General features: G+C 72.4%; 850 protein-coding genes, 3 tRNA genes, 44 pseudogenes and 1 riboswitch (1 of these 898 only partly in view). Of the genes and pseudogenes, 509 read left to right on the forward strand and 388 right to left on the reverse strand.

Annotated elements, in window-relative coordinates; translation table 11 throughout:
- On the forward strand, positions 1 to 157 hold the end of the coding sequence (locus KSP35_RS19320; protein WP_216997400.1) for an MFS transporter. Its footprint begins 1,607 nt before the window's first position; the window shows 157 of its 1,764 coding nt (coding positions 1,608-1,764); the start codon falls outside the window, past its left edge; its stop codon occupies positions 155 to 157.
- Positions 147 to 674: a metallophosphoesterase family protein gene (locus KSP35_RS19325; RefSeq protein ID WP_216997401.1), complete on the forward strand. Its 528-nt coding sequence runs from the start codon at positions 147 to 149 to the stop codon at positions 672 to 674. The genes KSP35_RS19320 and KSP35_RS19325 overlap by 11 nt, the downstream gene beginning before the upstream one ends.
- A gap of 146 nt (positions 675 to 820) precedes the next feature.
- Here the strand turns inward: KSP35_RS19325 and KSP35_RS19330 are convergent, their stop codons facing one another.
- A complete protein-coding gene (locus KSP35_RS19330) occupies positions 821 to 2,110 on the reverse strand; it encodes a zinc-dependent metalloprotease (RefSeq protein ID WP_216997402.1) in 1,290 nt (429 codons plus the stop codon).
- Positions 2,111 to 2,226: 116 nt separating this feature from the next.
- Between KSP35_RS19330 and KSP35_RS19335 the strand changes: the two genes are divergently transcribed.
- Entirely contained in the window at positions 2,227 to 3,261 is a 1,035-nt protein-coding gene (locus KSP35_RS19335; RefSeq protein WP_216997403.1) for an NAD-dependent epimerase/dehydratase family protein, read from the forward strand.
- 278 nt (positions 3,262 to 3,539) lie between these two features.
- On the opposite strand, the gene KSP35_RS19340 is transcribed toward KSP35_RS19335, so the two are convergent.
- Positions 3,540 to 4,742 carry a S1C family serine protease gene (locus KSP35_RS19340; protein WP_216997404.1) on the reverse strand — a complete coding sequence of 401 codons (1,203 nt, stop codon included), beginning with the start codon at positions 4,740 to 4,742 and terminating at the stop codon, positions 3,540 to 3,542.
- 63 nt (positions 4,743 to 4,805) lie between these two features.
- Between KSP35_RS19340 and KSP35_RS19345 the strand changes: the two genes are divergently transcribed.
- From KSP35_RS19345 to KSP35_RS19380, 8 genes and pseudogenes are all read left to right on the forward strand, one after another.
- Positions 4,806 to 5,315: a molybdenum cofactor biosynthesis protein MoaE gene (locus KSP35_RS19345; protein ID WP_216997405.1), complete on the forward strand. Its 510-nt coding sequence runs from the start codon at positions 4,806 to 4,808 to the stop codon at positions 5,313 to 5,315.
- A complete protein-coding gene (locus KSP35_RS19350; protein ID WP_216997406.1) occupies positions 5,315 to 5,560 on the forward strand; it encodes a hypothetical protein in 246 nt (81 codons plus the stop codon). The genes KSP35_RS19345 and KSP35_RS19350 overlap by 1 nt, the downstream gene beginning before the upstream one ends.
- Positions 5,560 to 6,564, forward strand: coding sequence for a rod shape-determining protein (locus KSP35_RS19355; protein WP_216997407.1), 1,005 nt, complete (start codon positions 5,560 to 5,562; stop codon positions 6,562 to 6,564). Before KSP35_RS19350 ends, KSP35_RS19355 begins: the two co-directional genes overlap by 1 nt.
- A 192-nt stretch (positions 6,565 to 6,756) precedes the next feature.
- Positions 6,757 to 7,519, forward strand: a pseudogene (locus KSP35_RS26200) (ABC transporter ATP-binding protein).
- Entirely contained in the window at positions 7,516 to 8,226 is a 711-nt protein-coding gene (locus KSP35_RS19365; protein ID WP_216997408.1) for an ABC transporter ATP-binding protein, read from the forward strand. Before KSP35_RS26200 ends, KSP35_RS19365 begins: the two are co-directional and overlap by 4 nt.
- Positions 8,226 to 9,140, forward strand: a complete 915-nt coding sequence (locus KSP35_RS19370) for a branched-chain amino acid ABC transporter permease (RefSeq protein ID WP_216997409.1) — start codon at positions 8,226 to 8,228, stop codon at positions 9,138 to 9,140. Before KSP35_RS19365 ends, KSP35_RS19370 begins: the two co-directional genes overlap by 1 nt.
- Entirely contained in the window at positions 9,140 to 10,261 is a 1,122-nt protein-coding gene (locus tag KSP35_RS19375) for a branched-chain amino acid ABC transporter permease (protein WP_216997410.1), read from the forward strand. The genes KSP35_RS19370 and KSP35_RS19375 overlap by 1 nt, the downstream gene beginning before the upstream one ends.
- A gap of 11 nt (positions 10,262 to 10,272) precedes the next feature.
- Positions 10,273 to 11,646, forward strand: coding sequence for an ABC transporter substrate-binding protein (locus KSP35_RS19380; protein WP_216997411.1), 1,374 nt, complete (start codon positions 10,273 to 10,275; stop codon positions 11,644 to 11,646).
- 74 nt (positions 11,647 to 11,720) lie between these two features.
- On the opposite strand, the gene bioD is transcribed toward KSP35_RS19380, so the two are convergent.
- Genes bioD through KSP35_RS19400 form a run of 4 tightly spaced genes read right to left on the reverse strand, consistent with a single transcriptional unit; the run spans position 11,721 to position 15,546 of the window.
- Positions 11,721 to 12,377, reverse strand: coding sequence for an ATP-dependent dethiobiotin synthetase BioD (gene bioD, locus KSP35_RS19385; RefSeq protein ID WP_216997412.1), 657 nt, complete (start codon positions 12,375 to 12,377; stop codon positions 11,721 to 11,723).
- Positions 12,378 to 12,392: 15 nt separating this feature from the next.
- On the reverse strand, positions 12,393 to 13,568 hold the full coding sequence (locus KSP35_RS19390; protein ID WP_216997413.1) for an 8-amino-7-oxononanoate synthase: 1,176 nt from the start codon (positions 13,566 to 13,568) through the stop codon (positions 12,393 to 12,395).
- Positions 13,565 to 14,860, reverse strand: a complete 1,296-nt coding sequence (gene bioA / locus KSP35_RS19395; protein WP_216997414.1) for an adenosylmethionine--8-amino-7-oxononanoate transaminase — start codon at positions 14,858 to 14,860, stop codon at positions 13,565 to 13,567. The genes KSP35_RS19390 and bioA overlap by 4 nt, the downstream gene beginning before the upstream one ends.
- Positions 14,861 to 14,871: 11 nt before the next feature.
- Complete coding sequence (locus KSP35_RS19400) at positions 14,872 to 15,546, reverse strand: HEAT repeat domain-containing protein (protein WP_216997415.1); 675 nt, start codon at positions 15,544 to 15,546, stop codon at positions 14,872 to 14,874.
- Positions 15,547 to 15,563: 17 nt separating this feature from the next.
- Between KSP35_RS19400 and KSP35_RS26205 the strand changes: the two are divergent.
- The 11 genes and pseudogenes from KSP35_RS26205 to KSP35_RS19450 form a co-directional block, all read left to right on the forward strand.
- A pseudogene (locus tag KSP35_RS26205) lies at positions 15,564 to 15,698 on the forward strand (TetR family transcriptional regulator); the annotation flags it as partial.
- Between the two features lie 361 nt (positions 15,699 to 16,059).
- Complete coding sequence (locus KSP35_RS19410; RefSeq protein ID WP_216997416.1) at positions 16,060 to 16,221, forward strand: hypothetical protein; 162 nt, start codon at positions 16,060 to 16,062, stop codon at positions 16,219 to 16,221.
- 111 nt (positions 16,222 to 16,332) lie between these two features.
- On the forward strand, positions 16,333 to 17,382 hold the full coding sequence (locus KSP35_RS19415; RefSeq protein WP_216997417.1) for a PDZ domain-containing protein: 1,050 nt from the start codon (positions 16,333 to 16,335) through the stop codon (positions 17,380 to 17,382).
- A 2-nt stretch (positions 17,383 to 17,384) separates the two neighbouring features.
- The gene (locus KSP35_RS19420) at positions 17,385 to 20,003 is read left to right on the forward strand and encodes an ATP-binding protein (RefSeq protein WP_216997418.1); all 2,619 of its coding nucleotides are present in this window, start codon (positions 17,385 to 17,387) and stop codon (positions 20,001 to 20,003) included.
- A 211-nt stretch (positions 20,004 to 20,214) separates the two neighbouring features.
- Positions 20,215 to 21,621, forward strand: a complete 1,407-nt coding sequence (locus tag KSP35_RS19425; RefSeq protein ID WP_216997419.1) for a hypothetical protein — start codon at positions 20,215 to 20,217, stop codon at positions 21,619 to 21,621.
- Between the two features lie 79 nt (positions 21,622 to 21,700).
- The gene (locus KSP35_RS19430) at positions 21,701 to 24,202 is read left to right on the forward strand and encodes a DivIVA domain-containing protein (protein WP_216997420.1); all 2,502 of its coding nucleotides are present in this window, start codon (positions 21,701 to 21,703) and stop codon (positions 24,200 to 24,202) included.
- A gap of 132 nt (positions 24,203 to 24,334) precedes the next feature.
- Positions 24,335 to 27,478 (forward strand): UPF0182 family protein, encoded by a 3,144-nt coding sequence (locus KSP35_RS19435; RefSeq protein ID WP_216997421.1) that lies wholly within the window; start codon positions 24,335 to 24,337, stop codon positions 27,476 to 27,478.
- Between the two features lie 231 nt (positions 27,479 to 27,709).
- A tRNA-Met gene (locus tag KSP35_RS19440) sits at positions 27,710 to 27,786 on the forward strand.
- A 298-nt stretch (positions 27,787 to 28,084) separates the two neighbouring features.
- Positions 28,085 to 29,215: pseudogene (locus tag KSP35_RS24835) on the forward strand (IS481 family transposase); the annotation flags it as partial.
- 138 nt (positions 29,216 to 29,353) lie between these two features.
- Positions 29,354 to 29,545, forward strand: a pseudogene (locus KSP35_RS26210) (IS481 family transposase); the annotation flags it as partial.
- A 141-nt stretch (positions 29,546 to 29,686) separates the two neighbouring features.
- Positions 29,687 to 30,091 carry a hypothetical protein gene (locus KSP35_RS19450; protein ID WP_216997423.1) on the forward strand — a complete coding sequence of 135 codons (405 nt, stop codon included), beginning with the start codon at positions 29,687 to 29,689 and terminating at the stop codon, positions 30,089 to 30,091.
- Between the two features lie 308 nt (positions 30,092 to 30,399).
- Here KSP35_RS19450 and KSP35_RS19455 read toward each other — a convergent pair whose 3' ends face one another.
- Both KSP35_RS19455 and KSP35_RS19460 read right to left on the reverse strand, forming a co-directional pair.
- Positions 30,400 to 32,049, reverse strand: a complete 1,650-nt coding sequence (locus KSP35_RS19455; RefSeq protein ID WP_216997424.1) for an NAD(P)/FAD-dependent oxidoreductase — start codon at positions 32,047 to 32,049, stop codon at positions 30,400 to 30,402.
- 116 nt (positions 32,050 to 32,165) lie between these two features.
- Positions 32,166 to 33,794: an MDR family MFS transporter gene (locus tag KSP35_RS19460; protein WP_216997425.1), complete on the reverse strand. Its 1,629-nt coding sequence runs from the start codon at positions 33,792 to 33,794 to the stop codon at positions 32,166 to 32,168.
- A gap of 608 nt (positions 33,795 to 34,402) precedes the next feature.
- Between KSP35_RS19460 and KSP35_RS19465 the strand changes: the two genes are divergently transcribed.
- Positions 34,403 to 34,828, forward strand: a complete 426-nt coding sequence (locus KSP35_RS19465; RefSeq protein ID WP_216997426.1) for a MarR family winged helix-turn-helix transcriptional regulator — start codon at positions 34,403 to 34,405, stop codon at positions 34,826 to 34,828.
- A 334-nt stretch (positions 34,829 to 35,162) separates the two neighbouring features.
- Here the strand turns inward: KSP35_RS19465 and KSP35_RS19470 are convergent, their stop codons facing one another.
- The 6 genes from KSP35_RS19470 to KSP35_RS19495 form a co-directional block, all read right to left on the reverse strand.
- Positions 35,163 to 35,852: a PaaI family thioesterase gene (locus KSP35_RS19470; RefSeq protein WP_216997427.1), complete on the reverse strand. Its 690-nt coding sequence runs from the start codon at positions 35,850 to 35,852 to the stop codon at positions 35,163 to 35,165.
- Complete coding sequence (locus KSP35_RS25325) at positions 35,849 to 38,044, reverse strand: MMPL family transporter (RefSeq protein ID WP_216997428.1); 2,196 nt, start codon at positions 38,042 to 38,044, stop codon at positions 35,849 to 35,851. Before KSP35_RS25325 ends, KSP35_RS19470 begins: the two co-directional genes overlap by 4 nt.
- Before the next feature lie 20 nt (positions 38,045 to 38,064).
- On the reverse strand, positions 38,065 to 39,093 hold the full coding sequence (locus KSP35_RS19480; protein ID WP_216997429.1) for a TIGR03617 family F420-dependent LLM class oxidoreductase: 1,029 nt from the start codon (positions 39,091 to 39,093) through the stop codon (positions 38,065 to 38,067).
- Positions 39,094 to 39,102: 9 nt separating this feature from the next.
- Entirely contained in the window at positions 39,103 to 40,305 is a 1,203-nt protein-coding gene (locus tag KSP35_RS19485; protein ID WP_216997430.1) for a cytochrome P450, read from the reverse strand.
- A gap of 88 nt (positions 40,306 to 40,393) precedes the next feature.
- Complete coding sequence (locus KSP35_RS19490; RefSeq protein ID WP_216997431.1) at positions 40,394 to 41,479, reverse strand: hypothetical protein; 1,086 nt, start codon at positions 41,477 to 41,479, stop codon at positions 40,394 to 40,396.
- Positions 41,476 to 42,072, reverse strand: coding sequence for a TetR/AcrR family transcriptional regulator (locus tag KSP35_RS19495; RefSeq protein ID WP_216997432.1), 597 nt, complete (start codon positions 42,070 to 42,072; stop codon positions 41,476 to 41,478). The genes KSP35_RS19490 and KSP35_RS19495 overlap by 4 nt, the downstream gene beginning before the upstream one ends.
- Before the next feature lie 154 nt (positions 42,073 to 42,226).
- On the opposite strand from KSP35_RS19495, the gene KSP35_RS19500 reads away from it, so the two are divergent.
- Together KSP35_RS19500 and KSP35_RS19505 are read left to right on the forward strand one after the other, a co-directional pair.
- Positions 42,227 to 43,972: an MFS transporter gene (locus KSP35_RS19500; protein ID WP_216997433.1), complete on the forward strand. Its 1,746-nt coding sequence runs from the start codon at positions 42,227 to 42,229 to the stop codon at positions 43,970 to 43,972.
- Between the two features lie 70 nt (positions 43,973 to 44,042).
- Positions 44,043 to 44,501, forward strand: coding sequence for a universal stress protein (locus KSP35_RS19505; RefSeq protein WP_216997434.1), 459 nt, complete (start codon positions 44,043 to 44,045; stop codon positions 44,499 to 44,501).
- Positions 44,502 to 45,061: 560 nt separating this feature from the next.
- Here KSP35_RS19505 and KSP35_RS26215 read toward each other — a convergent pair.
- Positions 45,062 to 46,403, reverse strand: a pseudogene (locus KSP35_RS26215) (amidohydrolase family protein).
- Between the two features lie 292 nt (positions 46,404 to 46,695).
- Between KSP35_RS26215 and KSP35_RS19520 the strand changes: the two are divergent.
- Positions 46,696 to 46,971: a hypothetical protein gene (locus KSP35_RS19520; RefSeq protein WP_216997437.1), complete on the forward strand. Its 276-nt coding sequence runs from the start codon at positions 46,696 to 46,698 to the stop codon at positions 46,969 to 46,971.
- A gap of 102 nt (positions 46,972 to 47,073) precedes the next feature.
- Here the strand turns inward: KSP35_RS19520 and KSP35_RS19525 are convergent, their stop codons facing one another.
- Complete coding sequence (locus KSP35_RS19525; RefSeq protein ID WP_216997438.1) at positions 47,074 to 47,535, reverse strand: cyclic nucleotide-binding domain-containing protein; 462 nt, start codon at positions 47,533 to 47,535, stop codon at positions 47,074 to 47,076.
- A 133-nt stretch (positions 47,536 to 47,668) separates the two neighbouring features.
- On the opposite strand from KSP35_RS19525, the gene KSP35_RS19530 reads away from it, so the two are divergent.
- The 4 genes from KSP35_RS19530 to KSP35_RS19545 are packed head-to-tail and all read left to right on the forward strand — an operon-like array spanning position 47,669 to position 50,953.
- Complete coding sequence (locus tag KSP35_RS19530; protein ID WP_216997439.1) at positions 47,669 to 48,946, forward strand: cytochrome P450; 1,278 nt, start codon at positions 47,669 to 47,671, stop codon at positions 48,944 to 48,946.
- Between the two features lie 5 nt (positions 48,947 to 48,951).
- Positions 48,952 to 49,527, forward strand: a complete 576-nt coding sequence (locus KSP35_RS19535) for a TetR/AcrR family transcriptional regulator (RefSeq protein WP_216997440.1) — start codon at positions 48,952 to 48,954, stop codon at positions 49,525 to 49,527.
- The gene (locus KSP35_RS19540) at positions 49,524 to 50,516 is read left to right on the forward strand and encodes an MBL fold metallo-hydrolase (RefSeq protein WP_216997441.1); all 993 of its coding nucleotides are present in this window, start codon (positions 49,524 to 49,526) and stop codon (positions 50,514 to 50,516) included. Before KSP35_RS19535 ends, KSP35_RS19540 begins: the two co-directional genes overlap by 4 nt.
- Positions 50,513 to 50,953: a PaaI family thioesterase gene (locus KSP35_RS19545; protein ID WP_216997442.1), complete on the forward strand. Its 441-nt coding sequence runs from the start codon at positions 50,513 to 50,515 to the stop codon at positions 50,951 to 50,953. Before KSP35_RS19540 ends, KSP35_RS19545 begins: the two co-directional genes overlap by 4 nt.
- A gap of 253 nt (positions 50,954 to 51,206) precedes the next feature.
- Here the strand turns inward: KSP35_RS19545 and KSP35_RS19550 are convergent, their stop codons facing one another.
- The 10 genes from KSP35_RS19550 to KSP35_RS19595 form a co-directional block, all read right to left on the reverse strand.
- Positions 51,207 to 51,698 carry an ATP-binding protein gene (locus tag KSP35_RS19550; protein ID WP_371748623.1) on the reverse strand — a complete coding sequence of 164 codons (492 nt, stop codon included), beginning with the start codon at positions 51,696 to 51,698 and terminating at the stop codon, positions 51,207 to 51,209.
- A 740-nt stretch (positions 51,699 to 52,438) separates the two neighbouring features.
- Complete coding sequence (locus KSP35_RS19555; protein ID WP_216997444.1) at positions 52,439 to 52,852, reverse strand: DUF6527 family protein; 414 nt, start codon at positions 52,850 to 52,852, stop codon at positions 52,439 to 52,441.
- Positions 52,843 to 54,057, reverse strand: coding sequence for a ThiF family adenylyltransferase (locus KSP35_RS19560; protein ID WP_216997445.1), 1,215 nt, complete (start codon positions 54,055 to 54,057; stop codon positions 52,843 to 52,845). Before KSP35_RS19560 ends, KSP35_RS19555 begins: the two co-directional genes overlap by 10 nt.
- Positions 54,032 to 54,331, reverse strand: a complete 300-nt coding sequence (locus KSP35_RS19565; protein WP_216997446.1) for a multiubiquitin domain-containing protein — start codon at positions 54,329 to 54,331, stop codon at positions 54,032 to 54,034. Before KSP35_RS19565 ends, KSP35_RS19560 begins: the two co-directional genes overlap by 26 nt.
- Before the next feature lie 75 nt (positions 54,332 to 54,406).
- Positions 54,407 to 55,423 (reverse strand): ImmA/IrrE family metallo-endopeptidase, encoded by a 1,017-nt coding sequence (locus tag KSP35_RS19570; protein ID WP_216997447.1) that lies wholly within the window; start codon positions 55,421 to 55,423, stop codon positions 54,407 to 54,409.
- On the reverse strand, positions 55,416 to 56,459 hold the full coding sequence (locus tag KSP35_RS19575; protein ID WP_216997448.1) for a zf-HC2 domain-containing protein: 1,044 nt from the start codon (positions 56,457 to 56,459) through the stop codon (positions 55,416 to 55,418). Before KSP35_RS19575 ends, KSP35_RS19570 begins: the two co-directional genes overlap by 8 nt.
- Positions 56,456 to 57,433: a hypothetical protein gene (locus tag KSP35_RS19580; RefSeq protein ID WP_216997449.1), complete on the reverse strand. Its 978-nt coding sequence runs from the start codon at positions 57,431 to 57,433 to the stop codon at positions 56,456 to 56,458. Before KSP35_RS19580 ends, KSP35_RS19575 begins: the two co-directional genes overlap by 4 nt.
- Before the next feature lie 89 nt (positions 57,434 to 57,522).
- On the reverse strand, positions 57,523 to 58,467 hold the full coding sequence (locus tag KSP35_RS19585; protein ID WP_216997450.1) for a hypothetical protein: 945 nt from the start codon (positions 58,465 to 58,467) through the stop codon (positions 57,523 to 57,525).
- Between the two features lie 587 nt (positions 58,468 to 59,054).
- Positions 59,055 to 59,237, reverse strand: coding sequence for a hypothetical protein (locus KSP35_RS19590; RefSeq protein ID WP_216997451.1), 183 nt, complete (start codon positions 59,235 to 59,237; stop codon positions 59,055 to 59,057).
- Between the two features lie 101 nt (positions 59,238 to 59,338).
- Positions 59,339 to 59,995 carry a hypothetical protein gene (locus KSP35_RS19595; protein WP_216997452.1) on the reverse strand — a complete coding sequence of 219 codons (657 nt, stop codon included), beginning with the start codon at positions 59,993 to 59,995 and terminating at the stop codon, positions 59,339 to 59,341.
- A gap of 911 nt (positions 59,996 to 60,906) precedes the next feature.
- Between KSP35_RS19595 and KSP35_RS19600 the strand changes: the two genes are divergently transcribed.
- Entirely contained in the window at positions 60,907 to 61,437 is a 531-nt protein-coding gene (locus tag KSP35_RS19600) for a hypothetical protein (protein WP_216997453.1), read from the forward strand.
- Between the two features lie 65 nt (positions 61,438 to 61,502).
- Here the strand turns inward: KSP35_RS19600 and KSP35_RS19605 are convergent, their stop codons facing one another.
- The 16 genes from KSP35_RS19605 to KSP35_RS19680 all read right to left on the reverse strand — a co-directional run bounded on the left by KSP35_RS19605 (position 61,503) and on the right by KSP35_RS19680 (position 78,709).
- Positions 61,503 to 63,095, reverse strand: coding sequence for a carbamoyltransferase C-terminal domain-containing protein (locus KSP35_RS19605; RefSeq protein WP_216997454.1), 1,593 nt, complete (start codon positions 63,093 to 63,095; stop codon positions 61,503 to 61,505).
- Between the two features lie 803 nt (positions 63,096 to 63,898).
- On the reverse strand, positions 63,899 to 64,603 hold the full coding sequence (locus KSP35_RS19610; protein ID WP_216997455.1) for a hypothetical protein: 705 nt from the start codon (positions 64,601 to 64,603) through the stop codon (positions 63,899 to 63,901).
- A complete protein-coding gene (locus tag KSP35_RS19615; protein WP_216997456.1) occupies positions 64,596 to 65,318 on the reverse strand; it encodes an SDR family oxidoreductase in 723 nt (240 codons plus the stop codon). Before KSP35_RS19615 ends, KSP35_RS19610 begins: the two co-directional genes overlap by 8 nt.
- Positions 65,315 to 65,983, reverse strand: a complete 669-nt coding sequence (locus KSP35_RS19620; protein WP_216997457.1) for a hypothetical protein — start codon at positions 65,981 to 65,983, stop codon at positions 65,315 to 65,317. Before KSP35_RS19620 ends, KSP35_RS19615 begins: the two co-directional genes overlap by 4 nt.
- The gene (locus KSP35_RS19625) at positions 65,980 to 66,825 is read right to left on the reverse strand and encodes an LLM class flavin-dependent oxidoreductase (RefSeq protein ID WP_256444580.1); all 846 of its coding nucleotides are present in this window, start codon (positions 66,823 to 66,825) and stop codon (positions 65,980 to 65,982) included. The genes KSP35_RS19620 and KSP35_RS19625 overlap by 4 nt, the downstream gene beginning before the upstream one ends.
- Positions 66,809 to 67,516, reverse strand: a complete 708-nt coding sequence (locus tag KSP35_RS19630) for a 2OG-Fe(II) oxygenase (RefSeq protein WP_216997459.1) — start codon at positions 67,514 to 67,516, stop codon at positions 66,809 to 66,811. Before KSP35_RS19630 ends, KSP35_RS19625 begins: the two co-directional genes overlap by 17 nt.
- Complete coding sequence (locus KSP35_RS19635; RefSeq protein ID WP_216997460.1) at positions 67,513 to 68,478, reverse strand: glycosyltransferase family 2 protein; 966 nt, start codon at positions 68,476 to 68,478, stop codon at positions 67,513 to 67,515. Before KSP35_RS19635 ends, KSP35_RS19630 begins: the two co-directional genes overlap by 4 nt.
- 99 nt (positions 68,479 to 68,577) lie before the next feature.
- A complete protein-coding gene (locus tag KSP35_RS19640) occupies positions 68,578 to 71,127 on the reverse strand; it encodes a non-ribosomal peptide synthetase (RefSeq protein ID WP_216997461.1) in 2,550 nt (849 codons plus the stop codon).
- A gap of 144 nt (positions 71,128 to 71,271) precedes the next feature.
- On the reverse strand, positions 71,272 to 72,387 hold the full coding sequence (locus KSP35_RS19645) for a hypothetical protein (protein WP_216997462.1): 1,116 nt from the start codon (positions 72,385 to 72,387) through the stop codon (positions 71,272 to 71,274).
- Positions 72,384 to 73,436, reverse strand: a complete 1,053-nt coding sequence (locus KSP35_RS19650; RefSeq protein WP_216997463.1) for a glycosyltransferase family 4 protein — start codon at positions 73,434 to 73,436, stop codon at positions 72,384 to 72,386. Before KSP35_RS19650 ends, KSP35_RS19645 begins: the two co-directional genes overlap by 4 nt.
- 20 nt (positions 73,437 to 73,456) lie before the next feature.
- Positions 73,457 to 74,137, reverse strand: coding sequence for a PIG-L deacetylase family protein (locus KSP35_RS19655; protein ID WP_216997464.1), 681 nt, complete (start codon positions 74,135 to 74,137; stop codon positions 73,457 to 73,459).
- A complete protein-coding gene (locus tag KSP35_RS19660) occupies positions 74,134 to 75,096 on the reverse strand; it encodes a Gfo/Idh/MocA family protein (protein WP_216997465.1) in 963 nt (320 codons plus the stop codon). Before KSP35_RS19660 ends, KSP35_RS19655 begins: the two co-directional genes overlap by 4 nt.
- Positions 75,093 to 75,710, reverse strand: a complete 618-nt coding sequence (locus tag KSP35_RS19665; RefSeq protein ID WP_216997466.1) for a zinc-binding dehydrogenase — start codon at positions 75,708 to 75,710, stop codon at positions 75,093 to 75,095. Before KSP35_RS19665 ends, KSP35_RS19660 begins: the two co-directional genes overlap by 4 nt.
- A 471-nt stretch (positions 75,711 to 76,181) precedes the next feature.
- Positions 76,182 to 77,174, reverse strand: a complete 993-nt coding sequence (locus tag KSP35_RS19670) for a GNAT family N-acetyltransferase (protein ID WP_216997467.1) — start codon at positions 77,172 to 77,174, stop codon at positions 76,182 to 76,184.
- A gap of 606 nt (positions 77,175 to 77,780) precedes the next feature.
- Positions 77,781 to 77,963, reverse strand: coding sequence for a hypothetical protein (locus KSP35_RS19675; protein ID WP_216997468.1), 183 nt, complete (start codon positions 77,961 to 77,963; stop codon positions 77,781 to 77,783).
- Positions 77,960 to 78,709, reverse strand: a complete 750-nt coding sequence (locus KSP35_RS19680) for a PIG-L deacetylase family protein (protein WP_216997469.1) — start codon at positions 78,707 to 78,709, stop codon at positions 77,960 to 77,962. The genes KSP35_RS19675 and KSP35_RS19680 overlap by 4 nt, the downstream gene beginning before the upstream one ends.
- 68 nt (positions 78,710 to 78,777) lie before the next feature.
- Here KSP35_RS19680 and KSP35_RS19685 point away from each other — a divergent pair, with 68 nt between their 5' ends.
- From KSP35_RS19685 to KSP35_RS19705, 5 genes and pseudogenes are all read left to right on the forward strand, one after another.
- Entirely contained in the window at positions 78,778 to 79,545 is a 768-nt protein-coding gene (locus KSP35_RS19685; protein ID WP_216997470.1) for a hypothetical protein, read from the forward strand.
- Between the two features lie 243 nt (positions 79,546 to 79,788).
- Positions 79,789 to 80,154, forward strand: a complete 366-nt coding sequence (locus KSP35_RS26220) for a leucine zipper domain-containing protein (protein ID WP_371748997.1) — start codon at positions 79,789 to 79,791, stop codon at positions 80,152 to 80,154.
- A gap of 227 nt (positions 80,155 to 80,381) precedes the next feature.
- Positions 80,382 to 80,657 carry a hypothetical protein gene (locus tag KSP35_RS19695; protein WP_216997471.1) on the forward strand — a complete coding sequence of 92 codons (276 nt, stop codon included), beginning with the start codon at positions 80,382 to 80,384 and terminating at the stop codon, positions 80,655 to 80,657.
- A 1,431-nt stretch (positions 80,658 to 82,088) separates the two neighbouring features.
- A pseudogene (locus tag KSP35_RS24850) lies at positions 82,089 to 83,552 on the forward strand (PAS domain S-box protein); the annotation flags it as partial.
- Positions 83,553 to 83,731: 179 nt separating this feature from the next.
- Positions 83,732 to 84,433 (forward strand): bifunctional diguanylate cyclase/phosphodiesterase, encoded by a 702-nt coding sequence (locus KSP35_RS19705; protein WP_254126858.1) that lies wholly within the window; start codon positions 83,732 to 83,734, stop codon positions 84,431 to 84,433.
- An 82-nt stretch (positions 84,434 to 84,515) separates the two neighbouring features.
- Here the strand turns inward: KSP35_RS19705 and KSP35_RS19710 are convergent, their stop codons facing one another.
- Positions 84,516 to 85,346 (reverse strand): SDR family oxidoreductase, encoded by an 831-nt coding sequence (locus KSP35_RS19710; protein WP_216997473.1) that lies wholly within the window; start codon positions 85,344 to 85,346, stop codon positions 84,516 to 84,518.
- Positions 85,347 to 85,470: 124 nt separating this feature from the next.
- On the opposite strand from KSP35_RS19710, the gene KSP35_RS19715 reads away from it, so the two are divergent.
- From KSP35_RS19715 to KSP35_RS19750, 8 genes are all read left to right on the forward strand, one after another.
- Complete coding sequence (locus KSP35_RS19715; RefSeq protein ID WP_216997474.1) at positions 85,471 to 86,115, forward strand: TetR/AcrR family transcriptional regulator; 645 nt, start codon at positions 85,471 to 85,473, stop codon at positions 86,113 to 86,115.
- A 75-nt stretch (positions 86,116 to 86,190) separates the two neighbouring features.
- Complete coding sequence (locus KSP35_RS19720; protein WP_217002296.1) at positions 86,191 to 87,411, forward strand: NADH:flavin oxidoreductase; 1,221 nt, start codon at positions 86,191 to 86,193, stop codon at positions 87,409 to 87,411.
- A 174-nt stretch (positions 87,412 to 87,585) separates the two neighbouring features.
- Positions 87,586 to 87,897 carry a hypothetical protein gene (locus KSP35_RS19725; RefSeq protein WP_216997475.1) on the forward strand — a complete coding sequence of 104 codons (312 nt, stop codon included), beginning with the start codon at positions 87,586 to 87,588 and terminating at the stop codon, positions 87,895 to 87,897.
- 46 nt (positions 87,898 to 87,943) lie between these two features.
- Positions 87,944 to 88,840, forward strand: a complete 897-nt coding sequence (locus tag KSP35_RS19730) for a universal stress protein (RefSeq protein ID WP_216997476.1) — start codon at positions 87,944 to 87,946, stop codon at positions 88,838 to 88,840.
- A gap of 82 nt (positions 88,841 to 88,922) precedes the next feature.
- Entirely contained in the window at positions 88,923 to 89,768 is an 846-nt protein-coding gene (gene ygiD / locus KSP35_RS19735; RefSeq protein WP_371748998.1) for a 4,5-DOPA dioxygenase extradiol, read from the forward strand.
- Positions 89,769 to 90,561: 793 nt separating this feature from the next.
- Positions 90,562 to 91,014, forward strand: a complete 453-nt coding sequence (locus KSP35_RS19740; protein WP_216997478.1) for a hypothetical protein — start codon at positions 90,562 to 90,564, stop codon at positions 91,012 to 91,014.
- Positions 91,015 to 91,148: 134 nt separating this feature from the next.
- Positions 91,149 to 91,586 carry a hypothetical protein gene (locus tag KSP35_RS19745; RefSeq protein WP_216997479.1) on the forward strand — a complete coding sequence of 146 codons (438 nt, stop codon included), beginning with the start codon at positions 91,149 to 91,151 and terminating at the stop codon, positions 91,584 to 91,586.
- Between the two features lie 203 nt (positions 91,587 to 91,789).
- A complete protein-coding gene (locus tag KSP35_RS19750; RefSeq protein WP_216997480.1) occupies positions 91,790 to 92,299 on the forward strand; it encodes an MgtC/SapB family protein in 510 nt (169 codons plus the stop codon).
- Positions 92,300 to 92,369: 70 nt separating this feature from the next.
- Here KSP35_RS19750 and KSP35_RS19755 read toward each other — a convergent pair whose 3' ends face one another.
- The 3 genes from KSP35_RS19755 to KSP35_RS19765 all read right to left on the reverse strand — a co-directional run bounded on the left by KSP35_RS19755 (position 92,370) and on the right by KSP35_RS19765 (position 95,105).
- The gene (locus KSP35_RS19755) at positions 92,370 to 93,755 is read right to left on the reverse strand and encodes an NADH-ubiquinone oxidoreductase-F iron-sulfur binding region domain-containing protein (protein ID WP_254126860.1); all 1,386 of its coding nucleotides are present in this window, start codon (positions 93,753 to 93,755) and stop codon (positions 92,370 to 92,372) included.
- Between the two features lie 203 nt (positions 93,756 to 93,958).
- Positions 93,959 to 94,162, reverse strand: a complete 204-nt coding sequence (locus tag KSP35_RS19760; RefSeq protein ID WP_216997482.1) for a hypothetical protein — start codon at positions 94,160 to 94,162, stop codon at positions 93,959 to 93,961.
- Between the two features lie 100 nt (positions 94,163 to 94,262).
- Complete coding sequence (locus KSP35_RS19765) at positions 94,263 to 95,105, reverse strand: DNA-3-methyladenine glycosylase (RefSeq protein WP_216997483.1); 843 nt, start codon at positions 95,103 to 95,105, stop codon at positions 94,263 to 94,265.
- A gap of 529 nt (positions 95,106 to 95,634) precedes the next feature.
- Between KSP35_RS19765 and KSP35_RS19770 the strand changes: the two genes are divergently transcribed.
- Positions 95,635 to 96,255, forward strand: coding sequence for a DUF488 family protein (locus tag KSP35_RS19770; RefSeq protein ID WP_216997484.1), 621 nt, complete (start codon positions 95,635 to 95,637; stop codon positions 96,253 to 96,255).
- Between the two features lie 23 nt (positions 96,256 to 96,278).
- Positions 96,279 to 97,001, forward strand: coding sequence for an alternative oxidase (locus tag KSP35_RS19775; RefSeq protein ID WP_216997485.1), 723 nt, complete (start codon positions 96,279 to 96,281; stop codon positions 96,999 to 97,001).
- Between the two features lie 35 nt (positions 97,002 to 97,036).
- Here the strand turns inward: KSP35_RS19775 and gdhA are convergent.
- A pseudogene (gene gdhA / locus KSP35_RS19780) lies at positions 97,037 to 98,378 on the reverse strand (NADP-specific glutamate dehydrogenase).
- Positions 98,379 to 98,556: 178 nt separating this feature from the next.
- On the opposite strand from gdhA, the gene KSP35_RS19785 reads away from it, so the two are divergent.
- The 4 genes from KSP35_RS19785 (at position 98,557) to KSP35_RS19800 (ending at position 101,235) form a co-directional block, all read left to right on the forward strand.
- Positions 98,557 to 99,192: a peroxiredoxin gene (locus KSP35_RS19785; protein WP_216997486.1), complete on the forward strand. Its 636-nt coding sequence runs from the start codon at positions 98,557 to 98,559 to the stop codon at positions 99,190 to 99,192.
- Positions 99,193 to 99,291: 99 nt separating this feature from the next.
- The gene (locus KSP35_RS19790; RefSeq protein WP_216997487.1) at positions 99,292 to 99,732 is read left to right on the forward strand and encodes a group III truncated hemoglobin; all 441 of its coding nucleotides are present in this window, start codon (positions 99,292 to 99,294) and stop codon (positions 99,730 to 99,732) included.
- Between the two features lie 292 nt (positions 99,733 to 100,024).
- Positions 100,025 to 100,759: an iron-sulfur cluster repair di-iron protein gene (ric, locus tag KSP35_RS19795; RefSeq protein ID WP_216997488.1), complete on the forward strand. Its 735-nt coding sequence runs from the start codon at positions 100,025 to 100,027 to the stop codon at positions 100,757 to 100,759.
- 35 nt (positions 100,760 to 100,794) lie between these two features.
- The gene (locus tag KSP35_RS19800; protein ID WP_216997489.1) at positions 100,795 to 101,235 is read left to right on the forward strand and encodes a group III truncated hemoglobin; all 441 of its coding nucleotides are present in this window, start codon (positions 100,795 to 100,797) and stop codon (positions 101,233 to 101,235) included.
- Between the two features lie 20 nt (positions 101,236 to 101,255).
- Here KSP35_RS19800 and KSP35_RS19805 read toward each other — a convergent pair whose 3' ends face one another.
- Positions 101,256 to 101,909: a metalloregulator ArsR/SmtB family transcription factor gene (locus tag KSP35_RS19805; protein WP_216997490.1), complete on the reverse strand. Its 654-nt coding sequence runs from the start codon at positions 101,907 to 101,909 to the stop codon at positions 101,256 to 101,258.
- Positions 101,910 to 102,103: 194 nt separating this feature from the next.
- On the opposite strand from KSP35_RS19805, the gene KSP35_RS19810 reads away from it, so the two are divergent.
- From KSP35_RS19810 to KSP35_RS19835, 6 genes are all read left to right on the forward strand, one after another.
- The gene (locus tag KSP35_RS19810; RefSeq protein WP_216997491.1) at positions 102,104 to 102,406 is read left to right on the forward strand and encodes a hypothetical protein; all 303 of its coding nucleotides are present in this window, start codon (positions 102,104 to 102,106) and stop codon (positions 102,404 to 102,406) included.
- A gap of 191 nt (positions 102,407 to 102,597) precedes the next feature.
- A complete protein-coding gene (locus KSP35_RS19815; RefSeq protein WP_216997492.1) occupies positions 102,598 to 103,350 on the forward strand; it encodes a YwiC-like family protein in 753 nt (250 codons plus the stop codon).
- A gap of 451 nt (positions 103,351 to 103,801) precedes the next feature.
- The gene (locus tag KSP35_RS19820; RefSeq protein ID WP_254127276.1) at positions 103,802 to 104,587 is read left to right on the forward strand and encodes a DUF1971 domain-containing protein; all 786 of its coding nucleotides are present in this window, start codon (positions 103,802 to 103,804) and stop codon (positions 104,585 to 104,587) included.
- Positions 104,588 to 104,620: 33 nt separating this feature from the next.
- Positions 104,621 to 104,962, forward strand: coding sequence for a cupin domain-containing protein (locus KSP35_RS19825; protein WP_216997494.1), 342 nt, complete (start codon positions 104,621 to 104,623; stop codon positions 104,960 to 104,962).
- Positions 104,959 to 105,597, forward strand: a complete 639-nt coding sequence (locus KSP35_RS19830) for a hypothetical protein (RefSeq protein WP_216997495.1) — start codon at positions 104,959 to 104,961, stop codon at positions 105,595 to 105,597. Before KSP35_RS19825 ends, KSP35_RS19830 begins: the two co-directional genes overlap by 4 nt.
- An 81-nt stretch (positions 105,598 to 105,678) precedes the next feature.
- Positions 105,679 to 106,215 carry a universal stress protein gene (locus KSP35_RS19835; RefSeq protein WP_216997496.1) on the forward strand — a complete coding sequence of 179 codons (537 nt, stop codon included), beginning with the start codon at positions 105,679 to 105,681 and terminating at the stop codon, positions 106,213 to 106,215.
- 565 nt (positions 106,216 to 106,780) lie between these two features.
- Here KSP35_RS19835 and KSP35_RS19840 read toward each other — a convergent pair.
- The 3 genes from KSP35_RS19840 to KSP35_RS19850 all read right to left on the reverse strand — a co-directional run bounded on the left by KSP35_RS19840 (position 106,781) and on the right by KSP35_RS19850 (position 109,578).
- Positions 106,781 to 107,773 carry a hypothetical protein gene (locus KSP35_RS19840; RefSeq protein ID WP_216997497.1) on the reverse strand — a complete coding sequence of 331 codons (993 nt, stop codon included), beginning with the start codon at positions 107,771 to 107,773 and terminating at the stop codon, positions 106,781 to 106,783.
- Entirely contained in the window at positions 107,770 to 108,327 is a 558-nt protein-coding gene (locus tag KSP35_RS19845; protein WP_216997498.1) for a hypothetical protein, read from the reverse strand. Before KSP35_RS19845 ends, KSP35_RS19840 begins: the two co-directional genes overlap by 4 nt.
- Positions 108,328 to 108,624: 297 nt before the next feature.
- On the reverse strand, positions 108,625 to 109,578 hold the full coding sequence (locus KSP35_RS19850; protein WP_216997499.1) for a DUF4145 domain-containing protein: 954 nt from the start codon (positions 109,576 to 109,578) through the stop codon (positions 108,625 to 108,627).
- Positions 109,579 to 109,855: 277 nt separating this feature from the next.
- Between KSP35_RS19850 and KSP35_RS19855 the strand changes: the two genes are divergently transcribed.
- The 3 genes from KSP35_RS19855 to KSP35_RS19865 all read left to right on the forward strand — a co-directional run bounded on the left by KSP35_RS19855 (position 109,856) and on the right by KSP35_RS19865 (position 112,496).
- Positions 109,856 to 111,124: a hypothetical protein gene (locus KSP35_RS19855; protein WP_216997500.1), complete on the forward strand. Its 1,269-nt coding sequence runs from the start codon at positions 109,856 to 109,858 to the stop codon at positions 111,122 to 111,124.
- Between the two features lie 219 nt (positions 111,125 to 111,343).
- Positions 111,344 to 111,919, forward strand: coding sequence for a hypothetical protein (locus KSP35_RS19860; RefSeq protein ID WP_216997501.1), 576 nt, complete (start codon positions 111,344 to 111,346; stop codon positions 111,917 to 111,919).
- Entirely contained in the window at positions 111,903 to 112,496 is a 594-nt protein-coding gene (locus tag KSP35_RS19865) for a hypothetical protein (protein ID WP_216997502.1), read from the forward strand. Before KSP35_RS19860 ends, KSP35_RS19865 begins: the two co-directional genes overlap by 17 nt.
- A 342-nt stretch (positions 112,497 to 112,838) precedes the next feature.
- On the opposite strand, the gene KSP35_RS19875 is transcribed toward KSP35_RS19865, so the two are convergent.
- The gene (locus KSP35_RS19875) at positions 112,839 to 113,054 is read right to left on the reverse strand and encodes a hypothetical protein (RefSeq protein WP_216997504.1); all 216 of its coding nucleotides are present in this window, start codon (positions 113,052 to 113,054) and stop codon (positions 112,839 to 112,841) included.
- 289 nt (positions 113,055 to 113,343) lie between these two features.
- Between KSP35_RS19875 and KSP35_RS19880 the strand changes: the two genes are divergently transcribed.
- On the forward strand, positions 113,344 to 113,601 hold the full coding sequence (locus KSP35_RS19880; RefSeq protein ID WP_216997505.1) for a hypothetical protein: 258 nt from the start codon (positions 113,344 to 113,346) through the stop codon (positions 113,599 to 113,601).
- Position 113,602: 1 nt separating this feature from the next.
- On the opposite strand, the gene KSP35_RS19885 is transcribed toward KSP35_RS19880, so the two are convergent.
- The 4 genes and pseudogenes from KSP35_RS19885 to KSP35_RS19900 form a co-directional block, all read right to left on the reverse strand.
- Positions 113,603 to 115,375 (reverse strand): ATP-dependent RecD-like DNA helicase, encoded by a 1,773-nt coding sequence (locus tag KSP35_RS19885; protein WP_216997506.1) that lies wholly within the window; start codon positions 115,373 to 115,375, stop codon positions 113,603 to 113,605.
- A 21-nt stretch (positions 115,376 to 115,396) separates the two neighbouring features.
- Positions 115,397 to 116,833 (reverse strand): annotated as a pseudogene (mobF, locus tag KSP35_RS26225) (MobF family relaxase); the annotation flags it as partial.
- Positions 116,834 to 117,037: 204 nt separating this feature from the next.
- Positions 117,038 to 117,721, reverse strand: coding sequence for a hypothetical protein (locus tag KSP35_RS19895; RefSeq protein ID WP_216997508.1), 684 nt, complete (start codon positions 117,719 to 117,721; stop codon positions 117,038 to 117,040).
- 210 nt (positions 117,722 to 117,931) lie between these two features.
- Positions 117,932 to 118,240, reverse strand: a complete 309-nt coding sequence (locus KSP35_RS19900; RefSeq protein ID WP_216997509.1) for a hypothetical protein — start codon at positions 118,238 to 118,240, stop codon at positions 117,932 to 117,934.
- Between KSP35_RS19900 and KSP35_RS19905 the strand changes: the two genes are divergently transcribed.
- From KSP35_RS19905 to KSP35_RS19970, 14 genes are all read left to right on the forward strand, one after another.
- Entirely contained in the window at positions 118,227 to 118,574 is a 348-nt protein-coding gene (locus KSP35_RS19905) for a hypothetical protein (RefSeq protein WP_216997510.1), read from the forward strand. The two genes, KSP35_RS19900 and KSP35_RS19905, sit on opposite strands and share 14 nt — an antisense overlap.
- Positions 118,575 to 118,849: 275 nt before the next feature.
- On the forward strand, positions 118,850 to 119,485 hold the full coding sequence (locus KSP35_RS19910) for a hypothetical protein (protein WP_216997511.1): 636 nt from the start codon (positions 118,850 to 118,852) through the stop codon (positions 119,483 to 119,485).
- A 179-nt stretch (positions 119,486 to 119,664) separates the two neighbouring features.
- Positions 119,665 to 120,279, forward strand: coding sequence for a hypothetical protein (locus KSP35_RS19915; protein ID WP_216997512.1), 615 nt, complete (start codon positions 119,665 to 119,667; stop codon positions 120,277 to 120,279).
- 5 nt (positions 120,280 to 120,284) lie between these two features.
- Positions 120,285 to 120,980 carry an SAF domain-containing protein gene (locus tag KSP35_RS19920; protein ID WP_216997513.1) on the forward strand — a complete coding sequence of 232 codons (696 nt, stop codon included), beginning with the start codon at positions 120,285 to 120,287 and terminating at the stop codon, positions 120,978 to 120,980.
- Positions 120,977 to 121,678, forward strand: coding sequence for a hypothetical protein (locus tag KSP35_RS19925; protein ID WP_216997514.1), 702 nt, complete (start codon positions 120,977 to 120,979; stop codon positions 121,676 to 121,678). Before KSP35_RS19920 ends, KSP35_RS19925 begins: the two co-directional genes overlap by 4 nt.
- A 53-nt stretch (positions 121,679 to 121,731) precedes the next feature.
- Positions 121,732 to 123,030: a CpaF family protein gene (locus KSP35_RS19930; protein ID WP_216997515.1), complete on the forward strand. Its 1,299-nt coding sequence runs from the start codon at positions 121,732 to 121,734 to the stop codon at positions 123,028 to 123,030.
- Positions 123,027 to 123,890 (forward strand): type II secretion system F family protein, encoded by an 864-nt coding sequence (locus KSP35_RS19935; RefSeq protein WP_216997516.1) that lies wholly within the window; start codon positions 123,027 to 123,029, stop codon positions 123,888 to 123,890. Before KSP35_RS19930 ends, KSP35_RS19935 begins: the two co-directional genes overlap by 4 nt.
- Complete coding sequence (locus KSP35_RS19940; RefSeq protein ID WP_216997517.1) at positions 123,887 to 124,780, forward strand: type II secretion system F family protein; 894 nt, start codon at positions 123,887 to 123,889, stop codon at positions 124,778 to 124,780. The genes KSP35_RS19935 and KSP35_RS19940 overlap by 4 nt, the downstream gene beginning before the upstream one ends.
- A gap of 14 nt (positions 124,781 to 124,794) precedes the next feature.
- Entirely contained in the window at positions 124,795 to 124,992 is a 198-nt protein-coding gene (locus tag KSP35_RS19945) for a hypothetical protein (protein ID WP_216997518.1), read from the forward strand.
- 36 nt (positions 124,993 to 125,028) lie between these two features.
- The gene (locus KSP35_RS19950; RefSeq protein ID WP_216997519.1) at positions 125,029 to 125,385 is read left to right on the forward strand and encodes a TadE family protein; all 357 of its coding nucleotides are present in this window, start codon (positions 125,029 to 125,031) and stop codon (positions 125,383 to 125,385) included.
- On the forward strand, positions 125,382 to 125,828 hold the full coding sequence (locus KSP35_RS19955) for a TadE/TadG family type IV pilus assembly protein (protein WP_216997520.1): 447 nt from the start codon (positions 125,382 to 125,384) through the stop codon (positions 125,826 to 125,828). Before KSP35_RS19950 ends, KSP35_RS19955 begins: the two co-directional genes overlap by 4 nt.
- On the forward strand, positions 125,825 to 126,226 hold the full coding sequence (locus KSP35_RS19960) for a pilus assembly protein TadG-related protein (protein ID WP_216997521.1): 402 nt from the start codon (positions 125,825 to 125,827) through the stop codon (positions 126,224 to 126,226). Before KSP35_RS19955 ends, KSP35_RS19960 begins: the two co-directional genes overlap by 4 nt.
- A 41-nt stretch (positions 126,227 to 126,267) precedes the next feature.
- Positions 126,268 to 129,234 (forward strand): LysM peptidoglycan-binding domain-containing protein, encoded by a 2,967-nt coding sequence (locus KSP35_RS19965; RefSeq protein ID WP_216997522.1) that lies wholly within the window; start codon positions 126,268 to 126,270, stop codon positions 129,232 to 129,234.
- Between the two features lie 145 nt (positions 129,235 to 129,379).
- Positions 129,380 to 129,769, forward strand: a complete 390-nt coding sequence (locus tag KSP35_RS19970; protein WP_216997523.1) for a hypothetical protein — start codon at positions 129,380 to 129,382, stop codon at positions 129,767 to 129,769.
- A 2-nt stretch (positions 129,770 to 129,771) separates the two neighbouring features.
- On the opposite strand, the gene KSP35_RS19975 is transcribed toward KSP35_RS19970, so the two are convergent.
- From KSP35_RS19975 to KSP35_RS19995, 5 genes are read right to left on the reverse strand one after another with little or no spacing between them, the layout of a single operon-like run.
- A complete protein-coding gene (locus KSP35_RS19975; protein ID WP_254126861.1) occupies positions 129,772 to 130,419 on the reverse strand; it encodes an arsenate reductase ArsC in 648 nt (215 codons plus the stop codon).
- A gap of 36 nt (positions 130,420 to 130,455) precedes the next feature.
- Entirely contained in the window at positions 130,456 to 131,196 is a 741-nt protein-coding gene (locus KSP35_RS19980) for an MIP/aquaporin family protein (RefSeq protein WP_216997524.1), read from the reverse strand.
- Complete coding sequence (locus KSP35_RS19985) at positions 131,196 to 131,855, reverse strand: helix-turn-helix domain-containing protein (protein WP_216997525.1); 660 nt, start codon at positions 131,853 to 131,855, stop codon at positions 131,196 to 131,198. Before KSP35_RS19985 ends, KSP35_RS19980 begins: the two co-directional genes overlap by 1 nt.
- A 32-nt stretch (positions 131,856 to 131,887) precedes the next feature.
- Positions 131,888 to 132,214 (reverse strand): hypothetical protein, encoded by a 327-nt coding sequence (locus KSP35_RS19990; RefSeq protein ID WP_216997526.1) that lies wholly within the window; start codon positions 132,212 to 132,214, stop codon positions 131,888 to 131,890.
- On the reverse strand, positions 132,205 to 132,684 hold the full coding sequence (locus KSP35_RS19995; protein ID WP_254126862.1) for an ArsI/CadI family heavy metal resistance metalloenzyme: 480 nt from the start codon (positions 132,682 to 132,684) through the stop codon (positions 132,205 to 132,207). The genes KSP35_RS19990 and KSP35_RS19995 overlap by 10 nt, the downstream gene beginning before the upstream one ends.
- Before the next feature lie 87 nt (positions 132,685 to 132,771).
- Here KSP35_RS19995 and KSP35_RS20000 point away from each other — a divergent pair, with 87 nt between their 5' ends.
- Together KSP35_RS20000 and KSP35_RS20005 are read left to right on the forward strand one after the other, a co-directional pair.
- On the forward strand, positions 132,772 to 133,113 hold the full coding sequence (locus tag KSP35_RS20000; protein WP_216997528.1) for a helix-turn-helix transcriptional regulator: 342 nt from the start codon (positions 132,772 to 132,774) through the stop codon (positions 133,111 to 133,113).
- A 3-nt stretch (positions 133,114 to 133,116) separates the two neighbouring features.
- Entirely contained in the window at positions 133,117 to 133,614 is a 498-nt protein-coding gene (locus tag KSP35_RS20005; RefSeq protein WP_216997529.1) for a GNAT family N-acetyltransferase, read from the forward strand.
- Positions 133,615 to 133,664: 50 nt separating this feature from the next.
- On the opposite strand, the gene KSP35_RS20010 is transcribed toward KSP35_RS20005, so the two are convergent.
- The 3 genes from KSP35_RS20010 to KSP35_RS20020 all read right to left on the reverse strand — a co-directional run bounded on the left by KSP35_RS20010 (position 133,665) and on the right by KSP35_RS20020 (position 135,905).
- Positions 133,665 to 134,711, reverse strand: a complete 1,047-nt coding sequence (locus tag KSP35_RS20010) for a DMT family transporter (protein ID WP_216997530.1) — start codon at positions 134,709 to 134,711, stop codon at positions 133,665 to 133,667.
- 232 nt (positions 134,712 to 134,943) lie between these two features.
- Positions 134,944 to 135,390 (reverse strand): VOC family protein, encoded by a 447-nt coding sequence (locus KSP35_RS20015; protein ID WP_216997531.1) that lies wholly within the window; start codon positions 135,388 to 135,390, stop codon positions 134,944 to 134,946.
- 38 nt (positions 135,391 to 135,428) lie between these two features.
- Positions 135,429 to 135,905 carry a YdeI/OmpD-associated family protein gene (locus KSP35_RS20020; protein WP_216997532.1) on the reverse strand — a complete coding sequence of 159 codons (477 nt, stop codon included), beginning with the start codon at positions 135,903 to 135,905 and terminating at the stop codon, positions 135,429 to 135,431.
- Positions 135,906 to 136,401: 496 nt separating this feature from the next.
- Here KSP35_RS20020 and KSP35_RS20025 point away from each other — a divergent pair, with 496 nt between their 5' ends.
- Positions 136,402 to 136,761, forward strand: coding sequence for a BlaI/MecI/CopY family transcriptional regulator (locus KSP35_RS20025; RefSeq protein WP_216997533.1), 360 nt, complete (start codon positions 136,402 to 136,404; stop codon positions 136,759 to 136,761).
- A complete protein-coding gene (locus tag KSP35_RS20030; RefSeq protein WP_216997534.1) occupies positions 136,758 to 137,633 on the forward strand; it encodes a M56 family metallopeptidase in 876 nt (291 codons plus the stop codon). The genes KSP35_RS20025 and KSP35_RS20030 overlap by 4 nt, the downstream gene beginning before the upstream one ends.
- A gap of 66 nt (positions 137,634 to 137,699) precedes the next feature.
- Here KSP35_RS20030 and KSP35_RS20035 read toward each other — a convergent pair whose 3' ends face one another.
- Entirely contained in the window at positions 137,700 to 138,299 is a 600-nt protein-coding gene (locus KSP35_RS20035) for a DUF305 domain-containing protein (protein WP_216997535.1), read from the reverse strand.
- Positions 138,300 to 138,451: 152 nt separating this feature from the next.
- Here KSP35_RS20035 and KSP35_RS20040 point away from each other — a divergent pair, with 152 nt between their 5' ends.
- Both KSP35_RS20040 and KSP35_RS20045 read left to right on the forward strand, forming a co-directional pair.
- Positions 138,452 to 138,691 (forward strand): DUF2933 domain-containing protein, encoded by a 240-nt coding sequence (locus tag KSP35_RS20040; RefSeq protein ID WP_216997536.1) that lies wholly within the window; start codon positions 138,452 to 138,454, stop codon positions 138,689 to 138,691.
- Between the two features lie 236 nt (positions 138,692 to 138,927).
- Positions 138,928 to 140,877: a heavy metal translocating P-type ATPase gene (locus tag KSP35_RS20045; protein WP_216997537.1), complete on the forward strand. Its 1,950-nt coding sequence runs from the start codon at positions 138,928 to 138,930 to the stop codon at positions 140,875 to 140,877.
- Between the two features lie 31 nt (positions 140,878 to 140,908).
- Here KSP35_RS20045 and KSP35_RS20050 read toward each other — a convergent pair whose 3' ends face one another.
- From KSP35_RS20050 to KSP35_RS20060, 3 genes are all read right to left on the reverse strand, one after another.
- Entirely contained in the window at positions 140,909 to 141,310 is a 402-nt protein-coding gene (locus KSP35_RS20050) for a YkvA family protein (RefSeq protein WP_216997538.1), read from the reverse strand.
- Between the two features lie 141 nt (positions 141,311 to 141,451).
- Entirely contained in the window at positions 141,452 to 142,132 is a 681-nt protein-coding gene (locus KSP35_RS20055) for an SCO family protein (RefSeq protein WP_216997539.1), read from the reverse strand.
- On the reverse strand, positions 142,132 to 142,926 hold the full coding sequence (locus KSP35_RS20060) for a DUF1775 domain-containing protein (protein WP_216997540.1): 795 nt from the start codon (positions 142,924 to 142,926) through the stop codon (positions 142,132 to 142,134). The genes KSP35_RS20055 and KSP35_RS20060 overlap by 1 nt, the downstream gene beginning before the upstream one ends.
- Positions 142,927 to 143,070: 144 nt before the next feature.
- On the opposite strand from KSP35_RS20060, the gene KSP35_RS20065 reads away from it, so the two are divergent.
- Both KSP35_RS20065 and KSP35_RS20070 read left to right on the forward strand, forming a co-directional pair.
- A complete protein-coding gene (locus KSP35_RS20065) occupies positions 143,071 to 143,352 on the forward strand; it encodes a zf-TFIIB domain-containing protein (protein ID WP_256444506.1) in 282 nt (93 codons plus the stop codon).
- 595 nt (positions 143,353 to 143,947) lie between these two features.
- On the forward strand, positions 143,948 to 146,032 hold the full coding sequence (locus KSP35_RS20070; protein ID WP_216997542.1) for a heavy metal translocating P-type ATPase: 2,085 nt from the start codon (positions 143,948 to 143,950) through the stop codon (positions 146,030 to 146,032).
- On the opposite strand, the gene KSP35_RS20075 is transcribed toward KSP35_RS20070, so the two are convergent.
- On the reverse strand, positions 146,029 to 146,625 hold the full coding sequence (locus tag KSP35_RS20075; RefSeq protein WP_256444507.1) for a sigma-70 family RNA polymerase sigma factor: 597 nt from the start codon (positions 146,623 to 146,625) through the stop codon (positions 146,029 to 146,031). The genes KSP35_RS20070 and KSP35_RS20075 overlap by 4 nt on opposite strands.
- Positions 146,622 to 147,233 carry a plastocyanin/azurin family copper-binding protein gene (locus KSP35_RS20080; protein ID WP_217002298.1) on the reverse strand — a complete coding sequence of 204 codons (612 nt, stop codon included), beginning with the start codon at positions 147,231 to 147,233 and terminating at the stop codon, positions 146,622 to 146,624. Before KSP35_RS20080 ends, KSP35_RS20075 begins: the two co-directional genes overlap by 4 nt.
- Positions 147,234 to 147,479: 246 nt before the next feature.
- Here KSP35_RS20080 and KSP35_RS20085 point away from each other — a divergent pair, with 246 nt between their 5' ends.
- The 6 genes from KSP35_RS20085 (at position 147,480) to KSP35_RS20110 (ending at position 151,773) form a co-directional block, all read left to right on the forward strand.
- Complete coding sequence (locus KSP35_RS20085) at positions 147,480 to 148,760, forward strand: vitamin K epoxide reductase family protein (protein WP_216997544.1); 1,281 nt, start codon at positions 147,480 to 147,482, stop codon at positions 148,758 to 148,760.
- Positions 148,761 to 148,802: 42 nt separating this feature from the next.
- The gene (locus tag KSP35_RS20090; RefSeq protein ID WP_216997545.1) at positions 148,803 to 149,114 is read left to right on the forward strand and encodes a hypothetical protein; all 312 of its coding nucleotides are present in this window, start codon (positions 148,803 to 148,805) and stop codon (positions 149,112 to 149,114) included.
- Positions 149,105 to 149,290 (forward strand): hypothetical protein, encoded by a 186-nt coding sequence (locus tag KSP35_RS20095; protein ID WP_216997546.1) that lies wholly within the window; start codon positions 149,105 to 149,107, stop codon positions 149,288 to 149,290. Before KSP35_RS20090 ends, KSP35_RS20095 begins: the two co-directional genes overlap by 10 nt.
- Positions 149,287 to 149,859, forward strand: coding sequence for a signal peptidase II (locus KSP35_RS20100; protein ID WP_216997547.1), 573 nt, complete (start codon positions 149,287 to 149,289; stop codon positions 149,857 to 149,859). The genes KSP35_RS20095 and KSP35_RS20100 overlap by 4 nt, the downstream gene beginning before the upstream one ends.
- Positions 149,856 to 150,593 carry a ZIP family metal transporter gene (locus KSP35_RS20105; RefSeq protein ID WP_216997548.1) on the forward strand — a complete coding sequence of 246 codons (738 nt, stop codon included), beginning with the start codon at positions 149,856 to 149,858 and terminating at the stop codon, positions 150,591 to 150,593. Before KSP35_RS20100 ends, KSP35_RS20105 begins: the two co-directional genes overlap by 4 nt.
- A gap of 160 nt (positions 150,594 to 150,753) precedes the next feature.
- On the forward strand, positions 150,754 to 151,773 hold the full coding sequence (locus KSP35_RS20110) for a hypothetical protein (RefSeq protein WP_216997549.1): 1,020 nt from the start codon (positions 150,754 to 150,756) through the stop codon (positions 151,771 to 151,773).
- Positions 151,774 to 151,780: 7 nt separating this feature from the next.
- On the opposite strand, the gene KSP35_RS20115 is transcribed toward KSP35_RS20110, so the two are convergent.
- Positions 151,781 to 152,788 carry a cytochrome d ubiquinol oxidase subunit II gene (locus KSP35_RS20115; RefSeq protein WP_216997550.1) on the reverse strand — a complete coding sequence of 336 codons (1,008 nt, stop codon included), beginning with the start codon at positions 152,786 to 152,788 and terminating at the stop codon, positions 151,781 to 151,783.
- Positions 152,785 to 154,122: a cytochrome ubiquinol oxidase subunit I gene (locus KSP35_RS20120; protein WP_216997551.1), complete on the reverse strand. Its 1,338-nt coding sequence runs from the start codon at positions 154,120 to 154,122 to the stop codon at positions 152,785 to 152,787. The genes KSP35_RS20115 and KSP35_RS20120 overlap by 4 nt, the downstream gene beginning before the upstream one ends.
- A gap of 726 nt (positions 154,123 to 154,848) precedes the next feature.
- Between KSP35_RS20120 and KSP35_RS20125 the strand changes: the two genes are divergently transcribed.
- The 5 genes from KSP35_RS20125 to KSP35_RS20145 all read left to right on the forward strand — a co-directional run bounded on the left by KSP35_RS20125 (position 154,849) and on the right by KSP35_RS20145 (position 159,229).
- Positions 154,849 to 155,502, forward strand: coding sequence for a CPBP family intramembrane glutamic endopeptidase (locus KSP35_RS20125; RefSeq protein WP_216997552.1), 654 nt, complete (start codon positions 154,849 to 154,851; stop codon positions 155,500 to 155,502).
- A 44-nt stretch (positions 155,503 to 155,546) separates the two neighbouring features.
- Positions 155,547 to 155,906, forward strand: coding sequence for a helix-turn-helix transcriptional regulator (locus KSP35_RS20130; protein WP_216997553.1), 360 nt, complete (start codon positions 155,547 to 155,549; stop codon positions 155,904 to 155,906).
- Entirely contained in the window at positions 155,903 to 157,891 is a 1,989-nt protein-coding gene (locus tag KSP35_RS20135; RefSeq protein WP_216997554.1) for a cation-translocating P-type ATPase, read from the forward strand. The genes KSP35_RS20130 and KSP35_RS20135 overlap by 4 nt, the downstream gene beginning before the upstream one ends.
- Positions 157,892 to 157,950: 59 nt before the next feature.
- Positions 157,951 to 158,481 (forward strand): copper chaperone PCu(A)C, encoded by a 531-nt coding sequence (locus KSP35_RS20140; RefSeq protein WP_216997555.1) that lies wholly within the window; start codon positions 157,951 to 157,953, stop codon positions 158,479 to 158,481.
- Positions 158,482 to 158,752: 271 nt separating this feature from the next.
- Entirely contained in the window at positions 158,753 to 159,229 is a 477-nt protein-coding gene (locus tag KSP35_RS20145; protein WP_216997556.1) for a hypothetical protein, read from the forward strand.
- 151 nt (positions 159,230 to 159,380) lie between these two features.
- Here KSP35_RS20145 and KSP35_RS20150 read toward each other — a convergent pair whose 3' ends face one another.
- Positions 159,381 to 159,848, reverse strand: a complete 468-nt coding sequence (locus tag KSP35_RS20150) for a M23 family metallopeptidase (protein WP_216997557.1) — start codon at positions 159,846 to 159,848, stop codon at positions 159,381 to 159,383.
- 88 nt (positions 159,849 to 159,936) lie between these two features.
- Positions 159,937 to 160,560: pseudogene (locus tag KSP35_RS26230) on the reverse strand (glucosaminidase domain-containing protein); the annotation flags it as partial.
- Between the two features lie 122 nt (positions 160,561 to 160,682).
- Here KSP35_RS26230 and KSP35_RS20160 point away from each other — a divergent pair.
- The 11 genes from KSP35_RS20160 to KSP35_RS20210 all read left to right on the forward strand — a co-directional run bounded on the left by KSP35_RS20160 (position 160,683) and on the right by KSP35_RS20210 (position 174,252).
- The gene (locus tag KSP35_RS20160; RefSeq protein ID WP_216997558.1) at positions 160,683 to 160,985 is read left to right on the forward strand and encodes a complement resistance protein TraT; all 303 of its coding nucleotides are present in this window, start codon (positions 160,683 to 160,685) and stop codon (positions 160,983 to 160,985) included.
- A 269-nt stretch (positions 160,986 to 161,254) separates the two neighbouring features.
- The gene (locus KSP35_RS20165; protein WP_216997559.1) at positions 161,255 to 161,647 is read left to right on the forward strand and encodes a hypothetical protein; all 393 of its coding nucleotides are present in this window, start codon (positions 161,255 to 161,257) and stop codon (positions 161,645 to 161,647) included.
- Positions 161,644 to 162,993, forward strand: coding sequence for a hypothetical protein (locus KSP35_RS20170; RefSeq protein ID WP_216997560.1), 1,350 nt, complete (start codon positions 161,644 to 161,646; stop codon positions 162,991 to 162,993). The genes KSP35_RS20165 and KSP35_RS20170 overlap by 4 nt, the downstream gene beginning before the upstream one ends.
- Positions 162,983 to 164,476, forward strand: coding sequence for an SCO6880 family protein (locus KSP35_RS20175; RefSeq protein WP_216997561.1), 1,494 nt, complete (start codon positions 162,983 to 162,985; stop codon positions 164,474 to 164,476). The genes KSP35_RS20170 and KSP35_RS20175 overlap by 11 nt, the downstream gene beginning before the upstream one ends.
- A complete protein-coding gene (locus KSP35_RS20180) occupies positions 164,473 to 165,804 on the forward strand; it encodes a DUF87 domain-containing protein (protein WP_216997562.1) in 1,332 nt (443 codons plus the stop codon). The genes KSP35_RS20175 and KSP35_RS20180 overlap by 4 nt, the downstream gene beginning before the upstream one ends.
- 3 nt (positions 165,805 to 165,807) lie before the next feature.
- Complete coding sequence (locus KSP35_RS20185) at positions 165,808 to 166,899, forward strand: toprim domain-containing protein (RefSeq protein WP_216997563.1); 1,092 nt, start codon at positions 165,808 to 165,810, stop codon at positions 166,897 to 166,899.
- Entirely contained in the window at positions 166,896 to 167,210 is a 315-nt protein-coding gene (locus KSP35_RS20190; protein WP_216997564.1) for a hypothetical protein, read from the forward strand. The genes KSP35_RS20185 and KSP35_RS20190 overlap by 4 nt, the downstream gene beginning before the upstream one ends.
- Before the next feature lie 183 nt (positions 167,211 to 167,393).
- Positions 167,394 to 169,205, forward strand: a complete 1,812-nt coding sequence (locus KSP35_RS20195) for a type IV secretory system conjugative DNA transfer family protein (RefSeq protein ID WP_216997565.1) — start codon at positions 167,394 to 167,396, stop codon at positions 169,203 to 169,205.
- A gap of 165 nt (positions 169,206 to 169,370) precedes the next feature.
- A complete protein-coding gene (locus KSP35_RS20200) occupies positions 169,371 to 169,541 on the forward strand; it encodes a hypothetical protein (protein WP_216997566.1) in 171 nt (56 codons plus the stop codon).
- Positions 169,542 to 169,690: 149 nt separating this feature from the next.
- A complete protein-coding gene (locus KSP35_RS20205; protein WP_216997567.1) occupies positions 169,691 to 169,972 on the forward strand; it encodes a hypothetical protein in 282 nt (93 codons plus the stop codon).
- Between the two features lie 197 nt (positions 169,973 to 170,169).
- Complete coding sequence (locus KSP35_RS20210) at positions 170,170 to 174,252, forward strand: DEAD/DEAH box helicase family protein (protein ID WP_216997568.1); 4,083 nt, start codon at positions 170,170 to 170,172, stop codon at positions 174,250 to 174,252.
- On the opposite strand, the gene KSP35_RS20215 is transcribed toward KSP35_RS20210, so the two are convergent.
- The 6 genes from KSP35_RS20215 to KSP35_RS20240 all read right to left on the reverse strand — a co-directional run bounded on the left by KSP35_RS20215 (position 174,224) and on the right by KSP35_RS20240 (position 179,088).
- Entirely contained in the window at positions 174,224 to 174,652 is a 429-nt protein-coding gene (locus KSP35_RS20215) for a hypothetical protein (protein ID WP_216997569.1), read from the reverse strand. The genes KSP35_RS20210 and KSP35_RS20215 overlap by 29 nt on opposite strands.
- Positions 174,653 to 174,882: 230 nt before the next feature.
- Complete coding sequence (locus KSP35_RS20220; RefSeq protein WP_216997570.1) at positions 174,883 to 176,442, reverse strand: hypothetical protein; 1,560 nt, start codon at positions 176,440 to 176,442, stop codon at positions 174,883 to 174,885.
- A gap of 47 nt (positions 176,443 to 176,489) precedes the next feature.
- Positions 176,490 to 177,209 carry a helix-turn-helix transcriptional regulator gene (locus tag KSP35_RS20225; protein ID WP_216997571.1) on the reverse strand — a complete coding sequence of 240 codons (720 nt, stop codon included), beginning with the start codon at positions 177,207 to 177,209 and terminating at the stop codon, positions 176,490 to 176,492.
- A 28-nt stretch (positions 177,210 to 177,237) separates the two neighbouring features.
- The gene (locus KSP35_RS20230) at positions 177,238 to 177,933 is read right to left on the reverse strand and encodes an SCO family protein (RefSeq protein ID WP_216997572.1); all 696 of its coding nucleotides are present in this window, start codon (positions 177,931 to 177,933) and stop codon (positions 177,238 to 177,240) included.
- A 70-nt stretch (positions 177,934 to 178,003) separates the two neighbouring features.
- Positions 178,004 to 178,627, reverse strand: a complete 624-nt coding sequence (locus KSP35_RS20235; RefSeq protein ID WP_216997573.1) for an adenylate/guanylate cyclase domain-containing protein — start codon at positions 178,625 to 178,627, stop codon at positions 178,004 to 178,006.
- Between the two features lie 155 nt (positions 178,628 to 178,782).
- Positions 178,783 to 179,088: a hypothetical protein gene (locus KSP35_RS20240; protein WP_216997574.1), complete on the reverse strand. Its 306-nt coding sequence runs from the start codon at positions 179,086 to 179,088 to the stop codon at positions 178,783 to 178,785.
- Positions 179,089 to 179,603: 515 nt separating this feature from the next.
- On the opposite strand from KSP35_RS20240, the gene KSP35_RS20245 reads away from it, so the two are divergent.
- From KSP35_RS20245 to KSP35_RS20270, 6 genes are all read left to right on the forward strand, one after another.
- The gene (locus KSP35_RS20245) at positions 179,604 to 180,080 is read left to right on the forward strand and encodes a hypothetical protein (RefSeq protein WP_216997575.1); all 477 of its coding nucleotides are present in this window, start codon (positions 179,604 to 179,606) and stop codon (positions 180,078 to 180,080) included.
- A gap of 100 nt (positions 180,081 to 180,180) precedes the next feature.
- Positions 180,181 to 180,393, forward strand: a complete 213-nt coding sequence (locus KSP35_RS20250) for a heavy-metal-associated domain-containing protein (protein WP_216997576.1) — start codon at positions 180,181 to 180,183, stop codon at positions 180,391 to 180,393.
- Positions 180,390 to 181,352, forward strand: coding sequence for a hypothetical protein (locus tag KSP35_RS20255; protein ID WP_216997577.1), 963 nt, complete (start codon positions 180,390 to 180,392; stop codon positions 181,350 to 181,352). The genes KSP35_RS20250 and KSP35_RS20255 overlap by 4 nt, the downstream gene beginning before the upstream one ends.
- The gene (locus KSP35_RS20260; RefSeq protein ID WP_216997578.1) at positions 181,349 to 183,658 is read left to right on the forward strand and encodes a cation-translocating P-type ATPase; all 2,310 of its coding nucleotides are present in this window, start codon (positions 181,349 to 181,351) and stop codon (positions 183,656 to 183,658) included. Before KSP35_RS20255 ends, KSP35_RS20260 begins: the two co-directional genes overlap by 4 nt.
- 48 nt (positions 183,659 to 183,706) lie before the next feature.
- On the forward strand, positions 183,707 to 183,988 hold the full coding sequence (locus KSP35_RS20265; RefSeq protein WP_305853090.1) for a metal-sensitive transcriptional regulator: 282 nt from the start codon (positions 183,707 to 183,709) through the stop codon (positions 183,986 to 183,988).
- A 40-nt stretch (positions 183,989 to 184,028) separates the two neighbouring features.
- Positions 184,029 to 186,107 (forward strand): heavy metal translocating P-type ATPase, encoded by a 2,079-nt coding sequence (locus tag KSP35_RS20270; RefSeq protein WP_371748624.1) that lies wholly within the window; start codon positions 184,029 to 184,031, stop codon positions 186,105 to 186,107.
- 110 nt (positions 186,108 to 186,217) lie between these two features.
- Here the strand turns inward: KSP35_RS20270 and lgt are convergent, their stop codons facing one another.
- Positions 186,218 to 187,072: a prolipoprotein diacylglyceryl transferase gene (lgt, locus tag KSP35_RS20275; RefSeq protein WP_216997579.1), complete on the reverse strand. Its 855-nt coding sequence runs from the start codon at positions 187,070 to 187,072 to the stop codon at positions 186,218 to 186,220.
- Between the two features lie 176 nt (positions 187,073 to 187,248).
- On the opposite strand from lgt, the gene KSP35_RS20280 reads away from it, so the two are divergent.
- The 20 genes from KSP35_RS20280 to KSP35_RS20370 all read left to right on the forward strand — a co-directional run bounded on the left by KSP35_RS20280 (position 187,249) and on the right by KSP35_RS20370 (position 202,204).
- Complete coding sequence (locus KSP35_RS20280) at positions 187,249 to 187,857, forward strand: DUF305 domain-containing protein (protein WP_216997580.1); 609 nt, start codon at positions 187,249 to 187,251, stop codon at positions 187,855 to 187,857.
- Positions 187,858 to 187,967: 110 nt separating this feature from the next.
- Positions 187,968 to 188,324: a BlaI/MecI/CopY family transcriptional regulator gene (locus KSP35_RS20285; protein ID WP_216997581.1), complete on the forward strand. Its 357-nt coding sequence runs from the start codon at positions 187,968 to 187,970 to the stop codon at positions 188,322 to 188,324.
- Positions 188,325 to 188,326: 2 nt separating this feature from the next.
- Positions 188,327 to 189,220: a M56 family metallopeptidase gene (locus tag KSP35_RS20290; RefSeq protein ID WP_216997582.1), complete on the forward strand. Its 894-nt coding sequence runs from the start codon at positions 188,327 to 188,329 to the stop codon at positions 189,218 to 189,220.
- A gap of 111 nt (positions 189,221 to 189,331) precedes the next feature.
- Positions 189,332 to 189,949 carry a hypothetical protein gene (locus KSP35_RS20295; protein WP_216997583.1) on the forward strand — a complete coding sequence of 206 codons (618 nt, stop codon included), beginning with the start codon at positions 189,332 to 189,334 and terminating at the stop codon, positions 189,947 to 189,949.
- Positions 189,950 to 190,215: 266 nt separating this feature from the next.
- Positions 190,216 to 190,890 (forward strand): N-acetyltransferase, encoded by a 675-nt coding sequence (locus KSP35_RS20300; protein WP_216997584.1) that lies wholly within the window; start codon positions 190,216 to 190,218, stop codon positions 190,888 to 190,890.
- A gap of 122 nt (positions 190,891 to 191,012) precedes the next feature.
- On the forward strand, positions 191,013 to 191,918 hold the full coding sequence (locus KSP35_RS20305) for a hypothetical protein (protein WP_216997585.1): 906 nt from the start codon (positions 191,013 to 191,015) through the stop codon (positions 191,916 to 191,918).
- 32 nt (positions 191,919 to 191,950) lie between these two features.
- Entirely contained in the window at positions 191,951 to 193,468 is a 1,518-nt protein-coding gene (murJ, locus tag KSP35_RS20310; RefSeq protein WP_216997586.1) for a murein biosynthesis integral membrane protein MurJ, read from the forward strand.
- Positions 193,469 to 193,731: 263 nt separating this feature from the next.
- Positions 193,732 to 194,157 carry a GNAT family N-acetyltransferase gene (locus KSP35_RS26235; protein ID WP_371748999.1) on the forward strand — a complete coding sequence of 142 codons (426 nt, stop codon included), beginning with the start codon at positions 193,732 to 193,734 and terminating at the stop codon, positions 194,155 to 194,157.
- Positions 194,154 to 194,456 carry a hypothetical protein gene (locus KSP35_RS20315; protein WP_216997587.1) on the forward strand — a complete coding sequence of 101 codons (303 nt, stop codon included), beginning with the start codon at positions 194,154 to 194,156 and terminating at the stop codon, positions 194,454 to 194,456. Before KSP35_RS26235 ends, KSP35_RS20315 begins: the two co-directional genes overlap by 4 nt.
- A gap of 133 nt (positions 194,457 to 194,589) precedes the next feature.
- The gene (locus KSP35_RS20320; protein ID WP_216997588.1) at positions 194,590 to 195,087 is read left to right on the forward strand and encodes a TlpA disulfide reductase family protein; all 498 of its coding nucleotides are present in this window, start codon (positions 194,590 to 194,592) and stop codon (positions 195,085 to 195,087) included.
- Positions 195,084 to 195,800 (forward strand): hypothetical protein, encoded by a 717-nt coding sequence (locus KSP35_RS20325; RefSeq protein WP_216997589.1) that lies wholly within the window; start codon positions 195,084 to 195,086, stop codon positions 195,798 to 195,800. The genes KSP35_RS20320 and KSP35_RS20325 overlap by 4 nt, the downstream gene beginning before the upstream one ends.
- A gap of 35 nt (positions 195,801 to 195,835) precedes the next feature.
- A complete protein-coding gene (locus KSP35_RS20330) occupies positions 195,836 to 196,669 on the forward strand; it encodes a cytochrome c biogenesis CcdA family protein (RefSeq protein WP_216997590.1) in 834 nt (277 codons plus the stop codon).
- Between the two features lie 140 nt (positions 196,670 to 196,809).
- Positions 196,810 to 197,106, forward strand: a complete 297-nt coding sequence (locus tag KSP35_RS26240; protein WP_371749000.1) for a DUF2752 domain-containing protein — start codon at positions 196,810 to 196,812, stop codon at positions 197,104 to 197,106.
- Positions 197,103 to 197,834 (forward strand): class I SAM-dependent methyltransferase, encoded by a 732-nt coding sequence (locus tag KSP35_RS20340; protein WP_216997592.1) that lies wholly within the window; start codon positions 197,103 to 197,105, stop codon positions 197,832 to 197,834. Before KSP35_RS26240 ends, KSP35_RS20340 begins: the two co-directional genes overlap by 4 nt.
- A 177-nt stretch (positions 197,835 to 198,011) precedes the next feature.
- Complete coding sequence (locus KSP35_RS20345) at positions 198,012 to 198,446, forward strand: TlpA disulfide reductase family protein (protein WP_216997593.1); 435 nt, start codon at positions 198,012 to 198,014, stop codon at positions 198,444 to 198,446.
- A gap of 118 nt (positions 198,447 to 198,564) precedes the next feature.
- Complete coding sequence (locus tag KSP35_RS20350) at positions 198,565 to 198,789, forward strand: DUF2933 domain-containing protein (protein WP_216997594.1); 225 nt, start codon at positions 198,565 to 198,567, stop codon at positions 198,787 to 198,789.
- A 285-nt stretch (positions 198,790 to 199,074) separates the two neighbouring features.
- Positions 199,075 to 200,439 (forward strand): multicopper oxidase family protein, encoded by a 1,365-nt coding sequence (locus tag KSP35_RS20355; RefSeq protein ID WP_216997595.1) that lies wholly within the window; start codon positions 199,075 to 199,077, stop codon positions 200,437 to 200,439.
- A 253-nt stretch (positions 200,440 to 200,692) separates the two neighbouring features.
- Positions 200,693 to 201,358, forward strand: a complete 666-nt coding sequence (locus tag KSP35_RS20360; protein ID WP_216997596.1) for a hypothetical protein — start codon at positions 200,693 to 200,695, stop codon at positions 201,356 to 201,358.
- A complete protein-coding gene (locus tag KSP35_RS20365; protein WP_216997597.1) occupies positions 201,331 to 201,876 on the forward strand; it encodes a site-specific integrase in 546 nt (181 codons plus the stop codon). Before KSP35_RS20360 ends, KSP35_RS20365 begins: the two co-directional genes overlap by 28 nt.
- A 37-nt stretch (positions 201,877 to 201,913) precedes the next feature.
- Positions 201,914 to 202,204 carry a hypothetical protein gene (locus tag KSP35_RS20370; RefSeq protein WP_216997598.1) on the forward strand — a complete coding sequence of 97 codons (291 nt, stop codon included), beginning with the start codon at positions 201,914 to 201,916 and terminating at the stop codon, positions 202,202 to 202,204.
- A 398-nt stretch (positions 202,205 to 202,602) separates the two neighbouring features.
- On the opposite strand, the gene KSP35_RS20375 is transcribed toward KSP35_RS20370, so the two are convergent.
- From KSP35_RS20375 to KSP35_RS20385, 3 genes are read right to left on the reverse strand one after another with little or no spacing between them, the layout of a single operon-like run.
- Positions 202,603 to 203,424: a hypothetical protein gene (locus KSP35_RS20375; protein WP_216997599.1), complete on the reverse strand. Its 822-nt coding sequence runs from the start codon at positions 203,422 to 203,424 to the stop codon at positions 202,603 to 202,605.
- Between the two features lie 20 nt (positions 203,425 to 203,444).
- Positions 203,445 to 204,341, reverse strand: coding sequence for an ABC transporter ATP-binding protein (locus KSP35_RS20380; RefSeq protein ID WP_216997600.1), 897 nt, complete (start codon positions 204,339 to 204,341; stop codon positions 203,445 to 203,447).
- Positions 204,338 to 204,586, reverse strand: coding sequence for a hypothetical protein (locus KSP35_RS20385; RefSeq protein ID WP_216997601.1), 249 nt, complete (start codon positions 204,584 to 204,586; stop codon positions 204,338 to 204,340). Before KSP35_RS20385 ends, KSP35_RS20380 begins: the two co-directional genes overlap by 4 nt.
- A gap of 92 nt (positions 204,587 to 204,678) precedes the next feature.
- Between KSP35_RS20385 and KSP35_RS20390 the strand changes: the two genes are divergently transcribed.
- Complete coding sequence (locus KSP35_RS20390) at positions 204,679 to 205,437, forward strand: AAA family ATPase (RefSeq protein ID WP_216997602.1); 759 nt, start codon at positions 204,679 to 204,681, stop codon at positions 205,435 to 205,437.
- Positions 205,418 to 206,875, forward strand: coding sequence for a response regulator transcription factor (locus KSP35_RS20395; protein ID WP_216997603.1), 1,458 nt, complete (start codon positions 205,418 to 205,420; stop codon positions 206,873 to 206,875). Before KSP35_RS20390 ends, KSP35_RS20395 begins: the two co-directional genes overlap by 20 nt.
- A gap of 32 nt (positions 206,876 to 206,907) precedes the next feature.
- Here KSP35_RS20395 and KSP35_RS20400 read toward each other — a convergent pair whose 3' ends face one another.
- On the reverse strand, positions 206,908 to 208,164 hold the full coding sequence (locus KSP35_RS20400; RefSeq protein ID WP_216997604.1) for an MFS transporter: 1,257 nt from the start codon (positions 208,162 to 208,164) through the stop codon (positions 206,908 to 206,910).
- A 46-nt stretch (positions 208,165 to 208,210) separates the two neighbouring features.
- Between KSP35_RS20400 and KSP35_RS20405 the strand changes: the two genes are divergently transcribed.
- Positions 208,211 to 208,789, forward strand: coding sequence for a helix-turn-helix domain-containing protein (locus KSP35_RS20405; protein ID WP_216997605.1), 579 nt, complete (start codon positions 208,211 to 208,213; stop codon positions 208,787 to 208,789).
- A 103-nt stretch (positions 208,790 to 208,892) separates the two neighbouring features.
- Here the strand turns inward: KSP35_RS20405 and KSP35_RS20410 are convergent, their stop codons facing one another.
- The 3 genes from KSP35_RS20410 to KSP35_RS20420 all read right to left on the reverse strand — a co-directional run bounded on the left by KSP35_RS20410 (position 208,893) and on the right by KSP35_RS20420 (position 213,781).
- Entirely contained in the window at positions 208,893 to 209,723 is an 831-nt protein-coding gene (locus KSP35_RS20410; RefSeq protein ID WP_216997606.1) for an ABC transporter permease subunit, read from the reverse strand.
- Positions 209,724 to 209,775: 52 nt separating this feature from the next.
- On the reverse strand, positions 209,776 to 210,981 hold the full coding sequence (locus tag KSP35_RS20415) for an ABC transporter ATP-binding protein (protein WP_216997607.1): 1,206 nt from the start codon (positions 210,979 to 210,981) through the stop codon (positions 209,776 to 209,778).
- Between the two features lie 106 nt (positions 210,982 to 211,087).
- Positions 211,088 to 213,781: a LuxR C-terminal-related transcriptional regulator gene (locus KSP35_RS20420; protein WP_216997608.1), complete on the reverse strand. Its 2,694-nt coding sequence runs from the start codon at positions 213,779 to 213,781 to the stop codon at positions 211,088 to 211,090.
- Between the two features lie 263 nt (positions 213,782 to 214,044).
- On the opposite strand from KSP35_RS20420, the gene KSP35_RS20425 reads away from it, so the two are divergent.
- The gene (locus tag KSP35_RS20425) at positions 214,045 to 214,926 is read left to right on the forward strand and encodes a DMT family transporter (RefSeq protein ID WP_216997609.1); all 882 of its coding nucleotides are present in this window, start codon (positions 214,045 to 214,047) and stop codon (positions 214,924 to 214,926) included.
- A gap of 2 nt (positions 214,927 to 214,928) precedes the next feature.
- Here KSP35_RS20425 and KSP35_RS20430 read toward each other — a convergent pair whose 3' ends face one another.
- Entirely contained in the window at positions 214,929 to 217,985 is a 3,057-nt protein-coding gene (locus KSP35_RS20430) for a BTAD domain-containing putative transcriptional regulator (protein ID WP_216997610.1), read from the reverse strand.
- A gap of 66 nt (positions 217,986 to 218,051) precedes the next feature.
- On the opposite strand from KSP35_RS20430, the gene KSP35_RS20435 reads away from it, so the two are divergent.
- From KSP35_RS20435 to KSP35_RS20465, 7 genes are all read left to right on the forward strand, one after another.
- A complete protein-coding gene (locus tag KSP35_RS20435; protein WP_216997611.1) occupies positions 218,052 to 218,402 on the forward strand; it encodes a hypothetical protein in 351 nt (116 codons plus the stop codon).
- Positions 218,399 to 218,995: a hypothetical protein gene (locus KSP35_RS20440; RefSeq protein ID WP_216997612.1), complete on the forward strand. Its 597-nt coding sequence runs from the start codon at positions 218,399 to 218,401 to the stop codon at positions 218,993 to 218,995. The genes KSP35_RS20435 and KSP35_RS20440 overlap by 4 nt, the downstream gene beginning before the upstream one ends.
- A 172-nt stretch (positions 218,996 to 219,167) precedes the next feature.
- Positions 219,168 to 221,300, forward strand: a complete 2,133-nt coding sequence (locus KSP35_RS20445; protein WP_216997613.1) for an MMPL family transporter — start codon at positions 219,168 to 219,170, stop codon at positions 221,298 to 221,300.
- A 1,918-nt stretch (positions 221,301 to 223,218) separates the two neighbouring features.
- Positions 223,219 to 223,356, forward strand: coding sequence for a hypothetical protein (locus tag KSP35_RS20450; RefSeq protein WP_216997614.1), 138 nt, complete (start codon positions 223,219 to 223,221; stop codon positions 223,354 to 223,356).
- Between the two features lie 638 nt (positions 223,357 to 223,994).
- Entirely contained in the window at positions 223,995 to 224,489 is a 495-nt protein-coding gene (locus tag KSP35_RS20455) for an Hsp20/alpha crystallin family protein (RefSeq protein WP_217002301.1), read from the forward strand.
- A gap of 5 nt (positions 224,490 to 224,494) precedes the next feature.
- Positions 224,495 to 224,827 (forward strand): MerR family transcriptional regulator, encoded by a 333-nt coding sequence (locus KSP35_RS20460; protein WP_216997615.1) that lies wholly within the window; start codon positions 224,495 to 224,497, stop codon positions 224,825 to 224,827.
- 17 nt (positions 224,828 to 224,844) lie between these two features.
- Positions 224,845 to 225,159 (forward strand): hypothetical protein, encoded by a 315-nt coding sequence (locus KSP35_RS20465; protein ID WP_216997616.1) that lies wholly within the window; start codon positions 224,845 to 224,847, stop codon positions 225,157 to 225,159.
- 90 nt (positions 225,160 to 225,249) lie between these two features.
- Here KSP35_RS20465 and KSP35_RS20470 read toward each other — a convergent pair whose 3' ends face one another.
- Positions 225,250 to 226,080: an EAL domain-containing protein gene (locus KSP35_RS20470; RefSeq protein WP_216997617.1), complete on the reverse strand. Its 831-nt coding sequence runs from the start codon at positions 226,078 to 226,080 to the stop codon at positions 225,250 to 225,252.
- A 177-nt stretch (positions 226,081 to 226,257) separates the two neighbouring features.
- Between KSP35_RS20470 and KSP35_RS20475 the strand changes: the two genes are divergently transcribed.
- From KSP35_RS20475 to KSP35_RS20500, 7 genes are all read left to right on the forward strand, one after another.
- Positions 226,258 to 226,689, forward strand: coding sequence for a response regulator (locus KSP35_RS20475; protein WP_216997618.1), 432 nt, complete (start codon positions 226,258 to 226,260; stop codon positions 226,687 to 226,689).
- A 61-nt stretch (positions 226,690 to 226,750) separates the two neighbouring features.
- Positions 226,751 to 227,395 (forward strand): EAL domain-containing protein, encoded by a 645-nt coding sequence (locus KSP35_RS20480; RefSeq protein WP_216997619.1) that lies wholly within the window; start codon positions 226,751 to 226,753, stop codon positions 227,393 to 227,395.
- 136 nt (positions 227,396 to 227,531) lie between these two features.
- A complete protein-coding gene (locus tag KSP35_RS20485; RefSeq protein WP_216997620.1) occupies positions 227,532 to 228,587 on the forward strand; it encodes a diguanylate cyclase in 1,056 nt (351 codons plus the stop codon).
- Between the two features lie 315 nt (positions 228,588 to 228,902).
- Positions 228,903 to 230,378 carry a hypothetical protein gene (locus KSP35_RS20490; protein WP_216997621.1) on the forward strand — a complete coding sequence of 492 codons (1,476 nt, stop codon included), beginning with the start codon at positions 228,903 to 228,905 and terminating at the stop codon, positions 230,376 to 230,378.
- 158 nt (positions 230,379 to 230,536) lie between these two features.
- A complete protein-coding gene (locus tag KSP35_RS20495; protein WP_216997622.1) occupies positions 230,537 to 237,379 on the forward strand; it encodes a PKD domain-containing protein in 6,843 nt (2,280 codons plus the stop codon).
- The gene (locus KSP35_RS24860) at positions 237,291 to 237,761 is read left to right on the forward strand and encodes a hypothetical protein (protein ID WP_254126863.1); all 471 of its coding nucleotides are present in this window, start codon (positions 237,291 to 237,293) and stop codon (positions 237,759 to 237,761) included. The genes KSP35_RS20495 and KSP35_RS24860 overlap by 89 nt, the downstream gene beginning before the upstream one ends.
- A gap of 577 nt (positions 237,762 to 238,338) precedes the next feature.
- Positions 238,339 to 241,344, forward strand: a complete 3,006-nt coding sequence (locus KSP35_RS20500; protein ID WP_254127280.1) for an SdrD B-like domain-containing protein — start codon at positions 238,339 to 238,341, stop codon at positions 241,342 to 241,344.
- A 28-nt stretch (positions 241,345 to 241,372) separates the two neighbouring features.
- Here KSP35_RS20500 and KSP35_RS20505 read toward each other — a convergent pair whose 3' ends face one another.
- Entirely contained in the window at positions 241,373 to 243,823 is a 2,451-nt protein-coding gene (locus KSP35_RS20505) for a helix-turn-helix transcriptional regulator (protein ID WP_216997624.1), read from the reverse strand.
- A 345-nt stretch (positions 243,824 to 244,168) separates the two neighbouring features.
- Between KSP35_RS20505 and KSP35_RS20510 the strand changes: the two genes are divergently transcribed.
- Positions 244,169 to 244,882 (forward strand): thrombospondin type-1 domain-containing protein, encoded by a 714-nt coding sequence (locus tag KSP35_RS20510; RefSeq protein ID WP_216997625.1) that lies wholly within the window; start codon positions 244,169 to 244,171, stop codon positions 244,880 to 244,882.
- A gap of 79 nt (positions 244,883 to 244,961) precedes the next feature.
- Here KSP35_RS20510 and KSP35_RS20515 read toward each other — a convergent pair whose 3' ends face one another.
- Positions 244,962 to 246,086 carry a MauE/DoxX family redox-associated membrane protein gene (locus KSP35_RS20515; RefSeq protein ID WP_216997626.1) on the reverse strand — a complete coding sequence of 375 codons (1,125 nt, stop codon included), beginning with the start codon at positions 246,084 to 246,086 and terminating at the stop codon, positions 244,962 to 244,964.
- Between the two features lie 180 nt (positions 246,087 to 246,266).
- On the opposite strand from KSP35_RS20515, the gene KSP35_RS20520 reads away from it, so the two are divergent.
- Positions 246,267 to 247,025, forward strand: coding sequence for an SDR family NAD(P)-dependent oxidoreductase (locus KSP35_RS20520; RefSeq protein ID WP_216997627.1), 759 nt, complete (start codon positions 246,267 to 246,269; stop codon positions 247,023 to 247,025).
- Between the two features lie 146 nt (positions 247,026 to 247,171).
- On the opposite strand, the gene KSP35_RS20525 is transcribed toward KSP35_RS20520, so the two are convergent.
- On the reverse strand, positions 247,172 to 249,550 hold the full coding sequence (locus tag KSP35_RS20525; RefSeq protein ID WP_216997628.1) for an EAL domain-containing protein: 2,379 nt from the start codon (positions 249,548 to 249,550) through the stop codon (positions 247,172 to 247,174).
- 307 nt (positions 249,551 to 249,857) lie between these two features.
- On the opposite strand from KSP35_RS20525, the gene KSP35_RS20530 reads away from it, so the two are divergent.
- The gene (locus KSP35_RS20530; RefSeq protein ID WP_216997629.1) at positions 249,858 to 251,270 is read left to right on the forward strand and encodes an amidase; all 1,413 of its coding nucleotides are present in this window, start codon (positions 249,858 to 249,860) and stop codon (positions 251,268 to 251,270) included.
- A 27-nt stretch (positions 251,271 to 251,297) separates the two neighbouring features.
- Here the strand turns inward: KSP35_RS20530 and KSP35_RS20535 are convergent, their stop codons facing one another.
- A complete protein-coding gene (locus KSP35_RS20535; RefSeq protein ID WP_216997630.1) occupies positions 251,298 to 252,326 on the reverse strand; it encodes an RNA polymerase subunit sigma-70 in 1,029 nt (342 codons plus the stop codon).
- 100 nt (positions 252,327 to 252,426) lie between these two features.
- On the opposite strand from KSP35_RS20535, the gene KSP35_RS20540 reads away from it, so the two are divergent.
- Positions 252,427 to 253,179, forward strand: a complete 753-nt coding sequence (locus tag KSP35_RS20540) for an SDR family oxidoreductase (protein ID WP_216997631.1) — start codon at positions 252,427 to 252,429, stop codon at positions 253,177 to 253,179.
- 77 nt (positions 253,180 to 253,256) lie between these two features.
- Here KSP35_RS20540 and KSP35_RS20545 read toward each other — a convergent pair whose 3' ends face one another.
- The 4 genes from KSP35_RS20545 to KSP35_RS20560 form a co-directional block, all read right to left on the reverse strand.
- The gene (locus tag KSP35_RS20545) at positions 253,257 to 253,538 is read right to left on the reverse strand and encodes a helix-hairpin-helix domain-containing protein (RefSeq protein WP_216997632.1); all 282 of its coding nucleotides are present in this window, start codon (positions 253,536 to 253,538) and stop codon (positions 253,257 to 253,259) included.
- Positions 253,539 to 253,696: 158 nt separating this feature from the next.
- A complete protein-coding gene (locus KSP35_RS20550; RefSeq protein WP_216997633.1) occupies positions 253,697 to 254,311 on the reverse strand; it encodes a peptide deformylase in 615 nt (204 codons plus the stop codon).
- A 93-nt stretch (positions 254,312 to 254,404) separates the two neighbouring features.
- Positions 254,405 to 254,962 carry a GNAT family N-acetyltransferase gene (locus KSP35_RS20555; protein WP_216997634.1) on the reverse strand — a complete coding sequence of 186 codons (558 nt, stop codon included), beginning with the start codon at positions 254,960 to 254,962 and terminating at the stop codon, positions 254,405 to 254,407.
- A 129-nt stretch (positions 254,963 to 255,091) separates the two neighbouring features.
- Positions 255,092 to 255,721 carry a TetR/AcrR family transcriptional regulator gene (locus KSP35_RS20560; protein ID WP_216997635.1) on the reverse strand — a complete coding sequence of 210 codons (630 nt, stop codon included), beginning with the start codon at positions 255,719 to 255,721 and terminating at the stop codon, positions 255,092 to 255,094.
- Positions 255,722 to 255,837: 116 nt separating this feature from the next.
- Here KSP35_RS20560 and KSP35_RS20565 point away from each other — a divergent pair, with 116 nt between their 5' ends.
- Together KSP35_RS20565 and KSP35_RS20570 are read left to right on the forward strand one after the other, a co-directional pair.
- Positions 255,838 to 256,428 (forward strand): DUF308 domain-containing protein, encoded by a 591-nt coding sequence (locus KSP35_RS20565; RefSeq protein WP_216997636.1) that lies wholly within the window; start codon positions 255,838 to 255,840, stop codon positions 256,426 to 256,428.
- A 128-nt stretch (positions 256,429 to 256,556) separates the two neighbouring features.
- Positions 256,557 to 257,177 (forward strand): TetR/AcrR family transcriptional regulator, encoded by a 621-nt coding sequence (locus tag KSP35_RS20570; RefSeq protein ID WP_216997637.1) that lies wholly within the window; start codon positions 256,557 to 256,559, stop codon positions 257,175 to 257,177.
- Positions 257,178 to 259,129: 1,952 nt separating this feature from the next.
- On the opposite strand, the gene KSP35_RS20575 is transcribed toward KSP35_RS20570, so the two are convergent.
- On the reverse strand, positions 259,130 to 259,462 hold the full coding sequence (locus tag KSP35_RS20575; protein ID WP_217002331.1) for a hypothetical protein: 333 nt from the start codon (positions 259,460 to 259,462) through the stop codon (positions 259,130 to 259,132).
- A gap of 185 nt (positions 259,463 to 259,647) precedes the next feature.
- Here KSP35_RS20575 and KSP35_RS20580 point away from each other — a divergent pair, with 185 nt between their 5' ends.
- From KSP35_RS20580 to KSP35_RS20600, 5 genes are all read left to right on the forward strand, one after another.
- Entirely contained in the window at positions 259,648 to 264,714 is a 5,067-nt protein-coding gene (locus KSP35_RS20580; protein ID WP_254126864.1) for an Ig-like domain-containing protein, read from the forward strand.
- 262 nt (positions 264,715 to 264,976) lie between these two features.
- A complete protein-coding gene (locus tag KSP35_RS20585) occupies positions 264,977 to 265,327 on the forward strand; it encodes a hypothetical protein (RefSeq protein ID WP_216997639.1) in 351 nt (116 codons plus the stop codon).
- Between the two features lie 23 nt (positions 265,328 to 265,350).
- On the forward strand, positions 265,351 to 265,938 hold the full coding sequence (locus tag KSP35_RS20590; RefSeq protein WP_216997640.1) for a hypothetical protein: 588 nt from the start codon (positions 265,351 to 265,353) through the stop codon (positions 265,936 to 265,938).
- 53 nt (positions 265,939 to 265,991) lie between these two features.
- The gene (locus KSP35_RS20595) at positions 265,992 to 266,627 is read left to right on the forward strand and encodes a hypothetical protein (RefSeq protein ID WP_216997641.1); all 636 of its coding nucleotides are present in this window, start codon (positions 265,992 to 265,994) and stop codon (positions 266,625 to 266,627) included.
- Positions 266,628 to 266,699: 72 nt separating this feature from the next.
- Positions 266,700 to 269,150 carry an FtsX-like permease family protein gene (locus tag KSP35_RS20600; protein ID WP_216997642.1) on the forward strand — a complete coding sequence of 817 codons (2,451 nt, stop codon included), beginning with the start codon at positions 266,700 to 266,702 and terminating at the stop codon, positions 269,148 to 269,150.
- Between the two features lie 22 nt (positions 269,151 to 269,172).
- Here the strand turns inward: KSP35_RS20600 and rph are convergent, their stop codons facing one another.
- Positions 269,173 to 271,800 (reverse strand): rifamycin-inactivating phosphotransferase, encoded by a 2,628-nt coding sequence (gene rph, locus KSP35_RS20605; RefSeq protein WP_216997643.1) that lies wholly within the window; start codon positions 271,798 to 271,800, stop codon positions 269,173 to 269,175.
- Positions 271,801 to 272,119: 319 nt separating this feature from the next.
- On the opposite strand from rph, the gene KSP35_RS20610 reads away from it, so the two are divergent.
- From KSP35_RS20610 to KSP35_RS20620, 3 genes are all read left to right on the forward strand, one after another.
- Positions 272,120 to 272,827, forward strand: a complete 708-nt coding sequence (locus tag KSP35_RS20610; protein ID WP_216997644.1) for a DUF899 family protein — start codon at positions 272,120 to 272,122, stop codon at positions 272,825 to 272,827.
- Positions 272,828 to 272,901: 74 nt separating this feature from the next.
- Positions 272,902 to 273,891, forward strand: a complete 990-nt coding sequence (locus tag KSP35_RS20615; RefSeq protein WP_216997645.1) for a DUF808 domain-containing protein — start codon at positions 272,902 to 272,904, stop codon at positions 273,889 to 273,891.
- Between the two features lie 268 nt (positions 273,892 to 274,159).
- The gene (locus tag KSP35_RS20620; RefSeq protein WP_216997646.1) at positions 274,160 to 274,795 is read left to right on the forward strand and encodes a thioesterase family protein; all 636 of its coding nucleotides are present in this window, start codon (positions 274,160 to 274,162) and stop codon (positions 274,793 to 274,795) included.
- Positions 274,796 to 274,967: 172 nt separating this feature from the next.
- Here KSP35_RS20620 and KSP35_RS20625 read toward each other — a convergent pair whose 3' ends face one another.
- The 4 genes from KSP35_RS20625 to KSP35_RS20640 form a co-directional block, all read right to left on the reverse strand.
- Positions 274,968 to 275,597, reverse strand: coding sequence for an HAD family phosphatase (locus KSP35_RS20625; RefSeq protein ID WP_216997647.1), 630 nt, complete (start codon positions 275,595 to 275,597; stop codon positions 274,968 to 274,970).
- 87 nt (positions 275,598 to 275,684) lie between these two features.
- Positions 275,685 to 276,305, reverse strand: coding sequence for a hypothetical protein (locus KSP35_RS20630; protein ID WP_216997648.1), 621 nt, complete (start codon positions 276,303 to 276,305; stop codon positions 275,685 to 275,687).
- A 143-nt stretch (positions 276,306 to 276,448) separates the two neighbouring features.
- Positions 276,449 to 277,330, reverse strand: a complete 882-nt coding sequence (locus KSP35_RS20635; RefSeq protein WP_216997649.1) for a DNA-3-methyladenine glycosylase — start codon at positions 277,328 to 277,330, stop codon at positions 276,449 to 276,451.
- Positions 277,331 to 277,571: 241 nt separating this feature from the next.
- The gene (locus KSP35_RS20640) at positions 277,572 to 279,362 is read right to left on the reverse strand and encodes an NAD(P)/FAD-dependent oxidoreductase (RefSeq protein WP_216997650.1); all 1,791 of its coding nucleotides are present in this window, start codon (positions 279,360 to 279,362) and stop codon (positions 277,572 to 277,574) included.
- A gap of 166 nt (positions 279,363 to 279,528) precedes the next feature.
- Between KSP35_RS20640 and KSP35_RS20645 the strand changes: the two genes are divergently transcribed.
- From KSP35_RS20645 to KSP35_RS20660, 4 genes are all read left to right on the forward strand, one after another.
- Entirely contained in the window at positions 279,529 to 280,344 is an 816-nt protein-coding gene (locus KSP35_RS20645; protein ID WP_216997651.1) for a hypothetical protein, read from the forward strand.
- A complete protein-coding gene (locus KSP35_RS20650) occupies positions 280,239 to 280,691 on the forward strand; it encodes a hypothetical protein (RefSeq protein WP_216997652.1) in 453 nt (150 codons plus the stop codon). Before KSP35_RS20645 ends, KSP35_RS20650 begins: the two co-directional genes overlap by 106 nt.
- 138 nt (positions 280,692 to 280,829) lie before the next feature.
- Positions 280,830 to 281,648 (forward strand): hypothetical protein, encoded by an 819-nt coding sequence (locus tag KSP35_RS20655; protein WP_216997653.1) that lies wholly within the window; start codon positions 280,830 to 280,832, stop codon positions 281,646 to 281,648.
- Between the two features lie 145 nt (positions 281,649 to 281,793).
- Positions 281,794 to 282,792 carry an NAD(P)/FAD-dependent oxidoreductase gene (locus tag KSP35_RS20660; RefSeq protein ID WP_216997654.1) on the forward strand — a complete coding sequence of 333 codons (999 nt, stop codon included), beginning with the start codon at positions 281,794 to 281,796 and terminating at the stop codon, positions 282,790 to 282,792.
- On the opposite strand, the gene KSP35_RS20665 is transcribed toward KSP35_RS20660, so the two are convergent.
- Positions 282,770 to 283,885, reverse strand: a complete 1,116-nt coding sequence (locus tag KSP35_RS20665; RefSeq protein ID WP_216997655.1) for a PHB depolymerase family esterase — start codon at positions 283,883 to 283,885, stop codon at positions 282,770 to 282,772. The genes KSP35_RS20660 and KSP35_RS20665 overlap by 23 nt on opposite strands.
- Before the next feature lie 105 nt (positions 283,886 to 283,990).
- Here KSP35_RS20665 and KSP35_RS20670 point away from each other — a divergent pair, with 105 nt between their 5' ends.
- The 5 genes and pseudogenes from KSP35_RS20670 (at position 283,991) to KSP35_RS20690 (ending at position 287,847) form a co-directional block, all read left to right on the forward strand.
- A complete protein-coding gene (locus KSP35_RS20670; RefSeq protein ID WP_216997656.1) occupies positions 283,991 to 285,484 on the forward strand; it encodes an NAD(P)/FAD-dependent oxidoreductase in 1,494 nt (497 codons plus the stop codon).
- A gap of 18 nt (positions 285,485 to 285,502) precedes the next feature.
- Positions 285,503 to 285,970 carry a DNA polymerase ligase N-terminal domain-containing protein gene (locus KSP35_RS20675; protein WP_216997657.1) on the forward strand — a complete coding sequence of 156 codons (468 nt, stop codon included), beginning with the start codon at positions 285,503 to 285,505 and terminating at the stop codon, positions 285,968 to 285,970.
- A gap of 196 nt (positions 285,971 to 286,166) precedes the next feature.
- Complete coding sequence (locus KSP35_RS20680) at positions 286,167 to 286,589, forward strand: VOC family protein (RefSeq protein ID WP_216997658.1); 423 nt, start codon at positions 286,167 to 286,169, stop codon at positions 286,587 to 286,589.
- 33 nt (positions 286,590 to 286,622) lie between these two features.
- Positions 286,623 to 287,189, forward strand: a pseudogene (locus KSP35_RS26245) (FAD-dependent oxidoreductase); the annotation flags it as partial.
- Positions 287,190 to 287,262: 73 nt separating this feature from the next.
- The gene (locus KSP35_RS20690; protein ID WP_216997659.1) at positions 287,263 to 287,847 is read left to right on the forward strand and encodes an FAD-dependent oxidoreductase; all 585 of its coding nucleotides are present in this window, start codon (positions 287,263 to 287,265) and stop codon (positions 287,845 to 287,847) included.
- Positions 287,848 to 287,963: 116 nt separating this feature from the next.
- On the opposite strand, the gene KSP35_RS20695 is transcribed toward KSP35_RS20690, so the two are convergent.
- Complete coding sequence (locus KSP35_RS20695) at positions 287,964 to 288,350, reverse strand: VOC family protein (RefSeq protein WP_216997660.1); 387 nt, start codon at positions 288,348 to 288,350, stop codon at positions 287,964 to 287,966.
- Entirely contained in the window at positions 288,347 to 288,670 is a 324-nt protein-coding gene (locus tag KSP35_RS20700) for an ArsR/SmtB family transcription factor (RefSeq protein WP_371749001.1), read from the reverse strand. Before KSP35_RS20700 ends, KSP35_RS20695 begins: the two co-directional genes overlap by 4 nt.
- 67 nt (positions 288,671 to 288,737) lie before the next feature.
- Between KSP35_RS20700 and KSP35_RS20705 the strand changes: the two genes are divergently transcribed.
- The 7 genes from KSP35_RS20705 (at position 288,738) to KSP35_RS20735 (ending at position 295,189) form a co-directional block, all read left to right on the forward strand.
- The gene (locus tag KSP35_RS20705) at positions 288,738 to 289,208 is read left to right on the forward strand and encodes a VOC family protein (protein ID WP_216997662.1); all 471 of its coding nucleotides are present in this window, start codon (positions 288,738 to 288,740) and stop codon (positions 289,206 to 289,208) included.
- A 161-nt stretch (positions 289,209 to 289,369) separates the two neighbouring features.
- Positions 289,370 to 289,861 (forward strand): hypothetical protein, encoded by a 492-nt coding sequence (locus KSP35_RS20710; protein WP_216997663.1) that lies wholly within the window; start codon positions 289,370 to 289,372, stop codon positions 289,859 to 289,861.
- Between the two features lie 346 nt (positions 289,862 to 290,207).
- A complete protein-coding gene (locus KSP35_RS20715) occupies positions 290,208 to 290,630 on the forward strand; it encodes an SRPBCC family protein (protein WP_216997664.1) in 423 nt (140 codons plus the stop codon).
- Positions 290,630 to 292,198, forward strand: coding sequence for a sulfatase (locus KSP35_RS20720; protein ID WP_216997665.1), 1,569 nt, complete (start codon positions 290,630 to 290,632; stop codon positions 292,196 to 292,198). Before KSP35_RS20715 ends, KSP35_RS20720 begins: the two co-directional genes overlap by 1 nt.
- A complete protein-coding gene (locus KSP35_RS20725; RefSeq protein ID WP_216997666.1) occupies positions 292,195 to 293,457 on the forward strand; it encodes a hypothetical protein in 1,263 nt (420 codons plus the stop codon). Before KSP35_RS20720 ends, KSP35_RS20725 begins: the two co-directional genes overlap by 4 nt.
- Before the next feature lie 98 nt (positions 293,458 to 293,555).
- Complete coding sequence (locus KSP35_RS20730) at positions 293,556 to 294,032, forward strand: VOC family protein (RefSeq protein ID WP_216997667.1); 477 nt, start codon at positions 293,556 to 293,558, stop codon at positions 294,030 to 294,032.
- Positions 294,033 to 294,106: 74 nt separating this feature from the next.
- Complete coding sequence (locus KSP35_RS20735; protein ID WP_216997668.1) at positions 294,107 to 295,189, forward strand: hypothetical protein; 1,083 nt, start codon at positions 294,107 to 294,109, stop codon at positions 295,187 to 295,189.
- A gap of 84 nt (positions 295,190 to 295,273) precedes the next feature.
- Here KSP35_RS20735 and KSP35_RS20740 read toward each other — a convergent pair whose 3' ends face one another.
- Together KSP35_RS20740 and KSP35_RS20745 are read right to left on the reverse strand one after the other, a co-directional pair.
- Positions 295,274 to 296,137: an ABC transporter permease gene (locus KSP35_RS20740; protein WP_216997669.1), complete on the reverse strand. Its 864-nt coding sequence runs from the start codon at positions 296,135 to 296,137 to the stop codon at positions 295,274 to 295,276.
- The gene (locus KSP35_RS20745; protein ID WP_216997670.1) at positions 296,134 to 297,144 is read right to left on the reverse strand and encodes an ATP-binding cassette domain-containing protein; all 1,011 of its coding nucleotides are present in this window, start codon (positions 297,142 to 297,144) and stop codon (positions 296,134 to 296,136) included. The genes KSP35_RS20740 and KSP35_RS20745 overlap by 4 nt, the downstream gene beginning before the upstream one ends.
- Before the next feature lie 88 nt (positions 297,145 to 297,232).
- Here KSP35_RS20745 and KSP35_RS20750 point away from each other — a divergent pair, with 88 nt between their 5' ends.
- Positions 297,233 to 298,303 (forward strand): TetR/AcrR family transcriptional regulator, encoded by a 1,071-nt coding sequence (locus KSP35_RS20750; protein ID WP_216997671.1) that lies wholly within the window; start codon positions 297,233 to 297,235, stop codon positions 298,301 to 298,303.
- 152 nt (positions 298,304 to 298,455) lie between these two features.
- Positions 298,456 to 299,529 (forward strand): RNA polymerase subunit sigma-70, encoded by a 1,074-nt coding sequence (locus tag KSP35_RS20755; protein WP_216997672.1) that lies wholly within the window; start codon positions 298,456 to 298,458, stop codon positions 299,527 to 299,529.
- 196 nt (positions 299,530 to 299,725) lie between these two features.
- Here the strand turns inward: KSP35_RS20755 and zwf are convergent, their stop codons facing one another.
- Positions 299,726 to 301,195, reverse strand: coding sequence for a glucose-6-phosphate dehydrogenase (gene zwf / locus KSP35_RS20760; RefSeq protein ID WP_216997673.1), 1,470 nt, complete (start codon positions 301,193 to 301,195; stop codon positions 299,726 to 299,728).
- 411 nt (positions 301,196 to 301,606) lie between these two features.
- Complete coding sequence (locus KSP35_RS20765; RefSeq protein ID WP_216997674.1) at positions 301,607 to 303,196, reverse strand: DHA2 family efflux MFS transporter permease subunit; 1,590 nt, start codon at positions 303,194 to 303,196, stop codon at positions 301,607 to 301,609.
- Between the two features lie 80 nt (positions 303,197 to 303,276).
- On the opposite strand from KSP35_RS20765, the gene KSP35_RS20770 reads away from it, so the two are divergent.
- Positions 303,277 to 303,864 (forward strand): TetR/AcrR family transcriptional regulator, encoded by a 588-nt coding sequence (locus KSP35_RS20770; RefSeq protein ID WP_216997675.1) that lies wholly within the window; start codon positions 303,277 to 303,279, stop codon positions 303,862 to 303,864.
- Between the two features lie 159 nt (positions 303,865 to 304,023).
- Here the strand turns inward: KSP35_RS20770 and KSP35_RS20775 are convergent, their stop codons facing one another.
- Positions 304,024 to 304,470, reverse strand: a complete 447-nt coding sequence (locus tag KSP35_RS20775; protein ID WP_216997676.1) for a cupredoxin domain-containing protein — start codon at positions 304,468 to 304,470, stop codon at positions 304,024 to 304,026.
- A 123-nt stretch (positions 304,471 to 304,593) separates the two neighbouring features.
- Here KSP35_RS20775 and KSP35_RS20780 point away from each other — a divergent pair, with 123 nt between their 5' ends.
- Together KSP35_RS20780 and KSP35_RS20785 are read left to right on the forward strand one after the other, a co-directional pair.
- Positions 304,594 to 305,202, forward strand: a complete 609-nt coding sequence (locus tag KSP35_RS20780; RefSeq protein ID WP_216997677.1) for a sulfite oxidase-like oxidoreductase — start codon at positions 304,594 to 304,596, stop codon at positions 305,200 to 305,202.
- Positions 305,195 to 305,941 (forward strand): ferredoxin reductase, encoded by a 747-nt coding sequence (locus tag KSP35_RS20785; protein WP_216997678.1) that lies wholly within the window; start codon positions 305,195 to 305,197, stop codon positions 305,939 to 305,941. The genes KSP35_RS20780 and KSP35_RS20785 overlap by 8 nt, the downstream gene beginning before the upstream one ends.
- 246 nt (positions 305,942 to 306,187) lie before the next feature.
- Here KSP35_RS20785 and KSP35_RS20790 read toward each other — a convergent pair whose 3' ends face one another.
- Positions 306,188 to 306,892, reverse strand: coding sequence for a hypothetical protein (locus KSP35_RS20790; RefSeq protein ID WP_216997679.1), 705 nt, complete (start codon positions 306,890 to 306,892; stop codon positions 306,188 to 306,190).
- A 519-nt stretch (positions 306,893 to 307,411) separates the two neighbouring features.
- On the opposite strand from KSP35_RS20790, the gene KSP35_RS20795 reads away from it, so the two are divergent.
- From KSP35_RS20795 to KSP35_RS20840, 10 genes and pseudogenes are all read left to right on the forward strand, one after another.
- Complete coding sequence (locus KSP35_RS20795) at positions 307,412 to 308,347, forward strand: 2-oxoglutarate and iron-dependent oxygenase domain-containing protein (RefSeq protein ID WP_216997680.1); 936 nt, start codon at positions 307,412 to 307,414, stop codon at positions 308,345 to 308,347.
- Positions 308,344 to 309,750 carry an amidase family protein gene (locus tag KSP35_RS20800; RefSeq protein ID WP_216997681.1) on the forward strand — a complete coding sequence of 469 codons (1,407 nt, stop codon included), beginning with the start codon at positions 308,344 to 308,346 and terminating at the stop codon, positions 309,748 to 309,750. The genes KSP35_RS20795 and KSP35_RS20800 overlap by 4 nt, the downstream gene beginning before the upstream one ends.
- 56 nt (positions 309,751 to 309,806) lie before the next feature.
- Positions 309,807 to 310,288, forward strand: a pseudogene (locus tag KSP35_RS20805) (RNA polymerase sigma factor).
- Complete coding sequence (locus tag KSP35_RS20810) at positions 310,285 to 310,917, forward strand: methylated-DNA--[protein]-cysteine S-methyltransferase (RefSeq protein WP_216997683.1); 633 nt, start codon at positions 310,285 to 310,287, stop codon at positions 310,915 to 310,917. The pseudogene KSP35_RS20805 and the gene KSP35_RS20810 overlap by 4 nt, the downstream one beginning before the upstream one ends.
- A gap of 2 nt (positions 310,918 to 310,919) precedes the next feature.
- Positions 310,920 to 311,651, forward strand: a complete 732-nt coding sequence (locus tag KSP35_RS20815; protein ID WP_371749002.1) for a 2OG-Fe(II) oxygenase — start codon at positions 310,920 to 310,922, stop codon at positions 311,649 to 311,651.
- Complete coding sequence (locus KSP35_RS20820; RefSeq protein ID WP_216997685.1) at positions 311,648 to 311,929, forward strand: Ada metal-binding domain-containing protein; 282 nt, start codon at positions 311,648 to 311,650, stop codon at positions 311,927 to 311,929. The genes KSP35_RS20815 and KSP35_RS20820 overlap by 4 nt, the downstream gene beginning before the upstream one ends.
- Entirely contained in the window at positions 311,926 to 312,693 is a 768-nt protein-coding gene (locus KSP35_RS20825) for an alpha-ketoglutarate-dependent dioxygenase AlkB (RefSeq protein WP_216997686.1), read from the forward strand. The genes KSP35_RS20820 and KSP35_RS20825 overlap by 4 nt, the downstream gene beginning before the upstream one ends.
- Positions 312,690 to 313,304, forward strand: a complete 615-nt coding sequence (locus KSP35_RS20830) for a DNA-3-methyladenine glycosylase I (protein ID WP_216997687.1) — start codon at positions 312,690 to 312,692, stop codon at positions 313,302 to 313,304. The genes KSP35_RS20825 and KSP35_RS20830 overlap by 4 nt, the downstream gene beginning before the upstream one ends.
- A gap of 66 nt (positions 313,305 to 313,370) precedes the next feature.
- Complete coding sequence (locus KSP35_RS20835) at positions 313,371 to 314,639, forward strand: pyridoxal phosphate-dependent aminotransferase (RefSeq protein WP_216997688.1); 1,269 nt, start codon at positions 313,371 to 313,373, stop codon at positions 314,637 to 314,639.
- Between the two features lie 94 nt (positions 314,640 to 314,733).
- On the forward strand, positions 314,734 to 315,120 hold the full coding sequence (locus KSP35_RS20840; protein ID WP_216997689.1) for a hypothetical protein: 387 nt from the start codon (positions 314,734 to 314,736) through the stop codon (positions 315,118 to 315,120).
- A 66-nt stretch (positions 315,121 to 315,186) separates the two neighbouring features.
- On the opposite strand, the gene KSP35_RS20845 is transcribed toward KSP35_RS20840, so the two are convergent.
- From KSP35_RS20845 to surE, 3 genes are all read right to left on the reverse strand, one after another.
- Positions 315,187 to 315,972 (reverse strand): hypothetical protein, encoded by a 786-nt coding sequence (locus KSP35_RS20845; protein WP_216997690.1) that lies wholly within the window; start codon positions 315,970 to 315,972, stop codon positions 315,187 to 315,189.
- Positions 315,973 to 316,099: 127 nt separating this feature from the next.
- A complete protein-coding gene (locus tag KSP35_RS20850) occupies positions 316,100 to 316,498 on the reverse strand; it encodes an ACT domain-containing protein (protein WP_216997691.1) in 399 nt (132 codons plus the stop codon).
- 46 nt (positions 316,499 to 316,544) lie between these two features.
- Positions 316,545 to 317,399, reverse strand: coding sequence for a 5'/3'-nucleotidase SurE (gene surE, locus KSP35_RS20855; RefSeq protein WP_216997692.1), 855 nt, complete (start codon positions 317,397 to 317,399; stop codon positions 316,545 to 316,547).
- 356 nt (positions 317,400 to 317,755) lie between these two features.
- On the opposite strand from surE, the gene KSP35_RS20860 reads away from it, so the two are divergent.
- The 3 genes from KSP35_RS20860 to KSP35_RS20870 all read left to right on the forward strand — a co-directional run bounded on the left by KSP35_RS20860 (position 317,756) and on the right by KSP35_RS20870 (position 320,450).
- A complete protein-coding gene (locus KSP35_RS20860) occupies positions 317,756 to 317,947 on the forward strand; it encodes a hypothetical protein (protein WP_216997693.1) in 192 nt (63 codons plus the stop codon).
- A gap of 84 nt (positions 317,948 to 318,031) precedes the next feature.
- Complete coding sequence (locus KSP35_RS20865) at positions 318,032 to 320,011, forward strand: hypothetical protein (protein WP_216997694.1); 1,980 nt, start codon at positions 318,032 to 318,034, stop codon at positions 320,009 to 320,011.
- 10 nt (positions 320,012 to 320,021) lie between these two features.
- Positions 320,022 to 320,450 carry a nitroreductase/quinone reductase family protein gene (locus tag KSP35_RS20870; protein ID WP_216997695.1) on the forward strand — a complete coding sequence of 143 codons (429 nt, stop codon included), beginning with the start codon at positions 320,022 to 320,024 and terminating at the stop codon, positions 320,448 to 320,450.
- Between the two features lie 4 nt (positions 320,451 to 320,454).
- On the opposite strand, the gene KSP35_RS20875 is transcribed toward KSP35_RS20870, so the two are convergent.
- The 7 genes from KSP35_RS20875 to KSP35_RS20905 all read right to left on the reverse strand — a co-directional run bounded on the left by KSP35_RS20875 (position 320,455) and on the right by KSP35_RS20905 (position 327,394).
- Positions 320,455 to 321,261 carry a family 1 encapsulin nanocompartment shell protein gene (locus KSP35_RS20875; RefSeq protein WP_216997696.1) on the reverse strand — a complete coding sequence of 269 codons (807 nt, stop codon included), beginning with the start codon at positions 321,259 to 321,261 and terminating at the stop codon, positions 320,455 to 320,457.
- Positions 321,262 to 321,293: 32 nt separating this feature from the next.
- Positions 321,294 to 321,716: an encapsulin-associated ferritin-like protein gene (locus KSP35_RS20880; protein ID WP_217002302.1), complete on the reverse strand. Its 423-nt coding sequence runs from the start codon at positions 321,714 to 321,716 to the stop codon at positions 321,294 to 321,296.
- Positions 321,717 to 321,832: 116 nt separating this feature from the next.
- The gene (locus tag KSP35_RS20885; RefSeq protein WP_216997697.1) at positions 321,833 to 322,138 is read right to left on the reverse strand and encodes a hypothetical protein; all 306 of its coding nucleotides are present in this window, start codon (positions 322,136 to 322,138) and stop codon (positions 321,833 to 321,835) included.
- 136 nt (positions 322,139 to 322,274) lie between these two features.
- The gene (locus KSP35_RS20890; RefSeq protein ID WP_216997698.1) at positions 322,275 to 323,162 is read right to left on the reverse strand and encodes an LPXTG cell wall anchor domain-containing protein; all 888 of its coding nucleotides are present in this window, start codon (positions 323,160 to 323,162) and stop codon (positions 322,275 to 322,277) included.
- 277 nt (positions 323,163 to 323,439) lie between these two features.
- Entirely contained in the window at positions 323,440 to 324,369 is a 930-nt protein-coding gene (locus tag KSP35_RS20895) for an LPXTG cell wall anchor domain-containing protein (RefSeq protein ID WP_216997699.1), read from the reverse strand.
- A 223-nt stretch (positions 324,370 to 324,592) separates the two neighbouring features.
- Positions 324,593 to 324,733, reverse strand: coding sequence for a hypothetical protein (locus KSP35_RS20900; protein ID WP_216997700.1), 141 nt, complete (start codon positions 324,731 to 324,733; stop codon positions 324,593 to 324,595).
- 48 nt (positions 324,734 to 324,781) lie between these two features.
- A complete protein-coding gene (locus KSP35_RS20905) occupies positions 324,782 to 327,394 on the reverse strand; it encodes a LuxR family transcriptional regulator (RefSeq protein ID WP_216997701.1) in 2,613 nt (870 codons plus the stop codon).
- A gap of 209 nt (positions 327,395 to 327,603) precedes the next feature.
- Between KSP35_RS20905 and KSP35_RS20910 the strand changes: the two genes are divergently transcribed.
- Both KSP35_RS20910 and KSP35_RS20915 read left to right on the forward strand, forming a co-directional pair.
- A complete protein-coding gene (locus KSP35_RS20910) occupies positions 327,604 to 328,020 on the forward strand; it encodes a hypothetical protein (protein ID WP_216997702.1) in 417 nt (138 codons plus the stop codon).
- 1 nt (position 328,021) lies between these two features.
- A complete protein-coding gene (locus tag KSP35_RS20915; protein WP_216997703.1) occupies positions 328,022 to 328,414 on the forward strand; it encodes a hypothetical protein in 393 nt (130 codons plus the stop codon).
- A gap of 368 nt (positions 328,415 to 328,782) precedes the next feature.
- On the opposite strand, the gene KSP35_RS20920 is transcribed toward KSP35_RS20915, so the two are convergent.
- Together KSP35_RS20920 and KSP35_RS20925 are read right to left on the reverse strand one after the other, a co-directional pair.
- A complete protein-coding gene (locus KSP35_RS20920) occupies positions 328,783 to 329,352 on the reverse strand; it encodes a dihydrofolate reductase family protein (RefSeq protein ID WP_216997704.1) in 570 nt (189 codons plus the stop codon).
- Between the two features lie 29 nt (positions 329,353 to 329,381).
- Complete coding sequence (locus tag KSP35_RS20925) at positions 329,382 to 329,582, reverse strand: hypothetical protein (RefSeq protein WP_216997705.1); 201 nt, start codon at positions 329,580 to 329,582, stop codon at positions 329,382 to 329,384.
- On the opposite strand from KSP35_RS20925, the gene KSP35_RS20930 reads away from it, so the two are divergent.
- The 3 genes from KSP35_RS20930 to KSP35_RS20940 all read left to right on the forward strand — a co-directional run bounded on the left by KSP35_RS20930 (position 329,581) and on the right by KSP35_RS20940 (position 333,487).
- Positions 329,581 to 331,593, forward strand: a complete 2,013-nt coding sequence (locus KSP35_RS20930; protein ID WP_216997706.1) for a hypothetical protein — start codon at positions 329,581 to 329,583, stop codon at positions 331,591 to 331,593. The genes KSP35_RS20925 and KSP35_RS20930 overlap by 2 nt on opposite strands.
- Before the next feature lie 300 nt (positions 331,594 to 331,893).
- On the forward strand, positions 331,894 to 332,748 hold the full coding sequence (locus tag KSP35_RS20935) for a hypothetical protein (RefSeq protein ID WP_216997707.1): 855 nt from the start codon (positions 331,894 to 331,896) through the stop codon (positions 332,746 to 332,748).
- A gap of 337 nt (positions 332,749 to 333,085) precedes the next feature.
- Positions 333,086 to 333,487: a DUF4267 domain-containing protein gene (locus tag KSP35_RS20940; protein WP_216997708.1), complete on the forward strand. Its 402-nt coding sequence runs from the start codon at positions 333,086 to 333,088 to the stop codon at positions 333,485 to 333,487.
- Between the two features lie 172 nt (positions 333,488 to 333,659).
- Here the strand turns inward: KSP35_RS20940 and KSP35_RS20945 are convergent, their stop codons facing one another.
- The gene (locus tag KSP35_RS20945) at positions 333,660 to 334,430 is read right to left on the reverse strand and encodes a hypothetical protein (RefSeq protein ID WP_216997709.1); all 771 of its coding nucleotides are present in this window, start codon (positions 334,428 to 334,430) and stop codon (positions 333,660 to 333,662) included.
- A gap of 140 nt (positions 334,431 to 334,570) precedes the next feature.
- On the opposite strand from KSP35_RS20945, the gene KSP35_RS20950 reads away from it, so the two are divergent.
- The 3 genes and pseudogenes from KSP35_RS20950 (at position 334,571) to KSP35_RS20960 (ending at position 336,928) form a co-directional block, all read left to right on the forward strand.
- Positions 334,571 to 334,921: a hypothetical protein gene (locus KSP35_RS20950; protein WP_216997710.1), complete on the forward strand. Its 351-nt coding sequence runs from the start codon at positions 334,571 to 334,573 to the stop codon at positions 334,919 to 334,921.
- 111 nt (positions 334,922 to 335,032) lie between these two features.
- A pseudogene (locus tag KSP35_RS20955) lies at positions 335,033 to 335,990 on the forward strand (aldo/keto reductase).
- Between the two features lie 86 nt (positions 335,991 to 336,076).
- A complete protein-coding gene (locus tag KSP35_RS20960) occupies positions 336,077 to 336,928 on the forward strand; it encodes a phosphatase PAP2 family protein (protein ID WP_216997712.1) in 852 nt (283 codons plus the stop codon).
- A 79-nt stretch (positions 336,929 to 337,007) separates the two neighbouring features.
- Here the strand turns inward: KSP35_RS20960 and KSP35_RS20965 are convergent, their stop codons facing one another.
- Both KSP35_RS20965 and KSP35_RS20970 read right to left on the reverse strand, forming a co-directional pair.
- The gene (locus KSP35_RS20965) at positions 337,008 to 337,277 is read right to left on the reverse strand and encodes a hypothetical protein (protein WP_216997713.1); all 270 of its coding nucleotides are present in this window, start codon (positions 337,275 to 337,277) and stop codon (positions 337,008 to 337,010) included.
- Between the two features lie 77 nt (positions 337,278 to 337,354).
- Positions 337,355 to 338,317: an MBL fold metallo-hydrolase gene (locus tag KSP35_RS20970; RefSeq protein ID WP_216997714.1), complete on the reverse strand. Its 963-nt coding sequence runs from the start codon at positions 338,315 to 338,317 to the stop codon at positions 337,355 to 337,357.
- 192 nt (positions 338,318 to 338,509) lie between these two features.
- Here KSP35_RS20970 and KSP35_RS20975 point away from each other — a divergent pair, with 192 nt between their 5' ends.
- Complete coding sequence (locus tag KSP35_RS20975) at positions 338,510 to 338,932, forward strand: DUF6855 family protein (RefSeq protein WP_216997715.1); 423 nt, start codon at positions 338,510 to 338,512, stop codon at positions 338,930 to 338,932.
- Between the two features lie 91 nt (positions 338,933 to 339,023).
- Here the strand turns inward: KSP35_RS20975 and KSP35_RS20980 are convergent, their stop codons facing one another.
- On the reverse strand, positions 339,024 to 339,179 hold the full coding sequence (locus KSP35_RS20980) for a GPGG-motif small membrane protein (protein WP_216997716.1): 156 nt from the start codon (positions 339,177 to 339,179) through the stop codon (positions 339,024 to 339,026).
- 185 nt (positions 339,180 to 339,364) lie between these two features.
- Between KSP35_RS20980 and KSP35_RS20985 the strand changes: the two genes are divergently transcribed.
- Positions 339,365 to 340,438 (forward strand): cation diffusion facilitator family transporter, encoded by a 1,074-nt coding sequence (locus tag KSP35_RS20985; protein WP_216997717.1) that lies wholly within the window; start codon positions 339,365 to 339,367, stop codon positions 340,436 to 340,438.
- Positions 340,439 to 340,582: 144 nt separating this feature from the next.
- Positions 340,583 to 341,506, forward strand: coding sequence for a type IV toxin-antitoxin system AbiEi family antitoxin domain-containing protein (locus KSP35_RS20990; protein WP_216997718.1), 924 nt, complete (start codon positions 340,583 to 340,585; stop codon positions 341,504 to 341,506).
- 115 nt (positions 341,507 to 341,621) lie between these two features.
- Here the strand turns inward: KSP35_RS20990 and KSP35_RS20995 are convergent, their stop codons facing one another.
- Positions 341,622 to 342,086 carry an SRPBCC family protein gene (locus tag KSP35_RS20995; RefSeq protein ID WP_216997719.1) on the reverse strand — a complete coding sequence of 155 codons (465 nt, stop codon included), beginning with the start codon at positions 342,084 to 342,086 and terminating at the stop codon, positions 341,622 to 341,624.
- Positions 342,087 to 342,323: 237 nt separating this feature from the next.
- Here KSP35_RS20995 and KSP35_RS21000 point away from each other — a divergent pair, with 237 nt between their 5' ends.
- Positions 342,324 to 343,181 (forward strand): hypothetical protein, encoded by an 858-nt coding sequence (locus KSP35_RS21000; RefSeq protein ID WP_216997720.1) that lies wholly within the window; start codon positions 342,324 to 342,326, stop codon positions 343,179 to 343,181.
- A gap of 90 nt (positions 343,182 to 343,271) precedes the next feature.
- On the opposite strand, the gene KSP35_RS21005 is transcribed toward KSP35_RS21000, so the two are convergent.
- Positions 343,272 to 343,958, reverse strand: a complete 687-nt coding sequence (locus KSP35_RS21005; RefSeq protein ID WP_216997721.1) for a hypothetical protein — start codon at positions 343,956 to 343,958, stop codon at positions 343,272 to 343,274.
- 163 nt (positions 343,959 to 344,121) lie between these two features.
- Between KSP35_RS21005 and KSP35_RS21010 the strand changes: the two genes are divergently transcribed.
- Positions 344,122 to 344,523, forward strand: a complete 402-nt coding sequence (locus KSP35_RS21010; protein WP_216997722.1) for a PilZ domain-containing protein — start codon at positions 344,122 to 344,124, stop codon at positions 344,521 to 344,523.
- Positions 344,524 to 344,795: 272 nt separating this feature from the next.
- A complete protein-coding gene (locus KSP35_RS21015) occupies positions 344,796 to 345,359 on the forward strand; it encodes a hypothetical protein (protein WP_216997723.1) in 564 nt (187 codons plus the stop codon).
- 156 nt (positions 345,360 to 345,515) lie between these two features.
- Here KSP35_RS21015 and KSP35_RS21020 read toward each other — a convergent pair whose 3' ends face one another.
- Positions 345,516 to 345,950, reverse strand: coding sequence for a VOC family protein (locus tag KSP35_RS21020; protein WP_216997724.1), 435 nt, complete (start codon positions 345,948 to 345,950; stop codon positions 345,516 to 345,518).
- A gap of 96 nt (positions 345,951 to 346,046) precedes the next feature.
- Positions 346,047 to 346,493 (reverse strand): helix-turn-helix transcriptional regulator, encoded by a 447-nt coding sequence (locus KSP35_RS21025; protein ID WP_216997725.1) that lies wholly within the window; start codon positions 346,491 to 346,493, stop codon positions 346,047 to 346,049.
- 76 nt (positions 346,494 to 346,569) lie between these two features.
- Between KSP35_RS21025 and KSP35_RS21030 the strand changes: the two genes are divergently transcribed.
- The gene (locus tag KSP35_RS21030; RefSeq protein WP_216997726.1) at positions 346,570 to 347,844 is read left to right on the forward strand and encodes a cytochrome P450; all 1,275 of its coding nucleotides are present in this window, start codon (positions 346,570 to 346,572) and stop codon (positions 347,842 to 347,844) included.
- Between the two features lie 13 nt (positions 347,845 to 347,857).
- Here KSP35_RS21030 and KSP35_RS21035 read toward each other — a convergent pair whose 3' ends face one another.
- Positions 347,858 to 348,448: a hypothetical protein gene (locus KSP35_RS21035; RefSeq protein ID WP_216997727.1), complete on the reverse strand. Its 591-nt coding sequence runs from the start codon at positions 348,446 to 348,448 to the stop codon at positions 347,858 to 347,860.
- Positions 348,449 to 348,714: 266 nt separating this feature from the next.
- Here KSP35_RS21035 and KSP35_RS21040 point away from each other — a divergent pair, with 266 nt between their 5' ends.
- From KSP35_RS21040 to KSP35_RS21065, 6 genes are all read left to right on the forward strand, one after another.
- Positions 348,715 to 349,182: a hypothetical protein gene (locus KSP35_RS21040; protein ID WP_216997728.1), complete on the forward strand. Its 468-nt coding sequence runs from the start codon at positions 348,715 to 348,717 to the stop codon at positions 349,180 to 349,182.
- Positions 349,172 to 349,936 carry a nucleoid-associated protein gene (locus tag KSP35_RS21045; RefSeq protein WP_216997729.1) on the forward strand — a complete coding sequence of 255 codons (765 nt, stop codon included), beginning with the start codon at positions 349,172 to 349,174 and terminating at the stop codon, positions 349,934 to 349,936. The genes KSP35_RS21040 and KSP35_RS21045 overlap by 11 nt, the downstream gene beginning before the upstream one ends.
- Positions 349,933 to 350,190, forward strand: a complete 258-nt coding sequence (locus tag KSP35_RS21050; RefSeq protein WP_216997730.1) for a hypothetical protein — start codon at positions 349,933 to 349,935, stop codon at positions 350,188 to 350,190. The genes KSP35_RS21045 and KSP35_RS21050 overlap by 4 nt, the downstream gene beginning before the upstream one ends.
- A 99-nt stretch (positions 350,191 to 350,289) precedes the next feature.
- Positions 350,290 to 351,831 carry a class I SAM-dependent DNA methyltransferase gene (locus KSP35_RS21055; RefSeq protein WP_216997731.1) on the forward strand — a complete coding sequence of 514 codons (1,542 nt, stop codon included), beginning with the start codon at positions 350,290 to 350,292 and terminating at the stop codon, positions 351,829 to 351,831.
- On the forward strand, positions 351,828 to 353,009 hold the full coding sequence (locus tag KSP35_RS21060; protein WP_216997732.1) for a restriction endonuclease subunit S: 1,182 nt from the start codon (positions 351,828 to 351,830) through the stop codon (positions 353,007 to 353,009). Before KSP35_RS21055 ends, KSP35_RS21060 begins: the two co-directional genes overlap by 4 nt.
- The gene (locus KSP35_RS21065; RefSeq protein WP_216997733.1) at positions 353,006 to 356,434 is read left to right on the forward strand and encodes a DEAD/DEAH box helicase family protein; all 3,429 of its coding nucleotides are present in this window, start codon (positions 353,006 to 353,008) and stop codon (positions 356,432 to 356,434) included. The genes KSP35_RS21060 and KSP35_RS21065 overlap by 4 nt, the downstream gene beginning before the upstream one ends.
- A 47-nt stretch (positions 356,435 to 356,481) precedes the next feature.
- Here KSP35_RS21065 and KSP35_RS21070 read toward each other — a convergent pair whose 3' ends face one another.
- The 4 genes from KSP35_RS21070 to KSP35_RS21085 all read right to left on the reverse strand — a co-directional run bounded on the left by KSP35_RS21070 (position 356,482) and on the right by KSP35_RS21085 (position 359,959).
- Positions 356,482 to 357,813: an MGMT family protein gene (locus tag KSP35_RS21070; RefSeq protein WP_216997734.1), complete on the reverse strand. Its 1,332-nt coding sequence runs from the start codon at positions 357,811 to 357,813 to the stop codon at positions 356,482 to 356,484.
- A gap of 160 nt (positions 357,814 to 357,973) precedes the next feature.
- Positions 357,974 to 358,618 (reverse strand): hypothetical protein, encoded by a 645-nt coding sequence (locus tag KSP35_RS21075; protein ID WP_216997735.1) that lies wholly within the window; start codon positions 358,616 to 358,618, stop codon positions 357,974 to 357,976.
- A 118-nt stretch (positions 358,619 to 358,736) separates the two neighbouring features.
- Positions 358,737 to 359,546 (reverse strand): HNH endonuclease family protein, encoded by an 810-nt coding sequence (locus tag KSP35_RS21080; RefSeq protein WP_216997736.1) that lies wholly within the window; start codon positions 359,544 to 359,546, stop codon positions 358,737 to 358,739.
- Positions 359,543 to 359,959 (reverse strand): excalibur calcium-binding domain-containing protein, encoded by a 417-nt coding sequence (locus KSP35_RS21085; protein ID WP_216997737.1) that lies wholly within the window; start codon positions 359,957 to 359,959, stop codon positions 359,543 to 359,545. The genes KSP35_RS21080 and KSP35_RS21085 overlap by 4 nt, the downstream gene beginning before the upstream one ends.
- Before the next feature lie 542 nt (positions 359,960 to 360,501).
- Between KSP35_RS21085 and KSP35_RS21090 the strand changes: the two genes are divergently transcribed.
- The 3 genes and pseudogenes from KSP35_RS21090 to KSP35_RS21100 all read left to right on the forward strand — a co-directional run bounded on the left by KSP35_RS21090 (position 360,502) and on the right by KSP35_RS21100 (position 363,461).
- Complete coding sequence (locus KSP35_RS21090) at positions 360,502 to 360,993, forward strand: RNA polymerase sigma factor (RefSeq protein WP_216997738.1); 492 nt, start codon at positions 360,502 to 360,504, stop codon at positions 360,991 to 360,993.
- 13 nt (positions 360,994 to 361,006) lie between these two features.
- Positions 361,007 to 362,068, forward strand: a pseudogene (locus KSP35_RS26250) (beta-propeller domain-containing protein); the annotation flags it as partial.
- A 97-nt stretch (positions 362,069 to 362,165) separates the two neighbouring features.
- Entirely contained in the window at positions 362,166 to 363,461 is a 1,296-nt protein-coding gene (locus KSP35_RS21100; protein ID WP_216997739.1) for a beta-propeller domain-containing protein, read from the forward strand.
- 36 nt (positions 363,462 to 363,497) lie between these two features.
- Here the strand turns inward: KSP35_RS21100 and KSP35_RS21105 are convergent, their stop codons facing one another.
- From KSP35_RS21105 to KSP35_RS21115, 3 genes are all read right to left on the reverse strand, one after another.
- Complete coding sequence (locus KSP35_RS21105) at positions 363,498 to 364,433, reverse strand: TauD/TfdA family dioxygenase (protein WP_216997740.1); 936 nt, start codon at positions 364,431 to 364,433, stop codon at positions 363,498 to 363,500.
- 145 nt (positions 364,434 to 364,578) lie between these two features.
- Positions 364,579 to 366,327 carry an amidohydrolase family protein gene (locus KSP35_RS21110; protein WP_216997741.1) on the reverse strand — a complete coding sequence of 583 codons (1,749 nt, stop codon included), beginning with the start codon at positions 366,325 to 366,327 and terminating at the stop codon, positions 364,579 to 364,581.
- A 92-nt stretch (positions 366,328 to 366,419) separates the two neighbouring features.
- Entirely contained in the window at positions 366,420 to 366,869 is a 450-nt protein-coding gene (locus KSP35_RS21115) for a DUF6508 domain-containing protein (RefSeq protein ID WP_216997742.1), read from the reverse strand.
- Between the two features lie 177 nt (positions 366,870 to 367,046).
- Here KSP35_RS21115 and KSP35_RS21120 point away from each other — a divergent pair, with 177 nt between their 5' ends.
- The 3 genes from KSP35_RS21120 (at position 367,047) to KSP35_RS21130 (ending at position 370,004) form a co-directional block, all read left to right on the forward strand.
- The gene (locus KSP35_RS21120) at positions 367,047 to 367,886 is read left to right on the forward strand and encodes an alpha/beta hydrolase (RefSeq protein ID WP_254127282.1); all 840 of its coding nucleotides are present in this window, start codon (positions 367,047 to 367,049) and stop codon (positions 367,884 to 367,886) included.
- 224 nt (positions 367,887 to 368,110) lie between these two features.
- Positions 368,111 to 368,986, forward strand: a complete 876-nt coding sequence (locus KSP35_RS21125) for a trans-aconitate 2-methyltransferase (RefSeq protein ID WP_216997744.1) — start codon at positions 368,111 to 368,113, stop codon at positions 368,984 to 368,986.
- A gap of 178 nt (positions 368,987 to 369,164) precedes the next feature.
- A complete protein-coding gene (locus KSP35_RS21130; RefSeq protein WP_216997745.1) occupies positions 369,165 to 370,004 on the forward strand; it encodes a hypothetical protein in 840 nt (279 codons plus the stop codon).
- 174 nt (positions 370,005 to 370,178) lie between these two features.
- Here KSP35_RS21130 and KSP35_RS21135 read toward each other — a convergent pair whose 3' ends face one another.
- The 3 genes from KSP35_RS21135 to KSP35_RS21145 form a co-directional block, all read right to left on the reverse strand.
- Positions 370,179 to 370,724: an SRPBCC family protein gene (locus KSP35_RS21135; RefSeq protein ID WP_216997746.1), complete on the reverse strand. Its 546-nt coding sequence runs from the start codon at positions 370,722 to 370,724 to the stop codon at positions 370,179 to 370,181.
- Positions 370,714 to 371,127 carry a helix-turn-helix transcriptional regulator gene (locus KSP35_RS21140; RefSeq protein ID WP_216997747.1) on the reverse strand — a complete coding sequence of 138 codons (414 nt, stop codon included), beginning with the start codon at positions 371,125 to 371,127 and terminating at the stop codon, positions 370,714 to 370,716. The genes KSP35_RS21135 and KSP35_RS21140 overlap by 11 nt, the downstream gene beginning before the upstream one ends.
- Before the next feature lie 172 nt (positions 371,128 to 371,299).
- Positions 371,300 to 372,382 (reverse strand): pirin family protein, encoded by a 1,083-nt coding sequence (locus KSP35_RS21145; protein ID WP_216997748.1) that lies wholly within the window; start codon positions 372,380 to 372,382, stop codon positions 371,300 to 371,302.
- 63 nt (positions 372,383 to 372,445) lie between these two features.
- On the opposite strand from KSP35_RS21145, the gene KSP35_RS21150 reads away from it, so the two are divergent.
- The 3 genes and pseudogenes from KSP35_RS21150 to KSP35_RS26255 all read left to right on the forward strand — a co-directional run.
- Complete coding sequence (locus KSP35_RS21150; protein WP_216997749.1) at positions 372,446 to 373,744, forward strand: acyltransferase; 1,299 nt, start codon at positions 372,446 to 372,448, stop codon at positions 373,742 to 373,744.
- 133 nt (positions 373,745 to 373,877) lie between these two features.
- On the forward strand, positions 373,878 to 374,843 hold the full coding sequence (locus KSP35_RS21155; RefSeq protein ID WP_216997750.1) for a hypothetical protein: 966 nt from the start codon (positions 373,878 to 373,880) through the stop codon (positions 374,841 to 374,843).
- An 89-nt stretch (positions 374,844 to 374,932) separates the two neighbouring features.
- Positions 374,933 to 376,304: pseudogene (locus tag KSP35_RS26255) on the forward strand (wax ester/triacylglycerol synthase family O-acyltransferase); the annotation flags it as partial.
- A 152-nt stretch (positions 376,305 to 376,456) separates the two neighbouring features.
- On the opposite strand, the gene KSP35_RS21165 reads toward KSP35_RS26255, so the two are convergent.
- Both KSP35_RS21165 and KSP35_RS21170 read right to left on the reverse strand, forming a co-directional pair.
- Positions 376,457 to 377,689, reverse strand: a complete 1,233-nt coding sequence (locus KSP35_RS21165) for an acyl-CoA dehydrogenase family protein (protein WP_216997751.1) — start codon at positions 377,687 to 377,689, stop codon at positions 376,457 to 376,459.
- Between the two features lie 107 nt (positions 377,690 to 377,796).
- On the reverse strand, positions 377,797 to 378,714 hold the full coding sequence (locus tag KSP35_RS21170; protein WP_216997752.1) for a hypothetical protein: 918 nt from the start codon (positions 378,712 to 378,714) through the stop codon (positions 377,797 to 377,799).
- 122 nt (positions 378,715 to 378,836) lie between these two features.
- Here KSP35_RS21170 and KSP35_RS21175 point away from each other — a divergent pair, with 122 nt between their 5' ends.
- On the forward strand, positions 378,837 to 382,298 hold the full coding sequence (locus KSP35_RS21175; protein ID WP_216997753.1) for a LuxR C-terminal-related transcriptional regulator: 3,462 nt from the start codon (positions 378,837 to 378,839) through the stop codon (positions 382,296 to 382,298).
- Positions 382,299 to 382,444: 146 nt separating this feature from the next.
- Positions 382,445 to 382,969, forward strand: coding sequence for a hypothetical protein (locus KSP35_RS21180; RefSeq protein WP_216997754.1), 525 nt, complete (start codon positions 382,445 to 382,447; stop codon positions 382,967 to 382,969).
- 107 nt (positions 382,970 to 383,076) lie between these two features.
- On the opposite strand, the gene KSP35_RS21185 is transcribed toward KSP35_RS21180, so the two are convergent.
- Positions 383,077 to 384,336, reverse strand: coding sequence for a hypothetical protein (locus KSP35_RS21185; RefSeq protein WP_216997755.1), 1,260 nt, complete (start codon positions 384,334 to 384,336; stop codon positions 383,077 to 383,079).
- Positions 384,337 to 384,422: 86 nt separating this feature from the next.
- Positions 384,423 to 386,108, reverse strand: a complete 1,686-nt coding sequence (leuA, locus tag KSP35_RS21190) for a 2-isopropylmalate synthase (RefSeq protein WP_254126868.1) — start codon at positions 386,106 to 386,108, stop codon at positions 384,423 to 384,425.
- Between the two features lie 302 nt (positions 386,109 to 386,410).
- Here leuA and KSP35_RS21195 point away from each other — a divergent pair, with 302 nt between their 5' ends.
- Positions 386,411 to 387,127, forward strand: coding sequence for a nitroreductase family protein (locus KSP35_RS21195; RefSeq protein ID WP_216997757.1), 717 nt, complete (start codon positions 386,411 to 386,413; stop codon positions 387,125 to 387,127).
- Here the strand turns inward: KSP35_RS21195 and KSP35_RS21200 are convergent.
- Genes KSP35_RS21200 through KSP35_RS21210 form a run of 3 tightly spaced genes read right to left on the reverse strand, consistent with a single transcriptional unit; the run spans position 387,124 to position 389,302 of the window.
- Entirely contained in the window at positions 387,124 to 387,507 is a 384-nt protein-coding gene (locus KSP35_RS21200) for a hypothetical protein (protein WP_216997758.1), read from the reverse strand. The two genes, KSP35_RS21195 and KSP35_RS21200, sit on opposite strands and share 4 nt — an antisense overlap.
- Complete coding sequence (locus tag KSP35_RS21205; protein WP_216997759.1) at positions 387,504 to 388,100, reverse strand: hypothetical protein; 597 nt, start codon at positions 388,098 to 388,100, stop codon at positions 387,504 to 387,506. Before KSP35_RS21205 ends, KSP35_RS21200 begins: the two co-directional genes overlap by 4 nt.
- A 14-nt stretch (positions 388,101 to 388,114) precedes the next feature.
- Positions 388,115 to 389,302, reverse strand: coding sequence for an amidohydrolase family protein (locus tag KSP35_RS21210; protein WP_216997760.1), 1,188 nt, complete (start codon positions 389,300 to 389,302; stop codon positions 388,115 to 388,117).
- A 128-nt stretch (positions 389,303 to 389,430) separates the two neighbouring features.
- On the opposite strand from KSP35_RS21210, the gene KSP35_RS21215 reads away from it, so the two are divergent.
- Positions 389,431 to 390,279, forward strand: a complete 849-nt coding sequence (locus tag KSP35_RS21215; protein WP_254126869.1) for a transglutaminase family protein — start codon at positions 389,431 to 389,433, stop codon at positions 390,277 to 390,279.
- Between the two features lie 24 nt (positions 390,280 to 390,303).
- On the opposite strand, the gene KSP35_RS21220 is transcribed toward KSP35_RS21215, so the two are convergent.
- Genes KSP35_RS21220 through KSP35_RS21235 form a run of 4 tightly spaced genes read right to left on the reverse strand, consistent with a single transcriptional unit; the run spans position 390,304 to position 393,283 of the window.
- The gene (locus KSP35_RS21220; RefSeq protein ID WP_216997761.1) at positions 390,304 to 391,134 is read right to left on the reverse strand and encodes an alpha/beta fold hydrolase; all 831 of its coding nucleotides are present in this window, start codon (positions 391,132 to 391,134) and stop codon (positions 390,304 to 390,306) included.
- A 38-nt stretch (positions 391,135 to 391,172) separates the two neighbouring features.
- Positions 391,173 to 391,565 carry an MmcQ/YjbR family DNA-binding protein gene (locus KSP35_RS21225; RefSeq protein WP_216997762.1) on the reverse strand — a complete coding sequence of 131 codons (393 nt, stop codon included), beginning with the start codon at positions 391,563 to 391,565 and terminating at the stop codon, positions 391,173 to 391,175.
- Between the two features lie 3 nt (positions 391,566 to 391,568).
- Positions 391,569 to 392,288: an ABC transporter permease gene (locus tag KSP35_RS21230; protein ID WP_216997763.1), complete on the reverse strand. Its 720-nt coding sequence runs from the start codon at positions 392,286 to 392,288 to the stop codon at positions 391,569 to 391,571.
- Positions 392,288 to 393,283: an ABC transporter ATP-binding protein gene (locus tag KSP35_RS21235; protein ID WP_216997764.1), complete on the reverse strand. Its 996-nt coding sequence runs from the start codon at positions 393,281 to 393,283 to the stop codon at positions 392,288 to 392,290. The genes KSP35_RS21230 and KSP35_RS21235 overlap by 1 nt, the downstream gene beginning before the upstream one ends.
- A gap of 125 nt (positions 393,284 to 393,408) precedes the next feature.
- Here KSP35_RS21235 and KSP35_RS21240 point away from each other — a divergent pair, with 125 nt between their 5' ends.
- A complete protein-coding gene (locus KSP35_RS21240) occupies positions 393,409 to 393,912 on the forward strand; it encodes a methylated-DNA--[protein]-cysteine S-methyltransferase (RefSeq protein WP_216997765.1) in 504 nt (167 codons plus the stop codon).
- 16 nt (positions 393,913 to 393,928) lie between these two features.
- On the opposite strand, the gene KSP35_RS21245 is transcribed toward KSP35_RS21240, so the two are convergent.
- A complete protein-coding gene (locus tag KSP35_RS21245) occupies positions 393,929 to 395,371 on the reverse strand; it encodes a lytic murein transglycosylase (RefSeq protein ID WP_216997766.1) in 1,443 nt (480 codons plus the stop codon).
- Between the two features lie 110 nt (positions 395,372 to 395,481).
- Between KSP35_RS21245 and KSP35_RS21250 the strand changes: the two genes are divergently transcribed.
- The 5 genes from KSP35_RS21250 to KSP35_RS21270 all read left to right on the forward strand — a co-directional run bounded on the left by KSP35_RS21250 (position 395,482) and on the right by KSP35_RS21270 (position 400,984).
- Complete coding sequence (locus tag KSP35_RS21250) at positions 395,482 to 396,489, forward strand: FKBP-type peptidyl-prolyl cis-trans isomerase (protein ID WP_216997767.1); 1,008 nt, start codon at positions 395,482 to 395,484, stop codon at positions 396,487 to 396,489.
- 173 nt (positions 396,490 to 396,662) lie between these two features.
- Positions 396,663 to 397,118, forward strand: coding sequence for a CpaD family pilus assembly protein (locus KSP35_RS21255; protein ID WP_216997768.1), 456 nt, complete (start codon positions 396,663 to 396,665; stop codon positions 397,116 to 397,118).
- Positions 397,119 to 397,291: 173 nt separating this feature from the next.
- On the forward strand, positions 397,292 to 399,550 hold the full coding sequence (locus KSP35_RS21260; protein WP_216997769.1) for an MMPL family transporter: 2,259 nt from the start codon (positions 397,292 to 397,294) through the stop codon (positions 399,548 to 399,550).
- An 80-nt stretch (positions 399,551 to 399,630) separates the two neighbouring features.
- A complete protein-coding gene (locus KSP35_RS21265; protein WP_216997770.1) occupies positions 399,631 to 400,641 on the forward strand; it encodes a mechanosensitive ion channel family protein in 1,011 nt (336 codons plus the stop codon).
- A 52-nt stretch (positions 400,642 to 400,693) separates the two neighbouring features.
- On the forward strand, positions 400,694 to 400,984 hold the full coding sequence (locus KSP35_RS21270; RefSeq protein WP_216997771.1) for a hypothetical protein: 291 nt from the start codon (positions 400,694 to 400,696) through the stop codon (positions 400,982 to 400,984).
- 3 nt (positions 400,985 to 400,987) lie between these two features.
- Here KSP35_RS21270 and KSP35_RS21275 read toward each other — a convergent pair whose 3' ends face one another.
- Together KSP35_RS21275 and valS are read right to left on the reverse strand one after the other, a co-directional pair.
- On the reverse strand, positions 400,988 to 401,260 hold the full coding sequence (locus tag KSP35_RS21275) for a DUF5522 domain-containing protein (RefSeq protein WP_216997772.1): 273 nt from the start codon (positions 401,258 to 401,260) through the stop codon (positions 400,988 to 400,990).
- 10 nt (positions 401,261 to 401,270) lie between these two features.
- Positions 401,271 to 403,889: a valine--tRNA ligase gene (gene valS, locus KSP35_RS21280; RefSeq protein ID WP_216997773.1), complete on the reverse strand. Its 2,619-nt coding sequence runs from the start codon at positions 403,887 to 403,889 to the stop codon at positions 401,271 to 401,273.
- Between the two features lie 80 nt (positions 403,890 to 403,969).
- Between valS and KSP35_RS21285 the strand changes: the two genes are divergently transcribed.
- Positions 403,970 to 405,235, forward strand: a complete 1,266-nt coding sequence (locus KSP35_RS21285; RefSeq protein ID WP_216997774.1) for a hypothetical protein — start codon at positions 403,970 to 403,972, stop codon at positions 405,233 to 405,235.
- Entirely contained in the window at positions 405,123 to 405,398 is a 276-nt protein-coding gene (locus tag KSP35_RS21290) for a hypothetical protein (protein ID WP_216997775.1), read from the forward strand. The genes KSP35_RS21285 and KSP35_RS21290 overlap by 113 nt, the downstream gene beginning before the upstream one ends.
- A 26-nt stretch (positions 405,399 to 405,424) precedes the next feature.
- Here KSP35_RS21290 and KSP35_RS21295 read toward each other — a convergent pair whose 3' ends face one another.
- Entirely contained in the window at positions 405,425 to 406,861 is a 1,437-nt protein-coding gene (locus tag KSP35_RS21295) for a hypothetical protein (protein WP_216997776.1), read from the reverse strand.
- 159 nt (positions 406,862 to 407,020) lie between these two features.
- On the opposite strand from KSP35_RS21295, the gene KSP35_RS21300 reads away from it, so the two are divergent.
- Positions 407,021 to 408,262: an MFS transporter gene (locus KSP35_RS21300; protein WP_216997777.1), complete on the forward strand. Its 1,242-nt coding sequence runs from the start codon at positions 407,021 to 407,023 to the stop codon at positions 408,260 to 408,262.
- 106 nt (positions 408,263 to 408,368) lie between these two features.
- The gene (locus KSP35_RS21305) at positions 408,369 to 409,601 is read left to right on the forward strand and encodes an acyl-CoA dehydrogenase family protein (RefSeq protein ID WP_216997778.1); all 1,233 of its coding nucleotides are present in this window, start codon (positions 408,369 to 408,371) and stop codon (positions 409,599 to 409,601) included.
- Positions 409,602 to 409,683: 82 nt separating this feature from the next.
- On the opposite strand, the gene KSP35_RS21310 is transcribed toward KSP35_RS21305, so the two are convergent.
- The gene (locus KSP35_RS21310; RefSeq protein WP_216997779.1) at positions 409,684 to 410,334 is read right to left on the reverse strand and encodes an MOSC domain-containing protein; all 651 of its coding nucleotides are present in this window, start codon (positions 410,332 to 410,334) and stop codon (positions 409,684 to 409,686) included.
- 105 nt (positions 410,335 to 410,439) lie between these two features.
- On the opposite strand from KSP35_RS21310, the gene KSP35_RS26260 reads away from it, so the two are divergent.
- On the forward strand, positions 410,440 to 410,733 hold the full coding sequence (locus KSP35_RS26260; protein ID WP_371749014.1) for a hypothetical protein: 294 nt from the start codon (positions 410,440 to 410,442) through the stop codon (positions 410,731 to 410,733).
- Positions 410,666 to 411,199, forward strand: a complete 534-nt coding sequence (locus KSP35_RS21315) for an alpha/beta fold hydrolase (protein ID WP_371749003.1) — start codon at positions 410,666 to 410,668, stop codon at positions 411,197 to 411,199. Before KSP35_RS26260 ends, KSP35_RS21315 begins: the two co-directional genes overlap by 68 nt.
- Here KSP35_RS21315 and KSP35_RS21320 read toward each other — a convergent pair.
- The 5 genes from KSP35_RS21320 to KSP35_RS21340 all read right to left on the reverse strand — a co-directional run bounded on the left by KSP35_RS21320 (position 411,126) and on the right by KSP35_RS21340 (position 416,010).
- Positions 411,126 to 412,016: a CPBP family intramembrane glutamic endopeptidase gene (locus tag KSP35_RS21320; protein ID WP_216997780.1), complete on the reverse strand. Its 891-nt coding sequence runs from the start codon at positions 412,014 to 412,016 to the stop codon at positions 411,126 to 411,128. The two genes, KSP35_RS21315 and KSP35_RS21320, sit on opposite strands and share 74 nt — an antisense overlap.
- Positions 412,017 to 412,106: 90 nt before the next feature.
- Entirely contained in the window at positions 412,107 to 413,012 is a 906-nt protein-coding gene (locus tag KSP35_RS21325; protein ID WP_216997781.1) for a DMT family transporter, read from the reverse strand.
- A gap of 54 nt (positions 413,013 to 413,066) precedes the next feature.
- Entirely contained in the window at positions 413,067 to 414,269 is a 1,203-nt protein-coding gene (locus KSP35_RS21330; protein ID WP_216997782.1) for an FAD-binding domain-containing protein, read from the reverse strand.
- On the reverse strand, positions 414,266 to 414,589 hold the full coding sequence (locus tag KSP35_RS21335) for a DUF3253 domain-containing protein (RefSeq protein ID WP_217002304.1): 324 nt from the start codon (positions 414,587 to 414,589) through the stop codon (positions 414,266 to 414,268). Before KSP35_RS21335 ends, KSP35_RS21330 begins: the two co-directional genes overlap by 4 nt.
- A gap of 98 nt (positions 414,590 to 414,687) precedes the next feature.
- Positions 414,688 to 416,010, reverse strand: coding sequence for an HNH endonuclease signature motif containing protein (locus KSP35_RS21340; protein WP_216997783.1), 1,323 nt, complete (start codon positions 416,008 to 416,010; stop codon positions 414,688 to 414,690).
- 167 nt (positions 416,011 to 416,177) lie between these two features.
- On the opposite strand from KSP35_RS21340, the gene KSP35_RS21345 reads away from it, so the two are divergent.
- On the forward strand, positions 416,178 to 416,720 hold the full coding sequence (locus tag KSP35_RS21345; RefSeq protein WP_216997784.1) for a glutathione peroxidase: 543 nt from the start codon (positions 416,178 to 416,180) through the stop codon (positions 416,718 to 416,720).
- A 7-nt stretch (positions 416,721 to 416,727) separates the two neighbouring features.
- Here the strand turns inward: KSP35_RS21345 and KSP35_RS21350 are convergent, their stop codons facing one another.
- Positions 416,728 to 417,150 carry a PPOX class F420-dependent oxidoreductase gene (locus tag KSP35_RS21350; RefSeq protein ID WP_216997785.1) on the reverse strand — a complete coding sequence of 141 codons (423 nt, stop codon included), beginning with the start codon at positions 417,148 to 417,150 and terminating at the stop codon, positions 416,728 to 416,730.
- A 36-nt stretch (positions 417,151 to 417,186) separates the two neighbouring features.
- Between KSP35_RS21350 and KSP35_RS21355 the strand changes: the two genes are divergently transcribed.
- The 5 genes from KSP35_RS21355 to KSP35_RS21375 all read left to right on the forward strand — a co-directional run bounded on the left by KSP35_RS21355 (position 417,187) and on the right by KSP35_RS21375 (position 421,502).
- Positions 417,187 to 418,143, forward strand: a complete 957-nt coding sequence (locus tag KSP35_RS21355) for an aminoglycoside phosphotransferase family protein (protein WP_216997786.1) — start codon at positions 417,187 to 417,189, stop codon at positions 418,141 to 418,143.
- 167 nt (positions 418,144 to 418,310) lie between these two features.
- On the forward strand, positions 418,311 to 418,820 hold the full coding sequence (locus tag KSP35_RS21360) for a hypothetical protein (RefSeq protein ID WP_216997787.1): 510 nt from the start codon (positions 418,311 to 418,313) through the stop codon (positions 418,818 to 418,820).
- Entirely contained in the window at positions 418,817 to 419,443 is a 627-nt protein-coding gene (locus KSP35_RS21365; RefSeq protein ID WP_216997788.1) for a hypothetical protein, read from the forward strand. The genes KSP35_RS21360 and KSP35_RS21365 overlap by 4 nt, the downstream gene beginning before the upstream one ends.
- An 83-nt stretch (positions 419,444 to 419,526) precedes the next feature.
- Positions 419,527 to 420,324 (forward strand): alpha/beta fold hydrolase, encoded by a 798-nt coding sequence (locus KSP35_RS21370; RefSeq protein WP_216997789.1) that lies wholly within the window; start codon positions 419,527 to 419,529, stop codon positions 420,322 to 420,324.
- Positions 420,321 to 421,502 (forward strand): PP2C family protein-serine/threonine phosphatase, encoded by a 1,182-nt coding sequence (locus tag KSP35_RS21375; protein ID WP_216997790.1) that lies wholly within the window; start codon positions 420,321 to 420,323, stop codon positions 421,500 to 421,502. The genes KSP35_RS21370 and KSP35_RS21375 overlap by 4 nt, the downstream gene beginning before the upstream one ends.
- A gap of 61 nt (positions 421,503 to 421,563) precedes the next feature.
- Here KSP35_RS21375 and KSP35_RS21380 read toward each other — a convergent pair whose 3' ends face one another.
- The 6 genes from KSP35_RS21380 to KSP35_RS21405 form a co-directional block, all read right to left on the reverse strand.
- Entirely contained in the window at positions 421,564 to 422,151 is a 588-nt protein-coding gene (locus KSP35_RS21380) for an OmpA family protein (protein WP_216997791.1), read from the reverse strand.
- A complete protein-coding gene (locus KSP35_RS21385; protein ID WP_216997792.1) occupies positions 422,148 to 422,822 on the reverse strand; it encodes a hypothetical protein in 675 nt (224 codons plus the stop codon). Before KSP35_RS21385 ends, KSP35_RS21380 begins: the two co-directional genes overlap by 4 nt.
- Before the next feature lie 72 nt (positions 422,823 to 422,894).
- A complete protein-coding gene (locus KSP35_RS21390) occupies positions 422,895 to 424,193 on the reverse strand; it encodes a serine/threonine-protein kinase (RefSeq protein ID WP_216997793.1) in 1,299 nt (432 codons plus the stop codon).
- Positions 424,190 to 424,789, reverse strand: coding sequence for an RNA polymerase sigma factor (locus KSP35_RS21395; RefSeq protein WP_216997794.1), 600 nt, complete (start codon positions 424,787 to 424,789; stop codon positions 424,190 to 424,192). Before KSP35_RS21395 ends, KSP35_RS21390 begins: the two co-directional genes overlap by 4 nt.
- A gap of 95 nt (positions 424,790 to 424,884) precedes the next feature.
- On the reverse strand, positions 424,885 to 425,781 hold the full coding sequence (locus KSP35_RS21400; protein WP_216997795.1) for a glycosyltransferase family 2 protein: 897 nt from the start codon (positions 425,779 to 425,781) through the stop codon (positions 424,885 to 424,887).
- Positions 425,778 to 426,539, reverse strand: coding sequence for a sulfotransferase (locus KSP35_RS21405; protein WP_216997796.1), 762 nt, complete (start codon positions 426,537 to 426,539; stop codon positions 425,778 to 425,780). The genes KSP35_RS21400 and KSP35_RS21405 overlap by 4 nt, the downstream gene beginning before the upstream one ends.
- A gap of 116 nt (positions 426,540 to 426,655) precedes the next feature.
- On the opposite strand from KSP35_RS21405, the gene KSP35_RS21410 reads away from it, so the two are divergent.
- Positions 426,656 to 427,726: a glycosyltransferase gene (locus tag KSP35_RS21410; protein WP_254127284.1), complete on the forward strand. Its 1,071-nt coding sequence runs from the start codon at positions 426,656 to 426,658 to the stop codon at positions 427,724 to 427,726.
- Between the two features lie 98 nt (positions 427,727 to 427,824).
- Positions 427,825 to 428,751, forward strand: coding sequence for a glycosyltransferase (locus tag KSP35_RS21415; RefSeq protein WP_216997798.1), 927 nt, complete (start codon positions 427,825 to 427,827; stop codon positions 428,749 to 428,751).
- Between the two features lie 21 nt (positions 428,752 to 428,772).
- On the opposite strand, the gene KSP35_RS21420 is transcribed toward KSP35_RS21415, so the two are convergent.
- From KSP35_RS21420 to KSP35_RS24870, 3 genes and pseudogenes are all read right to left on the reverse strand, one after another.
- Complete coding sequence (locus tag KSP35_RS21420; RefSeq protein ID WP_216997799.1) at positions 428,773 to 429,006, reverse strand: hypothetical protein; 234 nt, start codon at positions 429,004 to 429,006, stop codon at positions 428,773 to 428,775.
- Positions 429,007 to 429,039: 33 nt separating this feature from the next.
- Positions 429,040 to 430,008: a sulfatase-like hydrolase/transferase gene (locus KSP35_RS21425; RefSeq protein WP_254126871.1), complete on the reverse strand. Its 969-nt coding sequence runs from the start codon at positions 430,006 to 430,008 to the stop codon at positions 429,040 to 429,042.
- 322 nt (positions 430,009 to 430,330) lie between these two features.
- Positions 430,331 to 430,594, reverse strand: a pseudogene (locus KSP35_RS24870) (sulfatase-like hydrolase/transferase); the annotation flags it as partial.
- Positions 430,595 to 430,735: 141 nt separating this feature from the next.
- Here KSP35_RS24870 and KSP35_RS21430 point away from each other — a divergent pair.
- The gene (locus tag KSP35_RS21430) at positions 430,736 to 433,165 is read left to right on the forward strand and encodes a glycoside hydrolase family 3 C-terminal domain-containing protein (RefSeq protein ID WP_216997800.1); all 2,430 of its coding nucleotides are present in this window, start codon (positions 430,736 to 430,738) and stop codon (positions 433,163 to 433,165) included.
- A 22-nt stretch (positions 433,166 to 433,187) separates the two neighbouring features.
- Here KSP35_RS21430 and KSP35_RS21435 read toward each other — a convergent pair whose 3' ends face one another.
- The 5 genes and pseudogenes from KSP35_RS21435 to KSP35_RS21450 form a co-directional block, all read right to left on the reverse strand.
- Positions 433,188 to 433,958, reverse strand: a complete 771-nt coding sequence (locus KSP35_RS21435; RefSeq protein ID WP_371749004.1) for an isocitrate lyase/phosphoenolpyruvate mutase family protein — start codon at positions 433,956 to 433,958, stop codon at positions 433,188 to 433,190.
- Positions 433,959 to 434,156: 198 nt separating this feature from the next.
- Positions 434,157 to 434,237, reverse strand: a pseudogene (locus tag KSP35_RS26265) (hypothetical protein); the annotation flags it as partial.
- A gap of 77 nt (positions 434,238 to 434,314) precedes the next feature.
- The gene (locus tag KSP35_RS21440) at positions 434,315 to 434,881 is read right to left on the reverse strand and encodes a helix-turn-helix domain-containing protein (protein ID WP_216997802.1); all 567 of its coding nucleotides are present in this window, start codon (positions 434,879 to 434,881) and stop codon (positions 434,315 to 434,317) included.
- Positions 434,882 to 435,012: 131 nt separating this feature from the next.
- The gene (locus KSP35_RS21445; RefSeq protein ID WP_216997803.1) at positions 435,013 to 435,762 is read right to left on the reverse strand and encodes a GAF and ANTAR domain-containing protein; all 750 of its coding nucleotides are present in this window, start codon (positions 435,760 to 435,762) and stop codon (positions 435,013 to 435,015) included.
- A gap of 24 nt (positions 435,763 to 435,786) precedes the next feature.
- Positions 435,787 to 436,455 (reverse strand): ANTAR domain-containing protein, encoded by a 669-nt coding sequence (locus KSP35_RS21450; RefSeq protein ID WP_216997804.1) that lies wholly within the window; start codon positions 436,453 to 436,455, stop codon positions 435,787 to 435,789.
- Positions 436,456 to 436,600: 145 nt separating this feature from the next.
- Between KSP35_RS21450 and KSP35_RS21455 the strand changes: the two genes are divergently transcribed.
- From KSP35_RS21455 to KSP35_RS21470, 4 genes are all read left to right on the forward strand, one after another.
- Positions 436,601 to 437,167, forward strand: coding sequence for a PRC-barrel domain-containing protein (locus KSP35_RS21455; protein WP_216997805.1), 567 nt, complete (start codon positions 436,601 to 436,603; stop codon positions 437,165 to 437,167).
- Entirely contained in the window at positions 437,164 to 437,604 is a 441-nt protein-coding gene (locus KSP35_RS21460; RefSeq protein WP_216997806.1) for a PRC-barrel domain-containing protein, read from the forward strand. The genes KSP35_RS21455 and KSP35_RS21460 overlap by 4 nt, the downstream gene beginning before the upstream one ends.
- A gap of 97 nt (positions 437,605 to 437,701) precedes the next feature.
- Positions 437,702 to 438,673, forward strand: coding sequence for a nucleotidyltransferase family protein (locus KSP35_RS21465; RefSeq protein ID WP_216997807.1), 972 nt, complete (start codon positions 437,702 to 437,704; stop codon positions 438,671 to 438,673).
- Positions 438,674 to 438,720: 47 nt separating this feature from the next.
- Positions 438,721 to 439,530, forward strand: a complete 810-nt coding sequence (locus tag KSP35_RS21470) for a hypothetical protein (protein ID WP_216997808.1) — start codon at positions 438,721 to 438,723, stop codon at positions 439,528 to 439,530.
- A gap of 42 nt (positions 439,531 to 439,572) precedes the next feature.
- On the opposite strand, the gene KSP35_RS21475 is transcribed toward KSP35_RS21470, so the two are convergent.
- The 4 genes from KSP35_RS21475 to KSP35_RS21490 all read right to left on the reverse strand — a co-directional run bounded on the left by KSP35_RS21475 (position 439,573) and on the right by KSP35_RS21490 (position 444,435).
- On the reverse strand, positions 439,573 to 440,427 hold the full coding sequence (locus KSP35_RS21475; protein ID WP_216997809.1) for an ABC transporter permease: 855 nt from the start codon (positions 440,425 to 440,427) through the stop codon (positions 439,573 to 439,575).
- Positions 440,424 to 441,377: an ABC transporter ATP-binding protein gene (locus KSP35_RS21480; protein WP_216997810.1), complete on the reverse strand. Its 954-nt coding sequence runs from the start codon at positions 441,375 to 441,377 to the stop codon at positions 440,424 to 440,426. Before KSP35_RS21480 ends, KSP35_RS21475 begins: the two co-directional genes overlap by 4 nt.
- 260 nt (positions 441,378 to 441,637) lie before the next feature.
- Positions 441,638 to 443,827: a catalase/peroxidase HPI gene (gene katG / locus KSP35_RS21485; RefSeq protein ID WP_254126872.1), complete on the reverse strand. Its 2,190-nt coding sequence runs from the start codon at positions 443,825 to 443,827 to the stop codon at positions 441,638 to 441,640.
- A 125-nt stretch (positions 443,828 to 443,952) separates the two neighbouring features.
- The gene (locus KSP35_RS21490) at positions 443,953 to 444,435 is read right to left on the reverse strand and encodes a carboxymuconolactone decarboxylase family protein (protein ID WP_216997811.1); all 483 of its coding nucleotides are present in this window, start codon (positions 444,433 to 444,435) and stop codon (positions 443,953 to 443,955) included.
- 89 nt (positions 444,436 to 444,524) lie between these two features.
- Here KSP35_RS21490 and KSP35_RS21495 point away from each other — a divergent pair, with 89 nt between their 5' ends.
- The 6 genes and pseudogenes from KSP35_RS21495 to KSP35_RS26270 form a co-directional block, all read left to right on the forward strand.
- Positions 444,525 to 445,004, forward strand: coding sequence for an Rrf2 family transcriptional regulator (locus KSP35_RS21495; RefSeq protein ID WP_254127286.1), 480 nt, complete (start codon positions 444,525 to 444,527; stop codon positions 445,002 to 445,004).
- Positions 445,005 to 445,074: 70 nt separating this feature from the next.
- Positions 445,075 to 446,292 (forward strand): LLM class flavin-dependent oxidoreductase, encoded by a 1,218-nt coding sequence (locus tag KSP35_RS21500; protein WP_216997813.1) that lies wholly within the window; start codon positions 445,075 to 445,077, stop codon positions 446,290 to 446,292.
- Complete coding sequence (locus KSP35_RS21505; protein ID WP_216997814.1) at positions 446,289 to 447,527, forward strand: LLM class flavin-dependent oxidoreductase; 1,239 nt, start codon at positions 446,289 to 446,291, stop codon at positions 447,525 to 447,527. Before KSP35_RS21500 ends, KSP35_RS21505 begins: the two co-directional genes overlap by 4 nt.
- The gene (locus tag KSP35_RS21510) at positions 447,524 to 448,870 is read left to right on the forward strand and encodes an NtaA/DmoA family FMN-dependent monooxygenase (RefSeq protein WP_216997815.1); all 1,347 of its coding nucleotides are present in this window, start codon (positions 447,524 to 447,526) and stop codon (positions 448,868 to 448,870) included. The genes KSP35_RS21505 and KSP35_RS21510 overlap by 4 nt, the downstream gene beginning before the upstream one ends.
- Complete coding sequence (locus KSP35_RS21515; RefSeq protein WP_216997816.1) at positions 448,867 to 449,613, forward strand: GNAT family N-acetyltransferase; 747 nt, start codon at positions 448,867 to 448,869, stop codon at positions 449,611 to 449,613. Before KSP35_RS21510 ends, KSP35_RS21515 begins: the two co-directional genes overlap by 4 nt.
- Positions 449,600 to 450,157 (forward strand): annotated as a pseudogene (locus tag KSP35_RS26270) (sulfotransferase); the annotation flags it as partial. The gene KSP35_RS21515 and the pseudogene KSP35_RS26270, both read left to right, overlap by 14 nt.
- Before the next feature lie 121 nt (positions 450,158 to 450,278).
- Here the strand turns inward: KSP35_RS26270 and KSP35_RS21520 are convergent.
- Complete coding sequence (locus tag KSP35_RS21520; RefSeq protein WP_216997817.1) at positions 450,279 to 451,433, reverse strand: hypothetical protein; 1,155 nt, start codon at positions 451,431 to 451,433, stop codon at positions 450,279 to 450,281.
- Between the two features lie 92 nt (positions 451,434 to 451,525).
- Positions 451,526 to 452,554 (reverse strand): LLM class flavin-dependent oxidoreductase, encoded by a 1,029-nt coding sequence (locus tag KSP35_RS21525; protein ID WP_216997818.1) that lies wholly within the window; start codon positions 452,552 to 452,554, stop codon positions 451,526 to 451,528.
- Between the two features lie 186 nt (positions 452,555 to 452,740).
- Between KSP35_RS21525 and KSP35_RS21530 the strand changes: the two genes are divergently transcribed.
- Together KSP35_RS21530 and KSP35_RS21535 are read left to right on the forward strand one after the other, a co-directional pair.
- Positions 452,741 to 453,346: a flavodoxin family protein gene (locus KSP35_RS21530; RefSeq protein WP_371748625.1), complete on the forward strand. Its 606-nt coding sequence runs from the start codon at positions 452,741 to 452,743 to the stop codon at positions 453,344 to 453,346.
- A 421-nt stretch (positions 453,347 to 453,767) separates the two neighbouring features.
- On the forward strand, positions 453,768 to 455,015 hold the full coding sequence (locus KSP35_RS21535) for a BNR-4 repeat-containing protein (protein WP_216997820.1): 1,248 nt from the start codon (positions 453,768 to 453,770) through the stop codon (positions 455,013 to 455,015).
- Between the two features lie 16 nt (positions 455,016 to 455,031).
- Here KSP35_RS21535 and KSP35_RS21540 read toward each other — a convergent pair whose 3' ends face one another.
- Positions 455,032 to 455,721, reverse strand: a complete 690-nt coding sequence (locus KSP35_RS21540) for an HAD family hydrolase (protein WP_216997821.1) — start codon at positions 455,719 to 455,721, stop codon at positions 455,032 to 455,034.
- Between the two features lie 369 nt (positions 455,722 to 456,090).
- A complete protein-coding gene (locus tag KSP35_RS21545) occupies positions 456,091 to 456,300 on the reverse strand; it encodes a DUF2188 domain-containing protein (RefSeq protein WP_216997822.1) in 210 nt (69 codons plus the stop codon).
- A 126-nt stretch (positions 456,301 to 456,426) separates the two neighbouring features.
- On the opposite strand from KSP35_RS21545, the gene KSP35_RS21550 reads away from it, so the two are divergent.
- From KSP35_RS21550 to KSP35_RS21565, 4 genes are all read left to right on the forward strand, one after another.
- Positions 456,427 to 456,771 carry a hypothetical protein gene (locus KSP35_RS21550; protein WP_216997823.1) on the forward strand — a complete coding sequence of 115 codons (345 nt, stop codon included), beginning with the start codon at positions 456,427 to 456,429 and terminating at the stop codon, positions 456,769 to 456,771.
- Positions 456,772 to 456,844: 73 nt separating this feature from the next.
- Positions 456,845 to 457,021, forward strand: coding sequence for a hypothetical protein (locus KSP35_RS21555; RefSeq protein WP_216997824.1), 177 nt, complete (start codon positions 456,845 to 456,847; stop codon positions 457,019 to 457,021).
- A 155-nt stretch (positions 457,022 to 457,176) separates the two neighbouring features.
- The gene (locus tag KSP35_RS21560) at positions 457,177 to 457,500 is read left to right on the forward strand and encodes an STAS domain-containing protein (RefSeq protein WP_216997825.1); all 324 of its coding nucleotides are present in this window, start codon (positions 457,177 to 457,179) and stop codon (positions 457,498 to 457,500) included.
- A 159-nt stretch (positions 457,501 to 457,659) separates the two neighbouring features.
- Positions 457,660 to 457,989 carry an STAS domain-containing protein gene (locus KSP35_RS21565; protein WP_216997826.1) on the forward strand — a complete coding sequence of 110 codons (330 nt, stop codon included), beginning with the start codon at positions 457,660 to 457,662 and terminating at the stop codon, positions 457,987 to 457,989.
- 89 nt (positions 457,990 to 458,078) lie between these two features.
- Here the strand turns inward: KSP35_RS21565 and KSP35_RS21570 are convergent, their stop codons facing one another.
- The 3 genes from KSP35_RS21570 to KSP35_RS25125 form a co-directional block, all read right to left on the reverse strand.
- Positions 458,079 to 458,273, reverse strand: a complete 195-nt coding sequence (locus KSP35_RS21570; RefSeq protein ID WP_216997827.1) for a hypothetical protein — start codon at positions 458,271 to 458,273, stop codon at positions 458,079 to 458,081.
- Positions 458,274 to 458,332: 59 nt separating this feature from the next.
- Complete coding sequence (locus tag KSP35_RS21575; protein ID WP_216997828.1) at positions 458,333 to 460,462, reverse strand: catalase; 2,130 nt, start codon at positions 460,460 to 460,462, stop codon at positions 458,333 to 458,335.
- A gap of 96 nt (positions 460,463 to 460,558) precedes the next feature.
- Entirely contained in the window at positions 460,559 to 460,687 is a 129-nt protein-coding gene (locus KSP35_RS25125; RefSeq protein WP_256444509.1) for a hypothetical protein, read from the reverse strand.
- A 98-nt stretch (positions 460,688 to 460,785) separates the two neighbouring features.
- Between KSP35_RS25125 and kaiC the strand changes: the two are divergent.
- The 4 genes and pseudogenes from kaiC to KSP35_RS21600 all read left to right on the forward strand — a co-directional run bounded on the left by kaiC (position 460,786) and on the right by KSP35_RS21600 (position 465,851).
- Positions 460,786 to 462,286: pseudogene (kaiC, locus tag KSP35_RS24875) on the forward strand (circadian clock protein KaiC).
- Complete coding sequence (locus tag KSP35_RS21590; protein ID WP_216997829.1) at positions 462,279 to 462,584, forward strand: circadian clock KaiB family protein; 306 nt, start codon at positions 462,279 to 462,281, stop codon at positions 462,582 to 462,584. Before kaiC ends, KSP35_RS21590 begins: the two are co-directional and overlap by 8 nt.
- A 774-nt stretch (positions 462,585 to 463,358) precedes the next feature.
- Entirely contained in the window at positions 463,359 to 464,240 is an 882-nt protein-coding gene (locus KSP35_RS21595; RefSeq protein ID WP_254127288.1) for a SpoIIE family protein phosphatase, read from the forward strand.
- A 423-nt stretch (positions 464,241 to 464,663) separates the two neighbouring features.
- Positions 464,664 to 465,851 carry a zinc-dependent alcohol dehydrogenase gene (locus KSP35_RS21600; protein ID WP_216997831.1) on the forward strand — a complete coding sequence of 396 codons (1,188 nt, stop codon included), beginning with the start codon at positions 464,664 to 464,666 and terminating at the stop codon, positions 465,849 to 465,851.
- A gap of 61 nt (positions 465,852 to 465,912) precedes the next feature.
- Here KSP35_RS21600 and KSP35_RS21605 read toward each other — a convergent pair whose 3' ends face one another.
- A complete protein-coding gene (locus tag KSP35_RS21605) occupies positions 465,913 to 466,812 on the reverse strand; it encodes an SDR family oxidoreductase (RefSeq protein ID WP_217002308.1) in 900 nt (299 codons plus the stop codon).
- 199 nt (positions 466,813 to 467,011) lie between these two features.
- On the opposite strand from KSP35_RS21605, the gene KSP35_RS21610 reads away from it, so the two are divergent.
- Both KSP35_RS21610 and KSP35_RS21615 read left to right on the forward strand, forming a co-directional pair.
- The gene (locus tag KSP35_RS21610) at positions 467,012 to 467,200 is read left to right on the forward strand and encodes a hypothetical protein (protein WP_216997832.1); all 189 of its coding nucleotides are present in this window, start codon (positions 467,012 to 467,014) and stop codon (positions 467,198 to 467,200) included.
- Positions 467,197 to 467,634 carry an ATP-binding protein gene (locus KSP35_RS21615; protein WP_216997833.1) on the forward strand — a complete coding sequence of 146 codons (438 nt, stop codon included), beginning with the start codon at positions 467,197 to 467,199 and terminating at the stop codon, positions 467,632 to 467,634. Before KSP35_RS21610 ends, KSP35_RS21615 begins: the two co-directional genes overlap by 4 nt.
- A gap of 13 nt (positions 467,635 to 467,647) precedes the next feature.
- On the opposite strand, the gene KSP35_RS21620 is transcribed toward KSP35_RS21615, so the two are convergent.
- Together KSP35_RS21620 and KSP35_RS21625 are read right to left on the reverse strand one after the other, a co-directional pair.
- Entirely contained in the window at positions 467,648 to 467,947 is a 300-nt protein-coding gene (locus KSP35_RS21620) for a response regulator transcription factor (RefSeq protein ID WP_216997834.1), read from the reverse strand.
- Positions 467,948 to 468,041: 94 nt separating this feature from the next.
- Positions 468,042 to 469,196, reverse strand: a complete 1,155-nt coding sequence (locus tag KSP35_RS21625) for a glutamate--cysteine ligase (protein WP_216997835.1) — start codon at positions 469,194 to 469,196, stop codon at positions 468,042 to 468,044.
- Between the two features lie 178 nt (positions 469,197 to 469,374).
- Between KSP35_RS21625 and KSP35_RS21630 the strand changes: the two are divergent.
- Positions 469,375 to 470,432: pseudogene (locus tag KSP35_RS21630) on the forward strand (alpha-hydroxy-acid oxidizing protein).
- A 38-nt stretch (positions 470,433 to 470,470) separates the two neighbouring features.
- On the opposite strand, the gene KSP35_RS21640 reads toward KSP35_RS21630, so the two are convergent.
- The 4 genes from KSP35_RS21640 to KSP35_RS21655 all read right to left on the reverse strand — a co-directional run bounded on the left by KSP35_RS21640 (position 470,471) and on the right by KSP35_RS21655 (position 473,861).
- Positions 470,471 to 471,124 (reverse strand): dihydrofolate reductase family protein, encoded by a 654-nt coding sequence (locus KSP35_RS21640; RefSeq protein WP_216997838.1) that lies wholly within the window; start codon positions 471,122 to 471,124, stop codon positions 470,471 to 470,473.
- Positions 471,125 to 471,215: 91 nt separating this feature from the next.
- Complete coding sequence (locus tag KSP35_RS21645; protein WP_216997839.1) at positions 471,216 to 472,496, reverse strand: acetyl-CoA hydrolase/transferase family protein; 1,281 nt, start codon at positions 472,494 to 472,496, stop codon at positions 471,216 to 471,218.
- 70 nt (positions 472,497 to 472,566) lie between these two features.
- Positions 472,567 to 472,761: a hypothetical protein gene (locus KSP35_RS21650; protein ID WP_216997840.1), complete on the reverse strand. Its 195-nt coding sequence runs from the start codon at positions 472,759 to 472,761 to the stop codon at positions 472,567 to 472,569.
- A 272-nt stretch (positions 472,762 to 473,033) separates the two neighbouring features.
- Positions 473,034 to 473,861: a hypothetical protein gene (locus KSP35_RS21655; protein ID WP_216997841.1), complete on the reverse strand. Its 828-nt coding sequence runs from the start codon at positions 473,859 to 473,861 to the stop codon at positions 473,034 to 473,036.
- 304 nt (positions 473,862 to 474,165) lie between these two features.
- On the opposite strand from KSP35_RS21655, the gene KSP35_RS21660 reads away from it, so the two are divergent.
- Positions 474,166 to 476,004 (forward strand): acyltransferase family protein, encoded by a 1,839-nt coding sequence (locus tag KSP35_RS21660; protein WP_216997842.1) that lies wholly within the window; start codon positions 474,166 to 474,168, stop codon positions 476,002 to 476,004.
- Positions 476,005 to 476,054: 50 nt separating this feature from the next.
- Positions 476,055 to 476,570, forward strand: a complete 516-nt coding sequence (locus KSP35_RS21665; RefSeq protein ID WP_216997843.1) for a VOC family protein — start codon at positions 476,055 to 476,057, stop codon at positions 476,568 to 476,570.
- On the opposite strand, the gene KSP35_RS21670 is transcribed toward KSP35_RS21665, so the two are convergent.
- The 4 genes from KSP35_RS21670 to KSP35_RS21685 form a co-directional block, all read right to left on the reverse strand.
- Positions 476,567 to 478,120 carry a bifunctional 3-(3-hydroxy-phenyl)propionate/3-hydroxycinnamic acid hydroxylase gene (locus KSP35_RS21670; RefSeq protein ID WP_216997844.1) on the reverse strand — a complete coding sequence of 518 codons (1,554 nt, stop codon included), beginning with the start codon at positions 478,118 to 478,120 and terminating at the stop codon, positions 476,567 to 476,569. The two genes, KSP35_RS21665 and KSP35_RS21670, sit on opposite strands and share 4 nt — an antisense overlap.
- A gap of 297 nt (positions 478,121 to 478,417) precedes the next feature.
- Positions 478,418 to 478,807 carry a low affinity iron permease family protein gene (locus KSP35_RS21675; RefSeq protein WP_216997845.1) on the reverse strand — a complete coding sequence of 130 codons (390 nt, stop codon included), beginning with the start codon at positions 478,805 to 478,807 and terminating at the stop codon, positions 478,418 to 478,420.
- 21 nt (positions 478,808 to 478,828) lie between these two features.
- Entirely contained in the window at positions 478,829 to 479,026 is a 198-nt protein-coding gene (locus KSP35_RS21680; protein ID WP_216997846.1) for a hypothetical protein, read from the reverse strand.
- A gap of 96 nt (positions 479,027 to 479,122) precedes the next feature.
- A complete protein-coding gene (locus KSP35_RS21685; protein ID WP_216997847.1) occupies positions 479,123 to 479,275 on the reverse strand; it encodes a hypothetical protein in 153 nt (50 codons plus the stop codon).
- Between the two features lie 115 nt (positions 479,276 to 479,390).
- Between KSP35_RS21685 and KSP35_RS21690 the strand changes: the two genes are divergently transcribed.
- On the forward strand, positions 479,391 to 480,941 hold the full coding sequence (locus KSP35_RS21690; RefSeq protein ID WP_216997848.1) for a GGDEF domain-containing protein: 1,551 nt from the start codon (positions 479,391 to 479,393) through the stop codon (positions 480,939 to 480,941).
- Here the strand turns inward: KSP35_RS21690 and KSP35_RS26275 are convergent.
- The 4 genes and pseudogenes from KSP35_RS26275 to KSP35_RS21710 all read right to left on the reverse strand — a co-directional run bounded on the left by KSP35_RS26275 (position 480,911) and on the right by KSP35_RS21710 (position 487,759).
- Positions 480,911 to 482,193: pseudogene (locus tag KSP35_RS26275) on the reverse strand (acyl-CoA dehydrogenase family protein). The gene KSP35_RS21690 and the pseudogene KSP35_RS26275 sit on opposite strands and share 31 nt — an antisense overlap.
- Before the next feature lie 100 nt (positions 482,194 to 482,293).
- A complete protein-coding gene (locus KSP35_RS21700; protein WP_216997849.1) occupies positions 482,294 to 484,099 on the reverse strand; it encodes an ABC transporter substrate-binding protein in 1,806 nt (601 codons plus the stop codon).
- A 128-nt stretch (positions 484,100 to 484,227) separates the two neighbouring features.
- Positions 484,228 to 485,469 carry a TetR/AcrR family transcriptional regulator gene (locus KSP35_RS21705; protein WP_216997850.1) on the reverse strand — a complete coding sequence of 414 codons (1,242 nt, stop codon included), beginning with the start codon at positions 485,467 to 485,469 and terminating at the stop codon, positions 484,228 to 484,230.
- A 138-nt stretch (positions 485,470 to 485,607) separates the two neighbouring features.
- Positions 485,608 to 487,759 (reverse strand): annotated as a pseudogene (locus tag KSP35_RS21710) (acyl-CoA dehydrogenase).
- Positions 487,760 to 488,079: 320 nt separating this feature from the next.
- Here KSP35_RS21710 and KSP35_RS21715 point away from each other — a divergent pair.
- Entirely contained in the window at positions 488,080 to 490,275 is a 2,196-nt protein-coding gene (locus KSP35_RS21715) for a molybdopterin-dependent oxidoreductase (RefSeq protein WP_216997852.1), read from the forward strand.
- A 3-nt stretch (positions 490,276 to 490,278) separates the two neighbouring features.
- Here the strand turns inward: KSP35_RS21715 and KSP35_RS26280 are convergent.
- A pseudogene (locus tag KSP35_RS26280) lies at positions 490,279 to 491,147 on the reverse strand (siderophore-interacting protein).
- Between the two features lie 165 nt (positions 491,148 to 491,312).
- On the opposite strand from KSP35_RS26280, the gene KSP35_RS21735 reads away from it, so the two are divergent.
- Positions 491,313 to 492,011, forward strand: coding sequence for a DsbA family protein (locus tag KSP35_RS21735; protein ID WP_216997854.1), 699 nt, complete (start codon positions 491,313 to 491,315; stop codon positions 492,009 to 492,011).
- 65 nt (positions 492,012 to 492,076) lie between these two features.
- On the opposite strand, the gene KSP35_RS21740 is transcribed toward KSP35_RS21735, so the two are convergent.
- Positions 492,077 to 492,934, reverse strand: a complete 858-nt coding sequence (locus tag KSP35_RS21740; protein WP_216997855.1) for an SMP-30/gluconolactonase/LRE family protein — start codon at positions 492,932 to 492,934, stop codon at positions 492,077 to 492,079.
- 112 nt (positions 492,935 to 493,046) lie between these two features.
- Positions 493,047 to 493,655, reverse strand: coding sequence for an adenylate/guanylate cyclase domain-containing protein (locus KSP35_RS21745; RefSeq protein ID WP_216997856.1), 609 nt, complete (start codon positions 493,653 to 493,655; stop codon positions 493,047 to 493,049).
- Positions 493,656 to 493,814: 159 nt separating this feature from the next.
- Between KSP35_RS21745 and KSP35_RS21750 the strand changes: the two genes are divergently transcribed.
- A complete protein-coding gene (locus tag KSP35_RS21750) occupies positions 493,815 to 494,699 on the forward strand; it encodes an alpha/beta fold hydrolase (protein WP_216997857.1) in 885 nt (294 codons plus the stop codon).
- A 10-nt stretch (positions 494,700 to 494,709) separates the two neighbouring features.
- Here KSP35_RS21750 and KSP35_RS21755 read toward each other — a convergent pair whose 3' ends face one another.
- Positions 494,710 to 495,159 (reverse strand): nuclear transport factor 2 family protein, encoded by a 450-nt coding sequence (locus KSP35_RS21755; protein WP_216997858.1) that lies wholly within the window; start codon positions 495,157 to 495,159, stop codon positions 494,710 to 494,712.
- An 82-nt stretch (positions 495,160 to 495,241) separates the two neighbouring features.
- Positions 495,242 to 495,526, reverse strand: a complete 285-nt coding sequence (locus tag KSP35_RS21760; RefSeq protein ID WP_216997859.1) for a pyrimidine/purine nucleoside phosphorylase — start codon at positions 495,524 to 495,526, stop codon at positions 495,242 to 495,244.
- Between the two features lie 486 nt (positions 495,527 to 496,012).
- On the opposite strand from KSP35_RS21760, the gene KSP35_RS21765 reads away from it, so the two are divergent.
- Positions 496,013 to 496,159 (forward strand): hypothetical protein, encoded by a 147-nt coding sequence (locus KSP35_RS21765; RefSeq protein WP_216997860.1) that lies wholly within the window; start codon positions 496,013 to 496,015, stop codon positions 496,157 to 496,159.
- Positions 496,160 to 496,182: 23 nt separating this feature from the next.
- Here KSP35_RS21765 and KSP35_RS21770 read toward each other — a convergent pair whose 3' ends face one another.
- A complete protein-coding gene (locus KSP35_RS21770; protein WP_216997861.1) occupies positions 496,183 to 497,214 on the reverse strand; it encodes a pyridoxamine 5'-phosphate oxidase family protein in 1,032 nt (343 codons plus the stop codon).
- Positions 497,215 to 497,488: 274 nt separating this feature from the next.
- Here KSP35_RS21770 and add point away from each other — a divergent pair, with 274 nt between their 5' ends.
- Complete coding sequence (add, locus tag KSP35_RS21775; protein ID WP_216997862.1) at positions 497,489 to 498,469, forward strand: adenosine deaminase; 981 nt, start codon at positions 497,489 to 497,491, stop codon at positions 498,467 to 498,469.
- 16 nt (positions 498,470 to 498,485) lie between these two features.
- Here the strand turns inward: add and KSP35_RS21780 are convergent, their stop codons facing one another.
- Complete coding sequence (locus KSP35_RS21780; RefSeq protein WP_216997863.1) at positions 498,486 to 499,055, reverse strand: helix-turn-helix transcriptional regulator; 570 nt, start codon at positions 499,053 to 499,055, stop codon at positions 498,486 to 498,488.
- 87 nt (positions 499,056 to 499,142) lie between these two features.
- Here KSP35_RS21780 and KSP35_RS21785 point away from each other — a divergent pair, with 87 nt between their 5' ends.
- From KSP35_RS21785 to KSP35_RS21795, 3 genes are all read left to right on the forward strand, one after another.
- Positions 499,143 to 499,631, forward strand: coding sequence for an SRPBCC family protein (locus KSP35_RS21785; RefSeq protein WP_216997864.1), 489 nt, complete (start codon positions 499,143 to 499,145; stop codon positions 499,629 to 499,631).
- An 89-nt stretch (positions 499,632 to 499,720) separates the two neighbouring features.
- Entirely contained in the window at positions 499,721 to 500,515 is a 795-nt protein-coding gene (locus KSP35_RS21790; RefSeq protein WP_216997865.1) for a PAS domain-containing protein, read from the forward strand.
- An 11-nt stretch (positions 500,516 to 500,526) separates the two neighbouring features.
- Complete coding sequence (locus KSP35_RS21795; RefSeq protein ID WP_216997866.1) at positions 500,527 to 501,090, forward strand: GGDEF domain-containing protein; 564 nt, start codon at positions 500,527 to 500,529, stop codon at positions 501,088 to 501,090.
- Between the two features lie 51 nt (positions 501,091 to 501,141).
- Here the strand turns inward: KSP35_RS21795 and KSP35_RS21800 are convergent, their stop codons facing one another.
- The 3 genes from KSP35_RS21800 to KSP35_RS21810 all read right to left on the reverse strand — a co-directional run bounded on the left by KSP35_RS21800 (position 501,142) and on the right by KSP35_RS21810 (position 503,674).
- The gene (locus KSP35_RS21800) at positions 501,142 to 501,786 is read right to left on the reverse strand and encodes a DUF998 domain-containing protein (RefSeq protein WP_216997867.1); all 645 of its coding nucleotides are present in this window, start codon (positions 501,784 to 501,786) and stop codon (positions 501,142 to 501,144) included.
- Between the two features lie 62 nt (positions 501,787 to 501,848).
- The gene (locus KSP35_RS21805) at positions 501,849 to 503,165 is read right to left on the reverse strand and encodes an acyl-CoA dehydrogenase family protein (protein ID WP_217002309.1); all 1,317 of its coding nucleotides are present in this window, start codon (positions 503,163 to 503,165) and stop codon (positions 501,849 to 501,851) included.
- Between the two features lie 137 nt (positions 503,166 to 503,302).
- Positions 503,303 to 503,674, reverse strand: coding sequence for a helix-turn-helix domain-containing protein (locus KSP35_RS21810; RefSeq protein WP_216997868.1), 372 nt, complete (start codon positions 503,672 to 503,674; stop codon positions 503,303 to 503,305).
- 60 nt (positions 503,675 to 503,734) lie between these two features.
- Between KSP35_RS21810 and KSP35_RS21815 the strand changes: the two genes are divergently transcribed.
- Complete coding sequence (locus tag KSP35_RS21815; protein WP_216997869.1) at positions 503,735 to 504,298, forward strand: DoxX family protein; 564 nt, start codon at positions 503,735 to 503,737, stop codon at positions 504,296 to 504,298.
- A 138-nt stretch (positions 504,299 to 504,436) separates the two neighbouring features.
- On the opposite strand, the gene KSP35_RS21820 is transcribed toward KSP35_RS21815, so the two are convergent.
- The 3 genes from KSP35_RS21820 to KSP35_RS21830 form a co-directional block, all read right to left on the reverse strand.
- Entirely contained in the window at positions 504,437 to 504,622 is a 186-nt protein-coding gene (locus tag KSP35_RS21820) for a hypothetical protein (protein WP_216997870.1), read from the reverse strand.
- 142 nt (positions 504,623 to 504,764) lie between these two features.
- Entirely contained in the window at positions 504,765 to 504,962 is a 198-nt protein-coding gene (locus KSP35_RS21825) for a ferredoxin (RefSeq protein WP_216997871.1), read from the reverse strand.
- Complete coding sequence (locus KSP35_RS21830; protein WP_216997872.1) at positions 504,959 to 506,200, reverse strand: cytochrome P450; 1,242 nt, start codon at positions 506,198 to 506,200, stop codon at positions 504,959 to 504,961. The genes KSP35_RS21825 and KSP35_RS21830 overlap by 4 nt, the downstream gene beginning before the upstream one ends.
- A gap of 167 nt (positions 506,201 to 506,367) precedes the next feature.
- On the opposite strand from KSP35_RS21830, the gene KSP35_RS21835 reads away from it, so the two are divergent.
- Positions 506,368 to 506,961, forward strand: a complete 594-nt coding sequence (locus KSP35_RS21835) for a sugar O-acetyltransferase (RefSeq protein WP_254126876.1) — start codon at positions 506,368 to 506,370, stop codon at positions 506,959 to 506,961.
- Here KSP35_RS21835 and KSP35_RS21840 read toward each other — a convergent pair.
- The 8 genes from KSP35_RS21840 to KSP35_RS21875 form a co-directional block, all read right to left on the reverse strand.
- Positions 506,958 to 507,674, reverse strand: coding sequence for an acetoacetate decarboxylase family protein (locus KSP35_RS21840; protein WP_216997873.1), 717 nt, complete (start codon positions 507,672 to 507,674; stop codon positions 506,958 to 506,960). The two genes, KSP35_RS21835 and KSP35_RS21840, sit on opposite strands and share 4 nt — an antisense overlap.
- A gap of 84 nt (positions 507,675 to 507,758) precedes the next feature.
- A complete protein-coding gene (locus KSP35_RS21845) occupies positions 507,759 to 508,697 on the reverse strand; it encodes a hypothetical protein (protein ID WP_216997874.1) in 939 nt (312 codons plus the stop codon).
- Complete coding sequence (locus tag KSP35_RS21850; protein ID WP_216997875.1) at positions 508,694 to 510,382, reverse strand: DUF885 family protein; 1,689 nt, start codon at positions 510,380 to 510,382, stop codon at positions 508,694 to 508,696. The genes KSP35_RS21845 and KSP35_RS21850 overlap by 4 nt, the downstream gene beginning before the upstream one ends.
- A gap of 83 nt (positions 510,383 to 510,465) precedes the next feature.
- Positions 510,466 to 511,080, reverse strand: coding sequence for a TetR/AcrR family transcriptional regulator (locus tag KSP35_RS21855; protein WP_216997876.1), 615 nt, complete (start codon positions 511,078 to 511,080; stop codon positions 510,466 to 510,468).
- A gap of 84 nt (positions 511,081 to 511,164) precedes the next feature.
- Positions 511,165 to 512,268: a Zn-dependent alcohol dehydrogenase gene (locus tag KSP35_RS21860; RefSeq protein ID WP_216997877.1), complete on the reverse strand. Its 1,104-nt coding sequence runs from the start codon at positions 512,266 to 512,268 to the stop codon at positions 511,165 to 511,167.
- Positions 512,269 to 512,321: 53 nt separating this feature from the next.
- Positions 512,322 to 513,314 (reverse strand): alpha/beta hydrolase, encoded by a 993-nt coding sequence (locus tag KSP35_RS21865; RefSeq protein ID WP_216997878.1) that lies wholly within the window; start codon positions 513,312 to 513,314, stop codon positions 512,322 to 512,324.
- Between the two features lie 96 nt (positions 513,315 to 513,410).
- Positions 513,411 to 513,680, reverse strand: a complete 270-nt coding sequence (locus KSP35_RS21870; protein ID WP_216997879.1) for a hypothetical protein — start codon at positions 513,678 to 513,680, stop codon at positions 513,411 to 513,413.
- A 65-nt stretch (positions 513,681 to 513,745) separates the two neighbouring features.
- Positions 513,746 to 514,738 carry a hypothetical protein gene (locus KSP35_RS21875; RefSeq protein ID WP_216997880.1) on the reverse strand — a complete coding sequence of 331 codons (993 nt, stop codon included), beginning with the start codon at positions 514,736 to 514,738 and terminating at the stop codon, positions 513,746 to 513,748.
- A 569-nt stretch (positions 514,739 to 515,307) separates the two neighbouring features.
- On the opposite strand from KSP35_RS21875, the gene KSP35_RS21880 reads away from it, so the two are divergent.
- Positions 515,308 to 515,979, forward strand: coding sequence for a hypothetical protein (locus KSP35_RS21880; protein ID WP_216997881.1), 672 nt, complete (start codon positions 515,308 to 515,310; stop codon positions 515,977 to 515,979).
- 4 nt (positions 515,980 to 515,983) lie between these two features.
- Here KSP35_RS21880 and KSP35_RS21885 read toward each other — a convergent pair whose 3' ends face one another.
- The 4 genes from KSP35_RS21885 to KSP35_RS21900 form a co-directional block, all read right to left on the reverse strand.
- The gene (locus KSP35_RS21885; RefSeq protein WP_216997882.1) at positions 515,984 to 516,826 is read right to left on the reverse strand and encodes a hypothetical protein; all 843 of its coding nucleotides are present in this window, start codon (positions 516,824 to 516,826) and stop codon (positions 515,984 to 515,986) included.
- Entirely contained in the window at positions 516,823 to 517,350 is a 528-nt protein-coding gene (locus KSP35_RS21890) for a hypothetical protein (RefSeq protein WP_216997883.1), read from the reverse strand. Before KSP35_RS21890 ends, KSP35_RS21885 begins: the two co-directional genes overlap by 4 nt.
- A 134-nt stretch (positions 517,351 to 517,484) precedes the next feature.
- Complete coding sequence (locus KSP35_RS21895) at positions 517,485 to 518,963, reverse strand: hypothetical protein (RefSeq protein WP_216997884.1); 1,479 nt, start codon at positions 518,961 to 518,963, stop codon at positions 517,485 to 517,487.
- 131 nt (positions 518,964 to 519,094) lie between these two features.
- Complete coding sequence (locus KSP35_RS21900) at positions 519,095 to 520,633, reverse strand: FGGY-family carbohydrate kinase (RefSeq protein WP_216997885.1); 1,539 nt, start codon at positions 520,631 to 520,633, stop codon at positions 519,095 to 519,097.
- A 195-nt stretch (positions 520,634 to 520,828) separates the two neighbouring features.
- On the opposite strand from KSP35_RS21900, the gene KSP35_RS21905 reads away from it, so the two are divergent.
- From KSP35_RS21905 to KSP35_RS21920, 4 genes are all read left to right on the forward strand, one after another.
- Positions 520,829 to 521,614: an enoyl-CoA hydratase/isomerase family protein gene (locus KSP35_RS21905; RefSeq protein ID WP_216997886.1), complete on the forward strand. Its 786-nt coding sequence runs from the start codon at positions 520,829 to 520,831 to the stop codon at positions 521,612 to 521,614.
- Positions 521,615 to 521,693: 79 nt separating this feature from the next.
- Positions 521,694 to 522,677 carry a MoxR family ATPase gene (locus KSP35_RS21910; protein ID WP_254126877.1) on the forward strand — a complete coding sequence of 328 codons (984 nt, stop codon included), beginning with the start codon at positions 521,694 to 521,696 and terminating at the stop codon, positions 522,675 to 522,677.
- 59 nt (positions 522,678 to 522,736) lie between these two features.
- On the forward strand, positions 522,737 to 523,816 hold the full coding sequence (locus KSP35_RS21915) for a DUF58 domain-containing protein (protein ID WP_216997887.1): 1,080 nt from the start codon (positions 522,737 to 522,739) through the stop codon (positions 523,814 to 523,816).
- 22 nt (positions 523,817 to 523,838) lie between these two features.
- Complete coding sequence (locus tag KSP35_RS21920; protein WP_216997888.1) at positions 523,839 to 525,731, forward strand: transglutaminaseTgpA domain-containing protein; 1,893 nt, start codon at positions 523,839 to 523,841, stop codon at positions 525,729 to 525,731.
- 13 nt (positions 525,732 to 525,744) lie between these two features.
- Here KSP35_RS21920 and KSP35_RS21925 read toward each other — a convergent pair whose 3' ends face one another.
- Together KSP35_RS21925 and KSP35_RS21930 are read right to left on the reverse strand one after the other, a co-directional pair.
- On the reverse strand, positions 525,745 to 526,764 hold the full coding sequence (locus KSP35_RS21925; protein WP_216997889.1) for a VOC family protein: 1,020 nt from the start codon (positions 526,762 to 526,764) through the stop codon (positions 525,745 to 525,747).
- Positions 526,761 to 527,321: an RNA polymerase sigma factor gene (locus KSP35_RS21930; protein ID WP_216997890.1), complete on the reverse strand. Its 561-nt coding sequence runs from the start codon at positions 527,319 to 527,321 to the stop codon at positions 526,761 to 526,763. Before KSP35_RS21930 ends, KSP35_RS21925 begins: the two co-directional genes overlap by 4 nt.
- A 201-nt stretch (positions 527,322 to 527,522) precedes the next feature.
- Between KSP35_RS21930 and KSP35_RS21935 the strand changes: the two genes are divergently transcribed.
- Positions 527,523 to 528,263, forward strand: coding sequence for an enoyl-CoA hydratase-related protein (locus KSP35_RS21935; protein WP_216997891.1), 741 nt, complete (start codon positions 527,523 to 527,525; stop codon positions 528,261 to 528,263).
- A 38-nt stretch (positions 528,264 to 528,301) separates the two neighbouring features.
- On the opposite strand, the gene KSP35_RS21940 is transcribed toward KSP35_RS21935, so the two are convergent.
- The gene (locus KSP35_RS21940; RefSeq protein ID WP_216997892.1) at positions 528,302 to 529,327 is read right to left on the reverse strand and encodes a class E sortase; all 1,026 of its coding nucleotides are present in this window, start codon (positions 529,325 to 529,327) and stop codon (positions 528,302 to 528,304) included.
- Positions 529,328 to 529,452: 125 nt separating this feature from the next.
- Here KSP35_RS21940 and ccmA point away from each other — a divergent pair, with 125 nt between their 5' ends.
- From ccmA to KSP35_RS21985, 9 genes are read left to right on the forward strand one after another with little or no spacing between them, the layout of a single operon-like run.
- A complete protein-coding gene (gene ccmA / locus KSP35_RS21945) occupies positions 529,453 to 530,184 on the forward strand; it encodes a heme ABC exporter ATP-binding protein CcmA (RefSeq protein WP_216997893.1) in 732 nt (243 codons plus the stop codon).
- A complete protein-coding gene (locus tag KSP35_RS21950) occupies positions 530,181 to 530,873 on the forward strand; it encodes a heme exporter protein CcmB (protein ID WP_216997894.1) in 693 nt (230 codons plus the stop codon). The genes ccmA and KSP35_RS21950 overlap by 4 nt, the downstream gene beginning before the upstream one ends.
- Positions 530,870 to 531,733 carry a cytochrome c biogenesis protein CcsA gene (ccsA, locus tag KSP35_RS21955; protein ID WP_216997895.1) on the forward strand — a complete coding sequence of 288 codons (864 nt, stop codon included), beginning with the start codon at positions 530,870 to 530,872 and terminating at the stop codon, positions 531,731 to 531,733. Before KSP35_RS21950 ends, ccsA begins: the two co-directional genes overlap by 4 nt.
- Positions 531,730 to 531,900: a heme exporter protein CcmD gene (locus KSP35_RS21960; protein WP_216997896.1), complete on the forward strand. Its 171-nt coding sequence runs from the start codon at positions 531,730 to 531,732 to the stop codon at positions 531,898 to 531,900. Before ccsA ends, KSP35_RS21960 begins: the two co-directional genes overlap by 4 nt.
- Positions 531,891 to 532,457, forward strand: a complete 567-nt coding sequence (locus KSP35_RS21965) for a cytochrome c maturation protein CcmE (RefSeq protein ID WP_216997897.1) — start codon at positions 531,891 to 531,893, stop codon at positions 532,455 to 532,457. Before KSP35_RS21960 ends, KSP35_RS21965 begins: the two co-directional genes overlap by 10 nt.
- Positions 532,454 to 534,463, forward strand: coding sequence for a heme lyase CcmF/NrfE family subunit (locus KSP35_RS21970; protein ID WP_216997898.1), 2,010 nt, complete (start codon positions 532,454 to 532,456; stop codon positions 534,461 to 534,463). Before KSP35_RS21965 ends, KSP35_RS21970 begins: the two co-directional genes overlap by 4 nt.
- Positions 534,460 to 535,035 (forward strand): TlpA disulfide reductase family protein, encoded by a 576-nt coding sequence (locus tag KSP35_RS21975; RefSeq protein ID WP_216997899.1) that lies wholly within the window; start codon positions 534,460 to 534,462, stop codon positions 535,033 to 535,035. The genes KSP35_RS21970 and KSP35_RS21975 overlap by 4 nt, the downstream gene beginning before the upstream one ends.
- A complete protein-coding gene (locus KSP35_RS21980) occupies positions 535,032 to 535,586 on the forward strand; it encodes a cytochrome c-type biogenesis protein CcmH (protein ID WP_216997900.1) in 555 nt (184 codons plus the stop codon). Before KSP35_RS21975 ends, KSP35_RS21980 begins: the two co-directional genes overlap by 4 nt.
- Positions 535,583 to 536,530, forward strand: coding sequence for a hypothetical protein (locus KSP35_RS21985; RefSeq protein ID WP_216997901.1), 948 nt, complete (start codon positions 535,583 to 535,585; stop codon positions 536,528 to 536,530). Before KSP35_RS21980 ends, KSP35_RS21985 begins: the two co-directional genes overlap by 4 nt.
- Before the next feature lie 40 nt (positions 536,531 to 536,570).
- Here KSP35_RS21985 and KSP35_RS21990 read toward each other — a convergent pair whose 3' ends face one another.
- From KSP35_RS21990 to KSP35_RS22015, 6 genes are all read right to left on the reverse strand, one after another.
- The gene (locus KSP35_RS21990; protein ID WP_216997902.1) at positions 536,571 to 537,047 is read right to left on the reverse strand and encodes a histidine phosphatase family protein; all 477 of its coding nucleotides are present in this window, start codon (positions 537,045 to 537,047) and stop codon (positions 536,571 to 536,573) included.
- Positions 537,048 to 537,140: 93 nt separating this feature from the next.
- The gene (locus KSP35_RS21995; protein ID WP_216997903.1) at positions 537,141 to 538,361 is read right to left on the reverse strand and encodes a cysteine desulfurase family protein; all 1,221 of its coding nucleotides are present in this window, start codon (positions 538,359 to 538,361) and stop codon (positions 537,141 to 537,143) included.
- Between the two features lie 59 nt (positions 538,362 to 538,420).
- The gene (locus KSP35_RS22000) at positions 538,421 to 540,214 is read right to left on the reverse strand and encodes an amidohydrolase family protein (RefSeq protein ID WP_216997904.1); all 1,794 of its coding nucleotides are present in this window, start codon (positions 540,212 to 540,214) and stop codon (positions 538,421 to 538,423) included.
- Positions 540,215 to 540,280: 66 nt separating this feature from the next.
- On the reverse strand, positions 540,281 to 540,535 hold the full coding sequence (locus KSP35_RS22005; protein WP_216997905.1) for a ribosomal protein L7/L12: 255 nt from the start codon (positions 540,533 to 540,535) through the stop codon (positions 540,281 to 540,283).
- A 39-nt stretch (positions 540,536 to 540,574) separates the two neighbouring features.
- Positions 540,575 to 541,084 carry a hypothetical protein gene (locus tag KSP35_RS25330; RefSeq protein WP_216997906.1) on the reverse strand — a complete coding sequence of 170 codons (510 nt, stop codon included), beginning with the start codon at positions 541,082 to 541,084 and terminating at the stop codon, positions 540,575 to 540,577.
- A 94-nt stretch (positions 541,085 to 541,178) separates the two neighbouring features.
- Positions 541,179 to 541,901, reverse strand: a complete 723-nt coding sequence (locus KSP35_RS22015; protein ID WP_216997907.1) for a metalloregulator ArsR/SmtB family transcription factor — start codon at positions 541,899 to 541,901, stop codon at positions 541,179 to 541,181.
- An 85-nt stretch (positions 541,902 to 541,986) separates the two neighbouring features.
- On the opposite strand from KSP35_RS22015, the gene KSP35_RS22020 reads away from it, so the two are divergent.
- The 12 genes and pseudogenes from KSP35_RS22020 (at position 541,987) to KSP35_RS22070 (ending at position 553,661) form a co-directional block, all read left to right on the forward strand.
- On the forward strand, positions 541,987 to 543,126 hold the full coding sequence (locus KSP35_RS22020) for an Mrp/NBP35 family ATP-binding protein (RefSeq protein ID WP_254126878.1): 1,140 nt from the start codon (positions 541,987 to 541,989) through the stop codon (positions 543,124 to 543,126).
- A 45-nt stretch (positions 543,127 to 543,171) separates the two neighbouring features.
- A complete protein-coding gene (locus KSP35_RS22025) occupies positions 543,172 to 544,830 on the forward strand; it encodes a hypothetical protein (RefSeq protein ID WP_216997908.1) in 1,659 nt (552 codons plus the stop codon).
- A gap of 234 nt (positions 544,831 to 545,064) precedes the next feature.
- A complete protein-coding gene (locus KSP35_RS22030) occupies positions 545,065 to 545,817 on the forward strand; it encodes a molybdopterin-dependent oxidoreductase (RefSeq protein WP_216997909.1) in 753 nt (250 codons plus the stop codon).
- Positions 545,814 to 546,623, forward strand: coding sequence for a cytochrome b/b6 domain-containing protein (locus tag KSP35_RS22035; protein ID WP_216997910.1), 810 nt, complete (start codon positions 545,814 to 545,816; stop codon positions 546,621 to 546,623). The genes KSP35_RS22030 and KSP35_RS22035 overlap by 4 nt, the downstream gene beginning before the upstream one ends.
- Before the next feature lie 11 nt (positions 546,624 to 546,634).
- Positions 546,635 to 546,865, forward strand: a complete 231-nt coding sequence (locus tag KSP35_RS22040; RefSeq protein ID WP_216997911.1) for a DUF3107 domain-containing protein — start codon at positions 546,635 to 546,637, stop codon at positions 546,863 to 546,865.
- Between the two features lie 91 nt (positions 546,866 to 546,956).
- Positions 546,957 to 547,010: pseudogene (locus KSP35_RS24895) on the forward strand (hypothetical protein); the annotation flags it as partial.
- 106 nt (positions 547,011 to 547,116) lie between these two features.
- Entirely contained in the window at positions 547,117 to 547,845 is a 729-nt protein-coding gene (locus tag KSP35_RS22045; protein WP_254126879.1) for an ArsA-related P-loop ATPase, read from the forward strand.
- A complete protein-coding gene (locus tag KSP35_RS22050; RefSeq protein WP_216997912.1) occupies positions 547,845 to 549,050 on the forward strand; it encodes an ArsA-related P-loop ATPase in 1,206 nt (401 codons plus the stop codon). The genes KSP35_RS22045 and KSP35_RS22050 overlap by 1 nt, the downstream gene beginning before the upstream one ends.
- Before the next feature lie 120 nt (positions 549,051 to 549,170).
- Positions 549,171 to 550,475, forward strand: coding sequence for an HNH endonuclease signature motif containing protein (locus tag KSP35_RS22055; protein ID WP_216997913.1), 1,305 nt, complete (start codon positions 549,171 to 549,173; stop codon positions 550,473 to 550,475).
- Positions 550,476 to 550,680: 205 nt separating this feature from the next.
- Entirely contained in the window at positions 550,681 to 551,319 is a 639-nt protein-coding gene (locus KSP35_RS22060) for a hypothetical protein (RefSeq protein WP_216997914.1), read from the forward strand.
- 107 nt (positions 551,320 to 551,426) lie between these two features.
- Positions 551,427 to 552,101 carry an SMI1/KNR4 family protein gene (locus tag KSP35_RS22065; RefSeq protein ID WP_216997915.1) on the forward strand — a complete coding sequence of 225 codons (675 nt, stop codon included), beginning with the start codon at positions 551,427 to 551,429 and terminating at the stop codon, positions 552,099 to 552,101.
- 798 nt (positions 552,102 to 552,899) lie between these two features.
- Entirely contained in the window at positions 552,900 to 553,661 is a 762-nt protein-coding gene (locus KSP35_RS22070) for a DUF4279 domain-containing protein (protein WP_216997916.1), read from the forward strand.
- A gap of 44 nt (positions 553,662 to 553,705) precedes the next feature.
- Here KSP35_RS22070 and KSP35_RS22075 read toward each other — a convergent pair whose 3' ends face one another.
- Both KSP35_RS22075 and KSP35_RS22080 read right to left on the reverse strand, forming a co-directional pair.
- Positions 553,706 to 553,906 (reverse strand): hypothetical protein, encoded by a 201-nt coding sequence (locus tag KSP35_RS22075; RefSeq protein ID WP_216997917.1) that lies wholly within the window; start codon positions 553,904 to 553,906, stop codon positions 553,706 to 553,708.
- Positions 553,903 to 554,352: a PaaI family thioesterase gene (locus KSP35_RS22080; protein WP_216997918.1), complete on the reverse strand. Its 450-nt coding sequence runs from the start codon at positions 554,350 to 554,352 to the stop codon at positions 553,903 to 553,905. Before KSP35_RS22080 ends, KSP35_RS22075 begins: the two co-directional genes overlap by 4 nt.
- 33 nt (positions 554,353 to 554,385) lie before the next feature.
- Here KSP35_RS22080 and KSP35_RS22085 point away from each other — a divergent pair, with 33 nt between their 5' ends.
- The gene (locus KSP35_RS22085; RefSeq protein ID WP_216997919.1) at positions 554,386 to 555,876 is read left to right on the forward strand and encodes a sensor histidine kinase; all 1,491 of its coding nucleotides are present in this window, start codon (positions 554,386 to 554,388) and stop codon (positions 555,874 to 555,876) included.
- A gap of 103 nt (positions 555,877 to 555,979) precedes the next feature.
- Here the strand turns inward: KSP35_RS22085 and KSP35_RS22090 are convergent, their stop codons facing one another.
- Positions 555,980 to 556,276 carry a WhiB family transcriptional regulator gene (locus KSP35_RS22090; RefSeq protein WP_305853092.1) on the reverse strand — a complete coding sequence of 99 codons (297 nt, stop codon included), beginning with the start codon at positions 556,274 to 556,276 and terminating at the stop codon, positions 555,980 to 555,982.
- Positions 556,277 to 556,709: 433 nt separating this feature from the next.
- On the opposite strand from KSP35_RS22090, the gene KSP35_RS22095 reads away from it, so the two are divergent.
- Entirely contained in the window at positions 556,710 to 557,399 is a 690-nt protein-coding gene (locus tag KSP35_RS22095; RefSeq protein ID WP_216997920.1) for a glycerophosphodiester phosphodiesterase, read from the forward strand.
- A 1-nt stretch (position 557,400) separates the two neighbouring features.
- Here KSP35_RS22095 and KSP35_RS22100 read toward each other — a convergent pair whose 3' ends face one another.
- The gene (locus tag KSP35_RS22100) at positions 557,401 to 557,895 is read right to left on the reverse strand and encodes an RNA polymerase sigma factor (protein ID WP_216997921.1); all 495 of its coding nucleotides are present in this window, start codon (positions 557,893 to 557,895) and stop codon (positions 557,401 to 557,403) included.
- 239 nt (positions 557,896 to 558,134) lie between these two features.
- On the opposite strand from KSP35_RS22100, the gene KSP35_RS22105 reads away from it, so the two are divergent.
- The 4 genes from KSP35_RS22105 to KSP35_RS22120 all read left to right on the forward strand — a co-directional run bounded on the left by KSP35_RS22105 (position 558,135) and on the right by KSP35_RS22120 (position 562,629).
- Positions 558,135 to 560,540 (forward strand): RHS repeat-associated core domain-containing protein, encoded by a 2,406-nt coding sequence (locus KSP35_RS22105; RefSeq protein ID WP_216997922.1) that lies wholly within the window; start codon positions 558,135 to 558,137, stop codon positions 560,538 to 560,540.
- Positions 560,541 to 560,867: 327 nt separating this feature from the next.
- A complete protein-coding gene (locus tag KSP35_RS22110) occupies positions 560,868 to 561,515 on the forward strand; it encodes an RHS repeat-associated core domain-containing protein (protein WP_216997923.1) in 648 nt (215 codons plus the stop codon).
- Positions 561,516 to 562,112: 597 nt separating this feature from the next.
- Complete coding sequence (locus tag KSP35_RS22115) at positions 562,113 to 562,394, forward strand: hypothetical protein (protein ID WP_216997924.1); 282 nt, start codon at positions 562,113 to 562,115, stop codon at positions 562,392 to 562,394.
- 37 nt (positions 562,395 to 562,431) lie between these two features.
- Positions 562,432 to 562,629 (forward strand): hypothetical protein, encoded by a 198-nt coding sequence (locus KSP35_RS22120; protein ID WP_216997925.1) that lies wholly within the window; start codon positions 562,432 to 562,434, stop codon positions 562,627 to 562,629.
- A gap of 55 nt (positions 562,630 to 562,684) precedes the next feature.
- Here the strand turns inward: KSP35_RS22120 and KSP35_RS22125 are convergent, their stop codons facing one another.
- Complete coding sequence (locus KSP35_RS22125; protein ID WP_216997926.1) at positions 562,685 to 563,059, reverse strand: hypothetical protein; 375 nt, start codon at positions 563,057 to 563,059, stop codon at positions 562,685 to 562,687.
- Positions 563,060 to 563,135: 76 nt separating this feature from the next.
- Positions 563,136 to 564,071, reverse strand: a complete 936-nt coding sequence (locus KSP35_RS22130) for a diacylglycerol kinase family protein (protein ID WP_216997927.1) — start codon at positions 564,069 to 564,071, stop codon at positions 563,136 to 563,138.
- A gap of 144 nt (positions 564,072 to 564,215) precedes the next feature.
- Here KSP35_RS22130 and KSP35_RS22135 point away from each other — a divergent pair, with 144 nt between their 5' ends.
- The 6 genes from KSP35_RS22135 to KSP35_RS22160 all read left to right on the forward strand — a co-directional run bounded on the left by KSP35_RS22135 (position 564,216) and on the right by KSP35_RS22160 (position 569,025).
- Positions 564,216 to 565,022, forward strand: a complete 807-nt coding sequence (locus tag KSP35_RS22135; RefSeq protein ID WP_216997928.1) for a triacylglycerol lipase — start codon at positions 564,216 to 564,218, stop codon at positions 565,020 to 565,022.
- Between the two features lie 29 nt (positions 565,023 to 565,051).
- A complete protein-coding gene (locus tag KSP35_RS22140) occupies positions 565,052 to 565,858 on the forward strand; it encodes a triacylglycerol lipase (RefSeq protein WP_216997929.1) in 807 nt (268 codons plus the stop codon).
- A 108-nt stretch (positions 565,859 to 565,966) separates the two neighbouring features.
- Positions 565,967 to 566,746, forward strand: a complete 780-nt coding sequence (locus tag KSP35_RS22145; protein ID WP_216997930.1) for an electron transfer flavoprotein subunit beta/FixA family protein — start codon at positions 565,967 to 565,969, stop codon at positions 566,744 to 566,746.
- Between the two features lie 28 nt (positions 566,747 to 566,774).
- On the forward strand, positions 566,775 to 567,740 hold the full coding sequence (locus KSP35_RS22150; RefSeq protein ID WP_216997931.1) for an electron transfer flavoprotein subunit alpha/FixB family protein: 966 nt from the start codon (positions 566,775 to 566,777) through the stop codon (positions 567,738 to 567,740).
- A 161-nt stretch (positions 567,741 to 567,901) separates the two neighbouring features.
- Positions 567,902 to 568,261, forward strand: a complete 360-nt coding sequence (locus KSP35_RS22155) for a hypothetical protein (RefSeq protein ID WP_216997932.1) — start codon at positions 567,902 to 567,904, stop codon at positions 568,259 to 568,261.
- Positions 568,262 to 568,326: 65 nt separating this feature from the next.
- Positions 568,327 to 569,025, forward strand: a complete 699-nt coding sequence (locus KSP35_RS22160; protein WP_216997933.1) for a MerR family transcriptional regulator — start codon at positions 568,327 to 568,329, stop codon at positions 569,023 to 569,025.
- An 11-nt stretch (positions 569,026 to 569,036) separates the two neighbouring features.
- Here the strand turns inward: KSP35_RS22160 and KSP35_RS22165 are convergent, their stop codons facing one another.
- From KSP35_RS22165 to KSP35_RS22180, 4 genes are all read right to left on the reverse strand, one after another.
- Positions 569,037 to 570,014, reverse strand: coding sequence for a diiron oxygenase (locus KSP35_RS22165; protein WP_216997934.1), 978 nt, complete (start codon positions 570,012 to 570,014; stop codon positions 569,037 to 569,039).
- 217 nt (positions 570,015 to 570,231) lie between these two features.
- The gene (locus KSP35_RS22170) at positions 570,232 to 571,236 is read right to left on the reverse strand and encodes an SCO1664 family protein (RefSeq protein ID WP_216997935.1); all 1,005 of its coding nucleotides are present in this window, start codon (positions 571,234 to 571,236) and stop codon (positions 570,232 to 570,234) included.
- A complete protein-coding gene (locus KSP35_RS22175; RefSeq protein WP_216997936.1) occupies positions 571,214 to 571,714 on the reverse strand; it encodes a DUF3090 family protein in 501 nt (166 codons plus the stop codon). Before KSP35_RS22175 ends, KSP35_RS22170 begins: the two co-directional genes overlap by 23 nt.
- Entirely contained in the window at positions 571,711 to 572,415 is a 705-nt protein-coding gene (locus tag KSP35_RS22180) for an MSMEG_4193 family putative phosphomutase (RefSeq protein ID WP_216997937.1), read from the reverse strand. Before KSP35_RS22180 ends, KSP35_RS22175 begins: the two co-directional genes overlap by 4 nt.
- A gap of 91 nt (positions 572,416 to 572,506) precedes the next feature.
- Between KSP35_RS22180 and KSP35_RS22185 the strand changes: the two genes are divergently transcribed.
- Positions 572,507 to 573,169, forward strand: a complete 663-nt coding sequence (locus KSP35_RS22185; RefSeq protein ID WP_216997938.1) for a uracil-DNA glycosylase — start codon at positions 572,507 to 572,509, stop codon at positions 573,167 to 573,169.
- A gap of 46 nt (positions 573,170 to 573,215) precedes the next feature.
- Here KSP35_RS22185 and KSP35_RS22190 read toward each other — a convergent pair whose 3' ends face one another.
- A complete protein-coding gene (locus KSP35_RS22190; protein ID WP_216997939.1) occupies positions 573,216 to 574,082 on the reverse strand; it encodes a hypothetical protein in 867 nt (288 codons plus the stop codon).
- A gap of 183 nt (positions 574,083 to 574,265) precedes the next feature.
- Between KSP35_RS22190 and KSP35_RS25135 the strand changes: the two genes are divergently transcribed.
- The 9 genes from KSP35_RS25135 (at position 574,266) to KSP35_RS22230 (ending at position 581,700) form a co-directional block, all read left to right on the forward strand.
- Complete coding sequence (locus KSP35_RS25135) at positions 574,266 to 574,388, forward strand: hypothetical protein (protein ID WP_256444513.1); 123 nt, start codon at positions 574,266 to 574,268, stop codon at positions 574,386 to 574,388.
- A gap of 67 nt (positions 574,389 to 574,455) precedes the next feature.
- Positions 574,456 to 575,799, forward strand: coding sequence for a glycosyltransferase 87 family protein (locus tag KSP35_RS22195; protein WP_216997940.1), 1,344 nt, complete (start codon positions 574,456 to 574,458; stop codon positions 575,797 to 575,799).
- 53 nt (positions 575,800 to 575,852) lie between these two features.
- Positions 575,853 to 576,917: a DNA recombination protein RmuC gene (locus KSP35_RS22200; RefSeq protein WP_216997941.1), complete on the forward strand. Its 1,065-nt coding sequence runs from the start codon at positions 575,853 to 575,855 to the stop codon at positions 576,915 to 576,917.
- Between the two features lie 47 nt (positions 576,918 to 576,964).
- The gene (gene metG / locus KSP35_RS22205; protein WP_216997942.1) at positions 576,965 to 578,497 is read left to right on the forward strand and encodes a methionine--tRNA ligase; all 1,533 of its coding nucleotides are present in this window, start codon (positions 576,965 to 576,967) and stop codon (positions 578,495 to 578,497) included.
- A gap of 163 nt (positions 578,498 to 578,660) precedes the next feature.
- A complete protein-coding gene (locus KSP35_RS22210) occupies positions 578,661 to 579,500 on the forward strand; it encodes a TatD family hydrolase (protein ID WP_216997943.1) in 840 nt (279 codons plus the stop codon).
- A 68-nt stretch (positions 579,501 to 579,568) separates the two neighbouring features.
- Positions 579,569 to 580,399, forward strand: a complete 831-nt coding sequence (gene rsmA, locus KSP35_RS22215; protein ID WP_216997944.1) for a 16S rRNA (adenine(1518)-N(6)/adenine(1519)-N(6))-dimethyltransferase RsmA — start codon at positions 579,569 to 579,571, stop codon at positions 580,397 to 580,399.
- 258 nt (positions 580,400 to 580,657) lie between these two features.
- Positions 580,658 to 581,128 (forward strand): hypothetical protein, encoded by a 471-nt coding sequence (locus KSP35_RS22220; protein ID WP_216997945.1) that lies wholly within the window; start codon positions 580,658 to 580,660, stop codon positions 581,126 to 581,128.
- A 97-nt stretch (positions 581,129 to 581,225) separates the two neighbouring features.
- Entirely contained in the window at positions 581,226 to 581,327 is a 102-nt protein-coding gene (locus tag KSP35_RS22225) for a 30S ribosomal protein bS22 (protein ID WP_216997946.1), read from the forward strand.
- A gap of 300 nt (positions 581,328 to 581,627) precedes the next feature.
- Positions 581,628 to 581,700, forward strand: a tRNA-Gln gene (locus tag KSP35_RS22230).
- 343 nt (positions 581,701 to 582,043) lie between these two features.
- Here KSP35_RS22230 and KSP35_RS22235 read toward each other — a convergent pair.
- From KSP35_RS22235 to KSP35_RS22245, 3 genes are all read right to left on the reverse strand, one after another.
- Entirely contained in the window at positions 582,044 to 582,259 is a 216-nt protein-coding gene (locus KSP35_RS22235) for a hypothetical protein (RefSeq protein WP_216997947.1), read from the reverse strand.
- Positions 582,260 to 582,399: 140 nt separating this feature from the next.
- Positions 582,400 to 584,403: a hypothetical protein gene (locus KSP35_RS22240; protein ID WP_216997948.1), complete on the reverse strand. Its 2,004-nt coding sequence runs from the start codon at positions 584,401 to 584,403 to the stop codon at positions 582,400 to 582,402.
- 348 nt (positions 584,404 to 584,751) lie between these two features.
- On the reverse strand, positions 584,752 to 585,168 hold the full coding sequence (locus KSP35_RS22245) for a hypothetical protein (protein WP_216997949.1): 417 nt from the start codon (positions 585,166 to 585,168) through the stop codon (positions 584,752 to 584,754).
- 206 nt (positions 585,169 to 585,374) lie between these two features.
- On the opposite strand from KSP35_RS22245, the gene KSP35_RS22250 reads away from it, so the two are divergent.
- From KSP35_RS22250 to KSP35_RS22260, 3 genes are all read left to right on the forward strand, one after another.
- Positions 585,375 to 585,653, forward strand: coding sequence for a hypothetical protein (locus KSP35_RS22250; protein WP_216997950.1), 279 nt, complete (start codon positions 585,375 to 585,377; stop codon positions 585,651 to 585,653).
- 1,522 nt (positions 585,654 to 587,175) lie between these two features.
- Positions 587,176 to 588,285 (forward strand): bifunctional N-acetylglucosamine-1-phosphate uridyltransferase/glucosamine-1-phosphate acetyltransferase, encoded by a 1,110-nt coding sequence (locus tag KSP35_RS22255; protein WP_216997951.1) that lies wholly within the window; start codon positions 587,176 to 587,178, stop codon positions 588,283 to 588,285.
- 80 nt (positions 588,286 to 588,365) lie between these two features.
- Positions 588,366 to 589,316, forward strand: a complete 951-nt coding sequence (locus tag KSP35_RS22260; protein ID WP_217002313.1) for a ribose-phosphate diphosphokinase — start codon at positions 588,366 to 588,368, stop codon at positions 589,314 to 589,316.
- A gap of 21 nt (positions 589,317 to 589,337) precedes the next feature.
- Here KSP35_RS22260 and KSP35_RS22265 read toward each other — a convergent pair whose 3' ends face one another.
- The 4 genes from KSP35_RS22265 to KSP35_RS22280 all read right to left on the reverse strand — a co-directional run bounded on the left by KSP35_RS22265 (position 589,338) and on the right by KSP35_RS22280 (position 591,983).
- A complete protein-coding gene (locus KSP35_RS22265; RefSeq protein ID WP_216997952.1) occupies positions 589,338 to 590,027 on the reverse strand; it encodes a ferric reductase-like transmembrane domain-containing protein in 690 nt (229 codons plus the stop codon).
- Positions 590,028 to 590,032: 5 nt separating this feature from the next.
- Positions 590,033 to 590,968, reverse strand: a complete 936-nt coding sequence (locus tag KSP35_RS22270; RefSeq protein WP_216997953.1) for an FAD:protein FMN transferase — start codon at positions 590,966 to 590,968, stop codon at positions 590,033 to 590,035.
- A complete protein-coding gene (locus tag KSP35_RS22275; protein ID WP_216997954.1) occupies positions 590,958 to 591,485 on the reverse strand; it encodes a hypothetical protein in 528 nt (175 codons plus the stop codon). The genes KSP35_RS22270 and KSP35_RS22275 overlap by 11 nt, the downstream gene beginning before the upstream one ends.
- Positions 591,486 to 591,575: 90 nt before the next feature.
- On the reverse strand, positions 591,576 to 591,983 hold the full coding sequence (locus KSP35_RS22280; protein WP_216997955.1) for a hypothetical protein: 408 nt from the start codon (positions 591,981 to 591,983) through the stop codon (positions 591,576 to 591,578).
- 204 nt (positions 591,984 to 592,187) lie between these two features.
- Between KSP35_RS22280 and KSP35_RS22285 the strand changes: the two genes are divergently transcribed.
- Both KSP35_RS22285 and pth read left to right on the forward strand, forming a co-directional pair.
- Entirely contained in the window at positions 592,188 to 592,874 is a 687-nt protein-coding gene (locus tag KSP35_RS22285; RefSeq protein ID WP_216997956.1) for a 50S ribosomal protein L25, read from the forward strand.
- A gap of 52 nt (positions 592,875 to 592,926) precedes the next feature.
- Complete coding sequence (gene pth / locus KSP35_RS22290) at positions 592,927 to 593,538, forward strand: aminoacyl-tRNA hydrolase (RefSeq protein ID WP_254126880.1); 612 nt, start codon at positions 592,927 to 592,929, stop codon at positions 593,536 to 593,538.
- Positions 593,539 to 593,730: 192 nt separating this feature from the next.
- Here pth and KSP35_RS22295 read toward each other — a convergent pair whose 3' ends face one another.
- Positions 593,731 to 595,269: an aldehyde dehydrogenase family protein gene (locus KSP35_RS22295; protein WP_216997957.1), complete on the reverse strand. Its 1,539-nt coding sequence runs from the start codon at positions 595,267 to 595,269 to the stop codon at positions 593,731 to 593,733.
- A 124-nt stretch (positions 595,270 to 595,393) separates the two neighbouring features.
- Between KSP35_RS22295 and KSP35_RS22300 the strand changes: the two genes are divergently transcribed.
- The 5 genes from KSP35_RS22300 (at position 595,394) to mfd (ending at position 602,608) form a co-directional block, all read left to right on the forward strand.
- Complete coding sequence (locus KSP35_RS22300) at positions 595,394 to 596,482, forward strand: saccharopine dehydrogenase family protein (RefSeq protein ID WP_216997958.1); 1,089 nt, start codon at positions 595,394 to 595,396, stop codon at positions 596,480 to 596,482.
- Positions 596,479 to 596,802, forward strand: a complete 324-nt coding sequence (locus KSP35_RS22305; RefSeq protein ID WP_216997959.1) for a hypothetical protein — start codon at positions 596,479 to 596,481, stop codon at positions 596,800 to 596,802. Before KSP35_RS22300 ends, KSP35_RS22305 begins: the two co-directional genes overlap by 4 nt.
- A gap of 4 nt (positions 596,803 to 596,806) precedes the next feature.
- Complete coding sequence (locus tag KSP35_RS22310) at positions 596,807 to 597,856, forward strand: 2-oxoadipate dioxygenase/decarboxylase family protein (protein WP_216997960.1); 1,050 nt, start codon at positions 596,807 to 596,809, stop codon at positions 597,854 to 597,856.
- A 5-nt stretch (positions 597,857 to 597,861) separates the two neighbouring features.
- Positions 597,862 to 598,950 (forward strand): LysR family transcriptional regulator, encoded by a 1,089-nt coding sequence (locus KSP35_RS22315; protein ID WP_216997961.1) that lies wholly within the window; start codon positions 597,862 to 597,864, stop codon positions 598,948 to 598,950.
- Between the two features lie 268 nt (positions 598,951 to 599,218).
- Positions 599,219 to 602,608, forward strand: a complete 3,390-nt coding sequence (gene mfd, locus KSP35_RS22320; protein ID WP_216997962.1) for a transcription-repair coupling factor — start codon at positions 599,219 to 599,221, stop codon at positions 602,606 to 602,608.
- 90 nt (positions 602,609 to 602,698) lie between these two features.
- Here the strand turns inward: mfd and KSP35_RS22325 are convergent, their stop codons facing one another.
- Positions 602,699 to 603,901 carry a phosphotransferase family protein gene (locus KSP35_RS22325; RefSeq protein ID WP_216997963.1) on the reverse strand — a complete coding sequence of 401 codons (1,203 nt, stop codon included), beginning with the start codon at positions 603,899 to 603,901 and terminating at the stop codon, positions 602,699 to 602,701.
- Between the two features lie 517 nt (positions 603,902 to 604,418).
- Here KSP35_RS22325 and KSP35_RS22330 point away from each other — a divergent pair.
- The 10 genes from KSP35_RS22330 to KSP35_RS22375 all read left to right on the forward strand — a co-directional run bounded on the left by KSP35_RS22330 (position 604,419) and on the right by KSP35_RS22375 (position 615,121).
- A complete protein-coding gene (locus KSP35_RS22330) occupies positions 604,419 to 605,333 on the forward strand; it encodes a hypothetical protein (RefSeq protein WP_216997964.1) in 915 nt (304 codons plus the stop codon).
- A gap of 13 nt (positions 605,334 to 605,346) precedes the next feature.
- Positions 605,347 to 606,693, forward strand: coding sequence for a MazG family protein (locus KSP35_RS22335; RefSeq protein ID WP_216997965.1), 1,347 nt, complete (start codon positions 605,347 to 605,349; stop codon positions 606,691 to 606,693).
- Between the two features lie 139 nt (positions 606,694 to 606,832).
- The gene (gene eno, locus KSP35_RS22340; RefSeq protein ID WP_216997966.1) at positions 606,833 to 608,119 is read left to right on the forward strand and encodes a phosphopyruvate hydratase; all 1,287 of its coding nucleotides are present in this window, start codon (positions 606,833 to 606,835) and stop codon (positions 608,117 to 608,119) included.
- Between the two features lie 353 nt (positions 608,120 to 608,472).
- The gene (locus KSP35_RS22345; protein WP_216997967.1) at positions 608,473 to 608,865 is read left to right on the forward strand and encodes a septum formation initiator family protein; all 393 of its coding nucleotides are present in this window, start codon (positions 608,473 to 608,475) and stop codon (positions 608,863 to 608,865) included.
- A 22-nt stretch (positions 608,866 to 608,887) separates the two neighbouring features.
- On the forward strand, positions 608,888 to 610,060 hold the full coding sequence (locus KSP35_RS22350; protein WP_216997968.1) for an acyl-CoA dehydrogenase family protein: 1,173 nt from the start codon (positions 608,888 to 608,890) through the stop codon (positions 610,058 to 610,060).
- A 139-nt stretch (positions 610,061 to 610,199) separates the two neighbouring features.
- On the forward strand, positions 610,200 to 610,910 hold the full coding sequence (locus tag KSP35_RS22355; RefSeq protein WP_216997969.1) for a pirin-like bicupin family protein: 711 nt from the start codon (positions 610,200 to 610,202) through the stop codon (positions 610,908 to 610,910).
- A gap of 31 nt (positions 610,911 to 610,941) precedes the next feature.
- Positions 610,942 to 611,451 (forward strand): DUF501 domain-containing protein, encoded by a 510-nt coding sequence (locus KSP35_RS22360; RefSeq protein ID WP_216997970.1) that lies wholly within the window; start codon positions 610,942 to 610,944, stop codon positions 611,449 to 611,451.
- Positions 611,452 to 611,528: 77 nt separating this feature from the next.
- Positions 611,529 to 612,470 carry a Ppx/GppA phosphatase family protein gene (locus tag KSP35_RS22365; protein WP_216997971.1) on the forward strand — a complete coding sequence of 314 codons (942 nt, stop codon included), beginning with the start codon at positions 611,529 to 611,531 and terminating at the stop codon, positions 612,468 to 612,470.
- Between the two features lie 78 nt (positions 612,471 to 612,548).
- A complete protein-coding gene (locus tag KSP35_RS22370) occupies positions 612,549 to 614,486 on the forward strand; it encodes an AMP-binding protein (protein WP_216997972.1) in 1,938 nt (645 codons plus the stop codon).
- 23 nt (positions 614,487 to 614,509) lie between these two features.
- The gene (locus KSP35_RS22375) at positions 614,510 to 615,121 is read left to right on the forward strand and encodes a GNAT family N-acetyltransferase (protein WP_216997973.1); all 612 of its coding nucleotides are present in this window, start codon (positions 614,510 to 614,512) and stop codon (positions 615,119 to 615,121) included.
- A gap of 189 nt (positions 615,122 to 615,310) precedes the next feature.
- Here the strand turns inward: KSP35_RS22375 and KSP35_RS22380 are convergent, their stop codons facing one another.
- The 3 genes from KSP35_RS22380 to KSP35_RS22390 all read right to left on the reverse strand — a co-directional run bounded on the left by KSP35_RS22380 (position 615,311) and on the right by KSP35_RS22390 (position 618,646).
- Entirely contained in the window at positions 615,311 to 616,786 is a 1,476-nt protein-coding gene (locus KSP35_RS22380) for a HAMP domain-containing sensor histidine kinase (RefSeq protein WP_216997974.1), read from the reverse strand.
- A gap of 94 nt (positions 616,787 to 616,880) precedes the next feature.
- Positions 616,881 to 617,333, reverse strand: a complete 453-nt coding sequence (locus KSP35_RS22385; protein ID WP_216997975.1) for a GtrA family protein — start codon at positions 617,331 to 617,333, stop codon at positions 616,881 to 616,883.
- Positions 617,330 to 618,646, reverse strand: a complete 1,317-nt coding sequence (locus KSP35_RS22390; RefSeq protein ID WP_216997976.1) for a dolichyl-phosphate beta-glucosyltransferase — start codon at positions 618,644 to 618,646, stop codon at positions 617,330 to 617,332. The genes KSP35_RS22385 and KSP35_RS22390 overlap by 4 nt, the downstream gene beginning before the upstream one ends.
- A gap of 223 nt (positions 618,647 to 618,869) precedes the next feature.
- Here KSP35_RS22390 and KSP35_RS22395 point away from each other — a divergent pair, with 223 nt between their 5' ends.
- The 7 genes and pseudogenes from KSP35_RS22395 to ygiD (KSP35_RS22425) all read left to right on the forward strand — a co-directional run bounded on the left by KSP35_RS22395 (position 618,870) and on the right by ygiD (KSP35_RS22425) (position 629,265).
- Positions 618,870 to 619,583 carry a response regulator transcription factor gene (locus tag KSP35_RS22395; RefSeq protein ID WP_216997977.1) on the forward strand — a complete coding sequence of 238 codons (714 nt, stop codon included), beginning with the start codon at positions 618,870 to 618,872 and terminating at the stop codon, positions 619,581 to 619,583.
- Positions 619,584 to 619,729: 146 nt separating this feature from the next.
- The gene (locus KSP35_RS22400; protein ID WP_216997978.1) at positions 619,730 to 620,848 is read left to right on the forward strand and encodes a DUF5666 domain-containing protein; all 1,119 of its coding nucleotides are present in this window, start codon (positions 619,730 to 619,732) and stop codon (positions 620,846 to 620,848) included.
- Between the two features lie 498 nt (positions 620,849 to 621,346).
- Positions 621,347 to 622,753: an efflux RND transporter periplasmic adaptor subunit gene (locus KSP35_RS22405; RefSeq protein ID WP_216997979.1), complete on the forward strand. Its 1,407-nt coding sequence runs from the start codon at positions 621,347 to 621,349 to the stop codon at positions 622,751 to 622,753.
- Positions 622,750 to 624,696 carry an ABC transporter permease gene (locus KSP35_RS22410; protein ID WP_216997980.1) on the forward strand — a complete coding sequence of 649 codons (1,947 nt, stop codon included), beginning with the start codon at positions 622,750 to 622,752 and terminating at the stop codon, positions 624,694 to 624,696. The genes KSP35_RS22405 and KSP35_RS22410 overlap by 4 nt, the downstream gene beginning before the upstream one ends.
- A gap of 169 nt (positions 624,697 to 624,865) precedes the next feature.
- On the forward strand, positions 624,866 to 627,040 hold the full coding sequence (locus tag KSP35_RS22415; RefSeq protein WP_216997981.1) for an HlyD family efflux transporter periplasmic adaptor subunit: 2,175 nt from the start codon (positions 624,866 to 624,868) through the stop codon (positions 627,038 to 627,040).
- A gap of 268 nt (positions 627,041 to 627,308) precedes the next feature.
- Positions 627,309 to 628,232: a type IV toxin-antitoxin system AbiEi family antitoxin domain-containing protein gene (locus KSP35_RS22420; protein ID WP_216997982.1), complete on the forward strand. Its 924-nt coding sequence runs from the start codon at positions 627,309 to 627,311 to the stop codon at positions 628,230 to 628,232.
- A gap of 168 nt (positions 628,233 to 628,400) precedes the next feature.
- A pseudogene (gene ygiD / locus KSP35_RS22425) lies at positions 628,401 to 629,265 on the forward strand (4,5-DOPA dioxygenase extradiol).
- A 173-nt stretch (positions 629,266 to 629,438) separates the two neighbouring features.
- Here the strand turns inward: ygiD (KSP35_RS22425) and KSP35_RS22430 are convergent.
- The 3 genes and pseudogenes from KSP35_RS22430 to KSP35_RS22440 all read right to left on the reverse strand — a co-directional run bounded on the left by KSP35_RS22430 (position 629,439) and on the right by KSP35_RS22440 (position 633,329).
- Positions 629,439 to 631,055 carry a hypothetical protein gene (locus KSP35_RS22430; RefSeq protein ID WP_216997983.1) on the reverse strand — a complete coding sequence of 539 codons (1,617 nt, stop codon included), beginning with the start codon at positions 631,053 to 631,055 and terminating at the stop codon, positions 629,439 to 629,441.
- Between the two features lie 98 nt (positions 631,056 to 631,153).
- Positions 631,154 to 631,606: an SgcJ/EcaC family oxidoreductase gene (locus KSP35_RS22435; RefSeq protein ID WP_216997984.1), complete on the reverse strand. Its 453-nt coding sequence runs from the start codon at positions 631,604 to 631,606 to the stop codon at positions 631,154 to 631,156.
- Positions 631,607 to 631,756: 150 nt separating this feature from the next.
- Positions 631,757 to 633,329: pseudogene (locus KSP35_RS22440) on the reverse strand (class I adenylate-forming enzyme family protein).
- A gap of 270 nt (positions 633,330 to 633,599) precedes the next feature.
- On the opposite strand from KSP35_RS22440, the gene KSP35_RS22445 reads away from it, so the two are divergent.
- From KSP35_RS22445 to KSP35_RS22475, 7 genes are all read left to right on the forward strand, one after another.
- Positions 633,600 to 634,112, forward strand: a complete 513-nt coding sequence (locus KSP35_RS22445; protein ID WP_216997986.1) for an MSMEG_0572/Sll0783 family nitrogen starvation response protein — start codon at positions 633,600 to 633,602, stop codon at positions 634,110 to 634,112.
- A gap of 4 nt (positions 634,113 to 634,116) precedes the next feature.
- On the forward strand, positions 634,117 to 635,181 hold the full coding sequence (locus KSP35_RS22450) for an MSMEG_0568 family radical SAM protein (RefSeq protein WP_216997987.1): 1,065 nt from the start codon (positions 634,117 to 634,119) through the stop codon (positions 635,179 to 635,181).
- Between the two features lie 77 nt (positions 635,182 to 635,258).
- Positions 635,259 to 636,710 carry an MSMEG_0567/sll0787 family protein gene (locus KSP35_RS22455; RefSeq protein ID WP_371749005.1) on the forward strand — a complete coding sequence of 484 codons (1,452 nt, stop codon included), beginning with the start codon at positions 635,259 to 635,261 and terminating at the stop codon, positions 636,708 to 636,710.
- Positions 636,707 to 637,555: a carbon-nitrogen hydrolase family protein gene (locus KSP35_RS22460; protein ID WP_216997989.1), complete on the forward strand. Its 849-nt coding sequence runs from the start codon at positions 636,707 to 636,709 to the stop codon at positions 637,553 to 637,555. The genes KSP35_RS22455 and KSP35_RS22460 overlap by 4 nt, the downstream gene beginning before the upstream one ends.
- A complete protein-coding gene (locus tag KSP35_RS22465; protein WP_216997990.1) occupies positions 637,552 to 639,054 on the forward strand; it encodes an NAD(P)/FAD-dependent oxidoreductase in 1,503 nt (500 codons plus the stop codon). The genes KSP35_RS22460 and KSP35_RS22465 overlap by 4 nt, the downstream gene beginning before the upstream one ends.
- Before the next feature lie 7 nt (positions 639,055 to 639,061).
- Positions 639,062 to 639,988 carry a carbon-nitrogen hydrolase family protein gene (locus KSP35_RS22470; protein WP_216997991.1) on the forward strand — a complete coding sequence of 309 codons (927 nt, stop codon included), beginning with the start codon at positions 639,062 to 639,064 and terminating at the stop codon, positions 639,986 to 639,988.
- The gene (locus KSP35_RS22475; RefSeq protein ID WP_216997992.1) at positions 639,985 to 641,091 is read left to right on the forward strand and encodes an MSMEG_0565 family glycosyltransferase; all 1,107 of its coding nucleotides are present in this window, start codon (positions 639,985 to 639,987) and stop codon (positions 641,089 to 641,091) included. The genes KSP35_RS22470 and KSP35_RS22475 overlap by 4 nt, the downstream gene beginning before the upstream one ends.
- A 43-nt stretch (positions 641,092 to 641,134) precedes the next feature.
- Here the strand turns inward: KSP35_RS22475 and KSP35_RS22480 are convergent, their stop codons facing one another.
- The 9 genes and pseudogenes from KSP35_RS22480 to KSP35_RS22510 all read right to left on the reverse strand — a co-directional run bounded on the left by KSP35_RS22480 (position 641,135) and on the right by KSP35_RS22510 (position 648,627).
- On the reverse strand, positions 641,135 to 641,803 hold the full coding sequence (locus KSP35_RS22480) for a nitroreductase family protein (protein WP_216997993.1): 669 nt from the start codon (positions 641,801 to 641,803) through the stop codon (positions 641,135 to 641,137).
- 77 nt (positions 641,804 to 641,880) lie between these two features.
- A complete protein-coding gene (locus tag KSP35_RS22485) occupies positions 641,881 to 642,657 on the reverse strand; it encodes a DUF6597 domain-containing transcriptional factor (protein WP_216997994.1) in 777 nt (258 codons plus the stop codon).
- A gap of 273 nt (positions 642,658 to 642,930) precedes the next feature.
- On the reverse strand, positions 642,931 to 643,320 hold the full coding sequence (locus tag KSP35_RS22490; RefSeq protein WP_254126881.1) for a VOC family protein: 390 nt from the start codon (positions 643,318 to 643,320) through the stop codon (positions 642,931 to 642,933).
- Between the two features lie 188 nt (positions 643,321 to 643,508).
- A complete protein-coding gene (locus KSP35_RS24900; protein WP_254126882.1) occupies positions 643,509 to 644,282 on the reverse strand; it encodes an enoyl-CoA hydratase in 774 nt (257 codons plus the stop codon).
- 89 nt (positions 644,283 to 644,371) lie between these two features.
- Positions 644,372 to 644,956 (reverse strand): hypothetical protein, encoded by a 585-nt coding sequence (locus KSP35_RS24905; RefSeq protein ID WP_254126883.1) that lies wholly within the window; start codon positions 644,954 to 644,956, stop codon positions 644,372 to 644,374.
- Positions 644,957 to 645,074: 118 nt separating this feature from the next.
- Positions 645,075 to 645,419, reverse strand: a pseudogene (locus KSP35_RS26285) (NAD-dependent epimerase/dehydratase family protein); the annotation flags it as partial.
- Positions 645,419 to 646,318 (reverse strand): lysophospholipid acyltransferase family protein, encoded by a 900-nt coding sequence (locus KSP35_RS22500; RefSeq protein ID WP_216997997.1) that lies wholly within the window; start codon positions 646,316 to 646,318, stop codon positions 645,419 to 645,421. The pseudogene KSP35_RS26285 and the gene KSP35_RS22500, both read right to left, overlap by 1 nt.
- An 80-nt stretch (positions 646,319 to 646,398) precedes the next feature.
- Positions 646,399 to 647,238 (reverse strand): PD-(D/E)XK nuclease family protein, encoded by an 840-nt coding sequence (locus tag KSP35_RS22505; RefSeq protein WP_216997998.1) that lies wholly within the window; start codon positions 647,236 to 647,238, stop codon positions 646,399 to 646,401.
- Positions 647,239 to 647,583: 345 nt separating this feature from the next.
- Positions 647,584 to 648,627, reverse strand: coding sequence for an alcohol dehydrogenase family protein (locus tag KSP35_RS22510; protein WP_216997999.1), 1,044 nt, complete (start codon positions 648,625 to 648,627; stop codon positions 647,584 to 647,586).
- Between the two features lie 312 nt (positions 648,628 to 648,939).
- Here KSP35_RS22510 and KSP35_RS22515 point away from each other — a divergent pair, with 312 nt between their 5' ends.
- The 3 genes from KSP35_RS22515 (at position 648,940) to KSP35_RS22525 (ending at position 650,488) form a co-directional block, all read left to right on the forward strand.
- On the forward strand, positions 648,940 to 649,251 hold the full coding sequence (locus KSP35_RS22515) for a hypothetical protein (protein ID WP_216998000.1): 312 nt from the start codon (positions 648,940 to 648,942) through the stop codon (positions 649,249 to 649,251).
- A gap of 28 nt (positions 649,252 to 649,279) precedes the next feature.
- Positions 649,280 to 649,365, forward strand: a tRNA-Leu gene (locus KSP35_RS22520).
- 184 nt (positions 649,366 to 649,549) lie between these two features.
- Positions 649,550 to 650,488, forward strand: coding sequence for a hypothetical protein (locus KSP35_RS22525; RefSeq protein ID WP_216998001.1), 939 nt, complete (start codon positions 649,550 to 649,552; stop codon positions 650,486 to 650,488).
- Positions 650,489 to 650,532: 44 nt separating this feature from the next.
- Here the strand turns inward: KSP35_RS22525 and KSP35_RS22530 are convergent, their stop codons facing one another.
- The 5 genes from KSP35_RS22530 to KSP35_RS22550 form a co-directional block, all read right to left on the reverse strand.
- Positions 650,533 to 651,663 carry a CaiB/BaiF CoA-transferase family protein gene (locus KSP35_RS22530; protein ID WP_216998002.1) on the reverse strand — a complete coding sequence of 377 codons (1,131 nt, stop codon included), beginning with the start codon at positions 651,661 to 651,663 and terminating at the stop codon, positions 650,533 to 650,535.
- Between the two features lie 190 nt (positions 651,664 to 651,853).
- Positions 651,854 to 652,978 (reverse strand): FG-GAP repeat protein, encoded by a 1,125-nt coding sequence (locus KSP35_RS22535; protein WP_216998003.1) that lies wholly within the window; start codon positions 652,976 to 652,978, stop codon positions 651,854 to 651,856.
- Positions 652,979 to 653,448: 470 nt separating this feature from the next.
- On the reverse strand, positions 653,449 to 654,744 hold the full coding sequence (locus KSP35_RS22540; protein ID WP_216998004.1) for an amidase family protein: 1,296 nt from the start codon (positions 654,742 to 654,744) through the stop codon (positions 653,449 to 653,451).
- Complete coding sequence (locus KSP35_RS22545; protein ID WP_216998005.1) at positions 654,741 to 655,139, reverse strand: AtzH-like domain-containing protein; 399 nt, start codon at positions 655,137 to 655,139, stop codon at positions 654,741 to 654,743. The genes KSP35_RS22540 and KSP35_RS22545 overlap by 4 nt, the downstream gene beginning before the upstream one ends.
- A complete protein-coding gene (locus tag KSP35_RS22550; protein WP_216998006.1) occupies positions 655,139 to 656,221 on the reverse strand; it encodes an acetamidase/formamidase family protein in 1,083 nt (360 codons plus the stop codon). Before KSP35_RS22550 ends, KSP35_RS22545 begins: the two co-directional genes overlap by 1 nt.
- 71 nt (positions 656,222 to 656,292) lie before the next feature.
- Between KSP35_RS22550 and KSP35_RS22555 the strand changes: the two genes are divergently transcribed.
- On the forward strand, positions 656,293 to 656,826 hold the full coding sequence (locus tag KSP35_RS22555) for a PadR family transcriptional regulator (protein WP_216998007.1): 534 nt from the start codon (positions 656,293 to 656,295) through the stop codon (positions 656,824 to 656,826).
- 74 nt (positions 656,827 to 656,900) lie between these two features.
- Here the strand turns inward: KSP35_RS22555 and KSP35_RS26290 are convergent, their stop codons facing one another.
- The 6 genes and pseudogenes from KSP35_RS26290 to KSP35_RS22580 form a co-directional block, all read right to left on the reverse strand.
- Complete coding sequence (locus KSP35_RS26290) at positions 656,901 to 658,085, reverse strand: alanine--glyoxylate aminotransferase family protein (RefSeq protein WP_371749006.1); 1,185 nt, start codon at positions 658,083 to 658,085, stop codon at positions 656,901 to 656,903.
- Positions 658,086 to 658,123: 38 nt separating this feature from the next.
- Positions 658,124 to 659,075 (reverse strand): annotated as a pseudogene (gene puuE, locus KSP35_RS26295) (allantoinase PuuE).
- The gene (locus KSP35_RS22565; RefSeq protein WP_216998009.1) at positions 659,072 to 660,364 is read right to left on the reverse strand and encodes a Zn-dependent hydrolase; all 1,293 of its coding nucleotides are present in this window, start codon (positions 660,362 to 660,364) and stop codon (positions 659,072 to 659,074) included. The pseudogene puuE and the gene KSP35_RS22565 overlap by 4 nt, the downstream one beginning before the upstream one ends.
- On the reverse strand, positions 660,361 to 660,876 hold the full coding sequence (uraD, locus tag KSP35_RS22570; protein ID WP_216998010.1) for a 2-oxo-4-hydroxy-4-carboxy-5-ureidoimidazoline decarboxylase: 516 nt from the start codon (positions 660,874 to 660,876) through the stop codon (positions 660,361 to 660,363). Before uraD ends, KSP35_RS22565 begins: the two co-directional genes overlap by 4 nt.
- 2 nt (positions 660,877 to 660,878) lie before the next feature.
- Positions 660,879 to 661,262 (reverse strand): hydroxyisourate hydrolase, encoded by a 384-nt coding sequence (gene uraH, locus KSP35_RS22575; RefSeq protein WP_216998011.1) that lies wholly within the window; start codon positions 661,260 to 661,262, stop codon positions 660,879 to 660,881.
- Positions 661,253 to 662,407 (reverse strand): FAD-dependent monooxygenase, encoded by a 1,155-nt coding sequence (locus KSP35_RS22580; RefSeq protein ID WP_216998012.1) that lies wholly within the window; start codon positions 662,405 to 662,407, stop codon positions 661,253 to 661,255. Before KSP35_RS22580 ends, uraH begins: the two co-directional genes overlap by 10 nt.
- 227 nt (positions 662,408 to 662,634) lie before the next feature.
- Between KSP35_RS22580 and KSP35_RS22585 the strand changes: the two genes are divergently transcribed.
- From KSP35_RS22585 to KSP35_RS22600, 4 genes are read left to right on the forward strand one after another with little or no spacing between them, the layout of a single operon-like run.
- Positions 662,635 to 663,348, forward strand: a complete 714-nt coding sequence (locus tag KSP35_RS22585) for a GntR family transcriptional regulator (protein WP_216998013.1) — start codon at positions 662,635 to 662,637, stop codon at positions 663,346 to 663,348.
- Positions 663,345 to 664,328, forward strand: a complete 984-nt coding sequence (locus KSP35_RS22590) for an aromatic ring-hydroxylating dioxygenase subunit alpha (protein WP_216998014.1) — start codon at positions 663,345 to 663,347, stop codon at positions 664,326 to 664,328. The genes KSP35_RS22585 and KSP35_RS22590 overlap by 4 nt, the downstream gene beginning before the upstream one ends.
- On the forward strand, positions 664,325 to 665,560 hold the full coding sequence (locus tag KSP35_RS22595; RefSeq protein ID WP_216998015.1) for a Rieske 2Fe-2S domain-containing protein: 1,236 nt from the start codon (positions 664,325 to 664,327) through the stop codon (positions 665,558 to 665,560). Before KSP35_RS22590 ends, KSP35_RS22595 begins: the two co-directional genes overlap by 4 nt.
- 41 nt (positions 665,561 to 665,601) lie before the next feature.
- The gene (locus KSP35_RS22600; RefSeq protein WP_216998016.1) at positions 665,602 to 666,360 is read left to right on the forward strand and encodes a sulfite exporter TauE/SafE family protein; all 759 of its coding nucleotides are present in this window, start codon (positions 665,602 to 665,604) and stop codon (positions 666,358 to 666,360) included.
- A gap of 113 nt (positions 666,361 to 666,473) precedes the next feature.
- On the opposite strand, the gene KSP35_RS22605 is transcribed toward KSP35_RS22600, so the two are convergent.
- Positions 666,474 to 666,701: a DUF6869 domain-containing protein gene (locus KSP35_RS22605; protein ID WP_216998017.1), complete on the reverse strand. Its 228-nt coding sequence runs from the start codon at positions 666,699 to 666,701 to the stop codon at positions 666,474 to 666,476.
- Between the two features lie 310 nt (positions 666,702 to 667,011).
- Between KSP35_RS22605 and KSP35_RS22610 the strand changes: the two genes are divergently transcribed.
- Together KSP35_RS22610 and KSP35_RS22615 are read left to right on the forward strand one after the other, a co-directional pair.
- Complete coding sequence (locus tag KSP35_RS22610; protein ID WP_216998018.1) at positions 667,012 to 667,389, forward strand: hypothetical protein; 378 nt, start codon at positions 667,012 to 667,014, stop codon at positions 667,387 to 667,389.
- Between the two features lie 224 nt (positions 667,390 to 667,613).
- Entirely contained in the window at positions 667,614 to 668,075 is a 462-nt protein-coding gene (locus KSP35_RS22615) for a HEAT repeat domain-containing protein (RefSeq protein WP_216998019.1), read from the forward strand.
- 118 nt (positions 668,076 to 668,193) lie between these two features.
- Here the strand turns inward: KSP35_RS22615 and KSP35_RS22620 are convergent, their stop codons facing one another.
- On the reverse strand, positions 668,194 to 668,679 hold the full coding sequence (locus tag KSP35_RS22620) for a DinB family protein (RefSeq protein WP_216998020.1): 486 nt from the start codon (positions 668,677 to 668,679) through the stop codon (positions 668,194 to 668,196).
- A 159-nt stretch (positions 668,680 to 668,838) separates the two neighbouring features.
- Here KSP35_RS22620 and KSP35_RS22625 point away from each other — a divergent pair, with 159 nt between their 5' ends.
- A complete protein-coding gene (locus tag KSP35_RS22625) occupies positions 668,839 to 669,048 on the forward strand; it encodes a hypothetical protein (RefSeq protein ID WP_216998021.1) in 210 nt (69 codons plus the stop codon).
- 13 nt (positions 669,049 to 669,061) lie between these two features.
- Here KSP35_RS22625 and KSP35_RS22630 read toward each other — a convergent pair whose 3' ends face one another.
- Complete coding sequence (locus KSP35_RS22630; protein WP_216998022.1) at positions 669,062 to 669,457, reverse strand: VOC family protein; 396 nt, start codon at positions 669,455 to 669,457, stop codon at positions 669,062 to 669,064.
- 125 nt (positions 669,458 to 669,582) lie between these two features.
- Here KSP35_RS22630 and KSP35_RS22635 point away from each other — a divergent pair, with 125 nt between their 5' ends.
- Entirely contained in the window at positions 669,583 to 670,164 is a 582-nt protein-coding gene (locus KSP35_RS22635) for a dihydrofolate reductase family protein (RefSeq protein ID WP_216998023.1), read from the forward strand.
- A gap of 18 nt (positions 670,165 to 670,182) precedes the next feature.
- On the opposite strand, the gene KSP35_RS22640 is transcribed toward KSP35_RS22635, so the two are convergent.
- Positions 670,183 to 670,605 carry a hypothetical protein gene (locus KSP35_RS22640; protein WP_216998024.1) on the reverse strand — a complete coding sequence of 141 codons (423 nt, stop codon included), beginning with the start codon at positions 670,603 to 670,605 and terminating at the stop codon, positions 670,183 to 670,185.
- A 134-nt stretch (positions 670,606 to 670,739) separates the two neighbouring features.
- Between KSP35_RS22640 and KSP35_RS22645 the strand changes: the two genes are divergently transcribed.
- Complete coding sequence (locus KSP35_RS22645) at positions 670,740 to 671,087, forward strand: hypothetical protein (RefSeq protein ID WP_216998025.1); 348 nt, start codon at positions 670,740 to 670,742, stop codon at positions 671,085 to 671,087.
- A 51-nt stretch (positions 671,088 to 671,138) separates the two neighbouring features.
- Here the strand turns inward: KSP35_RS22645 and KSP35_RS22650 are convergent, their stop codons facing one another.
- The 5 genes from KSP35_RS22650 to KSP35_RS22670 all read right to left on the reverse strand — a co-directional run bounded on the left by KSP35_RS22650 (position 671,139) and on the right by KSP35_RS22670 (position 674,738).
- Complete coding sequence (locus tag KSP35_RS22650; protein WP_216998026.1) at positions 671,139 to 671,648, reverse strand: hypothetical protein; 510 nt, start codon at positions 671,646 to 671,648, stop codon at positions 671,139 to 671,141.
- 113 nt (positions 671,649 to 671,761) lie between these two features.
- Positions 671,762 to 672,457 (reverse strand): LamG domain-containing protein, encoded by a 696-nt coding sequence (locus KSP35_RS22655; protein WP_216998027.1) that lies wholly within the window; start codon positions 672,455 to 672,457, stop codon positions 671,762 to 671,764.
- A 243-nt stretch (positions 672,458 to 672,700) separates the two neighbouring features.
- Positions 672,701 to 673,162 (reverse strand): SRPBCC domain-containing protein, encoded by a 462-nt coding sequence (locus KSP35_RS22660; protein WP_216998028.1) that lies wholly within the window; start codon positions 673,160 to 673,162, stop codon positions 672,701 to 672,703.
- A gap of 28 nt (positions 673,163 to 673,190) precedes the next feature.
- Entirely contained in the window at positions 673,191 to 673,619 is a 429-nt protein-coding gene (locus KSP35_RS22665) for a PPOX class F420-dependent oxidoreductase (protein WP_216998029.1), read from the reverse strand.
- A gap of 51 nt (positions 673,620 to 673,670) precedes the next feature.
- Positions 673,671 to 674,738: a hypothetical protein gene (locus KSP35_RS22670; protein ID WP_216998030.1), complete on the reverse strand. Its 1,068-nt coding sequence runs from the start codon at positions 674,736 to 674,738 to the stop codon at positions 673,671 to 673,673.
- Between the two features lie 275 nt (positions 674,739 to 675,013).
- On the opposite strand from KSP35_RS22670, the gene KSP35_RS22675 reads away from it, so the two are divergent.
- Positions 675,014 to 676,453 carry an ice-binding family protein gene (locus KSP35_RS22675; RefSeq protein ID WP_216998031.1) on the forward strand — a complete coding sequence of 480 codons (1,440 nt, stop codon included), beginning with the start codon at positions 675,014 to 675,016 and terminating at the stop codon, positions 676,451 to 676,453.
- 246 nt (positions 676,454 to 676,699) lie between these two features.
- On the opposite strand, the gene KSP35_RS22680 is transcribed toward KSP35_RS22675, so the two are convergent.
- The 3 genes from KSP35_RS22680 to KSP35_RS22690 form a co-directional block, all read right to left on the reverse strand.
- The gene (locus tag KSP35_RS22680; protein WP_216998032.1) at positions 676,700 to 677,023 is read right to left on the reverse strand and encodes a helix-turn-helix domain-containing protein; all 324 of its coding nucleotides are present in this window, start codon (positions 677,021 to 677,023) and stop codon (positions 676,700 to 676,702) included.
- 267 nt (positions 677,024 to 677,290) lie between these two features.
- The gene (locus KSP35_RS22685) at positions 677,291 to 678,511 is read right to left on the reverse strand and encodes a cytochrome P450 (protein WP_216998033.1); all 1,221 of its coding nucleotides are present in this window, start codon (positions 678,509 to 678,511) and stop codon (positions 677,291 to 677,293) included.
- On the reverse strand, positions 678,508 to 678,981 hold the full coding sequence (locus tag KSP35_RS22690; RefSeq protein ID WP_216998034.1) for a 2,4'-dihydroxyacetophenone dioxygenase family protein: 474 nt from the start codon (positions 678,979 to 678,981) through the stop codon (positions 678,508 to 678,510). Before KSP35_RS22690 ends, KSP35_RS22685 begins: the two co-directional genes overlap by 4 nt.
- Before the next feature lie 174 nt (positions 678,982 to 679,155).
- Here KSP35_RS22690 and KSP35_RS22695 point away from each other — a divergent pair, with 174 nt between their 5' ends.
- Positions 679,156 to 680,724 (forward strand): class I adenylate-forming enzyme family protein, encoded by a 1,569-nt coding sequence (locus KSP35_RS22695; protein ID WP_216998035.1) that lies wholly within the window; start codon positions 679,156 to 679,158, stop codon positions 680,722 to 680,724.
- A 120-nt stretch (positions 680,725 to 680,844) separates the two neighbouring features.
- On the opposite strand, the gene KSP35_RS22700 is transcribed toward KSP35_RS22695, so the two are convergent.
- Both KSP35_RS22700 and KSP35_RS22705 read right to left on the reverse strand, forming a co-directional pair.
- Positions 680,845 to 682,047, reverse strand: a complete 1,203-nt coding sequence (locus KSP35_RS22700) for a thiolase family protein (RefSeq protein ID WP_216998036.1) — start codon at positions 682,045 to 682,047, stop codon at positions 680,845 to 680,847.
- Positions 682,044 to 682,463 (reverse strand): Zn-ribbon domain-containing OB-fold protein, encoded by a 420-nt coding sequence (locus KSP35_RS22705; protein ID WP_216998037.1) that lies wholly within the window; start codon positions 682,461 to 682,463, stop codon positions 682,044 to 682,046. The genes KSP35_RS22700 and KSP35_RS22705 overlap by 4 nt, the downstream gene beginning before the upstream one ends.
- Positions 682,464 to 682,594: 131 nt before the next feature.
- On the opposite strand from KSP35_RS22705, the gene folP reads away from it, so the two are divergent.
- A complete protein-coding gene (gene folP / locus KSP35_RS22710; RefSeq protein WP_216998038.1) occupies positions 682,595 to 683,620 on the forward strand; it encodes a dihydropteroate synthase in 1,026 nt (341 codons plus the stop codon).
- Here folP and KSP35_RS22715 read toward each other — a convergent pair.
- Positions 683,530 to 685,587, reverse strand: a complete 2,058-nt coding sequence (locus tag KSP35_RS22715; protein ID WP_256444514.1) for an acyltransferase family protein — start codon at positions 685,585 to 685,587, stop codon at positions 683,530 to 683,532. The genes folP and KSP35_RS22715 overlap by 91 nt on opposite strands.
- Before the next feature lie 201 nt (positions 685,588 to 685,788).
- On the opposite strand from KSP35_RS22715, the gene KSP35_RS22720 reads away from it, so the two are divergent.
- Positions 685,789 to 686,976 carry a GDSL-type esterase/lipase family protein gene (locus KSP35_RS22720; RefSeq protein WP_216998040.1) on the forward strand — a complete coding sequence of 396 codons (1,188 nt, stop codon included), beginning with the start codon at positions 685,789 to 685,791 and terminating at the stop codon, positions 686,974 to 686,976.
- Positions 686,973 to 687,635, forward strand: coding sequence for a maleylpyruvate isomerase family mycothiol-dependent enzyme (locus KSP35_RS22725; RefSeq protein ID WP_216998041.1), 663 nt, complete (start codon positions 686,973 to 686,975; stop codon positions 687,633 to 687,635). The genes KSP35_RS22720 and KSP35_RS22725 overlap by 4 nt, the downstream gene beginning before the upstream one ends.
- A gap of 53 nt (positions 687,636 to 687,688) precedes the next feature.
- Here KSP35_RS22725 and KSP35_RS22730 read toward each other — a convergent pair whose 3' ends face one another.
- Positions 687,689 to 688,747: a diguanylate cyclase gene (locus KSP35_RS22730; RefSeq protein WP_216998042.1), complete on the reverse strand. Its 1,059-nt coding sequence runs from the start codon at positions 688,745 to 688,747 to the stop codon at positions 687,689 to 687,691.
- 227 nt (positions 688,748 to 688,974) lie between these two features.
- Between KSP35_RS22730 and KSP35_RS24910 the strand changes: the two genes are divergently transcribed.
- The 5 genes from KSP35_RS24910 (at position 688,975) to KSP35_RS22750 (ending at position 693,322) form a co-directional block, all read left to right on the forward strand.
- Complete coding sequence (locus KSP35_RS24910; RefSeq protein ID WP_254126884.1) at positions 688,975 to 689,259, forward strand: hypothetical protein; 285 nt, start codon at positions 688,975 to 688,977, stop codon at positions 689,257 to 689,259.
- 98 nt (positions 689,260 to 689,357) lie between these two features.
- Positions 689,358 to 690,413, forward strand: coding sequence for a MoxR family ATPase (locus KSP35_RS24915; protein WP_254126885.1), 1,056 nt, complete (start codon positions 689,358 to 689,360; stop codon positions 690,411 to 690,413).
- Positions 690,410 to 691,321 carry a DUF58 domain-containing protein gene (locus KSP35_RS22740; protein ID WP_216998044.1) on the forward strand — a complete coding sequence of 304 codons (912 nt, stop codon included), beginning with the start codon at positions 690,410 to 690,412 and terminating at the stop codon, positions 691,319 to 691,321. Before KSP35_RS24915 ends, KSP35_RS22740 begins: the two co-directional genes overlap by 4 nt.
- A complete protein-coding gene (locus KSP35_RS22745; protein WP_216998045.1) occupies positions 691,318 to 692,280 on the forward strand; it encodes a VWA domain-containing protein in 963 nt (320 codons plus the stop codon). Before KSP35_RS22740 ends, KSP35_RS22745 begins: the two co-directional genes overlap by 4 nt.
- Before the next feature lie 85 nt (positions 692,281 to 692,365).
- Positions 692,366 to 693,322 carry a VWA domain-containing protein gene (locus tag KSP35_RS22750; RefSeq protein WP_216998046.1) on the forward strand — a complete coding sequence of 319 codons (957 nt, stop codon included), beginning with the start codon at positions 692,366 to 692,368 and terminating at the stop codon, positions 693,320 to 693,322.
- 22 nt (positions 693,323 to 693,344) lie between these two features.
- Here KSP35_RS22750 and KSP35_RS22755 read toward each other — a convergent pair whose 3' ends face one another.
- Positions 693,345 to 694,652 (reverse strand): hypothetical protein, encoded by a 1,308-nt coding sequence (locus tag KSP35_RS22755; RefSeq protein ID WP_216998047.1) that lies wholly within the window; start codon positions 694,650 to 694,652, stop codon positions 693,345 to 693,347.
- 260 nt (positions 694,653 to 694,912) lie between these two features.
- Here KSP35_RS22755 and KSP35_RS22760 point away from each other — a divergent pair, with 260 nt between their 5' ends.
- From KSP35_RS22760 to KSP35_RS22770, 3 genes are all read left to right on the forward strand, one after another.
- On the forward strand, positions 694,913 to 695,161 hold the full coding sequence (locus KSP35_RS22760; RefSeq protein ID WP_216998048.1) for a hypothetical protein: 249 nt from the start codon (positions 694,913 to 694,915) through the stop codon (positions 695,159 to 695,161).
- Between the two features lie 67 nt (positions 695,162 to 695,228).
- On the forward strand, positions 695,229 to 695,690 hold the full coding sequence (locus tag KSP35_RS22765) for a universal stress protein (RefSeq protein WP_216998049.1): 462 nt from the start codon (positions 695,229 to 695,231) through the stop codon (positions 695,688 to 695,690).
- The gene (locus KSP35_RS22770; protein WP_216998050.1) at positions 695,687 to 695,860 is read left to right on the forward strand and encodes a hypothetical protein; all 174 of its coding nucleotides are present in this window, start codon (positions 695,687 to 695,689) and stop codon (positions 695,858 to 695,860) included. Before KSP35_RS22765 ends, KSP35_RS22770 begins: the two co-directional genes overlap by 4 nt.
- A gap of 38 nt (positions 695,861 to 695,898) precedes the next feature.
- Here KSP35_RS22770 and KSP35_RS22775 read toward each other — a convergent pair whose 3' ends face one another.
- Positions 695,899 to 696,282 (reverse strand): ATP-binding protein, encoded by a 384-nt coding sequence (locus tag KSP35_RS22775; protein WP_216998051.1) that lies wholly within the window; start codon positions 696,280 to 696,282, stop codon positions 695,899 to 695,901.
- Between the two features lie 85 nt (positions 696,283 to 696,367).
- Positions 696,368 to 696,592, reverse strand: coding sequence for a hypothetical protein (locus KSP35_RS22780; RefSeq protein ID WP_216998052.1), 225 nt, complete (start codon positions 696,590 to 696,592; stop codon positions 696,368 to 696,370).
- Positions 696,593 to 696,806: 214 nt separating this feature from the next.
- Between KSP35_RS22780 and KSP35_RS22785 the strand changes: the two genes are divergently transcribed.
- Positions 696,807 to 698,282 carry an AMP-binding protein gene (locus tag KSP35_RS22785; protein WP_216998053.1) on the forward strand — a complete coding sequence of 492 codons (1,476 nt, stop codon included), beginning with the start codon at positions 696,807 to 696,809 and terminating at the stop codon, positions 698,280 to 698,282.
- On the opposite strand, the gene KSP35_RS22790 is transcribed toward KSP35_RS22785, so the two are convergent.
- Both KSP35_RS22790 and KSP35_RS22795 read right to left on the reverse strand, forming a co-directional pair.
- Positions 698,257 to 699,843, reverse strand: coding sequence for a SpoIIE family protein phosphatase (locus tag KSP35_RS22790; RefSeq protein ID WP_216998054.1), 1,587 nt, complete (start codon positions 699,841 to 699,843; stop codon positions 698,257 to 698,259). The genes KSP35_RS22785 and KSP35_RS22790 overlap by 26 nt on opposite strands.
- 181 nt (positions 699,844 to 700,024) lie before the next feature.
- Positions 700,025 to 700,450 (reverse strand): cyclic nucleotide-binding domain-containing protein, encoded by a 426-nt coding sequence (locus KSP35_RS22795; RefSeq protein WP_216998055.1) that lies wholly within the window; start codon positions 700,448 to 700,450, stop codon positions 700,025 to 700,027.
- Between the two features lie 141 nt (positions 700,451 to 700,591).
- Between KSP35_RS22795 and KSP35_RS22800 the strand changes: the two genes are divergently transcribed.
- Entirely contained in the window at positions 700,592 to 701,476 is an 885-nt protein-coding gene (locus tag KSP35_RS22800) for an enoyl-CoA hydratase/isomerase family protein (protein ID WP_216998056.1), read from the forward strand.
- A gap of 88 nt (positions 701,477 to 701,564) precedes the next feature.
- Here the strand turns inward: KSP35_RS22800 and KSP35_RS22805 are convergent, their stop codons facing one another.
- Complete coding sequence (locus KSP35_RS22805; protein ID WP_216998057.1) at positions 701,565 to 703,601, reverse strand: ribonuclease H-like domain-containing protein; 2,037 nt, start codon at positions 703,599 to 703,601, stop codon at positions 701,565 to 701,567.
- Between the two features lie 98 nt (positions 703,602 to 703,699).
- Between KSP35_RS22805 and KSP35_RS22810 the strand changes: the two genes are divergently transcribed.
- Positions 703,700 to 703,888 carry a hypothetical protein gene (locus KSP35_RS22810; RefSeq protein ID WP_216998058.1) on the forward strand — a complete coding sequence of 63 codons (189 nt, stop codon included), beginning with the start codon at positions 703,700 to 703,702 and terminating at the stop codon, positions 703,886 to 703,888.
- On the opposite strand, the gene KSP35_RS22815 is transcribed toward KSP35_RS22810, so the two are convergent.
- The gene (locus tag KSP35_RS22815; protein ID WP_216998059.1) at positions 703,885 to 704,940 is read right to left on the reverse strand and encodes a phosphotransferase family protein; all 1,056 of its coding nucleotides are present in this window, start codon (positions 704,938 to 704,940) and stop codon (positions 703,885 to 703,887) included. The two genes, KSP35_RS22810 and KSP35_RS22815, sit on opposite strands and share 4 nt — an antisense overlap.
- Before the next feature lie 73 nt (positions 704,941 to 705,013).
- Between KSP35_RS22815 and KSP35_RS22820 the strand changes: the two genes are divergently transcribed.
- Both KSP35_RS22820 and KSP35_RS22825 read left to right on the forward strand, forming a co-directional pair.
- A complete protein-coding gene (locus KSP35_RS22820) occupies positions 705,014 to 705,391 on the forward strand; it encodes a hypothetical protein (RefSeq protein ID WP_216998060.1) in 378 nt (125 codons plus the stop codon).
- 126 nt (positions 705,392 to 705,517) lie between these two features.
- Positions 705,518 to 706,402 (forward strand): LLM class flavin-dependent oxidoreductase, encoded by an 885-nt coding sequence (locus tag KSP35_RS22825; protein ID WP_216998061.1) that lies wholly within the window; start codon positions 705,518 to 705,520, stop codon positions 706,400 to 706,402.
- Between the two features lie 123 nt (positions 706,403 to 706,525).
- On the opposite strand, the gene KSP35_RS22830 is transcribed toward KSP35_RS22825, so the two are convergent.
- Together KSP35_RS22830 and KSP35_RS22835 are read right to left on the reverse strand one after the other, a co-directional pair.
- Positions 706,526 to 707,392, reverse strand: a complete 867-nt coding sequence (locus KSP35_RS22830) for an alpha/beta fold hydrolase (RefSeq protein WP_216998062.1) — start codon at positions 707,390 to 707,392, stop codon at positions 706,526 to 706,528.
- Positions 707,393 to 707,454: 62 nt separating this feature from the next.
- Positions 707,455 to 708,210: a sulfite exporter TauE/SafE family protein gene (locus KSP35_RS22835; RefSeq protein ID WP_216998063.1), complete on the reverse strand. Its 756-nt coding sequence runs from the start codon at positions 708,208 to 708,210 to the stop codon at positions 707,455 to 707,457.
- Between the two features lie 147 nt (positions 708,211 to 708,357).
- Between KSP35_RS22835 and modA the strand changes: the two are divergent.
- From modA to KSP35_RS22845, 3 genes and pseudogenes are all read left to right on the forward strand, one after another.
- Positions 708,358 to 709,137, forward strand: a pseudogene (gene modA / locus KSP35_RS24920) (molybdate ABC transporter substrate-binding protein); the annotation flags it as partial.
- Positions 709,138 to 709,208: 71 nt separating this feature from the next.
- Complete coding sequence (locus KSP35_RS22840; protein WP_217002316.1) at positions 709,209 to 710,000, forward strand: ABC transporter permease; 792 nt, start codon at positions 709,209 to 709,211, stop codon at positions 709,998 to 710,000.
- Entirely contained in the window at positions 709,997 to 711,052 is a 1,056-nt protein-coding gene (locus KSP35_RS22845; protein ID WP_216998064.1) for a sulfate/molybdate ABC transporter ATP-binding protein, read from the forward strand. The genes KSP35_RS22840 and KSP35_RS22845 overlap by 4 nt, the downstream gene beginning before the upstream one ends.
- A 1-nt stretch (position 711,053) precedes the next feature.
- Here KSP35_RS22845 and KSP35_RS22850 read toward each other — a convergent pair whose 3' ends face one another.
- Positions 711,054 to 711,437 carry a helix-turn-helix domain-containing protein gene (locus KSP35_RS22850; protein WP_216998065.1) on the reverse strand — a complete coding sequence of 128 codons (384 nt, stop codon included), beginning with the start codon at positions 711,435 to 711,437 and terminating at the stop codon, positions 711,054 to 711,056.
- Between the two features lie 103 nt (positions 711,438 to 711,540).
- Between KSP35_RS22850 and KSP35_RS22855 the strand changes: the two are divergent.
- Positions 711,541 to 712,406, forward strand: a pseudogene (locus KSP35_RS22855) (SDR family oxidoreductase).
- 180 nt (positions 712,407 to 712,586) lie between these two features.
- Here KSP35_RS22855 and KSP35_RS22865 read toward each other — a convergent pair.
- Positions 712,587 to 713,156, reverse strand: a complete 570-nt coding sequence (locus KSP35_RS22865) for a GNAT family N-acetyltransferase (protein WP_216998068.1) — start codon at positions 713,154 to 713,156, stop codon at positions 712,587 to 712,589.
- Positions 713,157 to 713,258: 102 nt separating this feature from the next.
- Between KSP35_RS22865 and KSP35_RS22870 the strand changes: the two genes are divergently transcribed.
- Entirely contained in the window at positions 713,259 to 713,774 is a 516-nt protein-coding gene (locus tag KSP35_RS22870) for a pyridoxamine 5'-phosphate oxidase family protein (RefSeq protein ID WP_216998069.1), read from the forward strand.
- 401 nt (positions 713,775 to 714,175) lie between these two features.
- Here KSP35_RS22870 and KSP35_RS26300 read toward each other — a convergent pair.
- From KSP35_RS26300 to KSP35_RS22885, 3 genes and pseudogenes are all read right to left on the reverse strand, one after another.
- Positions 714,176 to 714,265 (reverse strand): annotated as a pseudogene (locus KSP35_RS26300) (RNA-binding S4 domain-containing protein); the annotation flags it as partial.
- A gap of 4 nt (positions 714,266 to 714,269) precedes the next feature.
- Positions 714,270 to 714,740 (reverse strand): nitroreductase family deazaflavin-dependent oxidoreductase, encoded by a 471-nt coding sequence (locus tag KSP35_RS22880; protein WP_216998070.1) that lies wholly within the window; start codon positions 714,738 to 714,740, stop codon positions 714,270 to 714,272.
- Between the two features lie 88 nt (positions 714,741 to 714,828).
- A complete protein-coding gene (locus KSP35_RS22885) occupies positions 714,829 to 715,227 on the reverse strand; it encodes an ATP-binding protein (protein WP_216998071.1) in 399 nt (132 codons plus the stop codon).
- 108 nt (positions 715,228 to 715,335) lie between these two features.
- Here KSP35_RS22885 and KSP35_RS22890 point away from each other — a divergent pair, with 108 nt between their 5' ends.
- Complete coding sequence (locus KSP35_RS22890) at positions 715,336 to 716,790, forward strand: DHA2 family efflux MFS transporter permease subunit (protein ID WP_216998072.1); 1,455 nt, start codon at positions 715,336 to 715,338, stop codon at positions 716,788 to 716,790.
- A gap of 225 nt (positions 716,791 to 717,015) precedes the next feature.
- Entirely contained in the window at positions 717,016 to 717,753 is a 738-nt protein-coding gene (locus KSP35_RS22895) for a TetR/AcrR family transcriptional regulator (RefSeq protein ID WP_216998073.1), read from the forward strand.
- A 67-nt stretch (positions 717,754 to 717,820) separates the two neighbouring features.
- Here the strand turns inward: KSP35_RS22895 and KSP35_RS24930 are convergent, their stop codons facing one another.
- Positions 717,821 to 718,120, reverse strand: a complete 300-nt coding sequence (locus tag KSP35_RS24930) for a hypothetical protein (RefSeq protein WP_254126887.1) — start codon at positions 718,118 to 718,120, stop codon at positions 717,821 to 717,823.
- Between KSP35_RS24930 and KSP35_RS22900 the strand changes: the two genes are divergently transcribed.
- The 3 genes from KSP35_RS22900 to KSP35_RS22910 all read left to right on the forward strand — a co-directional run bounded on the left by KSP35_RS22900 (position 718,119) and on the right by KSP35_RS22910 (position 720,451).
- The gene (locus KSP35_RS22900) at positions 718,119 to 719,108 is read left to right on the forward strand and encodes a cytochrome P450 (protein WP_254126888.1); all 990 of its coding nucleotides are present in this window, start codon (positions 718,119 to 718,121) and stop codon (positions 719,106 to 719,108) included. The two genes, KSP35_RS24930 and KSP35_RS22900, sit on opposite strands and share 2 nt — an antisense overlap.
- 295 nt (positions 719,109 to 719,403) lie before the next feature.
- A complete protein-coding gene (locus KSP35_RS22905) occupies positions 719,404 to 720,174 on the forward strand; it encodes a hypothetical protein (RefSeq protein ID WP_216998074.1) in 771 nt (256 codons plus the stop codon).
- Positions 720,175 to 720,232: 58 nt separating this feature from the next.
- Positions 720,233 to 720,451, forward strand: a complete 219-nt coding sequence (locus tag KSP35_RS22910) for an RNA-binding S4 domain-containing protein (protein WP_216998075.1) — start codon at positions 720,233 to 720,235, stop codon at positions 720,449 to 720,451.
- A 360-nt stretch (positions 720,452 to 720,811) separates the two neighbouring features.
- On the opposite strand, the pseudogene KSP35_RS22915 reads toward KSP35_RS22910, so the two are convergent.
- Positions 720,812 to 721,798: pseudogene (locus KSP35_RS22915) on the reverse strand (glutathione S-transferase family protein); the annotation flags it as partial.
- Between the two features lie 162 nt (positions 721,799 to 721,960).
- On the opposite strand from KSP35_RS22915, the gene soxR reads away from it, so the two are divergent.
- Positions 721,961 to 722,401, forward strand: a complete 441-nt coding sequence (soxR, locus tag KSP35_RS22920; RefSeq protein WP_216998076.1) for a redox-sensitive transcriptional activator SoxR — start codon at positions 721,961 to 721,963, stop codon at positions 722,399 to 722,401.
- 66 nt (positions 722,402 to 722,467) lie between these two features.
- On the opposite strand, the gene KSP35_RS22925 is transcribed toward soxR, so the two are convergent.
- On the reverse strand, positions 722,468 to 723,208 hold the full coding sequence (locus tag KSP35_RS22925; protein ID WP_216998077.1) for a type 1 glutamine amidotransferase domain-containing protein: 741 nt from the start codon (positions 723,206 to 723,208) through the stop codon (positions 722,468 to 722,470).
- Positions 723,209 to 723,327: 119 nt separating this feature from the next.
- On the opposite strand from KSP35_RS22925, the gene KSP35_RS22930 reads away from it, so the two are divergent.
- Entirely contained in the window at positions 723,328 to 724,161 is an 834-nt protein-coding gene (locus KSP35_RS22930; protein ID WP_216998078.1) for a hypothetical protein, read from the forward strand.
- Between the two features lie 257 nt (positions 724,162 to 724,418).
- On the opposite strand, the gene KSP35_RS22935 is transcribed toward KSP35_RS22930, so the two are convergent.
- Together KSP35_RS22935 and KSP35_RS22940 are read right to left on the reverse strand one after the other, a co-directional pair.
- The gene (locus KSP35_RS22935; RefSeq protein ID WP_216998079.1) at positions 724,419 to 725,366 is read right to left on the reverse strand and encodes a TIGR03621 family F420-dependent LLM class oxidoreductase; all 948 of its coding nucleotides are present in this window, start codon (positions 725,364 to 725,366) and stop codon (positions 724,419 to 724,421) included.
- Positions 725,367 to 725,427: 61 nt separating this feature from the next.
- A complete protein-coding gene (locus KSP35_RS22940) occupies positions 725,428 to 725,814 on the reverse strand; it encodes a TraR/DksA C4-type zinc finger protein (protein WP_216998080.1) in 387 nt (128 codons plus the stop codon).
- A 51-nt stretch (positions 725,815 to 725,865) separates the two neighbouring features.
- Positions 725,866 to 726,046, forward strand: a riboswitch (cobalamin riboswitch).
- 18 nt (positions 726,047 to 726,064) lie between these two features.
- Here KSP35_RS22940 and KSP35_RS22945 point away from each other — a divergent pair.
- The 4 genes from KSP35_RS22945 (at position 726,065) to KSP35_RS22960 (ending at position 728,371) form a co-directional block, all read left to right on the forward strand.
- The gene (locus tag KSP35_RS22945) at positions 726,065 to 726,268 is read left to right on the forward strand and encodes a CbtB-domain containing protein (protein WP_216998081.1); all 204 of its coding nucleotides are present in this window, start codon (positions 726,065 to 726,067) and stop codon (positions 726,266 to 726,268) included.
- 185 nt (positions 726,269 to 726,453) lie between these two features.
- Positions 726,454 to 727,263, forward strand: coding sequence for a CbtA family protein (locus tag KSP35_RS22950; RefSeq protein WP_216998082.1), 810 nt, complete (start codon positions 726,454 to 726,456; stop codon positions 727,261 to 727,263).
- A gap of 20 nt (positions 727,264 to 727,283) precedes the next feature.
- Positions 727,284 to 728,117, forward strand: a complete 834-nt coding sequence (locus KSP35_RS22955; RefSeq protein WP_216998083.1) for a hypothetical protein — start codon at positions 727,284 to 727,286, stop codon at positions 728,115 to 728,117.
- Positions 728,118 to 728,218: 101 nt separating this feature from the next.
- Positions 728,219 to 728,371: a hypothetical protein gene (locus KSP35_RS22960; RefSeq protein WP_216998084.1), complete on the forward strand. Its 153-nt coding sequence runs from the start codon at positions 728,219 to 728,221 to the stop codon at positions 728,369 to 728,371.
- Here KSP35_RS22960 and KSP35_RS22965 read toward each other — a convergent pair.
- Positions 728,358 to 730,949, reverse strand: a complete 2,592-nt coding sequence (locus KSP35_RS22965) for a LuxR family transcriptional regulator (RefSeq protein ID WP_216998085.1) — start codon at positions 730,947 to 730,949, stop codon at positions 728,358 to 728,360. The genes KSP35_RS22960 and KSP35_RS22965 overlap by 14 nt on opposite strands.
- A 109-nt stretch (positions 730,950 to 731,058) precedes the next feature.
- Here KSP35_RS22965 and KSP35_RS22970 point away from each other — a divergent pair, with 109 nt between their 5' ends.
- The 3 genes from KSP35_RS22970 (at position 731,059) to KSP35_RS22980 (ending at position 734,893) form a co-directional block, all read left to right on the forward strand.
- A complete protein-coding gene (locus KSP35_RS22970; RefSeq protein ID WP_216998086.1) occupies positions 731,059 to 731,823 on the forward strand; it encodes a hypothetical protein in 765 nt (254 codons plus the stop codon).
- A gap of 65 nt (positions 731,824 to 731,888) precedes the next feature.
- Positions 731,889 to 734,309 carry a CocE/NonD family hydrolase gene (locus tag KSP35_RS22975; protein WP_216998087.1) on the forward strand — a complete coding sequence of 807 codons (2,421 nt, stop codon included), beginning with the start codon at positions 731,889 to 731,891 and terminating at the stop codon, positions 734,307 to 734,309.
- Entirely contained in the window at positions 734,306 to 734,893 is a 588-nt protein-coding gene (locus KSP35_RS22980) for a TetR/AcrR family transcriptional regulator (RefSeq protein ID WP_216998088.1), read from the forward strand. The genes KSP35_RS22975 and KSP35_RS22980 overlap by 4 nt, the downstream gene beginning before the upstream one ends.
- Before the next feature lie 26 nt (positions 734,894 to 734,919).
- On the opposite strand, the gene KSP35_RS22985 is transcribed toward KSP35_RS22980, so the two are convergent.
- Complete coding sequence (locus tag KSP35_RS22985) at positions 734,920 to 736,389, reverse strand: hypothetical protein (protein WP_216998089.1); 1,470 nt, start codon at positions 736,387 to 736,389, stop codon at positions 734,920 to 734,922.
- A gap of 1,062 nt (positions 736,390 to 737,451) precedes the next feature.
- Between KSP35_RS22985 and KSP35_RS26305 the strand changes: the two are divergent.
- Both KSP35_RS26305 and KSP35_RS22995 read left to right on the forward strand, forming a co-directional pair.
- Positions 737,452 to 737,838 (forward strand): annotated as a pseudogene (locus tag KSP35_RS26305) (peptidoglycan-binding protein); the annotation flags it as partial.
- A 193-nt stretch (positions 737,839 to 738,031) separates the two neighbouring features.
- Complete coding sequence (locus tag KSP35_RS22995) at positions 738,032 to 738,331, forward strand: L,D-transpeptidase (RefSeq protein ID WP_216998090.1); 300 nt, start codon at positions 738,032 to 738,034, stop codon at positions 738,329 to 738,331.
- A gap of 623 nt (positions 738,332 to 738,954) precedes the next feature.
- Here KSP35_RS22995 and KSP35_RS23000 read toward each other — a convergent pair.
- The gene (locus tag KSP35_RS23000; RefSeq protein ID WP_216998091.1) at positions 738,955 to 739,827 is read right to left on the reverse strand and encodes a TIGR03619 family F420-dependent LLM class oxidoreductase; all 873 of its coding nucleotides are present in this window, start codon (positions 739,825 to 739,827) and stop codon (positions 738,955 to 738,957) included.
- Between the two features lie 289 nt (positions 739,828 to 740,116).
- Between KSP35_RS23000 and KSP35_RS23005 the strand changes: the two genes are divergently transcribed.
- The 4 genes from KSP35_RS23005 (at position 740,117) to KSP35_RS23020 (ending at position 742,244) form a co-directional block, all read left to right on the forward strand.
- Positions 740,117 to 740,674, forward strand: a complete 558-nt coding sequence (locus tag KSP35_RS23005) for a DapH/DapD/GlmU-related protein (protein WP_216998092.1) — start codon at positions 740,117 to 740,119, stop codon at positions 740,672 to 740,674.
- 61 nt (positions 740,675 to 740,735) lie between these two features.
- Positions 740,736 to 740,993: a hypothetical protein gene (locus KSP35_RS23010; protein ID WP_216998093.1), complete on the forward strand. Its 258-nt coding sequence runs from the start codon at positions 740,736 to 740,738 to the stop codon at positions 740,991 to 740,993.
- Positions 740,994 to 741,205: 212 nt separating this feature from the next.
- A complete protein-coding gene (locus KSP35_RS23015; protein WP_216998094.1) occupies positions 741,206 to 741,571 on the forward strand; it encodes a hypothetical protein in 366 nt (121 codons plus the stop codon).
- A 100-nt stretch (positions 741,572 to 741,671) separates the two neighbouring features.
- The gene (locus tag KSP35_RS23020) at positions 741,672 to 742,244 is read left to right on the forward strand and encodes a hypothetical protein (protein WP_216998095.1); all 573 of its coding nucleotides are present in this window, start codon (positions 741,672 to 741,674) and stop codon (positions 742,242 to 742,244) included.
- Here KSP35_RS23020 and KSP35_RS23025 read toward each other — a convergent pair.
- Together KSP35_RS23025 and KSP35_RS23030 are read right to left on the reverse strand one after the other, a co-directional pair.
- A complete protein-coding gene (locus KSP35_RS23025; RefSeq protein WP_216998096.1) occupies positions 742,220 to 743,098 on the reverse strand; it encodes a TauD/TfdA family dioxygenase in 879 nt (292 codons plus the stop codon). The two genes, KSP35_RS23020 and KSP35_RS23025, sit on opposite strands and share 25 nt — an antisense overlap.
- A gap of 127 nt (positions 743,099 to 743,225) precedes the next feature.
- Positions 743,226 to 744,158, reverse strand: a complete 933-nt coding sequence (locus KSP35_RS23030; protein WP_216998097.1) for a hypothetical protein — start codon at positions 744,156 to 744,158, stop codon at positions 743,226 to 743,228.
- A 139-nt stretch (positions 744,159 to 744,297) separates the two neighbouring features.
- Here KSP35_RS23030 and KSP35_RS23035 point away from each other — a divergent pair, with 139 nt between their 5' ends.
- The gene (locus KSP35_RS23035) at positions 744,298 to 744,882 is read left to right on the forward strand and encodes a septum formation family protein (RefSeq protein ID WP_216998098.1); all 585 of its coding nucleotides are present in this window, start codon (positions 744,298 to 744,300) and stop codon (positions 744,880 to 744,882) included.
- 39 nt (positions 744,883 to 744,921) lie between these two features.
- On the opposite strand, the gene KSP35_RS23040 is transcribed toward KSP35_RS23035, so the two are convergent.
- Positions 744,922 to 746,472 (reverse strand): AMP-binding protein, encoded by a 1,551-nt coding sequence (locus KSP35_RS23040; protein ID WP_216998099.1) that lies wholly within the window; start codon positions 746,470 to 746,472, stop codon positions 744,922 to 744,924.
- A 341-nt stretch (positions 746,473 to 746,813) separates the two neighbouring features.
- Here KSP35_RS23040 and KSP35_RS23045 point away from each other — a divergent pair, with 341 nt between their 5' ends.
- On the forward strand, positions 746,814 to 748,364 hold the full coding sequence (locus KSP35_RS23045; protein WP_216998100.1) for an alkaline phosphatase: 1,551 nt from the start codon (positions 746,814 to 746,816) through the stop codon (positions 748,362 to 748,364).
- 7 nt (positions 748,365 to 748,371) lie between these two features.
- On the opposite strand, the gene KSP35_RS23050 is transcribed toward KSP35_RS23045, so the two are convergent.
- On the reverse strand, positions 748,372 to 748,677 hold the full coding sequence (locus tag KSP35_RS23050; protein WP_216998101.1) for a GNAT family N-acetyltransferase: 306 nt from the start codon (positions 748,675 to 748,677) through the stop codon (positions 748,372 to 748,374).
- An 89-nt stretch (positions 748,678 to 748,766) separates the two neighbouring features.
- Between KSP35_RS23050 and KSP35_RS23055 the strand changes: the two genes are divergently transcribed.
- Genes KSP35_RS23055 through KSP35_RS23075 form a run of 5 tightly spaced genes read left to right on the forward strand, consistent with a single transcriptional unit; the run spans position 748,767 to position 752,387 of the window.
- Positions 748,767 to 749,663: a TIGR03564 family F420-dependent LLM class oxidoreductase gene (locus KSP35_RS23055; protein ID WP_216998102.1), complete on the forward strand. Its 897-nt coding sequence runs from the start codon at positions 748,767 to 748,769 to the stop codon at positions 749,661 to 749,663.
- Positions 749,660 to 749,851, forward strand: a complete 192-nt coding sequence (locus KSP35_RS23060) for a DUF1737 domain-containing protein (RefSeq protein WP_216998103.1) — start codon at positions 749,660 to 749,662, stop codon at positions 749,849 to 749,851. The genes KSP35_RS23055 and KSP35_RS23060 overlap by 4 nt, the downstream gene beginning before the upstream one ends.
- Before the next feature lie 59 nt (positions 749,852 to 749,910).
- On the forward strand, positions 749,911 to 750,525 hold the full coding sequence (locus KSP35_RS23065) for a TetR/AcrR family transcriptional regulator (RefSeq protein ID WP_216998104.1): 615 nt from the start codon (positions 749,911 to 749,913) through the stop codon (positions 750,523 to 750,525).
- 39 nt (positions 750,526 to 750,564) lie between these two features.
- Positions 750,565 to 751,563, forward strand: a complete 999-nt coding sequence (locus KSP35_RS23070; RefSeq protein ID WP_216998105.1) for an alpha/beta fold hydrolase — start codon at positions 750,565 to 750,567, stop codon at positions 751,561 to 751,563.
- Positions 751,560 to 752,387: a ribonuclease Z gene (locus tag KSP35_RS23075; RefSeq protein WP_216998106.1), complete on the forward strand. Its 828-nt coding sequence runs from the start codon at positions 751,560 to 751,562 to the stop codon at positions 752,385 to 752,387. Before KSP35_RS23070 ends, KSP35_RS23075 begins: the two co-directional genes overlap by 4 nt.
- A 36-nt stretch (positions 752,388 to 752,423) precedes the next feature.
- Here KSP35_RS23075 and KSP35_RS23080 read toward each other — a convergent pair whose 3' ends face one another.
- On the reverse strand, positions 752,424 to 753,227 hold the full coding sequence (locus tag KSP35_RS23080; protein ID WP_216998107.1) for an SDR family NAD(P)-dependent oxidoreductase: 804 nt from the start codon (positions 753,225 to 753,227) through the stop codon (positions 752,424 to 752,426).
- A gap of 59 nt (positions 753,228 to 753,286) precedes the next feature.
- Between KSP35_RS23080 and KSP35_RS23085 the strand changes: the two genes are divergently transcribed.
- On the forward strand, positions 753,287 to 753,682 hold the full coding sequence (locus KSP35_RS23085) for a VOC family protein (RefSeq protein ID WP_216998108.1): 396 nt from the start codon (positions 753,287 to 753,289) through the stop codon (positions 753,680 to 753,682).
- 45 nt (positions 753,683 to 753,727) lie between these two features.
- Positions 753,728 to 754,624: a TIGR03619 family F420-dependent LLM class oxidoreductase gene (locus tag KSP35_RS23090; RefSeq protein WP_216998109.1), complete on the forward strand. Its 897-nt coding sequence runs from the start codon at positions 753,728 to 753,730 to the stop codon at positions 754,622 to 754,624.
- A 73-nt stretch (positions 754,625 to 754,697) separates the two neighbouring features.
- On the opposite strand, the gene KSP35_RS23095 is transcribed toward KSP35_RS23090, so the two are convergent.
- From KSP35_RS23095 to KSP35_RS23105, 3 genes are all read right to left on the reverse strand, one after another.
- On the reverse strand, positions 754,698 to 755,180 hold the full coding sequence (locus KSP35_RS23095) for a hypothetical protein (protein WP_216998110.1): 483 nt from the start codon (positions 755,178 to 755,180) through the stop codon (positions 754,698 to 754,700).
- 298 nt (positions 755,181 to 755,478) lie between these two features.
- Entirely contained in the window at positions 755,479 to 756,597 is a 1,119-nt protein-coding gene (locus KSP35_RS23100; protein ID WP_216998111.1) for a serine hydrolase, read from the reverse strand.
- A gap of 14 nt (positions 756,598 to 756,611) precedes the next feature.
- On the reverse strand, positions 756,612 to 757,607 hold the full coding sequence (locus KSP35_RS23105; RefSeq protein ID WP_216998112.1) for an endonuclease/exonuclease/phosphatase family protein: 996 nt from the start codon (positions 757,605 to 757,607) through the stop codon (positions 756,612 to 756,614).
- Positions 757,608 to 757,850: 243 nt separating this feature from the next.
- Between KSP35_RS23105 and KSP35_RS23110 the strand changes: the two genes are divergently transcribed.
- Entirely contained in the window at positions 757,851 to 760,811 is a 2,961-nt protein-coding gene (locus KSP35_RS23110) for a proline dehydrogenase family protein (protein WP_216998113.1), read from the forward strand.
- 293 nt (positions 760,812 to 761,104) lie between these two features.
- Here KSP35_RS23110 and KSP35_RS23115 read toward each other — a convergent pair whose 3' ends face one another.
- The 4 genes from KSP35_RS23115 to KSP35_RS23130 form a co-directional block, all read right to left on the reverse strand.
- The gene (locus KSP35_RS23115) at positions 761,105 to 761,707 is read right to left on the reverse strand and encodes a GNAT family N-acetyltransferase (RefSeq protein WP_216998114.1); all 603 of its coding nucleotides are present in this window, start codon (positions 761,705 to 761,707) and stop codon (positions 761,105 to 761,107) included.
- Positions 761,708 to 761,881: 174 nt separating this feature from the next.
- Complete coding sequence (locus tag KSP35_RS23120; RefSeq protein ID WP_216998115.1) at positions 761,882 to 762,850, reverse strand: ketopantoate reductase family protein; 969 nt, start codon at positions 762,848 to 762,850, stop codon at positions 761,882 to 761,884.
- Between the two features lie 37 nt (positions 762,851 to 762,887).
- The gene (locus KSP35_RS23125; protein WP_216998116.1) at positions 762,888 to 764,444 is read right to left on the reverse strand and encodes an ATP-dependent DNA ligase; all 1,557 of its coding nucleotides are present in this window, start codon (positions 764,442 to 764,444) and stop codon (positions 762,888 to 762,890) included.
- A 61-nt stretch (positions 764,445 to 764,505) separates the two neighbouring features.
- The gene (locus KSP35_RS23130; protein ID WP_216998117.1) at positions 764,506 to 765,558 is read right to left on the reverse strand and encodes an aldose epimerase family protein; all 1,053 of its coding nucleotides are present in this window, start codon (positions 765,556 to 765,558) and stop codon (positions 764,506 to 764,508) included.
- A 90-nt stretch (positions 765,559 to 765,648) separates the two neighbouring features.
- Here KSP35_RS23130 and KSP35_RS23135 point away from each other — a divergent pair, with 90 nt between their 5' ends.
- Positions 765,649 to 767,256: an ABC-F family ATP-binding cassette domain-containing protein gene (locus tag KSP35_RS23135; RefSeq protein WP_216998118.1), complete on the forward strand. Its 1,608-nt coding sequence runs from the start codon at positions 765,649 to 765,651 to the stop codon at positions 767,254 to 767,256.
- Positions 767,257 to 767,594: 338 nt separating this feature from the next.
- Positions 767,595 to 768,785, forward strand: coding sequence for an acyl-CoA dehydrogenase family protein (locus KSP35_RS23140; RefSeq protein WP_216998119.1), 1,191 nt, complete (start codon positions 767,595 to 767,597; stop codon positions 768,783 to 768,785).
- Between the two features lie 33 nt (positions 768,786 to 768,818).
- On the opposite strand, the gene KSP35_RS23145 is transcribed toward KSP35_RS23140, so the two are convergent.
- The 7 genes and pseudogenes from KSP35_RS23145 to KSP35_RS23175 all read right to left on the reverse strand — a co-directional run bounded on the left by KSP35_RS23145 (position 768,819) and on the right by KSP35_RS23175 (position 775,780).
- Positions 768,819 to 769,331, reverse strand: a complete 513-nt coding sequence (locus tag KSP35_RS23145) for a hypothetical protein (RefSeq protein WP_216998120.1) — start codon at positions 769,329 to 769,331, stop codon at positions 768,819 to 768,821.
- 352 nt (positions 769,332 to 769,683) lie between these two features.
- Positions 769,684 to 771,063: a phosphotransferase family protein gene (locus KSP35_RS23150; RefSeq protein ID WP_216998121.1), complete on the reverse strand. Its 1,380-nt coding sequence runs from the start codon at positions 771,061 to 771,063 to the stop codon at positions 769,684 to 769,686.
- A gap of 505 nt (positions 771,064 to 771,568) precedes the next feature.
- Positions 771,569 to 772,489 carry an amidase gene (locus KSP35_RS23155; protein ID WP_216998122.1) on the reverse strand — a complete coding sequence of 307 codons (921 nt, stop codon included), beginning with the start codon at positions 772,487 to 772,489 and terminating at the stop codon, positions 771,569 to 771,571.
- Positions 772,490 to 772,556: 67 nt separating this feature from the next.
- Positions 772,557 to 772,976 (reverse strand): annotated as a pseudogene (locus KSP35_RS26310) (amidase family protein); the annotation flags it as partial.
- 74 nt (positions 772,977 to 773,050) lie between these two features.
- Positions 773,051 to 773,524 (reverse strand): PH domain-containing protein, encoded by a 474-nt coding sequence (locus KSP35_RS23165; protein WP_216998123.1) that lies wholly within the window; start codon positions 773,522 to 773,524, stop codon positions 773,051 to 773,053.
- A gap of 7 nt (positions 773,525 to 773,531) precedes the next feature.
- Positions 773,532 to 775,172, reverse strand: a complete 1,641-nt coding sequence (locus KSP35_RS23170) for a fumarate hydratase (protein WP_216998124.1) — start codon at positions 775,170 to 775,172, stop codon at positions 773,532 to 773,534.
- 116 nt (positions 775,173 to 775,288) lie between these two features.
- Positions 775,289 to 775,780, reverse strand: a complete 492-nt coding sequence (locus KSP35_RS23175) for a MarR family winged helix-turn-helix transcriptional regulator (protein WP_216998125.1) — start codon at positions 775,778 to 775,780, stop codon at positions 775,289 to 775,291.
- 598 nt (positions 775,781 to 776,378) lie between these two features.
- Between KSP35_RS23175 and KSP35_RS23180 the strand changes: the two genes are divergently transcribed.
- The 3 genes from KSP35_RS23180 (at position 776,379) to KSP35_RS23190 (ending at position 779,497) form a co-directional block, all read left to right on the forward strand.
- Positions 776,379 to 776,951 (forward strand): FUSC family protein, encoded by a 573-nt coding sequence (locus tag KSP35_RS23180; protein ID WP_216998126.1) that lies wholly within the window; start codon positions 776,379 to 776,381, stop codon positions 776,949 to 776,951.
- A 161-nt stretch (positions 776,952 to 777,112) separates the two neighbouring features.
- Positions 777,113 to 777,985, forward strand: a complete 873-nt coding sequence (locus tag KSP35_RS23185; protein ID WP_216998127.1) for a hypothetical protein — start codon at positions 777,113 to 777,115, stop codon at positions 777,983 to 777,985.
- Positions 777,986 to 778,039: 54 nt separating this feature from the next.
- Positions 778,040 to 779,497, forward strand: coding sequence for an aspartate ammonia-lyase (locus KSP35_RS23190; protein ID WP_216998128.1), 1,458 nt, complete (start codon positions 778,040 to 778,042; stop codon positions 779,495 to 779,497).
- Here KSP35_RS23190 and KSP35_RS23195 read toward each other — a convergent pair whose 3' ends face one another.
- Complete coding sequence (locus tag KSP35_RS23195) at positions 779,498 to 779,986, reverse strand: hypothetical protein (RefSeq protein ID WP_216998129.1); 489 nt, start codon at positions 779,984 to 779,986, stop codon at positions 779,498 to 779,500. It abuts the gene before it with no gap.
- A 111-nt stretch (positions 779,987 to 780,097) separates the two neighbouring features.
- On the opposite strand from KSP35_RS23195, the gene KSP35_RS23200 reads away from it, so the two are divergent.
- The 12 genes from KSP35_RS23200 to KSP35_RS23255 all read left to right on the forward strand — a co-directional run bounded on the left by KSP35_RS23200 (position 780,098) and on the right by KSP35_RS23255 (position 795,191).
- Positions 780,098 to 780,556, forward strand: coding sequence for a hypothetical protein (locus KSP35_RS23200; protein WP_216998130.1), 459 nt, complete (start codon positions 780,098 to 780,100; stop codon positions 780,554 to 780,556).
- A gap of 265 nt (positions 780,557 to 780,821) precedes the next feature.
- Complete coding sequence (locus KSP35_RS23205) at positions 780,822 to 781,616, forward strand: hypothetical protein (protein WP_216998131.1); 795 nt, start codon at positions 780,822 to 780,824, stop codon at positions 781,614 to 781,616.
- Positions 781,617 to 781,653: 37 nt separating this feature from the next.
- A complete protein-coding gene (hrpA, locus tag KSP35_RS23210; RefSeq protein ID WP_216998132.1) occupies positions 781,654 to 785,661 on the forward strand; it encodes an ATP-dependent RNA helicase HrpA in 4,008 nt (1,335 codons plus the stop codon).
- 84 nt (positions 785,662 to 785,745) lie between these two features.
- Positions 785,746 to 787,431: a PQQ-binding-like beta-propeller repeat protein gene (locus KSP35_RS23215; RefSeq protein WP_216998133.1), complete on the forward strand. Its 1,686-nt coding sequence runs from the start codon at positions 785,746 to 785,748 to the stop codon at positions 787,429 to 787,431.
- A gap of 54 nt (positions 787,432 to 787,485) precedes the next feature.
- Complete coding sequence (locus KSP35_RS23220; protein WP_216998134.1) at positions 787,486 to 788,172, forward strand: dienelactone hydrolase family protein; 687 nt, start codon at positions 787,486 to 787,488, stop codon at positions 788,170 to 788,172.
- A gap of 27 nt (positions 788,173 to 788,199) precedes the next feature.
- A complete protein-coding gene (locus KSP35_RS23225; protein ID WP_216998135.1) occupies positions 788,200 to 788,448 on the forward strand; it encodes a hypothetical protein in 249 nt (82 codons plus the stop codon).
- Positions 788,449 to 788,452: 4 nt separating this feature from the next.
- Entirely contained in the window at positions 788,453 to 789,667 is a 1,215-nt protein-coding gene (locus tag KSP35_RS25335) for a hypothetical protein (RefSeq protein WP_216998136.1), read from the forward strand.
- A 129-nt stretch (positions 789,668 to 789,796) separates the two neighbouring features.
- Complete coding sequence (locus KSP35_RS23235; RefSeq protein ID WP_216998137.1) at positions 789,797 to 791,188, forward strand: aspartate aminotransferase family protein; 1,392 nt, start codon at positions 789,797 to 789,799, stop codon at positions 791,186 to 791,188.
- 426 nt (positions 791,189 to 791,614) lie between these two features.
- Positions 791,615 to 792,934, forward strand: a complete 1,320-nt coding sequence (locus KSP35_RS23240; RefSeq protein WP_216998138.1) for an alkyl sulfatase dimerization domain-containing protein — start codon at positions 791,615 to 791,617, stop codon at positions 792,932 to 792,934.
- 68 nt (positions 792,935 to 793,002) lie between these two features.
- Complete coding sequence (locus tag KSP35_RS23245; protein ID WP_216998139.1) at positions 793,003 to 793,422, forward strand: hypothetical protein; 420 nt, start codon at positions 793,003 to 793,005, stop codon at positions 793,420 to 793,422.
- 30 nt (positions 793,423 to 793,452) lie between these two features.
- On the forward strand, positions 793,453 to 794,334 hold the full coding sequence (locus tag KSP35_RS23250) for a phosphotransferase (protein WP_216998140.1): 882 nt from the start codon (positions 793,453 to 793,455) through the stop codon (positions 794,332 to 794,334).
- Positions 794,335 to 794,378: 44 nt separating this feature from the next.
- Entirely contained in the window at positions 794,379 to 795,191 is an 813-nt protein-coding gene (locus tag KSP35_RS23255; protein WP_216998141.1) for a DUF2127 domain-containing protein, read from the forward strand.
- A 141-nt stretch (positions 795,192 to 795,332) separates the two neighbouring features.
- On the opposite strand, the gene KSP35_RS23260 is transcribed toward KSP35_RS23255, so the two are convergent.
- Entirely contained in the window at positions 795,333 to 796,925 is a 1,593-nt protein-coding gene (locus KSP35_RS23260) for an acyl-CoA dehydrogenase family protein (RefSeq protein ID WP_216998142.1), read from the reverse strand.
- A gap of 111 nt (positions 796,926 to 797,036) precedes the next feature.
- Between KSP35_RS23260 and KSP35_RS23265 the strand changes: the two genes are divergently transcribed.
- Positions 797,037 to 797,807, forward strand: coding sequence for a hypothetical protein (locus KSP35_RS23265; RefSeq protein ID WP_216998143.1), 771 nt, complete (start codon positions 797,037 to 797,039; stop codon positions 797,805 to 797,807).
- A 203-nt stretch (positions 797,808 to 798,010) separates the two neighbouring features.
- Here the strand turns inward: KSP35_RS23265 and KSP35_RS23270 are convergent, their stop codons facing one another.
- Positions 798,011 to 800,479, reverse strand: a complete 2,469-nt coding sequence (locus KSP35_RS23270; protein ID WP_216998144.1) for a bifunctional diguanylate cyclase/phosphodiesterase — start codon at positions 800,477 to 800,479, stop codon at positions 798,011 to 798,013.
- Between the two features lie 229 nt (positions 800,480 to 800,708).
- On the opposite strand from KSP35_RS23270, the gene KSP35_RS23275 reads away from it, so the two are divergent.
- Positions 800,709 to 801,221 (forward strand): MaoC family dehydratase, encoded by a 513-nt coding sequence (locus KSP35_RS23275; protein WP_216998145.1) that lies wholly within the window; start codon positions 800,709 to 800,711, stop codon positions 801,219 to 801,221.
- Between the two features lie 32 nt (positions 801,222 to 801,253).
- Positions 801,254 to 802,144 (forward strand): A/G-specific adenine glycosylase, encoded by an 891-nt coding sequence (locus tag KSP35_RS23280; RefSeq protein WP_254126890.1) that lies wholly within the window; start codon positions 801,254 to 801,256, stop codon positions 802,142 to 802,144.
- A 328-nt stretch (positions 802,145 to 802,472) separates the two neighbouring features.
- Here KSP35_RS23280 and KSP35_RS23285 read toward each other — a convergent pair whose 3' ends face one another.
- Positions 802,473 to 803,348, reverse strand: a complete 876-nt coding sequence (locus KSP35_RS23285; RefSeq protein WP_216998146.1) for an alpha/beta fold hydrolase — start codon at positions 803,346 to 803,348, stop codon at positions 802,473 to 802,475.
- 149 nt (positions 803,349 to 803,497) lie between these two features.
- Here KSP35_RS23285 and KSP35_RS23290 point away from each other — a divergent pair, with 149 nt between their 5' ends.
- Positions 803,498 to 804,367, forward strand: a complete 870-nt coding sequence (locus KSP35_RS23290; protein ID WP_216998147.1) for an MBL fold metallo-hydrolase — start codon at positions 803,498 to 803,500, stop codon at positions 804,365 to 804,367.
- 76 nt (positions 804,368 to 804,443) lie between these two features.
- A complete protein-coding gene (locus tag KSP35_RS23295; RefSeq protein ID WP_216998148.1) occupies positions 804,444 to 804,920 on the forward strand; it encodes a flavin reductase family protein in 477 nt (158 codons plus the stop codon).
- 211 nt (positions 804,921 to 805,131) lie between these two features.
- On the opposite strand, the gene KSP35_RS23300 is transcribed toward KSP35_RS23295, so the two are convergent.
- On the reverse strand, positions 805,132 to 807,264 hold the full coding sequence (locus tag KSP35_RS23300) for a S9 family peptidase (RefSeq protein WP_216998149.1): 2,133 nt from the start codon (positions 807,262 to 807,264) through the stop codon (positions 805,132 to 805,134).
- A gap of 61 nt (positions 807,265 to 807,325) precedes the next feature.
- Between KSP35_RS23300 and KSP35_RS23305 the strand changes: the two genes are divergently transcribed.
- Positions 807,326 to 807,844, forward strand: a complete 519-nt coding sequence (locus KSP35_RS23305; protein ID WP_216998150.1) for a gamma carbonic anhydrase family protein — start codon at positions 807,326 to 807,328, stop codon at positions 807,842 to 807,844.
- Positions 807,845 to 807,889: 45 nt separating this feature from the next.
- Here the strand turns inward: KSP35_RS23305 and KSP35_RS25340 are convergent, their stop codons facing one another.
- Both KSP35_RS25340 and KSP35_RS23315 read right to left on the reverse strand, forming a co-directional pair.
- Entirely contained in the window at positions 807,890 to 810,268 is a 2,379-nt protein-coding gene (locus KSP35_RS25340; RefSeq protein WP_216998151.1) for a hypothetical protein, read from the reverse strand.
- 113 nt (positions 810,269 to 810,381) lie between these two features.
- Complete coding sequence (locus KSP35_RS23315) at positions 810,382 to 810,819, reverse strand: DUF2752 domain-containing protein (RefSeq protein ID WP_216998152.1); 438 nt, start codon at positions 810,817 to 810,819, stop codon at positions 810,382 to 810,384.
- Here KSP35_RS23315 and KSP35_RS23320 point away from each other — a divergent pair.
- On the forward strand, positions 810,798 to 812,780 hold the full coding sequence (locus KSP35_RS23320) for an ABC transporter ATP-binding protein (protein WP_216998153.1): 1,983 nt from the start codon (positions 810,798 to 810,800) through the stop codon (positions 812,778 to 812,780). The genes KSP35_RS23315 and KSP35_RS23320 overlap by 22 nt on opposite strands.
- The gene (locus tag KSP35_RS23325) at positions 812,780 to 814,561 is read left to right on the forward strand and encodes an ABC transporter ATP-binding protein (protein WP_216998154.1); all 1,782 of its coding nucleotides are present in this window, start codon (positions 812,780 to 812,782) and stop codon (positions 814,559 to 814,561) included. Before KSP35_RS23320 ends, KSP35_RS23325 begins: the two co-directional genes overlap by 1 nt.
- 134 nt (positions 814,562 to 814,695) lie before the next feature.
- Here the strand turns inward: KSP35_RS23325 and KSP35_RS23330 are convergent, their stop codons facing one another.
- The 3 genes from KSP35_RS23330 to KSP35_RS23340 form a co-directional block, all read right to left on the reverse strand.
- Positions 814,696 to 816,843, reverse strand: a complete 2,148-nt coding sequence (locus tag KSP35_RS23330) for a hypothetical protein (protein ID WP_216998155.1) — start codon at positions 816,841 to 816,843, stop codon at positions 814,696 to 814,698.
- Between the two features lie 127 nt (positions 816,844 to 816,970).
- The gene (locus KSP35_RS23335) at positions 816,971 to 818,041 is read right to left on the reverse strand and encodes a hypothetical protein (protein ID WP_216998156.1); all 1,071 of its coding nucleotides are present in this window, start codon (positions 818,039 to 818,041) and stop codon (positions 816,971 to 816,973) included.
- A 204-nt stretch (positions 818,042 to 818,245) separates the two neighbouring features.
- Positions 818,246 to 819,601: a PLP-dependent aminotransferase family protein gene (locus KSP35_RS23340; RefSeq protein WP_216998157.1), complete on the reverse strand. Its 1,356-nt coding sequence runs from the start codon at positions 819,599 to 819,601 to the stop codon at positions 818,246 to 818,248.
- Positions 819,602 to 819,766: 165 nt separating this feature from the next.
- Between KSP35_RS23340 and KSP35_RS23345 the strand changes: the two genes are divergently transcribed.
- The 6 genes from KSP35_RS23345 (at position 819,767) to KSP35_RS23370 (ending at position 825,876) form a co-directional block, all read left to right on the forward strand.
- Positions 819,767 to 820,609: a nitrilase-related carbon-nitrogen hydrolase gene (locus tag KSP35_RS23345; RefSeq protein WP_216998158.1), complete on the forward strand. Its 843-nt coding sequence runs from the start codon at positions 819,767 to 819,769 to the stop codon at positions 820,607 to 820,609.
- Positions 820,610 to 820,625: 16 nt separating this feature from the next.
- Positions 820,626 to 822,050, forward strand: a complete 1,425-nt coding sequence (gene hydA, locus KSP35_RS23350; RefSeq protein ID WP_216998159.1) for a dihydropyrimidinase — start codon at positions 820,626 to 820,628, stop codon at positions 822,048 to 822,050.
- A 102-nt stretch (positions 822,051 to 822,152) separates the two neighbouring features.
- On the forward strand, positions 822,153 to 823,649 hold the full coding sequence (locus tag KSP35_RS23355) for a CoA-acylating methylmalonate-semialdehyde dehydrogenase (RefSeq protein WP_216998160.1): 1,497 nt from the start codon (positions 822,153 to 822,155) through the stop codon (positions 823,647 to 823,649).
- Between the two features lie 14 nt (positions 823,650 to 823,663).
- Positions 823,664 to 824,692, forward strand: a complete 1,029-nt coding sequence (locus tag KSP35_RS23360; RefSeq protein WP_216998161.1) for a TIGR03842 family LLM class F420-dependent oxidoreductase — start codon at positions 823,664 to 823,666, stop codon at positions 824,690 to 824,692.
- Between the two features lie 127 nt (positions 824,693 to 824,819).
- Complete coding sequence (locus tag KSP35_RS23365; RefSeq protein ID WP_216998162.1) at positions 824,820 to 825,161, forward strand: hypothetical protein; 342 nt, start codon at positions 824,820 to 824,822, stop codon at positions 825,159 to 825,161.
- Positions 825,162 to 825,369: 208 nt separating this feature from the next.
- The gene (locus KSP35_RS23370) at positions 825,370 to 825,876 is read left to right on the forward strand and encodes a hypothetical protein (RefSeq protein WP_216998163.1); all 507 of its coding nucleotides are present in this window, start codon (positions 825,370 to 825,372) and stop codon (positions 825,874 to 825,876) included.
- Here KSP35_RS23370 and KSP35_RS23375 read toward each other — a convergent pair.
- The 4 genes from KSP35_RS23375 to KSP35_RS23390 form a co-directional block, all read right to left on the reverse strand.
- On the reverse strand, positions 825,848 to 827,179 hold the full coding sequence (locus tag KSP35_RS23375) for an aspartate aminotransferase family protein (RefSeq protein ID WP_216998164.1): 1,332 nt from the start codon (positions 827,177 to 827,179) through the stop codon (positions 825,848 to 825,850). The genes KSP35_RS23370 and KSP35_RS23375 overlap by 29 nt on opposite strands.
- A 100-nt stretch (positions 827,180 to 827,279) precedes the next feature.
- Positions 827,280 to 828,203 carry a DUF459 domain-containing protein gene (locus KSP35_RS23380; RefSeq protein WP_216998165.1) on the reverse strand — a complete coding sequence of 308 codons (924 nt, stop codon included), beginning with the start codon at positions 828,201 to 828,203 and terminating at the stop codon, positions 827,280 to 827,282.
- An 89-nt stretch (positions 828,204 to 828,292) separates the two neighbouring features.
- Positions 828,293 to 830,128, reverse strand: a complete 1,836-nt coding sequence (locus tag KSP35_RS23385) for an MBOAT family protein (RefSeq protein WP_216998166.1) — start codon at positions 830,126 to 830,128, stop codon at positions 828,293 to 828,295.
- A 136-nt stretch (positions 830,129 to 830,264) separates the two neighbouring features.
- On the reverse strand, positions 830,265 to 831,257 hold the full coding sequence (locus KSP35_RS23390) for a GDSL-type esterase/lipase family protein (protein ID WP_216998167.1): 993 nt from the start codon (positions 831,255 to 831,257) through the stop codon (positions 830,265 to 830,267).
- A gap of 167 nt (positions 831,258 to 831,424) precedes the next feature.
- Here KSP35_RS23390 and KSP35_RS23395 point away from each other — a divergent pair, with 167 nt between their 5' ends.
- Positions 831,425 to 832,399 carry an aldo/keto reductase gene (locus tag KSP35_RS23395; RefSeq protein WP_216998168.1) on the forward strand — a complete coding sequence of 325 codons (975 nt, stop codon included), beginning with the start codon at positions 831,425 to 831,427 and terminating at the stop codon, positions 832,397 to 832,399.
- A 132-nt stretch (positions 832,400 to 832,531) separates the two neighbouring features.
- Positions 832,532 to 833,929 (forward strand): Fe-S cluster assembly protein SufB, encoded by a 1,398-nt coding sequence (gene sufB / locus KSP35_RS23400; protein ID WP_216998169.1) that lies wholly within the window; start codon positions 832,532 to 832,534, stop codon positions 833,927 to 833,929.
- A gap of 87 nt (positions 833,930 to 834,016) precedes the next feature.
- On the opposite strand, the gene KSP35_RS23405 is transcribed toward sufB, so the two are convergent.
- Entirely contained in the window at positions 834,017 to 834,823 is an 807-nt protein-coding gene (locus KSP35_RS23405) for an MOSC domain-containing protein (RefSeq protein ID WP_216998170.1), read from the reverse strand.
- Between the two features lie 108 nt (positions 834,824 to 834,931).
- Here KSP35_RS23405 and KSP35_RS23410 point away from each other — a divergent pair, with 108 nt between their 5' ends.
- Positions 834,932 to 836,092 carry a sorbosone dehydrogenase family protein gene (locus tag KSP35_RS23410; RefSeq protein WP_216998171.1) on the forward strand — a complete coding sequence of 387 codons (1,161 nt, stop codon included), beginning with the start codon at positions 834,932 to 834,934 and terminating at the stop codon, positions 836,090 to 836,092.
- A 123-nt stretch (positions 836,093 to 836,215) separates the two neighbouring features.
- Here KSP35_RS23410 and coaA read toward each other — a convergent pair whose 3' ends face one another.
- Positions 836,216 to 837,139 carry a type I pantothenate kinase gene (coaA, locus tag KSP35_RS23415; RefSeq protein WP_254126891.1) on the reverse strand — a complete coding sequence of 308 codons (924 nt, stop codon included), beginning with the start codon at positions 837,137 to 837,139 and terminating at the stop codon, positions 836,216 to 836,218.
- Positions 837,140 to 837,314: 175 nt separating this feature from the next.
- Between coaA and KSP35_RS23420 the strand changes: the two genes are divergently transcribed.
- Positions 837,315 to 838,310: an OmpA family protein gene (locus tag KSP35_RS23420; RefSeq protein WP_216998173.1), complete on the forward strand. Its 996-nt coding sequence runs from the start codon at positions 837,315 to 837,317 to the stop codon at positions 838,308 to 838,310.
- 33 nt (positions 838,311 to 838,343) lie between these two features.
- Here KSP35_RS23420 and KSP35_RS23425 read toward each other — a convergent pair whose 3' ends face one another.
- Positions 838,344 to 838,706, reverse strand: coding sequence for a hypothetical protein (locus tag KSP35_RS23425; RefSeq protein ID WP_216998174.1), 363 nt, complete (start codon positions 838,704 to 838,706; stop codon positions 838,344 to 838,346).
- A 796-nt stretch (positions 838,707 to 839,502) separates the two neighbouring features.
- On the opposite strand from KSP35_RS23425, the gene KSP35_RS23430 reads away from it, so the two are divergent.
- The 5 genes from KSP35_RS23430 to KSP35_RS23450 are packed head-to-tail and all read left to right on the forward strand — an operon-like array spanning position 839,503 to position 843,592.
- Positions 839,503 to 840,132 (forward strand): SufD family Fe-S cluster assembly protein, encoded by a 630-nt coding sequence (locus KSP35_RS23430; RefSeq protein ID WP_216998175.1) that lies wholly within the window; start codon positions 839,503 to 839,505, stop codon positions 840,130 to 840,132.
- On the forward strand, positions 840,129 to 840,467 hold the full coding sequence (locus KSP35_RS23435; RefSeq protein WP_216998176.1) for a non-heme iron oxygenase ferredoxin subunit: 339 nt from the start codon (positions 840,129 to 840,131) through the stop codon (positions 840,465 to 840,467). Before KSP35_RS23430 ends, KSP35_RS23435 begins: the two co-directional genes overlap by 4 nt.
- A complete protein-coding gene (sufC, locus tag KSP35_RS23440) occupies positions 840,464 to 841,255 on the forward strand; it encodes a Fe-S cluster assembly ATPase SufC (protein ID WP_216998177.1) in 792 nt (263 codons plus the stop codon). Before KSP35_RS23435 ends, sufC (KSP35_RS23440) begins: the two co-directional genes overlap by 4 nt.
- Before the next feature lie 49 nt (positions 841,256 to 841,304).
- Positions 841,305 to 843,281: a hypothetical protein gene (locus tag KSP35_RS23445; protein ID WP_216998178.1), complete on the forward strand. Its 1,977-nt coding sequence runs from the start codon at positions 841,305 to 841,307 to the stop codon at positions 843,279 to 843,281.
- Between the two features lie 29 nt (positions 843,282 to 843,310).
- Positions 843,311 to 843,592 carry a 4a-hydroxytetrahydrobiopterin dehydratase gene (locus tag KSP35_RS23450; RefSeq protein ID WP_254126892.1) on the forward strand — a complete coding sequence of 94 codons (282 nt, stop codon included), beginning with the start codon at positions 843,311 to 843,313 and terminating at the stop codon, positions 843,590 to 843,592.
- 9 nt (positions 843,593 to 843,601) lie between these two features.
- Here the strand turns inward: KSP35_RS23450 and KSP35_RS23455 are convergent, their stop codons facing one another.
- Entirely contained in the window at positions 843,602 to 844,474 is an 873-nt protein-coding gene (locus KSP35_RS23455; protein ID WP_216998180.1) for an NAD-dependent epimerase/dehydratase family protein, read from the reverse strand.
- Between KSP35_RS23455 and KSP35_RS23460 the strand changes: the two genes are divergently transcribed.
- The 3 genes and pseudogenes from KSP35_RS23460 to KSP35_RS26315 form a co-directional block, all read left to right on the forward strand.
- Complete coding sequence (locus KSP35_RS23460; RefSeq protein WP_216998181.1) at positions 844,458 to 845,222, forward strand: CPBP family intramembrane glutamic endopeptidase; 765 nt, start codon at positions 844,458 to 844,460, stop codon at positions 845,220 to 845,222. The genes KSP35_RS23455 and KSP35_RS23460 overlap by 17 nt on opposite strands.
- A 9-nt stretch (positions 845,223 to 845,231) precedes the next feature.
- Complete coding sequence (locus KSP35_RS23465) at positions 845,232 to 845,729, forward strand: SRPBCC family protein (RefSeq protein WP_216998182.1); 498 nt, start codon at positions 845,232 to 845,234, stop codon at positions 845,727 to 845,729.
- A gap of 239 nt (positions 845,730 to 845,968) precedes the next feature.
- A pseudogene (locus KSP35_RS26315) lies at positions 845,969 to 846,748 on the forward strand (branched-chain amino acid ABC transporter permease); the annotation flags it as partial.
- Between the two features lie 29 nt (positions 846,749 to 846,777).
- Here KSP35_RS26315 and KSP35_RS24945 read toward each other — a convergent pair.
- Entirely contained in the window at positions 846,778 to 847,125 is a 348-nt protein-coding gene (locus KSP35_RS24945) for a hypothetical protein (RefSeq protein ID WP_254126893.1), read from the reverse strand.
- On the opposite strand from KSP35_RS24945, the pseudogene KSP35_RS26320 reads away from it, so the two are divergent.
- The 5 genes and pseudogenes from KSP35_RS26320 to KSP35_RS24955 all read left to right on the forward strand — a co-directional run.
- Positions 847,058 to 847,435, forward strand: a pseudogene (locus KSP35_RS26320) (branched-chain amino acid ABC transporter permease); the annotation flags it as partial. The gene KSP35_RS24945 and the pseudogene KSP35_RS26320 sit on opposite strands and share 68 nt — an antisense overlap.
- An 89-nt stretch (positions 847,436 to 847,524) precedes the next feature.
- Positions 847,525 to 848,010: a hypothetical protein gene (locus tag KSP35_RS23480; protein WP_254126894.1), complete on the forward strand. Its 486-nt coding sequence runs from the start codon at positions 847,525 to 847,527 to the stop codon at positions 848,008 to 848,010.
- The gene (locus KSP35_RS23485) at positions 848,007 to 851,054 is read left to right on the forward strand and encodes an MFS transporter (RefSeq protein ID WP_216998185.1); all 3,048 of its coding nucleotides are present in this window, start codon (positions 848,007 to 848,009) and stop codon (positions 851,052 to 851,054) included. The genes KSP35_RS23480 and KSP35_RS23485 overlap by 4 nt, the downstream gene beginning before the upstream one ends.
- Positions 851,055 to 851,918: 864 nt before the next feature.
- Positions 851,919 to 852,746, forward strand: coding sequence for a hypothetical protein (locus tag KSP35_RS24950; protein WP_254126895.1), 828 nt, complete (start codon positions 851,919 to 851,921; stop codon positions 852,744 to 852,746).
- Positions 852,747 to 852,769: 23 nt separating this feature from the next.
- Complete coding sequence (locus KSP35_RS24955; protein WP_254126896.1) at positions 852,770 to 853,126, forward strand: ArsC/Spx/MgsR family protein; 357 nt, start codon at positions 852,770 to 852,772, stop codon at positions 853,124 to 853,126.
- A gap of 91 nt (positions 853,127 to 853,217) precedes the next feature.
- On the opposite strand, the gene lon is transcribed toward KSP35_RS24955, so the two are convergent.
- The 4 genes from lon to sufC (KSP35_RS23510) all read right to left on the reverse strand — a co-directional run bounded on the left by lon (position 853,218) and on the right by sufC (KSP35_RS23510) (position 858,676).
- The gene (gene lon, locus KSP35_RS23495) at positions 853,218 to 855,755 is read right to left on the reverse strand and encodes an endopeptidase La (RefSeq protein WP_216998186.1); all 2,538 of its coding nucleotides are present in this window, start codon (positions 855,753 to 855,755) and stop codon (positions 853,218 to 853,220) included.
- Between the two features lie 356 nt (positions 855,756 to 856,111).
- Positions 856,112 to 856,615 carry a Fe-S cluster assembly sulfur transfer protein SufU gene (gene sufU / locus KSP35_RS23500; RefSeq protein WP_216998187.1) on the reverse strand — a complete coding sequence of 168 codons (504 nt, stop codon included), beginning with the start codon at positions 856,613 to 856,615 and terminating at the stop codon, positions 856,112 to 856,114.
- A 46-nt stretch (positions 856,616 to 856,661) separates the two neighbouring features.
- Positions 856,662 to 857,918, reverse strand: a complete 1,257-nt coding sequence (locus tag KSP35_RS23505; protein WP_216998188.1) for an aminotransferase class V-fold PLP-dependent enzyme — start codon at positions 857,916 to 857,918, stop codon at positions 856,662 to 856,664.
- The gene (gene sufC / locus KSP35_RS23510; protein ID WP_216998189.1) at positions 857,915 to 858,676 is read right to left on the reverse strand and encodes a Fe-S cluster assembly ATPase SufC; all 762 of its coding nucleotides are present in this window, start codon (positions 858,674 to 858,676) and stop codon (positions 857,915 to 857,917) included. Before sufC (KSP35_RS23510) ends, KSP35_RS23505 begins: the two co-directional genes overlap by 4 nt.
- A gap of 228 nt (positions 858,677 to 858,904) precedes the next feature.
- Here sufC (KSP35_RS23510) and msrA point away from each other — a divergent pair.
- A pseudogene (gene msrA, locus KSP35_RS26325) lies at positions 858,905 to 859,534 on the forward strand (peptide-methionine (S)-S-oxide reductase MsrA); the annotation flags it as partial.
- Between the two features lie 144 nt (positions 859,535 to 859,678).
- Positions 859,679 to 860,026, forward strand: a complete 348-nt coding sequence (msrB, locus tag KSP35_RS26330) for a peptide-methionine (R)-S-oxide reductase MsrB (protein ID WP_371749007.1) — start codon at positions 859,679 to 859,681, stop codon at positions 860,024 to 860,026.
- A gap of 80 nt (positions 860,027 to 860,106) precedes the next feature.
- Here the strand turns inward: msrB and KSP35_RS23525 are convergent, their stop codons facing one another.
- Together KSP35_RS23525 and KSP35_RS23530 are read right to left on the reverse strand one after the other, a co-directional pair.
- On the reverse strand, positions 860,107 to 860,643 hold the full coding sequence (locus KSP35_RS23525) for a M15 family metallopeptidase (RefSeq protein ID WP_216998190.1): 537 nt from the start codon (positions 860,641 to 860,643) through the stop codon (positions 860,107 to 860,109).
- A 147-nt stretch (positions 860,644 to 860,790) separates the two neighbouring features.
- Complete coding sequence (locus KSP35_RS23530) at positions 860,791 to 861,195, reverse strand: hypothetical protein (RefSeq protein ID WP_216998191.1); 405 nt, start codon at positions 861,193 to 861,195, stop codon at positions 860,791 to 860,793.
- 280 nt (positions 861,196 to 861,475) lie between these two features.
- Between KSP35_RS23530 and KSP35_RS23535 the strand changes: the two genes are divergently transcribed.
- Complete coding sequence (locus KSP35_RS23535; RefSeq protein WP_216998192.1) at positions 861,476 to 863,254, forward strand: sigma-54-dependent Fis family transcriptional regulator; 1,779 nt, start codon at positions 861,476 to 861,478, stop codon at positions 863,252 to 863,254.
- A gap of 24 nt (positions 863,255 to 863,278) precedes the next feature.
- Here the strand turns inward: KSP35_RS23535 and KSP35_RS23540 are convergent, their stop codons facing one another.
- From KSP35_RS23540 to KSP35_RS23560, 5 genes are all read right to left on the reverse strand, one after another.
- Positions 863,279 to 863,716: a DUF779 domain-containing protein gene (locus KSP35_RS23540; RefSeq protein ID WP_216998193.1), complete on the reverse strand. Its 438-nt coding sequence runs from the start codon at positions 863,714 to 863,716 to the stop codon at positions 863,279 to 863,281.
- On the reverse strand, positions 863,716 to 865,239 hold the full coding sequence (locus tag KSP35_RS23545; RefSeq protein ID WP_216998194.1) for an aldehyde dehydrogenase family protein: 1,524 nt from the start codon (positions 865,237 to 865,239) through the stop codon (positions 863,716 to 863,718). Before KSP35_RS23545 ends, KSP35_RS23540 begins: the two co-directional genes overlap by 1 nt.
- Before the next feature lie 121 nt (positions 865,240 to 865,360).
- Positions 865,361 to 865,972: an MBL fold metallo-hydrolase gene (locus tag KSP35_RS23550; RefSeq protein WP_216998195.1), complete on the reverse strand. Its 612-nt coding sequence runs from the start codon at positions 865,970 to 865,972 to the stop codon at positions 865,361 to 865,363.
- A 277-nt stretch (positions 865,973 to 866,249) separates the two neighbouring features.
- The gene (locus tag KSP35_RS23555) at positions 866,250 to 866,654 is read right to left on the reverse strand and encodes a type II toxin-antitoxin system VapC family toxin (RefSeq protein ID WP_216998196.1); all 405 of its coding nucleotides are present in this window, start codon (positions 866,652 to 866,654) and stop codon (positions 866,250 to 866,252) included.
- Entirely contained in the window at positions 866,651 to 867,064 is a 414-nt protein-coding gene (locus KSP35_RS23560) for a type II toxin-antitoxin system Phd/YefM family antitoxin (RefSeq protein WP_216998197.1), read from the reverse strand. The genes KSP35_RS23555 and KSP35_RS23560 overlap by 4 nt, the downstream gene beginning before the upstream one ends.
- A 100-nt stretch (positions 867,065 to 867,164) precedes the next feature.
- On the opposite strand from KSP35_RS23560, the gene KSP35_RS23565 reads away from it, so the two are divergent.
- From KSP35_RS23565 to KSP35_RS23610, 10 genes are all read left to right on the forward strand, one after another.
- Positions 867,165 to 868,280, forward strand: a complete 1,116-nt coding sequence (locus tag KSP35_RS23565) for an acyl-CoA dehydrogenase family protein (RefSeq protein ID WP_216998198.1) — start codon at positions 867,165 to 867,167, stop codon at positions 868,278 to 868,280.
- 188 nt (positions 868,281 to 868,468) lie between these two features.
- Complete coding sequence (locus tag KSP35_RS23570) at positions 868,469 to 869,788, forward strand: glucosaminidase domain-containing protein (protein ID WP_216998199.1); 1,320 nt, start codon at positions 868,469 to 868,471, stop codon at positions 869,786 to 869,788.
- 34 nt (positions 869,789 to 869,822) lie between these two features.
- A complete protein-coding gene (locus KSP35_RS23575) occupies positions 869,823 to 870,350 on the forward strand; it encodes a hypothetical protein (RefSeq protein WP_216998200.1) in 528 nt (175 codons plus the stop codon).
- Between the two features lie 61 nt (positions 870,351 to 870,411).
- Complete coding sequence (locus KSP35_RS23580; protein WP_216998201.1) at positions 870,412 to 870,624, forward strand: hypothetical protein; 213 nt, start codon at positions 870,412 to 870,414, stop codon at positions 870,622 to 870,624.
- A 25-nt stretch (positions 870,625 to 870,649) separates the two neighbouring features.
- Positions 870,650 to 871,420 carry a S9 family peptidase gene (locus KSP35_RS23585; RefSeq protein ID WP_216998202.1) on the forward strand — a complete coding sequence of 257 codons (771 nt, stop codon included), beginning with the start codon at positions 870,650 to 870,652 and terminating at the stop codon, positions 871,418 to 871,420.
- Positions 871,421 to 871,498: 78 nt separating this feature from the next.
- Complete coding sequence (locus KSP35_RS23590) at positions 871,499 to 871,969, forward strand: hypothetical protein (RefSeq protein ID WP_216998203.1); 471 nt, start codon at positions 871,499 to 871,501, stop codon at positions 871,967 to 871,969.
- Between the two features lie 178 nt (positions 871,970 to 872,147).
- Complete coding sequence (locus KSP35_RS23595) at positions 872,148 to 873,731, forward strand: circularly permuted type 2 ATP-grasp protein (RefSeq protein WP_371749008.1); 1,584 nt, start codon at positions 872,148 to 872,150, stop codon at positions 873,729 to 873,731.
- Complete coding sequence (locus KSP35_RS23600; protein WP_216998205.1) at positions 873,725 to 874,696, forward strand: alpha-E domain-containing protein; 972 nt, start codon at positions 873,725 to 873,727, stop codon at positions 874,694 to 874,696. Before KSP35_RS23595 ends, KSP35_RS23600 begins: the two co-directional genes overlap by 7 nt.
- Positions 874,693 to 875,538, forward strand: a complete 846-nt coding sequence (locus KSP35_RS25140; RefSeq protein ID WP_216998206.1) for a transglutaminase family protein — start codon at positions 874,693 to 874,695, stop codon at positions 875,536 to 875,538. Before KSP35_RS23600 ends, KSP35_RS25140 begins: the two co-directional genes overlap by 4 nt.
- Before the next feature lie 44 nt (positions 875,539 to 875,582).
- Entirely contained in the window at positions 875,583 to 876,107 is a 525-nt protein-coding gene (locus tag KSP35_RS23610) for a VOC family protein (RefSeq protein WP_216998207.1), read from the forward strand.
- Between the two features lie 26 nt (positions 876,108 to 876,133).
- On the opposite strand, the gene KSP35_RS23615 is transcribed toward KSP35_RS23610, so the two are convergent.
- Positions 876,134 to 876,727: an HhH-GPD-type base excision DNA repair protein gene (locus KSP35_RS23615; protein ID WP_216998208.1), complete on the reverse strand. Its 594-nt coding sequence runs from the start codon at positions 876,725 to 876,727 to the stop codon at positions 876,134 to 876,136.
- A gap of 169 nt (positions 876,728 to 876,896) precedes the next feature.
- Positions 876,897 to 879,622, reverse strand: a pseudogene (gene aceE / locus KSP35_RS23620) (pyruvate dehydrogenase (acetyl-transferring), homodimeric type).
- Positions 879,623 to 879,762: 140 nt separating this feature from the next.
- Here aceE and KSP35_RS23625 point away from each other — a divergent pair.
- The 5 genes from KSP35_RS23625 to KSP35_RS23645 all read left to right on the forward strand — a co-directional run bounded on the left by KSP35_RS23625 (position 879,763) and on the right by KSP35_RS23645 (position 886,336).
- A complete protein-coding gene (locus KSP35_RS23625) occupies positions 879,763 to 880,881 on the forward strand; it encodes an ABC transporter permease (protein ID WP_216998209.1) in 1,119 nt (372 codons plus the stop codon).
- On the forward strand, positions 880,874 to 881,611 hold the full coding sequence (locus KSP35_RS23630) for an ABC transporter ATP-binding protein (protein ID WP_216998210.1): 738 nt from the start codon (positions 880,874 to 880,876) through the stop codon (positions 881,609 to 881,611). Before KSP35_RS23625 ends, KSP35_RS23630 begins: the two co-directional genes overlap by 8 nt.
- A 25-nt stretch (positions 881,612 to 881,636) precedes the next feature.
- Complete coding sequence (locus tag KSP35_RS24975; protein ID WP_254126898.1) at positions 881,637 to 882,674, forward strand: RNase H family protein; 1,038 nt, start codon at positions 881,637 to 881,639, stop codon at positions 882,672 to 882,674.
- A gap of 306 nt (positions 882,675 to 882,980) precedes the next feature.
- Positions 882,981 to 884,774, forward strand: coding sequence for a hydantoinase/oxoprolinase family protein (locus KSP35_RS23640; protein ID WP_216998211.1), 1,794 nt, complete (start codon positions 882,981 to 882,983; stop codon positions 884,772 to 884,774).
- On the forward strand, positions 884,774 to 886,336 hold the full coding sequence (locus tag KSP35_RS23645) for a hydantoinase B/oxoprolinase family protein (RefSeq protein WP_216998212.1): 1,563 nt from the start codon (positions 884,774 to 884,776) through the stop codon (positions 886,334 to 886,336). The genes KSP35_RS23640 and KSP35_RS23645 overlap by 1 nt, the downstream gene beginning before the upstream one ends.
- A gap of 7 nt (positions 886,337 to 886,343) precedes the next feature.
- Here KSP35_RS23645 and KSP35_RS23650 read toward each other — a convergent pair whose 3' ends face one another.
- Positions 886,344 to 886,775 (reverse strand): nitroreductase/quinone reductase family protein, encoded by a 432-nt coding sequence (locus KSP35_RS23650; protein ID WP_216998213.1) that lies wholly within the window; start codon positions 886,773 to 886,775, stop codon positions 886,344 to 886,346.
- A gap of 217 nt (positions 886,776 to 886,992) precedes the next feature.
- Between KSP35_RS23650 and KSP35_RS23655 the strand changes: the two genes are divergently transcribed.
- Positions 886,993 to 887,520: a hypothetical protein gene (locus KSP35_RS23655; RefSeq protein ID WP_216998214.1), complete on the forward strand. Its 528-nt coding sequence runs from the start codon at positions 886,993 to 886,995 to the stop codon at positions 887,518 to 887,520.
- Between the two features lie 52 nt (positions 887,521 to 887,572).
- Positions 887,573 to 888,073, forward strand: coding sequence for a helix-turn-helix domain-containing protein (locus KSP35_RS23660; RefSeq protein ID WP_216998215.1), 501 nt, complete (start codon positions 887,573 to 887,575; stop codon positions 888,071 to 888,073).
- Between the two features lie 34 nt (positions 888,074 to 888,107).
- Here KSP35_RS23660 and KSP35_RS26335 read toward each other — a convergent pair.
- Together KSP35_RS26335 and KSP35_RS23670 are read right to left on the reverse strand one after the other, a co-directional pair.
- Positions 888,108 to 888,651, reverse strand: a pseudogene (locus KSP35_RS26335) (CbrC family protein).
- Positions 888,652 to 888,661: 10 nt separating this feature from the next.
- Positions 888,662 to 889,510 (reverse strand): L,D-transpeptidase, encoded by an 849-nt coding sequence (locus KSP35_RS23670; protein WP_216998216.1) that lies wholly within the window; start codon positions 889,508 to 889,510, stop codon positions 888,662 to 888,664.
- A gap of 92 nt (positions 889,511 to 889,602) precedes the next feature.
- Between KSP35_RS23670 and KSP35_RS23675 the strand changes: the two genes are divergently transcribed.
- Positions 889,603 to 890,385: an SDR family NAD(P)-dependent oxidoreductase gene (locus KSP35_RS23675; protein ID WP_216998217.1), complete on the forward strand. Its 783-nt coding sequence runs from the start codon at positions 889,603 to 889,605 to the stop codon at positions 890,383 to 890,385.
- A 196-nt stretch (positions 890,386 to 890,581) separates the two neighbouring features.
- Here KSP35_RS23675 and KSP35_RS26340 read toward each other — a convergent pair.
- Positions 890,582 to 890,887, reverse strand: a pseudogene (locus KSP35_RS26340) (HAD family hydrolase); the annotation flags it as partial.
- A 271-nt stretch (positions 890,888 to 891,158) separates the two neighbouring features.
- Positions 891,159 to 892,061, reverse strand: a complete 903-nt coding sequence (locus KSP35_RS23685; RefSeq protein ID WP_216998218.1) for a TIGR01777 family oxidoreductase — start codon at positions 892,059 to 892,061, stop codon at positions 891,159 to 891,161.
- Positions 892,062 to 892,197: 136 nt separating this feature from the next.
- Between KSP35_RS23685 and mscL the strand changes: the two genes are divergently transcribed.
- A complete protein-coding gene (mscL, locus tag KSP35_RS23690; RefSeq protein ID WP_216998219.1) occupies positions 892,198 to 892,998 on the forward strand; it encodes a large conductance mechanosensitive channel protein MscL in 801 nt (266 codons plus the stop codon).
- A gap of 1,185 nt (positions 892,999 to 894,183) precedes the next feature.
- Here mscL and KSP35_RS23695 read toward each other — a convergent pair.
- The 4 genes from KSP35_RS23695 to KSP35_RS23710 all read right to left on the reverse strand — a co-directional run bounded on the left by KSP35_RS23695 (position 894,184) and on the right by KSP35_RS23710 (position 896,459).
- A complete protein-coding gene (locus tag KSP35_RS23695; protein WP_216998220.1) occupies positions 894,184 to 894,483 on the reverse strand; it encodes a DUF4012 domain-containing protein in 300 nt (99 codons plus the stop codon).
- A complete protein-coding gene (locus tag KSP35_RS23700; RefSeq protein WP_216998221.1) occupies positions 894,456 to 894,707 on the reverse strand; it encodes a DUF4012 domain-containing protein in 252 nt (83 codons plus the stop codon). The genes KSP35_RS23695 and KSP35_RS23700 overlap by 28 nt, the downstream gene beginning before the upstream one ends.
- Before the next feature lie 258 nt (positions 894,708 to 894,965).
- A complete protein-coding gene (locus KSP35_RS23705; RefSeq protein ID WP_216998222.1) occupies positions 894,966 to 895,391 on the reverse strand; it encodes a hypothetical protein in 426 nt (141 codons plus the stop codon).
- 798 nt (positions 895,392 to 896,189) lie between these two features.
- Positions 896,190 to 896,459, reverse strand: a complete 270-nt coding sequence (locus KSP35_RS23710; protein ID WP_216998223.1) for a hypothetical protein — start codon at positions 896,457 to 896,459, stop codon at positions 896,190 to 896,192.
- Positions 896,460 to 896,685: 226 nt separating this feature from the next.
- On the opposite strand from KSP35_RS23710, the pseudogene KSP35_RS26345 reads away from it, so the two are divergent.
- The 3 pseudogenes from KSP35_RS26345 to KSP35_RS26355 all read left to right on the forward strand — a co-directional run.
- Positions 896,686 to 896,883: pseudogene (locus KSP35_RS26345) on the forward strand (polysaccharide biosynthesis protein); the annotation flags it as partial.
- Positions 896,884 to 896,953: 70 nt separating this feature from the next.
- Positions 896,954 to 897,055, forward strand: a pseudogene (locus KSP35_RS26350) (polysaccharide biosynthesis protein); the annotation flags it as partial.
- Between the two features lie 212 nt (positions 897,056 to 897,267).
- Positions 897,268 to 897,384, forward strand: a pseudogene (locus KSP35_RS26355) (polysaccharide biosynthesis protein); the annotation flags it as partial.
- Positions 897,385 to 897,673: 289 nt separating this feature from the next.
- Here KSP35_RS26355 and KSP35_RS26360 read toward each other — a convergent pair.
- From KSP35_RS26360 to KSP35_RS26370, 4 genes and pseudogenes are all read right to left on the reverse strand, one after another.
- Positions 897,674 to 899,043, reverse strand: a pseudogene (locus KSP35_RS26360) (FAD-binding protein).
- A 46-nt stretch (positions 899,044 to 899,089) separates the two neighbouring features.
- Complete coding sequence (locus KSP35_RS24995; RefSeq protein ID WP_254126901.1) at positions 899,090 to 899,251, reverse strand: hypothetical protein; 162 nt, start codon at positions 899,249 to 899,251, stop codon at positions 899,090 to 899,092.
- Positions 899,252 to 899,619: 368 nt separating this feature from the next.
- A pseudogene (locus KSP35_RS26365) lies at positions 899,620 to 899,880 on the reverse strand (UbiA family prenyltransferase); the annotation flags it as partial.
- Between the two features lie 114 nt (positions 899,881 to 899,994).
- Positions 899,995 to 900,546 carry a UDP binding domain-containing protein gene (locus tag KSP35_RS26370; RefSeq protein ID WP_371749009.1) on the reverse strand — a complete coding sequence of 184 codons (552 nt, stop codon included), beginning with the start codon at positions 900,544 to 900,546 and terminating at the stop codon, positions 899,995 to 899,997.
- Positions 900,547 to 900,927 lie beyond the last annotated feature (381 nt).

The following is a 900,927-nucleotide window of genomic DNA, read 5'->3' on the forward strand; positions in this document are numbered from 1 at the left end:
TGCGAGCTCGCCCACGGCGTGGGCGCCGCCGGACGACGGCGCCGAGTTCCCGTGGCAGCCGCCGCCGGAGCCCCACGACGACGGCTACCTCGCCGACGTCGACCCGGACATCGACAACCCGTACCCCTGGACGCCCGACTCGCCCCGTGGGCGCTGAGGAGCCGGCGCCGGCCGCCACCCGGGTGGTGGTGCTGTCGGACACCCACGTGGGCGACGGCACCCGTCGCCGCCTGCCGGACGCCGCCTACGGCCACCTCGAGCGCGCCGACCTGATCGTCCACGCCGGCGACGTCGTCACCGAGGACCTCCTGCACGAGCTCCGCGGCTTCGCCCCGGTGGAGGCGGTGCTCGGCAACAACGACCACGGCCTGGTGGGCATCCTCCCGGAACGGCTGGAGCTGGCCGTCGCCGGCGTCCGCGTGGCCGTGGTCCACGACAGCGGGGCCCGGGCCGGTCGCCCGGCCCGCCTGCACCGCTGGTTCCCCGACGCCGACCTGGTGGTGTTCGGCCACAGCCACGAGCCCTGCGACGAGGTCGGCGTCGACGGCCAGCGCCTGCTCAACCCCGGCTCCTGCACCTGGAAGCGCCGGGCGCCCGTCCACACCCTCGCCGTCCTCGACCTGGCCGCCGGCGCCATCGTGTCGTCCCGCCTCGTCGACCTCGACGCCGGCTGACCGCCTCGCCGAACGATTCCCGTCGCCCCGGGTCGCTGGGCGACCCCGAACGACAGGAATGGCGGAGGTGCGGCGATTCCCGTCGCCCTGGGTCGCTGGGCGACCCCGAACGACAGGAATCCGTGGCCGGGCTGCCGGCCGGGACCTCAGGCGTCGGGGGTGGGCTCGTCGCCGTCGTCGAGGGCCGAGAGGTCGTCGAAGTCGAAGGTGGTGTCGAGGTCGAGCTCGACCTCGATGCCCACGCGGGCGAGCCAGAGGCCGGGGGCGGTGAGCTCGTTGGGCGTGGGCAGCACCTCGGCGCTGCTCCAGAGCTTCTCGAGCCCCTCGGCTCCCGCCCGCTCGACGATGCCGTCGACGAACGCCCGGCCCCGGTCGAAGTGGTCCTGGGTGAGGTCGAGGCCGAGGAGCCGCTCCACGAAGCGGTCGCTGGAGGAGGACTCCACCCGACGGCGGTGCATGGCCTCGGTGATCTGGCCGTAGGAGCCGATGAGCCCGCCGCCGATGCGGTCCATGATGTGGTCGACGTAGCCGACGATGGTGGACACCAGCGTCTCGAGCCAGGGGAGGAGCTCCTCCTGGCGGGCCGACCGCACCGCGCCGAGCACGACCTCGGGATCGCCCATGAGCTCCTGGAAGCGGGCCATGGGGTCCCCGCCGGTGGGATCGACGTCGAGGTCGCCGAGCTTCGAGCCCAGGGCATCGGGATCGGACTCGAAGGCGCCGGCGTAGTCGCCGAGCAGCTCGTCGAGCCGGGCGCGGACGTGGGGGAGGCCGAGCACGGCGTGGTGGGTGAGCTGGTGGAGGCAGACCCAGAGGCGGAGGTCGTCGCCGTCCATGGACCAGTCGGTGCCGAAGGCCTCGATGTTGGTGGCCACCACCAGCAGGTCGTCGCTGGGCGGGCGGGGGATGGGAAGGTCGAAGAGGCCGAAGCTGCGGTTGGCCAGGTGGCCCACCAGCGAGCCGGTGGTCATCCCGAGCAGCATCGGGCTGAGCAGGCCCATGATCTGGCCCAGCCAGGCCTCGGTGGGGTCGCCGGAGGCGTCGTCGGTGGGGACGGCCGGGATGGCCGGGTGACCGGTGGCGCCCGGCGTGGGCGGGTGCAGGGCGACGGCCATGCGCTCGATGAGCGGCTTGAACGCATCGAGCGTGGTGAGGGCCCACTGCGTGCGGTTCACGGGGGAGATGGTGACGGAGCGGCCGGTGGTGGAGGTGGAGAGGCCGGTGGCCTGCGAGACGTGCAGGTCGGCCACCCGCGCCAGCTGCTCGAAGCGGATGCGCTCCAGCGGATCGACGTTGGGCTCGCTCTCGCCGCCGGTGGCGATCGACAGCGCCAGCTGCCGGGCGCCGTCCCACTGCACGGGGCCCTGGGTCCCGAGCATCTTGAGGAGGTCTCCGAAGAAGGGCATCCCCTCGAACGGGTTGCTGCCGGAGGTCATGGAGGCATCGTAGGACCCGATCTGCGCGCTCGGACATCGGCGGGGCCGGCGACGCAAGCCCCGTGGGCGGTTCCCACGTCTGGCAGCGGTGGCCTTCGGGCAGGCAAGCTCCCCTCATGGCACGACTGGTGGTGACCGGAGCGGCGAGCCCGCTCGGCCGACGGGTGGCGGCGCTGCTCGCCGAGCGCGACGACGTGACGTCGGTCGTGGCGGTCGACCTGCGCGCCGCCGACGCCCCCGGCGTCGAGCTGCACCGGCTCGACCTGGCCACCGCCGACCTCACCGCCTCCTTCGAAGGGGCCGACGGCGTCCTCCACCTGGCCTCGGTGTTCGGTCCGGCCATGTGGGGCCCGGAGATCGCCGACGCCGTCGAGGTGACCCTCGCCCGTCGGGTGCTGGCCGCCGCCGACAAGGCGGGTGCCGAGCGGGTCGTGCTGATCTCGAGCGCCACCGTCTACGGCCCGTGGGCGAACAACGCCGTGCCGCTCACCGAAGAGGCACCGCTGCGACCCCACCCGGGCCTGTCCTTCGCCGTGCAGAAGGCCGAGATCGAGCGCCTCGCCGCCGACTGGGCCGCCGACCACCCTTCGGCCACCGTCGCCCGCCTCCGCCCCGCCACCACCGTGCACGAGGGCGCCGGCGGCTGGCTGGCCGAGGCGCTCCACGCCGCGTCCCGCCTGCCCACCGGCGACGACACCCCGGCGCAGTACCTCCACCTCGACGACCTCGCCTCGGCCGTGGTGGCGGCGTGGGCCAGCGGGCTGCAGGGGCCCGTCAACGTGGCCCCCGACGGCTGGCTCACCCCCACCGAGCGCAAGGCGCTCGACCCGGTGCCCAAGCTGCGCCTGCCCGAGCGGGTGGCCGTGGCCGTGGCGAACTGGCGCTGGCGGCTCCGCCTGGCGCCCACCCCGCCCGGCATCCTCGCCTACGCCCGCCACCCGTGGGTGGTGGCCAACGACCGCCTCGCCGAGACGGGCTGGACCGCGAGCCACAGCAACGAAGAGGCCTACGTCGCCGGCCACGAGGCCCGCGCCATCGAGTCGATCAGCCCCCAGAAGCGCCAGGAGCTCGCCCTCGGCGTGACCGGCGTGGCCCTCGCCGGCACCGTCGCCGGCGTCGTCGCCCTCGTCCGCCGCCGCCGCCAGCGCTGACGCCCCGCCCGGAGGCGCCGGACGCCGCGCCTCCTGCCGACTCGGGAACTCGTCGCAGTTGGCCGACGCATCGGTCGGTTTCTGCGACGAGTTCGGTGGCTCGGACGTGGGTGGCGGCCCGTGGGTCGGTCGTGCGCCCGGGAACTTGTCGCACTTGGACGACGCCGGGGTCGGTTTCTGCGACGAGTTCGTGGAGTGGCGGTCGCGCTCCCGGAACTTGTCGCAGTTGGACGACGCCCGGGTCCGTTTGTGCGACGAGTTCGGCGGAGGGGGTGGCTTCAGCCGCCGAGGGTGGCGGTGAGCTGGCGGGTCTTGCCGGCTCGGCGGACCTCCACGACCGTGCGGTCGCCGGGCTCGCGGCTGCGGAGGCCGACGACGAGGTCGCTGGCGTCGTCGACGGGGCGGCCGCCGACGGCGGTGACGACGTCGCCGGGGCGCAGGCCGGCCTTGGCGGCCGGGCTGCCTGGGGTGACCTCGGTGAGGTGGGCGCCGCCCTCGACCTCGAGCAGCGAGGCCTGGCCGGGGTCGAGGTCGACGGCCTCGACCCCGAGCCAGGCGCGGCGGACCTCGCCGTCGTCGCGCAGCGCGGAGGCGGTGTCGATCACCGCTGCGCCGGAGGCGACCGTGCCCAGTTGGTGCTCGCCGGAGTTGCCGAGCACCATGCCGAGGAGGCCGCCGTCGACGTCGACCAGGGCGCCGCCGAGGGCGTCGGCCGGCACCTCGCGATCGAGCTGGACGGCGTCGTGCAGGACGAGGTCGCCGACGGTGGCCCGCAGGCTGACGGACCGGACCAGGACCGACGACACGGTGGCGTGGCCGTCGTCGTTGCCGGCGTCGCCGCCCGGTGCCCCCACGAGGGCTGCGGGCTCGCCGGCCTTGAGCTTGCTGGTGGCCAGCGTGATCGGGGTGCCGGCGGTGCGGTCGACCACCAGCGAGGCGATGCCGGTGGCGGCGTCGACGCCGGCGAGGCGGGCCTTGCGGCTCACGCCGTCGTCGCCGACCACCACGAGCTGGGTGGCGCCGACCACGACGGGCATGGCGGCGGCGAGGGTGCCCCGGTCGTCGATCCAGAGGGCGCTGCTGGTGCTCCAGCCGCCGTCGTGCTCCACCCGGAGCGTGGCGAGCGAGGGCGCCATCTGCGCCGCGAGGCGCTCGGTGGGGACCGGGTCGGTGGAGAAGCTGGCCTGCTGGGTGGTGGCGGCGCTGCGCACGGCGTTGGCGGGGAGGTCGTGCTCGACCACCCGGGTGGGCCGGGCCAGCCACATGGCGCCGAAGGCCACCACGGCACCGGCGAGGCAGGCGCCGATGAGCGCACCCGTGGCCGGGGAGCGGCGATCGGTCCGGCCCGCCGGGGCGGATCCCACGAACGGGTGGGCCACGCCCGCACCCAGCTCGGACGGGTGCCGCCAGAGTCGGTCCTCGGGGGGCAGCAGTCGGTCGGGGACGGGCCGTTCGTCGTCGGGATCGTCGTCGAACGGCATGGGTGGCGATGGTAACGACCCCTCCGGCGGGTTTGGCCGCGGCATGACCCCTACGATGGGGGGGTGCCCGTCGACCAGCAGCCGCTCGCCGCGCCGCCTGCGGGCGACGACTGGCTCGCGTGCGTGGACGCAGCCCTCGACCCCGGCGCCGCGCCGAGCTGGGCCGTCGTGCCGTCCTGTGGCGCGGTGGTCACCTTCACCGGCACGGCGCGGGACCACGCCGATGGGCGCACCGGCGTCACCCTGCTGGAGTACGAGGCCTACGAAGAGCACGTCGTGCCCGTCCTGCGCACCGTCGCCGCCGAGCTCCGCCGCCGCCACCCGGACCTGGGGCGGGTGGCGCTGTGGCACCGCACCGGGGCCCTCGCCGTCACCGACGTCGCCGTGGTGGTCGCCGTCAGCACCCCGCACCGCGACGCCGCCTTCGAGGCGGCCCGCTGGGCCATCGACGAGGTCAAGGCCGCAGCGCCGATCTGGAAGCGCGAGCACCACGACGGCGGGGTCGACTGGGGCCGGTGCGACCACCGCGAGGGCCACGGCGCTCCGGTCGAGCGCCACGAGGTGACCGCCTGATGGGCGTGCTCCTCTTCATCCTCGTGCCCGTGGCCGTGGTGGCCATCGCCGCATCGGTCAGCTGGGTGCGCAACCGCCAGCCCACCTCCCTCCAGTCCGGGGTCGACTCCTTCCGCCGCGAGATGGACGCCCTGTCGCCGGATGCCGCTCCCGCCCCGCGCCGCCGGCCGGACCCCGGCGCCGGTCCCGGGCCCGGCGGGCCGTCGGGCCCCCGGCGCCCGCCGGGCCAGGATCGGCCCACCTGATGGCGCGCGACCTCGCGATCGACCTCGGTACCGCCAACACGCTCGTCTACGCCAAGGGCCAGGGCATCGTCCTGAACGAGCCGTCGGTGATCGCCCTGAACCAGCAGACCGGCGACGTGCTGGCCATGGGCCAGGAGGCGTGGCAGATGATCGGGCGCACGCCCGGCTACATCGTCGCCGTCCGGCCCCTGCGCCAGGGCGCCATCACCGACTTCGACGTGACCCAGCGCATGATCCGGCTGCTGCTCCAGCGCGCCGGCGTGTCGAAGTTCAACCGGCCCCGCGTGGTCATCTGCGTGCCGTCGGCCATCACCGAGGTCGAGCGCCGCGCCGTCACCGAGGCCGCCCGCCGGGCCGGCGCCGCCGACGCCCAGCTCATCGAGCAGCCGATGGCCGCCGCCCTCGGCGCCTACCTCCCGGTCAACGAGCCCATCGCCAACATGGTCATCGACGTCGGCGGCGGCACCTCCGAGACGGCGCTGATCAGCCTCGGCGGCGTGGTGGCGCTGCAGGCCGTGCGGGTCGGGTCGTTCGACATCGACGCCGCCATCCAGTCGTTCATCCGGCGCGAGTACGGCATCGCCGTGGGCGAGCGCACGGCCGAGGAGATCAAGGTCGCCATCGGCTCGGCGTGGCCGGTGCAGGACGAGGTGAAGGCCGAGGTGCGCGGCCGCGACCTCATGAGCGGCCTGCCCAAGACGGTGATCCTCTCGCCGGAGGAGGTGCGCGAGGCCATCGCCGAGCCGGTCGCGTCCATCGTCGACTCCGTCATCGCCTGCCTCGGCGAGGCCCCGCCCGAGCTGGCCCACGACCTCATCCTGCGGGGCATGCACCTGGTGGGCGGCGGCGGCATGCTCAAGGGCCTGGCCCACCGCATCGCCGAGGAGACCGAGATCCCGGTGACGCTCGTCGACGCCCCCCTCGAGGCCGTGGTCATGGGCGCCGGGCGTTGCATCGAGGCCTACGACCAGCTGCGCGTGATGTTCATGGGAGCCCGGGGCTAGCTCCCCGGCCAGGTCCGCTCGGGCCCTTGCTGCGCCCGGCGCAGCGGTGCATCGGTAGCACCCGTCTGACGATGTGTCAGGTCACCCTGGCCCGTTCCGTCAACCTGACCTCCTGGTGCTGGCTAGTGTGACCCGCACCACATCGGCAGATGTGGGCGCCAGGGGAACGCCGACGCAAGGGGATGCCGGGCTGTGGCCCTGCTCGACGTACGTGACATCGAGGTGCGCTTCGGCGGCGTGGTCGCCCTCGACGGCCTGAGCTTCGCCGTCGAACCGGGCGAGATCTGCGCCCTGATCGGCCCGAACGGAGCGGGCAAGACCACCCTCTTCAACTGCGTGAGCCGGCTCTACGAGCCCCACGCCGGGTCGATCACCTTCGACGGTCGGGACCTGCTGGCCCTGGCGCCCCACAAGATCGCCCAGGTGGGCGTGGCCCGCACGTTCCAGAACCTGGCGCTGTTCCCGGCGCTCACGGTGCTGGAGAACGTCATGGTCGGCGCCCACACCGAGGGCAAGGTGGGCTTCGCCCGTGCGCTGCTGCGCATCGGCGTGGGGCGGGAGGAGAAGCGGCTGCGGGGGGAGTGCCGCAGCATCCTCGAGCGGCTGGACCTCGGCCACCTCGCCGACCGCCCGGCGGTGGGGCTGCCCTTCGGCACGCTCAAGCGCCTCGAAGTTCGCTCGGGCCCTGGCGTCGTCGCCCAAGCTGCTCTTGCTCGACGAACCGGCCAACGGCCTCACCCACGGCGAGGTCGACGAGCTGGGCGACACCATCCGCGAGATCCGGGACCAGTTCGCCCTCACGGTCCTGCTCGTGGAGCACCACATGTCGATGGTCATGAGCATCTCGGACCAGGTGGTGGTCATGGAGTTCGGCCGCAAGATCGCCGAGGGCACCCCGGAGGTCGTGCGCAACGACCCCAAGGTCATCGAGGCCTACCTCGGGGCTCCCGCATGAGCCTCCTGGAGCTGCGCGGCGTGCGGGGCGGCTACGGACCGGTCACCGTCCTCCACGACCTCGCCCTGGAGATCCAGGAGGGCGAGGTCGCGGTCATCCTCGGCGCCAACGGGGCCGGCAAGACCACCACCCTGCGGGCCATCTGCGGGATGCTCGACAAGGTCGAGGGCAGCGTGCTCTTCGACGGGTCCGACATCACCAAGCGCTCCACGCAGGCCATCGCCCGGGCCGGGATCGCCCACGTGCCCCAGGGCCGGGGCACCTTCGGCGACCTGTCGGTCGACGACAACCTCCGGCTCGGCGCCATCTCCCGCAAGGACGGCGGCGTCGCCTCCGACCTCGAGCGGTGGTACGAGGCGTTCCCCCGGCTGGCCGAGCGCCGCACCCAGGCGGCCGGCTCCATGTCCGGCGGCGAGCAGCAGATGCTGGCCATCGCCCGGGCGCTCATGTCCCGGCCCCGCCTGCTGCTGCTCGACGAGCCGTCGCTGGGCCTGGCCCCGCTGATCACCAAGGACCTCTTCGAGCGGCTGGGCAAGATCAACGAGGCCGAGGGGCTGACCATGCTGGTGGTGGAGCAGAACGCCAGCCTCGCGCTGGCCATCGCCGATCGGGGCTACGTGCTCGAGACCGGCAACATCGTCGCCACCGGCGACGCGGCGTCGCTCGCTGCCGATGAAGACGTCCGCAAGGCCTACCTGGGGTTCTGATGATGATCTTCGCTGCCACCTCCGGAGCCCAGCTCTTCTTCGACCAGGTCATGAACGGCGTCGGCACCGGCGTCATCTACGCCTCGGTCGCGCTGTCGCTGGTGCTCATCTACCGCACCACCGGGCTGCTCAACTTCGCCCAGGGCGAGCTCGCCCTCTTCTCCACGTTCATCACGTACTGGTTCGCCCACGAGCAGGGGCTGCCCATCGTGGCCGCCCTGCTGGCGTCGGTGGCGGTGAGCTTCGTGGGCGGGGCGCTCATCGAACGGGTCCTGATCCGCCCGGTCGAGGGGGCGTCGAGCCCGCTCAACGTCGTCATCGTGACGCTGGGCCTGTTCCTCGCCGTGAACGCCCTGGCGTCGCTGATCTTCATCAAGCCCGGCCAGGAGGCGCTGCAGATGCCCCGCATCTTCCCCACCGGGGACCTCGCCCTGGGCATCCGCACCAGCACCGTCGGCTTCGCCGCCGTGCTGGTGATCGAGTGCCTGCTGCTCTACCTCCTGCTCCAGAAGACCAAGCTCGGCCTGGCCCTGCGGGCCGTGGCCTCCAACCCCGAGTCGGCCAAGCTGGTGGGGATCAACACCGGCACCATGCTGATGGTGGGCTGGGCGCTGGCCGCGCCGATCGGTGCGGTGGCCGGTTCGCTGGCCGCCACCCGCCAGAGCGGGTTCGACGCCTCGCTCATGCAGCAGGTGCTGGTGTACGCGTTCGCGGCGGCGGCGCTGGGCGGCTTCGACAGCCCGCTCGGGGCGGTGGTCGGCGGGCTCATCGTGGGCATCGCCGACTCCCTCACCATCCAGTACGTCGACGCGCTCGACGGCATCGAGCTGGTGGTGCCGTTCGTGCTCATCCTGGTGGTGCTGCTCGTGCGGCCCAACGGCTTGTTCGGGCGGACGATCGTGGAGCGGGTCTGATGGCGCAGCCGACGGCCATCGGGGCCGAGACCGCCATCGGGACGCCCGCACCGGGCCGGGCCGGCACCGTGCCGTGGCTGCGGATCGTGGTGGGGGTGGTGGCCGCCGGCATCGCCCTGTGGCTGCCCACCTACTACCCCGAGGACACCACCACCGTCTTCGCCCAGGTCTTCTACCTCGCCATCGCCGCCATGGGCCTCAACCTGCTCACCGGCTTCAACGGGCAGGTGTCCATCGGCCACGGCGCCTTCTTCGGCGTCGGGGCGTTCACCTCGGCGATCCTGGTGGTCGACCACGGCTGGGCCATCGAGGCCACCATCCCGGTGGCGGCGGTGCTGGCCGCCGCCCTGGGCGTGGTGATCGGCTTCCCGGCGCTGCGCGTGAAGGGCCTCTACCTCGCCCTCATCACGCTGGGTCTGGCGGTGTTGTTCCCCCGCGTGACCGCCAAGTTCGTCGAGGGGCCCGGTGGCGTGCCGCTGCTGCAGCCCAAGCGCGGCCAGGTGGCGAGCTACTACCCGGACCTCCTGGCCGACGACCAGTACCGCTACTACCTGTGCCTGGCCATCATGGTCGTGCTGTTCGTGCTGGCCTCGAACCTCATGCGGAGCCGGGCCGGCCGGGCCATGATCGCCGTGCGGGACCAGGAGGTGGCGGCCTCCACCGTGGGCGTCAACGTGGCCGGCGTGAAGGTAGCCTCGTTCGCCCTCTCGGCGGCCTACGCCGGGGTGGCCGGTTCGCTCTCGGTCCTCGTCGACCGGGTGGCCGACGCGCCGAACCCGCTCACCTACTTCCAGCGCTCCATCGAGTTCCTGATCGCCGTGGTCATCGGCGGCGCCGCCACCATCACCGGCCCCCTGCTCGGGGCGGCGTTCCTGGTCTTCATCCGCAAGCGCTTCGAGGGCACCGAGGCCATGGCGCCGGCGCTGCTCGGTGGCTCGCTGATGCTCGTGGTCTACGTCCTGCCCGACGGCATCGTCGGCGGGTACCGCCGGCTCGCCCGCCGGGTCCTGGCCTCCCGCCGCCCGTCCGATCCCGCCACGCCGCCGCCGTCGTCCGGCTCCCCTCCTCCCGACCACCCACCGACGCCACCGGATCCCGTGGCCGACCCATCCCCCTCCTAGGAGACACCCCCATGCACCGCACCCGAACCCTGCGAGCCGTCCCGCTGCTGCTCGCCTTCGCCCTCCTCGTCGCCGCGTGCGGCGGGGGCCGGTCCGACGACAACGCCGACAGCAAGGACAACGGGTCGAAGACGAGCGACTCGACCGACAGCTCGGGCGGCTCGGGCGTCGACACGAGCGACTGCCCCGACAACGACACCGCCGGGATCGACGGCGACACCATCACCCTGGCGTCGTCGTTCCCGCAGTCGGGCCTCACCTCCGCCTTCGCCCAGATCTCCAAGGGCTACAAGGCCTACTTCGCCAAGCTGAACCAGGCCGGCGGCGTCGAGGTCGACGGCAAGAAGTACAAGATCGAGGTGGTCGACAAGGACGACGAGTACAACGCGTCCAAGACCGTCCAGAACATCAACGAGGAGGTCGGCACCGACGGCGACAAGGCCTTCGCCGTCTTCAACGTGGTCGGCACCGCCAACAACGTCGCCATCCGCGAGAGCCTCGACGAGAGCTGCGTGCCGAACCTGTTCGCCGCCACCGGCTCGCCGGCGTGGGGCAACCCGGACTTCCCCTGGCTGGTGGGCTCCACCCTGGCGCCGTACACCCTCGAGGCCGTGGCCTACGCCAACTACCTGAAGGACGAGCAGCCCGACGCCAAGGTGGCGATGCTCGTGCAGGACGACGACTTCGGCAAGGCCTACGAAGAGGGCTTCAAGGACGCCATCAAGGGCACGAAGATCACCGTGACCAAGGTGGCCACGTACCCCACCGGCTCCAACGAGGTCGCCTCGCAGGTGACCAGCCTCGCCGCCACCGGGGCCGACGCCTTCTTCGACGGCGCCACGCTGCTGGCGTGCCCGAACGCCCTCGAGGAGGCCACGTCCTCCAACTGGGAGCGCACGAGCACCTTCGTCTCCGGCACCTGCATCTCCAAGACCCTGATGGGCCTGGCCGGCCAGAACGCCGACGGCGTCCTCGCCACCACCAACATCAAGGACCCGCTGAACCCGGCGTTCAAGGACGATGCGGCCATGAAGGAGTACCGGGCCACCCTGGCGGAGTTCGGTGACGACAAGGTCGACCCCGACAACGGCATCGTGGCCTACGGCTACACCCAGGCCGCCCTGCTGCAGTACGTGCTGGAGCAGTCGCCGAAGCTGACCCGCTCCTCGGTGCTCGACACCCTGCGCACCATCGACACCAAGGGCCTGGGCCTGCTGATCGACGGCGTCGACGCCAAGATGTCGGCCGACGATCCCTACCTGGCCGAGAACCTGCAGCTCATCCAGTACGACGCCGGGAACAAGTACTTCACCAACGTCGGTGACGTCATCGACTTCGAGGGCAAGACGGCCGACCTCACGCCGAAGGACCTCATCGACAGCTGACGGCTAACGGCTGACAGCTGACGGCTGACGGCTGGCAGCGGACCAGCCGGCACCCGTCCGGGCGGCCGAGCCGCTCAGACCGGGTGGAGGTAGCGGGCCAGGGCCTCGGGGTCGACCACGACCCCGAGGCCCTCTCGCGTGGTGAGCCAGTCGCGGTTGCGGCGGTGCAGGTCGTTCGCCGGATCGAAGCGGTTGAGGACCACCACCAGCTCGCGGTCGGTGAACGGCGCGGCCGACAGGATGACGGCGTTGACGGTGCCCAGCCCGGCGTCGGCCACCAGCACGACGACGTCGGGGTCGATCGCCTGGGCCAGGTCGACCGCGTCGCCGTCGGCGCCGATGGGGGAGCGGGGGCCGCCCACGGTCTCCAGCCAGCCGATGTCGGGCACCGGCTCGGGCCACCGCAGCTCGGCCAGCAGGTCGGCCATGGTGGGCACCGGCAGGCCCAGCGCGGCGGCCGCCATGGGCGGGGCCATCGGCACGGTGTAGCTCCGGTGCGCCGGGCAGACGTCGAGCGGATCCTCGCCGGTGGCGCCGGCGAGCACCTCGCTGTCGGACGGGCCGGGCTCGGCGGGGTCGGCCGACTGGGCCGGCTTGCGCGCCGCGACCGTGGCGCCGGCGCCGCGCAGGAGGGCGAGGGTCTGGCCGCCCATCCACGTCTTGCCGATGTCGGTGGCGGTGCCGATGACCAGCACGAGGCGGCGCGGGCGGGGGTGCACGGGGTGGGTCACGGTCCCCAGCCTGGCTCAGCCGAGCGACTCGGCGGGAGGCCGAGCGCGCACCTCGGCCACCGCGGCCACCAGCCGGGCCACCTCGCCGTCGCTGTGCGCGGCGGAGAACGTCACGCGCAACCGGCTGGTGCCGGGCGCCACCGTGGGCGGCCGGATGGCCGGGACGAGCAGGCCCTGGTCGAGCAGGCGAGCGGCGGCGTCGAGCGCCACCTCCTCGTCGCCCAGCACCACGGCCACGATGGGCGACGGGTGGCCGGGGCGCAGGGCGTCGACGTGGCGGCGCAGGGTGGCCCGCAGGCGCGTCCCCTCGGGACCCCGCACGATGCCCAGGCTGGCCCGGGCGGCGGCGGCGTCGGCAGGGCTCAGGGCGGTGGTGAAGATGCCGGAGCGGGCCACGTTCACCAGCAGGTCGGCCACCCGGCCGGAGCACGCGGCGAAGCCGCCCAGCGCGCCCAGCGCCTTCGACAGGGTGCCCACCCGCACCACCTCGACCCCGGCCAGGTCCTCCGGTGAGGGGTCCGGGCCCAGCACGGCGTGGGCCTCGTCGAGCACCAGCAGGGCGCCGTGGCGTCGGCAGATGGCGGCGACGGCGGCCACGTCGAGCGCGTCGCCGTCCATGGAGAAGACGGTGTCGGCCACCACCACGGTGGGGGCGGCCTCGGCCGCCACCAGCGCCTCGAGCTCCTGGAGGTCACCGTGGCGCCAGATGGTCACGTCGGCCCGAGCGAGGCGGGTGCCGTCGATGATCGAGGCGTGGTTGCGCGAGTCGGAGATGATGCGCACGCCGGCGGTGCCCAGGGCGGTGAGCACGCCCAGGTTGGCGGCGAAGCCGGTGGGGAAGAGCACGGCGCGCTCGGTGCGCTTCCACTCGGCCAGCTCGCCTTCGAGGTCCCGGTGGATCGGCCGGGCGCCGGTGATGAGCCGGGCGCCGCCGCTGCCGGTGCCCCACCGCTCGATGGCGGCGTGGGCGGCGGCGAGGACGTCGGGGTGGATGGACAGGCCGAGGTAGTCGTTGGAGGCGAACGAGACGACGCTGCGGCCCGAGGCCGTGAGGGTGCCCCGGGGGCCCCAGGCGTCGAAGTCCCGTGGCTCGCGCCACCGCCCGTCGGCGCGGATGGCGGCGAGGCGCCGGTCGAGCCAGTCGGACCAGTCGCCGGCTCGGCGATCGCCGGCCGGGAGGGGCCCGGTCACGCCCCGGTGACCTCGGTGATGGCCGCCGCCAGCACGTCGACGATGCGCTCGATCTCGGGGCCGGTGATCGTGAGCGGCGGCATGGCGACGATGACGTCGCCGAGCGGCCGGATGAGCACGCCTCGGTCGATGCACGTCGCAGTGACCTTGCGGCCCCAGCGCAGGTCGTCGGTAGGTGGGGCCAGCTCGACGCCCACCATGAGGCCCTGCTGGCGGACCTCGGCCACGGCGGCGAGCGGGGCGACCCGCTCCGCCAGGCCGGCGGCCAGCTGGGCGGCCCGCTCGCCGACGTTCGCCAGCACGTCCCACTCGTCGAGCAGCTCGAGGTGGCGCAGGGCCACGGCGGCGGCGAGGGCGTTCCCGCTGTAGGAGTGCCCGTGGTAGAAGGTCCGCTCCGACAGGTCGGGGCCCAGGAACGCCTCCCACACCCGCTCGCTGGCCACGGTGGCCGACAGGGGCAGGTACCCGCCGGTGATGCCCTTGCCCACCACCAGCAGGTCCGGTCGGGTGCCGCACTGCTCGGTGGCGAACAGCGTGCCGGTGCGACCGAAGCCGGTGGCCACCTCGTCGTGGATCACCAGCACGTCGTGCTCGGCGGCGGCCCGGGCCACCGCGGCCACGGCCTCGGCCGGCACCAGGGCCATGCCCGCTGCGCCCTGCACCAGCGGTTCGAGGACCACGGCGGCGAGCTGGTGGCCGTGCTCGGCGATGATCGCCACGGCGGCCTCGACCGCGCCGGGCTCGCCGAGGCTCGGGGACCGCAGAACCGGGAAGCGCAGCGGGTCGAAGACGGTGGTGCCGAAGCCGCCGTCGCCCACAGCCAGCGAGCCGATGGTGTCGCCGTGGTAGGCGCCACCGAAGGCGAGGTACGTCGTGCGGGTGGTGGTGCCCTGGTTGGTCCAGAACTGGAAGGCGATCTTGAGGGCCTGCTCCACGGCGGCCGCGCCGTCGGAGGCGAAGAGGAACTTGGCGCCGTCGACCGGCACCCGGGGAGCCAGGGCCTCGGCCAGCTCGATGACGATGCGGTTGCCGTTGCCCAGCATGGTGCTGTGCGCCACCCGGTCGATCTGGTCGCGCAGGGCCTGGTCCAGCTCGGGCACGGCGTGGCCGAGCGTGGTGACCCACAGCGAGGAGATGGCGTCGAGGTAGCGGTTGCCGTCGACGTCGATCAGCTCACGGCCCTCGCCGCGCTCGACGATGACGGGCCGGTTCTCGGCGTAGGACGCCATCTGCGTGAAGCCGTGCCAGACGACGGCGGCGTCTCGTTCGATCCAGCTCGGGGTGTCGGCCACGGCGTCGAAACCTAGTGCGGAGCCTCTCCACCGCCCTCGTCCGGGGCGTCGTCCGCGTCCTCGGCGGCACCGGGGCCGGCGAGGTCCTCGGCCACCTGGCGGACCTGCCAGTCGCGGTCGGTGAGGGCCCGCTCGAAGGCCGCGTCGACCTCGTCGCCCTCGAAGGGGGCGAGGGCGATGACGGCCCGACGGCGGACCGTGGCCTTGTCGGTGGTGGCGGCCAGGATCGCCGGCAGCGCGGCCGGGTCGCCGAGCGAGCCGAGGGCGGCCACCGCCGACTCGCGCACCAGCGCGTCGTCGGCCTCGGTGGCCAGCACGGCGAGGCGGGCGACGGCGCCGGGCTCGGCGGGGTCGCGCTCGCCGGCGGCCCACGCCGCCGCTTCGACGACGACGGGATCGGGGTCGTCGAGCAGGCCGACGATGGCGACGGCGGCCGCCACGGTGCCGCCGCGCAGCTCGGCCACGAGCTCCGCGGCGCGGATCCGCACGCGGGGGTCGGCATCGGCGACACCGGCCCGCAGGTCCTCCGCAGACAGCGCACCGGCCCGTTGCAGCGCACCGAGCGCGGTGGCCCGGACGGCGCCGTCGGGGTCGTCCAGGAAGGTCCGGACGACGTCGCCCTGACCCCGGTGACCAGCGATCGCGACGGCCCGCCGCCGTCCGGTGGCGTCGGCTACCGTTGGCATCGGCGGATGGGGGGGCGATGGAGCCGGGTGTGGTGGAGACGAACAGACGGGCTCGCGCGGAGGCCACGAGGCAGCAGCTGCTGGCCGCTGCCCGGGCGGTGTTCGCCGAGAAGGGCTACGGGGCCACGACGGTGGCCGCGATCACGGCCCGGGCCGAGACCGCGCACGGCACCTTCTACCTGTACTTCAAGAACAAGGAGGCCGTCTTCGTCGACCTGGTCTCCGATGTGCTCGAGGAGCTGTACCAACACTCGTTCACCCCGATCGAGGAGCTCCCCGGCCACTACGACGCGACTCGGTCCCGGAAGCGTATCGCCGGCTTCCTGACCGCCTTCGCCCGCAACGGCGCACTGTGGCGGGCGGTGCTCGAGGGCGCGCTGGCCAGCCCGGTCGTGGAGGCCCACTGGATGGACGCGCGGCGGCGCTTCGTCGACTCCGTGGCCGAGCGCTGGCAGGTCTTCCAGGGGGAGCGGCACGCTGCCCGCCTTCGACACCTCGGTCAGCGCGGCCGCCATGTGCTCGATGCTCGAGTGGGTGGCCTTCACCAGCGTGGCCTTCCACCAGCCGATCGGCGGTGGCGCCAGCACCGAGGGCGGTCCGGAGCAGCTCCTCCAGCCGGCGGTGATCGACGCCCTCCTCGAGGTGTGGACGAGGGCGCTCGGCCAGGCCGGCTGAACGCCGCCCGTGCCCGGCCCCGTGGCAGGCTGTCGACTCTTGTGACCGCTTCGTCCGACCTCGCCGCCCCCGTGCCCCCCGAGCGCGCCTCCTGCGCCGGCCGTGCCGGCCGTGTCCCGGCTCTGGTGGTTCACCGGGCCGCTGCTGCTCCTGGTGCTGGGGGCCATCATCGTGGTGCTGGCCAAGCCGGTGCCCTACATCACGCTCCGCCCCGGCTCGGCCCGCAGCGTCGAGCCGCTCATCACCCTGGAACAGGTGAAGGGCGGGCCCAAGCCCAACGTCGAGCCCGCCGCCGACGACCTCCTGTTCGTCACGGTGTCCAGCCGCCAGCCCAGCGGCATCGAGGCCCTGTGGTTCAGCCGCGACCGCACCGCCCGTGTGCTGCCCGAGAGGGTCATCAACGGCACCCAGACGGCGGAGCAGAACCGCTCCTTCAACCTGCAGCTGATGACGGCGTCGAAGGACAAGGCCGCCAAGGTGGCGCTCGAGCGGGCCGGATACCAGGTGAAGGTCACGCCGACCGGTGCGGTCATCACCGACCTCGACCCGTCGTTCCCGTCGGCCAAGGTCCTCCTGCCGAGCGACACCATCGTCGAGGCCGACGGCAAGGCCATCAAGACGCCCGACGACCTGGTCGCCCGCATCGCCGCCCACCAGCCGGGCGAGAAGATCGCCCTCCAGGTCGACCGGCTGAACCCGCAGGAGACGCTCACCGTCCAGGCGGTGCTGGCCAAGAACGCCAAGACGGGCAAGGCCCAGCTGGGCGTCTCGCTCGAGACCCGCCCGGCCTACACGTTCCCGATCAAGGTCGACATCGACTCCGGTGAGATCGGTGGCCCGTCGGCCGGCCTGGCCTTCACCCTCGCGCTCATCGACCGGTTGACCCCCGGCGACCTCACCGGTCCCGAGCGCGTCGCGGTCACCGGCACCATCGAGCTCGACGGCACCGTCGGGCCCGTGGGCGGGGTGGCGCAGAAGACCGAGGCCGCCATCCGGGCCGGGGCCAAGCTGTTCATCGTGCCCACCGACGAGTACGCCGACGCCAAGGAGGCTGCCCGTGGGCGCCTGCAGGTGCGGCAGGTCACGACGGTCGACGGGGCCCTGAAGATCCTGCGCGAGGTGGGCGGCGACCCGGTCCCGGCCTCCGGCAGCGACGGGTAGCGATGAGCCCGGCGGCCGCGGCCCAGCTCGCCTTCGGCGCCGAGTTCGCCACGTTCCTCGTCGCCGTGGCCGGCGTGGCGTCCGCCCTCCGGCCCGGGCTGCTGTCGGACACGCCGTGGGCCCGCTCGGCGTTGGCCAGCGGCTTCCTGGGCCTGGCCGTCGCCGCCTTCCTGCGTGGCGCGCTCATCGTCCCCGACCCCGGTCGGCCCGTCCTCCAGGTGCTGCGGTTCACCGCCGGGCTGGCCCTGGTGGCCGGGCTCCTGCGGTGGCGGGGGCGCCGCAGCGGGGTGGCGTTCGGCGCCGGCATCATCGGCCTGGCCGCCGCCGGGATCGCCCTGCGCACCCACCACGTCGAGGTGGGCGACGGGCTCCGGGCGCTCAGCGCCGCCTTCCTCGCCGCCGCCCTCGTCTCGGCGGCCCGCCGGTCGATCTCGGCCCGCATCGCGGTGAGCGCCGCGGTGCTGGTGCTCGGCGTGGTGCTCGTGGTGGCCGTCTCGGTCTCGATCACCGTGTCGGACAACGTCGAGGGCGAGGCGCTCCGGCGCTACACGGCGCGAGCCGAGGCCGAGGCCGACAACGTGCTCGCCGAGGCCCGCACCGGGCTGGGGCCGGCCCGGCTGATCGCCGGCGTGCTGGCGGCCCAGCGGTCGGCCGCCCTCCAGCGGGTGGCCGAGGCCGGGGCGCCGGCCGACGTCGACCGCAAGGACCTCGGCGCCGCCCTCGGCGACCTCACCGACCGGCGCCTGCTCGACATCGGCGACCCGGTGGTGCTGCTGGCGCCCGACGGCTCCTCCACCGCCGCCACCCCCACGGACCTCGCCGCCGCCACCCGGTTCTCGCTGGCCGGCGACCCGGCGGTGCGCGAAGCCCTGTCCGCGGGAGCCGAGCGCCAGGGCGTGGCGGTGATCGGCCGGGAGGCGTTCGCCGTCGCGGTGGCCCCGCTCGTGGTGCGACCCGAGGGCGCCCCGCAGAAGACCGTGGGGGCGGTGGTCGTGGCCCGCCGCCTCGACGACACCTACCTGCGGGTGCTCGGCACCGGCGGCGAGGACCTGTCGTTCGTGCTGGCCACGCCCACCCGGGTGGTGGCCCGCGCCGGGGGTGGCCCGGGTGCCGCGGAGATCGGCGCGCTGGCCCGCCGGGTGGTCGACGACGGCGCCAACCCCCAGGAGCGCCGGTCCGAGGGCTTCGTGGCCGCTGCGCCCATCGAGGGCGGCGACGGCCGCTCGGTCCTGGCCATGGTGGTGGCGGCGCCCGCCGACGCCGCCGAGCACACCCAGGAGGCGCTGTTCCGCACGCTGTTCGTGGTCGCGCTCGGCGCCGCCATGGCGGCGGTGGTCACCGCGGTGTTCGTGGGCGAGCGCATCGGGCGGGGCCTGGGCCGGCTCACCGAGGCCGCCCAGCAGCTCCAGTCGGGCTCGCTCGACACCCGCATCCGGATCCGCTCCGACGACGAGCTGGGCGTGCTGGGCGAGGCCTTCTCGTCGATGGCCAGCTCGATCCGCGTGATGACCGACGAGCTGCGGGCGGTGGCCGCCGACGAGGCCGCGGTGCGCGCCCGCCTCCAGGCCGTGGTCGCCGGCATGAGCGAGGCGCTGGTGGCCGTCGACCGCGCCGGGTCGGTCATCGAGGTGAACCGTGCGGGCGAGGAGCTCCTCGGGCTCGACCGCGCCGATGCCGTGGGCCGGCCGGTCGCCGACACCGTGGCGTGGCGCCTGCTCGACGGCACCGCGGCCCCCATGGACCGTGCCGACCTGCTCGACGGGGTGGCCATGGTGGCCGACCTCGCGGTGGGCGCCGACACCATCCCGGTGGTGGTCACCTCCGGGACGCTCCGCGGCGAGGACGGCTCCGACGAGGGCGCCGTGCTGGTGCTGCGCGACGTGCGCAGCGAGCGCGAGGTCGAGGACCTGAAGTCGTCGATCCTCGCCAACATCGGCCACGAGCTGCGCACGCCCCTCACGCCCATCAAGGGCTACGCCGGCATGCTGCGCGACCGGAAGCTCGACGAGGACCGCACCAAGGCGTTCGCCTCGGAGATCATCAGCGGCGTCGACCAGCTGGAGCGGGTGGTGCGCCAGCTCGTCACCTTCGCCACCATCGCCGCCGGGCACCTGACCGTCGACCCGACGGAGGCCGACGTCGACGACCTGGCCGACGGGCTGCGCACCCGCTGGGCACCGCGGGTGGGCACCGGCCACACGCTCGCCGTCGACGTGGCCGACGGCGTGGGCGCCGCCTGGGTCGACCGTGCCCTCTTCGACCAGGCCGTCGACGAGCTGGTCGACAACGCCCTCAAGTACTCGCCCGACGGCGGTCCGGTCGCCGTGCGCTTCGCACCCGCCGACGGCGACGGCATCGACGAGCCGGCCCACGCCCTCACGGTCACCATCACCGACCGCGGCATCGGCATCCCGCCCGAGCGCCTGGCCACCCTGGCCGACCCGTTCAGCCAGGCCGACCCGTCGAACACCCGCCTCTTCAACGGCCTCGGCCTCGGCCTGGCGTGCGCGGATCGCATCGTGCGGGCCCACGGCGGCCGGCTGGCCTACGCCTCGAACGAGCGTCGGGGCACGTCGGTCTCTATCCTTCTCCCATTGGAGCCGGCTGCCGGGGAGCCGTAGATGAGCGCAGTGCGAGAAGCGGTGGTGGGCAGCGGTCCCATCGGCGCGCCGCGCCCGCTCCACGTCGTGCCGCCGCCCGAGCCCTCCACCGAGCTCGTCCACGTCCCGCGCCGAGCCGGCGCCGGAGGCCGCACCCCCTCGCTCGCGCTTCCACCCCGCCTCGTGGACCTGGCCGGCCGGGCTGGGTCGCCCCTCTCGGGCGCTGCCGGTGGTGGCGGCCGGGCTGCTCGTGGCCGTCGGCGCGGTGGTCATCGGCGGTTCGTCGGCATCCGGGCCCGCCCCGGGCGAGGCGCTGGTGACGGTGCACGGCGTGGCCACGGTGCACCGGGCCGACGGCGGCACCGAGACGGTCACCGACCACACCCGCTTGGAGCCAGGCGACCGCTTCAGCATCCGGTCGGGCTCGGCCGAGCTCGAGCTCGCCGACGACGTGCGGTTCAGCGCGGTGGACCGCAGCGGCGACGTGCCGGCCACCGAGCTCACGATGGCGCGGGTGCCGACCCTGCGGTCCGGTCCGCTGCTGGTGGTCGCCCCGCACGGCACCACCCTCACCTCCGGCAGCGGCGAGGTCCGGCTCACCGGCTCCGCCGCCGCCCGGGTCACCCGCACCTCGGCCGTGGGCGTCGAGGTCTTCCGGGGCCGGGCCACGCTCGACACGGCCGGCCGGACCGTGGCGGTGCCCACGCTCCGCGCCGGAGAGATCGTGGCCGCCGGCGAGCTCAGCGGGACCCGGCCGGTGGCCTATCGAGCATCGGACGCCTGGGACCGTCGCTACCTCGGCCCGGCCATCTCGCTCGACCGCCAGCTCACCTCGCTGCTGCGGGGCATGCGGGCCGACGGCGTCGACGGCGCCGCCCTCGCCCAGAAGGTGCGGGCCCGTGACGACGGATCCCCCTCGGCCACCCGGCTGCAGGCCCTCTTGCGGTCACGGTCGGGCGCGCTCGACTCGGCCGTCGGCGTGGCCATCGTCGGCCTCGCCGGTGACGGCTCCTACGTCGACCGCTGGACCCGCGCCTTCCGGTTCCACGACGCCGGCGCCCCCTGGGGCCTGGTGGCCATGGACCTCGGCGTCGATCCCGACGCGGTCATCGACGCCCTCGGCCGTGCCGCCCAGACCACCCCGTCGCTCGCAGACGGCGCCGCCTCCGACGAGCGGGCCGGCACCACGATCGACCCCGCCACCGGCCTCCCGGTGGCGGGCGGAGACGGCGCGACGGCTGCTGGGCCCGGTGCCGACGGCGGCGCCGGCGGGGTCGACGGTGGCACCGACGGGTCCCAGCCGGTGGCGACGCTGCCCGGCGGGACGCCCATCACCATCCCCGGCGTGACGGTCCCGGGGGCGACGATCCCCGGCGTCACGGTGCCCGTCACCCTGCCCGGCGTGACGCTGCCGCCGGTCACCGTCGGCACCATCCCTGCGGTGACCACCATCGTCTCGGGCCTCGACACCGTCACCGGCGGCCTGGTCACCGACCTCACCGGCACGGTGGGGACGATCCTGGCGCCGATCACCGGCCCGCTCACCGGCAGCGGCGGCCTCCTCGGGCCCGTCACCGGGTCCGGCGGGGTGCTGGGCGGGGTCACCGGCTCCGGCGGCCTCCTGCCGCTCGGTCCCTGACCACGCCGGGCTCCACGATGGTGGGAAGTTCGGTGAGGCTCCCCGATCCCGGGCGGTCGCGCTCCTAACCTCGCGGGCGATGCCCGACGCCGCCGACCGCCCCCTGCTCGATCCCGACACCATCGCCGGACACGCCTTCACGCGGTCCCGGAAGGGCTACGAGGCCGACGAGGTCCGGGCCTACCTGGTGTCGCTGGCGTCGCAGGTGCGTGAGGCCCAGCAACGGCGCGCCGACCTCGAACGGCGCGTGGCCGAGCTCGAGCGCCGCGCCGTCGACCCGAAGGACCTCGACGAGGACGCCGTCACCCAGCTGCTCGGCGAGGAGACCGCCCGGGTGCTGGAGACGGCCCGCAAGGCCGCCAACGACATCCGCAGCCGGGCCGAGGAGGCCGCCAAGGCCCGCACCGACGACGCCGACGACCAGGCCACCGCCACCCGCTCGTCGGCCGACCAGTACGCCGACGGCGTCCGGTCCTCGGCCGACGAGGCCGCCGTCCGCGCCAAGGCCGAGGCCGACGAGTACGCCGAGGCCACCCGCAGCGCCGCCGACGCCGAGACCACCGCCCAGCGAGCGTCCGCCGATGAGTACTCCGGCGCCATCCGCGGCGCGGCCGACGAGGAGGTCGCCGCCCTCCGCGCCACCGCCACCGCCGAGATCGACCGGGTGCGTGCCGAGGCCGAGACCGTGTTGGCCGACCGCACCGCCGAGGCCGAGGTCCGGGCCACCGCCATCGTCGGCGAGGCCGACGCCTACAGCGCCCGCACGCGCGAGGACGCCGACCGCTACGCCGAGGCCACCCGCGCCGCCGCCGACTCCTACCGGGCCGACGTGCAGAGCGCCGCCGACGCCTACCGAGACGCTGCCACGTCCGAGGGCGATCGCCTCCGCTCCGAGGCCCTGGCCGACGCCGAGGCCACCCGCAGCGCGGCCGACGCCGACGCCGTGGAGCGCCGCGAGGCGGGCGAGGCCGAGGTCGAGCAGGTCCTGGCCGACGCCCGCGAGCAAGGCCGCTCCATGGTCCAGGAGGCCCGCACGTACCGCGAGCGGGTCATCGCCGACCTGGCCGATCGCCGGCGCGGCGCTCGGGCCCAGCTCGAGCAGCTCGCCGCCACCCGCGATGCCCTGGCCGTCACCCTCACCGACGTCGCCGGCCGCATCGAGTCGTCCCACCGCTCGCTGCAGGACGCCATCATCGACCCCCGCGAGGTGGGCGACCTGGCCCGGGACCGCACCACGCTCGAAGCGGCCGACGTCCCCGAGGTGCCCGCCACCTCCGTCGCCGTCGGCGAGGTCGACGGCCCGCCGGCCGCCTCGATCGAGGACGAGCCGATCGAGGCAGCCGATGACGAGGGAGCCGACGCCGGGCCGGTGCCGGCTGACGCTGAGGACGCCCTGCCGGAGGACGAGCTGGCGGACGCGCCGGCGGCCGAGGAGCCCGTCGTGGCCGAGATCGCCGTCGTCGAGCCCGAGCCCGACGCTGGGCCCGAGCCGGACGCACCGACCGACGAGGCTGAGGGCGAGGACGCGTCGCCCGAGGCCGCCGTCGCGCCGGAGCCCGAGGACGATCACCTCGATGCCGAGCCCGACGACGCCGAGCTCGAAGCGGCCGCCGGCCCCGAGGGCCCGGACCAGCCCGAGGGCGAGGTCGAGCCCGAGGCGGCGAGCGACGACACCGCTTCCGCCCTGGAGCCGGAGCCCGAACCGGACGCCGAGGCCGACCCCGAGCCAGAGGCCGAGACCGAGGTCGACGACCTGTTCGCCCGCATCCGGGCCGATCGCGAGCAGGCCGAGTCGGCTGCCGCCGAGGCTCCCGAGCCCGACGGCGCTGCGACCGGCGACGAGCCGACGACGGTGGTCGAGGCGGTCGCCGTCGACGGCGAGGGCGGCGAGCCCGAGGTCGAGGTGGCCGAGAAGGACGACGCCGATCCCGACACCGACCTGCTCGACCTGCGCGACGCCACCACCGACGAGATCGAGCGGCAGCTGGCCCGGCGCCTCAAGCGGGTGCTGTCGGACGAGCAGAACGAGGTGCTCGACCTGCTGCGCCGCACCCGGGGCAACCCCGGCGCGTCCGAGGTGCTGCCGTCGGAGGACGACCACCTGGCCCGCTACACCACCGCCGCCCTCGAGGACCTCACCGCCGCCGAGCGGGCCGGCGCCGGCTTCTACGGCGACGCCCCCCGCCGCACGGCCGACGTGCGCGACGTGGGCAGCGAGTTCGCCGCCACCATGGTCCGCCAGATCCGGGGCCGCCTGGAGCGGGCCTTCGACGACGGCGGTGACGAGAACGAGGTGGGGGAGCGCATCCGGGCCTGCTACCGGGAGTGGAAGACCCAGCGGATCGCCGACACGGCTCGCCACTACGTGATCGCCGCCTTCTCCCGGGGCGTGGCCGAGGCCGCGCCCGACGGGGCGAGCTTCCGTTGGCTGGTCGACCACGGCGACGCCGCCGCCCCCGACTGCGACGACAACGCCCTGGCCGGCGCGGTCCGCAAGGGCGAGACGTTCCCCACCGGCGACCTCTGCCCGCCGGCCCACCCCGGCTGCCGCTGCCTCCTGGTGCTGGTCGACGCCACCTGAGCCTCGGCCCAGCCCCGACCGACGCCGATCCTGGGCGTCGGCGCAACGGCGGCGCGCCGCCCGTTGAACAGGCGCTGAGCGCCGGTTGCGGCGACCATGGGGAATCCGGACCGGCCAGTAGGCTCCGGGCCTATGCGCCCGCAGCCTGACCTGCCCCGCCGGCCGTCCCGACGGGATCGCCGGGCTCGCCGCGGGCCCCGGTTCGCCGGGCGAGGCCGCGCCATCCTCGGCGGGGCCCTGGTCTTCCTGTTCGTGCTGCTGATCTCCCTGCGCGGGATCGCGTCCTTCTACACCGACTACCTGTGGTTCCAGTCGCTCGACCTCACCTCGGTCTGGCGCACGGTGCTGGGCGCCAAGCTGTCGCTCACCATCATCGGCGCCGTCGTCTTCTTCGCCCTGTGCTGGGGCAACCTCACCATCGCCGAGCGCCTGGCCCCGGCCTTCCGCCCGTCGAACGGCGAGGACGACCTGATCGAGCGCTACCACGAGATCGTGGGCCGGCGAGCGGGCACGGTCCGCCTCGGCCTGGCCAGCTTCCTCGCCCTCGTGGTGGGCGTGAGCCTGGGCGGCAGCTGGAACGAGTGGATCCTCTTCAACAACCGGGTGGACTTCGGCCAGAAGGACGCCACCTTCCACACCGACGTCGGCTTCTACGTCTTCCAGCTCCCGTTCCTCACCACGGTGGCCTCGTGGCTGTTCTCCGGGCTGATCCTGGTGCTGATCGTCACGCTCATGGCCCACGTGGTGAACGGCGGCATCCGCTTCCACACCAACCTCGACCGGGTCACCCCGCAGGTGAAGGCCCACGTGTCGGTGCTGCTGGGCGCCCTCGCCCTGGTGCAGGGCGGCCGCTACTGGCTCGACCGCTACCAGCTGACCTTCTCGACCCGTGGCACCGTCGACGGCGCCACCTACACCGACCACAACGTGCAGATGCGGGTGATCTACCTGCTGATCGCCATCTCGGTGTTCGCCTTCGGCCTGTTCATCGCCAACATCTGGCGGCGCGGCTGGGTGCTGCCCGCCATGGGCGTGGGCCTCTGGCTGTTCGTGGCCGTGCTGGCCGGTGGGATCGTGCCCGCGTTCGTGCAGCGCTTCCGGGTGGAGCCGGCGGAGTCCTCCATGGAGGCGCCGTACATCCGGCAGAACATCGACGCCACCCGCAAGTCCTACGGGCTCGACGACGTGCAGCTGAAGGACTTCGCCTTCAAGGGCGACCTCGACGCCAAGGGGCTGGCCGACAACCTCGGCACGCTCAGCAACGTGCGGCTGTGGGACCCCTCGATCATGCGGGACAGCTACGAGCGCCAGCAGCAGCGCCGGGCGTTCTACGAGATCAACGACGTCGACGTCGACCGCTACATGATCGACGGTGAGCTCACCCAGGTGATGTTCGCCGCCCGTGACCTGGCCACCGCCGGCGTGCAGCAGTCGTCGTGGGAGGCCAAGCACCTCGCCTACACCCACGGCTACGGGGTGGTGGGCGCCACCGCCAACACCAAGACCTCCAGCGGCGACCCCGACCTGATCGCCAAGAACATCCCGGTGGAGACCGCCGACGGCGGCCCGGTGGTGAAGCAGCCCGGCATCTACTTCGGCGAGAACAAGTCCGGCTACGTCATCACCAACACCGACCGGCCCGAGATCGACTACCAGGACGCCACCACGAAGTTCAAGGCCTATGCCGGCAAGGACGGCATCCGCCTCGGCTCCGGCGCCGGCGGCCTGGTGAAGCGGGCGGCGTTCGCCCTGCGCTTCGGCGACATCAACCCGCTCGTCTCGGGCAACATCCGCCCCGAGTCGAAGGTGCTCATCGAGCGGGACGTGACCGCCCGGGTGAAGTCGGTGGCGCCGTTCCTGGCGTATGACGCCGACCCGTACCTGGTGCTGCTCGACGGCAAGGTCAAGTACGTCCTCGACGCCTACACGACCACCCGCAACTACCCGAACGCCCAGCGCGCCGACACCGGTGGCCTGGCCGAGGGCAGCGGCCTGCGGGGTCGCTCGTTCAACTACGCCCGCAACTCGGTGAAGGCCGTGGTCGACGCCTACGACGGCACCGTCGACCTCTACGTGGTGGACACCAAGGACCCGATCATCAAGGCGTACCAGAAGGCCTTCCCGGACCTGTTCACCCCGGTGAGCAAGGCGCCGCAGGAGCTGCGAGACCACTTCCGCTACCCGGAGGACTTGTTCACGGTCCAGACCCAGATGTGGGCGAAGTACCACGTCAAGGACGCCGACACCTTCTACAACGGCAACGACGAGTGGCAGGTGCCGCGGGACCCGGGCGTGACGACCGTGAAGAACTCCCAGGCCACCACCGTCGGCCCCGACGGCCAGCCGCTCTCGCCCAACGACCGCTACAAGTCGCAGTACCAGCTGATGAAGCTGCCCGGGGAGGACCAGGAGTCCTTCGTGATCCTGCGGCCCTACGCGGCGGCGAGCAACGGCAACAGCACCAGCAGCCAGAACCAGATGACCTCGTTCTTCGTGGCCAGCAGCGACCCCGACAACTACGGGGAGCTGCGCACGTACGTGATGCCCACCTCGCGGCTGCCCGACGGGCCCAACCTCGCGGCCGACGGCATCCAGTCCGACGACGTGGTGGCCGGGCTGCGCCGCGACCTGTGCCAGGGCAAGTCGGTCTGCGACCTGCCCACACCCGTGATCATCCCGGTCGACAACTCCCTGCTGTACGTGCAGTCGTTCTTCGTGGCCGGCACCGACGTCGGCGCCCCCAAGCTCGAGAACGTGATCGTGAGCTACCAGTCGGGCGACGACACCCGCATCGCCGTGGCCAGCACCTTCCGCGAGGCGCTGGTGAAGATCTTCGGCGCCGACGACGTGCCCGAGGGCATCGAGGACACCAAGGTGGTGGGCTCCTCCGCCGGCAACGGCGACGGCATCGACGACCCCGTCGAGACCGACGGCTCGACGACCACCACCACGACCACGCCCAAGGGCAGCACCAGCGGCACCATCAGCGCCCAGGAGGCCGCGCTCATCGACAAGATCGTGGCCGCCTTCGACGCCGCCGACGATGCCGCCCGCTCCGGCGACCAGGTCCTCTACGCCCAGAAGATCAAGGAGGCCGACGGCTACGCCGACGACCTCGCCGCCCTCCGCAAGAAGGACACGGGCTCGTCCGGCTCGGGCTCGTCCTCGTCGAGCACCACGACCACCACCAAGCCCTCGTCCGGCACCAGCGGCAGCGGCGGTTCGAGCACGACGACGACCCCCAAGACCACCACCACCAGCTCCGCCGGGGCCTGACCCGGGGTCCGTCCCGTCCGGCGCGCCGCCGCCCCGCCGAACTGGTGAGGCTTCGCGCCCTCCCCGGGCGCCCCTGGCCACCAGTTCGGGCGGGTCTTGCCAACTGGTGAGGATCTGCGCCCGTTCCGGGCCGGCCGGGCCACCAGTTCGGGCGGATGCGGGGGACGGCGGTGCCGAGTGGTGCGCTCGGGTTGCAGCTCGAAGGGCCTGCTCGGTAGGGTGAAGGCACGCCGCGGGGTGGAGCAGTCTGGTAGCTCGTCGGGCTCATAACCCGAAGGTCGCAGGTTCAAATCCTGCCCCCGCCACCAACACAAATACCTGGTCAGAGGCCCTTTTCGAGACATCGAGGAGGGCCTCTTTCATGCCCAAACGACCAGATTTCTACTGCTTCTTCTACTGTGCGGCCTGGGACGGGCCATGTGCGGTCCCGGTAGATGCTTGACGGTGCGGCTCCGGTAGCTGGGTGACGGTTCTCGGCGCGGGTCCGGTTGCTGTGCAACACCGGTTCCGGTTGGTGGGCGACGGTGGCTCCGGTACCTGTGTGACACCCGGTTGGCTGACGGGCTGTGCTTCTGGTCGACGTTCTCGACCGGAGGTGTCGTCGTGTTGGTGGAGCTGGGTGTTGTGGAGCAGCGCTTGTCAGCGGTGTTGGAGGTGCTCAACGACGGGGTGTCGGTGACCGAGGTCGCCGATCGGTTCGGCGTGACCAGACAGACTGTCCATCGGTGGTTGACGCGTTACGCGGCTGACGGGTTGGGCGGCCTGGTCGATCAGTCCTCGGTGCCAGGTTCTTGTCCGCATCAGATGGTCGCGGCGATCGAGGCTCGGATCGTGGAGCTGCGGGTGGAACATCCCGGCTGGGGGCCGCGGACGTTGGGTCATCAGCTCGGCCGTGAGGGCGTGGATCCGGTGCCGGGTCGGTCCTCGATCTACCGGTGTCTGGTCCGCCATCGGTTGATCACCGTCGAGGCCCGGAAGCGCAAGAAGTCCGACTACAAGCGGTGGGAACGGTCCCGGGCGATGGAGCTGTGGCAGATGGACATCGTGGGTGGGGTCCGTCTCGTCGATGGGACCGAGGCGAAGATCGTCTCCGGGGTCGATGACCACTCCAGGTTCTGCATCTCGGCGCTGGTCGTGCCCCGGGCGACAGCGCGGCCGACCTGTGAGGCGTTGGCGTTGGCGATGCGCCGTCACGGTGTCCCGGAGCAGATCCTGACTGACAACGGCAAGGTGTTCACGGGCCGGTTCGGGCCCGGCACTGGTGAGGTCCTGTTCGATCGGATCTGCCGGGAGAACGGCATCAAGCACCTGCTCACCGCACCGAGGTCACCAACGACGACGGGCAAGATCGAGCGTTGGCATCGGACGCTGCGCCAGGAGTTCCTCACCGGCAAGGTCTTCGTCGACGTGGCCGACGCGCAGGCCCAGCTCGATGCGTGGGTTCACGTCTACAACCATGACCGGCCTCATCAGAGCTTGGGCATGGCGGTCCCGTGGGACCGGTTCCGTCTCGCCGTCGCGCCTTCGTCGACCGTTGAGCTCGAGGGCGCCGCTGCGGACACCACCACCGAGGCGCCGACGGCGACGAGGCGGGTCGGGGCCAAGGGCGAGATCAGCTTCGCGGCGGTCCGTTACAAGGCCGGCGTGTGGCTGGCGGGCCAGAACGTCGAGGTGATCTGCGACGGCGGTGTCCTGCACCTGCACCACCGAGGCGTGCTCGTCGCCAGCCATGCCCGCCGCCACAAGGTTGCCGATCAGGCCAAGGCCATCGCCCGTGGCCAACAGCGGCCGGTCCGCCGCACCCCCACGCCTCGGCCCTCGGCGTCTTCGGCGTCGGTGACCCGCAAGGTCGACTCGGGCGGCAACGTGTCCTTCGCCGGCACCAGCTACCGAGTCGGCAACAAGTTCCGTCGCCGCCAGGTCCAGGTCGCCATCGTCGGCGGCACCGTCGAGATCTCCATCGGTGAAGAGCTCATCCGGGCGCACCCGATCCGCCACGACCGCACCCGCGAACACGGCGCACTCGCCAACCCCGGCGGCCGACCCCGCCGCACCAACGCCGCCTAACCCTCACCCCGGTGTCGCACAGGTACCGGAGCCACTACGTCACACGGGTACCGGGGCTTGACAGCCTGGGACGGGCCACGCAACAAGATGTCCTCTGGATCGCGATCCACAGCTGACCCGACCTCAGGCGGGCCTCCCGACATGCTGCGGCTGATCCCGCTGCCATGTCCGACCGAGCAGTCCTTCCCCGTCGACCACCTGTATTTCGAGGTTGTGTACGGGCCGCTGCTCGGACCCGCTGCTGTCTTGGTCGCGCGGAACCTGGATCGGAGACTGGCGACGGCCAAGGGGCCGGTCATGTTCGAAGCCGTGGCGCTCGCGCTCGAGATCGGCCTGCGGTCGAACAACCTGGACCCCCTGGGCCGACGGTCTCACCTGCGTCGAGCGATTGATCGACTCGCCCATCATCGGCTGGTCCACTGGATGGGTCCGACCGATCTCGGTCTGGCTCGCAGCGTGAGCATCGTCTCCGCTGACGCCCTCCGCCAACTTCCGCCCGCAGCTGTACTCGCTCACCAGCGCCTTGTTGGGCTTGAAGGGGCCTAGCGCCCCTCGCTGTCACACGGGTGGAGTACCGCGCCTAGGACCTTCGGGGCCGGGCTGAATGGCCCTCGGAACAACTGGCTGTGCTGCGCGGGGAGGTTGTCCCCGAGGAGGTGTGCGAGCGTGGTGCGCTCACAATCGAGGGAGTGCGGCGTCGTCACCCGGGCGATCCGCTGGTGGTGGGCGTCCACCTCGAGCTCACCGGGGCCTTGGCCTCGTGCTGGGCACCCGATGTGGGACCTGGCCGGACCGATCGATCCCACCGAACGTCCGTTGGAGATCTCACTGGAGGGAGTTTAGGTGGTGGGCGTCTAGCCCCCGACCTCGGTGCAGGCGTCGTGGTCCAGGACGGTCAGGTCGTCGGTGGCGGTGGCGGGCTTGTGGGCGTCGATCACCTCGCGTTTGATCACGGGGGCGTCGCGGCCGGTGCCGTGGGAGCCGGGCGCTCGCCTGGCGGCCTGGTCGGCGAGGAACTTCTCCTTGACCGACGAGGTGGCCTCCTCGTGGTACTCCTCCTCCACGTTGACCTCCCACACGTCGTGGGTGGTGCCGGTGGTGATGTTCTCCACCGTCAGCATGGCGGTGAACATGGAGTGGTCCTGGTTGTTGTAGCGGAACATCCCGTTGCGGCCCACGGGGTGGACGTTGCTGGCGTGCTCGGCCAGCCAGGCCCGCAGGACGTCGACGTTCTTGCGGTAGCGCTCGTCGTAGATCGGGTACGCCTTGGCCTGGCGGACGACCCATCCGGCCTCGATGGAGCCGGCCTTGCACAGGCCGAGCTGCTCGAGCTCCGTCTTGGCCCGCTCGATCAGCCAGTCGTCATCGGCGTTCCACTCGTCGTCGCCCTCCCAGACCGTGTACTCGAGCCCGAGGGTGTTGCGCCCCTCCTTGACCATGTACGGCGACCAGGAGCCGAAGTTCTGGATGCGCATGGTGCGCACCTTCGGGTCGTGGATGTAGATCCAATTGTCGTCGAAGCCGATGAGCTCCTCGGGCATGGCGAGCGCCACGATCATGTAGTCGCGGTAGCGGAGGTCGGCGGCCGCCGCCTTCACCTCGGGCGCCACCGGCGGGTCCATCGCCTCGAGCAGGTGGGAGATGGGCATCGAGGAGATGACCTCGTCGCACGGGTGCTCGGTCTGGCCGCCGCCCTTGGCGGTGGCCACCACGCGGGTGGCCCGGCCGTCGGCGTGGTGGATCTTGGTCACCGAGGTCGCCATGGCCACGGTGGAGCCCTGGGCCACCACCTTGTCCCGGCACACCTCCCACATCTGGCCGGGGCCATACTTGGGGTACTGGAACTCCTCGATGAGCGAGGTGATGTCCTTCTGGTTCCGCTTGGGCAGCAGCGCGTTGACGATGGCGTTGCCGAGCGACAGGCCCTTGACCCGCTGGGCGGCCCAGTCGGCCGGCATCTCGCTGACGGGCACGCCCCACAGCTTCTCGGTGTAGGTCTTGAAGAAGGTGCGGTACAGGCGCCAGCCGAATCGGGCGACGAGCCAGCCCTCGTAGTTGGTCTGGTCCTTCGGCGGCCGGATGCGGGCCTTGGCGTAGGAGCCGACGCAGAGCACGGCCTCGACGATGCCGAGGTTCTTGAGGGCGTTGGACGCCTTCAGCGGGTAGTCGAAGTACTTGCCGCTGTAGAAGATGCGGCTCTTGCGGGGCCGCATCAAGAACTCCTCGTCGGGGAGGATCTCATGCCAGAGGTCCTCCACCGGCTGCACCTTGGTGAAGAAGCGGTGGCCGCCGATGTCGAAGCGCCAGCCGTCGCGCTGGGCCGTGCGGGAGATGCCACCCACCATGTCGTCGGCCTCGATGATGGTGGAGGCGACACCGTGCTTGTGGAACTGGAACGCGGCGCTGAGGCCCGCCGGGCCGGCCCCGATGACCACGACCTCCGGAGTGCGGTCGGCGCCCTCGGCGGGCTCCGTAGGGAGTTCGGCTGCGGCGGGGTCGGACATAGAGGAGTGGACCTTCCTGGAAGTGAGCTTGGAACAAGTGGCGGACGTCAGGTCCGAGAACGCCATCCCGCCCCCGCTCGCAAGAAGTCGGGTGGGGCGGCGTAGCGGACGATTGGTCATCCCGATGTCGGCGGGGCGGGTTCAGGCTTCAGCAGTTCGGGTGCATTGGCGGGGTCGACGGCGGTTTCGAAAGCAACGCCGAGGTCGTCTTCGATCGCTTCGAGTCCGACATGTGCAGACTCTCGGAGCGGCTTCTCGGGAAGGAAGAACATCAAGACGAAGCCGGCTGCTGCAACGGGAACACCGACGAGGAACATGACGTGCAACGCCTTCGCGAACGCGTCGAGCACTGTGGCCTGCACCTCGAGCGGCAGCTTGTGAAGCGCTTCGGGCCCCGCGTGGAGACTGTCCGGGTCCAGCTTCAGCCCCGGTGGGAGAAGGTCCGCAAGGTAGGCCTCGAGGCGGTTGTTGAAGACGGAGCCGAACACGGCGACGCCGAACGCGCCCCCCATGGAGCGGAAGAACGAGTTCGCGGAGGTCGCCGTGCCCAGGTCTTTCTGCTGGACGGCGTTTTGCGTGGCGAGCACCAGCACCTGCATGACGAGGCCGACACCGAGCCCAGTGATGACCATGAAGACGCCCTGGACGACGCGGCCGCTGTCGGCGTTGAGGCGGGACAACAGGTAGATCCCGATGGTGAGGGTGGCCATGCCGGCGATCGGGAAAGCCCGGTAGCGGCCGGTCTTGGTGATGATGCGACCGGATCCGATCGAGCCGACGATTAGGCCAAGCATGAGCGGTATCAGTTGGAGACCTGATTCGGTGGGGCTCGCATTGTTCACGATCTGCAGGTAGAGCGGGATGTAGATGATGGCGCCGTACATGGCGAACCCGACGATGAAGCCACCGAGACTGGCGACGGTGAAGACCTGGTTCTTGAAGAGTCGCAGGGGGAGGACGGGATCGGCGGCTCGCCGTTCTTGGAGGACGAACAGGCCAATGAGGAGGATGCCTGCGAAGCCGAGGCCCACGATGGTGGACGAACCCCACGGGTACTGGTTCCCGCCCCAGACCGTAACGAGTAGGAGGCAGGTCACCGCGCCGACGAGCAGCGCCGAGCCGAGGTAGTCGATCTTGTGATCGCGGCGGATGAAGTTGACCGGGAGCACGACACTCGTGACGATCAGCGCCGCAAGGCCGATCGGGAGGTTGATGAAGAACACCCAGCGCCAAGACAGGTTGTCAACGAAGAACCCGCCGACGAGGGGGCCAGCGACGCTGGCTAGAGCGAACACCGCGCCGGTGTAGCCCTGGTAGCGGCCTCGTTCCCGTGGAGAGACGATGTCGCCGATGATGGCCATGGCCATGGCCATGAGACCGCCGGCGCCGAGCCCTTGAACGGCTCGAGCGGCGATCAGCTCGGTCATGTTCTGGGCGACACCCGAGGCCAGGGAGCCGATGAGGAAGATGACGATGGCGGCCTGGAACATGATCTTGCGGCCGTAGAGATCGGAAAGCTTGCCATAGATCGGCGTCGATGCGGTCGAGGTCAAGAGGTAGGCGGTGACGACCCAAGACAGGTGATCGAGCCCACCGAACTCGCCGACGATGGTGGGGAGCGCAGTGGAGACGATCGTGATGTCGAGCGCTGCGAGGAGCATGCCTAGCGTGATGCCGCTGAACACCACGAGAACCTGGCGGTGGGTCAGATGTGTCGGTGCTGCCTCGGCAACGTCGCTCTCCATGTGCAGTTCTCCAGACCTCGTAGGACGGGTGGGGGTTTGGCGATCAGCTCGACGGAACTCAGTTGGCCCGTGCTGCCCGTCGTTCGACCGCTTGAACGGCCCTGGCTCTACGCTGGAGGTCCGCTCGTGAACCGGGTCGAGCACACCGTCGAGGTGTGTCGGCTGGGAGCGCTCCGACAACCCCCGCCGGTTGGTGGGCCCGTGAGGGGCGGCCGAGGCGAGTAGCGAAGCCGGAAGCCGACCGGGACCGTGCCACCATGGACTCGGGCGGCCGTTGAACCAGGGGTCGCCGTTGTTCTAAGGATCGGGAAAGGGCCGGATGCCGCTGGGCGCCGTTCGAAATGCGCGCCGCCGTTGTGGCTAGCCCGTGGCGCCGGCGATCGGGTTGACGTCGGACGGTGAGGCAGGCTGTCCGGAGGGCCACCACCGCCCCCCCCGGACCGACCCTGCTCGCGGTGCTGAAAGTCCGACCGACACATTTGTATTGTACAAGTAATCTCTTGTAGAGGTCAAACAATTTCCGGTGAGAATGGAGCGACGCGGCGATGACCCACACTTCGATCGGGGGACCTGACGAGCCGCCAGAGGCCGCTGGTCGGCGCGTCGGCGTGGCTTGGCGCGAACTGCGACGGCTGGCCGCTGCGCAGGCGATACGCCGACAGCTCTACGGGTTCGAGACCCCGCTGGACCAGGGGCAAGGTGATGCCCTGGAGTACGTGGTGAACCAAGGGCCATGCCGGATGGGCGATCTCGCGAAGTTCATGCGGGTCGATCCGTCGTCGGTAACGCGAGCGGTCGAGCGGCTCGAGACGGCCGGTCTCGTCGCCCGTACCGTCGACCCGCACGACGCACGTGCCGTGCAAGTCTCGTGCACCGACGATGGGCTCGCTGTCTATCGAGATGGGCGTGAGCGAGCTGTGGGCCTTCTCGAGCACGCATTGGCGGACTTCAATGAAGAAGATCAGTTGCTGCTTGCTGAACTCATGGAGCGACTAGTCACAGCGATCGAGATGATGGCCGACACGGGGGACTGACAGGTTCCATGCCGAGACGTGGGCTCCCGCAGCCCGGCGTTGCGTGGAATTTCGTCGGGCAGTACCGGTGCTGGATATGGACTGGCCGGTGAGGGCGCCGCGAGCGGTGGGTTACGACTCAAGATGCGTCGCTGAGGTGGGCCAAGCTGATCCGCCGGCCCGCGGGACGAGGAGATTGAGGGCTGAACGGCTACGGCGCTGTTGGTGCCACGGACTCCGCGACTCGACCTGAGCGCGTCGAGGCCGCTGCGGCTCCGTAGCAAGCCGCGCGAACGCAGCTCGCTTGCCGTCGACTGTCATCGCTGGTTGCGGCCGTCGTGCTGGCTGCTCGGCCTCACCGTGGCTCTGGTGGGCGGGGGGCATGGTCGGCGTTAGTGAACTTGGTGAGATCGACGGCGAGGAATAGGGCTTCGGCGCGCACGAAGACGCCGTCTGCGGACTCGCCGACGGCTTCGATCCACAGCTTTCGGTCGGCGCGGTCTCGTAGGCGAGCGGTGAAGGTGATCTCGACGCCGAGTGGCGCTGGTCCGATGTAGTCGATGGTGAGGCTTGCGGTGTAAGCCATCTCACCGATGATGGGTAGGACGTGGCCCATGGTCTCGTCGAGGATGGCGCCGACTATTCCGCCGTGGGCGCGGTTCGGTGCGCCTTCGAACGCGGGTCCGAGGGTCGTGGTAGCGATTGCGGTGTCGCCTCGTCGGACGACGTGTACGCCGATGCCCATGGGGTTGGTGCGTCCGGACACGATGGAGTCGCGGAACAGGTCGATGTCCTGGCCGTCTTCGATGATCGCCCGTTTCCCGCTGAGTGCGGCGGTGATGCGGGGGCTGGTCAGCATCTCGGCTGCCCGGTCTCGTGGTTGGCCGTGCCGGACGGCGGCGGTGTACTTGCGTGCCGCCTCGGCGATCTCGGTTGCGGTGGCGGTGTCCACGTGGTGGCTGACGAGAGCGTGGCCGAGTCCCTGCATCGCGGCAGCGAGGTAGGTGCGGGCGGCGAGCTGCTCGGGGGTTTCGTCAAGGTTCACGGGGTCTCCACGGCGGATTGGTCGGGTGGTCTGAGGTGTGCGGTGGGCTCGGCGCCTTCTATGTCGAGGTTCGGCAGGATCCGGTCGAGCCAGCGGGGTATCCACCAGTTGGCGTCGCCGAGGAGGCGCATCGTGGCGGGCACGAGCAGCAGTCGGATGACGGTTGCGTCGAGCAGGACGGCAACGGCGAGGCCGAGGCCGAACATCTTGATCTCGGTGCTGTCGCCGGCGACGAAGCTGGCGAACACGGCGAACATGATGGCGGCGGCAGCGGTGATGACCCGTGCGCTCGCAGTGAGGCCGTGCACGATGGCCTTCGTGTTGTCGCCGTCGGTGAGCCAGGCTTCGCGCACCCGCGACAGGATGAACACCTCGTAGTCCATGGAGAGGCCGAAGAGCACAGCGAACAGGGCCATCGGCAGGAACGAGATGATCGGGACCGTCTGTTCGAGACCGATGAGGTCCTTGGCCCATCCCCACTGGAACACGGCGACGATCACGCCGTAGGCGGCGGAGATCCCTAGGAGGTTCATGGCTGCGGCCTTGGCTGCGACGACTGGGGCTCTGAACACGGCGGTCAGCAGGACGAAGCTGAGCAGGACGACGGCGGCGATGAAGATGGGGAGGCGGTCGTTGAGTCGTTCGGAGATGTCGATGTAGAAGGCGGTCGCGCCGGTCACCTCGATCTGGGCTCCGGTGTCATCCTCGAGGTCGGTCTCGGCGCGGATGGCACGGACCAGGTCGGCGGTGGCTTCGTCTTCGGGGCCGCTGGAGGGGGTGACCTGCACGATCGCGCTGGTACCCGCTTCGTTCGGCAGGGCCGGTGTGGCCTGCTGGACCTGCGGGAGGTCCGCGAGCCGCGTGGTGATGGTCTCCGCGGCGTCGGGTTCGGCGTCTGTCAGGTCGATGACCACGAGCAACGGGGCGTTGGCACCGATGCCGAAGCCGTCGGTGAGCAGGTCGAAGGCGACGCGCGGGGGCGATCCCTCGGGTCGGTTGCGGGCGTCGGGCCATCCGGTGCGCAGGCTGAGCGCGGGGATGGCGAGCACGAGGAGGAAGGGGACCCCGACTGCGAGCGCTGCCCACGGCCGACTGGTGACGGCTCGTGCCCATCTGGCGCTCCACGCCGTGGTGGAGTCGGGGTCGACCTCGGCTCGGACCTGCACGAACGGGGTGCGGAGCCGGTCGATGTTGGTGCCGACCAGGCCGAGCATGGCGGGCAGGAAGGTGATGGCGACGAGTACGGCGGCAGCGACGGTGATCGCGACCGAGACGCCCATGCTGGCGATCAGCGGGATGCCGACCAGGGTGAGCCCGAGCATCGAGATCATGACGGTGACGCCGGCGAAGATGACCGAGCGGCCCGCGGAGTGGATGGCCAGCCCGATGGATTCCGTGGGTTCGAGGCCGTCGGCGAGGTGTTGTCGGTGCCGGGTGACGACGAACAGGGCGTAGTCGATGCCGACCGCGATCCCGATCATCGACGCCATGGTCGGGGCGACGGAGATGACATCCATGCCGGTCGCGAGGAGCCGGATGAGGAGCAGTCCGACGCCGACACCGAGGATCGCCCCGACCAGCGGGGCGACCATGGCGAAGACGGAGCCGAATGCCACGAGCAGGACGATCACGGCGACGATCAGCCCGATGATCTCCGAGGTCCGTGCTTGTTCGGGCTCTGTCCGCTCGACGATTTGGCCGCCGTAGCCGACCTCTATGCCGGCCGCATGGGCAGGGTCGGCGGTGGCGAACAGCGCTTCGAGCTGATCCTTGGGCACCGCTCGGACGCCGGCGTCGTAGATGATCTGGGCGTAGGCGACGGTCCCGTCTGGAGACTGCAGGATCGGGGCGGCCGGCCCGAAGGGGTCGATGATCTGGTGGACGCGATCGAGGGCCGCGATGCGCCCCAGGGTCTCGCGGATCGCGGCCTCGTTGGCGGGATCGTCGATCCGGCCGTTGCTGGTGGCGAACACGGCGACGGCCCGACCTCCGGCCTGGTCCGGGAAGCGCTCCTCGAGCTGGTCGAGGGCATGCTGCGACGGTGTCCCCGGCACCTCCAGGTTGTCGGTCGTTGCTTCGCCGAACGCGATGGAGAGTGCGGCGATCACCAAGATGGCCATCAGCCACCCGGCGATGACCCGCCACGGGTGGGTCGCCGAGAACCTGCCCAGGCGGTACAGCCGCGAGTTCACCTGTCCACCATTCGAGGTGGTCAAGTTGACGCCAGGTCGCGGTTGATGTTGCGCCAGCGGCCGAGTTCACGGGGCTCTTCGGTCCAGGCGATGGCCCCGAAGTAGTTGACGACCCGGGTCGCGATGCCGTCGTAGCGCTCCGCTATGGCATCGGCAATGGTGGCCCATGTGCCCTCGACGGTGAAGTTGGCGAGGAGGTCGTCGGTGATGACGGCGGTCATGGCTGCGATGTCGCCGCCCTTCTGGTGGGTGCGGAGGGCGGTTGTGGTGCCGTCGTAGCCGAGTTGGTCGAAGATGAACGAGTAGTTGGGGGTGGATCCGTAGAAGGCGACTTGGATGCGGGCGAGCTCACGCCACCGTGCCCGCTCGTCGGGGGTGTCACCGACGACGATGAACGCAGGGACGATGATCTCGAGGTCGGCGAGGGTGCGTCCGGAGGCCTCTGCGCCTGCTGTCAGCTCGGGTAGGACGGTGCTGCGCAGGTAGGTGGGGGTGTTGAGTGGGTGGACGTGGACGCCGTCGGCGTGCTGGCCGGCGGCGCGCAGCATCCAGGGGTTGACTGCGGCGAGGTCGATGGGCGGGTTGGGTGCGTCGATGGGGCCGGGTGACCACATGGCGGGTAGGAGGCTGAGGTCGTAGTGGGGCCCGTGGTGGTCGAGCGGGGCGCCGGTCCGGAACGATTCGAAGCAGGCGCGCACGGCGAGGAGGTAGTCGCGCATGCGGGGCCCGGGCGGGTCGAACGTCGAGCTGTAGCGGCGCTCGATATGGGCGCGGACCTGGGTCCCCAGCCCCAGCCGGAAGCGGCCGTCGCTGACATCGGCGAGCTCCCATGCGGTCTGCGCAGTCACCATCGGGCTGCGTGGGAACGCGACGGCGACGCCTGTGAGGATCTCGATGTCCACGGCGAGAGCAGCCGCGGCACACGACAGGTACGCGGTCCGGCCGGCCTCGGTGATCACCAAGCCGGCGAATCCAGCGTCGCTGGCGTGCTGGGCGAGGTGCTGCATCGAGCGCAGCGGCAGCCCTCCGGTCATGACGTCAAGCTTCATGGGCTGTTCCTACGGTTCGGGGAAGGTGAGGGGCAGGGTGCGGGGACCCCGGACCTGGCCGGCAGACCAGGTGACGGCGTCGGGGTCGGTGAGCGAGAACTCGGGGATCCGATCGAGCCACGTCTCGATGGTGACCCGCAGCTCCATGCGGGCGAGGTTGGACCCCAAGCAGCGGTGGATACCGACCCCGAAGGCGAAGTGCCGGTTGGCCGCCCGGTCGAGGATGACCTGGTCGGGTTGGTCGAAGGCGTCGGGGTCGCGGTTGCCCGACGGGAACGGGAGCAGCACCCGGTCGCCGCGTTGCATCGGGCAGCCGCCGACGACGGTGTCCTCGATGACCTCGCGGGCCATGGTGACTGGGGCGAAGGCCCGCAGGAACTCCTCGGTGGCGGAGTGAATCAGGCCGGGCTCGGCGACGAGGCGCCGGCGGTGGTCGGGATGGGTGGCGAGGTGCAGCAGCGACGATCCAATGGCGGACCAGGTCGTGTCGATCCCGGCGAGGAGCAGCAGGAGGCACACACCGAGGATCTCGCGGTCCTCGAGGGTGCGGCCATCGGGCATGTGCGCGCCGAGGAGGTGGGTGATGATGTCGTCGCGGGGTGTGTCCCGGTGATCGGCGACGTGTTCGGCGAGGTAGCCGCCGATCTCGAAGATGGCGTCGAAGGAGGCGTCGCCCGCCAGAGGGCTCTCCTCGATGAGGCGGTGGATCCAGTCGCGGAACCGGGCGTGGTCACTGTCGGGGATCCCGAGCATCCGGGTGATGACCTTGATGGGGACGTGCTGGGCGTAGTCCGCGGCTGCATCGCATTGCCCGTTGCTGATGAACCCGTCGATGAGGTCGTTGGCCAGCGCTCGGGTGATGGGCTCGTAGGCCGCGACGACAGTCGGCGAGAACATCGGTAGGAGCAGTCGGCGGATGTCGCTGTGGTATGGCGGGTCCTCGGTAATGGGCGGGGCGTGGAACCCGAGGTCTGTGGGCGACTCGACCCGATCGGTGATCAAGATCGTGCGCGACGAGAAGTGCTGGTGGTCATGCGCGATCGTGGCGAGGTCGTCGTAGCGGGTGGGGATCCACACGCCGTGGTAGCGGTCGGTGTGCGCGATCGGGCACTCGTCGCGCAGCTGGTCGTAGATGCGGTCGGGGTCAGCCACAAACGCGGGGTCGAGGTGGTCGAAGTCGGTGGCCCAGTCGGTGACGGGTGGTCGGCTCATAGAGTGATCTCCGGGATCGAGGGATCGGGGCGGACGGTGTGATGGAGACGTTGCCAGGGCACCACGGGTGGACGGCTGAGCCTGGCCTTCACCTGAGCGCTTCGGCGGGTTGGCTGGCAAGGGCGTCGAACTCGGCCGTGAGCCGCTGGCCGTCTTCGTGGGCTGCGAGCTCGGCGCGTACCTGCGCCAGGCGGTAGTCGAGGATGCGGTCGAAGCGGGCGCCGGTCTGGTTGTCCAGAGCGGACCGGCAGGCGGCGTCGACCAGGTCGGCCCCGGGGATGGTGCCGCCGCCGGTGGTCTGGACGGTCATGGTGGCCAGTTCGGCGAGGCCACACTGGAGGTAGCCGACGTGGATGTCCTCGTCGGTGCGGATGTGGTCGATGGTCGCCCGGGCGAAGTCGGCGTCGGCGCTGCAGGCCGGGTCGCCGAGGACCTCCGAGGCCCATGCGAAGGTGTGGTAGGCGAGCAGCTCGATCACCAGGATCTGGAGCATGGCCCGCACCAGCAGCTGCAGCTCAGGAGCGACGTCGTCGCGGAGCCCGTCGAGCATGCCGCCGACGGTGATCGCCTCTGGGGCAGGTTTCGCCGGGCCCTGGTAGCCGGGCGGGGGTGCGATCGGGAGGTTCTCGAACATGTCGAGCGTGACGGGCGGGTCTGCCAGAGCTGCGTTGCGGACTGCGAACCACATCTGGTCGTGGCCGGCTTCGTTGCCTCGCCCGGCCTCGTCGTTGCCGTGGGCCTCGAGGAGACCCTTGAAGAGGTGGCCCAAGCAGGTGTCGTCGATCGGTTCGACCAAGAACTGTTGGAGGTCCATCGCCGGTATGAGCTTGATGCCGTCGTTGCCGAACCCTTCGACGACCCCGATCAGGGTCAGGATCCGGGTCATCGCCCCGGTGGCGCCGTTGCGGAGCAGCATCTTCGCCTGCTCGGTGTTGGGCACGAACGCCCGGTCGACGGCGTCCGGCTCGATGACTCGGCTCGGGTGGCCAGCGCCGGCGAGCTGACCGGTCCACGCAGCGATCGCCTGCAGCCGGAACGTGGACCGGGGTGGCAGGTACTGGCCGTCGGCGTCGTAGCCGCCGTGCAGGAGGACGCCGTCGCGTTCGATGCGCTCGGCGTACGCCGGGTCGGTGAGCAGTTCGTCGTTCGTGTAGCGCAGGCGAGTGGTGGTCATCGAATGGTCCTTTCGGGGGCGGGAGTGAGGCCGTGCAAGATGAGGTGGTCGAGTCGCTGGGACATGGCGGGTGGGTCGACGGGTTTGCCCGTGAGGATGTGGTGGAGCCCGACCATGGTCACGGCTCCGTAGATGGCCGAGGCGGTCAGGTCGTCGTCGGTGCCGCAGAGCGAGCCGTCGTGCTCGCCGTCGTCGAGGAGCTTGCGGACAGGCTCGTGGAACGCTGCCCAGGTCGCGTCGGCCAGGACCGGGATGCGGGTGATGCGCCCGAGATCGGTGAGCAGCACGGCGCACAGGTCGCGGTGGTCGGCGAACAGCTGGAGGTAGGCGGCGATGATGGCGCCGAGTCGGTCGCGGGCGGGCTCGTCGCGGCCGACGATGTACGCGACGTCAACGGCCAGGTCGCTGAGGAGGCTCCGCAGGAGCCAGGCGAGGATCTCCTCCTTCGAGGAGAAGTAGTAGTAGAGGGTGGGGCGCGGGACGCCTGTCGCGTCGACGATGTCTTCCATGCGGGTGCCGTCGAGGCCGCGGGCTGCGAATACGGCGGCGGCCTTGGGCAGCGCGGCAGCCACGCTGCCGGTGACTTCCCTCATGCGTCACCTCCGCGATCGATGGCAGTCAACCCCTCCCCGCTGTTATAGACGTTGTTTAGACCTCGCGTCTAGACTTAGCGAGGAACCTCGTGAGGCGGCCCCGTGAGCCAGGTCGCACTCGGGGACGAGATCGACCACACCAGGAGCAGCGCTGTTGACCACCACCACCGGAACCGGACCGCCGGCGCAGGCCCCTGCGCACAACGATGAGGTCATCGTGGATCCGCGACGGCGACTGCTGATCCTCGCCGCCATGTGCGTCGCGCTCGTGGCCGTAGTCGCATCGGTATCGGGACTCAACGTCGCGCAGCAGGCCCTCGCTGAAGATCTCGACGCGTCGCAGAGCCAGCTGCTGTGGATCATCAACGGCTACACCCTCGCCCTCGCTGCCCTGCTGATGCCGGTTGGCGCGATCGGCGACCGGTGGGGACGCAAGCCGGTCCTCATGATCGGCCTCGTCGCGTTCTCGCTCCTCAACCTCGCCTCCGCCTTCGCGACTGAGCCGAACGTGCTCATCGCGCTGCGAGTGCTCGCCGGCGCATCCGCTGCGATGATCATGCCCGTCACCCTGTCGGTGATCACCACGAGCTTTCCTCGCGAGGACCAAGCCAAGGCCATCGGCACCTGGGCGGGCTTCGCAGGTGCAGGAGGCATCATCGGGCTATTCGCCTCGGCAGCCATCATCGACAACGCCACCTGGCCGTGGGTCTTCGCCCTACCGATCGCGCTGGCCGCCGTCTCCTTCGTGCTGACCACGGCGTTCGTCCCGCACTCCGTCGAGCACACCGAGGCAGGATTCGACATCGCCGGATCTCTCCTCTCCGCGCTCGCAGTGGGCGGGCTCGTACTGGCGTTCCACGAGGGACCCGAGCGAGGGTGGACCGATCCCCTCACCATCGCCGCGCTGGCTGCCGGGTTGGTCGGCTCCGTAGCGTTCGTGCTCGTGGAGCTCCGCCGGGAACACCCGCTCGTCGACGTGCGGGTCTTCGCCGTCCGTGGCCTCGCCGCCGGCTCGGTCAACCTGTTCGTGGTGTTCGCCGTCATGTTCTCGCTGTTCCTGGTGCTGGTGCAGTACCTCCAGGCCGTCCTCGGCTACTCGGCGCTGAAGGCAGCATCAGGGTTGCTGCCAATGGCGCTGATCATGATGCCGCTCTCCACGATCGCGCCGACCATCGCCGAACGGATCGGGTTCCGGCGCACCCTCGTCACCGGCATGCTGCTGCTCGCCGGGGGTCTCGTCCTCTTTGCGACGCTTGCGGATCCGGATGGCGGGTACCTGTCGGTGCTCCCGGGCATCTTGGTGCTCGGCACCGGTGTCGGACTCGCCATGAGCCCGTCCACCGCTGCGATCACGTCCTCGCTCCCCGAGGAGAAACAAGGTGTCGCCTCCGCGCTCAATGACACGGTTCGCGAGATGGGCGGTGCCGTGGGCATCGCCCTCATCGGCTCGGTCCTGAACTCCGCCTACCGGTCGAACATCGAGCCGACCGTCGCCTCCCTGCCGCCGGAGGTCGCCGAACCCGTGACTTCAGGCATCGGCGGTGCCTTGGCCGTGGCCGGGAAGATGGGCACTGGCGGAGCCGCGCTGGTGGATGCGTCCCGGCAGGCCTTCGTCGACGGCATGGCCCCGGCGCTGTACCTCGGCGCAGGACTCGCCCTTGCCGCAGCCGTCTTCACCGCACTCCGAGGCCCCAAGACCGCAGCCGAAGCAGAACCTCGCCTGCATGCGGGCGACCAGACCGCTCCACGACCCGATGTGCCCGATCTCTCGGTGAACCACACCGCCCGAAGCGGCTCCAACCACCCCAACGTGGAGTCCACCGGAGCCGAGGCCGCTGCACCCGGCGAGTCCAGCGGCAACATGACCGGCGTCATCGACACCGGTGGAGGCCCCCGGTGACGCGCGCCGCCAGTGGATGGCCTGAACCGGAGTCCCCGTCTGCGTCGAACGAGGACACAGGGGCGAGGCCGTGGACCGGCTAGCTGTCGTGGTGGGCATCGACGGGTCAGACAAGTCCCTGGTGGCGCTCGCAGCCGCAGGTCGCCAGGCCGCCCTGGCCGGCAACCGCATCGTCGCCATCCACGTCGTTCGCGCCCATCCCCTCCGCCTTCCCTCCGACGTCAGCTACGCCGGAGAGATCGCCGTCGCTGAGGACGCGCTCACGGATCGCTGCCACCTCGACTGCGAGGTGGTCCTCGCCGGCGTCGATGCCCCGTGGCAGTTCGAGGTCCGCCACGGCGACCCGGTCACCGAGCTGGCCCGGGCTGCAGCCGACCACGACGCCATCTGCGTCGCCATCGGACGCAGCGCCCGGCGCCGCTTCGGATCCCACCTGTCCACGAGCGAGCGTCTCGTGCAACGGTGCGACCGACCCGTGCTCGTCGTTCCTCCGGAATCTGGTAGCGCCGCCCCCGATGACCCCAGTTGAGGGCCGTCCCCTGTCTGTGCGACGTCAGCGCCGCGCTGCGAGTCTGATGGGGGCCGCATGACCGACGGTTCCGTCTGGCTCGATGAGCACATCGTCGTGGCTTGTCCTCTCCGCGAAGCCCTCGAGTGCTTGAACGGGCCGGTTGCGATCGCAGGCTGGTTCGGCTGCAAGCGCGGGATCCCAAACGACGATCGCCTCAGCGGGAGGCGACCTGGTCGTTGAACTTGCCCACGAGGAGTGGCTGCCAGACGATGGTGCGCTCTTGGTGATCGGGACTACCGGCGACGTCTGGCTACGCGCCCACCTCACCGTGCGTGCCGTCATGCAACCTGGCGCTCACCCGTACCTCCATCCCGGCACGGAGATCTGGACCCACCTAGAGCTCGGACCAGCCCGCCGAGCAATGCGTCTCACCGCGCTGCTCCAAGACGTGCTTCGCGACGGCCTCGAACACCTCCGTCTCGAGCTCGACACCTTCTGATCTCCGCCATCGCTATCAGGCGCAGGCTCTGAACGGTGACCGCACATCGCCTTCAGGATGCGGCGGGATTTCGCCAGGCCTATACGGACTCCTCGGCTGTGCCTAGTCCCTCGTTGGCTGCCTGCTTGTCGAGCAGTGGATGCTCAGCGCGAGACAGCATGTCGAGCAACGTGAGCGGTCGCTCGGGAGCGACGAACCGACCTCGCGATGCCACGGGGCCTACGTCGATGTGGCTCGCCTTCGCCCGCAGCGCCCCGACCGTGCAGTCCTCAGGTGCATGATGCTTGAACGGGTCGAATCCGAAGAGGCGCACCGCGTTGCCGTGTGTGATTGCGTCGACAGTCTCGCGGGGAAGGTGCGCGAGCTGCCCGGCCAGGCGTTCCGCGCTCACGGGCCAGGTCGAGTCCGAGTGCGGGTAGTCGGTCTCAACGCAGACGATCTCGGGTCCGATGAGGTCGAGCAGCCGGAGGCCTGCGGAGTCGGTGATGAAGCAAGCGATGAAGTGATCGCGGAAAACCTCGGATGGGAGACGGCCCCCAAAGTTCGACCCAGTCCAGCGGTCGTGGTTCTCATACACGTAGTCAGCGCGCTCGAGCAGGTACGGGATCCAGCCTATGGACCCCTCGGAAAGCGCGAAGCGGATGTTGGGGAACTCTTGAATGACCCGCGACCACAGCAGGTCAGCTGCCGTGTCCATGACCGCCGTGGGCTGCAGGTTCAACATCGTAGTGAAGGGTGCTTCGACGCTCGACAGCTTCACAGCGGAGGACGACCCGATATGGAGGCAGATCACCATCCCGACCTCGTCGCACGCGCCAGAACGGATCCCAGTGCGGGTTGTGGAAGCTGGGCACGCCGATCTTCTCAGGGTTCTCCGACCATGTGACCGCGCGTACGCCCAGGGCCGACACCCGGCGCACCTCGGCGGCCATCAACTCAGGATCCCAGTAGGGGACCAGCGACAAAGGGATCAACCGGCCCGGCGCGCCGCCAGCCCACTCTTCGATGTGCCAATCGTTGTACGCTTGGAGCACCGCGAGTGCGAGTTCCTTGTCCTCCGTGTTGGCGAAGATCTGACCGCAGAACTGCGGGAATGACGGGAAGTTCAGCGAGCCCAAGATCCCCCCAGCGTTCATATCGTCGATACGGGCATCGACGTCCCAGCATCCCTTGCGGATCTCGTCGAAGCGGGTCGGCTCGATCCCGTATTCCTCCTGCGGACGACCCGACACGGCATTGAGGCCGAAGTTCGGAATCTCGACGCCCTCGAAAAGCCACATCTCGCGCCCGTCGGAGCGCTCGACCACGCGTGGTGCGCGGTCTGCGTACTTGCGGGCCAGCCTCCCCTCGAACATGTTGGGCGGTTCGACGAGGTGGTCATCGACGCTCACAATCGTGAGCGACTCGGGATCAAGGGTCATCAGTCCTCCGGTAAACGCTAAGCAACCAAGCTCGGTGTACGCCGGCTCTGCGATAGCCGACCGGCTCGACGCATCCTAGACGTGGCATCTAGACTTTACGTTGAAGCCCCGGGTTTGGTGTGATGCGACATGCGTCCCGCTGTGCTGTTCGGTGGCAACTGGGGTCGATCATGCACGAGCGAGCGGCCGGGAGGGGCTGCGTGTCGATGGGTGAGCAGAGCCTCGGCTGAGCAGTTTCGAAATCACGAGGCCGGGAGGCTGGGGTTTGCGACGATCACAGAAGCGCGACTGGGTGAAGCGACTCGCACCCGAGCATGAGTACTACGAGTACAACCTCGAACGCCTCACTGGCCACGCCGCGACGTTGACCTGCGATGGCGCCGAGAACGAACTGGTGGTGACGATGCCGAAGATCCGTGGCCATCAGGTCGAGCTCATCGCAGATGAGCTCGCTACCTTGTGGCCCGGGTTCTTGGCGCCAGCAGGCGTCAGTCTTCGCATCAACGAGAACCAGTTCGGCGATGGCGAGGCCATGGCCCTCCGCTACCACGCCAACCGGGAGCGCTAGCAGAGGGTCGGCCTCCATGGCCCGTCAGCAGCCATGAGGCCGGGGGTCGAGATAGGTAGCCATTCCGTGAGGCGAGGACACCTACCCACAGTCCTTTCGAGGTCAGCGCATCCGAGTCTGACGGCCCGACCGTGACGCTTCTCTACCGATCCCAGTTGCTGACTCCGCAGAGGCCGCACCCCTGACAACCAACAGCTCACCTGTCCGTTCACGAAGCGTGCTCGATGCCTTGAGCGCAGACCGGAACTGGCCGCCGCTGATGCGCATGATGCGCGAGGGGGCGATGGTCTCGACACACGCCGACCGTGGGCGACCGGTGACAACCCCGATCTCGCCGACGAGCTGGCCGGGTGCAAGGTAGGCGAGTTGCCGGTGGTGGGAGTGAACGACGACGGCGCCGTCGAGGACCAGGTAGAGGTCGTTGCTCGGGTCGCCCTCGACGAGCAGCATTCGGCCCGCAGCTACGTCGAACACTTCGGCCTGGCGGCTGAGACGCCGGAGTGTCCCGGCGGCTTCAGTGCGCAACAGCGGGCAGGTGCGCAATGCGTCGAGCGAGCGGGTCATGGCCGCATCCCGGTCGTGCTGGCGATCGTCACATCGGGCGTCATCGGGACCTCTGCGGTGGGGGCTGAGCCGTTCGTCCACCCCGCTCGAGATGAGGGTGCGACGGGTCTGCACCTCCATTACCATCTTGGACGTGGCATCTAAACCTCTTGTCGATGTGTTGGAACCGACCGAAGCGGACCGCCTCGTGTTCGAGGTGCTCGGTGGTGGCGATGGGCGGGCAGATCCGTATCCGCTCTACCGCCAGCTCCGGGCCGGTGCGGCCGTTCACGAGTCGCCTTCGACCGGGGTGTGGTTCTTGTCCGGCTACGAGTTGTCCAAGCAGGTGCTGCACGATCCGCGGTTCGGCCGGGGCAACGGGTCGATGATGGGCGCGCTCGCCGATGCGGAGGTCGCGGATCGGTCAGGCGAGATGCGCCGCTCGTCGCAGAACATGCTGTTCGCCGATCCGCCTGAGCACACCCGGCTGCGCGGACTGGTCTCGAGGGCGTTCACCCCGCGCCGTGTCGAGGAGCTCCGGCCGAGACTGGTCGAGCTCCTCGATCCTCTGCTCGACGCAGTTGCCGACGCCGGCTCGACCGACCTGCTCGATGCTCTGGCGTTCCGGTTCCCGGTTGCTGTGATCGGCGAGCTGGTCGGAATACCCGAAGAGGACCGTGACCAGTTCCGATCGTTGGTCCGGGCGTCCACTGCGATGATCGAGGCGTCCCCCGACGTGGAAGCGCTCCGGCTAGCCGAGCGCTCCATGGCGGAGATGGGCGCCTACTTCCGAGACCTGGTCGTCCGGCGGAGGAGGGAGCCGTCGGACGACCTGATCTCGGCGATGATCGCCATCGAGGACGCCGACGGCGACCGGCTCAGCGGGGAAGAGATGGTCTCGACGGCGATCCTGCTGTTCGGCGCCGGCTTCGAGACGACTACGAACCTGATCGGAAACGGCACCCTCTGCTTGCTACGCAACCCAGATCAGACCCGCCGTCTCCGCAACGACCCGTCGTTGCTGCCGACCGCGGTCGAGGAGATGCTGCGCTACGAGAGCCCCGTCCAGCTCGATGCCCGCTCTGCGCTCGTCGATGCCGACATCGCCGGTCGACCGGTTCCCGCTGGAACCTCGGTGGTCACGTTCCTCGGTGCGGCGAACCGTGACCCCGGTGTGTTCGAGCACCCCGATGTGTTCGACGTCGCCCGCCACCCGAACAACCCGTTGAGCTTCGGATGGGGCATCCACCACTGCCTTGGAGCACACTTGGCTCGTGTCGAAGGACAGATCGTTTTCGGCCGGATGCTCGAGCGGTTCGCCACCATCGAGCTCGACGGCCCAGAGCCGCCGTGGCGCCAAAGCGTCACCCTGCGGGGCCTCGAGCACCTGCCCGTGACGGTGACAGCGACGGGTACCGGGGACCGGCGATGAGAGCTGTGCCGGAGGCGATGGCTGAAAAGCTCATGGCGACCGCAGGCGAGTTCGTCGCGTCGTGGGATGACGTCCGCATCGACGACATCGCCGCGGCCAGCGGCGTCCCGAGGGCGACGCTCTACTACTACTTCTCCAGCAAGGAAGACATCCTCGCGTTCATGCTGCGACGGATGCTGGACCGCCTCACCGAAGCGGTCGCGGCCGCGGACGACGCCGACGACGACCTGCCGACCAGGCTGGCTGCGGTGATACGGGCCCAGCTCTCGCACCTGGGCGAGTACCCGGCCACTGCACAGCTCCTGATCTCCAACCTCGGCAAGGCCGGCAAGCTCCCTGACATCGCCGCCGCGATCAACGCCTCGTTCCACGAACCGGTCCGGCGGCTCCTCGCCCAAGGCGCCGCCGACGGCTCGTTCCGGTCCGTCGAACCCGAGATGGCTGCGACCGCCCTGTACGGGGCTGTCACGATCATCGGTCTGCGCTGCCTGCTGATCGACGGGAGCATCGACGTCGACGCCGTCTCCGCCCAGATCGTGCCGATGTTCTGGAGCGGTCTGCGCCCCGAGGCGGGCGCATGACCCAAGCGATGCTTGTCCCCCAGATCGACGAACTCCCCGATGGCACCCTCCGCGCCACGCTCCCGACCCCGTTCCCGGTCGGCCCCGTCAACTGCTACCTCCTCCTCGGCTCGAACATCACGGTCGTCGACCCTGGGATGGTGTGGCGCGACAGCACCGACCAGCTCACCGCCTTCCTCGCTGAAGCCGGCCTCACCCCCGCCGACGTCGACACGATCGTGGTCACCCACGGCCACCCGGACCACTTCGGTGCCGCCGGGTGGCTCTCGGACCGAGCCGACGCACCGGTGGTGTGCGGCCGAGCCGAGGTACCCAAGCTGCTCGGCCCCCTCGGACGCCTCCAGAACGGTGAGCTCGGCGGTTCGCTCGGGATCCCCGACACTCTCCGCGACACCTTCGCCAGCTTCTACACCGGGGTCAGCAGGTTCACCACAACGATCTCCGACCACCGCGTCACCCCCGTTGATGACCTCGACACGCTGAGCCTCGGCGGCAGGACCTGGACCGCCCAGGTGACCCCCGGGCACGCCGCCGGCCACCTCTCACTACGAGACGAAACCGGCGACGTGCTCCTGTCGGGCGACCACCTGCTCGGCAACATCACCCCCAACCCGGTGATCGAGCCCGACCTCGAACTGCCCGACGGACGCCGTCGCAGCCTCACCGAGTACCTCGCCTCCCTCGACCGGTTCGAGGCCATGGCGCCAAAGCTCGTGCTGCCCGGACACGGACCCGGGTTCAGCGACGTCCCTGCGCTCATCGAACTGACCCGGAACCACCACGACCAACGCTGCATCGAAGTCCTCGACCTCGTCCGCACCCTCGGAACTCCAACCCCGTTCGACCTCTCGGTCGCGATGTTCCCCCGACTCGAAGGCTTCAGCCACATGCTCGGCATCTCCGAAGCCCTCGGCCACCTCGACCTGCTCGAGGACGCCGGCCAGGTCCACCGGATCAGCGACCAGCCCATCCGGTACCAAGCCGCATGAACTTCGACTCCTACAACCAAGCCGTCGCCGACGCGATCCTCGCCGGCACTCCCGGCCAAGCCGGGGGGCTCCCCGACTTCCTCGGGCTCCGCACCGTCGCAGTGGGTCCAGGCACAATGACCGCAGAGATCGATGTACGCCCCGATCTGCTCAACCCCTTCGGCTCGCTCCACGGCGGGGTTCTGTCCGCCCTCGTCGACCACGTGCTCGGCGCCGTGCTGTACCCGCTCATCCCACCAGGCACCTGGGCCGCCACCACCGAGTTCAAACTCAACCTCATCGCACCCGTCCGAGAAGGAACACTCTCCGCCAGCTCGGAGGTCATCGCCATGAGCCGCCGCACCGCCGTAGTGCGCATCGACGCAACCGTCGGAGAGCGACTGGTCGGGGCGGCTCAAGGCACCGTCACCATCACCGAACCAAAGCCTGCTGCCTGAAGTCGCACGCCCACCTCTCGGCGCAAGGAGACATCACCCAAGACCTGTGGACCAGCTCCTACCTCGTCGAGTTCGCCACCGTCCATGCATTCGTCAGGGGGCAGTACCACTGACAGCCGGAGACTGACCGATATGCGGTTGCCGCCCCGGCCGATCGGGCTGGTTCCGCGCACCACATGTCAGCGATTCCGGCGCCTTGCGCGCGGAACCTGTGCAGGTCGACGGCAGCGAAGGCCGGAATTCGTACTTGGAGTCAGACCTCGAACCAGACGACCTTGCCACCGTCGGGTTTGTCATCGAGGCCTACTCGCGTAGCCAGGTCGTGAACGAGCCCTAGACCACGTCCTCCCACCGACGTCATCGGTACTGGAGTGGGCCGTGCCGCCATGAGTGTGCGGAACGCAAGCGTGACGGGCGAACCATCGTGCACCTCGACCCGAATCACTGGGCCGACGGTGACGCAGATGGTGAACGGACCCGAGGCGTGGTGCACGACGTTGGTCACCAGCTCGGAGGTCATCAGGGCGACCGCACCGGGGTCGGCGCCGTGGCCCCGGGAGTGCTTGGCGACGAACGCTCGGGCTCGCCTGATGCTTTCCATGTCTGCAGGGAGTTCTAGTGATGGCACGACCAAAGCTCCGTCTCGCAGCGGACCGCAAATCAAGTCGCCCGCGGCGGACACGCAGAAGCAAAATCCTAGACGGACGGGGGTGAGTGAGTCTGGGCTGTCGCGGGATTTGAACATGCCAGCCAATCGGCCCCAGTTCGCTGCCCCGCTAGAGACAACCGGGGTTGCAATCAGCCAAGCTCCTCGAACCCGACGGTCTGGGCATACCAACCACTTCGCGGGCGGCAGTTGCGCCGCCCGGCGATCTTTAGGGACCCCGCCGCCCCCGTCGAGGCACCTGGTCGGTCGCCCCAGCGGTTCTACTGCCTTTTCTACTGTGCGGCCCGCTACAGCGGTTTACGCATTGGTACGGCTGCTGTAGAGTGAACGGTGAAACACCAGCTCAAGAGCATTATTTGGTATCGGTTGGTACGGGCTGAGATTCTGATTGTGAATCGCATAACGCGAAGGTCGCAGGTTCAAATCCTGCCCCCGCCACCATCTAAACAAGGCGAAAATGCAGGTCAGGCCCTACTCCTCGGAGTGGGGCCTTCTGCTGTCCGGCTACTTCGCAGCGATTTCTACTGTGCTTCTACTGTTCGGATCGGCGAATGCCCTGGTCAGGGCGTGATCGTCGGGCCACCAACCCGAAGATCATTGCCCCGGGGAACATCCGTTGCCGAGTGGCGTACGCGCACTGGGCCGAGGACGAATGCTCGTGGATGGGTCATCAATGCGCGACATCTCGAACCGACTGGCATCTGTGGGTCACCGGATCACGTGGCAGTCCCAACCGTTGACAGCGAGCGGGTTCGCTGGTTCAGCTCGTGAGGAAACCGGGTGACGCCGGCCATCGCCGACGATCGGGAGCGTTGCGTTCAGGTTCGTCGGGTGACCCGGCCGATAAGAGCGCGGACTCGGCGACACCAGGAGGAACGTTCCTCGGTTCGTGCCGCTGGTTCGTGCCCGGCTTGCTTGTTGGCAGGCTTGAGATGCCTGGTGTCTGGTCGACCGGTGAAGTCGCGCATCCAGCGGATCTTGTTGTGGTCGATCCAGTAGTGGGACCGGCATGGGAGCTCTTGGTTGCCGATCGACGGTGACACGCTGACGGTCTCGCCGTCGTAGGTGATGTGCCAGGCGCCCGGCCGGATGGGCATGACCACCTTGGTGCCGCAGCCGCAGGCGCACAGGTGCATCGATGTGCGGAACGGGATTGAGATGTAGAGGATGCCTTCAGTCAGTTCGGGCGGGGCGGACTCGATGAACTCGGGCTGCAGGCTGTTCAGTCGCAAGGGTCGTCCTCGGCTCCGTTGAGGAGCTCCTGGTTGATCACGTGGTTGGTTGCGATCTTGAGGGCGGTGAAGTGCTCGCCGGCGAGGTCGGCGTAGACGCCGCGGTACTTCTTCCAGCGGATGACGGCATCGCTTGCGTTGCGGGCGTTGAGCTCTGCGATCTGGATGTTCGACTTGTAGTCGCCGTCGGGTACGTCACCGACGGTCGGGATCGTTGCGAGGTGGTCGGCCTTGTCGGGTGTGACCATCGTGGTGCGGACGATGCCGCTCAGGTGCCCGTCGATGGCGTTGACGCCCATGCCGACGTCGATGAACGCGATGCCGGCGTCGACGAGTGCGGCGATGATCGGGGTCTTGGCGGCGGCGTCGTCGATGGAGATGAACACGAAGGTCATGGCAGCTAGCTCCGCCACGTTGGCCTCGGTCACTGCATAGGGGTGGGCGACAATCCCGTTGTGCATGCGGCTGTAGATGCCGGTGTAGTGGTCGACCTTGAGGGGCGCAGCGTTGAGCTCGTCGAGCGTGGGGGCGCCTGGTGCCCTGAAGGCGTTGTGGGTGAGCATGACGTCGTCGTCGAAGACGTGGATCTCCGGTGCCAGGGTCTTGGCGACGAAGTCGAGGATGTACTCGCCGGTGCCGCCCAGGCCCACGATCGCTACGCGTTCCTCGGCGAGCTTCTCGTTGATGGCGGTGATGCCGGCACGGGAGGACGCGGTGTCCTCGTAGTTGAACGGCGAGCCGGCGTCGGAGTCCGGCACTACAGGTCGATGCACCCGAGCGGTCGCCGACGGGTCAATGTCGGCGACGGGCGAGCTGATCGCCGCGACGTACTTCGCGACCTTGTCGTGGAAGTCGGGGTACTTGCCGTCGTTGGTCGTGGGCTTCATGGAGAAGGTGCACTGGGTGACGATCCCGTTGCCCTGGTCGGCGACTCCCTTGCCGTTGATGATCGTCGTCAGCTCCTGCCCCTTGGCATCGCAGGGGACACCGCCTGAGAAGCTGGCGGTGTGGTCGCCGGGGGGCTGGGCGGTCTCGCCGGCGAGGGTGAGGGCCATCACGAGGGCACCGTCGTGGTGGACGGTGCCCTCGTGATCGACGAACGGGATGTCTCGGACGACGAGCTTCCCGCCGGTGACCTCGACTGTGTACCCGTCGGCGACGAGCTGGCCGAGGTCTGCGCTACGAGAGATTGGTCGGCGTGACATCGAAGATCATCCCGTCCTTGGCCTTCACGGACTGGCCGGGTCCGAGCGACCCGGCCTTGTTGCCATTGGCCCGCTCGTAGAGGACCGTGTAGCCGGGGTTCTGGCCACCGTGCCCTTCGGGGTAGGCCAGGTGGACGACGTCCTCGTAGGAGATGTCGTCCTTCGCCACCTGGTGGGCGATCGTGTTGACGAAGATGGTGACGGGCTTCGGCCCGTTGCCGCCGCCGGGCGAACCCGGCTTGTCGTTGCCCTTGCCGGGCTTCTCGTTTTCCATGTGGATCCCTTCTGGCGGACCGCGTGCCCGCTCAGTTGCATCCACGGCTCACCTCGCCGGAAGTGTCCGGTGGCCTCAGATTCCGAGGCAGTCGTCGCAGATCGCAGGGTTCTGGGAGAAGTTCGACGCCGGCCGGCGCTGGAAGCACTCGGCGCAGGTCCGGTGCGCTGCGGCCGGGGCCGGGCAGCTGCACCTGCCGCAGCCGTGCTCGCCACGGTGGAAGTAGTCGCTGCAGGTGGGGCACGGAGGCCCGAACGCGGCGAAGTCGACGTCGCAGTGGGTGCAGGAGGCATCGGCCCTGGCTCCTGGTTCGGGAGGGAGAGCCAGACCGTGCTCCCACGGGGGCCGGTTCGCCATGAACACAGCAACGACGACGGCCTGCTCCTCGTCGTAGCGGGCGTCGACGAAGAACGGGCTGCTCGCGGCACCGCTGGCGTAGGTGACGGGGGGAGTGGCCGCGAGCGGTCCCGAGCCGAGCCGCCCGCGCGGCGACGCCGTCGGTGCCTGCGGGGTTCCTCGGCGGATCCGGAACGGGGTGCTGTGGCTCGCGGTGAAGATCGCCACTCCGTCCTTGAGGACCATCACGTGGCCGGGACCCTCGAGACGTTCTGCGGCGCGGACGCAGCACGCTTCGCGAGATGCGTTCGGCGTGGCCGCCACTAGGTCCAGCACCGTTCGGGCCGTTGGACCGGTGCCACCGAAGTGCGCATCGACGTGTTCGGCAGGGATGAGCAGCGTGCCGGCGATCGCGTCGCAGACATCCTCCTCGAGCTGGATCCCGCCGTCGGGTTCCTCAAAGAACAGGTCGTGGATGCCCGTGTCCAAGCGGATGGCTGAGTGGCCGAACTCATGGAGAGCCGAGAAGTGCTGCCGGCCGTTGCTCGCCGCAGCCACAACGGTGATCCGCGCCGGCGGGCCGTAGTCGATGGACGCGGCCACGGAGCACCCTTCGGGGATGGCCGGCTCAGGGCGCAACCGCATCTGGAAGCCGATCGACTCGAGTGCTGCGAAAGGATCTGCCGCCAGGCCGGCTCGGACCTGAGGGTCGACGGTGCTGAGGATCCGGTCGGCGAGCGCCCGGGCATCAGCCATCGAGGTATTGGCCGATCAGCTCCGACCAGGTGTCGACATCACGTTCCCCGGGGGTGGTTCTGGCCGGCATCGCATGAACGGCTTCAGCTGTCCGGAACCGAGCAGCGGCCTCGCTGATCCCATCGGCCACCGCTCGCTCCTCAATCGAGGCCCGGTGCACGGGGCGCTCGATTGCGTGGATGAGCCCGACCGGGAGATCCATGCCGGGACGGAGGCGCTCCGCAGGTACGTCGAGCGCCGCGCTCAGCGCTGCGGCCTCGTCGTCGGTGGGCCGGCGCGCCCGGCGGACCAGTGCTGTCACCTCCGAGACCGGGATCCCCGTCAGATCCGCCACGACCGACGGCCGCAGCCCCCGTGCTTCGAACACATCCCGCAGCGATACCTGTACGGCCGGCATGTCCGGTATCCAAGACGCTGCACCAAGGGATCTGACTGTGGCGGTCAGATCGAGACGGTCGAGCAGATCTGCGATGAGGTCCGGCTGGCTGTCGGCGGCCTCAATCGGGTCCACCGCGACAGTGGCCTCGATGACGGTCCGCAGGGCTGGTGCGCCATCGTCTACCCAGCCGAGAGGGCACCGGAAGACGCCGAGCGGGACGGTGGCGACCACTGGGAGCACCCAGACGGACACGGGGGGTCTGGCCAGATCGATCCGCTCCCGCGTGGACTCCGCCCTCGGCCCCTCCTGGGTCACGGCAGTCACCACGGCGCTGAGCTCGCTCCGCTCCAAGATCAGCACGGCTGCTGCGTCGTTCTCCCAGTCGAGTTGCCAGACCTCACCGATGCCAGGCTCAGCGGTTACGGGAAGCGGCACAAGAGGCTCGAACTCGTACTCGGTCACCTCAGGCGCGCCCTGACTACCGTCGAGGGGCGGAGCCACTCCGGCGATCAGCTCACGACATGCGGCGCAGCCGCTGACATGGCGCTCCACTGCCGCAGCCGCACCGGCATCGAGGTGGCCGTCGACGAACGACACGAGATCCTCGATCACCGGGTGGCCCTCGTCGGGTCGGGGCAGTCCCATAAAGGCACTCACGGCGAACCTCCTGTAGATCGTCCGGCGGACCAGCTCTGCTGGATCTCCAGCAGGCACCGCAGGGCAGTAGCGCCGTCGCGCGAGCCGAGAGCGAACTCGGTGACCCGGCGCTCGAGCTTCGCCTGCCGCGATGCGAGCGCCGACTTCTTCAACCCGAGGACGCCGGCTGCCGCGAGCTGGCGTACCGGCGTGCGGATGTCGGGCAGCAGGACGCGGTCATCCTCGGTGAGCTCATCCCAGAACGCCTCTGCCGCACCGGTGGCGCTGCTGTGCGCCGGAGCGTTGTCCGGCTCTGCGATGTTCTCCTGGCCGACACCCTCATCGACGACCGCTCCGTCGAACTGGATCACTCGCTCGACGACGATGCGGCGCACTGACCGCTGAGCGACGGGGCAGGCCGCGGTTGCGAGCACCGCGTCGCAGGCGGCATCGACGGATGCCCCGGTGGTGGCAGGGGGTTCGCGAGGGCTGTCTTCGGGCCACGGAGGAGGCGGGTCGATCGGCACCCGGCGCACGGCCTCCTCCAGCCTTTTGTCGTCGCCACCCCAGTGGGGTTGGGCCTGGAACAGCTCGAAGGACCAGTGGTCGGGGGTCACCTCGACGATGTCGTCGCGCTTCTTGACCCGGCGCTCCACGCGGCGGTCGAGGACACCCCTGGGCGTCTGGCGGTACCGGTCGATGATCAAGTTAGTGAGCGCCTGCTGGGTAGCACCGCGGAAGCGCCGCACGGCGTCCGGCCCGTATCCGGCTCGCTGAGCGAGGGTCTCCACCCGACCCTGCTGAGCGAAGAAGTCTCCGACGAGGTCGTCGACATCATGCGGCGACCAGTCGAACGAGTTGCTCGGCGTGCTGAACCTGCCGGTCCGTGTCAGCGCGGTTGCTGCGCCGCCGACCGACTCGATCACGTTGCGCGTGACCCGGCCGCCGTGGAGGTCACTCAGTGCTTGGGCAGCGAGGGCGTCGGGGTTAGCCATGTCGTCGCCCTGAGCCGCAGCCGTGGCGCGCAGTGCGCATCCGCAGCTGTGCGCCGCAGATCCGGGAGCACATCACCGGCCCGGCGGCATCAACCACTGGCCCCAGGAGCCCTCGACGAGTAGCGGCCTTCGTAGATCGGTCCTCCGAGAGCGAAGTACTTGGCGTAGAGCCTCCAGATCTGCTGCCACTGCTCAGACGACGGATCGAGCTTCGTGACGGGCAGCCCGCACGCAATGGCGTCATCGGCACCGAACACGGCCGCATGGTTCTTCGGTCCGTCGATAAGCGGGTCCTTCAGCTTGGCCAGCGCAGCCTTCGCTGCCTTGGCCGTCCGGTCCGGCGAGCTCTTCAGCGCCTCCAGCACCAGGTCGCTGCTGCGGTCGATCGCGGAACGGGCCTGCTGGACCATCAGCCCGCTGACGTCGCTCAGCAGTGAAGCGTGCAGGGGGTAGGTATCGGGGTTTGTAGCGATCGCTGCCTCCGCCGCGGCGACGGCCGCGATGATGTCCTTCGCAGCGACAAGGGAGCGCCCGTCAGCGAGCTGGAACTGCGGATCGACAGGACCGAGGTCGCTGGTAGGGCCCATGAGGATCTCGTGTGCTCCGAGGGCGAGGATCGTCGCCGCGCTCTTCGCCTGGTCGGGGACGATGACCGTGAAGCGAGCACACCGCGCCTGCGCGGACCGTGCGAGGCGCACAGCGGTCTCACCGTCGCCACCTGGGGAGTCCAGCATCATGTGCAGGTCCTCGGCCGGATCAGCGTCGAACAGCAGCTCCTCCAGGTATGTGACACCGTCCGGGAAGATGGCGTCGCGCATCACGATGAGGCGGCAGGTGTGCAGTTCCTCGTACTCGCGGATCAGGGACTGGCGCTCATATCTGGCAGCGTGCTCAGCTCCGAACAGCGGTGACTTCGCTACGCCTCGGGCTTTCGGGCGAGCGTCGACCGGGATCGGAACGTCGCCGGCTTGCCGCCCCGGATCGTCTTCGCGTCCTCGCGTGCCTGTTTCGCCCGCTCTGCCTTCTTCTGCCACGTTCCGTCCCCGTGCTTGTCTGGGGCGGTCAAGGCTGTCGAATTCATCATCATGGTCCCCACCCCTTTCATGACTCGTCGCGGATGGTACACGTGCAGTATTCCCAAGGGGTGCGACAGTCAAGCACGCGAGCTCATTGCTGCGACACTCGGCGAAGCACGATCGGCTCGAGGGTCCCTCGGGCGAACCCGCCAGGTCGCGTTACCCGAGCAGCGGCGCTCGAACATCCCGGTCTCTACCGACAGCCCGGTCAACGCGAACTGTCGGGCTGCAGCGTGAGGAGCCGCTCAGCGCCGGCGCTAGCTGTGCTCGCGGTTAAGGGCCACCGCCTCTCGGGGCGATGCACCCGATCGTGAACGCTCGGTCGCTGACCTTCAATCCAGGTTCTGGAGCCAGGTGAGACACGCAGTCGGCCTCACCCCACGGCTACGACGCCTCACTGGAGTTGACCCGCGTTCTTGGACACCCGATCCTCGCTGCCGGGTAGGCCCCGGGCAAGAGGCGCATCTCACCCGACAGCCGGCGGCGGCCGCCGGTGCGCGCCCGGGCGTCGAGCCGTCCGAGCCGCTCGGAATCCAGTACAGGGGTTACCGCCGGTTCGGGTTGGCCGCGGCGTGGACGAGCGGGACGCTGCCTTCGAGCGCGGCTGAGGTGCTGATCACCTGGACGCGGACCCTGGCGGCTTCGATCGCCCGTTCGATGAGTTGGTCGAAGTTCCTGGTGAGCACCAGCCGGACCTGGCCGTCAGCGACGAGCTGGGCCGCTGCCATCCCGACCCGACCTGCCCGCCCGGCGCCGAGTGGCGTCGCTCTACGGACGGGTGGCGAGGAAGTTCGGCACGGCGGGGTTGGCCTCGTGAATTGCCGCCAGTTCAGGGGCCATCCATTGCAGGAGCTCGACCGTCTGGTCCCACACGGTCTGTAAACCGACCATGGTCTGAGTGCCAGACACCCGAACGCCGTTGAAGATCGGCTCGTGATGCGCCGAACGGTTGCGGAGCCGCTGGAGGTTCGATGCTCGGAGGTGTACGGCGTCTCGTGTCGGCCGCCGGGCTCGGCCGCTCGGAGTGAAGGTTTCCCGTTGCGAAGCCGAATCGTAGGGCCGGACGCCAGAGGTTGGCCTCGTAGTCGATGGCCCGACCCAGAGCCGAGGTGCCGCCGCGGCTGAGCAGCATCACCCAGGTCCCCAGCATCAGGTCGGCGATGACCTTGCCGGGTCCGATCGTGCCCTTGACGAGCTGCTTCTTGTGCCTGCGGACGACATCGGTGAGCGTCTCGCTCGTGATGTCGTCGAGCACCAGGTCGGTGCTCGCCCACCAGTCTCCGCGCCCGAAGTGCGCTGCGAGATGGCCGTGGATCGTGTTGCGGAGGGTGACCTCGACATCGCAGGCCAGAGGCGTGAGGGCAGCCGCCAGGTCGATGTTCCATCGGTATAGTGCCCAGGCGTGGTCGTCATCGGCCGCGATCGCCCGGTAGGTCCCAAGCCTCGCCGCGCTGACCGCCGGCTCAAAGCGGGGGTTGAAGGTCACGGCTGGTCAGGGTAACCTGCGTGTAATTCCCCGGTGCCGCTAATGCCTTCGTGGCATGCGCCCGGGGTATTGCCTTTTGGGATTAGCTCCCGTCCGGAAACTGAGGCGACCTGAGCGTGAGCCCGACGATCGCTCGACACCCGGCGTGCCCTCGGCGACGCGAGGGGCTTGGCGGTTGCCTCATGCTTGCGCGTCGGCAAGGGCATCGTGCCGTCTGGAACGTCAGTCGCTTCTACTGCTTTTTCTACTGTGCAGCCCGGTACGGGGATGTACAGGTTGGTACGTCCTCGGTAGGATGACCCGCGAAACACCAGCTCGAGGGCACTATCCGGGACTCGTTGGTACGGGCTGAGATTGCGATCGACGATCTCATAACCCGAAGGTCGCAGGTTCAAATCCTGCCCCCGCCACCATCGAAAACGCAGGTCAGGCCCCACTTCTCGAGGTGGGGCCTTCTGCTTTCCTCGGGCCCTTCTACAGTTTTTTCTACAGTCCGACGAGCCTTCAAGCGCTCGAGCACGGTGAGCCAGACGCCCTGACCTGCGGGTTCCTCGGCCCAAGGTCGTCGCAAGGGCCAGACCTTCGAGTGACCAACCCGAAGGTCACAAGACCAGACCTGGGTGCCGGCTGCCAGTGGTGCGGATGCCCGGGGTCAGGTGAGAGTGACCCGTCGCCCCCAAGGGGAAGCGCGGGTTCTACGCCGTCAAAACCTGCACTCGAACGGATCAGCTAGTTAATTGACTCCCGGACGCACGCCGATCGGGCGGCCTGGCCAGTCACCCAACCTGGCACCGGATCACGCGGCAGTCCCGAATCTGACAGACCCGTGCGCCTCGGCCTCGCCCGAGCGAAGACCCCGGCAGGGGCGAGCTATCGTCCACGTTTCAGCCGTCGCGGGAGAGGTCGGAAGCGTGTTCCGGAAGAAGGTGCGTGAGGAACCAAGTGTTCCTCTGACATTCGCTGCAGAGGACCTGCCTCGACTCGAGTCGATTCTCGACGAGTTCCTGGCCACGGTCGGAACCCCACAGTTCGAACTGCCCGCTATCCGGCTCGGACGGGCAGGAGGTATCGATATCGAGCACCCGGAGCGGGTGTTCTCGTTGGGTCCCGATGCAACGAAGCGCCCGTGGCGATGGCTTCTTCTGGGCGTTGAGGAGGCCGTTCGCCAGCAGCGGCAGGTCACACTGATCAAGGCGAGTGCCGTCGTGGGCTTCTGGCAGATGAACATCGCACCCAACCTCGGCCCGGCGGACTGGTTCGCCATGGGCCTAGATGGCTGCCCGGCTGACGTGGAGATTGCCGTCCATCGTGCAGCCGCTGGCCCGATGGTGAGCTTCGACGACACCGAGATTCTGGCCACCGATGCTCGGGGCGACTCGATGACGGTGGGCCTCGCCCGCCAGGCTGCGGAGTTTCGTCTCAACGATCTGGTAGGGCTCTGAGGACGAAACTGTTGCGCAGCCGTGGTTCGTGGACAGGGCGACGAGCAGGTAGTCCTGTGGTCACATCAAGGTGACAGTTCGGCGATCCACCCATCTCCGGCGAGTGCGTCCAGGTTCATCGCCCGGCCTGCCGCGAGACCTTCCTGGACGGTGTATACCATCGGCTCCCCAGCCAGGTTGAATGACGTGCACAAGACAGCAGGGCAGCCATTCGAGTTCCCGATCGCGCCGAGGACGGCACCATAGGCAGAGTCAAGGTCGACTGTCTGCGGCCGAGTGCTCCCGTCGACGTGAGTCACTCCGGCCAGATTCTCGAGAGCTGAGTCGCGCACCCGGGAGGCTTGCAGCATGTACGCGGAGGGTACCCCGACCAGGTTGTCTTCGAAGGCGTCGGCGGTGATGGAGGGTGCCAGCGGTCGCCACGACTCACGACCTTTCATGAAGTTGACGCGGTCTCGCACCCGCTCAGAGCCCGGTCGAGCGATCACTGAGCGGGCGCCCAGAGACCGCGGGCCGATCTCTGCGCCGTTATCCAGCCACCCAACAACCCAATCGCTCTCCACGAGGCGCTCAGCCAGATCGTCAGGCGAAGACGCCCTCACCGTGACGTCGGACTGACCGAGCGTGGCTTCCGCAAGCTCGCGATCGATCGATCGTCCGAGGTGCACTGACGTGGGCGCGACCGCGTCGCCGAGGTGGACAGCCAGCCCGATCGCTGCGCCTAGGGCCGTCCCGGAGTCATTCGCCGCCGGGGGTATGACCAGGCGCACCCCTCGCTGCTCCAGCGTCTCGGCGAGCGCTCCGTTGATCGCGCAGTTCAGTGCCACTCCGCCGGCGTAGACCAAGGTTGAGGCTTCGCCGACGGCTGCCTCAGCTAGGCTGCACACAGCTTCGGACACGACCATTTGGCACGCATGCGCCACATCAGCACGATCGTTGAACGTGGACACCGTGCCGAACTTCTCGTGCAGAGAGTCGACGATCTTGCGTATTCCGTCCTCGTAGGCCGTACCTGTGAGCGGAGCACAGGCGTGCCTTGACTCGACCACATCGATCGCGAGTTCGGGTGCGCCGAAGCCCCGATCTCGACCGAACGAGCTCAAACCCATCACCTTTCCTTCTTCACCCCATGCGAAACCCAGGTAACGTCCCAGCGCCTCGTAATACATGCCGAGCGAGGTGCTCGTTGACAGCGCAAACGAGCTGCTGAGACCGCGACCATCCCAGCGGAAGGCCTCACCGCCTCCACTCTCTCCGCTCCCGTCGAGCACGAGCACCGCAGCGCTGGACCCCCGGGGTCCTTCCGGGATGAATGCAAGGCCCGAAAAGGCATGGGCCGCGTGATGGGAAACGAAGTGGACCGAAGCTGGGGGTATGCCCGGCACCCATTCGCAGATCATGGCTCGAGCATCTCGATCACTAGAGCCTGCGAGCTGCGGGTCCCACGGATAGGCGACCGCATCGATGTCAGAGAGATGCACCCCACCCAGCGCGAGTACCTCGGCGATGGCGCCGGCGGGAGAGCAACCCCGGCCGCGCTTGATCCTCGAGATTCGTTCCTCCTCGACAGACGCGACGACGTAGCCGTCGACGACGAGGGTGGCGCAGGCATCATGACCCGAACCGGCCTGGCCGTTCACCCCCAGGATCAACGCCATTTCTTCCTCCCTTACAAACGAACCTAGCTGTCGGGAGCCCGACCGTGCCGCCGGTGTCGACCAGGTGTTCGCCCGTTCCACCCCGGTGGTCGGAGTCGTCGCAGGACCGTCTCGACGACAGCGCCGCAGCACCGAAGATCGGAGATGGCCGCATTGGTGGCCTCGGACACCTCATCGTGGGATCGATTCACTTGGCCTCTACATCTAGCGGGCAGTGCCACGTGGGCGGATCGGGCGAGCGGCACCTGATCGGGACCAGGACCCAGCGGCGAGCTTGTGCGCCAAGCGCGACCGTCGGCGAAGGTTCTCGCTCGAAGCGCAGCGCGGTCGAGCCTGCGAGGGTCGAGGTCGTGGACTGTCGGTTGTCCGTCGGCCCGAATGATGGTTCGGCCCCTCCGCTTCAGATCGTCCGCAAACCGGTCGTCATCCCCGAAGCCGAGCCGACCAGACCCGTGGTCCTCGTCGAACGGCGTCGAGTAGAGCGCCTCGACCGAACAGGCAGGCGATGCGCCGACCGGGCGCATTGGCCCGGTGGCATCGCTCCCGCCGAATGTTCGGAGGTGCCAGGGGTCCAGGCGCCGCATTCGCGCTTGCTCGACAACCTGTAAGCGCCCAGCAGCAGTATCGGCCGTCCCGGCGAGAACGGGGGGTGTTGAGATCCTGCGGTCAGCACAGTGGAACGATGACATCGTCGTCGATCCAGAGGACAACCCGCCCACGGGCTGCTCTGCCAACGGCGTTCCGTCCCGCGGAGAGCCGGGATCTCGGTGCCTGGACGGCAGGGTCTACACCGGCCAATGGGTTCAATGCATGAGTGCGACGCGCGCCGCTTCATGCCTCACCGCGTCGGTTCCGATGGCGATTCCGTCGACCGTCAGGGTTCCGAGGGTGGCGTCGACGATCATCTCCCCCTCCAGGTCCCAGGCGTGCACGTGGACGCCGCCGAGCTCGAGCTCGCCCTCATTCGACAGGATCTCGGTGCTCGTCGGCCAAAGGGCGATCACGGAGTAGTCGCGTGCGGCGATGCTCAGCGTGGCGATGGACACCCGAGCGGGCTGCGGCCGAGGAAGTCCGATGCGCTCCCAGGCATCGGCGAGAGGGTTGGCGACGGCCGAGTCCGAAGTCTTCACGACGTGGCCGCAGGTCGAACAGGTGCGGGCCAGCGATGAGTGATGCACGGCCGTCTGGCGATCCAGCTGTGCGCCCCCGCATCGGGTGCAGTCGATCGCCCTGATGGGTCGTCCGAGCATCTCGGCGAGCCAGCAGAGGCGGGCGGTCTCGGCATCAACGACGACGTCGCCCTGCGGGCCCTGAACGAGGACAGTGTCGAAGGAGTCGTCGATCTCCGACCCGCCATCGCAGTGCACGTGGACACCTCCTGGATCGGGGGTTGGCTTCGGCCCCCAGAGGTGCGTCGGGTCCATGAGCGCAGCCCACAGGCGGAAGGTCGTTGTGCCGTCGCGGGCATCGATCGTGCAACGCTCTCCGACAATTGGTGCATCAGCCACCCTGGATCTCCTCGTGTTCGTAGATGAGATGCATGACGTTTCGAGCGACATCGTCCGCTGATCGCACAGAGCTGGCTCGCTCTGCATCTGCCCGCTCGCGGGCTGACAGGAACCCGGTGATGTAAGGGGAATCACCTTCTGGCACCCAGTTCGTCGGGCCCTTGGTCCCTAGCTCGGTTGCGACCGGCCCAGGTCGGAGGATCTCGATGGCGACACCGAACGGTCCCACCTCCTCGCGGAGGGAGCACAGGAATGTGTCCAGAGCAGCCTTGGTCGCCGAGTAGCTAGCTAGGAACGGCCGAGCGTCGCGTGCCGCCACGGACCCGAGGCCGACCACCAGGCCGCGCTGCCGTGCGACCATGGAGGGCAGGCACCCTGCGATGGCGTGGGCCGGTCCGGTGACATTGACGGCAATCATGTCGCTCAGAGAACCGGGCGGTTCGTGCTCGACGGGCCCGACGTACTCGATCCCGGATGAGAGCACCAGGATGTCGGCGTTGCGAGTCAGCCCACGGACCACGTGTTCGTCGCAGGTCCGGAGGTCGACCACATGCACAGCGGCCTGGTCGCCGAGGGCCTGGCGTGCCCTTACAGCCGAGTCCTCGGTGGAGGCCGTGAGGTGGACGTGGTAGCCGTCGGCGATGGCGAGAGCGGCGATGGCGAGGCCGATTCCAGATGAACCACCGAGCACGAAGAGAATCTTGCTGCCGCTCATCCCTGGCCCACAGCGGGCGTGAGCCAGACCCGCTGCACCTGGAGACCGGGTGCTGGCCGCTGGGACCGGGCGTGTGCCGCCCGCCGGTTGTCGATGACGATGGTGTGACCCGTTCGGAGCGTGATTATGGGTGCCTGGACTGTGGCGTCACGCCACAGTCCAACCCACCAGTCGATGAGCCCTTCGTCTCCGATTGCTGCCGACCTCGCCACGGGCGACACCACAGCCTCGATGACCTCGCCGGTGGGAGAGAGCGTGAGCAGGGGTGCCTTCTCGTGCGTGAGATCGGCATCGACGTACGCCTCCGTCGTCGCGAGGCGACGAGCGACATCGAAACCGCCAACTCGAATCAGAGCGGCGACCACGTCGTCGACCCCGAGCACGCGGAGCTCGATTGGTCGCGAATAGCTGAGCAAGAGGATGCTCGGGTGGTCGGGCACCTCGGAGTACCCGTCGGTGTGGAGTCCGAGGCCGGCATCGGAGACAGCGTCGGTCTCCTGCACTGTTGGCGACGTGTCGAGGCTGTTCAGGTGAGGATGAGACGCCGAGAAGTGGGCCGCTGTCGCGTCCAGGCCGCGATGGAACACATCGCACCAGCGGTCTGATGGCGACGGTGTGAGCCACCTCAGCACGGCGGCAGGATCGGGGAAGTCCGGTGACGTCATGTCGTGCACCTTGCGGACGGCAGGGCCAAGACCCCTGGGTCGATCGTGGCGCCGTTCCAACCGGCATCGACGACGACTTCGTCGACGCCAGCACGCAACGTCGCCAGGACGAGCCCCTGAAGGGATTCCGCATCTGTCGTCCCAGACAGCCGAAGAACGACGCGTGGGTCGCCCGCTCGGCCGCATGTAGACCAGCTTTGGTCGAGCTCGTCGATACACGCAGCGAGCCAGGCGACGTCGACGGTCGACAGGTGCTGCTGGGGCAGCCAGCCGTCTCCCCACGCGGCAGCGCGGTCCCGGCTGGCACGACCGTTCCCGGCCACGAGAAGCGGTGGTACTGCGTGGGACGAGTCCTCCCACGCTCGGCGAGCCTCATCCCTCCAGCAGTCGAGGCGCCGGTACCGATCAGTTGGATCCTCTCCGAGGGCTGTGAACTCCTCCATCAACCACCCGGCCGCCAACCCGACCTCGATCCGGTCGCCGGCGAGGACATGGACGGTGCGGACCTGACGGGCCGCGATCGGCACCGGGCGTAGGCCGGCGACCAGGGCTGCGATGCCGAGCCTGAGCCTGGTCGTGTTCGCCGCAAGCGCTGAGAGAACGGTGATGGCGTCGAGCCACATCTCGCCAGCTCGTGGTGGGCTCATCCCCAGTCCGGAGAAGGGGAACTGGTCGCGGGTGGGCCCGGGGATGACGAGGTGGTCGCTGACCCACGCCGATGAAAGGTCGGACCGTTCGACTGCCCTCACCCGATCCAGCACCAGGGACAACTCATCACCAGATCCCTGAGTGGGGATGCGGACGCCGATCGCCGTCGGCCTGGAGTCACCCCGCCGTGACATGGTCACCTGGCGGGCGAGCAAGATGGAAGACCATGCCAACCGAGCGACGATGGCCGCTGTGCACCTGCGACACGCCGTGACGAACCCGTCGGACCGCACCGGAAGCGATCACCGACGTGGCACGGATCAGGAGGAGCTCGCCGTGCCTGAACTGCGGCACGACGACTTCGGGCGGATGGTCCGGGCCAGAGACCTCAAGGACGAACCGACCACCGCTGAAGTCAGCACCAGGGCGGGAGAGGAGCAGTACGGCTTGCACCGGGAAGGTCACGGCTCCGTAGCTGTCGTCGTGCAGGCTGTTGTAGCCTCCCGGGCCGTGCTCAAGGGCCAGAACAGCGCTCTCGGTCTGGCCTGCCTCGCGACATCGGGTCCAGAGTCCTTCCAGGCTAGACGGCCATGGTCCGCCGTCGTCGCCATGAAGGTGCAGGTGGGCAGCGTCGTACAGGTCCTCCATCACCGGTCGCAGCGGCACGATCGCGTCGTCGGTCAGGTGGGCGTAGGCACCGCTACCCTCCGCTTGCGCCTCCATGTCGTGGGAGATCCGTGCTGCATCTTCCGTGAACAGCCCTGCGAGGTCGTCAAGTCGCAGGGCCGCATCCCAACGAAGGCGGGCGTAGCCGCAGCGTCTGACCTCGTCAAGGACGGTGGCCGCCTGTGATCGGTGGCCGATGAAGGCTGACAGGTCGGTCACGGACACGGTCTGACTACCCGTTCGATGGGCCGCCCTGCCTCGGTATGGCTCCGACGTAGCGCAGCGGCGTAGGCCTCGGGCAACTCGGTCGTCCACATCGGCACGCCAGCGGTGACACGGAACGCGACACCCGGCAACCCGTCCTCCTCCTCCTTCGCCTGTAGCGCAAGGCCCAACCAGAAGACGACCGTCCAGATGGCCAGGTAACCGACGACCGGTAGGCGGCATCGACGGGAGTACCACCCAAGTGTGCGTCCAAAGTCGAGGAGCGTCCAACGGACGCTGGGCGTGGCAAAGAGCCCCATGCGACGACCCAGCCGCTCCCCTCGGCCGTAGCGGAAGGCACTGCGGAGGTCCGCAGCACCGTGTTGTGGGGCATGGCGGACAGTGGCCGGCGTTGGAAGGACCACCTTGCCGGCCAACTGCAGCCGGAAGTCGAACTCGCGGTCCTCGCGGAAGGGGAGGTTCCCCGAGAAGAGGTAGCCCCCGACGTCCGCTACGACGCACCGGTCGACGCCGAGCAGCGGGCTGTAGCCGTTCACCCGGCCGTCGTGGTTGGCTGTGCGAGCCTCGGCGATCAGCCGGCCCGACCACGTCCCGCCACCGTCGTAGAGTACTTCGCCTCGGGCGATGGAAGCCCCGCCCGCCAGTGCTTCGGCGAGGTGGACGAGCGCTCCGGGGTCGAACCGGCAGTCTGAGTCGGTGAATACCAAGTAGCGGCGACCGGTGGCCTCTACCGCTGCGGCAAGGGCTCCACCGATGCCCGCTCTCGGCACGAACACCGTCTTCACACCCTCGATAGTGGCGCAGGCTTCCTTGACGGCGGAGGTTGCGCCATTGAGGGCGATGACGACCTCGGGACCATCGACGTCGATGCTGGCGATGCACTCGACGATGCGCAAGTCGGAGCAGACAGGCACCAGGATGGCCATGTCGGCGAGGATGGTTTTGGGATCAGTCATCCGAGGATCTCCTTCGCAACCGGCCCGCTCCAGTGCTCGAGCTCGTAGGCGACGCCGTCGAGGAGCCCGGTTGCAAAGGACTCCGCTTCAGGCTCGAGGTCATTGAACGTGACGGCCAAAACGGTCCCAGCGTCGGTCTCGCCCAAGTCGACCTCCAATGGATAGAGCCGCCTCCAATCGGGGTCCACCGGCAGGACCGAGCGGAGCGCCGCTTCTCCGCCAGCGAAGCGCCGCGATGCCGCCAACCGACCCTCGCGCATGACCGAGCAGAGCGGAGAAGTCCGTGTCAGGTCGCCAGGCCAAACACGGCGTTCGGCGCGCAGCTCTACATCGCGGGGGGGATACGAGTGCCCGACGCTGTCCCGCAGTTGCAACCAAGACGGGCGTCAGGAAGTACCCGACGCATGCACTCAGGTCCGTTTCGCCGGCGAGTCGGCGGCCATCCACCAGGACGTCCACGGGGCAGTCCTTGCCCGTGAGCGTGCCCAACCTCTGCGATACCACCCACGCAAGATCCTCCTGGGAAGGACTTCCCCCGGCAATTGGCCGCGTCACCCGACGAGAAGACGCCGCCGTGCCTGCGTCTGGCCGGCCTACGACAGCATTCAGGCTCCGGGCGCGGAGTTCCTCTGCCCTGGATGAGGCGACGAGTGGCACCGAACTAGGGCTGGGGTTTGGCAGTCTTCGTCGGCTCGTCAAGTGCCAGAGCAACTGGTGCACCGAGACCGGGTCCAGGGCCAACTCGTGGGCAAGGATCCAGCCGGTGACGACGTCGCCCCCGTCGTCGCGAAGCAGCAGTACGGGGCTGGCATCGGATGCCCAATCGAGACCATCCACCGCCTGTCGGACGACGTCCCGGCCGTCGTCTTCCCAGATCCACGGCGCCACGGTGGTGGGCGCACGGCCCGGCGCCGGTCGTCCGTCGAGCCCACGGAGGTCGAGGTCCTCCATCACCTGCGACCAGCGTGCTCGCAGGTCAGGGAGCAGTCGAGGACCGCTCAGGTGGAACCACAGCTGGTGCACCCACGTCGACCCGACGTGTTGGTGATGGGCAAGCTGAAGGCGCTGGAATGCGGTCAGCCCCACCTTCGTCGACGTCTGCGCCTGGCTGACGTCCGGAGTCAAGGGCGAACTGAGCGCCGTGCCCAGCGAGCTCGCTCCGATCAGGTCGTTCACGCGCAGATCGACGCCGAGCCCGGCGGCGATCGATACCAACTCGATCGCCGCAAGCGAGTCGCCACCGTTGGCGACAAAGGAGCGCGTGAAGTCGGTATCACGTCCGAGCAGCAGCGCGGCCTGGTCCCGCAGGTGCCCGATCGGCTTCAGGCCATCGCTGGCCGATCCACCGGGGCTGCCAGCGACGGCTAGACGGACATCGGCCTTGCCGTTGGCATCGGTCGGGAGGTCGGACTCAACCGTCACGACCCGGTGAACGGTGACCCCGGACGACGACATCGTGCGTACGAGCTCCCGGGCCGCTCGCTCGTCGCGCCAGCTCGCTCCCTCCGCTCCGGCCACGACGATGCGGCCGTCGATCACGCTTGCCACGGCCGAGCGCAGGTGGCGCGTCGACAGGAGGATCGACTCGATCTCGCCAAGCTCGACCCGCACGCCACCGACCTTGACCTGGCGGTCTGCCCGTCCGGCGAAACAGAGGCGTCCGCTGTGGTCGATCGTGACGAGATCCCCGGTGCGGTACCACGTTGATCCTGCGTCCTTGTCGCTCGGCTGGAAGCCCCCGGGCTCAGCCGCGATGTAGCCCGCAGCGACGCCGGGGCCGTCGACGACCAGCTCAAAGACACGCGGGTCCTCCGTGGTACCGAGGGTGAGCCGCATGTTGCACACTGGTTGTCCCAACGGGATGGTCGCGCCGACGGTGAGGTTGTCCGCTGTCAGACGGTGCGTCGTGGCCAGCTGGGTCTCCGTTGGGCCGTAGTGGTTCTCGATGATGGTGTCGGGCCTGACGTCGAGGTGGTCCAGCAGCTCCGCCGTCACGCGGAAGGTGTCGCCGCCGGACGCGATGTCATCGACGTCTCGTAGCGAGGTGGCTCGGCCGGCGGCGCAACGGAGGATGGCATCGAGGATCAGCGGCGGCAGGAGTATGCGGCCGACGTGGGTGCGGACGATCAACTCGGTGAGAGCGGCTGGGTCACGCCGGCTGGGGCCGTCGGCGACGGCGATCGCGCCACCGCTGCAAAGGGACGGGAAGATCTCCGCCGTCGACGTGTCCCAGCTCAGGTCAGATCGCCACAGGGCTCGACTGCCGGGGCCGACGTCGTGCGCATCTCGGTAGTAGGTGATGAGGTTGCGGAGCGCGAGGTGCGTCCCTTGGACCAGCTTTGGGGCGCCCGAGCTTCCCGATGTCGGCAGGATGTAAGCGATGTCGTGTGGCCGGCTGGCGTGACGGTGTTCGAGGCCATGCGCCTTCGCTCCGTCGAGATGGGCGACGGCACCTGATCTTCGGAGCAGGTCCGTGGTGGCCGCCCTTCCGAGGGTCTGTCGGAGCGGGAGGTAAGCAGCACCTCGCTCGAGAACGGCGAGTACCGAGACGAGTGCGTCGACCGAACCGACGTCTGCTACGGCGACGACGGCACCGTGTTCGACCCCCAGAAGAGCGAGGTCGGATGCGCGTGTATCAACCCGGTCCATCAGCCCCCCCGTAGGAGATCTCCCACCCCGGCCCGATGACCGCCGGTTCGTCCGGCGCGACGCTCGCAGTCGCACGGACCTGCTCATGGACCGGGCTCGCGGGGACGGCCATGGAGGCGCCGGCGATCCGGGAGGGCGCCATCATCACAGCACCGTCTCCGCCGGCCCGCCGCAGGCCGCGGCCGCCGTACGGCGCACGATGGCGTGGTGGCTCATCGTCAGGGCATCGGCGATGCGGCGGGTGAACGGAGCGGCGTGCGGACCGACGACGAAGGGTGCGACGTCCAACAGGGCGCGGTGGAGCTGGACACAGGTGCGGAACGTGCGAGCGAAGCCGTCGGTGAGCGCGGCTGCCGTCGTCTCGCTGGGCTCCTCGGAGAGGGCGAGCTCGGCCCAGAGCGTCGCGACCGAGTCGAACAGGTGCATCTCGGCATCGTGCTGGTCGCAGGCGAAGCCGGCTATCAGGTCGTCGACCTCGCGCCGGTGTGTGGATCCAATGAGCGGTGCCGCACGGCGAGCATCTCTCAGCGAGGCGCGGGTCAACCCGATGGGGACCCCGGCGAGGTTGAGGCGGTACAGGCGCGGATGTGAGTAAAGCCGCTCGTGGAGGGACGGGGGGGCGGTGAAGTCGAAGATCGAGCGGTCGGGCACGAACATCTCGTGGATCTCGTAGGAGTGGGATCCTGTGCCGCGCATGCCGAGCGCCGTCCAGTCGTTCGCCACCACGATCTGGTCGGGGTCAAGGACGGCGACGCGCTCATCACCCTCACCATCCACCTTAAAGCCGGCCACCACGACGTCGGCATGTGTGATCAGGGTGGCGAGCGGCCAGATCCCGTCGAGGACGTAGCCACCACAGGCCCGATCTCCCCTTCCCGCAGGGGTAGTGAACCCGCTGGTCACGGCATCAACGTTGTCAGTGAGTGGCGTGGGATCGCCCAGACGCGCTGCGTAGTAGCCGGTGTCGGTGCCGATGCATGTCGCCCAGCCAAGGGCAGCGTCGACGGTGCTCAGGGCCTCGATGGCGCAGATCTGGGCGATCGGGTCCGCTTCCCAGCCGCCCGCTGACCGGGGCTGGGCGAGACGGAAGATGCCAGATGCTCGAAGCTCGGCAACGACTGGCTCGACCAGGTCGCATGCACGGTCGGAGGCGGTCGCGTGGACGCGCAACTCGGGCTCCTTGCGACTGACCCAGTTCGTGAACTCGTCGACGTGCGCGTCCTCGTACGTCGAGAACGGACTCGGGGTCATCTCGATCACCTGGATGACACCCCGAGTGCGTGGGCGACCCGATCTGTGGTGGCTTCCCACGTGAGCCCCGCTTCCGCGAGCCCAGCAGCCCCCGGGAGGTCGCCGCCACGATGCGTCCAGGCTAGGCGGAGCGCGTCTGCGAGGGCGTCGACGTCACCTGGAGCAACGGCCGACTGCAGCAGGTCCGGGTGGTCGATCAAGGCTCCGACCCGGGTTGCGACGAGCGGAATGTTCTCGGAGATCGCGTCCAGCAGAGCGAGGCCGAGGCCCTCGTAGTCGGATGCTGACGCCATAAGGCGGCAGCTGCGCAGGAGGGTCGACAGGGCCGCCCGGTCAACGAAACCGACGTCCGTCCACATCGCTGGAGGAATACAGGAGTAGACCGAGGCCAGGTGGGCACCGTTCCGACGGGAACCGGCCAGCACGAGCCGGAACTCGGGAAGCTCCTCGGCCAAGTAGCCGACCGCTGCGGCCAGGGTTCGATGGCCCTTGTTGTCTTGGTCAGATGCGACGCAGAGGGCATAGGGGGCGGAGCCCTCGCTGGGGCGGTCATCGATCTGGGCTGCTGTTGTTCCGCCCCCGACAACCACGATGCGGCCCCACGGACCGAGGTCGCTGGCGCGCGTGGCGACGACCGACGAAGGGACCACGATCACGGCCGCTCGCCGGGCGGAACGGGCGGCACGGCGGCGCACCCGATCGCGAGCCCCCGTCGTCCCGGTGTGGAGGTCGTGGAACGAGACAGCGTACGACCGACGACGAACGAGTCGCGGAGCCGTGATGCTGATGGGGGACCACACGACCGCGGATCGACAGGTCCAGGAGATCGGACCGAGCACGAGCTGCTCCGCCACGAGCCGAGCGAGTCGTCCTCGAAGGGGCCAAGGGAGCACGCGCACGCACATTTCACGAAGCGTCAGGCGATCGCGCAAGACGTCGAGCGAACCCCGATCGGTGATGACGGTGACCGAGACCCGACGAGACAGGCGCGACAGCACCTCGCAGGTGTGGATCAGTGACCCACCCATGTCCGCCTTGAGGTCGACGAGGTGCACCACGACGCGACGGCGGGTCCCGCTCACCGCTCCATCACCGCCAAGGGGAGGTCCACGGTGCAGTGCTCCACCGTGAACGCCTCTGCCTGGGTCGAGCCGGCGAACATGCGACCGCGGTAGGCGCCGAGGCCCTGGGCGGCCTCTCCAATCCCGAGACGCTCTACCTCGTCGCGGTAGGCCGCCGCCGCCTCCGCCTTGTTGATGGCGGCGGTGCCGTCTACAGGCAAGCAGAGAGCGGGCCGACGGATCGGGCTCCACACCTCAAAGCCCAGAATCAGGTCGATCGTCGGCGCCGGCGAGCTGACCATCGTGCTCGTCGCCGAGAAGGCTGCTTCGCGACCAGCCAGATGGACTTCGGCGTGGTCCTGATCCGACTCATGTTCGTGCGGGATGAGCAGGACGCCGGGGTGGAGTAGCTCGATGACGGCAATGAGGCGGTCCAGGAGCCCCGCCTGGTGGCGTAACGCCCGCGTGGTGAAGCCAAGGAACTCGACACCAGTGGCGCCCAGCCGTCGTGCGGCCAGGCGAGCCTGGTCGCGCCGTCGCTCAGTTGCGGCCACGGAGAGTTCTCCGTCCGTAACGTGCACAATGTGCACTGGGATGCCGGTGGCCGCCAGCCGAGCCAGCAGGCCGCCGGCGCCGATGACCTCGTCGTCGGGGTGGGGAGCGATCAGGACGATCGGCCGATGAGCCGCCCTGTTCACGACGCTGCAGTCCAGACGCGGTCGAGCACGTCGATCACCGCACAGGTCTGCGCCCGACTCGATGGGACTGCCCCTTCTCGGATCGCATCGAGCATCCAACCGATGCCCCAGCCGACGGTGGGGCCGGCGAAGTCAGGCACAGGCAGTTCGGGCGGTGAGGTGCCTACGTCCCAACGCTGCACTCCATCGGGGGAGGCAAGTCCCCAGAGCGCCACCCGAGCAGTCTCCTCGGAAGAGCACCACGTCACCGATGGTGCGCCGCCGCCGCCGTCCCAGGAAACGTCCAGAGATGCCACCGTCCCGTGGGGCCAGCGGAGTAATGCGGTCCACGACGAGCCAGTGGGTTGGGCTTGCTGGCTCCGGGCGGCTGCGACGACCTCGGCGTCGAGCCCGAACAAGTGGACCAGAACATCGACACCGTAGATGCCGAGGTCGTACAGGCAGCCTCGTGCAGCCGGCTCGTAGTAGTGGGTCGGGTCGCCCTGGAACCAAGGGCTGCGACCGGGGCCGGGTTCGACGCATCGTGCGTGCGCAATCGTGGCCCCCGCGGCCTCGCCGATACCTTGCGCCCGGAGTGCCGGCGACTTCCCGAACGCGGGGGCGCTCACGAGTGCCGCGCCGTTGGTCTCAGCCAGGTCAAATAACTGGTGGCAGCGGTGGGCGTCGTACGCCAAGGGCTTCTCGCAATAGGTGTGGACACCGTGGCGCAGGCTCAACTCAACTAGCCCTGAGTGGGACAGTCCTGGGGTCAGGATGGCGATCAGATCGATGTCCCCAGCCGAGAGCAGCGCCGAGAGCGAGTCGTAGGTCGCCCACCCCAGGCCGCCGGCGGTCATACGTGCGGCGCTGGAGGCATCCGCCACGGCCGTGATTTCCGCGCCGTGGGCCTCCAGGAGAGGGATGTACCGGGTGAGCGCTACCTGTCCGAGTCCGCACACGCCGACGCGAAATGACGTCATGCCCGCTCCTCCCGCCCGTAGGTGAACGCATAGCCGATTCCCGGGTGCTCCCGCACGACTCGATAGGACACGTCGGGCACCCAGGGGTCGAGCTCGTGGGTGACGAGGCCCCTGCCGATGCCGGCCGCCAGGAGGCGTTCCGCAGTGACCCTCAGCCGCTCGAGGTCCCATCGTCGTGAGCCGGTGCCGCAACCCCAGTCGAACTGGCTCGACACGATCTCCAGGGCATTGTGGTGGAACTCTGCACCCAGGGACAACGAAACGGGTAGTGCACCGTGGAAGCTTGTCACCACCAGACGGCCGTGCGGGCGCAGGAGACGCAGAGCGCCTTCAAGCGCCTCCGGCGCTCCCGAGGTATCGATGACGACGTCGACCCCGGGACCCGAGTCGGCCGGCAATCCATTGTCGGGGAGTCCACCACGTGTGACGTCGATGACGGTCGCACCCGCCTCCTGAGCCACCCCCAAGCCCATGGATCGGGTGCCGAGGACGGTCACTCCGAAGCCATGGAGGAGCAGGATTCGGGTGACCATCAACCCGATCACTCCCGCTCCGACTACCACCGTGTCTTCGCCGGGGATCAGACCGGCATCCTGCACGCTCTTCAGCGCCACTTGCGCAGAGACGAGCAGGGCGCCCTCGGTCGGGGGCAACCCGGCTGGCACCTCCGTCCATCGCCCGTCTAGGGCAATTCGATGACGATCCCCGTGCGATGCGAACGCGGTGACAAGAGTCCCTAGAGTTGGGCCACCAACGCACGTTCGGGTCACCTCGCCGACCCACTGGTACCCAAGCGCAGAGACGGGGACCGGTGGCGCGGCCACGAAACGGCGCGCAGTGAAGTCGAAGTCAGCTGCCGCGAACGGGGTAGCGCCACTTGCGACTCGTAGTTCCGTGCCGCGGCTGACCACTGAGACTACGGCCGTGGCGTCGAACGACGTTGCCTCCGGAAACGGCTCCAGGTCCGCGTCGACGACAACTAGGTACCCATCCTCGACATGCAGCTCTCGCCTCACCCCCACCACTACCTGGGACAGTATCCGATCGCGACTGGCTAGTGGACCGGGTACCCCAGGGGCATCCACTCAGGTCCTTCCGCCCTTGATTCTGAGATGGATCGTGGCCCCCGCCTCCGGCCTCCACTTGAGCTTGTACGGTTCGTCGCCCCTGCCAAGCCATACCCCCTCGGTTCCTGCGTGGCGAGCGACGTCGAGCCAGTTCTTCATCAGGAGGGTGTTGATCTCGTAGCGTGAGCAGGCCTCGGCTGTGGCGCCGAAGAGGTAGCTGACGACCATCCTCTCTGACACGAGCACGAGGTCCGAGACCAGAACACGCCCGTCGGGTGCAGTCAGCTCTTGGATCCCTGACCGACGATTCGATGTCCGCCAACCTTCGACCGCTTGGGCGACCAGACGTTCGAAGGCAGTGGTGGCGTGAGCTGGAATGAGCCCCCGTCCGGCCCAGTAGGCCCGGTGCATTTCGACCCAGCGTTGTATTGCAACGTCGACCGATTGGCCTTCTAGTGCCACTGTCGTCCACTGCAACCCATCGGCGTTCATCCGACGCAGCGTCCGGCGCGCTGACTCCCGTCGTCGTCGATCGACCCCGGCCAGGATCACTTCGAGATCTGTTCCCCGGACGAAGAGCGACGCCGACCCGCGGGTCGAGCGGACCCGCTCATTCGGAAGGTGTGCAGCGACGTCGATCATGTGGCCGTGCTCCGGCACGTCTCGCAGGTGGAAGTCGAGGCCCGTGCCGGCCAGCCACCGAGCGATTGCTCGGTGGGCTTGGTCCTCCCACCCGGCGCGGACGATTGCATCGAGGTGGTCGCTGCTTCCTTCGCCGAGCCAATGCAGGAACGAGGTCGTCGCCCCCCGATACAACGGCACAATCGCTACGAGGTGGTGGTCCGAATCCCGGATCGTCATCACCGCGGTCTCGTCAGTAGACGACATCACCGATGCTCGCCAACTCAGCAGCCACTGGTGGTCCTGAAATGGTGACGCCCGCTCATCGGAGTCCACGAGCTCGGCCCATTCGTCCGTCATGGCGTGCAACGCTGCGACCGAGGTGACCACGCCCGCCTCGAGATCGGGCCCTGATGGTGTCACGGGTGACGCACTACGAACAGAGCGCCTCGCCACAAGGTCTGCTCGACTGCCTTCCACTCGACGGGCGCTCCGCCGCATGAGCTCGAGATGGCGGCGGCACTGAGCTCGGGAGTCATCTCGTAGTCGTAGTTCACGATGAGGAGCACCCCCGTGGGTTCGAGACGGCCGAACATGTCTGCGACAAGCAGTTCTCGGGTTCGGTCGGGCAGACGGGCGAGGGCAGGAAGGACGTCGGCGGCAAGGACGATCCCGAACGGAGTGCCTGGTGCGATGCAGCCGAGCGACGATGCCTGGATCCGGGGACCCGATGGGGCGACACGGAGCATCTCGAAGGAGAGGTCAATGGAGAGGACCCAGTCGGAGCGGTCATGTAGGAAGGGCGTGAGTCGTCCTATCCCGCATCCGAAGTCGAGCGCTCGGGCTGCTCGCGACACATGTCCGAGGCACCTAGCCAGCTCAGACTCGAGTTCCCGGGTGGCCGTGGCAAGGTCGCTCCGACGCCCGAAGGATGTCAGCAGAACCGCAGCCTCCGGCGACGTGCGTGCGGCTCGATCGTAGGCACGCCGCGTCTGCTCAATGGAGCTCAGGGCGTTCAGGGGGGATGAGGACCTCCTGGACCTCGGCCAGGAAGTCGACCGACGCAGCAGCGAGGTTGGTGAGGAGCACTTCGTCCTCGGCATTCAGCGTGTCCCTGTCGCTTGGCTGGCCATCGAGTAGGCGCTGGATCAGCAGTTCGCGACGTTCCCCCTCGTTCACTGTTCCCCTATCAGTTGGCGAAGCGTGTGCAGCCCGCGGCGCTGTGCATCGGTCTTCGTGACAAACCAGTCCGCTCCGCCGCACATTTGCCGGGCTGCCGTCCCGACATCGTTCACGGCGGGGAAAAGCCACCGCACCTGGGTCTCGTAGCACGCGATCGCTGCGACTTTCGCGGACCATGCGGTCGGCGAGAGGTGCAACGGCGTACACCGGTCTCGAAAGGCTGATGAGCCGCCGTACGGCATGTCGCTCCAGGTTGCGCACGCAGTGCCGGCGCAGGACGTCGCCAGTGCGGCGGCTGTTGCGACATGGTCGATGTGATCCCCGTGCCCTGCCGGTCCCAAGACGAGTACGGGACATGCTTCGGCGAGGCGCCGCGTCAGCGTTTCAGACACCTTCGCAACGAGTTCAGCTTCCGGAGCCGTCCGATAGAGATCGGCTTCCTCCTGGATCAGCCATTGATCAGGAGCTGCGCGACGGTGGACGGCGTCGCAGAACATGAGGTGGTGCTTACGTGCGCCGAGCGACTCGACCGCTCGGCGGTCCTCAGCCCGTCTAGCCGCGCCAATATTCGCCCCGCTCAGCCCGGCGAGCCGAGCAGCGAGGTGAGAAACCTGCGGTGGCGCGTCGGACGCAAACACGGTGACGATCTCGACGGTGTGGCGCTTCGCTAGGTCGTGAAGGACTCCGCCGATGGAAAGCACTGCGTCATCGGGGTGTGGCGACACGGCAACGATCGTCGTCATGGGGCTCCTTGCCGTATGCGCCGGACTCGGGCGTCGCAGCGGACGGCGGCGAGCATGAGGCCTGCAGTGTGAAGATCCTGATGGCGGTGGCCGATGCGCTGCATGACGGGGCCGGTGGCATCCTGGTGGACATCGGCGACGACGAGCAGCTCGCTCGCTCGATCCCTGCGGTCAGGTCCGACTTCATCGCCGCGTTGGCCAGATCGCAGCATGTTGAGGCAACCGCCTGTCATCAGCCCATCGTCCAACGGACTGGCGATCCTACGACCGACGTCTGGGCCGCGCCCGAACCGTTGCACGGCGGTGCGGGGAGATCTACTGCGAACCTCCTGGCTTCTCTCACCCCATCATCTTGGCGTGAATGTGACGTCGCAGCTGATAGACACGGCGGCCGCGTCCGCCTCACTACCGATCAGGTCAGAGCAGCGTGCGGCGCCGAGGGAGGAATCATGAGCAACGATCGCGGCGTCCCGACGCCGACCAAGATCCTGAGGGTGCTGGGCGAAGGCGAGCAGCTCGAGTACGCCGCCAACGGCCACGAAGTGACTGCGACCTGGGGTCTGCGCAGGTCTTCACCCGGCTTCGTTCTGGTCACGAACCATCGCTTAGTCGTCGTCGGTAAGCCCCCGCTGATGGGCAAAGTGCCGGTCGATGCGTCGATTCCATGGGCCGACGGGCGGCGGGTGTCAGGTGAGCCCGATGGCGGATGGATCCGGGTGGATCTCGAGACCGTCGATGGCGTACTGAGCATCTGCACGCCGGCCACAGCCGCCTACGAGATCGAGACGCGATCGCGCAGCCATATCGTTGACGCGCGCAATGGCCACGCTCGATGATGCTCGGCCCGCTACGACTTAGCTGACCGGGCTAGTTGTAGTGACCACGGACCTTGTTGACGCTGGTCTGAGTTGAAGTGAGCCCCCTGGGCGAGTGTGGAGCTGTCTAGGACCCACGCTCGAACCAGGAGGCTCAGAGGTGCACGGTAACGCTCGGCTCACGCCGCTCGGCCGGTCGACGATGGTGATGCGGATCGAGTCAGGTCGACCCGTCGCACAGGTCGCATACGTCGCATACGTCGCATACGTCGCAGCAGAGACGGGCATCTCGCGCCCGCGGCATACAAATGGTGGAGCCGGTGGCGCGAGGAAGGTCTCGACGGGCTCGTTGACCGCTCCAGTCGGCCGCACTCGTGCGCCGCACCAGACCCGCCTGCGCTCGAGGAACAGATCGCCGAGCTGCGCCCGGACCCTGAAGGTGGGCCCGGTCCGGATCGGAGCGATGCTCGCGGTTCCGGCCTCGACGGTGCACCGGGTCTTGTGTCGCCTCGGGCTCAGCCGGCTCTGTTGAATGGGCCGGCCGACGGGGCGGGTGATCCGGCGCTACGAACGCGACGTGCCTGGCGAGCTCGTGCATGTCGACATCAAGAAGCTCGGCCGGGTTCCTGATGGCGGCGGCTGGCGGATCCACGGCCGCGAGAACCGCCCGAACCGAATCGCAGACCGGACTGGGACTTCATCTCTGCGGTCGATGACCAGTCCCGGCTCGCCTACAGCGAGATCCACGCCGACGAGAAGGCCGACACCTGCGTCGCGTTCTGGCAGCGGGCCAGCGCCTTCTTCGCCGACGATGGCGTTGCGACGCTGCGAGCATCGCAGCTGGGTGAACCCGTATCATGAGGACTGACCCGAAGCATGGTGACCCGATGGACAATCTCGATCTCGTAGCCGACCTCAACGCCCAGGACGACGACGGCCTCGGCTGGTCGACGTTGGCCGACGCTCACATGCCCGAGCGGGTGCGGTCCGGCGCGATGCTGCTCGCTGGCAACAGCCAGGCCCAGGCTGTGGTCCGCATCGTGGCCATCGATGAGGACGGCCAGATCCACTTCTCGATCCTGCCCGGCTCGGTGTCCAAGAACCGCCATCTGCTCGACCGAACGGTGGCCTGAGGCTTCTACAGTTTCTTCTACAGTGCCACCAGGTACGAAGCGGTAGCAGCGGGTACGGACCGTGACGACCGATCTACGAAAGCCCAGCTCAGAGGTACTGCGAGGTACAGAACGGGACGGGTGGGAACGGTGACCGTACCGCTCATAACCCGAAGGTCGCAGGTTCAAATCCTGCCCCCGCCACCAAGTAATCGCAGGTCAGGCCCCACTTTTCGGAGTGGGGCCTTCTGCTTTTCCGAGCCGCTTCTACAGATTTTCTACAGTCCGGCGGCTCTTCAGCGCACTGGACAGATCGACGCGACTCCCTGACCTGCGGGTTCTCGGAGTGAGGTCGCCTGAAGGGCCGAACCTTCGAGTGACCAACCCGAAGGTCAGCGCAGCGCCGAGCCGGAGCGAGCCTCTAGGTGGGGACGCACGGGACGCGTCGCAGGTGGGTGGACACCCTGAAGGCCGGCCCCGGAACCGCAACCACTTGCACCGAAGCCGCCGGATGTGAGCTCAGTTAGCTGATCCAGGCCGTGGAGGATCTTCACTCGCCCTCGAGGGGATGCCAGACGACGATCGATGTCGGCGAGGAGGCAGTCCTCGTGCCGCGTGTTGTCCTTCAGCGACAAGGGGGGGCGGTCGACGGTCTCACCTCCTCGGTGGGCCGGCTTCGTTGTCGGGCTCCTACTGTTAGCGTGGTGGGTGCCTTCAGCGCGAAGGATTCAGAGCCCGGCAGGTTGCAAAAATACCATGGAAAGGCGGCCCTCGTGGCCGAGTACTTTTCTGTCGGGTGCGAGCAGCGCCCGGCGATCGCAGGTATGACCCGCCCGCGGCGTGCTGCTCTGGGATCTGGTCGCCCCTGTCTTCGTGGAGCGTCCCAGTGAACTGGGGCCCATCTTGCGGGCTCTGATCGTCTGTGATGAGCGAGCGTTAGCAGTCTCGCTGCAGCGCCGGCTCGAGGGCGCTGCATCGGTACCGGTGGCGACGAGCGTCGTTGACTCTTCGGCGGGCGCCATTGCAGAGCTGGTCGCACGTGACTGTTCGGACGTGGTGGTGGCGGTCGAGTCGTCGGATCGCGCCCGACTCGTTGAGCTCGGCGAGTACGTCGCAGCACATCGCGTGCTGGCGCTGCTCACCTTTGGTCGCGACCCAGGGACCGGCGACTTCATCGATCCATGGAACGTCGGCGCTCATGGGCACTTCGCAGCCGATGATCTCACCGCCTCGAACCTGCTGCGAGCGGTCGCATACGCCCGCAGCCGTGCTGATCGGGGGCAGGCGGAGACGGGTCTGTTCCCCGTGTCGAACTCGGAAGCGCCATCGAAAGCGGCATGGTCGGCTCCACAGGCGAGCCGCCGGCTCGTGCTCGACGCGGTGAAGTTCCAGGCCAGCCTGCTCGCAGCGGCTGGGCAGGCGATCGTCGCCCACGATCCCAGCAACACCGTCGTGTACTGGAACGCCGCTGCGCAGGCCACGTACGGATGGAGCGCCGAGGAAGCCGTCGGGGCGGACATAGGCGTGCTGCTCCCGGTCGTTGCCGGCTGGGAGGAACGACACGTCGAAGTCGTCCAGCGGGCCCGCAGCGGCCAGAACTGGTCCGGTGAGCTCTGCGTCCACGCCAAGGGCGGAGCGCATGTCCCGGTGCTGGTGGCGAACACCGCTCTGCGCGACGATGCGGGCGAGTTGCTCGCAACCATCACCGTGTCCTCGGACATCTCAGAGCGATTGCGGAGCGAAGCTGCCGCAGCGCGCATGTCCGCGTTGGTCGAATCGTCGAGCGAGGCCATCTTCTCGACCGACCTCGACGGCAACGTCACCACGTGGAACCCTGCGGCTGCCCGCCTGTTCGGGTACACGAGCGGCGAGATTATCGGACAGCACGTCCGGATCCTCATGCCACCGGACATGCTTCCGGATCTCGGGCCCGCGCTGGCACGGGTCATCGCAGGGCACACCGTCGCGGAGGCTGCGACGCTTGCTCGCCGGGCGGATTCCACCTTGGTGGAGCTCTCGACATCGATGTCGCCGTTGCGCGATCGCTTCGGCGCCGTGATCGGCGTGTCGATGATCGGTCGAGACATAACTGAACGGATCGAGTACGAGCGTCGCATCACCGCGGACCGTCGCCGCCTGGAGGAGGCACAGGCCTCGGCAGGGTTCGGCAGCTTCGAGATCGACCTCGTCGCCAACAGCCTCACCAGGTCGGATGAGTTCTGGCGCATCATCGGTCGGACGCCGGATGACCAGGAGGGCCAAGACTTCAGCTTCGTCCATCCCGACGACCTCCACGAGGTCGAGGAGGCGCTGGGTCGCGTCCTCGATGGGCAGAGCGCCGTCGACTGCACGCATCGCGTCGTCCGGCCGAACGGCGAAGTCCGCTGGGTCATCACGAGAACCAGCAAGTTCCGTGACCCGTCGGACCTCGTCATCGCCGGAACGATGCTCGACATCACCGACCGCAGAGAAGCAGAGCTGGCAACGGAACACCTTGTCTTCCACGACCCGCTGACCGGGCTGCCGAACCGCGCCAGGATCACCGACCGGCTGGACTTCCAGTTGACCGCACGAAACACGGGCGATGGCAGGATCGCCGTCGCTCTCCTCGACCTCGACCAGTTCAAGGTCGTCAACGACTCCCTCGGCCACGCTGCCGGCGACAGCGTCCTCCTCGAGGTGGCGCGGCGTATCGAGACCGTCCTCAAGACCGATGAGGTGCTCGCACGATTCGGAGGAGACGAGTTCGCGGTGGTCGCCATGGGCGTCGCCGATCTCAGCGAATGCGACGAGCTCGGTTCACGACTGCTCGCTTCACTCGACGAACCGGTCACGGTCGACCGACGCGACTTCCACCTGTCGTTGAGCGTGGGGATCACGCTCAACGAGCCGGGTGACAGCGCCGACAGCATGTTCCGTGAGGCCGATATCGCGATGTACCACGCCAAGGAGAGCGGTCGCGCCCGGATGGCGATGTACGACGAATCCCTCCAAGCCGCCAGTCGTCGACGACTCGATCTGCGCGCCGCACTTCAGACAGCTCTTGACCTCGATGAGCTGTCCATCGTCTACCAACCTGTGATCGACCTCCAAAGATGCGAACCAGCGGGTTCGAGGCGCTCATCCGCTGGACCAGCCCGACCTTCGGCGCCGTCAGCCCCGCAGAGTTCATCCCGATCGCCGAGGAGGCAGGACTCATCGGTGCCATCGGCGAGTGGGTGCTCCACGAGGCACTCGCGCAGGTCGCCGAATGGCGACGAGGCGATCCGGGCGATCAGCGAACGTGGGTGGCGGTCAACCTCTCGGCCCGCCAGGTCGAGAACCTCGACCTGGTAGATCGGGTGACATCAGCGCTCACCTCCGCCGATGTCCCGGCCGATGCTCTGCACCTCGAGCTCACCGAGAGCATCCTCATGGATACGGTCGGCTCATCGGTTGCCACGATGCACGCCTTGCACGACCTGGGCATCCATCTGAGCATCGACGACTTCGGCACCGGTTACTCGTCGCTCAGCTACCTCAAACGCCTACCGATCGACACGCTGAAGATCGACAAGTCCTTCGTCGATGGACTCGGCATGGAAGGCGACGACACGTCGATCGTGCAGGCCATCGTCAGCCTCGCCCGAGCACTCCAGATGGACGTCCTTGCTGAAGGCATAGAGACCGAGACCCAACTCCAGGCGCTCGTCGACCTTGGCTGCGACAACGGGCAAGGGTACCTCTGGAGTCCCGGAGTCCCAGCCGCAGAGGCAACCGCCTGGGTCGATCATGACCGCTCGGCCTCGTCGACGTGAGCGCACGGACGATGCCCCCGAGGACGTCGTCGGAGACGGCGCCGACCGAGCGGGTCGGGCCTGGAGGCCAGTGGCGGTGGCCCTAGGACCGGCTGCGCTCGGGCTCCACGAAGTGCGACGTCAGGCGCCCGATCAGGCCCGATCGACCGGGGGCGAAGCGTACGAACGCGTCGACCAGGCGGGCGTCGGGCCCGATGACGCACCGGGCGCGGTCGTGCTCGATGGCGGAGACGATGCGGCGGGCGACGGCGTCGGGTGGGCGCATGGCGAGCGGCGCGAGCCGGCTGTTGCCCATCTGGGCGAGGCGGGAGGCTTCGCCGCCGCGAGCGGTGTTGGTGATGCCGGTGCGGATCGCTCCCGGGAAGACGGCGGTGACGCCGATGGGGGTGGTGACGAGCTCGCTGCGGAGCGCTTCGGTGAACCCGCGCACGGCCCCCTTGGTGAGGGAGTAGGAGGCGTTGTGGGGGAGTCCCAGGAGGCCCACCATCGATGACAGGTTGACGATGTGTGCTTCTTCCGCCTGGCGCAAGTAGGGGAGGAAGGCGCGGCAGCCGTGCACGACGCCCCACAGGTTGATGTCGACGATCCAGTGGAGGTCGTCGAGGGACTCGTCCTCGAAGGCACCGGCGGATGTGACGCCGGCGTTGTTGACCAGGATGTGGCAGCCGCCGTGGAGGGTGGCGATGTCGTGGGCGAGCGAGCGCATCTGGTCGGCGTCGGTGACATCGGCGATGTGGGTGGACGCGGTGTGCCCCTCGTTCGCTAGCAACTTCGCTGTGCGCTCGAGCGCGGCTTGGTCGATGTCGACGAGGGCGAGGCGGCAGCCGCGGCGGACCAGGGCCGCAGCGGTGGCGCGGCCGATGCCTCCGCCGGCACCGGTGACGATGGCGACCCGATCGGTGAACGACTTCACCGGCCGTTCCCCGTCGTCTCCGGGCTCACGCGCTCGATGGCCGAGCGGCCTGCGTCGGGGGTGGGTGGCACGTCGTGCTCCATTCAGATGCCAGTGGTAACGGAAAGACCGTAGACTGTGGTCCATGGCTGATCGGCACGATGCAGGCAAGGGGGTGCCGGGCCCCGCCGTTGGGCGGCCCCGGGACAGCCGGATCGCCGAGGAGGTCCTTGCGGCGACGAGGGCGTCGCTCACTGAGCTGGGCTGGGAGCGCACCAGCATGCGCGGCGTGGCGGAGCGCGCAGGGGTAAGTCGCCCGGCCATCGCCCGCCGGTGGCCCTCGAAGACGCACCTCGTCCTCGAAGCGATCCTGGGGGCTGCCCCGGATCTCGGCGCGTTCGACGGGGTCGACACGGCGGGATGGATCTCGGGGGTGATCGCGGGCAGCTTCGACATCTTCGATCGGCCCGAGGTGCGCGCCGCGGCGCCCGGCCTGCTGGCAACCCTGCGCGACCATCCCGACATCCGTGAGGCGCTCTGGCTGGGGTTCAGCGGGCCAGCCTCGGCGCTGGTGGGCCCTGTTCCCGCCGAGTCGGTCGACGGCGCCCGCGGGTCGGCGCCATTGGGTTCGGCCATGGACCGACTCGTGGACGCGCAGGCCGCGATCGTGCTCGCAGCCGGCGCCGCCCTCTTCCTCAGCCTCGTCGTCGGTGACGACGACCGGGTGCGCGACCGCGTCACGTCGGCGCTGAGCGCGTCGATGGCGAAGATCCTCGACCTCGAGACCTGACAGGAACCAACGGTGCCCACTTCATCCCAACCCACCTCCGACCCCGACTCGGCCGGGGCTGATCGCTCAGCGAGGCTGTTCGAGCCGGCTCCGCTCGGCCCGCTGACCCTGCGCAACCGCATCATCAAGGCCGCAACCTTCGAGGGCATGACCCCCGACGGCGTCGTCACCGAGGACCTCATCGGCTTCCACCGCGGCGTCGCGGAGGGCGGCGCCGCGATGAGCACCGTCGCGTACCTGTCGATCGCACCCGAGGGGCGCACCGACTCCGGTTGCATCCTCCTGGTGCCCCGAGCACGGGACGGCCTGCGCCGGCTCACCACAGCCATCCACGACGAAGGCGCGCTCGCCCAAGCGCAGATCGGCCACGCCGGACCCGTGGCGAACGCATCGTCGAACCAGGCGAGGTCCCTGGCGCCAGGGCGCATGTTCAACCCGCTCGGCATGCGCTTCGCGAAGGCCGCCGACGAGTATGACATCGCCCGGGTCACCTCGGACTACGAGCGGGCGGCGAAGCTCTGCGTCGACGCCGGGTTCGACTCCCTCGAGATCCACATCGGCCACAACTACCTGCTCAGCTCGTTCCTCAGCCCGAAGTTCAACCGCCGCACCGACCGCTGGGGCGGCTCGATCGAGAACCGGGCCCGCTTCGCCCGCCAAGTGGTCACGGCAGTCCGCGCCGCCGTGGGAACCGACGTGGCGGTGACGGCGAAGCTGAACATGGTCGACGGCTACCGCGGGGGACTGACGACCGAGGACAGCCTGCAGGTCGCCCAGCTCCTAGAAGCCGACGGCGGCCTCGATGCCATCGCCCTGACCGGGGGCAGCTCGCTCGCCAACCCCATGTACCTCTTCAAGGGAGCGGCGCCGACGCGCGAGTTCGGTGCAACGCTGCCGTGGTACCTGCGACCCGGGTTCCGGCTGGTCGGTGACCGGTTCCTCCACACCTATCCCTACGAAGAGGCCTACTTCCTCGATCAGGCTCTGCGGTTCCGAGCGGCGCTCGACATGCCCATCATCCTGCTCGGAGGGATCAGCGAAATGGCGACCGCCGAGCGCGGGCTGGCCGCAGGCTTCGAGTTCGTGGCCATGGCCCGAGCCATACTCCACCACCCCGACATCGTCAACGAGTGGGCCGGCGGCACCGGCCCCACCTCGGGGTGCATCCACTGCAACCGGTGCATGCCGACGATCTACACCGGCACCCGCTGCCCACTCGTCGATCGGCACCCGGGCGACCGTCCCATCGACATCCCCCGTTGGGCGACCGACCGGCCCATCGCGACCCCCGAGTGACCGCAGACCAACAGCCCTGGCTACCGCGGAAGGTCGGCTACGCCACTTGGATCGGTGGAGCGGTGGCCGCAGAGCCTGCAGAGTGCGGTGAGGTCGCGTCGGCACGTGGTCAGATTCCTTTGACCCAAAGCGGGCAGGTGTCGTCGACCAGGTGGCCGTCTTAGCTTGGCGGCTATGACCTGGCCGACCCTCGTAGAAGAACTCGCAGCGCTCCGAGCTGACGGGTACACCGCTGATTTCAGCGTCACGTCCGAGGCTTCCTTACGCTGCACCAGTTGCGGCCACAGCCATCCAGCCAACCGCGTCACCATCGAGTCGATCGCCCGCTTCGAGGGTCAGTCGAACCCGGACGACCAGTCCATCGTCTTCGGACTTCGCTGCGAACACTGCGGCCTGCGCGGTGTCCTCGTCACCGCATACGGGCCGACTGCGTCCGAGCAGGAAGCCGAAGTCATCCTCGCTCTCCCGGCGCCCCCGCCCACCTGAGCGGCTCCGCCAAGCACACGCTTTGCACTCGCGTCATGCTGTGGCAGTGGAACCAACGAACACGCTCGAAGCTGCGGCTTACCGTCATGTCCTGTTGCCCGTCGACGGGTCAAAGCTGTCCGCTGCGGCGCTGCCGACCGCGCAGGCGCTCGCGAAGCGATTCGGCGCCGAACTGACGCTCCTCGCGGTCCTGCAGCCCGGTAGGACCGATAGCGGTGAGCTGCTGAACTTGATCGACGAGTCCTTCGTAGACTTCCCGGATCCACCGCCAGTCGAAGTCGCCGTTGCCGATGACCCAAGCCAGGAGATCGTTGCTCAGGCCGCTGCGCTCGAGAGGAGCATCGTGTGCATGTCAACGATCGGACGCGGGCGCCTCAGCGGGGCCGTCCTCGGCTCAACGACCCGGGCGGTGTTGCAGACGACCCAACAGCCCTTGGTTGCCGTCGGCCCGAACGCTGATCGGCCAGGTCTCCTCGGACGCCCACCCCGCCGCCCCGCAGGCTGGCCCGAACCGTTGTCGATCCCGCGCGTCGTGGCGTGCGTCGACGGGTCAAAGACATCGGAAGCGGTGCTGCCCGACGCTGCAGCTTGGGCAGCTGCGCTCGACGCGGAACTGGTGATCCTCACCGTTTCCGCAGACAACCCTGCAACTCTGGACGGCAAGAGTCGCAACACCTTCGGCCCAGCAGACCCCACCAGCTACGTCAACGATCTTGCGTCTCGGTTTCAGGGCCCGATCAGGGCTGTTGGACACGTCACCGAGGACCCCATCAGCGTTCACGCCGGTGTCAAGACCTACCTCGACCACAATCCGGCGAGTCTTGTCGCACTCACCACCCACGCACGTTCGGGCTGGAGCCGGATGCGCGTCGGCGCCACCGGGGCAGACATCGTGCGGACCTCGACGATCCCGGCTCTCGTTGTACCGCTGACGCCCGCGTGACCGAACGGGCCCATGCGACGCAGACAGTGCACCCCATCAGCATGATCGCCCTCGGAGGCGCCCGATGATCCACAACCCTCTGATGCCTGCTGCGTTCGTCGGGCACGGCAGCCCCATGAACACACTCGAGGACAACCGCTTCACCGACGCGTGGAAGGCTTTCGGCGCCAGCGTCCCCACCCCCAGAGCGGTTCTCTGCATCTCGGCGCACTGGTACATCAATGCCACCGCCGTGACCGCCATGGCCGTCCCGCGTGTCATCCACGACTTCTACGGCTTCCCCGACGAGCTGTTCGCCTACGACTACCCCGCCCCTGGGCACCCCGAAGTCGCTGAACTCGTCGCCGACGTTGCAAAGCCACAGTGGGTCGGCCTCGACCTCGACAGCTGGGGCCTCGACCACGGCACCTGGTCGGTCCTGGCGCACATGTTCCCTGATGCCGACATCCCTGTCGTGCAGCTCTCCATCAACGCCTCGCAGCCGCTCGGCTACCACCTCGACATCGGCGCCCGACTCGCCCCGCTCCGCCGGGAGGGCATCCTCATCGTCGCCAGCGGCAACATCGTCCACAACCTTCGCTCCATCGACTGGAGCCAGCCCGACGGGGCGGCCGCCTGGAACAGCCGCTTCGACGAGTCTGCGTCGGAACTGCTGCGCGAACGTCCAGGCGACATCCTCGAGCTCACCGATCACGCCGACTTCGACCTCGCCGTGCCCACCCCCGACCACTTCATCCCGATGCTCTACCTCGCAGCGCTTGCCGCCGAAGCCGATGACACCCCCGAGATCCTCGTCGAGGGTCCCAGCTTCGGATCGATCTCGATGACCAGCTATGCCCTCGGGGCCGACTGCCCGCCATCGACGGACGTAGCCCCCACCCAGTCCACGATGATCGCCAGCGCCCCTCCGGACCAGACCAACATCTGACCCCGGGGGTTGCAACTCAAGGCTTCGCACCGCAACAGAGCCGGCGCGGCGCAGAAGGAGAAGGGAACCGAGAACCAGGCTTGAGAATGGGAGGGAACGGACATCATGGCTGCGGCAGGTTGAGCGGGCCGGAGAGGCAACGCTCCTGGGGTTGTCAGTGGGCGGTCTGGCCGCCATCGACCATGACGACGCCCTCTTTGGCGAATGACGCGAGGTGTGAGGCGATGAAGGCCCCTCGCAGCAGACATGGGGCTGCACATCCACAAGGGAAACAACGTCCCGTTCCCGGCCGTTGCCGACGCCCCCCCCGCTGACCGGAGCGTCCTCACCCTCGGTACGACGGTCCTGCACCGCTGCATCGACGCGCTCACTACACCCGCTAAATGGGGCAGCTTCGCAACCTGTTCCAGGGAGAAAAGTGCGACGTCGCACCAACCGGTCTTTTCGACTATGGTGATGGACATGGCTACATCGGCTGCGTTTGCGACACGAGGGATCACGATTCCCGCCGCAGACCGCCCTGCGTGCTGGTGGGCTCTGCTCGTCGGCGCACCGCCGACTGTCTGACGCAGGGCTCTGCGAGTCGAGCGCACCAGCTCGTCGGCTACGCCTTGCACGCCGGCACCCATCAGCAGACGCGACATGGTCGCTGAAGTTGCTGGCGTAGCAGGATTTATTCTTTGAACGCTTGAGTGTTCGAAGACCTTCTTTGACGCGCCCGGGAGGTGAACCATGGGAGACGGAAAGACCCGGAAACCGGGGAAGTCGGTGCTTGAGAAGCGCCGAATCAAGCATGAGCGACGTGCCAAACGGAACGCTGCGAACCATCGACGAGAGCTCATCGAGGGTCGCTCGTAGCAGTACGCCGCTGCGGCGCCGCAGCGGCCCGGGGGCACCGCAGCGGGCCCAGAAAGAAAGGAAGCCTGTGACCCTCCGAGCGCTTTGCCACCACTGCAACGAGTTGTTTGACCTCTCCGACCTCTACGCCGCAGACCCGACCGATGCAGACCGGTGCCCGACCTGCGCCGAACACCTCGGGTCCGCCGGGCTCGGCCACACGACGTTCCGAATCGAACGCCACCTGAAGGCGTTCAGCCAAGCACTTTGCGACCTCGCAGAGAACCCTGGCGAGTTCACCGTCGACACGACCATCCTTCGAGACCGAGCACTTGCCGCCATCGACCAGCTCGATCAACCGGCGGACCTGCACACCTCGACCAGGATCGCGTCGGCCGCGCGGCGATAGCGCCGAGCGCAGCAGAGGACACCGGCGCTGCCTCCCGCCGCCGGATCCGACTCGCCGACACAGCGACCGGGCGGAGCAACGCCGCACCGCCCGGTCGCTCCCACCAATCGACCACCACAAAAGGAAATCCAACCATGTCAACCCGGCTCCCTGCCACCATCACCGCCGACGACAGCATCAACCGCTTCGAAGCCCTCGTTGGGCGAGCGCAACCGCCTCCCGCAGCACTCCCGTCCCGAACCCCGGCCAACGAGCGGTCCCAGAGCGACCCGCCAGGGCTGGGTCGCTCCATCATCATCGCGTCGACCGGCACGATCACGTTCGTCCTTATCGCAGTCACGGCAGGCTTGATGGCCACCGGGACCTCACTCGCCTCGTCCTTCGGCATCGGCGTCTTTGCAGCGCTCTGGGGCGGAGGTGGGTTCGGCGCCATGATCGGCGGCGTGGTCCACATCCATCGCTCTGGCGCTCGAGCGGAGTACCCACCCGTGGTCGGGACCCCGCTGGACCTCTCGCCCGCGCTGCTTCCGGTGTGGCCGTCGCACACATCTGTTCCCGGCCGTCGCAGCTAGCTCGGGCCCCAGACAGCGCACCGTCAGAAGACCTGCGGCTTCTTCCCGCGAGCTGGTTGAGCGGTCGATCTCCGTCGATGCCTCGTGCTTCCGTACACGCCACCGTGGCGAGTGACGGGGCTCAGCGCTTCTGCGATTGAGCGCGGCTCGTTCCAGGCGGAGCTGCGGCTGACCAGTCATCAGTGACAGGAAGGATGAAAAAGATGGATGTTCTTCGAGACGCGTCAACGGCCGATGCCCATGCCCAGCTGGTGCTCGCCTTCCAGGTCTTGGTCGCTTGCGTGGCCGGAGGAATCGTGGGTCTCGAACGTGAGCTGGCCGGCAAGCGCGCCGGAGTTCGGACCCACATGCTCGTAGCGGTCGCCAGCTGCCTGGCTGTGGGCGTCGGCCTGGTCGTCACGGACGGCAATCCGTCCGCAGACCCCACCCGGGTCATGCACGGCCTGTTGACAGGCGTCGGATTCATCGGTGCGGGAGCGATCTTGACCAACGTGAAGGGCACCAGTGCGGGCCTGACCACGGCAGCGACGGTGCTGTTGGTCGCGGTCCTCGGTGCCACCACAGCGTTCGGTGCGCCCCTGCTGGCCGTGGGTGGAGCAACGTTGGCTGTTCTGCTGCTGAGGGGTCTGCACTGGCTCGAGCGCGGCCTCGGGGCGCTGTCCATGAGGCACGTGCCGGCGCAGAGCGTCGACGATCTGGACGACCTCGGCTGAGAGCGCACTCGAGTCAGAATGGCGACTCTGTTTTCTCGCCAGACTGGCGCCAGGCGGCGAACGATGCCCGCTATTCGGGGTCGTAGGTCCAGTCGGAACGTTTGCGCCAGAACGTCTCGTCGTAGGTGGCGTGTCCACCGGCGAGGTCAACGAGCTTCGGCATCGGGTCCTGACGGTCGACGGGGCAGCGATGGTGCTCGATGTGATCAGCGAACTCCTCGGGAAACGCACGCAGGATGCTGCTGACGACGATGCGTTCCTCGGAGGCGAGGTAGCAGCGGCTGCCGTCGGTGACGCGAGGCAGCCAGCCGCGCATGATCTCGAGATCCCGGTCGGTCCCGGCCCCCGTTTCGATGCGCTGCAGACACTGGGTGATCTCTGCAGAGCCGAGCTTGCAGGGTGAGCACTGACCGCAGGATTCGATGGACAGGAACCGGGAAAACCGGTAGGCGGCGTCGACCATGCAGGCCGTGTCGTCGTAGACGATGAACCCCGCTGAACCCATTCCGCTGCCGACGGCTGCGAGTCCCTCGTAGGACACGGGCACGTCCAGGTCTGCTCCGGTGACCACGGCATTTGCGACCCCAGAGAACACAGCCTTGACCGTTCGCCCTTCGGGCAGTCCGCTGCTCACGGCGTCGATGACGTCCCGCAACGCGGTGCCAAGTTCGACCTCGCCGACGTCGGGTGCGACCACGTCGCCCACCACGGTGCAGACGACCGTCCCCGGCGACCCAGCCGTCCCCATGGAACGAAACCAATCCGCCCCGCGGGCGAGGATGTGCGGAACGTTGGACATGGTCTCGACGTTGTTGACGAGGGTCGGGTGGGGATCATCGGATCGGGCTCCGACGGCGACCGGCGTCGCCTCCCATCCAAGCTCAGGTGAGCGGGCGAAGAGGCCCTGCTCATAGGGCGGAAACAGTCGAGGCAGCGGGGACTTGCCTTCGATGACCTCGAGCATGGCCTTCTCTTCGCCGAAAAGGTATTCGTCAGGCCCTGCAACGATGTTGACCGTGCAGTCGTCACAGATGCCGGCCTGCTGGAGCTCCTGAACAGCGACGGTCACTCGCTCGAGCTCGGTCTCGTACGACGCCTTGATGCAGATGTAGACCTCGGCTGCTTCGACGGCGAACGCAGCGATCATCAAGCCCTCGACCAGCTGGTAGGGATTGGCCCGCATCAAGGCACGATCCTTGAACGTGCCCGGCTCGCCTTCTGCGCCGTTGCAGACCAGGTACCGGCGGCTGTCGCGCTGCGACGCAATGCCCGACCACTTCTTCCCGGTCGGGAACCCGCCCCCGCCTCGCCCGCGCAACCCGGCTGCGGTGATGAGGTCGATCGTCGCTGATCTTCCGATTCGTCTCGCAACCTCGAGACCTCGCCCACCTACGCCGGTAGCGAGGTAGGCGTCGAGGCTCCTGACAGGAGCAGAGGAGAGGAGGAAAGGTGGCACTGGCTGCTCCCTGGGTGGCGGGGCGCTCGTGTGGCGACACTATCGGGACCTCCTGCAAGGGTCGGTCAATCTCTTGTGCAGTCAGCCTCCGCCGCCAGGATTTCGAGATGCTCGAGGAGCCGGCCCTCGAGCTGGCGCAACTCGAACTCGTTCAGCCGCGAGCTGGCGCCGTGGCAGAGCAGTGCAGGACAAGTTGAGGACGGTCACGTGCGACCATCTCGCACCTTCGCCTTGTGGGCAACCGACGCCAACGCGCCGAGGGCCATGGAGTCGTCCACGCAGTTGCAGCGAAATCGACATCGTCGGTGGAGGGCAGCGGTCAGGACCATCCCGACCGGAACAGCGGTGGCAAGAACGGCACACGCGAACAGCAGCACGAGCATCACCAGGTTCTTCAGCAGCGTCATGAACAGGCCGCCGCCAGCACGTGCACGTCACCGACCGGCCCGAAGGCGCAGGAGGTGAACGCAGAGCTGTGATGAGCCGTGGGGCTCGACGGCGGTGGATTCAGCCGAAGAGCGGCGGGGCGCCGACGAGCAGCGCCCACCAGTGCTCAGCGGGGTCGTACATCCAACCGCGCGCGACCGCTGGCGGCGCAACAGCGTGCCGCTGACCGACGTCCGAGTTCACAGCGCCCAGTGCTGCAGAGGTTCGGGACGAGGGCATGGGATCAACCCTAGGCGGGGGCACGTTGATCCGAGATGCGGGGTTGTGAACGGCCTCGACGAGCGACGTGCGGACCGGTCGTCGCTCAGGCGACGACGAGGGCTTGGGGGGTGCCGCGATGGACAGCTGATCGCGGTCGGCGAGCCCGTCGAGGAGTAGGTGGAAGTACAGCATCCCGGCGTACGGGTCCCATGGGCTGAGCAGCCCGGTGATCTCGTCGTAGCTCGGTGAGTGGTCCAGGCCCATGAAGTGGGTCAGCTTGTTGCGGGCGCCGACGTCGTCTCCGGGGAACACGTCGAGTCGGCCGAGACCGCGGAGCAGGACGTACTCGGCAGACCACCGTCCGATGCCTCGAAGCGTCATGAGCCCTCGTGTCGCCGCGGTCCGGTCCGCAGCTTCGAGGGATGCTTCATCGATGGCCCCGGTTGCGATGGCGTGAGCGATTCCTTGGAGGTACTCCGTCTTGCGACTGCTGAACCCCATGGTGCGGAGGTCGCGTGGGTCAGCTGCGAGGACTGCTTCAGGAGTCGGGAACACGGAGAGCTCGTGGTCGCCGGGCGCTTCCGTCCCGTGGGCGTCGGTGAGCCGGTTGAGGAGCGTGAGGCCGACCTCGAGGGACAGCTGCTGGTTCGCGACGGCGTTGCAGAGCGCTTCGAAGAGGGTGGGGAACCGAGGCGGACGCACGCCAAGGAAGCGATCGACCAGGGGTCGGCTCAGCCCGTGGGATTCGGCGAGGCCGTAGAACCCCCCCGAGATCCACGTCGAGGCCGAGCAGCCGCGTGACCTGGAAGCGAACTGCGGCCAGCTCAGCAGCCGAGTGATCGCCCGGCGACAGGAGTTCGACGGTGAGCGCTGGGCTCGAGGTGCGGCCGTGCTGGGTGACCTCCACGCCGATCGCTCTCGAGCCCACCTGCAGGGCACGCCGGTAGACCCCGTCCCATCGATCGATGCGATTGCGGTCTCGGCGCCGCAATGCCCAGACGGTCAGTTCGAGGCGGTAGGGAGGCAGAGGCGACAGCTCCATGCAAACGCCCATACCCACCACGCCGACATCGAGTAGATAGTTCACGATTAGACTAGAAGAATGGTCCCAGCACGTCCTCGGCCGCCGAACTTCCTCGCCCCTGCTGGACCGCCTCGACGTGGGCGGACGGCATGACCCTCGTCCACGATCCATCGATCACCGCCAACATCACGATGACGGGATCGATGGATGACGCAGCGCTCGGTGCCGAGTGCTGCGGACGACACCGAGCGCCGGCGGCTGCACCGCGAGGCGCCGGGAAGGCGTGAGGTCGTGAAGATCCACACCCTGGGGCACGGCACCCTGGCCCAGGAGAAGTTCGTCGAGCTCGCGGCCGCTGCTCACTTGGTCGAGATCGTCGACATCCGGTCCTTCCCGGGAAGCCGCCGCAACCCACAGTTCGGCACGGATGCCATGGCCCAATGGCTACCGGACGCGGACATCGACTACTCGTGGATGCGTGAGCTCGGTGGACGCCGCAAAAAGGTCGCCGGGTCGAAGCACGTCGCGCTCCGTCACCCGTCGTTCCAGGCGTACGCCGACCACATGGAGAGCGAGGCCTTCCTGGACGGGGTCGACGTCCTGCTGGCTCGCGGTGACGATCGGGCGGTGATGTGCAGCGAGACCGTCTGGTGGCGTTGCCATCGGCGTCTGCTGGCCGACCACCTCGTCCTCATCCGCCAGGTCGAGGTCGTGCACCTCATGCACGATGGGCGGCTCACGCCACACAGGCCGACCGACGGAGTCCGTCTCGATGGCGACCGGGTCACCTACGACGTCGGAGCGACACCTCCGATGCTCGCAGACTGAACCCCGTCGCTATGGTCGAAGCCATGGCACCTGACGCTGTTCGAGGCCCGGTCACCGAAGCCATCGGGGAGCGCCCGCCGTTCGGAGCGATGGCCCGGCTCGAGCCGGCTCAGCTCCGCGCCGAGCAGGATGCGACGCTCGCGTCGCCTCGTCGCAGGGCGTCGCTGTCCGCGAAGGGGCTCTTTGCGGTGATGGACCTGCTCTATGGCAAGGAGCGGACGCTGCCGAAGTTTCGGGTGCTCGAGCTCGTCGCGCGGGTGCCGTACCAGGCGTGGGAGAACGTCGCCTACGTGGCGATGACCCACACCGCCCGGGAGCACGACTTCGCCCGTCGCATCTTCGACAAGGTCCGGGTCAGCCGCTTCGAGCAGGACAACGAGCAGTGGCACCTGCTGATCCTCGAGGAGATGGTCGACCAGCAGCCCGAACGCCTCGGCTTCGTCCGCCACCGCATCATCCCGCAGATCCTGGCCTTCGCGTACTACCAGCTCTCCTGGTTCATGTACGCCCTGCGCCCCACGTGGAGCTACCGGCTCAACGCGGACTTCGAGGACCACGCCGAGCACGAGTACGCCCTGCTCGTCCAGGAGCACCCGGAGTGGGAGACCACCCCGTACGAGGGTTCGTTCATCGATGACTACGGCCGCTATGAGTCGCTCGCTGATCTCTTTCGCCAGATCGGCTACGACGAGCGGATGCATAAGGTCGAGAGCGAAGGTCGCATGGGTTCCTCACGGTTCCGATGACGCTCGCGCCGCCCCTCTGGACCGTGGGACACCAGCTAGATGAGCCCGAGAGCGACCATGGCCTGGCTGACACGTAGGAAGCCGGCGATGTTGGCGCCGACGACGTAGTTGCCGGGTGCTGCGTACTCCTCGGCGGTGGCTCTGCAGGTGTCGTGGATGCCCTTCATGATCTGAGCAAGGCGCCGTTCGGTGTGCTCGAAGCTCCAGGAGTCGCGGCTGGCGTTCTGCTGCATCTCGAAGCGCGGAGGTTGCGACGCCGCCGGCGTTGGCGGCCTTGCCGGGCCCGAACGCAACGCCCGCCTCGAGGAACCGATCGACCGCTTCCGGGGTGCACGGCATGTTGGCGCCCTCGACGACAGCGACGACGCCGTTGCGGACCAGAGCGGTGGCATCGCGCCCGGTGAGCTCGTTCTGGGTGGCGCACGGGAAGGCCAGATCGCAGGTCACGTCCCAGATCGAGCCGTCGAGGACGACCGTGGCGTCGCCGCGCCGCTCTGCGTACGCGCTGAGACGGCCACGGTCGCGGAGCTTGATCTCCTTGAGGAGCTCGAGGTCGAGGCCCTTCGGGTCGACGACGTAACTGGCGGAGTCCGAGCAGGCAACGACGGTCCCGCCGAGCTGGTGGATCTTCTCGATGGCGAAGATCGCCACGTTGCCGGACCCGGACACGACGCAGGTCTTCCCATCGATGGCGTCGCCGCGGGCGAGCAACATCTGCTCAGCGAAGTAGACGGCGCCGTATCCGGTGGCCTCCGTGCGTACCAGGGCTCCGCCCCAGTTGGTGCCCTTGCCGGTGAGGACGCCGGACTCGTAGCGGTTCGTGATCCGCTTGTACTGGCCGAACAGGTAGCCGATCTCTCGGGTGCCGACCCCGATGTCGCCGGCGGGCACGTCGGTGTACTCCCCGATGTGACGGTAGAGCTCGGTCATGAAGCTCTGGCAGAACCGCATGACCTCTTGGTCGCTGCGGCCCTTCGGGTCGAAGTCGGCGCCGCCCTTGCCGCCGCCGATCGGCATGCCGGTGAGGGCGTTCTTGAACGTCTGCTCGAAGCCGAGGAACTTCACGATCCCGGAGTTGACCGACTCGTGGAAGCGGAGCCCACCCTTGTACGGGCCGAGGGCGCTGTTGAACTCGACGCGGAACCCACGGTTGATCTGGATCTCGCCCCGGTCGTCGGCCCAGGGCACCCGGAAGATGATCTGGCGCTCCGGCTCGCAGATCCGCTCGATCGTCTTGTGCTCGGCCAGCTCGGGGTGCTTCGCCAACACCGGCCCGATGGAGGAGAGGACCTCCCGGACTGCCTGGAGGAACTCGTCCTCGCCCGGGTTGCGGCGGGCGACATCGGCGTAGACGCCCGTCAGCTTCTCATCGAGCACAGCTTCTACCTTCGTCAGGTTGGCGACAGGCTCCGATCGTAGAGACGGCCGAACCTGGTCCCGGCATTCCAGCGGTCGTCATCGCGGATGATCCGGCCTTGTCGTCGGATCCCGACCGAACTGGTCGCCCATCCTCCGGCGTGATAAGTCTAGTGAGTACCAGAACTAAGGAGCTCGCATGACCATCCAGCTCGGCGACACCGCCCCCGACTTCACCGCGGAGACCACTGAGGGGAAGCTCTCGCTGCACGACTACCTCGGAGACGGTTGGGGCGTCCTGTTCTCCCACCCCGCCGACTACACCCCGGTGTGCACCACCGAGCTCGGGGCCTTCGCCAACCGCAAGGCCGAGTTCGACCAGCGCAACACCAAGCTCATCGGCGTCTCCGTCGACACCGTCGAGTCCCACAACGGCTGGTCCGCCGACATCGAAGAGACCCAGGGGAGCGCGCTCAACTACCCCCTCGTCGGCGACGAGGACCGGGCCGTGGCGAACCTGTACGGGATGATCCACCCGAAGGCGCTCAGCACAGCCACCGTGCGGACCGTGTTCATCATCGGCCCCGACAAGCAGGTCAAGGTCACCCTGACCTATCCGGCGTCGGTCGGCCGCAACATCGACGAGATCCTCCGCATCGTCGACGCACTCCAGCTCTCGGTCGGCGCCGGCGTGTCGACCCCGGTCAACTGGAACCTCGGCGACGACGTCATCGTCCCGCCGACGCTCAGCGACGAAGACGCCGCCGCGAAGTTCCCGAAGGGCATCACGACGCTCAAGCCCTACCTGCGGGTCACACCCCAACCCGACCTGTAGCCCGCTGGTCGACGGGCCGATGCGTCGGGAGCCGCATCGGCCCGACCGCGCCGACGCTCGAAGGAGCAACGTGGCTGAACGCCAGAGGATCAACGCCTCATGACCCCGACGGAACCCGCCCCTGCGCACACCAACTCGTGGACCGGCACGGCGGGGGATCTCTCGACTCCGGCCCAGGTGCATGACCTCGTCATCACCTTCTACCGGGAGATCGTTTTCGACGAGCTGCTCGAGCCGGTCTTCGGGGAGGTGGCCGAGGTCGACTGGGCCGAACACATCCCGCACCTCATCGACTACTGGTGCCACATCCTGTTCCGGACCGGCCCCTACGCCGGATCCGTCACCAAGACCCACCGTCACCTCCACGAGCTCGCTCCCATCCGACCCGAGCACTGCGACCGCTGGTACAGGCTGTGGACCCGCAGCATCGACGAACGCTGGGCAGGCCCACATGCGGAACACGCCGCCCACCACGCCGCCACCCTCATGACCGGGCTGGCAAAGCGCGTCTTCGGTTTCGACTGGGCCCCGCCGTCCTGAACCGACGGCCGGCGCCAGCGTCCAGCGATCCGGTGGCTTCACCGTCATGGTCTGCTCGTGATGAGGTGCCCGAACTGGTCGCCCGGCCGACACCGGCCCGGGGTCAAAACAGTCCGAGCTCGAGCCGGATGGCTTCGCTCATGCGGTCGGTTCTCCAGGGCAGCTGAAGACGAGGGCGATCTTGACGTGTCGACGGCCGGCATCCGTTCCACGACCCTCGCTCCTACCTCGTCTACGACGGATTTATCTAGCACCTTCAAGAAAAAACCACGTCAGCGGGTAAGCTGCGATCATGACCACGGCCATCGAATCGTCGACCACCCTCGCTGACGTCGTCACCGGCCACCCCGACCTCGCCAGCGAACTCGAACGTCGGTCCCTGGACTACTGCTGCGGCGGCCAGCGCACCCTGGCCGATGCCTGCGTGGCGCAGGGCCTGGATCCGGTTGCCGTGGCCCGAGAACTCACGGAGCAGGCCTCATCCGAAGCGTCGCCCGCGCCATGGACACACCTCGACGGCGCTTCGCTCGTCGACTACCTCGAGGACACCCACCACGCCTTCCTGCACGCGGAGCTTCCGAGGATCGCCGCTCTCGTGACCAAGGTGCGCGGGGTGCACGGGCACACCCATCCGGAACTGGTTGCGATCGAGTCCACGTTCGGGCATCTGCGCGACGAGCTGGAACCTCATCTGGCAAAGGAGGAGCAGGTCCTCTTCCCGATGATCCGCCAACTCACCGTCGGCGACCCAGCGGCACCGGGCTCGGCGGCCTTGGTAGGTGCGATCGGCCAGATGCTGCGCGAACACGATCACGCCGGTGCCCTCCTCGGGCGACTCCGCGCGCTGAGCGACGGGTACTGCGTGCCACCCGACGGGTGCGCCAGCTATCGCGCCCTCTACCTGGCGCTCGAGACTCTCGAGGCCGACACGCACCTGCACGTCCACATCGAGAACAACCGCCTGTTTCCCATGGTCGCCGAGCTCGGATCCCACGCCGACGTGCACAAAGCCGGTACCCGACCATGAGCGAAGGGCCCCACCGTCCACCGCCCAGCCGCGACATGGACACGCCGGCCGAGATCGCGGAGATGGTGAGGCGCTTCTACCAAGACGTGGCCCAGGACGACCTGCTCGGACCGGTCTTCAACGTCGTCGCCTGCGTTGACTGGCCCGCCCACCTGCCGAAGCTCAGCGCGTTCTGGTGCCGGGCCCTTCTCGGCCAAGCGGGCTACGTCGGCAACCCGTTCCGGGCACATGCCGAGGTGCACGCCCGGGCTCCGTTCACCAGCGCCCACTTCGAGCGCTGGCTCGAACTGTTCCACGACACCGTCGAGCTCGGCTGGGTCGGACCCAACGCGCAACGGGCCCTCGACCTGGCAGAGAACGTCGCACAGGTCCACCACCGCCAACTGGTCGGCACGGCCCTCCCGCCGGTCGCCGCGGACGAGGGCGGTGAAGGCCCGTGCCTCCTCGATCTGGTCGAAGACCACCGGGACCGGTGACGGGTCGCCAGGTGGCGCGCTCAGGCTGCCTCGGTGATGCGGCAGCGCAACCGGCAGCGGGCCTGGCGGGGGTCCTTGGCGATGAGCTCCTCGACCTCCATGCCGCCGACCGCTTCCGCGACACCTTGGGCCATCCCCAGGTGGAGGTCGCACACCACGTCTCGGTCCGTGAGCACCGCTGAGGCGAACGGGCAGGTCTCGAGGGTCACGGCGACCCGGTCACCGCGACGTCGAACGGTCGGGTCGAAGCCCTGCCGGGCCATCTGCTCGACGAAGGCGAGGACCGGGTCGGCGTCGAAGTCGCTGCCCTGCGGCATGCGCAGCCCGGCGCGTCGGCCCACCTCGACCGGGCTCTCCCCGGTCCGGACGATCTCGGTCAGCAACATCGACAGCCGTTCGTAGGGCCCGGTCACACCCCAGCGGGAGTCCGTCGACGGGTTGACGACGTAGCGCAGGCGTGGCCGGCCGCGTCCCGACGGCGGCCCGGTCGACTCCAAGACGAGCTCGGCCTCGACGAGCTTGGCCAGGTGCTGACGGATCGCGTTGTGGTTGAGCCCGAAGTGCTCGGTCAGCTCGGCCACGTCGACCTGCTCGGCAGCATCTACCAAGTACTGGAAGATGTCGTGACGAGTCGGGTCACCAAGCGCCCTGGCCTGGACCTGCAGTGTGGGCATCGATGTCATCTCTCGACAAGGGAGTGAGCTACCGCAACGAGTGTACGGCCGGCGAACCGCCTGGCGCCACGGTCCTCGGTGGATCGCATCGACAAACCGTCTTTGTTCGCGTCTAAGCTAGAAATATGGACGAGCCAGGAAGCCCGGGGGCCGAGGTGCAAGATCTGCTGGCGGGGTGGCGGGACCCACCCGGCATGGGGAAGATCTTGGTGGCCAGCTCGGCCATAGGCGTCGTCCTGTCGCTGGTGTTGATCACCTTGGGCATGATGGCCGCCGGGCAGGTCTGGCAGTCGTCGCTGGCGCTGGGCGTCTTCATCGCCTTCTGGGGTGGCCTCGGCTTCGGGTCCATGGTCGGAGGTGTCGTCTACCTGACCCGGATCGAGAAAGCCGCCAAGGCGCTCGAGGCCGAGACCTCGACCGCAAGGCGAACCGACGTCGCACCCGCCGCCGACTCGACCGCCCCGGAGCCCGGCGCGCCGACGGCCGAAGCGGCCTGAACGATGGCGCCTGAGCAGAGCTCCACCCGACCGAGTCATCCGATGCTCGCATCGGTCGTACTGGTCACCCTCGTGGTCGTCCTGATCGTGGCGCTCTCGATCGCAGGAACGCTCCGATGACGGCAGCGACAGCGGCGACAGGCCCAGCCCCTTCGCCTCCTGCGCCGAGGCCGGTCCTGCGCAGTGTGGCAGTGCCTTCGGAACACGGCGGGTGGGGCCTCACGCTGGAGCCGATCCTCGTCGGGGCCATCATCGCCCCGACCGCCACGACGGTCTGCCTCGGCATCGCGGCCATCCTTGCCTTCCTGGCCCGGACACCGCTCAAGGTCCTCCTCGTCGACGCCCACCGAGGCCGCCACCTGCCCCGCACCCGGACCGCCGCAGCGGTCGCCACCTTCGAGATCCTCGCCGCCACCGTCCTGGTGGCCCTCGCCCTTGCCACGGCGAGCGCACCGTTCTGGTGGCCGGCGGTCGTAGCCGGCCCGTTGGTCGCCGTCGAGCTCTGGTTCGACATGAGGTCTCGGAGCCGCCGGCTCGCCCCTGAACTCTGCGGCGCGGTCGGCATCGCGGCGATCGCTGCGGCGGCGATCCTTGCCAACGGAGAACCGACCAAGGTGGCAATAGCCGTGTGGCTCGTGCTGGCCGCCCGGGCCGTTGCCGCGGTCATCATGGTTCGCAACCAGGTCCGGTGCCTGCACGGTCGGCCGTCGCAGCCCGCAGCGGTCATCACCGGCGACATCACCGCCCTCGTCGTCGTCTCCGTCGCGGTCGTCGTCGAGCCGGTGGTGTTGTTGGGTGCCATCACAGTCGCCTCGACCGTCGTTGCCCAACACCTCCTGCACCGCCTGGCTCCTACCGGCCGTGCCGTCGTCCTCGGACTACGGCAGAGCGGCTTCGGCCTCGTCGTAGCCATCGCCACCGCCGCCGGCGTCCTGGCCCTCTAGGCATCGCCGTCGGCGTAGAGGAGGAACACCATGACCCCACCCGCAGCGCTGGAGATCACAGCCGGGCAAGAACCTCATAGGTAGCCGCCGTAGGACTCGCCGCGACACGTCGGACCGTAGGGGCGGCCCGGCGGTGTCCAAACATCGAGGCGACTGGGGACCTTGGGCCCTGTCGGCCGCCGTTGTGGCATGAGAGGGTGGCCGGACAAGCTCCGACGTAGAACGGACGACTCGGCTGACCGATGTTGCGGTCGCACGGGGCGGACGCCTGCTCTGAGCCATTGCCAGAGAGATGAACCGATGACCGTTTCCATCGTTCCGCTGCGCCCCCATGGCGTCGCATCCGTCCGTCACGCATGCGACGCAAGGGACGCTCTTGCACGGCAGTGCCGTGCGGGTTCACCGAGACGCCGAGCGTCCGATGCAGGCGGGTCGCGAACCCAGGCAGCCCATGCGAGGCGAGAGGGGCTCAAGGGTGGCTGAACAAGTACTGCCCGTCGAGCTCGTTGAGGGCCGGCACACGCCGCTCTTCGGGGGTACCGACCTTCCCGAGCCCCTCGCCGTCGTGCATCGAACGACGGTCTGGGCGACCTTGCACGTGCAGCAAGGTTCCGTGCGCTACGTCGAGCTGACCGGACCCGACGCTCCGGACATGCGACTGGAAGCCGGCGACCGCGCCGTCATCGCACCGGGAACCGACCACCAGGTCGAGCCGTCGACCGACGCGAGGTTCTTCGTCCAGTTCTACCGAGACCCCGACGACGAGCCGATCGGGCAACCTCGCCCGCTTCCCGCCGGAACCAACCGCCACGGCGGAACCTGGACCCACCGAGGCACCGACCTCGACTCCGCCGAGGAGATCCTCGAGCTCGTCACCCGCCAGTACGCCGACATCGTCCAGGACGACCTCCTCGCGCCGTACTTCACCGGCGGCCCTCGCCACCTCGACTGGCAGGCGCACATCCGGTCCGTGGCGGACTACTGGCAACACGTCGTGCTGCTCACCCCGGACTACGACATCGACGTCCTCGAGGGACACCGACACCACCACGACCAGAACGCCTTCACCCCCGAGATCTTCAACCGGTGGCTCCAGATCTTCATCGACGCCGTCGACGGCGGGTGGACGGGACCGAATGCCGAGCTCGCCAAGAAGCGGGCCACCGGGATGGCCCGCGCTATGGCATTGCGCTACCTCGGCAAGGGCGCCTGGACGCCCGCCGGGGTCGACCGGTGAACACCTTCGCCCACCAACAGCAAGGCACACCCCATGGAACTCGTTCGACCAACCAAGATTGCTGACTACGACACCAACCGCATCGTTGCCGTCGAGGTGCTCGCCGGAACCCACGCGAACGTGCGGATGATCCGCCTCAGCCCGGGTCAGGCCCTCCCGCCGCACACCCACGGTGCCTCTGACCTCTTCCTCCACGTCGTGGAAGGAGCAGGCGAGCTCGACACCGACAACGGGCTGGTGGCGGTCGCCGTCGGAGATCTCGTGAAGTACCGAGGCGACGAGGAACTGCGCATCGCCAACACGGGCGGAACGGGACTGACCCTGCTCGCCTTCCTCGCACCGAGCTTTCCGCCGGCACCGGCGGCCACACCGTGAGCGGCGGCCACCACCCGGTCGCCGCAGGGACCCAGGCCGTCGAGGTACGTGTGCCGGGAGCGAACTGCCCGCAGTGCTTCAACGACGCGATCACCCGGGTCCGAGACCTCGCCGGGGTCGTGGACGTTCACGCGTCGATCACCGGCGAGTGCATCGAGGTCCAGCATCGAGATGCGTCACTGCCGTTGGTGGTGCAGACCCTGCGCACCTACCTGCACGGCACCGACGACTCCTCCCACGAATGCCAGATGGTTTCGGTCGAGCCTGAGGTGATCACGGCAGCCTGCGGCAGCGAACCGGTGGCGGTCCGCCACGCGTACCCGAACCGGCCCGTGCCGATGGAGACGATGGTGGAGGCCACCCACAGGCTTCGAGCCGAAGGGTACGGCTCGGACTTCTCCGCCTCTGCCGCGGGGGACCTTGTCTGCAGGGCCTGCGGTACGAGCTACCAGCCCGAGAGCATCGAGATCGACCACATCGTTCGGTTCGAGGGAGACTCCAACCCCGACGACCAGGCGATTCTCTTCGCCCTGCGGTGCGCCGACGGATCCCTTGGTCAGTTCAGCTCTGCGTTCGGCGCAGGAACCCCGGTCTCGGATGCGAACGCCATGGAGCGCCTGCATCGCTGCCAATGAGCCGTGCAGCGTCAGGTTGACCAGGCTCCGTTCGGCCGAGCCCATCGCAGCTCTCGGTCAGTGGCGGAGTAGCCTGCGCCTGTGAACTCAGACATCGTGGTTGGCATCGACGGCTCGCAACACTCCGTGGCTGCGCTCGCCTGGGCCGTCGACGAGGCTCACCTCCGCGGCGCCCGCGTTCGAGTCGTTCTCTGCTGGTCCTACCTCGGGATCGGCGGTTCCGACCAACCAGTCGGAACGACCGAGGAGGATGCGAAGGCCACGCTCGACGCTGCAGCTGCAGTCGTTCCGCAAGATCGACGGGACCTACTCGACCTGGTCCCGGTGAACGACCTTCCGATCCCGGGGCTGCTCGGCCAGGCGGCGAGCGCTGCGTTGGTCGTCGTCGGCAGCCGTGGCCGGGGTGGCGTCAAGGGTCTGGTCCTGGGCTCGGTCAGTCGCACGATCGTGGAACGGTCGCCGGTCCCCGTCGTGGTCATCCCGACCCCCCCTGTAAGACGCGGCCGAGGAGACCGTCAAGAGCTCCCGAAATCGCCAGGATCGAGCGTCGCTGGCTTCTACAGTTTCTTCTACAGTGCCAGGCGGTACGAAGCGGTAGCAGTTGGTACACGCCGGTAGGCCCGGTTCATATAAGCCCAGCTCAGAGGTACTGCGAGGTACGGAACGGGACGGGTGGGAACGGTGACCGTGCCGCTCATAACCCGAAGGTCGCAGGTTCAAATCCTGCCCCCGCCACCATCTAACAAGGCGAAGAAGTGCAGGTCAGAGGCCCTTCCCGGAAAACCGGGAAGGGCCTCTCTTGCGTTCGGGGCCCAAATTTCTACTGCGATTTCTACTGTCAGATCTGGGAGGGCTCCCGCTCGGTCGCAGCCGATGCTCGATCCTGAGGATCGGGGAGCGTCTGGTTGAAGATGTGCAGGTCGATCTGCTGGAGCCCGAGTTTCGTGCGCTTTTGTGAGCGCGTAGAGCATCCGTTGTGGCCGAGTCGATGGCGTAGTAGGGGTCATCACTGGAGCCGGGTAGAAGTACCTGGTCGGCCGGGCGGTCCGCTTTCAACAAGACCGACTTGAGCGGCACCCGATCTCGGCGTGCAGGTCTGGACTGGCTGATGACCACTGAGGCCGTGGCCAATGAACAGGTCAGGCGACGCTGGGCCGGACGCAACCGCGCAAGTGCCTGTCGGCTAGATCGAGAGCTGCTCTGGCCTTGGGGTGCTGCTGCCGTCATCGAGAGTGAGGCGCACCAAGTGATGGACGGGCCTGTCTCTACCGGTGGTCGGATGTTCCTCGACCTCGAGGTCGACCTCGGCGACAACGTCCTTGTCGTAGAAGTTCGCAGGATCCTGGTCGAAGCTCTCGGCCTCAACGAGTCGGACTCGGTTGCCGCTCTGATCACGCAGCACAAGCTTGTCCTCGGTGCTAATCGTGATCATGTGCCCGCGCAGGGTGATGCGCTCGCTCGTGAACTTGCTCTTGGTGATGACTCGCTCCATCTCGCCGGCACTTGCTTCGGCGAGCTGGCCGAAGATCATGGCCCCATTGCCTTGTTGCCATCGCATATCCAGCAGAAGCGATTCAGAGAGAGTCAGCGCGCAGAGGCGGCGAAAGTGGGTCGCCACGCGAGGGCCGAGCCGTTGCAGGTCCAGCATCAAGCCATCGTCGCCTGAGTCTGCCGCGTCGAGCAGTCGGAAGATGTCGGCCGCCGCGAGGTCAGCGAGTGTCACCCCGGGGTCTGCCCCCGGAATCTCGTCGCCATTGATGGGCGCCAGGTTGCCTCGCAGCTCAAAGATGAGCGACCCGGGCGTGGCGGCTGGGTTCAGGTTGAGTTCCGTCGCCTGCAGGATGTCCTTGGGGATAGCTCCGGAGAGGCTCTTCTTGTTGCGATGGGCCATCCCAACAACGCTGACGAGGTCTTGGACGATGGTGAGGGCGCGCGTGGCCAGACGGACGGGAGCGCTGTGGCCATCGATCGCCTTTCCGTGAAGTCTCAGATCGAGCCGAGGCACGCCGGGCGACACCACACGCCGCTCGTGCCAGTCGGAGGGAGCACCGCCCTGCGACAGCGATGCCAGGGCGAACTGGTTGAGCTCGGCTGCGGAGAGCGGGGCCGCGTCGTCTTTGTTCTCAAGCGAGAGGAACGCAGCGAGGGCGTCGGCTTTGGTGCGCTGGTCGGTCACCACGTCACCTCCAGGTACCCTCGGCGAGGTTGAGCCTCCGCCAGTGTAGGGGGAGCCTGCTTGTCTGCGCCGAGGCGAAGGCGCTGCCAGTAGTCGTCCCAGTGGCCGCGAGCCTGGTAGTACGAACGGTCGCTGGCGGTCATCTTTGACGGGTCCACGACCGACTCAGCCACGATGGTGAACAGGTCGACACGTAGTCCTGTCTTGGCCCGAAGGACGTTGCGGCCCACCATCTCTTGGATGCGGCGTCGCTTGCTGGACCCGATAGCAGAGTGCTGGCTCGCCTTCAGCAGGTAGATCACGTCAACGTCGTCTGGGTTGAGCTTGTCCGTGACGAAGCTGCCGCCGACCCACATGCACTGAATAAGCGAGGGCGACGTGGCGCGGATCAGTTGCTCGGTCGCCGTTTCGAAGTCGTTCCAGACGTCGGAGCGCGTCGTCGACGCCTGTGCCCAGGCAGCGTCAACGAAGGCCGCACGCATCTCCGCACGGGTGCAGGCGTATCGGCCGAGCGGCAACAGACCATCGGGCACCGTGAGCGCGGGAACGGGCATCAGCTACCCAGCCCCCACACGGCTCGGTTCCACACCACTTCCGCCTCGTCAGCCACAACAGCCTCCGCTCCCCCGTCAGAGAGTGGACCCTAGATCAGCCACGAGTATTGAGGGGACCCTCCTCACCCGGTGGCGGAGCAGAGACCGGCGGCAGCAGGCGGCCCGGCCGGTCGAGGAGGTCAAGCATGACGAACGCGTTGCTCGCAGCATCAACCAGTCTCTCGTAGTCGAGCCCGGCGGGCAGATTGTCTCTGCGGGAACCGTGGCGTTCACGGAAGCGGACGTGATGAAGACGACCTACCTGCTGCGGCGGGAGGCCTCGCGTGCCTCGAAGATGATCTGCTGGGCAGCCTCGACCGCAGCGAAGGTCTCTGCACTCGTCGGGTCGTAACCCTCGTGAATCACGTCGTTTCGCGCCGACCTGATCGCAGAGCTCGTCAGGTCGACGGCGGTCTCCGGCAGCAGATCGAGATCGACCAACCCCTTGACGAGGTTGTGCAGGCCGCTTCCAGCAGCACCGAGGTTCTTGGCGCACGTCTCGACCGCCATAGCGGCCATTAGGACGGATGGTCGGCGCAGGTTGCGGGCCCAGGCTGCCCTCGCCTCACGGAGCAGCATGAGTTCGAGAGCGGGGTTGCTTCCGTCGCCGGCTGATCTCAGAGCGTGGACCCACAGATTCTCGCGAACCGGGGCGATGTGGGGGGTGTGGAGGATCATGCGCTGGCCGCCGATCTCCTTGCCAGGGTCAGCCCACACGTGAAGACCGGCGCCCTGCACCTCCGCCGTGTACAGCGGATGTTCAAAGCCGAGATCCTGCTGGGTTGCGACTTCCACCCAGGCCGACAGAACGAGGTACCAGCGCTCGACGCCGATGCGTAGCGCCTCAGCGACTCGGTCCTCGACCCTTGTGCCGACGCCGCGGCTGGGGCCCGGGAGCAACGACTCGTCGACGTGCTCGACGACCAAGAGGACAGCTGATGCAGGTGCGGCAGGGGTGTCAGGGATGCCAGGCGGTGGACCGTGCCAGAGGTGCGGCGCTTCGCCGCCGAACCTAGGAGGAACGACATCTGCCAGGCCAGGAGCGAACACCGGCGCCGGGTCGTTCATCGTCGGGCCGGCGAGCGGGAGGTGGATCGTGACGTCGATGCCGCCGACCACGGACGGGTGTGCCGACCCGAGGAGGTCGACCGCCACCCAGATCGGCGTGGGAAGTTGGTAGAGGCCCCGGACGGGCGCAGGCAGGGCGGTCATCGCCTAAGTGAACAGCCGACTGCCATTGGGGTCGAACGAGTTCATCGTGCGCCGTCTGCCCGAGCCGGTCAGGAGGCGGCGATCGTTCGCTCCGCGCCGTCGGCTGGACTCGGCTCGCCTCCTCGGGGTCGGTCGTCTCAGCGGCGGTGACGTGTAGGACGGAAGTACCGCTGGCCGGAGCTCCGAGGCATCTCCCGGAGCTTGAACTGGTGTAGTCGGTCGGCGCCAAACCTGATTGGCTGACGATCGCTCAGGCAGCTGGAGAGCGGAGGGCGGGATGAAAATCAAGTCGTTAGATGAGTTGCGGGCGATCGACGAACGGTCCCAGCGGTCAACGCCGTGGGGGTTTGCGATGGATGGGATGATGAACGAGGCTGACGCCGTCCGGGTCCACCAGGACCAGGTCGCCTGGCCCGAGCTCGTCGGCGACGTCCCTAGTGCCACCGTCGCGGCCATGAACCGTGTCCGGCTCACATTCGCCTACGGCGTCTTGGACTACGACCTGTTCACGGTCGCCGAGACCCTCAGCCGGTTTGTGCTCGAGCTCGCCCTCAGGGAGCGGTTCGTCGCGTTCGCAGACGGGCACCTGACCTTCGTCGACGTAGACGGCACTGTGGTGGTCGACCCTGTCATCACCTACGGCGACGTCGTTGCCCTCGTCGGCCATCAGCCCAAGCGGGGCAAAGGCTGGAAAGTCGAACAAGCCGGCATCGAGCCGAAGTTCAACGGGTCGCTGTCAGCTCTACGACAGTGGGCCCGCTCCAACGGACTGCTGCGAGGCCAAGCGAACCGGGTCAAGGAGAGCGCTCTGTTAGGCCTTCGTCACGAAGCCGCGCACCCAACTGGGTCTTGGACTGGTGGGCCCTCGGGCATCGCAGAGTCGATACGTCACACCGGTGAACTCATCAACCAACTGTGGGGTAGCCCGACTCCAGGCGGCAAGCACTACCCGGCTCCCGTGCTGCAACGGCCGACCATCATTGCCTGCACGGACGGCGGTCGGTCGACGATGTCTGTGGAGTCGTTCCTCGCCGACCAGTCCGACGTACAGGGTGCTACCTGCGTTGTCTTCGGACTCTGCGATCAGGACACGCCCGAGTTCTGCCACACCTGGTTCGACCAGACGGTCTTGCCCAGCCGATACCTGTTCGGGCCGGCGACCGTCGAGGAGACTGTTGAATGGCTCGTGCGTAACCGGCCCGCAGAGTGCCACGTCGACACCCTTGACCGCCTGTTCATCGACGTCGTCGGCAGCGACGAATGGCCCCTACGCCTTGAGACCCTCACGCCCACCGAGCGAGACCTCGGTGACGCCACATTTCGGGTCATTCTGGCCGACTCCCCCTGGGACGCCCGCGCCCTGGCCCGTGAGACCGATCATCCAGACGACGCTGCGACCCCTGAACCGAACCGACCCCCGAGGGCAGACCCGAAGGAGCGGGCGCAGCTCATTGCGACCGGAACCTGGGGCAGTGTCCGGCAGCTGGTCGCCGACGACGCCCCACATGCCGGCATTCCGTCGTTCCACGTCGGAATGAACTCCTGAGATCGCTGGCACGCGAGGGGAGCTCGGGCCACCGATTGGGTGGGGCCCGCTCATCTGGGCGTCCTCGGGCGGAGGATGCCGCACCGGTCGCGTTGCCAACCGCTGCCAGGTCCGTAGGGTCCGCCGGAGATGTGCGTCGTATGTGCCTGCTTGTCGAGGTACCGGCCTCGCCGGGTCTGTGTCGGCGTGCCGTGTTCGTTCGGCAGCCATGATGAACGGATGGACGTGATCGGGCTGGTGCTGGCGGGGTCGACGCCAGCGTGGACGTTCCCGATGGCTGTTGTCTCCGCTGTGATGGCCTCCTGCAGCCTCCTCCTCGGGCTGTCGACCCGGTCGACGGCCCGGAGGGCGCTCGGAGTGTCCGAAGCCCAAGAGGCCCGCCGCGACCCAAAGCTCCACCTGGAGCTACTCGACGGCGTAGCGTGGCGGACCCGTGGCGTGCGCAACTTCGCCCTGAAGGTCCTGGCGACGAACCCGACCGATCGAGACGGGACACTCACCCGGGTTGAGCTCAGGCTCACTTACAAGGGCCGCGACGACCATGTCCTGACGGTACAGATCCCGGCCACCATCGCTCTGCCGGACTGCCCGCCCGAGTTCGTAGCGCTGCCAGTCCCGACAGCGATGCCCGCCAACGGCGCAGTTGCCGGTTCGTACCTGTTTCGGGTCGACGACGAGGTCACCAGCGGTCGACCAGTCGAACGGTTTGAGCTTCACGTGACCGACAGCCGAGGAATCGTCAAGAGCGTCGTCACCGCTGCACTGCGGGAGGTGGATAATGGCGAGAGGCCCTAGGGCCGGGAACAGCTACGTCACGTTCCCTGAGAAGGACTTCGTCGACATCGTGGGTGACGGTCTCATCGCAGGATCGGTTTTCGAGGGTAAGGGGATCGCCGTCCTCATTCTGGACACGACCGAACGTCCGGACCTCGAAGAGATCATCCGCATCTCCCGTCACCTGCCGCCCGGCGACGTCAACATCCGGTGGGCAACCCGTAAGGGCCGCGTCGACCAAGTGATCCTGGAGATCACCTTCCTGCGCCCGATGGATGGGAAGGCGCTCCTGCTGTTCGATGTCGACACGCAGCCCCTGCTTGTCGACGCAGCCCTGAACGCCGCAGCGTTGTACCTCCAGGCAGGCAAGCCCGGTGACCGGCTCCGTCACGACCCCGACAAGCAGAAGTTGTACGTCGAGATCCCCGACACCGGCTTCAAGGACACGTGGGACGCCCTCTGGCGCAATCAGGCGGCAGCCTCCATCGCACGGACCACGGGCATCGCTCGGCGGAAGGCGCTGTCGTTGGCGGACGAGATGATCGCGGAGGCCCGCATCCTTACGACGATCAGAGTCGGCCCAGACCCAGCTCTCTGACTGCGCACGAAGGCAACCGGCGCTTATTGAGTCGGAAGCGGCAACCGGACCATGGCCCGGAGCGCACTGGCTGGCACCCGTAGCGTCCGGCCAAGTACGAGAACTGGTAGGCCCTCGCGGCCGTCCGTCGCTATGTATCGCCTAGCGAGTGTGTAGGCCGCGTTTCGTCCGATGCGCAGGATCTTGGCCGCCTCCTCGACGGTCATCACTTCTGCCTCGTTGGTGTCGAGGGTCATCACCCTGGTCCTTTCCGGTCCGGTCGTTTGCCCCCTATGCCTCGGCCAGACCGAAATCTCTCGGATCTCGCACGCCTGGCCGCTCGCCCCGTCCAGCCTGGCGGAGTCAGCCTTGGGTGCCTGCGCCTCGGCCGGTTGCCTCCGCCCAGCTGGCCACCTCGGGCCAGTTCCAGATGAGGCCCACCTGGAGTTCGGCGATCGGCTGGGGGAAGTCGGGGTATCTGCGGCGCCAGGTGTGGACGGACTCGGTGTGGGACAGGCCGAGGCGGTCGGCGATCTCTTTGGAACCGACGAGGTTTGCTGGGTCCACGAGGTCGGCCACGTCAGAACGGTACGACAGGGGAGCGGCACACTTAGCCGTTGACTAGGTACCTAGACGGTCGTACCGTTGGGGCTAACAGGTGGCCCGGGCGCGGTTGGCGCCGCCCCGGGCCTGGCCGAGACCCTTAGGAGGTCCCGACGTGGCAACCGTACCGAGACGTCAAGACCCGGCTCCGGAGGGAGGGTGCGGCGGCAGCTGCCCGGGCTTGGCGGTGGCGCACGGTGAGCCTGGCACCGTCGCTGGACACGACCGCTTCGTTCGGCTGCTCACTGCAGCTTCGGTAGAGCCGGTGGTGGCACTGATCGAGGCCCTCGTCTTCGCTTCAGGCCCGATGGACGAGCGCTCCACCGAGCCCGGCGTCCCGCACCTTGGCGACCTGATCCAGTTCGTGCAGGGTCACCAGTGGGCGGAGCCAGTTCTCGCGGCCCGGCTGGCGGTGGCGATCGCCGACCTCGGCATCGATCCGCAGCCTGTTGAGCCGGGTGAGCTGGGGGTGGCGAGGAATCGGGCCGCCGCTCGCTGTCGGAAGCGGCCGCCGCTCGATTGATTCACCGTTCTGGTTCGAGTGACGGGGCCTCCGGGGCACCGTGCGGCCGCTCTTGAAGCAGCTCCCAGGCGGTGGGCTGGGGGCCGGATCGGGCGAGCCGATCGGTGATGGATGCGGTGAGGGGGAGTGGGGGTGCCTTGGGGAGGTGTTCGCCGTCGAGGGGGTCTGTGGCCCGGGTCAGGTAGAGGTGGTTGGCGTGGCGGCCTCTCGTGGTGTCGACGTAGGCCTCGGGGCGGTTGGCACCCTCGTCGATGCGGCTGGTGGAGGTGTCGAAGGTGGCTCCTTGGACGGCGTAGGAGGTGAGTGAGTACGCCAGATCGATGCCGACGATTCGTCGACCGTCGGGGCCTTGGTGCTCGTCGAAGAAGCTGCGTGGAAGCTTGATGGTCCCGAGGTCGTCGAAGTCGACGGTGATTGCCTCAGCTGTCCGGTCGTGGCGCTCGTGGAGCGCGGTGACCGTTCCTGTGGCGCCGTTGCGGACGTAGGAGGCGGGGTCGTCGTCGGGGTGGAGGTGGCGGGCCGGGGTGCGGGCGGTGATGCGGTCACCCACGGAGAAGGCTCGGCCGCCGGTGGCCTTGAGCTCGGCGGCGCCGACCTCGCCGTTGGCTTGGAGGAGCCGGTGGGCGAGCCGGTTGAGTTGGTGGCGGGTTGTGTTGCGGCGATCGACCATGGGGTGGTGGTCGCCGGCCTGGTGAGCGTTCCACCAGTGGCTGAGCATGGCGGTGTAGATGTCGAGGTCGTCCCGCGCGATGTGGAGGTGTCCGGCGCCTTGAAGGGCGTCGAGGGCTTCAGCGATGCGCCCTTCTCGGAGGGCGTCGACGGCGAGGCGGTCGGCGGGGTGCTGGAGGCGGTGGCTCTCGGTCAGCTCGGGAGTGGTGCCGGCGTCGTGTTCGCAGAGGACTCGGAACATGCCGCCTGCGGCGACGGCTCCGTGTTGGGCGGGGTCGCCGATGAGCCGGAGGGTGGCGCCGGTCTGTTCCGTGAGCCAGCCGAGTCGGTCGAGGTCGGTGTCGGAGATGGTGGAGGCTTCGTCGACGATGAGGACGGTGCGGGCATCCAGCGGTGAGCTTGTGGGGTCGGTGTGGGCGAGGTGCCAGGCGACGGTCTCGCAGGTGATCCCGGCGGCCGACGCGAGGGTGCGAGCCGCCTCCCCTTTCACCGCGGCACCGAGGACCTTGAAGCCAGCCTGCTGCCAAGCGTCCACGGCTGCGGCCATGGTGGTCGTCTTGCCGGCGCCGGCGCGTCCGATCGCGCATTGGAGTTGATCGCCGGAGAGGCAGAACGATCGGACCAGGCATCGTTGCTCGGCGCTGAGCTTGGGGTGGCGAGCGATCGCTCCGGCGACGACCTCGGGGTCGACCTCGCCGTGCCGGGAGCAGAGCCCCTCGATGTAGCGGGCGACGATCCCTTCCTGGACGGCGAGCGCGGCGACGGTGGTGAACTGGCCGTCGTCACGGCCCTCAGGCTCGGTGAGTTGCCGGACGTGGGGGCTGGCGAGGAAGCGGTCGGCCAGCGCCTGGAGGTCCGAGGCGGCCATGGCGAGGGGTTGAACTTCGCCGTTGGCATCGGGGATGCCGAGGTGGGCGAGCCCGTGGAGCAGCTCGTTGCGTCCGAACACCGACGTGGTTGCGCAGACCCCGTCGGAGCCGGTGAGCACCCCGAAAACAGTCGTGTCGGCCGGCTGGCTCCGATCGGGGCTCTGCTGCGTGATGGACGACAGGTCGTCGGGGGTGAAGCCGTGGGCTCGGGCCCGCTCCCACCATCCGTCGAGCAACTCGTCGACCGGGGTGTGCTGTTTCGCTTGGCGTGTCTTGAGGACGATGTGATCGACATCGTCTGGCTGCGCACCTCTGCCGATGGCCTCTTCGAGCTCGGAGAGTGCTTCGTCGATCTCGGTCCGCCGGCGAGAGAAGTCCCGGAGCACGGGGTCCGGGACCCCGTCGACTTCCCAGGACCCGGTAGCTCCGATGCGCCAGCGGATGCCCAGGGCGGCGAGACGGTGTCGCATCTCGACTGTGGCGATCGCGGATGCGGCCTGTGCGTGGCGGTAGAGGTCTCGGGCATCGAGTGCCCGTCGTTCACCGTCGGGGCCGACGACGGTGTTGGCGACCACGTTGTGGTGGTGGGTGAACGGGTCGAGGGCTCGGCTGGTGAGGTGCTGGAACGAGGCAACCGTCCACCCGGCCCCTTGGAGGGTCTCACCCCGCACTCGGGTCGTGGCGGCACGCTCCTCGAACCAGCCGAGCGCCACATCGTTTCCCCTGCGGATCGCGCCGAGCACTGCCTCGCGCACGTCGGGCTCGGACAGCAGGGCGAGGACGCTGAGGGATTTCTCGGTGGTGAGGGTCACGTCGTAGCCGACCCGCACTGCTGGTGGCCGCCGCCGGTGCACGAACTCGACGAGATCGTCCCGCCGGACGAACCACCTGCCTCTGGTGCCACGGTGAGCGGGGAGCCACGCCTGGTGGACTTCGCGACCCTCGGCCAAGGTCGCCTCGATCGAGTCCCGTTGTGATTCCCAGCGCGCCGCCAATCGCCGGAGGTACTGAGCGGTCACCCCAACCAGCCGGGCGGCCTCTGAGAGCGGGAGGCTGTCGCCGGCATGTCCGCCCCGAGCGATGACCGAGGGGTCAGGTCCTTCGGCTCTGGCCGACTCACAGCGAGCCAGCTCGGCTTCGGTCACCCACATCGTCCCGTCCCGGTCGATCACCGGGACCAGGTAGGAGCCGTCGGGCTGCTCCGGGATCTGGTCCCCGTCGGGTCCGGGCTGTTGCTTCGAGGCTGCGCCGAACTGTTCGCCATCCTCCGGTGCCGTCTGTGCGTCCCGGTCGGCTTGATCTTCACCGGGACCGCCCCCTCGCCCAGGCTGGCCGGCGATGGATGTGACCGGGACAGGGACCGGGACGGGCTCGTCCCGTAGCGCTGTGACCTGGGCCGATCCGTCCCGGTCGGTGTCCCGGTCACCGATGTGGCCGTAGGAGAGCAGAGCTCCGATCTCCATCATCCGAGTCGACTCCCGAACCGAGACGCCGAGCACGGTCGCCGCATCATGGGCGTCGTACAGCGGTTGGCCGGCGTCGTCGCGCCTGGTCTCGTTGCCGGCGCCGAGGTCACTTCGGCGGCCTGCAGAGCCTCGTGCGGAGATCAGGCGTTCGCCGGTGCGTGGGTCTCGACCGGCGAGCACCTTGGAGAAGTCCTCGGCCTCGACGAGGCCCGAGAGCCCGGACGCCGCCGCCTGCGCGCCGAGCCAGCGTCCAGGTCCGTCGCCCCCGTCGGCGTAGTACGAGGAGGCCCCGGACGACGAGGTGCCGGTGCCCGTGTCGAGCGGGCTCGAAGTTCGGGGTTGCTTGTGGGACGGCGAGGTAGTCGACGATGGCGGCGACGACCTTGTCGATCGAGCGGCTCCCCGAGGAGCCGAGCGGGGTGACGGTGAACCTCACCGGGACACCGGAGCGGGATGCACCGCAGGTTTCCCGAAGGGAAACCTGCAAGTGTGTGGACGCTGGTCGGGGTGATCTGCGTGGGTGGTGAGCGCGGCGCCTCGGGTGCCGAGCGGAGCGGTGCGGTGGGGGTGGACCGGGACGGTCCGAGACGGGGTCATCGGCCCGGCAGGGCCGGGGCCGTGGGGGCTGAGATCTGGCTGGGATCGGGCGTGGGCGTCCGGCCGAACTTCGAGCCCCGGCGGCGGTTCGCCGGCGGCGAGGGCGTCGAGGTGGCGGCCCCATAGATCCTCGTGCTGTAGCTGACACCACGCCGGCACCCGCTCGAGCTGCCGCAGCGACAGCGGCCCGGCGGTCGTTGGCACGGCGATCTGGCCGCCGGGACTCTGGCGGCAAAATCCGTAGCGCTCCAGCCGGTCGAGCGTGTGCTGGATGGGGCTGTTTGCGCTGGTGCCACTGCCGAGGCCGATGGAACGTGACAGCTCCGTCATCGGGATCTCGATCGGATCTGCGTGCTGCCACAGGAGCGGCATCCGGCGCAGCAGCAGGACCGAGCTGGGCCCCAGGATCGGGGTCCAGCACTGCTCGACGTAGGGGTCGTCGAGCCCGACGCCGACTTGGCGCACTTGCGGGTTTCGGTGGGGCACGGCGTGGATGGTCAGGACCGGTTCGTTGCTCATGCCCCCTATGCGCCGGCATGTTCGGGATCTCTCCGGGCGTCGAGCAGAACACGAGGACCGGGACGAGATTTCTTCCGACCAGGAACGAAAGCAGGAACGAAACCGGGAACACGCGGCGCGACGGTCCGGCACCAACCGACACTGGAGGTGCCCCGAATGCCCGTAGACATCGATCAAGTCCTGGACCGTGAGTGGCAGCAGATCGCTGCGTCACCCGAAGCCAACCGGGCGCTGCGCCGGTGGGCGCTTCGCCAGCCGGCGCTGCGACCCTGCAGCAGCCTCGACGACCTGCTGGACCGTCGCCGGGACGGAAGCGCCGCTGAGCCGATCCTGCGGGCGTTGGTCAGCGAGGGCCGCAACGACGAGCTCGCCGCTCGGGTTGCGTTGCAGGCGCTCCTGCCCGGTCTGGTGAAGATCGCCCGTGACCGGCGCACGTGGCAGTCCGGCGCCATGGACGACATCATCGGGATCGCTTGGCAGGAGATCCGCGACTACCGCCTCGAAGTTGCCCGGTCGCATCGCTCCGTCCGTCATTCTCAACACCCGCCGCCGCTACCTCAACGAGTTCGCCGCCGACGGCATGCTCGAGGAGCGACGCTTCGCCCCCAAGGCAACGCAGTCGCCCAACCCGGAGGAGTGGGTCCTCGCCCGCCTCGACCTCGAGGCCATCATCCGAGGCGTCGACACCGGCTACGTGACCGCCGCGACCCTGGGCACGATCGTCCGCACCCGGGTGTTCGGCCTACCGCTCGCCGACGAGGCCGAAGCGGCCGGCGTCACGGTGCACGCCATGACGCTCCGCCGCTTGCAGGCCGAGTCGAAGCTCCGCCACCTCGAGCCGCTCGCAGCCTGAGCGTGCGCCATCCGGAGAACAGACCCTTGCCAGGCGTCCGGGCGGTACGTAGCGTTCCGTTCACGAGTCGCGGCCTCGGTCGTGACGGTCTCGTAGGCCCGACCAGTGGGCCATCCCCCCAACAGACCGGGCACGGCGGTGCCATCTCCTCGTCGCTCCCACACCGTTCGTCGGCCTCCGGTCTCCCAACACGGGTTTCACCGAGGAGGTGCGCCGTGTATCGATTCCGACCACAACGTCGGGGGGCCAGGACCACTTGGACGCTCGCCGTCATCATGGCGGTCGCCCTGGCGGCCGTTGGCTGCTCCAAGGATGAGCCCAAGCCGATCGCCGAAGGCACGACTTCCACGACCGCTGCGCAGACGACGATCAGCACGGACGGGCAGACCGACACCTCGACGACAATGACGACAACCGGGGCGCCGTCGACGACCGAGGTGAGGGGCGGCACTTCGACCACCACGGTCAAGCCCACCGCTACCGAGCAGCTGGTCATCAGCCGATACGAGGCGTTCTGGGACGCTCGGGCGGCTGCCAACGCCGCGCCGCCGAACCCCGACGATCCGGCGCTCCGTGATCTGGCTACGGGCCAGCAGTTGGTGACCGTCATCGCCGAGACGAAGGACAGGCGGGACCAGGGTCTGGCCATCCGGGCTGCGAAACCCTCGGTGTCAGCGATGCGCGTTCGGGTCCGATCGATCAAGGGCGACGTCGCCGTGCTCCAGGAGTGCTCGGTCGACGACGGGATCGTCTACCGCCAGGCAACGGGCGAGGTCCTCAACGCTGATGTCGTCACGCGAAGCGCTGAGGCGACCATGCGCCAAGTCGATGGGGCCTGGCGGGTGGAGACCACGCGGGTCCTTCAACAGTGGAAGGGAGTGGCCGGATGCGCACTGGCCGACGACTTCTGATCGGTGCAGCTCTCGCTGCAGCGGTCCTGACCTACGGGGCTTCACCGGCCGCTGCGGACTCCCGCCCTGGGGGCTACGTGGATCCGGGTGGGTCGCCAACTGCGACCGTCGAGGAGACCGGTACCGCCGGTGGCGGCAGTTCCGGCGGGGGTAGCGGCGAGAGCGACTGCCGATGGGAGGTGCAGATCGCCGATGACCAAGTACAGGCGGTTTACGAGGTCGACGGGACTCGCCTCTACTCATCGACGGGTCGCTGGCTCCAGAAGATCTGTGGCGCAGGGGAGCTGGTCGATCAGCAGCCTGAGGGCGGCTTGGTGGACGTGGATGCCTTGGCCCGAGAGGCGGCGGAGTCGGTGTCCATCGATGGTCCACAGATCCGAACGAGCCCGAGCGCCGGTGGTCTTCTCTACGTGCACGTCCCCACCTGGCTGTGGATCTCCGGCGACTGGTGGAAGGCGTACACGGCGACAGCATCGACCGGGCGGGTCTCGGCCACCGTCACGGCGAAGCCGGTTTCGGTGTCTTGGTCGACCGGAGATGGTGCGACCATCACCTGTGACGGGCCCGGGACGGCCTGGACGCCGGGCAGCGACGACGGCGCGTCCGATTGCCAGCACACCTACCGCAAGGCCACCGATCCAGCAGACGGCAAGTCGATCCCGCTGTCAGCAACCGTGACCATGGAGGTCACGTGGACCAGCAGCATCGGCCTCGGTGGAACCCTCGAGCCGATCGACCGGACCGCCACCGTCCAGGTGGCGGTGGGCGAGATCCAAGCGATCGAGACGGAGTAGGATTCATGGCTGCCCCCACACCAACTCGCCGACCGCCGGCCGACCGTGCGCGATCGAACGGCTCCGGACCGACCCCCGCGACCGACGGCACCCGAGCCTTCGCCGGCAGATCCTCCGGGAGGAAGGTCAAGGTCCCCGAGCTGGCGATCGGTCTGCTGGTCACCGTCGGGTTCGCCCTGGGAGCCGTTGTCTGGCAACTGCGGAGCACCGAACGGGTGCAGGCCGTCGTGGTCGCTTCCTCGATCGATCGTGGTGACACGATCACTGCCAGGGACCTCCGTGTCGCGTATGTGAGCGACTCGGACGGGGTCGTTCGGCTGGACCCATCACAGTCGGACTCGGTCGTGGGCCAGGTGGCGCTGGTCGACCTGCGGCCCGGAACGATGGTCACCCCGGATCTGGTGGCCGGTCAGGTCCAGCTCGACGATGGAACGGGGATCGCCGGCTTGGCCTTGGAGCCCGGCCAGTACCCGATCAGTGGGCTCTCGCCCGGTGACCGGGTGAACGTGGTGGTCGGCCCGGCCGACGGCGACGCCGAAGATGCCTCGCCGATCCTGGCCGAGCGCGCCGAGGTGTACGGGATCGAGGAGCTCGATGACGGCCGGCTCCTGATCTCGCTCAAGGCCAAGGAGAAGGACGCCAACGCCATCGCTGCGGTTTCATCGATGGAGCGGTTCCGGCTGGTGCAGGTACCGCGATGAGCACGGTGCTGGTCCTCGGGGTCAAGGGCTCGCCTGGAGCGACGACGACGGCTCTGCTTCTCGCCGGGTGCACCGAGGGTGCGCTGCTCGTCGATGCCGACCCGGACGGCGGGGTGCTCGCGGTCCGCCACGGCCTCTCGCGAGAGCCGGGACTGAGCACGTTGGCCGCGGATCGCACCGCTGGCCTCGGCAGTGGCGATCGCCACCTCCAGTGGATCGGCGACGTTGCGGTGCTCGTCGGTCCGGATCACCCGGAGCGGGCGTCTGCGCTGTGGGCCCGTGCGGGTTCGAGGTTGGCTGACTCGATTCGTGCGTACGGTCGTCCGACCGTCATCGACGGCGGGCGGGTCGGTCGGTCCCGAACCGGGGCGCCGCTGGAGCAGGTCGTCGATCTCACGGTCGTCGTGGCTCGTTCCGACACCGAGGGTCTCGTCGCCGCAATGAACCTGCCCGAGGATCTCGATGCCGGTCTCATCGTGGTGGACTCCGGACCGCACGCTCCTGCGGAGTTGGCCGAGACATCGGGGCGCGCCGTGCTCGGAACCCTGCCGCTGGATCGGAGGACGGCGAGTGCGGTCAATGGCGAAGCGTTGGCCTGGAGTCGCCGAGCGGCAACTCGTTCGCCTCTCGCTCGCTCTGCCCAGACGCTGGCCGGCGCGATCAAGGTCTTTTCCGCTGAGCGGGAGGGCGTTCGATGACGGCAGCGGTCAACGGGCAGGCTCGGGCGAGCGAGTCGCTGGAGCCGAATGCGATGCTCGTCTCGGACATCTACCGGCGTGTCGGTGAGCTGCTGGCCGAGGCCAACACCCGCAGCGAGGCGGCGGGGCGTGGTCGGCTGGCGGTTGATGACGAGCGGGCGCTGTCGCAGAAGCTCATCGCCGATGAGCTGTCGTCGCTTGCTGAGCGGGCCTACGCGGGCGGGGCGGAGCCGCTGGATGAGGCGGCCGAGGATGCGGTGACCGCTGCCGTCCTCGACCGGCTCCACGGCCTCGCCCGTCTGCAGCCGCTGCTCGATGATCCCGAGATCCGTGACATCCACATCTCCGGGGCGCATCGGGTGTGGCTGTCCTACCGCCACGGCGGCAAGGTCCGGGGACCTTCGGTGGCCGACAGCGACGCCGAGCTGGTTGCCCTGGTCGCCACTGCGGCCCGCCGCCTCGGACGGAGCGAGCGCCGGTGGGACAACGCCCACCCGGAGCTCAACCTCCAGCTGCCGAACGGTGACCGGCTCCATGCCCTCATGGCTGTGTCTGGCCGCCCGACCGTGACCATTCGCCGCCATGACTTCGACCTCTCCCGTCTCGACGAGCTGGTCGACCGTGGCGTCTCCGATGCGCTCCTCGCCGGGTTCCTCGCCGCAGCGGTGCGGGCTCGCCTGAACCTGATCGTCGCCGGCGGGACCGGCACCGGGAAGACCACCCTGTTGCGCTGCCTGATCAACGAGATCCCGCCGGAGGAGCGGCTCATCACGGTGGAGGACTCGCTCGAGATCGGACTCGACCACTTCGAGGAGCTGCACCCCGATCACGAGATGCTCGAGGCCCGCGAGGCGAACACCGAAGGCGTCGGCGCGTTCACCCTCGCCGATCTCGTTCGAGCTGCCCTCCGCATGGACCCCGAGCGCGTCATCGTCGGCGAGGTCCGTGGCGCCGAGGTGCTGCCGATGCTGCTGGCCATGTCGCAGGGCAACGACGGCTCGATGTGCTCGGTGCACGCCGATTCCTCGAAAGGCGTGTTCGCCCGCCTGGCCATGTACGCCGCGATGACCCGAGAGCGTCTCGAGCCCGAGGTGACCAACCTGCTCGTGGCCAACGCCGTCGACCTGGTCGTGCACCTCTCCTGGGTCGACGGCGTCCGCCGCATCACCAGCGTCCGAGAGGTCACCGGAACTCTGGAAGCCGGCCAGATCTCGTCGAACGAACTCTGGCGGCCGGGGCCCGACGGCTGCGCACGACCGGCTTCGCCGCCAACTTCCGAGACCCTGGCCGCTGTTACCGCCGCCGGCTTCGATGCTGAGCGGTTCCACACCGCTGAGGGGTGGTGGCGATGACCACGCTGGTCGCTGCCGTCCTCGGCGCCGGAACCGGTCTCGGACTCCTGCTCCTCGTCTGCGGCGTCACCGGACGCAGCGTCTTCACCGAGACGGGTCCGTCCCTCGCGGACCGGACTCGAGTCGCGGAGGCGTCGAGGCGCATCGCCGTCGCGGCCCTCATCGTCCTGGTCGTCGCCGTGGTCACCCGCTGGCCCGTCGCCGGGTTGCTCGCCGGCGCCGCCGCATGGACCGGGCCCGGCCTGCTCGGGGGAAGGCGCCAACGGGAGCGGGTCGTGGCCAGGACCGAGGCGATCGCCTCGTGGACCGAGATGATCCGGGACTCGATCGCCGCCGCTTCAGGCCTCGAGGAGGCGATCGCCGCCACCGGACGGGTCGCCCCCGGACCGATCGCTGAGGAGGTGCGGTTCCTCGTCCGCCGCCTCGATCACCAGCCGCTGCCGACCGCTCTGGTGGAGTTCGGCCGAGACCTCCACCACCCGTCGGGCGACCTGGTGGTCACTGCGCTGGTGCTCGCCAGCGAGATGGAAGCGAGCGACCTCTCCGGCCTGCTCTCCCGCCTGGCCGAAGCGACCCGTGGCGAGGCTCGGATGCGCATCCGTGTCGAGGTCGGCCGATCCCGAGTCCGGACCGCCGCCAAGGTGATTCTCGGCGTCGTTGCCGCCACCGTCCTGCTCCTGGGCATCGCCAACCGCGGCTACCTCGCCGTCTACGGCGATCCCCTCGGTCAGTTCGTCCTACTGGTTATCGGGATGATCTTTGGCTTCGGAGGCTGGCTGATGACCCGCATGGCTGCCATCGACATTCCCGAGCGGTTCACCGCACGCACGGCATCGCAACCGGGGAGCGCCGCACCGTGATCGTCACCCTGCTCCTCGGCGGTGGCGTGGGCCTGGGCATCTGGCTGTGTGCCCGTGCTGCGCTGACTCGACCCGAGCCTGTGTCGGCTGTGTTGGCCCGCCTCGATCGACAGCAGACCCCCCGAGACCGTGTCGAACCCAGTGCTACTGACCCGGGAGCGATCGCTCGACGCCTTCTCGCAGCCGTCGGCATCAGCAGCGACGCCCATATCAGCGACCTCGACATGATCGACCGCACAAGCGAACGCCACGCGCTCGACAAGCTCCTCGGGCTGCTCGCCGGGCTCCTCGGTCCGATCCTTGTCGCCGCAGCACTTGGCGCGACGGGGATCTCACTGCCGATCGGCTTCGTCGCGCTGGCCGCCGTCGCCTTCGCCGGTGGCGGCTTCGTCCTCCCCGACCTGACCCTTCGCGACGAGGTCGAGCGGCGGCGCCGCGCCTTCCGCCACGCCCTCTCGTCCTACCTCGACCTCGTCAACGTGTTGCTCGCCGGCGGCGCAGGCATCGAGACGGCCCTCCACGCAGCGGCGGAGGCGGGCGACGGCTGGGGCTACGCCCAGATCCGCCAGGCGCTCACCCGAGCCCGGCTCACCGGCCGCACGCCCTGGGACGCGTTCGCAGATCTCGGCGACCGCCTCGCCGTGAACGAGCTCGCCGAGCTCGGGGCGAACGTGTCGCTGGCCGGCTCCCACGGCGCCCGCATCCGAGCCTCGCTCGCCGCCAAGGCCGACACCCTCCGAGGCCACCAGATCGCCGAGACCGAAGCGTCCGCAGAGTCCGCCACCGAGCGCATGACCATCCCCGTGGCGGTCCTGCTCTTCGGCTTTCTGGTCTTCATCGCCTACCCCGCCGTTCAGCAGATCACGGACGTCGGAGGACCGACCCCCTAACCCAGGAGACCGCCATGCCCTCGCCCCTGCTCATCTGGCAGTACCTGTGCGCGCGCCTCGACCTCGACCCCGACAACGAGGACGGCATGACCACCACCGAGGTGGCCGTCATCACCTTCCTGCTCGTGGGCGCAGCCATCGTCGTCATGGGCGTCATCTACAACGCCGCCAAGGGCAACGCCGACAACATCCCGGACCCGAAGGCTCCCTGAACCATGCGCCGGCTGAGCCTCCGTAGCGAACGAGGGATGACCACGGTCCAGGTGGCCATCATCATCCCGGCGTTCCTTCTTTGGCTGATGCTGATCGTCCAGTTCGGACTGTGGTGGCATGCCAAGCAGGTCGCCAATGCCGCGGCCGCAGAAGCGGTCGACGCCGCACAGACCCCAACCGGGACCGAGGCCCAAGGGGTCGATGCTGCACGGTCGTTCCTCGACGAAGCCGGCAACCTCCGCCATGTCACGGTCATCGTCGACCGTGGGGCCGACACCGTTCGCGCCGAGGTCAAAGGCGAAGCACCACAGCTGGTCCCCGGGTTCGACTGGGGCGTCACCGCTCAGAGCGAAGCACCCCGTGAGCGCTACATCCCGGAGAGCGGACGGTGACCGTCTCCCACCAGCGGCACAGCGGTGTCGCCCGCACGTCCGGTGAGTCCGGAACGGTGGCCGTCGAGGCGGCGATCGTCGCACCAGCGCTCGTCGTCCTGATGCTGCTCGTCGTCTTCGCCGGCCGGGTCTCCGAAGGCAACGGCAACGTTGAACGTGCCGCCAGCGAAGGTGCCCGAGCAGCGTCGCTGCACCAGAACCCCACCGCCGCGCGCAAGGCCGCCATCGACACGGCGTCAGCCAACCTCGCAGCTTCCGGCACGAAGTGCGCGCCGATCGAGGCAGTCGTCGACACCAGCGAACTCCAACCCGGAGGCAGGGTCACCGTCGACGTCACCTGCACCGCCTCAATGGCCGACGTCGCCCTGCTCGGCGTGCCGGGAACACGGACCTTCCGAGCCCACGCCGTCGAGGTCGTCGACCGCTACCGGAGCGACCCATGAACAGCCTCCAAGAAGAACGCGGCAGCATCACCGCCTTCGTCGCAGTCGTTGCCTTCGCCCTCGTGATGGTCGCCGGCATGGCGTATGACGGCGGGGAGATCGTCGCCGCGCAGGCGCGAGCCCGTGCTGTCGCAGCGAAGGCGGCTCGAGCCGGAGCCCAGGAGATCGACACCACGGCGCTGCGCTCCACCGGCCGGCCCACGCTCGACCGGGTCCGAGCAGCCCGCGCCGCCGAGCGCTACCTCGACGACGTCGACGTCGACGGCACCGTCGACGTGCGGGCCGACACCGTCGAGGTCACCGTCCGCATCGTCCAACCGATGCGGATCCTGCCCGTACCAGACCGCACCGTCACGGCCACCGAAGCCGCCACCGCCACCAATGGGAGGCCCTCGTGAGACGACGAAGCACGCAGATCATCCACGGCCTCGGGTGCCTCGTGCTGCTCCTCGCCATCATCGGTGCCCCGCCCGTGCTCCTAGCGACGCTCGTCGGCTGGCCACTGCCCACCGCGATCCCGAACCTCGACACCATGGACACGGCCGTCCGCAGCGGGATCACCGACGCCACCATCGTGAAGGGCCTCGCCTGCATCGCCTGGATCGCATGGGCCCAGATCGCCGCTTCGATCCTCGTCGACCTCGTCGCCGTGATCCGCGGCGGGGTCACGCCACACGCCCCGGTTCTCCCCGGCATCCAGCTCGCCACCGGCCGCCTTGTGGCCGGCGCAACCGTCCTCTTCAGCCTCCTGGCCCCTGGGCCCCGCATCGCTGGCGCAATGCCGATGGCCCCGCCCCCCGCCACCGCGGCCGTCCTTCCAGCAAGCCCACCCCCAGCCAGCCGAGCCGTCTCGGCCGAACCCGCACCAGCTCCGGCACCAGCCCATGCCGGTAAGACCTGGACGGTCCAACGCCACGACAGCTACTGGTCCATCGCCGAGCGGACCCTCGGCGACGGCATGCGCTGGCGCGAGATCCGCGACGCCAACATCGGCCGCCAGATGCCCGGCGGCCAGATCATCACCGCGCAGAGCGACACGATCGCTCCCGGCTGGTCGCTGACCCTGCCTGGTGACGCCTTGGTCGCCGCTCCTGGCTCAGCGACGGATGCCGCGACGGACTCAGCCAACGGGCCGGTCCTCGTCGTCGCCCAGCCTGGAGACAGCCTCTGGTCGATCGCCGAGGACCGTGCGGCGACCGACCTGCAACGCCCAGCCACCGACGCAGAGATCCGGAACTACTGGACCGACCTGCTCGATTCCAACCAGCAGCTCGGAGACCCGAACGTCCTTCACGTTGGCGAGTCCGTCCGCACGCCTGCTGCGACGACGCCTGCGCCTCTGCCACCAGCGCCGATACCGGCGGTGCCAGCACCAGCACCAGCACCAGCACCTGCACCTGCACCTGCACCGACACCGACTCCGGCGACTGCACCTGCACCGCCCACCCATGAGGAGGCGAAGGTCGACGTGATTCCACCCACCCGGGGGGAGACGCCGGAGGACGCTCGGGTCCCCGCCGGGAGCGCGGTGGAGAGGAAGGCCGATCCTGCTTCGCAGGCCGACGATGGAGACGCACTCAGCCCAGAGATGATCGCCGCGCTGCTTGGTGTAGCTGGCACAGGTATCGCCTACGGCGCCGCCCGAGCAGTTCGCCGACGCCGCCGATCACGTGCTCACCGCCCAGCTCGACCCGCCACACGTGCAGCGGCCGAGACGAGGGACACCCACCGTGTCGTTCTGGCCGTGGACGCCGAGGATGGCCATGCCGTCGACCAACTTCGGTTCGAGCTCGACGCCCTCGCCATTGCCGTAGCTGCAAGCGGACAAGCGTGTCGACCTCGCATCGTGCAGGTCGGAGCCGACCACATCGACGTCGTCCTCGACCGCACCGCAGTCCCAGCTCCCACCGGGTGGCGGGCCGAGGGATCGGGCACGGCATGGGTGAAGGACGAGCTGGAGCCGATCATCGAAGGCGGACCCGAGTGCTTCTCCACCCCGCTCCTGGTCGCCATCGGGTCACCCGACGACGCTGGCCAACTCCACCTGGACCTCGAGGCCGAAGGTCTGCTGACCCTGGCCGGCGACGAAGAGGCAGTCGAGGGTCTCGTACGTTCCTGGCTGACAGAATTGGCGACCACTCCACTGGCCGAGAACCTCCAGATCCACGTCGTCGGCGACGCGGTCCCGGACGATCTGATGCTCTACGACCGCGTCCAGCACTTCGACACTTGGGACGGCGTACTCACCGACCTCCGAGCTCGGAGCCAGCAAACGTCAGACCTCCTCACGGCCAACAACTGGCTAAGCACGTTCGCCGCCCGGGGTGCCGGCAGCGACCACGACGCCCTGGCACCCCTCGTCATCACCGGTGCCCCGCCCGCGGACCCCTCCGACCTACGAGCGCTTCACGAGGGCGGTCTCGGCGCCGTCGCTGTCGTGGTGATGGGAGGCGACGAGGTCGCCGGAACCGAGGTCCTCTGTGAAGGAGAGAAGCTCCGCATCCCTTCGATCGGCTTGGAATGCACCGCCCAGAGCCTGTCCGCCGAGGCAACGGAGGCCCTCGTCGCGTTGGTCAACGAGGACGAAGACCTGAGCGAGGACGCGAAACAGCTCTCGCTCCTCGTTGACACGCCGTCGACCCCCGAGCGCTCGCTCCGACGGCTAGGTCCCTACGAGGACCCCGATCACCAGGTGCTCGTCCGACTCCTCGGCAACATCGCCGTCATTGGCGGAAACCGACCGCTTCCCGGCAAGCACGCTGCGGTCGTCGCCTACATCGCACTCCACGGCCAGGCCACGCCGGGAGCGCTCATCGACGCGGTCTGGTCCGGCATCAACAACCCCAACCGACGCAAGCGCCTCGCCAACATCGTCTCCGAGTGCCGCAGCGCGCTCGGGGCCCAGCACCTGCCCCAGGCCGCCGACGGGATCTATCGCGCCGGACCCGGTCTCATGACCGACACCGAGCTCTTCAACCGGCGGGTTGCCTACGCCGCCACGCAGGCGCCCGCAGATGCCGCCGTCACCCTCCAAGGCGCCCTCGATCTGGTCGAAGACGTCGTCTTCACCTACCAGCGCGCCGACCAGCAGAGCTTCTCCTGGATCGACCTCGACAACCTGCAAGTGACCTGGGGCCAGAAGGTGGCAAGCGTCGCCGAGGCCCTCGCTGACCTGTACCTCGAGGCCGGGGACACCTCGTCGGCGATCACCGCTGGCAACACCGCCCTCGCCGTCCTTCCCGCCAACACCAAGCTGACCGAGCAGCTGATGCGGTCGCACCACGCAGCGGGGGACCGCCTCGCTGTCCAGCGCGTGTACCTCGCCCACCTGGCAGCACTTGAGGCGCTCGACTTCGACGCTCCAGAGGAGAGCACCGCCGAGTTGCATGACCGCCTTGTTGGTTAGATCCTGCGAGCAACCCCCGCGTTTTCTTAGGTCACGGCTGATATCGCTGTTGCGCTGTGAAACTGCCGGTGGCTTCGGATGACCATGGCGCTCGCGCCCCGATCCCCCCAGCCCCTGCTGTGCCGGATGGCGGTACCGTCACCCGGTGGCCCACGGAACCGTTCAGCATCTGGTGGGGGTGTACGACGCCGACGGGACTTTGTGGGGGGAGTTGTCGTACTTCGTCGGTGCCCGGCTTGGTCGGGCGCACTGCTCGTTGTGCGACATCACGCACGGGACGCTTCGTGAGCGGCCGGACTGGCGGACGTGCCGCGACGGGTTGCCGGTCCCGTTCGAGACGTACCACCGCAACGACCAGCCTGACCGGGTCCGGGTCTTGGTCGGGGGGAGCTACCCGGCGGTGGCCGCAGAGACCGACGCCGGCTGGGTGCTGCTGTTGGGGTCGGCGGAGCTCGAGGCGTGCGGTTCGTCGCCGGAAGCTCTAGTCGCTGCGGTGGAAGCGGCGGTCGAGGAGCGGTCGTTGCGGTGGCCGTGAGCTCAGCCGGCGACGGGCACGTCGAGTGAGCTCAGGAGTTCTCGGACTCGACGTTCGATGTCGTCGCGGATGGGCCGCACCGCGTCGACGCCTTGGCCGGCGGGGTCCTCGAGCTCCCAGTCCTCGTAGCGGGTGCCGGGGAAGAACGGGCACGAGTCGCCGCAGCCCATGGTGACGACGACATCCGCGGCCTGGACGATCTCGGAGGTCCAGGGCTTGGGGAACTCCTGGGCGATGTCGATGCCGACCTCGGCCATCGCGGCGACGGCGGAGGGGTTGACCTCGGTGCCGGGTTCGGAGCCACCGGACCAGCCGACGGCGTTTGGTCCGGCGAGGTGGTTGAGCCAGCCGAGGGCCATCTGCGACCTGCCGGCGTTGTGGACGCAGAGGAACAGCACCGTCGGCAGGCCGGTCTTGGACTTCCCTTCGACCTTGGCGAGGGCCTGGAGGCGTTGGCGGGCGAAGCGCTCGGCCATGAGCGGCAGGAAGCTGGTGATGCGGGCGCCGGAGGCGAACTGGTCGTAGCTGGTGGCGAGGAACTGTTCGATGGTCTCGACAGAGAAGGTGCCGGTGAACTCCTCGGCGAGGTTCTTGGCGGCGCTGTTCAGGGCGTAGCGGACGTCGGTGGGGAGCTCTTCGAGGGCGGGCATTGGCTGGTCTCCTGGCTGAGGTGGGTGTCGGCTTGGTCAGCCGGCGTCGTCGGTGGGGTGGGGGTAGAAGAGGCGGATGAGTCCGTAGGCGATGGCAGCTCCGAGGAGCTGCGTGGCGATGAACATGGGGGCCGAGGCGGGGGCGATGCCGGCGAAGGAGTCCGAGAGGGTGCGGGCGATGGTGACCGCAGGGTTGGCGAAGCTGGTCGACGAGGTGAACCAGTAGGCGCCACCGATCCAGACGCCGACGGCGTAGGGCACCGCTGATGCCCGGCCGGTGCGGACGCAGCCGTGGATGACGAGCAGCAGGCCGACGGTGGCGACGACCTCGGAGAGCCACAACGCTCCGGATGAGCGGTCCTTAGTGGAGAGCTCGATGGCGGGGAGCTCGAACATGACGTTGGCGATCACCGAGCCGAGGCAGCCGCCGATGGTCTGGGCGACGGCGTAGAGGGCGGCGTCGCGGGTCGTGATCGAACCGAGGAGCCGGTCGACGAGGGTGACGGCCGGGTTGAAGTGGGCGCCGGACACGGCGCCGAACATGAGGATGAGCCCGATGAGCGCTCCGGCGGTCGCCGCGGCGTTCTCCAGGAGCTGGATGCCGACGTCGTTCGGAGAGAGCCGGCTGGCCATGATCCCGGAACCGACAACCGCGACGATGAGGAACGCCGTGCCGAGGGCTTCGGCGGCGAGGCGGCGGGTCAGGTCCAAGCGGAGGGTCCCTGTCCCGGTCTCGGGGAGGACGGTCAGGTCCGGTGCGCTGGTCTGGTCGTCCATCAGGCGGCGGCCCGGGTGACGGTCGCGATGCGGGTGCGGAGCTCGTGGAGCGCGTGGTCGAAGTCGGCGGGTGTGCCGGCGGCGACCGGATCGGGGATCGACCAGTGGAGCCATCCCGGGCGGTCGCCGAGCTCTTCGTGGGCCTGGTCGCAGACGGTGACGACCAGCGTGCCGGCGGCGAGGTCGCCGAGCTCTTGTGGGTTGGCGCCGGTGATGTCGAGCCCAGCGCGGTGGGCGGCAGCAACGGCGCCGGGGTGCACGGCGTCAGCGGGGTGCGTGCCAGCGGAGGATGCGGAGCCACCGACCTGTTGCCAGAGCGCGGCGGCCAGTTGTGACCGGGCCGAGTTCCGGGTGCAGACGAACACGGCGGGGCCGACCGGGAGGCGGGGCCCGATGCTCAGGTCGGCGAGGGTCCCGGGGAGCAGGTGGACGTACCGGCGGCGTCCGTCGCCGCTGGAGCGGGTCCGGGTGATGAGCCCGACCTCTTCGAGGACGTCGAGGTGATGCGCGAGCAGGTTCGATTCGAGGTCGAAGCGCTGCCGAAGTTCGATCGGGGCCCGGTCCGAGGTGGCCAGCTCGTCGATGATGGCGAGCCGGGTGGGTTCGCCGAGAGCAGCGTGTCTGGTCGCTCGGCGTTGCCGGTCTTCGCTCGTTGCCACTCGACGAGCATCACACCTCAACAGCTACTGAGTCAACAACTACTGAGCGAATCTTCCCGAAGTGCCGAGCGGCCGTCATCGGACAAGGACAGTTTCCCGCTGTTGTCGACGACGAAGCCGAGTGCCTCGAGCTTCCAGAGCGCCGAAGAGACCATCCGCCGTCGTTGGACGGCGTGACGGGTGACCTCGTCGGAGCCCTGTTGGGGCCAGTGGCCGAGCAGGTCCTCGAGCGTCATGGGGCCGTGCTGGTCCAGGAGCTCGAGGACCTGTCGCCGGGGCCCGTTGAGGAGGCGAGCGATGCGGCCGTAGTGCTCGACCTCGGTCTGCTCGCTGCGCCCCGAGGCCGTGTTCAGCAGCAACCTTCGGAGGACCCGGGTGCGGCACCGATCGAGACGGACTCGCTGGTGGCGCCGGGGGCGCAGCACTGGGCGTTCTCGCCTTCGGTGCGGATGCTGTTGGTCATCTGCTCGGCGTCGCCGGTCTTCACGTACCACTCCCACGGCGCGCCGTCGGGGTCGTTGACCCAGGTCTCGGTCTTGAGGGCGTAGCAGCACGTGGTGTCGTCGATGCCGGTGGTGGCCACGCCGTCAGCGGACAGGCGCCCCTCGGCGGCCTCGACCTCCTCCGCGGTGTCGACCTCGACGCCCAGGTGGTTGAGCGTGCCGCCGCCCTCGCCCTCGATGAGCACCAGCTTCAGCGGCGGCTCGGCGATGGCGAAGTTGGCGTAGCCAGGCTTGCGCTTGTTCACCTCGGTGTTGAACAGCTTCGAGTAGAAGGCGACGGCCTCGTCGATGTTCGAGACGTTCAGAGCGAGCTGGACACGGGACATGAGGTCCTCCTGGTACATTCACGGATGTCGATGCACTGATCCTACCGACGCATCGACGGATGTCAATGCAATGGAGAACGTTTCGCGATGAGCACCTCAAGCACGCAGCTCGAGAGCCCGCCCGTCACCTGCTGCCCCTCCGTGACCGCAGCACCGCTCGGCGACGCTGACGCCGCCGTGCTCGCCCACACCTACGCCGCCCTCGCCGACCCCGTTCGCCTCCGCCTCCTGAGCCTGATCGCCTCATCCGGCGAGATGTGCTCCTGCGACATGGTCGAACCGCTGGCCAAGTCCCAGCCGACCGTGAGCCACCACACCAAGATCCTCGCCGAGGCCGGCCTCATCACCGGCGACAAGCGCGGCCGCTGGGTCTACTGGTCCGTGCAGCCAGCCCGAGCCGACTTCGTCCGCCAGGCCCTCGGCGGCTGACAGGTGACGGTCGCCGTCGTCCGGACGCTGCGCCCTGAGGACTGGGCCGCCGTCCGGCAGATCTACGCCGACGGCATCGAGACCGGGAACGCCACGTTCGAGACCGAACCACCCGACTGGGAGGCGTTCGACACCGACCACTCGCCGACGCTTCGCCTCGTCGCCGACCTCGACGGCGCTGTCGTCGGCTGGGCCGCAGCACGGCTCGTGTCGGACCGCTGCGTGTACGCAGGCGTCGCTGAGCACAGCGTCTACGTCGCCTCCGACGCTCGCAGCCACGGGATCGGTCGACTGCTCCTCGAAGCGTTGATCGTTCGGTCTGAGGGCGAAGGCATCTGGACGATGCAGTCCGGCGTGTTCCCCGAGAACACCGCCAGCCTCCAGTTCCACGTGGCCTGCGGCTTCGAGGTCGTCGGGATCCGTCGGCAAGTCGGTCGACATCACGGACGCTGGCGCGATGTCATCTGGATCGAGCGTCGCAGTACCACCGTCGGCGTCTAGCGACGCCGACGCGGTCAAGGCCTCCGCCCACCGAAACGACTGATGCGGGCTCAGTCGCTTTCGTGGGGGTGGCGGTGGTGGACATCGGAGACGTGGCGGTGGGCATGCGACCTCGCAGCATGGGCGTGCACGTGAGCGTGCTCGAGGACGGGTTCGTCGTGGACGTGGTCGTGGTGGCCGTCGTCGTGGCGGTGCCGGTGGTCGTGCTCGAGGGGTAGGTGGGCGTGGCGGTGGACGTGGCGTTCGGTGACGAGCAGGTAGATGCCGAGGCTCATCACCGCGATGGCCAGGCCCTCGGCCGGCGTGATCGTCTCGCCGAGCACCAAGACCGCGGTGGCGACCCCGAAGACCGGTGCGGTGCCGAAGAAGGCCGCCTCCCTTGCGGCACCGACCCAGCGCAGGGCATAGGCGTCGAGCACGACGCTGAGCCCGTACGCGGCGCCACCGAGCACGACCGCCCCGACCAACGCCCCGACGGCCGGCATGGGTGCCCCCAGACCGACCGCCAGCAGCAGATTCACCGTCGCCGCCACAGCCGCCTTCACCCGAACGATGGCGAACGGGTCACGGCCCGACAGCTGCTGGGTCAGGTTGTTGTCGACCGCCCAGCACAGGCAAGCGGCCGCGATGCAGACGATGCCGAGCACGTCGACCTGGGACTCGCCTCCGGAGAGGCCCAGGACCGCAGCAGCGGCCACCACCGCACCGGCCCCGGCCGCCGCCCGACGATCGAGGTGCTCACCGAAGAAGGCCAAGGCCAACCCCAGCGTCAGGACAGCCTCGAGGTTCAACAGCAACGAGCCGGCCACCCCGGACACCCGCTCGAGCCCGATCAGCAGCAGCACGGGGGCAAGCACACCGCCGGCGACGGTGACACCGGCCAGCTTCGGCACATCGGCTCGTCGCAGCCGGGCCTCGTTCGGACTCCGGCGCAGCGCAAGGACAGCCGAGAGCGCCACGGCGGCGCCGCCGTACAGGAGCCCGGCCAGGAGCTGAGGCCGGACCTCTCCGACAAGCTCCTTTGCCAACGGCGCCGACGCACCGAACATCGCTGCTGCCGAGATCCCCAGCACCACACCGAGCGACGAACGTTCCACACCGCCAGTGTGCCCCTCCTCGAACCCGAGGACAGCGCGAGGTACGTGTACCGCTGCGCCCCGTGACGCCCGGCCAGCGCCGCTACGGCCCTCTTGGCCGAGCACTCCCACAACTCGGCCTAGCCAACCATGCGGCCCCCGTCCACGCCTGGCCAGCCGTCGGCGAACACCCTGACTCCTCCTCGCCGAGGTCTCTGCTCGGCAAGCCCCACAGGACCGGTCGAGGGTGTAGCTACAGGGATCGACCGAAGCGGAGACGGTTCCCGAACGGATCCGTGAGCGTGAACTCCCGCATGCCCCACTCCTGATCTGCCAGATCGCTCACGAGGAGCCCCTTGCCTTCGAGGCGGTCGTGCCACCCGTCAGGGTCCGGAACCACGAGGTAGGCACCGGCGCCAGCGGCGACCGGTTCGACACCGAGGTCGAAGACGCTGCGTTCGTCGAACGAGACGAACGCAAACCCGCCGCCCTCGTAGCGGTGGACCTCGAAGCCCGCCGCCTCGTAGAACTCGACTGCCACATCCATGTCCAAGACCGGCAACGTCGGCGTGACGTCCATCGAGCCGGACGCCTCGACCAGCCAGTCGATGCAACCACGACACACCTGCACCGCAGGGTGACAGCGCAGCGCCGTCAACGACGATTCGTCGTGCTGTTCGCCGCAGCAGGAGCACTTCATGGCTTCGAACCTACCGGCGGGCTCCTCCGCGCCGGCCCTCACGGGGCCTTGGGGCGTTCCTTCACGCCGGCTTCGAGGAGGCGCACCACTTCGGCGAGTCGCACTAAGCGCTGCTCGGGGTTCCGCTTGGTGGCGCTGATCCACCGGATGTAAGCGGTCCGGTAGAACTGCGCCAGCCCGTCGAAGAACTGCCCGGCAGCTGGGCTGGCGGCAAGGGCCTCGGCCATGTCGGGGTCGAGATCGTCCCGCTGCAACCCTTCCGGTTCGAGCGACACGTCGACCTGGTCTCCTGCGCTGAACCCTCGATCCCGCCTCCACGCCGGCCCGAGGACGATGCCGAGCTCGGAGCCGAAGGTCTCCACGGTGCCCCGCAGGTCGCAGCCGCCGACCGTGCCCCGCAGGTGGTGCTCGACCTTCTGGCCCCACCTCTCGTCGGGGTCGAACGGCACCGGCAGGTAGACCCGGCCACGGGACCCGGCGGCGAGACTCGTCGAGTAGGTGATGCCGGAGCTCATCGCGCCCTGCGACGTTCGAGCTCGGCCGCCAGATCGGCGACCGACGGTGGTGACAGGGCACACGCAGCCGCCTCGGCAGGCCTCCCGCCGAACGGGTCGACACCGTCGAACAGCACAGTCGGAGACCCGGCGAAGCCGCAGGGAACCGGACCGTGCCCCTCGAGCTCAGTGGCGATGACCGTCACCCCAGGATGAGCTACGAGGAACGAGTGGAGAACAGCGACGTTCGGGCAGCCTGCCGTGAACAAGATCTCGACCTCGAGCCGATCGGCTGGGACATCCGATGCGAGAGCCACGCCCGCCAAGGTACCCATGCCTCACTCGCCTTGCGGCGAGGTGGCGTGGAGCTACTGCTGCTGCTGCTGGCAGGGCTCCAGGGTCCACCGCTACAGGCAGCAATCGACCGCGTCATTCGCCTGAGCCCAGGCCTGCGGTCCGTCCAGCCTGACACTGCCTGGCGGCGGTGTCGTTGGCGACCTGGCCGTAGGCTCTACACGTGCAGAAGCGACGTGCCACGGGCGCCCTCGAGAAGATGGTCCTCGAGCAGCTGTGGCTCCGCCCGAGTGGCGCCACGCCCCGCGAGGTCAAGGACGCGCTCGCCGAGGACCTCGCCTACACGACGGTGATGACGATCTTGGCCCGGCTGTGGAAGAAGGGCCTGGCGGAGCGGGAGCCGAGCGGACGGGCGTTCCGCTACCGGGCGCTGCGCGGCGAAGCCGATCTGGCGGCGACGAGGATGCAGCAGGCGCTGGAGCCGGTAGATGACCGGTCGCTGGTGCTGTCGCGCTTCGTCGACGGGCTGTCCGATGACGATGAGCTGGCGTTGCGCAAGATCCTGGAGGAGCTGGACCAGTGAGCCAGCTGCTGCTCGTCCCGCTGCTCGTTGCGGTCGCTGCCACGGCGTCGAGCGGGGTGTCGCAGCGCTACCTTCGGCCGCGGGTGGCGGCGTGGAGCTTGGTGGTGGGCTCGACCGTGACGGCGCTTGCTGCGTTGAGTGCGCTCGTCATGGTTCTCGTGGAGTTCGCTCACGCGCTTGCGCAGACGCAAGGGGCGTTGGCCTGGTGCTTGCACCTCGAACACCACGGTCCCGTGCCTTGGGTCGAGGGGAGCGTCGCCGCCGCATGGCTGGCCGGAGCCGCCGTTCGCGTGTTGAGGTGTCGGGCGCGGTACCGGGGCCTGGTTCCGGACGCCGGTTCCGGTGGGGTCGAGATCGTCGACGACGACCACCCCGTCGCCTTCACGTTGCCGGGTGGACAAGGCCGGACGGTGGTCTCGTCGGGGATGCTGCGGGCCCTCAGCTCGGGCGAACAAGCGGCGCTGTTCAGCCACGAGCACTCGCACCACGCCCGTCGGCACGATCGATTCATCCTCGCCGTGGACCTGGCGGTCGCCGTGGTGCCGCTGCTGGGGCCGATGCGGGGCTACGTCCGCTACGCCACCGAGCGTTGGGCGGACGAGGACGCTGCGCGGGCGGTTGGCGATCGGCGCCTCGTCGCTCGCGCTTTGGCACGAGCTGCGCTCGTCCAGCACGCCGCGCCCCAACCGGGCATGGCCATGGCGGACCTCGGGGTCCGGACGAGGGTCGACCAGTTGCTCGCCGAGCCGACGAGACGGTCGGTCGTCGTGCTCACTGTTGCGGGTAGCGCTGGGCTCACGGCCCTGGCGGCGGTCAGCGCCTCGGTCCAGGTGCATCACCTGGCCATGGTGACCGCACACCTCTGCGCCTGAGACCGGGCCTCATCCAGGTAGGGAAGGCCCAGGCCCGCCGGGCCTGCAGCGGCCGACCACGGAGGCTCAGCCGGCCTTGCCGATGAGGTCTTCCATGGTGGTGATCTCGGCCTTCTGGGCAGTGACGATGGCCTTGGCGAGCTTCTTCGCTCCGGCGGACTTGCCGTCGGCGAGCTCGGTCTCGGCCTGTTCGATGGCGCCCTTGTGGTGTTCGATCATCATCGTCAGGAACATCTGATCGAACTCGGCGCCGGAGGCGTCCTCGAGCTTGGTCATGTCAGCGTCGCTCATCATGCCGTGGTCCATGCTCATGCTGTCGCCGCCCATGCCCGACGGCTCGTTCTGGCCCCAGTCCTTCAGGTAGCCCTGCATCTGCTTGATCTCGGGGTCCTGGGCGCCCTTGATCTTGGCGGCCAGGCCCTTGACCTCAGCGCTGTCGGCGCGGGTCTCGGCCAGCGTGGCCATCTCGACGGCCTGCTGGTGGTGCGGGATCATGCCCTGGACGAAGGTGACGTCCGCGTCGTTGAATTCGGCTGAAGCGGCAGGACTCTGCGACGAGTCGCTCCCGTGGCCCATGCCCCCCATGTCGCTGCCGTCCGAGCTGCAGCCGGCGATCCCAGCCATGGCGAGTGCCAGCACGACTCCGAGTGCGATGCGCTTCTTCATCTCAGCCTCCAACGGCTAGCTATCTACGACATGTTGTCGTAGACCCTAAGGCCAGGACTTGGTCGAGGCAACGCGGCCATGCAGGACCTTCGGCCCTAGTACGACACGTCGTAGTACCCCAGGCTTGGCCCCCTACCAGAGGAGCGTGCGCAGTGGAATCGAAGCACTCCAAGATGCTGATCGTGGCCGGGCTCGTCCTGGCCGGCGCCGTAGGCGCAACGGTCGCCGGGTTCCCACCCGGCTTCCTGCTGATCCTGCTGATCTGTCCCCTCATGATGATGTTCATGATGATGGGCATGGCTGAGGCGACCCGCCGCAAGGGTGATGGGCCGAGCCAGGGCGAGACCGAAGAGACCGCACCCGATGAGCACGACATCGGCCGAGTCGGCTGAACGTGGCGGTCCTGCTTGCCAGACCTCCCAACGGCCCAACTTCGAACAGGGTTGATACCCCTAGGGGGTATGGGTACCCTGCATCTCACCGAACGAGCGAGGAGGCCTCCGTGGCCACGCACACGGCACACCAACCCACCCCTGGCGACCACGCCGACCACGCGCCCGATGGGCAACACGACCGAGATCCCGCCACGCACGCAGGGCATGGCGCGCACGCCGGGCACCACGTGGAGATGTTCCGGCGACGGTTCTGGTGGAGCCTGCTGCTCACCGTTCCGCTCGTCGCCACCAGCCACATGGTCATGGACTGGTTCGGCTACACCCTCGACTTCCCCGGCGTGGACCTCGTCGGGCCGGTGCTCGGCACGTTCGTGTTCCTGTGGGGCGGCTGGCCGTTCCTGACCGGCGGCGTCCAGGAAGCCAAGGACCGCCAACCTGGGATGATGCTGCTCATCGCCATGGCGATCACCGTCGCCTACAGCGCGTCGATGGCCACGTCGCTCGGCTGGTTCGACCTCGACTTCTGGTGGGAGCTCGGCGCCCTCATCTCGATCATGCTCCTCGGCCACTGGCAGGAGATGAAGGCCCTCGGCCAAGCCCAGGACGCCCTCGCCGCGCTCGCCGCCCTGCTGCCGGACGAAGCCGACCGCATCAACCCCGACGGCTCGACCGAGACCGTCCCCGCCGGCACTCTCGCCGTCGGTGACCTCGTCCTGGTCCGCGCCGGTGGCAACGTCCCCGCCGACGGCAAGATCACCGAAGGCGAGGCCGAGCTCGACGAGTCGATGATCACCGGCGAGTCCCGACCCGTCGCCAAGTCCGCAGGCGACACCGTCACCGCCGGCACCATCGCCACCGACTCCTCCATCCGCGTGGAGGTCACCGCCGTCGGCGACGACACCGCACTGGCCGGCATCGGACGTCTCGTCGCCGAGGCACAGGCCTCCGGTTCACGCACCCAGGTGCTCGCCGACCGTGCCGCCGCGCTGCTGTTCTACGTGGCCGCCGGCTCGGCGATCATCACCGCGATCGTCTGGACCGTGGTCGGCAGCCCAGACGAAGCGGTCATCCGGGTCGTCACCGTCCTGGTCATCTCCTGCCCCCACGCCCTCGGGCTCGCCATCCCGCTCACCACGTCGCTCTCCAGCGCCATGGCCGCCCGCAACGGCATCCTCATCAAGGACCGCCGCGCCCTCGAGGCGAGCCGCACCCTCGACGCCGTCCTCTTCGACAAGACCGGCACCCTCCCCAAGGGCCAGCACACCGTCATCGGCGTCGCCACCACCACGGGGACGACCGAGGATGTCGTGCGCATCGCCGCAGCGGTCGAAGCCGACAGCGAGCACCCCCTCGCTCGGGCCATCGTCCGAGCCGCCGAGGACACCGGGGCCCGTTCCCATGCCACGGACTTCCGGTCCATCACCGGCCGCGGCGTCGAAGCGACCGTCGACGGCGACCGCTACGCCGTCGGCGGCCCCGCCCGCCTTCGCCAACGAGACCTCACCAGCCCCGTGCAACTGGCCGAAGACATCGCCGCGTGGACCGGGCGAGGCGCCGCCGTGCTCTACCTCGTCCGAGACACCGACATCATCGGGGCCCTCGCCCTCGAGGACGAGATCCGACCCGAGGCGCGTGAAGCCATCGACGACCTCCACCGCATCGGCCGCAAGGTCGTCATGATCACCGGCGATGCCCAACAGGTCGCCGATGCCGTCGCCGCCGACCTCGGCGTCGACGAGGTCTTCGCCGAAGTCCTGCCCGAGGACAAAGCCAACAAGGTCGCCGAGCTCCAAGAACGCGGGCTCACCGTCGCCATGGTCGGCGACGGCGTCAACGACGCCCCCGCCCTCGCCTGTGCCGACGTCGGCATCGCCATCGGCGCCGGCACCGACGTCGCCATCGAATCCGCCGGCCTCATCCTCGCCAGCTCCGACCCACGCGGCGTTCTGTCGATCATCACCCTCGCCAAGGCCACCTACCGCAAGTCCCTCCAGAACCTCACCTGGGCCGCCGGCTACAACATCATCGCCATCCCCCTCGCCGCCGGAGCACTCCAATGGGCCGGCATCTCCATGCCCCCCGCCGTCGGCGCCATCCTGATGAGCATCTCCACCATCGTCGTCGCCCTCAACGCCCAACTCCTCCGCCGAGTCGACCTCAAGCCCACCGAACCCGGCCGCTGACCTGCTTCCGACGCCAGCCTTGGGCTGCAACTCAGCCCGCGGAGTCGCGGGTGCTCCCGAGCAGACGGTCGAGGAGGCGAGGCGATCCCGTCCAGGCGCCCTCGATCAGCTCCCGAGGGACCTGGCGAGCGGCATAGCGAAGCGCGAGCACGACAACGACGATGTCGTCCAGCGGCCCGATCACCGGGAGGAACTCGGGAATCAGATCAATCGGGCTCAGCACCCACACCGCAGCGATGCCGACTGCGATCTTGGCCCGGAGCGGAACACGGGCATCCCGGCGAAGCCGACGAAGTGCCGCAGCGCACGCAGGAAGGAAGCCCGCCAAGTCCTTCGCCAGACCCGGGGGAAGGCGACTGGCAAGAATGATCAGGACCGCCCAGGAGAGAACCACCACCCCTGCCCCGCACATCACCCAGGCAAGCCATGTCATCCGCCTAGCGTACGAATCTTCGATGCTGCCCGAACGCTTGGTGGGCACCTTTCGCAGGTCCGCCAACAGCTTCTACGTGGCTGCGGCCGCCTCAGCTTCGGCGTGCGCCCCAGGTGGCCTCAGGGCCGAGGGATCGCCGCCTCAGGCCCAGGAGCCCTGGGCGAGGCGAGGTAGGTCCTTGACCCACTGCTGCTGTTCGATGTCGAAGCTGTAGAGGCGGTGGCCGAGGCCGTCGGGACTGAAGGCGAACACCCGTGCCGGGTGTCCGACGTCGTAGCTGCCGTCAGCCGCGGGTTCGCCGATCTCGACCGGTGCCACCTTGAGTGCCGTGGTGGCCTTCAGCACCTCGGCATCGGTGCCGCTCAGGCCGATGAAGGTCTCGTCGATGTTGCCGAGGTAGGTCTTCAGCACCTCGGGGGTGTCCCGTTTGCGGTCGACGCCCACGAAGAGGACCTGCACGTCGCTCCCATCACCGGTGCCGAGCTCGCGCCGGGCCGAGGCGATGGTGCCGAGGTAGACGGGGCACACGTCGGGACAGTTGGTGAACCCGAAGAACAGGACCGAGAGCCTGCCGGCAGTGTCCTCCCGAAGCGAGAACGGTCGACCCTCGACGTCGGTGAAGGTCACGTCGGGCTTTGTGAACGGTGGGTCGAGCAGGGTGCCGCCCCAGTCGGTGCTCGGCACGGGTGACACCTCGGCGTTGGGCCCGGCCTCGTCGCCGCTGCTGCCGCAGCCGGCCAGGAGGGCGGCGGTCGCGGCTGCGCCCAGACCCAGGACCCGCCGCCTCGACCACATCGCGTCGGACTCGTCGGTGGCCCACATCAGTCCTTCCCCAAGCGTCGGAGGAGCAGCCCGCCGCCGAGGATGACGGCGAGCGTTGCGGCTGCTCCGCCCCAGAGGAGCGGTGTCGAGAGGCCCTCTTCGTCCTCGCCGCGAGGGCTTCGGTCACGGACCTCGGCCGCAGGTTCGATTCGCAGGACCTGCGTCGAGGTGGTCGTCGGATCGTCTGCTGCCGCCGGTGCGGTGGTGCTAGTGCCCGCCGGAGCGGTGGTCGTGGTCCCCGGCGCTTCCGAGGCGGCGACGACGGCCTCGAGCTTGGCTCGGCCCGGCGCGTCGGCGGGGACATCGTCGATGCTGGTCGCTGCGGCGCTGCCCGCCGGAAGGACGAGCAGGCGAGGGGCCGGGTACTCATCGGCGGGATCTCCACCGATCCAGGAGCGCTCGTCGCCGTTCTCGCACACCTGGACGGACGGGAACAGGAGCAGCTCACCGGTTCGGTCCGGAGCCAGGAACTCGACCGGGAAGGACCCGATCTCGTCGGATGGCAGCGAGCCGCCCTTCCACTCCACCACGGTGCGACCCTCGCCATCGGCGGTGGCCGTCGCGGTCCAGCCCGGCACGTCCACTGCTCGAGCACCGGCGACCGGCACCCGGATCGCCACCTCCACCGTCGGAGACTCGGCGCAGCCGTGGGTCGGCTTGAGCTTCACCACGGCCTCCTCGCCCGCAGGGACCGCTACCAGGTCAGAGTCGGTGTGAGCGTCGGCGGGAGCGGCGCCGGCGAGGGCCACGCCCATCACGAGGGCGACGATGGTCAGGGCACGGGATCGCGTCATCGAAGAACAGTCGAACTCGCCGCCTGTCTGGTTCCGGCGGCGGGATGGAACCGAGCGAGCTGCGCTGGCGACTGTGAGGTTGTCGGCTTCGGTGACCTTCCGGAGCCGAAGCCGACATCCGTCCATCGGACCCACGGAGCCCAGATGCACTGCCCGAACGACCAGAGCGTGCTGATCATGAGCGAGCGGCAGGGGATCGAGATCGACTACTGCCCGGAGTGTCGAGGGGTCTGGCTCGATCGCGGCGAGCTCGACAAGATCGTCGAGAGGAGCGTCAACATCGAAGCGCCCTCTTCGCCGCCCTCGCGTGGCGAGCAGCGAGATGATCGCCATGATGGCGATCGCGGCCGTGAGGGTGGGGATCGCGGTGGGGTTCGTAAGAAGAAGCGTGGCGGCGCGCTGGCGGACCTGTTCGACTTCGGCTGATCGGACGGACACGGCCACGGCCACGATGGGATTCACTCCCATGGAACCCCACCCCACGTAGCGTCGACTGCTTGCTCGGTGGCTGAAGGTCGCCGGCAGGACGAAGTCGTCCTGGTTTGATCGAAAGGTGGGGTCCATGGCCATGCGAGAGACCCGTCTCGACCTGACCTCTGTGCTCCCTGATCTCCACGGAGACAGCGATCCCTGCGCCAGTCGTCTGGTCGACCAGCTCGGGCGAACCGCAGGGGTCGATCAGGCCCACGTCGTCGGCGCCACCGCATCGACGCCGGCCGAGCTCTGCCTGCACCACGACCCGGATCGGCTGTCGATCCCGCAGATCCGGACCATGGCCCATCGCGCCGGCGCCGAGATAACCAGTCGCTATGGCCACGTGGTGTGGGAGGTGGCTCCGGTCGGTCACGTCCGGCGCAGCGATGCCATGACGGCGCGGCTCGAACAGGTCGACGGAGTGCTCGAGGCTCGAGCCTCGATTGACGGTGTCCTCCGCGTCGAGTTCGATCGCCAACGGATCGACGAGGAGGCCGTGCGCAGCGGAGCTGGCGCGGTCGGCTTCCGTCTGGCTCCCGCCCCGCAGGTGCCTGTCGCTGCCGGTGCCGCGCCGCTCTCGACCGGGCCCGGCGGACCTACTGAGGACGGTCACCGGGACCATGACCACGAGGCCGACCACGAGGCAGGTGGCGGCCACGATCACGCCCACGGTGCGTCAAAGGTCGAGCTGGCAGCGGCGATCTTCGCAGCGGTCCTGCTGGTAGTGGGGTTCTTTCTCGAACAGGTCCTCGACGTCTCCACCGGCGTGGCGCGGGGCTTCTTCGTCGTGGCGGTCGTCTCGGCCGGGTGGTTCACCGTCCAGGACGCGTGGAGCTCGTTGCGGGCCAGGCGCTTCGAGATCGACACCCTGATGTTGGTGGCCGCGGGTGGAGCCTGCGTGCTGGGCCAGTGGGAGGACGCTGCGCTCCTGCTCGTGCTGTTCAGCATCGGCCACGCCCTCGAGGGCTACGCCATGAACCGAGCCCGTCAAGCCATCGAGGCACTGGCAGACCTGGCGCCGCCGACCGCTCGGATCAAGGTCGACGGTGTGGAGCGCGTGGTGCCCGTGGCCGAGCTGACGGTGGGCGCAGTCGTGGCCGTCCGACCGGACGAGCGCATCGCCGCCGATGGCTTCGTGGTGGCCGGGGTGACCAGCGTCGACCAGTCGGCCGTCACCGGCGAGAGCGTGCCCGTCGAGAAGGCTGCGGTGAGCGACCCGACCCGATCCGGGCAGAACCCGGCTCAGGTCCCGGCGCTCAGCCGGGTGTTCGCCGGGACCATCAACGGGTCCGGCGCGATCGACGTCCAGGTCACGGCGCTGGCGTCGGAATCGACATTGGCCCGGGTCGTGCAACTGGTCACCGAAGCCGAGACGCAGGTCTCACCCACGCAGCAGAAGACCAAGGCGTTCGAGCGGGTCTTCGTGCCGGCGGTCCTGGCCTTGGTGGCCGTGCTGCTCGGTGCCGGGTTCGTGGTGGACGAACCGTTCTCCGACACCTTCTACCGGGCCATGGCCGTGCTCGTCGCCGCCAGCCCGTGTGCGCTGGCCATCGCCACGCCGAGCGCGGTGCTCAGCGCAGTGGCTCGGGCCGGCCGCGGCGGTGTGCTGGTGAAGGGCGGCGGCCCCTTGGAGCACCTGGGCCGGATCTCGGCCATCGCGTTCGACAAGACCGGGACGCTCACCGAAGGTCGGCCCCGTCTGGTGGACGTCGTGGCCGCTGACGGGGTCCGACCCGCCGAGCTCATTGCGGTAGCCGTGGCGATCGAGCAGTCGAGCGATCACCCGCTGGCCGCAGCCATCGTCACCGGTGGCCTCGAACGGCTCGACGGGGTGCCAGTCGAGGCAGCGACCGACGTCTCGAGCATCACCGGCAAGGGCGTCCGAGGCCTGGTGGGGGGCGAGGAGGTCCTCATCGGCTCCGCAGCACTCTTCGACGACGATGCCAACCCGATGCCCGATGCCGTGTCCTCGGCCAACGGTGCGCTGCAGCAACGAGCCCGGACGACGATGGTCGTCCGACAGGGGGCGCGCTACCTCGGCGTGCTCGGCGTCATGGACACGCCACGGCCGCAAGCGGCACGGGTGGTGACCGAGCTCCGGTTGCTCGGCATCGAACGCATGGTCATGTTGTCCGGTGACAACCAACAGGTCGCCACCTCCGTCGCCGGCTCGGTCGGCCTCACGGAAGCACGAGGTGATCTCCTCCCCGAGGACAAGGTCACCACCATCCGGGAGCTGATGCAGGACGGTTCGGTGGCGATGGTCGGCGACGGCGTCAACGACGCCCCGGCGCTGGCCACGGCCTCGGTCGGGATCGCCATGGGTGCCGCCGGATCCGACGTGGCCTTGGAGACCGCAGACGTGGCCCTCATGGGCGATGACCTGCGGTCCCTGCCGTTCGTTGTGGACCTCAGCCGCCGGACCACCCGCATCATCCGCCAGAACCTGTGGGTCAGCCTCGGCGTGGTCGCCGTCCTGGTTCCGACGACGATCGCCGGCATCGCCGGCATCGGTCCTGCGGTGGCCATTCACGAGGGTTCGACCCTGATCGTCGTGGCCAACGCGCTCCGCCTCCTCGCCGGCGGCTCCGATCGCCGCCAGGCTGCGCCGGATGGCTCGTCGCCGGCCTAGCCGGCCGTCTCGTCCTCGAGCGGCTCGTCGACCTCGTCGAGCAGTTCGATGAGCCCCGCTCGCGCTCGGGCCACGCGGGACCGGATGGTGCCGATGGGACAGCCGACCAGATCCGCAGCTTCCTGGTAGGGCAGCGCCATGATCTGGGTGAGCACGAAGGCCTCGCGCTGGTCGGTGCGGAGCAGCCCGAGCACTTCGAGCAACTCGGGCGGGTGGTGCTCGCTGACCGACTCGAGCTCGAACGGTTGGGCCGAGAGCTTGTCGAAGATGCGCTTCTGACGCCCCCTCGCCCGGATGTCGTCGATGCACACGAATCGGGTGATCGAGAGCAACCAGGTTCGGGCCGAGGACTCGCCACGAAACCTGGGCAAGGCCTTCACCACCCGGATGAGCGTCTCCTGGGTGGCATCGTCGGCGCGAGCAGGGCCGATGATCGAGGCGCAGTATCGCCACACGTCATCCATGCATCGGTTGACAAAGGCGACTTCAGCGGCACGATCGCCTCGGCTCGCTGCGATCGCCAGCCGGGTCAGCTCATCGTCGGCCGGCGTGCCATCTCGATCAGCGGCTCCCCGCTTCGGTCGGACGATCACGAGGAGACCAGGATCCGTCCGGTCATCCCGCGGTGCACCGAGCAGTAGTACTCGTAGTTCCCGTCCTGGTTGAACGTGATCGTCTCGGTCCGTCCCGGGGCCAGATCGCTGGAGACGAGCTCGCCGCCGAGGTGTCGAACCAGCCGGTGGGTGTGGTTGCCGTCGTTCGTCCACTGGATCGTGGTGCCCCGAACGGCGCGCAGGTCACGCTGGTCGAACGAGTCGTCGACGGTCTTGATGGTGACGCTCGTGGTGGCCGTGGGGCCTCCGGCGCTCGGGCGGGGAGTCGACGGCGACCGACGCAGCGGACCGGCGAAGGCGAGGCTGGCCGCGATCACGACGGCGGCCACGGCCAGCACCGCACCCCGCCGCCGAGTCCGAGCCCGGAGTCGAGCGGCTGCCTCTCCGCCGAGGACGGTGGCGGTGAGCTCGGGGGCCTCGTGCGGGATCCGCACCAGCGACCGGCGTCGCAGGTCCTCCAACCGTCGCCTCGCCGAGGTGCACGACGGGCAGGTCGAGCAATGGTCGTCGAGGTCTTGGAGGGCGCCGTCGTCCAGCTCACCGTCGACCGCTGCGGAGATCCGCTCGAACCACGCTGCACACACCATGTCACCGGTGGGTCGTTCCGCTCCGCCGTCCAGTTCCCCGGGCCGCTGATCGCTCCGGCTCGGCTACTTGCTCGCGCCGTCGTGGCCTGGGGACGTGTCAGCACGGGCTGAACAGTACAGCGACTGCTGTTCCGAAGCGAAGCCGGGAACTTCGCGGCGGCAGCCTTCGACTGTGCAAGAGCGGCCCATCCTCGTCCGAGCATCGGGACCATCCCCGCGAGTACGCACCTCAGGAGACCCGATCGCGTGAAGAAGAACGTCCTGATCCCGCTGGTGATGGTGGCGCTCGCCGCTGCCGTCGCCCTGGCCTTGGCGTTCTCCGGTGACGATTCGAGCCCCGATGCCCAGCCCGCCAAGTCCCGCAGCGATCGCGTCGTCCGACCGGACAGCCAGAAGCTCAACGACGTTGCCGATGCCAAGGTCACCTTCGTCGAGTTCCTCGACTTCGAGTGCGAGGCATGCGGCGCGCTGTACCCGCTCGTCGAGCAGCTGCGCACCACCTACGGCGACCGGGTCACGTTCGTCGTGCGCAACTTCCCGCTGCACGCCAACTCCGAATCGGCCGCCAGCGCTGCAGAGGCCGCAGCATCGCAGGGCAAGTTCGAGGAGATGTACAAGAAGCTCTACGAGACCCAACCCGAGTGGGCCGAGCAGCAGGCCTCGCAGGACGACGTGTTCTTCGGGTTCGCTGAAGACCTCGGCCTCGACATGACCGAGTTCGAGAAGGACTTCGAGGATCCGGCCACCCTGGCCAAGATCCGCCGGGACAAGGCCGACGGCAAGGCGCTCGGGGTCGAAGGAACGCCGACGATCTTCCTCAACGGCCAGAAGCTCGAGCCCGAGTCCCCCCCAGGACCTCATCGACAGCCTCGAAGCCGCACTCGCAGAATGAGCCCGGCCCCGGTGGCGCCCGTCCACGCCCACCCCGCGGCGTTCCGTGCTCGATCGCGGCGCCTCGGCGTGCTGCTCGCCAGCTGCGGGGCGATCGGACTGACCGCTGCGAGCACCCTGCTCGTCGAGAAGATCGAGCTCATCCGTGATCCCGGCTACGTGCCCAGCTGCAGCATCAACCCGATCCTGAGCTGCGGGTCGGTCATGGAGACCTCCCAGGCCGAAGCGTTCGGGTTCCCCAACCCCATCATCGGCATCGCCGGCTTCGCCATGCTGCTCACCGCCGGCGTGACGCTGCTCGGCGGCTTCCGACCACCGCGCTGGTTCTGGCTCTCCCTGCAGGCCGGCGTCACCTTCGGCGTGGTGTTCGTCCACTGGCTGATCTTCCAGAGCCTGTATCGCATCGGGGCGCTCTGCCCGTACTGCATGGTCGTCTGGACCGTGACGATCCCATCCTTCTGGTACGTGACCCTCTACAACCTCAACGCCGGTCACCTCCCGGTCCGCCGACCCGACCGGACCCGCCGGGGATGGCTGAGCGACAACCACGCCATCGTGCTCACCGCCTGGGCGCTGCTCATCGTTGGCCTCATCGGCCGCCGCTTCTGGGAGTACTGGTCCTCCCTCGTGACCTGACCAGTCCCCACCAACGCCTCGAAACCAGCAGGAGAAGTCTCGATGTCAGCGATCAGCCGCCGATACGCCGCAGCCCTCACGCTCCTAGTCGTCTCGCTGCTCGCCGCGTGCGGTGGCGCGTCGACGCCCGGCAGCTACGACGATGACGGCCTCAAGCGACAGTTCACCGAAGGCTGCGAGACCCAGGCCCGCAAGGACGGCCAGCCATCGCCGTCGTCGTTCTGCCGGTGCAGCTACCTGAAGATCCGTGCCGCCATCGACTTCAGCGACTTCAAAGCGGTCAACGACCGTCTGAAGGAGGAGCCAGGACCGCTCCCGTCTTCGTGGCGTGAAGCCATCGCCACGTGCCGCTGAACGCTCCCGGAGTCCTCGCCCACCAAGGCGGGTGGGACGAGATGATCCTGGTCGCCCTCCCGGTCATCCTCTTCGCGGTCCTGCTCCGCATCGCCAACGCACGCGCCGACCGCCTCGCCACCGACGAACGCCAGTCGAGCTCTCCCACAGATCCGCCCCCGGAGGGAACCGAATGAGCACCAACGAACGACCCCTCACCGTGGACACCCAACCTGCGATCAGGGCCAGCAGCGGCCTCGCCGGAGCGAAGCGCCAGGAGCCAGTCGATCCGCCCGGTGGCGCACGGACGTCGATGCGCCCTCTCGTCGCTCTGGGCCTCGTTCTCGTCGCGGCCGATCTCGGTCTCAAGTGGTGGGCCAGCGCCGCGCTCTCTGACCGGTCGATGGCCCTCCCGGGTCCGGTCGACCTTCGGCTGGGCCACAACCCGGGTGTGGCCTTCGGCGGCTTCGACGCCGTCCCTCCAGCGGTGCTCATCGGCATCACCGCTGCCTTGGCCGCGGCGATCTGGTTGGCCGCATGGGTCCGCTACCTGCCCCAGCTGCCAGCCGTGCTGGTTGCCAGCGGCGCGACGGCGAACGTGATCGACCGACTCGAGGGCGGGAGCGTCGTCGACCTGTTCCACACCGGCTGGTGGCCGACGTTCAACCTGGCCGACGTCTTCATCACCGTCGGGGCCCTGCTGCTGGTGACGGCGACGCTCCGGCCCGGCGCCGGACCCGGCGGCCATGATCGGGTGAACCCGTGATCGTCGCCCTCGCTGGACCCGTGCGCAGCGTGCTGCTGGCCAGCCCCCTGCCCATGATCTCCACGATCGCCGGTGCAGGGTGGGCTGCCCGACGCCCACCGTCGGTCCGGGTGCGCAGCGCCATCCAACACTTCGCCGCCGGCTTGGTCTTCGCTGTCGCCGCCACCGAGCTGATCCCCGACCTGACCAGGTCCCACGACGCCATCGCCGTCATACCGGGCTTCGCCGTCGGCATCGCCGTCATGCTCGGCCTGGAGGTCACCGGTAGCCGGGCGGAACGCTCGGGACGAGCGAACGCCGCGCTCATCACCCTCGCCGTCGTGGCGATCGACGTGTTCGTCGACGGCATCTTGATCGGCATCGGCTTTGCCGAGGGAGGGTCGGCCGGTGGCCTGCTCGCCATCGCCCTGACCGTCGAACTGCTCGGGCTCGGTGTTGCGCTGGCCATCTCCCTGGGCGAGAGCGGCAGGACCGTGCGCGCCACGCTCGCCACGACGGCTGGCGTCGCTTCGCTGCTGCTCGTGGGCGGCCTCCTGGGGGCGAAGCTGTTCGCCCACCTGTCCGAGGGCCTGCTCTCCGCGGTGTTGGCCTTTGCCACCGTGGCGCTGCTCTACCTCGTCACCGAGGAGCTCCTCTCCGAGGCTCACGAGACCCCGGACACGCCGCTGCTCACCAGCACCTTCTTCATCGGGTTCCTGGCCATCCTGCTCCTCTCGTTCGCGGCCGGGTCCTGATGAGGTCGCTCCGACCTCGACCAGCAGCCGCTCCCCGGCATCTGCCGTGACCACGACCGGCGCGGGCTCGGCAGCGTTCAACCCGCTGCTACGGCTCCACCGAGATTGCGACGGGCACCTCGACGCTCGATCGGAAGCGGTGAGGACGTACGCGTTCGGCGTGCCCACCGACGAAGCGCTCGACCTCATCGGTGCCGCATCGACCGCCGGCGTCGTCGAGATCGGCGCGGGCACCGGGTACTGGGCGGCGATGCTCGCCGCCAACGGCGTCGACGTGTTGGCGTACGACATCGCTCCTGCGCCGTCTGCGGACAACCACCTCTTCGAAGGTCGGGACGCGTGGTTCCCGGTCGCCGTGGGCGACGAAGCCATGGCGGCGAGCCACCCCGATCGGACGTTGCTGCTGGTGTGGCCGACCTACGACGAGGCCTGGCCGGCGGAAGCCATCGAACGGTTTCACGATGCCGGCGGGCAGCGTCTCGCCTTCGTCGGCCAGGGCCCCGGCGGCGTGACCGGCGATGTCAGGTTCCATGCGCTCGTCGGGAACCTCGATCGCTGCTACCCGTGTGCGCTCGGCGTGGCGGGGCACGCGTGTACCTGCGATGTGCAACCGATGTGGCGATGCACACACCAGAGCTCGCTCCCGAGCTGGGGTGAGGATCCCGACAGACTCCAGATCTTCGAACGGATCGAAGATCCTGAGCAGACTCCTCTCGCCACCGAGAGGAGCTCTCCGGTTGCCGGCGGAGGGTGCGACGGCCGGCCCTCGGGGCTGACCGCCCTTCGAGAGCTCGGCGTCCTCGGTCAGGTGTGGACCCTCACCGTCATCGGGTTCTGCGTTGCGCGGGCCGTGGTCGTCTGGCCCCTGCTGCGGCGTTATGGCGTCAACCCGTGGTGGTTCCTCGCCATCGACATCGGTACGGCGCCGATGTACGGGCTCGGTCAGGCCATGGGTGTGAAGCTCATCCGCGACGCCACCCGACCGATGCGCGACGCACTGCCGTGGATCGCTGCGCTGCTCGTGGCCTTCGTGGCGCCCTATGCCTACCTGTTGGCTTCGGCCGGCAAGCTCCCGACCTATGTGATCCTCGGCGTCGCCCTCTGGATCGTCGTGTTCGGAGCGTTCGCCGTCGGGCGACTCTTCCGTGACGCGAGGCGTCAGTCCACCGAGGTGGCCTGACCCGACATCACCTGGAGGGCGGATCGGTTGAGGGTTGTTGCGTGAGCCACAACAGGTAGATCAAAGGCGGCAACACCAGGACCGTGGCGAGTCCGACCACGACCAGGAGCGCGGTGAGCGTCGCGTCGGCTCCAGCGCCACCGGCGATGGTGACCTCATCGACCAGGACCCACGGGTACTGGCCCACCCCCCACCCGAGGACCACTGCTGCCACTGCGCCCGCTGCTGCGATCCGCGCCCGGCGGTATCGACCGGTTCGGAGCCACCACAGCGCGGACAGGCCACCGACGGCAGAGGCGATGACCAGAGGGAGGCCACTGCTGTGCAGACCGGCGGCGAGGGTGGGTGCATCTCGCTCGAGGGTTGCCGCCGCACCGAGCGCGACCGCCCCGGTGACGAGGCCGACCCGAAGCGCTCCGCGGGCCATCTCTCCGGCGAGGTCGTGAGAACCAGCGCGCTCCGCGTCGGCGGCGAGGAACGTGGCGGCGAGGAACGAGCAGGTGAGCACCGCGAGCGAACCTCCCACCAGCGAGGTCGGTCCGGTCCACGACCGCCAGGGGTCACCAGCACCTTCCTGGGGGACACGTCCTGATGCCACCGCTCCGGCCGCGGCGCCGAGGAAGAAGGGCGTCAACACCGATGACGCAGCGAACGCGATGCCAAAGAGCCGGGCCTGGGAGATGGTGGCGGAGAACTTCCGGAACGCGAAGCCTGCTCCGCGGAGCACGATGCCGAGTGCAGCGATCGACAGCGGGACCGCCAAGGTGGTCGTGATCGCCACGAAGGGACGAGGAAATGCCGTCCACAGCATCACCAACACGTAGATCAGCCAGACGTGGTTGGCCTCCCACACCGGCCCGATGCTGCGGTCGATGAGCGCCCGGACCCGGCCACCGTGACTGGCGTCGCCGGCAAGGAGGTCCCAGGCGCCGGACCCGAAGTCCGCCCCTCCGAGCACGGAGTAGATCACGATGCCGACGAACAGAGCGACCGCCATGCCCACCGCGAGCGTCACGCTTCCGTTCCCTCACGCGGTCCCGAGGGCACGGGCGCCGGGCCCGGGCCGTAGGGCGTCGGTAGATCGGCGGCGCCTTCGCGCCATCGCTGCGCCATCGAGCGGAGCACGACCACGGCGCCGATGGTCATGGCCGAGTACACGACGACCATCACCCCGTAGCTGTACCAGAGTCCGCTGCTCGAACTGGCGGCATCGCGTGTGAGCAAGACCCCGTATGCCAGCCAAGGTTGGCGTCCCACTTCGGTGGCGATCCAGCCAGCTTCGAGGGCCACGACAGCCAGGATCCCGCTCACGGAGGCCAGCCGAAGGAACCAGGTCGAGGTCGTCCAATCGTGGCCGCGTCGCCAGGCGATCCAGAACGTCGCTGCGAACGCCGCCAGCGCGGTCCCGATCCCGACCATGAGTTGGAACGAGAGGTGAACCAGGTTCACCGGAGGCCGTTCATCAACGGGCACCGCATCGAGGCCAGGGACTTCTCCGTCCAAGGAGTTGGTGGCGATGAGTGATCCGATGCGGGGGATCACGATCGCGCCGCGAACCTCTCCGTCGACCAACAGCCCGCCGATTCGTAGTGGTGCTTGGCGCTCGGTCTCGGTCGAGAGCTCGAAGGCGGCCAGCTTGGCCGGCTGACGGTCGCCGACCTGGAGCCCGAGCAGGTGGCCGATGAACGGTTGGGTCACGGCGGCGACAGAAGCGAAGGCGAACGGGACGAGGAACCCGAGCCGGTGGTGCTCGTCGCGGCGGCCCCGCAGCATCCCGACCGCATACACCGCCGACACGCTGAAGCCGACGACCATGAACGCCGCGACCCACATGTGGGCGAACTGCCCAACCACGGCATCGTTGAACATTGCCGCCCACGGGTCGACATCGGTGACCTTCCCGTCAACGAGGCGGAACCCGGTTGGGGCCTGCATCCACGCATTGACCGACAGGATGCAGAAGGTGCCCACTACGCCGGCGCCGGCGATCGGCAACAGCATTCGGTAGTGGATCTTGGGGGGAAGGCGGTCCCAGCCGTAGAGGTAGATGCCGAGGAAGATCGCCTCGGTGAAGAAGGCCAATCCTTCGAGGGCGAACGGCAGCCCGATGACGTCGCCGTAGGGGCCCATGAGCCCAGGCCAGAGGATCCCCATCTCGAACGACAGGATCGTCCCTGACACCGCTCCGATGGCGAAGAGCACCGCAGCGACCTTCGACCAGCGTCGGGCCAGGAGCAGTGCCGTCTCGTCGCTTCGACGCACCCCGCGCCGGTGGACCACGAAGATCATGATCGGTAGAGCGACGCCGAAGCAGGCGATGACGATGTGCCAGCCCAGCGACAGTGCCATCTGTTGGCGAGCCGGCAGCAGCCCTGGGGGCTCGGCCGCCGCCAGGAACCCAGCCGTTGGCGATACCAGCACCTGGTTGCTCCCTCGACGACGAGATCCGGTCACCAGGGTGTCGGTCGCGTCCCGGTCGTGGTTCCGTGGCGTCGGTCACCGAGGGTTCGGTCCCGGCGGAGGAGGTAGCAGCCGGTCAGGTCCGGTGCCGGCTCCCAGCGGCACCGGACCCGGCCTACGGGGTGGTCGGGCTGTGGCTGCGTTCAGTTCCGACCTTGGATAGCGATACAGGTCTGGTGATCGAGCACCGAGACCCGCTCGTTGGAACCGGTCGGGTGCAGGGGTCGACTCCCACGTGATGCTTCGCTCTTTTCTCGCCGCGTGCGTGCTGACCGTGCTTACCGTCTCCCTTGCCCTTCCCATGGGAGCGCCAGCTGCATCCGAAGGCCGGGGGACGAGCGTCGGCGTGTCCGCTGCGGTCGCTCGCTTCCAGCTGGACGAGGACCCTCCGTCGAGCGGTGACCGCGATGGCGGCGATCACGCACCTCCTGGTCCCGTCCTTCGAGGGGTCCTCGGTGCCGGCCTGGTCGGGGTGGCGGGTCTGGGTGTTGCTGCTGTGGTGCGCCGTCGGCGCACCGGCGCTGGACGCCGGTTTTGACTCGCGCCGTTCAACGGGATGAGCGGCTTGCGTCCTGGGGTCTGGGCGATGCCGCAGCGGGATGGGCGATTGCGCAGGTGTCTGGAGCGCTGCTGGGAGCGCTGATCCTGGCCGGGTTCGGCTATTCGGCTGAGCAGGCGGCTTCGGGAGACATCCCACTCGCACTGGTTGCGCTCCAGTACCCGCCGTTGTGGGTCGGCTTCGTCGGCGTGCCGGTCTGGGCTGCGGCCCGCAAGGGCCGCGGTTGGATCGAGGACTTCCGGGTGCGGATCCGCTTCGTCGACGTCCTGCCAGCGGCAGTGATCGGCATCCTGCTGCAACTGGTCGTCGTCCCGCTTGTGTCTTGGCCGTTCCTGAAGGCCTCCGGCACATCGTTCGACGAACTGGGAGAGTCAGCGAGGGACCTGGTGTCCCGAGCCGACTCGAACAGCGGGTTGGCGCTCATGGTGCTGTTGGTGGTCATCGGTGCGCCTCTTGCCGAGGAGCTGTTCTTCCGCGGCCTGCTGCTACGGGCCTTCGAGAAGCGGTTCGGGACGGCGTGGGCTCTGGCCGGCTCGTCGTTGGTCTTCGGGATCACCCACTTCCAACTGCTCCAGACGCCTGCGCTCACCGCAGCGGGGCTCGGCTTCGCCCTGCTCGCAGTCCGGAGCAAGCGGCTCGGTCCGGCCGTCGTCGCCCACATGGCCTTCAACGCCGTGACCGTGGCGAGCCTCGCCCTTGCCGGACCCTGACCGACCGGACCAAACACGTCAGCCAAGGGTGTACTGTTCAGTCCATGCTGACTGGTGAAACTCGCGAGACCGCTCTGGCCCGGATCGGGAAGGCGCTTGCCGATCCCACCCGGTGCCGCCTGTTGGTTGCCCTGCTCGACGGGCCGGCGTACCCGGGGGAACTGGCGGATCGCTTGGACCTGACCCGGTCGAACGTCTCCAACCATCTGTCCTGCCTGCGGGGTTGTGGCCTGGCGGTGGCCTCCGCTGAAGGCCGTCAAACCCGATACGACCTCTCGGATCCGCACCTGGCGGCCGCGCTGCGCGAGCTGGTGGCGGTCGTGCTCGCCGTCGATCCCGGCGTCGATTGCGTCGACGGCGATTGCGATGACGTTTCAACGGGTGCAAGAGCAGTGGTCCGATGAGCGCTGAATGCTGCGGCGGCGACGCGGTCGCACCGGACGGTGCTGTAGAGGCGGACGCCGCCGAGGGTGCGGTCCGTTTCTGGAAGGTGCGCGAGCTGCAACTCGCGATGGCTGCTGCGGTGCTGCTGCTGGTGCACTTCGCCGCCGGGCTGGCTGATGCTGACGTGGCCGCCGCTGTCGCGGCTGCGGGGGCGCTCGTGGTCGGCGGGTCGACCTTCGTTCCCGGGGCGCTTCGGGCGCTCATCAAGGGCCGCATCGGGGTGGGCTTGCTGATGACGGTCGCTGCGGTTGGGGCGGTCGTGCTGGGCCAGCTCGCCGAGGCGGCCATGCTCGCCGTGCTGTTCTCCGGCAGCGAGGGCCTCGAGGAGTACTCGCTGGCCCGAACCCGGCGTGGCCTGCGGGCTCTCCTCTCGTTGGTCCCGGACGAAGCCTCGATCCTTCGCGGTGGCGCGGAGATCACCGTCCCGACCTCGGAGCTCGTGATCGGTGACACGATGATCGTTCGACCCGGTCAGCGCGTCGCCACCGACGGGATCGTGCGCAAGGGCCAGAGCGCGGTCGACGTCTCAGCCCTCACCGGCGAGTCAGTCCCGGTGGAGATCGGCTCGGGCGCCTCCATCCCTGCAGCGTCGATCAACGGCACGGGTGCTCTCGAAGTCGAGGTCACCGCCACGGCTACGGACAACTCGCTCGCACGCATCGTCCACATCGTGGAGACCGAGCAGGCTCGCAAGGGAGCCAGTCAGCGCCTCGCTGACCGCATCGCGGCGCCGATGGTGCCTGCCATCGTGATCCTCGCCGTTGGGATCGCCGCCGTGGGATCGCTGCTCGGCGACCCGAGCATCTGGATCAGCCGAGCCCTGGTCGTGCTCGTCGCCGCCTCGCCCTGCGCGCTCGCCATTTCGGTCCCGGTCACCGCAGTAGCGGCCATCGGCGCTGCGAGCCGGCTCGGCGTCCTCGTCAAAGGAGGAGCAGCGCTCGAAGAGCTCGGCAGGATCACCACCGTCGCGCTCGACAAGACCGGCACGTTGACCAGGAACCGACCTCAGGTCATCACCACGATCGCTGCAGAGGGAGCCACGCCCATCGAGGTGTTGGCCGTGGCCGCCAGCCTGGAGGTCCGCAGCGAGCATCCCCTCGCCCAGGCGATCCTCGCCGCTGCGCCTGGTGCGCCGGCGGTCGAGGACATGGACACCGTCACCGGTGCGGGGATCACCGGCCGCTTGGACGGCGTGAAGGTTCGCCTCGGTCGACCGGGGTGGATCGAGGCAGGACCGTTGGTTGCCGACGTGGAGAGCTTGCAGGACGCCGGCGCCACCGTCGTGCTGGTCGAGCGAGACGGGCGGCTTCTGGGAGCGGTTGCGGTGCGGGATGAACTTCGACCTGAAGCTGCCGGGGTCATCCAGGACCTCCGCGGCGCCGGCCTCGGGGTCATGATGCTCACTGGAGACAACGCACGCACCGCCGCGGCCCTGGCCGGCGAGGCGGGGATCGAAGATGTGCGCGCCGACCTTCGACCCGAGGACAAGGCAGCGATCATCGCGGGCCTGCGGGCCGACGCCTCGGTCGCCATGGTCGGCGATGGGGTCAACGACGCTCCCGCCCTGGCCTCCGCCAACGTCGGGATCGCCATGGCCGCCATGGGGACCGACGTTGCGATCGAGACCGCCGACATCGCCCTCATGGGCGAAGATCTTCGCCACCTGCCCCGGATCATCGGTCACGCTCGGCGGTCCCACTTGATCATGCGCCAGAACATCGCGCTGTCGCTGCTCATCGTGGTGGCTCTCGTCCCGCTCGCGATCGTCGGAGCGCTCGGCCTCGCCGCAGTGGTGGCCATCCACGAGGTGGCCGAGATCATCGTCATCGGCAACGGCGTCCGTGCCGGTCGGACCAAGACCACTGCGCTGAGCCCCATCGAATTGCCACTGCGTCCTACGCCGATGATCGATTCGCCATCCAACCGGTCCGCGGTGCACTCCTAGAGACCGACGGCACACCTGCGGAACGGAACCGAAGGTGCCGCCACGACGACTCTCCCTCCATGCAGCGCTTCGATCTTCGGTCCACCCCTGCGTCGACCGGTCGGTCACTGGTGGGGAGCATTCGAGGCGTCATGCTGATCGTGGCGGTGTTCACAGCCTCGAGCGCGTGCTCGTCGAGTTCGGACGGAAGCTCGGGCTCCGGCTCGATCAAGGTCCGATCGGTGACTGTCGACGAACCGGTCAATGGCAAGTCCGCCGCAGTCCGCATGGTCATCGACAACGGAACCGACACCGACGACGAACTCCTCAAGGTCACCAGCCCCGCCGCCGGAATGGCCACGCTCCACGAATCCAAGACGACCGCCGATGGCCTCGCGACGATGGAGGGCCTCGACGCCGTCGACGTTCCCGCCGGGGAGCAGACCGTCTTCCGATCCGGTGGCCTGCACGTGATGTTGGAGGACCTCACCGACGACCTCTCCGTGGGCGACGACGTGGAGCTGACCCTCACGTTCGCCGAAGCAGGGACTCGCACCGTGACCGCCGAGGTCGTCCCACTGGGAACGGCCATGGATGAAATGGACGGTTGATCTGTCCGGTGAGCAGCGCCCGCCCCGGTAGGTCGGTCCTGAGCTCGACGAACGCCGAGCCGTTCCGGCGTCCCATCGTCCCGGCTGCGTCCTCCGTCTCCAGCCGGAACCAGCGGTCCGATCACATCGACTGACCAGAGGCCGGAGCCGACACCGTTGTCTTCGATGTCCGCCGTCTGCAAGGAAGGCAATGCTCATGCCAAACCCCGCCGCAGCCACGGGTACGACTCGGCCCAAGAAGTCGAGGTCGACGGTGGGGCGCGTCGCCGCCGTGGTGATGATCGTGGGGACCGTCGTGTTCTGGTTGTGGATCTTCTCCGGCGCTCCGAAAAGGGCAAACCCCGACCGACTTGACGATCGGGCTTTCGTCACTCGCACCCACGAGCGCTGCCGGGATCTGCTCAGTGAGCTGGATCGCCTTCCCGATGCTCGCGCCACCTCGACACCGACCGCACGGGCCGAAGTGCTCGACCGGGCCAACGGCCTGGTCTCGACCATGGTGGACGAGCTCGAAGCCGACGCTCCGACCACGGGCGAAGACGGGCAACGTCTGCGCGGATGGTTCAGTGACTGGCGGACCTACGTGGGCGATCGGGAGGACTACGCAGAAGCACTGCGAGAGGACCCCGGTGCCCGCATGACCGTCAGCGAGAACGTTGCGCTCAGCGACGGCGTGGACAAGACCATCGAGGTCTTCGCCGACGTCAACGACATGCCCGACTGCGCCACGCCAGGGGACGTGGGCTGAGCGCCAGACCGAGGTCGGGCGATGGGTAGAGGTCGTTCAGCCTGGCCGCTGACCTGTAGAGCTGACGTGTGCCAGCCACCGGGGTGGCCTGGCTGAACTGGAAGCGGCGGTCCGTTGTACGTATTCCGATACCTAGAAGGACGCACCAAACTCACGAGTTGCAACCTGCGGTTGGCAGCGACTGAGGGTCCTTCGACCTTCCCTCGGCGATGGACACCAAGAGATCCTGCGGGCACCGGCTGGCGCCGTCGATGCGGATGGCGAAGTGGAGGTGGGGGCCGGTGGAGTTGCCGGTCGAGGCGCTCTCCATCACGACCTGGCCGGGGCTCATCGTGTCGCCAACGGAGACCTGGTGGGATCCCGGTTTGCCATGGCAGTAGGTGTATTGGGCGCCGTCGTCGCCGTTGAGGGTGATGCCGTAGCCGCATCGTCCGGAGGTCGTCGTGGAGACGATGGTTCCGCTGGTGATGGCGTAGAGGGGCGTGCCGGTGGGGACAGGGATGTCCGCGGCCGGATAGTCGTGGTGGGGCTTGGTGAACCACTCGGGGTGCCGCTCCCACCAGCTCCGATCTACGGGGGAGCGCGTAGTCGCCGACGACGGTCGGGTTCCCGTCGCCACCGATCCCGCAGGCGGAGCCCGGAGTCGCTGACGGGCCACCGGTCTCTGCCGCCTGGTTCGGTGACTGCGCTTCGGCCTTCATGGACTCGAACATGGCGCTGAGCGCATCCCAGTAGCCGGGGTCGGTCGCCCAGGTACCGGCCAGCTGACCCCAGGTGGTGGCGTAAGCACCGGCGCGGGGGGACACGTCGGTATGAGCGAGGGCGGTGTCGTTGCCGTCCGCAAACTTCTTGAGTAGTTGGATCTGGCCTCTGACGCCGATGGCGGGGCTCGAGAACCCGGACCCGCTGGCGGCGTCGTCGTAGTGGGCGATGCCGGCGAAGTTGTTGATGGCGGTGTCGTTGTTGGTGAACCAGCCCGTCTCGTGGACGGCTTGGGCGAAGGCGAGGTCGCCGCGCACGCCTTCGGCAGCGCCTTCGGCGATATAAGTCTCGATCAGGTCGTCGATCGGCACGGTGAGCCTGTCGGGTTGCCCGGACCGGGACGACGCCCACCAGCGTTCGAGGTCAGTGGCGGTCAGCTCGGAGCGGCCGAGGATGGGTGGAGTCCCATCGGCCGCGCCCGGCGTTTGGTTGCAGGGTGATGGCGGGGCACCGGTGGTGTCGATCCCAGCTCCCATGGCGAGGAAAGGGATGAGGAGCACGAGGGTGACCAGGGCGAGCGCTCCGCCCCCAGCGGCGAGGAGGGCCTTGGATCCGTGGGGATGTTCCATGCCCCCTATGCGGTGAAGGGGTCTCAATCTCTAGGGAGGTCAGAGGTCGGCGGGATGAATTCGAGAGGTTCGGGCGCACTCGCTGCCTAGGGGGGGTGACCAACGCCCGAAACCCTTTGGAGGTGAGCTCGATGGTGTCGATGCTCGGATTGCTCGCAGACGTGAAGGTGTCGCCGAACTCGACCGGGATGCCCGGTGCGGAGCTGATCCAGAAGTTGCTCAACTGGGCACAGATGCTCGCCCTGTGGGGGAGCCTCGGAGCGCTGCTCGCCGGTGCCGCCATGTACGGGATCGCTCGCGAAGGCGGCAGCTACTCGGGTGCTTCCCGAGGCAAGACCCTCGCCATGGGCGGGGTGGTCGGAGCGATCATCGCCGGCCTCGCCCCAGCGGCGGTGAACATGCTGTTCAAGGCGGCGTCGTCATGATCGGCGTCTCGCGCCACGTCGTGATCGCAGGTGCTGTGGCCTCGTTGCTGGCGGTCGGTGGACTGCTGGTGCGGTGCGGGGGACCGGACTCCGAGTCCGCAAGCCAGCCGCGCCACGGAGGGGGTCGCAGCGCGGCGTCAGGCCCGGCTCGGTCGGTCGGGGCTGGGCCGACCGAGGCTGAGGCGATCGCCTCAGCGACGGACTACGCCTCCGCATCGCAGCGCTGGCTGTACCTCACCGACCAGCAGATCCGGACCGAGGTCCACCAGGTGGCCACGCCGCGAGCAGCCGATGGCCTGGCCGATGATGTCGTCGATCAGGTGTCGAAGGCTCGGACCGGCCTCTCGGACTCGTCCGGCCGGATCTGGTGGGTGGTGCGGCCCCTGGCGACGAACGTCTCGTCCTACTCGGATGACCAGGCCCGGGTGGAGGTGTGGGCGGTCACGGTGCTGTCCGCCCCTGAGGTGGCTGCTCCGCAAGCCGAGTGGATGACCGTCCAGGTCGACCTCGAGTGGCTCGACGGAGCGTGGCGGGTGGACGACGTGCGCGAGTCGCCAGGGCCGACACCCGTGCCCGGTCCCGAAGATGACCCATGGGACGCCGGCGACTTCGACAAGGCGCTCGACGGCTTCACCCGCATCAGCGCGGAGCCGGCGTCGTGACGGCCCCTGGCGTGGTCCTCGCGGGGCTGTTCCCGAACCCGGTCGGCTGGGCGGTCGACAAAGTCACCGGCTTCGTCGGCGGCGTGGCGACCGAGGGGTTCGAGATGCTCATCGGAGGCCTGGTCGCCTGGGTCATCGACGCCGTGGTCTGGGTCGTCGGCGGCGTCTTCAACTTCCTCATCGACGCGACCGATCCGAACGTCCAGGCCGACTGGTTCTCGGGCGCCCGCAGCCCCTACGCCACCACGGCAACGATCGGCGCCACGCTCCTGGTCGGCTTCGTCCTCGCCGGAGTCGTGCAAGGCACGATCGCCGGGGACCCCGGCGGCATGCTCAAGCGCATGGCAGTGGACCTGCCCGTCTCGGTGCTGGGCATGGTCGGACTCGTCACCGTCACCCAGACGCTGATCGCTCTCACCGACGCCCTATCGAGCGACGTGATGTCGAGGTTCCAGGACGACATCAGCCAGTTCACCGCAGTCGTCGGGTCACTGTCCTCGCTCGGAGGCAGTCCGGCCACGGCGTTCGTGGTGCTCCTGCTGGGGTTGGTCACCGTGCTGGCCGGCGTGATCCTCGTCGGCGAGCTCGTGGTCCGCTCCGCGCTGATCTACATCGTGGTGGCGCTGGCTCCGCTGGTCTTCGCCGCACGCGTCTGGCCGGCGCTCAAGGGCTCGTGCCGCAAGCTCCTCGAGCTGCTGTGCGCCCTGATCCTGTCCAAGCTCGTGATCGCCATCGCGCTGGCGGTCGCCTCCTCAGCGGCGGTCGGGGCCGGGTCCGGGGGAGAGGTGACGTCGTTGCCGGCACCGGAGGTCGCAGCGGAGGACCCCGGAGGCTCGGTAACTCAGGCTGTCGGAATCCTCCTGACCGCGACCGCTGCGTTCGGGGTCTCGGCGTTCACCCCGATGGTCCTGATGCGTCTCCTGCCCTTGGCCGAGGGCGCAATGGTCGCCCAGGGCATCCGTGGCGGCCCGGGCCGGGCAGCCCAGCAGGGCATGTCCATGGGCTACTCGGCCAAGGTCCTCTCGTCGTCGACCTCTCGACGCATCGCCTCGGCACCGGCCGGAGCAGCGGGTGCCGGCGCTGGAGGCGCAGGTGCGGCGGCCGGCCCGGCTGGTGCAGCGTTCGGCGCCACGGTGGGAGCCACCAAGGGTGCAGGCTCCTACGCCGGCAAGCGCGCCGATGCAGCGATCAACACGACTGGGCGGGAGACGCCCGGCGGTGCCGGTCGGTCCACGTCTGGACCAGGCCCCTCGAAGGCAGGACCCGGTGGACGAAGCCCCTCGGGAACGGGCCGTCCCCCAGCCGGGGGCGACCGAGGATCGAAGGGACGCGGCAATGGCGCCTGACCGTCAGGACCGCACCTACCGCCTCGAGCCCCTCGACCCCTCCGGCATCTTCCTCGGCCTCGGTGCCGTCCAGTGCGCCTTCCTCGGCGGAGGGATCTCGAGCGCCGTCGTGGCGCTCACCGCCGGGCTTCCACTTCCCGTCGCCGTGCTGCCGGTGCTCCTGTCGGTCGCAGCCAGCTTCGCCCGCCTGGGCGGTCAGGCCCTGTGGGAGTGGATCCCCCTCGGGGCCACCTGGACGTGGACCCGGCTGCGACGAGGCCGGTCATGGGTGGCGCCGCTTCCCCTGCTGCCCGCCCCCGAGGGCACGAACATCGCCTTACCTCCGTGCCTCGCCGGGCTCGACGTGACCGAGGTCCCGTGGCGGGCACGGCTCGGCGCCGGGGCGGTCCGAGACACCGTCCGCAACACGCTGACCGCGCTGGTGCACGTCAGCGGACCCCAGTTCGTGGTCGAGTCCCGGCCCGAGCAAGAGCGCCTCCTTGCCGGGTGGGGCGACGTCCTCAACCAGTTCGCCACCGAACGAGGCATCGTCACCCACCTCGGATGGTCCGACCTCGCTCGGCCGTCCGGCTTGCACGAGCACCTCGCCTGGCTCTCGGATCAGCCTGCAGCTGCTGACGCCTCCGACGCCGCCGACTCCTACCGCGAGCTCGTCGAGGTGGGGACATCAGCTGCGACCGCCCACGACGTGGTCGTCACGATCACCGTGGCCCGAGATCGCCTCGGCCGGCGTCGCACCTCTGAAGCCAACCCCGAGGATCTGCTCCAGCGTGCCCTCGTCTCGGCCGTCGACGCACTGCTCCGAGGCCTGCGCGCCGCCGGGCTCACCGCTTCTGATCCGTTGGACGTGGCGGAGCTGCACCGCCTGCTTCGGGAACGCATCGAACCGACGAACCGAGCCAACCAGACGGGAAGCGGCCGCCTGGTCGACCGCCTCCGCCTGGTAACTCGTACGTCGGCTGGTCCCCTCGCCACCGAGACGACCTGGTCGGCGCTGCGAGTCGATGGCGCCTGGCACCGCACCTATTGGGTGGCGTGCTGGCCGCGCCTCGCCGTTCCGCCGTCATGGATGGAGCCGTTCCTGTCCGGTGGCGGCATCACCCGGACCACCACCGTCATCCTGCTCCCGGTCTCGACCTGGCAGTCGAGGCGACGGATCGAGCGCGACCTGGTCAAGCACGAGTCCGACGCCGCCACCAAGGAAGAGAAGGGTCGGCGCGTCGACGCCCGCCACCGCCGAGCCACCCAAGCGCTTCTCGACCGGGAGGAGGAGCTCGTCGCCGGCTACGCCGAGATGGCCTACGTCGGCCTGGTCACCGTCACCGCCTCGTCCTCGGACGAGCTTGACGAGCACTGCGAGATCACCGAGCAGCTCGCCCGGGAATCCGGCATGGAGCTGCGATCGCTCGACGGCCGCCAGGACCTCGCCTGGGCAGCGGCGCTCCCGCTCGGTCTGGCACCCCGGACGCTGGTGGCCACATGAGATCCCAGCTCCGCCTCGCTCCGCACCGATCGACCACCGCGCACGTGTCGAGCATCTATCCCTTCTCGGTCCAGGCATCGTTCGGCTACCGAGGTCCCTACATCGGGTTGGACGTCCTCGCCGGGTCCGCCGAGTTCTGCTGGGACCCCTTCGAGGCCTACGCCTCGGGGCTCGCCACCAACCCCAACGGATGGGTTCTCGGCGAACCGGGCAACGGCAAGTCCGCTCTCGTGAAGTGCCTGCTTTGGCGCATGGCGGCGATCTACGGGCTCGGCCCAGGCGGACGGTGGATGGCCATCGTCGACCCGAAGGGGGAGTACCGCCACCTCGCCGAACGACTCGGACTCACCATCCTTCGCCTCGCGCCTGGCGGCGACGTCCGGATCAACCCACTCGCCCCCGGCCCTGCAGCTGGTCACGAGTCGCCCGAACGACAGACGATGCGCCGCGCCGACCTCCTCTGCGCGCTCGTCGCCACCGTGCTGGATCGACCGTTGTCCCAGGTCGAGGACGCCGTCATCTTCGCCACCGTCGAGCACCTCGCCGCCAGCCGTCTCGTCGAACCGACCCTGGCCGACGTCGCGGCGACCGTGGCCGACCCGCCGAGCGGGCTCACCGAGCGCCTCCATCGCAGCGGGCCAGAGCTGGCAGGCGAGCTCTCACCAGTCGTATATGCGCTGGACAAGCTCCTCGTTCGGTCGCTCCGAGGTATCTTCGACGGCCCATCAACCGTGCCCCTGCAGTGGGACGGCCCCGGCATCGTCCTCGACCTCTCAGCGATCCCGCTGGACTCCGAAGCGCTCCCCCTCGTGATGGTGGCCGCAGCGGGCTGGCTCCAGCAGCTCATGGCCTGCCCCGGACCCCAACGCATCCAGGTCCTCGACGAGGCATGGGCACTGCTCGCCAACCGCCACACCGCCCACTACCTCCAGACCTGCTTCAAGCTCGGCCGCACCTACGGGGTGGCGAACCTCTGCATCACCCACCGAGCCTCCGACCTCTCCGCTCAGGCCGACGACGGCACCGCAACGGCCAAGATCGCCGCCGGCCTCCTCGCCGACGCCGCCACCAAGATCATCCTTCGACAGGCACCCGACCAGGTCGAGGCGGCCGCCGGCCACTTCGGCCTCACCGGGCCCGAATCGGCCATCATCGGCCAGCTCGCTCGAGGCCGTGCGCTCTGGAAGGTCGGTGGACGGACGGCCGTTGTGCAACACGTCCTCGCCCCCAGCGAACGAGACCTGGTCGACACCGATGCCCGCATGGCCGGTACAGCGGCGGACGATGCCGACACTCGCGACGAAGGCGCCGAAGACGAGGCGGCGTGAGCCGTGTACGACCGCGACGCCATCCTCGCTGCGACCGACCTCGCCGCGCTGGCGGACGAGCTCCTCGGACCTCACGTGGGGAGCGACTCGCACCCGATGTGGTGCTGCCCGAGTCCGAACCACGCGCAGACCGGTCGCACACCACCCGTCTCCGTGTTCACCTCCCGGTGGGATGAGCAGCGTTGGCACTGCCACGGCTGTGGCGACGGCGGCTCCGCCATCGACCTCGTTATGCGATCGCGCAGCGTCGACGCTCGCACGGCGATCGAATACCTCGTGGGTCGAGCCGGCATCTCGTCGTACCCGTCCGATCCGAACGAGGCGAGGTCCTCCCGGATCGATGGGACCCACCGGTCAGGTGAGCGGAAGCTCCAACTGGCCTCCGATCACGCAGCAGATCTCGACCTGTACGTCGAGGCATGCGCCGGCGAACTCTGGTCGACGGCCGGTCGACCAGCTCGCCGATGGCTGATGGAGCACCGCGGCCTGTCCGAGGGCGTGCTCCGAGTAAATCGAGTGGGTGCTGATCTCGGAAACCCCAACCTCCCGCGACCGCCCGGCTTCCGCCGATCCGGAGGCGCTGCGATCCTTCCGGTCCAGCAGGACGGGCGTGCGGTCTACTTCCAAGCCCGCATCCTGCACCCGAACCCCGACCGGCCGAGGTACCTCAACCCCACCGCGGACCTAGCTCCCAACCCAAAGGTGTCGGTCATCAAACCGCCCGAGCGGCTCCACCCCGAGACCATCATCACGGAAGGGGCGGTCGATGCGCTCAGCGCAGCCAGTGCCGGGTTCCGCGCCGCCGCGGTCCTGTCGGCCGGATACCCCGACCGCTACGTAGCCCTCCAGCTCGCCCGCCTCGACGGGCCGCTGGTCCTCGCCATGGATGCCGACGCCGCCGGTGTCCGCGGGTCCGCCCAACTCGCCGAACACCTCGAAGCGCTCCAGCGCCCGCCCGACATCCTGCCGCTCGACGGCGGAGACCTCAACGAAGCGCTGCAGCACGCAATCGACTGGCCGCAGGAGCTGGCCGACCGAATCGCTGCGATCAGCCCAGTGCCGGCCGCGCACCAACAGCTCGGAGTCGAACGATGACCGACCTTCCCCGCCCCTTCCCCCGGCTCACCCACGGCGAGCGCCTCAAGGAGACGGCCGCCTTCTACCGAGGTCGAGGCGTGCCGGTGTCGGCCGGCCAAGTCGAGCGCGCACTCGAACTCACCGAGGAGTGGCGGGCCGTCGCCGACGCGCGAGGAGTGAGCGACGACGACCTCGCCGGTGTGGCGAACCTCGATGACGAGGCGCTCGACGCCATCCTCGCCTCCGACCGTCGCATCGCCCACGAGACCCGAGAGCGTCACATGGCCGACGAACTCGACCTCGGCGACGATCTCCCAGGACTGTGCTGATGGCGTTCGTGGCGCCCCGCCGTCCTCGGCGGCGGATCCGACGAGGCGGGGCACCAAGGCGAACGCTACTGACCCAGGGCCCACCCCCGGTCCGACCCCGAGGGCGGCGGATCGTCGGCTGAATCGGGCATCCGGCGGGACATGCGTTCGAGAGATTCGGAGGCCCCCGGCGCATAGGGGGGCATGGAACGCGATGGACTCGGCGGCTTCGAGATGCTGGTACTGGCCCTCGGCGGTCTCGCCGTCGGCGTGCTGGGCTCCGTCTGGCTGGGATGTGCGGTGGCCGTTCTGGTTGCCGGGGGCGGTCCAGCTCCACACCTCGGCGACGCAGCGGTGGCGGTTGGGGCGCTCCCGAACCACCTGACCTCCCCCCGGGATGCATGGCCGCCGACGAGTCGGTCGGGTGTACCGGGACCCTTCGTGTACTGGCCGGCGACGGTCGCAGCAATGGCCGCAGTCCTTGCAGCGGTCGGCCTGGTCGTTCGAACGCTGATGCGCTCGAACGTTGGCACGGCTCGTCGCTCACCGTTGGGGGTCGACGCCCGCCCAGGGTTCGGGACAGCTCGCGACCTTCGACCCCTGCTCGTCGATGGTCCGGTCCCGGGTCGGTTCATCCTCGGCCGGTTCGGCCGCCGACTGATCGCCACCGAAGCACCACCGCCTCGCGCCGGAGGCTCGGCATGGGTCAAGCCACGGCGTCCGGCGGCGCACGTCGGTGACCGGGGCGCTGTAGCGCTGATCGGACCGTCGCGCTCGGGCAAGACGACTGCTGCGGTTGCGGGGATCTTGGAATGGGACGGACCTGCGGTGCTGTCCTCGGTGAAAGCGGACCTGCTGGCGTCCACTCTCGGCTGGCGGTCGGGAGCGGGCGAGGTGCGCGTCTACGACCCGACGAGGACGACGGCCGACTCCTCGGCCCGCTGGTCGCCCCTTCGCGACGCAGGAACCTTGCTGGGCGCTCAACGGTCGGCCCGGGCGCTCTGTGATGCGGCACCAAAGAGCGGGGTCGACGGCGGTCTCGACTTCTGGCTGGCCCAGGCCGAGATCCTCCTGTCCGGCCTGCTGTTCGCAGCCCATCACTCCCAACGAGACATGGGCTCGGTGTGCCGGTGGGTCCTCGAACAGGAACGGTCCGACAAGAAGGGTCGCGGCGAGGTCCTCGGCTCACTCGAGCGGTTGCTCATGAGCGAGCGGGTCTCTGATCACGTCGAGGCAAAGGATGTCGAACGGCTCCTGCGAGCGGTGTGGTCGATGGACCAACGGACGCAGTCCTCGGTCTACGCCACTGCCCAGACCGTGGTCTGGCCCTGGGCGAACCCGCAGGTTGCGGCCTCGTCGAAGGCTGACCGTTCCATCTCCCTGGACTGGCTCATCGGCGACTCGAACACGCTCTACCTCTGCGCCCCGATAGAGGATCAGCGACGATTGGCGCCGGCCTTCGGCGGCCTGCTGAACGACCTCATCGGACAGGTGTACCGGCACGTTGCGGCGACAGGTCAGCCGCTCGACCCGCCGTTGCTTGTGGTGATCGACGAAGCGGGCAACACGCCGCTGCGGGCGCTGCCGGAGTACGCCTCGACCCTGGCAGGACTCGGGGTCCTGCTCGTGACGATCTGGCAATCGCTCGCCCAGATCGAAGCCGCCTACCAACGCCAGGCGGACACGATCCTCACGAACCACCTGTCGAAAGTGTTCTACGCCGGCCTCTCCGACCCGGCCTCGCTGCGCTACGTCGCATCGGTGCTCGGCGACGCTGAGGTCGACACGCAGAGCCGAACCACTGGCGAGACCAGTCGAAGCCGGTCCAACCAGCACTCCACCACCCGCGTCGCCCTCGCTCCACCGCACGCCCTGCGCCAGATGCGACCGGGAGACGCGCTCCTGGTCCACGGAACCCTGCCCCCAGCACACATCCGAACGAGGCCGTGGTGGAAGGAGCGCCGGCTCCGCGAGCGCGCAGAGGCCAAGCCGGTCGAGGCAGGAGAGGACCGGTGAAGCCGTTCCTTCGCCCGGTCGACCGGGGGGCAACTCGCCCCCGTCGGATGGGAGTCCGAGCCCGCCGGGCTCTGGAAGGGCCGCGAGGTCGATGTCGTCTACGACCCGAACCGACACCGGGTCCTCGTCGTCAGAGGCGACCTCGAGGCATCGACCGAAGCCGCCTTGCGGGACGACGGATGGAAGCGCCAGATCCACACCCAGGACAACAGCCTCTGGGTCTGCGACGAGGTCGAGCTCGCCCTCACCCGGGTGCGGGATGACCTAGCCCAGATCTCACAGCCCCAGCTGGAAGCGCCAACCCCGAGCCCGCCGGAGCTGGGCGGCATCGCATGAGCGGCAACCGTCCTGCCCTCGCCAGACGAGACAGGCATACGCTGTGAAAGGCGCTCGGAGCAGCCGCCCCGTCGAACAGCTGAGCCTGTTCGACCAGCCGCTCCCTCCCGATGATGCCGGCGACCCGCCAACGCAGGAGGCACCAGTCGATGAACACCCAGGACCCACAGCCCTCACCCCAGCCGGCGGCGGACATCGCCGACCTCCGGGATCAGATCCTGGGCGTACCCCGGCCGTCGGAGGATCCCGAGGCCTACCGGCTCCGCAGCTACCAAGCACTGCGACAAGCACGGGAGATCGCCACGGAACCGGTGGTCGACCTGCAGCAGGACCGGCCGATGCCTGGCGACCAAGAGGACACCGCCCTGGCCAACTACCACTCGGCACTGGATCTCATAGCGACCAGCCTGAACAGGCCCCTCGACAGCTAGCTCCCAGCGCTGAACGCCCACCCGCGTTTCGGCCGACAAGCCAAGGCGACCTGGCGCCACAAGGGACGAGGGCCAAGCTGCAGGCCAACCTCTCGGCCCTCCGCGTACTCGAGCGGTGCGCCATCGAGAACCGGGCAGCGACACCCGACGAGCAGGCCATCCTCGCTCGATGGGCCGGCTGGGGCGCAGTCCCGTCCGTGTTCGATCCCGCAGACCTGAGCGTCGCCGAGGAACGGGCCGAGCTTCGGACGTTGCTCGGCGACGAGGCCGCCTGGTCCGCAGCCCGACGGACCACCCTCAACGCCCACTACACGTCGGCCCCGGTCATCCAGGCGATGTGGGGCGCCGCACGCGACCTCGGTTTCACGGGTGGTCGGGTGCTCGAGCCCGGCTGCGGCTCTGGCAACTTCATCGGCCTCGCCCCCGAGGATGCGGACATCGTCGGCGTCGAGCTCGATCCGACGACCGCCTCGATCGCACGGCACCTCTACGCCTCGCGGTCGCAGATCCACACGGGCGGCTTCGAGACCTATTCGGCCCCACCGGCGACGTTCGACCTGGCGATCGGCAACGTCCCCTTCGCCAAGATCACGCCGTACGACCCCAGCCTCAACCGTGCCGGCCATGCCTTGCACAACTACTTCCTCCTCAAGAGCCTCCACCTCGTCCGACCTGGCGGCCTCGTCCTCGCTCTGACCTCCCGCTACACGCTGGACTCGCGTAGCGACTCGGCTCGACGGGCGATAGCTGACTCGGCCGACCTCGTCGGGGCGCTCCGACTTCCCGCCGGTGCCTTCAAGTCATCATCGGGGACCGACGTCGTCTGCGATCTGCTGGTCCTTCGCCGGCGGCTCGAGGGCGAGCCGCGAGGGGACCAGAGCTGGCTCGGCACCACCGACCTGGCCGGCACTGCCCCGCAGGCCGACAGCCCGAGGGTCAACCAATTGTTCGTCGATCGGCCCGACTTCGTCCTGGGCGAGCTGACCACCACACGCGGCATGTACCGGGACAACGAGATCACCGTGACGCCCACTGGTCCCCTGGAGGACCAGTTCCACATAGGTCTCCGCAGCATCGCGCACCATGCGCGGGCCAAGGGGTTGGTGTTCGTGCCGCGAGATCGCCCCGGCCCCGGTCGGGGGGACGCAGCTGCTCGGCCCGTCGAGGCAGGCGCCTACATAAATGATTTCGCCCAGGAGAGCAGCCTCGTCCGCTCACGAAGCGGGGGCTCGATCGGACGGATGGTCGACGGCAACATCGAAAGCTTCTCGCCACGGGTCAAGAAGGACCGAGCCGAGCTCCTCGCCCTCATCGAGCTGCGTGACGCGACCCGCAACGTGCTGGCCACCCAGACCAGCGGGGGAGATGACCTCGATCTGGCCGAGGCCCAGCAGGCGCTCCGCGAGCGCTACGCCGGCTACCTCGATCGCTGGGGTCCCATCAACCGGTACGGGACCGCACGCACCGGGCGCACCGACCCAGAGACGGGACACGAGGTCACCCGCCGCCTCCGCCCGCGCATGGGTGGGTTCCGGGACGATCCGGACTGGCCGCTCGTGGCCGCCCTTGAGGTCTTCGACGACGAGACCCAGCGGGCAGAGCCAGCACCCATCTTCACCAAGCGAGTCGTGGCCCCTCCGGCGGACCGACACCGAGTCGAGACCCCGGCCGAGGCCATCGCCGTCAGCCTCGATGAGCTCGGGCGGGTCGACCTCGGGCGGATCGCTGCCCTCCTCCACCTCGCCGGGCCCGCCGAGGCCCAGGAGGCAGTGCATGAACTGACCTTCGGTGACCCCACAACGGGAGAACCGGTCACTGCAGCGCGCTACCTCTCGGGCGACGTCCGGTCGAAGTTGCGCATCGCCGAGGAAGCAGCAGCCGTCGATGACGCCTTCGACCGCAACGTCCGGGCGCTCCGATCCGCGCTGCCGGAACAGCTCGAGCCGGAGGCCATCACCGCTCGACCCGGAGCGACCTGGATCCCAGCAGGAGACATCGAAGACTTCTGTGCGGAGGTGCTTGCCTCCGAGGTGCTGGTCGAGCACCTCCCGGACCTCGCCTCCTGGACGCTGTCGCTGCGGTCCGGGGGGCGCGCCGGGGTGTCCCTGAGCTCCGAGTGGGGCACTGCACGAGCAGACGCCGTCACGCTCCTCGACGCTGCCCTCAACCAGCGGCTCCACAACGTCACCGACCCCACCGAGGACGGTCGACGGATCCGCAACGACGCCGAGACGCTCGCAGCCCGGGACAAGCAGGCCGCCCTCTCGGACCGATTCTCCGACTGGGTCTGGGAGGACGAGGACCGAAGCGGTCGACTCTGCGATCGATACAACGAGCTGTTCTGCTCCGTGCGACTACCGACCCACGATGGCAGCCACCTCACGCTGCCGGGGCTGGCTGACACCTTCGTCCCACACGACCACCAGCGAGACGCCGTGGCCCGGGTCCTGGCCGACGGCCGAGCACTCCTGGCCCACGCCGTCGGCGCGGGCAAGACGGCCACCATGGTCATGGCCGCTACAGAGCTGCGGCGTCTGGGCATGGCCACCAAACCGGCGGTCGTGGTGCCGAACCACATGCTCGAGCAGTTCTGCCGTGAGTGGCTCCAGCTGTACCCGACCGCACGGATCCTCGTCGCCGACCGTGACCGGCTCAGCAAGGAACGACGCAAGGAGTTCGTCGCCCGCTGCGCAACCGGCGAATGGGATGGCATCGTCTTCACCCACGCCGGCTTCGCCCGGCTCCCGCTGGCTCATGACCAGCTCTGCGCCTACCTCGCCGAGCAGCTCGGTCGGGCGCGAGCTGCTCTGACGGTGTCGGCCTCTGGCAAGGCCCTGAGCGTCAAGAAGCTGGAGCGCCGGATCGCCCAGCTCGAAGCCACCTACGAGCAACTCCTGGCGGAACGCAACCACGACGACGGCATCACCTTCGATGAGACGGGCATCGACTACCTGTTCTGCGACGAGGCGCACGCCTACAAGAACCTGCGCGTCGATTCCTCGATCGACGGAGTCGCCACCAAGGGCTCGCGGCGTGCGCAGGACCTCGACGCCAAGCTGTGGGCCCTGCGCCGGCGCCATGGAAGTCGCGTGGCCACCTTCGCGACGGCCACGCCCGTGGCCAATTCGATGGCAGAGCTGTGGGTGATGCAGAGCTACCTCCAGCCCGACGTCCTCGAGTCCGCCGGGCTGCGGGCGTTCGACGCTTGGGCCGCGACCTTCGGCCGGACCCACACGGCCCTGGAGCTCGCACCCGATGGCGCCAGCTACCGGATGCAGACCCGCTTTGCCCGCTTCCAGAACGTCCCCGAGCTCCTCGGCCTCTACCGTCAGGTCGCTGATGTCCGCACCAGCGAAGATTTGGGCCTACCGGTTCCGACGCTCGCCGACGGCAAGGTCCAGACGGTCGTTGTCCAGCCTGCCGATGCCCTCATCGACTACGTCGCCGACCTGGCCTCACGGGCCGAAAGGATCCGCAGCCGCGCGGTCGACCCGGCCGAGGACAACATGCTCAAGGTCACCGGCGACGGACGACGAGCTGCCCTCGACCTCCATCTCGTAGGGCTCGAGGACGATGCCTGCGATGCCGGCAAGATCGCCACCGCCGCGAACCACATCGCCCGGATCCACCACGCAACCCGGCACCTCACGTACCTCGACGATCTCGGCGAGGAGGCCGTCCGCTCCGGCGCCCTCCAACTCGTCTTCTGCGACGTGTCCACACCCGCCGCCGCCGGTTGGAACGCCTACCACGAGCTCCGAACCCACCTGGCCGACCGAGGCGTGGACCCCGCAACGGTCCGCTTCATCCAAGAAGCGCCGAACGACCAGGCGAAGGCGCGCCTCTTCGCCGGTTGCCGAGACGGGAGCGTGGCCGTCCTGGTCGGTTCGACCGAGACGATGGGGGTCGGCACCAACGTCCAGGCTCGTGCCGTTGCGTTGCACCACCTCGACTGCCCCTGGCGTCCCGCTGACATCGAACAGCGAGAAGGCCGGATCCTGAGGCAGGGCAACCAGAACCCCGAGGTACAGGTGCTTCGCTACGTCACCGAGGGAAGCTTCGACACCTACATGTGGCAGACGCTCGAACGGAAGGCAGCGTTCATTGCGCAGGTCACTCGTGGCGACCTGCCCGACCGCGATATCGACGACATAGGCGATCTGGCCCTCACCTACGCCGAGGTCAAGGCACTGGCGACGGGCGACCCACTCATCCTCGAGAAGGCGTCAGTCGACGCCGAGGTCTCGAAACTCATGCGTCTCGAACGCGCACCAGGATGACCAAAGTCGGCTCCACCGGACGATCGCGAAAGCCGGCCAGGTCGTGGTTCGCTGCGATGAGCGGTTGCCCGTCCTGAATCGCTGCTGCGAGATCGTTGAAGACACCCACGGTGACCGGTTTGCCATGGAGATCGATGGGCAGGTCCACCGGGACCGAGGCGATGCAGCTCGTCACCTCGCAAAGGTGTTGCTCGATGGGGGAAGCTCCGTCAGTTGCCAGGATGGAGCCAGAGCGGTGGGAAGGCTCGGCGGTCTTGGTCTGGCCGCCGTCCGGCTCCCATCCGAGCCCGCAGAACTTCGGATCCTGGTCGTCGAAGCGCAGATCGATCTGGTCGTCGGGCGCGAAGACATCCAGGCAAACCCAGGATCGATCGTCACAAAGCTCGAGCGCAGGCTCCAAGGGCTCCCAAGGGCGGCTGCGTCGGCGAGGACCGAGCGTGACACGGCGGAGATCGAGTTGGTCAGGGCGCGTGAACGACTCGGACAGCCTTGGGACCGTTGCGATGACCTCAACGAGTTCCGGCATCGGCAGCGAGAACTCGACGAGGAACTGGCGCTGAGGGCCGTCGCGCCAGGCGCGGAGGTGTGCCCCGAGAATGCCGGGCCCGGCGGGCTACTCCGAGGCTGAGATCAGGACCTCGCCACGCCCGATCCGACAACTGGGCTTCGTGCGGTCGTGGTTGAAGTGGCCTTTGCCAGCCGGACACACGCAACGACCAGGCCGGCCACGAGGAGCAGGACCACTGCTCCCGCCAGAAGCTGGCCGCTTCCCGAGGTCGCGGCTGGGGGGACGTAGAGGGATCGCCGCTGGCTCGTGGTCTGGTGCTCCTTGACCGGTACCCAGGCCTCGAGCTTCTGGCCTGAGGTGTCCACGAACTCGACATACACGAACCAGCGGCCAGCGCTCATGCCGCTGATCTTGCCGACGAACTGGCACGACCGATCAGGGGATGGACTGCTTCGGAGTGGTCCGGTGAGGACTACCCCGGATCGTCGGGCGACCGACCGCGTAGGAGTCAATCCATCGCACGGCTCGGGAACGGTGAGCGAGATCGAAGCGACGGCCGTTGACCGTGTGACGTTCATGTTTGCTATTGATCGCTCGGTGCCTTGGCCTGGATCGTGCGCGGTCGCTTGATCCGCTGCTGCGCCCATGGCGACCATTGCCATGAAAGCGACGAGGAGGGACTTGAAGCCGATCGACCGGACCTGCGGAGCGAACGACCAATCCCCGTGGATCCAGCCGACGAGGGTCGCAGCGGCGAGCGAGAGCGCAACCGCCAACGGCAGTTGATCCAGCGGAACCAGCGCGGCCACATCGGCTTGCGCCTGCAAGGCGGGCCACCAGATCAACGGAGTTAGGCAGGCGGCCACCGCCAGCCGGAGCCGTAGTGGCCGGTGGCCAACCGACGCTGCGACTCCAACTGCCAGGAGGATCGGTGGGACGAACGACCCGGAGAATCCTGCTGACGGGAGCCCGGTCGCCACGATCGCTCGCAACGCCGTGTACAGGGCCGCTGCCTGCAGAGGCCGCCACCTCCCGGGCCAGAGATCGTCGATCAGCGCGAGGGCCAAGCAAAGGCCGAGACTGGCCACGGGCAGGTACCAGAGCACCGAGAACTGCGGCACATCAGAGTCGTACTCGAGGACGGGGATCTGGAGCGCTCCGATGACCCCGCACGCCGCGAACAGCCGTGCGGCATCCGCGCCTTGGCCTGTTGTGGATCGGAGGCCGGCCAGCACCCCGACGGATAGGCACAGAGTCCCTGCCACGGCGAGCAGATGGGGCGGAGACCAGAGGACCGCGTCGCGTCCGTAGAGTTCGTGCCACGCGTTGTCGAGCGGCGCACTCGCAAGCGTCACGAGACCGCCGATGCCAGCGATCAACAGCGCCGGGTCCGCCGCGAGCGCTCTGACATTCCGCAGACCTGCTGATCTCCAGCGGGTCACGGCCCACGCGAGCACCGAAAGCGAGGTGATGAGGACGCCGCCGTAGAGCAGGAGATGGGGTGCAATCGCGAACTCGTCGCGCCCCTTGTCGGTGTGCCAGGCATCGTCCCAGTAGGTCGCGCCCAAGGCCATGACGGCACCAACGGCGGCGACAAGCCCAAGTCTCACAGGCATCGCGCCGGGTCGGTCTGGCATCGCGCCGGGTCGGTCTGGCATCGAGGCGAGGGGTGCTTCGGTCATTGCACGATCCTCGACCCAGGAGGCCTGGCCGTGCTTGAACGAATCGGCTAGATCGAGAGTCGCCACCGGGCGATGCGGGCTACGTCTGACGGTGCGATCCCGAACATGCGGCGGAAGGTGCGATGCAGGTGAGAGCTGTCTGCGAACCCGGCCGCGTGTGCCGCACTGGTCAGATCCTGCGCCCGGGCCGTGGCCGAAGCGGCCAGCTGGAGCCGCTCCCACAAGACCCAACGTCCGAGTGGGATCCCTCGAGCGGTGCTGAACCGATGGGAGAGTCGGCTCGGCGAGATCGACAGAGCGGCGGCGATGTCGGTGAGGCGGATCGGCCCCGGGAGTCGCTTCCGGACTTCCTCCGCCGCAGCGGCCACGAGCTCGTCGGCCGCAAGAGCGCCAGCCGATCCGAGTCTCGCGAGGAGGAGTTCGACCTGTTGTTCAGCCAGCCCCGAACCGAGACCGAGTCCGAGCGACTCAGCAGTCCGGGCCCAAGCGGCCGGGTCGGGCGCAGACACAGTGGAGACGAGCGTCGGCTCGAGATAGGTCATCACCGCAAACTGGCCTTCGGCGGTCAGCTGGTGCGCTGCGTCGGCCGGGATCATCAGCAATCGGGCCGTCGTGATCGCACCAGCTGCGCTCCTCACCTCGACCGACTGGAGCGCGTCGATGATCTGGACGGCGTGATGTGCGTGCGTCTCCGTGGAGACGACGGGCCCTTCGTAGCGAAGCCACCCCGATCCGAGGACGATCTCGCCGATCCAGGATCCCGTCATGGCCTTGTGACCGGTCCGGAATGCACCGCTACCACTGACCCTGCGCCAGGCGCGGGAGGTCTTTGCGCCACTGGTTCTGGGAGACGTCGTGGTTGTAGAGGCGATGTGAAACGTTGTCCGGGCTGAACACGAACACCCGAGCCTGATGTCCGACCTCTCCGCCGACGGGCGTCCCGGGCTGGGCGAAGACGACCGGTGCCATCTTCAGATCGCTGATCGCCTGGTCGATCTGGTCGGCCTCCCCGGTGAGGCCGACGAAGGAGTCGTCGATGCCAGCCAGGTACGAGCGCAGCGCCTCCGGGGTGTCCCTGTCTCGATCCACTCCGACGAAGAGGACGAGAGCGTCAGAGCCGGGTCTCCGTCCCAGGGTGCGCTTCGCTGCGGCCATAGTGTTCAAGAAGATCGGGCAGACGTCGGGGCAGTTCGTGTAGCCGAAGAACAAGACGGTGAGCCGTCCTTCGGTCGCACGTCTGAACGGGAACGGGGCCCCGTTGAAGTCGATGAGATTGACATCGGGCTTGTCGAACGGGGGGTCCAGCAGGCTGCCGGCCCAACTCGGGTCCGATTCACGGTCCACCGCCTCGATGGAGTCGCCGGTGCAGCCAACCAGTCCGACGGTGACGACTGCGGCGCCCAGTCGGAGGATCTCGCGCCGTTTCCAGCCGCGTGGTGGACGCCGCGAATCTGGGTCCCGGGCTCGCGCTGACTCAGCAGCTTCGTTCATCGGTGGGGTTCCTGTGCCTTCAAGGTCTCGCTACTACGCAATGTAGGACAGGGCTCGGGTCGGCCTGAAGTCAGACCTCGGGCATGAACGCAACCGGGTTGGCCAGGAACCGGCTCGCGCACTCCGGGGAACACAGGTACCAGACCGTCCCCGCCATGGTGATCGCCGCGATCTCGCGGCCCACCGCCAGGCGCATCTTGCAAACCGGGTCGATTCGATAGCTGGGTGTGCGTACCGTCGTGAGCTCGAACAGCTCGAGTTCCTCGGCGACGTTCTTGAGCTTCCTGTGCCCGATCGACGTTGCGATCTCTACGGGGAGTCGTCCGGCCACCGCCGCAGTGGCCAGAACCTGCCCCCCTGCTGCTTGGCCGGCGACCCTAGAAGCGATGTTGACCGTTGCGCCATAGGGATCGCCTCGCCGCCACGTCAACGGTCCGTGATGCAGGCCCGCTCGAAGTTCCGGGAAGGTCAGGTCCCGCGACGTCCGGTTGACGATGCGCAGGATCGCCGTGACCGCCTGAGCCGGGTCGTCGAACACGAGCAGTCCTGCGTCGCCGATCATCTTGAGGAGCCGACCACCATCGGGAAGGTCTCGGGTCAACGTCTCCTCGAAGAGGTCGATCAGCTCGACGGCATGGTGGTCGCCGTGCGCTTCGGTCACCGCGGTGAACCCGGCAAGGTCGACGAAGGCCACCGACGCCTCGTCAGGTTCGAACGGGGGAGTGATGGGGAGACGGTGGATCGACATGAACCTAGGTCAAGTGGAGTTTTCGGCCGGCGACGGATCGACCTGGGCGGTGGCGCTCATGCCCGACGCTCCGGTCCGACCTCGGTGATCACGGTACGAGGTCAAGCGGGCTGGTCGAGGGCACCGAACCACCATGCACTCGAGGCCGCGACCAGCAACCCGACCAAGAACCAGATGTGGCCACCGAAGGCATGGATGTTGCCGATGTCCGCCTCGCAAGAGATGAACAGCGAGACGCCGCCTATGAGGAGCACGGCGCCAACGGCCTTGTGCCAGCCCGGTCGGAAGATGTAGGTGAATCGCTTCGGTGGGGTGTAGCGCTCCGACGCCCCCACCCCAGGCTCCACCGTCACGGTCCGACGGCGTGGACCTTGGTCCGGTTGCCGGCTGCGCTTCTGCTTCTTCATCTCGTGCCATCCTTCGGGTGTTGGTGTGCGGAGGCGGAGAGGCTGTCGTCGGACGGTGCTGGGGACTGGCACCTTCGAGGCTCGACGCCCGCAAGGCTGAGCAACGCAGCCACCGCCAACGCCCCGATGCCACCCGAGATGATCAGGTGCGCCCCCGGCCGCTGGCTCGCCGCCCCCCAGATCCCAGCGAAGCAGGCTGAGCCACCAGCAGCGAGGAGCGCCAGCTGCCACCGATCGGACACCTGCGGGAGCCTGCCCGCCGCGACCGACGTCGCGACGGCGAGCACGACGAGGACGGAACCCACGACGATTCCGCCAGCGAGGACTGCGCCGGCGGAGACGGCCCCGACCAGCACGAGCATCGGGATCCCGCAGCAGAGCGCACATGCGGTGACGCCCCCGGCTCGGGCAAGGACACCGGCGCCGCCGTTTCGGTTTCGGTTCAGCTGCATCCGTGCTCTCCTGCGTTCAGGCAGATGATACTACAGTGCGTAGTAACTCATCGAGGAGGCATCATGCCAGTTCGTATCCCGGTCCTGCCGCTCCGCGGCCGCCGAAAGGCTGGCCCGAAAGAGTCCGGGCTCCGATGGTTGGAGTTTGGCTCTACTGCCGTTGCGTTGGGGGTTCTCGCGCAGGCGACGCTCGCCGGTCAGATTTTGACCGGGAGGCACTGGCTCGTGGCAACCCATCGGATCCTCGCCGAGGTGCTGCCGGTGCTCGCTGCGGGTCTCGTGCTGCTCGGTTGGAAGCAGCGGATGATCGACCCAGCACGGGCGTGGCTCGTGTGGTCCCTGTCGGCGGCGCTGGTCGTTCTGGTCGCACAGACGGGTCTCGGCTTCGTAGGGCGCTCCTCGCCAGCGGCCATCGCCATTCATGTTCCCCTCGGCGTAGCGCTACTTGGGATCTATGTGGTCGTAGCGACTGCTGCCCGGGCACTTCGATCTCCCGGATGGCGCCGCGCTCGTGGTCATGGCTTCGAGGTCGCCTCGTGACGCCGTCGGCGCCCTCCTTGGCAAATTGCTTGGCCGAGGTTGATACCCCTAGGGGGTACGGGTAGGGTAGGTTCTACCGACGACGAAAGAGTCAATTGCCATGAGCACCAGCAACGCCACCTACAAGGTCCAGGGAATGACGTGCGGTCACTGCGTGAACTCGGTCGCCACCGAGATCAGGCGCATCGACGGCGTGACCGCCGTCGAGGTCGATCTGGCCACCGGCACAGTGATCGTCTCCAGCTCCGGTCCCATCGAGGATGACACCGTGCGGGCCGCCGTGGACGAGGCGGGTTACGAGGTCGTCACATGAACGTTGCGACCAAGCTCGGCGCCTACAGCGCTTCGCTCGTGCTGGTCTTCGCCGGCGCCCTGGCACTGGGATCTGCTGTTGGACCCATCGGCGGATCGAATGGTGCAAGCCACGGAGCGATCGGCCAAGACGAGGCCACCAGGGGTGGACACGACATGGCGGCCAAGGAGGTCGACCAGGCGGCGGGGCTCCAGATCTCCAGCGACGGCTACACGCTGGTACCGACGGCGACGGTGTTCGAGCCTGGCCGTGCAGTCGGCTTCTCCTTCCGCATCGACGGGCCGGACGGCAAGCCGGTCGACGACTACAAGAAGCTCCACGACAAGGAGCTCCACCTGATCGTGGTCCGCCGTGACCTGTCCGGCTACCAGCACGTCCACCCGGTCCGCGACACGAACGGGACCTGGACGGTGCCGCTGGACCTGGCCACCCCCGGTACCTATCGGGTCATGGCGGACTTCAAGCCCGCCAGCAGCGAGACCATGTCGCTCACGCTGGGCGCCGACGTCACCGTGCCAGGCAACCAACGGACCACCCCGCTTCCCGGGCCGGCCTCGACCGCCACCGTCGACGACTACGACGTTACCCTCGCAGGAGACCTCGTGGCCGGCGAAGAGTCCACTCTCACCCTCTCGGTGTCCAAGGACGGGGAACCGGTCGAGGACCTCCAGCCCTACCTCGCTGCCTACGGGCACCTCGTCGCCCTGCGGGGAGGAGACCTCGCGTACCTCCACGTCCACCCTGACGGTGCGCCCGGCGACGGCCGCACCAAGGCGGGTCCGGAGATCACCTTTCACGCACAGGTTCCCTCCGTCGGGACCTATCGGCTCTATCTCGACTTCCGCCACGAAGGACAAGTCCGCACCGCCGAGTTCACCGCAGAGGCCGCACGCCGCGGCTCCGACACGACGCCGGACACCCACAGCGACGGCCACGACCAGATGGACATGGGTTCATGAGCAACACCACCAGCACGAACCGAATCGACCTCGACATCACCGGGATGACCTGCGCATCCTGCGCCAACCGGATCGAACGGCGCCTCAACAAGGTCGAGGGGGTCACCGCCACCGTCAACTACGCGACCGAGAAGGCGTCGGTCACGTTCGACGAGAACGTCGAGCCTTCGGACCTGATCGCCCAAGTCGAAGCAGCCGGGTACCAGGCCCGACTTCCGCACGGTGATGCCGACGAGGCCGACGGGAACCCTGATGAGGACCCGACCCGAGCGTTGCGGACCCGGTTGATCATCTCGACGATCCTGACCGTTCCCGTCGTCGCGATGGCCATGGTGCCGCTGTTCCAGTTCGACAACTGGCAGTGGCTGTCGCTCACCCTCGCTACGCCGGTGATCGTGTGGGGAGCGTTTCCGTTCCACCGGGCCGCCTGGGTCAACCTGCGCCATGGCGCGGCGACCATGGACACGCTCATCTCCATCGGCACCCTCGCCGCGCTCGGTTGGTCGCTCTACGCACTGTTCTTCGGCGATGCCGGCATGGCGGGCATGAAGATGGCCTTCGAACTCACGATCCAGCGCGGCTCAGGCGCTGACGAGATCTACCTCGAGGCCGGTGCAGCGGTGACGACGTTCATCCTGGCTGGCCGCTACTTCGAGGCCCGGGCCAAGCGGCGCAGCGGCGCTGCCCTCGAAGCGCTGCTGGAACTCGGCGCCAAGGATGTCGTCGTCCTGCGAGACGGGCGAGAGGACCGGATCGGTATCGACCAGCTGGTGGTCGGCGACCTCTTCGTCGCTCGGCCCGGCGAGAAGATCGCCACCGATGGTGTCGTCGACGACGGGACCTCTGCCATCGACGCCTCGCTGCTGACCGGCGAGAGCATCCCCGTGGAGGTCGGCCCCGGTGATCCCGTCACCGGAGCCACGGTCAACGCTGGCGGTCGTCTCATCATCCGAGCCACGCGCGTCGGCTCCGACACCCAGCTGGCCCAGATCGCCCGTCTCGTCACCGACGCCCAGAACGGCAAAGCCGCCGTCCAGCGACTGGCCGACCGCATCTCCGGCGTGTTCGTGCCGGTCGTCATCGCCCTCTCACTGGCGACCCTCGGCTTCTGGATCGGTACCGGCGAAGGTGCAGCGGGGGCGTTCACGGCCGCAGTCGCCGTCCTGATCATCGCTTGCCCCTGCGCCCTCGGGCTCGCCACTCCCACCGCGCTGCTCGTAGGCACCGGACGCGGAGCCCAACTTGGCATCCTGATCAAGGGGCCTGAGGTGCTCGAGTCCACCCGCAAGATCGACACCGTCGTGCTGGACAAGACCGGCACGGTCACCACCGGAAAGATGGCCCTCGTCGAGGTGATCGTGGCCGACGGCACCGACCGGGACGACGTGCTGCGTCTCGCCGGTGCGCTCGAACACGCCTCGGAGCACCCGATCGCCCAGGCGATCGCAGCGAGCGCCATCGCCGAAGTAGGTGACCTCTCGCCGGTGGAGTCCTTTGCCAACCACGAAGGCCTGGGTGTCTCCGGGATCGTCGACGGCCACGCCATCGTCGCCGGGCGCACCTCGCTTCTGGCCGACTGGGCCCTGCACCTCACCCCGGAGCTCGAAGCGGCCAAGGCGTCCGCCGAGGCCAAAGCGCAGACCGCCATCGTCACCGGCTGGGACGGGCAGGTCCGCGCCGTCCTCGTGGTGGCCGACACGGTCAAGCCGACCTCGGCCGAAGCGATCCGCCAGATGCGGGACCTCGGGTTGTCACCCGTCCTGCTCACCGGCGACAACGAGGCTGCGGCGAAGGAAGTCGCCCGCCAGGTCGGCATCGACGAGGTCATCGCCGAGGTCCTGCCATCGGAGAAGGTCGACGTCGTCCGCCGCCTCCAAGGCGAGGGCCGAGTCGTGGCCATGATCGGCGACGGCGTCAACGACGCCGCCGCCCTCGCCCAGGCCGACCTCGGACTTTCCATGGGCACGGGCACCGACGCAGCCATCGAGGCCAGCGACCTCACCTTGGTCCGAGGTGACCTTCGTGCGGCGCCCGATGCCATCCGCCTTGCCCGGCGCACCCTCGGCACCATCAAGACGAATCTGTTCTGGGCCTTCGCCTACAACGTCGCCGCCATCCCCTTGGCCGCAGCAGGTTTTCTCAACCCGATGATCGCCGGAGCAGCGATGGCGCTCTCCAGTGTCTTCGTGGTGTCGAACAGCCTCCGACTGCGCAGGTTCACGCCGCTCACCAGCCACGCGGAGCCGGGGCCCGGAACGCTCGAGCTCGTTGCCGGAACCAGCCCCGAGCCAACAGTGTTGGCGTAGACTACGGTACCCCCGTACCGTATGTGACAGGTTCAGACGAGGAGCAGCGTGGCCGGATACCAGATGCAGAAGGAAGACATCCTCAAACGGCTGGGGAGGGTCGAAGGGCAGGTCCGTGGCATCAGTCGCATGATTGAGGACGACCGGTACTGCATCGATGTGCTTGACCAGGTCGCGGCGGTCACCCGAGCTCTCCAACAGGTCTCCATCGGCCTCATGCACGACCACCTCAGCCACTGCCTCGTCGAAGCCGTCGCCAACGGCGGCGACGAAGCCACCAGCAAGATCGACGAAGCCACAGCAGCAATCGCGCGACTCGTGAAGTCCTGACCGACCAAGGCCGCCCCAAGCGGCCACTGAGGAAGCCACCATGGCCACCCACACAGATCACACTGCCAGCACTGGCAACGGTCACGTCGAAAGGCCCGATCACGACGGCCACGACCCAGACGTCGCCGCCAATGAGCAGGCCGGACATGGCGCTCATGCTGGTCATCACGTGGAGATGTTCCGGCGGCGGTTCTGGTGGAGCCTGTTGCTCACCGTGCCGCTGGTCGCCACCAGCCACATGGTCATGGACTGGTTCGGCTACTCCCTGGACTTCCCGGGCATGGGCCTGGTCGGGCCGGTGCTGGGCACGTTCGTGTTCCTGTGGGGCGGCTGGCCGTTCCTGACCGGCGGGGTCCAGGAGGCCAAGGCCCGCCAGCCCGGGATGATGCTGCTCATCGCCATGGCGATCACCGTCGCCTACGGGGCGTCGATGGCCACGTCGCTCGACTGGTTCGACCTCGACTTCTGGTGGGAGCTCGGCGCCCTCATCTCGATCATGCTGCTCGGCCACTGGCAGGAGATGAAGGCCCTCGGCCAAGCCCAGGACGCCCTCGCCGCCCTCGCTGCCCTGCTGCCCGACGAAGCCGACCGCATCAACGCCGACGGCTCGACCGAGACCGTCCCCGCCGGCTCGCTCACCGTCGGCGACCTCGTCCTGGTCCGTTCCGGGGGCCACGTCCCGGCCGACGGGGACATCACCGAAGGTGAAGCCGAGCTCGACGAGTCGATGATCACCGGCGAGTCCCGCCCGGTCGCCAAGGCGCCCGGCGACCACGTCGTCGCCGGCACGATCGCGACCGACTCCTCGATCCGGGTCGAGGTCACCGCCGTCGGTGACGACACGGCCCTGGCCGGCATCGGCCGGCTCGTGGCCGAAGCCCAGGCCTCCGGGTCCCGGACTCAGGTCCTGGCCGACCGCGCCGCTGCGCTGCTCTTCTACGTGGCCACCACCTCAGCCGTCATCACGGCCATCGCCTGGTCTCTGGTCGGCGACCCGAACGAGGCCGTGGTCCGGGTCGTGACCGTGCTCGTCATCTCCTGCCCCCACGCCCTCGGGCTCGCCATCCCGCTCACCACGTCGCTCTCCAGCGCCATGGCCGCCCGCAACGGCATCCTCATCAAGGACCGCTTGGCCCTCGAAGCCAGCCGCACCCTCGACGCGGTCCTCTTCGACAAGACCGGCACGCTCACCAAGGGCCAGCACACCGTCATCGGCACCGCCGCCGCACCCAGCTCGACCAACGACGACGTCCTGCGCATCGCCGCCGCCGTCGAGGCCGACAGCGAACACCCCCTCGCCCGGGCCATCGTCCGTGCCGCCGACGACGCGGGCGATCACGCCCAGGCGACCGACTTCCGCTCCATCACCGGCCGCGGCGTCGAAGCCACCGTCGACGGCGGCCGCTTTGCCGTCGGTGGCCCCGCCCTCCTTCGCCAACGAGACCTCACCACCCCCGCAGAACTGACCGACGACATCGACGCCTGGACCAGGCGTGGAGCTGCGGTCCTCTACCTCGTCCGAGACTCCACCGTCATCGGGGCCCTCGCCCTCGAGGACGAGATCCGGCCCGAGGCCCGCGAGGCCATCGAGGCCCTGCACCGCATCGGGCGGCGCGTCGTCATGATCACCGGTGACGCCCAGCAGGTGGCCGACGCCGTCGCCGCCGACCTCGGCGTCGACGAGGTCTTCGCCGAGGTCCTCCCCGAGGACAAGGCCAACAAGGTCGCCGAGCTCCAAGGGCGAGGACTCAAGGTCGCCATGGTGGGCGACGGCGTCAACGATGCCCCCGCCCTCGCCCGAGCCGACGTCGGCATCGCCATCGGCGCCGGAACCGACGTTGCCATCGAATCCGCCGGTCTCATCCTCGCGAGCTCCGACCCACGCGGCGTCGTGTCCATCATCACCCTCGCCAAGGCCACCTACCGCAAGTCCCTCCAGAACCTCACCTGGGCCGCCGGCTACAACATCATCGCCATCCCCCTCGCCGCCGGAGCACTCCAGTGGGCCGGCGTGTCGATGCCCCCCGCCGTGGGCGCCATCCTCATGAGCGTCTCCACCATCGTCGTCGCCCTCAACGCCCAGCTCCTCCGCCGGGTCGACCTGCGGTCGGGTTCCTGAGCCAGGCCTTGGCCGGTGGCAGGACAGGTTCTCGTGTCATCACCGACGCGCTCATGCAAGGCCCGCGGGAGGGCCGTCCGGGGTGTACGCCTCGCGTGGTCCTCACGTCGTCACCTCCGGCGGTCGACTTGGTCGGCGTGACCTTCGACCGACAACGGGGGCGAGGTGCGAGGTGCCACCTCCCCGCGTCCCGTCAGCCGGAGTGCAATCGCGGCGCCGACGATCGCAATTCCGCTGACCCAGAGGTTGATGCGAATGCCGAAGACGAGCGAGGCGGCGTCGGATCGAAGCGCTTCGACCCACAAGCGACCGACCCCGTAGCCGAGTACGTAGAGGCAGAACAGCTGACCGCGACGCAGCGTGGCTCGGCGGCCGAGCCAGATCAGACCGGCGGCGAGCGCGAGGTTCCACAACCCCTCGTAGAGGAAGGTGGGATGGAAGGTGGCGGCGTCGAGGTAGCGCGTAGGCCGGTTCTCGCGATCGATGCGTAGCGCCCAGGGCAGTCCAGAAGGGCGGCCGAAGACCTCCTGGTTGAACCAGTTGCCCAGTCGCCCGATTGCCTGCGCAACCGGCAGGGCCGGCGCTACGGCATCAAGCATCTCGGGAACGCGAACGCCGCGCCGCCTGGCGATCCAGACCCCCACGACGACGCCACCGGCGATGCCCCCGGGTATCCCGAGGCCCCCGTTCCAGATGGCGAGCGCCGCTCCCCAGTCTGCCCGATAGGTCTTCCAGTCGGTGGCCACGTGATAGGCCCGTGCTCCGATCACGCCAGCCGGCACCGCCCAGAGCGCAATCGTTCCGACATCGTCTGGGTCCCCTCCTTGGGCCTGCCACCGGCGAGTGGTCATCGACACGGCTGCGATGACGCCCAAGGCGATCATCAGGCCGTACAAGCGAAGCTGCAGTGGGCCGAGGTGCACCGAATCGAACGGCGGACTCGGGATGGCGCTGAGCACCGTCATCCCAGCGCCGGGTTCAATCGGCCGCGGAGCCTGGCTCGGCGCGTCTGGGTGATAGCGGGGGCGACGTGGATCACGAAGCAAAACTACTACACTATGTAGTTGAGAAGCTCCCCGCGACGTAGCTGCTACAGGGCGTCGTAGATAGCCTGAAGTCCAACCCTTCCAAGGAGATCTCCGTGAAACGCATCATCGCCGCCCTGTTCGCCGCCACCCTTCTGCTCGCAGCGTGCGGGGGCTCCGACTCCGCCGGGTCCGGTTCCGGCTCGGGCTCAAGCGCGTCCGCCGACTTCAACGATGCCGATGTGGCCTTCGCCCAAGGGATGATCCCGCATCACAAGCAGGCCGTCGAGATGGCGGATCTAGCGCTCAAGAACGCCAGCTCTGACAAGGTGACCGCTCTGGCCAAGAAGATCAAGGCGGCCCAGGATCCGGAGATCAAAACCATGGAGGGCTGGCTGTCGGACTGGGGGCAGTCCGAGACCACATCGTCCTCAGACATGGGCGGAATGAATCATGGGTCTGACACGACCATGGGGAGCGACATGGGCGGCATGGGAATGATGTCTGACAAGGACATGGCGGATCTCGAAGCGGCCACCGGGTCAGAGTTCGACACGATGTTCCTCAAGATGATGGTCAAGCACCACAAGGGCGCTGTCGAGATGGCCAAGATCGAGAAGGCCGACGGTCAGAACGCCGATGCCAAGGATCTGGCCGACAAGATCATCGCCGCCCAGGAGGGCGAGATCACGGAGATGCAGGCGCTCCTCGACGGTGGCGTCTGAGATCCGCGGCGGGAGGGTGGTCGCCCGTCCCCTCCCGCCGCGAGGTCGCGAGCTCGGTCAGGACCCTGCTTGACTCATAGAGAACGGGCCGGCTCGATGGAGGACTTGTGATGTCGCAGCGCCGCCCGATGGGCGCACTCGAAACGGCGGTGCTCGAGCACGTGTGGGCAAGCCCTCACGGTTTGACGCCCCGCCAGGTCTTGGATGCCCTCGAGGGTGACCTTGCCTACACCACCGTCATGACCATCATGAACCGCTTGTGGACCAAGGGCGTTCTCGAGCGTGAACGGGAGGGCAGAGCCTTCCGGTATGCACCGGTGTTCTCGGAGTCTGAGCTCGTCGCCGGTCGGATGGCCAAGGCGCTTGAGGTGGCTAGCGATCGAGAAGCCACGTTGAGCCGGTTCGTCCGAGAGCTCACCAACGAGGACGAGGCCCTCCTTCGGTCGCTGTTGCGCAAGGAAGGCTGAGGGTGTCGTTCGGATTCATCGCCCCGCTCCTGGTGGCCGCGATGGTTGCGCTGGTCGCCGGTCTTCTGCAGTCGAGGCTTCGCCCCCAGGTCGCCGCGCAGAGCCTCGCGGTTGCTTGCGTCTCAGTCGCCGCAGCCACCATCTGGGCCCTGCTCACGTTGGTGCTCGGTGCCCTGGCGGAGAACTCGTTCATTGATCGGTGGTCAGCATGGTGCCCGGAGCTCTACCGCGCCGATGACCACGTCTCCGCATGGATCGGCTTGGGCGCAGGACTCATCCTCGGCGCAGTGCTCTACCGGGCAGGTTGCGCCGCACGGCGCGAACGACGGACGCGCCAACGGCTCCCCGATTGTGAGCACGGCGTGCTCATCTTGGAGAGCGAGCAGCCTGCTGCGTATGCCGTGCCGGGCCGCCGCGGGGGCATCGTCGTGTCTCGGGGGATGATCGAAGCCCTTGAGCCCTCGGAGCGTGCGGTCCTGTGGGCGCACGAGCGTTCGCATCTCAACCACAAGCACCACCGGTACCTCGTGGCGACCGAGATGGCGGCGGCGATCGTCCCCCCACTTCGGGGCCTGGCGGATCAGGTCCACTTCGCCACCGAGCGTTGGGCCGACGAGGACGCGGCGATGGAGGTTGGTGGGGATCGGCAGTTGGTTGCTCGGGCCATCGCTCGCGCCGCGATCGCCTCGGTCGACCACGGCCGAACGGCCATGGCAATGGCGGACACCGGCGTCGGCGACCGTGTCCGCGCCATGATCGACATCGATCGTCGGTTCCTCGCTCCGGCGATCGGCGCCCTCGTCGGGTTGGTGGTGATGACCTCCACCCTTGCGGGCTCGGGTCTGCAGCTCCATCACCTCTTGGCCTTCGTCGCTCACGTCTGCGGAGGCAGCTGACCTCGCGGCACCGGGGCCCATCGACTACAGCTTGTAGCAGATGGTCGCATCGGAGGGCTGGTCGAAGTGAGCTTGTACGGATGGGTTTGGAGCCTCGTGGTGGCGGGGGGCGTGGCGGTCGGGTCGGTGTACGTGGTGGCCCCGGCGTCGATGGCCGTCGAACGGTTCGCCGACCGGCTCGTCTTCGGTGGGTTGGCGGGAGTGCTGGTCGGGAGGGCCGTTGCGATAAGCGCCGGCCAGGCCACGTTCAGCGATCCTCTCGGCGGGATCGGCGGCGACGTCGAGTTCTGGTTCGTGGTTGGGGTCCTCGGGGCGTTCGTCGCGCTGGCCTCTCGGCCCGGCCGGTGGCGCAAGGGGTCGGAACGGCTGAGCGACGTGGCCCCGTGCCTGCTGGCCGCCTTCGGCGTCTTCCAGGTGCTGTGCTGGCTGAGGTCCTACTGCAGTCCGACCGGGGCTCCCCGTTTCGGTCTGGAGCTGATGCTTGGTGGCGGCCTCGTCGCACTGGCCCTTGCGCTGCACGTGAAGTGGTCGTTGTCGCCGAACGCGCGAACCGTTCTTGCCGTCGGGGTGATCGCCGGCGACCGCCTGCTCCTGGCGAGCGGGTCGTCTGGGTTGGCCGGGGCCTGGATGTCGGCCCTCGTCCTTGCCGGGGCGATCGCGTTCCTCGGTCTTCGAGCGGCGCGCGGCTGGCGACTGCGGCAGGCAAGGCGCCACCTGCTTCGTGGCTGAGCTGTCCAACGACAGTCTGTAGTATTCGAAGCATGGCAACCCCCCCTCCCCGACGAAGTCTCGACCGACCACGCGGCATCGGCGTCCACCTCGCGCCTGTTCGTCGTGGCGCTTGTGCTGTTGGCGATCGTCGTCCTCGCCTACTTCGCTCTTGGCATGCCCGGGATGGATCACGGCCCGGCGCCCGAGGTGGAGCACGAGCAGATGGACATGTAGCCCGGGGGTCATGGCTGATCTACTACACACTGTCGTAGTAAGGTCTGGGGATGGCTCTGCTGGCACCCGCCGAGGAATCGACCTTGACCCTGCGACTGGTCGAGCTCGGCGACGTCGGGCCGACGGCGAGGCTCCATGCCAAGGCACTCCCTGGAAGCTTCTTCGTCTCCCTTGGCCCACGCTTCCTGCGGGCCTACCACCGCACCTTCCTCACCAGCCCCGCAGGGATCGCACTGCTCGCTGAATGCGACGGGATGACCGTCGGCTTCGTGGTGGGTACCGTCGACGAAGCCACGCACTATCGACACGTCGTCCGCCGGGACCGGACGGCACTGGGCGTACGAGGTATCGCATCGCTCGCCAGCCGGCCGGCGTTGGCCGGTCGCTTCGTCAGGACCCGGCTTCTTCGATACCTCAGAGGCCTCGTCCGCCTCTCGCGTCGCTCGTCGATCACCTGCGCTGATGTCGTCCACCTGCCGACGGCCGGCGTTCTCAGCCACATGGCAGTCGATGCCCCGCATCAGGGAGAGGGCATCGGCAGGATCCTCTTGGAGGCGTTCGCCGAAACCGCGAAGGCGCAAGGAGCACGAACCGTTCGGCTGGCGACGGCAACGGACAACGAGGGAGCCCGCCGCTTCTACGAGCGCGCTGGCTGGCAGCAGGGGGACGAACGCGCGGACGTCGACGGTCGACGTTGGATGCACTACTCGCGAGACCTCCGGTGAGGGCACAGCGCACGGTCGCTCTTGGTGGCCTATCGATCGCCTTGCTGCTTGCTGGATGCGGGGGCGGCGCGCGGTCGGCAACCCCTAGCAGCGACCCGAGGGCGAGCACCACGACCTCGACGGTGCTGGCGGCCGACACCTCGAGACCGGCGGTCTCCACCTCGACTCCAACTTCTACCTCGTCGACGACTTCGACCACGATCGCACCAGAGCCAACCCTGTACGCGCCGCCGCCGGGCGAGCCTGAGGCAGACCTCAAGTCCGCGGCCGCACGGTTTCTCGAGACGCTGACCACGTTCGGTCCTGGCGGTGCCCAGGAGGCATCTAGCCGAGCCCGGCTCGCGGGTGCCGGCTACGACCCCTCGCTGGCGATGCAGGCGCCACTGCTTCTCGCCGGTGCCGAGGAGTCGGTCGGAGAGATCGTGTACCCGCAGCTCGGAGGCCTGACGGGTGACCAAGCTTCGGTGATGGCGGTGCTGCGTCTTCGCAGGCGGACCTCCTCAGGCACGACGGAGACCGTCGTGCGCACCGTCGATGTTCGACTCGAACGTAGTGGCGACTGGAAGGTCACCGGAGTTGCATCCGACGGAGGCACGGCTCCGCTCGCTGCACGGCCAGACGGTCTGGCTGCGGAAGTGCTGCAGAGCCCTCGGCTCGAGATGTCCGACTCGGCGCGATGGGACGTTGCGGCGGGTCGTATCGACCAGAGGATCTTGCAACTGGTCCTGGACCTTTCCGCAACGAAGAGCCTGAGCATCACGGTCTTCGCATCGGGACATCCGACCAACGTGTTCGGCGAGAGCTCCGTGTCCAACCACACGCAAGGCCGGGGCGTCGACATCTGGGCAGTCGACGGCAAGCCGGTCGCAGGGTCTCAACCCGATGGCCCCGCCCACGAGGTTGCGGCGTCGGCTCTGGCTGCGGGCGCGACCGAGCTCGGTGCTCCCTGGGATCTCGACGGTCCCGGCGGACCGTCGTTCACCAACGCCTTGCATGCGGATCACCTCCACATCGCCTACGACAGTTGACCGATCCATCGCTCTCCCGACCCGCTCTCGGGATGGCCCTGGCAACAGGAGCGAGCCGAGCGACTGGTTTCTTCAGGACCGCCGCCCTCGCATCGGTGCTGGGGGTCACGGGCCTCGGCGATGCGTACAACACGGCGAACACCATCCCCAACATGGTCTTCACGCTGGTCGTCGGCGGTGTGCTCACGGCCGCTGTCGTTCCGATCCTCGTCCAGTCGCACGCTCTGCAGCCCGATGAACCGTCCGCAGCGAGCGCGCTCCTCGGTGTCACGCTGGTCGTCGGCATCCTCGCCAGCGTCGCCGTCGCCGTGTCTGCACCAGCGCTCGTGCGGGCCCTCACTGCGGGCGCCTCGGACCGAGCCGGCTACGAGGCCTACGTGGCGCTGACAACGAGTTGGCTTCGCTGGTTCGCTCCACAGATCGGGCTCTACGCCCTTGGGGTACTCGCCGTCAGCATCATGACGGCGAAGCGGCGTCTGTTCCTCGGGGCTGCCGCCCCCATCGCCACGAACCTCATCACCATCGGAGTGACGCTCTCCGTGGTGGGTGGCGGTGGAAGCGTTCGAGGTGGCGTGGGCAAGATCGACCCAGGCACCGTGTCGGCGCTCGGCGCAGGTACGACCTTCGCCGTCGCTGTGGCCACCGTGGTCCAGCTGTGGGGGGCATGGCGAGCAGTGCCGGGTCTTCGGCCGCACTGGAACCCTGGTCACGTTGCGGTGCGCGGCCTCGGTCGGCGTGCCGGGTGGATGCTGCTCTACGTCGGAGCGAACCAAGTGGGGCTGACCCTCGTCGTCGCCATCGCCACGTCCACCCCGGGTGGGGTGTCGGCCTACCAGTGGGCCTTCACCTTGATGCAACTGCCGTACGCCCTCATTGCCGTGTCCATCATGTCGGCGGCTTACCCAGCAATCAGCCGGGCGGTCGAGGCAACGGTCAGCGTTGCCCCGGCGGTGCGTCGGACGATGACGTCGACCTTTCGGCTACTCGTACCGGCGGCGATCGGTTTGGCCATGTTGGCTACGCCGATCGCCATCGTGCTGGTTGGAAGGAGTGGGGCAGGACTGGTCGCCGCTGCGGCCCTCGGCTTCGCGGTATCGCTCATCCCGTTCACTGCCTTCCAGCTGCTCACGAGGGTTTGCTACGCCCACCATGACACCCGCGGCCCGGCATTTGTGAACGTCGCTGTCAACCTGGTGAACGTCGGAGCAGCGTTCGGGCTGGTCGCCGTTGCTTCCTCAGCGACCCAGGTCCTCGGCGGCCTGGCCCTCGCCCACGCAACGTCCTACGGGGTCGGGGTCTTGTTGCTGGTTGCCAAGCTCGCTCACCGTCAGATCTTGACCTTTCAGGATCTGTTCGCCGGTCACTTGGGAACCTTCGCCGCTGCTGCGTTCATGGGGTTCGTCGTTTGGGTCGGCAACCAAACGGCCGGTCCTGTCGGCTCGCGCACAGAAGCTCTGGTGGTGACCGGAGCGCTGTCGGCCCTGGGCCTCGCGACCTTTGCGGTGGGCACGAAGGTCTCCCGGGTCTTGACGGGTTGGAATCGGCCGTGAACATCCACATCCAGCGTTGCCCAGTGCCGAGGTTGCGGGAGCGCGACGTGTTGATCTTCTCCTCAGTTCTGGCTCGATGTCACGAGGGAGATTCGTTGTACCGCTCCCTGATGCCCAACGAGGCCGATCGTGCTCAGCAGCTCGTTGCCATGTTCGAACACGACATCCGTGTGGGGCTGGGGCGAGCGCAGGCGATCTTCGAGGAGGGCAGGCGAGCGATCTCGTTCTGGCACCCTCCAAACGGAACCCGCCCCCGGTTCCCCATGCCCGGAGCGGTGCCAGCGGCCCGACCCGTTCTCAGAGGCCGGCTCTGGCGAGCGCAACGTTCGTTGGGTCGAGCCGAACAGCGGCTCGCACCCGCTGATCACTGGTTCCTCAGTCACTTCGCTGTCTCGCCGTCGGTGCAGGGGCGCGGCATAGGTGCCTCGATGCTTCGGGCGGGGCTCGACCTGGTCGATGCCGACGGACGAAGTTGTTGGCTCGAGACGACCCGGTCCAGCGATAGCTCGTTCTACGAGTGCGCCGGGTTCGTCACCGTTGCCGTCCTGACCGCTGCTGGCGTTCCCGCGACTGCGGTCATGCGGCGAGAGGCACGGATCCGTCCCAACTCCGATGGTGCAGGCCCCCAGCTGAGCGGGCCCGCAGGACTGTGGCCAATGTCTGTCGATCTCTCTAGGAGCAAATCATGAAGGTTCTGATGTTCGGCGTCGCAATCGCTCTCGCCGTCGCTCTCGGTGGCTGTACCAACATCAACCGGGGCCCTTCGAGCTACACCTCATCTGTCCGCCGAGACTTCCTCCGCGGCTGTGAGCAACAGTCCGAGCGCGATGGCGTTCGGCGGCCAGTGGCGATGTGCACGTGCGCCTACGACCGGCTCCGGTCCTCGCTGCCCTTCGGGGAGTTCCGCGATCTCAACGATCGATTGACGGATCGACCAGCGCCGCTGCCGCTCGAGGTACGTCTGCTGTTCCGGACGTGTCTGGAGTGAGGCCGCCCGAGACGGTTGCCGCGACGCCTGGTTGGACGCTGACTTTCTTGGATCCCGTATCTACGACATACTGTCGTAGATGGGAGATCGGCCGGTCACGGTTCGTCGGGCACGGTCGTGGCTGACCTGCGTCGTGGTGCTCGTCGTGGTCGCGGCCGTGGGCGCCGCCGCTCTGCGGGAGCCGGCACCCACATCCTTCAGCGCCTCGGGGGCGCCGCGAAGGATGCCGGAGGCGGGGACGTTTCCGAACGTCGGGGAGCAGGACTTCGAGGGGATCCTGGTCGGCCTTCGTGGCAAGCCGGTCGTGGTCAACGTCTGGGCGTCGTGGTGCGCTCCGTGTCGCACGGAGATGCCGCTGCTGCAACGAGCCGCCGATACCTACGGAGACCGCGTCGTGGTTCTCGGCGTTGCATCGAAGGATGATCCAGCGGCGGCTCAAGGGTTCCTCGATGACTTCGGATTGACCTATCCGAACGTCTTCGACTCCACGGGTCGCATCCGCGTGGCGCTGCAGGTCAGTGCGTACCCGACGACCTATGTCTTCGACCGCCGCGGAGCGTTGGTGAGCACGGTGAAGGGCGGCGTCTCGGAGCAACGGTTGGCTGCCCTCATCGAAGGGACGCTCAGATGATGGACTTCGGGCTGCTGATGAGCGTGATCGTCGCCCTGGCCGTCCCGGCAGCGCTGGCGCGGCGACGGCCCTTGCTGGGCTTCGAAGAGGGTGAGTCGGTCATCGATGTCTTCGTCGTCCCAGGAGCAGTGGGCCTCTTGGTCGGGAGGCTCGTGACCTTGGCCCTGGATGACCCCCGATCGATCGGGGGTCTGTCTGACATGTTGGTCATCCGCAGTGGTGTCGAGTTCTGGCCAGCTGTGCTATCGGCTGCGCTTGTCGTCGCATGGCAATCCCGACGTGCTGGCGTCCAAGCATTGACGCGGCTCGCTGGCCTCGCGCCCTGGGCCATGGTCGGCTACGCGTCCTACGAAGCGGCCTGCATCTTTCGGGACGGATGCTTTGGTCCGGTCGGCTCGCTCGGTCTGAAGCCGGACGGGATGGACCAGCGAATGTTCCCAATCGGTCTGGCCCTCGGGGTGGCGGTCGCTTCTGCTGCGGCCTTCGTCACGTGGGTTCATCGCCTCGGTTGGCCGCCACTCGCCATCGTCGCCAGTGCCACGGCCTTGGTGGCGCTCGCACGCAGTTGGGCGTCGATCTGGCTTCCTCGGGTCGGCGAGGCGATGACCCGCCAACAGCGAAGCTCGATCGTGGTCGCGATCCTCGCTGCCACCGCTTGTCTCGTCGAGGTCTGGTTGCAGCGGCACCAGAGGACATCGGTGGTGTCGGCGTGACAGGACCCGGACTCCTCCTTGCCCTGACGGCAGGCATGGTCGCTGCTATCAACCCTTGCGGGTTCTCGCTGCTGCCGGCCTACATCGGGTTCTTCGTCACCGGCGATGGAGCAGAGGTGTCGCTCGAGCGTCGGGTCAGCCGGGCGGTGTCATCGTCTGCGTCGGTCACGCTCGGTTTCGTGATCGTCTTCGTACTTCTCGGGGTCGTCTTGAGCTCGGTAGCGGATCGTGTTCGCGGCCAGCTTCCCTGGGTGACCATCGTGGTCGGATCGGTGCTGGTGGTCGCCGGTGTGGCCACGATGCTGGGCCGGCGTCTCCCGATGCCGTCGATCGCGGTTCGGGCGTCGAAAGGGAGAGGACTGACCGCCATGGTCAGCTACGGCGCGGTCTATGCGCTGGCGTCGCTGTCGTGCACGATCGGACCGTTCCTCGCCATCACGACGTCTGCGATCCGTCAGTCGTTGATCGGCGGCATCGAGGCCTACGTCGCCTACGCGTTCGGAATGGGCGCGATCATCCTCGCCATCGCGTTCTCGGCTGCACTGGCCCGGCCCAGACCCGTCAGCGAACTTCGCCGCCTCTCTCGTTTCGCACCTCGGTTCGGCGGCGTGCTGATGGTCGTCAGCGGTTCGTATGCCATCTGGTATGCGCGCTGGGAACTTGCGGTCTACCGCGGCGACCTCGCCCATGACCCGGTCGTCGATGCTGGGGAACGTTGGCGGCTGGCGGCGGTTGGCTGGGTCGAGCGGATCGGCCCCATAGAGCTCAGCTTGGCCATCGTGGGTGCTGTTGCGCTCACGGTCCTCATCGCCGGACTTCGGGCCGAACGGCGTCTGTCGTCGTCAGGGAACGACCCGGCCGAACCATGACCGGACTGTGCGGGTTTGCATCCATCGAAACGTCCGTCGATGACCGTGACCAGATGAGGTGGCTGGGTCTCGTCGCAATTGGGGGCCTCGTCCTCGCAGCGGGACTTGCGGTGTTCGGACCGCTCCCGGTCGACATTCCGATGCCGACACATGCGTTTGGCTGGGTCGAGCCGACGTGCGGGCTGACTCGTGGGTCGACAGCGATCGTGCGAGGAGACCTAGCGCTCGCATGGCGATACAACCCCTCCTCGTATCTGGTCATCGCAGCCGGCGCCCTTGGCTCCGTTCGGTTCGTTTCAGGCGCGGTCACGGGGCGGTGGCTGAACGCACGTCTCCACCCTCGTCCGCTGGGCTGGGTGGCGGTCGCCCTGGTCGTCGCCCTCCTGTGGGCACATCAGCAGCGGAACGCACAGTTCGTCATGGACAGCCGAGCGTGACGCAGTCGCTGCGGGCTCGAGCAGAACAGCTCCGCTCGAATCCACTCCTCACGCTGCACGGTGCTACCGGCGGCGGGTCAGACGCCAGGGCCGAGGCGATCCGCACGTACGCGTTCGCCGTTCCGTCGGATGCTGCGCTCGACCTCATCCAACGCATTGCGTCCTCTGGCGTCGTGGAGATCGGCGCAGGGACCGGCTACTGGGCGGCGCTTCTGGCCGCACGAGGTGTCGATGTCGTCGCCTACGACCCGGCCCCAGCTCCTTCTAGCGATAACCACCTCTTCGCCGGTCGGCAGCCTTGGTACGACGTCCGCGTCGGCGATGAGCACGCCGTTGCAGCCCACGTGGACCGAACGCTCCTCCTCGTGTGGCCGACCTTCGATGAGGCCTGGCCCGCCGAGGCAGCAGAGCGCTACCACCGACGGGGCGGCAGACAGGTGATCTACGTCGGGGAACCGGCTGGGGGCCTGACCGGAGACGCCCGCTTCCACGCACTGTTCGGGATGCTCGAACACTGCTTCGCCTGCGCCTACGGCCTGCTCGACAGTCCCTGCATCTGCGGCACCGAATCGATCTGGAGGCAGGCCCGGACCATGGACATCCCCCAGTGGGAAGGCTGTGAGGACCGCCTCTACATCTTCGAACGGGTCGACCCTGGTCTCGGCCACGTAGTCCCGAACCCACTTCAGAGGCGTCGTTGGCCGTGGCGGAAGGGAGCCCTTCGATGACTATTGGCGATGAGCTGGATCCTGCGCCAAGGAGTTCTCTCAGGCCTCCGTCCAGGCGCGCAACGGTGGTCGCCGGTCTCCTCGTCGCCGCAGTGGTACTGCTCGGTCTGGGGCTGGAGTTCGGGGCATCGGGGTCGGGGGAGAGCAGCACCCCCCCGACCCTCGTCTTCGCCGACCGTGCCTGCGGACCTCGACGGTGAGCCACTGCTCGCGACCCCACTCGCGCTGCCGGGCAGCGACTCCTTGACCCTGGCTGAACTGGCGGGATCCAAGATGGTCATCATCAACTTCTGGGCGAAGTGGTGTGCTCCATGTGTGGCCGAGATGCCGATCCTCGAGCAGGTCCACCGGACTGATGACCGGGTGGTCTTCGTGGGAGTGAACGAACGTGACCCTGCGGAGCAGGCGACAGCGATGGCTCGGCGAACCAAGATCACATACCGCTGGGTCCTGGACCCACGCGGAGACCTTGCCGCCGAAGCCCGAACGATCAACCTGCCCACGACCCTGATGATCAGCGCAGATGGCCAGGTGTTGGCGGCCAAGGTCGGAGCCTTCCACTCGGTGTCAGAGCTGGAGCGATGGATCGCATCAGGCATGGCAACGCCGTGACCCAGCCGCACCGGGGTGTGGGTGGTCCCATTGGCATGGGCGGCCCGACTCGGGACCTTCGACCCTGGTACGACAGGCCGTAGTAGCGGACGCTGAAGTCCTACCAGAGGAGCGTTCCATGGACCTGAAGAACTCGAAATCGCTGATCATCGCTGGGGTCGTCCTCGCGGCGGCTGCCGTAGCAACTGCCGCAGGTCTTCCGCCCGGCTTCCTCCTCATCCTCTTGGTCTGCCCGCTGATGATGGCGCTCATGATGATGGGCATGGGGGGCATGGGCCGCCGACACGGTGGAACAGAAGGCGAGACGGCGAAGCCGAAGGACAGGGCAAGCCATGAGACCTGAGGGCCCCTGCGCCGCCCGTGAGCGTCCATTCGACGGGCATGACGCCGACCTCGCCGAAGGGATGCGACTCGTCTACGGCCGGCGCCCGACACGAGTGCGAAGGGCCTACCAGAAAGGCAACCAGCGATGAGGCAAACCTCAAGAATCGGGCGAAGGGAGTTCCTCGTCCTGACCGGTGGCGCAGGTGCAGCGCTGTTGGCCGGGTGCGGGACCGGCTCGTCCAACGACCGGAGCACCGCAACGGTGGCGAAGAAGCGCGCCACGGTCGGTCCAGGAGATCCGTCCGTGGCAGCGCGCGAGCTGGAGCGACCGGGCACCGGGAGGGTGTCCGCTTTCGACCTGACCGCTGCCGCCACCACCCTCTCCATCGGCAGGCGCCAGGTCAACACATGGGCCTACGGCGGCCAGGTTCCTGGTCAGCCGTTGCGGGTGCGTCAAGGCGACACGATGGCTGTGAGGCTTCGAAACGAACTGCCGGAGGCGACAACGATCCACTGGCACGGTCTCGCCGTTCGGAACGACATGGATGGAGTGCCGGACATCACGCAGGCGGTCGTGGGGCCAGGTGCTTCCTTCGACTACCGCTTCGTGGTTCCGGATGCCGGCACCTACTGGTTCCACCCGCACATGGGCCTGCAACTCGACTGCGCCCTCTACGCACCGCTCATCGTCGAGGAGAAGGACGATCCCGGTCCCTACGACCTCGACCAAGTCGTGGTTCTGGACGATTGGCTCGACGGCATCGATGGGAATTCGCCCGAGAAGGCCTTGAAGGACCTCGTCTCCATGGGCACCGGATCCATGGACATGGGCGACACGACGCCCATGGCCAAGTCGAGCGTGCTCGGAGGCGACGCGGGTGACGTCACCTATCCATTGCACCTCATGAACGGCCGGCCACCCGAGGACCCTGAGACGTTCACAGTCCCCGCCGGTGGACGAGCACGGCTCCGGTTCATCAACGCTGGCTCGGACACTGCGTACCGAGTCGCGGTCGGCGGCCACCGGATGACGGTGACCCATGCCGATGGGTTCCCGGTAGCTCCCGTCGAGGTGGACACGATCCTCATTGGCATGGGGGAGCGTTACGACGTCACGGTGGATCCGTTGACCGGCGCATGGCCACTGGTTGCGCTCGCCGAGGGAAAGGACGCCACAGCGCGGGCGATCATCCGGACCTCGGATGCCGTGACCTCTTCCGCCCCACCGGCAGCGGCTCGTCCCAAGGAACTCGATGGCAAGCGACTCAGGTACAGCGACCTCGTTGCAACTGAGGAAGCCCGACTATCGACACGCCGAGCGGACCTCCATCAAACCCTCGGACTGACGGGGTCGATGATGGGCAACTCCTGGGGCTTCGACGGCAAGCCCTTCGCCGACCATGCTCCCATCGAGATAGAGCAGGGACAGCGTGTCCGCCTCACGTTCGAGAACACGACCTCGATGTGGCACCCGATCCACCTGCACGGCCACTCGTTTCGGCTTGGTACGAACGCAGCCGGCGCCCGGAAGGACACCGTCAACGTGCTCCCAGGCGAGTCCGTAACCATCGACTTCGACGCCGACAACCCCGGCCAGTGGATGACTCACTGCCACAACACGTACCACCTCGAGCAGGGGATGGCCCTGCTCGTCTCCTACGTGACCTGAGTCCTCGAGGCCCCGGCCAAGTCGGGCCGGCTGGTTCAGGCGGCTGCCCTCGGTTTTGTCGAGCCCGGAGGGACTGTCGGTCCCCACCGACGGTCGATCGCTGGCCGGAGCGACAGAGTAAGCAGGCCCTCGACCGAAGCGGGATGGTCGCGTATCATCCAGGGCGCAGTGCTCGGGTTTGCCGATTGGACGTCTCGGCCCGAGTTCGTTGCCGCTCGGTGTCCCTTTCGTGAGTCTCCGAAGGGAACCGGCCATGCGCGGCAGCATCCAGAAGAAGGGCACGCGTTGGTACGCGGTCGTGTACGACGGAGTGAACCCGAAGACCGGGAACTACGTCCGCCGGTGGGTTCCCGCCGGCACCCGGCGCTCCGATGCCGAGAAAGTGCTCGCCGACCTGGTGAAGCGGAGCCACGGCGGTGAGACCGTGGTGAGCGAGCGCACGACCCTCGGCGAGTATCTGACCGAGCGGTGGCTGCCGATCCAGAAGGCGCGCCTGCGCGCTGGGACCTTTGACTCGTACCGTCGAAACGTCGAGCTTCACGTTCTGCCGGCGTTGGGCCTGCGCCCGCTCGACCGGCTGAGCGTCGAGGACATCGACCTCTTCTACGCCCAGCTCCTCACCACCGGGCGCAAGAGCAATAAAGGCCACGGCGAGGGACTCAGCCCGAAGACAGTCCACAACATCCACGTGATGCTCAACAAGGCCATGAGCGATGCCCACCGGAAGGGCACCGTCGTCCGCAACGTGGTGGCCCTGGCTGACGCCCCGTCGGTGGGAGCTCGCAAGCGGGCCGAGATCCGAGCCTGGGAAGCGGCGCAGCTCGCGGTGTTCTTGGATGCGACGGAGACCACCGACTCCATCCGGCGTTCCACCTGTCGTCGCACACAGGGATGCGCCGAGGCGAGGTGTTGGGGTTGAGGTGGGGGGACATCGATGTCGACAACGCTCGGCTCTCAGTCCGCCAGGCGCTGATCTCGGTTGCGTACGAGGCGCAGATCTCCGACGTGAAGACCGGGGCTGGTCGGCGGGTGATCGACCTGGACCCAGGCACCGTGGGCGTGCTGCTGGAGTGGCGCAACAGGCGGGGTGAGGAGCAGGGTGGTCGGAAGACCGGAGCCGAGGAGATCGTGTTCACGAAGGAGGACGGCTCGTGGATCCACCCTGACCTCTTCAGCCAGAGCTTCGACCGGGCGGTTGCGAAGCTCGACCTGCCGAGGATCTCGCTGCACGACCTCCGCCACACCCACGCCACGCTCCTCCTCAAAGCCGGCGTGCCGGTAAAGGTGGTGAGCGAACGACTCGGCCACGCCAACGTCGCGTTCACCATGAGCGTCTACCAACACGTCCTCCCCGGCATGCAGGCCGAGGCGGCCGAGGTGTTCGCTCAGCTGCTGTCGGATCGCAGCTCCACCGACGAGGAGCCGGACGATGCGTGAGCAACAGGCCTGGGGCGAGCCATGGAACGATGGCTCGATGAAGTTCGACGAGAGCGCACCGGACAGTCCTGCGCTTGCCGAGTGGCGTGAGCGGCTGGCGAGTTACCTGGACAGTCAGGAGAGCATCGAGGGCCTCCGGTCCCGGCAGCAGCCCAACCCGCCGTGGCCGGAGCCGGACAATCCGATGCTTGGCTACCTCCTGGCGCGAGCCGCAGAGATCGCCGAGGCGGAGGGGTTGCAAGCCGCGATCACGTGGGCGGCGGTCCACGCCTGGTTCGAGTCGGCCATCGAAACGCGGGCCGCCGTGATCCGGGATCTCGGGGCCTGAAGGCATGGCCACTTCTACTGTCGCTTCTACTGTGCGGCGCGATACGGGTGGGTACGGACCGGGAAGAGACGCCCGTTCGAACGAATGAAACCCCAGCTCAGAGGTACTGACCGGTACAGGCAGGGATGGCCCGGGAGGGCGAGTCCTGGGCTCATAACCCGAAGGTCGCAGGTTCAAATCCTGCCCCCGCCACCATCGAAAGCGCAGGTCAGGCCCCACTTCTCGAGGTGGGGCCTTCTGCTTTCCTCGGGCGCTTCTACAGTTTTTTCTACAGTCCGACGAGCCTTCAAGCGCTCGAAGCACGGTGAGCCCGACGCCCTGACCTGCGGGTTCCTCGGCCCAAGGTCGTCGCAAGGGCCAGACCTTCGAGTGCCCAGCCCGAAGGTCATCGCTGCGGCTTAGGCGACGTCTCTGCGGCTGAGGACGACGGTGCCAGCGACGAGCGTGAGCAGGGAGTAGGCGGTGAAGACGAGGGCGTACTGAGACCGGTGGAGGGTGGCGGCGAGGATCTCGGGGGTGTCGAAGTCGGAACCGACGCCGAGCATCCGGTAGCCGGCGTCGAAGGGCAGGTAGCGGCCGATTGTCGGCGGGGTGAAGGTCCGCAGGAGGTTCTCGGCCACGAACCACCAGACCAGGAGGCCGGATACGGCCCCGGCGCTGTGGTGGACGAGCAGGCCGAGCCCGAGCCCGAACGTGGCGGCGGCGCCGGTGTATAGGAGGGCGTACCCACCGGTTAAGGCCAGGTCCGATGGTCGGCCGAGGGCGAGGCCACCAGTGGCGGCTCCGAGTGCGGCGGCAAGCATGCCGGCGGTCCCGAAGGCGATTCCGACGCCTGCGGTCAGGATCGCTTTGGCCAGGATGACGTACCGGCGTCGGGGCTGGGCGATGAACGTGGCGGCGAGGGTGCCGTGCTGGGCCTCGGAGGTGATGGCCAGGACGCCGGCGATGGCGGCGAAGACGGCGGTGAACACTGCGGGGTAGACGAAGACCTGGGAGACCGTCAGGACCTCATCGGTGACCAGCTTGGAGGTGGCGTAGGCGGCGAGGGCGTCGACGACGACCGTCAGGCCGAACAACACCCGGTTCGACCGGACCGTTGCCAGCTTGATCCGCTCGCTGCGGAGGGCGTCGGCGATCGCTCGACGTTCACGTTCCCACCTCCGGCTCAGGCCGGGGGAGACGGCTGCGGGCGCATGGGGCATGAGCGGGGTGGTTGTCATGGAGGTTCCTTCGGTGTGGGTCATCGGGCGGACGCGAACTCGGCGGAGGCCTGAGTCAGGTCGAGCAGGCTGTCTTCGAGCGAGCGGGTGGTCTCGGTGAGCTCGTCCAGGCGGATGCCGTGGTCGAAGGCCAGCTGCGAGACGGCGGCCAGGCTCGTCCCCGTCAGGTGGAGGCGATCTCCGACGGTTCGGACGGTGAGGCCCTGCGGGTCGAGGGCATCGAGGAGCTCAGCGCGCTGGATGGTGCGGACCACGACGGTGGTCTCGTTCCGGGCCATGATCGCGGCGAGCGGTTCGGCGGCGATCAGTCGGCCGCCGCCGACGACGACGAGGTCGTCGGCGAACATGGCGAGTTCGCTGATGAGGTGGCTGGAGACGAACACGGTCCCGCCTCGTTCGGCGAAGGCGCTGAGGTGGTTGCGCAGCCAGCGGATGCCATCGGGGTCGAGGCCGTTGGAGGGCTCGTCGAGGAGCAGCACGGAGGGATCGCCGAGGAGCGCTCCGGCGAGCGCCAGGCGCTGGCGCATGCCCAGCGAGAAGCTCCGGGCCCGCTGATCTGCGACGGTCGCCAGGCCCACCTCTTCGAGCACCTCGTCGACCCGACTGCGGCTGATGCTGCTGAGCGCTGCCATGGCTCGGAGGTGGTTGCGTGGTGTGCGCCCCGGGTGGGTGGAGGCGTCCAGCACGGCTCCGACGGTTCGCGTGGGGTGCGCCAGGTCGCCGAACTGCGTGCCGTCGTAGCGGACCTCGCCGGCGTCGGGCCGCGTGAGGCCGACCATCATCCGCATGGTGGTGGACTTGCCGGCACCGTTGGGTCCGACGAAACCGGTGACGCGACCGGGGTGCACGTCGAAGGTGAGGTCGCCGACGGCGCTCCGGTCGTCGTACCGCTTGGTGAGTCCGGTGATGCTGATCATGGGGTGGCGCTCCGTGGTCGATGGTCTGACTGGTCTGTGAGGGGTGCGATGGAGATCACCTCGGCGTTGACCGAGGCCAGGTGGGCGAGGAGGCCGTGTAGATGAGCGGTGTCGGTCACCGGGCCGATCAGGCCGGTCGTTCCGTCGTCGTGGTGTTCGAAGGTGAAGTCATCGAGCAGCGGGCGCAGGAGGCGAGCGCTGGGCCGGCCCCGGATGACGATCTCGTAGGTCGTTCGATCGGGCATGGGTCCATCATCCGATCGGTGGACTGGCTCCGCCTCGCCTCCTCGTCGATCTCACCCGGGTGAGATCTCTGCCGTGCCCGTAGGGTCGGGACATGGGGGCCGGGGAGGACGACCGGTTCGCAGCCACCAAGGTCCGGCCGCCGTTGCCGCCCGATCGCCTGGTCCATCGGCAGCGGCTGCTCGCCGTGCTCGATGCGGCGGTGCAGGGTCCGCAACGACTGGTGCTCGTGAGCGCTCCGGCCGGCTCGGGGAAGTCGACCCTGCTGGCGTCATGGGTCGACGTTCGACAGGAACCGGTGGCGTGGTTCCAGGCCGAGGAATGTGACTCGGATCCGGTGGCGTTCTGGTCCTACCTGGCCCGCGCCATCGCCGTAGCGCTACCGATCGACGGACCTCGGTTGGCAGCGCTCGTCGCCGGCTCGAGAGGCGACGACCTGGTGGTGGTCTCGGCGTTCGTGAACGAGCTGGCTGTGGTCGAGGGCGGCCTCACCATCGTGATCGACGACCACCACCTCGTCGCCGATGCCGGGGTGCAGCGAGGCGTCGAGCGCTTCGTCGATCTGTGCCCTCCGGGGGTCACCCTGGTGATCGCCACCCGGTTCGATCCGCCGTTCCGGCTCGGACGCCTTCGCGTCCGCAACCAGATGGTGGAGCTGCGAGCTGCCGATCTCCGCTTCGACGAAGGCGAGGCGAGCGCTCTGCTCGGGACCGTCGCCGGCGACCTCGAAGCGCTCCCAGGTGGCCGCACTGTGCGAGCGGACCGAGGGCTGGGCGGCGGCGCTCGTGTTGGCGGGGATCTCGATGGGCCGGGCCGCGAGCGCCGAAGACTTCGTGACTTCCTTCCGGGGTGACGACCGCCTGGTGGTCGAGTACCTCCACGACGAGCTCCTCACCGGCATCGACCTCGCCGAGCGCCGACGTCTCCTGCAGGTCTCCGTCGTCGACCAGCTCAACGGCGACCTGGTCGACGCGATCAGCGGGACCGAGGACGGAGCGGCGTGGCTGCGATCGGTGGCCGAGGAGAACCAGCTCCTCATCGCGCTCGACCGCACCGGGACCTTCCGCTTCCACCACCTGCTCCGGGACCTCCTCCGGCTCGAGGCGGCGACAGAGCTGCGCGGCGAGCTACCCGAACTGCACACCCGAGCAGCCGAGTGGCTCGAGCTCCACGGCGAGCTCGATGCAGCGATCGCCCACCTGATCGCCGCGGGTGACGCGCCCGCTGCGGCGCGCATCTTGCGGATCCGCGGCGTCGAGCTCCTCGCTGCCGGCCAGATCGACACCCTGCGGCGTCTGCTCCTGCAGCTCGGCGACGTGGCCCGCACGGTGACCTGGTGCGCGCTGCTCATGGGCTGGTGCGAGTTCATCGGTGGGCGGGCGACCCTCGCCTCCGGTTGGCTCGACGACATGGCCGCGGCCGCGCCGGCCGACTTCGATCACACCGTGGCCGCTCCGCTGCGCATGAACATCCTCCTCGCCGAAGGCGACGTGTCCGCCGCGCTCACCCTCGCCCGGTCGATGGACGACCCCGACCGACTTCGGTCTCGGTCGGCCGAGCTGTCCACCGCCGTGGGTGCGGCCTACGCCTGGGCCGGCCGGTCCTCGGATGCCCGTCGGGTCCTCGACCTCGCCGTGGCGAAGGCTTCGAACGACGACCTCCGCAGCGCATGGGTGCTCGCCCTCGTGTACCGGGCCGTCGTCGAGCTCGACGCCGGGACCCGAGCCTCGGCATCGGCGACTGCCGCAACCGCCGTGGAGACGGCCGAGCGCCTCGGTCTCGGGGAGTACCACGGCATCGCCGTGGCCCTTGCCATCCGAGGCCGCACTGCGGAGAGCGCCGAGGAGGCGGCCGACGATGCTCGGCGGGCTGTTGCGCTGGCTCGCAGGGCCTCGACCGACCTGGCGCTGGGTTACGTCCTCTGCCTAGCCGGCGACACCCTCCTGGACCTCGACGACCCCACCGGTCGACCTCTGCTGGACGAAGCGCGGTCCGTGATCCACCGCGCGGCCGACCCCGGGATCGTCGGCCGCCACCTCCAGCTCGCTGAGTCCCGGCACCACATCGCTTCCGCCCGGCCTCGGGTCGCAGCCTTGGTCGAGCAGCTCACCGACCGGGAGCTGGCGGTGCTCCGACACCTGCCCAGTGCTCGGTCCCAGCGCGAGATCGCCGACGAGCTCTACGTGTCGCTCAACACCGTGAAGACGCACTGTCGCGCCATCTACCGCAAGGTCGGCGCCGCCGACCGCAAGGGAGCGGTCCAGTCCGCCCGAGACCTCGGCCTGCTCTGAACGGCGGTCACGGTGGGTGCGCCGGGGCGCTCCTATGCGGGCGAGACTCCGACGATCGTCGCTCCGGCGCCGCTGGGGAGCTCGACCGGTGGGCGGCGGTGGGCGAGCACAGCAGCGGCGCAGAGCAGCGCGGTCAGGCCGCCGAGGACGAACGGCACTCGAGGTGATGAGGCCTGGATGATCCACCCCATGGCGAGCGCACCGATCGGGGTGCTGCCGAACAGAGCCATCTGGTGGAGCGCCATCACCCGGCCCTGCATGGCCGGGTCGGTCGCTTGCTGGACCACGACGGTGTTGACCGACTGGAACGAGGCCGAGGCGAACCCGAGGAGGATGCTGATGGCCACGAAGGCCCAGAACGTGGGGGCGGCGGCGAGGGCAACGCAGGTGGCCCCGAAGCCCGCAAGAGCGATGGCGAGGGTGCGGCGGGGGTGCGGCTTCACGCCGGCGATGTAGAGGCCGCCGAGGATCGAGCCGATGGCGCTGACGCTCATCGCGGTCCCGACCGAGCCGGCACCTCGGTCGAAGCCGAACCGGACCATCGAGGGAAAGGTGGTCGGGAAGTTGAGGGCCACGGTGCCGACGATGGCCATGACCAGCAGGGGACGGAACACCTCCGGGCGGGTCCTGACGTACGCGAGGCCTTCTCGCAGCTGGCCCTTTGCTCGGGCCAGGCGGGGACGAGGCACGAACTCGTCGGTGCGGAGTGCGAGGAGGGCGACGACGACCACCACGTAGGAGGCGGCGTTGACGACGAAGCAGACCTCGACGCCGACCGTTGCGATGAGCGCACCGGCCAGGGCCGGCCCGATCAGTCGTGACACCGAGTTGATGGTGCTGTTGGTCGCCACCGCGCTGGGCAGGAGGTCCGGGCCCACCAGTTGGAAGAGGACCGCCTGCATGGTCGGCCGTTCGAGGGCCAGGATCAGGCCGAGCAGGGTGGTGAGGGCGTAGACCCACCAGATGGTGACGTGGCCGCTCGCCACCACGATGGCGAAGGTGAGGGCGACCAGGCCCGAGAGCGTGGAGGTCGCCAGCAGCACCCGGCGGTTGTCCAGTCGGTCGGCCAGGACCCCGGCCGGGGCACCGAGCAGGAGCATCGGCAGGAACTGCAGGGCGAGGGCCAGGCCGAGGCGGTCGCTGCGTCCGGTGATCTCGAGGACCAGCCAGATCACCGCCAGGGACTGGGCCCAGGAACCGACGCTCGAGATGGTCTGGCCGAGGAAGTACCGCCGGAAGTTGCGATTGGAGAAGGCAGCGAAGCGCTGGTTGGCCGGTGCGGAGGACATGCTGCGAGCTTGACGACTCCATGTCTCTGTGGCAACGGTGTTTGTCATGCAGGCAAACGACGACCCCGGCGAGACGATCGATGCACGGGTCCGGCGGCGGCTTCGTGAGCTGCGAGCCGAACAAGGGCTCACGCTTCAACAGGTCAGCGAGCGGGCGAACATCGACATCTCGATGCTCAGCCGGCTCGAGTCCGGCAAACGTCGCTTGGCCCTCGACCACATCCCCGGTCTCGCAGCAGCGCTCGGGGTGAGCGCAGATGATCTCCTGCGGGGTGCGCCCCCGGTGGACCCGCGGGTCCGTACCGAGCCGGCGACCTACGACCGCCTGACGGTGTGGCCGCTCACCAACCGGCAGGTCGGCGGGCTGCGGACCGTCAAGGTGCGCATCGACCCGAAGCGCCGCAAGCCGCCGGCCCGCTTGCGCGTCCATGACGGCCACGACTGGATGTACGTGGTCGAGGGCCGCCTGCGCCTGATCCTCGGCGACCAGGACCTGGTCATCGAGCCCGGCGAGGCGGTGGAGTTCAGCACCTGGATGCCGCACTGGTTCGGGGTGGTCGACGAGCCGGTGGAACTGCTCGCCGTCTTCGGCGCTCACGGCGAACGCACCCACCTCAGCCCGTAGGCCGGCCGATGCCGTGGGCCGACCATCGCCGTTCGGTTCCGAGGACGTCCGGACGCGCCAGAGCCCGGGCCCTGGGCCCGGGCTCCAGCACGATGTCGGTGGGTCAGGCAGCGTCTCGGCGATAGAGGAGGAAGGTGCCGACGGCAAGGGTGGCCAGGGCGTAGCCGGCGAAGATGAGTGCGTACTCGGGGCGGGCCAGCTGGTGGGCGATGGCGACGGGGGCCTCGAAGTTGGGGCCGGCGTCGAGGAGCCGGTAGCCGGCGCTGAAGGGGAGGGCGTGGCGGACGCCTTCGGGCAGGGCCGGAGCGAAGAGGCTCTCGATGACGAACGACCAGAGGAGCAGGCCGGTGATGGCGGCGGCGCTGTGGCGCACGATCATGCCCACGCCGAGCCCGATCAGGGCGGCCAGTGCGATGTAGAGCAGCGCCCAGAGGGCACGGGACGTGAGGGCCGAGCCGCCGCCGAGGTCGACCCCACCGAGGGCGGCGCCGCCGAACCCGGCGACCATCCCGGTGGCACCGAGGGTCAGGCCAATGGTTGCGGCGGTGGTGGTCTTGGCGGCGACGATCACCCAGCGGGCGGGGCGGGCGGCAAGCGTGGTGGGGAGGGTGCCGTGCTGGGCTTCGCCGGTGAACAGGAGGATCCCGGCGACTGCGGCCATCATCGCGACCAGCGGGAGCGGATAGATGAAGAGCTCGCTCGCGGTGAGCGTGGCGTCGGTGGCCGTGGCGGCGAGGCCGTAGGCGACGAGTCCGCCGACGAGGGCGGTCAGGGCGAGGATGGCGCGGTTGGCTCGGAGGGCGGTGAGCTTGATCCACTCGCTCCGTAGGGCGAGGGGGAGCGCTCGAAGGTCGTCGCCGGGGCTGCGGGCCGTGGAGCCGTCGGTGGTCCAGGCGATGGTCGGGCTGGCGATGGTCGGGCTGGTGGTGGTCATGGGTTCGGTCCTTGGGTTCGAGGTGACGTGAGGGCTGTGGTGCGTGGCGAGATCAGGCGGAGGCGTATTCGGCGGAAGCGCCGGTGAGGTCGAGAAGGGTGTCCTCGAGGGACGGGGCGACCTCGCTGAGCTCGACGAGGCGGATGCCGTGCTCGAAGGCGAGCTCGGAGACCGTTGCCTTGTCGGCGCCTCGGATCGACAGCCGGGCGCCGGTGACCTCGACGGTGGCGTGCGCCTCGGTGAGGACCCGGGCGAGTTCGGTGGGCTGAGTCGTCTCGGCGACGACAGAGCCGGTGGAGCGGGCGGTGAGGGCGGTGACGGTGTCGGCGGCGAGGAGCTTGCCGCCACCGACCACGACGAGGTCATCGGCAAACAGGCTGAGCTCGCCGATCAGGTGGCTCGACACGAACACGGTCCCGCCCCGGCCGGCGAAGTCGGTGAGGTGGTTGCGCAGCCACCGGATGCCGTCGGGGTCGAGGCCGTTCGACGGCTCGTCGAGCAGCAGCACCTGCGGGTCGCCTAGCAGCGCTCCGGCCAAGGCCAGGCGCTGGCGCATCCCGAGGGAGAAGCCTCCGGTGCGTTGGCCTGCGACCGACTCGAGGCCGACTTCGGCCAGGACCTGGTCGATGCGGGCGGCGGGGAGGGCGCTGAGCGCGGCCATTGCTCGGAGGTGGTTGCGGGCGCTGTGGCCGGGGTGCATGCATCGGGGGTCGAGGACGGCGCCGACGAGTCGAGCGGGGTGGCGCAGGTCGGCGTAGCGGACATCGCCGTAGTGGACCTCGCCGTGGTCGGGGCGGGTGAGCCCGAGCATCATCCGCATGGTCGTCGACTTGCCGGCGCCGTTCGGGCCGACGAACCCGGTGATGCGGCCGTCGGCCACGGTGAAGGTGAGGTCGTCGACGGCGGTGCGGTCGTCGTAGCGCTTGGTGAGTGCGGTGACGTTGATCATGAGGGTGCTCCTGGGTGGTCGGGGTGGTGGGGCGCGGGTTGGGTGGCGGTGGCGTCCGGGGGGGAGCTGGGTGACCGAGAGGAGGGTGATCCCGAGGTCGCGCAGCTTGTGCAGCAGGCCGTGCAGGGCGGCTTGATCGACGGTTGCGCCCTGCAGGACCGTGCTGCCGTCGTGCTGCTCGGTGAGCGAGAAGCCGTCGAACCACGCTGCCCAGCGGCCGCTGAGCCGGCCGGCAACGTGCACGTCGTAGGCCGAGGTGCACGGTTGGCCGGCCGCCGTGACGGGGGTGTGCGTCTCGTCGGTGTCCATGTCGGGACCGTACGAACGGACCTGGTGAGCCCACATCACATCGTGTGGTGATTCGACGTGGGGATCTTCTTCGGCGGCGATGCCTGGCCGGGGGTGAGCGGTGCTTCTAGAGACCGAGCTCGGCGGCGCGGCGCAGGGCTTCGCGGCGGTTGTTGACGGCGAGCTTCGTGTAGATGTGCTTGGTGTGGGTCCGCAACGTGTTCAGCGAGACGTGCAGCTCACGGGCGATCTCGGGGCCGCCCAGCTCGCTCTTGAGCAGCCGGAGCACGTCGAGCTCGCGAGCGCTGAGGTCCTCGACCAGCCCGGTCGATCGGACGCCCCGGCCCGGTGAGGTGCCCGAGCCTTCGATCGCTGCCAGGGCCCGGTGGGTGAGGGTCGGAGCACCGTTCACCGAGGCGAGCTTGCGGAGGAGGCCGACGATGCTCGGGCCGGCGTCGACGAACACCTGGAGCTGGCCCTCGGGTTCGGCGCGGCGTGCTGCGTCGGCCAGGCTGGCGACGGCGGCCCGGGAGTCGCTGGCGGCGTGCTGCGCCGATGCCAGCAGGGTGAGTGCTTCGATCGCGCTCGCCGTTCGGTGGCCGTCCTCCGCAGCGGTCAGCAGTCGTCCCAGCAGTTGGGTTGCTCCGGCCAGGATCGTCGGGTCGCCGCTGGCCCGGTGGTGGGCCAGGAGGATCCGGGCCAGGGTGAGGTGGGCGTACTCGTCGACGTAGGTCGGCTCGTCGTCGATGGAGAGGTGCCTGTCCGTCGCCCATCGCTGGGCAGCTCCCAGGTCGCCTTCGGCCAGCTGGACCCGCGCCCGGAGGGCGGTGACGGGGCGCACTGGCGGGGAGAAGTCGGTGTCGTAGAGCGGAACCGCCTCCTCGAGGAGGGTGCTTGCCTCGGCAAACGAGCCCCGGGCGGCGCAGAGGCGGGCGGCGGCGACGCGCCGCCGGTAGGGGTGCTGCGGTAGCCCTGCCGGGTCACCGAAGTCGGCGCTTGCTGCGAGGTGCTGTGCCGCCCCTTCGAGGTCACCCTGCTCGAGGAGCACCTCGCACAAGCCGACGTGCATGTCGGCGGCCCCGCGGAGGCCCGCGTCCTCGGCGGTGAGTCGGAGCCCCGCTTCGAGAGTGTGGGCGGCGTCGCCGAGGCGACCCTGAGCCAGCAGGATGTCGGCGAGGGCGATCGAGCACCCGAGCGCATCGGACAGGTAGCCCGCGTTGCGCAGGTGTTGGACGGCGTCGCGGTACCTGCGTTCGGCCTCCACCAGATCGCCTCGGGCCCAGAGGGCCAGCCCGATGAGGGCGTTGGCCGAGCCCCGACGGAGGTGGTCGTCGGGCCCGACGAGGTCGAGGACTCGGGTGGCGTGGGTGATGGTGGCGTCGAGGTCGCCGGTGAGCAGCGCCAGCCCGGAGCGTTGGACGGCGACCTGGGCGGGGAGGCGCTCGAAGGCCGCGGCGTCGACGACGATCGGTGGGGGAGATGTTCTCGACATCGCTGCCTCCACGAGTTGGAGTAAGGCCTCGACGCCGGCGGTCGCTCCGGTGGCCATCCGTGTGCCCACCAGCGTCAGCGCCAGAACGGGCCGATCGGCGTACACGTCGGCGGGGAGGCGTTCGAGCCAATCCCGAAGGGTGCGCTCCTGGCGGCTCTGCTGCATCGCAGGTGCGGCGACCTCGATGAGCTCGGCCGCCCGCTCGGCATCCCCACCCTCGAGGGCGTGCACGATGGCCTCGCCGGCCTGTCCGATCCCGTCGTACCAGTCGCTCGCCCGACGGTGGAGCTCGGGGACCCGGTCTGCTTCCTCGTCGAGGAGGTGGGCTCGGAGGACATCGGCGAAGAGGTGGTGGTAGCGGTACCAGCTGCGCCGGTCGTCGAGCGGGACGACGAAGAGGTTGTCCCGATCGAGGTGCTCGAGCGTCGTCCGACCGTCGTGGCCGCCGGTCACGGCATCGCAGAGCGGCCCGGTCAGGCGCCCGAGGATCGAGGTCTCGAGCAGGAACGTCCGGACGCTCGGGCCCTGCCGGTCGAGGACCTCGCCGACGAGGTAGTCGAGGATGAAGCGGTCGTCGCCTGCGAAGTCGGCGATGAACCCGGCGACGTCCGCTCGCCCCTGCATCGAGAGCGCGGCCAACTGGAGCGCTGCGATCCACCCTTCGGTCCGAGCGCCGAGCCGTTCGACGTCGTCGGTGGTGAGGGTCAGGCCCATGGTTTCGGTGAGGTAGGCGGTCGCCTCCTCGCTGGTGAAGCGGAGGTCCGCGGCACGGATCTCGAGGAGATCGCCCTGCGCTCGCAGCGCAGCGAGTGGCAGCGGTGGGTCGGCACGGGTGGCGATGACGAGCCGGACGTGCGACGGGAGGTGCTCGAGCAGGAAGGCCACCGCCTGGTGGATCTCGGCCGTCTCGATGACGTGGTAGTCGTCGAGGACCACTACCAGTTGCTCGCCGGCGGCGTGCAACTCGTTCACGAGCGTCGTCGTGATGGTCTCGATCGAAGCCGACGGGTCTCGCACCAGGGCTCCCGCTTCGGATGCGAGCCGGTGATCCACGGTCTGGATCGCGGCGATGACGTAGGCCCAGAAGGTCGCCGGATCGTTGTCGCCGCCGTCGAGGGAGAGCCACGCGGTCGAGGGTCCGAGGGCAAACCACTCTGCGACCAGCGTGGTCTTGCCGAATCCTGCCGCAGCCGAGACGAGGGTGAGTCCGGGCTGACCCCGACGCTCCATCTGCGTGCGAAGTCGTGCTCGGGGAACGAGGTCCGGGCGGAGAGGGGCGTGCAGCTTCGTGGCCAGCAACAGTGGGCCGGTGGCGGCCTGGTCGGTCACGTCGGTGCCTTCGCCGTCGGTGCGCTGGGCCTCTGAGTGGTCCCAGCCATGAGCTTCGTCGTCATCGCACGGTCCCCTCTCGTGATCCGCCCGGACAGATGTGTACTGCGTCGGACCCCTTCGGGCACCGCTCGTGCTCGAAGTGCCCCGAGGAGCGTGAGCCTCGAGGACCTGTGGGACGATGCCCCATGACAACCAGGGCTGGGCGCATCGCGAGATCGGGTCCACGCCTGGCCGGCGGTCTGGCGGTGGCGGGGCTGGTGGTGAGCTTCTCGCTCAGCTCGACGTTGGTGAAGCGGGCCGAGACCCCAGGGGTGCTGGTCGCCTTCTGGCGGCTCGCCATCGTGTCGCTGGTCTGGAACCTCTGCCTCCTGGCCACCGGTCGACGCGTCACGGTGCGAGACGTAAAGCAGGCGCTCGTTCCCGGTGTGCTGTTCGGGCTAAACCTGGCGTTCTTCTTCGTCGGAGCGACGAACAACAGCGTGGCCAACGCCGCGCTCATCGGCTCCCTGGCACCACTGCTGATCGTTCCCCTCGGAGCCCGTCTCTTCGGCGAGCACCTCGACCGGCGGGCGCTGGGATTCGCAGCGATCGCGTTCATCGGGCTCGGCGTGGTCTTGTTCAGTGCGCCGGCGAGTGGCGACGCATCGCTGCTCGGCAACACCCTCGGGCTGGGGGCGATGCTGCTGTGGACCGGCTACGTCGTCTCGACCCGGCGCCGCCGCGGGGACATGGATGTCGCCAAGTTCATGGCGACGGTGAGCCCCATCGCCACGTTCGCCGTCTTACCCCTGGCGATCGGCCACGGCGGCCTCCTCACGATGAGCCGCACCGGTTGGGGCTACACGTTGATCCTGGCGTTCCTGGTCGGCATCGCCGGTCACGGGCTGATGGTGTTCGCCCAGTCCACCATCGCCATCGGGACCATCGGCATCGCCCAGGTGGTCCAGCCGGGATTGGCTGTCGTGTGGTCGTTCCTGTTGCTGAGCGAGCAGGTCCGCGGTTGGCAGGTGGTCGGCATCACGATGGCGACCGGTGGGCTCGCTGCATACCTCGTGCAGAACCGACAAGGCGAGGCCGATCGGCAAGCGGCCGTGCGGTCGCCCTCGGATCCTGCGGGTCCGGCTTCGCCGCAGCGCGCCTGACGTCAGCAGCGGGGGCGCACCCAGTGGGCGTCGACGCGATCGTGTTCGCTTATGAAGGCCGAGGTCGCGACAAGGCGGTCGTCGGCCTGCTGGCAGAGGAGTCGCGCCTCGGTCGCCCGACCCGCTGTGGCGGCGATCCGGGCGAGCGCGTCGAGGGCGAACACCTCGACGTGGGCGGCATCGTCGGTGCGGGCTCCGTCGAGGAGGGCGAGGAGGCGATCCGGTGCACCGCCGTCGCCGTCAGCGCTGTCCATGGCGGCCAACAGGCATTCGCCGAGCGCCGCCTGCTCGCCGCCGCCGGCCGCTCGGTGCCACGACGCTGCTGCTTCGAGCGCGGTGCGGGCTTCGTCATCCCGACCGAGGCCGCGCAAGATTCGTCCGAGGTGGATTCGTGCCAGTGCGGCAAGGCGCACGTCTCCGATGGTCTCGGCCCGCTCGATGGCCGACTGCAGGGTGGTGGCGGCGGTCAGCCGGTCGCCGGCCTGCGCGTGGGCTCGTCCCAGGCTGGACAACTGGTACGCCTCGGTCTGGAGGAAACCCAATCGCCGTGAGGTGTCCGAAGCCTGTCGCAGGTGGGTGACGGCGTCATCGAAGCGGTGTTGGGTGCGAGCGAGTTCGCCGAGCACGGTTTTGCCTCGGACGTGGAGCCACGGGTCTTGGACCTGACCCAGCCAGTGCTCGACCTCCCGGCACGCCTCCTCGCTCCGGACCGGATCACCCTCGCTCAGTGCCGCTCGGGCGGCAAAGAGCCAGGTGGCTGCGAGGTCCCAGGGACGGTCGCAGCCCTCGTAGAGCGAGACGCTTCGGTCGGTGAGGGCGAGGGCCCGGCGGAACTCGCCTCGGTGGGAGACCACGTAGGCGAGGTAGTAGGCGCACTGGGCCTGCAGGTCGATGTCACCTGCCGATGTCGCGATGTCGTCCACCTGTGCGAGGTGGTCCGTGGCGAGGTCGAGATGGCCGGTCGACGCCTCGATCCATGCGGCGAGCAGGAGCGCGCTCGCCTCCTGGACGGCCGGCGCAGCGTCACCGACAGCGGCTCGGGCGGACAGGAGCCGCTCGGCCCCTCGGCTGTCGCCGAGCACGATCCACGCCCAGCCGAACCCGACGGCGACGTCGAGCGCGAGTTGCGGATCGTGTTCGCATCCCCAGGCGAGTGCAACGTCGATGTTGGCTCGTTCTCCCCGGGCGAAGGCCACGTGCTCGGCCTGATCACCACTCCGCACGCCGGGGGTGGAGGTTCCGGCGGCCTTCGCGTACCACTCGGCGTGCGCTGCTCGAGCGAGGCGGGTGAGACCTGCGTCCTCGAGAGCTTCGAGCGCGAAGGCACCGATGCTGTCGAGCAGCCGGTAGCGGATGGTCCCGCCGGCGTCCTCGTCGACGATCAGCAGCGATCTGCTGGCGAGACGCCCGAGCACGTCGATCGCCGTGGACATCGGAACGTCGAGGGCGGCGAGCACGGACTCGACCGCAGGCAGGGGAGCGCTACCGGCGAAGGTGGCCAGCGCCCACAGGCCACGCTGATCGTCCGGGAAGAGCAGGTCGTAGCTCCAGGCGATGGTCGCCCGGAGGGCTCGGCGTCGCTCCGGGCGGTGGCCGCTCGGATCGCTGAGCACGTCGAACCTGCGGTCGAGCCGAGTGGTTATCTCTTCGACGGACAGGGTCTTCGTCCTGGCGGCGGCCAACTCGATCGCCAATGGAAGACCATCGAGCGCCAGACACAGACCTCGGACGGCCGCACGGTCCGGTAGCGACCCTCGCTGCTGGCGCTGGGCCATCGACCGACGGTCGAACAACGTGACGGCGTCGTAGGGCGGGAGCGGGGAGAGCTCGTAGAGGACCTCGCCGTCGACGTCGAGGGGGACCTGGCTGGTACAGAGGATCCGCAGGGCAGGAGCGGCGTCGAGCAGCCGGACGGCAAGCGCTCCGGCAGTGGCGGCGACGTGCTCGCAGTTGTCGAGGATCAGCAGGGCAGGCTCGCTCTTGAGCCGTTCGATCATTGCGTCCTCGCTGCCCACGCCGAGGGTCGAGGTCAGCACATCGACCACGTCGGCAGGTCCTCTGGCGGCTTCGAGGCGAGCGAGCCACGTTGCCCCGACGTGGGCCCCTCCTGTTGCGTCGAGCGATCGTCCGGTTGCGATGGCCAACGCCGTCTTTCCGACGCCGCCAGCCCCGAGGATCTCGACCAGGCGCCCGGTCGCGACGAGGCCGGCGACGGCGGCGATGTCGCCGGCACGTCCGATCAGGTCGATCGGCAGCGAGGGAAGGTTGCCTGGCGGCCGGAGCGTATTGAGCCCTCGCGCCGCGAAGTCGGGCAGGCCGAGGAGCGGATCTTGGTCGAGGATCTGCCGTTCCAGCTGTTGCAGCTCACGGCCGGGATCGAGGCCGAGGTCGTCGGCGAGTGCGATGCGGATCCGTTGGAACGCAGCCAGCGCATCGGCCTGTCGTCCGCCTCGGTACAGGGCGATCATCAGCAGCGCCCACAAGGCCTCCCGAAGGGGATGGTCGGTGATCAGGGCCTCCAACTCTCCGACCGCATCGCCCGGGGTCCCCAGCTCGATTCGGGCCCCCAGGTGGCCCTCGAGGAGGTCGAGGCGTGCGTCCCCGAGGCGAGCGCGGTGCGGGACGATCCAGTCGCCATCACCGCCCCCCGAGAGGATCTCGCCATCGAACATCGCCAGCGCCGCGGTGCACGTCTCCAACGCTGAGCCTGGATCTCCCGCTCCTCGGAACACCGACGCTCGATCCACGAGACGGAGCACCTCGAGCGCATCGACCGCGCCGGGTTCGACGTTGAGGGTGTAGCCGACGCTGGTCCCGGTGACCAGGCCCGGGTCACCCAGGGACCGCCGGAGCCGAGACACCTTCGTCTGCAACGTGTTGCGGGCCGTCCCGATGGCCGCATCCGTCCACAGGTCCTCGATCAGCCGGTCGGTCCGAACCAGTGCGCCCGCTTCGAGGGCCAAGCGGACCAAGACCTCGGCGGTCTTGCCAGCCCGGACCGGCACCCGCTCACCGTCGCGCTGGATCTCGACCGCATGGAGCACCGAGACCGCGATCACCGCCGGAGGCTACGCCTCGGATCGCCGTGTCAGCCCCGTGTCAGGGCCTCCACACACCCTGGACCTGTGCCCGCCGACCCCGACAACATGATCCACGAACTAGCGGTCGGCGGCCCGGCCGTCGTGGCAAGGATCGTCGGGCGGGCCCGGAGGAGCGACGACGTAACCGCCGTCGTCGCTGCGGCCGTGTTCCAGCCGGGTGGCGATCCGGCGCTGATGGATCGAGCAGCAGCACTGGCGGTGTCGACGCGAGACCGACAGCTCGTGTCGATCGCGTTGGCCCACCTCGACGGCGACGTCGACCGCGTCGACGACATGGCACGCGACCACCTCGTCGACCATCCCGACAGCGTCCTCGTCGCCTGGATCGCCGCCGCGAGCAGACAAGCCGACCCGACCCGAGAGGATCCCCGATGACCACCATCCGAGACGCCAGCTCACGCCACGGCCAAGCGCCCAGCGGTCCGAGGACCACGACCTTCCGTCGACCCTGGTTCCGGTGGTTGCTCACCGCCGCCGCCTTCCCGCCGGCCGGGTACGTCGCGCACATCGTCGCCGGTCGCGTCGAAGCCGTGCCGCCTGCGCTGCTCGCCGGCATGATCGCCGGGGGAGGGATCGGCGCCGCGCAGTGGGCGTTGCTCCGGCACCGAGGCATCGGGCCAGCGTGGATACCTGCCACCGCCATCGGACTCGCCGGTGGCGTCGCCGCAGGTGCCGCCCTCGTCTCCTACCGGACCGACATCAGCTCGCTCGCCCTCATGGGCGCCGTCTCCGGACTCGGCATCGGCATCGCCCAGGCGCCGCTCCTCCGCAGCCCAGTCAGCCGGGCACTGGGCTGGGCGCTGGCCACCGCCGGCCTCTGGGCCTTGGGCTGGACCATCACCACGGCGGCGGGGATCGACGTCGACGAGCAGTGGGTCGTCTTCGGCAGCTCTGGATGCCTCGCCATCACCCTCATCCAGAGCACCTTCATCGACGCCGTGGTGCCGGCCCGAGCAGACGAACCGTGACCCCGCCCCACGAGCGACCCCCGGCCGGCCGCGTCCGATCGCACTACCCGTCCCAGCGACCCGTCCACGATCTCGATCACGAACCAGAAGGTGAACCCATGAAGGATCCACGCAACTCGCCGGCTCGCCGGCGCACCACCGCACCCCGATCTGCCCGATCGGTGGTGTCGCGATGAGAAGGCTCGGCCACCTCGTCGTCCGGCGGCGGCGAACGGTCATCACGCTCTGGATCCTGCTCCTCATCGCAACAGCAACGATCGGCAGCTCCGCGTTCTCGGTCCTCTCGACCGACTTCGGCGCCGGCACCAGCACCGAGTCCGGCCGGGTCGCCGAACGACTTCACGACCTCGACGAGACCGGCGGCCAGCTGGCCATCATCGCCGACGACATCGACCTCGACGACGCCGCAACCCAGCGCCGCATCACCTCAGGAATCGAACCCATCGCCGCCCTAGACGGCGTCCTCGACGTCGCCGACCCCTGGTCGACACAGGCCGATGCCCTGAAGGCAACCGACGGGCGAGCAGCACTCGTCGTGGTGACCCTCGCCGGTGACCTCGACGAAGATGCCGAGCTCGCTGTGGCCCAGGAGGTCCAAGACCTCGCCCACGACCTCGACGCCCCCGACGTGCTCGTCGGCGGGAACGTCCTGGTGAGCGAAACGTTCGCCACCGCGTCGGAGAGCGACCTCCTCCGAGGCGAAGCGATCGCACTCCCCATCGCCATTGTCGTCATGGTGCTCCTGCTCGGCGGACTGGCCGCCGGCCTCCTCCCGCTCCTCGTCGCGCTCGGCGGCGTGCTGACGACCCTTGCCGTGCTCGTGGCCGCCACCGTGTTCGGCGACGTCTCGATCTTCTCGGTCAACGTCGTCAACATGCTCGGCATCGGCCTCGGGATCGACTACGGGCTCCTCATGGTCAACCGCTTCCGAGAGGAACGCGGCCGGGGCCTCGAGCTCCACGACGCCGTCGCCGCAACCGTGGCCTCGGCCGGCACGACCGTCGTCTTCTCGGCGCTCACCGTCGCCGTCGCCATGTCCGGCCTATTCGTGTTCGGCGTGCCGCTGCTCACCTCGTTCGGCATCGCCGGACTGTCCGTGGTGCTCCTGTGCATGGCCGCTGCGGTGACACTGCTCCCTGCCACGCTGGCAGCGGTGGGCGGACGCATCTCACCCGTCGCCGTTGTGGCCGACGACGGAGGCCGTTTCTACCGGCTCACCCGCTGGGTCCAGAACCGACCCGTGCTCGTGGCCGGCGCAGCCGCACTCCTGCTGGTCCTGCTCGGCACCCCCTTCCTCGGAGCCCGCTTCGAGGCCGGCGACGCCCGCACCCTGCCCCGCTCCTCCGAGGTCCGTGCCACCGCGCTCGCCCTCGCCGAACGGTTCCCCGCACGCGGCACCGACCCCGTCACCGTCGTCGCTGCAGCAGACGCATCCGATCCGGACCTCACCACCTGGCTGGAGGACGTGTCCACGTCCGACGGCGTGCTCGGCGCCTCGATCCGTCCCGGGACCCCAGCGGGCCTCACCGTCGTGGACCTGGTGCCCGCCGGAACCTCGCAAGGCGCCGCAGCCACGGCACTCGTCGAGCGGGTACGCAGCGCAGACCTCACCTTCGACGCCGAGGTCGGCGGACCAGCTGCAGAGCTCACCGACGTGAAGGATCGGCTCACCGCCCGACTCCCGGTGGCAGGAACGATCGTGGCCATCGCCACCCTCGTCCTGCTCTTCATGATGACCGGCTCGATCATCGTCCCGATCAAAGCCGTGGCCATGAACATCCTCAGCCTCGGCGCCAGCTTCGGCGCCCTCGTCTGGATCTTCCAGGACGGACACCTCTCTGGCGCCCTGGGCTTCGAGTCCGTCGGCGCCCTCGACCTGTGGATGCCCGTGCTCATCCTGATCTTCGCCTTCGGCCTCTCCATGGACTACGAGGTCTTCCTCCTGTCCCGCATCAAGGAGGTCCACGACCAGACCGGCGACAACGACCTCGCCGTCGCCGTCGGCCTCCAGCGCTCCGGCAAGATCATCACCTCAGCAGCCGCCCTCATCGTGGTGGTCTTCGCCGGCTTCGCCGCCGGCGAGGTGCTCGCGATCAAGCAGCTCGGCGTCGGCCTGGCCATCGCCGTCATCATCGACGCCACCCTCGTCCGCACCCTCCTGGTCCCGGCCACCATGAAGCTCCTCGGCGAACGCAACTGGTGGGCTCCAGCCCCCCTGCGCCGCTTCCACGACCGCTACGGGCTCCACGAGGCCCCGTCGGCACCGACGACAGAGGTCGTGCCTGCGGTGCCCGTTCCTGTGTGACCACCAGGAGGCGGCATCTGCTGGTCCTTGGTTGTGGGCCGAGCAGATCTAAGGGGTGGTATCCGATGACTCGGCGGCGGCCTTAGGACGATCGTGCATGACAGCAGCCGACCTGAGGAGCAGTCATGCACGGTCGTCCCACCTTGAATCCGACAGCGAAGTGCACGCCAGCCATCCGGAGAGGTGGCGGATCCTCGTCGTCTTGGCGCTCGCCCTCGTGGTCACCTCGGCAGCTGCCTGAGCAGTCGAGACAGGTCGCGGGCCTCGCCACTCGACCAGGGTGGGGATGCGTAGAGGTTGTTCGTCGTGTCGGCCGCTTCGGCTTCGTAGCCGCCTTCAGCGACCCCGGGGTGCCACGCATCGGTGGAGGTATCCGTCGGCGTTGGGTCCGACCAGTTCGATCCGCCTTCCCGCCAAGGCTCGGCTCATCGCCTTGTTGAAGTAGGACCGATCGGTCTTCGTCAGAGATCCCCCACCACCTGCTGCGTGGACCCGCTGATACACGGTCTTCACGGGCACGGAGCGACCTTCCGCCTCGACGAAGGCCACGAGGTAGACCGCCAACCGCTCGGGTGAGCACTGGTCGGCTCGCTGGACTCCGCCCGCCGGTGGCCATCTGCTGGGTGACGGGCGGGTCTTCGGCGGTGGTGTGAGGTTCCCTGCGGGCGAAAGGACAGCTGGTCGTGACGGAGCTTTCGTCGTCCTCGATCGAGTCGCAGCCGGCTCAGTCCCGGTAGCCAGCAGCAGCGAGGTAGCCGTGCGTGTGCCGGACGGCTCGGGCTTCTGCGCCATCGGTGCTGGGATTGCTCGGGTCGGGATGGGGGCCTGCGACGGCTGAGGTTTGAGTGCTCCCAACCCGGCGCCCCGCACAGCTGACCCTGTGGCCGCGGCGGCTTCCTCTCGCTTCCCAGCAACCATGAGCCACGCGATGCCTCCCACGACGGCGAGGCCGAGCAGCAGCGGTCCGAGCGGAGGGTACGACTGGGGCCAGAACCCCGGTTCCTCCCACATGTCGGAATCAGCCTCGCTCCTTGGGATACCCGCCTCTCCGCCCCCGACGGGACCGGGGACGTCGCTGCTCAAGCCGCTCGAGTCCGGGCCTCCCGTAGGACCGTCGTAGTCGGAACCGCCTGCGACGCCGCCGTGATAGGAGCACGTTCCCGGTCCAGTCGAGTACGACATGCTCCCGTCGGCACAGAGGGTTCTAGGGCCACCGGTCGGGGCACCTGCTCCGGCCGACCCACCAGAGGTGCCGCCCGAGCTCGACGAACTGCCCGAGCCGCTGATCCCGCCATGTTGAGAGCACGTCCCGGAGCCCGACGATGACGAGTAGGTCCCGTCGCTGCATGTCTCGGCGCCTACGACCTGAGCCGGGAGCAGGCCGAGGACCGTCAGCGAACCGACAAGAACCGCCGCAGCCGCCGCTGATCTCACCCGCCTCCACCCCATGGCGCCCGAAGCTAGACGGCCTGTACCAGCGCAGTGCGCGCCGGCGAACGACCAGGTTCACTGCCGAGCAGGCCTTCGAGAACGTGGCGCCCCAGCACGATCCTCGATCCGGACTCAGGGAGCAGTCGTAAGAGACCTACCGCAGGCCGCGGCTGGCCCCACAGCGGCAGGAGGACGTCGTCGATGATGTGCTCGAAGTCGACGCGGTCCAGTGAGCGGCCGGTCGTCTGAGGCAGGGTCGTGAGGAGGCCGATGACTACGGCGAGATCGATCGAGGCGTCCGGCCAGGCGGGGTCGGTCGGTTCGCCGAGGTGCGGAGTCGAACGGTCACCGTCGCGTTGACGTGAGGCCTCGACGTCTGCGGCCAGGGATTCGGCGACGGCGTTGGTGAAGCGGGTCCGCAGGGCTTCGACCAGCTCGGTCCGGTCGTCGCCGGTGTTGAGCAGTGCGCCGAGGATGCGTCGGCGGCGTGCTCCTCGCCGGCAACCAACAGGCCCAGTCCGTCGTGCGGGTCGTCGCTGTCGACGCCGACGGCCAGATCCACTTCTCGGTCCTGCCTGGCTCGGTGGTCAAGAACCGGCACCTGCTCGACCGAACGGTGGCCTGAGCTTCTACTGCTGCTTCTACTGTGCCGGTCGGGACGGGATCACACGGGCGGGCACGGACGGGCAGGCCTGGTCCGCAGTTGCCCAGCTCAGCGGTACTGCCGGGCACGGAACGGGACCAAGCGAGACGCCGAGCCGGGGCTCATAACCCGAAGGTCGCAGGTTCAAATCCTGCCCCCGCCACCATCTAGCAGGGCGAAAAATGCAGGTCAGGCCCCACTTCTCGGAGTGGGGCCTTCTGCTGTCTCCCCACCGCTGCGGATCGACGCAGGCAGGGCGGTGACGAGGGCGTGGACCCATGCGGTTGCCGCGGTCGCGTCGCCACCGGACCATAGAGGTACCGCAGTGCGTCTCGGTGACCGGCAGCGCCGGGAACGTGGCCCTGGCTCGAGCCCGAGATGGCCAGCGGCGTCGCAGGCGCCTCGCCGCGGTGGAGGCGGGCCACGGCACGCGAGGACCCGACCGAGGTCGAACCGAGCGTCGCTGTTCGTCGGAGCACACAGCCGCCCGCTTTGCTCGCCTTCCTCGACCCGCGGCAAGCCCCCCCCGCCCGGCGAACTTGCAAACCCAGTTGACAGTTTGGTCGTGGCGGAGTTATAGGTTTTCCGTCCGGTTCAGCGAGGCGAGGAAGGAGCCTCTGATGTTGATGCGTACCGATCCGTTCCGTGAGCTCGACCGTCTGGCGCAGCAGGCGCTGGGGACGGCGAGCCGTCCGGCAGCGATGCCGATCGACGCCTACCGCCGTGGCGACGAGTTCCTCGTGGAGCTCGACCTGCCCGGGGTCGACGCGGAGTCGATCGACCTCACCGTGGAGCGCAACGTGCTCACCGTCCACGCGCAGCGCCGCCGCACCGCCGACGACGGTGACATCGAGCTGCTGGTCGGCGAACGTCCGCAGGGCACCTTCAGCCGTCAGCTGTTCCTCGGTGACACCCTCGACACCGCGAACATCGCGGCGGACTACACCGACGGGGTGCTCACCCTCAGGCTTCCCGTCGCCGAACGGGCCAAGCCGCGCCGCGTGCCGATCAGCCGCCCCCGCAGCGACAAGGCCATCGACACCAGCGCCGACCGCAGCGCCGACGCGACCAGCGGCGATCGCGAGCTGGCGGGCGCGTCGGCAGGGACGGGCTGAACGAGGTGGGCATCCGCTTCGACGACGAGGATGCGCCGATGTTCAGCGTCGGCCAGGTCGCCGACCTCCTCGGGGTCCAGTCGGCGTTCGTGCGCCGGCTCGACACCGAGAAGGTCGTGCAGCCCGCCCGCTCCTCGGGCGGTCAACGGCGCTACAGCCAGCTGCAGGTCCGCTTGGTCGCCCAGGTGTCGGAGATGGCCTCCCAGGGGCTCAACCTCGCCGGCATCCGCCGCATCCTCGTCCTCGAAGCCGAAGTCGACCGCCTCAAGCGACAGATCAAGCGCCTGCAGCCCCCGGCCGGCAGCGGGGCCGAGGCGACGAACACCGATCAAACATGATCGAGGAGGTAGCAACGATGGGATTCGCGGCAACACGCGACCTCGACCCGACCCCGCCCCGGCCTCCGGCGCCGATCGCCACACCCGCCTCCGTCGTCCGGCTCGTCATCGACGTCGAGGCCGCCCACCTTGCCAACCCGCTCGTCGCCGCGTCCCGGCTCCTTGCCAGCGAGGCCGGTGCGCTGGCCCACGTCGACGGCGACGAAGGCCACTTCGAGGTCACCGTCGCGGTCCCGGATCGGAGCCCGGAGATCGTCGACCAGGCCGAGGCCTGGGTCCGATGGGCGATCCACAACGCGGGCATCCGAGGCGAGATCCGTCGCGTGCACTGACCCGACCGCCGATGGCGAGCGGTCGGCCTCCTCCCGGGGAGCGGGCGCCGGGCACCATCGGAGGCCCTCCGCACCCCGATGGGCGCGTCGTCAGGTGCGGCCCAGAACCGGGCGCTGGTTCGACTGCTCGCGCCGGAGGATCGAGGCGAGCGCCTCGGCCGTCACCGGCGGGCTGATGGCGTGGCCGAAGGCCCGGTCGTAGCCGAGCAGGGCCAGGTCCTCCAGCACGTCGGCGTCTTCGACCTGCTTGGCGACCGCGAGGGCGCCGAGCTCGTGGGCCCGGGTGAGGGCGTCACCCACGGAGCGGTGGAGGCCGCCCCGACGATCGCGGCCCGGGATGGCGACCTTCCACGCGTCGGCGGTGATGGTGTCGAGCGAGTCGAACGAGGCCCCGGCGCCCACGCCGTCGATCACGACGCCGACCCCGAGGGCGGCGATGCCATCGGTGACCCGGCGGAGGCCGACCGGATCGGTCGCCAGTGCCGGGAACGGCACATCCAAGGCCAGGGCAGAGGGTTCGAGGCCGTGCGACCGCAGCGCGGCCTCGACCGAGTCCAGGAACCGTCCGCCGACCAGCCGGGATCGGGTCACGTTGAGCGCGATCTGGATGGGCGCTCCGGTCGAGGCCCACGCTGCGCCCTGCCGGCAGACCTCGCCCAGGGTCCAGTCCTCGAGGTCGTGGATCCGCTCGGCGAAGCGGGTGCCGGGGAGCGAGAGGCCCGGGCGCACCATCCCGAAGTCCGGGTGCCACCAGCGCAGCAGGGCTTCGCACGACCGGATCGACCCGTCGCGGAGCGCCACCTCCGGCTGGTAGTAGAGGCAGAACCGACCGGGCATGCCCGGGAGCTCCACGGAGCCGGCGCGGGCTGGCGGCTCTGCGGCCTCCGTCCGGGTTCGTGACCGGGCGATGGTGGGGTGCATGGTCCTGCTCCTTGGGAGAGATCGGTTCCGACGGGCGGCGCCCACCATGCAGGAGCGGTCGTGACCGAACGATGAAGCGGCCCAGGGGGCGGCCTTCATGGTTCGGTCATCGCTCGGCGGCCACGATCGACCTGCCCTCGCCCTCCGCGATGGCCCAGACCACGAGGGACGAGCGCGATGCACCGGATACTCCTTGCCGAGGACAACAAGATCAACCAGGTCGTCGCCGCCGGGGCCCTGAAGAAGCTGGGCTTCCTGGTCGACATCGTCGACGACGGCGTCGCCGCAGCGGCTGCGTGCGCCGCAGACGAGTACGACGCGGTGCTGATGGACGTGATGATGCCGGTGATGGATGGCTACCAAGCCACGAGGGCGATCCGCCAGCACGAGCGGTGGCTCGGCCTGGCGCCCGTGCCGATCATCGGTCTCAGCGCCCGGGCCCTGGCCGGCGACCGCGAGGTCGCGCTGGACGCGGGGATGGACGACTACCTCACCAAGCCGATCCGCACCGCCGAGCTCGAGGCCGCGCTCGCCCGCTTCCTCCCCGCCTCCGGCGACCAGGAGCACGACCCGACCGCTCCGACGGCGCTGTTCGCAGCGAGCAGCTAGCGGACCGGCACCCGGCTCTGCGTTCATGGTTCGGTCACGGCTCGACCGTCACGATCCGTCCATGCTCGATGCCTACTCCGACACCTTGGAGCTCCTCTGCCAGCCGGTGTGCAGCCTTCGCGACGTGACGGTCCAGTGGGAGCTGCTCCACCGGCTCCCCTCGACCCGGCAGCTCGACGAACGGGTCCTCGGCCAGGCGATCGACATGATCGCCGCCTCCCGACGCCATGGGTTCCGGCTCGAGCTCGAGCTCAAGCTCTCCGGCCCCTCGCTCCGGGACCTGCGCTTCGCGGACGCAGCCGCCGATCGGCTGCGAGGCTCCGGCATCGATCCCTCGTGCCTGATCCTGGAGGTGAGCGAAGCCGACCTCGAGGTGGGCCTGGACGAGATCCGGTACACGGCGACCCGGCTGCGGGCGCTCGGGTGCCGCATCGCGCTCGACGACGTCGGCCCGCGATGCGACATCGCCGGGCACCTGCGGCGCTTCCCTGCGGACTTCGTCAAGGTCGGCTGGCCGTTCACCCACTGCCTCACCGCCGACATCCACGCCCAGCTGATGGTCCGCACGATCATCGATCTCGCCCATGCGATGAACCGGAAGGTGATCGCTGCCGAGGTGGCCGACGAAGCAACCTTGGTCCTGCTGCAGTCCTACGGCGTGGACTTCGCCCAGGGCTCCCACATCGGGCTCCCCACGGCCTGCTGAGGCGGCGGCGATGGGCATGCGGCTTCCCAGGCGTGGCCACCGGACGAGGCCGTCCACGGCTCGGTCGTGCCGTCCCGGGAACGCTCGGCCGGCGAGCAGCGGTCTCGGTGCTCGGAGCCGGCCGACGTCGATCGAGGTGCGGGCTTCGGCGGTCGAGCGCGAGCGGGAGGTCTGGCGCGTCTACGCCCGGACCGGGCACGTGCTCAACCTGGTGATCGTGGTCATCGACACGGCCTACGTCGTGGCGACCTGGGGCACGGGCCCCCACCGGCTGTTCCTGCTCTGGCTGAACCTCTTCGCCATGCTGGGCTTGGTCGCGGCGATCGCCGTCGTGCCCGAGGTGAAGCTCGCGGCATCGCCGAACCGCGACCTGATCTTCGCCGCGTGGATCACGTGGGGGACCGTCCTGATCACGGTGGCGGCGTCGGCCGACGGCGGTCTCGTCAGCCCGATGGTCTGGCTGCTCCCGCTGAGCGTGATGTTCACCGCCGTCGCCCACCGGGCCACGGTCGTGGCGTTCTCGGGGGGCCTCGCGCTCGCCGGGTACCTGCTCCTGGCGGCAACCGACGGCTCCGGGTTCGCGCCGGCCCCCGCTGGGCTTCACGCCGTCTACCTGCTGGCCCTGACCTATGCGGCCGTGAGCGCCACCCGATCGCGGTGGACCCACCACGACGAGCAGGTCGTGCTCCACGAGGAGCTCGCCCACCTGGCCGACCGGGATGGGCTGACCGGGCTGCTCAACCATCGGGCCTTCCACGAGCAGCTCGCCGCACGCCTCGACCGCTGCAACGTCGATCGGCTGGCGGCCACGGTGCTGCTGGTCGACCTCGACCACTTCAAGGGCATCAACGATCGGCTCGGCCACCAGGTCGGCGATGAGGTCCTGCGGACGGTCGCGCTGGCGATCACGAGCGCCGTGCACGACCGAGACCTGGTCGGACGGGTGGGCGGCGAGGAGTTCGCGGTCTACCTCGGCACGGTTCCACCGGCGGAAGCCCACGAGATCGCCGAGGGCATCCGGACCACCATCGCCCGCATCGAGGATCCCGAGCCGCTCACCGCGAGCATCGGCGCCGCGACGTCACGCGACGGGCTGGCGGTGGCGAACGACCTGCTGGCGTGGGCCGACGAAGCGATGTACGTCGCCAAGCGCCAGGGCCGGAACCGGACCTGTTGGTTGCGCGCCGCCTGAGCGCACCGCCGCCGTCGGCGAGGACCCTGCCTCCCGGGCCGAGCCTCGCTCCTTGGTGCGGGGCCTGCTGCTGACCGGGCCCCGCTCCAGACGGGCATCGAACACGGCGATGGCGTTGCCCGCCCCACGGAGGGTCCGGCAGAAGCATGGAGCGCGACGAGCGCGAAGCGGTCTGGACCACCGGGACGACTCGCCGAGCCAAGAGGTGGCCACCTGGTGACGACGTTCACGATCCGTGCCACGATCGGTTCGCCCGGGCGCTTGGGCCTGGGGCGGTGCACTTGGAGGCGTGGAATGGGCGATGGGCATGATCCCGTGAGGGACGAGGTGGCAGAGCTGCGAGGTCTGCTTGCGGCAGCGCTGGCGCGGATAGAGGTCCTGGAGGCGGCGACCGCCACGGGCGGTCCCGCGCGGGCGCTCGAGGTCCCGACCGGGGAGGGCCGTCCCGGCGATGTCCAGCCGGCCGCCATCGACCGGCGCAGGGTCTTCGGCCTGCTGGCCGGGGCCGGGGCGGCGACGGCCGGCGCCGTGCTGCTGGGAGCGCAGCCGGCCGCCGCAGAGGTGGGCGACAGCGTCCGCGTCGGCTACGAGACCCAGTCGCCGGGGCCTTGCTACATCTACATGACGGGCAACAGCGCACACCAGGGCTTCGCCGTCTACGACGGCCCCGACAACAACTTCCTCGTGGACGCGGCCGTCTGCGGCGCAGCGTCGAGGTCCACGTTCGACTACGGGGTCCACGGACGGGGCAAGGGCACCAGCGGCGGCGTGCGGGCCGACGCCGCCGATGCCGGGATCGCCGTCTACGGCACCTCCAACACCAACGTGGCGGTCGCTGGTGAGGCGCAGAGCAGCTACGGGGTCTCGGGCAAGTCCCAGACGAACGTGGGCGTCTACGGGTACACGGCCGGTTCCACCTACGCCGGCGTCTTCGGTGACTCGTCTGCGGCACAGGGGGTCCACGGCCGGTCGGTCAGCAACGTCGGGGTGTACGGCGAGTCCACGAGCACGACCGCCACGGGGGCCTACGGCGTCCAAGCGGTGTCGGCCGGCGGGACCGGCCTCAAGGCGACGGGCAAGGTGTACGGCGTCGTCGCCCAGTCGTACTCGACGACGGCCACGGACTCGGCGGTGTTCGCCACCACGATCCAAGCGACGGCGATCGGTGCCTACGCCGACAGCGGGCTGGTCATGTCCGGCCGTTCCGAGACGGGTGGCGGCGTGGAGGTCAAGGCCCCCACGTTCCACCTCCGGCTCGCCAACGCCACGACCCGCAACGCCCCCACCGCCGACGCGTTCGCCCACCAGGCCGGCGAGATCGTCCAATCGACGGCGGGGGACACCTGGGTGTGCGTCAAGGGCGGCACGCCCGGAACCTGGCGGAAGCTCGCAGGGCAAGCCACCAGCGGTTCGTTCCACGTGCTGCCCGCTCCGGTGCGGGTCTACGACTCCCGCCCGGGCACGGCGCCGGCGACCGGGCCCAAGACGCCGCTCACCGGCAACACCGCCCGCACGATCGACCTCCGGGGCAACTCGTCGGGCGTACCGGCGGGAGCGACCGCAGCCCTCGTCACCGTCCTGCTCCTCAACACGGCGAGCGGGAACGGCAACTTCACCCTGTGGGCGAACGGCGTCGCCAAGCCCTCGGCGAACACCATGGTGTGGGGTGGAGCCGCTGGCGGTCGATACACCGCCAAGGAGGTCTCCGCGCTCGACAGCAACGCGCAGATCCAGGTCTCCTCGAGCCTGAAGGCCGATGTGGCGCTCGACGTCGTCGGCTACTACCGGTAGCCAGCGCATCGACGCCGACGACCGACGAGGGCGTCGGCGTGCCGGACCTCGAACCGGCCCGACGGGCAGTCCGGACTACGTAGTTGGCTACGGATGCGCTGACCTGGGCTGATCGGGTCCACTTTCCCGGGTTGGACCTCGATGTCAGTGGAGTCACCGTGGGCAGGTGTGGACGGGCCATCTCGATCGTCGCGGCGCTGGGCATCTTGCTCGGCGTCCTGGTCCTCGCGCCCCAGGTCGCACCGGCTGCTGACGCCGAGCCGCCGCCGGTCCCCGGTCCGGCGAAGGTCACGATCACCTCCTCCGGGTTCAGCCCGTCGACCGTCGAGGTGGTGGTCGGCCAGAGCGTCGTGTTCACCAACAGCAGCGGCGCCACCCGGAAGGTCGTCGGCGACGACGCCATCTTCGACTCGGGTGACATCCCCGACGGCGGGGCGTTCACCGTGGCCATCCCCGACGACCGGACCGTCGACTTCACCTCGCCGGGGACGCCGACGTTCACCGGCACCCTGCAGGTCGGGGTGAACGGCTTCAGCGGCCCCGCCGCAGGCCCGATCCGGGACCACCTCCCGAACACCCCGCCGCACGTCGAGGACCCGGCCAGCTTCGGGTCGGTGGAGCCGTGGGGCATCGTGGCCTCCCGCACCGAGATCCTGGTGACGTTCGCCAGCACGGCGACGGTGCAGGACGGCAACCGGCTGCTCGGCGCGATCAGCGGGCGGCTCTCGGGGCAGATCGGTACGAGCGGGATCGTGGTGATCACGATCCCCCGGAGCAGCGACGGCAGCTTCGACGACCTCAAGGCGGCGCTGGCCCTCCTGCGCAGCGACCCGGCGATCACTGCTGCGGCGATGGACACCATGGGCCAGGACGACCGGGTGGAGCCGCCGCCCAGCCAGGCGATCGGCTTCTCGTGGCAGCCGTATCCGCTCACCGATCCGACCCGGGACCGGGCCTTCGGGCTGCTCCAGGCCCGCGTCCCCCAGGCGTGGAACCTGCTCGACGCGATCCGGCGGAAGAAGAACCGGGTCGACATCGGGATCCCCGACAGCGGGTTCGACCTCGACCACCCCGAGATGGACGGCGAGCCGGGCCAGGGGAAGCGGATCTCGTACGTCCCGCTCTGCTTCACCGCCTCGCCCTGCTTCACGAACCCGGCAGGCCTGACCCAACGGACCCACGGCACCGGCACCGCCTCGCTCGCCGCCGGGAACCACGTGGGCGTCGACCCGCTGGCCAACGTCGTCGCCATCGCTGCCCGAGGCGACCAGATCGACCTGCCCGCCGGGACGACGCTCATCGCCAGCAACCTCGCCGCCGAGACCCTGCTCGCCGAGAAGAAGGCGGGCGGCAAGGCGCCGAACCTGCGCGTGATCAGCCGCAGCCTCAGCCCGGTGAAGTTCGCCTTCGTGGACGACCAGGAGTCCCGCGGCAAGATCTGGGACTTCGAGTTCGCCGGCTCCCTGTGCGGCCCCGGGGAGCACGACGACGCCACCGTCAAGACCCAGTACTGCACGCCCAACAACGAGGACGGCTACCTCGCCGAGCACGCCGAGATCGGCAAGCTCGCCCGCACGATGGCCGAGGAGGCCGGGGACGAGGGCGTCTTGATGGTCCAATCGGCCGGCAACCAGAGCACCGACTTCTGCGTGCCCTTCGACCTTCCCCGCGACCAGTGCCACAACGAGAAGATCCGCGCCGACGTCATCGCCGAGTACGGCTGGGCGGCACGGCACATGAACCCCACCACCAACAACATCATCATCGTCGGCGCGATCGGTCCCACCGCCCGCCGCGACGACTACTCCAACATCGATGCCGACGTCTCCGCCGCCGGCCAGTACGTCAAGGCGGCGGCGCCCAACCTCCCCCTGGCCGGTCGCTACCAGGACTTCAACGGGACCTCGGCGGCCGCCCCGCAGGTGGCGGGCCTGGCCGGCCTGGTGTGGCAGTACGACCCCTCGCTCACCCCGGTCCAGGTCCGCCAGCACATCCTCGACCACGCGGTGGACGACACCACCGACGACGCCGCCCCCCGCATCGACGCCTTCGCCACCATGACCTCGCTCGACGGGGCCCTCTTGGACCTGGTCGACGTGAACGACCCCTCCGCCGACGGCAACCGGCGCGCCGTGGCGCCGGCGGACACGCCCGGCGCCCAGCCGGCACTGGACCTGCGCCGCGGCACGACGGTCGACGGGCGCCAGCTGGACGACGCGGCCGACGGCGCCATCGACATGCGTGACCTCCGCCGCTTCCGCGACGCCTGGCTCCAGGGCTGCGCGGACTACCCCGACGGCGGACCGAACTGCCCGACCGGCACGATCATCCTGGACGGCGGCGCCGACCACGTGAAGTTCGATCAGAACCTCGACCGGTGCGTCACGACGAGGACCAACGGGTGCTTCGCGTTCGAGAGCCTCTACCCGAGGATGGACCCTGCGGGCACCGGCAGCCTCCGCGCCGACCGCACCGCGACCGTCGGGACCAACGGGGCGGGCACCCCGTCTGCCGCCGGCACGACGATGAGCGGGCTCGACGTCCTACGGGCGATGTGGGGGAAGAAGACCGCGTCGGGAGCGGCGCCGGACACCGAGGGCTACGCCGCAGCGGACCTGCCCGCGCTGCTGCGCTCGGCCGACATCGAGGTGCACGCCGACGACATCTCGGCGCGCGGCGCGGTGACCGGCACCTTCTCGGCCGAGACCAGCACCGACGGCGGCAAGACGTGGAGGCCGATCGGCATGCCGCGGACGACGTCGGTCACGAACCCGACCGACGGTGTGGTGGTCCTCACCGTCCCGCTGCCCGACACCGCGTCGGCGACGATGCTCCGCGTCGGGATCACGGCGAACGTCGGCGGGCAGCAGATCGAGACGCTCAAGCCGGTGGTGGCCGTGCGGCCCGGCTACGACATCCGGGTGGATCCGAAGGTCGTCACCTACGACCTGGCCTTGGAGCCCACGACGCTGGCCAAGGGGAAGAAGGGCAAGGCCACGGCGACGCTGAAGGTCGGCGGCAAGAAGGTCAAGAAGAAGTCGGCCGCCTCGCCGATCCCTCGACCCAACGCCAGGAGGGCGGCGGCCGCCGATGCCGAGCCGGTGGTCGGGCTGCTGGACGACGGCACCAGCGCCCTGTTCGGGGCGCCGGTCGAGTTCACCGCCGAGGGCCGGGGCACCGCCCCCGCCGATCCGTCCGTCGGCGAGGCCGACGAGCAGATCGCCGATGACGGGACGGCCAGCGCCGACATCGAGGCAGGGGACCAGGGCGGAGGTGCCGAGATCGGGTCGGTCGTCACCGTCGACGGTCAGGAGATCTCGGCCTCGCTGGACACGCAGGTCACCGCGCCGGCGCACCTCGTCTACACGTGGGAGCAGAAGATCACGGCGTTCCACCGCCACTTCCACGGGCTCAGCGATCCGGACCCGGCGCACCCCGGGCTCGAGGGCACCTACGACTACGACGAGGACCCGGCGGCCGGCAGCCTCCCCGTGATCCTGAAGCGCACGGGGACGATCGACCTCGACGCGGCGACGCCCACCCTGGACGAGACGGTGGGCTCGGCGGACTACTCGCTCGTGGAGACGTCGCCGTTCGGCACCACCACGAGGAGCCACAGCATCCTCCCACCGCAGCGCGAGACCGAGGGCTACCTGCTGGACCGGGTGAAGGTCGAACGCGACGACACCTCGGCGACGATCGAGGGGCTGCGGCAGGTCAGCGACATCAACTACCGGTACGACTGCGGCCAGGCGAACCCGAGCAACTGCTCGCCGTCGAGCCGGCTGCGGTTCTTCGACTCCTGGCTCTCGATCTCCACCCGGCGCGACCCGAACACCTACACGAACGGGCAGACCTCCGGGTACCGAGGCGGGGACGGCACCTCCTTCCTGCACGCCCCCGACGCGGATGCCGACCTGCACCTCCGCAAGGACAGCTCGGGCCAGTGGATCCCGCTGACCTACTGCGGGTCCGGCGACGTCACGCTGCCGAACCTCGACGGCCGGATCTACGACGAGTCGGGGACGGCCAAGCAGGAGACCCGCTTCACGGCGACGATCGTCGACGACGGTGGCGACCCCGTGCTGACCCTGCCCGACTGCAGCAACCCGTCCCCGCCGACGGCCCGGTTCAAGCTCTCCCCGACCACGGGCAAGGCCGGCTCGCCGGTGACCTTCACCGATGACTCCACCGCTCCGGCGGGCATCGCCTCGTGGCGGTGGGACTTCGACGACGGCACGACCTCCACCGATCCGAGCCCGGACCACCTCTTCGCCGACTCGGGCGGCTACACGGTCAAGCTCACCATCACCGACGGCAAGGGCCGCACCGCATCGGCGACCAGGACGATCACGGTCGACCCCGGTCCGCCCACGGGGTCGATCGACGACCAGACCGCATCGGCGGACGCCGACGTGCGCCTCCACGGCCGGATCGGGTCCCCCGGCTCGTTCGAGAACCGGTCGCTCCAGGTCGACCTCACGTCGTCGGCCCCCGGGTTCCCCAAGCAGGTCACCCGTCGCCTCCCGGGTGGGGTGATCGACGTCAACCTCGGGCGGGTGCCCGTCGGTACCTATCCGATCAAGCTGACGGTCACCGACAGCGCCGGGCAGAAGGCCACCGCGACGGCGACCCTGGTGGTGGTCCCCGGCTCGCCGCCCCCTTCGGTGGACCCGGCGCCCGTGGAGCAGCCGCTCGTCGAGGGGTGCACCACGGCGTTGACGATCCCCGGCGAGGCCGACCAGCTGATCACCCAGCTCGGCAGCCTGCGCAACCGGGCCGGTCGGCTCGAGGTGATCGCCTCGCCCGCCCTCATGGAGGCGGCGGAGCGCCACGCCGCCGACCTGGCGGCCCACCCCGACCTGGTCGACACCGGCAGCGACGGGAGCACCGTCGCCGTCCGCACCGCGGCTGCCGGCTACCCGGACGGCTACGACGTGGACGAGCTGGTGCTGCGCGGCCCCAAGCTGCCGGCCGACGCGCTCACGACGTGGCAGAACCAGGCGGCCGCGTCCCAGAAGCTGGTGGACCGACGCTGGGTCGGGGCCGGAGCGGCCCGGGTCCAGGCCGGGAGCTCCTGGGTGTGGGTGCTGGTCGTCGGCGAAGCCATCGACTGCGCGCCCGACGACGGCGCGACCGTGTTCGCCCGCCTCGCCGCCGCCCGGCCTGCAGCGGTCGCCCCGAAGGCGGCCCCGGTTGCAGGCCCGCAGGGGGCCATGGCTCCGGCCGTGGAGGCCGCACCGAGCACGGCGCCGCCGCCGAAGCGCGCCAGCCGCCCGGCAGCAGCGGCGGGTGCGAGCGCTCGCAGGGGCGCAGCGGTCGCGACCTTCACGGGCGGGGACGCGGTGGCCTCCGACGCGACGGTCCTCGGCCTGCCGAGCGCGGCCGTGCCGGCGTTCACCGTCGACGACGCCACCCCGGCGACCGGGGCGACGGTGCTCGTGCACAACCGCACCCGCAAGGCGGGCACCCTGGCCCCGGCCACGTTCCGCTCCGACGACGTCCGCCCCGGGCTGGCGCTCGAAGCGGGAGCGACCCGGTCGACGTCGTGGTACTCCGCAGGGGTCTGGACGCCTTCCATCAAGGCGACGGCCGACGGCATCTCTGCCTCCACCTCGGTCACGGCGACCGGGGCCACGATCACCCCGGCGCTCGTGTACTCCGGTCCGGCGTCGGCCGCGCAGGGGGCCACCGTGGCGGTGGTGGCCACGGTCACGAACCTCGGCACCGGCCAGCCGCTGGCGGGCCGGGCGGTCAGCTTCACCGTCGGCACGTCGTCGGCCACCGGGACCTCGGGCGCGGACGGGAAGGTGCGGGCGGACCTGGTGATCGCGCCGACCACCCCGGCGGGGAGCACCCAGCTCGTGACCAAGGCCCTGGCCGTCGGGCCGAGCGCGGCGACCCAGATCTCCTCGCCGTTCACCGTCACCACCAACGCCGCGCCGGTGGCCGACGCCGGCGGGCCCTACGAGATCCCGCTCGGCAGCGACCTGGTGCTCGACGGCACCGGCTCGAGTGACCCGAACGGCGACGCCCTCACCTTGGGCTGGGACGTCGGCGGTGACGGTACGTTCGACGCCGACGACGGCTTCAGCCCCGTGTTCGGGCCCGATGACATCCGGCGGTCCATCTGCAAGGGGGACTGCCAGGTCGACGTCGCGTACCCGATCGCCCTGCGGGTCACCGACACCAACGGCGCCTCGAGCACCGACGAGACGACGGTGACGCTGCGGCGCGACTTCGCCCTGACGATCACCCCGGCGTCCACCGTGGTGGTCCCGGGTGCGACCACCAACTACCAGGTCACGGTGCTCTCGACGAGCGGCTTCGACCAGCCCGTGAACCTGTCGGTGTCCGGGCTGCCCACCGGCGTCCGGGCCTCCGTTCCAGCCACGGCCGATCCCAACACCACCGTCATCCTGAGCCTCACCGCCGCTGCCGACGCGCCCGAGACGTCGGCGACGATCACGGTCACCGGCACCGCGGGCGGGCTGACCCGCAAGGCGGGGGCTGCCGTCGAGCTCGAAGTTCGGCCTCATCCCCCAGTGCTTCGGCACCGTCGAGGGGACCGTCACCGACCGCGAGACGGGCCTGCCCGTGGCCGGGGCCTTGGTGTCCGGCAGCGGCTTCGGCATCCACACCACCGGTGCCGATGGCTCCTTCCGGTCCGAAGGCCTCCGGGTGGGGCGGACCAACGGGCCGATCCAGTACACCTTCAGCACCGACAAGACGGGCTACTGGTCCGGTCCCAAGACCGTGACGGTGGCCTGCGGCATCACCGTCCACGCCGACGTCTCGCTCATCCAGGTGCGCAAGGGCGTCGTCACCGGGCGGATCACCGAGGGCACCCGCGACCTGAGCGACCCGACCAGCCCCGTCGTGTCGACCGGGGTCCCCATCGCCGGGGCCCGGGTGTCGGTGGACAAGGAGTACCGGACCGCTGCGGACGGCACGTACCGGAGCGACCCGATCACGCTCGGCCAGGACAACGCCCCGGGTGAGGTCTCGATCCAGGCCTACGCCGACGGGTACTGGTACGGCGCCACGACCCCGGCGTTCGTGCCGTTCACCGAGGCCGGGCCGAACGTCTACGACCTCACGATCCTGAAGGCCTGCTTCGGCGACGGGTACGTCAAGGTGGTCGACCGTGCGACGGGCAAGGTCGTCCCGAACGCCCTGGTCGCGGTGAGCTCCCAGCTGCCCTACAACGGCCAGCAGCCGGCGCGTGCGCAGCGGGCCCGACGGCATCGCCCACATCGAGCACATCCCGCTCGGGCCCGACAACCGCCCGGTGGGGGCCCAGGTCGCGGCGGCGGCGCCGGAGGGCAGCGACTACTACGCCAACAGCACCACCGGCAGCATCCAGCTGAAGAACTGCGGTGACACCGGGCTCGGGGTCGTGTACCTGAGCCGTCCGGATCCCTTCTACACCTACGGCGTCGACGTCCGGGTCGTCGACGACGAGACCGGTGCGCCCCTGGCCGGCGTCCCGTTCTCCCTGTTCGGCGGAGACTCGAAGGTCACCGACGCGGACGGCCTGGCCCAGTTCCGCGACGTGCCCTTCGGCGTGCGGGGCATGACCACCTCCACCGCTTCGTTCATCGTCGAGCTCGCCGGCTACTACCGCGAGAACCGCGACGTGAAGGTCAACCGAGACGAGGTCTCGGAGCTGACCATCCGCATGCACCGGAACCGCCCGGCCACCGTGACCGGGACCGTGCGCGACGCCATCAGCGGCGCGCCCCTGCCCGGCATCGACGTGCACGTGAACACCGACAGCAACCTCGTGCTCCACACCGACGCAGACGGGCGGTACTCCTACACCGCCCCGTTCCTCCTCCCGTACGGCAAGCCCACGCCGATCACGGTGACGACCGACGGCAACGAGACCTACTGGGGCTCGGAGGTCCCGGCGACGATCACCGCCACCCTCGACGGCCCGAACGTGGCCGACGTGAGGATGGCGCAGCGCTGCGCGCCGGGGAGGATCCACGGCCTCGTCCGCAACGCCGTCACGAAGGAGCCGATCGAGGGTGCCAGCGTCTCGACCGGCATCGGCAAGCCGTCGGTCACCGGCGTCGACGGCCGCTTCCTGATCACCGAGCAGAAGTTCCCCTTCGACAAGCCCGGGGCGGTCACCGTCACCGCCTTCAAGAGCGGCTTCATCTCCTCGTCGAAGAACGTGACGATCTACTGCGGCGCCGACATCGAGGTGAACTTCGGGGCGGCGACCCCGACGACGTCGATCACGGGCACCGTGACCAAGGCGTCCGACGGCTCGCCCGTGGCGGGTGCGTTCGTGGGCTCCGGGTTCGGCGGCACCGCGACGACCGACAGCCAGGGCCGCTACGCGCTGGCCGACGCCCCCCTCGGGGAGGGCGGGGCCGACAAGGAGTGGCTGGTGTCGGTCATCGCTCCCACCGCCGCCAAGCTCGGCTCCGCCGAGAAGACGGCAACGGTCCGCAGCGCCGGGCCGACGACCCTGGACTTCCAGCTCGCCGGCCAGACGTCGGCGGCGCCCCCCGATGCGGTCGACGACCGGTTCGACGTGTCCGCCACCGACGTCACCCGGGTGGCCCCGGCGAGTGGCGTGCTGGCGAACGACACCGGCACCGGGCTCACGGTGGCGAAGGTCTCGTCGCCCGCCAAGGGGACCCTCGCGCTCGACCCCGACGGCGGCTTCTCGTACACGCCGACGGGCGACTTCGTGGGCGACGTCACCTTCACCTACCGGGCCACGGCCACGGGCGGGCTCACCGACGTCGCCACCGTGACCCTGCACGTCGTGGGCCCCGACGCCCCCACCGCTGCGGACGACACCGGAACGACGCCGTTCGAGACGGCGCTGGTGGTCGGCGCTCCCGGCGTCCTCGCCAACGACACCGGTGCCGGCCGGAAGGTCACGGCGAACAGCCAGCCGGGCCACGGCTCGGCGACGGTGGCTGCCGACGGGTCCTACACCTACACGCCCGTGGACGGCTTCTCCGGCGCCGACTCGTTCACCTACACGCTGACCGACCCCTTCGGCCGGACGAAGACCGCCACCGTGCGCATCACCGTGGGCGCAGCGCCACCGGTGGTGCGCTACGCCCTCGGCGATCGGGCCTTCCGGGACCTGGACGGGGACGGGATCCAGGACGCCGGCGAGCCGGGGGCCTCCGGCGTGGCCGTGCAGCTGCTCGGCGCCGGTGGCGGCGTGCTGGCGTCCACCACCACGAACGCCCAGGGCACCTACGCCTTCGACGACCTGGCCGCCGGTGACTACGGCGTCCGGTTCACCGCACCCGTCGGCTTCGCCTTCTCCGCCGCCCGCCAGGGCACGAACCGTGCGGTCGACTCCGATCCCGATGGCTCCGGCGCGGTGGCCACGTTCCGGCTCGAACAGGGGCCGGACGTGCGCCTCGAGGCGGTCGGGACCGACCCGCTCATCTCGAAGGCCACCCTCGTCGACCGCACCATCGACGCCGGGCTCGTCGCACTGCCCGGCGGCGTGGCGATCACCGCCACCGCCCGCCCGGCCGGGTCGACCGGGCCGTCCACCGCCCTCGCCCAAGCGCCGTGGGGGACCGCGTTCGAGGTGCACGTGGCGGTCGTCAACAACGGCGACGCGCCGCTGGGAAGCGTGGCGGTCAGCTCGTCGCTCCTCGCGGGCTGCGCCCGGACCGTCGGCTCCCTGGCCGTCGGGGCCACCGAGTCCTACGACTGCACCGGCCCGTTCACGCCCACCAGGGACGCCGAAGCCGCCCTCCACGTAGAGGGCAGCACGCCAGGCGGGGATCCTGCTTCCTCGGCCCCGGTGGAGGCGGACAGCACCGTCCGGTTCCAGCTCACGTACTCGATCGGCGACCGGGTCTGGGAGGACCTCGACCACGACGGCAGCCAGGACGCCGGCGAGCCGGGGATCGAAGGCGTCGCCGTCGCGCTGCTCGACGGCGGCGGGGCGACGATCCGGACCACCGCCACCGACAGCGACGGCCGCTACCGGTTCGACGCCGTGCGGCCGGGCTCGACGAGGGTCGAGTTCCGCCGCACCGGCGCCTACCGCTGGACGAGCGCCGACGTCGGCAACGACGCGCTCGACTCCGACGCCGCCGCCAGCTCGCCCTCGGCCACCACGGCCACCTCCGGCCCGATCGCCATCGCCGACGGCCAGGCCCCGGCGGCGAGCGGCAACCCGGCGACCCTGACCGATCCCTCGATCGACGCCGGCCTCTGGCGCCCCGCCTCCCTGGCCGGCACGGCCTACGCCGACGCCGACCACGACGGCCGCCGCGGGTCCGGAGAGGCCGCCATCCCCGATGTGGCCGTCGACCTCCTCGACGTCGGCGGAGCCGTGGTCGGCTCCACCAAGACGGGCAGCGGCGGGACCTACGCCTTCACCGACCTCGTCCCCGGCAGCTACCGGATCCGCTGGACCCTCCCGGCCGGCTACCAGGATCCGAACGGCGTCGCCTCGAAGGCGGCGGATGGGACCGGCACGTCCGGGTCGGTGGTCGTCGCCTCCGGCCAGGCCGTCACCGGCGTCGACATCGCCCTCTGGCCGACGGTGGTCGTCCCCACGACCACCACGACGACGACCACGACCATGCCGACGACCACGACCACGACCGTTCCGTCGTCCACGACGACCTCGACCCTGCCGACGTCGACCTCGACGACGACGACGACCACGACCGTGCCGTCGTCCACGACCACGACCGGGCCGACGACCCCGTCGTCGACCTCGACCTCGACCACGCTCGTCGGGTCGACCTCGACGACCGCAGCCGGCCCGACGACCTCGACCGGGCCGGCGGCCGTGTCGCCCGCCGACACGACGCCGTCCGGCGGAGCGTCGGCCCCCACGGCGTCCCCGCTGCCCCGCACGGGGAGCGACCCCGGACCGCTCGTGGCCACCGGCTTGGTCGCCCTCGCGATCGGCTGCGTCGTCCTGCTCACCCGCCGCCGCCTCCGCCGCACCTCCTGAGGCGGCGGGCGCTCCTGGGTCCGCCGGCTCAGGAGCGGGTGGCCGGTGGGTCCAGCGCCGCCGCCAGGTCGCCGCGGCGGTGGAGGCCGAGCTTGGCGAACGCCCGTTGGAGGTGGGTCTCGGCGGTGCGCACCGAGATGCCGAGGGCACCGGCGATCTCCTGGTTGGCCTGCCCGGCGGCGGCCCGGGTGGTGACGTCGAGCTCGCGGTCGGTGAGCCCGACCACCAGCTCACCGAAGCGAAGCGCCGGCGTGGCCGCGCCCGGGCACCGGGCCCGCTGGGCGTCGCTCAGCTGCTTGGCGGCCGCCGCCAGCGCGTTCGACCCGGCGCGCCGGTGGGCGCCGGCGCCGAGGGCGAAGGACTCCGCGGCATCCAGGTGCAGGCCGAGCTCGGCGTAGGCGGCGCCTGCCGCCACCAGCCCGGCACCGTCGTCGGCGGCGAGGGCGGCGATGTGGGCGGCCTGGGCGCGGGCCCACGGGCTCTGCTCGACGACCGACGTGGTGGCGAAGGCGGCCACGTGCGGGGCGACCGGCAGCCCGGCGCGCACCGCCTCGTACCGGAGGCGCAGGGCGCGCGTGGCCATGCCCTCGCGCTCGGCCCAGGCCAGCGCGGCCTCGAGCGTCCGCGCTGCGCCGGCCCGATCGCCCCGGAGGACGGCGACCCAGACCGCGGCCACCTCGATGTCGCCGGCGAACGACTGGCCGCCGGGCCACAGGTGGCGACGGGCGTCTTCAAGCGCCGACTCCGCCTCCGGCAGCTCGCCCCGCAGCGCGTGGACCCGCGCGGCGATGGCGAAGCACCACGCCTGGTAGCCGCGCCGGTTGTCGACGGTGTGCAGGGCCGAGGCCTGGCGCACGAGGCGCAGCGCGGCGCCGAGCTGGCCGCGCTCGGCGGCGACCAGGCTCTGGGCCATCAGGAGGCCGGCGCGCTTGGTCGGGTCGGGGTCGTCCGCGAGCAGCGCTTCGACCGTCTGGCCCAGGTCACCGGCCGCCACCATGTCGCCACGGGTGTAGGTGGCCAGGAGCTGGGCGGCGGCGATCCAGCCCAGCGCTTCGGGACGATCGGCGGCGTGGCGCAGGGCGACGGGCACCATCTGCTGGCACAGCTCGATGGTGTCGTCGCACCGCCCGTCCGAGGTGCGGATGAGGGCCAGGGCCACGAACGCGGTCAGCGCCGAGGGCTCGTCCTGGTCGAGGTTCGCCAGGCGCGCTTCGGCGAGCGGGCGGGCGGCGACCAGCCGGCCGCAGTCGGCCAGCAGGAAGGAGAGGTAGGCCTCGAGCGCCCACCGCCAGCGGTCGTCGGCCATGACGGCGATGGTCGACTCGAGCACGGCGATCGCCTCGTCGAGCATGCCGCGCTCGGTGCTGAGCGCCAGCGCCCGGGCGTTGGCGTACCGGTACCGGAGGTCGTCGTCGAGGCGGTCGAGCTGGTCGGCCACCGGGCGCAGCACGTCGTCGGCCTCGAGGTGGCGCTGCTGGCGCATCAGCGCGTCGCCGAGCCGGATCGTGGCCGGCAGCCCGCCGCCAACGGCCACCGACGCCGCCGCGAGGCGCTCGGCCGTGGCGAAGTCGCTGCGCGCCGAGGCGAGGTCGGCGGCCTCCAGCGCAGCGTCGGGATCGACCGGTCGGCCCAGCTCCACCTCCCACGCCACCGTTCGCCGCGCGTCGTCCTCGCCGAGGGCCGCCTGGCTGCGCAGCGCGTCGACCACGAGGCCGAGGATCTCCTCGCGCCGCCCCGGCGCGAGCTGCTCGAGGAGCACCTCGCCGACCAGCGGGTCGATCCGCGCCAGCGGGGGTCCCCCGAGCTGGGCCAGCACCCGGGCCTCGAGCGGGCCGGCGACGGCGAGCACCTCGGCGGCGGACCGGTCGTGCGGGGACAGCGAGCCGATCTGCTCGGCGAGCAGGTCGGCGATCCGGGCGCTCGGGGGAGTCGAGCGGGTCTCGATCCAGGCGCCGTGCAGCAGCTCCAGCGCGCCCCGCCGGCGGGCGTCGTCGACGAGCTCGCGCAGGAGCAGCACGTTGCCGCCGGTCCGACCGTGGAGCCGGGCGATGGTGCGCGGCTCGACCGGTGCGCCGAGCGCCGCTTCGACCACGGCGCCCACCTCCTCCTCCGTGAGGGGATCGAGGTCGATGCGGGCCAGGTGGCCGTCCTTCCAGAGCGCGGTGATCGGCTGCGGCAGCGCCTCGGCGCGGCGGCTGGCCACGATCGCCACGGCCTGGCGGGTCGCCACCAGGTGGTGGAGCAGGGCCGCCGACTGCGGATCGAGCCACTGGGCGTCGTCGACGAGGAGGCGGACGATGCCGTCGGCGCCGCCCAGGTGCTCCGTGAGCAGTCGCCAGCTGGTCACCGCGGTCAGGTCGAGGTCGCCGCCGCCGGGAGGGTCCCGGGGGAGGAGGTGCGCCCACGCGCCGAAGGCGGTGGCGGTGAGCGCCGGAGATCCGGTGACCGTGGACCAGCGCTCGGTCGGATCATCCGCCACCAGCTCCCGCGCCAGGCGGGAGGCGCCCGATCCTGGAGCGCCGAAGATGATCGCCCCCCCGGTGCTCGGCCATGCCGCGGCGCCCCGCCTCCAGGTGTGCGGTGCGACCCGAGAACGGCCACGCGTGATCACCGGTGGTGACCTGTGCCTCCTGTCGGTCGACCCCGTCCCGCACCGCTCCGTCCTTCGCTCGCCCACTGGCTCCGCTCATCATGGCGCGCCGCGGACGGGAGCGGCCAGGCGAGGCGGACGGTCCAGGTGCGACGTGCCACCCCGGGCAGTCCTTCGGACAATTCGGACGCCGTGGTACCTTCCGGCCCCACACCGCATCACTGGGGGGATCACATGGCAGCGTTCGACGGAGGCCAGCAGGTCGACGGGTTGCTGGTCGAGGAGATCGCCGGTGAGGTGCTGGTGGTCAACTCGGCCACCAACGAGGCCCACGCCCTCAGGGGCGCATCCGCTGCGGTGTTCGCCCTCTGCGACGGTGCCACGACCCGCGCCGAGATGGCCACCCTGGTGGCCGTCCAGACCGGGCTGCCGGTCGACCCCGAGATCGTGGACCTGGCCCTGGCCGAACTGGTCGACGCCGGGATCGTGACGCCTGCCGCCGCGCAGCCGCAGACGACCCGGCGGCAGGTGCTGCACAAGCTCGGCCTCGTCGCCGGTGCGGCCGCGGCGCTCCCGCTCATCGAGACGATCACCATGCAGCCGGCCGCCGCCGCGGCCTCGGGGCCGCCGGTGACCTCCCCGCCCACCGGCAACGACGTCGACTGCCAGTACCGCGTGGAGTACGGCCCGTGCTCGGTGGGCTGCGGTGGCGGCACCATGCAGGGCACCGTCATCGTCCAGGTCCCGGCCTCGGGCAACGGTGCACCGTGCCCGTCGGGGCCCTTCACCCTGGCGTGCGCCGAGCAGCCGTGCCCCGTCCAGTGCCAGTTCCACTTCGAACAGGGCCCCTGCAACGACGGCATGATGACCATCACCCAGGTCATCGATGCGCCAGCGCAGTTCGGCGGGGGTTGCCCGACGATCCCGCCGATCACGGTGCCCTGCTAGCGCAGACCATCCGGCTGCGCGCACGCCGCCGCCGACCGGCCGGCTCGCGCAGTGGGTCCCCTGTGCGACCGGGCGAGCCTCAGCCGCTCGGTGTGCCGCTGGCCGCTGCGGATCGCGCGGTGGCCACGGCGCGCAGCACCAGGAGGGCGATCTCCTTGAGGCCGACGGCCGTGTCGGTCGCAACCGTCCGATCGACCCCGACCACCACGGCGGCGGGGGTCCACCGAGGCTGGTAGTCCTCCCAGATCTCCTGCCCGTCGAACAGGACGGGTTCGAAGCCGGCGAGCAACGGCACCACTCCCGCGTTGGCCTCGGCCGACTGCGACGCCACCACGGCGAACGACAGCACGTCGCCGTAGGACTCGGTCCAGCCCGCCACCTTGGCCAGCACCGAGTGGCACGTGCCGCAGGTCGGTGACGTGAACAACAGCACCACCGGACGACCCGGCACCAGCAGGTCGGCGAGCGACACCGGGCCGGACGCCGTCGGCAGGGTGAAGGCGGCGGCGGGTGCGCCGATCGGTAGGCCGGCCTCGTAGGCCGGCGCCCCGCCACCGACCTGCTCGACGCCGCCCGCCGACGGCTGCGGAACCTCGGAGGCTGCCGGGCTGGCGCCAACGGTGGGCCGAGCTTCCTCCAGCTCCCGTACCCGGGCCACCAGATCGGCGTGCGCCGCGCCGACCCTGCGGAGCCGCACCGCCAGCAGCACCACGGCGACGGCCAGGACGCCGACGACGACGGTGGCGGCGATCCCGGCGCCCGTGAGGTCGGTCGCCGGTGCCCAGAGGCTGGGACCGACATCGCTCGCTCCCGCCGCCGCCGCCACCACGAGCGCCAGGGCGGCGAACGCGACGTTGCGCACGAGGAGCCCGGGCCCGATCGGCTCGGAGCGCACCTGGCCGAAGCAGTTGCACTCCGGGGTTCGACCCTTGGCCAGGTTCGCCCCGGCGGCCACGCAGAACACGACCAGCAGGGCCAACGCCAGGATGGTGCCGAACCACGCCGTCGCGCCTCCGCACAGCAGTGCGGCGGTGGTGAGCTCGGCGGCGATCAGGAGCCACATGGCGAGCGCGGCCAGGCCGTCGGGCACGCCGAAGGCCACGACGGACCGCCGGGTGGCCGGCCGGTCGGCGAGCTTGGCCACCGCCGCCACCCCGAACACGGCGACCAGCGCGACCCGGCAGAGGATCGCTGCCGTGGTCATCGCGCCGAGCGTACTCATCGGTCCCACGACGGCGATGGGGCGCAGCAGGGGCGGGCCGGTCGCTCGGGCGCCGGCCGGCTCGCCCGGTCGCTGCCGATGGCCCAGGGCCCGCTGCGTTCGAGGCGGCGGTAGCGTCCGTCGGCGGCCGCCCGAGGCCGAGGAGATCGCTGGAGGCGAACGATGGCAGCAACGACGCGCAGGGTCCTGATCACCGGAGCAGGGTCCGGGTTCGGCAAGGGGGCGGCCGTCGAGCTGGCCGCGCGTGGCCACGACGTCGTCGCCGCCTGCGAGACCGCGGAGCAGGTGGCGGCGCTGGCCGCCGAGCACCCCGAGCTGACCGCCACGAAGCTCGACGTCACCGACCCCGGCGATGTCGCCAGCGCTGCCGACCTGGGCGTCGACGTGCTGATCAACAACGCCGGCGTCGGCATCGTCGGCCCCATGGCCTCGGTCCCGCTGGCCGACGTCCGCCGCTCCTTCGAGGTCAACGTCTTCGGCATGGTGGCCCTGTCCCAGGCGGTCATCCCCGGCCTGCGCGAGCGCGGTTGGGGGCGCATCATCAACGTGTCCTCGGTCGCCGGCATCCTCGCCTCGCCGCTCGGGTCGCCGTACAGCATGACCAAGCACGCCGTGGAGGCGTTCACGAAGTCGCTGCGGGCCGAGCTGGCGCCCCACGGCATCGACGTCACGAAGGTCAACCCCGGCCCCTACGGCACCGGCTTCAACGACCAGATGGTGAACGGCGCCGCCGACTTCATCGAGGACGGGGACGCGCCGACCGCCGAGATCCACGCCGCCGTCCGCCAGATCATCCTGACCGACCAGCTCGACCCCGCCGAGGTCTCGAACGCCCTCGCCGACCTCGTCGAGGCCGACGAGACGCCGCTGGAGACCTACCTGCCGGAAGGCATCCGCGAGCTCCTCGCCGCCTTCCTCTGAGGTCGATCCGGCCCTCGCCGTCGGGGACGCGGGACGGGCGCCTCGGCGCGACCGTCGGCTCGGGCGGGCGGGCCGCGGGCCGGGAGGTCCCATCGTCGGCGATGGACCGGACGACGCCGGCGATGTCTCCGACGAGGGGCTACGGCTCAGGTGGGAGCGACGATGTTCGGCAGCCGCAGCACGAGGGTGGATCCTCCGGCGTCGGTGCGACGCCGGTAGAGGACGTCGCCGCCGTGGCTCCGGGCGATGTGGCGAGCGAGGAACAGGCCGATCCCGGTTCCGCCCGCCGTCTTGGAGGCCCGGCCGTACTTGCGGAAGACCAGGCCGAGCTGGCCCGGTTCGATGCCCGGTCCGCTGTCGGTGATCGTGACGTCCACGAAGGCGTCGGTCCGGTCGACCCCGAGGGTGATGGGTGCCCCGTCGGGTGAGAACTTCGAGGCGTTGCCGATGAGGTTGTGCAGCGCCTGTTGGATCTGCCCCTGGTCGACGACCACGGGACAGGGAGCGGGGCCGGAGGCCACCAGGTGCATCGGGTTGTCGATCTCGTGGCTGAGGTCGCGGATGGTCTGCTCGACGAGGTCGACGATGTCGACCGTCTCGAGCTGCAGGTCGAGGGCGGAGGAGTCGGCCTCGGTGGCGTCGACCAGGTTGGCGAGGATGCGTTCGAGGCGCATCGCCGCGCTGTAGATGTTGGTGGCGGCGCGGGCGTGCTCGGGATCGCCGTGCTGCTGGAGGTCGCTGGCGTAGCCGGCGATGACGGTGAGGGGGCTCCGGATCTCGTGCGAGAGCAGGCCGAGGACCGAGTCGACCCGATCCTCCGGCGAAGCTCCCGTCGCGAGGCGAGCCGGCAGGAGGGCGCCGGTCAGGTCTCCTGGCTGCCCGACGGCGACGCGCTCCGCTCCCAGTCGGGTGAGCATCGCCTCGGAGGGGATCGCTTCGCTCCACAGGTAGCCCTGCCCGTACGGGGTCCCCTGGTCTCGCAGCTCGGCCAGCTGCGCCTCGCTCTCGATGCCCTCGGCCACCACGGAGAGGCCGAGGGCATCGGAGAGGGCGAGGATCGCCTGGACGATGGCGAAGTCCTCCAGGTTGTGGGGTAGGCCGGCGACGAAGGACTGGTCGATCTTGATGATGTCGAGCGGGAAGCTCTTGAGGTAGGCGAGCGAGCTGTAGCCCGTCCCGAAGTCGTCGGCGGAGAGGCGGACGCCCACGGCCTTGAGCTCGGTGAGCGTCTGGCGACACCGGGCGGGATCTCGCATCAGGGTGCTCTCGGTGATCTCCAACCAGAGCGATGACGGCTCGAGGCCCGATGCCGTCAGCGCATGCTCGACCCGAGCTGCGAGCCGGGGGTCGTCGAGCTGGGTCGTGGACACGTTCACCGAGATGGCGATCGATCGGTCCGGGCAGGCGCGCTGCCATCCGGCGGCGTCGGCGCAGGCCTGCCGGAGGATCAGCTCTCCGAACTCGGGCATCCGGCCCGCCCGCTCGGCGGCCCGGACGACCTCGATCGCCGGGAGCGGCCCCCCGTCGCCGTCCGTGAGGCGCAGGAGCGCCTCGGCGCCCACCGTCACCTGATCGTCGAGGCGGATGATCGGCTGGTAGCCGAGCGAGACCTGGTCCGTCGTGAGGGCCTCGGCCACGCGGTCCTCGAGCTGTCGCCGGCGCTCGAGCTCGAGGCGCATCGACGAGTCGTACACGCGGATCGAACCGTTGCGCTTCGCCAGGGTGAGCGCGGTCGCCGCGGTCTGGAGGAGGTCGTCGGCCCCGCTCGTGGGGCTGGTGACCGTCGCGATGGCGGCGGCGGTCCGGAGCCGGAGGTTCGGGCGCTGGCCGTCGCCGTTGGCTGCTCGGACCTGGTTGCGCAGCCGGGTGCCGTAGCCGAGGGCCTCCGCCTCGTTGAGACCGTGGCTGCAGCACACGGCGATGGTGTGGTCGGAGAACCGAGCCAGCAGGTCCCCCTCGTGCGTCGTGGCGGCGATGCGCTCCGCGCCCCACACGACCAGGTCAAGGCCGACGGCGTGACCGAAGGTGTCGGCGACGGCCTCCATGGTGCCGAGGTCGACGAGCACGACGGCCAGGCGCTCACCGTGCGCCAGCGCTGCCATCCGCTCGCTCAGCTGATCGGTCAGGGATCGGTGGTTGGCCAGCTCGGTCAGGGCGTCGTGGGTCGCCCGGTGCCAGACGAGGGCTTCGGCCGCCTTGCGTTCGGTGATGTCGAGCGACACGCCGATGTAGCCGACGACGGCGTCGCCCTCGATGACCGGGGTGTTGGTCACCCACACCGGCATGACCGACCCGTCGGGACGGCCGACGGTGATCTCCCCGGTCCACGCCGTCCCTGCCGCGAGCGTGTCGGCGATCACCGCCAGCTGCTCGGGAGCGATGTCCGCAGGGGAGACCTCGGTCGCCTGGGTGCCGACCGCCATCTGTCGAGGCCATCCATACATCGCCCGGGCGGCGTCGTTGAGATAGGTGATCTGGCCGTCGAGGTCCCACGCGACCACCGCCTGGGCCACGGCGTTGAGCAACCGCTCGCTGGTGCGGAGCAGGTCGCCCGGACCCGCGGCAGGGGTCGGGTCGCCGTTCGAACCCGCGCCCCCCGACCACCTCGCTCGAGGCTGCCGGTGCCTGCTGCTCCATCTGCTGCCCCGACCCGTGGGTCGGCGTGGTGAAGGGCCCGCCTCCTCCCGACCGAGGATGCGGGCTGAGCCTACTTCTCGGATGAAGCCCGGTGCGTTTCGTTGTTCGCGTCTGGCTCCGGTCGCGAGGCCTCGGCCAGCCGTTCGGCGCTGCTGGGCCCTGCCGGCCGGCACCGATCCCTACGGTGGGGAGCCCATGACCAGCTTCTCCGCCTTCACCGACGACGCCCTCGGGACCGATGACGTCGTCGGCTTGCTCCGCCGCCTCTCCAGCCGTGACGTCAGCCCGAGCGAGCTGACCGCCGCCTCCATCGCTCGTGCCCGGCGAGCCGACGAGCACCTCGGTGCGATCGTCGCCGAGCGGTTCGATGCCGCCCAGCGCGAGGCTGATGTCCACCCGGGCGGCGCCTTCGGCGGCATCCCGACGCTCATTAAGGACATGATCGACGTGGCCGGGCTGCCCACCCGGTTCGGCTCCGACGCCTTCCCGAAGGCTGCGCCAGCCGCCGAGAACGACCCGTTCGCCCAGCAGCTGGTGGACCTGGGGCTGACCGTCATCGCCAAGACCACCATGCCCGAGTTCGGCTTCACCCCGTCCACCGAGTTCCCCGACGACCCGCCGACGCGGAACCCGTGGAACCTCGACCGGTCGGCCGGCGGGTCCTCCGGCGGATCGGCGGCCATGGTCGCCGCCGGGGTGGTGCCCATCGCCCACGCAGCCGATGGCGGCGGCTCGATCCGGATCCCCGCGGCGTGCTGCGGCCTGGTGGGCCTCAAGCCGAGCGCCGGGCGGCTGCTCGCCTCCAAGAACACCGCCCACCAGCTGGTGCCGATCGTGGTCGACGGCGTGGTGACCCGATCGGTCCGCGACACCGCCCACCACCTCGCCCACGCCGAGCACCTCTACCTCAACCCGAAGCTGCCGCCCATCGGGCTGGTGGATCGGGCCCTGGAGCGACCGCTGCGGATCGGTGCCATCGACCGTTCCCCCTCGCCCGGCGAGCTCGACGGGCCCGTGCGCGCCGCGTTCGACGACACCGTCGCGCTGCTGGAGGGCCTGGGCCACCGGGTGACGCTGATCGACCCGCCCGTGGCCGACACGTTCGTCGACGACTTCGTCAGCCTCTACCAGCTCTTCGGCGCCGCCTCGGCCCGCGCCGGGAGCAAGGTCTGGGGACCGGCGTTCGAACGCCGGCTGCTCAGCGAGTTCACCGAGGGCCTGGGCGCGGCGTTCGGGCGCCGGTGGCACCGGGTGCCCGGCATCGTCCGGCGGCTCCGTGGCACCCGGAAGGACCTGGCCGCCCGGACCGCGGGCTACGACGTGCTCCTGGCGCCCACCGTGGCCCAGGTCCCGCCGCTGCTCGGCCACCTGGGCATGGACCTCACCTACGACGTGCTGTTCCCCCGGGTGATGGAGTGGGCCCAGTTCACCCCGCTCGACAACGCCGCCGGCACCCCGTCGATCAGCCTGCCGCTGGCCCACGACGCCGCCACCAACACCCCCGTCGGGATCATGTTCAGCGGTTCCTACGGCCAGGAGCGCACCCTGCTCGAGCTCGCCCTCCAGCTCGAGGCCGCTCGGCCGTGGGCGTCGCTGGCCGGCGCCTGACCGGGACGGGTCGGGCGCTCCGCGCCCTCAGGGCGAGGCCGTCAGCGATCGTGTCGGGGCGAGGCCGAAGGCGGCACCGAGGGAGGTCGGGCCGAAGCGCGTGATCCTGGCGATGCGATCCTCGGCGGCGGCCAGGACCACCAGGCCGCTCAGCTCCCGGGCGGCCCCGGACGGGCCCGGGAGGTAGTAGCCGAACGCCGGCTGGGCGTTGGCCGGTGCCTCGACCAGCTGGAGGTCCGGGCCCCAGCATCCCCGGGCACGGAGGAAGTCGGCCACCGCGGGGGGGCCGTCGCAGCGGATCGGCTCCGGCGGCATGGACAGCCGGACGTCACCGCTCAGGGCCTGGACGACCCGGCGGGGGTCACCGCTCTGCAGCGCATCGGCGAACCGGTCGACGGCCGCCGCCTCGTGCGGGGAGCGGGCGACAGGGACCTCGTCGGAGGAGCGGTCGGGGCGAAAGCCGCCGCGAGCTCGGACCAGCGCGCTGTTGACCGCCGCCGCCGACACGTCGAGGACGGCCGCTGCCTCGACCGCCGAGAAGCCCAGCACGTCGCGCAGCACCAGGACGGCCCGCTGCTGGGCCGGGAGGTGCTGGAGCCCGGCGACGAAGGCGAGCCCGACCGACTCCCGGGCCTCGTAGCGGGCCTCCGGCCCCGGGTCCGGCGTCACGAGCAGCGCATCGGGGAAGGGCTCGAGCCACCACGGGTCGTCGGCTGCGCCGATGCCGGCGGCGGACCGGAGGTCGAGGTCGCTCGCCGGGGCCGGACGCCGAGACGCGTCGCGCCGGTGGTTCAGGCAGCGGTTCGTGGCGATCCGGTAGAGCCAGGGGCGCAGCGCCCGGCCGTCGAAGCCATCGAGGGCGCGCCATGCGGAGGCGAGGGTGTCCTGGAGCGCGTCCTCGGCGTCGTGGAACGAGCCCAGGACGCGGTAGCAGTGCACCAGCAGCTCGCGCCGGTGCGGTTCGACCAGCTGGGCGAAGGCCTCGCCATCCCCCCGGCGGGCGCGACCCAGGACCGCCTCGTCCGTGCGGCTCGTGCGTCGTTCGACCGTCGTCATGGAGGTACCAACCCCACCGCGGCCGGAAACTCATCGGTGATCCGCTGACGGCGCCGGGGTTCCAACCTCCGAACCGCACCCACGTCCCCAGGAGCACCCCATGCCCGCAGATCCCTTCACCGGCACGACCGCGATCGTCACCGGCGCCAGCCGCGGCTTCGGCCGGGCGATCGCCACCGCCCTCACGGCCCGGGGCGCCACCGTGGTGGGCGTCGCCCGAGACCGATCGGCCCTGGGCGAGGTGGGGGAGCGGTTGGGTTCGTCCTTCGTCGGCGTGGTCGCCGACGTCACCGAGCCGGCGCTGGCCTCGGAGCTGCTGGCCGAGCACCGCCCCCAGCTCCTCGTCCTCAACGCCGGTGCCACCCCGCGTGCTGCCGCGATCCAGGACCAGACGTGGGAGGCCTTCAGCAGCAACTGGCACACCGACGTCCGCCACGCGTTCGAGTTCACCCGGGCCGCCCTGGCGGCACCCCTCGCCCCCGGCTCCACGGTGGTGGCCATGTCGAGCGGAGCCGCCCGGATGGGGTCGCCGCTCAGCGGCGGCTACGCCGGCGCCAAGGCGACCGTCGGCTTCATCAGCGACTACGCCCAGGCCGAGTCGGACCGGCAGGGGTTGGGGCTCCGCTTCGTCTCGCTCCTGCCCAAGCTCACCGGCGCCACCGCGCTGGGCTCCACGTTCGTCGACGCCTACGCCGGCCTGGCCGGCACCGACCGGGCGACGTTCGAGGCACAGGTCGGCCCGGCGCTCACCGCCGACCAGGTCGGTGCCGCGGTGATCGACCTCGCCTCGGCCCCCGCCGGAGCGGCCCGCTCGTACCTGCTCACGGCCGACGGCCTGGCGGCCATCGCCTGAGAGTGGCGGTCCGACGACCTCGACGAGGGCACCGCATCGAATCCCACCCCGACGCCGGGCCGGAAGGGCCGCGAGGGCTATCGGGAAGCGGCCTTGCGCTCGGCGGAGTAGGTCCACCATGGCCGGGCCGGCTCGCCGTCGGCCTGGTCGACCGCCGACCTGACGGTGTCGAGCAGGCAGGGATCGAGGTCGGTGCCGGCGGCGGCGCACAGCGCGCCGAAGACCTCGACGGGGTCGCGACCGGCCAGGTCGCCGACGGTCTCCAGCCCGATGGTGGCGAAGGTGCGGCCGACGGCCGGGCCGACGTTGACCAGGGCGGTCAGGGGGCTGGTGGGGGAGGGGGCGGTGGGAGAGGACAAGGGGACGGCTCCTCGGTCGGCGGGTGGCGCGCCGATCCGGACGAGACGGAACCGATCGACGTGCCCTCGACGGTACGTGGGCCGGCCCAGGGGGTCTTGGACGAATCGGCCACGCCGCCGGCGCTGGGGGGACGATGCCCGGTCAGCTCGCGCCGGCGTCAGGCCTGGCCGGGCGGGAGGGCGAAGCCGAGGTGGGCGGCGAGCTCGGCCATGGGTGCACCGGCCCAGGTCGCCAGGTCGTCGCCGGTGAGGATCGTGCCGGGGATGGCCCGGTCGACGTAGAGGACTCCGTCGAGGTGGTCGACCTCGTGTTGGACGATGCGCGCCGACCACCCGGTGAAGGTCAGGTCGAGCGGCTCGCCCGACGGGGCGGTGCCGGTGAGGCGGACGGTGCGCCAGCGCGGTACGACGGCCTGCTGCTGCTGGCCGTCGTCGAACACGCTCAGGCAGCCCTCCACGAACATCCGCCGGCCGTCGGCCTCCACCGGGTGTACCTCCGGATCGAGGACCGCGGTGAACGGCAGCGGCTCGGTGCGCTCGCGCTCCTCACGGCGGGCAGGGTCGGCCCGGCTCCACGTGGCCGGCCCGTCCTCCATCACGAAGAGCCGGGCGGAGATCCCGACCTGGGGTGCGGCCAGGCCGACCCCTGGTGCGGCCCGCATGGCGTCGGCCATCTCGAGCACCAGCGCCGCCAGGTCCTCGGGGCGCACCACGTCGAGGGCGGGGGCCGCCCGCCGGCGCAGCACGGGCTCGGGTTCGCACACGATGTCCACGACGAGAGTCAACCAGGAGCCAGGTGGTGGTCCGCTCCCGAGGCGTGCTCGTCCGAGCCGACCGGGTCGCCCCCCCGGGCCACCCGGCTGTGGTCAGGGTCGCCAGTCGTCGGCGAGGAGGGCGTAGCCGTAGCCGTCGAGCCACTCGCCGGAGCGGTGCAGCGAGTCCCGCACGGAGTGGGCCCAACGCCGCATGCCCACCCGCTCCATCAGACGCCACGACGCCTCGTTGGTGGCGAAGCAGTCGGCGGTCACCCGCCGGAGGCCGAGGTCCTCGAAGCAGATGCGCAGCAGCTCCCGCACGGCCTCGGTGGCGTAGCCCTGCCCGACGTGGTCGGGGTGGAAGACCCACCCGAGGCTGGCCTGGACCCCCTCCGCCTGCTCGGCGACCTCCGCCTGGGCCCAACCGTCCTGCACCCACAGCATCAGGTCACCGATGACCTCGCCCTCGCGCTCCACGACGAGCGTCTTGGCGAGCGACTCCGGCTCGACGAAGTGGTCTCGGAACGCCTCGAACGTCGACGGGCCCCGGGTGAGCCAGCGACCGACCGGCTCGAGCCTGCGGTACGTCCAGACCGCAGAGGCATCGTCGGCCACGGCGGGGCGGAGCGAGAGGCGAGCCGTCGTCACCGGCCACGGGGGAGCGGGCATGGGTGGACCGTAGCCAGCCGACCTCGTCGGCGGCCCGGCCTTTGGCGGCCTGGCTCGAGGGTCCTGCGCCGGCCGGCGCCCGAGGCGAGCGAACGGTGTCGACGTCGCTGGCGACGATCGCCCGTGGCCTCAGGCGTCGTCGACGCCGGGCAGGGTCTCGATGCCGATGGACCACAACAGGCCGTCGACTCCACGGCGGAAGGTCCGCTGGGCGGCGGTGGCGCTGTCGAGGTAGGCGGCGACGACGGCGCCGTCGCGGAGCATCAGGAAGTTCCGTGCCGGGCTGGCCGCGGTCGGGTGGCCGGCATCGCTGAAGGCTCGACGGACGAGCTCGTAGTACCAGCGGCGGTGCTCGGCGATCGCCACCCGGACCGGGCTCGTGGGGTCCTCGAACTCCGAAGCAGCGTTGATGAAGGCGCAGCCGCGGAAGTTCGGGCGGCCGATCTCGGCGACCACCTCGTCGCGGAGGGCCGCCACGAGCTCACGGCCGCTGACGGCGGCGGCGAGCTCGTCGGCGCGTTCGGCGATGCGGGCGTGGATCCCCTCCAGGTAGCTGACCACGAGGTCCTCCTTGCCGGGGAAGTGCCGGTAGAAGGTGGCCAGCGTGACCTTGCTGGCCGACACGATGCGGTTGACCCCGACGTTGCCGATCCCCTCGGCGTAGAACAGCTCCGAGGCGGTGGCGAGGAGGCGCTCGCGCGGCTCGGACCGTCGGGGCTGCGGGGCCGGCTCGGCGCGTCGGGAACCACGGGTGGCCATCCCGGCAGGCTACCAGAGAGAACGTTCGCTCTTGACGGCTGGGCCGAGAGGTGCTTGGGTTCCGAACAGGGAGAGCGATCGTTCTCTCTTTGCCTCCCGCCCCGAAAGGCCCTGCCATGTCGTCCACCCTCCTCGACCCGGTCTCGTCGACCCCGTCCCGCGCGATCACGCCACGACGGATCAGCGTCGCCCGAGCTGGCCTCGGGCTGGTGTGGGCCGGCGCCTTCCTCGTCGCCGTCCGGAGCGAGGTGCCGACCACCGACACCGAGCTCCCGGTCGCCGCCGCCCTCGTCCTCGCCTCGTACCCGCTGATCGACGTGGTCGCTTCGCTGCTCGGTGCGAGCTTCGACGACCGCCGGGCCCTGCGGATCGGTGCCGCGGTCAGCGCGCTGGCCGTGGTCGGCATCGCGGTGGCGGCGTTCGGCGCCGATGCCGGCGCCACGCTCGTGGCCTTCGGCACGTGGGCGGCGGTCTCCGGGGCGATCCAGCTGGTCCTGGCCCTGCGTCGCCGCCCGTCCCGACCGGGCCAGCTGCCCATGATCGTCAGCGGCGGGCTGTCGACCGTTGCCGGCCTCAGCTTCGCCTCGGCCGCCCGGGCCGAAGACGCCAACCTCGCCGGCCTGGCCGGCTACATGGCCTTCGGCGCCGTCCTCTTCCTCGTGTGGGCGCGCCGAGATCACGAGCGCCCGGCGGCCGTCAGCGGCTGATCGCAGGGGCCGGCGTTCGGCTGGTGAGCACCACCCGAACGGGCGGTCGAAGCCGCGTCCTGGCCCGTGCGAGGATCGGATGTGCGAAAAGTCCGGTTCCGTGGATCCCCGTCGAGGCGGGAGCTCGCATGAGCGCGAAGGCGGCGGGCAACCCGTCGCGCCAGGCGCTGCTCGACAGCGCGGTGGCGATGCTGGAGGAGCGGGGCCCGGACGGGTTCACCGTCGAGGAGGTGCTGATCGAGTCGGGCACGTCGTCGAGCTCGCTCTACCACCACTTCGGGAACCGGCAGGGGCTGCTGGTGGCCGCCCAGGACGAGCGCTACCGGCGGCTCGCCCGCGCCGAGGACCCGCGCCGGCTGGACGGCGGCTACGCCGCCACGACGCCGGAGGAGTTCCTGGACTACGTGGCCGGGCAGCTCCGGCGCGTCGTCACCGACCCCGCCAACGTGGCCACCCGCCGGAAGCGGCTCGAGGTGGCGGCGGGCTCGCTCTCCTCGCCGGAGCTGGCCGCCCAGACGATCCCGGTCCAGGAGAACCTCTTCGGCGTCATCGCCGCCATGTACGAGGACGCCCAGCGCCGGGGGCTCGTGAACCCCGACCTCGACTGCCGGGCCTACGCCATCTGGTTCCACGGCGTGGCGTTGGGCCGGACGGCCACCGAGGCGGGCTCGGTCGACGCCGAGGCCTGGCTCAGCGTGGCCATCCCCGCCGCCCTGGCGCCGCTGCGCCTCCCGGCGGACAGCGCCTGAAGGCGGTCCTTCGGCGCTCGGGCCGCCGCCCAGCGCCGAACCCTGGGTTTTTCTTCCACTCGTCTCGTGGTTGAGTGACCGCGGAGTGCGCGATCTCTGGGACGCCCGTCCGGGGGAGCCTGCCGCTCGTCGAACCGATCGAAGCCCGGGGAGGGGCGCACCGCCGTGCTTCGTCCTGGGTCCTCCTGCACGTGACTGGACCCTGACATGCGACGCCCCCGCCCCGAGACGTCCACCCGCCGGGCCACGGCATCGGTGCCGCTGCTGGCCGCCGCCCTGATCGGCGCCCTGCTGGCCTGGGTCGCCGCCGCGCCGCCGGCGTCGGCCGCCGACGTGGCCGTCGGGTGCACGCAGCCCGGCGGGGCCGGCGACGTGCAGGCCCTCCGGGCCGCCATCGTGACGGCCAACCAGACCGCCGGGGCCGACCGCCTGCTGCTGGGCGTCGGCTGCACCTACACCTTCAACGACATCTACTCGGGCGCCTACAACTCCTGGTACGGCCCGGCCGCCCTGCCGGCCATCGCGTCCGACATCACCATCGAGGGCCGAGGTGCCGTGCTCCGTCGCGGCACCGACGTCGCGGCGTTCCGGCTGTTCTTCGTTGGCGCCGACCCGGGCAGCGACCGCACGGCGAGCTACACGACGCCCGGCGCCGGCCGGTTGACCCTGCAGGACGTGACCCTGGCCAACGGCTGGGCCCGTGGCGGTGGCGGCGGGACCGGCAGCGGCGGCGGGGCGGGCCTCGGCGGCGCCATCTTCAACCAGGGCCAGGTCATCCTCGACCGGGTGACCATCCGCGACAGCATCGCCCAGGGCGGCAACGGCGCCGGCCTCAGCAGCGCCAGCGGTGGCGGGGCCGGCGGTGGCGGGGTCAGCATCGGCCTGCCGAGCAAGCGCGGCGGCGGGTTCGGCAACGGCTTCCCGGACACCATCGGCTCGTACGGCGGCGCCGGCGGCCAGGGTGACTACGCCGGCTCCGGCGGCGGCGGTGGCGGCTTCCGCGACGCCGAGAACGGTGCGGCCGGCATGGTCGCCGGTCCCGGTGGCGCAGCGGGCGGGACCGCGGGTGTCGGAACGGGTGGGGCGGGCGGCGGGGTGCCCAACGCACCGGGCCGCAGCGGTGGCAACGGCGCGGGCGGCGGCGGTTCGGCGTCCGGCGGCACGGCGCCCTTCGGCAGCCCCGGCGTCGGCGGCCTCGGCGGCGGCTTCGCGTACGGCGGTGCGGACGGCGGGAAGGGTTCCAGCGGCCTCCAGCCGGCCAACGCCGGCGGCGGCGGTGGTGGCGGCGGGGTCGGTGGCGGCGGCGGCGCCGGTGGCACCGGCGCCTCGATCGGCGCGGCCGGGACGACCGGCGGCGCGGGTGGCGCGGGTGGCGGCGGTGGCTTCGGCGGTGGCGGCGGGGTCGGCGGCTACGGCGGCAGCGGTGGCCCGCCCGACATCATCACCAGCAACGGCGGCGACGGCGGCAACGGGGCCCAGGGCGGCGTCGGCGGCTTCGGTGGTGGTGGTGGCGGTGGCGGCCGCGGCGGTGATCCCAACCCGGGTCGCCCGCCGGGCGTGCGCGGCCGCGCCGGTACCGGTGGGGCCGGCAACGTCGGTGGCTTCGGTGGCGGCGCTGGGACCCCCGGGTACGCCGACGTCAGCGGCGCCGGCGGCGGCGGCGCCGGGATGGGCGGCGCCATCTTCAACCAGCAGGGCACCCTCACCCTCCGCAACACCACCCTCTCGGGGAACGCCGCAAAGGGCGGCGCGGGCGGCGGCAAGGGCGTCGGCATCGCCGGCTTCGCCGAGGACGGCCAAGGCCTGGGCGGCGGCATCTTCAACCTGGACGGCGTCGTGGACGTCGACTCGTCGACCATCGCCTACAACCAGGCGAGCCAGGCCGGCGGGATCTACAACCTGGGCTACCTCAGCACCGAGGGCGGGCGGTGCACCGCCACCAGCTGCGCCTCCTACGCCTCGCGGACGACGCTGGTGAACACCATCGTCTCCAACTCGTCCAACGCCGCCACCTCCGCCATCGACGACGTCGTTGCCGGCCGGCCGACCACCGTGGTCGGCGGCGGCATCAACTTCGCCTCCAGCACGATCGAGTACACCGGCGCCAACATCGTGCCGAGGTCGAGCACCTCGGGGTCGGGCTCGATCTCGGGTTCGGCCAGGACCGTCGACCCGTTGCTGGCGCGCACCCTCGAGGCCAACCCGCCGACCCCGACCGAGGCCTTCCCGCCGCCGGCCACCCACGCCATCGACCGGTCCAGTCCGGCGTTCGACACCGGGGCCACCGCCCTGACCGTCGACGCGCGGCGCCGGCCGCCCGGGGCTGGCCCAGGACGACATCGGGGCCTTCGAGTTCCGCCTCATCACCCCAGCCATCACCCTCACGGCCGAGCCGGCCACGGCCGGCTTGCGGGAGCTGGTCCGGGCGTCCGCCGAGCTGGACGGCGGCCCCGGGTTCATCCGGGGGAGCGTGACCTTCACCCTGTACGGACCGGACGACACCGACTGCTCCGGGACCCCGGTCTCGACCTCGGTCGGCCAGTCGACCGGCAGCGACGCCAGGTCCGGCGACGCAGCGCTCTCGGTGATGGGTACCTACCGCTGGAAGGCCGCGTACAGCGGCGACGCGAACTACTACCCGGTGACCACCGCGTGCGGCGCCGCCACGGTCGTGATCACCAAGGCCACCCCGTTCCTGTCGGCCGGCTCCCTGCCCCGTGCCTCGGTGCTGGGCAGCCCGGTGACCGACAACGCTCGCGTCAGCGGGCGGGTGGACCCCACCGGGACGATCACCTTCCGCCTGTACGGGGTCGGCGACACCACGTGCTCCGGCACGCCGGTCTTCACCTCCACCCAGACCGTGGACGGCGGCGGGTTCGCCCGGTCGGCCCCGTTCACGCCGCCCGCGGCCGGCGAGTACCGGTGGCAGGCGACCTACAGCGGCGATGCCAGCAACAACGCCGTCACCGGCGTCTGCGGCGGGGCCGAGCAGGGCCTGTCCGTCGCGTTCCAGACGACGCTGAACGTCGTGGCGGTGCCCACCCGCGCGCCGGTGGGCGGCACGGTGCGCGCCGACGCCACCCTGGTGGGGGCCAACGCCCCGACCGGCACGGTGACCTTCACGCTCTACCGCCCCTCCGACACCAGCTGCTTCTCGCCGATCTTCACGTCGACCAGGGCGATCTCCGCAGCCGGCACGGTCAGCTCCGACCCGTTCGTGATCGACCCGTTCGTCCAGCTGAGCCCGCTGGGCACCTACTCCTGGAAGGCCAGCTACAGCGGCGACCCCAACAACCCGCCGTCCATCGTCCAGAGCTGCCAGGCAGCCGGCCAGACGGTCCAGATCGTCAAGACGACGCCCATCGTCACCGGCCAGGCCACCCCGACGAAGGCGAACCCGTCCGAGCTGGTCCGCGACGTCGCCACCATCGAGGGATTGGTCCTGCCCAGCGGCCAGGTGACCTTCGAGCTGTACCCGCTGAGCGACACCACCTGCACCGGCGCCCGTGCCGGGGTCACCGGCGCCAACATCGGCTCCGGCGAGCGCCGCGATGACGGGACGATCGTGCTCACCTCGCCCGGGGTCCGCCTCGGCGTGGGCTCGTACCGGTGGGTGATCTCCTACGAGGGCAACTCCACCAACGAGGCCTTCCGCACGAGCTGCTCGGACCCGAACCAGGTCGTGACGGTGGCCAACATCCAGCCCACCATCACCATCGACCGCGTCAGCCCGAACCCGGTCGTGGCCGGCAAGCCGGTCCAGGCCACGGCGACCCTGTCCGGCGGCCCCCAGTCCGGCATCGTCTCGTTCACCGTGTGGGGCCCCGCCCCGGCCGGTGCCCCCTGCATCCCGGACAGCTACGGCATCAAGCACTTCTCCGTCACCGTCGACGACAACGGGGACCCCGAGAGCGACGGTGAGGTCGACGGCGACGGGACCTACCGGTCCGGGCTCTTCACCCCCACCGAGCCGGGCACCTACTTCTGGCAGGCCGCCTACGGCGCGACCAACACCGTCACCAACCAGGCCCGCGAGGCCTGCGGACCGAACAGCGCCTTCACCGTGCTCGAGGACGTCGACGGCGTCGTCCTCTCCAAGACGTCGCTCGACCTCACCGAGGGCGGCGCCGTCGACCGGTACACGATGGTGCTGAAGACGGCGCCGACCTCTGACGTGACCATCACGCCGACGGCCACCGGCCTCTGCACGGTGAGCGGTCCGCTGACCTTCACCGAGGACAACTGGGACCAACCGCACTTCGTGACGGTCACCCCGGGCGACGACGACCGGGTCCAAGCCCGGTCGTGCACGATCAGCCACACCTCCTCCAGCGCGGACGACGGCTACGACGCCCGGGTGATCGACGACGCGTCGGGACCGGTCGTCGAGGACGACGTGGTCGGCGTGACCGTCTCGGACGCGACGCTGTCGCTCCGCGAGGGCGGTCCGGTCGACACCTACACGCTGGTCCTACGGTCGCAGCCGAGCGCTGATGTTCGCATCGGCCTCCGGTCCAACGGCCTGTGCTCGGTCGCACCCGGCACCCTCACCTTCACGGCGGCGAACTGGGACGTGCCGCAGACGGCCACGGTCACCCCCGGGGACGACGCCATCGACCAGGACGGCGCCTTCTGCGTCGTCGGCCACCTGCCGTCGAGCGCGGATCCGGCCTACGCCGCCCTGCGGATCCCCGAGGCCTTCGGCGACGTGGTCGACGACGACACCGCGGCGATCCGCGTGGTCGGCGGCGACCTGACGCTCGTCGAGTCCGGCGCCCCGGACACCTACACCATCGTGCTGGGCTCCCAGCCGACGGGGACGGTCCTCATCACGCCGTCGGCCTCGGGCCTGTGCTCGGTCAGCGGCGACCTGCTCTTCTCCACGACCAACTGGGACGTGCCCCAGACCGTGACGGTCACGCCGGGGAACGACGACGTCGCCCACGCGCAGTCCTGCACCGTGTCGCACGTGGTCCAGGGCAACGACGTCGTCTACAACGGCATCCAGCCCGCCAACGCCTCCGGCGCCGTGGCCGACGACGACGCCGTCGGCGAGGTCGTCCTCTCCAAGACCACCCTGGCGCTGGCCGAGTCCGGTCCCGCCGACACCTACACGGCGAAGCTCTCGCAGCGACCGACCGCCGCCGTCTCCATCGCCCTCACCGCGACCGGGCTCTGCTCGGTCTCGCCGAAGACGCTCACGTTCAGCTCGACCGACTGGAGCACCGCCCAGACCGTCACCGTCACGCCGGGGGACGACGCGATCGTGCACGACCAGTCCTGCACGGTCAGCCACGTCGTGACCAGCACCGACCGGGCCTACGTCGGTGCCACCGTGGCCGACGTGACCGGACCGGTCGCCGACGACGATGCCGCGGCGGTCCGGGTGTCCCGGTCGGCGCTGGCCCTCGTCGAGTCCGGCACGGCCGACTCCTACGTGGTCCTGCTGGCCTCCCAGCCCACCGCCCAGGTGACCGTCACGCCCACGGCCACCGGCCTCTGCACGGTCAGCGGGCCCCTCACCTTCACCGCAGCCAACTGGAACGCTCCGCAGACCGTCACGGTCACCCCCGGGAACGACGACGTCGTCCACGACCAGACGTGCGCCGTCGCCAACGTGGTGACCAGCGACGATCCGGCCTACGACGCCATCGCCGCCGGCTCGTTGCGCGGCCCGGTGGCCGACGACGATCACGCCGGGGTCCGCATCGTGGCCGGGGACCTCCGGCTCCACGAGGCGAAGCCGACCACCACGGCCGCCTACACCGTCGTGCTCACCTCGAAGCCGGTCGCCGACGTGACCGTGTCGGTGGCGCCCGACGCCCAGGTCACCGTCGCCCCGTCGACGCTGACGTTCACCCCGGCCGACTGGGACACCGCGCAGGCCGTCACCGTCTCGGTGGTCGACGACCCCTACCTCGAGGACAGCCCCCACGCCGGCACGATCACCCACGACACGGACAGCACCGACCCCGCCTACGGCGATGCAGCGGCGGTCGTCATCGACGGCACGCCCGGCGACGAGGTCACAGTGGCCATCACCGACGACGACACGGCGATCGCGCTGAAGCTCTCGAGCCCGGCCGACGACGAGACGCCGGTGACCGCCACCGCCACCGTCTCGGGCGGCGAGTCGCCCCGCACCGGCACCGTCCAGTTCATCGTCGACGGCGCCGACGTCGGGACGCCGGTCGTGCTGACCGGGAGCGTCGCCTCGCTCGACCTCGGGCTCCTCTCGGCCGGCCAGCACGCGATCGCGGTCGTGTACTCCGGCGACGCCCTCCACGAGGGCTCGCGCTACGACGACGGGGTGTCGGTCCAGGTCGTCCCCCGGGCCGCCGACGACGTCCTGTCGATCGACGAGGACGCCGCGGCCACGGACGTCGACGTGCTCGCCAACGACAAGGGCGTCGGCACGGTGGAAGAAGGTTCGTTCACCCAGGGCGCCCACGGCACGGTCACCTGCGACGTCTTCGGGTGCGCCTACGAACCGGCCGCCGACTTCCACGGGACCGACTCGTTCACCTACCGGGCCACCAACGGCAGCATGGTGACCGACCCGGCCACCGTCCGCGTGACCGTGGCCTCGGTCAACGACGCCCCGGTGCCCGGCACCGTCGCGGTGTCGGTGACCTCCGGCGAGCAGGTGACCTTCGACGTGGTCGGCGCCGCGACCGACGTCGACGGCGACACCGTCACCGTCGAGTCCTACGGCCAGCCGGCCCACGGGACGGTGACGTGCACGCTTGCCGGGTCCTGCACCTACGTCCCCGTGGCCGACTACGTCGGGCCCGACGCGTTCACCTACGTCCTGACCGACGGCACCACGCCCGTGGACGCCCGGGTCGTGCGCCGATCGGCGGCCGGATCGACCGCCACCGGCACGGTCTCCATCACCGTGGTGGCCGCTGCTCCCACCACGACCACGTCGACCACCTCGACCACCTCGACCACCCAGCCCACCACCACGTCGACGTCGACGACCTCGACGACCGAACCGCCGACCACCACGTCGACCACGTCGACCACCCAGCCCACGACCACGTCGACCTCGACGACCTCGACCACCCAGCCCGCGACCACGTCGACCTCGACGACCTCGACCACCGAGCCGCCGACGACCACGTCGACCACGGAACCGCCGTCCTCGACCACCACGTCGACGACGGAGCCGGGCTCGACGAGCACGACGTCGACCACCGAGCCGGGAGGGACGAGCACCACGTCCACGACGGAGCCGGGGACCAGCACGACCTCGTCGACCACCGAGCCGGGGGCGACGAGCACCACGTCCTCCACCGAGCCCGGGTCGTCGAGCACCACCGATCCCGGCGCCGTGGCGCCGACGGACGCCTCGCAGGTGCCGCCCGCCGGCGGCAACCCGGCGGCACCGGGCGGGGGAGCGGGGAGCCAGGCCCTGCCCCGCACCGGCTCGGACCCCGGTCCCGCCACCCGGCTCGGCCTCCTGCTGCTGGCCGGCGGCGCCGTCGTGGTCGCCGCCTCCCGCAGGCGTCGCCGCCTCGGCCGCACCTCCTGACCCGAGGCGGTCGCCGGCGGTGGACCGCAGGTGCCAGAGACCCGAGAGCGCTCGGTGCCGTCGGTCGCGTCGGACGGTGCCGAGGACCAAATGACCTCGTCGGCCCGGCTCTCTCACCCTGGGGTGAGATCGCTCGGGAGATGGGCGAGATGTGGACGTCGACCGTTGACGTCCAGCAGCATCGGTAGTTGGGTGGCCTCGTCCGGTGTCGACCGAACGAGGTGGAGCGATGCCCTCATCCCGTGATCGCCGAACGACCGTTGTGGCTGCCCTGCTCGGTGCGGTGATGGTGAGCTTGACCTCGTGCGAGCTCCCGGAGGCGGGCACCCACCACGCCGACTACCGCACGTTCGGCACCTGCAAGGCCCTCGACGACCACTACCGCGAGGAAGACGATGTCTTCGGGTCCCTGACCTGGCGGCACGCTGATGGAGCGTGTGCTGGCGTGGCGGCTCAACTGGTCTTCAAGGGCACGGACGGTGAGCTCTACCAGAACCAGTGGAACTGGGCGACGAACGTGGCTGACGCGCCGCAGAGCAATGCCGTCGCCTCCCCGGTGAGCCGCCATCGCCACTGCTCGGCATCCGGCAGCTGCGGGGACTTCGAGAACTGATGGGCCGAGGAGGAGGGCGCGAGATGGCCGGTTGGAAGCTGGTGGCGATGGTCGTCGCCGCCGTGGGAGCGGTGCTGGGAGCGGGTGCTGCGGTCTCTTGGGCTTCCGATGAAGGTGAGGCGGATCGGACGGATGCGCCAGCACGGATCACGGTGATCTCACCCGTCGATCACTCGGTCGAGGCCCTCGAGCTCTGGAAGGCGGGGCTGGAGGTCGTCGATTGCTTCCGGTCGAACGACGTTGCGGCGTTCGGTCCCTATCCGAAGGCCGACGGGTCAGGGCTGCACTACTCGGTGCGGGTGACGCCAGCGACACCGTCGATCGAGGCGAGGTGCGCCTCCGCCTTCGAGCCGCTCGCCTACCGCTTCGCCCTCGACCACGGTCCGCAGGGCGTCCCCACAGAGGAAGGCTCGACCGGCGCTCACGTGGCCGTGCCGCCGGGTCAGCCGGCCACCGCCGATGCTCGAGCTCTCGCCGCCGTGCGGCTTTCCATCGCCAACTGCCTGGACCTTGCTCCCGACGGAGGCCCGAGCGCTGAGGATGCCGCCCTCGCCGACGCCTCGTTCGGCGACCCGGATGCCTTCGCCGCCTGCGTGGACGCTGCGCACTGAGCTCTGCGGTGCGGCGAACAGGCCTGATCCTCCTCGTGGCGGGGCTCGGCGCGATGCTGCTGGTGACCTGCTCGCAGGGCGCGTCCCCCGACGCCGAACCGGCCGCAGGCACGACGACGAAGCGCACCAGCGCCACGGACCTCGCCGCACGTCGAGCGTGCTCGCTGGGGGCCTTTCCGGTCGTGGGTGACCTGATGGAGCGGGCCGAGCTGAGCGTTCGCTCGGTCGCCGGCATCGTGTCGCTGCGCATCGGTTTGCCGCTTGGTGATGACCCGAGGACGGGCGGGTCGGTGTCCGACCCCTGGGTGACGATCGATGTCAGCAGAGCAGCCGCAGACGCCCACGATGCGGCCGAGTCCCGTCGCTCCGGTGTGCCCATCGACCTCGGAGACCTCGCATCGGAGACCGCAGACGCCGCCGGCGACCGGCACCCTCGCCCGGTGTCGTTCGAGGTCGCAGGAGAAGTGGTGGAGGGAACCTACCGGCAGGAGGTCCGGCCCCGAGAGGGAGGCGGAGAGGACCGCATCGCTCGCATCGACTGGGTCCGACCAGGCCTCGCGCTCAACGCCATGTCGTGGAACGTGGAGCTCGGGTTGCTGGTGTCGATCCTGGCGCACCACCGCCTCGTGGACGGCGAGGACTTCGCACGGTTCCAGCAGGCGCACGGCTTGGAACCCATCTGCCCCTGAGCCCAGGACCTGCCTCGGCCGGGATCGAGGGGGCGACGGTGGATCCGCGGCGGGGGACGGCAGACTCTTGCCTTGTCCCCGCCGATCGCCCGCCGCAGCGCCGTGGCTCGTCGCGGCCAGCTGCTGCTGATCGGGGTGGCGGTCGCCCTGTCCGTGGCGTTCTCGGTGGCGTCGTTCGAGTTCGCCGCCCTGGTGGGCCAGGCGCTGGGCACGGGAACCACCACGTCGACATCGGTCACCGACGCCCCGGCGGGTGCGGTGGTGCTCACGGCGCGCACCTCCGCGGCCACCACGTCGACCGCGCTCGACGACGACCTCATCGGAAAGGTGCGAGCTGTCGACGGCGTGTTGGTGGCCACCGGCACCTTCGACCAACCGGTGTCGTTCCGGCTGCGGGCTCGGGAGCAGCCCGAGCGGCCGGCCGCCCTGCGGGGCGTGGTGTTCTCGGGCTCGTTCGCCGAGCCGTGGACCCTCACCTCCGGCCGGGCGCCGACCGGGCCGGACGAGGTGGTCGTCGACGTCGGCGGCGCGGTGGTGGGCAAGGTCGCCGAGGGCAGCTTCGCCGACCTGGAGCTGCCGACCGGGCGGCGGACCGTGCAGGTGGTGGGCATCGCCTCGCTCGGCGGCGCACCGGCGAGCTCGGGTGATCTCACCCCGGCGCTGAGCGACGCCCACGTCCTGTTCGATCCCGGGTCGATCGGTGAGCTGCTGGGCGCGGTGGGCCGGGTCGACCGCATCACGGTGCTGCCGGGTCCAGGCGTCGACCGCGACGAGCTGGCCGACCGGCTCGAGCCCGTGGTCGGCAGCGGCATCCGGGTCACGGCCACCAGCGACCCCAACGCCGTCGCCCAACAGGCCGTGGCCACGCTCGACGACGGCGTGCAGCAGGGCACCCGGGCCTTCGCCCTCCTCACCGTCGTGGTCGCCGTCATCGTGGTGGCCAACGTGTTCGCCGTCGTCCTCGCTCCCCGGACGCGCGAGCTGGCCCTGCTGCGCCTGGTGGGCGCGCCGCGGTGGCAGCTCGTGAGGTGGCTGCTGGGCGAAGCCCTCATCGTCGGCACGCTGGCCTCGGCCGTCGGGCTGGGGCTCGGGATCCCGCTCGGAGCGTTCGCTGCCGGCCTCGTGCAGACGGGCAGCGCAGAGGTGGGCACCACCGTCACCACCCAGATGCTGGTGGTGGCCCCGGTGGTGGGCATCGGGGTCACCCTGCTCGGCGCCCTCCTGCCCGCCCGCCGGGCCAGCCGGGTCCCGCCCATCGACGCCCTCACCGATCGGGGCGACGGCCGCCCGAGCGTGAACCGCGCCGTCATCCGGGTCCTGGGCGGCGGCATCGGCCGCATCGGCAGCGGCCTCACCCGCCTCACGCCCGGCGCGGCCCGGGCCGTGCCCGCCATGGCGTCGAGCAACGTGCGCCGCCGCCCGGCCGCCACCGCCGCCGCGGCCTCGACGCTGCTCGTGGGCCTGGTGCTGGTGGGCGCCGTCTCGGTGGCCGGCGCCTCCGTGCGGGCCGGACTGGCCACCCAGTTCGAGACCGAGTCGCGCGCCGACGCCTACGTCGAGCGACGCGGCGTGGTGCGGGTCGACCGCGACTCGCTCCTCGCTCGCATCAGCGAGAGCGGCCTGGCCATCGCCGGCACCGCCGACGTGGTGAGCGTCGAGGGGTCCCTCGTGGCCGGCGACGCGACGGACAACCGGGTGGTGGCCGGGGACCTGGCCTCGATCGACTCGGTCATCGACCTCGACGTGCAGGCCGGCCGCATCGCCGGGCCCGGGAGCGCCCTCGTCTCCACCGACGTCGCCGACGACCTCGGCGTGGCGCCCGGCGACGCCGTCACCCTGCGCTCGACGTCGGGCCGTGAGCGGAAGCTCCTCGTCTCCGGCACCTACGCCAACACCGCCTTCTACGGGCCGGTGGTGGTCGACATCACCGACGCCCAGGCCATCGGCGCCGACGGCACCTTCGAGCGCATGGCCGTGCGCTTCTCGGACGACGGCGTCGAGGGCTTCAGCGACGACGACGTCGACCGCTTCACGCTCTGGCAGCTCGAGCGGGTGGCCACGCAGTTCCCCCGGGTGAACGTCAGCTCGCCCGAGGAGTTCGCCGAGCTCAACACCTCGGTGGCCGACACCGTGCTGCGGATCGTCGCCGTGCTGCTGGGCTGCGCGGTCGCCATCGGCGCGGTTGGCCTGGCGGCCACCCTGTCGCTCGGTGTGCTCGAGCGGTCCACGGAGCTCTCGCGCCTGCGGGCGATGGGCGCCTCGAAGGGCCAGGTCCAAGCCCTGGTGACCCTCGAGGCGATGCTGGTGTGCCTCGGTGCCGCGGTCTGGGGCCTGGGCATCGGCGCGCTCCTCGGCTGGTTCGGCCTGGGGCTCGCCCCCACCGACCTGGTCACCGTGCGCGTGGTGCCGTGGCGCCTGCTGCTTGGCGTGGGCGTCGGCTCGCTGGCGCTCGGCGCCCTGGTCGCCTGGATCCCCGCTCGTCGCGCCGCCGACCTCCCGCCCATCCGCGCCGCCAGCCAGTAGCCGCTCGTCGCTGGCCCGAGCCTCAGTCGATGAGCTCGACGTGGCCCTCGGTGCCGTGGACGCGGATGCGCTGGCCGTCCCGGATGAGGCGGGTGGCGCCCTCGACGCCGACGACGGCGGGGAGGCCGTACTCGCGGGCGATCACGGCGCCGTGGGTCATGAGGCCGCCGACCTCGGTCACCAGGCCGGCGACGGCCACGAACAGCGGCGACCAGCTGGGGTCGGTGTAGGCGGTGACCAGGATGTCGCCGGGCTCGACGGCGGCCTCGCCCAGGTCGTGCACCACGCGGGCCCGGCCCTCGACGGTGCCGGTCGACACCGCCAGGCCCACGAGGGCGCCCTCGGGCACGTCGGTGCGGCGGTAGGTGCCGCGGACGGCCTCGCCCTCCGAGGTCAGCACGCGCGGCGGGACGAGGCGCTGGTAGGTGGCGAAGGCCTCCTTGCGCTGGTCGACCAGGGCGCCGTCGACGGCGGTCCCCGCCGCCACGGACTGCAGCTCGGCGAAGGACAGGAAGTCGGCGTCCTCCCGGTCCCGCAGCAGGCCCGCCGCCACGAGCCGGTCGGCCTCCGCCAGGAGCGCCTGCTTGTAGACCCAGGAGCGGCAGACGATGGCGTACTTCGGGAACTCGCGGAAGCCGGCGAACGTGCGGACCCGAGCGATCATCTCGGCCGCCTCGTCGGCCTTCGCGTCGCCGTCGGGCAGGGCGCGCAGGCGAGCCAGCACCTCGACGGCCTTGGCCTCGGCCTCCCGTCGGCCCTGCTCGAAGCGGCGCCGACCCTCACCGGGCTCGAAGGCCCGGACGTTGCCGAGGATCAGCGGCACCAGCGTGCTGGGCCGCTCGTTCCAGCGCGGTCGGGTGAGGTCGATCTCGCCGACGCACCGCATGCCGTAGCGGGCGAGGAAGCCGACGATGGCGCCGCGAGCGGCATCGCCACCGTCGAGGGCCGGGAGCCGGTCGAGCAGGTCGTCGCCGGGGCCCTCCTCCAGGAAGGCGATCACCTCCGGGTGCGGCCGGACGGCATCGGCCACGTCGAGCAGGGCCAGCCCCATCTCCGAGGTGACGTTGTTCGCCACCGACTGGCTCAGGGTGTCGACCGCGCCCTTCTCGCCCAGCCACTCGAGCAGGTGCTCGTTGAGCCACCCGGCGGCGTCCATGCCCGACATCAGCGCCTGGTGGCCCACCGGGTCCCACAGCACCCGCTTGAGCTCCTGGATGTCCTCGAGGATGAACGCCAGCAGCTCGGGCCCGGCCTTGCCGCGGATCTCGCGCTCGGTCGCGGCGATCGACGCCTCCGCCTGCTGGATCAGCGCGGTCACAACCGCGGGATCGGTGGCGATCGGGTCGGGTGCCGTCCCGGGAGGCGGGCCGGCCGGAGCACCACCGGGACCGGCATCGGGGGCCGGCGGGGGCTCCGGGAGGAAGCCGTCGCGGTCGACGATCGCCTGCAGCGCGTCGCCCACCAGGGGGTCCGCCGTGCCCAGCGCGCCCAGCACCGCGGCGCGGCTGGCCGGGGCGGCGAGCATCGGCGTGACGTCGACGAAGAGCCGGCCGGCGGCCTCGTGCATCACCGGGCGGGCCTTGAGCTGCCAGAGGTTCAGGCCCAGCGGCTTCATGGGGTCGGTCATCATCTGCTGGTGCCCGACGGACACGTAGACGTGGTTGGCGTCGTCGGCCGATGCCGGCGCCGGGGCGGGGGCGGGGAACAGCGTGGTGATCGGTCGGCTCTGCACGATCCGGAAGCCGTCGTCGACCAGGCACCACTCGATGTCCTGCGGACGGCCGAGGGCCGCCTCGATGCGACGGCCGAGCGCCGCAAGGTGCAGGACCTCGGCGTCGGCCAGCGCCGGCACCGCCTGGTCGCCAGGGGCGACCGCCTGCTCCTCGGTCCCTCCGCTCGCCAGCGCGACGGTGGCGACCTGCTTGTGGCCGGTGCGCCGCTCGACGATGGCGCCGTCGCGCACCCGGTAGCTGTCGGCGTCGACCCGTCCCGAGACCAAGGCCTCGCCCAGGCCGACCGTGGCCTCGACCGCCGCAACCTTCCGGTTGCCGGTGATCGGGTCGGCCGTGAACAGCACCCCTGACGCCCGGGGCAGCACGAGCTGCTGCACGACGACGGCCATCTGCACGGTGCGGTGGTCGATGCCGTTGCGGATGCGGTACGTGACCGCTCGCTCGGTGAACAGCGACGCCCAGCACCGGCGGACGTGGAGGAGCACCTCGTCGGCGCCGACGACGTTCAGGTAGGTGTCCTGCTGGCCCGCGAACGACGCGGTGGGCAGGTCCTCGGCCGTGGCGCTGGACCGGACGGCGAGCGCCGTGCCGTCGCCCAGGTGGGCCAGCGCCGCGGTGATGGCGGCGGACAGGTCGGGCGGGAGGACGGTGGCCTCGACGGCCGCTCGAACCGCGGCGCTCTGCGTCCGGACCGCGTCGCCATCGTCAGGGCTGACCGCTCCCAGCCCCTCGAGCAGCTCGGCGACGAGGGAGGAGCCGCCGACCACCCGCCGGAAGGCGTCCGTCGTCACGCAGAAGCCGGGCGGCACGACCACCCCGTCGATGCCGGCCAGGGCCCCGAGGCCGGCGCCCTTGCCGCCGGCGAGCGCCCGCTGCCCCTCGTCGAGCTCGTGCAGGTCCAGCACCTCGCTGCGCATCGGTCACCTCGTCCTTCGGGCCGTGGCGGCCCTCGTCGTCCGCGTCGACCGCCACCGGGCCGACCTGCGGCGTGCAGTGTCAGCACACTCCGGTCGCTTGCGGCAAGCCCCCCCCACCTGCGTGTACTTTTGGTCCTGGCGGGGCCGGAGCGGCGGCTTCGGGGCCCTCGCCGACGGGCTGGTCGGCCTCCTGGTGACGCCTTCGTCGCGTCGATCGACGGGTCGGTCACCGGGCTGTTCGAGCGCCGGCGATGAGTTCGCGCCAGGCTCGTCGTCGTAGCGGGTGGGCTGCAGCCGCGCGCCCGCGAGAGGAGCCACCATGTCGGACGAGACCACCACCACGGACCGAGCGGCCGCCCTGCCGCCGGTCGTCGACCAGGCCACGTGGGAGGCCGAGCTGGCCGACCTGCGAGCCCGCGAGAAGGCCGCGACGCGGGAGCTCGACGCCATCGCGGCCGCCCGGCGGCGGCTGCCGATGGTGGCGATGCCCGACTACGTGCTGGAGGGCGCCGACGGTCCGGTGCGCCTGGTCGACGTGTTCGAGGGCAAGCCCCAGCTGATCGTCTACAACCACATGTGGTTCCCGGGCGAGACCTGGCAGTGCGGGGGCTGCACCGGCTTCACCAGCCAGTTCACCCGCCTCGAGTTCCTCGACGGCTACGACGCCCGCTTCGTGATCGTCACCCAGGGCCCCATCGACGAGGCCCTCGCCTACAAGGCGCGGGTGGGCAACAAGATGGACTGGTACTCCACGGCGGACAGCCCGTTCGGCGAGGACGTGGGCGCGCCGCTCGGCGGTGGCTTCCAGCTCAACGTCTTCCTGCGCGATGGCGACAACGTCTACCGGACCTACAACACCCAGGGGCGCGGCACCGAGCAGGTCAGCCACAGCTTCCCGCTGATCGACCTGCTGCCCTACGGGCGCCAGGAGGAGTGGCAGGACTCGCCCGAGGGCTGGCCCCAGTCGCCCACCTACAGCCGCTGGGCGCCGCCCGAGGCCTTCGCCCGGTACGCCGACGAGGGCTGAGCACGCCGGGCCGGACCAGCCCCCGCCGGCCGTTCGGTAGGGTTCCACCTCCGACGAGCAGGTGAGGTTGGCGCATGGCAGGCGGTCTGGTCGGGTTGCTCGATGACGTCGCCGCGCTGGCCAAGCTGGCCGCCGCGTCGGTCGACGACGTGGGGGTGGCCGCCGGCCGGGCCAGCCTGAAGGCCGCCGGCGTGGTCGTCGACGACGCCGCCGTGACCCCGGCCTACGTGCGGGGCCTGGCCGCCGACCGCGAGCTGCCCATCATCAGGCGCATCGCCCTCGGGTCCTTGCGCAACAAGCTCCTGATGATCCTGCCGGCGGCGCTGCTGCTGAGCGAGATCGCCCCCACCGTGGTGGAGGTCATCCTCATGTTCGGCGGGTGCTTCCTCGCCTACGAAGGCGCCCACAAGGTGATCGGCGCGCTACGCCACGACGACCACGACCACGGCGCGCCGGCCGCCGAGCACGGGCCCGAGGCCGAGGAGCGCACGATCACCGGGGCCATCCGCACCGACTTCATCCTGTCGGCCGAGATCATGGTGATCTCGCTGAAGGAGGTGCTCGAGGAGCCCGTCGTGTCTCGAGGCGTGATCCTCGCCGTGGTGGGCGTGCTCATCACCGTCGCCGTCTACGGCGTGGTGGCGCTCATCGTGAAGATGGACGACATCGGGCTGAAGCTCGCCGAGCGCCCGTCGCCCCGATCGCAGCGAACCGGGATGGCCCTGGTGACCGGCATGCCGAAGCTCCTCGCGGCCCTGTCGGTCATCGGCACCGCCGCCATGCTCTGGGTGGGTGGCCACATCCTGCTGGTGGGCGCCGACGAGCTCGGCTGCGCGTGGCCGTACCACCTCGTCCACGAGGCCGAGCACGCCGTCCACGGCGTGGCCGGCGTCGGTGGGGTGCTGGCCTGGCTGGTGAACACCGCGATCTCGGCGGTGGTCGGGATGGCCGTCGGCTCCCTCGTGGCCACCGTGGTGGCCCGCCTCCCCCTTCGGCCCGAAGGGCCACGCTTCCGCCCACTGACCTCGGTCCGGTCCGGCCGGGCCGGCCCCGCCGCACGGTGATCGGCGAGCGCGGCGGGCGCCGGTACGTTGGGCCGCCGTGCACCGGCGGATGGCCGGTCGGCCGTCCCCGGGGCGGCACCCTCGAGATCGGGAGCCCGCATGGATGGCGACGACGGCCTGGTCCTGTACCGCCGCGAGGGCGGGCGGTTCGCCCCGACGGCGCTGACCGGCGGCCCGTGGGACCCGGGCGCGCAGGCCGGCAGCGCCACCACGGCCCTGCTCGCGTGGGCGGTGGAGCAGGTGCCGACGCTGGCCCCCCCTGCGCACCGTGCGCTGCACCTTCGACCTGCTGCGCCCTGCTCCGGTCCGCCCGCTGGACGTGCAGACGGAGGTGGTCCGCGAGGGCAAGCGCATCCAGGTGGTGGACACCGGCCTGTACGACGGCGACGTGTGCGTGGCCGCCTGTCGGGCGCTGCGCATGCGGCGGGGGACGGCGTCGCCCGCCGTGGCCGAGGACCCGGCGCTGCCCGCCCTGGTGGTCCCGCCGCCGCCGGGCGAGCCCAAGTGGTCCGAGGCGGCCCGCACCTTCGAGCTGCCCGGGATCATGGGCGCCTACGACGCCCGGACCCCGGTCGACGGCGATCCGGCCTGGCCCACCACCACGTGGCTGCGGCTGCGGGCCACGGTGGTGGAGGGCACGCCGACGCCGGCCGTGGTGGCGCTGGCCGCGGCAGCCGACTTCGTGAGCAACTCGGCCAACCACGCCGGCCCCGAGTCGTGGACGATGATCAACGCCGACGTGTCGCTCGACGTGGTGCGCGAGCCCACCTCCGACTGGCTGGCCGTCGAGGTCCGCACCTCGTTCGCCCCTGACGGCATCGGCCACTCCACCGGCCGCATCTACGACGAGTCGGGCTTCGTCGCCTCGGCCATGACCATGGGCCTGGTGGAGCCCCGCTCCTAGGCGGAGTGGCGATGGGGCGCTCCCCCGGTGGAGGGCCGGAGGCCGTCGGGCGGTCCGGGGGCGGAGCGGCGGCAAAGCGCCTGGTCGACCCCGGTTCGTCGAGGCCATGGCCCACATGGCCGGCAGCCCGTCGTGGCGCCGCCGGGGAGAGGCCGAGCGGGCGGCCAAGCGGTCAGTCGATGCCGAGGGCGGCGAGGGCGTCGGTGACGTCGGCGGGGGAGCGGACGAGCACGGCGGGCATGCCGAGCGCTCGGGCGGCGTCGACGTTCTCGGCGGTGTCGTCGAAGAACAGGATGCGCTCGAGCGGGACGCCCACCTCGTCGGCCACGTGGCGGAACGCCGCCTCCTCGGGCTTGCGCAGCCCGATCGTCGAGGAGCTGAACACGTGGCGGAACGCCGCCAGCTCGGCGGCGAAGCGCGGCTCCCAGGCGCTCTGGTGCAGCACGTTGGTGTTGGTGAACGCGTAGGTCGGCAGCACGGCCGCCGCCCGGGCCACCAGCTCGGCCATGCCCGGCAGGGGGCCGAGGTAGATGTCGTTCCAGCCGGCGGCCAGCTCGTCGTCGGAGAGGTCGACGCCGAGGGTGGTGCGCAGGTGGGCGAGGTAGCCGGCGGTGTCGAGGTGGGCCCGCTCGTGGCGCTCGTAGGCGTCGTCGACGGTGAAGCGGCCGACGAGGGCACCGGGCTCGAGGTGGGCGGAGGCCTCCCAGTGCCGCACCGCCCGGTCGAAGTCGATGCCGAAGACCACGCCGCCCAGGTCGAACAGCAGGGCGTCGACGGTGGGCGGGGGCTCGGGCGTCACCATGGCGCCCACCTTGGCACGGCCGGCCGCTCGATCCGGTCGATCGCCGTGGGTCCGGTCGATCGCGGTGGGTCTCGAACCGACGGGCGGTCAGGTGGGCTCGGCGTGGCGGATGGTGGTGGTGACGGCGACCATGCTCGGCGTGCGGGGCGTGGAGCTGAAGCCGAACCGCACCGGGGGCCACACGTCGGCCAGCGCACCCAGGTCGTCGCCCGCCAGGGTGGCACGCACGTCGGTGAGCTGGTGCTGGTCGGTGGCGCCGTACCACTCGTGGCGGCCGTTGCCGGCGGTGCCGCGGGTGCGGACGCCGCGCAGGACCACCCGGGCGATGGGGTCGATCAGCGTGCACCACCAGGTGGACCGGGCGATCGGGCCGGGGACGGCGCGCAGCAGCCACCCGACGGCCGACCGCCGCCCGGTGCCCACGTCGGCCACCAGGTCCCCCGCCTCGACGTGCAGCGTGGTTGCGGTGCGCTCGGCGACGACCGGCACGATCCGCACCTGGTCGAACGTGTAGGTGCCCTCCACGAACTCGGCCACCTGGGTGGTGGGCGCCAGCAGCGTGCGGGTCCCGTCGGGTGCCTCGTGCATGACGTCGGCGAAGGGCCCGAACGGCGAGTCGGGCCACCGCCCCACCACCACCCGATGCCCCGACGCGGTCCCGAACCCGCAGATCTCGCCCCGGAACACCTCGTACCGCTGGTCAGCCACGGGCCCGGCCTACCCGCTCCACCCGCGTTCCGCGCCCCACCCGCCCGCCGTCCCCTGCGAAGTTGTTGCGCTTCTGCACGCAGGCGGTGCAGAAGGGCAACAACTCCGCGGGGCGGGGGCCTTCCGAGGGGGCGGGGCGAGGGTCAGAGGCGGTGGGCGGCGGCGCGGACGAGGACGCTGGCCCAGGTGCGGTAGGGCTGCCAGGGCTCGGCGATGCGAGCCAGCTCGTCGGGGGTGGCGGGGTGGCCGAGGCCGTAGAGCTCGCCGACGAGGGCCAGGAGCCGGGGCTCGGCGGTGGCCAGCACGTCGGCGAAGCCGGTGCCGCGGACGACGATGAGCATGGCGTAGAAGGGGCCGATGCCCGGGATCGACTGGAGGTCGGCGATGGCGGCCTCGGGGCCGAGCCGCTGGAGGCGGTCGACGTCGAGCTGGCCGTCGAGCGCGGCACGAGCCACGCCGTGGAGGCGGTCGACCTTGGCGTCGAGCCCGGGGAACGCCTGGACCGCCAGGAGCTGCTCGGGCGTGGGGAACGCCGCGGCTCGCCGGCCGGCCAGCTCGAAGGTGGCGCCGTGCTCCTCGCTCAGGCGCTGCCGCACCTTCGCCATCTGCTTGCCCGACCGGCGGGCCGACAGGACCGACCACGCCGCCGCCTCGTAGGGCGAGTGGAACAGCGGCGGCCGCAGCCCCGGCGCCGCCGCTTGGAGCCGACCGATCACGGGGTCGCGCCGGCCCACGTCGTCGAAGCCGGCGCCGTCGTGGTCGAGCGACAGGATCCGGGCGGTCTGGCGGGCCACCACCTCGAACGGGCCGGCCACCACGTTGGCCCGCACCGCCCCGTCGACCTGGGTGACCTCGACGGCGCCGTGCCCGTCGAGCGAGTCCAGGCAGAACGCCAGCCGCATGGTCCCGTCGAACCGCTCGTCGTGGCGGTGCCCGAAGCCCATCGACGCCACCTCCTCCAGCGAGAACGCCCCGGTGCACGGGAGCTCGACGGCGGTGGACGGGGCGGTGGTGGCGCTGGACATGCCCCCACCCTGCGCCCCCAAACCGGTCACCTCGTGACCGGTTCACGAAGCCGCGGTGGCGGCGAACCCCCGAACTCGTCGCAGTTGCCTGCACCCCTCGTCGACAACTGCGACAAGTTCGAGGGGTGGGGCCGTGCGGTGCCGGCCCGGGTGGCCACGTGGACCACGAACTTGTCGCAGTTGCCTGCACCCCTGGTCGACAACTGCGACAGGTTCGAGGGGTGGGGGGCGACGGTGGCGGTCAGGTGATGGCGAGGCCGGTGAAGTGGCCGTCGGTGCGCCAGCGGTCGATGAGGGCGAAGAAGGCGACGGCGCCCTCGGGGTGGCCGACGAACAGGGCGTGGTCGCTGTCGGCCGGCCGGCCCTCGTTGTTGTAGTAGCCGGGGGTGCAGTCGGGCGACGACAGGGAGCGGCCCGGGCCCGAGCGCAGCAGGTCGAGCCACGCCTCCTCGGCCTCGGCGGTGACCTCCACCCGCCCGGCGCCCTCACCGAGGGCGTGGGCCACGATCGTGGCGATGGTGCGGGCCGACTCGGTGAGGTTGTGGGGCACGTTCGAGATCAGGTTGGCGCCCTGGGTGGGCTGCACGATGAACAGGTTCGGGAAGCCGTGGACGTGGATGCCGTGCATCGTCCGCATGCCCTTGGCCCAGTGCTCCGACAGGCGGACGCCGTCGACGCCGGCGGGGTCGTAGCCGGCCCGGCGGGTGTACTCGGTGCCGACCTCGAAGCCCGAGGCGTAGATGATGCAGTCGACCTCGTACTCGCGGCCGGCCACCACCACGCCCCGCTCGGTGATGCGCTCGACGCCCTGCCCGTCGGTGTCGACGAGGTGGGTGCCCGGCTCGTTGAAGGCGTCGAGGTACTCGTCGTGGAAGCAGGGCCGCTTGCACAGCTGGCGGTACCAGGCCTTCAGCCCCTGGGCGGTCTCGGGATCGGTGACGATCGAGTCGACCCGGGCCCGGATCTCCTCCATCTTCTCGAAGTCGGAATCCTCGTAGGCCGCCAGCATCCCCTCGAGCGTCTGCTCCTCGGGCGGCAGGGCGGCGATGCGGCTGCGGATGCGGGTGGAGAGGTCGGTCCAGCCGTCCATCACCAGGTCCTCGGTGGCCAGCCCGCCGGTCTGGTTGGCGGTGAAGTTCTCCAGCCAGCGCTGCTGCCAGCCCGGGGTGGCCATCTCCTTGAACCACTCGGGGTCGGTGGGACGGTTGGCCCGCACGTCGACCGACGAGGGCGTGCGCTGGAAGACGTAGAGCTCCTCGCAGGCCCGGGCCAGGTGGGGCACGCACTGCACGGAGGTGGCGCCCGTGCCGATGATGGCCACCCGCTTGTCGGCCAGGCCGTCGAGCGGTGCGCCCGACGGGTCGCCGCCGGTGTACTCGTAGTCCCACCGGCTGGTGTGGAACGAGTGGCCGGCGAAGTCCTCGATGCCCGGGATGCCGGGGAGCTTGGGCACGTGGAGCGGGCCGGTGCCCATGGCGAGGAAGGAGGCGGTGAACGCGTCGCCGCGGTTGGTGCGCACGATCCAGCGGGTGCGGGCCTCGTCCCACTCGAGGTCGGTGACCTCGGTGTGGAAGAGGGCGTCGTCGTAGAGGTCGAAGTGGCGGCCGATGCGCTGGCAGTGCTCCAGGATCTCCGGCGCGTGGGCGTACTTCTCCGACGGCATGTGCCCGGTCTCCTCGAGCAGCGGCATGTACACGAAGGAGGCCGTGTCGCACTGGGCGCCGGGGTAGCGGTTCCAGTACCAGGTGCCGCCGAAGTCGCCGCCCTTCTCGACGATGCGCACGTCGGTGACGCCGGCCTCCTTCAGCCGGGCCCCGGTGACCAGGCCGGCGAAGCCGCCGCCGATGAAGGCGACGGTCACGTGGTCGGTCACGGGCTCGCGCTCGGCGACGGGGGTGTACGGGTCGTCCAGGTAGTGGGCCAGTTGGCCGGTGAGCCGCAGGTACTGGTCGTTGCCGTCGGGCCGCAGCCGCTTGGCCCGCTCCTCGGCGTACTTCTCCTTGAGGGCGTCCTTGTCGACGGTGGTGCTCATCGGTGGCTGCTCCGGCCTCGGTCGGGGGCGTCAGGAAGGGTTGCGGGGGCGAATCTTGACCCGCGGGTCAAGTCTGGCAGACGCTCCCCGGCCATGCTCGGGGAGCGACGGGCGGACGGGGGAGCGGCTCACGGATCGCTCACACCTGCTGCGTACGGTGCGCGACATGACCACGCTCCCACGCCGCCTCGCCGGCCTCCTCCTCGTGACGACCCTCGCGGTGCTGGGCCTGGCCGCCTGCCAGCCCGCCTTCGACGCGGGCGGCCGCACCAGCTCGATCACCAAGGTGTCCACCAGCACCGTCGACGGCTGGCGCTACGACTTCTACCGGAACACCGCGTACCCCTGCGCGGTGAGCGGGTACCAGACGTTCACCATCGCCACCCGGGTCGGCTCGTCGCCCACCGCCAGCCGGCCGCTCTGGGTGCGCATGCACGGCGGCGGGGTGGGCTACTTCACCTCGGCCGGCGTGGTCGTGCCCAACACCAAGCAGAAGGTGGAGGAGGGCCCGGCCACCCAGCGCAGCCAGCTCAACGGTGCCCTGGTGGACGACGTGCGGGCCGACGCCGCCGGCTTCCGGCTGCTGACGGTGAGCATGTGCGACCACGACATCTACGGCGGCGCCGACATCCCGGACCCGAACAACCCCGGCACCATCCCCGGCGGCGGGCCCCGCACGGTCAACGGCCTCTACGCCACCAAGGCAGCCGTGCAGTTCACCCTCGGGGCGTACCCGACGAGCGACTACTTCCTCCACGGCGGCAGCGCCGGCTCCTATGGCAGCTACCACGTGGCATGGTCGCTCCAGGAGCAGGGCATTCCCCCACCGGCGTGGTGGCCGACTCCGGGGTGCTCAACGCGCAGTGGCTGGCGGCCATGGGCGACGACCCCGAGTGCGGGCGCACCACCGAGGCCCGCACCGAGATCCCCAAGCGCCTGCACACCGACATCACCGACCCGGCCAACCAGCCGGACCTGCTGATCGCCGAGGGTCGGCTGACCGTGCCGATCGTCGACGTGTACAGCATCGGCGACCCGAACGTCTGCGGGCAGCGGCCGATGTCGTGCCCGATGCCCGACGGGTCCCACGCCACCCTGGGCTCGGCCGACTGCGTGCACGCCCGGGTGCGGGCCGCCATCCTCGGCCAGGGCGCCGGTTCCCGCTCCCGGTCCATGCGGCTGTGCGTGAGCCCGGCGGACCAGCCCGGCTCCTGTGCCACCCACGTGTCGACCGGGAAGGCCGGGCTCACCAACACCCTGGCGCCGTGGCCCGCCGACTACGCGGCGTCGATCCTGGGATGGGTCCACACCCGCATGGCCGACGACTGAGGCGCCGGTCGGCAGGGGTGGACCGAGCAACGCCGCCGCCAGGTTGAGCAGCGGCTGCTCAGTCGCTCGCCGCCGTTCCGGGAGATGGTGCTCTCGCCTCGAGGCGGGAAGCTCCCGCCGCCGCAGCTGGAGCTCCCCATGAAGAACCGCACCCGTTCCCTCGTCGCCACCGCGGTGGTCGCCCTCGTCGCCTTCGGCGGCGTGACCGCCGCCTCGGCCTTCGGCGCCGGCGGCGAGACGCCGGTGGAGCAGCAGCCCGCCCCGGTCGACACCCGGGCCAACGGCACCTCGATCCCCGTCCAGCGGGAGTTCGTCTCGGTGGCCCCGTGCCGCATCGCCGACACCCGTTCCGCCAGCGCCGGCAAGCTGCAGCCCGGCCAGCCCCGGCTCATCACCGTGGCCGGCACGTCGGCCTTCCCGGCCCAGGGCGGCCACGCCGGCGGCTGCGGCGTCCCGAGCAACGCGGCGGCTGCCGTCGTCTCGTTGACCTCCACCCAGGCGGCCGGCGCCGGCTACCTGCGGGCCTGGGCCTTCGGCGGGTCCGAGCCCACCGCCACCGTCCTCAACTGGACCAAGCTCGGCGGGGGCGGCATCACCACCGGCGCCACCGTGCCGATCAACGGCGGCATGGACATCAAGGGCTTCGGCAAGGCCACCGACATCGTCATCGACGTCACCGGCTACTACGTCGAGCCGATCGCCGCGGTCATCTCCTCCGGTGGCAACCTCGGCAGCCACTCGAGCACCGTCACCAGCGCCTCACGGGACTCGCTCGGGGCCTACACCGTGAACTTCAGCCAGAACATGGAGGGCTGTGCCATCCAGGTCACCGCCGAGACCTCCTTCTACTCGGGCGGCTCGGAGATCATCGGCAACCACGCCGCCATCTACCTCCGCAACGTGACCGCTGCCGGCGCCTACGGGGACACCAACTTCTCCCTCACCGTCACCTGCTGAGCCTCGGCCGGCGAACGCGACGCCCGGTGGGCCGGTCCTCGGACCGGCCCACCGGCGCGCCCCGACCCGTGTGCGACATCGGTGGAGTCTTGCCTCTTCGGCAAGGCCTGGTGCGCTTGGCGACGGGCCTCCGTACGGTGCTCGCATGGACGCGACGCAGGGCACGAACGAGGAACGAGACACCGGCGAGCTGGCCGAGGGCTACGACGTGGTGGTGGTCGGCGGGGGCGCCGCCGGGCTGAGCGGGGCGCTGTCGCTGGGCCGAGCCCGACGGCGGGTCCTGGTGGTGGACGCCGGCCAGCCCCGCAACGCGCCGGCCGAGGGCGTCCACGTGTTCCTCACCCGGGACGGCATCAGCCCGCAGGAGCTGGTGGCGATCGGCCGCGACGAGGTCCGCCGCTACGGCGGCCGCGTCACCCACGGGACGGTCGTGGCGCTCGACCGCGTCGAAGGCGGCTTCGCCGTCGAGCTCGCCGACGGCCGCCGCACCCGGGCCAAGAAGCTGCTGGTGACGACCGGGCTGGTCGACGTGCTGCCCGACATCCCGGGCCTGCGCGAGCTGTGGGGCACCGACGTCATCCACTGCCCGTACTGCCACGGCTGGGAGGTGCAGGACGAGCCCATCGGCGTCCTCGGTCAGAACGCCATGGCGGTGCACCAGGCGCTGATGTTCCGCCAGTGGTCCGACGACATCGTGCTGTTCCGCCACCGGGCCCCGGCGCTCACCGACGAGCAGGCCGAGCAGCTCGCGGCGCGGGGGATCCGGGTGGTCGACGACGAGGTGGTGGCCCTGGAGCGCGATGGCTCGGGCCGGCTCGCCGGCGTGCGGGTGGCCACCGGCGAGGTGGTGCCCCGCGTGGCGGTGGCCACCGCGTCCCGGCTGGAAGCCCGGGGCGAGGTGCTCGGCCTGCTCGGGCTCGAGGTGACGCCCCACCCCCTCGGCGCCGACCTGGCGACGATGGTGCCGTCGGACGCCATGGGCAAGACCGCGGTCGACGGCGTGTGGGTGGCCGGCAACGTGACCGACCCCATGGCCCAGGTCATCACGTCTGCTGCGGCCGCCATGATGGCGGGCGCCGCCATCAACGCCGACCTCATGGCCGAGGAGCTGGCGGCGGCCGTCAGCGCCGCCCGTGCCGGCTGAGGAAGTCCCAGATCTGGAGGCTCGAGTCGAGGTCCTCGTAGACCGGGCCCACCTTGCCGGAGCCCCCGCCGGGGTGGCCCATCCAGGCGTGCGAGGCGCCGGCGACCTCGAGGAAGGCCACCTCGGTGTCGTCACCGCACGGCGTCCACGATCGGATGGTGAGGTCGGGGTTGGCGGGATCGGTCGTCACCTCCGGATGGTCGGGGCAGCCGTCCGCTGCGGCCAGCGTCGTCACCCCGTCGATCGGTGGCTGGAACGCCACGCCGCTGATGGCGTTCGGACCGATCCCGCCGTCGATCGGCACGTTCTGGTCGCCGCTGCCGTGGATGTGGAGGACCGACACCGGCTGCGAGGGGCGGCAGCCGTCGAGCTCCAAGGCGCTCGACTGCACGCCGATCGCCGCCACGCGATCGGCCAGCTCGCAGGCCAGGCGGTAGGCGAGGATGCCGCCGTTGGAGTGGCCGGCCGCGAACACCCGGTCGGCATCGACGGGGTACTCCGCCTCGACGCGGTCGATGAGCAGGCGGACGAAGGCGACGTCGTCGACGTCCTGCCTCACCGCTGGGCCACAGCACGCCCCGCCGTTCCACGTGCGGAGGTCCGTGCCGCGCGCACCGGCACCGATGCCGTCGGGGTAGGCGACGATGAAGTCGTTGGCCTCCGCCAGCCCGCTGAACCCCGAGCTCCGCTCGAACTGGAGGCCCGAGCCGGTCCCTCCGTGGAGGGCGACGAGCAGTGGCACCCTCGGCCCGTCGGTGCCGGCCCGGACAGCTGGCGGGACGTGCAGGTGGTAGGTGCGCTCCCGCCCGTCCGGGGTCCGCAGCGTGGCGTCCACCGTCCGCGCCCGCACCGCGACCGCAGGTCGGACGGTGGTGCCGTCGGGGTCGACCACCGGCGCGGGAGCGGTGGTGGTGCTCGACGGTGTCGTCGGGCCGGCCGTGGCGTCGCTCCTGGCTTCGCCGCTGGCGGTGGGTGCAGTTGGCGAGCCGGTCGAGGTGGTCGCGGCCGTGTCGGCGTCGGAGCTGCAGGCCGAGGCGACCAGGGCGAGGGAGCAGGCGAGGGCCGCAGCGGCCCAGCGGTGGCGACGGTTCACGGCCGCAGCCTGGCACCGGGGTGTGAGGGTTCCGTGAACCGGTCGTTGCCGGGCGGCGGGTAGCGTCGCCGCCTGGGGCGGGGGCCCGACGAGTGGAGGAACGACATGGCTGACGAGCACCTCGACGTCCTGATCGTGGGAGCCGGGCTCTCGGGCATCGGCGCCGCCCGGTACCTGCAGGACAAGTGCCCGTGGGCGAGCTGGTCGATCTTCGAGTCCCGCGGCGCCATCGGCGGCACCTGGGACCTGTTCCGCTACCCGGGCATCCGCTCCGACTCCGACATGTTCACGCTCGGCTACTCGTTCCGGCCCTGGACCGGCGACAAGTCGATCGCCGACGGCGCCTCGATCCTGCAGTACATCCGCGACACCGCCGCCGAGACCCACGTCGACGAGCAGGTCCGCTTCCACCACCGCATCACCTCGCTCGATTGGTCCACCGAGGACGCCCGCTGGGCCGTCGTCGCCGAGCGCACCGACACCGGCGAGACCGTCCGCCTCACCGCCGGCTTCGTGTTCTCCTGCAGCGGCTACTACCGCTACGACCACGGCTACCAGCCCGAGCTCCCCGGCGTCGACGACTACCAGGGCGAGCTGGTGCACCCGCAGGCCTGGCCCCAGGACCTCGAGTACGCCGGCAAGCGCATCGTGGTGATCGGCAGCGGCGCCACCGCCATGACGCTCATCCCGTCGCTGGCCAAGACCGCCGAGCACGTCACCATGCTCCAGCGGTCGCCCACCTACGTGGTGGCGCTCCCGGCCAGGAACCCCGCCGCCAACCTGCTGCGCAAGGTGCTCCCGAAGCGCTGGCAGGGCCCGGCCATCCGCTGGATGATGGCGCTGGGGACCCAGTTCTCGTACCAGCTCAGCCGTCGCCGCCCCGCCTTCATGAAGAAGGTGCTGCGCAAGGGCGTGACCGAGCAGCTGCCCGCCGACTTCGACGTCGACAAGCACTTCACGCCGAAGTACGACCCGTGGGACCAGCGCCTCTGCGTGGTGCCCGACGGCGACCTGTTCAAGAGCATCCGAGCCGGCACGTCCTCGGTGGTCACCGACCACATCGACAGCTTCACCGCCACGGGGATCCGCCTCCGGTCGGGCGAGGAGCTGGCGGCCGACGTCGTGGTCACCGCCACCGGGCTCGAGGTCCTGTTCCTGGGCGGCATCGAGCTGTCGGTCGACGGCGAGCAGGTGGTGCTCCCGGACCACCTCACCTACAAGGGGATGATGATCGAGGGCGTGCCCAACCTGGCCATCGCCATCGGCTACACCAACGCCTCCTGGACCCTGAAGTGCGACCTCACGTGCGACTACGTGTGCCGGGTGCTCAACCACCTCCGCGAGACCGGGCTGCGCCAGGCCACCGCGGTCGACCGCACCGCGTCGGCCAGCCGGGAGCCGCTGCTGGGCCTGTCGTCGGGCTACCTGCAACGGGCCGCCCACCTGCTGCCGAAGCAGGGGACCAAGCAGCCCTGGCAGGTCCACCAGAGCTACCTCAAGGACTACCGGGCCCTGAAGCTCTCGAGCATCGAGGACGACACCATGCAGTTCACGAACCCGCAGCCCCGCCCGGCCCGCACCCCCGTCCCCAGCGCCTGACCCACCGGTCCCGATCCGGTGGCGCAGCGGTTCGTGGTGCAGGTGCACGACGCCACGCGGCTGCACTTCGACGTCCGCATCGAGTCCGGCGGCGTGCTGCGGTCGTGGGCCGTGCCGAAGGGGCCCTCGATGGACCCGGGGGTGCGGCGGCTCGCCGTGCAGGTCGACGACCACGACCTGGCCGCCGGTGAGTTCGAGGGCGTGCACCAGGGGCGGCGGCGGGGGACCGGCGCGGTGATCATCTGGGACGAGGGGACCGCCGACGTCGTCCGGGACGAGCCGGACCGGCTGTCGATCGTGCTCGACGGCCACAAGCTGGCCGGTCGGTTCGAGCTGGTGCGGACCGGTGGCACGCAGTGGATCCTCGTGAAGGGTGCCGACGATCACGCCCGCCGCGGGTCCGACGTGGCGCACGACCAGCCCGCGAGCGTCCGCTCCGGTCGCACGTGGCAGGAGGTCGCCGCCCTGGAGCAGCCGACTCGATGACCTGACGGATCGTCAGGCGGCGCCCGCGCCACCACGGTGGCGGCCGCTGCCGCCCACGCCGCAGCCGCGCCTCGGGTCCCTCGCCACCGCCCCGATCTGGGTGATCATCGCGGGCGCGATGAGCCCCCGTCGCTCGTGACGTTGGACGGGGTGCGCCACCGGCAAGCCGTGCCGGGGCAGACGAGGAGACGTGATCGTGGACTTCAAGCTCGAGCTGGTGGTGGTGCCGGTGTCCGACGTGGGCCGGGCCAAGGACTTCTACGTCGACCAGGTGGGCTTCGAAGTCCACGTCGACTTCAAGCGGGACGAGGACTTCCGCGTGGTGCAGCTGCACCCCAAGGGCTCGGGCTGCTCGATCAGCATCGGCACCGGGATCTCGGCCATGGAGCCGGGCTCGCTCAAGGGCCTCCACCTGGTGGTCACCGACATCGTGGCGGCCCGCGAGGAGCTGGTGGGCCGGGGCGTGCCCGCCAGCGAGCCGTACCACTTCGGCCCCGAGGGCCAGCAGCCCGGCCTCGACCCGAACCGGGCCAGCTACGGCACGTTCCTGGACTTCGCCGATCCCGACGGCAACCTCTGGCTGGTCCAAGAGGTCACCGTCCCCACGCCCCGGGACTGAGGCCGCCGGTCGCCCCGGCGGTACCTTCGCCCGATGGAGAACGGGGTGGTCCGGGCCGACGTGGTGGTGGTGGGGCTGGGGCTGATCGGCTCCGGGGCGCTGCGGCACCTGGCCACTGACGGCGTCGACGTGGTGGGCGTGGGCCCGGCCGAGCCCGTCGACTGGTCCGAGCACCGGGGGGTCTTCGCCAGCCACTACGACTCCGGCCGCATCACCCGCAAGCTCGACGCCCGCTTCGAGTGGGCCGAGCTCGCGGTGCGGGCCATCGCCGAGTACCCCCGGGTGGCGGCCGACGGCGGCATCGACTTCCACGTCCCGGCCGGCATCGTCTTCGCTTCGACCGACCCCGCCCACATCGCCCGGCTGCACGACGTGGGCACCCGGGTCGGCGCCGAGCACCGGGTCCTCGACCCGGTGGCCGACGGGTTGGGCGAGGGGCTGGGCGGCGAGGTGGTGCTGCCCGGCGGCCTGCTCGCCGTGCCCGCCGGCTCGACCGTGATCGCCGAGCCCGGACCGGCCGGCTACGTCGACCCCCGTCGCATGCTGCGGGCGCAGCTGGCCGCCGCCGAGCGCCACGGTGCCCAGGTGGTGCGCGAGGAGGCGGCGTCGATCGAGCCCCACGACGGCGGCTGGCGGGTGACCACGAGCGGCGGCGTGGTGGTCGACGCGCCGCGTGCTGCTGGCCACCGGGGCCCACACCGACGAGGTCGGCCCGGCCGGTGCGGCGTTCGAGGGCCGGGTGCGTCCCGAGGTGGTGGTGCTGGCCACCCTCGACGCCGCCGAGCAGGAGCGGCTGGCCCCGCTGCCGTCGGTGTTCTCGCACCTCACCGGCACGTCGTTCCGCGACCTCTACCAGGTGCCCCCGGCGCCGTACCCCGACGGCACCGTGAAGCTGAAGCTGGGCGCCACCCTGCGGGAGTGGGAGCCGCTCGCCACCGGCGCCGAGCGCCGGACCTGGATGTCGGGCGACGCCCACGAGCAGCTCCTCCCCGAGCTGCGAGGCCTGGTGGAGGACCTCGTGCCCCGCGTGCGGGCCGAGGCCTGGGCCACCAAGCCGTGCATGATCACCGACACCGCCTCGGGCCTGCCCACCGTCGACCACCTCGCCCCCGGCCTGGTGGTGGCGGCCGGCGGCAACGGCTACGCCGCCAAGAGCGCCGACGCCATCGGCGCCCTGGCCGCCGGCCTCCTGGTGGCCGGCACGTGGATGGACCCCGAGCTGGACCAGGCCCCGTTCCGCCTGCCCGCCCGGGCCTGAGCGGCCACGCATCGTCGATCGTCGTGGGGGCCGAGGCGGTGCCGGCCCGCAGGCGGCTCCGTGCGCTGCGAAGGCCGGAAGGGTCGACGGGCGGCTCGGCCGGTCGGCCGCCTCGCTCAGGTGGCCTCGGCCAGCTGGATGAGGTTGCCGCAGGTGTCGTCGAGCACCGCGATGGTGACCGGGCCCAGCGCGGTGGGCGGCTGGGTGAAGGTCACGCCGAGGGCGGTGAGGCGCTCGTGCTCGGCGGCCACGTCGTCCACCGCGAACGAGGTCCAGGGGATGCCGTCTTCGAACAGCGCCGCCTTGAACGGCCCGGCGGCCGGGTGCTCATCGGGCTCGAGGCACACCTGCGGGCCGTCGGGCTCCTCGGCGGAGACCACGGTGAGCCAGCGGTGCTGGCCCATGGGGACGTCCTCCTTGGGCAGGAAGCCGAGGACGTCGGTGTAGAAGGCGAGCGCCTTGGCCTGGTCGTCCACCAGCACGCTCAGCAGGTTGATCCTCATGGTCGGTCCTCTCGGGGTTCGGGGTCGTCGGGGTCGTCGGGCGGGACGGGCCAGCGTTCGGCGATGGCTCGCAGGGGGCGGGTGTCGAGGCGGTGGAACTTGTAGCGGCCCTCGCGGCGCGTGGACACGAGGCCGGCGTCCTCCAGCACCGCCAGGTGCTGCGAGACGGCCTGGCGGGTGGGCGTCAGGTCGTGCTTCACCGCCAGGCGGGAGCAGAGGTCGAAGAGGGTCTGGCCGTCGCGCTCGGCCAGCTCGTCGAGCAGCGCCCGCCGGGTGGGCTCGGCGATCGCCCTGAACACGTCGCCCACGCCCGGGACCATACGCAAGTCCAGACTTGCCTGTCAACGGCAGGTCTCGACGGCGGTGCTCGGTGCGTACCGTGCCGGCATGACCGACGCGCCCGCTCCCGTGCTGCAGCTCCGGGTGGTGGTCGAAGCCGAGGACTTCGACGCCGCCGTCGCCTTCTACCGCGACGCCATCGGCCTGCCCGAGCAGGCGGCCTTCGAGGGCGAGGGCGACGCCAGGGTGGTGATCCTCGAGGCCGGTCGGGCCACGCTGGAGCTGGCCAACCCCGCCCAGGTCGCCATGATCGACGGCATCGAGGTCGGTCGCCCCGTCAGCCCGAAGGTCCGGCTGGCCTTCGAGGTGGTCGACGCCGAGGCGGCCACCGCCGCAGCGATCGCCGGCGGCGCCACCGTGCTGGCCCCGCCCACCGAGACGCCCTGGCGGTCCAGCAACGCTCGCCTCGAGGCGCCCGCCGGCCTGCAGCTGACCCTCTTCCAGGAGCTCGAGCCGTTGGCGGAGCGCCAGGCCCGCGAGGGGTTCGGCACCGCCGACGGTCGCGTCGACCGACCCTGAGCTGGTCCGGCTCGGCACGCCGCGGGCGGGTGTCGGCCGCGAGCGGAGCAACCAGCCCGAGGGGTTGAGCAACCGCTGCTCAGGACCCGCGGGCAGATCCGCGGTCTCCTGGGTGCAGCGACCGACGGGGACCCGTCGGCACCCACCCCGAGGAGCCCACCGTGAAGATCCCCACCCCCGCCGAGCAGCGCCAGACCTACCTCGCCCAGCTCCAGCCCCACGTGGCCGAGCCCATCCTGGCCGTCGGCTTCCTGGCCACCCCCGGCTACACCGCCGGGCTCATGAAGGACTACGGCATCGGCAAGACCATCGGCATGGTCTCGCCCCTGGCCGGCTGGCTGTTCCGCAAGAAGAAGGTGGCCGACCGGCTGGCCGTGTCCCGCAACGACCTGGTGGCCGTGACCGCCAGCTCGGTCCACCTGTTCGAGTTCCCCAAGGAGAGCCACCAGTTCGTCGTCACCGGCCCGCCGACGGTGTGGAACCGCAACGACATCCGGGTGACCGCGGAGGCCCCGCAGAAGCTGGCCCAGCTCATCCACGTGCAGTTCCGGGACGGCCGGGTCCTCGACTACGACATCAGCATCGGCATCCGCGAGTGGAAGACCTTCAGCGACGCCATGCGGGACCTGCTCCTCGCCCCGGTCAACGCCTGAGCACGGCCGGGTGAACGGCGGTCGGGCGCTTCGCCCGGCCGCCGGCACGGGGTAGGCAGCCGCCCATGGCCTTCCTGATCCGCCGCCTCGTCCGCTTCCTCTGGCCCAAGGCCCGCCAGCGCTGGCAGGACCGCCGCGCCGCCAAGGCCTGAGCCGCAGGTCGCCCCATCGTCCCGGTCGTCCGCGGCCAGGGGGACGCCGTGGTCGGGCAGGCCGACGGCAGGTGCGGGCTGAACAATTGGCAGTCGGTGTGACATCATCTCGGCACGGCCGCGTGCCCGCTGCCGCCGAGGATCGCCGACGAGGAGCGAACGATGGGGAAGTCGCCGACCAGGAGCGGGCGCTGATGGCGTCGGTGCGCCGCTCGCTGCGCATCGCCCGACCGGCCGAGGAGGTGTGGGCCCGCATCGGCGACCCGGCCGACCTGCCCAGCTGGTTCCCGGGGATCGTCGACGCCCAGGTCGACGGCTCCACCCGGGTGATCACCACCGGCATCGGCATCCCCATGCCCGAGGAGATCCTCACCAACGACGCCCTGGCCCGGCGGTTCCAGTACCGGCTCACCGCCCCGATCGTCGCCAGCCACCTGGGCACCATCGACGTGTTCGACCTGGGCGACGGCACCAGCCTGGTGGCCTACGCCACCGACGCCACGCCGGACCCGGTGGCCCTCATCATCGGCGGGGCGTGCGGCAACGCCCTGCACGAGCTGCGCCGCCAGCTCGAGGCGCCCGCACCCGCAGCCGCACCCAACGGAGGGGAGGCCTGATGGGCCGCAAGATCCTGTTCGTCACCACCGACCAGCAGCGCTACGACACGCTCGGCTGCAACGGCGGGACCCTCGCCCGCACCCCGGTGGTGGACGCGCTGGCCGCCCAGGGCATCCGCTACGAGCGGGCCGTGCCCCAGTCGGTGGTGTGCATGCCGAGCCGCTCCACCATGCTCACCGGCCAGCACCCCAGCACCCACGGCGTGTGGATGAACGGCGTGCCGCTGCCGGTGGACGCGCCCTCGGTGGCCGCCCGCCTGCACGACCACGGCTACCGCACCGCGCTGGTGGGCAAGGCGCACTTCGAACCGTTCATGGACCCGTTCGGCCGCTTCACCGAGAACCGGCTGTCGGGCTCGGGGAGCCCCACCGCCGACAACCCGTGGGCCGACGGGCGGATCGGCCCGCACCGCGGCTTCGACCACCTGGAGTTCGCCACCCACGGCGCCGCCGGCATGCTCCACTACGCCCGCTGGCTCCAGCAGCACCACCCCGAGGCGATCGGGATGTTCTACCGAACCATCGACGCGGCCTTCAACGTCAACGCCGAGGGCGGGGGCGCCAGCGGCGCGCCCCAGGTGCACGACAACCCCATCCCCCGGGACTGGTACCACACCGACTGGGTGGCCGATCGGACGATCGCCTGGCTCGACTCGCTGGCGGTCGAGGACGACTGGTTCTGCTGGATGAGCTTCCCCGACCCCCACCACCCGTGGGACCCGCCGGCGTCGGAGCTGCACCGGGTGGACCCCGCCGAGGTGCCGCTCCCCGCCGGCTACCCCAGCGACCGCGCCGAGCGCGAGCGGCTGCTCGACGCCAAGCCCCGCCACTGGCGCCAGTGGTACGACGGCGACCTCGTGGCGAACTACGAGGCGCCGAAGGAGTGGGTGCCGGCCACGCTGACCGACGCCCAGGTGCGCGAGGTGAACGCCCGCAACGCGGTGGAGTGCGAGCTGATCGACGAGGCGCTGGGCCGGGTGCTCCAGGCCGTGGCCGCCCGGGGCTGGACCGACGACGTCGACGTGATCTTCACCACCGACCACGGCGAGCTGCAGGGCGACTTCGGCCTGCTGTTCAAGGGGCCCTACCACGTCGACGGGCTGATGCGGCTGCCGCTCGTGTGGCGCCCCGCCCCCTCGGCGGCGGCCACCCCGGCGGTGGTGACCCACCCCGTGGGCCTCGTGGACCTGGCACCCACGTTCTGCGAGATCGCCGGCATCGAGCCGGCCAGCTGGATGGAGGGCCAGGCCCTGCCGGCCGACGACGGCGACGCCGCCACGCGCGGGTTCGAACGGGTGCTCACCGAGTGGGACAGCGAGCTGTTCGGCGTGGCCGTGCACCTGCGGACCATCACGCGGGACGGCTGGGTGTGCACGGCCTACCAGCCGGGCTACGTCCACGACGGCACCGAGGGCGAGCTCTACGACCTGGCCGACGACCCGCTCCAGCGGGTGAACCGCTGGGGCGACCCGGCGGTGGCCGGCATCCAGCGCGACCTGCTGGCCGACCTGTGGGACCACCAGCCCGCCATGCGCAGCCCTCGACCCGACGTCGAGGCTCCGGTGTGACCACCGGCTACTGGCCCAGCCCCTGGCCGGGGGAGGACGGCGGCCCAGCCCGGCTCCAGCGCCCCGCCGGCACCCCCGGCCCGCGGTTCTCCGCCGACGCGGTGACGGTCACCGCCCGCGAGGCCATCGCCGCCACCATGGTCGTGCTCCGCGATCCCGGCGAGGTGTTCGCCCTGCGCCACACCGCCGGACCGGACTCGACGGCCTGGGTGGAGCAGCTGCACCCCGAGACGCTGGAGGTGCTGGCCCGCTCGGTGGACCTGCCCGCCGGCCCCACCTGGCCCGGCGGCCTGGCCGCCCACGCCAACGGCTCGCTGTACGTCGTCTTCGGCAACCACGCCCACCGGCTCAGCGCCACGCTCGAGGTGCTGGCCCGCCAGGAGCTGCCGCAGGCCAAGCCCTACAACAGCTTCGTGATCCTCCCCGACGGGTGCCTGGCCACCAAGGACTTCGGCGGCGTGCTGCCCGGGGCCGACCCGGAGGCCCACGCCTACCAGCCCACCGAGCTCCTCGTGCTCGACCCCGAGGACCTGTCGATCCGGGCCCGGGCCACCTTCCCCGAGGCCTCGATCGCCCGCCTCTCGGCCGACGGCCACACGGTGTACGTGGTGGGCACCCACGCGCTGTTCCGCGCCCGCTGGGACGGCCACGACCTGGTGGTCGACCCCGACTTCCGCGGCACCTACCGCTCGGTCGAGGGCCAGACCTACGGCTGGGACGCCGTGGTCGCGCTCGGCGCGGCGTGGTTCCTCGACGACGGCTTCGGCAGCGAGCGCTACGTGGGCACCTTCCGGGGCCAGGGCGTCAACGAGGCGCCGCTGCACCTCGTGCGGGTCGACCTCGAGACCGGGGCTGCGACCCTCACCGAGGTCTGCGGGCTGCCCGGCGGCGTCGTGGCCAACCCGCCGCTCATCGACGAGCGGCGCTGGATCGCCGTGGGCTTCGACAGCGGCAACGGCATCCTGGCTGCGTTCGACATCGAGGAGGACGGCTCCCTGGTGAAGCGCTGGCGCCGCCACCAGGACCACGCCGCCCACCTGCTGCTGTTCCCCGACACCGGCGAGCTGGTGACCGCCGACCACGACGCCACCCGCATGGTCGACGAGCTGGTGGTCCTCGACATCGAGACCGGCGACGAGCGCCTCCGGGTCGACGTGGGCAGCCCCGTCCAGTCGGTCCTGTTCCCCGCCGTCGGCTGGGACCGCGACGTCTACTACTGCTCGTTCTCCACCATCGCCCGGGTGGCCGCCACCGACTGAGCGGCAGCGGCCCGAGGTGGCCCCGCGATGAGTCCGCCGGGCTGGCGACGTCTGATGGGGTGCCCGCAGACCGACCATCGAGCACGCAGGAGCCCGCCATGCCCACCATCACGCCCAACCTCTGGTTCGACACCGAGGCCGAGGCGGCCGCCGAGTTCTACGTGTCGATCTTCCCGAGCTCGAAGATCACCGGCGTCACCCACTACGGCCCCGCCGGCCCCGGTCCGGAGGGCACGGTCCTGAGCGTCGGGTTCGAGCTCGATGGCCAGCCGTACACCGCCATCAACGGTGGCCCGATGTTCCCGTTCACCGAGGCGGTGTCGCTGGAGGTGAACTGCGCCGACCAGGCCGAGGTCGACCGCTACTGGGCGGCGCTGACCGCCGACGGCGGCGAAGAGGTCCAGTGCGGGTGGCTGAAGGACAAGTACGGCCTGTCCTGGCAGGTAGCCCCCGCCGGCATGGAGGCGTACCTCAACGACCCCGACCCGGCCCGAGCCGAGCGGGCCATGCGGGCCATGCTCGGCATGGTCAAGATCGACCTCGCCGCCATCGCCGCCGCCGCCGACGGCAACTAGCGGCGAGGCCTCCGGGTAGCGTCCCGTCCGATACGTCGGCGCACGAGGCGCGGGCGGTGGCGGAAGGATCCGAGATGGCGACTCGACACAAGGGCATCGCCCTGGCCTGCGTGGTGTGCCTGGTGCTGGTGGGCTGTGATCGGATCACCCGGCTCACCAGCAACGGGCTCGAGGACAACCGGTGCTTCACCGACACGCTCTCGGCCGACGGCCGGTACGTCGCCTTCTCCACCACGAGCGACCCCACCGGTCGCACGTCGGTGCAGCAGACCGTGCTCCGCCGGGCCGACGGCAGCGCCTCGAAGGTCGTGGCCGGCAACGGCTCCGGCGCCACCACCGGCGGCTCGCTGTCGCACGACGGCGAGCGGATGGCGTTGGTGATCGACGTGCGGATCGGTGATCGCTCCGAGGGCCGCGGCTACCTGTACCGCCGCTCGACCGGCACCCGCACCCAGGTCACGCCGTCGGGAGCAGACGTCACCGGCCTCGTGATCAGCGCCGACGGCAAGAAGCTGGCCTACGCCGCGGGCGGGGTGATCTGGAAGGCCGACGTCGCATCGGGCTCGCGCAAGCAGATCAGCCCGGCCGCGACCTCCGAGGTCACCTATGCGCGGGCCTCGCTCTCGGCCGACGGTCGCTACGTCAGCTTCGTCACCCGCTCCCTGTCCGAGGGGCGGCAGCTCACCGTGCGGGACTCGCTCGGCAGCGCCTCGTGGAACCTGCTCAACGTGTTCGAGTCCCGCGCCGAGACCACGCAGAGCGCCGTCTCCGGCGACGGCCGCTGGGTGGTCTACGGGAAGGCGAACCCCGGTTCGGCCGGCGGCGCGCCGCAGATCTACCTCTGGGACCGGTCCACCGGCGCCAGTGCACGGCTGACCACCATCGGCTACCCGCGGGCCATCGGGGGAGCGGCCATCAGCGGCGACGGCTCCCGCATCGCCTACAGCAACACCGACTACGACTCGGGGGCCGGGAAGCTGGTGCTGATCGAGCGCTCGTCGGGCAGCTCCCGCACCATCGTGTCGGCGAACCAGCCCGTGGTGAACCCGTCGTTCACGACGGACGGGCGGACCCTGGCGTTCTGCTCCTCGGCCTCCGACCTGCCGTCCGGCGACGGCCGCTTCCACCCCAACGTGTTCCTCTGGACCGATCGCTGAACGCCCCCCGGGGCGAGGCCGCCCACCCCGCGGTGGGGTGGGCGGCCTGGTACCAGAGGGCGGGCCCGGCTGTCGGGCGACGGTTCAGTCGGCGCGGCGGAAGCGGCGGAGGGCGAGGGGCACGCAGACGGCGATGATCAGCGCGCACCACCCGACCATGGCCGGGATGGGGTGCTCGAGCTGCCAGGAGCCGTGGGCGCCCACGCCGGTGCAGAGCTCGCGGACGCCGGCCACGAAGGCGGCGAGCGGGTCCCACTCGCCGATGGCGCGGGGGACCGCCTTCATGCCGGCGATCGGCACGAACGTGCCGGCGAGGAACGACAGCGGGAAGACCACGGCGAAGCCGATGCCCTGCATGGCGTCGGCGTTGCCGATGAGCATGCCGAGCAGGACGCCGAACCAGGTGAAGGCGAACAGCCCCAGGAGCACGAGGCCGGCGAGGGCCGCAGCGCCGCCGAGGTCCAGGTCCGGGCGCCAGCCGAGGGCCAGGCCGATGCTGAGCACGATCACCAGGCCCAGGACCTGCTCGAGGATCTGGCCGATCACCTGGGCCGAGATCACCGACAGCGGGTTGACCGGCAGCGACCGGAAGCGATCGACCACACCGGTGCTGAAGTCGTTGGCGGTGGCGACGCCGGCGCCGATGATGCCGAACGCCAGGCTCTGGCCGATCAGGCCGGGGAGCAGGTAGTCCTGGTACCGCATGCCCGGGATGTGGATGGCCGAGCCGAACACGTACAGGAACAGCAGCGTGAAGATGATCGGCTGGATGGTGACGTCGCTGAGCCGCTCGGGCACGCGGGGGATGGTGCGCAGGCTGCGGCCCACGAGCAGGGCGGTCTCGCGCACGTAGCGGGCGAAGGCGCCGGGGCGGGGCGGCAGCGGCTCGGCGAGCGTGCCGCCCGAGCCGGGGTCGGTGGGGTGGGTGGGGGCGAGGGTGGCGGTCACGATGCGAGCTCCAGGGAAGGGGTCGACCCGGTGGGGTCGGCGTCGGGGTCGGTGGCGGGTTGGCCGGTGAGGGCGAGGAAGGCGTCGTCGAGGGTGGGGCGGCGCAGGGCCACCTCGTCGACGGCGATGCCCGAGGCCCGCACGGCGGTGGCCACGCGAGCGAGGTCGGCGGCTTCCTCGGGGGCGGGGATCGAGACCATGCGGCCGGTGGGGGCCACGGTCACGTCGAACGTGGGGGCGAGGGCGGTCACGAGGGCACCGACGTCGGCGGCGTCGACGGTCACCACGTCGACCCGCAGGTCGCCGATGCGGGCCTTGAGGTCGCTGGGCGTCCCCGACGCCACGGCCTGGCCGTGGTCGATGAGCACGATGTGATCGGCCAGGGCGTCGGCCTCGTCGAGGTACTGCGTGGTCAGCAGGAGGGTCACGCCCTCGGCCACCAGCTCGTTGATGGTGGCCCACACCACCTGGCGGCTGCGCGGGTCGAGCCCCGTGGTGGGCTCGTCGAGCACCAGCAGCTTGGGCGGCGTGACCAGGCTGGCGGCCAGGTCGACCCGGCGGCGCTGGCCGCCGGACACGTCCTTGACCAGCTTGTCGCGGAACTCGCCGATGTCGAACCGGTCGATGAGGGCGTCGGCCACCCGGAGCGCCGCCGGTCGGCGGTAGCCCCGGAGCCGGGCCATCAGCACCAGGTTCTCGCGGCCGGTGAGGTTGTCCTCGAGGGCGGCGAACTGGCCGGTGAGCGAGATGAGGCTCCGGACGGCGTCGCCGTCGGTGGCGACGTCGTGGCCCAGCACGGTGGCGGTGCCGCTGGTGGGGGCGGTGAGGGTGGCGAGCATGCGGACCGTGGTGGTCTTGCCGGCGCCGTTGGGGCCGAGCAGCGAGACGACGGTCCCGGCTCGGACCTCGAGGTCGATGTGGTCGACGGCGGTGAAGTCGCCGAACCGCTTGGTGAGGCCGTCGGTGGTGACGGCGAGGTCGGGGGTGGCAGTGGGGTGCGGGGTCATGGGAAATCCTTTCGGCGGCTAGAAACTTACAGCGAGTGTAAAAGTACTGCAACAGCAAATCTCGGATCTGCTGCGCTACGGTGGGCCCATGGCCGAAGAGGACCGTGCGCTCCAGGGGTGGTCGTCCTTCCGTGACTCGTGGCGGAAGACCCAAGAGGTCTCGATCCCCGGCGAGGGGTTGCGGGAGCGGAAGAAGCGCCTCCTCCGCCAGCAGATCTCCGACACCGCCACCGACCTGTTCCTCGAGCACGGCTTCGACGAGGTGCGGGTGGCCGACGTCGCCGCCGCGTGCGGGGTCTCCGAGAAGACGGTCTTCAACTACTTCCCCAACAAGGAGTCGCTGCTGCTCGACCGGGAGGACGAGATGATCGCCTCGGTGCGGCGAGCGCTCGGCCCCGACGCCCCGCCCGGGTCGCCCATCGACAACCTGGTGGCCGAGCTCGAAGCCGACCTCGAGCGCACCTTCGCCCTCTGGCTCGACGCCGGGCCGGAGGCGTTCGAGGGCGTGCGCCGCTTCATCGAGGTCCTCGAGAGCACGCCGTCGCTGCGCGCCGCGCAGCGCGACATGATGGACCGCCTGGTGCAGGTGGCGGCCGAGTCCCTGGCCGAGCGGGCGGGCGTCGACCCGCAGGACCCGGAGCCCCAGATCGCCGCGGTCGCCATCATCGGCCTCTGGAACATCCAGTTCCAGGCCCTGCGGGCGGTGTCGGACTCCTCGGGGACGGCGGCCGACGTGGTGGCCCAGATGACCGACCGCCTCCGCCGGGCTGCTCGGCTGATCGACACGGGGCTGTGGTCGTTCAACGTGGCGGTCCAGGGCACCACGTCTCGCCAGCAGCTGCAGGTGGCGGGCGAGGCCGCCAACGACGCCCGCAAGCAGGTGCTGGCCGCCATCCGCACGGCCCGCATCGCGTGGCGCGACGTCGCCCTCGAGGTCCAGGCCCACCGGGCCGAGGTCGACGGCCGCCACCGCCAGGGCGGGTACGCCGGCTACGCCGCCGACCGCCGGGCGCGCCAACAGGCCCAGCGCGACGTGCAGCGAGAGGTCCAGCGGGCCAAGCGCGAGGTGCAGCAGGAGGCCGCCAAGGCCAAGCGGGACGTGCAGAGGGCCGGGGCCGAGATCAAGGCGGCGGCCAAGCGGGGCCGGCCGGCGCGCTGATCACCGGCGGCGCGATGAGCCCACCGCCGTCGCGACGTTGCACCGCCATGGACCTCCAGCGCCCCGACCAGCCGTTCCCCGGGCGATCGCTCGGCCATCATGGGCGCCACCCGGGCGCTGGATCCGGGGGCCGCACCCCGAGGAGCCGAGCGATGGGCCGAGCCGAGCGACGTCGCCCGTCGGAGGTCGACGACGTGGCAGCAGCGGTCGCCGGCGACGAGCGGGCCTGGGCCCGGGTGGTCGGCCGCCACCACCGCGAGCTCCACGTCCACTGCTACCGGATGCTCGGCAACTTCGAGGAGGCCGAGGACACCGTCCAGGAGGTGTTCCTGCGGGCCTGGCGCAAGCGGGACGCCTTCGACGGCGGGCCGCACCTGCGGGCGTGGCTGTACCGCATCGCCACCAACGCCTGCCTCGACGTGCTGCGCAAGAAGCGGCGCCGGGTGGCGGCCCACGGCTCCTACGCCGAGGTGGGCTGGCTCCAGCCGTACCCGGACCGACTGCTCGACGAGGTGGTGGCGTCCACCGACGACGAGCCCGACGAGGTGGCCGTCGCCCGGGAGACCATCGAGCTGGCCTACCTCGCCGCCCTCCAGGTGCTGCCCGCCCGCCAGCGCGCCGCCCTGATCCTGCGCGACGTGCTGGGGTGGACGGCGGCCGAGACCGCCGACGCGCTGGAGACGACGGTGCCGGCGGCCAACAGCGCCCTCCAGCGGGCCCGAGCCACGCTCCAGCAGGAGCTGCCCCGGAGCCGCAGCGAGTGGACCACCGCCGAGCCGTCGGAGGCGGACCGCGAGGTGCTGGCCCGCTTCATCGACGCCCACCAACGCGGCGACGCCGAGGCCTCGGTGGCACTGGCCACGGCCGACATCCGCATCACCATGCCGCCGTACCCGATGGTCTTCGAGGGCCTCGACGGCTTCGCCCCCCCTGCTCGAACGGGCCTACGGCCCCGAGTCCGAGGGCGAGTGGCGGTTGGTGCCGACGTGGGCGAACCGCCAGCCGGCGGCGGCCAGCTACCTCCGCCGCCACGGCAGCACCGACTGGGTCCCGTTCAAGCTCGACGTCCTCCGCATCCGCGACGGCGCCATCGCCGAGATCACCACGTTCGGCTGGTCCCTCTTCCCCGCCTTCGGCCTCCCGCCCACCCCGCCCACCTCGGCCGCCTGACCCCGCCCCGGCGGTGCGAGAACGCCCGCCCGGTCGCAGGGGGGCCCCTCGCCTGACCGGACCGCCCGGCCGGACCGCCCGCCCCCAATCGAACTTCGGGTCCCACGCCCACGCGCGTGCCTCTGGGACCCAAGGTCCCATCGGGTCGTCGGCCCCTTGTCGAACTTTGGGTCCCACGCCCGGGCGCGTGCCTGTGGCACCCAAGGTTCGCAGGGGTGGGGGTGCGACGGGCGAGGCGACGGGGGCGGGCGGCTACTTGTCGCGCCAGGCACGTTCGAAGGGGAGGCGCCAGGTGTTGGGGGCGATGACCTGGTGGATGGCGTTGGGGCCCCAGGAGCCGGGGGCGTAGGGGCGGACCGGGGGTGGGTCGGTGAGCAGCGGGGTGGAGAGCTCCCAGAGGCGCTCGATGCCCTCGGCGGTGGTGAACAGGGTGTGGTCGCCGCTCATGGCGTCGTAGATGAGCCGCTCGTAGGCCTCGAGCACGTCGCCGGCGCGGCCGGTCTCGTGGAGGGCGAACTGGAGGCTGAGCTTGTCGAGCCGCATGCCCGGGCCGGGGCGCTTGCCGTAGAACGACAGCGACAGCTTCGGCGCGTCGGCCAGGTCGAACGTGAGGTGGTCGGGCCCCTGGGCGCCCACGCCCGAGCCCGGCGGGAACATGCTCTTGGGCGGCTCGCGGAAGGCGATGGAGATGATGCGGGCTCCCTCGGCCAGGCGCTTGCCGGTGCGGAGGAAGAACGGGACGCCGGCCCAGCGCCAGTTGTCGATCTCGCACTTGAGCGCCACGAAGGTCTCGGTCTCGGAGTCCGGCGACACGCCGGGCAGCTCCCGGTAGCCCAGGTACTGGCCGCGGACCACGTTCGCCGGCGTGATCGGCAGCATCGAGCGGAAGACCTTGTTCTTCTCCTCGCTGATGGCCTGCGGGTCGAGCGTGGTGGGCGGCTCCATGGCCATGAAGGCCAGGACCTGGAACAGGTGCGTGACCACCATGTCCCGGTAGGCGCCGGTGCTCTCGTAGAAGCCGGCCCGGGCGTCGAGGCCCAGGGTCTCGGGCACGTCGATCTGCACGTGGTCGATGTGGTTGCGGTTCCAGATGGGCTCGAACAGGCCGTTGGCGAAGCGGAACGCCAGGATGTTCTGCGCCGCCTCCTTGCCGAGGAAGTGGTCGATGCGGAAGACCTGGTGCTCGGCGAACACCTCGTGCACCGCGGCGTTGAGCGCCTTCGACGACTCGAGGTCGATGCCGAAGGGCTTCTCCATGATGATGCGGCTCCGCTCGACGAGGCCGGCCTCGCCCAGCATCTGCACCACGGCACGGGCGGCCTTGGGCGGCACGCTGAGGTAGTGCAGGCGGCGGCTCTGGCCGGTGAGCGACGCCTCGGCCTCGCCCACCACCTCGGCCAGGCGGGGCGCCCCGGCGCCCTGGCTCACGTAGCGGAGCTTGGCCGAGAAGGCGGCCCACTCGGCGTCGGTGATGTGGCCGCGCCCGAACTCGTCGCACGCGGTGCGGGCGAAGGCGCGGAACCCGTCGTCGTCCAGGTCGTCGAGCGACGACGCCACGATCCGGCAGTCGGGCACCAGCCCCGCCCGGGACAGGTGGAGCAGGCCCGGCAGCAGCTTGCGGCGGGAGAGGTCGCCGGTGGCCCCGAACAGCACGATGACGTGCGGGCGGAGCGGGTCCATCAGCGTGGAGCTGGCGTCGCTCGGTTCGTGCTGCACCGCCATGCGGTACCCCCTGGGTCGCTCGGGGCGAACCTACGGGAGCCGCGTTGCCGGTGTGCCGCTTCCCGTCGGCCTCCCCGTGAACACCACCTGTCGCCCCGGCTTCAGCCCGTCACCCCCCCCTGCCGGCGCAACTTGTGGGCTGAGGCCGCCGTCCTCGGCGGTGTGGGCCCACAAGTTCGATGGGGGTTGGATCGGGTGGGTGGGGGTGGCCTGTCTCGCCGTCCAACGCAACTTGTGGGCTGAGGCCGCCGTCCTCGGCGGTGTGGGCCCACAAGTTCGATGGGGGTTGGGTCGGGTGGGGGGGGCCTGTCTCGCCGTCCAACGCAACTTGTGGGCGGAGAGCGCCGTCCTCGGCGGTGTGGGCCCACAAGTTCGATGGGGGTTGGGTGTCGGGCTCGTGGGGGCGGGGCTTCAGGGGAGGACGGGGGAGGGGTCGGCCACGGGGTCGGGGCCGGGGTCGGCGGTGAGGTCGACGAGGGGCTCGGGGGCGCGGGCCGGGAGGAAGGCGAGGGCGACGGCGACGCCCACCAGGGAGGCGACGGCGCAGACGCGGGCGCCGCCGTGCATGCCGTCGACGAACGCGGTGCGGGCGGCGTCGAGCACCACCTGCTTGGCGGCGGGGCTGGGCGCACGGTCGGCCACCGCGGCAGCGGCCTGCACCGAGCTGCGGGCGGCGTCGAGGGCCTGGGCCGGCACGGGCAGGCCGCGCAGCCCGTCGACCAGCTTCGGGCCGTAGAGCGAGCTGAACACCGAGCCCACCACGGCCACGCCGAGGGTGCCGCCGAGCTCGCGGGTGGTGTCGTTCATGGCCGAGCCGACGCCGGCCTTGTTCGGCGGGAGCGAGCCGAGGATGGCGGCGGTGGACGGTGCCGTGGTCATGGTCAGGCCGGCCCCGATGAACATCATCGAGAACACGATGGAGCCCCAGTAGGACGAGCCCGCCGTGAGCGTCGATGCCCAGACGAACCCGACGCACATGCTGGCCAGGCCGGCGGCCACCATGCGCTTGGTGCCGATCCGCACCGAGAGCGCCGCTGCGAGCGGGGCCCCCAGGGCTGCGGCGAAGGCGAAGGGGAGCGTGTGCAGGCCGGCGGAGAGCGTCGAGTAGCCGAGGACGAACTGGAAGTACTGCGTGATCAGGAAGATGAAGCCGAACAGCGAGAAGAAGGCGATGGACACGGCCAGGCTCGCAGCGCTGAAGCGGGGGTTGCGGAACACCCGCACGTCGAGCATGGGGTGGGTGCTGCGCAGCTCCCAGGTCACGAAGCCGGCGAACAGGGCGATGGCCACGACGAAGCCCCGGAGGGTCCACAGCTCGGTCCAGCCGTGCTTCGGCGCCTCGATGATCGTGTAGACGAGCAGCACGACCGCGGCGCTCGACAGCACCACGCCCACCGGGTCGAGGCGGCCGGCGTCGGGGTCCTTCATGGTGGGCAGGAGGCGCTGGCCCAGGACGAGGGCGACGGCCACGACGGGCAGGTTCACCAGGAAGATCGAGCCCCACCAGAAGTGCTCGAGCAGGAAGCCGCCGGTGAGGGGGCCGAGCGCCACGGCCAGGCCGGACACGGCCGACCAGATGCCGATGGCCTTGGCCCGTTCGACGGGTTCGGTGAACACGTTGGTGAGGATGGCGAGCGTGGCCGGGAACACCAGAGCGGCGCCGATGCCCATGGTGGCCCGGGCGGCGATCAGGGCGTCGGCCGAGCCGACGAACGCGGCGACCGTGGAGCACAGGGCGAACAGGGCGAGGCCCAGCTGGAGGGCGCCCTTGCGCCCGAAGCGGTCGCCCAGGCTGCCGAACGCCAGCAGCAGCCCGGCGAACACGAGGCTGTAGGCGTCGACGATCCACTGGAGCTGGGTGGTGGTGGCACCCAGCGTGCGGCTGATGGTGGGCAGGGCCACGTTGACGATCGTGTTGTCGACGACGACCAGGAAGAGGCTCAAGCAGAGCACCGGCAGGATGGCCCAGCGCTTCGGGTGGGGGAGGTTCGGCGTGTCCATGGCTGCCACAACACCACACTGTGGAACATTGTTCCACTGATTTCGCTCCGGTGTGACCATCGACCGGTACGGTCGGGGCGATGGGCCCCCGCACGCGCACCCCGAGCGACGAGGTCGCCGGCTCGCTGGTGGAAGCAGCGGTCCGCGTCATCGAGGCCGACGGGACCGACGCCCTCACCGTGCGCCGGGTGGCTGCCGAGGCCGGCGTGTCCCCGCAGGGCGTCTACAACCACTTCCACGGCAAGCAGGGCGTGGTGGAGGCGGTGTTCGTGCGGGGCTTCGACGCCCTCAGCGCGGCGTTCGCGGAGCTGCCTCGAGAGGATCCCCGCGAGGCGATCGTGGTGGCCGCCCACCGCTACCGCGAGCTCGCCCGGGAGCACCCCGGCTTCTACACGGTGATGTTCGACCGGGCCGTGCCCGACTTCGCCCCGTCCGAGGACGCCCTCGCCCACGCCGGCGCCGCGTTCGGCGGGCTGCGCGAGCTGGTGGTGGCCGCCATGGACGCTGGCGTGCTCGCGCCGGGCGACGCGGTGTCGGTGGCCCAGCAGCTCTGGAGCGCCCTGCACGGCGCGGTCTCGCTTGAGCTGCGCGGCATCGGGTTCGTCGAGGACCTCGACGCCCAGTTCGACGCGCTGGTGGCGTCGCTGCTGCGCGGCGTGGCTCGGTAGCCCGACGCCCGCTGATCCCGGTCAGGGCCCATCTACGGGTGTAGGCCCGCGAGCCCGCCATGTCGTATCGTGACGGGCTGCGGCGCCGGGGCCTTCCGGGGGGATGGCCTCGGCGCCGCGTTCGCCTGCGCAGGCCGGCGAGCGACCCGCTCGGCGCAGCTACTCGACGACCACCGTGCCGTGCATGTTGCCGTGGAAGTCGCAGTGGTACTTGAACGTGCCGGCCTTGTCGAAGGTGACCGTGCCGGTCTTGCCGGCCTCGATGGTGCCGGTGTCGAACTTGGGGTCGACGCCGTCGTCGCTGGTGGCCGTGTGGGCCGTGGTGTCGGAGTTGGTCCACGTGACGGTGTCGCCGACCTTGACCTTGATGGTGGCCGAGTCGAAGGCGAAGTCCTTGATGTCGACCTTGTCGGTCTCCTTGGCATCGGAGCTGCCCGAGCTGCTGCCACTGTCGGCCATGGTGTCGTCGGACATCTTGGCGGCGGTGGTGGTGGTCTTGTCGGCCTTGGCGCCGTCGCTGCTGCCACCGCTGTCGCTGCTGCCGCAGGCGGCGAGGCCCAGCGCGGCCACGACGGCCAGGGCGGCGATCTTCCGGTACGTCTTCATGGCGTGCTCCAAACACTTGTCTGACGGCCGTTTGCGGCCGGCCCCGGTCTACCCCGCGGCACGTCCGCCAGAAGGTCGGCGGGCCCCTGCCATCCACATCGGGGATGCGCGAGGATCGGCCGCATGGACGTGACCAAAGGGTTCTTCGGCCGCAGCCGCGAGCGCGACCCCCGGCTCCCTCCGGGCCAGTACGACACCGGTTCGGGCTGGCCGGTGCTCACCGCCGAGGCCACCCCGTCCATCGACACCGCCGACTGGACCTTCGCCATGAAGGGCCTGGTGGGCCAGCGCACCACGTGGACGTGGGACGAGGTCCAGGCGCTCCCGCCGTCGACCTACGAGGGCGACATCCACTGCGTCACCACCTGGTCGAAGCTCGGCGTCTCCTTCGCCGGCGTCTCGGTCGACACCCTGCTGGCCGCCGCCGGCGGGGCACAGCCGTCGGCCACCCACGTCCTGGTGGAGTGCCACACCGGCTACACCACCAACCTGCCCCTGGCCGACGTCACCGGGGGCAAGGCGTGGCTCACCTGGGAGTTCGACGGCCAGCCGCTGGCCCGCGAGCACGGCGGCCCGGCGCGGCTGCTGGTGCCGCACCTGTACTTCTGGAAGAGCGCCAAGTGGGCCTCGGCCCTCCGGCTGCTCGATCACGACGAGGCCGGCTTCTGGGAGCAGAACGGCTACCACGACCGTGGCGACCCGTGGCTCGAGCAGCGGTACCAGGGTGACTGATCCCCGCTTCGCTGCTGCGCCGGCCCCCACGCCGGGACCGTGGCAGCAGGCCCGGGTGGTCGCCATCACCCAGGAGGCGCCGAACGCGAAGACCTTCCGGCTCGCCCTCCCGAACCCGGTCGCCCACCTACCCGGCCAGCACTACGTCGTCCGCCTCACCGCTCCCGACGGCTACCGAGCCCAGCGCTCGTACTCGGTGGCCTCGGCGCCCGAGGCATCGGGCGAGATCGAGCTCACCGTCGAGCGGCTGCCCGACGGGGAGGTGTCGGGCTTCCTGCACGACGCGCTGGAGGTCGGCGACGAGCTCGAGGTCCGCGGCCCCATCGGCGGGTGGTTCGTCTGGCGTGGTGGCGAGCCGGCGCTGCTGGTGGGCGGCGGGTCCGGCCTGGTGCCGCTGATGGCCATGGTCCGCCACGCCCGTGCCCTCGGCCGGGCCGACCTGCTGCAGGTGGTGGTCTCGGTGCGGACGCCGGCCGAGCTCTACTACGCCGCCGAGCTCGTCGGCCCCGACGCGCCGCCCTCGCCGGCGGTGACCGTCGTCCACACCCGCGTCGCCCCGCCGGGCAGCGCCCGACCCGCCGGCCGCCTCTCCGCCGCCGACCTCCCCGCCGTCGGGGCCGGCACGACGGTCTACGTCTGCGGCTCCAACGGCTTCGCCGACGCCGCCACCGACCTCCTCCTCGCCGCCGGCACCCCCACCGAGCAGATCCGCGTCGAGCGCTTCGGCGCCACCGCCTGACCCCGGCCGCCCGGCCGGTCGCGGTCGGGGTAGCGGCGATGCCCTGAGCTGGTCGGCCGTCGGCGGGGTGCTCGGGCTCAGGGACCGTGCGCCGCGATGCGGGCGCCGGTGGGAACCCGCGACGGAGGCTGGGTGGGGTGGCCTGGTGGGGTTCGTCCGGTCCGGCGGCCGGTGACGAGGGATCCCGGTCGCTCCGGGTCGGTGGGCGACCCTTGGTGACGGCAGTTCGCCACCGACGACCGGGGGTCAGGTGAGGGGGTCGCGGCGGCGGATGCGGCGGAGGGTGCGGAGGGAGCCGACGGCCAGGACCAGGGCGACGACCACGGTGGCGCCGATGAAGAGGTAGGGCGGGTCGTCGTCGCTCCCCGTCGTGGCGGACGCGCCGGGGTCGGTCGAACCGCCGGCGGGGGCGGTGGAGACCGGGGTCTGCTGGCCGCCCTCGGCCCGGGGGCCGAAGGGCACGGGCTTGGCGGGGCGGTCGGGGACCGCGGCCTGGGAGAGGTGGAGCGGCTCGGGCGCGGTGACCTCGTAGCGGTCGGGACCGGTGCGGGCCGAGGCGACGACGTCGAGGGTGCCGGGCAGCACGTCGCCCGGCACCCGCACCCGGACGCGGAAGCGGTAGCGGCGGTCGGCGTCGCCCTTGGCCACCACGACGTCGCGGTCGGCCTGGCGGAACGACACCACGATCTCGGTGGCCGGCACGCCGAGCACGCCCTGGCCCTTCGGCCGCCCGCCGGTGTCGTAGCAGTCGGTGCCCCACGCCTCGCCGGTGATGGTGACCAGGTCGCCGCGATCGACGCGCGTCGGCGTCACCTCCACGGATGGGCCGGCGCAGCTGGCCGATGCCGGCGGGGCGGGCGGTCCGACGACGAGGCCGAAGCTGGCGACCACCGCGACGAGGGCGACCGCGAAGGCGGTCCGCAAGGCGATGCGCAGAGCGGGGGAGGGCATCGGCGTCCGATGGGCGGGCGCGGCCGGGGGCTCCGAGCGCCGGGGACGGGTGGGGGGAGCGGCCGCCGGGAGGGTCATGCCGACTCAGTCCAGCAGGTCGAGCGCCAGCGGACCTTCGTCGGTGGCTCGACGGGCTCGGACCGCAGGTGACGACCCGACGACCACCTTCGACGGGGGGCGGGCTGCCTCGGCCGCCCGGGCGGCGTCCTCAGCGGCCGACCAGGCATCGCTGCACCGGTCCCCCAGGTGCAGGGCCGCGGGTCCCCGGCGCGAGCCGCGGTAGCGGCTGCGCCTGCGGGCGCCGTCCGGGCCGCGGCGCCGATGGCCGCCCACGACGCCTTCGCCGGCCAGCAGCCGGCCGAGGCGGACCGCCGCCACAAGCGTGGCAACGCCCGCTGACTCGCTGACGCCGGAGGCCGTCCCGGATCGGGTGACCGACGTCGCCTCCCGTGTGACCAGCGGGTTACATCTCGGGGGGTGCCGTTGGCCCCCGGGGCTGCGGTGCCTACGTTGCGGGGCGTGACCGCCATCCCCGTCGTGGACCTCGCCCCGGCCCGGGCCGGCGGCGACGCCTCGGGGACGGCGACCGTGGTCGACGAGCTGCGACGGGCCTGCGAGGACGTCGGCTTCTTCCAGGTGGTGGGCCACGGCATCGCCCCGGACGTGATCGCCGCCGCCCACCAGGCCTACGAGGACCTGTGGGCGCAGCCCGACGAGGCGAAGGAGGCGTGGCGGACCCCCTCGCCGTTCCGTGGCTACCGCCGGCCGGGCTCGCGCTTCGTCGAGGTCTACGGCATCGCCGACGTGGCGTCGTCCGAGGAGGCCGCTGCCCGCGGCGTGCCCTCCGAGCTGCTCGACTTCTTCGATCCGTTCCCGTGGCCGGAGGTGGCGGGCTTCCGCGCCGCGACCACCGCGCTGATGGCCGCCGAGCGGGAGGTGGCGGCGCTGCTCATGGCGCTGCTGGCCCGCTCGCTCGACTTGGCGCCGGACCACTTCGTGCCGGCGTTCGCCGCCGACGTGTGCGACCTCACCGGCCGGACCTACCACGGCGGCGGCCCGGACCCGGTGGTGCTCGGCGAGCACACCGACTCCGGCGCGATCACCCTGCTGCACCAGCGCGGCACCTACGACGGGCTGCGCGTGCGGGCGCTCGACGGCTCGCTGCTGAGCGTCCCCACCCGGGAGGACGCGCTGGTGGTGAACCTGGGCCAGCTGCTCGAGCGCTGGACCAACGGCCGCTACCGGGCCACGCCCCACTTCGTCGACCTCCCCCCGGCCGGGCACCGGCGCAGCACGATCGTCCTGTTCCAGCAGCCGGCGGTGGACTGGGTGGTGGCGCCCATCGCGGCCTGCGAGGGCCCCGAGGGCCCGCGGTACGCACCGATCCGGCCGTACGAGAACCAGGTGACCGCCAAGGCCGTCGAGCCCGCCGACCCGGCGGCGGTGCCGGCGTGATCCCCATCGGAGGCACGTCGGCGGCCACGGCGTCGGCCCTGGTGGCCCTGCTGCGCACGGGCTCGGTCAGCAGCAGCGAGATGGTGGAGCAGGTGCTGGCTCGCATCGCCGCCCTCGACCCCTCGCTGCACGCGTTCGTCACGGTCGACGCCGTGGGTGCTCGCCGCCAGGCCCAGGCGGCCGACGAGGCGTTCGCGGCCCGCCGCCGCCTCGGTCCGCTGCACGGCCTGCCCGTCACGGTGAAGGACTCGTTCCTGGTGGAGGGCCTGCCCACCACCGCCGGCGTGGCCGAGCGCAAGGACGCCATCGGCGCGGCCGACGCGCCAGCGGTGGCGGCGCTGCGGCGGGCCGGCGCGGTCATCGTCGGCCTGACCTCGACGCCGGTGCTCTGCGGGGACATCCAGACCCACAACCCGCTCGTCGGCCGCACCGACAACCCGTGGGACGCCGCTCGATCGGCGGGCGGCTCGTCGGGCGGGAGCGCGGCGGCGGTCGCCGCCGGCCTGGTGCCCCTGGCGCTGGGCAGCGACCTGTCGGGCTCCATCCGCATCCCCGCGGCGTGGTGTGGCGTGGCCGGGCTCAAGCCGTCGCACGGGATCGTGTCGAAGCGGGGCCACGTGCCCGAGGGTGCCGGCGACCTTCCGACGGTCGACGTGTCGGTGGCCGGGCCCATCGGCCGCTGCGTCGACGACCTCGTCCTGGCCCTCGACGTCCTGGCCGGAGCCGAGCCGGAGGACGCGGTGGCCTGGCGCCTCCACCTCCCGCCGCCCCGGGCCACCGACCCGCGCAACCTCCGGGCCCTGGTGTGGTGGGACGACGCTGCCTGCCCCGTGTCCGACGACGTGCTGGCCGCCGTCGACCGCGTGGCCCAAGCGCTCGACGGGGCCAGCGCCACGGTCACCGTCGAGAAGGTGCCCGGTGGCCTCCAGCGCTTCGTCGACGTGTTCGACGCCGTGACGCAGGGAGAGATCACCGGCAACACACCGGCCGACCCCGCCGACCCGTCGCCGCTGGCCCACCAGGGGTGGAAGGCCGACGAGGCCGCCCGCCAGGCGCTCCAGGTGGAGCTGGCCGCCCGCTTCGAGGACCACGACGTGATCATCTGCCCGGCGACGCCGGTGCCGGCGATCCTGCACGACACCGAGCGCCCGGTCGAGGACCGGTGGTTCGAGGTCGACGGTCGCGACGAGCCGTACGACCACCTGAGCCGCTGGTCGTCGATCGCCACCGTCGGCAAGGCGCCGGCGGTGGTGCTCCCGGTGGCCAGCACGGTCGGCGGGCTGCCGATCGCCGTCCAGGTGATCGGCCCCTACCTCGGCGACCGCACGGCGCTGGCGGCGGCGGGCATGGTCGAGCGCCTCATCGGCTGGTCGCCCTCCCCGCGCCCCGACCTCGCCGGGTAGCGGGAGCGATCCGGCCGGCGACCTCACGCTGGAGGCCCGCACGGCGTTGACTACACGTGAGCATGGAACCGTTCGAGGAGGTCGTGGCCGAGCACGGGCCGGTGGTGATGCGGGTCTGCGCGCGCTGCTCGGGCCGAGCGAGGCCGACGACGCCTGGTCCGACACGTTCCTGGCCGCGCTGCGGGCGTACCCCCGCCTGCGGCCGGACAGCGACGTGAAGGGCTGGCTGGTGACGATCGCCCACAACAAGGCCATCGACGTGCTGCGTGCCCGGGACCGGGCGCCGCGGCCCACCGACGACCTGCCGGAGGCCGCCTCGGCCGACGGCATCCCCACCCCACCCGACGGTGACCTGGGGGCGGCGCTCGCCGCCCTGCCACCGAAGCAGCGGGCGGCGGTCACGTACCGCTACCTGGCCGACCTGTCGTACGCGGCGATCGGCGAGCTGCTGGAGAGCAACGAGGCCGCGGCCCGGCGCAGCGCCGCCGACGGCATCAAGGCCCTGCGGGTGACCTATGCGAGAGGAACGACGCGATGACGACGACGAACGAGACCCCCGATCGGGACGTGCAGGCCGGCCTGGAGGCCGCCTTCCCGGCGCCCGACGCCGCCGAGGCGGCCCGCCTCCACGACCTGCTGGCCCGCCGGGCCGAGCGCGACGGCCTGCTCGACGTGGCCTACCGCACCGTCGACAGCCCCATCGGCGAGCTGCTGCTCGCCGCCACCGACCACGGCCTGGTGCGGGTGGCCTTCGAGGTGGAGGACCACGACGCGGTGCTGGAGGAGCTGGCCGGTGCGGTCAGCCCTCGCATCCTGCGCTCGGCTCCCCGCACCGACGAGGTGGCCCGCGAGCTCGACGAGTACTTCGCCGGCACCCGCCACCGCTTCGACGTGCCGGTCGACCTGCAGCTGGCCTCCGGGTTCCGCCGCACCGTGCTCGAGCACCTGGCGGCCATCGCCTACGGCCGCACCGAGAGCTACGCCGAGGTGGCCCGCGCCGCCGGCAGCCCCGGTGCGGTGCGGGCGGTGGGCACCGCCTGCGCCCGGAACCCCGTGCCCCTGGTGGTCCCGTGCCACCGGGTCGTGCGCAGCGACGGCACCAGCGGCCAGTACCGCGGCGGCGCCGCCGCCAAGCTCGCGCTGCTGGCCCTGGAGCAGGCGGCGTGAGCGTGTCGTCGGTCGCCACCCGGACCAACCGATCGGTGGTCGACCGCGTCGATGCCCTGGACTGGGCGGGGTTGGCGGCCGGGCTCGACGCCGCCGGCCTGGTGACCACCGAACCGCTGCTGACCGTCGACGAGTGCCGGGCCACGGCCGACCTGTTCGACGGGCCGGGCTTCCGGAGCACGGTCGACATGGCGGCGCACCGCTTCGGCGAGGGCCGCTACCGCTACTTCGCCCACCCGCTGCCGGCGCTGGTGGCCGAGCTGCGGGCGGCGTTCTGGCCCCACCTGCTGCCGATCGCCCGCGACTGGGCCGAGCGGCGCAGCCAGGACGCCCCGTGGCCCGACGACCTCGACGACTGGCTGGCGCAGTGCCACGCCGCCGGCCAGGACCGGCCGACCCCGCTGCTGCTGCAGTACGGGCCCGGCGGCTGGAACGCCCTGCACCGCGACCTCTACGGCGACCTGGTGTTCCCGCTGCAGGTGGTCTTCGGCCTGGACGAGCCCGGCGTCGACTACACCGGCGGCGACTTCGTGGTGGTGGAGCAGCGGCTGCGGGCCCAGTCCCGGGCGACCACCACGGCCATCGGGCAGGGCCAGGCGGTGGTGTTCACGACCCGGGACCGCCCGGTGCCGAGCGTTCGGGGGTGGTCGGCGGCGCCGGTGCGCCACGGCGTCAGCACCGTTCTGTCGGGCCGGCGCCGTACCCTCGGGGTCATGTTCCACGATGCCCGATGACCGCCACCGCTGCCCACCCCTACCGGCTCGTCGGTGCCGACGGCCAGGTCCACGACAGCGCCGAGCCGGGCACCCTCGGCGGCCACCGCTCCGGCAAGCTCTACGGCCGCCTCGACTGCCGCAGCGCCCTGCGGTCGATCGCCGAGGGCGGCTACGTGGCCGACCGGGTGTTCTTCGCCGACGAGGCGACGGCGATCGCGGCCGGTTACCGGCCCTGCGCGGTGTGCCTGCGCCCGGAGTACGACCGCTGGAGGGCCGCCCAGCTCACCGGGCGGTGACCGCCTCGCTGCTGCCCCGTGAGCGCCGCGAGCTGGCGCCCGGGGCCGTCCACCTGCCCGACTGGCTCACGCTCGACGAGCAGCGGGAGCTGGTGGCGAGCTGCCGGGCCTGGGCCCGCCCACCGGCGCCGATGCGGGCCACGCGCCTGCCCAACGGCGGCGTGATGTCGGTGCGCACCGTGTGCCTCGGCTGGCACTGGGAGCCCTACCGCTACACCCGCTGGGCCACCGCGCCGGCGGAGGAGGGCGGCGCCCGCGAGCGGGTGAAGCCGTTCCCGCCCGAGCTGGTCGCCCTGGCGCGCCGAGCCGTGGCCGACGCCTACGGAGACGCCGGCGCCGCAGCGGCCTACGAGCCCGACTGCGCCCTGGTGAACCACTACGACGCCACCGCCAAGATGGGCCTCCACCTCGACAAGGAGGAGGTGTCGCCGGCGCCGGTGGTGTCGCTGAGCCTGGGCGATGCCTGCCGGTTCCGGTTCGGCAACACCGAGACCCGCGGCAAGCCCTACGTCGACGCCGAGCTGCGGTCCGGCGACGTCGTGGTGTTCGGCGGGCCGTCGCGCTTCGCCTACCACGGCGTGCCCCGGATCTTCCCCGGCACCGGCGACCCGGCCATCGGCCTGTCGGAGGGCCGGCTCAACCTCACCATCCGGGAGACCGGCCTGACCGACGAGGTGGTCGACGCCGAGGAGGCCGCCCGCGCCGCCCGGGTCGCAGGCCGCTCGGGCCGTTCGGCGCGCAGGACGACGGGGGAGCAGGCATGAGCGCGGCACCGATCCCGAGCGCGGCCGACGGCGGTCCCGTGGTGGGGGAGGACGGCCTGGCCCGCTGCCCGTGGGGCGCCACCGACGGGCTGCTGCGCGAGTACCACGACGGCGAGTGGGGCGTGGGGGTCCACGGCGAGGCGCCCCTGTTCGAGCGCCTGGTCCTCGAGGGCTTCCAGTCCGGCCTGAGCTGGCTGACGATCCTGCGCAAGCGGCCGGCCTTCCGCACCGCCTTCGCCGACTTCGACCCCGAGGCCGTCGCGGCGTTCGTCGACGACCGGGTGGAGGCGCTCATGGCCGACGCCGCCATCGTCCGCAACCGGGCCAAGATCGAAGCGGCCCGCGCCAACGCCCGCGCTGTGGTGGCGCTCCGCGACCACGGCGGCCTCGACCGGTTCCTCTGGTCCCGTCGGCCCGCCACGTCCCCGGCGCCGACGGTGGTGCGCGAGGTGCCCGCCACGTCGCCCGAGTCGAAGGCGCTGGCCAAGGACCTGAAGGCCGCCGGCTTCCGCTTCGTGGGCCCCACCACCGCCCACGCCCTCATGGAGGCCACCGGCATGATCGACACCCACCTCGTCTCCTGCCACCGCCGCGGCTGCGGCCCGGCCTGACCGCCGGCCCCGGCCCGGCGAACGGCTTTGGGTGGGGCGGAGCGAGGCCGCGAAGCTGGGTGCCTGATGCCGCCCGTCGAGGAACCGTTCGTGTCGCCCAACCCGGATCGCCGCCCGCCCCGCGTGCTGGGGCAGTCGACCAAGCTCCAGAACGTCGTCTACGAGATCCGGGGCCCGGCCAACGCCCACGCCGCCCGGCTCGAGGCCGAGGGCCACCGCATCCTCAAGCTCAACATCGGCAACCCCGGGGCCTTCGGCTTCGAGGCGCCCGACGCCATCGTGCGGGACATGATCTCGGCCCTGCCCGATGCCCAGGGCTACTCCGACTCCCGGGGCATCCTCAGCGCCCGCCGGGCCGTGGCCTCGCGCTACGAGGAGGTGCCGGGCTTCCCCGAGGTCGACGTCAACGACATCTACCTCGGCAACGGCGTGTCCGAGCTGATCATCATGACCATGCAGGCGCTGCTCGACGACGGCGACGAGGTGCTGGTCCCGGCGCCCGACTACCCCCTGTGGACCGCAGCGGTGAGCCTGGCCGGCGGGAAGGCCGTGCACTACCGGGGCGACGAGGCCGACGGGTGGGCGCCCGACATCGCCGACATCGAGGCGAGGATCACGCCCCGCACCAAGGCGCTGGTGGTCATCAACCCCAACAACCCCACCGGCGCGGTCTACTCGCCGGAGGTGCTGGCCAAGCTGGCCCACGTCGCCCGCGAGCACCGCCTGCTGCTGCTGGCCGACGAGATCTACGACCGGGTGCTCTTCGACGGGGCCCAGCACACCTCGCTGGCCACCCTGGCGCCCGATCTGCTGTGCCTCACCTACAACGGCCTGTCGAAGACGTACCGGGTGGCCGGGTTCCGCAGCGGCTGGCTGGTCATCACCGGCCCCAAGGCCCACGCCGCCGGCTTCCTCGAGGGCATCCAGCTGCTGGCCTCCAGCCGCCTGTGCCCCAACGTGCCGGCCCAGCACGCCATCCAGGCCGCCCTCACCGGGCACCAGAGCATCGAGGAGCTGATCCTGCCCGGAGGGCGCCTCCTGGCCCAGCGCGACGCCGCGGTGTCGGGCCTCAACGCCATCCCCGGCGTGAGCTGCGTCGAGCCCAAGGGCGCCCTCTACGTGTTCCCCCGCCTCGACCCCGAGGTCCACGAGGTCCACGACGACGCCCAGCTGGTGCTCGACCTGTTGCTGCAGGAGAAGATCCTCGTGGTGCAGGGCACCGGCTTCAACTGGCCCGACCACGACCACCTGCGCTTCGTGACCCTCGCCGGCGCCGACGTGCTCACCGACGCCATCGAGCGGTTCGGCAACTTCCTCTCGTCGTACCGCCAGTAGCGGCTCCCCGAGCGGAGCCCGCCGGAGATCGGTAGGGTCCGCGGCGCAGCGGCGATCTTGGGGAACGCCGAGCGGGACAGATCGGGGAACAGCGATGGCCGTCCGCCATCCCGTCGACGAGGTGCTCCAGGGCGAGCTCTTGGACCTCCTGCGTGCCGTGCAGGCCAGCACGCCGGTCATCACCACCATCGCCGACGGTCGGCCGAACTGGATCGTCGGCGTCGACGAGCGCGGCGTGCGGGTGGAGACCGAGGCCAGTCGGGAGAAGGGCACGGGCGACCAGCTGGTGGCGGCGTGGATGCTGCAGGTGGCGTGGGACCACCTCCGCACGCACGGTTCCCTGCAGAACCGCTACCTGGTGGCCACCAGCGGGCTCAGCGTGAAGCGGTCGTCCGCGGTCTGCGCGTTGCTCGCTCGGCTGCCGGGCGTGACGGTGGCGTCCACCCGCCCCATCGAGCTGCGCTACCAGTCCATCGCCTGACCTCGACCGGCGGCCCGAGCAGCCGGATCGGTGGGCCGGATCGGTGCCGAGCGTCGGCGCAGGGGCTCAGCGGGTGGTGGGGTCGGAGAAGTAGGTGGCGTCGCCGGGGGTGAGGTGGCCGATGTAGAGGCCCGGCCGCCCGGGGTGCACGGCGGTGGTGGGCACGTCGAGCGAGTCGGTGTGGCCGGCGTCGGTCCAGCTCGGCTCGGTGTCGCGGTCGGCCAGCGACCACGCCTTCACCGTGACCGCGGTGCCTCTGATGCGGGCGCAGAGCCGCCACGGGAACGGCTCGAGGTCGAGCATGCTGCGACCGAGGGCGCCGGCCAGGTCGAGCTGGCCCACCAGGTGCATGGGCTCGGCGGCGGCGCTGTCGGCCAGGTGCACGTTGAGCGTCCACCGGGCGCCGTACCAGATGTTGTCGGACACGGTGATGGCCTGGGTGCGGCCGTCGTGGCGCCGGGCCTGGAGCACCAGGCCGGGCTGCACGTTGTGGGTGTTGGGCCCGTGCCAGGTCACGCACGACGCCTGGTCGAGGGCCACGGGCGTGCCGCGGCGGACCAGGGCCAGCCGGACGTTGCCGCCGGTGTTGCTCGCCGGTGCGTGCACCACGACGGCGCGCCCGTCGACCGTGGTCTCGAACCGGCTCGCCCCGTCGGCGGTGATGGGCAGGGGGTCGTAGCCCGCCGGTGACGGGGCGGCGGCGCTCCGCTCGACCGGGGTGGGGTGGGCATCGGCCTTGGTGCCGGTCACCGCCTGGGGCGCGGTGCTGCAGCCGAAGGCGGCGAGGCCGAGGGCGGCGGTGGCCGCTAGGGCTCGGCGCGCCAGCGGGCGGTGGCCGACGGTGCGCGCCACGAGGCGAGGTGCCGCCGCCTGCGCTGCTCGCCCCCTGCCCATGTGCCTGCTCCCGGTTGCCCTTGCCGTCCGCCTCTGACGGATCGTCAGCTTGGCAGATCGGCACCGGGGGGCGTTAGTGGAGGGGTCAGCCCGATGTCGACAGCCGCTGCAGCGCGGCGAGCGCGTCGTCGGCCCGCTCGAGCGGGACCAGCAGGTGATCGTGGTGGAACCCGGCCAGCACGTTGGCGCTGATGCCCTCGGCGGTGAGGGCAGCGCTCACCGCGGCCGTCAGGCCCACGGCGGCGAGCGACGACCGCACCTCCAGCGTGATCCACGCCAGCACGAGGTCGTAGGCCCAGCCGTGCTCGTCGGCCACGGAGCGGGGCACCACCCACGTGGTGCCCTCGTCCTCCACCACCGTCGCCAGGGCGCCCTCGGCGGGCGGCACGCGGCCGGGCCCGTGGCTCACGAACACGACCTCGCCGGCACGCCGGACCGGCCGCAGCGCGGCCAGCAAGGTCGACAGGTCGGTCTCGCCGGGCACCCGCCGATGCTCGCACAGCCAATGGCCGACGGCGCCCTCGGTGCGGTCAGGCGAAGCGGGGGCGGTGGAGGGTGCGGCGCTCGGTGGCGTCGGGGACGCGGTGGGCGACGTGGAGCTCGGCGCCGGCCACCAGGCTGGGCTCGATCGGGCCGTCGGGGCCGTCGGGCGGCACGGCGTCGGGCCAGGCCTCGGCGATGCCGATCAGGGTGGTGAGCGACGCCCAGCCGGCCTCGACGGTGCCCTGGTCGGTGTCGGGCTCGGGGACGTAGCCGGTGGCGGTGAGCTCCACCTGGAGGCGGTCGCCGTCGCGGCTGGAGACCGCGGCCCGCACGGCGCCGAAGGGGGCGAGCCGGGCCCAGCGCACGCCGAGCACGTCGGCCCGCTCGCGGGCGGGGACGTTCAGGTTCACCACCGAGCGGGGCGGGGCGGCGGCGACCAGCGGAACGGTCTCCACGGCGAGGGCCGCCGCGGTGTCCCAGTGCCAACGGTCGGCGGCCTCGAGGCTGACGGCGAGGCCCGAGATGCCGAAGTTCTGGCCGGTGAGGCAGGCGCCGACGGTGCCGGAGTGCAGCACCGAGCGGCCCGTGTTGAGCCCGGCGTTCGGTCCCGACACCACCAGCTCCGGCGGCGGGCCGAACCCACCGAGCATGGCGGCGACCACCGTGAGCGCCGGCGTGCCGGCCAGGGCGAAGGCCGTGCCCGGCGCCAGGCCGTCGACCTCGACCTCCCGCACCGGCAGCGCGGTGTCGGGCTGCAGGTTGCCGAGGGCGGCGCCCATGCCGCTCTGGTCGGTGTCCGGCGCGACCAGCAGGACGTCGTGGCCGGCCGCGGCGAGGGCCCGGGCCAGCACCTGGATCCCCTCGGAGTCGATGCCGTCGTCGTTGGTCACCAGCACGCGCATGGCCCCAGTCTGCTGGGCGCCGGTGTCGCCCCGGTGGCCGTCCGCCCCCACCCGGGTGGACGACCGGTGATCGACCGGTGCCCGACCGGGCCCGCCGGTGCCGGCGGACCGCCGAGACCGGAGCCCAGCCCGCCACCCGGTCGCCCTCCTCTCGCAACTTGTGGGCCCAGAGCGCCGAAAACAGCGGTGTGGGCCCACAAGTTCGGTGGGCTGGCCCGCACCGCTCGCAACTTGTGGGCCCAGAGCGCCGAAAACAGCGGTGTGGGCCCACAAGTTTCGGAGGGGGGTGGGGGGTGGCGGTCTCGCGCGGCGCGGGTGGACGACCGGTGATCGACCGTTGCCGTACCCTCGGCGTCGTGCCCGAGGATCGTGACGCCGCCGCCATCGACCCGCTGGCGCTCGAGCCGGGGGCCGACATCGTGGTGCACGGTCGGCGGCTGACCGTGGCGATGGTGGTGCCCCGCCGATCGGGGTTCGACATCGCCCCCACGTGCGGGGCGCCGGTGTTCTTCGACCCCGCCACCGACGAGCCCATCCGCCACCAGTAGCCGTCTACCCTCGTGCCGTCCGGCGGTGCGGGAGGTGGGTCGGTGTCGGAACCGAAGCAGAGGCGGCAGCCGTGGTCGCGCGTGGTGAAGGCCCGCATCGACCGGGCGCTGGTGCGGGGCCAGCTGAGCATCGTGGTGTGGCTCGGTGCCGCCGCGGTCGCTCTGGCGCTGGCCGCCACCGCGGTGGCCGAGGTGTTCCACCTGCACGCCCGCAACCACGGGGACGGGGTGGCCACGTCGTTCTGGCAGGAGCTGGTCCGCACCATGGACCCGGGCCAGATCACCGACGACAGCGCCGGGTTCGCCGTCCTGTCGCTGGGCGTGACCATCGTCGGCCTGCTCATCGTGTCGACCCTGATCTCGCTGGTGAACAACCGGATCGAGCGTCGGGTCGAGGGCCTGCGCCGCGGCCGTGACGCCGTCCACCTCCCGGGCGGCCACATCGCCATCCTCGGGTGGTCCGACATCGCCGGGAAGGTCATCGAGGAGCTGCACGAGGCCGGCGCCGGCTCGCGGCCCGGGCGTCGGTGGCGCAAGGACCCGCGGCTGCTCGACGTGACCGTGCTGGCCCCGGCCAGCGTGCAGGACATGCGCCACGAGCTGGTGGAGCTCGAGGGGCTGGCCGGCGACGGTCGCCACTGGCCGCTGCTGCGCTCCGGCACCACGTCGGACACCCGGGACCTGCAGCGGCTGGCGTCGGTGGCCACCGCCCGCTCGGTGATCATCCTCCACGACGACGCCGGCGAGGGGATCCCCGACCTGGTGAAGACGGTGATGGCCGTGGTCGCCGCCTGCGAGGGGCCCATCCACAGCGCCGCCATGGACGACCACCCCACGCTGGTGCTCGAGGTGCCCGACGACCCCGACGCCACCATCGCCCACCTCACCCGCCGCCTCCAGCGCTTCGGCTTCCGGGTCCTGGCCGTCGAGTCCGTCGCCCTGCGCAACGAGCTGGCCGCCCAGGTCACCCGGCGTGCCGGCCTGTCGGCGGTGTTCCGCGACCTGCTCGACTTCGCCGGCGACGAGTTCTACCTGGTCGACCCGCCGCCCTCGCTGGCCACGTTCGGCGCCGCGGTCACCGGCCTCGCGGACCTGGTGGCGGTGGGGCTCATCGACGTGCACGGCGACCCCCACCCGGCGGTCGACCTGTGGCCGGGGTGGGACGAGCCGCTGGCCGGCCGTCGCCTCGTGGTGCTCGGCGAGGACCGGGCCGAGGCCGATGCCGCCACGCTGGTGGTCGACCCGGGCCCGCCGCCCACCGGCGTGCGCCCGGTCTGCTCGGCCCGCCCCCAGGAGCAGCAGCGCCTCCTGGTCGTCGGCTGGAACCATGGGGCCAGCCACCTCGTGGAGGTGCTCGACGAGTACGCCGGCGCCGGCTCCACCCTCACCATCGTCACCGACCACCAGGAGGTGACCGAGCTGCCCGACGGCCTGGTCAACCTCCACGTCGACCAGGTGCTCGACCTGGGCGGCGGGCTCCAGGCGTGGCTCGACGCCGAGCGGGACCACTTCGACCACGCCGTGGTGCTCTCCCACGACGCCAAGACCGCCGCCGCCTCCGACGCCGACACGTTCCTCACCTTGCTGGCGCTGCGCCCCGCCGGGCTCGACCACGGGAACCCCACCACGGTGGTGGCCCAGATCCGCGAGCGGGCCAACAAGCACCTGGCCCGCCAGAGCCTGGCCGACGACCTGGTGGTGGGCGACTCGCTGACCGCCACCGTCGCCGCCCAGCTGGCGGTGTCGCCCGACCTCGACGCCGTGGTGCGAGAGCTGGTGGGCCAGACGCCGTTCACCATCGACATCGTGCCGGTGGCGTCGTTCGGCCTCCGTGGCCACGTCACGTTCGCGGTGCTGACGCGGGCGGTGGCCGACCACGGCGAGGTGGCCCTCGGGTGGCGGGTGCCGGGCGGCGAGCTGTCGCTGAGCCCGTCGAAGTCGGCGGTGGTGCCGTTGGACGAGGGCACCGGGGTGGTGGTCCTCACCCGGGTGGCGACGGCCGGGGTCGACCCGTGCGCGCCGGTGGTGGTGGGCACCACCCGGACGGGCGATGCCCTGCCGTAGCCTCACGCCCATGCCCAGCGACCTCGCCCTCAAGGCCATGAACGCCACCCACCGCGTGATCCTCAAGGTCAGCGGCGGCAAGCTCGGGTGGAGCGCCGGCAAGATGCCCGTGCTCGAGCTCACCACCATCGGCCGCAAGAGCGGCCAGCCCCGCTCGGTGATGCTCACCTCGCCGCTGCAGGAAGGCGACACCACGGTGATCGTGGCGTCCCGCGGCGGCGACGACACCCACCCCGCCTGGTTCCTCAACCTGCGAGACCACCCCGAGGTGCAGGTGTCGCTGGGCGGCAAGCCGAAGGTGGCCATGACCGCCACCGTGGCCAGCCCGGAGGAGCGGGCCCGCATGTGGCCCCTGATCGCGGGCGAGTTCAAGAACTACGCCGGCTACCAGACCAAGACCGACCGTGAGATCCCCCTGGTCCTCCTCACCCCCGCCTAGCGGCTCAGGGGTAGCGGAGGGCGACGGCGGCTTCGGGGCTGGGGGCGACGAAGGCGATGCTCTCGACCAGCTCGAGGGTGACGGTCTCGGCGTCGTGGGCCTTGTAGGCGATGGCGGTGTCCTGGCCGACGGTGAGCTCGAAGTCGCCGCCGCGCTGGCTGAGGACGACGGCGCCGTCGACCGCCGGGGCCCACACCACGGGGCCGCCGAGGATGAGGCCGAGGTGCTGGAGCAGCGGGTAGCCACCCTTCTCGGTGGTCTCGATCACGCCGGCGTAGCAGCGGGGGCCGAGGGCGATGGCGTAGGGCCCGGCGATGCCGGCGGCCTTGAGGGTGGCCACGGCCTGGGCCACGTGGTTGGGGTAGCGGCTGAAGTCCTCGGTGAGGGCGATGGGGGCGTGGGGCGACGCAGCGGCGATGCCGCGGACCTCGGCGCTGGGGTAGCCCTCGAACACGAGCGTGTCCTCGGCCAGGGCGAGGGCCTGGGCGGCGTCGACCACCGGGTCGAGGTCGGCGTCGCAGGCGCCGCGGTCGATGGCGTCGAGCTCGGTGCGGGAGAGGGTGAACGGGCGGCGCAGCTCCACGAGGGGCTGGACCTGGCGGCGGGTGGCGCTGACGCCGTCGGCCGGCTGGTCGCTGAGCGGCTCGACCCGGCCGAGGCTGATGGCCGCCTTGTCGTAGCCCAGGGGACCGGTGAAGTCGACCAGCTTCCGGGCGGCGAGGAAGTGGGTGAGGGTGCGGGTGGCTTCGCCGTTGATCTCGGCCCAGGCGGCGTCGGAGATGGGGGCGAGCTCTTGGTGGAGGTGGTTCACTGCGGGGCTCCTGCGGTGCGAAGGGGGCGAGGTCAGAGGGAGAGGTCGGAGGTGCGGAGGCTGCCGATGCCGAGGCCGGCGGCGCCCGACGGCGGGGCCTCGGCCCGTTCCGCGGCGTCGGCGCGGGCGCCCTCGGCGGGGTCGGCCCCGCCGTGCTCGGCGGCGGACTCGATGGCCAGCACCGAGCCCTCGGTGAAGAGGTAGGTGCGCAGGTGCTCGTCGAGCTTGGCGTCGCGGCGGCGGAGCCACTCGAGCGTCATCGCCGCGTGCTCCTTCTCCTCGTCGCGGTTGTGGGCGAGGATCTCGGCCAGCTCGGGGTCGCCGGTGGCGTCGACCCGCTGGTCGTACCAGTCGACCGCCTCCAGCTCCTCCATGATCGACGTGATCGCCCGGTGGTGGTCGAGCGTCTCGGGACGGAGCTGGTCCATCGGTTCGTGGAAGCCCTCGCTGGCCATGGTGCTCCTCGGAGGTGACGGGATGACGGGGGTGGGCGGCTGGCGGCGGCCCACGGCTCGGTCAGGTTAGGCCCGTTCGGGCGACGTGCCGCCCGCCCGGGCCGCCGGAGGCTCGATCAGCGGCGGACGGGGGCGTGGCGACGCACGAGGATGGCCACGCCCAGGAGGGTGAGGGCGATGAGGGCCAGGTCCAGGCCGTCGATGCCGGTGCGCCAGGCACCGGTCGATGCCGTGGCGGCGGTGTGGTGGGCGACCGGGGCGGCGCCCTCGGTGTCGGCCGACGAGCGCGTGCTGGCCGAGGCCGGGTGGGCGGCGGCCAGCACGGCCAGGGCCACGAAGCACAGCACCGAGGCGGCCACCACGAGGGCGAGGAACCGGTTGGCGAAGCGCTGGTCGATGTCGGGGTGGGTGGGGTGTTCCACGGGAGGACCTCGGGGGAGCGGGGGGAGCGGCTTGTCGGGGAGCGGATCGGGGAGAGCGGGGAGTGGCGGCGCCGGGGATGGGGAGCGCCGGCCGACCCCGGAGGGCCGGCCGGCGGTTCCCGCGGCGGGCGTGCGGTCAGGCCCGGCGGGAGAAGGCGAAGCGGCGGACGAAGGCGCCGACGCCGATGAGGGTGGCGCCGAGCACGGCCAGCGGCACGTTGTTGCTGCCGGTGCGGGGGAGCTCGGTGGGGGCCACGGACGGGGCGACCGCCGGGGGTGCGGGCGGGGTGGCCTGCTCGGAGATCACCTGGGGCGGGTCGGTGGGTGCCGGGGTGGTGGGCACGACCGTGGTGCTGGTCGTGGGCTCCGGCGTGCAGTCGGGCGTACCGGACAGGTCGGTGATGGTGCCGTCGTGGATCGACACGATGGTCGAGGTGAAGGCCACGCCGTCGGGGACCTCGGCGGTGAAGGTGTGGTCGGCGCCAGCGGCCAGCTCGACCCCGTCGACGATCTCGCCGCTCACGGTGAAGTCGAGGTTGTCGCCGTAGGTGCCGATGGCCGACACCACGCCGGTCAGCACGGGCTGCTCGCCGTCGCAGGTGAGCGTGATGCCGCCCACGAAGTCGAAGCAGTTGGCGTGGAGGGTGGTCTCGTAGCTGAAGTCGTCGGTGCCGGTGACCGAGACGGCGACATCGCTGTTCTCGGGGACGCCGTAGGTCTTGACCTCTTGGGTGCCGCCGGCGGCGACGTCGTAGGCCAGGTCGTCGAACCCGGTCTGGGTGATGTCGAAGTGGGCGGAGCCCAGCCCGGCGGTGTTGCCGAGCTCGATGGTGACGACGGCGGCCCCGTCGTCGCAGCCGATGGCGGCCGTGGCCGTGGGGGCGGCGGGGAACTCGTTGGTCGCCGAGGCGGGCCCGGCGGTGGCCACGAGGGCGAGTCCGGACACGGCGAGGCCGGCGAGGGTGGCCACGAGGGGCCGGGCGGTCCGGCGGCGGGCCGGCTGGGGGAGCGTGGTGGTTTCCATGGACCCACCGTGCGGCCGATCTCGCTGCTCGACCTGAGCAGCCGCTGCTCAACGCGGGCACCCGCGCTGCCCAACGTCGACCCGGCCGCCGGTCCCGCCGCTCCTGGGGACGCACCACCCCAGGAAGTCGTTGCACTTCTGCACGCTGACGGTGCAGAAGTGCAACGACTTCGTGCGGTTCGGGTGCGTTCGGGCCGGGGGAGCGGGGCGGCCGCCGCCCGGGGAGGGGCGGCGGCCGCAGGGGGAGCGGGTGGCGGGGCCGGAGGTGGCCCGAGGGTCAGGCCTGGCGGGCCTTGGCGAAGCGGCGGGCGAAGGCGCCCAGGCCGACGAGGGTCACGCCGAGCAGGGTGAGCGGGAGCGTGCTCGAGCCGGTGCGGGGCAGGACCGTGGGCGTCACGACGGGGGCGGGGCGGACCACCTGCTGGGCCACCACCTGGGGCGGGTCGGTCGGGGCCGGGGCCGCCGGGGCCACCGTCGTCGACGTGGTCGTGGAGGTGGTGGACGACGGCGGGATGGTCGTCGACGTGGTGGTGCTGGTCGTGGTCGTGGGCGCCGGGGCGCAGTCGGGGGTGCCCTGCAGCAGGGCGATCTGGGCGTTGTCGGCCGAGGCGAACACGCTGGCGATGAACGCCTCGCCGTCGGGCACCTCGGCGGTGTAGGTGCCGGTGTCGGTGATGGTGCTGCTGTCGACGATGGTGCCGTTCACGTAGAACGCCGTGAAGCTCGCCGCCGGCCCGTCCTGGGTGACGGTCGCGGTGATCACCGGCTGGTCGCCGTCGCAGGTCTGCACGAGGGTGGCCAGGGTGTGGAAGCAGTCGACCTCGAAGGTGACCGTGTAGGCGAACCCGTCGGTGCCGGTCACCGAGAGCACGGTGTCGGCGTCCTCCGGGGCGCCGAAGCGCAGGACCAGGGTGGAGCTGCCGGCGGCCACGTCGTAGTGGTCGGTCGTCTTGCTGGTCTGGTCGACGTCGAAGTGGGCCGAGCTCAACCCGCCCACGTTGCCGAGGTGCAGCGTCACCACCGGTCCGCCGGTGTCGCAGCTGAAGGTGGCCGAGGCGGTGGGCTTGGCCGGGAACTCGTTGGTGGCCGAGGCGGGGGCGGCCGCTGCGAAGAGGACGGCGGTGGCGGCGGCGAGGCCGACGAGGGCGCCCAGGAGGGGACGGCGGGCTCGGCGGCGGACCGGGGTCGGGGTCGGTTCGGTGTGCATGGCCCCACCGTGCGCCCGTCCGCCCGGTTCGACCTGAGCAGCGGGTGCTCAACTGCGCCGATCGGGCTGCCCACGCCCCCGCCTGCGGGCCCGACCGATTCGCGAAGTCGTCGCACGTCTGCTCGCCCTCGGTGCAGAGGTGCAACACCCTCGGCGTGGTGCGGCCTGGTCGCCGCGGCCTGGTGCGATCTGGCCTGGGCCGGTCGGGTCGGCGGCGGGGCGCTCAGGCCAGGGCGAGCAGGGCGGGGGCGGCGGTCACGCCGAGCGCCAGGAGGGCGACGACGGTGAGCAGGCCGGCCAGGAGGCCGCCGAGACGCGGCGTGCGGATGGTGACCGTGGTGGCAGGAGGCGTGGGGGAGGCCATGGTGCCACCCTGCGCCGCGCGGGGACCGGGGTCCTGAGCAGCGGGTGCTCAACCGAGGCCGAGGGCCTCGGCCAGCTGGTCGCGGCGGTTGACGCCGAGCTTGGTGTACACGTTCTGCAGGTGGTTGTTGACCGTGCGGATCGACAGGAACAGCCGGTCGGCGATCTCCTGGCTCGACACGCCCTGCCCGGCGAGGGTGGCGATCTCGCGCTCGCGGGTGCTGAGCGGGACCGACCCGTCGCTCGGCACCAGGCCCGGGGTGCGGGCGCCGGGGCAGCGGTCGGCGAGCTGGGTGGCCCGGTGCGCCTGGTTGGTGCCCAGCCGCTGCTGGCCCTTGCGGCGGTGGGCGTCGGCGGCGGCGGCAGCAGCCTCGGCGGCCAGCAGCACCATGTCGAGCGCCTCGAAGGCCACCGACGCGGCGGCGAGGGCCTCGGGATCGCCGGCCTCCAGCGCTCGGACGTGCTCGGCGCGGGCGGCGACCACCGGGCTGTCGCTGGCGGCGGCCAGCGGGGCGAGCTGGGCGGCCACGTCGCGCACGCCGAGGCGGGCCGCGTCGTGCCACAGCCAGGCGGCCGAGCCGACGTTGTGGAGCGTCGCGGCGTCGGCCGCGCTGGTGGCCAGGAGGGAGCGGGCCTGCTCGGGGTCGCCCTGGGCCCACGCCGTCCACGCCCGTCCGATGGGCTGGTCGAAGCGGAGGAACTCGAACTCGGGGAGCTCGTCGCCCCGGGCGACGGCGGCCGCCGCGGCCGTCACGTTGCCCAGCACGGCCTCGGCCGAGGCCAGGCCCAGCTGGGCGATGCGCTCCGGGCCGTTGAACCCGTGGAGGCGGGCGGTGGACGCGCCCTCCTGGAACCAGCGGCGCGCCTCGTTGATGCGGCCCCGCTGGGTGCACGACTTGGCCAGCATGAGGGCGAACCAGATCTGCGCCACCGGGATGTTGTCGGCGACGGCGACGTCGTAGCCCAGGCGGGCCATCTCGTCGGCCTCGTCGAACCGGCCGGCCTCCACCAGGGAGAACGACTGGTTGACGATGTGGGTGCCGGGGTGCGCGAGCGCCAGCGGCTCGGCCAGCGCGCTGTGCTCCCGGAAGCCTTCGATGGCGGCCTCGATGCCCTCGGCGGTGCGGCCGACCGACGCCAGGGCCTGGCCGCGGATGAGCGCGATGAGCACCCGGGTGCGGGCCGTGTGCGGCGCGATGGCGGCCATGGTGTCGATGGCCTTCTGGGGCTGGGCGGCGAACATCCACACCGCCCCCTCCTCGGCCACCAGGTCGTCGGCGTGCTCCGAGCCGAGGGTGGCCTGGGCGTCCTCGATGACGGCCAGGGCGGCGCGCCAGTCGCACAGGCCCCATTGCAGGTTCTTGGTGCGCAGCGTGGCCCGCTGGACCATCACCGCCTCGTCGCTGGGCTCCGGCACCGGGGCGGCGAGCACCGCCTCGGAGGCGTCGAAGTGCCCCATCTCGTAGGCCGCCTCGCCGAGCAGCACCGCTGCCTCGGCGGTGGGCTGGAGCGACCAGAGCACGGTGGCCAGCCGCTCGACCTGCTTGAAGTCGTGGGCGTAGCGGGCCACCCGGGTGGCCTGGAGGAGCAGGGCGGGGTCCGGCGTGCCGCCGGCGTCGAGGCGCCACGTGGCCACGCGGCGGGCGTCCTCCCGGCGACGGGCGCCGAGGGCCTCGATGCGGTCGGCGGCGGCCAGCAGGATCGAGCGGCGACGCAGGACGGTGAGGTCGGCCCGCAGGGCCTCGCCGTAGAGCGGGTGGCCCAGCACGAGCTGGTGGCGGTGGCCGTCGACCAGGACGCGGATGAGGCCGCTGCGCTCGAGGGACTCCAGCTCGTCGAGGGGCACGTCGCCGGTGAGCTCGGCGGGGCCGAGCGGTGCGCAGACGGCGAGCTGGTCGACCACGCGGCGCGCCGGCTCGCCCAGGGCGGCCAGGCGGGTGGCCAGCACGTCGACGAGGCGTCGGCTCGGCGGGATGTCGCCGCTGAGCCGCCAGGTGCCGGAGTCGTCGCGGAGCAGCCCGGCGTCGACGGCCTGCACCACCAGCTCGCGGAGGAGCAGCGGGTTGCCGCCGCTGGCGTCGTGGAGCCGGCGCACGGTGTCGGTGCCCACCACGCCGCCGAGGGCCAGGCCCAGCACGTCGGCGGTGGCGTCGCGGTCGAGGTCGACGATGTCGAGGCGCAGGGCGCCCTCGAGCCGCCACCAGCCGGCGACGGCGTCGGGCAGGGGCTCGCCGTCGCGGATGGTGGCCACCACGAACACGGCCCGGGCGGCGAGCAGCTGGGTGAGCAGGACCGCGGAGGACGTGTCGAGCAGGTGGGCGTCGTCGACCAGCAGCACCAGCCGCCCGCCGCCCCCCATGGCCAGGAACTCGGTGCGGGTCTGGTCGAACAGCTCGCTGGGGCTGGCCGACGGGGTCAGCACGTGGGGCAGCACCGGCGCCAGGGCGCCCAGGGGCAGCAGGGCGGCGGCCTGGCTGGCCATGACCCGGGCGGTGAGCCGGCCGGCCGCCTCGGCGCGGGCCAGGCAGGCGTCGGCCAGGCGGGACTTGCCCACGCCTGCCGGGCCGTAGAGCACCACGGCGGTGCGGTCGGGGTCGTCGAGGGCGCGGCTGAACGCGTCCAGCTCCGGCTGGCGCCGGGCCAGAGGCCATCCTTCGTTCACCTCGCCCATCACCACCGCCCCCGGTGTTCGTTCCCGTCGCGGTCACCGTACCTCTGTGGCCCACCTCGCCCGCATCCGCTGACCTGGTGAGCACCGGCCCCGGCCGGGGTTGAGCACCGGCTGCTCAGGACCGCTCGACCCGTCGACCGCACCATGGGTGACGTGCAGGGGGAACGGTCCCGCTGCCGGCACCAGGAAGGCCCGATCCCGTGGGATTTTTCAAGCAGGTCAAGGACATGAAGAACATGGTCCACGAGGCGCCCGGCCTCATCGACCAGAGCAACCAGCTCCGCGCCAACGCCGAGGCTATGGCCGCGGCGCAGCAGGCCAGCCAGCAGGCGGCCTTCGCTGCGGCCATGCCCGCCGCCTCCCCGTCCGTCGTCAGCACCCCGACGCCCACCGACGGCGACTTCGCCCCCGTGGCCGGCGTCTCGGTCGAGCTCTACGCCGAGGTCTCCCGCTCCTTCGCCGAGGTCGGCTACGACCAGACCCGGGGCCACGAGCTGGCCGCCCGCAAGGGCATCGCCCCGGCCGACTGGGACGCCGCGGTGGCCGGGTGGAACGCCCGCATGACCTCGAACCCCGCCGTCGCCTCCCGCTTCAACGCGCTGTACACGGGCCGCTGACGTGGGCTTCTTCAAGGACCTCCACACCGTCTCCAAGCAGAGCAAGGAGATCGGCCGCACCAGCGATCCCGGCGCCCGCCTCCACGAGATGAACGCGAAGCTCGCAGCCGTCAACGCCTCCATGGTCCAGCAGACCGTGGCCCTGGCCCCCGACGCCGTGCCCTGCCGGGTGCAGGTGGTCTCCGCCTCGCCCACCGGCACGATCATCAACGGCGAGCCCGTCATGGCCGTGCAGGTCCTGGTGCTCGGCGACGGACGCCCGCCGGTGCCCACCACCGTCAGCGTGGCCATCCCCAGCCTGCAGCTGCACCGCCTGCAGCCTGGCGCGCTGCTCGCCGCCCGCACCAGCCCCACCGACCCGACGTCCTTCGCCTTCGACTGGGCGTCGGCCTAGGCGTGCCCGTGATCGTGGCCGTCGGCGGTGCATGGACCCACATTCGAGTGGGCAAGGACGCTCCCGTGCCGTTCACCGCCGACCGCCCCCGAGGCCGCGACCTCGCCGCCACGGCCGACTTCCGCCGTGGCCTGTCGGCCATCTCCCGGGCCGCCCAGCGCGCCTCGGCCGCACGCCCGGTCCGGGTGGTCCCCGTCGACGACCTGGTGCGCCCCCGCCGCCCCCCCGACCCCTCGCACCGTGGCGGCCCCCGTCAACGCCTGACGCCGACGGCTGCGCCCCCCTCCCCCCCGGCGCCCCCACGAACTTGTCGCAGTTGGCCGACGCATCGGTCGGTAGCTGCGACAGGTTCGTGACCTGGCCGAGCCTCAGGCGGGGCGGTAGACGTCGGAGCGGACGTCGTGGGCGTAGGTCTGGCTGTCGACCAGGGACCAGGTGGCCTTGGCCGGGCGCTCGGTGTTCGGGAACAGGCGGAGGCCGTGGCCCACGAAGACCGGGAACACCTGCAGGTGGAGCTCGTCGACCAGGTCGGCGTCGAGCAGGGCGTGCACCAGCGTGATGCTGCCGGCCACGAGGAGCGGCCCGCCCTCGGAGGCCTTGAGCTCGGCCACCTGCTCCAGCGGGTTGGGGCCGTCGAGCACGGTGGTGGCGGGCCACTCGGGGTCGACCAGGGTGCTCGACACCACGAACTTGGGCATCGAGTTCATCTTGTCGGCCATGGGGCCCTCGTAGGTGGGCCAGGCGCCGGCGAAGCTCTCGTAGGTGGTGCGGCCGATGAGCAGGGCGTCGGCGTCCATGGTCTCCTGCTGCTTCCAGGCCATGAGCTCGTCGGAGGCCATGGGCTCCACCCAGCCGGTGTGGGGGTGGGTGGGCTCCCCGCCGGGGGCCTCCACCACCCCGTCGAGGGTGACGAACTCGGTGACGATGAGGGTGCGCATGGTCGGGAGACGCTAGGCCGCCCGCGGGTTCATCGCGGCGGGACCGGGACGTCGACCGCGCTGGTGTCGGGGTCGCCGCCGGCGCCCAGGCCGATCACCGCCTCCTCCAACACCGCTGGGACGGCCACTCGCCCCTTCGGGTGATCGTGGTGGCGGCCCAGGATTGCACCGATCCATGTCGAATAGGTTCGGGACCGCACCCGCTCGGCGATCTCCCGGAGCCCGGCCATGCCCCCCTTCCTGCTCGCTGCCCAGCCCGCGCCCGCGGGCGGATCCTCGATCGGCGAGGTCCTCGGCGCCACCGCCGTGGCGTTGGTGGCCATCGTCGCCGTCGTGGCGCTGGGCGTCGCCCACCGTCGGCGGGGCCTGCTCGGCCCGCTGGTCCGCCAGGTGGAGAGGCGCACCGGCCTGCCGGCGTGGTCGACGCTGCCCGTCGCGGTGGCCGGCGTGTCCCTGCTCGTCGCGGTGTGGGGCTACTACTGGGACGTCTCGTGGCACATCGACCGAGGTCGGGACCCGGGAGCCTTCGCCAACCCGGCCCACTGGTTCATCATCATCGGCCTCGACGGCATCGCCTTCGCCGCCCTGCTCGCCGTCTTCCTCGGCGACGACCGCAGCCCCAGCGCCATCCGCATCGCCAAGGGCTGGTCCGTCCCGGTGGGGGCCGTGCTGCTCGGGGCGTGCGGCATCATCGCCCTCGGCGGCTTCCCGCTCGACGACATCTGGCACCGCCTCTTCGGCCAGGACGTCACGGCCTGGGGCCCGACGCACATCCAGATGATCGGCGGGGCGTCGCTGTCGACCATCGGCTGCTGGGCGCTCACGGTCGAGGGCCGGCGCGCGGTCGACGGGCCGCTGCCCACCGTGGGCCGCCGGTTCTGCCGGTTCGCCGACCTGTCGCTCGCCGGGGCCCTGCTGATCGGGCTGTCGACCCTGCAGGTCGAGTTCGACTTCGGCGTCCCGCAGTTCCGCCTGGTGGAGCAGCCGGTGCTGCTGGCGCTGGCCGCGGGCATCGGCCTGGTGGCGGCCCGCATCCGGGTCGGCCGGGGCGGGGCGCTGGTGGCCGCCGCCTTCTTCATCGCCGTGCGCGGGGCGCTGTTCCTGGGCGTCGGTGCCATGGGCCGGGACCAGATGCACTTCCCGCTCTACCTCGCCGAAGCGGTGCTGGTGGAGCTGCTCGCCCTCGTCTGGCCCGAGGACCGGCCCCTCACCTTCGGCGCGGCGGCGGGCCTGCTCATCGGCACCCTCGGCTTCGCCGCCGAGTGGGCGTGGAGCCGAGCGTGGATGCCCATCGGCTGGACGTCGGACCTGCTGCCCCAAGCGCTGTTCCTGGTTCCCCTCTCCGGTGTGGGCGCCGGCGTGCTCGGCGCCCTGGCCGGACGCCACCTCGCCCTCGCGCCGGTCGGCCTCGGCCGCCAGCAGGCGGCGGAGGTGGGACCGGTCGGGGGGTTGGTGGACCGCTCGGCACCGGCGGGGGCGGCGGCCGGCACGCAGTGGGTCGACGAGGCCGTGGTGGCCGCCCCGCTGCGCCCCACCGGCGCTCGCCGGCTGGTCGGGCCGCTGGCCTGGCTCGGGGTGGCCGTGGCCGTGTTCGCGTCGCTGCCCATGGGCGCCCACCGGGACTGGACCGCGCAGCTGCAGGTCGACCGGGTGGCGTCGGCTCCGGGGCAACCGGCCCGGGCGTTCGTCGACGTGCGGCTGAGCTCTGACGCCCGGGACGCCGTGGAGGGCGGGGCGTCGTGGTTCCACGTCCTCACCTGGCAGAGCGCCAGCAACACCTCCGACGGCGGGTACTCGGCCACCGACCTGGTCCGCCAGGCCGACGGGTCGTATCGCACGGCCGAGCCGGTGCTGGTGGGCGGCACGGGCAAGACCATCCTCCGGCTGCACGACGGCACCACCGTGCAGGGCGTGCCGATCTTCCTGCCCGACGACCCGGCCATCCCGGCGAAGGGCGTCGCTGCGGTCGACGCCACCCGCGCCTTCCAGCCCGACAAGCAGATCCTGCAGCGCGAGGCCCGCTCGGACCGGGCCGCGCTGGAGCGGGCGGCCTACGTCGTCCTCGCCCTGGTGGCCGCCGGTTGGATGGCGCTGCTCTCGTGGGGCCTCACCCGCCTGGGCCGTCCGCCGCAGCACGGGCCCGGCTCCACCGAGCCGGCCGCCCGACGGGTGCGGGACCGGAGCCGTCGTCCGGCGGGGGCGACCTCGCCGCTGGGTGCCCACCGCACCGGCACGGCCTGAGCTCGCTCGCTGTCCGGCCGGCCGGTCGGGTCGGCCGCCCGGCCGGTCGATCGGCTGATCGGGCGGGCGACGCTGACCTGGGCCGGCTGATCGGCTGATCGACGCTGACCTGGGGCGACGCGCTGCCGCCGTTCGCCGGGCATGGGCCATCCGGCCCGTTGTGCTCGGGTGCCGGGCCGAACCGACCGATGCAGTGGCGTGCGGGTACCACGGCGCCTGGTCGGGATCGCAGTCACGGGAGTGGCCGTGGCGGCGATCCTGACCGGGTGCGGCCCCACCGTGCCCTCGACGAGCTGCCCGATGTTCCCGGCCGACAGCCACTGGCACCGGTCGGTGGCCGCGCTGCCCACCAAGGCGAGCTCGGCCCAGCTGGTGGCGACGGTCGGTTCGACCAGCGCCCTCAAGGCCGACTTCGGGTCCGGGACCTGGGACGGCGGCCCGATCGGCATCCCCTACGTGGTGGTGCCGGCTGGCCAGGCCAAGGTGCGCGTCACGTTCGACTACGACGACGAGAGCGACCCGGGCCCGTACCCGATCCCGGCCGACCCGCCCGTCGAGGGCGGCCCGAACGCCGACGGGGACCGCCACGTGCTGGTGGTCGACGCCGGGTCGTGCACCCTCTACGAGCTCTACGACGCCCACCCGCAGGCCGGAGGCTCGTGGCACGCCGGGTCCGGGGCGGTCTGGAACCTGCGGTCGAACGCCCTGCGCCCGGCCGGGTGGACCTCGGCCGATGCCGCCGGCCTGCCGATCCTGCCCGGCCTGGTCCGCTACGACGAGGTCGCCGCCGGCAAGGTCGACCACGCCATCCGCATGACCGTGCCGGTGTCGAGGACGGCCTACACGTGGCCGGCCACCCACCAGGCGGGGTCGACGTCGAGCTCGAGCGCGCCGGCCATGGGGGAGCGGTTCCGGCTCAAGGCGACGGTCGACGAATCGACGTTCCCACCCTCCGTCCGGCCGATCATCCGGGCCCTGAAGACCTACGGCGGGATCGTGGCCGACAACGGTTCGGCCTGGTACCTGAGCGGCGTGCCCGATCCGCGGTGGGACAACGACGACCTGCAGGCCCTGCGCCGCATCAAGGGCGCCGACTTCGTCGCCGTCGACGCGTCGAGCCTGAAGGTCTCGCCCACGTCCGGCCAGGCCCGCTGATCCCGGGGCCCCGCTGGTCGACGTCGGCGCCGAATCGACGTCGAATCGCCCCGACGGCCCCGCCCGATCACACCGCCTCGGCTGCCGGAGCACCCACGGCTCCGGTGGTGGTCGTGGTCGAGCTCGGCGCCGAATCGACGTCGAATCGCCCCGACGCCGCGTCGCTCGTTGCCCGCCGTCGTCCCGGCGCAACGCGCTGACCTGCGGGTTCGCCGCTGGCTGCGTCGGCGCCGAATCGACGTCGAATCGCCGCCGAGGTCGAACCGGCCGACACCTCGACCTCGGCGGGCCGTCGCGAGCGGAGGCAGGAAGCCGACAGATCGGGCAGGCTGCGCCGATGTCGTCGACCAGCAGCCGTGACCCGCTCGCCATCCTCGCCGGGGGCATCCGCTTCGCTTCGGGCGTGTCGTTCCTCGTGGCGCCGGAGGCCGCCAACAAGCTGTGGGGGGCCGACCCCGACGACGTCGGCCCGACCGCCTCGCTGCTGCTCCGCTCGATGGGCTACCGCGACGCCCTGGTGGGCGGCATGCTCCTGCGCGCCGGTCTCACCGGCGACGCCAACACCGCCGGCTGGTTCCTCGCCAGCGGCGGCGCCGACCTGGCCGACCTCGTCGGCGGCATCGCCAACCACGACCGCATGACCGCCAAGGCCAAGCAGATCGGCCTCGGCGGCGCCATCGTCGGCGTGGCCGTCGGCCTGCTCGGCGCCGCCAATGCCCGCCGTCGCGCCGCCCGCTGAGGACCCACCCGCCGAGGCCCACCCGCTCCGCTGGGGCGCACCCGCCTCAGCCGCCTGTCGGCGATCGCCGTCGCCCAGGGTCGGCCAGCGACCTCTGGCGACAGGAACCCGGTCCGCCGGCGACGGGAACGCAGCCCGCGGGGCGTCGAGCCCGTCAGCCGTGGGCGTCAGCTCAGCCGGCCGGCGTGAGGTTCCCCTCGTCGTCGCAGGTGAAGCCCTCGGCCTCGAGCACCTCGGGCGCCGGGCACTCCTCGACCTGGCCGCCCTGGGCGCCCGGGATGGGGGTGAGGTTCCCCTCGCTGTCGCAGGTGTAGCCCTCGGCCTCGAGGGTCTCGGGGGCCGGGCACTCGTCGACCTTCAGGCCGGTGGTGGTCGTGACCGCCGGCTCGGTGGTGCCCGAGCCCTCGTCGACCGGGGTGAGGTTGCCTTCGCTGTCGCAGGTGTAGCCCTCGGCTTCGAGCGTCTCGGGGGCCGGGCACTCCTTGGCGGTGCCACAGGTCGAGCCGTACGACGTCTCGAGCTGGGCGAAGGCCGACGCCAGCTCGGCTTCGCTCGGCGCTCCCGTGGCGTCCTCGGTGACCTGGAAGCTGAGCTTGCCGAGGGTCGCGAGGGCGGTGCCCAGGTCGGCGTCGGCCCCGCCGTCGAGGTCCTCCAGGGTGGCGATGGCCTTGGCCCACTCGGCATCCGCGGCCACCTGGCCGTCGTGCTCACCGGTGGCGATCGGCTCCAGCGAGCCGTAGAGGTCCAGCACCGCGGTGTACGGCTCGCACACGGCCTCGGGGTCGGCCGGCGCCGTCGTGGTCGTCGCCTTCGGCGCCGTGGAGGTGGTGGCGGCCTTGGCCTTGGTGGTCGTGGTCTCGGCGGCACCGTCGGAGCTGCTGCTGCCGCAGGCCGCCAGGAGCAGCGCCAGGGCCGCGACGGGCACGAGGATCGAACGACGCATGGCGGGAGCTCCTGCGGTTGAGGTGGTCGGGCGAGCGTAGCGGTGGCCCGGTGGAGCCCGAGGCCCATCCAGGCCGCGATGCCGGTAGCGTCGGCCCGGCACGACGCCGGTGCCCGCCGCGTCGGCACCGGGAGGCAACCATGGCCGAAGCACCCGTCGTCGAACCGCCCGCCGCGCGGACCGAGCCGGTCGAGCCGGAGCAGCCGGTCGACCCCGTCGCCCTGCCCGAGCTCACCGACGACGAGCTCACCGCCTTCGCCCTCGCCACCGACCGCACCGACGTCGCCGGCGACGAGGCCATCAGCTACTGGGACGTCGTCGCCCCACGCGACCTGGGGCTGCTGCCGGGCTGGTACATGCCCAGCCCCAGCGCCGGGACCCGCCGCCTGGTCGGCTGGCGCCGCCGGGTGGTGTTCCTGGTGACCGGCTCGATCGTGGTGATCAACGCCGTCGGCCTCTGCATCACCTACGGCCACGTCACCCTCGGCTGAGCCGCCGCTCGGCTGAGCCGCCGCTCGCTGCGGCGGGGCGCGGTGGAAGGCGCCGGCGCGCCCGCTAGGAACGTCGGGCACCGCACCCCACCCCACCTCCCGGAGCACACCATGAGCGAGATCGCCCACCGACGCCTCGGCACCTCCGGGTTGGTGGTCTCCACCGTGGGCCTCGGCGCCAACAACTTCGGCATGCGGCTCGACCGCAAGGCCAGCGCCGAGGTCATCCATGCCGCGGTCGACGCCGGCATCACCCTCATCGACACCTCCGACTCCTACAGCGACTCCGAGGACTTCCTGGGCGAGGCCCTCGAGGGCAAGCGGGACCAGGTGGTGCTGGCCACCAAGTTCGGCTCGGCCCTGCGCGACGGACGCAACGGACCCGACTGGGGCGCTCGCGGGTCGCGCCGCTACATCCGCACCGCCGTCGAGAGCTCGCTGCGCCGCCTGCGCACCGACCGCATCGACCTCTACCAGCTCCACTTCCCCGACGCCGCCACGCCGATGGCCGAGACCCTCGCCGCCCTCACCGAGCTGGTGCACGAGGGCAAGGTCCTCTACGTGGGCTCCAGCAACCTCAAGCCCTGGCAGGTGGCCGACGCCGAGTGGCTGGCCCGGGACCTCGGCCTCGAGCGGTTCGTCAGCGCCCAGAACGAGTACAGCCTCCTCGACCGCCGGGTGGAGGCCGAGCTGGTGCCGGCGCTGGAGCACTACGGCATCGGCCTGCTGCCGTACTTCCCGTTGGCCAGCGGCCTGCTGACCGGCAAGTACAAGCGGGGCGAGGTCGCCGCCGAGGGCACCCGCGTGGCGGCCTGGGGCATGCAGGCCGCGCTCACCGACGCCAAGTTCGACGTGGTCGAGGGCCTCGAGGCCTACGCCGCCGAGCGAGGCATCACCCTGCTCGACGTGGCGTTCGGCGCGCTGGCCGCCCAGCCGGCGGTCGCCTCGGTCATCGCCGGTGCCACCAGCCCCGCGCAGGTCCAGGCCAACGTGGCCGCCGGCGTGGCAGCCCACCACCGAGGACCTCGAAGCCCTCGACGCCATCGCCCCGTCGAAGCGCCCCGCCTGAGCCCCGTCTGAGCCCCGTGGGCGAGGCACCCAACAGGGGGGGGCCTGCCTTGCGAGCCGGCCCTCGGGGCGGGAGGATCACCGGTCTTGAACTGGCCGACCTGGAACGAGGCCGCGATCGCCGCGGTGCTGAGCATCGTGCTCGCGCAGGTGGCCAAGCGCCGCTCGGGCAAGGTCTGGGGCGCCATCGGCCCGGCTGCCACCGAGTTCGCCCTGATCTCCGGGCTGTACTCCGTGTGGCGCGTGGCCCGGCAGCTGCCGCTGGCCCAGGACGAGGGCGCCATCGAGCGGGCCCACCAGATCGTGCGAGCCGAACGGTGGCTGCACCTGCCGACCGAGCTGTCCATGCAGCACTTCGTCCTCCGCCACGACGTGCTGGCCCGCTGGACGAACACGTACTACGCCACCGTCCACGTCCCGGCGCTGCTCGCCTTCCTCGTGTGGCTCTACGTCCGCCACCGCGACCACTTCCCCCGCTGGCGCAACGGGCTGGTGATCCTCACCGGCTTCTGCCTCGTGATCCGCTTCGTCCGGGTGGCCCCGCCCCGGTTCCTGCCGGGCTACGTCGACCTGTCCACCCGCTACGGCATGAACATCTACGGCCCCGTCGGCACCGGCGTGTCGGACCAGTTCGCCGCCATGCCGTCGATCCACGTCGGCTGGGCGGCGGTGGTGTCCTTCGGCATCGTGGCCGCCAGCCCGAGCCGCTTCCGGTGGCTGGCCCTCTTCCACGTGGTGGCCACCATGTTCGTGGTCATGGCCAGCGGCAACCACTGGTGGCTCGACGGCCTCGTCGCCATCGCCCTCCTCGGCGTCGGCCTCCTCATGGACACCGCCGGCCGTCGCCTCGCCGCCCGCTGGCGCACCACCAAGGCCGAGGGCGACGACCCCGGCCCCGGCACCACCACCGGCGCCGACCCCGAGCTCGCCACCGCCTGACCTGGGGTCGGACCCCGAGACGCCGCACCGTCCCGACGGTCGTCGGATCGACGAGGCGGGGCGCGACGGTCGACGTCGGTCAGCCGGCGAAGAGGCCGACCACGGTGAAGGCGAGGACGGTGGCGCCGAGGATGCGGCGCCAGGGGTTGACGCCGCGCACGATCTCGTCGATCGCCCACACGACGAGGGCGGCGACACCGACCCACCGCACGACGTCGCCGGCGGTGCCGGCCGGGTCGAGCACCTTGCGCACCACGAGCGTCGCCAGCCAGATGCCCAGGGCCACGTTGGGCCACTGGGCGATGGTCCACCCGCCGGTCTCTCGGTTGCGGAACAGCCAGGCGATCACCGCGCCTGCCTACCCGTCGCCGGCTCGCCCGCCCGCATCGCCCCGAGCGGCACCGACGGCAGCAGCACGAGCCGGGCTCAGGAGGCGCAGCAGACGTGGGTGGTGAGCGGGCCGCCGTTCCAGGTGAGGGCGTCGCCGAAGGCGGCCACGATGTCGAAGGGGCGCTGCTCGGCATCGGCGTAGGCGCGGTGGAGGTTGAGCAGGAGGCGCTCGGCGTCGAGCCAGTCGGCGAACGGGCCGAGGTCGGTGCGGCGGGCGGCGTCGAGCGGGCCGAGGCCGTCGCGGCGACCGTTGGCCGCGGTGGCCAGGACGAAGCGGTAGTAGCGCTCGTGCTGGCCCAGCACGTCGGCCAGCGTCGAGGCGGTGACCAGCGGCCCGTGGCCGGGGACCAGGTGGTCGGGCTCGAACGTCGCGAGCCAGTCGAGCGATCGCAGCGCACCGTCGACCGAGCCCGCCATCACCAGCGGCGTGAGGCCCGAGAACACGAGGTCGCCGGTGAACAGCACCCGCTCGTCGGGCAGCCACGCCACGAGGTCACCGGTGGTGTGGGCGGCGTAGCCGGGGTGGACGAGGTCGATGCGCCGGGTGCCGGTGTGGACGGTGAGGTCGGACCGGGTGGTGATGGTGGGGGCGCGGCGGGTGACGGCGCCCCAGTCGGGCACCGGCGCCCAGAGGGGTGGGCAGCCGTCGATGACCGGGTCGACCAGGAGCTGGGCCCGCATGCGCTCGTGGCCGATCAGCGCGGTGGTGGCGGGCAGGAGCGAGTTGCCGTAGGTGTGGTCGCCGTGCTCGTGGGTGTTGGCGGCGACGGTGATCGGGGCGCCGTCGGTGGCGTCGCGCACGGCGTCGAGGAAGCGGCGGGTGCGGGCCGCGGTGGCGCAGGTGTCGATCACCACGGTGCCGTCGTCGCCGGTGACGGCCCCGGCGTTGTTCACCCACCAGGAGCCGTCGGGTTGGATCCAGGCGAAGACGCCGTCGACCACCTCGTGGAGCGCGCCGGCGTCCACCGTCGCATCGACCTCGTGCGCGTGCTCGTCCATGGCGCCCCCTGCGGTCCGCGCTGCCGGGCGGGCAGCGTCGGCATCGTAGGGACGGCGTCCTCGCCGTGCCGGGCAGCAGCAGGTGGATCGGACATCTCGGTCAGCTCCCGGCTCGCCCGGCCGCCAGGCGGTAGACCGTGCGCCAGCGGGCGCGCCACCACCGGTGGACCGACGACGAGACGGAGCAAGCCAATGGCCGAGGAGCCCATCAGCAGCGGGAGCGGCACCGAGGAGGACCCCTGGGTCCTGAAGACGCCACCGGGCAGCTCGAGCTACACGCTGCACCGCGGCAGCCGAGACGGGGTCGACGCCCTGGTGTGCACGGTCGGCAAGACGGTGCTCTTCTACGACGCCCGCTGCATCGACGACCTCCACGCCATGCTGGTCGAGCGGGGCGACTGGGTGGAGCTGGGCTCGGCCGACGAGCAGAAGCCGGCCAAGGACGGCACCGTCGAGGCGTGGGGCCGCTCGTCCGACAACCCGGTCGGCGGCTGGTACGGCCTCAAGAAGGGCCTGCGCGGCCGCTTCGGCATGTACGTCCCGCCGCTGCTCGAGCACCTCGGCCTGGCCGAGCTCGAGCACCACGCCCGCGGCAACCGCATGCGAGCCCGCTGACCGCTCGGTCCACGAACCGGGCCCGGACGCGGAACGTCCCGCCCGCTCCGAGGAGCAGGCGGGACGCCCGAGCGCGGTCGCGGGGCGGTCGCTAGGCGCGCTTGTTGAAGATGGACACGCCTCCGGGGCCGATGAGGCACCCGACGACGATGAGGACGATGCCGAAGATGATCTGGCCTTGCAGGAGCTGCACTATCCCGATGATGACGACGATGGCTGCGATGATCCAGAGGAGCGTTGCGTTCATGTCGCCCACGTACCCGACCCCGGTGCCCTGAGTCACGGCTGGTGAGGAGCCGCAGGTCAGCGGCTCGCACATCACCCTCGCGGGTTACCCGATCGTGGGGATGCCGGTCGGGTCCGGCACCGACGCAAGGTCCGCCGTCGAGCAGCTCCGACCGGTTCGGGCGGACGGCGGGCAGGATGGCGGCCATGACCGCCGACCCCGCCCCCGAACCGGCCGCCGAGCCCGGGTCGGCTGCGGCGGCCGGGCCGGCTGCGGCGGCCGGGCCGGCGGTGCCGGCTGCACCGACGGGGCGGGCGATCCCGTTCGCCGAGCTGTCGCAGCCGCACGACTCGGCGGGGTCGGAGAGCACGCTCACCGTGCTGATCGCGCTCGGAGCGAACGTGCTGGTGGCGCTGGCCAAGTCGGCCGCGGCGGTGATCACCGGGTCGGCGTCGATGGTGGCCGAGGGCGCGCACTCGTGGGCCGACGCCGGCAACGAGGTCTTCCTCCTCATCGCCGACAAGCGCGGCCGCCGTGGCCCCGACCCGACCCACCCGTTCGGCCACGGGCGCGAGGCCTACGTTTGGTCGCTGTTCGCTGCGCTCGGCCTGTTCGTGGCGGGCGCTGCGGTGTCGGTCACCCACGGCGTGCAGGAGCTCATCAACCCCGAGCCGGCCAGCGACTTCGTCGTCGGCTACGTGGTGCTGGTGGTCTCGTTCCTGCTCGAGGGCTTCTCGTTCCTGCAGTCCATCCGCCAGGCCCGGCCCGAGGCCGAGTCCATGGACCGCGACCTCATCGAGCACGTGATGCGCACGTCGGACCCGACGCTGCGGGCCGTGTTCGCCGAGGATGCGGCGGCCCTCACCGGGCTGGTGATCGCCGGCGGGGCGCTGGCTCTGCACGAGATCACCGGCTCGTCGGTGCCCGACGCGATCGGCTCGATCCTGGTCGGCCTCCTGCTGGCCGTGGTGGCCGTGGTGCTGATCGACCAGAACCGCCGCTTCCTCGTAGGCCAGGAGGCCGACCCCCGCGTCCGCCAGGCCGTGATCGCCGAGCTCACCGCCGACCCCGAGGTGTCGCGCGTGACCTACCTCCGCCTCGAGTTCGTCGGCCCCCGCCTGCTCACGGTCATCGGCGACGTCGACCTCACCGGCGAGGACACCGAGACCCACGTCGCCCTCCGCCTCCGTGCCCTCGAGGCCCGCCTCGACGCGTCCCCCGCCGTCGCCGGCTCCGTCTTGAGCCTCAGCGCCCCCGACGAGCCCAGCCTCCAAGCCTGACCTTTTGTGGTCTGCCGGCCGGTCCGGGTCGGCGGTGGCTGGGCCGGAAGGCTCGTGCGCAAACCGGTTCTCATCGCGGCTTTGCGCACGACCCTTGCGGTCGGACCCGAGTTCTGTCAGACCCTCGCGGGAGCCTGGGGGGTCATGGACGCAATCGACCTCGCCATCGTCGACCTCGCCAGCCGGCAGAAGGGCTTGGTGACGAGGGTGCAGGCCATCGGCCTCGGCCTCTCCAGGGAACGCATCGAGAACCGCCTGCGCGCCGGTCGCTGGGTGCGAATGGGGCGTGGTGTCTATCGGCTCGCAGGTTCCCCAGAGACCTGGGAGCAGCGAGCGCTCGCCGGGTGCTTCGCTGGCCCGGCAGGCGCCTGCGCCTCCCACCTCACGGCGGCAGCGCTCGCTGGGCTCGGGGTGTCGCCGCCGCCGGTGCCGCACCTCACCGTCGAGCGGGACCGATCGGCCCGCAGCCCTCTGGCCGTCGTTCATCGAGCCCTTCTCAGCCCCGAAGATCGGGTCATCCTCCGGGGCGTGCCGGCCACCTCGGTGCCTCGAACGCTGGTCGACTGTGCATCCCTGCTGGGGCCGAACCGGCTGCAGCGCTTGGTGGACGAGGCGGTCCACCGGCGCTTGGCGCTGCCCCACCAGGTCGACCGGGTGTGGGATGCGGTGCGCACCGCACCGGGTCGTCCCGGCGAGGGTCGGCTTCGGGCAGCGCTCGAGCCGTGGCAGGGGCCGATCCTGCCGGGGAGCCCGCCGGAGGCCCGCCTCCGCCGTCAGCTGGTCCAGTGGGGCTTCCCCGAGCCCGACCTCCAGATCCGGGTCCGTGACGAGACCGGGACGGTGATCGGTCGCATCGACGTTGGCTGGTGCGGCCGACTGGTGGGCATCGAGTACGACTCGGACGCCTTCCACGGCCCGTCTCGGTGGGCCAGCGACGAGGCCCGCCACCACGCCATCGAGCAGCTCGGCTGGCGACTGCTCCGCGCCGACAAGGTCGACCTCAGGCCGGGTCACCCCCGCCTGCGGGATGCGCTCGAACGGGCGTGGCGGTCGACGTCGGCGGCCTGACCTTCCGGCACTCCCTGGCAAGGCTCGTGCGCAAACCGGTTCTCTTCGCGGTCCTGCGCACACACCTCGAGACGGTCGGCCTCTCGGCTTGCAGCGCGCAGCGGGTCGAGCTTGGTCAGGGGGCGGGGGACTCGACCTCGGCCTTGATGCGGTCGAGGGTGGCTTGCATGCCGTTGCGGTTGGTCTTGCCGCGGGCCCAGCCGAGGACGGCCCAGTAGAGCTTGAGGGGGAGGATCGGGGCGAGCTGGAACGACTCGGTGACGTCGGCGCCGCCGTCGGGGGTCGGCTCGATCACGTAGCGCCAGGTGTTGATGGCCCGGCGCTCGGGGCCGACGACGAAGGCGAACTCGCGGCCCGGGTCGCAGGCGGTGACCTCGCAGGGCGACCAGTAGATCGGGCCCTTGCCGTTGCGCTTCACGTGGCCGCGGAAGCGGGCGCCGACGGCCGGGCCGGTGGCGCCGTCGGTCCACTCCGCCTCGAACGTCTCGGGGCTGTAGCGGCCGATCTTGGTCACGTCGCTCACCAGGTCCCAGATGGCGTCGGGCGAGGCGTTCATGTGGACGGTGACCGAGTCGTGCATGGCGGCAACCTACGTCGCCCGCACCGCGCAGAGTGCCTGGGCCTGCCGCAGGGCGCTCGGGGACGGGAGAGGGCGCAGCTCGCCGGAGCGGGAGGGGTCGTGATGGCGTTCCATCCATCGTGGGGATGGGCGAAGACGTGACGGGTGTCATACCATCTCCCCCGAGTCGGCGGCTCAGGGGAGATGGACATGGGGCGACATCGGGGGCGGGTCGGGCGTCGGCTGACGTGTGGGGCGGTGGCGGTGGTGGTGGTCGCGCTGGTGCCGAGGCCGGCGCTGGGGGCGGTGACGGCCAGTCCGCCGCTGCGCCAGGCGGTGCTCACCTACGACAGCCGCAGCACGGCCACCATGCGGGAGGGCACCCTCACCGCCGACGGGGGCGACCGGTACGCGTACCGGAGCGTCCCCGGCTCGTTCGACGCGTCGGGCCCGGGCAGCAACCGGGGCGAGAACCTGCGGGTGGCGTTCTGGCCGGCCGGCGTCCCGGTGGTGGCCGACAGCGAGAGCTGCGCGATCTGGACGTCGCAGCTGGGGCGCAACACCCAGCAGGGAGCGGCGTTCCGGATCCGCCTCGGCGGCGACGGCCGGCTGCGGGCCCTGACGGTGACCAAGAACATCCTCTACGGGGTCAACTGGGGCTTCAACTTCCACACGTGGGACACGAACCAGCGCCACAGCTACACCAAGTTCGGGGCGGTCCTGGCCGACGGGATGAAGGGGCCGGACGACCGTGCCCTGCCGCTGCCGTGGCACTTCTGCGCCCGCACCGTGGGGTCGACCATGGAGATCAAGGTGTGGACCACCCACATGCGCGAGCCGGCGTGGGGCGATCCGCGCTTCGGTGGCAAGGTGGCCATCCCGGCCGGGTGGGAGGCGTCGGGCACCACGGGTTGGTACGTCGGCCACGTGCCGGCCGGCGGGTGGGCCGAGTTCGACGACCTGCGCACGTGGCGCTACCAGCTCACCGAGCCGGTGGACCGCCCCACCGAGCCCACCGGTCGCACGGCGGGAGCGGTCTCGGCGGCCAGTGCGGGCGGTGCGGCCACGACCTCGCCGACGACCGCGCCGTCGGCGCTCGATCCCGCTCCGGCGTAGGGGCCGGGGCGCGCCGCTGCGGTGGGGTCGCTGGTGCGGCCCCACCGCAGCGGGTGGTGTGCGGGTGCTCGGCCCGGGTGGGCCGGACGGTCAGTGCGTGGTGCGGCGGAGGTGGACGACGCCGGCGCCGGTGATCAGCGCCATGAGGACGGCAGCGGCCACGGCGACCCAGGCGGCGATGCCGGCGATCATGCCGACGGTCGACCAGGCGTAGGCCGAGAGCAGCAGGCCCCGCAGCGTCTCGCCCTTGAACAGCGTGTCCCGCTGGCCCTTGAGCTCATCGGCGGTGGCCTGGAGCTTGGCGACGTCGGCCTTGCTGGCGCCGGCCTTCTCGGCCGCGGTGACCTTGGCGGCAGCGCCCCGGTCGTCGATCTCCGAGTAGGTCTTGCCGCCGGCGATGCCCTCGAGGTGGCCGGCGATGTAGCCGGCGTAGGCCTGGGCCTCGCTGCCGGTGGTGACCTGCTGGCCGGCGTGGCCCACGAGGTCGGTGCGTCCCTCGGCCACCAGGTCGGCCTTCGACGGGAAGAAGACGTTCTGCGACGCCAGCTCCTTGTGGACGTAGTCGTTCGAGAAGCTGTTGCCCCAGAGGAGCAGCCCGCCGGCCACGGCGAACACGATGGTGGCGATCACACCGAAGCCGATCAGCACCTCGTCGACCCGACGGCGGGGGAGGCGGACGAGCTCCTCGCCGGCGGCGGTCTTGGCGGCCGCCCTAGCGTCGGCCTTGTCGGCCTTCTCGGCTCGGTGGTTGCTGGCGGCGGTGGTCGTGGTGGTCATGGTGCCCTGCCCTTCTCGTGCGAACCGATCGGCTGACTGGCTGCACCTCGAACGTACGGAAGGGCCGGTTCGGGCAGTAGGGCCGAAGGTCCCAACGGGCGACGGCGCCGGTCGCACCGGGGGGTGGCCTTCAGAACGGGGCGTTGCCGCCGACGGTGAGGGGGTGGGGACCGACGGCTTCGAGCGCAGCACCGGGGTCTGGCGGGAGGATCCGCCACGCATCGGTCGCCGGCATCGGGTGGGCGTCGGCGTGTCGTGGCGCATCCCGTTGGCCGAAGGGGCCATGGAGCGGCGCTCGCGCAAGCGGCAGGAGGCCGAGGCCCACCACGCCATCCTCCACGACCTCTCCGTCTCCGGCGCCCGCCTCTTCGCCCCGCTCGACGAGCGCATCACCCAGGGCTGCCTGCTCCAGCTGGAGCTGGGCGGCGAGTGGACGGCGGTGCAGGTGGCCTGGATCGGCGACTCGCCGGCGCCCAAGGCCCAGTGGTGCGGCGTCCAGTTCGTCCACCCCAGCCAGAGGTTCATGGCCGAGGTCTTCCAAGCGATGGATGCCGTCGAGCCCTGAGGGCGAGCGACGACCGGCTCGGCGCAGCCGGCCTCGAGTAACGGGCCGAGCCGCACAACGTCTGATCGCCCACCTCGCAGCGACAACTCGTCGCCTAGCTTCTGTGCATGGGGCGAGGGTTGGTGCTTGCAATGGCGGTGCTGTTAGTCGCGTGCGGCGCGTCCGGGCCGGAGCAGACGAAGGCGAAGGTCGAAGGGAGTGGGCTCGAGCGGTCGGAGACTCTCGGCTTGGTACCTGCGCTTCACCCTGAGTGCGGTCAGCTAGGAGCTGCTGTGGCGAAGTACTTGCAGAGCGGAGACGCAAACGATCAGCCTCGGATCGAGCAGAGCTTCGCCGCCAAGCGTGCGGAGATCCTGAAGGCACCCGATGAGGCGCAGGCTGGGCTCGCCCGCTCTGAGGCGTCGAGCGCGATTGACCGATGCGACGCCTCCCTCGCCAAGCAGGAACGCGACGCCCAGGTTGCCGCCGACCGCGCCGAAGCAGAGCGCCAGGCACAGGAGGAGGCGGACCAGCGGCAGGCCGAGCAGGATGAGCAGGACCGCCTTGCCGAGCAAGAGGAGGCCGATCGCATCGCGGCGTACGCAGCTTCGTGCAAGGAGCACGGTGGCCACGTGGACGAACAGGATGAATGCAGGGTCGACTACCCCGGTTACGAGGATCAGGCGGTTGCGATCCTCGACGATGGAAGCTTCGATCAAGCCACCGCTGACGCCAATCGCTCGGACTGCGAGACGGCGAGCGAGGACGCTCGGTTGGGATCCGAAGAGGGCGTGCCGTGGAGCCAGCAGCCGGAATACCACGCCGACTCAGGGGTCTGCTTCTACGGCAACCCCTAGTGGCTCGATGCCTGACTGGCGAGAGGTGTCAGCCGGCGTCGGGTGGGGGCCAGGTGAAGCGGGCGTCACGCCGGCGGTGCCCGAGGCACGCCACGTCCGATTGCCCACCTCGCAGCGACAACTGGCGTCGCAGCCCGGGCCGCCAGCCGAGGAGCGTCAGGCGTGGGGGAAGTCTTCGCCGGTGAACTCCTTGGGCTCGACCATGACCAGCCAGTTGCCGGAGTTGTCGCGCAGCACGGCCTCGATGCCGTAGGGGCGCTCCGACGGGGGCTGGACGAACTCGACGCCCTTGGCGACGAGGTCGGCGTGGTCGCCGCGGCAGTCGGTGGTGGTGACGCCGAAGCCGCTCATGGAGCCGGCGGCGAGCGAGCGGCGGACGGCCTCGGCCAGCTCGGGGTTGGCGGGCGGGCCGGGGACCATGAGGGTGACCTCGAGGTCGGGCTGGTCGGGGTGGCGGATGGTGCACCAGCGGAAGCCGTCGCCCATCTGCACGTCGGTGTGCTCGACGAAGCCGAGCTTGTCGAGGTAGAAGGCCTTGGCCTCGTCCTGGTCGGTCACCCAGAGGGTGATGAGCGAGACGTTGGTGATCACGTGGGCTCCTGCGGTTCGGGCGGTCGACGGGGTGGTCGAGGGCGAGGCGGCCGACGGGGGTTTGCCCAGGTCGGGCGAGGTCGGTCGGCCGTGAACCTACGGGTGCTCCTGTGCCGGTGGCTTCTCCGAAGTTGCGGGATCCGGGAGGCGGTCGCTGAGCCCGTGCATGAACACGTAGCAACCGGGGATGCGGGGTGCGCCGGTGGCGGCCCAACGGGCTTGGTAGGCCGATGGCGACACCCCCACCAGCTGGCGGAACTTGGCGCTGAAGGAGCCGAGGCTCGAGTAGCCCACGAGCAGGCAGACCTCGGTGACGGTGAGGTTGGTGGCCCGCAGCAGGTCCTGGGCCCGCTCGATGCGCCGCTCGGCCAGGTACAGCGCCGGCGTCTTGCCGTAGACGGCCGAGAAGCAGCGCAGGAAGTGGTACTTCGACACGCCCGCCTCCGCCGCCAGCGCCCCTAGGTCGAGCGGCTCCGCGTACGACCGGTCCGCCAGGTCCCGCGCCCGCCGCAACGGCACCAACAGCTCATCGGGCACCCGCATCGCCCCGCAGTCTCGCGGTCGGGGGTTGTGGCTGACGTCGCAGGCGGCTCGGACGGGTGACGTGGGAGGGTGGGGGATGCGAGTCGAGCAGGTGGCGCTTCCGGTCTTGCGGTGGGTGAACGGCAAGCCGCGGCTGGCGCCGGCGCTCGATCGGCTGCTGCAGCCGTTCAACCCGTTCAGCCGCACGCTGAACGTCGACCCGTACCCGGCGTACGAGCGGTTGCGGGCCGAGGGGCCGATGGTGTTCCACCGGGGGCTCAACACGTGGCTGGTCACCAGCCACGAGCTGTGCGAGGAGGTGCTGCGGTCGCCGGCGTCGGTGGACCGGGGGGACCTGTTCGACGTGGTGTCGCCGTGGTCGAAGCTGTCGCCCACCGAGCGGGCCACGTTCACGCGGTCGCTGCTGCTGGTGGACCCACCGGACCACACCCGGCTGCGGAAGCTGGTGTCGAGGGCGTTCACGCCGCGGACGGTGGAGCGCATCGAGCCCCGGATCCGCGAGATCGCCGAGGGCCTGGTGGCCAAGGCGGCGCTGGAGGACCGGGTGGACCTGTTCGCGGCGGTGTTCGCCCCGCTGCCGATCTACGTGATCGGCGAGCTGCTGGGCATCCCCGAGGACGACTGGGACCGGCTCAAGGGCTGGTCCGACGAGCTGGCCAAGGTGATCGACCCGGTCGACGCCTTCGTGCCGGCCGAGATGGCGCGGGCGGTGGCCGAGCTGGACGAGGCGCTCGACGGGTGGATCGCCGTGCGGCGGGCGGCGCTGGGCGACGACCTGCTGTCGAAGCTGCTCGAGGCTGAGAGCGACGACGGCGGCGGACGCCTAGACCGGGCCGAGCTGCGGTCGATGGTGGCGATCCTCATGACGGCGGGCCACGAGACCACCAGCGGCCTGCTGGGCAACGCCGTGGTGGCCCTCGACGGGCGGCCGGACCTGCGGGAGCGCCTGGCCAGCGATGCCGACGTGGCCGGTCCGGCGGTGGAGGAGCTGCTGCGCTTCGACAGCCCGGTGCAGAACACCGACCGCATGGTCCAGGAGCCCATGACGGTGGGTGGCTGCGAGGTGAAGCCCGGCCAGCAGATCACCATGCTGATCGGCGCCGCCAACCGCGACCCCCAGCGCTTCGACCGCCCCGCCGAGCTCGACTTCGACCGCCCCGACAACCGCCCGTTGAGCTTCGGCCACGGCATCCACCACTGCATCGGCGCCGCCTTGGCCCGGCAGGAGGCAAAGACCGTCCTCCCCCTCCTCTACCGCGAGCTGCCAGCGCACCGTGTCGACGTGAGTGGCGTGCGGTGGAAGCGCTCGATGACCTTGCGCGGCCCGGTGCGATTGCCGGTCCAGCGCTGATCGGGCGGCTTGCTCAGCTGGTCTTCTTCTCCTTGCCGTAGCGAGCCTCGGCAACCGCGTTCTGACGGCCAATGGACGAGAGCTCGGGGTGCGCGGCGGCAACCGGCTCCGGGTCGGTCTCGGAGAGGAGCTTGCGGACCTCGGCACGGGTCAGGCCGTCGAGCGCCTCGGCAGCCTCGGTGGCGCCTCGACCCTCGACCTCGGCGTGCCCGTCGGCGAACCGCAGCGACTCCTGCGTGCTGATGGGCCGCCACCCCTCGCCGGCCCATTCGACGAGCGGCACCAGGAACCGCTCGCCAACCTCGAACCTCGCCGCACCCGTGGTGCCGACCGGGTCGTGGCCCTTGGTGGTCCAGCCCGACGTGGTGAACGTGGATCGCTCCGGCACCGCCGCCGGCCCGAGCCCCTGGTACAGCACCTCATCGATCTCGACGGTGACCGTCCGCTGCTGGAACGGCTCGTGGTGCCGCTCCTCCGCAGCCGTCAGCGGGATGGCCTCCTCCCCGGTGACCTCGACGATGGCGACCGCATCGGCGTAGCTCACCCAGTCGACCAACGTCTCGTGCGCCATCGCCTCCAGGTCCGGCTCCGCCAACCTCCGCATGTCGCCATCCGCATCGCTGTAACCGCCGCAGGCACCTAGGGCCAGGAGTGCCGCCACGGCCAATGGGGACCAGCGGGAGACGGCAAGGGAATGAGCAGCCACCCGCTACGTTCTGGTCGCTCTTTTGTTGGCTGTCAAACAGCGTCTCTTCGTTCCGGACATCTCGGACACGTTCGAGGTTGACCTCGAAGCACAGGCTGAGAAGGACCCTCCGGCCCGGTCCTGCCATCCGCGCGGGGCCGTTCCTTCGCTGCGAAGCTGGCCGCATGTCGTCTGATGCGGTGATCCTTGGTGTTGCGGGATTGGTCGTATCTGGCATCGCGGGCCCTGGGGTTGCGTCCGTCTTGTCGCGCGCTGCTCTCACCCGCCAGTTCCGTCGGGAGGATGCTGCGGAGTGGAAGACCGGGCTCCGGCAGGTATTGGATAGCTCCGCAAGTGCACTCGGGAGCGCAGCGACCAACGTGCGCCTTGCCGTCGCTGGGGCGGATCAGGCAGCGGAGCTTCAAGAGATCTTCGTCATTGGACAGCGCCTTCGACTCTGGCTGCCATCGTCGCACCCGGTGGTCACGTCGTATGAGGCATGTCGCGAGTCACTGCTGGAAATCGCCAAGGCGGCGGTTCCTGATCCCGACTTTGCCGGATTTGAAGCCGAGCGCGAGGTCTTTTTGACAGCCGCGAGAACTGCGCTGGCAGCCCCATTGCCGACCTCCGGGAAGGTGCCCGTTGGATCTTGAGACCTACTGGATCGAGTCGGCGATCGTGCACTACGTGCCGCGCGGGAACTCTCAGGACGACACGATTGCGCTGGCGGACGCTCCGCTCGGGCTGACCGACGATCTTCGAAGCTACTTTCACCGCAAGATCGTCGAGAGCATCGACCGAAGCGGGGTGGCGGTCGTGGCTGACCCTGACGGCGATCCGGTCGTTAGAAGCATGGTTGAGGGCATCACCTCGGATCCGGCCAGATTCGTCTCGTGCTCCCAGGTCTTGGCTCAGCGGCTCAACGTCGTGCAGTCCGCTCGGAACTCTGCGGGGCTCCTTACGGTCATCCGAGGGTCGATAGACGATGTCGCTTGCTGCTCGATCCTCAAGCTCGAGCGTGAACAGGGACTCAGGTTCGTGGTGGACGACCGCGATGGTCAGACAGTCGTCGACGTAGAGCTGCTCAAGAACCTCACACTCACGGACAAGACGAAGGTGTTCAAGACCTCGATCCTGCTATGCCCTACCGCTGGCGAGGAGCATGTCCGAGGTCGCGTCTCCGACGATCAGCGCGGCGAAGGCGGAGTCGCCCAGTTCTTCCTCAGCGGCTTCCTTGGCTGTGCCCTGGAGGAGAATCCCGCCGTTGTCACCATGGCCTTCGCCCGCGCGTTTCAGACCTTCCTCGATCGGGACGTACCGAACGTCGAGACGAAGGGCAGGTACCAGGTCGCTCTGCTTGCAGCGCTGCAGGACCAGTCTGCGGAAGTGCGCCCTGGAAGTTTTTGACGCAGAACGTCGATCCGCCTGACCGGCCGCAAGCCAGCTCCCGCTTTCGCGAGGCAGGCGTCGACCCGCGGATGCCCTTCCCGAAGGACACCACGATGGTGAAGGCCAACGGCTTTCGGCTCACCTTCGAATCCGGGATGGTCCTTGTTGGCAGTGCTGCCGACCTTGAGGAGCGGGTGGACCTGAGCCTGGCCGAGGCCAAGAGCCCGAAAGTGACGGTTGACGACCCCGTGAAGCGCCTTGAGGGTCGCTAGCCCGAGCAGCCAAGGCCGCTGGGCGCAGTACCGTGGCCGGGGCGCTGCGCAGGCCCCGTCAGTGCTGGGGGGGTCCCCGCAAGGACCTGAGGGAGACCGATGATCACCGGCGAGCTGAAGTCCAAGATCGACGCCGTCTGGAACGACTTCTGGTCCGGCGGCATCTCGAACCCCCTCGAGGTGATGGACCAGCTCACCTACCTGCTCTTCATCAAGGGCCTCGACGAGGCCCAGACCCGCGCTGAGAACAAGGCCAACCGGCTCAAGCTGCCCATCGAGAACCCGATCTTCCCCGACGGCGGCTACACCCCCGACGGGCTCAGCGAAGGCCGGCCCTACGACGACCTGCGCTGGAGCCGGTTCCGAAGCCTCCCGGCTGCCGAGATGCACGCCCTCGTCGACCGGTACGTCTTCCCGTTCATCCAGAGTCGAGCCGCCGGCAGCCACGGCCGGCACATGCGCGACGCCCGCCTCACCATCTCCAAGCCTGCCCTTCTCCAGAAGGCCGTCGACGGCCTCGACGCCATCCCCATGGAAGACCGCGACACCAAGGGCGACGTCTACGAGTACATGCTCTCCAAGATCGCCTCGGCCGGCCAGAACGGCCAGTTCCGCACTCCCCGGCACATCATCCAGCTCATGGTCGAGATGACCGCCCCCACCCCCGGCGACGTCATCGTCGACCCCGCCTCGGGCACCTGCGGGTTCCTCGTCGCCGCCGCCGAGTACGTCAGCGACCACCACCCCGGCGTCCTGACCGACCCCGCCACCGCCAAGCACTTCCACGAGGCCATGTTCAACGGCTACGACTTCGACAGCACCATGCTGCGCATCGGGTCGATGAACATGCAGCTCCACGGCGTCCAGAACCCCGACATCCGCTACAAGGACTCCCTCGCCCAGGAACACGCCGGCGACATCGAGGCCTACAGCCTCGTCCTTGCGAACCCTCCGTTCGCCGGAAGCCTCGACTACGAGTCCACCGCCAAGGACCTCCTCCAGGTCGTCAAGACCAAGAAGACCGAGCTCCTCTTCCTCGCCCTCTTCCTACGGCTCCTCAAGCCCGGCGGCCGAGCGGCGGTCATCGTCCCAGACGGCGTCCTCTTCGGCTCCAGCAAAGCCCACAAGGAACTCCGCCGCATGCTCGTCGAGGACCAGAAGCTCGACGGAATCGTCTCGCTCCCCTCCGGCGTCTTCAAGCCCTACGCCGGCGTCTCCACCGCCATCCTCCTCTTCACCAAGACCAACAGCGGCGGCACCGACCACGTCTGGTTCTACGACCTCCAAGCCGACGGCCGCAGCCTCGACGACAAGCGAGCCCCTCTTCTCTCCGAGGACAAGCTCGGCGTCACCGCCACCCTCGCGGGCGACGAGCACGCCAGAAACAACCTCCCCGACGCCCTCGCACGCTGGAAGCAGCGCTATGGCGCAGAACTCGACCGAGCCCGTACCGACCAGTCGTTCAGCGCTACCAAGGCTGACATCGCGGCCAAGGACTACGACCTCTCCATCAACCGTTACAAGGAAATCGTCTACGAAGACCTCGAGTATCAGAGCCCAGCCAAGATACTTGACGACTTGACCGCCATCGAGGAGGACATTGCCCGCGGTCTCGTCGCCCTCAAGGCGATGCTTGGATGAGAGCTGCCTGGACGACCACGACCCTTGGTGAGATCGCCCAGATTGTCTCCGGCGCCACTCCGAAAACCACCGTCCCCGAGTATTGGGACGGAGGCATTCCCTGGGCGACCCCGAGGGATCTAAGTGACTTGGAGGGAGCTACAATCAGCGCTACGCCGAGGACTCTCTCGGAGTCCGGTCTTCGGAGCTGCACTGCCTCCCTTCTTCCTGTTGGATCGGTACTCTTGAGTTCCAGGGCTCCGATTGGGCATGTTGCGATCAACACGGTTCCCATGGCGACGAATCAAGGGTTCAAGAGCTTCATTCCGCATCCGTCGGTCGTTGACGCTAACTTCCTCTACTGGTGGCTCAAGCGCAACCGGCCGCTCCTCGAGTCGTTGGGCAACGGCGCCACGTTCAAGGAACTGTCAAAGAGAGTCACGGCGGGGATCCCTATTGACCTCCCGCCGATCGTTGAGCAGCGACGGATCGCGTCCGTACTGGACGCGGCCAGCTCGCTGCGAGCGAAGCGCTTCCAGGCTCTCGTCAAGTTTGACACCCTGGTGGAAGCCATCTTCTTCAAAACGTTCGGCACACCCGGAGTAAACCCAAAGGGGTACGAGGTTGTGCCGATGGTCGAACTCGTCGACGCCCACCGTCCGATCACATACGGGATCCTGAAGCCTGGCGACGACGTCGCTGCGGGTGTCCCCTATGTCCGAGTGGTCGACATGATTGACCACTCCATCGACGTCAGCCGACTCCGCAGGACCACGCCCGAGATCTCCCAGCAATACAAGCGTTCGCTGCTCGCTCGAGACGATCTCGTGATGTCGATCCGGGGACACGTCGGTAGATTGGCGATCGTCGGGGACGATGCTGTGGGGGCCAACATCACACAGGACACGGCGCGCTTGGCCATTAGTCGAGCGAATCCGCGCTACGTACTGGAATGCTTGCGGACACCCGATCTCCAGCGGTGGATGAGTGGCTTCACCAAGGGCGCTGCGGTTCGAGGCATCAACCTGACGGATGTGAAAAGGATCCCCGTACCCCTGCCTCCGCGCTCTGAACAGGACCTTTTCGCTGAGCAAGCACTCGAAGCGCAGGGGCAGCGGGCGGCGCATCTGGCGTCGCAGCGCAAGCTGGATGTGCTCTTTGCCTCCTTGCAGCAGCGTGCGTTCCGAGGCGAGCTGTGAGCGGGTCGCAGTTCTCGTTCCTCGAGGTGGAGTTCAGCGACCAGTTCGTGCTGGCGGAGTGGGCGGAGCGGCATGCGTTGTCGGATCCGGGGCCGGCGGTCATCCATGCTCGGAAGGCGTTGGAGTCCGGGGTCAAGTGGATGTTCGAACACGACCGGGCGCTGCCACGGCCGTGGGAGGACAAGCTCAACGCGTACGTGAACGAGCCGGCGTTCAAGGACCTCGCGAACGGGCTGGTGTACAAAGCGGCAAAGAAGATCCAGCGAGCGGGCAACGCTGCGGTCCACGAGTCGAAGGAGCCGACGCAGCTCGAGGCGGTCGAGGTGATCTCGGCGCTGTTCCAGTTCTGCTTCTTCCTCGCCTTCACCTACGGGCGCACCACCAAGCCCGACCCGACCGTGAAGTTTGACCCCCGGGCGCTTCCCCGGCCGGGAACCAGCGAGCAGGTGTCGCTCAAGGAGCGCCAAGAGCTCGAGCAGCGGCTGGCCGACGAGGCGCACAACAACGCACGCGCCCGCCAACGGGTAGCGGAGCTGTCCAACACCGTCGAGGAGCTCGAAGCAAAGCACGCGGCGCTCATCGAGGAGGTCGCCGCGGCCAAGAAGGCCGCTGCCGCAGCAGCGGTGCCCATCGAGGCGCACGACTGGTCAGAGCTCGAAACCCGCCGGTACAAGATCGACGCACTCTTGGCCGAGGCCGGCTGGATGCTGACCGCGGGCCGCGACCGTGAGTTCGAGGTGCACGGGATGCCCTCGGGGTCCGGGGTCGGGTTCGTCGACTACGTGCTGTGGGGCGACGACGGGCTGCCGCTGGCGATCGTCGAGGCCAAGAAGACCTTGACCTCGCCGCTGACCGGGCAGCAGCAGGCGAAGCTCTACGCCGACTGCCTGGAGCAGATGACCGGGCAGCGGCCGGTCATCTTCTACTCGAACGGCTACGAGCACTGGCTGTGGGACGACACCCGCTTCGCTCCCCGCTCGGTGCAGGGGTTCCTGACCAAGGACGAGCTGGCGCTCCTCATCCAGCGCCGCACCTCCACGGTCCCGCTGGCGTCTCTCGTCATCGACGACGAGATCGTCGAGCGCTACTACCAGCGGCGGGCCATCCAGGCGATCAGCGAACGCTTCGAGATCGACAAGCAGCGCAAGTCGCTGTTGGTGATGGCCACCGGCGCCGGCAAGACCCGGACCGTCATCGCCCTCGTCGACCTGCTCATGCGGGCCGGGCTGGTGAAACGGGTCCTCTTCTTGGCCGACCGCACCGCGCTGGTGAACCAGGCCGTGAACGCCTTCAAGCAGCACCTGCCCGACTCGGCTCCGGTGAACCTGGTGACCGAGCCCAACGAGACCGGCCGGGTGTACCTGTCCACGTACCAGACGATGGTCGGCAAGATCGACCAGTACCGGCCCGACGGCACCCGCCGGTTCGGGGTCGGGTACTTCGACCTTGTGGTGATCGACGAGGCCCACCGGTCCGTGTACCGCAAGTACCGGGGCATCTTCGACTACTTCGACGCGCTCCTGGTCGGCCTCACCGCCACCCCGAAGGACGAGGTGGACAAGAACACCTACGACCTCTTCGACCTCGAGACCGGCGTCCCCACCGGCGCGTACGCCCTCGACGACGCCATCGACGATGGCTTCCTGGTCCCGCCCCGGGGCGTGTCGATCGAGACCAAGTTCCTCCGCAGCGGCATCCGCTACGCAGACCTGAGCGAGGAGGAGCGGGACGTCTGGGACGAGCTCGAGTGGGGCGAGGACGAGGACGGCAACCCGCTCGACCCACCCGAGCAGGTCGACGCTGCCGCTCTGAACAAGTTCCTGTTCAATGAGGACACCGTCGACAAGGTCCTCGAGCGGGTGATGACCGACGGCATCAAGGTCGCCGGTGGTGACCGGCTGGGCAAGACCATCATCTTCGCCAAGAATCAGCGCCACGCCGACTACATCTACGAGCGGTTCGTCGCCAACTACCCGCACCTCGACAACGGCAACTTCGCCCGGGTCATCACACACAGCGTGAAGTACGGCCAGAGCCTGATCGACGACTTCTCGATCCAGGACAAGGCCCCGCACATCGCCATCTCGGTCGACATGCTCGACACCGGCATCGACGTCCCCGAGGTCGTCAACCTCGTCTTCTTCAAGCTGGTCCGCTCCAAAACCAAGTTCTGGCAGATGATCGGTCGCGGCACCCGTCTCTGCCCGAACCTGTTCGGCCCCGGCGAAGAGCCCGAAAACCACAAGACCCACTTCAACGTCTTCGATTTCTGCCAGAACCTCGAGTACTTCAGCCAGCCCCTCGTGCCCGCCGAGGGCTCTGGCGGCACACCGCTCAGCGAGCTGATCTTCCAGACCCGCCTCGAGCTCATCCAGACCTTCGACAGCATCCATGCCCACGACGATGAGCGGGCCGCCGTCGCCCAGGTGCTGCGCACTGCGATCGCGTCTATGAACCCGAACAACTTCCTCGTCAGACCGCACCTCGAACTGGTCGAGAGGTTCCGGCAGGACCAGCCATGGGACACCCTCACCGTCGGCGACCTCGCTGCGCTCGCCGATCGGGTCGCCAAGCTCCCCGCCGAGCTCGACTCCGAGCACGAAGACGCCAAGCGCTTCGACGTGCTCCTGCTCAACGCGCAACTCGGCGTCCTACGAGGCGAGCCCTTCGAGCGCCAACGCCGGAAGATCATGGCCATCGCCGGGGCGCTCGAGGACCAGCAAGCCATCCCCGTCATCGCCGCCCAACTTGAGCTCATCCAAGACATCCAGCACGACGAATGGTGGCTCTACGTCAGCTACCCGATGCTCGAAGAGGTCCGCAAGAGGCTCCGCCTCCTCGTGCAGCTGATCGAGCGGTCAAGGAAGGGCGTGCTCTACTCCGACTTCCAGGACGTCATCGGCGAGACCACGAGCATCGACCTCCCCGGCACCGGCGGCACCAGCGCCGGGAGCACCGAATTCCTCCAGTTCCGCAAGAAGGCCGAACACTTCCTCAAAGATCACCTCGCGGACGACGTCGTCGCCAAGGTCCGCTCCGGCGCACCGCTCACCGACGCCGACCTCGCCGAGCTCCAACGCATCCTCGTCGCCGCCGGCATCGGAGACGACGCAACCTTCGCCGCCGCCAGCAGCAAGGCCGGTAGCTTCGGCCGCTTCGTCCGATCTCTCGTCGGGCTCGACCGCAACGCCGCCAAGCTCGCTTTCGCCGACTTCCTCGACGACAAGCGCTACAGCAAGAACCAGATCGAGTTCGTGAACCTCATCATCAACGAGCTCACCGAACGAGGCCTCGTCGAAGCCGCCCGCGTCTACGAGACCCCCTACGACGGCCTCGCCCCCCAAGGCCCCGAAGCGATCTTCGTCGAAGCCGACCTCGACAAGCTCTTCGCCACCCTCGACGACCTCACAGCCTCGGCGGGCTAGTCCCTCTACCCCGGACAGGACCGCATGGGCTTGCTATGCCTCGCACTTCAGCCCGTGACCGCAGCCAGCTCAGACGGGGCCAACCGTTGCCGCGTAGAAGCTCGGCCATCGCTGAAGGTGACACCCTCGCCCTCGAGCGCTTCTCGCTGGGTCCGGCGGTCGGTGGGGTCTGACCAGGCGAAGTTGGGGCGAGGGCGGCCGTCGGATCCCAACACGCGCTGGGCGTTCGGGCAGTCGGGGCAGTTGGCAATGTGCTGGCCCAAGGGCTGTGCTGCCGTCCCCATCTGGGCTGCGAGGTCGCCGTATGTGGTCCACCGGCCAGTCGGGAGCGCGGCCATGGCTGCGTGGAGCGGACCCCAGTCAAACGCGCCTCCAGCCGCAGGACCGGCGGCTTCGACCAACGACCGGCCGTCCGGCAACACCCACCATTCCGGGCCTCGGACCGAGCGGGTCACACCGACGGCCGCAAGGGCGATGTTGACAAGGGCCGTAGGGCGATACCGCTCGCCGTTGACCGCCCACTCGATTGGGGCACGAGAGTCGTTGCGCCATACGGCGCGAGCCCGGTCCGGGTTGTCCGCCAACCATGCCTCGATTTCGGACCTCGTCGATGCATCGACACTGGTGGTCGGGCGCATCACCAGCTCGGTGCCGTCGGCAATCTGCCCGGAGCGCACCAGGCGGACCACGGTGCTCCCTTCGCGACGTCGGCGCTGCTTGGCGTCCACCGTGTCGTTGACGCGGCTCGGACTAACCAGCAACTCCTCCACCTCAGGCAACGGGTAGAGCTGCGAGACGGTGACGATCGTCCGATCTTCGAAGACTCGGTACGCCTGCACCGACTGGAGCGTGATGTGCACGCCCATCTGGTTCAGCCAGTGGACCGTTGAGGTCACAACCGGCGGGAATGAACCCGCGACCAGAACGATGCGCGGCTGGCTCAACACTTCAGCATCGAGTTCGACGACCCAGTCGAGAAGCGTCGCTCGAGCTTCGTCCTCCTCGACGGCGCTGCCCGTGCGCTGCCGCAGGGAACGAGCCAACTGTTCGACCAGGTCATCCTCCGTGAATCGTGAGGCCAACGCTGCGTACTTGATGGCTTGCATCTCGACGGTCTCGGGCGCCTTGTCTCGCTTGAGCTCAGCCACCACAAGGCGGCCGTCGCGATCGATGCCGAGTACGTCGAGGCGGTCTCGTTCACGGTCGCCAGTTGAGGAGCGCCAGCGGTCGTACTCGAAGGTGATCACCAGCACGTCAGGACCCAAGATCTCCGGATGGGCGATCACCCACTCCTGAAGGTCATCACGCTCTCGCAGCCCTGCGTCCGACAACGAGATCGGCGTTGCCGGCACCGCCGTCGCCCCATCCACCGTGTACACCCGCTCACCCGACACTGCCGCTCCCCGGATCGATTCGCCGTCAGGGTACGCAGTCGCGCATTCACGAGCAGCCTTCAGCGTGCAATCGACAGCTCAGAGTGTGCGAACGGACTCAGCGGATGGATCAGGGCCGCGCGCTCTTCGTCCGGACGCCTGCCGGTCAGCCCCCGAGGCTGTGGGCGAGGGTGGTGGCGGAGTCCCTGGTGAGGTTGCCGGTGATAGTGAAGGTCTCGCTGGCGAGGTCGGGGCCGTTGACGGCGGGGGCGGAGAGGACCTTGCCGTCGACCACGATGGCGATGGCGCCGTGCTCGTAGCTGGACGGGGCCGGGCAGGTCGCGCCGCCTTGGTAGCAGGCGTTGAACGTGTCGTTGGCCTGGTCGATCTTGGAGCGGCGGACGGTCACGGCCACGCTCCACTCGTTCTGGAGGGTGGCTTCGGCCGTGGCCAGGTCCTCACCGGTGAAGCCCACGGGGCCGACGGCGTAGCAGAGCGCCCCGTCCTCGCTCAGCAGCCGGTCGCCGGCGTCACCCACGGAGTCACACGTGCCGTTCACCGGCGCACCGACCGCCAGCACGGGCCGGAAGTCGAGCTGGATCTTCTGGGCGGCGATGGTGGTCTCCGACTCGGGCGGGGTGCTGGTGGTGGTCGTCGAGCTCGTTGTAGAGCTCGTGGTCGAGGTGCTCGTCGAGCTGCGCCCCGACGTCGTCGTCGACCCGGGGTCGCGGTCGCTGGAACCGCCCGAGGAGCACCCGGCGGCCAGCACCGCCACCAGACCTGCTGCCGCCATGACCTTGCTGATGCCCACCGTTCGCCTCCGGTCCTCGGGGCGTCGTGGCCGGTGGCCACCGTTGCTCCGCCGTCGAGGTCTTCACCTTGCCAGACGGCACTGACCACCCCCCGGACGCCACGCCCAGCGCCAGCGATCAGCAGCCGGCGAGGACCTGCACCAGCGTCGCCTTCTCGGCGAGGGTGACGGTGAGCCCCCAGCGAGCCTTGACGTCCACCCAGTCCTCGGCGTAGGTGCACCACGCCGTGCGGTCCGGCGGCAGCCACTCGTCCGGCGTGCGGTCCGACTTCGACTCGTTGGTCGACGCCGTCACCGCCACCAGCGTGTCAGGGTCGTCGAGGTCGTTGGCGAAGGCCAGGCGGCGCTCGTCGGTCCACGCCGAGGCGCCCGACCGCCAGGCGTCGGCCAGCGGGATCAGGTGGTCGATCTGGAGCTTGGCCACCTCGGTCACCACCACGCCGTCGTAGACCGACCGCCACCGCCCACCGGTCGACCGGCACTGCGCGTCCACCACCGGCGGCACGAGCGACTCCTCGATCAGCACCCGCTCCCGGGTGTTGCACTTCGTGGCCGGGTCGTAGCTCCAGTCGTCCCCGAACGCCGCCCGCCGGTACGGCGCCAGGTCAGCCGCCGGCACCGCCACCACCAGCCGGTCGACCATCGCCCGCGCCTCGCCGCCTTCGACGAGGGTGGTCGTCGTGCTCGAGGGGTCGACGATCGAGACGGTGGTCGTCGAGACCGCCCCAGCCGTGGCCGAACCGACGCTCGTCGGCGGACCGGGCGCCGTGCTCGGCGCGCCGGTCACCGATGTGGTGGTCCCCGGAGCAGCGCTCTGGTCGTCGCTCCCACCGGCGAGCTGCACGACCACGAGCACTGCGAGCACGGCCAGCAGCCCGCCGACGACGCTGCGCGCCGAGCGGGGCCAGCGACGAGAGCCTCGGCTCACTCGCAGGCGACCCCGTCGTCGTCACGGTCGAGGTGCGAGGCGTAGCCGGGGTCGCCCCGGTACAGCGGCGTGACGCCTGCGGCACGCGCCTCGCTGCAGTTGGCGTAGTAGGCGGACGGCGCCTGCGGGATCAGGGCCTGGGTCGGCAGTGGGGCCGTGGGCGGCGGCACGGTCGGCGCTGGCGTGGTGGGCGGAGCGGTGGTGGGCGCCACGGTGGTCGGCGGCGCCGTCGTGGGCGGCACGGTCGTGGTCGGGGCCAGCGTCGTGCTCGTGCTGGTCGAGGTGGTCGTCGGGGCCGCGGTGGTGGTCGAGGCCGTCGTCTCGGAGCGGGCGCTGGCACCGTCGACCAGGGCGACCTGCTCGGTCTCGTCCTTCTGCTCGTCGCTGCCGCCCGCTGCGGCGATGCCCAGCACCAGGACGAGGGTGGCGAGCCCGGCCGCTGCGAGCTTGGCGCTCTTGGGCCAGCCCTTCGACGGTTCCGGCTGCGGGGTCCATCCCGCTGGCGGTTGACCGCCGCCACCCGGAGGCGGAGGCGGAGCACCCCATGCAGGCGCCGCAGGTGGCGGAGGCGGTGCCCAACCCGGAGCGGGCGGCGGTGGCGGCATCGCGCCGGGAGCCGTCCACGGCCCCGATCCCGGAGGCGGCGGCAGCTGCCCGCCCGTGCTCTGACCGTGCGGCTGCCCGCCGTCGTTCCATCCGCCCATGTCGGTTCCCCCCCGAGTTGCGGCGCGGACCCCCCGCCCGCGCTCCGGGGACCGTACTGGTGCGGCCGTACCGAGCGCATGGGCCGAAAGGCACGGATCCTCGCGATCACCCGCCAGGGCGATTCGCCACCCGGACCTGGGCCCGGCTCAGGAGGCGGCGGGCCCACGATCCGGAGCGGGAGCTACGAGAAGGTGCAGGGTGGGGCGCGACGGATGGGGTGGGTCGGGCGTGTGTGGGTCGGAGGATGCTGGTGGACTTCGCCGAGTTGGTCGAGGACGAGGGTCGGGGGTTGGTGGCGGCGGCCACCGCCATCGTCGGCGATCGGCACCGGGCCGAGGAGATCGTGCAGACCGCGTTCGAGCGCTGCTACCGGCGCTGGGGCAAGGTCTCGCAGCTCGACAAGCCCGGCGCCTGGGTGCGGCGGGTGGCCATCAACGAGGCCATCTCCGTGTCGCGTCGGCGGTCGAACGAGCGCCGGGCGGTCCGGCGGTTCGACTCGCAGGCGGCCTCGATCGCGGTGGCCGACCCGTTGGCCGCCTTGGACGACGAAGGGCTGTGGGCCTCGGTCCGTGCCCTGCCGCCGGACCAGGCCTCGGCCCTCGCCCTGCGCTACGGCGCCGACCTCCCGGTGGCCGAGGTCGCCGAGACCCTCCAGCTGACCGTGCCCGCCGTGCGGTCGCTCCTCCACCGAGGCCGAGCCACGCTCCGGTCCTCGCCCGCCGTCCAGTCGTACGCCCCATGAGAGCAGGCCCGCCATGAACGATCCCACCGACCCGGTCCCGCCCGGCGACGACGGCGACGATCCCGTCCTCGTCGAGGCCGGCGCCCGCCTCCGCGCCGCCAGCCCCGCCATCTCCCCGGCCACCGTCGAGGTGGCCGTGCTGCGCCGCCGCACCCGCCGGGTGACGGCGCTGGCCGGCGCCTCGCTGGTGGTGGTCGCCCTCCTCGGCACGCTGCTGTTGGTCGACCGGGACTCGGGTTCGGGGTCCGACCCCGGCACGGAGCTGGCCAGCGCCAAGCCCGGCGCGCCCAAGCGCTCCGAGGTCGAGCACCTGCTCTCGACGCTCTCGAAGAAGCCGGTCGACCCCCGCACCGTGAAGCTGGTCAGCAGCGTCTCGACGTTCGAGGACTGCGACGGCCTCATCGGCGACCTCCGCAAGGTCGGCGCCCAGCACGTCGGCAGCAGCGGCTTCGGCGGCGACCCCCGGTACCTGCCGGTGGATGCGCGCCTGGACGCCGGGGTCGACAGGCAGGCCTACTCGGATGTCGCTCGCTCGTTGCCGACCACCGGTGCCGCCAGCCCCACCGCCACCGGCGACGGTGGGACCACGCTCGCCACCAACGTGCAGGTCGAAGGGGTCGACGAGCTCGACCACGTGAAGGCCGTCGGCACGCTGATCTACGACCTCGACGGCAAGGGCAACCTGCGCATCACCGACACCGGGTCCATGCAGGTCCTCGCCACGCTCGACGTCACCCCCGGCAAGGACGCGTCCGAGGGCGGCCCGAGCCAGGTGAGCCAGATGCTGGTGGCCGACGGGCGCGTCGCCCTGTTCGGCTCCGAGGTCGAGGTGTCCAAGCCGGTGGCCGGCGACCCGTCGGCCACCCAGGCCGCCACCGAGTACCTGACCGTCACGTTCGTCGACGCCACCGACCCCGCCAAGCCCAAGGTGTCCGACCGGGTTCGGGTGGAGGGCTCGCTGGTGGCGGCCCGGCTCGTCGACGGCGAGATCCGCCTCGTCACCACGTCGAACATGGCCGACCTCGGCTTCGTGGTCCCCACCACGCCCAACTCGGTGGCCAAGGCCCTCGAGCAGAACCGCCGCTCGGTCGCCGGGTCCACCGCTGCCGATTGGATCCCCGACTGGCAGCGAGCCGGCGAGTCCCCCCCAGCCCCTGGTGCCCTGCGGACGGGTGCACGTGCCCGACACGTTCTCCGGCGTGGCCATGACCTCCATGGTCACGTTCCCGCTCGGCACCGGCCGGTTCGAGCCGGCCGGTACGTCGATCCTGGCGCCGGCCACCACGCTCTACGCCGGGCTCGACAAGGTGGCCATCAGCTCCGAGGTGTGGGTCGACCCCATCGACCGCGACCGCCTGAAGTTCGACGACTGGCGCACCGCCATCCACGAGTTCAGCTTCGAAGCCGACGACGCCCCCACCTACGCCGGCTCCGGCATCGTCGACGGGTCCACCGTCGGCCAGTTCGCCTACGGCGAGGTCGGAGGCTCGCTCGGTGTCGTCACGTCCAAGGGCACGCCCTGGGACCAGGACCTCGACCGAGGCATCGACCTCACCATCCTCACGCCGGACGGCAAGGGCGGCCTGGCCCAGACCGCCACGGTCGGCGACCTGGCCAAGGGCGGCGGCGGGGCCAGCGCCGTGCGCTTCGTGGAGGACCGGGTGCTGATCTCCACGGGCCTGTTCGGCCGGGAGGTCCTCGTGCTCGACCTCACCGATCCCGCCAAGCCCCGCCAGGCCGGTCGCGTCACCCTCAGCGGTGCGCCCGGGTACTTCCACCCGCTGCCCGACCACCGGGCGCTGGTCATCGGCTCCCGCACCGACCAGGTGGGCACCGGCAAGGACAAGCAGTCCCGCAGCTGGGTGCAGGCGCAGCTGCTCGACGTCAGCAAAGCCGATGCGCCTCGCGTCCTCGGCGTCTGGGAGCGGCCGTGGACCAGCGACCAGGTCGGCGCCGACCACCACGCCTTCACCTACTGGCCCGGTCGCAACCTGGCCCTGTGGGGCCTGCAGAACACCCGCTTCGACGGCCAGCCGAACGAGGCCGCGGTCGTCGAGGTGAAGGGCGGCGTGAAGGAGGTGGCCGTGCCGGTCGCCAGCAAGCCCAACGCCGTCCCCTCGCCGTGCCCCACCGTCGACGTCACCGACGCCGAGGCCCAGCAGCTGCTGCCCGACGACGCCCTGGTGCTGCGCTGCGGCGACCAGTCGCAGAAGGAGCTCGAGTGGCCTCGCTACCAGTGCTACCGGATCGACAACGGCACGATCGCCCGCTTCGTCCCCGAGGACCAGCGGGCCGCGTCGTACTTCGAGTGCAGCCCGGCGCCCCAACCCACCGTCAGCCGCGTCCTCGTGGTCGACGGCAAGCCCATCCTCCTCACCGACCAGACCCTCGAGGTCCTCGACCCCGACACCTTCCAGTCCCGGTCGATCACCTACCACCCGTCATCGGGCCCCTACGGCGCCTACTGACGGCAGCCGGGCGTCGCCGCCGGTCGTGACCGAGGGTCAGACGACGAGGTCGCTCTTGGTCTTGCCGTTGCGGGACCAGTAGCCGTCGGTGCGGCCGAGGCGGAAGCGCTCGGGCTTCTGGGCGTCGGCGAGGAGGTCGGTCTCGAGCCAGAGGCGCTTGAGGTGGCGGACCCGGCCCGCGGCGCGGTCGTCCACGTAGGCCCGGCGGGCGTGGAGCACGTGGAAGTTGTTGACGAACTGGATGTCGCCGGGCTGCATGGTCATCTCCACCTGGTACTGCTCGTCGGCGCACATGGCGTCGACGCGGTCGAGGGCGGCCCGGGCCTCGGCCGACACCTCGGGGGCGTCCGCGTGGCGGCGCACGCTCTCGATGTACGGGCGGATGTAGCGCACGAACAGCCGCTCGCCGGCCCGGGTGCAGACCGGCATCGTGTACCAGCTGCGGGCGCCGGGGGCCTGCTCGCCACGGAGGTCGTAGGGGAACGGGCGGTAGAGGTGGGCGGCCAGCTCGGGCTCGTCGCGCACCAGGTCGTTGTGGATGCTCACCGCGTTGGCCACCAGGCTGGCGCCGCCGCTGGCCCCGGCGTCCAGGCACAGCAGGCCCACCAGGTCCGAGCCGTCGGAGTGGAACGGGAACGGCACCCCGCCGATCTCGTTGCCCCGGGCGGTGGGGTCACCGGGTGCCCGGCCCTGGTCGGTCACGTCGCCGAGCAGGTGGCCCTTGGCGTTCTGCGGCCACGGCCGGCCCAAGTGGGTGCCGATGCCCCAGTACATCGCCGACGCCTCGTCCTTGCTCAGCCGGTCCGCCGGCAGGCCCCGCAGCAGCACCACGCCCCGCCCGTCGATCAGCTCGTGGGTGAGCGCCTCGAGCTCGGCGCCGAGGGTGGGCAGCGGGAAGTCGTCGCGAGTGATGTCGAGCACGTCGTCGACCGTGGCCGTCGCCTGGGCGAGGGCGGCGTCGAGCTCGGCCACGTGCTCGTCGGTGAGCTGAACACGTAGCCCTCGCCCACGTCGTCCTGCCGCCACTCGCACGCCTCCTCGAGCGGGACGAGGGTGGCGGGGTCGACCGGCGCGCCCAGGTCGGCCGGGTCGGTGTCGAGCGGTTCGGCGTGCGTGCTCATCGGTGGACCTCCGGGGCGGGCTGGGGGCCGCGGACGAGGCGGCCGGGGAGGGCGTCGGAGGCGACGCCGGACCGGTAGGTGACCTGGCCGGCCACCACGGTGGCCACGTAGCCCTCGGCCGCTTGCACCAGGCGGCGGCCGCCGGCGGGGAGGTCGTGGCGGATGGTGGGACGGCGGGCGGTGAGGCGCTGGTGGTCGATCACGTTCACGTCGGCCCGCAGGCCCGGCGCCAGCACGCCCCGGTCGGCGAAGCCCACGGCCCGGGCGGTGGCCTGGGTCTGGCGGTGGACGAGCAGCTCGAGGTTGAGCTGGCCGTGGCTGCGGTCGCGGCCCCAGTGGGTGAGCAGCGTGGTGGGGAAGCTGGCGTCGCAGATGGTGCCGACGTGGGCGCCGCCGTCGGCCAACCCCACCACGGTGTTGGGGTGGGCGAGCATCTCGCCGGCGGCGTCGAGGTTGCCGTCGCCGTAGTTGAGCAGCGGCAGGTAGAGGAAGCCCCGGCCGTCGTCGGCCAGCATCACGTCGAGCGCCAGGGCGAAGCCGTCGCCGCCCTCGGCCGAGGCCCGGGCCGCCACCGACGTCGACGGGTCCGGCTCGTAGTCCGGCGGGTCGCCCAGGGCGTACATGCGGCCGAGGGCGGTGATGAGCCGGGCGCCGGGGGTGGGGGAGTCGGCCTGGCTCCGCTCGGCGGCGGCCAGCAGTCGAGCCCGGAACCGCGGATCGCGCAGCTCGGCCACCCGCTCCTCCAGCGGCAGCTCGGCGATCTCGACGTAGACCGGGTTGGCCATGAACGGGTTGAGCGTGCACTCCAGCCCGAGCAGCAGGCCCACCGCCCGGGGCGCGACCTGAGCGGTCATGGGCAGCCCGTCGGCGTTGGCCTGCGCCAGCAGGTCGAGCAGGTGCCGGTACCCGTCGCCCTGCGACTGCACCAGCGAGAACGACAGCGGCCGCCCGCTCTCCTCCACCATCTGCCGGCACAGGGCGAACTCGGCGTCGGGGTCGCCGAAGTCCGACACCACCTGCAGCACGCCCCGGCCCGTCGCCCCGATGGCCTTGGCGATGCCCACCAGCTCGTCGGCCTCGGCGGTCAGCGACGGCACCGGCTGCCCCTTGCTGGTGCGGTGGTTCAGCGTGCGGCTGGTGGTGAAGCCGATGGCCCCGGCCGCCACCGCCTCGGCGGCGATCTCGGCCATGGCGGCGATGTCGGCGGGCGTGGCCGGCTCCCGGTCAGCGCCGCGCTGGCCCATGACGTGGAGCCGCAGCGGGCCGTGGGGCACCTGCACGCCCAGGTCGGCGTCGAAGCGGCCTCGGCCCAGCACGTCGAGGAACTCCGGGAACGTTTGCCAGTCCCACGCCAGGCCCTCCTGCAGGGCGACGCCGGGGATGTCCTCGACGCCCTCCATCAGCGAGATCAACGTGTCGTGGTCGCCGGGGTGCACGGGGGCGAAGCCCACGCCGCAGTTGCCGGCCACCAGCGTGGTCACCCCGTGCCAGCTCGACGGGTCCAGCCGCCCCGACCACGTGGCCTGCCCGTCGTAGTGGGCGTGGATGTCGACGAACCCCGGCGTCACCAGCAGCCCGCCGGCGTCGAGCTCCTCGGTGCCGGGTGCGTCGACCTGGCCGACGGCCGTGATCGTGCCCCCGTCGATGGCGACGTCGGCCGTGCGCCGCGGCGCCCCCGTCCCGTCGATCACGGTCCCGCCCCGGATCACCAGGTCGTGGACGGGCGTGCCGGCAGCATCGGTCATGAGCGCTTCCCCTTGGTCGACCGCCGACGGGGTGGGGCCGACCACCGCCGACGGTACGACCTCCTGATCTGGCGTGCTCGCCGCCCCGCAGGTCAGCGCTCGGTGTCGTACCAGGTGCGGAGGCGGGCGAGGGCGGCCTGGAAGGTGCCCTCGTGGAGAGCCTGGTTGATCGAGCCCTCGACCATGCGGTCGTTGCGGACGACGGCGGTGAGGTAGCGCACGGCGTCGGTGACCGGCCCGGTGCGCAGGTGCTCGATGCCGTCCCACCCGTCCATCCACGCCATCCAGTCGAACGGCGTGATGGCGTCGACCGAGGCCAGCGCCGTCAACGTCGCCAGGACGTTGGGCGAGTAGTCGGCCCACGCGGCCTGCACCGACCCGTCCGCCAACCGCTGGCCCCCACGCCAGGTGACCCACTGGTCCGACGGCTCGCCGAGCACGGCGTCGACCGCCGTCCACAGCCGCGCCCAGCGCGCCTCGTCCGCAGCCAGCAGCCCCTCGACGATGAGTGCGTCCTCGCCCTCACGCTCCGTCTCGCTCACGGCCCCAGAACGTACCGAGCACCACCCATCCGTGCCACGCACCCGTCGGGGGCCGGGCCGGCTGGCATGGGCCCTTCACACGTTGCTCACGGGTTGGTGGGATGCTGGCGGCTCGTTCCGGGTCCTGGGGGTTGCTGCACCATGCGTCGTCGTCTTGCCTGCACCGCGTTGGCGGCCGTGGCCGTGCTGGCCGCGGCAGCCTGCCAGCCGCACCAGACCGTGCCGAGCGGGAAGGCGCCGCTGCGGTACCGGGACCCGATCTTCACCACCGTCAACAAGCAGGCCGACGTGGTCTACGGCAGCGCGACCACCCAGGCCGGCACCACCATGGCGCTGAAGATGGACGTCTACGCCCCCAAGGGCGACCCGGTCACCGCCAACCGCCCGGCCATCGTGTGGATCCACGGCGGGGCGTTCAAGAACGGCGACAAGACCTCGGCGGAGATCGTCGACGAGGCCACCACCTTCGCCAAGAAGGGCTACGTCAACGTCTCCATCAACTACCGGCTGTCGAAGGGCTGCTTCCCGGCGGGCCCCGAGTGCGTCCAGGGGATCATCGACGCCAAGCACGACGCCCAGGCCGCCGTCCGCTACCTGCGCCTCCACAAGTCGTCGATGAAGATCGACCCCGACCGCATCGCCATCGCCGGCTCCTCGGCCGGGGCGTACACGGCGCTGAACGTGGCCTACGGGTCCGAGGACGTGGGCACCAGCGGCAACCCGGGGTTCAGCTCGAAGGTCCGGGCGGCGGTGTCGCTGTCAGGCGCGGCGGCCACCACCACCCCGAGCGCCGGTGAGCCGCCCGCGCTGTTCTTCCACGGCGACGCCGACCCGGTGGTGCCCTACAGCGCCGCGGTCCGCACCGTCGACGCCGCCCACGCCGCCGGCCTCGAGGCCTACCTGACGACCTTCCCGGACGGCACCCACGTGCCCTACGGCAAGAACCGCACCGTGATCCTCACCCAGACCACCAACTTCCTCTACTGGGAGCTGGGGCTGGACGAGCTGAACGCCTGACGGCGGGCCTGCTCCCGGAAGCCGCGCCTGGCCCCGGGCGCGGCCGTGCCCGCCCAGGGGGGGAAGGGGCGGGCACGGTCAGTGGGTGGGGTTGACGCAGGAGTACCCCCGGCTCCGCACCCCGTAGAACCAGAATTCCGAGAAATCTTTCGGAGGCCGCATCCCCGCGCATCGCCCCTGGTCAGCGACGTGCGGGCGCCGGGCACCGCCGCCATCATGGGGCCATGGTGACGACGATCGACGTGCTCGAGGCCTTGGCGGCTGGCGACTGGGATGGTGCGGCCGAGCGGGCTGCGGTGGCGGGGGCCGACGATCCGGGCTCGCAGCTGGCGCTGGCGTTGGACCGCTTCCTCGGCGACCTTCCGGCGCCTGGCGTGTACGAGGCGCCCAGCGCCTTCGAGGCGTTCATCTCGAACGGCGGCAACGTGGTGCTCTACGAGCGGGCCATCGCCGCCCTCGCTGCGCTGCACGCCGACGAGCAGCCGGAGACGGTGCTCGACATCGGGTGCGGCGACGGGCGGGTGACCGCCGCGGTGTTGGGGCCGTCGACCGCTCGGGTCGACCTGGTCGAGCCGTCGGCCGAGCTGCTCGTGGCGGCTCGGGCTGCGGTGTCGGCGCCTGGGACGGTCGGCGGGCGAGAGGTGGTGGGCCACCAGGCCGGGGTGACCGAGGTGCTGGCCGGGCTCGACGCCGACGTGCGGTGGGACCTGGTGCAGTCGACCTTCGCCCTGCACGCCACCCACCCCGACGAGCGGCCGGCGCTCTTCGCCGCCCTGGCCGACCGGACCGACCGGCTGGTGGTCGTCGACTTCGACGTGCCGGCGTTCGAGGACCGTTCCCCCGAGCACCTGGCCTACCTGGCCGAGCGCTACGAGCGCGGCGTGCGGGAGTACGTCGACCACCCCGAGGTGGTGACCGGGTTTCTGCTGCCCGTCCTGGTCGGCCAGCTCGACCCGTCTCGCCCGCGGTACACGTTCGAGCAGCCGACGGCGGCCTGGGCCGAGCTGGTGGAGGCGGCGGGGTTCACGGTGGAGGTCGAGCCGGTCAGCCCCTACTGGTGGGCCGACGCCACGCTGCTCTCGGCCACCCGGCGCGCCTGAGGCGGCCACGGCCGCCGGGCGTCCCCTGGGGCCACGGCTGGGGATCCGTGGGATTGCCCCTGGCCGAACGCGGTCGGTGGGCTTACCATCACGGCACCCACAGGGGTCGATCGCGGGATCGACCCGGGTGCGTCCTGGACCCCCCAAGGGCGCCAACTGACTGCAGCGGGAGCAGACCATGAAGAACCCCCTCAAGCGCGTCGCCTTGGCGACCCTGACCATCGGCGCGGTGTTCGCGCTCGGCGCTGCCGGCGCCACCTTCGCCGCCGACGGCGGCAACGATCGGCCGCCTCCGGTCGGCGCGGCGCCGCCCTCGGCTCGGGCCGTGAAGCAGCTGTTCTCGGCGACCGACGAGTCGACCTACACCCCAATCACGCCGTGCCGCATCGTCGACACCCGCGTCAACGGCGGGCGGATCCAGAACAACCAGACCCGCACCTACTACGTGGGCGGCACGTTCGGCTTCGCTCCCCAGGGCGGCAAGAGCGGAGGCTGCGGCGTGCCGGTGGGCGCCACGGCGATCACCGCCAACGTCACCGCAGCCGACCCGGACGCCCAGGGCTACCTGCGGGCGTTCCCCAACGGTGCCGTCGAGCCCAACGCCACCACCCTGAGCTACGAGGCCACCGACACCGCCGGCACCGGCGCCAGCCTGGCCATCAACCAGGGCTCGGCGTACGCGCTGCGCATGGCCAACCACGGCGGCCCCACGCACCTCATCATCGATGTGACCGGCTACTACCAGATCTCCATGGCCGGCCTCATCAACTCGAGCAGCGATGGCGTCTACGCCGGCTCACGGGGCATCGTGAACTCGGTCCACCAGTCGACGGGCACCTACCTGGTGACCTTCAACCGAGACGTCCACTACTGCACGGCCCAGGCCACCACCTACAACGAGAAGGGCTACGCGATCACCGACACCTACCAGACCAGCAACAACCAGGTGCAGGTGCAGTCCTACAACAGCTCCGGCGTGCTCACCAACAACTACATCTACGTGACCGTCACCTGCTGACGGCCTGAGCCTGGAGCCTGCGCCGCCGGCCGGAGCAGGCTTCGGATGAGCGTTCGTCCCCGGTCGCCCTCGTGGCGGCCGGGGACGGTCGCGCCCCGGCGCCGTCACCACTCGGGCATCGGGTGGGCCGGGTGGGCCGGGTAGGCCGGACGGGTCGTGCCCGTTCGGGCCGGTTCAGGCGGGCTCGGTGGCGCCGCCGGCGGTGGCGGCCTCCGGACCGAACGCAGCGGCGTAGCGGTCGAAGTGGGCCTGCCACTCGTTGGTGGGCTCCGAGGTGGGGGCGTCGACCTCGGCGCCGCCGAGGTGCTCGGGCAGGCGGTCGAGGCAGACGTGCCAGCCGGCGGCGTTGCGGGCCGAGTGGCCGAGGACGTCGACGGTGTCGGTGAAGGTGAGCAGGCAGCCGCCGTCGGTCGTGGGCTCGAGCTCCATGCGGAGCTCGTCGGTGCCCCAGAGGAAGGCCAGGAGGCGGGGCGGGTCGACGGCGACCACCGCGCCGGTGAAGCCGAGGCTGGCATCCGCCGTGCCCCGGAAGCCGAAGCGGAGCGAGGCGCCGGGCTCGAGGTCGCCCTCGATGGTGGTGGGGAACCAGGCGGCGAGCTCGTCGGGCTCGGTGAGCGCGGCCCACACCCGCTCGACGGGGTGGGGGAGGAGCCGCTGGAAGCGGATCCGGTGGCGACCGCCGTCGTCGTCGAGGGTGGCGGCGTTCGGGTCATCGGTCATGGCGGGGGCCTTCCGGTGGGCGGTCGCCGTCGGCGCCGGTCTCGGCGTCGGTGGCGGTGGCGGTGGCGGCGAGGTGCTGCTCGAGGGCGTCGATGTGGGCTTGCCAGAAGCGGACGTGAGGATCGAGCCAGTGGGAGATCTCGGCCAGGCCATCGGGGCGGAGGCGGTAGCGGCGCTCTCGACCGACCGTCCGCACGTCGGCGAGGCCGGCGGCGAGCAGCGTGCGGAGGTGCTTCGACATGAGCGGCTGGGAGAGGCCGGTGCGGTCGACGAGCTCGCCGACCGTGTGCTCGCCGGCGTCCAGCAGCAGGTCGAGCACCAGGCGCCGGTTCGGCTCGGCGACCGCGGCGAAGGCCATCGCTTCGAGCTGCTCGAGGGGCATCTCGCTGGGGTCTTCGATCACGATAGAAGCATGCCCCTGCGGTTATATAACCGTCAAGGCATACGTTGTGTTGGGGCAAACCCGCAGGTCAGCCCCACCGAGCACGCACGGGAGCCGATTGGCGCAGAATCTGTGCAGAATCGGCGCCAATCGCGGCACGTGCGGGTTGGGTGCGAGGGGGGCGGGCGTCGGCTCAGGTGGAGCGCTCGTCGACGCGGCCGTCGGCGTGGCGGGCGAAGCGGCCCTTGGTGGGGCCGTGGTGCGGCGCATCGTCGTCCCACGGCCAGCCGCCGAAGCCGGTCTCGCGGTAGTCGGCGAACGCCTGCTCGATCTCGTCCTCGGTGTTCATCACGAACGGCCCGTAGCGGGCGACCGGCTCGCCGATCGGCCGACCCTGCAGCACCAGCACCTCGACCGGCCCGCCGTCGCCCGCCTCGTAGGTCACCGGCACGTCGCAGCGCACGACGGCACCGGTGTCGGCGCCGAGCACGTGCCCGCCCACCACCAACCGGTCGCCTTCGAACACGTAGATCGTGCGGATGGTGTCGGGCCCGGCGGCGGCCGGCAGCTCGAGCGTGGCGCCTGCCTCGAGGGACAGGTGCCAGATGGCGAGGTCGGACTCGGCCCGGGCCGCCCACGAGCTGGGCGGAGGAGCCGACGGCGTCAGCCCGTCGTAGGTGCCGGCGATGACCGTGACCTCGGTCCGGCGTCCGGCGTCGTCGACCGACACCGACCGCGGCGTGTCCTCGGACCACAGCATGGTGAAGTACGGGTCGACGAGCTTGTCGGCCGCCGGCAGGTTCAGCCAGATCTGGAACAGGTGGAGGTCGTTGGGCCCGTCGGCGTGCACCAGCGGGAACATCTCCGAGTGGACCACGCCGCCGCCGGCGGTCAGCCACTGCGTGTCGCCCGCGCCGAACCGGGCGGTCGCGCCCAGGGAGTCGCTGTGGTCGATCAGCCCCGAACGCACGTAGGTCACGGTCTCGAAGCCCCGGTGCGGGTGTTGCGGGAACCCCGGCACGACCGAGCCGTGGTACATGTTCCAGCCGTCCTTCGAGGCGAAGTCGGAGCCGATCTCGCGCCCCTCCAGCGGCACCGCCGGGCCCAGCGTGCTGCTGCCCTCGGGGTAGTGGTCCAGGTGGTGGGCACAGAACAGGAACGGGTCGACCGTGGGCCACTGGGCGCCCAGCGGCACCTCCTGCAGCACCGGATCGACGACCGGCTCGACGGCTTCGTCAGCGGCAGACGGGGGAGCGGGGGCGACGGGATCAGCCATGGCATCCAGGCTACGGGGGCACCACAACCTCTCGGCCGGGCCGGGCCATGCCACACTCGCGCCGTGACCTCGATCGCCGCCGATGCGGCCACGATCGCGCCGGAGCCGGCCGCCAAGCCCCGGGTCACCTTCCCCTGCTTCGAGGGCCTCCGGGCGCTGGCCGCGGTGATGGTGGTGGTCCACCACGCGTCGAGCCTGGCCGGACCGGCCCACACCCCGAGTGCGATCCGCATCCCCGCCGAGGTCATGGACTCCGGCGTCGCCGTCTTCTTCGTCCTCTCGGGCTTCCTGATCTACCGCCCGTTCGCCGCCGCCCACCGCGACGGCCGCGCCCAGCCGCCCACGCTCGCCTTCTGGTGGCGCCGCCTGCTGCGCCTCGTGCCCGCCTACTGGCTGGCGCTCACCTCCTTCTGGTTCCTCGGCAGCTTCGACCTGGGCCGCGACTGGTGGCGCTACTACCTCTTCCTGCAGATCTACTCCCGCACCACGGTGCTCGGCGGCCTCGTCCAGGCCTGGAGCCTCTGCACCGAGGTCACCTTCTACCTGGTCATCCCGCTGTGGGCGTACCTCGTCGGCAAGCTGGTCCGCAGCCCCAAGCGGGCCACCGTCGTCGACCTCGCCGGCTGCGCCCTGCTCTACGTCGCCGGCTTCGCCGCTCGGGCGATCGTCTCGAACCGCAACCCCACCTGGCGGGGCCTGGCGTTCCAGTGGCTGCCCACCAACACCGACCTGTTCGCCGTCGGCATGGTGGTCGCCGTCGTCTCGGTGGCGGCGGGCGAGAGCGACCGCCTCCGCGCCACCATGGACCGCCTCGCCCAGCCCGCCCTGGCCTGGTGGGCCGCCGCCATCGCCCTGTTCGCCTGGTACGCCTGGCGCGCCGGCCCGGCCGTCGGTGAGCAGCTGAACGACCCCAACGGGGCCTACCGGGGCTTCTTCTGGCAGCAGCGCCAGTTCACCCTCGGCCTGCTCTCGCTGCTGATCCTCCTGCCCGCCGCCTTCGGGGACCAGGACCGCGACCCGGTCCGCCGCGTCCTGCGCTGGCGGCCCGTCGCCTGGGTCGGCGCCGTCTCCTACGGCCTCTACCTCTGGCACTTCGACTGGATGAAGCGGGTCCTGCCCCACGCCGGCAACCCCCTCACCGGCGACGGTGGTTGGCCCGGATGGTTCGCGCTGCCCGCCGGCAGCAACGGCTTCCTCGCTCTGCTCGCCATCGGCCTCGGCGCCGGCCTCCTCTTCGCCGCCGCCAGCTGGGACCTCCTCGAGCGTCCGCTGCTGCGCTTCAAGGGCGTGGTGGGCGCCAAGGCCCCCGGCGCCGTCCCGCCCGTCCCGGTCCCACCCGCCCCGGACCCGCCGCCCACCTGAACGGGGTCCACGAGCGCGGCGCGATCGAGGTCGGCAGACTGGCCCGGTGACCCAAGGACGAGCGATCGTGATCGGTGCCACCGGCCAGATCGGACGGGCCACCGTCGACGCCCTGGCCGCCGCCGACTGAGCCGTGACCGCGGTGCACCGCGGCACCCTGGCCGAGCCGCCACCGACCTGGGCCGAGCACGGCGTCACCGAACGCCGGGTCGACCGAGCCAGCGACGACCTCGACGGCCTGCTCGCCGAGGGCGCCGACCTGGTGGTCGACGCCATCGCCTACGACGAGGCCGACGCCCGCCGCCTCCTCGCCCACGCCGACGACCTCGGCCACCTCGTCGTCATCTCGTCGGCCTCGGTCTACGCCGACGCCCGGGGCCGCACGCTCGACGAGGCCACCGGCGTCGACGACTTCCCCGACTTCGTCGGCCCCATCCCCGAGACCGCCGCCACCATCGCGCCGGGCCCCGCCAGCTACAGCACCAGGAAGCGCCTGCTGGAGGACGAGCTGCTGGGCCAGGACGCCGTGCCGGTCACGGTGCTGCGGCCCTGCGCCATCCACGGCCCCGGCTCCACCAGCCCCCGGGAGCTCTGGCCCCTGCTGCGGGCCCGGTCCAAGCGGCCGAGCCTCCCGCTCGCCTTCGGCGGCGAGAGCACGTTCCACACCACCAGCGCCACCAACCTGGCCGAGCTGATCCGCACGGTGGCCGAGCAGCCCGGCACCCGCACGCTCAACCACGGCGACCCGTTCCCCCACACCGTCGCCGAGATCGCCCAGGTCGTGGCGGCCACCGTCGGCCACACCTTCGAGCTGGTCCCGTTCGACGGCCCGTCGCCGGGCGAGGGCGTCGGCGACAGCCCCTGGGCCGTGCCCAAGCCGTTCACCGTGGCCATGGACGCCGCCACCGCGCTGGGCTACCGGCCGGTCACCAGCTACGCCGCCGCGGCGGTCGACACGTGCCGCTGGCTCGAGGAGCAGCTCGACGCCGTCGACCGGTGGGAGGACGCCTTCCCGAAGCTCCCGCAGTCCTACGGGCCGCACTTCTTCGCCGCCGACGCCGAGGACGCCTGGCTGGCCGAGCACCACCCGCACACCTGAGCCGGCGAAGGCGCACGCGCCGCACCCGGACCCTCGGTACGATCCGCACCGCTCCGCACCCGGGGCGGCGAACGGTGAAGAGGAACCCCATGGCACTGGTGTCACCCCCCGATGCGGCCTTCCTGCTCTCGGAGTCCCGGGCCACGCCGATGCACGTGGGCGGCCTCCAGGTCTTCGAGCTGCCCGAGGGCGTCGGCCCCGACTGGCTCCGCGAGCAGTACGAGCGCATGCTCACCCACGACGACGTCTCGCCGCTGTTCCGCAAGCGCCCCTACCGGTCGCTGCGCACCGGTGGCCAGTGGGCGTGGCGCGACGACGAGCAGCTCGACCTCGAGTACCACGTCCGCCACTCGGCGCTGCCCGAGCCCGGCCGGGTCCGCGAGCTGCTCGCCCTCGGCTCGCGCATGCACGGCTCGCTGCTCGACCGCCAGCGCCCGCTCTGGGAGCTGGTGCTGATCGAGGGCCTGGAGGGCAACCGCTTCGCGGTCTACACCAAGGTGCACCACGCCATGGTCGACGGGGTGGCCGCCCTGCGGCTGCTCGAGCGGTCGCTGACCACCGATCCCAACGCCGAGGTCGACCCGCCGTGGGAGTACCGGCCCCGCCGCCGCGAGGCCGAGGACGGCACCGCCCACAACCCCGTCGACACCGCGGTGGAGACCGCGCTCGAGGTGGTGCGGGGCGGCCTCGACCTGGTGTCGCTGGCCCCCAGCCTCCTGCGGTCGGCCCGCCTGGCCATGGACGAGGAGCTGGCGGCGTTCCCGTTCAAGGCCCCGCCCACCATGCTCAACGTGCACATCACCGGGGCCCGCCGCTTCGCCGCCCAGAGCTGGAGCTTCAGCCGGGTCCGGGCCGCGGCCAAGGCCGCCGGCGCCACGGTCAACGACCTCGTGCTGGCCATGTGCTCGGGCGCCCTGCGCCGCTACCTCCTCGAGCACGACGGCCTGCCGGAGGAGTCGCTCACCGCCATGGTCCCGGTGTCGCTCCGCCTGGACGACAGCGACGCCGGCAACGCCGTCGGCGCGGTGCTCACCTCGCTGGCCACCAACGCCGAGGACCCGGGCCAGCGCCTTGCGCAGATCCGCGAGTCCATGGGCATCGCCAAGGACTCGCTGCGCGGCCTGACCCCGCTCCAGATGCTGGCCGTGAGCGCCGCCAACATGGCGCCGTCGCCCATCGTCTCGATGCTCGGCGGCGGCGAGGGCTGGCGGCCCCCGTTCAACATCACCATCTCGAACGTGCCGGGCCCCCGCGAGCCGCTCTACCTGAACGGCGCCCGCCTGCAGGGCGTGTACCCGATGTCGATCCCGTACCACGGGCAGGCGCTCAACATCACGATCACCAGCTACGTGGACCACCTCGAAGTTCGGCCTCACCGGCTGCCGCCGTCGGGTCCCGCACCTCCAGCGCCTGCTGGTCCACCTCGAGGAGTCCCTGGCCGAGCTGGAGCGGGCCGTCGGCACCGGCGGCGACGCCCACCCCCAGCTCATCGACGCCGCCATCACCGCGGCCGACCCCAAGGGCACCGTCGCCGAGTCCGGCGGTCGCACGGTCGCTCGCAAGGCCGCGCCCCGCAAGCGAGCCCCCGCCAAGAAGGCGGCCCGCAAGGCGCCCTAGATCGGCAGGTCGCCGGTGGCGGTGCGGGTGGAGCCGTGGTCGCGGTACGCAGCGATGGTGCGCTGGGCGATGCGCATCTGGTGGACCTCGTCGGCGCCGTCGGCGAAGCGGGCCCAGCGGGCGTGCTGGTACATGTGGGCCAGCGGGGTGTCGGTGCTGTAGCCGAGGGCGCCGTGGACCTGGATCGAGCGGTCGATCACCCGGCCCAGCATGTTGGCCACGAAGTGCTTGGCCATCGACACCTCGCTCTTGAAGTCGAGGCCGTTGTCGATCCGGTAGGCGGCGTGCAGCACCATGAGCTTGGCCTGGTACAGCTCCATGGTGGAGTCGGCGATCATCCACTGGATGCCCTGCTTCTCGGCCAGCAGGGAGCCGTGGGCGAACCGGTTGAGCGAGCGGTCGACCATCATGTCGAGCGCGGTCTCGGCCTGGGCGATCCAGCGCATGCAGTGCGCCAGGCGGGCCGGGCCCAGCCGGCTCTGGCCCAGCAGGTGGCCCTCGCCGCGCCCGCCGAGCATCTGGCTGTTCGCCACCCGCAGGTCCTCGATGACGATCTCGGAGTGGCCGCTGCCGCCGTGCATGGTCTCCACCTCGCGCACCCGGTTCCAGCCCTCCGACGGGATGTCGACGATGAACGCGGTGTTGGCCGCCTGGGGCAGGTCGGGCGAGTCCTCGGTGCGGCAGATGAGGATGGCGAACTTCGCTCGCTGGGCGTTGGAGATGAACCACTTGTGGCCGTTGATCACCCACTCGTCGCCGTCCTGGACGGCGGTGGTCTGGATGAGCGTGGGGTCAGATCCCGCCACCTCGGGCTCGGTCATGGCGAAGCAGCTCATGGCCGTGCCCTCGCACAGCGGCCGGAGGTACCGCTCCTTCTGCTCGTCGGTGGCCCACTTCAGCAGCGTGTGCATGTTGCCCTCGTCGGGCGCCATGCAGTTGAAGACGAAGGGGCCGTAGTAGGCCTTGGCCGCCTCGGCCTGGACCATGGCCAGCTCCACGTGGCCCAGGCCCATGCCGCCCCACTCCTCGGGCATGTGGGGGAGCCAGATGCCGGCCTCCTGCGCCTTGGTGCGCATGCCGATCAGCTTGACGAGGTACTCGTGGCGGTCGTCGAGGTGGTCGGGGTCGGTGAGCTCGGCCTCGGTGGGCTTGATCACCTCGTCGACGAACGTCCGGATGCGCAGGCGCAGGGCGTCGAGCTCGGGCGTGAGGGTGAAGTCGATGGTCACGGCGCCGCATCGTAATGCGAGCGCATTAGCTGTCAAGGCGGACCAGGGGGGCCCGCCGATCGCCCGAACGCAGGCAGGAGGGCGCGGGAGCGGTCGGGAACCCACCCCTAAGGTTCCGCGTCGGGCGAGGTCAGGAGGGCATGCGCATGAAGCAACAGATCCTCCCGTCGCTGCCGCCTGCGGTGGGGCGCGGTGCCGAGTTCGCGGCGATCGTCGACCTGCTCCACGGGGCGTCGCGCGCTCGGCCCACCTGCGTGGTGGTCGAAGGCCCGCGTGGTGCCGGTCGGACCCGCTTCCTCGCGGCGGTGGCCGAGCGGCTGGCCGCCCTCGGCGTCGCCGCGCTCGTGGTGGACGACCTCCACCGCCCGGGCGCCGCCGATCCGAGCGGCCTGGCCGACCCGGCGGCGCTCGACCCGGCCATCGGCAGCGTGGTGGTCTCGCTGCCGTCGGGCGCGCCGCACCCGGCGGCGCTCCACCGCCTGGCCGACGCCGGTTGGGACCTGCGGCGGCTGGTCCTGCCCCCGCTGGCGGTGGGCGACGTGGCCCTGCGCCTCGGCCGCGACCGGGCCGACGCCCAGGTGGAGGCGGTCCACCGGGCCTCGGGCGGCAACCCGGCGGTCCTCGCCGCCCACGGCGCGCCGAACGGGGTGGCGCCCTCGGGCGAGGGCCGCGCCGCCCTCGCCGCGCTGGCCCGGACCTGGCGGGCCGACCTCGCCGCCTCCGCCGACCCCCGGGTCGCGCTGGTCTGGCGGGCCGCAGCGGTCGCCGGGCCCCGGTTCGACCTGGAGGTGGCGGCCGCCGCCGCCGAGCTCGACCTCGCCGCCACCGCCCGGGCGCTCGACGTGCTCGTGGCCGCCGGCCACGTCGTCCCCGCCGACGGCGTGCCCCGGTTCGCCCACGCCCAGCCGGTGCTGGCCGAGGTCCTGCTCGACGACGTCGACCCGGCCTGGCGGCGGGCGGCGCACGCCCGCGTGGCGGAGGTGCTGGCCGCGGCCCACGCCTCGGGCCCGGTCCTCGTGCGCCACCTCGTGGGGCGGAGCGAGGCGGGAGACGAGGGCGCCATCCGCGAGGTGCAGGCTCAGCTCGACGCCCTCGGCGAGCCGGACGGCACCCGCGCCCGGGCCGGCTCCCCCTCCTGCGGGGCCTGGTGGCGCTGCTCCCGCCGACGGACGGCCGGTGGGCGGGTGCGCAGCGGGCGCTGGCTGTGGCCTGCGCCGCCGACGGCGACCTGTTCGGGTGGCGGGCCACCATGGCCGGCCTGGAGGCGGCCGGGCTCGCCGCTCCCGCCGAGGTGGCGGCGCTGGCCGAGGTCGAGCTGCTCAGCGGTGACCTCGAGGGCACCCAAGCCCGGTTGGCCGGGGCCCTCGCCGTCGCCCGTGAGCCCGGCGCACGGGCGTTGCTGCTCGCAACGCAGACCGCGTGCGCGCTCTACCTCGGCCGCACGTTCGACGAGGCCCGGGACACCGCCGAGGAAGCGATCGGTGCCCTCGACGCCGACGCACCGGTCGGGGTGCGCGTGGCCGTCGCCGGCGCAGCGGCGTGGGCGGCCGCCATGGCCGGCGCCAAGGACCAGGGCGAGGTGCTGGCCGAGGCGCTGGCGCGCTTCGACGCCGCCACCGACGACGAGCTGGCCACCGCCGTGCTCGGCGCCCACCTCGTGGCCCAGGCCGCCCTGTCCGGCCAGCAGCTGGAGCGGGCCGAGCGGGTGGCCCTGCGCCTCCGGTCCATCGCCGGGACCAGCGGCCAGGCCCACCTGCTGGCCTACCTCGACATCACCGTGGCCCGCAGCCACCTGTTCCAGGGCCGGCTCGACGAGGCGTCGTCGCGGTTGACGTCGGTCATCGAGCGGCTCCGCCTCGGCGACGGCGGCCTGCACCTGGCCTTCGCCCGCGCCACGCTGGCCTACGTCGACGCCCTGCAGGGCGACCACGACGCCGCTCGGCGGGCGGTGGCCGAGGTGTTCGCCCTGCTGCTGGAGGAGCGAGGCTCGCTGCTGCGGAGCGGATCGCTGATCTTCGCGGCCCACACCCTGGCCAACGTCGGGGCCACGGCGCGCGCCGCCGACGCGATGCTCGAGGGCGGTGGCGGGCCGGGCCTCCAGCAGCTGCCGGCGGTCGACCGGGCCTACGGCTACGAGATCCTGGCGGCCGCCGCCGTCGAGGCCGGCGAGCTGGGTCTGGCCCGGCGCTGGGTCGACGCCGCCCAGGCGTCGGCGTCGGGCCTCATGTCCACCGCGGCGGCCGAGCGGGCCGCCGCTGCGCTGGCCGTCGCCGAGGGCGACCACCGCAGCGCCCAGCAGGCCGCCCGCCGCGCCCGAGACGCGTCGGAGACCGCCGGCGGCCGGTTGGAGGAGGCGCGGGCCCGCCTGCTCGAGGGCCTGGCCCGCTCGGCCGGCGGTGAGCGGGACCCCGCCGTGGTCGAGCTGCTGTGGGTGCACCGGACCTGCGCCGAGCTGGGGGCCTCGACGGTGGGTGCGGTGGCCAGCCGCCAGCTGCGTCGCCTCGGCCGGCGAGCACCGGCCGCCGTCGACGGCAGGGGCCTGAGCGACCGGGAGGCCGAGGTCGGCGCGCTCATCGCATCGGGCTTGACCAACCGGGAGATCGCCGCCTCGCTGTTCATCAGCGAGCGCACCGTCGAGTCCCATGCCGCCAAGGTGCTGGCCAAGCTGGGCGTGCGGACCCGCTCGGCGGTCGCCGCCGTGCTCGCCGGGGGCCCGGTGCTCGACCTCGACGAGCCCGTCGCGGCCGTGCCGGAGCCGGCCGCCGTGCTGCAGCCGCTCGCGCTCGACGGGCCGTCCGGCGACGAAGCGACGGTGGCCACCACGCTGGTGCGCCGCCGCGCCGCCATGGCCCAGCGGGTCGAAGCCGACGGACCGACCGACGCGATCGCCGCGGAGCGGGCCGCGGTGGCGGGCGCGGGCGACCCCGAGGCCGTGGCGGCGACGGCCGCCGCAGCCCGCCGGGCCGAGGAACGGGGCGCGGCGCACGAGGCGGCGGGGTGGTGGGAGGTGGCGGCCGGCCTGCTGGCCGACGCCACCCCCGACCGTCGTGCCGAGGTCCTGGCGGCGTGGGCCGACGCCCTCGAGCGGGCGGGAGCCGCCGCTGAGGCCCAGCGCGTGGTCGACGAGCTCGTCGAGCTCGTCCCGAGCGGGGACGACCTCGGCGCCACCCGGGCCCGGGAGCGGGCCGACCGGCTGGCCCACCAGCGCGGCACGCCCTTGGCCGCGGCCGAGACCGTCGGGGCCCGGGCCCGTCGGCGGCGCGCCTTCCTCGACCCCGCGCCGCTCCCGGCGCTCGACGCCGACGACCGTGTCGCCCTCGATCGCCCCGACGGCCTCGACCCGCTCAGCCGGTGCTTCGTGGCCCTCACCGCCCGCCGCGTCGAGGGACGGAGCCCGGTCGCCCACCCGTCGCTCGACCCGGTCCTGGCCGAGCTCGGCCTCGTCCCGGGGTCGAGCGCCGCCACGGGCCCGACCTCCTCCGACGGGCTCGACCTCGGGGAGCGGGCCGAGGCCCTGGCGCTGGCGGCTTGGTGGGGCTTCCTCGAGGGACGGGCCGAGGTCACCGATGCCGCGCTGCGCGCCCTGCTGGGCGGGGACCTCCCGCCGGAGGCGGCGCCCTGGGCGCTGCCGGCCCGGCTGACCCGGGTGCTGCACCTGGTCTGCACCGGCCTGGTGCCGGTGGCGGCGACCGAGGCATCGTCGCTGCTGGCCGAGGCCCGCACCGCCACCGACCCGCTGCCCCGCCTGCTCGGCGTGGCCGGTGCGTGCATGGTGGCGGGCGTGGTCGACGACCTCGGGCCGGCGGGGGCCCTGGCCGACGAGGTGGAGCTGCTCGCCGAGGCGGTGGCGCCGTCGCCGTGGCGGGCCTGGGCGCTGGCCCAGGCGGCCAGCGGGCACGTCGTGGCCGGCCGGTTCGACCGAGCCATCCAGGCGCTCGTCGCCGGCGCCGGCGGGCCCCGGCTCCCGCTGCTCATGGGCCCGGACCGGTCCTACGCCTTCGAGCTGCTCGTGCACGCCCACCTGGCGGGCGGGGATCGGGCCGGCGCCGTCGCCGCCGCGACCTGCGCCGACGAGGTCTGCACCGACCTGGGCTCCGTCCACGACCGCCGCCGCCGGAGCGCCATCGCACTGGACGCCGGCGACCACGCCGCCGTGCTCGCCCTGCTGGCCCCCTTCGAGGCCGACGCCGCCGCCACCCCGCTCGACCAGATCATGACCGGGCGCCTGCTGGCCTCGGCCCGGGCCCAGACCGGCGACCTCGAGGGTGCCGGCGACGAGCTGGCCCGGGTGGAGCGCCTCGCCTACGCGATGGGTGCGGACTACGAGGGCTCCCGCATGGCCCGGGAGCTGCGCACGCTCGGCCGTCGACCGCACCGCCCGGCCCAGCCCGATCGGCGCGTGCCGGGGCTGACCTCCCGCCAGACCCAGGTGGCCCACCTGGTGGCGGCGGGCCGGACGAACCGGGAGATCGCCGGGGTCCTCTCGCTGTCGGAGAAGACGGTGGAGGGCCACGTGTCGAGCATCCTCCAGCGCCTCGACGTGCGGTCCCGGGTGGCCGTCGGCGCCGCCGTGCGGGCCGCCGAGCCGCACCCCGACGATCTGCGCTGAGCCGCCTGCGGCTCAGCGATCTGCGTGGTTCCGTGGTTCCCCCCCTTTCCCGAGGCAGGGCCCGGCCCGCACGATGCAGCGAGGCGGGGGCGCGGCCGCGCCCCGGCCTCCGCCTCCCCGGAGGCACGAGCCCAAACGGAGCACCCATGAACCCCACGTCCCGTCGCCTCGGCGCCATCGTCCTGTCCGCCTCGCTGCTGTTCGCGGCCGCCGCGTGCAGCTCCGACTCCTCGGACGGCGCCGACAAGCCCACGACCACCGCGGCCAAGGCCACCGACGACACCACCGCGACCGACGACACCACGGCGACCACGGCCGGCGGCGGCGAGGCCGATGCCGGCACCTGCGTCGAGGACAGCAACGAGCTCTCCGGCAGCTCGACGGTGGTCTGGAAGGACGGCGACCCCGTGGCCGACAAGACGATGACCTTCACCGACGACGGCTCGCTCGACCCGGGCAACCTCGACGTGGCCGTCGGCGAGCAGTTCTTCGTGGCCAGCCCGGCCGGTTCGGACCTGCGCTCGGTCAAGATCGGCTGCGCCGGCGGCCAGACGGTCCCCGGGGGCATCACCGCCGGCTTCGTGATCAACGCCGCCGGCACGTACACGATCACCGACGAGGCCGCCGACGGCTACGCCGGCGCCGACGTCGGCACGGTCACCGTCAAGTAGCCGGCGGTCACCCTTCGTCGGGCCCCACTCCCCCGTGGGCTCGGCCGGGGCCGGTCGGCGACCCGAGTCGCCGACCGGCCACCACCACCCCAGGTGGACGCAGACGGCTACCGGACGATCTTGACCTCTTCGTAGTCGCTGGGGTTGAGCCCGAGCTCGCGCAGCTGGGCGTCGCCGAAGTTGATGTCGCCGCCGGCGTACTCGCCGGTGGTGGGGTTCAGCCAGTAGCGGTCGTAGCTGTTGTCCACCTGGTAGGTGGTCCCGCTGCTGGTGGCGACGGTGTTCTCGTCGTTGATGTAGTTCAGGAAGCCCCGCTGGGTGGCGTCGCCGGCCTCCATGCGGTCGTAGAAGCCGGCCACGCTGGCATCGTTGGCCGACTCGATCGCCGCCATCCGCTCCTGGTGGCGCTGGGCGCTGCTCTGGATGGCGGCCATGTTGGCCTGGTGCTGCGAGGTCATGGCGGCGGTGTTGGCGTCGATCTGGGCCAGCACCTGCTGGTGGCGGGCGTTCTGCTGGGCCGTCCACTCCGGGTTGGTCTGCTCGGTCTGGGTCATGGCGGCGAGCATCGGGCGGTAGGTGGCCACGTCGCCGGTGGTCGAGAGCCCGAGGACGCTGGCGGACCAGAAGTCGCCGGAGTCCATGGTCGTGCCCACGATGAGGGCGTTGACCGTCGTGCCGTCCTCGTCCTCGTAGCTGAAGTGCAGGTTCACGATGGCGATGCCGGGGGCGGCGAGGCCCCGATCGGCGAAGGCCTGGGCCAGGCCCGCCTCGGCGTCGGCGTCGGTCTCCACCGAGCCCAGCTGGAAGCCGGGCAGCTTCCCGAACTTCTGCTGCACGTACGCCGGCATGTACTCCGGCGCCGGCGAGTAGCTCTTGAGCTCCATGAAGTCGAGCTTGTTGCAGAAGTCGACGGTGACCGGGTTGGCCGTCGCCGGGTTCCAGTAGCTCGGGATCTTCGGGTCGCCGATGAACAGGACGGTCTTGCCGTCGGGGCTCACGGAGTTGATGACCTCGTGGGTCACCTGGCCCTCCACCGAGGAGTACACGAGGTTGTTCCACCCGTTGGGCACGCCGATCGAGAACGCGTTGTGGACCGGGTCCGACACCGTCACCAGGTCCTCGGTGGGGCCGGACTCGGCCTCGGGCTCGTCGGGGATGACGTCGCCCCGGCCCTCGTCGGGATCGGTGGTGGTGGTCGCCGCCGGCGCCTTGCCGGTGCTCGGTGCGTCGGTCGTCTTGGTGGCGGCCGTCGTGGTGGTGGCCTTGGCGGCGTCGTCGTCGCCGGTCCCGGTGGCTCCGCAGCCGGCGAGGAAGCCGGCGAGGGCGAGGGTGGTCAGGGCGGCACGGAGCCCGAGGTGTCGTCGCATCCGGGCGACGGTACGGACGTGCCGCGAACGGGCCGCGAACGACCCCCGGCTTCACCCGGCCGGGGGTCGCCCGTTCGAGCCGGTGCTCAGCCCTCGGCGTGGGCCCGGCTGGCGGCGGAGAGCACGGCCCGCAGCGACGCCGTGATGATGTTCTCGTGGGTGCCGATGCCCCAGCGGGTGGTGCCCTCGCCGTCGACGGTCTCGACGTAGGCCACGGCCTTGGCGTCGGCCCCGGCGCCCAGCGAGTGCTCGGAGTAGTCGACCACGTCGACCTGCACGCCGAGGCCGGTGCGCACGGCGTCGACGAAGGCGGCGATGGGGCCGTTGCCCGAGCCGGTGATGGTGGCGGCCTCGCCGCCGGCGAGGACCTGGGCGGTGATGGTGGCGTTGCCGTCGGCGTCGGTGGCCAGCTCGTTCGAGCGCAGCTCGAAGTGCGGCGACTCCGGCAGGTAGGTCACCGAGAAGGTGTCCCACATGGCGCCGGGGGTGATCTCGGTGCCGGTGTCCTCGGCAATGGTCTGGATGGTGCGGGAGAACTCGATCTGCAGCCGGCGGGGGAGGGCGAAGCCGTGCTCGGCCTCCATGATGTAGGCCACCCCGCCCTTGCCGGACTGGCTGTTGACCCGGATGACCGCCTCGTAGGTGCGGCCCACGTGGGCGGGGTCGATGGGCAGGTAGGGCACGGCCCACTGCTCGTAGTCGTGGCCCCGGCCGGCGGCCTCGGACTCGGCGTACAGGGCGGCGAAGCCCTTCTTGATGGCGTCCTGGTGCGAGCCGGAGAACGCCGTGTAGACGAGGTCGCCGGCGTAGGGGTGCCGCTCGTGGACCGGCAGCCGGTTGCAGTACTCGGCGGTGCGGCGGATGGCGTCGATGTCGCTGAAGTCGATGGTGGGGTCGACGCCCTGGGCGAACAGGTTCATGCCCAGCGTCACCAGGTCGACGTTGCCGGTGCGCTCGCCGTTGCCGAACAGGCAGCCCTCGACCCGGTCGGCGCCGGCCAGCACGCCCAGCTCGGCGGCGGCCACGGCGCAGCCCCGGTCGTTGTGGGGGTGCAGCGAGAGGGTGATGGCCTCGCGGTTGCGGACCGTGCGCAGGAACCACTCGATGGTGTCGGCGTACAGGTTCGGCGTGTACATCTCGACGGTGGCCGGCAGGTTCATGATCAGCTTGCGGTCGACCGTGGGCTCGATGACCTCGGCCACCGCGTCGCAGATCTCCACCGCGTACGACAGCTCGGTCCCGGTGTAGCTCTCGGGCGAGTACTCGTAGCGCACGAAGGTCTCGGGGATCTCCTCTTCGAGCTTGCGGCACAGCTTGGCGGCGTTCACCGCGATCTCGGTGATGCCGTCCTTGTCGAGCCCGAAGACCACCTTGCGCTGCAGGGTGGAGGTCGAGTTGTAGAAGTGGACGATGGCCTCGCGGCTGCCACGGATGCTCTCGTAGGTGCGGCGGATGAGGTCCTCGCGGCACTGGGTCAGCACCTGGATGGTGACGTCCTCGGGGACCAGGTCCTCCTCGATCAGCTGGCGCACGAAGTCGAAGTCGGTCTGGCTGGCCGACGGGAAGCCCACCTCGATCTCCTTGTAGCCCATGGCCACCAGGGTCTGGAACATCTTCAGCTTGCGGGTGGGGTCCATGGGGTCGATCAGGGCCTGGTTGCCGTCGCGCAGGTCGACCGCGCACCACTGCGGGGCGACGGTGAGGCGGTTGTCGGGCCAGGTGCGATCACGAAGGTCGAGCGGCACGTACGGGGCGTACTTCTCGAACGGCATCGTCTTCGGGTTCGCAGGCTGCGGAGGCATCGTGCTCTCGGCTCTCTGATCGGTGTTCGTGGACTTCGGTGTTCGGTGTTCGGTGTCGGGATGGCGTCGGGACCGGGAACGGCCCCCGAAAACGACAGAAGCCCCGAGCCGGATGGCTGGGGGCTTCGGGCACGTGCCGCAGGCGCGGCGGGTCACGTGCCTACGTAAGCAGAAGGAGGTGGGTCGCGGCGCGCATCGGGTTCCACCCAACACCACGTGGCGCAGACCTGTCAACCCGGGAGCGGTCGGTGCCGCACCCCTAGGGTGCCCGGATGGGTGACGAGGGATCGACCGAACCGTTCGTGGCGCCGGAGCCGGCCGAGGCGCTGGCCCGCCTGGGCATGCCGATGGACGAGGCCATGCGCACCCAGCGCGCCGTGCGCCGCTTGCACCTCGAGCCGGTGAGCCACGAGGTGCTGCTGCCGCTGCTGGAGCTCTCGCTCAAGGCGCCCACCAGCTCCAACACCCAGGACTGGATGTACCTCGTGGTCGAGGACCCGGCGCAGAAGGCCGAGCTGGCCAAGCTGTACCGGCGGCTCTACCGGTTGTTCAACCCGATCGTGCAGCGCCAGGCCGAGAAGGCCGGCGACGAGGCGCAGCTCCGAGGCATGCGCCCCGGCCAGTGGCAGGCCGAGCACTTCGAGGAGCTCCCCGTCTTCGTCATCCCCTGCTACACCCGCAACCTCAAGCACAGCCCGGTGGGACGCCCGCAGATCAAGGTGGCGTCGTTCTACGGCTCGGTCTTCCCGGCCGTGCAGAACCTGCTGCTCGGCTGCCGGGCCGTGGGGCTGGGCGCCTCGCTGCAGACGCTGCCCATCTGGAACGTGCCCAGGGCCCGCAGGATCCTGGGCCTGCCCCGGTCGATCAACCCGGTGTGCGTGATCCCCATCGGCTGGGCCAAGGGCAACTACGGCCCCACCACCCGGCGGCCCATCGGCGAGGTCGTGCACCTCGACCGCTACGGCAACCAGCCGTTCCTCGAGCGCTAGGCCTGGGCCAGGCGGCGGCGTCGTCGGGCCCGCCGTCGGACCAGCCCGAGCGCCACCAGCACGCCGGCCGCCGCGGTGTGCAGCGCCCACAGGGCGAGGAACGACGGCGCCCAGCCCTGGTCGATGGCGTCGCCGTCGGGGCTCACGCAGTAGACGGTGAAGTCGGTGCTGGTGCCGTCGCTGGTCTGCTGGGTGTCCTGCACCACCACCGCCTCGGGGTGGGCGTCGTCGCAGCGCAGCTCGGCCACGTAGCGGGCCTCGCCCGGCCAGATGAGGGTGAACAGCAGGGTGAAGAGGGCCATGGAGCCCACCAGCACCACCAGCGCCCCCACGATCGTGACCGCCCGGGCCTTCGGGCCGAACGCCTGCAGCCCGCTCACGACCGCCTCGCGTCGAGCAGCTTGCCGTCGGCGTCGAAGGTGGCCGTGCCGGCGGACCGAGCCGAGGACGCCTCGACCGACACCCGCACGCCCTCGGTCCCGCGTCGGACCGTGATGCGCCGGACGAGGGCGTCCTCGATGCCGAGCTTGCCCAAGGCCACGCGGACCACCCCGCCCATCGAGGACAGGACCGGCACCTCCTGCACCCGGAAGGTGTCTCGCTCCACCGACGTGCTGCCCGTGACCAGGATCGGTTGCGGGTCCTCCAGCGTGGCGTCGTGGAACGCGTAGGTGTCGAGCTTCGAGGGGTCCCGCGGGTCGACCACCTCCATGGTCACGGTGCGGCTGCCGCCGTCGACGTGGACGGACCGCATCGACGGGTTGTCGGTGCCGAGGCGCTCGCCCACCGCGTCGAGCGCCCGCGTGACCAGCAGGCCGGAGACGCCGCCGCTGCGCTCGGCCATGGCGCGCGTGAAGTCCTCGCGCGCCGTCGCGCCGATGCAGCCGCTGAGCAGCGTGGTCCCGAGGGCCAGCGCGACCAGGCAGGTGACGGCCGCCGACCACCGAGTTCCCCGCTCGCCCTGCCCGCGCACGGCGCCAAGCTAACTCAGGCGGGCTGGAGCTCGTTCAGGGCGGCGACGTTGTCGGCGAGGATCAGCCGCTGCTGCGGCTCGGGGAGGTGCAGGACCTCCGAGACGTAGTCGAGCGGCTGGGGGAGCGCCTCGATGTGGGGCCAGTCGCTGCCGAAGATCACGCGGTCGACGCCCACCGCGTCGATCACGTCGTCGACCTTGTCCTCCCAGAACGGGTTCATCCAGACGTGGCGGCGGAAGGTCTCGACCGGGTCCTCCGGGAACCAGCCGTTCATCTTGCGGCCGAGCACCTGGAGGCGGTCGAACATGCCGGGCAGGAACTTCGAGCCGTTCTCCACCGAGGCCACCCGCAGGTTCGGGAAGCGGTGGAAGAGGTTGTCGCAGATCAGCGACGACAGCCAGTCTTCGATGGCCCGCTCCATCTGCATCATGCGGATGGGCTGGGGCACGCCGCCGAAGTCGGTGGTGAAGCCGTCGGTGGCGTAGCCGTGCGAGGTGTAGCCGCTGTCGCCGGCGTGGACCACGACGGTGATGCCGGCCTCGTTGACCCGGGCCCAGAACGGGTCGAAGCGGGCGTTGCCCGGCGCGAAGGGCCCGTCGACGGTGGTGGCGGCGGCCGGGCGGGTGACGATGGTGCGGGCGCCGCGCTCGATGGCCCACTCGAGCTCCGAGCAGGCCCAGTCGAGGTCGACCAGCGTGAAGTACGGCGCGGCGAAGATGCGGTCCTGGTAGGCGAAGCCCCAGTCCTCCTCGAGCCAGCGGTTGAAGGCGGTGAAGAGGAGCATGACGGCGCCCGGGTCGTGCTTGAGGGCGTCCTCGTAGATCATGCCGAGGGTGGGGAACAGCCAGACCTTGTCCAGGCCGTGCTGGTCCATGGTGGCCAGGCGGGCGTCGCGGTCGCGGTACTCGGCACGGATGGGCTCGTGGCGGCTCAGCAGCTCGAGGGGGTCCTCGTTGTTCGGGTTGCCGCGGAAGTAGTCGGCCAGCACGCCGGGGAAGGCCACCGGGTCGAAGGTGGCGTTCTTGACGCCACGGAAGACCTTGCCGCCCAGCACCGGATAGGTGCGCCGGCCCATGACGGCCCAGTCGAACACCCGGGCCTTGTGCTTCGGGTCGAGGTGCCGGCTGAACGCATCGAGCGCCTCGTAGTAGTGGTTGTCGGCGTCGAACGGCCGGTAGCCGAGCGGGGCGGGATCGGTCATGGCGGGGCTCCTCGAGCAGGACGTCCGGGCGACCGGCCCAGGGTAGAACGTGTTCTCGTCCGGCGCCCATCCACCCCATGGGCCCTTCACCGGAACGGGTGACGGCCTCGCGCCTGCGAGCATGGCGCATGGCCGAGCTCCTCACCACCGATCGCAGCGTGGCGTGCTGGCTCACCTTCGAGATGAGCGACGACACCGCCGTCGCCTTGCAGGTGGCCGTCGCCCCCGGCTCCGGCGACCTGCGCTCCGAGGCGCTGACGCTCACCCTCGACGGCGAGCCGATCGAGCCGGTGGCCGAGCTGCAAGGGGCCGGCGGGGCCCGCATCCACGTCGTCGAGTCCGGCGCCGGCACGCTGCGGCTCACCTACGAGGCCACCGTCGGCCCGCCGCCACCGGCTCCGGCGCCCGGGCCGGAGGGCGGGACGCTCACCATCGACGCGGAGGCGCTCACCGCCCTGCACCAGAGCGCCTACTGCCGGTCGGACCTGCTCGCCGGCTTCGCCGCCGCCGAGCTGGGCGCCCACCGCGGCGAGCCCGACCTCCCGCAGCGGGTGGCCGACTGGGTCTTCGAGCGCCTGGCCTACGCCCCGGGCTCCAGCGGCCCGCTCGACAGCTCCGTCGAGACGCTGCTCACCAACACCGGCGTCTGCCGCGACTTCGCCCACCTCACCATCACCCTCCTTCGCGCCCTGGGCGTGCCGGCCCGCCTCGCCGCCGTCTACGCACCGGGCCTCACGCCCATGGACTTCCACGCCGTGGTCGAGGCCCGCACCACCACCGGCTGGGAGGTCGTCGACGCCACCCGCCTCGCCCCCCGCTCCTCGCTGGTCCGCATCACCACCGGCCGCGACGCCGCCGACACGGCCTTCGCCACCACCTTGCGCGGCAACGCCGAGCTGGTGGCCCAGTCGGTCTTCGCCATCGTCGACGGCGACCTCCCGGCCGACGACCACGTCGAGAAGCAGTACCTGGCCTAGCGAGCGCCTCTCGACCGCCCGGCGTCAGCCGAGGAAGGCAGCGGTGAGGTCCTCGGCGATGGTGTCGGGGTCCTGGAACGGGCCGAAGTGGCCGAGGTGGTCGTAGCGGCGCAGCGTGCCGTTGGGCAGCGACGCGGCGATGTGGTCGGCGAAGTCGGCGGGGCCGGGGCTCCGGTCGCGGCTGCCGCGGGCGACGACGGTGGGGGTGGCCACCTGGGCCATCTCGCTGATGAGCGGCTTGCCCGACGCCTCGAAGACCTGGGCCTCGTGCTCGGGGGTGCACTTGAGCGTGATGGTGCCGTCGGGGGCGTCGGCGAAGCCGTGCTCGACGTAGGCCGAGAGCGCGTCGGCCCGGAAGGCACCCAGGGGCGGGCGGCTGGCGTAGCGGGCCAGGGCCTCGGGCCGGCTGGGGAACGAGGGGCGCCGCCGTCGGGCCGACTCGGCCAGCGGGTTGCCGCCGGGGGCGACGGCGTCGAAGCCGGGCGGGACGATGATCGGCTCGAACAGGTACGCCGCACGCAGGGTGCCGGGCACCCGCAGCTCGGCGCCCATCAGGCAAGCGCCGCCCATGGAGTGGCCGACGGCGAACAGGGGGCCGTCGTCGAGCGCGCCAGCCACGGCCAGCACGTCGTCGGCCATGCCCCGCCAGGTGAGGTCGCCGGTGCTGGGCACGGTGGCGTCGCCGTGGGCGCGGAAGTCGACGGCCCACACGTGGAAGTCGGCGCCCAGCCGGGCGGCGAGGGGCCGGTACGCGCCGGCGCAGAAGCCGGTGGCGTGGGCGACGAGCAGGGTGGGGCCGTCGCCGCCGAGGTCGTGGAGCTCGAGGGTGACGTCGTCGGTGGAGGTGACCTGCACGGCGCCGTCCTACCGGCCCGGCGCCGTGCCCGCCAACCTCACGAGCCGTCGGCGTCGGCGTCGAGCTGGCGCAGCAGGACCTTCGGGGCCACCTGGCGGTAGGCCTCGGTGAGGATGGCGGCGACCTCGACGGGGTCCGGCGAGCGGTCGAGGTGGACGCCCAGCCAGCCACGGTGGCCGACGTAGGGCGGCACGAAGAAGCGCTCGGGCTCGGCCTCCACCAGCTCGCCCTGCACGCCGGCCGGGGCGGCGCACCAGACGCCGAGGATGCCGTCGCCGTGGTGGTCGTCCTGGTACATCGCGAAGCACTTCTTGCCCCGCACGAAGAACGACGGCGTGCCGTGGCTGAGCCGCTCCTCGACCTCGGGCAGTGCGAGGCACGCGCCGCGCACGAGGGCGAGGGCGCGCTGGGCCTGGCGCTCCGTGGCCACGGCCTAGGCGTCGCGGTGGTTGGCGAGGTAGGCGCCGATGGCCCACACCACGGCGACCACGAGGAAGAAGTAGATGCCGCCGCCGAGCACCGAGCGCAGCTGGTCGTCGCCGCCCTCGCTGGCCCGGAAGGTCATCTGGAACCCGTTGAGGAACGGCAGGAACTTGCTCGAGCTCTCGACCAGCCCGCTCAGCAGCGACTCGACCACGAAGGCCTCGGCCAGGAGGATCAGGATGCCGGCGACGGGCTGGCGGACGATGGCGCCCACCCCCATGCCGAGGGCGCTCCAGCCGATGCTGAACAGCACGATGCCGAGCATCGCCCGCTGGTCGACGCCGTCGACCTCGAAGTTGCCCACCAGCGCGGCCCCGACCACCCAGCAGAACGCCACCATCACGACGGAGATGGCCGCGCACGCGGTGGTGACCACGATGAGCTTGGCGGCGAGCACGCGCCAGCGGCGGGGCATGGCGGTGAACGTGGGCCGGATGGTGTTGAAGCGGTACTCCTGGCCCAGGACCTGCACGCCGAGGGCGCCGAAGATCAGCGCCGCGACGCTCACGCCGGCCGTGAGGTCGGTGAGGTGGGTGACGCCGTCGTCGCTCGCCTGCACGGCGGCGATGACGGCGATGAGCACCACGAAGGCGCCGGCCAGGAACAGGGTGATGAGGGTGGAGCGGACGGAGCGGAACTTGATCCACTCGGAGCGGATGAGGTTGACCATCAGACCGGACCTCCGGACGTGGGGCCAGGGGGCGGTGGCGGCGGGGGAGGGGCCAGGCCCGGTGCCGGAGGCTGGCCCGGGGCGCCGGGGTCGGCCACGCCGCGGTACTGCTGGGCGCCGGCGGTGACCTCGAGGAAGGCGTCCTCCAGCGAGCCGGTGCGGGGGCTGAGCTCGTGCAGGACGGCGCCCTGCTGGGCGGCCAGCTCCCCGATGTAGGTGGAGTCGGGACCGACGACGTCGATGGCGTCGGGCCCGCTCTGGGTGACCTGGGCGCCCTGAGCCGCGAGGGCGGCGGCGATGGCCTGCACCTGCGGGCTGCGGACGGTGACCCAGGACCGGGCGGCACCGGCCACGAAGTCGGCGACGGGGCCCTGGAAGATCAGCGCGCCCCGCCCGATGACCACCAGGTCCTGGGCGACCAGCGCCATCTCCGACAGGAGGTGGCTGGACACGAAGACGGTGCGCCCCTCCTTGGCCAGGCCCTGGAGGAAGTGGCGCATCCACTGGATGCCCTCGGGGTCGAGGCCGTTGGCGGGCTCGTCGAAGAGCACGGTGTGCGGATCGCCGAGCATGGCGCCGGCCAGGCCCAGGCGCTGCTTCATGCCGAGGGAGAAGCCGCCCACCCGCTTGCCGGCCACCTCGGTCAGGCCCACCAGGGCCAGCACCTCGTCGACTCGCCGTCGAGGCAGGCCGTTGGAGGCGGCCAGGGCCCACAGGTGGTCCTTGGCCTTGCGGGTGGGGTGGACGTAGGCGGCGTCGAGGAGGGCGCCCACCTCGCGCATGGGCGGGTCGAAGTCGACCAGGCGCTTGTCGTCGATCCGCACCGCGCCGCCATCGGTGCGGTCGAGCCCGAGGACCATCCGCATGGTGGTGGACTTGCCGGCGCCGTTCGGGCCGAGGAAGCCGGTGACCCGTCCGCTCTCCACCCGGAAGCTCAGGTCGTCGACCGCCACGGTGCCCCCGTAGCGCTTGGTCAGGCCCCGGGCCTCGATCATGTCCACCGTCCTGTTCGCACGCGAAGCGGCCACGCTACCGGCCGGTCGCAGCGCGGTGCGGCCGCGACTCGTCGAGGTCCGATGCCCGCCAGCAGACCCGTGGGCACCGCCGTAGCCTCGATGCCATGTCCGGCCCGGCCACCGTCTTCACCGTGGTCCCGAGCCCGGTGGGCGACCTCACCCTCACCGGCACCGGCGACGCCCTCACCGGCTGCTGGTTCGAGGGCCACACCAAGCCCACCGACCACTCGCCGGACCTGCGCGCCGACCCGGGCCCGTTCGCGGCGGCCGTCGAGCAGCTCGAGGCGTACTTCGCCGGCGAGCTCCGCCGCTTCGACCTGGTGCTCGAGCCGAGCGGCAGCCCCTTCCAGCACCGGGTGTGGGAGCAGCTGCGCGCCATCCCCTACGGCGAGACCCGCAGCTACGGCCAGCTGGCGACGGCCCTCGGCGACCCCGGCCTGTCCCGAGCGGTGGGCACCGCCAACGGCCGCAACCCGCTGAGCATCATCGTCCCGTGCCACCGCGTCATCGGGGCCGACGGCTCGCTGACCGGCTTCGGCGGCGGGCTGCCCCGCAAGCGCCTGCTGCTCGATCTCGAATCCGGCGCCCGCGAGCTGTTCCCCGCCTGAGCGCCGGTTCCGGCGCTCACTCGGGGACGGGCAACCCCTGGTCGGCCGGCGGGAGCTCGGGCAGCTCCGGCAGCGCCTTCTGGTAGCCGCGGCCGTCGCCCAGCACGATCGTGCCGTAGGGGATCGAGTGGTTGTAGGAGAGCAGCGCCTGGCGCTGGACCGCCTCGTTGGTGAGCGCGCCCCGACCGAAGCAGAGGTAGTTCGCCGCTGCGCCGGCGGCGTCGTAGAGGTTGTGCGGGTCTTCCTTGCCGTCGCCGTTGGCGTCGACCGCCCAGCGGCTCCAGGTGCTGGGGATGAACTGCATGGGCCCGACGGCGCGGTCGTAGGCCGCCGTGCCGTCGAGGGTGCCGCCGTCGCTGTCGCCCACGAGCGCCACGCCGGGTCGACCGTCGAGCGGGATGCCGAGGATGCGCACCGAGGTGGTGCCGTCGGCCCCCACCGTCGAGCCCTGGGCGGTGCCGTGGCGGGTCTCGACCTTGCCGACGCCGGCCAGCACCCACCACGGGATGTCGCACGGGGCCACGGCCGCAGCCCGCCAGTAGGCGTGCAGGTCGACGAGGGTGAGGTCGGTGCCGTCGACCTGGGCCAGCAGGCGAGCGGTGCGCCGGTCGAGCAGGGCGTCGCGCTGGCGGTCGGTGGCCCGGTCGAAGTCGGCGTGGCGGGCCGCCGAGCGGTCGGCGGCCTTGGCCAGGAAGGCCTGCAGGTGGTCCCGGAGCTCGGTGGCGTCGGCGACGTCGCCGGCGCGGGCCTTGCGGGCCGCCCCGGCGCGGTCGACCCGGCGCTGCTGGGCCCGGCTGGCGCCGCGCGCCGTGCGCCACACCCGCTCGGCCTGGTCGACCACCGTCGACTGGTCCTCGGCCACGCTGTTGCGCACGGCGTCCCGGCGGATGCCGGTGGACATCTGGTCGAAGGTGCCGAGCCCGGTCATCTCGTCCCGCGGCTTGGACGTGAACATGGCCACCGCCATCTCGCGCAGGATCGCCTGCTGGCCGTCGAGCTCCTTGCGGCGGCGGTCGGTGACCTTCTGGCGGGCCGCCAGCTCCAGCTCCTGGCGCTGGACCTCGGCCTCGGCGCGATCGAGCGCGGCCTGGGCCGTCACCAGCGCCGAGCCGGCCGACGCCGCCTTGGTGGCCACGGCGACCTGGGCCTGGTCGGCCTCGGCGGCCTTGCGGGCCGCCTCGCCCTGGGCCAGCTGGGCGTCGAGCAGGCGGTCATCGGCGCGCCGCACGGCGGGGGTGGTCTGCACCGAGACCTCGTCGAGCACCGGATCGACGCCCTCGACGTCGATCAGCTTGGCGTCGGCGAGGCCGGGCGACGCCTGCCCGAGCCGCTCGGCGGGGGTGCTCCGGGCAGGCGAAGCGCCCGCGGGCGCGCCGCCGACCGCGCCCGCCACGAGGGCGGCGGCCAGCGCCAGGGCTGTGGCCGGCGCGCCCCTGCGCCGCTCGTTCCGACCGTTCACGCCCGGACGCTACCGGAGGTCGGTGCCCGCCCACGGGGCGCCCACCGACGTTCACCCGGCGGTGGGCCCGCCTCGGGCCGGCAGGGTGCCGTTGGATAGGGTCTCCGCCCATGTCGTCCAGCAGAACTCGGCGTTGCACCGCCGCCGCCCTCGTGGCCGTCCTGGTCCTCGCCAGCTGCGGGAGCTCCGATGCGCTCAAGGGCAAGGTCGTCAAGGACGGCCTCGGGTGCTCGCCGTCGCAGGTCGATCGCGGCAAGGCCGCACCCACGGTCACCAAGGTCGCCGAGGCGCCCAAGAAGGTCGTGAAGAAGGACCTCACCAAGGGCAAGGGCTGCCCCGCCGACTCCGTGAGCTACCTCACCCTCGACCTGGTGGGGGCCACCGCCACCGACGCCAAGGTCTTCACCGACACCTGGAAGTCCGGCCGCCCCGTCACCGCCAAGCTCGGCACCGGCCAGCTGCTGCCGGCGCTCGACACCGCCCTCGAGGGCCTCAAGGTCGGCGGCCAGCGCCAGATCACCCTGCCGGCCGACTCCGCCTACGGCAAGGACGGCAACGCTGCCCAGGGCATCGGCCCGGACCAGGCCCTCATCTTCGTCGTCGAGCTGGTCGCCGTCTCCGACACGCCGCTCTTCTGCGCCGAGGCCACGTCCATCCCCAAGGGCAAGTCGGCCGGCAAGCCCACCACCGTCGCCATGCCCGTCGAGGCCCCCACCAAGCTCATCACCGAGGACCTCAAGACCGGCACCGGTGAGGTCGTCGGCAAGAACCGGTACGCGACGGTCGAGTACCTCGGGGTCTCCTGCATCACGGGCAACCAGTTTGCGTCGTCGTGGGACGATGGCGAGCCGATCACCGCAGCCCTGGGCACGGCTCCGGCGAGCGACTCCGCCTTCTCGGTGATCCCAGGGTGGTCCGAGGGCCTCGCCACGGCCCGAGTTGGTTCGGTCCGTCAGCTGGAGATTCCCTTCTCCTTGGCGTATGGCACCGCGGGCAAGCCCCCGACCATTGCTGCAAGCGAGCCGCTCGTCTTCATCATCCAGGTCCTGAAGGTGTCGGACAAGCCGCCTGCGACTTCGACGACCACGTCGGCGCCCACGACCACGACGGGCGGTTAGCCGCTGGGCACCCCGCCCGACGATGCTGGAAGCGGCCCGACCCGCCATGTGCTCACCTGTCTTTCGCCACCTTTCGGGCGGAGGTGCGGCGTCCCGCCGGGACGTCACGACCAACGAAAGGCATGAGCATGGATTCCTCCCCCCGACGGCCCGGACACTCTCGGCGTCGACGAGTGCTGACACTCGTTGCGCTTCTTGGCGGCGCCTTCCTGCTGGCTGGTTGCTACTCGACCGTCCCCATCCCAGGGAAGGTGGTCGACTGGAGTCCAGCGCGGCCGCGCCACCCGATTCCGTTCAGCGAGTGCCCTTCGCCTGTCAGCAACTGCTGCGCCCACCTGAAGCTCGGCAACGGCGTCATCGCACAGTTCCCGCGCGAGCGGACCTCGACGTCGAACACCTATCACTCCTCGACGTCGCCGTCGGCCACCGGGGCGTACCCCTTCACGGTGAAGACGTACTACGAGAACTGGTACGACTCGGCCTACCGGCAGCGCGGCTGTCGCAACGCCGTGGACGTCTGGTGGTACACGCTGGATGGACGGATCAACCGAAAGGTCGTCGTCACCACCAACGCCGAGACCGGCGGGGTGAACGTGCGGCGGGACGGGTTCACCTCCGGCTGGCGGTAGGGGTCGTCGGGTGCGGCCGGTACGACGCAGTCGGCTTGGTCGCACCCCGACGGCCAGCCCGGGCCGGCCGCCCGGTCCTTGTGACCGATGACCGGGTGGGCGGCGTTGAGTTGGTGCCGATGGGGAACCCAGACTCGCTGGCCACGTCGCCGCCCTGAACCCCGGAGCCCCCGTTGTCGAACTTCCTGTACCGGCTGGGGCGGCGCGCCGTCCGGCGCCGTCGCCTCGTGCTCGGGCTGTGGATCCTGGTCCTCGTCCTGATCGGCGTGGTGGGCAGCAGCCTCGGCGGCAAGGCGGTGGACGACTTCAACGTGCCCGGCACCGAGAGCCAGGCCGGCCGGGACCTGCTGGCCTCGGGCCTCAAGTCCGAGGGCGGGGCCAAGGCCCAGGTGGTGTTCCGCACGCCGAAGGGCACCACGCTGGCCGACCCCGCGGTGGCCAAGGACATCCAGTCGTACCTCACCTCCATCGAGGACCAGCCCCGGGTGACCGAGGTCGGTGCCGTGACGCCCTCGGCGATGGTGCCGCACGACAGCCCGGCCGACCCCCGCATCGGCTTCGCGTTCGTGGCCTACGACGGCAACGGCGGCGACCTCGGCGTGAAGCCCGGCGAGCGGCTCGAGGCGTCGGCCGCCGACCTGCGGGCGCAGGGCTACCAGGTCGAGTTCGGCGGCGAGATCCAGATCGGCAAGCAGGAGCTGGGCAGCAGCAGCGAGGCCATCGGCCTCGGCGTGGCCGTCATCGTGCTGCTCGTGGCGTTCGGCTCGGTGGTGGCCATGGGCCTGCCGCTGGCCACCGCCCTCATCGGCCTGGGCACCGGCCTGGGCCTCATCACCGTGGCCACCAAGTTCCTCAACGTGCCCACCATCGCCCCCACCCTCGCCACCATGATCGGCCTCGGCGTGGGCATCGACTACGCCCTGTTCATCGTCACCCGCCACCGCGAGCACCTGCACCGCGGCATGACGGTGGAGGAGTCGGCCGGGCGGGCCATCGCCACCGCCGGCCAGGCCGTGGTGTTCGCCGGCATCACCGTCGTGATCGCCATCTGCGGCCTGCAGTTCGTGGGCATCCACTCGGTGGCGATGATGGGCTACGCCATCGCCCTCACCGTGCTGGTCTCGGTGGTGGCCGCCATCACCCTGCTCCCGGCCCTGCTCGGCTTCGCCGGCCACAACATCGACAAGTTCAAGCTCCCCGGCGTCAGCGCCGCGTCCGCAGGCGGCGAGCACACCCTCGCCTCCCGCTGGTCCCACCACGTGTCGCGCCACCCGTGGCGCTACCTGCTCGGCAGCGGGCTGATCCTCGCCATCCTCATCGTGCCGTTCTTCTCCATCCGCCTCGGCCAGACCGACGCCGGCAACGACGCCCCAGGCTCCACCACCCGCAAGGCCTACGACCTCATGGCGCAGGGCTTCGGCCCGGGATTCAACGGCCCGCTGGCCATCGCCGTGGAGAAGGGCGACACCAACTTCGCCAAGGCCCTCGACGGGCTCTCCAAGGAGATCGCCAAGGACCCCGAGGTCGCCTTCGTCTCGCCGCAGCCGGTCATCGGCGCCGACGGCACCACCGGCCTGCTCACCGTCTTCCCGAAGAGCTCGCCCCAGGATGCCGAGACCCAGCAGCTCGTCCACCGCCTGCGCGACGACGTCCTGCCCCAGGCCCGCCAGGACACCGGCGTGAAGCGCACGCTGGTCACCGGCCAGACCGCCTTCTTCATCGACATCTCCGACAAGATCACCAGCCGCCTGCCGCTGTTCATCGGCGCCGTGCTGGTGATGTCGTTCGTGCTGCTGATGATGGTGTTCCGCTCGGTCCTGGTGCCGCTGAAGGCGGCGCTCATGAACCTGCTCGGCATCGGCGCCGCCTACGGCGTGCTGGTGGCGGTGTTCCAGAAGGGCTGGGGCGGCCAGCTGTTCGGCGTCACCGAGTCGCTGCCCATCATCAGCTTCCTGCCGATGTTCATGTTCGCCATCCTCTTCGGCCTGTCGATGGACTACGAGGTGTTCCTCATGTCCCGGGTGCGCGAGGAGTACCTGCACACCGGCGACAACACGCGCAGCGTCAGCACCGGCATCAGCCACACCGCCCGGGTGATCACCGCGGCGGCGATCATCATGGTGAGCGTGTTCGGCTCCTTCGCCTTCGGCGAGGACCCCACGGTGAAGATGTTCGGCATCGGCCTGGCCACCGCGATCTTCCTCGACGCCACCCTCATCCGCATGGTGCTGGTGCCGTCGACCATGCGCCTGCTGGGCGACCGGAACTGGTGGCTCCCGGGCTGGCTCGACCGCCTGCTGCCCAACCTCGACCTCGAGGGCGAGGGCGCCCTGCCGGCCCCCGAGTACGAGCCCGGCCAGGGCCCCGCCGGCGGCGTCAGCACCGACGATGACCTGGACGACCTCGACGATCCCGAGCTCGTCCCCGTCTGATCCGGAGGCGCCGCGAGGCGTGACGGTCGGCACGCGGCGTCGGAACCGGGTGGGGGACCGTCGGTAGGGTGGCCCGCGTCATGTCCACATCAGCGGCGTTCCTGTTCGACGAGGTCACCCCCGGTCGCCGGGCGGAGGCGTGCAGCGAGCAGCCGGGCAACGCGTGTCGGTTCGTGATCGAGAAGACCGACAGCGTCGGGCTGGCCAAGGCCGCCGACTGGCTCACCGGTGCGCCGCTGAAGATCCTGCTGGTGTTGGCCGGAGCCTGGGTGCTCAACCGCCTGGTGCGCCGAGCGGTCCGGCGCTTCGCCGCCCGCATCGAAGGCTCGTCGGAGTCGGGTCGCATCAAGCGCTGGCGGGACAAGACGCCCTCGGTCTTCCTGCAGACCGGCGAGGTGAACCTGCGCTCGGCGGCGCGAGCCCAGACCCTGGCCGCCGTGCTGCGCAGCATCTGCTCCGGCGTGATCTGGGGCTTCGCCACCATCTACGTGCTCGGCGCCCTCGGCCTCGACCTCGGCCCGCTGCTCGCCGGCGCCGGGGTGGCCGGCGTGGCCCTCGGCTTCGGCGCCCAGAGCCTGGTGAAGGACTTCCTGAGCGGCATCTTCATGCTCATCGAGGACCAGTACGGCGTGGGTGACGTCGTCGACATCGGCGAGGCCTCCGGCACCGTCGAGCTGGTCACGCTGCGCGTCACCCGCCTGCGCGACCAGAACGGCACGGTGTGGCACGTCCCCAACGGCCAGATCCTGCGGGTGGGCAACAAGTCCCAGCAGTGGGCGCGGGCCGTGCTCGACATCGCGGTGGCGCCGACCGCCGACCTCGAGCGCGCCGCCCTGGTGATCGGCCAGGCCGCCGAAGCCACCTGGGAGCGCGACGACGCCAAGGCCGACGTGCTCGACCAGCCGGAGGTGCTCGGCCTCGAGTACCTCGGCCCCGACGCCGCCACCATCCGCGTGCAGGGCAAGACCCGGCCCGGTGCCCAGTGGCGGGTGAGCCGCCTGCTGCGCGTGCAGATCGCCGAGGCCCTGGCCGCGGCCGACATCGAGCTGCCCCCGTCGAACTTCATCCGCCAGGGCACCGGCGGCCGCTGAGCCGCCGGCGTCAGGTGGCGCCGGGTGGCCCGGGTGGGCGAAGCTGACCGCCATGGCTGCCGGTCACGATGCGAACGTCCACGACGACCACGGGCACGACGCGCCGATGCAGGACCACCCGGACCACCACAACGCCGACCACGGCGGCCACGCCGCGGCCCTGGACCCGGCCGGCCACGATGCCCCGGACGCCCACGGCCACGGCCACGGCCACGGGGACCACGACGAGCACGCCGATGCCAGCGACCTCTGGGTCCTGCCGCCGCTCGTGATCGGCCTGGTCATCGGCCTGATCCTCGTGGTCGTCATCGGCCTCGGCTCGGGCGTCGCCAGCTTCACCTGAGGGTCAGCCGTCGGGCGGCTCGGGGTCCTCGGCGGCGCCCTCCCAGGGGCAGTGCCGGCAGCCGTTGCTGCAGCAGAACCCCCGCTCGTCGAGGTAGGTCGCGGTCAGCACCGTGTAACCGGTGGCCGGGTCGACGTAGGTGGAGAGCCCGGCCGCCATCGCCCGCTCGTGGCGGGCGAGGATGGCCGCTCGCTGGGGGTGGCCCGGAGCCAGGCGGCTCGGGTGCGGGGTGGTGCGCCAGCCGGCCCGGCGCGGCCCGCTGGGGCCGTCCCTCACCGGCGGTCGCTCACTCGGCGGGGACCTCGGCCAGGGTGACCTCGACGGTGCCCTCGACGCCGTCGGCCGCGAGCGCGGTGCTCAGCTCGGCCACCTTGCCGGCGTCGCACACGTCGCTCGCCGCCAGCAGCAGCGCCGCGGTGCGGTCGTGGGTGTCGGTGACCACGACGGTGGCGACCTCGGCCCGCATGGAGACCTTGGCGTCGGACTTGGCCTTGCGGATGCGGCCGAGGACCTCGGCTGCCACCACCAGGACCGACGGCGTGCCGGCGGCCTCGGGCTGGTCGCCCACGACGGCTCGGAGCTCCGACGAGGTCGGCCAGCTGGCCCGGTGGACCGAGGCCGCCTCGAAGCCGGGCAGGGCGTCGCCGTCGGCCCGGCACCAGGACCAGACCTCCTCGGTGACGTACGGCAGGAAGGGGGCGAAGAGGCGCAGCAGCGTGTTGAGGGCGATGCGCAGGGCAACCCGGGCCGAGACGGCGGCGGGGTCGTCGGCGCGGTAGGCCCGGCCCTTGACCAGCTCGAGGTAGTCGTCGCAGAAGCTCCAGAAGAAGTCCTCGGTGCGCTGCAGCGCCCGGGCGTAGTCGAAGCCGTCGAAGGCGCGGGTGGCGTCGTCGACCAGGCCGGCCAGCTCGGCGAGCATCGTGAGGTCGAGCGGCTCGGTGACCGCGGCGTCGGCTGGCGCCTCGCCCAGGCCGAGGGCGAACTTGCTGGCGTTGAGGACCTTGATGGCCAGGCGGCGGCCGATCTTCATCTGCCCCGGGTCGAACGCGGTGTCGGTGCCGGGGCGGCCGCCGGCGGCCCAGTAGCGCACGGCGTCGGCGCCGTGCTGCTCGAGCAGGTCGGTGGGGACGACGACGTTGCCGACCGACTTCGACATCTTCTTGCGGTCGGGGTCGAGGATCCACCCCGACAGGGCGGCGTTGGCCCACGGGACGGTGCCGTGCTCGTAGTGGCTGCGGACGACGGTGGAGAACAGCCAGGTGCGGATGATCTCGTGGGCCTGGGGCCGGACGTCCATGGGGAACGTGGCGGCGAAGAGCTCGGCGTCCTCCTCCCAGCCGCAGGCGATCTGCGGGGTCAGCGACGACGTGGCCCAGGTGTCCATGATGTCGGGGTCGGCGGTGAAGCCACCCGGCTGGTCGCGCTGATCGGCGGTGAAGCCGTCGGGCACGTCCGCCTGGGGGTCGACCGGCAGGGCCGACTCGGGCGGCGTGAGGGGCTGGTCGTGGTCGGCCACCCCGTCGGCGTCGAGGCGGTACCAGAGCGGGATCGGGACGCCGAAGAAGCGCTGGCGGGAGATGAGCCAGTCGCCGTTGAGGCCGCCCACCCAGTTGTCGTAGCGGTGGCGCATGTAGTCCGGGTGCCAGTTCAGCTCGGCGCCGCGGTCGAGCAGCGTGCTGCGCAGCTCCTCGGAGCGGCCGCCGTTGCGGATGTACCACTGGCGGGTGGTGACGATCTCGAGCGGCTTGTCGCCCTTCTCGAAGAACTTCACGGGGTGGTTGATCTTGCGGGGCTCGCCGATGAGCTCGCCGCTGTCGGCCAGCAGCTCGACCATGACCTGCTGGGCGCCGCCCGAGGCCTTGCCGGCGAACTGGTCGTAGGCCGAGCGGGCGGCGTCGGTGGGCAGCCACTCGGGCGCGTCCCGGCGGAAGCGGCCGTCCTTGCCGACGACGGCCCGGGTCTCGAGCTGCAGCTCCCGCCACCAGATGACGTCGGTGAGGTCGCCGAAGGTGCAGATCATGGCGATGCCGGTGCCCTTGTCGGGCTCGGCCAGCTTGTGGGCCTTGACCGGGACCTCGACGCCGAAGACCGGCGTGGTGACCGTGGAGCCGAACAGCGGTTGGTAGCGCTCGTCGTCGGGGTGGGCCACCAGGGCGACGCAGCTGACGAGCAGCTCGGGCCGGGTGGTGGAGATGACGACGTCGGGTCCGCCGTCGCGGCGGTGGAAGGCGAGGTCGTGGTAGGCGGCCGGGCGCTCGCGGTCCTCCAGCTCGGCCTGGGCCACCGCGGTCTGGAACGTGGTGTCCCAGAGGCTGGGCGCCTCCGACGAGTAGGCCTCGCCCCGGGCCAGGTTGCGCAGGAACGCCCGCTGGCTGGTGCGCTGGCTGCGCTGCGAGACGGTGGTGTAGCTCAGGCTCCAGTCGACCGACAGGCCGATCAGGCGGAAGAGGTCCTCGAAGACCTGCTCGTCGGTCGCGGTGAGCTGCTCGCAGAGCTCGACGAAGTTGCGGCGGCTGATGGCGTCGAAGTCCTGGCGCTTCTTGCCCGGCTTCTCCGGCGGGGCGTACCCGTCGACGTAGGGGACCGTCGGGTCGCAGCGGACGCCGTAGAAGTTCTCGACCCGGCGCTCGGTGGGGAGCCCGTTGTCGTCCCAGCCCATGGGGTAGAAGACGTCCTTGCCCTGCATGCGCTGGTAGCGGGCGACGGTGTCGGTGTGGGTGTAGCTGAAGATGTGGCCCACGTGCAGCGAGCCGGACACGGTCGGCGGCGGGGTGTCGATGGAGAAGACGTCGGCCCGGGCGGCGCGGCGGTCGAAGGCGTAGGTGGCGGCCTGCTCCCAGGACGCACCCCACTTGCCTTCGAGCCCTTCGAGCGAGGGCTTCTCGGGGACGTTCGGCTGACCCATGCCGCTCACGGTACCGGCCACCCGATTCGCCCCTCGAACCCGTTGGCCGCCTGCGGAACGCCATCGGCCAGAATCGTCGGGTGAACCTCCCGGCCATCCGCCTGTACGACACCCGGCGCCGCGCCGTGGTGCCCTTCGAGCCGCTCGAGCCCGGGAAGGCCGGCATCTACACCTGCGGGCCCACCGTCTACGCCCCGCAGACGCTCGGCAACATGCGCAGCCAGTTCACGCCGGACCTGCTCCGCCGCCTGCTGATCGCCAGCGGGCTCGAGGTCACCTTCGTCACCAACATCACCGACGTCGGCCACCTCACCAGCGACGCCGACGACGGCGACGACAAGGTGGAGTCCGCCGCCCAGGCCGCGGGGATCAGCGCCGCCGACGTGGCCGCCCACTTCACCGAGCAGTGGGCCACCGACCGGCGCCGGTTGGGCATGCTCGAGCCCGACGTTCGGCCGGCGGCGTCGGAGCACATCCCCGAGCAGATCGCCATGGTCCAGGCCCTCGAGGCCCAGGGCCGCACCTACCTGATCGACGACGGCGTCTACTTCGACGTCGCCTCCTTCCCGGAGTACGCCACGTTCGCCGGCCTCGACCTCGACGAGCTGGAGGCCACCGGCCGCGTCGACAACAGCGACAAGCGCCACCCGGCCGACTTCGCCCTCTGGAAGCTCAGCCCCGCGGGCAGCACCCGCCTGCAGGAGTGGGACTCGCCGTGGGGCGTCGGCTTCCCCGGCTGGCACATCGAGTGCTCGGCCATGGCCACCAGGTACCTGGGCGAGCGGTTCGACATCCACACCGGCGGTGTGGACCACATCCGCGTGCACCACACCAACGAGGTGGCCCAGAGCGAGTGCTCGCTGGGCGTGCACCCGTGGGTCTCGATCTGGGTCCACACCGAGTTCCTCGACCTCAAGGGCCGCAAGATCTCGAAGAGCGCCGGCGACGTGCTGCTGGTGGACACCCTGGTCGAGGCCGGCCTCGACCCGCTGGCGTTCCGCTACTTCCTCTTCCAGGCGCACTACCGCCAGCAGCAGGAGTTCACCATGGAGGGCGTGGCCGCCGCCGGCACCGCGCTCCGCCGCCTCGTGCACCACGCCGTGGTGGCCCGCGACGCGGTGGGCGGCGACGCCACCGGCGGCGATCCGGCCCGCACCGACCCGCTCCGCGAGGCGTTCTGGGGCTTCCTGGCCGACGACCTCAACTCGCCGCGCCCTGTCGGTGGCGTCGACGGTGGCGCGCGACCCCGAGCTCACCGCCGCCGACCGCTGGAGCCTGCTGGCCGACTTCGACCGGGCGCTCGGCTTCGGCCTGGCCGATGCGGTCGACCCGGAGAGGGCCGGTGACGAGTCGACCGATCCGGCGATCGCCGCCCTGCTCGCCGAGCGCGAGCAGGCCCGCAAGGACCGCGACTTCGCCACCGCGGATCGCATCCGCGACGAGCTGGCCGCCCAGGGCCTCGAGGTGGTCGACACCGCCGAGGGCCCGCAGGCCCGTCGCCGGAGCTGAGCTGGGGCTGCTGGCAGCCCCGAGGATCAGAGGCCGAGGCCGCCCGTGAGGCCGCCGGTCAGCCCGGTGACCGTGGTGGTCACGCCGCCCACGACGGTGGTCACGATGCCCACGATCGGGTTGGTCGGGGTGGTCGGCGTCGGCGTGCTCGGGGTGGTCGTCGGGGTCGACGGGGTGGTGGGCGTCGGCGTGCTCGGGGTGGTGGTCGGCGTCGACGGGGTGGTGGGCGTCGGGGTCGACGGCGTGCCGGGTGTCGAGGGGGTGCTCGGCGTCGACGGCGTGCTCGGCGTGGACGGGTTGCCGGGGCTGGACGGGTTGCTCGGGGTCGAGCCGCCGCCCGTGCCCGTGCCGCCTCCGGTGGAGCCGCCACCCGTCGTGGAGCCGCCGCCGGAGGAGCTGCCGCCGCCCATCGAACCGGTGCTGCCCGAGGCGCCGCTGGTGCCGCCGCCGCTACCGGTGGAGCCGCCGGTGCTGCGGTCGTCCGACGACGAGCTGCGGCCTGACGTGCGGTCCGAGCTGGAGCCCGAGCCGGAGGACGAGGCCGTCGACCCGGAGGCCTTCTGGGTGGCGCCCGCCAGGTCGACCTGGCCGCCCAGGTCCGGCTCGTCGATGCTGCCGGCGCCGTCGCCCTGGTCGCTGCGACCGCTGGCCGTGGCCTCGGTGCGGGCCTTGCCGGAGCCCTTGCTGGCGGCGTCGTGTCCGCCGCCGAAGAGGATCCCGGCCCCGCCGGTGACCAGGAGGAACACCGCCGCGCCGCGGAGGATCTTGGTGGTGATCGGCTCGAGCCGGGCGAGCAGGCTCCGAGGGGCCCGAGCTGCGTCGGCGGCCGGGATGCCCTGCACGGTGGCCACCCAGCCCCGCCAGGTGGTGCGGGCGTCGTCGGCCATCCAGGCCGGGAGGTCGGCCTCGATGCTGGCGAGCAGGTCGTGGGCGGCCTCGGACCGGGGGCCCAGGCGGAAGGCGGAGCGAGCGGCCAGGTCGGCGGCCTCGCCCTCGTCGAGGTGGAGGGTGAGGGCCAGGTCGTACTCGTCCATGCCCAGCACGCCCTCGAGCCAGCGGGCGCTGCGCTCGGGCTCGTCCAGGCGCCACACGGCCACCCGGGTGAGCGCATCGAAGGACTCGGTGCCACGCGGGGGAGCGGGGCGGGCGGCGCCGGCCGGCACCGCGCCGGCGGCCAGGCGGGCCAGGTCCCGGGTGGAGGCCAGCAGGCCCGGCAGGAACGGGTCGTCGATGCTGTAGCCGCCGGAGCCCATCTGGTCGAACAGGTCGGTGAGGGCCCGCTCGGTGACCTCGTTGGCGAGCAGGGCGTCGCCGGTGACCACGGTGGCGAAGCGGCTGACGACGTCGGCGTGGCGACGGAAGAGCTCGTCGAAGGCGATGACCTCGCCCAGCCGGGCCCGATCGGCCAGGTGGGTGTCGGTGAGGTGGTGCAGCAACCCTGCCGTGGTCTCGTCGTGTGCCATGTCCCCTGCTTCCTGTCGACGCCGTCCGCACGGGATCTCCCCAGACCGTGCGTTCGACGAGTGCCCGTCCATGTGGAGGTTCGTCCCCACGCTCCGTGGTTCCTGCCTGACGAAGCGACAACTTGACCCAGCGGACCCCGCCGCCGACGCTTGCGCCCCGTGGGTGCCCCGAACGGTCGGACGAGACGAGAGCGACGACCGCTGCCACCGGGCTTCGGGACGATCTGGACCACCGTCGCGGTCGACCTCATCGGCTTCGGGATCGTGCTGCCGATCCTCCCGCGCTACGCCGAGGACCTCCACGCCACCCCCTTCGTCATCGGGCTGGTGGTCTCGGCGTTCTCGGTGGCCCAGATGGTGGGCGCGCCGATCATCGGCCGGCTCTCGGACCGCATCGGGCGCAAGCCGGTCCTGATCCTGTCCCTGGTGGGCACGGCGGTGGGCAGCCTGGTGACCGGCATCGCCGGCAGCGTGTGGATCCTGCTGCTCGGCCGGGTGCTCGACGGACTCTCCGGCGCCAGCGTCTCGGTGGCCCAAGCCGCGGTCGCCGACGTCGCCGACCCCGAGGACCGTCCCCGCCTGCTGGGCCTGCTCGGCGCGGCGTTCGGCGTGGGCTTCGTGGTGGGCCCCGCCATCGGCGCCCTCGCCGCGTTCGGCGGCCCGCACATCCCGTTCCTGGTGGCCGCCGCCATCGCCGCGGTCAACGCCGTGGTGGCGTTGCGCCGCCTCCCCGAGACCCACCCGGACCGCACCGGCAAGGCGGCCCCGGACGCCCACGTCGCGCCCGACGGGCCGCTGCCCTCGGACCACCCCATCCGCACCTGGGGCCACGTGCCCGGGGCGGCCCGGCGGCTGATCCTGGTGGCGTTCGTGGCCCTGTTCGCCTTCTCCGGGTTCGAGACGACCTTCTCGTTGCTGGTGGAGGATCGCTTCGGCCTCACCATCGGCTCCACCGGCGCGGTGTTCGCGGTGATCGGCCTGGCCCTCGTGTTCGTGCAGGCGGGGCTGGTGCACCCGGTCCACGTCGCCCTCGGGGAGAAGGGCACGCTGCGCGCCGCCCTCGCCCTCGTCGCCGTGGGCCTGGTGGTGCTGGCCATCGACGGCTCGTGGTTCAGCCTGGTCCCGGCGCTGCTCTTGCTCGTGCTGGGCCAGGGCCTGGTGACCCCGACGATGACCTCGGCGGTGGCCGGCGAGGCCCCGGCGGCCGACCGCGGGCGGGTGCTCGGCTTCCAGCAGTCGGCCGGCGCGCTGGCCCGCGCCGTGGGCCCGGCGGCGGCCGGCTTCCTCTACGGGCGGGTGTCGATCCCGGCGCCGTACCTGCTGGGCGCGGCCCTGGCGGCAGCTGCCGTGGTGCTGGTGCCTCGCTCCGTCCCCGTCGCTTCTGGCACCGCCCCCTCCTGAGCCGATAGCGTTCTCCGCGTTGTTACCGCCAGGTAACAAGGCCGCGCCCACCACCCGCACCGCGTGCGCCGGGCGGTACCCAGGGCTCACCGCACCGGAGGTTCCGATGTCCGACTACTCCCTCGCCTTCAACGAGGACCAGATCCAGCTCAAGGACTGGGTGCACGACTTCGCCAAGAACGTCGTCCGCCCCGCTGCCGAAGAGTGGGACGAGCGGGAGGAGTTCCCGTGGCCCATCGTCGAAGAGGCCGCCAAGATCGGGCTCTACGGCTTCGACTTCATGGCCCAGGCCATGATGGGCGACCCCACCGGCCTCACCATGCCGATCGCCATCGAGGAGCTCTTCTGGGGCGACGCCGGCATCGGCCTGTCGATCATGGGCTCGGGCCTGGCTGCCGCCGGCATCGCCGGCAACGGCACCCCCGAGCAGCTCGTCGAGTGGGTCCCGCAGTGCTACGGCACCGCCGACGACGTGAAGCTGGGCGCCTTCTGCGTGTCCGAGCCCGACGCCGGCTCCGACGTGAGCTCGCTGCGCACCCGGGCCGTCTACGACGAGGCCAAGGACGAGTGGACCCTCAACGGCACCAAGGCGTGGATCACCAACGGCGGCATCGCCAACATCCACGTGGTCGTCGCCGCCGTCGACCCCGAGCTCAAGGGCCGGGGCCAGGCGTCGTTCATCATCCCGCCGAACACCCCCGGCCTCTCCATGGGCCAGAAGTACAAGAAGCACGGCATCCGCGCCTCGCACACCTCCGAGGTCGTGCTCGAGGACGTCAAGGTCCCCGGCAACTGCCTCCTCGGCGGCAAGGACAAGCTCGACGAGAAGCTGGCCAAGGCCCGTGAGGCCCTGACCAAGCCGAAGGTCGAGAGCTCCGGCAAGCAGCCGGCCATGGCCACCTTCGAGGCCACCCGCCCCGCCGTGGGCGCCCAGGCCATCGGCGTGGCCCGTGCCGCCTACGAGTACGCCCTGGAGTACGCCGGCGAGCGCACCGCCTTCGGCAAGCCGATCATCATGAACCAGTCGATCGCCTTCATGCTGGCCGACATGATCACCGAGATCGACGCTGCCCGCCTGCTCGTGCACCGTGCCGCCTGGCTGTCCCGCAACGGCAAGTACGTGAACGCCGAGGGCTCGCAGTCCAAGCTCAAGGCCGGCCGCGTGGCCGTCTGGGTCACCGAGCGCGCCATCCAGATCCTGGGCGGCTACGGCTACACCCGCGAGTACCCGGTGGAGCGCATGCACCGCGACGCCAAGATCTTCGACATCTTCGAAGGCACCGAGCAGATCCAGCAGCTCGTCATCGCTCGCGCCATCTCCGGCCGCCGCATCGAGTAGCAGCGCCTGCTCTCCGGAGCACGCACCACGGGTTCCGCGAACGGCCCCCGCCGCCCGGCGGGGGCCGTTCCGCGTGCTCCGCTCAGCGGTCGAGTCGGTCGCGCAGGGGGCGGCGCCACTGGTCGGCGAGGGCCGGGTGGTCGGCGACGGCGTGGACGGCATCGGCGTCCTCGAGGTGCACGTCGGCCATGGCCAGGTGGGCGTCCTGCACCGAGAGCCCGAGGGGGTCCCGCCGGACGACCTCGATCGGCCCGGCCACCGGGACCTCGCCGGGATCCAGGACCCGCAGGTACCAGCCCGTCCGCCCGGATCGGCGCATCGACGCCTGCACGTCGGGCCGGCCCCGGTGGAGGGCGAGCTTGAAGCAGGGCCAGCGCGGCTGGCACACCTGGAGGAGCGCGCCGCCCCACGACCACACGTCGCCGATCAGCACGTCGGCCTCGAGCGGGCCGACGGTCGACAGGTTCTCGCCGAACGCCGCCGGGCCGAGCACCTCGCCGAGCGCGTCCTGCCACCAGCCCAGGTGCTCCGACGGGTAGGCGTAGACCGCCTTGTCGGGCCCGCCGTGCACGCTGAGGTCGGCCTGCCCGTCGCCGGACAGGTTCAGCGTCGACAGCCAGAGGACGTCGTCGCGCACCGGCTGCTTCCGGATGCCGCTCCAGACGCGCTCGCCGCGGACGTCGGCGAGCACCGTCGGCACGCCGGTGCAGACGCTGGCCAGCTGGATCGACATGGGGGCTCCCCTCGCCTCGCTCGCCGCGGTCGAGGCGGCAGCCGATGCTCGCACACCGGTGCACCGTCGGACGGGCCTCGGCGCTCGACGGCGCGAGACTCCGGCATGGCCACCTTCGTGCTGATCCCCGGCGCCGGGAGCGGGCCCTGGTACTGGCACCTGGTGGAGGACGAGCTCCAGCGGCTCGGCCACGACACCGTCGCCGTCGAGCTGCCGTGCGACGACGACTCGGCCGGCTTCGCCGAGTACGTCGATGCGGCCGTGGCCGCCCTGGGCGATCGCACCGCGGGACGCGATCGTCGCCCACTCGCTCGGCGGCTTCACCGGCACCCTGCTCGCGGACCGGGTGCCCACCGAGCTGCTCGTGCTGGTGACGGCGGTGATCGCCCGCCCCGGTGAGTCGGCCGGTGACTGGTGGGCCAACACCGGCCACGGCGAGGCCTTCCGGGCCCAGGCGACGCGGGACGGCATCCCGCTCGACGAGGACCCGTCCGACGCCCACACCTACTACCAGGGCGTGCCCGACGAGCTGGTCGCCGGCGCCGAGGCCGACGTCCGGGGCCAGTCCGGCACGCCGTTCGATGCCGCCTGGCCCCTCGACGCGTGGCCGGCGGTGCCCACCCACGTCGTCCTCTGCACCGAGGACCGCTTCTTCCCCGCTCCGTTCATGCGGGAGCTGGTCACCGACCGGCTCGATCCCGCTACCCCGGTCACCGAGCTCCCGGCCGGTCACCTCCCGATGCTCAGCCACCCGACCGAGCTGGCGGCGATCCTCGATCGCGCTTGGGCCGTCAGGCGGCCTTCGGGGCGGCGTCGGTCCAGTCGGCCCGGCGCAGCAGCACCAGGGCGAGCAGGCCGACGGTGACGAGGGTGAACAGGCCGGCCTCGCTCGTCAGGTAGGCGGCGAGGGCCGGTCGATCGGTCACCAGCGTGGGCGACTCGACGAGGGCGGTGTTGACCGCGGCGTGGGCGATGGCCGCCGGCCACACGCTTCCGCTGCGGATGCGCAGCCAGCCGAAGAGGACGCCGCCGAGGGAGATGACGGCCACCGCGCCGGGCACGACGAGCCAGCGGCTGCCCTCGCTGTTGTAGGCGACGGTCAGCACCATGAGCGGGATGTGGAACACCCCGTGGATCAGGCCGGTGACGAGCGAGGCCGACCGGTTGGAGAGGACCTGGGCCAGGCGGGGGAGCAGGTAGCCGCGCCAGCCCAGCTCCTCGACCAACCAGAACACGCTCATGAACACCAGGCTGATGGGGGCGTCGGCCAGGTAGAGGCCGAGCTGGTGGAACCGCACGACGCCCAGCGCCCAGGTGGCGGCGAACGACGCGCCGATGGCGGCGGCGGGCACCAGGACGGCGAAGGGCCAGTACCGGAGGCCGGCGCGCCGGACGCCCAGCGGGATCGGGTTCGCCGGTGCGTGGCGGACGCGGGTGGTCAGCCCGATGAGCAACAGGGTCACCACGGGGACGACGCCGCTGACGACCGAGGCCGGTCCGGGGTGGGAACGGGTGCCGGGCAGGAGGAGGGCGACCACGACGGCCAAGCCGTACGCCAGGCCCACGAACGTGCCCGCCTCCCGGAGCGGGTGGAGCGATCGTGGCCGGAGGTCGGCGCCGTCCCCACCGCCTTCGAAGCCGGTGGTCGCGGAGGTGGGCGTCGGGATGTCGGTCGCGGTCATGGCTCGATCATCGGGCTCGACGTCCGATCGGCCCTGAGCAGCGGGTGCTCATCTTCCGCACGGCTGCGGCCGCCTCGTCGGACCTCGGGCTCAGTCGCCGGCTGTGGCGCCACCCTCGGCGACGAGCAACGGTCCCGCTTCCCGGCTGCGGCCGGCGGCGAGCCAGCAGCCGGCGAGGACGACCGGGAGGCCGAGGAGCTGGCCGAGCGAGAGTGATTCGTCGAGCACGGTGATGCCCAGGCCCAGGGCCACCACCGGGTTGACGAAGGTGATGACGGTCGCCTGGGCGGGGCCGACCTCACGGATGAGGGCGAAGAACACCACGAAGGCGACGGCGGTGCAGATCACCGCCAGGGCGCCGAGGGCCGAGAGGCTGCGAGCCGTCGGCACCCCGTCCTGCGCCAGCGCAGCGATCGGCAGGTAGGCGAGCGACACCAGCCCCAGCGACAGGGTGGCGATCCCGATGCCGGGCACGTCGCCGAGCTTGCGATCGGTGATGAACGGGGCGACGGCGTAGCAGACGGCCACCACCAGGACCTCGAGCACGTTGACCAGGCGGACCTCGCCGTCCCCGCTGGCGGCGCCGACCACCAGCGCCACGCCGACGATGCCCAGCACCAACCCGAGCAGGCGGCTGCGGGTGAGGGCGTGGCGGTCGCCGAGGGCGAACGAGACGATGGCCCCGAACAGCGGCACGGTGGCCACCAGCAGCCCGGTGAGCCCGGACGGCAGGGTCAGCTCGGCGTGGCCGAGGAGGATGAACGGGCCCGCCATCTCGATGGCCCCGAACGCCGCGATCCAGCGCCAGTGGGCCAGCGCGACCTTCAGCGAGCCCTGGCGGAGGGCGATGGGCAGGAGCAGCAAGGCGGCGATCCCGGTGCGCCCGGCCACCACCGTCGGCGGCGCCAGCGACTCCACCGCGATCGAGATCAGCAGGTACGGCAGGCCCCAGATGAGCGACATGGCGCCGAACAGGATCAGACCACGACGGCTCACCGGCCCATCATGGCCCGGCCGTCCTTCCCGGCAGTGGGCCGATTCGGCTGCGCCTCAGCGAGACCAGGCGCTGAAGCTGGCCAGCGACCCGGATCGGGGGCGCTCCAGCCAGGGCCACGGGTGGACCTCGGCCAGGTCGAGGACCGCGGCCTTGCGGCGCCACCCGGGCACCGGCGTGAAGGTCGCGGCGAGGGATCGGCCGGCGAGCACCTGCGCTGGGTCGCCCCGGTGCAGCTCCAGCTCACGGGTCGCTCCCAGCTCGGCGAGCCGATCGGCCAGGAACACCAGGCGCTTCGACGAGAGGCGCAGGCGCCGCAGCAGCGGCTCGTCGAAGGTGAACACGGCAGGGAGCTCGGGATGGGCGGAGAGCGCCGGGTCGTCGTCGCCCAACGACTCCGCGGTCAACCAGACGACTTCGGGAGCGGACTGCAGCACCGGCTCCTCGGGCCCGGCCGTCCGGGCGACGTCGGGGTCGCGCCGCAGGCGTGGTGCGACGGTGGCGGAGACGTAGGCGGGCTGCTCCGGCCACGCCCGGATCGGGCAGTCGTCCTGGTGCGGACAGGTCTCGCACAGGCCCGGGGCGCGGCGGCGGACCTGTCGCTGCGAGAAGCCGTAGGCCTTCGACGTGGCGGTCCCGACCGTCCACTGCCACCCGAGCCGGTTCGCCGCCCGCGAGCCGTCGAGCAGGTGGGTGAAGAAGCGGTCCTCGCCGTCTCGCCAGTCGGCACCGTGGCGGACCGACCACTGCGAGGCCAGCCACATGCGGGTCTGGTTGACCATCCACCCGTCGGCCTCCAGCTCCTCGAGGTTGACGGCCACGCAGCGCATGGACCGGTCCCAGGGCTCTGCGGACGCCGTCCCGTCGTCGGCGGGCACCCGGCGGAGCGCCTCGCCGGTGCGCTCGCCGAGGCGGGCGTAGAGGTGGCGGGCGTACTCCTGCCAGCGCAGCTCGTCACGGAACTTGCGGCGGTCGGCGGCCGGGCCGTCGAGCGCCGCCCAGACCCGGGGGAGCGTCAGCTGCCCGTGGCGGATCCACGGCGACAGCCCCGAAGCACCGCGCCGGCTCGCCGGCAGCACCTCGTTGCGGCGCCGGGCGTACCCGGTCAGGTCGAACGCAGCGAGCGCGGCGTCGGCCGCTGCCTGCGTGCCGGAGAACCGCCCGGACCGGTGGGGCTCGTCGGCGCACAGGTCGCCCAGGTGCTCGGCGACCCACCGCACCTCGTCGCCGGGCTCGGGCAGCGGGAGGAGCGTCGTCACGGGCGCGCCACCTCGATCGGTCCCTTGGCGGTGGACGGGTCGACGCGCTTCCCGCCCTGCGTGACGACGGCCTGACCTTGGGCGTGCAGCCGGCGGGCGGCGGAACGGGCCGGTTCACGCAGGGACTCCCACCCGTCACCGCCCACCTCGCGAGCGGCCTCCTCGGGGTCCACGGCGCGGCCCCTCGGTCCGGCCGCGAGCAGCTGGAGGATGGCGGCCTCGAGCTCGTGATCCACCGGGCGCACCCCACGACGACGACACGCCGCCGAGCAGTGGCGGACCTCGTCCCACGATCGCTCCCACCGCTTGCGCCAGTGCATGGTCCGCCCGCACGAGGCGCAGGTCTTCGGAGCAGGTTCAGCCACGGCCCTCGCCTACCCACGGCGCCGAGGTCCGGGCGCGCCCGGGGGCGCCGGGGTCATGCGATCTCGGTGCCGTCGGGGCGGTGGGTGTGGAGCTGGCCGTGTTGGTCGCGGTGGACGGTGTAGCCGTGCTCCTTGAGTCGGTTGTGCCTCCCGCAGGCGGGTGCCCCGTTGCCGGGGCTGGTTGGGCCGCCTTCGGCCCAGGGTTGGAGGTGGTCGGTCTGGCAGTGGTGCACGGGGGTCTGGCAGCCGGGCCAGTAGCAGTGGCGGTGGGCGATGGTGGCGGCGAGCTGGGCGGCCCCGGTGAAGAGCCGGGCCCGGCGTCCGACGTCGATCACGACCCCCTCCGCGCCGAAGACGGCGCGCCGGATGCGGCCGAGCAGGGCGGCGGCGACGGCTTCGGTGGCTTCGACGGGGTGCCCGTGCTCGGTGTGGCACCGGTAGGGGGTTCCGTCGATGGTCAGGTCGAGGTCGACCGGGTTGCGGCGGGGCCCGGGCTCGGTGCCGGTGAGGCGGGTGGTCTCGCGTGCGAACGTGGTGTGGTCGATGACGAGGTCGGTGGTGATGGTGGTGCCGGTCTCGGCTCGGTGGCCGGCGGCGGCGAGGTCGAAGAGGTGCTCCAACGCGCCGAACCGACGTTGGGCGTCGGTGCGGGGGAGATCGGCGCCGGTGGCGGCGTCGCCGTGCTCGGCACGGGCCTTCTCCCAGTCGAGCTGCAGCTCGGCGGCGATGGCGGCATCGAAGATCGAACGCATCCGTGCCCCGGACAGGGAACCGCACGACGCCCGGAGCCGCCAGGACAGGTCGCGGTCCTGGAGCAGCGAGGCGTCGCGGTTGTGGTGGTTGCGGTCGTTGGCGGGGCGGGTGCCGTCCTCGTCGGTGAGCCGGACCCAGTCGGTGAGCCGCTGGTCCAGCTCGTCGTAGGAGAGCCGGGAAGCCAACACGGCGAGGTGCTCGTCGAGCTCGCAGAGCTCGCGACGGACCCGCGGGTTGGCGTGGGCCAGGGCGATCCGGTCGAGGTGGCAGATCCCGATCCGGCCCGATGCGAACGCCTCGCGCACGGCGGGGAGGTCGCGGAGGCAGTGCGCGGCCCGGACCCGGCGCAAGGCTTCGGCGTTGGACAGGCGGGCGTTGTGGCGCAGCCACACCTTGACCGAGGCGTGCCCGTCGATGCGGTGCAGGCCCCGCTGCTCGACCCGCTCGGCATGGGCGACCTGGGCGGCGACCGCCAACCGGACCAGCCCCTCGAGCTCCCGACAGCCCTGGTTCGCGTCGATGATGTCGACCGGCTCGACCCCGGCGGTGGTGAGCGCGGCGAAGCCGGCCACGATCTGATCGATCGCTGCTGCGGTGGCACGGTCCTGCACCTCTGACGCCATGGTTCGACCCTACGCAGGGGGTCTGACAGGTTCTCGTGGTTCGAGAGGCCTTTCGGCGTATTTTGTCGTTCGGGTCGTGGGGCCCCCGACGCAGGCGGCCGGGCGACCGGGCCGTGGCCACCGATACCCTCCGGGGCGCACCCGATCGATCGTCGAAGGAACCCCGCATGACCGAGCTCGCCAACATCCCGTTCGCCACCACCGAGGGCACCACCAGCTCGCTGGCCGAGCACCACGGGCAGGTGGTGCTGGTCGTCAACGTGGCGTCGAAGTGCGGGCTCACCCCGCAGTACGAGGCGCTGCAGGCGCTCTACGCCGACAAGCGGGCCGACGGCTTCGAGGTCCTGGCCTTCCCGGCCAACGACTTCGCCGGCCAGGAGCCGGGGACCGACGAGGAGATCGCCGAGTTCTGCTCCACCACCTACGCCGTCGAGTTCCCGATCCTCTCCAAGATCAGCGTGGTCGGCGAGGACCAGCACCCGCTCTATGCCGCCCTGACCGAGCAGGCCCCGGCCGCCGAGGACAAGGAGTCGTTTCGCGAGAACCTCCGCGGCCACGGCCTCAGCCCCACCGACGATCCCGACGTGCTCTGGAACTTCGAGAAGTTCCTCGTCGACAAGCAGGGCGCCGTGGTCGGCCGCTTCTCGCCCGCCGTCACCCCGGACGACCCCGCCCTCGTCGCCGCCATCGACGCCGAGCTGGCCAAGTAGCGCTCGTTCAGCTCGCCCAGGGGCCGACACCGGTGACGCGGTCGATGGTGATGCGGTTGACGACGCCGGCGGGCGGGTCGTCGGGCAGCGGCATCGACTGGTCGGGGCCGAGGTAGACGCCGGCGAGGCGGTCCAGGAGCGGCACGGCGCCGCCCTCGGTGATGCGGGCGGTGCCGTGGACCACGAGGTACTGGTCGAGCCCGTGCTCGCCCGACACCCCGGTGATGATGGTCAGCACCACCCGGGGGTCGCGCTCGATGTTGCGGACCTTCTGGTAGCGACCCAGGTGGGCGGTCACCACCTCGTCGCCGTCCATGCCCACCCAGACCACGCTGGCCTGCGGGCTCCCGTCGGGGTTCAGGGTGACCAGGGTGGCCAGGTGCCCGCCTTCGATGGCGGCTCGGACCTCGGGCGTCAGCGCGTCGCTCATGGCCGGCAAGGTAGCGGGAGCGGGCACGATGGGGTGATGGCCGCCGCCGTCGCCGTCCCGTCCGTGCTGCGCCACGCCGTGGCCGACGAGGAGGCGGGCCCGGCCTGGCTGGCGTCGCTCGACGACCTGGTGGCGCGCGCCGAGCAGCGGTGGGACCTGGCGGTGGGGGAGCCGTTCGGCACGGGCATGGCGGCGTGGACGGCCCCGGCCACGACGGCGGGCGGTGCCGAGGTCGTGCTCAAGCTGTCGTTCCCGCACCCCGAAGCGAGGGACGAAGCTGCTGCGCTGGCGGCGTGGAACGGGTCCGGGACCGTCACGCTGCTCGGGTTCGACGCCGAGGACCAGGCGCTGCTCCTGCCGCGGTTGCGCCCCGGGACCGACCTCACCGCCGCAGCGCTGCCGATCGAGCACCACCTCACGGTCGGCGCCGAGCTCCTGCGGCGCATGGCGTCGGCGGCGGTGGCCCCCGGCTCGCCCTTCCAGGACCTCCGAGCGGTGGCGGCCGGCTTCGCAGCCAACGCCGAGGTGCGGATCGAACGGACCCTCCGGGGCGCGCCGTACCCGGTCGACGTCGGCGTGTGCCGCCACGCCGTCGACCTGCTCCGCTCGCTGCCCGTCGATGCACCGGTGCGCGGCCTCGCCCACGGTGACCTCAACCCGGGCAACGTCCTGCGCACGGCGGCCGGGTGGCTGGCCATCGATCCGAAGCCGGTCCACGGCGACCTGGCCTACGACCCGTGGCCGCTCCTGACCCAGGTCGGCGACTGGACCGCCGTCGCGGCAAGCGCCAGCGAGCTCGCCGACCGAGCTCGGCTCGTGGCCGAGGTGACCGGGCTCGATGCGGCCCGGATCGCGTCCTGGTGCACGGCGCGGAGCGCGTCGTCGGGGCTGTGGGCCGCCTCGCGCGGCTGGTGGACGGGGTTCCGTGGCGCCGACGGCGACCTCGACCGAGCCGTCGCCTGGAGCGGGGCGGCGACCCGGCTCGGCGGCTGAGCGCCGTGCCGCGAGCCGGGCTCGGCGCCTGGTTCGCCGGCCGCGGGCGGTGTCCCGAACGGGTGGTTGGGCGCGACTTCTGCTAGCAGCGCGCTTGCAAGAGGCAGCGGGGGGTAGTGCGGGCGAGCCGTGCGACGCACGGCGCACCCACCATCCAGGAGGTACCCATGGCCACCCCCACCGAGGGCAGCGGCTTCATCGACCGGCTCAAGGGCAAGGCGAAGGTTGCCGCCGGCACCGTGCTCGGCGACGAGGGCCTGCAGCAGGAGGGCCGCCTCCACGAGGAGAAGGCCGGGGCCGAGGCGGACGCCGCCCGGCTCGAGGCCGAGGCCGCCGAACAGGCCGACGCCGCCGCTCGCGCCCAGCGCGAGCAGGAGCTGCGCGAGGAGCGCGAGCAGCTCGCGCTCGCCGAGGCCGAGGACCAGGCCAAGGCCCGCGTCGAGGCCGACGCCGCCCGCGAGGCCGCCGAGGCAGAGGCCCGGGCCGCCCGCGAGGCCGACGCCGCCGACGCCCAGGCCACCGCGGGCGCCCTCGCCGCCTCGCGCACCGAGGCAGCGGCCGCCGCCGAGCACCGCACCGAGGCCCGGTCGGCCGAGGCCCTCGAGGCCGCCGCCGAGCAGGCCCGCACCGAGGCCGAGCGCCTCGAAGCCCAGACCGAGCAGATCGAGCAGAAGTGAGCACCACCATGGACATCAACGCCATCCCCCGCACCGCCGTCCGCTACGGCATCGCCGCCAGCCGGCTGCCGCTGACCGCCGCCGAGGTCGTCCTCGGCCACCGAGACGAGCCCACGTGGGGCCCGACCGTGGCCTTCGATCGGGTGCAGGCCCAGGTCAAGGAAGCCCTCGGCGGCGCGCTGCACGACGACGTCCTGGTCGAGGAGGGCCGCCTGATCGCGGCGAAGCTGGCCAAGCAGGACCAGGCGTCGACCTTGGACGCGCTGGCTGCGGAGCGGCGAGACGAGGCCGCCGACGAGCTGGAGGCCGCCCGGGCTCGGGCCGCCGCCCAGCGCAAGGCGGCGGCGACGGCCGCCGAGCGCAAGAAGCAGGCGGCAGCGAAGCAGGCGGCGAGCGCCGAGCGGTCGGCTGCGGAGTCGGCTCGCAAGCAGCAGGCCCTGGTCGAGCAGGCCACCGCCAGCGCGGCCGAGGCCGTGGAGCGCCAGGGCCGGACCGCTCGCCTGGCGGCCATCGATGCCGAGCAGGCGGCGCTGGACACCCAGAAGGCGGCGGCCGCCAAGGCCAGGAAGGCGAAGGCCGCGGAGCGGCGGATCGCCGCCTCGAAGGCCGCTCGGACCAGCTGACGTCCGGCTGGCGACCCCGCCGCACCGGCGGGGTCGCCGTGGCCGGCTCGGTCGCACCAAGCGGGCACCGGTAGGGTTCGGCGATGGGGGTGGCCGAGCGCAACAACGTGATCACCCGCGGTCGCTCCGGCGCCCAGCCGATGGTCTTCGCCCACGGCTTCGGCTGCGACCAGAGCATGTGGCGGCTGGTGGCGCCGGCTTTCGAGGCCACGCACCTGACGGTCACCTACGACCACGTCGGCTTCGGCGACTCGGACCTGTCGGCCTACGACCCCGTCCGCTACGGATCGCTGCAGGGCTACGCCGATGACCTCATCGAGGTGTGCGAGTCGCTCGACGCCGGACCGGTCGTGTTCGTGGGCCATTCGGTCGCCGCCATGATCGGCGTCCGCGCGGCCATCGCCCGCCCGGAGCTCTTCGACCGCCTCGTCCTGGTCGGCCCCTCCCCGCGCTACATCGACGAGGACGGCTACGTCGGGGGCTTCAGCGCCGCCGACATCGACGGGCTCCTGGAGTCGCTGGATCGGAACTACCTCGGCTGGTCGAGCGCCATGGCGCCGGTGATCATGGGCAACCCCGATCGCCCGGAGCTGGGCGAGGAGCTCACCAACTCGTTCTGCCGGACCGACCCCCGCATCGCGTCGCAGTTCGCCCGCGTGACCTTCCTGTCGGACTCGCGGGCGGACCTGGCGAAGCTGCGGGTGCCGGCGCTGGTCCTGCAGTGCTCCGACGACGCCATCGCCCCGCTGGCGGTGGGCCGCTACACCCACGAGCACCTCGCCGGCAGCGAGCTGGTGGTGCTCGAGGCCACCGGGCACTGCCCCAACCTGAGCGCTCCCGAAGCGACCACGGCCGCCATCGCGTCCTACCTGGCTCCGTGACCGAAGCCGAGCGGCCTCCGCAGGAGCTGCTCCCGGGGCTGGGCCCGGAGTCCGTCGAGGACCTCTACGACCGGGCCCCGTGCGGGTACCTCGTGTCGCTACCGAACGGGACGATCGTGCGGGCCAACCGGACGTTCCTCGACTGGGTGGGGCTGGACGCCGACGCGCTCGTCGGTCCCACGCGCTTCGTGGACCTGCTCGGTGGCGGCGGCCGGATCTTCCACGAGACGCACGTGGCGCCCCTGCTCGCCCTCCAGGGCACCGTGCGCGAGCTGGACCTCGACATCGTCCGGGCCGACGGGACGGCGTTCCCGGCCCTGGTCAGCATCGTCCGGATGGAGGGCACCGACGAGGTGGCGGCCCACCACCGGATCACGGTGTTCGACGCCTCGCAGCGTCACCAGTACGAGGCGGAGCTCCGCCGGGCGCGGGCCACGGCCGAAGCGTCGGAGGAGCAGGTGCGGGCCGTGGCCACCACGCTGCAGCGCAGCCTCCTCAGCGGCGGCATCACCAGCGGGGCCGGCTTCCACATCGAGACCCGCTACCGGCCGGCCTACGACACGCTGGAGATCGGCGGCGACTGGCACGACGCCTTCTTCCTCAAGGACCGCACGACGGTCGCGGTGTCGGTCGGCGACGTCGTCGGGCGAGGCATCGCCGCGGCGTGCGCCATGGGCCAGCTCCGCGCCGCGCTGCGCGCCATCGCCACGTCGGGCGTGGGGCCCGCACGCGTCCTCGAGCACCTGGACGACTTCGTGGAGCGGCTGCCTGACGCCCAGATGGCCACGATCGCCTACGCCCAGATCGACACCGCCACGGGTGCGGTCCGCTACGCCTGCGCCGGCCACCTGCCGCCGCTGCTGGTCGATGCCGAGGGCGTCGCGACCTACCTCTGGGAGGGACGGTCGCGCCCCATCGGCCTCGTCCCCGAAGCCCGGCCCGAAGCCACGGCGACCCTGGTGGCGAGCGGCCGCATGGTGCTCTACACCGACGGCCTCATCGAGCGACGGGTCCGCAACATCGACGACAGCCTCGATCGGCTGGCTCGGTCGGCGGCGACCGGACCGGCCGGCGAGGGCCTGCCCGCCCTCGGTGATCGGTTGATGGCCGAGCTGCTCGCCGACGAGGACCACCGCGACGACGTCTGCCTGCTCGCCATCGAGCGCGAGGCCGGCTGACGCACGCGGAAGGCCCCGCCGCTGGGGCGGGGCCTTCGGTCGTGGGGTCGCCGGGCCTCGGTCAGGTGGACCGGGCGAAGGTGATGGTCACCCGGCGGTTCCGGGCCCGACCCTCGGGGTCGTCGCTGCCGTCGTCCTTGGTGTTGGGAGCCACCGGCTCGGCCGCTCCCTTGCCGGCGACGGTGAACGTGGCCTTCGGCAGCTTGCCGGCGAGGGCGTCCCGGACGGCGGTCGCCCGTCGCAGCGAGAGGTCGGCGTTGTACTCGGCCGTGCCCTTCGAGTCGGTGTGGCCGACGATGGCGACGGCGCCCTTGCCGCCGTCCTGGTAGGCGGCGACCACCTCGTCGATCCGGGCGGCGGCCTCGGGGGAGAGGTCGGCCTTGTCGAAGGCGAAGGTCACGTCGGCGGCGAGGGTGATCGACACCTCCTTCGGGGTCTCCTCGGTGCGGATGTCACCCGAGATCGACTCGACCCGGCGGATGACGTCGACGGTGCGGTGCTCGATCGCCACCACCCGTCCGGCACCTGCGCCGGGGTCCTGGGCCGAAGCCGGGGCCGAGGCACCGGCGACGCCGATGGCGAGCAGCGTGGCGATCACCACGGCGGCGGCCCCGCCGGTCCGAGCGGTCGTCGGTCGGGCGGAGGTCACGAGATCTCCAGGCCGTTGACCGGCTTGAAGCCGGGGAGGCTGAGGTCGACGGTCTTCACCGACTCGGGCGGGGCCGTGATGTCGGCGTAGAGCTCGGCGCTCGTGCCGGGGGCGATGGCCAGCTGGGCCCCGCCGCCGGTGCACAGGCAGACGTCCTTGCTGTCGAACAGCGTCAGGTACTTCTTGTCGTTGGGCCGGTCGAGCAGGGCGGCGCCGCCGACGTCGTAGGTGCCGCTGGCGGTGATGGTGTCGTCGCCGAGCTCCGTCCACGCCTCGAAGGTGGCGTCGCCGTCCTCGCCGGTGTTGGTGATGGCGAAGCGCACCTCGATGGTGTCGCCGTCGAGCCGCTCCACCGAGCGCACGTCGAGCCGGAGCGGCACGAGGGTGGGGTCGTTGGGGTCGGCACGGAGCTGGCCGGTGGAGCTGCCCACCACGGCGTCGTCGTCCGAGGACGAGGGAGCGGTGGTGGTGGTGGCCGAGCCGCCATCGGAGCCGGAGCCGCCATCGGTGCTGCCGCTGCCGGTCTTGCTGGCGGCGGCCACCGTGGTGGCCGATCCGCTCTCGGTGGCGGCCTTCTTGTCGGAGCCGGCGGAGCAGGCGCCGGCGCTGAGCACCAGGGTGGCGGCCGCTCCGAGGGCCATCAGTCGTCGGGTCATCGTGCTGGGGGTCATGGGGGGTTCCTCCTTGTTCAGCAGGTCTGTCGCGGGCGAGGCCCGATCGGTTGCAAAGATCTGAGATCTTCTTCAGGAAGCGGCGCGGACCTCGACCCGGAGGACCGCCACGAGCACGTCGCCGTCGGCGGTCTGGCCGAGGAGCCGCACCGTGGCGGTGCCCTCCGACGTGGGCCGCAGCTCCAGCGCGGTGCCGCTCGGGAACGACTTGCCGTCGGGTGCCAACCAGGTCGCGGTCTCGACGCCCTCGAGGGCGGCGGTGAAGGTGGCGGTCTGGCCAACGGTGGCCGAGCGCGGCCCGGTGAAGGCCACCGACGACGAGCCGGCCGTCGTGGTCGCGCGGGCCCGGCCACCGCTCAGCTGCTCGACCGACGTGCGGCCGTAGGGATCGTCGTCGGCCGTGCTCCGCCCCAGCCACCACCCGCCGGCCAGGCCGGCTAGCAGGACCGCGGCGGCGGCGAGGGCCGCCAGCCCCCGCCTGCGGGGCCGTCGCGGGGCAGCATCGACCGGTCCGGCGGCGGCGGCGGGCCCCGTCGGCGCGGGCGGCGGCGCGTTGGCGGCCTCGAGGGCCTCGATCCAGGCTGCGGCGGTGGGATGGCGCTGGTCGGCTTGGGCCGAGAGGCTGCGCTCGAGCTCGCGGATGACCGGGTCGGGCCAACCGAGGCGGCGGACCGGCTCCTGCCACGCGTCGTGGGTGGCCGGGGTCTCGCCCAGGGCCAGCCAGACCAGCAGGGCGCTGGCCGACCAGATGTCGGCCCGAGCGTCGACCCAGCCCCCGACGCCCTGCTCGGGCGGCGTGAAGCCGGCGGTGCCGGCGCCGACGGTGAGGCCCGAGGTGGCGGCCAGGTCCTTCGACAGGCCCAGGTCGGCGAGCATGAGGCGCTCGCCGGGGGCGAGGAGGGTGGCCGACGGCGGCACGGCCGCGGTGCCGCGCACCAGGAGGTTCCCGGGGGTCACGTCGCGGTGGACCACCTGCTCGGCGTGCAGGGCGCCCAGGGCCACCGCTACCTGGCGGGCGACCGTGAGCAGCTCGTCCAGTCGGGGCGCCGCGCCACCGAGCCGTCGACGGCGGGCCGCCAGGTCACCGCCGCCGGCCAGGTCGAGGACCAGGAAGGGCTGGCCGGCCTCGGTCTCGCCCAGGTCGAAGACCTTGACCACGTGCGGGCTGTCGACCCGGCGCAGCAGGTGGCCCTCGCTGATGAACCGCTCTCGCAGGTCGGCGTCGAAGCTGTGGTTCTCGGCCAGCACCTTGATGGCGACGTCGGCGTCGAGCCGGTCGTCGCGCGCCCGGTAGACGGTGGCGAAGGCGCCGGTCCCGATGACCTCGGCCACCTCGTAGCGCCCCAGCTTGCGGGGCACGCCGCGGGTCACCGCACCCCTCGCAGCTCGGCCGCGGCCAGCGCTCGGCCCCGTGCCACCCGGGCCTTGGCCGTGTTGAGGTTGAGGCCCAGCTCCTGGGCGACCTCGGCGTAGGAGCGCTGCCCGATGTCGCGCAGCACCACGGCGTCGCGGTACAGCTCGGGCAGGCCGCGGATGGCGTCGTCGACGGCGGAGCGGGTGGCGATCATGGACGAGATCCGGGCGGCGTCGCCCTCGTCGCCGTCGAGCGGGTCGGTCTCCTTGCGGCGCCGCAGGTGGGCGATGGCCTTGTTGCGGGCCACGGCGTGGAGCCAGGTGGTGAAGCGGGCATCGCCCCGGAACGAGCCGATGGTCTCCGCCACCGCGATGAGCACGTCCTGCTCGACCTCCTCGGCGTCGGCGTCCTGCACGACGAGGCGGCGGATGGCCGGGCGAGCGAGGTGGTGCTCGTCGACCACCCAGATCAGGTCCACGAGGGCCGTCCGATCGCCGGCGGCGGCCCGCTGGGCCACGGCGTCGACCAGGTCGCCCAGGTCCTCGCGGTCGCCGGCAGCGGCTTCGACCGCGGCCCGCCACGTGCGGCTCGACGCTGCCTCCCGACCGCTCAACGCGCCACCCGTGCCCCTCTGCTCGCCCGAGCACCGACCCGCGGACGGCGCTGGGCCCCCCTCCTACCCGTCGGCGCCGGTGCCGACACCGGGGGTCAGGCGCTCGTGCGGAACGGCAGCGCGGCTTCGCGGTGGGCGGCGGCCAGGTCCTGCTCGTCGGGGTCGCGGAGGACCGGGGCCTCGGTGGCGGCCGGGTCCCAGGCGATGAAGCCCAGTCGATCGAGCTCGGCCAGCCACCCCTCCATCGGCCACCGGCCCCACTTGCGGCGGAAGGTGGTGGCGTTGGCCAGCGTCGCTCGCAGCTGCTGCACGGGCGGCTCCCACACGTCGTGGTGCTGGTGGAACACCTCGGCCCCGGCGACCAGGGCGACGGGGACCCCGGCGGCCCGTGCCGTCACGGCCAGGTCGGTGTCCTCGCCGGCGTAGCCCTGGTACTGCTCGTCGAAGCCGCCGAGCCGGGCGAAGGTGCCGGCCCGGAAGGCCATGTGCAGGCCCCAGACCTGCTCGTGGTGGTCGCTGCTGCGCCACCCGCGGTCGGGCGGCCGCTCGCGGTGGGGGTGGTGGCGACCGAGGGCCCGCAGCGTGGCCGGGTCGAAGCTCGGGGGCGGCTCCGGCGGGAGGTACCAGACCTCGCCGGTGGCCAGGGCGTCGACCTCGTCCAGGGTCGTCGCCAGGCTCGCGGCGTAGGCGGGCCCCGGGATGCAGTCGGCGTCGAGGAAGGCGAGGTTGGACGAGCCGGCCGCCGCGGCGGCGGCGTTGCGCGCCTCGCTGTAGGGGATGCGCTCGCCCCCGTGGCCGACCTCGATGATCCGGACGGCCAGGGCGGAGCTGGGCGGGACCACGGCCCGGGGGTCCTCGCCCCCGCACCACGCCACCACCAGCTCGGCCGGTGGCCGTTCGGCGGCGGTGAGGCCGGCGATCACGCGCGCCAGCAAGGTGTTGCGGTTGCGCACGAGCGTGAGGACGCTGAGGTCGACCGGTTCGCTGCTCACGCCACGGCCTCGCGGGCGAGGGCGGCGAGCGCTGCGTAGAGGGCGGCGGCGCGGTCCGGCGTCCCGGGTGCCGGCGCGCTGCGGTGGAGGTCCACGTCGATGGCCCCCTCGGGGATCGGCAGCCCGACGAAGCGGCCGAGGGCGGGCAGGGCCCGCCCGGTGACGAGGTCGGCGTGGTCGACCACGAGCCACCGCCCGTCGGCGCACAGGCGGAGCAGGCGGCGGTTCACGGCCTCCCAGAGGGCGAAGCCGTGGTCGAGCGTCACCTCGAAGCCGGCGTAGTAGCCCGGGTCGCGCTGCCACATGGCCCTCAGGCTGGTGGCCACCTCGCCGGGCGCGCGGACCACGGCCACGAAGCGGGTCCCCGGGCGCAGGGCCGGACGCCATGCGTCGAGCACGTAGGGGAACCGAGGGTCCTTGATGCATGCCGGGCGCTCGGGCAGCAGGGCGGCGAAGCGGGCGCGCTGGGCCGGCGTGGCGCTGACCGACACCTCGTCGCCCAGCACCGCGAGCCAGGCCAGGCGCGCCGGTGCCTCGGCGGGCCCGTGGCCGGGCGGGAGGTGGGGGAGCAGGAGCTCGTCGCCGAGCTCGGTCACCTCGACGTCCTCGTAGAAGCCACGGGGGTTGGCGTCGGTCGCGGCGAGCAGGTGCCGGCCGAAGTGGAAGCCGGCGTCGGCCAGCAGCTGGCCCACCAGCGAGGTGCCGCTCCGAGGCGCACCCACCACCAGCACGTCGGGTGGTCCAGGCGGTGGGGGCACCGCTCGTGCGTGCCCGCCGGGGCCGGTTCCAGACGCGCCGGGTTCACCCGGTCGGGTGGATCGGCGGCTCGCCCGGCGGGTAGCGGGTGTCCACCACGATCGAGAAGGGATCCGTGATGCTCCCCCCGCTGCGGGTCGCCATCCTCGCGGCGAGCCGCCACCCCATCGTCGAGCCGTTCGCCGGCGGCCTCGAGGCCCACACCTGGCAGCTGGCCACCGGCCTGCGGCGCCGCGGCCACCGGGTCACGGTCTTCGCCGGGGCGGGCTCGGACCCCTCGCTCGACGTCCGGCCCTTCGCCGGCGGCTCCCCGGTGCTGAGCGCCGCGGCGCGGGCCGACGTGTCGTTCGGCCCGGAGGCCACGATGGTCGAGCACCACGCCTACCTCTCGACGCTGTTGGGACTGGCCCGCTCCGGAGCCGACGAGTTCGACGTGCTGCACAACAACTCCGTGCACCACCTGCCGCTCGCCATGGCGCCGGCCATCGAGGTCGCCCAGGTCACCACCCTGCACACGCCGCCGACGGCCTGGATGGAGCTGGCCGTGAAGGCCAGCCCGACCCCGCTGCCCATCCGGTTCTGCGCCGTCTCGCACCACACCGCCGAGGCCTGGCGGGGGACCGTCGACGCCTCGGTCGTGCCCAACGCCGTCGACCTCTCTGCGTGGCGGGTCGGGCCGGGCGGCCCCGACGCCATCTGGTCGGGGCGGATCGTGCCCGAGAAGGGCCCGCACCTCGCCATCGACGCCGCCCGGGCCGCCGGGTTCCGGCTCCGCGTGGCCGGCCCGGTCCTGGACCCGGCCTACTGGCGCGAGGAGGTCGAGCCCCGGCTCGGGCCCGACGTCGAGTGGATCGGCCACCTGTCCCAGCGGGCCCTCGCCCGGGAGGTGGGCGCCTCGGCGGTGGCCGTCGTGACGCCCCGGTGGGACGAGCCGTTCGGGCTGGTCGCCCTGGAGGCGTTGGCGTGCGGCACGCCCGTCGCCGCCATCGGTCGCGGCGGGATGGCCGGCCTCCTCGAGCCCGGGAGCAGCTGCGTGGTGGCCACCGAGGACACCGCCGAGCTGGCCGACGCCCTGGTTCGGGCCGCTCGCCTCGACCGGGCTCGGGCCCGGGCCCACGCCGAGGAGCACGGCTCGCTCGACCGCATGCTGGACCGCTACGAGGACCTCTACCGCTCGGCCCGGGCGTGACGCCCGGGGCGGGGCGACCGCTCGGCTGCTACGTCCACCACCACGGAGCCGGGCATGGCGTCCACGCCCAGGCTCTCGCCCGGGCGAGCGACCGGCCCGTGGTGGGCCTCGGGTCAGGACCGCCGCCCGACGGGTGGACGGGCACGTGGATCGCCCTGCCACGCGACGACGAGCCGCCCTTCGCCGCCGACCCCACCCGCGGGGGAGCGTGGCACTGGCTCCCGTCCGGCCACGCCGGCCTGTCCGCCCGGATGCGGGCGGTGGCCGGTTGGATCACGGCGGCCGACCCGGTCGCCGTGATCAGCGACGTGTCGTGCGAGGTCACGTGCCTGGCGGCGCTGCTGGGCGTGCCCACCGCCCACGTCCTCCTGCACGGGGACCGCACGGACCGACCGCACCGGCAGGCGTTCGACACGGCCGACGTGCTGGTCGCTCCCTGGCCGGCCGCCCACGCCGAGCCGGCCCACGGGCGGTGGGCGGCCAAGACCCGCCACGTCGGCCTGCTCAGCCGGTTCGACGGACGGCCGGCCCCGACCGGCGCCGGCGACGGCTCGGTCCTGGTGCTGGTCCCGGGCGGCCCGCACCCGTTCCGGACGTCGGCCATCACGGCGGCCGCGGCGGCCAGCGGCCGACCCTGGGTGGTCGCTGGCGCCATCGACGCGCCGGCCACCCCTGCTCCGGGGGTCGAGTGGCTCGGCCCGGTAGCCGATCCCTGGCCCCTGCTCGAGCGGGCCAGCGTGGTCCTGTCGGCGGCGGGAGCGGGCGCCATCGGCGACATCGCCGCCGCTCGCCGACCGGCGGTGCTCTTCCCGCAGCCGCGGCCGTTCGACGAGCAGGCGGTGGCGGCCCGGGCGCTCGCCACCACGGCACCCGTCCGCATCCTCGAGGCGTGGCCGGAGCAGGGCTGGTGGGCGCTCATCGACCAGGTCGCCGACCTCGACGGCACGACGTGGCGCCACCTGCACGACGGCTCGGGAGCGGCGCGCTTCGCCGTCGTCGCCGCGGCGCTGGCCGCCGGGAGCTGACGCCTGCGGCGGCGGGTCGCCTCAGGAACCCTTCTTCTTCTTCCCCTTCTTCTTCTTCTTGCCGTTGCCGGCGCCCTGCTGGGCGTTGATGTTGTCGACCAGTGCGGGCTTCGAGCGGCCCTGGGCCTTGGCGTGGGCCTTGGCCGAGCGCTTCTCGCCCTTGGTCATCTTCTTCGAGGAGCCCTTCGGCTTCGGCTTCTCCCAGACCGCCTTCTTCTTCTTCTTGCCCTTCTTGGTCTTCTTGGCCTTGCTCATGGGCGCCGTCTACCCATCGCCGGACCCGGGACGTCAGCGGCGGGGGTCGCGCCGGACCACCAGGCCGTGCTCGTTGGTGATGCGGGTGCCGGTGAGCGTGCGATCCATGTGGCGCATGCGCCACGAAAGGAGGCGGGCCCGAGCCTCGGCCACGCGGGCGGCCACCGTCGGGTCCTCGATGAGCTCGCCGGCGGCGAGCACGTGCGGGTGGACCTGGTCGGGGTCGAGCTCCAGGTCGAACCAGAGGCCGGCGCCGTCGCCGAAGTGCACGTACTTGTCGGCGGCCGAGCGCACGACGTCGAGCGTGCACTGCTCCATGGTGAGGCCGAACAGGTCCTCGCCGAGGTGGCGGACCGGGTCGCGGAAGTCCCACTGCTGGTGCACCTCGGTGCGCCAGTCGGCGGGGACCGGGGCGTCGTGCAGGAACGGCTGGAGCTCGCGCCCGTCGACGGCGATGGGCACCTCGATGCCCAGCCAGGTGCACAGCGTCGGCATCACGTCGACCGACTCCGTGAACGCCTCGACGGCGAGGCCGCGCGTGGCGTCGGCCTCGGGCCGGGGGTCCACCACGATCAGGGGCACGTGGTAGCTCTCGTCCCACCAGCCCAGCTTCTCGACCAGCCAGTGGTCGCCCATCTGGTCGCCGTGGTCCGACGTCAGCACCACCAGGGTCTGGTCGGTGAGGCCACGGGCGTCGAGGTGGGCGAACAGCCGGGCCAGCTGGTCGTCGACCTCCGCCATGTTCCCCCAGTAGGTGGCCCGCAGCTGGCGGGCCTCGGCCTCGTCGGTGGGGCAGCCCGCCTCGAGGGCGCCGAAGTGGTGGATGGGGTGGACGTCCAGCTCGGCCTGGCGGTCGGCGAGCCGCTTGAACGGGGCGCCCTCGGCGGGGTCGTAGCGGTCGTGGTAGCCCTCGGGGGCCCGGTACGGCGGGTGGGGCCGGATGTAGGACACGTGGGCGAACCACGGCTCGCCGGCGGGGCGATCGTCGAGCCACTCGATCACCCGCTCGGTCAGGAACGCCGTCTCGGTGTGCTCGGCGGGGAACCGGGAGGGGGGCCCAGCTGTCTGCGTGGTCCTCGGCGCCGGGGTAGCCCGGGATCGGGGCCCACAGCTCCTCGAAGGTGGTGGGCACCTCGTGGCCGTGGGCGGCGAGCCACTCGAGCCAGGGCGCCAGGTTCCGCCACGTGAGCACGGTGCCCTCGGCGAAGCCGGGCAGGGTGCCCTCGTAGTCGAACAGCCGGGGGTCGGCGGGGTCGTCGACCACGCGCGGGTCGACGCTGGTGTCGGTGTAGCCGAACAGGGTGGGGTCGTAGCCGTGGGCGCGGACCTCCCGGGCGACGTTGGTGAAGCGGTCGTCGAGCGGGGTGCCGTTGGCCACGGCCCGGTGGTTCATGGCGTAGAGGCCGGTGTGCAGCGACGCCCGGCTGGGCCCGCACGGTGCGGTGACCGACCAGTGGTTGGCGAAGCGCACGCCGCGAGCCGCCAGGGCATCGAGCGTGGGCGTGCGCACCACCGGGTGGCCGGCCACGCCGAGGCAGTCGCCGCGCCACTGGTCGACGGTGATGAAGAGGACGTTCGCTGCGGGCACCGGCGCTCCAGGGCTCTCGCCCGACCTTCGGGCGCCTGGCGACGCTACCGGGGCGCCCCGCAGGCCACGGCTACGGTCGGCGCCCGGGCGCCCGACCGGTCGGTCGTGGCGCCGACGGGTCGATTCGTGGAGGCGTGGGCCGTGGTGGACGAGGGACGAGCAGCGTCGGTCGAGCGGCAGGAGGCGGCCGCCGCCGTGGTCGCTCGGCTCGACCGCCGGACCAAGGTCCGGCTGCTCTCGGGCTCGGACATGTTCGAGGTGCGTGGCCTGCCGGAGCACGGCCTGGCGCCGATCGCGGTGGCCGACGGCCCCCACGGGCTGCGCCAGCAGGCCGGCGGCGGCGACCACCTGGGCCTGAGCGGCTCGGTGCCGGCGACGTGCTTCCCCACCGCCGCCACCCTCGGCTCCACCTGGGACGTCGCCCTGGTGGAGCAGGTCGGCGTGGCCCTCGGCGAGGAGGCGGCCGAGCAGGGCGTGGCCGTCGTGCTCGGGCCCGGCCTCAACATCAAGCGGCACCCCGCCGGGGGGCGGTGCTTCGAGTACCTCTCCGAGGACCCGCTGCTCAGCGGTGACCTGGCCGCCGCCATGGTCCGGGGCATCCAGTCCCAGGGCGTCGGCGCCTGCCTCAAGCACTTCGCGGTGAACAACCAGGAGTCGCACCGGCTGGTGGTCGACGCCGTGCTCGACGAGCGCACGCTGCGCGAGCTGTACCTGACCGGGTTCGAGCGGGCCGTGGCCGGCTCGGCGCCGTGGACGGTCATGTGCTCCTACAACCTGGTCAACGGCACCTACGCGTCGGAGCACCATGAGCTGCTGCAAGAGGTCCTCCGTGACGAGTGGGGGTTCGACGGCCTGGTCATGACCGACTGGGGCGCCGCCAACGACCGCGTGGCCGGGGTGCGGGCGGGGCTGGACCTGGAGATGCCGGGCAGCGGCGGCGCCTTCGACGCCGACCTGCTCGGCGCGCTGGAGTCCGGCGCCCTGGCGGATGGCGAGGTGGACCGCTGCGCCGGGCGCGTGGTCGAGCTGCTGCAGCGCGCCCGGCGCGATCGGGTGCCGAGCGATCGGGATGCCCACCACCGGCTGGGCCGCCGGGCCGCGGCGGCCGGCTCGGTCCTGTTGCGCAACGAGGGCGGGGTGCTGCCGCTCGCCACCGACCTCGGCCGGCTCGCCGTCGTCGGCGCCTTCGCCGAGGTGCCGCGGTACCAGGGCGCCGGCAGCTCCCAGGTGCACGCCACCCAGGTCGACCGGCTGCTCGACCTGGTGCGGCAGCGGGTGGGCCCCGGCACTGACGTGGCCTACGCCCCGGGCTACGACCCCGAAACCGGGTCCGGCGACGCCGCGCAGCTCCAGGCCGCCCTGGATGCGGCCGCCGGCGCCGACGTGGTCGTCTTCTGCGGTGGGCTGCCGGCCCCCATGGAGTCCGAGGGCTTCGACCGCCAGACCCTCGACCTGCCGGCCGGCCAGGTCGCCCTCATCGAGGCTCTGGCTGCCGGGCCGGCGCCCGTCGTGGTGGTGCTGAGCAACGGCGGGGTGGTCCACCTGCCCTGGGCCGACCGCGTCGACGCCGTGCTCGAGGGCTGGCTCGGGGGCCAGGCCGGCGCCGGCGGCACCGTCGACGTGCTCTTCGGCGACGTCGACCCCGGTGGTCGCCTGGCCGAGAGCATCCCGGCCCACGTCGCCCAGCTGCCGGCCGATCGGAACTTCCCCGGCCAGCCTCGCCAGGTGGAGCACCGCGAGGGCCTGGCCGTGGGCTACCGGTTCCACGACACGGCCGGCGTGGCGGCCCGCTACCCGTTCGGCCACGGCCTCTCGTACACGACGTTCGACTGGACCGACGCCGCCCTCGAGGGCTCGGGCACCGACGTGCGGGTGTCGGTGCGGGTCACCAACACCGGCGATCGGGCGGGCAGCGACGTCGTGCAGGTCTACGTGCGGGACCCCGAGGCCTCGGTGTGGCGTCCCCAGCAGGAGCTGAAGGGGTTCGCCAAGGTCCACCTCGCTCCTGGCGCCAGCGAGGTCGTCACCGTCGACCTCGACCGCCGGGCGTTCGCCGTGTGGGACGTGGCCGCCCACGACTGGCTGGTGGAGGCCGGTGCCTTCGAGGTCGTGGTGGCCCGGTCGACGGTGGCCGCGGTCGCCCGGTTCGACCACCACGTCGACTCGCCCGACGTGATCTCGCCGGTGCCGCCGCCGGCCGGGCTGGTCATGACCGACCGCGAGCTCGAGGCGGCGCTGGGCCGGCCGATCCCGCAACCGGCGCCGGTGCGACCGTTCCACCGCAACTCGACCCTGGAGGACCTGGAGACCACTGCGGCCGGCCGGGCCCTCGGGCGGGTGGTGGTGAGGGTGGGCCTGAGCGAGGCGGCCAGGGAGTTCCCCGACCCCGATGCCGCCACCGAGGCGATGGTGCGCACGGCGCTGCGCGAGGGCCCGATCCGCGGCCTGGTCCTGCTCAGCGGCGGCCGGGTCCCCTTCGCCGCCGTCGACGCCCTCCTCGCCGCGTTCAACCGCGACGGCGCCGGGGCCCGCCGCACGGTCCGCCGCGCCCTGCGACGACGGCGGACCTGAGCAACGGGCGCGGTCGGACGGCTCAGGCGGGCTCGGCCCAAGGCGCGACGAGGGCCTGGAGCGGGTCGACCAGCGCCATCTGCAGCAGCGGGCCGAAGGAGATGCGGTGGACGCCGAGCTGCTGGAGGTCGGCGAGCGAACCGGCTGCCGAGCCGTCGACCGGGTGGGCGATGACGTTCAGCGGGCCCGCCAGCTCGGCCAGCAGGGTGCGCACGGCATCGGCGTCGGGGGCCTTGGGCGGGTAGGCGCAGCGGGCGCCGGCGGCCTCGCACAGCAGGAGGCGGCTGACCGCTTCGGCCACCGGGTCGGCGAAGGTGCCCTCGGGCTTGAGGAACACGTCGGTCCGGGCGTTGATCACGAGGTCGACGCCCTGCGCGTCGGCGGCGGCGCGCAGGCCGCCGATGTAGTCGGCGTGCTCGTCGGGGGAGCGCAGCCGGTCCTGGCTGTGGACCGTGTCCTCGACGTTGATGCCGACCGCACCGGCGTCGAGGACCCGCTCCACCAGCTCTGCGGGCGGGGTGTCGTAGCCGGACTCGACGTCGGCGCTGACCGGCACGTCGACCGCGCCGGTGATGCGGCGGATGCCGTCGAGGGCGTCGTCGAGGGTCATGCCCTCGTTGTCCTGCTGGCCACGTGAGTCGGCGAGCGGGTGGCTGCCGATGGTGAGCGCCGGGAACCCGGCGTCCACCACGGCCCGGGCAGACCAGGCGTCCCAGACGGTGGGCAGCACGAGGGTGGTGCCGGCGTGGTGGAGGTCGAGCAGCTTCGTGGCCTTGGCGGCGAGGTCGGTCATGGCCGGCTGTCTACCCTGGCGGCGCCTCGTTCGCGCGGCGGTGGCGGGTTCAGCCCATGAGGTCCGTGGTGCCGGTGATCTCGAACAGGCGCTGCAGCGCCGGTGAGGCGTTGGTGCGCTGAGGCTGCCCAGGTCGCGGTGGGCCAGTGCGGCGGTCAGGAGCGCGTTGAGGCCGCTGGAGTCCATGTAGGTGGTGTGGCGGAGGTCGACCACGACGTGGTCGGCGCCGCTGCTCGTCGCCTGGGCGAGCACGGCCTCGAGCGCCGGGGCCGACGCCATGTCGACCTCGCCGACGACCTCGACCAGGGCGGCGAAGCCGATCTCGACGAGTCGCACCCGGAGCGGGTTGGGGCCGTTCACGAGGCATCGGGCCGATCGCTCGAGGCGGTGCGCTCGCGGGGGACGAGGTGGAGGCCGGCCCGCTGCTCGGTCCGAGGGCCGTCCTCGAGGAGCTGGGCGGCGAGCTCCAGGTCGAGGATCCGGTGGTGCTCGCCGAGCTCGCCGAGCACCAGCGTCGCTTCGTGCAGCGCGCCGAGCAGCGGGGCGAGCGAGGGGTCCTGCGGGCGTTGGCCGAGGAGGTCGCGGAGGCGTCGGTCCAGCACCACCACCACGTCCGCAGCGCCGTCGAGCTCTTGGCGGGTGGGCGAGAGGTGGAGCTCCACGTCGAGGTTGATGCGGGTGCCGGTGGTGCCGACCACGGCGGCCAGCCGCCCCAGCAGCTCGTCGTCGAGGTCGAGGCACCGGCCCTGCTCGACCTCTCGCCACCGCGCCGGGGAGATGGCCGCTCGGCCGGCACAGGCCCGGACCGTGAGGCCCATGGTGCAGCGGTGGCTCGCCAAGACGGTGCCGACCTCTCGCGCTCGCACCGCAGCGCGGTTCTCGGCACGGACGACGTCGAGCAGGCGTCGGGGGTCGGGGCTCACGGCTCGCTCCAGGAGGTGGATGCGGTCGCCGGGGTCCGGGGCAACGCGCCGATCGGACGGATCGAGCCAAGGGCTCGACGATCGAACGGTACCCCCGCCGAATGTCACCCGAGGTGGTGGTACGCCGCTGGTCAGCCCGGCGGCGGCTCTGCGTGGGGGCTCGACCGCAGGTCGTCGGCGGAGATGCGACGCTCGGCGATGGCGCGGGCGACCTCGCCGAGCCGCTGGTTGCTGCGCCGCGCATGGGCTCGGATCAGGGCGAAGGCCGCCTCGGCGTCGGTGCCGGTCTGCTCGGCGACCATGCCCTTGCTCTGCTCCAGGACGACCCGGGAGTCGAGCGCTGCCTGGAGCTGGCCGGCGAGAGCGACGTGCTGGCTCACCGTCCGCTCGTGCAGGATCCCGATCGTGGCGATGTCGGCCATGGCCTGGCCGACGGCCTGGTCGTCCAGGGAGAGCCCGTCCGGGGTGGCGGCGAACAGGTTGAGGGCACCGAGCCGGTCGTCGCGGAGCCGCAGCGGGAGGGCGTACGCCGAGGCGAAGCCCGAGGCGATGGCGGCCGGGGCGAACACCGGCCAGCGCTCGAGGGCCAGGGTCAGGTCGTCGGCCCGCACGGATCCGCCGCGCTGGGTCCAGCACTCGAAGCAGGGGCCCTCGCTGCTCTGGAGCTCCACCAGCTCCAGCAGGCGCATCTCTTCGGTGGACGACGCCACCACGCGCAGGGCGCCGCGCTGGTCGGCGAGCAGGACGCCGGCGGCGGCCACGCCGAGGACCTCGACCGCCCGCTCGGAGAGCAGGAGCAGGAACTCGATGAGGTCGTAACCCTCCACCAAGGTGTCGGCGAGCTCGACGAAGGTCGGCCCGATCAGCTCGTCATGCGCCACGGGGCGTCCTCTCCTCGCGTCGGGTCATCGGTCCCGGACCTCGCGGTCGAACCGGAGGCGTCCGGCCACCACGGCTTCGGCCACCTCGGAGACGGGGCAGCCCTGGGCGAACGCCCGGGCCCGCATGGCGACCAGGGCGGCTTCGGGCGTGACGTCGAGCTGGATGGCCACGCGGCCGCTCGCCTGGTGGACCACCAGGCGGTCGTCGGACAGGTCGGCCAGCAGGTCGGTGAGCGAGCCGGGCGGGACCTGCGACTGGCCGGCCAGCACGTAGCTGGTGGCCCGATCGGCCACCCGGCCGGCGTCGTCCAGCACCTCCTCGCCGAGGTCGCCCGGCTCGGACCGGTACAGGTCGAGGGCGCCGTAGCCCTCGGCCGCAATGCGCATCGGGAGCGAGAACACGGCGCAGATGCCGGCGGCGACGGCGGCTGCGGTGAAGCCCGGCCAGCGGCTGGAGCGCCCCAGGTCCGGCTCCGAGACCGGGGCGCCTCGCTCGTGGGCCTCCAGGGACGGGCCCTCGCCCGACGTGAACGCCAGCTCGGCAACCCGCTTCGCCCGCTCGTCCGAGGCGCCTATGGCCCCGCGGTGCGTGCCGCCGATCACGAGGACCAGGCCGGCCCCGGCCAGTTCGAACTCGTCGACGCAGGCGATGCAGAGCCGGTCCAGCACCAACCGGTCGCTCGCGCCGGTCATGGACCCCAAGATCCGGTCCACGCGCGCATCCCCCATCGGGAGACCCTCGCGCACTCCTGGCCCCAACGCCACCACGGGGCCGAGGGTCGGTCCAGAAACTGCGCTCGTCGGTCCTGGCCGGCCCGCGAGGGGGAAGGGATCGACCATGGTCACCGCCACCACGCCCTTCGTCCGTGCCAGCAACCTCATCGGCCGACCGGTGGTCACCACCGGCGGCGAGGCCGAGCTCGAGGTCCAGGACCTGGTGGTCGGCGAGGACGGACGCACCATCTCGGGCCTGACCCTCCGCCGGCCCGGCATCCTCGGCAAGCGCCACGTGGGCGTGCTGGCGACCGACGACATCGCCTCGATCGGCACCGATGCGGTGATGGTGGCCGACGGTCGGTCGTTCGGCCCCGACGAGCGCGAGCTGGCCGTCGGCCACGACCTCACCGGTCGGCGGGTGATCACCGCCGACGGCACCGCGATCGGGACCGTGCGGGACGTGATCGTCGAGACCCGCCGTGGGCGCAGCCGGATCGAGGGCGTCGAGCTCGTCGTCGAGCCGGGCGTCAGCGACGAGGCGCACGCCCTGCTCGCCCTCGGCGCCGATGCCACGGTGTCGGCCGAGATGATCGTGGTGCGGGCCGGAGCGGTCGGCGACCTGTGCACCGACCCGGAAGCGCTCGTGGGCTCCGTTGCCCAGCTCCGCTCCCGGAAGGCTTCGTCGTGATCGGGCTCAGCACCCTCCGCCACCTCGACGTGCTCGACACGTCGGCCGCCGCCAGGGTCGGCCGGGTGGACGCCCCCATCGTCGATGCGACCAAGCACCGGGTGACCGGCCTGCTCGTGGGCGGCGTCGAGGACGGCGCGGTGGTGCTCCCGTGGGACGCGGTCGTCGGGTTCGGGCCCGACGCCGTGACCGTCGCCGGCGCCGACGGCCGGCGGCGGCCCGAGGACGACCTGGAGCGGCGCGCCGTCGAGGGCGGTCCCACCCTGATCGCCGCCCGGGTCCTGAGCGACGCCGGCGACCTCCTCGGCACCGTCCACGAGGTCCGGGTCAAGCCGTCGGGCATCATCGCCGAGGTCGACCTCGGCGACCGGGTCGTGCCCGGCACGGCGATCGTCGGCTTGGGGCACCACGCCCTGGTGGTCCGCGCCGACGCCTGAACCGCGGCCGACCCTTGCTGCCGGATCGTCCGGCGTGCGATGGTCTCCCACCACCTCGCCGCCGGGGTGGCCGCACGCTCGGAGGGAGGCCCTGCTCGTGACCACGCCCCAGCACGAGACCGGGCCGGGCGAGGTCGACCGCTTGGCGGCGATCGGGTGGCGGTTGCTGCTCGATCACGCCACCGTGGCGGTGGTCCGGTCGCTGGGCACCGCGGGCGTGGACGCGATCCTGCTGAAGGGGCCGGTGATCGCCCGCTGGCTCTACGACGCACCCGATGACCGGCGCTACGTCGACATCGACCTCCTGGTGGCCGCCAGCGACCTGGACGCCACGCGCCGGGTCCTCGCCGGCCAGGCCTTCGTCCTGGTCAGCGCCGCGCTGCCCGCCTCGGGCGGGCCACACGCCGAGACGTGGTTCCGCGAGCGCGACCACGTCGCCGTCGACCTCCACCGGTGCCTCCACGGCCTGGAGCACCTCGAGGGCGATGCCGGCTTCGACCTGGTGTGGCGCGACCACGAGCGGCTCGACCTGGGCGGGGACGCACCGCTGGCGGTGCCGGGCGTGGCCGTGCGCACGCTGCACGCCGTCCTGCACCTGCAGCCGAAGGACGACCCGGGCTCTCGGGCGTGGGTGGACCTGGAGCGCGCGGTGTCCCGGGTCGACCTGGCGACCTGGCGAGCCGCGGCCGAGCTGGCGGCCGAGGTCGGCGTGCGCGAGGAGGTGGGACCGCTGCTCCGCCTGGTCGACGGCGGCGCCGCCCTGGCCGACGAGCTGGGCCTGCCGTCGGTCCCGTCCGCGCAGCTGCTGCGCCACCACCGGCGTCACGCCCCGCGCCTCGACCGCTTGGTCCGTCGGATCCGTGGTGGCAGCCCGGCCGAGGTGCGTCGGGCGATCCGCATGACGCTCGCGCCGCCGCCGAGCCGGGTGCGGCTGAGCTACCCGATCGCCAGGCGGGGCGGGCTCGGCCTGGCCGCCGCCTACCTCTGGCGGATCGCCCGGTTCCCGTGGCTGGTGCTCGAGTCGGTGCGCCACCGCCGCAGAGGCGGGTCGACCCCGCGCCTGCGCTGACACGATCCGTGCCCGAGGCCGGGCCGACCCGCTTGTAGGTTGCGCCGGTGCGAACCCCTGACCGCTCCTTCGAGGTCGAGGCGTTCGGGGTCGGCATCGACGTCTCCGTGGCCGAGCCCTCGGGTGCAGCGCGCTGGACGGCCGAGGAGCTGGCGGCCGCCGTGGCGCGGCTCCTGCCGCCCGGCTCGACCGAGCGGCCGTCGGCGCTCCCGGCGGCGGCCCGCTTCCGCGTCGAACCGTGGGGCGGGGGGCTGGTGCTCGAGGGTGCCGAGGGCGGGGCCCAGGGCTTCGACGACCCGACGACGGGCCTGCACGCGCTCGACGCCGCCATCCGCGAGGCGGTGGCGCTCACCGCCCCCGGCCTGGTCTTCGTCCACGCCGGGGTCGTGGCGCTGGGGGAGCAGGCACTGGTGCTGCCGGGGCGGAGCATGGCGGGCAAGACCTCGCTGGTCGCCGCTCTGGTCGAGGCCGGAGCGACCTACCTGTCCGATGAGTACGCCGTGCTGGACGGGCGTGGCGAGGTCCACCCGTACGCGCGCCGGCTCTCGGTCCGGGCGCCGGAGGGTCGACGAGAGGTGCCCGTCGAGGAGCTCGGCGGTGCCGCCGCGACGGGGCCGCTGCGGGTGGGGGTGGTTGCGGCGCTGCGGTACCGCCCGGGCGGTCGGTGGTCGGTCGAGGCGGGCTCCGGCGGTGCGTGCGCGCTGGCCCTCGTCGACAACGCCATCGCCGCGCAGACCCGTTCGGCCGAGGTCCTGCGCACGGTGGCCGAGGTGGCCCGCGGGGCGCGCTTCGTCCACGGAGAGCGGGGCGAGCGACCCGAGGCCGTCGCACGGCTGCAGGACCTGCTCACGTCGTGAGCCCCTGGGCCGCAGCGCCGCGGAGCTGCGGCATGCGGCGGCTCAGGAGTGGATGTCCTTGCGGCGGAACCACCACAGGGCGGCGGTGATGGCCACCGCGAACCAGGCGGCGTTCACCAGGAGGCTGCGGCCGATGTCGGCCGTGAACCACCGGTCCTCGATGAAGCAGGCCCGCCACGCCTCGGCGTAGTGGGTGGGCAGGGCGTTGCGGGCGCTGCCGAAGATGGCGATGCCGTCGAAGATGCCGCTGGCGATGTAGGCGCCGATGGCCCCGGCCACCGCCCCCGTGGGCTGGTCGGCCACCGTCGAGAACAGCACGCCGAGCCCGAGCACGGCCCCGAAGCCGAGGGTGACGTAGAGGGCCACCAGGCCGCAGCGCAGCCACTGCTCGGCGACGGTCAGGTCGAAGGTGGGGATCTCGATGCCGGCGTTGAGCGCCGCCGGCACGCCGTCGACGTGGATGGGCGCCACGCCGAACTTCACCGCACCGGCCCCGGCGGCGGCGTAGGTCACCAGCAGCACGCTGGCGAAGATCATGGTGAAGGCCACCGTGGTCTTGGCGAGCAGCAGCCGGACCCGGCTCACCGGGCGGATCAGCAGGTAGCGCAGGTTGCCCCAGCTGGCATCGCTCGCGACGGTGTCGCCGGCGAACCAGCCGGCCAGCACCACCAGGAGGAACGTGGCGAGGCGACGCAGCAGCGCCGGTCCCGCCACGACGCCGCTGTCGCGGATGAGGCGGAAGGTCCCCACGTCGTCGCCGACGTCACGGGGGCGGGGCGGGCCGCTGCCGAAGCCGGCCACGATCAGCACGGGGAGCCCCACGAGGAACAGCACCAGCAACAGGGTGCGGGGGCGTCGCAGCGACTTGGTGAACTCGGTGCGGACCAGTGCGATCACCGGGACGTCCCCCCGTGCTGGGCCGCCGAGCGATCGGTCGGGCCTGGTGGCTCGGTGGCCTGCATGAGGACGAGGAACGCCTCCTCCAGCCGGTTCTGGGTGGTCAACGTCTCCACCCGTATGCCGGCGCCCACCAGCGCGGCGCCCAGGTCGGCCCGAGAGCCGGTCCGCTGCTCCACGTTGAGCCCGAGCCCCTGCGAGGACACCGACGTCACCTCGGGCAGGGCGGCCAGCACCGCCCGGGCCCGGGCCACGTCGTCGACCTCCACGTGGACGGAACCGGCACCTCCGATGAGCGAGGCCACCGTGCCCTCGGCCACCCGTCGGCCGTGGTTCACGACCACCGCGTGGCTGCACGTCTGCTCCACCTCCGACAGGTGGTGGCTCGAGAAGACGACGGTGCGACCCTCGTCGGCCAGGCGGTGGATGAGGTCGCGCACCACCCGGATCTCCGCCGGGTCCAGGCCGTTGGTGGGCTCGTCGAGCACCAGCAGCTCGGGTCGGCCGAGCAGGGCGCGGGCGAAGCCGAGGCGCTGCTGCATGCCCTGGGAGTAGGTCTTCACCTTGCGATCGATGGCGTCGTCGATCTGGGCGACGGCCAGCGCGGTCTCGAGGTCGGCGTCGGCCCAGCGCCCGCCGCCGGCCTCCCACCAGAGCCGCAGGTTCCGCAGCCCCGAGAGGTGGGGCACGAACGACGCCTGCTCGATGATGGCCCCCACCCGGAACAGCTCCGGGCTGCCCGGGGCCACCTCGGTGCCGAAGAGCCGGGTGCGCCCGGTGCTCGGCCGCTCGAGGCCCATGAGGCACCGCAGCGCCGTGGTCTTGCCGGCGCCGTTGGGCCCGAGCAGCCCGTACACCTGGCCCTGCTCCACCCGGAAGGACAGCTCGTCGACCGCCGTGACCTCGCCGAAGCGCTTCGTGAGCCCCTCGACCTCCACGACCGCGCTCACGGCCGTCCCTCCATCCGGGTGCTCGGCCCGGACGGACTGGGGGTGGGTTCGGGTGGGGCGATCTCGACGGGCACGGGCCCGTCCTACCCCGTCACCCCGCCCAACCCCTACCGACCTCGCCCCACCCGACCCCACCCCACCCCCAGACAACGAACGTTGGGTCCCACGCCCCCGCAGATGGGGGCCTGGGACCCAAAGTTCGAGCGGGCGGAGGGTCGGAGGGGCGGAGGTGGGGTGGACGGGGTGAGGTTGGGAGTGGGCTACCGGAGGTCGAAGCGGTCGAGGTCCATGACCTTGGCCCAGGCGGCCACGAAGTCGCGGGTGAAGCGCTCCTGGGAGTCGGCCGAGCCGTAGACCTCGGAGATGGCGCGGAGCTGGGCGTGGGAGCCGAAGACCAGGTCGGCGGCCGTCGCGGTCCAGCGGGGCTCGCCGGTGGCGCGGTCGACGCCGTCGTAGACGTGCTCGGTGGCCTCCGAGGTCTTCCACTCGGTGGCGATGTCGAGCAGGTTCACGAAGAAGTCGTTGCTCAGCACGCCGGGCCGTTCGGTGAGCACGCCGAGGGCGCTCCCGCCGGCGTTGGCGCCGAGGGCTCGCAGGCCGCCCACCAGCACCGTCAGCTCGGGGGCCGTGAGGCTGAGCAGGTTGGCCCGATCCAGCAGGAGCGTCTCGGGCGACAGCTTCTCGCCCTCGCGGAGGAAGTTCCGGAAGCCGTCGGCCCGGGGCTCGAGGACGGCGAACGACTCGACGTCGGTCTGCTCCTGCGAGGCGTCGGTGCGCCCCGGGGAGAAGGGGACGGTGACGTCCTGGCCGGCGTCCTTGGCGGCCTGCTCGATCGCGGCGCCGCCCGCCAGGACGATGAGGTCGGCGAGCGAGATGCGCGTGCCGCCGGCCTGGGAGCCGTTGAAGCCCTGCTGGATCTCCTCGAGCTTCGCCAGCACGGTGGCCAGTTGCTCGGGCTCGTTCACCGACCAGTCCTTCTGCGGGGCCAGGCGGATGCGCGCCCCGTTGGCGCCGCCCCGCTTGTCGGTGGCGCGGAAGCTGGCGGCCGACGCCCAGGCGGTGGCCACGAGCTGGGCGGTGGTCAGGCCCGAGCCCAGGACGGTGGCCTTGAGGGCGGCGACGTCGGCGTCGCCCACCAGGTCGTGGTCGACGGCGGGGACCGGGTCCTGCCAGAGCTGGGCCTCGGGGACCCACGGTCCGAGGAAGCGCGAGACCGGGCCCATGTCGCGGTGCAGCAGCTTGTACCAGGCCTTGCCGAACGCCTCGGCCAGCTGGTCGGGGTTCTCGTGGAAGCGTCGGGCGATGGGCTCGTAGATCGGGTCGGCCTTCAGGGCCAGGTCCGAGGTGAGCATGATCGGCGCGTGGCGCCGGGCGGGGTCGTGGGCGTCGGGCACGGTGTCGCCCGCGGCCGGGTCGGTGGGCGTCCACTGCTGGGCGCCGGCCGGGCTGGTGGTGAGCTCCCACTCGTAGCCGAAGAGGTTCTCCAGGTAGCCGTTGTCCCACTTCGCGGGCTCGCTGGTCCACGCGCCCTCGAGGCCGCTGGTGATGGTGTCGACGCCCCGCCCGGTCCCGAACGAGTTCGCCCAGCCGAGCTGCTGGCCGTGGACCGGGCAGCCCTCGGGCTCGGGGCCGACGTACTCGGGGTCGACGGCGCCGTGGCACTTGCCGAAGGTGTGGCCGCCGACGATGAGGGCCACCGTCTCCTCGTCGTCCATGGCCATGCGGGCGAAGGTCTCACGGATGTCCCGGGCTGAGGCGACCGGGTCGGGGTTGCCGTTCGGTCCCTCCGGGTTGACGTAGATCAGGCCCATCTGGACGGCGCCCAGCTCGCCGGTGAGCTCGCGGTCGCCGCTGTAGCGCTCGTCGCCCAGCCAGGTGTCCTCCGGGCCCCAGAAGATCTCCTCGGGCTCCCACGTGTCGGGCCGGCCGAACGCGAAGCCGAAGGTCTCGAGGCCCATGGACTCGATGGCGCAGTTGCCGGCGAAGACCAACAGGTCGGCCCACGAGAGGGCGGTGCCGTACTTCTGCTTGACCGGCCAGAGGAGGCGCCGGGCCTTGTCGAGGTTGGCGTTGTCGGGCCAGCTGTTGAGGGGGGCGAAGCGCTGGGCGCCCTGCCCGCCGCCGCCCCGGCCGTCGGCGATGCGGTAGGTGCCGGCGGCGTGCCAGCTGAGGCGGATGAACAGCGGGCCGTAGTGGCCGTAGTCGGCGGGCCACCAGTCCTGCGAGGTGGTCATCACGTCGAACACGTCCTGCTTCAGCGCCTCGACGTCGAGGCCGGCGAAGGCCGCTCCGTAGTCGAAGTCGGCGCCCAGCGGGTTCGCCTCGGGCGAGTGCTGGTGCAGCACCGAGAGGTCCAGCTGCTCGGGCCACCAGTCACGGATGGTCCGGGGGCGGGTGGCCTCGGGGGTCGGCGCGGGGATCGCCGGGTTCTCGCTCTCGCTGTTCGTCACGAGGGTTCCTCCTCAGGGGGGGTGGGGGCGGGCGGGGGAGCCGCCCGTGCGGGGCGAGGCCGAGGGTAGGTCCAGATCTGGACCGCTTCCACCGCTCCCTCGCCGCCTCCCCGCCCGGCCACCGGTCAGCTTCCGGTGACTGCCCGCATGGACCCGGGGACCGTGTGGCCGACCACCGAGAGGCGGTTCCAGGCGTTGATCGTGACGATGGCGTAGATCAGCGCGGCGTAGGTCTCGGTGTCGAAGGTCCGGCGGGCCTCGGCCTCGAGGGCGGTGGGCACCGGCCCGTCGGCGATGCGGGTCACCGCCTCGGTCAGGGCCAGGGCGAGCCGCTCCTCGTGGGTGTAGAGCTCGCTCTCGCGCCAGGCCGGCAGCAGGGCCAGGCGCTCGGCCGTCTCGCCCCTCTCGACGGCGTCGTGGTGGTGCATCTCCAGGCAGAAGGCGCAGCCGTTGATCTGCGAGGCCCGGATGTTCACCAGCTCGTGGATGGTGGCCGACAGCGGGCTGTCGGCCACCGCGGCGCTGAGCCGGAACATGGCCCGCTGGCCGGCGGCGAGGTCGGCCTTGACGTCGACGGGGGGTTGCGGGGTGAGGTGGAGGTCGGTCACCGGTTGGCTCCTTGAATCTGGATGGTTGGTGTCCAGGAACCTAGCACGCCGGAGGCCGAACCTGGATGGGTACCATCCAGGTCGTGAAGATGGGCCAGGGAGTCGAGTGGGCGTTGCACGCGTGCGTGAACCTCGCGTGGGCCGGGCCGGAGCGACCGCTGCCCGTCGCCACCCTGGCCGAGCTCAACGGCCTGCCGACGCCCTACCTCAACAAGCAGCTCCAGGCCCTGGCCCGGGCGGGGGTGGTGACGTCGACCCCAGGCGCCCGAGGGGGCTTCGCGCTCGCCCGCCCGCCCGAGGAGATCACCGTCCTCGACGTGGTCCAGGCCATCGACGGCACCGAGGGCGCGTTCCGCTGCACCGAGATCCGCCAGCAGGGCCCGCTGCCCGCCGGGCGCGGCGCCTTCCGCAGCCCGTGCCAGATCGCCTCGGTGATGGGGCGGGCCGAGGCCGCCTGGCGGGCCGAGCTGGCGGCCGAGACCGTCGCCGGCCTGGCCGGCGAGGTGGCTGCGAAGGTGCCGCAGACGCCGGTGCAGATCCGCCGGTGGCTGGCCGACCGCACCGGCTGATCGCACCGGCGCGACGCCTGCATGACGCCGGACGGAATAGCCGACTAAAATGGTCGGTTATGGATGGTTCATGACCGAGCACCTGCACCTCGCCGTAGCGCTGGACGGGGCGGGCTGGCACCCGGCGGCCTGGCGCCTGCCCGACGCCCGACCGGGCGATCTCTTCGACGCGGCGTACTGGGTCGACCTGGCCCAGGCCGCCGAGCGCGGCGGCCTCGACCTGCTCACCATCGAGGACGCATTCACCCTGCAGTCGGACCACCCGTTCCGGCCCGACGACCGGACCGACCAGGTACGGGGCCGCCTCGACGCTGCCCTGGTGGCCACCCGCATCGCGCCGGCCACCACCCACATCGGGCTGGTGCCCACCGTGACCACCACCCACACCGAGCCGTTCCACGTGGCCACCAAGGTGGCGTCGCTCGACTGGGTCAGCGGCGGGCGGGCCGGCTGGCGGGTGCAGGTCCTGCGCCAGCAGGCCGAGGTCGACCAGTTCGGTCGGCGCGTGCTGCTCGACCGGTCGCAGGTGGCCTCGCCCGAGGATCGCCAGGCGCTGTCCCGGCCGCTCTTCGACGAAGCCGCCGACGCCGTCGAGGTGTCCCGCCGGCTCTGGGACTCCTGGGAGGACGACGCCGAGATCCGCGACCGGCCGACCGGGCGCTTCATCGACCGGGAGAAGCTCCACCACATCGACTTCGAGGGCGAGCACTTCTCGGTGCGGGGCCCGTCGATCACACCGCGGTCGCCCCAGGGCCAGCCCCTGGTGGTGGTGCTGGCCCACCACGTCGTCCCCTACGAGCTGGCGGCCCGCAGCGCCGACGTCGTCTTCACCACGCCGCACGATGCAGCGGGCGCGGCAGCGATCGTGGCCGAGGTCCGCGCCGCCGAGGAGCGGGTGGGCCGCGAGGGCCGCCCGCTGCTGGTGCACGCCGACCTGCTCGTGCTGCTCGAGGCGGACCGAGGCCGCGCCGAGGCGGCCAGGGCCGAGCTCGACGAGCTCGACGGCCGCGCCTGGCGCTCCGACGCCGAGATCGTGGCGACCGACCCCGAAGGCCTGGCCGACCTGCTCGCCGACTGGCAGGCGGCGGGCATCGAGGGCTTCCGCCTGCGCCCAGCGCGGCTCCCGACCGACCTCGACGCCATCGCCGACGCCCTGGTGCCGGTGCTCCGGGCGCGCGGGCTCCGCCCGGCCGGCTACGGCCCCGGCACGCTGCGCGAGCGCCTCGGCCTCGGTCGCCCGCCGAGCCGCTACGCCGCCGACCCCCACCCCGAGAGGACCCCCGCATGAGCTCGCCGCGCATGCCCCTTTCCGTGCTCGACCTGTCGCCGATCTCCTCGGGCTCGACGGCCGGCCAGGCGCTGCGCAACTCGCTCGACCTCGCCACCCGGATCGAGGCGGCCGGCTACCGGCGCCATTGGGTGGCCGAGCACCACTTCACGCCGGGGGTCGCCAGCTCGGCGCCCGCCCTGCTGATCGGGCAGATCGCCGCCGCCACCAGCACCATCCGGGTCGGTTCGGCCGCGGTCCAGACCGGCCACCAGACGGCGCTGTCGATCGTGGAGCAGTTCGGCATCCTCGACGCGCTGTTCCCGGGCCGCATCGACCTGGGGCTGGGCCGCTCCGGGCAGCGCCGCAGCGAGGCGCTGGCCGCCCTCGAGGCCCGCCAGCGCGCCGCCGAGGTGGCGCGGCTGAAGGGAGGCGGCGCCAAGAAGCCGCGGAAGCCGCCGCGAGAGGCGCACGTGGTCGACGGCCTCCTGATCCCCAAGCCGTTCGACCCCTCGGGGCTGTTCGGCTCCTCGCGCTTCCGGTACCAGGCGGCCCTCCAGCAGCAGCCGGGCGCCGAGTCGCCGGACTACGGCGACCAGGTGGCCGAGGTGCTGGCCCTGATCGCCGGCTCCCTGGAGACGCCGGACGGCGACCTGGTCCACGCCACGCCGGGGGAGGGCGCCGGGGTGGACGTGTGGATCTTCGGCAGCAGCGCCGGGCAGAGCGCCGAGGTGGCGGGCGTGCAGGGCCTGCCGTTCACGGCGAACTACCACGTGAGCCCGGCCACCGTGCTCGACGCGTTGGGGGCCTACCGCGAGGCGTTCCGGCCGTCGGCCCACCTCGCCGCGCCCTACGTGGCCGTCTCCGCCGACGTGGTGGTGGCCGAGGACGACGCGACCGCCCAGCGCCTCGCCTCGCCCTTCGGCCTGTGGGTGCGCAGCATCCGCACCGGCCAGGGCGCGGTCGCCTACCCGAGCCCCGAGGAGGCCGACGGCCACCGGTGGACCGACGAGGATCGGGCGCTGGTCGCGGACCGGGTCGACACGCAGTTCGTGGGGACGCCGGACGCCGTCGTCGAGCAGCTCGAGGTGCTGGCCCGGGTGACCGGGGCCGACGAGCTGGTGGTCACCTCCATCACCCACCAGCACGCCGACCGGGTGCGCAGCCACGAGCTGCTGGCCGAGGCGTGGTCCGCCGGCGCACCCGCCGGGGCGACCCCGGTTGGTGCCCTGGTCGGCGGGCGGGCCCCGGCATGACCGCGACGACCAAGAAGCAGGTCCACCTGGCGGCCCACTTCCCGGGCGTGAACAGCACCACCATCTGGAACCGGCCCGACTCGGGCAGCCAGATCGAGTTCTCGTCCTTCGTGCACCTGGCCCAGGCGGCGGAGCGGGGCAAGTTCGACTTCTTCTTCCTGGCCGAGGGGCTGCGGCTGCGGGAGCACCGCGGCAAGCTCGTCGACCTGGACGTGGTGGGGCGGCCCGACTCCCTGACCGTCCTCGCCGGCCTGGCGGCGGTCACCGACCGGATCGGGCTGGCGGCGACGCTGAACACCACGTTCAACGAGCCCTACGAGCTGGCCCGCCAGTTCGCGTCGCTCGACCACCTGTCGGCCGGCCGAGCGGCGTGGAACGCCGTCACCTCGCCCGATGCGTTCACCGGCGAGAACTTCCGCCGGGGCGGGTTCCTCGATCCCTCCCAGCGCTACGAGCGGGCCGCCGAGCTCATCGCCACGGCCAAGGAGGTGTGGGACAGCTGGGCCGACGACGCCGTCGTGGCGGACCAGGCCGCCGGCAGGTTCGTGCGACCCGGCGCCATCGGCGAGTTCGACCACCGCGGCGAGCACTTCCGCATCCGCGGCCGCTCGACGGTGCCGCGCAGCCCGCAGGGCTACCCCGTGCAGATCCAGGCCGGTGACTCCGACGGCGGCCGGGAGCTGGCGGCTCGCTACACCGACGTGATCTTCAGCCGGCACTCGTCCTTCGACGCCGGCCAGCGCTTCTACGCCGACGTGAAGGGCCGCCTCGCGAGGTACGGCCGGACGCCCGACAGCCTCAAGATCATCCCGGCCGCGGTGGCGGTCCTGGGCGACAGCGAGGCCGACGCCCGCGAGCGCGCCGACCAGATCCACCTCGACCAGATCTCGCCGCAGGGCGCCATCGCCTTCCTGGAGCAGGTCTGGGGGCGGGACCTGTCCGACCACGACCCCGACGGGCCGCTCCCGTCGTTCGATCCCGACGTGGAGGGCACCGAGTCGATCACCAAGGGCCGGGTGCGCCACACCAAGGACCCGGTGGCGGTGGCCCAGCAGTGGCGCGACCTCGCCGAGTCGAAGGGGCTCTCGATCCGCCAGCTCATCATCGAGGTCACCGCCCGGTCGACGTTCCTGGGCACCGCCAAGCAGGTGGCGGCCCAGATCGACCACGCCGTGCAGGAGGACGCCGCCGACGGGTACATCCTCGTGCCCCACCTCACCCCGCACGGCCTGGACGAGTTCATCGACACGGTCGTCCCCGAGCTCCAAGATCGGGGGGTGTTCCGGACCGAGTACCCCCACGAGACGTTGCGCGGCAACCTCGGCCTCGAGCCGGTGCGGTGACCGTCGCCCACCCCCTCGACAACGCCGTGTGGCGGTCCCTCACCACCGGCCACGGCGAGCTGGCCGAGGTGCACGGCCGGGCCCGGCGGTACCCGCCCGACGTCTCGCCGTTCGCCGCGGTCGACGGGTTCGACGACGAGGCGTGGGACGACCTGGCCACCCTCGCCGGCCCCGGCGGCCGCGTCGTGCTGTTCCGCGACCGCATCCCGTCGCCGCCGGCGGGGTGGCGCGAGCTGCTGCGCGGGCCCGGCCACCAGCTCGTGCTGGGTGCCGGAGGCCTCCAGCGGGTGGCCCCGGTCGACACCGTCCGGCTGACCGAGCGCGACGTGCCGGAGATCCTGGCCCTGGTCCGGGCGACCGAGCCGGGACCGTTCCTCGATCGGACCGTGACCATGGGCCGGTACCACGGCCACGTCCACGGCGGCCGCCTGGTGGCCATGGCTGGCGAGCGCCTCCACCCGGCGGGCTTCACCGAGATCTCGGCGGTGTGCACCGCCGCCCACGCCCGGGGCCGGGGCCTGGCCTCGGCGCTCACCCAGCACGTCGCCGATGCGATCCTCGCCAGGGGCGAGGTGCCGCTCCTGCACGTGGCCAGCACCAACGCCGGGGCGCAGCGGGTCTACGAGCGCCTCGGCTTCGAGCAGCGCCGGGTCGTCGACTTCGTGGCGCTCGCCGCCCCGCCCGATCCCGCACGCGCCGACGGGCGCGAGCCGTCCACCCAGAGGAACCATGCCCCTGCCTGACGTCTTCGTGATCGGCGCGCCCAAGGCGGGCTCCACCGCGGTCCACGCCGCGCTGGCCACCCACCCGGGGCTGTTCATGTCGAACCCCAAGGAGCCCAAGTACTGGATGTGCGGCGACCGACCGCCACCGGTGCAGCACGGTCCCGGCGACGCCCACAGCCGCAAGGAGTGGATCTGGCGTCGCGACGACTACGAGGCCCTGTTCGCCGACGCGCCCGACGGCGTCCTGCTCGGGGAGAGCACGCCCTTCTACCTTTGGGACACCGCCGCCCACGTCCGGTTGGCCGAGCGCGTGCCCCACGCCCGGTACCTCGCCGTCGTCCGCGACCCTGTCGACCGGGCCCACTCGAACTGGGGGCACCTCTGGTGCGACGGCTACGAGCCGGTGGGGGACTTCGTGGCCGCGACCGAGCGGGAGGAGGAGCGCATCGCCGCCGGCTGGGCCCCGTTCTGGCGCTACCTCGACCTCGGTCGGTACGGCCAGCAGCTCGAGCACCTCTACCGCCACGTCGACCGCGGGCAGGTCCACGTCGTGCGCTACCGGGAGCTGGTCGACGAGCCGGACGTGACCCTCGCCGCCATCGCCGCCTTCCTCGACATCGACCCGGCGGGCTTCGGCCCGGTGCGAGGCGAGAACGTCCACGCCTGGGTCGACGGGTCGCCGGTCAACCAAGCGCTGCGGGCCGTGGTGCGCGCCGGCGCCTGGGCCGGCCAGTTCCCGCCGCCCGAGGTGTGGCGCACCGTCGAGGCCCCGCTGCGCGCCGTCCTCCGACGGGGGGCGCGGCCACCGGCCCGAGCTCACCGTCGAGCAGCGCAAGGCGGTCCAGCGCCACTTCGTCGACGACGTCGCCCTGCTCGGCGACCTCACCGGCCGGGACTTCCGGGACTGGCTCGGTCAGGAGGGCAGGGGGGGCGTACTCCGTCAGGAGGTCGTGAGCGCCGTCGGCCCGGGACGCCTCGTAGTAGAGCCGCAGGCCCCCGGGCACCGCGAGGACGTCGACGTAGCGCAGGGCGCCGCTGGCGTGCGGTGACTCGGCGAGCGGCCCGCCGGGCACGGCCCGGAAGGTGCCGTCGGGCGCGGCGGTGGCGACGCCGGTGCGCTCCTCCCAGTTCTCGCCGAACGTGGCCCGGCCGTCGTAGTAGGCGTGGCGCTGGCCGTCGAGGTCGACCACCGCAGCGATGCGCGTGCCCCGGCGGTCCCAACCATCGTCGTCTCCCGGGGCCAGGACGGTGCCGTCGAGGGTCCAGTCGAGGCCGTCGGGCGACGTGGCGTGGAGGGTGGCCATGGCATCGGCCTGCTCCGGGTCGGCCACCTGGTGGAGGCACACCCAAAGCTCCCAGCCGTCCGGGCCAGGGTGGACCACGGTGTCCTTGAGGGCGTCGTGCGGCCCGCCGTCGAGCACCGTGCGCGCCGCCGCCGGGTCGAAGCCGGTGGGGTCGTCGGCGTCGATGGCCACCACCCGCCAGTGCAGGGTGCCAGGCGTGGCCAGGCTCAGGTAGATGCGCCACCCGCCCTCGGGCCGGCGCACCAGGGCGGGGCGCTCCAGCGAGTCGCAGGCGAACGCGTCCCGCTCCAGGCGGGCCACCTCGGTGAACGTGAGGCCGTCGTCGTCGGAGCGGCTGATGGCCACGGCGTAGCCCCGTCCGTCGCCCACCGGCCGACGCAAGCGGTGGGCGAGGAACACCGTGCCGTCCTCGGCGGCGGCCACGCTCGGCCCGCCGGCCCAGTACCCGTCGCCCTTCCCGGGCGCCGCCACCGCCACGCTGGCCGGGTGCTGCCCCGGGAGCGGGAGCGGGCAGGGCGCATCGGAGCCGGACATGGCAGCCGAGGGTACCGACGCCTGCAGCTCGCCGCCGCCACGCCAGGACGCGTGAAGGCCTCGAACCGATCCAGCCGACCGGCCCGCTCGCGTCAGGAGCGGACGCCGCGTTCGGCCCGGGGTCGAGGGTGCCAGCCGAGGGCGGGGCCGAGGTGCTCGGCCATGGCGGTGAGGATCTGCACGTAGTCCTCGTGCTCGAAGGTGAACGGGAGGGCGAAGACCACCTCGCGCACGGCCTGGAAGCCGACGTCGGCCCAGAGCGCCTCGGCGAGCTGCTCCGAGGTCCCGACCAGGTCGCGGGCGAACACCATGCGCCCCGGGCCCTGCGGCTCGGCGGTGCGTGGGGTTCGGGCGTCGACGTAGCGCTGGTACCGAGCCCGCTGGTCCGCCGTCGCCCCGTCGGTCGGGATGACCACCAGGCCCTGTGACGCCCGGGCCCGCTCGCCGTCGGGGTGGGCGGCGCGGAACGCGCCGAGGTGGCTGCGCTGGATGGTGGCGAAGTCCGGCGTGGGCTCGCCGGGGGCGGTCTCGGAGCGGACCACGTTGCTCGTGAGGAAGTTCAGCCCGGTGCTGCCGGCCCACTCGGCCGAGCGGCGGCTGGCCCCGCCGTACCAGACCCGCTCCCGGAGCCCGGCGGCGTGCGGCTCGACCCGTGGCGAGAACGTCTCGATGCCCTCGACCCCTTCGAAGGAGCTCACCGGCGCACCGGCGATGGCCGCCAGCAGGCGCTCCACGCGGCGATAGGTCAGGTCCTCCACGTCGGCGGTGTCGGGGTAGAGCGAGGCCTTCACGTGCTCCCAGTGGATGGGCGCACCCACGCTGAGGCCAGGGTTGAGCCGTCCCCCGGCGAGCACGTCGACCGTGGCCAGGTCCTCGGCCAGGCGCAGCGGGTTCTCCCAGCCCAGCGGGATCACCGCGGTGCCGAGGTCGATGCGGCTCGTGCGCTGGGTCGCCGCCGCCAGGACCGCGACCGGCGAGGAGATCCCGTGCTGGAGGTGGCGGTGGCGCACCCAGGCGCTGTCGAAGCCGAGCTGCTCGCCGAGCTCGATGACCTCCAGGACGCGCTCGTGGCCCGGCCCCGGATCGGCGGCGTCGAAGGTCCCGATGGTCAGGAACCCCATCCGCTCCAGCGGCACCCCGTGCGGCGGCACCGTCAGCGGTTCCTGGCGATCCCGATGGTCATGGTCGGCTCCAACCGGGTCGCACAGCTGCGCATTCCGCACCGGCGTCGTGGGAGCGGGGCGAACCCCTCCTTTTGGTGAGGCCCGCACGGGGTCCGAGCCCGAGGGCCCGGGTAGGCGGCGGCAATGGCCAACCTCCGATCCGTGACCCTGAACTGCACGCTCAAGCCCTCGCCGGCGACGTCGAGCACCGACCTGCTGGCCGGGCTGGTCAACGACGAGCTGGAGAAGCTCGGCGTCGCCACCGAGGTGATCCGCGTGGTCGACCACGACGTGAAGCCCGGCGTGACCTCTGACGAGGGCGACGGCGACGCGTGGCCAGGCATCCGCCAGAAGATCCTCGACTCGCAGATCCTGCTGCTGGCGACGCCGATCTGGCTGGGGAACCCGTCGAGCGTGTCGCGGCGGGTGCTCGAGCGCCTCGACGCCTTCCTCGGCGAGGAGGACGACCAGGGCCGGGTGATCTCCTACGACCGGGTGGCCATCGCCGCCACCGTCGGCAACGAGGACGGCGCCCACATGGTGGCCGGGCAGTTCTTCCAGGGCCTGGCCGACGTGGGCTTCACCATCCCGCCCAACGCCCAGGCGTACTGGGTGGGCGAGGCCATGGGCTCCACCGACCTGAACGACCTCGACGAGGTCCCCGAGAAGGTGCGCTCGACGGCTGCCGACGTGGCCAAGAACGCCGTCCACCTCGCCACGCTGCTGCAGCAGTCGCCCTACCCGGCCTGAGCCGAGGTGGCGCGCCGGGGCCAGGCTCCCAGCCGAGGTCCGGCCGGTCCCCAATGTTGGGGGACGGCCGCAAGAGGACACGGTCGGGCGTTCTCGCTGCCTGGCTTCGGGGGAGGTGGGCGGCGATCACCATGGACCGAGCCGCCGCCCTCGCACCGACGGCTGCCCCTCCGAGGCGTGAGCGGGGCACCGGCCGGGCGGCGGCCATCGCCGTCGGGGTCGCCGTGCTGGCCGCCACGGTCGTCGGGTGCAGCTCGGATGCCGCAGGCGGCCCCGGTCGCGCCGAGACCGGAGGTCGCGCGCCGTCCACCACGGCGACGGGGGTGGGAAGGGGAGCACGGCGGAGGATCCATCCAACCTCCTCGAGCCGCACGTCGTCTCACCCAACGCCGGCTGGTCCTGGTGGCAGGGCCGGCGAGCCGTGGTCACCGGCGGCCACCTCTACGTGGGCTCGGTGCCCGACCCGGGGATCCTGCGGGCCGGTCCGCAGCGCAGCGAGGTCCTCGTCGTCGACCTCGGAGACCTCTCGTCCCGGTCGATCACGCTGGGGACCTCGGCGCACCGCCCCGACGACCACGACAGCCCGGGCCTCACCGTCGATCCCGACGGCTCGGTCACGGCATCGTGGACCGGCCACGACGACGATGGCCTGGTCCACCTCGCCCGCACCGCCGGCGAGCCCGTCCGGTGGCAGCGCCTGCCCGACGTGGCCTTCCCGCCCCAACCCGGTCTGCCGCGGGTGACCTACGCCAACCTCGTCCGGTCGCAAGGGCTGCTGTGGAACTTCACCCGGCTCAACGGCCGCACCGTCGCGATGTCCTCGGCCGACGAGGGGCGAACGTGGTCCTCGGCGCCGTTGCTCGGCCTGCCGGTCGCCGAGGGCACGGCACCCGACACGCCCTACGTCCAGTACGCCGCCAACCCCACGCGCGACCGCATCGACTTCGTCACCTCGACGGGGCACCCGAAGGGCATCGTCCGGAACGCGCTCCACAGCGGGTACGTCCAGGGCGCCGGCATCTTCCGGACCGACGGCACCCAGGTCGGCACGCTGCGCGCCGGCGGGCCGGGCGTCGACCCCTCGGCGCTGACGCCGGTCGACGTCCCCGACGGGCCGGCGGCGAACGACGCTGCTTCTCCGTACGGCCAGCCCGACCTGTGGGGCTCGGACCTGCGCATCGACGCGGACGGCAACCCCGTCGTGACCTACTCGCTGCGGACCACCGACCCCTCGCCGGTCGAGGGCAAGCGCTTCCGCCACCAGTACCGCTGGGCCCGGTGGTCCGACGAGGGCTGGGAGCGGCACACCATCGGCGAGGCGGGCAGCGAGCTCTTCGGCGCCGAGCTCGACTACACCGGCCTGGCGACGCTCGACCCCCGCGACCCGTACCGGGTGGTGGTGTCGAGCGACGTCGATCCGAGCTCTGGCCAGCCCCTGGTGTCCTCCGCCGACGGCGCGGTGCACCGCGAGCTCTTCGACGGCCGCAGCGCCGACGGGGGTCGGACCTGGACCTGGCGGCCCCTCACCAAGGACAGCACGGCGGACAACATCCGCCCGATCCTGGTGGCCGGCGACGACGGCACGACGGTGATCGTCTGGCAGCGCGGCGCCTACCGCTCCTGGCTGCACCGCTCGATGGCCGCCATGGTGGCCATCGAGCGCCCCTGACCGACCTCAGAGGTGCTCAGCGGTCCGGGATGATCGCCGCGAACGGCCCGCGGTGCAGGTCGGCCACGAGGGCGTCGGCGTCGTCGTAGGCCCGGCTGGCCCCGGCGTCGACGAGGTCGGCCGCCGCGGTGCCGCCGGTGGCCACGCCCACGAACCCCACCCCGGCGCGACCGGCCGCCTTCGCGTCCCACGTGGCGTCGCCGATGGCGATGGTGCGGGCGCGGTCGAGGGCGAACCGCTCGATGGCCACGTCGAAGATGTCGCTCTCGGGCTTGGAGGCGTCGGCGTCACCCGACGACGTCCACCCGGCCAGCCACCGGTCGACGTCGAGGACCTCCCGGAAGCGGTCCAGGTCCTCCTCCTTGGCCGAGCTGGCCAGCACGAGGCGCAGACCCACGTCGTGCAAGGCCTGCACGAGCTCCCGGGCGCCGGGCAGCAGGGTCACGTCGTCGAAGAGGCGGTCGAACTCCTCGCCGTAGGCGTCCTCGAGGCCGTCGACCTCCTCGCCGGCGAGCTCCGGCACCAGCTTGTCGCCACCCATGCCCACGAGGCGGTGGATCTCGTGCATGGGGTGGACCTGGTCGAACCGGCGGAACGCCCGGAACCAGGCGAGGGTGTGCAGGTGGTTGGTGTCGAGCAGGGTCCCGTCGACATCGAGCAGGACCCCCGGCCGGACGTCAGCGTCCGGTCCTCCGGTGGCGGGCACGTCAGGGGAGGAGCGCGACGACGGCGCTGTCGGCCTCGCCGGCCGCCGGGCCGTAGCCCAGCGTCAGGGCGCCCCGCTCGCCGCAGCTCGGGCAGCAGGCCCCGATCGCGAGGACCATGTCGTCGGGGTCCGAGGCGCCCTCGAAGTCGCCGCTCGACGACCTCGGTGAGCTCGCTGGCCAGGGAGGCCGTGCCACACGCCCCGCACCGGACCTCGCCCACGCTGCCGATGGCCCGCAGGTCGGCGGTGTAGCCCTCGGACCGCAGCCCGTCGAGGACGGCGGTCAGGGTGGTGTTGTCGCTGGGTGCCCCGGCCACCTGCTCGTGGTCGGGCTCGGTGGTCGGTGTCGCATCGGTCATGTCGTCGTCCTCAGGCTTCGGTGGGCGGGGTGGGGTCGCTGGTGGCCTCGAAGCCGGCGTCGTGGTCCACCACGGCCACACCGTCGAGCGCCGCTTGAGCCTGGGCCTGCTCCTCGGCCTCGCCGAGCGTCACGTACGAGCCCAGGGGCATCGAGTCGCCGATGCGCCACACCTCCCAGCCATCGCCCTGTTCCACCACGTGGATGTCTCGCTCGGCCATCGTCGCTCCTCGGTCGTTCGTCTGGCTGGCCCGCCTACCCACCGGGACGCGATCGCCCGCACCCACCTCGCCGTGACGTCGAGCCGGAGCGACCGAGCGTCGGCGGTGCGGGGTAGGCCGGCCCCCATGACCGATGTGCAGATCAGCGGAGGCGTGTGGCAGGCAGCAGGCGACGGCAGCCTCCGGGCCACGTTCGAGGTGGCGTGGGGGGATGCGACCGCGCAGCCCGTGACGGCGTTCGTCGACCCGGAGAGCCGGGCGGAGCTCGGCCTCCCCCTCGACGAGGGCCTCGCCGACGTGGCGCCGGAGCTGACCGCACGGGCACGCGCGGCCATCGAGCACCTGGCCACCACCGGGCGCTCGTCGCCCGAGCTCCGCCTCACCCGTCTCGACCTGGCCGGGGTTCTGGGCGGCGACGGCGACGAGGACCGGGACACCAGCACGCCCGACGAGCCTGGCCCCGAAGCCTGAAGCCACGCAGATCTTCCGTGCTCGGCCCGGGGCGGGCGGGGTACGGGACCGTCACGACCACGAGGGAGCAACCATGCCGACCGACGAAGACGAGGACACCCCGAGCATCGACGTGCACCAGCCTGGTCGGTCCGACCAGGCGGGCCTCGGGCCGCGAGAGGTCGACGGCGACCCGCCGGACGCCGTCGGCGGCGAGGACGACCGCAGCGGCGGCCCCGAGGAGCGGGCCCCGAAGGCGCCTGGCACCTGAGCGTGACGGCAGCCCCGCCGAGGGTGCAAGCGGCGGAATGTCCACCGTTCGTGCCACCTCCTGGAGTTGGCGGACGGCACCGTGCCGTGTTGACTGGGAGCCGCGCACGAGGTCCAGCAGGGGGCCGTCCAGCGCACGAACACCGAGCCAAGCCCATGCCCTCGCAGCCGACCCCACTCGACGCCTCCGTGTCCTACGAGGACGCCACCGCCACCTTCGACCTGGGTGGTGAGCTGGACGTGCAGAACAGCGATCGCCTCCGCGCCCTGGTGCAGGCGGCGCTGGCCATGCGCTGCACCGAGGTCGTGCTCGACTGCGAGCGGGTCCGGTTCATGGACTCCTCGGCGCTCGCCGCCGTGGTGGTCGCCGCCAAGGAGACCCGCCAGCGCGGCGGGCGGACCGTGGTGCGCAACGCCTCGGACCCCATCCGCAAGCTGCTCGCCATCACCGGCATCGACACCGTCGTCGACGTCACGTAGGGCGGCGATCCGCGGGCGGCGAGGAGTTTCGCCGGCCGAGGTCTAGGGGAGCGGCCGACGGGTTACTCATCCGGCCGCACGAACACGCAAACCACGCATGGGCAGGCGGTTGCCGCCGGATCGTGACCGTCGGCAGCGGCCTCGAACACAGGAGCAGCGATGGAGCAGAACCCCTCCTTCACGGCCGAGTTCGACCGTGACCACGTCCACATGACCGTGACCGTCTCGGGCACGTTCGACGCCTCGGACCTCGACGCCTTCGAGGCCGCCGTCGGCGAAGCCGGCCGGGGCCGACGGCGCGAGTGGACGATCGACGCCCGCGACCTCGAGGCGGCCGATCCGGCCTTCGGCGAGGCCCTCCTCTGGATCCGCGCCGAGCACGGCCACGTCTGCCTGCTCAACCCCTCGCCCGCCGTCCGGGCGGTGTTCGAGGAGACCGGGGCCGACGCCCGGATCGTCGTGCGCTCCGACGCCCGCGGCCGAACCTGACCGCTCGCGCCCGCCGCTCGATCGGGGTTCCCGTCGCCGGGGGTCGGTGAGCGACCCTCGGCGACAGGAACCCGGTCAGACCGGTGGCCTCAGGAGGGCGACTCGCGGTCGCGGTTCTCCGCCGCCTGGGCCTCGCCGGTGGCTGCGCCGTCCGCGTCGTCGTCGCTGGCCGCTCCGGGGTCGGAGTCGCCGCCCTCGTCGGACACGGCGCCCTCCTCGTCGGGGTGATCGGGCTGCGACCGTGCGCCGCCCTCTTGGATCTCGTCTTCGTCAGCGGTTCCCATGGATCGTCTCCGTTCGGTGGTGCGGTGCGGTGGGTGCGGTCGGGGAGGGGGCGCCCACGTCAGATCGTCCGGTCCCAGTGGCGGTGCCAGCCCACGGCGGTGACCAGGGCCTTGGTGAACGCCTTGGCGGCGCTGGGTCCGGTGACCACGCCGGGGGCCTCGGGGTCGATCCCGACCACCTCGAGCACGGCGACGGCGTCGCCGATGGCGCCGACGGCCTTGTGGTGGCGGTACGCCTCCTGCACCATCACGCCGACCTTGCGGTCGAGCTCGAGGGCGCCGGCAGCGCTGGGATCGACGACCAGGGCGTCGAACATCACCGAGTCGCAGGTGTGGAACGTGTGGTGGACCTCGACCGAGCCGAGGAACCCGCCGCGCGGCCCGATGACCTGCAGGACGGCCCCGGCGGCGGTGATGGCCGCGGCCACCTTGTCGACGGAGGCGGGCTTCACGCCGTCGCCCACGATCATGCCGATGACCCGGCCGTCGATGGCGCCGGGCTCGGCGATCTCCATCGAGAGGGCGGGCGACACGTCGATGGGGGCGTCGACGGCGAGCAGCACGGGCGACGCCTCGGGGACCGGGCGGCCGATGTTGGCGGCCACCCGCTCGACGAGGTCGGGGTGGACGTTGGCCAGGTTGGCCAGGGTCCGGTCCTGGATGGCCTCGTCGGACACCTTGCCGAGCTCGAAGGAGAAGGCGCCGACGATGTGCTCCTGCTCGGTGGGCTGCATCGAGTCCCAGAACAGGGTGGCCTGGGAGTAGTGGTCGTCGAAGGACTGGGCCCGCTCCCGGACCTTCACGCCCTCGACCGGCTGCGGCGAGTGGACGTAGCCGGCGTCGCCGATGGCGAACGGGCAGCCGCCGCCGACGGAGTTCGGGGCGTAGGCGGCGCGGCCCTGGTGGATGGCCTGCTGGCCGTACCCCTCGCGGTAGTCGTTGTTGACCGGGGCGGCCGGGCGGTTGATGGGCAGCTGCTCGAAGTTCGGGCCGCCGAGCCGGGTCAGCTGGGTGTCGAGGTAGGAGAACATCCGGGCGTGCAGCAGCGGGTCGTCGGTGATGTCGATGCCCCGCACGAGGTGGCCGGTGTGGAACGCCACCTGCTCGGTCTCGGCGAAGTAGCTGGTCGGGTTGCGGTCGAGCGTGAGCCGGCCGACGACGCGCACCGGGCACAGCTCCTCGGGCACGAGCTTCGTGGAGTCGAGCAGGTCGATGCCCTCGAAGGTCTGCTCGGGGATGTCGGGCATCACCTGCACGGCCAGGTCCCACTGGGGGAAGGCGCCGGACTCGATGGCGTTCCACAGGTCGCGCCGGTGGAAGTCGGGGTCGATGCCGCCGAGGCGCTGGGACTCCTCCCAGACCAGCGAGTGCACGCCGAGCACGGGCTTCCAGTGGAACTTCACCAGCGAGGTGGACCCGTCGTCGGCGACGAACCGGAACGTGTGGACGCCGAAGCCCTCCATGGTGCGGTACGAGCGGGGGATGGCCCGGTCGGACATCGTCCACAGCAGCATCGCCGTCGACTCCGGCTGCAGGGATGCGAAGTCCCAGAAGGTGTCGTGGGCGGTCTGGGCCTGGGGGATCTCCCGATCGGGCTCGGGCTTGGCGGCGTGGATGAGGTCCGGGAACTTGATCCCGTCCTGGATGAAGAAGATCGGGATGTTGTTGCCGACGAGGTCCATGTTCCCCTCGTCGGTGTAGAACTTCACCGCGAAGCCCCGGACGTCACGGGCGGTGTCGGCCGATCCCCGGGAGCCGGCCACGGTGGAGAAGCGCACGAACACCGGCGTCGTGCGCGAGGTGTCGGTGAGGAACCGGGCTGCCGTCAGGCCCTCGAGCGGGTCGGTGACGGTGAAGGTGCCGTGGGCGCCGGCACCTCGGGCGTGGACCACGCGCTCGGGGATGCGCTCGTGGTCGAAGTGCATGATCTTCTCGCGGAGCGCGTGGTCCTCGAGCAGCGTGGGACCCCGGGAGCCGGCCCGCAGGCTGTTGTCGGAGTCTTGGATCGGGGTGCCGGTGGCGGTGGTGATCGCATCGCCCTGCTGGGCCCACTGCGGGGAGGTGGCCAGGTCCCGGTCACCACCGACCTGCTCGGCGGGGGAGCGGCGGGGGGCGGTGTTGCGGGCCGTCTCCTTGGCGGGGTCGGCCGTGGCGGCCTTCTCGGTCGCGGGTGCCTTGCGGGGTGCCATCAGGGAGCTCCAGTGCTGGGGTAGGCGACGGCGCTACCCGAGGGGCGGGGTCTCAGGCACCCCGGCGACCGCCAAAGGGGTGGTTGTCCCCTGCGCTCAGTCGTCGCCGTCGCGCAGGAACGGCTCCCAGACCTCGTCGAGGTCGTCGGAGACGGAGAAGAGGGCGAGGGCGGGCCGTGCGGCCAGCGCCCCCACGAGGGTGCGAGCGGTCCGCAGGAGTTCCATGCTCCGGCTGTGCCCGAGGGCGGCCGGGCCAGACCGGGCGGCGCGCACATCACTCCGACGGGTGAAGATCGTCGCCTCGCCCGTGGAGGAGCGCCCCGATGGGGGCTGGTCACGGCCGTTTTGGGTACTTTTCGACGGTGCCACGCGGAGCCCCGACGATCGACGCCCCGGTCCGGACCATCGACCACACGCCGACGGGCGTGCTGGGCCTGGACGAGGTCCTCAACGGCGGCCTGCCCACCGGGCGGGCCACGCTCGTCTGCGGCGGCCCGGGGTGTGGCAAGTCGCTCTTGGCGCTGGAGCTGCTCGCCCGTGGCGCCACCCAGTTCGGCGAGGCCGGGGTCCTCATGCTGTTCGAGGAGACCCAGCAGGAAGCCGTCGAGAACGGCGCTTCGATCGGGCTGGACCTCCAGCCGCTGATCGACGGGGGGCTGCTCGCGGTCGACCACGTGGAGCTCCGGCGGGACCGCATCGAGCAGACGGGCGACTTCGACCTCGAGGGCCTCTTCGTGCGCCTCTCGCTCGCCATCGACGCCACGGGGGCCAAGCGGGTCGTGCTCGACACGCTCGAGACGCTCTTCGCGGCCTTCGACGACACCGCGCTGCTGCGATCGGAGCTGCAGCGCCTCTTCCGCTGGCTCAAGGACCGAGGGGTCACCGCGGTCATCACCGCCGAGCGGGGCGCCGGCGCCCTGACCCGCCACGGCCTCGAGGAGTACGTGTCGGACTGCGTGATCCTCCTCGACCACCGGGTCTCGGACCAGCTCGCCACCCGTCGCCTCCGGGTGGTCAAGTTCCGAGGCTCGCCCCACGGCACCAGCGAGTTCCCGTTCCTCATCGACGAGCGCGGCTTCAGCGTCCTGCCCGTGACCTCGCTCGACCTCGACCACGAGGCCAACGACGAGGTCGTGTCCAGCGGCATCGCCTCGCTCGACGACATGCTCGGCCTCGGCGGCTTCTACCGCGGCAGCACCGTGATGGTCTCGGGCGCGTCGGGCACCGGCAAGACCACCATCGCCGGCCACTTCGCCGGCGCGGCGTGCGCGCGGGGGGGAACGGACGCTGCTGCTGGCCTTCGAGGAGTCGCCGTCGCAGATCACCCGCAACCTCCGCTCGGTCGGCCTCGACCTCCAGCCGGCCATCGACGCCGGCACCCTGGTGGTCGACGCCGGGCGCCCCGCGCAGTTCGGCCTCGAGAGCCACCTGCTCCGCCTCTACCAGCACATGGAGGAGCTCCAGCCGACGGTGGTGGTGATCGACCCCATCACCGACTTCAAGAGCCAGGGCTCGTCGCTCGACATCAAGGCGATGCTGATGCGCATGGTCGACCTGCTCAAGCGGCGGGGCGTGACGGCGCTGTTCACCAGCATCTCCATCGACGGGGCCGACGAGGAGACGGCGGTCTCGTCGCTCATCGACACGTGGATCCAGCTCCGCGCCACCGAGGTCGACGGGCGGCGGGGCCACGGCCTCTACGTGCTCAAGGCTCGGGGCATGGCCCACTCCCACGACGTGAGAGCGCTGACGATCACCGACCACGGCGTGGAGCTCGGCGGCCTGGTGCCCCACGCCGACCCGGAGGAGGACCCCCGTGGCTGACCAGGATGCGATCGCCGATCCCGAGCGCTGGGAGCTGCGCCTCTACGTGGCCGGCACCAACCGCCGTTGCCAGGACGCCATCGCCAACCTCACGAGGATCTGCGAGGAGCGCCTCGCCGGCCGTTACTCCATCGAGGTCATCGACCTCCTGGAGCGCCCCCAGCTCGCCGCAGGGGAGCAGATCGTGGCCATCCCGACCCTGGTCCGGCAGCTGCCCGAGCCGGTGCGCAAGATCATCGGCGACCTCTCGAACGAGGAGCGGGTCCTGATCGGGCTCGACCTGCGCCCCGGTCCGTGACCGCTCGCCTGACCCCCGCGCTCATCCGGCTGTTCCACGGCCTGCCCGTCGCTGCCGTCATGGCGATCGACGGCCGGATCGTGGGGTTCAACCCGGCCGCCGAGCTCCTGTACCAGCGGGAGGAGGCCGACGCCCTCGGTGCCGGCTTCGTCGAGCTGCTGTTCGACCCGGACGACCGGGCCGGCATCGCTGCGGTCCTGGAGGGGAACGCGCCCGAGCCCGAGTCCGGCACGTGGCGGGTTCGACGCGGTGACGGGGTGCTCCTGGTGAGCACCTTCCGCCTCGAGCGGCTCGACGGCGACCTCGTGGCCTGGATCGCGACGGACACGACCGACCAGGGCCACGCCGAGGAGGAGCGAGCGCTGCTGCTCAGCGCCGAGCACGCCGCCCGCGCCGAGGCCGAGGCGGCCCGCTTCCGCTTGAACGTGCTGTCGTCCGCGAGCAGCGCCATGACCTCGACGCTGGACCGCACCCTGCTGCTCGCTCGCGTGTCCGAGGCCCTGGTGCCGGCCGTCGGCGACCTGTTCGTGGCCGAGCTCATCGATGCCGACGGCCACGTGTCGCTGGTGCACGTCGGCCACCAGGACGAGCTGCTGGCCAAGGAGCTCACGGAGGTGATCCAGCGCCAGCCGATCGATCGCGACGGCGACGACCCCATCGCCACCGTCCTGCGCGGCGGCGAGGCGCAGCGCTACGACGGGCGCGAGCGGACCGACGCCGCCGTCGCCTCGATCGCGCGACGACGAGCAGGCCCGCTTCTACGCCGGCCTGGGGCTGCGGGCCACGGTGATCGCACCGGTCCGGTCGGCAGGCACCACGCTCGGCGTGCTGGCCCTCTCGACGGTGGAGCGGCCCCTGCAGCCCGACGACCTGGCGATGGTGTCCGAGGTGGCCCACCGCCTTGCCCTGGCGCTGGGCAACGTCGAGGCCTACCTCGACGAGCGTCGGCGGGGCGAGGTGCTCCAGCTCTCCCTGCTGCCCACCATCCCGGCGGTCGACGGCTTGGAGGTGGCCGTCCGCTACCTCGCAGCCACCGACGGCTCGAAGGTGGGCGGCGACTGGTACGACGTCATCCCCATCGGCGACGGCCAGGTGGACCTCGTGATCGGCGACGTGGTCGGCCACGACATGCAGGCCGCGGTGGAGATGAGCCAGGCGCGCAACGCGCTGCGAGCCTTCGCCTGCGCCGACGGGGCCACGCCGGCAGCGACGCTCACGGGGCTCGACCACATGTCGAACCGCCTGGGCATGGAGCTGGCCACGGCCGTGGTCGCCCGGGTGGACCTGGAGGCCGACACGCTCACGTGGAGCAACGCCGGCCACACGCCGCCGCTCCTGGTCACCGACGGCCACGTCACCGTCCTCGACGACTACCTCGGCGCCATGCTCGGCATCGGGACGCCGAGCGATCGCCGACAGCGCACGGTCCCGTTCCCTCCGGGCTCGACCTTGGTCTTCTACACCGACGGCGCCATCGAGGACCCCGAGCTCTCGCTCGACGAGGGCTTGGCACGCCTCACCGAAGCCGTGCGGACCTCCGCCGAGGACGGGACCGAGGCGATCTGCGACGCCGTGGTGGCCTCGACGCTCGACGACGGGCTCGACCGCCGGGACGACATCGCCATCCTCGTGGTGTCGCGCGTCGCCGAGCGCTGAGCCTGACTCACTCCGGGGGCGCGACCCACGGCATCGCCCTCGGCGTCGACGTCGTCGGGGCGGTCGTGGCCGGCCTCGTACTTCTCCTCGCCCTCCGCCTCGGCGTCGAACTGCGCCTCGGCCTCCTCGAGGGAGTCGGTCTCCTCGACGGCGCGGTCGGCGACCTCCTGGTCGCGTGCGACGTTCTGGCCGTGCCAGTCGTCGACGGTGCTGTTGTCGGGCTCGTTGATCTCGCCGTCGCTCATGGCGGGCTCCTCGTGTGTCGGTGGGTCTCTGCGTCGTGCCCGCCCCATCGCCGCCCAGACCACCCGAGCGGGCGGGATCGCGGCATCGGCGTGCCCCAACGGGTGAAACCCGGGCACCGGTCGGGTGGGGCCGGGAGCGGCGGGCAGGGAGCGCGGCACCCCCACGGAAGAGGCACCCATGAAGGCACTGACCTGGCACGGCAAGCGCGACGTCCGCATCGACGAGGTGCCGGACCCGACGATCGAGGAGCCCACCGACGCCATCATCAAGGTGACGTCCACCGCGATCTGCGGCTCGGACCTCCACCTCTACGAGCTCTTCGGCCCGTTCATCGACGAAGGCGACATCCTCGGCCACGAGCCCATGGGCATCGTCGAGGCGGTCGGCTCGGACGTCCCGAACCTGGCGGTGGGTGATCGGGTGGTCGTCCCGTTCAACATCTCGTGCGGGCACTGCTGGATGTGCACCAACGACCTGCAGTCGCAGTGCGAGACCACGCAGGTCCACGAGCACGGCACCGGCGCCTCGCTGTTCGGCTACACCAAGCTCTACGGCCAGGTGGCTGGGGGCCAGGCCGAGTACCTGCGGGTCCCGCAGGCCCACTACGGCCCGGTCAAGATCCCGGACGGCACCCCCGACGAGCAGTACCTGTTCCTGTCCGACGTGCTGCCCACCGCCTACCAGGCGGTCGAGTACGCCGCCGTCCCCGAGGGCGGCACGGTGGCCGTGTTCGGGCTCGGCCCCATCGGCCAGATGGCCGCCCGCATCGCCCGCCAACGCGGCGCCTCGAAGGTGTTCGGCATCGACCTGGTGCCCGAGCGCCTGCAGATGGCGGCTCGCAACGGGATCATCCCCGTCGACCTGTCGGACCACGAGGACGACCTCGCCGACTTCCTGCGCAGCCAGACCGCGGGGCGGGGCCCTGACTCGGCCATCGACGCCGTCGGCATGGAGGCCCACGGGTCGGGCGCCGGCAAGCTGGCCCACGCCCTCGTCGGGCTGCTGCCCGACGCGGTGGCCAGCCCACTCATGCAGAAGGCCGGGATCGACCGGCTGGGCGCCCTGCTCGCAGCCATCGACGTCGTCCGCCGCGGCGGCACGCTGTCGATCAGCGGCGTCTACGGCGGCGCCCAGGATCCGCTGCCGATGCTGCAGATGTTCGACAAGCAGCTCACCGTTCGCATGGGCCAGGCCAACGTCCGCCGGTGGGTCGACGACCTGCTGCCGCTGATCGAGGACCCGGCCGACCCGCTCGGCGTGCTCGACCTCACCACGCACCAGGTCCCGCTCACCGAGGCGCCCGCCATGTACGAGACCTTCCAGAAGAAGGAGGACGGCGCCATCAAGGTCGTCCTCAAGCCCTGAACCCTCCGTCCCGGTGCCGCCCGCAGGTGGGGTGGCACCGGGCACCGGGGCGCCGGGACCGTCAGCGGACCTCGGGGTCGCTGGGGGCGAAGACGTTGCCGTCGTTGGGCTCGACCGTGCGGCGCTCCAGGGCGAAGCGGCGGTAGAGCGGACCGACCAGGCGCTCGTAGACCGGGGTGGCGAACCGGAAGCCGAACACCACGACGGCGTTGAGGGGGCCGACGGAGACCCGGCGCGAGCCGTGCTCGCTGGCTCGGACGATGGCCGCCGCCACCTTCTCGGGCGGGTCGACCGGGGGCGGCGGCTTGCCGGGGTGGCCCTCGACCGAGGCGGCCCGGCGGTAGATCGGCGTGTCCACGGCGCCGGGCGCCACGGTGGAGACGTGGATGTCGGGGGCGTCGGCGGTCTCGAGCCGCAGGATGCGCGACAGGCCGACCTGGGCCCACTTGCCGGTGACGTAGGCGCCGATGCCGGGTACGGCCACCGAACCGAGCAGCGAGGTCACGATGACCAGCGAGCCGCGGCCCTGCGCCCGGAAGTGGCGGAGGGCGGCTCGGCTCACCCGCACGGTGCCGTGGGTGGCGGTGTCCATGACCCGGTCGAGCACCTCGAGCCGGAGGTCCTCGACGGTGCCGTAGGCCATGACCATGGCGGCGTGCACCACCACGTCGAGCCGGCCGTGGCGCCTGGCGGCGGCGTCGAAGATGGCGTCGATGGCCTCGGCGTCGAGCACGTCGGCGGGGGCGGCCTCGGCCGACGCCGCGCCGGCGGCGAGCGTGGCCGCCGCCGCGTCGGCGAGGAGCTCGGCGCCGCGGGCCACGAGCACCACGTGGAACCCCTTGGCGCCGAATGCGAGGGCCGCCGCCCGGCCGATGCCGCTCGACGCACCGGTGACGATGGCGACGGGGACGGTCGAGGCGGGCGGTGGGACGGGGGTGGGTCGTTCGTCGGTGTCGGTGATGCCGAGGCCCTGCCCCTGCCAGCAGGGGCCAGACCCGGAGGTCGGGGTGTCGACGGGTGCTTTCGATCGGGGAGCGGCGCAGGCGCTGGTGAGGCGGGCGGCGCCCGAGCCGAATCACCCCTTCGCCGGGCGTCCGCCGTTCTCGGTGTCGCTGACCGGGGGCACGCAACGTGGACCGCACCACCCCCGGAGCACCCCCGTGAGCGCCATCCAAGACCAGGTCCTGACCCTCACGACCACCGTCGGCGCCGTGCTGGCCACCGGCCTCGTCGCGCTGCTCGGCTGGGGCCCGCAGATCCCGCTCGACACAGCCGACACGCCGCCCGAAGGCGACCGCCGGTCCGACGGCGACGAAGGTGGCCACCGACGCATGCGGTGGTCGCGGTGAGCGCCTCGGAAGGAGATCCGGCCGCCGCGGGTGCGTCACCCGAGGCGGAGTCCATCGTCCTGACCGCCCAGGTGCGCAGCTCGGCCATGGCACGGACCTTCGTGGGCCAGGCGATCGCGCGCAGCGGGGCACCCGTGCCCGAGGACCTCCTCCTGCTCACCAGCGAGGCCACCACCAACGCGACCATCCACGCCGACTCGAACCAGATCACGGTGTCGGTCGAGCGCATCGGCTCGGTCGCTCGCGTCTCGGTCCAGGACGACGATCCCACGCCGCCGCACGTGGTGTCCGCCGACCCCGGCCAGCCCGGGGGTCTGGGCGTGCGCCTCATCGACCAGCTGGCCGCCGACTGGGGCGTCACCCAGATCCAGGGCGACGGCAAGCTGGTCTGGTTCGAGGTCCCGCTCGCCGAGGGCGACGCCCCCGATCGCTAGCGGGCCGCCGGGCCTAGGCCGCCTGGGAGAAGTACCAGACCGCCGCCTGCGCCCGGTTGTGCACGCCGATCTTGCGGTACACGCGCTGCAGGTGGGTCTTGACGGTGTCGACGCCGACGTAGAGCTCCGAAGCGATGCGGGCGTTGGGCAGGCCCTTCGCCACCAGGGTCAGCACCTCCTGCTCGCGCTCGGACAGGACCTCCACCCGTGCGTCGGCGCGCAGCCCCGGCGGCGGCGGCGGCGGGGTGATGGCGTGATCGGCGAGGACCTTGGTCAGCTCCTCCACGTAGCGCTCCAGCACAGCCACTCGCACGGGCCCGTCGGCTTCGATCGCATCCATTCTCACCATGTACCTGTTGGCCGCCGGCTCAGAACCGGGCCCACCTCCGGCCGTGCAGGGTGGCTCGTCAGGTGGTGCCCGCCAGGGTGGCGACGGCCACCCGGTCCACGGCGGCCGACAGGTCGCCGTCGGCCGCGGCGACGGCGCGGCGCTGGCGCTCGGCACCGGTGCCCTCGCGGCGGACGAACGCCACCGTGGCCGACACGTCGGCCCACTCGCCCCGGTCCTCGAGCACCGGTCGCACGAGGCCCAGCAGCGAGTCCAGGACGTCGCCCGCCGGGCGCAGCGCCATGGCCTGCACGTCGACGAGCTGGTCGGCCAGCCCGTAGCGAGCCGCCCGCCACAGGGCCGAGCGCAGCACCTCGGTGCGCGGCGGGTCGAGGGGCGCGCCCGCCTCGGCCTGGGCGTGCAGCACCTCGACGAGGGCGCGGACGATGGCGGCCGTCGCCACGACCTCGTCGACGGTCATGAGCACGTCGGCCGCCCGGAACTCGAGCGTCGGGTAGCGGGCCGACGGCCGCACGTCCCAGTAGAGCCGGCCCGGCGCGTCGATGGCCTCGACGGCGTGGAGGTGGTCGACGAGGCGGTCGAAGGCGGCCCGGTCCGGCAGGTGCTCGGGGATGCCGGCCATCGGCCAGCGGTGGAACACCTCGGTGCGGTAGCTGGCGTAGCGGCTGTCGCGCCCCATCCAGTAGGGGGAGTTGGCACTCAGGGCCACCAGCACCGGCAGCCAGCCCCGGACCCGGTTCATGATGCCGATGGCCAGCTCCGGGTCGCGGACGCCCACGTGGATGTGGCAGCCGCTCACCGACTGCTCGTCGGTGAGGAGGCCGTAGGTGTGGTGCAGGCCCACGTAGGCGACCTCGTCGGTGATGCCGCCGTCGTCGTTCCAGCGGGCGAAGGGGTGGGTGGCCGAGGCCAGCAGCCGGGCGCCCACGTCCTCGGCCGCCTGGCCCAGGGCCCTCCGCAGTCCGACGATCGAGGCCCGGACGTCGGCCAGGTCGTGGCACACCGCGGTCCCCGACTCGACCTGCGACTGCTTCAGCTCCGCCTCGATGGCGCTGCCCGCCGGTGCGGTCGCCCGCTCGAGCACGTCGGCCGCGTCGCCGCGGAGCTGGCGGGTCTCGGCGTCGACGAGGAAGAACTCCTCTTCGACGCCGACCGAGAAGTCCTCGCCGGCCGGGTCGTCGAACACGGCGAAGGGCTCCGAGGTGGGGGGCATCGGGTCGCCCTACCCGCCTGCCCGTCGGTCTACCGTCCTCGGCGGGACCACGACCCTGGAGGCACCGATGCCGAACTACGGCGACTGGCAGCTGTCGATCTACTTCAACGGGCTGGACGGCGTCCGCCCCGAGCTCCCCATGTCCTTCGCCGACCTCGAGCGGCGGGCCGAGGCGGAGATGACCGAGCAGCTGTGGTCCTACGTGGCCGGCGGGGCGGGCGACGAGCGCACCCAGCGGGCCAACGTCGCGGCGTTCGACCGGTGGGGGCTGGTGCCCCGGGTGCTGGCCGGGGCCGCCGAGCGGGACCTGCACGTCGACCTCTTCGGCACCCGGCTGCCCACCCCGCTGCTGCTCGCCCCGGTGGGCGTGATCGGCATCATCGACCCCGACGGCCACGGCGACGTGCTCACCGCCCGGGCCGCGGCGTCGTCCGGCGTGCCGATGGTGGCGTCGACGTTGATGGAGGACCCGCTGGAGGTGGTGGCCGCCGAGCTGGGCGAGACGCCGGGCTGGTTCCAGCTGTACCCGCCCAAGGACCGCGAGCTCTGCGAGAGCTTCGTGCGCCGGGCCGAGGCGGCCGGCTACTCGGCCATCGTGGTCACCCTCGACACCCTCACGCTGGGCTGGCGCCCCCGGGACCTCACCATCGCCAGCTTCCCGCAGCTCCAGGGGCTGTGCCTGGCCAACTACTTCTCCGACCCGGTGTTCCGCGCCCAGCTGGCCGTGCCGCCCGAGGAAGACGTGTCGGCCGCCACCGGGCTGTGGGCCATGAGCTTCGGCAACCCGGGCCTGGGCTGGGACGACCTCGGTGGCTGCGGTCCATCACCACCGTGCCCCTGCTGCTCAAGGGCGTGTGCCACCCCGACGACGCCCGGCGGGCCCTCGACCTCGGCGTCGACGGCATCTACTGCTCCACCCACGGCGGCCGGCAGGCCAACGGCGGCCTGCCGGCGCTCGAGTGCCTCCCGGGCATCGTCGACGTGGCCGGCGACGCGCCGGTGATCTTCGACTCGGGCATCCGCAGCGGGCCCGACGCCGTGAAGGCGCTCGCCCTGGGCGCCACCGCGGTGGGCATCGGTCGGCCCTACGCCTTCGGTCTCGCCGTCGGCGGCCAGGCCGGCGTCGAGCACGTCCTCAGCTGCCTGCTCGCCGAGCTCGACCTGACCATGGCCGTCGACGGCTACGGCTCCCTGGCCGACCTCACGCCCGAGGCGCTCCGACCCCTCGGGCGGTAGCGGCCCCGGGCGCCCCGGCTCCTGGCGGGTGTCCCGGGTCAGCCGCCCTTGGCGATCCGGACGTGGGTGGCGCCGGCGCCCTGCACGACCTCGGTCACCCCGTAGCCCGCCAGCCCGGCGGGATCGTCGAAGATCCGCTCACCACGCCCGAGGAACAGCGGGGCGATGGCCACGTGGAGGTCGTCGAGCAGCTCGGCGGCCAGGTACTGGCGGACGGTGCTGGCGCCGCCGCCGACCCGCACGTCGGCACCGTCGGCGGCGGCGAAGGCCAGCTCCAGCGCCGCCTCGATGCCGCCGTCCACGAAGTGGAAGGTGGTGCCGTCCAGCTCGAGGGCGGGGCGGACGTGGTGGGTGAGCACGAACACGGGGTGGTGGTACGGCGGCTCCGGGCCCCACCAGCCGGTCCACGAGTGGTCGGGCCACGGTCCCCGCACGGGCCCGAACATGTTGCGGCCCATGATCGTGGCGCCGATGCCCTCGTCGCCGGCCCGCCACCAGGCCTCGTCGACCTCCAGGCCCGGCGTGAGCTCGGGCGGGTCGCCGCCGAACATGGCCCGGCCCGAGGGCGTGGCGAAGGCCCACTCGTGCAGGGCTCGACCGCCCACCCCGAGCGGGTTGTCCTCGTCCTGGTCGGGTCCGGCGGCGAAGCCGTCGAGCGACATCGAGATGTTGTGGGCACGGAGCTTGGGCATGGGGGTCCTCCTGCTGTGGGGCGCCGGTGGGCGCCGGTTCGGGGAGACGTCGGAGCCGAGGGGCCGACCTCGACATCTTCGCCGCGCCGGCTCAGTGGAGGAGGCCGAGCTCCCTGGCCGCCCGGCCGAGGTCGTCGCGGTGGGCGGGATCGGCGATGGCGATGAGGGCGCGGGCCCGGTCGGCGAGCGATCGCCCGCGCAGCTCGGCCACGCCGTGCTCGGTGACCACGTGGTCGACGGTGTTCTTGATGGTGGTCACCACCGAGCCCGGCGCCAGCGTCGGCACGATGCGGGTGCGGCCGTCCCGCGTGGTCGAGCGGGTCACGATGAACGCCTGGCCCTCCTCGGCGTACATGGCGCCGCGGGCGAAGTCGGCCTGGCCGCCGGACGACGACCAGTAGCGCCCGGCGATGGTCTCCGAGGCGCACTGGCCGAGCAGGTCGACCTCGGTGGTGGCGTTGACCGAGGCGAAGCGCTTCATGCGGGCGATGACGCGCGGGTCGTTCACGAAGTCGACGCCGAGCAGCTCCACCGATGCGTTGTCGTCGAGCCAGTCGTAGAGCCGGCGGGTCCCGAGGCAGAAGGTGGTGGCCACCCGGTTGCGACGCACCTCCTTGTTCGCACCCGTGACCACCCCCGCCTCCACCAGGTCGACCATGCCGTCGTGGAGCAGCTCCGTGTGGATGCCCAGGCCGCGGTGGCCGCCGAGGGCCTCCAGCACGCCGGCGGCGATGGTGCCGATGCCCACCTGGATGGTCGCCTCGTTCGGGATGCGCTCGGCGACGTGCGCCGCGATGGCCCGGTCGACGGCTCCGGGCACCGGCCGCGGCACCTCGACCAGCGGTCGGTCCGACTCGCACCAGCCCACGATCTGGGAGTGGTGCAGCACGTTGGCGCCGCGGGTGCGGGGCATGTGCGGGGTGGCCTCGAGGAAGAACGGGACCCGGCCGATCAGCGACGCCACGTAGTCGGCGTTGGTGCCGAGGCTGAAGTACCCGTGGCGGTCCGGCGGCGAGCAGGCCGCCACCACCAGGTCGCACCGGGTGCTGCGCTGCAGGATCAGCGGCACCTCGGAGAAGTGGTTGGGCACGAGGTCGATGGTCCCGGCCCAGTACGCCGGTCGGGTCACGTGCGAGAGGAAGTACGACACGTGCCGGAGCCGGGTGTCGTCCGGGGCGGCGTGCAGGTAGGGCCGGTCGTGCAGGGCGTGCATCTGGTGGATGCGCACGCCGGACAGCTGCTCGACGCCCGCCTCGATGGCGTCGAGCACGGCGGTGGGCTCGCCGTTGGCGAGGGGGACCACGATGTCGGCCCCCTCGCCCACGTGGTCGAGGACCTGGGCGGCGGCGACCGGGGCGGGGAGCGTGAGCATGGCCCCCCGGCCTACCCGCTGGGGCCGACCCTCGCCGACCACAGCCGGATCGCCGGTGGCCAGCCCGGGGTCAGCTTCCGAGCTCGGAGCAGTCCTGGCAGTCGGGGCACGCCGTGCCGGCCATGGGGGGCCAGGTGAGCGTGGCGTGGACCTGCAACGCCTCCACGCCGCACCACGTCTCGCCCGTCTCGAGGTCGACGGCGTGCACCGGCGCCAGGGGCGGGTGGGCGTGGGCCAGCGACGGCCGGGCCGGGAAGCCCTTCACCTCGCAGCACGGCTGCTCCGCCCCCTGGACCCAAACACGAGTGATCTCCACAACCGTCACCTCCGCGTCGAAGACGATCGGTCGGCCTGGCTGCTCAAGCGTCCCGCCCCTGGCGCGCTCACCGCCGCCGCCAGGTGAGCGGCGCCCGCCGCTCGGGGGATCGTCTCAGGTCGACCGCCTGGGTGACAACCCCCACTTCGGGTGACATTCCTGACGCGCTCCGTCACCGGGTGCAGGGCCCTCGATCGAGCCCGGTACCCGGTGACCAGCGGTCAGCAGTTGACGGTGACCGAGGCGTAGGCGCGAGCCCAGTTGCCGTTGGAGTCGGTGACCCGCACGATCGCAGAGTTGGAGCTCGTGTACACCGCGGTGGCGATGTAGCCGGCGGGTTCGGCCGTGGCCTGGATGTCGCAGTAGAGGATGTCCCGGCGGAAGCTGACGACGATCTGGCCGGGGTTGGCGAACGCGCTCGAGTACCCGGAGACCATGCCGGTGGAGGAGTACATGTCGGCGAACTGGTTGGTGCTCGCGGTGAGGACGTCGGCGTAGATCGGCTCGATGTAGTAGCCGGCCACGTCGACCACCACGTGGGTGCTGCCGGTGAACGCCCGCACCTTGATGCCGCTCGATGCCGTGGTGATGGTGGCGCCGGCGGTGTTGCCCGTGCTGCCCCACTGGAGGACGGTCTGGTTGGGCTCGTTGGTGCCGTTGGCCCACGCCCGGAGGTAGCCCGCCGACAGCGGGTCGGCCGCGGAGATCGATGCGTCGAGGGCGGTGGCGTACGGGGAGATGGCCGGGCACTTGGTGAGCGGTACGGTGCGCACCTCGCTGGGGCTGAAGCGGCCGCCGCTGGTGCGCGAGTCGTACAGGCGGCACGGCGTGGCCAGCGGCACGTACTCGCGCTTGATGACGGCGTTGCGGGTGCCGATCTGGCCGCGCGTGCCCGAAGGCCCGTCGGCGTTGACGCTCGGTGACTGGCCGGGGAGGTCGAGCGGCTTGTCGGGCGGCGGCGGTGGGTCGCCCTGGGGGGAAGCCCACGCGTAGCTGGCCCCGCCGACGAGCAGCACGGCGACGAGCAGGGAAAGGACAGACCGCTTCATGGCGGCTCCTCGCACTCTGGGCGCCGTCCCGCGACGGCGCATCGCCAGGAACGTACGCCTCTCGGTAGCCGGAGGAAAGCCGGTGCGCGCCGCTCGGCCTGTCCGAGATGTCCGGTTTCGCCGGCGCGGGTGCGACGCTTGGGGTGCCTGGCAGCGCGAGGCACCGTTCGAGTGGAGGAGGAGTCGCACGCAGCCACCAGCCCGGCCCCTTGCGCCGACCGGACCGACCGAGCTGCCGGGCGCCGATGGCCTCGACCAGGCGGGCGCGCTGCCGCGCCTCCCGGCGCTCGACGGGCTCCGGGCGGTGGCCGTGGCGGCGGTGCTGGCCTTCCACGGCGGCTTCGGCTGGGCCTCCGGCGGGTACCTGGGCGTGTCGGTCTTCTTCACGTTGTCCGGCTTCCTGATCACCCGGCTGCTCCTGGCCGAGCACGAGCGCACCGGGCGCATCGACCTCGTGCGCTTCGCCACCCGTCGAGCTCGCCGCCTGCTGCCCGCGTCCTGCGCCTGCGTGGCCGCCATCCTGCTGGCCACCCAGCTCGGGGCCTTCGACGAGGTGGCGAACCTGCGCCGGGACCTGTTCGGCGCCGTCAGCCAGCTCGCCAACTGGGCCCAGCTGACCTCCGGTCGCAGCTACGCCGAGATCTTCGCGGCGGGCGCCTCGCCGGTGGAGCACTTCTGGTCGCTCGCCATCGAGGAGCAGTTCTACCTGGTGTGGCCCCTCGCCTTCGCCCTGGTGTGGGCCCGGCGCAGCCCGGCCGTGCGCTTGCGGCTGGCGGTCGCCGCCTTCGCCCTGCTCGCCGTGGTGCCGGCCGTCGTGGCCCGGGTCTGGAGCGCCGACGCCGCCTACCTCAGCACCCCGGCCCGCCTCGCCGAGCTGTTCGCCGGCGTGGTCCTGGCCATGGTGCTGCAGCACCGCCAGGTGCCTGCGTGGCTGGCCTGGGTGGCGCCAGCCGCCCTGGTCGTGTTCGTGGCCCTCACGGTCCTGACCCCCAGCGGGCACGGGTGGGCGTACCAGGGCGGGCTCCCGCTCTTCGCCCTGCTCTCCGCCGCGCTCGTGGCCGGCCTGCAGGTCGACGGTCCCGCGCAGCGCCTGCTCGCCCGCCGACCGCTGGTGGCCGTCGGCGCGGTCTCCTACGGCCTGTACGTCTTCCACTGGCCGATCTTCCTGCTCGCCGACGCCCACCCCCTGGGCCTGCACGGTGGCCCGCTGTTCCTCGCCAAGTGCGTCGCCAGCGGCTCCGCAGCGGTGATCTCGTACTGGCTCCTGGAGCGGCCCATCCGCCGTCGAGCCCCGCGCCCCCGCACGACGTTCGCTCCGGCGTTCGGCGCCATCGCCGTCCTGGTCCTCGCCGCAGCTGCCATCGCGCCCGGCCCGGCGCCGGCGCTCGGCCACGTGGAGGCGAGCACGGCAGAGAAGGCCCGCATCGAGCCGTTGCCGGCGGGCGCCCCCGGGCTGGGAACGGGCCCGGTGCCGGCCCGTCCCGTGCGCATCCTCGTGGTCGGCGACTCCACCGGCGAGGTCATGGGGGCTGGGCTGGTCGAGTGGGCCGCTGCCCACCCCTCGCTCGCCCAGGTCGACGTCGAGGCCCTCCCGGCCTGCGGCCTCGTCACGGGCGGCCACTACCTCGACTTCCTCGACCAGTACCGGAAGGCGTGCGACGAGCGCCTCGAAGCCCTGCCCGGCGACTACGAGCGCCTCCACCCGGACGTGGTGGTCGTCGTGATCGCCGCCGCCGACACCTGGGACCGCCGCTGGGGCGACGGCCCCGGCCTGCGGCCGACGGACCCGACGTACCGCACCCACATCGAGGACGGCTACCGGACCTTCTTCGACGCGGCGGTCGATGCCGACGTGCCCCACGTGGTCTGGCTGCGGCCCGCCCAGATCGGCACCGAGCCCAAGTACGCCGATCCCAGCTTCGGCGACGGCGGCCAGGCGCTCGTGCAGCGGACCGTCGAGGCTGCGGTCGAGCGGCACCCGGGACGGGTGGAGGTGCTCGACTTCCGGTCGTGGTTCGAGGGCACCGCCTACCCGCACGACCAGGCGATCCGCCCCGACGGGGTGCACCTCATCCCCGAGGTGGCCGCCCGCGTGGCCACCGACTGGTTCGGTCCGAACCTGGTCCGCATCGCGCTGCGCTGAGCGCGGCAGACTGCCGGCGCTCCCACCCCCGACCCGGACGGACGTGCACCGTGGCGCTCCAAGGCTTCTCCCACATCGGCATCTGCGTCACCGACATCGAGCGGTCGACGCGCTTCTACACCGAGGCCCTTGGCTTCACGCAGCTGTACGGCGTCGACTTCGTGGGCGGCGAGGTGGCCGCCACGATGGAGCAGGACGGCGGGTTCCGCTCGGCGATGCTGCTGCGCGACGACGTCCGCATCGAGCTGCTGCAGTGGATCGACGTGCCGATGACGGGCACCGGCGAGCGCAAGCCCATGACCCAGCTGGGCTTCACCCACCTGTCGTTCCGCGTCGACGACATCGACGAGCTCACCGCGGCCGTGCGGGCGGCCGGGGGCGAGGTCCACGCCCACACCCTCTCGGTGCTGGGCGACCCGGCCGGCGCGGTGGCGCCCACCAAGCTGCTGTACCTGACCGACCCGGACGGCACCCGCATCGAGCTCATGGAGAACGTGCCGGACCTCTCGCTGATGGCCCCTTCGGCTGCCGACGCCCTGGCCGCCCGCTTCGACCCGGAGGGCTAGCCCGGCGCCGCGAGCCGGGTGCGCAGGTCCCGCAGGAGGTCGCCCGCCTCGGCCGGGGTGGCCGCGGTGCCGTAGAGGCGGCGGTCGGGCCGTTGGAGCGCCCAGCGGCACCCGTGGTCCGCGAACCAGGCGGCGTAGCGGCCCTCGACGTCGGGCCAGGCGCCGGGGTGGTCGCCGATGGCGGCGAGCGACCCACCGAGGCCGGCGAGCACCGAGCGGGCATCGTCGTCGAGCGCCTCGGCGTCCGGGGCGACGGTCACGAGGTGCCAGCCGGCGGGGAGCACGTCGTCGAGCAGCGCCGGGCCGCCCTCGCCGCTGCCCACGCGGGCCTGGATCGACAGGTGGCCCGCTCGCGGCGCTGCGGGGTGGAGCAGGCCAGCCGCCAAGGGGGGCTGCTCCGGCGCCTCGGCCAGCGTGCTGCCGACCGAGGCGCTCATGGCTGCGTCCCGAGCCGCGGCCTCGGCGGGGTCGGGCACGCAGATGACCTTGCCCAGCGCCATCGAGAGGTCGATCGCCGCGCGGGCGTCGGGCAAGCGCTCCTGCTCGTAGGTGTCGAGCAGCGCCTCAGGGGCCAGGCCGCGGAGGACGTGGTCGACCTTCCACGAGAGGTTGGCGACGTCGCGCAGCCCCGAGCAGAGGCCCTGGCCCGCGAAGGGTGGCATCTGGTGGGCGGCGTCGCCGGCCAGCAGCACCCGACCGGTGCGCCACCGCTCGGCGAAGCGGGCGTTGAACGTGTACACGGCGTGGCGCTCGAGGGTGGCGTTGGCGGGGGTCACGGCCCACGGGGCGAGCAGCTCCCAGGCGCGCGCCTCGGTGCCCACGTCGGCGACGGCCTCCTCGGGGAGGCGCATGAACTCCCACCGGCGCCGGCCGGGCCCGCCCGAGACCGCGGTGGTGGGTCGCGCCGGGTCGCACACCTGGAGGTTGAGCGGGTCGAACACCCGGGGCTGGTCGAGCACCACGTCGACGATGAGCCAGTCGTAGAAGAAGCCCAGGTCGTGCACGGGCGTGTCCACCAGCGCCCGGACGGTGCTGTTGGCGCCGTCGCAGCCCACCACGTAGCGCGCCCGGACCTCGACCGCGGCTCCCTGGGGGTCGGTGCCGTGCACCACCGCTGCGGTGGCGTCCTGCTCCAGGCCCGTGACCTCGACGCCCCGTCGCAGCTCGATGGTCGGGAGCTCGGCCGCCCGACGGTGCAGGAGCGCCTCCAAGGTCGGCTGGTTGAACATCGACGACTCGGGCCAGCCCGAGGTGCCGGCGCCGATGCGGCCGAAGCGCAGCAACGTGGTGCCCGCGCCGTTGCGCCACTCGTAGACCTCGGCCGCCTCGCTGGCGGCCCGCAGGTCGGCCCCGATGCGGCAGCCCTGGAGGATGCGGCCGACCTCGTGGTCGAAGTGCACGGCACGGGGGAGGGGATAGGGCTGGAGCCAGCGCTCGAGCACCACCACGCGGTGGCCCTGCTGGGCCAGCAGGATCGCCAGCACGGCGCCCACCGGTCCCCAGCCCACGATGGCGACGTCGGTCTCGATCGGTCCCTGCGGCTCCGCCACGCTCGTCGGCCCCCGTGCTCGCTGCGGTGTGGTGCGCCGCCAACCCTACGTTCCAACGAATGCTGTTGCAACAGCTACTTCCGTCGACGCCACCTCCCCCCGCCCACTCGCCACACCCCCTCCCCCCCCGCCGAACTTGTGGGCCCACGCTGCCGTTTCCGGCGCTCTCAGCCCACAAGTTGCGTCGATCGTGGCCACCCCCGCCGAACTTGTGGGCCCACGCTGCCGTTTCCGGCGCCCTCGGCCCACAAGTTGCGTCGGGTGGGCGACGGCGTGGGCCTCGTGGCGACCCGGGGCTCAGGCGTCGGTGGGGTGGTGCTCGTCCTGATCGTCGTGGTCGGGGCGGGCGCGGTCCTCGTAGTGCTCGCTGAGGACGGCCAGGTCCTCGTCGCCCAGGTGGCCGGCGCGGATGATGCGGGCGTCGGGCTCCTCGAGGGCGAGCAGCAGCTCGTTGAGCTTGAGCTGGGTGGCCTTCGAGTCGCGGTTCTGGGCGTGCTGGAGCACGATGACCATGAGCAGGGTCAGGATCGGGACGCCGCAGGTGACGCTGAGCTCCCAGCTGCGGGTGGGGCCGAAGGTCAGCCCATCGGCCCCCCACAGCACCACGGCGCCCAGCACGAGCGCGAAGAACCCCTTGGTGCCGGACTGGCGGGTGAGGTTGTGGCTGAAGCGGTTCCAACGATCCATGGTTGCCACGTACCCACCGGCTCAGAGTCCGGTCGGCGTCGTGCCGAAGTGCCGCATCCACACCTCGATGAACCGGTGGTCGTCGATGGGCTGGTCGTCGAGGCAGGGGTGCTCGCGGTGCTCGATCTCGGTCGGGCCCAGTTCGAAGGTGACCGCGGTCCAGGTCAGGTCGCCATCGCTCGTGTGGAGGGGACCGTGGTGGGTGCGGGTCGTGGACACGCCCCGGACCTGTCCGCCTACGGCGGGCGGGCGAACCGTCGACCGGGTGATCTCACGAGAAGTGGTGCGAGCGATGCCCTGGGGTTGGCGCCTCGCTCAGGCGCGGCGAGCGCTCAACGCCGCCCGACCCAGGAAGCCGGCCGCCACGATGAGGGCCACGGCGATGAGCGCCAGCCAGAGCAGCCCCTTCAGGACGGCACCGAGGCCGAAGATCAGGGCGAGGACGAGGAGGACGACGATGACGGCCATGAACGCGTGGCTACCCAACCGGCCCGGACGTCATGACGACGTCAGGTCGGCCGTGCGCGACGGTGGCAGCCCCAGCCGAGAGGTGCCGCCGGGCCGGGCGTAGAAGAGTGGGGGCATGGGCGAGGAGGGGGACGGGCGGGTCGCAGGCGTCGATCGGGACTGGCTCGGGCGGGTCCTCGACACCGTCCGTGAGCTCGGCGGCCTCACCGACCTCGCGCCCACGCTCGACGCGGTGGTGCGGGGCGTATGCGACGTCGGCGGGTTCGGCTCGGCGGCCATCAACGTGACCGACGCCGACGGCTCGGTGGTGGTGCGAGCGGTGTGCGGTGGCGCCGAGTCGCTGCTCGGCGAGCAGGCCTCCCTCGACACCTGGCTCGACCTGTTGGACCACGCCAGCCGCTGGCGGGACCTGCGCTACTACCGCCACGACCACGACCAGAGCCGGGTGGCCCAGCTCGCCACCTGGGACCCGCCCCGCCACGAGGCCGCCGACGGCGCGGTCGCCGACGGCCCCACCGACCCCTGGCACCCCGAGGACCTGCTGCTGGCGCCCATGTGGGCGCCGGACGGCTCGCTGATCGGCGTGGTCAGCGTCGACGAGCCCGCAGGCCGGCGGTTCCCGGGCCCGGAGCAGCTCACCATCCTCGGGCTCCTGGCGGCCCAGGCCGGGCGGGCGATCAGCGCCGCGGCCCGCGAGGCGAGCAGCGACGACCGGGCATCGCTCTTCGGCGCCGCCTTCGAGTGCGCAGCCACGGGGATGGCCATCGTCGGCTCGGACCTGGAGGTGGTGGCCCTGAACGACGCAGGGCGGGCGCTCCTCGGGGTGGCGGCAGCGGGCGACCTCGTGGGCGAGCCCTTCGCGGGCCTCGTCGACGGGCGCGACGCCGAGGAGGTCGAAGGGGCGTGCCGGGACGCCCTCCGGTCGAGCCACCTGCGGCCCACCGTCGAGTGCCGGCTGCCGAGCGGCCCCGGCGAGAGCCGCTGGGTCCGCGCTCGGGTGGCCCGGGTGGACAGCACCCTGCACCGGGCCCGGCTGGTGCTGAACCTCGAGGACGTCACCGACTCCCGCCGGGCCATGGCCGAGCTGCAGCACCAGGCCAACCACGACATGCTGACCGGCCTGCCGAACCGGCGGCTCGCCTACGACCTGCTCGACCAGCAGCTGGCCTCGGTGCCGGCCGACCGGGCGGTGGTCGTGCTGGCCTGCGACCTGGACGGCTTCAAGGCCGTGAACGACCGCCTGGGCCACGCCACCGGCGACGAGCTCCTCGTGCAGGTGAGCCGTCGCCTCACCAACGCCCTGTCCGACGGCGACGTCCTCGCCCGGATGGGCGGTGACGAGTTCGTGGTGGTGTCGACCGTGCACCGCGACCGCGACGGCGTCGGCGAGCAGCTCGCCCAGCGCTGCATCGACCGGATCCGCGCGCCGTTCGCCCTCACGGCCGCCACGTGCAGCGTGACCCTCAGCGTCGGCGTGGCCACCAGCGACCACGCGTCCGACCTGGACGCCGCCGGGCTCATCGACCAGGCGGACCAGGCCCTCTACGGCGCCAAGGCCGCCGGCCGCGACCGCTGGGCCGCCCACCCGGCCTCGCCCGCTCGGGCCGGGCGGCCGGCCGCCCCGGACGCCGGCGCTCAGCCCCGGCGGGCCAGGTACTTGGCGTAGCCGTCGGCCATCTCGCGCAGCTGCGGGTCGGCCTGGAACCGGGGCTCGAACTTCGCTCGGGCCGCCTCGCGCTTGGCGGGGAAGTACTCGGTGGGCCAGTAGCCCTCGTGGGGGCGGTAGCCCTTGAGGACGTTGCGGGCGACGGTGGACTTGTGGACCTCGTCCACGCCGTCGGCGATGCCCATGGTCGGGGCCCCGGCGTACATGGCCTGCAGGGGCGTGAGGTTGGTGGTGCCCAGCGACCCCAGGATGTGCAGGGCGTTGAACGAGACCTCGCGCAGCACCTTGGCCATGGAGTACTTCACCGCCGCGATGTCGGTGCGGGTCTCCTGGGTGCTGGTGTTGTCGATCTTCCACGCCGTCTCCAGCATGAAGAGCCGGAGCATGCGGATCTGGGCGTAGGAGTCGGCGATCTTCTCCTGGACCATCTGGTGCTCGGCGATGGTCTTGCCGTGCGACTCGCGGCTGAGGGCCCGCTCGCACATCATGTCGAAGGCCAGCTGGCACTGGGCGATGGTGCGCATGGCGTGGTGGATCCGCCCGCCGCCGAGGCGCCGCTGGGCCAGCACCTTGGCGCCGTCTTCCGGGCCGAGCAGGTGGTCGAGGGGGGACGCGCACCTCGTCGTAGACGATGTGGTTGTGGTTGCGGGGCTCGGGCTGGATGTGCACGCCGGGGGGTCTCGCGCGGCACCACGAACATGCCGTTGGTGCACATCACGAAGAGGATGTCGGCCACCCGGCCGGCGCTGGTGAACCACTTCTCGCCGGTGATGACCCACTCCTCGCCGTCGCGGACGGCGTGGGTGCGGAACAGGTTCGGGTCCGAGCCGCCCTGGGGCTCGGTCATGGAGTAGGCCGAGAAGATCTCCTGGTTGAGCAGCGGCGTCAGCCAGCGGGCCTTCTGCTCCTCGGTGCCGTAGGCGGCCAGCATCTCCATGTTCCCGGTGTCGGGCGCCGCGGTGCCGAAGATCTGCGGGGCCGACGGGTAGCGGCCCAGGATCTCGTTGAGCAGGCCCAGCTTGAGCTGGCCGAAGCCGGGGCCGCCGAGGTCCTCGTCCAGGAACAGCGCCCACAGGCCCTGGGCCTTGACCTGGTCCTGGAGCTCCTTGACGAGGGCCTTGATCTTGGGGTCCTTCGAGCGCACGGCGTACGGGAAGACGTACTCCAGCGGCTCGACCTCCTCGGCGCAGAAGCGCGCCACCCAGTCGAGCTTCTCCTGGAACTCGGGCTCGGTCGAGAAGTCCCACGTCATGGCTTGGCCCCTTGGTCCGACGGCGCGGCCCCGTGCCGCCCGCGAAGGCGGACCCTAGGCGTCGACCGGCCGACGGTGGCGGTGGCGGTGGCGGGCACCGCTACGTCGCCACCCAGAGGCCGAGGAGCGAGTGGCCGGTGGCCAGGCCCGGGCTGGGCTGGCGGGCGGCGTCCTTCGTGGTGGCGGGCCCGGGCTTCGACGGGTCGTCCCCGGGAAGGGGCGGGCCCATGATCCCGTGGACGTCGGCGGCGGTGGCGATGCCCCACGGCACGTCCCACAGCCACACGTCGAAGACCTGCTCCGCCATGCGCTTGACCAGCTTCTGGTAGATCGCCTCCCGCTTCTTCGGGTCGCCCTCGCTGCGACCGTCCTCGAGGGCCTGGTTCACCACCGGGTCGTCGAAGCCGGCCAGGTTCACCGGGTTGGCCGTCTGGGTGCCGGGCAGGCCGCCGGCGAACCACACCTTCAGCTCGTCGGGGTCGCCGCCCGGGTAGTTGCGGAACAGGCCGGCCTGGTAGCTCTTGCCCAGCGCGGCGTTGATGGCGGCGGTCTGGTCGAGCTGCTTGATGGTGACCTTGATGTCCACCTTCTCGAGCTGCTGGCGGAGGTACTCGACGAAGCGCACGGAGGCGGCGTCGGAGCCGGTGATGAAGCTGAGCGTCGACGAGCCGCCGTCGGCCACGTAGTCGGCCACCAGCTCCTTCGCCGCCTTCGGGTCGTACTTCGGGAGCCCGGGGTCCTCGACGTAGCCCAGCGAGCCGGGCGGGATCGGCCCGTCGGCCACCGTGGCGTAGCCGTCGTTCTGGAACTGGTTGGCCGCCTTGCGGTCGATGGCCTGCATGACGGCCTTGCGCATGCGCACGTCGTCGAACGGCGGCTTGGTGTTGTTGAGCTGGATGAAGCTGATCTCCGCCTTCTCCGAGGACACCAGCAGGTTGAGCTTGCCGGCGTCGCGCTCCTTGCGCAGGGTGCCGCCGATCAGCTGCGAGTTGGAGGTGTGCATGATGTTCACCTCGCCGCTGCGGATGGCGTTGGTGAGGATCTGGGCGTCGGGGATCGGCTTGAACTCGATGGCGTCGGCGTAGGGGTACGGCTTGCCGTCGGGCGCCGTCTGCCAGTACTTCGGGTTGCGCTTGGCCTTGAGGCTGGTGCCGGGCTTCCAGCTCTCGAGCTCGAAGGGGCCCGTCCCGATGAGCTTGCTGTGGCACGTGTCGGGGTCGTCCAGCTGGGCCTGGGCCAGGATCCCCATGCGGGACGAGGCGTAGAGCTGGGCCGGGAAGGCCGCCCACGGGCGGGACGTGGTGACCTTCACGGTTAGGTCGTCGACCACGTCGACGCTGGCGACGTCGTGGAGCAGGAACGAGAAGAGCAGCGAGTGCCGGGCCGGGTACGTGCCGCGGTAGGCGTCGAGGTTGTTCTTCACCACGGTGGCGTCGAGCTTCGAGCCGTCGTGGAACGTGATGCCCGAGCGCAGCCCGATGGTCCACACCGTGTGGTCGTCGTTCGAGGTGACCGACTTGGCGAGGTAGGGCACGTAGTCGCCCTCGGCGTTCGGGACGGTGAGGGTGTCGTACACGGCGCGCACCACCAGCATCCCGGAGATGGCCAGCTGGGCCTCCGGCAGGCAGAAGCCGCCGTTGGACTCGCCCTCGATGCCGTAGGTGAGGGTGCCGCCCCGCACCGGCTTGCCGGCCTTCGCCAGGCCGGACTCGCCGTCCTCGGCCGTCAGGTGCTGGGCGGCCAGGCCGGTGGCCCCGGATGCCTTCGTGGCGCCGCCCCCGGACTTCTCCCCGCCGCACGCCGCGAGCGACGCGGCGAGGACCAGGGCGACCACGGCGGCTCGCCGCACCCCGGTGGCTCGGCGCCCGCGGGCGCTCCCATCGGTGAACCCGAGCGAGTGCGCCACGAATCGTCCCCTTCGCGTCTGGTTCCGCCCACCGACAGCCGGCAGCGGTCGTTCACCTCGGGCTGCTGTTCCCCTGAGCCCAGGCGCTGCGAACCTACCAGCGTCAGGCGACGAGCGTCAACGATCGTTCACTTCTGGTCGCCGAGGATCCAGGCCTCGGCGGCCCCGGCCAGCTCGTCGGCGGCCCAGCGGCGGCGGCTGCCCCGGGCGGCGCCGTTCACCAGCGGGAACGCGGTGCGCACCAGCAGCCGCACCTCGACCGGCGCCAGGTCGGGGCGCAGCTCGGTGGCCACCGCCGCCCACCCGTCGCGGATGGCGCGGGCCCGGCGCTCGATGCGGGGCCGCTCGGCGTCGGGCAGCGACAAGCCCTCGCGCTCGGTGACGGTGATGAGCGCCGTGCTCTCGAGGGCCACGGTGGCGTAGGAGCGGGCCAGCCGGCCCAGCGCGTCGGCGGCTGACCCCGACTCGCGCAGGGCCTCGTCGACGCCCACCGCCACCCGCTGGCCGGCCTCCTCGAAGGCGTCCACCAGGATGTCGGCCTTGCTGTCGTACTGGCGGTAGATCGCCGGGCCGGAGGTGCCGGCCGCCTCGCCGATCTCGTCCATGCCCACCCCGCCGAAGCCCCGGTGCTCGAACAGGTCGAGCGCGGCGCGCAGGATCTCCTGGCGCCGCGACCGGGGCACCGACCACGCCCGCTCCGGCTCGGGGGTCGCGGCCCGCACGGGCGCGGCGATCACCGCCATCGCCGAGTCGGCCAGCAGCGCGGTGAGGGGCGCCTCGGCCAGGTCCCGGCGGGCCAGGGCGGCGGCGTTGACCGCGCCGATCACCGCGTCCTGCCGCAGCCCGGCCCGCGCGCCGTCGACGTCCGGGTGGGCGTGGCCCATGGCGGCCTGCCACCGCCGCCGGATGGCCCGCTCGGCGGGCACGAACGGGGCGGCCGCCTCGGCGCCCAGGGCCGGCCGCTCGCGCAGGTAGGTCCCCAGCAGCGCCGGCTGGCCGAGCACCGCGCCGATGGTGGCCACCACCGCCCGGTGCAGGTGGCCGTCGCGGTCGTCCCGCTCGCGGCCCGCCTCGCCGCCGCCGTCGTCGTCAGCTCCGTCGTCGTCGAACGCCTGGCGGGTGACCTCGTCGACCAGCGCCACGGACTGCTCGATGATGGTGGCGAGCAGCGCGTCCTTGCTCCGGAAGTGCCGGTAGATCGCCGGCCCGGTGACGCCGACCGCGGCGCCGATCTCGTCGATGCCCACCGCCCCGAACCCGTTGCGGGCGAAGAGCTCCGCCGCTGCGTCGACGATCTGCGCCTTGCGGTCCCGCGGCCGCCGCGTCGGTGCCACGACGCCCCCGCTGCCACCTCCGTCGACCGACCCCATCCCCGCAGCCTCGCGGATCGAGCCCCACCCCGACCCCGACCCCGACGTTGTCGCACTTCTGCACGCTCTCGGTGCAGAAGTGCAACAACTCCTCGGTCTCGGTCTCGGTCGGGTGCCGGGCCCGGGCGGGCGGGACGACTACTTGATGAGGGGGTCGCGGGGGAGGCCGAGGATGCGCTCGCCGATCTGGTTGCGCTTGATCTCGGAGGTGCCGCCGGCGATCGACATGCCGCGGTGCATGAGCACGAGGCTGTTGCCGATGAAGGCGTCGCCTTCCATGAAGGCGGCGTCGGGGCCGTTGAGCTCGGTGAGGATGGCGGCGGCGTCGTGGCCGATCTCGGAGAGGACGAGCTTGGTCATGGCGCCCTCGGGGCCGGGCTCGGAGCCGGCGACGGCACGGTTGGCGGCGCGCAGGTTGAGCAGCCCCATGGCCTGGTGGTCGGCGATGTAGCGGCCGATGCGGGCCGCACCGCCCGACAGGCGCTCGGGGTGGGCGTCGAACGGGGCCACCAGCGCGGCGCCCGGGTACGACATGCCGCCCCCGCCGCCGCCGATGCTCACGCTCTCGTTGCCCAGGGTGGCCCGCGCCACCGTCCAGCCCCCGTCGACCGGACCGACGACGTCGTCGTCCGGGACGAACACGTCGTCGAAGAAGACCTCGTTGAACTCCGAGCCGCCGTTGGTCATCTTCAGGGGGCGGACCTCGACGCCCTTGGCGTGCATGTCGATCACCATGGTGGTGATGCCCTGGTGCTTGGGCACGTCCGGGTTGGTGCGCACGGTGGCGAAGCCCATCCCGGCCACGTGGGCGCCGGAGGTCCAGACCTTCTGGCCGTTCACCAGCCAGCCGCCGTCGACCCGCGTGGCCTTGGTCTTGACGCCGGCGGCGTCCGAGCCGGCGTCGGGCTCGCTGAAGAGCTGGCACCAGATGACGTCCTGGTTCAGCGCCGGGCCCACCCAGCGCTCGGCCTGGTCGGGCGTGGCGTACTGGATGAGCGTGAGGATGTTCCAGGCGGTGATGCCGTAGCCGGGGCGCTTCACGCCGGCCCGCTCGAACTCCTGCTCGATCACCAGCTGCTCGACGGCGCCGGCAGCGCGGCCGTAGGGCTTGGGCCAGTGCGGCATCACGTAGCCGGTCTCGATGAGCTTGGTGCGCTGGTCCTCCGCCGACAGGTCCTTGATGCTCTCGGCGAAGGCCCGCACCTCGTCGCGGATGGGCTCGGCCTCGGGCGGCAGCTCAACCTGCTTGCCGCGGGTGACGCCGCGGCGGGTGAGGTCGACCAGGTCGGCGGCGGCCTCGTCGGCGTGCAGGAAGGTGAGCAGGGTGGTGGCCCGGCGCATGTACAGGTGGGCGTCGTGCTCCCACGTGATGGCGATGCCGCCGTGCACCTGGGTGTTGAGGTTGGCGCACAGGTCGGCCGCTGGAGCGGCGAGGGTGGCGGCCACCGCCGCGGTGTAGGTGAGCTGGTCGCCGCCGGTGGAGGCGGCCTTGGCGGCGTCCCACACGGCGGAGGTGGCCAGCTCGGTGGCCACGACCATGTTGGCGCAGTGGTGCTTGACCGCCTGGTACATGGCGATCACCCGGCCGAACTGCACCCGCTCCTTGGCGTAGGCGGCGGCCATGTCGGTGCACTCGCGGGCCAGGCCCACGGCCTCGGCCGACAGGACCACGCGGGTCAGGTCGACGAGGGCCTGGCCGGCGCCGGCGATGACCGTGGCCGGCGCCCCGTCGAGCGTGACCCGGGCCGAGCGGCGGGTGGGATCGAGGTTGGGCGGGACCTCCACGGTGACGCCGTCGCCGGCGCGCACCACGGCGACGTCGTCGCCCACCCGCACGAGCAGCACCTGGGCCAGCCCGCCGCCGAGCACCACGCCGGCCGAGCCGGACGCCCTGCCGCCGTCGACCGCCACCGCGCCGTCGAGCGCCACGGCACCGGTGAGCGACCCGTCGGCCAGGCCGGGGAGCAGCTCGCCCTGCAGTGCGTCGTCGGCGGTGGCGGCCAGCACGGCGCTGGCGATCACCGTGGGCACGAAGGGCCCGGGGGCCACGGCGCGGCCCAGCTCCTCGACCACCACGACGAGCTCCTCGAGCCCGTAGCCCGACCCGCCGTGGGCCTCGGGCAGGTGGATGCCGAGCATCCCCAGCTCGGCCAGCTCGCCCCACAGCGCGGGCAGCTCCTCGGTGGGCGCCTCGAGCAGGGCGCGCCGCGCCGCGGGCGTCGCGCTTCTGCACGAGGTCGGACACCGTGCTGGCCAGGGCGCGGTGGTCATCGGTGATGGCGATCGACATGGGGTGCGGTTCCTCGTTCGGGTGCGGGGACCGCGGTTCTACCTGCTCCCGCCCACTCGCGCTCGCTGATCGCATCTCCCGGACCCACGATCACCCGAACTCGTCGCACTTGTCGACCGTGGCGTCGTCCAACTGCGACAAGTTCGTGGTGGTCGCGGGCAGCGGGCCGACGGGGTCGCGGCCCACCCCTCGAACTCGTCGCAGCTGTCGACCGTGGCGTCGACCAACTGCGACAAGTTCGTGGTGGTCGGTCGTGGTCGGTCGTGGTCGGTCGTGGTCGGGCGAGCGGGCCGGCGGGGTGGGGCCTACGTTGGGCCGCGATGGGCACCCACCACCGGACCTGTCCGCTGTGCGAGGCCATGTGCGGGCTGGAGATCGAGACCGAGGGCCTGCAGGTGACGCGGGTGCGCGGCGACCGGGCCGACGTGTGGAGCAAGGGCTTCCTGTGCCCGAAGGGGGCGTCGATCGGCCAGCTGCACCACGACCCCGACCGGCTGCGCGAACCGATGGTGCGCGACGGCGACGGGTGGCGGGAGGTGACCTGGGACGAGGCCTTCGCCCGCTGCGAGGAGCTGCTGCGCCCGGTGGTGGCCGAGCACGGCATCGGTGCGGTCACCGCCTACCTGGGCAACCCGAACGTGCACAACTACTCCCTCAGCCGGTTCTCCGGCGCGGTCCCCGGCTTCGGCGGGATCCCGGTCCTGTGGTCGGCGGGCACGGTCGACCAGTGGCCGAAGAACCTGGTGTGCGCCCAGCTGTTCGGCGGGGCGTGGAAGATCCCGATCGCCGACGTGGCCAACACCGACCTGCTGGTGGTGATGGGCGCCAACCCGCAGGCGTCGAACGGGTCGCTGCTCTCGTACCCGGACCTGATCGGCGAGGTCACCCGCATCCGCGAGCGGGGCGGCCGGACGATCGTGGTCGACCCCCGCCGCACCGGCACCGCCGAGAAGGCCGACGAGTGGCTGCCCATCGTGCCGGGCACCGACGCCGCCCTGCTCCTCGCCGTGGTCTCGGTGCTCGACGACGAGGGGCTGGTGCGCCTCGGCCCGGTGGCGGGCCGCGTGCTGGGGGTCGACGAGGTGCTCGCTGCGGCCCGGGACTTCCCGCCCGAGGCGGTGGCCGTCTGGTGCGGGATCGACGCCGAGCGCATCCGCGGGCTCGCCCGTGAGCTGGCCGGCACCGAGCGGGCGGTGATCTACGGGCGCATCGGCCTGTGCAACCAGGAGTTCGGCACGCTCGCCACGTGGCTGGTGTCGGTGGTCAACGTGCTCACCGGGCACTTCGACGCCGAGGGCGGCGAGCGCTTCCCCCGCCCGGCCATCGCCACCATGTCCTCGACGGCCCGGCGCCGGGGCCCGATCACCACCGGGAGGTGGCGGACGCGGGTGCGCGGTGCGCCCGAGGTGATGGGCCAGGCACCGCTGTCGTGCCTGGCGGAGGAGATCGACACGCCGGGCGAGGGCCAGATCAAGGCGCTGATCACCATCGCCGGCAACCCCGCCCTGTCGGCCCCCGACGCCGGGCGGCTCGACGCCGCGCTGCCCCTGCTCGACGCCATGATCAGCATCGACAACTACCTCAACGAGACGTCGCGCCACGCCCACGTGATCCTCCCGGGCCTCTCGCCCCTGGAGCAGCCCCACTGCGACGAGGAGCTGTGGGCCTACGCCCTGCGCGGCGTGGCCCGCTGGTCGCCGGCGATCTTCGACGCCGACGACCGACCCGAGGAGTGGGAGATCGCGCTGCGGCTGGGCGCCATCCTCGGGGGCACGCCGGCGGCAGAGGTCGACGTCGACGCCCTCGACGACCTGTGGTTCGCCGCCCGCGCCGCTCGCCACGGCGTGGACCCTGCGAGCGTCGACCACGAAGGTCGGCGAGGCCCCGATCGCATCGCCGACCTCACGTTGCGCACCGGGCCCTGGGGCGAGGGCTACGGCGCCCGCCCCGACGGGCTCACCCTCGAGCGGCTCAAGGACCACCCCCACGGCATCGACCACGGCCCCTCGACCTCGGCCATCGACGACGTCCTGCGCACCACCTCGGGCGATATCGAGCTGGCCCACCCGGTCTTCCTCGACGACCTCGCCCGCCTGCAGCAGCGCATGGGCGAGCCCCGCCCGCCGCTGGTGCTCATCGGACGCCGCCACGTCCGGTCCAACAACTCGTGGATGCACAACCTCCCCGGCCTCATGCGGGGCCGGGATCGCTCGACGCTGCTGGTCCACCCCGACGACGCCGCCGAGCGCGGCCTCGCCAGCGGCGACGAGGCCACCGTCACCAGCGAGTCCGGGTCGGTCGTGGCGACCGTCGAGGTGAGCGACGAGCTGTGCCGCGGCGTGGTGAGCCTGCCCCACGGGTTCGGCCACCGACGACCGGGGACCCGCACCGCGGTGGCCGACGAGCGACCGGGCCCCAACACCAACGTGCTGGTGCCGGGCCACCGCGTGGACGTGCCGTCCGGCAACGCCGCGGTCAACGGCGTGCCGGTGGAGGTGGCGGCAGCGCCGGCCTGAGGATCAGTCGCGCGGGTCGTTGCGCTTCTCGACCTGGAAGCCGTCCTCGTCCTTGCCGCGGCGCCAGTAGCCCGAGACCGACAGCAGCTCTCGCGGCACCTGCCGCTCCTGGGCCAGGAACGGCTTGAGCTCGCGGACCATGCCGAGCTCGCCGTGCACGAAGCACTGCACCGGCCCCGGGGGAAGTCCAGGGCCTTCACCGCGGCGGCCAGGGCGCTCGGCGGATCGCCACCGTCGGCCGGTGCCGGGGCGTCGTCGCGGTGGACCCACCGCAGGTGGAGGTCGGCCGGGCTGGGGAGGTCGACGTGGTCGGCCCCGCCCGCCACCTCCACGAACGCGTGCACGAGCGCGCCCTCGGGCATGGCGGCGAGGGCCGCCTCGATGGCCGGGATGGCGGCCTCGTCACCGGCGACGAGGTGCCAGGCGACGGCGGGGTCCGGCCGGTACGCCCCACCCGGTCCCATGAACACCAGCTCGTCGCCCGGCTGGGCCGAAGCGGCCCAGGGCCCGGCGATGCCGTCGTCGCCGTGGACCACGAAGTCGATGGACAGCTCGCCGAGGTCGGGACGGTGGCCGCTGACGGTGTAGGTGCGGGTGACGGGACGCTGCTCCGGCGGGAGCGCCTGGGCCGCCTCGGGATCGAACGGCTGGTCGTAGGCGACGCCAGGCCGGGGCAGCCGGAGCTTCACGTACCGGTCGGTGAACCCGTTGTCGGTGAAGTCGGCGAGCCCGGGCCCACCCAGCACCACGCGCACCAGGTGCGGCGTGCGCTGCTCGGTGCGCAGCACCTGGAGGCGGATCGGCGGACGGCTCGGCAAACCGCCGCCGGGACGGCCGTTCGGGGTGGTGGGGGTGGGGGAGGGATCGGACATCGGTGCTCCTGGGGCGGGCGGGGCGATGGGTCGCCGGCGGCCAGGTTAAGAGCACCTAACAACTGTTCCACCCCTCGCGCTCGGCGGCTCGCCCCGCGCACGGTTCCACCGAGGTCCACGGCCGGGCGCGGAACAACTCGGTGGGCTCGGCGGTTGACCGCTCACGTGACCGACACCTCAGCAACCACCGTGGCCGACCTCCCGGGCGGGCCGTACGACATCGAGTTCTTCTTCGATCCGGGCTGTCCCTTCGCCTGGCAGACCTCGGTGTGGATCCGCCGGGTCGTCGAGCTCAAGGGCATCAACGTCGGCTGGCGCTTCATCTCGCTCAAGTTCATCAACGAGAAGAACGAGGACCAGCCCAGCGCCATGCTGGAGGCCCAGGAGCGCGGCCTGCGCTACCACCGCATCTGCGCCGCCGCCCGCGAGGAGCTGGGCAACGAGGCCGTCGGCGACCTCTACCGGGCGTGGGGCGAGGCCTACTGGTACACCCCGGGCGAGGGCGACATCCTCTCCCGCCTCGGGGCCGCGGCTGCGGCGGCCGACCCCGAGTCGATCGTGAAGTCGCTCGGCCTCCCCGAGAGCCTGCTCGCCGCGGCCGACGACGACTCCTGGGACGCCACCATCCGCGCCGAGAGCGACGAGGCCTTCCGCCGCACCGGTCCCGACGTCGGCACCCCGATCATCACCTACGACCCGCCCACGGGGAACTCCCTCTTCGGCCCGGTCATCAGCGACATCCCCGACGACGAGACCGCGGTGGCGTTCTACGACGCCCTGCGCACCTTCGCGGACTTCCCCGGCTTCTCCGAGCTCAAGCGCACCAACCGCGCCAACCTCGACCTGCCGCTCTTCGCGCAGTAGCAGCTGGCCCGCTCGCCCCGCACCGGCCTCCGGCGGAGGCTCGTCGAGCCGCTGGCGCGGGGGGTTCAGGGGGAGGGCCAGCCGGCGGCCGCGACCTCGACGTCGGCGGCGAGGAGCCGGCCTGCCGGTGGGGAGGCGGTGAACGTCTCCGCGCCGCGCCAGGTGGTGGCGGCGGCCAGGAGGGTGCGGCGGTCGGGGCCGCCGAGCGCGCACGAGAAGCCGCCCCGGCCGAGCGGCACCACCTGGGTCACCTCGCCGCCGTCGAGGACCCGGGTGCAGCAGGCGTTGGGCACGTCGGCGTACCAGATCGCGCCCTCGGCGTCGGTGCAGATGCCGTCGGGCGTGCCCGTCCCCATCTCGGCCCACGGGCGCCGTCCGGACAGCGATCCGTCGGCCTCGATGGTGAAGGCGGTGAGCCGGTTGGCGTGGGACTCGGCGACCACGAGGGTCGAGCCGTCCGGCGTCACGGCCATGCCGTTCGGGAAGTGGACGTCGTCAGCCACCTGGCGGGCCGATCCGTCCGGGGTGACCAGCAGGACGGTCCCCGTGGTGGGCGCCTCGCCGGCCAGCATGTCGTAGCCGATGGCGTTCAGGTAGGCGTTGCCCCGGCCGTCGACCACCAGCTCGTTGCACCCGCCCGGGGCCAGTGCGGCGAGGTCGGCATGGGTGGCGAGCCTGCCGTCGGCCTCCACCCGCACCAGCCGCGGCTCGCCACGGGGCACCACCAGCAGGCGCCCGTCGGGCAGCCAGTCGACCGTCCACGGCACCACGTCACCGAGGTCCGGGACGACCTCGACCGTGCCGTCGAGGTCGACGGCGAGCAGCGTTCCCGCCCCCCAGTCGCACAGCCACGCCCGGCCGTCGTGCCAGCGCACCGATTCGCCCATCACGATGCCCTCGGCCACCACGCGAACCTCAGCCATGGTGCGCTCCTCCTCGTCGATCGATCCGTCGAGCAGCCTGCCCGACCGCGGACCAGACGCCCCGCCCGCCCCGGACTGATCGGTCCGGCGCCAGATCGAGGCCGTCCTCGGCCTAGCTGCTGCCGGCGCAGGCGAGGGAGCAGTAGCGCTCGCCGTCGTCGCCGAGGACCATGTGGTCCGCCGCCAGGGTGAGGCCGCACACCGGGTCGAGGTGCTGGTGGGGACCGGTGGGGTGGGGCGCCAGCGCGCAGACGGCGAGGCTGCCGTCGATCCCGCGCACCTCGACGTCCGGCAGCGCGGTGGCCTGCAGCCACACGGGCACGGTGGCGGCGACCACCTCGGTGGCCAGGATCTCGTGGGGCCGGGCGAGATCGCAGAGTCGGGCGGCCACGTTGACCGGGCGGCCGATGTAGTCGTCGCCCTCGAACATGATGACCGGGCCGTTGTCCATGCCGGCCCGCACGGCGAGCGACGGGATGGTGGTGCTCATCCGGTGGTCGACCTCCACCACCAGCGCCGCCACGGCGTCGGGCATGGTCGAGCTGAGCATGGCGCCGTCGCCGAGCCACTTGACCACCCGCACGCCCCGGCGGGCGGCGACCTCCCGCAGCGCGGTGCGCAGCTCGGCCAGCACCAGCACGGCGCGCTCGTCGCCGTGGTGCTCGGTGAACGACGTGAAGCCGCAGAGGTCGATGAAGGCGAAGGCCCGATCCACTCGCACGACCCGGAGCGTACGACCCCAGACGCGTCGACCGGGCGGGCGATACGGTCACGCTCGCCGAGCTGACCCGGAGGTCCCGCCATCCACTACGACCACGCCCGTCGTCCGGCCCAGCCTCCGGCTCCGGCCGCCGACGCGTTCACGATCCACCGCGCCGAGGTGGCGCCGGGGTTGTCGCTGGCCTACGTGCACGAGGGCGTGGGCGGCATCCCCCTGCTGCTGGTGCACGGCTACCCGGAGACCAAGCGCATCTGGTGGCGCAACATCGGCCCGCTGGCCGCCGCGGGGTTCGAGGTCATCGCCGTCGACCTGCGCGGCGCCGGCGACAGCGACCTCTCCGCGGATGACGCCTACGACATCGCCCTCTACGCCAAGGACCTGTACGCGCTCGTCCACGACGTCCTGGGCCACGAGCGCTGCACCATCGCCGCCAGCGACGTCGGCGGCGTGGTGGCCACCGACCTGGTCCACCGCTACGACGGCTTCGTCGAGCGGCTCTGCACCTTCAACACCGTGCCGCCGATGGCCACCGAGGCCTACGCCGCCGCCGGGCTCGACTTCGCCACGTTCGGGGGCCTGGCCGCCAGCTCCACCGGCGACTACCGCGAGCTGCAGGGCGCCCGCCCGGACGAGCTGGCCGCCATGCTCACCACCGACGCCGCCCGCCGGCAGTGGGTGGCCGGCATGTACACCAGCCGCTTGTGGGGCTCGCCCGGCGGGTTCACGCGAGCCGAGGTCGACTTCATGACCGAGCCGTTCGCGGACGAGGCCCGGCTGCGCGCCGGCTGGGCGGTGTACCAGCTCGGCCACGGCCGGCCCATGAGCGAGCTGCCCCTGGTGATGGACACCGTCGACGTGCCGACGCTGCTGCTCTACGGCCCGGACGACCACGTGGTGCCGGCCGACTTCCTGGCCTTCGCCGAGGTGGCCTACACGCAGCGCATCGGCCCGCTGGTGGTGCCCGGCGCCGGCCACTTCCTCCAGTGGGAGCGGGCCGACGTGTTCAACCCGCTGCTGGTCGCGACCTTCGGCCCCGGGCGGTAGCGGCCCCGGATCAGCTCGGCGGCTGCATCGCCTCGAGCATGGCGCCCATCTGGCGGTGGACCAGGTTGATGGCCTGCAGCGGGCGGAGCATGACGCGGAACTCGACGATCTTGCCGTCGTCGTCGCAGGTGATGATGTCGACGCCGTTGACGTACTTGCCCTCGACGGTGGTCTCGAACTCCAGCACCGCGTGGTTCCCCGCCAGCACCTCCTTGGTGTAGCGGAAGCCGCCCGCCTGCTCGCCCTTGGATCCGATGCTGTCGAGCCCGCCGCCGGCGCTGTCGCCGGGCAGGGTCTGGCCCGCCGCCTCGAGGTAGAGCTTGGTGACGGCCCTGCCCCGCTGCGGCGTGAAGACGATCGGCGAGAAGAACACCACGTCGTCGTGCAGGAGGGCATCGAGCCCGCCGGGCAGCTGGCCCCGCAGGTGGCGGTGCCAGTCGGCGATGGTCTGCTCGATCACGGGCGCTCCTCGGGGTCGCTGCGGTGCACCGGGGACCGTACCGGCGCCCCGCCGCGGGCGCTCAGGGCGCCCGAGGGGTCGGTCAGAGGTACTCGCACAGGTAGGCGGTGGGCTCGGCCACGCGGAGGTCGAGGCCGCTGTCGCCGGGCACCTCGAACGCCGAGCCGGCGCCGAAGGCCTGCCACGCGTCGCTCCCGGGGAGCTGCACCACCAGCTCGCCCTGCACCACGGTCATGCGCTCCGGTGCGGCCGTGCCGAAGTGGTACTCACCGGCGTCCATGACCCCCACGCTCTGCCGGGCCCCGCCCCGCTCGAAGCCGATGCTCTGGACGCCGTCGTCGAAGTACGTGTTGTGCTGCAAGCCCATCGGAGGATCGTGCCAGACCGGCCCGCCCCCTCCGGAACCCGGGTCGAAGCAGACCAGTTACCCCCCCAGCCGTCATATCTGATCGGGCGTCGACTCCTGGTTGCGTTGGCAGGCGACGGGCGGAGTTGGTCCGATGGCATCCGCTCTCCAGACGGCTACAACAACTGAGGTGCTGACGATGCGCAAGCGCTCCAAGCTGGTGTGCCTGGTGGTTGCGGCCGGATGCCTGTCGGCCGGGTGTAGCGAGGCAGCCACGACGGCGCGGGTCGCCGCTCGGCAGGCTGGTGAGAGCAGCGCGGGAGCGCCAGCGCCCGTTGCCCACGACGGTTCGATACCGGTCGGCAACGCTGACGGCGACGTGCCCGGGTTCGCCCGCCCGGACGAACTGGCGGCGCAGGCGCGGTCATCACCAAGCGCCTGACCGACGAGGGGTTCCAGAGCCGGACCCGGCCACCTCGGAAGGATCAGGATGAGATCATCGCGGCCATGATGGTGACCGAGGCCGTCCCTGTCCGGGACAGCGATGGCCGGGTGGTCGGCTACCTCGGCGAGCAGTTCATCTCGCTCGGTGCCTATGCCGCCGCTCGCACCAGAGCCGAGTCGGTGATCGAGACGGCCAAGGTGACCGGCTGAGGCCACGAGGCCAGGCCCCGACGTCAGTAGAGGTTGGTGCGGTAGTCGGTCTCGATGGACTCGGCCACCACCTCTTCGGGCGGGAGGAAGGCGGCCGCGGCGGCCTCGGTGGTGGTGATGTGGTCGAGCCAGATGCGGGTGGCGCGGGGCAGGTCGCCGGGCGCCAGGTGTCGGGCCGGGTCCCAGAGGGAGGCGGCGGCGAGCACGGGCTCCACCCGGACCTCGGCGGCGTCGACGGCGATCACCAGCGCCAGCTTCGGGACCTTGCCGTTGACAGCCATGGGGGCAAGCACGTCGGCGTCGGAGCTGAGCGTGGCGGTGCCCCGCACCTCGAGCACTCGATCGTCGCCCGGCACCAGGGCGAGCAGGCCGATGGTCGGGTCGGCGAGGACGTTGCGGAACGTGTCGGTCCGCAGGTTGCCCGGGCGGTCCGGGACGGCGAGGGTGCGATCGTCGAGCGCCAGCAGGAACCCGGGCGGGTCCCCCTTGGGGCTGACGTCGGCCGCGGCGCCGCCGTCGAACGACGACAGCGCCACGAACGGGGCCCGGCCCAGCAGGTCGACCACGGCGGGCTGCGCCAGGGGCCCGGGCTCGACCGATGACGCGGCGGCGGACCCGCCAGGAGCGTCGGCCACCGCGTCGCCCCAGAGCTTGGAGCGGATGACCGACTTGGCGCAGTGCACGAACGCCTCGGCCACCTCGAGCTGCGGGACCTCGCCGTCCAGGCGGAGCGTGCCGTTCACCCGCAGGGTCTCGCCGTAGCCCGGCACGAGGGCGAGCACGCCGACCGGCGCGCCGTCGACCAGGTCCTCGGTGGCGAGGCCGGCCAGCCCGACGGTGGTGGGCCCTTCCACGGTGACGGCGCCCGGCCACCCGCCGGCCGTGCGGGTGCGGGGCGAGCCGTCGGCGGCGACGGTGCCGACGACCGCGATGGGGGAGCGGGCCATGATGGCTTCGCAGTGCCCGTCGAGGACGCCGATCACCTTGTGGTCCGAGCCGGGCGGGCGGGCGCCCAGCACGCCTTCGAGCTCGGCGACGGTCGTGATGGCGGCCATCGGTCCAGTGTGGACGCCCCTGCGCACCGGCGCCAACGACCCCGGGAGCGCTCCGCTGCACGCCGGCCGCCCCGATCGGCTAGCAAGGGGGTCAAGCACTTCCTGTCAGGAGACGGGGTCGGCCTCCGGGTCGGCCCCGTCTTCGCGTCCCAGCGGCGGTTCGGGCACCTGAACGGTCGCTGACGCAGCGGTCCGAGGGCCGGTCCGGGCGCCGTAGCGTCGGCGCCAGCGAGCCGCTCCCGTCGTCGGCTCACCGACCGGGGAGCCCCTCCGAATGCGCGACCTCCGCACCCTGCCCAAGGCCCACCTGCACCTCCACCTGGAGGCCGGCATGCGCCACGCCACCCTGGCCGACCTCGCCGCCCAGAAGGGCCTGGTGGTCCCGGAGATCGGTGCCTACGGCAGCTTCGCCGCCTTCTCCGGCACCTACGACCTCGCCACCAAGGTGCTCGAGACCCGCGCCGACTGGGCCCGCCTCGCCGACGAGGTGCTGGCCGACGCCGCCGCCGAGGGGTGCGCCTACATCGAGCCGGCGTTCTGGGCCGAGCGCTACCGCGACCGCTTCGGCTCCGACCGGGAGACCTGGACGATGGTGCTCGACCTGTTCGAGGAGGCCGCCGACCGCCACGGCGTGGGGATCGGCTGGATCGCCGCCATCGACCGGGTGCACGACGACGAGGCGGCGTCGCTGGCCATCGCCGACCTGGCCATCGAGCTCATGCCGCGCGGCGTCGTGGCGATCGGGCTGCACAACGACGAGGTCGGCCACCCGCCCACCGACTTCGTGGCCGCCTTCGCCCGAGCCCGCGCCGCCGGCCTCCGCTCGGCACCGCACGCCGGCGAGCTCGACGAGGGCCGTCACGTGCTCGACGCCGTGGAGCAGCTCGGGGCCGACCGCATCGCCCACGGCGTGCGCTCGTTCGAGGTCGAGGGCCTGGTCGAGCGCCTCGCGGCCTGGGGCACCTGCCTCGACGTGTGCCCCACCTCGAACCTGCTGCTCGGCATCGTCCCGGACCTGGCGTCGCACCCGCTGCCGGCGCTGCTCGACGCCGGGGTGCGCTGCACCCTCAACGCCGACGACCCCCTGCTGTTCGACGCCACGATCCTGGGGGAGTACGAGCTGGCGCGCGACGTGTTCGGCTTCGACGACGAGCGGCTGGCGGCCATCGCCCGCACCTCGATCGAGGCGTCGACCCTGGGTGACGACGCCATGGCCGCTGCCCTCGCCGGCATCAGCGCCTGGCTGGCCGCCTGAGCCCTTGTCGCCGCCCTCAGGGGGCTCGGAGGTGGGCGCGCTCGCCGTGGTGGTCGAAGATCGACAGGACCTCGACCGGGCCGCCGTGGCCCCCGATGGCGTGGGGGACCATGGTGTCGAACTCGGCGGCCTGGCCCGCCTCCACCAGGACCTCGCGCTCGCCGAGGCGGAGGCGGGCGGTGCCCGAGAGGACGAAGAACCAGTCCCGCCCCGGGTGCACCTGCAGCTCCGGCGAGCGCTTGGCCAGCGGCACGCGCATCTTGGTGACCGTCCGCCCCGACGGGTCGTCGGCCCGGGTGAGGTGCCAGTAGGTGCTGCCGTGGGCGACGTCCTTGCGGGGCCGGATGACCACGTCCTCCTCGTCGCCCTCGGCCAGGAGCTCGTCGACCGTGGTCTCGAGGGCGCGAGCGAGCGCCACGAGCTGGTCGAGCGCCACCCGGCGGTGGCCGGTCTCGATGCGGCTGATGGTGGACGGCCCGATGTGGGCTCGGCGGGCGAGCTCGTCGAGCGACCAGCCCCGAGCGGCTCGCAGGCTCCGCAGCCGGCTCCGGACGGCGGCCTCGATGGGGGAGTCATCTTGCGTCATGCGCACCAGGCTATGCCGCACAGCCAACGGTCGGACGAGCGACCGCAGGGCCAGCGGCGTGCGCTCGGGAGGTGGCAGGATGCGGCCATGACCACCGAGCGCATCGAAGTCCAGCGGACGATCTCGGCCCCTGCGGCGGCCATCTTCGGCCTGCTGTGCGACCCGCAGGGCCACGTCAGCATCGACAGCTCGGGGATGCTCATCGACGCCACCGGGGACCCGGTGCAGGCGGCCGGCGACGGCTTCGTGGTCCACATGGACCGCGAAGCGCTCGACGACTACCCGATGGGTGAGTACGACGTCACCGTCACCATCAAGGACTTCGAGCAGGACCGGGAGATCTCGTGGACGATCCTCGGGCAGATCCGCCCCCAGATCGGCCACGTCTACGGCTACCGCCTCGAACCCGGCGACGACGGCGCCACCGTCGTCACGTCGTACTACGACTGGTCCGAGATCGACCCGGTGTGGCGGGAGGCGAACATCTTCCCCGTGATCTCCGAGGGCGCGCTGCGGGCCACGCTCGGGATCCTCGCCCGCACGGTCAAGCGGGCCCAGGCGGCCGCCGACAGCTGAGCGGTGGGGGCCGTCGCGCCCCGAGGGAGATCGGGGCCGACCGGCGTGGGTCCAGAGGCCACCGGTAGGGTCCGGAGCATGGGGGATCGGTGACCGGCGGGGGAGCGACCTGGGACGACGACCTGGGCCTGGCCGCTGCGCTGTCGGACGGCGTCGTCGTGCTCGGTCCCGGCGGGCCGATCGTGTGGGCCAACCAGGCGTTCTGCGACCTGATGGGCCGCACCCGAGCCGAGCTGCTCGGCAGCGACGGGCTGGGCTACCTCCACCCCGACGAGCTGGCCCGGGCCATCGACGGCATCGACTACGCCAACCGGTTCCCCGGCCGCACGTCGGTGGCGCCCTACCGGGTCCTGCGGGGCGACGGCACGTGGGCCCACATCGAGCTCAAGAGCGCCATCGTGGCGCGGGCCGACGGCGACCACCTGGTCCTCGTGGTCCGCGACGGCCGTCCCCGCAGCGACGTGAACCGGGCCCTCCAGTCGGTGGCGGGCGGGGAGCCGCTCGCCGTGACGGTGCGCCTCGTGGCCGAGGCCATCCGCAACCGCTGGCCGGGCACCGCGGCAGCCATCTCCATCGGGGTGCGCGGCGGGGGGGCGCGAGGTCCTCGGCGCCGCGCTCCCGGCGATGCTGGTCGACCACGCCGCCGGCCGCTTGGACCACCTCGGCGTGCCGCCGCCGTGGGTGCTCGCGGGAGGCGGGGTCGCGGTGGTGGACCGAACGGAGCTCCCCGACGCCCTCCGGCTGGCCGCCGAGCAGGCCGGCTACGAGGGCTTCGCGGTCGCCGCGCTCCCGGACCCGAGCGGCCAACCCGGCTGCCTCGTGGTCTGGTTCGACCACACGATCGTCGGCCGCCTCGAAGTTCCGCCACGCTGCCGCCGAGCTGACCGAGATCCTGGTGGTGGCCCTCGAGCGCCGCCACCACCACTGGCAGCTGTGGCACGTCGCCAGCCACGACCCGCTCACGGGGCTGCTCAACCGCGCCGGCTTCTTCGAGCGCTTCGGCGCCGACGTCGAGGCCGCACGCTCCGGGCCCGGCGCCGACGTGGTGGCCGCCCTCTTCATCGACCTCGACGGCCTCAAGGGCGTCAACGACCGTGGTGGGCACGCGGCCGGCGACCGCCTGCTGGTCGACGTCGCCGAGCGCCTGCGCCGCATCGTGGGCCGGGCCGGCGGTGCCGCCCGCCTCGGCGGCGACGAGTTCGTGGTGTTCGCAGCCCGTCCCGCCGACCACGTCCGAGCGTGGGCCGAGGACCTGGCCCAGACCATCGTCGACGAGCTGGCTCGCCCGGCGGCCGACCTGCGGCGCGCCGCCGACCGGACCGACGTGGCGGTGGCGGCCAGCGTCGGCATCGCCGTCGACGAGGGCACCGAGCCCCCCCGTGCGGATCGTCGAGCAGGCCGACGCCGCCATGTACCGGGCCAAGTCCGCCGGCCGCTCCCGCTGGTCCTGGTGACCTGAGCAGGCCCGCCCCGCTCACCGCCCTCCTCGAAGTGGGTTGGGATCTGGTCGTCAGGACGACCGGATCCCAACCCGGTTCGCTGCGTTGGGAGAGGTCGGTTGGCCGGGGGCGACGGGGTCGTGGAGGGTGACGACGACGACCCAGAGGTGGAAGGCGAGGGCGGGGAGGATCTCGGCCAGGGGGGCGACGTGGGCCTGGGACAGCCCGATGCCGACCACCGTGGCGGCGGCCTGCAGGGCGAAGAGGCGGGTGGCGGTGCGGCGCCAGGGCCCGGTCGGCTGGGTGGCGGCGAACCGCCACAGGAACACCGGGATCGAGATCCCGAGCAGGAGCGCGGCGCTCACGTGCACCGGGTCGCTCGAGCCCTCCGGCCCGATGGGGACGATGCCGGCCACCATCTGGCCGAGCATGCCGGCGACCATCAGCACCGTGAACGCGAGGTCCACGGGGTGGCGGCGCACCACGTCGGTGCACCACGCCAGGAACAGCACGGCGGCCACCACCAGCGCCGGGCCGAACAGCCACGACGAGCGGTCGTCGCCGGCCATCCGGCTGAGCGGGAGCGCCCCGGCGAGCGGGAGCCCGCTGCGCACCACCGACGCGCCCACCCCGGCCCACAGCACGGCCACCGCCGCCACCCCGGCCCAGCGGGCGCGGGGCGGCCGCCAGGTGCGGGCGGGGAGCGCGGCGGTCACCGAGGTGTTCGGGGCCCGCCGGGCCGACGGATCAGCCGTCGAGCGCGGCGGGCCGGTGTGCGTCAGCTGGGGCCGGAGAACCGGGTGGCGAGGTCGTCGGTGCCGCCGGTGCGCACGGCCGGTTCGTGGTCGTCCTCGTAGCGGGTGAGCTCAGCGCGGCCCACGACGTGCCAGTGGACCTCGTCCGGGCCGTCGGCCAGGCGGAGGGTGCGGACGCCGGCGTACATGCCGGCGAGCGGGGTCCACTGCGAGATGCCGGTGGCGCCGTGGATCTGGATGGCCTCGTCGATGATCTCGCAGACCCGGACCGGCACCATGGCCTTGACGGCCGACACCCACACGCGGGCCTCGGCGTTGCCCAGGGTGTCCATGGCCTTGGCGGCCCGCAGCACCATGAGCCGCATGGCCTCGATCTCGATGCGGGCCTTGGCGATGACCTCGGTGTTCTTGCCGAGGCGGGCGAGCGGCTTGCCGAACGCCTCGCGGTTGAGGCCACGGCGGACCAGGAGGTCGAGCGCCTTCTCGGCCTGGCCGATGGAGCGCATGCAGTGGTGGATGCGGCCCGGGCCCAGGCGGATCTGGGAGATCTCGAAGCCCCGGCCCTCGCCCCACAGCACGTTTGCCTGCGGGACCCGGACGTCGGTGAAGCGCAGGTGCATGTGGCCGTGCGGGGCGTCGTCGTCGCCGAAGACGTGCATGGGGCCGAGGATCTCGACGCCGGGCGTGTCCATCGGCACCAGGATCTGCGACTGCTGGCGGTAGGAGTTGGCCTCCGGGCTGGTCTTGACCATGGCGATCATGACCTTGCAGCGAGGGTCGCCGGCACCGGAGATGTAGTACTTCTCGCCGTTGATCACCCACTCCTCGCCGTCGAGCACCGCGGTGGTGGAGATGTTCTTGGCGTCCGACGACGCCACGTCGGGCTCGGTCATGGCGAAGGCGGAGCGGATCTCGCCGGCCAGCAGCGGCTCGAGCCACTGCTTCTTCTGCTCGGGCGTGCCCACCCGCTCGAGCACCTCCATGTTGCCGGTGTCGGGGGCGCTGCAGTTGAGGCACTCCGACGCCAGCGGGTTCTTGCCGAGCTCGACGGCGATGTAGGCGTAGTCCAGGTTCGACAGCCCCTCGCCGGTCTCGGCGTTGGGGAGGAAGAAGTTCCACAGGCCCTTGGCCTTGGCCTTGGCCTTCACGGAGTCGAGCAGCTCGAGCTGGCCCTCGCCGTAGCCCCAGCGCTCGGCCCGGCCCTCTCCCAGGCGGAAGAACTCGGCGGTGATCGGCTCGACCTCGTCGGCGATGAACGCCTTGACGGCCTCGTAGAGCGGCAGGGCGCCCTGGGACATGGCCAGGTTGAGGGCGTCGTCGGTGGGCGAGCCGGAGTGCATGCCAGGTGCGGGCACGGGGGGTCCTTCGGAGGTCGTGGGCAGGGCGACAGCGAGGTTGTCACGTCCGGCGCCGCTGCGCAGGTCCCCGGGCCCGGCCGACCGAGCGGAGCCGTGGGTCGATCGGCCCGGGCCGGCGCTCAGGCGTCGACGTGGGCGGCGGTGCCGAGGTGCTCGTCGGCCCAGTCGCCGAGGGCCAGCAGCGCCGGGCGCAGGGCCTGGCCCTTGGCGGTGAGGGCGTAGCGGACGCTCACCGGCGGCCCGTCGTCGACGTCGCGGTCGACGAGCCCGCAGTGGGCCAGCTCGCCGAGGCGGTCGGCCAGCATGCGCTCGCTGACGCCCGGGACGGTGCGGGCCAGCTCCGAGAAGCGGGCCGGGCCGGCCAGCAAGGTGCCGATGATGAGGCCGTTCCAGCGCTTGCCGAGCAGGGAGAAGACGGCGCCGAGGGCGTCGCAGTCGACCGCGGCGCAGCCGTCGGCCCCGTGCTCCTCGGCGGTGATCTGCTCGTCCACGCCGTCGAACGTACCGGAGGCGAAGTTGCTTTGGCTTCCATAGCTGCTACCTTTTCGTAAGTGACCTCCACCTCGACCTCCTCCACCGCTCGCGACCTCGCCCTCCTCGGGGCACGCGTGGTCCTCGGCGGCTACCTCGCCGCCCACGGCAGCCAGAAGCTCTTCGGAGCCCTCGACGGGCCGGGCCTCGACGCCGCCGGCGCCGGCTTCGAGTCCATGGGCCTCACGCCGGGCAAGCCCATGGCCGCCCTCGCCGCCGGCTCCGAGCTGGTCGGCGGCCTCGCCACCATCGCCGGCGTGGCCGACCCCATCGGCCCGTTCGCCATCGTCGGCACCATGGCGGTGGCCTCGGTGGTGCACGGGCCCCAAGGCCCGCTGGCCGCCAAGGGCGGCTACGAGCTGGCGCTGACGAACCTGGCCCTCGGCGGCGCGCTGCTCGCCACCGGCCCCGGCCGCTTCCGCCTCACGCCGGCGCTGCCCGCCTCGCTGGCCAAGACCGCGGCCGTGGTCGGCGGCGGCCTCACCGCCCTCTCGATCGCCAAGATCCTCGGCGCCCGCAAGGCCAAGGCCGCCGAAGCCGCCGCCGCGCCCATCGAGCCCGCCACCGACGAAGCCGCCGCCTGACCCGCCCCCGGGCCGAACCTCGGGTCCACGACCCGTGCGCGCGCCGGTGTGGGACCCGAGGTTCGTGATGGGTGAGGGGACGGGGGCGACCGGCGACCGGCGACCGGCGACCGCCCGAGGGTCGGGACGACCCGGTGGTCAGGACGACCAGTGGTGAGGGGCGATGGCGCGGAGGTCGGTGGGGGCGGTGGGGGCCGGCAGCAGCGAGCCGTCGGACAGGCGGCGGAGGGCGTAGCCCTCGTCGCGGATGTCGGCGATCACGAAGCCGGTGGTCCAGGTCTGCTCGAAGGCGCAGTACACCTCGACGGCCTCACCAACGTCCATGGGGTTCCCCTTCACTCGTGGGCTTCCCCTCCCCGATGGCGACCACCGTCGCGCCTGGTGTCCGGAATGTCCACGCCGCCCCCCGCAACGATCCGGTGAACGATCTCTGGCGCGCCGAAGACAGGTGGGCGCAGGGTGCGGCTCAGGCCTCGACGGTGATGGCGTACTCGGGGCAGTTGTCGGCGGCCAGGGTGGCGGCCTCCTCCATGCCCTCGGGCACGACGCCGTCGGCCGCGAGCAACAGGGCGTAGCCCTCGTCGTCGGAGTCGAAGAGGTCCGGCGCCAGGGCGTAGCAGCGGCCGTGGCCCTGGCACTTCTCGCTGTCGAGGGTGATCTTCATCGAGCGTCCTCCGTGCGCAGGATCCGGATCGGCAGCTCGCGCGGGCCGCGCACCTGGCCGGTGGACCAGCGGACGGTCGAGGGGTCGTCGGACGCCAGCTCGAAGTCGGGCACCCGCTTCATCCACTCGTCGACGGCGACGGTGAGCTCGAGGCGGGCGAGGTTGGAGCCGAGGCAGCGATGGATGCCGAGGCCGAAGGCGACGTGCCGGTTGCGCTGGCGGTCGATCACGAACTCGTCGGCCTGCTCGAACGCCTCGGGGTCGCGGTTGGCGGCCGGGAACGGGAGCATCACCCAGTCGCGCTTCGCCACCGGGCAACCGCCGATCTCGGTGTCGGTGGCGGCGATGCGGGCCATGGTGACCGGCGCGTAGAAGCGCAGGAACTCCTCGATGGCGAAGGGCAGCACGGCGGGGTCGTCCACCAGGCGCCGGCGGTCCTCGGGGTGCTGGGCCAGGTGCCACAGCGAGGCGCCGATGGCCGACCACGTGGTGTCGATGCCGGCGATGATCAGCAGGGCGATGGTGCCGAAGATGTGCTCGTTGGTGAGCGGCTGGCCGTCGACCTCGGTGGAGAGCAGGAAGCCGATGAGGTCGTCCTGCGGTGGCTCGTTGCGCCGACGGGTGAGGTGGGTGGTCAGGTAGTAGAGGAGCGTGTCCTCGGGGGCGAGGGTGCCGCTGTACTCGCCCGGCTTCTCGATGATGCGGTGGATGAAGAGGCGGAAGCGGTCGCCGTCCTCCTTGGGCAGCCCGAGCATGTCGGCGATGACGCGCACCGGGATGTGCTGGGCGTAGGCCCGGGCCACGTCGACCACGTCGCCGTCGGGGCCGAGGTCGGCGAGCAGCTCGTCGATGAGCTCCTGGCACGAGGCGCGGGCGCCCTCCTCGAGGCTGGCGATGGCCTTGGGGCCGAAGGCCGGCAGCAGGAGCCGGCGGGCATCGGCGTGGAACGGCGGGTCCGACGTGATGGGCGGGGCGTAGCCCATGGGGGCGAGGCCCTCGGGCTTGAACACGTTGACGATCACGCCTTCGGAGCTGAAGTGCTCGGTGTCGTGGGCGATGGCCGCGATGTCCTCGTGGCGGGTGGGCAGCCAGACGCCGCCGTGGGCCTCGGAGTGGGCGACCGGGCACGTGCCGCGCAGCTCCTCCCAGACCTGGGGCGCCACCGCGGCGTAGGCGTCGCTGGTGTGGTCGAACTCGGTGGCCCAGTCGGGCGCCGGTGCGGGCTTGAGGTCGGTCATGGCGAGTTCCTCTACGTGGGCGGGTCCACCCCCTGCGGACCCGGTCGATAATACGCGTTATCGGCACGGCGGGCCTCGGATGTGACCCATGTCCTGCGATCCGTCGACGTCGAGGCCGCCCGAGCAGGCCGAGCGAGCGGCGCGATCCACGGCGGTACGGTCGGCCCATGGCGAACGATCCGATCCCCCCGACCCAGCGGGAGCTGATGCTCTCGGGCCAGTGGTACCAGGCGAACGACTCGTCGGACCCGGAGCTCCAGGAGCTCGCCGAGCGTCGACGGAAGCTCTCGGTGGTGGTCAACGACGTCCGCTCCGAGCCGGCGGAGGTGCGCGCTGCGCTGCACGAGCTGTTGGGCTCGGTCGGTGAGGGCGCGGTCATCCGGCCGCCGTTCCACTGCGACTACGGCAGCCACATCTCGATCGGGCCCGACGCGTTCGTGAACTACGGCGCCGTGCTGCTCGACTGCGCGCCGATCACCATCGGGGCCGCCACCCAGATCGCCAGCAACGTGCAGCTGCTCACCCCGGACCACCCGCGGGACCCGGTGCGCCGCCGCCAGGGCTGGGAGGCTGCCCACCCCATCACCATCGGTGAGAACGTGTGGCTGGGCGGTGGGGTGATCGTGTGCGGCGGCGTCACCATCGGCGACGACGCCATCGTCGGCGCCGGTGCGGTGGTCGTCCGCGACGTGCCGGCCGGGGCGACCGTGGTGGGCAACCCGGCCCGCCGCATCGGCCCTCGCCCGGGCCCGAGCGCCTAGAGGGGCGAGCCGAGCTGGAAGGTGGCGCTGAGGCCGGTGCCCCAGGTGCCGAAGTCGGGCGCCTTCGGCAGGCCGAGCGAACGCAGCTCGTCGGCCACGGGCCCGGAGCCGAGCTCGATCACCACGGTGGCGGGGTCGAGCAGGCCGGTGCCCAGGTCCATGGCCAGCGGGGTCTCGTGGGGCACGCCGTGGAGGTACGAGTAGCTGCCCGTCTCCACGCGAGACGGCTCGCCCATCGCCTCGACGGCGGGGAACGACACCGACAGGACCGGCGCCCCGCCGTCGGTCATGGCGAAGGTCACCCGACCGTCGGCGTGGGTGACCGAGAGCTCCTCGACGGTCTTGGGGAAGCCCATGACCTCGTTGCCGGCCTCGCAGGTGAAGGCCTGGTCCACCGGCATGCGGTACACGAACGAGCCCAGCACCTCGTCGCCGGCGCCGGCCGGGCGGGCCAGGAACCCGAGGTTGAGCTCGAGGTAGTCGCCCCACGGGTTCTGGTGGTAGTCGCACAGGGCCAGCACGAACTGGGCCACGCCGTCGGTGGCGACGACCTCGAAGGCGTCGCCGGGCAGCAGCGCCTGGGCGGCCTCGGCGGGGACCGAGAACACCAGGGTGGCGGCGTCGAACTCGTCGACCTCCATGGGGAAGGTGATGTCCTGGCCCTGGATCTGGCCCCAGACGGCGGGGGCGGGGGCAGCGGTGGTGTCGGTCATCGGGCGCTCCTGGGTCACGGTCGCACCAGTGAACCACGCGGTGCCGACCAGAGCTGACGATCCGTCAGATCTGCGGACGTGGCCTCACGTGGGCAGGCGGCGGGCGACGGCGGCGAGGCCGCCCGATGCGACGGCCATGGCCACCACGAGCGTCGGCCAGATCCAGCGCGGCGACGAGCCGTTGCGGTCGTCGGTGCCCATCCCGCCCGTGGCTCGGGGCCGGCGCTCGGCGACCGGCTTCGGTGCCGCGGTCGTGGTGGTGGTCGGCGGGTCCTGGACGATGCTGGTGGCGGGGATCAGCTCGACCGCCTCGGTGGTCGTGGTGGTGGGCGGCAGCGTCGTGGTGGTCGGCGGGGCGGTGGTGGTGGTCGTGGTGGTGGGCGGCGGCACGGCGGCCTGCTCGGCGTCGACCACCTGGCCGGCCACCAGGTCGGCCATCAGCCGGGCGCCGCCACCCGACAGGTGGAGGCCGTCGCCGCCGGTGGCGCCCGGGTTGGCGGTGGCGACCGCGTTCCAGTCGGCCACCTGCACGTTGGGCCTCGACGCCGCCTGGGCGCGCAGGAAGGCGTTGACCGTGGCGTAGTACGGCCGCACCTCGTGGAGGGTCAGCAGCACCACTCGGGGGACGCGGGCGAACTGGTCGAGCATCTGGCGGTAGGGCGGCTGGTAGGCGCCGGGGGACCCGCCGTCGTTGTGGGCCACCAGGATCACCACCACGTCCCAGTCGGCCCCGTAGGTGGCCGCCGCTGCGGCGGTGGCCCCGGTGCTGCGGCTCACCACGGCGTCCTCGGTGACCTGACGGCCGGGCAGCGCCGCAGGGATGGCCGCCTCGGCGCCCTTGATCACGCTGTCGCCCAGCACCAGCACCCGGGTGGGGCGGTTCGGGAACACCGGGCGGTGGACGGCGGGCGCCCGGCGCGGCGCTGACGCCGCCACCCCGGCGACGCCCAGGACGGCGACGAGGACGGTGGCGGCGACCGCCAAGGCGCGAGCGAGCAAGGAGGTGCGGCGCACGTGGGTCACGCGCCCGTCCAGGCGGCCACGCGCTCGGCCAGCACCGGCAGGCTGACGGTGGCCGCACCGAGCACGACGTCGTGGAAGCCGGGCAGCGAGAAGGCGTCGCCGAGGCGGGCCTCGGCCTCGGCCCGCAGCCGGAGGATCTCGCGCTGGCCGACCTTGTAGGCGAGGGCCTGGCCGGGCATCCCGATGTAGCGGTCGATCTCGGTGACGATCTCGTCCTTGCTGACCGGGGCGTGCTCGACCATGAAGTCGATGGCCTGCTGGCGGGTCCAGCCCAGGGCGTGGAGCCCGGTGTCGACCACCAGGCGGCAGGCTCGCCACGAGTCGCTGGCCAGCATGCCGAGGCGGTCGAGGTCGGTCTCGTAGAGGCCCATCTCCTCGGCCAGCCGCTCGGTGTAGAGGGCCCAGCCCTCGACGTAGGCGGTGTGGCCCCAGCTCAGCCGGCGGAAGGCGGGGAGGTCGGTGCGCTCGGCGGCGATGGCCAGCTGGAGGTGGTGGCCGGGGATGGCCTCGTGGAACGCGATCGACGCGGTCTCGGCGCGACCCTTGGTGGTGGGCTCGTGCAGGTTGACGTGGTACTCGCCGGGCCGGCTCCCGTCGGGCGCCGGGGGCGTGTAGTACGCGGCGGGCGCGTCGGCGGCCAGGTAGTCGGGGATGGGCGTGAGCTGGCACGGCGCCTCGGGGAGGATGCCGAACCACTCGCCCATCCGCGCCGTGGCGGCGTCGAGGCAGTGGCGGGCGTGGGCCAGGATCTCGTCGCCGTCGCGGTAGCGGAGGTCGTCGTCGGTGAGCAGGTGCTCGAAGATCTCGGCCAGGTCGTCGGTGCCGAACTGGCGGAGGCCGACCTCGCGGTACTGCGCCGGGAGCACCTCGAGCACCTCGTGGCGGCCGATCTCGTGCAGCTCCTCGGCCGTGAGGTCGAGGCCGGTGTGCAGGGCGATCAGCGTGCGGTAGAGCTCGGGCCCGTCGGCCAGCCACTGGAGGCCGGCCTGCTCGTCGGGGCGGGCGACGGGCAGGAGCTCGTCGGCCAGCACGGCGCGGTAGCGCTCGAACGCCGGGCGCAGGTGGTCGACCACTGCGGCGGTCAGCTCGACGCGCCACGCCGCCTCCCCGTCCCAGCCCTCGGGCCCGGCGAGCAGGGCGAAGGGGTCCTGGTCGAGCGGGGACGCCAGGTAGCCGTCGACCTGGTTGAGGGACCGCTCGATGTTGATCCGGGCCGGGGTGCGGCCGGCGGCCAGGCCCTGGCGGAAGCGCTCGGCGGCCTGGTCGAGCATGGTGCCGAGGCGCTGCACGCGCACGACGGCCGGCCCGGTGTGGGCGACCTCGGAGGCCCGCAGCTGGCCGGCCGTGATGAGCAGGTCGGCGTGGACGCCCTCCATCTGGTCAGACGCCAGCTCCACCAGCCGGGCGTCGATGCCGATCAGGTTGTCGCGCAGCTCGCCGGCGAGCAGGCCGTGGGTGACGCGATCGGTCTCGTCGAGCGTGGCCGGGTCGATCGCCTCGGCCTCGGCCAGGAAGCCGGCCCACGTGGCCCGCTGGGCGGCCTCGCCCTCGGCGGAGAGGTCGTCGACGCGGTCGTCGTAGCGGTGGTCGCCGAGGAAGGTGGCGAAGAGGGGGCTGGCCTCGAGGCGGGCCTCCCAGTACCGGTCGGCGAGGTCACGCAGCTGGGGGGAGGGCGATGACGTCATGGCCGTCCATGCTGGCACGCCCTCCTGCCTGCGTCGGCCCGAGGTCCGGTTCGGTCGGTTCCGGGGTGCGGGCGTCCGGACGGCTAGCGGTTGACGCCGCGGAGGCCGGACCAGGCCAGCTGGGCCACGAGGTCGGCCAGCTCGTCGGCGTCGACGCCGGGGCCGAGGCCGAGGCCCAGCCAGTGCCGGCTGGTGGACTCGGCGAGCCCGACGACGCCGAAGGCGAGCACGTGGCGCTGGTCCTCGCTCAGCCCGTCGACCACGATCAGCGACGCGATGCGGTCGGCCATCATCGACTCGACCTTGGCCACCGCGGCGGCCAGCTCGCGGTCGACCCGGTTGCGATCGGCGAAGAGCACGGTGAAGGCCGCACCCTGGCTGGTGGCCCAGCGGAAGTACGCCCGGAACCCGGCCTCCACCTGCTGGCGGGGCCCCTGGGCCTCGGCCACGGCGGCCACGATCGCCTGCTCCAGCCCGGACCCGAGGTCGTCGACCAGCTCGCGGTAGAGCGCCTTCTTCGAGGTGAAGTGCTGGTAGAGGACCGGCTTGGTGACCCCGGCGGCCTCGGCGACGTCGTTCATCGACGTGTCGTGGAAGCCGTGCTCGGCGAAGGCGTGCAGCGCCACCTCGAGGAGCTGGCGGCGGCGCTCGGCGGCCGGGAGGCGGAGCGTGGTGGGGCGTTCGGTGGTGTCGGTCATCGCTTCGCCGCCCAGGCTAGGGCGGGTCGGCCGAGGGCCCGGTACCCGGTGCCGTTGCCCAGCATCGGCCGACGGGGGGGCGGGTCAGCCGTGGCGGATGACCGAGCGGGCCACGGTGCCCGCCTGCATGTCGGCGAAGGCCTCGTTCACCTGGTCGACGGTGATCTCCTTGGAGATGAGATCCTCCAGCTGGAGCTCGCCGCGCTCCCAGAGGTCGAGCAGCTTGGGGACGTCCTCGTGGACGTTGGAGGAGCCGTACCAGCAGCCGCTGATCTTCTTGGCCTGGTAGAGCCAGGTGAACGCCACGTTCAGGTTGATCACCACGTCCATGCGGGGCACGCCCACCAGGACCACCTCGCCGCCGGAGCGGACCGCCTTGATGGCCTGCTCGATCACCGGGCCGAGGCCCACCACCTCGAAGGCCACGTCCGCGCCGCGGCCCTCGTTGTGCACCGCCACCGCGCTCACGGGGTCCTCCTCGGTGCTGTCGATGGTGTGGGTGGCGCCGAAGGACCGGGCCAGGTCGAGCTTCGAGGCGAACTGGTCGACGGCGATGATCGTGGTGGCGCCGGCGATCCGGGCGCCCTGGATGACGTTGAGGCCCACGCCGCCGCAGCCGAACACCACGACGGTGTCGCCGGGGGCGATGGTGGCGGTGTTGAGGGCGGCGCCCACGCCGGTGAGCACCCCGCAGCCCAGGAGGGCGGCCACCTCGAGCGGCACCGACTCGGGGATCTTCACCAGCGAGATCGCCGGCACGATGGCCTGTTCGCCGAAGGTCCCGAGGTAGGCCATCTGGTGCAGCGCCGCCCCGCCGCTGGTGAGGCGGGTGGTGCCGTCGGCCAGGCCGCCGGACACCTGCAGCGACGCCCGCTCGCACAGGTACGACTGGTGGTGGAGGCACATGTGGCACTCGCCGCACGCCGGCACGAACGTGAGCACCACGTGGTCGCCGACGGCGACGGTGCTGACGCCCTCGCCCACCTCTTCGACCACGCCGGCGCCCTCGTGGCCCAGGACGATGGGCGTGGGCAGGCGGATGGTGCCGTTCTGGACCGAGAGGTCCGAGTGGCACACGCCGCTGGCCGCGACGCGCACCCGGACCTCGCCCGGGCCGGGGGCGGCGACCTCGATGTCGTCGCGCACCTCGATCGGGGTGTCGACGGCGGGGAGGACGGCGGCCTTCATGGGGGACTCCTGGTGGCGAGGCGGGGCGCGGGGACCCTACCCGTGGCCTCCGATCACACCCCGACGCCGAAGCCGGCCCGCAGCGCGGCCGCGGCGTCGGCGATGGCCTGGTCCGAGACCTCGGTCAGGGTGGCCATGGCCCAGAACCCGTGGATCATGGTCGGGTGCTCCACGAGCACCGTCGCCACGCCGGCGTCGGCCAGCCGCTGGTGGTAGGCCCGGCCCTCGTCCCGCAGCGGGTCGTAGCCGGCCACCTGCACGTGGGCGGGGGCGGCCCGGGCCAAGGCGGCGTCGTCGGCGAAGAGGGGCGAGACCGAGGGATCGTCGGCGGCCAGGCCTCCGGCCAGGTTGCACGCGACGAACCACCGCATGGTCTCGGCGGTGAGGAAGTAGCCCTCGCCGTTCTCCTCCACCGAGGGCGAGGCCAGCGTGAGGTCGGTGGTGGGGTACACGAGCAGCTGCAGGGCGAGCGGGGGCCCGACCTCGCCCGCTCGCAGGGCGACGAGGGCGGCCAGGTTCCCCCCTGCGCTGTCGCCGCCCACCGCGACGGGCGCCCCGGGAGCGAGGCCGAGCTCGTCGAGGTGCTCCGCGGCCCACGTGGTGGCGGCCCAGCAGTCGTCGAAGCCGGCGGGGGCGGGGTGCTCGGGGGCCAGGCGGTAGTCGACCGACACCACCACGCAGCCGGCGGCGACCGCGAGTCGGCGCTGGGTGGCCTCGGCGGTGTCGAGGTCGCCGATGACCCAGCCGCCGCCGTGGAACCAGACCAGCACGCCGGTGAGCTCGGCCACCTCGGGCACCACGATGCGGACGGGCACGTCACCAGCGGGCCCGGGGACCGTGCGGTCGGTGGCGGAGCGCACCGGGAGCGGCTCGCCCTCGACGCCGCGCAGGTTGCGGAACGCCTCGCGCGCCTCGTCCGGGGTGAGCGTCGACATCGGCGCCACCGACGGGTCGGCCAGCAGGGCCAGCAGCGGCGCGAACGCCGGGTCGACCGGCGGGCGATCGCTCGAGCCGGTGTCGGTGGGATCGGGGTCGGTGGCGGTCACGGTGCGCTCCGGAGGGTGGCGGCTCGGCGGTCGGCCGGACCGTAGCCCCGTGGCTGCGGCCGCGACCCGGATCGCGGCGGGCCCGGCGGTGCGGCGTCAGTGGCCGGAGCCCAGGCCCTGCTCGTCGCGCTCGGCGGCCTTCACCGCGTAGCCGAAGACGATGGCGGGGGCGAGGATCAGCGAGCCCACGAGCAGGCAGGCCACGATGGCCGTGGCCAGGCCCGAGGTGTAGCCGGTGAAGAGCCCGTAGAAGAACAGCGGCATGGAGAGGGCGAAGAGCCCGTAGCCCACCCGCTGGCCGATCGCCACGGCCCGGGCGATGGCCGCCCGCCGGGCGAGGACGGGGTCGGTGGAGGCGGCGGGCACCGCCCGAGGCTATCGGCGCCTCGTGGACCGCCCCGCCTCGCGACCGCCTGGGGCGGCGGTCGGGGTCAGTTCACCTGCCAGAGGCTGTCGGTGGCGGTGCCGGCCCGGTAGACGAACAGGTCCTCGCGTGCCGCGGTGGTGAAGTGGCCGGTGACGAGCGAGACGTCGGGCCCGCCGGCGAACCAGGGGATGAGGCTCTCGTTGCGGGTGGCCTTGAGGCTGGGGCCCCCGGGCAGCAGCGACCACACCACGTCGGTCGTCGGGTAGCTGGCCGGCTGGTGCCGGCCCTTCGCCGTGGCGTTGACGATCACGTCCTTCGGGCCGCCGCGCAGCACCACCTCGAAGCCGGAGGATCGCTGGGCCAGCGGCACCCGGGTGGAGCGGAAGGTGCCGTCGGCTCGGCCCTCCCACACGTACTGGGGGCCGTCCTCGACGGAGAAGCCGGCCTCGGTCTGGGCCGAGCCGGTCCACACGATGTCGCGGGGCCGGTCGCCGTAGGCGCTGAACCGGCCGACGCGGGGCGTGTAGCCGCCGTCGATCTTCAGGGTGGTGGCGGTGAAGGTCTTCCCCGTGCCGCCGTCGCGGCGCCAGAGCGGGTCGGGAGCCGTGCCGGGGCGGTACCAGAGCACGTCGGCGTCGCCGTCGCCGTCGAAGTCGCCGACCACCGGCGTGGCGGTGGCCGGACGGGTGACCGTGCCGGTGGTGTCGGGCACGCCCGAGCCATCGTCGGGGAAGACCCAGAGCGCCGCCGGCGTCGCCGCGCCCGGGGTGGTGGCCGGCTCCCAGATCAGGTCGTCCTTGCCGGCGCTCGACTGGCTGTCGGGCAGGAGGATGGGCTTCAGGCCCGGGCCCTGCTCGGGGTTCGACACGGTGAGCCCGTTGGTGCCCGTCGCAGTCCAGAGCTGATCCGGTCCGTCGGGGGCGTACCAGTAGATGTCGTCTCGGTCGTCGCCGGTGAAGTCGCCGACCGTCGCCGTGTAGCCGGGGCCGAGCTGGGGGGGCGGGGACGTCGCGCTCGAACGGGTCCCCCAGCCCGCCGCCGCTCCAGCGGAAGTCACGGCCAGCGGACGAGTACCAGTAGATGTCGTCGAGGGCGGGGTCGGAGAAGCGGCCGACGACGGGGGAGAAGGTGCCGTTCACCCGCACGGCACCGTCTCGGACGATGGTGAAGAACGGAGGTGGGGCCGGCGTGGCCACCGCCGGCACGGCGGGCATGACCGAGCCGACGGCGGCGCCGAGGGCCAGGGCCGCGACGGCCATGCGGGTGGAGGTGCGCCGGATCAGCCGTGCCGCCATGGGGTTCCCCTGCTTCGCCGCCCGGCCGATCGCCGGGATGCCCGCACGCTACGGCGCCGCCGGCTCCTGCGCCGGAGGCCGGTGGGCTCGATCGCGAGAGCGGGGGAGGCGGGCCGGTGGGCCCGCCTCCCCCGTGTCCCGGCCGACGCTTCCCAGGCCGACCGGGACCGTTCCCGGTGGGCGGCCACCGGGAGGTCGAGGTCGGGAGGGAGCGGGGAGCCCCGCCCGACGGCATGCTACGGAAAAGTAGCAGAGGCGGTCGGTGTCGACAAGGGCGTCGGCACCGATCGACGGCCTGCTCGCCATCCGGTCGTGTGCGAGGCTCCGCCCCATGACCAACGGTGATGCGCTCGACCCGGCGGATGAACCGTGGGGCGACCCCGACGAGGACGGCACCTGGGGCGGCGACGACGGGACGTCGAGCGATCGCGACGCCGAGGGCTGGCGCGACGCGCTGGAGGTGCTGGCCCTCCTGGTCCTGCTGGGCGTGGTCGGCACCGTGGGCCAGGCGCTCTTCACCGGCCTCGGCTACTCGGAGGTCGTCGGGACCGACCCCGCCAGCCCGAGCCGGTGGACCTCGATCGCCAACTTCCTGGTCCAGGGCGGCTCGGTGATCACCGCCGGCCTGGTCGCCCTGGCGCTGGGGCTCGTGCTGCTGGCGCCGGGACCCGTCGGCCGACGGGGTCGCTGGGCGCTCCAGGCCATCCCGCCCCTCGGCGTGGTGGTGGCCACCCTGGCCGTGCTCGGCATCGAAGAGGTGCTGCGCAACGCCGGGGGCGGCCTCGGGGGCTTCTCCGACGCGTCCGGCCCGGGCCACGCCGACCTCTACGGCAAGGTCGCCGGCGTCGTCGCCTTCGTCCCGGCCGTGGCGGTGGCCGCCTTCGCGGCGGCCACCGCCTGGCGGGCCCTCGCCGCCCTCACCCCGCGGCGAGCCCTCGTCGACGATCTCGACGGTGACGAGCCCTACGAGATCGACCTCGACCGGGACGACCTCGAGCGCTGACGGGTCACCCCCGGACCGCGACCTCGCAGGCGACGAGCAGGTCGTGCACGGTCAGCCGCTGCTCGAAGGCGCTGAGCGCGAGGGGCCCGAGCGGCGCGACCCGAGCATCGAGCGCATCGACCAGCTCGAGGAGAGCGAGGGAGTCGAGGCCCAGGTCGTCGACGAGCGCGTGCCCGCCGGTGATGTCGTCGTGGTCGACGGCTCGTGGCGCCACCTCGCCGATCAGCGCCAGGAGCTCGGCGAACGTCGGGACGCCACCGCCCGCCGAGGTCGGCCTGGCGAGGGCGCAGGCGAGGAAGGGCTCGGCCCACAGCGCGTAGATGTGGAGGTCGACCACCTCCTGGCCGATCCGCACGTGGGCACGTCGCACGCCCTCGTGGGTGAGGCCCGGACGGCGATTGAGCAGGCGGGCGAGCTGGCCGGCCGGCCCGGCGGGCATCTCGACGGTCACCTTCCGCACGCCGGCGTGGCGGAAGGCGTAGTCGAGGAACACGTCGATCCCCTCGCCGGCGATGATGCCGGCGGTCGGGCGCCGCGGGTCGACGAAGGCGGTGAGCTCGCCGGTGCCCGAGAGCGGATCGAGGCCGTGCAGCCCGACGTGGCCGACCGCCAGCCCGGTGGCACGCTCGGTGAGCGCGAAGCCGAGCTCTCCGGTGATGAGGTCGGCGAACTGCTCCGGGCCCACCAAGAGCCCGCGGGTGCGCCAGGTCGTGCCGGCGCCGCTGCACAGCGCGATCTCGTAGAGGCGGTCGATGCTCGCCAGCGCAGCGGGCACCAACCGGACGTGGCGACCTTCGAGCGGCCCACTCGCTGCCGCCTCGCGGTTCGGGTCCCGGGTGCCGGTCATCGGTCGGCTCGAGCCAGGGCTGCGGTCGCCCGGTCCTCGGCGGGTCGACAGCTCGGTTCTCCGAGCGGACGGGTGCAATAGGTCATCGGCATGACCACGTCGGCGTGGCCCCGCCTGCCGGTCTCGGTGACGTACGAGAGCCGCACGCCGAGCAGCGAACCGCCGGGAGCGCCGCCCGTGATGACCGCGTCGAGGTAGAGCTGGTACGAGCTGCCGCAGCAGCGGACCTCGCTGCCGAGCACGGGCCGCAGCTCGACCTGTCCTCGCCCGGCGTCGTGGTCGACCTGGGCCTGGAGGCCGCCGGGGACGAACGGACCCTGGAAGCGGGGATTGTCGTCATCTCGCTCGACCATCAGCAAGCGGTGGAGGCGCATGCCGTCGGCACCGAGGCCCCGGACGGCCGTGATCCGAACCGAGCGGGCAGTCGGCACCCACAGCACGCCGACGCCGCCGGTCATGAAGTGCTGGCCGACGGTGGCGCTGCCCTGCGAGTTGATGACGGCGGCCGATCCCGCAAGGGCCACGGCGACCCGGCTCGGCGTCACCGCCACCGGCCTCGGAGCGGTGGCCCTTCCTCCCACGATGCCCAGCGCCACGAGGCCGACGGCGGATGCGCCGAGGCGCCACCGGCGAGCGCGCGCTGAGGGCCTTCGGCCGGTCACTGCCGGGTGCCACCGAGTGCGACGACGAAACCAGGATCGGCGTAGCGGTCGCCGGGGTTGCCGGTGTAGCCACAGAGGTACTTGGTGGTGTTCATCTTGTTCGTCCACGACGTGAACGCGTGCGTGGTCGCCGACACGCGCGACTTCTTCGAACGGGTGCGACTGCCCTGCACGCTGCCCATCACGCCGCCGACCGACGCGCCGAGCTTGAAGGTCGACCCGTTCTCGAACGATTGGGAGCTGCCCTGGCTCCGCTTGAGGCCGCCGCCGGGGTTGATCTGGTAGGTGACCCCCTCGGTGGAGTCACCGCAGGGCCGGACGTACTTGTGCGTCTGCGGGTCGACGTCGAGGCGGTGCAGGATCGTCCTCGTCTGGCCGAGCACGGCGTTCGACTGGGCGAGGTCAGCGAGCTCGAGGCTCAGGTACGCGTTGGCGTAGGTCGTCGTCTGCGTGGCGTAGGTCCGCGGTATGTCGATGCACTCGTAGAGCTGGGCCCACGCTCGCCAGTCGAGGCCGTAGATGTTGGCGGCCCGCGCCGACGTGACCAGGCCGGTGTAGTTGTTGACCGTCACCTCGTCGCCGGCACTGACCGAACCGCTGAGGACGCTCTCGCCGGACACCCCGAGCTTGACGCTGCCGAAGGTGGCGCTGAAGTCGGCCTTCAGCGAGACGTTGTCGGCACGTTCGACGAAGGTCGAGTTGGCCGTCAGGTAGTCGTTCTCGATGTCCCAGCTCACCGGCTCCGCCTGGTTGCCGTTCTTGTCGAGCTTGGGCTGGACGAGCGCGCTACCGGTGGTGATGTTCGCTGCCGGGAGCGGGATGATCGCCCCTGGTGAGACCACGGGCCGGCAGGTCGAGCTGGTGGCTGTGGTCGTCCCGCCAGCGGTCTGGCGGGCCGTGGTCGAGGGGGCGACGCGCGACGCGGGCGCGTCCGGCAGCTCGAGCCGGAGGCCACCTCCATCGGTCGATCTACGGCTGGAGCGCGAGGCCGGGGCCCCGCCATCGACACTCGTGCGGGTCCACGCGGCGATCGAGCGGTCCCAGGCCACCTGGACCTTGTCCGTGGTGACGGCGCCCCCGGGCGAGGACGTGACCAGCGTGACCGTGTGGAGCTGCCCGTCGGCCAGGCGTCCCGGGAGCGCTCGCAGCGCGAAGCGGCCCAGGGGATCGGTGAACGTGTAGGCGAGGGGCACCAGGGCCTGGCCGGCATCCGGCGCGTAGTAGGCGTCGATGCGCGTCTGGGCCGGCGCGATGTCGCTCGCGGCGCCGATCGAGACCGTTCCCTGGGCGAAGGCCGGCAGCCCGCTGGCGGAGGACTCGGGCAGGGCAGCGAAGCGATCGCCCGGTGGGAGCGGCGGCTGGCCCTGGGCCGGACGGGCGATCGCCGACGTGGCGGGAGTGAGGGCGGTGGTCGCGGAGGTGCCGAGGAGTCCGGCGATCGTGCCGAGACCGGTGAGGACCTTGCGTGGGGACATGGCTGGTTCCTCTCGCCGGCAGGCCGGGGTCCGGACGTTCCGGGCCGCCTGCCACGGTGCTACCCATGCGTAGCACCACGAAATACGAGGGGCAACCGGGTTTGCGGAGACCGGCGCGAGCGCCCGCTGGATCAGCCGTTGAGGCGGGCGTGGATGGGCTTGTGGGCCTTGTAGAGCTTGAGGAACTCCTTGTACAGCGGGGCGTAGGCGGCCCGCGCCGTGGGGTCCGGGGTGAACTCGCGCTCGATGGTGACGGCGCGGTTGAGCTCGTCGAGCGTCTGGCGGCCCAGCGCCAGCCAGGCCACGAAGGCCGCACCGCGGGCGTTGGCGTGCTGGGGCTCGGCCACCCGGCGGATGGTCCGGTCGCACACGTCGGCGTGCACCTGGCACCACAGGTCCGACCGGGCACCGCCGCCGATGAAGTTGAGCCCGTCCATGGGCTGCTTCACGAACCGCTCGACCGTGTCGAGCAGCCAGCGGCTGTTGTAGGCCACGCCCTCGAACACCGAGCGCACCAGGTCCGGCCGGTTGGTGGTGAGCGAGACGTTGTTCCACCCGCCGCGGATGGTGTGGTCGTCGACCGGGGTGCGCTCGCCGTTGAGCCACGGCGTGAAGATCACGCCGTGCGAGCCGGGCACCGAGGCGGCGGCCAGCTCGTTGGCCTCCTCCACGTCGCGGACCATCTGCGCCTGGTCCCGCAGCCAGAGCAGGGCGCCGGCGCCGACCTCGTGCTCGTTGGCCAGGAAGTACCGGCCGGGCACGGCCGAGGGGAGGGCGGCCTGGTTGTTGAGCAGGTCGGTCTTCTTGGCCGGCAGGTGGCACGACAGCCACGACGACGTACCCATGTAGAGGTGGCCCTCGTGGTCGCCCAGCGCCCCGGAGCCCACCACCGCGGAGTGGACGTCGCCGGTGGCGGTCACGACCTTGGTGGCCGTCGAGATGCCCCACGCCTCGGCCACCGACGGCAGCACGGTGCCGATGGTGCTCGCCGAGGGCACCAGCTCCGGGAGCTGGGCTTCGGTGAGCCCGCACCACGCCAGCAGCTGTGGGTCGTAGCGCACGTGGCTGAGGTCGCGGTTGTCGGTGAGCCAGTGGGCGACGATCGAGTCGTAGGAGGCCACCTGGCGGCCGGTGACCCGGGCGTTCAGGTAGTCGCACGGCTCCAGGAAGGCGTGGGCGGAGCGGTACACGTCGGGCCGCTCGTTGCGCAGCCAGAGGATGTGGGCCACCGGGTCCTTGCCCGAGTGGCTGGGGATGCCGCCGGTGCGCGAGATCCAGTGCTGGAGCCGGCGGGCGTCGTAGCCCGCCACGTTGAGGCGGCCCTTGATGACCTCCTCGATGTACGGCGCGCCGCGCGAGTCCATCCAGATCACCGCCGGGTGCAGGTGCTTGCCGGCCACGTCGACGGCCACGGTCCCGGACCACTGGCTGGTGATCGACACCGCCACGATGTCGTCGACGGCCACGTGGCCGGCGCCCACCACCCGCTGCACGGCGGCGGTGATGGCGGCCCACCAGGCGTCGGGGTCCTGCTCGGCGCCGCCCTCGCCGAGCAGCTCGATCGGGGTGGCCTCGAACTCGTGGGCGGTGATGTGCCCGGCGCTGTCGACCAGCGCCGCCTTCGGCCCGCCGGTGCCCAGGTCGATGGCCAGGACGTGCTCGTCACCCATGCTGCGTGCTCCCGATCGCGAGGCCGGCGCTCGTCGCCCGACCGGCGGGCGATCCTAGGCCCGCCCCCGGTCTCGCCCGGCCGGACGGTACGGTCGCCGGGTGAAGTACCTCGTGGTGGTCGTCATCGTCCTGCTGCTGATCATCGTGCTGCGCACCCGGGGCCCTCGCCGGTAGCCGCACTACGGTCGCCGCCCATGAGCGAACCCGAGCTGCTGGTGCGGGTGGCGGAGCACGTGGCCACCCTCACCATCAACCGCCCCGAGAAGCGCAACGCCCTGTCCTGGGCCGTGATGGGCGACATCCGCCGGGCGCTGGCCGACGCCAAGGCCGACCCCGACGTGCGGGTGGTGGTGCTCACGGGTGCAGGGGAGAAGGCCTTCTGCGCCGGCGCCGACCTGTCGGGCATGGCCGAGGGCGCGGGCTACGCCGCCCTGCACGACGCCCGCGGAGAGCTGGCCCTGCTGTTCCGCGACCTCTGGGAGCTGGGCAAGCCCACCATCGCTCGCGTCCGTGGCTACGCCCTCGCCGGCGGGTTCGGGCTGGCCCTGGCGTGCGACCTGGTGGTGGCGGCCGACGACGCCGTCTTCGGCACGCCGGAGATCGACGTCGGCCTCTGGCCGCACATGATCACCGTGCCCCTCACGCGCTCGATGCCGCCCAAGAAGGCGCTCGAGCTGATGATGACCGGCCGCCGGGTAGGCGCGGACGAGGCCGAGCACCTGGGGTTCGTCACCAGCGTCGTCCCGGTGGGCCGCCTGGAGATCGAGGTGGCCGACCTGGCCGCCACCCTCGCCGCCAAGAGCCCGGTCGCCCTCAAGCTCGGGCGGGACAGCTTCTACGGCAGCTGGGACCTGGCGGCCGAAGAGGCCCTCCGCCTCCTGCACCCCCTGCTCACCGTGACCGCCTCCACCGAGGACGCCGCCGAGGGCATCGCCGCCTTCCAGGAGAAGCGCCCGCCCCGCTGGGCCGCCGACCGCTGAGGCGGCGGCTGGCCGGCGGGCGGATCTCACCCGGTCGCGCCTGCGTGGAACGGCGGCGGCCGTGCCAGGCTGGGCCCCCATGAGCCAGGTGGCCGCCCCTTCCTCGATGCCCGCCGACCCCGAGGGCGATCCCTCGGTCGCGGTCGCCCTCGCCGCCTCGCTCGTCGGCGCCGTCGGCTCGGTGGTGCGGGGCAAGGACGAGGTGGTGCGCCTCTCGGTGGTGGCGCTGCTGGCCGGTGGCCACCTGCTCGTCGAAGACCTCCCCGGCACGGGCAAGACCCTGCTGGCCAAGAGCCTGGCCACCGCCATCGGCGGCCGGTTCGGCCGGGTGCAGTGCACGCCGGACCTGCTGCCGAGCGACATCACCGGCACGTCGGTGTACGCCCCGGTCGACGGATCGTGGAACTTCCGGGCCGGGCCCCTGTTCGCCAACGTGGTCCTGGTCGACGAGGTGAACCGCGCCTCGCCGCGCACCCAGGCGGCGCTGCTCGAGCCCATGGAGGAGCACCAGGTCAGCATCGACGGCACCACCTACGGCCTGCCGGACCCGTTCTTCTGCATCGCCACCCAGAACCCCTACGGCCAGATCGGCACCTTCCCGCTGCCGGAGAGCCAGCTCGACCGCTTCGCCCTGGTGCTGTCGATGGGCCTGCCGGACCGGGCCGCCGAGCGCGAGATCCTCACCGGCCAGGGCGGCGCCGAGGTGCTCGGTGCCCTCGCATCGGTGACCACGCCGGATGAGGTCGCCGCCGCCGTGCTGGCGGTCCGCCACGTGTTCGTGGCTCCCGCCCTGGTGGAGTACGTGCTCGACCTCACGGCCGCCACCCGCACCCACCCGGAGCTGACGGTGGGCGCCTCGCCCCGTGCCTCCACCGGCTTGCTCCACGCCGCCCGGGCCCACGCTGTTGTGGCCGGCCGCTCGCACCTCACGCCGGACGACGTGCAGGCCGTGGCCGGCGCCGCCTTCGCCCACCGCGTGGCGGTCGGCGGGTCGGTCGACACGGCCGCCGCCCGCCGGATCATCGCCGACGTCGTCGCCCGGACCCCCGTCCCCCGTCCCTGACGTGGAGGCCGGCGCCGACCCGGAGGCGGGCCCGCTGGTCGTCCTCGCCCCGCGCCCCGTTGCGCATCGCCGGCGTCGAGGTGCCGCCGGAGCCTGCGCCCGCGCCGACGCCCGGCACCCACGGCGCAGCGGCGGCCCGGCGGCCGCGATCGCTGCCGGCCCGGGGCGGTGGCTACGACCGCGTGGGCGGCAGCCGGCTCACGCCGGTGGGCGCGGTGCTGGTGGCTGCGGTCGTGGCCGGCGCCCTGTCGCCGCCCACCTCGGCCGACCACGAGGTCGTGGTGATCGTGTGGGCGGCGCTCGTCGGCGTGCTGGCGCTGGGGATCGTGGCGCCGCTCGTGCTGGTCCGCCGGGTGCGCATCGAGGCGACCTCGGCCCGGGACGCCACGGTGGGCGAAGAGGTCGACGTCGACGTGCGGCTGCTCGGCCGGGTCGCCGGCCTGGAGGTGCGGGCCCTCGATCCCACCGGTCCGTGGCACCGCGCCGCCGCCCCGGGCGGCGGTCGGGTCCTGCACCTGGCCGACCACCGGGGCGTGTTCCAGGTCGTCCGCATCGAGGTCCGCGTCACCGCGCCGTTGGGCGTGCTCGCGGCGCACCGGGTGCACGCCATCGAGCTGCCGATGGCGGTGGAGGTGGCGCCCCGGGCGCTGGCCGTGACGTGGCTGCCGGCCCCGGCCCCGGTCGAGGGCGGCTCCGGCCACCTCACCACGGCGGCGCTCACCGGCGACCTGGTCCGCTCGGTGCGGCCCTACGTCAGCGGCGACCCGTCGCACCTCGTGCACTGGCCGTCCTCGGCGCGCCTGGGCGAGCTGGTGGTGCGCGAGCTCGAGCCGCCCACCCCGCTGGGCCAGGCCGTGGTGGTCGACCTCACGGCGCTCGGCGACGACACCGAGCGCGCCGCGTCCCTACGCGCTCGGCGTGCCGTGCCGTGCTGGCGGCCGGCGGCGACCTCATGCTCTGCACGGCTGAGGCGGCTGGGCCCGTCACCGGTCGGGTCCGCACCCCGCTCGACGCCGGGCGCCGGCTGGCTCGGGCCACGCCCGGCGCCCCGGGCGCGGCGCCCGAGGGTTGGCCCGTCGTGGAGATCGGCTCGTGACCGCCGCGCCCCCAGGGGGCCCGGGCCGACCGGTGGCGGCTGACCGGCGTGGCCAGCCGGCCTGGATGGCTCCGGCGATCATGGCGGCCACCGGGATCGAGCTGGCGGTCGCCGGCCAGGCTGCGGTCTCGCACCGAGGAGGAGATCCGGGCGTCGGCCTCCTGGCGGGGGTGGTCGTCGCGGCGCTCGTGGTCTTCGGGCTGCAGTCGGTCTCGATCCGCCTGGCCAGCCGCCTGCTCGTGGTGGTCGGCGGTGCGCTGCTGGTGCGCTTCGGGGCCTTCGACGGCACCGTCGCCAGCGGCAGCCAAGCCGTGCTCGTGTGGGTGGTGGCGTCGGTGGCGGTCTTCGTGCTCACGGACCGCCTGGCCACGGGCGCCCAGCCGGCGCTGCTCCCGCCGGGCTCGACGGCGGCCGATCCCGGCGGCCCGGCCGCGCCCGCGCCGGGCCGGCAGGCGGCTGCACCCACCGGGTGGGCCAGCCCCGTGACGGGGCAGGGCCGGGCGCGGCCGGCTTCGACGGCACGCACGTTCGTCCTCGTCGGCGCCACGGTCGTCGTGTTCGCCGTCCTGCTCACGCCGATCGCCCTGCCCCACCTGGCCGACGCCACCAAGCCCGGCGACGGGCCGCGCCTCGACCGCTCGGACACGGCGGGGGCCTCGCTGCGCGCGACCGACAGCCTCGACATGACCCGGCGCCCCGAGCTGTCGGACGAGGTGCTCTTCACCGTCGACGCCGACCGGGCGACGTTCTGGCGGGGCGAGACCTTCGATCGCTGGGATGGTCGCCGCTGGACGCGCAGCGAGCCTTCGCGCATGGCCCTCGACGGCTCCGGGGACGTCGAGGCGTTCCCCGGCGACCTGGGTGCCAGCGGCGAGGAGTCCTTCACCCAGACGTTCCGCATCGAGGCCGACTACTCCGACATCGTGTTCGCCGCCCCGAGCGCGGTGCGCGTCGACGCCACCGGCCCGCTCGCCCAGCGGGCCGACGGCACGCTCACCACCGTGGGCCCGGCCCTGGGCCAGGGGGCCACCTACAAGGTGCAGAGCCGCCGCCCGGCGCTCACCGAGGAGCGCCTGCGCAACGTGCGGGGCGACGTGCCGGCGGCCATCCTCCAGCAGTACGCCGAGGCGCCGATCACCTCCGAGCGGGTCCGCCAGGCCGCCAAGGACGCCGTCGGCGACGCCACCACCACCTACGACAAGGTCGTCGCCCTCGAGCGGTGGATGGGGGCCCGCACGGAGTACTCCCTCGATGCCCCGCTCTCGCCCGAGGGCGTCGACGTGGTCGACCACTTCCTCTTCACCTCCAAGGAGGGCTGGTGCGAGCAGATCGCGTCCAGCCTGGTGGTGCTGGCCCGGGCCGACGGCCTGCCGGCCCGGCTGGTCACCGGCTTCGTGCCCGAGGATCGGGACCGGGTGACCGGGAGCTACCAGGTGCGCGGCCGCGACGCCCACGCCTGGGCCGAGGTGTGGTTCCCCGAGGTCGGGTGGGTGCCGTTCGACCCCACGGCCGACGTGCCGCTCGCCGGCACCAGCCAGACCGGCAGCACCTGGACCGAGTGGCTGGCCGACCACGCCCTCTACCTGCTGCTCGGCGTGGCGGTCGTGGCTGCGGTGGCCGGCCCCGCCTACGTGCTCGGCCGGCGCTGGCTGCGCCGGCGGGCCCGGCGCCCGGTGGGCTGGCCCGCCACGGCCGACGCCCGCCTCGACGCCCTCGGCGCCCGGGTCGGGCGGGCCCGGGCGCCCAGCGAGACCGGCCTGGCGTACGCCCGCGCCCTCGCCCTGCGCTACCGCGACCCCCGCCTGGTCGCCGTCGGCCACGTCCTCGACGACGCCCTCTACGCGCCGCGCCCGCCGGGCCCGGACCGCGTCGAGGACGCCGACGCGACCCTCGCCGAGCTGCTGGCCGCCGACGTCCCCGACCCGGTCCCCGAGCCCGCGGCGGAACCGGTGGCCTGAGACCCTTCCCGGCTCAGTAGCCGGGAGCGGGGAGCCAGAGGTCGAAGCGGTAGCCCTGGTCGTCGGCGCACTCGACGTTGCCGCCGGAGTCGTAGGCGTTGCGGGCCAGGACCTGGCCGCCCAGGTCCACCACCCGCTGGGCGTAGAGGTCGAGGTCGTCCACCCGGAAGTAGACGGTGGTGGCCGACGCCGAGTCCAGCCGTTCGGCCGAGTCGTCGCCCGGAGGGGCGATGCCCAGCGGGAACCGGGTGTTGCCCACGTGGCCGCCGCCGGCGCCGCCCGTCTCGATCTCCCAGTCGAACAGGGCCGAGAAGAAGGCCCGGGCCCGGCTGAGGTCGGCGGTGTGCAGGACCAGGTAGCCCGGCTCCACGGGCTGGCGGCCGCTGACGGTCCAGTCGCTGCCGTCGCCGCCGGCGCCCTTCTCCTCGAGGGCGACCTCGGTGCGGGCGGCGTCGATGGGCTGCGAGAGCATCCAGCGGTGGCCGAACGGGTCGGTGATGGTGGCGTTGCGGTTGCCGTGGCCCTGGTCGGCCGGGGGCCGCAGGGCGGTGGCGCCGGCGGCGACGGCCCGCTCGTAGGTGTGGTCGACCTCGGCCACCTCGAGGTGCAGGGCGACGGTGGTGCCGCCCTGGGTGATCGGCCCGGTCACGCCCATCTCGGGGAACTCGTCGGCCAGGTAGAGCCGGGCGGTGCCGATCGCGATCTCGGCGTGGCCGACCCGGCCGTCGTCGCCGACGAACCGGGTGGTCTCGATGGCGCCGAACACGTCGCGGTACCAGTCGAGCGCCTCGGCGGCGCCGGCGACGGAGAGGTAGGGCACGAGGGGTGACGGGGCGGGGGCGGTGAGCGGTTCGGTGGTGGACACGGTGGGTGCCTCCTGGGTGGTGGGGGGTGGGGTGGGGGAGAGCCGGGCCTCGAGCCGGCGACGCAGCTCGTCGGCGAAGCCGGGACGGGGGGCGAGCGGGGTCGCCGGGAGGCGCAGCGCGGCGAACGGTGCCTCGCCGTGGTCGAGCGGGTCGTGCGGATCGGTCATCGGGCACCTCCCTCGGGGTCGTCGGTGGATCGGTCGGCCTCGACGGCGTCGTCGGGCTCGTAGGCGGCGCGGAACGCTCGCCGGGCCCGCACGAGCAGCGCCTCGGTGGCGTGGACGGTGCGGCCGAGGGTGGCGGCCACCTCGGGCACCGAGAGCCCGTCGAGGTAGCGCAGCACCAGGGCGCTGCGGTGGTGGGCGCCGAGGCCCGCCAGCACGTGGCGGGCGTGGCCGGCCTCCAGCCGGACGTCCCACGGGTCGTCGACCACCTCGACCAGGTCGGCCACCGCGGTGAGCCGGCGCTCCTCCCGGGCCAGGCGGCGCCAGTGGTCCACCAGCTTGTGGCGGGCGACACCGATCAGCCAGGCGGTGGTGGGCTCGCGCAGGGTGCCCTTCTCGATGGCGTCGATGGCGGCCAGGTAGGTCTCCGACGCCAGGTCCTCGGCCACGGCCGGCACGTGGCAGCGGGCCACGAGGTAGCCGTACACCTGGGGCAGCGACCGGTCGTAGCCGGCCAGGAGCGCGGCGCCCGCGGCCCGCGTGTCGGGTGCCGCGGTCACGGGCGGACCATCGGGCCCGGGCGGGCGCTGGGGTCGGTGGGGCGGGCCATCACCCTCCCATCGTCCCCCGAACCCGTCCTCCGACGCCCGGCTCGCGGATTTCCCGGCCGGGCCGGGCACCCGCGGCGGGCTGGCGAGGCGTGGGCGGGCGCTGGCTAGGGTCGCCGGTCGGCGCTGGACGACCTGGAGGGCTGGCCGACGATGACCGTGCACACCGAGACCCATGGCGAAGGCGATGCCATCACCGTCGTCACCCTCGACCGCCCCGAGCGCCGCAACGCCGTCGACCACGCCACGCTGGCCGAGCTCACCGAGGTCCTCGAGGCGGCCGCCGCCCGCCCCACCCGGGTGCTGGTGCTCACCGGTTCCGCCGGCCACTTCTGCGCCGGCGCCGACCTGACCGGCGTCGAGGACGCCAGCTTCGCCACCCTCCTCCAGGGCGTGCTCGACCGCCTGCGCGACGTGTCGTTCCCCACCATCGCCGCCATCGAGGGCGCCGCCCTCGGCGCCGGCACCCAGCTGGCGGTGGCCTGCGACCTGCGGGTGGCCACCGCCACGGCCAGCTTCGGCATCCCCGCTGCCAAGCTCGGCCTCATGGTCAACCACTGGACCGTGCAGCGGGTGGCCACCCTGGCCGGGCCCAGCACGGCCCGGGCCATCCTGCTGGCCGCCGAGGTGGTCACCGGGGCCGAGGCGCTGCGGCTCGGCCTGGTGAACCGCGAGGGAGCGCGGCCCGAGGCGCTCGAGTGGGCCGAGCGCATCGCCGCCCTGGCGCCGCTGACCATCGCCGGCCACAAGCTCATGCTCAACCGCCTCGAGGCCACGCCGGGCGCCGACGACGAGATCGCTGCGGCCTTCGACCGGGCGTGGACCTCGGAGGACTTCGCCGAGGGCCTCGACGCCTTCCGCAACCGCCGCACCCCCACCTTCCGCGGCCAGTAGCCACGCCGCCTCGCTGAGCTCGGCCGGGCTCGGAGGCGCTAGTAGGCGCCGGGGAGGAGGCGGGCGAAGTTCTCGAAGAACACGTACAGCAGGACCAGGAAGACCGGGCCGCCCACCAGGTACGGCGACCACGACGTCAGCCGCTGGAGCCGGGACGGGGTGCCCTCCACCCGGGCCCGCGTGCGACGCCGGATGAGGACCTGCACCAGCCAGCTCAGCAGCCAGACCAGGGCGCAGGCCAGGCCCCACTTGACGGCCGGTCCCTTGGAGGCCTTCGAGTTGGCGGCACCGCCGTCGATGTCGTTGGCCTTGGCGAAGGGGTCCTTGCTGTCGGTCTTGGCCGCCTTCTCGCGCGCTTCCTTCTGGCCCACGATGTCCGGCGCCGGCTTCCCGACCAGGATGGCGTGGACGATGATCCGCTCCTTGAGCGAGTACTTCGGGTGGCAGGCGATGAGCGTGACCCGGTTGTCGCCCTGGTCCTCGAGGACCCGCACGTCGGTGGGCTTCACGATCTCGGTGCCGGCCACCTCGTAGACGAACTCGCCCTGGTGGGTCTTGAAGAGGATCTGGTCGCCGTTCTCCAACTTGTCGATGTTGTGGAACGGCTGCCCGTAGGTGGTGCGGTGCCCGGCGATGGCCACGTTGCCCTTCTGGCCCGGCAGCGGGCTCTCGGGGTAGTGGCCCGGGCCCCGGCCCAGCTCCTCGACGGTGATGCCCTCGACGATGGTGCGGGTGATGCCGATGCGGGGGATCTCGATGGTGCCGATGGCGTCGCCGTACTTCGGCAACGGCACGTTGCCGGCCAGCTCGGTCTTCTCGACCTTGATCTGCGGCGTGGTGCCCGGCAGCGTCGTCGTGGTGGTGGCCGGCGCCGTCGTGGTGGTCGACGTCGCCTGGTCCTTGTTGATCTGGGCCTCGACGCGGGCGAACTCGTCGGAGAGCTTGTCCTGGGCCTTGGCCTCCTGCAGGCCGGTGCCCCAGAGCTGGTACGCCACGAAGAGGAGGATCAGGGTGCCCGCCGTGATGAGCGTCCGCCCGATGCCGCCTACGATCCTCCATCCCACGGCGGGCACGTTAGGTGCTGTCACCCGAACGCTTGGCGCGGGTCCGGTTCGTCCGATCCGAGACCGATGACCACCCGTCCGGGTTCGTCCCCGCCGCAGGGGCACCGGTACCGTTGGGTTCGCCCATGGAGCCTGTTGTCGACTTCCGCGGTGCGGTCTGCCTCCTCGGGCGCTTTCCCGCTCTGGCCGGCGTCGATCTCGACGTCGCCCGCGGCGAGATCGTGCTCCTGCAAGGGCCGAACGGCGCCGGCAAGACCACCGTCCTGCGGGCCTGCGCGGGGCTGGTGCCGGTGGTCGAGGGCGACGCGTCGGTGCTGGGCGTCGACCTGCGGGCCGATCGGCGGGCCGTGCGCCACCGCGTGGGCCTGCTCGGCCACGCCAGCGGGCTCTACGAGGACCTCACCGTCGCCGACAACGTGCGCTTCTGGGCCCGCGCCGGACGGGCCCACGACGCCGACGCCGATGCCGCCATGGCCCGCCTCGGCCTGGCCGGGCGCCTCGCGGACGTCGCCGTCGCCCGCCTCTCGGCCGGCCAGCGCCGCCGCACGTCGCTGGCGGTGATGGTGGCCCGCCGCCCCGAGCTGTGGCTGCTCGACGAGCCCCACGCCGCCCTCGACCAGGACGGCCGTGACCTGGTCGACTCGCTCATGGCCGACGCGGTGGCCGCCGGCGCCACCGTGCTGTTCGCCTCCCACGAGCTCGACCGGGCCCAGGCCGTCGCCCACCGCACGATCACCATCGCCGGCGGCACCGTCGCCGTCGACCGGTCCCCGGCCGGGACCGCGGCGCCCGGAGCCCCGGCGCCCACGGGCGCCGAGCCCGCCGTCGAGCCGGACCCCGAGGCGGTGGTGTCGTGAGCGCCGGCACGCCCAGCACCCTGTTCCGCGACGCCGCCCTGGTGGTGGGCAAGGACCTGCGCCTCGAGTGGCGCAGCCGCGTGATCACCAGCCAGGTGCTGCCGTTCGCGGTCCTGGTCCTCGTGCTGTTCGCCTTCGCCCTCGACCCCGACCGGCGCATCCTGGGCGAGGCCACCCCCGGCCTCTTCTGGCTGGCCGTGCTCTTCTCGACCCTGCTCGCCCTCCAGCGGGCGTTCGCGGTGGAGGCGGCCGACGGCGTCACCGACGCCCTCCGGCTCTCGGGCCTCGACCCGGCCGGGATCTTCCTCGGCAAGGCGGCCGGCATCGCCGTGCACCTGCTGGCGCTCGAGCTCGTCCTCGGGGTCGGCGTCACGTTCTTCTACGGCACCACGCCGCACGGCCCGGTGCTGCTGGTGGCAACCTGCCTGGCGGCCACCGCCGGCCTCGCCGCGGTCGGCAGCCTCTACGGCGTGCTGTCGGCCGGCATGCGGGCCCGCGACACGCTCCTGCCCCTGCTCCTGCTCCCCGTGGTCGCCCCCGTGCTGATCGCCGCCACCCAGGCCTTCGCCGCCGCCTACGACCGGAGCTCCGGCGAAGGCTGGCGCTGGTTCGGGCTCCTGGTGGTTTTCGCACTCCTTTACCTGGCGATCGGGATCTTTGCCTTCGAAACCCTCCTGGAGGAATCGTGAACACCACCACCGGCGGTCCCCTCGAGGACCGTGAGACCGGCTCCGGAGCCGGGTTGCTCCGCGTGCACCCGGACGGCACCGCGTCCCCCGGCAGCCGCCGGTTCGGGATCGTCCTGTCGGTCTCGGTCGTGGTGTTCCTAGCCGTGGCGCTGGTGATCTCGCCGCCCGACAGCGGCGCCGGCGCCTCCGAGAACGCCATGGGCGAGATGGTGCGGATCATGTACGTCCACGTGCCGGTGGCCAACGCCTGCTACCTGGCGTTCTTCATGACCGCCCTGGCCAGCGTCATGTACCTCTGGAAGAAGACCGAGGGCTGGGACAGCCTCGCCGCCGCCTCCGCCGAGGTCGGCGTGGTCTTCACCGCCCTCACCCTCGCCACCGGGTCCATCTGGGGCAAGATCGCCTGGGGCACGTGGTGGGAGTGGGACGCCCGCCTCACCAGCACGCTGCTCATGCTCGTCGTCTACATCGGCTACCTGGCCCTGCGGCGGGCCATCCTCGACCCCGTCGTGCGGGCCAAGCGGGCCGCCATCGTCGGCCTGGTCGCCTTCGCCAACGTGCCGATCGTGCACTACTCGGTCACCTGGTGGCGGGGCCTGCACCAGGAGGCCACGATCAGCCGGTTCGACCCCACCATCGACGGCGGCAAGCTGTTCGCCCTCATGTTCGGGCTGCTGCTGGGCGTGGCGCTCTACGTCTGGCTGATGATCCACCGCTTCCGGCTCCAGTACGCCGAGGCCCGCCTCGAGTCCAAGGGCCTCGACGTCGCCCTCGCCGAGCGCCGCGCCGAGGCCGTCGCCGACCGGCCCCAGGCCGGCGCCCCGCTCGCCGCCGCCGCCCAGAAGGGGACGAACCCGTGAACGCCCTGCTGCTCGCCGCTGCCGAGGCCGACCCCAACGAGTGGAGCTACGTCGCCGCCGCCTACGCGCTGGTGGTGGGCGTGATCCTCCTCTACGCCATCTGGACCATCGTGCGGGGCCGCAAGGTGGGGCGCCAGCTCCCGCCCGAGGACCGGCGGTGGATGTGACCCCCTCCGAGCTCGGCCCCGACGACCGCGACCTCGACGACGGCGGCCTCGACCTCACCCCCCGGGCCGACGGCACCGCTGCTCGCAGCCGCGCCACGGGCCGGCGCTGGGGCGCGGTGGCCGTGCTGGTGCTGCTCGGCGGCGTGGCCGTGTTCATCTTCGTGCAGGCCCGCGGCGCCACGCTGTACTACAAGAACGCCGACGAAGCGGTGGCCCAGAAGGCCCAGCTGGGCAGCAGCACCTTCCGCCTCCAGGGCGTCGTGGTCGGCGACCCGAAGGAGGGCGACGGCGACCAGCCCACCACGTTCACCGTGGCCTACAAGGGCGTCGCGGTGAAGGTGGTCCACACCGGCACCGAGCCCGCCCTGTTCAAGGCCGGCCTGCCCGTGGTGGTCGAAGGGCACTGGAACACCGCCGGCACCGCCTTCGACAGCTCCCGGCTGCTCGTGAAGCACACCGAGGACTACAAGAAGGCCGACAAGGACGGCGAGTACGAGAAGGAGCACCCGGACCGGGTCAAGCAGGCCGACGAGACGGCCAAGAAGCCCTCCTCGTGAACGCCGCCTTCGGAACCGGCGGCGTCGTCCTCGGCCTCGTCGGCTCGCTCGGCGCGATCATCACCCTCGCCGTCGGCCTGCGGGGCGGTCGCACCGACCTGCTCAAGATGTCGCGCACCTACGCGCTGATGGTGCTGGGCGGCGCGCTGGTCTCCTTCGCCGCCATGGAGCGGGCGCTCATCACCCGCGACTTCAGCCTCAAGTTCGTGGCCACCAACGGCTCGGCCGACACCCCGGCGCTCTACAACTTCGCCACCCTCTGGTCGGCCCTCGAGGGGTCGATCCTCCTCTGGGCGCTGATCCTGGCCGGCTACACGGTGGCGGTCATGTGGAAGTTCCGGGCCCGCCTCGGCGACCCGCTGGTGGCGTGGGCCATGCTCACCATGTTCGTGGTGTGCCTGTTCTTCTTCGGGCTCATGCTGGGCCCGGCCAACCCGTTCAAGACGCTGGCCGACGTGCCCACCGCCGGCCCCGGCCCGAACCCGCTGCTGCAGAACCACCCGCTCATGGCGTTCCACCCGCCGATGCTCTACCTCGGCTACGTGGGCTTCACCGTGCCGTTCGCGTTCGCCATCGCCGCGCTCGTCACCGGGCGCCTCGGCGAGGGCTGGCTGGTGGAGACCCGGCGCTGGACGCTCTTCGCCTGGACGTTCCTCACCATCGGCATCGTGCTCGGCTCCTGGTGGTCCCACGAGGTCCTGGGCTGGGGCGGCTTCTGGGCGTGGGACCCGGTGGAGAACGCCTCGTTCCTGCCGTGGCTCACCGGCACCGCCTTCATCCACTCGGTCATGGTGCAGGAGCGCCGCGGCATGCTCCGGGTCTGGAACCTGTCGCTGCTGTGCGCCACGTTCGCCCTCACCATCCTGGGCACGTTCCTCACCCGGTCCGGCGTCGTCGACTCGGTCCACGCCTTCTCCGACTCCACCATCGGCCCGCTGCTGCTCGGCTTCTTCGGGCTCATCGTGCTGGTCACCGTCGGCCTGGTGGGCTGGCGGGGCGACCGGCTGCGGTCCCCGGCCCGCATCGACTCGCCGGCGTCGCGCGAGGGCGCGTTCCTGCTCAACAACATCGTGTTCGCCGGCTTCGCCTTCGTGGTCCTGCTGGGCACGGTGTTCCCGCTGATCTCCGAGGCGCTCACCAACGACCGCGTCACCGTCGGCGTGCCGTACTTCGAGCGCATGACCATGCCCATCGGGCTGGTGCTGCTGTTCCTCATGGCCATGGCCCCGGTCCTGCCGTGGCGCAAGGCCTCCACCGAGACCCTGCGCACCCGCCTGCTGTGGCCGGGCTGGATCGGCACCGCGGTGCTGGTGTTCGCGGTGGTCGTCGGCGCCCGGGGCTTCGCCCCGCTGCTGGCCTTCTTCCTCGCCGGCTTCGCCGGTGGCGCCGCCCTGCGCCAGCTCGCCCTGGCCACCCGCCGCCAGGGGTGGCGGGGCCTGGTGGGGCGCACCAACGGCGGCATGATCGTCCACATCGGCGTGCTGATGATCGGCGTGGCCTTCGCCTCGGCGAACAGCTACTCCGTCGAGCGGGACGCCCGGATGTGCCTGGTGGCCGAGGAGGGCTGCCCGTCCACCATCACCGTCAAGGGCCACGAGATCACCTACGTGCGGGCCACCAGCGGCGCCACCGCCGCCCGGGCCGAGGTCGGCGGCGAGTTCCGGGTCGACGGCAAGATCTTTCACCCCACCCTCCAGCAGTTCCCCAACGGCACCCAGCAGATCGGCAAGCCGTCGGTGCGCAACTCGCCCATCGACAGCACGCTGCTGTCCATCACCGACCCGCCCACCGCCAGCGGCTCCATCGCCCTCAAGGTCGTGGTCCAGCCGATGATCGTGTGGCTCTGGACCGGCGGCGCGGTCATGGCCGTCGGCTCGGTCATGGCCGCCTTCCCCGGCAAGCGCCGTCGCCCCATCGACCCCACCTCGGCTCCGGTCCCCGCCGCCGGCGGCAAGCCCGACGCCGAGCCCCAGGACGATCCCGTGCCCGTCGGAGCCGGGGCGTGACCGCCCCGGCCGCGGCACCGGTGCGCCCCAAGCGCTCCCGGCCCACGCTCATCGCCGCGGTGGTGGTCGGCGTGGTCATCGCGCTGCTCGTGGTGCTGCTGGCCACCCGGCACAGCGGCGAGCGGGTCACCGAGAGCAACCTCATCGGCAAGCGGGCCCCGGCGCTCGACGGCGACGTGGTCCGGGGCCAGCCGGTCGACCTGGGCACCTCCGAGGGCTGGACCGTCGTGAACTTCTTCGCCACCTGGTGCGTGCCGTGCATCCAGGAGCACCCGGAGCTCAAGGCGTTCGAGAAGGAGCACGCGGCCAAGGGCGACGCCCAGGTCGTGAGCGTGGTCTACGACGACAAGGCCTCCGACGTGGACGCGTTCTTCGAGAAGAACGGCGGCGACTGGACCGTCCTCGGCTCCGACCAGGGCCGCACCGCGTTCTACTGGGGCGTGGCCAAGGTGCCGGAGTCGTACCTGGTCTCGCCCACCGGCGTGGTGGTCGAGCGCTTCGTCGGCGGCGTCACCCGCACCGGCCTGAACTCCCTGATCGACCTCTACGAGAAGCAGGCGGGCGGCTCGTGAGCGGCCCAGGCTCGAAGGCCGGCCTGGCGCGCTGGGCGCCCTGGTTGGCCATGGCGCTGGTGGTGCTCGTGGCCCTCGGCATCGGCACGTTCGGCGGCAAGCCGCGCACCGACGAGCAGCGCATCCAGGACATCGAGGCCAGCCTCCGGTGCCCGCAGTGCTCCAGCCAGTCGGTGGCCAACAGCGACACCCCGTCGTCCAAGGGCGTGAAGGTGATCGTGCGCGAGCGGGTGAAGGCGGGCCAGAGCGACGAGCAGATCCGCGACTTCGTGGCGTCGAAGTTCGGCCGCGAGGTGCTGCTCGACCCGGCGGGCAAGGGCTTCGGTGCCCTCGTGTGGGGCGTGCCGGTGGCCGCTGCGGTCATCGCCGTCGGCGCCCTCGTCCTGCGCTTCGGTGACTGGCGGCCCTCCGCCATCGCCACCACCGACGCCGACCGTGACCTGGTGGCCGAGGCCCTGGGCGGGCTCGTCGTGCCGGCGGGCGGTGTCGAGCCCCGGCGCGGTGCCGTTGATCCAGGTGCTCCGGACGACGATCCCGGGGCCGGGTCGTGACCACCACCGCCGGCGGCGGTCCCCGGCGCGGTCCCGAGCCCACCGGCCGCACCGGCGGCCCGTCCACCCGGCCGAAGGGGACCAGGGCCGCCACCGGGTCCGGCTCCAAGGGCCCGGCCCGGCTCGACCCGGACGAGCTGGCGGCGCTCGAGGAGCAGCGGGACTTCCTGCTCCGGTCGCTCCAGGACCTCGAGCGCGAGCACGACGCCGGGGACCTCGAGGACGACGACTACCGCGAGCTCCGCGACGACTACACCGGGCGGGCCGCCGAGACCCTGCGGGCCATCGACGAGCAGCGGGCCGCCTTCGCCGACGCCCGGACCGGCAAGGGCCGCGGGCGCACCCTCGCCACCTTCGGCGCCGTGATCCTGTTCGCGGTGGTGGCCGGCCTGCTGGTCGCGAGCTCGTTGGGGGCGCGCAAGGCCGGTGACACCATCACCGGCGGCGTCGACACGCAGCAGACGCCGAGCCAGAAGGCCCAGGCCTGCGTGCAGCAGATGGACCCGCAAGCGCCGTCGAAGCCCATCGCCTGCTTCCGGGCCGTGCTCGACGACGACCCCAAGAACGTGGTGGCCCTCACCTGGCTGTCCTGGCAGCTCGAGCTGTCGGCGGACTACGTTCCCGCCGCCCAGGCCGCCGAGCTGCAGGACGCCGCCGGCTCGATGGTGGAGCGGGCGGTGACCTCGGACCCGGGCTACAGCTACGCCCGGGCGTTCCGCGCCATCATCGCCTTCCGCCACGGGCAGTACGCCGAGGCCAAGCGGTACCTGGCCGACTTCCGGGCTCGCAAGCCGTCGTCGGAGGCCGAGGCCCTGATCACGCAGTTCGACCTCGACGGCCAGATCGACACCGCGCTGGCCGGCGGGGGCACCACCACCACGGTCCCCGGAGCCACCACCTCGGTGCCGCTCGGCCCCGTCACCACCACGACGACGCCCGGCTGACCCGGTCCCGGCCGGCTGAGCCGGCCGGCGGCCGAAGCGGTCAGGTGTGGCCGTCGGGGGCAGGGACGTGGCGAAGGTGGGTCACCCGTCCGTCGACGACGGTGAGCTCGTAGCGGGCAGCTTTGCTGGGCGACGACGGGCCGTGCAGCTCCGCGCCGCGGCGCACCGCCTCGTCGACGATCTCGGGGATGACGTCGCCGTGGCTCGACGCCGCCACGACGTGACCGGCCTCGGCGGCCGCCAGCAGGGCATCGAGCGCCTTGGGCCCGGACCCGCCTTCCGTCAGGTCGTCGGTGGTGTCGACGGCGAGGCCCAGTCGGTGCGCCAGGGGATCGAGCGTCTGGACGCAACGCACGAACCGGCTGCTCCACAGGAGGTCGATGCCGGCGTCGGCCAGGGCGCGGTCGATGACCTCGGCCTGGCGCTCCCCCCGGCGCGACAGCGGCCGCAGCTCGTCATCCCCCTTCCAGTCCTTGCGACTGCCGGCGTGGGCATGGCGGATGAGGTGGATCAACATCGGGCGGTTCCGTGCGGGGGAGCGACGCCGCAGCGCCGGAGAAGCGGGGGAGGGTCCCGGCTGCCGCCGGCCGGGTCGACAGCCTGCCCCGGATCAGGCCCCGGCGGCCAGCGCGCGCAGCCGGTCGATGGTCACGGCCAAGGCCGCCAGGGCGCGGTCGACGTCTGCGGCCGTGGTGGTCCAGCCCACCGACAGGCGCAGCGACCGGTGGGCGTCGACGCCCATGGCCTCGAGCACCGGCGAGGGCTCCAGCGACTCCGACGAGCAGGCGCTGCCCGAGTGGGCCGCCACCCCGGCCCGGTCGAGGCCGAGCAGCACCCCCTGCGGTTCGATCCCGTCGATGCCCACGCACACCAGGTGCGGCAGCCGGTGGACCGGGTCGCCGTAGGCGTGCACCCCGTCGAGCTCGGCCAGCCCCGCCCGGATCCGATCCGTCAGCACCGACGCCGCCGCCGCTTCCGCGTCCAACCGCGTGCCGGCACCCGCCGAACTGGTGCCGGGGCCGGCCTCAGGAGGGCCGGTCTCCCCACCGGTTGCCGGGGCCGAGAGCGCGGCGCAGGCGGCGCCGAAGCCCACCAGGGCGGCCACCGGCTCCAGGCCGGCGCGGCGAGCCCGCTCCTGGTCGCCACCGACCAGCAGCGGGGCGAGGCGGAGGCCGCGGCGCACGAGCAGGGCCCCCGTGCCGGCCGGACCGCCGAGCTTGTGGCCGCTGACGCTGAGCAGGTCGGCGCCGAGGGCGTCGAACCCGATGGGCACCCGGCCGGCGGCCTGGGCGGCGTCGACGTGGACCAGCACCTTGCGCTCGCGGCACCCGGCCACCACGTCGGCCACCGGCTGCACCGTGCCGACCTCGTGGTTGCCCCACTGGACGTGGACCGCCGCGGTGTCGGGCCGGATGGCAGCCAGGACGGCCTCGGCGTCGACCCGGCCGAAGCCGTCGACGGGCACGATCGTGACCTCGCCGGCCCGCTCGGCGCCGAAGCGCACGGCCGAGTGCTCCACCGCGGTCACCACCTGGTGGGTGGGTGCGGAGGGATCGGCCGACCGGCCGCGAGCCCGGTCGGCTGCGCCCCACGTGGCGGCAGCGATGGCCTCGGAGGCCGAGCTGGTGAACACCACCGACCGGCCCCGGGTGCCGAGCAGGCCGGCCACCTGGTCGCGTGCCTGCTCCAACGCCACGCGCGAGGCGAGGCCCTCTTCGTGGATCCGGCCCGGGTCCCCCGACAGGTGCTGCAACGCCGCCACCACGGCCGCCAGCGCCTCGGGCCGAAGGGGCGACGTCGAGGCGAAGTCCAGGTAGCTCCGGCTGCTCACACGAGCACGCTACCGATGGCCGGTCTCCTGCTCGCCGTCCCGACGGCCCGGCACCGTCGTCAGGTCAGGGAGCGGAGGACGTGGCCGTAGCCCTTGCGGTCGCCGAAGCCAGGGGCGAAGGCGCCGTCGTGCCAGGCGAGGCGGCCGTTGACCAGGACGGCCGGGACGCAGTCGTCGTGGCGGCGGACGAGGCGTTGGAGGTCGGGCATGCCCACCATCTCGTCCTCGCTGATGGGATCGAGGCGGTCGTCGAGCGTGGTGGGGTCGACCACCACCACGTCGGCCCGGCGCCCCACCTCGAGGTGGCCGGCGTCGATGCCGAGGTAGTCGGCGATCTCGCCGGTGAGGCGGTGGACGGCGCGCTCGGGCGACATGAGGTCGCGACCTTCGGCCTCGGCCCGGACCTGGAGGCGCAGCAGGTGCAGCGGGAAGTCGTAGTACGCCATGTTCCGCAGGTGGGCGCCGGCGTCGGAGAAGCCGATGAGCACCGTGGGGTGGGTGACCACGTACTCCAGCTCCTTCAGCCGGTCGTTGCCGACCACGGTGTACCAGCGGAGGTCGTTGCCGAACTCCTGCTGGAGGTCGAGGAAGCAGTCGAGCGGCTCGATGCCCCGCTCCTTTGCCACCGAGGCGAACGACCGTCCGACGAGCGCCGGGTCCGGGCAGTCGATGATCTTGGGCTCGTCGAGGTCGCGGTGCCAGGCCTTCGGTGACAGCGGGTTGCTCCACTGCTTCTTGAACATCTCGCGCCACGCCGGGTCGGCAAGCAGCGCCTTGCGCGCCTCGAGGTCGGTCTCGTGGAGGGCCTGGGTGCCGGCGCCGAGCTCCTCCATCACGGGGACCTCCATGCCGTCGACCCAGAGCTCGAACGGGAGCGGCAGCGACTGCCAGCGCATCTCGGCGCCGAGGCGGTCGTTCAGGAAGCTGGTCATGGCCCCGGCCATGCGGTGCGTGCCCCGCATGGCGACCGAGTCGACCATCGAGATCACCATCATCTTCAGCGACCGGCGCCGGACGCCGGTGGAGATGAGCCCGATCAGCGGGATGTTCCAGCGGCCGGCCAGGTCGGGGACCATCTGCATGACCTTGCCCCGGGATCGGAGCACCTTGGCGAAGTGCCGGTACTCCTTCCACTTGGCGTACACCGACGGCGTGCTCTTCGAGCGGTAGCGGTCGCCGTCGAGCTTGTCCCAGGGGAGCGTGTTGAAGCTCATGCCCAGGTAGCCGGCGTCCAGCGCGCCCTGCAGGTGGTCGGTCATGGCGTCGAGCTCGGCGCCGGTGGGCTTCACGTCGTCGTCGACCGAGCGGCCCAGGCCCATGACCGCCACCCGTACGGCGGAGTGGCCGAACATGGCGGTGACGTTCGGGCCGAGCGGGAGCGAGTCGAGGTGGTCGAGGTACTCCGCCGGCGTCTCCCAGTCCTTCACCTTCTCCAGCAGCGGGAGCACGGTGTCGTAGGGCACGGCCTCCACCCGGCAGAACTGGTCGGCCAGGTCCTCGGGCGTGCCCATGGCGAAGCTGAGGCCGCAGGAGCCCACCAGCACCGAGGTCACGCCGTGGCGGACGCTCTCTCCCAGCGCAGGAGCGATCTCGATCTCGGCGTCGTAGTGGGTGTGCAGGTCGACGAAGCCGGGCGTCACCCACTTGCCCGTGGCGTCGACGACCGTGGCGCCGTCGGGCACCGGCAGGTCGAGCCCGATCTGGGCGACGATGCCGTCGCGCACCAGCACGTCGGCGCGCAGCCCGGCCCGCTCGCCGGACCCGTCGAACACCGTCCCGCCGACGATCAGCACCGGTGGGTCGTGGTCCACCGCGGGATCGGTGTCGACCTGGGGAGCCCCTGCATCAGCCATGCCCGGAGGCTACGACCGCCCGCCCGGCAGCGCCCGCCGACGGCGGCCACGCAGCGGTGGCGGCGCTCAGCCGATGCGGTCGACGGCGGTCTTGGCCTCTTTGAGGCCCACCCCGTAGATCTCCCGGTAGCGCTTGATGGCCTCGATCTTCTTGCCGGTGCGCACCAGCGACACCACGTCGGCCATCGGGTCGGCGACCGCGGCGGCCGCACCCGGCCCGGGGTTGGTGGGCGTCAGGCCGAGGTGGTGGGCCAGGTAGGTCACCTGTGCTTCGAGGGCCTCGATGCGGGCGACGAGCTCGGCGGTCGACGGGTCGGTCATCGCGCCGACGCTACGCCCGGCCTCCTGGCCGAGGCGCAGCTACTGGCGCTCGCAGGTCCAGGTGCCGGAGGGGAACTCCTTGGAGCTGGCGGCGTCCGGCGTGATGGTCACGGTGTCGGTGCCCTTGAGGTCGACCTCGAAGGTGGCCTTGTTGTCCGCGTCCTTCGGGTCCTGGACCGTGATGGTGCCGGCCTTGGCCTTGAGGTCGTCGAACCCACGGACGTCGACCAGCTCCTTGTCCTTGGCGAGGCCGATGCTCAGCGACACCTTCTTGTCCACCACCTTCCAGGAGCCCACGGCCGGGCCCTCCTCGGCGTGCTCCTTCGAGGTGATCTCGAAGGAACCGTCCTTGCTGGCCTCGATGGTGAGGTGGTCGCCCTTCTTCCCTGGCGTGCAGTCCCAGGTGCCGTTGGTGATGGCGCCGATGGCCTTCTGGCGGGCGCTGCCGAGGGCGCCACCGCTGGAGCAGGCGGCCACCGCAGCGGCGAGGACGAGGGCGGTGGCGAGGCCGAGGGCGAAGGTTCGGCGGGGGTGGGGGGTGCGCGTCACGGCTCCTCCACTACCCAGCCGGCCGGTCTCGGACACCGGGGCGCGCGCCCCGATCAGGCTCGGGGTGCGGCGTGGCGCCTCGGGCCCGGGCTCCTCAGCCGGAGATGGACGTGATGCAGGCCCGGTCGCCGGCGGCGCGGGAGGCCTCGGTGATCGGTGCGGTGTCGCCGTAGAGCGTCTCGAGCATGCCGCGCACCATGCCGCGGTCGACCGCGCAGATCACCGGGTGCTCCACGGCGGCATCGCCGAAGGGGCAGTGGTCGCTGATGATCCGCAGGCCGCCGTCGTGCTGCTCGGCGTGGGCGGCGAAGCCGTGGGCGCTCAGCGCATCGGCCACCGCGTGCAGGGCGGTGCGGAACGAGCGCTGCACGTCGCCGACCTCGCCCATGGCCTCGGCCATCTTGCGGCCGTACTCCATGCCCACGTCCTCGGCCATGGCCTCGGCCTGGGCGGGGGGCAGCATGGCGAGGGCCTTGCCGAGCAGCGAGATCAGGACGTCGTCGTGGCGGACCGGCAGGTCGAGCTCCACGGCCTCGCCGTGGGTGCGGTAGCGCTTCGACGGGCGACCGGCGCCGGGGGAGCCCGGGACCCGTCCGACGGTGACCTCGAGGTGGCCGCCGGAGGCCAGCTTGTCCAGGTGGTGGCGGGCCACGTTCGAGTGGAGCTCGAAGCGCTCGGCCACCTCGCTGGCGGTCACGCCCTCGGGCCGGCCGTGGGCGAAGAGGTAGATCTCTCGCCGCGTGGGGTCCCCGAACGCCGCCGTGATGGCGGTGACGGCCGAGGAGAACTCGGTCGGACTGAGTGACGGCTGGACCACCTCGGTATTCTACCTACGCCGGTAGGGGAAATCCCTGGGCACCGGAACCGAACGCCCGCACCGAGCCCCGAACCAAGGACGAGCTGTGCCCACCGAAGCCGAGATCATCGACGCCCTCCGCCCCGTCGAGGACCCTGAGCTGCACCGCAGCATCGTCGACCTCGGGATGGTCAAGGAGATCGCCCAGGCCGGCGGCAACGTCCGGATCATGATCGCCCTGACCACCCCGGGCTGCCCGCTCAAGAACGAGATCAACACCCGGGTCCGCACCGCCGCCCTGGCGCTCGACGGCGTCGACGCCGTGCAGGTCGACTTCACGTCGATGACGCCCGAGGAGCTGGCCGCCCTGCGCCAGAGCCTGAACGGCAACCCGGCCGCCACCGCCGGCACCCACGAGGCCCACGGCCACGCCGAGGGCCGGGCCATCCCGTTCGCCGATCCGTCATCGCGCACCCGCGTGCTGCTCATCGCCTCGGGCAAGGGCGGCGTGGGCAAGTCGTCGGTCTCCACCAACCTCGCCATCTCGCTCGCCAACCGGGGCAAGTCGGTGGCCATCGTCGATGCCGACGTCTGGGGCTTCTCCATCCCCCGCATGCTCGGTATCGAGCAGCAGCCCACCGTCATCGACTCCATGCTCGTGCCGCCGGAGTCCTACGGCGTGCGCTGCATCTCCATGGGCTTCTTCGCCGGTGAGGACCAGGCCGTCATCTGGCGGGGCCCCATGCTCCACAAGGCGCTCGAGCAGTTCCTCACCGACGTCTTTTGGGACGACCCCGACTACCTCGTGATCGACCTCCCGCCGGGCACCGGCGACGTGTCGCTCTCGATGTCGCAGTTCCTGCCCCGGGCCGAGGTCTACGTGGTCACCACGCCGCAGCTCGCTGCCCAGCGGGTGGCCCAGCGGGCCGCCGCCATGGCCGACAAGGTCAACCTCAAGGTGGCTGGCGTGATCGAGAACATGTCGTACTTCACCGGCGACGACGGCCAGCGCTACGACATCTTCGGCTCCGGCGGCGGCCAGGAGCTGGCCGACAAGATCAACGTGCCCCTGCTCGGCCAGGTCCCGCTGCTCACCGACGTGCGCGAGGGCTCCGACTCCGGCAAGCCCGTGGCCGCCATCGACCCCGACGGTGAGGCCGGCCGCGTGTTCGCCGCCATCGCCGCCACCATCGACGTCGACCTCGCCCCCACCCGCCGCTACAACAAGGGCCTCAACCTCCTCTAGGTGGTGCTTGGTCGGGCAGCGGCGCGGGCTGCCAGGATCACCGCCATGGCGACGGCGGACGGGCGGCGGTGGCGACAGCGGCCGATCTGGTGGTTCCTGCTGGTGTCGCTGGCGGGCACCTTGATCGTGGGCAGCACGGTGGCCGACCGCACCAGCGATCGACTGCTCCTGGCCGAGCCGTCGATCAGCGGACACGTCCTCCCGTCGTGGGACCACGGCAGCCGCATCCCCGTGCGGTTCCGCAGCCGGACCGACGGTCGGCTGCGGACGGCCTACGCGCCGGTCACCGACGCCACGCCTGAGCGCATCGGCCCGGTGTCGCTGGTGCAGGACCCCGACGACCCCGGCCGCATCCTCATCGAGGACCGGCCGGGCGGCGGCGGCAGCGGTCCCGATGCCAGCGCGACCGGCGTCGACGAGATCTTCGGGACCGCCGCCCTGTTCCTGGCGCTCGACGCCGTGCTGGTGGGCTGGTGGCTGGTCCGTCGACGCCGCATCGGCGTCGCGACGCGGCTGCTCGCCGGAGGACCGCCGGCCGAGCGGGTGCTGGCGGTTCCCCGTCCCGGGCGGCTGCGGCCCCGACGCTGGCGGGTGGTGCTGTACCCCCTCGACGCCGCACCCGGGAGCCCGCCCACGGCGACGGTCCGGGTGGTCGGGTCCGATCCCGACCCGGCGCCTCGAGAGGTCGACGTGTGGCGCACGAAGCCCGGCGGTCGGGACCTCGCCCTCCGCGAGGTGGCCTCGGGCCGCGCCTGGTTCCCGGCCGCTCGGGCCCGCTCGAAGGGGTCGCTCCCGTTGCCGGCACCCACCGACCGGCCGAACCTCGACCGGTGGTCACGGGCGGGCGCCGCCGTGTTGGCCCTCGGCCTCGTCCTGCTCGTCGGCGGCCTCGCTGCCCAGAAGGACCCCATCGGCGAGCTGGATGCGCGGGCCCGGCCCGTGACCGTCACCGTGGCGCAACCGCTGACCGCAGACGAGGGCGACGTCGTGGTGACCTACCGCCGGGGTGAGCACGACCGCCGGGCCCGGGTCCACCTGGCCGGCCCGCAGCGGGTGGGGGACCGCTTCCGCCTCCTGTCGGACCCGCGGTTCGCCGAGAACCTCTGGCAGCCCAACACCGAGGAGCCACCGGTCACCGACGACAACGACGGCGCCGACCTCGCCATCACCCTCGGCACGCTCTTGACGGGCATCGGTGTCCTGGCCGTGCGCCGCCCCATCCACGGCGCCGACCGCCGCGCCGCCCGCCGCGCCCAGCGGCTCGCCACGGTCGGCGCCCCCGGGGCCGTCCACCCGTTCGACCAGGGCGCGCCGACGTGGGGCGGCTGGCCGGCCTCGACCGCCGGCTCGATCCCCGGCCACGGCAGCGGTCCCTACCTCCCCATCGCCGGCTCGGCAGCCGCCTCGCCGTACGCGCCGCCGCCGGGCAGCGGGCCGGCCCCCTTCGACCAGCAACCGTTCGACCAGGGCGGCGGTGCGCCGGCCTTCACGCCGGCCGCCGACGGTGCCCTGCTGCCGCCGGTGCCGACCTGGGTCGCGCCGCCACCTCCACCTCCACCCACCGACGAGGTCGCTGCCGAGGCGGACGACCTGGCCGCCGAGCCCGTGCCGGCCCTCCCCGAGATCGAGCCGCTGCCCCCGCTCCCTCCCCTGCCGCCCCTGGCCGGCCCGTCGGCCGACGAACCGGACCTCCCCGACCGCTGAGGCACCACCCCTTCGCGATCGAGACGCCACGGTTCTGTCGGGGATCGGCGTCGCAGAGTGACACGGTCTCCCGGCAGAACGGTGGTGCTGGGTCGGACGTTCGGTTCTGTCGGGCATCGGTGTCGCAGGGCGACGCGGTCTCCCGACAGAACGCTGGAGGCGACGTTGCGTGCGCTCGGCCGTGGCGGGTGCCCCGACCGTCCGGGGTGGGGAACGGGTCCGTACCCTCGGGGCATGGACGTGCCCAGGCGCGACGACGAGGTGGAGGGGGCCGACGGCACGCCCGTCGGGCGCCGGGCCGCGCTCGGGCTCCTGGGTCTCGGCGCTGCCGGCGTCGTGTTCGGTGCCGGCGTGCAGGAGCGGATCGCCCGGCTGCTGGCGCCGATCGCCGCTCGGGACCCCACAGGGCTCACCCAGCTCATCCCCGGCGCCGGCGGGTTCCGGATCTACACCGTCACCGGCAGCCTCCCGAACCGGTCCCGCGCCGCGTGGAAGCTGAAGGTCCACGGCCTCGTCGACCACCCCTTCACCATCGGGTACTCGGAGCTGGTGGAGATGGAGCCCACCGGCATCACGGCCGACTTCCAGTGCGTCACCGGCTGGCGGGTCCAGGACGTGAGGTGGAAGGGCGTCAAGCTGGCCGACCTGCTCGAGCGGGCCGGCGTGCAGGACGCCGGCTCCCACCTGCGCCTGACCTCGTTCGACGGCGCCTACACCGAGTCGCTGACCCTGGCCCAGGCCCGGCGCGACGACGTGCTGGTGGCCTACGAGATGCTCGGCAAGGGCGTCTCCAGCGAGCACGGCGGCCCGGTCCGGCTCTACGTGGCCCCGATGTACGGCTACAAGTCGCTCAAGTGGCTCGAGACCATCGAGGTGGTCGACGAGCTGATCCCGGGCTACTGGGAGGAGCGGGGCTACGACGTCGACGGCTGGGTCGGGCGCTCCAACGGCCGCTCCGACGACCCGCCCGAGGTGCACGGCTCGTGACCGCCCCCACCGAACCGACCGAGGCGGTCACCACGTCGTCGACGACTGCGGAGCCCGGGCGAGCACGACGTCGCGACGATCCCACCCGCGCCGGTCCGCGCCCGGTCGACACGGTCGACGGCACCTGGGTGGTGCGCTTCGACCGGGTGGAGCGCTGGCTGCACTGGGCCAACGCCACGCTGGTCCTGACGCTGATCGCCACCGGCTCGCTGATGTACGTCGGCGCCCTGTCGGGGATCTTCGGCCGGGCCCAGGTGGAGACCGTGCACCTCTACGCCGGGTTGGCGCTCCCGTTCCCCTTCGCCGCGGCGCTCGCCGGACGCTGGAACCGTGGCCTGCGGCGGGACGCCCGACGGCTCGGCCGCTTCCTGACCGACGACTGGCGGTGGCTGCGGAAGCGGATCCGCCGCCAGGGCAACCTGCGGATCGGCAAGTTCAACGGCGGCCAGAAGCTCAACGCCGTGCTGGTGGCCGGGACGTTGCCCGTCATGCTCGCCACCGGCGCCATGCTCCAGTGGCACGACCGGCTCAGCGACTCGTGGCGCACCGGGGCCACCTTCGTGCACGACTGGGGCTACGTGGGCCTCGGCCTGCTCGTGCTGGGCCACATCCTCAAGGCGCTGGCCGACCCGGTGTCCATGCAGGCCATGCGCCGCGGCACCGTCCCGCGCCGCTGGGCGCTGGAGGAGCACCCCCGCTGGCACGACGAGCTGCCGGTGTCGGAGCCCACCGAGGCCGGTGCCCCGGCGGAGGGAGGGGCGGCGGCCGCCACGCCCTACGATGACCCCCGTTCTGACCAGCCCTGAGGAGATCACCCGTGGACGTGCGAATCGGTGTCAGCCAGACGGCCAAGGAGCTCGACGTCGAGCTGCCCGAGGACGCTGACGTGACGGCCATCAAGGCCGACCTCGACCAGGCCATCGCCGACAGCGCCACCTTCTGGATCACCGACAAGAAGGGCCGCCAGGTCGGCGTGCCGGCCGAGAAGATCGCCTACTTCGAGATCGGTGCACCGGAGTCCGGTCGCCGCATCGGCTTCGGCGGCTGACCGAGGCCCCGGTGACCTCGAGCCCGATCGGCCGGCGGCGTTGACCGCGCTGCTCGACCGCAAGCTGCTCTTCGTCACCGGCAAGGGCGGGGTGGGCAAGAGCACCATCGCCGCCTCGCTCGGCCTGCTCGCCGCGGAGCAGGGCAAGCGCACCCTCGTCTGCGAGGTCGACGCCAAGGGCAACCTGGCCGACTTCTACGAGGCCGGCCCCACCGGCTTCGACGCGCGAGCTGCAGCCGGGCCTGTGGGCCATGTCGATGAACACCGAGGAGTCGCTCAAGGAGTACCTGAGCCTCCAGCTGAAGATCCCGTTCCTGGCCAAGATCGGGCCCCTGGCGCGCACCTTCGACTTCATCGCCAACGCCGCGCCGGGCGTGAAGGAGATCCTCACCATCGGCAAGCTGGCCTGGGAGGTCCGCGAGCGGCACTACGACCTCGTGGTGGTCGACTCGGTGGCCACCGGCCACATCGTCGGCCAGCTCACCGCCCCGCAGGCCATCAACGAGCTGGTGCAGGTGGGCCTGGTGCGCAACCAGACCCAGTGGATGCTCGACATCCTCACCGACCCGGAGCAGACCGGCGTGGTGATCGTCTCGGCGCCGGAGGAGATGCCGGTTGCGGAGACCATCGACCTCGCCGCGCGCCTCGACGCCGAGACCGACGTCGACCTCGCCGCCATCGTGGTCAACCGGGTCCTCCCCGAGCTGTTCAGCAGCCGTGAGGAGGCGCTGTTCGACGCCCTCCGCGACCCCGCCCGCGTGCAGGCCCTCTCCGACGCAGCCGGCGGCGACGTGGGCCCGGTGCTCGATGCCGCCGAGTTGGCCGTCACCCTCCGCCGGACCCGAGCCGGGCACCTGGCCACGCTGCGCGAGGCGGTCGCCCCGCGGTTGCCGCTCATCTACGTGCCCTACCTGTTCACCCGCAGCCACGGCGCCCGCGCCACCCGCCAGGTGGCCGAGCTGCTGGGCGAGGAGCTCTAGTGGCCACCGCCAAGAAGCCCCGCGCCAAGGCGGCCGACCGCGACAAGGTCGACCCCGACAAGGTCCGCACCCTCGAGCAGCTGCTGGCCACCAAGGAGATCGTGATCTCCTGCGGCTCCGGCGGCGTCGGCAAGACCACCACCGCGGCGGCCGCCGCGCTGATGGCCGCCACGCACCTGGGCGGCAAGGTCCTGGTCCTCACCGTCGACCCGGCCAAGCGCCTGGCCAACGCCCTCGGCCTCGAGCGGTTCGGCAACACCGAGACCCGCGTGCCGGCCGAGGCCTTCGCCGCCGCCGGCATCGAGCCCCGCGGCGAGCTGTGGGCCGCCATGCTCGACACCAAGCAGTCGTGGGACGACCTGGTGGCGCGCCACGCCCCGGACGACCGCACGCGAGAGCAGATCCTCGCCAACTCGCTCTACCAGAACATCTCCGGGCGCTTCGTGCAGAGCCACGACTACATCGCCATGGAGCGGCTCTACGAGATCCACCAGTCCGGCGCCTACGACCTCATCGTGGTCGACACCCCGCCCACCCGGAACGCCATCGACTTCCTCGAGGCGCCGGATCGCATGGCGGAGTTCTTCTCCTCCAAGCTGCTGCGCTGGCTGACCGCCCCCAGCAAGTCCCGGGTCATGAGCCTGGCGTCGAAGCCCTTCTACACGGTGGCCGATCGCATCCTCGGCTCGCAGTTCCTCGAGGACATCGCCACCTTCTTCTCGCTGTTCCAGACCATGGCGCCCGGCTTCGTCGAGCGGGCCGAGGCCGTCACCAAGACCCTGGCTGACCGACGCACCACCTTCCTCGTGGTCTCCACCCTGGAGGCGGCACCGCTGCACGAGGCCGAGTTCTTCATCGAGGCGCTCGACGAGCGCAAGCTCCACCTCGGCGCCCTGGTGCTCAACAAGGTGCTGCCCGCCTACCTCCGCCGCACCGCCACCACCGGCGTCGCCAAGCGGTTGGTGGCCGACCCCGCCGGCCTGGCCGAGGCGGTCGGCGACGTGGGCGACGCCGAAGACCTGGCCCGGGTGCTGTCGACGGTGGGGGAGAGCTTCCTCAACTACCAGGTGGTGGCCAAGCGAGAGGCCGAGCAGCGCGCCGGGCTGGCCCGCAGCCCCGAGGTCGTCGCCGCCGTTCCGTACTTCGACGCCGACATCCACGACCTCGCCGGCCTCCTCCAGCTCGGCGAGAAGATCTGGCGCTGACGGCGGTCCTGGCCTCGCCGGTTTTCGCTGGCCCGCGCCGGCTCCTCGGACGCTTGGATCGAGCAGATTCCTGCGATCTCTCCGTAGCAATCGCGATCGAACAGGTGTACGATCAGAGGCATGGACCTGATCGACGACGTGGACGCGGTGGACCTCGCGGTCGGCGCGTTGGTGGCCGGTCAGCGTGGGGCGCTGCACGCGCCGGCGAACTCGGTGATCACGTCGTCGCTGTGGGACCTCGAGCGCGACGTCGTGCTGCTCGAGGCCGCCCGCACGCAGATGGTGGGCGAGTGGGTGGCCCGGGGCCTGCACGGGCTCGATGGCTCCCGCTCCCCGGCGGCTCGCCTGGCGCGCGAGACGGGCTGCTCCGCCACCGCCGCCAAGGTGGTGGTGCGCCGGGCCCGCAAGCTGCGGACCATGCCGGTGACCGCCGCCGCGTTCGAACGGGGAGAGCTGTCCACCGACAAGGTCGACGAGCTGTGCCGGGCCAACGGCAAGAAGCGCCAGGACCGCTTTGCCGAGGCCGAGGAGCGGTTGGTGGCCGACGCCAAGCGCCTGTGCTTCGCGGACCTGCAGCACGTGCTGGCCGTCTGGCGCGACGCCGCCGATGCCGAGGCCGCCGACGACGCCGCGCAGCGCGACATCGACGGATCGCACTTCGCAGCGGTGAGGTCCTACCGCGGCACCATCGACCTGCACGGCCGGCTCGATCCGGTCCGGGGGGCGATCGTCTGCGGCGAGCTGGAGCGGCTCGAGCAGCACCTGTGGGAGCAGGACTGGGCCGAGACCCGCGCCACCTGGGGCGACGACGCCACCGTCGACAAGGTCGCCCGCACCCCCGGGCAGCGGCGCGCCGCAGCCGTCACCCTCATGGCCGAGCGGTCCGCCGCCATGGCGCCCGGGTCCACGCCGGCCCGGCCCCTCTTCACCGTGATCATCGATCCCGCCACGGCCGAGCGGGTGTGCGAGCTCTCCAACGGCACCGTCGTGGGCCCGGGCCACCTGGCCCCGTTCATCAGCACCGCCGACCTGGAGCGGGTGGTGTTCGGTCCGGGTGGCCGGGTGCTCGACGTCGGTCGCCGGTCCCGCTTCTTCCGGGGCGGGCTGCGCCGGGCCATCGAGGTCCGCGACCGCCACTGCACCTTCCCGGGCTGCCGGGAACCAGCGGAGCGCTGCGACGTCGACCACATCGTCGAGTGGACCGACGGCGGCGAGACCACCCAAGCGAACGGTCGCCTGCGCTGCGGCCCCCACAACCGCCAACGTCCCGGCCGCCGCACCCCCGCCCCACCCGACCCCATCGACGACCTCGACGACGAGTGGCCCGACCCACCCCCAGCCGCGGGCTGCACCCCGTCCGTCGCCTCGGACGATCCCCTCGACAGCCGACCCGACGCCGGGCCACCACCCGACCCCGGCCCCTAGGTCCACCGGCCGGAACCGATCCAAGCTCACCCGATGCGGCCGCTCCGGCGGCCCCATCGGCGCGGGCCTGCGGAGCTTGTCCTACATCGACCAACGTCTTGCACCGTCTCCAGACATTAGATCGGCGCTGCTCCTGAGCGGCCCATCGGGGACGCTGCCGGTCCCGTTGTGTTGGGATTGCTTGGGCTGTGAGACAGTTTGAGTCATGACATCGGCGGGTGGGAGTTCCGTTCCGGGTTGGGTCATCGGGCCGGCGCTCGATCTCTTCACGGACGACAACCGTTCCAAAGTCCAGGGCGTTCTCGGCCGCCCCCACGCGGTGGTTTTCGGATGGCAGTACCACTTCGCTGGCGGATCGGGCCGGACAACAGTGGTCTTCACGGCCTACGCCGAATACCTCGCGTGCATTTCGGAGGCCCGTCCGGGCGATCACTTCACGCTCTACGATCTCGACTCGCTCATCCCGCTCGCATTCCTGCAACGCGCGGTCACGTCGACCGATCGTCACGAGCTGCCTGAAGCCGACTGGGAGTTGGTCGCACAGCGGCTTCGGAGGGGCCAGGACATGGTTCTCGTGCGCCGGTCCGTGGCATCGAGCGGAGCCAGCGAGGTTGAGGTGTTCGAACCGACGACTCCGGAAGACGAATGGCTCGCCGACCTCCGGGACGCCGTGAGGTCCCGGGGAGGTGAACTGTTGGGGTTCGAAGCTGCGATCCTTGACGCTGGCGTGACGGGGATCGTCTCATCGGTCACCCCGACGTCGGGTGAAGGCCGCATCCATGCCCTGGTTGATGCAAAGCGACCAGATCGAGACGGAGCGGTTCCTCTTTCGGGGCCTTACTGAGGCCGTCCCGTATCGCCGGGGCGAGGATGCCGCAGACGGGCACTTGGTGGGCACCCTGGCCCCACTTCTATGGAGAAGGTCGGGCAGCAACGTGCGAGGCTTGGAGGGTGACGAGCGGCGACCTCGGCCAGGTCCGAGACCGGATTGATCGAATGGTGGCGTTTGGGAAGACGGCGGCGATCTTCGGCTTCGAAGGGCACCACCTCCACCTCCGCCCGCCCCTACCGCTCGAGGTGCTTCACCAGGCGGAGCAGGCGGGTGGGTATCGGCTGCCGGAGCCCTACCGGCAGTTCCTCATCGAGATCGCCGATGGAGGTGCCGGTCCCGGGTACGGCCTCTTTCCCTTCGGCACCAGCGGCGACACCGCTGAGGACACCCGCCCGTGGGGACCCGACGTCGGCGATCCGGCTCGGCCGTTCCTCCACGAACGGCTGTGGAACCTGTCCGATGCCGAACTGACACTGCCGGAGAACCTCGCCGAGGACGATCAGGACGCCTGGTTCGAGGCGCACGACCGGGTCTACTTCGACCCAATCCTCACCGATGGGTCGATCCCGATCGCCCACATGGGATGTGCGATGTGGGTGTTGCTGGTCGTGACTGGCGATCGCGCAGGAGAGGTCTGGCTAGACGAGCGGGCGAACGCTGGCGGAATCCGGCCCATCAAGGCGAACGGCTTCGATGACTGGTACCTCGCCTGGGTGGACGAGGTGGAGCGGCAGGTGGGCGCCTCACTGACCGACCGGCGCCGGTGGCCCCAAAGTCGTCGTCACGAGTCTTGACACTGCTGCGCTGGCCACGGCCCGGTGCCCCCTGCCGCTGCGTCGAGGTCACCCATCGGGCACCCTGACTGGCAGACTCCGGCGGTGGGCAGCGCAAACCTCGAAGTGCCTTGACCTCACCCGCGCCGACCTCTCCGCCAGCGCCGTCACTCCTGGGCCAGCACGGCCGCAAGGTGTGCGCAGCGACGTACTTCGTTGCGTGGTCGGCCTGGCTCCTCGTCTTGGACTACGACGCCTTGCTCCACGAGGACTCCGGGCCTCAACGAGGTCTTGCTGACGGGCGCCTGGTCGTCGTGCTCGTTGCGTACCTCCTTGGATGCCATGCGATGACCGGCTGGTTCTCGTGGCGCATCTCACGATCAGCCGTGTCGGGACAGCTCGTGCTGGCTGGGTCGGTCGGCGAGTTCGTCGGCTACCTCGTGCTCGTGGCCTTCACCAGCGGGTTCCCGGTGATCTAGGGCCGGAGTGCCCGGGGTGCGGGACTTCGCCACCTGATGGGATCAGTGCGGAGAGGAACCCTGGCGGATCGAAGCGGTGCTCAACCAAGTTCACCGCTACGACCGGGTCAGCGGCTTCGACCCGGGCAACCTGGCCAGACCCGGAGCGGGGCGGAGTGGATCGCAGAGGCATGGAAGGAACTCGGTTCCCGACCGGAGGTTCCGGATCGTGCCTTCATCGTCAGCTACGAGAACGAGCCCAACGCCAGCGGCCGCCCCACGTCCTCGAACGCCGAATCGTGGATGTTCTCGCCCGCTCGCTCGGTTGGACGGGGAGGTAACCGGCGCCGTATCAAGACCGATGCGCGGGCAAGCTTCGACGGTGCCACCCAAGCCATCCCTGCTCGCTCTCCAATGCGCCGACCTCGACGCGACCGCTGCCTTCTACGAAGATCTCGACTTCGTGTTCACGGAGGAGCAGCACGGAAGCGACCCTCGGAACCTGGCCTATCCCGGCGACGGCTGGGTGCTCGAGCTGCACCCGCTTGCGACGGGTGATCGCTCGCCGCCGCACCCGCCACGGTTGGGTCTGCGCGCCGACGACCTGCCCCGAGTCCTGAGCCAAGTGGGACAGGGCACGATCGGCGACGACGGCCACGCCGTGGTCGTGGACCCCGATGGGCGCAAGGTCGACCTGGTTGCCCACGAGGCCGAGCCCCGGGTCTCGGCTTGGCTCGTGCTGTCCACCCCCGATCCGATCGACCTCTCGTTCGTCGGGCCACTGCTCGGCAGACAGAGCCGGGCGATCGAGGTGGCCGGGCAGCCGAGGGCGATGCCGACCGGGAGGCAGAGTCGAACACCTCGCACGTCCTCTTGGTCAGGAGAGACCGTGGTGCGCCGGACCTCTGACGTGCACGACGTGGTCGTCGAAGTGCTCGGTGATCTCGACGCCGTTCGCGACGTCCACCTCAAGCTCTTGCGGGACCACGGGCTGACCGCGGCCATCTGCGTCTCGGTCCGAACCGACGACGCCACCGCGGTCGGCACGCTCGACCGTTCCCTCCTGAGGCGCCTCGTGGACCTCGAAGTCGAGCTCGACCTGAACCTCTACGTGGAGGGCTAGATCCTGCAGGTCGATGTCGCCGGGCAGCGATCCCTGAGGCGGCGCTAGTCGCGGCCTTGGAGCATGCGCTTGATGGCCGTCAGGACGGCGGCGACGGGGATGAGCACCAGCGAGGCCGGGCCGAGGACGGCCCAGGTGTTGTTGAAGCCGGCGGAGTTGACCAGCTTCACCTGGTGGAGGTCGTCTTGGATGACGTCCTCGCCGGGGTCGAGCGGCTCGTGGCCGCCACGCTTGAGGCTGGTCACGGCTGCTCCTCGAGGTCGGCGCGGGGCACCGACGGGGTGCTGGGGAGGGCGTAGGTGGAGGTGGCGTAGGCCACCAGCTCGTCGTTGGCCTCGGAGTAGATGCGGACCGCGACGAGCGCTTGGCGGCGACCGAGCTTGAGCAGCTCGCCGGTGGCCCGCAGCGCGGCGGGCGGGGGCTTGCGGAGGAAGTCCATGGCCAGGTGGCTGGTGACGGTGAGGAACTCGGGGCCGATCCGCGACACCACCGCCACGTAGGCCACGGTGTCCGCCAGGGTCATGAGCGTGGGCCCCGAGATCGTGCCGCCCGGCCGCAGCTGCCCGTCGGCGAACGGCTGGCGCAGCTCGACGCCGTCATCGTCGGCCCGCACCACCTGGATCCAGTGCTCGGCGCCGGGGAAGGCGGCCGAGAGGAAGGCGTTGAGCTGGTCGGGGTCCATGGCCACCATGGCCGGGACCCTACCGACCCCTACCCTGGGGCCGTGGCCTCCCTCGCCGAGATCGTCCGCAAGCAGTCGCGCCTGACGCTGGCCGAGATCGTGCACCTCCAGCGCCTCGTGGCGTCCTGGAACATGCTGGCCGACTTCTGCTTCTCGGACCTCCTGCTGTTCGTGCCGATCTCGGGCACCATCGACACGCCCGAGGGCGACGGCGACTTCATGGTGGTGGGCCACGTCCGACCCTCCACCACCCAGACGCTCTACCGCCACGACCTCATCGGCGAGCAGGTGAGCGACGCCGAGCGGCCCCTCGTCACCCGCTCCATGCGGCTCGAGGAGATCATCGAGGGCGAGATCACCGTCAGCGCCGTGCGCGAGCGGGTGCGGGTGCTGTGCATCCCGGTACGCCACGACGGGCGCACCATCGCCGTGCTGTCGCGCGAGTCGACGCCGTCGGTGGGCCGATCGCCCGGCGAGCTCGAGCGGACCTACGTCGACATCTTCAACCGCTTCGCCCGCATGATCGCCAGCGGCGACTTCCCGTACCCGATCGAGGACTCCGACTCGAAGGAGTCGCCCCGGGTGGGCGACGGCGCGGTGGTGCTCGACCGGGCCATGTGCGTGGAGTACGCCTCGCCCAACGCAGTGTCGGCGCTGCACCGCATGGGCGTGCACGCCAACACCGAGGGCATGCGCCTGGGCGAGCTGGGCCTCGACGACGAGCCGGTGGTCGACGCCTTCACCGTCGCCAAGCCGATCACCCAGGAGATCGAGCGGGGCGAGGTCATCATCCTCCTGCGCTGCATCCCGATGCTCGACTCCCAAGGCGTGTCCGGCGCGGTGGTCCTCTTCCGCGACGTCACCGAGGTCCGCCAGCGTGACCGGCTGCTGCTCTCGAAGGACGCCACCATCCGGGAGATCCACCACCGGGTGAAGAACAACCTGCAGACCATCTCGTCGCTGCTGCAGCTGCAGGCCCGGCGCACCGGGTCCGACGACGCCAAGTCGGCCATCGCCGAGTCGGTCCGCCGGATCAGCTCCATCGCCCTGGTGCACGAGACGCTGTCGCGCGAGGCCGGCGAGGACGTCGCCTTCACCGACATCCTGCGCCCACTGGTGCAGATGGTGGCCGAGGCCGTGTCGTCGCCGGATCGCCACATCGACTTCGAGGTCACCGGCGACGCCGGCACCCTGCCGGCCCAGATCGCCACCCCCATGGCCGTGGTGCTCACCGAGCTGCTGCAGAACACCGCCGACCACGCGTTTCCGCCGGAGGAGGAGCGGGGCCGTGCGGACCGGGTGCGGGTGGAGCTGGAGTCCGACGACGCCGGCATCGCCATCCGCGTGGTCGACAACGGGGTGGGCGTGCCCGAGGGCTTCAGCGTCGAGACCGCCAAGGGCCTGGGCCTCAGCATCGTGCGGGCCCTGGTGACCTCGGACCTGCGGGGCACCATCGACCTGTTCGAGCCGCTCGACGGCGGGCCCGGCACGGTCATCGAGCTGCGCATCCCCTTGGAGACCATCGCCAACTAGGGCGAAAACGAGAGATGCCGGCCCGTGTGGCCGGCATCGTTCTTCGCGGGGGGAGCGCTTCGCCGGGGCACGCGCCGCCCCGGCGGTTCAGATCAGGTGGTGCTCAGGCCGTGCGGCGCTGGCGAGCGGCGTACTGCTTGCGCAGCTTGCGGCGCTCCTCCTCGGAGGTGCCGCCCCAGATGCCGGAGTCCTGGTTGGTGGCGAGGGCGAACTCGAGGCAGGCGGTCTGGGCGTCACACTGGCGGCAGACGGCCTTGGCGTTCTCGATCTGCTCGATGGCCGGGCCGGTGGTGCCGACCGGGAAGAACAGATCGGGATCGGTGTCCCGGCAAGCGGCGGTTCGACGCCACTCGTCGGATGCGATGGTGAGCGAGAGCAGGTGAGCAGAACTCAGAGCCACGGGTGCCTCCAGACACGACGGGTGTCACGATGGCGAGATGCTCGTGACTTGCTTCACATGCCGTTCCGCTCTGCTGGATTTGCAGGAGCGGTCGGCGGGGCCGTATGGACGGTAGTGGCCGGTGCTTCCTCCTGCAAGCAGTTTTTCGCAGAATTTTCACACGTTGGACGCATTGGGCTAGGGCCGGGTTCACACGGGCGACACGGCAGGGTCGCGCGGCTTCCGGCGGCCATCGACCGAGGTCAGCGGGGTGATCGGTGCGTCCGATGGCGTGCGGGCAAGGCAGCGGCGGGACGGGTGGACGCCCCGACAGGCTGGCGCGATCGCTGCTCGCCATGTCCGTCTTGTGACGGACGACCGCTCGCGGGAGACATCCCGCCTGACCTCGTTCCGTGCCGACGGCGTCGTGCTGCGTGGCGCCTACGCTCCGCCCATGGTCCGGGTCATCGCACACCGGGGCGCCTCCAAGGCCGCCCACGAGAACACCATCGAAGCGTTCCACCTGGCGAAGGAGCTCGGTGCCGACTGGGTGGAGCTCGACGCCCGCCGCACCCGAGATGGCGCCGTCGTGGTGCACCACGACGCCCAGCTGCCCGATGGACGCGACATCGTCGCCCTCGATCGCGCCGACCTGCCGGCCTCGGTCTGCGACCTGACCGCCGCGCTCGATGCGTGCGCCGGGATGTCGGTGAACATCGAGATCAAGAACTGGCCCGACGACGTCGACTTCGACTCGACCTTCGCCGTCGCCGACTTCGTGGTGGCCGAGGTGGGTCGCCGCGGCTCGCACGCCGAGGTGCTGGTGTCGTGCTTCCACCGCGCCACCCTCGACCACGTCCACGCCGGCGACGCCGCCATCCCCACCGCCTTCCTCCACCACTACGAGGACCGCTCGTGGGACGAGGTGGCCGCCGACGTCGCGGCCGCCGGCCACGTCGCCCTGCACCCGTGGGACGGCGTGGTCGACCAGGACCTGGTGGGCGCGGCGCAGGCCCACGGACTCGAGGTCAACGTGTGGACCGTCGACGACCCCGAGCGCATGGCGGCCCTCATCGCCCTCGGCGTGGACGGCCTCTGCACCAACGTCCCCGACGTGGCCCGCTCGGTGGTCGACGGCCGCTGAGTCAGCTGCGCCCGACGGTGGCGGCGAGCCGCCGGCGGACGCGGTGGAGGCGCACGTGGTCGAGCGCCGCTCGGGGGGCGACCGCGACCGCTCCGACGGCGGCCACCGTGGCCGCCGCGAGGAGGTCGACGTCGCTCGGTGAGGTGTCGGTGAGCGCGGCGGCCACCACGGCCAAGGCCTGCGAGGCGATCACGCCCTCCACCACCCGGTCCTCGATCCCCTCGTCGTGGGACCGCCGCGCTGCGGGCGGGTGGCGCGCCGCGACCGCCCGGCGGCGGAGGTGTTCGGCCGAGACCTTGCTGGCGATGCCGTTGATCCAGGCATCGATCGGTCCTCGGTCGGGGCGGTAGCTCGCCCGACCGGCCCAGGCTCGAGCGAAGGCCTCGTCGCACAGGTCTTCGGCCTCGTCTCGCCCGTGGCGGCGACGCAAGCGCTGCACCAGCTGCGGGCGGAGGCGGGGAAACGCCTCCGAGAAGTGCTGTTGGACCTGGTCCACCGTCGACCCCTCGGATCGAGCGCCATGCCCAGGAGCGCGTGCGAAGGGCCGACGCTAGTCGTGGGATGCAGAACCGCATCACCCAGGAGGGTGAGACACATGTCACGCTCACGACGTGAAAGGTCGCCGGGGTCAACGACCAAGAGCAGGGTGGCGGTGCGCTCCGGCGCCGCCACCGAGCCTGCTCGGTCCGAGCAAGGGTTGCCACGGTGGAGCGCGAGGGAACGGTTCGGCGGTCGATGACCAAGCGGCCGATCAGCATCGAGTACGCCACCGACGGCTCCGGCAGCTCCGCCTTCGGCACCGCCTGGCGCCAGGGCACCGCGGCGTTCGTGCGGATCCCGACGACCTCGACCACCCCCGGGTACGGCCTGGTCACGTCGACCACCGACCCGGACGGCAGGGTGAGCGCCACCAGCTACACCGATGCTGCTGCGGGGCTCGGCCCCGAAGACGGCCTCGCCACCTCCACCACCACCGACCCTGCTGGCCTGGCGCTGGTGAACAGCACCACGTACGAACCCCTGGGCACCGGCTACCGCCGAGAGGTCTCCCACCAACTCCCCACCGGCGCCGCATCGACGGTGGCCACCAGCTATTACGGCGCCACCGAGACCGCAGCGCTGCCGGCCTGTGCCGGCGGGGCCACGGTGAACCAAGGCGGCATGGCAAAGACCGTGCGATCGGCGGACCCGGCCGGGTCTGGCACCAACGGCATCATCCGGGAGACCCGCTACGACGCCCAGGGCCGCGAGGCGGCCACCCGGGTCGGGAGCGACCCGTGGACCTGCACCACCTTCGACGCCCGCAGCCGGCCCACCCGGGTGGCGGTGCCGGCGCTCAGCGGGGCGCCGGGCCGGGTCACCGACACCGACTACGCGGTCAACGGCAACCCGTTGGCCACCTCGAGCTCCGACACCGTCGACGGCGGTACCGCTCGGACGGTGACGACGTCGGTGGACCTGCTCGGTCGCACCCGCAGCTACGTCGATGCCTGGGGCAACACCACCACGACCACCTACGACGCCGTCGGCCGCGAGGCGACGGTGGTGTCGCCGGTGGGCACCGAGACCTCGACCTATGACGCGGACGGCAACGACGGCCCGACGGTGCTCGATGGCACGACCCTGGCCACCCCGCACTACGACAGCGCTGGCCGCCTGGACTGGGTCCAGTACGCCAACGGCACCAAGTCCGATCCGGTGCCCCGGGACGTGCTGGGGCGTGAGGTCGGCGGGACGTGGCGCAACGTGAGCGACAACAGCTCGCTCTTCACCGAGGCCGCCACCCTCAGCCTCGCCGGGGACATCACCGGCATCACCACCGACGGCAACGACCCGCACCCGGGTGCGGACTACGTGTACGACAACGCCGGGCGCCTCACCCAAGCCTGGACGACCACCCGCAACGCCTCCGGCGCCGTGGGCACCCAGCACAGCACCTACGGCTACGGCACCGCCGATGCCGGCTGCGCGGCCGGCACCCAGGCCAACGCCGGTCGGAACACCAACCGCACCAGCCAGACCATCGGCGACGCACCTTCGGCGGTGACCACCACCTACTGCTACGACGCCGCCGATCGCCTCGTGGGCACCACCGAGGCCGGGGTCGGCACCATCGCCTACGACGCTCACGGGAACACCACGTCGGTCTGGGGCGAGCAGCGGGGCTACGACGCATCGGATCGGCACGCGACGACCACGAAGGGCTCGACGGTGGTGAGCTATGACCGTGACGGATCGGATCGGATCATCGCTCGGACCTCGGCGGGGGGTGCGTCGCCGAACGTGGAGCGCTATGGGTTCGCCGGTGATGGTGATGCGCCGGACGTGGTGATGGACGGCACGGGTGCGGTGATCGAGCGTGACCTGTCGCTGCCGGGTGGGGCGTTGCTGACCAGGGCGGCGGCCGGGGACACGTGGTCGTTGCCGAACCTGCACGGTGACACGGTGGTGGTGACCGATGGTGCGGGGACGGTGGCCGGCGTGGAGCGCACGTACGACCCGTTCGGTCACACCACGGGGCAGCCGTTCGTGGACGACTCAGCGGGTCCGATGGACGCGGCGTGGTTGGGCCAGCACCAGCGGATGACCGAGCACGAGGATGGCCTGGCGCAGACGATAGAGATGGGTGCCCGCCAGTACGACCCGACGTTGGGCCGGTTCTTGGAGGTGGACCCGGTCGAAGGCGGCTCCGCCAACGACTACGACTACACGTCCGGCGATCCGGTCAACGGCCGCGACCTCGACGGCAACTGCGGTACATTCGGCAACCCCTGGAAGAAGTGTGGGAGTGGCCACAAATACAATCGGGGATTTCTTGGTGGCGCTTTCACGCATCCCAGTGGTATCTACCGTCACGCGACGCGGCATTGCCGACATCTGTGCAACGGACTCCGGCACCCGATGCACCACCTCTGGAACCACATACGCCACGGACGAGCTTGGCGTGCGGTCCGAACCCTCGGCTACTTTGCCGAAGCCGGATACTCGATCGGGGCAGGTTCGGCGTCTTGCCTCGAGACGCTAGGCGCTGGATGCGCTGCTGGGGTCGCCGGTTATCTCCATGGCATGTACAGCGCAGGTCAATCACTGCGAAGCTATAGAAGCTACTCCCGTCAACACCCGCACCGATGGCTCGATTGACGTGACTTCTTCTGGTCGCTCCGCAGCGAAATCCTTCGCAACGCTTCTGCCGCTACTGGTCGCCGTGGTCGCTGCCTTCAACCTCATCGACAACGTTTGGCGACGGGACTGGGTGGGCGCTTTCCCTCCACTGATCGCCGCGATCTCCTTCGCCGTGCTCTGGCGAGTTGTGTCAGAATGACGGTTCAGTCGGAGGGCGGCTAGCGGTGCTCTCGACGCAAGGCGTGGCGGCAGGTGGTCAATCAGGGAATTCGGGCAGCGCTACAGAGGGCTCGAGACGGAGCGGTCGAAGGGGCTCCAGTGGTGACCGCTGATGGGTCGGGGGGCGTGGGTGGAGAGGAGCGCACCTATGACCCGTTCGGTCACACCACGGGGCAGCCGTTCGTGGACGACTCGGCGGGTCCGATGGACGCGGCGTGGTTGGGCCAGCACCAGCGGATGACCGAGCACGAGGATGGCTTTGCGCAGACGATCGAGATGGGTGCCCGCCAGTACGACCCGACGTTGGGCCGGTTCTTGGAGGTGGACCCGGTCGAAGGCGGCTCGGCCAACGACTACGACTACACGTCCGGTGATCCGGTCAACGGCCGCGACCTCGCGGGTACCATGTGCTTCATCAAGTGTGGCTGGCGTCGAAAGGCGCGTAGTGGCCTTCGCTTTGCAAAGCATGCGGCTCTCAATGTGATAGCAGTCGGGCCCTATGCCGTCTACTACGGTACATATCGACTGCGTCGGGGCATGCGTCATCGCGGCTGGCTGCATCGTCATACAAACTTCTTGCGGCGAGTCGAGCGGGTCGGCCTACGCGGCGACGCAACCATTGACCGGTGGAAGGGAGAAGCGGTCGGCGACGAAGGGGTTAGAGGGTACGTAACTCCTTGGCACACTTGGACCAATGGTAGGTTGCGGTTTCTTCGCGGACCCAAAGTCTACCTTCCAGGTATTCATCGCAATGGCAAGGTCGACATTGACTAGATCCAAAGGTGAGCGAACTATCTGGTTTGCCTGCCTACTACTGGCCATGTTGACAGGCTGCTCTGACCCTACCGGAGGCGGTTTCGGATTCTCGTTCAGGAATGACCTAAGCACACGGGTCTCCGTGAGGTATTGTGAAGATCGAGGCTGCAAGTCGATCGATTGGACGGAGTCTGTTGCCGCCGGGGCGACTCTTCGTGTTTCGAGCCTTGCGCAGGGTTTCGAAGAGTACTATCAGATAGTGCCGATAGACCGGAATCAATCGCCGAGGTGCTTCGTCTTTCGCTTCAGAAGAAGTCGGAAGGATTTGGTAGTAGATGTCTCTACTGGACGAAGATGCATGCGGTAAGCTACGTCGGTATGGGGTGAGCAGCGGGGCCACGACGCATCGGACCGGTACGCGATGACTACGAAGGGCTCGACGCTGGTGAGCTGCTTCTCCGGAGCCGCAGGGCTGGCAGCGCTCGGAGGCTTGGCGATGGGTAGCTTCCGCCAGGTCACCCTGGCAGACGCCAAACGATACCTGAGCTGCGACCGTGATGGCTCGGATCGGATCATCGCCCAGAGGAGCGGAGGGGTGAAGGTGGGGAGCTACCGGTGACCCGCACGTGGACGGAACGAGCCTTCGTGCTGCTGACTGCGGGCACGTTCGCCATCGACCCGGTGGGACGGTCGCGGGTTCACGCGCGGCTTGCGTCAGTGGCGAGCATCGTCTCGCTCCTGTCCGTGTGGCAGTTGGTCCAGACCCTGAGCACGCCCGTGGCGCTGGCCCTGGCTCCCTTCGCGCTGTGGGGCATGGCGCTCGGCCTCCTTGGCATCGTGGATCCGGACCTGGGCTATCCGAACTGGGTGCCGGCTCACCGCCGGCGACGGAGGTGAGCCTTGTGGATCAAGCGATCGACCATGGAGGCAAGAGGTGAAGCGGTTCGAGATCTGGCACCTCCGAAGTCGAGCATTCTGCACCATCGTCCTTCTTCCGATCTTGCTCGTGTACGTCGTCACAACCGTGTTCGAGCCGCAGGCGCGGAGGACTGCCGTGCTCTGTTGCGGCGTGGTCTCGCTGGCCTTCTTCTTGGCGGGACTCCTTGGGATCATCACCCCCGAGGACGACTAGCGGAGCTTCGGTGCTGGCCGAGGCGCTCTGGTTTGCACCACGGCGGAGCGGTCGGTCAGACGGTGTCGAAGGGTGGCGGAGCGGGCTGGGCGGCGCCGCAGAACATGCAGGTGGCTCGGCCCTTGGGGACGGCCGATGAGCACTGGGGGCAGGTCGTTGCCGGGCGGGTGCGGCGGCCGTCGATGCTGCCGTCACGGGCGTCGATCTCGGTCACCTTGGCGGCCAGCTGCTCCTCGGTGACGCCGAGCTTCTCCGAGGCCAGTTCCCACAGGGCGTCGGTCAGCAGGAGCAGCCGCTCGAGGCGGTCCTCCAGCCGGTAGGCCTGGTCACGGGCGCTGTCGAAGCGGCCGTCGGCGGCGGTCTCGGCCAGCATCTGGTCGCTCTGGAGCGCCCGGATGTTCATCTCCTGGTGCAGGTCCCACAGTCCCATGGCCCTCCATCGGCCACCCCGTCGCCGACCTGAGCCGAGGCCCGCCGGAGGGTGGCGACCAGCGGATCGGTCGGACTCAGACCTGGAAGTCGAGCGGGACGACGAGGTCCATCACGTCGGGGACGTGGCGGAGCTCGACGCGGGTGATCTCGCCGAGGTAGTCGCCGTCGACCTGGTAGGGGAACGGCTTGCCGTCGATGCCCTCGACCACCAGGCCGTCGACGTCGTGGCGGTAGTGGATGAAGGGGTCCTTTGCCAGGGTGCCGTTGGCGCGCAGGGCCTTGGCCACGATGCGCAGGAGGCGGTCGAGGCGCAGCGAGCGCACCGTCACCACGGCCAGGCCGTTCTCGAGGTTGGCCTCGGGGGCGATGTCGAAGGCCCGGTTGCCCACGTAGGTGTAGGGGTTCGTGTTGCAGGCCACCGTGAAGTAGCCGTCGTCGACGTGGTCGCCGTCGGGGTAGCGCACGGTGAAGTGCGGGTGCTTGTGGTCGTAGTGCGTGAACCAGGTGGTGATGCCGGCCCAGGCGAAGAGCGGGTGGCCGGCCCAGCGCTTGAGGCCTGACCGCTTCTCCACCTGCTCGACCAGGGCGGCGTCGTAGCCCATGCCGACGTGGAAGCAGTAGTACCGGCCGTTCACCGAGCCCAGGCCGACGCGGCGGATGGAGCCGGCCTCCATGGCCTCGAGCAGCACGGCGGTGGACTCGACCGGATCGTTGGGCAGGCCGAGGGTGCGGGCGAAGACGTTGGTGGACCCGCCGGGCAGCACGCCCAGCGCGGTCGAGGTCTCGGCCAGGCCGTTGGCGGCCTCGTTCACGGTGCCGTCGCCGCCGAGCACCACCACCACGTCGGTGCCGTCGGCCGCCGCGCCCTGGGCCAGGCGGGTGGCGTGGCCCCGGCGGGCGGTCTCCACCAGCTCGACGTCGTGGTCGCCGGCCAGCGCCTTGCGGATGACCACCCGCGTGCGGGCCGTGACCGAGGACGAGAACGGGTTGACGAGCAGCAGGACCTTCACGCGCCTCGAACGGTAGGCGAGGGGCCGCTCGCCGGGCGAAGGCACCGGACCGGGGGATGGCCCTGCCACGGGTCGGCGTGCGAAGCTGTCAGCTGCCGTCGGCGGATCCGGGCCGGCCGCCAGGACCTCCGGGGGGAGACCGAGATGCCAGCACTCGTCGGGCGCCGCACCATCCGTGCCGCCGCCCTGCTCGCCGTCGCGTCGCTGTTCGCACTGGGCGCCACGGCTTGCCAGCCCGCCCGCAGCACCGCCAAGGACAAGCCGATCCTGTTGATCCACGGGTGGGCCACCGGTGGCGCCACCAACTGCGGGTCCACCTTCGACACCATGATCGGGCGCCTCAAGGCCCAGGGCTTCACCGGCCCGTTCGTGAAGGTCGGCTTCTACACCGGCGACACCAACTGCGACATGACCCTGCGCTCGTGGGGCGACTTCGACAACGGGTCGTCGTGGAAGGACGTCGCCAAGGCCTTCTCGAAGTACGTCTACGAGACCTACACGAAGAACGGCAAGAGCGTCGACGTGGTGGGCTACTCCATGGGCGGGCTCATCGCCCGGGGCGCGGTCTACGGCGCCGAAGGCGGCCAGTCCGGCTTCTCGGCGCCGATCAAGGTCGAGGACGTGGCCACCCTCGGCGCGCCGCACTCGGGCGCCGCCTGGTACACCAACGGCTGCCTCTGGGGCCAGTGCAGCACCATGAAGCCGGGCGCCACCGACATCAAGTGGCTCAACGAGAACGGCAACCCGCAGGGCGTCGGCGGCACCGAGTGGACCGTCTTCGGGTCCGAGGCCGACCAGGTGACCCCGGTCGACTCGGGCCTCTACATGGTGGTGCCGGCCGCACAGAAGGTCCGCTACAGCGACATCCCGCACACCGGCGACGGGAACTGGACCTCCAGCCAGAAGGTGCTCGACCGCGTGGTCGTGGCCCTTGCGCAGCCGGGCGCCTGATCGTGCGCCCGACCGACGCCCTGCCGACCGTGACCCCGTCCCGCCGCCCCCGCCGGGGCCTGCACGCCCTGGCCCTGGTCGCCGTGGGCCTGCTCGCCACGCTCGGGGCCACCGCCTGCGAGCCCGCCCGCACCCCGGCCAAGGACCGCGTGGTGATCATGGTCCACGGCTACTCCGCCTTCGGCAACGGCGTGAACTGCAACAGCTCGTTCGGCACGCTGTCGAGCGCGCTTCGCAGCCGGGGCTTCACGGGCGACCTGGTCACCGTCGGCTTCTACGACAGCGACACCAACTGCAGCGTGAACCTGCGCAGCTGGGACAGCGGGATCTCGAACTCCTCGGCGTGGAAGACGATCGCCAAGGCCTTCTCGAAGTACGTCTACGAGACGTACACGAAGAAGGGGATCACCGTTGACGTGGTCGGCCACTCCATGGGCGGGCTCATCGCTCGCGGTGCCGTCTACGGCTCGGAGTCGGGCCAGTCGGGCTTCTCACCCAAGCTCCTCGTGGAGGACGCCGTGACCCTCGGGACCCCGCACAAGGGGGCCGCCTGGTACTCCACCGGGTGCCTGTACGGGCAGTGCTACCAGCTCAAGCCCGGCGCCGAGGACATCGTCTGGCTCAACCAGAACGGCAACCCGCAGGGCGCCAAGGGGACCGACTGGACCGTGCTGGCCTCCACCGCCGACGACGTCACCCCCGCCGACTCCGGCCTCTACATGGTGGTGCCGGCGGCGCGGAAGGTGACCTACGGGAACCTCGAGCACAGCGACTACCAGCAGGACGCGACCTCGATCGCGCGCATCGCCCAGGCCCTGAGCGACCCGGGCCTCTGAACCGGGCGGTCGGCGGGCGGACTGCGGCTGGGTACGCCGTTCGGGTGGACCCTGGCCGGGGCGCCCCGCGGATTTGGTGGCGGGCGGCGCGCCGTACAGAATCGGGCCATGAACGTGGTCGTCTGTGTCAAGCAGATCCCGGATCCCGCCGACCCCGGCGCGCTGAACCCGGATCACACCCTCAAGCGCGATGGCAAGCTCATCCTGGACGAGTCGGACTCGTACGGCGTTGAGATGGCCCTCCAGCTCGTCGACAAGGCCGGCGGCGGCGAGGTCACCCTCGTCTCCATGGCCCCCAACGGCGAGGTCTCCGGTCTCCGCACCGCCCTCGCCATGGGTGCCGCCAAGGCCGTGCTGGTGAGCGACGACGCCCTCAAGGGCGCCGGCGCCCTCGACACCGCCAAGGTGCTGGCCGCAGCCGTCGGCAAGGCCGGGGAGTACGACCTCGTGCTCGCCGCCACCGAGTCCTCCGACGGCTACACCGGCACGGTGCCCGAGCAGCTCGCCGCCCTCCTCGACCTGCCGTCGATCACCTTCGCCAAGTCGGTCGAGATCGCGGACGGCACCGTCAAGGTGCAGCGCCAGACCGAGGCCGGCTACGACGAGTGCGAGGCGCCCCTCCCGGCGCTCGTCTCGGTCACCGCCGGCGTGGTCGAGCCCCGCTACCCCTCGTTCAAGGGGATCATGGCCGCCAAGTCCAAGCCGGTCGAGACCGTCACCGTGGCCGACCTCGGCCTCGATGCGGGCATCGTCGGCTGGGCCGGCGCCGGCCAGGAGATCGTCGACGTGGCCGCCGCTCCCGAGCGCGAGGCCGGCGAGGTCATCGAGGACGACGGCGAGTCGTTCCAGAAGATCGTCGCCTTCCTCGACGGCCTCAAGGTCCTCTGAGAACCCCCACCAAGAAAGGAACGCAGACATGGCTCTTTCCAAGGTGTGGGTCCACGCCGAACTGACCCCCGAGGGCACCGTCGCCCCGATCTCGCTCGAGATCCTGGCCAAGGCCCGCGAGATCTCGGACGTGGTCGAGGTCTTCACCGGCGGCGACGGCGCTGCCATCGCCGAGACGGTCGGCAAGCACGGCGCCACCAAGGTGCTCGCCACCGGTGACATCTCCGACAAGCTCCAGGGCGTGCACGTGGGTGCGGCGCTGGCCGCGGCCATCGAGGGCGGCGACGCCCCCGACGCCGTGCTGCTCGGCACCACCTACGACGGGCGAGACATCGCCGCTCGCCTCTCGGTGAAGCTCGACAAGCCGGTGCTCACCAACAACACCGACATCGACGTGGCCGACGGCATCGTGGTGTCCACCCAGATCTTCGGTGGCACCCAGATCGTCAAGACCAAGTTCGCCGCCGGTGGCCCCGCCATCGCCACCTTCCGCCCGAAGTCGTTCGTGGCCGAGGAGACCGGTGGCGCTGCCGCCGAGGTGGCCGAGCTGGGCCTCGTCGACGCCGGTGCCGCCGGCGCCGCCAAGCTGCTCAACCGCCACGTCGAGGAGACCTCCGGTCCCAAGCTCGACGAGGCGGCCGTGGTCGTCTCCGGCGGCCGTGGCCTCGGTGAGGCCGGCAAGTTCGACATGATCGAAGAGCTGGCCAAGATGCTCAAGGGCGCCCCGGGCGCCTCGCGGGCCATCGTCGACGCCGGCTGGGTGCCCTACAGCTACCAGGTCGGCCAGACCGGCAAGGTCGTCAAGCCCACCGTCTACATCGCGGCCGGCATCTCCGGTGCCACCCAGCACATGGTCGGCATGAAGGGCTCCAAGAACATCGTCGCCATCAACAAGGACCCGGAGGCCCCGATCTTCGGGATCGCCGACCTCGGCATCGTGGGCGACGTGCACAAGGTCCTGCCCAAGCTCATCGAAGCCCTCAAGGCTCGCTGAGCCTCGGCACCGCCGTGCGAACCGACGGGCCCCGGCCGCTGGCCGGGGCCCGTCCGCGTCCGGACCTCGTCCCCGCCGTGAGCCCCCGTTGAGCCGCCAGCCCCTGTTCGGCCGCGACCGTCGCCAGCGCGACGGGCGCCGCCGCCCTGCTGCGCGGCGAGGTGGTCGAGCTCGACGTGCAGCTCCGGCGCACCTCGGCCCGGGGTTGGGGGCCGTGGACCCCGGCGACCATCACCCTGGGCTCGCTGCCCGACGGCGTCGTGAACTGGCACGCCGAGGACCCCGTCGCCGTGGGGCTCCCCGCCATCCGAGGCCCCATCACCGCCACCTTCACCGAGATCGACGACGTCTGGCTGCGCCCGGTGCGCTTCCGCACCGAGGCGTTCTGGGGCATGGACGCCGAGATCGTCGTGCTGCGCTCGGAGCGGGCGACCAGCGAGCTGGCGCTCGCCCCGGACCTGACCGGCCCCCTGCTCGATCGGCTGGCCGAGCAGCTCGGCCTGGCCGACGACGACGCCTGATCGGCCCCATCGGGCGCCCTGACCCTCCGTCAGGACCCGCCGGAGCGGCGGGTAGCCTCGGACCGGTGGGCACCGAGCTGACGATCGACGAGCTGGCCGCGCAGGTCGGCATGACGGTCCGCAACATCCGCGCCCACCAGTCCCGCGGCCTGCTGCACCCGCCCCGGATCGTCGGTCGCACCGGGTACTACGGCGACAGCCACGTGGGCCGGCTGAGCCAGATCCGCGAGCTGCAGGACGAGGGCCTGAACCTGGCGGCCATCGCCCGGGTCCTCACCGACGGCACGCTGACCGCGGTGGCCACCGGCCCCTTCGCCGACGTCGCCCCGGAGTACGGCAAGCCCGGCGAGGTGGCCGAGCGGCTGGGCCTCGAGCTGGACGACCCCGTCATCCAGCGCTCGGTCGACATGGGCCTGATCACCCCCGAAGGCGATCGCATCCGCATCGAGCTGCCCCGGCTGGTGGCCATCGCCGAGCAGCTCCGCGACGTCGGCGTGCCCCTCGACGCCATGCTCGACGTGGTCGAGGTGGTCCGCGAGGCCAGCACCCAGGTGGCCCGGTCGTTCATGAAGCTGGCCGACGAGCACCTGGTGGCCAAGGTCGTGGCCGAGTCCGGCGGCGACCTGGACCAGCTCACCGAGGCGGTCGAGCGCCTCCACACCCAGGCCAGCGGCGCCATCGACGTGCTGTTCAACCAGGCCATGTCGGCCGAGATCCGGACCTACCTGGCCCCACCGTCCGACGACGGCGACCTCGAGGCCTGAGGGACCGGGGGTCAGGCCGGGGCGACGTCGTCGTCCCAGAGGCCGCAGCGCTTCCACACCCGGCGGGCGGTGGGCGTGAGCAGGCCGAGCTCGGCGCAGAGCCGCCGCAGCTTGGCGACGCAGTCCTTGCGCAGCTGCCGGCCCTCGGGGCTGCGGCGGGCCTCGGCCAGGACCGCCTTGGGGACGCCGTGGGCGCGATGCAGCTCAGGCGTGGGGTCGACCATGAGCGGCGCCATGATCCACAGCACCAGCGGCACCCGGAGGGCCAGGTGCTTGCGACGGGTGGTCGACAGCGTGGGCACCAGGTCCTTCAGGTAGGTGCGGGCGAAGGCGATGTGGCGGGCCTCCTCGGTGACGTGGATCCGCATGATCCGCTCGACCAGCGGGTGGCTGGTGCCCTCGCGCAGCTGGCGGCGCTGCAGGTGGTCGACCGGGTCCTCGCCGCCCAGCACCAGCATGAAGAACAGCTCGGGGAACGCCCGCTGGATGACCGTCACGGCCGGCGGGGCAACGGCGCGCAGCCAGCGGGGCATGCCGTGCACGGGCATCTCGCTGCGGTTCACCAGCTCTTGGAACATCAGTGAGTGCTGGGACTCCTCGATGACCTCGTGGTGCAGGTAGCGGTACTCCGGCGCCGCGTTCGGCAGCCGGAAGGCGTAGGTGAGCAGGCCCCGCTGGAGCAGGTTCTCGAACTGCATGCCGACCTTGAACGCCGCGCAGACCCGGTGGAGGCCGATCCGGGCCTGCAGCTCGGGCGTCTGGTCCTGGAACCACGCGGTGCGGGCGAGCGGGTCGAAGGCGAAGAGCCCGCACCGAGGGTCGTCCGGGCCGATGGCCAGCTCGGGATCGTCCCAGGCGATGTCGACGTAGGCGTCGTGGTGCTTCTCCACCGACTGCCGGCTCAGCCGCTCCACCAGCGCCCCCAGCTTCCTCGCCGGCTGCTCGGTCGGCCCATCGACGTCGGTGGCGGGGTGGAGGGTGGCGGTCATGTCGACAGGGTTCCATGTGTCATGGATCGGTGTCAAGGTTCTGCGGACGAACCCGGTCGTCCCCGCGGGATTCCTGTCGCTTGGGGTCGGTGGGCGACCCCTGGGCGACAGGAACCTTCGACGAGTGGGGTCCCGATCCCAAGCACCCCGTCGACCGAGCAACGGCTCAGGGGACGCGACCCGGTCGGACGCGACTCCGGGGCGTCCGCCCCAAGGGTCAGACGAGGGGCCAGGGGAAGCGGCGGCCGGTGGGGTCGGTGGGGAGGCGGCCCTCGCTGAGCAGGGCGCGGGCGCGGGAGCGGAGGGCGTCGCGCTCGAAGGGGTCGAGGAGCTCGTGGAGCTCGGGGACGAGGTCGGCGCAGGAGAAGCGGTCGAGGTCCTCTGCCAGTTCGGCGGGGAGCGGCTCGCCGGCGAAGTCCCAGATGACGGTGCGGAGCTTGAACTCGGCGTGGAGGCAGAGGCCGTTGTCGATGCCCCACAGGTGGCGCTGGGCGTCGACGAGGACGTGGCCGCCCTTGCGGTCGGTGCTGTTGGCCACCAGGTCGAAGGCGGCCATGCGGCGGAGCTGGGCGTGGGTGGCCTCGTCCTCGAGCAGCACGAAGTAGTGCTGGTCGAAGTCGGCCTCGATGAACCACTGCAGCGAGCCGGGGCCGAACGGGCCGTCGCGGACGATGGTGGGCGGCACCACGTCCCAGCCGATGGCCCGGGCCAGCTGGTAGGCGCCGGCCTCGCGGCGGTACAGGCCGTCGGGGAAGTCCCACAGCGGCCGCTCGCCCCGGTGGGGCTTGTAGATGGCCCGGCCGAGCGGGCCGTGGCCGGCGGCCCGGGCGACGGCCTCGGGGTCGTGGTCGGGGGCGGCCGGGGTCGGCTGGGCCGCATTGTCAGGCGCCGCTGGCGCCTGGGAATCGGCCGGGCCGTCGCCGTCGGCCGGCTCGTAGTCGTCGGACGGGTCGTCGGCCTCGGTGGCGCGCTCGGCCGCGGCGCGGACGTCGTCCTCGTCCTCCCAGTCCTCGTCGTCGTCCCACTCGTCGTCGTCGGGCTCGCCGTCGTCGGCGACCTCGGTGAGGCCGGCGTCAGGGCGGCTGCCCTTCGGCCAGAGCTCGCAGAGGAACGTGGCGTTCGAGCTCCACGGCATGCGGCCCAGCAGGACCAGGTCGGAGCCGGCCAGCAGCTCCTCGATGGCCCGGGCGGGCCGGGGCTCAGTTGAGTCGGGGGCAGGCATGGCCGTCGGGATCGATGGGCTGCTCGCAGAGGCGGCAGATCGGGCGGCCGCTGGCGGCGAGGGCCTCGACCTGGCGGGCGAAGCCCTGCACCTGCTCCCTCGTGAGGTGCACTCGGAGGCGGGCCGGGTCCCGCGTGATGGGCTCGTCGTCCTCCTCGTCGATGAGGAGCTCCTCGAGGAGGACCACGAGGCGGGCGGCGTTGCGGTCGACGCCGATGCTGATGGAGCCGACGGTCCAGTGGAGGTCGGTGGGGGGCAGGGCCTCGGCCGGGGGCACGTCGACGTGCTCGTCGCCGGGCAGGTCGTCGAGCAGGTTGACGAGGTGCTCGGAGAGGGCGACGGCCTGCTGCTTCTCGCACTTCACCGCGACCTCGGCGCCGTCGGCGAAGGCCTGGAAGTAGAAGACGCGGCGGCCCGGCTCGCCCAGCGTGCCGACGGTGAAGCGGCCGGGGCGGTCGAACTCCCAGGACTCGGTCACGACGGGGCCAGCTTGGTGAGGTCGTCCCCCGTGGAGTTCACCGCGAGGACGACGGGGCCGGTGGGCGTCTGGAGGATGGCGCTCACCGAGCACGGCGAGACGACGATGCGCTGGAACAGGTCCAGGTGGGTGCCGAGGGCGTGGGCGACGGCGGCCTTGATGGGGTCGGCGTGCGACACCAGCACCACGGTCTTGCCCCGGTGGGCAGCGCCGAGCCGGTCGAGCGTGGACACCATGCGCTGCTGCATCTCGGTGAAGGACTCGCCGCCGGGGAACCGGAAGCCGCTGGGGTAGCGCTGCACGGTCTTCCACTCGGGGAGCTTGTTGAGCTCGCTGAGCTTGCGGCCGGTCCACTCGCCGAACTCGCACTCGAGCAGGCCCTTGTCGACCTTGACGCGCTGGCCGAGGGCCTTGGCGATGGGGGCGGCGGTCTCCCGCGTGCGCTCGAGGGGCGAGGCGTAGACGGCCTCGACGTTCTGGAGCCCGGCGATGCGGGCGGCGACCGCTTCGGCCTGGGCCGTGCCGGCCTCGGCGAGGTGCAGGCCCTTGGCCCGGCCCGGCAGCGTCGCCCCGGTGGTGGGCGTCTGGCCGTGGCGCACGAGCAGGACCAAGGTGTGCTGCGGCGGAGCGGCGGCCTTGGTGGCCTTGGCCTTGGCGGCGCCCGTGCGGCGGGTGGTGGTGGAGGAAGAGGTGGCAGCCATCGGTCGGGACAACCTACCGGCGTCGCCACGCCCTCCCACGGCGTGGGGCGTCGTGCCCGGGAGGCCGGAGCGGCCCGGTACGGTCCGGCAGGTGGACTCGTTGGCCGCCGTGAGCCAGGACGTGGTGGCGTGCCGGGCCTGCCCGCGGCTGGTGGCGTGGCGGGAGCAGGTGGGCGAGGAGAAGCGCGCCGCCTACCGGGACGAGGACTACTGGGCGCGACCCGTGCCCGGCTTCGGCGACCCGGCGGCGCGGCTGGTGGTGGTGGGCCTGGCGCCGGCGGCGCACGGGGCCAACCGCACCGGTCGGATGTTCACCGGCGACCGCTCCGGCGACTTCCTCTACGCCGCCCTCCACCGGGCGGGCTACGCCAACCAGCCCACCAGCGTGAGCCGCGACGACGGGCTCGAGCTCGACGGCGCCTGGATCACCGCACCGGTGCGCTGCGCCCCGCCTGCCAACAAGCCCACCACCGACGAGCGCGATCGCTGTCGCCCGTTCCTCGATCGGGAGCTGGCGCTGCTGGCCGACGCCTCGGTCTTCCTGGTGCTGGGCGCGTTCGGCTACCAGGGCCTGGCCGGCTACCTCGGGCTGCGGCCCCGGCCTGCCTTCGGGCACGGCGTGGAGGTCCCGCTCGCCGACGGGCGCACGATCCTGTGCAGCTACCACGTGAGCCAGCAGAACACCTTCACCGGCAAGCTCACGCCGGCGATGCTCGACGCCGTGCTCGCCCGAGCCCGCGAGCTGACCGGCTGAGGTCGCCCGCCTGGCCCGACCGGGCCAGGGCGCTCCTGGCGGCCCGTCAGGCGGCGAGGTGGGTGCGGAGATCGGCCCGGGTCTCGGCGAGGTCGACCGGCCGGCCGGCGAGCTGGGCCAGCAGTTCGGCGAGGTCCCAGCGGACCAGCACGCCGAAGCGCACGGGAGCCAGGCCCACGTGGGTGAGGCCGTGGGCGTCGTCCCCGTCGAGCAGGGCCAAGGCGAGGACCTGGTGGAGGTCGCGCAGGCGGGTCTTGGTGGTGGCGGTCAGCTTGAGGTCGACCACGGTGCCGCCCACCACGAGGTCGGCCTCGGCGCCGCCGACGGCGTCGGAGCCGGCGAACGAGGTGCCCACCGAGGCGGCCAGGGGCTCGATCGGCTCGCCGAGCTCGTCCAGGCGGAGCGAGGCCAGGGACCGTGCGGCTGCCCGCTCGACGGCCACGATGTCGGCCGCCCAGTGGTTGGGCACCTGGAGCAGCAGCTCGTCCGCCGTCCCGGCGGTGAGGATGGGCTCATACCAGGGCTCGTCCCAGCGCTGCGAGCGCTGCGCCCGGTCCAGCAGGCCGGCGAACCAGGCGAGGCGTGCGGCGTCGTAGGGGTGCTGGGGGACCGGCCCGGCCAAGCGGGCGAGCACGTCGTCGACCACCTCGGCCGATGCGCCGTCGCCCACCAGCAGCGCGCCACCGGCCCGCACGTCGGCTCGGTCGGCGGGGGCGAAGTCCCAGCCGACCCGGGCGTTGATGGCGTGGCCGAGCACGGCGTTGGGGGTCGGTCCACCGGCCGGGTCGTCAGGCGGGAGGTGCGGCTTCACGTTCCGGAGCGCCTTGCGCCAGGGGTCGAGGACCGACGTGGTCTCCGGGAAGCGCCGATCGAGGAACCGCCGGATCGGCGACGCCGGGCTCTCGAAGTTCACGCTTCAGGCTCACCGGTCCGTTGTAGCCGACCGGGCGGCGCAGTCGGCCTTCCGCCCCGCGCGGCGCCGACCCGGATCGGTCATTTCGGCACTTAACCGTGCTACGGATACGTAGCGCGGTGCTCGTGGTCGAGCGTGCAAAGGAGGCAGCGTCATCCACCCGGCCGACAAGACGTGTCACCGATGCGCTTCGTGGTGGTCCTGATCGCCGTGCCGATCGCGCTCGTCCTGCTCGTGGGGCTGTCCGCCCTCGTCATCCGGTCGGCGACCGCTGGCCGGAGCGATGACCGCGGAGGTCGCGCGTGAACGGCCTCGCCCCGCCTGCCGAGCTCGACACCCCGGTCCGGGACCTCCTGGCGATCGCCGACCCGGCGTGACCACGGCCGGCCGGAGGCGGCTGGCCCTGCTCGCCCTGGCCCTCGTCGAGATCGGCTGGCTCGCGTCGGCCGGCCACCTCGCGGGCGCCATCCGCTGGTCGCCCGTGGTGGGGGCCCTCGGGCTGCACCTCGCGGTCGTCGGCGCCGAGCGGCGACGAGCGGTGCTGCGGCCAGGGGAGGTGCGGCTCGCCGTGGCGGCGGTCGCCGTCGCTGCGGTGGCGTGCACGCCGTTCGGGTCCCGGGACCTCTTCCAGTACGCGACCTACGGGCGGATGGTCGCCGTGCACCACGTCGACCCGTACGTCCACGGCCCGGCGGCGGTCGCCGGCGACCCGATCGCCGCCGAGACCGCGTCCGGGTGGGCCGAGGCGCCGTCGGTCTACGGGCCGGTCTTCACGTGGTTCTCCGCGCTCGCCGCCCGGGCGTACGGGGACTCGCCCCTGCTCGCTCGCCTGGCGTTCCAGGGACTCGCCGCCGCGAGCCTGCTGGTGGCGTGCGATCGGCTCCGTCGACGAGGGGCGCCGGGGTGGCAGCTGCTGGCGCTCGGCCTGGCCCCGCCGGTGGTGGCGGCCGTGAACGGTGGCCACAACGACCTGGTGGCCGGCGGGCTGGCCTTCGTGGGTTGGGACCTGCTCGAGCGTCGCCGGGCCGTCGGCGGGGCGGTCCTCCTCGCCACGGCGTGCTTGGTCAAGGCCTCGGTGGCGCCGGTCGTGGTCGCGGTGGTGCTGGCGGCCGCGGCCCGCCGCCGCTGGGGCGAGGCCTGCTCGGTGGCGGTCGCCGTGGCCGGGGTGGTGGCGCTGGCCTACGTCGCGGCAGGCGGGTGGTCGGCGGTCGCTCCGCTCCGGGGCCTGGGGGACCACCGCTCCCGGGCGTCGCCCTGGGCGCTCGTCGAGCGCGTGGGCCTGGGCGCCCCTCCCGGGGGCCTGGCCACGGCCGCCACCGCGGCGTCGGTGCTCGTGGTGCTGGCCGGCGCCTGGCGGGCCCGGTGGCCGGCGGGGGCCACCGCCGTGTCGCTGGGCGTCGTGGTGTGCTGCTCGGGAGCCTCGGTGCTGCCCTGGTACCCGATGGCGTTCCTGCCGCTGGCCGTGGGCCAGGATCGCTCACGAGCTCGCACCGCGCTGGCGGCGGCCTCGGCGGCGCTGCTCCTGGCCTACGTCCAACCGCCGGGACGGCCGGTCGCCGAGCTGGCGGGCGCCTCGCTGGTGGGAGCGGCGGCTTCCGTGGTGCTCCTGCTCACCTTGATCGCCACCATCGGCGAGGCGGTCGCGGCCGTCCGTTCGAGCCCCGTCAGCCGGCCGGCGAGGGCCAGCTCCCGCCGGGCGGCGTCGGCGGAGGGGTGAGCCGCGAGCAGGGACGTCGCCGTTCTGTCACACCCCCTCGGCACCATGGGGCCATGGACCTCGCCACCATCGCCGTCGCCCTCTTCGCCGCCCTCGTGGCTGCGGCGCTGGTGGCCGCGGTCGCGGTCGCGGTGGTCCGCTCGCCGGTCGCCGGTGCCGCCGGCTCGCACCCCACCCCGCCGGTCGTGGGGCCCGAGCTGCTGGCCCAGCACCGCGCCGAGGTCCGCCACCAGCTCGATCGGGTGGCGGACCTCGTCATGGGCCTGTCGGACCGCCAGGTGGCCCAGCACGGCGAGGTCTCGGCCTCGCTGACCGAGGCGTTGCGCGCCACCGCCGGGCTCGCCGACACCACCGCCCACCTGCGCGAGGCGCTCGCCAGCCCCAAGGCCCGCGGCCAGTGGGGCGAGCGCATGGCCGACGACGTGCTGCGCCTGGCCGGCTTCGTCGAGGGCGTCAACTACCGGCGCCAGGTGGCGCTCCCGGGTGGCACCATCCCGGACGTCACGTTCCTCCTCCCCGGTGACCTCGTCCTGCACATGGACGTGAAGTTCCCGCTCGACAACTACCTGCGGGCGTCGAACGCCGAGACCCTCGGCGACCGCACGGCGGCCGAGGCGGCCTTCCTGCGGGACGTGCGCCAGCGGGTGAAGGAGCTGGCCGGCCGGGGCTACGTGCAGCCCGGCGTCACCGTCGACCACGTCCTGCTCTTCATCCCCAACGAGTCGGTCTACGGCTTCGTCCACCAGCACGACCCCGGCCTGGCCGACCTCGCGCTGCGCCAGAAGGTGGTGCTGTGCTCGCCGTTCACGCTGTTCGCGGTGCTCGGGGTCATCCGCCAGTCGGTGGAGGCCCACGAGGTGTCGCGCGCCTCGGACGAGATCCTCCAGTGCCTGGCCGGCTTCGGCGAGCAGTGGACCCGCTTCTCCGATGCGCTCGACGTGGTGGCCAAGCGGTTCGACACGGCCCAGCGGGGGTTGGAGGAGCTCGCCGGGCCCCGCCGTCGCCAGCTGGAGCGCCAGCTCGACCGGCTGGAGGACCTGCGCACCCGCCGTGGCCTGGCGGCCGAGGACGCAGCTCCGGCGGCGCCCCGGCTGGCTCCGGTGGACCGGGCCGGCTGAGCGCAACGGGTTCGTCGCCTCGCTGGTGGCCCCGTACCCTTGGCCCCGTGCCAGACCGCTTCTTCGTGACCACGCCGATCTACTACGTGAACGACGTGCCGCACATCGGGCACGCCTACACCACGGTCACCGCCGACGCCCTGGCTCGCTGGCACCGCCTCCTCGGCGAGGACGTCTTCTTCCTCACCGGCACCGACGAGCACGGCCTCAAGATCGCTCGCTCGGCCGAGGCGCACGGCGTCACCCCGCAGCAGCAGGCCGACGAGACCTCGGCCCGCTTCCAGGAGACCTGGGACCTGCTCGACATCGTGCCGGACCGGTTCATCCGCACCACCGACCCGGACCACACCGCCACCGTGCAGGCCTTCCTCCAGAAGGTCCACGACAACGGCCACATCTACCGCGACAGCTACGCCGGCTGGTACTGCGTGGCGTGCGAGGCCTACTACGAGGAGGACGACCTCCTCCCCAACCCGGACGGCGGCAACGGCCTCGACCCCGTCCACGAACGGCCGGTCGAGTGGTTCGAGGAGGACAACTGGTTCTTCCGCCTGTCCGCCTTCGAGCAGCCCCTGCTCGACTGGTACGCCGCCCACCCCGACGCCGTCGGCCCCGAGGGCAAGCGCAACGAGGCCCTGGGCCTGATCAAGCAGGGCCTGCGGGACATCTCGATCACCCGGTCCTCGCTGGACTGGGGGGTGCCGGTCCCGTGGGACCCGGGCCAGGTCTTCTACGTTTGGTACGACGCGCTCATCAACTACGCCACGGCCGTCGGCTACGGCACCGACCCCGAGCGCTTCGCCGCCTGGTGGCCCCACGTCCACCACCTGCTGGCCAAGGACATCCTCCGCTTCCACTGCGTCTACTGGCCGGCGATGCTGCTGGCGGCGGGCGAGGAGCCTCCGGCCAGCATCGACGTGCACGGCTACCTCACCGTCGGCGGCAAGAAGATGTCCAAGACGAGCCTCAACCAGATCTTCCCGGCCGACCTGGTCGAGGAGTTCGGCGTCGACGGCTTCCGGTACCACTTCCTGCGGGACAACTCCTTCGGCCCCGACGGGGACTTCAGCTACGAGGGGATGATCAGCCGCTACAACAGCGACCTGGCCAACAACTTCGGCAACCTCCTCAGCCGGGTCTCCACCGTGGTGGCCAAGAAGTGCGACGGCATCGGTCCGGCGCCGCGCCCCGACAGCCCCCTCGCTGCGGTGGCGGCCGAGGCCCTGGCCGACGCCACGGCCGCGTGGGCCGCGGTGCAGCCATCGATGGCGCTCGACGCCACCTGGCGGCTCATCCGCGAGACCAACTCGCTGCTCGAGACCACCGAGCCGTGGAAGCTCGACCCGGGCCCCGAGGTGGACGGCGTGCTGGGCGACGCGCTGGAGGTGCTGCGCCTGGTCTCGATCCTGGCCAGCCCGGCGCTCACCCGGGCGCCGCAGGAGGTGTGGCGCCGCATCGGCCTCAGCGGAGCTCCCACCGACCGGCAGCTGCCGGCCGCCGCAGCCTGGGGCCAGTACCCCGGTGGCCTGCCCGTGGAGAAGGCCGCCCCCCTGTTCCCCCGGCTGAAGCCGGTGGAGTGAACCGGATCCCGATGCCGGGACGGCTCCGCCCGTGGAGCCGTCCCGGCACCTACCGGGATCGCCGCACGGGCCGCTGCGTACCCGCCCAACGGCCCTCGGAAACCTCGAAACCGAGCGATCCGCCGTCTTTTGACCGAACCGCCATCGAAAGGCGTGGCAGACCATGACGACGCCCGACCCGCACCCTCGACCCACCTCCGCCGAGGGCGACGACCGCACGGCACCCGAAGCCGCAGGCGCGCTGGCCTGGACCGACGACCACTGCCACCTGCACTACCGCGACGCCGCCCCCGAAGCGGTGGCCGAAGCGGTCGCGGTGGCGCGCGAGGCCGGCGTGGCCCGCATGATCACCGTGGGCTGCGACCTCGCCGACTCCGAGGCCGCGATCGCCGCAGCGGGCGCCCACGACGGCGTCTACGCCACCGTCGGCGTGCACCCGCACGAGGCGGCGGGCGGCATCGACGGCATCGAGGCCCTGCTCGCCGCCCCCCACGTGGTGGCGGTCGGCGAGTGCGGCATGGACCTCTACTACGAGCACTCCCCACGTGACGCCCAGCGCGAGGTCTTCGCCGCCCAGATCGCCCTGGCCCACGCCCACGACCTGGCCCTCGTGATCCACACCCGCGACGCCTGGGACGACACGTTCGACGTGCTGGCCGCCGAGGGCGTCCCCGAGCGCACCATCCTCCACTGCTTCAGCGGGGGCCCGTCCGAGGCTCGGCGCTGCCTCGACCTGGGAGCGTTCCTGTCGTTCAGCGGGATCATCACGTTCAAGAGCGCGCAGGACCTCCGCGAGGCCGCCGCCCTGTGCCCGATCGACCGGGTGCTGGTCGAGACCGGCGCGCCGTACCTTGCCCCGGTGCCGCACCGGGGCAAGCCGAACCGCCCGGCGCTGGTGCCCCTGGTGGGAGCGGGGGTGGCAGCGGCGATGGGGCGCCCGGTCGCCGAGGTGGCTGCCGCCAGCTGGGACAACGCCACCAGGGCCTACCGGCTGCCGGCCTGACCGGCGTGGTGGCGTGACGGGACGGCCCGGACCTGCTGCCCAGCCGGCAACCGGGCCATGATGCGACGGTGACCCACACCCGCCGCGCGCTCACCGAGCTGCTGGAGCGCCACGACCTCGGCCCCAGCCGGGCCCTCGGGCAGAACTTCGTGGTCGACCCGAACACGGTGCGGCGCATCGCCCGCCTGGCGGGGGTCGGCCCCGACACCCACGTGGTCGAGATCGGCGCCGGCTTGGGGTCGCTGACCCTGGCGCTGGCCGAGACCGGCGCCTCGGTCACCGCCGTCGAGCTCGACCGGTACCTGGTGCCGGTGCTGCGCGAGGTGGTGGCCGGCCTGCCCGTGCTGGTGGTCGAGGGTGACGCCATGCGGCTCGACTGGGACGAGCTGCTCGCCGAGCACGCGTCGTGGACCCTGGTGGCCAACCTGCCCTACAACGTGGCCACCCCGCTCGTGCTCGACCTGCTGGCTGGCGTGCCGGCCATCGAGCGGATGCTGGTGATGGTCCAGCTCGAGGCGGGCGAGCGCCTGGCCGCCGAGCCGGGATCGGGGATCTACGGCATCCCGTCGGTGAAGGTCGCCCTGCGAGCCGACGCGAGGATCGTCGGCAAGGTCGGCCCGGACGTGTTCCTGCCCCGGCCCCGGGTCGACTCGGCGCTCGTCGAGGTGGTGCGACGGGCCGAGCTGGCCACCTCGGCCGACCCCGAGCTGCTGGTGGAGCTGCTCGAGAAGGGCTTCGGCCAGCGGCGCAAGATGCTGCGGCGATCTCTGGCGGAGCTGGTCCCGCCGGAGGCGTTCGCGGTGGCGGGCATCGCGCCAGAGGAGCGTCCCGAGCGGCTGTCGGTGCAGGACTGGGGCCGCCTGACCGAGGCGGTCGCCGCCCTCCGGCCCCCGACCTGACACCTCCTACGATCGCCCCGATGGAACCCCGGACCGTCCTCGCCCCGGCGAAGCTCACCGTGTCGCTGCGCATCGTGGGCACCCGGGCCGACGGCTTCCACCTGATCGACGCCGAGATGGTCTCGATCGACCTGGCCGACGAGCTGACCTTCGCCGAGGGAGACGGCCTGGACGTGCGGGGCGCCTCCGGGCTCCCGGTCCCGGCTGACGACGACAACCTGGTCCGGCGCGCTGCGGGCCGTCGACCGGCAGGCGCAGGTGACCCTCGCCAAGGCCATCCCCGCCGGAGCCGGGTTGGGCGGAGGGTCGGCCGACGCCGCCGCCGTGCTCCACTGGGCCGGCGTCGACGATCCCCACCTGGCCGCCGCGCTGGGCGCGGATGTGCCCTTCTGCGTGCGAGGCGGGCGGGCCCGGGTCACGGGCATCGGCGAGGTGCTCGAGGTCCTGCCGTTCGAGGACCGCACCTACACCGTGGTGACGCCGCCGTTCGGGTGCTCGACCCCTGCGGTGTACCGGGCCTGGGACGACCTCGGCGGGCCACGTGCCGAGGGGCCGAACGACCTCGAGCCGGCGGCCCTCGTCGTCGAGCCCGGGCTGGCCAGGTGGCGCGACCAGCTGGCCCAGGCCACCGGCGCCGTGCCGGTGCTGGCCGGGTCCGGGAGCACCTGGTTCGTGGCGGGGGCCTTCCCCGAGGCGGGCACGGTGGTCCGGACCACCCCGGCCCGCTGAGCCCGAGCCGTCGTTCGCGCCGGTGGGGGCCGGCCCCGGGTGCCGGGCGGCGGCGGTTTGGTGCAGCCGGCAGGCGGCCCGCTAGGTTGGCGTCACCATGGGTTCACTGATCAAGAAGCGCCGTAAGCGCATGCGCAAGAAGAAGCACAAGAAGATGCTGAAGCGCACCCGTTGGCAGCGCCGGGCAGCCGGCAAGTAGCCATCGGGGCTCGCTGAAGCCCGAGACCGCAGGAACGACCGCCTCCGCCAGGGGGCGGTCGTTTCGCGTCCCGGGCCTGGCGACCACGACGGCGCCCTCGCCGCCGTGAGAGGCGGTACCGGCCCGGACGGCTCCACGACCACCCTGCCCGGCGCAGACCGGCCCACGACCGCTGTGCCGGGATCGGCCACGAGCGTCGAGCCGACGGCCCCGTCGAGCGCCGCGTTCGTGCCCACCGCCTGCTGAGGGCCCAACCGGCTCCGGCCGTCGGGTGCTCGCCGCCTATCGTGGCCGGACCCGTCGGGGGTAGTTCAGTTGGTAGAACACCGGCCTTTGGAGCCGGCTGTCGCAGGTTCGAGCCCTGCCCCCCGAGCCCTTGCCACGCCCCGCTCGGAGCGCTACCCCGGCTGGCGATCCTGCGGAGGACGCCCCGCCGCCCACCCGTGCGGCGGCCCTGTCGCACCTGGCTGCGGTTGACCGGCTCGGATGCCGGGCACACCCCCGTGCATGGGGGAGATCTGGAAGCTGATCCGCAGGTGGCTGAGCCGACTGCGGGGGTACTGATGGCGAAGCGACTGCGACCGCACCGTGCTCGGCGGCGCCTCGTCTCGAGGTGGCGGTACTGGCGGGCGAGGCGCTCGTGGCGCCGCCGCTTCTGAGCTGGCCGCCGGAACGACCCGGGGTCGGACCGCGCCGGGACGCCCGGCGTGGCGTCGTCAGGCGGGTGCGACGCCGTCGTCGGCCTCGGCGTGCAGCGTCACCGTCGCCGCGCTGCCGTCGACGGAGACCGTGAGGCCCGTGACCGGCACCACCCGTACGCCGGCGGGCGCCTCGCCGTCGCGCAGGGAGACCACGAGCGACGCGTTCACCGGGATGGCCGCCTCGATGCAGCTGTCGAGCACCTCACCGAGCGATATCGGTTCGAGTTCCATGGTGCGGCCTTCGTGCGGGTTCCCGGTGGCGTGGTGCCCGACCCCACGCGGCGGTCGTCCAGGGCGTCAGCCTCGCGCACCACGGAGCGTGGGAGGGGGACCACGTTCCGACGCTCGGGTCGGGCGCTCGGCCGGGACGGTCAGCGGATGGCGCCGTAGGTGGCGCGGTACTGCTCCGGCGTGAGGATCGTGACCTGCACGGTGTCCTGCGACCAGAGGCTGCGGTGCACCGGGTCGAGCAGCTCGGCCAGGCGCGACCGATCGAGTTGCGGCGCGTCGAGGTAGCCGGCCTGGAACAGCCGGAGGGCTGTCTCGTTCCGCAGGTAGCGGGCCGGTTCGTCGGGCAGCCGCTGCACCCAGAGGGCGAAGGTGCCCGGATCGACGCCGGCGGCGCGGGCGAGGGCCGGGCCCTCGCTCGAGATGCGGACCGCCGACGAGCGAGCCTGCTCGCTCAGCTCGAGCACGGCGGCGCGGCGCTCGGTGTCCATGGAGAACTGCAGCAGGAGCGGCCCGGGCAGGGGCTTGGGCTGGCCCACGCTCCCGCCGAGGACCACCACGACGTCGGGGTCGGTGCGGTCGGCGCGGCGGTGGTCGCCGTAGTTGTCGGCCTCGAAGTCCGGGACGGTGACGTGGTGGCCGTGGGCCTCGAGGTCGAGGGCGAGGGGCATGGCCAGCGAGCGTGACGCCAGGGGGCCGTAGGGGACGAGGAGCACGTCCTCCTTGCCGACGACGCTGGGGAGCACGGCGGCGCTGATGCGCCGCTCCATGGCGTAGCCGTCGTCCTCCCGGCCGTGCTTCGGGCCGGCGACCGCGGCGCCGAGGACGGTGATCCCGATCACCAACCAGGCCCCGAACAGGCGGGCCCACTCCCGCACGAGCGGGCGTCGGGCCACGCGGAGGGCCGAGACCTCGAGCAGCACCGCCGCACCGAGGGCGACCACCGCCAGCGCGCTCACGACGGCCTCCCAGCGGAAGTAGCCGAGGCGGAAGACCTGGAGCGTCGGCACCTGGGCGCCGACGACGGCCCCGGCGGCGGCGAAGGCGAGGGCGGTCCCGGCGAGCAGGGCCAGCTCCGGCCGCCGCCGACGGTGCCGAGCCACCACCGCGGCCAGGCCCAGCACGACCGCGACGGCGCCGACCGCGCCTCGCGTGGAGAGCGGCTGGCGGAGGTCGACGGGCTGGAGGCCGTTGCGCAAGACCACGGCGCGAGGGCTCAGCGCGTGACCGGCCTGTCGGAGGCCGCTGCGCCACCCGACGGCGGACCGGTCGTCGAGGCGCCCGTACTCCCAGATCAAGCGGAGGTTCGACGGGTGGCCGGCTGCGGCGTCGACCAGCACCGGGGCCCACAGCACCAGCGTCAACGCCAGGGCCCCGAGCGCCCACGGCCACCACCGTGCGGCGACGCCGCCCGAGCGTGCCGGGCTCGGGCCGTCCGGGGCCGCCGCCGACGGATCCGACGCGACGCCGGCGGCCACGACCTCGATCGGCGGGGCAGGGGTCCGACGCCGCCCGCGCCGCCACCGCCGGCGCCGCACGACCGGCAGCGCCCAGCCGGCGAGCGGCCAGGCCAGGGCCCACGTGGTGAGCGCCAGGCCGAGCGGGAGGTTCCCGAGGTGCAGCTGCGAGTAGTAGGCCGACCACAGGGCGAGCAGCGGGAGCAGGCGCCGGTCCCCGGCGGCGACGGCCCAGGCGAGCACGGCGAGGCCGAGCAGCGGCACCGCCCCGGCATCGGAGTTGATGGGGTCGACGAGGGCAGCCGGGCCGAGCGACCACGCCAGCGCCCCGCAGGCGAACGCCGCCCACAGGCCGAGGCCGGGGCCGAGGCGACGGAACGCCGACCAGGCGGCCACCAGGACCGAGGCCCCGTTGGCGAAGGCGGTCCAGAACAGCATCCCGTTGGTCGGGCCGAGGGCGGCCATGGGCAGGGCCAGGGCGTAGAACTCGATCGGCCCGGGGTGGCGCGGCGCGACCGCGTCGCTCACCAGCCCGGCGGTGCTGGGGGTCCCGAGCCGCGGCAGGTGGCCGTGCAGGACGTCCCGGGCGAAGAGGCCGATCATCCCGGCGTCGCCGCTCGGGACCCACCCGGCGGCCCGCGCCCGGTACACCGCCGCCACGAAGGGCACGGCGAGCAGCGCGGCGACCACCAGGGCGAGCGCCCGATCCCGCCCCTCCAGGTCCCACAGCCGCCAGGCGGCGCGAGCCGGCCTCGGCGTCGGCCCGCGCCTCGCGCTCCGGGCTGCGGCCGTCCGACCCGAACGCTCCGGCCCCGCTGCCGCTGCGGGTTCGGCCGCCGTCCCTTCCCGGTCCGCCACCACCGTCGCCGCCATCGCCGTCGCCTCGTCCTCGCCACCGCCGAGCGCCCGGAGGCGCCGGGACCGGTCGGTCCCTCGTGGCACCGACCAGAGGCCTGGTCGCCGGGAATCGTTGGGTCGGGCTCCGCGAGCTGGCCCGGGCGGCAACCGGCCGTCGTGCGGAGCCAGGGCACCGCTGCGTCAGCGGATGGCGCCGTAGGCCTCGCGGTACTGGGCCGGGGTGAGGAGGGTGACGCGCAGCGTGTCCTGCTCCCACAGCCCGTCGAACGGGTGGTCGAGCAGCGCCTGGAGGTCGTCGGCGTCGAGCTGCGGGCTGGCCAGGTAGCCGTCGAGGAGGGCCTGCACGATCGCCGGGTTCGCCAGGCGTCCGCCGGTGTCGCGCGGCAGCCCTTCCAGCCAGGTCGCCAGGGCCGTGGGGTCGAGGGCGAGCTCGCCGGCGACGCGGGGCCCGTCCTCGGCCACCCGCACCGGCGCGGCGCGGGCTTGCTCGCGGAGCGCCCGCAGCGCCTCGGTCCGGGCCGGGTCGACGGCGTCTTCGAGCAGCAGGCGGCCCGGGCGCGCCGTGGCGGGGCCGTTCGACGTGCCGAGCACCACCACGACGGCGGGCGTGGGCGTCGGCGCGGCGGTGGGCGCCGTAGTTCGCCGCCTCGATCCTCGGCACGGTGACGCGGTGGCCGTGCGACTCGAGGGCGAGGGCGAGCGGCATGGCCAGCGACCTGGCGGCCAGGGCTCCCGTGGGGACCAGGTAGACGTCGCGCTGGCCGGCCACCGCGGCGAGCACCGTCGCTTGGATCCGGCGCTCCATGGGGAAGAGCTGCTCCTCGCGGCTCCGCGACGGGCTCGACCACAGCGAGGCCGCCACCACGATCGCCGCCACCGCGGCGACGCCGAGGGTGCGGGCGGCCAGCGCGGGACGGGGACCGGCCGGCCGCAGCGACCGCTGGACCTCGGCCACCACCGCGGCCCCGATGGCGGTGCCGGCGAGGGCGCTGACGACGAACGCCCAGCGGAAGAACCCGAGCCGGTCGGGGGCCTCGCTGGCGGGCACCTGGGCCCCGACCACCAGGCCCACCGCGGCGTAGGCGAGGACCGAGCAGGCGAGCAGCGCCAGGGGGCGATGGCGACGTCGGTTCCGCACCGCAACGGCCACCAGCGCGGCCACGGTCAGCAGGGCCTGCACGGCCTGGAGGCCCGACACCGGCCCGAGCAGGTCGCGGGTGCCCACGTCGTCGAAGAGGACGAGCGGCTGGGCGTCGAGGGCGTGGGCGGCCTGCCGGAGGCCGCTGGCCCACCCGATCGCATCCCGGTCGCCCAGCCGGCTGTAGTCCCAGATCAACCGCAGGTTGGACGGGTGCCCCGTGGCGGCCTCGATCAGGACCGGCGCCCAGAGCACGAGCGTCACGGCCAGCGCGCCGAGGAGCCAGGGCCACCAGCGCCCGGGGTCCACCAGCTCGGTGCTCGCCGCACTCGGCGCGGCGGGGGGCCTCGGGCGGGACGCCCTCCGTGGGCGCTCCGTCCGTGGGGACGGCCGGCACCGCCACGTCTTCGCGCACCCACAGGTCGTCGTCGTCCTCGATGGCCACGCTCGCCGCAGGGGTGGTGCGCACCGTCCGGTCCCGCTCCGCCCGGCGGAGGGCGCTCGGGCCCGGGAGCTGTTCGAGCCAGCGCGGCGCGCCGGTGGCGGCGGCGAGGCGACGGCCCCACGCGTGGTGCAGGGCCAGGCCGACGAGGGCCCAGGCGGTGAGGGCGGCGCCGGTGGGCAGGTTCCCGAGGTAGAGCTGGGAGTAGTAGGCCGACCACACGGCGAGCAGCGGCAGCAGGCGCCGGTCGCCGCCGGCCACCGCCCACGCCAGCACGGCGAGGGCCACCAGCGAGATGGCCCCGGCGTCGGAGTTGATCGGGTCGACCAGCTGCGCAGGCCCCTCGGACCACGCCAGGGCCCCGAGCGCGATCGCGCCCCACAGGGCGAGGGCCGGGCCGAGCCGCCGCAGCAGGACCCACGCCGCGACCACCACCGACGCCGCGCTCGAGCCCACCGTCCAGGCCAGCATCCCATCGGTGGTCCCGAGCAGGGCCATCGGCCCGGCGAGCGCGTAGAACTGGATCGGCCCGGGGTGGCGCACGGGCAGGCCGTCGGTGAAGAGGTGGGCGGTCGTCGGCGTGTTGAGCAGGGGCGGGTGCCCGTGCAGCACGTCCCAGGCGAGGAGCCCGTGCATGCCGGCGTCGCCGCTCGGCAGCCAGCCGGCCCGGTGGGCCCGGAGCGCAGCAGCCACGTAGGGCACCACCAGCAAGGTGGCCACGGCCAGGGCGATGGCGAGGTCGCGCCGCGACAGGTCGCGCAGCCGCCAGGGCTGGTCCGCGCTGCTCGAGCTCGCCTCGACCTGCGTTCCCACGTCGCCCTTCCCGGAGCCCGTCGCCGTCCCCACCGGGCGGCGGGCGCGCCCCGCGCGTGCGCCCGCCCGGCAGTCCACCACCTCCCTGCTTGTCCGAAATGGATGGTTCGGGTGACCTTCGACCGCGAGGTCGCGAGCCGTCTCGGACCGGCATCGGTCGGGGCCGGGGGCAGCGCACCGCCGGCGGCCCCCCACGCGCTAGACCGGACCCATGTCCGAACGCAGCCTGTCCGCCATCGTGCTCGCCGCCGGTGCCGGGACCCGGATGAAGTCGTCCCGCCCGAAGCCGCTGCACCTCCTGGCCGGCCGCTCGATGCTCCAGTACGTCCTCGACTCCCTCGCCGACTGCTCGGTCGAGCGGGTGGTCGTGGTGGTCGGCCACGGCGCCGAGCGCGTCACCAAGAAGCTGCAGGCCGCCGAGCCCGACCTCCACCTCACCTTCGTCGAGCAGTCCACCCAGAACGGCACGGGCGACGCGGCCAGCGTCGGCCTCACCGGCCTGCCGGACGACGACGGCCCCGAGTCGGACCTCCACGACGTCGTGGTCCTGCCCGGCGACATGCCGCTCCTGCAGCCCGCCACCCTCGCCGCCCTCGTGGCGGCCCACCGCGCCGCCGACGCGGCGTGCACGGTGCTCACTGCCCGGGTGCCCGATCCGGGCAGCTACGGGCGCGTGGTGCGGGGCAAGGACGACCAGGTGGTGCGCATCGTCGAGAAGGCCGACGCCACGCCCGAGGAGCTCGAGATCGACGAGATCAACACCGCGGTCTACTGCTTCCGCCGCTCGGTGCTGGCCCCGGCCCTGCGGCGGATCACGCCGGACAACGCCCAGGGCGAGTTCTACCTGACCGACGTCGTGGCGGTGCTGCGCGAGGCCGGCTACCGCGTGGGTGCGGTCGAGGTCGAGGACCCCGCCGACGCCGAGGGCATCAACGACCGCCTCCAGCTCGCCACCGCCGAGGCCGAGCTGCGCCGCCGCACCAACGAGCGCTGGCTGCGCGCCGGCGTCACCCTCGTCGACCCGGCCAGCACCTACCTCGACGCCACCGTGCAGCTGGCCTCCGACGTCACGCTGTTCCCCGGCACCATCCTCCAGGGCGCGACGGTCATCGGCGCCGGCGCCGAGATCGGCCCGCACACCCGCCTCGTCGACTGCATCGTCGGCGCCGGGGCCGTGGTGGAGCAGTCGAACGGCCGCGACGCCGAGATCGGGGCCGACGCCACGGTCGGCCCGTTCGCCGCCCTCGCCCCGGGCGCCAGCATCCCGGACGGCACCGTCACCGGTCCGTTCTATGCTGCCCCCGGTCCCGACGACGCCTGAGCCGGATCGGGTCCCCGCACCGAAAGGCAACCGGGTTGATCTCCAAGAAGTCGGTCGAGGCCGTCACCACCAAGAAGCTCATGCTCTACACCGGTGGCGCCCACCCGGAGCTGGCCGAGGAGATCGCCGGCCACCTGCGGGTGACCCTCGGCGAGACCAACATGCGCCAGTTCGCCAACGGCGAGATGCACTGCCGCTACGGCGAGAGCATCCGCGGCGCCGACGTCTTCATCATCCAGACCCACGGCGGCATGCCCGTCAACGACGCCCTGATGCAGCAGCTCATCATGATCGACGCCGCCAAGCGGGCGTCGGCCAAGCGCATCACCGCGGTCTGCCCCTACTACGGCTACTCCCGCCAGGACCGCAAGGCCGAGGGCCGCGAGCCCATCACCGCCAAGCTGGTGGCCGACATGCTCACCGTGGCCGGCGCCGACCGGGTGGTCTCCGTCGATCTCCACACCGGCCAGATCCAGGGCTTCTTCGATCAGCCGGTCGACCACCTCACGGCCCTGCCGATCCTCATCGAGTGCTGCAAGACGGCGGGTGACGTCGACGACCTGGTGATCGTCTCGCCCGACGCCGGCGGCGTGAAGGCGGCCAAGCGGTTCGCCAACCACCTCGGCGCCGACCTGGCCTTCGTCAACAAGATCCGCCCCAAGGGGGTGGCCAACACCGTCGAGGCGTCCAACGTGATCGGCAACGTGGCCGGCAAGCGCTGCATCCTGCTCGACGACATGATCGACACCGCCGGCACGATCGTCGCCGCGGCGGAGCTCCTGAAGGCCGAGGGGGCCACCGAGGTCTGGGCCATGGCCACCCACGGCGTGCTGTCGGACCCCGCCATCGAGCGGCTCAAGAACTCGGTGATCGAGAAGGTCGTGATCACCAACACCCTGCCGCTCCCGTCGGAGAAGCAGATCGACAAGATCGAGGTCCTCTCCATCGCCTCGCTGGTGGCCGACGCCATCCACGCGGTGTTCGAGGACCAGTCGGTCAGCGAGATCTTCGGCGGCGAGAACCAGAAGTAGCCGCCTCGCCCTCGCGTCGGCTCAGAAGGGCGAGCCCTGGCGGACGGGCTCGTCGGCGAGCGGGGGACCGACCGGTCGGTCCCAGGCCAGGGGCTCGACGGTGATGGGGGCGGTGGCCGGGTCGGTAGCGTGGGCCGGTCGAGCCGGGATGCGGCCGCCGGTGGGCGAGCCCCCGGCGGCGACGTGCCGGGCCTTGGCGACCTCGTCCCGGATGCGGACGACCGTGAGGAAGGCGATGGCCGCGGAGGCCAGCGACGCCACCCCGATGCCGATGGCGGACCCGACGTCGGTGCCGGCGGTGAAGGCGTGGGTGGTGGCCGTGAGGAACAGCGGGAAGCTGGCGAAGTGGATGGCCCGCCACGCCTTCTTGGGGACGTGCTTGCGCAGCAGCGACGAGGCCTCGACCGCCACCAGCAGGTACATCGAGACGACGCCCCACGCCATCGCCCAGGGCCGCCACGCGGAGGCGAACGGCACCAGCACGTCGGCAGCGCCGAAGTGGATGTAGTCGTCGCCGATGGCGCCGGCCACGTGCACCGCCACGAAGGCGACGGCCAGGCCGGACAGGCCGCGGTGGAGGTCGGTGAGCCAGTTCGGCCGGGCCTTCTTGCCGAGGGCCCGGCTCGAGAGCAGCAGGCCGACGAGCATCGAGCTGGCGAGCAGCAGCCAGGCCACGATGCCGGCAGCGCGGTTGACGTACCACATGGTCATGGGGATCACCCTTCCTGGGTGGCGGGAGCGGGGGAGCGGTCGGCGACGACGAACCGGTCGAAGCCGGGCGCGCGGTGGAGGGTGCCGACCTCGTCGACGAGCACGCCGGTGGCGCCCACCTGGTGGAGCAGGGCGAGGCCGACGTCGAGCCCGCCGACCAGGGCGGCCTTGGCCAGCACCTCGGCCTGCCAGCCCTCGGCGGCCAGCACGCTGGCGGCCACCACGCCCCGGTCGGCGGGCTCACCGGTGCAGGGGTCGATGAGGTGGTGCTTGGGGCGGCCGTCGATGCGCCAGCGGCGGCGCAGCACCGTGGAGGTGGCCAGGGCGCCGCGGTCGAGCGAGACCCGGGCGAGCGGGAGGCCGGTGGCGGCCGGGTCGATGTCGACGGTCCAGTCCTCGCCGCCCGGGCCGTAGCCCAGGGCGCGGAGGTCGCCGCCCACGTTGACCAGGACGCCGGCGGCGCCCTCGGCGGCGATGCGGGCGGCCACCAGGTCGGCAGCCAGGCCCTTGCCCATGCCGCCCGGGTCGAAGCCCGAGCCCAGGGGGATGCGGACGGCGGGCTCCACCAGGTCGACGGCCACCCCGCCGGCGCCGCGCCGGAGGTGGCTGACCGGGGCGTCGGGGCGGTCGAGGAGCTGGTCGAAGGTGCGGTCGTAGCCGGCCCGGATGACGTCACCGAGCACGGTGGGGTCGAAGTGCCCGCTGGTGACCCGCCACCCGCGCAGGGCCCGGTCGACGAGGTGGGCGGTCTCGGGCGACACCGCCACCCAGGCGCCGGCCTGCTCGTTGGCGCGGGTGACCTCGCTGTCGGCGCGGAAGCGGCTCCAGAGGGCCTCGAGCCGCTCGACCTCGGCCTGGGCCAGGTCCAAGAGCTCCGGCTGGCCGTGGACCACGACGTGGACGTCGGTGCCCATGGCCCGGAAGCGGCGGTCAGCTTCCATGGCTCTGGCTGTTCGGTGCGGGCGCCGTCTGGCTGCCGGTGCTCCCCTGGTCGGTCGAGCCGGTCGAGCCGGTCGAGCCTGTGCCGGGGCTGGCGCTCCAGCCGCCCTCGTCGGTGGGGGCGCCGGCGCCGGCGTCGGGGCCGAACCGGCCGTGGCCGCCTCGCCCGTCCGGGCCGAAGCCGTCCGTGGTGGTCCCGCCGGGGACCGTGGCCGTGGTGGCCCCACCGGTCGACGGTGTCGCTCCGGTGCGCGTGGCGGTCCCGGTGCTCGGAGGCGTCGCCTTGGTCGCCGTCCCCGAGGCGTTGGCGGCGAGGGCGCCGGCCACGACGGCGAACGTGGCGATGCTCACCCCTGCCGCGGCCTGGCGAGCTCGCCGTGCCGGGTGGTGGCTGCGCCGCCGGGCGGGCTCGGTGGAGGGCGCCGGGCCGGGGGCGCCGACCGGTCCGGCGGTGGGGACCGGTCCGGACGAGCCGGTGGCGGGGAGGAGCGGCGGCCGGGAGGCGGGGGCGTCGGTCATGCGGAGCATGCTGCGCCTCGTTCCTGTGCGTTCCCGCAGAGGACGCCGAGGGACCCCGCAGAACGCTCGGCTGCCCGGGCGCTGCACGGCTCAGCTCCCGCTGGACGAGGTCGTGGCCTGGCTGGCGGTCGAGCTCGTCGGATCGCCGGTCGCGGCGGTGGACGACGTGGCCGCCGTCGCCGTGGTGTCGGCGGCGTTGGTGGCCGAGGCGGTGGCGCTCCAGTCGTCGGACGACGAGGCGGCCACCGTGGTGGCGGTCGTGGCATCGCTGGCGGCGGCGGCGCTGCTCGTGCCGGCGGTCGCCGGGGTGGCGGTGGCCGTGGTGGCGGCGCTGGCGGCCAGGCCGCCGCCGACGGCCAGGAAGGCGCCGACGCTCAGCCCGGCGGCCACCCGCCGGGCCCGCCGGGCCGGGTGGGGCCGGCGACGGCGGGTCCGAGCAGCCGGCGGGCGGCCGGGGTCGGGCGAGGCGGTGGGGGTGGGGCCGGCGGTGGTGTCCATGGCGACCATCGTCGGCCTGCTCCCTGGGAGCCCCCGCAGCGTCGGCTGGGCGTCCGAGCCGACTTCCCGTGCTCCCTCGGGCTCTGATCGCCGCCCGTGTCGCTCGTCGCGGATGCGGGGCCACGAGGGGGTGACCCCTAGGCTGGTCCACCGTTTGTCCCAACCGAAAGCGCTCCGGCGCGATCTCTGAAGTAGGAGCTACCGATGGCTGAGATCACCCTGAAGGCCGAGACCGGCCGAGAACTGGGCACGGGCCCCGCGAAGCGGATCCGTGTCGAAGGCCGCATCCCCGGCGTCGTGTACGGCCTCGATGCCGACCCGATCCCGGTCACGGTCGACTGGAAGCCCCTCCGCGAGGCCCTCACCGGCGAGGCCGGGCTCAACGCGCTCATCAACCTCGACATCGATGGCGACGTCGCCCTGACCATCGTCAAGGAGCTCCAGCGCCACCCGATCAAGGGCAACGTGCTGCACCTCGACTTCCTGCGGGTCAGCGCCGACGCCCTGATCAGCGTCGACGTGCCCGTGATCCTCGAGGGCGAGGCCGAGGACGTCGAGCGCCAGGACGGCACCGTCGACCACCTGCTCTTCACCCTCACGGTGAACGCCAAGCCGGCTGACATCCCGAACGAGATCACCGTCGACATCTCCGGGCTGCAGCTCGGCGAGGCCATCCGCGTGGGCGACCTCACCCTCCCGGCCGGCGTCACCACCGACGTCGACGTCGAAGAGGCCATCGTCACGGCCCAGATCAGCGCCACCACGCTCGAGGCCGACGCCATCGCCGAGGCCGACGCCGAGGCGGCTGCCGAGCAGTCCGAGGAGTCCGAGGGCGGCGACGCCGACTCGGGCGACAGCGACGGCGATGCCGACGCCGGCAGCGACGACTGAGCACCCCCTGATCGTCGGGACCCCCGCCCTCCGCCCGGCCGAGCGCTGAACCATGGCGTTCCGCTCCGGTCCGGAGCGGCGGGGGACCCCCGCCGACCTGCTGGTGATCGGCCTCGGCAACCCCGGGGCCGAGTACGCCGGCACCCGCCACAACGTCGGTGCCGACGTCGTGGCCCTGCTGGCCGACCGCCACGGCGGCCGGCTCAAGCTGGGCAAGGAGCGCGCCCTGAGCGCCGAGGTCCGCATCGGGCCGCAGCGGGTGGCGCTGGCCTTCCCGCAGACGTACTACAACGACGCCGGCCTGGCGGCCACGGCCCTGGTCCGCCGCCACGGCATCGACGACCTGCACCACCTCGTGGTGGTCCACGACGAGCTGGACCTGCCCGTCGGCAAGCTCAAGGTGAAGGTGGGCGGCGGCCTGGCCGGCAACAACGGCCTCAAGAGCATCAAGGCCCACCTCCACACCGACGACTTCGTGCGCGTCCGCCTCGGCATCGGCAAGCCCCCGGGCCGCCAGCAGGGCGTCGACCACGTGCTCAAGCGCCCCGGCAAGGCCGACGCCGCCGAGCTGGCCATCGTCATGGCCGAGGCCGCCGACGCCGTCGAGCTCATCCTCGCCGAAGGCGCCGAAGCCGCCATGACCCGCTACAACCAGCGCGCCTGACCCGCTCCCTCCCTCTCGAACTTGTGGGCGGAGACCGCCGAAAGCGGCAGCGTGGGCCCACAAGTTCGAGGGGTTGGCCGCTCCCCACTCGAACTTGTGGGCGGAGACCGCCGAAAACGGCAGCGTGGGCCCACAAGTTCGAGGGGTGGGTGGGGTGGGAGGTCCGTGCGGGTGGGCCAGTGGGGGCGGGCGTCAGGCGAACTCGACGCCTTGGGCGAGGGGGAGGTCGTCGGAGTAGTTGACGGTGGTGGTGGTGCGGCGGACGTAGGCCTGCCAGGCGTCGGAGCCGCTCTCGCGGCCGCCGCCGGTGTCCTTCTCGCCGCCGAAGGCGCCGCCGATCTCGGCGCCCGAGGGGCCGATGTTGACGTTGGCGATGCCGCAGTCGGAGCCGGCGGGGCCGCAGAAGCGCTCGGCCTCGCGGAGGTCGGTGGTGAAGATCGACGACGACAGGCCCTGGGGGACGTCGTTGTTGAGGGCGATGGCCTCGTCGAGGTCGTCGTAGGCCAGGGCGTAGAGGAGGGGGCCGAAGGTCTCGGTGCGGACGAGGTCGCTCTGGGCGCCGATGGTGACGAGGGCGGGGGCGAGGTAGCGAGCCTCGGGGGCCTCGTCGGCCAGGACCCGGTGGCCGCCGACGACGACCTTGGCGCCCTCGGCCTGGGCGGCGGCGATGGCGGCGGCGATGCGGTCGGCGGCGGGGCCGTCGATGACGGGGCCCACGAGGGTGCCGGCGGCGAGGGGGTCGCCGATGGGGAGGCGCTCGAAGGCGTCGGCCACCCGTTGCACCAGCTCGTCGTGGACGCTGCGGTGGACGATGATGCGCCGCAGCGTGGTGCAGCGCTGCCCGGCGGTGCCGGCGGCGGAGAAGGTGACGGCCCGCACGGCGAGGTCGAGGTCGGCGGCGCCGGTGATGACCGCGGCGTTGTTGCCGCCCAGCTCCAGGAGGGTGCGGCCGAAGGTCGGGGCCCGCCGGGCGGCCACCTGGCGGCCCATGGCGGTGGACCCGGTGGCCGAGAGCAGGGCGACCGCCGGGTGGGCGGCCAGGGCGTCGCCGGCCTCGGCCCCGCCGAGCACCACCTGGGACAGGTGCGCGGGCGCGTCGACCTCGGCGGCCGCCCGCTCGAGCAGCGCTTGGCAGGCCAGGGCGGTGAGCGGGGTGCGGTCGGATGGCTTCCAGACGACGGGGTCGCCGCAGACCAGGGCCAGGGCGGCGTTCCAGGCCCAGACGGCGACCGGGAAGTTGAAGGCGCTGATGATGCCGACGACGCCGAGCGGGTGCCACGCCTCGGCCATGCGGTGGCCGGGTCGCTCGCTGGCGATGGCCTTGCCGAACAGCTGTCGGGACTGGCCGACGGCCAGGTCGCAGATGTCGATCATCTCCTGGACCTCGCCCTGGCCCTCGGAGCGGATCTTGCCGGCCTCGATGGACACCAGCTCCCCGAGCTCGTCCTTGCGGGCCCGCAGCACCAGCCCGAAGCGCCGGACCAGCTCCCCCCGGACCGGCGCCGGCGTGGTGCGCCAGGCGGTGAACGCCTCGCTCGCCCGGTCGACCGCGTCGTGGACGTCGGCGACCGCGGCGGCGGCCACCGAGCCGGTGGTGACGCCGGTGATGGGCGAGCGCAGGGCGATCGCCGCGGCGCCGGGTCCCTGGAGCAAGGCGGCGTCGACGCCCAGCGTCGCCGCCAGGGCGCGGGCCCGCTGGTCGAGCTGGGACGGGGAGGGGAGCAGGGTCACGAGGTTCTCCGGCTGGGGGTCGTCACGTCGGGTAACGTTTGCACACGTTCACCGTTAGTCCAACTGATGGTGAGCGAGTGGGTGCGACGGGGGAGTCCGGAACACCGAACCACGCGGAGCACTGATGGCCATCCAACGCATCCAGGTCGTGGGCCTGGGCAAGGTCGGCGAGCTCGTCGCCCACCTCCTGGCCGAGGCGGGCTACGAGGTCTGCGGCGCCGACGTCCGCCCCCGCGACGACCTCCCCTTCGCCACCAAGGTCGTCGACGTGGGCGATCCCGCCACCCTGCGGGCCTCGCTGGCCGACGTCGACGCCGTGGTGTCGTGCCTGCCGTACCACCGCAACCTCGCAGTGGCCGAGGCGGCCGGCACCGCCTGCGTCCACTACTTCGACCTGACCGAGGACGTCGCCACCACCGCTCGGGTCCGGGCGCTGGCCGCCGAGGTCGAGCGCGACGAGGTCGACGTGGTCTTCGCCCCGCAGTGCGGGCTGGCGCCGGGCCTGATCGGCATCGTCGGCGCGTCGCTGGCCGAGCACTTCCGCACCGTGCGCCACATGGAGCTGCGGGTCGGCGCCCTGCCCCAGCACCCCGCCGGGCTGCTCGGCTACGCCTTCAACTGGTCGCCCGAGGGCGTCGTCAACGAGTACCTGAACGACTCCGAGGTCATCCGCGAGGGCCGCCGCCAGCTGGTGCCGGCCATGACCGAGCTGGAGACGGTGGTCATCGGCGGCACCCGGCTCGAGGCCTTCCACACCTCGGGCGGCCTGGGCACGCTGTGCGAGACCTTCGAGGGCCGCACCCAGCACCTCGACTACAAGACGCTCCGCTATCCCGGCCACGGCGAGCTCATGCGCTTCTTCTTCGACGAGCTGATGCTGCGGGACCGGCGCGAGCTGGCCGGCGAGATCCTCGTCAACGCCAAGCCCCCGGTCGACGACGACGTCGTCTACCTCTACGCCGCCGTCGAGGGCGAGGGCGAGCACGGCCTGGCCCGCCGCCAGTACGTGCGGGCCTGGTACCCGCGCGAGATCGCCGGTCGCCGCTGGCGGGCCATCTCGTGGACCACGGCGGCCTCGGCCTGCGCCGTGATCGACCTCGTGTCGAAGGGGCAGCTGCGCACCCGCGGCTTCCTCCGCCAGGAGGAGGTCCCGTTCGCGGACCTCCTCGCCACCCCCACCGGATCCCTCTTCGAAGACGGAGCTCCTGCATGACCACCTCCTCGTCCCCCCGCTCCGGCCGCCGTGGCGCCCGAACCACCGCTGCCCGTCGGCCCGACGGCGCGGCGGCCCAGGCCGACCTCGAGGCGCTCGCCGAGCTGGCGGCCGGGCGGCCGCGCCGCTCGGGCTTCGAGGCGTTCGGCTTCGTGGTCGGTGCCGACGGGTCGGCCACCGGGGGCTCGCCGTCGGGCGCCCTCGCGGCCATCGGCGTGGTCAGCGGCCAGCTCGTCTCGACGGCCACCGTGATCGACCTCACCGACGGCGCCCGACCGCCGGTCGCCGTGCTCGGGACCGCCGCCTCCGCCCGGGGCTGAGCCCGTGCTGGAGGCGCTGGTGCGGGTGGTGCTCACCGGTTCCGTCGCCGACGACCTGCTCGCCGAAGTGGCCGTGGAGCCCGAGGTCTCGCTCCCCGGGGTCGAGGTCGGTTCCGACGCCACGGTGCCCCGGGCCACCATCGCCCAGGCCCTCGCCCTGGTCCTGTTCGCCGACCTGTGCGAGCGGGTGCCGTCGGCTGCCGGCTACGTGGCCGACCAGCGGGCGGCCGGCCGCCGGCTGGTGCTCGACCACGCTGCGGTGCGCACCGTCGCCGCGCCGTGCGGCGCCCTGCCGGCGGGCCAGGAGCAGGTCGCCCGCTTGCTGCGGGCGCTGGGCTACGAGCACCGCGAGACCTACGACCTCGCCGCCCTGCGCATGACCGGCCGCTCCTGGGCCCACGTCGACCACCCGGAGGCGGTCCCGCAGTGGTTCGTCTCGGAGCTGCACCTCGACCGGCTCTCGCCCGAGGTCCAGGTCGCGGCCGAGCGGCTGCTGGCCACCTCGCTCGACCCCCTCACGGCTGCCGATCACGAGCTGCTCGACCGCCTGGCGGCCGATGGGTCGCTGCCTCTGGCCGACGCCGCCGTGCTCGTGCCCGCCCTCGCCCGGTGCTTCGCCCGCCTGCACGCCGAGCCCACCGACCGGGACCACGACCTGTTCGCCCAGGAGTCGGCCGAGCTGGCGTGGATCGCCACCGAGGGCACCACCGGCAACCACTGGACCGACCGGGTGCCCGACGTGGCCGCCGCCGCCGAGGCCGAACGGCTGGCGGGTCGCCCGATCAAGGACACCATCGAGGTGTCGGGCTCCAGGCGGGTCCGCCAGACCGCGCACCGGGCCACGTTGGTCGAGCGGCGGTTCCACACCGTCGAGGGGCGGTCGCTGGTCCGCACCGTCCCCGGCTCGTTCTTCGAGCTGATCGAGCGGGCGCCGCGGCCCGACGGATCGGGGCTGGACCTGGCGTTCGACGCCGCCAACGCCACCGGCATCTTCGCCATGACCCGGGCGGAGGGCCCGTCGGGCATCCTGGGTGGCCGGCGAGCAGGAGCGTGAGCAGGGTGGCCCAGGGGAACGGCAGCACGGGGGCGACCGGCGTGGGCGCGCCCATCCCCGCCTCGTCGGCGCCGGGCGGCACGTCCCGCCGGCGGGATCCGGTGACCGTCGAGCGGTTGCGCATGCTCGGCGCCGTCGCTCGGACCGGCTCGATCGCCGCCGCCGGTCGCACGTTGGGCGTGACCGCGTCGGCCGTCTCGCAGCAGCTCTCGGCGTTCGAGCGCGACGCCGACGTCGCCCTGCTCGACCGGGTGGGCAACCGGATCACGCTCACCGCAGCCGGCCACGCCCTCGTCGACCACGCCGCCCTGGTCAGCGACGCCCTCGATGCCGCATCGGCCGACCTCGACCGCCTGCGCGGCTCGGTGGGCGGCCCGTTCCGCATCGCCTCGGTCACCAGCGCGGCGGCCACCGTGGTGTCGTCGGCCGTGGCCGCCCTGCGCAGCTCGTGCCCCGAGCTCGACGTCACGGTGGTCGACGAGGAGCCGGTGCGCAGCCTCGACCGGTTGGCCCGAGGCGAGGTCGACCTGGCGGTGGTCGACGAGTACGACCACGCCCCGCACCCGCTCGCCGACGTGCTCACCGGGGTCGAGCTGCTCCGCGAGCCCCTGCTGGTGGTGGTCCCACCCGGGTGGGTCCCGCTCTCGGAGCGCGTCGGCACCGGACCGAGCGGCGCCCCCGGCGCCGGTCCCGCAGCGGCCGCGGTCCCGGTGGCGGTCGGCATCCAGGACCGCACCAGCTGGCGGCTGCTCTCGCTGGCCGAGCTGGAGCACGAGACGTGGGTGCTGGCGCCCACCGAGGCGGCGTGCGGCGCCGCCGTGCGCGCCGCCTGCCGGGCCATCGGCTTCGAGCCCGACGTGCGCTGGGAGACCGACGACATCCTCGCCCACCTCAGCCACGTCGCCGCCGGCCACGGCGTGGCCGTGCTGCCCGAGCTGGCGGTGCGCCCCGGCGTGGCCCACGTCGAGGTCCACGCCCTGGCCGACCCGCCGCTCACCCGCCGCCTGCTCGCCGTCACCCGCACCGCCACGGTCCCCCGCCCTGCGGTGGCCGCGGTGTCCGCCGCCCTCCTGGCCGCCGTCCCCGCCCGCTGACCGCTGCCCCGCCGGGCGCACCGACCGGGCTCCGCACCCTTTGCGACCAGAACGCCGCAACCGCGCTCTGGTCGACCTCGTTGTCGGTGGGGAGCCTCGGCTGCGACCAGAGGCGTGAGGTGCGGTTCTGGTCGCAGGAGGGCCCGATCCGATCACCCTGCGGGGTGGGGGAGCGGGGTTGCCGGGCCGGTAGCGTGGGCCGCCCTCGACCCCCGGTGCTGGCGCATCGGGGGCCGGCTTCGCGCGTGCCCCTCCCACGAAGGACCCCATGGCCCTCACCGACCTCCCGCTGCTCCTCCGTGACGAGCCGGCCCTCCTGCAGGTGCTGGGTCGCCAGGCCGCGGTGCTGGCCGTGCCGGAGCCGGCGCGCCCGATCACCATCGCCGGGCTGGCCACGGTGGGGTCCCGCCGCCCGATCCTGGTGGCCACGCCCACGACGGCCGACGCCGAGCGGCTGGCCCACGACCTGGCCACGTTCCTCGGCCCGGATGACGTCGAGCTGTTCCCGGCCTGGGAGACGCTGCCGTTCGAGCGGGTGAGCCCCGGCACCGAGACCATGGGCCGCCGCATGCGCACCATCTGGCGGCTCGGCCAGGCCGGCCGTCGCCCCGCCGTGGTGGTGGCGCCGGTGCGGGCGCTGGTGCAGCGCCTCGGCCCCCACGTCGACCACACCGAACCGCTCGTGGTGAGGACGGGCGAGCAGCGGGACCAGGCGGCGCTCACCGAGTGGCTGGGCATGGCCGGCTACCGGCGCGAGAGCCAGGTGGAGCACCGGGGCGAGTTCGCGGTCCGTGGCTCGATCGTCGACGTGTTCGGCGCCACCGCCGACGGTCCCATCCGCATCGACCTGTGGGGCGACGAGGTCGACCGCCTCACCGCCTTCTCGGTCAGCGACCAGCGCTCCACCGACGACCTGGACCAGGTGGAGGTGTTCCCCGCCCGGGAGCTGCTGCCCACCGACGAGGTGCGGGCCCGAGCCGAGGGGCTCATGGCCAGCGAGCCGTGGGGCCGCGAGCAGTGGGAGCGCCTGTCGGAGGGGCAGATCTTCGACGGCATGGAGAGCTGGCTGCCCTGGCTCACCGACGACCAGCGCACCATCGTCGACCTGCTGCCCGACGAGGGGTTGGTGCTGGTGGTGGAGCCGCGCCGCCTGCGGGACCGGGCCGAGGACATCCTGGCCGAGGAGGCGGACCTGGCCGCCTCGCTGGCGCGCACGTGGGAGGTCGGTCCCGACCGCACCTTCCCCCGCCTGCACAGCGAGTTCGGCGAGCTGTTCGCCGCCACCTCGGTGCCGGTGTGGACCGTTACCGTCACGCCCGACGGGCCCGACGTCGCCACCGTGGCGGCCACCGGGTGGAACCCCGTCGTCGGCGACGGCGAGGGGCTGGTCCGCCAGCTGCGCGACCTGCTCGACCAGGGCTATCGGGTCGTGGTCGCCGCCGAGGGCGAGGGCTCGGCCCTGCGCCTCGGCGACGTGCTCCGCGACCAGGGCCTGGAGCTGCCGGTCGAGGTCGGCTCGCTCGACCGCGGCTGCGTGCTCACCGGCGCCAAGCTGGCGATCCTCGCCGAGTCCGACTTCACCGGCCGGCGCCGGGCCCACCGGGCGCCCCGGCCCCGCAAGCGCGACACCGCCGGCTTCTTCGACGGGCTCACCGTCGGCGACTACGTGGTCCACCACCAGCACGGCGTCGGCCGCTTCCAGGGCATGGTCAAGCGGGCCATCGGCGGGGTGGAGCGGGACTACCTGCTGCTCGACTACCGCGGTGCCGACAAGCTCTACGTCCCCAGCGACCAGATCGACGCCGTCCGCCACTACAGCGGCGGCGACTCGCCCAGCCTCTCGAAGCTGGGCGGCGGCGACTGGAACAAGAGCAAGGCCCGGGTCAAGGCCGAGGTCGACGCGGTGGCCCAGGAGCTGGTGGTGCTCTACCAGACCCGCCTGCACAGCGAGGGACACGCCTTCCCGCAGGACACCCCGTGGCAGCGCGAGCTGGAGGAGAGCTTCCCGTTCCGGGAGACGCCCGACCAGCTCAAGGCCATCGAAGAGGTCAAGGCCGACATGGAGGCCGAGACCCCCATGGACCGCCTGGTCTGCGGCGACGTCGGCTTCGGCAAGACCGAGGTCGCCCTGCGCGCCGCGTTCAAGGCGGTGCAGGACGGCAAGCAGGTGGCCGTGCTGGTGCCCACCACGCTGCTCGCCACCCAGCACTTCCAGACCTTCAGCGATCGCTTCGCCCCGTTCCCCGTGCGGGTCGAGGTCATGAGCCGGTTCCTCACGCCGTCGCAGTCCCGGCAGGTGGCCGCCGACGTCACCTCGGGCGACGTCGACGTGGTCATCGGCACCCACCGCCTGCTGTCGCAGGACATCCAGTTCAAGGACCTCGGCCTGCTGATCGTCGACGAGGAGCAGCGCTTCGGGGTGAGCCACAAGGAGCAGATCAAGCAGTTCACCACCAACGTCGACGTGCTGACGCTCTCGGCCACGCCGATCCCGCGGACCCTGGAGCTGAGCCTCACGGGCATCCGCGACCTCACCCTGCTCAACACGCCGCCGGCCGAGCGCCAGCCGATCCTCACCTACGTCGGCGAGTACGACGACCGCGCCGTGGCCGAGAGCATCCGTCGGGAGCTGCTGCGCGAGGGCCAGGTGTTCTTCGTGCACAACCGGGTCAAGGACATCGAGCTCACCGCGGCCAAGCTGCGCGAGCTGGTCCCCGAGGCCCGGGTGGCGGTGGCCCACGGCCAGATGGACGAGGGCACGCTCGAGAAGGTGGTCCTCGACTTCTGGGAGGGCCAGTTCGACGTGCTGGTGTGCACCACCATCATCGAGAGCGGCATCGACATGCCCACGGTGAACACCCTCGTGGTCGACCGGGCCGACCGCCTGGGCCTGGGCCAGCTCCACCAGCTGCGGGGCCGGGTGGGCCGGTCGGGCCAGCGGGCCTACGCGTACCTCTTCCACCCGCAGGACATGCGGCTCAGCGAGGAGGCCTACGAGCGGCTGAAGACCATCGGCGAGGCCACCGAGCTGGGTTCGGGCTTCCGCATCGCCATGCGCGACCTCGAGATCCGCGGCGCCGGCTCGCTGCTGGGCACCGGCCAGAGCGGCCACATCGCGGCGGTGGGCTACGACCTCTACGTCCAGATGGTCCACGAGGCGGTGCAGGAGCTCAAGGGCGAGCCGGTCCGCCCGCCGGCCGAGGTCAAGCTGGACCTGCCGCTCGACGCCAACCTGTCGGCCGACTACGTGCCCAAGGAGGAGCTGCGCCTGGAGGCGTACCGCCGCCTGGCCGAGGTGCGCACCGACCAGGAGGTCGACGACATCCGGGCCGAGTGGGAGGACCGCTTCGGCCCCGTGCCCGAGGCCGCCGCGAGGCTGCTCGACGTGGCGAGGCTGCGCGTCGAGGCCCACCGCATCGGCGCCCGCGAGATCAACGTCACCAAGGGCCCCGCCTTCGGCGGACCGGCCTGGACGTGCCGGGTCTCCCCGCTGCACCTCAAGACCAGCCAGACCATCCGCCTCGAGCGGCTGTTCAAGGGCGCGGTCTACAAGGAGGAGCAGGGCCAGGTGATCTTCCCGATCCCCAAGACCCCCGACCTCGCCGGCACCATCGTCGACCTCCTCCGCCAGCTCGTCCCCCCCACCACCGAGGCCTGACCGACGGCGCCACGCACCCCAGCTCCGAACTTGTCGCAGTCGTCGACCGTGGCGTCGGCCAACTGCGACGAGTTCCGGGGGTGGGCGGGGTCAGAGGCCGAGGGCGGGCCAGTAGGAGCCGTCGAGCATGGCGACGAGGGTGCTGCGGTGGATGATCATCTCGTCGAGGTCGGCGGGGCGGACGGCCTCGCCGAAGAGGACCGAGCGCTCCGTGACGCGGCGCATGATCACGCCGTGGCGCATGGCGGCGTAGGCGATGTGCCACTTGAGGTTGCCCGGCGTGCGGCCCGAGGCGGCCTCGTAGGCGGCGGCGACCTCGGCGGGCCGCATGAAGTCGGGCAGGCCGGGGGCGTCGTAGCTGGTGGTGAGGTCCTGGAAGAAGAGGTGCAGGTACGTCATCCAGCCGAGGTCGATCTCGGCGGGGCCGATGGCCGCCATCTCCCAGTCGAGCACGGCGTTGACGTCGAACCCGTCGAACATCATGTTGCCGATGCGGGCGTCGCCCCACGAGAGGCGGGGGCCGCTGCAGTCGACGCCCTCGACCGGCAGGTTGGCGCGGAGCCAGGTGAAGCAGTCGTCGAGCAGCTGGGAGCGCTCGTCGCCGACGACCCAGTCGTGGTAGCCGTCCCACCAGGCCAGGTGCCGCTCGATGGAGGTCTCACCGGGCAGGTCGTAGGCCAGGAAGCCGAGGTCGTGGGTGTCGACGGTGACCTCGTGCACGCCGGCCAGGGCGGTGACGGCCGACTGCTGGAGGTGGGCCCGCTCCTCGGCGCTGGCGTCGAGGACCCAGTTGGGGTCGGGGAACGTGTAGGGCAGCACGTCCCGGGGGACCCGCCCGTCGATGCGGGCCATGACGAAGAACGGGGCGCCGATCACCGCCGGGTCGGCTTCGTACCAGAGCGTCTCCGGCACCGGGACGTCGGTGGCCTCGCCGACGATGCGCATGACGTCGAACTGCAGCTGCAGGTCGTAGGTGGGGAAGACGGGGATCTTGTCGAGCTCCGGCTCGATGCGCGCCACGAACCGCCGCTCGGTGGGCGCGCCGCCCTCGGTCCAGCGGGCGGTGAAGAGGAGGGTCTCGCTCGACATGCCGTTGCCCTCGGGCTTGAGCACCTCGCACACCTCGGGCTCCGCTCCGGCGGGCAGCTTGCCCGCCAGCCAGGTGCCGATCCGGCGGCCCAGCTCGGCGCTGTCGCGCGTGGTGGTGGTGATGTGGCCGTTCGGGGCCATCTGTCCCGCTGGCACCTCGTCGGTCGCGCTCGCGGTGGTGTCGGTGGACGTCGCCTCGGTCATGCCCCTGCTCCCTGTGGTGCCCGTTCCCCTGGAACGAGAACGCGTTCTCGTTCGGTGCCGTTTCTAGCCGGAACCCACGGCCGGTGTCGGCCCGGTGGCGCCCGGGTGGCCGGGCGGTGGCCGCCGGGGAGCGGCACGCCAGGACGTCCGCCGGCCGCCGGCGGGCCCGGCGCTCGGCCGCGCGCGGGCCCGGGTGCCGATTGCCGCGCCGTCGGGGGCGCGTAGCATCCTGTCCTCGTGGAACGCCGTCGCACCTCCTTCCGCCGTGCCCGCCTCCTGGGCGTCGCCCTCCTCGTCGTGGCGGGCGCCACCGCCTGCGAGGGCATCGGGCCCGTGGGCCAGACCCCTGCGGCCACCGTGAACGGCCACGACATCTCCCGTTCCGAGGTCGAGGCGGCGGTCGAGCTGCAGCTCGAGTACCTCGACAAGCTCGAGCCCATCATCGAGAAGCAGCGCCTCGCCGCCCAGGAGAAGGGCGAGCAGGTGATCTCCAAGGCCGACTACGCCGCCCGGGTCGATGCCGAGCGCGCCCTACCGGGGCGACACCAGCGCCTCGCTCGGCACCGCGGGCGCCACCACCCAGCTGAACCGCCTGGTCCGGCTCGAGATCTACCGAGGCGCGCTGCGCATCACCGGCGTCAAGGTCACCGCGGCCCAGAAGGCCGCGGCGAAGGAGCAGGTCGAGCAGCAGCAGCTGACCGACAACGGCCTGAAGCTCGCCGACGTGCCCAAGGGCTTCCTCGACGACGACATCGAGGTGGCCGGGATCACCGCCGCCATCGAGGCCACCGCCCCCGTCTCGAAGGCCGACCAGGAGAAGGCGGCCGCGGCCTACGAGCAGACCCTGCAGGCGGCCTTCCAGCAGCAGGTGGGGAGCTACACCCAGCTGTGCGTGAAGGGCATCGTCGCTGCCGACGAGGCCACCGGAGCCCAGGCCGTCACCCGCCTGAAGGCGGGGGAGGACGCCGCCACCGTGGCCAAGGACCTGAGCGTGGAGCCCACCTCCGCCGACCAGGAGCAGTGCCTGGCCCGAGCCGACGCCGAGGGCCTCTTCCCCGAGGCGGCCACGGCCAAGGCCGGCACCGTCCTCGGCCCTGCGCCCTACCAGACCAACCAGTTCCTGGTGCTCGCCGTGGGATCGGTCAAGGTGCCGACGTACGCGGACCTGCGCCCGCAGCTGGCCCAGTCGATCCCCGACACGGCCGCGCAGGCGGCCACCGCCGCCCAGGAGAAGGTCCTCACCAAGGCCCTGGACGAGGCCACCGATCGGGCCAAGGTCACCGTCGACTCCCGCTACGGCACCTGGGACGTCAAGAGCGGCCAGGTCGTCGCCCCCACCGACCCGGCTGCGGTGGCGTTCGAGAGCGACGGCAGCACGCCGTCCACCACGGTCGACCCCGCAGCGGGCGCGCCCGCCGGCGCCGGGTCCTGAGCCCGGGCCGGTCGTGACCACGCCCCGGGTGGTGGTCGTCGGGCTCGGCCCGGGCGACCCCTCGCTCGTCACGGCCGGCGTGCTGGCCGCCATCGCCGCCACGCCCGTCCGCTTCCTGCGCACCGAGCGCCACCCGTCAGCCTCCCTGGTGGGCGGGGCGACCACCTTCGATCACCACTACGAGGCCGAGGACACCTTCGAGGAGGTGTACCGCCGCATCACCGCCGACCTGGTGGCGGCGGCCACCGAGCACGGCGACGTGCTCTACGCCGTGCCCGGTTCGCCCCGGGTGCTGGAGCGCACGGTCGACTTCCTCGACGCCGAGGCGGCGGCCGGCACCATCGAGCTGCAGGTGCTGGCCGGCCTGTCGTTCACCGACCTGGCCTGGGTGCGCCTCGGCGTCGACCCCTACGAGCAGGGCGTGCGCCTCGTCGACGGCCACCGGTTCGCCATCGCCGCCGCCGGGCAGCGGGGCCCGCTGCTGGTGGCGCACTGCCACAACCGCCGGGTGCTCTCCGACGTGAAGCTGGCCGTCGACGACCCGCCCACCGAACCGGTGGTGGTCCTGCAGCGCCTGGGCCTGCCCGACGAGTCGGTCACCACGGTCGAGTGGGCCGACCTCGACCGCAGCTTCGAGCCCGACCACCTCACGTCGGTCTACGTGCCGTCGCTGGCGTCGCCGGTGGCCGGCGAGGTGGCCGCCTTCGTGGAGCTGGTGGCCACCCTGCGGGCCGAGTGCCCCTGGGACGCCGAGCAGACCCACGCCAGCCTGGCCCGGCACCTGCTCGAGGAGACCTACGAGGTGCTCGAGGCGCTCGACGAGGTGGGCGACGGCGGGCCCGACGTGGCCCCCGAGGCCTGGGCCCACCTCGAGGAGGAGCTGGGCGACCTCCTCTTCCAGATCGTGTTCCACACCACCCTGGCCACCGAGGAGGGCGAGTTCGGCCTGGCCGAGGTGGCCCGTGGCGTCCACGACAAGCTGGTCCACCGCCACCCCCACGTGTTCGGGCTGGTGGAGGTCGACGGGGCCGACGACGTCGTGGCCAACTGGGAGCAGATCAAGAAGGCCGAGAAGGGGCGGGCCTCGATCTTCGACGGCATCCCGGCCACGCTGCCTGCGCTGCTGCACGCCACCAAGGTCACCAAGAAGGCGGCCGGCCTCGGCCTCGACCCGGCGCTCGACCCGGGCCCGCTCGACGCCGCGATGGCCGCCGCCCAGGCCGAGGCCACCGACGCCACCATCGGCACGCTGCTGCTGGCCGCGGTGAACCTGGCCCGGTCCGCCGACGTGGACCCCGAGGCCGCCCTGCGCACCGCCGCCACCCACCTGCGCGACCGCGCCCAGCTCTTGGAGGGCTGAGCGCCCGGCGCCTCCTCGGGCGCGGTCCACTTGCGTGGGAGGGGGTCGGTCCAGTGGGCTGCGGGGCGAAGGTGTCCCCTGCGCGGGGGAGACCCCCGTGTACCGTTTCCCCACCAGCAACAGGAGCCCCACACCGACCATGAGCACCATCGAGCACGTCATCGGCCGGGAGATCCTCGACTCGCGCGGAAACCCCACCGTCGAGGTCGAGGTCGTCCTCGACTCCGGCGCCATGGGTCGCGCCGCGGTGCCGTCCGGTGCGTCCACCGGGCAGTTCGAGGCCGTCGAGCTCCGCGACGGGGGCCCCCGCTTCGGCGGCAAGGGCGTGTCCATCGCCGTGTCGAACGTCAACGGCGAGGTCCGCGAGGAGCTGGTGGGCCAGGACGCCCTCGACCAGCGCGGCGTCGACCGCCTGCTGCTCGACCTCGACGGCACCGACAACAAGGCCCGCCTCGGCGCCAACGCCATCCTCGGCGTCTCGCTGGCGGTGGCCAAGGCCGCGGCCGACGAGCTCGAGATCCCCCTCTACCGCCACGTGGGCGGCACCAACGCCCACGTGCTCCCGGTGCCCATGATGAACGTCCTCAACGGCGGCGCCCACGCCGACAACAACGTGGACTTCCAGGAGTTCATGGTCATGCCGGTGGGCGCGGCGAGCTTCTCCGAGGCGCTGCGCTGGGGCACCGAGGTGTACCACGTGCTCAAGAAGCAGCTGGCCGACAAGGGCCTCTCCACCGCGGTGGGCGACGAGGGCGGCTTCGCCCCGAACCTGGCCAGCAACGCCGAGCCCGTCGAGCTGCTCATCTCCGCCATCGAGGCCGCCGGCTTCACCCCCGGCGACGACATCGCCATCGCCCTCGACCCCGCCACCAGCGAGATCTTCCACGACGGCGCCTACGTCCTGGCCGGCGAGGACCGCAGCCTCACCCCCGAGCAGATGGCCGACTACTGGGCCGACCTGTGTGAGCGCTTCCCGATCGTGTCCATCGAGGATGGCATGGACGAGGAGGACTGGGACGGCTGGAAGGCCCTCACCGACCGCATCGGCTCCAAGGTGCAGCTGGTGGGCGACGACCTGTTCGTCACCAACACCAGCCGCCTGGCCCGGGGCATCGAGGCCGGCGTGGCCAACTCGATCCTCGTGAAGGTCAACCAGATCGGCTCGCTCACCGAGACCATCGACGCCGTGACGCTGGCCAACCGCTCGGGCTACACCGCGGTCATGTCGCACCGCTCGGGCGAGACCGAGGACGCCACCATCGCCGACCTCGCCGTCGCCCTCAACTGCGGCCAGATCAAGACCGGCGCCCCGGCCCGCAGCGATCGCGTGGCCAAGTACAACCAGCTCCTGCGCATCGAGGAGCAGCTCGGCGACGCCGCCTCGTTCCCGGGTGCGGCTGCGCTGGCCCGAGGCGTCCGCCGCTGATGGCCGACGACCGGCGGAAGCCCGCTCGACCCCCGGCCCGGCCCTCCCGGCCGCCGGCCGCCGGTCGAGCGCGCCCCGCGCCCGCCGGTCGACCCAAGCCCGCCTCCTCGTCGTCGGGGCGGGCCAAGCCCGCGGCCGCCGGCCGGGCCAAGGCCGCGGCACCCGCCGCCGGGCGGGCCCGCCCGGCACCGGCTCGGGCCAAGGCCGCCCCGGCCGCGCGATCGAAGCCGGCTGCTGCCCGCGGTCCGGCCCGTTCGGCGGCCAAGCCGAGCTCCCGCGCCGCAGCCACCCGTCGTCCTGCTGGCCGTGCCGACGGTGCGGCCGGGCGCCGCGCCCTCGGGCGAGTCGACGGCGTGCGGGGCCAGCGCGAAGGCGATCGGCGCCGCCGCAACCAGGCGCGGGCCCAGCGCCGCCGTCGGGTGGTCGGCGCCCTGGTGGCCACGGTCATGGCCGTCGGCGTCATGTACGTGGCCCTGTTCCCGGGCCAGACCCTGCTGGCGCAGCGGGCGTCCACGTCGAAGGCGGAGTCGGAGCTGCGCGAGGTCCAGGCCCAGCGCAAGGTGGTCGAGGACCAAGCCCGCCGGCTCGAGACCGACAAGGAGATCGAGAAGCAGGCCCGGGAGGACTTCAACATGAAGCAGCCGGGCGAGGAGATCGTCAACGTCCTGCCGACGCAGACCGATCCCATCGGGCTGCCCGGCACCTGGCCCTTCACCGGCGTCGAACGGGCCTTCGGCGCCCCCTGACACCGGGGCGTACCGTCGCCCGATGGACTTCTCGAGCGACCCCGACCACGACGCCATCCGCGACGGCGTCCGGCGGGTCTGCGCCGACTTCCCCGACGAGTACTGGCGGCGCTGCGACGCCGAGCACGAGTTCCCGTGGGACTTCTACCGGGCCATGGCCGCCGGCGGCTGGATCGGCATCGCCATCCCCGAGGCCTTCGGCGGCGGCGGTCGGGGCATCACCGAGGCCAGCATCGTGGTCGAGGAGGTGGCGGCCTCCGGCGCAGCGATGAACGGGGCGTCGGCCATCCACCTGTCGATCTTCGGCATGGGACCGGTGGTCAAGCACGGCTCCCCGGAGCTGCAGCAGCGGGTCCTGCCGCAGGTGGCGTCGGGCGAGCTGCACGTGGCGTTCGGCGTCACCGAGCCCGACGCCGGCACCGACACCTCGCGCATCACCACCCGGGCCACCCTCGCCGCCGACGGGTCGCACTACCTGGTGCGGGGCCGGAAGGTCTGGACCACCAAGGCCCCGTACTGCGAGAAGGTGCTGCTCCTGGTGCGCACGTCGCCCCGAGGGGACGCCGGCCGACCGACCGACGGCATGACGCTGCTGCTCGCCGACCTCCAGCGGCCCGAGGTCGAGATCACGCCCATCGCCAAGGCGGGCCGCAACGCGGTGGTGTCCTGCGAGGTGGTCTACGACGACCTGCCGGTCGCGGTGGCCGACCGGGTGGGGGAGGAGGGCGAGGGCTTCCGGTACCTGCTCGACGGGCTCAACCCCGAGCGCATCCTGATCGCCGCCGAGGCGCTCGGCACCGGCCGGGCCGCCCTGCGCCGGGCCGTGGCCTACGCGGGGGAGCGGGTGGTGTTCGACCGGCCCATCGGCCAGAACCAGGGCATCGCCTTCCCGCTGGCCCGGGCCCACATGGAGCTGCGCGCCGCCGAGCTGGCGGTCCGGGAGGCGGCGTGGCGCTACGACCGCGGCCTGCCCTGCGGCGAGGCCGCCAACACCGCCAAGTTCCTGGCCGCCGAGGCCGGCTACGCAGCGGCCGACCAGGCGGTGCAGACCCTCGGCGGCATGGGCTACGCCGCCGAGTACGACGTCGAGCGCTACTGGCGCGAGGCCCGGCTCATGCGCCTGGCCCCGGTCAGCCAGGAGCTGGTGCAGGCCTACGTCGCCACCCAGGTCCTCGGCCTGCCCAAGAGCTACTGATCCCGGGCGGCGTCGGGCGGCGCTGGGCTGGTGGCGAGCCGGGGTTCGATCCGGCCGGCAGCGGCGCACGGGAATGCGTGGGGCCACCCGCCGGTTCCAGGTATTTGCATACGCAACTACTTGCTCGAAGGAGCCCACCATGGCTGCCCCCACGATCGACGTCCGGCCCGCTCGGACCCGGCCCCACACCGACGCCGGCTGGCTCGACTCGAGCCACAGCTTCAGCTTCGGACACCACCACGACCCCCGGAACACCCACCACGGGCTGCTGCTGGTGAGCAACGACGACCGGGTGGCGCCCTACACCGGCTTCGACACCCACCCGCACCAGGACATGGAGATCATCACCTGGGTGCTGGAGGGCCGCCTCGAGCACAAGGACACCCTCGGCAACAAGGGCGAGATCTATCCGGGCCTGGCCCAGCGGATGACGGCGGGGCGCGGCATCTGGCACTCCGAGAAGAACAACGGCGACGACACCGTCCACTTCGTGCAGATGTGGGTCCCGCCGGACACCTCGGGGCTCGACGCCGGCTACGAGCAGCTCGACATCAACGCCGAGCTGGACAAGGGCGGGCTGGTGCCGATCGCCAGCGGCAAGGGCCACGACGCCGCCATCTCCATCGCCCAGTCCGGGGCGGTGCTCTGGGGCGGACGGCTGCGCTCCGGCGAGGTCGTCGCGGTGCCCGACGACCGCCACGCCCACGTCTTCGTCGCCCGGGGCACCGCCTCGCTGGCCGGCGCCGGCGCCCTCGCCGAGGGCGATGCCGTGCGCCTGACGGGAGCCGGGAGCCCGCAGCTCACCGCTGGCCCCGACGGCGCCGAGGTGCTCATCTGGGCCACCTCCTGACGTCGCCGCAGGCCTCGGTAGGGTCGACGCCATGAGCGACCCGATGCCGGCCACCGTGGTGGTGGCCGACGAGCCCTCCGAGGCCGACGTCGTCGCGGTGACCGCCCTGCTCGGGCGCGAGCCGAAGGGCCGCTTCACCGTCGTGGTGCGCCACCGCCACGACGGGTCGCCCGTGGTCATCCGCAACCACCCGCTGCTCGACGACGGTCGGCCCATGCCCACCCGCTACTGGCTGCTGGGCGAGCCCGAGCGCACCATGGTCAGCCGCATCGAGAGCCGCGGCGGCGTGCACCGGGTGGAGGACGAGATCGGCCTCGACGTCATCGCCACCGCCCACGACGCCTACGCCGCCGACCGCGACGCCGACCTGCCCGAGGGGTGGGCCGGGCCGCGGCCCTCGGCCGGCGTCGGCGGCACCCGCGTGGGGGTCAAGTGCCTGCACGCCCACTACGGCTGGTGGCTGGCCGGCGGCCCCGACCCCGTCGGTGCCTGGGTGGCCGAGCACCTCGCCGCCGGCGACGGCGACGCCGGCCCCAGCTGACGCCCGCCCCGGCCCGGTCCGTTCGAGTCGTCGGCCGGGGGCGGCTCGTGGTGGGGCGCTCCTAGAGTCGGGTGCCCATGACTGATCGCGTCGCCTCCATCGACATCGGCACCAACTCCACCCGCCTGCTGGTGGCCGAGGCGGGCACCGACGGCGCCCCGCTGGTGCCCGTCGAGCGGCTGATGCGCATCACCCGGCTCGGCCAGGGGGTCGACCAGGCCGGCTCCCTGGTGCCGGAGGCCATCGACCGCACGGTCGCCGTGTTGGCCGAGTACCGCGAGGTGATGGACCGCCTGGGCGTGCCCGCTGGCCGGGTCCGCATGACGGCCACCTCGGCCAGCCGCGACGCGGCGAACCGCGACGTCTTCTTCGACGCCGCCGAGGCCGCGGTGGGCGTCCGCCCCGAGCTGCTCTCGGGCGAGGACGAGGCCAGGCTGTCGTTCCTCGGCGCCACCTCCGACCTCGACCCGGCCGAGGGCCCCTTCCTGGTGTTCGACCTGGGCGGCGGCTCGACGGAGTTCGTCTACGGCACCACCGGGCCCGAGGGCGCCATCACCGGTGCGCTGTCGCTCGACGTGGGCTGCGTGCGGCTGACCGAGCGGTTCTTCACCACCGACCCGCCGGCGCCGGAGGACCTCACCGCCGCCATCAGCTACACCGAGGCCTGGGTCGACGACGTGCTGCGCGACATCCCCGACGTCGGCCAGGCCAAGACGGTCCTGGGGCTGGCCGGCACGGTGAACACCGTGGCGGCGGTCGAGCTGGGCCTCGCCGAGTACGATTGCGACGCGATCCACCACTTCACCCTCACCCGCGACGCCGCCGAGGACGTGTTCCGCACGCTGGCCACCGAGCCCCGGGCCGACCGCATCCACAACCCCGGCCTCGAGGAGGCGCGGGCCGACGTGATCGTCGGCGGGTGCTGCGCGCTGGTGGCCATCTACCGCACGCTCGGCCTCGAGGAGGTCGTGGTCAGCGAGGCCGACATCCTCGACGGGCTGGCGATCTCGCTGCTCTGACCGGCCGTCGGGCGAGGTTCCGGCACCGTCGGGTGCCGGAACGGACGGGTGCGGGGGCGACGGCTACCGTGCGACCCGATGAGCGAGCCGATCTGGGAGCCCGATCCCGCCACCGTGGCCGACACCAACGTCGGGCGCTTCCAGGCCCGGCACGGGATCGCCACCTTCCCGGAGCTGGTCGAGCGGTCGATCGAGGATCCCGCCTGGTTCTGGGGCGCCGCCACGGAGTTCCTGGGCATCCCGTTCTCGACGCCGTACGAGCAGGTGCTCGACACCTCCAAGGGCATCCCGTGGGCCACCTGGTTCACCGGCGGCCAGACGAACCTGGCCGCCGCCTGCGTCGACCGCTGGGCCGCCGACTCGCCCGACGCCGAGGCCATCCGTTGGGAGGGTGAGGACGGCGAGGTCCGCCTGCTCACCTACGCCGAGCTCGACCGCCACGTCGACGGCCTGGCCGCCCTGCTCCGCGAGCGGGGCATCGGCCAGGGCGATGCGGTCGGGATCTTCCTGCCGATGCTGGTGGAGACGGTGGTCGCCGCCATGGCGGTGGCCAAGCTCGGGGCCATCTTCCTGCCGGTGTTCTCCGGCTACGGCGCCGAGGCCATCGCCGTGCGGCTCGAGGATGCCGGGGCCAAGGCCCTGCTGTGCGCCGACGGCTTCTACCGCCGCGCCAAGGTCGTGCCCACCCTGGCCACCGCGCTCGACGCCGTCGGCCGCGTGCCCTCGGTCGAGACGGTGGTGGTGGTGCCCCGGGTCGGGCCCGTCGAGCCGGCCGAGCACGGTGCGGCTTCCGTGCTGCCCTGGCCTGCGGCCACGCCGGTCGGCGAGCCCCCGCGCGTGGCCACGGTGGCGGTCGACAGCGAGCACCCGCTGTTCATCGCCTACACCTCGGGCACCACCGGCAAGCCCAAGGGCGCGGTGCACGTCCACGGCGGGTTCACCGTGAAGATCGCCGAGGAGGTGGCCTTCCAGTTCGACTGCCGTCCCGGCGACCGCCTGTTCTGGTTCGCCGACTTCGGCTGGATCATGGGCCCCTGGGAGGTGGTGGGCGCGCTGGCGAACGGCGCCACCCTGTGCCTGTTCGAGGGTGCACCCGACTTCCCCGACACCGACCGGCTCTGGGCCTACCTGGCGGCGCACCGGGTGACGATCCTCGGGATCAGCCCCACGCTGGTGCGCTCGATGATGGCCCACGGCGACGAGCCGGTCCGGCGCCACGACCTCTCGGCGCTGCGCATCCTCGGCTCCACCGGCGAGCCGTGGAACGAGGACCCCTACCGCTGGTTCGCCGAGGTGGTGGGCGGCGGGCGCTGCCCCATCATCAACATCAGCGGGGGCACCGAGGTGGGCGCGTGCTTCCTCTCGTGCCACCCGGTCCAGGCCCTCACGCCCATGACGCTCGGCGGCCCCGCCCTCGGCATGGCGGTCGACGTGTTCGACGACCACGGGCAGCCGGTGCGCGGCCAGGTCGGTGAGCTGGTCTGCACCAAGCCGTGGCCCGGCATGACCCGTGGCCTCTGGCAGGCACCCGAGCGCTACCTCGAGACGTACTGGGACCGCTGGCCCGACGTGTGGGTCCACGGCGACTGGGCGCTCATCGAGGACGGCCAGTGGTACCTCCGCGGCCGCAGCGACGACACCATCAAGATCGCCGGCAAGCGGCTCGGCCCGGCCGAGGTCGAGTCCGCCCTCGTGGCCCACGCCGCGGTGTCCGAGGCCGCTGCCGTCGGCATCCCCCACGAGGTCAAGGGCGAGGCGCTGTGGTGCTTCGTCGTGCTGGCCCCCGGCGCCGCCGAGTCCGAGGACCTGCGCGCCGAGCTGGTGGCCACCGTCACCGAGGCCCTCGGCAAGTCGTTCAAGCCCAGCGCCGTCCGCTTCGTCGACGCGCTGCCCAAGACGCGGTCGGCCAAGGTCGTTCGCCGCGCCATCCGGGCCACCACCATCGGGGCCGACCCGGGCGACCTCTCGTCGCTCGAGGACCCCGCCACCGTCGACGCCCTGCGGAACGCACGGTGAGGAGCAGGGACCGAGGCACACCCGTGGAGCGATCGAGCACCCTCTTCGGCCAGCGCGTCATGCTGCGCCCCATCGTCCTGTCGGACTTCGCCGCGTGGCGCGAGGTGCGCCACCGCTGCGGCGAGTGGCTCACCAAGTGGGAGCCGGCCCGCCTGGCCCACCAGCCCGACGTCACCGAGGACCGCGACGCCTTCGCCGTCCGCTGCAGCGCCCGCCACCGCGAGCGCCAGCTGGGCACCGGCTTCGGGTTCGGCATCTTCGCCGACGGCGCGTTCTGCGGCGAGATCAACCTCTCGTCCATCCAGCGCGGCCCGTTCCAGAACGCCTACGTGGGCTACTGGATCGACGAGCGCTACGCCGGGTTGGGGCTGATGCCCGAGTCGGTGGTGGTCCTGGCCCGCTTCGCCTTCGAGGAGCTGCACCTGCACCGGCTCCAGATCTCGATCATCCCCCGCAACACCGCCAGCCGCCGCGTGGTCGAGAAGCTCGACCTCCGGCTCGAGGGCGTGGCCGAGCGGTACCTCGAGATCAACGGCGTCTGGGAGGACCACGTCCGCTACGCCATCACCGCCGAGGAGTGGCAGGAGCGCCGCGAGTCCCTCGAGGCCACCTGGCTCTCCCCCCGCCCCGAGTAGCCCCACCACCACCACCACCTCGCCCCGCCCCCAGCCCCCGTCGAACTTGTGGGCTGAGGCTGCCGTTTTCGGCGCTCTGGGCCCACAAGTTGCCGGGGGGTTGGGGGTGCGACGGCCCGTCCCCAGCGAACTTGTGGGCGGAGGCCGCCGTTTTCGGCGGTGTGGGCCCACAAGTTGCGGCGAGCGGGGTCAGGGGGTGGCGGGGCGGCCGGCGAGGGGGATGTCGATGGTGAAGGCGGCGCCGCCATCGGGGTGGTTGGCCACGGAGGCGGTGCCGCCGTGCTCCTCGGCGATGCCGGCGACGATGGCCAGGCCGAGGCCGTTGCCGGCGCCGACGCGGGCCCGGTCGGCCTGCCAGAAGCGGTCGAAGACGTGGGCGGCGGCCTCGGGCGAGATGCCCTCGCCGTGGTCGCGGACGGTGATGGTGGCGCGGCCGCCGTCGACAGCGGTGGCCACCTCGATGGGCGTGCCGGCCGGCGTGTGCTTCACGGCGTTGGTGACCAGGTTGGCGATGGCCTGGCGGAGGTGGTCGGCGTCGCCGCGGACGATGACCGGGGAGCCGGCGTCGAGCGTGACGGCACGATCGGGAGCGGTGGCCACCGCGTCGCTGCAGGCGTCGGCGGCGAGGACGGTGAGGTCGACGGGCTCGGAGGCCGACGGCCGGGTCTCGTCGAGGCGGGCGAGCAGCAGGAGGTCCTCGACGAGGGTCTTCATGCGGCTCGATTCCTGCTCGATTCGGCGCATGATCACCGGCAGGTCGACCTTGTCGTTGCCGGCCCCCAACCGGAACAGCTCGGCGAAGCCCTGGATCGACGTGAGCGGCGTGCGCAGCTCGTGGGAGGCGTCGGCCAGGAACTGGCGCAGGCGCCGCTCGGTGGCGTCGCGCTCGCGGAACGAGCCCTCGATGCCGTCGAGCATGGTGTTGAGGGCCAGGCCGAGCTGGCCGACCTCGGTGCGGCCGTCGGCGGGCGCGACCCGTTCGGACAGGTCGCCGGCGGTGATGGTGGAGGCCGACGACGCCATGTGCTCGAGGGGGCGCAGGCCCCGGCGCAGGATGAGCCAGGCGCCCACGGCCAGCGCGGTCAGCAGGGCGCCGGCGGCGACGAGCTCGATCTGGAGCAGCCGGTTCATCTGGGCGTCGAGCTCGGCGGTGGGGGTGGCCACCACGACCACCGCCCCGGTGAGGTTCTCGTCGAGGGCGCCGGCCCCGTTGCGGAGGTCGGCCAGCGGCCGCACCAGCACCCGCCACTCGCCCGAGCCGCTCGCCGAGCCGGTGGTGAAGATGCGGCTGCCGGTGGTGGCGGCGAGGTCGTCGGGCAGGTCGGGCAGCGCGGTGGTCACCACGGGCTCGTTCTGGGCCAGGACCTTGCCGTCGGTGGAGATGAGCGCGGCGTAGTTGTCGAACCCGAAGCCGGCCCCGGGCTGGTCGCCGCCCGAGCTCGCCGGCGCCGGACCGTTGCGGGACGGGAAGAGCGGGCCGTCGTCGACGCCGCTGGCCTCGGCGGCCAACCGGCCGCTGAGCGGGGGCAGCGTGGCGCGCAGCTGGTCGTCGAGCCGGCTCTCGAGCGAGCGCTGGTATAGCGAGTAGGTGGTGACGCCGAAGACGGCCAGGCCCACGGTCGACAGGGCCACCAGGGCGAGGACGAGTCGGAGTCGGAGGGTCACGGGTCGCACCTGCCAGCGGGATCGGTCCCGCCGATCCTGCCCGATCGGGGCGCGGCGGTCGGGGAGGGCGCCGGCGTCGACCGTGCCGTCGCCCCTAGGTGGCACGGGCCAGGCCGTCCTGCGGCGCGGTCGTCCCGCGCCCGAAGAGGAGCCGATCGAGGATGAAGAACTGCGCCACCCACACGAAGCCGAAGCCGCAGAGGTTGGCGGCCTGCACGGCCAGGGTGCGGGTCGCCGGGGCGAGGGCGGCGGCGCTGGCCCAGTGGCCGGTGAGGACCACGGTCACCGTCGACAGCCCGAGGCCGGCGCCGGAGAGGACGAGGAAGGGGAGGACCTCGGTGGCGAAGGCGGGCTGGCCGGAGCGGCCCCACACCCAGCGGCGGTTCAGCTCGAACGAGGGCACGGTGCCCACCGCGGTGGCCACCAGGTTGGCCCAGCCGGGCGACAGGGTCCGGGTGGCCACCAGCACGCCGAGCAGGGTGAGGCTGGTGAGCGTGGCCACGCCCGAGACGGCGGCGTAGCGGACCAGCTGGGCGAGGCGCTTCACCGCTCGCCCTCGACCAGGGTCAGGTCGACGGTGCCGGCGGCAGCGGGCGCCGCCACCGTCGGCTCGGCCTCGCCGCCGAAGCGCCGCCGCAGGAGGACGAAGCGCCCGCCTGCCGCGAGGGCGTTGCCGACGGTGAGCGCCGCCACCAGGCCGAGGGTCGAGCCCCAGCCGAGGGCGTCGGCCGCGGCGAGGGCGCCGAGGTTCAGCGCCAGCGGGAGCGCCGCCAGGGCCAGGCCCCCGAGGCGGCGGTGCGGCCGGCGGGCGTCGCCCTGGTCGGCGAAGGTGAGGTGGCGGTGGGCGGCCGTGTTGGCCACCGAGCACAGGGCGAGGGCCAGCAGGTCTGCAGCCACCGCCCCGAGGGCGGGGAGCAGGGCGGCGAACAGGACGCCGAAGACCACGGTGCTGGCCAGGCCCACCGAGGCGAAGCGGACCAGCTGGCCGCCCAGCTCGTCCGGCAGCGGGTGCAGCCCCGCCAGCCCGGCGCGGTCGGCGGCGGCGATGCGACCCTGGCCGTGGGCGAAGCGGTTGAGCAGCCGGCCGACGCCCTTGAGGTCGTCGGTGGCGGTCTGCACGATGTCGACCCGGGAGTCCGGGTCGTCCACCCAGTCGACCGGCACCTCGTGGATGCGCAGGCCGTTGTGCTCGGCCAGCACCAGCAGCTCGGTGTCGAAGAACCAGCCCTCGTCCTCCACCAGCGGCAGCAGCGCCCGGGCCACGTCGCTGCGGGCGGCCTTGAAGCCGCACTGGGCATCGGAGAAGCCGCTGCGCAGGGCCGTGCGCAGGATCAGGTTGTAGGTGCGGGAGATCGCCTCGCGCTTCGGGCCACGCACCACCCGGGAGCTCGAGGCGAGGCGGGTGCCGATGGCGATGTCGCTGTGGCCCGACAGCAGCGGGGCCACCAGGGGGAGGAGGGCATCGAGGTCGGTCGAGAGGTCGACGTCCATGTAGGCCACCACCGGGGCGGGGCTCGCCGACCAGGCCGCCCGCAGCGCCCGACCCCGGCCCTTCAGCGGTAGGCGGAGGGCCTGCACCCCGTCGATGCTGCGGGCCAGCTTGCAGGCCAGGCCCCAGGTGGCGTCGGTGCTGGCGTTGTCGACGATGGTCACCAGCCAGGGGAGGGGGAAGCGCTCGTCGAGGTAGGCGTGGAGGCGCTCGATGGACGCCACCAGGCCGGCCTGCTCGTTGTAGACGGGGATGACGACCTCGACGGCGGCCACGCGGCGGCGGAGCTCGCTGGCGGCGACGAGGAGCTCGCCCGGGGCGCTGGGCACGGGGGCGGCGGACGGGACGAGGGGGCGGGCGGTGGCGGTCATGGGGGCAGCTTCGGCCGGGCGCCTCCACGCCCCCTCTGGCGTTCCTTGGAGTTCCCTGAGACGCGCGGTCCAGGGCCGGCGGCCGCACTGCCTGGGCATCGGCTCCACCGTTGCTGGGAGTTGGCTGGGACTCGGCCGAGAACCCTTCCCCGCGCCCGACGGCCCCCCGTACGGTGTCGCCGGGCGGCACGCGCCGCCCGTCAGCCACGAGGAGCCCCCACCCATGTCGACCGAGGCGAGCAGCACGCAACCGAGGATCCTCGTGGTCGACGACGAGGAGCACATCACCGAGCTGCTGGCCATGGGCCTCGGCTACCAGGGCTTCGACGTCGAGCGGGCAGCCACCGGCCGGGAGGCCCTGGACGCGGTGGCCCGCCGGGCGCCGGAGCTGATCGTGCTCGACGTGATGCTGCCGGACCTCGACGGGTTCGAGGTGGCGAAGCGGCTGCGCCGCGACGAGGGCGCCGGCACCCGCATCCCGGTCATCTTCCTGACGGCGCGGGACACCACGCAGGACAAGGTCGAGGGCCTCCGCCTGGGCAGCGACGACTACGTCACCAAGCCCTTCTCCATCGAGGAGCTCATCGAGCGGGTGAAGGCGGTGCTGCGCCGCTCGTCGGGCACCGGCCCGGGCGAGAAGAAGCTGGCCTTCGCCGACCTCGAGCTCGACGAGGAGACCCGCGACGTGTGGCGCGACGGTCGCCTCATCGAGCTGACGCCCACCGAGTACAAGCTGCTGCGCTACCTGCTGGCCAACGCCCGCCGCGTGCTGACCCGGGACCAGATCCTGGAGGCCGTGTGGGACTACACCTTCGCCGGCAACGCCAGCGTGCTCGAGACCTACATCAGCTACCTGCGCCAGAAGATCGACGCCACCGAGCCGGCGCTGATCCACACCGTGCGCGGCGTGGGCTACTCGCTGCGCCTGCCCCGCTAGGGCGGGTCGCTCGGTTGCCCTCCGGCCGCCGCCTGCGAGGTCGGTGGCAGGTCCCAGGGCGTTCCCAGGGAACGTGGAGGGTCCGTCCGCACGATGGGCTCCATCGACCCCGCCCCCAGCGCGGGGACCGCCTCGAAGGAGCACCCATGACCGACCAGCCTGCTGAGCCCCTCCCCGGCACGCAGCCGCCCACCGCGGGCGGGGCGTGGCCCGACCCCTCCGGCTCCACCCCGCCGCCCACCGACCCGCCGGTCGACGTCGCGGGCCGCTCCCGTGGGGCTGAGCCGCCCGCCAAGGGGTGGAGGACCTGGGCCGCCGCCGGTGCGGTGGCCGTGCTCATCGCCGGCGGTGGCGGCTACGCCATCAGCCGCGGCGGCGACAAGGGCGCCGGCGCCAACGTGGCGGCCGCTGCGGGCACCGGGGCGACCGGGACCGGCACCGGGGCCGGTGGCACCGGTGCCAGCGGGCCGGGCCAGGGCTTCCCGGGCGGTCGCGGCACCAGCGGCACCGTCACCGCCGTCGACGGCTCGACGCTGACGGTGCAGACCGCAGCCACCGACCAGGCCGCCGCCAGCACGGTGCAGGTCACCACCACCGCCGACACCACCTACACCGAGACCGTCGACGGCACGCTGGCCGACCTCGCCGAGGGCGACAACGTCCGGGTCATGGGCACCACGGCCGACGACGTCGTGACCGCCGTGAACATCGTCGACAGCGGCGACGTGGCCGCCACCGGCTTCGGCGGTCGCGGCGCCACCCCGCCCGAGGGCGCACCGACCGGCGAGGCGGCGGGAGGCACGGCCGATGGCCAAGCTCCCGGTGGCCAGGTGCCGCCCGACGGGATGGGCTACGGCGGCGGCCTGCCCGGCGGCCAGGGCGGCCAGGGGCAGGGGCCCGGCGGCTTCGGCGGCGGGACCACCGGCACCATCAGCACGGTCGACGGCGGCACGCTCACCGTGAAGGCCGCCGACGGGACCGAGGTCACCGTGAAGACCACCTCGGACACCACCGTGAGCCTGACCAAGCCGATCACCCTCGCCGACCTGGCCAAGGGCGACACGGTGTTGGTCATGGGCACGGCCACCGACGCGACCGTGGCCGCCACCTCGATCCGCAAGGGCGACCTGCCCCAGGGCGGGTTCGGCGGCGGCCCCGGAGGCGGGACCCCGCCGGCTGGTGCCGCCCCGCCCACCGGCACCGGCACCGGTGGCTCGGGCGCCTCGGGCGGCGCCGGTGGCGTCACCACCACGACCACCACCTGACCCTCGGTCTCGACGGACCGGTCGCCCGCCCGTGCGGCCGGTCCGTCGGCGAGCCCCCGGGCCGGCGTCCTCCCTCTCCCGCCGACCCGGGCTCCGCCCCGGCCCGTCGATCGCTCCGCACCGATCGACGGGCCGGGGCCCGTTCGCTCCTGGGCACGGGCCCGGGCGACTCGCAGGTCGGTGTGGCACCTGCCACGTGAGGGCGTCAGATCCACCGTCATCCGCACCCGCCGCTCGCCCCGTAGAACCCGATGCCGACCGCGATGAGGTCGGCACCGTCCCCCCAAGGTCCCGTGGGGCGGGTCGGTCGGGTACTGGGGAGCATCCGATCGGCCCGCCTCACGAGCTCTCTCGAGCGCACCGGGGCGGCCTGCGCAGGGCAGCGCACCTCCCCGCGGAAACGGCGGCTCCTCTGAGCGTTCTCGGAGCTTCGGCGTCGATGGTGGTGCCCGTCCACCACCGCCAGCGGCCGTCCGCCGCGCCACGAGGAGACCTCTGTTGGGATCGCTACGCCGCAAGGTGCTCCAGCCCTGGGTGATCATGCCGCTCGCCGCGCTGCTCGCCGTCGGGGGCTGGTACCTGTTCCGCCCGAAGGACGACGCCGCCGCCGACGGCACGGCCACCGCCGCCACCGAGCAGCTGGTGGCCGCCACGAGCGGGTCCATGGCCCAGACGGTGTCGGCCGAGGGCACGATCGCGGCGGCCAAGACCGACGACCTGAGCTTCTCGTCCTCGGGCACGGTCACGGCGGTGAAGGTGGCGGCCGGGGACACCGTGAAGGCCGGTCAGGTGCTGGCCACCATCGACTCCGCCGAGCTGCAAGCCGCGGTCACCGATGCCGAGGCCACCGTCGCCGACGCCGAGGCGACCCTCTCCGACGACACCGACGCCGGGGCCACCGACGCCCAGCTGGAGGCCGACCAGAGCACGCTCACCTCGGCTCAGGACCAGCTGGCCACCGCCCAGGAGGCCCTCGACGGCGCCAGCCTGGTCGCCACGTTCGACGGCACCGTCGCCGCGGTGAACATCACCGACGGCGAGGAGCTGGCCAGCGGCGGCAGCGGCGGCACCGCCACCACCGGGTCCGGCAGCGGCTCCGGCCAGTCGGCCAGCACCCTCGGCAGCAGCTCGTCGCAGGGGGCGGGGGCCGGATCCGGGAGCACCGACACCACCTCCACCGCCCAGATCCAGGTGGTCAGCGCCGACGCCTTCACCGTCGACCTCAGCTTCGACGACACCGAGATCGCCGACCTGAAGGCCGGCCAGGTGGCCGGGATCACGCTCTCGACCTCGACGACCACGTCCACCAACGGCTTCCCGGGTGGCGGGTTCCCCGGCGGCTTCCAGCGCCAGCAGGCGACGCCGACCACCGCAGCGGGGGCCACCACCACGACGACCACGCCGGTGACGGCCGACGAGTCCGACGTCAAGGGCATCGTGACCGAGGTGGGCAAGGTGGCCGACGCCAGCTCCGGTGTGGCCTCGTACCCGGTGACCGTCGCCTTCTCCGACACCACCGGTGACTTCCACGCCGGGGCCACCGCCACGGTGGCCATCACCTACGCCGAGGTGGCGGACGCGATCCAGGTGCCGACCCGGGCCGTGACCACGGCCGACGGGACCTCGACCGTCACCGTCGACGCCGACGGCACGGTCGGCGGCACCACCGAGGTGCGCACCGTCACCATCGGCCTCACCGCCGGCGGCATGGTCCAGATCACGAGCGGCCTGAAGGCCGGCGAGCAGGTCGTGCTGGCCCTCGGCGGGCCGGGCCGCACGGCGGCGACCGGTGGCACCGGTGGCACCGGTGGCACGGGCATCGGGGGTGGCGGGTTCACGCCGCCCGCCGGCTTCACCCCACCGGACGGTGCCACCGCCGGGGCCCAGCAGGGGACCGGATCGTGAGCGCCCTCCCGGTCATCGAGCTGGTCGACGTGGGCAAGACCTACCGCTCCGGCTCCCTCGAGGTCGAGGCCCTGCGGGGCATCTCCCTCACCATCGACGAGGGCGAGTTCGTGGCCGTCGTCGGCCCGTCGGGCTCGGGCAAGAGCACCCTCATGCACATCCTCGGCTGCCTCGACACGCCGACGCGCGGCCAGTTCCACCTGGCCGGCGAGGACGTCGCCTCGCTCGACGAGAACCAGCTGGCCGACGTGCGCAACCGCCACATCGGGTTCGTGTTCCAGCAGTTCAACCTGCTGGCCTACCTGTCGGCCTGGCGCAACGTCGAGCTGCCGCTCGTCTACGCCGGGATCGATCGCCACGAGCGCAGGGAGCGGGCCCTCGCCGCTCTGGACCAGGTGGGCCTGGCCGACCGGGCCGGGCACAAGCCCGGTGAGCTCTCGGGCGGGCAGCAGCAGCGGGTGGCGGTCGCGCGGGCGCTGGTCACCGAGCCGGTGCTGATCCTGGCCGACGAGCCCACCGGCAACCTCGACTCGGTGTCCACCGACGACGCCCTCGCCCTCCTGGCCGACCTCCACGCCACCGGCCGCACCATCGTGCTCATCACCCACGAGCACGAGGTCGCCCAGAAGGCCGGCCGCACGATCCAGATCCGCGACGGCCGGGTCTGGACCCCCGAACCGGCCCTCACCGTCGCCGGGAGCCCCGTCGTGACCTGGCGCGACCTCGTCCGCACCGCCACCGAGGCGGTCCGCACCCACCGCCTGCGGTCGGCGCTGACCATGTTGGGCATCCTCATCGGGATCACCGCGGTGATCCTCACCGTCGGCCTCGGCAACGGCGCCAAGGCCCAGGTCCGGGACCAGATCGACGAGCTCGGCACCAACCTGCTCGTCGTCTCGCCGGGTAGCACCACCGACAGCTCGACCGGCGTGCGGGGCGGCTTCGGCACGTCGTCGACGCTGACCGTCCAGGACGCCGACGCCCTCGCGTCGTCCACCGTCGCCCCCGACATCCAGGCGGTGGCGGCCACCGCCGCCTCCAGCGCCTCGCTCACCAACGGGTCCACGAACTGGACCACCACGCTCACCGGCACCACCGAGAGCTGGCAGGAGGTGCGCTCCCGAGAGGTGACCACCGGACGCTTCCTCAGCCAGGCCGACGAGGACGACGCCGCCGCAGTCGTGGTCCTCGGGCCGGACACCGCGGACGAGCTGTTCCCGAACGGCGGCGCGGTGGGCTCGGAGGTCACCTACGACGGCACCACGCTCACCGTCATCGGCGTGCTGGAGGAGCTGTCGTCGTCGGAGGAGACCACCAACAACGACCTCGCCATCGTGCCGGCCTCCACCTACTCGCAGCGCCTCGTCGGCGGCACCAGCCGGGACTCGGTGAGCTCGATCTACGTGAAGGCCACCTCCGAGGCAACCCTCTCGGCGGCCTACCAGGAGGCCGAGTCGACCCTGCTCAACCTGCACGGGATCACCGCCGCCACCGACGCCGACTTCACCATCGCCACGCAGGAGAGCATCCTCACCGCCGCCACCTCGGTCGACAAGACCATGACCGTGATGCTGGGCGGCATCGCCGTGATCTCGCTGCTGGTCGGCGGGATCGGCGTGATGAACATCATGCTGGTCTCGGTCACCGAGCGCATCCGGGAGATCGGCCTGCGCAAGGCGCTCGGGGCCCGCCCCACGTTCATCCGCCGCCAGTTCCTGGTGGAGGCGTCGGTGCTCGGCCTGGCTGGCGGCCTGCTCGGCGTGGGCTTCGGCCTGGTGGGCGCGGTGGTCCTGCCCCACGTCACCGACACCCGGGTGGTGCTCTCGCTCACCGCCTCCGTCGCCGCCATCGCCATGGCCATCGGCATCGGGGTGCTGTTCGGCGTGTACCCGGCCTCCCGGGCCGCCCGCCTCGCCCCCATCGACGCCCTCCGGAACGAGTAGCGGTGCCTGCGCTCGCCCGTTCCTCGACCCCTCCCTGCCGCCTCGGTGCGCCTGTCGTGCCCCGCCGCTCCACCTCGGGGCTGCGGACCGTGAACCCCTCGACCGCCTCCTGCGGCAGCGCGGCCGCGGTGCCCGTCCCGCCCCACCACCTCCTGCGGAGCCTGTGACCGTGACCTCTTCGACCATCCCCGAGCTGCCCGCCACCGACGGGGCCGCCGCCCGGCTCTTCGGCCCGCCCCACCAGGCTGCCGGCCGCCGGCGGCGCACGCCCCGCCGCGCGCTCGCCGGGGGAGCGGCGGCCGCGGTCCTGCTGGTCGGCGGCGTCGCCGTGGCCGGCACGGGGTCCTCGGGCTCCGGCGGCTACCGGACCGCCGTCGCCGGGCGCCACCAGGTGGACCAGGTGCTGGACGCCGTCGCCACCATCGAGCCCGTGAGCCAGGCCAGCGTGGCGTTCCCCGTGAGCGGGACGGTGGCCTCGGTCGACGTGCAGGTGGGCGACGACGTGGCCACCGGCACGCCCCTGGCCACCCTCGACACCGCGTCGCTCGTGGACGCCCTGCACGAGAAGCAGGCGGCGCTGGCCCAGGCCGAGCTGGTCCTCGAGAAGGCCCTCGCCGGCGAGGACGTGTCCGGCCTCACCGGCTCGGGCGGCGGGGCCGGCTCGGGCTCGGGTGCTGCGTCCGGCCCGGCCAGCGGCGTGGCCGACCTCTCGTCGGGTGCGTCGTCCGGCGCGTCGGCCGACGAGGCCGCGGCCTCGCTCGACGACACCTCGGCCATCGGTGGCTCGGTCCGCTCGGTCTCGTCGGCGAGCACGTCGAGCTCGACCACGTCGACCACGTCGACCACGACGTCCTCCGGCTCGACCGGGTCGTCGGCGGCGCCTTCGGCCGCCTCGCCCTCGAGCGGGTCGACCGCGGCGGGCTCGGCCTCGACCGCTTCCTCGTCCACCTCGGCCGCGCCATCGGCCGCCTTCGCGGCGCCCTCGCCGACGGCAGGCTCGTCGACCGGCCCCACCGATGCCCAGGTGCAAGCCGCCCAGCAGGCCGTGCTCGACGCCACGCGAGCAGTCGACGCCGCCCTCGCCGACGCCCAGCAGGCGCTCGACTCCGCCACCCAGGTGTGCGCAGCGGTGGGCCAGCCCGCCGGGACCACCACGACCACGACGCCGGGCGGCGGCACGACCACGACCACGACGCCGGGCGACACCACCACGACGACCACCCCGGCCACCGTCGACCCCGGCATCGCCGCCTGCCGCGACGCCCTGCAGGCCGTGCTCGATGCCCAGCAGGTGGTGGCGACGGACCAGGCCGCCCTGTCGACGGCTTCGACCGCGCTCGACGACCTCCTCGACCAGCGAGCGGCCGCCGGTGGTGGCTCCGGGTCGGGACCGGGCACCGGCTCCGGGTCGGGGACGGGCACCGTGGGCTCGGGCTCGGGTTCGGGATCCGGCACCTCGGGCACGGGCTCGGGCGGCGGCGGCACGGGCACCGGCAGCGGCGCCGGTTCGGGAGGGACGGGGGCCGGGACGGGCGGCTCGGGCACGGGTGCCACGACCTCGCCGTCGGCCGCCCAGCTGGTGGCGTACCAAAAGGCTGTCGACGCCGCCGAGGCCCAGGTGGCGGTGGCCGAGCAGGGCGTCGACCAGGCCACCATCGTGTCGCCCATCGCCGGACGCGTCGCCTCGGTCGGCCTGGCGGAGGGCGACGACGTCAGCAGCGGTTCGTCGACCGCCACGGTCGTGGTCGTCGGATCGGGCGGCTACGAGGTCGCCACCACCGTGAGCGTCGACGACATCGACGACGTGGCGTTCGGCCAGCAGGCCACCGTCGTGCCCGACGGCGGCGATGGGGCCCTGCGCGGCGAGGTGGTCGGCATCGGCGTGGCCGGCACCACGAGCGGGTCGACCACCACGTACCCGGTCACCATCGGCCTCACCGGCGACACCGGGGACCTCGGCAACGGGGCCACCGCCTCGGTCTCGATCACCACCGACGCCGCCACCAAGGCCCTCGCGGTGCCCACCTCCGCCATCACCACCACGGGCACCCGCCACACGGTGACCGTCCTCGACGATTCGACGACCTCGACCGCCACCGTGCAGGTCGGCGCCGTGGGCGACACCTGGACCGAGGTCACCAGCGGCCTCCGGGCGGGCCAGCGCGTGGTCCTCGCCGATCTGGCCAAGCCCCTTCCCGGCTCTGCCACCGACAGCTCGTCGAACAGCACCTCCGACGGCCAGCGCCAGGGCCAAGGCCGGGCCGGCTTCCCCGGCGGCCAGCGCGGCACCGGCGCCCCACCCGCCGGCTTCACCCCCGGCGCCGGCGCCCCGCCTGGCAACTGACCCCCCCTCCGACGCAGGGCCGGCCCCACCCCTTCGAACTTGTCGCAGTTGTCGACCGATGCGTCGGCCAACTGCGACGAGTTCCGGGTTTGCCGCCGCACAGCTCAACCCGACCGATCCACGCCACGGTTCCCCGGTTCGGCCCATCCCCTGGAACTTGTCGCAGTTGTCGACCGATGCGTCGGCCAACTGCGACCGGTTCGGGGATCGAATGGGTGAAGTGTCCGGATCGGCGGTCGTTGTCACACCCCCGCGGTGGACTGGGGCCATGGCAGCGATCTACGACCAACTGGCGGGCGTCGCCCGTGGGCACCACGGAGTGTTCACGACCGAGCACGCCGTGGAGCTCGGCATCAGCGAGCGCATGCTCCGTCGCCTCACCGCGACGGGATGGTGCGACCGGCCCTGGCGCGGCATCTACCGCCTCCGCGGTGCCCCCGACTCCACGGACCAGGCGCTGCAGGTGGCGGTGTGGTTCGGCGGCGACGATGCCGTCGCCTCGCACCGCTCCGCAGCGCAGCTCTGGGGCCTGCCGGGGTTCGCCGGAGCGCCGCCGGAGGTGACCAAGCCGCGTGGTCAGAGCCAGCGCCGACCGTACGGCTCGTTCCACGGCTCGTTGGCGCTTCCACCTGCGCACACCACCACCCGTCGAGGGATCGCCGTGACCACCCCGGCGCGCACGATCTTCGACCTGGCCGGCGTGGTGCGGCCGGGCCGGGTGGAGCGAGCCCTGGACCACAGCCTCAACGAAGAGTTGTGCACCGTCACCGGGCTGCACCAGGTCTTCTTCGCCTTGGCGCGGCGAGGTCGACGCGGGACGGTGGTGATGCGGCAGCTCCTCGACGCCCGCGGCGTCGGGTACGTGGCCACGGCGTCGGAGCTCGAACGGGAGGGTCGGCGGGTGTTCCGAGAGGCCGGGCTCCCCGCCCCGGCGTTCGAGGTCGACCTCGGCTCCGAGGCCTGGATCGGCAGGGTCGATGCCGTGTGGCGGGCGGCGCGCGTGGTCGTCGAGCTCGACAGCCGGAAGCACCACACCCAGCTGCTCGACCGCGACTCGGACCGCCGCCGGGACAACGAGCTGATGTCGGCCGGGTGGCGCGTCATCCGGGTGACCTGGGACGACCTGCGAGACCGTCCAGATCAGGTGGTGCGCTGGATCCGCAAGGCCCTGGCCTCGTCCCTCGCCGCCTGAGGCACGGCGGCGCCGACTCCGAGGGCAGCCCCCTCGGCGCACCCCCTCGAACGTGTTGCACTTGTCGACCGATGCGTCGGCCAACTGCGACGAGTTCCGGGATGCTCGACCAGCTCGACGGGGCGAACCCCACGGTGGCCGTCGTAGCCTCGGCGCATGAGCGAGACCATGCCCGCGGTGTTCTTCGGGCACGGGAACCCGATGAACGCCCTCGAAGTCGAACCGGTACACCGAGGCCTGGCGCGCCATCGGGGCTTCGGTCCCCACGCCGAAGGCGATCGTGGTCATCTCGGCGCACTGGTACGTCGGCGCCACCGCGGTCACGGCCATGGACCTGCCCCGCACCATCCACGACTTCTACGGCTTCCCGGACGAGCTCTTCGCCGTCGACTACCCGGCGCCCGGCTCCCCCGAGGTGGCAGAGCTGGTGGCTGAGGTCGCCCAGCCGACGTGGGTCGGCCTCGATCACGACGCCTGGGGGCTCGACCACGGCACCTGGTCGGTCCTCGTGCACGCGTTCCCCTCGGCCGACGTGCCCGTCGTACAGCTGTCGATCAACGCCGAGAAGCCCGCCGAGTGGCACTTCGAGCTGGCCACCCGCCTCGCGCCGCTCCGCGACCAAGGCGTGCTGGTGGTCGGCAGCGGCAACGTGGTCCACAACCTGCGAGCGGTCGACTTCCGCCTTGCGGAGGAGGGCTTCGACTGGGCCCACCGCTTCGACGACGCCGCCCGGGGCGTGCTGACCACGGACCCGGGCGAGGTGCTCTCGCTGGTCGACCACCCGGACTTCGCGAAAGCCGTGCCCACGCCCGAGCACCACCTCCCCCTCGTCTACGTGGCGGGCCTGGCCGCAGCCGCCGGAGAGCCCCTCGACGTCCTGGTCGACGGGTACGCCGCCGGATCGCTCTCGATGACCGCCTACGGCCTGGGCGTCGACCTCCCGCCGTCGTTCGCCAGGGGTGGTGCGCCCGGCTCCGACGCCGCCGACCTCCCCGACCCGGCCATCGTCCCGCCCGAGGACACCAACCTCTGACGCTGCCGCCTCCGGGCGAGGCCACCGGTCCGCCGGGCCGAACTTGTCGTAGTTGTCGACCGATGCGTCGGCCAACTGCAACAACTTCGAGGGATGGGGCGCTCGAGGGGGGGTGGGGGCGCTCGAGGGGGTGGGGGCGACGGGGTGGGGGCGGTCGGCGGGTGTCGCTTGCTTCAGGGCGTGGGGACGGGGGGCCAGCAGTAGCGGTGGGGCGGGTCGTCGGGGGTGGCGTCGAAGCCGTCGGTGACGGTGCTGATGGCGTCGGCGACGCGGAGGACGCCGCGCAAGCCACGGGGGAGGTCGCTGTTGGGCACGGGCTCGACCGGGCGGCGGGCGCCGGTGCCCTTGCGGAGGTCGGCCTGGAGCACGTCGCGCTGGTAGGCGTCCCAGCGGGCTCGGCCGGCCTGGTGCTCGGGCCGGTCCCGGTAGGCGACGACCACGAGGTCGGTGCCGGCGAGCCGGCGGCGGGCCTTGCCGTCGGCGCCGGGCTGGGCCGGTCCGGTGTTGGTCTCGATGCTGAACAGCCCTCCGGCGTCGGTGCGGCCGACCAGGCTGCCCGACCGGTCCCGCGTGGCCTGGGCCGAGCAGCAGTCGCTGGGCCGCACGCCAACCACGGTCAGGTAGGACTCCAGCAGTTCGAGCGGGGTGCTCGGCAGGTACGGGAACGGCGACGGCACGATGGGCGCCTTGTGGATCTGCGGCTGCACCACCTGGCGCACGGGCTCCCAGTTGAGGACCTCGACGTAGGTGCCGGCCGGCGGGCCCTCGGCCAGGAGCAGCGGTCGGGCTGCCGCCATCTGGTCGTGCACCCCGACGCCGACCGATGCGGGGTGGAACGCCAGCACCCCGTCGACCCGGGCCCACATGGTGTCGGCGCTGTCCTCGCTGCCGCTGGAGAAGCTGGTGAAGCTGAGCCGACGGGCGATGCCCAGGGTCTGCTCGGGCGGGATGCCGGCCCCGGTGAGGTAGGCGCCGGCCAGGTCCTCGTCGAGCAGCGACGCCTCGCCCACCGCCCGGGCCACCCAACGCTCAGCCCCGTCGAACCACATCGCGATCGGGGTCGGCGCCGGCGGCAGCGCCTCGGTGGCGGCGTGGATGACGTCCCACTCCACCACCCGCCGCTGCTCGGACCCGCCCCGACCCGGGCTGGTGCGGTCGGCCACGCGCGAGACGCCGTAGACGAGGTCGGGTCGCCCGGCCAACCCGCTGGACCCGAGCCAGGCGGCCAGCTCCTCGACCTGGGTCTTGCCGCGCGTGGCGATGCGGCTCACCGTGACCGGCCAGCGCTCGTCGGCCAGGTACGGCGCCCGGGCCGCCGCCCGAGCCGCCCGCTCCGACGCCCCGATCTCGGCGGCTGGGCGCAGGTCCGGCGGGGCGGGGGTGCCGTCGGGCTGGGTCGGGACCGGCGCCTTGCGCCGCCCGAGCGGGTTCTTGATCAGGTCCTGGAACTGGGCCTTCGACTGCTGCAACGACCACTCGGTGAGCTCGGCGGCGTTCATCTCGAACATCTCGTTCGGGTCGCTGCCCGGGTACGTCGCCGGGGGCGGCCCGCCGTAGAGGTGCTCGCCGGCCGGCCCGCGGAGGGGACGGGCATCGATCTGCGCCTGCTGCAGGCCCTGGGCCTGGCGCAGGTTGGCCACCGCTTGGGCCTGGGCCTCGGCCACCCGGGCCATGTTGGCGTCGTAGGCCGCCCGTTGCTCCGGCGACAGCGAGGCCAGCGCCTCCTCGCTCGGGCCCTGGTTCGAGTACGCCGCCTCGATGCCCTGCGACAAGCGCTTGAAGAACCCCATGTCGGTGCCAGCTCCCGCGATCTGTCCGATTCGTCCCGCCTGCTGCCCAGGGTGGCCCACGGTGCCCGACCTGTAAAGCAGCCGGCCGCAGCGGCGCGCTAGGTGGTGGGCACCGGGCCGACGAGGGTGTTCTGGCGGGCCACCACCAGCCACTCGTCGCCCACCCGCTGGAACACGTACAGGGCGACCATGGCGGGGTCGGGCCCGATGGGCTCGCCGTCGCCGTCGCCGTCGATGGCGGTGGCGTAGAGGTGGCAGAGCGCCACGTCGTCGCCGAGCAGCTCCACCTGTCCGGGGCGGTACCGGGCCCGTCCCTCGGCGAGCGCACCGGCGAAGAGCACGCGGGCGGCGGCCGCGATGGCGGCGGGGCCCTCCAGCTCCTGGCCCGTGACGCCCACCGCCCACGACCGGTCGCGGAAGTGGGCGGCGAGGAGCTCGGGGTCCTTGGTGTTGAAGGCCCGCTCGTGGTCGGCGATGACGGCGTGGATGGCGTCCACGACGCCCGCCGGAGCCGTCGGGGAGGTGGTCGAGGTGGTCCGGTTCGTGGTCATGTCGCGGACGGTAGGACCTCAAGCCTGCTCGAGGTCAAGGGCTGCTGAAGGCGCCGTTCAGCGAACTTGTCGCAGTCGTCGACCGATGCGTCGGCCAACTGCGACGAGTTCGTGTGGGGTGGGGGTGGGGTGCCCCGGCACGGCCGCCCGTCAGCCGGGCCAGGGCTTCTGGGCGTACTCCTCGCGGAGCTTGAACTTGAGGACCTTGCGGAGGGTCTCGTTGCGGGGGGAGGGCGTCCACCACCTCGAGCTGCTCGGGGAACTTCTGCTTCATGAGCTGGGCCTCGGTGAGGCAGGCGACCAGGTCGTCGAAGGTGAGGTCGTCCTCCGGCGAGGCGCCCGGCACCCGCTCGACCACTGCGCACACCCGCTCGCCGCGCTCGCGGTCCGGCAGGCCGATGACGGCGACGTCGCCGACCTTGGGGTGGGCGTAGAGCAGGTGCTCGATCTCCTGGGCCGAGATGTTCTCGCCCTTGCGGATGATCACGTCCTTGAGCCGGCCGGTGAGCACCACGTGGCCGTCGGCGCGCTGGTGGCCGAGGTCGCCGGTGCGGAACCAGCCCTCGTCGTCGAAGGCCTCGGCGGTGGCGGCGGCGTCGGTGTAGCCGGCGAAGACCATGGGGCCCTTGAGCCGGACCTCGCCGTCCTCGCCCGGGCCGCCGACGGCACCGGACTCGGTGACGATGCGCATCTCGAGGCCCACCACCGGCTTGCCGACGGTGTTGGCCAGCTGCTCGTCGGTGTCGTGGGGGGAGCCCTCGCAGATCATCGGGCACTCGGTCATGCCGTAGCCGTGGCAGGTCTTCACGCCGAACTCGCGCTTGATCTCCTCGTAGATCTCGGGCGGCATGGGGGCCCCGCCGCCCGACATCTTGCGCAACGTGGGGATGATCGGCGTGCCCGGATCCTTGCGCTGCTCGCCCAGGTACATCTGGTAGAACGCGGTGCCGCCGCCGACCATCGTGACGCCGTTCGCGGCCAGCACGGGGATGGCGGTGGCCGGGGCGAAGGCCTCGAACAGCACGGCGCCGAAGCCGGCGATGAGCATGGTGCCGAAGTAGTCGGGCCCGGCGATGTGGCTGAACGGGAAGGCGATGGAGCCCACGTCCTCGCCGCTCATGTCGAGCGCCACGGCCAGGCCGTTGGCGCCGGTGACGAGCGTGCGGTCGGTGTGGCGGACGCCCTTGGGGTCCGACGTGGTGCCGGAGGTGAAGTAGACCCACCGCACCTCGTCGCCGTCGGTGGGGGCGGGCACGTCGGCCAGGGTGGCGGGGTCGCCGTCGGGCAGGGCGGCGAAGACGTCGACCACCTGGGGCTTGGCGGGCAGGTCGGCCACCAGCTCGTCGACCATGGCGGCGAAGTCGAACCCGCCCCACGTGCCGGGCACCAGCACGAACTCGGCCTCGGTGGCGCGGATCGCGTAGCCGACCTCCTTGTGCCGGTAGAAGTGCAGGATCGGGTTCTGGATGGCGCCGAGGCGGGCCAGGGCGAAGCTGGCGATGATGGTCTCGAACCGGTTGGGCAGCTCCCAGGTGACCCGGGTGCCCGCCTTCACGCCCAGCGCGGCGAAGCCGGCGGCGGCCCGCTCGGCCCGGTCGCGGAACTCGGCGCAGGTCAGCTTCTCGCCCGACTCGGCGATCAGCAGCGTCAGGTCCGGGGTGGCGGTGGCGCGGCGCTCCACCAGCTCCCACAGCGTTGCGGCGTCGGCGAACGTCTCGGTCACGGGTGCCCCCTGGCAGGTGGTGTTTCTGATGGACCGTCAGGGAATCTAGACGGCGGTCCCGGGCGCCGTCGCGCCTCGGACCAGTTCCTGCACCTGTCGGCCGACCAACGCGGAACCAACGCCCGTCCCACCGGAAGCTGTGTCAGGAACGACAGCGGTTGGAAGCGCCCGCTTCTTGCGGCGGACACCCGGGTGCAACGGCGTGCGGGTCCACTGGGACGCAACCACCCCGCCGGAGTCCCCCGGCACCACGAAGGGAACCCCCACACCATGGCAGAGCTCACCGACCTCGAGAAGCAGTCCCTCGAGGAGATCCCGCACCCGTCGCTCGGCACCGGCGCCAGCATCTACGGGTCGACGAAGGTCTTCCCCGACTACCAGGCCGAAGAGGGCCAGTCGTACTTCACCCTCGTGCACGGCATCGCGCATGAGTCCTCGGTGAGCTTCGTGGCCGTGCTCCAGGCCACCCGGGCGCTGCGCAAGGGCTTCGAGTCGGCCATGTACTTCTACGGCCCGGGCGCCATGAACTGCATGGACACCCGGGGCTTCCCCACCACGGGCGACAGCGCCTTCCCAGGCGAGCAGAACATCAACGGCTCGCTGAAGACGTTCATCGCCGAGGGCGGCAAGGTCTACTGCTGCCGCTTCGGCCTGTCGCTGCACGGGCTCCGGGAAGAGGACCTCATCGAGGGCGTGATCCCCACGCACCCCCTCGACGTCCAGGACGCCCTGATCCACTACGCCCGCAAGGGCGCCATCATCAACTCCACCTACATGGTGTGACCCGATGGTCGACGTGACGGTCCGGGCCGACCTGGCCCTGCGCGGCGTGCGGGTGGCGGCCCCGGTCGTGCGCTCGAAGGGGGCCGGCCCCACCGACGACGGCCACGTGGTCGTCGACGGCGTGGCCATGGCCCTGCCCCTGGCGGCCGACTCGCCGTGGTCGATCGTCGACGGGCTCCTCTTCCACGACGAGGACCCCGTCGACGGCCTGGGCATGGTGGCCGCCGTCGACCGGCCGGCGTTCTACGACCTGGCCACCGCCGAGGGCGTGCCCTACGAACAGCTCGCCCGCCTGCACGGCAGCACCGTGCTGGCCACCACCGTGGTGCAGACCTGCATCCGCTACGGCGTGGACACCCGGTGCCGCTTCTGCGCCATCGAGGAGTCCCTGGCCGCCGGCAGCACCACCCGGGTGAAGACGCCGGCCCAGCTCGCCGAGGTGGCCGAGGCCGCGGTGCGCCTCGACGGCATCACCCAGCTGGTGATGACGTCGGGGACCTCGGCGGCCGCCGACCGGGGCGCCCGCTACCTGGCCCGCTGCGCCGGTGCCGTGCACGAGGCGGTGCCCCACCTCCCGATCCAGGTGCAGTGCGAGCCGCCGGCCGACCCCTTCACCGTGTTCCGCGACCTGCGCGACAACGGCGTCACCGCCATCGGCATCCACATCGAGGCGCTCGACCAGGCGGTGCGGGAGCGGTGGACCCCCGGCAAGGCCGAGGTGTCGATCGCCGAGTACGAGCACGCCTGGCAGGAGGCCGTGCGGGTCTTCGGCTGGAACCGGGTCAGCACCTACGTGCTGGTCGGCCTGGGCGAGGACCCCGACGAGCTGGTGGCCGGCTGCGCCCGCCTGGTCGACATGGGCGTGTACCCGTTCGTGGTGCCGTTCCGCCCGATCGAGGGCACGCTCGCGGTGGCCGAGGGCGCGACCGCCCCGTCGCCCGACGTGCTGGTCGACGTGACCGGACGCGTCGCCTCGCTGCTGCAGGCCGCCGGCATGTCCGGTGCCGACCAGGGCGCCGGCTGTGCGGCCTGCGGCGCCTGCTCGGCCCTGTCGGTGGTGGGCGGATGACCCCGCCGCTGCTCGCCTCGGAGCTGGCCGGGTCCCGGCTGACCCCACCCGCATGGGCTCGCTCGGTCGACGGCCCGATGGGCGACGTGCTGGTGGGCTCGCGCCTGGCGCCACCCGCCTCGTTCACGGTGCACCAGGCGAGCAGCCGGGCCGAGCTCGACGCCTACGCCCGCCTGCGCCGCGACGTGTTCGTGGCCGAGCAAGGCCTCTTCGCCGGCTCCGACCGCGACGACCTGGACGACCTCGACGAGCGCATCGTGCTGGTGGCCCGCGAGGTCGACGGCACCGTGGTCGGTGGCGTGCGGCTCACCCCCGGCGTGCCCGGCCGCGACCTGGCCTGGTGGGTGGGCAGCCGACTGGTGGTGGCGGGCGACCGGCGGGGCTCGCTGCACATCGGCGCCGCCCTCATCGGGGCGGCGTGCGCCCGGGCCGAGCAGGAGGGCGCGCTGCGCTTCGACGCCACGGTGCAGGCCGCACGGGTGCCGCTGTTCGGGCGCCTCGGGTGGACGGTGGGCGAGGCGGTCACCGTCGCCGGCACCCCGCACCGCCGGGTGCGCTGGCCCATCGGCCGCGTGCAGCGGTTGGTCGACGCCACCAAGGGGCCGCTCGGCGCGGTGCTCGAGGGCTTGGCGCCGGGTGGGCCGGGCTGGGTGGGCGACGACGCCGCCCCCGTCCCCGGCTCGGACCTGCTCGCGGCGTGCGACGCCATCGTGCCGGCCATGGTGGCCCGCGACCCCTGGTGGGCCGGCTGGTGCTCGGTGCTGGTGAACGCCAACGACCTGGCCGCGATGGGGGCCACCCCGGTGGGCCTGCTCGACGCCATCGGCGCTCCCACCGCCTCGCTCGCCACCCGGGCGATGGCCGGGATGAAGGCCGGCGCCGAGGCCTGGGGCGTGCCGGTGCTCGGCGGCCACACCACGCTCGGCGTGCCTGCCTCCCTCGCCGTGACCATGCTCGGCCGCACCGCCTCGCCGGTCCCCGGCGGCGGCGGTCGGGTCGGCGACGCCGTCGAGGTGGCCGCCGACCTCGGCGGTCGCTGGCGGGCCGGCCACACGGGTCGGCAGTGGGACTCCACCACGTCCCGTTCGCCGGAGGAGCTCCGTGCCCTCCAGCAGGTGGTGGCCCAGCGAGCGCCCCACGCCGCCAAGGACGTCTCCATGACCGGCCTGGTGGGCACCCTCGGGATGCTGGCCGAGGCCAGCGGCTGCGGCGCCGAGCTCGACCTCGCCGCCGTGCCGAGCCCCGACGGCGCCGGCCTCGCCGACTGGCTCACCTGCTTCCCCGGGTTCGCCATGGTCATGGCGGTCGACCCCTCGACCACCTCGCCCGCCCCCACGACCGCCCCTTCGGCCGGTCGCTCACCCTTGCCCGCCACCACCGCCTCGTGCGGCCGGCTCACCGCCGGCGCCGGGGTGGCGGTGCGCTGGCCCGACGGCGAGGTGCTGCGCCTCGTCGACGGCCCCGTCACCAACCTCGGCCCCGCCGGGGGCTCCCCGACCTCCATCGCGAAAGCGGAACCCACCCCATGACCGAGATCACCTTCGCCGCCGTCGCGGCCCCGTTCGACCGGGACCTCGAAGCCTGCTTCGCCCGCATCGAGGCCATCCTCGACGACGCCCGCGCCGCCGGCGCCCAGGTCGTCGCCCTCCCCGAGGCCGCCCTCGGCGGCTACGTGGCCGACCTCGCCATCGGCGGCCAGGTCGAGCCGCCGCCCGCCCTGCGCCTCGACGGGCCCGAGGTCCAGCGCCTTGCCGACCTGGCCGGGGACCTGGTGGTGTGCGCCGGCTACTGCGAGGACGACGGCGAGCACCGCTACAACTCCGCCGTCGCCGTCCACGCCGGCGCCGTGCTGGGCAACTACCGCAAGGTCCACCAGCCGCTCAACGAGGGCACCGTCTACATGCGTGGGGACGCCCTCGAGGCGTTCGACACCCCGTACGGCCGCATGGGCCTGCTCATCTGCTGGGACAAGGGCTTCGCCGAGGCGGCCCGGACCCTGGCCCTCCAGGGCGCCGAGGTCATCTGCTGCCTGAGCGCCTGGCCCATGAGCCGCACCGAGCGGGCCGAGCGCATCGAGGACGACCGCTGGTCGAAGCGCTTCAACCTGTTCGACCAGAGCCGGGCCCTCGACAACCAGATCGTGTGGCTGGCCTCGAACCAGACGGGCTCCTTCGGGTCGCTCGACTTCGTGGGCCAGGCGAAGGTGGTGGGGCCGGGCGGCGACGTCCTGGCCGTCACCGGCACCGGCCCCGGCATCGCGGTGGCCACCGTCGACGTCGCCAAGGAGCTGGCCGCCCACCGCCAGGGCATGTGCAACCTGCGCGACCGCCGGCCCGACGTCTACCGCCTCGGCGAGTGGATGGTGCCGGCATGACCGCCGCCCCCACCCCCAGCGCCATCGTGGTCGGCGGGAGCGTGGCCGGGCTGGCTGCCGCCCTGTTCCTGGCCCGCCAGGGCGTGACGGTGACCGTGCTCGACCACGACGCCGCCGTGGGCAGCGTCCCGATAGATGCGGCGCAGGCCGAGGTGCGGCGCAGCACGCCCCAGGCCGCGCACTCGCACATCTTCCTGTCGCGGCTCCGCCTGCTCCTGGCCGAGCGGGCGCCCGACGTGCTCGAGGAGCTGCGAGCGGCCGGCGCCCACGAGATCGCCATGGCCGACGGCCGACCCGACCCGCTGGTCTCGGCGCACCTGCCCCGGGGCGACGAGCTGGTGGCCCTGGCCGTGCGGCGATCGGTGTTCGAGGCTGCGGTGCGCGGCGCGGTGCTCCGCCAGGACGGCGTGGCCTTGGTGGCCGGCACGTCGGTCACCGGCTTGCGCTACGGCCCAGCCGCCGCCGACGGCACGCCGGTGGTGGTCGGCGTCGACCTGGAGGACGGGACCGCCCTGGAGGCCGACGTGGTGATCGATGCCAGCGGCCGCCGCACCTCGCTGCCGGGCTGGCTGGCCGAGGTGGGCGTCGAGCCGCCGACCGAGGTCGTCGACTGCGGCATCAGCTACGTGAGCCGCTTCTACGAGCGCCGCCCCGGCGCCACCCCGCCCCGCCTGACCCGCGGCTTCACCACCGGCTCGTCGTTCGACCGCTACTCCTGCCTGGTCTTCCCGGGCGAGGGCCGGACCTTCTCGGTGACCTTCGGGATCCTGCCCGAGGACCGCGAACTGCGGGGCCTGACCGACGGCACCGCCTTCGAGGCCGCCGTCTCGGCCATCCCGTCGATGGCCTGGTGGGTGCAGCCCCACAACGCCGTGCCCATCTCCGACGCCAAGGCCATGAACGGCCTGAAGAACCGGATGCGGCGCTACGTCGTCGACGGCCGCCCGCTGGTGCTGGGCCTGGCCGCGGTGGGCGACGCGGCGTCGACCACCAACCCGGCCCACTCCCGGGGCACCACGCTGGCCTTCGTGCACGCCGCCGCCGTCGCCGACGCCGTGGTGGCCGCCGCCGGCGACCGGACGGCCCTCGCGCTGGCCGTCGACGCCGCCGTCGAGCGGGACCTGCAGCCGTGGTTCGACGACTCGATCGCCCAGGACGCCCTGCGCCTCTCGCGCTGGCGCCCGGCCGGCGAGCACGAGGCCCCCGTGCCCGTCGAGGGCACGCTCGCCAACGGCGAGGCGGCCGGTGCCGCCCAGCTCGATCCCGAGGTCTGGGCGCGGTTCGCCCGCCTCCAGAACCTGCTGGAGACGCCCGACGAGGTCCTGGCCGACCCGGCGCTGGTGGCGGCGGTCCGGCGGGTGCAGGCCTCGGGCTTGCGGGCGCCCGGTGCCGAGGCGCCGAGCCACGACGAGCTGGCGGCGCTGGTCGCCGCCACCCGGGCGCCGAAGGGGCCCCGGGTGCCGGAGGCGTCGCGCCGGCTGGTGGCGCAGGCCTCGTGACCGACCGGTGGCGGGCCCGTCCGTGACCCGGGTGGCGGCGGTGTCGGGGTCGTTCTCCCACGACCTGGCCTTCGACCTCGAGCGGGCGACATCGATCATCGAGGAGGCGCGCGAGCGCGAGGTCGAGCTGCTGGTGCTGCCCCACGGGGTGCTCGGCGGCTACGTCGGGGACCTCGACCCGGACCTCGACGACCCGCCCGACGTGCCGCCGATGGTGGCGCTCGACGGCCCCGAGGTGGCCGAGCTGGTGGCCGCCGCGGGCGACCTGGTGGTCTGCTTCGGCCTGACCGAGGACCGGGGCGGCCGGCCCGGCAACACCGCGGTGTGCGTCGACGGCAGCGGCATCCTGGGCGTGCACCGCAAGGTCCACCTGCCGCCCGGCGAGGTCCGCTGGTACAAGCCGGGCGACGGCTGCGCGGCGTTCGACACGCCGGTCGGTCGCATCGGGATGCTGGTCGACTACGACAAGACCTTCCCCGAGGCCGCCCGCTCGCTGGCCCTCGACGGCGCCGAGCTGCTGGCCTTCGTGTGCGCCTGGCCGCTGAGCCTCACCGCCCAGGCGGCGCGGGTGAGCCAGGACCGCCAGAGCCTGCTGTTCGAGCTCTACGACCGGGCTCGGGCCGCCGAGAACCAGGTGGTGGTGGTGACGTCGAACCTCACCGGCGGCCAGGGGCAGCTGCGCTTCTTCGGCCAGGCGAAGGTGGTGCAGCCCGACGGCCAGATCGTGGCCCGCACCGGGTTCCGCCCCGGCTGGGCCGTGGCCGACATCGAGGTGGGGACCCTGGTGGCCAACGCCCGCCGCCGCCAGCACCACCTGGCCGAGCGCCGTCCCCGTGCCTACCTCCAGGAGTCCGGCTCGACGGTCGGGCTCCCGGGAGCCGGCGACGCCGCACCGGCTCGAAGCGCCCGGTCGGCAGGGCGGGCCGAGCGGTGAAGGTCGCCCTGGTCACCTACTCCACCCGGCCTCGTGGCGGCGTGGTCCACACGCTGGGGCTGGCCGAGGCGCTGGCGGCCCAGGGCCTCGACGTGACCGTCGTGTCGCTCGGCCGCCACGGCGACGGCGCCTTCTTCCGCGCGGTCGACCCGCAGGTGGCGGTCCAGCTGGTGCCGTTCCCCGACGTCGAGGGCGAGGACGTGGGCGATCGCATCATCCGCTCGATCCGGGCGCTCGGGTGCGGGGTCGACTGGGCGGCGTTCGACGTGGTGCACGCCCAGGACTGCATCTCGGCCAACGCCGCCCCCCGGTGCATCCGCACCGTCCACCACCTCGACCGGTTCACCACGCCGGCGCTGGCCGCCTGCCACGAGCGGGCGATCGTCGAGCCCATCGCCCACATCTGCGTGTCCAAGGCCGTGGCCGCCGAGGTGCGCAGCGGTTGGGGCATCGACCCCCTGGTGATCCCGAACGGCGTGGCCGCCGAGCGGTTCGCGGCGGCAGCCGACGCGTCGCCGTCGTCGGTCGCGGCCCGCGCCAGGTGGCGGGCGCGCATCGAAGCGCCCTGGGTGCTGGCCGTGGGCGGCATCGAGCCCCGCAAGGGCACCCTCGAGCTGGTGGAGGCGTTCGCCGTCGCCCGGTCCGAGCTGCCGTCGCACCGCCTCGTGGTGGCCGGCGGCGAGACGCTGTTCGACTACCGGCCGTACCGCGCCGAGGTCGAGGACCGGTGCGCCGCGCTCGGCGTCGAGCCGCTGGTGCTCGGTCCGGTGCCCGACGCCGACCTGCCCGCCCTGTTCGCAGCGAGCGACGTGCTGGCCATGCCGTCGACCAAGGAAGGCTTCGGCCTGGCCGCCATGGAGGCCCTCGCCGCCGGCGTGCCCGTGGTCCTGAGCGAGCTGCCGGTGTTCGCCGAGGTGTTCGGCTCCACCGTCCGCTACGGCTCGTCCCCTGCGACCTTGGCCGAGGCCCTGGTCGACGCCGTGCAGTGCCCCGATCCCGACCAGGTGCAGCGGGGTCGCCACCTGGCCGCCCGCCACACGTGGTTGCTGGCGGCCGACGCCCACCTCGCCCTCTACGAGTCGCTGGTGGGCTCCCGGTCCTGACGCCCGGCCGGCCGATCGGCTGGGCGACTCGGGCCGGGCGGGCTCAGGCCTCGACGGTGAACGCCGGGCCGTCGATGCGGTCGATGGTGGTGAACGACTCGACCGGGTTGCGCTTCAGCTTGGTGGCCTGGTGCTCGGGCGTGCCCAGGCAGATCATGGCCACCAGGCCGTGGTCCGGCGGCAGGCCGAGCAGGGGACCGACCTCGGCCTCCGACGCCACGAGGAACGTGGTGAGCACGCCGCCGCGGCCCTCGTTGCGGGCGGCCAGCAGGACGTTGTGGCAGAAGGGGTAGATCGATCCTCCGCCGACCACGGAGAAGCGGTCCAGGTCCCGGTCGAGCACCGCCAGCACCTTCAGGTCGACCGACACCACCAGCACCACCGGCACGTCCTCGAGGTGCTCGAGCATGGGGTTCTTCGGCAGGTCGTCGGCGATGGCGATGTCGTCGGGGGCCCGGTCGATGGGGTTGAACGAGCGGTAGCCGGCGTGGGCCTCGCCCAGGTAGCGGTGCCAGGTGGCCGCGCTGTGCTCGGCCAGGGTGCGGCGCAGCTCGGGATCCCGCACGACGGTGACGTGCCAGCCCTGCTGGTTGCCGCCGCTGGGGGCGAACCGGGCGTTGTCGAGGATGCGGAACAGCACGTCGTCGGGCACCGGGTCGTCGGTGAAGGCCCGCACCGCGCCGGTCGTCCGCATCACGTCTTCGAGCTCCACGCCAGCCTCCTGGGTTCGGGTCCGTCGCCCATCCTGCCCACCGCGAGGTGCTGCCCAGCACCCGAGGTGCTCCGGCCTCAACCGGTGAGGGCGATCGCTCCGCGCTCTCGGGCGAGGCGGGCGGGGGTGGTGCCGGCGAGGGCGCGGACGTCGCGGTTGGCGTGGGCCTGGTCGCTGTACCCGGCGGCGAGGGCGAGCTCGGCGAGGCCTGGGCCCGGGCCGCCAGAGCGGGCCGACCGGTCGAGCAGGGCGAGGAAGCGGTGGAGCCGGCCGACCCGCTGCAACAGCTTGGGGCCGATGCCCACCTCGTCGAGGAGGCGGCGGCGGAGGTGGCGGGGCGAGAGCCACGCCTCGTCGGCGACGGTCGCCACGTCGGTGGTGGTGCGCCACAGCACGTCGACCGCGCCGGCCACTGCCGGGTCGACCTTGGCATCGCGCAGCGCACGGCCGTCGCTCGGTGCCGCAGCGGCGGGGTCGACGGTGAAGCGGGCCAAGGCTTCGGCCTCTCGGCGGGGGAGGAGGTCGGTGAGCTCCACCGTCCGGTCGACCAGTTCGCTCGCCGGGACGCCGAGGACCGCACGCACGGCCTCGGGGCGCAGGCGCAGGGCCCACAGCTGCGAGCCGGGCGTGGGCGGCACCTCGATGGCCTCGGTCATGGTGCCGATCGCCCGCATCCCGCCGTCCTGGTCCACGTGGATGTCGGCGCAGCCATCGGGCACCACCCGGGTCGGGGTGCGGGTCGACGCGTCCGCGGACGCGCTGGAGGGGGCGGGAACGGCGCCGGTCGAGGCCGTCCACCGGCAGCGGACGAGGTGCTCGAACCCGACGAGCGGCGCTTCGGCGTAGTGGTCCACCGGGGGCCTCCCTGTTCGACGATCCGGTCCCGGACCATCCTGCCCGCCGCCGCCGCAGAACAGCCGTGCACGGACGGGAGCTGATTGGCGCAGATTCGGCGCAGATTCTGCGCCAATCGGCTCAGACGCGTGCACGTAAGCGGTGACCAGGCGCTTTACCCGCCTTCGATGCATGCCTCACGGGTTATATGAACGACGAGGCATGCATCCGGACTGGTCGGCAGCCGCCGTTCGAACCCGTCGTCCGCCCGACCCGATCAGGCCGGCAGTCCCTCAATCGAGGGCTGCGAAGAGGTCGATGCCGTTGCCGTCGGGGTCGTGCAGCGTGGCGTAGCGCTGGCCCCAGAACGCATCGAACGGTTCGAGGTGCGACCGAGCGCCGCCGGCCACCAGGGCGGCGTGCACCTCGTCGACCTCGGCGGGAGACGAGCAGCCGAACGCCAGGCTCATGCGCGCCGAGCCGGTCGGCGCCTCGAAGTCCGAGAACGAGCGGATGGTCTCCACCGTGTCCCAGGCCAGCTTCACGCCGCCGGGCAGCACCACCTCCACGTGCGGCTCGCCATCAGCTTCCGGAGGCAGGTCGAGCCCGAGCTGCCGGTAGAAGGCCAGCGACGCCGCCATGTCGGCCACCACGATCTCCACCACGTCCAGCTGGAGCTCCATCGTCATCATCCTTCGCGTCGTCTGGCGGCCCGGTCGGTGCCGGGCCTCGGTCACCCGCCATGGTGGCTGACCGGCCGGTGCTGGTCTTGGACGAAACGGCCAGCCGTCGCGCCCCCCGCCCCCCGGCGCCAGGTCGATCGAAGGTCACCCGCCGTACGCGTCGGCGGGCCGGCCGGCGCGCAGGGCACTCAGCTCGAGCGGGAGATCTTCTGCTGCAGCGCGACGAGCCGCTCCTTGAACGCCGGCTGCCCCACGGACCACGCCTGGTCCACCAGCTCGCGCCGGACGGCGACGTCGTGGTCGGTGATCGCCGCCACGTCGCCGATGGTGGCCTTCGTCCGCTCCACCAGCTCGCGAGGGGCCGAGGCCGCCCGCGCCCCCATCTCGATGGCGAGCGGCAGCAGCTCGTCGTCCGGCACGCAGCGCCAGGCCAGGCCCACCCGCTCGGCCTCGGCCCCGTCGAGCACCTCGCCGAACAGGACCGTGGCGGCGGTTGCCTGCGGCCCCACGATGTTGCGCATCATCCAGGTGTGCCCACCGCCGGGGTGGATGCCCAGGTTCAGGAAGCGGGTGTCGAACTTGGCGGAGGCGCCGGCGAGGCGCACGTCGCACGCCAGCGCCAGGTTCATGCCGGCCCCGACCGCCGCCCCGTTCACCGCCGCGATGGTGGGCAGGGGCGAGCGGGCGAAGCGCAGGAAGCCCTCGTAGATGGCGAGCAGCCCCTCCTCGTCGGAGGTGCCGTGCGACCCGCCCAGGTGCGACAGGTCGGCACCGGCGCAGAACGCCGAGCCCGCCCCCGTCACCACCAGCGCGCCGACCGACGGGTCCGCCTCCAGCTCGTCGACCACCGCGGCTGCCTCGTCGCACATGGCCAGCACGAACGCGTTGCGCCGCTCCGGCGCATCGAGCGTGACCACGCCCACCCCGTCGACGACCTCGCTGCGAACCGAAGGGCTGCTCATGGCCGCCGAGTCTGCCAGCCGAGCCGACCGCACCCGTTCGGCGTGCTCAACCGGAGCCGGGCACGACCGCTCGGCCATGACGGCCTGGCTCAGGTCGGGGGCTGGTCGCGGAGGACGGCGGGGGAGTGGCGGAAGAACTGCTCGACGTCCTCCTCGTACCGGTAGTCGGCGTCGCGCTCGCCGACGGTCTTGCGCAGCCGCAGCGCCTCGACGAAGGCCTCGACGGCGCCGGCGGAGGTGTAGCGGTACTCGAAGCCGGCCTCCTTGAAGCGCCGGTTGTCGATGCCGCGCCCGTACTTGAGCAGGTCGATCAGCTCGGGGGCCAGGTCGACGAGGCCCAGGCGCCGCAGCGGGCCGGTGGCCACGTCGATGCCCATGGGCGGCATGGGGATGCCCCGCTTGCCGGCGATGGCCATGACCTCGCTCCAGGGCAGGGCGCCCTCGCCGGCCACGTTGAAGATGCCGGGCACCCGGTTCTCCAGGGCGAAGAGGATGGCCGACACGACGTCGTGCTCGTGGACCAGTTGGAAGCGGGGGTCGAAGCCGGCCACCTTGGGCACGAACGGCAGCTGGAGCGCCTGGGTGAGCGGCGTCGAGATGTCGGGCCCGACGACGTTGCAGAACCGCAGCAGGCTCAGGCAGACGTGGGGGTTGTCGCGGGCGAAGTCCCGCACGTAGCTCTCGACCTCGAGCAGGCTGCGCTCGACGCGTGCGAGGCGAGGTCGACCGCTTGTCGGTCTCGCGGAACCAGTACGGGTCTTGCGGCGACGCGCCGTAGACCAGCGCCGCCGACTTCACCACCACCGTCCGCACGGTCGACCCTGCCGCCGACGCCGCCGCGAACAGGTTCATGGTGCCGATGACGTTGATCTCGTGCATGGCCCGCGACGACATCTGGGTGGAGTCGACGACCAGGAACGTGTGGGCGATGGTGTCGACCCCGGTGGCCCGCACGATGCGGGACAGGATCGAGTAGTTCTCGTCGGAGCGCACGTACTCGGTGCGCTCCAGCTTCACCCGGGGCTCGCGGGTGTCGAGGCCGATGATGACCTCGACGTCGGGGTCGGCCTCCAGGGCCTGGGCCAGCCGTCCGCCCCAGAAGGTGGACAGCCCGGTGATGAGGACCCGGCGCCCCATCAGCCGAACCAGACCGATCGGCGCTGGCGCAGCATGTCGAACAGGGCTTCCTGGATCTGCTGGCGGATGGCCTCGGACTCGTCCATGATCCGGCTCCGGGAGTACCGGGGCTGGTCGGGCTCGACGTCGTCGAACGTGATGGGGTCGAGCACCCGCAGCTTGAACTTGGCCGGGAAGTGCAGGGCGGCGCCGAGCGGGCCCAGGGCCATGTTGGCGGTGATCGGGAAGTACGGCAGGCCGAAGACCTTCGCCACCGACGGCACCTTGAACAGGATCGGCATCGACTCCTCGGCGCCGACCACGGCGATGGGGACGATCGGCACGCCGGCCCGCATGGCGATCTCGACGAAGCCGCCCCGACCGAAGCGACGCAGGCGGTAGCGCTCGTTGTAGGTCTTGGAGGTGCCCTTGGTGCCCTCGGGGAAGACGAGGGCGAGCTGCCGCTGCTCGCGCAGCAGGCGGTAGGCGTTGTCGGGGTGGGCCACCACGCCGCCGCCGCGGGCCCAGAGGGTGCCGACGACCGGCGTGCCCTTGAAGAAGTGGTCGGCCAGGCCGTAGACGGGCCGACCCAGCTCGGTCTCGATGCCGTGCATGATCGCCGGGGCGTCGGACGGGATGGCCCCGGCGTGGTTCGAGACCAGCAGGGCACCGCCCTCGGCCGGGATCTTGTCGAGCCCGTCCCACTCGGCGCGGAACCAGTGCTTGTACATGGGGTCGTAGGCCTTGCGCACGAAGGCCCGCACCCGCTCGGAGCGGCCCCATTCGTCGACGTCGCCGGTGCGGGGGTCCGGCAGCGGCTCCTGCTCCTCGACCACCGGCGGCAGGTGCAGGGGCACGATCTCCGCCGTGCGGGTGGGGCGGGGCCCCGCCTCGCTGCGCTCCTGCTCGTCTCCAGCCATGGCGGCCCAGCGTACTTCGCCCCTGTCCGGCCCCGTCCGGCGCCCATCGGGCGGCCGGTGCCAGGCAGCGGGGCTGCGGGTCAGGTCGGGTCGGACTGGTCGGCGAGGTCGCCGGTGGCCTCCGCCTCGTCGGCCAGCCAGGCCTGGCCGACGGCACACGTGGGCCGGGCGATGCACCAGCGGCAGGCGTAGCTGGGACGGAACACCGGCTCGACGGCCCCGGTGCGCAGCGCCGCCAGCCGGCGGGCGGCGTCGACGGTGCGGGCGACGGTGGCGTCGAGCAGGCCCTCGGTCACCGCCTCGGTCCGGGACTCGCCGAGGTCCAGGTAGAACGACGCCACCAGGCGGGGCGGGATCCCCACCCGGATGGTGTCGAGGAGCGCGTAGAAGCGCAGGTCGTCGCGGTGGGCGGCGTTGGGCGCCCCGGTCTTGAGGTCGATCACGACCTTGCCGGCGGTGCTGCCCCGGGCCACGCCGAGGGTGAGGTCGACCTTGCCCCGCAGCCGCACCCGGCCGCCCACAAGGTCGACGATCTGGGTGCTCTCGGTCACGGGACGCCACTTGGGCTCGAGGCGGGGGAAGCACTCGAAGAACTTGGCCACCCGATCGCCGGCGGCGCTGCGCAGCTCGGCGCGGTCGGCCTCGGAGCAGGTGTTCAGGAAGTCGGTGAGCCAGTGGTCGGTGCGGGCCAGGCTGGCCATGGCCTCGTCGACCAGGGCGAGGGGCAGCGGCTCGCCGGGCCAGTGGATGCCCAGCTCCACCGCCTTGTGGGCGATGGTGCCGCGGGCGATGGGGACGGTGACGGTGAACGGCTCGGGCGACGCCTCCTCGGCCACCAGCCGGGCCTCGCAGCCGTGGATGCGCGACAGCAGGTGCTTCGAGAGCTGCACGTCCTCGTCCGGGGCGAGGTCGTCGAGCACCGGGCGCAGCCCGGCCTCCAGGTCGAACCGGAGCCGGCGGCCGAGGTCGGTGCCGAAGGTGGGTCGCTCGGCGCCGGTGGCGCCCAGCTCCGCCAGCGTGCGCTCCTGGACGGGCGTCAGCGGGGCGGTGGGGACGGCGGCGATGCCGAGAGGATACGACCGCCCACCGACACGGCCGGGCTCGCTGCGGTGGGCCGGCCGGGACGCTCGGCGGTTCTGTCGGGGATCGGTGTCGTGGGGCGACGTGTTCTCCCGACAGAACGGCGGTCCGGCCCGACGTCGGTGCGTTCGGTCGGGGATCGGTGTCGTGGGGCGACGTGTTCTCCCGACAGAACGGTGGCGCAGCTACCGGCTGGGGTCGAGGACGACCTTGCCGATGCCCGCCTCGCGCTCGGCGAAGAGGCGGTAGGCCTCGGGGCCCTCGCTGAGCGGGAGGTGGTGGGTGACGGCCACCTCGGGCCGGAGGCGTCCCGACGCGACCAGCGGCAGCAGCGTGGGCAGCTCGGCTTGGACCGAGCAGAGCCCGATGGCCAGCTCGAGCTCCTTGATCTGGGCCAGGGGGACGTGCAGCGGGAGGGCGCGGTTCTGGTTCACGCCCACCACCGACACCCGGCCCCGCTGGCCGGCCAGCTTGGTGGCCAGGTCGATGGTGGCATCGGCGCCGACGGCTTCGATCACCACGTCCGCGCCCCGGCCGGCGGTGGCCTCGGCGACGGCCGCCTTCACGTCGTCGCCCTCCATGGGCTCGGCACCGAGCGCAGCAGCCTGGGCGCGGCGCTCGGCCACCAGGTCGACGGCCAGGACCCGGGCAGCGCCGAACACCTGGGCGGAGAGGATCGACAGGATGCCGACCGGGCCCAAGCCGATGACCGCCACCGTCTCGCCGGGCTGGATGCGACCACGGCGGGCGCCGTACCAGGCGGTCGGCAGGTTGTCGGTGAGGGTGAGGGCGGCGTCGTCGCCGATGGCGTCGGGCACCCGGACGAGGTTGCCGTCGGCGGCCGGCACCGCGACCGCCTCGGCCTGGCTGCCCTCGAGGGCGTGGCCGAGGCCATAGCAACCGGACTGCTGGCGACGGCACCCCAGCACCCAGCCCGAGCGGCACGCCGAACAGGTGCCGCAGCCCGTCGACGCCGGCACCACCACCCGATCGCCGACGGCGAAGGAGCGGACCCCGCTGCCGACCTCGACCACCTCGCCCACCGCCTCGTGCCCCACGCAGAAGCCCAGGTCGGTGCTGAAGCCGTGGCCGCCGTAGATGTGCAGGTCGGAGCCGCAGATGCCGGCGGCCCGCACCGCCACCACGGCGCCGTCGAGGTCGTGGGGCACCGGGTCGGCGACGGTGCTGACGGCGATCTCGTGGGGGCCTTCGTAGGTCAGGGCGCGCATGGCTGCTCCTCGCTGGCGACGGCCGCCATCATGGCCGGGGCCGGGCGGGCCTGCGTCGCCCAGCGCTGCGCCGTTCTGGCGGGGATCGGTGTCTTGGGCGACGCGTTTCCCCGACAGAACGGCCGGGTGGCCGCTGCTGCACCGTTCTGTCGGCGATGGATGTCTTGGGGCGACGCGTTCTCCCGACAGAACGGTTCCGGGGCGAACGCGCCTGCGGCGCCCGACCGGCTGATCCCGCTGAGGAGAGCGGAATCGGCTGGTCCGAGCCCGCGGCCCCGGACTGTCAGACCCCCTGGGGATGATGGCTGGCGTATGGAATCGTCGTCGTTGCAGTTCGCCGCCACCGTGCGCACCCTCGGGGGTGCGGCACGGGCACGCGGCCTGGTGGTCCCGGGGTTCCGGAGCCCACCCAAGGTGCCGGGCGCCGAGCGCACCGTGCGCAAGCGGCCCGACGGCGGCTCCACGGTGGCCGTGGTGGTGAAGGGCCGTCCCTTCCAAGCCGTCATCGCCGACCTGATCGAGGGCATCGTCGTGGCCAACGAGCTGCCCGGGGCCGAGGCCACCCGGGTGCGCACCGCCCTGTGGGAGGCCGTGGTCGGCGGCCACGGCAAGGCCGCCGCCTAGCCCCGTTAGCGTGGCGCCGAGCCCTCCGGCCCGGGTGGCGGAACTGGCAGACGCAGGGGGCTTAAACCCCCCGGGCCCGCAAGGGTCGTGCGGGTTCGATCCCCGCCCCGGGCACCGCTCACGTTCGGACCAGCGGTGCCGATGGGCACCGATGGCGGCACCCCATCGTGATCACGACCTGTGCGAGCCCAGGACGGGGGCGGGCTCGTCGGGCCCACCCCTCCTCGTGACCCCGGTGTCGTTCTCGGCGCCGCCGGGCCCGAAGCGCGGGCAGCGTCGGGCCAAGCTCTTGCTCCGCATGGCGGCCCTCGCCCTCTGCCCGGTGTACCTCGTGTCCTCGGCGGCGGGCACGCCTCGGGAGCCGTTGGCGCTGCTGGTCGCGGTCGGGGTGGCCGCCTGGTTCACGACCCACGCCCTCGTGCGCCACCAGATGACCTCGGCCGCCCGAGCGCTCGACACCGAGCCGCTACGGGTGGTCCATCTGGTGCCGGCCTGGATCGGTGGCCTCCGCCGCCAGTTCTGCGTCGAGGTGCGGGCCGAAGACAGCTCCACCCTCGGCTGGATCCGGCTGCAGGCACGGCTCGATGCCTTCGATCCCACCGTGCCGTTCCACCTGCCCGGCGGGGCCCGCCACGGCCGGCGGGCGGCCCTGCGGTCGGTCGACGGCCGCCAGCTCGTGCTCCCGCTCACCCCCTTGCAAGAGCGACCCGTTGCCCCGGTCCACCCGCAGTCCGCCCTGGTCGATCGCCTCGCAGGCTGGACGAGGCCCGGGCCCGCGGGGGTCGCCGAGCCGCTGCGAGGCATCGGCCAACTGATCGCCAAGCGCCGAGGCGAGGCGCTCGCCCTCCTGGTGATGGCCCTGTGGGTCGGGACGAGCGTGGTCTGGCAGCAGACCGGCTGGCCGCCTCGCGAGGTCGCCGTACTCGCCGTGCTCACCTACGCCCTGGTGAAGCGGCCGGTGCTGCGGCTCTGCTCTCGGGTCATCAGCCGTCCGCTGAACCGTGCGGTCCGCGAGGTCACCGGCCTCTCGGCCTCCGATGCCGCCTTCGTGGGCTGGGCAGTCGAGGCGTTCTGCCACCTGCCCGCGCTGCCGGACGGGGTCACCCCCGCCGTTCCGCCGCCGTGGGCCGGCATCGCCGCGCCCACCACCTTCGGGTCTGCGGCGACCCCGAGCGCGCCTGCCGCCGCACCCCTCGCGCCGGCGCCGGCGTCCGTCGACGACTGGTCCGCATGGTGATCGCGAGGGCCTGATCCGGCGCGGGCTCAGGCTCAGGCTCAGGCTCAGGCGACGGTGCCGGCCTCGCTGAGGGCGGCGACCTCGGCGTCGGTGAAGCCCCAGCTGGCCAGGGCGGCGACGCCGGTCTCGGGCGCCGTCGACTCGCGGGCGGCCGGGGTGCGGTCGAACCGCGGGGCGGGGCCGGGCTCGGGGTTGCCGTCGCGCCAGACGAAGGTGTCGCGGGCGACGTGGTGGGGGTGCGTCGGCGCCTCGGCGGTCTCGACCACCGCCTCCACGCAGGCATCGACGCCGGCGTAGACCTCGGCCCACTCGTCGCGCGTGCGGGTGCGGACCACCTCGGCGATGCGGGCCTTGGTGGCGGGCCACGTGGCCTCGTCGTACTGGGCGGCCAGGTCCAGCTCGTCGGCCAGCCCGAGGCCGGCCACCAGGGCGGCGTAGAACTGCGGCTCGATGGCGCCCACCGCCAGCCACCGCCCGTCGGCGCACTCGTACACGTCGTAGAAGGGCGCGGCGCCGTCCAGCAGGTTGGTGCCGCGAGGGCCCCAGCCGCCGCCGTGGCGGCCGGCGTAGAACGGGGCCAGCAGCAGGGCGCTGCCGTCGACCATGGCGGCGTCGATCACCTGGCCCTTGCCGCTGGTGGCCCGCTCCACCAGCGCGGCGAGCACGCCCACCACCAGCAGCTCGCCACCGCCGGCGAAGTCGGCCAGCACGTTGATGGGCGCCGACGGCGGGCCGCCGGCCCGCCCCAGCGGGTCGAGGGCACCCGAGCTGGCGAGGTAGCCGAGGTCGTGGCCGGCCCTCGAAGCGAGCGGCCCGTCCTGGCCGAAGCCGGTGAGGCGCCCGTAGACCAGCCGCTCGTTGCGGGCGTGGCACACGTCGGGCCCGAAGCCCAGGCGCTCGGCCACGCCGGGCCGGTACACGTCGACCAGCACGTCGGCCCCCTCCACCAGGCGCAGCAGGACCTCGACGCCCTCGGGCGATCGCAGGTCGACGCCCACGGAGCGCTTGCCCCGCCCCAGCGCGCCGAGGCCGACGATCGACTCGGCGCCCACCCGGTCGACCACCAGCACGTCAGCGCCCAGGTCGCCCAGCAGCATCCCGGCGAAGGGCCCCGGGCCCAGCCCGGCCAGCTCCACCACGCGCACCCCGGCCAGCGGCCCCGTCCCTGCGGTCATCGGCTCCGTGCCTCCTCGTTGCGGGCGGCACGCGCCGCACGCCCGCTTGCTACCAGCACCGCTGCTGGCGTGCTCGCCGGTCACGGCGACCCGCACGGACGTGCGCCGATGCGCGGCAGCGCCCCGCCGACCGGCGGTCGACGGGGCGCTGCGGCGTGTCGGGCGGGGCGACCTCAGCGGCCGCCCCCGATCACTTCTTGCTGCTGCGGATCACGTTCACCAGCGAGCCCGCCGGGAGGCCGGTGATGGTCTGCTGCGAGTAGCCGCCGCCGTTGAAGTTCCACAACGTGGCGGTGGTCGAGCCCTTCCAGGCGATGTCGTCGTACCCGTCCCCGTTGAAGTCACCGACGGCGCTGACGTAGGTGCCGTTCACCTGCGGGCTCTCGAGCTGGGCGACGCTGCCGTCCGCGTTGAAGCGCCAGAGGGTCTCGGAGGCCGACCCGGGGCGGTACCAGAGCACGCTCTCGCCGCCACCGTCGGTGAAGTACCCGACGATGGGCTCGCGGTCGCCGCTCTGGTTCGGGAGGGCCTGCGACGTGTGCGTGCCGTTGGCCTTGAAGCGCCACAGGTAGTCGGCGCCGTTCTGGTCGTACCAGATGATCCCCTTGGAGGGGCCGTCCATCGTGGGTCCGCCGAAGTAGCCGGTGACCGCGATGTAGTTGCCGCCGAGGGTGATCGACCGGGTGCTGTGCCCGCCGGTCTGGTCGAAGTCCCAGATGGAGTCGGCGCCGGCGCCCGGGGCGTACCAGATGATGTCGTCGGTGTAGTCGTCGTCGTCACCCGGCAGGATGTCGTAGTCGGTCTCGGCCACGTACGGCCGGTAGGTGCCGTTGACCGAGAGCGTCCGCGACGTGTGGCCTCCGGACGCGTTGAACAGCCACAGGTAGTCGGCCGCGGTGCCGGCGGCGTACCAGAAGATGTCGGTGATGCCGTCGCCGTTGAAGTCGCCGACGAGCGGGCGGAAGTCGCCGCCCACCGGGGCGCTCTGGAGCGCGCCGAGGGCGAGCGGGCCGGCGCCGGCGGTCGAGGTGCGCAGGAGCCCGTCGGGCCCGCTGCCCGGGTTGTACAGGAAGGCCGACTCGGTGCTGTCGTCGCTGAACGCGCCGGTGACGGTCCAGTCGGTGGCCGGCACCGTCTTGGTGCTCTTGGCGCCGTTGCGCCACGACACCGCGGTCGTGCCCTCGTACGGCACGAAGAGCAGCGCGTCGCTGCCGGTGGTGCTGCGCACGCCCGAGCGCACGGCGCCCGGATCGTCGTGGGCGCCGGCGGGGCTCGCCTGGCTCAGGCCGCCGGCGAGCAGCGCCGCTCCGGCCATCAGGGCAGCGACGCGCGAGGCACGTCCGGGACGGTGGGGCATCGGATCCTCCGTGGGGGCTTCGTGGGGTGCCCGCTGCACCCGACGCCCGAACCGTAGGCGCTGCCGGCCTCGGGCGAGCGGGTGGCACCACCGATCCCGCCCCGGTTCACCCGTTCGGGCGCCGACCCCCTCCTCGTGCGGGGTTGGGATCTGGCCTCTGGAGCGGCCAGGTCGCCGAGCGGGTTCACGTCGTTGGTGGGGGCCGGCTCGGTGGAGGGGGCTGGTGGCCGGCTGGTCGCTGGTCGATCTGGGCGGGGGTCACAGCGTGGCCCTCGTCTTGCCCGGTTGTCGAAGGGCGCAACGGGGGCCGGGTGGGGTGTCTGGTTCGTCGCACAGGCCCGATTCGGCGGCCGGTCGGCTTGGAGGCTCGTGCGCTGACCGGTGCTCATCGCGGTTTTGCGCACGAGCCTTCGGGTCGTCGCGCGAGCTCAGGGAGTTGAGAGGGAGGCGACGAAGGCGAGGAGGGCGGTGTCGGTGCCGGGGGCGCCGACGAAGGCGAGGCCGAACGGGAGGCCCTCGGCGCGGAGGAGGGGGGCGACGACGACGGGGGCGCCGGCGAGGCCGGCGAGGCAGGTGAGGCGGAGCGTCTGGGCCCGCTGGCGGTCGTGCTCCTCACCCGACGTGCGCAGGAGGGGCGCGGGGCCGGCGGCGGCGGGCATGGCGAGGACGGTGCCGTCGGCGGTGGCGGCGAGGACCGCCTCCGTGACCCGGGCCCGCACGACCTCGGCGCCCGCGACCTCGTCGTCGGTGACCCGGGACGCGGCGGCGAACCGGGCGGCGATGCCGGGGCCGAACGTGGGACGGGCCTCGGTGATCCAGGGTCCGTGCGCCGTCCAGGCCTGGCGGCCCTGCAGGGCGCGGAAGGCGCCGGCCGCCGCCTCCAGGTCGAGGCCCAGCTCCACCACGTCGACGTCGGGACCGAGGCCGTGCACGCTGGCGACCAGGTCCGCCGCCAGCGACGGTGGCAGCTCGGCGACCGCTTCGGCGATCCACCGCAGCCGGGGCGCGGTGGCCGCACCTGCGCCACCGATCTCGGAGGCCGCGGTGGTCGCTACGTCGGCGATCGGGGTGCCGGGCTCGAGCGGGGCGTCGGTGCTCGCCGCTCGGGCTGGCCCGCGGCTCGCAAGCGGGCCGGCTGTCCCGCCGCCGTCGCCGAGCAGGACGGCTGCCGCGGCGGCCAGCAGGTGCGGGTCCCGGGCGAAGAGGCCGACGGTGTCGAAGGTGGCGCCCAGCGGGACCACGCCGTCGATGGGGACCGCACCGTGGGTGGGGCGCCAGCCGTAGGTACCGCAGTAGCTCGCCGGGACCCGGATCGAGCCGCCGGTGTCGGTGCCGAGGGCGAGGTCGACGAGGCCGGCGGCCACGGCAGCGGCGGACCCGGCCGACGAGCCGCCCGACACCCGCCCCGGCGCGGCCACGTTGCGGGGCGAGCCGTGGTGCACGTTGGTGCCCGAGAGCGAGTACGCCAGCTCATCGGTGACGGTCTTGCCCACCACCGAGGCGCCGGCCCGCAGCAGCAGCTCCACCGCGGGAGCGTGCGCGATGGCAGGTGACCGGCCGGCGGCGAAGTCCGGGTTGCCGGCGCCGGTGACCGTGCCGGCCACGTCGAACAGGTCCTTCACGGCGAGGGTGCGGCCGGCCAGCGGCCCGTGGTCGGCGCCGGCGGCCAGCAGGGACGGCGGGCCGACGAAGGCGCCGATGTCGTCGACGGGGATGGCGGTCACGAGGACGCCGCCAGGCGGGAGACGTGGGCGTGGACGATGCGCCAGCCGTCGGGGCGGCGGGCCCACACCTGGGTCCGGTGGATGGTGGCGCCGCCGCGCTCCAGCACGGCGAGGTGCAGGGCGGTGGCCGGCGACAGGGGGCGGATGGCGTCGTGCCGCCAGGTGGCCGGGGGCGTGGCGCCGGTGGCGGCCCGCAGGGCCCGGACGGCCGCCAGGTCGAGCTGCGCGCCCTCGGGCCCGAAGCGCGAGGTGTCGGGCTGGTCGTCGAAGAACGCCGCGGCGCCTACGCCGTCGCCCGCCGCGAGGGCGTCCTCGTAGGCGTGGGTGGCGGCGGCCAGGGCGGCCAGCTCGTCCTCGGCCAGCACGGCGCCGGTCGGCGCGACCTCGGCGGCCATCAGCCGTCGAGGTCCGTGGTGCGGATGAGGCAGTGGACGCCCACCACCAGGTTCACGGCCTGGGAGACCTCGAAGTCGGCGGCGGCCGAGAGGAAGGCGAGGGCGCTCTGCTCGTCGACCCCGGTGCGGTCGACCACGAGCGCCACCGCGTTGCGCACGCACTGGCGCAGGGCCTCGTCGACGGTGGCCCCGACGGCGATGACGATGGTGTGGGTGCGGGTCTCGCCCCAGGGCGCCTGCAGCACGGCGGCCAGGCGGCGGGCATCGGTGCCGGACCACACCGAAGCGCGCAGCGTGGCGCGCAGCGGGGCCTCGAAGGCGGTGAGGGCCACCTCGCCGTTGCCCTGGGCGAAGTGGGGGTCGCTGACGTAGAGGCCGGCGCCGTCGACCTGCACCGGCAGCAGCAGCCGGCTGCCCGCCCCGAGGTGGCGGACGTCGAGGTTGCCGCCGTGGGCGCCGGGCGGCGTCGACGACGCAGCGTCGGGATCGGCGGGCGTGACGCCGACGAGGCCCAGGAAGGGCCGCAGGTCGAAGCGCAGGGCGTGGCCGGAGGCGGTCTCGATGCGGCCGCGCCGCTCGTCGTCGTCCACCCGGGCCAGGGTCGACACCACCGCCGGCGGTTCGCCCCCGTCGACCGGTCGGGGCAGCTCACCGGCCAGGACGCCTCGGCCGTGGCGGTTGCTGACGATGCCGTAGGGGGCGCGGTAGGCGAGGTCCAGGGTCTCGATGCAGAGCACGTCGCCCACCCGGGCGCCGGCGACCTCAACCGGGCCGAGCACGGCGTGGGGCCCGTCGTGGGGCAGCTCCCGGCCGAGCGCGGTGCCGGCGAGGTCACGCACGTCGTCGAGCACGTCGTCGGCGCCGATTCCCCAGCCGCCGAAGAACTCGACGGCGTCGGCGCCCTGGTCGCCGAGCAGGCCCTCGTGGCTGACGGTGTCGAACGTGATGGCATCGCCGTCGGCGAGGCGGGCGACCGGGGTGGTGCCCGGTGTGGGCAGCCGGCCCCAGCGGAGGGTGTCGGCCGAGGCCCGCACGTACGTGCTGGCCGGGATGTCGCCCTGGCCGGGCTGGAGGAGCTTCACGGCGCACCTGGGGAGGAGATCGGGCCGCCGGTCGGAGCGAGGCGGCGGAAGGGGTGTGCGAGGATGGCGACGTGGCGCGCTCGCGGGACGTGGGAGAGCTGCTGCTGGGGGAGTGGGCCTGCCTGGGCTGCCTGGCGCAGGCACCGAGCCACGGCTTCGGCGTGGCCGCTCGCCTCGATCCGGAGGGCGACGTGGGGCGGGTTCTGCCGCTGTCCCGGCCGCTCACCTACCGCTCGCTCGACCAGCTCCACGAGCGCGGCCTGGTGGCGGTGGTGGGCGAGGAGCGCGGCCGCACCGGAGGCACCCGGACGGTCTTCGCGCCGACGCCGGCAGGGCGGGAGCTGCTCGACGCCTGGCTGGTGCAGCCGGTGGAGCACGTGCGCGACACCCGCACCGAGCTGCTGCTCAAGCTGGTGCTGGGCGACGCCTTGGGCCGCGACCGCGGACCGCTCCTCGAAGCCCAGCGCGCCGCGCTGGAGCCCCGGCGTCGGGAGCGCGAGCGAGACGCCGAGGGCGCCTGCTCGCCCGAAGCCGGCGACCCGGTGGGCATCTGGCGCGAGGAGTCGGCCCTGGCCGTCGAGCGCTTCCTCGACCGCCTGGCCTGACCGGGCAGAGCCACGGTCACCGAGCAGCCTGCGCCGCCCGTCGACGGCGGCCGGGGCGGCGCCCACGCCCGTGCTCACGTGGCGCCGTAGCTGGCGAGGGCGGCGTCGACGCCGGCGCCGGCCGGGGCGTCGTGGCCGTTGCGGCGCAGGACCTGCTCGAGCGCAGAGAGGGTGGTGAGCACGGCGTCGGTGCGGGCGTTGTAGCCCATGGTGCCGATGCGCCAGATCTTGCCGTGCAGCGGGCCGAACGAGGTGCCGATCTCGATTCCGAACTGCTCGAGCAGCTCGCCCCGCACGCGATCGCCGTCGACCGCATCGGGGATCTCGACGCCCACGATGTTGCGCATCTTGTGGGCCGGGTCGCCGAACACGGCCAGCTCCAGGCCCTGCACCCCGGCGAGCATGGCGGCGCCGTGGGTGCGGTGGCGCTCGACGGCGGCGTCGATGCCTTCCTCCACCAGGATCCGGGCGCACTCGCGCGCTGCGTAGAGCATGGTGGTGGCCTCGGTGTGGTGGTTGAGGCGACGCTCGCCCCAGTAGTCGAGGAGCTGGGCGACGTCGAGGTAGTTGGAGCGGATGCGGTGGGCGTCCGCAGGCGCGTCGCCGGCTTCACGGAGCCCGGCCTCGATGGCCTTGCGGGCGGTGATGACCTCGACCGCCCGGGGCGAGAACGAGGCCGGCGCCGAGCCCGAGGGGCCGGCCAGGCACTTCTGCAGCCCGGCGGTGGCGGCGTCGAGCCCCCACGCGTCCATCTCGAAGGCGTTGCCGCCGAGCGAGGCGGTGACATCCGCGTAGAGCAGCACGTCGTGCGCCCGGCAGATCGCTCCGAGCTCGGCGAGCGGCTGGCACATGGTGGTGGACGTGTCGCCCTGCACGGTGGCCAGCAGCTTGGGCCGCACGTCGACGACGGCCGCTTCCAAGGCGTCGGGCTCGAAGACCTGGCCCCACGGCACCTCGACGGTGTGGACCTCGGCGCCGCAGCGCTCGGCGATCTCGCGCAGCAGGTGGCCGAACCGGCCGAACACGGGCACCAGCACGCGGTCACCGGGCTCGATCAGCGACACCAGCGCCGCCTCGATGCCGGCTCGGGCGGTGCCGTCGACCACGAAGGTGGCGGCGTTGGCGGTGCGGAAGACCTGTCGGTACAGGGCCATGGTGTCGTTCATGGCGCCGGTCATGGCCGGGTCGAACTGCCCGATGAGCTGGGCCGAGAGGGCGCGCAGCACCGGGGGGTCGGCGTTGATGGGCCCGGGGCCCATGAGGAGGCGGGGCGGCGGATCGAAGGACAGGTGGGTGCTCACGAGGTGGCCGCCTCCGGGGGGAAGGTGTCGATCCAGTGCCGGGCGACGTCGACCCGCCGGCACACCCACACGTCGGGGTGCGACGTGATGTGGGCCACCAGCTGCTGCAGGGCGGCGAAGCGCCCCGGCCGCCCGATCACGCGCGTGCAGGCCGATGGAGAGCAGCTTGGGCGCCTCCGCGCCCTCGGCGTAGAGCACGTCGAAGGCGTCGCGGCAGTAGGTCAGGAACTGGTCGCCGGAGTTGAAGCCCTGCGGCGTGGCGAAGCGCATGTCGTTGGTGTCGAGCGTGTACGGGACCACGAGGTGCTGCTGGCCATCGACGTCGACCCAGTAGGGGAGGTCGTCGGCGTAGGAGTCGGAGTCGTAGAGGAACCCGCCGTGCTCCACCACCAGGCCACGGGTGTTGGGCGAGTCCCGGCCGGTGTACCAACCGGCCGGCGCCTCGCCGGTGAGCTCGGTGACGATGCGCACCGCCTCGGCCAGGTGCGCCCGCTCGGTCTCGACGTCGACGTCCTGGTAGCTGATCCAGCGCAGCCCGTGGCAGGCGATCTCGTGGCCGGCGGCCACGATGGCCCGGGTGAGATCCGGGTTGGCCTCGAGCGCCCGGGCCACGCCGAACACGGTCAGGGGGAGGCCGGCCTGCTCGAAGAGGCGGAGCACCCGCCACACGCCGGCGCGCGAGCCGTACTCGTAGAGCGACTCCATGCTGAGGTGGCGGTCCGGGAACGCCACCGCGGCCACGATCTCCGAGAGGAAGGTCTCCGACGCCGGGTCCCCGTGCAGGACGCTGTTCTCGCCGCCCTCCTCGACGTTGAGCACGAACGACACGGCGATGCGGGCGCCGCCGGGCCACTGCGGGTGGGGCGGCGTGGCGCCGTAGCCCACCAGGTCCCGTGGGTAGGGGCCGTCGGCCGGGTCGTGGCCCCAGCGGGGCGGGTGCTCGGTCACGGCCGGTCCTCCGTCGTGGGGTCGGGCTGGTCGACGTCGTCGAGCGCCACGATGGCGTCGAGCAGGGCCTGGGCGCCGGCCACCAGGTCGTCGGGCGCGGTGTCCTCGTGCGGGGTGTGGCTGAGGCCGCCCCGGCTGGGCACGAACACCATGGCCATGGGGATCTCGCGACCCAGGATCTGGGCGTCGTGGCCGGCACCGCTGGGCAGCTCGGTCCAGGTCCGTCCGCTCTCGGCGCACACCCGGCGGACCACGGCGAGCACCGCCGGGTCGCACGCCGTGGGCTGCACCCGCTGGCCCCACGAGGTGCGCAGGGCCACGCCGCGCTTCTCGGCGATGGGGGCCAGCTCGGCCTCGACCAGCGCCATGGCGGCGTCGAGCCGGCCGGCGTCCTCGTCGCGGAGCTCGGCGCTGAGCGCCACCCGGCCAGGGACCACGTTGCGGACGTTCGGGCCGACGGTGACGTGGCCGACGGTGGCCACCCGCACGGCCCCGGTGGCAGGCAGCGCCTCGATGGCCAGCACGACCTCGGCGGCGGCGGCCAGGGCGTCGTGGCGCAGCTCCATGGGCGTGGCGCCGGCGTGGTTGGCGGCACCGAGGACCTCGACGTCGAGCGCCTGGCGGCCGGTGATGGCCGTGACCGCGCCGAGGGTGGTGCCGGTGGCGTCGAGCACCGGGCCCTGCTCGATGTGCAGCTCCACCACCGCGTCGAAGGCGGCGAGGTCCCAGGCGGCGTCGTCGTGGCGGGCGACCTCCGCGCCGGCGGCGGCGATGCGGTCCCGCAGCGTCACGCCGTCGTCGTCCGGGGTGGCCAGCTCCTCCTCGTCGACCTGGCCGACGAGGGCTCGGCTGCCGGCCATGCCCTGGGTGCCTCGGGCGCCCTCCTCGTTGGCGTAGGCCACCACGGCCAGCCCGTGGCGGGCATCGGGCCGCCCGGCGAGGGCGGCGGCCACCTCGACCGCGGCCACCACGCCGTAGGCACCATCGAGCCAGCCGCCGTCGACCACGGTGTCGAGGTGGCTGCCGCTGGCCAGCCAGCGCCCAGTGGTGCCGGCACGACGGCCGATGAGGTTGGCGGCGCCGTCGACCTCGACGGCGAGGCCGGCCTCGGCCATCCAGCCGGCCACGAGGTCGCGGCCGGCCACGTCGGCCGAGCCGTAGGCCTCGCGGGTCACGCCGCCGTCTGCTGCTGCGCCGATGCCGCGCAGCTCGGTGAGCCGCGCCACCAGGCGCTCGCCGTCGACGCGGGGCGCGGGGAGGGGGGCAGTCGCCTCGGCCGGATCCGTCACGGTCGCACCGCCGCCTCGATGCGCAGGGCGGCGATGCGCCGGACCTGCTCGAAGGCGGTGGCCCGCTCCACCTCGGCGTCGTGGCCGAGGCGCTCGGCCAGCGAGCCGGCGATCTCGGCGGGGCCGAGGCCGCGCACCGCGATGATGAACGGGAAGCCGAACCGCTCGAGGTACGCCTCGTTGCCGGCGGCGATCTCGGCCCGGAGCTCGCCGTCGAGGTCGCGCAGCCCGGCGCCGGCCTGCTCGTCCTGCGACGCCGCCGCCATGGGCTTGCGGGTGCCCAGCACGGGGTGGGCCAGCAGCAGGGCGTGGACCTCGGTGGGGGAGAGGGCCCCGGCCGCGGCGTCGAAGGCCGCCACCATGGCGGCCCGGTCGGCGAAGGGCCGCGCCGCAGCGGCCGCCTCGGCCAGCGACGGCGTGGCCTCGAACACCTCGCCGAACGCCTCGACGAAGGCGGCGGGGTCGAGGGTGTTGACCTCGGCGACGGTGGGGCCGTCGCCCGCAGCAGCCACGGTCAGCTCCCGCGGTAGGTGGTGTAGGACCACGGCGTGGCCAGCAGCGCCACGTGGACGTGGCCGGGATCGGTGCCGATGCCGAAGCGCACCGGCACGACGTCGAGGTACCGGTCGCCGCTGCCGGTGGACGCAGCGAAGTGGTCGCCGAGGGCGAAGGCCAGCTCGTAGGTGCCCGGAGCCAGGGCATCGCCCTCGAGCAGCGGGGCATCGGTGCGGCCGTCGGCGTTGGTGGTGACCGACGCCAGCTGCTCGCCGCCACCGTCGGCATCGAGGCGGCGCAAGGTGACGGCGACGCCGGCGGCGGGCAGGCCCACGGTCACGTCGAGCACGTGGAGCGACAGCCAGGCGCGCCCCGCACCGTCGCCGGCGGCGCTCACCGGCACGGCCCGGTCTCGATGGAGGCGGCGATGCCGCCGATGATCGACGACCCGTCCTCCTGGGCCAGCTCCTGGTACCAGGCCTCGGTGGCGGCCGGGTCGTGGGCGTGGGACAGGCGGGAGCGCTTGAGCGCCCGCTCGATGATCCGGGCCGCCCGGGGCGCCCGCTCGGCGGAGTACCGCTGCAGGGCGTCGGCGATGCTCACGCTCGTGGTCGTCAGGTAGTTGGCCAGCACCAGGGCATCCTCCATCGCCAGGCAGCCACCTTGGCCCAGATCCGGTGCGGTGGTGTGGGCGGAGTCGCCGAGCAGCACCACGTTGCCGCGTGCGTAGGTGTCGATGGGGGCGTGGGAGTGGATGGCCAGGGTGGCCACCCCCGGCGGGTCGATGGCCTCGATGAGCGCCTGGACCCGCTCGTCCCAGCCGGCGAAGTGCTTGCGCAGCGCGCCCTGCGGGTCGGTTCCGTCCGGCACGGCGTCCGGCGTGGGCACGTCGAAGAAGAAGTACTGCCCGTCGCGCACGGGCATGGTGGACACCCGCTTGCCCTCGCCCACGTGCACGGTCCACGAGCGGGGGTCGCCCAAGGCTGCGGAGTCGGGGACCACGCCGTTGTAGTTGTGGTAGCCGACGTACTCCCGCTCCACGGTGCGGCCCACCACGTAGCTCCGCAGCTTCGAGTGCGTGCCGTCGGCCACCACCGCGAGGTCGGCCTCGTGGCGCTCGCCCGCCTCGGTGTGCACCACCACCCGTCCGTCGACCTCCTCCACCGAGGTGCAGCGCTGGCCCATGGTCAGGCGGTCGCCGATGTTCCCGAGCAAGAGGGCCTGCAGGTCGGCCCGCCGCACGGGGTACGGCCGCTCGCCCACCCGGTCGACGAGGGGCTGGAGGCTGAAGTCGCACAGCGTGGTGCCGTGCAGGTCGCGGTAGCAGAGCCGCTCCATGGACCCGCCGACGGCGGCGATGCCGGCGCCCAGGCCCAGGGCGTCGAGCACCTTGACCCCGTTGGACCACAGCGAGATGCCGGCGCCGATGGGGCGCAGCTCCCGCGCCTGGTCGAGCACCCGCACCCGGTGGCCGTCGCGCAGCAGGGCCACCGCGGTGGTGAGCCCGCCGATCCCACCGCCGATGACGAGGACGTCGAGGTCCTGCACGGCGTCAGGCCCGCCGCGACCGCAGGGCGGCCCGCGCCACGGCAGCGGCCGGGCCGGGGCCGGGGACCGGGGTGGTCCGAGCGGGTGGTTGGCGACGTGGGGGCATCTCGTCCTCGGGGTCAGTGATTGACTATGTATACACAGAATGCCAAAGTGGAGGCAACCACTTGTCTGACATTCATCTGAACGAAGCCACACAAGGGTTCAGCCGCCAGGAGCCTGCATACATGACCACTTCGACACCCGCCTGGGCCCCGCACGACGAGGCGCTGCGCTACGAGACCGCCTACGGCCAGCTGCGCCGGGAGCTGCTCGACGACACCATCGCCCCCGGCACCCGCATGCGGGAGGTCGAGCTGGCCGACCGCCTGCAGGTCAGCCGCACGCCGGTGCGCGAGGCGCTCCGCCGGCTCGAGAGCGACGGCTTCGTCCAGCGCACCTCCACCGGCGGCCTGGTGGCCACGCCCACCGGCCCGGACGACCTCGGCGACATCGGCCTCCTGCGGGTGGAGATCGACGGGCTGGCCGCCCGCCTCGCCGCCGCTCGGGGCTCCGAGGCCGACTGGGAGCGGGTCTTCGCCCTGGTCGACCAGCTGCGGGAGGCGCCGGACGACGCCACCATGGCCCACGTCCACCGCAACCTGCACCGCGAGATCTACGCCATCGGCTTCAGCCCGCGCATGGCCGCCTTCTTCAACGCCCACCTGCTCCCGTACATCGAGGACGCGGTGAACGTCGGCCCCGGCTACCAGTCCGACCCCGAGGGCGCCTACCGCCAGCACCTCGCCCTGGTGCGAGCCCTCTCCAGCGGCGACGTCGAGCGGGCGGTGGCGGCCAGCCGCACCCACGCCGAGAGCGGCGTCCGCTACGCCAAGACCCGCACCCAGGTGGCCGAGGGCTCCTCGGCCCGGCGCGACGCCGAGCTGGAGGCCACGTCGTGAGCATCGACCACCTCCGCCCCTACTGGCACCCCGTCGCCTGGAGCCGGGCCATCGGCACCGACCCCGTGGCCACCACGCTGCTCGACCAGCGCGTCGTGCTCTGGCGCAGCGAGGGCGAGGGCATCGTGGCCAACGCCGACCAGTGCCCGCACCGCGGCACGGCCCTGTCCATCGGCACCGTCGAGGACGGCTGCCTGGTCTGCCCGTACCACGGGTGGAAGTTCGAGGCGGCCGGCGCCTGCGTGGAGATCCCGCAGTTCGGGCCCGACGCGTCGATCCCGGCCCGGGCGTCCATCGAGCGGTTCCGCTGCACCGAGCGCTACGGCCTGGTGTGGGTGGCGCTCGAGGAGCCGGTGGCCGACATCCCCGCCTTCCCCGAGTGGGAGGACCCCGCCTACCGGCACGTCGAGTGCCCCGCCTACACGTGGGAGACCAGCGCCGAGCGCATGGTCGAGAACTTCACCGACTTCGGCCACCTCGGCTACCTGCACGACGGGTACCTCGGCGAGAAGGAGGACCTGGTGGTGGCCAGCCACAAGGTCGACGACGTGGGCGACGCCCTCCACTACGCGATCTCCATGAACGTCCCGAACACCAACGACGAGTTCACGGTCACCGACCTGACGTCGGAGCGGGGCGTGCAGACCAACACCTACGTGCTGACGCTGCCGTACACCATCCACCTGCAGTGCCACTACGCCGAGACCGGCGGCAACCGAACGCTGTTCTTCGTGGCCCAGCCCAACACGGCCACCACGTCCACCGGCTTCTGCTTCCAGTCCCGCGACTTCGACCTGGAGGGCGAGGACCAGCCCTACGCCGACTTCCAGGACCTGCTGGCCGAGCAGGACCGGCCCATCATCGAGAGCCAGGTGCCCGCCGAGCTGCCGCTCGACCTCACCGACGAGCTGCACCTCCCGTTCGACCGGGTGGCGATCGCCTACCGCCGGGCCCTGTCCCGCCTGCGGAGCGCAGCGTGACCCCCGAGCAGGCGCTCGCCGCCGCCCCGGCCAAGGCCCCGGCGGCCGTGCCGGTCGAGGGCGAGGCGCCGGAGGCGTTCGAGCTCGACGGCCAGCCCATGGTCCGCTGGACCGACGCCGAGGGCTGCACCCGCGTGGCGCACGACCGCTGCCCGCACCGCCGGGCCCCGCTCTCGGCCGGCTACGTGGCCGACGGCGTGCTGCGCTGCCGCTACCACGGCTGGGGCTTCGGCGGCGACGGCCGCTGCGTCGACGTGCCCGCGCTCGGGCCCGAGGGCCGCATCCCACCCCGCGCCCGCCTCGAGGTCGTCCCCAGCGAGGTCCCGGTCACGCTGCCGGCGGCGCCGACCGCCGGGTCCTGGCTCGACGGCGACACCCCCGGGCTCGAGCGCTTCTGGCACCAGGCCTGCCGCCTCGGCGAGCTGGCGCCAGGTGCGTCGGTCGAGACGGAGCTGCTGGGCACCACCTGGACGCTGTCGCTGGCGGCCGACGGTGCCACGTACTCGGCCCGCACCGCCGAGGGCGCCGAGCCGTTCGCCGTGCAGGCCCACCTCGACCACCTGTGGCTGGCGCCCACCGCCCCGCTCGCCCCGCTGCCAGAGGTCCCCGAGTGGGGCCAGGACGGGTGGCACCTCCGTCGGCTGAGCCGAGCCGAGGGCCGCTTCGGCGTGGGCCTCCTGCTCGACAACCAGCTCGACGCCGGCCACTTCGCGTTCGTCCACACCACCACCTTCGGCACGCCCGACGCGGCGCGCCTGCCCGAGTCGGTCGTCGAGCGCGACGGCACCACCGTCACCTGCACCATGCGGGTGCCCATCGCGGCACGCAACCTGGCGGTGGTCGAGGCCGAGGACGACGAGCCCCGCTCGCACCGGACCATGCACTACGCCTTCCACGCCCCGCTGTGGCTGCGCCTGCAGCTCGACTACGAGGAGGGCCTCGGCAGCACGATCCTGCTGTTCGGCTTCGTGCCCCAGGGCCCGGGCCGCGCCCGCATGGACCTCGACATCCTCTTCCGCCGCCCCGAGGGCTTCACTGAGGACCAGCTCGACGAGCGCCTGGCGTTCGAGGAGCAGGTGGTGGCCGAGGACCTGCACCTGCAGCGCCTGTTCCACGACCTGCGCCTGCCGCTCGACCCCGCCGCCGAGCTCCACACCAAGGCTGACCGCTACAGCCTCACCTGTCGCCACCTGCTCCGCGACCTGCTCGCGGAGGCCGCCGCTACGGTCTGACGGCCCCCCGCCGCCCTCCACCGGATCGACGACCACCTCGCATGACCCTCTTCGACGGCGCCCTCGTCGCGTTCGCTGGCCTGCTCTGCGGGATCGTCAACTCGATCGCCGGCGGCGGCTCGCTCATCTTGTTCCCGGCGCTGCTCGGCACCGGCATGAGCTCGCTGTCGGCCAACGTGACCAACTCGGTGGCCACCTGGCCCGGCTACCTCGGCGGCGTCGTGGGCTTCCGGGACGAGATCCGCAGCCAGCGCAAGCGCCTGCCCCCGCTGGTGGTGGCCACCCTGGCCGGGTCCACGGTCGGCTGCGTGCTGCTGCTCGTGACGCCCGAGGGCGCGTTCGACGTGGTGGTCCCGTTCCTCGTCCTCTTCGCCAGCGGCCTGACCGCCCTGCAGCCGTGGGCCAAGCGCCGCATGGCCAAGGGCGCCGCCACCGGCGAGCGGCCCAGCCGTGCCGCGGTGGGCGGCATCTTCGTGGCGGCCCTGTACGGCGGCTACTTCGGCGGCGCGCTCGGCGTGATCATCGTCGGCGTGCTCGGCCTCACCGTGCACGACACCTTCCGCCGCCTCAACGCCGGCAAGTCGCTCCTCTCCCTGGTCGACGCCAGCGTGAGCGTCACCGTCTTCGGCCTCTTCGGTCCCGTCGAGTGGCAGTTCGCCGCCGTCGCCGCCCCCAGCACCCTGCTCGGCGGGTTCCTCGGCGCCAAGGTCGCCAAGCGCCTCGACGAGAAGGTCCTCCGCGCCTGCGTCGTCGGCTTCGGCGTCCTCGTCTCCATCTACCTCCTCATCCGCGCCCTCTGACCGCTGGGTCCGGGACGGCGGCCAGCGGCCGGGCGGTCAGCCGAGCCGAGGTTGCGGCGACGAGCCCAGCTCTCACACCTCGGGCGGAGTGGCTCCCAACGCGCAGGGCTCGCTCAAGGGGCCAGGCCGAACTTGGTCAGGCGCTGGAGCACGGCGGGGTCGCGCCCGGAGTACCAGACCGAAGTGAGGGCGGTTCGCAGCTCGGGGCTCTGGCGAACGGCGTCTTCGAGAGCGGTGACGAGTTGCGGGCCGTGCTGCTCGAGCAGGTCTTCGAGGGCTCCGGCGCCGAGGCGTGACAGCGCCTCCTCATCCGGCGCGGATGATGCCAGCTGCTCGACCAACCGGACGGCTTCGACGCCCCCCGGCGCGCACCTGTTCCTCGACCCGCTCCCATGCCCACGCGCCCTCGCCGGCCTCAGCGCGGAGGCGGTCCGCCCGTTCGCTGCTCGAAGTCAGCGCCACCCACCGCCAGTAGGTCGAGGTCAGCTCCTCCGACTCTGCTCGCACGTACCCGACCCTACGACGCCCACCCGTCCTCTCGAGCGGCGAACAGCAGGGGGGTCCGGTGTGGCCTGTCGGCGAGGGAGACTCGGTGGGTGAGCGACGGAGCCTTCGTGCGGTTCGTGGTCCAGCAGCCCCACCCGACGCTCGATGCCGAGCTCGGGATGTTCACCGCGCTTCGAGGACATCGACTTCGACCAGCAGAAGGGGTCGATCCAGCGGGCCCACGACGAGGCCTGGTACTGGTTCAGCCGCGACGGCGGCGGAGGGCTCTACCGGCCGCGCCTGGCGGGGAAGGCTCGCAGCCAAGCGGTGCGGAGGTCGCTGTTCTGGTTCAAGGCGGAGGGCAGGTTCGCCCGGAAGGACAAGGGTGCGGTGGTCCGGCGTGCGCGTCAGCTGGCCCAGGTCATGGGCGACGCCGGGGTCGAGGTCCGAGAGCTCTGGACCGATGATCCCGGTGAGGTCATCTGGGAGGACCGGAAGCAGGCCCTCGCCCGCCCGTCCGCTCCGATCCCTCGGGCCTTCTGAACCTCGAGGCCGGGTGGTGGTCGGCTAGCCATGCTCCATGCGTTCATCGCTGCGGCCCGAGACGGACCTGGGCACGGAGGAGCTCTTCGCACGTGCTGGAGGACCTTCGCCGCCACGACGACGATCGCCTCGGGGCACTGCTGGCGCTCCACGAGCGGCCTACGCAGCAGGTGGTCGACCGGTGCATCGCCCTGTGCTCGAGCGAGGATTCCCACGAGCGGGTGGTGGGGCTTCGCATCCTTCGCGAGCTCGGCCACCCCTACGTCGACGGCGACGGGCTGTGGGCGCCGATCGAGCCGCTCGTGGTCCAGCTCGCGCTGTCCGATGACGTAGCCGAGGTGGTCCGGTGGGCCATCTCATGCCTCGGCTGCCAGGCGGAGAGCCCGACGGCGCTCGCTGCGGTCCTTCGCAGGGTCGATCACGACGACGGTGGCGTTCGCTTCGCGGTTGCGGCCGCGTTGCCCCATCTCACGTCCAGCGGTGAGCCCGATGGGCACGTCGTCCAGGCGCTGCTGGCTCTGGCGGACGACGAGGCGGCCGATGTGAGGTCCTACGCGATCATGGGCCTCGCCGGCGACCTCGGCCTGGCCGGCTCCATCGAGCCGCAGTTGCGGGCCCACCTCGCTGACCCCGACGAGCAGATCCGCACCTACTGTCAGGGCGTGCTCGACGGCGACTGGTCTTGAGCCCCGCAACCGGTGGAGCGGTCTTCGCCGAGGCCGTCGATGGCCGCCGCCCCTACCCGGCCGACGGCAGCCCCGCCGGTGTCATCGGGGTCACCCGCACGCCAGGTCTGCGAAGGGACTAGGCGCCCTTGCGGTGTCGGTAGAGGTCTCGGAGGAGGGCGATCTCTGCGGTGTGGTGGATGAGCTCGTCGGCGGTGTGGAGCGCCACGGCGAGGGCGGTGGAGTCGGCGAACGGTCCGGCGGCAGGTCCGAGCGGCTCGAGCCAGGTGGGATCGCCGACGGCTTCGATGACGCATCGCCACTCGTCGTAGCTGCGTCGGAAGTGGTCGACGCCGGCGAGGGCGGACCGCGGTCGCTCCCGCGCCGAGGGGGTGAACCCGGGCTGCAGGAGCCCGTTCAGCGGGTGGCGAGCGACGGCGTCTGACACGTGGACCAGCCGCCACGCGATCGTCGTGACCTTCGGGTTGCCGCGGCCGTCGACGAGCTCGGCGCGCTTGGCTCCCAGGTCTGCGGCGCCGGGAGCGGGCTTCCAGCGGTACTCGTCGTCGCTGAGCCCTTCGAGGCGAGCCACCGTCCGGTCGGCCACGTGATCGAAGAGCGACAAGAGCTCGCCCCCTACCGTTGCGCCCACTCGGCCTCCTCGCTCGGGATCGCCGCCTGCTGGCATCCTCGCACCGACCGTCGGGGCCCAGGGGTCCAGGGGGGCATCGAGGCGGTGGGCTCGCCTCGTAGCCTGGCCGCTCGACGAGGCGAGGAGGCGAGCGTGACGAGGGCGGAGATCGACGAGCGGTTCCGGTGGGTGGGCCTCGGCATCTGGGCGCTGTTCACGCTGTACATCGGTGTCGTGACCTGGATCGGCCGGCACCCGCTCGGCGACGTGGTCCACTCGACCACGCCGTTCTGGCTCGTCGCCTTCGGCATCCAGCTCGTGGTGCGTGGCGTGCTCCGCAGTCGCGCTGCCGGCTGGCGGTAGCGGCAGCCCTCCGTCAGGTGGCGAGCTCCCAGACCTGGCCGCTGGGGTCGCGGAAGCTGGCGGTGCGCGGGCCCCACGGGCGGTCCATCGGGCCGTTGAGCAGCTCGACGCCGCGGTCACGGAGGCGGGCGCACCAGGCGTCGACGTCGTCGACCTGGACGGTCATCACCGATCGGACGCCGGCGTCGACCGGGGCGATCGGCGCCGGGTCCACCAGCTCCGGCGCGGCCTCGCGCCGCAACAGGTTGATGAGCGCCTCCCCGAAGCGGAACACGCTCGACGCGTCGTCGCCGAACACCGGCTCCAGGCCGAAGACCTCTCGGTAGAAGCGGTCGGTGGCCTCGAGGTCGTCGGTGACCAACGTGATCGCCGCGATCGTGGTGGGCCAGGCATCGACGGGCGGGGTCATGGCCGGAACGGTAGGGCGTCCGGCGTGTCCGTGGTCCGCCCGAGCGATATCCACCGCCGGGTCCGATGAGTTTCCGGCGCTGCCGTGGTCTGGACCGGTGATCGCTGACGAGAACGGAGACGCAGGTGCGCAAGCTGAAGGTCATCAACCACATGTCGTTGGACGGCGTGATGCAGAACACGCCCGAGGACGGGTTCCCCTACACCGACTGGGGCGCGCCGTACCGCAGCCCCGAGGGGCGGGAGTTCCTGCTCGGCGCCTACGGCGAGCGCTACGACGCTCTGCTCGGCCGCCGCACCTACGACCTGTGGTCCTCGTTCTGGCCCAACGTGCCCGCGGGGGATCCCTTCGCCGATCGGCTCCGGGTGGCGACCAAGTACGTCGTGACGCACCGCCCCGAGAGCCTGGAGTGGGGCCCGTTCGAGGCCGTGGGCCCGGACCTGGTCGAGGGCATCGGTCGGATCAAGGCGTCCGACGGGCCGGACCTCATCTGTTGCGGCAGCTCCACGCTGACCTCGGCGCTGATCCAGCACGGGCTGGCCGACGAGCTGATCCTGCCGATCAACCCGGTCCTGGTCGGCACCGGCAAGCGGCTCTTCGCCGAGGGCACGCCGGGCCGGACCTTCGAGCTGGCCGGCACCACCGCCCTCCCGTCGGGCATCGTCGTCTGCTCCTACACCCTCGGCGACCCCCTCCAGCTGGCCTAGGTCGGTCGCTGCCGCGGTCTAGCGGGCGGCGATGGTGGCGATGACGGCGACCACGAGGGTCGCCACGGCGAGGAGGCCGTGGCCGATCACGACCGCGGCGGGCAGGGCGGCGTCGGCCTCGCTGTCGCTCCGACCCTTCATCCACTGGGTGAACATGGCGGTGCCGATGCCCATGCCCACGACGAGCAGGACCAGGGCGAGCACCCGAGCGGCCGTCTTCGGCTCGCCGGCCGGGACCGCGGCGGTCGCTGCGAACAGGATGAGCCCGCCGACGGCGAGGGTGGCGTGGGGCGCCACCTTGCCGGCGGTGACTGCGCCTCGCTCGACGTAACCGGGGTCATACGTCGACCCGGTGCGTCGCAACGCCCGGTACCAGACGCCCGCCAGCGCGAGGCCGCCGAGGGCGGTCACGGTCCAGAGCACCACGGAGAGGCCGATCATGTTGCGGCCACTACCCCCGGCCGTGGCCGGGAGACGAGCCGGCCCCCGATGTCCCCGTTCGAGGGACGCTCGCCAGCGACCGGCTGCAGCCGGTCGGTCGACCCCGCGAGCCGTGCCGCCGTACGCTCGCCGCCATGGCCGGGCGGCAGCGGGAGATCGTGGTGGTGCTCGGGGTGCTCGCGCTCGGACTGGTCGGCTGGGGCCTGTGCGGCACGACCTCCCACCCGTGGCGCGGCACCGGGGCCCACCCGAGCCGGGTTTCGTGCGGCTCCTACCTCCTGCCGCGGCGCCTGGACAACCGGAACGCCGACGCCGTCGTCGACCACGATGCTGCTTGCCGGGCGCCCCGCGAGCACCAGGCCATGCCGTTCGTCCTGGCCGGCTTGGCGGTCGGCGCCCTCGCCGCGGTGGTGGCGACCGGTCGAGGCGGACACGTCGCCGTGACGGCCCCACGAGCTCCTGGCGCGATCGACCTGTCCTGACCGTGGCCCCGCCGACCGGCGCGGCGGCGGTGGGCGAGGCGAGGCGCGGGCTCAGGTAGGGGAGCGGCGGCGGGTGAGGAGCTCGCGGATCGCCAGGAAGCTCCCGGCGAGCAGGACGCCGCCGGCGAACAGGTAGGGCCACGGGGGGCCGAGGTTGCCTGGGGTGGCGCCGAGGTAGCTGCCGTCGAGAGCGGTGGTGCCTGCGCCGGTCCCGCAGTCGCCCTTGAAGTCGAAGGCGATCTGCGAGCTGATCCCCTTCTGGCCGCGAGGGAAGCCCACCACCCGGTAGCGGTGGCCGACCTGCAGCGGGCGCTTCGTCCCGTCGTAGCGGACCACCACCGTGCCACCGGGCTCCGGTACCCGGTCGGGCGGCAACGGGACCTGGCCGGGCGTCCGGTCGAAGGTCGGTCGATCGCGGATGACGCGGTAGGTCACGACGTCGCCGGCGATGCCGACGACGGTGCCGTCGAAGTCCGCCACCGGACCCGCCATCGAGCAGGCACCCGCCGGCGCCGGGGCGACGAGCGACACGAACCCGCTCGCGGCGACGAGCGCAGCCACCGCGATCGACCGTCGAGCGGTGTGCCGCCTGCATCCGACCCGTCCGCGCTGCTGCGCCCCTCCAGGCGGGATGCCTCGCGGCCGAGGTCGAGCCGGACACGGTCTCGACGGGCTCAGTCGGTGAAGGGGGAGCGGTTGGAGAGCCCGTCGCCGATGCCGGGCCCCGCCGTGCCCACGTTCAGGTCGTTGCCGTGCGGTGACGAGTCGAGGGTCTTGCGCTCTGCGAAGCGGTCGAAGTGCCACAGCGCCAGCGTGGAGGCGTCAGAGCGGTACGCGGCGTGGGCCGGGGTGAAGGTGGCGTCCCACCGCAGCACGCTGGAGAGCCGCAGCTCGTCGACCTCGACCGAGCAGCCGTTGCAGCCGTTCCCGGGGCCGACCGTGAAGTCGCGCCGCTGGCCGAACTGGGCGGGGTTGGCGCCCGACCCGCTGGTGAACGCTCCGCTCCCGGACGTCCCCGTGGCGCGACGCACGCCGTCGACCCACAGGCTCACGTCGCCAGCCAGCGAACGCTGCACCGCGACGTGGTGCCACTGGCCGTCACGGACGCCGCCGCCGCCCAGGTCCGTGCACACCGGCGACGGCATGCCCAACGCCGGATCGAGGTCGTTGTTGTACACCTCTTCCGGCCGGGCCGCGAACCAGAGGTCGCCGTCGGGGGCGATGCCGAAGGCCCAGTGGTTGAGCTCCGAGATCGGGAACTGCCCCTTGAACCAGGTGCGGCCGATGGAGTCGACCAGCGAGGTGCCCTGGGGGGCTCGACAGGTCGGGTCGTCGGGGCTCGGCCAGGTGGCGCGGACCCACAGGTCCACGGTGAGGTCCGGACGCGACGATGAGCGAAGATCCCGCGACCGGGCTGGTCATGGCGGACGGGAACGCACGGGGCCCTCCGTAGGCGCTTCCACCGAGCACGATCGATCGCTCGCAACCCGCCAAGGCGACGACCAGCGCCGCCACCACCAAGATCCGCACAACCCGACGCATCGCCTGCTCCCCGTTCCGTCGCCCGCCGGGGCCGACGCTAGCCAGGTGCGGGCCGTGCCGCCGAGCGCCGGCTACCGCTCGAGGTGGGCGGCGAGGTTGGCCAGGGACGAGGCCATGCCGGTTGCGTGGTCCGCAGCGGAGATGCCGTCGGGGACGCCCTCGGCGATGATCTCGACGTGCGTGCCGGTCCCGTCGGGCGTGACCTGCCAGGTCATCGTCATGGTGCCGGCGAGGTCGGCGTCGTCGGATTCGAAGTCGACGGCCTGCACCACGCGCTCGCCCTCGACGACCTCGACGAAGCGGGCGTCGACGACGTCGGTGTCGGCGGTGGCCTTGCCTGGTGAGCCCGCGGCGTCGAGGTAGGTCAGGACCAGCCGGTACCCGCCGCCGGGTCGAGGGTCGAAGCGCTCGAACCGGCCGGCCATGCCTGCCGGCGGCAGCCAGGCGACCAGCAACTCGGGGTCCACCAGCGCGGCGTAGACCGCAGCAGGCGGCGCCGCGATCGTGCGGGAGGCTCGGTCGGTCCTGGGCACGGGTTGCTCCTGTCGGGGTGGGGGCCGGTCAGGCCGGGGTGGCGGCCATGCCGTAGGCGTGGGTGGGACGGAGGCGCAGGACCAGGCGGCGGTCGGCGACCATCGCCCGGCGGTAGTCGTCCCAGTCGTCGTGCTCGCCGAGCAGGTCCCGGTAGAGGGCGACCAGCTCCTCGACGGCATCGTCGTGGGGATCGGCGGCCACGGCCGACAGCTCGGCGTCGCCCTCCAGCACCACGTAGCTCCAGAAGTCCTCGGCCGTCACGTGCAGCGAGATCCTCGGGTCGCGAGCGGCGTTCTTGGCCTTGGCCCGATCGGCGGTGATCGAGACCCGCACGAGGCCGTCGGCGCCCACCGCGTACTTCACGTTCGAGGCCTGGGGGCGACCGTCGCGCTTGACGGTGAGGAGCACGCCGTCGTCGTGGCCGCGGGCGTAGGAGAGGGCTTCGTCGAGGTCCATGGGGGGTGCAACGAGGCGTCGGCCGCCGGTGTTCCCGGATCGGCTGCCAGATCAGGTCGGACGGGTGAAGCCGGTGGTGGCGTGGACGAGGCCGACGGTCGCCATGGTGGCCAGGCCCGGCGGCGCCGCGCAGGTGGGGGCGATGGCGTTGACCGCGGCCATGACGGTGGCGATGCTGGCGGCCCGCACGTGCTCGGCGATGGGCTCGGGCCGCTCGAAGCTGGCCAGCACCATGGTGTGGGTCCGGAACGACGGGTCGCCCTCGATCGTCAGCGTCCAGCCGTCGAGCGGGCGGGGCCAGTGCGTCGGGTACTCGCCACCCACCGTCCAGAGCGTCTCGATCTCCACCAGCACCTCGCCGTCGCGGAGGCCGCGCCAGTGCCAGCGCTGCCCGGCCACGGTGCCGGCGTGCAGCGTGGTGCCGAACACATCGTGGTCCTCGACGGCGTCCACCAGCTCCACGTCGGTGGTGATCTCGTCGAGCTCGGCGCCGAGAGCGGTCGCCACCAGCGCCACCACCTCCTGGAAGATGCCGCTGTTGAAGCGGAGGAACTCGCTGGCCTCCTCGGTCACCTCGGCGGCGGGCTGCCCGAAGCGCATGTTGTCGAACGTGATGTGCGTGCTCTCGTAGAAGGACCAGTCGGCCCGCTCCTGGAGCACCACCCGGTCGACCCGTCGGCTCATCGACGAGAGGGCGAGGGGCAGGACGCCGCTCAGGACGCCCGGGTTGAGCCCGGTGCCGTGGATGGAGGTGCCGCCCTCCCGGCAGGCGGCTTCTAGGCGCTCGCGGTCCGCGGCCGGCAACGACGCCGGGTGGAAGAGGAAGGCGGTGGTGACCACGTTGGCGCCGGAGGCGAGGATGCGGCAGACGACGTCGAGCGATGCGATCCGCGGTGCGTAGACGACGCAGTCGGCGCCCAGGGCGAGCAGTGCGTCGACGTCCTGGGTGGCGGCCACGCCGAGCGGCTCGATGCCGGCGATCTCGCCGAGGTCGCAGCCGTCCTTGGCGTCGGACGACACCCAACCGCCCACCAGCTCGAGGTCGTCACGGAGCGCGAGGGCGCGGATCGCCTCCACCCCCTGGTTGCCCGTGGCCCACTGGATGACCCGAAGCGCCATGTCCCGACCTCCCTCTCGACGTCGGCGGCACCCTAGGTCGCTCGTATCCGGCGGGGCCGTGACCTGGGCCGGAAGGGCCTCGACGGCCGCAGGGGCGGTCGGTGGTCCGGCGGACGGACACTGCTTCATCGGCACAAGTCGCCGGAACTTGAACACTAGAAAAAGATTGCCAGTAATCAGATTCGGAGGTAGGTTTCGCTGGCAAGCAAACGACTGAGCGTGACTGCCGCCCACCCCGGGCTCGGCGCCTTCCGTCATGAAGGAACGCCGAAGCCATGGACACCCGTCCCCGCACCCAACCCGTCCGCTCCGCCCGCCGACCGGCGGCCGTCGCTGTCGTGCTCGCCATCGCCCTGGCCGCGACGCTCGCCCTGCCCGGCCGGGCCGAGGCCGCCCAGGCCCCCGTCGGGCTCGGCGGTGCGACCACGTTCGCCGTGCTCGGCGCCTCCACGGTCACCAACGCCGGCGCCACCACCATCGTCGGCGACGTCGGGCTCAGCCCCGGCAGCTCCGTCACCGGCTTCGAGTCGGCCACGGTCACCGACGGCAGCACCCACATCTCCGACGGCTCGGCCAACCAGGCCCAGGCCGACGCCGGCACCGCCTACGACGACGCCGCCGCCCGCTTGCCCCGCACGGCGGTCACCGCCGACATCGGCGGCCAGACCCTGGTGCCAGGCGTCTACGGCACCGACAGCTCCCTCGGGCTCACCGGCACGGTCACGCTCGACGCCAAGGGCGACCCCGGAGCGGTCTTCGTCTTCCAGGTGGGCAGCACGCTCATCACCGAGCCCAGCAGCCGGGTGGAGCTGATCAACGGCGCCAACCCCTGCAACGTGGTCTGGCAGGTCGCCAAGTCGGCCACGCTGGCCAACGGCTCCACCTTCATGGGCACGATCCTCGCCCTCGCCTCCATCTCCGCCGACACCGGTGCCACCGTCGAGGGCCGCCTCATCGCCCGCACCGGAGCGGTCACCCTGAAGGCCAACACGATCACCGTGCCCGACTGCGCCGTGGTGGTGCCGACGCCGACGACCACATCGACCACCCTGGCGCCGACGACGGCGGCGCCCACCACCGTCGCCCCCACCACCACCGAGGTGGTGCCGACGCCCACCACGACCGGCCCGGTGGAGACCACGCTCCCAGAGGCGACCACGACCACCACCGAGGTCGTCGTGACCCCCACCACCGAGGTCCCGACGCCCACGACCGAGGCGCCGCCCACGACCGAGGCTCCTCCGACCACCGAGGCTCCTCCGACCACCGAGGCCCCGACGCCCACCACCGCTCCGCCGGTGACGCAGCTCCCGCCCACCACCGAGGCGCCGCCCACCACCGAGGCGCCCACCCTGCCCACCACCCCCGAGACGCTGCCCGAGACGTCGGTGCCCGCCACCGTGCCCCAGGCCGCCGCCACCACCACCACGCAGGTGCCGCCGGGCCCGCCCACCACCCAGGGGCGCTTCATCCTCCCCCCCTCGGCCCTGCCCAGCACCACCACCACGGTGCCGATCTCGGTCGAGGCCACCACGACGGTCCCGGCCCAGACCACCGCCCAGGTGCCGGGCACCCCGACGACGACCACCACGAGCCTCGCCCGCACCGGATCCGACGTCGGCCGCCAGGTCCTCGCCGGTCTGCTGAGCGTGCTGCTCGGTGGCGCCCTCCTGCTGGCGGCCCGTCGTCGCCGGATGGCCCCGTACGAGGGCTGATGCCCCGGGCCTCGTGCGCCCGCTGCACCTGATCCACCACCGCCTCGGGCACCTCGGTGCTCGGGGCGGTGGCGCGCCTGGGCCCCGGTGGTGCGTGGCGCCCGCGCCGTGCCGGGGGCCGGCCGGGAGGCGCCTCCGTGACCGGCGACGGCGTGGACGACGCCTCGGCCCTCGGCGGTGGCGGCCCGGTTCCCGGGCCGGCGAGCGAGCTCGACCGGCGGCGGCCGCTGGGGGCCGCGCGCTGCCTCAGCTGGCGAGGGGGCGGTCGCCCTTGCGGCGGTCGTGGCGGTGGTCGCGGGTGTCGGTGAGCAGCTCCAGCAGCTGGCCGACCGTGCGCTCGGGGACGAGCGGGTCGTTGAGCGGCAGGTGGTCCTGGAGGTGGTACCGGTTGCGACGGCCGTCGCGCTCCTTCACCACGTAGCCGGCCTCGGTGAGGTCGGCGACGATCCCGAACGCCGTGCGCTCGGTCACCTCGAGCGCCGCGCCGAGGTCGCGCAGGCGGGCATCGGGGTTCTCTTGGATGAAGAGGATCGCCCGCCCGTGGTTGGTGAGGAAGCTCCAGGAGGACATGCGTCCAACGTAGCTCGATTCCAGAACCGATTTGCGAGAATCTTCGGATGGGGGCCTGACCAGGGCCGGGCCTGCGACCCGCCCCACGTGGCCGGGCGCGAGTCGGCGACGAATCGACGTCGAATCGCCGCGAGGTCCTCCCGTGCGCCGGTGGCCACGCTGACCTGGCGGTCTGCCCAGCGTCGGCGCATGCCTCGACGGTCCTCGGACCCGCCGGGCACGCCTCGCCCGGCCCAGCGAACGCCTGCTGGCCGGTCGTCGGCCCGCTCAGGAGCCGAGGCGGACCGGAAGGCGCTTGAAGCTGTTGTTGAGGTTGGAGCGCAGCCGCACCGGCTCACCGGCCAGCTCGATCGTGGGGAACGCCGCGAGCAGCTCCTGGAGGAACACCCGGCCCTCCAAGCGGGCGAGGTGCACGCCCAAGCAGAAGTGCTCGGCGATGCCGAAGGACAGGTGCGGGTTGTGGGTCCGGTGGACGTCGAAGCGCTGCGGGTCGTCGAACACGGCCTCGTCCCGGTTGGCCGACGTGTAGTACATCGCCACCTTGTCGCCCGCCGCGATGGCCTGGCCGCCCAGCTCGGTGTCGACCGTGGCGGTGCGGCGGAAGTAGTGCAGCGGGTTGGCCCACCGCAGGATCTCCTCGACCGCGCCCGGGATGAGCGCCGGGTCGGCGCGCAGCTCGGCGAGCTGGTCGGGGTGCTGCAGCAGGGCGAGCAGTCCGCTGGAGAGCATGGTCTTGGTGGTGTCGTTGCCCGCGGTCACGAGCTGCACGAAGAAGCTGCCGAAGTCGATGTCGCCCATGGGCTGGCCGCCGAAGTCCCCGTCGAGGATCAACGTGGTGAGGTCCTCGCGAGGCTCCTCGAGGCGGCGCTTGCCCGCGAACTCGATGGCGTACATCGCCATGTCGATGGAGGCGGAGAAGTCGGCCTCGCCCTCGGGGTTCACGTCGGGATCCTGGCCGGCGGTCTGGCGCTCGGCCAGGGTGTGCAGCAGGTCCCAGTCGGCCTCCGGCAGACCCATCAGCCGACCCATCACCCGGGTGGGCAGCCCGGCGGTGACCTGGTGGACGAACTCCACCTCGGGCCCGGCGGCGGCCGCCTCGGCCATGAGGTCCCGGCAGATCTCGCGGATCTGGTCCTCCATGCCGGCGATGACCTTGGCCTTGAACGTGTCGGCCAGCGGCTTGCGGTAGGCCACGTGCCGCGGCGGGTCCATGGCCAGCAACATCCCGCGCATCATCTCGAGGCTCTCCTGGGGGAGGTCCTCGATCACCACGCCGCCCTGCTCGGCGGAGAAGCGCTCGGGGTCCCGGGCCACGGTGACGACGTCGGCGTGGCGCAGCACCGCCCAGAACCCGGGCTGGCCGTCCATCTCCTGCCAGGCCACCGGCGTGGTGCGGCGCAGCTCGGCCAGCGCCTCGTGCGGGACGCCGTCGGCGAAGGTGTTGGGGTCGCCGAGCAGCGGCGCCGGGGCGGCCTGCAGGTCGGTCACGACACGAGCACGTTCGGGCGGGGGAGCCCCTCGGCCTCGGCCAGGAGGTAGTAGCCCTCCAACGTGCCGGGGCCGTCGAAGATGCTCTCGACGTTGCCCTCGGCGTCGAGGTTCAGGTTCTGGCCGTACATCTGGAACCACACGTGGGTGTCGTCCTCGATGCACTCGAGCGTGTGCGTGGACCCGGTGGGCTCGAACAGGAACGACCCCGCCCGGTTCACGTAGTCGTACTCCTGGTACTTCCACGCCCCGGACGTGGTGTAGGCGTACACCGGCCCGGTGTGGCGGTGGGTCTGCACCACGTAGCCCGCCTGGAAGACGTTCTCCACGATCCAGAGCTCCTGGGCGGCGTCCACCTGGATCACCTTGAGCTTCGAGCCGTCGCCGATGTCGACGAACGGGAGGTCTTCGGCCCCGAAGTGGATCGCCGAAGGGACGGCGCCGGCAGCCGGCGTGTCGGTGGTGGTCATGCGGTTCCCCTGTGGTGCGACGGTGCGGTCAGCGTCGCGAGGTATAGCACCGAACGAGAACGCGTTCTACTGTGGCCCCCTCCACCCCCGAGCCCGTCGCCGTCGCCCGCCCCACCGGTCGACGACGGCAGCGAGCTCGACCGGGGCACGGGATGGATCGGACACTCACAGGGGATGCGCGACATGGACCGCTCGGCGATCGAACAGCTGCAGATGCACGGCCAGGACATCGGCCAGCTGCTGGCCCATTGGGCCGAGCAGAAGCCGGAGCACGGCGCGCTGGTGTGGGAGCCCTTCGAGGGCGACGGCCAGCGATGGACCTACGCCGAGCTGCTGGCCGAGGTGCACGGCCTGGCGGCCGGCCTGCGCGACCGCGGCATCGGCCTCGACGACAAGGTCCTCATCCACGCCGAGAACTGCCCCGAGATGCTGCTGGCCTGGCTGGCCGTCGCCGTGGTCGGCGGCGTGGCCGTGACCACCAACACCAAGTCGGCCCCGGCCGAGGTCGGGTGGTTCATCGACAAGGCCCAGTGCGTGGCCGCCATCACCCAGCCCGAGTTCACCGACCACGTGGCCACCGCCGAGCGCGACCTGCGCTGGGTGGCGGTCATGGGCGGCACCCCGGGTGAGGGCCACCTCTCCTTCGACGACCTGCGCGGCGACGCCGCCTCCTGGACCGGCCGGGAGATCGAGCCGCTCCGGCCGTTCGGGATCATGTTCACCTCGGGCACCACCAACAAGCCCAAGGCCGTGGTCCACACCCACGCCAACGCCGTGTGGGCCAGCCGGGTGGGCCCCCGCAACATCGACCTGCGCACCGACGACCGCTACCTGATCTACCTGCCGCTGTTCCACGTCAACGCGCAGAGCTGGTCGATGTTCTCGATCCTCGGCGTCGGCGCCACCGCGGTGCTCATGCCCAAGTGGTCCTCCAGCCGCTTCTGGGACGTGGTGGCCCGCAACGAGATAACCCACATCTCGCTGATGCCGTTCGTGATCCCGACGCTGATGGAGGCCGAGAAGCCCGACAACGTGCTGCGCATCGGCGTGTTCGGCCTCATCCTCAAGATGCTCGACGACCTGTGCGGCATCGACGTCTACGCCGCCTACGGCATGACCGAGACGGTCATCCACGCCACCAACGGCCGCCCCGCCGACCTGCTGCCCGAGAAGTCCATGGGTCACATCACGCCGGGCTACGAGTGGGCCGTGGTCGACAAGGACACCGGCGAGCTCTGCCCGGAGGGCGTCACCGGCGAGCTCTGGCTCAAGGGCACCCGGGGCATCCAGCTGTTCCTGGAGTACTTCGACAACCCCGAGGCCAACGAGAAGGCCTTCGAGGGCGACTGGTTCAAGACCGGCGACATGGTGCAGCTCGGCGCCGGCGGCAACCTCTTCTACAAGGAGCGCGACAAGGACCTGCTCAAGGTCGGCGGCGAGAACGTCTCGGCCCGCGAGGTCGAGGACGTCATCGGCACCGTCCCGGGCATCACGTCGTCCGCGGTGGTCGGCAAGCACCACGAGTTCCTGGACGAGGTGGTGGTGGCCTTCGTCATCACCAACCCCATGGCACCCGACGACGAGACGCTCGAGAAGCAGATCATCGAGACCTGCCGAGAGCAGCTCGCCGCCTTCAAGGTCCCGCGCGCCGTCTACGTGGTGCCCGAGTTCCCCACCGGCACCCTCGACAAGATCCTCAAGAACAAGCTCCGCGAGATGGCCGACGCCCGCCCCGAGGTCTGACCCGACCGCTGGACCAGCCCACCCCGCCGAACTTGTCGCAGTTGTCGACCGTGGCGTCGGCCAACTGCGACAAGTTCGGAGGGGGGTGGGGGCGGCCGGGCTCGTGGGCGGGCGGGCCGGCTAGGCGGCGGACTTCTCGAGGATGTGGACGCCGCAGGCGGAGCCGAGGCCGATGACGTGGGCCAGGCCCACCTTGGCGCCTTCGATCTGGCGATCGCCGGCCTCGCCGCGGAGGTGGTGGCAGACCTCCCAGATGTTGGCGATGCCGGTGGCGGCGATGGGGTGGCCCTTGCTCTCGAGGCCGCCCGACACGTTCACCGGCATGGCGCCGTCGCGCCAGGTGGCGCCGGAGTTGAACAGGTCGACCGCGCCGCCGGGCTCGCAGAGGCCGAGGTTGTCGTAGTGGACGAGCTCGGCGGTGGCGAAGCAGTCGTGCAGCTCGACCAGGTCGAGGTCCTCGGGGCCGATGCCGGCCTGCTCGTAGGCGGTGGCCGCGGCGTTGCGGGTGAGGGTGTTGACGTCGGGCAGCACCTGGCAGCCCTCGGTGTAGGGGTCGGACGTCAGCACCGAGGCCGAGACCTTCACCGCCCGGCGCTGCTGCTCGAGCGACAGCGTCTTGAGCACGGCGTCGCTCACCACCACCGCGGCGGCGGCGCCGTCGCAGTTGGCCGAGCACATGGGCCGGGTGTTCGGATAGGCGATCATCACGTCGCCCATGATCTGCTCGAGCGACATCTTCTTGGTGTAGGCCGCCAGCGGGTTGAGCACGGAGTGGGCGTGGTTCTTCTCGCTGATGCGGGCGAAGAGCTCGAAGCTGGTGCCGCCGTACTTGTGGCCGTACTCCATGCCGATCTGGGCGAAGACGCCGGGCATGATCTCGGTGCCGATGCGCCCGTCGACCGGGGCGACCGAGCCGTAGCGGCCGCTGGGCTGCCAGGTGTCGCTGTCGGGGCGGCGGGCGCCGCCGCTGAGCAGGCCGGCGCCGGAGAGCTTCTCGACGCCGACGGCGAGGCCGTAGTCGGCCTCGCCGGCCTTGACCGCCATGATCGCGGTGCGCAGCGCAGTGGCCCCCGTGGCGCACGCGTTGGTGACGTTGTAGACGGGGATGCCCGTCTGGCCGATCTGCTTCTGGAGCTGCTGGCCGATGCCGGCCGCAGCGCCCATGAGGTTGCCGGCGGCCAGCACGCCCATCTGCGCCATGGTCACGCCCCCGTCGGCGAGGGCGCCGAGGGCGGCCTCCGCGGCCAGGTCGACGGTGTCGAGGTCCGGATGCTTGCCGAACTTGGTCATGTGGATCCCCAGGATCCAGACGGGATCGCTCATGCTGCCGCTTCTCCTTCGGTGGGGTCGATCGGTTCGAAGCCGAAGGTCACGGCTTCGGTGCCGGCTTCGTCGGTGCCCATCACCGACGTGGTGAGGCGGACCGGCATGCCGAGGGTGACGTGCTGGTCGTCGGGCTCGACGTTGACGATGTTGCCCCGCACGCTGGTGCCGCCGCAGTCGACGAAGCCGGCCACGAACGGCACGGGGACGCCGGGGGCGGCGAAGCTCACGATGGTGAACGCCTTCACCACGCCGGTGGTGTCGATGGCGGCCTTGGCGAACTCGGTGCCGCTGCAGCTGGCGCAGGCGTTGCGGCGGTCGAAGAACCGGGCCCCGCACGCGGTGCACTCGTTGGCGACCAGGTGCGGCTCGTCACCGAGCACCAGGTAGTCGACCAGGGGGATCTGGTTGGTCACGGGCGTTCCTCCGGCAGGGGTGGGGTGGTGCCGCCGGGCAGTCTGCACGGTCGGGCGCCGCCGTGCCGGGCCACCGCCCGGGTGCGCGAACCTGGCCCCGTGCCCCAACCCTTCGCCGCCCCGTCCCCCCGATGAGCGCGCCCCGGTTCCGCCCTGACCTGCAGCTCGCCGACTGGGTGCTCGACCTCAGCCGGCCCGTGCTGATGGGCGTGGTCAACGCCAACCCGGACTCGTTCTCCGATCCCGGCCACCGACCGCTCGACGTCCAGCTCGACCAGGTGCGGGCCATGGTCGACGAGGGTGCCGGGGTGATCGACGTGGGCGGCCAGTCGGGCATCACCAACGTGGCCGAGGTCGACCCGAGCGAGGAGATCGACCGGGTGCTGCCGTTGGTCGAGGCCATCGTCGCCGAGCTGCCCCAGGTGGTGATCTCGGTCGACACCTACAAGCCGCCGGTGATCGCTGCGGTGCTCGCCGCCGGCGCCCACATCGTCAACGACGTCAGCGGGCTCCGCTCCCCGGAGCTGGCCCCGCTGGTGGCCCGGCACCGCGCCGGGCTGGTGGTGATGCACACCGCGGCGCCGCCCAAGACCCGCCTGCAGTCGAGCGACCTGTACGGCGACGTGGTCGCCGACGTCACGGCGTTCCTGGCCGCCAAGGTGGCCGAGGCGGTGGCCGCTGGCGTCGACGAGCGGTCCATCCTCGTCGACCCGGGCCCCGACTTCACCAAGACCCCGGCCCAGACCGTCGAGGTGCTGCGGCACCTGGCCACGCTCAACCCCCAGGGGCTGCCGGCGCTGCTGGCCCTGAGCCGCAAGGACTTCATCGGGGCCCTCACCGGCACCCGCCCGAAGGAGCGGCTGGCCGGCACGCTCGCCGCCGTCGCCGCGGTGGGCAGCGGCTCCGGCGTGGTGCTGCGGGTGCACGACGTGGGCGAGGTGCGCCGCTTCCTCACCGTGCTCGAGGTGCTCGAGGGGGAGCGACCCGGTCGACCCGGAGCTGCGCCTCGCCGACGACCTGCGCTGGGCCGCCGGCCGCCCCGACGGCACGAAGGCGGTCTGAGCGCTCAGCGGGCCAGCGCGGTGCGGAGCTGGGCGGTCAGCCAGTGCTCCCAGAACCAGGTGGCCTGCACGTCTGTGAAGTGCATGCCGTCGTAGCGCAGAGCCGTGCCGTCGGCCCGGTCGATGGGCTTGCCGTCGGCGCACAGCACGGCGCCGGGGTCGATCAGGCGCACCCAGCCGCGGTTGCGGTCGGCCACCGCCCGGATCCGGGCGTTGACCCAGCGCACGCGGTCGGGGTCGTTGCGCTCGGTGCCGTAGGCCGTGCCGCTCTTGCCGTAGCAGGGCACGAGGGGGAGCACGGTGGCGGATCCGGCGAGGCGGTAGGAGTCGATGCGGTCCTGGAGCCGCGCCTCGACCTGGTCGGCGTAGGCCTTGCTGCCCACCTTCAGCAGGCGCCCGTCGAACCGATGGTCGTAGACCTCCCACGCGCCGGTGTAGAGCACCACCACCTCCGGCGAGCCGCTCAGGCCGATCTGCTCGGCCTGCCGCGCCTGCTGGCACGGGGCGCCGTAGCTGCGCACCTCGCCGGCCACGACGTACTGGGCGTCGTTCGACATCAGGGAGCAGCCGAGCAGGGCGCGGTCGGAGATCGCGGCCACCTGGCCGACCTCGGGCGGCAGCTCCCAGCCCAGGCTCCAGCCCACGGAGTCGCCGGCGACCATCACCCGCAGCGGGGGCGTGCCCGGGGCGACGTCCTGGGGCAGCGTGCCGGGCGGGACGAGCAGCGGCAGCCGCTGGTCGAACGGGCCGTCACCGGGCCCAGGGTCGGAGGGGGCGAGGGGAGCGGTGGTGGTGGCGGGGTCGGCGGTGGTCGACGTCGTCGCCGAGGTCGGTGGCAGCGACCGCTCGGGCGCCAGGGCGGCGGCCGCCACCTGGTCGTCGGTGGCGCGCAGGTAGTTCGGCGGCTTGGGCGCGCCGGCGGTGGTGGCCACCACGATGGCCAGGACGAGGACCGCGACGGTCCCGGCCCGCCACGCCACGGTCCGGCCCGGCCAGTCGAGCGTGCGCAGCCGGGCGGGCTGCTCCACCAGCTCGTAGCTCACCGCGGCGAGGAGCACGGTGATGGCCACGATGGCGAGGTCGCTCCAGCCGCGGGAGAGGTGCACCACCTCGGGAAGGAACACCTGGACCGGCCACGACCAGAGGTAGAGGCCGTAGGAGCGGCGGCCCACCCACGTGAGCGCCTCGTGGCCCAGCGCCCGGGCCACCAGGCCCTCGCCGCGGGCCAGCCCGGCCACGACCACCACGGACAGGACGGCCAGGGCCTGGAACCCCCAGCGGTAGTACGAGACCTGCTGGTCGACCCCGAGCGCCAGCAGCGCCACCAGGCCGGCGCCCGCCACGAGGGTGGCGTGGCCCAGCAGCCGCGCCCGGCCTGGAGCGGCATCGAGGCCCGTCGTGATCCGCGGCCACGCGCAGGCGAGGACCGCGCCGGCCAGCAGGGCGAAGGCCCGGGTGTCGCTCCCGTAGTAGGCGCGGGCCAGGTCCGACGGGTCGGCCGCCGCCGCCAGCAGGGCGGCGGAGAGCACGGCGCCCACCGCGGCCACGAGGGCGAGCAGCCGGCGCCCGCCGGTCCGCACCACCACGGCCACCACCACCGGCCAGACGACGTAGAACTGCTCCTCGATCGACAGCGACCAGAGGTGCCGCAGCGGGCTGGGCGCAGCGTCGGCGAAGTACGACTGGCCGCTCGCCACGAACCGCCAGTTGGCCACGTAGGCCACCGCGGCCAGCGCGCCGGACCGCAGCCCGGCCAGGCGGTAGGCCGGGAGCCACACCTTGGTGGCCACCACGGCGGCGGGCACCACCAGCAGGGCCGCGGGCAGGAGGCGGCGCACCCGGCGGATCCAGAACGCGCCCAGGGCGATGCGGCCGGTGCGGTCGTGCTCCTGCAGCAGCAAGCGCGTGATCAGGAAGCCGCTCACCACGAAGAACACGTCGACGCCGCCGAAGCCGCCCCGGAGGCGGTCGAGGTGGTACGCCACCACGGCGGCCACCGCCACGCCCCGCAACCCGTCGAGCGCCGGGAGGTACCCGCGCCCCCCGGTAGACCTTCTGGGCACCCACTCGTGGCGCGGGCCGGGCCACCGGGGTACCCGTCGGAGCGTCGACCACCGGCACGAGATGCGACATTACCGACACCGTCGACCTCGACACCGTTCGGCGTCACCCATCGACGGAGCCGGCCCGACCACCCGGGCGGCCGCTGCGGCGGCCGAACTGGCAGGATGCGGCTCTCGCAGCCCGAGCAGGAGGACGCGCCCATGGCGACCGCAGCGATGACCGACGTGGCGATCGACGGACCGGCCGTCGACCTGGTGGGCGCGCTGGACCTGGAGGAGACGCCCGACGGGCTGGTGCCCCGGCGGCTGCCGGCGTGGACCCGCCCGCAGATCCCCGACCTGTTCATGGAGGCCATGGTCAAGATGCCCTCGGGCGTGCGGCTGCGGTTCGCCACCGACGCCACCGAGGTGGAGCTCGACGTCCACGTCACCCACATCCGGCCCCTGCCCCTGCCGCTGCGCCCGTCGGTGTTCGACCTCCTGGTCGACGGCCGGCTGGCTGCCCAGGTGCCCACCACCGTCGGCACGGTCATCTCCATCGACGCCCTCGACCCCTCGGCCAGCATCACCTTCGACGAGGGCCCGGCCACCACCGTCCGCTTCGACGGCCTCGCCGCGGGCACCAAGGTGCTCGAGCTGTGGCTGCCGCAGGGCTCGTCGGTGGAGCTCCGGGGCCTGCGGGTCACCGCCGGGGCCACGGTCGACGCGGCACCGGAGGACGAGCGCCCCCGGTGGATCCACTACGGCAGCTCCATCAGCCACTGCATGGAGGCCGACTCGCCGACCGGCACCTGGCCGGCCGTGGCGGCGGCGGCCGCCGGGCTCGACCTGCGCAGCGTGGCGTTCGCCGGCCAGTGCCAGCTCGACCAGTTCGTGGCCCGCACCATCCGGGACCTCCCGGCCGACGTCATCACCCTGAAGGTCGGCATCAACGTGGTCAACGGCAACACCCTGAACGAGCGGGCGTTCTCCCCGGCCGTCCACGGCTTCCTCGACACCGTGCGCGACGGCCACCCCGACACGCCGATCGTGGTGGTGTCGCCGATCTTCTGCCCGTCGGCCGAGGACCACCCCGGCCCCACCGTCCCGGATGCGGACCGCAAGTTCGTGACGGTCCCCGGCCTGGAGGACCTGCGCGCCACCAGCCTCACCCTGGTGCGACTGCGCCGGGCGCTGTCGGAGATCGTGGCCCTGCGGATCGGCCTCGGCGACGAGAACCTCCGCTACCTCGACGGGCTCGGGCTCTTCGGCCCCGACGACGCCGGCGACCTGCCCGACGACCTGCACCCGAACGCCGCGGGCTACCGGCGCATGGGTGCCCGCTTCGCCGAACAGGTCTTCGCCGAGGGCGGGGTGCTCGGCCCGATCTCACGCTCGACGGAGGCGTGACGGTGGCGAGCCCCGACACCTTCGCCCTCATCGCCACCGAGCGCCGTCGCCTCTGCAACGAGCTCGACCAGCTCTCCGAGGCCGACTGGGCCGCCGCCTCCCTGTGCGAGGGGTGGACCGCCCACACGGTGGCCGCCCACCTGACGCTGTCGTGGGCGGGCAGCAAGCTGGGCCTGGTGGCCAACCTCGTGCGCGCTCGCGGCGACCTGGGCGCCACCATCGACCGGTCGTCGCGGCAGCTGGCCGAGCAGCGGACGCCGGCCGAGTGCGTCGCCGACCTGCGGGCCCACGCCGAGGACCGCACCGTGCCCCCCACCATGCCGCCCGAGGCGCCGCTCACCGACGTGCTGGTGCACGGCGCCGACCTCCTGCGCCCCTTGGGCCGGTCGGTCGCCGTCGGCCCGGAGGCGCTCGCCACCGCGCTCGACTTCCTCGTCGGCCCGAAGGCGGCGCGCGGCTTCCGGTCGGCCTCGCTCGACGGCCTTCGCCTCCAGGCCACCGACGTGGCGTGGCGGTGGTCGGCGCCCGACGTCGGCGACGACGGCGGGGCCCTGGTGTCGGGCCCGGCGCTGGCCGTCGCCGGGCTGCTCGTGGGCCGGCGCGCCTACGTCCCGGACCTCACCGGTCCCGGCGTCGCGCTCCTGGTGGGCCGGCTCTAGCAGCGGCCGGGCCGTGGTGTCGGCGGGCTGCGTCGATCAGCGGGAGGCAGCGGTCAGCCCCGCGCGGCCAGGGCGGCGAGCACGGCGGGCTCCCACCCGGCCAGGCCGCTCAGGTCGACCCGATCGACCGAGGTGTCGTCCTCGGTGATGATCCGGTTGCGGCCCTCGGCCTTGGCCTCGTAGAGCAGGTGGTCGGCGGCACGGAGCACGTCCATCGGCTCCTCGTCGGGACCGAGTCGCACGACCCCGCCGGAGAACGTGAGGCCGTCGCCCATGGCGCCGGCCATGCGGTGGAGGATCGCGCACGCCTGGTCCAGGCTGGAGTCGGGGAACAGCACCACGAACTCCTCGCCGCCCCAGCGAGCGAGGGTGTCGGTGGCCCGGACCACGCCGCGCCACGCCTCGGCGGTGGCGGTGAGGACGTCGTCGCCGGCCAGGTGGCCGTGGACGTCGTTGAACTCCTTGAAGTGGTCGAGGTCGAGCATGGCCAGCACGCCCCCGGTGCCGCCGGCCACCTGATCGGCCAGCACGCCCGACACGTGGCGGCGGTTGACGAGCCCCGTCAGCTCGTCGTGGCCGGCGAGGATCCGGGTGCGGGCCAGCAGCTCCTCCCGGGTGCGGTTCAGGTGCTCGACCGTGAAGCCGACGGTGGCGGCGGTCAGGGTCGAGACGATGGCGGCCCGCCACTGCCCGGGCGGGTACGGCTCGCCGCCGATGAACAGGATCGGCACGGCGTAGGTGGTGGCCACCAGCGCGATGGTGGCCGTCAGCTCGAAGCGTCGCCCGTAGAGGGCCTGCCAGATCACCGGCAGCAGCAGCAGGCCGCCGTAGGCGCTCACGCCGCCGCCGGCGGCGTGGCGCAGGAGCCCGACACCTGCGCAGGCCAGGGCCACCGGCAGGAGGACCGAGCCGTCGGGGAGCCGCTCCCACGGCACGAGGACCGTGAGGGTCCCGGCGGCCAGGAAGCAGGCCCCGCTGGCGGCCATGACCGCCACGGCGTGGGCGGTGTGGGGCGGGAAGATGGCGAGGCCGTAGGCCAGCACGACCAGGGCCGCGAACGGGGCGAGGTGCCCGCCGCGCTGCTGCCAGCTGGATCCCGTCGCCGCCTCCATGCTCCGCATCATCGTCGCGTCGGCACGATCACCTGAGCAGCATTCGTCCTTGCGTCGACAAAATGGGTCGTTCGGCCTGTTCCACCGCTTCTCGGGTACCGCCGGTCTCCGAACGGGCGCAGCGGCGGCGGGAGCGGTCCGGGGTTCACCGGGAACTCCCGGTTGGCCTTGGGCGGCCTCGGAGGTTGGTCCGCTTGGGTGGGTGGGACCCAACCCAGGAGAACGACATGCAGTTCAAACCCCTCCAGCTGATCGCCGGCGCCGCCCTCGTCGGTGGCATGGCCTTCGGCGGCGCCGCCCTGGCCTCGGCCCAGGACGGCGGCACCACCACGACGCCGTCGACCACCGAGGCGCCCGCCGCCGGCCACCAGGGCACCGCCCCGGCCGACGGCACCGGCAAGGCCGGCTGCGACCACGACGGCCAGGGCCGCGGGCAGGCCCCTGGCGAGGGCACCGGCTCGAGCTCGAGCTCGTCCGGCGCCACCACCCAGGCGCCCGACGCCGAGCTCTGACCCACCCGGCGACCGGCCCCCACCCACCCGGTGGGGGCCGCTCGCCCCATCCCGACCGCGCTGACCCCGCCAACCCTGCGAGATCCCTGGAGAGCCCTGTGACCACCACCGACCCCGACCTCGATGCCGAGGCCACCCGCCGCCGCCCCTCGCCCGACGAGGTCCTCGAGATCGCCCTGTTCGAGGCCAAGCGCATCCTCGTGGGCCAGGACCACGTGATCGAGCGCCTGTTCGTCTGCGCCGTGGCCCGGGGCCACTGCCTGCTCGAAGGCGCGCCCGGCCTGGCCAAGACGCTCGCCGCCGAGACCATGGCCAAGGTGCTCGACGGCAGCTTCAAGCGCATCCAGTTCACGCCCGACCTGATGCCCTCGGACCTGGTGGGGACCCGGGTGTACCGGCCCTCGCAGGAGGCGTTCGACGTCGAGCTGGGACCGGTCTTCGCCAACGTGGTGCTGGCCGACGAGGTCAACCGCGCTCCGGCCAAGGTCCAGTCGGCGCTGCTGGAGGTGATGGCCGAGGGCCACGTGTCCATCGGCGGCGTCACCCACGCCGTGCCCGACCCGTTCCTGGTGCTGGCCACCCAGAACCCCATCGAGAACGAGGGCGTGTACCCGCTGCCCGAGGCCCAGCGCGACCGCTTCCTCATGAAGGTCCTGGTCGACTACCCGAACGGTCGCGAAGAGGCGGAGATCGTGCGCCGGATGGCCAGCCACCGACCGGTGGCCCGGGCCGTGCTCGGCAACGGCCGGCTCGTCGCCCTCCAGCGGGCGGCCGACGACGTGTTCGTCCACGACGCCGTCCTCGACTACGCCGTCCGCCTCGTGCTCGCCACCCGCCAGCCGGCGGAGCACGGCCTCGGGGACCTGGTGCCGGTCATCGCCCACGGCGTCAGCCCTCGCGGCACGCTCGGCCTCATCGCCGCCGGCCGGGCCCTCGCCCTCATCCGGGGCCGGTCCTACGCACTGCCCCAGGACGTGTTCGACGTGGCCCGCGACGTGCTGCGCCACCGGCTGCTGCTGTCCTACGACGCCATCGCCGAAGGCGTGCTGGTGGAGGACGTGGTGGAGCGCCTGGTCTCCACCGTGGCGGCGCCCCGGGTCTCGCCCAGCCAGGACGGGCCCGTCGTCCACGACCGGGTGGTGGCGGCGGCGTGACCGGGATCGACGGAGCCGGCCTCGCCGCCGGGGAGCGCTCCTTGCGCGAGCTGGAGCTGGCCATCGGCCGCCAGCTCGACGGCCTGCTCCACGGCGACCACCAGGGCCTGCTGCCCGGGGCGGGCACCGAGGCGGGGGAGGGGCGCCGGTACCAGCCGGGCGACGATGTGCGCCGGATCGACTGGAACCTCACCGCCCGCAGCGGTGACGTCCACGTCCGCGACACCATCGCCGAGCGCGAGCTCGAGACGTGGTTCGTGGTCGACGGCAGCGCCAGCCTCGACTACGGGACGGCTCGCCACGAGAAGCGCGACCTCGCGGTCGCGGTGGTGGCGGCCTTCGGCTTCCTCACCGCTCGCCCCGGCAACCGCACCGGGGCCGTCCTCTTCGACGGCGCCGAGGTACGGGTCGTGCCGCCCCGCGCCGGGCGAGGCCCGGTGATCGACCTGCTCTCCCGCCTCCAGAAGCGGGCCCGGACCGCGGCGTCCTCCGAGGGGCCGGCGGTCACCCTGGCCGACGCGCTGCGCCGCACCCGCCTGCTCGCCCCGCGAGGCGGGCTGGTGGTCGTGGTGTCGGACCTGCTCGACCCGTCCGACTGGCCCCGTGAGGTCCGTGCCCTCGGCGTGCGCCACGACGTCGTGGTGGCGCACCTCACCGACCCCCGCGAGGACGACCTCCCGCCGGTCGGCATGTTGACCCTGGTCGACCCCGAGACCGGGCGCCGCCACGAGGTCCAGACCTCGTCGAAGCGCTTCCGCCAGCGCTACGCCGAGGCCGCGGCGAAGCGCCGCTCGGCCACCGCCGATCGCCTGGCGTCGTGCCGGGCCGGCCACCTCGAGGTCGCCACCGACGGCGACTGGCTGCGCGACGTCGTCCGCTTCGTGACCGCCAGGAGGCGTCGCCGGTGAACTTCCTCCACCCCCTTCGCCTGTTCCTGCTCCTCGGCGTCGGCGGCCTGGCCGTTGCCTACGTGGCCGTCCTCGTCCGACACCGCCGGGCGGCCGCCGCCTACGCCGACCCGGCCCGCCTCGCCGCCCTGTCGCCCGGCGTCGCTCGCAGTCGCCGCACCCGCCACCTCTCCCCGGTCCTCTGCCTCGCCGCGCTGGCGGCGCTGGTGGTGGCCATCGCCCAACCCACCCGCGCCGAGGCGGTGCCCCGCAACGAGGGCGTGGTGGTCCTCGCCATCGACGTGTCGGCCTCCATGCAGGCCACCGACATCAGCCCGTCGCGCCTCGACGCCGCCATCGCCGGTGCCACCGACTTCGTCGAGGGGCTGCCCTCGGGCCTGCACGTCGGCCTGGTGGCCTTCGACGCCGACGCCCGACTGCTGGTGGCGCCCACCACCGACCGGGCCACGGTGACCGCGGCCATCAGCGGGCTGACCGAAGGTGCGGGCACCGCTGCTGGTGAAGGCATCGCCACCTCGCTCACCGCCGTCGAGTCGGTGCTCTCGCCGGACCTGCTGGCGTCGGGCAAGGACCTGCCCGCCTCGATCGTGCTCCTCTCCGACGGGGCGACCACCGTGGGCCGCACCGCGCAGGAGGGGGCCGCCCTCGCCGCCGACGTCGGCGTCCCGGTCACCACCATCGCTTTCGGCACGGCTGACGGGACGGTGTCGCTCGACGGCGAGACCGTCCGGGTGCCCGCCGACCCCGAGACCATGCAGGCCGTCGCCGGCGCCACCGGTGCCCGGTCGTTCCAGGCGTCCTCGGCGGGAGAGCTGGGCGACGTCTACGCCGACATCTCCATCGCCGTCGGCTCCACCACCGAGCAGCGCGAGGTGACCCGGGGCGTCCTCGGCGTGGCCATGGCTGGGGTGCTCGGCGCCGTCGTGCTCGCCGCCGTCCGAGGAGGCCGGGCGCTGTGACCGTCCACGCCCGGGCTGGAGCAACGGTCCAACCCATGCCGCGATCGCTGCCGCGACCCGCACCCCGACCCGGAGGGACCCTCCCGTGACGTTGCTCTCCCCCAGCCGCCTGTGGCTCTTCGTCATCCTGGCCGCTCTGGCTGCCGCCTACGCGGTCCTGGCCCGGCGCAAGCGCCAACGGGCCGTCCGCCACCCCGACCTCGACCTGCTCGCCTCGGTCGCTCCCCGGGGTGGGGCCTGGCGCCGCCACCTCACCGCCGCCGCCCTGTTCCTCTCGGTCGCCGGCATGGTCCTGGGCCTGGCTCGCCCCGCTCATGCCGCCGAGGTCCCCCGGGACGACGCGGTGGTCGTGCTCGCCATCGACACCTCGGAGTCGATGGCGGCTACCGACGTGTCACCCAGCCGCATCGAGGTCGCCGTCGCCGCCGCCAAGGACTTCGTCGACCAGGCCCCGTCGGCCTATCGCATCGGCCTCGTGACCTTCGATGCCTCGGCCCAGGTGGCCGTGTCGCCCACCACCGACCACGCCGCGCTCACCTCGGCCCTCGATGCCATCGAGCTCCACCAGGGAACGGCGGCCGGCGACGCCGTCACCGCCTCGCTCGACGCCATCGAGGCGTCGTCCTCGGACCAGGTGGTGCTGGCCGACGACCAGCCCTACCGGGCCATCGTGCTGCTCTCCGACGGCGCCAGCACGAGCGGCGCGTCGATCGACGCCGCCGCCGCCAAGGCCGCCGACGCCGAGGTGCCGGTGTTCACGGTCGCCTACGGCACCGCCGACGGCGTGCTGCCCTTCCGCGGGACCGAGGTGCCGGTGCCGTCGGACCCGTCAGCCATGGCGGCCCTGGCCGACGCCACCGACGGCGAGACCTACACGGCCACCAGCGCCCGGGGCCTGGCCGACGTCTACGACCGGATCGGCACGCGGATCGGCACCGTCACCGAGCAGGTCGAGCTGACCGTGCCCCTCGCCGCCGGCGCCACCGTGCTCCTGGCCGCGGCGTTCGTGATGTCGCTGGCCTGGGCGCCCCGCCTGGTCTGACGGGACGCCCGCCCGTTCGGCGTCAGCCGGCGTAGGTGGGCCGACCCGGCACCGCGGTGGCCGGAGCGGGCGCAGCGGGCGCGGTGGCGGGCGTCGTCGGAGCCGGCACGACGGTGGTGGGCGTGGTGGCCTCCGCCGGTTCGATCGTGCCCTCGACCACGTCGTAGGAGAACCCGTCGCCGACGGGGTCACCGCAGGTGGCGTAGGCCAGGACGGCGCCTTCGTGGATGCCGGTGTCCCAGGAGGCGCTCCACGACCCGTCGGCGGCCGGCACCGCGGTGCCGGGGTGCTGGATGACCTGGGGCAGGTCGCCGACCGGCTCCGCAGCGCGGGTGGAACCGGACCGGGCGGCGCGGGCGGCAGGCCCGGCGGCCAGTCCGTGCCGGGTGGTGTGGAGGATCCGGGCGTTCGCCCCGGACCCGGAGGCCAGCTCGTCGATGATCGGGAAGTCGGGGAGCTCCGAGGTGTCGAGCGCCAGGATCACGTAGTCGACGGGCTGGTCGACGCAGCCGGCACCGCTGAGCGTCACGGTGCTGGAGCCCTTGGTGGTGGTCAGGGCGATCGAGTCGTAGGCGGTGGTGCCGTCGACCGTGACCAGCTGCGGCTCGTAGCCGAGCTGGCCATCGGCCTTCGTGCAACCGGGCACGAAGGTGTAGGTGCCCTGGGGGATCGGGGTGCCGTCGAAGCCCACAAGGAGGAGGTAGGCGTCGCCTGCGCCCTGCTCGTCGAACCCGGGCTCGGCGTAGCCGACCTGGCTGCCGAGGGTCCGGCCGCTGAGGTCGGAGCCGGCGTAGAGGATCCCGCTGGGGAAGGGGCTGTCCTCGTCGTCGAGGTCGACGGCGCAGTCGGTGACGTCCACGCGGATGGCCTGGCCGGCCTTCGCCGTCGTCCGGGACAGGGTGGCGGTCTGGGCCGGGCCGCCGCCGGGCAGCACGTCGAACGGCACGGGGTCGTAGGAGAAGAGCACGACGGGATCGTCGCTGTCGGAGTCGTAGTCGTAGGACACGCAGCGCGCCTCGATGACCGCCGGCTGGGCCGGGTCGATCCAGGTCGGCACGAGGAACGGGTACGTGTCGCCGTCGTAGGAGCCGGTCTGGCCGGCCAGGCGCTCGTTCGGAGCGGTGCCGCTGATGAAGCTGATCTCGATGGATCGGTCGGCGTCATCGGTGGAGGAGCAGCCGGTGCCGGTGACGGTCACGGCGGTGCCGGGCGCGCCGGCGGTGACCGACACCGTCAAGGCGGGCGGTGCCGCGTCGGCCGGCAGGGCGACGACGGCGATCGGCGCGAGGAGCCCCGCGGCGAGGAGGACGGAACGGACACGGTGGGACATGGGAGCTGCTTCCGGTGCGGGACGGTGCCGGGGCCGCCGACGCCGCGGCTGCCCGCTGCTCGCTCCCCCGAGGGGGCCGAAGGTAGCTGACGGGACCTGCTCGCCCCGTCACGCAGCGTGGTGCCCCGGTCGTCGATCACCCGAACGGGGCACTCAGGCCGAGGAGGCGAGGGTAGGCACCGAGGCATGCCTGCGCCCCGCCTCGCCCTGCGTGCCCGTCCTTCGGGCGCGCACCCCGCAGCCCCCACTGGGGATGCATCGTGATCGGCCTCGTGGTCGGGGTCGTCGTGGTCGCGCTGGTCGCCCTCGCGATCTGGGCGGCCAAGCACACCAAGAACCCGGAGCAGACGGCGGGCCACGACGACGTGCCGACGGACACGCTCGACGACCGCTTCTACCGCACCGTCGAGCGCCCGGCCGGCCCGGACGCCGAGACGCCGGTCAGCCCGGCCGACCCGCGGTCGCCCGAGTCGGTCAACGAACCGCCCCCAGCGCCCCCGTCCGCCTGAGGCGCGCCGCACCGCCGTTGCCTACCGTGGGCGACGACGATCGACACCCGCCACAGGAGCGCTCCCCATGAAGGTCATGATCGCCACGGACGGGTCCGTCGCTGCGGTCGCCGCCGCCCGTCGGGCCGTCGCCCTGCTGCACCCCGATGCCCACGTCGCCCTGGTGACGGTGATCGAGGCGCGCCACGACGCCGATGAGGACGCTGGCGGCTTCGAGGGGCCGCTGCAGACCCAGGAAGAGGCCGACGAGGAGTGGAACGAGGCGTTGGCCGCCGGCCGGGCAGCCCTGGCGCGCACCGGCCAGGCCATCGGCGGCGCCGACGAGCAGCGCCTCGTCCCGTCGTCGGCCGGCACCGCTGACGCCCTGCTGGCGGTCATGGAGCAGGAGCAGCCCGACGTCGTGGTCCTCGGCTCCGAGCAGCCCGGCTGGTTCGACCGCTTGCTGCACGGATCGGTCGAGGACCGCCTGCTGCACCGTGCCCCGTGCCCGCTGCTGGTGGTCAACCACCGCTCGGCGGGCTCGGCGTGAGCGACGCGCTGGGACATCGCTCGTCGGGCGCGGGCGACGGGCGCCGCAGCGGGTTCAGCGACGACGTGCGGGCTGCCGTCGCCGTGGTGGTCGCCGCGGTGATCGCCGTGGCCATCCGCGCGTCCCGGCGCGTCAGCCGCCGCAAGGCCACCGACGGGTCTCCGCCCTAGCCGGCACGCTCACCGCCCCGACCCCTCGCCGACCGGGTTCAGGCGGGCTGGGTGGCGACGGTGAACCAGACGGTCTTGCCGTCGTCGGGGTGGCGCTCCACGCCCCACCGGCGTGACCAGGCCTCCACGATCCGCAGGCCGTTCCCGCCCACCCGATCGGGCTCGAGGTCGCGGACCTGCGGCAGGTCGGGCGAGTCGTCGCCCACCTCTACCAGCACCTCGTCGTCGTCGCAGCTGACGGCGATCCTGGGGCGTGAGCGGGTGTGCGAGATGACGTTGGTGACCAGCTCGCTGGCCATGACCAGGAGGTCGGCCCGAGCCGGGCCCGAGATGACAGCGGGGTCGGACAGCGCGTCGGTGAGCCACGCGCGGGCGGTGGCGGCAGCCGCGGCATCCCGCTCCAGCTCCAGCGCTCGGCGCATCACCGTCGTCCCCGCTCCATGGCGCGGAGGCCTACCCCTGCCCGACCACTCCATGCAAGGGGCAGCCAGGACCCCGAGCCGGCCTTCACACCACCCGTCGGAGGGTGCGCTCGGCGCTGGCAGGGGGTTGGAGGGCGGTGCCCACGGCGGTGAGGACCTCGGTGGCCAGCCGGCCCGGATCGGACCACGTCGTCAGGTCGCCGAGGCCCAGCACCGAGGCTTGCAGCGCAGCCCGCAGCCGCTCGGCGGGCACGTCTCCCGCCTTGAGCTGCTCCAGGATGTCGGTGGCGAGGTCGGTCGGGGTGGTCATCGGGTGCTCCCTCCGGGGGCCAGGCCGCGATCGGGCCTGTTGGTGCGATACCCGCGCCGACCGGGCGATATGTCCGATGTACCCCGGCTCGAGGCCGGCCCGCGCCCGCACATCGCCCCCTGCTGACCGCCCAGCCCACCCGGGTGGTCGCCCGGGCTCCTCGTGGCCGGCGGCGCCCGAGCACCACCGGGTCGGGCGCCGTAGCGTCGCCGCCGTGGCTGCCCCGTCGTTCCCCCGCCGACTCGCCGACCTCGCCGAGGCCGACCCCGACGCCCTGGCGATCACGTGCGCCGGCGCGTCGCTCACCCGGGGCGAGCTCGTCGCTGCCGCCAACCGGTTCGCCCGGGAGCTGGCCGACCTGGGCGTGGCCGAAGGCGACCTCGTGACCATCGCCCTGCCCAACTCGGTCGACTTCCTGGTGGCGGTCGTGGCGGCCTGGACGCTGGGGGCCACGCCCCAGCCCGTGTCGTCGCGCCTCCCCGAGCGCGAGCTGGCCGCCATCGTCGAGCTGGCGAACCCGCCGGTGATCGTCGGTGCGGAGCCGGGCGCCTTCCCGGGACGGGCCTGCCTGCCCGTGGGCCACCGGCCCGCTGCCGACCTGGACGACGGGCCGATGCCCGATCGCACGGCGCCCAGCTGGAAGGCCCCCACCTCGGGCGGCTCCACCGGGCGACCCAAGCTGATCGTGGCCGGCGACCCGGCCACCTACGTCGAGGGCTTCGCCTCGTTCCTGGGCTTCACCGACGGCGGCGCCCTCGTGATGCCCGGGCCGATGTACCACAACGGGCCGTTCATCTGGACCTGCCAGGCCCTGCTGCGGGGCAGCTCCGTCGCCCTGCTCGAGCGGTTCGACGCCGAGGCCACCCTCGCGGCGGTGGAGGCCCACCACGCCAACGTCGTGTACCTCGTGCCGACCATGATGAAGCGCATCTGGCGGCTCCCGGAGGACGTGCGCGACGGCTACGACCTGTCCTCGCTGGTCACCGTCTGGCACCTCGCGGAGCCCTGCCCCGACTGGTTGAAGCAGGTCTGGATCGACTGGCTCGGGCCGGAGCGGATCTTCGAGCTCTACGCCGGCACCGAGGGCCAGACCTCGACGATCATCACCGGCACCGACTGGCTGGAGCACCGCGGTTCGGTGGGCCGGCCGGCGCCCGGGACGATGCAGATCACCGACGCCGACGGCAACGAGCTCCCGGCCGGCGAGCACGGCGAGGTGTGGCTGCGCTCGGCCCGTGACACGCCGACGTACCGGTACGTCGGCGCCGAGGCGCGGACGCGCGAAGGCGGGTGGGAGTCCCTGGGTGACCGGGGCTGGCTCGACGAGGACGGCTACCTCCACCTGGGCGACCGCGCCGGCGACATGATCCTCACGGGTGGCGCCAACGTCTACCCGGCCGAGGTCGAAGCGGCCATCGCCGAGCACCCGGCGGTGCGCTCCTGCGTGGTGTTCGGCCTGCCCGACGACGACAAGGGCAACGTGGTCCACGCCGTGGTGGAGGCCGACGAGGCGGAGCTCGACGTCGAGGAGCTGCTGGCCTTCTTGCGCGAGCGGCTGGTGGCCTACAAGCTGCCGCGGACCGTCGAGGTGGTCCACGAGGCGCTGCGCGACGACGCCGGCAAGGTCCGGCGGGGCGAGCTGCGGTCCGCCCGCATCGCCGCCCTCAGTGCCGCGTCGCCAGGCGCTTGACCACCAGGGCGACGTCGTCTCGGCCCTCGGGGTCGAGCAGGTCGTCGAGCAGGCCGTCGGCGAGCTGCTGCACCGACTGGTCCAGCCGAGCGGCGGCAGCGGCCCGCAGGCGCTCGAAGCCGATGTCGATGTCCTCGCCCCGCCGCTCGATCAACCCGTCGGAGTAGAGCACCAGCAGGTCGTCCGGGTCGAACGAGGTCACCGCCTGGCAGCGGCGCTGGCCGCCGACGACGGCGAGCGGCAGGCCGCTCCCCTCGGTGAGCCAGGTGGCGCCGCCCGGCCCCGCGAGGAGCGGAGCGGGGTGCCCGGCCAGGGCGTAGGTGATGGAGCGGGCCTCGAGGTCGACGACCGCGCACGCCATGGTGGCGCACGCAGCGCCGGTGACCGACGACGCGAAGCGGTCCATGGACTCGAGCACCTCGGCCGGGCCGCGGCCCTCGAGCAGCAGCGTGCGGCTGGCGGTGCGGAGCTGGCCCATGGCCGCCGCGGCCTCGAGCCCGTGGCCCACGCAGTCGCCCACCACCAGGGCCCGGCGGCCGTCGTCGAGGCCCAGCACGTCGTACCAGTCGCCGCCGACGGAGAGGTTGCCCGTGGCCGGCAGGTACCGGGCGGCCACCGTGGGGAGGTCGGACGCCGGTTGCAGCATGGCGCTCTGGAGGGCGTCGCTGATGCGGCGCTGCTCGCCCAGCTCGGCGGAGCGGGTGTGGGCGTGGTCGATGGCGGCGCCGATGGTGCGGGCGATCAGCTCCAGGTAGGTGCGGTAGCCGTCGTCGAAGGGTCGCTTGGGGCTGAGGTCGACCACGAGGACGCCCTGGGCCGACGTGGCGGCACCGATGGGGCTGGCCCACCGGTGACCCGGGCGACCCTCCTCCCAGGTCGGGTCGAGGAGGCGGGGCTCGCCGCCCACCATGCCGCGGAGGTCTTCCGGGGCGATCCCGTCGATCACGGCTCGCCGGCTGGTGGCCACCTGCACGATCTGGTCGCCGACCGCCAGGTGCACCTCGGCCGAGGCGATGTCGTCGACGCACGTCCGCAGCGAGGCCACGGCGCGGCGGCCGACCTCGGCGACGTCGTGGGCGGTGACCAGCTCTGCCGCCAGGTCCGCCACGCACTCCAGCCGTCGGCGGTTGACCACCTGCTCGGTGGTCTCGGTGACCACGTCGAGCACGCCGCCGACGGTGCCGTCGTCATCCCGAACCGGGCTGTAGCAGAACGAGAAGTAGGACTCCTCGAGGTACCCGTTGCGGTCGAGCTCGAGGAGCTGGTGCTCGAAGGAGCTCGTGGCCCCGCCGAGGGAGGCCTCGAGGAGCGGGCCGATGATGTCCCACACCTCGGGCCAGATCTCCCGTGCCGGCGCGCCGAGGGCCTGCGGGTGCTTGTCGCCCAGCATCGGCCGGTAGCCGTCGTTGTAGATCTTGACCAGGTCCGGGCCCCAAGCGAGCAGCATGGGGAAGCGGGTGGTCAGCACGATCTGCGTCGCCAAGCGCAGGCCGGCGGGCCAGCCGTCGGGGTGCCCGAGGGGCGTGGCCGACCAGTCGTGGGCGGCGACGAGGGCGCCCATCTCCGAACCGTCGGCGAGCGCGGCCAGCCAGGTCTCCTCGATGTCTCCCCCCCGGAGCAGCGGTCATCTCATCCTCGCTGGGCGCCACCCGAGCGCCTCGGCACGAGAGCGTAGATCGGACGGTTCACCCGATCGCCAGCCGGGATGTCACCTGGACGGGTGCCGTCCACCCGCCGTTGCCTCAGGAGGCGGCGGCAAGCCGCTCGGCGGCAGCGGCGGCGACCTTGGCCCGAGCCGACGGTGCGGCGTCGAGCAGGGACCGGAACTCCGCCGAGCTGCTCACCCACAGCGTGGTGGGGGTGAGGGTCGTGACGGTGGCGTTGGGCCGGGTGCTCCCGAGCAGCGAGAGCTCGCCGACGAAGTCGCCGGTGCCGAGCACGGCGATGGCCTCGTCGGCGTGGCTCACCGACACGGTGCCGTCGGCGACCACGAGGAACTGGCGGCGGGTGCCGCCCTCGGCGAGCAGCACGCGGCCGGCCTCCACCGAGACGGCCGTGGTGAGCGTCGACACGTGCTCGAGCTCGCGATCGGTGCAGTCGGCGAACAGCGGGACGGAGCGGAGGTCGTCGGCGACGGAGGAGGGGCGGGAGGGCTTCCAGAACGACATGGCGATCTCCGGGGGTCGTCGCAGCCGGCTCCCTGCCGGCGCTGCGTGCTTGCCCAGGCTACCGGTGATGCTTGCAACAGCAAGCGGTCGTGACGGTGTTCACGAGGGATGGCCGGTGGCGCCCGATCTAGGTTGCCGACCATGACCGACGCCGAGCGCTACGCCGCCTTCGAGGACCTCACGTTCGACCGCCCGGCCCCCGGCGTGCTGCGGATCACGATGGACGGGCCGGGCCTGAACGCCGTCAGCCACGCCGTGCACCGGCAGCTGGCCGACGTGTGGCTGGCCGTCGACCGGGACCCGGACACCAACGTCGCCCTGCTGCGCGGCGCCGGCAAGGCGTTCTCGGCCGGCGGGAGCTTCGAGCTGCTCGACGACCTCATGGAGGACTACGCGGTCCGCACCCGCATCCTGCGAGAGGCACGCGACCTGGTCTTCAACGTCATCAACTGCTCCAAGCCCATCGTCTCGGCGCTGCACGGGCCTGCGGTGGGCGCCGGCCTGTGCGCCGGCATCCTGGCCGACGTCTCCGTCGCCGGCCGCAGCGCCCGCATCATCGACGGCCACACCCGGCTCGGGGTGGCGGCCGGCGACCACGCCGCCATCTGCTGGCCGCTCATGTGCGGCATGGCCAAGGCCAAGTACTACCTGCTCACCTGCGACACGCTCACCGGCGAGGAGGCCGAGCGCATCGGCCTCGTCTCGCTCTGCGTCGACGACGACGAGGTCCAGGACCGGGCCCTGGCCGTGGCCACCCACCTCGCCGACGGCGCCCAGCAGGCCATCCGCTGGACCAAGCAGACGCTGAACAACTGGTACCGCTCCCAGTCGGCCATCCTCGACGCGTCGCTGGCCTACGAGTTCATCGGCTTCGGCGGCCCCGACGCCCGCGAGGGCCTCACCTCCCACACCGAGAAGCGCGCCCCCCCACTTCACCGGCCCCACCGCCGACTGACGCCCGGCGACCGCGGATTCCTGTCGATCGGGGGTCCTCTGCACCCCCCGATCGACAGGAAATGCGACTGACCGCCCGCAGAAGCGGACCAACGCGACGAACCGCCCACCCCGCCCAGGCGCCGAGCCGGCGGCAGCAGGACCGGCAGGCCGGCCCGGGTCAGCGGAGGTGGGGGAGGGTGCGCATCCAGGTGCGGACGGCGGCGGTGGCGCGGACGTCGTCCTCGTTGTAGGCGAGGAGGCGCTGCTGGGCGGCGGCGCGGACGGCGGGGTCGGGGTCGGTGGTGGCCTCGGCGTGCCAGACCATGGAGAGGGCGCCGTCGGGGTCGGCGTCGCGCCACGAGAAGCCGGCCAGGCCGGCGACCACCTTGAGGCCGTGGCTGCCGCCGGTCACCAGCTGGGTGGTGAACACCTCCCAGAGGTCGACGAACTGGGGGCTGGCGAGGAAGTCGTCGACGGCGGCCGGGGCGTCGACCAGGCCGAGCTCGGCGGCGGCTGCGGCCGCCCCCTCCTTCAGGGCGCGGGACTCGGCGCCGCGGTACCAGCAGTAGGTGACGAGCGACCGGCCGGCGGCCGCGGCGGCGGTGCGCTGGGCCTCGAGCCAGGTCCAGAACTCCACGAACACCGCAGCCTGGACGGCCGGGCCGGGCGGGTCCCAGGACGCTGCGGCGTGGTAGCGGCCGTCGACCCAGGCGCCCCACAGGTAGGCGGTGCCGTCGATGCCGTTCTCCATGTCGATGTCGATCTCGACGTCGGCCGACGGCACCTCCAGCGCCCGCAGCCCGTGGCGGAGCAGCGGGCCGCCACCGAGGCCAACCGCCCGGGCGCCCTGGACGGCGTCGGCGAGGGACCGGATCGGCTGGCCGACGAGGGCGAGGGCGACCGGGTCGAGCGAGCCGAGGTCGCCGGTCCGCAGCACCCCGGCGCCGGCCAGGGTCGCAGCCTGCTGGTCGACCCGAGCCCGAGCGGCGGCCGCCCGGCGCTCGACCACCTCGGGGTCGACCTCGACCGCGACCTCGGTCCCGCTGTCGCCGACGTCGGCGGCGCCGTGGGCCGCGCCGTCGGCCGGGCCCGCGACCTCGGTCGGCCCGGCGGTCGCGGCCGGCGGCGCGAGCAGCTCGGCGACCGGCGTGTCGGCGGGCAGGGCGGCCGCCCGGTCGGCGAGCTCGGCCAGGTCGCCGAGGCGGGCGTAGGCGTCGCGGAGCTCCGCCGAGCGCAGGTCGAGCCGGGCCAGGTCCGCTCGCGTGGCCACGCCGGCGCGGCGCAGGGCGCGCCACTGCTCGTAGCCCAGGCCGGGGAGGAGGCTGACGCTGTCGGCCGCCTCGAGCTGGGGACGGCAGTGGGCCACCCAGGGACAGGTGGTGCACTCGCCGATCCACACCGGCTCCACGAGCGGCGTGCCCTCGGCGGCGGCGGCCAGCACGTCGAGGCGGAACGAGAACTCGAAGTCGTAGCGCTGCAGGGCGGTCTCGTCGGCGGCCCGGCGCTTGTCCCAGCGCTGGCGGATGCTGGGGACGTCGAGCCGGGCCCAGACCGCCACCTCCTCCTTGCCGACGACGGCGCCCACGGGCGTGGCGGCGTCGTGGCCGGCGGCCTCGAGCAGCCGGTGGTGGTGGGCGAGCAGCAGGAGGTGGGCACGGGCCAGGCGGGGGAGGTGCTCCGGGTCGGTGCGAGCATCGGCGTGGGCCGGCGAGGCGAGCGGAGCGACCACCGCCGCGGCGTCGGGCGTGGGCGGCTGCCCTGCGTCGAGCACCAGCCGGTGCCGGACCGCGAGCGGGTGGTAGGCCCAGCGGCCGTCGGGCCGGCGCTCGGCCCGGACGAGCACGTCGGGCCCGCCCCTTCGCCGTCCTACCTCGTCCACCGGCAGCCGCCCGCCCAGGACCAGAGGTGCGCCCTGGGCCAGCGCCGCTGCGGTGGCCGCCTCCCGCTCGGCCGCCGTGCCGTCCGGCGGGACGCGCACCGCGCCGGGGTGCGCGGCCAGGAGCTCGGCGAAGATCCGGTCGCCGAAGGTGACGCTGTCGTCGATGCGCAGGCGATCGACCGACGACGGCTCGGCCCGCGTGGTGTCGAACGGGGGGTGGACGTCGAACTGCACCCGCAACGGGCAGCGCTTGGCGACGTCGTCCCCCTGCGGCGGGACGGTGCTGACGTCGGACCGGGGCCGGTAGCGGTCGAGGGGTGCCGCCGGGTCGGTCATCGGCCGCAGCGTACCCAGGCCCCCCGACAGCGGGAGGGTGAGCGGGGCCCCTGCGGGTAGGCGGTGGCCGACCGATCGAGACGACCACGAGAGCACCGATGAGCGACGCGAGCGACCTGGACGACCTGGGTGAGCCCGACGAGGACCGGCTGGTGGAGACCGGCGAGCGGCTCGCCGCCGTGCCCGAGCCCGACGCCGAGCGCGCCGTCGAGGTGGCCGCGGAGCGCGGGGAGCCGGTCCCCGACGGTGAGCGGCTGGTGGAGCCGACCGACGACGCCGAGGGCTAGAGCAGGGCGAACGGGTCGAGGTCGCGGATGGCGGCGCAGGAGCGCTCGGCCATGGCCAGGAACATCCGGTCGCCCCGCTCCGAGGGCGTGCCGACCGCGCACCCGAGCACGATGATCAGCGGGGCCTGGAGCATGGCGTAGCGGTAGTCGTCCCGGCAGGCGTCGAGGTCGTAGCCCGTCACGCCGTGGCCCAGCAGGGCGCGGTGGTAGGCGGCCACCAGGTCGTCCTCGTGGGCACGGCGGTCCTCGATCGAGAGCCCGGTCGCGAGGAGGAAGGCGAGGTCCCGGGCCGGGAGCCCGAGGCTGACGGTCTGCCAGTCGAGCGCCGTCACCGGCCCGTGGTCCGGGGCGAACATGAGGTTGTCGAGCCGGTAGTCGCCGTGCACGGGGGCGAAGCGCTCACCGCGGCCCACCAGCCACGACCCGGCGACGGCCGGCACCCGCTCGAGCACCTCCTGGTCCTCGGCGCGGAGCCGGCCGGCGAAGCGGTCGGTGAAGACGCTGGTCATGGGCTCGAGCACTTCGGTGAGGACCGAGGCCTCGTCGGCGGTGACGATGGCCAGGGTGCCGTCGGCCAGCGTCGGGTCGCACCAGCGGGGGCCGTGCAGGCCGGCCAGGTTCACCGCGGCGGCCTCGGCGTCGACCACGTCGCACCCCGCCAGCTGGTCGCCCTGCTCTGCGGGCGCCAGGTCGTCGAGCAGCAGCAGGAAGTCGGTGGCGTCCTCCGACACCGAGGCGTGCCAGCACCGGGGGACCCGCACGGCGAGGGTGGGGGCGAGGTCGCGGTAGAAGTCGACCTCGGTGCGGTAGGCGCCGGCCACGCTGGTGCGCTTGTCCATGGGGCCGACGGCCAGCTTGGCCACGAGGGTGGGCGGCACCTCGCCCGGGTCGCCGTCGAAATCGAGGGCGAGCCGGTAGCTGCCCGCCATCTGCCCCGTGCCGATGGCCGTGGCCTCGACGCCGGTGACGGTGACCGGGTGCCCTCCGGCCCGCAGGGCTTCGGTGATGACGGCGGGGGCGAGGTCGTCGACGGGCACGGCGAGGTCGGTCATGGCGGCATCCTGCCCCACCCGCCGCCGGGGCGGCGGCCTGGGTAGCGGTCCTTCGATCGGGTAGCTGGGGACCATGAGCCGCACCCAGACCCTTCAGGTCCCCCAGCACCTGGCCGGGACCGACCTGCGCCCCGTGCTCACCCTCCTGCCGGTGGCCGCCACCTCGCCGCACGGCGGCGCCGAGGCGAAGGACGACGGTCCCGGCAAGGGCCCGTCCGTCGCCAGGGCTGCGGCGGTGGTGGCCGTCGGTGCGCACCTGGCCGGCGCCGGGCTCGCCCTCAAGGAGGCGCTGGGCTACAGCGACTTCGTGTGGGACACCGCCGGCATCGCCCGCACCCCGTGGCTGGCCCGCATCGCCCTCGTCCCGGTGGTCGGCGCCCGCCAGTTCAGCGCCGACGTCAAGCCCCGCCTCGAGCAGGCGTCGGCTGCCATCGAGCTCCAGGGCGGCTGATCCCCGCCGGCGAGTCGCTCCGGCGACGAGCGCCGACGTAGCAGCCAGGCGGACGGGTCCGACGCCGGCCGCTCGACCTCGTGAAGGCGAGCGACGGCGCCTTGCGGTGTGCCAGGGTCCCGGGCCATGGAGATCGGCCTGGCCTTCCCGCAGATGACCGCGGGCTTCGACCGCGACGGCGTGCGGGCGTGGTGCCGTGCCGTCGACGAAGGGCCGTTCTCGTCGATCTCGGCGGGCGAGCGCATCACGTTCGACAACCTCGACGGCATGACCCTGTGCGCCTCGGCGGCGGCGCTCACCGAGCGGGTCCGGGTGCTGTTCAACGTGGCGGTGGCGCCCTGGCACCAGACCGCCCTGCTGGCCAAGCAGCTGGCGTCGATCGACGTGGTGTCGGGCGGACGCGTGGAGGTCGCCGTCGGCGTCGGCGGGCGCGAGCAGGACTACGCCGCCCTCGGCTCGCCGTTCGCCGGTCGGTTCGGTCGCCTCGACGACGCCGTCGCCGAGCTCCGCCGCCTCTGGGCGGGCGGCGACGCCGCCGGCGGCGGCCAGGTCGGTCCGACACCCCTGCGCCCGGGAGGGCCGCGCATCCTCTGCAGCGGCACCGGCCCGCGCTCGCTCGCCCGCGCCGCCCACTGGGCCGACGGCGTGAGCGGCTTCACCCTCCCCGGCGACGCCGCCGAGGCCGGCGCCAACTTCCGCCTGGCCGAGCGGGCCTGGCTCGATGCCGGCCGCACCGAACGCCCCCGCCTCGTCACCGGCGCCTTCGTCGCCCTCGGCCCCGATGCCGAAGCCACCCTCCAGGCCTTCGGCCGCCGCTACCTCGCGGTGTTCGGTGAGCGCCCGGCCCACGTCCTGGCCGGCCGCATGTCCCTGCACACCGAGCAGCGCCTGGCCGACTTCGCCACCGCCGTCGCCGCCGAAGGCGCCGACGAGCTGATCCTCGTCCCCGCCAGCAACGACCCCGCCCTCGTCGCCCGCCTCGCCACCGTGGTCGCCTCGCTCGCCACCTGACCCCGGCCGGCCGCCGCCGCCCCGGCACCCCCCGCAGCCCGGCCGGCCCCCGCTACAAAGTTCGCTGGGGTGGGGTGGGTCGGCGGCGGGGGGGCGGTGCCGTCGCCCCGGGGCCGGCTCGGGCTAGTGGCGGGCGAGGAAGTCGAGGATGGCGCGGTTGAAGATCTCGTTGCGGTCGCCGGCGACCATGTGGCCGGCGCCGGCGACGTCGGCGAACTCGGCCTGGGGGACGATCGACAGGAACTCCTGGGCGCCCTCGGCGCTGAGCAGGTCGCTGGACCGGCCACGCACCAGGAGCGTGGGCACCTGCAGCGCTTCGGCGGCGGACCGGAGCCGGCCGGGCTCCACCATGGTGGTGCGGGTCTCGTCGGGGCTGCCGAAGGAGCCGCGGATGAAGGCCGGGTCCCAGTGCCAGACCCAGCGGCCGTCGTCGCGCTGGCGCAGGTTCTTCCGCAGCCCGGACAGGTCGCGCGGCCGGGGCCGGGTGGGGTTGTAGGCGGCCACCACGTCGGCGGCGTCCTCGAGGCTGGCGAAGCCGTCGAGGTTGCCGGTCATGAAGGCGCCGATGCGGTCGCGGCCGCCCTCCTCCAGCCGGTGGGCCACGTCGACCAGGGTCAGGCTCGACGCCACTGCCGCCTGGTCGTCGCTCTCGGCGATGGCCACCAGCGAGGCGAGGCCGCCGAGGGAGGCCCCGACGAGGGCCGGAGGGCGGTCGAAGCTGGCCGCCACGGCGGCGACGTCGGCGGCGAAGGCCTCGAGGGAGTAGTTGCCGTCGGGGGCCCACTGGCTGTCGCCGTGGCCCCGCAGGTCGAGGCTGATGGCGTGGCGCCCCTGGTTGGCCAGGGTGGTGAGGGTGCCGGACCACGAGTGGCGGGTCTGGCCGCCGCCGTGGAGCAGCAGCACCGGCGGGCCGCCCTCGGGGCCCTCGGCGTCGCCCACCAGCGCCAGTCCGTCGGAGCCCTCGAAGTTCGATCCGCATCGGCCCAGCATGGCCCGTGCCGCCGCGCCCGACACCGCCCGGCCGCCGGATCCCGGCCACCGCAGGCGTCGGCTCAGGTCAGGAGGAGGCGGAGGGCCACGCCGACGCCCAGGAGGACGACCAGGGTCCGGAGCACCGTGGCCGGGATGCGCCTCCCCACCTTCGCCCCGAGCCACGCACCGACCACCGAGCCGACGGCGATCAGGGCCACCGCCTCCCACGCCACGTGGGCGAACAGGGTGAACAGGATCGCTGCCACGCCGTTGACCGTGCCGGCGAGGACGTTCTTGAGGGCGTTGGACCGGCGCAGGTCGTCCGGGACGAACACCGCCAGCATGGCGAGCAGGATGATCCCCTGCGCGGCGCCGAAGTAGCCGCCGTAGACCCCGGCGACGAAGGCGATGGCCATCGGGGCGGGGCCGACGTCGCGGGCGTCGTCCGGGCGGCGCTCGGCCACCCAGCGGGCCAGGCGGGGCTGGAGCGCCATGAGCACCACGGCGAGCAGCACCAGGACGGGGACGATGGCGTCGAAGACCTGGGAGGGCAGCGTGAGCAGGAGGATGCCGCCGCAGAGCCCGCCGGTCCCGGACGCCACCGCGAGCGTGCGGGCGCGGCGGCCCTGGCCCGCCAGCTCGCGGCGGTAGCCGTAGGCGCCGCTGATGGCGCCGGGCACCAGCCCGATGTTGTTCGAGACGTTGGCGGTGATGGGGGCGTAGCCCACCGCCAGGAGGGTCGGGAACGAGATCAGGCTGCCGGAGCCGATGACGGCGTTGATGCCGCCGGCGCCCATACCGGCCGCCATCACCGCCAGCGCCTCGAGCCCGTCCACCTCGGCAGTCTGCTCGGCCGGGGGTGCGGCCCCGCTCCGGAGCCCTCGGACTGGTGAACCCAACCGAGGGTGTCCCTTGCGTGTGCAAGGATCGACGCCAAGTTGCCTGGCACCTGCGGTGTCAGAGTGTCCCTCAGGAGCTCCTCCATGAACCGCCCCACCCGCCTCCTCCTGGCCGTGCTGGCCGCGCTGGCCCTGTTCGTGGCCGCGTGCGGCAGCGACAGCGACGGCGCCGCCAAGACCACCACCAAGGCGTCGTCGGGCCCCTCCACCACGGCCGACGACGGGCCCACCACCACGGCAGCTCCGGCCGACGACCTCTCCGGCGACATCACGGTGTCGGCCGCCGCCTCGCTCACCGGCGCCTTCACCGACATCGGCAAGTCGTTCGAGGAGGCCCACCCGGACACCAAGGTCACCTTCAACTTCGACTCGTCCGGCTCCCTGTCGGACGCCATCGTCGCCGGCGCCCCGGCCGACGTGTTCGCCTCGGCCGACGAGAAGAACATGGCGAAGCTCACCGACGCCGACCTCACCGACGGCGAGCCCACCACCTTCGCCCGCAACCAGCTCGTGATCGTCACCAAGCCCGGAAACCCGAAGGGCATCAAGACCCTGGCCGACCTCGCCGACGTGGGCATCGTCTCGCTCTGCGCCACCGATGCCCCGTGCGGCACGTTCGCCGCCCAGATCCTCGGGGACGCCGGCGTCGACATCCCCAGCGATAACGTCACGCTCGGCCAGAACGTGAAGGCCACCCTGACCGCCGTGACCGAGGGAGACGCCGTGGCCGGCATCGTCTACGTCACCGACGGCCTCGCCGCCGGGGACCAGGTCGAGGTGGTCGACATCCCCGAGGCCCAGAACGCCATCGCGGTGTACCCGGCCGCGGCCCTCAAGGCGTCCGGCAACCAGGACGTGGCCGCGGCCTTCGTGGCCTTCGTGGCCGGCGACGAAGGCCAGAAGGTGCTCGAGGAGGCCGGGTTCCTCCCGCCGACCTGGCGCGGTCGCGGCGGCGGCCACCGGTCCTGGTGGTCGTCGTCGCCCTGGTCGCCGCCCTCTTCTTCGCGCTCCCGTTCGCCGGCCTGCTGCAACGGGCTGCGTGGTCGAAGCTCCTCACCGACCTCGGCACCGAGGAGTCGATCGAGGCGCTGGAGCTCTCGCTGGTGGCGTCGCTCTCGTCGACGGTCGTGGTGGTCCTGTTCGGCACGCCGCTGGCGTGGGTGCTGGCCCGGGTCGAGGTGCCGGGCCGGGCCATCGTGCGCGGCCTGGTGCTGCTGCCCATGGTCCTGCCCCCGGTGGTGGGCGGCGTGGCCCTGATCTCGGCGTTCAGCCTGCGCAGCCCCATCGGTGGCTGGCTGCACGACGTGTTCGGCCTGCAGCTCACCTTCTCGACCAAGGGGGTGGTGCTGGCCGAGGTGTTCGTGGCCATGCCCTTCTACGTGATCACCGTCGAGGCGGCGCTGCGCAACGTCGACCAGCGCTACGAGCAGGTGGCCGCATCGCTCGGCGCCTCGCGCTTCACGGTGTTCCGCCGGGTGACGCTGCCCATGGTGGCGCCGTCGGTGGGGGCCGGCGCCGTGCTGGCGTGGGCGCGGGCGCTCGGCGAGTTCGGGGCCACCATCACCTTCGCCGGCAACATCGTGGGCCGGACCCAGACGCTGCCGCTGGCCGTGTACCTCAAGCTCGAGGGCGACGGCGAGGCCGCCATCGCCCTCAGCCTGGTGCTGCTGCTCGTCTCGTTCGTGGTGCTGGTCGGCCTGCGCGACAAGTGGCTGGTGCGGGCGTGAGCCTCGACGCCCGCCTGGAGGTGCGGCTCGGGTCGCTGGCGCTGGACGTCGACGTGCAGGCCGACGCCGGCACGGTGCTGGCGGTGCTCGGCCCCAACGGCGCCGGCAAGACCACCATCCTCCGTGCCCTCGCCGGGCTCCAGCCGCTGGCCGGAGGGGCCATCGAGCTGGCGGGGCGGGTGCTCGACGATCCGCAGGCCGGGACCTTCGTGGCGCCGGAGCACCGGCGCGTGGGCTTCGTCCACCAGGACCTGCTCCTGTTCCCCCACCTGAGCGTGCTCGACAACGTGGCGTTCGGCCCGCGCAGCAACGGCACGTCGAAGGTGGCGTCTCGTGCCGAGGCACGGGTCTGGCTGGAGCGGGTGGGGCTGGAGGCGTACGCCAACGAGCGCCCGAAGGCCCTCTCCGGCGGCCAGGCCCAGCGGGTGGCGCTGGCCCGCGCCCTGGTCGGCCACCCTGACCTGCTGCTGCTCGACGAACCGCTGTCGGCGCTCGACGTGGGGACCCGGGCCGCCACCCGGCGGGACCTGCACCGCCACCTCGCCGACTTCGCCGGCGTCACCGTCGTGGTCACCCACGACCCGCTCGACGCGTTGGTGCTGGCCCAGGACGTGGTGGTGCTGGAGGACGGCGTGGCCAGCCAGAGCGGAGCGCTGGCCGAGGTCACGGCCCGGCCCCGCAGCCGCTACGTGGCCGACCTGCTGGGCACCAACCTCCTGCGGGGCGAGGGGAGGGGCCACGTCGTCGCGCTCGACGCCGAGGGCGGTGCCGTGGAGGTGGCCGAGGCGGTCGACGGACCGACGTTCGCCACCATCTCGCCCAGCGCCGTGACCCTCCACCTGCGAGCGCCCGAGGGCAGCGCCCGCAACGCCTGGCCGGCGACGGTCACCGACCTCGACCTCCTGGGCGAGCGGGTGCGGGTCCACCTCGACGGGCCGGTGCCGCTGGTGGCCGAGATCACCGCCGCGTCGCTGGCGGCGCTGGCCCTCGGGCCCGGCAGCGCGGTGTGGGCCACCGTGAAGGCCACCGAGGTGGCCACGTACCCGGCGTGAGCTACCGCCCGACGGCGGGCACCAGCGCCTCGGCGTTGGCCACGGTCCACGCCACCAGCGGGAACAACAGCGCCACCAGCTCCTGGCCCACCGGGGTGAGCGAGTAGTCGACCCGGGGCGGGATGCTCGGCTGCGCGTCGCGGTGCACCAGCCCATCGGCCTCCAGGGTGCGCAGCGTCTGGGCCAGCATCTTCTCGCTCACGCCCTGCACCGTGTCGCGCAGCTCGCTCCAGCGGAGGCTGCCGTCGGCCAGGCCCACCAGCACCAGCACGCCCCACTTGCTGGTGACGTGGCTCAGCAAGGTGCGCGACGGGCAGTCCTCCGGCAGCACGCCGTCGGCGAACAGCGAGTGCAACCGGTCGGGGGCAGGGGTGCGGGCGGCCATGGCCCCCAACTTACCAAAAGGTGGGTACCACCCAACGGGAAGAAACGGGAAATGCAAAGGGTTGGTCGGGGAGTCCTTCCCCGATTCCCGAAAGCAGCGATCCATGTCCCTCGTCGTCACCGGCGCCACCGGCCACCTCGGCCGGCTCACCGTCGAAGCCCTCCTCGCCCGGGGCGTCGACCCCGCCACCATCACCGCCACCGGTCGCAACCCCGAGAAGCTGGCCGAGCTCGGGGCCCTCGGCGTGAGCGCCGTCTCGCTGGACCTGGGCGACGCCGGCGCCGTGAAGGACGCCTTCGCCGGCGCCGACAAGGTCCTGCTGGTGTCCGGCAGCGAGCCCGGCGCCCGCCTCGACCAGCACCAGAACGCCATCGACGCCGCGGCAGCCGCGGGCGTGTCCCTGCTCGCCTACACCAGCGCCCCCTACGCCGACACCACGGCCCTGCTGCTGGCGGCCGATCACCGGGCCACCGAGGCGGCCATCACCGCCTCGGGTGTGCCCCACGCCTTCCTCCGCAACAGCTGGTACATCGAGAACTACACCGACCAGCTCGACGCCACCCTCGAGCACGGCGTCGTCCTGGGCTCCGCCGGCGACGGGCGGGTGAGCGGCGCCAGCGCGCCGACTACGCCGAGGCCGCCGCCACCGTGCTCGCCACCGACGGCCACGAGGGCCAGGTCTACGAGCTGGGCGGCGACGAGGCCTTCACCCTGACCGAGCTGGCCGCCGCCATCAGCACCGCCACCGGGCAGGCCATCGGCTACCAGGATGTGCCGCCGGCTGCCTTCCTCGACGTGCTCACCGGCGCCGGCGTCCCCGGCCCCTTCGCCGAGATCCTCGTCGACGCCGACCGCGCCATCGCAGACGGTGAGCTCCGCACCGACAGCGGCGACCTCTCCCGCCTCATCGGCCGCCCCACGACCCCCCTCCAGGAGGCCGTCGCCGCCGCCGTCGCCGCCCGCGCCTGACCTCACCCGAACCCGCCCACCCCTGCCGAACTTGTCGCAGTTGGCCGACGCATCGGTCGACAACTGCGACGAGTTCCGGCCTCGGTCCGCCTACCCTGCCGAACTTGTCGCAGTTGGCCGACGCATCGGTCGACAACTGCGACGAGTTCGAGTCTCGGGCCGCCCGCCCCCTCGGTGCGGTCAGGGGCGGGCGAGGTGGAACCAGCGGCTGGGGCCGGGGTACCAGCGGTCGGTGACGACGCCGCGGTCCTCCATGCCGAGGGCGAGGGCGACCTTGGCCGAGGCCTCGTTGTCGACGTACATGAGGGCGTGGACGGCGGGGACGCCCTGGGCGAAGGCCCGGGCCACCACCGCCGCTGCCGCCTCGCGAGCCAGGCCGCGGCCCCAGGCATCGGGGTGCAGGTGCCACCCGACCTCGAGCTCGGCGCCGGCCCACGCGGCGGGTGCCGGGCGCTCCTCGCCCGAGGTGGCGTCCTCCGGGTTGAGGTCGCAGAGCAGCACCGTGCCGCTGGCCAGGCCGGTGGCCCGCTCCTCGACGGCCCAGAAGCCTCGGGGCCCGTCCGGGTCGGTGCGGGCCCGGCAGCGCTCGACCTGGGCCACCGCCTGGGCGCGCTCGGTCATCACGACGGGGTCGTCGTCGAGCCAGCGGACGACCTCCCACCGGCTCTGGATGGCGAACATCCGGTCGACGTCACCCTCCTCGAGCGACCAGTCCCGGATGGTCAGGCGATCGGTGGCGAGCGGCTCCATGGCCCGAGCGTGGCACGGGCGCACGGCCTCGCCGCAGTGGGTATGGTCCCGGGTCCTGACGGTACGTCAGGACGTCGCAGCAGCCGTCGAGGGGACGAGGCCATGGGCAGCAACCAGCGCAGCCAGATCGAGATGACCGACGACGAGATCGCCGGCTACATCGAGCGCAGCCGCACCGCCACGCTGGCCACCATCGGCCCGTCGGGCGTCCCCCACCTGGTGGCCATGTGGTACGCCGTGATCGACGGCCAGATCTGGGTGGAGACCAAGGGCCGCTCGCAGAAGGCCGTCAACCTCACGCGCGATCCCCGGGTCACGGTGATGATCGAGGACGGCTTCACCTACGACAAGCTGCGCGGCGTGTCGATCGAGGGCCAGGGCGTGATCGTCGAGGACCCCGACGAGCTGTGGAAGGTCGGCGTCAGCGTCTGGGAGCGGTACTCCGGCGAGTACACCGAGGAGGTCAAGCCGTTGGTGGAGTTCATGCTCCACAAGCGGGTGGCCGTGCGCATCGACGTCGACCGCATCCGCTCGTGGGACCACCGCAAGCTCGGCCTCGACCCGATCCCGCTCGACGGCAGCACCGCCCCCCACCTGGAGCGCCTCCCGCCGGTCTGAGCGCCGGCGCTGGCGCTGAGCGCCGGCGCCAGGCGCTGCGCCCGGCCCCGGCGGCCGCGCCCCCGTCGCGTGGGGTCGGCCACACTCGATCTGAGGAGCCGAGGAGTCGGGCTCGACGGGGTCGGGATCAGCGCACGCCGCGGTGGCGATCGAGGTCGCGCCGGTCTCGCTTGGTGGGGCGCCCGGTGCCGCGGTCGCGCGAACGTCGGGGCGGCGAGGTCGCGCTCGGGCGGCGGCGGGCTGTGGTCGACGACGCACTCGGCGGCCAGCGGTGCCCCCACCCGCTTGTCGATGACCCGCACCACCTCCAGCACGCGGTCGCGGTGGTCGAGGCGGGCCTGCACCCGGTCGCCCACCTGCACCTTGGTGGCGGGCTTGGCCGGCTTGTCGTTGACCCGGACGTGGCCCGCCTGGCACGCCGCGCTGGCTGCGGCCCGCGTCTTGTAGAGCCGCACGGCCCACACCCACTTGTCGACCCGCGTGGCCTCCACGGGCTCAGGCCCGGTCGACGACGACCACCGGGATCTCGCGGTCGGTCTTGGCCTGGTAGTCCTCGTAGCTCGGCCACAGCACGTTCATGAGCTCCCACAGGCGGGTGCGCTCGTCGCCGGTGGCGGTGCGGGCGACGCCGTCGTAGCGGTCGGCCAGGACCTGCACCTTCACGTGCGGCTCGGCCACCAGGTTGTCGTACCACTGCGGGTGCTCGGGGGCGCCGCCCTTGGAGGCGACGAACACCACGGCGTCGCCGTCGAAGCCGAAGATCAGGGCGTGCTTGCGCTCCTTGCCGCTCGACTCGCCGGTGGTGGAGAGCACGGCGATCGGGGCGCCGTTCCAGATGTAGCCGACCTCGCCTCCGCTCTGCTCGTAGGCCTCGACGTGGGCGTCGCCGAACAGCGAGTAGTCCCCCTCGCCGGCGCGGGCCCTCTCGGCCAGGACGGGGTCGGGCGTGCGATCGGGGGTGGACATCGGTGGGCTCCTCGAGGTGGGGGGGGCGACCGCCCGGCGGTGGGCGTGCCCGCCTGTCTACCGCCGCAGGGGACGCCCGCGCCGACGATCAGGTGGGGGCGAGGGCCAGCTCGAACCAGACGACCTTGCCGTCCTCGGCGATCTCGTCGACGCCCCAGTCCCGAGCCAGCTGCGCCACCAGCCACATGCCGAACCCGCCGGGCGACTCGGGATCGGGCTTGCGGATGAGCGGCACGACGTCGCTGGTGTCGGTGACCTCCACGCGGACCCGGCCGTCGGTGCGCTGCACCCGGACCTGGACCCATCGGGACTCGGTGTGCACGACGGCGTTCGTCACGACCTCGCTGGTGAGCAGGGGGAGGGCGTCCGGCGGCTCCAGGCCCCAGCGGCTGACGGCGGCGGCGACGAAGGCCCGGGCTTCGGCGGCGCTGGTGGCCTCGGCCGGCAGGTCGATGCGCACGTCCTCGGGATCCTCGGGTTGGCCCATCGTCGGGGACTACCCGACCCCGCTCCCGCTCACCCGGCCGGAAGTGGGTTGCATCATGAGATGGACACGGTAGGGTCCAGCCGTGCACCGCCACCCAGGAGCTCCCGCATGACCGCCACCGTCCCCAGCCCGGCCGCCGCCCGGTCGACGGAGGAGGAGCGCCACGCCCGGCGCACCCTCGCCCTGTCCGGCCTGGCCGTGCTGGTCACCTTCCTCGACACCACCGTCTTGTTCGTCGCCTTCCCCGACATCTCCAAGACCTTCTCCTCGGCCGGGCCCGCCGAGCTGTCGTGGGTGCTGAACGCCTACACCATCGCCTTCGCCGCCCTGCTGGTGCCGGCGGGCAAGATCGCCGACCGGGTGGGCCACAAGCGGGTGTTCCTGGCCGGGTCGGCCCTGTTCACCCTGGCGTCGGCGGCGTGCGCGCTGGCGCCCACCGTCGAGGTCCTGATCGGGTTCCGGGTGCTGCAGGCGTTCGGAGCCGCCGCCCTCATCCCGTCCTCGCTCGCCCTGGTGCTCCGGGCCTTCCCCGCCGACCGGCTGCCGTTCGCCGTCGCGATCTGGGGCGCCATGGGCGCCGCGGCCGGCGCGGTGGGCCCGACGCTCGGCGCCAGCCTGGTGGAGGCGGCGAACTGGCGCTGGGTGTTCCTCATCAACGTCCCGGCCGGCCTGGTCACCGTGGGCTTCGGCCGGCGCTTCCTGCGGGAGTCGAGCGACCCGGAGACCCGCATCCCCGCCCTGGCGGGCATCGTGTCGATCGCCGGCGCGGCGTCGCTGGTGTCGCTGGCGGTGGTGAAGAGCGACGAGTGGGGCTGGGTCGACGGCCGGACCTTCGCGGCGTTCCTGCTGGGCGCCGCGCTGTTCGCCTTCTTCCTGGTGCACCAGCGGCGGACGGCAGCGCCGGCGCTCGACCTCTCCCTGTTCGGCATCCGGAACTACGCCTGGGCCAACGCCGCCACGTTCGCCTTCGGCACCGCGTTCACGGCCATGTTCTTCGGCTCCTTCCTGATCCTCACCCAGGTCTGGGGCTACTCGGTGCTCCGCGCCGGGCTGGGCATCAGCCCGGGGCCGCTGGTGGTGGCCGTGCTGGCGCCCCGGTTCGGCAAGCTCGCCGGCCGCATCGGCCAGCGCCCCCTGCTCATCGCCGGCGGCCTGGCGTTCGCCGCCGGCGGGGTGTGGCGCATCGCGGCCATGGGCGCCCAGGCCCACTACGTGCAGGACTACCTGCCCGGCACCCTGCTCACCGGCCTCGGCGTGGCCCTGTGCCTCCCGCAGCTGGCGAGCGTCACCTCGCAGGCCCTGCCCGCCAACCGGCTGGGCGTCGGCGGCGCGGCCAACCAGGCCATCCGCCAGTTCGGCGGCACGCTGGGCGTCGGGCTCACCATCGCCTTCATCTCCCAGCCCACCAGCGCGGCGCAGGCCCTCGACAACTTCGACCGGGTGTGGCTCCTGCTGGTCCTGGGCGGCGTGGCCACCAGCCTGCTCAGCCTCCCGCTGGTGACCCGCCACGGCCCGGCGACGCTGCCCGCCGAGGACCTGGTGCTCGCCCCCGAGCTGCCCTGACGGCCAGCTCCCACGACCAGCCCCCCCGACGACCGGCCCACGTCGAGCCGCCTGACGGCCGGCCCACGTCGAGCCCCCCCGACGACCGCCCACGGCCACGACCGGTCGAAACTTGTGGGCCCACACCGCCGTTTCCGGCGGTCTCGGCCCACAAGTTGGGTCGGGGGACGGGGGGACGGGGGGTCGGGCCGTCAGGGACGGTCCCACGCCGTAGCCTCCCCGTCGATGTCGGTCGGCGAGCCCCTCCTCCCCGCGCCCGTGCCGGGCAGCCCGCCGTGGTGGCTGGCGCTGCACGCCCGCCAGGCCCGCCGCAAGCCGCGGGCCGACGGGCTCACGATCGAGCGCATCGTGGCCGCCGCCCTCGCCGTCGTCGACCACGAGGGGCTGGACGCCCTGACCGTGCGACGGCTGGCCGAGCACCTCGGCACCGGGAGCGCCTCGCTCTACCGCCACGTCGCCAGCCGGGACGAGCTGCTCGTCCTCCTGGTCGACCGGGTGCTGGGCGACGTGGTGCTCGCGCCCGTCGACGCCAGCGGCCGCGCCAAGGTCGAGTGGCTGTCCGGTGAGCTGCGCCGGGTGCTGATGGACCACCCCAACCTGGTGCCGGCCCTCTCGGCTGCGCCGCTGCTGGGACCGAACGCGCTGCGGGGCACCGACCACGCCATCGCCTACCTCCTCGAGGCGGGCTACGCCCCGGCCGTCGCGGTGCCCGCCTACCTCGCGCTCATCGACTACGTGCTCGGCACCGTCTTCTTCGACACCAGCAGCTCGGGTCGCGCCTCGGCCGAGGGATCCGCCGAGCGGTCTGCGGGGAGCGCGGCGCTCATCGGCGCCCTGCCCGAGGACGCGTACCCCACGCTGCGGGCCCACGAGCAGGAGCTGGTGGCGCCGTCGGTCACCGAGGTGTTCGCCTTCGGCCTGCGGACCTTCCTCGACGGCCTCGAGGCCCGCAACCGGCGTTGATCCCACACATGCGATCGATGATCGCTAGTGTGGCCGCCGACCGGCCCGCCCGGTCCGCCGCCACGCCTCAGGGGAGCCCACCATGACGACCGACCGCCTCACCATCGGCGACGCCGAGTTCTGGCGCCGCCCGCTGCAGGACCGCATGGACGACTTCGCCGAGCTGCGCGAGGTCGGCCCGTTCACCCGGGCCAAGGTGCCGAACCTGATGACCGGCGAGGAGGACGACTTCCTCGCCGTCACCCGCTACGCCGAGCTGGTGGAGATCAGCCGCAAGCCGCTGGACTTCTGCTCCGGCCAGGGCTCCACCAACATCTCCGACATGCCCGCCGAGGCGCTCGAAGTTCTTCGGCTCGTTCATCGCCATGGACGACCCGCGCCACGCCCGCCAGCGCGGCATCGTCGGCCGCTCGTTCACGCCGCGGCGCCTCCAGGGCGTGCTCGACTCGGTGGAGACCATCTGCTCCGAGGTCATCGACGGCATGTGCGAGCAGGGCGAGGTCGACCTGGTGGAGGCCATCTCGCAGCCGTTCCCGCTCCTGGTCATCTGCGACATGATGGGCATCCCCCGCAGCGAGTTCCAGACCGTGCTCGACGCCACCAACGTCATCCTCGGCGCCGGCGACCCCGACATGCTCGGCGGCGAGGAGGACATCGTCGCCGCCCTCTTCGGCGCCGGCATCGCCCTCACCGAGCTCATGAACGAGATCGCCGAGGACCGGCGGGTGAACCCGCAGGACGACCTCACGTCGGCCCTCGTGCACAACACGGTGGGCGACGAGATGCTCGCCCCCCACGAGATCGCCCCCTTCTTCATCCTCCTGGCCGTGGCCGGCAACGACACCACCCGCACCGCCACCAGCATCGGCATGCACCTCCTGGGCCAGAACCCCGACCAGCGCAAGATCTGGCAGGACGACCTGGAGGGCGTGACCCCCACCGCCGTCGACGAGATCGTGCGGGTGGCCTCGCCGGTCACCTTCATGCGCCGCACCGTCACCCGGGACCTCGAGCTGTCCGGCGAGCAGCTCTCCGAAGGCGACAAGATGATCCTCTTCTACGGCGCCGCCAACCGCGACCCCCGGGTGTTCGCGGACCCGGAGCGCTTCGACGTGCGCCGCGACCCGAACCCCCACGTGGGCTTCGGCGGCCCCGGCCCCCACTTCTGCCTCGGCGCCCACCTGGCCCGCCGCGAGCTCAGCGTGATCTTCCGCCAGCTGCTCACCCGCCTCCCCGACATCGAGGTGGCCGGCGACCCCGTCCACCTCCAGGCCATCGGCGTCCCCCTCGTCGGCGGCGTCAAGCACCTCCCCGTCCGCTTCACCCCCACCAAGCCCCTCGCCGCCACCCGCTGACCCCCAGGCTCGCCCGCGCCAGATCCCGGTCGACCTCGCCGGGGCCGGCCGCTCCTCGCCGAACTTCGGGTCCACGGCCCGTGCGCGCAGGGGTGTGGGACCCAAAGTTCGAAGGGGCGGAGGGGGGGTGGGCGGTCCTCCAGCGAACTTGTGGGCGGAGAGCGCCGAAAACGGCGGTGTGGGCCCACAAGTTCGGAGGGGGGGGGTGGGCGGTCCGGGACGGGCGTGGACGACCGCGGGGCTGGGGAAGCGGGCGTTCGCGGGGTGTTCGCGGGGGGTCCGTACGGTCGGCGGCATGACCACGGAGAGCCCGGCGCGCCCGTCCACGACCTCGGCTCGGCGGGTGCGGCGGCGTCGGGTCGCGGCCGCCGTCCTGGCGGTGGTGCTGGCCGGCGGGCTCGCCGCGTGCGGGGCGTCGGGCGGTGACGGGGCGGTGGGGAGCGGTGCCGGCAGCGGGGGCTCGGGCGCGAGCACGACCGCGCCGAAGGGCGATCGCACCGGGGCGGTGGGCGGCAAGGGCGACGACGGTGGGGGCAAGGCGAAGCCCGACGCCGACACCCGGGTGACCACCACGACCATCGATCCCCGTGAGGTCGACACCGAGGTCGGCGGCAAGGGCGACACCGACCTGCCCCCTGCCATCGACGACGACGGGACCGTGGTCGACGGCGGTGGTGCGGGCGGAGGCGGAGCCGCGCCCGACGGGGGCGGCGGTGGGGCGGGCGGCGACACCGGCGGCGACGGGGGCACGGGCGGCGGGGGCACCGGGAGGTACCCGAGCAAGGTCATCAACGGCATCCCGCTCGACATGTCCCAACCGTTCGACGTGGGGCGCGAGTGGGCCGTCGCCGCCAACTACGGCGACTTCGCCACCGTCGACGCGCTCTCGTGCGCCAACGACAAGCGTGCGGTCGAGCAGGGCCAGCAGCACCAGGCCTCGCTCGCTGCGCTGCGCCAGCTGGTGGCGGTCCGCTGGCGGGCCCGGGACGCCACGTCGGGGTGGCTCGAAAGTACAGCTACCAGCAGGTGCAGGCCCAGATCCGCACCACCATCGAGACGCCGATGATCCTCGAGGACGACGGCTGGAAGGTGTGCGTGTACCCCCAGTACTGAACAATGGGCCGGTGCGCGACGAATCGATCCGGGACGAGAGCATCCGGCTGGGGCAGTTCCTGAAGCTGGCCGGGCTCATCGAGGTCGGTGGCGACGCCAAGGCCGTCCTGGGCGACGAGCTGGTGCAGGTCAACGGCGAGGTCGAGGTCCGCCGGGGCCGCCAGCTGCGCCACGGCGACGTCGTGTCCCTGGCCGGCGACGACGTGCGCGTGGTGTCCGAAGCGGGCTGACCGGCTCGTGGGTAGGTCGGTCGGCCATGGCCATCGACCTCGCGATCTGCCGCAAGTGCAAGGGCGCCAAGGGCTTCGCCGCGGCGGTCGAGAAGCGCCTGGCCGACCAGGGCGCCCTGGGCGAGGTCGAGGTCGAGCTGGTCAAGTGCCAGGACATCTGCAAGGGCGCGGTGGCCGGCCTCGAGGTGGACGGCCAGCAGGTCTGGTTCCGCCGCCTGCGCGGCGCGAAGGACGCCAAGGCCCTGGCCAAGCTGGCGGACCGCGACGGCGCCGGACCGGTCCCGGAGCGCCTCGTCGAGCACCGGGCCGCTCGCCGCGACGGCCGGCGCGCCAAGCGCTGACGGCGCCGCCCAACGGGTTGTGCTCGACCGGCACCCGCTCCGCCTCGGGAGGCGGGCCGGGCGGGGTGCCGTCGCCGAAGGGCCGACCGCCCAGCGCCTCGCGGCCGTGCGGCTCGAGCCAGTTCGCCAGGTCCGGGCCCGCCGGCACCACCTGGGTGGGGTTCACCGAGGTGTGGACCACGTAGTAGTGCTCCTTGATCTGGGCGAAGTCCGTGGTGTCGCCGAAGCCGGGGGTCTGGAACAGGTCCCGGGCGTAGGCCCACAGCACGTCCATCTCGCTGAGCTTGGAGCGGTTGCACTTGAAGTGCCCGTGGTAGACGGCGTCGAAGCGGGCGAGCGTGGTGAAGAGGCGGACGTCGGCCTCGGTGATGGTGTCGCCCACCAGGAACCGCCGGTCGGCGAGGCGGTCGGTGAGCCAGTCGAGGCGGTCGAAGAGGCGGTGGTACGCCTTCTCGTAGGCGGCCTGGGAGCTGGCGAAGCCGGCGGCGTAGACCCCGTTGTTCACGTCCCGGTAGACGAGCTCCATCACCTCGTCCATCTCGTCGCGGAGCGGCTCGGGGTAGAGGTCCGGCGCGCCCTCACGGTGGAAGGCCGTCCACTCGCTCGACAGGTCGAGGGTGATCTGCGGGTAGTCGTTGGTGACCACCTGGCCGCTGGGCACGTCGACGACGGCCGGCACGGTGATGCCCTTCGGGTAGCCGGGGAAGCGCGCCTCGAAGGCATCCTTCAGGCGGGGGATCTGCAGCACGGGGTCGACGTGTCCCGGGTCGAGGTCGAACTGCCAGCTGCGCTCGTCGTGGGTGGGCCCGGCGACGGCCATGCCGAGCACGTCCTCGAGGCCGAGCAGGCGGCGCACGATGATCGCCCGGTTGGCCCACGGGCAGGCCCGGGCCACCACCAGCCGGTAGCGCCCCGGCTCCACCGGCCAGCCGTCGCGCCCGTCCGCGGTGATGCGGTCCTCGATGTAGTCGGCGTCGCGGACGAACTCGCCGCTGTCGTCGGCCAGCCCGTGCTGCTCGGACCCGGCGGTGGTCGTGCTCTCGGTGTTCTCGGCGGTCACCCGGGGGAACGTACCCAACCCGCAGGGGAACCGGGTGGGGATCTGGGCGCTCCAACGCCGGGTTCCCCGCCCGGTTCGCCGGTGTGGGGGTGTCGGTAGCGTGGGCCGATGGAGCACGACCTGACGATCGGGGCGCTCAGCGAGCGGTCGGGGATCGCCCACTCGGCGCTGCGCTACTACGAGGACGAGGGCCTGCTCCACGCCGAGCGCACCGCCGGCGGCCAGCGTCGCTACCACCGGGATGCGCTGCGCCGGGTGGCCTTCATCCGCACCGCGCAGCAGGTGGGGCTGTCGCTGGAGGAGATCCGTGAGGCCATGGCCTCGCTGCCCGACAACCGCACGCCGAACCAGCACGACTGGGACGAGCTGGCCTCGTCGTGGCGACCCCGGCTCGACGCCCAGATCGCCCTCCTGGAGCGGTTGCGGGACCGGCTCACCAGCTGCATCGGCTGCGGCTGCCTGTCGATGCGGGCCTGCCGCCTCCTCAACCCCCATGACGAGGCGGCCGCCCACGGCCCCGGCCCCCGCTGGATCATCGAGGACGCCTGACCGTCGACCCCGGCCGGCCGGCCGGCAGGCACCGGCGAGCCGGGGCGGTGGGTGCGGCCGGCGCGCTCACGCCTCGCCGGCCACCTCGAGGAAGCGGCGGGTGAAGAGGTAGGCGTCGCCGGGCCAGCGGGCCGAGACGTAGCGCCCGTCGACCACCACGAAGGCCGGGTCGTCGTCGGTTGCGGTGCCCCGCCTGGAGCCCAGCGGACCGCGCTCGAACGTGCCCCCGGGACCGAGGGCGGCGCGCACCTCGGCCTCCACGTAGGCCGGGTACGTGCGGTAGTAGCGGCCCAGCTTCCAGGCGGTCAGGTAGTAGGCCAGGCGCTCCTGCCAGCTCGTGAGGCAGGTGGTGCGCCGTCCGGCCAGCACGCTGGCCCCGGTGGCCGGGTCGACGGCGCGGGCCAGCACCAGCACGCCGTGGCAGATGGCGCCCACCGGGCGGTCGAGCGCCCAGAACGCCGCCACCTGGCGCTGGAGCACCTCGCTGCCCAGGTACTGGCGCATGCCGGGGGCGTGGCCGCCGGGGAGGATCAGCCCGTCGTAGGCGGCGACGTCGAGGTCGGCCCAGCGCTCGGGCGCGCCGAAGGCGGGGTCGTCGAGCAGGTCGGCGTAGAACGCCTTGGGCTCCGGGTCGGCGCCGAGCTGGCCGAACAGCACGCCGGCGAGCAGCTTCGGGTCGCCGGCAGGCTTCGCCCCGGACTCGGTGGCGAACGTGACCCGGTGGCCGGCATCGGTCAGCAGCCGCCAGGGCACCGCCACCTCGGTCACGTCGAAGTCGTGGTCGGGCAACGGAACGAGCACGTGCACCACGGCATCGTGTCACCCGAACGCGCCCTTGCCGCTCCTTCGCGGCACGGATCGGGTCAACTGGACGTTTGAGGACGTGGCGACGAGCACCGCAGCCCGTCGCCCGGAAGGAGCCCCCCATGTCCATCCACCGCACCACCTCGGGCCTGCTGCTCGCCGCCGCGCTGAGCGCCGGACTGCTCGCCGGCTGCTCCAGCGACGGCAGCGACGCCTCGCCCTCCACGACCGCTGCGCCCACGACCACGGTGGCCTCCACCACCTCGGCCCCGGGGAGCACCACCGCTCCCGCCACCACCGCGGCCGACCTCCCGGCCTCGACCACCGCCACCACCGCCGCCCCCCAGCAGGCGTGCACCTCGGGCGCTCCGGCCATCCCGTCGGGCGCCGTGCAGAAGCCGATCGTCGACGTCGACGGCGACGGCAAGGCCGACGTCGGCTTCATCCACGACGCCGGCGGCACGGTCACCGTCGGCATCGTCACCGCCGCAGGGGGCGGCGCCACCGCGGCGTTCGACTCGGCCAGCCCCGTGACCCGCACGATGCTGGTGGCCAACGCCGACGAGCGGGGCCCGGCGGAGATCTTCCTGGACGACGGCCGCCTCGTGCAGCTCGACGCCTTCGTCGGCTGCAAGATCGTCCCCGTCACCAACCCCCAGGGCCAGCCCTACGAGTTCGGCCTCGGCTTCACCGACGTCGGCACCGGCGTCGGCTGCATCGACACGCCCGGCGGCCGCCGCCTCGCCGGCCTGGACATCGACCAGAAGACCAGCACCGACACGACCGTCCACTGGACCAGCACCGTCGTGGAGCTCGACGGCGCCAAGGCGAAGAACGGCAAGACCACCAAGGGCACCTACGCCCGCCCCGCCGACGACGCCAAGGTCCAGCTCCTCAGCTCCGTCACCTGCGGCACCCTCACGGCTGCCACCGACGGCATCACCCTTGAAGGCTGAGGTTGATCGACGCAGCCCGAGCCGCTCCTGCGCGGTTCGTTCGCAGGCGGACACGCCCGATCCGACCCCGCGCGTCAGCGCCGAGGGGCGCGGTTCGCCGTAGGCGAAACGGGGCCCGAGCGGCCCGTGCGATGCGAAGCGAGCACAGGAGCGGAAGGACGGATCCGGACGCCGGCCCCGCCTGGCGAGGAACGAGCCTCCTGGGCCGGCACCCCCCGAGCCGCCAGGCGAGGCTGCAGCGCCGACGAACGACCCGGTCAGGCGCCCGACAGGCGCGCCACGACCGGCGCAAAGGCGTCGAGCGCGTCCAGGCTGAGGCCGATGCTGCTGATGCCATACCGCTCGCGGCGGGCGAGGAGGTCGTCGACGATCTGGTCGACGGAGCCGACGAGGGCGTGCGGGGTCTCCAGCGACTCCGGCACGCTCATCCCGAAGCCGGCGGCGACGGCATCGGCCACCGCGGCGCGGTCCTCGGTGACCAGCGCGAGGTGGATGCGGGTGTGCAGCTCGATGGCGGCGAAGCGGTCGCCTGCTGCGGCGCGGATCCAGCCGATCTTGCGCTCCGTGGCCTCGGCGGTGGCGTCGGGCCCGGCCGAGGCGTCGATCACGCCGTTCGGCAGCGCCGGGTTGAGCCCGACGATGTCGGCGTGGCGGCCGGCGAGCTCGAGCACCTTGCGGCCGCCGCCGCCGATGAGCAGCGGCAGCGGGCGCTGGACCGGCTTGGGCGAGCCGGTGAGCCCGTCGATCCGGTAGTGCTCACCCTCGAAGTGGCACGGCCCGGCCGAGAGCAGGCCCCGCACCACCTGGACGGCCTCCTCGAGGCGGGCGATGCGCACGCCCGGGCGGTCCATCGGGATGCCCGCCCGCTCGTAGTCGGTGGTCATCCAGCCGGCGCCGAGGCCGAGCTCGAAGCGGCCCTCGCTCAGGATGTCGAGCGTGGCGGCCTCCTTGGCCAGCACGGCGGGGTGGCGGTAGTCGTTGCTGAGCACGAGCACGCCCACCCGGAGCGTGGTGGTGGCGTCGGCCGCCGCCATGAGCGCGGCGACGGGCGCCAGCTGGTCGTCGAGGTGGTCCGAGACGGTGAGGCGGTGGTAGCCGAGGTCCTCGACCTTCCGGGCCAGCTCCCGCCACGACCGGGCGGTCACCTCGGGCGGCGACGAGCACTGGACGCCGAAGCGGAAGGGCGGGAGGGCAGAGGGAGGCATGGTCTCGCAGGCGGTGGCGGGGAAGGGGCCGTCATCGGACCCGTCCGGGGCCGCCAGCGTTTCACCCCGGCCGTCGCGCCCCGCCACGGGTTGCGCAGGCGACGCAGGTGCGCGTGCCGGGGACAGCCCGCAGCCGCTCGAGGCCGATGGCCCGACCGCAGACCTCGCAACGCCCGAAGCCGGGCCGGGCCGAGGCGGCGATGGCGAGGTCGAGGTCCACGAGCTGGCGGCGCGCCTCGCGGGCGAGGGAGCTGACCTGGGCCCGTTCGTAGGCCGTGGTGCCGTCGGGGTCGTGCTCGTCGTCGGGCGGCTCCAGGTCGGCCGCGTCCACGAGCTGCTGGAACGCCAGGTCGAGCGAGGCCAGCTGGTCGGCGACCCGGGTGCGGGCGTCGAGGAGCTCGGCGTGCAGGGCCGAGCGCTCGGCAGCGGTCAGGTCGTCGGGGGCCACGGGCCCGCCCTACCCCATCGGCGCCCGATCGGGAGGTCGGCTCCGGGCAGGTGGTAGGTTCCCGGGCGCAGTCAAGGGAAGCCGGTGTGAGTCCGGTGCGGTCCTCGCCACTGTGACCAGGGAGCGAAGCTGATCTCCACCACGGGAACTCCCGGGCTCCGGCCCGGCCGGGAAGGTGCAGCGGAGCGTCGATCTGGGAGCCAGGAGACCTGCTGCGCACGAACCACGAGTTGATGGAGAACCCTCCGAGATGGCTGCGATCACCACCCCCACCAGCGAGACCACGGTCGGCGAGCACGTCAACGTGCCCACCTGGTCCCTCCTCCTGCTGGCGTTGGCCCTGTTCGGGTCCTACGTCATGCTCCAGGAGAACGGGCTCATCATGAGCAACTGGATGGCCGTGCACGAGTTCTTCCACGACGCTCGCCACGCCCTCGGCTTCCCCTGCCACTGATCGCATCGGGACCGACAACATGACCCTCACCATGAAGGGGTTCGTTCTGCGCGGGCTGGCTGCCGGTGCAGCTGGTGGCGCGGCCTGGGCCCTGTTCCTCCGCTTCGTCACCGAGACCCAGATCGGCTTCGCCCTCGAAGTTCGAGGACGCCACCGGCATCGGCGCCCCGCCCGGGGAGGCGGCGATGTACAGCCGCAGCACCCAGCACTGGGGCGGCATGGCCGGCGCCCTGCTCTACGGCATCGTCCTCGGCGTGGTCATCGCGGTGATCATCGCCGCCCTGCACCACCGCATCGCCTCGCGCAACGAGTTCGGCCGAGCGGCCCGCGTGTGCACGGCGGCCTTCGTGGCGCTCGTGGCCATCCCGATGGCGAAGTACCCGCCGAACCCGCCCACCGTCGGCAACCCCGACACCGTGAACTCGCGCACGTCGGCCTTCCTGCTCCTGATGGGCGCGTCGATCGTGCTCGTGTTCGTGGCCTTCTTCGCCTGGCAGTGGTTCAGCGAGCGCGGCATCGACGGTGCCAAGCGCTTCGGCGCGGTGGGCGGCGGGCTCGCCGTGCTGGTGGCGGCGTTCTTCGCCATCTGGCCGCCGAACCCCGACGCCGTCAACCCGCCCGACAGCGACGCCGCCCCCGCCCTCGTGGTCGCCGACGGCGCGCCGAAGGCGGTGCTCGACCAGATGCTGGCCACGGCCCGCACGAACGACGACGGCTACCTCCGGGACCCCGGGTCGCCGGACGAGGCCCTCGACCTGAGCAAGATCCAGGACGGTTCGGCCCTCAAGGGCACGCCGGTGGCGGTCAGCACCTCGAAGCTGGTCGACCACGGCTACACCACCGCCGTGTGGCACTTCCGCATGCTGGCCATCGCCGGCTACGCGCTGATGTTCGCGGTGTTCGCCACCACGTTCGGCCTCCTGGCCGACCGCAAGGCGCCCGCCGAGGCCCGCGCCACCGTCGGCAACGGCGCCGCCGGCACCGCCGGCGCCTGAGGTTCGGGGCCGAGGCCCGCATGGATCGCGACGGAGGGGCCCGGGACGACGACCGTCCCGGGCCCCTCGCCGCGCTGGCCCACCCCGATGCCCGCCGGCGCTTCGTCGTCGCTCCCGCCACGGGATCGGCGCCGGAGGCCGACGGCTGGGTGCGCTACGACGACCTGGCGTCGGCCGCCGCCGTGCGGGTGCGGCGGCGGACCGACCCGGTGGCGGGGCTCGGCATCGAGGAGCTCACCGCCGCCATGGCGTTCCACGCCGTGGCGGTGCCGGTGGTCGACCTGGCCGTGTCGCTGCTGGTGCTGGGCGGGCCGCAGGTCCGGCTGCGCGGTCGACGGCTCTGGGCCCGGTCCGAGGGCCACGCCGTGACCGAGGTGGCGGTCGACCCCGAGGCGTTCGGGCCCGCCGAGCCGGCGTCGGCCGATCCCGACGCAGCGGCCGCCGACCTCGTCGCCGTGCTCGGCGCGGCGGCGTCGCTGGACGAAGGCGACGTGGCGCTGCGGTGGGGTGCGGTGGCCGACCTCGTGGTGGTGCTGGCCCTGGTGGCGGCCCGCCGCCACGGTCGCGACCAGCAGGTCGTCCGAGCGCAGGCCGACGCGGTGGTGGCCGGGCTGCGGGCCCGGCGGCCCCACCCCGATCGCCCGCCGGGGGCGCTGGCGGTGCCCGGCCCCACGGGCGACGTGCTGGTGCTGGCCCACCGCTCGACGTGCTGCCAGTGGCACCGCGCGGCCCGGGCCCTCGACGCCGCGACCGTGGCCGAGGCCCGCTGCGCCGACTGCCCGTCGCTCGACGCCGCGACGTGCACCGCCCGCCTCGCCGCGCTGGCCGCCGACGGGGGCCTCGGCGAGCCCTGACGGGCTCCGGGCACTCAGCGCCGACCGGCCGGGTACTCATCGCCGGGGCCGGCCCAGCGGTGAGTGGTGCGCACGCGATCGGCTCGTGGTGGGGTCCGGGCATGGGACTGGACGAGCTGCTGGCACGCGTCGCCGACGATGCGGCGTTTCGTCAGCTGGTGCGGACCGATCCGCGCCGGGCGCTGGCGGGCGAGCACCTCGACGCCGACGAGCTGCGGCGGCTCGACCGGGCGGTGCGCGCTACCGAGGCGTGAGCCGGTCCCCGAGCTCGTCCCGGCCGGAGATCCCCAGCTTGGTGAAGGCCCGGTAGAGGTGGTTCTCCACCGTGCGCTCGGACACGAAGAGGCGGTCGGCGATCGCCCGGTTGCTGAGCCCGTCGGCGGCGAGCCGGGCCACCTCGCCCTCGCGGGTGGAGAGCTCGGCCGAGGCCGTGCGGTCGCCGAGGATCGGGGTGGCGGCGCCCGGGCAGCGGGCCGCCAGCTCGGCGCTGCGGGTGGCGCACCGCGAGGCGTCACGGGCGGCGCCTGCCGCGCGGTGGGCCCGGGAGGCGTGGGCGGCGGCCTCGGCGGCGTCGAGCAGCGCGCCCTGGGCCTCGAAGGCCGCGGCGAGCCGCTCGAGGGCGGGGGCGTCGGCCGCGACGACGGCCTCGGCCAGCTCGGCCCAGCGGCGGGCCAGCGAGCCGACGGGTTGGAGCCCGCCGAGCACCGCGGCGGCCTCGGCGGCGGCGCCCATGGCCAGCAGGTCGCGGCCCGCCTCGGCGGCGAACGTGGTGAGACCCGTCCCGGCGGCGCTCGCCGCCGCCTGCGCGGCCGCTCCCGGCCCGTCCTCGCCCGACAGGAAGGCCACCCAGGCCCGAGCGCGGGAGAGGCGAGCCTCCTGCATGGTGAACCCGCGACCGTCGCACGCCTCGGCCCGGGCGACCGCTCGGGCTGCGTCCTCGGTGCGGCCGGCCAGGGCGTGGGCGAGGGCGAGGGAGGCCGCCGCCCAGCGCGCCATGCCGCTCTGCCCGGCGTCCAGCCACGCCTGCTCGCCCTCCGCGTAGGCCCGGGTGGCCCCGTCGACGTCGCCCCGGCGCATGGCCACCTCGCCCACCGTCGTGGCCGCCCACGCCTGGGCCTGGACGCCGGGCTGGGCGGCGGCGCCGGCGTACACGAGCTCCGCGAGCTCGGTCGCCTCGGCCAGGTCGCCCTCGGCCGCCAGGCAGTAGGCCCGGGTGACCACGTGCACGCCGATGTCGCTGGCGTGGGTGGGCAGCCGGCCGGCGGTGGCCTCGACCACGCGGGCCGACACGTCGGCGCCCTCGGTCGGTCGGCCGGTGAGCAGGAGGCCCAGCGCGGCGGCGATGGCGGCGTGGCGGGCCACCATCGGGTCGGTGGCGTCGACGAGCGGCAGGGAGGCCTCGAGGGCGTCGAGGGCCCGGCCTTCGAGGGCTGCGAAGATGCCGGCCTGGGCGGCCAGCACGTCGTCCCACGGCGCCGGTAGGTCGGCGGCCGCGGCGCAGCGGTCGAGGGCGCCCTCGAGGTCGCGGAGCGCCCACCACTGCTCCTCGACCAGGCGCAGGGTCAGCGGCCCGACCTCGTCGGGGTCGGTGGCGGCGTCGACCATGCGCGACACGAGCGCGTAGGCCTCGGCCGACCGGCCGTGCTCGGCCATGGACGACGCGGCCAGCGTGACCGCCTGCATCGGCGCCCCGGCGTCGTGGGCGGCGAGGGCCAGCTCGGCGGCCAGGCGGGTGTCGCCCGCCTCGGCCGCGGTCTGGGCGGCCGCCAGCAGGCGCTCGGCCGGGGTGTCGAGGCCCCCGTCGCGCCGCCACAGCACCACGCGCAGCTCGCCGCCCGCCGCTTCGGGGCCCACGGCGTCGGCCACCTCGGCGAGCAACCGCGAGAGGCGCAGCCGGGTGAGCGCCGGCAGCTGGTCCAGCAACGCCTCGGCGTAGAGCGGGTGCGCCAGCTCCACGGCGGCGCGACCCGAGACCGGCTGCAGCAGCCCCGCCCGCTCGAGCCGCTCGGCCGCGGCGAGGTCGGTGATGCGGCCGAGGAGGTCGAGCGAGACCGGGCCGGACAGGGCGAGCAGCTCGGCGACCTCGCGCTCGTCGGCGTCGAGCGGCCCGAGGCGGGCGCCGATGAGGTCCTCGACGAGCGGGGTGCGAGCCGGTCGTCCCCGCAGCACCCAGATCCCGCCTCGCTCCTGGAGGGCGCCGTCGGCCAGCGAGCCCTCGACCAGCTCGCGGAGGAACAGGACGTTCCCCTTGCTGGTGGTGACCAGGCGATGGGCCGTGCGGCCCTCGACCGGGCCCCGCAGGGCGGCCGCCACCAGGGCCGTCGCCTCGGCGGGGCCCAGCGGCTCGATGGCCACCACGGTGAGGCCGCCGTCGGCCCAGAGCGATCGGATCGGTCCGGCGACGGGCTCCCCGGTGCGGACGGTCAGCACCACGCGGGCCCGGCCGCTGGCCACCAGCTGCTGGACGGCGGTGGCCGAGGCGTCGTCGAGCAGGTGGGCGTCGTCGACGTGCAGGACGGGGACCGCCCCGCCTGTCGCTCGGCCCCGGAGGGCGTCGGCGACGGCCTCGACCGCCCGGTGCGGCGGGGCCGAGCCCACCAGGGCGCTGAGGGCGGCGAACGGCACGGCGGTGGCGGTGGGGCTGGCGGCCACCCGGTGGGTGGGCACGTCACGCCGGGCGAGGGTGGCTCGGGCCTCGGCGGCCAGCCGGGACTTGCCGACCCCGGCGGGGCCGACCAGCACCACGCCTGGTGCCTGGTCGAGCGCGCCCAGCACCAGCTGCAGCTCGGCCTCGCGCCCGGTCAGGGGCCAGTCGGTCGGGGGGAGCGCCACGTGGCTCGTCGCTTCTGGTCGTGCGTCCGGGCGGATCGGCCGCAGCTGCTCGGGAGCCGGGCCCGCGCACCCGGATCGGCAAGAGGCTAGGCGACCTACGGTGCGGGCCATGGCGTCCCGCAACCTCTACCTGCACGAGCTCATCGACATCGTCGGGCAGGGCCAGTACGACTACATGGACCACTCCCGCAAGGAGCCCACCAACGTGATGCCCGACATGCTCACGCTGCAGGGCACGTTCTTCGTGTGCGCGGTGGGCGGCGGGCGCTGGCCCCAGGTCGTGAACGTGTGGGACGTGGGCGCCGCCGGGTGGGAGGGGTGGGCGGCCAACGTCGACCGGCTCAACCTCAAGCGCCGCAACGCCTTCTACGGCGACTGGTGGGACGAGGCCTCGAAGTGGCGCACGGGCGGCTTCGACCGGCTCTGCGGCGGCGTGCCCGGCAGCCCCACCACGGCCGAGATCGCCGAGCGCGGCGTGACCGGCACCCTCTTCGTCCACCAGCTGCTGACGGTTCGCCCCGGGGCCCCGCTCGACTACCTGGCGGCGGTCGTGGAGCAGCAGGTGCCGGTGTGGCGAGACCACGGCCACGAGCCCACCGGGATCTACGAGGTGCTCGGGAACCAGCACGAGGTGGTGGTGGTGTGGGCCACCTCCATCGCCGCCCAGACGCGGCTGCGGGCCAGCCGCGACGCCGCCCGCGGCCTCAGCGACGAGGTGGAGGGCGACGACCGCCTCGTGGCCTGGGAGCGCGAGGCCGCCACCTACGTCACGGGGGGCGACACCCACCTCATGACCCCGCTGCCGGGCACCGTCTACGGCCCTGAGTCCTGGGACGAGGCCACGCTGGAGCAGTGGTTGGGCCCGCCTGCTTGACGGCAGTTGTGTGACATGCGACTGTGCCGTGTCACACAAGTGGGGGTGGCACGAAGGGGATGCACATGGGCAAGCAACGGGCTCGGATCGTCGCGGTGGTGCTCGCCGCCGGCCTGTTGGCGGGAGGCTGCACCAGTTCCGACCCCTCGGGCTCCGACGGTGCCGCCAAGCCGACCGCCACCACCGGCCCCGGCAGCGGCGCCAAGGCGACCGGGCGGTTCGCCACCGACCTCGACGTCGACGTCGACGCCGACACCAAGACGGCGAAGGCGACCTTCGAGGTCGATCCCGGGACCGAGGAGGTCACCGTCACCGGCCTCGAGCCCAAGGCCCGAGCCTCCCTGGTGAAGGACGGCAAGCGCCTCGTGGTGCTCAAGGCCGACACGTACGGCCAGGCCCACTTCGCCTACCTGCCGGCCAAGCTGGCCGAGTTCCAGACCGGCGCCGGGGGCAAGCTCCCCTTCGCCGAGGGCTACCTCGTGGAGGCGGGCAAGGGCTACACCGTGCGGGCCGAGGACACCGACCCCGTGCAGGTCTCGAAGCCGTTCACCGTGCTCGGCCGCGACGACCACCCCGACGGGGCGTTCTTCGACGAGCAGGCCGGCAAGCTGGTGCCGAAGGGCGACGAGACCGACCTCTTCGGCTACGTCACCATGCGCGACGGCGTGGAGCTGAGCGTCAACGTGCGCCTGCCCGGCCCTGCCAGCAAGGGCCCGTACCCCACGGTGGTCGAGTACTCCGGCTACGGACCGGCCAACCCGGACGCCACCGAGCCCGGCTCGATGATCGCCGGCCTCCTCGGCTACGCCACCATCGGCGTCAACATGCGCGGCACCGGCTGCTCGGGCGGGGCGTTCGACGTGTTCAACACCGCCCAGCAGGTCGACGGCTACGACGTCATCGAGGCCATCGCCCGCCAGCCGTGGGTCAAGGGCCACAAGGTCGGCATGGTCGGCCTCTCCTACTCCGGCATCACCCAGCTCTACGTCGCCGCCACCCGGCCGCCGAGCCTGGCCGCCGTCACCGCCCTGTCGGTCATCAAGGACCCGTGGCTGCAGCAGTGGCCCGGCGGGGTCTACAACGGGGGCTTCACCAAGTCCTGGCTCGACGAGCGGGACAAGGAGTCCTCGGCCACCGGCACCTCCTGGGTGGCCAAGCGGATCGAGGGCGGCGACGCCACGTGCAAGGCGCACCAGCGCCTGCGCGAGCAGAACATCGACTTCCAGGCGTTCGGCGAGTCGCTCGTCCACCGGCCGGCGCTCACCGACGGGCGCGACCTGTCGAAGCTGGTGTCGAAGATCGACGTGCCGGTGTACCTGACCGGTGCGTGGCAGGACGAGCAGACCGGCCCGCAGTTCGCCGACATGCTCGGGAACTTCACCCACGCGCCCGTCAAGCGGTTCACGATGTTCAACGGCCGCCACCCCGACGGCTACACGCCGCTGGTGCTCACCCGCTGGTACGAGTTCCTCGAGCTCTTCGTCGACCAGGAGGTGCCGCGCATCGCCCCGGGCCTGCGCGCCGCCGCACCCTCGGTGTTCGAGGACGAGTTCGGCGTCGCCGGGCTGAACTTCGAGCCCGACCGCTTCACGAAGTTCGCCGACGACCAGTACGACGAGGCGCTGCAGGCCTACGAGGCCGAGCCGGACGTGCGGGTGCTCTTCGAGAGCGGCGCCGGCGGCAAGGTCCCCGGGTCGCCGCAGGCCACGTTCGAGACCACCTACGCCTCCTGGCCCCCCAAGGGGACCGAGGCCCGGTCCTTCTACCTCGGCGACGACGGCGCCCTCGGTGCGAAGGCGCCGGCCGACGAGGCCGCCGACACCTTCGCCAACGATCCGGCCTCGGCATCGAAGACGTTCTTCGGCAAGAGCGGGTACTCGCTGCTCGACCCCACCTGGGACTTCGACTGGACCCGGTTCGGCACGGGCAAGGCGCTCTCCTACGTCACGAAGCCGTTCACGGACGACACCGTCCTGGGCGGTCCCGGCTACGCCGAGCTCTACGCCAGGGTGCCCGACGGCGACGCCGACGTGCAGGTCTCGATCAACGTGATCCGCCCGGACGACACCGAGTGGCACGTCACCACCGGCCTGCTGCGCCTGAGCGACCGGAAGACCGACAGCCGGTCGAAGGGCCTCTACGTCGACCGCACCTACAGCGAGGCCGACAGCCGCAAGATGCCGGCCGGGGAGTTCGTGCCCGTGAAGGTGGCGTTCCCGTCGTTCGCCCAGGCCTTCCGCAAGGGCGACCGCCTGCGGGTGGTCATCTCGAGCCCGGGCCGGGACTTCGGGGCGTGGAGCTTCGCCGACATCGGCGACCCCGGCACGGCACGAGACATCGGGCGCGGCGGTGGCCAGGCCTCCCGCCTGGTGCTCGGCGTCCTGCCGGGCATCGACGAGGTCCCGCCGCTCGACGCGCCGTGCCCCTCGCTGCGGGGCCAGGCCTGCCGCCCGTACCAGCCGAGCACGAACGAGCCGGCCGGGTGACCGATCCGGCGGGGAACCGGCGGGGGCGGGAGACCCGCCGCCGGATCCTGGCCGTCGCCGAGGAGCGCTTCGCCGAGCGGGGGATCGAGCTCACGCTCGACGAGGTCGCGCGGGCGGCGGCCACCACCCGCATGACCGTCCACCGCCACACCGGCGGGCGCGAGGCCCTCGTCACCCACCTGGTGCTGCGGGCCACGGGCCGGCTGGCCGAGTCGCTGCGGGCCGTGCTCGACGCCGATGCGCCCTTCGGCGACCGGCTCGTCGGCGCCCTCTTGATGACCGTGTCGGAGATCCGCAGCGCCCCGCACCTGACCGGCCTCTTCACCGCAGGGGACCCCACCGGTGCGTGGCCGGTGCTCGATCCCGACGACCGGGTGCTGGCCGCCATCCACGCCTTCTTCGAGCCCTACCTGGCGGCGGCAGCCGCCGACGGCCTGCTGCGCCACGCCCCCGAGCCGACCCTCGACTGGTTGCTGCGCCAGGTGCTGGTGTTCGTGCTGGTGCCGGTGGCGGCGCCCACCGACGCCGACGTGCGCGAGCAGCTCGAGGCGTTCGTCCTCCCGGCGGTGCTGCGCGCCGCCTGAGCCGGCCTCGTCCGGCGGTCGGTGCGTCAGCGCAGCGAGGAGGCCACGCGCAGGGCCTCGGCCACCGTGAGGTCGCCGGCGACGGTGAAGACCACGCCGTCGGCCACGCCCCAGAGGCGGGCCCGGCCCCGCGGATCGGCGCTGACCTGCACCCGGGCCTGGTTGAACCGGCCGTCGCCCAGGGTGCGGGTGGTGGTGCCCGGGCTGGTGGCACCGGCGGCGGCGAACGGGTCCTGCCAGGCCTTCGGGTCGTCGCCGGCCTCCCGGGTGGTGACCGTGATGCGCTCCGGGCCGCGCTGGTAGGCGATCGACTGCACCGCCCGGTCGGGCGGGTTGGCACCACCGCCGGTGGACCGGGCCCCGGCCGCCGGCTCGCCTCGGACGAAGACCGACGAGAGCTCGAAGCCCTCGGGCAGGGCGGCGGGCGTGACGGCCTGGCCCCGGCCCAGCACGACGACGGCCGGCAGGTCGGTGGCCAGGAACCCGAACCGCTCGACCTGGGCGCCGGCGGGCAGCGCCGGGACGAAGGTGTCGTCGGGCAGGTCCGAGGCGGGTGTCCAGCCGCTGAAGCGGATGCGGCGGACCAGGGCACCGCCCCGATGGCGTTCGATGCGCACGGGCAGGCCGTCGGACCGTCGGACCTCGATCTCCCACGCCTCGGTGGCCCCGTCGGGGCCGGTGCCGAGCGAGCGGCGGGCGGTCCAGGTGCGCATGGCGCCCCGTCGGGTGGCGCCGGCCCGGGCCGAGGCCCGGCTGCGCAGGATCGTGCCCGCCGACTGGAGGTCGGCGAGGAACCCGGGCGCGTCGGCGGACGGATCGGGCCCGCCGGCCGACAGGCCCTCCTGGCCCGAGCCCAGGACCGTGGCGGGCGCGCCGTCGCGGCCGGCGAGGGCCGCGACGTGGCGGGACAGGCCGAAGCCGGCTGCGTAGCTGGCCTGCTCGATGGCGTCGGTGCGGCCCGTCGACCAGGAGCCGTCGTCGGCGATGGTGAGCCGGTTCTCGGTGCGGGACCGGGAGCCGTCGGTGCCGACCTCGTCGACGCGGACGTCGACCCGGAGGAACCGCGAGGCGCTCAGCGCCGTCGCCATGGTGTCGGCCAGCTCGGCGTCGCTCACCGAACCGTCGGGGGTGCGCCCGCTGAGGCCGATGGTGACCGCGGCCGCCACCAGCCCGAGCACCACCAGCACCGCGGCGGCGAGGGCCAGCGGCTTGCCCCAGCGACGGCGGGGCCGCTGCTGCTCGGCCCGATCGGCCAGCGTCTCCACGGGCGTGCTGGGCGGGCGGGTGGGGAGGCGGCCCTCGCTGGGGTGGACCCGGGCCAGGCGGGCCGCCGGGTCGATGGTGGGCGCCGCCGGCCGCTCGCGCTCGGCCAGCAGGCGGCGGCCCAGGTCCGGCCAGAACGCGTCCGATCGTGACGGGACGTCGACGGACGCCAGGATCCGCCGTCGACGGGCCTGGGCCTCGTCTCGCGCGCTGCTCGGCCTCCTCGACGGCACGACGAGCAGCCTGGCGCTCGGCGGCGAGCGCCAGGCCCTCGGCCTCCGCCACCCGGCGGGCGGCCTCGGCCGCGGCGCGGGCACGGGTGGGCTCGGCGTGCTCGGCCCAGTCGGGCACGGCGAACGGGTCGGCCGGGGCCGTGTCGACGGACGGCCCGCCGGTGGCCGGTGCCACCTGGGGGGCCGCAGGGTCGGCTCCCGGTTCGGCGCCCGCCCGCGCCGCCGGGCTCCGGCGCCTCACCGGTCCCCGGCGCCTCATCCGGCTCCGGCCCCGGGTCGGGCAGCAGGTCGAGCGCCCGGCGCGCCGCAGCGAGGCGCTCGGTGGCCCTCGCCAGCGGGGTGTCGAACGCGTCGGCCACGGCCTCGGGCAGGAAGCCCTCGAGGTCGACCATCACCGCCAGGGCTCGCTGGTCGGGGGACAGCCGCCGCAGGGCGGCCACCACGTCGTCGGGCGGCGGCGGATCGGCGGCGACGGGCCGGGTCGGTTCCGGGCCGGTGCGGGGCTGGCGGCGCCGGGGGTCCCGGCCGAGGCGACGCAGCTCGTCCGGCGCGGCGAGGAACGCCAACCGGTGCAGCCACAGGCCGGGCGTGCGATCGGCCTGGTAGCGGGGGAGGGCCCGATAGGCGCTGAGGTAGGCCGTGGCGAGCACGCGGTCGGTGGAGCCGGTGGCCCCGAGCACCTGGTGCACGAACGGGCGCAGGTGGCCGTCCCAGTGCTCGATCACGCGGGCGAACGCCGCGGGATCGCCGCGGCGCGCCGCGACCAGCAGGCCGACCGGGACGTCGGCCGGACCCGACCTCGGCCGCGAGGCCCCAGGGATGTCGGGCGAGGGGGGAGCGCTTCGGGCGGGCACCGGGCGACCACCGTACCGGCCCCGCCGCCGGACATCGGGGGCACCACGGCCGGCGCCGGCGCCCGTGACCGGAGGTCGCCGCACCCGGTGCGCGAGACTGCTGCACCCCTCTTCGAGCGGGATCGAAGCGGGCAGCGAGAACGGAGCGGTCGTGGAACCGAGCAGAACTGGACATCGATCGGGAACGCGCGGGCGCCTTCGGGCGTCGATGCCACCTGTGACCCCCTCTTCCCTTCGCCGCCTCGCCGCCCCCGTCCTGCTCGCCTCGGTCCTGCTGGTCGCGTGCGGCGGCGGCTCGTCCGACGATGCCGCCCCGAGCACCACGGCGCCCTCGGGCATCGACGCCGGCAGCTCCACCACCGCCGCGGCCGGGTCGAGCACCACCACCGAGGCGCCCACCACCAGCACCACGGTCGCCCCCACCACCACGACGACCACCGCGCCGCCCGACCCCACGCTCGCCACCGAGCCCGCCGGGCCCATCCAGTCCGGCTCCAAGGGCGTGCGCACCCGGGCCCTCCAGCAGGCGCTGAAGGACCAGCACTACGACCCGGGCGAGGTCGACGGCGCCTTCGGCGGCAAGGTCACCATGGCCGTCTGGGCCTTCCAGGCGCTCCACGGGCTGCCCCGTGACGGGATCGTGACCCCCGAGCTGGAGGCCCAGATCCTGGCCAAACCGGCCCAGTCGATGCTGCGCCCCAACCTCGGCCCCACCCACACCGAGGTCGACCTCACCGGCCAGGTCATGATCGTGTGGCGCGACGGCGCCCCCCACCCTCATCACCCACGTGTCGAGCGGCAGCGGCAACGCCTACTGCGAGGACACCGACCAGGGGAAGAACTGCGGCGACGCCGTCACCCCCACCGGGGTCTACCGCTACCAGCGTCGGATCGACGGCTGGCGCGAAGCGCCCCTCGGCCGCCTCTACAAGCCGGTGTACTTCAACGGCGGCATCGCCGTGCACGGCGCCCCGTCGGTGCCCAACCACCCCGCCAGCCACGGCTGCGTGCGCATCCCCATGAGCATCGCCGAGTACTTCCCCTCCCTCGTCGCCAACGGCGACACCATCGAGGTCTTCCGCTCCTAGGTGCTGGCGCACCTTCTCGCACCAGACCTCGCTGGTGTCCCCTTGGTCGGCGGCCACCTCGCGCCCCGGCGGGTCGCAGCGCACCGTTGCGCTCGGCCAGGGCCTCGCGAGCCGTCTTCCCCGCTCTCGGGCTCGCTTCGCATCGCCCGGGCCGCTCGGGCCCTCTCGCCTTCGGCGAACGGCGAGCCGACCGCCGGCGCTGGCGGGCTGGCGCGGCCCTGCTCCGGCCGAGGCGGGTGGTCTGCGGGATCGGACGTAGGGTCAGCGCACCTCGGGAGCGTCGCCTCGCTTGGGCTGGACGGCCGTCACGGCTTCGTCGCCCATCGCAGGCCGGACGCCGCGACCTGGGCGCCGCCGCCCGTCGTGGCCCGGCCCGTCGACACGAGGAGCACCGCCATGCCCGAGAAGTCCCCGCAGCGCCCCGCCGGAAAGAAGGCCGGCAAGTCCCTCAAGGAGAAGCGCGAGGCCAAGCGCGACAAGAAGGCGTCGGGCAGCAGCAACGCTCGCTGACGGCCGACCCGCTCGGCCGCTGACCCGGTCGAACGCTGGCCCGCTCGAGGGCGGCGGCCGGTCCCGCTGGGCCGGCGGCTCGCCGAGCCGGTGTGGGCTGGCAGGTCGGTCGGTCAGGCCTTGGCGATGATGGTCTCGCCGAAGGCGCCGTAGGCCTCCACCGCCGCGTCGGGGTCCCACGCCAGGGGCGGGACGATCAGGCGGTGGACGCCGAGGGCCGCCATCTCCTGCACCGCTCCCAGCGGGTCGGCGCCGCCGATGGCGGCGGCGCCGGCGGTGATCTCGATCGAGGCGGGATCGCGCCCGGCGTCCTCGGCGGCCTGGCCCATCACCTCGAACAGGTGGGCCAGGGCCTCGGGCGAGCCCTTGCCGGGGAAGAAGCCGTCGCCCAGGCGGCCGGCGCGGCGGGCGGCGGCCTCGCTGTGGCCGCCCACGATGATCGGCACCGTGCCGTTGGTGGGCGTCGGCAGGCTGATGGCCTTCTCCCAGACCTGGTAGCCGTCGTCCAGGGTGACCGGCTCGCCGGTCCAGAGGGCGCGCATGGCGGCGACGTAGGCGTCGGTGCGCTTGCCCCGACCGGCGAACGGCACGCCGAGGGCATCGAACTCCTCCTCGAGCCAGCCCACGCCGATGCCGAGCCGCACCCGACCGCCCGAGAGCCGGTCGAGGCTGGCGACCTCCTTGGCCACCACTGCCGGGTTGCGCTGAGGGAGGATGAGGATGCCGGTGCCGAGCAGCAGGGTGTCGGTGACCGCGGCCACGTAGGCGAGCCACACCAGGGGGTCGGGGATGGCCGAGGTCTCGCCGCCCGGCATCCGGCCGCTGCGGGCGTAGGGGTACGTGCTCTCGTAGTCGGCCGGCACCAGCACGTGCTCGACGGTCCACACCGAGTCGAAGCCGGCGGCCTCGGCGGCCCGCATGCAGCCGGCGGCGGTGGGCCCCTCGGCGAGGGGTCCGGAGTTGGCGAAGGCGATCCCGAAGTGCATGGGGCGGGACCGTACCGGCCGGTCGGCGCCGGTGCTGTCGCCCGTCGCTGCCTGTCCGTCCGCCTAGCACACGACTGGAGTCTCGTGGTGGACCAGAACTACGGTGACCGGGGTCACGACCGGTGAGCAACACCCGCTGGCCGTACGGCTCCGGCCGATCGCCTGGCAGCCCCCAAGGGGGAGGGCGCCGCGATCGGCCGGCGCCGCGCGCCGGGGCCCGCACGCCACCCGGTGCGCCCGCCGGGCGCCTAGCTTCCGGCTCCGGCTCGGTCGACCGGTTGGAGCAGCGATGGACGCAGGGTTCGTGATCGAGGGCGGCACGCCGGAGTCCCGGGAGCTGGTGGGCCGGATCGCCCGCGCCGTCCGCCTGTCGGAGCGGTCCAGCCAGCTCGCCTACGACGACGGGCCGGGTGTCCGGGCCTGGTGGACCGAGCTCACCGGGCAGGTCGTCGACGAGACGTTCCGCCTCATCCCGCCGCTGCGCTCCGACCACGGCACCTCCATCCGCGTCGGCCGCGACGTGTTCATCAACCACGGCTGCACCCTCAACGACATCGGCGGCATCACCATCGGCGACGAGGTCCTGATCGGGCCGAACGTGAGCCTGCTCAGCTCGGGCCACCCGCTGGACCCGGCCACCCGCCGCCGGACCATCACCGCGGCGCCCATCGTCGTGGAGCGCAACGTCTGGATCGGTGCCGGCGCCACCGTCCTGCAGGGCGTCACCATCGGTGCCGACGCCGTGGTGGCCGCCGGCGCGGTGGTCACCCGCGACGTCCCCGCCGCCACCCTGGTCGCCGGCGTGCCCGCCCGGGTCGTTCGCTCGATCGACTCGCCACCGACCTGAGCCGACCTCGCCTGCGTCGGGCGGCGGCTCAACCGGCGACGGTCGGTGCCGATGGAGGCCCATGGCGGACGCAGAGGCCGAGCGCACCCCGAGGGCACGACGGCCTCGTCTGGTGGCCGCCGGGCTGGCGGTCGCCCTCCTCGGCACCATCGGCGTGGGCTGGCGCCAGGCCCATCGACCGAACCCTGCGCCGACGTTCTGCACCGCCGACGGCTACCTGCTCGACGACGGCACGTCGCTGCAGCGGGACCCCGACCGCGGCTGCCGCTGGGTCGACGAGGACGGCACCCCGGCGACGCTGCCGCGCGCCGCACGCTGAGCGCCGCCCGTAGGGTCTCCGGGGTGCGGAGGAGGGCGACGGCCGGGGAGCGCGGTGGGACCGGTCTCCGTCGCGCCGCGGCGCTGCTCGGCGTGGCCGCGATGGTGGTGCTCGCCGCGACGGCGTGCTCGTCGGGCGACGGGGCCGACCGGGCCATCGGATCCGCGACCACGACGACGCGGCCGACGGCGACCACCGCCACCAGCACACCGGTGCCCACCGCCCCGACGGTGCCGGCGGGCACGAAGGACTGCGGCATCACCGGCGCGCTCTCGGGGTGGCCCACCACGACCATCTCGCCGCCCGGCGCCTACGCGTGCCTCGTCGACGCCCTCGCCGCCGGCACCCCGGCGCAGATGCGCGCCATCGTCGCCGGCGACCACCCGAGCGGCCGGCAGACCGCCGACGGCTACGACGTGCCCGCCCGCCGCGTCACCACCTGGCTGGTGGTGGGGGTGCGCGAGGTCCGCGAGACCGTCGACCTCACCGACGACGGCGGCACCGCCACCACCCGGACCTGCACCGGCCTGACGGAGGCTGCGGTCGGGTCGCCACCCGAGGCGACCGGCTGCTCGTAGCTCGCCGAGCCCGGTGGGCACGACCGCACCGCGCCGAGGTGCGCGCCGGCCCCGAGGTACCGTCGCCCAGGCGAAGGCGAAGGCGACGGTGGAGGTGGCCATGGCGGCGGCAGGATCGCAACGGCGGGGCCAGGCGGGCATCCTGCCGACCATCGGTGCGCTGGCGGCGGCCCCGTACGCCGTCGCCGTGCTCGGGATCGGCGTTCGGGGGCTCGGCGAGGAGACCTATCCCCGGGCCCTCGGCCTGCGGTGGAGCTCCGACCTCCGCCCGACGTTCCCGCACGGCGGCGTGGCCATCGTGTTCGGGCTCCTCGCCCTCCTCGTGGGCGTGTTGATGGTGGTGACCCTGGTGGCGACGGTGCGCGGCGACCGCGGTGCCCGCTGGCTGGCCATGGGCTGGCTGCTCGTCGCGATCCCGATCACGTACCTCCTCGCCCGGGACCCGGATCGCAGCCGCCGGTGCTTCGTCGACGGCTACGGCGGGCGGACCGTGTGCGCTTCGGCCACGACGGTCACCATCCGGGACTTCGTCCTGCTGGCGCTGCCGGCCGTCGTGGCGCTCGTCTGCTTCGCCTGCACCCGGGCCCATCGGCCCGCCGACGAGGCGGCCGTGAGCTCGTCGGCGGTCGCCGGCCCGGGCGTCGACGATCAGGTGGTCGGCACCGGGGCCTGACCCGCGGGCATCGGGGGCCGGCCGTCGGTGGTGCAGCGCCGCATGCGGCGGAGGTGGGGGTGGTGGTCGGTGAGGGCGCGGTGGGTGGTGCTCGACTCGTCCCAGATGGCCACGTCGCCAGCGGACCAGCGCCACCGGACCTGGACGGCGGCGTCGTCGACCTTGGCGTGCAGCAGGTCCAGCAGGCGTCGCCCGTCGACCGGGTCGATGCCGAGCAGGCGGCTGCCGTAGAGCGGTGACAGCCACAGCGCCGGCCGCCCCGTCCGCTCGTGGCGGCGGACCAGCGGGTGGGACACCGGCGGGTGCTCGGCCTCGACCTGCCGGGCCACCTCGTCCCCGTGGTGGCGGCGGATGGTGGCGAGCAGGGCGGCGTCGGGGCGGTGCTCCACCTGGAGGGTGCGGCAGAGGGCGGCGAGGGCGGGGTCCAGCCGGTCGTGGAGCTCGAACCCGCTGGCCCAGAGCGTGTCGCCGCCCACCGGCGGCACGTGCAGCGCGGTGAGGAAGCCGAGGGCCGGCGGCGCCGCCGTCCAGCTCAGGTCGGTGTGCCAGTCGAAGCCGGCGGGCGGTCGCTCGGCGCTGTCCTCGATGACCGACGTGGTCGGGGTGCGACCGAGGAGCCGCGAGACCGGGTGGATCGACAGGGTGCCGAACCGGCTCGCCAGGGCGACGAGGGCGGCCTCGTCGAGGTGCTGGTCGCGGAAGAACAGGACCTGGCGCTCGGCGAGGACGTCCCGCAGGCGCTCGATCTCGTCCTCGGGCAGGTCGGCCTGCAGGTCGAGGTCGGGGACCACGGCGCCGATGGCGGTGGTGAGGCGGTCGACGGTGAACGCCGGTCGGGCGGTGCTGGTCGGCATGCGGGAGCTCCGAGGATCAGGTCGCGGCAGGGCCGGTCCACCATCCCCGAGGGTGCCGACGTGGGGCATCGGCCGAACGGCCATGCGGTCCCGGCCGAACGGCGAGTTGTCGCACCTTCGCCAGCCCTCAGCGCCCGCCGGCGAGGAGCTTGGCGACGGCGCCGACGGTGGCGAAGCCCCGCCACTCGAGGGCGGCGGCGGGCGAGTTGGTCCGGAAGGCCACCGTCCAGCCCCCGTCGGGCCGCTGCTCGTCGACCAGCCGATCGAGCTCGGCGTCGATGGTGGCCGCCGAGTAGAGCGAGCGGCTCGGGGCACCGGGTCGTGGCGCCAGCTCGATGGGGTGGAGCACCTCGCCCTCGATGCCGCCGACGACGGGGAGCGGGCCGTCGGGCACGTGGCGGCCGAGCCGGGCCACGAGGTCGGCGGCCGCGGGCTCCCGTTCGGCCACCGCGTCGAGCAGGAGCAGCGAGAACTGGACGACGTAGGCGAAGGGGGCCTCGTCGCCGCTCGCCGCCTCGTCGATGGCGGCCAGGCACCAGGCGGTGGCGTCGGCCAGCCAGGGGTCGGCGGCCAGCACGGCGTCGCCGGTGGCGGTGAGCAGGCGGTGGGCGTGGGCGACGGTCGGTGCGGTCAGCTGGAGCGACGGCTCGGTGGGGTCGGCCTCCACCCAGAAGGGGGAGCAGCCGGCCGGCTCGGCGATCGGGAGGGCGAAGGGCACCGGGCCGCCCTCGAGGGCGTTGGCGCCCAGCCAGGCCAGCAGGCCGTCGACCGGGCCGCGGGGGAGCGGTGCGCCCGCCTCGGCGGCGTCGGCCAGGGCCTCGAAGGCGTGCAGGGCCCCGGCCGGCTGGCTCTCGACGGCCCGCAGGTCGGGCTCCAGCCCGAGGCCGTAGCCGCCGTCGGGGTTCCGGTGGCCGTCGAGCGCGGCCAGGATGCGGTGGCCGGCTGCCCGCCGGTCCTCCTGGGGGAGGAGGGCGGCGAAGCGGGCCCGGTCGAGCAGGCGCCCGTGGGTGGCGAGGAACCGGGACGCAGCGGTGAGGTCGGGGCGGCGGGTGGCGGTCATGGGGTCCATGATCGGCCACGAGCGGTGGGCGGTCTTGCACGTTTCGGCCACCTGGCGCCTGCATCGGTGCTCCCGCGCTGGGGAGGGAATCGGACGCGGCACTAGGTTGCACCGGCCGCCGACCCAGGAGCCCACCACCGTGGCCGACGATCCCTCCACCCCGCCGCCTCGCGGTCCGCTGCCCGGCTGGGCGCCGCCGCCGCACGCCGTCGGGCAGAGCCGCTTCAGCCTCGGCGTGGTGGTCGCTGCGCTGCTGGTGGGCATCGCCGCCGGGGCGATCATCGCCGGTGTGGTGGTGCTCGTCTCGGGCGACGTGCTGTCCCGCTTCGGCTCGCACCCGGTGGTGGGCGAGCACGCCGAGATCGCCGAGGATGCCGACACCCCGAAGCTGGGCGACTGCCTGTCGTCCCAGCCGGCCCTGGCCGACCTGACAACGACCGACGAGGTCGTCCCCTGCAAGCGGCTGCACAAGGCGGAGGTCGTGGGCGTCGCCGAGTTCCCCACCCTCACGGTCCGCCCGCGGGACAGCCAGATCGACGACTACACCAGCGAGGCGTGCGCCCTGTCGTTCCGCGACTACGCCGGCCGCGACCCCGACACCACCCGCTACGACTTCGGCGCCGTCGTGCCGGACGACAAGGCCTGGGCCGCGGGTGACCGGCGCTTCTGGTGCCTGGTCGACTCGCGCAGCGAGGGCACCGGGGTGGGCTCGCTCCGCCGCTAGTTCTGGCCGACCGGTCGGGCCGGCGGTCGCCTGGGCCGGCTAGTTGACCTGGCGGTCGCGGCCCTCCCAGTAGGGCGCCCGGAGCTTGAACTTCTGGAGCTTGCCGGTGGCCGTGCGGGCCAGCTCGTCGCGGAACTCGATGCGCTTGGGCACCTTGTAGCCGGCCAGCTTGGTGCGGCAGTGGTCCCGCAGCTCGTCCTCGGTGGCCTCCTGGCCCGGGGCCAGGACCACGAGGGCGAGGATCAGCTCGCCCCAGCGCTCGTCCGGCACCCCGATCACCGCGACCTCGGCCACGGCCGGGTGCGAGAAGAGGGCGTCCTCGGCCTCGATGGACGACACGTTCTCGCCGCCGGAGATGATCACGTCCTTCTTCCGGTCGGAGATGGTGAGGTAGCCCTCGTCGTCGATGGTGCCGCCGTCACCGGTGTGGAACCACCCGTCGACGATGGCCTCGGCGGTGGCCTCGGGCTGCTCCCAGTACCCCTCGAGCACGTGGTTGCCCCGACCGAGCACCTCGCCCTGGTCGTCGACCGCGACCCTGATGCCGATGGCGGGGGCGCCGGCCCGCATCAGCTTCTGGGCCCGCTCGGCGGGGTCGAGGTCGTCCCACTCCTGCCGGGTGCGGTTGATGGTCAGCAGCGGCGCCGTCTCGGTGAGGCCGTAGATCTGGATGAGCTCCCACCCCAGCTCGGTCTCCACCCGCTCGATGGTGCGCGACGGCGGCGGGGCGCCGGCGACGATGATGCGGGTGCGGCCGGCGCCGGGGATGGGCCCGTCCCAGGTGGCGGCGGCGTCGAGGATCATGTTGGCGACGGCCGGGGCCCCGCACATGGCGGTGACGCCGTGCTGTTCCACCCGGCGCAGGATCTCGGCGCCGTCGATCTTGCGGATGACCACCTGCTTCACGCCCATGCCGGTGGTGCCGTAGGGCATGCCCCAGCCGTTGCAGTGGAACATCGGCAGGGTGTGCAGGAAGACGTCGCGATCGCTGATGCCGGTGTGCCAGCCGAAGGTCGTGGCGTTGAGCCACAGCGATCGGTGCGTCTGCTGCACGCCCTTGGGCCGGGCCGTGGTGCCGCTGGTGTAGTTGATGACCGCGGTGGCGCTCTCGTCGGGCTCCCAGGTAGCGGGCGCCACGCCCGCGAGGGAGCCGTCGGTGCCGAAGAGGGCGTGGTCGCTCTCCTCGCCGATGACGAAGCGGTGGGTGGCGGTCACGCCGCCGAGCACGTCCTCGAGCTCGGGGTCCACCAGCAGGACCGTGGCTCCGGAGTGCTCGATGATGTAGCGGACCTCTTGGGCGGCCAGCCGGAAGTTCACCGGCACCAGGACCCGGCCCCACCCGCTCACGCCGAAGAACGCGGTGAGGAGGCGGGCGGCGTTGTGCGACACCACGGCCACCCGCTCGCCCGGCCCGATGCCCAGCCGATCGAGCGCCACGGCCAGGGCCCGGGCCCGAGCGGCGATCTCGCGATAGGTGACCTCGCCCCAGGACGGGGCGACCTGGTCGGGCTCGTCGACGACGCCGATGCGGTCGGGGTAGACGACCTCGGCGCGGTCGAGGAAGTCGCGGATGGTGAGGGGGACCTGCATGGCCGCACGATAGGCACGGCCGCTGCGGCCGTGCTGGCCCCGAGGCCGGGCGAACGGGAGGTGAACACCTGGGCCGTGGCGTGATCGGAGGTGGGTGCCGATGGCAGGATGCCCCGGGCGTCGACGGGGGTCGACGGGGGAGGGCAGTGCCGTGGGAGACGACTCGAACCTGAACCGGCGGGTGTTCCTCGCCATGTTGGGGGCCACGGGCGCCGCGGCGGCGCTGCAGCCCAGCTGGTTCCCCCTCCCCGGGGCGGCGTCGGCCGCGGCCTCGGCGCCGAGCATCGACCCGGCGTTCCCCCCACGGCATCGCCTCGGGCGACCCCCGGCCCGACGGCACGGTGATCTGGACCCGCGTCGACCCGGCTGCGGACGCCGGCCCCGGCGTCGAGGTCACGTGGGAGGTCGCGGCCGACGACGCCTTCGCCACCGTCCTCCAGGCCGGGACGGTCACGGCCGGCGCCGCCACGGACCACACCCTCCACGTCACGCTCACCGGGCTGGCCCCCGACTCGTGGTTCCGCTACCGGTTCACCTACGGCACGGGAGCGGCCGCTCGCACCAGCCGGACGGGCCGCCTGCGGACCGCGCCGGCGCCCGGCTCGTCGCCCGACCAGCTCCGCTTCGCCTTCTGCTCCTGCCAGCAGATCAACCCGAGCTTCTACGTGGCCCACGCCGCGATGGCCGCCGAGGACCTCGACTACGTCGTCCACTACGGCGACTACGTCTACGTGAGCGACGGCGGCACCCTCACCCTCGACGACTACCGGGCCGTCTACCGCCGCTTCAAGGAGAACCCCTACCTCCAGGAGCTGCACGCCACGTACCCGATGGTGGTCATGTGGGACGACGGCGAGTTCGTGAACAACATCGACCGCCACCTCGACCCGGCTCGGTTCGCGGCGGCCAAGCAGGCGTGGTTCGAGTTCCAGCCGGTCGACCGGAACCCCGACGAGGCGGACCGGACCTACCGCGAGCTCGAGTGGGGCACGCTGGTCGACTTCCTGCTGCTCGACGTGCGCCAGTACCGCGACACCTACGTGCCGCCCAACGACGACTCCGGCCTGCTCTCGGTGACCGACACCGCGCTGCCCAGCGGGGCGGTCATCTTCGACGAGGACCGCACCTGCCTCGGCCTCGACCAGAAGGCCTGGCTGAAGGAGCGGCTCCTCGCCAGCGGCCACACCTGGCGCCACATCGGCCACGGCTACCCGTTCGTCACCCTGCGCCTCGGCGACTACGACACCCCCGCCGCCCGGGCCGACCCGCCCGCGGGCTTCCACGTGAACGGCGGCAAGTACCTCTCGACCGAGCAGTGGGACGGCTACTGGGCCGAGCGCAAGGAGCTGATGGCGTTCCTGGCCGACGAGTGCGTCGAGAACGTGGTCGCGTCGTCGGGCCAGACCCACATCTACTTCGGCGCCGGCATCCAGCCCGACTACGACGACCTCGAGGGGTCGCCCACCGTGATGTGGGAGTTCACGTGCGGCTCGCTCACCGCCGATCCCGACCCCCGGTCGTCGTACTTCCCGGACCTGCCGCGAGACGAGGCCGAGGCATCGATCCACTCGCTGGAGAAGGCCTTCCTGGGTGCCAACCCGCAGGTCGACTTCATCGACCTGCTGAACCAGGGCTACGGGATCATCACCTTCACCGCAGGCGAGGCGCGGGTGGACTTCCGGGTCATCGACACCTTCGACGAGGACGCGGTGGCCACCACGTCCAAGACCTACCGGATCCCGGTGGGCTCGCTGCCCTCGGGCGCCGGCGTCTGCGGCGCCGACGTGCCTCCCACCACCACGCCCACCACGGCTCCGCCCACGGAACCGGGTGCCGTGGCGCCGGCGTCGGGGGCCCGCCCGGTGGCCGGCGACCCGAGCTACACCGGCTGACCGGCGCTCAGGCCGGCTGGGCCAACAGGTCCTGGTAGTCGGGGTGGCGGCCGATCCAGCGGGCCACGTACCAGCACGTGGGCTCCACCTTCAGGCCTCGGGCCCGCACGTCGTCGAGGGCGTGCTGGACCAGCACCGAGGCCAGGCCCTTGCCCTCGTGGGCCGGCGTGACCACCGTGTGCGGGAACACCTCGACGCCGGCGCCGGCCGGGTGGTGCTCGGCGAAGCCGACCACCTCGTCGCCCAGCAGGACCTCGTAGCGCTGGCGGTCCGGGTTGTCGCGGACGGTGGGCTGGTCGTGCTCCGACTCCATCGGGTCACGCTATCGACGGGTGCTCCCGCAGCGGCCGGGCGACCGGCAGGTAGGGTCCGCGGCGGCGACCGCGACCCCGGAGGACCCCCATGCGCATCGGCACGTTCGTCGACGGCCTCACCCTCGACGAGCTCCTGGCCTTCGCCACCAAGGCCGAGGCCGACGGGTTCGACTCGCTGTGGGTCCCGCAGATCTTCGGGCTCGACGCCCTGGCCGCCCTCACGCTGGTGGGCCACAGCGTGCCCCGGTTGGAGCTCGGCACCGCCGTCGTGCCCACCTACCCGCGGCACCCCTCGGCGCTGGCCGCCTCGGCCCTCACCGCATCGGCGGCGAGCGGCGGCCGGCTCACCCTCGGGATCGGCCTGTCGCACCAGATCGTGATCGAGGGCATGTTCGGCTACTCCTACGACAAGCCGGTGCGCCACATGCGGGAGTACCTCGAGGCGCTGGTGCCGCTGCTGTCGCTCGAGCCGGCCGACTTCACCGGCGAGACCCTCAGCGCCAAGCTCGAGCTCTCGGTCCCCGGGGCGAAGCCGGTGCCGCTGCTCGTGGCGGCGTTGGGGCCGAAGATGCTGGAGCTGGCCGCCGAGCGCACCTCGGGCACGGTCACCTGGATGACCGGTCCGCAGACGCTGGCCGAGCACACCGTGCCCACCCTCACCAAGGCCGCCGAAGCGGCGGGCACCGGCGACATGCGGGTGGTCAGCGCCCTTCCCGTGGCCGTCACCGACGATGAAGCCGGGCTGCGGGTTCGGGCCGCCAAGGTCTTCCAGGTCTACGGCTTCCTGCCGTCCTACCGGGCCATGCTCGACCGCGAGGGTGCGAGCGGACCGGAGGACGTGGCGCTGATCGGCTCGGCGGCCAAGGTGCGGGCCGGGATCGAGCGCATGCGCGACGCCGGGGTCACCGACTTCGTGGCCGTCGAGTTCCACACCGACGAGCCGGTGGCCACCGCCACCCGCGAGCTGCTCAAGGAGCTGCTGTGACCGACCTCGATCCCGCCCGTCTGCGCTACCGCGTCCTCACCGGGCCGGACGACGCCGCCTTCTGCCGGCGGGTCAGCGATGCGCTGGAGGAGGGCTACGTGCTCCACGGCTCACCGTCGATCACCACCCGCCACGGCGAGGTGTGGGTGGCCCAGGCCGTGGTCCTCGGTCCGCGAGCCCTGGCCTGATCGGCTGGTCGCTGCGGCGAACTATTGACAGCCTGACTGTCGATACTTAGCCTGCGGAGGTGGGTGCGACGGACGTGGGGGACGGACGACGGCAGCGCTCCGAGCGCAGCCGGGCCGCGGTCATCGACGCCCTCCTCGCCTGCTACGACGAGGGCACGGTGTCGCCTTCGGGCGCCGAGATCGCCGCCCGGGCCGGGGTGTCGGAGCGCTCAGTCTTCCGGCACTTCGAGGACCTCGACGCCCTGGCCAACGAGGCCTTCGAGCGACAGTTCGCCCGCGTCGCCCCGTTCTTCGCACCGCCGCCAGCCGACGGCACCCGGACCGAGCGCATCGCCGCCCTGGTCGAGCAGCGGTCCCGGCTCCACGAGCGGATGGCCAACCTGTCCCGCGCCGCCACCCACCACGCCGCCCGCTCGGCCACCATCGCCCGCCGGGTCCGCGAGCGCCAGGCGTTCCTGCGCGCCCAGGTCGAGCGCCAGTTCGCCACGGAGCTCGACGTCCTCGCCTCGAAGGACCGACGGCTCCTGCTCGCCGCCCTCGATGGCGCCGTCGGCATGGAGGGCGTGGCCTACCTGCGCACCGCCGCCGACGTGGGGCCGCGCGACCTCCGGGTCGTGCTGGCCCGGACCCTCTCCGCCCTGCTCGCCACCACCGACCTCCAGGAGCTCCCATGATCGCCACCTCGTCCGCACCGCTCGCCGGGACCTCGAACGATGCCTGAGGGCGGCGGGCCCTGGTCCGACGACGTCCTCGCCGCGGCGGCGGCCGAGGTCGCCGCGTGGGAGGCCGGTGGCGAGCGCATCGCCGCCGGCGACGACCAGGTCTGGTTCCGCGTGCTCCCCGCCACGGCCGACGCCGGCAACCTGCCGCTCCTGGTGCTCCACGGCTTCCCCACCTGCTCGTTCGACTGGCGGCTGGTGGTCGACCGGCTGCGGGCCGAGCGCGACGTGATCGTCCTCGACCTGGTGGGCTTCGGCCTCTCGTCCAAGCCGGACCAGCGCTACGGGCTGCGGGGCTACGCCGACGGGGTCGAGGCCGTGGTGGCCCACCTCGAGCTCGAGTACGTCGACCTGGTCACCCACGACCTGGGCGACTCGGTGGGCGGCGAGCTCCTGGCTCGGTCGCTCGACGGGACGCTGGGCTTCGGCATCGGGCGGCGCGTCCTCACCAACGGCTCGATCTACATCGACATGGCCCAGCTCACCGTGGGCCAGCAGCTCCTGCTCGGACTGCCCGACGAGCAGAACGACCTGGTGGGCGCGGATGAGGGCGTCTCCTTCGCCAACGGCGTGGCCGGCACGTTCGCCGACGACGCCGAGGTGCCCGTGGTGGAGCTGGCCGCCCTGGCGCAGCTGGCCCGCCGAGACGGCGGCCTCTCGCTGCTGCCCCGCACCATCCGCTACATCGAGGACCGCCGGGCCGAGGAGCGCCGCTTCACCGGGGCCATCGAGGTCCACCCGTCACCGGTCGGCGTGGTGTGGGGCGACCAGGACCCCGTCGCCGTGCACGCCATGGCCGAGCACTTCGTCGAGGCCCGTCCCGACACCGCCCTCACCACCCTCGAAGGCGTCGGGCACTACCCCATGGTCGAGTCGCCCGAGCGCTTCGCCGACGCCGTGCTCGCCATGTTGGACGGCCTCGAGCCGCTCGACCCCGATCCGGGCGACGACGGCGATCTCGCCGGCGAGCCGGCCGAAGCGGACGGCGCATGACCATCGAGGTCACCCTGCTCGGCACGGGCAGCCCGCTGCCGTCGCCGGACCGCGCCGGCCCGTCGACGCTGGTGCGGGCGGGCTCGAACCTCTTCCTGTTCGATGCCGGGCGGGCCGTCGGGTTGCGACTGGCCGCCAGCGGCGTGGTGGCGCCGATGCTCAGCGCCGTCTTCCTCACGCACCTGCACAGCGACCACATCACCGACCTCAACGACGTCGTGACCAGCCGATGGGTGATGAGCCCGGGGCCGGCTCCGCTGCCCATCGTCGGCCCCGTCGGGACCGCCGTCGTGGTCGACGCCATCCTCGCCATGCTCGGCCCCGACATCGGCTACCGGCTGGCCCACCACGACGATCTCACCGACGGTCCCCAGCCCGTCGTGACCGAGGTGGCCGGCGGCGTCGTGTTCGACGAGGACGGCGTCCGGGTGATCGCCGCCCCCACCGACCACCGGCCCGTCGAGCCCACGCTCGGCTTCCGCATCGAGCACGAGGGCACGGCCGTGGTGATCGGCGGCGACGGGGTGCCGTGCGCCGGGCTCGACGAGCTCTGCGCCGGGGCCGACGCCTACGTGCAGACGGTGCTGCGCGAGGACCTGGTGCGAGCGGTGCCGTTCCAACGCTTCCTCGACACCATCGACTACCACTCCACCGTGCAGCAGGCGGCCCAGACCGCCGCTCGGGCCGGCGTGGGCACCCTGGTGATGACGCACCCGGTCCCGGCCCCGCAGCCCGGGACCGAGGGGGAGTGGGTGGCCCTGGCCGCCGAGCACTTCGGTGGCACCGTGGTCCTGGGCGAGGACCTCACCACCGTCACGGTCTGACCGGACCGCCGCCGGCCCGTCGCCGCCCGTCCCGGCTCAGACGGCGGTCCAGCCGCCGTCGACCGCCAGGGTCTGGCCCACCACGTAGGTGCTGGCGTCGGAGGCGAGGAACAGCAGGGCACCGTCGAGCTCGTGCTCCTCGCCCTCGCGACCGAGCGGCGCCCCTCGCTGCACGTAGCGCTCGGAGGCGTCGTCGCCCCACATGGCCTCGGTCATCTCGCTGCGGAACCAGCCCGGGGCGATGGCGTTCACCCGCACGCCCTTGCGCCCCCACTGGGCCCCCAGCTCCCGGGTGAGGTTCACCACCGCACCCTTCGAGGCGCAGTAGGACGCCTGCTTCACCGGCGTGGCGGCCACCAGCCCGAGCATCGACGAGATGTTCACGATGGTCCCGCCCCCGCTGTCGACCATGGGCGGGAACGACAGCTGGCACAGGTGGAACAGGGCGTTGAGGTTCACGTCGACCACCTGGCGGAACTGCTCGAAGTCCTCGGTCTCGGCGTTGGCGATCCGGGAGATGCCGGCGTTGTTGACCAGCACGTCGAGCCGGCCGCCGCCTGCTTCGACCGCTCGATCGACGAGGTCGCGGCGGTCGGCCTCCACCGCGACGTCGGCCCGCACCGGCACCACGCGGTCGCCCAGCTCGCCGGCCAGCTCCACCAGCAGCTCCTCACGGCGGGCGGCCACCACCACCGTGGCGCCCGCGGCGTGCAGCACCCGGGCGAAGCGCCGCCCCAGCCCCACCGACGCCCCGGTCACGATGGCGACCTTCCCGTCGAGGCGGAACGGCGCGAAGGGGTCCAGCGGGGGAGCGGTGGCGAGCGGGGCGTCGGTCGACATGGGCGGAGCGTAGGCCCCGCCCCTCCACCCGCCGGTGGTCCGGCGGTACGGTCGGCGGCATGGGGATCCGAGCCAGCCGCACCGCCCGTCCGACGCGCGACCTCGCCGCCGTGCGCGGGTTCTACGAGCACCTCGTGGGGCTGCCGGTGCTGTTCGAGTTCGCCGACCACGACGGATTCGACGGCGTGGTCTTCGGGTTGCCCGACGAGCGGGCCCAGCTCGAGCTGGTGCGGGCCCCGGACGCCGACGTCGCGCCCCGGCCGACGGTGGAGGACCTCCAGGTCCTGTACTTCGACGACGAGGGGTCCCGGGCGGAGGTCCTGCACCGGCTCGCCGACGGCGGGGCGCTGCCGCTGGCGCCTGACGACCCCACCGTGAACCCCTACTGGCCGGCCACCGGCGCGCTGGTGGTGGTGGACCCGGACGGCTACCGGCTGGTGCTCAGCCTCGGTTGAGCGGCCCCGGGTGCCGTCGGCCCGCCGCGGTGCCAGGCTGGCCCGGTGAAGGTGCGCATCGGGTTCGGGTTGGGGACGCAGACGCTGGCCAACGACGGGGGCTCCTTCGGGGCCCTGGTCGACGCCCTGGAGGACCTCCGGTTCGACTCGCTGTGGCTCTCCGAGCGGCTCACCGGCGACGCCCCCGATCCGCTCACCGCCCTGGCCTTCGCCGCCGGGCGCACCCGCAAGCTCAAGCTGGGCACCAGCGTGCTGGTCCTGCCCGGCCGCAACCCGGTGGTGCTGGCCAAGGAGATGGCCAGCCTCGACCGGCTCTCGGGCGGCCGCTTCCTGCCCGCCGTGGGCCTGGGCGCCCCGGTGCCGGCCGAGCACCGGGCCTTCGGCGTGGGGCGCAAGGAGCGGGCGCCGTGGTTCGACGAGGCCCTGGCGCTCATGCGGCGCCTCTGGACCGAGGACGACGTCACCCACCACGGCGAGCGCTTCCAGGTCGAGGGCATCACCCTGCGGCCCAAGCCCGTGCAGGAGCCGCTGGAGGTGTGGCTGGGCGGCCAGGCCCCGTCCGAGCTGCGCCGGGTGGGCCGGGTGGGCGACGGCTGGCTGCCCTCGTTCTGCACGGTCGCCGACGTCGCCCAGGGGTGGGAGCTGGTGACGGCCACTGCGGCCGAGCACCAGCGCACGATCGACCCCGAGCACCTCGGCGCGCTCGTGGCCTACAGCCGCCACGGCGTGCCCGACGCCCTCCGCGCCTTCCTGGCCCAGCGCCGCCCGGACCTCGACCCGGCCGACGTCGTGCCGGTGGGGCTCGACGGCCTGCGGGGCCGGCTCGAGGCGTTCACCACGGTGGGCGCCTCGAAGTTCGTGGTGCTGCCGCTCGACGAACCGGCCGATTGGGCCCAGGAGCTGGCCGCCGTCCACGACGCCGTGGGCGACCTGCAGACCTGAGCGGCACCAGGGGCCGGCCGCCCGTCAGGCCGACCGTGCGGGTGCACCTACTGCCCCCAGGGCGGGCGCAGCGCTAGTTGTTCAGGAAGTCGGCACGCAGGAGCGTGCCGTTGACCCAGGTGAGGGTGGACTTCGCCACCTCGACGCCCTGGACGATCTCCTGGCTGACCACGCAGTCGGCGCCGGCGGGCCAGCCCTGGGTGAAGGTCGTCTGCCCGAGCGACAGGTCGCCGCTCTTCTGGAGCACGACGGTCTGGGTCAGCTCGGTGCCGCCGGAGCAGCGGACGTGGACGGTGACCGGGAGGCCGGCCTGGTCGTCGAGCGCCTTGACCACGACCTGCACGGTGATGCCGTTCTTGATCTCGAACTTCGGGGTGGCGACCTCGTTCTTGCCCAGGCCGAAGATGCCGCCGACGTCCTCGACCACGCCCACCACCACGGCGGCCGGCTTGCAGGCCGACAGGAGGGCGAGCGGGGCGATGAGGGCCACGGCCCAGCGTGTCCGGCGCCGCCGCGTGGTGCTGCTGGCGCGGGTGTCGAGCTCGGTGCTGGCCATGGGTCCCCCCGGACATGGATCGGTGCTGGCGGCACCGTAGCAGGATCCGAGCCTTCACTCGCTTTTGCGGTAGCGCCGGCGGCGTCAGGGGGAGTCGGTCCGCTTCCGTCCGGCGGTCGCGAACCAGATCGCCACCAACAGGGCAACCCCGAAGCCCAACAGGGGCGCGGCGGCTGCTTCCCGTCGCGAGGCCACTGACCCCGACGACCACCCAGGCGCCGCCCCAGATCCCGTACGCCCGCCGGAGCGACGGGGACGACACGGGGCGGGCGTCTCTCGGAGCCATGGCGGGCGGCGGTCAGCGCTCGGGGAAGCAGCCGGCGATCTCGGTGAGGTGGGCGTTGAGGTGGATGGTGTTGCCGCTGGCGGTCTTGCCCAGGCGCACCAGCACGACGTCGCGCGTGGGGAAGCAGATGACCCGCTGGCCCTCGAAGCCGTGGGCGCCGAAGGGCATCTGGTCCTGGTCCCAGGTCCACCAGTGGGCGCCGTGGAGGATCTCGTCGTCCCAGGAGCGGGCGGTGCGGCCGTGGGCGATCCAGCCGTCGGGCACCAGGCGCACGCCGTCCCACTCGCCGTTGCGCAGGGCCAGCAGGCCGAAGCGGCACCAGTCCTGGAGCGTGGCGTAGGCGTAGGAGGAGCCGATGAAGGTGCCGGTCTCGTCGAACTCGGCCCGGGCCGAGCGCATGCCGATCGGATCGAAGATGCGCTCGTGGAGGAAGCGGTCCATGCCGTCGGCATCGAGGCCGAGGACCCGCTGGAGGTTGGCCACCACGATGTTGGTGGTGCCCGAGGAGTAGTTGAAGGCCGCTTCGCTGCCGGGCTCGGCCACCAGCGGGAACGAGGCGGCGAAGGTGGCCATGTCCGGCGCGCCGTCGCCGAAGAGCATGTTGATGACGTCGGGCAGCTTCTCGCCGTCGAGGTCGTAGTACTCCTCGCGCCACTCCAGGCCGGGCCGCATGGCCAGGAGGTCGTCCCAGGTGATGGCGCCACGAGGGTCGCCTTCGGCCTGCCACTGGCGCTCGGGCACGGCGTCGGTCACCGAGAGCTTGCCGTCGCCGATCGCGACGCCCACGGCGAGGTGGCTGATGCTCTTGGCCATCGACCACGACAGCAGCTCGTCCTTCGCGGTCAGGTCGTCGAACGGCGGGTCCTCGCCCAGCGAGCGCAGGTCCTGCACGATGCGGCGGCCGTAGCGCTCGGCCACCAGGTGCCCGCCGACCACGACGGCGGCGGCGTGGGTGAGGCCGAAGATCGGGTGGGGCTCCGGGCCGACCAGCTCGTCGAGCAGCGCGTCGAGGCGGTCCTGGTCGCCGCCGAGGGCGGCGGCGTCGGCGCGGGGCCACTCGTCGGTGGGCCAGGCCACGCCTTCGGGCTGGCCGGGGAGGGGTTGGAGGTCGCGGGTGGGGATCGGCGGCATCGAGGCAGGTCCAGTCAGGAGAGGTGGAGGGTCACGGAGAGGGCGAGGTGGTCCGACAGCGAGCCGGCGGGACCGCCCCGCACGCCCCGGCCGCTGAAGGCCCAGCGGCGGGGGCGCTCGACGTCGACGGTCACGGAGTGGTCCTGGGCGGGCGCCAGCCAGAGGTAGTCGATGCGCTCGCCCGGGGCCGCGTCGACGTCACCGTCGGGGTCGTCGGCCACCTGGTCGGGCTCGTCGGGGTCCGGCGGCAGGTCGGTGGGCGAGGCGAACGTGCAGGTGTGGCCGGGGCCCACGCCGTGGGCGGCCCACAGGTCTTCGAGGCCGATGCGCCGGAGCCGGACGGCGAGGTCGTCGTAATCGCCGGAGGGGTCGGCGAGCGAGGCGTTCCGGCGCTGCACGTTGAAGTCGCCTACCAGGAGGACGGGCACGTCCGGGCGCCGCTCCCGCTCGATGAACGACACCAGCTCGTCGACCTGGCGCATCCGGGCACCGTGGTGGCGCACCGAGTCCTCGGCGCCCGGCACGGGCAGCAGGTCGCCGCCGGCGATGAGGTGGGTGGAGACCAGGTCCAGCATCGGCGCGCCCTCGCCGTCGCCCAGCTGCACGCGGGTGAGCAGGGCGCCCTTGGTCGCGAACGTGTCGGAGTCCCGGAGGTCCCCGCCGCTGCGGTAGGCGTGGGTGGCCTGGTGGACGAGGGTCACCTTCGCCGGGTCGACCAGGGTCGCCAGGCCGCTTCCGGTCAGGCGGAACCGACCGCGGGCCGGTCCGGGCACCAGGGTGGCCCCCGGCCAAGCGGCGGCCACGGCATCTCGCTCGGGCTGCTCGAAGCACTCGCCCAGCGCCACCACGTCGAAGCGGTCCCGCAGCGCCGCGCCCACCAGCGGCGCCCGCTCGCCGACGTGCGGCGCCAGCTTCTCGCCGATCACCGGCAGCACCGGCCCGCTCGGCCACACCCGCGGCCGCAGCAGCCACGTGTTCCAGAACCCCACCCGAACGCTCCCCGTGCCCATGCCCGCCGACGCTACCGGCCCGCCCCCACCCGCCCCGCCAGCCTCATCGCAGCGGCCCACCCCCTTCCGAACTTGTCGCAGTTGGCCGACGCCCCGGTCGACAACTGCGACAAGTTCGGGTTGGGCTGGGCGGTCTGGGGGTTTCGGGCGGTTCGGCGGGTGGGGGTGGGTAGGGTCGGCCGCGGGGGACGTTGGTCGTCTGGAGGACCCGTGGCCGCTTCGTCGTCCGCCGAACGTGAGGTCGTGGCCCTCGCTCGGGAGCTGGCGGCCGCGTCCACGCCGTCGTGGCCGGAGCGGGTGCGGAACCGGGCCTCGGCCGACGCCGTCGCCATGGCGTGGGCCACGCGGCAGCCGGCGTTCAAGACCCACCTGTTCCGCTTCGTCGATGTGGTGCCGGCGTGTCGAAGCTCGGCCGAGGTGGCCGCCCACCTCCGCGAGGAGCTCGACCGGCCCGAGTCGCCGGCGGGGGTGCGGCTGGGGCTGCGGCTGGCCGCGGCCGTGCCGCGTGGTGACGCGGTCGCGGCGGCGGTCGCTCGGGCCGGCATCCGGCAGATGGCCCGGCAGTTCATCATCGGTGAGCGCATCGACGAGGTGGTGGGCGAGATCGGCGCTCGCTGGGAGGACGGCTTCGCCAGCACGGTCGACCTGTTGGGGGAGAAGACGCTGACCCGGGCCGACGGCGATGCCTACGCGGAACGGGTGGGGGAGTCGCTCGGCGCGCTGGTGGCGGCCGCCCGCTCGTGGCCCGCCCGGCCGAAGCTGGAGCGGGACCCGTTCGGCCCGCTCGGGCGCGCCAACCTGTCGATCAAGCCGACGGCGCTGGCGCCCCGCATGCACGCCCTCACCGAGTCGCTCGGGGTGGCCGAGGCGGTCGAGCGCCTCGGGCCGATCCTCGACCGGGCCAAGGCGGCCGGTGCCACCATCCACGTCGACGCCGAGCACGACGAGACCAAGGACGCCACCCACGCCCTGCTGGCGGAGATCGGCCGCCGATGGCCCGACGGGCCCGCCCTCGGCTGCGTGGTCCAGGCCTACCGCCACGACGCCGCCGACGACCTCGCCCACCTGCTGCGGTGGTCGGGCGAGGCGCTGGCCACCCCGCTGCAGGTCCGGCTCGTGAAGGGCGCGTACTGGGACGCCGAGACCATCGCCGCCCGCGCCAACGGCTGGGACAGCCCCCTGTTCGCGGTGAAGTCGGCCTCGGACGCGAACTACGAGCTGTGCGCCGCCGAGCTGGCGGCGGGCGCGGCGAGCGGCGTGGTCCGCCCGGCGTTCGCCAGCCACAACCTGCGCTCCATCGCCGCCGCAGTGGTGGCCTGCCGGCGGGAGGGGCTGGACGACTCGGCCTTCGAGGTCCAGGTGCTCCACGGCATGGCCGAGCCGCTGCACCACGGCCTGCGCGACGTGGGCTTCCGCACCCGGGTGTACTCGCCCATGGGCGACCTCATCCCCGGCATGGGCTACCTCGTGCGACGGCTGCTGGAGAACACCGCCAACGAGAGCTTCGTGCGCCAGCAGTGGTCCGAGGGCGCCGACCTGGAGGCCTCGCTCGCCCCGCCGTCGGCTGCTGCCACCCCGGTGCCTGTCGCCACCCCGTCCCGCTCGTCCGAGGAGGACCCCATGTCGGTCACCAGCACGTTCCGCAACGAGCCCCTCGCCGAGGTGCGCCGGGCGCCGGTGCGCCGCCGCCTGGCCGATGCGGTGGCCGACGTCGAGCGCACGCTCGGCTTCGACGTGCCCGTGCTGGTGGGCGGAGATCGGGCGGCGGGCCGCGGGGGTGACCCGCTGCCCAGCCTCGACCCGGGCCGCACCGATCGGGTGGTCGCGGTCCAGCAGCTCGCGTCGGCCGACCAGGCCACCGAGGCCGTCGAGGTCGGCCACCGGGCGCTCCGGTCTTGGGGCGGCCGCCCGGTCGAGGAGCGTGCCGCGATCCTCCGTGGCGCCGCCGACCTGCTGCGCCGCCGGCGCGACGAGCTCTCGGCGCTCATCGCCATCGAGGCCGGCAAGCCCATCGCCGAGGCCGACGGCGACGTGGCCGAGGCCCTCGACTTCTGGACGTACTACGCCGCGGTGGCGGTGCAGCTCGACGCCACCGCGCTGGCCCAGGTCCCCGGCGAGCGCAACGACCTGCACTGGCGACCCCGTGGCGTGACGGCCGTGATCGCCCCGTGGAACTTCCCGCTCGCCATTCCCGCCGGCATGGTCGGCGCGGCGCTGGTGACCGGCAACCCGGTGGTGTTCAAGCCGGCCGAGCAGACCCCCGGCGTGGCCCTGCGCATGGTCGAGCTGCTCCACGAGGCGGGCGTGCCGGTCGATGCCCTGTCCTTGCTGCCCGGCCTCGGGGAGGACGTCGGCCCGGTCCTGGTGGAGCACCCGTTGGTGGCCACCATCGCCTTCACCGGCTCACGGGCCGTGGGCCTCGACATCGTCCGGCGGGCCGGTGCCACCCCGGCGGGCCAGCGGGTGGTGAAGCGCGTCTCGGCGGAGATGGGCGGCAAGAACCCGGTGATCGTCGACCTGGACGCCGACCTCGACGTGGCCGTGCCGGCGCTGGTCGCCGGCGCTTTCGGCTACGCCGGGCAGAAGTGCTCGGCCACGTCCCGGGTGCTGGTGCCGCACCGCTTGGTGGACCAGCTCGCCGACCGCCTGACCGGTGCCGTCGAGGTGCTCACCGTCGGCCACCCCACCGACCCGGCCAACGCCATGGGCCCGCTCATCGACCAGGAGGCCTTCGACCGGGTGCACGGCTACCGCTCGATCGCGGCCGAGGAGGGTCGGGTGGTCGCCCAGCGCGACGACGTGCCCGACGGCGGCTGGTACGTCGGCCCGACGGTGGTGGTGGTCGGCGACCGCCACGCCCGGGTGGCGACCGAGGAGGTCTTCGGCCCGGTGCTGGCCATCGTCCCGGTGGCCGACTTCGACGAAGCGCTCGACGCCGCCAACGACGCCGACCACGCCCTCACCGCCGGCCTGTTCAGCCGCACCCCCAGCCACATCGAGGCGGCGGCCCGTCGCCTCGAGGCCGGCAACCTCTACGTCAACCGGGGGACGACGGGCGCCATGGTGGCCCGCCAGCCCTTCGGCGGTCACAAGCTCTCCGGCAGCGGCGCCAAGACCGGCGGCCCCGGCTACCTCGAGCAGTTCGCCACCCCGGTCGTGGTCACCGAGAACACCCAGCGCCAAGGCTTCGCCCCCGACCTCTAGCCACAAGCGGTTCGACCCTCGTTCCCGCCCGCCGCACCTCCCCGCTTCCCGTCGCAACTTGTGGGCCGACGCTTCCGTTTTCGGCGGTGTGGGCCCACAAGTTCGAGGGGGTGGCGGGCACCCCGGTGAACTTGTGGGCCGACGCTTCCGTTTTCGGCGGTGTGGGCCCACAAGTTCGAGGGGGTGGCGGGCACCCCGGTGAACTTGTGGGCCGACGCTTCCGTTTTCGGCGGTGTGGGCCCACAAGTTCGAGGGGGTGGCGGTGGGGGGCGGCCGGGGCGAGTCGCGCAGGGCTACGGGTGGCGGTCGGGGACCTGGGGGCCGATCCAGGTGAGGACGTGGAGGTGGTGGGTGCGGGTGCGGCCGACCTCGGGGCCGACGGCATCTCCGTCGGCGAGGTCGGAGCCGGGGGGCAGGTGCTCGGTGAGGTCGAGGTCGTAGGCGCCCACCAGCTCGAAGCCGGTCTTGCGGTAGAGCACCTCGGCCTCGGCGAGGTTGTCGGCCATGTCGAGCACCGGGCGACGGCCGAGGGCGTGGGCGGCGTCGACGGCGGTGGCGAGCAGGGCCCGACCGGTGCCGGTGCCCTGGATCCGGGCGTGCACCAGGAGGCGTCGCACCACGACCAGCTCGTCCCTGGCCAGGCCGGTGGCGGCCACCCACTGGTCGGTGGCCGCGTCGTCGTGGGCGTCGGTGAGCACTGCGTGGCCCACCACCTCGTCGCCGGCCTCGGGGTCGGTGGCCACCCACCCCGCCACCACGTCGTCGCCGGCGCCCCAGGCCCGGAGGTCGGGCGGCAGCGCCACCGGATAGGCGTGCGAGTGGTGGCTGGCCAGCAGCAGGTCGGCCACGCCGTCCAGGTCGGCCTCGGTGCGGGGGCGGATGGGGAACGGGGCCATCGGCCCAGCCTGCCCGCCGACCGCCCATCCGGCCGAACGGGTTGGCGGCGAGCCGGCCTCGCTCCGACCGGGGCGCCAGGACGATGGGGCCCGCGCCGGTGGGCATCAGCCGCGGAGGGGACGACCTCGGCCTCTGCTCGCCTCGGTCAGCCAGCTGCGGTCAGCCAGCTGCGGTCAGCCGGCCTCGGCCTCGGCCTGGGCCAGCACGTCTTCGGGCGGGCGGGTGCCGGCGCCCTTGCCGAGCGCCGACTGCTCGTCGGCCAGGCGCAGCAGCAGGGCGTTCACCGGGGTGGGCACGCCGTGGGCGGCCCCGAGGCGGACGATCTCGCCGGTGAGCAGGTCGGTCTCGAGCGGGGTGCCGCGGGTGACGCTCTGCCAGGTGGACCCGCCGGTGGTGCCGTCGGGCGTCCACTGGAGGAGGTCGCCGCGCCGCTCCCGGTCCTCGTCGGACGAGGCGTAGGCGATGCCGGCGGCGTCGAGGACGGCACGACCCTCCCGGTTCGCCGCCCGCCCGAGGTCGCTGAAGCGGGCGGCCGGCCCGCTGACCACCTCGATGGCGTTGCCCAGGTTCATGAGCAGCTTCGCCCACTTCCACCGCATGATGTCGGGCCGGGCCTCGCTCACGATGCCGGCCGCGGTGAAGGCCGCTGCCACGTCACGGGCCATCTGGTCCACGCCGTCGGGGAAGCACCCGATGTCGAGGATGGCGGGCACCGGGCCGGACTTGGCCTCCACCACGCCGGGCTCCAGGTGCAGCGTCGGCGCCATGACGGTGACGCCGTAGGTGTGGGCGAAGCGCTCGGCGACCACGGCCTCGTTGGCGATGCCATTCTGCAGGCACGCGACCGGCAGGGCGCTCGGCGCGCCGGCCTCGGCCAGCTGGTCGAGCACGCCCCGGGTGTCCTGGCCCTTGACCGCCAGCAGCACGACGTCGTCCGACGACAGCCCGAGCTCGGCCGGGGTGGCGGCGGTGGGCGGGTGCACCACGAAGTCGCCCTGGGGCGTGCGCACCGTCAGCCCGTCGGCGCGGATGCGGGCACCGTGCTCGCCGCGGGCGACGAGCGCCACGTCCTGGCCGGAACGGGCGAGGTACCCGCCCACCACGCCGCCGATCGCCCCTGTTCCGATGACCACGAATCGCATTCGCCCAGGCTGGCACCTCCGGGGGCGGATGCGTCGCTCAGGCCTCGGGGTCGGCCACCGGGGTGCCGGCCACCAGGGCCTGGACGGCGGAGAGCAGGTCGGCGTCGGCGGCGTCCTTGTCCTCGCGGTAGCGCAGCACGCGGGCGAAGCGCAGGGCCACGCCGCCGGGATAGGTCGTGGAGCGCTGCGCGCCGTCCAGCGCGATCTCCACAACCTGCTCGGGGCGGACCCAGACCGTCCCGGTCTGCGGCCCGGTCCACGGCTCCTCGCGCACGGCCAGCTCCTGGAAGCGCTGGGTCTGCCAGCGCAGCAGCTCGTCGGTCATGCCCTTGAACGTCTTGCCGACCATGACGAAGCCCGAGCCGTCGTCGGCCCGGGCACCGAGGTGCAGGTTCGACAGCCACCCGGTGCGGCGCCCGTAGCCCCACTCCACCGCCAGCACCACCAGGTCGAGCGTGTGGACGGGCTTCACCTTGCGCCACGCCTTGCCCCGGCGGCCGGCCTCGTAGGCCGAGCCCACGCCCTTCACCACCACGCCCTCGTGGCCGGCGGCGAGGGCGTCGACCAGGACGGCCTCGCCGGCGTCGGGGTCGGCGGTGACCGTGCCCGGGATGCGCCAGTCGCCCGCCACCCGCTCGAGCTCGGCGGCGCGGACCGAGAGGGGCTCGTCCACCAGGTCGCGCCCGTCGACGTGGACGAGGTCGAAGAAGTGGGGGAGCACCGCCTCGGTGCGCTCGGCGTCGGCGCCCACGCGCGATGCGGTGTCCTGGAAGGCGACGGGTCGACCCGTGGCGTCCACCACCAGCGCCTCGCCGTCGAGCACGAGCGAGTCGGCGGGCAGGCCCCGCACCACGGCCACCACCTCGCCGAGGCGCTCGGTGATGTCGTTGAGGTTCCGCGTGAAGATGCGCACCTCGTCGCCGGACTTGTGGACCTGGATGCGGATGCCGTCGAGCTTCCACTCCACCGAGGCCTCGCCGATCGCCTCCACGGCCTCGGTGACCGACGCCGCCGTCGAGGCCAGCATCGGCTGCAGGGCCCGGCCCACCTCGAGGCCCACGGCCTCGACCGCCGCCCGACCCTCGGTGAGCGCGAGGCGCGCCGTGGTGTCCAGCCGCCCGCCCAGCATCACCGCCCGCCGCACGACCGTCGCCGGGATGCCCGACGCCTTGGCCACCGCGTCGAGCATCACGCCGGCGTTGGCGCCCTGGCGCAGCTCGCCGCCGAGCAGTCGGCTCAGGAACGACGCCTCGTCCGCCGTGGCCCGGCCGAACACGTCCCCCAGCAGCTCGATGCGAGCGGTGCCCGACCCCGGCCCGGAGAGCCCGCCGAGCGCAGTGATCGCGGCATCGACCTCGAGCACCTCGAGGCTGGCCTCCGGCGAGCGGTCCGTGGCGGCCTGCGCGGCCTGGATCGTCTTCCACCCGATGCCGATGCGGCCCTGGCGGGGCTCGCCCACCAGGAACCCGATGGTCGGCTCCACCTCGTCCGGCGCCAGCCGCACCAGCAGGTCGGCCAGCGCCTGTGACTTGGCCAGCCGCGAGGACGTCGAGCCCACCGCAGCCGAGGTGGTGACCAGCTCCTCGAACAACATGGCCGCTGTCTACCCCGCACCGACCGACGAGGTCGCGGCGGCGGCTGCTGCGGCCCTGGGGTCAGGCGTCGGTGCCGAAGGTGAAGGTCGTGGTGCTGGCGTACTCCTGGCCGGGGTCGAGGCGGGAGGGGCCGAGCGCGGGGCGGTTCGGGCTGTCGGGGAAGCGCTGGGCCTCGAGGCTGAGCGAGCTCCGGGGGGCGAACGGCGGGCGCAGGTGGTCGCCGGAGTACACCTGAAGTCCAGGCTGGTCGGTCTCGACCGCCAGGCGACGGCCGGTCCGGGGCGAGAGCAACCAGGCCGCCGGCCGGACCGCACCCGGTTCTCCATCGATCGCGTAGGTGTGGTCGAAGCCGCCGTCGAGCGCCGCCAGCGCCGGGCCGAGGGCGGTGGGGGAGCCCAGGTCGGTCGGGGTCCCGGAGACCGGGATCGGCTCGCCGGTGGGCAGCCCGCCATCGTCGACGGGCAGCACCCGCTCGGCCGCCACCGCCACCACGTGGTCGTCGATCGGGCCGGCCACGCCAGGGGCCAGCCCGCCGTCGAGGTTCCAGTAGCCGTGGTGGCACAGGTTCACCACCGTCGGGGCGTCGGTGGTGGCCCGGTAGGTGATCGTGAGCCGGTCGCCCTCGAGCTCGTAGGTCGCGGTGGCGTCCAGCCGGCCGGGGAACCCCTGGTCGCCGTCGGGGCTGGTGAGGCCGAAGACCACCGCGCCGCCCCCTGCGGTCGACGCCACGTCGAGCACGTCCCACCGCCGCCGGTCGAAGCCGTCGGGCCCGCCGTGGAGCTGGTTCGAGCCCTGGTTGGCGTCGAGCACCACGCTCCGGCCGTCGAGGGGGAAGGTGGCGCCGCCGATGCGCCCCGCCCAGCGGCCGATGCTCGAACCGAGGTGCGGGTTCCGGGCCCGGTCGGCCCGCTCGGCCAGGGATCCGAGGTGCAGGTGGACGTCGCTGGGCACCCCGTCGCGGTCGGGCGCCAGCACCCGGTGGGTGGCGGCACCGAGCGCCACCAGGCTGACCGTGAGCACCTCGCTGGCCAGCTCGACCACCGCGGCGTCGGTCGGCGGGCACGGGCCGGCCACCTCGCCGTCGACCAGGTCCGAGAACGTTCGTGCGGCCATCGGGCCGGCACCCTAGGGCTCGACGTGTGACGCCTGTCCGGCAAAGGGGATCGTGGACGGCGGAGGGCGGGCAGTAGCGTGGCCCCGGCCATGTTGCAGGTCAGCGGTCTTCGAGTCGATGTCGGCGGGGTCACCCTCATCGACGGCGTGTCCTTCACGGTTCGCGCCGGTGAGAAGGTCGGCCTGGTCGGTCGCAACGGCGCCGGCAAGACCTCGATGCTCAAGGTCATCGGCGGCGCCAACGAGGCCGCTCGCGGCTCGGTCTCGTACCAGGGCGGCCTCGGCTACCTGCCCCAGGACCCCCGGCTCGACATGGTGCCCGACGACGTCACCGCCCTGCGCCACGTGCTCAGCGGCCGAGGCTTCGACGAGGCGCTCGACCGCATCGAGAAGCTCCAGCTCTCCATGGAGAACGACCCCACCGAGCGGGCCATCGACCGCTACACGCGGGCCATCGAGCGGTTCCGCATGGATGGCGGCTACTCGGCCGAGTCCGAGGTCCGTCGCCTCGCCGCCGGCATCGGCCTGGCCGACGAGAAGCTCGACCTGCCGCTCGGCGCCCTCTCCGGTGGCCAGCGCCGCCGGGTCGAGGTCGTCCGCATCCTCTTCGCCGGGTCCGACGTGCTGCTGCTCGACGAGCCCACCAACCACCTCGACGCCGACGCCAAGGTCTGGATGCTCGACTTCCTGGCCGGCTACCGCGGCGCCCTGATCGTGATCAGCCACGACCTCGACCTGCTCGACGAGGCCATCACCCGGGTGATCCACCTCGATCGGGGCGGCGACACCACCACCGGCACCATGCACGAGTACAAGGGCACCTACTCCCAGTACGTCGCCGGCCGCGAGGCCGACGAGGTGCGCCTGGCCAAGCAGATCGCCATGCAGGCCAAGGAGATCGATCGGATGCAGAACATCATCGATCGGTTCGGCGCCAAGGCCACCAAGGCCTCCATGGCCCACAGCCTCGAGAAGCGGATCGACCGCCTGAAGGCCAGCGGCCCGCAGTCGGCCGTGGCCCGCAAGGCCCTCAAGCTGCGCCTGCCCGAGCCGCCCCACTGCGCCCGCACCGTGCTGGAGGCCAAGGACCTGGCCGTGAGCTACCCCGGCCTGGACGTGTTCGAGGACGTCACCTTCGACGCCGGCCGCGGCGACCGGGTGCTGGTCATGGGCCTCAACGGGGCCGGCAAGACCAGCCTGCTGCGGGTGCTGGCCGGCATCACCGAGCCCGTCGTCGGCGAGCTGACGTGGGGCAAGGACGTCTCCGTGGGCTACTACGCCCAGGAGCACGAGGGCATCCGCGCCGGCGCCGACCTGGTCGAGCACATGCGCGAGGCCACCGGCGGCATGGGCGACGGCCAGTGCCGGGCGCTGCTCGGCATGTTCGGCCTGGTGGGCGACAAGGTGTTCCAGGACGCGTCGACGCTCTCGGGCGGCGAGAAGACCAAGTTGGCCCTGGCCCAGCTGGTGGGCGGCAAGCACAACGTGCTGCTGCTCGACGAGCCCACCAACAACCTCGACCCCGGCTCGCGCACCGCGGTGGCCGACTCGCTCTCGAGCTGGGGCGGCACCCTCATCGTGGTCAGCCACGACGCCGAGTTCGTCGAGGCCCTGAAGCCCGACCGGGCGCTGCTCATGCCCGACGGCGACGTCGACCACTGGCACGACGACTTCCTCGAGCTCGTCACCCTCGCCTAGCGCTCTCCGCCGCCCGGGAACGACGGAGGGCGGCCCCCGGGTGGGAGCCGCCCTCACGCACGTACTGGGTGTTCAACGGGCCGGTGCGCAATGCATCGAGCGGGACGAGCTCCCGATCACCGGTCCGCCGGGTGTCTGGCGGGGATTCGCCAACGAGATCCAGCAAGCCGCGCTAGCGGCCAGCCACCTCCGAAGTCCCATGAGAACTGTCGTTGATGTGGACCACCTCCTTTCCTCGGTAGGTGCATCCAACCACCACCGCCGTCGCCTGCCAACCGCATTTCGGGCGATTTCCCACGGGCGGAACACGAGGCGACGACCGTCGGTAGGGTCCGGCCATGGCTGGCTTCGAGGTGCCCGAGCACGTCCGCCCGATCCGCGACCAGGTCAAGGCCTTCGTGGTCGACCGGGTCGAGCCGGCCGAGCCGGCGCTGCACGCCGGCGGGCCCGAGGCGGCATCCCTGCTGCGCGACCTCCAGGCCCAGGCGAAGGCCGAGGGCCTGTGGGCCCTGGGCCACCCGGCCGAGCTGGGTGGCGGCGGGATGCCGTTCGCCGACTACGTCTACGTCAACGAGGTGCAGGGGCGCAGCGAGTACGGCCAGATCGCCCTCGGCACGTACACGCTGCAGGACTCGCTGATGCTGCACGCCCACGCCAGCCCGTCGCAGCGCGAGCGCTGGCTGGCCCCGCTCGTAGCCGCCGACATCTCCCCGAGCTTCGCCATGACCGAGCCCGAGGTGGCGTCCTCGGACCCCACGCAGCTGCAGACCACCGGCACCCTCGACGGCGACGAGTGGGTGATCTCGGGGCGCAAGTGGTTCACCACGGGCGCCGCCCGGGCGGCGTACACCACCGTCATGTGCCGCACCGAGCCCGACGCTCCGGACCACTCGGCGTTCTCGATGATCATCGTCCCGACCGACACCCCCGGCTACACGCTGGTGCGCGAGACCCCGGTGCTCGGGATCCAGGGCGGGCACTACGAGGTGCGCTACGACGACGTGCGGGTGCCCGCCGACCACCTGCTGGGCGAGCGGGGCCACGGCTTCGTGATCGCCCAGGAGCGCCTCGGCCCGGGCCGGATCTTCCACGCCATGCGCTGGCTGGGCCAGGCGCAGCGCGCCTTCGACCTGCTGTGCGACCGATTGGTGCACCGCGAGGCGTTCGGCGGCCCGCTCGCCTCGAAGCAGCTCATGCAGCAGCACGTCTTCGACAGCTACGCGCAGATCCAGGCGTGCCGCCTGCTGACGCTCCACGCCGCCGAGGCGGTCGACCGGGGCGGCGATGCGAGGGTGGAGATCGGCGCGGTGAAGGTCGTCGGCGCCAAGATGCTCCACGACGTGATCGACCGGGCGGTCCAGGCGCACGGCGCCGCCGGCCTCACCGACGACACCCCGCTGAGCCGCATGTACCGCGAGGCCCGCTTCGCCCGCATCTACGACGGCCCGGACGAGGTCCACGTCCAGTCGGTGGCCCGTCGCCTGCTGAAGACCTACCGAGACGGCGGCACCTGGTCCTTCAGCGGTTGACCGGCTGGAGGGCTCGGCTCCCCCGACCGAGCGTCAGCGGCAGGAGGTGGCGGCGTCGATGAGGGGCTGCTGCAGGGTGGGGTCGGCGTCGAGGGCTTCGCGCCCGCCGTCGAGGCTGATGGCCAGCAGCTTCTCGACGTAGCCGTCGGGGAGGGCGCCGATGATGCAGTCGACCTTGTCGGCGGGCAGGGTGCCGCCGCTGCGCAGCTCGTCGGCCAGCAGTGCGTCGACGTCGACGTCGCAGTCACCGAGGCCGGCGATCATCTCGGTGGCGACGTCCTCGTCGACGACGTCGGACAGGCTCTCGCTGATGTCGCCGCTGCCGAGGTCATCGGGGGCGATCCCGGAGCCGTCGAGCGCGTCGACGCCGATGGCACCCACCCACCCGGTGGCGATGCAGTCCGCCTGGTCGCGGGAGAGCTTGCCGAACGTGTCGTCGGAGCGCAGCTCGGCGGCCATGGCCTCGACGTAGGCGTCCTCGTCGGCGCCGCCCTCGTCGAGCGTGGTGGTGGTCTCGACCGGCTCGTCCTCGGTGGTGGTCGTCACCTGGTTCGGATCGGGCTCGGGGGCGCAGCCGGGCTTCGCCCCGCCGCCGCCGATGGCGCCCCCCCGTGGTGGAGCCGTCGTCGTCGCCGCAAGGGACCTTCGGCGTGGTGGTGCTGGTGTTCGGCTCGACGGCGCCGACGGTGGTGGCACCGTCGTTGGCCTCGACGCCGCAGGCCACCGCGAGCGGGACGAGCAGCAGGGCGGCGACCAGGGCCAGGGCACGGGGACGGCGGTGCGAGGGAGCGAGCACGGGAGGGACCTCGGGGGGAAGGCGTCGGTGGGCGCAACGTCCGACGGCACCGAGCCGCCGGAGGTTCCCAACGTACCGAACCGCCGAGCTGCGCCCGTGCGCTCAGGGCTGGTCCGGCGCCTCGAGCCACCGGGGGTTGGCCACGCGCACCCGGTCGACCACGAGGGCCCGCACGGTGGCGGCCACGTCGGCCTGGCCGTCGAGGTGCCCGGCGCGGATGGCAGCGGCGAGGGCGGCCTCGTCGACGAAGCCCAGGGTGGCCAAGCGCTGGTCGGCCGCGGCGGCCATGGCCGGGCCCAGGCGCAGCTCGCGCTCGACGATGGCGAGGGCGTTGCCGGCCACCTTCAGGTGGAAGGCCGAGGCACCGGTGAGCTGCGGCGCCACGGTGTCGGTGAGGTGCCCCCGGACCGCGTCGACCAGCTCGGCAGCGGTGGGCCGACCGTGCAGGCCCGGCGGCTCGACGCGTCCGGACGGCTCGGGGGCCGCAGGTTCGGCCCCGGCGGCGGGCGCGGGGACCCCGAGGAGCTGGAGCAGGTCGTACTCGTTCTCGCACACCCGACGGCCGATGGTGGCCAGCTCGACCGAGCGCACGTGGCCGTCGAGGTGGCGGTGGGCCTGCACCGCGCAGATCAGGCCCCAGGTGAGGGTGCCGGCCACGATCCACCACCGCACGGCATCGGGATCGACCGGGGCACCGGTGGCGTCCGAGTAGGCGTCCAGCAGGTCGCCGAGCGGAGCGATGCCACCCACCTCGCCGGTGCCGCCGAAGCGCCAGGCCCGCACGCACAGCCAGCCGAGGTCCTCCAGCGGGTCGCCCAGGTGGGCCAGCTCCCAGTCGAGCACGGCGCGCAGGCCGGTCTCGTCGACCAGCAGGTTGCCCAGCCGGAAGTCGCCGTGGACCACCCGCTCGGGACCGGGCGGCGGCCGGTTGGCCTCCAGCCACCGCAGGGCCAGCTCGAAGGCGGGGCGGTGCTCGCCGAGGCCGTCGAGGCCGAGCCGCAGGCGGCCCAGGGTGTCCACCGGCTCGAGCCCGGGTGCCTCGTCGGGATCGATCGCGTGGATGGCCGCCAGGGCCCGGCCGCACTGGCCGGCCAGCACCCGGCGGGCGTCCGCGTAGCGCTCGTCGCGGACGATGCGGGGGCCGAGCGCCTCGCCATCGACGTGCGCGGTGACCCGACCGTCGCCCACGAGCGGTGCGGTGGCGGCGACGTCGGCCACGACGTGGGGCACGGGCACCCCGGCCCGCTCGGCGGCCGCCAACAGCGCATCCTCAGCAGCGAGCGAAGGGCCGCCCATGGCGAGGCCGGGGCGGATGCGCTGCAGGATGAGCGGCTCGACCCCGCCGGAACCGCGTCGCCGCACGGCGAACGACCACGTCTCCCGAGAGGCGCCGCCCGACAGCCGGCGCAACCCTTCGACCGTCCCATCGAGCAGCTCGCCCAGCGCCCCACCCAGCTCCGACTCGGTCTCCGGGTGCGCCACGGCCGGATCGTAGGCCCGCTCCCATCGCCCCGCTCCCCGGACCTCGAGACCCCCCCCCGGACCGAACTTTGGGTCGGAGACCGGCGCGCGCAGGGGCCTGGGACCCGAGGTTCGTGGGGGTTGCCTCGAGCCGCCCGAACTTTGGGTCGGCGGCGGGTGCGCGCACGGGCGTGGGACACAGAGTTCGGCGGGGGTGGTCGCGGCCCCGCTGCGAACCTTGGGTCGGAGACCCGTGCAGGCGGGTGCCTCAGACCCAAGGTTCGTGGGGGTTGCCTCGAGCCGACCGAACGTTGGGTCGGAGACGGGTGCGCGCACGGGTGTGGGACCGACCTACTCACCCGGGAGCACCTCGGCGACGATTCGACGTCGATTCGCCGCCGAGGTCGACGCCGCCGTCAGGCGCGGGTCAGGTCGGCGGTCGAGCCGTCGGCGGTCGGGCCGGCGGCCCAAGGTTCGCGCTGGGGGGGGCGGGTCGGGCGGAGGTGGCGCCGCCCGTGGAGGGCGGTCAGACGCCGGGGGCGAAGCGGGGCCAGGGGAAGGCCTGCTCGGCGAGGCGGGCGAGGCGGAGGCAGACGTCGTCGCGGTGGAGGCGGGCGGTGACCATGAGGCCCACCGGGAGGCCGGCGCTGGTGGTGCCGGCCGGGACCGAGATCGAGGGGTTCCAGCAGAGGTTGGCCAGCATGGTGAACGGGGTGGCCATGGCGCCGTCGACGGCGACGCCGGCGATCTCGGCGGGCGGCGGTCCCTCGGCGCGGAAGGCGGGGACGGCCGTGGTGGGGGTCAGCAGGACATCGACCTCGGCGAACAGCGCAGCGCAGTCGAGGTCGAACTGGTTGCGGCGCTGCTGGGCCCGGGCGACCTTGCGGGTGGTCGACGGGGCCACCGCGTCCAGGGCCATCCGGGAGTAGGCGGTGAGGTCGTCGGCGCGGGTGCGGTACTCCTCGTCGGTGACGGAGAACCACAGGTCGAGCGAGCCCGAGGTGAGCCAGGTGCGCACCGGGTCGGTGAGGTGGACGGGCGCCTCGTCGACGGAGAGGGCAGCGGAGGCGGCGAGCCGCTCGGCGGCGGAGCGGGCCAGCTCGGCCACCTCGGGATCGACGAAGCCGAAGCCCATGTCGGTGGACCAGCGGGCCCGGAGCCCGCCCACGTCGAGCGTCTCGATGAGGTCCTCGTAGCGGACACCTGCGGCGGGGAGCGAGCGCCGGTCGCGGGCGTCGGGGCCGGCGGCCACGTCGAGGTGGCGGGCGGCGTCGGCGACGGTGGTGGTGAGGGCGCCGACCACCGCGGTGAGCGAACCGTCGGGGCCGGGCTCGGGGATCCGGCCGAAGCTGCACTTGTGGCCCACCAGCCCGCTGAAGGCCGCCGGGATCCGCGTGGAGCCGCCGCCGTCGCTGGCGGTGGCGAACGGGACCAGTCCGGCGGCCACCGCGGCCGCCGACCCCCCCGCTCGACCCGCCGGGCGTGACGGTGGGGTCCCACGGGTTGCGGGTGGTGCCGAACGCCTTGGTCTTGGTGAAGTTGAGCGTGCCGAACTCGGGCGCCGCGGTCTTGCCGATGGGGACCGCCCCCGCGGCGCGCAGGCGGGCGACGTGGATGGAGTCGTCGGCGGCGGGCGGCCCGTCGCGGTGCAGCAGGGAGCCGTGCGACGTGGGCAGTCCGGCGCAGTCCTCGAGGTCCTTCACGCCGAACGGCACGCCGGCGAGCGGCCCGGGGTCCTCGCCCCGGGCGACGGCGTCGTCCACCCGTTGTGCGGCGGCGAGGGCCAGGTCGGCGTCGACGGCCACGAAGGCGTTCAGGGTGGTGTCGGCCGCCACCCGCGCCAGCGCCTCGGTGGCGACCTCGACCGCCGATCGCTCGCCGGCGCGCACCGCAGCGGCGAGGTCGACGACGGTGGGCCACGCGGGTTCGGTCATGGCCGGAAGCTACCGAGCCATGCCGGGCCGTGCCGGGCCGGGCCGGGGTGGGCCAGCAGGCCGAGGGGTCCCGGTCAGCGCTCGCGGTTGATGGCGGCGCGGAGGGCCTCGGTGGCGGCCTCCGGGTCCTCGACGCCGAGCACGAGGTGGCGGTAGCGCTCGCCGGTGAGCTCGATGACGAGCACCTTCTCGTTGCGGCCCACCATCCACAGCGCTCGCTCGCCGTGGCGGCGGAACGTGCCGGCGGTGAGCAGGCCCGGCACGTGCGCGCCGGGCAGGCGGAGCCCGAGTGCGAGGTCCTTGCGCTCTTCGACGCCCACGTCGACCACCGAGGTCACCGGCACCACCACGCCGTTGGTGAGGCCGAAGAGCCGGACCAGCCCGACGGGGCGCACCAGCAGCCGGTCGTCGGCCGAGACGCCGACGGCGGCCAGGTTGGGCCCCGACAGGCTGGTGACGAGCACCCCGCCGATGACGACGATGAGCAGGGCGACCACGAAGCCCCACCACGGCGGCCACACGAGGGCCAGCACGCTCACGGTGCCCACCGGGCGCTCAGCCCTTGGCGCCGAGCTGCACCGGCGTGGTGACCTCGGCGAAGAAGTCGTGGCCCTTGTCGTCGACCACGATGAACGCCGGGAAGTCCTCGACCTCGATGCGCCACACGGCCTCCATGCCCAGCTCCTCGTACTCGAGCACCTCGACCTTGCGGATGCAGTCGAGCGCCAGCCGGGCGGCGGGACCGCCGATGGAGCCGAGGTAGAAGCCGCCGTGGGCCTGGCAGGCGTCGGTGACCTGCTGCGAGCGGTTGCCCTTGGCCAGCATGACGAGCGAGCCGCCCGCCGCCTGGAACCTCTCGACGTAGGAGTCCATGCGCCCGGCGGTGGTGGGGCCGAAGCTGCCCGATGCGTAGCCCTCGGGGGTCTTGGCCGGGCCGGCGTAGTACACGGGGTGGTCCCGGAGGTACTGCGGCATCTCGCCGCCGCCGTCGAGCAGCTCGGCGATCTTGGCGTGGGCGATGTCGCGGGCCACCACGACGGTTCCGGTGAGCGACAGGCGGGTCTTCACCGGGTACTTGGTGAGCTCGCCGCGGATCTCGTCCATGGGCCGGTCGAGGTCGATCTGCACCACGTCGCCGCCCAGGTCCTCGTCGGTGACCTCGGGGAGGTACTGCGCCGGGTGGCGTTCGAGCTCCTCCAGGAACACGCCCTCGGCGGTGATCTTCGCCAGCGCCTGGCGGTCGGCCGAGCAGCTGACGGCGATGCCGATGGGGCACGAGGCGCCGTGGCGGGGGAGGCGGATCACCCGCACGTCGTGGCAGAAGTACTTGCCGCCGAACTGGGCGCCGATGCCGAAGGCCTGGGTCAGCGCCAGCACCTCCTGCTCCATCTCGAGGTCCCGGAAGCCGTGGCCGGCGAGGGAGCCCTCGGTGGGGATGGTGTCGAGGTAGCGGGTGGACGCAAGCTTGGCGGTCTCGACCGCGAACTCGGCCGACGTGCCGCCGATGACCACGGCCAGGTGGTACGGCGGGCAGGCCGAGGTGCCGAGCAGGCGCAGCTTCTCGTCCAGGAACTTCAGCAGGCCCTTGGGGTTGAGGACGGCCTTGGTCTCCTGGAACAGGAAGCTCTTGTTGGCCGAGCCGCCGCCCTTGGCCATGAAGAGGAGCTTGTAGGCGCTGCCGTCGACGGCGCTGACCTTGATCTCGGCGGGGAGGTTGGTGCCGGTGTTCTTCTCGTCCCAGAGCGTCAGGGGCGCCATCTGGGAGTACCGCAGGTTGTCCTTCTGGTACGTGTCGAAGATGCCGCGGGCGATGGCTTCCTCGTCACCGCCACCCGTGAGCACGAACTGGCCCTTCTTGCCCTTCACGATGGCCGTGCCGGTGTCCTGGCACATGGGCAGCACCCCGCCGGCGGCGATGTTGGCGTTCTTCAGCAGGTCGAGCGCCACGAAGCGGTCGTTGGCCGACGCCTCGGGGTCGTCGAGGATGCGGGCCAGCTGGGCCAGGTGCCCGGGCCGCAGGTAGTGGGCGATGTCGTGCATGGCCGCGGCGGTGAGCTCGGTGAGCACCCGGGGCTCGACCTGCAGGAACGTGTGGCCCGCGGCCTCCACGGTCGACACGCCCTCGATGTCGAGCTTGCGGTACGTCGTGGCGTCGGGCCCGAGGGGCAGCAGCTCGGTGAACTGGAAGTCGGTCATCGCCGACCACGGTACGGCGGCGTGCCGACCACGAGCCATCCGGCCCAGCTCCCTGCCCGCTGGGGCTCCCCAGGTGGCTCGTTCGCGGACGTCGCTCGGCCGACGGCGGGCGGCGCTCAGTCGGAGGGCGGCAGGTCCCGGGCCCGGACGGCGAAGGCGTCGTTGAGGCGGCCCAGCAGCCGGCCGAGGGCGCGGCGGTCGCGATCGGACCAAGAGGCGAGGGTGGTGGACACGCGCTCGTGGCGGCCTCGGCGGGCGCCGTCGAGGAGGGCGGCGCCGCGCGCGGTCAGGCGCAGCACCTGGGCTCGGCCCCCGTCGGGGTCGGCCACCCGCTCGACGAACCCGTCGCGCTCGAGCGTGCCGACCTGGCGGGTGATGGTGGAGTGGTCGAGCTGGAGCAGGTCGACCAGCGCCGCTGCGGTAGGCGAGCCCAGCAGGTCGATGCGGTCGAGGAGCAGGTAGGCCGCCCGATCCAGCGTGACCCCGTCGACCACCAGGTTGCGGCGCACCTGTTCGAGCCGGCGCACCAGCAGCGCCAGCTCTCGCTCGACGGCGCGGATGTCGTCGTCCTCGTCGACCGGGGTGGTGCGGCGCTCGTCCTCGGTCACCCGTCACACCCTAGGTGCATGATGCACATCGGGGGAATGTGCATCATGCACATGTGGTTGGACCTGGGGCATCGAACGAGACCGGAGCCGACCATGAGCGCAGTCACCACCAGCATCGACCGGCCGGCGACGGTGCGCTCCGTGCTGGCCGGGTTCCGCCCGTGGCACCCGCTGGTGCAGCGGGCCGGGCGGTTCCACTGGGTGCTCGGCCTCCGGGTGGCGCTCTGCTTCGTCGGCCCCGTCGCCGTCTCCCACACCACCGGTCGCTGGTCGGCCGAGACCGGGGTCATGGCCCTGGGCGCCTTCCTGGTCTCGATCTTCCTCGCCCCCTTCGACCGGCCCCGGCAGCAGTTGGGCGCCGGCCTCGCCCTGGCCACCGTCCTGCCCCTCTCGGTGGTGGCCACGATGGTGCTCGACCACGGCGTCGGCCGGGTTGCCGCGCTGGCCGCCGTCGGCCTCGTCGCCGGCCTCAGCGTCGGGTGGCCGGCCCTCGTAGGGACCTGGGCCCGCTCCTTCGGGCTGGCCCTGATCATCGCCCCGGAGCTCCCCGGCACCGCCTTCGCCGTGCGGTGGGTGGCGGTCGGGGGGGCTCCTGGCCGTGGCGGTCACCCTGCTCACCAGCCACCTCACGCCGGACCACCTGCGCACCACTCGGCGCCTTCCGTCGCCGGACCCGCTGGTCGTGCGGCACCACGCCGTGCGCCTGGCCCTCGCCCTCGGCTTCGCCGGCACCGTCGCCGAAGCCGTGGGATCGTCCACCCCCATCCGCGAGCACGCCCTCTGGCTGGGCATCGGCGTCTGGATCGTCCTGCAGCCCTACCTGCACGACACCGTCGCCAAGGCCGTCCAGCGCGGCATCGGCACGGTGGCCGGCGGCCTGCTCACCCTCGCCCTCGTGCAAGCCGTGCCGGCCGGGCTCTGGGTGGGGTGGATGTTCCTGGTCCTGGCCTTCGTCTGCTTCGGCATCCGCCCGGTCAACTACGGCTGGTACTGCGTCTTCCTCACCCCGATCATCGTCATCGGCTTCGGCCCCGTCGTCCACGACTACGCCGTCCTCGAAGCCCGCCTCGGCTGGACGATCGCCGGCTCGCTGCTCGCCCTCCTCGTCCGCTTCGCCCTCTGGCCCGCCGCTGGGCACCCCCGGCCCGACGCACCGGCGTCGCCGACCTGACCCTGGTGGCGGCTCGCGCCGCTGGGTCGCCCTCGCGGTCGGAGGCTCCCCGGCGACCGGCGTGAGGCTCGGGATCCCGGGAGCCCACCAGCCCGAGGGAGCGGACGAAGGCGACGAAGGCGTCGGGAACCGGTCGGCCGGCGCGGCCGTCGACATCCCCCATGCGATCCCCCCGACGCTCTTGGTCCCTGCTCGCCTGCGGGCTCTTCGCCCTCGCCGCCGTCGGTTGCGGCGTCGGCTCCGAGGGCGGCCAGCCGCCGGGGTTGGCGAAGTCGTCGACCACGGAGCCGACCGAGCCGCCGAGCGGGGGCGGCAGGACCGGAGTTGCCAGCCTGCCGAGCAAGGGCGAGCTGCCGGTGCCGATCGAGGGCGGGCCGGCCGCGACGGTGCGCACCTGCGAGGTGGACCCGGCCGACCCGGGCCGGGCGCACGTCGAGGCGGTGGTGGCCAACACCACCGACGGGGTCCGCCTGCTGCAAGGCGTGCCGTTGGTGGTCCGCGACGACGATGGGCACGTGGTGTCGGCCGACCAGGAGGACCTGTGGAGCTCGATCCGGATCGGTCCCGCCCGTCGGGCCCTGCTGCGCGAGGACGTCGACCTGCAGGGAACCGCTCGCGAGGTGACCTGTGAGCTCGGCCGTCCCGACCTCCGCGTCGACGAGCTCCCCGGTGGCGACGACGTGGCGGCCGATGACCTGGCGCTCACCTCGTGCTCGCCGATGGTCGGCGCCACGGTGCGCAACCGCAGCGACGATCCCGCTGCGGTCGCCGTCGTGGTCGAGGCCTTCGACGCCGACGGCTACAGCGCCGGCACGTTCGAGCTGGGCCAGCGCCCGACCACCTACACCGACGGCCGGACGCCAGGCCCTGACGAGGTCGCCCTCCCTGGCCACCGCACCGGCCGCTACCGCCTGGACCCCACCGAGCGCATCGAGCAGTACGGCACGCCGCTCGATGGGCCCATCGCCGCCTGCCAGGTCCTCCGCGCCACCATCGCCGCCAACCCCACCCCGACCCAGGTCATCGTCGACTGACCGACCGCCGTGGCGGACACCTCGAAGCAGCACCCGGCGGGTAGACCGGACGACATGGCAGCGACGACCGCAGCGAAGACCCGGACCGAGCACGATTCCATGGGCGAGGTGCAGGTGCCCATCGAGGCCCTGTGGGGGGCGCAGACGCAGCGGGCCGTGCAGAACTTCCCGATCTCGGGGCGGCCGATCGACCGGCGGCTGATCCGGGCGCTCGGGCTGGTGAAGGCCGAGGCGGCGGCGGTGAACGCCGGCCGCAAGGACGTCCCGGCGGTGACGAAGCGCATCGCCACGGCCATCACCGCGGCGGCCGAGGCGGTGGCGGCGGGGGAGCACGACGACCAGTTCCCGGTCGACGTGTTCCAGACCGGGTCGGGCACGTCGTCGAACATGAACGCCAACGAGGTCATCGCCCACCTGGCCGAGGACCTGCTGGGGGAGGACGGCGCCGTCCACCCCAACGACCACGTGAACGCCAGCCAGTCGTCGAACGACGTGTTCCCGACGGCGATCCACCTGGCGGCCGTCGAAGGGATCCAGGTCGACCTCCTGCCCGCGCTCGACCACCTGGCCAAGGCGCTGCGCCGCAAGTCCCGCGAGTTCGCCAAGGTGGTGAAGGCCGGGCGCACCCACCTCATGGACGCGGTGCCGATCACGCTGGGCCAGGAGCTCGGCGCCTACGCCACCCAGATCGAGCACGCCCAGGAGCGCTTGGCCGAGGCCCTGCCCCGCCTCGGTGAGCTGCCCCTGGGCGGCACCGCGGTCGGCACCGGCATCAACGCCCCCCGGGGCTTCGGCGGCGCCGTCACCAAGCGGCTGGCCAAGCGCACCGACCTCCCGCTGACCGAGGCCCGCGACCACATCGCCGCCCAGGCGGCGCAGGACTCGCTGGTGGAGACCTCGGGTCAGCTGCGCGCTGCAGCGGTCGCCCTGGTGAAGATCGCCAACGACCTGCGGTGGATGGCGTCAGGGCCCCGCACCGGCCTGGCCGAGATCCACCTGCCGGACCTGCAGCCCGGCTCGTCGATCATGCCGGGCAAGGTGAACCCGGTCCTGTGCGAGGCGGTCACCCAGGTGGCGGCCCAGGTCATCGGCAACGACGCCGCCGTCGCCTTCGGCGGCAGCCAGGGCAACCTCGAGCTCAACGTCTACCTGCCGCTGATGGCCCGCAACCTGCTCGAGAGCATCGAGCTGCTGACCAACGTGAGCGTGCTCTTCGCCGACCGCTGCATCGACGGGATCACCGCGGACGAGGAGCGGTGCCGGGCCAACGCCGAGGCGTCCCCGTCGATCGCCACGTCGCTCAACCCGTACCTCGGCTACGAGCGCACGGCGGAGCTCATCAAGGAGAGCCTCACGACGGGCACGCCCATCCGCGACCTGGTGACCGCCACGGGCGAGCTGTCGCCGGACGAGCTCGACGCCGCGCTCGGCGCGCTGGCGCTGACCAAGGGCGGCATCACCCGCCAGGCCGCCAAGCCCAAGCCGACGAAGGCCCGGGCGGCGAAGGGCTGATCAGCCCTTGGCAGGGGCGCCGGCGAAGGGACCGGGGTCGCCGGCCTTCGGCAGCTTGGGGTGGCTCCAGGAGTTGACCTTGCCGACGAGGGCGCCGACGTGCTCCCACGCCTCCGGGTCCCAGCCCTCGGCCTGGCCGACGACGGCGAGGTCCTGGCGGATGTAGACGAGCGCCGGCGTGCGCTCCATCTCCAGCGCCTTGACCAGCTCGCGGTCCGGGTCGGCGAAGGTGAGGAACTCGTCGGCCCAGGGGCCGAGGAACTTCTTGGCGTCGGCCTCATCGGCGGTGACCGTCCAGGCCACGCGGCAGTCGGCGCCCTGGAAGTTGGCGAGCACGCGGCCGGCCGTCTCGAGGATCCACGCGCTCTCGTGCGTGTACGGGTCGAGCACCACGGTGAGCAGCTGGAAGGTGGTCAGCCACTCCTCGATGGTCCGGGTCTCCCCGCCGATGGCGGTGAGCTTCACGTCGTCTTTCACCAGGGTCACCACGGGCGCAGAAGCTAGTGCCTGACCGGCCCCCCTCCGGAATCCAGCGGGGGCTTCGGCGGGCGAGGTGCCCAGGGCTAGGTTCGGCCCCGGAACCAACCTGGAGGCACGCCCGTGTTCGCCCTCGTCCCCGTCGACACCTTCGGCTACAAGCTGATGCTGCTCCTGCACATCGTGACCATCGTGGTGGCCTTCGCGCCCGGGTTCGTGCTGCCGGGCCTCCGCCGCAAGGTGGCGGCCGAGGGCGACGGTGCGAGCCGGGCCTTCGCTGCGGCCGCGGCCGCCAACGACACCCGCATCCACGGCCCCGCCCTGGTGCTGGCCGGCCTGTTCGGGTTCGGCCTGGTGGGGATGAGCAAGAAGTTCTACGAGTTCAGCCAGCCGTGGATCTCGGTCGGCATGCTGCTCTGGTTCATCATGCTGGGCATGGTCTTCGCCGTGCTGCTGCCGGCCGAGAAGAAGGTCGCCGCCGGCGACGCCTCGGCCCAGAAGCTCGTCGGCATGGCCGGCGGCATCATCCACCTGCTGTTCCTGGTCCAGGTCATCGTCATGATCTGGAAGCCCGGCCTCTGACCCACGCTCACCCCGGACCCGCCCCACCCCGCAACTTGTGGGCGGAGAGCGCCGAAAACGGCAGCGTGGGCCCACAAGTTCACCGGAGGGCCGCCTCCACCCCGCAACTTGTGGGCCGAGGCCGCCGGAAACGGCAGCGTGGGCCCACAAGTTCACCGGAGGGACGCCCCCACCCTGCAACTTGTGGGCGGAGAGCGCCGAAAACGGCGGTGTGGGCCCACAAGTTCGAACGGGGTTGGGGGCTGGGGTCGGTAGGTTCAAGCGGGTGCATCCCATCGAACGGCTCCGGTACGTGGCCCGCGCCACGGGCGCGCCGCCCGACGACGTGTTCCGCGAGGCGTGTGCGGCCCTGGCCGGGTTCTCCGACGACCCCGGGTCGCTGGTCACCGCGTGCCGGCGGCTGATCGACCGCCACGCTGCCAACGGGCCCATCTGGTGGCTCTGCGCCCGGACCCTGGTGGCCGCCGACCCCGGCGACGAGGCGTGGCGCTGCCTCGACGACCTGGTGTCGGACCCCACGCTGGACGAACTGGTCCACGCCCTGCCCGACGACGCCCGCATCACCGTCGTGGGCTGGCCCGAGCGGGTGGCGGCCGCCCTCGCCCGGCGCGGCGACGTCGAGGTGCGGGTGGTCGACGTCGAGGGCGACGGTCCCGGCTTCGTGCGCCTGCTCGAGCGGTCCGACGTGCACGCCGTCGACGTGGCGGTCACCGGCCTGGCCGGCGCCGCCGCCGCCTCCGACCTCGTGGTGCTCGAGACCCTGGCCGTCGGGCCCGACGTCGCCCTCGTGGCGCCCGGCTCGTGGGCGGCGGCCGCCGTGGCCCGAGCCGCCGGCGTGCCGGTGTGGGCCGTCGCCGGCGCCGGGCGCCTGGTGCCCAGCGGCATGTGGCCGTCGCTCACCGGTCGCCTCGCCGGCGCCGCCACCGCCCCGTGGGGCCTCGACCACGACCTGCTCCCGCTCGACCTCGTCGACCAGCTCGTCGGCCCCGCCGGCCCGGAGGCCGTGGCCGCCGGCCTCCGCCGCCTCGACACCCCCGACGCCGCCGAGCTCCGCCGCTGACCCTCGGCCCCGCCGAGCCCGTCCTGCCGAGCCCACCATGTCCCCGACCGACGCCCCCGTCCCCGTCGCGCCCGACGCCGCCGACCTGCGCGAGCGGCTCGCATCGCTCGGGCGCCGGGACCAGCGCCGCCTCGGCGCGCTGCTCGACCGGGTGGGCCGCCCGCCCGGGGGCCGGGGCGGCGGCGCCAAGGCCCACCGGGGCCGCGGGCGCGGCCACCGCCCGGAGGTCGACCGCCAGCCGGTGACCCTGGAGCAGGTGGCGGCCGACGTGGCCACCGCCGAGGCCCGGGTGGCCAGCCGCCGCGCCGGCGTCCCGACGGTGACCTATCCCGACGGGCTGCCCATCAGCGAGCGCCGCCAGGACCTGCTCGACGCCATCGCCGCCAACCAGGTGGTGATCGTCGCGGGGGAGACCGGGTCGGGCAAGAGCACCCAGCTGCCGAAGCTGTGCCTGGAGCTCGGACGCGGCGTGCTCGGCCTCATCGGCCACACCCAGCCCCGTCGGGTGGCCGCTCGGACCATCGCCGAGCGGGTGGCCGAGGAGCTGGGGACCGACCTCGGCCAGGCCGTGGGCTACACGGTGCGCTTCACCGACCGCGTCGGTGACGGCACCTTCGTGAAGGTCATGACCGACGGCATCCTGCTGGCCGAGATCCAGCGGGACCGCCTGCTCGACCGGTACGACACGCTGATCATCGACGAGGCCCACGAGCGCAGCCTCAACATCGACTTCCTGCTCGGCTACCTCAAGCAGCTCCTGCCCCAGCGGCCGGACCTCAAGGTCATCATCACGTCGGCCACCATCGACACGGGCCGCTTCTCCGAGCACTTCGGCGACGCACCGATCATCGAGGTCTCGGGCCGCACGTTCCCGGTGGAGCTGCGCTACCGCCCCTACGGCGAGCGGGGGCTGGTCGACGAGGGCGACGACGTCATCGACGACGACCGGGACCAGGTGGAGGCCATCTCCGACGCGGTCGACGAGCTGGCCCGCGCCGGCCCCGGCGACGTGCTCGTGTTCCTGAGCGGCGAGCGTGAGATCCGCGACACCGCCGGCGCGCTGGCGAAGCGCAACCTCCGCGACACCGAGGTGCTGCCGCTCTACGCCCGGCTGTCGGCCGCCGAGCAGCACCGCATCTTCGAGCCGCACCGGGGCCGGCGGGTGGTGCTCGCCACCAACGTGGCCGAGACGTCGCTGACCGTCCCCGGCGTCCGCTACGTGGTCGATGCCGGCACCGCCCGCATCTCGCGCTACAGCCACCGCCTCAAGGTGCAGCGCCTCCCGATCGAGGCCGTGAGCCAGGCGTCGGCCAACCAGCGCGCCGGCCGCTGCGGTCGCGTGGCGCCGGGCATCTGCATCCGCCTCTACGCCGAGGAGGACTTCGACGGCCGCGACGAGTTCACCGACCCCGAGATCCAGCGGACCAACCTGGCGTCGGTCATCCTCCAGATGACGAACCTGGGCCTGGGCGACGTGGCGGCGTTCCCGTTCCTCGACCCGCCCGACAGCCGGGCCATCCGCGATGGCGTGCACCTGCTCGAGGAGCTGGGCGCCCTGCCCCCGGACCAGCCGGCCGACGAGCGGCGCCTGACCCCGACCGGTCGACGCCTGGCGCAGCTCCCCATCGACCCGCGCCTGGCCCGCATGGTGCTGGAGGCCCAGGAGCAGGGCTGCGTGCGCGAGGTGCTGATCATCGCCTCGGCCCTCTCGATCCAGGACCCACGGGAGCGGCCGACCGACAAGCAGCAGGCCGCCGACGAGCTCCACCGGCGCTTCACCGTGCCCGGCTCGGACTTCCTCGCCCTCGTGCGGCTCTGGGACCACCTGGCCGAGCGGCGCAAGGCGCTCTCGTCGAACCAGTTCCGCCGCGAGTGCCGGTCGGAGTTCCTGAACTTCCTCCGCATCCGCGAGTGGCAGGACCTGTACCGCCAGCTGGAGCAGGCGGCCCGCAAGCTGTCGATCACGCCGAGCGCCGGCGAGGTCGACGCCGAGCAGGTGCACCGGGCGCTGCTGGCCGGGCTGCTGTCGCAGATCGGCGTGAAGGACCCGGAGGGCCGGGAGTTCCGTGGGGCGCGCAACAGCCGCTTCCAGCTGGCCCACGGGTCCAGCCTGGCCAAGAAGCCGCCGCCCTGGGTGATGGCCGCCGAGCTGGTGGAGACCAACCGGCTGTGGGCCCGCACCGCAGCCGCCGTGCAGCCGGAGTGGGCCGAGGCCCTGGCGCCGCACCTGGTCAAGCGGTCCTACGGCGAGCCTCGGTGGGACGAGCGCTCGGGCCGCGCCGTCACCAACGAGCGCGTGACGCTCTACGGCCTGCCCCTCGTGGCGGCGCGCAAGGTCGGCTACGACCGCGTCGACGTCGACGAGGCGCGCGACCTGTTCCTCGACCACGCCCTGCAGCGGCGGGAGTGGTCGTCGCGCCACCCGTTCCTGGCCGCCAACGAGGCCTTCCTCGCGGAGGCCCGAGACCTCGGCGACCGGGTGCGCCGGGTCGACCTGTTCGACGACGACGTGCTGTTCCGGTTCTACGACCGACGGGTGGGCCTCGACGTCGTGTCGGGCCGCCACTTCGACCAGTGGTGGAAGCAGGCCCGACGGGACGACCCCGACCTCCTCACCCTCACCATGGACGACCTCACCGGCGACGGTCCGGCGTTCGACCCCGCCGACTACCCCGACACGTGGCGCCAGGGCGACCTCGAGCTGCCGGTCACCTACCGCTTCGCGCCCGGCGAGGACCTCGACGGCGTCACGGTCCACATCCCCATGGCCGTGCTCAACCGGGTGGAGCCGTGGGACTTCGACTGGCAGGTGCCGGGCTTCCGCCGCGAGCTGGCCGAGGCCCTGGTCCGCACCGCCCCCAAGGCGGTCCGACGGCTGCTCACGCCACTCGGCGAGACGGCCGAGCGGGCCGCCGACCAGCTCCGCTGGCAGGAGGTGCCCATCACCGAGGCCCTGGCCGCCGTCACCAGCGAGCTGGCCGGCGCCCGCGTCGAGGCGTCCGACCTCGATGCCCGGCGGGTCCTGCCGTACCTGCGCATCACCTTCGCCATCCACGACGGCGACACCGTGGTGGCCATCGGCAAGGACCTCGATGCCGTCCGGGACCTCGTCGGCGGTCGGGTGCGGGCGGCCATCGCCGACGCCATCGCCGACCAGGCCCCGGACATCGAGCGCACGGGCATCACCCGGTGGGACCTCGGCGACCTGCCGCGGGTGGTCCGCTCCACCATCGACGGCCACGTCGTGGAGGGCTACCCCGCCCTGCTCGACGCCGGGGACTCGGTGTCGATCAAGGTGTTCTCCAAGCCTGAGATCGCCGAGCGGATCATGGCCGTGGGCGTGCGCCGGCTCGTGCTGCTGGCGGTGCCGGTGGGCGTGAAGGGCCTCGAGCGCGAGGTGCCCAACACGGTGCGCCTCGCCCTCTCGGGCGTGCCCGAGCTCACCCTCGGCAAGCTGCTGCGCGACGCCATCACCGCCTCGGCCGACCGGGTCGTCGCCGACGCCGGTGGCGTGGCCTGGGACGAGGAGGCCTTCACCGCCCTGCTCGCCGCCGCCCGCTCCAAGCTCAAGGCGACCACCGCCAAGGCGCTCCGCGACGCCGGCGAGGTGGTGGTGGCGGCCGCCGCCGTCGAGGCCCAGCTCGACCGCCTCACCAGCCCGCTGTTGGACGCGTCGGTGGCCGACGCACGCGCCCAGCTGCGCCGCCTGGTCCGGCCCGGCTTCGTGACCTCCTGCGGCACCCACCGCCTCCCGGACGTCCTGCGCTACGTGCGCGGCATCGGCAAGCGGTTGGAGAAGGTGGCCGGGGAGCCCCGCCGGGACCAGGAGCGCATCCTCGAGGTGGCCGGCGTCGAGCGGTACTACCAGCAGCTGCTGACGGCGCTGCTGCCCAGCCAGGTGACCAAGCGGGTGGTCGACGCGGGCTGGCAGCTCGAGGAGCTGCGCGTGAGCGTCTTCGCCCAGTCGGTGGGCGTCAAGGGCCAGGTGAGCGCCAAGCGCGTGCGCCGCGAGATCGACCACCTCTTCGCCGGCGAGCTCGACTAGGCCGAGCCGGTCGCCGCCCGGGCGGCCCGTAAGGTGGGCGCGTGCCGGTGCGGGACCGGCTCGGTGCAACGGAAGGTCGTTCGGGTGGCTGAGAGCTCGGTCTGCGAAGGGTGCGGCACGGTCCTGCCCCTGCCCGACGCCGAGGGAGTGGTGCGGTGCCCGTCGTGCGGTCGGGTGGCCTGGACCCGGGACCCGCAGGATCCGTTCGGCCCGCAGGGCCCGCCGCCCACCCTGGCGCCGGACCCGGCGCCCTTCGCCACCTGGACGCCGGAGCCGGTCTTCCGCACGTCGACCACCACCACCACCCGCAAGGGCGCCTCCAGCGGGAGCCGCGTGGGGTGCCTGATCACGCTGGTGGTGCTGCTCGTCATCGGCGGCGCCACCTATGGCCTCATCGCCGGCATCAGCAAGGGCACCGGGCCCTTCCGCAGCCTCAAGCCGAACCAGCTGTACCCCAGCAGCGGCTCGTCGATCGTGGTGCCCGGCGAGGGCAGCAGCACCGACCTCGTCAAGATGGTCACCGACAACGGCGACGGCAGCCAGCGCAAGCTGGTCCGCGTGGTGATCGGGCCCGGCGGGGGCAAGGAGACCTGGAAGAGCCCGCCGCTGCCGAAGGACCTCTACACCGCCCAGCTGGCCATCGACGGCGACGACCTGTGGGTGGGCGGCGGCACCCACCTGATCCTGCTCTCGCTGGAGACCGGGGCCCAGCGCTGGCAGGCCACGCTCACCGACTCGCTCACCACCGGGTGCCCCGGGTGCTTCTCCGTGGTGGACGGGACCATGGTCCTGCGCACCGACGACGCTTACGTCACGGCGTTCGCCGCCGAGTCGAACGAGCCCCGTTGGAGCCGTCGGCTCCAGACCGCAGCGGGGAGCGTGACGGTGGCCGGCGAGGACGTCTACGTCATCGACGACCCGCCCACCGCGGCCGACCTCACGCAGGTCGTCCAGCTCGACCCCGCCAGCGGCAAGGTGGTGCGCACGTTCACCCCGAGCTGCGGGCCGAGCGACACGGTGCCGTTCCCGATCGAGCTGCACGGCGGCGACCCGATCCTGCGGGTGCCGAGCAGCACGGACCTGGTCACCTACTTCGGCTTCGGCTACGGCTGCGTCACCCGCATCGATGCCACCACCGGCAAGCAGCGGTGGAAGGTCGGGCTGGAGGAGGGCAACTTCGACCAGGAGGGGGCGGTGCTGAACTTCCAGCACCTCGTCTTCCCGCGATCGTCCGGCAGCCCGCTCCGCGTCGACCTGGCCACCGGCAAGGTGGCCGAGCTCGAGGCGCTGCCCGACGCCACCGCGAAGCCCCGTGCCATCGTGGGCACCACGCTGATCGCCGAGACCTCGAGCACCCGAGGCTCCACCAAGGGCGGGCTGGCGGCGTGGGACCTCACCACCGGCAAGCGGCTCTGGTCCGTGCGCCTGCCCGGCACCTCCGAACCCGTCTCCGACGGTCCGTACGCCTCGTCCGACGCCCTCTTCGACAGCACCCCGCGCACCCTGCTCGTCACCGGTGGCTCCACGGTGCGGCTCGTGACCTTCACCGGCTCGGACCGCTCCATCAAGGTGCAGGCCGTCGACGTCGCCACCGGTGACCTGGGAGCGCCGAAGGTGGGCACGCTGCGCAGCCGCTACGACACGGGGGGCACCCCGTCGATCTCCATCGAGTCGGTCAGCCCGGACCGCCTGGTGATCGGGGTCGACTCCATCGTCGAGGTGCTGGACCTCACCGACGCCAGCGATGCGAGCTGGCCGCCGAAGAACTGAGTGGGCGACAGCGGCGAGGAACGTCGTCCCGGCTCGGTGGGTAGCTTCGGGGCCATGGGTGAACTCGTCGACTTCCCGAGCAACGGCCACGGCGCCAGCGGCTACCTGGCGCTTCCCGAGAGCGGGTCGGGCCCCGGCCTGATCGTGATCCAGGAGTGGTGGGGCCTGGTGCCCCACATCGAGGACCTGTGCGACCGGTTCGCCGCCGAGGGCTTCGTGGCCCTGGCCCCGGACCTGTTCCACGGCGAGAGCACCACCGAGCCCGACGAGGCCGGCAAGCTGATGATGGCCCTGAACCTCAGCCGCGCCGTGCAGGACATGAGCGGGGCGGTCGACTTCCTGCTCGGCCACGACGCCGTCACCGGCGGCAAGCTCGGCATCACCGGCTTCTGCATGGGCGGCGGGCTCACCCTGGTGGCGGCCTGCGAGCTGCCCGACAAGTTCGGTGCCGTGGTGCCCTGGTACGGCCTCATCCCGTGGCCCGACGCCCAGCCCGACTGGTCGAAGATCCAGGCGCCGGTCGAGGGCCACTACGCCGGCAAGGACGGCTTCTTCACCCCAGAGGCGGCCCGGGAGCTGGAATCCACGCTGCGCGGCGTGGGCGCGTCGGCCACCTTGTACGTGTATGACGACGCCGACCACGCCTTCTTCAACGACACCCGGCCCGAGGTCTACGACCCCGAGGCGGCCGCCACCGCCTGGCAGCGCACGCTCGACTTCCTGCACACCCGCCTGGGCTGAGGCCCGGGGGCGGTCCGGGAGCGCAGCGTGAGCGGCGGGCGGTGGGAGCGGTTCCAGGACCGGCGCGAGGACCGCGCCACCGAGCGCCTCGGCGATGCCCGACAGGCGTCGTGGAAGGGCATCGTCGGCCTCGTGCTCGCCCTCGTCGTGGTGGTCGCCCTCATCATCTTCGCCTTCTCCTACGTCAAGAACGACGCCGTCGAGCACGACCGCCGCAACGAGCCCTCCCCGTGCACGGCGCCCCCGCCGGGCCCGCCGTGCCGACAGGTACCGTGACCCGATGCCCGTCGCCGAGCTCGATCCGGTCACCCGCTACCTCGAGGTCGGCCTGCGGCTCGGCCGCCACCTCGACGGCCTGGTCGACGCCTACTTCGGGCCGGAGGACCTGAAGGCCCGGGTCGAGGGCGAGCCCCAGCGGGCGCTGCCCGCGCTGGTGGGCGACGTGCGGGCCCTGGTGGCCGACCTCGACGCCGGCGACGGGGACCTCGACCCCACCCGCCGCCGCTGGCTGCGGGCCCAGGCGGCCGGGTTGCACACCGCAGCGCGGAAGCTGGCCGGCGAGGACGTGGCGTTCCTGGACGAGGTGGAGCAGTGCTACGGCGTGCGCCCCTCGGCGGTGCCGCACGACGTGCTGGCCGAGGCGCACCACCGCCTGGACGGCGCCCTGCCCGGGTCCGGTCCGCTGGCCGAGCGCTACGACGCCTGGCGCACCAGCCACGTCATGTCCCGCGAGCAGCTGACCGCCGCGGTCCACACCGTCGCCGAGGCGTTCCGCGAGCGCACGGAGGCGGCCTTCGGCCTGCCGGAGGGCGAGCACATCGAGTTCGAGCTGGTCTCCGACGAGCCGTGGTCGGGGTTCAACTACTACGAGGGCGGGCTGCGCAGCCGGGTGGCCATCAACACCGACCTGCCCGTCTCGTCCACCGCCATCGGCCACCTGATCGCCCACGAGGCCTATCCCGGGCACCACACCGAGCACTGCCGCAAGGAGGTCGGCCTGGTGCGCCGCCGCCAGCAGCTGGAGGAGGCGATCTTCCTGGTGGGCACGCCGCAGTGCCTGCTGGCCGAGGGCCTCGCCGACCTCGCCATCGAGGCGCTGCTCGGGCCGGACCACGAGCCGGCGATGGCCGAGATCCTGCACCCGCTCGGCATCCGCTACGACACCGAGGTGGTGGCGGCCGTCTCCGCCGCCGGCGAGGCGCTCTCGGCCGTGCGGGGCAACGCCGCGCTGCTGCTGCACGACCAGGGCCGGTCGGAGGACGACGCAGTGGCCGAGCTCGAGCGCTGGGGCCTCCTGTCGCACGAGCGAGCGGTGAAGTCCATCGCCTTCCTGACCCACCCCACGTGGCGGTCCTACATCTTCTGCTACGTCGACGGCCTGCCCCTGTGCCGGTCGTTCGTGGGGGGGCGACCCGGCCCGCTTCGAGCGGCTGCTCACCGAGCAGTTCGTGCCCGCCGACCTCGTCCCCGCCTGAGGTCGGCGTTCCTCACCTGAACGGGTGTCCAGCCTCTGGCGTAGGCTCGGCCACTTGGGTTTCGACCCGTCGGCGGGCATGATGGGGGCAAGGATCCGAGTGAACGCTCGGATACTCGGACGAGGGCATGGAAGGCAAGGTGGCCGCTGATGGCTGCGTATCCGTACAAGGACCGGTTCCCGGTCAACCGCACGCTGCCCGAGAAGGGGCGGCCGCGAGACGAGGTGCTCGCCGAGATGCGGAGCCTCGCCGTCGAGGAGGACGTCGCCTGGGAGGGCGGCAAGGTCTCCGGGACCATGTACTGCGGCGACCACGACCACTACTCGTTCATGAACGACGTGTTCGGCCTCTACGCCCACGTCAACATCCTCCAGCGCGACATCTGCCCCAGCGCCACGCGCTACGAGGGCGAGGTCATCGCCATGGCGCTCGACCTGTTCCACGCCGACGCCGTCACCGACACCGAGCCCGTGGGCCTGGTCACCAGCGGCGGCACCGGCTCGATCACCCACGCCATCCTGGCCTTCCGCGAGGTCGCCCGGAACGAGCGGGGCGTCACCAAGCCCAACTTCATCAAGCCCGAGACCGGCCACCCCGCCTTCGACAAGGCCTGCCACCTCTTCGGCATCGAGCTGCGCCAGGCCCCGGTCGACCCCGTCACCACCCAGGTCGACGTGCAATGGGTCCGCGACCACATCGACGACCAGACCATCGGCTTCATGGGCTCGGCCTGCAACTACGGCTACGGCACCATCGACCCCATCCAGGAGCTCTCCGACCTCGCCCTCGAGACCGGCCTGCCCCTGCACGTCGACGGCTGCCTCGGCGGGTTCATCCTCCCCTTCGGCGAGGAGCTCGGCTTCGGCATCCCGGTGTTCGACTTCCGCCTGCCCGGCGTCACCTCGATCTCCGCCGACACCCACAAGTACGGCTACGCCTTCAAGGGCACCAGCACCGTGCTGTTCCGGGACAAGAAGTGGCGCAACTCGCAGTACTTCTTCCTCACCGAGTGGAGCGGCGGCAAGTACTGCTCGCCCGGCATGGACGGCTCCCGCTCCGGCGGCCTCCTCGCCGCCACCTGGGCCTCCATGGTCCAGCTGGGCCGAGAGGGCTACCGCGGCTACGCCCAGAAGATCTTCGAGACCTCCCTCGCCATGCAGGAGGCCGTGAAGAGCCACCCCGAGCTCAAGCTGGTGGGCAGCCCGTCGTTCCTCTTCAGCTTCACCAGCGACGAGTTCGACGTGTACCACGTCAACGACTTCATGCGCCCGAAGGGCTGGCGCTTCAACGGCCAGCAGTACCCCAACGGCCTGCACATGGCCGTCACCCGCCCGCAGACCCAGCCGGGCGTGGTCGAGGCGTTCGCCAACGACCTCGCTGCCGCCGTCGAGTACGCCAAGGAGAAGGGCCACGAGCCCGCCGCCTCCGGCGCCATCTACGGCGGCGTCGCCGGCGGCATGACCGACGAGGCCGACTCCTTCATCAAGATGGTCATGTCCGACATGCTCGACGAGCAGCAGGCACTGCCGCCGGAGGCGTAGCTTCGGGCTCACTCGCTCGCTGCGCTCGCTCCGTTCCCCCGAGTTTCCTGGTTGACGGGCTGACGCCCGGCGCCTTGCGCAACGACGGCGGCGGAGCCGCCGTCGTTGGTCGTGGGGGGGCTCCGCAAGCTCCGCCCCCCCACACCCCCCGGGCTCGTGATGTCTCGTCACTCGTTCGCTGGCGCTCACTCCGTTCCTCGAGCTTCCTGGTTGACGGGCTGACGCCCGGCGCCTTGCGCAACGACGGCGGCGGAGCCGCCGTCGTTGGTCGTGGGGGGGGGCTCCGCAAGCTCCGCCCCCCCACACCCCCCCGGGCTCGCTTCGCTCGGGAACCCCCAACCCCAACCCGGACCCCGGACCCCGAACCCACACCCCCGGGTCGGTCGCGCATGCGGTCGGTGGGCGGGCTGTGGCAGGGTCGGGGGGATGGGGAACGATGGGGAGCTGCTCGGGTTGTCGGGGGCGATCGTGGATGCGTGGTCGGCTCCCGGGGGGCCGCCCGCCGGGGCGCCGGAGGGGCCGACGAACCGGGTCACCAACGAGCTGAGCGAGCTGGCCGACGGCATCGCCGTGGTGGAGAGCTTCTCGCACGTGGTGGCGTTCCGGACCGACGAGGGCCTGGTGCTGTTCGACGCGTCGAGCGCCTTCACCGGCCGGGGCGTGACCGCCTCGCTGCGGGCGTGGAGCGACGAGCCCGTCCACTCGCTCGTGTACACCCACGGCCACGTCGACCACGTGGGCGGCAGCGGCGCCCTGCTGGCCGACGGCGCGGCCCGGGGCCACGCGGCACCGCACGTCGTCGGCCACGAGAACGTGGCGGCGCGCTTCGACCGCTACCGCGAGACCAACGGCTGGAACCTCGCGATCAACGCCCGGCAGTTCGGCCCCGGCTTCGGGGGCGGCGCCGGAGCCAGCGGCCGGGCCCGTCCGTTCCTGCCCGACGACGCCGCCGAGGTCACCGAGGCGTACCGCGACGACCTCGACCTCTCGGTCGGCGGCCTCGACCTGGAGCTGCACCACGCCCGCGGCGAGACCGACGACCACACGTGGGCCTGGATCCCCGCCCACCGGGCGGTGGCCGTGGGCGACTTCGTGGCCTGGGTGTTCCCGAACGCCGGCAACCCGCAGAAGGTCCAGCGCTACCCGGGCGAGTGGGCGGCGGCGCTGCGCGAGATGATCGCCAAGGAGCCCGAGCTGCTGCTGCCGGCCCACGGCCTCCCCGTCGCGGGCAGGGAGCGGGTGGCCACCGTCCTGGGCGACCTCGCCACCGCGCTGGAGCGGTTGGTGGCCGACGTGGTGGGCGCCATGAACCAGGGCGCCACGCTCGACGAGATCGTCCACTCGGTGCGGGTGGCCGACGACCTCCTGCACCGGCCGTGGCTGCGACCCGTCTACGACGAGCCCGAGTTCGTGGTCCGCAACATCTGGCGGCTCTACGGCGGCTGGTGGGACGGCGATCCCGCCGAGCTGAAGCCGGCCCAGGCCGACGTGCTGGCCGTCGAGCTGGCCGACCTGGCCGGTGGCGCCCACCGCCTGGCCGCTCGGGCCGAGCAGCTCTCCGAGAGCGGCGACCACCGCCTGGCCTGCCACCTGGTGGAGCTCGCCACCCGGGCCACCGACGACGACGGCCTGTGGCGGCTCCGCGCCCGCCTCTACCGAGCGCGGGCCGAGGCCGAGACCTCGCTCATGGCCAAGGGCGTCTTCAACGAGACCGCCCGAGCCAGCGACGACCGCGCCGAGGACTGAACCACCGCCGCCGACCACCGGATCCTCCGGCCGGAGACGCTCGGGAGGCCACGTAGGGTCGGGATCCCATGTCGAGCCGCCACAGCCTCTGGTTCTCCTTCTTCCTCCGCCGCACCTGGGCGGTCCGGGCCGCCGCGGTCCTCGTGCTCCTGCTGCCGATCCCCATGTGGCTGTCGCGCCACCAGGACGCGCAGGACCGGGAGGGGCGCGAGACCCGGACCGTGCGGGTCGACCGGGTGGTGGAGCAGGGCAACGACGACCTCGTCTCGGGTCGCGTGGAGGACGAGCTGATCTCGTTCAGCCGCCCGGGCAAGACGGCAGTGGGGGACCGGGTCGAGGTCTACCGCGCCGACGGGCAGTGGCGCACGGTCGACCAGGCGCCGCTGTGGGTGCCGATCGCCGCCACCGCCCTGTGCTGGGTGTTCGCCGGGTCGGCGCTGGCCTTCTACCCCGGGTTGGCCCGACGGCGGGGCTGGGCCCGGTCCTGAGATCGACCGACCGCCGGTAGGTTTCGTCCGATGGCCGACGCCCCCGACCTCGCCCGAGCCGCTGGTGACGAGGTGCTCGATCGGCTGGTGCCGGTGGGCGACGGCGGGGCCGAGGCGACGGCGGTCATCCGCGAGGGCGCCGCGCTCGTGCTGCGGCGCGGTCCCGTGCTGGTGCGGGTGCGGCCCGCCGCCCACGCCGAGGTCGCCCACCGGGAGGTCGCCCTGGCCCAGGCGCTGGCTGCCGCCGAGGTGCCGGTCACCGCGCTCGTCGAGGCCGCCGAGCAGCCGTGGGTGGTGGGGGACCAGGTCGTCACCGCCTGGCGCTGGAGCGAAGGCGGAGCTCCGGTCAGCGACGCCGACCTCGGGGCGCTCGCGGCGGCGCTGCGGGACCGCACGGCCGCGGTGGCGAGCACCATCGCGCCCTTCGACCCGATCGAGTCCGTCCTGCTCGCGGTGGCCGACCACCCGGCCCACGACGACGAGGCCGCCTTCGTGCGCGACCGGGCGGCGGCGCTGGCCGGCCGGTGGTCCGACGCCGCTTCCGAGGCCGGCCGCCTGGTGGTGGTCCACGGCGACCTGCACCGCGACAACGTCGTGGCGGGACCACGCGGCCCGCTGCTGACCGACCTGGAGCTGAGCGGGTCCGGCCCGGCCGGCTACGACGTCGCCCGCGCCGTCGTGGCCGTCGAGCGCTACGGCGATCCGGTGTCGTCGCTCGGCGCGTTCCTGGCCGCCTACGGCGAGGACCCTCGGGGGTCGGCCGCGTTCGCCACCTTCGTCGACGCCTACGAGCTGTGGGTGACGGCGTGGGCCGTCGGCGTCCGCGGGCAGGACCCGTCCTGGGCCGCCGAGGCCGCCCGGCGGGTGGCCACCCTGCGCGACGGGGCCGACGAGACCTGGACGCTGCGCTAGCGAGATCACCGGGGCGATGGCGTCGCTGTGGCAGCCTTCCGGCCATGCGATTCGTGCCGCGGGGCTGGCACACCGAGACCTGGGTGTGCTCCATGCGTGGCCACGTCGCGCCCGCCGCCAAGGTCGCCCACCTCAAGCCCGAGGACCGGCGGATCGCCGTCGAGCTGGACGAGGGCGACCGCCTGGTCCGCTGCCTGCGCTGCGACGTGTGGCTGGAGGTCACGCCGCCGGCGCCCGGTCCCGGCGTCGCCGAGGGCCTGCCGCCGCTCGACGTCCTGCCCAAGCCCCGCCGGGGCAAGGTGCTGCAGGAGGCCGTCTTGCTGCGCCTCATCGCCATCAACCGCGGCCTGCACTCGCTGGCCTTCGGGCTGCTGGCCATCGCCCTCGGCGTGCTCGAGCTCAAGCTGCCCGGGCTCCAGTCCGGGGCCCGCTCGCTCGACGAGCGGCTCAGCTCCACCGTCGACCAGACCGGCCAGCAGGCCAGCCGGGACCGCATCAGCGACGGCCTGCACCGGGTGATCGGCCTGCACCGCTCGGCGATCACCGTCCTGTTCGTGACCGCGGTGGCCTACTGCCTCGTGGAGGGCGTCGAGGCCTACGGGCTCTGGCGGGAGCGCCGCTGGGCCGAGTACCTCACCGCGGTGGCCACCGTCGGCCTGCTGCCCTTCGAGGTCCACGAGCTGGTGGACCGCGTGACCGTGTTCCGGGTGGGCGCCCTGGTCGTCAACGTGGCGATCCTGGTGTGGCTGGTCCGGTCCAAGCACCTCTTCGGCGTCCGTGGCGGCGCCAAGACGCTGCACCAGGCCACCGACTGGGCCGCCATCCTCGCCGCCCCCACCCCCGCCGCCCACCAGTAGCGGCACCCGACGAGCTCTCGACCCGCTCGACCACGCCCCCGTTCCCGCGAACTTCGGGTCCCACACCCGTGCGCGTGGCCCTGGGACCCGAAGTTCGGTGGGGAGGGCGGGGGACCGCCGAGAAGGGGGTGGCGGAGGCCGCTAGGCCTCGGACACGAGCTTCTTGGCGATGACCTTGATGCACAGGGTCTCGTCCGCGCCTTCGAAGATCGACAGGACGCGGGCGTCGACGAAGTAGCGGGAGACGTCGTACTCCTCGGCGTAGCCCATGCCGCCGTGGATCTGCATGGCCTCGCGGGTGACCCACTCGGCGGCCTTGCAGACGTAGGCCTTGACCATGGAGGCCTCGGCCTGGCCCTCGCCCTTGGCCATCAGCTTGGAGACCACGTAGCTGAACTGGCGGCTGGCCTGGATGATCATGGCCATGCGGCCGAGCTTGGCCTGGGTGAGCTGGTAGTCGCCCACCGGCTTGCCGAAGACCACTCGGTCCTGGCCGTACTGGCGGGCGGCCTCGTAGGCGGCCTGCATGACGCCGATGGCGCGGGCCGCGGTCTGCAGCCGGCCGTTCTCGAACCCGGCCATCTGGTAGTAGAAGCCGCGGCCCTGGCCGCCCTCGAGGCCGATCAGGTTGGCCTCCGGGACGAACCAGTCCTCGAGGGCGATCTCGTAGGAGTGCATGCCGCGGTAGCCGATGGTGTCGATCGGGCGACCCTCCATCTTGCCGCCGCCGGCGGCGCCGCCCTCGGCCCGCTGCACCAGCTCGAAGCCGTGGCTGTCGCCGCGGTCCTTCGGGACGATGAACATCGACAGGCCGCGGTGGCCCTTGGTGCGGTCGGGGTCGGTGCGGGCCAGGACGAGCAGCACGTCGGCCCGGGCGCCGAAGGTGCACCAGGTCTTCACGCCGTTGAGCAGCCAGCCGCCGTCGGTGGGCGTGGCGGTGACCTTGACGCCGGCGACGTCGGAGCCGAAGTCGGGCTCGGTGACCGCCACGGCGTTCATGACCTCGGCGGCGGCCAGCTTGGGCAGCCACTCGTGCTTCTGCTCCTCGGTGCCGCCGGCGATGAGCGCCCGGGCGAGGATCTCGGGCCGGGTGATCAGCGAGCCGCCGGCGCCGAGCGAGCCGCGGGACAGCTCCTCGGTGGAGACGACCATGCCGATGTACTCGCCCTCGCCGCCCTCGCCGTAGCCGCCGTACTCGGCGGGGATCGAGAGGCCGAAGGCGCCCATCTCGGCGAGCCCCTCGATGATCTCCTCGGGGATGTCGCCGTTGGTGCGGTGGATGTGCTCGGCGATGGGGGCCAGCTTCTGGTCGGCGAAGCGGCGGAAGGTGTCCTGCACCATCTCGAAGTCGCCGTCGAGGTGGCGGGGCCCCGGGTCGGTGATGCCGGCCAGGAACTCGGCCGCCTTGTAGGTGCCGATGAAGCTGCGGGCCCCGTCGAGGGCGCCGGCCTCGATGCCGAACTCGTCCTCGCGGCCGAACACCTTGCCGGCCAGGTCGGCGACGGCGTCGGCGGCGAAGGCGCAGGCGATGCGGCCCTCGACGTCGCCCTTGGCGCCGTAGTCGAGCAGGCCCTTGGCGATGGCGACGGCCGACGCCGCGTGGGCGAGGTCGTAGGCCAGGACCTGGTGGTCGTCGATCGAGCCTGCGGCCGCCAGCTTCTTGGTGGCGGCGTCGACGACCTGCTGGGCGAGGTCGATGACGGTGGCGGCGGCGGCGAGATCCGGTGCGGTCATGGGGCTGGATCGTACTTTCGCCCCTGCGACCGTCCCACATCCACGGCCATATCTGACGGGTCGTCAGCTCCACTTCGGCAGGCGGACACCGAGTTTCGTAACCTCCCCGGCATGGCCGTCCCCCCGACCAGCGCGTCTCCTGCCCCCGATGCCCGCCATCGCCTGCTCGCCGCCGGCGCCGAGCTGTTCAGCAGCTTCCGCCCGGAGGACGTCCTGCCGGGCGTCCGGTCGGTGTGCCGGGCGGCCGGGCTGCCCACCGGCTCCTTCTACAACTGCTTCGGCAACGCCACCGCCTACCACCGCGACCTCATCCGCTGGCTGGGTGCCAACGACGAGACCGCTGCGGTGTCCGACGACACCAGCGCCACCCTGGTCGACCTGGCCGGCCAGGTTCCCGAGCTGGCCCCCACCGGCGCCCAGCTCATGAGCGCCATGGCCACGGCGGCGGGCGCCGACGCCGAGCGGATGATCGTCGACGCCGGGGCCAGCGCCCGGGCCCAGTACCTCCTGAGCGCCCTGGCCGAGGACGAGGGCTCGGTGGGCGCCGACATCCGTGAGCACTACGGCGCCCTCTACGAGCACCTGGCGGCGAACCAGCTGGCCGGCACGCAGGCGCTGCTGGACGCGGTCGGGGCGCGCATCCGCCCGCCGTTCACCGCCGAGGGCATCGGGCTGCTGATCTCGGCGCTCACCGACGGCTTCGTGCTGCGGGCCAAGATCGATCCGAGCCTCGACGTCGTGACCCTGGTGGAGGACGCCACCCGCGCCCTGATCGTGGGCCTCGTGTGCCACCCCGACGACGACCGGGACCTGGACGACCTCGCCGCCGCCACCCTCGACGCCGCCGCGGTGCGGGGGCTGGCCGAGCGGCGCTCCGCCTAGGAAGAGCCACGAGGTGCCGCACTCCGCCGTGCGGCACCTCGTGCCTGGTACCCGCCAGGTCGTGGACCCTCTGACCCCCCGGTTGGAGGCACCACGGTCCTGGTGAGGTCTGGGGAGATTTGTACCCGAACGATCGCTCGACTTCCTAGAACGCCCGTTCTTGACGCCGGGGCGAGCCGGCCTCGCCGGGCCGGACCCCCAGCTCAGAGCAGCTGTCGGGCGTGCTGGTCGAGCCAGCGCAGCAGCTCGCCCTGGGGGAGCGGTCGGCTCAGGTGGAAGCCCTGGGCCAGGTCGCAGCCGAGGCGCTGCAGGAGGGCGAGGTCGTCGGCGTGCTCGACGCCCTCGGCCACGACCTCCAGCCCCAGGTTGTGGCCCAGGTCGATCATCGAGCGGACGATGGTGAACTCGTCGCTGCGCCGGTGCATGCCGCTCACGAACGAGCGGTCGACCTTGATCTCCTGGAGGGGCAGGTCGCGGAGGTAGGTGAGCGAGGAGTAGCCGGTGCCGAAGTCGTCGATGGACGTGGAGACGCCCAGGTCGCCGAGGGCGGTGAAGACCTCGCGGGCCAGGCTGGGGTCGTCCATGAGCTCGGTCTCGGTGAGCTCGAGCACGAGCGACTCGGGCGGGAGCCCCGTGCGGGCGAGGGTGTCGGCGAGGTGCGGCACGAGGCCGGGGTCGTAGAGGTTGCGGACCGACAGGTTGACCGCCACGCCCAGCTCGTGGCCGGCGTCGTGCCAGGCGCGGGCCGAGCGGAGGCTCTCCTCGATCACCCAGCGGGTGAGCGGCTGGATGGCGCCCGACAGCTCGGCCAGCTCGATGAACTGGTCGGGGCCGAGCAGCCCGAGGCGGGGGTGGTTCCAGCGGACGAGCGCCTCGGCGCGGACCGCCCGGCCGGTGCGGAGGTCGAAGCAGGGCTGGAAGTGGAGGACCAGCTGGCCGGCGGGCACGGCGTCGGGCAGGTCGCCGATGAGGGTGAGGCGCTCGACGCTGGAGCGGTCGTTCTCGGCGGCGTACACGGCGACCCCGGTGCCGGTGCGCTTGGCCAGGTACATGGCCACGTCGGCCCGCTGGATCAGGGTGGCGACGTCCTGGGCCTGGCTGGGGAACAGGGCGATGCCGATGCTGGCGTTGGTCTGCAGCCGCACGTCGTCGATGAGGAACGGCTCGGCGAGGATCGTCCGCACCCGTTCGGCCACGGCGCGGGCGGCGGCTTCGTCGATGTGGCCGGCGAGGACGACGGCGAACTCATCGCCACCCAGGCGGGCGACCAGGGCGTCGTCGAGGTCGCGGGCGAGGCGGAGGCCGATCTCGCGCAGGAGGCGGTCGCCCACCTGGTGGCCGAGGGCGTCGTTGACCTCCTTGAACTGGTCGAGGTCCATCATCAGCAGGGCGAGGGTCTCGCCGCTGACCGGCGTGTCCCGCACGGCCCGGTGCAGCTCCTCGTCCAGGAGGCGCCGGTTCGGCAGGCCGGTGAGGCCGTCGTAGAGCGCCTGGCGGCGCAGGGCCTCCGATGCGGCCACCGCGTCGGTGACGTCGAGCAGCGAGACGCCCACCGAGCGGCCGGGGAGCGGGAAGGCCCGCAGGGTGATCACCCGGGGCGGGCCCGAGGGCGGCTGCAGCAGCAGGTCGTCGACGCGGAAGGCGGTGTTGCGGGAGGCCACTGCAGCGAGGCGCGTCCGCAGGCGGGAGCCGGCCAGGACCGGGAACGCCTCCTCGATGGTGGTGCCCACCAGCGGCGTGAGGCTGCGGCCCACCAGGGCCTCGGCGGCGGCGTTGGCGGCGCCGAGGAGCAGGACGTCGGGGTCGCGCTCGTCGATGCGCAGCACCAGCAGGGCGAGGTCGATGCCCTCGACGATGTCGGCGTACTGGTTGACCCGCTGCTCGATGCGGACCTGCTCGCTGATGTCGAGGCTCATCCCCTGCAGGGCGGTGGTTCGCCCGTTGCCGTCGGTGGTGACCGACACCCGGTCGTGGAGGTGCACCCACCGCTCGTCGGCGGCCCGGAACCGGTAGCTGACCTCGTGGTCGACGCCCAGCGACATCGCCCGCTGGGTGGCCTGGGCCACCGCCTCCACGTCCTCCGGGTGCAGGTGCTGCAGCCAGAACCCGGGCTCCTGCCACTCGTCGGTGGTCCAGCCCAGCATCGTCACGGCCCGCTGGTTCACGTAGGTCACCAGCTGGTCCTCCGCACGGCGGATCCAGAGGATGGCGTCGAGGTTGTCGACCGTGGTGTTGAGCTGGTTGCGGACGTCGGATTCGGTCGAGGCCAACCGCCCCACCGCGGTGGCCACCATGGCGGCGGCGATGGTGAAGGCGACGACCGTGACCGTGGCGTCCGGCAAGCCACTGGTGAGGGCGACCAGGGTGAGGCCGGCTGCGCCGTAGGCGATCAGCACCAGCGTGCGGTCCAGCCCCGAGATGCTGGCCGAGAGCGAGACGACCGCCATCATCACGGCCACCGCCGGCAGCGTCGTCGACTCGAGCAGGGCCGGGAAGAGCAGGCAGCCGGAGAGGTCGCCGAGGTGGACCCAGAGCGGCATCTGCCCGGTGGTCCGGGCGAAGTGGTGGCCGAGCAGGTTGATGGCCGTCCCGCAGCCCAGGATCAGGGCCGGCACCCAGAGCGGGAACCGCTGGACGGCCAGGGCGCCGGCGGCCAGGGCGACGATGCCCACGTAGCGCTGCAGGAACAGGACGTGCAGGAGGCGGCCGCGTGCGATGTCGACGCCGGGGCGGGTGCGCTCCTGCGTGCTGCCGGCCTGCGGCCCCCCCTCGAGTCATCGTCCGCCATCCTCGCACCTGTCACCCGTCCGGAGAGACCCGAGCGAGGTGGGGCCGGGCGCAGGGCAGGCGCTACGGTCCGGCCGTCCAACCCTTCCCAACCGATCCCCAGAGGTGACCCCGGTGACCACGCACGAACGCCCCTTCGGCCGCAACTTCGAGGACTTCGAGGTGGGCGACGTCTACCGCCACTGGCCCGGCAAGACCATCACCGAGTACGACGACCACCTGTTCTGCATGATCACCATGAACCACCACCCGCTGCACACCAACGACTGGTACGCCGAGCAGTCGCCGCAGGGCAAGAACGTGGTGGTCGGCAACCTGGTGTACTCCCTGGTGCTCGGGATGAGCGTGCCCGACGTCAGCGGCGCCGCGGTGGCCAACCTCGAGGTCGAGACCCTCAAGCACTCCAAGCCCACCTTCCACGGCGACACCATCTACGCCGAGACCAAGGTGCTGGAGAAGAAGCTCACCTCCAAGGGCGACCGGGGCATCGTCTCGGTGGAGACCAAGGGCATCAACCAGCGCGGCGAAGAGGTCTGCTACTTCAAGCGCAAGGTGATGGTGTGGACGAACGAGGCGGCGCCCGGCCGCCAGCGCCCCTACGCCGAAGCCGACGTCTGGGAGGACTGACGCCCGACGTCCGGGCCGCCGAGGGCCCTGCCGTGGCCGCCGATCCGGCCGTCGGCGACGACCGGACCGAGCGCCTGCTCGCCTGGTTCGGCGACGGCGGCCGGGACCTGCCGTGGCGGCGGACCCGGGACCCGTGGCGGGTGCTGGTGTCGGAGCTGATGCTCCAGCAGACCCAGGTCGCCCGGGTCCTGCCCCGCTACGAGGCCTTCCTCGACCGGTGGCCCACCCCGGCGGCGTGCGCCGCCTCGTCGGTGGCCGACGTCGTCACCGCATGGGCGGGGCTGGGCTACAACCGGCGGGCGGTGAACCTGCACCGGTGCGCCACGGCCGTGGCGCACGACCACGGCGGTCGCCTGCCCGCCGACCTCGCCGGCCTGCTGGCCCTCCCGGGCATCGGGCCCTACACGGCCCGGGCCGTGCTGGCCTTCGCCCACGAGGCCGACGGCGTCGGCGTGCTCGACACCAACGCCGCCCGCATCCTCGCTCGCTGGACCGGCCGCCCGCTCGGCCGGGCGGAGGCCCAGGACGCCGCCGACCTGGCGGTGCCCGAGGGCCGGTCCTGGGCGTGGAACCAGGCCATGCTCGACCTGGGCGCCACCGTGTGCCGCAAGCGTGCGCCGCGGTGCGACGCCTGTCCCGTCGCGGTCGACTGCGCCTGGCGGGTGGCGGGCAACCCCGAGCCCGACCCGGCCGTGGGCTCGGCCGGCGTCAGCGGCGGCCAGTCCCGCTTCGAGGGCTCGGACCGCCAGGGCCGCGGCCGCCTCGTCGACGCCCTGCGCGCCGGCCCGGTCCCGGCCCACGCCCTGCCCGCCGCCACGGGCTGGCCCGACGACCCCGATCGGGCGTCCCGCGTCGCCGCCACCCTCGTCGCCGACGGCCTCGCCCGCGTCGACCCCACCGGCACCCACCACCTCCCGTCCTGACCCCCCCCCCGGACCCCACCCCGATGCAACTTGTGGGCCGAGGCCGCCGCTTCCGGCGGTGTGGGCCCACAAGTTCACGGTGGGGCACCGACCCCACCTGACGCCCACCGACCCCACCCCGATGCAACTTGTGGGCCGAGGCTGCTGTTTTCGGCGGTGTGGGCCCACAAGTTCGAAGGGGTGGGGCGGACCGGCTCGAACTTGTGGGCGGAGGCCGCCGTTTCCGGCGGTGTGGGCCCACAAGTTCGAAGGGGGGGATCGCGGGGGTGGGGATGGGCGGCGGTGGGGGTGGGCCGGTCGTGACCGGTGGGGGTGGTGAGCGGCGGGGTCAGGGGGTGAGGAAGTCGAGGATGAGGCGGTTGACGACGGCGGGCTGCTCGAGCTGGAGGAAGTGGCCGGCGTCGGCCACCAGCTCCACGCGGGAGTCGGGGTGGGGGAGGGCGGTGCGGACGGAGTCGTCGATGAGCTCGACGCCCATGCAGCCGTCGTCGACGCCGTGCAGGTACAGCGTGGGCTGGGCCAGGGGCAGGGCGGCGGCGGCCTCGACGGCGTCGTACTCGGGGGACTTGGCGCCGGCGCCGAGGGTGGCCCGGTAGTAGCCGAGCGCGGCGGTGAGGTTGGCCGGGTCCCGCAGCGCGTCCTTGACGTGGGCGAGGTCCTCGGCGGCGTCGTAGCCGGGCGACCAGTCGGCCCACAGGCGGTCGATGAACGCCAGGTCGTCCATGGGCACCGCCAGGTCGGCCAGCGGCGACTGGAAGAAGAACATGTACCAGCTCTTGCGCAGCTGGTCGTAGGAGAAGAAGGCGTTGGCCACCGTGCCGAGCGGCGGCACCGCGGCGACCACGACCTTGGCCCAGCGCTCGGGCGCGGAGCCGGCGGCGGCGTAGGTGGCGATGGCGCCCCAGTCGTGGCCGACGATCACCGCGTCGCCGTCGCCGCCGAGGACCTCGTGGAGGGCGATGGCGTCGCTCGCCACCGCGCCCGACTGGTACAGCCCGTCGGACGGCACCTCGGTCGGGGCGTAGCCGCGGAGGAACGGCGCCACCACGCGGTAGCCGGCGCCGGCCAGCTCGGGGATGAGGTGCCGCCAGCCCCACGCCGTGTCGGGGAAGCCGTGGAGCAGGAGCGCCAGCGGCCCCTCGCCCTCGGTGAGGTAGCCGAACGTGAGGCCGTTGGCCTCGACCTGTCCCTCGGAGATCGTCATGGCGGCGCACCATAACGGTTCACCGCCGGCAGGCGTAGGGGTGCGCCTACGCTCCGTCGTCGCCCACGTGCTATCGGTCACAGACGGGTCGTCTCGGTGAAAGCTTGACTACGGTTCGCTGACATCAGGGGGCCTCAGGAGCCGAACACATGGTGAACATCACGTTCTGGGGGGTGCGCGGCTCGACGCCATGCCCGTGCGACGCCAACCGGCGCTACGGCGGCAACACCGCCTGCGTCAGCGTCGAGGCACCCGGGCTGGACCCGATCGTGTTCGACCTCGGCACCGGCCTCCGCTTCTGGGGCGACACCCTCGCCAGCGACTCGGAGCCGTTCCGCGGCCTGGCCCTCGTCACCCACCTGCACTGGGACCACGTGCAGGGCCTGCCGTTCTTCGTGCCCATCCACCGCGACGGCGCCCAGCTCCAGGTCTGCGGCCGCAGCGAGGACGGCACCCTCGCCCAGGCCTTCGGCGAGTTCATGCGCCCGCCGTTCTTCCCGGTGCGCCCCGGCGAGCTGATCGGCGACATCTCCTTCGTCGACGTCGCCGACACCGAGCTCGACTGGGGGCGGGCCCACGTGACCGTGCGGGACGTGCCCCACACCGGCGCCACCAACGGCTACCGCGTGGAGATCGACGGCGTGGTCATCGCCTACGTGAGCGACCACCAGCAGCCCGTCGACGGTGGGCCGATCGCCGCCTCCGTCCTCGAGCTGTGCCGGGACGCCGACCTCGTCATCCACGACGCCCAGTACGAGCCCCACGAGTTCGCCCTGAAGTCCGACTGGGGCCACTGCACCGTCGAGTACGCCGTGCGGGTGGCGGCCGAGGCCGGCGCCAAGCGCCTGGCGCTGTTCCACCACGACCCGAGCCACGGCGACGACATCGTCGACCGGCTCGAGGTCGAGGCCCGGGCGTTCGCCGAGGGCACCTCGGTGGTCGAGGTCATCGCCGCCGCCGAGGGCACCACCGTCGCCCTCTCCGCTGCGTCGGCGGCGGCCGGGGCTGCGTCGGCCTGATCGCCGCGGCGCCTAGCCTGACGGTCCGTCACCCCGCCGGACGGGCTGACCCGGACCACCCCAGGAGCCACCCCCGATGACCGAGCCCGTGTTCGACAGCGCCCGCTTCCGCCAGGTGCTCGGCCACTTCCCGACGGGCGTCTGCGTCGTCAGCGCCATGGTCGACGATGCGCCGGTGGGCATGGCCATCGGGTCGTTCTTCTCGATCTCGCTGGATCCACCGCTGGTGGGCTTCTGCGCCGGCAAGACGTCGTCGACCTGGCCGAAGCTCCACGGCGCCGGCCGCTTCTGCGCCAGCATCCTGGCCGACGACCAGGAAGACGTCTGCCGGGTGTTCGCCTCCAAGGAGCCCGACAAGTTCTCGGGCATCGGCTGGGACCACTCGCCGCTGGGCTCGCCTCGCCTGAAGGGTGCCCTCGCCTGGATCGACTGCGAGCTCGACGCCGTCCACGAGGCCGGCGACCACGACATCGCCGTCGGCGCCGTCCACGACCTCCACGTGGAGCACGAGGGCAAGCCCCTCGTCTTCTTCCGCGGCGGCTACGGCGTGTGAACGTCGTCGTCACTCGTTCGCTGCGCTCACTCCGTTCCTCCGAGCTTCGATCGACCGGCTGACGCCGGGCTGTTCTCGCAACGACGGCGGCGGAGCCGCCGTCGTCGGTCGTCAGGGGGCTCCGCAAGCTCCTCCCCCCGACACCCCCCCGAGCTCGCTTCGCTCGAACTGCGCCTCGTCGGTTGCGCCCTGGCCTGCGTCCGGGGTGGGGTCAGGGCAGCGGACGAGTGGCCCCGATCGCCGTCAGGATGAACGCCAGGGTGAACGCTTCGTCGCGCCAGGCGTCGTAGCGGCCGGTGGGGCCGCCGTGGCCGGCGCCGAGCTCGACCTTGAGCAGGACGGGGCGGTCGTCGTCGGCGGGGCCGGCGCCGTGGCCGAGGTCGCGGAGGCGGGCCACCCACTTGGCCGGCTCGTGGTAGCCGACCCGGGGGTCGTTGAGGCCGGTGGTGGCGAGGATCGCCGGGTAGGCGACGTCGGCCACCGCGTTCTCGTAGGGGCTGTAGCCGGCCAGCCAGCCGTAGGCCTCGGCGTCGTGGAGCGGGTCGCCCCACTCCTCCCACTCGATCACGGTGAGGGGCAGCGTGGGGTCGAGCATGGTGGTCAGCGGGTCGACGAACGGGACCTCGGCCACCACGGCTCGGAAGAGCTCCGGCGCCAGGTTGGCGATGGCCCCCATGAGGAGGCCGCCGGCGCTGCCGCCGCGGGCGGCGAGGCGGTCCGGGGCGGTGCGGCCGGTGGCCACCAGGTGGCGGGCGGCGGCCACGAAGTCGGTGAACGTGTTCGCCTTCTCGCCGAACTTGCCGTGCTCGTACCAGCCCCGTCCCAGCTCGCCACCGCCGCGCACGTGGGCGATGGCGAACACCACGCCCCGGTCGAGCAGCGACAGGCGGGCCACCGAGAACCAGGGGTCCATGCTCGCCTCGTAGGCGCCGTAGCCGTAGAGCACGCACGGGGCGGGCTCGCCGTCGACGAGTGCGTCCGGACGCCACACCAGGGAGATCGGCACCCGGGTGCCGTCCTCGGCCGTGGCCCACTCGCGCTCGGAGCGGTACCGCGCAGCGTCGAAGTCGCCCAGCACCGGCAGCTGCTTGCGCACCGTGCGCTCGCCGGTGGCCAGGTCCTCGTCGACCACCGACGGCGGCGTGGTCATCGACGAGTAGCTGAACCGGTAGGTGCCGGTGTCGAACGTGGCGTTGGCGCCGGGGCCGATGGTGCCGACGGCCTCGTCGGTCGGGAAGGGGCGGGCCTCGCCGGTGGCCGGGTCGAGCAGCCACAGGGCGGTGAGCCCGTCGGTGCGGCCGTGGACGATGGCGTGGCCGGCGAACGCCTCGACGCCGGCGATGCGGGTGCCGGGGCGGTGGGGGAGCAGCGCCTCCCACTCGGACCGGGGCGCCACGGTGATGCCGGTGAGCGGCGCCCGCCACAGCGCGAAGTCCTCGGCCCCGTCGTGGTTGGAGACCACGAGCAGGCCGCTGGGGTGGTGGGCCACCGAGTACTCGACGCCCTGCTCGCGCTCGGCGACGAGCTGCGGGGCGGACTCGGGCTCGGTGGCGTCGAGCAGCCAGCTCTCGCTGGTGATGGCCGAACCGGCGGAGATGACCGCGACCCGGCCCGAGCGCGACGGGGCGACGTGGAGGTGGAAGCGCTCGTCGTCCTCCCGGAACACCTCGTCGTCGAGGGACGGGTCGGTGCCCACCACGTGGCGGAGCACGCGGTGGGGTCGGGACGCCTCGTCCTGGACGGTGTACCAGCAGGTGGTCGAGTCGGCGGCCCAGGCGAACCCGTAGGCCACGTCGGGCACGGTCTCCGAGGCCTCGATGCCGGTGCGGAGGTCGCGGAAGCGCAGCTGGTGGCGCTCGTCGCCCTCGCGGTCGACGGCGTACGCCAGCCAGTCGCCGTCGGGGCTGACGTCGAGGACGCCGAGGCCCAGGTACTCGCCCTCGCCGGCCAGCTGGTTGGGGTCGAGCACGACCTGCTCGGTGCCCTCGCCCTCGACCGGCGCGGTGCCGGTGCCGTCGTCGGCCCGGCGGCAGTGGATGGCGTACGAGCTGCCCTCCTCGGTGCGCTGGTGGTACCACCACGCCCCGTCGCGCACCGGCACGGACCGGTCGTCCTCCTGGGTGCGGCCCTTGATCTCCTGGAACAGCTGCTCGCGCAGCTCGGCCTGGTCGGCGGTGACCGCCTCGGTCCAGGCGTTCTCGGCCTCGAGGTGCGGCACCGTCTCGGGGTCCTCGGCGTCGCGCAGCCAGGCGTAGGGATCGTCGACGGTGATCCCGTGGTGGGTCCGCGCCTCGGGGCGGCGGGCGGGGCGGGGCGGGAGGGACGTGGGATCGGCGTCGGGCACCCGGCGAGGCTACGGCCGTGCGGCGGCCACGCGGCCCCGTGGGGCCGGTACCGTCGGCCCCATGCCCGTCTACGCCCTCGGGGCCCAGGTGCCCACCATCGACCCCACCGCCTACATCTCGCCGGAGGCGGTGATCATCGGCTCGGTCACCATCGGCGCCGAGTCGAGCATCTGGCCCGGCGCGGTGCTCCGCGGCGACGACGGCGAGATCCACATCGGCGCCCGCACGTCCATCCAGGACGGCGCCATCATCCACACCACCTTCTTCCAGCCCACCACCGTCGGCGACGAGTGCGTCGTGGGCCACCTCGCCCACCTCGAGGGGTGCATCGTGCACGACGGCGCCCTGGTGGGCTCCGGCTCGGTCGTGCTGCACAAGGCGGTGGTCGAGAGCGGCGCCCTCGTGGGCGCCGGCGCGGTGGTCTCGGGCGGCACGGTGGTGCCGTCGGGCGCCATGGCGCTGGGCATCCCGGCCAAGATCCGACCCGGCGCGGTGACGCCCGAGATGATCAGCCTCGGCATGCAGTCCTACGTCGACCGGGGCCACCGCTACCGCGCCGAGCTGCGCCGGCTCGACTGAGCCGGAACGACCGAGCCGGACGCCGCCCGGCGGAGCCGTCGCCGCCTACAGGAAGGCGGGCGTCTGGTCCTCGGCGGTGAAGTACTCGTCGGCCGCCTGGACCTCGGTCTCGTAGAGCGTGACCGCGGCGTGGGTCGAGCGGTCCCGGGCCCAGCGGCTCACCACCGGGTCGGCCGAGAGGAGCACCACCTGGGTGTGCTCGGCCAGCCGGACCAGCAGGTCGAGCTGCTCCAGCTGCTCGGCCACCGGCAGCGAGGTCAGGGCGTCGTCGAGGACGACGGGCACGGTCTCCTCGTGGTCGCCGATCCACGTGGTGCGGCCCAGCCGGGAGATCAGGCGCTGCTGGAGCGACGCAGGGCCCTGGGCCAGCTCGTCGAGCCGGGCCTCCAGCTCGTTCACCTTCGCCAGGCCGAGGTCGTAGCGGCGCTCGGCGCCGACCACGTCGGGCTGTCCGGCGGCGGCGACCAGCTCGGCGACCTCGCGGCGGCGGGCCTCCAGGAGGTTGGGGTCGATCGGGGCGCTGGTGGGCTCCGGGACGTCGTTCCAGTCGTGGCGGGCGGTGGCCTCGAGGTGGGCGACGAGGGCCTTCATCTCCTCCTCGATGTCCTCCCGCTCGCGGCGGCTGTCGGCCAGCCCCTGGCGCTGGCGGGCGGCGGCCACCGACTGGATGGCCCGGTCGAGGCGGCTCTCGAGGTCGCCGTCGGTGAGGCCGAGGTGGGTCAGCAGGTCGTCGAGGCGCTTGGCCGCCTCGGACTCGCGCTCGGACAGGAGGACCAGTCGCTTGGCCCGGCGGGCGACCTGGCCGGCCTGGATGCGGCGCTCGAGGATGGTCAGCAGCTGCTGCGGGTCGAGGTCGTCCCCGCCCGACTGGGCCATGCCGTAGGCCTCCAGCGTGGCCAGGAGGTCGTGGCGGACGTCGACCTCGTGGCGGGTGGCGGCCTCGGCGGCGGCTTCGGCGGCCTCACGGCGGCGGGCGACGGCCTGCGGGTCGATGGCGTCGGCGTGGGCCCGCACGGCGTCGGCGCGGGCGTCGAGGTCGGCGGCGTCGAGGGCGCCGACGGTCTCGTCCCAGTCGACCTGGGCCCCGGCACGGGCGTTGGCCGCAGCCTCGAAGCGCTTGCGCTCGGCGACGTCGGTGACGGCGTCGAGCCGGCGCAGGTGGAGGCCCAGCCAGGACCCGGCGTCGGCGTGGCTGAGGGCCGTCTCCTCCACGGCGTTGGCGGCGGCGAGCTGGCGGCGGGGGACCGCCACCAGCCAGACGCCCATGGCCACCGAGGCGGCCAGCATGACGACGCCGAGGAGGATCGAGATCGAGGTGCCGGCCAGCAGGGAGCCCACGGCGAACGCCGCCGAGCCCAACATGCCGGGGCGGAAGCGCCGCTCCACCTCGCGCTGGCGGTGGACGACCTCGAGGTGGGCGGCCTCGATGTCGGCCTCCACCTGGGGGTCGAGCTCCTCGCGGCCGAGCGACGAGGCGAGGGCCTCGTAGGCCGCGGTGGCCTGGGCCAGCTCGCTGTGCACGGCCCAGAGCCGGGCCTGGTCGATGGCGGCGAACGACGCCACCAGCTCGTCCTCGGGCTCCGGGACCGGAGCGAGCGACTGGGTGCGCTCGGCGTCGGCCTGTCGCCGGTCGTCGAGCGCGCCCTGCCAGGAGGCGAGCCGGTCGGTGATCCCCTCGGGGAGCTCCTCGGGGGTGGCCGCCACCCGGGAGAGGTCGGTCGCGGAGACCACCGGCAGCGGACCGAGGTCGCGCCGCAGCTCGGACGTGGCGGCGGCCAGGTCGGCCCACTGCTCGCCGGTGGTGCGCAGGGCGTCGACGGCCTCCAGGATCTGGCGGTCGGTCCGACCGTCGTGGTCGCGGTCGCGCATGGCGAGCTCGGTGCGGACCTCGTCGAGCCGGCGGCGCTTCTCGATCCACGCCCACCGGGCGGCGTCGGCGTCGGACTGGTCGATGCGGCGGTCGAGCTCGGCCAGCTCCGCCACCCAGTCGGCCACCATCCGGGCGCGCTGCATGAAGTCGGCGTGCTCGTCGTGGAGGCGGTCGGCCTCGGCCCGGGCGATGACCAGCTCGGCCTGGAGGTCGGCGGGGGAGACGTGGTCGCCGAGGCCGAGGTCCTCGGCGCTGACCGTCAGGAGGTCGGCGACGACGGCCGGGTCCTTGCCCAGCAGCTCGGCCGGTCCGGGCGCCGAGGTGCCCGTGGCGGCGTAGGTGGCACCGGTGCGGTCGGCGAAGACCCGCCGGTCGAGGTGGTCGGTGTAGACCACCGAGGCGTTGGACAGCCGTCCCGTGAGGGCGTCGACCACGGTGGCCACCAGGTCGGCCCGCTCGACCGGCCCCAGGCCGGCGAACACCGTGACCCCGGGCCCGAAGCGCACGCGCTCGTCGTCGCCGGGTCCGTACAGGACGAGTTGTTCCAGTCGCACGTGTCAACCTCCAGGGCCCGCTTGACGCCCCTCCTCACCTCCTCTTCGGCCGCTTTTGCTCCGAGGTTGAGCAGGGATCTGGCGGTGTCACCCGGGCGGGTGCCCCCGAGCGCTCAGGCCCCGCTGCCCAGCCAGGCGAAGGCCGGGAGGTTCCGAGCCACCATGAAGACCACCGCCAGCACGGCGAAGGCCACGTTCGACGACGCCGGCAGCTGCCAGCGCGGCAGGACGGGCCGGCCGGTGGATCGGAGCAGCCAGATGGCCCACCCGACCACCAGGAAGGGGGCGGCGAGGGTGAACAGCACGTTGTGGTCCAGCGCGCCGACGACGTCGAGGTGGGCCAGCGAGTGCACGGCGCGCAGCGAACCGCAGAACGGGCAGTCGATGCCGGTGAGCGCCTTGAGCGGGCACAGCGGCACGTGGGTGGTGTTGGGATCGCCCACCGCCAGCACGACGGTCCCGGCCAGCGCGGCCACCCCGACGGTGATCGGGGCCCGGGCGTCGCGCCGGGCCACGAACCGGGGAGGCGGTGGCGCCAGGCTCGAGGTCACCGGGCGAGCGTAGCCCTGGCCCCGGCCCAAAGGACTGCGACCGGACGGAGCCCACCCGTTATCCTGACCCGGCGGTCAAGTGGGGCACGGGGGCCCGGCGGCCGGGTCCGGAGGCCACCATCGACACCCAGGACGAACCCACCGAGAGCACCGCCCGAGACGGCTGGGCGCTCATCGGCCGCCAGCTGCTCGCCCAGCGCTGGGGCCTGCTGGCCGGCGTCGTGGCCGGCCTGTGCTGGACCGCGGCCAAGGTCAGCGTGCCCAAGCTGGTGGAGCTGGCCATCGACCAGGGCATCGAGCCGGGCGACCGCCACCAGATCTCCCGCTACGCCTGGCTGATCGCCGGCGCCGCGGTGGTGTGCGCCTTCTTCACCGGCCTGCGCCGCTACTCGGCCTTCCGCGAGGCCCGCTTCGCCGAGGCCGTGCTGCGCGACCGCCTCTTCGCCCACCTGGCCCGCCTCCACTTCGCCTACCACGACGGCCAGCAGACCGGTCAGCTCATGAGCCGGGCCAACAACGACCTCCAGCAGATCCAGAACGCCGTGGTCCTGGTGCCGCTCACCATCGCCAACCTGGCCACCGTGCTGGCGGTGCTGGTGGTGCTGCTCACCATCGACCCGATCCTGACCGTGCTCGCCCTGGGCTCGCTGCCTGCGGTCAACTACCTGGCCAAGCGGTTCTCGCAGAAGCTGCACCCCACCATGGTCGGCGTGCAGCAGGAGTCGGCCGAGCTCTCCGCGGTGGTCGAGGAGACCGTCGCCGGGATCCGGGTGGTGAAGGGCTTCGCCGCCGAGGACACCCAGCGCCGCCGCCTCGGCAAGGAGGCCGACGACCTCTACGAGGTGTCCATGGACGGGGCGCGCATCCGCTCCACCTACTGGCCGGCGCTGGAGCTGCTGCCCAACATCGGGCTGATCATGGTGCTGGGCTACGGCGGCCACCAGGTGATCGAGGGCCACCTGGCGCTGGGCTCGCTGGTGGCGTTCAACGCCTACGTGGTCCTGCTGGTGTGGCCGCTGCGGATGCTGGGGTGGATCGTGGCCATGTCGCAGCGGGCTGCGGCGTCGGCCCAGCGGGTGCACGAGGTCCTGGTCACCGACCCCGAGGTCGTGAGCCCGGCCCACCCGCAGCAGCTGCCCGCCACCGGCGGCGCGGTGTCGTTCGCCGGGGTCCGCTTCGGCTACTCGACCGGTGCCCCACCCGTGCTCGAGGGCTTCGACCTCGAGGTCCCCGCCGGCCAGACCATCGCCCTGGTGGGCGCCACCGCCAGCGGCAAGTCCACCGTCGCCAAGCTGCTGCCCCGCTTCTACGACATCGACGCCGGGAGCATCCGGCTCGACGGCGTCGACGTGGGCGCCCTCTCGCTCCCCGACCTGCGCCGCGCCGTGGGCCTGGTCTTCGAGGAGACCTTCCTCTTCTCCGACACCATCGCCGCCAACATCGCCTTCGCCGATCCCGACGCACCGGCCGACGCCATCGTGCGGGCCGCCCGGCTGGCCGGGGCCCACCAGTTCATCAGCGAGCTGCCCCACGGCTACGACACCGAGATCGGCGAGCGGGGCTTCTCGCTCTCCGGCGGGCAGCGCCAGCGCATCGCCATCGCCCGGGCCATCCTCGCCGACCCCCGCGTGCTCATCCTCGACGACGCCACCTCGGCGGTCGACCCCACCAAGGAGCACGAGATCCGCGACGCCCTCACCGAGGTCATGCGGGACCGCACCACCATCGTGATCGCCCACCGTCCGGCCACCATCGCCCTGGCCGAGCGGGTGGTGCTCGTCGGCGGCGGGCGCATCATCGCCGACGGCACCCACATCGGCCTGCTGGCATCGAGCGCCGAGTACCGCGAGGTGCTCGCGTCGGCGGCGGCCCGGGAGGAGCAGGCCCGCCACGCCACGCTCACCGGCGACGGTGGGGCGCCGACCCCCGCCGCGGCCGACCTCACGGAGGCGGCCCCGTGATGTCGATGGGGGCGGTCGACGAGGACGCCAAGCTGGACCGGGACCAGGCCAAGCAGGTGATGCGACGGGCGGCGCGCATGCTGGCGCCCTACAAGCGCGACGTCCGCCTCGCCGTGGTCCTGGTGGTCCTGTCGACCCTCGCCGTGCTGGCCGGGCCATACCTGCTCAAGTTCGGCATCGACCACGGCATCAAGCCCCGCAACGGCCGCAACCTGAACGGCGCGGTCATCGCCTACGTGCTGGTGGCCATCGGCGCCTACCTGTGCACCCGGACCCAGGTGCTGCTCGTGAGCCGCGCGGGCGAGGGCTTCCTCCGCGACCTGCGCACGCGGGTCTTCGACCACCTGCTGAAGCTGTCGATGCCCTTCTACGACCGCGAGAAGGCCGGCGTCGTGGTGTCCCGCATGACCTCCGACGTCGACTCGCTCCAGGAGCTGGTGCAGCAGGGCCTGCTCCAGCTGGCCCAGAGCCTGCTGCTGATCGTCGGCTCGGTGATCTTCCTGGCCATCGTGTCGTGGCAGCTGCTGCTGCTGTGCCTGATCCCGGTGCCGTTCGTGGTGCTGGCGTCGATCAAGTTCCAGCGCGACTCCAACCGCGCCTACCTCACCGTGCGCGACCGCATCGGGCTCACCTTGTCGTCGCTCCAGGAGGGGCTCAGCGGGGTCCGGGTCATCCAGGCCTACGGCCGGGAGCGGGTGGAGATCGACCGGTTCGCCGGCCACAACCAGCGGCTGTACCGGGCCCACATGAAGTCGGTCTGGGTCCAGGCCTGGTACCTGCCGGTCATCGAGGGGGCGGCGCTGGCCTGCACCGCCCTCGTGATCGGCCTGGGCGGCCGCATGGTGGTGAACGGCGACGTCCCGGTCGGCACCGTCGCCTTCTTCGTCCTGACCCTCTCGAACCTCTTCGAGCCGGTGAACCAGCTGTCGCAGCTCTTCAACACCGTGCAGTCCTCCGGCGCCGCGCTCCACAAGCTCTTCGAGCTGCTCGACACGCCGGTCGACCTGCACGAGCGGGCCGACGCGGTCGCCCTGCCCGATCGGGGCGACCTGGTGGTCGAGGACCTCACCTTCGCCTACGGCACCGGGGACCCCGTGCTGCGGGACGTGAGCCTGGTGCTCGCGGCGGGCGAGAAGCTGGCGCTGGTGGGGCCGACCGGGGCCGGCAAGTCCACGCTGGCCAAGCTCATGGCCCGGCTCTACGACCCCACCGGCGGTCGGGTCACCTTCGACGGCATCGACCTGCGAGACGCGCAGCTGCGCTCGCTGCGCACCCACATCACGGTGGTGCCGCAGGAGGGCTACCTGTTCGCCGGCACCATCCTCGACAACATCCGCATCGGCCGGCCGGACGCCACCGACGAGGAGGTCCGCGCCGCCCTGGCGTCGCTCGACCTGCTGGAGCGGTTCGAGCTGCTGGCCGAGGGCCTCGAGACCGAGGTCAACGAGCGGGGCTCGCGTCTCTCGGCCGGGGAGCGCCAGCTGGTGTCGCTGACCCGGGCGGCGCTGGCCGACCCGGCGGTGCTGGTGCTCGACGAAGCCACCTCGTCGCTCGACCCCGGCACCGAGGTGCTGGTCGAGCGGGCGCTCGAGAAGCTCATGGCCGGTCGCTCGGTGATCGTGATCGCCCACCGGCTGTCGACCGCCGAGCGGGCCGACCGGGTGGGCGTGGTGGCCGAGGGCGGGCTGGTCGAGCTGGGCACCCACGCCGAGCTGGTGGCGCGAGGCGGGCACTACGCCACGCTGTACCGCAGCTGGGTGGGCGGGCTGGCCTCCGCCTGAAGCCGGTGCGGCCGGCGTACGACCCCCCTGCGGGTCGGACGCCGGCCGCGATGCACCGCCGGTCCCGCCGGGGCGCGCCTCGGCGCGGGCCGGCCAGGGGAGCCGACCCGCACCGGGCGGGGGAACTGCTGGGGTCAGGCCGTGCGGCGGAGCTGACGGCTCCGACGCTCGAGGGCCAGGCCCAGGGCCAGGACGAGGAGGCCGACCAGGGCCGTCTCGCCGATGGGGGCGCCGGTGGCCGGGAGGTCATCGGCGGTGGGGGAGCTGGTGACGGCGGGGGTCGCCGGGGCGGTGGCCGGAGCCTTCACCAGCTGGGGGACGCCGGGGGTCGACGGGGTGGCGGGCGTGCCCGGCACCGTCGGGGTGGTCGGCGTCGTGGGGGTGGTCGGATCCGTCGGATCGGTGGGATCGGTCGGGTCCGTGGGGGTGGTCGGGTCGGTCGGGTCGGTGGGGGTCACCGTCTCGCCGCAGACCGTGGTGGCGTCGCCGATGATGCCGACGCTCGTGCCGCAGACGTCGATCGGCACGTCGACGGTGATCGGGCCGGTCGGGTCGGTGGGATCCGCGGGGTCCGGGGTGGTGGCGGGCAGCGAGCAGGTGCTCGACCCGTCACCGATCACCGTCACGGTGGTGCCGCAGACGTCCACGGGGACCTCGACGCCGACGTCGATCGGGCCCGTCGGGCCGGTGGGGCCGGTCGGGTCCGTGGGGTCGGTCGGATCCGTCGGGTCGACGGCGGCCGGGGCACAGGTGGTGGTGGTGTCGCCGATGACGGCGACGCCGGTCCCGCACACGTCGACCGGGACCGAGACGTCGGCGGCGATCGGCGGGGTGCCGTCGCTGCCGCCGGTCGGGGCGGGGTCGGTGGCGGGCGTGGGGACCACGCAGGTGCTGGATCCGTCGCCGACGACGGTGACGGTGGTGCCGCAGACGTCGACCGGGGCGGCGACGTCGGCGTCGATCACGCCGTTGCCGGGCTCGGTGCCGGGGACGGTCGGATCGGTGGCCGGGGTGCTGGCCGCCGGGGTGCAGCTGGTGGCGGTGTCGCCGATGACGGCGATGCCGGTTCCGCAGACGTCGACCGGGGCGGCGACGTCGCCGTCGACCAGGTCACCGCTGGTGGTGTCGGCCGGGGTGGCCGCCACCGGGGTGGTGCACGTGCTGCTGCCGTCGCCGATCACGGCCACGGTGGTGCCGCAGACGTCGACGGGGGCGTCGGCGTCGAGGTCGACGAGCTCGTCGCCGGGGGTGCCGCTGGTGCCGGTGGCCGGGGCGGGAGCCTCGACCGGGGCGCAGGTGCTGCTGCCGTCGCCGATGACGGCCACGGTGGTGCCGCAGACGTCGATGGGGGCGTCGGCATCGACGTCGACCAAGCCGGTGTCCGGGTCGGCCGTGGTGGCCGGAGCCGGGGTGGCGCAGCTGCTGCTGCTGTCACCGATGACGGCGACGGTGGTGCCGCAGACGTCGACCGGAGCGGTCACGCCGGCGTCCACCAGCCCGCCGTCACCGGGGGTGCCGGTGGTCGGGGCGGGCGCAGCGGCGGGGGTGCAGCTGCTCGTCGTGTCGGCGATCACGGCCACGGTGGTGCCGCAGACGTCGACCGGGGCCACGACGTCGGCGTCGACCAGGCCCTCGTCACCGGTGGTGCCGGGGGCGGGGGTGGCCGGCGGGGCCGCCGGGGCGCAGGTGGAGGTGGTGTCGGCCAGGACGGCGACGCTCGTGCCGCACAGGTCGACGGGGGCGACCACGTCGGCGTCGACCAGCTGGTCGTCGTCGGTGGCGGGGGCCGGCGTGGCGCCGGGGTTGGCGCGGCAGGTGGTGTCGGCGTCGCTGAGGACCCCGACGGTGGTGCCGCAGAGGTCGATCGGCGCCACGACGTCGACGTCGAGGAGCGAGTCGCTCGAGCTGCCGGTGGTCACGGGAGCGGCGGGGGCCGGAGCCGGGGCGCAGCTCGTGGCGGTGTCGCCCAGGACGGCGACGGTGGTCCCGCACAGGTCGACCGGGACGGTGACGTCGAGGTCGATCAGGGCGGGCGCCTCGTCAGCGGCCGGGGTCGGCGGTGGCGGTGCCGGTGGACAGGTGGTGCTGGTGTCGCTGATGACGGCGACGGTGGTCCCGCACAGGTCCACGGGGACCTGCACGTCGGCGTCGACGAGGCCGCTGATGGGGTTGGGGGTGTCGCTCGGGGCGGCGTTGGCCGCTCCGGAGGCGGTGGTGCTCAGCAGCCAGAGGCCGGCGGCGAGCATCACCACCCGAAGGGTGAATCGAAGCAGGGTTCGCATGGGGGTCTCCTCCAAGGAGTGTGGGGGGTGCGGCCGGCGCGCTGCCGGCCGAGGAGGGCGATCGCATCGGGGCGGTCGTCCTGGCACGTCGACCCGGCCGGTGGCTCGGGTCGCTGGAGGAGGTCGCTCAGTCGGGAGCGACGTCGGGCTCGGCCTGCGGGTGCTGCTGGGGCCGGCCCGGGTCGGGCGAGGCGAGCAGCACGGCGTGGCGGCCGGGCTCGGGGGCGTCCACGGCGACGACGGCCACGGAGGCGGCCGGGGCGGTGGGCGTGGTCGGGCTGCCGCACGAGGCGGGCAGCGTCGAGGGGTGGCTCGGGGCGGGGGTGCCCGGGGCCGAGGAGGGGGCGACCGTGGCGGCGACCGAAGCGGCGCCGTCGGCGGCGTGGCGAGCCATCGAGGTGACGGCGTCGGAGCGGGTGGCGGACGGAGCGACGCCGGCGGCCGTGGGGGCCGGCGTGGCGGCGAGGGTGCCGGCGGCGGGCCGGTCGACCGAGGCGGCCGGCACGAGGGCGACCTCGGAGCCGCCGGCGGGCTCGGCGCCGGTGAGCGCCGCGGCGACGGGCGAGAGGACCGGGGCGACCGTGCCGTCGACGAGGTCGGTGACCCCGGGGGCGACGGCGGCGACGATCGGGTCGGCGACCGTGGTGGCGAGCTGCTCGACCGCCGGGGTCAGCGGGGCGACCACCGGAGCGACGGCGTCGGCCACCGGGGCGAGGGTGGCGGCCACCGGCTCGGCGACGGCGGCGACCGTCGGGGCGAGTGCCTCGGTGACCGGGCGGGTGGCGGGGGCGACGGCGTCGGTCACCGGGGCGACGGCTTCGACGACCGGAGCGAGGACCGGGGCGACCGAGCGGACCACCGGGGCGACGGGCGCCAGGGCCGGGTCGACGGCCTGGCCGACGACGTCGAGCGAGGCGCTCACCGACGCACCCCCGCCGGTCACCGTGACGGGGGCCGGGGTGGTCGGGCTCGACGCCGGAGCCGGAGCCGGGGCTGCGTCGACGGCGGCGAGCACCGGGGCCAGCACGCCGTGCTCGCCGACGAGGGTCTCGACCAGGCCGGGCTGCGCCGCGGGGGGCGAGCTCGCCGGGCCGGCGTCGGCCGAGGCCACGCTCGACCACCCCAGGAGGACGAGGATCCCGAGCGCCGTCGCCACCGCCGCGCGGAGCAGCCAGGCGGTGACCGACGAGCGGTCCACGTCTGCCGTCGGAGCGGCCGGAGGGAGGGGGGAGAGGTCCATGGTGGGGGGGCAGCACGGTCCGGAGTAGTCCGAACGCACTAGGTGATATTAGCCCCATCGGCCCGCATGTCCTTCACCTTGAGTGGTGAATCGAGCACATTCCGTAATTTCAACGTCCGCACCGTGCGGACATCGCACGGCTGCCGCCCCGATCCGCCCTGGTCAGGAGGGGCGCCGGCCCACCCGGGCGCCGGGCCCGCCGGCGACGTCGGCCACCTGCTCGGCGAGGTGTTCGATGGCCGAGATGGGCCCGTCGAGGAGCCCGATCGTGATCCGGAGGTGGTCCCCGGCGGGGCGCACCATGAACGGTTCGCCGGGGGCCACGCCGATGCCGCGAGCGGCCAGCCCGACCAGCGCGGAGCGCTCGTCGGCGACCTCGACCCACTGGTTGATGCCGTCGGTGCCGGTGGTGGCCACGCCCCGCTCGGCGAGGGCGCGGGTGAACTCGCGGCGCCGGCTGGCGTAGGCGTGGCGGGCGGCTTCGACGGCCCACGTGGCGGTGGGGTCGGTGAGCAGGGCGAGCAGGACCGACTGCAGGATGCGGCTGCTCCAGCCGGGCCCCAGCAGGCGGCGATCGGTGACCCGGTCGATGACCGAGCCGGCGCCGCCGACGGCCGCCAGCCGCAGGTCCGGGCCGTGGCTCTTGGAGTAGCTGCGGATGTGGACCGTGCGGTCCGGCAGCCAGGTCCCGACGCTCACCGGCTCGCCCGAGGCGATGTCGCCGCTGTGGTCGTCCTCGACCACCACGGCGGCAGTTGGCGCCACCAGGCGGGACACCGCCCGGGCCCGCTTGGCCGACCACGTGGTGCCCGTGGGGTTGTGGGCGCGGGGCTGCACGAACACCAGCCGCGGCTCGTACTCCAACGCCGAGGCCAGCTCGGCCAGCACCAGGCCCTCGGCGTCGAGGTTGACCCCGATCACCTCGGCGCCCAGCTGCTCGAAGAGGTCCAGGACCGGCGGGAACGTGGGGTTCTCGACCACCACCCGGTCGCCCAGGTGGACCAGCTCGCGGGCCACGCGGTCGATGGCGTCCATGGCCCCGTCGACCACCGTGAGCTCCTCGGGCGGGAACGGCCACGAGGCGTGCAGGTGGTCCCAGAGCTCGGGCAGCACCGGCCGGTCGAGGTAGCTGCTGGTGAGCGACTGGCGGCTCACGTCGGCCACGATCGGCCGCAGGTCGGGCAGCAGGCCGACGTCGGGGAAGCCGGTGGACAGGTCGAGGTCGAAGCGCCCGGGGCCGTCGGTGATGCGCCGGTAGCGGTGGGTGCCGCCCGGGCCGGGGGGCTGGCGGACGAAGGTGCCGAGGCGGCCCCGTGGGTCGATGGCGCCCACCGCAGCCAGCGTCTTCCAGGCCTCGCTGACGGTGGTGGGGGAGACCCCGAGGGCCTTCGACAGCTCGCGCACGGTGGGCAGCCGGTCGCCCACCGGGAGCTCGCCGGCGGAGACCATCCGGCCGATCGCGGCGGCGATCCCCTGGGCACTGCGGTTGTCGATGGCGGCGACCATGTCGTCGAGCACGGGCAGGTCGCTCCTTCTGTCACCAGGGCGTTACCGGCCTGTGAACCCATTGTTCGGTAACAACATACCCATTGTCCACCCTCCGTTGTGTCATTAGTGTCCGCCTCGTAAAGGGGCCCTGGCAGGGGACGCCGGCCCCGTACCCCAACCGAAACGAGGACCGTGATGGCTCGCATCGTGAAGGCCGCGCTGCTGCAGACCGACTGGACCGGCGACAAGGCGTCGATGATCGACAAGCACGAGCAGGCCGCCCGAGACGCCGCCGCCCAGGGCGCGCAGGTGATGTGCTTCCAGGAGCTGTTCTACGGCCCCTACTTCTGCCAGGTGCAGGAGCCGGAGTACTTCGCCTACACCGAGGAGATCCCCGACGGGCCCACCACCAAGCGGTTCCAGGCCCTGGCCAAGGAGCTGGGCATGGTCCTGGTGCTGCCCATGTACGAGATCGTCCAGGCGGGCCTCTACTACAACACCGCAGCGGTCATCGATGCCGACGGGACCTACCTCGGCAAGTACCGCAAGCAGCACATCCCCCAGGTGAAGGGCTTCTGGGAGAAGTACTACTTCACCCCCGGCACGGGCGGGTACCCGGTGTTCGACACCGCGGTCGGCAAGGTCGGCGTCTACATCTGCTACGACCGCCACTTCCCGGAGGGCTGGCGGGCCCTGGGCCTGAACGGCGCCGAGATCGTGTTCAACCCGTCGGCCACCAGCCGCGGCCTCAGCGAGTACATCTGGCGGGTGGAGCAGCCCGCCGCCGCGGTGGCGAACATGTACTACGTCGGCGCCATCAACCGGGTGGGCATCGAGGACCTCGGCGACGACGACTTCTACGGCCAGAGCTACTTCGTCGACCCGCAGGGGAAGTTCGTCGGCGAGCCGGCCGATGCGTTCAAGCCCGAGCTGGTCGTCCGCGAGCTCGATCTCGACAAGATCCGCGAGGTCCGCGACACCTGGGCCTTCTACCGGGACCGCCGACCCGACGCCTACGACGAGCTGGTGGCCCGGTAGGCGGGGGAGCGAGCAGATGACCCGCACCCTCATCACCGGCGGCACCGTCGTCAGCCCGAGCGGCCGCAGCCCCTTCGACGTCCTGATCGACGGCGAGACCATCGCCGCCCTCTACGCGCCCGGGCAGGTCGAGGCCCAGGGCGTGACGGCCGATCGCACCATCGACGCCACCGGCAAGTACGTGATCCCGGGCGGGATCGACGTCCACACCCACATGGAGCTGCCCTTCGGCGGCACCAACGCCTCGGACACCTTCGAGACCGGCACCACCGCGGCGGCCTGGGGCGGCGTGACCACCATCGTCGACTTCGCCGTGCAGAACACCGGCGGCAACGTGATCGACGGGCTCGGTGCCTGGCACGAGAAGGCCGCCGGCAACTGCGCCATCGACTACGCCTTCCACCAGATCGTCGGCGGGGTCGACGACGAGTCGCTGAAGGCCATGCGGTACCTGACCGAGCACGAAGGGGTGACCAGCTTCAAGCTGTTCATGGCCTACCCGGGCGTCTTCTACAGCGACGACGGCCAGATCCTCCGGGCCATGCAGACCGCCGGCGACATCGGCGCCACGATCATGATGCACGCCGAGAACGGCATCGCCATCGACGTGCTGGTCCAGCAGGCCCTGGCCCGGGGCGAGACCGACCCCAAGTACCACTCGTCCACCCGCCCCTCGGCGCTGGAGGGCGAGGCCACGTCCCGGGCCATCGTGCTGGCGGCGGTGGCCGGCAACATCCCGCTCTACATCGTCCACCTGTCGGCATCGGAGGCGCTGGCCGCGGTGGCCGAGGCCCGCGACCAGTCCCGCAACGTGTTCGCCGAGACCTGCCCGCAGTACCTCTACCTGACCGTCGAGGAGACCCTGGCCAAGCCCGACTTCGAGGGCGCCAAGTGGGTGTGCTCGCCGCCCATCCGCTCGGCGCACGACACCCACCCGCACCACGCCGACATGTGGAAGGGCCTGCGCAGCAACGACCTCGCCATCGTGAGCACCGACCACTGCCCCTTCTGCTTCAAGGACCAGAAGGAGCTGGGTCGGGGCGACTTCTCGAAGATCCCCAACGGCATGGGCTCGGTCGAGCACCGCATGGAGCTGCTCTACCAGGGCGTGGTCGCGGGGGAGATCACGCTGGAGCGATGGGTCGAGACCTGTTGCACCACCCCGGCGCGGATGTTCGGCATGTACCCGAAGAAGGGGATCATCGCCCCCGGCGCCGACGGCGACGTCGTGGTGTGGGACCCGAACGGCCACACGAGCATCGGCTACGAGAAGAAGCACCACATGAACATCGACCACTCCTCCTGGGAGGGCTACGAGATCGACGGCAAGGTCGACACGGTCATCTCCCGGGGCCTGGTGGTGATGGAGGACGACACCTTCACGGGCCGCAAGGGCCACGGGCAGTTCGTCAAGCGGGGCCTCAGCCAGTACCTCGTCTGAGCGGCCTGGGACCGCCACGACGACACGTCTTATTAGGGGGCTGCTCGAGCGAGCGGCCCGGACCACCCGGAAGCGGGGGTCCAACAGCGCAAGGGAGCGCACATGAGCGACGACACCAAGACCCTCAACCACTGGATCGACGGCAAGGCGGTGGCCGGCACCTCGGGCCGGACGGCGACGGTCTGGAACCCCGCGCTCGGCACCGCCAAGGCCGAGGTGCCGCTGGCGTCGGCCTCTGAGCTCGACGCCGCGGTTTCCGTGGCCAAGGCGGCCCAGGTGGGCTGGCGAGCCACCGGGCTGTCCCGCCGGGCCGAGGTGATGTTCCGCCTCCGGGACCTGATCGACGCCAACAAGAAGGAGCTGGCCTCGCTGGTCAGCGCCGAGCACGGCAAGGTCCCGTCCGACGCCCTGGGCGAGATCGCCCGCGGCCTCGAGAACGTCGAGTTCGCCTGCGGCATCCCGAACCTGCTCAAGGGCGGCTACAGCGAGCAGGCCGCCTCCGGCGTCGACGTCTACAACATCCGCCAGCCCCTGGGCGTGGTGGCGGGCATCACGCCGTTCAACTTCCCGGCCATGGTCCCCATGTGGATGTTCGCCAACGCCCTGGCGTGCGGCAACACCTTCGTGCTCAAGCCCAGCGAGAAGGACCCCTCGGCCTCGCTGTTCCTGGCCGAGCTGCTGGCCCAGGCCGGCCTGCCGGCAGGCTGCTTCAACGTGGTCCACGGCGACAAGGAGGCGGTGGACGCCATCCTCGAGCACCCCGACATCGCGGCGGTCAGCTTCGTGGGCTCCACCCCGATCGCCCGCTACATCTACGAGACCGGCACCAAGGCCGGCAAGCGGGTCCAAGCCCTCGGCGGGGCCAAGAACCACATGCTGGTGCTCCCCGACGCCGACCTCGACATGGCGGCCGACGCCGCCGTCTCCGCCGCCTACGGCTCGGCCGGCGAGCGCTGCATGGCCATCAGCGTCGTGCTGGCCATGGACACCGTCGCCGACGAGCTGGTGGGCAAGATCACCGACCGGATCCCCGGCATCAAGGTCGGCCCCGGCACCGACCCGGCCAACGAGATGGGGCCGCTGATCACCGGCGAGCACCGCGACAAGGTGGCGGGCTACGTGGCCGGGGCGGCCGACGAGGGCGCCACCGTGGTGGTCGACGGCACCACCGACGTGCCGGCCGACGGCTTCTTCCTCAACCCGAGCCTGCTCGACCACGTGAAGCCCGGGATGGCCTCCTACGACGACGAGATCTTCGGACCGGTGCTGGCCGTCACCCGCATCGGCTCCTACGAGGAGGGCCTGGCGCTCATCAACGACAACGAGTTCGGCAACGGCACGGCCATCTTCACCCGCGACGGCGGCGCCGCCCGGGCCTTCCAGTTCGACGTCGAGGTCGGCATGGTGGGCATCAACGTCCCGATCCCGGTGCCGGTCAGCTACTACAGCTTCGGGGGCTGGAAGAGCTCGCTGTTCGGCGACCAGCACATGTACGGCCCGGAGGGCGTGAACTTCTACACCCGCTCGAAGGTGGTCACCTCGCGCTGGCCCGACCCCGCCACCTCCACCATCGACCTCGGCTTCCCCGAGAACCGGTAGCGGGGGACGACGACGTGGACATCGGCGTGGTCCTGCAGACCACCCCACCCTCGAGCCGGGTCATCGACCTGGCCAAGCGGGCCGAGACCTACGGGTTCAGCCACGTGTGGACCTTCGACAGCCACATCCTCTGGCAGGAGCCGTTCGTCATCTACAGCCAGATCCTGGCCGAGACCCGCAACGTGGTGGTGGGGCCCATGGTCACCAACCCGGCCACCCGGGACTGGACCGTCACCGCGTCGCTGTTCGCCACCCTCAACGAGATGTACGGCAACCGCACCGTCTGCGGCATCGGCCGGGGCGACTCCGCGGTGCGCGTCACCAACGGCCGGCCCACCACCCTGGCCACGCTGCGCGAGTCGATCGGGGTCATCCGCGGCCTCGCCAACGGGGAGCCCGTGACCTACAACGGCTCCACCATCCGCTTCCCGTGGGCGGCCAAGAGCCGGTGCGAGGCGTGGGTGGCGGCCTACGGCCCCAAGGCGCTGGCCCTCACCGGCGAGATCGGCGACGGCTTCATCCTGCAGATGGCCGACCCGGCGATCGTCGAGTGGACCATCGGCGCCGTGAAGGCCGCCGCCGAAGCGGCCGGGCGCGACCCCGAGTCGGTCACCATCTGCGTGGCGGCGCCGGCCTACGTCACCGACGGCACCGAGGCCGGGCTCGCCCACGGCCGGGACCAGTGCCGCTGGTTCGGCGGCATGGTGGGCAACCACGTGGCCGACATCGTGGCCCGCTACGGCGACGCCGCCCCGGTCCCGAAGGCGCTCACCGACTACATCGCCGGTCGCGAGGGCTACGACTACAACTCCCACGGCCAGGCCGGCAACGACCACGTGGCCTTCGTGTCCGACGAGATCGTCGACCGCTTCTGCCTCGTGGGCCCGGTCGAGGAGCAGGTCCGTCGGCTCCGCGAGCTGGAGGCCCTGGGCGTCGACCAGTTCGCCGTCTACCTCCAGCACGACGACAAGGACGGCACCTTGCGCGAGTACGGCGAGAAGGTCATCCCCGGCATCGCCCCCGAGGTCCTGGCCAAGTCATGACGTGGTCGTCCCGGGCCCGTCATGAACACATGGTTCCCGGCTCTTCCGTCTCGCTACCTCGCACGCGTTCGAAGGGACGATGATGATGAGGACGCATAGGCCCGCAGTTGCTGCACTGGCGGCAGTCGTGAGCATGCTGGTGCTTGCCGGTTGTGGCCCGACCCACTACGTGCGAGTTGGACCTGGCTTCTCCGGCACCGTCTACAACGACGGCCACGCGTGCAAGGTGTATTACGAGGAGTTTCGCACCGCACGTTCGGTGGTGCGACACGTGGAAAGAAACTCGGGCTACGACAATGGGTGTGTTCCGAACTTCACCGTCGAACGGATCGAGTGCGAGTATCGGAGCGAGACCGGCGCTGGTGGCACGCGATGGTTCGATGGATCGGTTTGTGACCGAATCATCAGTCCAGGGATCGCGGCCTTCGTCAAGGTGGTCGGCATCGAAGTCTCGGGGGGCATGGCCTGATGGCCGGGGTCGCCGTGGCCAAGGACGTCGACGTCACCGGCGACGACTTCAAGGCCGCCACCATCGAGCTCAAGGAGGGCGGCGAGTAGCCCCCTCCTGAACGATCCCCGCCCACCTCCCCCGGGCGGGTCCCCCCGGCGACCAACGAGGGGCGGTGCTGCTGGACGGCACCGCCCCTCGTCCGCGCCCGGGCCTAGGGTGCGCCGCCATGGCAGGAGCGGACGGATCGGGCCCGGCGGCGCGAGGAGCGGTCGCCGCCTCGTTCCTGGTCGACGCCGAGGGCACCCTCGGGGCCTTCCGCACCGCCTGGCGAGGCTGGATCGGCGGTGCATGGGTCGGCGTCGTGCTGCTCACCGGCGTCATCGGTTGGCAGGTGGGGGTGCTGGCCGGGCTCGGCACCCTGGTGGCGGGCTGGGTGCTGATCGCCGGGGCGACCCGTCTCGCCGTCGGCCGCCCGCCCGTCGGCCCCCGCACCGTCACCGTCACCTGCGACGAGCAGGGCTACCGCTCGGTGGACGACGCGGGCGTGGCGGACGCACACCCGTGGGACCGCTACACCAGCGCCGGCACGGCGCGGGGCCTCTGGATCCTGCGGCGCGGCCACCGCCACGACTGGATCCCCCGCACTGCACTCGCCGCCGACCAGGCGCGCGAGCTGCAGGGCCTGCTGGGTCGGAAGGGTCTGCTCAGGCCACGTGGGCGTCGGCGAGGGTGAGCGCCTCGTCGAGGATGGCGATGCCGGCGCGCAGGTCGGCCTCGCTGGTGACCAGCGGCGGGGTGACGTGGACCCGGTTGAAGTGGGCGAAGACCAGCAGGCCCTGCTTCTTGCACGCCGCCACCACCTCGGCCACGGGCGCGGCGTCGGCGCCGGCGGCGTTGAACGGCACCAGCTGCTCCCGGGTCTCGCGGTCCTTCACCAGCTCGACGGCCCAGAACAGGCCGAGGCCGCGCACGTCGCCGATGGCGGGGTGGCGGTCCTGCAGCTCGCGCAGGCCGGGGCCGACCACGGTCTCGCCGAGGGTGGCCGAGCGCTCCACCAGGCCCTCCTCCTTGAAGATGCCGATGCTGGCCACCGCCGAGGCGCACGCCAAGGGGTGCCCGGAGTAGGTGAGGCCGCCGGGATACGGCCGGTCCTTGAACGTGTCGGCCACCCGCTGCGAGATGACCACCCCGCCCAGGGGGACGTAGCCGCTGTTGACGCCCTTGGCGAAGCAGATGAGGTCCGGGGTGACGTTCCAGTGCTGGATCGAGAACCACTCGCCGCACCGGCCGAAGCCGGCCATGACCTCATCGGCGATGAGCAGGATGCCGTTGGCGTCGCACAGCTCGCGCACGCCGGCGAGGTAGCCGGGAGGCGGCACGAGGATGCCGTTGGTGCCCACCACCGGCTCGAGGATGACGGCGGCGATGGTGCCAGGGCCCTCGACCATGATCGTGTCGGCCAGGTGCTGCAGGGCCCGGCTGGTCTCCTCGGCCTCGGAGGTGGCGTTGAACGCGGAGCGGTAGGGGTACGGGCCCCAGAAGTGCACGACGCCGGGCAGCGCCGGCTCGCTGGGCCAGCGCCGGGGGTCCCCGGTGAGGCTGATGGAGCCGGCGGTGGCGCCGTGGTAGCTGCGGTACATCGCCAGCACCTTGTGGCGGCCGGTGTGCAGCTTGGCCATGCGGATGGCGTTCTCGTTGGCCTCGGCGCCGCCGTTGGTGAAGAACACCATGTCGAGGTCGCCGGGGGCCAGCTCGGCGATGAGCCGAGCAGCCTCGCTGCGGGCCTCGTTGGCGTGGAAGGGGGCGATGGTGGCCAGGGTGGCGGCCTGCTCCTGGATGGCGGCCACCAGCTTGGGGTGCTGGTGGCCGATGTTGACGTTCATCAGCTGGCTGGAGAAGTCGAGGTAGCGGTTGCCGTCCTCGTCCCAGATCCAGGCGCCCTCGCCGCCGGAGATCACCAAGGGGTTCAGCGCGCCCTGCGCCGACCACGAGTGGAAGACGTGGGCTCGATCGTTGGCGTAGGCGTCGCTCGGCATGTCCGGATCGTATTCGACACAGGTCTCGGAGAACAGAGGTCGAACTGTTACTGGTACAAACCGTGGACCTGTCGTCGGCGCCGTCGTCGGGCGCCGCCGCTCAGGTGAGCTTGCGCTCCTTGCGCAGGTCGACCAGGAGCGGTTCGACGATGCGCCGGGCCCCGGCCAGGTTGGGGTGCACGCCGTCGTTCTCGCGGACCTTGACCTCGCCGCCGGAGCCGTCGGGGAGGTAGGCGGTGTAGCGGCCGTCGGGCGACAGGGTCTCGTGCGTGTCGACGTAGTGCGCCCAGGGCCGGGCAGCGATCTCGGTCTTGACCGCGGTGGCCATGTCGGGCGCCACCTTCTCGATGTCGCCACGGGTGGTGATGGGCAGCCCGATCCAGTACACGGTGCGGTTCGGGCCCTCGATCGCGTCGAGCACCTGGGCCACGCGCCGCTGGTACTCCGCCGCCCACTCCTTGGTCCCCACCTTCACCACGCCGTCGGGACCCTGCATGCCCTGGGCATCGTTGCCGCCGAAGCCCACCACCACGACCTCCGGGTCGTAGGCCGACATGTCCTCGGCGAGCTTCGCCGGCCAGTTCAGGACGTCGGGGCGGGCGAGGCCGGTGCCGACCTTCCAGTCCTCGGTGATCTTCACCGGCGCGCCGCCGAAGCCCGAGGTGAGCGCCGGGCCGATCCAGCCCATGAGCGAGTCGCCCGACACCAGGATGCGCACGGGATCAGCGGCGGCGGGCACCCGGAACACCGGGGGTGCCGTCGTGGTGGTGGTGGCGTTGGGGATGGTGGGCGGTGCGGTCACCACCGAGCGGGTGTCCTCCGGCGGCGGCTCGATCTTGTTGCCGGCCGACTCCGACAGCAGCTTGCGGGGCCGGTTCAGGTGGGTGGCATCGCTGACGGCCTTGATGGGTCCGGTGATGCGCAGCGCCCAGGTGCGCTGCCAACCGAAGGGCTGCGTGTGGGCCGTGGTGTCGATGCGGTCGGCGTTGAGGAACGCGCCGACCACCAGGGAGACCAGGAGCACGGCCAGCGCCTGGCCGGCCGGGACGCGGCGCCGCTCTTCGGGCTCCGGGGGGGAAGTTGTGCTCGTCGGCCATGGGGGGAGGACCGACCCTAGAAGGCGAAGTAGATGAACGGGAGGACGCCGGCCGGGGCCAGCGCGCTGGTGAAGGCCAGCCACACCGCCAGGATGACGCCCTGGACCAACACGGGCATGCGGCTGAAGGTGGCCTGCGCCTTGCCCACGGCATCGCTCGGGACGAACTGCGAGGCGAGGAAGACCGCAATGGTGGCCACCACCACCAGGTTGATGCCCGAGCCGGTGCCGAGGTGGGTCAGGCGCTTGAGCACCGCGAAGGCCTCGGTGAGGGTGGGCGCCCGGAAGAAGACCCAGCCGAGGCACACCACGTGGAAGGTCACGAGGCGACCCAGCCACAGGCGGGTGGTGGGGGAGAGCGAGTCGAGCGAGGGCAGCGACGGCCGGAACGGAACCGCGGCGGCCTCCTGGGCGTCGTCGGTGCGGACCACCAGGTCGGTCTCGGTGGCATCCGGATCGACGGCGGCCTCGCCGGGGTCGCCGTCGAGGGCGCCGCTGAGCCGGGCGCGTGCTCGGGCTCGGGCCGAGGCGCCGACGGGCGGCCGCGACGGCCGCGCGGGCGGGGCCCCCACGTCGGGACCGAGGGCGGGCTCGGCCTTCGGGCGGTCCTTCAGCCAGCGCTCGGCCGCCAGCCACCCGCCGTGGAGGGCGCCCCACACGATGAACGTCCAGGCCGCGCCGTGCCACAGCCCGCCGATGAGCATGGTGAGGAAGAGGTTCAGCAGGGCGCGGTTCGGGCCCCGCTGGTTGCCGCCGAGCGGGATGTAGAGGTAGTCGCGCAGCCAGCGCGACAGCGTCATGTGCCACCGCCGCCAGAACTCCTGCAGCGAGGCCGAGGTGTAGGGCGCGTCGAAGTTCTGCGGGAAGCGGAAGCCCAGCAGCAGCGCCAGACCGATGGCCATGTCCGTGTAGCCGGAGAAGTCGCAGTAGATCTGGATGGCGTAGCCGTAGATCCCGATCAGCGTGTCGACGGCCTGGTGGTTCTGCGGGATGCGGAACACGGGGTCGACGCTGGCGCTGGCCAGGTAGCTCGAGACCACCACCTTCTTGAACAGGCCCACCGCGATCAGCCAGAAGGCCAGCCCGCTGTCGACCCGTCGGGCGTCGCGGGGGATGCGCAGCTGGGGCAGGAACTCCGAGGCCCGAACGATGGGGCCGGCCACGAGGTGCGGGAAGAAGGAGAGGTAGACGGCGAACTCGAGCAGCGGCACCGGCTCGAGCTTCCGGCGGTACGTGTCGATCACGTAGCTGAGGGCCTGGAAGGTGAAGAACGAGATGCCGACCGGGGGGATGATCGCTCGGGCGGGCGGGACGAAGTGGATGCCGAGCGGTTCGAGCGCGCTCGAGGCGCTCTCGGTGAAGAAGCCCTTGTACTTGAACCACCCGAGCACGCCGAGGTTCAGGGCCACCGCCACGATGAGCCAGAGCCGGCGGGACCGCTCGTCGTCCTGGCGGTGGATGTTGCCGGCCAGGACCTGGTTGACCACCGTCGAGCCGGCGAGGAGGGCGACGAAGTGCCAGTTGTAGTTGCCGTAGAAGACGTAGCTGGCGAAGAGGATGAAGACGTTCCAGCGGGTCAGCCCCTTGAGGTCGAACCACCGCACGACGCCCACGCCGGCGATGCCGAGCGCCGCCAGCCAGAGCAGGACCTTCAGCGCCGTGGGCCAGCCGCCCGACGGCGCAAGGGGGCCGAGCAGCGCAGCGGCGGCGATCAGGCCGGTGGGGACGATCCACGGCTGGGTGTGGTCCTCGCCCCCACGCTGGCGCGACCGCCCGGGCAGGGGCATGAGGAGCCAGCTCGCCGGCATGACGACGGCGAAGAACATGGCGAAGCGGATGGTGGGGAAGAGCACGGTTCGGAGGAGCTCGCCTGTGGGAGGAGGGGGGTCGTCGTCGGCGGGGAGGGACCGAGGTGACCGGGGGAGTTTCGCGTATCGCCCCGGTCCCGGGAGGGTTCCCGGCCGACGGGGGCGTCGGGGGTGGGTGCGCTCAGGCCAGCTTGCGCTCCTCGGCGAGGTCGTCGCAGACGGGCACCACCGCCCGGGTGGCGCCTGCGGTGGTCAGGTGGACCCCGTCGTCCTCGCGCACCTTGACCTGGCCCGACCCGTCGGGCAGGTAGGCGGTGAAGGACCCGTTCGGCGTCAGGATCTTGCTGGTGTCGACGTAGTGCGCCCACGGCCTCGCCGCGATCTCGGTGGTGATGGCCTTGCGCATGTAGGGCCGGGCCTTCTCGATGTTGCCGGCGGTGGTGATCGGCAGGCTCATCCAGTAGAGGGTGCGGCCCTCCTTCTCCACGGCGTCGAGCACCTGCGCCACCCGCCGCTGGTACTCGGCGCCCCACTCGGGCGTCCCCGACTGCAGGGGGCCGTCGGGGCCCTCCATGGGCTGGGCGTCGTTGCCGCCGAAGCCGAGCACCACCACGTCGGGGTCGTTGGCCGCCATGTCGGTGCGCAGCTTGGCCGGCCAGTTGAGGACGTCGGGCCGGGCCAGGCCGGTGGCCGCCTTGTAGCCCTCGGTGAGGGTGACGGGATCGCCGTCGAAGCGGGCGAGGATGGCCGGGCCCACGGGGATCATCAGCGAGTCGCCGGCGATGTGGATGCGCAGCGGGTCGGCCGCGGTGGGGATCCGCACCTTCAACGGGGCGATGGTGGTGGTCGTGGCGCTCTCGGCGATGGGCGGGGCGGTCACCACCGTGCGGGTGTCCTCCGGCGGCGGGCCGTCGGTGGTGCCTGCCGCGTCGGACACCACCTTGCGGGGGAGGTTCAGGCCGGTGGCGTCGCTCACGGACTTGATCGGGGCCGTCAGGCGCATGGCCCAGGTGCGCTGCCAGCCGAAGGGCTGGGTCTCGGCGGTGTGGGCCATGCGGTCGGCGTTGAGCAGCGAGCCGACGACGAGGGCCACGAGCACCACGGCGAGCGCCTGCCCGGCCGGCACGCGCCGGCGTGGCTCCGGTTCCTTCGGGAAGTTGCGCTCTTCGGACATCGCCGCTCTCCGACCTGCGTCGACTCTGCGGCCCGCCCGGGCCGGGTGGGAGTCTCGCAGACCGATCACACGGAGCGTGCGCACGCTCGCAGAGCCGTGAGGTCGGACCTTTCGCCCGGCCGGGCCGTTGGGCTGCCACGGCGCGGCCGCCGGTACCATCCGGCCCCGTGACCGATGCCGACCTCCACCACGAGACCCCCGAGCCCGACGAGGAGCTCGACGACGACGGCGAGGTCGAGGGCCCCGTGTCGCTGGTCGACATCGGCACCCGCTGGATCGGGCCGGACCAGCCGGTGGGCCCGCTGGGCTTCGGCTGCTGGCGCTTCGTGGGCTCCGACGTGGGCCACGCCCGCGAGCTCATCGGGGTGGCCCTCGACGAGGGCATGGACCTGATCGACACCGCCGACATCTACGGCAACGGCTTCGGCGGGCCCGGCGTCGGCGCGGCCGAGGAGCTGCTGGGCAAGGTGCTCGCCGAGTCGCCCGACCTGCGGGACCGCATGGTCCTCGCCACCAAGGGCGGCATCGTGCCCGGGGTGCCCTACGACTCGTCGGTGGAGCACCTCGTCACCGCGTGCGAGGACTCGCTGCGCCGCCTCGGCGTCGACGTCATCGACCTCTACCAGGTGCACCGGCCGGACCTGCTGACCCACCCGTCGGAGGTGGCCACCGCCCTCGACGCCCTGGTCGACGCCGGCAAGATCCGCAGCGTCGGCGTGTCGAACCACACCCCGGCGCAGACCGAGGCGCTCGACGCCCACCTCACCGCCACCATCGACGCCACCCAGCCCGAGCTCTCGGCGCTCCACCTCGATCCGCTGCTCGACGGCACCGGCGACCTCGCCATGCGCGTCGACCGTGCCGTGCTGGCCTGGAGCCCGCTCGGGCGAGGCGCCCTGGCCACCGGTGAGGGCGTGGCGCCGGAGCTGCTGGCCGTCATCGACGAGCTGGCCGCCCGCGAAGAGGTCGACCGGTCGGCGCTCGCCCTCGCCTTCGTGCTGGCCCTGCCGTTCCGGCCGGTGGCGATCCTGGGCACCCAGGACCCGGCCCGGCTGCGGGCCGCCAGCGCCGCGCTCGACGTCTTCCTCGACCGCACCGACGTGTACCGCATCCTCGGCGCGGCGGGCGTGCCGCTGCCCTGACCGGGCGCCGCTCGGGGAACCACCCGGGCGCAGGGGTGGGGCCGGGGCGGGGGGGATTGCTACCATCGCCGTAGGAGAAATTCCTGCGCCGGGCCGACCACCTGGCATCGCCTTCACCCAGAGGAACCACGCATGGCCGTCACCGATCTCGATCTCGGGCGCTACAAGCTCGGGTGGTCCGACGCCGAGGACTACGTCTTCAAGCCCAAGCGCGGCTTGAACACCGACATCGTCCAGGAGATGTCCTGGATGAAGGGCGAGCCCGACTGGATGCTCAAGAACCGCCTGAAGAGCCTCAAGGCCTTCGAGCGGCGCCCCATGCCCAACTGGGGCGGGGACATGTCGGAGATCTTCTTCGACGACATCTTCTATTACATCAAGCCCACCAAGTCGCAGGTCGACGAGTGGGACGACCTGCCGGACGCCATCAAGCAGACGTACGAGAAGCTGGGGATCCCGGAGGCCGAGCGCAAGTACCTCGCCGGCGTCACCGCCCAGTACGAGTCCGAGGTCGTGTTCCACCGCAACCGCGAGGACCTCGAGCGCCTCGGCGTCATCTTCTGCGACATGGACACCGCCCTGCGCGAGCACCCGGAGCTGGTCAAGCAGTACTTCGGGACGGTCATCCCGGCGAACGACAACAAGTTCTCCGCCCTCAACACCTCGGTCTGGTCCGGTGGCTCGTTCATCTACGTGCCGCCCAACACCAAGGTCGACATGCCGCTGCAGGCCTACTTCCGGATCAACGCCGAGAACATGGGCCAGTTCGAGCGCACGCTGATCATCGCCGACGAGGGCTCCGAGGTGCACTACATCGAGGGCTGCTCGGCGCCCACCTACACCTCCGACTCGCTGCACTCCGCGGTGGTCGAGATCGTGGTGAAGCCCAGCGCCCGGGTCACCTACACCACCATCCAGAACTGGTCGAACAACGTCTTCAACCTGGTCACCAAGCGGGCCCGGGTCGAGGCCGAAGGCCACATGGAGTGGATCGACGGCAACATCGGCAGCCGCCTCACCATGAAGTACCCGGCCGTCTGGCTGGTGGGCCCCAAGGCCTCCGGCGAGGTGCTCTCGGTGGCCTACGCCGGCGCCGGCCAGCACCAGGACACCGGTTCCAAGATGGTGCACGCTGCGCCCGAGACCACGTCGAAGATCGTCTCCAAGTCGATCTCGAAGGACGGCGGCCGCACCAGCTACCGCGGCCTCATCCGCGTGGAGGACGGCGCCTACGGCTGCAAGTCCCACGTCCAGTGCGACGCCCTCATCCTCGACGACGACTCCACGTCGGACACGTACCCCTACATGGAGATCGGCGCCCGCGACGCCATCGTCGGCCACGAGGCCACCGTGTCGAAGGTCGCCGACGAGCAGCTCTTCTACCTCATGAGCCGCGGCCTCTCCGAGGACCAGGCCATGTCGATGGTGGTCAACGGCTTCATCGAGCCGGTGACCAAGACCCTCCCCATGGAGTACGCGGTCGAGTGGTCCCGCCTCATCGAGCTCCAGATGGAGGGCTCAGTCGGCTGAGCCTCCGGCGATCGCCCGGCGATCGCCTCAGCTCCACGATCCGTCTACGACCGCCCTGCGGGGCGGTCGTGGCGCGTCCGGGGGTGGCTAGGCGTCGAGGAGCTCGACGGGGTCGCCGGGGCGGACCGCGCCGGGGGTGACCACGGAGCAGTAGGCGCCGAGGTGGTTGGGGGCCACGGTGTTGAGCTCGTTCAGGGCCCGGAAGATCTCGGGCTGGCGCTCGATCCCGCCGGGCTGGGCCCGCAGGGGCATGGCGCAGCGGACCGTCGGCGTGTCGATCGACAGGACCGCCGTACCCACCCGCACGTGGCGGCCGATCCAGCCCTGCTCCACGAACGTGGGCCCGTCGACGTCGAGCAGCAGGTTGGGGCGGAAGCGGCGCACGTCCCAGTCGAGGTCGGGGCGGGCGGCGGCCAGGCCGTCGAGGGTGGCCGTGGTGACGAGGTGCACCGCTGCCAGGTCCAGGAACGAGCCGGGGGCGGCCGGGATCTCGTAGTACTCGGCGCCGTCGTCGGGCGGGTCGAACGTCATCTCGTAGCTGACCGGGTCGGTGCCCTCGGAGCGGGCCAGGTGCACGGGGCGCCCGAGCCAGGCGGTGAGGCGCTCGTCGGCGTCGGGGTCGTCGAGGGCGATGACGGTGCCGTCGGCCAGGGTGATCGCCTGGTCGGTGGCCGAGGCATCGAGCAGCGCCGAGGTGCGCTTGGCCGACAGCAGGTGGCCGTCGCCGGCACCGATGAGGCCGTGGGTGCGGTCACCCGCCACGCCGGTGGCCGTGACGTCGATCGCCCCGACCTCCAGCCCCTGCAGGGACTTGACGGGGTAGCGCCAGCAGCGGGCCACCCGGCCCAGGTCGGTGGCGGCCGGTCGATCGATGGCGGTCTGCGCCGTTTCCATGGGCCATGGCTACCAGCCGGAGGGTCACCCGGGTGTGTGGTCGGCGCGCCGCGTGCAGGTGAGGTCACCTACGGTGGGGAAGGGGAGGGGCGACCGAGGGAGATCAGCATGGACGTCCGCACCCCCAGCACCCGAGCCCGCCGCACCCGCCGGGGGGCCGCCGCCCTGGCCGCATCGGCGGTGCTGCTCGTCGGCGCCGCCGGCCTGAGCGGCTGCCGCACGCAGCCCAAGACCCTGACCACCTCGACGGTGGTCAGCGGCCTCGAGCAGCCGTGGGACATCGCCTTCACGCCGGGCGGCGGCATGCTCTTCACCGAGAAGGTGGGGCGGATCAAGTTCCGCAAGGCCACCGCCGGCAACCCGATCGTCACCCTGGCCGCGCCGTCGGACGTCGTCGTGCGCAGCGAGGGCGGGATGATGGGCATCGCCGTCGACCCGAAGTTCAACGACAACCGGCGGATCTACGCCTGCTTCCAGTCGAACAAGGGCGGCGCCATCGACGTCCGCCTGGTGCGCTTCACCATCAACGCCAGCGTGACCGCGCTCACCAACCGGGCCGACCTGGTCACCGGCATCCCCTCCACCACCGGCCGCCACAACGGCTGCCGGCCCCGCTTCGGCCCCGACGGCAACATCTGGGTCGGCACCGGCGACTCCGCGGTGGGTGCCAACCCCCAGAGCCCCACGTCGCTCGGCGGCAAGGTGCTGCGGGTGAACACCGACGGCGCCGGCGTGAGCGGCAACAAGACCGCCCCGTTCGACCACCGCATCTACACCTACGGCCACCGCAACGTGCAGGGCATCGCCTTCAGCCCGGGCGGCAAGGCGTACTCCATCGAGCACGGCACCGACCGCGACGACGAGGTCAACCGGCTGGTGGCCGGAGCCAACTACGGCTGGGACCCGCGCCCGCCCGGGGGCGGGGCCGGCTACGACGAGAGCCAGCCCATGACCAACCTCACCAAGTACCCGAACGCCAAGCCGGCCGTCTGGACCTCGGGCAACCCCACCATCGCCCCGAGCGGCGGCACCTTCCTCAAGGGCAAGCAGTGGGCCGGCTGGCAGAGCGCGCTGGCCATCGCCGTGCTCAAGGGCCAGCAGCTCCGGGTGCTGGGCTTCGACTCCGATGGTGCGAAGGTCGAGGCGCAGTGGGTGGAGATCAAGACCCAGGGCCGCCTCCGCGTGGCCGTGCAGGGCCCCGACGGCAACCTCTACCTCGCCCAGGACGCCAACCCCGGCTTCATCCTCAAGGTCACCCCCGGCGGCTGACCCCCACCCTCCGTGCCCCGCCATCCTCGAACTTGTGGGCCCACACCGCCGAAAACGGAAGCCTGGGCCCACAAGTTGCGAGAGGGGTGGGCGGTGGTCCGGGGCGGGTGGTCGCCGGCGGAGTCAGATGCGGCGGAGGAGGACCTGGGTGACGCGGTGGTCGGGCCCCTTCTGGAGCACCACGCCGGCGCGATCGCGGGTGGGGGCGATGTTGGCGATCAGGTTCCGCTCGTTGATGTCGCGCCAGATGTCGAGGGCGATGGCGGTGGCCTCGTCCTCGGACAGGTCGGCGTAGCGGGTGAAGTACGAGTCGGGCTGCTGGAAGACCGTCTTGCGGAGGGTCTGGAAGCGCTCGATGTACCAGCGCCGCACGTCCTCGACCTCGGCGTCGACGTAGATCGAGATGTCGAAGAAGTCCGACACGAACGAGGTGGTGCCCCGCCCGACCTGGAGCACGTTGAGGCCCTCGACGATGACGATGTCGGGGCGCTGGACCACGACGTCGTGCTCGGGGCCCTGCACGTCGTAGACGAGGTGGGAGTACGTGGGGGCCCGGACCTCTTCGGCGCCGGACTTCACCTGGCGCAGGAACTCGAGCAGGCGGCGGACGTCGTAGCTCTCGGGGAAGCCCTTGCGGCCGAGCAGGCCCCGTCGCTCGAGCTCGGCGTTCGGGAACAGGAAGCCGTCGGTGGTGACCAGGTCGACGCGAGGGTGGTCCGGCCAGCGGCCGAGCAGGGCCTGGAGCACGCGGGAGGTGGTGCTCTTGCCCACCGCCACGCTGCCCGCCACGCCGATGACGTAGGGCACCCGCGGGTGCTCGATGTCGAGGAACGTGTCGGTGGCGCTCTGCCGGGCGCGCACCGCGGCCACGTGCAGGTTCACCAGCCGCGAGAGCGGCAGGTAGACCGACTCGACCTCGTCCAGGTCCAGCGCCTCGTTCAGGCCGCGGAGCTCGTCCAGGTCGGCGGCGTCGAGCGTCAGCGGGGTGGCGGCGCGGCGGGCGCGCCACTGGTCCCGAGAGAACGACTCGTAGAGGTCGGCATCCACCGGCGGTGACGCTACGGAGCGAGGGGCCCGACCTGCCAAACGAGCAGGGCGGGCGTGACGTGCGCCGCACCCGTCATCCGGACGGGCGGGTGGGTACGTAGTGGCGGTACGTGGCTTGGTTGCCACGCGCCGTAGCGCCGGTCCCACGGGGCCCGCACCCGCCCAGGAGCCGACCATGACCGACGCCACCGAGGACCGCACCCGCTCCGACGAGGGCTCGGGCGCCGCCCGCGAAGCCCTCACCATCGGGTCCATCCACCCCCGGCTCGACATGCACGGCCCCGAGGTGGGCCACCTCGGCGACCGCCGCCTGCCCCAGCTCGGCGCCCTGCCCTACGCGCTGAACGCCCCGCCCGAGCGCGAGCGCACGCCGGTGTCGCCGTTGCTGGTGGCCGCTGCGGTCGTGGCCGTCGGGGGCGTCGCGGCCGGCTCGGTGGCCCTCGCCCGGTCCGGCGGTGGAGGCGGGGGAACGTCGACCGGGGGTAGGAGCACCGAGATCGGTGCACCGGCCCGGACCGACCGCACGGCGTCGCCGACGAGCGGCGCCACCGAGCCCGACCGAGCACCCGACGCAGCGCCCGCCCCGACCGGGCAGGGAACGGAGACCACCGTGGACCAAGGCGATCGCAACGGTCGGGTGGCCCCGCAGGTGAGCACGCCGCAGGCCTGGTTCACCGGTGGGCGGCTGGTGCTCGCCGGCCCGCTCCCGGACCGCCGCATCGCCGGCGCGCTGGTGCGCAAGGCCGCCACCATCGTGGGCGCCGACAACGTGGTCGACGGGTTCACCATCGACGCCACCTCGGAGATCCCCGCTGCCCTCCCGGTGGTGGTGGCCGAGCAGGTCCGCTACGACACCGGCAGCAGCGAGGTGACGAGCGGCTACCTCGGCCTGGTGCAGGCGTGGAAGGCCATCCTCGACGCCCACCCCAACGTGCGCATGCACGTCACCGGCTACGCCGACAGCACCGGCGACGCCGGCCGCAACGTGGCGCTGTCGATCCAGCGGGCCCGGGCCGTGGCCGGTTGGATGGAGGCGCGCGGGGTGGACCGCAGCCGGTTCACGGTGGACGGCAAGGGCGCCGCCGACCCGGCGGGCGACAACGCCACCGTCGAGGGCCGGGCCGCCAACCGGCGCATCCAGGTCACCCTCGACGGCCTGTTGATGGCGTGATCGCCGGCGGGCGACCGACCGGTCCCGTCCCGGTCAGCCTCGGGGCTTGCGCTTGAACAGCCGCGAGATGCGGCCGCCCTTGGCCTTGCCCTGCTCGGCGGCCAGCTCGGCCATGATCTCGGGCCCGGCGGCGTTGACGATGTCCTCGGCGGCGTCGAGCAGCGCGGCGATGTCGTCGCCCCGCTCGTCGAGCCCGGGGGGCTCCGCCGGGGTCGGCGGGGTGATCAGGCTGCCGTGCTGCCAGTTCACGTCCGCGAGGCGGGGCTGGTAGGCCGGGCAGTCGCTCGGGCAGCGCCACGGCGCCTCGGGCGCCAGGTCGAGGTCGCACTTCCGGACCGTCTCGCGGTTGGCGTAGGTCCGGGATTCGAAGAACTTGCAGTCCTGCCTCATTGGCATGGCCCAAGTGTGCCAGCGGCGGCCCGGTGCGCGGGGGGCGCGCGGCCCGCCGCCGCCCGAACGGGCGACCTTGGGGACCCGGGCGGGGCGCCGGTAGGCTCGAAGTCCGGTCATCGGGCGCACCAGCGCCCGTTCCGCCCCACGAAGAGGTCCGTCGTCCTGAGCTCGTTCACCGCCGATCCCGCCGCCGCCCTGGCCGGCCCCGAGTGGCTGCGGGCCCGTCGGGTCGCCGCCGCCGAGCGCTTCGCCGCCGCCGAGCTGCCCTCGGCCGAGCAAGAGGTGTGGCGCTACTCGCGCATCGGCGAGCTGGACCTGGGCGCCTGGACCCCCGCCGACGGCACCGCCGCCGGCGCGGCGCCCGTCCCGGACGAGCTCCTCGCCGGCGCCGCCGTGACCGTGACCATCGTCGACGGCGTCGCCTCGGTGAGCGAGGTCCCGGCCGACTGGACCGCCAAGGGCGTCGTCGTGGCCCCCGCCTCGTCGCTGGCCGAGGACGCCGCCGGGCTCGGCTCGGTCGCCGCCGACGGCCCGGACGTGTTCGCCACCCTCAACGACGCCTTCGCCGTCGACCCGATCGTCGTGTCGGTGCCGCGGGGTGTGCGGCTCGACGGGGCGATCCTGGTGAGCAACCACCTGGCCACCGCCGGTCTGGCCGTGTTCCCCCGCCTCGTGGTGCGGCTGGGCGAGGGCGCCGAGGCCACCGTCGTCGACCACGTCTCCTCCGGACCGGAGGCCGTCCTCTCCATCCCGCTCACCGAGCTGGAGGTCGCCCGGGGCGCGCCTCGGCTACCTGCACGTGCAGGAGCTGGGCGTCGCCGCCTGGCAGTTGGGCTCGCTCGTGGCCCGCATCGACCAGGAGGCCGACCTGAAGGCTGCGCTGGTGGGGCTGGGCGGCAGCTACGCCCGCATCCGCACCGACTGCCGCCTGGCCGGTCGGGGCGCCAACGGCGACCTGCTCGCCGCCTACTTCGGCGAGGGCGACCAGACGCTCGACTTCCGCACGTTCCAGCACCACGGCGCGCCCGACACCACCTCGAACCTCCTGTTCAAGGGGGCCGTCGGCGGCCACAGCCGGTCGGTGTACACCGGCCTCATCCGGGTCGACAAGGCCGCCCGGGGCACCAACGCCTTCCAGACCAACCGCAACATCAAGCTCTCCGACGGCGCGTGGGCCGAGTCGGTCCCGAACCTCGAGATCGAGACCAACGACGTCCACTGCAGCCACGCCTCCACCGTGGGCCCGGTCGACGCCGAGCAGCGCTTCTACCTCGAGAGCCGCGGCGTCGCCCCGCAGACCGCCGACCGCTTGATCGTGGCCGGCTTCTTCGACGAGGTGGTGCGGGCCCTGCCTGCCGCCGGCGCCGTCGCCGCGGTGCGGACCCGCATCGCCGACAAGCTCGACCGCACGGCGGGTGACCTCCGATGAGCACCGTCACCGTGGCCCAGCTGGCCGACCTGCCCGACGGCGGTGCCACCCGGTTCGACGTCGAGGGCCGCCGCCTCTCGGTGGTGCGCATCGACGATGCCGTCTACGTCATCGGCGACACCTGCACCCACGCCGACATCTCCCTCAGCGAGGGTGAGGTCGATGTCGACACCTGCCACATCGAGTGCTGGAAGCACGGCAGCTCGTTCTCGCTGGTCACCGGCGAGCCCGACTCCTTCCCCGCCACCCGCCCCGTGCCCGTGTACGAGGTCGCCGTCGTCGACGGCGCCGTCGTGGTCACCCTCCCCGAGCCTGAGGAGGCCGCAGCCCGATGACCGAGCTCGTGATCGAAGGCCTCCGCGCCGGCGTCGACGGCAAGGAGATCCTGAACGGGATCGACCTCGTGGTCCGCAGCGGTGAGGTCCACGCCGTCATGGGGCCCAACGGCTCCGGCAAGTCGACCCTCTCCCACGTGGTGATGGGCCGCCCCGGCTACGAGATCACCGGCGGCTCGGTGACCCTCGACGGCGTCGACGTCCTGGCGCTCGACACCTGGGAGCGCGCCCAGGCCGGGCTGTTCCTCGCGCTGCAGTACCCCACCGAGGTGCCCGGCGTTTCCGTGGAGGCCATGCTCGCCGCGTCGTTCGCCGCCGGCGGCCGCGACGCCTCCGGGCTCGGCGCCCGCATCGGGGCCGAGGCCGAGCGCATCCACTTCGGCGAGCGCTTCCTCGGCCGGGACCTGAACGTCGACCTCTCCGGCGGCGAGAAGAAGCGCAACGAGACCCTGCAGCTCGGCGTCCTCGAGCCCAAGATCGCCATCCTCGACGAGCTCGACTCCGGCCTCGACGTCGATGCGCTCCGCGACTGCTCGCGCCGCGTCGAGGAGGCCACCAGCGAGTTCGGCCTCGGCGTGCTGGCCATCACCCACTACACCCGCCTCCTCCGCGAGCTCAAGGTCGACCAGGTGCACATCCTGGTGAAGGGGCAGATCCGCCACACCGGCGGCCCGGAGCTGGCCGACGAGCTCGAGGTCGACGGCTACGCCGCCTACGTCGACGACGAGCCCGAAGCCGCACCGGACCCCTACGCCGACCCGTTCGGGCCGGGCCCGTTCGCCAGCTGATCCTGCGGACCCCCGGCGCCCGGCGGGGTCACCGGTAGCCTCTCGCCCCGTGCACCGGCTGCGAGACCTCGACGCTCGCGACCGGGTCCTGGCCGTGGTGCTGGCGCTCCTCCTGGCGTCGCCGTTCGTGGCCAGCGTGGCCAAGGCGGTGCACCAGGGCTACACGCCCACCAACGACGAGGCCCTGATCGCCCTGCGCGTCGACGACGTGCTCGCCGGCCACCTGCCGCGCATCGGCCAGCCCAGCACGGCCGATGCCTACGCCGACGTCGACCCGCCCCACCACCCCGGGCCGATCGAGTTCTACCTGCTCGCCGGGCCGGTGGGCCTGCTCGGCCCCGACGTCGGGATGCTGGTGGGCGCTGCGCTGTTCAACCTGGCTGCGGTGCTGGTGGCGGCGTGGGTGGCCTTCCGCCGGGCCGGGCCAGCCGTGGGCCTGGCCGCCGCGGTGGTGGTCTCGGCCGTCGCCTGGTCCGAGGGGCTCGCCGTCCTGAGCGACCCCATCAGCTCGAACATGGGCGGCATCCCGCTGCTCGCCCTGGTCGCCCTGGCCTGGGCGCTGCTCGACGGCGACCTGCGCCTGGTGCCGCTGGCCGCCTTCGCCTTCGCCTTCGTCGCGCAGCAGCACCTGGCGCTGGTGACCATCAGCGTGGGCACGGCGGCGTGGGCGGCGGTGGGCATCGTCCTGGCCCTGGTGGCGCGGGCTCGCGCCCGGCGGGCGGCCGACGAGCCCGCCGAGGCGCCCCGGGCCTGGCCGTGGCTGGCGGGCGGGCTGGTCGTGACCCTGGTGGCGTGGGGCCCGGTCATCGGCGACCAGTTCTGGGGCGACGGCAACCTCGGGCGCATGCTCGAGTTCGCCCGGTCCTCGGACCGGCCCACCCTCGGGCCTCGCGCCGGTGCGGTGCAGGCGCTCCGGGCGCTCGGGCTGCCGCCGATGATCGCCCGCACCGACCTCACGGGCCACGACCTCACGGCCCGCCTGTCGCCGGTCGCCGCCGTCGTGGCGCTGGCGGTCGCCGTCGCCCTCGCGGCGATCGTCGTGGTGCGCTGGCGCACCGCCCGGACCCACGCCACGCTCGCCGCCACGACGCTGGTGCTGGCGGTCGTCGGCGGGCTGAACGGTGCCAACGTCCCCGACTCGATCGAGTCGGGACGCCTGAACTTCTACCGCTGGACCTTCGTGGTCAGCATCGGCATGGTCCTCTCGCTCGCCTGGGCCGCCGCCGCGCTGCTGGCCGCGCGCCGGCCGGCGGTGGCCGAGTCGCGGCTCGGGACGCCGGTGCGCCTGGCCGCGGTGGGCGCGGTGCTGGCCTTCGCCGTCGGCGCCATCGCGGTCGGCGGCCCGCAGGACCGCCGGGACGAGGAGGTCTTCCGCACCTCCCGACGCCTGGGCGCCGCGGGCGTCCGCTCGGTCGAGGGTCGCAAGACGGTGCTGCTGCTGATGCACGGCCAGTCGGCCAACCTCAGCGTCGGCCCCGCCGTGGGGCTGGACCTGGTGGAGGCCGGCCACGAGGTGCGCGTCACCAAGGGCCTGGGTGCCGGCTGGGGCGACCACCTGGTCCTCGATCGCGGCGAGCACGTCGACGCCGTCCTGCTGGTGGCCACGACCAAGGACGCCTTCGCGTCGCCGCTGCCCGGCCGCCTCCTCCGGCGCGAGGACCTCAAGGCGTCCCTCCGGCCGGTGATCGCCAAGCTGGCTGCGCAGCTCCGCGGCCAGCCGCTGGTGTACAGCGAGCGAGGGGAGGAGATCGCCCGCGAGCAGCTGGGCGGCACGGCGGACCAGCGCAGCCTGGTGCGCTACGCCGCCGACGCGCTGGCCGAGAAGCCCGAAGGGGTCCTGCAGGTGACCGCGGTGGTGAAGCTGCTGCAGCACGGCTACCTGACCAGCCCCCAGCTCGACCCGGACGCGCTGGCCGTCCTGGCCGACAGCGGCAACACCTTGAACTGGGGCGACGACGTGCTCGAGGTCCGGCGGCTCACCGTCGCGGAGGCCGAGGCCGCCACCGGGCGGACGCTGCGCGGCTGATGGTCGGTCGGCGCGGGCAGGAAGGCGCCATGGCAGCTGACGAAGACACCATCGAACCGCCCCACGGCTGGGAGCTCACCGGCGATCGCCTCCACCGCGAGCTGGAGTTCGCCGACTTCACCGAGGCGTTCGCCTTCATGACCCGGGTGGCCGCCGAGGCCGAGCGCATGGACCACCACCCGGACTGGTCGAACTCCTACAACACGGTCACCATCGACCTGGTCAGCCACGACGCCGGAGGCCTCACGAGCCGAGACCAGGCGCTGGCGGAGGCCATCAACTCCCTCGTCGATGCCCCCGACGACGTGTAGGCCAAGCAATCAGGGGCCGGCCAGGGCGGCGGCGAGGGCGTCGTCGATCGACGTGGTGGCCAGCTCGGGGCCGGGCACGCGGTGGTCGGGTCGCACGACGGTCTCCTCGCCCATCCCGGCGAAGAGCGCGCTGGTGGCCCACGGGTCGACGCCGGCCGCCACGGAGGTGGCCGGGCCGATCCACTCGGGATCGAGGGGGACGACCGGCAGCACCTTGAGCGTCCGGCCCTGGGCTCGGGCGGCCCGCTCCATCAGGTCGGCGTAGCGGATGACCTCCGGGCCGCCGACGTCGTAGCTCCCCGGCTCAAGCTCCAAGGCGTGCACCAGGGCGGCGACGAGGTCGGCCTGGCCGATGGGTTGGGTGCGGGCCCGTGACGCCTGGGGTGCCAGGACCGGCAGCGGCGAGAAGCTGGCCAACCGGCCGAGCCGGGCCAGCAGCTGGAAGCTGATGCTCTCGGCGCCCAGCACCATCGCCGCCCGCAGCTCGATGGTCTCGCACCGGCGGCGGAGGATGAGGCCCACCTCGTGGCGCGAGCGCAGGTGCGGCGAGCCGAGGCCGGGCTCGCCCAAGCCCCCGAGGTAGACGACCGGGCGGTCGGCTCCCCACAGGTCGGCGAAGCGCTCGGCGCGGTCCCGGTCGACCTGGGCGAAGGAGCGCTGGTCGAGGGCGTGCACGAGGTAGAAGGCGGCATCGGCGGTGCGGGCCGCTTCGCCCGGGTCGGCGCGCCCGTGGGCGTCGAGGTCGAACTGCACCGCTCGACCCGGGCCCCGGTAGGCCTCGGGGTGGCGGGTGCCGGCCACCACCTCGTGGCCTGCAGCCGCCAGCGCCTCGGTGAGCGGACGGCCGATGGCGCCGGTGGCGCCCGTGACGAAGATCTCCATGGCGCCGGTCCTGCCCACGGGCGGGAGCGGGCAGTCTCTGGTGATGCTCGGATCGCTGCTCCTCGTCGCGGGGCTGGTGCTCGCCCTGGCGGCCTGGGCCTTCCTCTTCCGCCGCCCGCCCGAGGGCATCTGGCCCCGCACCTGGTTCACCGCCGGCGTGCTGTCGGCCTTCGCGGTGGCCGCCATGGCGGCGACCGACCGCCTCACCACGGTGGTGGGGCCCATCTCCCCGGTGGCGCTGGCCGCCGGTCTCGGCATCGGGGCCGCCTGGCTGGTGGCGACCCACATCGGCCACAGCGTGCTGTGTCGGCTGTTCCCCGGCTTCCTCGACCAGATCACCGACCTCTACTCGCTCCGCGAGGGCGACCGGGTGTCCACCATGGTGGGCCCGGTGGTGGCCATGGCCGTGGCCGAGGAGCTGTTCTTCCGCGGGTTCGTGCAGGGGCGGCTCGGCCTGCTCGGCGCGGTGGTCGTCTACACGCTGGTCCAGGTGGTGGCGGGCAAGTGGGCCCTCACCCTGGCCGCCCTCCTCGGCGGGGCGGTGTGGGGCGGCCTGCTCTGGCTGACCGACGGGCTGCTCGCGCCGGTCGTCGCCCACGTGCTCTGGACCGGGGCGCTCACCTTCGTCTGGCCCCTGCGGGGCTGCGGCCGACGGGTGGGTGCGGCCGACGCCGCACCCCTGGCCGACGGGGCGTCGTGTGACCGATCACCAGCCCCCCTCGTGGTCGAGCCCGACCCCGCCGGGTAGTCCGGGGCGATGGCCAGCTTCAGCTCCCGCAACCGATCCACCGCAGTGGTGCCTGCCCCGCGAGATGCCATCTGGAAGGTCCTCTCCGACCCCGGTGCCCTGGCCGACCTGACCCCGCTGGTGAAGGCCATCTCGGCCGACGGTGACCTGTGGTGCTGGCAGCTGAACGGCATCTCGGCGCTGGGCGTGAGCGTCGCCCCGGCGTTCACCGAGCGCATGGCCTTCGTCGACGGAGAGCGCATCGACTTCGAGCCCGACCCGCCCTTCGGCGAGCAGCGCGCCGGCGCCACCGGCACCTACCTCCTCAGCGACGGGCCCGACGGCGGCACCCAGCTGGCCATCGACATCACCATCACCGCCGAGCTCCCGCTGCCCCGGGCGGCCAAGCGGGCGGTCGAGAAGGTGATGGCCACCACCATGGAGAAGACCGGCAACCGGTTCGCCCGCAACCTCTACGAGCGGCTGGGCCTCGACCCCAAGTTCGTGGCCAGCCCCGAACCGGCCTGACCGACGCCGGCGAGCGCCGGCACGGCGCAACGTGACATCCGACACGGCACGGTATTTGCAGCTACGGTGCAAGGACTTCGCCCACGGTGTCAGGGGACCTGTGGGTTGGCCGATCGTCACGAGGGGCCCGCCAGCACATGACCCGCGTCAGCGAACGCCGCCAGGTCCTCCCACTGGGTGCGCTGGCCCCGTTCGCCCCCGCCCTGCTGATCGTGCTGCTGCAGCTCGTGGCGTACCCGATGGGGCCCGGGCCGTGGTCGCTCGGCGTGATCTCGGGCCTGCTCTCGGCGCTGGTGGCGCTGGGCCTCGCCCTCGTCTACCGGGCCAACCGGATCTTGAACTTCGCCCAGAGCGACCTGGGAACGGTGCCCACCACCCTGGTGGTCGGCCTGGTCACCATCACCGGCGTGCCCTACCTGGTCGGCATCGCCGCCGGCCTCGCCTCGGCGATCGTGCTCGGCGTGGTGGTCGAGCTGGCGATCATCCGCCGCTTCGCCCGCTCGCCCCGCCTGCTGCTCACCGTGGCCACCCTCGGCATCTCGCAGCTGCTGGCGGTGTGCGCCACCTTGCTGCCGCGGTGGTGGGGCAAGGACATCTTCGCCGAGCAGCGCATCCCCGACCCGATCTCGGCCAGCTTCACCATCGGCACGCAGCGCTTCGGCGGGAGCGAGATCGTGGCCCTCGTGGTGGCGCCCCTGCTGCTGGTGGCCCTCGCCCTGTTCCTGCGGGGCACCGACCTCGGCATCGCGGTGCGGGCCAGCGCCGAGCGCGCCGACCGGGCCGCCCTGCTCGGCATCCCCGTGCGCCGCATCCAGACGCTGGTCTGGGGCGTGGCGGCCACCCTCTCGTTCGTGGGCGTGTTCCTCCACGCCTCGATCTTCGGCGTCGGCAGCGGCGTCACCCTCACGCCGCAGACGCTGGTGTTCGCGCTGGGGGCCCTGGTGCTGGGCCGGCTCGACAACCTCCCGGCGGTCACCGCATCAGCGGTGGCGCTGCGCATCCTCGGCCAGGGCATCGACGTCAACAACCCGAACTCGCCCGGGCGCACCTACGTGGTGCTGGCCGCGGTGATCCTGGTGGGGCTGGTGGCCCGTCGAGCCGGCACCCGCCGGGTCGACACCGACGGCTCGTCGTCGTGGAGCGCGGCCGACGAGGTGCGGCCCGTGCCCCGTGAGCTGCGCGACCTGCCGGTGGTGCGCATCGCCCGGGTGGGCCTGCCCATCCTCGTGGTGGTGCTGGCGGCGCTGGCCCCGCTGGTGCTCGGTGCCGGCGACGAGCTCAAGGCCGCCACCGTGGTGGCCTTCGCCCTCATCACGCTCTCGGTGGTGGTGCTCACCGGCTGGGCCGGCCAGGTGTCGCTCGGGCAGATGTCCTTCGTGGCCGTGGGCGGGGTCATGGGCGCCATCGCCACCCAGACCTGGCACCTCGACCTGTCCCTGGCGCTGATCCTCGCCGGCCTCGCCGGTGCCCTCGTGGCCGTGGTGGTCGGGCTCCCGGCCCTGCGCCTCCCGGGCCTGTACCTGGCCGTGACCACCCTGGCCTTCTCCCTGGCGTCGTCGAACTACCTGCTGAACCGCAAGGAGCAGACCTGGATCCCGCGCGACCGGCTGGCCCGCCCGGCGCTGTTCCGCACCTTCGACCTGTCCAGCCAGGCGGCCATGTACGAGGTCGTGCTGGTGGTGGTGGTGCTGGGCTTCCTGGCGGTCGCCGGCATCCGGCGCAGCCGCACCGGTCGGGTGCTGCTCGCCGTGCGGGACAACGAGCGGGGGGGGCCGCCGCCTATTCGGTGGCCACCGTGCGGGCCAAGCTCACCGGCTTCGCCCTGTCGGGCTTCCTCGCCGCGGTGGCCGGGTGCCTCCTGGTCCACGTCAACCAGGGCTACACCGAGCAGCCCTTCGTGGCCGCCGAGAGCCTGGGCGTGTTCACCGCCGCCGTGGTCGGCGGGCTCGGCTCGCTGGCCGGCGCCGCCCTCGGGGCCCTCTACCTCAACGGCGGCGTCTGGTTCCTGCCCGACCGGTGGCGCCTCCTGCCCTCGGCGGTGGGCGTGCTGTTCGTGCTGCTCGTGCTGCCCGGCGGGCTGGGCACGCTGCTCTACCGCGGCCGGGACGCGGTGCTGCGCTGGCTGGCCGAGCGCAAGGGGATCGTGGTGGCCAGCCTCCTGGCCGACCGAGCCGACGACGACGCCGTGCCCGCCGCCATCAAGGTCGACATGCCCGGTCGTCCGGGCGCCGACCCCGTCGAAGATCCGGCCGACGAGCCCGTGGGGAGCGGCACCCGATGACCACCACCCTCGACGCCGAACCGGCCGAGGCCCCCGTGCCCGAGCCCGACAAGGGGCCTTGGCGCTCACGGGCCTGGCTCGGCGCAGCGGGCTGGTACCCGCTGGCCATCCTGTTCGGCCTCAACATGGCCGACGAGCTCGACCGCAGCGCCTACCTCGTGCTGCTGCCGGAGATCCGCGACGACTTCGGCCTGTCGAACTCCGGCATCCTCAGCGTCGTCGCGCTGGCGGCGGCGTGCGCGCTGCTGCTCACCGTGCCCATCGCCCACCTCGCCGACCGCTCGAGCCGGGTGCGCCTCGCCCTGCTGGGCGCCGCGGTGTGGGGCGCCTTCTCCCTCGGCACCGGCCTCTCGTTCGCCGTGTGGGTCCTGATCGTCATGCGCTCGGGCGCCGCCATCGGCCAGGGCGTCATCTTCCCCACCCACAACAGCCTGCTGGCCGACTACTACCCCATCGAGAGCCGCACGAGGGTGTACTCCATCCACCGCGCCGCCAACAGCGTGGGGGTCATCATCGGCCTGCTGGTGGGGGCGGGGCTGGCCGAGGCGTTCGGGTGGCGCACGCCGTTCGTGGTGTTCGCCTTCCCCACCTTCGTGCTCGTCGTCCTGGGCCTGAAGCTCACCGACCCGGGCCGCGGCCACTTCGAGCGGGAGGCGGCCGACCTCGGGGTCGACACCACCATGGAGGAGGAGCCCCCGTCGTTCGCCGAGGCGGTCCGCATGGTGTGGACCATCCGCAGCCTCCGGCGGATCTTCGTGGCGCTGCCCTTCCTCGCCGCCTCCATCGTGGGCCTCGGGTCCCTCGCCTCGCTCCAGTACGCCGAGACCTTCGACCTCACCGAGGTCCAGCGGGCCATGGCCAACGTGCCGGTGCAGCTCGTGGAGCTGCTCGGCGTGTGGATCGGCGCCAAGCTCACCACGATGGCGTTCCGCAAGGGAGCGCCCCACATCTTCAAGATCCTGACCTACAGCGCGTTCCTGGCCTCCGCCGGCGCCCTGGGGTTCGCGGCGGCGCCGAACGTCGCACTCGCCGTCGTGGCCCACGCCCTGGTGGCGGGTGCGCTGGTGATCGTCGGCCCGGGCGTCATGGCGTCGCTGTCGCTGGCCATCCCGCCCCGGGCCCGGTCCATGGGCTTCTCCATCGGCGCGCTGTGGGTCCTGCCCGGGCTGCTCGTCATCCCGTTCGTGGGCTGGGTGGGCGACAACTGGGGCTTCCGCTGGGGCATGGTCGTGCTGGTGCCCGTGTTCCTGGTTGGCGGCCTGCTCATCGCCTCGGTGGGCGCGGTGATCGAGGACGACATCGCCCAGGTCTGGACCGGCACCGCCACCCGCGCCCAGATGCTGCAGGAGCGGGCCGACGGCAAGCTCCCCCTGCTCAGCGTGCGGGGCGTGCACGTGTCCTACGGCGACGTGCGGGTGCTGTTCGGCGTCGACCTCGACGTGGCCGAGGGCGAGGTCATCGCCCTCCTGGGCACGAACGGTGCCGGCAAGTCGACCTTGCTCAAGGCCATCTCCGGCGTGGCCATCGCCGATCGCGGCGCGATCGTGTTCGACGGGCGCGACATCACCCACGCCCCTCCGGAGGAGATCGCCCCGCGAGGCATCGCCCAGGTGCCGGGCGGCCAGGGCGTGTTCCCCGGCCTCACCGTGGCCGAGAACCTGCGGGCGGCCGGGTGGATGCTGCGCCACGACCGGGCGCTGCGCACCGCCCGGGTGGCCGAGGCCCTCGAGCTGTTCCCGATCCTGGCCCAGCGCGCCGACGACCCGGCCGCCGACCTGTCGGGCGGCCAGCAGCAGATGCTGGCCCTGGCCATGGCCTTCCTGGCCGAGCCCCGCCTCCTGATGATCGACGAGCTCTCGCTCGGCCTGGCCCCGGTGGTGGTGGAGCAGCTCTTGGGCGTGGTCCGCGACCTCAGCGCCCGGGGCACCACGATCATCCTCGTGGAGCAGTCGGTGAACGTGGCGCTCACCGTCGCCGACACCGCCTACTTCATGGAGAAGGGCGAGATCCGCTTCCACGGGCCCACCGCCGAGCTGCTGGAGCGACCCGACGTGCTGCGCTCGGTGTTCCTCCAGGGTGCTGCGGCCGGCCTCGCCGACGTCGCCTCCATCGAGGCCGACGTCCCCGCCCCGGTGGCCGGCAACGGCGGGCCCGCCGTGCCGGCCCGGGCCCGGGTGGTGGCGGCATCGCCGCCGGCCCCGGCCGTCGAGGCCGACGCGGCGGCCCTCTCGGTCGAGGGCGTGTCGGTGCGCTTCGGCGGCATCCGGGCCGTCAGCGACGTCAGCTTCTCGGTGGCGCCCGGCGAGGTCGTCGGCCTCATCGGGCCCAACGGCGCCGGCAAGACGACGGTGCTCGACCTCGTCTCGGGCTACACCACCCCCGAGACCGGGCGGGTGCTGCTCGGCGGCCTCGACGTCTCCGGCCTGCGACCGCACCGCCGGGCCTTGCTCGGCCTGGGCCGCAGCTTCCAGGACTCGCGCCTGTTCCCCTCGCTGACGGTCGAGGAGGTGCTGCTGGTGGCGCTCGAGCGCTGGCTCGACGTGCGGGACCCGCTCAACGCCGCCTTCCGCCTGCCGCCGTTCGTCGACAGCGAGGTGGCCGCCCACCACCGCGTCGACGAGCTGGTGGAGCTGCTCGGCCTCGGGGCGTTCCGCTCGAAGTTCGTCGGCGAGCTCTCCACCGGGTCGCGGCGCGTGGTCGACATCGGTTGCGTGCTGGCCCACGGCCCGTCGGTGGTGCTGCTCGACGAGCCGTCGTCCGGCATCGCCCAGCGCGAGGCCGAGGCGCTGGGCCCGCTGCTGCTGGGCATCCGCGACTCGCTCGACGCCAGCCTCGTGGTCATCGAGCACGACATGTCGCTCATCTCCTCGGTGTCGGACCGCCTCGTGGCCCTCGACCAGGGCCGTCTCGTCACCGACGGCCCGCCGGCCGACGTGCTCGCCCACCCTGCGGTGGTCGAGTCCTACCTGGGCGGCGACGCCGCCGTCATCGGGCGCTCCGGCGCCACCCAACCCGCCGCAACCCCCTCCGGGAGCCAGCCATGACGCCCAGGACCGCCACCCCGCCGCCTCGCGCGTCGGTGTTCGCCCGCTTCGGCCCGCTCGTGGCCGTGCTCGTCGCCCTCGGCCTGGTGGCCGGGTTCGCCTCCACCGGGCGCGAGGACGAGACCGTCACGGCCGGCACGAGCGAGGTGGGCAGCTCCAAGAGCAAGCTGCCCATCACCTGGGCCGAGGCCGAGAAGGCCGGCACCACCGACGACCTCGACTGGGGCGACAACTGCGACCCGAAGACCGGCCGCATCACCATTCCGTCGAACTACGCCCCGCCCTGCGTGGCGGCCCGCCCCGGCGTGAAGGGCGGTGCCACCTCGCCCGGCGTCACCGCCGACACCATCACCGTGGTGGCCTACGAGTCGCCCGACGACGACCTCGCCGCCAGCCTCCAGGCGCAGCTCGACCCCGCCGACAAGCGGGAGGCAACCGGCGGCGAGCTGCTCAAGCTGGTGCAGGACCGGTTCTCCATGTGGGGCCGCAAGCTCAAGATCGTCCGGTTCAAGGGCACCGGCTCCGACGAGACCTCGTCGCGCGCCGATGCCGTCAAGGTGGCCACCGAGATCGGCGCCTTCGCCTCGCTCGGCGGGCCGAGCCAGCAGGGGGCCTACGCGGATGAGCTCGCCAGCCGCGGCGTGCTGTGCCTGGGCTGCGGGCTCTCGGTCCCGGACTCCACCTTCCAGAAGAACGCCCCCTACATGTGGGGCAACCTCCAGACGCCGGAGCAGTACCTGCTCACCCTCGGTGACTACCTGATCGGTCGGCTCAACGGGCGCAAGGCCGAGTTCGCCGGCGACCCCGCCCTGCGCAAGCGGAAGCGGGTCTTCGGCTCGATCCACTTCGAGCAGGACCCCCCCGGTGTTCGGCCAGACCGAGAAGGTCGTGGCCGAGCGCGGCGCCAAGCTCGGCTACAAGGACAAGGTCAGCCTCACCTACCAGCTGGTGGTGGCGGAGCTGGCCGAGAAGGCCCGCTCGCTCATCTCCCGCATGAAGGAGGAGGGCGTCACCACCGTCGTCTTCCTGGGCGACCCGATCATGCCGATCTACCTCACCCAGGCCGCCACCGACCAGGACTACTTCCCCGAGTGGGTCATCACCGGCACGGTGCTCACCGACACCACGGTCTTCGGCCGCCGCTACGACCAGAAGCAGTGGGCCCACGCCTTCGGCATCTCCAGCCTCCCGGCCCGTCTGCCCCAGGACCAGGGCGAGGCCTGGCGGCTGCACGTCTGGTACACCGGCAAGGAGCCGGTGGCCCCCAAGACGGTGGCGGTCCTCTGGGAGCCGATCCGCCTGCTGGCGCTGGGCATCCACCTGGCCGGGCCGGACCTCACGCCCGAGACCTTCCGCGACGGCATGTTCAGCTACCCGCCCACCGGCGGCACGCCGACCGCGCCCCAGCTCTCCTTCGGCGACCACGGCTTCTTCGAGGCGCCCGACTACCTCGCGGTCGACGACATGCAGGAGATCTGGTGGGACGCCGAGGCCAAGGGCCCCGACGAGCAGGGCGCCGAGGGCACGGGGATGATGCGCTACGCCGACGGCGGCAAGCGGTACCTCGCCGGCAAGATGCCCAAGGTCGCCCCGCACGCGTTCACCGAGAAGGGCTCGGTCACCGGGTACTCGAAGCCGCCGGCCGCCGAAGCGCCGCCCAGCTACCCCTCGCCCGCCAAGGCCGGCGGCTGAGCCGGGCCACCTACCATCGGCCCATGGCCGACGTCACCGTGTTCCACAACCCGAACTGCTCCACCTCGCGCCACGCGCTCGACGAGGTGGGCGCCGCCGGCAGCGACGCCGAGGTCGTGCAGTACCTCAAGCAGCCGCTCGACCGGCCGGCGCTGCTGGCCCTCATCGAGAAGCTCGAGGACCCCGCCGCCGACCTCGTCCGCAAGGACGGCTTCTTCAAGGACCAGGGCCTGAGCCCGGACGACTACGTGACCCCCGAGGCCGTCGCCGACCTGCTGGTGACCCACCCCCGCCTCATGCAGCGCCCCGTCCTGGTCCGCGGCGACCGCGCCATCATCGGCCGCCCCAAGGACCGCGTCCCCGCCTTCCTCGCCGACTGAGCGCCGCACCTCGACGCACCTCCCCCGGGCGCGAAGTCGTCGCACTTCTGCACGCATCCGGTGCAGAAGTGCAACGACTTCGTGGGCTCGGTCAGGCGGCGGCGGCCTGCTCGGGGGCGGGCTCGAGGGCCCAACCGATGACGTCGGCGACGTCGCTGGCCAGGTGGACGGTGAGCTCGTCGCGCACCGCCTGGGGCAGGTCGTCGAGGTCGGGCTCGTTGCGGGCCGGGATGATGATCTCCGTGAGGCCCAGCCGGTGGGCGGCGAGCAGCTTCTGCTTCACGCCGCCGATCGGCAGGACCCGGCCCTGCAGCGTGACCTCGCCGGTCATGGCCACGTTGGCCTTGACCGGGCGGCCGGTGAACAAGCTCACCAGCGCCGTGGTCATGGTGATGCCGGCCGACGGGCCGTCCTTGGGCACGGCCCCAGCGGGGAAGTGCACGTGGACGTTGCGGCGATCGGCGCCGGCCGGGATGGCCAGGGCGTCGCGGTGGGCCCGCACGTAGGAGAGGGCGATGCGAGCCGACTCCTTCATGACGTCGCCCAGCTGGCCGGTGACGGTCAGGGCCGACTTCTCGGCGTCGCCGTCGTCGGCGGGCAGGGCGCTGACCTCCACGAAGAGGACGTCGCCGCCCGCACCGGTCACGGCGAGGCCGGTGGCCACGCCGGGCACGGCCACCCGATCGGCGATGTCGGTGTCGTGGAACCGAGCTCGACCCAGCAGGTCCGGCACCGTCTCGGGGGTGACGGCGACGGGCTCGCCGGGCGTGACGGCGACCTTGGTGGCCACCTTGCGCAGCACCTTGGCGAGGGCCCGCTCCAGCGAGCGGACGCCCGCCTCCCGGGTGTAGCCGCCGACGATGGCCCGCAGGGCGTCGTCGGAGACCGTGACCTCGTCGGCGCCGAGGCCGGCCCGCTCCAGCTGGCGCACCAGCAGGTGGTCCCGGGCGATGGCGACCTTCTCGTCCTCGGTGTAGCCGTCGAGCGAGACGACCTCCATGCGGTCGAGGAGGGGACCGGGGATGGTGTCGAGCTGGTTGGCGGTGGCGATGAAGATCACGTCTGACAGGTCGAGCTCGACCTCCAGGTAGTGGTCCCGGAAGGCGTGGTTCTGGGCGGGGTCGAGGACCTCGAGCAGCGCCGCCGAGGGGTCGCCCCGGTAGTCGTTGCCCACCTTGTCGATCTCGTCCAGCAGGACCACGGGGTTCATGGTCCCGGCCTCGGCCATGGCCCGGACCAGGCGGCCGGGCTGGGCGCCGACGTAGGTGCGCCGGTGACCGCGGATCTCGGCCTCGTCGCGCACGCCGCCGAGGGCGACCCGCACGAACGACCGGCCCAGGGCCCGGGCGATGGACTCGCCGAGGCTGGTCTTGCCCACCCCGGGAGGCCCCACCAGGGTGAGGATCGTGCTGTTGCGCTGCCGGCCACGGGGGCCGGTGGCCACGACGGGCTGGGGGCCCGACTCAGTCCCGATCACCAGCTCCGGCTCGGTGACATCGACGCCCGCGTGGTCGGTCGCCTCGTCGCTGGCGTCGACGACGGCCGGATCGGTAGATCCCCCGGTCGGATCGGCGCCTTGGTCCGCCTCGGCGGGGGAGGGGCCGCCGGTCGCGTCGAGGCCCCGGTCGGCGCGGAGCTTGCGGACGGCCAGCTCCTCGACGATGCGGTCCTTGACCTCGTCCAGGCCCTTGTGGTCGGCGTCGAGCACGGCGCGGGCGTGGACCAGGTCCAGCTTGTCGGCCGACCGCTCGCCCCAGGGCAGGTCGAGCACGGTGTCGAGCCAGGTGCGGATCCAGCCGTGCTCGGGCGACTGCTCGCTGGAGCGCTCCAGCTTGTCGATGTCGCGCTCGAGGGCCACCCGGACCGCCTCGGGCAGGTTCCGCTCGGCCACCTTGGTGCGGTAGGCGTCGGGGCCCTCTTCGCCGTCGCCGTCGCCCTCGCCCAGCTCCTTGCGGATGGCGGCCAGCTGCTGGCGCAGGATGAACTCCCGCTGGTTCTTCTCGAGGCCGTCGGTGACCTCGGTGCGGATGCGCTCGGTCAGCTCGGCCTCGGCCAGGGCCTCCTTGGCCCAGCTCAGGACCTTGCCGACCCGCTCGGCGACGTCGATGGTCTCCAGCAGCTCGACCTTGCGCTCGAGGCTCAGGTCCGGCCACCAGCCGGCAGCGTCGGCCAGGGCGTCGGGCTCGTCGAGGCCCCGCAGGACCTCCACCAGGCGCCGGCCGCCCAGCTGCTCGAACAGGGCCCGGAAGGCCGCCCGCAGCTCGTTGCCCTTCTCGCGAGCCTCGTCGGTCACCTCGGGGTGCACGGGCTCGGCCTCGAGCCACAGGACGGTGCCGGTGCCGGCCACGCCGGTGCGCAGCAGCGCCCGGTCAGTGGCCCGCACCACGAGGGCGGGGATGCCCGACGGCAGGGTGCCGCGGGACTCGATGGTGGCGACGGTGCCGACGTTGGCGTGGCGACCGTCGACCCGGGGCACGAGCAGGAGGCGCCCGTCGTCGCCCGCAGCCTCGACGGCGGCCTTGGCGTCGTCGGTCTCCAGGGCGATGGTGAGGACCATGCCGGGGAGGACCACGCCGCTGGTGAGCGGCAGGACCGGCAGGGTGAGGGTGGAGGTTTCGGTGTCGGACAAGGTGGGCTCCTCGGGGGGAGATGTGGAACCCTGACAACTCTGCCAGCAAAGTTGCTATTCCCCCACCCAACTTCCGAATCAGAAGCCACCCCTGGTTGCGCGCTCAACCATCAACTTCACCGCCCCGGTCTGGCAGACCCAGCCCCCGGTCGCCCCTCCCGGCCCGTCGCCGTCCCCACCTTCCGCAACTTGTGGGCCCACACCGCCGAAGATGGCGCTCTGGGCCCACAAGTTCGAGGTGGTGGGAGGGGGTGGGGGCGGTCGGCGGGCCGACGACCGGGTGGGAGCGGGCGCGAAGGAAGGGCTGAACCTCAGGTCGAGGGTCAGGGTCCGGGCGGCTGGGGGTGGCGGGCCGATCAGGCCGGGTGGGCCTCGGCGGCCTCGTCGACGCCCTGCATGAGGGTGTTCCAGGCCAGGGTGGCGCACTTGATGCGGACGGGGAACTTCACCACGCCGCGCAGCGCCTCGAGGTCGCCCAGCTTCACGTCCTCGACCGGTTCGCCGTCGGCATCGAGCTCCTCACCGGACTCGCCATCGGTGTCGAGCGAGCTCTCGTGCAGCGACATCATCCCCTTGAAGGCCCGGGTGAGGGCCCGGACCTCGGCGAGGGTCTTGCCCTTCACCGCCGCCGACATCATCGAGGCGGAGGACTGGCTGATGGAGCAGCCGGTGCCGCCGATGCGGATGTCGCCGACCGTCCCGGAGGCGTCGACGTCGAGGTACACCACGATCTCGTCGCCGCACAGCGGGTTGAAGCCCTCGGTGCGGGTGGCCGGGGGCGTCTCCAGCTCGCCCCGGTTCCGGGGGGAGCGGTAGTGGTCGAGGATGATCTCGCGGTAGAGATCCTCGAGTCCTGGCATGTCTGGCCTCGCAATGTGGTTCCGGGGATCCGATCGCCGGAGGCGATCAGAACGAGAAGAAGTCTGCCGCTTCGCCGAGGGCGTCGGCCAACGCATCGACGTCGTCGGTGTCGTTGTACACGTAGAACGACGCCCGGGCGGTGGCCCCGACGCCGAGCACCTTCATGAGCGGCTTGGCGCAGTGGTGGCCCGGGCGGACGCAGACGGCGTGCTCGTCGAGCACCTGCGCCAGGTCGTGCGGGTGGATGCCCTCCATGGCCAGCGAGAGCACGCCGCCGCGAGCGGCCGGCTCGGCCGGGCCGTGGATGGTAAGGGCCTCGCCGAAGCGCTCGGTGAGCGTGCGCAGGGCGTAGGCGGTGATGGTGACCTCGTGCTCGCGCACGGCGTCCATGCCCAGCGCGTCGAGGTAGTCGACCGCGGCGTGCAGGCCGATGATCTCGGCCACCGGCGGGGTGCCCGCCTCGAACTTGGCGGGCAGCGCGGCGGGCGTGAACCCGTCGAGCGTGACGTTGAGGATCATGCCGCCGCCGCCCAGGAACGTCGGCATGGCGTCGAGCAGGGCCTCGCGGCCCCACAGCACGCCGATGCCGGTGGGGCCGAGCATCTTGTGGCCGGAGAAGGCGGCGAAGTCGACGCCCAGGGACACGACGTCGGTGGCCAGGTGGGGCACGTACTGGCAGGCGTCCAAGCAGACCAGGGCACCGGCGGCGTGGGCCTTCTCGGTGAGCTCCCGGACCGGCGTGAGCGTGCCGGTGACGTTCGACATGGCCGTGAGGGCCAGCAGCTTCACGCCGTCGAGCAGGCGGTCGATGTCGGTGAGGTCGAGCTGGGCGTCGGCGGTGAGCGGGATCCAGCGGATCTCGAAGCCCTTCTCGGCCTGGAGCTGGAACCACGGGACGATGTTGGCGTGGTGCTCGAGCTGCGTGAGCAGCACGGCGTCGCCCGGGCCGAGGTTGGCGCCGCCCCAGGAGCGGGCCACCAGGTTCAGCGACTCCGTGGCGTTCTTCGAGAAGATGACCTCGGTCTCGGGGTTCGGGGCGCCGATGAAGCGGCCGACCCGGACCCGGGACGCCTCGAGGGCGTTGGTGGCGGCCTCGGCGATCTCGTAGACGCCGCGGTGCACGTTGGCGTTGATGGTCTCGTAGTAGGTGGTCATCGCATCGATGACCACCTGCGGCTTCTGGGAGGACGCCGCCGAGTCCAGGTAGTGGATCGGCCCGCCCTTGAGCTCGCGCTGCAGCAGCGGGAAGTCGGCCTTGACCTTGGCGACGTCGAAGGTGCGGGTGACCTCGGCGGTGCTCATGCGCCGACCGGCGTTCTCCAGGACTCGTAGCCGTCGGCTTCGAGCCGGGCCACGAGCTCCATGCCGCCGGACTCCACGATCCGGCCGTCGATCAGCAGGTGCACGTGCGACGGCTGGATCTCGTCCAGCAGGCGCTGGTAGTGGGTGACCACCAGGAGGCCGAGGTCGGGCCGGTCGGCCTGGACCTCGCGCACGCCCTGGGCGACCACCCGGAGGGCGTCGATGTCGAGGCCGGAGTCGGTCTCGTCGAGGATGGCGACCTCGGGCTCGAGGATGGCCATCTGCAGGATCTCGTTGCGCTTCTTCTCGCCGCCGGAGAAGCCCTCGTTGAGGTAGCGGTCGGCGAAGGCCGGGTCCATGTCCAGCCGCTCCATCCACTCCATGATGCTGAGCCGCAGCTCCAGGACCGAGAGGTCGATGCCCTTGCGGGCCGAGAGGGCCTGGCGCAGGAAGTTGATGACCGACACGCCCGGGATGGTCTGCGGGTACTGGAAGGCCAGGAACACGCCGGCCTTGCCGCGGTCGTCGGGGCCCCAGGTGGTGATGTCGTCGCCCTTGAAGCGGATGGTGCCGCCGGTGACCTGGTAGTCCGGGCTGCCGAGCAGGGCGCTGGCCAGCGTGCTCTTGCCGGAGCCGTTGGGCCCCATGAGGGCGTGGACCTCGCCGGCGCCGATGGTGAGGCTGACCCCACGGAGGATCTCGTTGCCGTCGGCGCTGACGTGCAGGTCGTCGATCTCGAAGATGGGTGCTCCGGACATGGGGGCCAGTGTATTAGCACTACGGCCATAGTGGTAATGCCGACGCCGGGAACTTCGTCACGTCGGCGCCGGTTGGGTAGGGAGCGGCCCGTGGGTCTCGTCCACGTGCGCTGACCAGCGGATCTTGCGATCCGCGAAATCCCCGGCCCGCCGGGACCAGAACCGCCCGCCGCGCTGTTGCATGGGGGGGGAACATCCGTCGAACCAGGTGCCCAGGAGGTGCCCGACATGCTGTGGAGCCGTACCAAGCCCGAGATGCCGACCGCGGAGACGGCCCTGCCCGGCCGCGACCAGCCGGCCTTCGACATCACCGGCGTGCACGCCGTCAACGGGCACTCGATCGTGCCTCCCTTCCCGGAGGGCCACGAGGTCGCCATCTTCGCCCTGGGCTGCTTCTGGGGCGCCGAGCGCCTCTTCTGGAGCATCCCCGGCGTGTGGTCGACCGCGGTCGGCTACGCCGGCGGGTTCACCCCCAACCCCACCTACGAGGAGACCTGTTCGGGCCGCACCGGCCACACGGAGTCGGTCCTCGTGGTCTTCGACCCCGCCGTGGTCCCGTACCGGCAGCTCCTGCAGGTCTTCTTCGACGAGCACGACCCCACCCAGGAGAACCGCCAGGGCAACGACGTCGGCACCCAGTACCGCTCGGCCATCTACTGGACCACCGAGGAGCAGAAGGCCGAGGCCCTGTCGGCGGCCGAGCAGTTCGGCAAGGCGCTGGCCGAGGCGGGCAGGGGCCAGGTGGCCAGCGAGCTGGCTCCCGCCGGCCCGTTCTTCTACGCCGAGGAGTACCACCAGCAGTACCTCCACAAGGTGCCGAACGGCTACTGCGGGCTCAAGGGCACCGGCGTCACGTGCGCCCTCGCCCCGCCGGCCCAGGGCACGGCCGACGCGGCGCCCGCCGGTGACCCGCCCGTCGCCGAGGCCGCCGACCCGAAGCTCAAGCCGCTGGCCTCCAGCGACGACGAGTGGCGCGACCGGCTCAGCCCCGCCGAGTACGACGTGCTCCGCCGGGCCGGCACCGAGCGGGCCTTCGCCGGCGCCTACACCGACACCGAGGAGCCCGGCCTCTACCGCTGCAACGCCTGTGGGAACCCGCTCTACACGAGCGACACCAAGTTCCACTCCGGCAGCGGCTGGCCCAGCTTCACCGAGGCCGTGTCGCCCGACGCGGTCGAGGTCATCGAGGACCGGAGCCACGGGATGGTCCGCACCGAGGTGCGCTGCGCCCGCTGCCACTCCCACCTGGGCCACGTCTTCCCCGACGGCCCCCGAGACAAGGGCGGCCTCCGCTACTGCATGAACAGCCTGGCGCTCGACCTCGACGCCGAGGGCCAGCCCGCCAGCTGAGCGGCTGGCTGGCCGCAACCGAGACGGGTCGCAGGACCGGGCGACGAGCCCGGGCTGCGGCCCGTCGTCGCGTCCGGGGATCAGCGGCCGTTGGTGCTCCAGTGCCAGGGCTCCGAGGGCAGGTTCTGCAGGCCGAAGTCGGCGGCGTTGGCCGCCAGCCACTTGTAGCAAGCGGTCGTGCGGGTGTCGCAGCTGGTGAAGTCGATGGCCAGGCCCCTCTCGTGCATCGAGGTGCCCGGGATCGCGGTCGGCGGGCTGCACTGGCTCGAGGGCTTCTGCCAGATGTCGTAGTAGGTCGTGCCGCAGTTCGCCTTGCGCACGGCGATCTGGGCGTCGGCGGTGCGGAAGCCGCCGCCGCAGAGCTTCAGGCCGTCGGCCTTGGCGGCGGCCAGCAGGGCCTTGACGTCGCCCGCGATCGAGGTGGCCACGGTGATGGTGCTGCCGCTGGCACAGGTCACCTTGGTGGTGGCCGGCGCCGGGATGGTCGTGGTGGTCGTCGACGTCCCCGTCGGCGGCTCGGCCCGGGTGGGCTCACAAGCCGTGCCGGCCAGGGCGACGAGCCCGATGGCGGCGACGGCGAGCAGCTGCCGCGGGCGCGTGGTGGTGCGCAGTCGCATCTCGTGGTCCCCTCCCGAGCCACGGCCGAGCTCGTGCCGGCGCACCACAGGCAACGGCACCCTCGGGGCCCGCCTTGAGCGGACATCGCGAGATGGGTGCGAACGGGTGACGAACGCGTGACGGGCCCCGCTGCTGGCCCGCACCGTTCAGTCGTGGTCGCGGAGGTCTTCCTTCCACGCCCGGAACCGGGTGTGGCGCTCCCCGCTGGGCCCGACGCCGTCGCCCGAGCCGTCGGGGAACAGGAGGAAGGTGAAGGCCTCGGACAGGTCGGCCGCCCGCGCCGTCCAGTAGGACGCGTCGGCACCGCGCGCCGGCCCGGCCCGCCAGAGCAGCCAGGGCCCAATGCGGCGGAGGAAGCTGGCCGTGTCGCCGGCGACCGCGTCGCCCGGTCCGCCGAAGCGCTCGCCGAGCGCCAGCAGCTCCGCCGGCGCCTCCACCCACGCCGTGGCCGGGATGGTGCGCGTGCGCTGCGGGGTGTCGGGCAGCTCGGCGGTGTGCACCGGGCGGTGGTCGACCGGCCGGGCGGGCGAGGGGAGCGCGTCATCGGCCATGGCGCCATCGTCGCACCCCGTCCCGCCTCGGACCGGATCGCCGGCGCCCCGATTCGGGCCGGTGAGGTCTCGTGCCCGCCCGCGGCCGTGCCGGTCACCGGTCGTCGACCCGAGCAGGAACTGGTGAGGTCCCGTGCCCGCACGGGTCCGAGCCGTTCACCGGTCGGCCGTGGAGGGGCGTGTCGCACGGTGTCCCAGGTTGGGACGGTTGCCGGGCGAACCCGGCAACTCGGTCGTACCCTGTGTCCAGCGTCACTTCCGACGATCCGGGGACCTGCAGATGGGCCGAGCCACGCCGCCGCCAGTCGAGCCGAGGCCGGAGATCGCCGCGTCATGGGCCCGCTCCTTGCGCTCGGGCGTCACCGGCGACGCCCTCGCCCCCTCGCTGGCCGCCGACGCCGACCCCACGGGCCGCCTCGCCTCGCTGGCGGCGCCCGTGCTCGACCGGCTCTCGTCGACGCTGGCCGACACCCGCACCACCGTCGTGCTGACCGATGCCCACGCCGGCGTGCTCGACCGGCGCGCCGGCACGCAGCCGCTGGGCGACCTGCTCGACGGCATCGGGCTGGTGCCGGGCTACTCCTACGCCGAGGACGTGGTGGGCACCAACGGCATGGGCACCGCGGCCGAGGAGCGCCGGGCCGTGCTGGTGAAGGGGCCGGAGCACTACGCCGAGGCGCTCCGCCCGCTCACGTGCATGGGCGTGCCGATCGAGCACCCCGTCACCGGTCGGCTCGAAGGCGTGCTCGACCTCACCTGCTTCAACGAGGACGCCGGGCCGTGGATGGCGCCGCTGGTGGCGGAGGCCGTCGCCGGCATCCGCGGCCAGCTCGAGGAAGACGCCACGGTGGCCGAGCGGGCGCTGTTCAGCGCCTTCCTGCGGGCGTCGCACCGGGCCTCGGGCGCGGTGGTGTCGTTGAACCACTCGTTCGTCCTGACCAACCCCGCCGCCGCCCGGCTGCTCGACGGCGCCGACCACGGCGCGCTGTGGGAGATCGGCGCCGCTGCGGTGACCGGGCGCAGCGACGACGTGCAGGAGCTCCTGCTGGCCAGCGGGTCGCGCGTCCACGCCCGGTTCGAGGTCGTGGAGGTGGGGGAGCGGCCCGTCGGGGCCATCGTGCGCCTGGCCGAGGCGGTGGCGGAGGCGTCGACGCGCACCGTCGGCTCCCGGTCGGGCACCGCATCGCGGCGCGCCGCCCCGTCATCACCCGCCGGGGCCCCTGCGTACGGACCGGCAGGGGTCACCGCCCGCCTCGCCGACGAGGTGGCCGGCGCGCTGGCCGCCGGCGAGCGGGTCCTGCTCCGTGGGCCGAGCGGCGCCGGCAAGCTGACCGTGGCCAAGCTGGCGCTGGACCACGCGACGGTGCCGGTGTTCGACGCCGGGCGAGCGGTGGTCGACGGCGCCCGGGCGTGGCTGGTCGACGTCGAAGCGGCTCTCACCGGTGGCGGCCCGGTCGTGATCCGCCACCTCGAGGCGTTGGGGGCCGACGTGTCGGCGGGGCTGACCGCGGTGCTGGACGCCACGCCCCCAGGCGTCGCCGTGATCGCCACCGTGGCCGAGCCCGGCTCGACGGTCGGCGCCCCCGGGCCCGCTGCCGGGCCTGCTGCCGGACAGGCCCTGGCCGATCGCTTCGACCGGCTGGTGCGGGTGCCCGGCATCGCCGATCGCGTCGAGGAGCTCCCCGGGCTGATCCGCTCGATCCTCGGCCGCCTGGCGCCCACCGGCGCGGTCCGGCTGGCCCCCGAGGTGGTCCAGGCGCTCACCCGGGTCGACCTCCCCGGCAACCTCCGCCAGCTCGAGGCCCTGCTCCACCGCGTGGTGGTGAAGCGCCACGTGGGCACGATCACGCTGGACGACCTGCCCCCCGAGGTCCGCGCCGCCACCCACCGCCCGCACCTCACCGCCATGGAGCAGCACGAGTGCGAGGCCATCGCCTCCGCCCTCGCGTCCGCCGACGGCAACAAGGCGGCCGCCGCCTCGGCGCTCGGCATCTCCCGGTCGACGCTGTACCGCAAGCTCGAGGCCTACGGCCTCCAGCTCGACCGCCGGGCCTGGTAGGCCCGGCGGCCACCCTTGGTGGGGCTAGTCGAGGTCCTCGACCTCGTCGCCGCCGAGGACGGGCACCAGGCTCGCCTCCTCGTCGTCGGTGAACAACCGGGACCGCAGCAGGAAGCGGACGCCTTCGGGCGACTCCAGGGAGAACCCGCCACCCCGCCCGGGCACGACGTCGATCGTGAGGTGGGTGTGCTTCCAGTACTGGAACTGCGGCTTCGACATCCAGACGTCGACCGGCCGGTCGAGTCCGGCGAAGGCCACCTGGCCCACCCGCACGTCGCCGCCGCCCACGAGGAACTCGCCCCGCGGGTAGCACATGGGCGACGAGCCGTCGCAGCAGCCGCCCGACTGGTGGAACATCACCGGGCCGTGCTCGGCCGAGAGGCGGCGGACCAGGTCCGCCGCCGCGTCGGTGAAGGCCACCCGCTCGGTCGACCCCGTGGTGGGGCCGGCGGGCCCGGGCATCAGAAGAAGCCGAGCTTGTCCGGCGAGTAGGACACCAGCAGGTTCTTCGTCTGCTGGTAGTGGTCGAGCATCATCTTGTGGTTCTCCCGGCCGATGCCGGAGCTCTTGTAGCCGCCGAACGCAGCGTGGGCGGGGTACAGGTGGTAGCAGTTGCACCACACCCGCCCGGCCTGGATGGCCCGGCCGGCCCGGAACTGGGTGTTCACGTCCCGGGTCCAGACACCGGCGCCGAGGCCGTAGAGCGTGTCGTTGGCGATCGAGATCGCGCCGTCGTAGCCGTCGAACTTCGCCACGGCGAGCACCGGCCCGAAGATCTCCTCCTGGAAGATCCGCATCTGGTTGGTGCCCTCGAAGATCGTGGGCTCGACGTAGTACCCGCCGCTGAGCTCACCGCCGAGGTCGGAGCGCTCACCGCCCACCAGGACGGTGGCGCCCTCGGACTTGCCGATGTCGATGTAGCTGAGGATCTTCTCCAGCTGGTCGTTCGAGGCCTGGGCACCGATCATCGTGTCGGTGTCGAGCGGGTGGCCCTGGACGACGCTCTTGGTGCGGGCCAGGGCGTCGCCCAGGAACTTGTCGTAGATCGGTGCGTCGATGAGCGCCCGGCTGGGACAGGTGCAGACCTCGCCCTGGTTGAGCGCGAACATCGTGAACCCCTCGAGCGCCTTGTCGTAGAAGGCGTCGTCGTGGTCGGCCACGTCCCGGAAGAAGATGTTGGGGCTCTTGCCGCCCAGCTCGAGGGTGACCGGGATGATGTTCTGGCTGGCGTACTGCATGATCAGCCGACCGGTGGTGGTCTCGCCGGTGAAGGCGACCTTGGCGATGCGGCTGCTCGACGCCAGCGGCTTGCCGGCCTCGGTGCCGAAGCCCTGCACGATGTTGAGCACGCCCTCGGGCAGCAGGTCGCCCACCAGCCCGATGAGGATGTTGATCGAGGCCGGGGTCTGCTCGGCGGGCTTGAGCACCACGGCGTTGCCGGCGGCGAGCGCCGGGGCCAGCTTCCAGACCGCCATGAGGATCGGGAAGTTCCACGGGATGATCTGGGCGACCACGCCCAGCGGCTCCTGGAAGTGGTAGGCGACGGTGTCGTCGTCGATCTGGCTGACCGAGCCCTCCTGGGCCCGCAGCGCGCCGGCGAAGTAGCGGAAGTGGTCGATGGCGAGCGGGATGTCGGCGGCCAGGCACTCGCGCACCGGCTTGCCGTTGTCCCAGCTCTCGGCGACGGCCAGGACCTCGAGGTTCTCCTCCATGCGGTCGGCGATCTTGTTCAGGATCTGCGAGCGCTCGCCGGCCGAGGTCTTGCCCCAGGCCGGGGCCGCGGCGTGGGCCGCATCGAGGGCCCGCTCGACGTCGTCGGCGGTGCCGCGGGCGATCTCGGTGAAGGTCTCGCCGGTCACCGGTGACGGGTTCTCGAACCACTGGCCCTTGGCGGGGTCGACCCACTCGCCGCCGATGTAGTGGCCGTAGCGGTCCTGGTAGCTGACCGTGCTGTCGGCGGTTCCCGGGTTGGCGAACTTCGGCATGTGGACTCCCTGTGGTCTCGGTGCGGCCGATCGCCGCACGCCCCTGGTGGGTCCATGCTCCGCCCGCCGTCGCTCCGGCGGGTGTCCCGATGTGGCACACGGTGCGCGCCACGTCCGGGCGCTACCAGCCGCGGTCGATCCACTCCTGGAGGTGGGGGGACTCGGTGCCGATGGTGGTGGCGTCGCCGTGGCCCGGCAGGACCAGGGTGTCGGCCGCCAGCGGGCGGAACAGCCGCTGCTCCACGGCGTCGATGAGGGTGGCGAAGTCGCCGCCCTCGAAGGTGGCGTTGCCCACGCCGCCCGGGAACAGCGTGTCGCCGCTGAAGAGCAGCGGGGCCCCCTCGAGGCGGAAGCACATCGAGCCGGGGGTGTGGCCCGGCGTGTGGATGGTGTGGAGGCGCAGCCGCCCGACCTCGACGACGTCGTCGTCGGCGAGCAGCTCGTCGTAGGAGGGGAGCATGGCGGCGTCCTCCGCGGTCACGTGCACCGAGTACCCGGCGTCGCGCAGCTGTGGCACGGCCTGGATGTGGTCCCAGTGGCCGTGGGTCTCGAGCACGTCGGTGACGCCGAGGGCCTGGCACAGCTCCAGCAGCCGGTCGTGCTCGTTGGCGGCGTCGAGCAGCACGGCCCGGCCGGTCTCGCGGCACCGCAGGACGTAGACGTTGTTCTCGACGGGGCCGACGACGACCTGGTGGACCTCGGCGGCGGTGTCGGACCAGACGAGCGTGCTCATGGTCCCAGTCTGGCGGGCGCCGCCGCTCGATGCGCCCGGGCGCGACGACGCCCCGGCCGGGGGGAGGGGGTGGCCAGGGCGCCGTCGGACCCACCGTGCACTGGAGAGCGCCCGCTGGGATCTTGGGCCGAGCGGCCGCGAGGGCGGCTCGGTGCGATGGCACGATGCTACGCCCACCGGCGGCCCGGCGAGCCAGTCGGTCGCGAAGTCCCAGGTCAGCGAGGTGCGGCTCGCGCTTCGGAGACCGCCGGTATGTCGGGCCGGTCCGGCGGCCAGCTCAGGAGGAGGCGACGGCGAAGCCCAGGGCGAGGGCCACGGGGATCTGGCGGGGGTCGAACGTGACGAAGGTGACCGGTCCCGGGAGGCGGGTGGCGGCGGCGAGGTGCAGCGCGTCGACGGTGCGCAGCGGGTGCTCGCGCGTGAGCTCGGCGGCCCGGTCCAGGCAGCCCTGGTCGAGCGGCACCACGTGGACGCGCTCCCAGTCGTCGCGCAGGGCGCGGCGCACGCGGTCCCCGTCGGTGGGCAGGTCGCACACGCGGTCGACGAGGCCGAGCGCCTCGGCCCGGGCCAGCGCCGACGCGCACCACACCGGGTCGCCGGCCATGGCGTCGAGGACCACTCGTCGGTGGGGACCGGACAGGTAGCGGCCGAGCAGGGCCGAGGTGTCGAGGGCCAGGGTCACGCGCCGCGCACCTCGCGCAGGGCGCGGTCGAGGCGGCGGCCGGTCCACGAGTCGACCAGCACCTCGGGGTCGGCGGGGCGGTCGCCGCGCCGCGCCGGCTCGATCAGGCCGCGCGCCGCCAGGTCGTCGATGCTCACCTGGGCGCTCGACGGCTCGACCGGGCCCAGTTGGGCGACGGCTCGGCCGCCGATGGTGATGACGATGCGCTCGCCCCCGCCGGCGCGCCGCACCAGGGAGGTCAGCCGGCCGCGGAGCTCGCGGATCCCGAGGCGCTCGCTGGTGGCAGACGGGGCGGGCGGAACCGAGGCGGCTGGCGGCGGCGCCGACGGGCCGTCGACGCGGCCGCGGCCCTGGAGGGCGAGCGCTTGGTCCAGCACGGCGGGCCGGTCGGGGCGGGGGGAGCGGGCCACCGAGGCAGCGTACACACGCGTACACCGGCCGACGGGCGGCCCGCCCGGGCCCGTGCCACCATCTCCGGCGACCCACCGTCGACGACCCCAGGGGACCACCGTGAACTTCGCGTTCAACGAGGAGCAGGACGAGCTCCGCAAGACCACCCGCAGCTTCCTCGAGGCCAAGTCGCCCGAGACCGCCGTCCGCGAGCAGATGGACACCGAGGCCGGCTACGACGAGGCGGTCTGGAAGCAGATGGGCGAGCAGCTCGGCCTCCAGGGCCTGATCGTCCCCGAGGAGTTCGGCGGCTCCGGCTACGGCTACATCGAGCTCATCGTGATCCTCGAGGAGATGGGCCGGGCCCTGCTCTGCGCCCCGTTCTTCTCCACCGTGGTCCTGGCCGGCAACACGCTGGTCCACGCCGGTGACGACGCCGCCAAGGCCGACTACCTCCCGGGCATCGCGGCCGGCGAGACCATCGCCACCCTGGCCTTCACCGAGGACAACGGCCGCTGGGACGAGGCGGGCATCACCGCCACGGCCACCAAGGACGGCGACGCCTGGAAGATCGACGGCGCCAAGACCTACGTGCTCGACGGCCACACCGCGTCGCTCATCCTCGTGGCGGCCCGCACCGACGCCGGCGTGAGCCTCTTCGCCGTCGAGGGCGACGCCGCCGGGCTCACCCGGACCGCGCTCTCCACCATGGACCAGACCCGCAAGCAGGCCAAGCTCGACTTCGCCAGCGTGCCGGCCCGCCTCATCGGCACCGACGGCGAGGGCTGGTCCGTGCTGGAGCGGGTGCTCGACCTCGCCGCCGTGGCGCTCGCCGCCGAGCAGGTCGGCGGCGCCCAGAAGGTGCTGGAGTCGGCCGTGGAGTACGCCAAGGACCGCGTGCAGTTCGGGCGGCCCATCGGCTCGTTCCAGGCCATCAAGCACAAGTGCGCCGACATGCTGCTCGAGGTCGAGTCGGCCAAGTCCGCCGCCTACTACGCCGGCTGGTGCGCCTCGGAGCTCAACGACGAGCTGCCCGCCGTGGCCTCCCTGGCCAAGGCCTACTGCTCGGAGGCGTACTTCCACGCCGCCGCCGAGAACATCCAGATCCACGGTGGCATCGGCTTCACCTGGGAGCACCCGGCCCACCTGTACTTCAAGCGGGCCAAGTCGTCGGAGCTGCTCTTCGGCGACCCCACCTACCACCGCGAGCTGCTGGCGCAGCGCATCGGCATCTGACACCGGACACCCACCACGGCCCGCCCCGGTCCGCCGGGGCGGGCCGTGGCGCGCCCGGGCGCGGCATGCGGGCGACAGGTGCGGGTAGCAGAGCGGGCCTATCCTGGCTCCGCCGGTTCGGGGCGGAACCGGGGAGCCCCTTCAGGGAACCGCCACCGATGCCGATGGGTCTTGCGATGGAGACACCGATGGAGACGCGACGCCGCCCGATCGGGCGCGCCCGCGCCCTGGCGCTGCTGGCGGTGCTCGCCGTCGTCGCCGGGGTGCTGGCCCCCTCGGCCTCGGCGCAGGACGCTCCCGCAGCGCCGAAGACGCCGGCCGAGGAGCGGGCGTCGCGCATCCTCGAGGAGACGCTCGCCCTCGCGCCCACCGACCAGCCGCCGTCGCCCGACGACGTCTTCGTGGCGGTCGTCGCCGCGCGCAAGGCGGTGGGGGAGGCCGCGGTGGCCCGGCTCGGCGCCCAGCAGCGCTCGCAACAGGCCGATGCCGACGCCCTCACCGCAGCCGTCGCGCTGGCCAAGGCGCGCGACCGCGAAGACGCCGCCACCGCCACCCGGGACGACGACAAGGCCACGCTGGCCAGCGAGCGGGAGCTGCTGTCGGACCTCACCGTCCGGGCCTACGTCACCGGCGACGACCTCAGCCTCGACGAGTACCGCGCCCTGGTCCACGGCGACACCACCGACCCCGCCCGCGGCCGCACGATCATGTTCGAGCAGGTGCTGCACCGGCAGGAGCAGGTCACCGAGGCCGCTCGGGTGGCCCTGGAGAAGGCTCGCAAGGCCCTCGCCACCGCCAAGGCCGCCCGCGTGCGGGCCCAGGACGGGGCCAGCCTGGCGTCGCTGGCCGCCGCCACCCGGGCTCGCGAGAAGTCCGATGCCGAGGCCGCCCACCTCGGCGCCCAGGTCGACCTGCAGCAGGCCTCCGACCGGCTGCGGTCGGGCCGGGTCGCGGGGATGGTGCCCGAGGGCGTCGCCCTGATCGGCCTGCCCCGCCTCAGCGCCGAGGACCTGGCCGGCTGGTTCGCCACCAGCCCCTACTCGCCCCGGGTCACGACGCCCATCGCCGACTACGCCCGCTGGTTCATCGCCGAGGGCAACCAGGAGGGCATCCGCGGCGACATCGCCTTCGCCCAGGCCGTGCTCGAGACCGGCGGCTTCGCCAACAACGACTCCGTCTCCGCCAACAACTTCTCCGGCATCGGCCACTGCGACCTCTGCCCGTCGGGCTGGACGTTCCCCACGCCCGAGCTCGGGGTGCGGGCCCAGATCCAGCTCCTGAAGTCCTACGCCATCCGCAAGCCCGAGTACGTCAGCCCGCTGGTCGACAAGCGGCTGCGGGGCCCGGCCGGCTGCTGCGCCACCTGGGGCGACCTCACGACGGTGTGGGCCACCGACCCCGGCTACGGCCCCAAGGTCATGCTCATCTACACGTCGATGGTCCAGTACGCCCTCGGTCGCCGCGCTGCCGGGCAGGGCTTCGACGACCCCGTCGCCACCATCGACTGATCCGGTCCGGGGCCGCGGCGATAGGTTCCGGAGCGTGATGTGGGTCTTCGCGCTGCTCGGGCTGGTGGTGATCGTGGTGATCGGGCTGGTCCTGGTGGGGCGCGAGACCGCCCGGTTGGCCGGCGCTGCCCGCCCGGCGGTGTTCGACCTCGCCGAGGCCACCGAGTTCATCGCCGACCGGCTCCCGGCCGAGGTGCAGGCCCGCATCTCCCACGACGACGTCGAGTGGATCCTGCTGGCCGACGCCGACCTGCTGGAAGAGGCCACGTCGGACCCGTTGGACCGCCGCTACCCGTGGAGCCGGGCGCCCCGGCTGGTCGAGGGCCGCCCGATCCCGGTGCGCGACGACGCCGGCGAGGTGGTGGAGGGGGCCGAGCTCGGTCCCCAGGACCCCTACGGCCAGGTCATCGACGAGGACGTGGCCATCGCCCGCATCCTCCTGGCGGCCGACGCCGCCGGGCGCGAGGTGGCCGACGAGGACATCGTCGCCGTGCTCGATGGCCGCCTCCAGTACCTGGAGGCCATCGGCGCCATCGGCGGCCGCGCCGACGACGCCGGCTGAGCGCTCGGCACCCCCGGCGGCGGTTGCCCGCCCGCGGCGGTCGTCGCGTACGTTGTGGGGCATGGAGCGCCCCACCCGTTTCGAGCACAACCGCTACGTCGGCGACAAGCGGACCCAGGTCGTCTACGACCTCGACACCGTGCCCGAGGAGATCATGGCGGAGCTGCTCGAGGCCCGGACCTACCTCAGCTTCGGGCCCGACACGCTGGTCGAGGCCCGCAACCGCGGCTACAAGCCCCACGCAAGCGTCGCCCCCGCTGCCGACGACGCGTGACCCGCACCCCGCTCGCCGGCCGCTGATGGAGGTCGAGCTCCGCTCCGGAGGCTTCCGCCTCGCCGGGTACGTGGCCCACCCGCCCGTGGCCGAGACCCGGTCGCCGGTGCTGGTGCTGTGCCACGGCTACCCGTCGGGCGCCCTGCCCGCCGAGGCCACCGGGCGCTCGTACCCGGCGCTCGCCGACCGCATCGCCAACGAGGGCTGGCGGGTCATCACCTTCACCTTCCGGGGCTGCGGCACGTCCACCGGGGACTTCTCCCTCGGCGGCTGGCTCGACGACCTGCTCGCGGTCATCGACCAGGCGGCCGAGCTCGGCGAGACCCGCGGCGTGTGGCTGGCCGGCTTCGGCACGGGCGGCGGGCTCTGCATCTCGGCGGCGGCCCGTCGGCCCGAGGTCGCCGGCGTCGCCGCGCTCGGCGCCCCCGCCGACTACAGCGACTGGGCCCGGCACCCCCGCCGCCTGCTCCAGCACGCCCGCGACATCGGCGCCATCACCGATCCGGCGTTCCCTGCGGCGCTCGACCTGTGGACCCGCCAGCTGCGCGACATCAAGCCCGTCGACGACGCCGCCCTCATGGCGCCCCGCTCGCTGCTCGTGCTGCACGGCTCCGACGACGAGTCGGTGCCCTCGTTCGACGCTCGCGTGCTCGGCGACGCCCACGGTTCGGCCGAGCTGCGGATCATCTCCGGCGCCGCCCACGACCTGCGCCACGACCCCCGTGCGGTGGCCATCCTGCTGGGCTGGCTCGACCGCGAACGCCACGGATCTCGTCCGTCACCCGTTGAGACCTAAAGCTGGTGGGTAGGTGTGCCGACCCATCACGTGTCCACGCGCTCGCTAGCGTGGGCCATCCGTCCGAGAAGGAGCCCCGTGCTCGAAGCGCAGGACCCGGCGTCGTCCGAGGTCGAAGTCGATGAAGAGGTGCCCCACTCGCTCATGGGCGAGCTGCGGGAGCTCGGCCTCGTCGGCCAGATGTGGACCCTCACCGTCGTGGTCTTCTGCGTGGCCCGCGCCGTGGTGGTGTGGCCCGTGCTGCAGGAGCACAACGTCAACCCGTGGTGGTTCCTCGCCATCGACGTCGGCACGTCGCCCACCTACGGCATCGGCCAGGCCATGGGCGTGAAGCTCATGCGCGACGACCGCCGCCCCATGCGGGATGCGGCGCCGTGGATCGTGATGCTGATGGTGTCCTTCGTGGCGCCCTACGCCTACCTGCTGGCCTCGGCCGGCAAGCTGCCGGGCTACGTCGTCATCGGCGTGGTGCTCTGGATGGTCCTCTTCGGCGGCCTCGCCGCGGTGCGCATGGCCCGCGAGGTGCGGGTCGGCACCGCGGCCACCTGAGCCCCTCCGGCCTGCCCCTTCGGGGTGAGCGCAGGCCCTCGGGCCACCCGGGTCGGGCGGTTCACGTACCGTTCACGTCGTGCGCACGGACGCGAAACCAGGTAGCGGCAGGGTCTCCCAGGTGAGCGACCTGTTCGACGACTACGACGCGGGCTCCATCCGGCGGACCTACGACGAGATGTTCGATCGGTTCGGTCGGGTGCGCGACACCTACCGGGCCGTGCACGACACGTTGGAGCCGCAGAGCACCGCAGACCTGGCCTCTCGGGCCGACGGGCTGAGCCGGGCCTACCGGGACCGGGGCGTCACCTTCGCCCTCTCCGGCCAGGAGCGGCCCTTCCCGCTCGACCTGGTGCCCCGGGTCCTCTCCGCCGAGGAGTGGCGCCGCCTGGAGGCGGGCATCCGCCAGCGGGTGCTGGCCCTCGAGGCGTTCCTGGCCGACGTCTACGGCCCCGGCGAGGTGTTCGACGACCAGGTGGTGCCCCGCAAGCTGGTGCACTCCTCGCCGCACTTCCACCGCCAGGTCCACGGCGTGGAGCCGGCCGGCGGCGTGCGCATCCACGTCTCCGGCGTCGACGTCATCCGCGACGACCACGGCGAGTTCCGCGTGCTGGAGGACAACCTCCGCAGCCCGTCGGGCGTGAGCTACGTGATGGAGAACCGCCGGGTGATGGCCCGGGTGTTCCCGGACCTGTTCGGCGCCTCGGCGGTGGCGCCGGTCGACGACTACCCCCGCCACCTGCTCGGTGCCCTGCGGGCCACCGCCCCGGCCCGGGCATCGGACCCGCGCATCGTGGTGCTCACCCCGGGCGTGCACAACAGCGCCTACTTCGAGCACGCCCTCCTGGCCCGCATGATGGGCGTCGACCTGGTGGAGGGCCGCGACCTCGTCTGCCGCGACGACGTCACCTACGTGCGCACCACCACCGGCGAGGAGCGCGCCGACGTCATGTACCGGCGCATCGACGACGAGTTCCTGGACCCGGTGCAGTTCCGCCCCGACTCCGTGCTGGGCTGCGCGGGGCTCATCCACTCGGCCCGCGCCGGCAACCTCACCATCGCCAACGCGGTGGGCAACGGGGTGGCCGACGACAAGCTCATCTACAGCTACGTGCCCGACCTCATCGAGTACTACCTGGGCGAGCCGCCGCTGCTGCGCAACGTGGAGACCTACCGCCTCGGCGAGGACGACGTGCGCGAGTTCGTGCTCGACCGCATCGACCAGATGGTGGTCAAGCCCGTCGACGCCTCCGGCGGCTACGGCCTGGTCTTCGGGCCGGACGCGTCGGACGAGGAGCTGGCCGACTGCCGGGCCAACATCATCGCCGACCCGCGCGGCTACATCGCCCAGCCCGTCGTCGCCCTCTCCACCGGCCCGACGCTGGTCGACGGACGGCTCCGGCCCCGCCACCTCGACCTGCGCCCCTTCGCCGTCAACGACGGCGAGAAGGTCTGGGTCCTGCCCGGCGGCCTGACCCGGGTGGCGCTGCCCGAGGGCAGCCTGGTGGTGAACTCCAGCCAGGGCGGCGGTTCCAAGGACACGTGGGTGCTGGCCGACGACGACGCCACGTTCGGCCTCGACATGGCCATGCCCGTGCCCAAGGAGGCCACCAACCGCCCGGCGCCCCCCGTGCCGCTGCAGTTCGGTCCGGCCGACGACCACGAGCGCCACCACCAGCAGCAGCTCCAGCAGCAGCAGTCCCCGGAGGCCGCCGCCGAGCCGACACCCACCACCGACGAAGGGGAGGTGCCCTCGTGCTGAGCCGCATCGCCGAAGCCCTCTACTGGATGGGCCGGTACCTGGAGCGGGCCGACGACACCGCCCGGCTGCTCGACGTGCACGTGCACCGCATGGTCGTCCAGCTCAACGACGACCGGGTGGGCGCCTCCCTGCTCGAGAGCATGGGCATCGAGGGCGAGCACCTGGCCCGCCTCGAGGCCGAGGGCCCGATCGACCTCTGGAAGGCCACCGAGCTGCTGGCCTACGACGCCGACAACCCCAGCTCCGTGGTCGGCTCGCTGCGCCTGGCCCGGGAGAACGCCCGGGGCCTGCGCGAGATCCTGGCCACCGAGGTGTGGGAGGCGCTGAACCGGACCTACCACGAGCTCGACAACCACGTCCGTGCCGCCCGCACGCTCGGGCCCCACCTGCTCTTCCAGTGGGTGCGAGACCGCGTGGCGCTGGTGGGCGGCCTCATCGACACGGTGCTGCTCCACGACGACGGCTGGCGGTTCCTGACCATCGGTCGGTCCTTGGAACGGGTGGACATGACGGCCCGCCTCCTCGGGGCGGTGCCGGCCAACGCCGACGCCTCCCGGTGGAGCGGCGTGCTGGTGTCCTGCGGGGCCAACGACGCCTTCCTCCGGACCTACGGCGGCGACATCGACCAGGCCAAGGCCCTGAGCGTGCTGCTGCTCGACCCGGACTTCCCCCGCTCGGTGTCCTACGCCCTGGCGCAGGCCGAGCAGGCGCTCGACGACGTCGACGGCGGCCAGCGCCCCAACGGCGGCCGTCGCCGCCCGCTGGTGCGCACCAGCGCCGCGGCCCGCGAGGTCGGGCGCATCCGGTCCGAGCTGGCCTACACCGACCCGGCCCTGCTGGCCGCCGACCTGCCCGCCGTGGTGGCCCGCCTCCAGGCCGCCACCGCCTACGCCTCCGAGCTGGTGACCCAGCGCTACTTCCAGCGGGTGGCGTTCATCGAGTGGACCCCGGACAAGAGCGCATGAGCTGGCGACTGCAGATCACCCACACCACCAAGTACAAGTACGACTCGCCGGTGGCGCAGTCGTACAACGAGGCCCGCCTGGAGCCCCGCAGCGACCGGCTCCAGACCGTGCTCTCCAGCCGGGTCGAGGTCGAGCCGGCCACCCGGGTGGTCCGCCACATCGACTACTGGGGCTCGGTGGTGCACCACTTCGACATCCAGGTGCCCCACACCGAGCTGACCGTCACCGGCCGCACCACCATCGAGACCGCCGCCCAGGCCGCCGAGCCGGGCGACATCGGCTGGGAGGAGCTGCGCGGCGTGCCCATGCGGGACCGCTTCGAGGAGCTGCTCGTGCCCACCGAGACCGTGGCGTGGAACGAGGAGCTCGCCGCCGTGGCCGCCGAGCTGGCCGCCGCCAACGACACCCCCGCAGCCGCCGCCGAGGCCGCTGCGGCCTGGGTCAACGAGCGGCTCGACTACCGCTCGGGCACCACGGGCGTGAAGACCACCGCCGTGCAGGTGCTCGACACCGGCGCCGGCGTCTGCCAGGACTTCGCCCACGTCACCCTCGCCCTGCTCCGGGCCATGGGCATCCCGAGCTGGTACGTCTCGGGCTACCTGCACCCCCGCAAGGAGGCGCCGGTCGACGAGCCGCTCGTGGGCGAGAGCCACGCGTGGGTGGCCGCCTTCACCGGCACCGTCTGGCCGCTGGACCCCACCAGCCTCAACCCGGTGGCCGAGCGCCACGTCCGGGTCGCGGCCGGGCGCGACTACTCCGACGTGTCCCCGTTCCGGGGCATCTACGCCGGGCGCGCCGCCCAAGAGCTCGACGTCAGCGTCGAGCTGGTCCGCAAGGCCTGACGCCTCGCCCGGCGAGGCGCCGTGATCGGTGCCACGCTGGTCCCATGGCGACCCCACCGACGTTCCGCATGGGCCGGCTCGACCACGTGCACATCCGCGTGCCGGACCGTGACGAAGCCGCCCGCTGGTACGCCGAGCACCTCGGGTTCGAGCCCGTGGCCGAGTACGACTTCTGGGCGAAGGGCTTCGAGGGCGGCCCGCTGCAGATCTCGGCCGACGGCGGCCGGACCACGCTGGCCCTGTTCGAGGCCAGCGAGGGGCACCCGATGGTGCCCCAGCGCACGGGCGTGGCGTTCAGCGTCGACGCCGAGGTGTTCTCGGCGTTCATCCGCTCGCTGCCGAACGGCATCGACCACCCGGACGGCACGCCACTCGCGCCGGAGCACCTGGTGGACTTCGACCTCTGCTGGGCCGTCGACCTGGTCGACCCCTGGGGCAACCAGTACGAGCTCAACTGCTACGAGTACGACCGCATCGCCGCGGACCTCGTGGCCGCCGATGCCATCGCCGTCACCCGCTACTGGCCCCGCGACACCTACGACGCCTACCTCACGGGTGGCCCGGCGTAGCGGCGTGGCCCTGGCGGGGCCGACCGCTAGAGCGAGAACTCGGACTTGGACTTCTTGGCGGCCTTCTGGAGCTTCTTCCACGCCTGGACCTCGCGCAGCTTGGGCAGCGAGTCGACGTCGGCGGCCGATCGGGGCTGGGTGTCGCTGAACGCACCGGCAGCGGCCTTCCAGCCGCGCGGCTTCACGTCGAAGCGCTTGGCCAGGAGCGCCACGAAGATGCGCGACTTCTCCTCGGCGAAGCCGGGCAGCGCCGACACCCGGGCGTAGAGCGTGGTGCCGGACTTGGCGGTGGTCCAGATGCTGGCGGTGTCGCCCTCGTACTCGTCGACGATGACCCGGGCGATCCCGTGGGCCCGTCGGGCCATGGCCGCCGGGTAGCGGTGCACGGCCGGCTTCTCGCAGAAGACCGCCACGACCTCCTCGGGGTCCATGGCGGCGATGCCGGCCGGTGACCACCGGTCGCCCAGCCGCTCCTTGATGACCATCGGCGAGCGGAACGCCCACGTCATCGGCACCTGCTGGTCGAGCAGCATCCCGTAGAGCAGCGCCAGCGGGTCGTGCGCCAGCAGCTCGTTGGCGTCGTCGTCGAACGTGATCGGGAAGGAGTCCGGCGCAGTCACCCCGCCGAGGCTAGGCGACCCCGCCAACCCCGAACTCGTCGCAGTTGGGCGACGCCACGGTCGACAACTGCGACAAGTTCGAGGGTTGGGCGAGCTGGCGGTCCTGAACTTGTCGCAGTTGGGCGACGCCACGGTCGACAACTGCGACAAGTTCGAGGGGTGGGGCTGGTCAGCCGTGCCAGGGGACGGCGGCTTCGGCGTCGAGGTCGTGGTGGGCGATGGCCTTGGCCACCAGGTCGGGGTCGACCTTGCCGTCGGCGGCGAGCGACGAGAGGACGGCCACCACCAGGTGGGGGGCGTCGGTCTCGAAGTAGCGGCGGAGGGCCTCGCGGGTGTCGGAGCGGCCGAAGCCGTCGGTGCCGAGCGAGCTGTAGCGGCGCTTCCTGGGCACCCAGCGCGAGATCTGGTCGGGCACGGTGCGCATGAAGTCGGTGACCGCCACGATCGGGCCCTTCGACCCGTCGAGCAGCTCGGTGACCCGGGGGGGTGCGGGCCGGCTCGCCGGGGTGGAGGCGGTTCCAGCGCTCGGCGGCCAGCGCGTCCTCGCGCAGGCGCTTGTAGGACGTGGCGCTCCACAGCTCGGCGCCGACGCCCCAGCGCTCGGCCAGCTCGGCCTGCGCCTCCCGGGCGGCGCCCTGGGCCGAGCCCGAGAACAGGATGGTGGCGGCCGCTGCGTGGTCGCCGTCGGGTGCCGGCTGCCAGCGGTACAGGCCCTCGACGATGCCCTCGGCCACGCCCTCGGCCATGGGCGGCATGACGTGGTTCTCGTTGTAGAGGGTCAGGTAGTAGAAGACGTCCTCGGGCTCCGGGCCGTACATGCGCTCGATGCCGGTGCGGATGATCTCGGCGGTCTCGTAGGCGAAGGCCGGGTCGTACGCCTCGCAGGTGGGCACGGTCGAGGCGAGGACGAGGCTGTGGCCGTCCTGGTGCTGGAGGCCCTCACCGGTGAGCGTGGTGCGCCCGGCGGTGGCGCCGAGCAGGAAGCCCCGGGCCCGGGCGTCGGCGGCCGCCCAGATGAGGTCGCCCACCCGCTGGAAGCCGAACATCGAATAGAAGATGAAGAACGGGACCATGGGCACGCCGCGGGTGGCGTAGGAGGTGGCCGCTGCGGTCCACGACGCGAGCCCGCCGGCCTCGGTGATGCCCTCCTCGAGCAGCTGGCCGTCGATGCTCTCCCGGTAGGAGAGCAGCAGCTTGTGGTCGACCGACTCGTACTTCTGGCCCTCGGCGGCGTAGATGCCGAACTCCTTGAACAACGAGTCCATGCCGAAGGTGCGGGCCTCGTCGGGGATGATCGGCACCACGCGGGGCCCGAAGCCCTCGTCGCGGGCGAAGGCGCGCAGCAGGCGGGTGAAGGCGGTGGTGGTGGACGCCTCCTTCTTGCCGGAGCCGCCGCGGAACTCGTCGAAGACGCTGTCCTGCGGGAGCGTGAGCGCCCGGTTGGTGCGCACCACCCGCTTGGGCAGCGAGCCGCCCAGCCGCCGGCGGCGGTCCATGAGGTAGGCGTGCAGCGGCGACCCGTCCGGTGGGCGGTAGTAGGGCGCCGAGGCGCCGTCGGCCAGCGCCTCCTCGGGGATCTCCTCCTCGAGGTGCAGGCGGGTGCGCAGCACGCAGCTGCTCGTTGGACATCTTCTTGATCTGGTGGGTGGCGTTGCGGCCCTCCACCTCGGTGCCCAGCGTCCAGCCCTTGACCGTCTTGGCCAGGATGACGGTGGGCTTGCCCCGCTGCTCGGTGGCGGCCTTGTAGGCGCTGTAGAGCTTCTGGTAGTCGTGCCCGCCGCGCGGCAGCCAGCGCAGGTCGTCGTCGGAGAGGTGCTCCACCATCTTGCGGAGCCGGGGGTCCGGGCCGAAGAAGTGCTCGCGGATGTAGGCGCCGTCCTCGATGGTGTAGCGCTGGAACTCGCCGTCGACGGTCTCGTTCATCTTCTTCACGAGCACGCCGTCGACGTCGTTCTCGATGAGCTCGTCCCACGCCGAGCCCCAGACGACCTTGATGACGTTCCAGCCCGAGCCGCGGAACACCGCCTCGAGCTCCTGGATGACCTTGCCGTTGCCCCGGACCGGTCCGTCGAGGCGCTGGAGGTTGCAGTTGACCACCCAGGTGAGGTTGTCGAGGCCCTCGCGCCCGGCCAGCGAGATGGCGCCGAGCGTCTCGGGCTCGTCGGTCTCGCCGTCGCCGATGAAGCACCACACCCGGCTGCCCGACGTGTCGTCGAGCCGGCGGTGGTGCAGGTAGCGGTTGAAGCGGGCCTGGTAGAGCGAGTTGATGGGGCCCAGGCCCATGGAGACCGTGGGGTACTCCCAGAACTCGGGCATGAGGCGGGGGTGGGGGTAGCTGGACAGGCCCTGCCCGTCGATCTCGCGCCGGAAGCCGTCGAGCTGGTCCTCGCTCAGCCGGCCCTCGAGGAACGCCCGGGCGTAGATGCCGGGGGCGGCGTGGCCCTGGATGTAGACGGCGTCGCCGGCGCCGCCGTCGTCCTTGCCCCGCCAGAAGTGGTTGAAGCCGACGTCGTAGAGCGCGGCGGAGGAGGCGAACGTGGCCAGGTGGCCGCCGATGCCCTCGGCGGCCTTGTTGGCCTTCACCACCATCACCGCGGCGTTCCACCGGATGAACGCCCGGATGCGCCGCTCCATCTCGAAGTCGCCCGGGAACCAGTAGCGGGCCTGCTCGTCGACGAGCGGGATGGTGTTCACGTACGGCGTGCGCACCGGCGTGGGCACGCCGAGGCCGAGCTCGTGGCCCCGGGCGAGCAGCCGCTGCACCAGGTACTCGGCGCGACCGGCGCCGTGCTGGGACGCCACGGCATCGAGTGACTCCAACCACTCCTTGGTCTCGCCCGGATCGGCGTCGAACAGCTGGTCAACGAAATCGTCGTCGATACCCATGCCTGCCATGGTGCCCCGCGGGGTCCGGCTTCGCACCCGTACCCACCGGTCACTTCGCACGCCGTTCACGTGCTCGTTCGGGCGACGCGCCCGCCGCCGCCGTCGATATGGTGCCGGGCGGGTCGCACGCGGACCGGAGAGGTGGTGCCGTGACCTTCCTCGGACTGATCTTCCACAACGTCGCCGCTCGCCGGTTGCGAGCCGTGCTCACGGGCCTGGCGGTGGCCATCGGCGTGATGGCCGTGGTGGCCCTCGGCACGTTGACGTTGAGCCTGAAGGAGTCGGCCACCGGGATCCTCAAGGTCGGCAACGCCGACTTCACGGTGGCCCAGAAGCACACCGACTCGCTGCTCAACTCGCTCATCTCCACCGACGACATGGCGAAGGTCGGCAAGGTGGAGGGCGTCGGCCGCTCGATCGGCGCCCTCATCGAGCTCGACACCTACGACGCCGGCCACCCGGGGGTCATCCAGGTCGGGCTCGACCCCGACGCCCAGGACCCCTTCGGCGTGGTCATCCTCCAGGGCCGCAGCTACACGGCCAAGAGCGACGACGAGGTCATGTTGGGCTACGTCCTGGCCCAGTCGATCCACAAGGGCGTGGGCGATCGGCTGACCATCGACGGGCACACGTATCGGGTCACGGGGACCTACCGCACCAACATCTCGTTCGGGAACTCCACGATGATGTTCCCGCTGCCGGTGCTGCAGGGCCGGTACCAGGCGGCCGGGCAGGTGAGCCTGGGCTTCGTGAAGGTGGCGCCCGGGGCCAACAAGAAGGCGGTGGCCAAGGCCATCGACAGGGCCTTCCCGCAGCTCGCCACCGTGGCCAGCGAGAGCGACTACGGCCGGGTGGACAACACCCTGGTGCTGATCTCGGCGGCCAACACCGGCGGCGGCATCCTCGCCGCGGTCATCGCCATCAGCGGCGTGCTCAACACCTCGCTGCTCAGCTTCTTCGAGCGCGTCCGGGAGTTCGGCGTGCTGCGCTCCATCGGCTGGTCGCGGCGGCGGATCATCGCCCTCGTGCTCGGCGAGGCGGTGGTGGTCAGCCTGGCGGGCGCGTTCGTCGGCCTGTTCCTCGGCTGGGGCGCCATCAACCTGCTCCAGCACCAGGCCCAGCTGCGGGGCGTCTTCCACCCCGTCTACGACGCCGGGATCTTCGGCCGGTCGCTCTACTTCGCGTTCGGCGTCGCCTTCGTGGGCGCCCTGTACCCGGCGGTCCGAGCCGCCTTCCTCTCGCCGCTGGAGGCGATGCGCCGTGAGTGACCTCCTCGAGCCCGCGGGCCAGCGCACCGACCGGCGCCTCGAGCGCCAGCGGTCCGCCGACGACCCCAACGCCATCACCGTGCGCGACGTCACCCGCCGCTTCGGCGACACGGTGGTGCTCGACGGCGTGTCGTTCGACGTGGCCCCCGGCTCGTTCACCGCGGTCACCGGTCCCTCGGGCTCGGGCAAGACGACGCTCCTGCACCTGCTCGCCGCGCTCGACCACCCCGACTCCGGGACCATCCGGGTCAACGGGATCGACGTGGTGCACCTCCACCAGCTCACCCGCTACCGCCGCCGGGAGATCGGGCTGGTGTTCCAGCTCCACAACTTGGTGCCCCGCCTCACCGCCGAGCAGAACGTGGCCATGGCCCTGTTCGACACCGGCCTGGGAGCCCGCCAGCGCAAGGCCCGGGCCGTCGACCTCCTGGAACAGGTGGGGCTGGCGAACCGGGTGGGCGCCAAGCCGCCCACCATGTCCGGCGGCGAGCGGCAGCGCGTGGCGGTGGCCCGCGCCCTCGCCAACGGCCCTCGGGTGATCCTGGCCGACGAGCCCACCGGCAGCCTCGACGACGACTCCGCCGGATCGGTGCTCGACCTGTTCGAGGCCCTGCGTGCGGACGAGGGCGTGACGGTGCTCGCCGTGAGCCACGACCCCCGCCTGAACGCCCGCGCCGACCGGCTCCTCCGCCTGGCCGACGGTCGGATCGCGCCCGTCGGCGGGAGCTGACGGGGCGGGCTGGCATGCTGACCCGATGGCTGGCGAGCAACCCCTGCGGATCTACACCGACGGCGCGTGCAGCGGGAACCCGGGGCCCGGCGGGTGGGCCTGGGCGTCCTCCCGCGAGCACTTCGGCAGCGGCGGCGAGGCGGCCACCACCAACAACAAGATGGAGCTCACCGCCGTGCTCCGGGCCATCGAGGACAACCCCGGTCGCCCGCTCACGCTCGTCATGGACTCCACCTACGTGAAGGACGGCCTCCAGAAGTGGAGCGTCAACTGGATCCGCAACGGCTGGCGGACCAAGGCCGGCGAGCCGGTCAAGAACCGGGAGATCTGGGAGCCGCTGGTGGCGGCGCGCGACGCACGGCGGGACGAGCTGACCTTCGAGTGGGTCAAGGGCCACTCCGGTGACCGGATGAACGACCTGGTCGACGAGCTCGCCGTGGTCGAGCGCGATCGCTTCCGCCAGGCCGTCGGCCCCACGCCAGGGGCGCCCGGTGGCGGCGGCAAGATCAGCGACCTCCCGATCGAGGAGCAGCGCGCCGAGAAGCGCCGTCGCGACGGCCGGATCCCCGCCGGCCACCTGCTGCTGGTGCTGGGCCTCTCGCCCGACGCCCTCGGGGGCTGGGAGGCCAACCCGGTGGCCGACGACGTGCGCCGGCGGCTGCAGGAGTGGATCGACGCCCAGGCCCAGCTCCACCCCGACCTGGTGGTGCTCACCGGCCTGCGCCCCGGCGCCGAGGTGCTCGCCGCCGAGGCCGCCATCCGGGCCGACGTGCCCTACGCCGTGGTGCTCGCCTTCCCCGGCATGGAGGCCAAGCAGGCGCCGGCCACCCAGGCTCGGTTCCGCGACCTCGTGGGGCGGGCGTCGTCCGTCGCCAACTTCCACAAGAAGGTGCCCACCGACCGGGCCGGGTTCGCGGCCAACCTCAAGCAGCGCGAGCGCTGGCTGGTCGATGCCGCGGACCAGGCCGTGCTGGTGTGGGACGAGCAGGACGCCCGCCTCGACGCCACGTTCTCCACCCTCGAGAAGGCCTTCGGCGACGACCTGCTGGTCATCCGCCCCTGAGGTCCGCCGCCCGGTCCGCACTCCGCCGAGCGAGACGGACGACGGGCCTCAGGGGCGGCGCCGCACGACGAGCGGGTCGCCGGTGAGGCGGCCGATGGCGCTGAGCAGCGCCGCCAGCACCAGGAACAGCACGGCGAGGGTCCCGGTCAAGCTGGAGGGGGAGCGCATCGCCAGGGTGCCGGCAGCGCCGATGAGGGCCAGGGGGGAGCAGCATCACCACCTCCGACGTCCAACCCCGCGGTTTCGTTCCCGATCCGGACAGATCGCCGGGATCGACGGCGGTGAGGCGGCCGGTAGCTTCGGGCCATGCGAGTGGGCGTCGACACCGGGGGCACGTTCACCGACGTCGTCGGCGAGGACGGGACCATCGCCAAGGTCCCGTCGACGCCGGACGACCCGGGCCGCGCCGTGGTGGTGGGCGCCGCCCTCGTGCTCCCCGACGGCGAGCAGCGAGCGACGGTGCTGGCCCACGGCACCACGGTCGCCACCAACGCCCTGCTGGAGCGGCGGGGGGCCCGGGTGGCGCTGGTGGCCACCGCCGGGTTCGCCGACGTGATCGAGATCGCCCGGCAGGACCGGCCCTCGCTCTACGACCCGTGGGCGGACCGGCCCGAACCGCTGGTGCCGAGGGAGCTGCGCCTCGAGGTCGGCGGGCGGATCGGCCCGGACGGCACCGTGCTCGAAGCGCTCGATCCCGGGACGATGCCGACGGTGCCCGAGGGCGTCGAGGCGGTGGCGGTGTGCCTGCTGCACAGCGACCTCGAGCCGGCCCACGAGCGCGGCGTCGCGGCCGCGCTCGAGCGGCGGGGCCTGGACGTGACGGCCTCGGTCGACGTCTCGCCGCAGTTCCGCGAGTACGAGCGCACGGTCACGACGGTCGTGAACGCCTTCCTCCGGCCGACCTGCCGGACCTACCTCGACGGCCTCGCCGGGGCGGCCGACGACGTGCTGGTGATGACCTCCGCGGGCGGCCTGGTGCCCGTCGCCCGCGGGGCGGAGCTGCCGGTGAGCCTGCTGCTCTCGGGACCGGCAGGCGGGGTGCTGGCCGGGGCGGCGGCGGCCGTGGCCAGCGGCTTCCCCGACGCCGTCACCTTCGACATGGGGGGCACCAGCACCGACGTGTGCCTGGTGCGCGGCGGCGTCCCCGAGCCGGCCGGTGAACGCTCCGTCGGCGGGTTCCCCATCCGGCAACCGTCGCTCGACGTGCACACCATCGGCGCCGGCGGGGGATCGATCGCCGGGCTCGACCCGGGCGGGGCGCTGGTGGTGGGACCCCGCAGCGCCGGGGCCGTCCCGGGCCCGGCGGCGTACGGGGCCGGCGGGACCGAGCCGACCGTGACCGACGCCAACCTGGTGGCCGGCCACCTGCCGGCCGAGGCCGAGCTCCCCGGCATCGGGCACCTGGACCGGGCCGCCGCCGAGGCCGCCCTCGTCGCGGCCGGCGTCACCGCGGAGGGCGTGCTGGCCGTGGTCGACGCAGCCATGGAGGAGGCCGTCCGGGCGGTGACCGTCGCCCGGGGCGTCGACCCCGCCGGGCTGGCGCTGGTGGCCTTCGGCGGGGCCGGGCCCCTGCACGCGTGCGCGATCGCCGACGCGCTGGGCATGCCGGCGGTGGTGGTGCCGGCCCGAGCCGGCGTCCTCTCGGCGCTGGGCTGCCTGACGGCGCCCCGCCAGCACGACGTGGTGCGCACGTGGCCCGGCGGCGCCGACCTCGAGGGCCTCGAGGCCGCGCTCGAGGCGCTGGGTGCCGAGGCGGCCGCCGCGGTGCCGGGCGGCGAGGTGTCCACCGCCGTCGAGTGCCGCTACGAGGGCCAGAGCCACGAGCTCCGGGTGCCCACCCCGGCCGACTTCGCCGCCGAGCACGAGCGGCGCAACGGCTACGCCCGGCCCGGTGCCCGGGTGGAGGTGGTGGCGCTGCGGGCCACAGCCCGGCTCGCCGCTCCGCTCTCGCCGGCCGACCTGCCGGTGCCGGTCCGCCGGCCCGCCGCCGGGCCCGCGGTGGTGGCCGAGGCCGACTGCACCATCTGGGTGCCCGCCGGGTGGCGGGCCGACCCGCACGCCACCAGCGGCGCCCTGGTGCTGACGCGGGTGGAGGCGTGATGGACCCGGCCGCCCTCGCCATCCTCATCGCCCGGCTCACCGGGGTCGCCCACGAGATGGGCGAGGTGCTGCGGCGCGCCGCGTTCAGCCCCAACATCAAGGAGCGGGCCGACTGCTCCGCCGCCCTGTTCACCGCGGAGGGCACTCTCCTCGTCCAGGCCGAGCACATCCCGGTCCACCTTGGGTCCATGCCGGCATCGGTCGCCGCCGCCATCGAGGCGCTCGGCCCCAAGGTGGCACCCGGCGAGCAGATCCTGCTCAACGACCCGTTCGCCGGCGGCACCCACCTCAACGACATCACCCTGGTCACGCCGGTGTTCGGCCCGGCCGGCGTCGTCGGCTGGGTGGCCAACCGAGCCCACCACGCCGACCTCGGCGGGGCCGCTCCCGGCTCGCTGCCCGCCGACGCCACCGAGATCCAACAGGAGGGCCTGCGCATCCCGCCGGTGCGCCTCACGCCGGAGGTGGTGGCGATCGTGGTGGCGTCGTCCCGGACGCCCGTGGAGCGCGCCGGCGACCTGGACGCCCAGGTTGGCGCCAACCGCCTCGGCGCCGAGCGGTTCCTCGCGGTGCTGCCGCCTCCCGGCGACCTCGACGAGGTGGTGGCCTACGGCGAGCGTCGCATGCGGGCGGCCCTCGCCGACCTGCCCGACGGCACCTGGCGCTTCGAGGACGTGCTCGACAGCTTCGGCCCGGCGCCGCACCAGCAGGAGCCGACGACCATCCGGCTGGCGCTGACCGTGCGCGGCGACGAGATCCGCTTCGACTTCACCGGCACCGACCCGCAGCGCGCCGGCAACGTCAACGCCGTCGAAGCCGTCACCACCTCGGCCGTGGCGTGGGCGCTGCGGTCGGTCCTCGATCCCACCATCCCGTCGAACGGCGGGGGCCTGCGGCCCGTTCACGTCGTGGCGCCGAGCGGGTCGGTGGTGGCGGCCCGCCCACCGGCTGCGGTGGGCGCGGGCAACGTCGAGGTGTCCCAGCGGGTGGCCGACGTGTGCCTCGGCGCCCTGGCCCAGGTGGTCCCGGACCGGGTGCCGGCGGCCTCCCAGGGGACCATGAACAACCTGCTGCTCGGCGGCGACGGGTGGGTGTCCTACGAGACCGTGGCCGGCGGGCAGGGCGGCCGTCCGCCCCGCCCCGGGAGCGGTGGGGGCCCGGTCCCCGGCATGAGCGGCGTCCACACGGCCATGACCAACACCCGGAACACCCCCACCGAAGCGTTCGAGCGAGCGTTCCCCGTCCGGGTGCGGCGCTACGGCCTGCGGCGCGGGAGCGGCGGCGCCGGCGCGGCGCCGGGCGGCGACGGCATCGAGCGCGACCTGGAGGTGCTCGAGCCGGCCACCCTCTCGCTCATCACCGAACGCCGGGTGAGCCGGCCGTGGGGCCTGGCCGGCGGGGCCCCTGGGGCGGTGGGCGAGAACTGGCTCCTCCCGGGCGGTGACGAGGCCCGGGCCGAGCGCCTGCCGGACAAGTGCACCATCCACCTCCAGGCCGGCGACGTCGTGCGCATGTCCACCCCGGGCGGCGGAGGATGGGGCCCGCAGGGCGAGGGCCGCTGAGGTCCGCTCAGGTGGCGGGCTCGAGGAGCACCACCGGGATCACCCGCTCGGTGCGGGCCTGGCAGTGGGCGTAGTTCGGGTACGCCTCGGTGATCCGAGGCCACAGGCGCTCGCGCTCCTCGGCACCGGCGATCCGGGCCGTCATCGGTTCAGCCGGCCGCCCCCGGCGGGCCACCCGCACCGCAGGCTGGTCGCGGAGGTTGAGGAACCAGGCCGGGTGGGTGTCCTCGCCGACCTTCGACGCGACGACCACGGTGGCGTCGCCCTCCTGGATCGGGGACGTGAGCAAGACCGTCCGGGGCCGCCCGCTCTTGCGGCCGGTGGTGGTGAGCCGGACCACGGGCAGGTGGTCGAACTCCCAGCCGATGCGCCCGGCGCTCCCGCGCAGCACCACCCGGTGCACGGCGTTCATGACCTTGAAGGTGCGGTCGCTCGTCACGCTCGTGGAGCCTACGTGCGGGGCGCCGCCGGCTCGAACGGCGGGACGACGCCGCTCTCCGGGGCGGCCCGGCGGACGGATGGGGGAGGCGGGGGGTCGGGTCCGTAGGGTGGACCACCGGACTCCCTGTCGGTGGGCACGGCTCCGCTCCCACCCTTCGACGAGAGAACGGCGCGTGTCTGACCGTGGTACCTGGCTGGTTGCCGACGATTCCGAGGTGTCCTACGACGACGCCGTGGTGGCCTGGACGGCCGTCGCCGTCCCCCACCTGGAGGAGGTGGCCGGCACCTACGGCGCCTTCGTGACCTACGCCGAGTTCGGCGAGGCGGTCCAGGAGGCGGCCGGCATCCGCACCAAGGTCCTGCTCCACCAGTGGGTGGGCAAGGTGCTCGCCGCCGTCACCGCCGAGGCCACCGACCCCGACGAGCCGCTGCTCACCGCCCTCGTGGTGCGCAAGGACCAGGCCATCGGCGCCGGCTACGCCAAGGCCGCCGGCCGGCGCGACGGCGAGGTCCCCGACGACCCCGAGATGCACGCCGCCAAGGAGCGCCTCAAGCTCTACGGCCGCTACGGCGCCACCCTGCCGAGCAACGGCGGCGAGCCCCGCTTCACCCCGCGCATCGCCGCGGTCCGCTCCGGCCGCCTGGCCTCCGGCGCTCCCCGGCCCGATCCGCCCAAGCGGCCGGCCTGCCCCACCTGCTTCATCACGCTGCCGGCGTCGGGCCTCTGCCACAACTGCGAGTAGGTCCCGGCCGCCCCGCAGTGCATAGCGTCAAGCAACTGGGTAGCCTGGGCGCATGCAGCGCCGCAGCTTCGACGACTTCTCCTGCTCGGTGGCCCAGACGCTCGAGGTGATCGGCGAGTGGTGGACGCCGATGATCGTGCGGGACCTCATGCTCGGCGTGACCCGCTTCGACGACTTCCAGAGCCGCCTCGGCATCGCCCGCAACGTGCTCACCACCCGGCTCAACCACCTCGTCGAGCGGGGCGTGGTGGAGAAGGTGGCGTACCAGGACCGACCGGTCCGCTACGACTACCGCCTCACCGACAAGGGCAAGGACCTCTGGCTGGTGATGACCACCCTGCGCGAGTGGGGCGATCGCTGGGAGGCGCCGGACGGCCCGCCGGTCGAGCTCGTGCACCGGGCCTGCGGCCACGTCACCCACGTCGTGCCCACCTGCTCCGAGTGCGGCGAGGTCCTGGAGCGTCGAGGCGTGCGGGCCCAGGTGGGCCCCGGCTCGCCAGCCGGCACGGAGCTCCCGCCCCGGCGTGGCCGGACCGGGCAGCCCACCGCCTAGGGCCGCTCGCCGCCGGCCCCCGTGGGCGTCGGCCTCAGCCGGCGTCGGCGTAGGCCAGGTGGGTGCCGCAGTGCAGGCACCGGAACAGGTAGGCGGTCGAGTCGCCGTCGACGTCGAGCGATCCCACGAACGCTTCGGCGTCCTCGCGGCCGAAGCCCCAGGACTCGGCCTGGGCGTGGAGCTGGGCCACGGCGTCCGGGAGGTGGCCCACGTCGTCCCAGCCGGCGGCGCCCAGGAACGCCGCAGCGTCGTCGCAGTGGAACAGCCAGCGCTCCTCCTGCCACGCTGAAGCCGGGCGTGCGGTGGGCCAGCTCGTCCCGCACCGACTGGGGGATGGCGGCCGGGACGTCCTCGCCGAGCTCGGTGAAGGTCGCGCCGAAGGTGGCGGCCGCCGAACCGTCGGCCACGCACCACGGGCACAGGGCGTCGCGGAGGTTGGCCTCGGCGTAGGGCGTGACGGCGTAGGCCCACCCGCGGTCCTGGCCGCAGCCCACGCACCGGGTGGGCCGCTGCTCGAACGCGCCCGTCGCCACCGGGTCCGGGTGGTAGCGGAAGATGGGCAGCGCCTCGGAGGTCACCGGCTGCCGCTCAGGTGATGAAGACCGGGACGCCGAGCGGCAGGTCCAGGTCGACGAGGCCCTCGACGTCGGCGTTCTTGAGGCGGACGCAGCCGTGGGACACGGCCTGGCCGATCTTCTGCGGCTGGTTGGTGCCGTGGATGCCGACCTGGCCGTCGCCGCCGCCGAACTCGCTCAGCGTGTCGGAGTGGAGGGCGAGGCCGAAGGCGTAGGGCCCGTAGGACCCGTCCGGGTCGACGTTGTCGATGAGCTCGGTGACGTAGGTGGCGCCGACCGGCGTGGGGTTCTCGGTGGTGCCGATCGCCGTGTCCGCGGTGAAGACCGGGGCGGCATCCTTCTCGACCCGCAGGCTGCGCCCGGCGAGGTCGACGAAGATGCGGAACGGGGTCTTCGTCACCGTGACCGAGGCCGCGGGCACCCACGCCCGGGCGGCGTTGGGGCGGGTGGGGAGCAGCACCTGGTACCAGCCGTCGGTGACGGCGGTGGCGTCGCCGATGATGGCGAAGGTGGTGGGCGCGCCAGCCTCGGTCTTGGGGTCGATGCTGATCGGGAGGGCGTCGTCCCGCGGCTCGGCCCGCACGACCGGGTTCCCGGTGGGGGTGGCGATGTAGCCCAGCAGGTCGTCGGGGCCGAGGGCCTTCGGCCCGGGGGTCGTGGTGGTGGTGCTCGCCTTGCCCGCCGCGGTGGTGGACGTCGTCGTGGTGGTGGGGCCGCCGGCCTTGGCGGCGCCGAGGGAGGGGCGCTCGCCCGTGCAGGAGCCGAGCAGGCCGACGGCGAGCAGCCCGACGACGGCCAGGGCCAGCGGGCGACGAGCGAGGCGGGGCCGGCGGGCAGTAGCGGTGGGGCGGCGGCGCGACATCGGCGCCGAGGGTACTCGCCGTGCTCGGCCGGGCCGGTGCCGGGGCCCGGTTTGGGACACTTGACCGCGCAGTCAAGTAAGGTCGCGGGCCTATGGAGATCAACGGCATCAGCGCAATCGTCACCGGCGGGGCCTCGGGCCTCGGAGAGGCAACCAGCCGCCAGCTCGCCTCGCTCGGCGCCAAGGTGGTCGTGGCCGACCTCGACCGGCAGCAGGAGAAGGGCGAAGCCCTCGCCAAGGAGATCGGCGGCGTCTTCGTGGCGTGCGACGTCACCAAGACCGACGAGATCATCGCCGCGGTCGAGGCCGCCAAGGAGCTCGGACCCCTCAAGGCGCTGGTCAACTGCGCCGGCATCGGCTGGGCCACCCGCACCATCGGCCGCGACGGCCAGTACGAGTCCGCCCACGACCTCGACATCTTCAAGAAGGTCATCGAGATCAACCTGGTCGGCACCTTCGACGCCATCCGCATCGCCGCCACGGCCATGTCGCAGAACGAGCCCGACGAGTTCGGCGAGCGGGGCGCCATCGTCAACACCGCGTCGGTCGCCGCCGAGGACGGCCAGATCGGCCAGGCCAGCTACTCGGCCTCCAAGGGCGGCGTCGTCGGCATGACCCTCCCGATCGCCCGCGACCTCTCGGCATCGGGCATCCGGGTCAACTGCATCCTCCCCGGCCTGATCGACACCCCGATCTACGGCGAGGGCGAGGCGGCCGAGCAGTTCAAGGAGCGCCTCGGCGCCGGGGTGCTGTTCCCCAAGCGCCTGGGCCAGGCCGGCGAGTTCGCCACCCTGGCGGCCGAGCTGCTGCGCAACAGCTACATGAACGCCGAGTCGATCCGCATCGACGCCGGCATCCGCATGCAGCCGAAGTGACCTGAGCCCTCCCGCCAGCGCGACGCCGCGCGCGGACCTCGACGACCGCCCGGCCGGTGCCGGGCGGTCGTCCGCGGCCGGGGTCAGGCGTTGCGGCTCGCCGCCTTGCCCACCCACACGGGGACGTGGGCCCGCTTTCGAGCAGCTCGGTGTCACCGCTGGAGTTGCCGTAGGCCCACACCACCTCCGGGTGGTCGCCGTCGAGCCAGGCATCGAGGCGGACGGCCTTCTCGGGGCCGCGCACGTTGGGCGAGGCCAGGCGGCCGGTGAGGCGATCGTCGGCGCCGACCTCCATCTCCACCGCGATGACGTGGTCGAAGCGCTCCGCCGGCGCGTACGGCGCCAGGTAGGTGAGCAGCGAGGCCGAGACGATGACCAGCTCGTGGCCGTGCTCGCGGTGCCAGGCCACCTGCTCGGCCATGTCCGGCCGGATCCGGGCGGGGAGCGTCCGGGCGTAGTCGGCACCCGCCTCGCGGAACCAGGCTGCCTCCCGGCCGCGCAGGAGGCGCGGCGAGCAGCGCCTCCTTCACGGCGTCGCGGTGGTGCAGCTCGCTCTGCAGGCGGCCGAGCCGGGCTCGGGCGGCCAAGGGCGCCACCGCGCTGACCGCCCGGGCCACCTGCCGGGACCCGCAGGTCCGGACGAGGAACGGGAGCAGCGTGTCGCGCTGGGTGAGGGTGCCGTCGAAGTCGAAGGCGGCGATGCGGCGGGGAGGCACGGCGGTCGAGCCTAGGGGTCCTCGAAGAGGCGAGCGGGTGGCCGTCCGGCGCTGGCGTCAGCGGCGGGGGAGCAGGTGGCCGAGGGCCGCCTCGAGGTCGGTGTCGGCGAAGGTGAAGCCGGTGGCCGTCAGCACCCCGGGGGTCACCCGGTCCGAGGTGAACAGCAGCGAGCCGAGCAGGTCGCCCACCCCGAACGGCAGGTGGCGGACGGCGCGGGGGATCGTGAGGAAGGTCGGCCGCTTGACCGCGTCGCCGACCGCATCGGTGAACGCCGCGTTGGTCACGGGGTTCGGCGCCACCAGGTTGACCGGTCCGACGACGGCGTCGGTGTCGATCGCGTGGCGGATGGCGGCCACCTCGTCGCGCAGGGTGATCCACGAGATCCACTGGTCCCCACGGCCGGCCTTGGCCCCCAGCCCGAGCTTGAACGCCGGCAGCTGGGCGCCGAGCGAGCCCCCCTTCGGCGACAGGACGATGCCGGTCCGCACGATGGCGGTCCGGATGCCCGCCTCGGTCGCCGCCCGCGTGGGCGCCTCCCAGTCGCGGCAGACGCCGGCGAGGAAGTCGTCGCCCGAGGCCGAGGACTCGGTGAGCACCTCGTCGCCGCGGTCGCCGTAGTACCCGATGGCCGAGCCGCTGACGAGCACGCTCGGCTTCGATGCGAGGCCGGCCAGGGCGCCGCACAGCAGCGTGGTGCCCCGGCTGCGGCTGTCGTGGATCCGCTGGCGCTGGGCCGTCGTCCACGGACCGGCCGCGATGCCCTCGCCCGCCAGGTGGACCACGGCGTCGATGCCCTCGAGCGCGGTGGCGTCGATGGTGCCCGCCGCCGGGTCCCACCGGACGGTGCCCGACCCGCTGTCGGCCCGCACGATCGGCACCACCCGGTGCCCATCTGCTCGCAGCGAGGCGGTGAGCGCCGTGCCGATGAGTCCGGTCGACCCGGTGATGGCGATGTCCATGGCGTGAGCGCTCCTGGTTGGGACCGATCGGCGGTGCGGCACGTGCAGGCTCGCACACGCCGATCCGAACGGCGGGGTGGCAGGGCCACCTACCCTGGCGCCACCTGGACAACCCTCAAGGAAGGCCCCCCCTCCCATGCTCCAAGAGTTCAAGAAGTTCCTGTTGCGCGGCAACGTCATCGACCTCGCCATCGCCGTGGTCATCGGCACCGCGTTCAAGGCGGTGGTCGGCGCGCTGGTGGCCAACATCGTCATGCCGATCGTCGGCATCATCGGCGGGAAGCCGACGTTCGACGACTACACGATCACCATCAACGACAGCGTGATCAGGTGGGGCTCGTTCGTGACCGCGGTGGTGAGCTTCGTGATCATCGCCTTCGACCTGTTCGTGATGGTCAAGTCGTTCGAGAGGCTGCAGGACCTGCGCAAGGGCGCAGCCGACACGGCCGAGACCAACGAGCCGCTGACCGTGGGCGAGGAGCTCCTCGCCAGATCCGCGACCTGCTCAGGCCGGTGGCACCGGGACGCCCGCACCGCCCGCCTGAACCTGGTCGGAGGCGACGGTGCCCCGGCCAGTGGCCGGGGGCGCGTCGCGTTCAGGTTGGTGCTGCAGGGCGGGGAGGGGCCCCAGGGCTCCAGGCGGCTGCGGGAGCCGACGAGCGGCGCTGCGGGTGCCGAGCAGCAGGAGGCCGCCGGCGGCCGGGAGGCCGGCGCCGACGAGGGCCATGCCGCTGGTGTTCGGGCCGGTCCAGGGCAGCGAGGTCCCGCCCGTGCGCCAGTCCCAGGCGTGGTGACCGGGGTGGTGGGGCGGTCCACGACGAAGCGGCCAGGTAGTAGAGCTTCGAGGCCGCCGGTTGGCGGTGAGCGTCGACGCCGCCGCCGGGCGGGCAGGGCCGGCGTCGTAGGCGCCGGGGGCGAGGGTGGAGGGCACGGGTGAACGACACGCTGTGGTTGCCGTTCTCGTCCGAGGTGGTCTTGACGGTGATGACCGGGGCGACCGTCGGGTTGCCAGCGAGGGCTTCCTCGGACTCCGGGGGGGGCCGGTGATGGTGATCTCCTGGTTGGGCTGGCAGCCCGAGCCAGGAGACCGTGACCTGGCCACCCTGCACGACGGTGCCGGGGTTTGACCCGGTGGGGTCGTACTGCGCCTCAACCGGGGCTGCGAACAGGGCGACGAGCATCGTCGCTCCGATGAGGACCTTGCGGATCATGTGTGCTTCCTCCCTACGGGCCCCGTAGGGCCGCCCGATGGCGCGGACGGCGCCGCCGCCAAACCTAGCTGATGGGATGCTGCGCAGGAAGGGATGCTCAGGTCCGGGGCCGTCAGCGGCGGACGCCGGACCAGAGCTACCCGCGCTCCTCTGCGGTCACGTCGACGCTCAGCGTGGTGCCAGACGCGCCGTCGAAGCGGCCGTGCGCCACCGAGATGCGGGCCTGGAAGCGATCCGGGGCCACCACCGGCTCGGCAGGTAGGCGAACCGGTAGCCGGTGCGCAGGCCAGCCCCGCCCCGGGTTCGAGGTCGACCGTCACCGTGCCTCCCAGGGGCACGAGGAGCAGGGGCGAGTCCCAGACGGCGAGGCGGAGGTCCCTGGTCGCAGCCACCGGCACCTCCTTGCCGTCGATCTTCGCCCCGTCGAAGGCCTGGGGCGAGTACACGCTGAGGGTGCTGACGTTGGTGCCGACCGGCGCCCGCGGTGTTGCCCACGACGGCCACCGGCAGGTCGGTGGTGGGGATGGTGTTGCACCGCACGATGTGGGCGGTGGAGCGCACGGCACCGGTCCGGGCGTCGACGGTGGCCCGGTAGGTACGTCGCGCTGGAGGTAGGCGTCGATCTTGTTGCACACGTTCTGGCTCACGACCATGCGGGCGTCGTCGCCCTTCGGCACCAAGACCCCGCCGTCGGCGCCGAGGCGGTGGTACAGCGCCTGCTCATCGGGGTCCGGGCTCCGATCTGCGGGTGGCGGCCCCGGCTCGCCGAGGCCGAGCACGTCGCCGAGCCCGGGGGGCCGGCAAGGAGAGCCTCGGTGAGCTTCTCGAACGTCGCCTTGGTGGCCGCGGCGAGGAAGTCGCCTCGCTGGAAGCGGTCGCCGAGCACAGGTACTGGTCCTTGGTGAGCAGGCTCACGGCGTTGTCGGCCGTGAACGGGACGTCGAGGCCCTCGGCACGCACAGGGACGGAGAGCTGGAGCAACGGCGGAGACCGGTGGGGTCGACGGCGATGACGCCGTCGACGGCCTGGCCAGGCTGCGGGTAGAGCTGGGCGAGCACGGCGGCGTCGCTCGGCCAGTCGGGGAGAAGGTGGTGTCCTGGGAAGGCGGGGTCGAAGCGGCCGTAGCGGTCGGTGTAGGCCTTCTGGCCGCTGATGGTGCGCTCGTTCGGGCTCCCGCCCTCGATCAGGTCGTCGATGCGGCCGGACCGCACAGCTCGACGTCGCCGTCGTCGGCCTCCAGCTCGGCGTAGCTGCCCCCGAAGCCCCCGGCCCGCAGCTCCGCAGGTTGGAGGAAGGCCACGAGGTAGCGCCGTGGGCCACGGCGTCCCAGCAGGTCGGGCACTACCCGGACGAGGTCGTCGGCGAGGTCGGCGTCGTCGCTGGCGTCGCGCACCTCGGCGTGGAAGTCGTCGACCCGAGACCGGAGGGGGCCCACGAGCCAGAGGTCGTCGAGGTCGGCGGGGTGCCGCTCGGCGTCGTCGAGCGCCGCGCTGCGCGGGACTGGCCTGCGGGCCGAGGTCGCTCACCTCGTCGAGGTCGATGCGGCCCTGGTAGCGCAGGCCGTCGTAGTCGGTGGACACCAGGTTGTCGGCGGCCTGGCTGACCGCCAAGCCCTCCCGGACGGCGACCTGGACGGCTCGGAGCTGCTGGGCCAGCCCGGGGACCACGTGGCCCGGCACCACGAAGGGGGCGTTCAGCTTGTGGTCGCGCGATCCAGGTGGCGCACGGCGAGGGCCAGCTGCGCCGACGGACCCCGATCGCTGTTCCCGGCGCGCGCCGCGGCGAGGGCCGACCGGGCGGCGTTGGTGCCCGCCTCCACGTCGGTCCGGCTGGAGAGCGCCGCCCAGGCCGTGGTGCCGAGGGCGACGACGACGAGCAGGACGGCCACGCCGAGGCCGGTGGCGATGGTCCGCCGCGGCCGGCGGCGGACCTGGCCGAAGCCCGACCCGAAGAGGCCCAGGAGCACGACGGCGGCCACGATCGGAGCGAGGAGCGGCGGGTCCATGGCGGGGTACCAGAGCACGGCGTTGGCCAGGGCCCCGGCGGTGACGGCCCCGACGACCTTCGAGCGCCGGGTGGCGCGGGCGCCGGAGAGGGCGGCGGCCAGCCCGATGAGCACGAAGGCGAGCGCGGCCCCGGCGAGCCGGGACGGCGGCGACGGCCCCCAGCACGAACCAGGTCCGGCGGTGGGCGTGACCGCCCACGAAGGTCACCACGGCGACGACGAGGAACCGCTCGAGGGCGTCCAACGCGGCGTAGCCGGTCAGGACGAACGGAGCGGCGGTGGCCACCAGGCCGGCGACGAGGGCCAGGGCCACGGTGAGCTGGTTGGCTCGACGGCGACCCGTGCGGCCGGAGCCGGAGCGCGGCCCGATAGCGAGCGGAGATGGATGCGGTCACGTTCGCCGAAGGGTTGTGGACGGTGGAACCGGATGACGGTACCGTGTCGGCGCCGGTCCAACCGCTCGGCTGCCTCGGGGAGGGTGACGTGGAACCAGGAGCTGGTCAGGAAGGACCGAGCGAAGCCGCCAGCGCGTCCGGCCCACGGACCGCCTCGCTCTCCGTCGCGCTCCGCCTGTCGTCCATCGCCGCCCGGCGGCGCATCCAGGCCGTCGCCGACGCGTCGGCCATGGCGGGCTCCATCGTGGTCGCCACCTACCTCCGGTACGAGTTCAGCGTCGGCCACGGCGAGCACCTCCGCCACCTCCTGTTCGTCGCGCTCTACGGGGCCGTGATCTTCGTGGTGGTCGGCACCCTGCGCGGCCTCTACTCCGGCAAGCGGAGCTCGGCTCGTTCGAGGAGCTCTCGACGCTGGTCGAAGCGATCCTGGGCACCACGCTCGTGCTGCTCGTGCTCGACCTGGCCCTCGGTCGCTACGTCCCCGTGTCCGTGCCGCTGCTCGCCAGCACGCTGGTCCTCACCGCCAGCGCCGGCGTCCGCTACGTGTGGCGCTGGCCTCGAGCAGCGGTTGCGGCCCACGAGCGACGACCTCGAGCGCGTCGTGGTCATCGGCGCCGGCGAGGGCGGGCAGATCGTCACCGCCATGCTGCGCAACCCGGGCGGCTTCTACCTGCCCGTCGCCCTGCTCGACGACGACTCCGTGAGGCGCAACCTGCGCATCCGGGGCGTGCCCGTGCGCGGCGGACACGACCAAGATCGAGTCGGTGGCGGACTCCGTGCGGGCCACGGTGGCCCTTCTCGCCATCCCGAGCGCCGGCTCCTCGCTCATCCGCGACGTCGAGGAGCGGGCCGGTCGAGCCGGGCTCCGCCTCCTCGTCCTGCCAGCGTCGAGCGAGCTCTACGGCGCCGAGGTCGGGGTGTCCGACATCCGCCCCGTCACGCCGGTCGACCTGCTCGGCCGCCACGAGCACGACTCCGACCTGGGCGCCATCGCCGGATACGACAACGAGCGGGTGCTGGTCACCGGCGCCGGCAGGTCCATCGGGTCCGAGCTGTGCCGCCAGATCTACCGGTTCGCCCCGGCGTCGCTGGTCATGCTGGGCGACGAGTCGGCGCTTCACGCGGTGCAGCTCTCCATCGAGGGCCGGGCCATGCTCGACAGCCGGAACCTCGTCGTCGCCGACATCCGCGACCACGCCCGCATCCAGCAGGTCTTCGCCGAGCACCGTCCGGAGGTCGTCTTCCACGCCGCCGCCCTCCAAGCACCTCCCCCTGCTGGAGATGCACCCCAGCGAGGCGCTCAAGACCAACGTCTGGGGCACGGTGGCGCTGCTGCAGGCGAGCCGAGCCGTGGGCGTCGAGCGCTTCGTCAGCATCTCCACCGACAAGGCCGCCGACCCGATCAGCGTGCTGGGCTACACCAAGCGCCTCGCCGAGCGCCTCGGCCCACGCCGCGAACAGGGTGGACGGCACCTACCTGAGCGTGCGGTTCGGCAACGTCCTCGGCAGCCGCGGCTCGGTGCTGACGGCGTTCACCGCCCAGATCGAGGCCGGGGACCGGTCACCGTCACGACCCCGACGTCACCCGCTACTTCATGACCGTCGAGGCGGTGCAGCTGGTGATCCAGGCCGGCGCCGTCGGCCAGCCGGGCGAGGCGCTCGTGCTCGACATGGGCGAGCCGGTGCGCATCGACGACGTCGCCCGTCGGCTCATCGCCGAGGCCGATCGCCCGATCGACATCGTCTACACCGGCCTGCGCCCGGGCGAGGAAGCTCCACGAGATCCTGTTCGCCGCCGACGAGGACGACGCTCGGCCGAGCCACCCGGGGATCTCCCACGTCCGGGTTCCGCCGCTCGATCCCGAGCAGCTCCCGACGGTGGATCGCGACGGCTTCGACCTGACCCGGGTGCTGGCCGAGACCTGCGAGCTGCCGGACCTCAGCCGGGACCCCGATCGCTCCTCGCTGCGCCGCTTCGCCTCCTGAGCGGAGGCGGCGGGCTCAGCCGATGAGCCCGAGCCGGCGGCCGAGGTCGCTGGCCAGGCGGCCGTCCGGGTCGGCGGCGTCCCGGACCTTGCGCCACTCGTCGAGGCGGGGGTACATCGCCTCGGGGCAGCTCCAGGCCGCAGCCGGCTGTCCTTGGCGAGGTAGAGCCGGCCTCCGGCCGCGACCGCGGTCGTCCAGGCGGTCCAGGAGCTGGCCGAGGTCGGGGTCGGCGCCGGCGGGGACGTCGAGGGCCAGGGTCCACCCCTCCACGGGGAACGACAGGGGACCGGCGTTGCCGGGCCCGAACCGCTTGAGCACGGCCAGGAACGACGGCTGGCCCGAGGCGCTGATCTGCTGGACGATCCAGCGCAGGTCGTCGGTGGCGTCCGGCGGCACGGCGCACTGCCACTGCAGCAGCCCCGCGGGCCGTGCACCCGGTTCCACCGGTCGACCGTGTCGAGCGGGTGGAAGAACTGGCTGATGGTCTGGAGGTGGTCGCGGCGCCGGCCGGGCGCCTTGCGGTACCAGACCTCGTTGAACGCCCGGACGGTGGTGCGGGTGATCAGGCTGGTGGGGGCCAGGTCCGGGAACGTGGCCAGGCTCCCGGAGCGGAACCCCGAGCAGGAACGCCGCCGCTGCCGGTCGCTCAGCTGCTCCGGATCGGCGGACCGGCCGCGGTCGAGGATGGAGCGCCCCACCGCCGCGCCCCGGGCCATGAGGTCGATCCACGCCACGGAGTAGTCGTAGGCGTGGTCGCCGGACTCCATGAGGTCGAGCGTGGTGTCGAGGTCCGGCGTGCGGTCGGTGTCGACCGAGGAGGAGGCTGGTGCGCACCCTCGTCAAGCGGATGGTGGCATCGAGGATGATGCCGGTCAGGCCCATCCCGCCCGCCGTGGCCCAGAAGAGGTCGGGGTGGCTGGCCGGCGTGATCTGCTGCCGCCCGCCGGCCGGCGTGACGATGGTGAGGGCCTCCACCGCATCGCACCAGGAGCCGACCTTGTGGTGGTTCTTGCCGTGGACGTCGGGCGCGATGGCCCCGCCGACGGTGACCTGGCGGGTGCCGGGCGTGACGGGCACGAACCAGCCCAGGGGGACGAGCCAGCGGATGAGCGCATCGATGCTGGTGCCGGCCTCGGCGGTGACGAGGCCCGCTTCCAGGTCGAGGTGGTGGATCCCCGACACGCCCGTGGTCAGGGCCACGGGCCGCCGGCGTTCTGCGCGGGATCGCCGTAGGAGCGGCCGAGGCCGCGCCTCCACGCCCCGGGGGACGGCCGGTCCGGGGCGGCAGCCGCTCGTCGACGTCCTGGGGCTGCAGCACCGTCGCCGGGGTGGGCGGTGTTGGCCCAGCCGGCGAGGGGCTCGGTCGGGTCGGGCACCGCGGTCACGTGACGTAGATCCCCAGGGCGAAGGCCACGGCCCAGGCCGGGACCATCAACTGGATGGACCGGTCACCCAGCACGACCCTCCTCCGGGCGCGCCGCCGTGGCCGGTGTCGACGAGCGCGTAGCGCAGCACGGCGAGGGCGAAGGGCACGATGAGCAGCTGGAACCACGGCACGGAGGCCGAGGACTCGGCAGCCTTCTCGAACACCACAGGCGGTAGCCCACCATCACCACGCTGGAGCTGATGGTCTGCAGCTGGATAGCGAAGTCCCGGGAATTACATGCCGAGCGTGGCCCGCGTGGCGGCGGCTTCGGCGCCCAGCTCGTCGACTCGGCCCGGCAGCCCACCGACCACCATGAACCAGCGACGAACGAGGCCACGGGAAGAGGAGCCAGTTGGAGATGGGCACGTCGACCACCCCAGCGCCGCCGGCCACCGCCCGCAGGACGAAGCCGGCCGCCACGCCCACCACGTCGAGCACGGCCAGGTGCTTCAATAGCCCAGATGCCTCGGGCGGTGGTGGTGATGACGTAGGCGGCCACCACGACGGCCAGGTGCCGTTGACGGCGAAGGCCGCTGGCGACCGAGCCGAGGATGCCCGCTGCGCCCAGCGCCCGGGCGAGCGGGAGGGGGATCTCGCCGGCGGCGATGGGCCGGAACCGCTTGGTGGGGTGGAGGCGATCGGCCTCGACGTCGACGGCGTCGTTCAGGTAGTACGTGCCGGCCGCCGCCAGGCAGAAGCGAGCGAGCACGCCGAGCGCGTCGTCAGAAGAGGCGGCTTCGAGGTGGTCGATGACGCCGGCTGCGCCGAGCACCGCGAACAGCAACAGGTTCTTCATCCACTGCTTGGGACGGGCCTCGACCAGCAGGGCCCCGACCGAGCGAGCAGGGTGGTCGAGGAGCTGCCCAAGAGCGCGTCGGTGGGCACGGGGTTCCTGGGCATCCCGGCGAGGCTATCGACTGGCGTGCCGCCGGTCGGGCTCAAGGAGGTGCTCGACGTTGGTGCCACTGGTGCAACGTCGGGTGTCGAGGACGTACTCGCCTCGGCCTCGTGAGCTGCAGGTCGAAGGCGTCGTGGTCGACGAGGATGAGCACGACGTCGGCCTTGCGCACCTCGTCGGCGGTGAGCTCCACCCAGGTGGCCCCGGAGGTAAAACGTGGCTGCGCTCGGGGTCGACGTGGGGGTCGCGCACCACGACGTCGGCGTGCTGCTCGGTCAGCAGCTCGATGACCCGGCCGCTGGGCGACTCCCGGTCGTCGCCCGTGGTGCGCTTGTAGGCCACCCCTGCCACCAGGATGCGGCTGCCCTTCATGGAGCGCTCCTGGTCGTTGAGCGCAGAGACCAGGCGGCGGACCACGTAGTCGGGCATGTGCTCGTTGACCTCGTTGGCCAGCTCGACGAAGCGGAACGTGAGGCCGAGGGACTGCGTGACCCGCCACGGCAGGTAGGAGGGGTCGATGGGCGAGCAGTGGCCGCCGACGCCCGGACCGGGGCGGAAGGGCATGAAGCCGAAGGGCTTGCTCTCGGCGGCGTCGATGGCCTCCCACACGTCGATCCCGAGGTCGGGCGAACATGGTGAGCTCGTTGACCAGGGCGATGTTGACGTGCCGGAAGGTGTTCTCGAGCAGCTTGGTGAGCTCGGCCTCCTTCGGGGAGCGGGTGGGCACGGTGCGCTCGACGATGGTGTCGTAAGCCCTTGCCCGCGCCAGGCTGGCGGCGTCGATGCCCGACACCACCTTCGGGGTGGTCTCCAGCGTCCAGGTGCGTTGCCCGGGTGATGCGCTCGGGGCTGTAGCCGAGCTGGAAGTCCTCGCCGGCCTTGAGGCCGCTCGCCTGCTCGAGCAGCGGGGCCACCAGCTCCTCGGTCGTGCCGGGGTAGGTGGTG

Source organism: Aquihabitans sp. G128, assembly GCF_019048865.1.
GTDB lineage: Bacteria > Actinomycetota > Acidimicrobiia > Acidimicrobiales > Iamiaceae > Aquihabitans.

Excerpts from the sequence above, each read along its gene's own strand:
- KSP35_RS19330 (WP_216997402.1), bottom strand. The coding sequence starts at position 2,110 with ATGACCTCCGGCAGCAACCCGTTCGAGGGGATGCCCTTCTTCGGAGAC.
- KSP35_RS19335 (WP_216997403.1), top strand. The coding sequence starts at position 2,227 with ATGGCACGACTGGTGGTGACCGGAGCGGCGAGCCCGCTCGGCCGACGG.
- KSP35_RS19340 (WP_216997404.1), bottom strand. The coding sequence starts at position 4,742 with ATGCCGTTCGACGACGATCCCGACGACGAACGGCCCGTCCCCGACCGA.
- KSP35_RS19350 (WP_216997406.1), top strand. The coding sequence starts at position 5,315 with ATGGGCGTGCTCCTCTTCATCCTCGTGCCCGTGGCCGTGGTGGCCATC.
- KSP35_RS19355 (WP_216997407.1), top strand. The coding sequence starts at position 5,560 with ATGGCGCGCGACCTCGCGATCGACCTCGGTACCGCCAACACGCTCGTC.
- KSP35_RS19365 (WP_216997408.1), top strand. The coding sequence starts at position 7,516 with ATGAGCCTCCTGGAGCTGCGCGGCGTGCGGGGCGGCTACGGACCGGTC.
- KSP35_RS19370 (WP_216997409.1), top strand. The coding sequence starts at position 8,226 with ATGATGATCTTCGCTGCCACCTCCGGAGCCCAGCTCTTCTTCGACCAG.
- KSP35_RS19375 (WP_216997410.1), top strand. The coding sequence starts at position 9,140 with ATGGCGCAGCCGACGGCCATCGGGGCCGAGACCGCCATCGGGACGCCC.
- KSP35_RS19380 (WP_216997411.1), top strand. The coding sequence starts at position 10,273 with ATGCACCGCACCCGAACCCTGCGAGCCGTCCCGCTGCTGCTCGCCTTC.
- KSP35_RS19400 (WP_216997415.1), bottom strand. The coding sequence starts at position 15,546 with ATGCCAACGGTAGCCGACGCCACCGGACGGCGGCGGGCCGTCGCGATC.
- KSP35_RS19410 (WP_216997416.1), top strand. The coding sequence starts at position 16,060 with ATGTGCTCGATGCTCGAGTGGGTGGCCTTCACCAGCGTGGCCTTCCAC.
- KSP35_RS19420 (WP_216997418.1), top strand. The coding sequence starts at position 17,385 with ATGAGCCCGGCGGCCGCGGCCCAGCTCGCCTTCGGCGCCGAGTTCGCC.
- KSP35_RS19430 (WP_216997420.1), top strand. The coding sequence starts at position 21,701 with ATGCCCGACGCCGCCGACCGCCCCCTGCTCGATCCCGACACCATCGCC.
- KSP35_RS19435 (WP_216997421.1), top strand. The coding sequence starts at position 24,335 with ATGCGCCCGCAGCCTGACCTGCCCCGCCGGCCGTCCCGACGGGATCGC.
- KSP35_RS19450 (WP_216997423.1), top strand. The coding sequence starts at position 29,687 with ATGCTGCGGCTGATCCCGCTGCCATGTCCGACCGAGCAGTCCTTCCCC.
- KSP35_RS19455 (WP_216997424.1), bottom strand. The coding sequence starts at position 32,049 with ATGTCCGACCCCGCCGCAGCCGAACTCCCTACGGAGCCCGCCGAGGGC.
- KSP35_RS19460 (WP_216997425.1), bottom strand. The coding sequence starts at position 33,794 with ATGGAGAGCGACGTTGCCGAGGCAGCACCGACACATCTGACCCACCGC.
- KSP35_RS19480 (WP_216997429.1), bottom strand. The coding sequence starts at position 39,093 with ATGAAGCTTGACGTCATGACCGGAGGGCTGCCGCTGCGCTCGATGCAG.
- KSP35_RS19485 (WP_216997430.1), bottom strand. The coding sequence starts at position 40,305 with ATGAGCCGACCACCCGTCACCGACTGGGCCACCGACTTCGACCACCTC.
- KSP35_RS19490 (WP_216997431.1), bottom strand. The coding sequence starts at position 41,479 with ATGACCACCACTCGCCTGCGCTACACGAACGACGAACTGCTCACCGAC.
- KSP35_RS19495 (WP_216997432.1), bottom strand. The coding sequence starts at position 42,072 with ATGAGGGAAGTCACCGGCAGCGTGGCTGCCGCGCTGCCCAAGGCCGCC.
- KSP35_RS19525 (WP_216997438.1), bottom strand. The coding sequence starts at position 47,535 with ATGACCCGCTCGCTCGACGCATTGCGCACCTGCCCGCTGTTGCGCACT.
- KSP35_RS19540 (WP_216997441.1), top strand. The coding sequence starts at position 49,524 with ATGACCCAAGCGATGCTTGTCCCCCAGATCGACGAACTCCCCGATGGC.
- KSP35_RS19545 (WP_216997442.1), top strand. The coding sequence starts at position 50,513 with ATGAACTTCGACTCCTACAACCAAGCCGTCGCCGACGCGATCCTCGCC.
- KSP35_RS19550 (WP_371748623.1), bottom strand. The coding sequence starts at position 51,698 with ATGTTCAAATCCCGCGACAGCCCAGACTCACTCACCCCCGTCCGTCTA.
- KSP35_RS19560 (WP_216997445.1), bottom strand. The coding sequence starts at position 54,057 with ATGTCACGCCGACCAATCTCTCGTAGCGCAGACCTCGGCCAGCTCGTC.
- KSP35_RS19565 (WP_216997446.1), bottom strand. The coding sequence starts at position 54,331 with ATGGAAAACGAGAAGCCCGGCAAGGGCAACGACAAGCCGGGTTCGCCC.
- KSP35_RS19570 (WP_216997447.1), bottom strand. The coding sequence starts at position 55,423 with ATGGCTGATGCCCGGGCGCTCGCCGACCGGATCCTCAGCACCGTCGAC.
- KSP35_RS19580 (WP_216997449.1), bottom strand. The coding sequence starts at position 57,433 with ATGGCTAACCCCGACGCCCTCGCTGCCCAAGCACTGAGTGACCTCCAC.
- KSP35_RS19590 (WP_216997451.1), bottom strand. The coding sequence starts at position 59,237 with ATGGCAGCGGCCCAGCTCGTCGCTGACGGCCAGGTCCGGCTGGTGCTC.
- KSP35_RS19605 (WP_216997454.1), bottom strand. The coding sequence starts at position 63,095 with ATGGCGTTGATCCTGGGGGTGAACGGCCAGGCCGGTTCGGGTCATGAT.
- KSP35_RS19615 (WP_216997456.1), bottom strand. The coding sequence starts at position 65,318 with ATGAGCGGCAGCAAGATTCTCTTCGTGCTCGGTGGTTCATCTGGAATC.
- KSP35_RS19620 (WP_216997457.1), bottom strand. The coding sequence starts at position 65,983 with ATGACGTCACCGGACTTCCCCGATCCTGCCGCCGTGCTGAGGTGGCTC.
- KSP35_RS19625 (WP_256444580.1), bottom strand. The coding sequence starts at position 66,825 with ATGTCACGGCGGGGTGACTCCAGGCCGACGGCGATCGGCGTCCGCATC.
- KSP35_RS19635 (WP_216997460.1), bottom strand. The coding sequence starts at position 68,478 with ATGACTGATCCCAAAACCATCCTCGCCGACATGGCCATCCTGGTGCCT.
- KSP35_RS19640 (WP_216997461.1), bottom strand. The coding sequence starts at position 71,127 with ATGGACCGGGTTGATACACGCGCATCCGACCTCGCTCTTCTGGGGGTC.
- KSP35_RS19660 (WP_216997465.1), bottom strand. The coding sequence starts at position 75,096 with ATGACGTCATTTCGCGTCGGCGTGTGCGGACTCGGACAGGTAGCGCTC.
- KSP35_RS19680 (WP_216997469.1), bottom strand. The coding sequence starts at position 78,709 with ATGACGACGATCGTTGCCGTGTCGCCACACCCCGATGACGCAGTGCTT.
- KSP35_RS19695 (WP_216997471.1), top strand. The coding sequence starts at position 80,382 with ATGAGGACTGACCCGAAGCATGGTGACCCGATGGACAATCTCGATCTC.
- KSP35_RS19705 (WP_254126858.1), top strand. The coding sequence starts at position 83,732 with ATGCGAACCAGCGGGTTCGAGGCGCTCATCCGCTGGACCAGCCCGACC.
- KSP35_RS19715 (WP_216997474.1), top strand. The coding sequence starts at position 85,471 with ATGGCTGATCGGCACGATGCAGGCAAGGGGGTGCCGGGCCCCGCCGTT.
- KSP35_RS19725 (WP_216997475.1), top strand. The coding sequence starts at position 87,586 with ATGACCTGGCCGACCCTCGTAGAAGAACTCGCAGCGCTCCGAGCTGAC.
- ygiD (WP_371748998.1), top strand. The coding sequence starts at position 88,923 with ATGCCTGCTGCGTTCGTCGGGCACGGCAGCCCCATGAACACACTCGAG.
- KSP35_RS19740 (WP_216997478.1), top strand. The coding sequence starts at position 90,562 with ATGAGCGACGTGCCAAACGGAACGCTGCGAACCATCGACGAGAGCTCA.
- KSP35_RS19745 (WP_216997479.1), top strand. The coding sequence starts at position 91,149 with ATGTCAACCCGGCTCCCTGCCACCATCACCGCCGACGACAGCATCAAC.
- KSP35_RS19750 (WP_216997480.1), top strand. The coding sequence starts at position 91,790 with ATGGATGTTCTTCGAGACGCGTCAACGGCCGATGCCCATGCCCAGCTG.
- KSP35_RS19760 (WP_216997482.1), bottom strand. The coding sequence starts at position 94,162 with ATGACGCTGCTGAAGAACCTGGTGATGCTCGTGCTGCTGTTCGCGTGT.
- KSP35_RS19770 (WP_216997484.1), top strand. The coding sequence starts at position 95,635 with ATGACGCAGCGCTCGGTGCCGAGTGCTGCGGACGACACCGAGCGCCGG.
- KSP35_RS19775 (WP_216997485.1), top strand. The coding sequence starts at position 96,279 with ATGGCACCTGACGCTGTTCGAGGCCCGGTCACCGAAGCCATCGGGGAG.
- KSP35_RS19785 (WP_216997486.1), top strand. The coding sequence starts at position 98,557 with ATGACCATCCAGCTCGGCGACACCGCCCCCGACTTCACCGCGGAGACC.
- KSP35_RS19790 (WP_216997487.1), top strand. The coding sequence starts at position 99,292 with ATGACCCCGACGGAACCCGCCCCTGCGCACACCAACTCGTGGACCGGC.
- ric (WP_216997488.1), top strand. The coding sequence starts at position 100,025 with ATGACCACGGCCATCGAATCGTCGACCACCCTCGCTGACGTCGTCACC.
- KSP35_RS19800 (WP_216997489.1), top strand. The coding sequence starts at position 100,795 with ATGGACACGCCGGCCGAGATCGCGGAGATGGTGAGGCGCTTCTACCAA.
- KSP35_RS19805 (WP_216997490.1), bottom strand. The coding sequence starts at position 101,909 with ATGCCCACACTGCAGGTCCAGGCCAGGGCGCTTGGTGACCCGACTCGT.
- KSP35_RS19810 (WP_216997491.1), top strand. The coding sequence starts at position 102,104 with ATGGGGAAGATCTTGGTGGCCAGCTCGGCCATAGGCGTCGTCCTGTCG.
- KSP35_RS19820 (WP_254127276.1), top strand. The coding sequence starts at position 103,802 with ATGCGAGGCGAGAGGGGCTCAAGGGTGGCTGAACAAGTACTGCCCGTC.
- KSP35_RS19825 (WP_216997494.1), top strand. The coding sequence starts at position 104,621 with ATGGAACTCGTTCGACCAACCAAGATTGCTGACTACGACACCAACCGC.
- KSP35_RS19845 (WP_216997498.1), bottom strand. The coding sequence starts at position 108,327 with ATGCCCGTTCCCGCGCTCACGGTGCCCGATGGTCTGTTGCCGCTCGGC.
- KSP35_RS19850 (WP_216997499.1), bottom strand. The coding sequence starts at position 109,578 with ATGACCGCCCTGCCTGCGCCCGTCCGGGGCCTCTACCAACTTCCCACG.
- KSP35_RS19855 (WP_216997500.1), top strand. The coding sequence starts at position 109,856 with ATGAAAATCAAGTCGTTAGATGAGTTGCGGGCGATCGACGAACGGTCC.
- KSP35_RS19860 (WP_216997501.1), top strand. The coding sequence starts at position 111,344 with ATGGACGTGATCGGGCTGGTGCTGGCGGGGTCGACGCCAGCGTGGACG.
- KSP35_RS19865 (WP_216997502.1), top strand. The coding sequence starts at position 111,903 with ATGGCGAGAGGCCCTAGGGCCGGGAACAGCTACGTCACGTTCCCTGAG.
- KSP35_RS19895 (WP_216997508.1), bottom strand. The coding sequence starts at position 117,721 with ATGAGCAACGAACCGGTCCTGACCATCCACGCCGTGCCCCACCGAAAC.
- KSP35_RS19900 (WP_216997509.1), bottom strand. The coding sequence starts at position 118,240 with ATGCGACCGGGCAACTTCGAGGCGGTAGTCGCGGATCTCCTGCCAAGC.
- KSP35_RS19910 (WP_216997511.1), top strand. The coding sequence starts at position 118,850 with ATGGCGGTCGCCCTGGCGGCCGTTGGCTGCTCCAAGGATGAGCCCAAG.
- KSP35_RS19920 (WP_216997513.1), top strand. The coding sequence starts at position 120,285 with ATGGCTGCCCCCACACCAACTCGCCGACCGCCGGCCGACCGTGCGCGA.
- KSP35_RS19925 (WP_216997514.1), top strand. The coding sequence starts at position 120,977 with ATGAGCACGGTGCTGGTCCTCGGGGTCAAGGGCTCGCCTGGAGCGACG.
- KSP35_RS19930 (WP_216997515.1), top strand. The coding sequence starts at position 121,732 with ATGCTCGTCTCGGACATCTACCGGCGTGTCGGTGAGCTGCTGGCCGAG.
- KSP35_RS19935 (WP_216997516.1), top strand. The coding sequence starts at position 123,027 with ATGACCACGCTGGTCGCTGCCGTCCTCGGCGCCGGAACCGGTCTCGGA.
- KSP35_RS19945 (WP_216997518.1), top strand. The coding sequence starts at position 124,795 with ATGCCCTCGCCCCTGCTCATCTGGCAGTACCTGTGCGCGCGCCTCGAC.
- KSP35_RS19950 (WP_216997519.1), top strand. The coding sequence starts at position 125,029 with ATGACCACGGTCCAGGTGGCCATCATCATCCCGGCGTTCCTTCTTTGG.
- KSP35_RS19960 (WP_216997521.1), top strand. The coding sequence starts at position 125,825 with ATGAACAGCCTCCAAGAAGAACGCGGCAGCATCACCGCCTTCGTCGCA.
- KSP35_RS19975 (WP_254126861.1), bottom strand. The coding sequence starts at position 130,419 with ATGCCCGCCCTCGAAGAGCTCCCCACCGACGTCCGCTACGCCCTGAAC.
- KSP35_RS19980 (WP_216997524.1), bottom strand. The coding sequence starts at position 131,196 with ATGGACGACCAGACCAGCGCACCGGACCTGACCGTCCTCCCCGAGACC.
- KSP35_RS19995 (WP_254126862.1), bottom strand. The coding sequence starts at position 132,684 with ATGTCCCGTGTCCAGCTCGCTCTGAACGTCTCGAACATCGACGAGGCC.
- KSP35_RS20000 (WP_216997528.1), top strand. The coding sequence starts at position 132,772 with ATGAGCACCTCAAGCACGCAGCTCGAGAGCCCGCCCGTCACCTGCTGC.
- KSP35_RS20015 (WP_216997531.1), bottom strand. The coding sequence starts at position 135,390 with ATGAAGTGCTCCTGCTGCGGCGAACAGCACGACGAATCGTCGTTGACG.
- KSP35_RS20020 (WP_216997532.1), bottom strand. The coding sequence starts at position 135,905 with ATGAGCTCCGGCATCACCTACTCGACGAGTCTCGCCGCCGGGTCCCGT.
- KSP35_RS20035 (WP_216997535.1), bottom strand. The coding sequence starts at position 138,299 with ATGAAGAAGCGCATCGCACTCGGAGTCGTGCTGGCACTCGCCATGGCT.
- KSP35_RS20045 (WP_216997537.1), top strand. The coding sequence starts at position 138,928 with ATGTTCCGGCGACGGTTCTGGTGGAGCCTGCTGCTCACCGTTCCGCTC.
- KSP35_RS20050 (WP_216997538.1), bottom strand. The coding sequence starts at position 141,310 with ATGACATGGCTTGCCTGGGTGATGTGCGGGGCAGGGGTGGTGGTTCTC.
- KSP35_RS20055 (WP_216997539.1), bottom strand. The coding sequence starts at position 142,132 with ATGTGGGCCACCGACGAGTCCGACGCGATGTGGTCGAGGCGGCGGGTC.
- KSP35_RS20060 (WP_216997540.1), bottom strand. The coding sequence starts at position 142,926 with ATGACGCGATCCCGTGCCCTGACCATCGTCGCCCTCGTGATGGGCGTG.
- KSP35_RS20065 (WP_256444506.1), top strand. The coding sequence starts at position 143,071 with ATGCACTGCCCGAACGACCAGAGCGTGCTGATCATGAGCGAGCGGCAG.
- KSP35_RS20080 (WP_217002298.1), bottom strand. The coding sequence starts at position 147,233 with ATGGTGTGTGCAGCGTGGTTCGAGCGGATCTCCGCAGCGGTCGACGGT.
- KSP35_RS20090 (WP_216997545.1), top strand. The coding sequence starts at position 148,803 with ATGTCAGCGATCAGCCGCCGATACGCCGCAGCCCTCACGCTCCTAGTC.
- KSP35_RS20100 (WP_216997547.1), top strand. The coding sequence starts at position 149,287 with ATGAGCACCAACGAACGACCCCTCACCGTGGACACCCAACCTGCGATC.
- KSP35_RS20120 (WP_216997551.1), bottom strand. The coding sequence starts at position 154,122 with ATGGCACTGTCGCTGGGCTGGCACATCGTCATCGCCTGCTTCGGCGTC.
- KSP35_RS20130 (WP_216997553.1), top strand. The coding sequence starts at position 155,547 with ATGCTGACTGGTGAAACTCGCGAGACCGCTCTGGCCCGGATCGGGAAG.
- KSP35_RS20135 (WP_216997554.1), top strand. The coding sequence starts at position 155,903 with ATGAGCGCTGAATGCTGCGGCGGCGACGCGGTCGCACCGGACGGTGCT.
- KSP35_RS20140 (WP_216997555.1), top strand. The coding sequence starts at position 157,951 with ATGCAGCGCTTCGATCTTCGGTCCACCCCTGCGTCGACCGGTCGGTCA.
- KSP35_RS20175 (WP_216997561.1), top strand. The coding sequence starts at position 162,983 with ATGGCGCCTGACCGTCAGGACCGCACCTACCGCCTCGAGCCCCTCGAC.
- KSP35_RS20180 (WP_216997562.1), top strand. The coding sequence starts at position 164,473 with ATGAGATCCCAGCTCCGCCTCGCTCCGCACCGATCGACCACCGCGCAC.
- KSP35_RS20190 (WP_216997564.1), top strand. The coding sequence starts at position 166,896 with ATGACCGACCTTCCCCGCCCCTTCCCCCGGCTCACCCACGGCGAGCGC.
- KSP35_RS20195 (WP_216997565.1), top strand. The coding sequence starts at position 167,394 with ATGGAACGCGATGGACTCGGCGGCTTCGAGATGCTGGTACTGGCCCTC.
- KSP35_RS20205 (WP_216997567.1), top strand. The coding sequence starts at position 169,691 with ATGAACACCCAGGACCCACAGCCCTCACCCCAGCCGGCGGCGGACATC.
- KSP35_RS20220 (WP_216997570.1), bottom strand. The coding sequence starts at position 176,442 with ATGACCGAAGCACCCCTCGCCTCGATGCCAGACCGACCCGGCGCGATG.
- KSP35_RS20225 (WP_216997571.1), bottom strand. The coding sequence starts at position 177,209 with ATGACGGGATCCTGGATCGGCGAGATCGTCCTCGGATCGGGGTGGCTT.
- KSP35_RS20230 (WP_216997572.1), bottom strand. The coding sequence starts at position 177,933 with ATGAACGAAGCTGCTGAGTCAGCGCGAGCCCGGGACCCAGATTCGCGG.
- KSP35_RS20240 (WP_216997574.1), bottom strand. The coding sequence starts at position 179,088 with ATGAAGAAGCAGAAGCGCAGCCGGCAACCGGACCAAGGTCCACGCCGT.
- KSP35_RS20245 (WP_216997575.1), top strand. The coding sequence starts at position 179,604 with ATGCCAGTTCGTATCCCGGTCCTGCCGCTCCGCGGCCGCCGAAAGGCT.
- KSP35_RS20250 (WP_216997576.1), top strand. The coding sequence starts at position 180,181 with ATGAGCACCAGCAACGCCACCTACAAGGTCCAGGGAATGACGTGCGGT.
- KSP35_RS20255 (WP_216997577.1), top strand. The coding sequence starts at position 180,390 with ATGAACGTTGCGACCAAGCTCGGCGCCTACAGCGCTTCGCTCGTGCTG.
- KSP35_RS20260 (WP_216997578.1), top strand. The coding sequence starts at position 181,349 with ATGAGCAACACCACCAGCACGAACCGAATCGACCTCGACATCACCGGG.
- KSP35_RS20270 (WP_371748624.1), top strand. The coding sequence starts at position 184,029 with ATGGCCACCCACACAGATCACACTGCCAGCACTGGCAACGGTCACGTC.
- lgt (WP_216997579.1), bottom strand. The coding sequence starts at position 187,072 with ATGACGGTGCTCAGCGCCATCCCGAGTCCGCCGTTCGATTCGGTGCAC.
- KSP35_RS20285 (WP_216997581.1), top strand. The coding sequence starts at position 187,968 with ATGTCGCAGCGCCGCCCGATGGGCGCACTCGAAACGGCGGTGCTCGAG.
- KSP35_RS20300 (WP_216997584.1), top strand. The coding sequence starts at position 190,216 with ATGGCTCTGCTGGCACCCGCCGAGGAATCGACCTTGACCCTGCGACTG.
- murJ (WP_216997586.1), top strand. The coding sequence starts at position 191,951 with ATGGCCCTGGCAACAGGAGCGAGCCGAGCGACTGGTTTCTTCAGGACC.
- KSP35_RS26235 (WP_371748999.1), top strand. The coding sequence starts at position 193,732 with ATGCCCGGAGCGGTGCCAGCGGCCCGACCCGTTCTCAGAGGCCGGCTC.
- KSP35_RS20315 (WP_216997587.1), top strand. The coding sequence starts at position 194,154 with ATGAAGGTTCTGATGTTCGGCGTCGCAATCGCTCTCGCCGTCGCTCTC.
- KSP35_RS20325 (WP_216997589.1), top strand. The coding sequence starts at position 195,084 with ATGATGGACTTCGGGCTGCTGATGAGCGTGATCGTCGCCCTGGCCGTC.
- KSP35_RS20330 (WP_216997590.1), top strand. The coding sequence starts at position 195,836 with ATGGTCGCTGCTATCAACCCTTGCGGGTTCTCGCTGCTGCCGGCCTAC.
- KSP35_RS26240 (WP_371749000.1), top strand. The coding sequence starts at position 196,810 with ATGCCGACACATGCGTTTGGCTGGGTCGAGCCGACGTGCGGGCTGACT.
- KSP35_RS20350 (WP_216997594.1), top strand. The coding sequence starts at position 198,565 with ATGGACCTGAAGAACTCGAAATCGCTGATCATCGCTGGGGTCGTCCTC.
- KSP35_RS20360 (WP_216997596.1), top strand. The coding sequence starts at position 200,693 with ATGCGCGGCAGCATCCAGAAGAAGGGCACGCGTTGGTACGCGGTCGTG.
- KSP35_RS20365 (WP_216997597.1), top strand. The coding sequence starts at position 201,331 with ATGCGCCGAGGCGAGGTGTTGGGGTTGAGGTGGGGGGACATCGATGTC.
- KSP35_RS20370 (WP_216997598.1), top strand. The coding sequence starts at position 201,914 with ATGAAGTTCGACGAGAGCGCACCGGACAGTCCTGCGCTTGCCGAGTGG.
- KSP35_RS20375 (WP_216997599.1), bottom strand. The coding sequence starts at position 203,424 with ATGACAACCACCCCGCTCATGCCCCATGCGCCCGCAGCCGTCTCCCCC.
- KSP35_RS20380 (WP_216997600.1), bottom strand. The coding sequence starts at position 204,341 with ATGATCAGCATCACCGGACTCACCAAGCGGTACGACGACCGGAGCGCC.
- KSP35_RS20385 (WP_216997601.1), bottom strand. The coding sequence starts at position 204,586 with ATGCCCGATCGAACGACCTACGAGATCGTCATCCGGGGCCGGCCCAGC.
- KSP35_RS20390 (WP_216997602.1), top strand. The coding sequence starts at position 204,679 with ATGGGGGCCGGGGAGGACGACCGGTTCGCAGCCACCAAGGTCCGGCCG.
- KSP35_RS20400 (WP_216997604.1), bottom strand. The coding sequence starts at position 208,164 with ATGTCCTCCGCACCGGCCAACCAGCGCTTCGCTGCCTTCTCCAATCGC.
- KSP35_RS20405 (WP_216997605.1), top strand. The coding sequence starts at position 208,211 with ATGCAGGCAAACGACGACCCCGGCGAGACGATCGATGCACGGGTCCGG.
- KSP35_RS20410 (WP_216997606.1), bottom strand. The coding sequence starts at position 209,723 with ATGACCACCACCAGCCCGACCATCGCCAGCCCGACCATCGCCTGGACC.
- KSP35_RS20415 (WP_216997607.1), bottom strand. The coding sequence starts at position 210,981 with ATGGACACCGACGAGACGCACACCCCCGTCACGGCGGCCGGCCAACCG.
- KSP35_RS20440 (WP_216997612.1), top strand. The coding sequence starts at position 218,399 with ATGACCACCATCCGAGACGCCAGCTCACGCCACGGCCAAGCGCCCAGC.
- KSP35_RS20445 (WP_216997613.1), top strand. The coding sequence starts at position 219,168 with ATGAGAAGGCTCGGCCACCTCGTCGTCCGGCGGCGGCGAACGGTCATC.
- KSP35_RS20455 (WP_217002301.1), top strand. The coding sequence starts at position 223,995 with ATGTTGATGCGTACCGATCCGTTCCGTGAGCTCGACCGTCTGGCGCAG.
- KSP35_RS20465 (WP_216997616.1), top strand. The coding sequence starts at position 224,845 with ATGGGATTCGCGGCAACACGCGACCTCGACCCGACCCCGCCCCGGCCT.
- KSP35_RS20470 (WP_216997617.1), bottom strand. The coding sequence starts at position 226,080 with ATGCACCCCACCATCGCCCGGTCACGAACCCGGACGGAGGCCGCAGAG.
- KSP35_RS20475 (WP_216997618.1), top strand. The coding sequence starts at position 226,258 with ATGCACCGGATACTCCTTGCCGAGGACAACAAGATCAACCAGGTCGTC.
- KSP35_RS20480 (WP_216997619.1), top strand. The coding sequence starts at position 226,751 with ATGCTCGATGCCTACTCCGACACCTTGGAGCTCCTCTGCCAGCCGGTG.
- KSP35_RS20500 (WP_254127280.1), top strand. The coding sequence starts at position 238,339 with ATGGCGCAGCGCTGCGCGCCGGGGAGGATCCACGGCCTCGTCCGCAAC.
- KSP35_RS20510 (WP_216997625.1), top strand. The coding sequence starts at position 244,169 with ATGGCAGCGTTCGACGGAGGCCAGCAGGTCGACGGGTTGCTGGTCGAG.
- KSP35_RS20515 (WP_216997626.1), bottom strand. The coding sequence starts at position 246,086 with ATGACCACGGCAGCGATCCTCTGCCGGGTCGCGCTGGTCGCCGTGTTC.
- KSP35_RS20520 (WP_216997627.1), top strand. The coding sequence starts at position 246,267 with ATGGCAGCAACGACGCGCAGGGTCCTGATCACCGGAGCAGGGTCCGGG.
- KSP35_RS20530 (WP_216997629.1), top strand. The coding sequence starts at position 249,858 with ATGACCAGCTTCTCCGCCTTCACCGACGACGCCCTCGGGACCGATGAC.
- KSP35_RS20535 (WP_216997630.1), bottom strand. The coding sequence starts at position 252,326 with ATGACGACGGTCGAACGACGCACGAGCCGCACGGACGAGGCGGTCCTG.
- KSP35_RS20540 (WP_216997631.1), top strand. The coding sequence starts at position 252,427 with ATGCCCGCAGATCCCTTCACCGGCACGACCGCGATCGTCACCGGCGCC.
- KSP35_RS20555 (WP_216997634.1), bottom strand. The coding sequence starts at position 254,962 with ATGCCCGCTCCCCCGTGGCCGGTGACGACGGCTCGCCTCTCGCTCCGC.
- KSP35_RS20560 (WP_216997635.1), bottom strand. The coding sequence starts at position 255,721 with ATGGCCACCCGTGGTTCCCGACGCGCCGAGCCGGCCCCGCAGCCCCGA.
- KSP35_RS20565 (WP_216997636.1), top strand. The coding sequence starts at position 255,838 with ATGTCGTCCACCCTCCTCGACCCGGTCTCGTCGACCCCGTCCCGCGCG.
- KSP35_RS20570 (WP_216997637.1), top strand. The coding sequence starts at position 256,557 with ATGAGCGCGAAGGCGGCGGGCAACCCGTCGCGCCAGGCGCTGCTCGAC.
- KSP35_RS20590 (WP_216997640.1), top strand. The coding sequence starts at position 265,351 with ATGGCCGGTTGGAAGCTGGTGGCGATGGTCGTCGCCGCCGTGGGAGCG.
- KSP35_RS20595 (WP_216997641.1), top strand. The coding sequence starts at position 265,992 with ATGCTGCTGGTGACCTGCTCGCAGGGCGCGTCCCCCGACGCCGAACCG.
- rph (WP_216997643.1), bottom strand. The coding sequence starts at position 271,800 with ATGCGCAGCGAGGTGCTGGACCTGCACGAGCTCGACGAGGGGCAGCGG.
- KSP35_RS20610 (WP_216997644.1), top strand. The coding sequence starts at position 272,120 with ATGTCGGACGAGACCACCACCACGGACCGAGCGGCCGCCCTGCCGCCG.
- KSP35_RS20615 (WP_216997645.1), top strand. The coding sequence starts at position 272,902 with ATGGCAGGCGGTCTGGTCGGGTTGCTCGATGACGTCGCCGCGCTGGCC.
- KSP35_RS20625 (WP_216997647.1), bottom strand. The coding sequence starts at position 275,597 with ATGGTGACGCCCGAGCCCCCGCCCACCGTCGACGCCCTGCTGTTCGAC.
- KSP35_RS20635 (WP_216997649.1), bottom strand. The coding sequence starts at position 277,330 with ATGTCCAGCGCCACCACCGCCCCGTCCACCGCCGTCGAGCTCCCGTGC.
- KSP35_RS20640 (WP_216997650.1), bottom strand. The coding sequence starts at position 279,362 with ATGAGCACCACCGTCGACAAGGACGCCCTCAAGGAGAAGTACGCCGAG.
- KSP35_RS20645 (WP_216997651.1), top strand. The coding sequence starts at position 279,529 with ATGACCACGCTCCCACGCCGCCTCGCCGGCCTCCTCCTCGTGACGACC.
- KSP35_RS20650 (WP_216997652.1), top strand. The coding sequence starts at position 280,239 with ATGGGCGACGACCCCGAGTGCGGGCGCACCACCGAGGCCCGCACCGAG.
- KSP35_RS20655 (WP_216997653.1), top strand. The coding sequence starts at position 280,830 with ATGAAGAACCGCACCCGTTCCCTCGTCGCCACCGCGGTGGTCGCCCTC.
- KSP35_RS20660 (WP_216997654.1), top strand. The coding sequence starts at position 281,794 with ATGGACGCGACGCAGGGCACGAACGAGGAACGAGACACCGGCGAGCTG.
- KSP35_RS20670 (WP_216997656.1), top strand. The coding sequence starts at position 283,991 with ATGGCTGACGAGCACCTCGACGTCCTGATCGTGGGAGCCGGGCTCTCG.
- KSP35_RS20695 (WP_216997660.1), bottom strand. The coding sequence starts at position 288,350 with ATGAGGATCAACCTGCTGAGCGTGCTGGTGGACGACCAGGCCAAGGCG.
- KSP35_RS20700 (WP_371749001.1), bottom strand. The coding sequence starts at position 288,670 with ATGGTCCCGGGCGTGGGCGACGTGTTCAGGGCGATCGCCGAGCCCACC.
- KSP35_RS20705 (WP_216997662.1), top strand. The coding sequence starts at position 288,738 with ATGACCGACGCGCCCGCTCCCGTGCTGCAGCTCCGGGTGGTGGTCGAA.
- KSP35_RS20715 (WP_216997664.1), top strand. The coding sequence starts at position 290,208 with ATGGCGTCGGTGCGCCGCTCGCTGCGCATCGCCCGACCGGCCGAGGAG.
- KSP35_RS20720 (WP_216997665.1), top strand. The coding sequence starts at position 290,630 with ATGGGCCGCAAGATCCTGTTCGTCACCACCGACCAGCAGCGCTACGAC.
- KSP35_RS20730 (WP_216997667.1), top strand. The coding sequence starts at position 293,556 with ATGCCCACCATCACGCCCAACCTCTGGTTCGACACCGAGGCCGAGGCG.
- KSP35_RS20735 (WP_216997668.1), top strand. The coding sequence starts at position 294,107 with ATGGCGACTCGACACAAGGGCATCGCCCTGGCCTGCGTGGTGTGCCTG.
- KSP35_RS20745 (WP_216997670.1), bottom strand. The coding sequence starts at position 297,144 with ATGACCCCGCACCCCACTGCCACCCCCGACCTCGCCGTCACCACCGAC.
- KSP35_RS20750 (WP_216997671.1), top strand. The coding sequence starts at position 297,233 with ATGGCCGAAGAGGACCGTGCGCTCCAGGGGTGGTCGTCCTTCCGTGAC.
- KSP35_RS20755 (WP_216997672.1), top strand. The coding sequence starts at position 298,456 with ATGGGCCGAGCCGAGCGACGTCGCCCGTCGGAGGTCGACGACGTGGCA.
- zwf (WP_216997673.1), bottom strand. The coding sequence starts at position 301,195 with ATGGCGGTGCAGCACGAACCGAGCGACGCCAGCTCCACGCTGATGGAC.
- KSP35_RS20765 (WP_216997674.1), bottom strand. The coding sequence starts at position 303,196 with ATGGACACGCCGAACCTCCCCCACCCGAAGCGCTGGGCCATCCTGCCG.
- KSP35_RS20770 (WP_216997675.1), top strand. The coding sequence starts at position 303,277 with ATGGGCCCCCGCACGCGCACCCCGAGCGACGAGGTCGCCGGCTCGCTG.
- KSP35_RS20775 (WP_216997676.1), bottom strand. The coding sequence starts at position 304,470 with ATGAAGACGTACCGGAAGATCGCCGCCCTGGCCGTCGTGGCCGCGCTG.
- KSP35_RS20780 (WP_216997677.1), top strand. The coding sequence starts at position 304,594 with ATGGACGTGACCAAAGGGTTCTTCGGCCGCAGCCGCGAGCGCGACCCC.
- KSP35_RS20790 (WP_216997679.1), bottom strand. The coding sequence starts at position 306,892 with ATGCCCTCCCCCGCTCTGCGCATCGCCTTGCGGACCGCCTTCGCGGTC.
- KSP35_RS20810 (WP_216997683.1), top strand. The coding sequence starts at position 310,285 with ATGACGACGACGAACGAGACCCCCGATCGGGACGTGCAGGCCGGCCTG.
- KSP35_RS20820 (WP_216997685.1), top strand. The coding sequence starts at position 311,648 with ATGACCGCCACCGCTGCCCACCCCTACCGGCTCGTCGGTGCCGACGGC.
- KSP35_RS20830 (WP_216997687.1), top strand. The coding sequence starts at position 312,690 with ATGAGCGCGGCACCGATCCCGAGCGCGGCCGACGGCGGTCCCGTGGTG.
- KSP35_RS20835 (WP_216997688.1), top strand. The coding sequence starts at position 313,371 with ATGCCGCCCGTCGAGGAACCGTTCGTGTCGCCCAACCCGGATCGCCGC.
- KSP35_RS20840 (WP_216997689.1), top strand. The coding sequence starts at position 314,734 with ATGGCCGTCCGCCATCCCGTCGACGAGGTGCTCCAGGGCGAGCTCTTG.
- surE (WP_216997692.1), bottom strand. The coding sequence starts at position 317,399 with ATGCGCGTGCTGGTGACCAACGACGACGGCATCGACTCCGAGGGGATC.
- KSP35_RS20870 (WP_216997695.1), top strand. The coding sequence starts at position 320,022 with ATGCCCAGCGACCTCGCCCTCAAGGCCATGAACGCCACCCACCGCGTG.
- KSP35_RS20880 (WP_217002302.1), bottom strand. The coding sequence starts at position 321,716 with ATGGCCAGCGAGGGCTTCCACGAACCGATGGACCAGCTCCGTCCCGAG.
- KSP35_RS20890 (WP_216997698.1), bottom strand. The coding sequence starts at position 323,162 with ATGGAAACCACCACGCTCCCCCAGCCGGCCCGCCGCCGGACCGCCCGG.
- KSP35_RS20895 (WP_216997699.1), bottom strand. The coding sequence starts at position 324,369 with ATGCACACCGAACCGACCCCGACCCCGGTCCGCCGCCGAGCCCGCCGT.
- KSP35_RS20900 (WP_216997700.1), bottom strand. The coding sequence starts at position 324,733 with ATGGCCTCCCCCACGCCTCCTGCCACCACGGTCACCATCCGCACGCCG.
- KSP35_RS20920 (WP_216997704.1), bottom strand. The coding sequence starts at position 329,352 with ATGCGCACCCTCATCGTCACCGAGTTCGTCACCCTCGACGGGGTGGTG.
- KSP35_RS20930 (WP_216997706.1), top strand. The coding sequence starts at position 329,581 with ATGCCCCCCTTCCTGCTCGCTGCCCAGCCCGCGCCCGCGGGCGGATCC.
- KSP35_RS20925 (WP_216997705.1), bottom strand. The coding sequence starts at position 329,582 with ATGGCCGGGCTCCGGGAGATCGCCGAGCGGGTGCGGTCCCGAACCTAT.
- KSP35_RS20935 (WP_216997707.1), top strand. The coding sequence starts at position 331,894 with ATGTTCCCGGCCGACAGCCACTGGCACCGGTCGGTGGCCGCGCTGCCC.
- KSP35_RS20940 (WP_216997708.1), top strand. The coding sequence starts at position 333,086 with ATGTCGTCGACCAGCAGCCGTGACCCGCTCGCCATCCTCGCCGGGGGC.
- KSP35_RS20945 (WP_216997709.1), bottom strand. The coding sequence starts at position 334,430 with ATGCGTCGTTCGATCCTCGTGCCCGTCGCGGCCCTGGCGCTGCTCCTG.
- KSP35_RS20950 (WP_216997710.1), top strand. The coding sequence starts at position 334,571 with ATGGCCGAAGCACCCGTCGTCGAACCGCCCGCCGCGCGGACCGAGCCG.
- KSP35_RS20970 (WP_216997714.1), bottom strand. The coding sequence starts at position 338,317 with ATGGACGAGCACGCGCACGAGGTCGATGCGACGGTGGACGCCGGCGCG.
- KSP35_RS20975 (WP_216997715.1), top strand. The coding sequence starts at position 338,510 with ATGGCCGAGGAGCCCATCAGCAGCGGGAGCGGCACCGAGGAGGACCCC.
- KSP35_RS20980 (WP_216997716.1), bottom strand. The coding sequence starts at position 339,179 with ATGAACGCAACGCTCCTCTGGATCATCGCAGCCATCGTCGTCATCATC.
- KSP35_RS20985 (WP_216997717.1), top strand. The coding sequence starts at position 339,365 with ATGACCGCCGACCCCGCCCCCGAACCGGCCGCCGAGCCCGGGTCGGCT.
- KSP35_RS20990 (WP_216997718.1), top strand. The coding sequence starts at position 340,583 with ATGGACGCAATCGACCTCGCCATCGTCGACCTCGCCAGCCGGCAGAAG.
- KSP35_RS20995 (WP_216997719.1), bottom strand. The coding sequence starts at position 342,086 with ATGCACGACTCGGTCACCGTCCACATGAACGCCTCGCCCGACGCCATC.
- KSP35_RS21005 (WP_216997721.1), bottom strand. The coding sequence starts at position 343,958 with ATGACCACCACGACCACCGCCGCCAGCAACCACCGAGCCGAGAAGGCC.
- KSP35_RS21025 (WP_216997725.1), bottom strand. The coding sequence starts at position 346,493 with ATGCGGGTGCCCGATGAGCTGTTGGTGCCGTTGCGGCGGGCGCGGGAC.
- KSP35_RS21030 (WP_216997726.1), top strand. The coding sequence starts at position 346,570 with ATGCGAGTCGAGCAGGTGGCGCTTCCGGTCTTGCGGTGGGTGAACGGC.
- KSP35_RS21035 (WP_216997727.1), bottom strand. The coding sequence starts at position 348,448 with ATGCGGAGGTTGGCGGAGCCGGACCTGGAGGCGATGGCGCACGAGACG.
- KSP35_RS21040 (WP_216997728.1), top strand. The coding sequence starts at position 348,715 with ATGTCGTCTGATGCGGTGATCCTTGGTGTTGCGGGATTGGTCGTATCT.
- KSP35_RS21055 (WP_216997731.1), top strand. The coding sequence starts at position 350,290 with ATGATCACCGGCGAGCTGAAGTCCAAGATCGACGCCGTCTGGAACGAC.
- KSP35_RS21060 (WP_216997732.1), top strand. The coding sequence starts at position 351,828 with ATGAGAGCTGCCTGGACGACCACGACCCTTGGTGAGATCGCCCAGATT.
- KSP35_RS21110 (WP_216997741.1), bottom strand. The coding sequence starts at position 366,327 with ATGACCGATGCTGCCGGCACGCCCGTCCACGACCTGGTGATCCGGGGC.
- KSP35_RS21125 (WP_216997744.1), top strand. The coding sequence starts at position 368,111 with ATGGTGACGACGATCGACGTGCTCGAGGCCTTGGCGGCTGGCGACTGG.
- KSP35_RS21130 (WP_216997745.1), top strand. The coding sequence starts at position 369,165 with ATGAAGAACCCCCTCAAGCGCGTCGCCTTGGCGACCCTGACCATCGGC.
- KSP35_RS21135 (WP_216997746.1), bottom strand. The coding sequence starts at position 370,724 with ATGACCGATGACCCGAACGCCGCCACCCTCGACGACGACGGCGGTCGC.
- KSP35_RS21145 (WP_216997748.1), bottom strand. The coding sequence starts at position 372,382 with ATGGCTGATCCCGTCGCCCCCGCTCCCCCGTCTGCCGCTGACGAAGCC.
- KSP35_RS21180 (WP_216997754.1), top strand. The coding sequence starts at position 382,445 with ATGAACCCCACGTCCCGTCGCCTCGGCGCCATCGTCCTGTCCGCCTCG.
- KSP35_RS21185 (WP_216997755.1), bottom strand. The coding sequence starts at position 384,336 with ATGCGACGACACCTCGGGCTCCGTGCCGCCCTGACCACCCTCGCCCTC.
- leuA (WP_254126868.1), bottom strand. The coding sequence starts at position 386,108 with ATGCCGTTCGAGAAGTACGCCCCGTACGTGCCGCTCGACCTTCGTGAT.
- KSP35_RS21195 (WP_216997757.1), top strand. The coding sequence starts at position 386,411 with ATGGGTGACGAGGGATCGACCGAACCGTTCGTGGCGCCGGAGCCGGCC.
- KSP35_RS21210 (WP_216997760.1), bottom strand. The coding sequence starts at position 389,302 with ATGACCGATCCCGCCCCGCTCGGCTACCGGCCGTTCGACGCCGACAAC.
- KSP35_RS21215 (WP_254126869.1), top strand. The coding sequence starts at position 389,431 with ATGGCCGAGCTCCTCACCACCGATCGCAGCGTGGCGTGCTGGCTCACC.
- KSP35_RS21230 (WP_216997763.1), bottom strand. The coding sequence starts at position 392,288 with ATGGTCAACCTCATCCGCTCCGAGTGGATCAAGTTCCGCTCCGTCCGC.
- KSP35_RS21235 (WP_216997764.1), bottom strand. The coding sequence starts at position 393,283 with ATGATCGAGGCCCGGGGCCTGACCAAGCGCTACGGGGGCACCGTGGCG.
- KSP35_RS21240 (WP_216997765.1), top strand. The coding sequence starts at position 393,409 with ATGTCCGGCCCGGCCACCGTCTTCACCGTGGTCCCGAGCCCGGTGGGC.
- KSP35_RS21250 (WP_216997767.1), top strand. The coding sequence starts at position 395,482 with ATGTCGTCCAGCAGAACTCGGCGTTGCACCGCCGCCGCCCTCGTGGCC.
- KSP35_RS21265 (WP_216997770.1), top strand. The coding sequence starts at position 399,631 with ATGTCCACATCAGCGGCGTTCCTGTTCGACGAGGTCACCCCCGGTCGC.
- KSP35_RS21270 (WP_216997771.1), top strand. The coding sequence starts at position 400,694 with ATGGCTGCCGGTCACGATGCGAACGTCCACGACGACCACGGGCACGAC.
- valS (WP_216997773.1), bottom strand. The coding sequence starts at position 403,889 with ATGGGTCAGCCGAACGTCCCCGAGAAGCCCTCGCTCGAAGGGCTCGAA.
- KSP35_RS21295 (WP_216997776.1), bottom strand. The coding sequence starts at position 406,861 with ATGGCACACGACGAGACCACGGCAGGGTTGCTGCACCACCTCACCGAC.
- KSP35_RS21305 (WP_216997778.1), top strand. The coding sequence starts at position 408,369 with ATGTCCGACTACTCCCTCGCCTTCAACGAGGACCAGATCCAGCTCAAG.
- KSP35_RS21310 (WP_216997779.1), bottom strand. The coding sequence starts at position 410,334 with ATGTCGATCCAGCTGGCCAGCGTCTGCACCGGCGTGCCGACGGTGCTC.
- KSP35_RS26260 (WP_371749014.1), top strand. The coding sequence starts at position 410,440 with ATGGCCACCTTCGTGCTGATCCCCGGCGCCGGGAGCGGGCCCTGGTAC.
- KSP35_RS21320 (WP_216997780.1), bottom strand. The coding sequence starts at position 412,016 with ATGACCGCGACCGACATCCCGACGCCCACCTCCGCGACCACCGGCTTC.
- KSP35_RS21335 (WP_217002304.1), bottom strand. The coding sequence starts at position 414,589 with ATGCACTGGCGCAAGCGGTGGGAGCGATCGTGGGACGAGGTCCGCCAC.
- KSP35_RS21340 (WP_216997783.1), bottom strand. The coding sequence starts at position 416,010 with ATGGCGTCAGAGGTGCAGGACCGTGCCACCGCAGCAGCGATCGATCAG.
- KSP35_RS21345 (WP_216997784.1), top strand. The coding sequence starts at position 416,178 with ATGACCGAGCTCGCCAACATCCCGTTCGCCACCACCGAGGGCACCACC.
- KSP35_RS21350 (WP_216997785.1), bottom strand. The coding sequence starts at position 417,150 with ATGAGCGACGCGCTGACGCCCGAGGTCCGAGCCGCCATCGAAGGCGGG.
- KSP35_RS21355 (WP_216997786.1), top strand. The coding sequence starts at position 417,187 with ATGGCCGCCGCCGTCGCCGTCCCGTCCGTGCTGCGCCACGCCGTGGCC.
- KSP35_RS21360 (WP_216997787.1), top strand. The coding sequence starts at position 418,311 with ATGGCCACCCCCACCGAGGGCAGCGGCTTCATCGACCGGCTCAAGGGC.
- KSP35_RS21370 (WP_216997789.1), top strand. The coding sequence starts at position 419,527 with ATGGGGGTGGCCGAGCGCAACAACGTGATCACCCGCGGTCGCTCCGGC.
- KSP35_RS21385 (WP_216997792.1), bottom strand. The coding sequence starts at position 422,822 with ATGACCCCCAGCACGATGACCCGACGACTGATGGCCCTCGGAGCGGCC.
- KSP35_RS21410 (WP_254127284.1), top strand. The coding sequence starts at position 426,656 with ATGCTCCCCCCGCTGCGGGTCGCCATCCTCGCGGCGAGCCGCCACCCC.
- KSP35_RS21420 (WP_216997799.1), bottom strand. The coding sequence starts at position 429,006 with ATGAGCAAGGCCAAGAAGACCAAGAAGGGCAAGAAGAAGAAGAAGGCG.
- KSP35_RS21435 (WP_371749004.1), bottom strand. The coding sequence starts at position 433,958 with ATGACCGACCTCGCCGCCAAGGCCACGAAGCTGCTCGACCTCCACCAC.
- KSP35_RS21450 (WP_216997804.1), bottom strand. The coding sequence starts at position 436,455 with ATGACCGGCGCGAGCGACCGGTTGGTGCTGGACCGGCTCTGCATCGCC.
- KSP35_RS21455 (WP_216997805.1), top strand. The coding sequence starts at position 436,601 with ATGGTCACCGCCACCACGCCCTTCGTCCGTGCCAGCAACCTCATCGGC.
- KSP35_RS21495 (WP_254127286.1), top strand. The coding sequence starts at position 444,525 with ATGGGCCAGGGAGTCGAGTGGGCGTTGCACGCGTGCGTGAACCTCGCG.
- KSP35_RS21500 (WP_216997813.1), top strand. The coding sequence starts at position 445,075 with ATGACCGAGCACCTGCACCTCGCCGTAGCGCTGGACGGGGCGGGCTGG.
- KSP35_RS21505 (WP_216997814.1), top strand. The coding sequence starts at position 446,289 with ATGAGCTCGCCGCGCATGCCCCTTTCCGTGCTCGACCTGTCGCCGATC.
- KSP35_RS21510 (WP_216997815.1), top strand. The coding sequence starts at position 447,524 with ATGACCGCGACGACCAAGAAGCAGGTCCACCTGGCGGCCCACTTCCCG.
- KSP35_RS21520 (WP_216997817.1), bottom strand. The coding sequence starts at position 451,433 with ATGTCCGGCTCCGATGCGCCCTGCCCGCTCCCGCTCCCGGGGCAGCAC.
- KSP35_RS21525 (WP_216997818.1), bottom strand. The coding sequence starts at position 452,554 with ATGGGGTTCCTGACCATCGGGACCTTCGACGCCGCCGATCCGGGGCCG.
- KSP35_RS21530 (WP_371748625.1), top strand. The coding sequence starts at position 452,741 with ATGGCCAACCTCCGATCCGTGACCCTGAACTGCACGCTCAAGCCCTCG.
- KSP35_RS21545 (WP_216997822.1), bottom strand. The coding sequence starts at position 456,300 with ATGGCCGAGCGAGACATCCACGTGGTGGAACAGGGCGATGGCTGGGAG.
- KSP35_RS21550 (WP_216997823.1), top strand. The coding sequence starts at position 456,427 with ATGACCGATGTGCAGATCAGCGGAGGCGTGTGGCAGGCAGCAGGCGAC.
- KSP35_RS21555 (WP_216997824.1), top strand. The coding sequence starts at position 456,845 with ATGCCGACCGACGAAGACGAGGACACCCCGAGCATCGACGTGCACCAG.
- KSP35_RS21560 (WP_216997825.1), top strand. The coding sequence starts at position 457,177 with ATGCCCTCGCAGCCGACCCCACTCGACGCCTCCGTGTCCTACGAGGAC.
- KSP35_RS21565 (WP_216997826.1), top strand. The coding sequence starts at position 457,660 with ATGGAGCAGAACCCCTCCTTCACGGCCGAGTTCGACCGTGACCACGTC.
- KSP35_RS21570 (WP_216997827.1), bottom strand. The coding sequence starts at position 458,273 with ATGGGAACCGCTGACGAAGACGAGATCCAAGAGGGCGGCGCACGGTCG.
- KSP35_RS21575 (WP_216997828.1), bottom strand. The coding sequence starts at position 460,462 with ATGGCACCCCGCAAGGCACCCGCGACCGAGAAGGCCGCCACGGCCGAC.
- KSP35_RS25125 (WP_256444509.1), bottom strand. The coding sequence starts at position 460,687 with ATGGAACTCCTGCGGACCGCTCGCACCCTCGTGGGGGCGCTGGCCGCA.
- KSP35_RS21600 (WP_216997831.1), top strand. The coding sequence starts at position 464,664 with ATGAAGGCACTGACCTGGCACGGCAAGCGCGACGTCCGCATCGACGAG.
- KSP35_RS21625 (WP_216997835.1), bottom strand. The coding sequence starts at position 469,196 with ATGCCCCCCACCTCGGAGCCCTTCGCCGTGTTCGACGACCCGGCCGGC.
- KSP35_RS21640 (WP_216997838.1), bottom strand. The coding sequence starts at position 471,124 with ATGCCCAAGCTCCGTGCCCACAACATCTCGATGTCGCTCGACGGCTTC.
- KSP35_RS21645 (WP_216997839.1), bottom strand. The coding sequence starts at position 472,496 with ATGCTCACGCTCCCCGCCCCGGTCGCCGCCGCCCAGGTCCTCGACCAC.
- KSP35_RS21655 (WP_216997841.1), bottom strand. The coding sequence starts at position 473,861 with ATGAAGCGGTCTGTCCTTTCCCTGCTCGTCGCCGTGCTGCTCGTCGGC.
- KSP35_RS21675 (WP_216997845.1), bottom strand. The coding sequence starts at position 478,807 with ATGGATCGTTGGAACCGCTTCAGCCACAACCTCACCCGCCAGTCCGGC.
- KSP35_RS21685 (WP_216997847.1), bottom strand. The coding sequence starts at position 479,275 with ATGGCCGTCATCGTCGTCCTCCTCGTCCTCGCCCTGATCTTCGGCCTC.
- KSP35_RS21690 (WP_216997848.1), top strand. The coding sequence starts at position 479,391 with ATGGGCGAGGAGGGGGACGGGCGGGTCGCAGGCGTCGATCGGGACTGG.
- KSP35_RS21705 (WP_216997850.1), bottom strand. The coding sequence starts at position 485,469 with ATGGGGTCGGTCGACGGAGGTGGCAGCGGGGGCGTCGTGGCACCGACG.
- KSP35_RS21715 (WP_216997852.1), top strand. The coding sequence starts at position 488,080 with ATGGGCACCCACCACCGGACCTGTCCGCTGTGCGAGGCCATGTGCGGG.
- KSP35_RS21740 (WP_216997855.1), bottom strand. The coding sequence starts at position 492,934 with ATGGCTGAGGTTCGCGTGGTGGCCGAGGGCATCGTGATGGGCGAATCG.
- KSP35_RS21760 (WP_216997859.1), bottom strand. The coding sequence starts at position 495,526 with ATGGGCTTGCAGCACAACACGTACTTCGACGACGGCGTCCAGAGCATC.
- KSP35_RS21765 (WP_216997860.1), top strand. The coding sequence starts at position 496,013 with ATGATGGTGACCGAGGCCGTCCCTGTCCGGGACAGCGATGGCCGGGTG.
- KSP35_RS21770 (WP_216997861.1), bottom strand. The coding sequence starts at position 497,214 with ATGGCCGCCATCACGACCGTCGCCGAGCTCGAAGGCGTGCTGGGCGCC.
- add (WP_216997862.1), top strand. The coding sequence starts at position 497,489 with ATGCGCGACCTCCGCACCCTGCCCAAGGCCCACCTGCACCTCCACCTG.
- KSP35_RS21780 (WP_216997863.1), bottom strand. The coding sequence starts at position 499,055 with ATGACGCAAGATGACTCCCCCATCGAGGCCGCCGTCCGGAGCCGGCTG.
- KSP35_RS21785 (WP_216997864.1), top strand. The coding sequence starts at position 499,143 with ATGACCACCGAGCGCATCGAAGTCCAGCGGACGATCTCGGCCCCTGCG.
- KSP35_RS21805 (WP_217002309.1), bottom strand. The coding sequence starts at position 503,165 with ATGCACTCCGGCTCGCCCACCGACGACGCCCTCAACCTGGCCATGTCC.
- KSP35_RS21820 (WP_216997870.1), bottom strand. The coding sequence starts at position 504,622 with ATGGACGTTGGTGAGGCCGTCGAGGTGTACTGCGCCTTCGAGCAGACC.
- KSP35_RS21825 (WP_216997871.1), bottom strand. The coding sequence starts at position 504,962 with ATGAAGATCACCCTCGACAGCGAGAAGTGCCAGGGCCACGGCCGCTGC.
- KSP35_RS21830 (WP_216997872.1), bottom strand. The coding sequence starts at position 506,200 with ATGACCGACCTCAAGCCCGCACCGGCGCCCGACTGGGCCACCGAGTTC.
- KSP35_RS21835 (WP_254126876.1), top strand. The coding sequence starts at position 506,368 with ATGGCGAACGATCCGATCCCCCCGACCCAGCGGGAGCTGATGCTCTCG.
- KSP35_RS21840 (WP_216997873.1), bottom strand. The coding sequence starts at position 507,674 with ATGACCGACACCACCGCTGCCCCCGCCCCCGCCGTCTGGGGCCAGATC.
- KSP35_RS21850 (WP_216997875.1), bottom strand. The coding sequence starts at position 510,382 with ATGACGTCATCGCCCTCCCCCCAGCTGCGTGACCTCGCCGACCGGTAC.
- KSP35_RS21855 (WP_216997876.1), bottom strand. The coding sequence starts at position 511,080 with ATGACCGACACCACCGAACGCCCCACCACGCTCCGCCTCCCGGCCGCC.
- KSP35_RS21860 (WP_216997877.1), bottom strand. The coding sequence starts at position 512,268 with ATGAAGGCCGCCGTCCTCCCCGCCGTCGACACCCCGATCGAGGTGCGC.
- KSP35_RS21880 (WP_216997881.1), top strand. The coding sequence starts at position 515,308 with ATGACCAACGGTGATGCGCTCGACCCGGCGGATGAACCGTGGGGCGAC.
- KSP35_RS21885 (WP_216997882.1), bottom strand. The coding sequence starts at position 516,826 with ATGACCGGCACCCGGGACCCGAACCGCGAGGCGGCAGCGAGTGGGCCG.
- KSP35_RS21895 (WP_216997884.1), bottom strand. The coding sequence starts at position 518,963 with ATGTCCCCACGCAAGGTCCTCACCGGTCTCGGCACGATCGCCGGACTC.
- KSP35_RS21900 (WP_216997885.1), bottom strand. The coding sequence starts at position 520,633 with ATGGGTGACGAGCACGTCCTGGCCATCGACCTGGGCACCGGCGGGCCG.
- KSP35_RS21905 (WP_216997886.1), top strand. The coding sequence starts at position 520,829 with ATGAGCGAACCCGAGCTGCTGGTGCGGGTGGCGGAGCACGTGGCCACC.
- KSP35_RS21910 (WP_254126877.1), top strand. The coding sequence starts at position 521,694 with ATGAGCCAGGTGGCCGCCCCTTCCTCGATGCCCGCCGACCCCGAGGGC.
- KSP35_RS21920 (WP_216997888.1), top strand. The coding sequence starts at position 523,839 with ATGGCTCCGGCGATCATGGCGGCCACCGGGATCGAGCTGGCGGTCGCC.
- KSP35_RS21925 (WP_216997889.1), bottom strand. The coding sequence starts at position 526,764 with ATGACCGATCCGCACGACCCGCTCGACCACGGCGAGGCACCGTTCGCC.
- KSP35_RS21935 (WP_216997891.1), top strand. The coding sequence starts at position 527,523 with ATGACCGTGCACACCGAGACCCATGGCGAAGGCGATGCCATCACCGTC.
- ccmA (WP_216997893.1), top strand. The coding sequence starts at position 529,453 with ATGGAGCCTGTTGTCGACTTCCGCGGTGCGGTCTGCCTCCTCGGGCGC.
- KSP35_RS21990 (WP_216997902.1), bottom strand. The coding sequence starts at position 537,047 with ATGTTGATCCACCTCATCCGCCATGCCCACGCCGGCAGTCGCAAGGAC.
- KSP35_RS22000 (WP_216997904.1), bottom strand. The coding sequence starts at position 540,214 with ATGGCTGATGCAGGGGCTCCCCAGGTCGACACCGATCCCGCGGTGGAC.
- KSP35_RS22005 (WP_216997905.1), bottom strand. The coding sequence starts at position 540,535 with ATGACCGACCCGTCGACCGCCGAGCTCGTCGCCCGCATCGAGGCCCTC.
- KSP35_RS22025 (WP_216997908.1), top strand. The coding sequence starts at position 543,172 with ATGGCGACGGCGGACGGGCGGCGGTGGCGACAGCGGCCGATCTGGTGG.
- KSP35_RS22030 (WP_216997909.1), top strand. The coding sequence starts at position 545,065 with ATGGACGTGCCCAGGCGCGACGACGAGGTGGAGGGGGCCGACGGCACG.
- KSP35_RS22045 (WP_254126879.1), top strand. The coding sequence starts at position 547,117 with ATGTCGATGAACACCGAGGAGTCGCTCAAGGAGTACCTGAGCCTCCAG.
- KSP35_RS22055 (WP_216997913.1), top strand. The coding sequence starts at position 549,171 with ATGGACCTGATCGACGACGTGGACGCGGTGGACCTCGCGGTCGGCGCG.
- KSP35_RS22060 (WP_216997914.1), top strand. The coding sequence starts at position 550,681 with ATGACATCGGCGGGTGGGAGTTCCGTTCCGGGTTGGGTCATCGGGCCG.
- KSP35_RS22070 (WP_216997916.1), top strand. The coding sequence starts at position 552,900 with ATGCGCGGGCAAGCTTCGACGGTGCCACCCAAGCCATCCCTGCTCGCT.
- KSP35_RS22080 (WP_216997918.1), bottom strand. The coding sequence starts at position 554,352 with ATGGTGGCCATGGACCCCGACCAGCTCAACGCCTTCCTCTCGGCCGCC.
- KSP35_RS22095 (WP_216997920.1), top strand. The coding sequence starts at position 556,710 with ATGGTCCGGGTCATCGCACACCGGGGCGCCTCCAAGGCCGCCCACGAG.
- KSP35_RS22105 (WP_216997922.1), top strand. The coding sequence starts at position 558,135 with ATGACCAAGCGGCCGATCAGCATCGAGTACGCCACCGACGGCTCCGGC.
- KSP35_RS22125 (WP_216997926.1), bottom strand. The coding sequence starts at position 563,059 with ATGGGACTGTGGGACCTGCACCAGGAGATGAACATCCGGGCGCTCCAG.
- KSP35_RS22135 (WP_216997928.1), top strand. The coding sequence starts at position 564,216 with ATGCCAGCACTCGTCGGGCGCCGCACCATCCGTGCCGCCGCCCTGCTC.
- KSP35_RS22145 (WP_216997930.1), top strand. The coding sequence starts at position 565,967 with ATGAACGTGGTCGTCTGTGTCAAGCAGATCCCGGATCCCGCCGACCCC.
- KSP35_RS22150 (WP_216997931.1), top strand. The coding sequence starts at position 566,775 with ATGGCTCTTTCCAAGGTGTGGGTCCACGCCGAACTGACCCCCGAGGGC.
- KSP35_RS22165 (WP_216997934.1), bottom strand. The coding sequence starts at position 570,014 with ATGACCGCCACCCTCCACCCCGCCACCGACGTCGATGGGCCGACCGAG.
- KSP35_RS22170 (WP_216997935.1), bottom strand. The coding sequence starts at position 571,236 with ATGCCTGCCCCCGACTCAACTGAGCCCCGGCCCGCCCGGGCCATCGAG.
- KSP35_RS22180 (WP_216997937.1), bottom strand. The coding sequence starts at position 572,415 with ATGGCTGCCACCTCTTCCTCCACCACCACCCGCCGCACGGGCGCCGCC.
- KSP35_RS25135 (WP_256444513.1), top strand. The coding sequence starts at position 574,266 with ATGCGCTTCGTGGTGGTCCTGATCGCCGTGCCGATCGCGCTCGTCCTG.
- KSP35_RS22200 (WP_216997941.1), top strand. The coding sequence starts at position 575,853 with ATGGACCTCGCCACCATCGCCGTCGCCCTCTTCGCCGCCCTCGTGGCT.
- KSP35_RS22210 (WP_216997943.1), top strand. The coding sequence starts at position 578,661 with ATGACGACGCCCGACCCGCACCCTCGACCCACCTCCGCCGAGGGCGAC.
- KSP35_RS22225 (WP_216997946.1), top strand. The coding sequence starts at position 581,226 with ATGGGTTCACTGATCAAGAAGCGCCGTAAGCGCATGCGCAAGAAGAAG.
- KSP35_RS22235 (WP_216997947.1), bottom strand. The coding sequence starts at position 582,259 with ATGGAACTCGAACCGATATCGCTCGGTGAGGTGCTCGACAGCTGCATC.
- KSP35_RS22250 (WP_216997950.1), top strand. The coding sequence starts at position 585,375 with ATGGGGAAGAGCTGCTCCTCGCGGCTCCGCGACGGGCTCGACCACAGC.
- KSP35_RS22255 (WP_216997951.1), top strand. The coding sequence starts at position 587,176 with ATGTCCGAACGCAGCCTGTCCGCCATCGTGCTCGCCGCCGGTGCCGGG.
- KSP35_RS22260 (WP_217002313.1), top strand. The coding sequence starts at position 588,366 with ATGCTCTACACCGGTGGCGCCCACCCGGAGCTGGCCGAGGAGATCGCC.
- KSP35_RS22265 (WP_216997952.1), bottom strand. The coding sequence starts at position 590,027 with ATGACCATGTGGTACGTCAACCGCGCTGCCGGCATCGTGGCCTGGCTG.
- KSP35_RS22270 (WP_216997953.1), bottom strand. The coding sequence starts at position 590,968 with ATGGAAGCTGACCGCCGCTTCCGGGCCATGGGCACCGACGTCCACGTC.
- KSP35_RS22275 (WP_216997954.1), bottom strand. The coding sequence starts at position 591,485 with ATGACCGACGCCCCCGCCTCCCGGCCGCCGCTCCTCCCCGCCACCGGC.
- KSP35_RS22280 (WP_216997955.1), bottom strand. The coding sequence starts at position 591,983 with ATGGACACCACCGCCGGCCCCACCCCCACCGCCTCGCCCGACCCCGGC.
- KSP35_RS22285 (WP_216997956.1), top strand. The coding sequence starts at position 592,188 with ATGGCTGAGATCACCCTGAAGGCCGAGACCGGCCGAGAACTGGGCACG.
- pth (WP_254126880.1), top strand. The coding sequence starts at position 592,927 with ATGGCGTTCCGCTCCGGTCCGGAGCGGCGGGGGACCCCCGCCGACCTG.
- KSP35_RS22300 (WP_216997958.1), top strand. The coding sequence starts at position 595,394 with ATGGCCATCCAACGCATCCAGGTCGTGGGCCTGGGCAAGGTCGGCGAG.
- KSP35_RS22305 (WP_216997959.1), top strand. The coding sequence starts at position 596,479 with ATGACCACCTCCTCGTCCCCCCGCTCCGGCCGCCGTGGCGCCCGAACC.
- mfd (WP_216997962.1), top strand. The coding sequence starts at position 599,219 with ATGGCCCTCACCGACCTCCCGCTGCTCCTCCGTGACGAGCCGGCCCTC.
- KSP35_RS22325 (WP_216997963.1), bottom strand. The coding sequence starts at position 603,901 with ATGACCGAGGCGACGTCCACCGACACCACCGCGAGCGCGACCGACGAG.
- KSP35_RS22330 (WP_216997964.1), top strand. The coding sequence starts at position 604,419 with ATGCCGAGCGCGCCCTACCGGGGCGACACCAGCGCCTCGCTCGGCACC.
- eno (WP_216997966.1), top strand. The coding sequence starts at position 606,833 with ATGAGCACCATCGAGCACGTCATCGGCCGGGAGATCCTCGACTCGCGC.
- KSP35_RS22350 (WP_216997968.1), top strand. The coding sequence starts at position 608,888 with ATGGACTTCTCGAGCGACCCCGACCACGACGCCATCCGCGACGGCGTC.
- KSP35_RS22355 (WP_216997969.1), top strand. The coding sequence starts at position 610,200 with ATGGCTGCCCCCACGATCGACGTCCGGCCCGCTCGGACCCGGCCCCAC.
- KSP35_RS22360 (WP_216997970.1), top strand. The coding sequence starts at position 610,942 with ATGAGCGACCCGATGCCGGCCACCGTGGTGGTGGCCGACGAGCCCTCC.
- KSP35_RS22365 (WP_216997971.1), top strand. The coding sequence starts at position 611,529 with ATGACTGATCGCGTCGCCTCCATCGACATCGGCACCAACTCCACCCGC.
- KSP35_RS22370 (WP_216997972.1), top strand. The coding sequence starts at position 612,549 with ATGAGCGAGCCGATCTGGGAGCCCGATCCCGCCACCGTGGCCGACACC.
- KSP35_RS22390 (WP_216997976.1), bottom strand. The coding sequence starts at position 618,646 with ATGACCGCCACCGCCCGCCCCCTCGTCCCGTCCGCCGCCCCCGTGCCC.
- KSP35_RS22395 (WP_216997977.1), top strand. The coding sequence starts at position 618,870 with ATGTCGACCGAGGCGAGCAGCACGCAACCGAGGATCCTCGTGGTCGAC.
- KSP35_RS22400 (WP_216997978.1), top strand. The coding sequence starts at position 619,730 with ATGACCGACCAGCCTGCTGAGCCCCTCCCCGGCACGCAGCCGCCCACC.
- KSP35_RS22420 (WP_216997982.1), top strand. The coding sequence starts at position 627,309 with ATGGCAGCGATCTACGACCAACTGGCGGGCGTCGCCCGTGGGCACCAC.
- KSP35_RS22430 (WP_216997983.1), bottom strand. The coding sequence starts at position 631,055 with ATGGGGTTCTTCAAGCGCTTGTCGCAGGGCATCGAGGCGGCGTACTCG.
- KSP35_RS22435 (WP_216997984.1), bottom strand. The coding sequence starts at position 631,606 with ATGACCACGAACCGGACCACCTCGACCACCTCCCCGACGGCTCCGGCG.
- KSP35_RS22445 (WP_216997986.1), top strand. The coding sequence starts at position 633,600 with ATGGCAGAGCTCACCGACCTCGAGAAGCAGTCCCTCGAGGAGATCCCG.
- KSP35_RS22450 (WP_216997987.1), top strand. The coding sequence starts at position 634,117 with ATGGTCGACGTGACGGTCCGGGCCGACCTGGCCCTGCGCGGCGTGCGG.
- KSP35_RS22455 (WP_371749005.1), top strand. The coding sequence starts at position 635,259 with ATGGGCGACGTGCTGGTGGGCTCGCGCCTGGCGCCACCCGCCTCGTTC.
- KSP35_RS22460 (WP_216997989.1), top strand. The coding sequence starts at position 636,707 with ATGACCGAGATCACCTTCGCCGCCGTCGCGGCCCCGTTCGACCGGGAC.
- KSP35_RS22465 (WP_216997990.1), top strand. The coding sequence starts at position 637,552 with ATGACCGCCGCCCCCACCCCCAGCGCCATCGTGGTCGGCGGGAGCGTG.
- KSP35_RS22490 (WP_254126881.1), bottom strand. The coding sequence starts at position 643,320 with ATGGAGCTCCAGCTGGACGTGGTGGAGATCGTGGTGGCCGACATGGCG.
- KSP35_RS24900 (WP_254126882.1), bottom strand. The coding sequence starts at position 644,282 with ATGAGCAGCCCTTCGGTTCGCAGCGAGGTCGTCGACGGGGTGGGCGTG.
- KSP35_RS22500 (WP_216997997.1), bottom strand. The coding sequence starts at position 646,318 with ATGGCTGGAGACGAGCAGGAGCGCAGCGAGGCGGGGCCCCGCCCCACC.
- KSP35_RS22510 (WP_216997999.1), bottom strand. The coding sequence starts at position 648,627 with ATGCGCGCCCTGACCTACGAAGGCCCCCACGAGATCGCCGTCAGCACC.
- KSP35_RS22515 (WP_216998000.1), top strand. The coding sequence starts at position 648,940 with ATGGAATCGTCGTCGTTGCAGTTCGCCGCCACCGTGCGCACCCTCGGG.
- KSP35_RS22525 (WP_216998001.1), top strand. The coding sequence starts at position 649,550 with ATGGCGGCCCTCGCCCTCTGCCCGGTGTACCTCGTGTCCTCGGCGGCG.
- KSP35_RS22530 (WP_216998002.1), bottom strand. The coding sequence starts at position 651,663 with ATGACCGCAGGGACGGGGCCGCTGGCCGGGGTGCGCGTGGTGGAGCTG.
- KSP35_RS22535 (WP_216998003.1), bottom strand. The coding sequence starts at position 652,978 with ATGGCCGGAGCGGCGCTGCTCGCCGGCGGCCTGAGCCAGGCGAGCCCC.
- KSP35_RS22545 (WP_216998005.1), bottom strand. The coding sequence starts at position 655,139 with ATGGCCGCCGAGGTCGCGCCGACCGGCGCCGTGCTGGCCGAGGACGAG.
- KSP35_RS26290 (WP_371749006.1), bottom strand. The coding sequence starts at position 658,085 with ATGGGCCCCGGGCCCATCAACGCCGACCCCCCGGTGCTGCGCGCCCTC.
- KSP35_RS22585 (WP_216998013.1), top strand. The coding sequence starts at position 662,635 with ATGACCACTTCGACACCCGCCTGGGCCCCGCACGACGAGGCGCTGCGC.
- KSP35_RS22600 (WP_216998016.1), top strand. The coding sequence starts at position 665,602 with ATGACCCTCTTCGACGGCGCCCTCGTCGCGTTCGCTGGCCTGCTCTGC.
- KSP35_RS22610 (WP_216998018.1), top strand. The coding sequence starts at position 667,012 with ATGCCGAGCTCGGGATGTTCACCGCGCTTCGAGGACATCGACTTCGAC.
- KSP35_RS22630 (WP_216998022.1), bottom strand. The coding sequence starts at position 669,457 with ATGACCCCGCCCGTCGATGCCTGGCCCACCACGATCGCGGCGATCACG.
- KSP35_RS22640 (WP_216998024.1), bottom strand. The coding sequence starts at position 670,605 with ATGATCGGCCTCTCCGTGGTGCTCTGGACCGTGACCGCCCTCGGCGGC.
- KSP35_RS22645 (WP_216998025.1), top strand. The coding sequence starts at position 670,740 with ATGGCCGGGCGGCAGCGGGAGATCGTGGTGGTGCTCGGGGTGCTCGCG.
- KSP35_RS22665 (WP_216998029.1), bottom strand. The coding sequence starts at position 673,619 with ATGGACCTCGACGAAGCCCTCTCCTACGCCCGCGGCCACGACGACGGC.
- KSP35_RS22670 (WP_216998030.1), bottom strand. The coding sequence starts at position 674,738 with ATGGCGCTTCGGGTCATCCAGTGGGCCACGGGCAACCAGGGGGTGGAG.
- KSP35_RS22675 (WP_216998031.1), top strand. The coding sequence starts at position 675,014 with ATGGACACCCGTCCCCGCACCCAACCCGTCCGCTCCGCCCGCCGACCG.
- KSP35_RS22680 (WP_216998032.1), bottom strand. The coding sequence starts at position 677,023 with ATGTCCTCCTGGAGCTTCCTCACCAACCACGGGCGGGCGATCCTCTTC.
- KSP35_RS22690 (WP_216998034.1), bottom strand. The coding sequence starts at position 678,981 with ATGACCACCACCGACACGCCGGCTGCCGGCGCCGTCCCTTCGGCGATC.
- KSP35_RS22695 (WP_216998035.1), top strand. The coding sequence starts at position 679,156 with ATGCGCGACATGGACCGCTCGGCGATCGAACAGCTGCAGATGCACGGC.
- KSP35_RS22700 (WP_216998036.1), bottom strand. The coding sequence starts at position 682,047 with ATGAGCGATCCCGTCTGGATCCTGGGGATCCACATGACCAAGTTCGGC.
- folP (WP_216998038.1), top strand. The coding sequence starts at position 682,595 with ATGAGCGCGCCCCGGTTCCGCCCTGACCTGCAGCTCGCCGACTGGGTG.
- KSP35_RS22720 (WP_216998040.1), top strand. The coding sequence starts at position 685,789 with ATGGCGACCGCAGCGATGACCGACGTGGCGATCGACGGACCGGCCGTC.
- KSP35_RS22730 (WP_216998042.1), bottom strand. The coding sequence starts at position 688,747 with ATGGAGGCGGCGACGGGATCCAGCTGGCAGCAGCGCGGCGGGCACCTC.
- KSP35_RS24910 (WP_254126884.1), top strand. The coding sequence starts at position 688,975 with ATGCAGTTCAAACCCCTCCAGCTGATCGCCGGCGCCGCCCTCGTCGGT.
- KSP35_RS22755 (WP_216998047.1), bottom strand. The coding sequence starts at position 694,652 with ATGTCCCACCGTGTCCGTTCCGTCCTCCTCGCCGCGGGGCTCCTCGCG.
- KSP35_RS22765 (WP_216998049.1), top strand. The coding sequence starts at position 695,229 with ATGAAGGTCATGATCGCCACGGACGGGTCCGTCGCTGCGGTCGCCGCC.
- KSP35_RS22775 (WP_216998051.1), bottom strand. The coding sequence starts at position 696,282 with ATGCGCCGAGCGCTGGAGCTGGAGCGGGATGCCGCGGCTGCCGCCACC.
- KSP35_RS22780 (WP_216998052.1), bottom strand. The coding sequence starts at position 696,592 with ATGACCACCCCGACCGACCTCGCCACCGACATCCTGGAGCAGCTCAAG.
- KSP35_RS22790 (WP_216998054.1), bottom strand. The coding sequence starts at position 699,843 with ATGGGCGCCCTCGTCGCCGCCCACGACTGGTCGGCCACGCCCCTCGGG.
- KSP35_RS22795 (WP_216998055.1), bottom strand. The coding sequence starts at position 700,450 with ATGTCGTTCTGGAAGCCCTCCCGCCCCTCCTCCGTCGCCGACGACCTC.
- KSP35_RS22800 (WP_216998056.1), top strand. The coding sequence starts at position 700,592 with ATGACCGACGCCGAGCGCTACGCCGCCTTCGAGGACCTCACGTTCGAC.
- KSP35_RS22805 (WP_216998057.1), bottom strand. The coding sequence starts at position 703,601 with ATGACCGACCCGGCGGCACCCCTCGACCGCTACCGGCCCCGGTCCGAC.
- KSP35_RS22810 (WP_216998058.1), top strand. The coding sequence starts at position 703,700 with ATGAGCGACGCGAGCGACCTGGACGACCTGGGTGAGCCCGACGAGGAC.
- KSP35_RS22815 (WP_216998059.1), bottom strand. The coding sequence starts at position 704,940 with ATGACCGACCTCGCCGTGCCCGTCGACGACCTCGCCCCCGCCGTCATC.
- KSP35_RS22820 (WP_216998060.1), top strand. The coding sequence starts at position 705,014 with ATGAGCCGCACCCAGACCCTTCAGGTCCCCCAGCACCTGGCCGGGACC.
- KSP35_RS22825 (WP_216998061.1), top strand. The coding sequence starts at position 705,518 with ATGGAGATCGGCCTGGCCTTCCCGCAGATGACCGCGGGCTTCGACCGC.
- KSP35_RS22830 (WP_216998062.1), bottom strand. The coding sequence starts at position 707,392 with ATGCTGGGCCGATGCGGATCGAACTTCGAGGGCTCCGACGGACTGGCG.
- KSP35_RS22850 (WP_216998065.1), bottom strand. The coding sequence starts at position 711,437 with ATGGCCGCCCGCACCCCTGCCCCCGACCGGTTGCACTCGCTGTTCGCC.
- KSP35_RS22865 (WP_216998068.1), bottom strand. The coding sequence starts at position 713,156 with ATGGAGCCGCTCGCCACCGATCGCCTGACCATCCGGGACTGGTCGCTC.
- KSP35_RS22870 (WP_216998069.1), top strand. The coding sequence starts at position 713,259 with ATGGGCAGCAACCAGCGCAGCCAGATCGAGATGACCGACGACGAGATC.
- KSP35_RS22880 (WP_216998070.1), bottom strand. The coding sequence starts at position 714,740 with ATGTCCACCCCCGATCGCACGCCCGACCCCGTCCTGGCCGAGAGGGCC.
- KSP35_RS22885 (WP_216998071.1), bottom strand. The coding sequence starts at position 715,227 with ATGGGCCAACCCGAGGATCCCGAGGACGTGCGCATCGACCTGCCGGCC.
- KSP35_RS22890 (WP_216998072.1), top strand. The coding sequence starts at position 715,336 with ATGACCGCCACCGTCCCCAGCCCGGCCGCCGCCCGGTCGACGGAGGAG.
- KSP35_RS22895 (WP_216998073.1), top strand. The coding sequence starts at position 717,016 with ATGTCGGTCGGCGAGCCCCTCCTCCCCGCGCCCGTGCCGGGCAGCCCG.
- KSP35_RS22900 (WP_254126888.1), top strand. The coding sequence starts at position 718,119 with ATGGACGACCCGCGCCACGCCCGCCAGCGCGGCATCGTCGGCCGCTCG.
- KSP35_RS24930 (WP_254126887.1), bottom strand. The coding sequence starts at position 718,120 with ATGGCGATGAACGAGCCGAAGAACTTCGAGCGCCTCGGCGGGCATGTC.
- KSP35_RS22905 (WP_216998074.1), top strand. The coding sequence starts at position 719,404 with ATGACCACGGAGAGCCCGGCGCGCCCGTCCACGACCTCGGCTCGGCGG.
- soxR (WP_216998076.1), top strand. The coding sequence starts at position 721,961 with ATGGAGCACGACCTGACGATCGGGGCGCTCAGCGAGCGGTCGGGGATC.
- KSP35_RS22930 (WP_216998078.1), top strand. The coding sequence starts at position 723,328 with ATGTCCATCCACCGCACCACCTCGGGCCTGCTGCTCGCCGCCGCGCTG.
- KSP35_RS22935 (WP_216998079.1), bottom strand. The coding sequence starts at position 725,366 with ATGCCTCCCTCTGCCCTCCCGCCCTTCCGCTTCGGCGTCCAGTGCTCG.
- KSP35_RS22945 (WP_216998081.1), top strand. The coding sequence starts at position 726,065 with ATGGCTGCGATCACCACCCCCACCAGCGAGACCACGGTCGGCGAGCAC.
- KSP35_RS22950 (WP_216998082.1), top strand. The coding sequence starts at position 726,454 with ATGTACAGCCGCAGCACCCAGCACTGGGGCGGCATGGCCGGCGCCCTG.
- KSP35_RS22955 (WP_216998083.1), top strand. The coding sequence starts at position 727,284 with ATGGATCGCGACGGAGGGGCCCGGGACGACGACCGTCCCGGGCCCCTC.
- KSP35_RS22960 (WP_216998084.1), top strand. The coding sequence starts at position 728,219 with ATGGGACTGGACGAGCTGCTGGCACGCGTCGCCGACGATGCGGCGTTT.
- KSP35_RS22970 (WP_216998086.1), top strand. The coding sequence starts at position 731,059 with ATGGCGTCCCGCAACCTCTACCTGCACGAGCTCATCGACATCGTCGGG.
- KSP35_RS22975 (WP_216998087.1), top strand. The coding sequence starts at position 731,889 with ATGGGCAAGCAACGGGCTCGGATCGTCGCGGTGGTGCTCGCCGCCGGC.
- KSP35_RS23000 (WP_216998091.1), bottom strand. The coding sequence starts at position 739,827 with ATGCACTTCGGGATCGCCTTCGCCAACTCCGGACCCCTCGCCGAGGGG.
- KSP35_RS23005 (WP_216998092.1), top strand. The coding sequence starts at position 740,117 with ATGGACGCAGGGTTCGTGATCGAGGGCGGCACGCCGGAGTCCCGGGAG.
- KSP35_RS23010 (WP_216998093.1), top strand. The coding sequence starts at position 740,736 with ATGGCGGACGCAGAGGCCGAGCGCACCCCGAGGGCACGACGGCCTCGT.
- KSP35_RS23020 (WP_216998095.1), top strand. The coding sequence starts at position 741,672 with ATGGCGGCGGCAGGATCGCAACGGCGGGGCCAGGCGGGCATCCTGCCG.
- KSP35_RS23025 (WP_216998096.1), bottom strand. The coding sequence starts at position 743,098 with ATGCCGACCAGCACCGCCCGACCGGCGTTCACCGTCGACCGCCTCACC.
- KSP35_RS23030 (WP_216998097.1), bottom strand. The coding sequence starts at position 744,158 with ATGACCGCCACCCGCCGCCCCGACCTCACCGCTGCGTCCCGGTTCCTC.
- KSP35_RS23040 (WP_216998099.1), bottom strand. The coding sequence starts at position 746,472 with ATGCAGGTCCCCCTCACCATCCGCGACTTCCTCGACCGCGCCGAGGTC.
- KSP35_RS23050 (WP_216998101.1), bottom strand. The coding sequence starts at position 748,677 with ATGGAGTCGGAGCACGACCAGCCCACCGTCCGCGACAACCCGGACCGC.
- KSP35_RS23055 (WP_216998102.1), top strand. The coding sequence starts at position 748,767 with ATGCGCATCGGCACGTTCGTCGACGGCCTCACCCTCGACGAGCTCCTG.
- KSP35_RS23070 (WP_216998105.1), top strand. The coding sequence starts at position 750,565 with ATGCCTGAGGGCGGCGGGCCCTGGTCCGACGACGTCCTCGCCGCGGCG.
- KSP35_RS23075 (WP_216998106.1), top strand. The coding sequence starts at position 751,560 with ATGACCATCGAGGTCACCCTGCTCGGCACGGGCAGCCCGCTGCCGTCG.
- KSP35_RS23080 (WP_216998107.1), bottom strand. The coding sequence starts at position 753,227 with ATGTCGACCGACGCCCCGCTCGCCACCGCTCCCCCGCTGGACCCCTTC.
- KSP35_RS23085 (WP_216998108.1), top strand. The coding sequence starts at position 753,287 with ATGGGGATCCGAGCCAGCCGCACCGCCCGTCCGACGCGCGACCTCGCC.
- KSP35_RS23095 (WP_216998110.1), bottom strand. The coding sequence starts at position 755,180 with ATGGCCAGCACCGAGCTCGACACCCGCGCCAGCAGCACCACGCGGCGG.
- KSP35_RS23100 (WP_216998111.1), bottom strand. The coding sequence starts at position 756,597 with ATGCCGCCGATCCCCACCCGCGACCTCCAACCCCTCCCCGGCCAGCCC.
- KSP35_RS23105 (WP_216998112.1), bottom strand. The coding sequence starts at position 757,607 with ATGGGCACGGGGAGCGTTCGGGTGGGGTTCTGGAACACGTGGCTGCTG.
- KSP35_RS23115 (WP_216998114.1), bottom strand. The coding sequence starts at position 761,707 with ATGGCCCCGTTCCCCATCCGCCCCCGCACCGAGGCCGACCTGGACGGC.
- KSP35_RS23120 (WP_216998115.1), bottom strand. The coding sequence starts at position 762,850 with ATGCGATTCGTGGTCATCGGAACAGGGGCGATCGGCGGCGTGGTGGGC.
- KSP35_RS23125 (WP_216998116.1), bottom strand. The coding sequence starts at position 764,444 with ATGTTGTTCGAGGAGCTGGTCACCACCTCGGCTGCGGTGGGCTCGACG.
- KSP35_RS23130 (WP_216998117.1), bottom strand. The coding sequence starts at position 765,558 with ATGGCCGCACGAACGTTCTCGGACCTGGTCGACGGCGAGGTGGCCGGC.
- KSP35_RS23135 (WP_216998118.1), top strand. The coding sequence starts at position 765,649 with ATGTTGCAGGTCAGCGGTCTTCGAGTCGATGTCGGCGGGGTCACCCTC.
- KSP35_RS23140 (WP_216998119.1), top strand. The coding sequence starts at position 767,595 with ATGGCTGGCTTCGAGGTGCCCGAGCACGTCCGCCCGATCCGCGACCAG.
- KSP35_RS23170 (WP_216998124.1), bottom strand. The coding sequence starts at position 775,172 with ATGACCGACTTCCAGTTCACCGAGCTGCTGCCCCTCGGGCCCGACGCC.
- KSP35_RS23185 (WP_216998127.1), top strand. The coding sequence starts at position 777,113 with ATGCGATCCCCCCGACGCTCTTGGTCCCTGCTCGCCTGCGGGCTCTTC.
- KSP35_RS23190 (WP_216998128.1), top strand. The coding sequence starts at position 778,040 with ATGGCAGCGACGACCGCAGCGAAGACCCGGACCGAGCACGATTCCATG.
- hrpA (WP_216998132.1), top strand. The coding sequence starts at position 781,654 with ATGTCCCCGACCGACGCCCCCGTCCCCGTCGCGCCCGACGCCGCCGAC.
- KSP35_RS23220 (WP_216998134.1), top strand. The coding sequence starts at position 787,486 with ATGGGTGAACTCGTCGACTTCCCGAGCAACGGCCACGGCGCCAGCGGC.
- KSP35_RS25335 (WP_216998136.1), top strand. The coding sequence starts at position 788,453 with ATGCCCGTCGCCGAGCTCGATCCGGTCACCCGCTACCTCGAGGTCGGC.
- KSP35_RS23235 (WP_216998137.1), top strand. The coding sequence starts at position 789,797 with ATGGCTGCGTATCCGTACAAGGACCGGTTCCCGGTCAACCGCACGCTG.
- KSP35_RS23240 (WP_216998138.1), top strand. The coding sequence starts at position 791,615 with ATGGGGAACGATGGGGAGCTGCTCGGGTTGTCGGGGGCGATCGTGGAT.
- KSP35_RS23245 (WP_216998139.1), top strand. The coding sequence starts at position 793,003 with ATGTCGAGCCGCCACAGCCTCTGGTTCTCCTTCTTCCTCCGCCGCACC.
- KSP35_RS23250 (WP_216998140.1), top strand. The coding sequence starts at position 793,453 with ATGGCCGACGCCCCCGACCTCGCCCGAGCCGCTGGTGACGAGGTGCTC.
- KSP35_RS23255 (WP_216998141.1), top strand. The coding sequence starts at position 794,379 with ATGCGATTCGTGCCGCGGGGCTGGCACACCGAGACCTGGGTGTGCTCC.
- KSP35_RS23260 (WP_216998142.1), bottom strand. The coding sequence starts at position 796,925 with ATGACCGCACCGGATCTCGCCGCCGCCGCCACCGTCATCGACCTCGCC.
- KSP35_RS23265 (WP_216998143.1), top strand. The coding sequence starts at position 797,037 with ATGGCCGTCCCCCCGACCAGCGCGTCTCCTGCCCCCGATGCCCGCCAT.
- KSP35_RS23285 (WP_216998146.1), bottom strand. The coding sequence starts at position 803,348 with ATGACGATCTCCGAGGGACAGGTCGAGGCCAACGGCCTCACGTTCGGC.
- KSP35_RS23290 (WP_216998147.1), top strand. The coding sequence starts at position 803,498 with ATGGTGAACATCACGTTCTGGGGGGTGCGCGGCTCGACGCCATGCCCG.
- KSP35_RS23295 (WP_216998148.1), top strand. The coding sequence starts at position 804,444 with ATGACCGAGCCCGTGTTCGACAGCGCCCGCTTCCGCCAGGTGCTCGGC.
- KSP35_RS23305 (WP_216998150.1), top strand. The coding sequence starts at position 807,326 with ATGCCCGTCTACGCCCTCGGGGCCCAGGTGCCCACCATCGACCCCACC.
- KSP35_RS23325 (WP_216998154.1), top strand. The coding sequence starts at position 812,780 with ATGTCGATGGGGGCGGTCGACGAGGACGCCAAGCTGGACCGGGACCAG.
- KSP35_RS23330 (WP_216998155.1), bottom strand. The coding sequence starts at position 816,843 with ATGCGAACCCTGCTTCGATTCACCCTTCGGGTGGTGATGCTCGCCGCC.
- KSP35_RS23345 (WP_216998158.1), top strand. The coding sequence starts at position 819,767 with ATGGCTCGCATCGTGAAGGCCGCGCTGCTGCAGACCGACTGGACCGGC.
- hydA (WP_216998159.1), top strand. The coding sequence starts at position 820,626 with ATGACCCGCACCCTCATCACCGGCGGCACCGTCGTCAGCCCGAGCGGC.
- KSP35_RS23355 (WP_216998160.1), top strand. The coding sequence starts at position 822,153 with ATGAGCGACGACACCAAGACCCTCAACCACTGGATCGACGGCAAGGCG.
- KSP35_RS23370 (WP_216998163.1), top strand. The coding sequence starts at position 825,370 with ATGGCAGGAGCGGACGGATCGGGCCCGGCGGCGCGAGGAGCGGTCGCC.
- KSP35_RS23375 (WP_216998164.1), bottom strand. The coding sequence starts at position 827,179 with ATGCCGAGCGACGCCTACGCCAACGATCGAGCCCACGTCTTCCACTCG.
- KSP35_RS23390 (WP_216998167.1), bottom strand. The coding sequence starts at position 831,257 with ATGTCCGAAGAGCGCAACTTCCCGAAGGAACCGGAGCCACGCCGGCGC.
- sufB (WP_216998169.1), top strand. The coding sequence starts at position 832,532 with ATGGCCGTCACCGATCTCGATCTCGGGCGCTACAAGCTCGGGTGGTCC.
- KSP35_RS23405 (WP_216998170.1), bottom strand. The coding sequence starts at position 834,823 with ATGGAAACGGCGCAGACCGCCATCGATCGACCGGCCGCCACCGACCTG.
- KSP35_RS23410 (WP_216998171.1), top strand. The coding sequence starts at position 834,932 with ATGGACGTCCGCACCCCCAGCACCCGAGCCCGCCGCACCCGCCGGGGG.
- KSP35_RS23420 (WP_216998173.1), top strand. The coding sequence starts at position 837,315 with ATGACCGACGCCACCGAGGACCGCACCCGCTCCGACGAGGGCTCGGGC.
- KSP35_RS23425 (WP_216998174.1), bottom strand. The coding sequence starts at position 838,706 with ATGCCAATGAGGCAGGACTGCAAGTTCTTCGAATCCCGGACCTACGCC.
- KSP35_RS23435 (WP_216998176.1), top strand. The coding sequence starts at position 840,129 with ATGAGCACCGTCACCGTGGCCCAGCTGGCCGACCTGCCCGACGGCGGT.
- sufC (WP_216998177.1), top strand. The coding sequence starts at position 840,464 with ATGACCGAGCTCGTGATCGAAGGCCTCCGCGCCGGCGTCGACGGCAAG.
- KSP35_RS23450 (WP_254126892.1), top strand. The coding sequence starts at position 843,311 with ATGGCAGCTGACGAAGACACCATCGAACCGCCCCACGGCTGGGAGCTC.
- KSP35_RS23455 (WP_216998180.1), bottom strand. The coding sequence starts at position 844,474 with ATGGAGATCTTCGTCACGGGCGCCACCGGCGCCATCGGCCGTCCGCTC.
- KSP35_RS23465 (WP_216998182.1), top strand. The coding sequence starts at position 845,232 with ATGGCCAGCTTCAGCTCCCGCAACCGATCCACCGCAGTGGTGCCTGCC.
- KSP35_RS24945 (WP_254126893.1), bottom strand. The coding sequence starts at position 847,125 with ATGACCCCGCCCACGGCCACGAAGGACATCTGCCCGAGCGACACCTGG.
- KSP35_RS23485 (WP_216998185.1), top strand. The coding sequence starts at position 848,007 with ATGACCACCACCCTCGACGCCGAACCGGCCGAGGCCCCCGTGCCCGAG.
- KSP35_RS24955 (WP_254126896.1), top strand. The coding sequence starts at position 852,770 with ATGGCCGACGTCACCGTGTTCCACAACCCGAACTGCTCCACCTCGCGC.
- sufU (WP_216998187.1), bottom strand. The coding sequence starts at position 856,615 with ATGCCAGGACTCGAGGATCTCTACCGCGAGATCATCCTCGACCACTAC.
- KSP35_RS23505 (WP_216998188.1), bottom strand. The coding sequence starts at position 857,918 with ATGAGCACCGCCGAGGTCACCCGCACCTTCGACGTCGCCAAGGTCAAG.
- sufC (WP_216998189.1), bottom strand. The coding sequence starts at position 858,676 with ATGTCCGGAGCACCCATCTTCGAGATCGACGACCTGCACGTCAGCGCC.
- KSP35_RS23525 (WP_216998190.1), bottom strand. The coding sequence starts at position 860,643 with ATGCGACTGCGCACCACCACGCGCCCGCGGCAGCTGCTCGCCGTCGCC.
- KSP35_RS23530 (WP_216998191.1), bottom strand. The coding sequence starts at position 861,195 with ATGGCCGATGACGCGCTCCCCTCGCCCGCCCGGCCGGTCGACCACCGC.
- KSP35_RS23535 (WP_216998192.1), top strand. The coding sequence starts at position 861,476 with ATGGGCCGAGCCACGCCGCCGCCAGTCGAGCCGAGGCCGGAGATCGCC.
- KSP35_RS23540 (WP_216998193.1), bottom strand. The coding sequence starts at position 863,716 with ATGCCCGGGCCCGCCGGCCCCACCACGGGGTCGACCGAGCGGGTGGCC.
- KSP35_RS23545 (WP_216998194.1), bottom strand. The coding sequence starts at position 865,239 with ATGCCGAAGTTCGCCAACCCGGGAACCGCCGACAGCACGGTCAGCTAC.
- KSP35_RS23550 (WP_216998195.1), bottom strand. The coding sequence starts at position 865,972 with ATGAGCACGCTCGTCTGGTCCGACACCGCCGCCGAGGTCCACCAGGTC.
- KSP35_RS23570 (WP_216998199.1), top strand. The coding sequence starts at position 868,469 with ATGGAGACGCGACGCCGCCCGATCGGGCGCGCCCGCGCCCTGGCGCTG.
- KSP35_RS23580 (WP_216998201.1), top strand. The coding sequence starts at position 870,412 with ATGGAGCGCCCCACCCGTTTCGAGCACAACCGCTACGTCGGCGACAAG.
- KSP35_RS23585 (WP_216998202.1), top strand. The coding sequence starts at position 870,650 with ATGGAGGTCGAGCTCCGCTCCGGAGGCTTCCGCCTCGCCGGGTACGTG.
- KSP35_RS23595 (WP_371749008.1), top strand. The coding sequence starts at position 872,148 with ATGTTCGATCGGTTCGGTCGGGTGCGCGACACCTACCGGGCCGTGCAC.
- KSP35_RS25140 (WP_216998206.1), top strand. The coding sequence starts at position 874,693 with ATGAGCTGGCGACTGCAGATCACCCACACCACCAAGTACAAGTACGAC.
- KSP35_RS23610 (WP_216998207.1), top strand. The coding sequence starts at position 875,583 with ATGGCGACCCCACCGACGTTCCGCATGGGCCGGCTCGACCACGTGCAC.
- KSP35_RS24975 (WP_254126898.1), top strand. The coding sequence starts at position 881,637 with ATGGCTGGCGAGCAACCCCTGCGGATCTACACCGACGGCGCGTGCAGC.
- KSP35_RS23640 (WP_216998211.1), top strand. The coding sequence starts at position 882,981 with ATGCGAGTGGGCGTCGACACCGGGGGCACGTTCACCGACGTCGTCGGC.
- KSP35_RS23645 (WP_216998212.1), top strand. The coding sequence starts at position 884,774 with ATGGACCCGGCCGCCCTCGCCATCCTCATCGCCCGGCTCACCGGGGTC.
- KSP35_RS23660 (WP_216998215.1), top strand. The coding sequence starts at position 887,573 with ATGCAGCGCCGCAGCTTCGACGACTTCTCCTGCTCGGTGGCCCAGACG.
- KSP35_RS23670 (WP_216998216.1), bottom strand. The coding sequence starts at position 889,510 with ATGTCGCGCCGCCGCCCCACCGCTACTGCCCGCCGGCCCCGCCTCGCT.
- KSP35_RS23675 (WP_216998217.1), top strand. The coding sequence starts at position 889,603 with ATGGAGATCAACGGCATCAGCGCAATCGTCACCGGCGGGGCCTCGGGC.
- KSP35_RS23685 (WP_216998218.1), bottom strand. The coding sequence starts at position 892,061 with ATGGACATCGCCATCACCGGGTCGACCGGACTCATCGGCACGGCGCTC.
- mscL (WP_216998219.1), top strand. The coding sequence starts at position 892,198 with ATGCTCCAAGAGTTCAAGAAGTTCCTGTTGCGCGGCAACGTCATCGAC.
- KSP35_RS26370 (WP_371749009.1), bottom strand. The coding sequence starts at position 900,546 with ATGCCCTTCCGCCCCGGTCCGGGCGTCGGCGGCCACTGCTCGCCCATC.